Source organism: Algoriphagus halophilus (assembly GCF_900129785.1).
In the GTDB taxonomy this organism is placed as follows: Bacteria; Bacteroidota; Bacteroidia; order Cytophagales; family Cyclobacteriaceae; genus Algoriphagus; species Algoriphagus halophilus.
Genome location: NZ_FSRC01000001.1, coordinates 1211102 through 2133847 on the forward strand (window position 1 = coordinate 1211102; position 922746 = coordinate 2133847).

Consider the following 922746-nt stretch of genomic DNA (forward strand, 5'->3'; position numbering starts at 1 on the left):
CTTTTGCCATGATGGTTGATTTTTTCCAAGTTTCCTTTCAGGTCCTGACATATGGCCTTCACCTCCTCAAAGTCTTGATTTTCGATTTCTTCCTCAATTTCCTCAAGTAATTCATTACTTAATTCTGAGAAGTTGTTGACGAAATTGAGAGGATTTTGGATCTCATGGGCAATCCCAGCGGTCAACTCTCCCAGAGAAGCCATCTTTTCTGATTGAATCAGAAGGTCCTGCGTTTCTTTTAGCTCTTTTAAGGTGTCCTCTATCTGTTCTTTTGCTTTTTGGAGTTGCTCATTCTTCAACATTAAGTCTTGTGTTTGCTCGGCGACTTTTTGTTTCAACTCATCGTTTTTTTTCTGCCACTCCGTCATATGCCAGGCATCTTTTTCCACATTGACAGGGGTGCTTCCATGCCAATGGATGAGTTTCCAGGAATCTTGTTTCCATTCAAAAAGACTACTCAACCTAAAGTCAATAGTATTGACTCCAAGCTTACTTTTGACAGTTAAATCAAATTCCTGAACTAAGAGTGCAAGGTCATTGGAAGGATTTTGCCATTGATGAAAAGGCTTTTCTACAAAGGAAACTTCAATGCCCATTACTTGGGATTGTTGGTTTTGTAAATCCAACATATTCATGAACTCTTGAAAATTATGGGCCCGTTCATCTTGGGTAGTGCCAAAACCGCTCACTTCTTCAGCGATAAAGTCAGGAATCTTTTCCAAAGGGTACTCAGAAGTGAATATCTTGAGTATTTCTTCTTTTGATTTTTGAAGTAAGTATTCTTTATCTACACTCATCTCTTATCAATTGAATGGTCTTGATTCATTGAAGAATTAGGATCTATTCAGTGTTTGTAGTGCGTTTCTAAAAATGGCCGCCCTAACCCTTGCATGTAGTTAACCAATAAACTTTTTCAGCCGACGGATTAAAGAAATAAAATGGAGTCAGCTTCTGGTTTTTGCTTCATGAAGAATTTTTTTGAAGTAGAGTCCCACAAGTATGGATGGGATGGATAAACTGCTGTGACTATCCATACTAATGGCCCTTACCTTCAGATAATTTAACAGAAAATATTGGTAAAAAATATTTTATAGGGATTAACTACAAAAAAATAGATTTTAAATTTGATAGAGGCTTACTTCTGCTAAATAATATTTTAAAAAAATATCTTTTTTACCATGGAAAATTCCGGTTTGAAAAGATGTTTAAATGAATTGCAACAATAAAATCGTAGATATATGAAAATTTCGTAGGGTTTTTAAAAAATTCATTTTAGATTAGTTGCATGAATGAATTGAACCACAACGAAGAATTGATCATGGGCATCTTTTGGAAGCTTGAAAATGCCTTGGTCAGAGATGTTTTGGAGGAATTGCCTGAACCAAAACCACCTTACACTACTTTGGCTTCTTCCATCAGATTATTGGAAAAGAAGGGGTATCTCAGTCATAAGACCTATGGAACCACCCATTTGTTTTTCCCTATCATCTCCCAGGCAGAGTATAGTAAAAAGAGCATCAATAGAATCGTCAAGAATTTCTTTGAAGGTTCTGTTAGTAACTTTCTTTCCTTTATGGTTAAAGAAAAGAATATCTCTGATGATGAGATCCAGGATTTGCAAAAGCTAATTGAGGACTACGAAAACCCAAAGAAAAATGAATGAGCTATTAACCTATTTACTCGAGGCCAGTATTTGCCTTACTGCCTCTTTGGTCTTTTATAGAGTGGTATTGAGTGAATTGACCTTCTTTTCTTTGAATAGGGGCTTTCTCCTTTCAATGTTGGCGATTTCGTTGATGATCCCAGCTATTTCCATTGATTTTGCTCTGTTTCAAAACAATGGTGTGATACAAGAGGTAACCTTGCCTTTGGTTTGGGTAGGAGATCAGGTGGCAAATAATCAAAATGCTTTTGATCTAAATTGGCTTCAATTAATAGGTGGGATTTATTTACTAGGTGTCTTATTTACTGCATCTAGATTGATTTTGGGATTTTTTCAGTCGTTCAATTTACTGGGTAAATCCAACTTACTTTTTTATCAAAATCAAATGATCGCAGTGCACCCTGATTTCAGTCCTGCTTCCTTTTTTCAATATATTTTGTTACCTGAGTTTCATATGGATGATGAAGATCAGCAACGGATTATTCTTCATGAATCGGTTCATGTCAAGAAGAAGCACAGTTGGGATTTACTTTTTCTACAGTTAGCAAAAACTGTTTTCTGGTTCAATCCTTTGATATACATCTATGAAAATTCTATTAGGGAAGTACACGAATTTCAGGCCGATCAAGGTGTGACTCAATCCTATTCCCAATCTGACTATTCAAGGCTTCTTTTGAGATTGTTAACAGCCGGAAGGGGGTGGCAATTCATGAATAACTTTAACCAATTTCAAACCAAAAAGAGAATTATCATGATGAACAAAACCAAATCCCAAAGCAAGGAGAAAAGCCGTTTTTTATGGGCAGTGCCGGTGTTGGGGCTTTTGTTTTTTGCATTTTCCTGTGATCTCGCTCAAGTTGATGAGGAATTGGAGGGGCCTGTCCTAAATGGGGAAAAAGAAGTAGCGGTAGGCATTACAGATTTAAAGGCAAGGATCACTGATGTGGGAAAAGATGGAGGAGAGATTTTTGATATCGTAGAAACCATGCCAAATCCTCCAGGAGGAATGGAAGGTTGGAATGAGTACTTGGCCAATAATTTATCCTATCCAGATCAGGCACGAAGAATGGGAGTGGAGGGAACTGTGATCGTAAGGTTTGTGGTGAATAAGGATGGATCTGTCTCCAATGCAGAAATTTTAAGAGGTATTGGTGCAGGTGCAGATGAGGAAGCGATGCGTGTAGTCCAAAACTCTCCAGATTGGACCCCAGGAAATCAGAGAGGCAGAGCTGTCAATACCAGAATGAGATTGCCGATCCGGTTTATGCTAGGCAATGGTGAAGTCTCTAGAGAACCATCCCAAGTAAAATTGGATTCTCCGGAAGAAATTGAGATTCCGATCTCTAATTAATTCAATAGGTAAAACCCAAAAAAGTATTACAATGAAAACTAACGCAAAACCAATTATTATGACTACCCTGATGATGTTCATGATTTTTTTCATGAATGTGCAGGAAGGTACGGCTCAAACTCAGGAAGTTCATCAGGAGGTAGATGTGATGCCACAACCACCTGGTGGGATGTCTGGCTTGATGGCATTCATGAGTGAGAATTTGAAATATCCAGAGCAGGCAAAGGAAAAAGGAGTGGAAGGAGTAGTGATCGTTTCTTTCGTGGTGCAAAAAGATGGGTCTATTTCCAATCCTGAAATTTTAAGAGGTATTGGAGCTGGCTGTGATGAAGAAGCAATCCGTGTTGTCAAAGCATTTCCAAGCTGGACTCCCGGGGAGAAGGATGGGGAAAAAGTGAATACTCAAATTCAATTGCCAGTGAAATATATGCTTTAGTTGATGGTTCTTATTTGATGAAAAGCCTCTAAATCAATCTAGAGGCTTTTTTTTGTTAAAATTTACGAATTGGTCGTGATATTACGAATTATTCGTAGGTTTTATGGATAAACTTATTTACTTTAGATTCATGGAAGAATTAACCGCCAACGAAGAGCAGATTATGCGTATTTTCTGGAAGCTAGAGCGAGCTATTGTTCGCGATGTTTTGGATCAGCTTCCTGAACCTAAACCTCCTTATACGACCTTGGCTTCTTCAATAAAGGTCTTGGAAAAGAAAGGGTACCTAGGACACAAATCTTATGGTAAAACCAATGAGTACTTTATTTTGATTCCTGAAAGCGAGTATAGGAAAAAGAGTTTTAATACGTTGTTGAAAAACTTTTTTGGAGGATCTGTGGAAAACGTTCTTTCCTTTTTGGTCAAGGAGAAAAAGGTGTCGGAAAAAGAGCTGGAAGAGCTCCAAAAAATGATTGATGGCTACGAGAAAAAATAATAGTTATGGAATTTCTATTTATCTATTTATTGAAAGGAAGCATTGGTATCTCATTGATTGTGCTGTTCTATAAAGTGTTGATTGAAGACCTTACGTTCTTTTCTTTGGGAAGAATTACGGTATTGACTCTTTTGGTGGCAGCGGTTGTTTTGCCTTTACTTTCTTTTGATTTTCAATTTTTAGGTACGTCCACCTTGATTCCCCTCAATTCTTCTTTGACTTGGCTGGAAGGTCAAGCGAATGGAGTAATTCCTGTGGAGGATTCCTCTACTTTTGATTGGAAAATCATTCCTTTTATCATTTTTCTAATCGGTGTTTTGTATAGACTCCTTCAACTATTTTCTGGTATTTTAAGTACGCTACTATTAATCGCTAGTTCAAAGAAAGTAGTAGTGGGAAAAATGACTCTCGTGATCAATTCACAGTTTATCCCTGCCTCTTTCTTTAATTATATCATGCTACCAGAATACTCAGAAAGAGATGAGGAAATCAATCAGATTTTGATCCATGAATCTGTACATGTTCAGCAAGGTCATACTTGGGATGTATTATTTCTTCAGTTGATCAAAGCGGTATTTTGGTTTAATCCGGCCATTTATTTATTAGAAAAACAACTTCGTGAAATTCATGAATTCCAAGCGGATCGAGCTGTAACTACCAATTACTCTACGATTGCCTATTCTAGACTGTTAGTGAAACAGCTGAGTAAAGATTGTGGGCTTCAATTCATGAATAACTTTAATCAATTTCAAACCAAAAAAAGAATAATGATGATGAACAAAACAAAATCGAAATCCAATCAAAAGATGAGATTCTTCTTAGGGCTACCTTTACTGGTGCTTATGGTGGGTCTTTTCTCCTGTGATTTGGCCATGAGTCAAACAGACTTAATGGGCGTATGGAAAGGTACTGAATTTCAGTTTGAGCAAACAGAAGGCCCTGATATGACCGCTATGATAGAAGGTGGTAGGGCACTTCATGAAGGAGGTAGGTTAATCCTTAATGAGGATGGAAACTTTGAAATATTTGCCGGGCAAGGTGATATGAATGGATCTGGTACCTGGAGGTTTAATGAAGGCCAAGGCATGCTTATCCTGACTATGAATGGAGATGAGGAAACCAAGTATAGTATTGTTTCTTTATCTGATGAGGAATTAGTAACCAAGCATGAGGTGGAGTTTGAATCTCCTATGGGAAAATTGGCAGGTATCATTACACTGACGTATATCCGTTAAAAAATTTAATCGTATCTACGATTAGTTCGTAGATTTTTCATGTGATTTTAAATGAAAAAGCCACCTTGATGTTCAAGGTGGCTTTTTATTGGTGTAGACGATGGTGTTAATCCATTTTGTCTCCGAAGAAAATTGCATTTAAAAAGAGCTTGTTAGTACCAAACCAAGTTCCTCTGAAATTAGGGGAATCAAAGAAATTGATTACACGCCCTCTTCCAACTGGAGTAACAATCAGGCTTGCACTTTGCTTTAACAACTCCAAGTTTTTATCAGAAATATACCCGCCGAGTAATGGGTTCTCGGTATATCGAATAGGAGTGAGGTACTTGTCTTTACTAGGCTGAACAAAGATGGAGTTATTTCTATATACAGGAAGCGTTTCTCTGTTGTAGCCATATGCGATGGGATGGGTAAGATCCAACCTGGCCATGTAGATACTTCCACCCACTTGTTTTGCCCCTTCAAATGCAGACCTTTCAGCAAATGGAAGCTCTTTTGGGTCCGTGCTTTCTCCACGGGCTACCATACTTTCTTTGATAATTTCCTTTTGATTTAACCAAAGACTGGCGGTTTTCATCGAAATCACGGTGCCTCCACGATTAATCCAGTCTTTTAGATGGTTTACTACTGATTCCGAGAAAGAATTGTAATTGCCAGATGGAAGGATAAGTGTATTGTAATCAAATAGATTTACTCTTCCCATCTGATCTGAATTGACTTTGGTGATCGGCATTCCTAGCTCAGAGTCCAATAAATACCAGATTTCACCAGCCTCATAACTGGAAACTCCATCTCCCACCACCATGATGACTTTTGGTTGGGTGACTGCACCCACTAAATTGGAACCAAGATCAATTCCTTCCAGATTAAAACCAGTGCTCGTGGCATAAACCTGCTGATGATTTACCACGGATAAAGTTTTCAATTCGTCTGTTACATTACTTTCACTCAAACTTTGGAATCCCATGGGAATCATTAAAGTGCCAGCTCCAAATTCTCTTGGACCATTTTGGGTCTGGGAAGTAAAAGGTCTATTCACAATTTCAACATGGACACCTGCTTTTTGTAAGTCAAAAAGCATTTTTGGGGCGTAATAGTCAGACCAATCAATTAAATAGGCATAAGCTTTTCCTTCTGGAAATTCATAAGGAGTAGGAGTATTGTTAGTTACTTGTTCCCCTAACTTCACCGAAGGCCCTGCAGCGTAAGGCATTCCATAGGCATGAGCCATGGTCCAAGTAGATGCATCATAAAAAACAGAATCGGCAAACTCGGTGACTTCTTCAAACATAGTTCTTACCATTCTATACTGTGGTTGTGAAGTAGGAACGACCCAGGATTTACCTTTCTTGAAATCATAGCCGCCCAAACTTAGGTCATCAGTGTTTTCATAGACTTTAATTTGATGATCCATTAAGAATTGGACAAACATTCTGTTTCTATTCTCGTCAAATTCATCTCCAAAGACATAATTCTTGGCAGGGTCTTTCGCTCCTTCAGAAACTGCAGTTTCAAAGAACTCTCTTAAATAATCATGCATGAAGTCTTTGTTGTCCAATGCAGCTTCCATAGTGGCCAGGGAACTTCTTACATGGTTTCGAATTGTAAATTCAAAGCTAATGTCACCTCTTTGGCTGCTCTGCAAATGACCACGGCTACTTGCTTGCTCAAACACCAAGCCCAATCCTCCATGGATGTCAGGGTAGGTACTTCCATACCCTGGGTAGCTGTTGTCAAAGACTTCTTTGGTCCAATACAGGCTACCGATTTCATCTAGGTATTTTGAAAAATACTTCGCAAATCTCGTGTTGATGTCATCGTAATTTTTTCTGGGTACCACAGGGTTTTCACTTCCATAGGGTTTGGTAGGTTCAAAGAAATAGGTGCTATTTGTTCCCATTTCATGGAAGTCAGTAGTCACATTAGGATACCAAGTATGATACCAGGCAATTTTGGCCTGGGATTCAGGGTGTGCCAAAGGAAGCCAATCACGGTTCAAGTCAAACCAATAGTGGTTGGTTCGACCTCCCGGCCAAACTTCGTTATGTTCCCTATCCATAGGATCTGCTACAGGAGGGAAGCCTTTATTGGTATTTGCCCAATGACTGTGACGATCTCTACCATCCGGGTTTACGGTCGGGTCAAAATGGACCACCGCATTTTCTCTTAAATTTTTGGCTAAGTCAGACTGCGATGCCAAAAGCCAATAGGCGGTAAGCATAGCCGCTTCTGCAGAAGAAGGTTCGTTTCCATGTACACCATATCCTTGATGAATAATGGATGGCATGGTGCTCACATCTGGTTTTGGTTGTGAAGGGTCTGCTAATTGTAATTGCTTTAACCTAATTTCTTCCAGGTTTGCCATATTGGCCTCTGAAGCAATGGTCAATATAATTTTGGGTCGCAACTCATGCGTATAACCGATGGTTTTTAGGGAAGCCATCTCCGAGAGTTCGTCGAGCTTTTCGAAATATTTGACTATTAGGTCATACCTCGTATGCCAATCACCAATTTTATAGCCAAGGAATTCAGAAGGCGATGGAACATTCGGGTTAAATGTCTCACCGGGAAAGAAGTAGTTTTCTTGTGCCTGACTGGTCAAACACATGAATATTCCGAGAAATAAAGAAAGTAGTGGTTTTTTCATAGGTCCAATTTATTTCAAAATCGAATAGAATTTCAGGGAAAATGGTAAAAATCCATCAATGGTTTTTTGTTTGCTGTCAATTTGAAGTAAATTATCCTCCTTAGTATTTATCCTAAAATAATCTATTGTATGAAAAAGACATCGCTGACCCTGGCGCTTACCTTATCAGCATTTAGTATCAGCTTTTTAGCTTGTGCTCAAGAGAAAACCCCGCCTCCAATGAGACCAGAGGCAACTGAATTTTACACTCCAGTACCTCCAAGAGTCACACCAGGAGCTCATAACACTGCGCCTCCTTCTGATGCCATCGTTTTGTTTGATGGAACAAGCTTGAATGGTTTTGTAAGCGCAAAAGATGGGACCAGTCCGGCAGAATGGACCATCGAAAATGGTGAGTTGGTAGTTACTCGCGGAAAAGGTGATATTCAATCCAAACTTGCTTTTGGAGATGCACAATATCATGTAGAATGGTCAGCACCTACCGAAATTGTTGGGGAAGGTCAAGGCCGTGGTAATTCAGGCTTCTTTTTGATGGGATTGTATGAAGTTCAAGTATTGGATAGCTACGAAAGTAAAACCTATACCAATGGTCAAGCAGGTAGTATTTACAAGCAGTTTGCTCCTTTGGCAATGGCTTTAAGACCTCCTGGTGAATGGAATTACTATGACATCATCTTTAAAGCACCTCGCTTTAACAAAGATGGGATCGTCACTTCTCCAGCTACTGTTACCGTGTTAATGAATGGAGTTTTGGTTCAAAACCATGTTACCTTAAAAGGTCCAACCGAATACATTGGTATTCCAAATTATAAAGCACATCCAGAAGAATTGCCTCTCAAATTGCAAGACCATGGAAACCCAGTAAGATTTAGAAATATTTGGGTTCGTAAGCTTTAAATAATCATTTGAAAGGAGCAACATATTTTTATGCTGCTCCTTTTTTTGTCCAAACTCAATAAACCAAATAACCATGTCATCTAGAAGACGATTTATCCAAAATTCCATTCTGGTAGGAGCAGGATTAAGCATGCCTACGATCTTGACCGCAGCAGATTTTGGAAGATACACCCGAAAAGTAAAACCATCTGATCAATTGAACTATGGATTGATTGGAGCAAATGGAATGGGCTGGTCCAATATGAACGCCCATCTGAAATTACCTGAAGTCAATTGCGTGGCAATTGCTGATGTGGATCAAAGTGTTTTGGACCGGAGAAGTGAAGATGTATTCAAACTTCGTGGAACCCGTCCCAAGCTGTACAAGGATTATCGAAAGTTGCTGGAGGATCCAGATATAGATATTGTCATCATTGGGACTCCAGACCATTGGCATTGCCTGAATATGGTGGATGCCGTTTCTGCCGGAAAGAATGTGTATGTAGAGAAACCTATTGCTAATACAATAGAAGAGTGTCAACTGATGGTAAAAGCTCAGGAGCGATATGGGAAAGTGGTGCAAGTAGGGCAGTGGCAGCGTTCCGGAACACAATATGCCCAAGCAATAGATTATGTGAAATCTGGCCAGTTGGGCCAAATTCGATTGGTTAAATGTTGGGCCTACCAGGGTTGGATGAAGCCTGTTCCAGTATTGCCAAATGGAACTGCCCCTGCTGGGGTAGATTATAAGATGTGGTTGGGACCTGCGCCTGAGCGTCCTTTCAACCCCAATAGATTCCATTTCAATTTCCGTTGGTTTTGGGACTATGCAGGTGGCTTGATGACGGATTGGGGAGTACATGAAATCGATATAGCCCTCTATGCAATGGGAGTGAGCGCACCTAAATCCGTGATGGCTTCTGGAGGAAAATTTGCTTACCCGGATGATGCTTCTGAAACCCCAGATACCCTTCAGACGGTATATGAGTACGACGGATTTAATATGCTCTGGGAACATGCCACAGGTATAGATGGAGGTAATTATGGCACTACTGAGGGAATTGCTTTTATTGGAAACAATGCAACTTTGGTGGTGAATAGAGGAGGATGGAAAGTGATTCCTGAAACGGAGAATAAAGATGGACAGCGTGTTCCAAAAGTGGCTGAGGTTCCTCATACTCGAGGAGAAGGAAATGCCTTGGATCATCATGCTGTCAATTTTGTGGAAGCGGTGAAGGCGAATGATCCGAGTTTGTTGCATTGTGCCATTCAAACAGGAAGTGTGGCCGCTATTAATGCGCAGATGGGAAATATTGCCTATAAGACCGGTAAGAAAGTGTATTGGGATGCTACCAAAAATCAGTTCACGGATTCAGAGGCCAACCAATTGATCAAGGCGCATTACCACAATGGATGGGAACTGCCGAAAGTTTAAAATTTAAAGAAGTTAAACTTAGAAATGACCCTCCAATTCATTGGAGGGTTTTTTTATTTTCTGAAATTAAAGCGGTATTCGAAATTCAATAAAATCTGGCTGTTTCGAGGGTTGTTGTATCCTGGATATCCTCCATCGGTAACATCTGAAAATTGATAAGTCAGGTTAAACAAATACTTTCTTTCTATGATCGCTTGAGCTTGGATGAATGTTCCCAGGTCACTGGTTCCAATTCTAAATTTATTTCCTGCGGGCAACCCAAATCCTGTTCCGATTGCGCCTTCAAACCTCATCCCTGGAAAGGGGCTAGGAAGATTGTTGGAAACTCCTCCATCAATGAATAGAATTCTTTCTGGCCCAATTCTCATATAGGATTGGATATAAACTGGTGTATTTACAATTAAAGTTGCAGGGTCGGGTTTATCTACTTCCTTTTCTGTAAAACCATTCCATCCTAGACTTCCCAAATGAAGCCCAGCTCCTAATCCAATCCATTTCCAATCTTTTTTAACATAAGGGTTTACTGAGAAAAGAGTTTTGCTTTTGGAGGTAATTGGATCAGCATCGAGCTTCTTCTCTGTAAGTTGACCATAAGAGAGATTAATGCCATAGGTTAATATTCCATCATCACTGATTTTTGCTCTTCCAATCCCAAGGCCTCCTGTCGAATAAGTAGATTCAAATGCAGAATATTGATAGTTATTTGCACAACCAGAATTGCTACTTGAGGAGCCTCTATAAACTGAGGTAGAAAAATAATTTCCGGATGAATACCCTCCTTTGATAAAATCATAGCTTTTTACCTGAGTGCTGTCTTCAGGTAATTTGTTCCAAGTTTGACTCATTAAAAAAACAGGTAGAATCATACTAGCTAACACTCCCCAACGAAATTGAGGAACCGTATTTTCTTTAAAATAATGAACGGAAAAGAGGGCTATACTGGGAAAAAGCATGAGGTTCATTGCTAGCAATTCAGCGAAACTCATCCAAAATCTTAGGGACCAAGTCATCACTACTGTCATCCCTAAAAAAATGATAGCGGTAAAAAAGCTTGGATAGTAGCTTTTTGTGACTAAGGTCAAATGCTCGGATTTTCTTTCCCTATATATAATGATGAGTGTGGTGAAAATAGAGATGAAAAGTAAAACCCACTGCATGGTTTTCAGACCATAAACTAGTGTTCCACCCATGGCGTGTGCACTAGGATCCCTAAAAAACTCTGTAAAAAATCTGATAAAAGCCCAGATACTTAAAGAAATCAAAAATAAATTTCCGGACTTCTTAATTTTCTTTTTTAAATAAACTAAAATCAGGATTACCGCGATCCCATTTAAGATTTCATAGAACTGAAAAGGATGTAAACTAGGAGTGGGGGAGTTCAGTCCCTCTAAGAGTTCAAGATTAAAATAATGGGCATGTGGAGGGCTATCAAATCCATACCTTACCCCCCAGGGTAATGTGGTTGGAGTACCATAGCAACATCCTAATAGCAGACATCCAAAACGTTGTAAAGCCAACCCAACAGGAAAGGCAAAAGCAAATGAATCAATACTTGAAAATGAGATTTTAAACAGTTTAATCCCGATTATAAAGCTGATCAGCCCCAAAAGAACTCCTCCCAAAAGAACTTTTCCTTCCGCCTCAGGAAGGGCTAGGTTTTGGAATAGGTGCAGCCATTCAGAAGATTCATAAGAATTGACTTTGGTGCCAATGATGAAAAAAAGCCTTGAGAATGCTAACACAATCAACCAACTAACAAGAGGTATTTTTCTTTTAATACCCTCTAAAATCAGGATAGCGGTTACAGCTAAGAAAGCGATGATATAGAAGATGTTAAAAAAAGAAGAGAGGTAATCTCCCCCTAGAATCATGGCCAGATCATTTCGAAAAAGTAATTTCATCTCCTGTTGATAAATAGTACTTTGAATTTAGCCATAAACTATCATTCAATATTTTCTGGGAAGGATTAAAAATTGCAATAAATGCAAAAGTGTAAAATAATATTTTGCATAATATCATTTTTCCGGAAGTATAGTGTTTTTACGGAACTTGTTTAAGAATTGGTGAGTTGCTGGAATGGAGGGTGTCTAAAAAAGGAATGAATACCAATAAAAAAGCACTGAGATTGCTCTCAGTGCTTCAAATGTCAATTTTAATTTTTTACTATTCTAATCCTAAGGCTTTTGCAGCATTGACATAACCTGCTCCATAATATTCATCATTTCCTGGCTTACCAAGATCTGTTGAGGAGCTGAATAGGGTAGTCTTCACTTGTGCAGGTTTCATTGCTCCTCCATTTGATTCCATAATGAGTGCAACTACTCCAGCTACTGCAGGAGCTGCCATAGAAGTACCTTGTGCCCAACCGTAAGATCCATTTGTAGTTCCTCTGACAGTACTAAATACCATATCGAATACATAGCAAAATCTTACAAGAGATAAATTGGTGCCGTCCAATTGACAATTCGAAAAATTCCCGTCAATCAAAGCAAGACCTACAGTACCCCCTGGAGCAGCAATGTCCACTCCAGATTTACCGGAATTGGTATAATAAGCTGGATCCGTAAAATTAGATGCTCCTAATTGCCAGCCGGTAGGCCCAGTAGAACCAACAGAAATGATATGTTGATTTTGTGCTGGGATCACAGTGAATTCATTATTGTCGTCCAAGTTTAATCCATCATTTCCGGCAGCTACAATAATGGTTACGCCAAGTTGATAAGCATAACGGCTCACACGATCAAAAATCTTCTGTAACTCTGTAATGGCATCTCTGAATTCCTTATCCTTCCAATCAGTTCTATAATCGATGGTAGCTCCAAGACTCATATTTATTACCTGAGCTCCTGCTCCCCCCATAGATTGAGGAGTAGCTGCATAAACCATTCCTTCTAGAACCCATTCAAATGCTCCAGAACCACTGTGAAGGGATTTAACCCCGATAAGAGTAGCTTTTGGTGCAATTCCGACAGTAGCTAACCCTGAAGACGCTACAATCCCAGCCACGTGAGTTCCATGCCAAAAAGTTCCAGTATCAAAGTTCCAAGGTTGTCCTGGAACAGTTGAAACAGAACTAGCCATGTCCAGATTAGGGGCAAGGTCTTGATGGGATGAATGGATACCTCCATCGATAATAGCAACTCTAACACCTTCACCTGTATAGCCATTGTCCCAGGCGGTAGGAGCGTTGATTGATTCAGGAGCCCATTGGAAACCATCGAAAAATGCACTTTGGTAATCAAAGGGATCGCCTTGTGCTACAGGTCCTTCTAGTTCATTTACCTCTTCAGGATCTTTGGTGTACTGCAAAATAAAGTCTGGAGTTACCGATTCAACACTACTGATCTTTCGTGCTTTAATAAGAAATTCCGAAGATTTGGATATAGCCACCGCAACCCCAATTTCAGGATAAGACTTCACGATCTCTCCTCCTGCATCAGCAATACTTTTTCCGATGTTTTTAGGTAGATTATCTCCTTTCGTTAAGATAAGATACCTACCTGTATAGTCGCCTACTCTTAAGTTGGAAAAATCTGTGACTACAGGTAATTCATTTAGATTAAAACGACTGGTATTTAATTCATCTTCAGAGGCCATGGTATTTACATGTTCATCTTCAATGATGATGCTTTCGCAAGCATTAAATAAAAAGCCCAAAGCAATTAAAAAGGGCAGAAATCTGGATTTTTTAAGTTGTTTCATAAAGTTAATTGGTTGATGAAAAATTGTTGAAATGGTTTTTTAATGTTTGACTGAAAAGAGGCTACATGCTTAAAATATGATTGATATTTGCAGCTTTTCTTCACCTCCTTAATATATAATTAAAACCTCTAATAATATAAAAAAATATCAATCACTTTCTGATATTTAAGGATTTAGGGTAAATATTACAAAACAACTAAAGTATCTAGTATTTAATATATTAGTATTGCAATCTTGATTAAAAAATTACTTTTTAACTGCCTGAAGTTTATTTGTACAATCCGTTTAGGAAAAAATCTAGTGAAAATTAATTTAAGTGATAGGAAGGCATGTAACTAAAAAATATTAAAAAGGGAAAAGAGATTACCTCATCCAAGAATCAAGATTTAAAGAGTTGAAAAAATTGCCTTCCAGCTCCCCATAATTTTCTTTTGATAATATTACACTGCTTTTTTAAAATTGGCTCAAGGTCCAAAAAGTAAAAAATTTCAATTCTTGCCAATCTCAAAATTTGTTTTGGTAAAAATCAATTTTAGGTAATCTGAAGGATATTTTACTTTTTTTAATTCTCTTTGGAACCGAAGAGTTTTAAACAAGGAAATCCTATCTTCAAAACCTCAGTGTTCATTTATCTAATCCCATGAAAACTATCAAATTTAGTTGCCTTCTTAGTCTAATTTCTTTGGGACTTCTTTTCTCTTGTAAAACTGTTTCTCAATGGGAGGGACAAGGACCTATTCAGATTATAGAGACAACTGATCAACCGATCACTTTCCAGACCAAACAAAAATTTGAGGCTGGAGAGGGGGTATATTTCTCTAATGAACTGGAAGGAGCAAGGCTGAATGGAGTTAAGAGAATAAATGATACGCTAATTCAAGTGACGATTTTACCGGAAAACCAACCGATCAATCCTAGCCCTTGGTATGGGTTCAAACTATGGTCTAAAGAGTCTAATGAATTTTGGATCCAGTTTACTTATGGAGGAATTGGGTTTCACCGTTATTTTCCAAAATTCAGTAGGGATGGAGTTAATTTTGTCAACGTAGACTCTACTGATTTTTTTCTACCTGAAACAGACGAAAGGAGACCAGAACTAGGATTCTTGAAAGTTAGAAGTTCCCCAGATTCTTTGTGGATTGCAGCTCAGGACAGAATGGGTACTGCTCATGTGCAACAATGGAAAGAGGACCTTTTACAAAAAGAATTTGTTTCTAAGATTACAATTGGGAAAAGCAAAGAAGGGAGGACTTTGGAAGTATTGAAGATCGGGGAAGCGGATGACAAGGAAATGTTGATGGTCATTTCTATGCAACATCCTCCAGAATTGACAGGATTTCTTGCGATGCAAGCTTTCATTGAAGAACTGGTGAAGGACAGTCCCCAAGCCAGAAAATTTCGGAGAAAATACAATTTATATGTGATGCCCCAGATGAATCCAGATGGGGTGGCCAATGGTCATTGGAGACATAATTTAGGGGGAATCGATTTAAATAGGGACTGGGTGAATTTCAATCAACCTGAAACAAAAGCCTTATCGGATTTTATGGATAATAAAGTGAAAGAAACTGGAGGGAAGTTTGTTTTTGCTGCAGATTTTCATTCCACTTGGGAGGATATTTTTTATACCAATAATGAGGAGTTGGAAGGAAATTTTCCAGGATTAATCCCTAAAGTGATCAAAAAATCATCCAAGAGAATTCCAGACTATGTGCCCAATATCCGTCCCAATGAAGGAAATCAAAGAAGCGTAACCTCCAATTCCTATTTCTTTTTCGTCCATCAAGCCGAATCCATGACCTTTGAAGTAGGTGATAATACCCCCAGAGAAATCATCCAAATGAAAGGACAATATTTAGCAGAAGAATTGATGAAAATCCTGAATAAAAAGAAATGGAATTAATCGGGAGATGGAATTAAAGTAAAGAGGCTAGGATGTTTAATTCATACCTAGCCTCTTTTCCCTTTGAGTTTTATTAAAATGCCAATGCGGCCAATCCCAATTTAGGTTTAAGTGGATTGATAGATTGGAGTATTTTACCTGAATATTTTTTAAATAAATCACTCCCAAGCAGATCAGTCAAAAATTTGGTTCGACTATTCTTAAGGTTGAGGAAGCTTGCCTTTTTATCATCATCAGATGCTGAACTTCCATTTATTTTCATTAGGTCATCTACAAAGCTTTTATTGTTGACTTCCAGTTTACTTTGCTGGTCTGAGCTTAAATCGAGCCCCTTGGTGTCATTTAAAATGCCTAAAACCTGGGAAGCCATATCCATTTTGGGGATTTTTAGGCCTTGTGCCTGAGCACTTAAGCCAACAAAGGCTACCATAGCAAAGGCAATTAAAAATTTGTTCAAATTCATGGTTGTAAAGTTTGATGTTTAAACTTGATAGAAATGCGAATAGTTTTGATTTTTTTTAGTTAAAAAGGCCTTTGCCTAAGTCCATCAGTCCTCCTAGATCCATGCCACCTCCATTTTTGCTTCCCCCCATTAAGGATCCCAAAAGTTCAGTAGGATTGACTTTCCCTGAATTTCCTTGAAGTGAAGCCAATACTGAAGACATAATGTCCTGATTGTCTTGAGGGGCATCATTCACTCTTTTATTAAAAAAGTTTAATATCATTGGTAAGGCTGCAGCGGCAATGCTCAAAGCTTGTTCTTTAGAAATTCCAAGTTTCTCCATTAAACCTTCGGTGACATTTCCTTTCAGCTGATTGACTATTGGAGAAGATGGAGCTGTTTCTTGTCCAGAAAACATTTCTTTAACTCCGTCGAGGTCACCGGAAGCCACTTGTTTTTGAAGACTTGACAAAACAGACTCTTTTAATGCACTAGCTGAAGATTTTGGGTCAGGTTGATTCATTCCTGCCAACATTTCCTCTAATGGGCCTTCAGCTAAATTTAATAATTGATCCAACATGTTTTTAGTAATTGATAGACAATAAAGTTTAGTAATTTCTATTTATAATCCAATAAATTAATTTTTTAATAGCTGGGTTCATGAAGCTCAACCCTCAAAAAAGCTGAATGGATTCGAGATCAATTCTTCTATATAACTTCCCTTTTTTTTAAAAAGTTAGACTGAGCGTGTTTTAAAATGTTTTCAATTCAACCAATTGGAGTTTTTGAATCAAGATGAAAAACAAAAAAAGCCTCCTTGAATTTGATCAAAGAGGCCTTCATTATTGAATTTTTCTGTTTTGAATTTTTGGCATGATCCATTCATTCAACTCAGGGTTTTCTTCGATTTTAAAACCTAAGTCATCCGGTGATTTCCCAACCCATTTGGTTTTTTTTCCTTCAATCATCACTTTTTTGTTCCCAATATCAATGGTCAAAAAAGCGAAAAGACTGTGTTCGTAAGGACAAGTGGAAGAAATATAAGGGTGTTCTTGATGAATGGATTCGGAGTAGCTATCATGTTTATATTTTCCTCCTACCCAATAGTAAGATGCAGAATTAATATGTACATAATTAACTCCTTCAATTTCAAGATGCTGGTCAATATGCGAATGCCCATTGATGCAAAGAAGAATTTTTTCAGAATAGTTGGAAAGGATGGATTGAATCTCTTTTTCATTATCTACTGCTATTACTCCAGCTAGTGGTTGGTGAGATACAATTAAAACTGGATAGGGGCTATTTTCCAATTCTTGTTGAAGCCATTCCAATTGTTGCGATCCAATAAAAGATGGATAGCCGCCTGTATGACTTGGAGAACCTTTTTCATTTCCATCCAGCACAATGAGCAATATACCATTTATCACTTTCGAATAATAAGGAGATGGCATATCCCAAACCTCTAAACATTGCTCTTTTGTGAAGCCTCCATCTGTATCATGATTGCCAATCACATGCAAAGAGGAGGAATGAGCCTTGTTAAAGAGTTGTATAACGTCGATATTTTCTTTTGAAGGATAGGCAAAATCTCCCATTTGGATGATCGCTGCCAAATCCTTTTTCTTAGATGCCTCTAGAAACTCCAAAAGCCGTTCTTCACCATCATGCATGATGTCATGATGTAAATCACTGATGACCCCAATTTGGGTTTTCCCCTTAACTTGTTCTGCAAAAACTTGAGATAGGTTTGGTAGAAAAAGGCTTACGGTGGTAATACCGGCAGTATGAATAAACTCTCTTCTATTCATTTTTTCAGATCTCACTACTTATGAGCTGGATTTTTGAGCGATATATATTCTTTGATTTCCAATAAAGAGTCGATGATGTAATCGGGATGGCCTGTTTCCAATTGACTTGCAGTCTGAGCACCTGTAGTTACTCCAAATGTAAGTCCACATCCCGCAGATTTTCCCTCTTCAATATCCACAATGGAATCTCCGATTTTGGCAACTTTATTGGCATCCTCAATTCCCATCTTTTCCATCGCCACAAAGATCATATCCGGTGCAGGTCTGCTGTTTTGTACATCGTCAGCGGTAACTAGAAGATCATAGGTTTCTCCCTCTTTCCATTGAAGTTTATCTAACAATGAAGTAGCTGTTTTCTCATTGTACCCTGTATTCAACACCACTTTGATATCATTAGATCGAAGATCTTTAAAGAGGGATTCTGTCCCCTCATAAGTGCTTACTTCCAAATCAGCATATGCTTTTTTAAGAATCTCGAGAAATTCAGCAAATGCGATTTGGGCATCTTTTTCTAGTTCCTCTTGAGAACTATAAGCTGGTTTCATGATGTCTTTCACAGCTTGAAGCTTTTCTTTACCTCCTCCATTTAATAAGACCGTATTTAAAGAAAAATTATGTCCAAGGTTGTTGATGGCCTTTTGAAGTGATTTGTATACTACATTATCTTCGTTGACAGTGGTTCCTGCCATATCGAAAATGACCATGTTGATTTCAGGTTTGTTATTCATTTTACTTTTTTTAAATGATCTTATTTACATGGGTTTGATTCCTACTCGATAGTTTCCCTCTGATTTGGCACTCTCAAATGCTTTATCCAATTGAGTTAAAGGGAAGTCTTTGGATACCAAGAACTCAAAAGGATATTTTTTATTGGTTTCACTTAGAAACTGAATGGCATAGGCCAAGTCTTCTGGTTTATAATTATGTAAACCTTTGATTGATAAAAGGTTTCGAACAATATATTCTGCGCTAAAGGATAGGTTTCTTTGAGTATACACCGCTCCAACCCAAATAGAAATGCCCCCAATATTTAAAATACTTAACCCTTTTTCCATTGCTTCTGCGGAACCGCTGGTATCTATCACCACATCAATTCCTCCATAAGTTTTCATGTGATGTAAAATTTCATCTTTGGAAAAGTGAGCATCTAAGCCGTGATCACTGCCAAATTGAAATGTGTTTTCCACTCGGTCTGTATGGATATCCATAGAAAAAACCTGCTTGGCACCTGCGTATTTTGACATAGCACAAGCAGAAATCCCCAACATTCCAGCTCCAATCACCAATACATTTTTGTGGTGCAAATCTCCAGCAAGCCTTATTGCACCTGCTATAGTGGCGTGTGTACAATTTAAGGGAGTAGCTTCTTTATGCGATACGTTCTCAGGAATTCTAAAAATATCTGTTCCAGCTCTTAAATGGCAATGGGAAGCAAATCCACCGCTCAATACATCCTTCCCTTTGATTTCTTCATGGCCATATTTGAAAAGATCTTCTGACTTTTGAGGAAAACCTTTTTGGGCCATTTTACCATCGTGATCATGTGCGTATACTGACCAGGTAACCAAATCATTCAACTGAAGCTGCTCACCAGTATAATCCCTGACTCCTCCTTGAGCGATGTCGACCACTTTACCAATTACCTCATGTCCCAAGACACTGGGTGCATGCGATTTTCTTCTACCATAATAGGTATGAAGATCGCTGGTACATATGGTGGCATAGGTGATTTGAATTAATACTTCCCCCTGTTTAAGTTCAGGAAACTTCACTGTTTGAGCGTGGAATGGTTTTTCAATTTCTTGAAATACCATGGCGAGGGCCTCTTGGTTACACATGTTTTAAACTTTAAAGAAAATTGATTCTTTATTTTTTTTTGGAAGAGTATTAATTCCAGAACAAAGAAAATCAATTATTTTCCAAATAAGAAAATTAATTTCTGTTTCAGAAAAATTAATAATCTATTAATATTAGAATTAAATTATTCTTAAATGACCCGACTACCTTTGTTGCTTCGCATGACCTATGCCTATTTTGGCTTCTAAACATAAAATGAACATACTTTTCAGCAGGGTATCAAGAATCCGATCGTAGTTTCTTATACTTCCATTGAAATTGGATTGAATTTAAAATAGAGTACAGGAATTCGAATCCATCAGTTATTAATTTCTTGAAATGAAAAAACACACATCCTTGAACCTTCCTTCCACAAGCCGTTATTCCACATTTTGGCTCATGTTGGGGGCATTTTTATGTTATACGGGGATGTATGCAGTACGAAAGTCATTTCTAGCAGGGCAATATGCTGAGGTGGATTTTTACGGGTTTGACTTCAAAACAATTTTGGTGATTAGTCAGGTATTGGGCTACATGTTGTCAAAATTTTTGGGTATTAAACTCGTTTCGGAGATGAAGAGCGAAAAGCGCTCCCAATTTCTTTTTGGATTGGTAAGTTTTGGGTTAGCCATGCTATTGTTGTTTGCCTTTTTACCAATGAACCTGAAGCCGATTGCGCTTTTTTTTAATGGGCTGCCTTTAGGAATTGTGTTTGGTCTTGTTTTTTCCTATTTGGAAGGAAGAAAAAATACGGAGCTACTTGCTGCTGCTTTAAGTGCAACCTTTATTTTTTCTACTGGATTTGTAAAATCAGTTGGATTATGGCTAATGCAATTGACTGGAGTAGGGGAGTTTATCATGCCGTTCTTGACTGCATTATTGTTTTTTCCAGTATTCTTGGTTTCAATCAAAATGCTTAACAAGGCGCAGGTTAGGACTCCAGAAGACTTGGAATTACGTTCTGAGCGAGTTCCTATGGAAAGAAAACAGCGGTTGGATTTCCTAAAGAAACATGGATTGGTTTTTCTTGGCCTGGTAGTCGTATATGTGCTGTTGACGGTGGTCAGGGACTTTAGGGACAATTTTATGGTAGAATTTTGGGCTGAATTAGGTGCAGAAGGCCAACCAGAACTGATTACACTTACAGAAATACCAGTAGCGATCATTGTTTTAATAATCGCAGCAGTGGGTTTTTTGATTCAGGATAATAAAAAAGCCTTTAAATGGGGGATGTATCTATGCATGAGCTGCTGTGTTACAATTGTATTGGTAACCTGGTTGTTTGAAGCAGCGGTGATCTCCCCAATTTGGTGGATGATTATCAATGGAATTGGGCTGTACCTGCCTTACATACTCTTCCACTGTATGATTTTTGAACGGTTTTTGGCCCTTTTAAAATTTAAAGGAAATGTGGGCTTTTTGTTCTATACCGCAGATGCCTTAGGGTATACAGGAAGTGTAGGCGTGTTATTATTTAAGGAATTCAGCAACTCTCAAGTAACTTGGGTTAATTTTTTGGGAGACCTCAACCAATTTGCAGGTATCATGATGCTGCTTGTATGTATCATTACCTTAGGCCTACTTCAAAGGAAGACAAAATTGGCAACAGAATTGGCAATTAATTCATAGTGATAAAATACACCACTAAAAGGACTGCTTCCTCCGGTTGTTCATTTTTAGGAACATGGGGGATATTCCCATCAAAAAACAGGGAGTCTCCTTCTTCCAGATGAAAAACCTCTTTGCCGAGTTCGAATTTTAAACTTCCCTTGATTAAATAAATATATTCAAACCCCGAAGTGGAAACACTGCTTCTCTTGGCTTGACTATTCAAGGTCAATAAAGAGATTTCCATGGAGGATTTCTCAATCGGGTAGTTCAGGATCAATTGGTAATTATATCCAATAGACTCCTCTTCTTTATTGACAGAGGTGTATTCTGATTTTTTGCGAAAAATGTACCCTTTAAATTCTTCATTAGATTTCAAATCCGAAAAGAATTCTGCTACATTCAGATTTAGCGTTTGAATAATCTGTAATAAGGAAGGGATGGTAGGTATGACACGACCATTCTCAATTTTTGATAGCATGGCTATACTTAAGCCGGATTTTTCGGCAAATTCACCAAGTTTCCATCCATTTTCTTTCCGGATGCTTTTGATTTTATTTCCTATTTGAATGGTCAGGTAGTCGGGGTTGGTCATACTTTTTTTGTCAAAAATCAAATCAAATGATTTTCATGATAGGAAAAAAATTAATTATTTAATTTATTTAATTCCATTGATTGGTATTATCTACCCATTTTATTGAAAAATAAGAAGGAAGGGTTTTCATTCCGTGAAATGAATAGGTTATTTTTTTCCAAACACTTCTTGAATGGATTCCAGGTAATCAAATCCATGTCCTTCGGTGGGTTCTATGTAATTCCCCTCTAAATATTCATTCCAGCAGCAAATCATTATGGTATTGCCATTAGTGGATCGGTATTTTTTTGATACTTTTTGGGCATCCACCAGTTTTGCCAAAAAAGATTTTTTATCACTATGGACTCGATCCTTTATCGGTTCGCTGGGAATACCAGTTTGCTGGGGCCAGGTGCCTCCTGCAGGCCTCATATCCCATCCCATTGCTACCGGAACTTGGTATTCGAAATCTGGGTCTGCCTTAAATTTCTCGCTCCACATGTTCCAATGTCCTTTGTAGGTCTCTCGCATATCAGCATAGGATTTATTATCCTTCTCCATAAAGTTATGATAAACATAGGCCGTCATGCCCTCAAACCCCATACTTTTAAGCCTTGGGACATATTCTTGTAGTAACTGTTTGTTTTGGTAGGATCCTCCTTCCCAAGGTTTTGAGGGATTTTTAGCTACCCATTTGGTAGGAAGCCCATAGGCCCTTTCGCGTTCTAGCATAGGTCCCGCAGTTACAGCGATGAATTTGATGCCTGAAAAACCTGCTTTTTTGGCGGTGGCTTGAGACAAATCCAATAGATCCTTCAATTTTAATCCATAAAAAGCTGCCCTAGATTCTGCATCCTGAGGAAAATAGAAATACACAATGGGTCTCCCGTCTTTTTCTTTTAGATAATCACCACGCTTGAAATATTCATCGATCCAAAGCTGTGTGATCTTTTCATGAACTTTTAAATAAAGTTCTTTATCGGGTTTTTCGCCTTCATAATTTGCCTTTCGGGCTTTCGCATCCGGAGAACCAATTTCCAACCAATGCATCCATCGTTCGTGGCTGTCATCACACCAGTTGATCGCCCATTTCATTTGTTTTTCCTTTGGAAGCTTCGCGTTTACCTCCAGCATTACTTTCAATTGATCCCCCCATTCAACCAATCCTGGAACGGCTACTCTGCCATCTCGGTTGGTGTCAATTTTCCAGCCCTTGGGGTAATATATTTTTGACTGAGGGCCAAAATAGAGGTGGTAATAATAATGGCGGCCATAAAACCAATCGTAGGCAAAAAAGTCAATTCCATAGCTCTTCATATATTCCAATTGCTTTTTAATCACTTCCGGATCATCTCGTTTGTAAAAGCCTTTCAGTTCAGCAATGGGTTTTCTGTCTAGATATGGGCCTTCATAAGGATATTTTTTATTGTACACTCTACCTTTTGGACCCCAAATCCCTGGGTTTTGTAAGCTAGAACAATTTTCTTTTCCCGTGATACAAGACCAAAAACTATCCCGGTCGGTAGAGGAATCAGGCGAAGTATTCCATGAGGGCATATAATAAACACCAACCAATTCTTCTCCTTCTTCCTGTTGCATAGCAAACTGAAAGTTGTTCATTCCTGCTGTTAAAATAGGTTCGTTGACAGTGGTTTTCTTTTGACAAGAAGCCATTATAAACATGGATAGGAAAAAGGAGAGGATTTCAAAATACAAGGGTCTTTTCATAAAAATAAGGTTGGTTTTTGTTCTGCTGGCAAAGGCTTATGTTGTCCTACTTACTTTCTTTTTCATGATTTGAATACCTCTAAATTCCGGAAGTAATCGTTCAAATTCCAATTGATAGGTCAATACCTCGTTAAAACCCATTTTTTCATAAAACCGTTTTGCTTGGGGTTTTTCTACCATTGCTTCCAGCCAGATATAATCGAGTCCGTTTTCCAAAGCGATTTTTTCGACATGAGTTAGGAGCATTGGAGCAATTCCTTTGCCATGTACGGACTGATCCAGGTAAAGTCGGTGTAACTTCAGCGCATTTGGAATGTCGATTTCTCTAGGAGAAAAAGGATAGTCATACTTCAGAATACCCACTGGTTTCTCATTCCACTCTACAAAAAAGTAATGACTTCTTGACCTGGAGAGTTCTTTTTGAAGGTTGTCTTGATTATAACATAAATCTACATACCAATTGCCTTGGTCTATCCAGAAATGCTGATAAGCTTCTTTATACACCTTTTGGATTAAATAAAAGAGCTTCTTTTGGTCCGAAACCTGAATAGGGCTCAGCTTAATCCCTTCCATGATGATTGTAGAAATTTCCATATTAAGCCTCAAGACTATAAAAATAACAGCTTTTTCAAAAATGCACTAGGGGTATAATCCCCCTCTTTTTTATGGGGCTTTAAATTTCAAAAGGGGAGATTAATTAGTAAATTTAATAACAACCAATTTTTCAAACTGATGGCAAATAAAGAACATTATGAGATTTTTCTACAAGGTCCAAGGGTTTGGAATAAATGGAGAGAGGATAATCCTTTGATTCAACCGGATCTTGATGGGGAGTTTATTTTTCCATTTTTCGCCAGAAAAGACCCGAACATAGTATTGACCAAAGGTGAACGTGCTACTTCAGATCAGAATCTGCCATTTAATTTTTCAAATACTTCTTTTCATAAAGCCTCCTTCGAAAGTGCAGTTTTCCCAAATGCAAATATGACGAATTGTTATTTGTATGAGTCAGATTTAAGTAGCGCCGGTTTTCCTGGGGCCGATTTTTCTGGAAGTATGATCAGAAAAGCGTATTGCTCTGGGACAGACTTTTCCAATGCCAAATTCATAGACTGTGTGTTAAACAATTCGACTTTTATTGGTACTGATTTCTCAGGAGCATGGATAGAAGGTTGTAATGTATATGGGGTGTCCGCTTGGGAAGTTTGTATCAGCGATGAGACAGTACAGAAAGAACTTTTCCTACACAGGGATAATTTTTCAAGAAAAGATTTGAAAGGTAATAGCCATGTTGCCTTTGTGGATGACATCGCGCTAGCTCAATTTATTTATTTTATTCAGCAGGATGGAGGTTTTGGCAAATCCTTAAAGCAACTGAATCAAAAGTCCGTCTTGCTACTTGGTAAGTTCAAAGACGGGGGGTTGGAATTGCTCAGGGATGTAGCCGATAAACTTCGGAAGAGAAATTTTATTCCAGTCATTTTTGATTTTAATCCATCCGAAAATACCAGTATTATAGAAAATGTGGTGACAATGGCTGGCTTAAGCAAGTTTGTTATTGCCAATTTAGAAGGGAGTTCAGTACCTGCCGAACTTGCAAAAATCACCTCTAATTTCAGAAATCCGGTAATAGCTTGGATTCATGATGATAAACATGATTCCATTTATGCCATGTTCCAAGATGTAATAGCCTTAGAGCATGTGCAGTATTTTACGTATACCAATTCCCATAATTTAGAAACGCAGTTGGATAAAGCCCTTCAAAAGACGGAAGCTTATATGGAAGAGCTTTCAAAGCATAAAACAGTTGCCAAAGGAAAAATGGATGAAGGAAGAATCCAAGAATAAAAAAACCACAGCCAAATGACTGTGGTTTACAATGCAACAATTGCTTTTCTTCTTATTTTCTTGCTAATGCTTTTTTAGCAGCTTTCACAATATTATCGGCATTCAAGCCATATTTTTCAAGTAGCTGAGTAGGAGTACCTGATTCTCCAAAACTATCATCCACACCCACATATTCCAATGGAGCAGGATTGTTTCTGATTAAGGTTTGTGCGATGCTGTCACCCAAACCACCATTGTATTGGTGTTCCTCAGCTGAAACGGCACAACCTGTTTTTGCTACGGATTCTAGAATGGCCTCTTCGTCTAAAGGCTTGATTGTATGAATGTTGATTACCTCAGCAGAAATGCCTTCTTCACGAAGCATTGCTTCAGCGATGACTGCTTCCCATACCAAATGTCCTGTTGCAAAAATGGTCACATCTTTTCCATCGATCATTTTCCAAGCTTTACCAATTTCAAATTTCTGGTCAGCAGGGGTGAAAATTGGCCATACAGGACGTCCAAATCTCAAATAAACCGGTCCTTCATGTTCAGCAATCGCCATGGTAGCAGCTTTTGTCTGATTGTAATCACATGGGTTAATCACAGTCATATTTGGAAGCATTTTCATCATTCCCAAATCTTCTAAAATCTGGTGCGTTGCTCCGTCTTCTCCTAAGGTTAAACCGGCATGAGAAGCACAGATTTTTACATTCTTCTCAGAATAGGCGATAGATTGACGAATCTGATCATAAACTCTTCCTGTAGAGAAGTTAGCGAATGTTCCCGTGAAAGGAATTTTTCCACTGATACTTAACCCTGCAGCAATTCCCATCATATTGGCTTCCGCAATCCCTGTCTGGAAGAATCTCTCAGGGAATTCCTTCTGAAAGGCTCCCATTTTTAGGGAACCGATTAAGTCAGCACAAAGGCCCACTACGTTAGGGTTTTTGCGGCCTATTTCCAATAAGCCATCACCAAACCCAGAACGCGTATCTTTTTTATCTGTATAGTTGAATTTTAAATCCAATGTCTTTTCCATTTTTTCTATGAATTGAAGGTCAAAAATTGCTTTGATTAATAATCTCCCAAGGTTTCTGGAAGCTGAGCCAAAGCATCTGCAAGCTGTTCGTCATTAGGAGCAATACCATGCCATTTGTGTGTACCCACCATGAAGTCCACTCCAAATCCCATCTCGGTGTGAAGTAGGTTCAAAACTGGTTTCCCTTGTCCTGTCAGACTTTTTGCTTTCTCTAAACCTTCTACTACAGACTTCATGTCGTTCCCGTTTTCGGTGTCGATTACAGTCCATCCAAAAGATTCATATTTTGCTCTTAGATCGATCAAATTCATGATTTTCTCAGTAGGACCGTCAATTTGCTGTCTGTTGAGATCAATTGTAGCAATCAAATTGTCAACTTTCCAGTGTGCTGCATACATGGCTGCTTCCCAGATTTGACCTTCTTCTTGCTCACCGTCTCCCATTAAGACATAGACCAATTGATCATCTCCGTCAATTTTCTTTGCTTGAGCAGCACCAATGGCCACAGAAAGGCCTTGACCTAATGAACCAGAGGCGATTCTGACTCCTGGAAGGTGTTCTTCAGTGGCAGGATGTCCTTGTAATCTGGAATTCAATTTTCTAAAGGTGCTTAGTTCAGATACTGGAAAATAACCAGATCTTGAAAGTACACTGTACCATACTGGTGAAATGTGACCATTGGATAAGAAGAATAAATCTTCATTTTTTCCTTCCATCTTGAAACTGTTGTCATGTTTCATTTGGTCAAAATATAAGGCTGTAAAAAACTCAGTGCAGCCTAATGATGCTCCTGGGTGCCCAGATTGTACTTGATGGACCATGCGTAGGATATCCCTTCTCACCTGGGAAGCTACTTCTTGAAGCTGTTCGGTTGATTTTTTTTCCATTACGGAGGTTTATTTTAAGATTTGAGCTGTGTGATCTTTTGTTTTTACTTTATCGATGATTTCGGCAATTTTTCCTTCTTCATCAATAATGAAGGTAGTTCGGGCCGTGCCCATGTATTTTCTGCCGTACATTGATTTTTCTACCCAAGTGCCATAAGCTTCATGAACCGTTTTGTCCGGGTCAGCGATTAAGGAAAATGGGAGAGATTGTTTTTCTATGAATTTTGCATGAGATTTTTCAGCATCCGAACTGATACCCAAGACGACATATCCTGCTTTCTGTAAGGCTTCGTAATTGTCTCTTAAATTACATGCCTGTGCAGTACATCCAGGAGTATTGTCTTTGGGATAAAAATAGAGAACTACTTTTTTACCTCTATAGTCAGAGAGTTTGATCGTTTCTCCTGTTTCTATTTTTGCTTCGAAATCGGGGGCCATTTGGCCTACTTCTAAACTCATATTTTCTTCTTTTTGAATGAAACAATTAACTTTATAAAGTGCCTTTCCATTCGGATACATTTCCTGCCTGGTCCTTCACTTTTAAAATAACCGGACCTTTTAAAGCTTCATTGGTAAGCTTTTCCGACCAGATGACTGCTTGTTTGTATTCGTAGCGCATCAATAGCCATTCGCCATTGACATGGGCCTCAAAGCTGTCAATTCCAGAATTATTGTCTCGAATTGTAAATCGCAATCCAGAAGAATTGACTCTTACCGGTGTGATGGTAGGTTTTTCTTCGTCGGTGGCTAGAACAAAAGTACCAAAATTTCTGGTTTTAAAACGGATTGATTGACCTTCCCAAACTCCACCTACAAATGACTTCTTCCCATTGGAAGATTGAAGGTATACATGTACTCGTTCTTTATCTCCAGTATAGCCCGGTACATTCCAAGTAACTTCCATGTCACTCCATAAATAATCTGAAGGTTCGTTGATTTCAAGCTTCGGAGAAGAAGGGCTTCCGGTTTGGTTGATTCGGAGGAAAAGATCGTCTAACAAGGTTCTTTCAGTGAATCGTATTTTTACATTTTTATCCGCAAAAAGCTGTTCTGAATCCGCTTGTATTTTTGCATTAATTCCCACAATTACTACTTCTGAGCAAACATCGATTTCCTCTGGAATTCCAAAATTCATGTCCCATAAATAAGTCCTGCTTTGAGAGTCCTGGTAAGCAGGGAGCATTTCAAAAATATGTGCACCTACATAAAACTTGGCGAGCCCACCATTGGGAGAAATGGGCGCTTTTACTTTGAGAATATTTCCAATATAGGAAACTACTGCCCTTGAAGGAGCCGAACCATCATTGACATTATGTTCTAAATCTTGGCCTTGAAGAGGGATGGAGATTTTTCGAGTATTCCCATAGGCATCTGTCAATGCCAATTGATAGGTTTTCTTACTACCTGGTTCTAATTCCAAATGCCCTGTCTCTGGATCTTTAGAACTAAAAAAGTCAAATTTCAATTCATCCTGTTTATACAGCTTGGTGAATTTGTTTTGGTGGGTATGTAGCAAAAATTGTCGTGTGTAATTGAAGTCTACCTTGTCTACTACCAATGAATACACCAATCCTGATTCATCTGAGATGTCAAAATTCGCAAACCCATTCCGGTTACTGGCCCCATCTAAACGGTCATAACTTTGAATTTCCAATCCTACTTTACCTGTTATTTTAACAGTAGAAGGCAAGGAATATGATCCACCTGAATACACAGGTGTAACTTCAATTCGCTGAAATTTTCCATTCACTCGTGAGTCTACGTTTAATGGAACGATTGCGATTTTTTGTGGGGTAGGAGGAGTGTTATCTTCGATTTCAGGAAAACCAAAGAGTAATGGATCCATGGCTCTGTCCAAACTATCTCTGATTTCAAAATGGAGGTGAGGGCCACCTGATCCCCCTGTGTTTCCACTATCTGCAATTCGTTCTCCTTTTTTGACAGGAAGTTCTCCGGGTTCTGGATAAACCTCTAATTCATTTACTTGAGCCTCATACATTTTCTGTCTCATGTAATCGCTCAGCTCTTTATTGAAATTCCTTAAATGGCCATAAAGCGTGATTTTGCCATTTGGATGCTTGAGGTAAATCACGTTGCCATACCCAAAGGAAGAAACTTTAATTCTATGCACCCATCCATCAGCTGCGGCAAGAATGGGCTCGCCCTCTTGGCCTCCGGTTTTAAAGTCAAGCCCAGTGTGAAAGTGATTCGGTCTTAACTCTGCAAAGTTTCCGGCAAGGTAATTTCTAACTCCCGGTTTAATGGGAGATATAAAATATCCTTTGTCAATCTCTTGAGAAAAGCCAGAGAGGGATTGAACTACTAAAAGAAGAAGTATGAGGTACTTATTTAACTTCAAAATCAAGCAATTTTTTCGTTCCAATAAATCCTTCCAATCGATCACCTGGTTTGACAGGTCCAACTCCAGCAGGTGTACCTGTATAAATGAGGTCACCTTTCTTCAACATAAAGAATTTAGAAACATACTCTATGATCGTTCCAAAGTCAAAAAGCAATAAGCTAGTATTTCCTTTTTGGCGTACCTCTCCAGTGATGGTAAGGTGGAAATCAATATTGTTTAAATCGGGAAGCTCGGAGACTGGGATAAAATCTCCTATTGGGGCAGATCCGTTGAAAGCTTTTGAAATTTCCCAAGGCAAGCCCTTTGCTTTGCATTGATCCTGCAGGTCTCGTGCAGTAAAGTCAATTCCAAAACCAATCTCATCAAAGTATCGGTGTGCAAACTTTTTCTGAATATACTTTCCCTCTTTATTTATTTTCAAAACCAATTCTCCTTCATGGTGAATGTTTTGAGAAAAATCTGGATAAAAGAAAGGTGCACCTTTTTTTAATATTGCCGTTTCTGGCTTTAGAAACACCACTGGATTGGTTGGTCTTTCATTTTGTAATTCTTCTATATGGGCCACATAATTCCGGCCAATGCAAATAATCTTCATAGGGTATTAATCTACAACTTGATAGAGAATGAATGTTTCTCCTGATTCATCAAGCAAAGAAAGCTGATTCTCTGGAATTTGGTAAGTTTTTGTTTCTGTAATTCTATGTAATGGGAATTTTCTAATCTTATATTCTGTAACAAACCAATTCAGTCCAAGTTCCAGAATTAGAACCAATGAATACAATTTTGGTTTTTCATCTCCAATCGCATCATCACTCTAGATGTTTAGTTTGATAATCATTCAAATGGAAAAGATCTAGTTGGATCTCACTTTAGGCTTATTGAATATCCAGCTTTTTAGGAGTCTTTTTCCTTTGAAATCACATTGATTAATTCATATTGGAGTGAAGAAGCATCAGCTGGAATAGGGGCTGATTTTTCAGTGACTTTGACTTGCAATTGATATAGGTAGCCCGGTTCATATTTAAATCCTTCTACTTGATCATAAAATAACTTCCAAGCTTCCGGTTCAACAGCACTTCCCTTTTGAATTTGTAGGCATTTCATAGGCCCAACTCCCATACAGTCTACCTTTGAAGAATTGACCCACCACAACTCAACCTGATCATCTTCAGGTTGGCATCCAGCAATACTCAAAAGGATAGTCGAGCATAGGATTAGTGATTTCATCATAAACTATTGGATATAGAATGGTATAGTTGTTCTGCCCAGCTTTGGTAAACCAATCCACTGGGATGCAATTGATCTCCTGCTAGCATCTCGGGTTTTCCTCCAATTTGACGGTATTCTTCAGTGATATCAATGTATGTAACGCCATATTGTTCACAGACTTGTTTTTTGGCGGAGTTAAATTCGTCAATTTCCTGGGCCACTTTCATGGAGTCCTTGTCATTTGCACTTGCAAAGGGGGTAACTCCCCAATCTGGAATAGAAAGTACCCAAACATGATTGGGAAGATTTCCTGCAAAACCAATGGCTTTTAGGAGCATCTGTTCAAATTCCTTTTTGTATTCCGTTACCGACCTTCCTCGGTATTGATTGTTGACACCTATGGAAAGTGTAACCAGGTCGTAGGTTTGACCTTCTATAAATTCGTTTTTTATTCCTGCTTCCAACTCATCCACTGTCCATCCTGTTTTGGCAATGATCTTTGGCTTGGCGTAGGTTTTTTCGGTATTTTCATTTAATAAGTGGACCAACTGATTGGGATATCTGTCTTTTTCTTCCACACCTTCCCCGATGGTATAACTATCACCTAAGGCCAAATACGTAAGAGGTTCTTTAGTAGTCATTTGAATTTCATTTTCAGGCGATTTTGAGCCCATTTTGCATGCTATTAATCCACTTATGAAAAGAGCTATTATACAGAATTTCATAGGATATTAATTTTCAAATACATTTTCCATTAGCTTAAAAGTACCTTGATCCGCATTCATAGATACTTTTGCTCCCACTGGGACGATGAATTGCTTGGATATATGGCCAATCATTGCACCTGTGTAAGCAGGAATGTCTAAGGGGAGGATGTAATCATCCAGCACTTGGTCTAGGGTTAGTGATCCGTAACCTCCTCCAGGCTCGCAATCCGAGCATTGGCCAAAAATGAAGCCTTTTATTTTATCTAAAGTTCCATTCAATTTTAAGGTACTCATCATTCTATCCATTCTGTAGGGGTCTTCTCCAACATCTTCGATAAACAGGATGGCATCCTTGAAGTCAGGATAATAGTCAGAACCAGAAATTGCAGTTAACACTGTCAGATTTCCACCTAGGATTCTACCTTCCACAATTCCTCCTTTTAGCGTTTGTGTTCTATTGGATTTTACCACTAAGTCATCGGTCTCAGGATGGATATTTTCAAAAGTCATTTGTTCCCGTTCAAAGAATAACTTTTGAAACTGCGCTACATTAAAACTATTCCAGCTTCCAGACCCCATTGGGCCATGAAATGTGATTAATCCTGTTTGGGAATGAATGGCACAGTGTAAAGCAGTAATATCAGAATATCCCAAAAGTGGTTTTGGATGACGGGAGATCTGCTTATAATCGATCAGAGGTAATATTCTAGCTGCGCCAGAGCCACCTCTAATGCTAACAATGGCTTTTACTTGATCATCTGCAAACATTTCATTTAGGTCATCCGCTCGCTCTTGATCTGTGCCTGCAAGATGTCCTCTTCGGTTCATCAGGTTTTCCCCAAATTTGACTTGAAAGCCTAACCCTTCCAAGGCTTCTTTAGCGAAAGTAAATTGCATTCGGTCAGCTGTGGCAGCAGAGGGGGAAATCAAGCCCACCGTATCTCCTTTTTTTATCGATTTTGGAAGAATAATCTTCGCGAAGTCTTTACCTGATGGGGATGAAAAAGAAAGCGCGGAAAATGAACCCGCAAGTAATCCAAGTGATTTGAGAAATTCTCGTTTTTGCATTCGATAAGTGTTATATCCGAAGTGTGAAAATACGGTTTTTTTATTTGTTGAGTAGCGCTGCAAGTTAGTTTTCAAGCATTCTAATTCACTACCTGGATTACAAGAATAATACCCAAATCCTCCTAATGCGATTTGATCACGAAAGAGAACCCACATGGAATTAGATGGAAGAACTTCCACTTAAAATATGATTTTGAAATGGAGTTTCGGGGGCTTTATGGTTAAAATGATATAGCCTTTGAGAAAGAAATAGACTTCAAAGGGTACTAATCCTGCTAAATACCCTCTGAGCCTGACTACTTACTAAAGCATGTCTCTCACCATCACCATTACTTTTTCCATTTCCCTTCTTACCACAGATGCTTTGTAAGGGTAATTGGAGTTCATAAAAGCAAAACAGTACATTTTTCCACTTTTAGCCTTAATAAGTCCTACCAGACTATGATGGTTGCTCATGGTGCCTGTTTTGGCAAAAATATAGGGCGTTTGGGCTTGGTAGCTTGTTTTGATCGTTCCTGAAACTCCACCTGTAGGCAACAAGTCAAATAACTGTTCATCAGGGACCATTCTATAGATTTTCTCAAAGAGCGCCACCATAGATCGAGGGGTCACCAAATTATGTCTACTCAATCCACTTCCATCTACCCATTGAGGTTCGTCTGGTAAATCATTAAGATAGGTTTTAAGGATATACTCAATTGCTCTTTCTGTATCCAATCTTTGGAAAAGTCGGTCAGAAACCATCCACATCAGTTGCTCGGCCAAAAAATTATCACTTTCCAACATCATCTCCTCCAATATTGGAAATAGGGGGGCAGCTCTCCATTCTGAATGATCCTTGGGCAATGAATCAGGCTGATAAACCCAGGTTTTTCCAGTAGCCTCAGAAGCTAACTCAACAAACAATTCTGGGGAAGATATAAATGGAATAAATTCTTCCGAACCCCTAAAGTTATTGGGATTGTAAAAAAAATTATTGGAATGAAAATCTCTTTCTAGTTCCCGAGTCGTTTTATTGGTTGTATAGACTGCCGATTGAAATCTTTTTGGTGTTACGATAGGACGATTTCCTGACTTTTTTACTTGAACCAGATTGCCATAAATAGGAAAAGGACTGCGCTCAGCAGAATAGTCGTAATAGTAATCGTCCCATTGCCAACCATAGCCAAAAGCAGGGGAATCTTGGTTTGAATCAGAAAAAAGCACCGTATTGAAAGGTGCAATGAATGATCGGATATCTGGTTGGTATAATTCTTTGTAGTTCCAACTAGGGTCTCCAGATCCCCAAATCCGAATGGTATCGTTACTGGTAGTGTACCTGAACGTTTGAGTGGAGTCATTTAAAATGATCAGGCTGGAGAATAAGGTCAATAACTTGGTAGTGGAGGCGGGAATAAATCGCTGTTCGCTATTTCTTTCATAGAGTACGATTTGGCTGTCCAAATCATATAATTCAAACCCTGATAAATGATTGGCAAAAAAGCTCTGATCTCCAACAGCTTCTTCCAGTTTTAGATATTGGTCTCTGTTTAGTTGTGCATAAGCAGAATGAAAACCGAAACAGAAGAATGAAAGGACCAGGCTTAAATTTTTAATCGACAACAATTTGGTCATTTCTAAGTGCTGAATAAAAGAGGCCTAACCAACCTAAAATAAAAAAAACTCCACCTAAAGGAGTGACGGCTCCCCACCAAGTGATTCCTGTTAAGGATAAAATATAAAGTGATCCAGGAAATATAATGATCCCTAAAATCATACTCCAAATACTGAAAGTGAGACTTTTCCAATTGGGCCTAATCATCAAAATCAATCCCATGAATGCCAGAGAAAGCGTATGGTAAAAATGATATTTTACTGCAGTTTCAAAGGTGGCAGTTCTTCCGTTATTTACTAAGGTTTCCTGCAAAGCGTGTGCTCCGAAAGCACCAATTCCTACAGCAAATGCTCCAGAAAGTGCAGCGATCATAATTATTTGTCTTCCGTTCATTGTATTGAAAATTCCACTTTTTCTTGATTGAAATCCCGTCTTTTTAGTTCTCCAAAAAGGGAAGGGAACAATTTGAGTTCACTTTTTAATGAGGGTAATTTCTCGATCCAAAAATGGCAGAACCAATTCTAACCATTGTACTTCCTTCTTCTTGTGCGATTAAATAATCTCCGCTCATTCCCATGGAAATTTCCTCCATTTGAACAAAATCAGGAAGGGATTCATTTTTTAATTCTTCAAAAAGATTCTTTAGCCCTTTGAATTCTTTTCTGATTTGGGATTCATTTTCAGTAAACGTAGCCATTCCCATCAAACCTTTTATTTGTACATGAGTTAGCCCCTTAAAATTGGGGTCTTGAAACATTTCCAACAATTCGTTTTTGTCAAAACCAAACTTAGACTCTTCATCCGCAATATGGATCTGAAGTAATACCGGGATGATTCGGTCTATTTTTTTTCCCTGTTTGTTGACTTCTTTCAAAAGTTTAAAGGAATCCACTCCATGAATTAGGTATACATAGGGAGCGATGTATTTTACTTTATTGCTTTGAAGGTGGCCAATCATATGCCATCGAGTGTCTTCTGGCATTTCCGGTTGTTTGGCTTGAAGCTCCTGCACTTTATTTTCTCCAAAATCCCTGATACCACAATCATATGCCTTTTTCAAGTCTTCAAGTGGCTTGGTTTTGCTGACTGCTACCAATAAGCAATCAGGGTTTATAAAAGTTTTTTTTACTGTTTCGAGATTGGCTTTAATGTCCATTTTCTATTTTTATACTTCACTTTTTTACCCTAGGCCTAAAACAAAGATATGGCGATCATCAGTACTTTACTAAAACGAGGTATTCGTCTGAGAGAAAGTTTGGAACAAGAATATTCTAAACCTCTTGAATTACAGAAAAATACGCTTCGAAAACTTTTGATAAAAGCGAATCATACTCTGATCTCTTCGAAATATGATTTCCCCTCTATTTTGAAAAGCTTCAAAAAAGGAGATGATGAGTTTTACCAATTATACAAAGCTCAAGTTCCTATTTATGATTACAATAAAATTCATGCCGAGTGGTGGCATTTGTTGCAGGAAGGAAAGCAGAATGTTACTTGGCCCGGAAAAGTTAAATACTTCGCCTTGAGTAGTGGTACATCTGGAGCAACTTCTAAGTTTATTCCTGTTACCAGGGATATGGTAAAAGCAATTCGGAAAACTGGAGTCAGACAAATTTTATCTTTATCCAAATATGATCTTCCAGATGCTTTGTTTTCCAAAGGGATTTTGATGTTGGGAGGAAGTACGGATTTGGAATTCAATGGTACTTATTTTTCGGGTGATTTGAGTGGGATTACTGCAGGAAAACTTCCGATTTGGTTTCAGCGCTTTTATAGACCAGGAAAAGAAATTTCCAGAAATAAAAATTGGGGGGATAAGTTGGATCAAATTGTTGAGAAAGCTCCTAAATGGGACATAGGGATCATTGTAGGGGTGCCTGCTTGGTTACAAATCCTGCTTGAAAAAATTATAGAGCGGTATCAACTGAAGACTATTCATGATATATGGCCCAATCTGCAGATTTTTGTCCATGGAGGAGTATCCTTTGAACCATATAAGAAGGGTTTTGAAAAGCTTTTAGCTAAGCCTATCATTTACATTGAGACTTATTTGGCATCTGAAGGGTTCATTGCCTTTCAGGCATTGCCAAATAGAAAATCCATGAGATTGGTATTGAACAATGGCATATTTCATGAGTTTGTGCCTTTTAATGAAGATAATTTTGATGAGGAAGGAAATATCAAAGAGCATGCAATGACTTTGAAAATTGATGAAGTGGAGGAAGGAAATGATTATGCTTTACTAATCAGTACCTGCGCGGGAGCTTGGCGCTATTTAATTGGAGATGTGGTAAGGTTTGTTTCCAAAGAAGAATCTGAAATCATTATCACTGGAAGAACGAAGCATTATTTAAGCCTATGTGGAGAACACATGTCCGTAGATAATATGAACAAAGCAATTGAATTAGCTTCTGAAGATTTGAATATCAATGTAAGGGAGTTTACAGTCTTAGGAGTTCCTCATGATAATTTGTTTGGCCATCATTGGTTTATAGGGAGTAGTGACGAAGCTGATCCTGTTGTTTTTAGAGAAGCACTTGACTCACATTTAAAGAAATTGAATGATGATTATGCTGTGGAAAGAAGGCATGCCCTCAAAGAAGTGATGGTTGATATTTTGCCATCCTCTCTATTCTATGAATGGATGAAAAAACAAGGAAAAGAAGGTGGACAAAATAAATTTCCAAGGGTATTGAAAGGGGAGAAGGCTACCAGTTGGCAAGAATTTTTAAAATCTAAAAATGCCATTTCATGATTGCATCATTGATGGAAGGAATCAGTATGGGATTACTCCTTTCAGTCATGGTGGGGCCTGTTTTTTTTACGCTTATTCAAAGTAGTCTAACTCAAGGGTTCAGATATGCTGCTGTTCTTGCTTTTGGAATTTTGTGTAGTGATACATTCTATGTATTGATCACTTACCTTGGTATCAAATTTATAGCCGAAGCTACTTATTTTGAAGAAGTATTAGGATACGTTGGAGGGGCGATTTTAATCGGATTTGGGTTGGCTTCTTTGATTCGGAAAAATACAAACCGTCCCAACTCAGGAGGGATTAACATTCCTGAAGTGAAAAAGAGATCAGCATTTATCAAAGGGTTTAGCATTAATGGGGTCAACCCATTTGTCTTATTGTTTTGGATTTCAATTGCAAGTATTGTTCAATTGAAGGAAAACGGATCTAACTGGGATATTTGGCTTTATTATTCCGGAATCTTAGGCACAGTTTTCCTGATTGATTTATTAAAATCTTATATCGCTAAAAAGCTTTCTCATTTAGTGACCCCAAACATGATGAGAATCATGAATAAAGGGGTCGGAGTGATCATGATAGGCTTTGGCCTACGAATGTTGGTGTATGCCTGGAATGTCTGATAGACCTAAAATTAGCTCAGGCCATTTAAGGCACGCATTAATTTTTCTCTAACCTCTACGGCAAATCCTTCTATTTCTGGATTTTTTACCACGCTCATAGCGGTTGATGGATCCATCAGGGATACATCGTATTTATTTTTTTCTGTTTCTCGGATGACCACATTGCAGGGTAGTAGTGTGGCGATCTGTGGCTCTATAGACAGGACTTTATCTGCAAAAACGGGATTACATGCACCTAGAATTAGGAAAGGTGGATAGGATTTATCCAATTTCTTTTTCATGGTAGCCTGGATGTCGATCTCTGTCAAAATCCCAAATCCCTCATTTTTAAGTTTTTCTTCAATTTGTTCACGAACTTCCTGAATGGATTTCGCCTCTACTTGTTTGGATTGATAATAATTCATAATGATTTAATTTTAATTCCTTAAGTTAAGTTGATTCTTCCTTCCAGTCTGTGCTTATGATCACATAAAGGGTTAGGGGGTAGGCTTGGGATTTGTTGTGTTTATAATGAACAACTACTTTATTCTACTGTTTATTTACCATGAAATATATCTACTTTTTTTTCGTGGCTTCGATGGTCTTGTTAATTCATTCAGAAGCATTTTCTCAGGAAATTCCAGCCTTAGGTTCCTATAATGAAACTAGGGTTCAATACAATGAATCAGGAATGATCATTCTGGGAGCATGGGCTTTAGGCAACATGGTTTGGGGAGGAATTGGAGCCAGTAATACATCCGGTCAGACGAAAGCATTTCACCAGATGAATCTATATTGGAATTCGGTCAATTTAATCATTGCAGGGATAGGGTACTGGCAGGCAACACGAGAATTACCAAGTGCCGATTTATTTGAAACCATGAATTCACAGACTAGTATAGAAAAGATTCTATTGGTAAATGCTGCATTGGATATAGCATATATGGCAGGTGGGATTTATTTAAAAGAACGTGGGTTCAGGCTTTCAAAGGATAAGTTCGTGGGGTTCGGAAAATCAATTATACTTCAAGGTGCTTTCCTATTTACCTTTGATGCTTTGATGTATACTTTTCATGCGACTCATTCCAAAGAGTTGCCAGCATTTTTTGAACAAGTATCGTTTCAGCCTGCTGGACTAACCTTGTCTATTCCTTTAACTCACTAAACTCAACTATTCAGGTCTGCACGAGGGTTTAATCAGTCGGGAAATCCGGATCCAACTGTTTTTTAGATTCTTCAGAGCAGGAGCTAACAAAGCTTTTTCCAGCGGAGGCAATCAGGTCACAAGTCCCTGTTCCCATTCCCATGATCGTACGCATCGCATCTTGAGTACTTGAATTCAAAAAAGTGATTTTTGATTTCGGAACGTGGTATATATTTCCGTTGGTGGGGTTGGGGGCAGTCGGTACAAAAATCGTATATAACTCATCATTGATTTGATCAGTTATGAATCCAGTCATCATGGTTCCTGAATTGAAAGGATCTATTAATACAACTTCAGAAAATGGGAGTTTTTTAAGCCCCACAAATTGATAAACTGTCTGATGGATTAGGCTATACAGGGGCACTTTGGTCAAGTATTTTTTTTCAAAGCGGGTGAAATAAACCTTTCCTACTTTGTGACGGATCAACGCTCCTATGATAAATATAAAAAGCACCAATATTCCAATGGAAAGAAAGTTGATCAACCAATGTGGTTCATCTGTTCCGGGGTCAAGAATAGAGCTAATGGGGGCAACTAACTTGAAGATAAAATTGAATGAGAAAGAAAGAAGGATCAATACGATCGATAAAGGTAGTAAAATCAGAAAGCCTTGGAATAAGGTGTCTAATAGGTATCCTCTTTCAGGTTTGTTGCTGATGTTTTCTGATGAATTGATTACGGAGTCCATTTTGTGATAGGTTATTAATTGTTATTAGTCAATGAATTAATCTATAAATTCATGCCATCATCCCATGGACCAAAAGGAAGAGGTTTTCAATTAAATTCCTGTGTAGCCCATGGATATAATTGGGGATTTTTTGCCTCCATTAATTTTTTGTCAAAAAAAATCCCTCCTGTTTTCACAAGAGGGATTCATTGGATATATGTAAGAGTTAATCAGCCAAGTATTTAACTACTGGAGTATAATCCATATCGAATGCTTCTGCAACTGCTTGATAAACGATATCGCCATTGATCACATTTAAGCCAGGAACCAATTCTGGGTTTTCCTGAGCTGCTTTTTTCCATCCTTTATCTGCAAGTTGAATTGCATAAGGAAGGGTAGCATTGGTCAATGCAAGAGTAGAAGTATAAGGTACAGCTCCTGGCATGTTTGCTACACAATAATGAACAACGTCATCAATGATATAAGTTGGATCTTGGTGAGTAGTAGGCTTACAAGTTTCGATACATCCACCTTGATCTACAGCCACGTCAACAAGTACAGTGCCTGGTTGCATTTCTTTTAGCATGTCTTTGGTGATCAAATGCGGAGCTTTAGCACCAGGAATCAACACAGCACCAATGATCAAATCATGATTTTTGATCATTTTTCTGATGTTGTATTCATTCGACATCATGGTCTTTACATTCGCTGGCATTACATCAGCAAGGTATCTCATTCTAGGAAGTGACACATCCATGATCGTGACATCAGCACCTAATCCTGCAGCCATCCAAGCTGCTTGAGTACCTACGATTCCACCACCTAAAATCAAGACCTTAGCAGGTAAAACTCCAGGAACGCCACCTAATAGAATGCCTCTTCCTTTCAAAGGTTTTTCAAGGTAGTTTGCTCCTTTTTGAACTGCCATTCTACCTGCCACCTCTGACATCGGAATTAATAGGGGTAAGCTTCTGTCTGCTTTTTCCACTGTTTCGTAGGCAAGACAAACAGAACCACTTTCAACCATTGCTTTGGTTAAAGGTTCGTAAGATGCAAAGTGGAAATAGGTAAATAATAATTGATCCTTTTTGATGAGCTTATATTCAGGTTCAATAGGCTCTTTTACCTTCATGATCATTTCGGCAATTTCATACGTTGCCTCGATGGTAGGAAGTATGTTTGCTCCTGCTTCTACATAGGATTCATCTGAAAAACCAGATCCTTCACCAGCTGTATGTTGTACGTATACAGTGTGGCCTCTTTTAACCAATTCTTTTGCACCTGCAGGAGTGAGGGCTACTCGATTTTCGTTGTTTTTAATTTCCTTTGGAACACCTATAATCATGATAGATATATTTGGATTTGTATATATTACCACAAAGATACTAAGCAAAAACAAACTGAAAAGTCCCACAGCAAATAGTATTTGGTGTGATTTGGAAAATCTTAAAAAATCAGAACATTGTTTTGTTAATAGATTTTATCGTTAGAATAATTTTAAAGAAAAGCGTTTAGACAAGTTTAATTTGGAAATTTTTTTTCAGGTTCATCATTTGCTATATTCTAGAACTTAAACTGTTGAAAAACAGATTTTTGAATTGTTATTTTTTTAGGAAAAGAATAATATTTTGTTTTTTCTTATTAAATCAGGTTTGATCCAAATTTTTGTTGGAAAAATATTGTCTTAGAAATTTGGAAAAAATATGGAATTGGCTATTTTTGGAGTATCCTTATTAGAAGTAAAAATCTGCCCAAAATAATTTTAGATAAATAGTTTATGCCAGAAGTACAACCCATAAGAAAAACCGAAATATCTCCAGACCTATCGAAAGATGCTATCCTTGAGGACTTTAGGGTTGCGCTTTTGAGTAGGCAAGCCTCCCTGGTAGGGAGAAAAGAAGTATTTATGGGGAAAGCTAAGTTTGGGATTTTTGGAGATGGTAAAGAGTTGGCTCAAATTGCCATGGCTCGGGCTTTCCAAATTGGCGATTTCCGATCTGGTTATTATAGGGATCAGACCTTTATGATGGCAATTGGTGAATTGACTGTTCAGCAGTACTTTTCACAGTTATATGCTCATACCAATGTGGAGATGGAACCTGCTAGTGCCGGTAGGTTGATGAATGGTCATTTTGCGACTCGTTCCCTTCATGAAGATGGAAGCTGGAAGGAGTTGACCAAGATGTATAATTCTGCTGCAGATATTTCTCCTACAGCTGCCCAAATGCCAAAACTTTTAGGATTAGCATATGCATCCAAATTATTTAGGGAAAATAAAGGCTTAAAAAGCTTTACAGATTTATCTATCAATGGAAATGAGGTGGCTTGGGGTACGATAGGTAACGCATCTACATCCGAGGGGATTTTCTTTGAAGCGATCAATGCTGCCGGTGTGATGCAGGTTCCCATGGTAATTTCTATTTGGGATGATGCTTACGGAATTTCCGTACCACAAGAATATCATACCACGAAAGGCAGTATTTCAGATGCACTTTCTGGTTTTGAAAGAACTGATTCACAGAAAGGCTTTGAGATAATTAAAGTGAAGGGATGGGATTACGAAGGCTTGATGCACGCGTTTTTTAATGCGGGTAAAATCGCAAGAGAAGATCATGTTCCTGTGTTGATTCATGTAGAAGAAATGACTCAACCCCAAGGACACTCTACCTCGGGATCCCATGAACGGTACAAATCTGCCGAGCGATTGAAATGGGAAAAGGAATGGGATTGTATTGATAAATTCAGAGAGTATATCCTTTCATCCAAAATCGCCACTCCTGAAACCTTAGATAAGATTGAGGCTCAGGTAAAAGCAGATGTTAAAAAACAAAAAGAAACTGCATGGCAGGAATTTTCTAAAGAGATCAAGGCAGAACTTCAAGAAGCTATCTCTTTAATTAAAGGAGCTGCAGCGCATAGTACAAGAAAAGTGATTTTAACCCAGATGGCAGATGAGCTTTCTAGGACGATTAACCCAATCAGAAAAGACGTTATCTCCACTGTAAGAAAAGCGCTTTTAACCCTGCGTTTTGATTCCAATGAAGCCAAGAATGAGTTAAAATCTTGGTATAAGGAGCAAACAAAAAAGAATCATGATCGATACAATAGCCATTTGTATAGTGAGTCAAAATGGAGTGTCCAGAATATTGAGGAGGTTAAACCAGCGTACGATGAAAAATCTATTCTGGTAGATGGAAGAGAAGTACTTCAGAAGTATTTTGATTATACACTCGAACATAACCCTAAGTTTTTTGCCTTTGGAGAAGATGTAGGAAAAATAGGAGATGTAAACCAGGCTTTTGCGGGGTTGCAAGCCAAGCATGGTGAATTAAGGGTGTCTGATACCAGTATTAGAGAGGCAACGATTGTAGGCCAAGGGATTGGTACGGCATTAAGAGGATTAAGGCCAGTTGCAGAAATTCAGTATATCGATTATTTGTTATATGGTCTACAAATGCTTTCTGATGATTTGGCCTGTCTTCAATATCGAACCAAAGGAGGTCAAAAAGCGCCTTTAATCATTAGAACAAGAGGGCATCGATTAGAGGGAGTTTGGCATTCTGGTTCCCCAATGGGAATGATTTTATCAACACTTCGGGGAATGGTGGTATGTGTTCCAAGAGACATGACCCAAGCAGCTGGAATGTATTCTACTTTATTGAAGTCTGATGAGCCTGCTATTGTGGTAGAATGTCTCAATGGCTATCGGTTAAAAGAAAAATTGCCTGCCAATTTAGGCGAGTATACCGTGCCTTTGGGTAAACCTGAGGTACTCAGAGAAGGAAAAGATATTACCATTGTCACCTATGGTTCGATGTGTAGAATTGTACTCGAGGCCGCCGGTGAGTTAATTGAACTTGGGATAGATGTAGAAGTGATTGATGTGCAGACGCTTTTACCATTCGATACCCATGGGGTAATAGGAGATTCCATTAAGAAAACTAATCGAGTGATTTTTGCTGATGAGGATGTTCCGGGAGGTGCTTCAGCTTACATGATGCAGCAAGTAATAGAAGGTCAAGAAGTATTTCGGTATTTGGATTCTGAGCCATTGACGATAGCGGCCAAAGCACATAGACCTGCTTATTCCTCGGATGGAGATTATTTTTCAAAACCAAGTTTAGAAGATATAGTCGAAAAAGTTTATGCAGTCATGAACGAAGTAGATCCGAAATCATTCCCCGCATTATAAAAAATGAAGCCCTTCGATTTGAAGGGCTTTTTTTAATCTTTTGTGATGGTACTTAAAGTGACATCGGGGCTCGTCACTTCATTACTTTTATTCAACGCTCTGTCTTGAATCTGAAGTTCTACCCTTAGGGTATCTGTTCGAAAGATGGATTGCCACCCAGAGGAAAGCATGGCATACCGAATATTTCCCTCAATTGCCTGAGTTTGATCATTATTCAATATCCTAGGGAAGCGACCATTAAACGTAGTGTAAAAAGGAGGGTCTTGCCATTTAAACTCGGTGTATTGTCCATTTCTTTTCACAAAGAACTTTACGTAAATATTGTATTGATTAGGGTTTTGAACTACCCAAATGGTGTCTTTCACAATAGCATTATTGATAATCGGATCAATCACCCAATCAATAGGGTTATAAGTAGGAGCTTCAGGAGGCCTTGTAGAGTATGTAATTAATTCACCTACATTATTTCGTTGGTATTCCACCGCATTAAAGGGGGGGGTGATTTCTGTAGCTCCCAGTCCTAAGTCTCCTTCTGCATCTTTAAAGTTTACGGATACGATCAGAGAATCTGGCCCAGAAGTAGGGATATATTCAATGGAGGAAAATTCAATTTCAGGTGTACTTGGGAAATTATCAGGTGAGTTGACACAAGAAAAACTTGCTACAGCTAAAAAGAATATTCCTGAATAGTTTTTGAAACGCATAGGGCGAAAGTAAATTTACATCCAAGTTGAACAGTTCCATTATTGGACTTTGCAAAATATAAAACGATGCAGGATTTTAAAAGTTTTTCAGAAGTCATAAAGAATTTAAAATCTGAGGACTTTGACTCTACAGCATTAGAGCTTTTTCGATTTCAGGCATCGGAAAACCAAATCTATAAAAAATACCTTGAAGCGCGTCACATTAAAGTTGAAGACGTGAATCAATTGGAAGACATTCCTTTTTTACCCATACGGTTTTTCAAGGATCATCCCATAGTTTCAGGAGATTTGACTCAGTATCCCGACTTTTTTTCCAGTAGTGGAACGACGGGAATGATTACCAGTAAACATTATTTTTGGTCTGAGTCTTGGTATTTGAATCATGCCCAATCAATTTTTGAAAAGGAATATGGGGGCTTGAGTAATTTTCATGTCTTGGCATTGCTCCCCGCTTATTTGGAAAGAAAAGGAAGCAGTTTGGTCAGTATGGCCAATTTCTTCATTGAACAAAGTGGATCCGAACATTCTGGTTTTTATTTATATAATCAAGATGAATTGCTGGATAAGCTTCGATTGCTTCAACATTCCCCTAAAAAAGTATTGCTGTTGGGAGTGACCTTCGCACTCTTGGATTTAGCTGAATCTGAAAAGGAGTTTCCAACAATGGAAAATTTGATAGTTATGGAAACTGGGGGAATGAAAGGAAGAAGAAAGGAAATGATAAGGGAAGAAGTTCATGAGATATTGAAGCCCTATTTTGGAGTTAAAACGATTCACTCTGAATATGGAATGACCGAATTGATGTCTCAGGCTTATTCAAAAGGGGAGGGGAAATATACCTTGCCCACCACCATGCGCGTTATGTTAAGGGATGTGAACGATCCGTATTCTTGGAGTACAAAAAGTCAAGGAGGGATAAATGTCATTGATTTGGCAAATTTCCATTCCTGTGCATTCTTGGAAACCCAGGATTTGGGAAGTTTTGATGAACATGGATACCTCCAAGTTTTGGGGAGGTTTGACAATAGTGAAATCAGGGGGTGTAATCTTCTGGTTCAGTAATTGCTATCTTAAGAATAATTAAACATATTTGATCAGCATAAAATCTCAACTATGAAAAAATTAGCAACAATCGCATTATTAGTAGGAGTATTGGCCCTTGGAGCATGTGCCTCCAGTAAACCTTGTCCAGCTTACGCAAAAGCCCCTACTACTGAAAAACCGAATAGTTAAAAAAAATGCTGACCCTAATAGTCAGCATATTTTTTTATATCCTCTAGGCTTATCTCGGGTTCCCCCAGAATCACAAGTCTTTCAATAACATTTCTAAGTTCTCTGATATTCCCTGTCCATGGGAATTCCTGTAATTTTTTCAGGGCACTGTCAGAAATAGTTTTACTTGCATCTCCATTTTCGGAGGCAATATCGCCGAGGAATTTCTCGACAAGTAGTGGAATATCTTCTTTTCTATCCTTCAGGGCCGGAACTTGAATCAGAATCACACTTAATCGATGGTATAAATCTTCCCTGAATTTACCTTCCTTGATTTCCTGTTTTAAATCCTTATTGGTTGCAGCTAGTACTCGCACATCCACTTTAATGTCCTTGTCACTACCTACTCGGTTGATCAGGTTTTCTTGAAGGGCCCTTAAAACTTTGGATTGAGCGGATAGGGACATGTCTCCAATTTCATCTAGAAATAGGGTGCCGCCTTGAGCCTGTTCAAATTTACCTTGCCGCTGTTTATGTGCAGAAGTGAAAGCTCCCTTCTCGTGACCAAATAGTTCGCTTTCAATTAATTCTGAAGGAATTGCAGCACAATTAACTGCCACAAATGGATTGGAAGATCTGTTGCTCTTTGCATGAACCCAGTGTGCCACTAACTCTTTTCCTGTTCCGTTTGGTCCGGTAATCAAAACCCTAGCATCGGTCGGAGCTACTTTTTCAATGGTTTCTTTTACCAGTTTAATGGCAGGGGATTCTCCCACCATATCCAGTTTTTTGGAAAGTTTCTTTTTTAAGACTTTGGTTTCTGTGACAAGATTCTTTTTATCAAGAGCATTGCGTACAGTAAGTAAAAGTCTGTTTAAATCCGGGGGTTTTGGAATGAAGTCAAAAGCACCTTTTTTGGTGGCTTCTACGGCAGTTTCAATACTTCCGTGTGCAGAAATCATAATAAACTGAGGAGCTTTTTCCAAAGCTTTTGCTTGATCAAGCACTTCTATTCCATCCATTTTTGGCATTTTGACATCACAAAGCACCAAATCAAAGTCTTCCTCAGTTAATTTTTTAAGTCCTTCCGCACCATCTTGTGCTTCAGATACATCAAACTTTTCGTATTCTAAAATTTCGCGTAATGTAGCGCGGATGACTTTTTCGTCATCAATAATCAAGATTTTTGACATGTCTCTAATATAAAAGAAAAAAGTGCAAGTCTATAAGCCGGGTTCTGTTTCCTTTTGATTAAAATCAGAAAGAATTCTTGTCATTTATCTAGCCCTGACCTTGCGGTCAGGATCTATCGATCTACCCACCTCGGAATCCCGTAAATACGAGAATCGTACGAGCAGCACTTTGCCCGAGGCCTATTTGATCTTTCAACCCATAAGGTTTGCCATGCCCCTGACATCACTGCCAAGGCGGTGGGCTCTTACTCCACCTTTTCACCCTTACCCAATCCGACGAATCGGAAATAGGCGGTATATTTTCTGCGGCACTTTCTGTAAACTGACCGTCTCCAGTCAGCCCCCTTCCCGTTAGGAAGTATGGAGCTCTACGTTGCCCGGACTTTCCTCTTCCCTGATATTAATCAAGGCAGCGACAAGACGACTTGCACGACGTAAAGTACGGAATTTTATACCAGAAGGGTTTCATCTCTTTGTTAAATGGTTGGTAATAAAAATTTAACTGAGGAAACATCTTCTATTTTTATTAATTATTGAACAATTCAAGAACTTGATGGTTTGTAGATTGATAAGCTATAAAATAGCTGATTTTCATAGTGCTGGGTTGAACCGCTCAAATTGGGCGGTTCTTTTCGTTTATATTCCTGTAACTTTTAGGAATGAACGAAAGCAATGGATTTAAAAAATTGATTCGTGCCATCAATTGGTATCCTCCCTATCTTTTTTCAGGCATCAAAGTGGTCGACTATGCTCCGGATTTCCGGATGTTTAAGGTGAGGTTGAAACTTACATGGTATAATAGAAATTTAATTGGGACAGCATTTGGAGGCTCCTTATACTCCATGTGCGACCCATTCTTTATGTTTATTTTACTGACCAATCTTGGGAAAGAATATATTGTTTGGGATAAATATGCTCATATAGAATTTGTTAAACCGGGTAAGGGGACTGTTTTTGCAATTTTTTCAATGACGGAGGAAGAGATTAATCAGGTGAGGAATATTGTCGATGAGCAGGGGAAGCATGTTTTCGAGTTTCCTTGTGAAGTAAAAGATGCCCATGGAAATTTAATAGCAAGATTGAAAAAGGGGGTATATGTGAAAAAGAAGGACCTTCAAAAGCCAAATTCCTAAACTCATTTTCCAATGCATTGCTTACCTTTGATGAGAAAATTTACCAGTTATGATTTTAGTAGGAAATGCGGTTCTTTCTGATGATATCAAAGAGAACTTTTTTGTCTGTGACTTGGAAGCTTGTAAAGGTGCATGCTGTGTGGAAGGAGATGCAGGTGCTCCATTGGAAGATGAGGAAACTAAAATCATTGAGGATATTTATCCCATTGTCAAAGATTATATCACAGAAGAGGGGAGAAAGGTCATTGAGGCTCAGGGAACTTGGGTGATTGATAAAGATGGCGATAAAGGAACGCCTACCATAGGAGATAACCGAGAGTGTGCCTATGCATTGTACGATGAGCGAGGGATTTTAAAATGCGGGATCGAACAGGCTTATTTGGACGGGAAAATATCCTGGAAAAAGCCGATTAGTTGTCATATGTATCCTATTCGTATTACTAAGTACGATGAGTTTGACGCACTTAATTACGACCGTTGGCATATTTGTGACCCTGCTTGCCAATTGGGGTCAAGTTTGAAAGTTCCTATCTATAAATTTTTAAAAGATGCTTTGATCCGAAAATATGGAGAAGCATGGTATGAGGAATTGGTAAAAGAAATCGAAGGATAATTTGACTTTATATTAGGAAAGAAAGTTTCGAATTGGAAGTCATGGAATCACCCGTCATTCCAATTCGAAACCTCAGGTAGTTGAGCTCTAATCTGTTTTTAGTTGGTAGTGCCTGATCGGTTCCTCACCTAGCAAGTGTTCAATAAAATAATCCCAGCGTTTTTTGGTGAAATAATCTCCATTAGTCCTGCCGAAACTGTGATTTCTACTCGGCCAAATAAACAGATCGAAATCCTTGCCTGCATTGATTAAGGCCTCCGCTAGTTTGAAGGTTGCTGAAGGGTTGACATTTTCATCGATCCCTCCATGGGCCAGTAACAAATGCCCTTTCAAGTTAGCAGCATTGGTGACATTGGATTGCTCATGGTAGAAATCCCCCACAGGGTATCCCATATACATTTCAGGCCACCAGGCCTTTTCCATTCGATGATCATGATCACCAGCAGAAGCAACCCCTACTTTATAAAAATCAGGATGTAATAACATGGCTCTGCCTGCATCATACCCACCTGCAGAATGACCAAATATTCCCACTTTTTCTACATCCATAAATGAGTTTTTGCTTGCCAACTCTTTAATGGCCAATACATGGTCTGTCGTGCCATCTCCAAGATTATTATAGGAAACATCGTTGAAAGCTTTTCCTCTTCCATGGGTTCCAAGTCCATCTACGGTCACCACAATAAATCCAAGTTCAGCCATGGGTTGTTGAAGCCCTATGAGACCTGCCCGAAAGGTTTTTGGAGTAATGTCAATATGGGGGCCGGTGTAAGTATAGTCTACAATAGGATATTTTTTCTTCGCTGAAAAAGTGGTGGGTAAATAATAGATACCATAAATGGTGGTTTTGCCGTCTTTGGCAGTAGCAGTAAACTGCTTAGGGCTTTGATACCCCCTTTTTAATAGGTTGGAGATATCTGCTTTTGAAATCTCATGGACGATATTACCTGTTTCTAACTCCCTCACCACTGAGACTGTAGGTTCATTTACCGTGGAATAATTATCTACAAAATACTTACTACCTCCAGAATACGAAATATCATGAAATGATTTCTCAGGGGTTAAAAGCTGCAGACCCGTCCCATCAAAATTGACCTTGTAAACAAAGGAGTAATACGGATTTACATTGTTATCTACCCCTGCTGCCTCAAAATAGATTACCTCCTTTTCTTCATCAATCGAAAGCAGGTTTTTTACTACATAATCTCCATTGGTAATTCTATTGACCAACTTTCCAGATGCCCAATCCATTAAGTAAAGCTGGTTCCAGCCTGATTTTTCTGTTCCTAGGATGAATTGCCCATTATCCAATCTTCGGAAAATATTATTGTTGTTGATATGGGTTGGTGAGGATTCAGAATACACCTTTCGGATTTTAGTGGTTTCCGCATTGATCTCAATCAAGTCAAAAGCTTTGAAGCCCCGATGTAAATAAGTCCCGAATAAATACTTGCCATCCGGGTTCCAATTGAAGTACATACCAATAAAATGAGGAGAGGTGAATTCCGTGAATTTGGTGGATTGTTTGGACTCTATATCAAATAGCACTGGGGTATAGGTCACCACAGTAGTATCCCCTGGGGAGCCTCGATAATAACCTTTTAGCTGAGGACGAAACTTATCATCCTGACTATTGTCCAAAAGCAACATTTTCTCAGCTAATCTCAGGTCTACTATTTGAGTTTGTATTCTTTTTGAATCAGGAGACCAGTTGACCGTAAAGTGTTCAGGTCTTTCTCCATCCTCTCCATAGATCAGATCAGACCATCCCCAAAAGGAAGCATATTCATAATCTTTCTTACCATCAAAGCTTAATTGTATCTCTTCTCCGGTTTCTAGATTTTCGACAAATAAGTTGAAGTTTTCGGTGTAAGCTTTCCAATTCCCATCGGGGGAAATAGAGCGGTCCCTTGTTTCGGAATCTTCCAATCTTTTAAATTCGAGTTTTTCTTCCCGGTATGTCCAGGTTTTGTTTTGCCATTGAAAACTCAATGAATTGTCTTGATTGAAAGAGATTCGATTAAAAGGGAGGTTACGATCATCAATGGGTTCACCGGATTTCTCTTCTAGCAACTCTGCAAGCCTTGTATGATCAAAGGCCTCAACTGTCTTTTTTTCGGATATATCCGTCAAGAAAAACCTTTTTCCATCTTGGGTATGGGTTAAATGCCAAAAGCTGGTCTTTCCTTCCAGCCAATTTGGGTTTACATCCAAGTGGTAAACCTCCCTTTGAATATTATTACTTAGAAAGTATTCGGCTTTATGGTAGGTTTCTTCGGTGATTTGAGAAAATGCACTATTCCCAAGCAATGCCACAAAAGCTAGCAAGAATAAGTACTTTTTAGTGGGGTTTGGACGAAATGAAGGAAGCATAAATTAAGCGTGTTTTATAGATATCAAGGTAGAACCTAAAATCTAGAGAAACCCTTCAGAAATTGATAAATAGTAATCCTATTTTATAAATGGTTTTTAACCAGCTGCATCGTAAGCCTTTTTTAACCAGTTAATTACTTCTTTTGAATATTGCTCTTCCGGATTGACTACGATTCTATGGCTTACCATTCCACTAGATTTAGTATCTAATTCAAGCATGCCAGTGGGTTCTTGGCCTTTGAGATTGATTCCAATGTCAAACCGGTTTTTCGTAGCAGGAATTAACATTGCAAATTGTTTCTTTCTCCTGACGCTCACATAGGCATTCTTTGGAGCAAATTCAATGTCGTTTCCAAAGGTTTTAATTTCAACCTTTAATTTTTCAAATAGCGGTAAAAGGTGTTCTTTTCCCTTGTATTGTTTGGAAATCAACTCATCCGATCCACTGGCAGATCCTGCATCGGATTTCAAGGTTTTGTGAGCGACTAGGTTGGCAAAACCATGGGTAAACCCATGATCACTTTTTAAGAACTTGAGGATTTCACCATGTTTTGAAAAATTTTCTTTTTTGACAATGGATACCCATTCATCCAGGCTTTTTCCTGTGTTTTTTTGAAGGTTATCCATCATGGTTTGTGCTGCTTGGTCCATTGTACTAGGTATTAAAATTCGATTTCAGATACTATTGGAAAGTGATCCGAAGCATTTTTCAATTGAGTTTTCACGCTTTGAATCAAATTGTCATCTTTTTCCAGGTAGGGATTCCAAACTTTTCCATGGAGCACTTGGATTCCTTGACTGACTAAAATGTGGTCAATCAGTACATTGACTTGATCTCCTGTAATTCGGTCTTTGAATCTACTCGAATTGGGAGTCCATCCATAAGAGTTTAATTTGGGTTTAGGCAAAACAGATTTTAGGATGAATTCTGGATGCCAAGTATCTCCAAGCAGAAGTTCAACCGCTGATTTGCTGAACTTATTTTCGTAAAAGTCCAGTTCAAATCCATCATTAATATCGCCCATGACCATGACTTGTTGTCCTTTCTCCAAATATTCATCACAGCGCTGGCGAATGGACATACATTCTGCAAATAACTTGAGGCGGTCCCGTTGGGAAATTTGTTCAAACCTTGCATAGTCTACCATATCAAAGATTCCTTTAGATTTAGTATGAGCAATAATTACCCTTGTAAATAGCGTGTCATCTAACCCTAAAATGCTAAGTTCTAACGGGGGCCTATAGTGTTTATATTGCTCTTTGATAAGTCTATTTAGGGTGTCCACTACGAAGGGTTCATCAAACCTCTTTCCTTCTTTTACCTCTGGGGTAAAAAGTACATTTATTTTGTCTGGATTATATAAGGCACATAGTTCCTGTTGACCAGGTGAGGGGAAACCGTGTATTCCCTTTAGGTTTTTTTGAGGAAGAAACGCCTGAACCCATGCTTCCAATTGGAGGCTAGCTGTTTTGGAAAGGTTGACTAATGTGTTCGGACCCTCTACAATACCTAAAAAATCAGGATCCATGGCTTCAATGACCGCTGCTAACTGCTGACTTCGTTCTCCCTCTTTTCCAGTGGTGGTTGGATTTCCTTCAGGATCAAAGAGTTCCCTCATCCATTCCACATTGTAAACTCCAATTTTTAATTTCATAAAAAATCCCTGTTTAATTAAAAAGCAGGGATAATTTACAAAATTCAGAATATAGAATACAAATTCGTTGCAATTACTTTAAACCTTGATGTAGATGCGTTTTTTGTCCATCCAAAGTCCTATGATCCAGATCAAAAGCATATAGCTGAACGCAAAAAAGAACGAAGCATTTTTAGGGCTTAACCAGCTGGTAAACAAATTTTGATAGATCGTGGACCTTAAACTGATTTCCCCGATAGGAATCATTCCAAAAAGAGTGATTACTAATCCGGATGCGACATACAATATCAATGGGTTTCTTCCAAAAACTTCAAAAAAGTAAGTCCAGTTATTTACTTTTTTCAACTCTATAATGTATACCAAAACAGCCAAAATCAACATATCAATTCCCACAGTCAATAATACATAGGAGCTGGTCCAAATTTTTTTGTTGATCGGGAAAACGAGGTCCCAGATATATGCTGCAGCTATCAGTACCGCTCCACCAATCAGTAGTTTTTTGATAGTTTCCATGCCATTCCCCAATTGCTGGATCAACCTCCCAACGAGGTAACCAGCGATCACATTCACAATGGCTGGAAGAGTACTTAAAATTCCCTCTGGATCGAATGGAATTCCTTCTCCACCATACATTCTCTCAGCACCAATCCAAGATAGGTCCAATTGGATGGCAGCATTTCCTGTCAATCCATAGGGATCTGCTGGATCACCGAAAATATACATGATGGCCCAATAGCCCAGTAAGGCAATTGCGCTAAAAATCCAGCCTAGTCTAATCCCTCCAATATATAAGATGATGGCTGCAAAGAAATAGCTAAGGGCAATTCTCTGAAGAACCCCAAATAATCTCACTTCAGTAAGCTTGATAAAATTGAACCCACCGTTCTCTGTCAGTTCATAAAAAGGGAATGCATTTAATAGCCAGCCTATTAAAAAGATCAAAAGAGCCCGCTTGCCTACTTTTTTAAAGAAATTCTTGGCAGACATGTCCTGTAGCTTTTTCATGGAAAAGCTCATGGCATTTCCTACTACAAATAGAAATGTTGGGAAAACCAGGTCGGTAGGGGTGAAACCATGCCATTTGGCATGTGCTAAAGGAGCATACAAATTTGACCAATCACCCGCGGTGTTCACAATGATCATAAAGGCGATGGTCATGCCACGTAAAACATCTAATGCTAGATACCGATTGCTTAAGATTCCTGTATCTTGTTTTAAAGTCATAATTAAGGTTTGGTCGTTTGGGTTTAAACTTAAAAAAAATGGAGGAAGTATTCCTGCCTCAATTTAAAATATTATCTTGGATTAAGGCCTTCAGCCAATTTTTTATTGAATTAAAATTCTCCTTATGAAAAATATAGATTCTGAAAAGTTTAAAGTGGTTACTCCTATTGAGCTTCATAAAATTTCAACATCTTATGATTTGGAAACTTCAGAAAAGAAGAAATCAAAAAAGCTGAATGAGTTTCGAGAGGAATTAAGTGAACATCAAGACATCATGTATGCTCACAGCAAATATTCGGTATTGATCTGTTTGCAGGGGATGGATACCGCTGGGAAGGATAGTTTAATCAGAGAGGTTTTCAAAGAATTCAATCCTCGTGGAGTAGTAGTTCATAGTTTTAAAACTCCTACCTCCAATGAATTAAAGCATGATTATTTGTGGAGACATTACATTGCGTTGCCAGATCGAGGGAAATATGCTGTATTTAATCGAACGCATTATGAAAACGTATTGGTAACCCGAGTGCATCCTGAATATATTCTGGGAGAGCATCTCCCCGGCATAAACTCAGTAGAAGATATTACTCCGGATTTTTGGGAAAATAGATTTGAGCAAATCAATAATTTTGAAAATCATATTAGCCAAAATGGAGTGATCATCTTAAAGTTTTTCTTGCACTTAGGTAAAGAGGAGCAAAGGCAACGATTGCTTAGGAGACTAGATAAGAAGAAACATAATTGGAAATTCTCGCCGGGAGATTTGAAAGAAAGAGGCTATTGGGAGAAATATCAAGAATACTACGAAGAAGCGATCAATAGGACCTCCAAGCCCCATGCCCCATGGTATGTTATTCCTGCTGATAATAAAGAAACTGCCAGAGTTCTGGTTGCCAAGACTATTTTAGATGAAGTGACCCGATATAAGGATATTAAAGAGCCTGAATTAGAAGAATCAATTGAAGAAAATATCCATCTATACAGGGAAGAACTTCAGAAAGAATAAGGTTTTGTAGTTATTAAAATGCTGGTTAAATAAACGTAATTGTGATATTTAAATAGGATTATTTTTAAATAACGTTGATTTTTTTTAACTTAAAATACTTTTAATGAGTTGATTTTTAATAGGTTAAATTTTTGTTGTTATGAGAAGGTTCGCGTATTTTTTTGTTTTTCTGTGTCTAGGTTGGGTTTCATGTTCAAAAAGCACTCTTCCAGTAAATGAAAACGATAAAAACCAAGTTGTTACAGAGCATCTTTACAATTATGAATTAGTATTTACGGATGATGCTGATTTTAAACCATTGTCCAATAACTCCTATTGTGAAATGGGTTTTTCAAGTGAGGGATGCCAAAGTTTGGTAACTAACCTTAAAAATGGTGTTATAGAATTCATAAAATCCATAGACAGTACAATTCAAGTTGATAAAAACCATATAAGGGTTTATTCTGAAGTGTCTGTTTATATGGAAGAACTTACAGCTTCCCAATATGAAAATTTGAACAGGAATTCAGTAGCATTAAATTATTTCAGTAAACAGATTTTTGAATTGCAAATTAGACGGCCAATCATGCAGTCGGACTTTATAGAGCAAACTAGAAAGCCAATCATGCAAGAGCAACTTAGGTATGATTCTTTATCAAAATCAAGTACCATGATTCAGGAAATTGGTGGAGGCCAACCTGGTCTACCTGTTCAAAACCATCGCGTATGGATAGTGGATTCTGGAATTGATAAAAATCACCAGGATTTGAATTTTGAGCCAGCTCAAATAGATTTGTCAGCAGACTTTTCAGTCCCTTCTAGTAACCCGAAAAATGATCCATTTAATGATGAAAATGGACATGGTACATTCATGGCAGGTGTAATAGGAGGTTTGGCATCTTCTGATCCTATTTACCTCAATGGATATGGTGTCAATGGAGTTTATCCAAATGCAAAAATGATCTCTATTAAGATTTTTGATAAAAATGATAATACCAATACTGCCGAAATCGTATCTGCTTTAAATCATATTTTATCAAATTCCATTTCAGGTGATATTGTAAATTTAAGTTGGGGTAGTGATATCCAATTTGGAGATTGTACTGCTCCTCAATATTTAGGAATTCGAACTTTAATTTTAACGCTAGCGAATCAAGGGGTCAAAGTAGTAATGTCAGCTGGAAATAGTTCGAAAGAGTCATTAACTAATTTTCCTGGTTGCATTGATGCTACTAACCCTAACCCGACTATATCCAATATATATACGATCGGATCTGTTGAAATCCCATGTTCTGGAACCTATCTATATTCTAGTTTTTCAGATTATGGTAGACCTACGGTAGATTATTTAGCGCCTGGTGAGGATATTTTTACTACCGCTCTTGGGGGAGAATATGTATTAGTTTCTGGGACTTCTCTTTCTGCGGCAATGTTTTCCGGCATTCTTTATCATAATCAGGGCGTGGGTACATTGACAACAATCAAAAGAGGGGCGGCAACCGGTGATCCAGATCCTGATTATCCTGTAGCTAAAATAGGAAACTGAAATACAAGGAGATGAATGGAATTGTCTTGGCTTTGGGTTGTGGTGTGAGAATGGGGTTTATTATTGACGAAAATGAAAAGTTGAAATAGCAGACCTGATCAAATTTGATGTAAATCGGTCAGGCCTTAGTAAGTATTATGAAGGACCAGCACCCATTTTATAATGTATGTTGGGATCCTTTATTCTTTTTGAAATCGTCAATTTTTTGTCTGAAGCTGAATTTCAGATAAACGTAATTCTTTATTTAGTTCATTATGTTTTTGTGAAATTTCCTTCAAAATTGATTGAAATTTTGAATCACTTCGGTATGCATCAAATATGGGGTTGCTTATGATGTGAAAATCATCTCTGAATCCATAGGCTACTGCTTGATCTAAATAATTTATTGCTCTTGCTTTTCTGTTATTTAAAACTTCTAATTGGGCTAAATCAAATAAAATTACTGGATCTGTACTTAAGGGATTATTGTCGCCCTTTTCTCTAATACTAATGGCATTTTTTATGAGGCTGTCGGCAATTTCAGTTTTTCCTGATTGAAGGTTGGCATAGGCGAGAGGAATTGCTGCTGAGTTAAATGGGTCGTTCAGTATTTCGGGATTTTCAAGTATCGCTTTTTCAAAAAATTCTCTAGATTTTTGGTGCTCACCACTCCAGAATTCAATAAACCCAGCAGTAGAATAAACATAATCTAAATCATGAATAGAATCAGCTAGTATTTCCTCAATAGCTTCAGAAGCTTTTTCTTTATTTCCTTGCTCTAAATATAAATAAGCAATTTGTTCAGAAGTTACTGGATCAAATTTGATGGAATTGGCTTTTTCAAGCCAGTCTAAAGCCAAATCAAAGCGGTTTAAAATTCTATATATCCATCCTGAAATCTGAAATGGAATATAGCTTGTAGGGTTTAGTGTGGAAGATTTTTGTTGCAATAGGAGGGCCTTTGCCAAGTGGCCTTGAATCATATACACAGTTGCTAAATTACCAATGGCTTCACTATAATTGGGTTTGATTGAAATAGCTATTTCAAATGATTTTTTTGCATTGTCTAACTCCCCTAAGTAGTAATATGTGTTTCCCCTAGTTTTATATAGTTCTGCTGAATTTGAATCAATTAACAAGCCCTTTTCACTAACAGAGTTGCTTGAGTCAAACAAGGATAATTGCGCATAGGTATCTGCCAGGCCTGCATAAGCCAGAGTAAAATTTGGATCTATTTCAATTGCTTTCTTGAAATACTCAACTGCTATATTGTAGCTTTCAGGATTATATTCAGAATATTTTTCCTTTGCTTTCAAGTACCATTCATAGGCATCTGGACTTGAAGTCAAAACTTTGCCTATTTCCGCCTCTTCTTTTGCAGATAAAGAAATTCCTAAAACTCTTGAAATCTCTTTTGCAATTTCACTTTGAATTCTCAATAGATCTTGACCACTTCGAGTAAAAGAAGAGGTCCACAGGTTTTTGTTTTCTTCTACATCAATAAACTGGACGTTTACTTTTGTCATATCACCCAAGTATTGAATAGATCCCTTTAAGACAGTGCTGACCTCAAGTATCTCGGCTAAAGAGTCTAAATTTAAATTCGGGTTTCTAATATCCTTAATCGAACCATAAGAGATTACTTTAATGTCGTTTACTTCGGATAATTGACTGATAATTTCTTGGGTAATATCTTTCGAATAAACATCTTGGGATGCTTTAGGATCAACATTGGTAAATGGCAAGACAGCCACGGATTTTTCTTTTTCCCAGGTATAATTGTTCCACAAAAGGGAATAAATTAAGAATAAAAGAATGGTGAGGGTAGAGGCCAAGGCTACCCAGAATTTCCAAGGTTCACGCTCTTGACTTTTTACCTTCTTAATCATATCCGCCCTTTTTGGGGTTGCCAAAGGTGGATTAGTCAGCGCATGGAGTTCTAGTTCTTTCGCGACATTTTTCAGTCGGAATAGGCCTAAATTAATGTGGGTAAACCTGCTGTGATTCGGAAGGTTAGCCAATACATCTGATGAGAATAAAACACAGGAGGGAACTCCGATGCTTTGAATTCTGGATGCAACATTGACCGCATCTCCATAGACGTCTCCATTATCGAGGATAATACCGCCGCAATGAAGACCAATTCTAAGTTCTAGTTCACTTGATTTTCCCCATTCTTTTTGTATTTCCAGACTGGCTTCTAAGGCTTCCTCAGCAGTTTCAAAAATTGCCAAAATCCCATCACCTAATTCTTTGATGATTTTACCCCGATGTTTTTCGAAGACCTCTGAGTGAAGAACCAAATTTTGCTTCATTAATTCGAAGGCATGATCTTCATCTTGACCCATCAAAAGGGTGTATCCGACAATATCAGAAAAGTAGACGATTGAATGTTTCCTATTTAAGACTTGATCCATAAAAAATTACAGAAGTTGGGGGCTTTATAGTTTGCATTTTTCCCAGCTAATTAAACTAAGCGAAATAAAGTGGTATTTGAAATAATAATACGTGATTTATATGGGCTTGTTAAAAGTTTTTTTAAACATTCATTATATGGTTTCATAAATATCAATTTCTGTTGGATCAAATCAGAATTTGGTAATCAATTTATTCTGATTCTTGATATTATTCAAGATACACTAATTTATTTACCATAAAAATGTATTTTGAACAATAAAAAGAGTATTTTGGTATTACTCATTTGAGCCGATTTTGTATTGTTTTAACATCTTCCTTATGAAAAAGTTATTGATTGGATTCTTATTTTTTATGATTTGTCTATCAGGTTATTGTCAAAAAACCTATGTGGTCACCATGAAAGCTTCCTTTGAAGTTCCTGTTTTTGAAAACCGGGCAACCAATTCTGATAGAATCAGGCAATCTGATTTAAACCAAGACAAGAGAAATCAGAAAAAAGTAAGGCTTCAGGAATTCCTTAATAGAAAAGGAATTAGAAATGTGAAAAATCAATTTTTTGACGTAAAAGTAGGCTTTGTTGCACCCTTGACAGACCAAGAGCGAGAAAATCTATTAAATGATCCACAGGTTGAAAGCGTGGACGAAGACATAGAGATTCAAGGTAGGCCGATTATGCAAAGTACACCTGACTCTCAAGGAAGACCAATCATGCAAGGCAGGCCTATCATGCAATCTGATGATATAGAATCTTCATGGCTGTATGATGAAGGAAATAAAGCTAGTTGTGCCATCGCCTTGGTGAACGGTTCAACAGATAGTAATAACCGTAAAGAAAGTATTTGGGTGATAGATACAGGGGTGGATGCCAACCATAGAGATTTGAATGTAAATCAATCTTCCAGACTTGCAATAAGCTTTGTAGATAGTCAACCATTTAATGACATATTGGGACATGGAACTCATGTTGCTGGCTTGGCTGCAGGTAAAGGTTCTGGAAGCTTATCTGCAACTGGAGTGTCCTCAGGAGCAGAAATCATCCCTATTAAAGTGTTTGATAATAATGGAGTAAGTAGTTGGGCTAAGATCCTTTTAGCTTTGGATCATATTGCAAACTATGGTCAACCTGGTGATGTGGTATTAATGAGTTTGGGTAGTTTCGATGTATCCAATTGTGCTACTTCTAACCCAGCATTAACATCGGCTATTATGACAATTGCTGATAGCGGAATGTTTGTAGTAATGTCTGCAGGTAACAACAATGGAAATGCGGCTCAAAATTTACCAGGATGTATCAATGGGCCTAATATCTTTACAGTCGGAGCGTTGGATTTCAGATGTGGTGCTTTAGGAGGAAAGTATGCGGCATCTAACTTTGGTTCTGGGATTGATTATTTTGTACCAGGAGCAAATATCTTTTCAGCTTGGCCAAATCAAAATGGGCAGAATGCCTATCAGGTCATGTCTGGAACCTCTATGTCAGCAGGAATTATGGCAGGAATTGTGCATGCTACACGTGGTGCTCCAAGGTCCTCTGGAACCATTACCATCAATGGAATTAGCTATAAAATAGCATCTAGATAAAAAAGGATCCGGGTTATATAAACGAAACCCCCAACAAATAGCTGGGGGTTTCGTTTTTTTGAAAGTTAAGGGGGCTGTTTTTGATTTTATTCTTCCAACAAAACTTCATCAATGAATACCCAACCTTTTTCTCCTGCCCCTGGATGCCATTTCGGAAGCCTTGAAATAGGGGTGAGCCTTACTCGGATTTCTTCAAATGATTCCTTGGGAAGGTCAAAAGCAAGAGCTTCTAATCTAGGCAACTTAATTTCTTCGCTTTGAGTGGGAACCTCCTTTTCTACTAACGTCCAATTGTCTCCTTTTTTTACCCAAATTTCTGCCAGGCTAGGCGGAAATATATAGGCACTTTCGTTATAAAGAAGACTAAGAACAATTCTAGAAATCTTTTTGTCATTCGGAAATTTGACTACAAAATCCGCAGGATTATCTTGATAGCCTAGCCATTCTCCTGTAGTATGGTTGTTTTTTCCTTTGATTTGATCTCTTAAAGTAGAACCTCCATTTGCGCTATATTTTTTTTCAGGGTTCTTCAATAATTCGATTTCTGATGGATGAACTCCAGATTTGAAGAGCAGGATACTTTCCGTGTCACTTCCTTTCCAATCATTGGCAAATACTCTTGCTGAAATTTTTGAGGTATTGCTGATCCAAACCGGTTCCGAATATTTTGGGCTTTGGATACTATCAGGCTCTGAACCATCTAAGGTATATCGAATGTCGACAGTTCCTATTGGATGTTTGATTTCCAACAAGGTGCTATCCTGAAATAATACTTCATCAAATACCAATTTGGGAGCATTCAATTCATAAACAAGGCCTGTTGCATCAAAGCCAAAATCGATGGAGACATCCTTTAAATTATCCAGCAACTGCCTTTTCCCATCTTCGCTAAAATCTGTTTGCCAAGCATAAAAGCTTCTCAAATTCTTAAATTTCAATAAACTAGGAATGGCTTCATCTCCCACACGATTTCCGGAGATGGCTAAACTTTGAAGGTTTTCTACCTTTGTCAGACTTTCGATTTGTGAATTGGAAATGTCAGCGAAATTCAATTGGATTTCTTCTAGGTTTTTGAAATCGCTTAAAAATGAAAAGTCTACATTTTCCAAAGGCATTTTATTCAAGTTGAGCTTTACCACTTGTTCTTTTACCTTTTTTAAATCTAAGAGTGATTCCGGATCAAATGCTGAAATCCCAAAATAGGATACTTCCAAAGCCGGAGATTCTGGATAAATCGGATTCACTTTTCTGAAAAAGTTATTGAGGTCCTGAATAAGTTCAGGGTCTGCTGCCTTGAAAGAATAAGTTTTTGTTTTACTGAATTTTTCTGAGGCAAAGACAAATAGCTCGTTTTCTGGAGCTAATTCCACTACTTTTTTATCAAAATCTGCTCCATGAAGTACCCAAGCTGTAAGAATTTCAATCTCTTCCTCAGTAAGTTGTTCCTTGTTTTTAGGAGGCATATGTTCTTCTTCCTCTTTTGGAAGGTGAATTCGTTGGGTCAACATGGATTCATTCACATCACCTGGTAATATGAATGGGCCAGATTTTCCACCTTTTTGAATTCCTTCTAGATGATCAAGACGTAATTCCCCCTTTATCTTTCCTTCTTTATGACAGCTTTGACATTTGGCTTCCAGAATTGGCTGAACCATGTCTCTAAAGACTTGAGCATCCGCTAATTGAACTTGAGGAACTTCGTCAGTTTTGATGGGTGCGAGCAGGAAATCACTACCGTGAGTTAAATTAGCTCCAAAATGTCCCGTCAACACTACAGTTCCCGCCAATAAGAAAGAAAGTGGTTTGAAAATTGGACCTTTCTTTTGGCTCAGAAAATAGATCAATACTGAAAGTATATAAGCCGCAATACCCATCCATTGGTGCCAGTTGAGTTCTGCTCCTTCATAATCTTCTTGTGCTAGGATGAGACCCGCAATTACTGTGATGCCCGCAAAATTACTACCTATTAACAAGCAATAAGTCCCCACTTTTTTGACTTCCTCTTTAATATTGGGAATCCAGAAAAAAACGATACCCATCAGTATCAATACAATTGGGAAATGGAGTAAAAGGGGATGAGCTCTTCCAATTACCTGAAGCCAGTCGGGAATTAATAATTGGGTACCTGCAATTGATAAAATCAAAGCCAACCCTAACCATACGAAAAGTGCATTTTCGAGTAGTTGTTGAAATCGTTTTGTATGAAGCATATGGGTTTAGGCAAGTAAATCTTTGACAACCTTTCCAGAAACATCCGTCAATCGATATCTCCTTCCCAAGTGTTTGTAAGTTAGCCTTTCATGGTCTATCCCCATTAAATGGAGCATGGTAGCTTGAAAGTCATGTACATGAACGGGGTTTTCTGTAATGTTATATCCAAATTCATCTGTTTCCCCATATACCATTCCTGACTTAACTCCGCCGCCAGCCATCCAGATAGAGAAGGCTCTAGGGTGATGGTCTCTACCATAATTGTTTGGTTGGATTTTACCTTGGCAATAATTGGTTCTGCCAAATTCACCGCCCCAGATCACTAGGGTTTCATCTAACAAACCACGTTGCTTGAGATCCTTAATGAGCGCTGCTGAAGCTTGGTCTACATCTTTGGCCTGCATGGCCATTTGGTCTGGTAAGTCTCCATGTTGGTCCCATCCTTGATGATATAATTGAACAAATCGAACGCCACTTTCGGATAGTTTTCTCGCCAAAAGACAGTTGGCTGCGTAAGTGCCCGGAACTAAGCAATCTGGTCCGTACATTTTAATGATGCTGTCAGGTTCTTTGGAAACATCAGTCATTTCAGGTACGGCTGTTTGCATTCTGAAAGCCATCTCATATTGTTGGATTTTTGCACTGATGGCAGGATCGTTAAATTCTCTATAACTTAGATCATTCATGGCAGAGATTTGATCGAGCATTTTTCTACGCTCATCTCTGGACATGGATTTAGGGTCTTTTAAATACAATACAGGATCTTCTGAATTTGAAAATTGGACTCCCTGATGAGTGGCATCTAAAAATCCATTACTCCAAAGTTTAGAGTATACTCCTTGACCATTTCCTTTTCCTCTACTAAGAAGTACACAAAAGGCGGGTAGGTTGCTATTTTCACTTCCTAATCCATAGCTCAACCAAGAACCCATACTAGGTCTATTCCCTACCTGAGCTCCGGTTTGAAAAAAGGTCAGGGCAGGATCGTGGTTGATGGCTTCTGTATGCATGGATTTGACGATACAGATATCATCTACCACACTTGCTGTATGGGGGAATATTTCAGAAATCCAGGCCCTAGATTCACCGTATTGATTGAATTTGAAATAAGAACCGACTAAAGGGAAAGAACTTTGCCCAGCCGTCATTCCTGTCAATCGTTGCCCTTTCCGAATGGACTCAGGAAGTTCCTGACCCATATTTTTGTTAAGAAGTGGTTTGTAGTCAAAAGATTCCAATTGGCTGGGAGCCCCATTTTGGAATAAATAAATTACCCGTTTCGCTTTTGGTGCAAAATGGGGGAGGGCAGCCATAATTGCTTCCTCGTCAGGACTTCCTCCTTTGAATAAATCCGGTATAAGGAGTGATCCTAAAGCGGCACTTCCTACTCCCAAGCTTAACTTGGACAAAAATTTTCTTCTATTAAGATTTAATCCTTGCTCTAATAGTTCCTTTTCCATCTTAAATCTTTGTAATCGTTTCTTCCAAATTATATAAGCTTACTATCACTTGCATTAAAGCAGCGTTTCTAGCGGTTTCCTGACTTGGGTCAATAGGATATTCCCCAACTTCCAAGGTGGGTTTTATCTGGTCTTGATTATTCTCAAATCGTTCTAATTGATCTTCAAAATAAGATTCCAATAAATCTTGTTCCTCGGGTTTCATATCTCTACAGAGAATTCTTTTAAAGGCATGTTCGATGGCCTCTGAGTCGTCGTTGAATTGAGTTCCAAGATTCATCGCAAGTACTCTGGATGCTTCCAGAACCATTGGGTCATTGAGCATCACCAAGGCTTGTAATGGAGTATTGGTTCTTCCTCTTCCCACCTCACATTGGTCTCGATTACTTGCATCAAAAATGATCGCTTTTGGAGGAGGAACAGTTAGTTTGATAAAGTTGTAAAGGCCTCTTCTATAAAGGCTTTTACCGGTATCTTGAACATAGGTTGCCAAGACACCTCTTCCAGAAGATGCTGCTTCCCATACTCCCTCAGGTTGGTATGGTTTGACACTTGGTCCGCCGAGTTCCTGATGCAAAAGGCCGCTACTTGCCAACACCAAATCTTGGATATTTTCTGCAGTAAGCCTTAGTCTTGGAGCCCGAACCAAATAAATGTTTTCAGGGTCAACGGCTAAATGTTCTTTTGTGATTTCAGCTGATTGTTGATAGGTGGCAGAACTTAAAATTTGTTTCAGTAATCGCTTGATATCCCAACCATTTTCCATGAAGTCCACCGCCAACCAATCGAGCAGTTCAGGGTGACTTGGTAAATCCCCTTGCATTCCAAAATCACCGGCTGATTTTACGATTCCCGTACCAAAGATTTCTTGCCATATAAGATTGACAAAGACTCTGGCAGTCAATGGATTGTCTCTATTTACTGTCCATTTTGCCAATCCCAGTCTATTGGCCTCTAAATCCTCAGGAAATTCCAGAATAGATGCAGGTGTAGAGGCAGAAACTGGAACGGATGGGGCATCATAAACTCCTCTATCCAAAATATAAGTGGTTCTTTTTTCCTCTCCTTCCAATTCACCCATCACAGAAACACTAAGTTTAGTGGTGTCTTGGTAATTAATAAAGTCCATGATCCCAGAAAGGTCCTCATGATCCATCCATAAAACAGGAGTTTTGGCAGGTTTGGAAACCGAAACATCCCCTTCATATCCTTTTTCAGGAGTATTATTGAAGAAGGCAAAAAACTCGTAATAATCCTTTTGTGAGAAAGGGTCGTATTTGTGGTCATGGCACTGGGCACATTCCATGGTAATCCCTAAAATTCCCTTGCTGAAGGTATTGGTTTTATCTAGCACGTATTCTATTCTATACTCCTCGTCGATCACGCCACCTTCTTCCGTGTATTTATGGTTTCGGTTAAATGCTGTAGCAAGAATTTGTTCTTTGTTGGCATTAGGCAATAGATCACCGGCTAGCTGCCAAGTGATAAAATCATCATAGGGAAGGTTTTCATTGAATGCATGGATCACCCAATCCCGATAAGGCCATTGGGTTCGAATATTATCATCTTGGTACCCATAACTATCCGCATATCTGGAAATATCCATCCATAGCACAGCTAGTTTTTCACCATAGGAAGGATCTGATAAAAGTCCATCCAGTAAATCTTCGTAAGTAAATTCCCCTGAAAAATCCTTAAATCGATCCAACACTTCAGGGCTAGGAGGTAATCCTGTCAAGTCCAAACTTGCTCTTTTGATCAATTCATAGGGTTCCGCCTTAGGGTTCGGTTCCAACCCTTTCTCGAGCATTTTATGATAAATGAATTGGTCGATTTCATTGTTGGCCCATTCAGTTCCTTCTGGAACCGCAGGTTTTTCTGCCCTTGTAAATGCCCAGTGTGGTTCGTATTGAGCTCCTTCTTCAATCCATCTTTTAATGAGCGCAATTTCATTTTCAGTCAATGCTAGATTAGACTCTGGAGGAGGCATCAGTTCACCTGGATCTTCAGAAGTGATCCGGTGATACACTTCGGATTCTTCAATTTTTCCTGAAACAAGCGCAAATTTTCCTGGGCTTTCTTTTAAAGCTGCAAAAGCTCCTTCTTCTGTATCTAATCGTAAGTCAGCCTCCCTTTTGTTTGCGTCGGGACCGTGGCAAGCAAAACACTTATCAGAAAGGATGGGGCGAATATGAAAATTGTAACTGACTTGGTTGATATTGGCCAAAGAGTTTGTCTCTTTGTTTTTTTCCTGACAAGAAAAAAACAGTGCAAATATCGGTAGAAAAGCCAGTATATGTAACTTCTTAATGGTCATTTGGGATAGTTTAACGGCTTTAAGTTATAAAAAATTTTTATAAAAGTCCGATGATTTTCAATAAAAAAAAGATTAATAGAATCTATTTTTTTATTGTCTAATGTATTGGAAATTAGTGTTTTTGCCTAATAAAAAACCTGTTTTTAGTAAGAATTACAAAAATATCAAATCCAGAAATTTTAATCATTTGAGACATTTTTCGAGCTTTATTCAAAGGAAAAATATGCGTTCTATATTTTCAAAATATTGTATATCTATTCTTTTGGTGTTTTGCTTTTCCAATTGCAAGACGTATCAGAATATTGATTGGATCAAACCCAAGGTTCCAAAAGAAGAAAGGAGTGTGTCTTTTGAACCTAGACAGATTTCAAGAATCAAGGAAGGAGATAGCTTAATGGTGATAGCCAGTAATTCTAAAAAATACTATTTGATCTATTCTGAATCGGTAAATGAATCCATTCAAGGATTATTTTGGAAGTTTGAAAATCAAACTATTGAATTCCCGAGCTCCAGAAGGATTGCATTTTCGGAAATAGAAGAGTTAAGAGTTAGAAAATTTAATTTGGGGACAACTTTGGGCGTAGGGATTGGGGTGCCAGTGATGTCTTTAGTTATTTATTGGGGAGTGATAGTTCACCAATTGGTATCTGATCTAGAAGATTATGTAGATGACAACTAATATGAAAGAATATCGATTTAGACAATTATTTATTAGGTGCCCAATAAGGATGTTTTTGTTGGTGTTTTTAGTTGGAACCTCATGTAAAACGTATCATAAGGTAGATTGGATCAAGCCAAATATACCCGTAGAAGAAAGGAGCAAGTATTTTGAACCAAGACAACTCTCACGTATTTCTGAAGGAGATGACTTGTTTGTTCTAACCAAGGATAGTGTCAGTTATGATATTACCTATTCTGAAGTTAGAAATGATTCGATCCAAGGTTTGTTCACACAGAAAAACAATAGAAGATTAAAAGTGCCCATTGAAACAGGTGTTCCTATTTCTGAAATTTATATTCTAAAAGTAAAACGAGTCAATTTTTGGGCATCATTTGGAGCAGTGGCAACGATTCCATTATTTGTTTGGGCCTATTTTCAAATGAACCCAATTCGAATTGGGTTTAGTGGAATTTGAAATAAAAAAAGCTGCCCATTTGGACAGCTTCTTAATTGGTATAAGGTTGGATTATTTTTTAATCACAGAGAAATCAAATGTTTCCAGGAATTTAGTGGTGAAATTACCTGCTTTGAACTCAGGGTCTTCCAATAGGGCCAAGTGGAATGGAATGGTGGTTTTAATACCATCGATGACAAATTCCTCCAAAGCTCTTTTCATCCTTACAATTACCTCTTCTCTAGACTGACCGCTTACAATAAGTTTTGCAATCATGGAATCATAGTTAGGAGGGATAACATACCCAGCATATACATGTGAATCCACTCTTACTCCTCTACCTCCAGGAATATGTAAGTTTTGTATTCTTCCCGGGCTAGGTCTGAACCCATTCGCAGGATCTTCTGCATTGATCCTACATTCCATGGCATAAAGTTTAGGAATGTAGTTTTTGCCACTGATGACGTCTCCAGCAGCCACCTTGATTTGTTCTTTGATCAAATCAAAATCAGTTACTTCTTCAGTAATTGGGTGTTCGACCTGAATCCTGGTATTCATCTCCATGAAGTAGAAGTTGCGGTTTTTGTCCACTAAAAATTCAATGGTTCCAGCTCCTTCATAGCCAATTGCTTCGGCTCCTTTGATCGCCGCTTCACCCATGGCTTTTCGTAATTCATCAGTAATAAATGGAGAAGGAGTTTCTTCTACCAGTTTTTGATGTCTTCTTTGAATAGAACAGTCTCTTTCGGAAAGGTGACAAGCTCTTCCATTTTTATCACCGATGATCTGGATTTCAATATGTCTTGGTTCTTCTACGAATTTTTCCAAGTAAAGACCGTCATTTCCGAAGGCTGCACCTGATTCCATTCTTGCATCATCCCAAGCTTTTTTAAATCCGCTTTCTTCTTTGACGATTCTCATTCCTCGTCCACCACCACCGGCAGTAGCTTTCAGAATTACAGGGTAACCCATTTCATTTGCAAGCTTGATTCCTTGCTCAATGGAATCCAATAGTCCTTCAGAACCTGGAACAGTTGGTACCCCTGCTTCTCTCATGGTGGCTTTAGCAGTAGCCTTGTCACCCATTTTGCCGATCATTTCAGGGCTGGCACCGATGAACTTAATGCCATATTCTTCACAAATTCTGGAAAACTCAGCATTTTCCGAAAGGAATCCATAGCCTGGATGAATGGCATCTGCATTGGTGATTTCTGCAGCAGCAATGATTCTTGGTATGTTCAAATAAGAATCCCGACTAGGAGCAGGGCCTATGCAAACCGCTTCGTCAGCGAATCTTACATGAAGACTGTCTTTGTCAGCAGTAGAATAAACAGCAACCGTTTTGATCCCCATTTCCTTGCAAGTTCGGATCACTCGTAATGCTATTTCACCTCTATTGGCGATAAGTATCTTGTTAAACACGGTTTTATAGTTTAGTTGGAAAAATTATTAACCAGCAGGATCTACTAGGAATAAAGGTTGATCATACTCTACTGGAGTAGAATTAGTAACCAAGATTTTTACAATTTTTCCTGAAACTTCAGATTCAATTTCATTGAAAAGTTTCATTGCTTCGATAATACAAACTGTTTGTCCAGGCTTTATAGTGTCTCCTACATTGACAAAAGCAGGTGAATCTGGATTAGGAGTCAAATAAAATGTACCAATCATAGGTGATTTTATTTCAACTAAATTAGAGTTTTCTGCAGGTGCAGGAGCTGGAGCAGTAGGAGTCGGTGCAGCAGCAGGAGTCGGCGCAGCAGCTACAGGAGCAGGTGCTGGAGCAGCCTCGACTACACGTACATTGGATGAATCTTTTTTAATAGACAACTCAAACTCATCTGTTTTGATTTTTACTTCAGCTAAGCCTGAATTTGAGATATAATCGATTAGCTCTTGAATCTCTTTAGGTTTCATAGTCTCGTTTTTTAAAGAATGTCCTTAGACAGTTCAGAATTGGGTTTAAATAAAAATAGCTGAATTCAATCAGTATTGATTTCAGCTAAGTTAATTATTTTACTCTTTCAGAATAGGATCCATCTCTGGTATCCACTTTAATCATGATATCCTGTTCTACAAACAAAGGAACCATTACAGTTGCTCCAGTTTCCAGAGTAGCCGGTTTTAGTGCGTTGGTGGCAGTATCTCCTTTAATCCCTGGTTCTGTATAAGTAATCATTAATTCCACAAAAGGAGGTAATTCCACAGAAATAGGAGTTTCAGTTTCATCATGAATAAGGATATCAACCATTTGTCCGTCTTTCAATAAATCTGGTCTTTCGATCAATTTCTCTTCAATAGGAATTTGCTCGAAGGTGTTGGTGTCCATAAAATGGTACCCCATATCATCCTTATATAAGAATTGATGAGGTCTTTTTTCAACTCTTGCAGTTTCTACTTTTTCACCAGCATTAAAAGTCTTGTCCAAGGTTTTGCCATTGGTCAATCCTTTCAATTTTGTTCTCACAAAAGCAGCACCTTTTCCAGGTTTTACGTGTTGGAAATCAACAATGGAATAAATCTCATTGTTCATCACCAGGCAAAGCCCATTTTTAAAATCTGCAGTACTAGCCATATATTCAATTATTATATTAATTAATCAATTTACTTAGGGTCGTAAGCCCATTTCAAATAAAGTGCACCCCAGGTAAAACCACCGCCAAATGCAGCAAGAATTAAATTGTCTCCTTTTTTCAATTGGCTTTCGTAGTCCCAAAGACAAAGTGGAAGGGTAGCAGCAGTAGTATTGCCATACTTTTCTATGTTCATCATCACTTTGTCAGATCCGATGCCCATTCTGCTGGAAGTTGCATCAATGATTCGCTTGTTGGCCTGATGGGGTACTAGCCAAGCAACATCATCGCTGGTAAGGTTATTTCTTTCCATCACTTCAGCACTGACATCAGCCATGTTTGTCACTGCAAATTTGAACACCGTTGAACCTTCTTGGGCTGCAAAATGCTCTCTTGCGTCTACAGTTTCATGGGTGGCAGGTTTCATGCTTCCTCCTGCTTTCATATTGAGGTATGGAGCTCCTGATCCATCAGCGTGAAGCAAGGCATCCATTATTCCAAGTTCTTCAGTAGTAGGCTCCAGTAAAATAGCTCCAGCACCATCACCAAAAAGAATACAGGTAGTTCTGTCTTCGTAATTCACAATAGAGGACATTTTATCAGCCCCTACCACGATTACCTTTTTATGTTGACCAGTTTGGATAAACTGACTTCCCACTTGCATGGCATACAAGAAACCGGAGCAAGCGGCTGAAATATCAAAGCTAAAGCTGTTTTTTGCCCCGACTTTGTCCGCAATGATATTGGCTGTTGCCGGGAAAGGCATATCGGGAGTAACCGTAGCGCAAATGATCAAATCTATGTCAAGAGGGTCGGTTTGGGTTTTTTCCAGCAAACCTTTGATTGCTTCTACTGCCATGACAGAAGTTCCCTGGTTTTCACCTTTAAGGATTCTTCTCTCTTTAATGCCTGTTCTTGTGTAAATCCACTCGTCGTTGGTATCTACCAGAGTTTCAAGTTCTTTATTGGTTAAACGGTATTCAGGAACATATCCTTGAACTCCGGTTACCATGGCTCTGATTTTGTCCATTATTTTTTGGTTATAGTAAGGAGCCCCAAATATAAAACTCCTTAAAATGGGTTGAAAGGTTGGTGTACTTCCTTTGGGGATTGCCAAAAATATTATAATTGTCTCTGACCACCAAAACAAAAACTACCAACGGTTATCAATATACTGAAAGACAGGGAATTGAATTCCTATTAAAACAAAAAATCCATTCTTAAATCAAGAATGGATTTTAATATTACTGAAATAGCTAATTAAGCTAGTACCTCTTTTTCAATGATAACTTGTCCTTTGTAGTACAATTTACCGTCCAACCAGAACGCTCTGTGTGGCAAGTGCATTTCGCCAGTAGTTGGGCATTTAGCCAAACCAGGAGCCTCTAATTTATAATGAGTTCTTCTTTTATCTCTTCTGGTTTTCGAAATTTTTCGTTTAGGATGTGCCATTTTATATGTGGTTTATGATTATTCCTTGTTTTTTAAATTTTTTAATGATGCCCAGCGGGGATCAATTTCTTTTGTTTCTTCTTCTGAGTGGTCCTCAAGTTCATCTTCGTCAAAATCATCATCCAAGTAGACAATTCCACCTTCTCCTTCAAAATCATCCTCATCCAATTCATTACGGTAATCAGGATGGATTTTTTTTGCAGGTAGGTTGATCAGAATGAATTCATAGATCAACTGAGCCACATTGACTGAAGGAGTGTCCCTCGTTATCATAATGACATCTTCATTGATTTCTACTTCTTCACTGCCATATTTATAGATCATGGTTTCATGAATATCTAAGGGCTGGTCATACTCCTCCAGACTTCGGTCACAGGTTAGTCTGACTTTTCCTTGGATATGGAAATCCATTTCTATCAAATTGGCGCCTTTTTTCATATTGACCCGTACGGCCAAATTGCCTTTTTCGACAAGATGATTGTCTTCAAAATGTTGAAAGAACGAATCGTCGATTTCGAAGTCGATTTCGTGTCTTCCCTCAACGAACTTAATTACCTCAATATCAAAGGTTCTCCAGAATTTCACGATTCCTCCTCTCGATTTAAGACCGCAAATTTAGGGAATTATTTAAATAGGATAAAATAGATTGTAAAATAATATTTGGTTAGCTGCGGAAATCTAGCCAATTTTTTATCTAACGCTCTTGATTTTCCTGTTCATGCTGGGAAATAATGTCCGATGCAAGGAAAATTGCCGCCCTCATTGAACCTTCATCCGCCACATTTTTGCCTGCAATATTATAGGCCGTTCCGTGATCAGGAGAAGTTCTTATGATCGGCAAACCCGAAGTGAAATTCACTCCAGAACTGAATGCAATGGATTTGAAAGGGATTAATCCCTGGTCATGATACATGGCCAAAACCCCGTCAAATTTCGATTGGTGCATCATTCCAAAGAATCCATCCGAAGGATAAGGTCCAAACACCATTTTATTTTGGTCTTTCAATTCACGAATGGCTGGTTTGATGATTTCCTCTTCTTCTTTGCCCAATAACCCATCTTCCCCTGCATGAGGGTTCAATCCTAGGATCGCAATTTTCGGTCTGGCAATGCCAAAATCCTTGACCAAGGTGTTTAACAACAAATTCGATTTTTGAATGATCTTTTCTTTGGTCACTGCTTGGGGAACTTGGGCCAAAGGAATATGTCCTGTTACCAATCCAACTCGTAGGGAGTCCGAAACCATTAACATCAAACTTTCTTTTGCTCCAACGGAAGCTGTGATGTATTCAGTATGTCCCACAAAATGCAATTCCTCTGAATTGATGTTGTTTTTATTGACAGGGGCAGTTACCAAAGCCTGAATATGGCCATTTTTCAGGTCCTCCAATGCTTGAGAAATCGCCTCAATAGCCATCTTTCCAGCTTCTTGCGTTTCCACACCAGGGATCACTTCTGGGCATTCCTCCATGACATTGATGACATTGACACGCTTATGCTGAATCTCATTCAAGGATTTAATCTGAACAAAATTAAAATCATCTATACTCAGGATCTTCTTATAAAATGAGATTGCTTTGCCATGCCCATAAATGAGTGGGGTAAAGTTTTTGAAGATACGGTTATCAGATAAGGCCTTGATCGTTACTTCAATCCCAACTCCGTTTATATCTCCGATACTTATCCCTATGATGGGTTTGCTCTTTCTTATGTTCATATAATTTTGGGCTTTGCGATAATTGGCTTTTAATTGCATGCCAAAGTTCACTGTAGTCCTTTAGGAATATTATCTTATTTTTGAAGCTGCAATTTATAAAAAATAATCAGAGCTAACCGATGGAAAAAGTCAGAGCCAAAAAACATCTTGGCCAGCACTTTTTGACCGATTTAAGTATAGCAGAGCGAATAGCTTTGGCGGTCAAAGGGCATGGAGGAGTGACCAAGGTCTTGGAAATCGGACCTGGAATGGGTGTGCTCACTGATTATTTGTTGAAATCAGACCTGGAGTTGTACCTTATTGATATTGACAAAGAGTCCATAGAATACCTATATAAGAAATATCCTGAGCTTGGAGATAGAATTATCTTCGGGGATTATTTGAAGTACGATTTTAAAAAAGTGATTCCAGATCAGTATGCCATAGCAGGAAACTTTCCTTACAATATTTCTTCCCAGATTTTCTTTAAGGTTCTGGAAGTGAGAGATCAAGTAACAGAAGTGGTTTGTATGCTCCAAAAAGAGGTAGCAGAAAGGATCGCATCTCCAAAAGGGAATAAAGATTATGGAATTTTGTCTGTGCTTCTTCAGGCATATTATGATATAGAATATCTTTTTTCTGTTCCTCCTGAAGTTTTTGATCCTCCGCCAAGAGTGAACTCAGGAGTGATCCGTTTGGTTAGGAATGAAGTGAAGGGCCTGGACTGTAATGAAAAATTATTTTTTCAGGTGGTAAAAGGAGGTTTTGGAAATAGGAGGAAAACGTTGAGGAATTCATTGAAATCCTTCCAACTTCCGGAAGATTTAAAGACCAACCCTTTAATGGATAAGCGTGCCGAGCAATTGGACGTAGCAGATTTTGTTTTTATCGCACAACAAATAGAAGCCTCCCGTGGAAATCATTAAGCAATTTGAACTTTCGAAAGAATATTTAGAAAGCCTCAGAAAGGGGATAGAGGAGGAGAATAATGCCTTTATTCAAGATTCTTTGGAAGGAGCAAATGTGGCGGATGTGGCGGCCATTTTGGAGGAGCTTTCCATGGAGGAGTCCATTTATGTGCTTCGCCTTTTGGATAATCAGTTTTCTGCAGATATTCTTATTGAGCTGGACGAAGATACCTTGACCAGAGTATTGAAGGAAATGGAAGTCTCTGAGATAGCTAGCTTAATCGAATGCATGGACTCCGATGATGGGGCAGATATATTGAATTTGCTTTCTCTTCGGGAAAGGGAAGAGGTCATCGGATATTTTACAGATCGACAGAAATCCGAGCAGATTCTAGAGCTTTTACGCTATGAAGAGGATACTGCGGGTGGTATTATGGCCAAAGAATACATTCGAGCTAATAAAAACTGGAATGTAGTTCAGACCATCAATGAAATCCGACGACAAGCGGAAAATGTAGATAAAATCTTCTCCATTTATGTAGTGGATAATAAGCAGCAGCTACTTGGAAGGGTTTCTTTAAAGAGAATTGTCCTAGCATCCGAACAGACTAAAATAGAGGATATTTACGAGGATGAGGTCATCTCTGTACCCACATATATGGATCAGGAGGAAGTCGCAGAAATCATGCGCAGGTATGATTTGGAAGCTGTTCCTGTTGTCAATGTTAAAAACAAGCTCGTGGGAAGAATTACCTTTGATGATATTTTGGATATTATCAGGGAAGAAGCAGAAGAGGATATCCAGGCGATGACGGGTATTTCTGATACAGTAGATGAATATGATAGTGTAATCCGTTTGACCAAAGCAAGACTGCCATGGCTGCTAATTGGGATTGTAGGAGGGCTATTTGGCGCAGGTTTTATAGGTTTTTTTGAAGAAGGTTTGAATAAAGTGACAGCCTTGGCATTTTTCATTCCTTTGATCACCGCGACAGGAGGGAATGTTGGTATTCAATCCTCTTCTTTGGTAGTTCAATCCCTAGCTAGCAAATCAGCTTTTGATGATTCTTTTTCCAAGCGATTTCTTAAAGTGCTTTCAGTTGCGATTATCAATGGTTTGATTTTGGCCACATTTGTCTTTGCAGTGGTCGTTTTATTTTACCAAAATGAAGTTTCATTTGCTTTGGTTGTATCCATAGCCTTATTCTCTGTGGTTTTATTGGCGTCATTTATGGGGACGATTACACCAATTCTTTTGGATAAAGTCGGGATAAATCCTGCCTTGGCTTCCGGGCCTTTTATTACCACAGCCAATGACTTACTTGGACTTGCCGTATATTTTTTAGTGGCGATGTCTCTACTACATATTTAACAGTACCCATGAAAATATTGATAATTGACAAAATGCATAAGAGTATTATCTCTATGCTGGAAAAGAAAGGTCATCAGGTTACTTATTCTCCAAAAATTACCAGAGAAGAAATAATGGCTCAAGTGTCAGTCTATGACGGGCTGATTATTCGATCCAAAACACCAATGGATCAACCACTATTGGAGAAAGCTGTCAATTTAAAGTTTATTGGAAGAGCAGGAGCCGGGCTTGATCAAATTGATTTGGATTACTTGGTAAACAGAGGAATCAAACTGTTTCATGCAGCCAAAGGGAATCGAGATGCTGTCGCAGAACATGCTTTGGCCATGTTGTTAGCTCTGTTTAATAATATTAAAAAATCAGATGCTGAGGTCAGAAAAGGTATTTGGGATCGTGAAGGGAATCGTGGTCATGAGTTGATGGGAAAAACCGTTGGGATCATGGGGTACGGCAATATGGGGAAATCTTTTGCTAAACGACTTAAAGGTTTTGGAGTGGATATCTATGCCTACGATAAATATAAATTGAACTTCGGGGCTAATGAAGTGAAAGAAGTGATTTGGGAAAAGTTGAAAGCTGAAGCGGATATCTTAAGTATTCATGTTCCTTTGACTCCAGAGACCAGAAATTTCCTAACTATTCAAGAGTTGGAAAGTTTTGCACGTCCTTTTTGGCTGATCAATACAGCAAGGGGTGAAGTGATCAGTTTTAAGACCTTAAATGAAGCTTTGGACCGCGGCATCTTATTAGGAGCAGTATTGGACGTTTTGGAAAATGAAAAGTTCCAAAAGTTCACCGAGGAGCAAAAAGAAGAGTTTGAAAAGCTTGCTTCTAGAGAAAATGTGCTCTTTAGTCCTCATGTAGCTGGCTGGACATTTGAGTCTTATAAAAAAATAAACAAAGTCTTAGTAAAGAAGATAACAAAAGCGTTTAAATAGCTGTTTAAACACTTTATTAGATATTTTTGGCCAATGCTTGTAATTGTTTTGTAGCAATTGGTTTATTATCTTTGAGCATCAAATAAAGACATCAGACAAAGTAACGGTCACCAAAACGCGACCGTTACTTTGTTTTTGGTGCCTTTCTAATTGAGTTAAATTATGGGAAAAGTACAATACTACACAGAAGAAGGATTGAAGAAATTGAAGGATGAACTTCAAGATCTTAAGACTAGAGGTCGTACCGATATTGCTAAGCAAATTGCTGAAGCAAGAGATAAAGGTGATTTGAGTGAAAATGCAGAGTATGATGCTGCCAAAGATGCGCAAGGTCATTTGGAATTGAAGATTGCCAAGCTGGAAGCAGTGGTAGGAAATGCACGTGTATTTGATAATTCTCAAATGGATACATCCAAAGTGGGAATACTTAGTACTGTAAAAATTAAAAATGTAAAAAACGGAATGACCGTTTCATATACCTTAGTATCTGAAGAAGAGGCTGACTTGAAAGCTGGAAAAATATCTTTGGGTTCTCCGTTCGGAAAAGGATTGGTTGGGAAGAAAAAAGGAGAGGTAGCAGAAATCAATGCACCAGCAGGAATACTCCAATTCGAAATTTTAGATATTACTTATTAAATATTTATCCCGGTGATCCGGGATTTTTTTGCTCAATACTATGGCTTCAATTTTCACCAAGATTATTAATAGAGAAATTCCCGCTCATATTGTGGCTGAGGATGAGAATTACATTGCTTTTTTGGATATTATGCCCTTGGTTAAGGGACATGTCCTGGTGGTTCCAAAACAGGAAGTAGATTACATTTTTGATTTGGAACCTGAAGTATTGGCGGGTTTACATGTCTTTGCGCAAAAAGTAGCCAAGGCCATAGATAAAACCATTAAATGTACGAGAGTAGGAGTGGCGGTAATTGGTTTAGAGGTGCCTCATGTTCACGTTCACTTGGTTCCTTTAAGAACTATGGATGACATTAATTTCGGCAGGCCAAAATTAAAACTCACTCCTGAAGAACTTGCAGAAACTGCAGAGGTGATCAAAAGTGGTTTTTAATTAGCAACTCGAAAAATAGAAAAGCTGACTCGTGAGAGTCAGCTTTTTTTGTACCTGGAAAATTATCCATCACATCACATCAAGATCTGAAATGGAGTAATTGGGAGTTCCTCCTTTTTTGGAGGCTACGAAAGCCCCTAATTTACAAGCAAAATCAAGTGTTTCAGCTAGTGTTTTATGCTCAAGGTAGCCTTTGATAAACCCACTTAAAAATGCATCACCTGCCCCAATACTATCTGCAACTTTTACTTGGTAGCCTGCATGTTCTATGATTTCACCCTTTTTATAAATTAACGCACCTGCTGATCCTTTAGTCACACAAATTAAATCCATTGGGAAATGCTGGTCTAAATGTTGACAGACCGCTTTAATGGAAGGTTTGACATTGAAAAAGTCTGCGAAAATCACCAACTCATCTTCATTGATTTTTAATACGTCGGCAAATCCCAATAGCGTCTCAATGATTTCAAAATCATAATATGGCGAACGTAAATTCGCATCAAAAAAACGCAGGGTTTCATGGTGAAGAAGCTTCAAGAGCGTAGTAAGACTTTCGGGATTTCTTACTCCCAGTGTGCCAAAGACAAAAGCATCTGATTCTGCTACCACTTTGTCCATATTTTTATTCCACTTAATAAAGTCCCAGGCAACAGGTGATACGATATCGTATTTTATGTTTTCAAGATCACTGTCATCCACCAGAACTTTGGACGTTTCATATTCTTCAATTTGCTGGATCAAGTCTGTCTGAAACTGAAAAGAATTTAGAAAATCGAGTAGTTTTTCTCCATCGGCATCTTTTCCTACCGCAGAGATCAGCTTTGATTCAAGACCTAATTGGTGAAGGTGAAGCGCCACATTCATGGGGGCACCACCTGGAACTGCTCCTTGGGGAAGGCAATCCCACAGCATTTCTCCAAATACTACTACTTTATTGATCATAGCTTAGTGAATGTTTTGATGAATTTCTTCTAATGATCTTCCTTTTGTTTCAGGCATCTTAAATATTACCCACAATAATTGCCATACCATCATGACAGCAAAGAATGAGAAGATATACCCGGGGCCAAATTGATTAGCAAAAAACGGAAATACATTGGCAATTACGGCTGCCAAGATCCAATGGGTAAATGATCCGGTTGATTGGCCATAAGCTCTTAAATCATTGGGGAACATTTCCGAAATAAACACCCAAATGACGGATCCTTGCCCGATAGCATGCGAAGCGATGAAAGCAAATACGAATATCGGTAACCAAAATGAGGGAATTCCGGGGCCTAGGAAGTTGTATGCCATTAAAGAAAGTGACACTATATAGCCCACAGAGCCAATGTACATCAGCTTTTTTCTACCTATTCTATCTATCAAATATAGTCCGAGGAAGGTTGCAATTAGATTCACTACTCCAATTCCAATGGTAGAAATTAAAGCGGATTCTGTGGAAATTCCAGCCATTTCAAATATTCTGGGAGCGAAATAGATGATTGCATTGATACCAGACACCTGGTTGAAAAAGGCGATCATAATTGCCATGAGTGTGGTAGGCAAAAAACGTTTTTTGAAGATGGCTGAAAAACTTCCTTTTTGTTTGATTTTCTGTTCTTCCTCTATGGCAAGACGGATCGCTTCATCCACTCCTTCAGGATCTGTTCTTGTCAAAATTTCTCTGGCTTGAACTTCATCATTTCTTTTACCTATTAACCATCTAGGGCTTTCTGGGATTCTGAAAATCAAAATGGAGTAAAGTAATGCAGGAATAGCTTCCGCACCCAACATCCATCGCCAGTCTTGTGTTAGCTCTGCAGTACCAATTAGGTAATTGGAGACATAGGCCATGACGATTCCAAAGACAATATTAAACTGGTATAGGGCCACCAACAGCCCGCGGTTCTTAGCAGGTGCGATTTCTGAGATATACATTGGGGCCACCACGGACGAGGCACCAACTCCCAATCCTCCCAAAAATCGGAAAAAGGTAAAGGAAGTGACATCCCATGCTAAACCAGAACCCACTGCTGAAATCAGGTAAAATAGGCCGATCCAAAGCAAGCTTTTTTGTCTACCAAATTTATCAGCTGGAATTCCTCCGAATAAGGCTCCTATAACTGTCCCGTAGAGAGCGGAAGCAATTGCTAATCCATGCATCCAATCACTTAATTCCCAGGTTTCTTGAATAGCCCGCTCGGCACCGGAAATTACAGCCGTGTCAAAGCCAAATAAAAATCCACCTAAAGCGGCAGTAATGGAGACAAAGAATGCATAGTTTTTTGAAGACATGACTAGTTTGGGTTATCGCTAAGCTAAACTAACCATAAGACTAATAAATAAAAATGAAATTTTTTCTCTTGTTACCGGAAAGGGTATATGTAGCTCCCAAACCTTTCCACGATTGCCTTTTCCAGCGATTCCTGATGGTCAGGGTGTGCAATTCGCATTAACTCATAGGCTCTTTGCCTCAAGTTTTTGCCATAGAGGTAGGCAATTCCAAATTCCGTGACTACGTATTGCATATGCGCACGGGTGGTAACGACTCCTGCTCCTTCTTTCAAAAATGGGACAATTTTGGAATCCCCTTTTTTGGTGGTTGAAGGTAAAGCCATGATAGGTTTTCCACCTACAGAAAGTGCCGCTCCTCTCATAAAATCCATTTGACCACCGACTCCTGAATAATGGTAACTTCCAATAGAATCTGCGCAAACCTGTCCTGTTAAATCCAATTCAACACAACTATTGATGGAAATGACCTTTGGGTTTTTTCGAATGACAGCAGTATCATTAACATAAGCAGCTTCATGGAAAGAAAATTCAGGGTTGTCATTTACGGTATCATATAGCTCTCTGGTTCCTGCAGCAAATGAGGAGACCACTTTTCCAGGATGTTTTTTCTTAAATGAATTGGTGACAGCTCCCGACTTCATTAATTCTAAAATTCCATTAGAAAACATCTCGGTATGTACCCCCAAATCCTTATGGTGGTGCAATGAATTCAGTACGGCATCAGGAATCGCGCCTATCCCCATTTGAAGGGTAGACCTATCTTCAATTAGAGAAGAAATATGTTGCCCTATCTGAATCTCCCGTTCCGTGATTTTTTTTGCATAATTGATTTCTGGCAAATCATCGTCTACGTGAATGGCTGCTGAGAATTTGGAGATATGAATATGCCCATCTCCATGAGTTCTTGGCATTTTTTTATTGACTTGGGCAATAATTATCCTGGCAGTTTCTACGGCGGGTTTTGCGATATCTACTGAAGTACCAAGAGTACAAAATCCATGAGCATCAGGTTCCGAAACTTGAATTAATGCTACATCAATGCCTAGGATTTTATTTCTGAAAAGGTGTCCAATTTCGCTTAAAAAAATAGGAACATATCCTCCGTGATCAGAATTGACCGCCTTTCTGATGTTTTCGGATACAAAAAGGGAATTCATGTAAAAAGCCTTTTGGCATTCGGGCCGCACCAATGGCATTTCCCCAAGTGTCGTAATGGCAACGATCTCTACATTCCTTAATTCATTTCCTCGCTTTGCCAATGCTTTTAGCAAACGTGTGGGGGTAGCTGCACTACCATGAACAAAAACACGCTGGTGGCTTTCTATTAGGCTAACAGCCTGTTCAGGGCTTATATAGGAAAGAGACATAAGGTCAGGATTTAGGTTCAGGCAAAGTTAGATTTCAATGCTTTTAAAAAAGATGATATAGGTCAGTTTGCAATAGATTATTCATCATAGGTAACCAAATAATATTTTGTTTATGATCCTTTAATTGAAGGTCATCTTGAGGCTTTTACGTATATTCGCAGGCATAAAAAGAAAAGCTATTTGATTGGAGCAATCGCTTTTTTCTATAGTAAAATAAGAATTAAACCCGATTATATGACTGGATCCACTCAGATTTATAAACCCAAAAATCATATTCGAATAGTTACTGCAGCATCTTTGTTTGATGGTCATGACGCTGCGATCAATATTATGAGGAGAATCATTCAATCTACTGGATGTGAAGTGATTCATTTAGGGCATAATAGGTCGGTTCAGGAGATTGTGGATTGTGCCATTCAGGAAGATGTGCAAGCAATTGCTATTACCTCTTATCAAGGTGGGCATGTGGAATTTTTTAAATACATGTATGATTTACTTCATGAAAAAGGAGCCGGTCATATTAAGATTTTTGGAGGAGGTGGAGGTACGATCCTTCCAGAGGAGATCCAAGAATTGCATGCTTATGGAATTACAAGAATTTATGCGCCGGACGATGGACGGGCTATGGGGCTCCAAGGGATGATTAATGATTTAGTTGAAAAGTCCGATTTTCCAATTGGGGATACCTTTCAAGAGGGTTTTGAATTAAACAAAACCAATAAAGCTTTCATAGGAAGGGCTATTTCTGCTTTTGAAAATTTCCCTGAAAAGTCACAGTCTTTATTAAAACAGGTAAGAACTGAAAGCCAAAATTCCAAAACTCCTGTTTTGGGAATTACCGGAACAGGTGGAGCGGGGAAGTCTTCTTTAGTAGATGAGTTGGTCAGGAGGTTTTTGATCGATTTTGAAGACAAAACACTGGCTATAATTTCAGTTGATCCTTCCAAAAGAAAAACTGGCGGAGCCTTGCTGGGTGATCGGATTCGTATGAATGCCATTCATCACCCAAGAGTATATATGCGCTCCTTGGCCACCAGACAATCTAATCTGGCGTTATCAAAATATGTTCAGGATGCAGTCGATACGGTAAAGGCAGCAGGATTTGATTTAGTGATTCTGGAAACTTCAGGAATTGGACAATCAGATACTGAAATTATTGAGCATTCTGATTTGTCTCTGTACGTGATGACTCCGGAATATGGAGCTGCTTCCCAATTGGAGAAAATCGACATGCTGGATTTTGCAGATGTAATTGCACTCAACAAATTTGACAAGAGAGGGGCCTTGGATGCTATCCGTGATGTCAAGAAACAATTCAAAAGAAATCATAACCTCTGGGACATCCAGGATGAAGAGATTCCTGTTTTTGGAACCATTGCATCCCAATTTAATGACCCGGGAATGAATCAATTGTACAAAGCGTTGATTTCCAAGGTTAATGAGGATCATTCAGGCTGGGAAAGCAATTTTGAATTATCTGCAGGTACCTCCGAAAAAATCTATATTATTCCACCAGCAAGGACCCGCTACTTATCAGAGATATCAGAAACAAATAGAAACTATGATTCCTGGGTAGAGGAGCAAAAGGAGATTGCCCAACAACTTTTTAGCATCAAAAAATCCATGGAGGCAATTCAATCCCTTCAGGTAGCGGATCAGGATCGTTTGTTGAAGGAACTTGAAGAAGTATATGCGCAGGTTGAATTAAACTTAGATCCAAAAAACAAAAAGTGGATTGAAGAGTGGCCTCAGGAAGCAGCAAGGTATGGGGAGGACTTTTACGTATTTAAAGTCAGAGATAAAGAAATTAAGGTGAAGACTTTTTATACTTCACTTTCAGAATCAAAGATTCCTAAAATTTCACTTCCAAAATATGAGGCCTGGGGAGATTTGTTGAAGTGGGGATTACGTGAAAATGTGCCTGGTAAATTCCCGTACACTGCTGGAGTTTTTCCTTTCAAACGAGAAGGAGAAGACCCGACTAGAATGTTTGCTGGAGAGGGAAGCCCCGAAAGAACCAATAAAAGGTTTCATTATGTGTCAAAGGATATGCCTGCCAAGAGGCTTTCAACAGCTTTTGATTCGGTAACCTTGTATGGAGAAGATCCCGATTATCGACCAGATATTTATGGGAAAATTGGTAATTCTGGAGTAAATGTGTGTTGTCTGGATGATGCAAAGAAACTCTACTCGGGTTTTAATTTGGTAGACCCCATGACCTCGGTTTCCATGACCATTAATGGTCCTGCAGCAACCATGACTGCTTTTTTCATGAATGCTGCGATCGATCAACAGTGTGAGGTTTATATCAAAGAAAATGGACTTGAGAAAGAAGTCAATCAAAAGATTGAGAAACTCTACCAAAAGAAAGGCTTAGAGAGACCCTCCTATAAAGGAAAAATTCCAGAAGGTAACGATGGACTTGGTTTGATGCTCTTGGGTGTAACTGGTGATCAGGTACTTCCACAAGAGGTGTATACTAAAATCAAAGCTGATACAGTAGCCAGAGTTCGAGGTACTGTTCAGGCAGATATCCTGAAAGAAGATCAAGCGCAAAATACCTGTATATTCTCCACAGAGTTCTCCCTGAGGTTGATGGGTGATGTACAGCAGTATTTTATTGAAAATAGTATCCGAAATTTCTATTCAGTTTCTATATCAGGTTACCATATCGCAGAAGCAGGGGCCAATCCGATCACCCAATTAGCATTGACACTTTCTAATGGATTTACCTATGTGGAATATTATGTGAGTAGGGGGATGGATATTAATAAATTTGCTCCCAATTTATCTTTCTTCTTTTCCAATGGGATTGATCCTGAATATGCGGTCATAGGAAGAGTGGCTCGAAGAGTGTGGGCGAAGGCGATGAAATTGAAATATGGAGCCAATGAGCGTTCTCAAATGCTCAAATATCATATACAAACTTCAGGTAGGTCTCTGCATGCCCAAGAAATTGACTTTAATGATATCCGGACAACGCTCCAAGCCCTATACGCCATCTATGATAACTGTAATTCATTGCATACCAATGCCTATGATGAAGCCATTACCACTCCTACTGAGGCCTCTGTAAGAAGAGCTATGGCGATTCAGTTGATTATCAATAAGGAACTAGGTTTGGCTAAAAATGAAAACCCTTTGCAAGGAGCCTTTATCATTGAAGAATTAACAGATTTGGTAGAAGAGGCGATTTACCTTGAATTTGACAGAATTACCGAGCGTGGAGGGGTATTGGGAGCCATGGAAACGATGTATCAGCGAGGTAAGATCCAGGAGGAAAGTCTTCATTACGAAATGTTGAAGCATACAGGGGAATATCCAATTATTGGAGTGAATACCTTCTTATCAGCAGAAGGTTCACCAACAGTTACTCCCGGGGAGGTGATTCGAGCTACAAAAGAGGAAAAAGAATCACAGATTACCACCTTGAAAAATTTGAATCAATCTCATCCGAAACTTGTTGAAGAGCATCTTCAATCGTTAAAAAGAGTGGCTGTGAAAAATGAGAATATTTTTGCAGAACTGATGGAAGCGGTCAAATACTGTTCATTAGGTCAAATAACCCATGCTTTGTATGAAGTAGGAGGACAATATAGAAGAAACATGTAAACCAATTCTTCCAGGAAAAGATAAAAGGAAAGCAAGAAAAGTTTAATAATAAAAACATGTCAAAAAGAAATGTAACTGTTCGCATGAAAGCGGACTATGAGTACGAAGCGGTCAATCCCCAAGGAAATGTAGTACAGATTGATATGTACGATGCACCTGAAAAACAAGCTCAGTCTCCTATGGATCTAATTCTTTCTGCATTAGGGGGATGTGCTTCAGTAGATGCGGTACTCATGATGAAGAAAAAAAGAAAAACCATCGAATCATTTACAGTAGATGTAGAAGGGTTAAGGAATGATGGGGTTCCTGCTTATTATACGGATATCCATTTGTCTTTTACGTTGGTTTCTCCTGATGCCAATGAATTGGAATTTGGGAAAGTGGTTGCGCTTTCTGTGGATAAATACTGCTCGGTTGCATCTTCACTCAACCCTAAAATTACCTACTCTTATATTGTTAAAAGGCCATCATGAGGGTTGTAAATGAATTTGTCCAGGAGGAAATACGCATCAGTGTTTTCTCCTGGAACAATAAATATATCATCAAGTATGAACTGGGACCTTTGGAGCAAACCTTCAAGGTAAGTGAAATGGATATCTTGGAGGAAAGTGAGTTAGAAGCCTTCTGGAAAGGCGATTTTTTTGAAAAAGTTAGAGTTAGATTTGAAGAAATGGGTAAAACCTTTCGTGCACAGTTGGAAAATTTATAATTTCCCTAACAAGTGTTTTACCTATGAAAATTGGATTAAGATTCTTTTTGATCATCTGCCTGTCATTTTTTTCCTGTGAAGGGCCAAAGAGTTCGGATAAATTTTCCGTGGACGAAAGGCTAGCCAACTTGGTGAAAAACATGGAGAAAGAATTTCTCACCTTGAATGAAGAGATCATTCGTCTTGGAGATTTTTATCAGTATGTTTTGGCTAATAGGGATTCTCTTTTGAAAACTGCAGATAGATCCAGGTATACTTTTGAAGGCTCTTTTTCTAATAATTTACCTGTTCAGGGGGAAGAACTTAGTAAGTTGATTCTATCTACCAAATCTCCTGATCCGGAGAAGTCCATGGAAGAGGTGTTGTTTACGAATATTCTAGATTCTGCTTTTAAAGCTGTTTATGAAAAGCACCCAATTATTGCGCAGGTATATTCTAATTCCCCTATGCAGGTTTCAAGGGTTTACCCTCCGTATGATGCGCAAAATTTAATGGATCCAGATATTGATTTAGTTACATTTAATTTCTATTACGAGGGAGACTTGGAGCACAATCCCCAAAAAGAACCTATTTGGCTCCCTGAAGTATATGTAGATCCGGCAGGAAAGGGCTGGATTATGTCACTAGTTTACCCGGTTTATGATGGAGATGATTTATTTGCTGTCTTGGGTATTGATATTACTGTGGAGGAGATATTACATCGTTTTTTAGAACAGGAAGATGGAAACTTATTAATAGTCAATGGAATAGGGGATATTGTTTCAGGCAAATCAACAGCTATTGAAGCATTAAGTTTTCCGCCATTAAAAAATCATGTGTATACAGAAACGATTAAGTCTGACAATTTCCGTATTTCTGATTTTAATCTATTTAATAGTAAGAGTAGACAAGTGAGGGAAATGGGGCAAGAATTTTTATTGAAAAAGGAAAATACATTTTTGTTTGAAAATGAAAATGACCTAAAAGAGGCAATAGCAATTCCATTTAATTTCACAGATTGGTATTTGATAGAAATAAACCCCTACTAAATGTGGACTAGGAAGATAAATAACCTTAGTTTTTTACTTACAACTGCTCTAGGTATTTTTCTAGTCCTATTAGTCATTGCGTTAGGCGTTAGTTTTTATTTTGCTATTTCGGACGCTCAATTAGCATCTAGGAAAGTATTCCTAACCAAGCAAACGGAGTTAGCTGCGAGAGAACTCGAATTAGAAATCTTTCGATTTGAAGAAGATGCAAGTAGCCTTTTTTCTTTTCTGGAAGATGAAGATTTGGATGAGGAAGATTTTCAATTAGATCTTCCAATGGCAATTAGAAAATTAATGAATAATTATCCAGGGTTAGTGGATACGGTTTGGGTAAACTTTCCTGAGTCCACTTCATTTTTTACTATGACGGATAGGAATGATTTTATTTCTCAGCCTTTTGATGGATTCATAAGAAGTAAGTTTCAAGAAAATTCTAGTCTATATAGGAGTAATCCAGAGGGCTTAGAAATGCTTTTCCTCTTAAACTTGGAGGATTTTAGCAGCCGCTTTGTCACAAATTATTATTTAAATGCAGAAGGAGGAAAATTTTTATTGATTGGTGATCAATTGATTGATATAGGTCCCAGTGCTCTTAACACTCCTATTGAGTTTCAAGCTAAAGATCTTCTGACCATAAAAAATGATATCGCTATTGGTTTAAAGGGGATCTATGAGGTGACCTGGGATCAGGAAGGCAAACCTTTCAATGGAGTGTTAGTCCAATATCCATTTGATTTTGGGGGCATCCTTGAAAATGCCTCCATGTTATTTTTTATTGAAACAGAAGAGCTTACGGAAGGTGTCTATAATACCTATTTATGGCTGTTTTTTGTTTTGATACTATTGTTATTAGGGACTATCGTATTTTTTATTCTTTCCTTAAACAATAACTTAAAATCTCAGCATCAACTTGAAAAAAGCTCTAAAGAAATTTCGGAACTTTTTGATCAGCAAAACCTACTTTTAAAAGAACTGAAAGGCTTTGTCTATTTCCATAATCATAGGGGGGAAATGACGAGGGTCAGTGATGAGGTAGAGAAAATTCTTGGAAGTCCAAAAGAAGATTTCATCAAGGCATTTTTGCCGAATAGTTCCATCCGGGAGGTAAATGAACTTCAAGAAATAGTAAGCCATGCTTTGGATTCCAAGAAGTCGGTATTGGATTTTGAATATGATTACATCAGACCAGATCAGAAAAAGATTCGTCTAAAAATATTTGAAAAGTTGATTTTTGATGAGAAAGGTAGGTTTAATGGAGGCTTAGGTATTTGTACTGATATAACTTCCCAATTTGAAGCAAGTCAGGAATTAGTTCAAAGTGAAAATCGCCTTAGAACCGTATTGGAAAATATTCCTGACATCATTTTTATTTATGACAATAAAGGGAAGGTCATCGACTTTCACGTCAAGGAAAAAATACCAGGCTGGGACGGTACAGCATTAGGGAAATATTTAGCTGATTTGATTCCAGAGGATCAAAAGGAGGAAACACTCCAGGCTTTTGATACTGCGAGAAATACTGGCACCATTCAATCTGTCAATAGGAAATTGGAGCTTCCTAGTGGTTCCAAATATTTTGAATTGAGGTATTTCCCTTTAGATGAAAATAGAATGATGTCTGTGGCAAAAGATATCACGAGCCAAAAAATTTGGGAGAAAGGCCTGATTGAAGCAATGAGTGCAGCAGATGAAGCTAGCCGAGCCAAATCAGAATTTTTGGCTAACATGAGTCACGAGATCAGGACTCCTATGAATGGATTGTTGGGAATCATTGATTTGTTGGAGTTGACCCAACTCACCAAGGATCAAAAAGAATACCTAGAAATTATCAAGAATTCGGGGAATTCCCTCTTAGGAATTATCAAGGACATCCTGGATTATTCCAAAATTGAGGCTGGAAAAATTGATATCAATCCTTTTCCGGCCAAACCTGCTGAAGAACTAGAGAAACAGATCCAAATTTTTTACGGACTGGCTAGTAAGAAAAAAATAAAGCTGCATAAACATATCAGTTCAGATGCATATAATCAATTTGATTCAGATTATATTCGGATTAATCAAGTGATTATCAATCTTGTAGGAAATGCCGTTAAGTTTACCCCTGTGGGAGGAATAGTTTCTGTTTCAATGGATGTTGAGCATATTGAGGGAGACCTATATTATTTGAAAACTGAAGTGAAGGACAGTGGAATAGGTATTCCGGAAGAATTGATTCCTTCTTTGACCGATCCGTTTTTTCAGGTGGAAAGCTCTAGTACCAGGAGTTTTCAAGGAACAGGATTGGGATTGGCAATCGCTAAGAAAATCATTGAATTGATGGGAGGAGAACTCACCATTACCAGTAAAGTAGGTGAGGGTTCCATTTTCTCATTCTCCGTTTTACTTACTAAAGTGAATGCTGAATTCACAGAGGAAATAAAATCATCAACTGATGAAAGGGAAAACTGGTTCGGAATGGGGGAAGAGTATCCATTAAGAATCTTATTGGCGGAGGATAATGACTTAAATCTTCAATTGATGAAATTGATGCTGGATCAGTTGGGCTACCCATTTGAAATTGCAAGAAATGGTTTGGATGCCTTAGATATGGTCATGAATCATGAGTTTGATCTAGTTCTGATGGATGTTCAAATGCCTGTAATGAATGGTCTAGAAGCTACAAAGAGGATCAGAGAGACTCCCGATATGGAAAATCTTTTTATTATAGGGTTATCAGCCAATGTCTTTGATGAAGATCAAAAGAAAGCTTTAGAAAGTGGAATGGATGATTATTTGACCAAACCGATTCGTCTAATGGCTTTGGCAAAAAAATTGGAACTATTCTATCATAAAAAGGCTAATCTTAAGGCATAAAAAAACCAGGTTCATTACCTGGTTTTCTAAGTTTTATAATGATGTGTTAAGATCAAAGTCTGCTAAATAATCAGCTACTCGTTTGACAAACATTCCTCCTAAAGAACCATCAACTACACGATGATCATAGGAGTGGGATAAAAACATTTTGTGTCGTATTGCAATTACATCACCAGTTGGGGTTTCTACTACTGCAGGTTTTTTGACAATGGCTCCCACTGCCATGATTGCTACTTGAGGTTGCATAATGATAGGAGTCCCCATCACATTTCCAAAAGAGCCCACATTCGATACCGTATAGGTTCCTCCACTTAAGTCATCCGCATTCAATTTGTTGTTACGCGCTCTATTCGCCAAGTCATTTACCTGTTTGGAGATTCCGACCAAGTTTAATTGGTCTGCCTTTTTAATTACCGGAACAATTAAATTACCACTTGGTAATGCTACTGCCATCCCTATATTGATGTCTTTCTTCTTGATTATTTTATCCCCATCAATGGAAATATTAATCATGGGAAAATCCCTAATCGCTTTGGATATAGCCTCAATAAAGAATGGTGTGTAAGTAATAGACTCTCCAAATTTGGCTTTGTAAGCCATTTTATTTTTTTCGCGCCAAAGGACTATGTTGGTCATATCCGCTTCTACAAATGAAGTTACATGGGCAGAAATTCTTTTGGAATCGACCATTCTTTGAGCGATCATCTTCCTCATCCGGTCCATTTCGATGATTTCATCGGAGGCAGAAATACTTACTTGGGCTTTTGGTTGGGAAATAGAAGGGACTTCATGAGTTGAAGCTTTTCCATTATCACTTCTATTCTCAAGGTAGTTGAGCATGTCATTTTTAGTGACACGACCATCTTTTCCTGTGCCAGGGACTGTAGCTAATTCCTCTTTGGAAATCCCTTCCTCTTTTGCAATGCTTTGAACAAGAGGGGAGTAGAATCGATCATCCGAATTTTCCTGCTGAGAATTAGTGGCAGCTGCAGTAGAAATTAAAGACCCGGTGTTCTCAGGTGCTACAGCAAGTAATTCTTCTTTGGAGGCAACTTCTTCTGGTTTTTTTTCTTTAGCAACGTTTTCCACTTCTCCTTCAGTCTCAATTACAGCGATTGGAGCCCCTACTGCTACAACATCTCCCTCTTTAACCAAGATTTTTTTCAATACTCCTGCATGCGTAGAAGGGACCTCGGTATCTACTTTATCAGTGGCTACCTCTAGAACAGATTCATCTTGTTCTATTTTTTCGCCTTCTTTTTTAAGCCAACTCAGGATGGTTCCCTCTATGATACTTTCGCCCATTTTGGGCATTAGCATTTCTACACTTGCCATAATCTTCAAAATAATTAAATTGGGTATATATTCGACTTTTAAAATTAAATTTTATTGGCGATCAACCCAAGTCTTTTGATTAAAATTTTATTTGCTATTTCTTAGAAAAACAAATTCTCAATAGATTCAATACAGCTACTGCGGTCAATTGGATATTAAGTAACCTATCTTGTGTAAGTTGTAATTTTTTGGTTTCTACAAATCCATTTCCTGCACAAGCAATCCATATGGTTCCTACAGGCTTTGCCTCAGTTCCTCCATCTGGCCCGGCAATTCCACTACTAGCTAGACCAAAGTCAGATTGGAATAGTTTCTTAATTCCTTTGGACATCTCAATGACTGTTTCCTCACTTACAGCACCAAATTCTTCAAGAGTGGCAATACTTACTCCTAATATCTCATGCTTGAACTGATTGTGATAAGGGACCAGCGCACCTTGAAAATATGCGCTACTTCCTGATATACTTGTCACTAAATGTGATATATATCCACCAGTACAGCTCTCAGCCAAAGCTAGGGTTTTATTGCTTTTCTTCAAAAGCTTACCAATAGCTGATTCTAAGGTTTCATCATTGTAACCATAGATATAGTCTTTGATTTGTGGATAAACCAGGTCAATTTGATGTTGGATTTCATTCTTTAGTAGTACTTGATCATCACCGAATCCAGTTAATCTTAGTTTGACATGACCTAAAGAAGGCAAATAGGCTAATTTGATATGGGATGGCAACGCATTTTCCCAATCCCTGATCAAGTCCGCTAACCAGCTTTCACCTATTCCCACGGTTTTAATCACCTGATGGACAATTACTGGTAATTCGTAGAGATCTGCGAGCTTAGGAATGACGAAATCTGTCATCAGCTTTTTCATCTCATGTGGAACCCCAGGCATTGACATCCAGTAGGTATTGTTTTCTTCAAACCACATTCCCGGTGCTGTACCCACTTCATTAGGCACATAGGTACAGCAAGAAGGAAGATGTCCCTGTAAAATATTTAAAGGGGTAATTTCTCTGCCTCTTCGTTGGAAGAAGCTAGTAACTGCTGCTACAGCTTCAGGAAACGCTACAATGGGGCAATTGAAATATTCAGCCATCAAAGGCTTCGTAAGATCATCCTGAGTAGGGCCAAGTCCTCCTGTGATCAGTACAATATCTGCCCGCTGTTCGGCCTTAGAAAATGCTTCAATAATATCATCTCTATTATCACCTACAGTAGTTCGCCTAACTACTCTCACACCGATTAAATCTAACTCCTGACTAATCCAGTGGCTATTTGTATCTACTATTTGACCATATAGCAATTCATCTCCAATTGCTATAATTTCTGCTTTTACAGTCTTCATTCGAGGTTGTATGCTGGGTTTATCTGACTTTGGCTTTTAGAAGTATTTTTGAAAATATTCCTGGAACAAATCTTTTGAGGTAAATGGCCAGGACCTCTTTGCCTCCAATATATAGCTCTTCTTTTCTTTTTTTAATTCCCTTAAATATTTTTGAGGCACATGCTTCAGCGCTCATTCCATTGGCTTGGGCATCATCCATTTGGTTCAACGGTTTTCCATCTGCAGTAATCGCGTTGACAGAGACATTTGTTTGGATGAATCCTGGACAAATGATGGTAACCGTGATATGATCATCGTGGTGTTCTGCCCGTAAAGAATCAAAATACCCATGTAGGGCATGTTTAGAAGCAGCATAAGATGATCTATACGGAGACCCAATAATTCCTACAAGGGAGCTTGTGATCGCAAAATGTCCTGATTTTTGACTTATGAAATAAGGTAAGATCGCTTTGGTTAATGCGATGGTCCCAAAAAAGTTTACTTCCATGATTTGACGATCAACTTCAAGCTTGGTTTGCATGGCAAGGGATCTTTGACTGATCCCTCCATTATGGAATACAATATCTATAGAACCGAAAAGTTGAATCGCTTTTTCAACTTTTGATACCATGCTATCAGGATCTGCAAGGTCCAAAGGTAAAATGGCACAGTCTTCGGGGTATTCACATTCACTCCTTACTTTTTTTAAATCCTCTTCTTTTCTAGAAGAAAGAATGACGGAATATCCTTCTTTTGAAAATTTTTTGGCAGTGGCAGCTCCTATTCCTGCAGATGCTCCTGTAATCCAAATGACAGGTTTTGTCATATCAGCGGTTTTATTCTTTCGTAATCAATAAATGAAAAGGGATATTCATTCTTTTCATCTGCAGGGTGGTCTTCCTTACTGACTATTTTCCATATTTCAGGGTCGATTCTTGGAAAATAAGTGTCTCCTTCAGGACTTGCATCTACCTCCGTAATAACCAATTCATCAGCTAATGAAATGGTTTGTTTATAGATTTCTCCACCACCTATGATATATAATTTACTCACCCCGATTTTGTTACAATAGGTAAAGGCATCTTCCACACTTTTAAACACATGATGCCCTTCTGGAACTGTATAATGAGGATTTCTGGTAATCACCAAATGGGTTCTATTTGGAAGTGGTTTTCCTAAAGATTCAAAGGTTTTTCTACCCATCAGAATATAATTATCTGAGGTGAGCGCTTTAAATCGCTTGAAATCTGTAGGTATCCTCCAGACTAAGTCATTTTCTTTGCCGATTACTCCATTTTTAGCAACAGCAGCTATTAATAGTATCCTCATAGATCAATTCATCAATTCCTTGAAGATACTAGGCTTTGGCATGAGAAAAAACAAAAAATAAGGCCAAACTTAATTTTGGGAAGCTTGGGTCATCACATTTGGATAATCACTCATGAGGAATGATTTTGATTCTGAGTCATTTATCTCGATTACTTTTAATTCCACTTTCGTGCCGTCATCTTCAGAAATAAATGTCATTTCCATAAAATTCCCCTGTGGAAAATCATTGAAGTATTCAGCATATTTACTCTGGTCTTTTCCTGAGGCAAATGGACTGTTGGTACCCCAAAAGGAAGTATAGCCTCCAATTGGTTCTTCAGTAACCCAATAAGTACCTTCTCCATCTCTACTTTTTACATGGTATTCATCGCACTGGTATCCAAGGATTTCTTTGGTGTTGCCGGTCTTTTCTATCACCAACTCCGAATCTTCCATGGGGTCCTCCATGTCCTCCATGGATTCATTTACCACTTCATTGATATCAATTTTATAAGCAAAACTGTTTTTTGATCCATCATTATCCATGAGCAAAATGGAAGCTTGATTAGGAATATCATAGACCATGGTCATCACTGACTTTTCATTTTTGGGGTCAGTTATTTCCATTCCAGTGTAGTCAGATGTCTTGGCCAAATAGGACTTCAGTAGGGTAGGGTCCTGTTCTTTTCCTTTCTTATCGGTGGCTTTCATCTCCATCACCACATGTCCAAAGAAATCATATCGTTCTGCGGTTGAGACTTCTTCCCCCAATCCTTTCATGATTTCATTCATGTCGATGGAAACTGGACTACTGGATTCGCCGTCCTCGCCAAAAATGCCTTCAAATTGCTTCTCTAGCTGTTTTTGGACCATTTTGTTGGCCTCCTCTTCGACTTTTTTCTCAATCGCTTTTTCTGCCCCTCTGCTGGCGGCTTTTTTAATTTTATTGATGAATTGTCCTTGACTTGTAGTGGATACCAAGAAAAGTAGAATGCAGAAGAAAATAGATTTTATAAAATATTTCATAGTATAGCATTTAAAAATTTTACTTTATAGTAATTTAATTCAATTTCCTAAAAATTAAAGGGATATAAAAAGAAACAAGCTTTTAATTTTGGGGTAGCTTATACCCTCTTAAAAAATCTTCTATTTTCATTCTTTTTTTTCCTTCTAATTGCAATTCTAAAACCTCCAGTACACCATTCCCAGTTTGAAATTTCAAATAGGTTTTCCCATCTGAAAGAAGGGTTCCAGGTGATTGATTTTGGGAATTGCTTTCTTCCACATGTGTTTTGTAAATTTTGCAATTTTTACCATCTAATTCTGTCCAAGCCGCAGGGTAGGGAGATAATCCTCTTACCAAGTTATGAATCTGAATCGCAGGTTGTTCCCAATTGATCTTTCCGGTTTCCTTGAAAATTTTAGGAGCATGATGGATGGCAAGGGATTCATCTTGAGGTAAAGGAGTCACCTCATCTTTTGAAATTGCTTCTACTGTTTTGAGGACTAATTCAGCTCCTTTATTCATTAACTTTTCATAAACAGAACCTAGGTCATCCTCTTCAAGGATAGGGACTTTTTCCTGGAAAATGATGCTTCCAGTATCAATCTCATGCTTTAAGAAAAAAGTAGTAACCCCTGTTTCTTTTTCTCCATGGATGATCGCCCAGTTAATAGGTGCTGCACCTCTATAATTAGGCAATAGGGAGGCATGTAAATTAAATGTGCCTACAGGAGGCATATCCCAGACAGATTCGGGAAGCATTCTAAAAGCAACCACAATTTGAAGGTCTGCTTGATAGCTTTTTAATTCCTCTTGAAAAGCAGGGTCTTTTAAGTTGGTAGGTTGAAGCACTGGGATGTCATATTTCAAGGCAGACTCCTTTACTGGGGAAGGAATAAGCTTTTGACCCCTTCCTTTTGGTTTGTCAGGAGCAGTGATCACAGCCACTACATTCCAGCCATTATCTATTAATTTTTCCAATGCCGGAACTGCAAATTCCGGGGTGCCCATGTATATAATTCTTAGGTTCTTTTTCATTTCTAGAGTGGGACTCAATTTATTCTTTGTTTTCCAAATCGTATTAAGCACGATTTACAAAAGGTTTAATCTTTGTAAATCAAATAGTTGGATCTCAATTTTTTATAACTATTTAAGTCTACTTGCCAGCTTTCTTTGATTTCTTCTTCACTTTTGCCAGCAAGTAATTGTTTCTTCAATTCATCAGTACCAGCAAGGGTGTTGAAATATCCTTTAAAAAACGATTCACCTTTTCCGGATTTGGCTAAGGCATCGATTATGTACTTAACGGTAAACTGATGAGACAGAGATTCATTTCTAAGATCTACTCCATAACAGACCTGATCTTTATAGGGAGGATTCGTAGACATACCAGGAATGCTGACAGGGGTAAAAGTAAATGTTCCTATATTTTTAGCTGGATATCCATACACTTGAAAAGGAAATTCTGTTCCCCTTCCCAATGAGAAAATCGAGCCTTCAAAAAAACAGGTACTTGGATAGAGTCGAATAGAGAGGTCATTTGGTAAATTGGGTGAGGGTTTTACCGGTAATTTGTAAGGTGTTTGATGATTCCAGTTTGCAACTGGAATCACTTCAAGATCGCATATCAAACCACCTTTAAGCCATTTTTCTCCATTGATCATTTGAGCTAATTCACCAACAGTCAGACCGTGAACCACAGGGATAGGATGCATTCCTACAAAGCTTTCAAACCCTTTTTTGAGAACAGGTCCATCTATGTAATCTCCATTAGGATTGGGTCGATCAAAAATGATCACCTGTTTTCCGTTTTCTGCGGCAGCTTCCATCACATAATGCATGGTGCTGATGTAGGTGTAAAACCGAACTCCCACATCCTGTAAATCAAAAATAATGAGGTCTAAGTCGGAAATCTGCTGGGCGGTGGGCTTTTTATTGTTTCCATACAATGATACGATAGGTAAGCCTGTTTTGGAATCCACAGAACTGTTCACTTTGGCACCTGCATCCACATCGCCACGAAATCCATGTTCTGGCACAAATACTTTCTTTACGGACACTCCTTGTTCCAGCAAATAATCCACCACATGCTTTTTCCCTTCATGAGGCATGATACTCGTTTGATTGGCTACAATTCCCACTGATTTTCCTTTCAAAAGGTCTAAATACAATTCAGGGCGTTCAGCACCTGGAAGTATAGGAGAGGGCTGGGCACTTAGTTTGAAGGAGACTAAGAAAAAAATGAGCATTATGCTCAAAATATGACTAAAGGATAAGAGATTCGTTTGCTTCATGCTATTTTGCGGTCAATTATAACAAATTAAAGCAGTCCATTGAACCTTTCCTATTTCATTGCTAAAAGAATCAGCTTTAAAAGAGCTGGAGGATTCTCAGCAACTATCCATAAAATAGCAGTGGGCAGTTTAGCAATTGGCTTGGCTGTTTCTTTGCTTTCCTTTATGGTTCTGGGAGGTTTTCAACAAACTGTCTCAGATAAAGTATACGGGTTTACGGGGCATTATCAGGTGCAACGTTTTACCATGAGCAATGCCTTTGAAGAGGCACCCTTTTCCCTGAACAGTGAATTTGCGCAAGAATACGGCCAGTTACCTTTTGTTCAGAGAATTGAATCTTTTGCCCATAAAGCCGCGCTGATCAAAGGAGAAAATGAAGTTGAAGGAATCTTGGTAAAAGGAGTGGGGCAGGATTTTGATACGCTTTCCTTTAAGAAATATTTGAAAGAAGGACGAATGCTGCGCATTCCTGACGAGGGTACCAGTAATGAGGTGATTTTGAGTAAAGTAATTGCAAATAAACTTTTACTTAAAGTAGGGGATAAAGTGACGCTGTATTTTGTCCAGGACCCTCCAAGGTTTAGAAGGGTAGAAGTAGTGGGTATTTTTGAAACTTATTTAGAGAATTTTGACGATAAGATAATTATTGGAGAATTGCAGACCATCAGAAACCTGAATGGTTGGGAGAAAGATCAAGTGGGGGGACTCGAGGTTTTTGTGGATGATTCAAAAAATATAGATCAGTATACTCCAGAGCTGGAACAGATCATGGATTTTGATTTGAAGCTGATTGCCAGCAAAAATAAATTCTTGGAGATTTTTGATTGGTTGACCCTTTTGGATACCAATGTCTACGTCTTTGTGGGGCTGATAGCCTTTGTTGCAATATTCAATATGGGGGCAATCCTTTTTATCTTGATCATGGAGCGAACCCAGATGATAGGCTTGTTGAAAGCAATTGGAGCGGCCAACAAGCAGATTCAACGAATCTTTTTCTGGAATGGGATTAACATTCTCTTGAGGGGATTACTCATTGGAAATGCAATAGGCTTAGGCTTTGGGGTATTACAGGATAAATTCAAATTAATTCCTCTTGATCCTGCCAGTTATTACATGTCCTATGTGCCCATAGAATGGAATTGGCCTTTATTTTTATTGATCAATTTGGGTATTACGGTGCTCACCGCTGTGGTACTCTTTATTCCGGTGATGGTTATTTCGAGGGTTGACCCGATCAAATCGATTCGCTTTGATTGAGCCGGTAAGGAGAAAAAATACTTTTAATTTTCATCCAAATTACTCCAAAAACAGCTTCTTTAAATATTCCTGAGCTCATTTTGGAAGTGCCTTTGGTACGATCCGTGAAGATGATCGGGACTTCTATTAGTTTGAAGCCTAATTTCCAGGCGGTAAATTTCATTTCAATCTGGAAGGCATATCCAATGAATTTCACCTCTTTTAAATTAATGCCTTCCAATACAGATCTGTGGTAACATTTAAAACCTGCAGTAGCATCTTTGATCGGCAGACCTGTAATGAATTTAACGTAAACACTGGCAAAATAGGACATCAAAACTCTTCCTATAGGCCAATTGACCACATTCACTCCGGTAATATACCTGGATCCTATGGCCATATCAAATTCTCTGTTTTGGCAGGCTAGATACAAGCGAATTAAATCATATGGATTATGTGAAAAATCACAATCCATCTCAAAAATAAAATCGAAATCATTGGAAAGTGCCCATTCGAAACCTTTCAAATAAGCTGTACCTAAGCCTAATTTCCCCTTTCTCTCGATCAGGTGTAATCTTTTTGGGTAATTGATTTGGTTGATTTTAACCACTTTGGCTGTACCATCAGGTGAGCCATCATCAATAATCAATAACTCAAAATCCCCTTCCAGACCCATGATAGAATGGATCATTTCCTGGATATTTTCAATCTCATTATAGGTTGGGATAATTACTAGCTTCCGGTGCATCTTTGGGGTAATAAAGCTCAAAAGTAAGGTTTAGGGTTGATTTAAGAAGAAATGAACTAAATAATTTTGGTTAAAGTGTATTTTCGTGAAAAATATTACTATTCCATGATCGCGATTGTTAGTTACGTCTCCATTGGTTCTTATGATTCCAATACAGTTGATGAGGATAAAATCCTTTCCTCTATTTTAACTGAGTTGAAAATGCAACATGAGATCGTTCCTTGGTCTGATAAACAAGTAGATTGGAGTAAATATGAAACACTTTTAATCAAATCCACCTGGGATTATTTTGATTATTATCCTGAATTTTTGAATTGGATAAATCATGTCAAAAAACTGAATATCAAAGTATTAAATAATCTGGATACTATTTTATGGAATTCTACCAAAGGTTATTTAGCAGAGATAAAGGAGAAAGGGTTTCCTGTCATTTCAGGATTTACTTTAAAAAAAGGAACGAAGATTTCATTTGATGAGATTCATAAATCTTTAGGAACAGGAGATTGGGTAGTCAAACCTATGGTAAGTGGGGGAGCAAAAAACACCATGAAAATTCCTAGTTCTCAATGGGATAAGTTTGAAGGAAAAATCCAACAATTAGCCCAAGATGAGGATTTCTTGATTCAACCCTATGTCAAGGAAGTGGCAGAAGTGGGAGAGTATTCTTTGTTGTTTTTTAATGGGGAGTTTTCACATGCTGTACTGAAAACTCCAGCTTCCGGAGATTTTCGGGTCCAACATTATTTTGGAGGAGCAATAAAATCAATCACACCAAGTGGCAACATGAGAAAGGCAGCAAAGACCTTGGTAGATCAATTTGCATCAGATAGTCTCTACGCAAGGGTGGATGGAGTAGAAATCAATGGAGCGTTTTATTTAATGGAGCTTGAATTGATTGAACCGTATTTGTTTTTGGATTCCAATCCTTCCGCCATTCCAAACTATAAAAAGGCCTTGATCCAAAGGTTGGGTTAAACACAAACTTCTTGTTGATTCTGCGCATACTCACTTCCCTTGAAGGCGGCCTCTTGTAATAGTTGGCAGCCTTCAGGATTTCCCATTTTTGCCAAGCAGTATCCTTTTTTCGCCAGGGCTTCCACATGATTAGGGTTTGTCCTCAAGATTTCTTCAAAGTCTTCGAGTGCATATCCTATATATCCAGCTCTCATCAATGCAAATCCTCTATTATATCTTCCTACAATTTGGTCTGGTTCGTACTGAACATACTTATTGAAGGAAACTGCGCAGCCTAACACATCTCCTCGCATCGCTCGAGCCATTCCCTCATAGAAATAGACCTTGGGGAATTCAGGATTGAGTTCAATCGCCATTTTAAAGAAATTTTCTGCAGACGCATACTTTTCTGTCATCAGCTGGGCCCTTCCCAACAAATAGATAATGTCAAAGTCCTTGGGATCTAAGGAAGCTGCACGAAGTAAATAAGACTCCGCTAAGTCATAATTCCCTTCTTCAAATATTAATTTCCCCATACCAGCATAGGCTTGGGCATATTCATCATCCATGGCTATGATTCGCTCATAGTCTTTTTTTGCCATGGGGATATTGCCTAATTCCTCGTAGCTTCTCGCTCTTAAATGAAAGGCCTTCAGGTCGGTGACATGGAAGAAAAGATAACTATCCAACTCTTCTATTGCTGCTTCATAATCCTCATCTTGATATAAATTTTCAATTTTTTGAAAATCATTCGAGCAAGAGCTGATGCCAATAACTACTAATAAAATAGTCAAAATATGTAAAAATCGTTTCATAACTAAATGAAACAAAAAAATAGGACTAGAAAAAATTTTTATTGTGAATTTTTCCTAATCCTTTGAAATAAAGTTTGACCTAAATACTTGAGTGTTAAAGGACTCCTTTGGTACTAGGTAATTGATTGATGTTTCGAGCATCTCTGGTGACTGCCATTTTGATTGCTCTTGCCATCGCTTTAAAAATAGCTTCAATCTTATGGTGTTCGTTATCCCCCTCTGCTTTTATATTCAAGTTACATTTAGAAGTGTCAGAAAAGGATTTAAAGAAATGATAGACCATTTCTGTAGGCATGTCACCAACTTTTTCTCGTTTAAACGCTACATCCCAAACGATCCAAGGTCTTCCACCAAAGTCAATGGCTACTTGTGCAAGTACATCATCCATCGGAAGAAGAAAACCATATCTGTATATTCCTTTTTTATCGCCTAGTGCTTTCAAATAGGCTTCGCCAAGGGCTAAAGCGGTATCTTCTATCGTATGATGCTCGTCGATATGAAGATCACCTTTGACTTTTATTTCTAAGTCGGTGCTTCCATGTTTTCCCAGTTGTTCCAGCATGTGGTCAAAAAAATGTAAGCCAGTAGAAATATCACATTGACCTGAACCATCAAGATTAAGTTTGATATAGATATCAGTTTCAGAAGTGGTTCTTCTAATTTCTGCAGTTCTGGGAGGCATTTTAAGGAAGGCGTAAATTTGGTCCCAATCCTTAGTGCTTAAGGCTGCTTGATCATGGTTTTCGCCAATATAAATTGCTTTTGCTCCCAAATTAACCGCCAATTGAATATCTGTGATCCGGTCTCCTATCACATAACTGTTTGCCAGGTCATATTCTTCTGAAAAATAGTCTTGAAGTAGGCCAGTTCTTGGCTTTCTAGTCTCTGCATTTTCATGTTCGAAAGTACGGTCCACGTGGATTGCAGAGAAGAAGATATTTTCTTGCTCCAAGGTTTTCAACATCTTGTATTGTGCAGGCCAAAAGGTGTTTTCAGGAAAAGAGTCCGTACCTAAGCCATCTTGGTTGGTGACCATCACCAATTCATAATCCGTTTCTTCGGCAATTTTCCTAAGATTAGAAATGGCTTTGGGTAAGAATTCAAGCTTTTCTAAACTATCAACTTGAAAGTCGGTTGGTGGTTCTTTGATGATCGTTCCGTCTCGATCTATGAATAATACTTTCTTTTTCATGAAAGGAATAAATAGGTTTAAACTGTTTTTGATGCCACCTTTTTCAAGGCCTGTATAAAAGCTTCATTTTCACTTCTGGTTCCTACCGATATTCTCAAGCAATCTTCGCATAATAGAACCTTAGACCGGTTTCTGACAATCACTTTTTGCTCAATTAACTCATTGTAAACTTCAGTGGCATGAGGCATTTTTACCAATAAGAAATTGGCATGAGAAGGGAAAATGTGTTGGATGAAAGGAAGCTGCCCCAATTTTTCCTTTAGAAATTCACGTTCGCTAAGGATCTCTCGAATCATTTTTTGGACTTTCCCATAATTATCCATTGCCCTCAGCACTGTTTCTTGGGTAAGGCCGGAAATATTATAAGGTGGCTTAATGCGGTTGAGTATCCGGATGATCTCTTTTGAACCAAAGGCCATCCCTAAACGCAGAGAAGCAAGTCCCCAAGCTTTGGAGAAAGTTTGGATAACCAAGAGATTTGGGAATTCCTCTAATTCTGTCGTAAAGCTTGGCTCGTCATTGAAATCGATATAAGCCTCATCGACCACAACAACCCCATTGAAATTTTTCAAAAGGAATCTGATTTCTTCCCTTTTCAATTTATTTCCACTGGGATTATTAGGTGAGCATACAAATATAATTTTGCTGTGTTCATCCGTAGCTCCAATAATCTTTTCAGGTTGAAGTTGAAAATCAGAGGTAAGAGCAACTTTCCTGGTTTCAATATCATTAATAGATGCGCTTACCTCATACATTCCATAGGTTGGAGGGAGCAGGATCACATTATCTTTTCCAGGGTTGCAAAATGCCCTAAACAATAGGTCAATCGCTTCATCTGAACCATTTCCCAAGAAAATTTGAGAGGGATCCACTTTCTTGATTTCTGAAATTTTCTCTTTTAACTCTTGCTGGTAAGGGTCAGGATATCGATTGTAATCTTGATCCGTGATAGAGCCATATGGATTTTCATTGGCATCTAAAAACACCCCAATCTTCCCTGTATACTCATCCCGGGCAGATGTATAAGGCTGTAATTCAGCAATATGAGGCCTAAGTAGTTTGGTTAGGTCGAAGTTCATATTTTCTTGCTTTTCAGGTAATTAAGACGGATTGAAACCGCATTTTTGTGGGCATCTAACAATTCATTTTCAGCCATCACTTCAATGGTAGGACCTAATTTTTTGAGCCCTTCTTCCGTGATCTTCTGGTAGGTCATCTTTTTGATGAAACTATCTAGAGATACTCCACTATAATTCCTTGCAAAACCATAGGTGGGCAAGGTGTGATTTGTGCCCGAAGCATAATCGCCTGCAGATTCAGGAGTGAAATTTCCAATGAATATAGAGCCTGCATTGTAAATGGCATCCACTACTTCCTCTTCATTGGCAACAGATATGATCAAGTGCTCTGGAGCATATTCATTGATCAGATCCAATGCCGCAGATTGATCCTTTAAAATGACCGCTCTTGAATTTTTCAGCGCTTTCAAGGCAATGTCTTTTCTGGGTAATTCTTCCACTTGTACCTCAATTTCTTTCAGGACTTTGTAGGCAAATTTCTCGGAACTGGTTACCAAGACTACTTGGCTATCTACCCCGTGCTCTGCTTGGGAAAGTAAATCTGCTGCGACGAAGGAGGGAACCGCAGTTTTATCTGCATAAACTAGTACTTCTGAAGGGCCAGCAGGCATGTCAATGGCTACTCCATATTTGGTAGCCAATTGTTTGGCTGCAGTTACATACTGGTTCCCTGGTCCGAAAATCTTATCGACTTTAGGTACTGTATGGGTACCAAAGGTCATGGCAGCTACAGCCTGTGCACCTCCTGCCTTGATAATTTTGGTAATTCCAATCAAGTCTGCTGTATAAAGGATGGCAGGATGGATTTCTCCATGACGATCCGGTGGCGTACATAAAACGATTTCTTTGCAACCAGCAATAACAGCAGGAACTCCAAGCATCAAAACGGTACTAAATAGGGGAGCTGTACCTCCAGGAATATATAAACCCACTTTTTGAATAGGCATGCTTTTTCGTTTGCATACCACTCCTGGCATTACTTCCTCTACTAATTCTTCACTTTTCTGTGCTTGGTGAAATCGTTCAATATTCCCTTTCGCCACTTGAATAGCTTCCTTTAGTTCTGCTGAAAGGAGTAATTCAGCAGCTTTAATCTCTTCTTGAGAAGCGAGCAATTGATCTAGGTGTACATGATCATACTCTAAGGCAAATTTTATAAGCGCTTTATCCCCGTTACGCTTAACCTTTCTAAAAATAGGTTTTACCGTTTTATTGATTTGCTTCGTTTTCTGAACGGGACGAGCCAGTTCTTTCGACCAAGTTTCCGGATCTGGATTTTTAAGAATTTTCATGAATTGGAATTTCTTTTTGGAAAGTTCTTTACCTGTTTTAGAGGATCATTTTTTCTATAGGAACCACTAGAATTCCTTCTGCTCCTGCAGCCCTTAATTCTTCAATATGTTCCCAAAATGTGTCTTCATTTAATACAGAATGTACTGATGACCATCCCTCTTGTGCCAAGGGTAATATGGTAGGACTTCTCATCCCTGGGATCAATTTAATGATTTTATCAATTGACTCATTGGGAACATTCATCAGCACGTACTTGCTGATTTTACCTTTCTGGACAGCATTCATTCTAAACAATAGCTTATCTACTATTGCCTTTTTTGCTTCGCTTAACTCATGATTAGAAATTAAAACGGCTTCAGATTTGAAAATTTCTTCCACTTCTTTTAGTCCATTCATCATCAAAGTGGATCCTGAGCTTACGATATCGCAAATACCTTCTGCTAGACCTATACTCGGTGCAATTTCAACAGAACCACTGATCTCGTGGATGTCGGCCTTAATTCCTTTAGAGGTCAAATAGTCGCCAAGAATCTTAGGGTAGGAGGTAGCTATATTTTTACCTTCGAAAAATTCCAGTCCAGGATAATCCTGACCTTTTGGAATAGCCAATGATAGTCTGCATTTGGAAAAGCCTAGCTTTTTTAAAGTGAGCACATCTTTGTCCTTTTCGACCAGCTCATTTTCTCCCACAATTCCTAGATCAGCGACCCCATCGGCGACATAGCCTGGGATGTCATCATCTCTAAGAAAAAGGAATTCTATAGGAAAGTTGGTGGAAGTGGATTTTAACTTTCCTGTTCCATTATAAAATTTGATTCCACACTCTTTGATAAGTGCTAAAGAGTCATCTGATAGTCTGCCGCTTTTCTGCACGGCAATACGGATAATTTGTTCCATGTTGGCAAGTTACGCTAAGAAATAAAAGGTTGAAATAATTTTTGGTGAAAAGCGGAATCCCTATCATCGGCTTCACCGGGTATGTAAAAATATTCCTCAGGAGGAATGATGGAAATGATGCTGCACAGCATGTGCAGTAGTAGAAAAAGCGATGTTTTGAGTAGTGTTTTTCATTTCCGTTGGCAAATATAGGAATGGAATTGAAACTGACAAATTGTAAAACAGTTTTTGAAAGTGAAACATCACTTTCCCAAATAATAAAAAATAAATGATGGAAGTCTCATCCATCTTCCCTGCATTTCCTTATAACTTTCAATAGATAATTGCCTTGGGCGGCATGGTAAAACCCGGTAATAAAATGGAAAACAGACGAACGCCAATATTTTTTGGCACCATCGTTTCATGGATGTAATTTGCCATGATAGGTTTTGGGATGTGGGGTTGTCCCACGTATAATGTTTGGCAACAAGAAATGAGTGGAAGGGCAGAATTTGCCAAAGCTGAGCAAAACAGAAGGATTTTGATTGAAGAGGCTGCGGCTAACTTAGAGGCTGAAAAGCTGAATGCCCAAGCAGAAATAGAGCGGGCTAAAGGAGCCGCTGAAGCAATCAAAATTGAAAATGGATCGATTTCGGAAAAATACATCCAATATTTATGGGTGAGGCAACAAAGGAATTTGGGAGATAAAACGGTGATATATATTCCTACAGAAGCCAATTTACCCATCTTGGAGGCAGGTAGAATCCCTAAGATTCCAAGTGGTTCCCAAAATGAATAAAACTAGAAAAGCCCTGATTATTCAGGGCTTTGTTCATTAAATCAGGGTTTTGTTCATTAAAACGGAACCTAACGATCATCCACCAGACTTTTTGGCTTTATAACCTGAGGATTGAAGAATCTGGACTACTTTGTCCCGGTGGTCTCCTTGAATCAGAATTTCCCCGTCTTTTGCAGATCCACCCACTCCACATTTATTCTTCAGCATCTTTCCGAGCTCTTTCAAATCATCTTCTGTTCCAATAAATCCATCTACCAACGTTACCTTTTTGCCTGCTCTGGCTTTCTTGTCCAGCATTACTTTGAGGTTTTGCTGAGCAGGAGTCAAGGTGTCCATTTCCTCACTTCCTTCCTCTTGGTATTCAAAATCATCTGATGTGGAGTATACGACTCCATCTCTTTTCTTCCAGTCGTTATTTCGCTTTGCCATAGGTACATGAAAAAGCCCGCCCATTAGGACAGGCTAAAATTTAAATTTTGGCTATTTATTTTACTTTCAACGTCCAAACAGGGCGTTTAGCATGATTTACCACATCCTCTGCGATGCTACCGGTAATCAAGTGTAAGAATCCAGTACGACCATGAGTAGCCATTGCGATCAAATCAGCATCAATATCTTCTGCAAATTCAATGATACCAGATTCCTCCGAAAGTGAGTTATAGATTTCCGCTTTGGCACCTTCAAACCCATATTTATTGACAAACATTTTAATGCGTTTGATGGAATCTCTTGTAGTTTCAAAATCTGCAGGGGTGTTTACAATCACAAAATATAGTTCAGCATCGAATAATGTTTTCAAGTTTTTCATTCTTCGAGCAATTTCATCGGTGTCTTCTTTGAAATCACTGGCAAAGACTACTTTCTTGAAAGAAGAGGGGTCAATAGGGGATTTTACGGTGATTACTGGACAGGTAGCCGTACGTACCACTTTTTCAGTATTGCTTCCTATAAGGACCTCTTCCACTCCAGAAGAACCTTTTGATCCCATTACTACAAGATCAGGGTTTTCCTCAAGGATGGATTCAGAAATACTTTTGAAGGCATTTCCTAGTTTGAGTTTTGCGTCAAACCCAAAATTTTTGCCGCTATACTTTTCCTTTAATTCAGCGATTTGTTTCTTCCTTCTCTCCATTAATTCAATGAAGAAAATTTGATTTTCCATTTCAGGAATCACTTCTCCTCCTCCCATGGTACCGATACTTGATACGTAAGGGACTTCTAATACATGAAGGACTTCAACTTGAACTCCTTCAATTTTATCTGCGAGTCCAGTAGTGAAATTCAGGGCATTTTGAGCCTGTTCTGAAAAATCGTAAGGTACGAGTACTTTGATCATAGTGGAAAGTGATAATGTTTACCCAAATTAGCTAAAAAATCAGAAGGGGATAAGGAAAATCCATTCCTTTTCATAAAAAAAGTAAACCAATCCCAAACAGGATTACCCAAAGTAGGGTTCCCAATGCCATTTTCTTCAAATTGGGATCAGTTTCCTCGGAAGTTTTAGCATTTGCTACATTCATACCGATTTTGAACATCAATGGGAATGCTACAAAAGCCAAACAGCTTCCCCAACTATTAGTATATATGCAAAACCCAAGAAGAGAAACATATCCAGCAATGATCAAAACCCAGTTGTAGATGACAGCTGCTTTTCTACCGATTCGTACTGGAATAGACTTTTTACCCGCTTTCTGATCGGATTCAATATCTCTAATGTTATTGATATTAAGCACCGAAGTGCTGAAAAAACCTAAGGATAGTCCAATCCAAATCGCATGGGCATCAAAGTTTATACTATGCAGGAAATAAGTGCCTATTACTCCTAATAATCCAAAAAACAGAAAGACTGAAATATCTCCTAAACCCAAATAGCCATAAGGGTTGCTTCCTGAAGTGTATGAAATAGCAGCCCAAATGGAAGCCAATCCCAAGCCTAGAAATACAAAGAATAAGGTCCAGCTCTGAACGGCAAAAAATAATAGGAGGAGGCCTGAAAGTAAAGACAATACCCCAAACAGATACATAGCCGTTTTCATTTCTGACAAAGAAATGATTCCAGACTGTACGGCTCGGACTGGTCCTTGTCTCTCATGATGATCAGCCCCATTGATGGTGTCACCATAATCATTGGCCAAGTTTGAGAGGATTTGAAGAAATATGGTGGTAAAAGAGGCCAAAACAAAAATTTCCCATCGGAAAACTTCCATGTATTCGGCGATAATCGATCCAGCAAAAATGCTGGCAAGTGCTAATGGTAAAGTGCGAAGCCTGACTGCGTGCAGCCAGGCTTCTTTTTTTGTTTGTATTGCTGTTTTCACTAAACTGAATTCAAATTAAGCTCCAATAGCTGTTAGGATTTCTTCGTCCAAAGGTGTTACGGCTGAAGGAAAGAATTTAAGAAGTTCGCCTTTCTCATCAATTAGGTATTTGCAAAAATTCCAGGTAGGCTCCTGGTTGTTCCAGCCATTCATTTTCTCATCACTCAACCAACGGTACAAAGGATGCTTATCAAATCCTTTTACCGAAATTTTCTCAAATACCGGGAAAGTAACGCCATAATTTTCAGAGCAGAAACTCTTTATTTCTTCATTGGATCCAGGTTCTTGACCACCGAAGTTGTTGGCAGGAAAGCCTAACACCTGGACCTTGTCCCCATATTTCTCATTCAATTCCTGAAGTGCCGCATATTGAGGGGTATAGCCGCATTTGGATGCTACATTGACAATCAATAGCTTCTTACCTTTGTATTGGCTAAAGTCAATTTCCTTGCCGTCAAGATCCTTCATTTTAAAATCGTAAAACGTGCTTTCCATAGGAATAGAGGTAGGAGTAAAAAAACCAGCCTGTAAGACTTCAGGTCTTTCAAGGGTCCTTTGACAAGAGAAAAGAGTGACAAGTGCGAGTAAAAATACTAGTTTTTTCATATTACATTCTTTCTGGTACATTGATACCTAATAAACTCATTCCTTTCTTGATTGTTGCAGCAGTTAATGCTGATAATGCAACCCGGAAGGCAAGAATGGAATGATTGTTTTCATGAAATATAGGAAGGTCTGCATAAAAACGATTGTATTCCTTCGCTAAATCAAATAAATACTGGGCAATCACCGCAGGGGAGTACTCTTCTCCAGCCATTTTTATTTTCTTATGGAATTCTCCCAATAAGAATATCAAACTTGATTCTGACTCTTCAAGTGAGGAAATGTCAGAAAAATCCGGGTGTTGGTAGTCTACCCCAATTTGCTCAGCTTTTCGTAAGATGGATTTGATCCTTGCATGGGAATATTGAATGAATGGTCCGGTATTTCCTTGAAATTCAATGGATTCCTGTGGGTTGAACAGCATCCTTTTCTTAGGGTCTACTTTCAGTAAGAAATATTTCAAAGCTCCTAAACCCAAGGTCTCATAAAGTTCCTCTGCCTGCTGCTCATTAAATCCATCAATCTTTCCAAGTTCTTTGGTATGATGTGCAGCTGTATCCACCATTTCCTGCATTAAATCATCAGCGTCTACGACAGTCCCTTCCCTGGATTTCATTTTTCCAGAAGGTAGATCTACCATTCCATAGGACAAGTGATATAAACCATCGCCATAAGGACGCCCTAGTTTTCTCATGATTTTGAAGAGCACATCAAAATGGTAATCTTGTTCATTTCCTACCACATAGACTGATTTGTCCAACTTGAAATCATTGTATTTCAAATCAGCAGTTCCCATGTCTTGGGTGATGTACACAGAAGTTCCATCACCTCTTAGGACTAATTTTTCATCTAAGCCCTCCTCCGTAAGGTCTACCCAAACAGAACCATTTTCTTTTTTGAAAAAGACTCCTTTTTCCAGGCCTTCTTCCACAATGTCTTTCCCTAAAAGATAGGTGTCGGATTCGTAATAAAATTTATCAAAATCGACGCCCATTTTTTCATAGGTTTTGGCAAAGCCATCATAAACCCAGGTGTTCATTTGTTTCCAAAGAGTGACTACCTCCTCGTCATTCGCTTCCCATTTTCTAAGCATTTCCTGTGCTTCCAAAAGCAAGGGGGCATTCTTTTTTGCCTCCTCCTGAGATTGACCAGAGGCAACTAATCCTTCTATTTCCTTTTTGTATTCTTTGTCGAAAATCACATAGTACTTTCCTGCCAAGTGATCACCCTTTAATCCAGAAGAGTCTGGAGTCTCTCCATTGCCCCAGTGCTGATAAGCGACCATGGATTTACAGATATGGATGCCACGATCATTGACCAAGTTGGCTTTGGTGACTTCATAGCCATTTGCCTTTAGGATTTCAGCCACTGAAAACCCTAAAAAATTATTTCTTAAATGTCCTAAATGCAACGGTTTATTCGTGTTGGGCGAGGAATATTCGACCATCACTTTCTGTCCATTGGCAGGTAATTGCCCAAGGTCTTTATTAGCATATAATTCCTTGAATACTTCCAGCCAGATTAACTGATTCAATTCAAGATTCAAGAATCCTTTCACCACATTGAAGCCAGAAACCACAGCAACATTTGCTTTTAAATATTCTCCTATCTGATTTGCGGTAGCTTCAGGAGTTGATTGAGTAACTTTTAAATAGGGAAATACAACAAACGTATAGGTTCCTTCAAACTCTTTCCTGGTGGGGGCCAAACTTAATTGCTCCGTTGAAACATCGTGATTGTAAATATTCTGAAAAGCTAGCTGAATGCCGCTAATAATTGATTCTTGTATATTCATTTTTAATAATAACCACTGGGGTTACTCCATTACACAAAGGTTAACATAGGACGAGGAGAGTTCTCGTGGAGGAAATTCCAACATCCTATCTCGAGTTTTTTAACATTATAAATTCTATTGCAAATCTAGAAATTATCCACCAAAGACTTGGTAGTAGTTTCTAAGACTTCAAAAGCATTTTCGGCCATTCTATTTTCAGAGTCTAGGGTAGGGTTTACCTCTACAATTTCCCAACAACAAACTCTTTTGTCTTTTATTAATTCGGCATTCAATTGAATTGCTTCTTCCACGGTGAGACCATCCGCTACCGGAGTCCCTGTTCCCACAGAAATAGAACTGTCCAGGCTATCTACATCGAAAGAGATGTAAATTTGATCACAATCTTTTAAAACGTCCAAAGCTTGCTTGGCAATGGCAGCTACTCCTTGCTCTCTGACTTCCCTTGTCTTAAAATTTTTGATTCCATATTCTTTGATCAGATGATCTTCAGGTTTTTCTGTGTCCCTGACAGAAATAAATACTATATCCTGGAGATCGATTTTCGGGAATTCGCCCCCAATATTTTTTATTTTATTCCAATAAACTAAGGTCTCTTCTGAGGGTTCGTTGACCTGGCATTCTATATTGTCAATCCTAGCGCACATTGCCAAAGGCATCCCATGCATGTTTCCAGAAGGAGTAGTGAATGGAGTGTGAAGATCTGCATGCGCGTCTATCCAAATAACCCCCAATCTTTTGCTTGGGTCAGCAGCTTTGATTCCCATAATGGTGCCTGCAGCCGTACTATGATCACCGGCAAGAACGATAGGGAATTTTTTCTCCATTCTAAGAGATTCAATGGTGCTGTAGACATTTTTTAAAACCTGATACACACCATCAGCATATTTGGCATGTGGAAATTTATTTCCTTTCCAAAGGTAATTATTGGCGTCAGGAACGTTAATGGGATCAAATTGAGTGAAAAAGTCTGATTTTAAGTCCAGGCTAGCCACTTTTAAGGCATCTATTCCCATACTTGCACCTCGGGTTCCTGCAGCAAGTTCTGACCTAACTTCTACTAATTTAATATCTCTCATTTACTTTTAATTTCAAGTTATTTGGGGATTTCAAGCCCGTAAAACTAGTGAAAATTGGGATAAAAATTTTTGACCTTTTTGAATTCAACTTTAAAAAGGTTGAATGTGGAACTTTAGAAAATAAGCTTAATTAAATAGATTGACTTTTCATCTCGTACAATATCACGATATTGAGAAATCCTGAAACAATAAACCATCTCATGCCTATACAATCCAAGCTTCCGGAAGTTGGTACAACGATTTTTACCATTATGTCCAAAATGGCATCGGACTATCAAGCCATTAATTTATCCCAAGGTTATCCTGGATTCAATTGTGATCCCCATTTAATTGAATTGGTTTACAAATACATGAAGGAAGGAAAAAACCAATATGCGCCCATGAGTGGCGTACCCCTGTTGAGAGAGAGGCTGGTGGAGAAAACGAAGAAAGTTTATGGAGTTGACTATGATTCAGAATCGGAGGTAACTATTGTTTCGGGAGCTACTGACGCCATTTATTCTGCGGTTACTTCAATTGTAAAACCCGGAGATGAAGTAATCCTGTTGGAACCGGCTTATGATTGTTATGCACCAGCCATAAAATTATGTGGTGGAATTCCAGTGTATGTTCCCTTAAACCTTCCTGATTTTTCGATCCATTGGAATTCTGTAAAGGATGCCCTCTCTGATAAAACAAGATTGATCATGGTCAATACTCCCCATAATCCCTCTGGGTACATGTGGACCAAGGAGGATTTAGAAAATTTAGCTCAACTTATTGTAGATAAGGATATCTATGTGATCAGTGATGAGGTGTATGAGCATATTACCTTTGATGGTAGGAAGCATTTGTCCATGATGACACATCCGGTGCTTAAAGAGCGTACTTTTGTTTGCGGATCATTTGGAAAGACTTTCCATGTGACTGGGTGGAAAATAGGTTATTGTTTGGCTCCTGAGGAAATGACTAGAGAATTTCGAAAGGTGCACCAGTTTGTTACTTTTAGTACAGCGACTCCCTTGCAATATGCCCTTGCTGAATATTTAGAGGATGAACATCACTATTTAGAGCTACCCGATTTTTATCAAAAGAAGCGGGACTTGTTTTGTGAGGGCTTAAGGGAAACTGAACTCTTGTTTACCCCTGCCCAAGGCAGTTTCTTTCAACAGGTTTCCTATGGTCATTTAAGCAAAGAAAGTGATTTTGACTTGGCTGTACGATGGACCAAGGAAATAGGAGTAGCCAGTATTCCGATTTCTGTCTTTTTTAAAAATAAAAATGATCATAAGATCCTTCGGTTTTGCTTTGCAAAATTGGATGAAGAATTAGAAAAGGCGATAAAAATTATTCAAAAGTCAAAATTATTTTAAATTTAAAAATCTGTAAAACAGGCAGTTATAATTTTTAACCATATAAACCCTATAAAAATAATAGGGATTATAGGATTATAATAAAAAAGCTTTTACATTTGAAGCATAGAAATTAAAACTGACAAACAAATGAGTGCAGTATCCTATCAAACATTAGCTCCCTCTAGCCCCGTGTCGGTTACGTTGGGAAGCAGATCAAAATTTTCAGAAATTTCCGTTGGACATCAGGAAATGGTCAAGATCTTTAATCAAAGATCTGGAAATAGGATTCAGGGTATGTGCAAATTGGAAAAGGGCTTTGATTCTTTGTTTCCACTTTTCAAAGGAATGGTCAGTTTAGGAAAACCGAATGGTTTGGACATTTCTTATTCCAATGAAGAAAAATCTATTTTCTTCTCATTCGATTCCACGAAAGAAGTTGAGGTAGGAAAGTTTTTTTCCAATGTACTTTCTCTACTTAGAAAAGAAGTGAGGTTCAAAAAGGTTCTGAAAGAAATTATAGAAAATAGGCAAAGGTTTAGAGCAGAGCAAAGCTTGCTTCATTCTTCACTTTTAGCAGATTAAAAACATTAAATACAGGATTTTATAAATTAAAGGGACAATTCCATCTGGATTTGTCCCTTTTTCATTTGAATATCTCCAAGAAAGAACAATTTTTGTACTCGACTAACACGGTTTAAATGCGTCAAGAATGAATAGATACATTGATTTAATTCAACAGACTTTTGATTTTCCTACCAAAGAGTTCCATGTTGAAAACAATGAATTATTTTTTAATGGAGTAAATATGATGGATATCATCAATGAATATGGTACCCCTCTAAAGCTCACTTATCTTCCGAAAATTTCTGAAAACATCCAGAAAGCGAAGACCTATTTTAATAATGCGATTAAGGCGCATGATTACCAAGGGAAATATACCTATTGCTACTGTACCAAGTCCTCTCATTTTAGTTTCGTACTGGATGAGGCCTTAAAGAATGATATCCATATTGAAACTTCTTCCACCTTTGATATCCCATTGGTAAGAAGCTTATATGCTAAAGGTAAAATCACCAAAGACACCTATATCATTTGTAATGGCTTTAAAAGAGAATTGTATAAACAATACATTTCGGAATTGCTCAATGATGGCTTTGTGAATTGCGTGCCAATTCTGGATAATTTAAGTGAGATAGATTATTACCTAGAGCACGTCAAAGTTCCGTTCCAAGTGGGGATTAGAATAGCCGCAGATGAGGAACCCAAGTTCGGATTCTATACTTCTAGATTAGGGGTGAGGTACAATGATATTATCCGATTGTATGAAGAAAAGATCAAGGACCATCCCTTGGTCAGCTTGAAAATGCTTCATTTTTTCATCAACTCGGGAATTAAGGATACTGCCTATTATTGGTCGGAATTGACTCGATTTATCCAAAAATATGTGGATTTGAAAAAAGTGGCGCCTACTTTGGATACCATGGATATTGGTGGGGGCTGGCCCATTAAGACCAATGTGTTTTTCGATTATGATTACCAGTATATGGCTGATCAGATTGTCAAAAACATCAAATGGATGTGTGCCAAAAACAATACTACAGAGCCAAATATTTTTACTGAATTTGGTTCATTTACAGTAGGAGAAAGTGGCGCTGTACTATATTCTGTATTGGATGAAAAACTCCAAAATGATAAGGAACTCTGGTACATGATCGATGGCTCTTTCATCACTCAATTGCCGGACAGTTGGGGGTTAAATCAAAAATACATCATGCTAGCAATCAATAACTGGGATGAAACCTATCATAACATCAACTTGGGTGGATTGACTTGTGATAGTATGGATTATTATAATTCTGAAGCGCATCAATTCAATATTTATCTTCCGAAACCAGATAATGGTAAGAAACAATACTTAGGCTTCTTCCATACTGGGGCCTATCAGGAATCTCTCGGAGGTTATGGGGGAATTCAACATTGCTTGATTCCTGCCCCAAAACATGTGTTGATCGATCGGGATGAACAAGGAAATGTCACCCACAGACTCTTTAGAGAGGATCAAACAGAGGAAAGTATGTTGAAAACATTAGGATACTAAACATCAAAACCGCCTTTTATGGCGGTTTTTTTATGCTTTAAAAATAAATTTGAAATGCTATATTGGAATTAGTTAAATCCCAAAATTTCCATGCTTTTCAGGCCTTTACAGGTTTTATTTTTGTTTTTTCTAGTCTTGTTTATGGTGCAGGTAAATGCCCAAACAATAAGGGGGAAAGTAATTGATTCAAGGACGAAGGAACCACTTCAGTTTACCAATGTTTTTATCAATAATACTACGATAGGTACCACGACCGATGAGGATGGGAGTTATACATTGAGTAGACCTGATTTGCCTGGTACCTTTCAATTAGTTGCTTCATTTGTTGGCTATTCCACAAGTAGTATGGAGGTCTCCATAGGTGAAGGAGAAAAAAAAATTGTGGATTTTGCATTGGATCCATTAGCATCCGTATTAACTGAAATTGAGCTTAAAAGTCGTAGAGATAAACCCTGGGAAAGAAACTTAAAACGTTTTCAAGATGTCTTTTTAGCATTACCTGATGATCCGATTGCTGGGAAATTAGAACTATCCAATCCCTGGGTTTTGGAATTTGAAAAAGTTAAACCCGACAAAGGTCCAAATTACATTCAGGCAAGCGCTCAAGAGCCCTTGATTTTGGAAAATGACGCCTTGGGTTATAAAGTCACTTACTATTTGCAGGATTATAAGTTTTACAATTATAAGTCAACTTTTTATGGTCTTGCATTTTTTGAAAACAAAACTCCAAAAGATAGTGCCCAATCAGCTGAATATCTTCTGAATAAACAAACCAGCTATCTGGGATCGATTAAGCATTTGATGAGATCTATTTTGCTTCAGCAAGTACCCGAACAAGGGTTTAATCTTTACGAAACCTTTCCTGAGCAAATGAATCGTCGACGTACCAATACTTACACCATAGAATTAGGTGAATCCATTGTGCCTATTTCCCAAGATTCCATAAGAAGAATTCCCCTTCGTAATGGGAATTTCAGAATCATTTGGCCAAAAAGAGTGGAGGTGCATTTTTTGAAAAAGAATTATAGAAACGATTATTATCTGGACATCTATCATCCAGTTGGTTGGGTAGAAGCCCCGTTGGGGTATTTTGATATTGACAGGAATGGAGTTCCCATCCACCCCACACAGGTTGTGCTCTCAGGTTATATTGGTCGCCCTAGAATGGGACGGTCTCTTCCACATGATTATTTTCCTCCCGAAACTTTTGAAAATCTTGCCGCAGAAGTGGATTTGATTAAAGGATTGATCAACAAATGGGAAAATCTAAGAGAGTCTCCTTATTTGATGACCAACAAACCCTATTATTATCCGGGAGAAACGGTTTGGTTTGGAGGCAAGATGCTTTATAAAAATCAGTTTTATCAGGACACCCTTAGTAGAGTTTTACATGTAGATCTTATCAGCGAAGGATCTGAGATGGTATTATCAAATCAATATCCAATAGAAAATGGTGGGTTTTCAGGCTCAATTTCTTTACCAGATTCCTTGCCACAAGGAGATTATTTCATTAGGGCATATACTGAATGGATGAGAAATTATCCTGAGAGAGATTTTTATTTGAGGGCTTTTCCTGTTTTAGGCAAAGGTCTAAACATTGAAAGTCAAGAAGTAGAGCAGTTTGATTTTTTGGGTGATTTGGAATTTCAAATGAAGGACTCCATCTATTTTGAGTCGAATCAACAAGTTTTGGAGGTGGAGCTTTCGATGAAAGATGCCCTTGATGAACTGGTAAATGCTGAAATGATGATTTCGGCAACCAACCCAGAACTTGTTTCAGATATGAAAGGACAATCAAATTTCATTGAAGCCTATGAATGGATGAACCAAGAGGAAAAGAACCCGCTTTCAGTGATTCCAAAATTCGATATAGAATATGGAATTTCAATTTCCGGGAATTTTGAAAAAGATAAAAAACGCCAACCGGATATCAATCCCATTACCATTGTAAGAGGTGATTTGGCAGATTATGGGGTAGTTAAAACAGATTCTACCGGGTTTTTTAGAGCCACTGGATTGTATTTTTTTGAAATGGACACGCTTTCATTCGCAGCTCTTGATGAGAGGGGGAAGGCATATGGAAGCATTCATCTGAAAGAAAAAACCAGCCCTCTTGTTCGAGGGTCTTTCCCAAAATTGAGATATAGCATCTATCAGGTCAATGATCGTCAAATGTATTATGATTCTTACGAAGACTATATTCTCCTTGAAGAGTTTGTTGCCGAGGATGAGAAAATCGAATCGCTTGCAGATCGATTCTATGGATATGGAGAGCCAGACCAGGTTTACTCTCGAGAGGACTTAGACAATTGGCCTGGCAATACTCTTGATCAAATAATTGGCATGCGGTTCGGAAATGGTGCTATGGGGAATTATAATTATGGACTGGAGGAAGGTGAGCCACTTATAATTTTAGATGGTGCAAGATATGCTTACAATGAAGATGAAACTGCTAAAGATGTGCTTCAAAATATCCTCACTGATGAAGTACTATCCATGGCAGTTTATACGCTCAATGCCAATTCATTTGGTTTGGCTGGATTTGCGGGGGTCATTATGATTGAAACAAAAAGAGGAGAAAGGTTTTCAGCGACAAGTGATAAGAAATTTAATGATACAGGCTTTCAGAAATTTCCAATACGTGGTTTTGCTGAAGTCAATTCATTTTTGAATGAGCCCTCATTAAATAGGTCTGTAGTACCCAAACCATCATTGTATTGGAACCCTAATTTCAAACTTGAAGGTACTAGTTCAAGCTTCAAAATCTATGTTCCAAATGGGGTGAGTAAGATCAAAATAAGAATCGAAGGGGTGACTGAAGAAGGAATACCATTTTGGAAAACCTTCCCCATAAATTTAAATTGATTACATTCTTTCGATTGTTAAGCCTCCATCAACATTGATGATTTGCCCTGTTGAATAGGGGAATCCTCCCTTCACCAAAGATGCTACCACCTTCCCAATATCTTCTGGTTTGCCAATTCTAGGTTCAAGGGTCGCACCGGTCTTAACCAACTCCAAATAAGTGGCACGGACTTTTTCAATCATGTCTGTATCCACGAATCCTGGTCGGATTTCATAAACTGAAATTCCATGGGGGGCCATTCGAACTGCCATGGTTTTGGAAAACATGGATAAACTAGCTTTGGACATGCAATATGCTGCCCTTGTAGGGGATGCCAATGCTGCTGAGACCGAGGTGATATTGATGATGAAACCTTCCCAATCTGGATGAGAGTCTTTCAGTTCCAACATCCATTTGGCAATTTCCTGTGTCAAGAAAAAAGTGCCTTTCTCATTGATGTTCATTAAATGATCGTAATCCTCTTCGGTTACCTCTAAGACATCACATCTGTTTCTGGGGGCTACTCCGGCATTGTTGACCAGCACATCAATTTTACCGAAATTATTTTTCATTCCTTGGACAATGGCCTCACGGTCAGATTTCTCAGCAATATTTCCTTGGAGATAGACCACATTTGAACCCAGAGACTTTAAAGCATCTAAGTTTTCTTTGGCGTCAGACTCAGGTCTTACACCATTGATTCCCAAGTCATATCCGGCTTCAGCAAGTTTTTTGGCGATGCCTAATCCAATTCCCCGGGAACCTCCCGTAATTAACGCAACTGGTTTCATTTGTTTTTTGCAGCTTTAAGTTGATCGTGTTCTTCCATCTTTTTATAAAACGGATCTAATGGGTAGCAGCCTGAAATGATCCCATTTCTAGGAGCTGTGGTACAATCTGAGAAGGTTCTACAGATCTTAGGCCGTTTCATGTCATTTCCCGCCAAAATATCTGCTGGTAAATCGGGATAGCTTAATACCATCCTCCCTAATCCAATGGAATCAGCCATTTTAGCATTTAAAACAAACTCTCCCACATTTGGTAACCATTCCTGAAGGTAGGAATAGGCGGATCCAATGACATAAAATTCAGGGTAAGCCTCTTTGATTGCAGCTGTTGCTTTAATTTGCCTTGCTACTCCATGTAACGGATCCTCGGGAGGATTGTACCCATCGGATGGAGGGAAAATCGCAGGTCTTTGAATATGGGGGTTGTAATAGGGGCTTCCTGCTGTAGTACATACTAATTCTATTCCCAAATTTTTTAATTCATCCAGAAACTCAAATGTCTCACTTAAATCTTCATGAATTCCTGAGGAATCACCACCAAAGGCATATGCATAATTTCCTTGGCTGGAAGGAATTCCTTTTCCGTCGGGTCCTACTTGAAAAGGAGCCCAGTCAAAAATGCTCATTCTGACTCCGATTTCAAGTCCGGGAGCCTCCGAACGAATTCCTGCAACGATTTCTCTTAAAAACCGGGTCCTGTTTTCGATAGATTTCCCATAAATCCCTTCACGGTCATAAGCACTTAAAAACTCATGTCCTAAATACCCATGGCAATGCTTGATATCCACGAACTTAAATCCAGCTTTTTGCGCCCTAACGGAGGCACTGATATAATCGTCAATCAAGGAGGAAATATCCTCATCTGTCATAACTGGATAATCATCCGGCAACCCAAATTTCTTATTTAAAATAGGGTGGGGATAGAGTATTTTTGGTTCCATCTTGGTTTTGCTGTTAGGCTTGCAAAACCTTCCACTATGAGTCAATTGAAGTCCAGTCAATAAATCGTTGGTGTTTCCAAATGCTTCCTGATGCTCTTTTTCAACCATGCGGTACAGCCCTTCAAACTCACTTAGATTTTGATCATTCAAAAGTAGTTGGTTAGGGTTGGCCCGTCCTTCATGTCTTACAGCTACTGCTTCACATCCCCAAAGTAATTTAGCCCCACTGATCGCAAAGTTTTTCCATCTTCTCTTGGTCAATTCAGAGGGTTTTCCATCAGTTGTACCATCCCAACCTTCCATGGGCAGGATACAGAATGAATTGCCTATGGAATTCCCTGCCTTTGTTTGGTAGGGCCTGGTAAAAGGTGAATTATTTCCCTGACTTAACTCCTCTACAAAATCGAGGTCTATATTTTCTTTTTTTAGATAATCCCGGAAAATCTCAGCTGTTTTCAGTTGAGCAACTCTCGGATATTCTGGTTTGTATTTTCCTTCACTCATAATGTTTGAATACAGTTGAAAAAGCTATAATAGGTTTCCTGATTCAAAGTCCTTTGAATCAATAATGCAAGTTCTCTGGCATGGTAATCCCCCCACATACATGATTCGCCATAGGGCGCTTTGTTCTTTTCGGGCCGGTAATCCCATCCATTCGGTTGATGGTAAATGCTATGTAAAATCAATCCCTGATGAGCTGGGTCTTCAGATAAATAGGGAGACCGAAAGAGAGCCTGAGCTACTTGAAGTCCTGCTTTGGTGTATTTGTCATATAGTTCAGGTTCTGAGTATTTTATAAAATTTCCAATACGGATAAGACCTTGAGCTGCAATGCAGGCAGCGGAGCTATCGATCGGTTCAAATTCGTTGAAAGGATTGGAAGGTTGATTTAAATAATCGCCCATATGAACCAATCCAGGCGCACCAGTATCCCAGTAGGGAATTCCATCGGTAGGGGTATTATTTATATAAAATTCAGAGGTGACTTTTGCCGCTTCCAATAACTCCTCCACGAGCGCCTTTTTAGAAATAATGATTGCATAATCGCTTTCCTCAATTTGATCCAGAATTTCTAAGGTCTCGCCAAGTCCGCAAATAGCCCAGGCCAATCCCCTGGTCCAGGTACTGAACCCTGTGTATCCTTGCTGGGAGTTGGGGCATCTGTAATTTCCATCGTTGGTATTGAAAATGATCTCATGGGCAGTTCTACCGGGAACATCATAAGAATCTCTTCCTTTTCCATAAAAGATAGAGTAGTTGATGGTGCTCAGGATGTGTTGAATGGCACGCTGAATCAGGGAAATTCTCCGATCATTTTCGCCTTGCAATACATGGCCCAAAGCATGGGAAACCACCAAAGCTCTGCAAGAGCGAATGGTATCTACAAATAATGAATGAGGGCCGTTAAAAGAGTAAATATAACCTCCACTGGGAATATTTGTCCAGCGCATGGCTTGGACTGCACCACTGGCTTTCAAGGCTAATTCATAGAAATTCTGTTCCCAATCATTTTGAGGGATTTTTCCTTCCTTCATCAACCTCAATAAGTTTCCATAAGTACTGACATTATTGAAACCATGATCATGAACCCCCGTGTGGGTCAAGTGCGGTGCCATTTTATGAAGGGTATTTTCCCTTCCTATTTTCAGGAACTTTTCATCTCCAGTGGCATCGAATTGTAAAATTGCCGAACCATATTGAAATCCTTGGGTCCATTCAGTCCATCCTCTGGTCACATACTGTCCTTTTTCTGTAAAGACCGGTGCTCCTTTGGCTGGATCAAAGGACTTTTCAATCAATTCGATTTTTTCACCAGAAAGCTTCCAGAATTTTTCTAAAGGAGCTTTTAGGTCTTGTATTTGAATTTCTGAATCAAGCTTCATGTTGTTGTTTTAGGTTTTTTTTTGTGACTCACCATGATGATTGTGGTAAACACAAACAGGATTATATACATCAGAAAATCTAATGGATAGCCGAAATAGTTGTCTGGGACAATTCCTAAAATAGACAAGATGAAAAAGATCAGTGCTACTGTAGAAAGTCCAATCAGTGCTTTGGGAGGTTGGCTGAAAATCACAGCTCCTAATACCACAGGTGCGATCATGGAAGTCCCTGCAAAACTCACTCTTGCCAAGAGAACCAATTCATCACTCATGTAGGTGGAAAATACCAGTACAATTAATGAAAAAGCCAATATGGACAATTTTGTTATTCGCATGTTGGCCTGATCTGTTCCATTCAAAAGGCTTCGTAACTCCGTACCTAATGCAAAAATTTGCGCATTGGTTGTAGAAAGACAAGCAGCGAATAAACCTACAACAGCAAGTGCTGCAACTGGAACTGCTTGATCGAATAACAATGCCTGGCTTAGGAAATCAGCGGTATTTGCATCAGGATATTCAATGGCTCCATAGAGTCCAATAAATGCGGTAGGAAGGATTACCAAAATCGCAAAGATTCCTACTGCATAGGCCATTCTATGGACAGATTTCAAACTTTTCATAACCACCAATCTCGTGGTGAACTGAGGTTGTGAAACTGGAATTAGAACAATGGCTATGGCAGAGGCTATTAAAAACGGACTGGAAAAAAGGCCATTGGGTCCCGGTAAGGATAACAGGTCTTGGTTGCTCGCACTCACTTTTGCGATCCCATCTTCTAACCCTCCTGCTAAACTTAAACAGGTCAAACCAATGATCCATATGACGGCCAACATGATCACACCCTGGATGGCATCACTGTATACAATAGCTTTTAGTCCCCCTATTTCTGAATAAATCAACATGATAAAGACTAAGACTGCTGACCAGGACCAATAGGGAAGCATATCTGGAAATGCAGCGTCTAGAAATATTGAGATTCCTCTGATTTGGATAGATACATAAGGGATCAGAAATAAGAAAGCACTAGCAAAAACAAGATATCCGGCAAATGAATTTTCATAACATGATTTTATCAACCCAGCCACTCCTTTATATCCCTTGATGGTGGCTCTTTTTCTCAAAGCATAGCCAAACCAAATCAAGAAAAATACCATTAAAGCATCCGAAAGGGCCAAGAAAATCCAAGCGCCTACCCCGTGAGTTCGGAAGAAATCAGGCATACCCATAAAGGTAAATGCTGAAAATAGGGCTGCTGAAAATGTCAAAAAGCCGAGTATGGTGCCAATGTTAGATCCTGCGAAAATAAAATCATCTGAAGTTCTATTTTTCCTGTAAGACCTATAAGAAGCATATCCCAACATGGCCAAGAAAATCCCAAAAAAGAAAACTAACCATCCGATCATGACTTCTTAGGGTCTTCGTATGGAAATAATTTTGAACCTAAAAAGGTGGCAAAAACAATCAGGATAGTCACCAACAAGCCAGTCCAAAATATATAGGGGACTGATCCCAAACTAGGTTCGATTTGATGTTCTGAAAATAAAAGAAGGTAGGAAGCAACCGTTAAGGCCACTATCACAATAACTAACAGGTTCCAATACTTGGATTTCATCTTGTTGGGTTTATGGTAATTTGGTTGAATTGATCTTACACAAACTATTCGTGCAAAGAAGGCTTAAAATAGCAATTATAGTTTTAATAGCTAACCTGAACTGGTAGGCAATCGTCTGCTTATAAATGAGAATTCACGGAATCGATTTCTGAAACGTGGGTATAGGGGAGATGACTGAGTGAAGGGGAGATTTTTAAGGGTTTGATTTTTTGTCCTAGAATAGAACTAAACCTTAAAAGCTAGCAGTAATGTCATGAATAAAGAGCACTACATGTGATTTTACTGGGGAAAAAGGTAGAGTGGATGTATCCAACTGGAAAAATGTAAGATTTTAGAAACAAGTTATGGGGTCTTGTAAAAAATGAATATCAATTGGGGAGAGGCAGCATAAGAAAGGATTAAAAAAAGTACAAACTTGAAATGATCTTCCTCTTTGGCGATCAAGTTAAAATGAGCATGCTTACTTCATCTGATTTCAAGTTTATTCATTATAACAGTTGCAATACTTTTCCATCGCTTCAAAATATGCATGCCACATTTTCAATAATGTAGCCAACAATGCAAGTACATCTACAGCCGTTCCAATAGCTCCAAATAATCCCAAACCAGTTAATATTTTCTTCAATGCAGATCGAGCAGCAGCTTTCCCTGCTGCACCTGCCGCTACCACAGTCAGGGATCCTTTGAAGAGGTCTGCAGCACCATTTAATCCTACTTCAGTAAGACCTTGTAGAAAAACTTTCCAACAACAATTTTTACATTCCAAGATTGCTACACTAGGAGTCTCACATTCTATTGGACTAGGCTGGCAATGCATGTAGTCTTCCACAGACTCTCCCGTGACATGGCGTGTGGCCAGGTCCAGCGCTCCTCCAAAAGGTATCCAAGTTGACAGGTCTCTCCAGCCCATAAATGTTTTTGATTTTTAGGGTCAAACCAGGATTCAATCAAAAAGTCAATAGTAATAAACTTATAAAAGTCTAAACAAATCAAGCTTTAACTGAAAATACGAAAATCCAATCAAAAAATCTATAAACACCCCGAAATTCAACTATATAGGATTTGGAGATTACTGGGTGTAATGGATATGGCCATTGCTTAAAATGGAAATCAACTATTCAAAGATTTTGTTAGACTTTGATCAGAGGGATGGGTATGAGAATCATTCAGCTCAATTCTTCCTTATCGGGATCAATTTACTGTAAGTAAAGCACCTCCATAGCCATTCCAATGGGCCAAAATGGTAATACGTTAACCAGATTTTACTGTAGATCAGTTGGGTGATGAAAAGAGTGGTAGCTATCAAAAAAGTTTGTGACGGACTCATTTTTTCATACCAACCTAATCCAATATTTGAAAAGAGCATTAAACCATACACACTCTGCATCAGGTAATTGGTAAGGGCCATTTTTCCTGCATATTGTAAAGGTCTAATCAGTTTTTTCCAAGGTGTTTTGTACCAGATATAGGCAAGTAACCAAAGGTAAAATAGCCCAAAGGCCAAGTCGGACAAGTACATGGTTTTGAACAAGAAAGGCCTGACGAGTTCATTCCTATAAATTTCAGTATTTGGCAGGATGAAAAGGAAGGTCAATCGATACATGTTACTCCACACAATCACCCATAAAACAGGTTTTTGAGATTGATCGATGAAGTTCTCCAGCCGATTCTGGAGATTATTTTTTCCAAAATAGGCTCCCAATAAAAACATGGAAAATGCCAATGGTCCCAAATATGCAAATAGCAAAGGAAGGTTTGCTAGGTAATTATGGATTCGGAAAACAATGCCTTCTGAATAAGGACCATTTCTTAAAATTGAAGTGATTTTTTCAGATGTATATCCTTGTAAAAAACTTCCTGGATCAAAATGAGTCAAATCCATTAGCCATACTGCGACTGGATCATAATAAGGGAATAACAAAACCAACACACTCAAAGCCAAAATCCAGGAGTTTTTCAAAGGAATGACTCCTACGATCAATAATCCTAGCAAGGCGTAAAGATGGATTACATCTCCGTCCCAAAGGAAAAGGATATGTGCAATTCCGAGCAGAAATAGAAAGAGCATCCTTTTTCCAAAGAAGCTAAATTTCAAGTTGTTGTTTTTCTTGAGTTTGATGGCTTGCATCGAGATGCCTAAGCCAAAAAGGAAAGAGAAAATCGGAAAGAATTTACTATAAAAAAATAGCTGAAGTATTCTGACTGTCCATTCGTCCAGAGGTGAGGTCCATTTAGCGCTGAATGTTTCCTGGTTGGGGAATGCACAATTCATGATTTCAATGTTGACCACAAAGATTCCAAAAACTGCAAAACCGCGAAAAATATCCAATAATTCAATTCTTTGATTTATTGGAGTTTTTAGATCCATCATTCGATTTTGTTTCAAGTGCTAAAAATGGGGATTTTTATTTGAATCCTTTGGTTCGCTTATTGAATCAGAGAAAAGGGACCTTCTCTTTTGGAAGGGTATAAAAGACCCATTTTTGTCTACTGATTGAGCAACCTTTAAAAAATTAGTATTGCTTTCAGAGTTTTATTTTAAAAATGATCTATTTGATCAGGAACTGATTCCGTTGATCATTATTGGATCCTATTTTAGGATAAAAAATAGTAACATTGGGGTTGAAATATTTAACCCAAATTATTTTATGAAGAATAAGTTCTTCCTGGGAATGGCAGTAGCAATTGCTACTACTATTTCGATGACACAGGCTCAGGATAAATTGAAAAGCATGCCTGGCTATGAGCAATACCAAAAAGTTGCTCCCCAAATTTATAGCTCCGTAAAATCTGGTGCCATCAATGCAGATTGGAATGAGGAAGGAAATGCATTTGAATATACCTTGGATGGCAAACGTTTCTCGTACTCTATCAAATCTAAATCTTCCACTGAACTAGGGGAAGCCACACCTACCCCAAGAAGGAGATATAATGGTCCAGCTAGAGGGAGACAATATGATTCGGCCGAATCACCAGATGGTCAATTGAAAGCCTTTACCAAGGACAGAAATATGTACCTCAGCAATCCTGATGGTAGCAATGTAATGGCTATTACTACTGATGGCAATGAAGAAAATCAGGTAAAATATGGGATTGCTACCTGGGTTTATGGAGAAGAGTTGGGACAGAACACGGCCATGTGGTGGTCTCCAGATAGCAAAAAAATCGCCTTCTACAGATTTGTAGAAAAGGATGTGAAAAAATATTATGTGCTCTTGGATCAATTGAGCCTTTATGATTCTTTGGAAATAGAAGCCTATCCTAAAGTGGGCGAACCAAATCTTCCAGTTGATTTGATGGTCTATGATTTGGAGACGAAAGAAATCACAGAATTGGATATTAGAGATGGAAAGCCTTTCAATGATGGTGATTTAGGAACATATATCTATGGAATGTCCTGGACTCCAGATGGGAAAGAGTTGCTTTTCCATTCTACCAACAGGCTTCAAAATATCATGGAGCTTCGGGCTGCAGATCCTGAAACCGGAAAAAGCAGAACAGTGATTCGTGAAGAGTGGTTGCCAAGTTTTGTAGTCAATACTCCTGAAATGGTAGTGTTGGAAGATGGGGAACATTTTATTTGGGCTTCCGAAAGATCAGGTTTTAAAAACTACTACCTGTATAATTTTGACGGAACTTTGGTAAATGAGATCACTTCTCATCCATTTGAGGTCGCAAATATCGTTCAGGTAGATGAGGAGAAAGGACAACTTTACTATATGGCACGTTCCGGTGAAAACCATATGTTGATGCAATTGCATCGAGTAAAGCTAGATGGAACCAAAGATATCCGTTTGACAGATCCAACTTTAAACCACGCTGTATCGATCGCTCCGGGAGGAAAATACTTTGTGGATGTTGCCCAAGCGCATGATGTGGCACCTTTTTCCAATTTGGTAGATGCCAAAGGAAAAGTGGTGGCAGAATTGGCAAAGAGTGACATGAGTAAGTTTGAAGAACTGGGATTGAAAAAAGTAGAAGTGTATACTTTTACCTCCGCAGACGGGGTGACTGAACTTCATGGAATGATTCATTTCCCTTCTAACTTTGATCCTTCCAAAAAATATCCGGTCATCTTAAGTAATTATGGAGGTCCTGCGACTAACGCATTCAGAGAGACTTTTGTATACCCTGATCCATTGACTGAATATGGTTTCTTGGTATTGAATATCGATGGAAGAAACGTTAGAGGTAGAGGAAAGAAATTGTTGGACCAATTATATCGCAACTTGGGTCTGGTAGAAATGGATGATTTTGCGGAAGGTATCAAAGCACTCCATGATAGACCTTATTTTGATCAAGATAGAGTAGGGGTTTATGGAACTTCCTATGGAGGGACAACTTCAGCTACCATGCTACTCAGATTTCCTGAATTGATTCATGCTGCAGTTGCAAACTCTTCTGTAACGGATTGGAGAAATTATGACAACATCTACACAGAACGTTTCATGGGTACATTAGAGACCAACTTGGAAGGTTACAATAGATTTAGTCTGATGGATATGGCAGATCAGCTACAAGGTGAGTTGCTATTATTCTATGGAACAGCAGACAACAATGTACATCCATCCAATACACTCCAGCTGATTAAAGCATTCCAAAATGCCGGAAAAAGTATTGAGGTTCAAATTGCCCCTGACGGAGGCCATACTGCCCTAAACCGTGAAAGAATGATGGAGTTTTTCATCGAACACCTTGTGACGGATTATCAAAAAGTAGTGAGATAACCTTAACTTCTCAGTTAATTAAGCCCTGATCAGAATTCTGGTTAGGGCTTTTTTTGATTGATACATTACAATTATTGAGGTTGTTCAAAAGCTGATCTTTATAGGAATGATCATAGAAAGTCCTTCAATCATGGATCATGCTTTTTCAAGAAACTGGTGGGTAGCGCATTGCAGGAATCATTCCGATGATCCTGGAAAACTAATTGCTTTGAGGCATTGTAAGGATTAGTTTTTTTAATTATAAAAAACTAATAATCAATTAATTGAATCAGGTGTGTTAATCTGATTATTTGAGTTTGGTTTGGTCAAAAATTGAGATAGGAATTAGTTATTGGTTTCATTAACCAAACGGATCAATAATGAAATTTGACCTAAGTGGTAGATGTCATGGTGAAGGATTCCCATAATGAGTTCATAATGGTTGAATTGTTTGTCACCAAATGGCCTTTCAAAAATTGTTTTTTCAAGATTTTTTAAAAATTCCAACCAGTCTTCCTGGGAATCTTTCAAACGTACCAAAGTATGTTCCCATTCCAACTCGGTTGGGTTTACCACCGGATAAAGGTAATTATGATCTGGACTTATATACCCATTTTGAGGAATCCCTTGAAGTATTACTTCTCTCCAACCTATGATATGATTCAATATTTCCCAAATGGAATTGGATCCAGGAGAAAATTTATGAGCAGCCATTTCAGGAGTGATCTGTTGAAGCTTTTTTGTGAAATTTACTCCCAGCCAAGGGTTTCCATCGTACTGTTTTTCGAAAAGACTCCTGATTCTCAACGTTTCTTTCATAGGACACGATGGGTTTGACTTTAAAGTACAAAATGAACATGAAATACCCATGTTCTAGGTATGGAATTAACCCAGAATTTAAAAAATGGTTTACCACTTGGTAGAAAGGGGGGATAGAATCAAACCAGAGGTCCAGATTTAAGAAAATTCAAACCCTGACAAGAGATTTGTTTCCAGCTTTTATTTCAATGGTTTAATCAATAGGGTATACTTGATATCTGAATCTAAATACTTCATGGGCATGGGGTCATTGGATTCCATCTCTGCCATTGGCATGCTTCTTTCTGGTAATGGGGACCCTTGAATTAGATTCAATTCACGATTTAAAGGAATAACTCTTCCATTTTTTTCTTCAAGAGATTTTAATTGGGAATAGGGAGTTTGGTTTTCAAAAGGGTTGATAGATTTTCCTTTAAAATCATTCAAAGGAGTTCCAATTTTGAACTCTTTGCCTAATTCTTGAGCTTTGGCTTGAAAAATTGCGATAGCAAGAAAAAATCCAGTTAAGTAAAACAGTTTCATTTGTTTATAATTTTGGACACATTTAAAATACGATAAAAGGTAAAATTAGTTATTGGTAATTCAAGGTTAAAAAAGTTTAAAACCCCTTTTAACAAAAAAGCATTGCCTTCTGACAATGCTTTCATATAGCTACCAACTTTTACTTTTTTTAATCCACCGTTTTAAATACCGATTCAATAAATCGCTCGGGATTAATGAAACCCTTTCCAAACGCTTCATCCCATTCCTTTGAAAGTCCCATTTTCTGAATTTCATCAAGATCTTTACCAGCGTCTTTTTGAGCTTTTACTCGTTCTCTTACCGTATCAATCATATCTCTATATGCTTTTAAGGTAGCTCGATCGGAGACTTTTCCATGACCAGGAATGATTTTGGTTCGATCATTTACTATAAAAAGAGCCCTGTTTAAATTGGTGATCAAACCTTCTATATCACCATTTGAATTGATGTCAATAAAAGGATACCCACCGTTTGGAAAATTGTCTCCTAAATGAATGACATTGCTTTCAGGAAAATAGATGAAAGAATCTCCATCCGTATGCGCATTTTCCATGTGGAAGATCATCATGGTATTATTTGGATCAAGATGGATGCTCATTTCATCAGTAAAAGTAATTTCAGGTAGTGCTTGGTAAGGAGTGGTTGAAACAGTCTCTCCAGCTCGAGGTTGACTCATTCTTCTTCTTACAGCCTCATTTGCGACCACTATAGCTCCTTGATTGGCCATATTTTCATTTCCTCCTGTATGGTCTCCATGCCAATGTGTATTGACCACATACTTGAGCGGTTTATCTGTGATGCCTCTAACGGCAGTCAGAATTTTTTCAGAAAGTTGTCCAAATTGATCATCGATCATATATGCATAATCTTCACCGACTGCCAGTCCTATATTTCCGCCTGACCCAAATAGCACATAGATATTTGGAGCTAATTGTTCTGAGGTGATGGTGACATTCTCCATTCCTGATTGTGCTTTTAATAAGCCCGAGAAGGAGAGGCATACGAACATAATGAAGGTAAATTTTTTCATAGGATGGTTTTAATTGAAGGCTAAAAGGTGAGTGTGTTTTATTTTAATCCTGAAGCGAAATGATTCAAATCCATTACTAAATATAGCATATAAGGGACTTGATAGTTAGAATAATACAACAGCAATAGTTGGAAGATGTTATGGGATGATTTATCAATTCCATGTCAAATACCTTCTCTTAACTATTCATTAATTCAAAAAAAGCGAAGTCGAAACTTCGCTTTTCCTATGAACTCTTTAAAATAACATGGGAGCAAACATACTTAAGTAATCTCTCCAGTTTGCCCAGGTGTGACCACCTTCGCTTTCATGATATTCATGTTCGAAGCCAGTTTTATCTAAGATGGAAAGCAATCTCTTGTTTGAATCCATTACAAAATCTGTTTTTCCACATCCAACCCAATATTTCGATACTCCGCTTTCCTTTAGGGTTAAGAATTTCTTCTCTAGCGCCTCCATATCGGCATTTGCATCAAATATTCCACTGCTAAATACCCCAATGTATCCAAAGGTACCTGGATACTCAATAGAAGCGGTAATGGTGTGACCACCCCCCATAGATAACCCTGCTAAAGCTCTTCCTTCCTTACTTTTGATTACTCTGTAGTGCTTTTCAATGTAAGGGACAACATCTTCCACTAAACTTTTTTCAAATTTCCCTTGAAACTGCATGTAGTTTTCTCTAGTTACAGATTCAATTCCCGGTCTGTTCCTTAAGGTACTTGTTTGCCAAGCATTGCCATTGGTCATGACAATTAACATGGGTTTGGCTTTGCCCTCCGCAATTAAATTGTCTAAAATTTCGTTTGCCCTTCCCAGTGCTGACCAGGCATCTTCATCACCTCCAGCGCCATGAAGTAAATATAGAACAGGATAGTTTTCGTTGCTGGATTCGTACCCGGGAGGAGTATAAACATACATTCTTCTATTGCTTTCCAGGGTAGGAGAAGAGTACCAAACCTTTGATAAAGATCCATGAGGAACATCATTTAATTCAAAAACTTCTGCCCCTGAACCTGGCACCATTAACAGACTTGCATATCGGGTTCCATCTCTTAAGGCATGAGGATTGGTAGGGTCTATGGCAGAAACTCCGTCAATGAAGAAATTATAGTGATACATGGTGGACTCAAGAGGATCAATTGTGACTGACCATACGCCATTTTCTCCTTTGGTCAGGGGTAACCTTTCTCCAAATTCCATCCAACTTCCATAGACCGTAACAGCATTGGCTTCGGGAGAAAATACGCGAAAACTAACCGAATTATCCCTAGCCACTTCAGGAGAAACGACTTTTGGGGCTTGCATGGCACTGATTTCTTGTGCCCTTGTGGAGTATAGACTACCCAGGAATAGGAGCGTAGCTAAGACCGGTTTAAAATAGCGATGTTTCATAGTTTGAGTTATTATTGTTGTCAAGCGTTGTATTTCAATGTTAGATTAATAGGAAGCCATACTACTGGCTTCTCTGAAAATATTGGTCACGAAAGGTAAAGCCAGGTACAGAGCAGAATGCCAGTATTCCCAGGTATGCCCTCCATCTCGCACCCGGAGCTGATAGGGAATTCCTTTCGCATTTAAGGCAGCTACAAATTCCATGTTTGGAGTGAATGTGAAATCATCATCTCCACAATCAATAAACCAAGCCACTGTTTTCAATTTTTGTACTTGCTCCTCGGAGGATCCCAATAGCAATTTGACTGTGTTGTTTTCCTCTACCAGGGATTGTAGCCTTTCTACCGCAGGGTCATTAGGATCGACAAAGGATAAATCCATTCTATATAGGTAGCCACTCATGGCATAGGCTGCAGAGAACATTTCCGGGTGGTGTTGGGCATAAACTATTGTGCCTCCACCTCCCATGGATAAACCTGCGATGGCTCTATGGTTCTTATCACCAATCACCCGATAGGTACTTTCTATATAGGGGATTAATTCTTGAAAGAAATAATCCTCGTATTTCCACTCCGGATGGTTAAAATAATTCATGTGGTCTTTACCTGCTTCCGGGCAGACTATAATCATTTCTGTTGCATCTTTGGAATCGATGATTTGATTGGCCACCTCAGCTAAATTTGCCTTTTCCGGCCAATCGGTATGTGCACCACCCCCACCATGCAATAGGTAGAGTACTGGATAAGCCTTATCTGGATCAGTGGAATAGCTTTTAGGAAGATAGATGGCAAATTCCCGATCCTTTCCCAGGATTTCACTCGGCATACTTGCGTACTCAACCTTGCCCATTGCAGGCATTTGAGCAAAGCCTTGTACCGAGTAAAGGCCAACTAAGAAAATGAAAGAAATGATTTTCATGGGTCCATTCATGATTAAATAGAAAAAAACAGCCTAGCAAAATTTAATTCCACTAGGCAATTGATTATTTAAATAATTGAGGGGCAAACTGTGTTAAATACACTCTCCAGTTTCTCCAAATATGACCACCTTCGGACTCCACATATTCATAAGGCATATTCATGGAATCAAGTTTTGCTCTGAATTCTTTATTGGCCTCATACAAGAAATCAGTTTTACCAATGGCAATCCAATATAATTCGTATCCATTATCCATTTGGTTTTTTAGAGTTTCATCGAAATTTGAATAAACTCTTCCTGTAGCATCTTCCCGAGGCATGATGGCTGCAGAGAATAACCCTATGTAATCAAACATATTTGGGTAATGTCTTGAAATATGCAAAGTATGGAACCCACCCATTGAAAGGCCAGCAATTGCTCTATTGGCTTTATTTGCTTTTACCTGGTAATTGGCTTCTACAAACCTGATGATGTCCATAAAGTTGTCTTCATAAGTTCCATCCATAGTTTTTGGAACCATAAACTGTGGCTTATAGAAACCGTCACTTCCTTCCCCTGGAGCTCCGTCTTGAATGACATTACCATTAGGCATCACCACAATCATTGGTTTAGCTTTTCCTTGAGCAATCAAATTATCCATGATTTGGGCCGTTCTTCCTAATGAGACCCAAGCTTCTTCATCTCCTCCAGCACCATGCAGTAAATAAAGTACAGGGAATTGCTCGTTTGACTGCTCATATCCTGGAGGTGTATAAATCGTGATTCTTCTATCCATTCCCAATCCGGGAGAGTCGTACCACCTTTTTGCTACGGTACCATGAGGAACATCATTTACTCTATAGAAGGAAGCTTGTCCTTCCCCTACAATAAATATATTGGTGATGGAAGCAACGTCTCTAATTAAAAATGGGTTATTAGGGTCAGTAGATCTCAAACCATCTATTAGGAAGGAGTAATTGTAAAGCTCCGGTGATAGGGGTTGGGAGGTAAAAGACCATACACCTTTATCATCTTTTATCAATTCCGCTTTACCAGGTGCATCCATCATGCCTCTCGGAGTTTCGACTTTGACTGTAGGAAGAAAGTCCCCCGTTACTTCTATTTTCTCTGCTTCTGGGGCAAAGAATCTAAATGTGACGGATCCATCTTCGTGGATTTCTGGAGAAGTAATCTGCTGAGCTCCAAATAAGGCTTCTTGTGCATAGGACTGAGTTCCAATCAAGAGGGTAATCAAAATCGCAATCCAAAGATTTTTTTTCATTTGAATAAATGGTTTCAGGTTATAAAAAGGGTTTGAATCAAATTGATTTTCAAGCTTAAATCTATTGTTTCAAAATGACAAATACTAAAAAAGAGGCATAAATTTCTCTCAAACAGCTTTTTAAAACTATTTCTATGGGTTTGCCCCATGTTTTTAATAAGAGTTAATGAGGTAGATTGAATTAGTTGAAAAAAATGAGCAATGATTTAATACGGGATACTAAATTATTTGCCGTGTTTTAGTTGGGTCTGGACAACTTCCAATGCTTCCTCCAACACCATCTTAACTTCTTCAAAAGTGGTATTGGAGTGATTGTTCCAGTCCATTAATCGATGGGCAGTTACTCTACCATCCTCGTACTTTTCCAAGGTAAATCGAACTTGTTGCATCCCCGCTCTACGATGCACATATTCTCCAGTAACGTCCATGGAAGCTTTGAAAAGTGCACAAAATAGGCTGTAGCTTTTGTTTTCAATATCATCCTCACATTCCCGGTCATCATTTTTATTCCAAACAGAAGAATCCTGAAGGATCAAGCTCGCTTGTTGGATAATTTTAAAATCTAAGGAGTCAAATGTTAGGTTTCTGTCTTCTGATTGCGAAAAAGAAATGTAGGGTATCAGGAGAAAGAGAATGATTAGGGCATTTTTCATATTGAATCAAATTGGTAGGTATTCTCTCCGAAGAATTACTAGTGGTAACCATCGAGAGTTGCAGCATTTTAGGTAAAATCAAAAACTCCTTCAGCACCTCAAAGGAAGTGAATGTATTCGCTGGTCGGGTTCCAGCAGCTCCAGATTATTAACTAATGTAAGAATAAATAAAATGTTGAACTGCAATGATTTGCATATTGAAAATCCATTATGCTATACCCGGCCTTTTATTTCTGCTTCGAACGATCCAATAGGCAACCAGCATATTTGGAACCCAGCAAAGCCATGCGACTATTCTATAGGCCGGGATAAATTCTCCAAAGATGCTTTCTAAAATAGGTAAATAAATACGCAACGTCACAGCGGCGAAACATGCCGCATAGCTAAAAATCATCCAGTCTTCATGTGCATCAAAATTTTTGGTTTTGGCAGTTTTCCAACCCATTAGACTGGTTATTAACCAAGTGAATCCTAAAGCTAAAAATCCCCCACTTGCAACCATTCCACCAGCAGTATATGTGGCTACATAAATACCGCTAAGACTTGATATAAAAGCTGCAGTTACATAAGCCATTCCGATCCTTTTATGGAGTTTTCGGTTTTTATCCCGTAATTTTTGATTGAATTGGATCCACCCAATGGCAAGGGCTATCCCTCCAAAAACTATATGTGAATAGAAATTTCCATTCCAGAATAGGCTGTTTAATTGTTCCGGAGCTTTGGAGTTTAATATTCCAAATTGACGCCCAAAAATGAAATAAAGGATAGGGTAGATGCCAATTACCATACTGAGAAAGGCAAATAGCCACCACGTAAATTTATGTTGGAATAATTTCATCCTTTATACAGGAATAAGGTCAGAGATGTAAAATACTAAATTGTAGTCATTAATAATGGACAAAGAAGAGCTCTTTAAGCCCCAAATTTTCTAAAAGTCAAATTGATTCGAGCGTTTTTATACTTAGGGTTCTCCGGAAGGGCATGCTCATATAATTCTTGGCAGTTATAACCCATAATAACCAAACTTCCATCTCCTAATTCTATGCTTGTCTTCTGACCATCCATTTTATTTCGAAGAACAAATTCACGAGCTTCTCCCAGACTTAAGGAAGGGATATAACTCGTGTTTCCAAAGGCCACAAAATCAGAATGGAAATCCACACCAGAGTTTCCATCTGGGTAATAGATGCAAACACATACCTGAAACTGATGGCCTGTAAATAATTCTATTTTTTCTTTGACGGCTTGCATTTCTTTTGACCAAACTGCTATGTTGCCCCAAATGTGGGAGGGAAGTTTATTCTCGTCAAAAAGGTTCTGATCCATGAACATGACTTTCCCAAAATTCACTGGGTGAGACACTCCATTTGCCAGTTTAACACTTCTATTGGTTAGGTCAAAGTTTTGGATAAGGTGCTTAAAAATTGCAGTTGATTCTTCTTTACTTATAAAGTCCGGGTAATATGCTGCCTCACAGGATAAGCCTAAATCCATTTGATGGTTAATTTCTAAAGCTTAACTAGTTTTTAAATAATTTTCCAGCTGGTCAAAAGTACCATTGAATCCCTCTTCCATCTGGGAGATACTCTCAGAAAAAATTTTATTTCCTGCATCAGTAGAATTATGAGGAAAGGAAACTAAATCAATTCGGGTATTCCCTTCCTGTTCATAGAATTCTAAATCCATGATCATTTCCAAAGGCCAATCAGGTCCAAAAGGTATTTCGGGAGCCTTTACAGTTTCGCCTGCTTCATTTGAAAAACAATTAATTACCTGAAGTTTAAAAGGTTCTTTAATGTTTAAAAAGGTCCATTTTGCCCACATGTCAAAGGCATCACTTTTCAATACGAAATGAAAAATTCCTTCTGGATGAAATTCGAATTTTTTTACTTCCATTTCAAATCCGGATGGACCCCACCATTTCATTAAATTGTCGGAAGAAGTAAAGGTTTCGTATACTTTTTTGATAGAATGAGGAAACGTTCTCGATAGGGTTAGTTGCTTGTACATAGTTAATTGGTCATGGTTTTCTTTTCGTAGAAAGAAGAGGATATCCACTACGGGTTGTTGGATTAATTCTCCTTAGAGGATCTGTTGTAGTTTCAGGTATTGAAGGAGCATGATGGTTTTGGCATCTTTTATTTCTCCTAAATTAACCATATTCATGGCTTGATCGAAAGGAATTTCAAGTACTTCAATGTTTTCTTCCTCATGATCTACTCCTCCACCATCACTCACCTTCATGTCCTTGGAATAGGCTGCAATAAAAAAGTATAAAATTTCAGTGACTGATCCAGGGGACATGTAGGCCTCAAACACCTTTTGAACATCTTGGATTTGGTATCCGGTTTCTTCCTCCGTTTCTCTTTTAATACAATCCTCTGGATTTTCCTGATCCAATAATCCCGCGCAAGCTTCAATCATCATTCCTGTTTCATTGCCATTGATATAGGTAGGAAGTCTAAATTGCCTGGTCAAAATCACCGTTTTTTGTGCTTGATTATATAATAAAATAGTGGCTCCATTGCCTCGGTCATAGGCTTCCCGGTTTTGGGTGATGACCGTACCATCTTTCTTGGTGAATTGGTAGGTTATTTTTTGAAGTTTGTACCAATTATCAGAGAGAATCTCTGTTTTCAATAATTTGATATGCTGGATCATGGATAGGGAATATTTGCTAAAAATGAAGCCCGAGAAATTCCCAGGCTTTAGTTACTCGAAGTTCTTAAAATTATGCTTTTTATTCATGAACTCCTTCAGCATGGTCTACCGTTTTTCCCTCCAGGGTCAAATATTCACCCATGGCATCAGCAGTCATACAGGAATGGACCGGTAGAATACCAAGGAGATCTCCAACTTTGACCTTGCTCAATAATTCGTCAGAGGCCTTGATGATGCCATGTTCCTGTGAGATACTTTTTAAGTAAGACCTGTCTTCAGGAATCGTCCATCCATCTTCGTTCAAGTAAACTACCTCGCCAAAGTTTTTATTTCCGTCTTGATCGATCAAAACATCTTTTGCCAAATGGACTCCACCTCCGTGTACCAAAATCTCTTTCCTGTCCTTTTTGATATCCACTACAGGGACGGCCAGGCAAACCGCAATATCTTCCTTATCACAACCTCCAAGATTAGACTGCATTAAATCGTAAAACACAAAATTCCCAGGCCCCATTTCATCAATATCGCCAAAGTCCTCCATCACGGCACATCCGGGTGTATCTCCAATTCGCGTAACCAGATCAGGGTATTCTGTACTGTATTTGGTTTTTAGCATGGATAAGGCATTCCTTGATTCCTCATAAATAGCTGGAATGTCTGGCATGTAGTAACTATGGCCAGGGTGAAGGTAAAATCCTTTAAAATTCAGTTGATCCGATTTTTTGGCAATCAACAAAATTTCTTCGATCAGACCGAAATCAGTCACTTCTACTCCTGTTCTTCCATAACCAGCATCAATTTCAATGAAAAAACCAACAGGATGATGGAGTTGCTCTGCAAGAATCTGAGCCGTTTTTGCATTGATGATTTGTACTGAAATGGATTGATTTTCGGCGATTTTATCAAGCTTAAGTGTTTCCAGTGGATTAAATGGGAAGGCAATATGTATGTTTTTCCAGCCCTCTCCACTCAAATATTCAGCCATTTTTATGGAAGAAACGGTCACTTCAGTGATTCCATAATCCTTAGCCCATTTTCCTATTTCCTTGGATTGCGCAGTTTTAAAATGCGGCACTAATTTCATGTGATGACGGGCTGCCTTATCAGCCATCTTTTTAATGTTGGCCCGGCAAATTTTTTCGTCCAGTAAAAGAGTTGGAGAGGTGATTAATTGGAGGTAGCTCATAATTAAAATAAAAGTAAATCCCAGAATTTTGTACTGAGATGAATTTGTAATTGAGTTTATTGATTTTTTTATGAAAGTAACTTCGGAAATGGAGAATAGAAAATTAAATCAAATGTTTCCATTGAAATCAACTACTCGGTTTCTATTCCTAAAATGCGAAAAATGTTAGTTTAAAGACAAAATTTTTGAACTCTACCATTGATGTATAGTGAATTCATAAGATTTTGAGGGCAGATGCAGGTAACACCGCCAATTCTATTAATTTTGTCACCCGATAAAATGGTTATTATTTAGCCAGATAGAGTTATAAATTGCCTCAAAACCTTTCATGGAAGCAAAGAAAATACGGAGTACCTTTATTGAGTTTTTCCAATCCAAGCAACATCATTACGTTCCTTCATCCCCGATTGTAGTTAAAAACGATCCTACGTTGATGTTTACCAATGCCGGGATGAACCAGTTTAAAGATGCTTTTTTAGGCAATGAAGTTGCCAAATATTCCCGTGTGGCCAATTCTCAGAAATGTCTTCGCGTCAGCGGAAAACATAATGATTTGGAAGAAGTGGGGGTGGACACCTACCATCATACCATGTTTGAGATGTTGGGAAACTGGTCTTTTGGAGATTATTTCAAAAAAGAAGCGATTGCATGGGCTTGGGAACTGTTGACAGAGGTGTACCAACTTCCCAAGGACCGTTTATATGTTTCCGTTTTTGAAGGAGATCAAGGAGATAACTTGGGCTTGGATCAAGAGGCTTTTGATTTTTGGAAGGAAATTGTTCCTGAAGATCGAATCATCATGGGTTCCAAAAAAGATAATTTTTGGGAGATGGGTGATACAGGTCCATGTGGTCCTTGCTCCGAAATCCATATTGATTTAAGACCTGATGCGGAACGTGCCACCATTGCAGGTAAGGATTTGGTCAACAATGATCATGAACAAGTCATTGAAATCTGGAATTTGGTGTTCATGCAATTCAATAGATTGGCTGATGGAAGTTTAAAGGAACTTCCTGCCAAGCATGTAGATACTGGGATGGGTTTTGAACGATTAGTGAGAGCCATTCAACAAAAATCTTCCAATTATGACACTGATTTGTTTGCTCCATTTTTGGCTGCATTGGAAAAGAAATCGGGAAAAGTATATGGTAAAGATGAACAAACTGACATTGCATTTCGGGTAATTGTCGATCATATCCGGGCAATCGCCTTTACCATTGCAGATGGTCAATTACCTTCCAATAATAAGGCAGGTTATGTGATTCGTAGAATTTTAAGGAGAGCGGTTCGCTATGGATATACCTTTTTGGGATTCCATGAACCCTTCTTATACGAGTTAACCTCCCTAATTTCTGAAAACTTTGGAGAGATTTTCCCTGAAGTAAAACAGCAACAAGAATTCATTTCTAAAGTGATCTACGAAGAAGAAGCTTCTTTCCTTCGCACTTTGGATAATGGCCTGAAGATCCTAGACCAAATTAAAGCGGAGTTAAAGGAGAAGAATGAGCATGTAATCCCTGGGAAAACGGCATTCGAACTATATGATACCTTCGGATTTCCTTTGGATTTAACCTCACTGATTGCTCGGGAAAACGGGTTGTCTTTGGATGAAAAGGGATTCAATGAGGAAATGGAAAAGCAAAAGTCCAGATCCCGTGCAGCTTCAGAATCTGAAACAGGAGATTGGGTCCTAGTTCATGAGGATTCAGGTGTTGAGTTCGTCGGCTATGATTTTCTAGAAACCTATTCATATATAACAAAATACAGGGTCGTTTCGGATAAAAAGGGAGATAAGTACCAAATCGTATTGGACAAAACACCATTTTACGCCGAAAGTGGAGGGCAGGTAGGTGATACAGGTTGGTTGGTTTCTGAAGAAGAGAAGATCAGAGTGATTGATACGAAGAAAGAGAATGACTTGATTGTTCATTTCGTTGAAAAGCTACCTGCTCATCCGAGAGTTAAATTTTCTGCTGAAGTAGATCGTGAAAAGCGAACACTCAGCATGAATAACCATACCGCAACCCACTTACTTCAATCTGCATTAAAGCAAGTTCTTGGGGATCATATTCAACAAAGGGGATCTTTGGTAAATGACCAATTACTGAGATTTGACTTTTCTCATTTCGGTAAAGTAACCGAAGAGGAGCTAGCTCAAGTGGAGGAAATCGTAAACGCCAAGATTCGGGAGAATATTCCCTTGGTAGAGCAGCGAAATGTACCGATTGAGGAAGCCAAGAAAATGGGAGCTACGGCACTATTTGGTGAAAAATATGGGGACTTTGTAAGAGTAATCACATTTGATCCAAGCTATTCTGTGGAACTTTGTGGTGGAACACATGTTCCTTATACAAGTCAAATCGGCTTGTTTAAGATTGTTTCTGAAGGTTCCAGTGCTTCTGGTGTCCGTAGGATAGAAGCAATAACCGCAAAGGCTGCTGAAGCAAGTTTGAGACAGCAGGATCATCTGGTGAAGGAGCTTCAGGAGCTTTTGAAAAATCCAAAAGATTTGAAGAAAGCATTGGAATCTTTGATCCAGGAGAGGAATGAATTGAAGAAAGAGGTAGAAAGTTTGCAGCAAGAAAAAGCTGGTGCGGTAAAAGGTGAACTACTGAAGCAATTTACAGAAGTGAATGGAGTCAATACCTTAATCGCTAAGGTTACTTTACCGAATGCTGACTCCTTGAAAAAGCTGGTGTACGAACTGAAAAATGAAGTAGAAAATGCATTCGTAATTCTTGCAGCAGACATAGATGGAAAACCACAGATAGCGGTGATGATAGAAGATTCTTTGGTGAAGGAAAAAGATCTGAATGCTGGTCAAATTGTAAGAGAACTAGCAAAACAGATAAAAGGTGGAGGCGGTGGCCAGCCGTTTTTTGCCACTGCAGGAGGAAAAGATCTCACTGGTCTAGAAAACGTAGTGAGCAAAGCCAAAGAATTGTACCTTTAAAAGACAGTAAAAAACGCTCGAATGGTTAGCGAAGAAATAAAGAATAAATATCAATTAGTCATCGGTCTGGAGGTACATTCCCAGCTTCTTACGAATAGCAAAATGTTTGCTTCTGATGCCTCTGAATATGGAAAAGCTCCAAATACACAGGTATCCGTGATTACCTTAGGCCATCCTGGTACTTTGCCGAAAGTAAATAAGAAGGCCATTGAATTTGCCATCAAAATGGGATTGGCCTGTAATTGTGAAATTACCAGACATAATGTTTTTGCCCGAAAAAATTATTTCTATCCAGATCTTCCAAAAGGTTTCCAGATCACCCAGGACAAAGGCCCCATTTGTGTAGGAGGGACTGTTCCGATCAAATTGGAGGATGGAAGAACCAAAGAGGTTTTATTGAACCGAATCCATTTGGAGGAAGATGCTGGCAAGTCTATCCACTTGGCTGGTGAACCTGATACATTGGTGGATTTTAACCGTGCAGGTACTCCGCTGATTGAGATCGTTTCAGAACCCGATTTAAGAAGCCCGGAAGAAGCTTATGCTTTTTTGTCGGAGATCAAGAAGTTGGTAAAATACCTTGAAATCTGTGATGGGAACATGGAAGAAGGATCACTTCGCTGTGATGCCAATGTTTCCGTGATGTTAAAAGGGGCCAAGGAATATGGAAAGAAAGTTGAAGTGAAAAACATGAACTCTTTCCGAAATGTGTTCCGGGCCATAGAACATGAGCATAATCGTATCATTGAGTTACTGGAAGCAGGGGAGGAGGTCATTTCTGAGACTAGAACATTTGATGCCGCTAACGGTACAACGGCGAGTATGCGGACCAAAGAGGACTTGAATGATTATCGATATTTTCCTGAACCGGATTTAAGCCCAGTAGTAGTTTCTGAAGAATGGTTGAGTTCTATCAAAGAAAGTATGCCTGACCTTCCTAGAGAATTACACCAGCGATTTGTAGAGCAATTTGGTTTGCCTGAATACGATGCGAGTTTCTTGACTGAGTCGAAAGAAATGGCTCTTTGGTTTAATGAACTGTGTAGTAAAACAAAAAATTATAAAGCTGCGTCTAACTGGATGATGGGACCGATAAAGTCCTATTTGAATGAAGGGTCAGTACAGATAAAAGACTTTCCAATTAGTACTGATTCGCTTGCTGAACTTATTGCATTGATCGATGCAGGCAAGGTGAGTTTCACAGTAGCTTCTCAAAAGATATACCCTGAGATGCTTAAATCCTCAGAGGAAAATCCGATCGAGATTGCTCAAAAGTTAAACTTAATTCAGGAAAGTGATGAATCATCCTTATTGCCAATAGTAGAGGCTGTGTTAGCCGAAAATGCGGGAAAAGTAGCAGAATTTAGATCCGGTAAAAAAGGGCTGATGGGCATGTTTATGGGACAAGTAATGAAAAAGTCCCAAGGCAAGGCCGATCCAAAAGTTGCTACCAAGCTATTGACTAAATTATTACAAAAATAAAATATGAAATATACCTCAATCTTAGTTGCCTTTGTTCTAGGTGTCACCATGCTTTCTTGCGGAAGTGCTGAAGAAGAAAATGACGGCAAAGTAGCGCTTGAAGGAAAAGTGGAAAATGCTCCGGAGGGTTTGATTATTCTTTCCCGCTTTACCGAAAGTCGACCTGTGGTGGTAGATACCCTATCTCTCCAATCAGATGGATCTTTCGAATATACAGTGGACGTGGAAGTTCCCACCTTTTTCGCATTGAATTTATTTGACCAAAGAACAGTAAGACTTGCGCTATATAAAGAGGATGTCCAATTAAATTATGACTTTTCAGATGCTGAAAGTTTGCAAATTTCAGGTTCAAAGGACAGTCAGGAAATGCAGAAAATTGATGGATTGATCGCTGATTATCAGAATAAAGTAAATGAGCTGAATGAGGCTTATTACGAAGCCATGAGTAATAATGATACGGAGACAATCAAAAGAATCCAGTCAGATGCATTACTGTTGGAAGATAACCAAGCCAAACAGGTGAAAGAGGTGATCAATAGCATGGGGGATAGTTTTGCTTCTTTAGCTGCAATTGGTCTTTTGAATTCCAAAAATGAGTTTCAGTTTTTGGATAGTCTGGTAGCTGAATTGGATAAAAAGTATCCTGATACCAAAATGATCATTCAATTAAAACAGCAATTGGATGAGATGAGGGCGCTTTCTATGGGACAAATTGCTCCAGAAATAGAGTTGCCTAACCCAGAAGGTCAGATAGTCAAATTATCTGATTTTAGAGGGAAATATGTGATGATTGATTTTTGGGCTGGATGGTGTAAACCATGTCGTGAAGAAAACCCAAATGTGGTCAGACTATATAATGAATACAAGGATCAAGGATTTGAGGTTTTTGGAGTTTCTCTTGATAGAACCCGTGAAGCTTGGGTAGATGCTATTTTTGAAGATGGATTAACTTGGACACAAGTTTCCGATTTGAAATACTTTAACTCTGTGGCTGCAGAATTGTATCAGATCAACGCTATTCCAGCGACATATTTAATTGACCCAGATGGTAAAATTATTGGGAAGGATTTAAGAGGCCCAAGTCTTGAAAGCAAGCTGAAAGAGATTTTCGAATAATAAAATCAAGTTTAAAAACTAAAATGCCTTCTGATTAAAAATCAGAAGGCATTTTTTTTAAAATTTTAACTAAAACAAAAGGAAGGAGGAAAAAATTACCAAACAGTCCTTCCTTGAAAAATCGTGTCACTTAAAAAGGAATAGCAAAAGTTGTTTATCACCCGAGACAAAACTAGTAAAAAGATTTAAAAGAAAAACAAAAATTAAATTATTCTTTTTTGAACTAATTGGGTTTTTGAGGGATTTAACTTAACTATTCCGTGATTTTTTCTTAATAGGAAAAAAGAAGCTATTTTTTTTCGATTTTTTCAAAACTAGCAATGACCCCTCTTACCATTGCTGAACTAAAACCTTGATGTTCCATTTCATTTAGTCCTACGATGGTACAGCCTTTTGGAGTAGTGACTTTATCAATGGCTTCCTCCGGATGAATATTTTGTTGAATCATCAATTCAGCCGCTCCTTTTACTGTTTGATTAACGATCCTGCTGGCAGTTTTGGAATCAAATCCAATCTGAATTCCTCCCTGGATCATAGCGCGCATAAATCTTAATACATAAGCAATACCACAGGCTCCCAATACAGTGGAAGCTTCCATCAGTGATTCATCGATATCAATGGTGATACCTATGGAGTTAAATAATTCTTTTACCAATGCTATTTGATCAGAATTGGCACCTCTTTGACAAACGCAAGTAATGGATTCCTGAATGTCTGCGGCAATATTTGGCATGGCTCTAAATGCCACCATCTTTGGATCAAGCTCCTGATACATTTCGTCTAAACTAATTCCGGTGGCCAAAGAGATAATTATTTGCTTCTCTGGATCTAAAACTTCTTTGATCTCACGTAGAATAGGGCGGATATTATAAGGCTTTACGCCTAATAAAATGATGTCCGCATATTTAGCTGCGGTAAAATTGTCTGAATGAACATGAGCTCCTCTTGCCTCAAAGTCAGATAAACTGATGGTATTTCGTTTGGTAAGAGTTAGGTTTTTTGCATCAAAGCTATCTTTTTCAAGCAGTCCATTGGCAATGGATGAACCAAGATTACCACAGCCTATGATGGCAATTTTTTGAGTAGAAATCATAAGAAATCAAATAAGTAAGAAGTAATGAGGATTAAAGTTAATTAAAAGGCATGTCTTATCCCCAGCGATAAAATTTTATTGGGAAGAATATTTATCTCTTAAACTTTACCCAAATGAAAAAGTTAATTTTATTTGACATAATGTAAAGTTTATTTTACATTTGGTAAAAAATAGTTGACTTATGAAAGAGAAATCCATCTTACATGTTCCTTTACTTTCTCCAGCATGGAAGAAAGTGGCATTTATATTTTTTCCATTACCAGTCATTTTAGTAATTGGAATGGCTTTTTCACGAATGGACATCAGTCCGGATGATTCGTCACAAATCATCTATGGTTTTTGGGCCATAGGATTTGGATTGTTAAACCTATCACGCGAAAAAGAAGAAGATGAAATGATTAAATCTTTTAGGTTGCAAGCATTTCAAACTGGCTTTTACTGGCTGATATGGGGATTAGGGGCATTGATGTTAATCAATTATCTGCGGTATGATAGGATTACCTCCGAAATATTTACGGCTTATTTGGTGCTGTTTCTTTTAAATGCCTATGTATATGCCGCTTTTCAATATCAAAAATACATGGCCTCAAAAGATTGATGCTTAATATCATAACTCATGAAATGTACAGAGATCTTAATGCCGCATTATTTTGAAAATAACAGAATTGTAGGGTTCGCAAGATGAAAAACACAATCAAAGTAGAGCGGGCAAGAAATAATATGACCCAACAGGATTTGGCAGACCGGGTTAATGTATCAAGGCAAACCATTAACAGTATAGAGGCTGGTAAATATGTTCCATCTACGGTCCTGTCCCTGAAAATTGCCAAAGTTTTTGTGGTACCAATAGAAGAATTATTTGAACTAGAAGAAGGAGATTAGGAGGATGTGTATTTCTTGGAATACCATTTGCGTTTTTTAAGGCACAAAAGACTAGAATATCTTACCTTTGCGCCTTTACAAATCTTTTTCATGACCAAGCTGATTCGAATCACCACTGTACCAATTTCTCTTAAACTATTGCTCTCCGGGCAAATGAAGTTTATGAAGGAAAAGGGGTTAGATGTAGTAATGGTGAGCAGTGATGGGAGGGAAGTTGCACAGGTACTTAAGAATGAAGGAGTCAGGCATGAAGTGATTCCATTCACCAGAAAAATCACCCCCATTCACGACCTCAAATGCTTGTGGCAATTATATCAGTTGTTTAAAGTTGAAAAACCGGATATTGTTCATACTCATACTCCTAAGGCAGGTATTTTGGGAATGATTGCAGCCAAATTAGCAGGGGTTAAAGTGCGAATCCATACTTTGGCTGGAATTCCATTCATGTCTGCAGAAGGAGGAAAGAAAGGTCTTCTGGAAAAAGTGGAAAAATATACCTACCAATATGCCACCGAAGTTTGGCCCAATTCCAATGGATTAAAGAAATTTATTTTAAATGAGAACCTGTGCGATGAGGATAAAATACACATCATTGGTAAGGGTTCATCAAATGGAGTAGACCTGACTAAATTCAGTCGGAATTCCTTAAAGGAAAACCATTTAGTGGCTGCTACCATGAGAATTCTTCCTGGAGAAAATGAATTTGTGATCTTGTCTGTTGGAAGGTTGGTTAAAGATAAAGGGATCGAAGAATTAGTCGCTGCTTTTACGAATTCAAAAATTGTCAATCAATCAAAATTAGTGTTGCTTGGAAGTTATGAGCAAGAACTGGATCCATTATCACCTGAAACCATTCAGACGATCACGGACCATCCAAGAATAGTGCAGATTGACTGGTCAGATCATGTAGCCCATTATATGGCACTGGCAGATGTTTTAGTACATCCATCTCATAGGGAAGGATTTCCAAATGTGTTATTGGAAGCTGGTGCAATGCAACTACCCGTAATCTGTTCTGGAATAATTGGAAATACTGATTTGATCACTCAGCAAAAGACAGGATTAATTTTTCCTGTAAAAGATGCGGCTGTTTTAAAAGAGGCTTTGGAATTTGCGTTTGTGAAAAGAGAAAAAATGACCCAACTGGGGATCGCTCTTTATGAGGAAGTTAAGGCCAACTATAATAGACCCAATGTTCATCAAGAAATTTTTGATCGATACCAGCAGTTGCTAGGGGCGGTCAGTCCATCAGAATGACGTATATTTAGGCCTTAATCACGTAATACACTCTTTTATGAAGTACCTGGTAACCGGAACTGCAGGATTTATTGGATATCATGTTGCAAAAAAATTGTTGGAGAGAGGGGATGAAGTTGTGGGGCTTGATGTCATCAATGACTATTATGACATAAACCTGAAGTATGCGCGATTAGCTTCTATGGGGGTTGAAAAAGAAGAAATTTCAAATAATAAATTGGTTCAATCTTCGGATATACCTTTCTATAGATTTATCAAATTAGACTTATCCAAAAAAGAAGATCTACTTCACCTCTTTGCTCAGGAAAAGTTTGATGTGGTGATTCATTTGGCTGCCCAAGCAGGAGTGAGGTATTCCTTGACACATCCTGAGGTATACATAGAGAGTAATATCATTGCTTTCCTTAATATATTGGAGTCTTGCCGTTTTCATCCTGTCAAGCATTTGGTTTACGCGTCATCAAGTTCGGTATATGGGGCCAATGAAAAACTTCCTTTTTCAACTTCTGATTCTGTTGATCATCCCATCAGTTTATATGCTGCTTCCAAGAAATCCAATGAATTGATGGCTCATACCTATAGTCATTTATTTAATATTCCAACCACAGGTTTGCGGTTCTTTACAGTGTATGGACCTTGGGGGCGACCTGATATGGCCCTATTTCTATTTACTGAAGCAATCCTAAAAGGAGAGCCTATTAAGGTCTTTAATTTTGGAAAAATGAAGCGGGATTTCACCTATATAGATGATATTGTAGAAGGAGTAATCAGAGTTGCCGATAGACCTGCTTCACCAAATGCGGACTTTGATCCTCAAAATCCAGATCCAGGAAGTGCCAGAGCACCTTTCAAAGTATATAATATAGGAAATTCCTCTCCTGTGCTCTTGATGGACTATATCCATGCGATTGAAGATGGACTGGGTAAGAAAGCAGAAATGGAATTATTGCCTTTACAACCCGGGGATGTTCCTGCCTCTCATGCAGATGTATCCGATTTAGTGAGAGATACTGGGTACAAGCCAGAAACCTCTATTACGGATGGAGTAAATGCATTTACAAAATGGTATCTAGATTATTATAAGAAATAACATTCTTAATCATGAAAAAATCAATTTTGATCACTGGCGGTGCTGGTTTTATAGGAAGTCATGTGGTTAAACTTTTTGTCTCGAAGTATCCCGAATACACGATTGTAAATTTGGATGCTTTGACCTATGCTGGAAATCTCGAAAACCTGAAAGAAATAGAAGGGGCTTCCAATTACTTTTTTGAAAAAGTGAATATTCAAGATGCTGCTGCCCTTGACCAGGTTTTCTCAAAACATGGGATTACCGATGTAATTCATTTAGCAGCTGAATCTCACGTGGATCGATCTATCTCTGATCCTTTGGCCTTTGTGAAAACCAATGTATTCGGAACAGTAAATTTGCTGAATTCTGCCAAGAAAGCCTGGGCTGGTGAATTAGGTAATCACTTATTTTACCATGTTTCCACCGATGAGGTTTATGGTTCCTTGGAAGATGGTGGGTTCTTTTTGGAATCTACTCCCTACGATCCTCAATCTCCTTATTCTGCGTCAAAAGCTTCTTCAGACCATTTTGTAAGAGCCTACGCCAATACTTATCAAATGAATACGGTAATCTCCAATTGCTCCAATAATTATGGTCCGAATCACTTTCCGGAGAAATTGATCCCATTGTGTATTCATAATATCAAGAACAACAAGCCTCTTCCGGTGTATGGAAAAGGAGAAAATATCAGGGACTGGTTATTTGTGATTGACCATGCAAGAGCAATTGATACCGTTTTTCATCAGGGTAAATCTGGAGAAACCTATAATATCGGTGGTTTCAACGAATGGAAAAATATTGACATTGTCAGATTGCTTTGTCAAAAAATGGATGAAAAATTAGGAAGAGAGAAGGGTACCTCTGAAAAACTAATCACCTTTGTAAAAGATCGTGCGGGCCATGATCATCGATATGCCATAGACGCCACCAAAATCAAAGAAGAATTAGGCTGGGAGCCTAGTTTGCAATTCGAAGAAGGGATAGAGATGACCATAGATTGGTACCTGAATAATCAAGAGTGGTTGGATCATGTCACTTCAGGAGCCTATCAGGATTACTATACAGAATTGTATGAAAATAGATAAGAATCTGTAGTCCATAAAAAAAGTACTTGTACTACCTCCAAAGTTTCTTTGGATTAAGTATTGGATAAATTGAGTAACCTAGCATAGTATTTCGTTTTTAACCCTGGGATCAATCATAAACCCACCAGTCAGGTGTAATACTTGTCCATTCACGGCCTCCAGCACGCGCTTCACAGGAAAGGCATTCAGAGGGATATTGATTGGTGGGTTTTCCGGGGATAAAATTGCAGATAGGCTGCAAGTAAATAGGAGAAATCTCAGAGGTCACGTAGAACCTCGATATAGATGATTTTGCAACTTCAAAAAAGCCAAGAATAAGCTCATTTGGATTTTCAGTATTTACGATGTTTCCCACTACCGGAGCAGGAGGTATATCAAAAAGAGATCCTTGGTTGTTGATGACAATATTTATTTTTTCCCAATACTGAAATGCCTCTCTTTTAATGCTGAGCTGTTTGACAGTCACAAAATATGGGAACAAAAATGCATTATCAATTTTCCTGGTTGCCAATAAACTCTCAGTTTGCCGATTTGAAGTAACTGTTCCGTCAAATAAATTGACCCGTGAAGGATCCATCACGTCAAAAATAAAACAAGGTGGAGGAGGAGGGGTAGCAGGAGGAATCCAGAGTAACTGCCAATAGTGTGCTTCCTCTACGACCCACCTAATGAATAGTTGGTCTTTTGTTTCCGGTAACTCTGATTTGGTGAAAACTTTAAAAACATACTCATCCTCTGAAGATTTAAACGGTTCATACGCAACTTCATAACTGAGATCGTCTTTCCCAACAGCTGAAGGCAATTCTTGAAATGATGACCTGTAAGTCGTTCCATTCAAAATCACTTCAATTGCATAACTTTTTCCTTCTGCTGCATGTATGCCTTGCAATTCATAAACACCATTCCCTTTGTTAAGATAGGCTATTTTTTCCTCGCCATCCGTCAGTAAATAAACGGCTGCATTTGAAATACCTTTAGGACGAAAACTTAATGGTGCCGTGGTACTGATATTGACCAAATGCTTGTCTTCACTATCAGTAAACAATCCATAGATGATTAATTGCCCCTCTTGTGTTTCCTGCCAAAAATCAAGTCTGTCAATGCAGGAAACCGTTACCAAAATCAAAGAAATCAGACAAGTTAGCTGCTTTAATGTTGAATAAAGGTTCTTTTTCATCTCCAGATACTATTCAAAGCCAACCCAAAAAGTTTCAATCAAACTTCCACCAATCAGGAGGAGTGTTTGTCCATCTTCTCCCTTGGGCCCGTGCATCACAGGACTTGCATTCAGAGGGGTAAGAGTTTTCGGGTATACTTGGGAAATACTGACATGGGTCGACCAGAGAAAAGGGTACATCTGCCCGTGTAGTATAAACCCTGGTCACTTTGGTTTTGGCGACTTCAAAAAAACCTAAGACTATTTCATTCTGATCTTCAACATTGGAAATGTTTCCAATTACTGGAGCAGGGGGTATATCAAATAAAGATCCTTGATTATTGATCACAATTTTTATTTTTTCCCAATACTCATAGGCTTCCCGATTGATGCTAAGTTGCCTAACTGACACAAAGAAAGGGTATAGGAAGGAATTGTCTACCAACCTTTTCCCCAATACAAAATTTCCTATACGGGAACTTGAACCCGATCCGTCAAACAAATTAATTCTATCGGGTTCAATAACATCCGATATAAAACAAGGTGGTGGAGGAGGGGGCGGAAACCCTGTGCCTGGAAAATGTAACAAAGGCCAAAAATAAGTCTCTTCAACCGTCCACCTAAGATAGATCGGATCAGAAGAACTAGGCAGCGTCGTTTCTGAAATAACCGTAAAAACAGACTCTGGAGTTTCCGTTCTAAATGGTTCTTTGTTAAATTCAAAACTGATATTATCATCTGCAAGAAGTTCAGGCATCTTCTCATATTTTGAGATATAGACGTTATCCTCTAGAATCACCTCAAGGGCATAACTTTCTCCTTCTATTGCAGCAAATCCTTCTAATATATACTCCCCTGATCCGGTAGAATTGTATCTATACTTATCTCCTGATGCTGTTAATAGTGAAACCCTAGCATCCCTAACACCCATTGGTGCAAGTCCTACAGCAGATGTTTTTGATACTGAAACAATTTGTCTTTCAAAGTTATCGGTCAAAAGCCCATAGATTACTAATTGCACTTCTTGGTCTTCGTCGAAAAAATCAAGTTTTTCAATACAGGAAGACAGCAGAAAAAAAATAGGTGAGAACACCACCAGCAGTTGGACATATTTTGTTTTGCGTGAGATCATTTGCCAAAGGAAACAGTGTAGGTGAAAGATGGAAAAACGGAACCCAAGATGGAAACCTGAAAAGGGATCAACCTTTGTGATCTTCCTTCTCTTTGGAAAAATACCGAATAGGCATTTCTTCGACCGGTAAGGTTGTAGACACTAAAATTGATCTTGTCATCCCATTTTCTTACAAATCCATTGGTTAGGTAAGAAAAGTCAATTCTAAAGTAGTTTGGAATCCTAAATTCATTTCTATTCCCAAAATTTGGAACAAAAACCCCTCCTACGACATAGTTAGAGGTAAGTCCAGTAACCGGCCTGCCCGACGAAAAATTGAAATTCATATTGAAAGTTTTCCCCTTTCTGAAATGGATGTTGGTAACTAGTGAAACGGTATGAGGCTTGTCAAAATTGGTAGCAAACCAGTTGCCCTGATTGACTTGAATTTGAGGAAATTCGGAGGTGGTTCTGATCAAGGATCTAGTATAGGTGTAAGCAAGCCAACCTGTGATACCACCACTGTTTTTTTGGATCAATACTTCAGCACCATAGGCTCTGCCTTCTCCTTGGATCAATTCGGTTTCTAAGTGCGGATTTACAAACAAATCAGCAAAATCCCGGTATTCCAATTGATTGTCTGTCGTCCGATAAAATCCCTCAAGAGAGGTAGACCACATATCTTCCTTGAAGTTTCGGAAGTATCCCAAAGAAACATTATAGGATCGTTGTGGAAGGATATAAGTTGTACTCAGCTGCCAAAGGTCTATTGGTGTTGGACCCGTAGCATTGGAGATGGTCTGTAGGTATTGGTTCAAAACCGAATATCCGCCTTTGATAGAACTAGAATTTCCTAAAGTCCAACGGAAGGAAAGCCTTGGCTCAAGACCATTGTACTTCACTACTTGTCCACTTTCTATAAAATGAACTCCATCAATCGTCAACCTTGATCTTGGAACTCCTTCTTGATATCTAAAGACTGAATCGGGTCCTTGTTGTATATAATTTGAATATCTGATTCCTCCAGAAACAGAAAAGTTTTCTGAGGGATTCCATTCAGCAGATACAAAGGGAGCAAATTCCAATCCTCTCTCTTTCTGATTGGTCTCTGCCTCAATCCCGGATTCTTCCGTGAGAGGGCTGAGAGATTCGGGCCTCATTTTGTATTGGATAGCCTCAGCACCAAAGTTAATGTCCACCTTTTCGAGCGTTAAAAACCCGGTTATTTTTCCTTGGTAGTAGTAAAGACCATTTTCAATTTTTGATGGGTCTATTTGAGAGGGTTCAAAAAAACTATTGTTGAATGAACCAAAAGCCGCCATTCCTATCAGAGAGAAATTATCGGTCAATAAATTGCGGCTGGTCAATGATCCCACGAGATTATCCCATTCAAATCCAAACTGATTGGAAAACCTGAAATAATCTCCGGTAGTTAGCAAGTTAAAATCAAGGCTGTTATTCTCAGAAAATTGGTGGTTGATTCCCAAATAAAGATCGTGGAAGTTAATCTTACTATTTTTGACATCCACCTCATTTACTTTGTTCAAAATCCAATTGGTGTTGGATAATCTAGAGGCAAAAATTAAGGAGGTCTTTTCGGGAACGATAGGTCCTTCTATCAGGAATTTGCTGATCGAGGTTCCTAGAGAAACATTTCCTTTCCAGTTTTCTCTGCTACCTTTTCTCATTTCAATGTTCAATGCTGACGCACTCCTTCCTCCAAAGTAGCTTGGGACTGTTCCTTTAAACAAAGTGAAGTTTTGGAGTACATCACCATTAAATGAGGATAGGAAACCCAAAGCATGACTGTTACTAAGCACTATCGCCTCGTTCATCATGATCAGATTTTGATCTGCCTGACCACCCCTAATATTCATTCCTGCAGAACCTTCACCTACAGAATTCACTCCCGGCATGGATTGAAGCACATTAAATACATCAGACTCGCCTAAAAATGCTGGGACTAATTTTATTTCATCGATGTTCATTTTGGTAACCCCGGTAATGGCTCCCCGGATGTTTCTATCTCGCTCCTCTGCTTGTACCGTAAATACCTCCAATTCAAAATCTTGATCGGTAAGTGCTAAGTCCAATTGGCCATCTCCATATAGAAAAACGATGTATCGAGCTGGTCTCTTCCCAAATTGCCGGAAAACGATCCGGTGTTTTCCTGAATCAAGTGAAATTGAATATTGTCCCTTCGAATCAGTGTTGTTTCCACCGAAGATTCCGTCTATATGAATGGAAACACCTTCCAATGGTTCGGAAGTCTCATATTGAATGATCGTACCTTTTAATAAATATTTTGATCTTTTGGATCCAGCTTCCTGTTCAAATCTGATTTCTGTAAATTCATTCTGTGCATAACCTGATTGGAAATGAAAAGCCAATAATGGCATCAGTATCAGGAATAAAAGTTGTGGTTTGGATGTCATATTCCTATGGAATAGACTTTCCTTTAATGTTCTAAAAAAATGTTTATAATTGATTTTCAATGGGTTGAATTTGGGTTGTTGAATTGAATTGGTACTTCATTTTTTTAAATTTCAAGATTGACTTTTTACAATTCCCAGTAATATAGAACCTCGTTATGAAATATTAATTATTCTGATATTGAATTGAAGTATTTTTAAGATTTCTTGAACAACTAGTTGTTTTCCAATTACAAGAGTCAGTATACCAGTAAATTATATAATTCGGACATAGATAAAAAGGAATTTTTTATCTTAAATTTTTCTCGTCCTGGGGGATGATTCCACCATGGGTTCTAACTATCAAGAACAACAACCCTCTTCAAGTGTATGGAATGTTTGAGAATACCGAGGGCAGTTTGTGGGTCGGTGACCATTCAAGAGCAAATTAATTTTGTTTTAATCAGGGTAAACCTGGTGATACCTATGCTTATCGTGGCTTCAATAGAAGAAAATTACTGACTTTTATTGATTGGTTGGTATCCCTACTTTCTTGTTTGACTTTTGAAGTCAGGCTTTTTTTTGTCAAATAAATAAAGGAATAATCCCAAGGCCATAATTCCAATTCCTGCTAAACTCTCCCAAGGTCTGTCCCAAAATAGGTAGCAGCTAATAGCAAGACTAAAAACGATGTATACCCATTGTAATAGCGGTTTGAAAGGGGTTCGGAAACCTGAACTTTCCCGAATTTTAAGGGAAGAATAAATGGTAATCGTTCCCATCAATTGAAGCACAAAACCAGCATATATCAAGACCTGTTCGAAAGAGCCGGATAAAAATAAAAGTAAGCTAATAAGTGTATTTAATCCAATGGCAACTATGGGAATCCCATTTTTATTTTCCTTGGCAAGGGGTTTCCAGAGCTTGAAATCTTTGGCCATGGCGTGGGTAATCCTCGGACCTACCCAAGTATATCCACTGATGGTGGCCATTAATTGAATAGCAATAAAAAAACTGATCCAACTAGCGCCTAAAGGCCCCAGTAAATTTTCAAAAGAGATCTTAGCTACTTCAACGTTTCCTTTTAAATCAGAAAGCGAAGCATGTTTTAGCAATACATATTGAAATAAAACATACAGGATTAAAACCAAGATAGTCGAGGTGATCAAGGCCTTTGGTAGATTCTTTTTGGGGTTTTGTACCTCTTCAATAATATAGGCAGCAGAATTCCAACCTGTATAGGCATAGAATACATATACCAAAGAAACCACAAAACCAGGATTCAAAATCTCCGAGGTCCATGAGTTGGAAAAATCCAGTGAAGAGGAAAGACTTTTGGAGGGTAAAGTGAAGCCGATCAGAATTAATGAAACAATGAATAATATTTTTATTAGGGTAAGCAAGTTTTGAATCTGACCGCTTCTTTTGATGGAAATGACATGTGCAATGGGAATTAATAAAATAGTCAATAAACCAGGGAAGCTGCTATTTCCTGAAAAAGGACGCAAGTAGTCGTTCATAGCTATTCCTGCAATAGCAATTGGTGCAGAAAACCCAACTGTAAGCGAAACCCAAGCATATAAATAGCCGATAGATGGATGGATTGTTTCCGAAAGAAAAATATAATCGCCTCCAGACTTTTTGAAGTGGGTTCCTAGTTCTGAATACACCAATGCTCCAATGAGTGCCATGATGCCGCCAACTACCCAAAGTATGAAAATAGACCACGTGTTTTGGACTTCATTCAATTGAAAACCCAAACTGGTAAAAACTCCCGTGCCGATCATATTGGCAATGACTAATCCTGCGGCCGTTTTCCATCCAATTTTATGATGATCAAGCATGAGGTGAAAGAAGTTGAAAATCTAAAATATCTGATTCTATTTCATAAAAAAAGCCAACCTAAACTAGGTTGGCTTTTTTGGCTTCATGAATTTATTTCATGTTATCGAATAAATCGATTTGAGTGTTTTTCACTTTTTCTTCAAAGGCTTTCCAATCCCCATTGATAAATTCATCTACGATGGATTTGGCCTCAGCAGCAGCTTCAACACCTTGTTGGTACAATCGTTCCTCTGTGGCGCCTGGTGCAGAATAGGAAGATCCAACATACCTTCTTGGTGCAAATACCATGGTCATAGTGGTAGGGTATAGGTTTCTGACAATCCCCTGACCTTCTCGGGTGGGGCCATTGTAGGCCTCTCTTGCAGTATCAAGCTTTTTCTTAATGTCTTTGGCCGCTTTGGCTAACTCTTTTGCTTCCTCAGTATCAACATCCTTGGTTAAAGTCAAGACTTTATCGATTACCTTTTGGGCTTCATCTAATCTTTTGGTTGATTCAGAAACCTCATTGGTTAAAGCTTCCAATTTTTTAAGGAATTCATCCTTTGCTTTCAGGTCGGCAAGGTTCATGTCTATTCTAGGGTCTGAATACACATTGATATTGGTTTCATCTTCCTGATCTCCATAAGTGAATACTACTTTGTAAGTCCCGGGAAGTGCTTCTCCTCCTGAAGCTTCGTAAAAACCACTTCTATTGCCTCTACGACCGCCAAAGCCACCTGGATTTTCTACAGAAGATTTTCTGTCCAAATTCCATATAATTCGATTGACTCCATTTTTTGGAACTGTTTTTAAAGTCCTGATTTGCTCACCCGCTTCGTTAAAAATTGACACAGTTACGGTGTCCAATTTTTCTTTATCGTCCTGAATAATAAAGCTCAAACGTCCACCGGTTTCTCTGTTTTCACCAGCAAAAATTCCATCCGCAGGGAATCGTTCCCCTGCTGGCTGCTGGATTTCTACTTGATAAGCATCCGGAGCTGGAACAGCTGTAATTTTGGCTTCTGGAGCAGATCCACCATTAGCAGCAAAAATCCGTAGTGGCCTGATATCATCCAACACATAAAAAGCTCTACCAAATGTGCCGATTACCAAATCAGCTTCTCTTTCTTGAATGGCCATATCGTAAGTTGAAACAGCTTTTGGATAACCATGCTCCCATTTATTCCATGATTTTGCTTGGTCAAAGCTGACATATAGTCCAAGTTCAGTTCCTAAGAATACCAAGTTGGGCTCCACAGGATCTTGGATAATTGAGAGTGCATATCCAGAGACTTTGGAATCATCAGCAATTCTAGTAAAAGAGCTTCCTCCATTTGATGTATGGTAAGCATAGGCTGAAAAGTCATTATTTCTGTAATTATTGGCAATTACCCAAGCTTCGTCGGCATCATAGGAAGAAGCTTGAATTTGAGGAATCCAAGAGGCTTTTGGAAGTCCGGTTAATTTACTGGCAACATTGGTCCAGGTAGCCCCGCCATCCTTGGTGACCTGTACATTGCCGTCATCCGTTCCTACCCAGATCACGTTTGGATCCACCGGGCTAGGAGCAATTGCAATGATAGTCGTATGGTTTTCAGCGCCTGTGATATCATAAGTTAATCCACCGGTTTCCTGCTGTCTTTGCTTGGTGCTATCATTGGTTGTTAAATCAGGTGAGATGATTTCCCAAGTATCCCCACTATCTGTTGATTTATGTAAAAATTGAGATCCATAATAGACAGTGTTTTCATCATGTGGATCCTGTGCAATGGCTGCATTCCAATTGAATCGAAGGAAAACTTCCTTATCGGGATGAGTAGGTCTAATGGTTTTATTATGCCCGGTTTCCTTGTCGAATCTGGAAACATTACCTGCTTGCGACATGGTGTATCCAAATCTAGAATTAGCAGGATGCGGAACTACATCAAATCCATCTCCAAATGAAACTTCTTGCCAATAGCTATTTCTAATGCCATCTCTTCTCCAAACATAGGCAGGACCGGTCCAAGACCCATTGTCTTGCATACCTCCATAGATATTATAAGGCAACTCATTGTCAACATTGACATGGTAAAATTGACCTACTGGAAGATTGTCAGCAAAAAACCAAGTTTTGCCCCCATCTCTTGAAATATTAAGTCCTCCGTCATTCCCATCAATAAGAATCTTGGGATCATTCGGGTTGATGTACCAAGCGTGGTGATCCGGGTGAACACCTTGGTATTGAAGTAATTGCGTAAATGATTTACCTCCATCTTCCGTGATTCCCACCCTTGAATACAAGGTGTATAGCCTATTCTCATTTTTTGGATCCGCGTGAATATCAAAATAATAAAAAGGTCTATCCCCGATAGAACCATCCGAATTGATCATTTTAAAATTTTCACCACCATCCTCTGAAACATAAAGTGCATTTTTGGAGGACTCCACCAAAGCATACACCTTACTACTATTGGCAGCTGAAATGGCGAGCCCCATTCTTCCTAAATAACCTTTAGGTAAGCCATTGCTTTCATCTAGTTCCTTCCAATTATCTCCTCCGTCATACGTAACGAAAAGCCCAGAAGAAGGACCTCCAGATTCAAAGAAATAAGGGTACCTTCTGTGTTGCCACATGTTGACAAAAATCTTATTCGGATTATTCGGATCCATGATCATTTCGCCCACACCCGTCTTGGTATCTATATATAGAATTTTTTCCCAGGTTTTACCTCCATCTGTAGTCCGATATAATCCTCGGTCTTCCTGTTCTCCCCAAGGAGAACCAATTGCTCCAACGTAAACCGTATTGGGGTCATCTGGATGAACAATAATCCGGTGAATGGCTTTGGTGTTTTCCAGCCCCATAAGCTCCCATGTTGCACCTGCATCCATGGAACGATAAACTCCACCTCCTAGACTTAAGGAGTTTCTAGGGTTACCCTCTCCGGTACCTACCCAAATGATGTTTGGATTTTTCTGATAAATGGAAATGGAACCAATAGAATGTACTTTTTGATCGTCAAAAATTGGCTGCCATGTCACTCCTCCCGAAGTGCTTTTCCATAGCCCCCCAGAGGCAGATCCTGCGTAAATAACGGAAGGATTGTCATCAATGGCATCGATGGCAGTAATTCTTCCACTCATGGCTGCAGGCCCAATGCTTCTTGCTTTCATAGACTTAAACAAGTCCATATCTACTTCTTGAGCATGAGCTGAAAGACTCAGCAAAATCGCCAAAGTCAAAAGGTAAATTTTTCTCATGTTTGGTTTTTGGTTTATATCTGTAATAAATAAAGTAAAATCCCAAATAACATCCATTGATTATTATAACATCGGTTTTAAACTAATGGGTATTTAAAGAATCATCAGGTCAATTTTTTACCGGTGGTTTGTGGCTGGTATGCATTTTGATTTTATTTGTGATAAAAAATAATCCTATGCTTAACATTGTGAATAAGCCTCTCATAGGGCTTTTTCTTTTTGTGATTACTGGAACTGCTGCTTTTGCCCAAACAGGAAGATTCCAGCAGTCGGTTGATTACAAAATGGAAGTGGATATGAATGTCACTTCCAATCAGTACTCAGGAACCCAAGTTCTCAAGTACACCAACAATTCACCAGATACCCTTTACAAAGTATTCTACCACTTGTATTTTAATGCTTTCCAGCCTGGAAGTATGATGGATGAAAGATCAAGATCAATTTCTGATCCTGATAGAAGAGTGGGGGATAGAATCATTGCGCTCTCTCCAAGTGAAATTGGATACCTTCATGTCAATTCATTGACCATGGATGGCATGCAAGTAGATTTTGAGGAAGTGGAAACCATTCTGGAAGTGACGCTTCCAAAGCCCATTTTACCTCATTCAGAAGTAGAGTTCAATATGTCATTTGTAGGTCAGGTACCAGTTCAAATTAGACGTTCTGGAAGAGATAGCAGTGAAGGCGTAAGGTATTCCATGTCACAATGGTACCCTAAAATGGCTAATTATGACGAGCAAGGCTGGCACTCCAATCCTTATATAGGTAGAGAATTTTATGGGATTTGGGGAGATTTTGATGTGAAAATCACGATTGATAAATCTTACACCCTGGGAGGAACCGGTTATCTTCAAAATCCAAATCAAATTGGCCATGGATATGAGGATGAGGGCGTAACGGTTCCAAAGCCTACAGGAGAAACACTTACCTGGCATTTCAAAGCGCCAATGGTTCATGATTTCATGTGGGCTGCCGATCCAAAATATAGACATGAAAAAGTAGAAATGGAAAATGGGATCACTGTTCACCATTTATTTATCCCAACGGAAGAGACTACAGAGAACTGGGAAAAGCTAAAGGAATATACTCCAAAGGCAATTAACTTTTTATCTGAACATTTTGGCCAGTATCCTTATAAGCAATTTTCTGTGATCCAAGGTGGAGACGGTGGGATGGAGTATGCCATGTCTACTTTAATCACTGGAGGAAGAAATTTAAGAGGGTTGGTTGGAGTAATGGCACATGAGTTAGCACATAGCTGGTTTCATGGCGTTTTGGCTACAAACGAATCCTTATACCCATGGATGGATGAAGGTTTTACCAGTTATGCATCTAGTTTAACGATGTCAGAAATCTATAGCCCTTCCGAAAATCCTCTTGCAGGTTCTTATTCAGGGTATTATAGGCTGGTGAAGTCTGGCAAGGAAGAGCCTATGAGTACACATTCAGATCACTATCATACAAATTCAGCCTATAGTTCTGCCGCTTATAGCAAGGGAGCTGTATTCTTGCAACAAATGGGCTATATCATAGGAGCTGATGTGCGAGATAGAGGAATGCACCGGTATTGGAATACCTGGAAGTTTAAGCATCCAAATGCGAATGATTTGATCAGGGTGATGGAGAAAGAGAGTGGTTTGGAATTGGATTGGTATAAAGAATACTTTGTTTATACGACCAAAACCATCAATTATGGGATCAAAGAAGTAAATCCTCAAGGAGATCAAACAGACATTATTTTAGAAAGAATCGGTTTGATGCCAATGCCAATTGACTTGGTGATCACCTATAAAGATGGAAGCCAGGAAATGGTTTATTTGCCTTTAGTCATCATGAGAGGAGAAAAAGCACATGAAGCAGGGGCTCCAAAAAGGATTTTAACAGAAGATTGGCCTTGGACTAATATTACCAAGAAAATTACAATAGACAGAAAAATGAATTCCATTAAATCTATTGAAATTGATCCGAGTAAACGGTTGGCCGATGTAGAACAAGAAAATAATAAAGTGGAGTTTTAATGCTCCGCTTTAGTAGCTATAAACTAAAAAAGGTGGTCAATTGACCACCTTTTTTTATTGATTACCTTACTAATTAGGCATTTTTCTTTTCTTGAACTTCCTTACGGATATCTTGTGCCATATTCTTCAAGTCTTGCATTCCTTTCCTAACTCTAGTGCCGGCAGCTTGGTTGCCTTTTTCATAGAATTTTTCAAAATCGGCTTCTAAGCCATTTACAAGATCTCGGACTTCACTAAATCTGCTCATAGTAAAAGTGATTATTGTTTAGGTTGATGATAAGTTTATTCTGTTCAATATAGCCTAAATACTTGCTAAATCAATCAGGAGGGCATTTTTTTTGAATTTTTTTTTATTCTCCAAAAGAAATTGCCAACTCTGAATTCTTATAAATTCCTGAAGTTAGTTTTTCCTTGATTTCAGCAAATGCCTTCACAGTTTCTTCTACATCGGATAGGGTATGTACTGAAGTTGGAATCAACCTCAAGATAATCATTCCTTTAGGAACGACTGGGTAAATGACCACCGAACAGAAGATTCCGTAGTTTTCTCTTAAATCATGGGATAGCGCGGCAGCTTCTCCTACAGTCCCGTTTAAGACTACAGGAGTCACCGGTGAGTTTGATTTTCCGGTGCTAAAACCATTGTTATGCAATCCGTCTCTTAACGCATTTACAATTTTCCAAAGATTATCCTTTAGCTCAGGTTTGGTTTGAAGTAACTCTAATCTTTTTAAAGCTCCTTCTACCAATAACATTGGAAGAGACTTCGCAAAGATTTGAGAACGCATATTAAAACGTAGATAGTGGATCACTTTTTCATTACCTGCAATGAAAGCACCAATAGAAGCCATTGATTTAGCAAAGGTCGAGAAGTATAAATCAACTTCATCAATTACACCTTGCTCTTCATGTGTACCCGCTCCTGTTTTACCCATGGTTCCAAAACCATGTGCATCATCTACCAGTAATCTGAAATCAAATTTGTTCTTTAGCGCACAAATTTCTTTCAATTTTCCTTGATCTCCAGTCATACCGAATACACCTTCGGTAATCAATAAGATTCCTCCGCCAGTTTCCGCGGCTAATTTAGTGGCTCTTTCAAGTTGCTTTTCACAATTATCAATGTCATTATGAGGGAATACGTATCGCTTACCCATATGCATTCTTAAAGCATCTATAATACATGCGTGACATTCAGAATCATACACTACGACGTCTTTTCTATCCAATAGTGCATCAATCACAGACATGATGCCTTGGTATCCGTAGTTTAGCAAGTATGCCTTTTCTTTACCCACGAATTTGGCAAGCTCATCCTCCAATTTTTCATGAAGATTGGTTTGGCCTGACATCATTCTAGCTCCCATAGGATAGGCTGCTCCCCATTTAGCAGCTGCATCAGCATCTGCTTTACGAACTTCAGGGTGGTTAGCTAGCCCAAGGTAGTTATTCAAACTCCATGTCAATACTTCCTTTCCTTGGAACATCATTCGTGGAGCAATTTCCCCTTCTAGTTTGGGAAACATAAAATAACCATCTGAATACTTAGAATGTTTGCCCAGTGGGCCCATATTCGTTTTTAATTTAGCAAATAGATCCAAAGTGATTTTTTATTTTAGGTGTGTGCTATTAGGATTAAGAAATTGTGATCTTTTCTTGTAAAATCCGTCAAAAATAAAACTTTAATGCCGTCTAAGCAAAAAACGATTTTCGTTTCCAAGCTTTCTTAACATAACTTGGATAAATTTCTTTACTTAGCCAACGACCCAAATAAAACTTAATAAACCAAAAAAAGCATGCCTAACATCAAAAAACTTTTAATAGCCAATAGAGGTGAGATAAGCTTAAGGATCATGAGAACAGCAAAGGAAATGGGAATTCAAACTGTAGCCGTATACAGTGAAGCGGATCGCCTTTCTCCCCATGTGAAGTTTGCAGATGAGGCAGTTTGTCTAGGACCAGCAGCATCTTCAGAATCCTACCTTTTAGGAGATAAAATCATTGAAGTGTGTAAAGAATTAAATGTAGATGCTATTCATCCTGGCTACGGCTTTCTTTCGGAAAATGCAGGTTTTGCAAAAAAAGTTACTGATTCCGGTTTGATTTTCGTCGGCCCCTCTCCAGAATCTATTGAGGTGATGGGGAGTAAATTAGCTGCTAAACAAGCGGTAGGGAATTACAATATTCCATTGGTTCCGGGTACCGAAGAAGCTATATCAGACATCCCGGCTGCCAAAAAAATTGCTGCACAAATTGGGTATCCAATTTTAATTAAGGCCAGTGCTGGGGGAGGTGGAAAAGGGATGAGGATTGTGGAGAATGAAGCCGAATTTGAGAGCCAAATGGATCGGGCAATTAGTGAGGCAATCTCCGCATTTGGAGATGGTGCAGTTTTTATAGAAAAATTTATTACCTCTCCCAGACATATTGAAATTCAGGTTTTAGGAGACCAACAAGGAAATATTGTTTATTTATTTGAAAGAGAGTGTTCCATCCAAAGAAGGCATCAAAAGGTAATTGAAGAAGCACCCTCGGCAGTAGTAACTCCTGAAATGCGGGAAGCGATGGGAAAAGCTGCTGTTGGAGTGGCAAAAGCCTGTAATTATTATGGTGCAGGGACGGTTGAATTTATTGTAGATGATGCCTTGAATTTTTATTTCTTGGAAATGAATACTCGACTACAAGTAGAACATCCTGTGACAGAAATGATTACGGGAAAGGATTTGGTCAAAGAGCAGATTCTAATAGCTGAAGGTAATCCACTTTCCTTTTCCCAAGAAGACTTAAGCATCCATGGACATGCGATTGAAGTAAGGGTATATGCTGAAGATCCCAAGAATAATTTCCTTCCGGATATTGGTACTTTGGAAACTTACCAGCGACCACAAGGTCCTGGTGTTAGGGTGGATGATGGGTTTGAAGAAGGGATGAAGATTCCTATTTATTATGATCCTATGATCTCAAAATTGATCACCCACGCATCCACAAGAGAAGCTGCTATTGAAAGAATGACCAGGGCTATTGAAGAATATCAAATTACAGGAATCCAAACTACGTTGGGTTTTTGCAAATTTGCGTTGAATCATGAAGCTTTTGTTTCGGGAAATTTTGACACCAAATTTGTTGAACGGTATTTCAATCCTGAATCCTTGGATCCAACTTTTTCTAAGGAAGAAGAAGAGTTACTCGCTGCCCTGGCGGTAGAGTTTTTTGATAAATCTAAAAAAGAGTTTGTGCAAAAACCTGAACAAGAAAAAGCAGCAACAGTTTCAGCTTGGAGAAATAGATTAGATTAAGCATGGCAGAAATCCTACCAATTAGGGCATGGAGATACCATGATCGTCTTTTGGGTAAAATGGAGGAGTTGACCGCTCCTTTATTTGATGTGGTATCTTCCAAGCAAAGAGAGTTATTATATGAAAACCCATTCAACAGCATTCATCTTTCCGTTCCCAATGGACCTAATCCAGCAGAAAAAGCTCGAAAGACCTTGAGAAAATGGAAACAAGAACAACTAATTGTCCAAGATGAGGAGCCTGGAATCTATGTGTATTATCAATATTTCAGATTACCTGGAGAGCATGATGCAAGATGTAGAAAAGGTTTTATAGCACATATAAAGGCATATGATTGGGATGAAAAAGTAATCTTAAGACATGAAAATACCATTGTCCATGCAGTAAATGATCGAATTGATTTATTGAAGTCTACAGAAATACAAGCTAGTCCCACTCATGGATTGTATGAAGACCCAGAGAATCAATTGGAGGGTTTTATGGATGAAGCCATGGAAAATCCTATCTATGAATTGGAGGATTATCAAGGAGTGAAAGAGGTCCTTGCTGTCATCCGAAATCCTCAAATCATTGCCAAGTTTTTGACTGTTTTAAAAGATAAACAGGTGATATTGGCTGATGGTCATCACCGTTTAGAAGGAGCTATTCAATACCGGAAATCCAAACAAACAACTGCTTCCAAATCAAAATGGAATGGATTTGATTACCATATGATGTATTTAACAAATACGAATGGTAACCATTTAAAAATTCTTCCCACACATCGGATTTTTAAAGGATTGGAATTAAGTAATCATGAGTTTATTCAAGCATTAAAAGAATGGTTTGAGGTGAAAAAATTTCATGACCAAGAAGAGTTGGGTGGTTATTCCTTTACCAAAAAATGGTCTTATGGGTTGATTTTGAAGGAAGAAAGTTATTTACTCCAGTTGAAACCTGAGAAATTTGATGAAATAGAATCCAATTTTCCGGAAATCATAAAAAAGTTAGATCTGGCTGTATTACACAGCTTGGTTTTCGATAAGATTTTGGGAATTCCATTGGAAGAACAGCGCTTTTCAGAAAATATCAACTATGAGAGAAATTTTTCCAGATGTATCCATGAAGTCCAATCTGGAAAGGCTAGCTTTGCAGTCATCACTCGCGAATTGGAATTGAGTCAGGTTCTAGAGGTTTGTAGGTCCGGGTATGTGATGCCTCAAAAATCCACTTACTTTTATCCTAAAGCTTTGGGAGGCTTACTTTTTGCGAGTATTAATCAACAAGAATTCGAATTCGATTATGGAGCCTTTTTTAAATAGCTTGAAGAGCAAAAAGATAATTCTTGCATCCAACTCACCAAGAAGGCAGGAGTTATTAAAGGGACTGGAAGTTGAATTTGAGATTCGTCCCACATCAGTAGAGGAGAAGATTCCTGCAGACATGAAACCTGAGTTTGTGGCTGCCTACCTAAGCAAATTGAAAGCGGAATCCTTTTTGGATGAATTAAGTGAAAATGAACTCTTAATTACTTCCGATACAGTAGTGATTCAAGATGGGCATGTGTTAGGGAAGCCTAATAACGAGGAGGAAGCTTTTGATATGCTTAAAAGTCTTTCAGGTACAAGTCATATAGTGATGACTGCGGTTACTTTTAGAGATCATAAAAGACAACTAACTGTGGAGGATGAAACCCAAGTTACTTTTAGGTTTTTGGAAGAGGAAGAGATATGGCATTATATCAAAAACTATCGTCCCATGGACAAAGCGGGTGCTTATGGAATCCAAGAATGGATAGGATATATAGGAGTAACCAAAATGGAGGGTTCCTATTTTAATGTGATGGGATTTCCCTTGCATTTGGTCTATGAACAGTTAAAAAAATGGTCATAAAAAAAGCCCCGATTTATCGGGGCTTTTTTTGTTTAATTGGCATTAGCTGCTGGCCCAGCTTTAGGGGCTTCCATTTTAACTACTTTATCTCCTTCTTTCAACTGTTTGGAGACAACAAAGTATGGGCCTGAGATGATTTCTTCTCCCTCAGAAATGCCTTCTAATACTTCAATGTTCTCGAAATCAGAGATACCAGTTTTGATTTCTTTCAATTTCGCAACTCCATTTTCACTTACAAATACCAATTCTTTTGGTTTTGTAGTACCACCGGCCAGGGTGTCAACCTTGTTATCTCTGGTAGTAACTGCTGATAATGGAACCGACAAAGTATTGTTTTTGGAGGTAGTGATGATATCCACAGAAGCCGTCATTCCTGGACGGAAAGGATATTTTTTGCCTTCAGCAACCAAGTCTTGGTAGGAGCTATTCAAGATTCTAATTTTCACTTTAAACTCCGTAACGGCATCTGCGGAAGCTTTGGTATTGGCAGTATTGGCAATACTGGTAACAACCCCTTTAAATTTCTTACCGGTAGAAGAATAAGAATCAACATCAATAATGGTAGTGTCACCCATGCTAAGTCGGATAATGTCATTTTCATTGACATCTACCCGTACTTCCATTTTTGAAAGATCTGCAATAGTAAGCATTTCTGTTCCTGCCATTTGTTGCGTACCTACTACACGCTCGCCTTTTTCAACCAATAAATTGGAAACAATTCCATCCACAGGAGAATAAACATTTGTCAAACGGAGGTTTTCAGCAGCCTCATTCACGGTAGCTTGTGAACTTTTTACGATAAATTCAGAAGCGATCACGTTTTGTTTGGCTGCTTCAAGGTCTTTCTGAGCAGTGATATAATTGGCTTGGGCGGTTTCAAAATCAGCTTCAGAAATTGCTTTTTGTTCAAACAATGTCTTCTGTCTATTGAAGTTCAATTCAGCTTGGGTGAATTGAGCCTCTGATCTTTGTAAGCTGGCTCTAGCTTGGGAAAGATTTGCCATTTGCTGATTTAAGTTGGCTTTTGATCTATCCAATGCAGAGATGAAATTGTCAGGACGAATCTTGACCAACAATTTGCCCTCAGCGACAGAATCACCTTCTATCACATTCAATTCTATGATTTCACCCGCAACATCTGGAGATAATTTCACCTCAACTTCAGGTTGAATTTCTCCAGAGGCACTTACTTTTTCAATGATCTGAGTCTTTTTTGCCTGGGCAAATTCCACTTCGATTTCCTTTGCTCCTCCAATCCATCCAGCAGAACGGCCGATGATTGCAAAAACAATAATTAAACCTACTGCCCCGAGTAGGTAATACAATAGCTTGTTCGACTTCTTATTAGCCATGGTTTAGTTTAAGTTAATAGGATTACCCAAGTAAAAATCAAGAACTTTTACTCTGAAAATATAAGTGTATTTATCATAAATCAATTGCGACTGAGCGCTGAAAAGATTGTTTTGAGCAACTTGAAAATCAACAGAGTTGATTGCCCCTAAATCAAATCGTTGCTGAGCAATTCTATAGGATTCTTCCAAACTTTCTACTCTTTTAAGAGAGGCTTGGTAGGATTGCTCAGATGCCAACGCATTGGTATATGCAGTTTCAATATCTTGTCGAAGCTGGTTTCTTGCTTCAATTTCAGCAACTTCTGCTAGGCTTTTTTGCACCCTAGCACGCTGTACAGAAGCTTTATTTGCCATTCTGGAGAAAATAGGCACGCTCAACGAAATACCAGCAGATTGTGAAAAGTTGAAATCCAACTGAGTTCCAAATTTTTCATCATACAAATCCACATAGTTAGTGCCTAAGTTACCTCCAATGTTAATAGAAGGGTAGAAGCCAGCCTTAGCAAGTTTTACTCCATATTCAGCACTTTGAACTCCTAAGGAAGCTGCTTTGATTTCTGGCATCACTTCCTCTGCTGTTTCAAAGATAGTTGCAGAAGACTCGGTAACCATAAATGTATCATCAATGGTTAGTTCCGGTTTTACGATCTGAAAATCAGGAGTGTAAGGAATTTGAAGGGCTTGAGCGAGATTTAATAAAGAGATCGTCAATGTAGCTTTGGCATTGATTAAATCCACATTATTGGTTGCCAGTTGAGATTGCAAATCTAGTTGATCCGAATAAGGCAATGAACCCGCATTTACAAGTTTAGTAGTTCGTTCTAATTGCTCTTCAGTGGTTTGATATTGACTCTCCGCAATTTTAACCTGCTCTTGGTTGAATACCACATTGATATAAAGATTGATCACATTCAAGGTGATGGAATTCTTTGTGGCTTCAATATTATAATACCCCTGCTCTAAGTTTACCTTCGATTGCTTGATAGAATTATTAACTCGTCCAGCATTAAATAGGGGCGCATTGGCGTTTGCATTCAAGTTAACATTCCCAATTCTTTGTGTTTCAAATAGGTTGGTTGCAGGGTTAATGGATCTACCCCAATTAAAATTGGTGGAACCTCCTGCCGTCAAATTTGGATACCTTGCACCTTGATTCTGAAGTAAGGCGGCTTCATTTGTTTGTTGGTTTAATTCACTTCTCTTTAAATTCAAGTTGTTTTCCAAAGCTATATTTACCGCAGTTTCCAGGTCATAAGGACCGGTGTATTCCTGTTGGGCAAATACTCCAAAAACTGTACTTGTAAAAAAAGCTAAGCTTAAAAAGCATTTCTTCATGTGTTTATGCGTAGTTAAAGGTCAATGTCAGGTATATAAATTAATTCTTTGATCCAAGCAAGGGATTTAAGGTATTCAATCGTGATACCTTTAATTCCGGAGTCCATTTCAATCACATGACATGCTCGATCATGTTTACCTTTTCTGGAAACAGACATGGTGGCAATATTGGTTTTTTCTTGAGCGATAACACTTGAAATAAATGCGATGGCTCCAGAGACATCTTCTGCTTTGATGATTAACGTATGGTCTTTAGCAGAAAAATTTGCGACAAATCCATCCACTTCCGAGATATTGATAATGCCACCTCCCAAACTTTCTCCCACCACCTCAACAGATCTATCTCCTTTGACCAAATTTAATTTAATAGTATTTGGGTGGTGTATGGAAGAATTACCAATGGACTTGAATTTATATTCGAATCCAACTTCTTCAGCAATGCTTAATGCATCCTTTATTCTAGGGTCATCCGTCTTAAAATCCATAAGACCACCAATTATCGCCCGATCACTTCCATGGCCCTCATAGGTTCTTGCAAATGAATTATAAAATGTGATGAGCGCAGAATCTGGTTTTCCTCCTAATACTCTAATAGCAGCTCTTGCAATTCTCACTACTCCGGCTGTATGAGAAGAGGATGGACCAATCATTACTGGACCAATCATATCAAAAACGCTACTCTTATTTGCCATCTCATTCTTAGGTTCAATATTAGTGCTAAGCTAAATAGACTTTCGTTATTAAGTTCAAAAATGTCATTTATCACTGAATTTTCCTCATATGGGCAATTTTCTTTATTAGATTTAACAAGTTCAATTAATGACAATTTAGAAAACTGACCGTATTTGAACAGTTTATGAGCGATTTTGAAACAAATTATATTTTAGATAGCCAGACGAGATCATGGCAACCATTTAAAGAAATAGAAATTCCAAATAGAGCAATGAATTTTGGGGATGGTCTCTTTGAATCTATGGTTTTTGTTGGGGGAAAGATTCGATATGGTCACAAGCACATGGCTCGGTTAAAGTATGGCATGGAATTGCTACAATTGAAAATGGATTCTGTAAATCTTGAGGAAATTGAATCATTGATGAATAGGTTGTTACCCAAAGGAAATTTTCGAATTCGATGGAATGTATATAGAGCTGAATCTGGTACTTATACGCCAACTACTCAAGAAGTTATCCAAACCCTACAAGTCAAAGAATTTAAACCGCCGGTTAAGGTTAAGAAATTGGCCTATATATCTAAAAAGATTCATGTTTACCCCACGTTTTGGTGCAATGCCAAAACCTTGAACTCTTTGACTTATGTGTTGGCTAATCAGGAAAGAAGTGAGTATGAAATGGATGAGGTAATTCTGTTAGATCAAAGAGGGTTTATTTCTGAAGCAGGTTCTTCCAATGTATTTTGGAAAATTGGAGAAGAGATTTTTACACCATCTCTTAAATGCTCTTGCATAGCAGGAGTGGGGAGAGCAGCGATTCTTGAGCGAATAAGGGCTCAACATTTAGAGATTCATGAAGGGATGTATTTACCTGAACATTTGGCTAAAGCAAGCAGTGTTTGGGTGAGTAATGCGATGGGAATTAGTTATTTGGAGAATGTAAATGGGGTTAAATACGCTACTGATCCACTTCCTTTTTTAGATCAGATTTTTGAATAAGTTGATAATCCCAATAATTTATTTTCTGACCTTTAGATGAAAACCTTATATTTAACGCCTTGTCTTGATTTTAGACTTGAATTATAATCTATTAAGCCCAAACACCAACCTAAATTAATATGCTTTTAGAACCCTTAGATCTGATTGTTTTCGTTGGATACTGTATGCTCATCATTGGGATGGGCCTTTTTGTATCCAGAGAAAAGAAAGGACATGTAAAAAATTCCTCTGATTACTTTCTTGCATCCAAAGCGCTCCCTTGGTGGGCCGTAGGAGCTTCCTTGATTGCATCCAATATTTCAGCGGAACAATTTATTGGAATGTCAGGATCAGGATTTGCCATGGGATTGGCAATTTCAACCTATGAATGGATGGCAGCTGCCACCTTGTTAGTGGTCGCAATTTTCTTCTTACCTGTCTACTTTAAAAAAGGCATCTATACTATGCCTGGCTTTTTGCTAGACCGATATGATACAAGGGTAAGAACTACCATGGCTATATTTTGGCTTTTATTGTATGTCTTTGTAAACCTTACTTCTGTATTATACTTAGGTGCTCTTAGTTTAAATACCATCTTGGATGTACCTATGATATGGGGCATTGTGGGCTTGGCAGCATTTGCCATGCTTTATTCCATTTATGGTGGTTTGAAAGCAGTTGCATGGACTGATGTAGTCCAAGTAGTTTTCTTAGTAGCTGGAGGATTGGCCACCACTTACATTGCATTACAAATGGTTGGTTCCGGAGATGCATGGGAGGGATTAAGCCTCTTGAGAAAAGAAGTTCCAGGTCACTTTACCATGATTTTTTCCAAAGGTGAAATGATGATTCCTGATGGATCAGGAGGAGTGAAAGATGCCTATTTGGATCTTCCCGGTATTTCGGTTCTAGTTGGTGGAATGTGGATTACCAACTTAAGTTATTGGGGTTTCAATCAATATATTACCCAAAGAGCTTTGGCTGCCAAAAGTCTTGATGAGGCTCAAAAAGGGATGATTTTCGCCGGCTTTTTGAAGTTGTTAATGCCCTTGATCGTAGTAATTCCAGGTATTGCAGCATTCGTCATTGTAGAGAATGGAATAGATTTAAGTTTCATGGAGTCAATGAAAGATCCTGCAACTTCAATTATAAAATCTGACAGAGCATACCCTACCTTATTACAATTACTGCCGGTAGGTTTGAAAGGATTGGCATTTGCAGCCTTGACTGCCGCGATTGTTTCTTCATTGGCATCCATGGCCAATAGTACTTCCACTATTTTTACCATGGATATTTATAATAAATACATCGGTAAAGGAGCATCTGAAACCAAGCAAGTAAAAGTAGGAAGAATTACCGCCTTGGTGGCATTTGGATTGGCATCTTTGGTAGCTCCTGCATTAGGCGCATTGGATCAGGCTTTTCAGTTTATTCAGGAATATACAGGCTTTATTAGCCCTGGAGTATTTGCGATTTTCTTCTTTGGGGTATTCTGGAAAAAAACCACTTCCAATGCCGCATTGGTAGGTGCTGCTTTGAGTATTCCATTATCTATCGTATTAAAAATAGCGTTCCCAGGACTTCCTTTCATCGATCGGATGGGAGTAGTGTTCTTAATATTGGCAACATTGATGATCATCATCAGCTTGGTAGAGGGTAAAGGAAAAGACCATCCAAACAGTATAGATATTAATAAAGAACTTTTCAAAACCAGTACTTCATTTAAAATTGGTGCAGTATTAATTGCGGGAATTACTGCTGCGCTTTACATCGTATTCTGGTAAAAAAAAATCAAATGAGACAATTATTATTAGGGTTAGATATAGGTAGCTCTTCTATAAAGGCATCCTTATTAGATGCTGATACCGGAAAAGCAATTGTAGCGAAGGCATTTCCTGAGGAGGAAATGACCATTGAGGCACCTCACGAAGGCTGGGCTGAACAAGATCCAGAAATGTGGTGGAAATACATTAAAGAATCCAGTAGATATGTGCTTCAAAAAGCAAGTGTAAAAAGTGGAGAATTAAAGGGGATTGGGATTGCTTACCAAATGCATGGATTGGTATTAGTGGATAAAAACCAACAGGTTTTAAGACCTTCAATCATCTGGTGTGATAGTAGGGCTGTAAGTATAGGTGAAAAAGCTTTTCAAGACCTAGGGAAAGATTATTGTCTTCCGCACCTTTTAAATTCTCCTGGGAATTTTACAGCATCTAAGCTTAGATGGGTCATAGAAAATGAGCCTGAATTGGCTTCAAAAATTGATAAAATCATGTTACCAGGTGATTTTATTGCAATGAAGCTGACAGGAGAAGTGCTTACCTCCGAGACAGGTCTTTCTGAAGGGGTATTCTGGGATTTCAAAGAAAATGGAATCAGTAAAAAGGTAATCGAAAATTATGGAATAAATAAAGATTGGATTCCTAAAGCTGTACCTTCATACTCCTTACAAGGAAAAGTGACTCAAGATGCATCTGATGAGACTGGCATAGAAGCAGGGGTTCCAGTCGCTTATCGAGCAGGTGATCAGCCTAATAATGCTTTCTCTTTGCAGGTGTTGAAACCAGGAGAACTTGCCACAACGGCAGGGACTTCAGGTACAGTATACGGAGTTTGTGATACACCCTTATATGATCCATTGTCAAGAGTGAATACTTTTGTTCATGTAAATCACACCAAAGAAAAGCCTTCCTACGGAGTGTTACTCTGTGTGAATGGCACCGGTATTTTGAATAGCTGGATCAAGAAATTGATGGGGGCAGGGAAGATAGATTATGATGAAATGAACAATTTAGGAAGTTCTGCTCCTATAGGTTCTGGTGGCCTGACCTTTATTCCTTTTGGAAATGGAGTAGAGCGGATTATGCAAAACAAACATGTAGGGGCTCATTTACTTGGGCTGGATTTGTTGAAGCATGATAAGAAGCATATGATCAGAGCTGCACAAGAAGGAATTGTCTCCGCATTGACTTTTGGCTTTAGAATTATGCAGGATATGGGAATGGATTTGAAAACAGTGAAAGCTGGAAAAGCGAATATGTTCCTCAGCCCTATATTCAGAAAGACCTTTGTTCACATGAATAAGGTGGTTTTGGAACTTTATGATACAGATGGAGCACAAGGAGCCGCACGAGGAGCAGGAATCGGAATCGGGTTGTTTTCGAATGAAAGCGAAGCCTTTGCTGGATTGGAATTGTTGGAAACCATTGAACCCAATGAACAATTCTTTGAGCCTTATGAAGAAGTCTATACCCATTGGAAAAACCAATTGGAACAGATTCAAAATTTAAAATTATAATTGCAAGATTAAACCTATTAAGTCAAACCTAAATATTAGAAACATGTCAAAACAGTATTTCCCAAATATCGACAAGATTCCTTTTGAAGGAAAAGACAGTGATAATCCGATGGCATTTAGATTTTACGATGAAAATCGGATCATCCAAGGGAAAACCATGAAAGAGCATTTCAAGTTTTCTATTGCCTATTGGCATTCTTTCTGTGCTACTGGATCAGATCCTTTCGGACCAGGTACCATTGTTCATCCTTGGGATGCCAATCCAGATCCAGTGCAGAGAGCCAAAGATAAAATGGATGCTGCATTCGAGTTTATCACTAAAATCGGAGCTCCTTATTATTGTTTCCATGATGTCGATCTGATCGATGAAGGAAAAGATATCGCAGAGTACGAGGAGCGTATGAAAATCATTGTTGATTACGCAAAGCAAAAGCAAGCAGAAACCGGAGTGAAATTATTATGGGGTACTGCCAATGTGTTCAGTAATCCTCGTTACATGAACGGAGCATCGACTAATCCGGACTTTGATGTGTTGGCTTATGCGGCAACCCAAGTGAAGAACTCCATTGATGCGACGATTGCTCTTGGCGGTGAAAACTATGTGTTCTGGGGAGGTCGTGAAGGTTACATGTCTTTGTTGAATACAGATATGAAACGTGAAACAGAGCATTTGGCGAAATTCTTGACCATGGCAAGGGATTATGCCAGAAAGAATGGATTCAAAGGTACTTTCTTCATAGAACCAAAACCAATGGAGCCAACTAAGCACCAATATGATTATGATGCTGCAACGGTGGTTGGATTTTTAAGACATCATGGATTGGATAAGGACTTTAAATTAAATATTGAAGTAAACCATGCTACCCTAGCTGGTCATACCTTCCAACATGAACTTCAGGTGGCAGCAGATGCAGGAATGCTAGGAAGTATTGATGCCAACAGAGGAGATTACCAAAATGGTTGGGATACAGATCAATTTGCATTGAACCTTCAGGAATTAACTGAAGCGATGTTGGTGATCCTGAATTCTGATGGAATCCAAGGTGGTGGAGTAAACTTTGATGCAAAAATCAGAAGAAACTCTACAGACCCTGAAGATTTATTCCTCGCACACATAGGAAGTATGGATGCATTCGCCAGAGGAATGTTGATTGCAGAAGATATCATGAAAAAATCAGATTATCTTGAAAGAAGAAAGAATCGCTATGCAAGTTATGATTCCGGAAAAGGAAAAGAGTTTGAAGATGGTGCATTGACTTTGGAAGATTTGCGTGACTACGCAGCAGCTAAAGGCGAGCCTGCCATGACTAGTGGTAAACAAGAATACTTCGAAAACTTGTTGAACAGGTTCATTTAATCTACCTTAAATAAAAAAAAGAATAAAAGTCCCGATGAAGTTTTTCTTCATCGGGCTTTTTGTTTTCTAAGGCAGTAGTAAAGGGAGCCAAATCTGTATTTCATCATTCTATTCACCATCGATTAGGTATAAAATTTTGACTCCAAGAAAATGGAGGTCAATGGAGGTCATTTGCCAAACTACCATTACTAAATGGGTGAATTCCCCAGAAGTATCAAAGATATATTGGACTTTAGGGAATATTAAGGTAGAAATGCAATGCAGAAGTATACCTTTTCGAAAAAAAATTGTCAATTTTCAATAGTAAACCCCAAAATCTATGAAGCGTTATTTAGCGGTCCTACTATTAATTTGGAATATTGGCTGTGATTCAGACAAGTTTGAATCTGAAGTAACGATGCCTAAATTATTCGAAGATGGTATGGTGCTTCAAAGGGATCAGAAAATATCTGTTTGGGGAAGAGGGATTCCTACTAAAAAAGTTCGCGTTTCAATAGCTGGTTTATTAGGTAGCACAGAAGTAAATGCGGATAGTACCTGGTCGATCAAACTTCCAGCCTCTAATGCGGGAGGTCCTTATATTCTTGAGGTAAACAATACGCTAATTAAAGATGTCTACATAGGGGATGTTTGGTTGGCAGGAGGTCAATCCAATATGGAATGGGCATTAAAGTCTGCTGTGATCGGAGCTGATCAGGAGATAGAAGAAGGAGGGATTCCGAAAATTCGATTTTTTAAAGTTCCCAAGTCATATAGCGCAAAACCTCAAAATGAGCTAGAGGGTGGAGAGTGGGAGGTGGCTACTCCGGAAAATATGCCTGACTTTTCTGCCGTGGCTTGGTTTTTCGCAAAAAGAAATCACTTAGAGAAAAATGTTCCAGTAGGTATTATTGAATCGAACTGGGGTGGTACACCTGCTGAAGGATGGACTGAATTATCGGTTTTGGCAGGAATGAATGCTTCCTATAGTAAAGAGGCACTGGATATTTTGGAAAACCAGGATAAGTGGCAAGAGGAGGTAATTGCTAATGAGGAGAGAAGGGCTCTACGGGATCAATTAGTTCCAAAACCAGATTCCTTAAAAGCCCTGGAAGTTGCCAGTGTAAAATTTGATGATAGCCAATGGAGAAAGGTCAATCTACCCCAATCCAATCCATTAGAACACATAGCATGGGTTCGGAAGGTCTTTAAAGCGAATTCTTCTGAAGCTGCTACGCTTCATTTGCCTAGAATAGACCAAATGGGCTATGTTTATCTGAATGGGAATTTACTTCATTACAAAGATTGGGGAACCACTACTCCCGATTTGGAAATCCCTGCATCTAGCCTGTTGGAAGGAAACAATGTATTGACTATTAGAGCAATCAATACATGGAATAATCAACCAAGTATAGGGGATCCTGGTGAAATGTATATCCTGCAAGGGAACAAAAAGATCTCCCTTGAAGGCATTTGGAGTTATTCAAATAATAAGGTAGAACCTTTGCTTCCAAAAGTAGATTTTCTGAATTGGAAGCCTGGAATGATGTTCAATGCCATGATTTATCCTTTAACCAATTATCCCATTAAAGGAGCAATTTGGTATCAAGGAGAGAGTAATGCCGGAAGGGCTGAAGAATACCACGAGTTGTTTGCTGCCATGATTACCAATTGGAGAAAAGTTTGGGGGCTTGGCGATTTCCCATTTCTGTTTGTTCAACTGGCCAATTTTATGGAAAGAAAATCCCCGCAGCCAGATAGTAATTGGGCCTTTTTAAGAGATGCGCAGAAAGAGACCTTAGGTTTACCAAATACAGGAATGGCGGTGATTATCGATATCGGAGAGTCAGGGGATATACATCCAAAAAATAAAAAAGATGTGGGTGAAAGGTTATGGCTTCAAGCGAGGAAAGTAGCGTATGGGGAAAAGCTTGTTTCCTCAGGGCCTGTCTTAGAATCTGCTACTTTAAGGGATGGAACCCTTGTGTTAAATTATTCAGAAGTTGGTGAAGGGCTTCAAACTTCCGATAATTCTGAGTTGGTTAAAGGATTCATTATCTCCGATTCAAGGGGTAATTTTACAGAGGCCAAAGCAGTGATCACTGGTAATAATGAAATTACCATTGAAACAGAAATGTCGAATATTTCTGAAATCAGGTATGCTTGGGCGGATAACCCAGAAGTTAATTTGATCAATAATCTAAATTTACCCGCTGTGCCATTTAGATATCGCTTTGAGAAAGAATAAGCTGCCTAAATGAATTCAGTCTTGATTATTGCATGGATTCCAGTTCTGCATCCAACTGATTTAATTCCTCTACTTTTCTTTGATATTCCTCTTTGGAAGGCACTTTAGCTACATTTTCCAGAAAGTCAATGGTGGAAAATAAAACACCTTCCCAATCTCCAGAGGTGATGGAGCTTCCAATGACATGATCTCCTGCATCAGGAAAAGCAGCCTTTCTTTTCAGGGTCTCAGGCGTTCCCAGTTGATCAAACATTTCTAACATTTTAGGGACAGAAACGACAAAATCTTGTTCTTGCTCACTTTTGTAATAATATCCAAGAAAAAGGGGTTGATTGATTTTTCTAAAAGTCTCTTCATTCATCATGCTATACATCAAAACCCCCAGACTTTTGTAGGCATTGTAATGATATTCCTCAGACCAATAGTTTGCTTTTTCACCTTCTCTTGGCTGAATCTTCACGTTATTTTCCATCCAGGTCCATTGCATGATTTTTTTCATCCAAGGCACAAATAAATTGTTGAGTGTTTCTCCATTGTCTCTTATTGCAGGAGAATAAACCACCACAGATTTTAGATCAGGTTGTTGACTAGCCAAAAGAAGGGTCAATGCCCCTCCCATTGAAGTGCCCATTACAATGACTGAATCTCCTAGGTTTTTTCCTATTTGATAAGCTTCTCCAGCTGCATCAGCAAGCTTTTGAGCAGACAGATATTCCATCCCATTCTCACGCTTGATCCCATGCTCTGGAAGCCTTGTGACAAACAAATTTGCACCAAAATGAGCTGCTAAAAACCGGTGAACCGGGTCACCTTCCATGGGGCTGGCACCAAAACCATGAATGTAAACGATAGAGTAGGGGGTCTTCCTTTTATTGGTACTATCTGCCCAAATGATGTAAGCTTCATTACCGGGTTTTAGCCCTTTTACGGTATCCTCACGTTGGGCTACATATTGCTCAATTTCAGCCAATCGAGTAGGGATCTGTGGATAATTAATGATCAGTTCCTGCTTTTCTTCTTTTGGTCCCACCATATAGAGGATCGCAAAAAGCATGGCAGCACCGAATATTCCTAAAAAGATTTTGCGTAACATGTTGCTTCGTTAAATTCAAATAGGGTTTATAGAATCCTGTAAATGCCTGAATTCCTAAGCCAAATATACTATAGTTCTTAGCTATATCGAATGATCCTAGATCCTGTGATTTTCAATTTACAGATTTCAGGTTTGTTCTTCTCGTTCAAATCCATAATCCCTTTCAACCAAACAAATTCTGGTTTTAAACGCCGCATACCATTTGTCTCTTCCCTTTTGTTGTGCCAACAAATGGTCACTTTGGGACTTCCAATGCTTAATGGATTCTAGATCTTTCCAATAGCTTACGGTAATTCCTACTTCCTCCCTAGCAGATTCATGTCCTAAATACCCTTCTTGAAGGGAGGCCAAATGCTCCATTTTCTTAGCTGTTTCTATATATTCTTTATCGTAACTTGTTCTTATACTAGTGAAAATCACAGCGTAATAAGGTGGTTTTGGAGTGGTTGCCAACATTTTTACATTTTTTAACTAGGGGTAAATTCTCTGTGGGTTGTCTTAGCATCAAAGAAATAAAACTAAACCAAAAATCTGTTCAAAATGGCTTTAATCCAAGAAAATGTGCATGCTATCACAGCAAATCGAAGAGCAGGCGACTTGCCACCACCCTCTCCTAAGCATTTGGTCTTTCTCCAATTGCTTTGACTTAGATCAAGAAATCAACTCGTTGATAACCAGTGCTGTGAAATTGCCGTACATTTGTATGCTTGCAGCACTTTAAAATTCAAAAATCAAAATTATATTTTAAAATATGCAAGATCATGAAGTTTCAAAAGAATTATATAAAGATATATTATACATTTTCAATTTTATTGGCATTAGCACTAGTTAGCTCCTGCAGTAAAGATTTGGAAGTTGTTCAGTCCATCAATCAAGAGTTTGAAGGAATTGAAGAGGTGGAAATTGAATCCGGTTTTCTGGAAGTAGTTTATACTGGAGATCCAAGCTTGACATCCGTCACATTAAATGCAATGTTGGAATCTACTAATGCCGGGAGGTATAAAATTGAGTATAGAGAGGAATCAGGAAAGCTGATCATTGAATTGGATCAAAAACGAATATCTAATAGCGGTAGAGATCGTGGATTCATTCATTTGATAGGGCCAGAAACAATAGGGATGAATGTGGAAGTAGGAGCGGGATCAGCTACTATTTCAAATGTGGAAACTGAAGTATTTGATGTAATGGCAGGCTCTGGGAGATTGACTATTCAGAATATTAATTCTTCTGTTACCAATTTAACTGCCGGATCTGGAGAGGTTAATGTGATCAATCTGGTAGGGAATACTACTGTGGAGGTGGGTTCTGGAGTTGTTGAGATGAAGGACGTAGTAGGAGATGTCAGTCTTTCAGGTTCTTCCGGTAGATATAAGTTGAATAGGATAGAAGGGATGGTGCATGCCATTCTTAGCTCAGGAATTATTGATTTAACTGACGTAGAAAGTTTGGGAAAGTTAGAAGTCACTTCTGGAAGGATCAATGCGATCAATTCAGGATTAAGTGAAGAATCTTTATTCAAAGCTTCGTCTGGATCTATTAAAATTCAAACATTATCGAATTTGATAGATTATAATTACAACCTTACCACAAGTAGTGGAAGAGTTTCTGTCGGAGACAGCTCTTCCAGTGGGACATTAAAGATTGATAATGGTTCTCCTTATACCGTGTCAGGTACCGTATCTAGCGGTATCATTGAAATAAGGAATTAGTGAAAAGTTGTCACAATCACCTCCAGCCCCGGGTTTTTAATCCGGGGCTTTTTTCTTTATATGAAAATAAAAATAGGTGTTTTGATTATCTCTTTTATTCGGCCTAAGGAAGGAATCTCCAATTTTTAACATAGTTGATGACCAAAGTCAGATTTTTATTGGTCATTTCATGGATTTTGTGTATCAAACTAGGTCGTAACTATTTTCTCATTATGAATCAATAATACCTATTTATAACTTATAAAAACCATTAAATCAAATGATTATGATTTTATGTTTAGAAAATAGTTTATAGGTAAATCATTCTCACTAAAAAATACATAAAATCCATATTTTTTACCTTAGTAATAATTTTTAGCTCCTAAATGAGCCAATCATGTAATGGGTTTCCCGGTTTTTTGAAAATAATGTAATTTAGAAATCCTTCATACGTTAGAATCAGTACCTCTTCATATGATTTGAAGTGGTACAATTCCATTAACTAACCTTGAAGAATTGAGAATAACTAGCTGAATAATTACCCATGAAATCTATTTTTACTGAGAGGAAATTAAAAATTTCCTTTAAAGGTTGGATTGTGTTTTCTGCACTGTCCTTACTTTCCCTAAGTTCCTGTGGTGACGGAGAAGGTAACCGCCGAAAGAAAAACAAACCATTAAGTATTCCAATCATGGAACTTACTTCCAGAAGTATAGAGGTTCCTCAAACTTATGTTTGTGACATACAGGCGGTTCAATTCGTGGAAGTCCGAGCCAAAGTGGAAGGGTTTGTTGAAGAAATTTATGTGGATGAGGGAGAAGAAGTAAAAAAAGGTCAAGCGTTATTTAAACTTAACTCCGCTGAGCTCGGAGAGGTTGTCAATAGTAGTAAAGCACTTTTGATGAAAGAAAGGGCCGAAGCGCAGGCAGCCAAATTAGAAGTAGAACGTCTCCAGATTTTAGTAGACAAAAACATCATTACTGATTCTGAATTAGAGTTAGCCAAAGCAAAATTGGAAATGGCTGAGTCAGGGATTCTTCAGGCTGAATCTATGTTGAAAAATGCACAAACAGGACTTTCATATAGTATTATTAAAGCCCCATTTGATGGAATTGTAGATAGAATTCCTTTTAAGACAGGTAGCTTGGTCACTCCTGGAGACCTCATGACTCATATTACTGATATTTCCGAAATTTTTGCCTACTACAAGGTAACTGAAAATGAATACCTGCGGTACATGCGCGAAAGGCAGGAAAAAGGGGAGGAGTTTACGGAGAAGGAAATCACGTTAGTACTGTCTGACGGACAAGAATACCCTTATAAAGGCAAATTGGAAACCATGGAAGCAGATTTTGAGAGAGGTACTGGCTCCATAGCCTTTAGAGTCCGATTCCCAAATCCTGATGGTTTGATAAAACATGGTGCCAGTGGGAAGGTGATGATGACGAATGAAATGGAGGATGTGTTTTTAATTCCTCAAAAATCAAGCTTTGAAATTCAGGAATATACTTACGTCTATATTTTAGATAGTGATAATACGGTAAAGGTGAGAAGTTTTAAACCGATCAGAAGGTTTGGACTTTTTTACGTGGCTGATGGTTTTCAACCGGGTGACAGAATCATATACGAGGGGATACAACAGGTGAAAGATGGAAGTCTTATAGAACCTGTTCAAGTATCTGATCAAGAGGCGTATGATACGCTCTATCATTCGCTATAATCTTCTGTTCACCTAAATAAGTAAGCTTTATCCATGTTTGAATTATTTATCAGGCGACCGATTTTATCCACGGTCCTTTCGGTGATTATTGTCTTTATGGGCTTATTGTCATTGACATCCTTGCCCATCACACAGTTTCCAGAGATCGTTCCTCCCTCTGTTACAGTAACCGCAAAATATACGGGAGCCAATGCAGAGGTATTGGCAAAAGCAGTTGCCACTCCCTTAGAAAGAGCTATCAATGGGGTTCCGGGAATGACATACATGAACTCTGTCAACACAAATGATGGTGTCACTGTCATTACTGTGGTCTTTAAAGTAGGTACAGACCCTGACCAGGCGGCAGTAAACGTGCAGAATAGGGTGGCCACCGTGATTGATGAGCTTCCTGAGGAAGTAATCAGAGCCGGGGTGATGACTGAGAAAGAGGTAAATAGTATGTTGATGTATCTCAACATCATGACTTCTGACACCACCCAAGATGAGAAGTTTGTATACAACTTTTCCGATATTAATATACTTCCAGAACTGAAGAGAATTGATGGGGTAGGTTTTGTGGAAATCATGGGTTCCAGGGAATATGCCATGAGAATCTGGATGAATCCAGATCGAATGGTAGCCTATAATATTTCTCCCCAGGATATCACAGATGCAATCAGAAAACAAAACGTAGAGGCTGCTCCTGGTAAATCAGGAATTAGTTCGGATCAAGATCCCCAGGCCCTTCAATACGTGCTTCGTTACACGGGTAAGTTTAGCCAGGAAGTGGATTATGAAAACATCACCCTTAAGGCGCTACCGGATGGGTCCTTATTAAAAATTAAGGATGTGGCAGAGGTGACTTTTGATTCCCAGGATTACAATATGGCTTCTATTACGGATGGGCGTCCTTCTGCTTCCATCATGATCAAGCAACGTCCTGGATCTAATGCAAGAGAGGTAATAAATAACATCAAGAGTAAAATGGAAGAACTGGAGCAAACATCCTTTCCTCCAGGGATGATGTTTAATGTCTCCTATGATGTTTCAAGATTCTTGGATGCTTCTATTCATGAAGTAATCAAAACCTTGATTGAGGCATTTATCCTTGTTTCCATTGTAGTATTTCTCTTTCTACAAGATTTCAGGTCTACGTTAATTCCAGCCATTGCAGTTCCTGTTTCCTTGATTGGTACGTTTTTCTTCATGGGCTTATTCGGATTCTCCATTAATATGTTGACCCTTTTTGCCTTGGTGCTGGCAATTGGAATTGTGGTGGATAACGCCATAGTAGTGGTAGAAGCTGTCCATGTGAAGATGCATGACTTAAACATGAATGCGACGGATGCGACCATTGAAGCCATGAAGGAAATCGGAGGAGCAATTATTGCCATCACCATGGTGATGTCTGCAGTATTTATTCCAGTCGGATTTATGGATGGTCCTGTAGGGATATTTTACCGACAGTTCTCATTGACCTTGGCCATTGCCATCGTGATTTCAGGAATCAACGCATTGACCTTATCACCGGCACTATGTAGTATGTTGTTAAAGCCGGCCAAACATGTGCCTGAAGATGAAAAAGGATTGGTACAAAAGTTCTTTGATGGCTTTAATAAACGATATGATCAATTGTCCGGTAAGTATTCCGGGGTTTTGAAAAGGATTGCGGGAAGACAAGTGGTGACCTTTGGGATGTTGGGAATCTTTATCCTAGCAACTTTTGGTATCTCTAGTATTCTACCGACAGGATTCATCCCAACAGAGGATCAAGGGATGATTTATGTCAATATTACGACTCCTCCTGGGGCTACCGTAGAGCGAACAAAAGTGATTTTGGATGACGTTCAGGCCGCTTTATTGCCTTTGGAGGAAGTGGAGACGATCTCTACTTTGGCAGGGTACAGTTTATTGACTGAAACGGCAGGAGCCTCCTATGGAATGGGGATGATTAACCTCGTTGCTTGGGAGGATAGAGCACAAAGCGTCAATGAATTGATTTTGGATTACCAAGATCGGGTGAGTCATATTACAGGAGCTGAAATTCAATTTTTCCCTCCTCCAAGTGTTCCGGGATTTGGTAATGCCTCCGGTTTTGAGATGCGACTTCTGGATAAGACAGGAGGACCATTGGGAGTTACGGCCAAGACTACACAGGATTTTGTGGCCTTGTTGAATGAAAAGCCGGAGCTCAATGGAGTATTCACCAACTTTGACCCCAATTTCCCTCAATACATTCTCCATGTAGATCATGATAAAGCAGCGAAGCTGGGTGTTCCTGTGGAGGATGCCATGCTGACACTTCAAAGTTTCATTGGAAGCTTTTATGCCTCTAACTTTATCCGATTTGGACAGATGTATAAGGTGATGATTCAAGCAGCTCCTGAATACAGAACTAATCCTGAAGCTTTGCTAAGCATGTATACCAAAAGTGATCGGGGAGACATGGTTCCCTATTCAAATTTCGTGACCTTAGAACGGGTCTATGGGCCAGAGCAATTGACAAGATACAATATGTATACGTCAGCGATGATCAATGGAGAAGCTGCTGAAGGGTTTAGTAGTGGAGATGCGATCCAGGCGGTTGAATCTGCTGCTTTGGAGTTTTTGCCAAGAGGATTCGATATTGATTGGTCCGGAATTACAAGAGAGCAAATTGCTTCAGGCAATCAAGCAATCTACATTTTTGCGGTGTGTTTGATTTTCGTTTACCTGTTATTGGCAGCCCAATATGAAAGTTACTTATTGCCTTTGCCTGTCATCTTATCCTTACCTGCAGGTATCTTCGGCGCATTTTTATTGCTCAAGTTAACAGGCTTAGAAAATAACATTTATGCTCAGGTTTCCTTGGTCATGCTGATAGGACTTTTGGGTAAAAATGCCATTTTGATTATTGAGATCGCCATTCAAAATAGAAGTAAAGGATTGGGGATTATCGAATCCGCCATGAACGGAGGGGTTGAAAGGTTAAGACCTATTTTGATGACCTCATTTGCCTTTGTTTGTGGATTGATTCCATTGACGATCGCTTCCGGGGCAGGAGCCATTGGAAACAGAACCATCGGAACTGCTGCAGCAGGAGGGATGATGATCGGAACTATCGTAGGAGTTTTTCTGATCCCTGGACTATACGTAGTCTTCGAAACACTGTCTACCAAACTGAAAACCAAATCCCAAGCAACAGAAGTAACAAAATGAATCGATTCAAATATAGCATAGTAACAGCGGCGTTGGTATTAGGCTGGGGATGTAAGTCTTCTTATGAAATACCAGAAAAGAAAGCAGTTCCAGTTGAGTTTGAAACTACCAGTGATTCAACAAAAAATTTATCAGATCAAAGCTGGGACCAGTTTTTTGAAGATGCCAGGTTAAAGGAATTAATCAGATTGGCACTTCGAAACAATTACGATTTGCTGAAAACCCTTGAAAAAATCCGCATTGCCAATGCCCAGATGAAAATGGGAAAATTAGGCATGCTCCCTCAAGTCAATGGAATGTTTGGCGCCAGTCAAACTAAGTTTGGTAAGTATACCATGGATGGGGTTGGGAATTACGATACTAATTTCTCAGAGAATATTACCGAGGACGAGAAAATTCCGGATCCATATAAGGATTTTGGGATTGGAGCTCAGTTCTCATGGGAATTGGATATTTGGGGTAAATTTTCCAATAGGAAGAAAGCTTCTATCTCCAGGTGGCTTGCAACCCAACAAGCAGCAAACTTGGTTAAAACTCAATTGGTTGCTCAAGTCGCAAAATTGTACTACCAATTAGTGGGACTTGATGAAGAGATTATCATTTTAAATAAAAACATTTCTTATCAAGAGATCGCATTTGGGCTTTCCAAGGATTTAAAAGAGTCAGGGAAAGAGACACAATTGGCGGTAGATCAATTTGAGGCGCTTCTTTTACATTCTAAATCCTTACTTATAGAAAAGGAAAGAGAGTTGAAAGCAACAGAGTTGGCACTTAAAGGATTAGTAGGAAGTTATGAAGTTTCTCTGCAGAGAACGACTTTGTCGCAGGTAAACTTTATGCCGGAGATACTACAGATTGGAGTCCCTGCTCAATTATTACAAAGAAGACCAGATATTCTCCAAGCAGAAAATGAATTAGAGGCAGCTCATGCAGATGTAGGGGTAGCGAGAGCAGCTTTCTTCCCATCCGTAAGGTTATTTGGTTCAGCTGGATTTAATGCTTTTGATTTCAGTAAGTTTTTCTTTACTCCAGGTTCGGCCGTTTATGAAATGGGTGCAGGCCTAGTAGCACCAATATTTAATAGAGGTCAAATTAAAGCAAGTTTTGAGCAGGCTAAAGCTTCCCAACAAATCGCTTGGTTGGATTATGAACAAACTGTATTAAATGCCTATTTAGAGGTCATTCAGGTGGTGAATGAATATGCAACGTTGGATGAGCAATTAGACTTGAAGACGGATGAAGTTTTGGTTTTGAGGAGGTCAATTTCCAATGCGAATACCATGTTCTCGGTAGGATATGCGAATTACCTGGATGTCATCAATTCACAAAACCGGGCGCTAGAAGCAGAGTTGAATTATGTAGGACTTAAAAAACAACAATTAGCAAGTATTGTAAGTCTTTATAAATCCCTTGGTGGCGCAGCTACCGATTTGGATGTAGGAGAATAAAAAAATGGTAGAACCCAACAAAAAGGGAAAGTACTTCCGTGCTTTCCCTTTTTGTTTTGTAAGGCTATTCAATTTTTACGTTGGGTTGATCCTCTAAATAGCCAAGAGATTGGAGGAATTCATCTGCTGCCAAAAGAGTCTTTTGATAGTATTCAAAGTTGGGGTAGTTGAAAAACCCATGAGGTTGGTTCTCATATAACTTTAATTCACATCTACTTCCTACCTTTTCCATCACCAGTTGATAATATTCAGCAGTGGTAACGGGCACGAGACGGTCTTGAGTCCCGAGCATCAATAGGGTAGGAGGAGCTCCAGCTCTAATATTGTGAAGAGGAGAGAAGCTTGGATAAGTTTCTCCAATCCGTTCATATCCATAGCCTCCAGGACCATTATCTATGACTGGATTAAACAAGACCAATGCGTTTGGAACAGGGCTGATGTCCAAAGGATCGGTGGCTTCATTAAAATCAGGACTCAAAGCTGTTGCGGCGGCCAAGTGCCCCCCGGCAGATCCTCCAGAAGCGATGATCTTTGAAGGGGATACATGGAACTTTACGGCATTTTTTCTGATATATCGAATGGCTGATTTTGCATCTTTCAAGGATTCAAAAGGACTGGTTTGATGCTTGTTTTTTGTCCTGTAATCCACTAAAAAACAGATCAGTCCTCGCTTGGCAAAGTAATCAGCTTGGTGTTCAAAATGGGATCTGTCTCCACCTACCCAGCCTCCTCCAAAAAAGAAAACCATGGCAGGGTATTCTTTCGTTTGGTCCATTTCTTCCGGATAGATCACTTCCAAGAATAATTGCGTTGTATCTACTTCCTTATAAAGTATCACTTCTTGGGCTGAAGCAATTTGTAGGAGGAAGAAAAACATTATTCCTAACAAAATTGACCGATCGTTCATAGTTCAAATGCTTTGTTTTCAGAATGGTTATTGGTAAACAATAGACTCAATTAAAGTGGGAACTACTGAATAGTTAAGAAGTGGTATTGAAACCTTTGAACCAATTCCAGATCACTTAATTCACTGCTAGGTCCATTCTTCAGGGTTTAATTTGATCAATAGGTTTATGGGGTATGATGATCTGAATTTTCATAATGTTCTTTGATCAGGTCTTTTCCAAAATCCCCATTAAAATCTCTCCATACGGTATGGATATGATTTGCATTGGTCTGTGTGTTGTCAAATTCTATTAAGAATGACTTTCCTTGGATTCTATAATAATGACCCTCACCAGATTTAGTAGTTCCTGCCCATCCAAACCTGATTTCACCTAGTTCTTCATCTTGAATATTTTTCATCCTTTCCATTGCCAATTTTTCAGGCATAGTGGATAGGTATTCATCAATAAGACTTAAGAAAACCTTTTTTTGACTGGAATTTAACACCTCAAATTTGATCCCTTCTGGAGATAAGGGGTCAACTTCGATTGAGTTTCTGGTCACGATATCATTAATTGGGGCCTCCTGAAAAATAGCGATGGCTTTCTGCTCTTGGTCGAGAGAATTGACCAATTGAAAGCCGAGCTCTTCTTCTTTTTCTAAAGTTTTTTCCCCTTTTCTTGGTCCAGAAGGTATGACTGCTGGATTTGCCCCAAAAAATCTTGGAGCTATGGTTTGTTCATTATTGAGTACTGTGAAATTTAAGGATATGTGATGTCCTTCAAAGGACCAAGACCAAAGACTATCTGTTTCTGGATTACCATAAAAAGCCACAAAAAACTTATCAGGGTCACGCATTACCGAGTCCCCAGACATTTCTCTCAAAACATTTTCCAGATCCATAATCTGTATGGTTTTTAAATACCCTGTTTCGGAAAGAGAGGATTGAAGCAATTCATGTAGTAGCTTTTTCTGTGTGATATCTAATTCTGCCAACGAAATTCCTGCTCTTGGAAACATAGAACTTGGAATATAATGCCATTGGGTCTTTGTCTCATCATCAAAAGAATAAAGCACTTTTTGCTTTTGATCCTGGCTCATGGAATTCAAAAATTTACTGGCAGGATCATCCTTTAAAAGTATAAATGCTAGAAAAATTGAAGAAAAAATGAGCAGGCCTACTAAAACAATTTTTTTCATAATGACCTTTAATTAGTTTGAAATTGAATTTACTCACTACAAAATAGGACTTTTTGAAATAGGAATTCGTGGATTTTTAAAGGAAACTCAAATCAATCAGGTGTTTTTTAATTGAATAGAGAAGTAGAAGGACGATCGAACTCGGTACTATTGACTATAGGTAGTAATGCTAATTAGAAGTAAGTCAGGATTTCTTCAGCTATAAGCTGGTGGCCTTTCTCATTGGGATGATTTCCCTGAGACATATATTCCATGACACAATTACAGGATTCTTGAATTTTTTGGAATATATCATAACTGTCCACCAAACCCACTTGATATTTTTCTGCCAATTCAATTATTAGTTGACGATGTAAATCGAGTTCATTCCCGGGTTCTGTAAGATCTACTTTGAGATCAGGAGATGGTGTCAAAAGAATTACTTTGATATTTTTCTTTAAAGCTTTGACAATCATCTTTTCCCAAGCCTTTTTGGATGTTTCCAAACCGATTCTTCGATCATTTAAAGCATAATCTATGAACAAGATGTGGGGTTGATGGGGGAGAACTTCTTTGTTAAACCTCTTTTGCCCACTGTGAGAATCCTCCCCGCCAATGGCGGTATTGATTACATTGACCACCGCATAAGGATAAGCTTCCTTAATTCCTTTTAAAACCAGAAAAGGGTAGGAGTGCAGCGTATTTACATCTGGAGTTTTGAAATATCCAGCAGGTACGCTGTGTCCATGAAATACCAGGTTAATCGTTTGATTCTCTGGCCATTTGACAATCAACTCTGATTTGATTTCATGCAGGTAATTTTCTTTTGAATCCTGTTCAGGTGTTTGGGCATATGAAACACAGGTGAAAAGAAATAAAGAGGAGGCAATAAGTACTTTTTTCATGAACGGAAGCGGAGTTGTCTGCTGGTTACTTTTTAAAAGACTGAATTGATAATTCACCATTCTAGCTTTAGGTATTCTATTTCATGTGGCTTACCTGGCGCAACCAAAAATCTTGGTTTATCCGAAAGCTCATAAATGACGCTGGCAAAAGTAAATCGATTACTCACCACATCTTGACCATCATTATCCCTTGAACTCAATACTTTTTTTATTTCATCAATACTGATGGATTGGGTGTTTTCAGTAAACCGATTCTGAAATGATTTGATGCGCTGACATTCGTATAATCCTTCTTCAGGAGTCTTATTGTTTGCTGCCAAAGAAGCCAAATAGTTGGCACTGTAATCGGTATTGCTCATGGGATGGTTGGTATGATAGGTGAAAATAGAATTTTCAAAGGGTCGGAATTCTTCCAGTTTATTTGAGGAACATTCTAAACTCTTTCTGGGCCTCCCAAAATGTAATTTTGACCTGATGCATGATGAATCTGCTTCAAAAAATCCAACGCCTCCTCTTGCGTATCCTTACTTAAAACTCCTCTTACAATAAAGGTTACCGGCAAGCCCGTTTTGGCATAATCCAATTGCATCAAGGTATTGCAATTGATAGAAACAGATTGATTATTCATTCCTGTCAATCCCAAATGGCCTGGTACTGACAGGTACATGACTTCTTTACTCGAATTGGATTCAGAAGCTTTGATCACTGTTTGAAAACCATGAAAAAATTCTGGAATATCCATGTTTTGGGCGGTAATGCTTGGAAACTTAGCAGTTTTATTGACACCGAAAGAACTGCAACTATGTGCCATTACGTCTTTGGTATTGAACCAATATTCATCACCTAGTTGATGCATAAAAATCGTTTCAAATTCTACCCCTGATCCATCGCTGATTCCTTTTACTTCTTCTAATAATTCGGGAGTGTATTCCTCAACAGAAGATAGATAGTCAGTCTGCTCTAAAAAGAGCGTGATAAATTCTTTAGGATCTATTCCAGTAGTAGATCGTATATCCTCATAAAGCAACTCGATGACATCTTGGATATCTTTTTTTAACAATTTCCCATGCTCAAAACCTCTTTGATAGGGGGATCCAGTTAGTTTTAAATATCTGAGGTTCCCATTAGCAAGAATTTCTAGGTTTACTTTTGGCTTTACCGATGTGTCTTCTTGATTTGATTCTTTTGGTGAACAAGAGAAAAATAATAGATAAAGAGAAACAAGAACTACATGATAGTTTTTCATAAAATCTAAAAATTGAATTCAGTTGAATTTACACAAAATAGATGGAATTGGATTAAGTAAAGAATTTGTAAATCAAGAAGATATAAAAAAATTTGGGAGGTCAAACGCTTTGTTTAAATGGGGGGGTAATCAGAAAGTAGGACGATAAAATATTCAGGACCCTTTTTAAAAGATCAATTATTGGGTGTGGGCTTTAATCGATTAAAATAAAAATAATTGAGTTCATCGGAATTACTCTCGATGATATCCAATCTCTGGTCGTTATTTAAATCTTTGAGGATGATATCGTAAGTGTCTAATTCTCCACTGGAGAGGGGAATCTCTTTCCAACTATTTCCATTTTGGAAATTTAAGAAGACCTTATTGGGTCTCCCCGAATTTGCAATAACTATATCAATGCTGCCATTATTGTCTAAATCCCCAAAATCCAAAGAATAAGATTCATCTGAACTGGGGTCAAAAATGATGTTTCGTTGGTAACCTAAGATTGAATCTCCAAAATAGATCACATTGGGCTCTCCAATATTGGCTGTAATGATATCCAGATAACCATCTGAGTCTATGTCAATCACTCCAACAGATCTAGTTTCATCTGTGCCAGTCCCAAATGGTAATCGGGCAGTAAATGTCAGAGTTCCATCATTTAAGTAGATGTAGTTTTGCTGCCCATCTCGATTTGCCAAAATCAGGTCCATGTCTCCATCTTGATCCATATCTGCAACATCCACATCGATGGTGGAGTCGTCAGAGGATCCAAACTCTACTCGATCACTAAACTCCCCATGTCCATTATTCAGACAAATTTCATTGACACGACCTCTATTGGTAATTAAAATATCGATATCTCCATCGGTATCTATATCCACTGTTTTTAGATTTCGAGTGGGGGAATAGTCATTTCCAAAAGTACCAGACCTGGTGTAGTTTCCTTTTCCGTCATTAAGGTAGATTGCATTAGGGGCCATATCGTTTCCTACAGCCACATCCAAGTCTCCATCCCCATCAAAATCTGCTAGTTCAGTTGCATAACTTGTTTCATACACATCATCTAGCAAACGGGACACGGTAAAGATTCCGTAGCCATTATTGTAAAATACTTTATTGGTTTGGGGCCAATGCCTTCCATCTGCTACCACCACATCTATATCTCCATCCAGGTCAATATCCCCAGCGCTTATGGAAGCTGATTTTTCCTTTTCTCCACCCAAAATCAATCTGGAATTTGTAATAAACTCGACTTCTTGGGCATTTACCAGTAGCGATAAGAAAATCAAAGGAACGAACATTAGCTTCTTCATAGTGTAAACTGGTAATTTTTGGATAGGATGTTTTTTCTCTAATTCAACCGTTTCAATAAGCCCTCTAAAATTTCATCCTCCTCATCTAAAAGATAGTCTTTGATAAAGATATCTGGAATTACTCCCCGCTCTGTGGTACTTCCATTCACCCGGACAATATAACCTTTTGAGGCTTGGACTTCTATGCCTGAATTGGGTAATTTATACCTAATAACTGAGGCATATAAAGAGGGGTATTCGCCGGTCTCCTCGCCGACAATTTCACCAAAATTATAGTCTTGAATTTGAGATGCTGTAACCGCTGATTGAGAATGAGCTTCAATTAAAGATTTATATAGGTAGTCTAAATCTTCCAATACCTCTTCTTTAGAGAGAAGTTTTGATTTTGATTGGGCAAGGATGGATAGGGTGGATAGACATAAAAAAATGAGTACTTCCAGTATTTTTTTCATATAAGAAAGGTCCAATTGAAGGTTAGTACCATGAAGACCAATTGGATAATCTCCAATGATACCTCAAGCTTGGTAATTGCAAAATAAATTGGATGTCTTATACCTATTCATACAATTTTAACCGGTTTTTGAGAATGGTTAACTCCTCTTTTAGTTCTTTTTCTTTTTGTAAAAGATTAAAAACTACGTCTATGCCCTCCAAATTAAGATTTAACTCGTTTCGCAGCCGAATCATTTTTTCGAGATCTGAGATTTGATCTTGGTGTATAAATTTGTCATTTTGAATGAATTCAATATGGATCAATCCAAATTCATTTAGCTCTTCTACAAAGGAATTATCAATACCATAGTTTAAGCAAATGGTTTTGATAGCTATTAAGTGAGTCTCAACCATGAGTTCTAAGTTTTTGTAATTCTTTGAATAATTCTTTTTCGCGTTCGGTTAATCCTGTTGGAGTTTTGATATGGTAAGTGATAATCAAATCTCCAAATTGTCCTTCTTTTTTGTATACAGGAAAACCTTTTCCTTTTAATTTGGCTTTGGTGCCATTTTTGGTTTCTGGACTTATTTTGAGTTTTACTTTACTGTCAAATGTGTCAATGATGATCTCACCTCCTAAAATGGCGGTGTATAGGTCCAGATCAACATCTTTATACAAATTGTCTCCCTCTCTCTTAAATGAAGTGGAGTTGTTGATGATAAATTTGATGTATAAATCCCCGTTAGGCCCTCCATTGATACCTGGCCCTCCATTTCCCTTAATTTTGATTTGTTGTCCATTTTCTACTCCTGCAGGAATGGTCAATCTTATTTTTTTATCATTTACAGTTAGTATTTGCTTTTGGGTTGTATAAACATCTTTGAGGTCTAAATGCAATTCTGCATTGTAATCTTGACCTTTGAATTTTGGAGTTCTATGCCCATGACTGGAATAAGTTCTTCCTCCACCTCCAAACATGGATTCAAAGAAATCTGAATAATCCTGACCCGAGAAGCTTCCTTGACCGGATTCATGCTGGGTATACTGTGATTGTTGCCGTCTTTGCTGTTGAGCTTTTTCAAATTCCTCTCCGTGCTTCCAATCTTTCCCATACTTATCGTATTTCTTTCTGTTTTCCGGATTGCTTAATACCTCATTGGCCTCATTAATTTCTTTGAATTTTATTTCAGCCTCTTTATTATCTGGATTAAGATCAGGGTGATATTTCCGAGCGAGTTTTCGGTAGGCAGCTTTAATTTCTTTTTCCGTCGCAGTTTTCGAAATGCCTAATGTTTTATAATAATCTATAAATGCCATAGGATAAATTACTAGTTAGAAGCACTTTTAATTTCGTGATTTTGATCGGCTTGTTGCTGAAATCCGGAAGAAATTTTCATTCGCTTCCTATTTTGATTACAATTTTCCCTTGATGAAGACCTCTTCCAAAATATTGGATCATTCCCGGAATTTTGTCAAAAGAGTAAGGTCCATCAATTTGAAATTTAAACCCATTTTTGAGCATAAATTGAGTAATACTTTCTAAGTCTTTATTTGGGATCAAACTCAGAATCTTGAGATTTTTTCCTAAACTTTTTGGCTTTAGTTTACTCCATATAAAAATACTCAAGAGGCTTTTAATATGACCACCAATTGTGACATAGGTTCCATTCTTCTTTAATGCCTTCAAATAGCTTTTGGGTAATTTGGTGGATTTACAATCCAAAATCAAATCGTACTGTTCGCCATTTTGGGTAAAATCGGTGGTGGTATAATCAATTACCTCATCAAACCCCAGCGCCCTCATTTTGCTTAGTTTGGCTTTAGAATCTACCCCGGTAACGTGGCAGTCATTGGTTTTAGCAAGTTGAGCACCTATGGTTCCAACACCACCGCCACCTCCATTGATTAACACCTTTTGTCCAGTCTTTATTTTTCCTAAATCCTGTAATGCTTGAAAGGCAAGAGTAGCAGCATGGGGGATGGCTACCACTTCTTCAAAACTTAGGGTCTTAGGTTTTGGAAGTAATTCTTTTTCCGGTACACTGATATATTCAGCGAAAGTTCCGAAGCCAAAATTTGAAATATCTCCATATACCTCATCACCCACCTTAAATTTGCTAACTCCTGATCCAACTTTTTCTATGATTCCGGAAAGCTCCATTCCCAAAATTTTGTTTTTTGGTTTGGTAAACCCATACATGAGACGGTAGAGATAGGGCTTTCCTCTCACCATACTCCAATCATAGTCATTGATTGAAGTGGCGATAATTTTAACGAGCACCTCTTTTTCTTTAGGTTGTGGAAGTTCAATTTCTTGTATTCTCAATACCTCCTCAGGAAGTCCATATTTTGATAAAACAATCGCTTTCATAAAAAATTGGGGTGATGGGCCCTCTACAAGATAGCTATTTATTTAAAAGTTGAAGAAGTGGGACTATCTAATTTGCAAACGGGTTTTTACCCCATTCATATCTCTTAGCGGGATCGAAATCAGGATTTGGTTTTGGCATCTGTGCCTTGGTGCTTTGTTGCCAATTTTTTAATACAGATTTCATTTCCTCAAGCTTTTCTGGATAGCTGAATTTTAAATCAGTCATTTCACTTAGATCAAACTCCAAATTGTAAAGCGAGAATTCCCCTGAAACCAAATTTTCAATGATTTTCCACTTTCCTTTTCGAAGGGCGGACATGGGAACCGTATGGTGGTACACCGGGTAATGAGTAAAAAGTTCACGTTCTGGGTCTATCTTATTTTCAGTGAGAATAGGAAGCATTGTAATTCCATCAAAAACTTGATTTTCGGGCATGGAACCATTCCCTAATTCTACAAAAGTTGGATAAAAGTCCACACTGGAAACCAAGGCTTCAGTTTTGATTCCTGCTTTTATTTTTTCAGGCCATCTCACAATTAATGGAACTCGAACTCCACCTTCATACACCGTTCCTTTTCCAGCTCTTAAAGGGATGTTTGTAGTGGCTATATATCTTAATGGATGACCTTCTGGATACACCTCCAAACTGCCTCCTGCCAATAATGGAATGTGATCGAACCGATTATTGACTCCACCGTTATCCGAATAAAAAATGAAGAGGGTTTCTTCTGCTAATCCTAACTTTTCAAGAGTTTCCATGATCTTTCCAACGCTCAGGTCCACATGCTCGATCATGGCTGCATAAACTGCATTATTGGAATAGTTTGGATCATTTTCTTTATTCAGGTATTTAGAAATCAATTCTTTATCCGCGTCTAACTGAACATGCACATCGTAATGAGAGATGAAAAGGAAGAAAGGCTCATTTTGATTTTCCTCGAGAAAATTTATTCCCATATCAGTAAGTACTTCACTTAAACGCTTCTGTTCATTTGATGGATATTCAGGAGTAAACCTGGGATTATAAAAGCCACCTCCAACATAGGTATGGGCTTGATCATAGCCTCTGTTTTGAGGTAGATGTTCTGGATTGTTTCCTAAATGCCATTTCCCAAAGTACCCTGTCTTGTATCCAGCGGACTGCATGGCTTCACCAATCGTTATAATTTGATTGGGTAGGTGCTGAACTTCATGATGGGGAACAGTTACCTTCTCATAGGGTCTCCAATGTCCGGGTATAAAGTCAAAAATTCCTACTCGCGCAGGATATTGTCCAGATTGAATACTCGCTCGAGTAGGGGAGCAAACGGGAGCTGCATAGGCATTGGAAAACACCATGCCCTGAGAAGCAAGTTTAGAAATATGGGGAGCTTCATTAAAGCGATTTCCATAAACCGGTAAATCCCGACCACCTAGGTCATCAGCCATGATGAATACGATGTTGGGTTTCTTTTGGGCAAAGCTGGAATTGAGAAAAAATAAACTCAAAAAAAGGGCAAAAGTCACTTTTGAAAATTTCATAGGAAGGGGTATTTGGGTATAAAGGGTAAATCAACTCAACAATAAAAAGAATTCAAGTGTAGCCTTGAGTACCAGATTATTGCAGTTTAATTTAAAGGGGAAAATGGAACTAGCTATCCTGCCCAAGTAGGATAAAGAAAAAATGTATTCAATTGACTATTTTGGAGAATCAAGGTTTTCGGTGATTTTATTGATCATGCCCTGAAAAATGAATCCATGAAACGGAAAAACAGCATACCAATATAATCTTCCTGAAAGGCCCCATGGACGGAAGGTAGCGGTTTGAGTTAACACATGATCTTTAAAACTAAATTCTAGCCAGGCTTCCCCCGGAAGTTTCATTTCTGCAAAAAGTAACAATTTCCCTTCATCTTTATCCGCATACAAAACCCTCCAAAAGTCCAAAGCATCTCCGGGTGATAAATTGGAAGGGTGACTTCGACCTCTTCTGAGTCCAACCCCTCCATACAATTGATCCAAAAAACCTCTGATTTCCCATAACCAATTGCCATAATACCAACCATTTTCTCCTCCGATGTTCCAAATCTTATCTTTGGCTTTTTGGATGTTCTCTACTTTTTTGGATCGAACATCTTTGAAGCAACCAAAAGTTGGGACATTTCTCCGTAGGGCCAATTTCTTATTGATGACACCGCTGCTCCAAGAATCCTTCCAGCTGGATAAAATTTCATGTTCATCAATTTTGTATAAGGTTCTTTTTAAGGCTGTTTTATAATCTATAGGAGTGATCTGTAGGATTTCATTGATGTTACTTTCTCTACAGATCACTTCTATTTTCATGCTACTCACTAAGGCCGTCGCTAAATTGTAGGAAGTTGAAGTGACGAAATACAGCCAATAAGAAGAGATTTTGGGCGTCATCACGGGTACAATAAAGATTTTCCTTTCTAGTCCTCTTGCTTCTGCGAAGCCCAAAAGCATTTCTTTATAGGTAAGTATGTCTGGTCCTCCAATATCAAAACTTTGATCGTAGAGCTCTTCTTTGAAAAGGGCTCCTACTAAAAACTTGATCACATCGGAAATAGCAATAGGCTGACATTTTGTTTTTAACCATTTTGGAGTAATCATTACCGGAAGTTTTTCTACCAAATCCCGGATAATTTCAAAAGATGCACTTCCCGATCCAATGATGATTCCAGCTCGAAGCGTCGTAAAGTGATAGGTGCCTTTAGCCAGTTCTTCCTCAACTGCCTTTCTGGATTTTAAATGTTTTGATAACTCCGAATCATTGATGATTCCGCTGAGATAAATTACATGTTTGGCTTCGGTGCGATTGATTACATCTTTAAAATTTTTGGCGCACTTCATTTCCATCTCCTCATAATCAGAGGATGCTGCCATAGAATGCAATAAATAATACGCCCCTTCAATGTCTTGTGGGATAGTATGAAGTGAATCTCGATCAAGAAAATCCACTTCTATTACATCAATAAGATGGTTGTTTTCTTCCGGTGGGTTAAAACGATTTTTGTCTCGCACGCAGCAGATCACCTGATGCCCTTTTTCCAATAAAATAGGGAGGATTCTTTTTCCAATATATCCAGAGGCGCCTGCCAGTAATATTTTCATCTATTTCTCTTCCTTTTCCAATGCTTTAATCTCTTCGTACACCTCTTCTGCCTCCGCTAGTTTTTTATCACTTTCAGTTCTATTTACGGTAGAAAGTTTATAAGATTCGTGTTGAAGTTTTTGATACTTTTCTTTTAGCAAGTCGATTTTAGACTTCTTTTTGAATATTCCGAACATATGTTTTTTAGTTAATTCCTGCCATTCCTCCATCCACATGGAAAACCTGTCCTGTGATCCAGGAGGATTTTTCTGTCAAAAGAAAATTGGCCATTTCTGCAATATCTTGGGTACTACCTATTTTCTTTAACGGATGGCGTTGTGCATTCGCTGATTTTTTCTCCTCTGAACTCAATAATTTTTGAGCTAATGGTGTATCCGTTATGGAAGGGGCGATCGCATTCACCCGGATGCTTGGTGCCCATTCTGATGCAAGAGATCGGGTCAATCCTTCAAGTGCTCCTTTGGAGGCTGCCACTTGGGTATGAAAATTAAATCCTTTTTGTACAGCAACGGTAGAAAATAAAACCACAGAAGAATTTTCTGAAGCCTTAAGACGAGATGAAACTGCCTGTAAAACCTTAATCGCTCCAACCACTTGTAATTCATAGTCTTGAATAAACTCTTCTGGTTTGATTCTGGAAAATGGCTTTAGGTTGATACTGCCTGGGCAATAGGCAATCCCATCTAGCTTTTCTGGTAAAAAGTCTAGGTTTAAATCTTCATCCATGACATTTAATGAACTGAATGAGAGGTTCGGGATATCCTCCTCTACCTCATTTTTAAAATAAGTACCAAACACTTGATGCCCAGACTCTGCTAAAATTTTGGCAAGGGTATTCCCGATTCCTGAAGAAGCTCCAATGATTAAATAATTTTTCAATGGTTATTAATTTTAGGTGATTAGAGATTATACATTCATAAAAGTTGTTGAGATGAACCCTTTGAACGTATGTTCTAATCACTAAACCACGAGCTTGCTTGATTGTTTGAGGAATAGATTGCTTGAAACTGGAAAGCTTCAAAGGATGCTGTTTTCAATCAGTTCATAAACCCATTGATTAGGAACCATGTCGATGGTAATATTAATTCGTTCTGTTTGACTAGGATTTAAAATATAGTGTGGATCTGTGAGGCGCAAGTACCAACATTCTCCTGGCTTCATCAGGACAGGTTCTTTGTTTAAGAAGAACTGAGTGTTTTCATTTAGTACTGGGATAGTCAATCGAATGACAGATTTTTCTATATGCAATCCTAAGGTTGGGTCAGTGTGTTCCTTGACATTGGCACCAGGGGCAAGCCTCAAAATTCTTACCAGGTTTACAGTTGTGTGTTCTTGAAATTGATTGACTATACTTTTCAGATACGGTGATTTTTTTAATGCATTGGTATCCATCCAGTCACACCAAGTCCCATCCGCATAATCTTCTGCTGGAGGAGGAAAAGGCAAACTTGGGTCTACCAAATGTGCGGGAGCGCGTAGAGAAATTACATCATAATATTCGAAGTGATTGAGTTGCAAGGCCTTCACTTCAGCGAAGATTTTTTCTACATCAAATGAAAAAGGAAGCTTGATTCGATCTAATTCTAAAACAGATGGGCTAGCTTGGTCCATGGAATAACATGATTGGAAGTGATTTTAAAAAACCTCAAGATAAAACAATTTTAGAAATGATGGTTGACTTAAACCACCCAAGGAATCGATAGGAGATAATTCACTGAAGTTTACATCTTCCTTTATTTCCAGTCCCCAGTAATTGTAATAGAAGGTTCTTCACCGAATTCTTGTTAGTTTTATTGGGGATTAAATTTCTTTATAGGCTGTGTCATGTCTGAGTTGCTCAGACTCTTTCGGGATTAAAAATTTGATACTATGAATACTACAGATAAGCACAACGAGCGAATTGCCAATATGACTTTTTCTTCGGTATATCCTCACTATATCACCAAAGTAGAAAAAAAGGGTAGGACAGTAGAAGAACTTCATCAGGTTATTGAATGGTTGACTGGATTCAATGAAACTAGGCTGAAGCAATTGATAGAGGAGAAGGTCACCTTTGAACAGTTTTTTGATCAGGCAACTCTAAATTCCAATGCAAATCTGATTACGGGAGTAATCTGTGGATATAGGGTAGAGGATATTGAAAACCCATTAACTCAGAAAGTCCGGTATTTGGATAAGCTGGTAGATGAATTGGCAAAAGGGAAAAAAATGGAAAAGATCTTAAGGTCTTGATAGTAAAGTCATTCCTTCATTTTACGATGAAGAAACATTAAAATTATGGTTTTAGGTTAAATTTTTTAATGGAACTTTGATCAGATTGTATTAATACATACTATTCGAATTGGCAGACTTTTTTGGGACCTGTTGGATGGCATCCCAATGCTCACAAATTTTTCCCTTTTCATCAAACCTAAAAAAGTCCATGGTAATGTATTGATCATTTCCAGGCCAAATCTGGTGAGTATGTAATGCAACCAAATCACCTTCTGCTATCGCCCTGACAAACTCGATGGACTTATCGGGGTAGTCTCGCTGCATCTTTTCAAAATATGCTATAAACCCAAGTGTGCCATCAGCAACCTGGGGATTATGCTGAATGTATTGATCTCCTACATACTTTTTTACCGCTTCTTGGGGATTACCCAGGTAAGCGGTTCTATAAAAGGAGATAGCATTTTGTTTATTCAAATTGGGGTCCATCATTCTTCATATTATTTTAAGCTTTCCAATACCAGCTTGACCAATTCGTTTTTATCTCCATTTGGTATCCACCGAGCAACGATCACTAAATCGTTTTCCTGGTCTACATAAATCATATTGGTTCCCGCACCAATATGGGCAAAAGCAGTAGCAGGTGCCGAAGGGATAAATTCCCTTTCATTGTTAAGGAAATAATTCATGAAACCATAACCAGGATTGGCAGCAGTAGGAGTTTTTGATTTTTCCATCCAGGAGGTCGGAATGAGTTGCTCTCCTTTCCATTGACCATTATTTAAAGTAAGGTATCCGAATCTTGCTTGATCCCAGGCAGAAAGCATCATCCCGCCTCCCCAATGAGAGCCACCAGATACGGATTGCATAATTTGACCATCAATGATCACAAATGAATTTTCATACCCTGTCCACCTCCAGGTGTCACTGGCTCCAATAGGGTCCATGATTTTTGATTTCAAAACCACTGGTAAAGGTTTCCTCCAGACGTTCATTAGAGCCAGTGCAAGGACATTGACCCTGGTATCATTGTATTCATAAAGTGATCCCGGAGCATTTTGGGGTCTTTCTCTTTTTTCTTGAACACCCTCTCTTGGTCGATCTGCCCAGTCTGGTTTTCCCCAAAGGCTACCTTCCCAATCGGAGGTTTGTCTTAATAAATGATCCCAAGTAATGGTTCTGTTATGCTCCGTATCAAAAAGCTCGAAGGTGTCTTCCTCTTCAAAATGATCTGCCTTGTTGATCATTAATTTGGCAGGTTCATATGGATATAGGGGGGCCATATACGGATATACTAAATCATTTTCTGAAGAGATTAATCCCTCTTTCACCGCAAGTCCTGCAGTAGTAGAAAGGAAGCTCTTTGCAACGGAGAATGTCAAATCAACCCTGTCAGGATCTCCCCATTGACCTACGACATAGCCTTTGTAAATAATCAAGCCTGTAGCCGGTCCTCTAAGTTTCATTGGCCCGATGGGATATCCAAAAGGTTCTCTTCCAAAAGCGCTTTCATAATGTGCAATTTTAAGATTTGGGTTAGCATTACTTTCATGGGCCACAGCAAAGTCAATTGCTTCTTGTAGTTTATTGGGATCCACTCCAAGTTCACTAGGGGTTTTGCTCTCCCAATTCCCTTTGGAAGGAAAATAGGTCTGTGCAGAAAGAAATTGGACGAGGCAAAAAACTAGGAATAAGCAAGAAGTAAGTTTTTTCATGATAGGGCGGTTTATTGGAACAATCTCATATTTAAAAGATTCATATAAATGTCTATTCAAAATGATTAAATTTTAAAAACTCTTTTATAAAAGGTAAGTTATTATAAAAACCTTTGTTTTTTAGCAGCGAGGATTTTAGAAATTTTTAATTGCATAGAACTGAATGAAAGAACAGAAAATATACATCATAGGTGCAGGATTGTCGGGTCTTGTAGCTGCGATAGAATTAGAAAAAGCCGGTTTTTCACCCATTATTTTAGAAAGTACAGATAAGGTAGGAGGAAGAATGAAGACCGATCAGGTAGAGGGGTTTTTACTGGATCATGGATTTCAGGTTTTGCTCACGGCTTATCCTGAAGTAAACCGCTATTTGAATTTAGCAGCTTTGAATCTTAAAACCTTTGATCCAGGGGCTGTTATTTTTGATGAAAAGGACTCTTACATTATTTCCGACCCCCTTCGAAATCCCCTTAAAGTAGTAGGAATGGCTTTTTCAAGAGTAGGTACATTTTTGGATAAAGTCAAAATGTATAGTTTGACCCAGGAATTAAAAAAGAAGCCTGTGGAGGATATTTTCAATGAGCCTTCGATTCCTACTTTACAGTACCTGAAAAACTATGGTTTTTCAGATCAAATAATCAATAACTTCTTCAAACCTTTTTTCAGGGGGATTTTTCTTGAAAAGCATTTGAATACCTCTGCAAGGATGTTTGAATTCGTTTTCAAAATGTTCTCTTTAGGTCATGCAGCTATACCTGAAAAAGGGATGCAGGAAATCCCAAATATGCTGAGAAAGCAGCTAGGAACAACTCAGATTTATTTTAATTCTGGGGTAGAAAAGGTGGAAGGACAGACGATCACCTTAAAAAATGGAGAGCAATTGGAAGCAGATCGAATTTTGATTTGTACCCAACCCGATCAGATCATGCCTCAATTACAGGGACAATTTTCAAAACCAAAAAAAGTAATCAACCTGTATTTTTCTCTTCAAAAGTCCTTTATGGCTAGACCTATGCTTGGCTTGGTCCCTGGAGAAAAATTTCTAATTAACAATTTGGTGTTTTTGGACGATGTATCGGCTTCGTATACAAGTTCAGATAGGTCTTTACTTTCTGTCACTGTTTTGGAAAGTGAATTGGAGGAAAAGGACCTGATCAAGCAAGTTCAAAAAGAACTGGAGCATATTTCTGGTATCAAGGGAGATTATTTCAAGTTTATTAAGTCTTACTACATTTCCTATGCATTACCTAGCCTAGACGATATCAAAGGCAGTATTCCTATTACTGAATGTAAAATAACTGACCATGTATATCTGGGAGGAGATTATTTACTCAATGGATCAAGCAATGCTGCCATGACCTCGGGAAGATTGGTTGCTGAATCTGTCATTTTAAGTTATACTCCGACCCATTAATTTAGTTCTTTATCAAATCAGGTTGATCCCCTGAAACCTGATTTAAATCAATTGGTATGGAAGTGTAAAAATGGGATAAAGCCGTATTTTTGCGGGATGGAAAATATACCCCCTTGCCCTTCGTGCAAATCTCCCTACGGATATGAAATGGATAATCAACTTGTTTGCCCTGAATGTGGCTTTGAGTGGGTTCCAGAGCAAGAAGTAGAGGAGGAAGGTTTGATTGTAAAAGATGCGAATGGAAATCTATTGTCGGATGGTGATTCTGTAGTCATTGTCAAAGATCTTCCAGTGAAAGGCGCGCCAAAGCCCATCAAGGCAGGGACAAAAGTAAAAAGCATCAGATTAGTAGAAGGCGATCACAACATCGATTGTAAAATTGATGGTTTTGGATCTATGGCTTTGAAAAGTGAGTTTGTGAAGAAAGCCTGAGGAATATATGAAATGGGAAATACGAAGTACGAGGAAGTTCATACTTCGTATTTCTTACTTCTTATTTCCGTATGGGTGTTTCATCTACCTCTACATCTCCAACCAAGTATTGCATTCCATCTAAGAAAAACTGCAATAAATCCGGGTTTTCAAAGCTTTGGGCATTATGCGAAGGGGAGCTATATAAAACTCTTCCTTTTCCATCTTTTCTAATCCAAGCTACATAGGTAACGCCTTCTGTTAATTCCTGGCCTTTTCTCTGTGCCTCGATCTCAGCATTGTTGAAATACAACAAAGGTTTGAAGTCTAATGCTGCATAGGCATTTTTATAAAAATAAGGTTCATCCGTATGTACAAATCCTTCTGCAGGGAAAGCTTGAACCAAAGGATGTTGTGGGTCCACCAATCTCACATGTATGGGCTGCTGCTTGGGATGATAGTCGAAAGATCCTCCAAGTAATCTTGAAAATTCCATGGAGTTGTTCAGGGTAGTATTGCCCCCGTGAATCACAAAAAATCCTCCTCCTTTTTTGACATAGTTAATTACATTCTTTTCAAGTTCTGAAGCCTTTTTCCAAACAGCCACACTATCCATATTACCTTCTTCTGTGAGCTTATCCACGAATAGGTTTCTATAAGTTGGTTTTGAATTGGTATTGTTGAAGATTACTAAATCAAACTCCTTCAGCTTGTTTTTTTCCATCATGGCCAGATCCCTACTACCTACAACCTCAAAGGCTCCGCTTTTTTCCCCAAGAATTTTGAACATTGCTTCGGTATGGGGATTTACCCAGTGCCAAAACCCAGTGTGTAAAGAAAAAACCAATACTTTCTTTTTGGTTTTGAAAGGGAAAGTGGCTTTATCTGGAGCCAATTCATAGATTTTATCTTTCCATTCTTCGGTCAACTCCACCTCGGACATACTTTGGGAGAAAGCAGTTCCGATCGAAAAAATGAAAACGATTGCGTAGAAAATATTCTTCTTCATAGGTAATTGGGGTAATTGCAACTAGGCATTAGATTAGATTTCGATATCTTTAAAATTGAAGCCCAATAACTAGATTTTTCCATGATTATCAAAAAAATATTATTTCTCCCCATGGTCCTTATTTTGATGATAGGGACTGTTTCTGCTCAAAAAGTCACGTTACGTGAAAGTGAAAAAGGAATAGACTTCATGCTAGGTGAGCAGCGTGTTTTGACCTATCAAACGGCTGTGGAACCTGTACCGGAAGGGGTAAACCCAGACTATGCAAAATCAGGTTTTATCCATCCCCTTACTTCTCCTTCCGGTCAAGTACTTACTCGAATTCAACCCAAAGATCACTACCATCATTATGGGATATGGGGTCCTTGGACACGGGCCACAATTGGTGGAAGAATGGTGGATTTTTGGAATTTAGCGGATCATAAAGGACGAGTAGATTTTGACCGTGTGATTGCCAAAAAAGAAGCGGGAGGAGTGGCAGAATTAACGGTAAGACAGAATCATTTGGATTTGACTGCTCCTGAATCTGAAAAACTTGCCATTTCCGAGGATCTGGTAATAAAGGTCATGCCTGTTGACAAAGGAAGGTTTCTCGTGGACTATACAACCAATATTTCTACGAAGTTGAAAGATGGGATTTTATTGGATGCATACCGGTATGGTGGAGGTTTAGGCTTTAGAGCCACCGAAGTCTGGGGATCTGATAATAGTACAGTGCTCACTTCAGAAGGAAAAGACAGAAAAACTGCGGATGGGACTGAGGCCAAATGGATCATCATTACCGGAGAATCAAATGCCCCGGAAGGTAAAAGTGGGCTGTTGATTTTAAGCCATAATACCAATAAGGCTCATCCTGAGCCACTTCGGGTTTGGCCGGAAGAAAACTACAATCGTCAAGGAAATGTATTTGTGGAGTTTACTCCTATAAGACATGAATCTTGGGAGATCCTTCCCAACAAACGGTACTCTTTAAAGTATAGAATGATCGTTTTTGATGGGGAATTGACCGCAGAAGAAGCCAATAAATATTGGTCTGCATTTGTAAAATAAAAGAAATGAATCAAACCATAATAATGCCCAATCATAACCCTGAATAGCTATGAAAAGAAGAACTTTTATAAAAAATACCGGTCTGGCTGCAGCCGCTTTTGGAATTCCCACCATCGTTCCTTCCTCCGTTTTTGGAAAGAATGCTCCAAGCAACAGAATTCAAATAGGTCAAATAGGTTGTGGGAGAATAGCGAGGGATCATGACATTCCCGGTACCTGGAGACATGCCAGTGCCAGATATATAGCGGTTTCAGATTTGGATTCCAACCGGATGCAGGATGGGAAGGACCTAATAGAAAATTATTATGCCAAAAAGGAGAATGAGGCATCTGGTGAAATCAAACAATATGGTGATTTCCGTGAAATGCTCTTGAATGATGAGATTGATGCGGTCGTAATCAGTACTCCTGATCACTGGCATTCACAACCAGCTATGATGGCAGCCTTAGCGGGGAAACACGTTTACCTTCAAAAACCTACCTCACTAACTATTCGTGAAGGAAGGCAATTGGCTGATGTGGTAAAAAAGACTGGTGTTAAACTTCAATTAGGAACTCAGCAACGATCCAGTGAGCAATTCAGAATTGCCGCAGAATTAGTTAGAAATGGCAGAATAGGTAAGCTTCATACTGTAAGGATTGGCTTACCCGGTGATCCAGCTGGACCTGAAGCTCCAGCCATGCCAGTTCCTAAAAACTTAAACTATGAAATGTGGCTAGGATCCACTCCGGAGGTGCCTTATACAGAAATAGGTGTCCATCCTCAAAAAGGATATGGTCGTCCAGGTTGGTTGAGAATTAATCAATTTGGTGCGGGAATGATTACGGGTTGGGGGCAACATCATTTTGACTCAGCAGCTTGGGGAATGGATACTGAATTAACAGGTCCTAGATATATAGAAGCAGTAGCCGAATTCCCTCGTTCTGGGCTTTGGAACGTTCATGGAGATTTCATGGTGAAGGCGGAGTATGACAATGGAATCCATATGTATACCAGCGGAGGTTACCCGAATGGAATCCGGTATGAAGGGACTGATGGATGGATATGGGTTTCTAGAGGAAATTATGTGGCTTCGTCCAGTGATCCCGTAGCACAAGGGGAGAGCGCTAAAGCTTTAGATGCTTCTGATCCGGCCATTTTAAAATCGGTGATTGGACCTAATGAAATCCATTTACAAAAAAGTACAGAGCATCATGGAAATTGGCTGGGCGCTATCCAAGGGGAAAATGAGTTGCTCTCTCCAGTAGAAATCGGACACAGGGCTTGTTCAGTGTGTTTAGTTAGCCACATCGCCATGCAATTGGGAAGAAAGTTGGAGTGGGATCCGATTTCAGAACGATTTGTAAATGATGACGAGGCAAATACCTATCTAAGTAGAGATCAAAGAGCACCATATGGTACTAATTATGTCAAAGTTTAAATTGATGTTCAAGTGTAAAGCAGCGCTGCTAATCCTAGCAGCATTCCTTTTTCAAAATTGTGATTCACCTTCAGAAAGCATGGATGAAGCCAAAGAAAAAGCTCCTATTCAAATAGTAACTCTTGATCCGGGGCATTTCCATGCAGGCCTGATTCATAAGAGCATGTATCCTGAGGTAGACTCTACCATCCATGTTTATGCACCAGAAGGAGAAGAGCTAAGAGACTACCTCAATAGAATTGCGGGCTATAATGAACGGGAAGAAGATCCCACAGCTTGGAATATTGAGGTGTATACCGGTGATGATTTCTTACAAGAGATGATCAAGGAGAAAGCAGGAAATGTCATGGTCGTAGCAGGGAAAAATGATCGTAAAATCGATTATATTCTTTCTGCGCTGGAAAATGGGATGAATGTCTACGCAGACAAGCCTTTGGTAATTAATCCTGCAGGTTTTCAAAAATTGAAAAGGGCTTTTGAAATCGCTGAAGAGAAAAACTTGCTGTTTTATGATATCATGACCGAGCGTTTTGAAATTTCTACCATTTTGCAGCGGGAGTTATCCATGATACCTGAGGTATTCGGTACTTTGGAACAAGGGACACTTGAAGATCCTGCTATTACCAAAGAGTCGGTTCACCACTTTTTCAAGTATGTATCAGGAGCTCCCTTAGTACGACCAGAATGGTTTTTTGATACGGAAGTAGAAGGGTCTGGTTTGGTGGATGTGACCACACATTTAGTGGATTTGGTTCAATGGGAATCCTTCCCCGGAGAAGCTTTAGATACCTCAGATGTCACTATGCTCCAGGCAGAATTGCTTCCAACCTCCCTCAATTATGAACAATACCAATTAGTCACCGGAAAAACTCCTTCTTTTTCCGAAGGAGAAACGTTAGATGTACTTGCTAATGGTGAAATGAACTATACCTTGAAAGGAGTACATGCAAAAGTATCCGTGAAATGGGCCTATCAAGCTCCTGAAGGAACTGCAGATACCCATTACAGCATCATGAGAGGGACCAAAGCCAATTTGATCATTAGGCAGGGGGAAGAAGAAAATTACAAGCCGATATTGTATGTGAAGCTGCTCGAGAATCAAGAGACCGCTTTGCAAAAAGCCATCAATGAAGATTTACAAAGTGCTTATCCAGGAATTAGTCTTACGAAACTGGATAATGGGGAATTTCGGGTGGAAGTACCTGATAGTTATTCTGTGGGACATGAAGCGCACTTTGCACAAGTCACTGAAAATTATTTGAAATTCTTTAAAGCAGGAAAAATGCCTGATTGGGAAGTGCCTAATATGATCGTGAAATATTATACGACTACACAAGCTTATGAAAAAGCTCAATAGAAAAATCAAAGCCTCATAAACAGTGAGGCTTTTTTTTAGGTTTACCAATTAAGTATATGGAAATTCTTTTCATTCTATTTTAGCTTTTTTCTGAAAAGCACGAATTTCTTGAACGGATTAAACGTTGTCATTAGACAACTGAATTATACGATCTATTTATTTAACCTGATAAATGAGACCTAAATGGGTCTATAAATTTTATGAAAAATTTAACTTTTGAAAATGGGGATCGCATGCCCATTATTGGCCTAGGAACCTGGAAAAGTGAACCGGGCCAAGTAAAACAAGCAGTGTATTGGGCAATTGAAAGCGGGTATAGGCATCTTGATTGTGCGGCAGTTTACCAAAATGAAAAAGAAGTAGGAGAGGGGATTGCTCAGGCAATCAATGAGGGACTTGTCGAAAGGGAAGAACTTTTTGTGACTTCTAAACTTTGGAATAATTCCCATAAATACGAGGATGTGAAGCCAGCTCTGGAAAAAACACTTTCTGATTTAGGATTAGACTATGTGGACTTGTATTTAATCCATTGGCCAATTTCTTTTAAAAGGGGGATTGGGTTTGCAAAAACTAGGGATGAGTTTTATACCTATCTGGATGTCCCTTTAACCCAAACCTGGGAAGGGATGCAACATTTGAAATCTCTGGGATTGGCAAAGCATATTGGAGTTTCAAATTTTAATCAAGCCAAACTTAGGGAGGTGATGAATATTGGAGGTCAAAAACCAGAAATGAATCAAGTGGAAATGCATCCATATTTACCCCAAAAGGCTTTGGTTCAATTCTGTAGGGAAAATGGCATTTTAATGACTGCCTATTCTCCATTGGGTTCACCGGATTCCAGAAATGAAAGCCACAAAAATGATCCTGTGTTATTGAAGGATCCTGTTATTGAGTTGATCGCTAAAAAACATGGAGCGAGTATTGGGCAAGTGTTGATCGCTTGGTCCGTTGCTAGAGATATAGCCGTGATTCCAAAATCCACCAATCAAGGGAGAATCAAAGAAAATCTTGCTGCAGCAAAATTGAAATTAGATCAGAATGATTTAATGGAGCTAGATGATATAGGAGTGGATTTTAGATTTATCAATGGTAAGTTTTTTACTGGGCCTGAGAGTCCATATAAACTATCCGATTTATTTGGATAAAAGAGGCCCGATTAAATTCGGGCCTTTTTTTATTCTTCTATTTCTAATACCTCCAGAATGTCTGCTAATTCATCAAAATCTTTGAGTCCGGGTTTAATTTCTTCTCCTCCCTCTAATACAATCCCTTTAAGATTTAATTCATCTATAAGCCCAATTACATTTTCTGAAGATACCCCAGCTCCTAAGATGACCTCACATTCCTTCGTCAATAGGGAAATCACTTCCTTATCATTTAAAGTCAAAGGATCATCATTGGAGGTGATATGGAATAAAATCCCCTCTTCCTGAAGTTTTGTTGCCACATCTTTTTCCATGTGTTTAACTTCAGCCAGGTCTTTTTTATAAATCACTTGATAGCCAGCCTTTTTTAATGTTACCAAGTCGTCAATTCTAGTATGTTCCACCCAAGTAATGGATGGATAGTCTTTTAGGATTTCAAGTGCATCACTAGCGGATAATGTATCGAACTCGCCTACAAACTCAAGGCCTGATACCCAGCCTGTTATTTCTTTATATTGAGCAGGGTTTACAAATTTTTCAGTACCTTCTTCCAAAGAAAACCCTATGAGGTTTACATACATCCCAGCGCAATATCTAGCATCACTGAGATTGGTAATGCCACTTATCTTTACAAAAGTTCTTAAAGCCATATCTTGATTTTTGGAACTGTAAATGTAATCATGAACATTGGGCTAGGAAAAGGAATCTGTAAGAATATGATCTTTTAAGAATCAGGTAAAACAGGAAATTAATGTATTTTTAAGTTCAAAATGGAATCTATGAACAAACTTGTACCTATTGTTTTTTTAGTGGTCTTGGGATTGTTTTTTAGCTGTGAGAGAAAGTTGGATGAAAATCCTATTGAATTAGAATTTGATTTTCAGCCCCTTGAGGTGGGTAATTATTGGGTTTATGAGGTAGAGGAAACGATTTACTTTGGGGAAAATGATTCTGAAGATGACGCTTATTTTTTGCAGGACATCATCCAATCTACCTATATCAATGAAGCGAATGAAGTAGTATTTATAATACAAAGAAGCAAATCCTATGATCAATTAGAGTGGGACCCATTGGAGCAATATACCCTTTTAAGAAGAGGGAATACGTTGATTCGGACGATACAAAATCAACCAGTCATCGCATTGGTTTTTCCTCCTTCTGATGGGACCACTTGGGACTCTAATAACTATTTGAATGCTCCTGAAGATCTATTTGAGTTAAAAACAATTGCGGCCAACTCCTCCAATAAAAGAATCCAAATCAATCAAGAGGAGGCAGATGATTTAGTTACCTATCGGGATCATCGATACGAGGTGTTTGAAAAAGGAATTGGGTTGGTAGAAGATTATGAAGAGGTTATCACGTATTGTTCAAGAAACGATTGTCTGGGTGATCAGTTAATTGATGGAGGAAGTAAATTACATATGACAATTACCGAGCATGGAAAATTATAAACTGCTATTTTCGACAATTCTTTTGGTAGGAATGTGGTTTCAAACCCATGCCCAGGACCGGTATGCAGTGTTTTTTAAATTTAAACCCCAAAAGGAGTATTCTTTAAATCAACCTGAACAATTTTTATCATCAAAAGCATTAGCCAGAAGAGCAAAGGAAGGAGTGCTTCCAGATTCTTTAGATTTACCGATTTCGCAAAAGTATATCGATGAAATTGCCAATAACGTCCAAGAGGTTCTTTATGCAAGCAAGTGGCTAAATGCCTTGGTTTTGGTGACTGATGAAGAAGGAGCTTTGGAAATTGAATCCCTTCCGTTTGTTGAAAGAGTGGAAATGGTGGCTTTGGGCTTTGTCCCTAGTCCAAATACCAGGATTGCCAAGAAAATATTTGCCACTGTCAGTTTAAAAATAAGCCTGCCTGTCAATCATCGTAAATTAGGGACCAATGAGAACCCTTACGATTTTCAAAATAGCTTGTTAAGAATTCCCGAGATGCATGAGGAAGGTTTTACCGGCAAAGGGGTCATGGTAGCGGTTTTTGATGCAGGTTTTCCTGGTACTGATGAGTCCAATGCCTTAGCCCACTTATTTACGAATGAACAGATCGTAGCGACCAAAGATTTTGTGAAACCTTGGTCTGATCATGTTTTTACCTCCAATCAGCATGGAACGAATGTACTTTCGCTAATTGCAGCCAAGGAGGAAGGAATCTTAGTCTCGGGTGCGCCTGATGCAGATTATTTTTTAGCGATTACGGAGGAAGATGCGACAGAATATAAAGTAGAAGAATACAATTGGGTTCGAGCAGCAGAATTTGCCGATAGCTTGGGAGTAGATATCATTAATAGTTCTATAGGGTATTATGATTTTGACGATCCAACCATGAATTATTCCCCCGAAGATTTGGATGGGAAAACAACTGTGATCGCTCAAGGAGCCAATATTGCTGCCCAGAAAGGGATTCTTATTGTGAACAGTGTTGGGAATTATGGGCCGGCAGAAACCAGCTTAGTTTCACCTTCTGACTCAGAGTTCGTGTTAGCCATAGGTGCTGTAGATAAAAATCTGGAAGTATCCAATTTTAGTTCCAGAGGACCTACAAGCGATGGTCGAATAAAACCAGATTTAACTACTTATGGAAATGGAGTTGCCTTAATAAAGTCCAATGGGAATCTGGGTTTTTCAAATGGAACATCCTTTTCTGCTCCTCAGATTACTGCTTTGGCAGCAGGTCTTTGGGAAGCCAAGCCAGAATGGACCAGAGCTGAATTGGTAGAGAATTTAATCCGTAGTGCTACTCAGGCTGATGCTCAAGACAATGAACTGGGTTTTGGAATACCAAACTTTTATGATGCCTATTTTGGGGAAGTTTTAAGTGTAAGTGGAGAAGAGGAAATAGTTTGGAAAGTTTTTCCGAATCCTTTAGCAGAAGATAATTTGACCATCTATTTTGGTCAAGGCCTTAGTGCTGAGTTTGCGATTATCGATATGAATGGAAAAACTCTTCAAACTGCTATCTTACTAAGGAACTCACCCAAAGATCCTTTCAGGACTTCTTTGCAAGGTTTGGAACCGGGCTTCTATATGGTGCAATTGCAAGATGGTCAACACCTAAAACGAACCAAACTCTTTAGGCAATAATCAACAGCCTTTTATGAATACTATTTCTATTTAAACTATGTCAATTCAAATTGCCCCTTCAATCCTTGCTGCAGATTTTGCCAATTTGCAAAAGGAAGTAGAAATGCTTAACTCTTCGGAAGCAGATTACATTCATGTGGACATCATGGATGGTCTATTTGTACCTAATATATCCTTCGGTCTCCCAGTCACGGAAGCAATTCACAGGCATGCGACCAAACCATTGGATGTTCATTTGATGATTATGGATCCTGATCGATACTTAGAGGCATTTAGAAAAGTGGGAGCGGAAACAATTTCTGTGCATTTAGAAGCCTGTACACATTTACATAGAACCATTCAAGCTATCCATCACTTGGGGGCTAAATCGGGAGTGGCCTTGAATCCACATTCCCCAGTGGACTTATTGAGCGAGATTATACAAGATGTAGATATTGTTTGCATGATGTCTGTAAATCCTGGGTATGGAGGACAAAAGTTTATAGAGAATACCTATCAAAAAATTTCTAGGTTGAAGGACTTGATAATTTCTAAAGGAGCAAAAACCAAAATTGAAATTGATGGTGGAGTAAATCTTGGGAATGCTCCTAAACTTAAAGAAGCGGGTGCGGATATCTTGGTAGCTGGAAGTTTTGTTTTTAACTCCGCCAATCCTTTAGATACAATTAAGGAATTGAAATCAATTTAGAGGATTTTGCATTTTTTGTTACCGTTTATCTAAAAATACCTTAATTAACCCAAAAAGACTTGATTTTTTGGATTGTGGTTTATTTATTGAACATCTTACGAAAACTAAAATCAGAGAAGATTATGAAAAAAGTATTGTTGTTTGGAGCGTTTTTCGCGTTTATTGGAATGAGTGGTTTTGCGCAGGAAGCAGCGGAAGAAGTTACAAATGAGGAGCTAGCTAAATTTGCCAATGTGGAAGTGATGACTTCCGAGTATGTAGATTCCAAAACTGAAGAGCTTAGAGCTATGATTTTGGAAAATGAGATCTTCAAAGGAGGAGCTAGATATAATGAAATCAAAGCTGCTTGGGGAGATGAAGCAAAAATGGCGGAAGCCGAGGTGACAGAAGAAGAAAAGGCAGCTTATCAAGCAGTACAGGATTTTCAAAATTCTCTTCAGGATGTGGTAAAAGAATACAAGACTGAATTGATCATGAATGATTCTATCTTGGGTGCATCTACTTATAATAAAGTAAATGGTGCGCAGAAATCAGATCCTGCTGTCAAAGAAAAATTAGAAGCTTTAATTTCTGAAATGAAAGCTAAAAATGAAGAGGAAAGTGAAGATGGTAACGAAGGAGAAGGAAAATAATTTCTGATAAACATCACGTGAAAGCCTCCTTTGTGGAGGCTTTTTTTTTAATTTCACACCAAGGAAAGGAAAAAATCGTTACCATTTTATGAAGTTGAAAAAGCTACCCCTATTCATTTTATTTTATTCTATTTCTACTGCCTTATTTGCCCAAGGAGAGGATATTTTTGGAATATCTGAAAAAGCGAAGAACCCTAAAAGTGAAAGTGCTATTGGGAACGCAGCAAGAAATGTATTGGAAATGTTTAGCATAGAGCTTTCTACAGGTGCCGCTTACCACCAGTTCTCAACTCCCTTTTACACTGCGAATCCTGATTTATATCCAAATTTCAGCCAATTTCAGAATTTTGATCAACCTCTGGATATTTCAGAAGATAATCCATTGGAAATGAAAAGTAATGACTGGACTTTTCCTGTCCTCAATGCCGGTTTGAGAATCAACCTCTTCAACTTATTAACCATTGGAGGTGGATACGGTCAGGAATGGGGGAATATGTCTACCATGAGAGGAGGGGATTTTGAATTTGGTTTTGAAGGAGGATCGTATCAGGCCAGTAAATTATATGGTACAGTAGGGCTGGTTTTATTTGATGCTAAAAGAAGACAGACATTTTTGAAATGGAAGTATAGAAGATATGCATCAGCTAATTATTACATGCAATCAGAATTGACTCAGCGCTCCAAACAAGTGTATCCATGGAGATTTATCCTAGAAGGTGAGTTCGGTCAATTAAAAATGAAGAATTTTGTGGATCAAAGTGTGGTCGCAGGTGGCGCTATGTATGAACCAAAACTTGCCGTGGGAGACAAGCCTTATATGGGAATAGCTTTGCGTATTGAACGGGATTTTTCGGAGTACACCAAAATGTTCATCAAAGGTGGAGCAGAGTTTAGAGATTTTACCTATGCTGCCTCAGACTTCTCTGAAGTTCAAAACCTTAAGCAAACTCTATATGGAATGCAGGTTGGCTTTGCCGTTAGGTTTCCCGGTACCAAAAGGTGTAAAATTGCAGGCTGTGGGGTAGTGATGAAACACATGCACAATGGAATAGAGTACAGGGGTAGCGGCATTTTTAATTATCAGAACAGAAAAGTCGGTCAATGGTATTAAGTTTTTAAAGACGTATTAAGACAATATTTTCTCTTTTCAAACCATTGGGTTTTTACTATCTTGCAGGCTAATAATCGACCCTACAAAAGCATTATATGGCTCAAGGAGAAAACGAGAACATCATACCAATTAACATTGAAGAGGAAATGCGTGGAGCCTACATCGATTATTCGATGTCGGTTATTGTTTCCAGGGCACTTCCAGACGTCCGTGACGGAATGAAGCCAGTTCATAGAAGGATCCTTTACGGGATGCAAGAACTAGGAGTACTTCATAACAAACCTTATAAAAAATCTGCGAGAATCGTAGGGGAAGTACTCGGTAAATATCACCCTCATGGTGATTCAGCTGTGTACGACACCATGGTTCGTATGGCACAACCATGGTCACTTCGATATCCACTAGTGGATGGACAAGGTAACTTTGGTTCCATCGATGGGGATAACCCTGCTGCGATGCGTTATACTGAGGCGCGCTTAAAGCGAATTGCCGAAGAAATGCTGGTGGACATCAATAAGGAGACCGTGGACTATCAATTCAACTTTGATGATTCCTTAAAAGAACCGGTTGTTTTACCTGCCAAAGTACCTGCTCTACTTTTAAATGGTGCCTCTGGTATCGCTGTAGGTATGGCTACGAATATGGCTCCTCACAATTTAGGGGAAGTTATTTCAGGTATTATCGCTTATATCGATAACAGAGAGATAACCGTAGCTGAATTGATGGAACATATTATTGCTCCTGATTTTCCTACCGGCGGTATCATTTATGGGTATAATGGGGTGAAGGCTGCCTTTGAAACAGGAAGAGGTAGAATTGTCATGCGAGGTAAGGCCAACGTGGAGACTAAAGATGGAGGGAATAAAGAGATGATTGTCATCACTGAAATTCCTTACATGGTCAATAAGGCCAACATGGTTGAAAAAACCGCTCAATTGATCAATGAGAAAAAAATTGATGGAATTTCCGCAATCAGAGATGAATCTGATCGATCAGGAATGCGAATTGTTTATGAATTAAAAAGAGATGCAATTCCATCAGTTGTTTTAAATAACTTATACAAACATACTCAGTTACAGACTTCATTTTCAGTGAATAATGTTGCCTTGGTTAAAGGAAGACCTTATACGCTCAATTTGAAAGATCTGATTGTTCATTATGTAGATCATAGGCATGAGGTCATTGTCCGCAGAACGCAGTATGAATTAAAAGAAGCTGAAAAAAGAGCCCACATCCTACAGGGGTATTTGATAGCTTTGGATCATTTGGATGAAGTAATTTCTTTGATTAGAAATTCTGCAGATCCAGAAACGGCAAGAAATAGCTTAATTGAAAGATTTGAGTTGAGTGAAATTCAGGCAAGAGCGATTCTCGACATGAGATTGCAGCGATTGACTGGAATGGAAAGAGATAAAATTATCCAGGAATACAAGGATATCATGGCTTTAATTGAAGAATTGAAGTTCATCCTTGAAAACGAGGATAAGCGAATGGAGATCATCAAAGAGGAACTGACGGAGATGAAAGACCGTTATTCAGATGATAGGCGAACTGAAATTGAGCATAATGCAGAGGATTTCAGCTATGAGGACATGATTCCAAACGAAGAAGTAGTGATCACTGTTTCTCATCAAGGATATGTAAAAAGAACCGCCTTAACTGAATATAGAACTCAAGGTAGAGGAGGAGTTGGATCTAGAGGAGTAAGTACCAAAGAAGATGATTTCACTGAGTATCTTTTTACTGCCTCTACCCATAATTACCTATTGATCTTTACTGATAAGGGGAAATTATTCTGGCTGAAGACCTATGCCATTCCAGAGGGATCTAAAACCTCTAAGGGCAGACCTATCCAAAACTTGATTAATATTCAATCGGACGATAAGATTCGATCAATTATTCAAGTAGATGATTTGAATGATGAAGATTATATCAACAATCATTTCTTGGTGATGGTAACCCGAAAAGGAATCATAAAGAAAACAACATTAGAGCAATATTCTAGACCAAGAACCAATGGTATTATTGCTTTAAATATTAGAGAAGATGATCAATTAGTCAGAGTAGATATGACTAATGGGGATCAACATATCGTAATTGCTGCTAAATCCGGAAGAGCTATTCACTTCCCTGAAACTGCTGTAAGACCGATGGGTAGGACCGCTACAGGAGTAAAAGCGATTACTTTGACAGGCGAGGATGACTTTGTGATTGGCATGGTTTGTGCCTCTGATGAGTCAGCTACTTTATTGGTGGTTTCAGAAAATGGATATGGTAAGCGATCCTATCTAGAAGAGTACAGAATCACTAATAGAGGAGGTAAAGGAGTGAAAGCAATGAATGTGACGGAGAAAACCGGTGCATTGGTTGCGATCAAAGAAGTGAATGATTCTGACGATTTAATGATTATTAACAAATCCGGAATTATCATCCGAATCTCTATGGATACCCTCCGTATTATGGGAAGAGCTACTCAAGGAGTTCGATTGATAAAAGTAGGAGAAGAAGATAGTATTTCGTCGGTAGAAAAAATCACGAAAGAGGAGGAAGAAGAAATTGATATTGAAATTTCTGAAGATTCTCCGGAAGCAACAAACGAATCTCCTGAATCACCGGGGGATGAACCAAATGATTAACCAAACAAAAAAAGTAAAACGCTAATAATGAAGAAGCTAATTCTATCAATGGCCTTAATTGGTGCGACAACCTTGGCCTTTGGACAAAAAAAAGTAGTTAGGTCTGCAGAAAAGAACTTCAAATCTGGTGATCTTCAAACAGCATTATCTGATATCGAAGCTGCAACTGCTGACCCTGAGACAGGAGTAGATCCTGAGACGTATTTAATCAAAGCACAAATCGAAACCAAAATGTTTGGTTCTGATTCTTCCAACACCAAGCAAACATATGAAGTAGGACAAGCAGCCCTTGCTACTTTTATGAAAGCTTTTGAAATGGGAGGTAGTAATAAAGAAGATGGTATCGGAAAAGATATTTGGGAAGAAGATGTAATAGGTGTTCCTGATAATTTAAGACCTTATTCTATCAATACGCTTAAGAATACTTCTTTCGATAAAGCAATTGAAAGATACAATGAAAATGATCAGGAAATGGCTTACTATTTCTTTGACCTGGCAGGTGAAATTGCTCCTGAAGATACAACCATCCATTACAATGCAGGTTTCTTGGCTAATGATTTGGGTATGTATGATGAGGCTAAAAAGCATTTCAACATGCTTTTGGATGTAGAAGAGTACGATAAATTGAATACCTATTATTTCATGGTTCAAATCTTGAGTGGTCAGGATGAAAACCCTGAAGGAGCTTATGATATGGTAATGGCAGCTAGAGAAGAATATCCAGAAGATAAGATTCTAGCTGAATATGAAATCCAATTATTGCTTCAATTAAATAAAATGGATGAGGCAATGGCTTCTATTCAGGAGGCATTGAAATCAGATCCTAATAATGCTGCTATCCTGTTAAGATCTGGGTTCTTGAAAGAGAAATCAGGTGATATGGATGGAGCTATGGCAGATTATAAGAAATCTGTTGAAGTAGATCCTGATTTCTATGATGGTAACTTCTACACTGGAGCTTTGATGTTAGACAGAGCTAGAGAAATCTTGGCTGATTTGAACGCTCTTCCAGATGATGAGTGGGAAAAGAAGTCAGAAGCTATGGGTAAAGAAGCTGATAATTATTATAAAGAGTCTATTCCTTATTTCACTAAAGTGTTGGAAATCAGACCAGAAAATACAGATGTAATGGAGATTCTTTTCCAAGTTCATACAAGATTAAAGAATACCGAAGAAGCTGATAAGTACAATAAAAAATTGATCGAGCTGAAAGGTCCAAATTGGATGGAAGGTGGAATGTAATTTCTAAAAAAGATAGAAGGCCAGCCGAAAGGTTGGCCTTTTTTTGTGCCAAAGAGTTTTTCAATTAGCTTACTGTTGAAAGACAGATAGGGTCATGAAACTAACATTATATAGTCTTCTTACCTCAATACATTGGCCTGGTATTTAATTCTTCTTAGCGTTTAGGGTGAAAAAAAATTTGGAAATTAATATCAATTAATTCTTATTAATTATTAGAAAAGTAAAGAAGGAAATCAGACTCACGGAAATTGGTAAAATGGAGATATTGTTTGTTCTATCCTTAGTATCTTTACCCTTTATTAGTCTAGTAAGTTTTAGAATGTCTTTGATTAAAAGGTCGGTAGCCCTCACAACCTTATTTTCTCTTTTTTTTCTTTCAAGTTTTGGCCAGGTCAAATTTCAAAAATCTCTTGTGGTCACTTATGAAAATGGGCCTTTACTTGGCAATGGAAAAGATTGGGCTGAGGAAATCAAAAAAACTGAAGATTATACAGGGATCGATATCCGAATGGAATGGAGAAAAATCGAAAATACCTTCTACAATTACCTCTATAGATATCCTAGTATGGGGGTAGGGTTTAGCTCCATGACAAGGTACTCCAACCAATTGGGTAGACCTATGGGAATCTATGGCTTTATCGAAATGCCTTTTTCTCGCCCTGGAATCTATAATAATTTTTACCTAAGTTATTTTGGACAGATCGGACTGGGATTTCATATTAAGCCTTACGATGCCGAATCAAACCCATTAAACCAATTCGTAGGTACGAATTTAAATTCCTACATCCATTTGGGATTTAAGGCCAATTATAAGCTCTCAAATCGAGTCAGCCTGATCGGTTCCATAGGTTTAAAGCATTTTTCCAATGGTGCGATTAAAAGACCAAATGCAGGAATAAATTACATTCCAATTGGAATTGGAGTGAAAACAAAATTGGGTTCAGTACATCCTCTTCCTACTGAGGCGGTCAACTATCCGGAATTAGAAAAAAGAGGGTTTTGGAATATTGCGATGTACCTGGGCTATAAAAATTATGAGGTTGATGAAGGAAGCTATTTTAGGGGTGGCTTAGGAATAAATTACCTATGGGAAGCTTCTTACAAGTATCGGGTAGGTTTGGGCTTGGATTGGTTTTATGGAGCAGGAGTCAATGAGCGCTGGCCTGGGGAAAACACGAATTTTTGGGATGCCAATTCTTTTGCATTTGTGGGTTCTTGGGAATGGAAGATCAATAAACATTTGTATGCTCCTGTAGCCATAGGAGTGTATTTGGATAGGTCAGAGTTTAATAATGAAATGACTTGGTTTTATGAACGTGTAGGAGTGAGGTATCGTTTTGATAACCATATCTTTATGGGTATTCAAATTAAGGCCCATAAAGCAAAAGCAGATTTTTTCGAGTTTACGATGGGTTATACGATTCCGGGTAAAGTTCAATATACCCGTTCCAAATAGCAGATAGATTCCCCATTAATCACAAAATATTTTTATTTGAAGCTGTCATATTTTAGCTTGTGATGATTTACCAAGCCCATTTATGACCAAATCGATAGTAATGCGTGCTTTTGCACTGATCTTAGTTCTATTTTCTTTCAAGATTTCTAATGCACAGTCCGTTTCCTCCTCACTGCTTTATCAGAAATTGCAGCAGATAAAAGAAACGAGACGGGTATTGTATGTTGCCGCACATCCTGATGATGAAAATACACGATTGATCTCTTACCTCTCAAATGGGGAAAATTTGCAGGTAGCCTATTTAAGTATGACTAGGGGAGACGGAGGTCAAAATTTAATTGGGAAGGAATTGGGAGTGGAACTCGGGCAGATTCGAACCCAAGAGTTACTGCAGGCTCGAAAAACAGATGGGGGACGCCAATACTTTTCCAGAGCCATTGATTTTGGATATACAAAAACTCCAAATGAAACTTTTCAAAACTGGGAAAGAAAGGAAGTTCTTTCTGATGTAGTATGGGTGATTAGAAATTTTCAGCCAGATATTATTATTACTCGATTCAATACCATTCCAGGTGGTGGGAATCATGGTCAACATACTACTTCCGCAATTTTAGCAGGAGAGGCTCTTTCAATAGCAGGCGACCCTACTGTATTCCCTGAACAACTTCAATACGTTGATCCTTGGAAGCCCAAAAGGGTATTTTGGAATACCTATAATTTCCGAGGAGAATTTGAAAAAGTAGAAGGCGAGCAATACTTTGAGTTTCCTACAGGAGATTACAATCCATTGTTGGGTGAGACCTACAGCCAAATTGCTGCAGATAGTCGCACCATGCACAAATCTCAAGGGTTTGGAAGTACTCCAAGAAATGGAGGAGCATTGGATCACATACAGTTTGTAGCAGGTGAACCAGCAGAGAACTCTGCTTTTGACGGGGTAATCAACCGTTGGGAAACGCTCCCAGGTGGTCAGGAAATTGAAGCGTTAATCGATCAAGCTTTAGCTTCCTTTGATTTTAAAAACCCTCAAAACAATCTTGATAAATTACTGGCCATTAAAAAGAAATTGACAGGTCTTTCTGACCCAGCTATTTGGGTGAAGGAGAAACTGAAGAGTATTGATGAGTTGATTATATCTTCATTAGGAATAGAAGCTGAATGGATCGTAAATCAAGAGTTAGGGTATCCAGGAGAGGAGATCACCACCACTTTAGAAGTTACTAACCCATCAGATGGTCATTTAAAAGTCCTTTCATTTGAGAATATTGCTGGGGTAAATCGAATTGATAAAAATCTGGATTACAATGTGCTAATGGAGGTAGATCAGCAGATTGTCCTTCCTTCAGATGTCCCTCTTTCCCAACCTTATTGGTTAAAAGAACCAACCGATGGAGCACTTTATGAGGTAAAGAATCAACTTGATATTGGAAAGCCCTTTGATGACAATCAGCTCCAAGGAATTTTGACTTTGGAATACAAAGGGAATCCAATTTCCATAAGCCTTCCCTTAACCTATAAATACAATAGCAGGGTAGATGGAGAAGTAAATCAACCTTTCACGGTGGTTCCAAAAATTGACCTATCTGTGTCCAAAGAAAATGTCATTTTGGTGGACGGGGTAGATCAGGATTTTTCAGTGACAGTTCATTTTTCGGATGAATTGGAAGAAGGAGAATTGACGTTTGAAAATCTGGAGAAGAGTCAATATTCCATCACTTCGGTAGAAACCAATGAATTGAATAAAGAGAAAGTATACCAGGTATTGTTTACGTTGGGGAGCAATCAGAAATTGACTGTGACGGCTAATTATGTCACTGAATCGGGTGAGGTTTATAATCAAACAACGAATCGAATTTCTTATAGTCATATTCCCAACTTGACCTACTTTAGCCCTTCTTCAATTAATTTGATTAAAGCAGATTGGGAAATATCCGGAGATAAAATTGGCTATATTGAAGGTGCTGGTGATGATGTACCTAGTGTGTTAAGTTCTTTGGGATACCAAGTCGCTACGATTGGTTCAACTGATTATTCTTTGGATTATTTAAGCCAGTTCAAAGCGGTAGTCGTTGGAATTCGAGCCTATAATACCAATACTGATTTAATTGAAAATCAGAAGATATTGATGGACTATGTCGCCCAAGGCGGTAATGTGATCGTTCAATACAATACCACCGGTGGATTGTTATCTGAAGATATGGGGCCTTATCCATTCCAGTTGAGTAGAGATCGGGTTACTGTAGAGAATTCTCCTTTCAAGGCAGACTGGAGCCACCCTATACTAGCTGGTCCTAATAAGATAGAGGAAGCTGATTTTGAAGGTTGGGTTCAGGAAAGAGGCTTGTATTTTGTGACCGATATTTCAGAGCAATACAGCACTCCTTTGCAATTTCAAGATCCGGATGAACCCTTTATGAATGGCTCACTGATCTATGCAGAATATGGAAAAGGGCATTATGTGTATACGGGAATTTCCTTTTTCAGGGAATTACCAGCTGGGGTTCCAGGTGCAATAAAATTATTCATAAACTTAATCGAACAATAGTTTTGGAAGAGAAACCGATACGTTGGAAAAACTTATACGTAGGACTATTGGCTAGCCTATTAATAATTATTGCATTGTTCACCTGGATTCAAAATGCCTTCTCATGAGTTTAATCGATTGGATAGTTTTATTTGGAACCTTGGGAACCATTGCTGCTTATGGAGTTTATAAAACCTACCAACAGAACAGTTTAGATTCCTACCTGAGAGGGAAACATTCCATGAATTGGTGGACCATTGGTTTGTCAATTATGGCGACTCAAGCGTCTGCTATTACATTTTTAAGTACTCCAGGTCAGGCATATGAGGATGGAATGCGTTTTATTCAGTTCTATTTTGGATTGCCTCTGGCGATGATTATTATTTCGGTAAGCTTTATTCCTATTTACTATAAACTAAAGGTTTATACTGCTTATGAATATTTAGAAAATCGCTTTGACCTCAAGACCAGAACTTTAGCAGCCTTATTGTTTATTATTCAAAGAGGATTAGCTGCAGGGATTACGATTTATGCCCCCGCGATCATCCTATCCACTCTATTGGGCTGGAATTTAACGTGGACCAATATTTTGATAGGAACTTTGGTAATCGCTTACACGGTTTCCGGAGGTACTGAGGCGGTATCCATTACCCAAAAGCAGCAAATGGCTGTGATGATGGGAGGAATGATCCTCGCAGGAATTATAGTAATCCAAATGCTTCCTATTTCTTTTCAGGAAGCGATGCATGTAGCGGGAAAGATGGACCGCTTAAACATGGTCAATTTTGAATTTGATCTAGCGGACCGATACAATGTTTGGTCAGGGATGACTGCTGCAGTTTTTCTGTTCCTATCCTATTTTGGAACAGATCAAAGCCAAGTGCAACGCTACCTTTCTGGACAGACTCTTTCTCAAAGTAGGATGGGGCTGATTATGAATGGCTTTCTTAAAATTCCAATGCAGTTTGTCATCTTGTTTATTGGCGTGATGGTATTTGTTTTTTACCAGTTTTATCAACCTCCAGTAGTATTTAACAAAGTCCAAACCGACAAATTAAGAGAGAGTGAATATGCTGCGGATTTTGAGCTTTTAGAAGAAAAATATACTGCCAATTTTGATGAAAGTAAGGCTACGTATCAGGAATTACTTTCCGCGATCGATCGGAAAGACGTGGCATCTGAAAATCAAATTCAACAAGAATTAAAAGTTCTAAAAGAAGAACAAAAACAGATCCGGGATGAGGTCAAGGAATTAATTGTTACGAATGATCCGGTTGCTGAAACCAGAGATACAGACTACGTGTTTATGCGATTTGTCATGGATAACCTGCCCAAAGGGGTCATTGGATTATTGTTTGCTGTGATCTTCTCTGCGGCCATGTCTTCCAGTGCTTCGGAATTGAATTCATTAGGTTCTACCAGTACCATTGATTTATATAAGCGATCCATAAAAAAGAATGCTTCTGACAAGCATTATTTACATTCATCTAAATTCTTTACAGCTTTTTGGGGAGTAGGGGCGATTTTATTCGCAACCTATGCCTCTTTGTTTGAGAATCTGATACAAGCCGTTAATTTATTAGGTTCGCTATTCTATGGAACAATCCTAGGGATTTTTATTGTGGGATTTTTCATGAAGTGGATCAAAGGCCAAGCGGTTTTTATTGCCGCTTTGGGCTCTCAGGCGCTTATTCTGCTAATCCATTTTAGAAATGGCCTAGGGTTATTTGATTTTGTCTGGAACATAGGCTTTTTATGGTACAATGCGATCGGTTGTTTGGCTGTCATGTTATTTGCAGCTATTGGCCAATTGATGGTTAAAAAGTAAAACAGAAAGAAAAGTGAAATTCAAAAAAAGGGAATTATCGTTTCGATAATTCCCTTTTTTATTCCCTCTTGCTTCATTATTTCAGGGATTGAATCAATCGTTCATTTAAACCTACATAATCTGGATTTTGAGCCTCCTCAGCCAAATCAATGGATTCTTTAGCAGATTCAATGGCTTCAGTTTTTAGACCCAATGCAACTTCTATTTTAGCCTTCAAGTGGTAGGCCCAATATTTAGGGTCAGTCTGTACGGATTCCTGAATCCATTCATAGGCTTTATTTAAATCTCTTCCCGTATTCAGGTAATAGCTTGAAGCTTCGTAGAGCAAGGAAGGGTTGTCAGTATCCTGATCTAAAACATATTCTTTAATCTGGGCCATAACAATGGGGTCTGAATCCATGGAAATATGGAAACTTGCGCTGGTTTGATCCCAAGCCATCATTAGGTCAGCTCCTTTATCAGTCATATTCGTAAAACTGATTTCGAAGGTCTCATATTCTTTTTTTGTCTTGGTAGGGGTAACATCAAATCGGATTAGATCCTCTTCTGGATTATACCCAATAGCTCCCCAGAGTTTGGTGTTTTTTGACAAAATGATAGTCCAGGATTTTTTGTCAGGAATAGAATACAATGCATACTGCCCTTTTGGAACATCCTTCCCTTGGATTTTAACATCTGTGGAAAAGCTCAAAACAGTAGCTCCATTCGCTCCTGTCCTCCAAATCGCTCCATAAGGAACAAGTTCACCAAATATCTTCCTCCCTTTTTTACTAGGCCGACTGTAGGATACCGTTACGTCTGTTAATCCGACTTTTTGTGCAATCTTGGCAGAGGGTGATGCTTGGGGCATTTCAATTTGCTGTGCAAAGACTTGAAAGTCAGTTACTAGTAGGGTGAATAGTAATAAATTAAGAAAAGCATACTTTTTCATATACAGTAATACGTGTTATGTAAATTAAATCGAATTTTCTCTCAGAATATTTCTAGAAATCCTGTAATTTCATGTAAAATCATGAGCTTTTGTAATGAAAGTATCAGTAATTTCGTTTTTAGTATAGTATAATCAAATGAAACCTATCTAGGTTATATTTTTCAATTATTATGAGTTTAGCTATTATTTGTCCAGGGAAGAACGCTGATCCTTGGATCAAGGTTTTAAAGGATCAAGACCCGGATTTAGAAGTTCAAGTCTATCCTGAAATTAATCATCCGGATTTGGTGGAAGTGGTCATGTTGTGGAACCACCCAGCAGGTATTCTTTCATCTTTTCCAAATTTAAAATTGATCAGTTCCATGGGAGCAGGAGTCGATCATATTTTGAGAGATAAATCTGTGCCAGAAAATATTCCAGTGGTAAGAATTGTGGATGAAAAATTAACATTATCCATGACTAATTATGTCATCATGGGGGTATTGAATTTTCATCGGCAGTTTACAAGGTATCAACAAGATAAAAAGCGGAAAGTTTGGGATATGAGCAATCCCGAAATAGACGTTAAAGTTGGTGTGATGGGAGTGGGAGCTCTGGGGGGTGATGTATTGGAAAAACTTGCATTTATGGGATTTGATGTGGTCGGTTTTGGGTTCTCAGAAAAAGAGGATTTTCCATATCCCTATTATTCCCAGGGCCAATTGAGTGAATTTTTAGAAACAGTAAATGTACTTGTTTGTCTTTTGCCTTTGACACCCGATACAGAAGGGATTTTAAATATTGATTTATTTAAACTTTGTAAGAAAGGAACCTTTCTGATTAATGTAGCAAGAGGGAAACATTTAATAGAGGAGGACTTGATCATCGCCTTGGATAAGGGGTACCTCTCTGGTGCGCTTTTGGATGTATTCAGAACGGAGCCTCTGCCCAAAGAGCATCCTTTTTGGGAGGATGAAAGGATTCTATTCACGCCACATATTGCCAGCGTAACCAATCCTAGTGCTGCTGCTCCACAGGTGGTAGATAACATACGAAGAATACAAACCAACAAGCCATTGAATAACCTTGTTATTCGAAAAAGAGGCTATTAAAATTTTTAACTATGTCCAAAACTTTTACAATTATTTGCCCTACAGATTTTTCAGAATGTTCTTTAAATGCAATTGAATATGCAGCAAAATTGGGGGAGTTTTACCAAGCAGACTTGCTGCTTTTCCATGTTTTAAATAAAAAGGACTATGAAAAGCTTTCACCTTTGGATTCGAAAGGTTACCATCAAGAAGAATTCATCAAAGAAAAAATGATCAATCTCCAGCAAGCTATTTTAAAGGAGAGTTTACCTAAGGGATTAAAAAGCTGCTTGATCTCCTATAAAAATGGAAAGATTGTTCCCTCAACTTTGGCGGAGACAGAACACATCAAAGCAGATATGATAGTGATGGGGACTGAAGGGACTAATGATTTAAGAGAGCATATTATAGGTTCGAAAACCAGTAAAATTGTTGAGGAAGCCAGTACAGATGTATTTGTGGTTCCAAGAAAAGTATTTTTCAAAAAGCCCCGAAAAATGGTATATGCATCTGATTATCTGGAAGAGGATAAAATTGCCATTCAAAAGGTCATAGAAATGGCTCAGTTTTTTGATTCTGAGATCGATATAGTCCATGTAAGTAGTACCCACAAAGCCATTGATAAATCTCTGCATAAAGAAATGGTCAATGAAATCTCTCCATTTGTAAAATATGATAAAGTCAGTTTTGTACTGAAATCCTATCGGGATGACTTGGCTTTGGGTTTGGAAAATTACCTGCAAACTTCCAAAGGGGATGTTTTGGTAACATTGAGTAAAAAGAAATCTTTTTTTGATCAGATCTTCGCAAAAAATCTTTCAAAAAAAATGGCTTATTTCATCAATAAGCCATTATGGGTCATCAAATCTCTTTAACTATTTCTTTTTAAAAATTCCTTGGATAAAATCTTTGAATTCTGACCGTGTCTTCGGATCTGTAAAAAGTGATCCCAATGTTCGGAAATAATAAGATACAGTGATCTTTTTAGGAATTTCCTGAGGTTCATTAGGAGCTTTTCCTGTGTTTTCTATAGGAGGGGTAGGAGGTGTTTCAGGTTTTGATTCAGGTTGAGGCCTGCCTACCAGGTCATCTGCTTTTTGAAAGCTTTTTTGAGAACGTTCTTTGTAACCTAGTTTCTCTTCGACAAGTCCCTTATTGTTGAAGGAAACTGCATCTTCTGGATCTAACTCAATTGCTTTTTCATAATCTTCAATCGCTCCTTTAAGATCCCCGATTCTATCTTTAAAGTATGCCCTGCTGCTATACCTGTAAGGGTTTTTAGGGTCAAGATTTGCGGCACGATCAAATTCTGCCAAAGCTTCTTCATCTCTTTTCAATAGATGAAGAACTACTGCTCTATCTGAGATATAATTTGTATTGTAGGGGTCTAACTCAATGATGATATCAAAATCGGCCATTGCCTCTTGGGTTTTTCCTAATCTAGATAATATCCTACCCCTGAAAAGGTGAAATTCTGGATTTTTCTCTGAATTGGATATCAAGCTATTAAAGAGGGACAGTGCCTCTTCAAATTTACCTGCTTTGTATAATTCTATTCCTGCCTCGAAAGTCATTCTTTTATTTTTATTCAGTAATACAAAGTTAAGACAGGAATAGTTTACCAAATAATCTTTCTGATGTTTTTGCACCCAAACCAATCAGCCTATTATCTTTAAGCTTTAGAGTTAGTATTATTCATGGCCCAATCACCCCAAGCTGTACTTAAAGATCTTAAAGCGAAAAAGTTTGCTCCCATTTACTTTCTAGATGGAGATGAGCCCTTTTACATCGATCAAATCACCGAGTATATTGAAAAGAATGCCATCGCCGAACATGAGCGTGGATTTAATCAAGTGGTTTTGTATGGAAAAGACAGTAATGTTGGACTTATACTGAATAATGCCAGGAAGTTTCCAATGATGGCAGAGCGCCAAGTGGTGATTGTAAAGGAGGCTCAAAGTTTACCGGATTTAGGAAAAGAAGAATCCCAGAAACTATTGATCAATTATTCCCAAAATCCGCTTCCAAGTACGATTTTAGTAGTTGCACATAAATACAAAAAGCTGGATAAAAGAACACAGCTTTCCAAGGAACTGCAGAAAAATGCGGTCTATGTCACTTCTGATAAAGTACCGGATTATAAATTGACAGAGTGGGTGATCCAATATTTCAAAGATATTGGACATGATATTGAACCCAGAGCAGCTCAGTTTCTAGCTGATGCCATAGGCAACAACTTGGAAGTGATGACCAATGAGGTGGGTAAGATGCTCATCAATTTCCAGGAACCTACAAAATTCACGATTCCCGATATTTCAAAATATATTGGGATCAATAAAGATTACAACAACTTTGAGCTATTGAAAGCAATAGGGGTTAGAGATGCGGAAAAATCCAACCGGATCATCCATTATTTTATACAAAACCCTAAATCTCACCCACTTATTCCACTTTTTGCACTGATGTACAATTATTTTTCGAAGCTGGCTTTAATTCATCAAGCAAAAGGAGCCACCGATGACCAGATCGCTTCCTTAATCGGTGTACCTAGATTTGTGGCCAAAGAGTACCTCCAATCCGCCCGTAACTACAAATTGGGCAAGGTAATTGATGTGTTTACATACATCAAAGAGGCAGATCTGCGTTCTAAAGGGGTTGACTCCGGTAGTATGACGCATGGTGAAATCCTCCGCGAACTCGTGTACAAGATTTTGCACTGATTACCGAAGCTAATTTTAAATAAACCAAAAGAATTTGTTGTCTTGGGACTATTCTTTTATCCATTGATTTGGATGAAATGAATCTCATGCCTGATTTTTTTGGGTGCTAAAACCAACTACTGTCTATGAAATATTACCTGATGCTGCTTGTTGGATTGGGGATGAGTTTGGATGCTGTTTCGCAATCCACACTCTATCAAACTAGTCCACAATATCCCTTAGATCATCAGACTGAGCTATTTGAAAAGCAACTTTTTTCTGCTTCATTATACGATAACACCCGTCTTCTAAATGAAGATTTGACCAATGAGCAAAAAAAATCTGCGGAATTGAATAGAGCGATGTCCGCTTTACAGGTTGAAAGTCCAGATGGCCCAGGATTAATGAAATCTTACATCTATGATCATGGCAACCATCCTTCCGTTACCTCTGCCGGTTTGTACCTGGGAGATCACTTCTTCTATAAAAGAAATTATACCGAAGCCAATGAAAGTTATGCATTGGTAAACCCAAATAGCCTTGGAGATGAAAACCGAGCTGACCTTTATTTCAAACAAGGATTTGGGCATTTTCAAATGAAAAATTATGGACAAGCAGCTCCATTTTTTGACCAGGCAAAAGTCTTGAATACCTCAGTCAGTCCTGATGCTTATTATTATAGTGGATACATTGCTTTGGAAAGTGGGGATCATGAAAAAGCAATTACGGATCTCCATACCGCCTCTCAAGATGTGTTTTACTCAGGTAAAGTTCCTTATTTAATAGCAGCACTTTATTACAATACAGGTAGTTACGATCAATTGATCAGTTATGCAGAGCCTAAATTCGGTACAGGACAGCAACTAGAAAAACCTGAAATCATTCATTTGTACTTGGCGGAAGCTTATTATGCCAAGCAAGATTATGCCAATGCCTCCAGCCACTATGAATCTTATATCAGTTCCAGAAAAGGTACCTTATCTAGAGAGGAGATTTATAAAGCTGGAATTTCCTTATTTGAAATTCAGAACTACAATAGAGCCGCTGAATATTTGAAAAATTCAGCTTCAGCAAATGATGAATTAGGACAGGCAAGTAGTTACTACCTGGGACATGCCTATTTGAAGCAGGAAAATTATCAGTTTGCTTCCACCAGTTTCGCTGCGGCCTCCAAAGCTGAATTCAACCTACAAATTCAGGAAGATGCATTGGTTAATTATGCAAAAGTAAACCTTCAAAAGGGGAGTTTTCAAGCTGCAATTGCTGCTTTAGATGAGTATTTGGATAAGTATCCAAATGGAACCCATAAAGCTGAAATGGAGACCTTGCTTTCGGAGGCCTTGGTCAACACCAATGATTATTTAAGGGCGATTGAACAAATGGACCGAATCACCAATAAGTCTCCAAGAATTCAATCAGCTTATCAAAAAGTAGCCTTTTATCAGGCCATGGTATACTTCAGGGATCAAAGATGGGATGGAGCAATTGCCTATTTGGATAAGTCTTTGGCTTATCCTGTTGACCGTACTATTGTATTGGAATCTCATTTTTGGAAAGGAGAAGCTTATTCTGCAGGAGGGGAGCTTCCTCAAGCAATTAAATCGTATGAACAGGCGATTTCTTTGGGTCGTAGTACTTCTAGTTCTTATTTGACCAAAAGTTTATATGGACTGGGTTATGCATTTTTCAATTCTCAAAAATACCCTCAGGCCGAAATCCATTTCAAAACATACACTGATCGTTTGAGAGGTCGTGATAATAAAGAAAATTACGACGATGCCATGCTCCGATTAGGAGATTGCTATTACGTACAAAAGAGGTTTTCTGAAGCTGCTTCGGTATTCCAACAGGCAATAAATGAGAGTAATTCGGGGATAGATTATGCCTATTATCGATTAGCGGTGGTTCAGAATTTCCAAACTAGAAATCAAGAGGCATTGTATCAATTAGATGCGCTGATTTCCAGGTATCCTTCCAGTTTGTATTACGAAGATGCCTTGTATCAAAAGGGTCAGATTAACATGGAGGAGACCAATTACGCTGAAGCTTCCCGGGCCTATTCTGATTTGATAAATGGAAAACCGAATTCACCTTTTGTTCCATATGCGTTGGAGGGTAGGGCAGTTGCTAATTTCTCCATGCAGAATTATGATCAGACCATCCAGGATTATAAAACCATTTTGGATAGACATCCCAATGCGCAAAATGCGGAAACTGCCTTGAAAGGCTTGCAGGAAACCTTGGCTTTACAAGGACGATCGGGTGAGTTTTCGGATTATTTGGCACGGTACAAAGGTTCCAATCCATCCAATACAAGTGTTCAATCTCTTGAATTTGAGGCGGCTAAAAGTATGTATTTTGATAAAAATTATACGCAGGCTTCCAGAGCTTTTGAAAGCTACTTGAGAAATTATCCTCAATCCGCTCAAAAAGCAGATGCCTTGTATTTCTTGGGGGATTCTTACTTCCAGTTGGGAAATAAGGATCAGGCATTGGCTCAATTTAAGGCCTTGGAAAATGAACCGGCTTCCCCTCAAAGAGTAAGAGCTATTCAACGAATTGGGGGAATTGAATTAGAAAACGGGAACTTCGAACAAGCAATTCCTTACCTACAAACTGCTGCGGAAAATGCCAGAAACAAAATTGAAGAGGCCGAAGCAGTACAGGGGTTGATGGTAGCGAATTTTGAAACCAAAAAATACAATCAGGCAATCACCAACGCGGATCGTTTATTGACCTTAGATGGTATTATTCCAGAATCTACTCCAAAGGCTTTGCTGACAAAAGCAAAAGCCGAGCGTGAGATGAATAGAAAGGCAGATGCTGAAACTACGTTGATGACCTTGGTGAATGAATACAAAACAGAACAAGGAGCAGAAGGCTTGTATTGGTTGGCCTATTCATTTCAGGAAAAGGGAGATGTCGCCCAATCCAATGAGACCATATTTGATTTCTCCGGACCATTTGTAGACTTCGGGTATTGGTATGGAAGAATGTTTTTACTCTTGGCCGACAACTATGTGACACTTGGAGAAGATTTCCAAGCCAAGGCAACTTTGGAATCTATTGTGGAGAAATCTACGAATGAAGAAATAAAATCGATGGCTCAAACTAAACTTCAAACTTTAAACTAAACCATGAAAAAGCTAGTAAAATTAATTCTATTTGGCGGAGCATTTGGTTTAACAACAGGTTTGACTTTTGCCCAGACCCAATCAAGAGGAGAAGTAACTGATCAAGAGTTTATCATTCGTAAGGACCGCGTACTGACTGTTCCTGTCCAGCCGAGAGTTTATGAAAAATTGCCTGTCTTACCTCAACCAAAAGGCTTGGCAGATTTTAACTATAGAGTAAACAGGTATCCACTGACTCTGGAACCTTTGGTTTTGGAAACCACACCTATCCAAAAGCCTTTTAGAGCACCACAACTTGATTTATTCCCTGGGTTTTTGAGAGTAGGGTATGGAAATTTCGCCTCTCCTTTATTGGAGGCTAGATACATGGGGACAGAAGCCGATATAGTTAACTTCTCTTTGAATCTAGGACATCAAAGTTTTGGAAAGGGTCCTGTGCAAGGGGAAGAATCCAGTGAAGCACATACCAATTTTGGAGGAGATATCAGTTATTTCGCAGATGTGTTTGAATTGTTTGGTGGGATAGATTGGAATCAGGATCGCTATTCATTTTATGGGGTAGATCCTGTGAATTTTGAAAATCCTGAATTTGAAATCCCTGACAATGTTTTTACTTCCTTTTCAGTCAAAGCTGGAATCAGAGATATTGAAAAAGTAGGGCCATTTTCCTATGAAGTGCAGGCAAGCTATAGAAACTTTAATGACAGCTACATGGCTCGTGAAAGTGAAATAGGAGTGTCAGGCTTAGGGAAGTTTAGACCAAGCGAGGATTGGAAAGGTCAGGTGGGAATTTCTTACTACACCACCAATCCGGAAGATCTAGATTATACTCAAACGAGAACTTATATGGGGATTCGGCCTGAGATAGAATATACTAAAGGGGAATTTAGAGTATCTGCCGGTTTAAATATCGTTTCTGAAAATGATTCCATTGAGGATAAATCCAGTGATTTCAGAATTTTCCCAAACCTGAAAGCTTCCTATCAGTTTGCTGAAGAATTTGGATTCTTCGGAGAATTTTCCGGAGATGTAAAACGAAACACCTATTTCAGTTTTGTGAATGAAAACCCTTATCTGGGGCCTAGCGAGCAACTGTTGAATACTATTCAAAACTACAAGGTAGAAGGAGGAATAGAAGGTCAATTTCAGGAGGTATTTCATTATAGAGCGGCAATCAATGTCAGTCGATACAATAACCTGAGCTTTTTCGTGAATAATTATACCAATAATTTGATGACCACCGATTCTTCAAGGTTCAGTTTGGTATATGATGATAAGAGCACCGTTTTCAATATTAATGGAGAGCTAGGGTTTAAATTCTCAGATGTCTATTCTTTGGGTTCAAGATTAGACCTGTATCAATATGATTTGAGTACGCAAGCTGAAGCCTGGCATAGACCTACTTGGGAATTACGCGTGAATAACCAAGTGACCCCTTTAGAGGGACTTTTGGTGCAGGCGAATTTGAATTTTATGGGTGGGTTAAAAGCGAGAGGACATGACTTGAGTGACATTGTGGGAGAATTTGGACCCTATGAGGTGGTGAAGTTGAAAACAATTGCCGATTTACAGTTGAAGGCTGATTACCAAATCACGAATAGATTTGCTGTTTTTGCGGAAGGAAATAATATATTGAATGGGAAAAACACCCGCTGGTTAAATTATCCTGTAAGAGGGATTCAATTAATTGGTGGAGTTTCTATGAAATTCTAAGAATGTTGCATGCTAGGGTTGGGGTTTACCCTCAATTCTTTTAGTTTCGTAGCACTCAATTTGATTATGCCGGAAAATTCTTCTGAAAATAGACAATGGACTGACCCAAAAGATTTTGGACTTCCTTACGTGGAAGTGACTCCTATCACTCCTTTGGGCGAGGAAATAAAACTTCCTGAAAAGGAGGAAGAACAAGTGGTGACGCTTGCTACCGACAACCAGTCCCAAGAAAAGTCTATTCAGGAAACTGAACCTGCAAAAGAAGCAGTAGTACCTACTCCAGCAGAGGAAGTTAAAACCGACTATCCAAAAGAGGAACATGTAACGCAGCAATCAGAGGAGCTTGCTCCAGAAAAGCGGGTCATTGCAGAACCTGAAAAGAAGAAAAATTCTTGGGTAGTAGCAGTTGTAATTCTTGCCCTTTTGGTAGTTTCGGTAATCGTATGGCAGTTAATGAGTCAAGGAAACGGTCCAAATACCTCAGGAAATCAAGTAGCCCAGCAACAATCCCCACCTGAAGTACCTGTGGAATCTCAGGTGGTTCCAGAAAATACACCAACTGAAGAAATTCAAACCCCTGAAAATCAAGATTCTATTCCAAAATCCAATTCTTCTTTAGAAGAACCTGTGGAAACTCCGCAAACTGGTACAACTATTGATCGTACTGTTGCAGAGAGTTTGATCAGAGTAGAGAGTAGAGGGGAAAGGCCCCAATATTTTATTGTGGTAGGAAGTTTGCCAAATGAAAGAATGGCACTTTCTGAATCTACTCAATACCTAGATCGTGCGAGTTCAGTTTATCTGATCTTGCCATACGAAGATGTGAAAAACTATCGTTTGGCAATAGGGTCCTTTACTAGCTTTAGGAAAGCCAGTGAGGAACTCAACGCGATCAAAGATCAATACACAGAAGCTTTATGGATTTTGAAATATTAATATGATTCTACTTCAAACCCTTTCTGTTGCCGATTCACTGGCAGCAGCGGACAGCCTTGCGGAAGGTGCTACAAAAGAAAGTATCGGTTTATTAGATCTTTTGATCAAAGGTGGCTACATGATGGTCCCCCTGTACCTGTTATTTATTTTGGCAATCTTCATATTCTTTGAACGATTGATTACCCTGAAAAAAGCTTCTAAAACTCCCACCTCCTTAATGGATCAGATTAGGGTGTTAGTGCAAGGAGGTAAAATAGAGAAGGCAAAAATGCTTTGTGCCAGTGAACATACACCGGTAGCAAACATGATAGCCAAAGGGATAGAGCGCATTGGAAGCCCTTTGAAAAACATTGAGGTTTCTATTGAGAATGTGGGAAAAATTGAGATTTATAAATTAGAGAAGAACCTCAATCTTTTAGCAACCGTTTCTGGTGCTGCCCCTATGATTGGTTTCTTAGGTACGGTAGCTGGGATGATCCAGGCTTTTATAGCAATCGCTCAAGAAGAAGGCATGGTTTCCCCTAAATTGTTGTCAGAGGGGATTTATGAGGCCATGATTACTACCGCAGCTGGATTGGTGGTAGGTATTATCGCTTATTTAGGGTACAACTACCTGGTTTCCCAGGTGTCCAAGTTGGTTCATAGTATGGAATATACTACCGTGGAGTTCATCGATTTACTACAAGATAAGTAAGATGGGATTACAGTCTAAAAATAAAGTTGATCCGGCATTCAGCATGTCTTCTATGACAGATATTATATTTCTGTTATTGATCTTCTTTATGCTTACATCCTCTTTTATTACTCCTTCTGGTTTACCGGTTAATTTGCCTTCTAGCGAAACTTCAGACATCGTGATGCAGGAAGTTTCCGTTACTATAACCAAGGATTTCAAATACTCGGTTAATGATAAAATCGTTCCGAGAGAAAATATAAAAGCAGAATTAACGACCTTACTGAAGGATAAAAAAGGACAGGTTGTGTTGCATATAGATAAAGAAGTACCTGTTGAATATTTAGTTGAAATTGGAGGCATTGCAGCCGGACTGGAAGCGAATGTCTCTATCGCTACTAAACCCTATTAAATAATGGAATACTGGGACGCAGATAAAGAAGAATCTCAAAGCAAGAAAAGGGCATGGATTATAACCATTGTCTTTAATGCCTTGCTGTTGGTTGCATTCTACTTTATTGTGGTCTGGAAACAACCGGTTCCACCACTTCCTAGTTTTGGTTTGGAATTGAATTTAGGATTTACCCCAACGGGATCCGGGGAACGTGACAGTCCAAATGCACCTTCCGAAATACCTACTCCTGTCAAAGAAGCTGCTGCTCCGGGAGAAATTGCCGAGAAGGCAGTTACCAAACCTGCTACACCCACCCCAAGCCCTAAAACAGAGGTTGCTAAACCAAAAGCACAAACTCAACCAGCGGTTAATAAAGCGGTGACCACTAAACCTTCACCTATTAAAGGGGAAGAGAAAGCAACAGAACCTTCGAAGAAACCAGAACCCGCTAAAACGGAACCTGCAAAAACAGTGACTACACCGGCTAAGGCTGAAGCAGAGGAAACCACTCAGAAGGCTCCTGAAAAACCAAAAGTAGATCAACGAGCTATTTTTGGAGCTGGAGGAACTTCAGGAAAGGGCACCACGCCTGCATCTGGGGGAGCGCAAGGTTCCTCCAATGAAAAAGGTGATGAAGGGGACCCCAAAGGGACTGTGGATGGTAGAGCCATCATGGGAACCGGTAGTGGGAAAGGGACCAATCCAGGAAATGGAGTAAGCTTAGACCTTGCAGGATGGGAGTTTGGAAATAGACCGAATATCAATGACCGTGTTTCCACTAGAAACGGTCGAATTGTATTTAAAATTACTGTGGATGATGCAGGACGTGTAGTCCAGGCAGTTCCATTGGAATACAATGTGTCTAATGAAGTGCTTGCTTATTACAGACAAGTTGTAAACCAGATTTCATTTAAAAAACAAGGTGGAGCAGCAGCTGACTTCTCCACAGGAAAAATCACCTTCATTATCAAAGTGGACTGATCCATGAATTATCAGGAGACTCTGGACTACCTGTTCAATGCTTTACCCATGTTCCAAAGGGTAGGAGCTACAGCTTTCAAAAAAGACTTAAGTAATACCATCGCATTATGTGCCCACCTTGGGCATCCTGAAAAGAAATTTAAATCCATCCATGTGGCAGGAACCAATGGAAAGGGAAGCACTTCCCATTCTTTAGCTTCCATTTTTCAAGCAGCAGGATATAAAACAGGGCTTTATACTTCCCCACACCTAAAATCCTTTACAGAACGGATTCGGATAGATGGAATGGAAATTCCAGAAGACAAGGTTGTTCAATTTGTAGCAGAGAATCAGGACTTTTTAGAAGAGTTAAAACCTAGTTTCTTTGAAATGACCGTTGGTATGGCCTTTTGGTATTTTGCATTGCAACAGGTAGATATAGCCATCATTGAGGTAGGTATGGGCGGGAGGTTTGATAGTACCAATGTCATCAGGCCTGAAGTTTCCGTTATTACCAATATTGGTTTTGACCATATGCAGTTCTTGGGAACTACCTTGCCTCAGATAGCGGGAGAAAAAGCCGGCATCATAAAAAATGAGATTCCGGTAGTGATTTCTCAGACTCAACCTGAAACACAGCCAGTATTTATTGAAAAAGCAAAGAGTACGTCTTCCCCCATCTTTTTTGCAGATGATTTGTGGAAGGTTTGCAAGGAAGAGACTTCCTTAGGCTTGGCAACTTATCAAGTAACTACAAAAGATGATTCATTTGAGGTTCAACTTGACCTTCTAGGGAATTATCAGCGTTTTAATCTACCCGGTATTCTTGAGACAGTTTCCCAAATGAAAGATCAGGGCTGGAAACTTAGTCAATCGGCTATTTTAGAAGGATTAAAGACAGTAACTACCCGGACAGGCTTAAAAGGGAGATGGCAAATACTGGGAGAGAACCCATTGACCATTTGCGATACAGGCCATAATGAATCAGGGATCCAAGAAATTTTGGAGCAGCTGAAAAGTTATGAGTTTTCCCAACTTTGGATGGTGCTCGGAATGGTCCAAGATAAAGATATTTCTAAAGTCCTAGCCTTGTTGCCTAAAGAAGCAAATTATGTTTTTTGTGAAGCAATTATTCCAAGGGCCTTGAAAGCAAATTTACTTGCTGAGAAAGCCATGGAACTTGGCTTGAAAGGAGAGATAATCCCAGATATCAACGAAGCCTTAGGATTTGCCAGAAAAAATGCTGCAAAAAATGACTTGATTTTTATCGGAGGGAGTACTTTTGTGGTCGCGGAAATCGAAGACCTATAAATGAGCAGAAAAAAACTTGTTCGCTTCAAAGAAAATGAAGAGAACCCAAACGTAATCCAAGATGGAAAAGCAATTTTTGAATCCATCAAAGGAAATTGGAACGAGGTTCAGTTTAAAAATACAAATCCTATTGTGGTAGAATTAGCCTGTGGAAGAGGTGAATTTACTGTGGGCCTGGGAAGAGTATTTAGAGATCAAAACTTTATAGGGGTAGATATCAAAGGAAGCAGAATCTGGAAAGGAAGTTCTACCGCTACAGCAGAAGGAATTCATAATGTGGCATTTCTGCGAACTCAAATTGAGCTGTTGGATAGATTTTTTGCAGAAGGTGAGATTTCTGAACTTTGGATCACATTTCCTGATCCCTTTCCCAGAGATGGGGATGAAAAAAGAAGATTAACCTCCCCTAGATTTCTGGATATGTACAAACCCCTATTGAAAAAAGGAGGGACTGTTCATTTTAAAACCGATAACACAGGCTTGTTTGATTACTCTTTAGCCCTTTTTCAAGAAAGGGAAGACATCAACCTCTTAGGTTTTACCCACGATTTCTATGAATCCGAATGGAAAGATGATCATTTGGGGATACAAACCCGCTATGAGAAGATGTTTTCAGAAAAAGGAGAAAAGATCAAATACTTAAAATTCCAATTTAAGGATTAGGTTAAATGGTAAAGCCTCCATCGGCAGTAATGATGGAACCTGTGGTATAAGAAGAGCCTGGAGCGGCGAGGAATAAGGCTAAAGCTGCAATCTCATCTGTTGTCCCCAGTCTTTTGATAGCCAATTGTTTCAGCATATATGCCATTATTTTTTCATTGCTCCAAAGTGCTTCAGAAAACTTCGTCTGTATGATGCCTGGACAGATGGCATTCACCCGAATCTTGGAATCTCCCCATTCCCTGGCAAATACCTTGGTCAAGGATACCAATGCGGCTTTACTGATGCTATATACTCCCAAGCCCGGTTCTGGTGAAATAGCTCCAATGGAACTAATATTGATTACTGATCCGGATGAGGATTTTCTAAGATGGGGGAAGCAAAGGTTACAAAGTGCAAAAGCTGCTTTGACATTCACATCCATGATTTTGTCAAAAGCTTCTAAACTCGTTTCATGGATGGGACCAAAAACCGGGTTGGTTCCAGCATTGTTTACCAAAATATCCAATTGACCATAAATGGCTACGGTTTTATCTACCAGTAATGGAAGCTCTTCCATATTTCCCACATTACAAGCAATGCCTGTTGCTTCGTATCCTTTCCCTTTCAATCGCGCAGCCTCTTCATCTAATTTATCCTGCTTCCTGCTACTCAACACCACTTTTGCACCCGCAGCAGCAAAAAATTCGGCAATAGTCAGGCCTATTCCTTTACTAGCCCCGGTAATTAAAGCGACTTTTCCATCCAGAGAAAAAACCTTAGATAAATCCATAGTTTAAGAGGTTTTAGAGTAAACCTTAAGTTATAAAAAAATGAGATTTGAGAGCCATAGGACGGGAATATATCGGTAGTTTTAGTAAAAAATAATTGAATTAAACCCAAATCCTTATGAAAGAAGTCCTATTCGAACAAACAGGTAAGCCCTTAGAGGTATTGAAGTTGCAGGATGCTCCCGTTCCAAATCCAGGGGAAGGAGAAGTGTTGATAAGAGTAACCGCAAGGAACATCAACCCTGCAGACATGATGTTCATTCAAGGGTTATATGGTATTCAACCACAATTTCCAAGTAGTGCAGGGTTTGAAGCCTGTGGAGTGTTGGAATCCTCTGGATCGAAGTTGTCCAAAGGAACACGAGTTCTATTTTCAACGACCGGTACTTGGAGAGAATATTTGGCACTTCCGGAAGCCTCCTTGATACCTATTCCTGATGGAATGCCGGATGAGGTGGCAACTCAAGCTATTGTGAATCCAATGACGGCTTATTTGATGATCGAAAAGTCTGGCTTGAAAGCGGATGAATGGTTGTTAATTACTGCAGGTGCTTCGGCATTTGGTAAGTTTGCCATTCAACTCGCCAAGAAAAAAGGGATCAAAGTAGCTTGTACGGTAAGGCATGACGAGCAGAAGGAGATATTGAAGAAATTAGGAGCAGATCTGGTAGTCAACACGGAAAAAGAGAAACTGCAAAAAGTGGTTCCTGAACACACGGATGGGGGAGTTCATGTCGTGTTTGATGCAGTAGGAGGACTATTAGGAGCAAAAGCGTTAGCTTCTTTGAGAAAAAATGGTTTAATGATGGTTTTTGGGAGTCTAAGCCTGGAAAATATCCCACTAAATAGTGGACTCATGATTTTTAAAACTCTTCGAATTGAAGGGTTTTGGTTAACAAGTTTAATGTCAGAAATTAAATCAGAGGCAAGAAATAAAGCATTCCAAGAAGTGTTTGAGTTTTTGATGAACCACAGTTCTCAAGTTGATGTTGCAGAAAAATATCCTTTAGAAGAGTTTGAAGAGGCAATCAAAGCTTATGAAAAAGCGGGAAGAAATGGAAAAATTCTACTGATAAGTTAAATTCTTTCCAATAAGTTCTGCTTAAAAAAAAGGGATTGCCCATCTTTGTGTTTTCATAAACCAAAAATCAAGAAGGAATGAATTGGGATAAGCTGGATTTAGAGCTCACCGAAATTGTAGAAAAAAGAAATCAACTGGCAGAAATGGATTATAGTGATTCCAATTATGATGATTTGGAAGAAGAACTTCATGATTTGGAGGATGATTTCAATGCTGATTATGAAGAACTCTTAGAAAAAGAATTGGAAAAAATTTATGCTGTGTTGAAGTCTGATACTGATATCTTACTTCCTACAGCATACTTAGCTAACAAATACAAGCCATTGCTTCCGGATGCCAGAGGAATTGTGAGTTATGAGGTGGTAGGGAGAGAGGGGGTTCCTATCGAATCCGATCAATTTGATAGACAGGATGTAAGATTGGTTTTAGTGCCTAATCCTGCAAGGTTCTTGATGATCATCAACGGAAACCCTTTGAAAGTACTTTGGAGGAGTAGATAATCAAATCATTGATAGTTAAAGCTTTGAAGCCCGGTTTAGTCCGGGCTTTTTATTTGATATAGCTTAAATACAAAAAAAGTTAAATTTGAACTATGAATTCAAGAAGAGTAGTCATCACAGGTATGGGAGCATTATCTTCCTTGGGAAATGATGTTGCCAGCAATTGGGAAAGCGCCAAAAATGGAAAAAGTGGAGCTTCGACCATTTCTTATTTTAATGCTGAAAAATTCAAAACTCAATTTGCAGCTGAAATAAAGAGTTTTGACCCAAGTTCAAGATTGGATCGAAACGAAATCAAACGATCAGATTTATATACCCAATATGGTCTTTTTACCGCGGTAGAAGCCATGGAAGACGCTGGATTAGATATTTCAACGCTTGATTCACCCTTTGATGCAGGAGTGATTTGGGCAACCAGCCAAGGTGGGTTGAACACCTTCGAAAAAGAAATGCGGGAATTTGTAGAAAATGATTCTAATCCCCGGTTTAATCCATTTTTCATTCCCAAGTTTTTGGGGAACATGGCTTCGGGATTGATTTCTATGAAGTATGGGATGATGGGTATTAATTATGCCCCAGTATCCGCTTGTGCCTCCTCAAATAGTGCCCTCATGGATGCTTACAATTATATCAAATGGGGAAAAGCCAAAGTCATTTTAACTGGTGGGTCTGAAGCTCCGATTAGTGAAGCTTCAATCGGCGGTTTTTCTGCTTTAAAGGCACTTTCTACCCGAAACGATAACCCTTCAGCAGCTTCCAGGCCCTTTGATATGGAAAGGGATGGTTTTGTCATGGGAGAAGGTGCGGCTGCATTAATCCTGGAAGATTATGAACATGCCAAAAAAAGAGGAGCAAAAATCTATGCTGAGGTCGCAGGAGCTGCCATGACTGCAGATGCCTATCATATGACCGCAACACACCCGGAAGGTTTGGGTGCCTATCATTGTATGAAGTTTGCGATTGAAGAAGCTGGTTTAAATATTCAGGAGGTAGATTATATCAATGCACATGCTACTTCCACCCCCCTGGGAGATGTAAGTGAAACCAAGGCGATTTCTAAGCTTTGTCAAGGAGAAAAAAATAACATGCATCTATCCGCTACAAAATCCATGACAGGGCATTTATTGGGTGCGGCAGGAGCAATTGAAGCCGTATTTAGTGTGAAGGCAATCAATGAAGGTGTGATACCACCTACTATCAATACAGAACAATTGGATCCAGCTATTCCAGCAGATATACAAATCGTTTGTCAGCAGGCTTTGGAGAAAAAAGTAAAAGTGGCCTTAAGCAATACCTTTGGTTTTGGAGGGCATAACGCCTCTGTGGTTTTTAAAGAATTCAATTAAAAACAAAAAAGCTGCTTCTTAGAAACAGCTTTTTTGTTATCTAAAACCTAATTTTTCTCTAACTTTTTCCAAAATAGGATCTCCAATAGCTTTGGCTTTTTCCTCTCCGGCAGCAAGTTTCTTTTCAACCTCCTCTGGGTTTTCCATGTAATAGTTGAATAATTCCCTTTCCTTGCTGTATTTGTCCAAAATCAATTGCATGAACTCTTTTTTGGCATGTCCATAGCCGTAATTGCCTCCAAGATATTTTTCCCTCATTTCTAAGGTTTGTTCTTCTGTAGCAATCAGGCTATATAATTTAAACACATTGCATGTGTCGGGGTCTTTAGGCTCCTCTAAAGGTGTGCTATCTGTCACAATGCTATTGACATTCTTTTTCAAGGCTTTTTCAGGAAGAAAAATGTCAATATAATTATTGTAGGATTTGCTCATCTTTTGTCCATCAGTACCTGGAATAGTTTTGACCACCTCATCAATTCGGGCTTCTGGGATGGTCAAGATATCTTCTCCCATCAGCCGATTGAAAGTAGAGGCGATGTCTCTGGTCATCTCCAAATGTTGCATCTGGTCTTTTCCTACGGGAACCAAGTCAGCAGAATAAAGAAGGATATCGGAAGCCATCAAAACAGGATAAGTGAAAAGTCCTGCATTGACATCTGATAGTCGCTCTGATTTATCCTTGAAGCTATGCGCATTGGCAAGCATGGGGTAGGGAGTAAAGCAGCTTAAATACCATGTCAATTCGGCAACTTCTGGTCTTCTGGATTGACGATAGAAAACCGTGTTTTCTATATCAAGCCCAAATGCCAGCCATGCAGCGGCAACTGCTAAGGTATTTTGTTTTCTAAGCTCTCCATCTTTTGAACTTGTCAATGAATGAAGATCTGCAATAAAGATGAAGGATTCTTCTTTGTTTTGCTTTATCAGTTCAATAGCCGGAACAATCGCTCCTAGGATGTTGCCCAAATGGGGTCTCCCGCTACTCTGTATGCCTGTCAGTACTCTTGCCATTTGTTTAATTTTGGCGCAAATTAAGTAAATCAGGATATAATCCATTTGAAATTATGCGTTAATTGCAGCATGAGTAACATTCGAATTCCACTTCTAGTAATAGGTTTATTCTCTCTGTTGACACAATCCGTTCAGGCTCAGGAAACTGCAGTTCCAAGACTGATTTGGAAAGTGAATAAGGTAGATTTGGGGACTGTTTTTGAAGAGCAAGGAAAACAAATTGCAGAATATGAATTTACCCATACCCAGGATTCACTATTTTTTATAGTGGATGTATGGACAGATTGTGGATGTACGACAGTTGACTTCACCAAGGATACCTTGGAAGTGGGGGAAGTTGGAAACTTGCAGGTGTCATTTGACCCATCTTCGGCAGCTGGTTATTTCAATAGAATGATCATTGTTAAAGGAAACCTTCATAACACACAGGATACCTTGTATCTGGAAGGTACAGCAATTCCATATCCAGAAGACCCGGATAAGGTTTATCCTATTAAAATTGATGGGATTGGTTTTCGATTACCAAAATTGAATATGGGCGAGGTTTTCAACAATGTTCCCAAAGTAAAGATGTTGGAGTTTTATAATTTTGGAGAAGAAAGTTTGTATGCAGATAGCTTGAAATTTAATACACCTGAGTACATACAACTTCTACAGATTCAGGAGTTTATTAGGCCTCAAGAAAGAGGGTTGATCCAAGTTTCTTATGATGGGGCTTTGAAAGGGGAATTAGGATACGTGGAAGATCAATTTGCTGTGTCTTGGGATTCTTTATCAGTGATTCCGGTTTCAGTCATTGCTGAAGTCTTTGAGTATTTCCCACCTTTTTCTAAAGAGGAATTGAATTTGGTCCCTCAGCTGGTTCTAGGAACCAAAGAAATTGACCTGAAAAATATTTCTGCAAATACCATTCAAAATAGGTCTGTTACTATTTCTAATAAGGGGCAGCGAGCGTTGGAAATTAGGAAGATTCAAGGAAATTGTGATTGTCTAAAATTAGAAATTCCAAAGACCGAATTACGTCCTGGGGAGTCTGTAGAACTTCAAATCACCTTTGATCCAAGTGGTAGGAAAGGGATCGATCAGAGAAATATTTACTTGTTTAGCAATGATCCTGTTAATCCTGTTCAACTTTTTATTTTAAAAAGTAGAGTAGAATAGAACAAGCCAGTCTTGAAAGAAAATCATTAAATTGACTTGTAATTATTTGCAACAAGCGAAAAGTTAATTTATAGATTCAAATTTTTGTCCTTTTATGCTAAAAAGAATTTCTATTCTGTTCCTATTTTTTTTGGCATGTATTTCTGCTCAGGCTGCTGTAAAATATGCTTCTCCTTCTGGAAATTCTTCAAATTCAGGGAATGATCAATCCAACCCTTGGAATCTATCCTATGCCTTGGGGGTAGGTTCCCCGCTGGTAGCAGGAGATTCATTGGTTCTAATGGATGGGACTTATGAGGGGAATTTTGAAAGCTACTTAAATGGTACTGATTCCGATCCTATCATTGTGGTTGCTCAAAACGATGGGATGGCAACTATTGATGCGGGTAAAAATAGAACCAATGGCACTGGCCTTCTAATTTATGGATCCTATACTTGGTTTGTAGGTTTGAAAGTCACCTCATCCAGTACTGTTAGGAGTTCGGATGCAAGTAATGGTTTTGCAGAAATAAAGGATGAATTAGGAATTACGGTATTGGGGGACCATATCAAAATCATTAATTGTTGGGTCTATGATATTGTCGGTGGGGGAATAGAGTTATGGAGAAATGGTTTCAATAATGAAGTTTATGGATCTATTATTTTCAATAACGGTTCACAAGGTGATACCAGAGGAAATGGACATGGATTCTATGTGCAGCATCAGGATGAAAACCAACCAAAAATCCTTGAAAACAACATAGTTTTTCAAAATGCCTCTCAGGGAATTAACCTGTACACTACCAATCCTGAAAATAAAGGGGTAAAGGTCATTCGTAATGTGTCTTTCAATACAGGAGTAATAGCAACAGTAAATCTATCGGTGCATCGGCCTCCTCATAACTTTACGGTGGGGTCGAGAAATAATCTTAGTTCTGAAGTAGTCGTAACGGACAATATTTTTTATAGGGATTTGCAAGGTTCAAGATTGATGGCTGACCAAGTTAGAAATGTGACTCTTGGAAGGACCTATATGCCTAACGAGAACATTAGATTTAGCGAAAACCTGATATATGGAGGAGGGAACTTGTTAGAAATTCTTCCACTTAATAATATAGAAATAGGAGCCAACCGTTTTTTCAATGTTCATGGTAATTTCTATGCTGTGTTGGGGGATAAATCTTCATTTCCCAATGCCAGCTGGAATTCGAATTTTTATTTCAACCTAAATAATCAAGACATGCCTTTCAATGACCTCACATTTGGGGATTGGAAAAACAATTTTGGTTTTGACTTAGAATCGCAACTTTCTACCAATCCAATCTCGGACCAGGAAGTTTTGATTACTCAAAACAAATACGATCCCTCCAAATTTTATGTCACGGTTCTCAAGTTTAATACTAACCCTGAAGCACTTGTTGATTTTTCTGAATTTGGTGAGCTGAAAGGAAAAAACTATGAGATCATAGACTTTCAAAACCCATTCGACCCCACTCAAAAAGTAGAGGGAGTCTTTGGGGAAAATACTATTTCATTTCCTATGAATTGGAATAAATCGATGCAACCGAATGGGAATATGCCCTATGGGGTCGTACATACAGATGCTACATTTGGTACTTTTTTGATTCAATTCAAAACTTCAGAAGAGCTACCTGCTCCAGTATTTAAAGAGGAAATCAGATTATCGTTAGCAGAAAATGGAATGGCATCTACAAAACCTTCAGATTACTTCGTTTCCGGATATTCAGATGCCTATTCGTATGATTTTTCCAGAGAATTGAATTTTACCTGTGCGGATCTAGGAATGAATGAAGTGCAGGTTAAAGTAAAATCAGAAGGAGTCGTCAAGTGGGAGGGAACAGTAAAAGTTACTGTGCTTGATGAACTTAAACCTGAGCTTACCTTAAAGGAGTATCAGGGAATAATTGATCTTACCTCGAGCAATATCTTTGAAATAAAGCCTGAACACATTGTTGCAGGGGTTTTAGATAATTGTGGGGAGAATTTAGAGATACTATACAGTCCACAAACGATTGGTTGTGAGAATTTTAATGTGCCTGTGAAAGTAGAAGTATCCGTTAAAGATCAGTCTGGAAATACGACCATTGGAAGTACTGTTGTTACCATTGAAAAAACAGAAAGTAGGAAAGTGAGCCTTAACGGACCTGGTACAGCCACTACTGGATCAGAGGTACTATTGGAATTAGGGTCTGAATTTGATTATCAAGTTATTGGATGGTATAGAGGAGAGGAATTAATCTCATCATCCACTTCCAATGTGATTTCCATTAAGGAGTCAGGTGCCTATTCAGCACTTCTTCTGCCTGTCAATGGATGCCCTGTTTATTCCAAAGTAAAGGAGGTAGAGTTTTATGAATCTCCTCCTACCGGTGAAAATCCTTACCCTCCCTTGAAGGAGATGATTGAATTGGCATTAAATGAAAATGGTATAGGAGAACTTTCTATAGCCGAGCTATTTACAGCTACTTTGCCAGATGGATTATCAGTGAAACTAAATCAACAACGGTTTACCTGTGACAACTTAGGAGAGCAACAAATTGGAGTGACCATCGAAGATTTGGAGGGAAATATATGGAAAGAAGGAGTGAGTGTAAACGTTCTGGATCTAATGCCTCCAGTTTTGGAGACAAAGAACCTAGAAGTAGAACTCGATTTAAGTGTGGGTTCATTGATTTTGGAAGCAGGAGACTTTGTTTCAAATGTTGCTGATAATTGTGGTATTCAGGAACTAAGCATCAATCAAGCTGAATTGACTTGTGAGTCTGTTGGAAAAGAAATCCAAGTTGAACTAAGAGCGGTAGATTTTTCAGGAAATGTAACAGAAAAAACCGCAAGGGTCTTTGTAAAAGGGATGAGCAGTAAACCGGTAATTATTTCAGGCCCCGAATCTATTTGTGCAGGAGATATTAAGAAAATCTCCCTGGACAGTGAAGCGGTATTTGAGGTGGTAAGATGGAGAAGAAATGGAACTGAAATCCAAGGAGAAAATGGAAAATCCCTAGAGATTGAAGAGGGTGGCGTGTACCATGCCGTGATTCGATATGAAGGAGGATGCCTTTCGGAAACTGAAAAAATTGAAATAAAAACCTTGGAAAAACCAGAAGGGGAGATTTTGGAAGATGGAAATGTGTTAATAGCCCCTGATGGAGATTTTGAATACCAATGGTATAGAAATGGAGAGGTGATGGTAGGGGAAACGGGCTCCACTTTAGAGCTCAACCAGATGGGATTGTATTCAGTAGAATTCACCAATTCAAATGGTTGTGCCTCTATGTTAGGACCTGTTGAAATAACTATTTCCGGACTAATTGGTGGGGTACTTGTCTCTCAGGAATTAAAAATCTATCCTAACCCTGTCTTGGATGAGGTTGTTTTGGAGACAACGGGGGATTTTGAATTTATTCCTGATACCTGGAAAGTAAGAGATGCCAACGGAAAAGAGGTGAATGTGAATATTACCCTGATCAGCCAAACCTCCTCAAGAATTATCTTGGACATTAGGAGCTTGGCAAGTGGTGTCTATTTGGTGGCCATAGAGGGAGAAGAAAAGCAACTATTTTTAGGAAGAATTTTAAAAATTAAATAGAATTTAATTTTGTAAAGCTTTGAATTGTAGCGAATTAATTGAAGGGTTCGTTTGGTATAAAAGATAATAATTATACCAAAATCAACCTTTTATGAAAGACTTGTTCAGTTTCCTATTGCTTAGCTCTTTTTTATTTTTTTCCTGCGCTGAGAATGAAGAAGATCCAGTCCTTAAAGTTACCTATGAAGTGATCACTACGGGTGGAGCGGAATGGTATGGGGAGTTTGATGATGAAAATGGGGAAAGAATCAATTCTTTTGACTTGAATTCAGGCCTGCTCTCCAGTGGCTGGAAATACGAATTTGAACCAAAAGTTTCTCCTATAACTCTGACCATTCATGGTACCACAAATTGTCCAACCTGTGGCAGTGATTCTCAGAGATTAAATTCTGAAGATATCACAGTTAATATTTACATCAATGATAAGTTAGTGCAAACTGAAACAAATACCTGCCGGGAATGCACGATTCCACCTATCAAGGGGATGGCAACAGCTTGGATGAAATTACCTGAGGAATTGGAGTAGAAAAATTAAAGAAAGGCTGTCTCATAAAGCTTTTGATCTAGTCTGAGAGAAGTCAAAGTCCATTAAATCCAAAAGAACCTCAATTCGACTACGTTCCATGTGACAAAACCAATGAATGAGACAGCCTCTCGAATTATTTGAAAGCAGGAATCCCTGTGATTTCATTTCCCAGGATCAGCAAATGAATATCGTGTGTTCCTTCGTAAGTGATTACAGACTCCAAATTCATCATATGTCGCATGATGGGGTATTCACCAGTGATTCCCATTCCTCCATGGATCTGTCTCGCCTCTCTGGCGATTTGCAGTGCCATTTCCACATTATTTCTTTTGGCCATGGATATATGTACTGTTTTCGCTTTTCCTTCATTCATCATTTTTCCAACTTTCCATGCCAATAGCTGAGCTTTGGTAATTTCAGTCAGCATTTCAGCTAGTTTCTTTTGTACCAACTGAAAGCTCGCGATGGGTTTATCAAATTGTATTCTTTCCAACGCATACTTTCTAGCAGAATCATAGCAATCCATGGCTGCACCGATGGCACCCCAGGCAATTCCGAATCTGGCTGAGTCCAAACACATCAAAGGAGCTCCTAAACCGGACTTATTTGGCAACAAGTTCTCTTTGGGTACTCTGACATTATCAAATACCAATTCGCCGGTACAAGAGGCTCTTAAGGACCATTTATTGTGAGTAGTAGGAGTAGAAAAACCTTCCATTCCTCGTTCTACGATTAATCCATGGATTCTACCTTCCTCATTCTTTGCCCACACGACAGCAATGTCTGCTTCCGGGGAATTGGAAATCCACATTTTTGCACCGTTTAAAAGGTAATGATCTCCCATATCCTTGAAGTTGGTGACCATTCCGCTGGGATTGGAACCATGATCTGGTTCGGTCAAGCCAAAGCAGCCTAAATATTCTCCTGAGGCTAGTTTTGGCAGGTATTTTTTCCGTTGTTCTTCAGAACCGAATTTATAAATGGGGTACATGACCAAGGAGCCTTGCACGGAAGCTGTGGAGCGCATTCCGGAATCTCCCCTTTCTATTTCTTGCATGATCAATCCATAGGAAATATAATCCAATCCGCCGCCTCCATATTCTAAAGGGATTTGTGGTCCAAAAGCTCCTACGTCACCAAATTTTTGGACGATTTCACTAGGGAAATGAGCATTTTGAGCCCAATCTTCTATGTAAGGTGAAATTTCTTTTTTGACGAAATCTCTCATGGAACTTCTGATCAAAAGATGCTCCTCCGTCAATAAATCGTCGATTTGAAGAAAGTCTACTCCTTCAAAAAGGTCTTGCTTTTGGGTTTTTTGGGTTGATTTTGACTCCATAGTATTTTGGTTAATTAGGATGAATCAGTGATTTTTGTCGAGTCAAAAAATTACTGACCGATTCGAAGTAAATAGATTGCTTCCTAAAAGTCTATCTTTTTCAAATAAATTCATCATGCAACAAGATCAATTTGACCCAAAAATTCTAGAAAAAATCGAACAGCTTGAACGAAAATTCAAAGCTTCGGGTCAAGACATGCTCTCGTACTTGGAAGGGCTGTTATATGCAGATTATCTTACCTATTGGGAATACATAAATTTGGACGTACTCTTATCCTTGCAGCAGCCGAAGACCTCCTTTCATGATGAGAAAATCTTTATCATCTACCATCAGATTACAGAGCTTTATTTCAAATTGATCATTTCTGAAATGGAACAAATATCCATTCAGGAACCGATAAGTGATGAGTTTTTTAGAACTAGACTGGAAAGGATCAATATGTATTTTGATCATTTGATTTCTTCCTTTGCTATGATGTGGAAGGGAATGGAAAGAGAACAATTCCTCAAATTCAGAATGTCTCTATTACCTTCCAGTGGTTTCCAATCTGCCCAGTACCGTGAAATTGAATTGATGGCTGCCGATGCATTTAATTTGGTGGCATTAAAGAATAGAGAGGAGCATGATTACCATTCACCTGCAGATGATTTGTTTGAACATTTATATTGGCAACAGGGCGCAATAGAACTAGCCACAGGTGAAAAGACGTTGACTTTGAAAAACTTTGAGATCAAGTACGGTAAAAAGCTTAAAGAAACCATTGAATTGTATAGGCGTAAAAATCTGTGGCAGAAGTATATAGGCTGTGCTGATAAGACAGATGAATTGAAAGAAGCTATGAAGCAATTCGATTTGAAAGCGAATGTTTTTTGGCCATTGGCACATTACAAATCTGCCGTTAGATACTTACAAAAAGACCCGGTTGATATAGCAGCTACAGGGGGAACCAATTGGCAAAAATACCTTCCGCCTCGTTTTCAAAAGGTGATTTTTTATCCTGAACTATGGACTGAGGAAGAAAAAGAAGAATGGGGAAAAGGTTGGGTGGTCAAAGAAATTTTTGGAGATGATACTCCTGGGAAATACTAATAAGGTTTGAATTAATGAAAGGGAATCCACTTGACAGAAAACAGAAATATCATCCCGATATTTTATTGTTTTTATGGTTGATTCCCTTTATTTCTGCCTTTAATTATTACTTGACCTATTCCAATATTCAGTGGAATGGCTTTTTGTTGATGACCTATACCATTGATACGGTTCAAGGGTATCTTGCATGGTTATGCGTCCGATGGATGATCCTTTTTTTAGATCAAAAGGTCCCTTATGAACCTAAACCTTTAAAAAGAATACTCATACAGATTTTTTTTACTACGGCAGCCGGATTGACTTTTATTATCGTTACTACTGAATTGATCAGTCTTATAGTCAAAGGAGAATCCGCCCATATTAGTTTTTACACCCTTGATGTATTGATTATTAGTATCTGGTTTTTTGTAATCAATGGCATTTACATAGGACTTCATTACCAACATGCTTTTCGGTCTATTCAAGCGGCACAAAAGGATTTGAACGATGATTTTATTGGTTTTCAGGTACGACAGGGGAAACAAGAGTTTTTGATCAAGCCCAAAGACACTGCTTTTCTCAAAGTAGAAGATCAATATATTCTTCTTGGAACTAAATCTGGAAAAAATTATTTGCTTGATGGAAGTTTGGATACCTGGGAAAAAATAGTGCCCAAACAAGAATTTTTTAGGCTGAACAGGCAAACTCTTATTCATCGGGATATGGTAGAGGGATTTACCAAGCTCGAAAATGGAAAATTGCAAGCTCATGTTTTTGGAACTGAGGAATCTCACTTGGAATTGGGAATTAGCCGGATCAAAGCTCCCTTATTTAGATCTTGGTTTTTACAAAAATCCTGACATTTCATCCATATATTTCCTACATCTCAGCAGTAAAATGGGCTTTAATCTACATTTTAAGCTGATTTTACGGTAATCTTGTTTACTCGATTACAAGCCATGAAAAAGCCATTCCTTACTCTTTTATTCTTAGTTTTATTACCATTCCTTGCAGTTAGCCAAACTGAAAACCGGAAGGATTATCGAAATTTTCCGCTGACTTTAAGCATTCAGTTTCATGCATTTTCTATGCCTTTTAAAAATTTCAAAACCAATTTCCAAAACATAGGAATAGGTTTAGGAACGGAGGTCAGTCATAGTTCTAAACACAATTGGGTACAGGAATTCAGTTTGATTTGGGTTAGAAACAAAACCATTGGTAATGGATTGTTTTTTTTAACTCAAACCGCTTGGCGTCCTTATTTATCCAACCCAGTATTTGGGGAGTTTAAAGCTGGGATTGGCTATCATTTGGCTTTCCGACCAAGAGATTCTTTTAAAATGGTCGATGGAAATTGGGAATCCGTTGGTAAGAAAGGAAAAGGAATGTTAGCAATACCTCTGGGAATAGGATTGGGATCGAATCACTATTCGGAAAACATCTATTCTAGCCCATTTATTAATTATCAGTTTATGCTTTTAAAAGGATTTAATAAGACGGTTCCCATTATTCCTGAAACGCTAATTCAACTTGGGACGCGTATTCACTTTAATTCCCAAATCCAATGAGAAAATTGCTGTCAATAGTTGTTATGGTTTGGTTGCTGCTTCCCATTCATTTTTCCATTGCCCAGGAAGAATCAGTACTTCTATGTGATCATGCAGTAGAAACAACGGTTCAGGATAATTTTGGTGGGCTGGAAGAAAAAATGAAACAATTGGTAGCTGCAGGGGTGCCAGGATTTGTGATTGGTGTAGAATCTTCCAAAGGTTCTTATTACGGTGCGGCTGGGCTTGCCCAAATTGAAAATCGCGTTCCTATGGGAATTTGCCATTTACAGTACCTTCAAAGTATCTCAAAACTATACTTGGCTGTTTCAATTCTTCAATTCCATGAAACTGGAGCTTTGGATCTTGATCTGCCTATTTCCAATTATCTTCCTTCGGAATTGGCAGCTTGGGTGGAAGGTTCTGATCGCATGACCGTTAGAATGCTATTAAATCATACCTCTGGTATTCCTGAATACAATTACCTAGCCAATTATGTTTCGCTTTTATTGCAAAGTCCTGAGCATGAGTTTATTCCTGAAGACTATATTGAATTGATAAAGGGAAAAGAATTAGATTTTGAACCAGGGTCAAAGTATTCGTATCGTAATTCAGGCTATGTACTGTTGGCTTTGATGATGGATTTCTTAACAGGAGATCATGCTCAATATATGCAGGAGCATATTTTTGATCAGTTGGGATTGGAAAATACTTTTTATAGAAATGATTCTAACTATTTAACCTATCCCAATCTAGTGAATGGGTATTGGGATAGATTTAGCAATGGAATTATTGAGAATTCTAGCCGTCTACAAATCGCAAATGTTTCCAGACTAGTAGGAGATGATGGAATAGTCACCACCCCCAGAGATGCGATTATATTTCTCCAGGCATTGATGAAAGGGAGACTTATTTCTGAGGAAAGTCTTTCAGAAATGAAGAATTGGGTTTCGGATTCGAATGGAAACCCTGCTTATGGATTGGGATTGGATTATTCTGAATTTGCAGGAGAAAAAGCATTTGGGCACAGTGGAGGCGGTTTGGGTGCAGGAAGTCAACTCTATTATTTCCCAGAAAAGGACCTTTATTTTTTCATGGCCATCAATTTGGCAACAGTGACCGATAGTCCGATTCATCAGGATGCAGAACCCATATTAAATGAAATCTATAAACTATTAATAAAGGGTTGAAGGTGGAGGAATCAGAGGCTAAGGGCGAATGGTGCATTAAGAAAGGTAATAGTCCTCATTGGTAATCTTCTTTTTGGTAAATTGGGTGAGGAGATGGATTTTCCATCTTTTACTTAAAAGAATAGACCTATGAATATCCTTAAAAACATTAAGCTATCTGAAGAAAGGCCGGGAGTATTGCAGGTTTATAAAACTGATCAACTCAATTTATTTGCAATAGCACTCTGTAAAGGGCAAATGCTCAAAAAACATCATACCAATGTTCCTACTCTGCTTACCATGCTCAAAGGTAGGATTGAATTCGAGATCGAGGGGAAAACCTTTGAATTTAGAGAATTTGATATTTATGAAATCCCTGTGACAGTGGAACATGAAGTAAGAGGGGTGGAGGATGAAAATATATTTACCTTAACTCAGGAACGATAAGTCCAAGTCAAATCAAAAGTCCTCTTCAAACGTCTTGATTGGATAATGTTTCTTTACAAAATTGGCGGCGTTATGAAAGCAGAAATCTTCCACTGCGGTCCTGACCTCATTTAAATCCTTAAAATGGGAAAGGTGTTTTGGGTTGCCCTTCTTTCTAGCCTGCTCGATTTCAAAAATTAGATTCCCTGCAAATACCTCAAATTCCAATACGGTTGGGTACGGGCTTACAGGGTCAATTAAGCCTTCCAAATCTGTACCTATGGTAATGCACTTCCAGATGTGGGGCTTTTCTTCATCACCAAGGTTTTCATTCGCATAGGCACTTTTGACGATTCCTTCAATATTTTCCCAAAGAAGCTGAATACCATTTCTTTTGCTCTCCTTGTCCTCGGCAGTAATGCCGAGTATTCGCTGATCAAAGGATAGTCCAAAAAGACCCTTGGTTTTTACGATCATTTCAATGTCTTCATCACAAAGATTAATATTCCAGGAATTAAAGAGTCCTGATTCATCACAGTAATCATCTACCTCCTTGGGCATTCGTTCAATATGTTTTTCTAAGGAAGAAATCCCAGAATATCCGCAATGAGACCCTATTATTGGTATAATATCGTCTTTTGCTAAGCAAGGCTTAACTATTTCCTCATAATATTCCTTCCTGGCCCTGGCACTCATATGCTTCACATCGATTAGAATTCTATATCCTAATTTTGGGTCTTTTTCCAACTTTCTATTTAAACCCAAAAACTCCCTTAGAATCCTTCTTCCATTGTCGTTAAATCCTGCATTTAGATTGACTGACTGATCCAAAAGAGCCTTTCCCTGATCAGGTATTGAATGGGCATGCCCACAAAGTTTATTGTCAAAATGATGCGCAAACGTGATGAAGAAAACAGGGGTGGGCCATTGGGTTTTGATGTAATTAACCCTCCTGGAAACTTCAGCGATACTGGCTCGATCGGTTCCCAATGCATGAGCTCCTTCAATCGTCAGGACCATGGTGATTTCGGAGTCATCATCCACGGAAGCCTTCAAATCTTCCCGGGTTTTAGGGATATGGTAGCAGGCATCCTTTGCAAGCATTTCCCTTGGGAAATTATTCCTTCTGTTTTTCTCTGATTCAAATATTCTTCTTGCCAGGCCAGGAGTAAATACCTCATTTCTTTTGATCCGTTTTCCCGAATCCATGGTGACAAATTCCATTTCCCTGTTTAAAGACTCCCAATAATCATAGGCTGTAGATTGGAAATAATCCACGGCATCATCAGGGATTCTCATGTAGGCAGTTTGGATAAAGTCTCTTAAAGGAAGTTTATGCGAAGTTGCAAAGGCGATTAAAAATCGGGTCCACTTGTCTTCTCCTAGTTTCGGTTTGAAGCCTTTGACAAATGGTTTTTCGAGTGGGTATAAGGAATTGAACGTAAGTCGAAGGTTTCCATTCCAAGCTTTAACCAGGTCTGTTTGGCTGTAGGAAGCCCCCATTTTTCCCTTGAGATATCCTTTTCGATTGGATGAGATCACGGTCCAAGGACTAAATTGACCTTTTCGCTCAAATCTTTTTCGCTGTTCTTGCATCCAAAAATGCGCACGCATATGATTATGGCAATGTAAATCTGAAAATCTCATGGCCATTCCTTAGAAGTTAAAAATTGAATTTCTTCCCCAGAATACAGCGGTGATATCTTGGATGACGGATTCTGAATTGGTGTAATACCAGTGGTGAACCACTTCATGGAGTAAACCATTATCGTCTTCAATATCCGATACATCACATTGGTAAATGTCATCGGGCAAATTCATGGTGTTTTTTGCTCCCCATCTACCTAGGCGGTTAAATGCATTTTTAGTGATTTCGGATACGCCTAATGCCTGATCTTTATTGTGGAAATATACATGAATGCGTTCTCCTAAATCAATCAACCGGTACATGGGTTTTGGACGCTCCAAGGCATCGTAATCAATGTCTGAACCCACTAAAATAATTTCTCCAAAAAGTGTATTCAACTCAAGTCCAATATCAGCCAATCCAGCGATCATGCTTTCCAAGACACGATTACCCATGCTGTGGCAAAGAAGATGGATCTTTTGTTCACATTGAGGCTTTTTTTCTTTTACGAGTTTCTCCTTGAAGTACTCTCTTAAACTGGCCATAGACCTGGCTAGGGCAAAACCCGATTGTGAGGCATCATATGCATCTGACCTGTATTTCAGCAAATGTTTCTTTGCAGGCCAGGTAAATAGGACTATATGACAAATAGGGGAGTCTTTAGGTTCTACATATTTCTGATGAAGCTCACATAAGGTTTGCATGGCAGTTTCTAAATCTGACTTGAACCCATGGACAAAAACTAATATATCTTCTCTTGACTTCGCCTTGGAACCTGCCTCGTAGAGCTCATCAAAAATTTTTCCCGAAGGAAATTTTGCTTTACTGACCGGGCTTCCTTCGGTGTATTCCTTCAAGGTAGCTTCAGCCACTTCGGGAATGATTTGAATTTTGAAATCCTTCAGCTTCTTGGCTTTCTTAGGGTCAAAGCTGACGGTTCCATATCGTAAATTGTGTCGGGCCTCTTCGTCTCCGTCCATTCTCATGAACTCTTTTTCATTGACAGAAATATAGCTTTTGCTTTTTCGGGAGGTTACTTCACGATTTGTAATGATGTAATGGGTTACCATAGTAAGTTGATTTTGAAAAATTTGATTTTAACAACTAATGATCCTGGAACTATGAAACAGGATTTAAAATCTTAGGAACAAGTCCTATGCTTTAATTTCTTGAATAATTACTTGAAAACCAAGGATAAGCAAATAGGACTGAACGAAAGGTTATTTTTAGAATTTAAATGGTTCAATTTCAATACTCCTTTTTGTATATTTTGAAAATTTAGTAATTACAATTTAATTATACGGTAATTACTAGTACACCCAAATTTTAACCTATAAAAATGAACATTCATTATTGTCCTGATTTTGACCAGATGAGTCAAAAAGGTGCGGACCTTGTACATCTTGCGATTGCAAAAAAGCCAAATTTATTATTCTGTGCGGCCAGTGGTGGTTCACCCACCGGACTGTATAAGTTGATGGTGAAAAAGCATCATAGCAATTCAGAATTTTTTAATCGGATTCATGTGGTGAAGCTCGATGAGTGGGTAGGTTTACCTGAAAATTCTGAGTTTACCTCTGAATTTGACATTCAACAGAAACTACTTCAACAGATTGAAATTCCATCTGAACGGTACCTTTCTTTTAATGCCCAAACAAAAAATCCAAAAGCAGAGTGTGAACGTGTACAAGAATCATTGGGGAAAATTGGCCCTATTGATATTTGCATCTTGGGCATAGGACAAAATGGTCATATCGCCTTAAATGAACCCGCTAAGTCCTTGAGTGTGGATTGCCATGTGGCAAAGCTTTCAGAAATCACCTTATCCAGTGGAATGATTCAAAATGTGGGTGTGCTACTTGAAGAGGGGATGACACTTGGGATCGGGAATATTTTAAGATCCAAAATGGTTATTTTATTGATCGCAGGAAAGGGAAAAGAGAAAGCCCTCAAAGCCTTGCTCAAAAAAGAGATTACTCCACAATTACCAGCCTCCATGTTATGGTTGCATCCGAATGTGCATGTAATTATTGACGAATCTTCTATAGCATCATAAAGGGCTTGATTAAAATCAAGCCCCTTTTTCCTTAAACCTCCTGAACAAATTCCTCTTTTGGATTTCTGACCTTCTTCATAGGTAAAAGCCAGTCTCCCTCTTCATCTCTGTATCCCAAAGGCAACATTAACACAGATTTTAAACCTTTGGCTTTGAGTTGTAGAAGTTCGTCTAGTTGCTCCGTGTTGAATCCCTCCATAGGAGTTGCATCCACTTTCAGTTCGGCAGCTTGGGCAATAGATAGTCCAAATCCTATATAAGCCTGCTTTGCTGTATGGACGAAATTTTCTTCAGGACTTTGTTTTAAATACACTGCCTTTAATCGATTGGTATAGTCCACAAATTTATCCGATGGCAATCCTCGTTCTTTGGTGGTCAATTTGAAAATAGAATCAATTCTCTCCTCAGTATATTGATCCCAAGCAGCAAAGACCAATACATGGGAAGCATCAGCAACTATTTGTTGTCCATTAGCGATAGGCACCAACTGATCTTTGATCTCTTGTTTGGAAATAACAAATACCCTGAATTGCTGCATCCCTGAGGAGGTAGGGGCAAGTCTTGCTGCTTCTACAATCTTGTCTACATGTTCTTGACTTACCTTTTTGGTTGGGTCATACTTTTTGGTGGCATATCTCCACTCTAGGTCGTTTAATAAAGCCATATGTACTTATTTATAGTTGGTTTTTATTTTCTACCTGTGCTAATGACAATGAAATAGAAAAAGTTCAATGTTGGTGTATTAAATGTTGATACATTTAAAATAAATGTTTTGGGGGCCTTTGGAATAGGTTTTGGAGTTCATTCGAGATTAAAAAAATGTGAAGTATTGGCTGAAAAAAATCAGTAAACTTCATAATTCACTGTTGTGAAAATCCAATGGGTTGTTCAAAATGTTACTATTACTTTGAAATAATTAAACTTTTAATACTTAAAAATTCAATCAGGTAATTTCCTTCAATTTGGCATTAGCCATCTGCGTTAATTTTGTTTAAAATCCTCTTTGTTTTCATAATACAAGCCTAAACCATTTTTAACATTAGAGGAATTTAGGTGATCTACTTTTACGGGAATTAAAAAGGGCTGGGCTTAAGCTCTGTTTCTTTTGAAGAAATGAAAAATTCTCAAGAATTCATCACTTAAATTTTATGCATTCAACTTTACAAGTTTCTAAAATCATTTGTGCTTCGGCATGTATGATTGTTTGGACTGGATTAGTAAGTCCAACACACCTCAGCGCCAAGGGATTGGAAAATAAGGGGTGGCTAAGAACTGACGCAGCAGTTACCAGTAATCTGGAAATTAAACAAGCAATTTCAGGGGTCATTTCAGATGAGACAGGTACACCTATGCCTGGGGCGACCGTCCGGATCAAAGGAACCAATAATGGTACCATTACCGATTTGGACGGGAAATTTTCAATAGAGGCTGAAGAAGGTGCCATTCTTCAAATTTCCTATGTAGGCTATCTTTTACAAGAGATTACAGTAGGTAATCAATCTTCTTTAACTATTCAATTGGAGCCGGATGCTCAGCAATTGGATGAATTGGTCGTAGTAGGATATGGAACCCAAAAGCGATCCGATGTCACTGGAGCGATTGGGTCAGTGAAAAGCGAAGATTTTAACAAAGGTGTCATTACTAACCCGGTTGATTTATTGCAAGGCAAAATGGCAGGGGTAAATATTACTTCCACTAGTGGTGAACCGGGAGCTACACAGAATGTAATCATTAGAGGTATCGGTAGTTTACGTTCAGGAACGCAACCACTTTATGTGATTGATGGCTTTTTATTGGATAATTCCTCTACTGGGATAGCTGCCAACCCACTAAGCTTTTTGAATCCTGGTGATATTGCAAGTATCGAGGTTTTGAAAGATGCCAGTGCCACTGCACTTTATGGTTCTAGAGCCTCTAATGGGGTAGTGGTAATTACTACCAAAAAAGGGAAAGCAGGAACATCTCAGATCAATTTATCTGCATCTACAGCTTGGTCTTCCATGGCGAAAAAGATCGATGTATTCAGTGCCGACGAGTTTCGTCGACAAGTAGTAGGAGCAGGGGGGAATTTAGAAGATTTTGGAGGCAATACCGATTGGCAAGATGAATTGACGCAGGTAGGCTTTTCAAAAGATATTAATTTCTCCATGAGTGGGGCCAATACGGAGAATTTTTCCTACTTCACTTCCGTAGGCTACCAGAATCAGGAAGGGATTTTGAAGAACTCAAATCTCGAGCGTTTCTCCGGTAAATTAAATATGAACCAAAAAGCGTTCAACGGCAGATTAATCGTAGACTACAACCTCACAGCCTCTCATACTGAAAACTTAAGGCCAAGCATCACTTCTACCATCAGTGATATGTTGAGTTTGAACCCTACCATCCCTACCTATACAGATGGTGAACCTACCTTATTGAATACCAATGCCCTCAATCCTCTAAAGAGATATGAGTTGTATAGTGATATGGCAGCAAATAACCGGATTTTGGGAACCATTTCCCCTTCTTTTGAAATCCTAGATGGGCTGACTTATAAACTCAATCTTGGCGTGGATTATTCTTCCACCAATCGTTACCAGCAATACAAACCTTATACCGCTGTCATCAATGAATCCAATATTTCAGATGGAACCCTGGATGAATCGATCAGTAATAATGTGAATCAATTGGTAGAGAATACCTTGACCTATAACTGGAATAATTACCTGCATAATTTGACTGTATTGGCGGGTCATTCATACCAGACATTTTTAGATCAATATAGAGCAACTTCTTACAGAGGTTTTGCAGATAACAACATCGAACCTAGGTTTCAAGATCATAATAGTACTAGCGAATATCCTACTACGGTTAGCTCTGCTGCTATTAAAAATGAATTGCAGTCTTTCTTTGGCCGGTTGAATTACGTGTATGCAGATAAGTATTTGTTTACAGCAACCTTCCGAGCGGATGGGTCCTCCAAATTCGGTGAAAATAATAAATACGGGTACTTCCCTTCTTTTGCCTTGGGATGGAATGTGAGTAAAGAAGATTTCATGGCCAATTCTGCTTTCAACAACTTGAAAGTTCGTGCGAGTTGGGGACAAACAGGAAATCAGGAAATTCCTTCCAAAATCACAAAAGCGAGTTATTCTGAAGATAGGTTGTCTACTGGCTCAGGAAGTTTAAATACCTATCCAATTGATACAGATGGTAACTCCTTGGATAATTATCCATATGGAATCGTGTTCACCCGATTGGCAAATCCTGATTTGCAATGGGAAGTTTCCACTCAAATAGATTTGGGGATAGACTTCGCGTTGTTTGATTCTAGAATCACAGGTACAGTGGATTATTTCAACAAAGTATCTTCCAATATTTTATTGGAGGTGGTTCCGGCCGATCCTGTGCAGCCAACATCGACTTATTGGGACAATATTAAAGACATGAAGATCCATAATAGCGGGGTGGAATTGGCTTTAGATTACAACAGTGATATCCAGCGGGACTTCTCATATACCATTGGAGGTAATGTCACTTTTATCAATAATGTGGTAAAAGATTCTCCTTATTCTGTATTGACTACGGGAGCAGCTCAAGGAGCGGGTCAGACAGGGGCTACCATTAATGGATATATCAATAATGAGCCAATTGGTGCTTTCTATATGCTGCAATTTGACGGAATCGGAGAGGATGGATTGAATAGATTTAAAGATATCAATGGAGATGGTCAAGTATTGGATGATGATCGAACTGTGGTAGGAAGTGCGATTCCAAAAGTCATCTACGGCATTCATACCAACTTCCAATACAAGGCATTTGACTTAAGCCTGAATTTCAATGGTACTTCTGGAAATAAAATCTACAATCATACCACTATGTCCTTATTTACCAAGGCACAACTTTCCAGATCCAATAACACTACTGATTTCGCAGTAGAATATCCTGAAGAGTCTTTCAACAATTCAAATACCGTTTCTACCAGATTCTTGGAAGATGGTTCCTTCTTCAGGTTGAACAATGCAACCCTAGGCTATAACCTAAATACCCAGCAGGTTGGATTACAAAATGCATTTCAGAATATACGACTATCAGTAACTGGCCAAAACCTGTTTGTGATCACCAATTATTCCGGGTTTGATCCTGAGGTCAATACAGGATCTACTTCTGGTGGAATCCAAACCTTTGGCGTGGATCGCTTTACCTACCCTAGAGCCAGAACCTTTTCAATTAACCTGAATTTAACCTTCTAAAAATCAAGTGATTGAATATTAATTCATTGCGAAAATCATAATCAGATGAAAAAGAATAGATTTTATAAATTGTTACCCATTGCCGCATTTCTTTGCGGATTCCTTAGCTGTACTAATTTGGACGAGGAGATTCTTGATGAGTCTTTGACAGGAACCGGAGAGGCTGAAATTGTCAGTGGTTCTATTGCTCCAGTTTACGGGCTTCTTCGCCAAGTATGGATGCATACCGTAAATTTTGGACTTCAGGAAGTGGCTTCAGATGAAGGAATCCTACCTTATAGAGGTGGAACAGACTGGTTTGACGGCGGTAAATTTATTGCGGTTCACCAACACTTGATGACTCCCGGTAATGGCTTGGTTGGGGATGCCTGGACTTACATCACGCTGACCTTGTCAAGAGCAGTATTGGCAGAAGAACGATTGAAATTGGAAGTGGAAAATGGGAATTCTTCTGCACAAGGTCCTTTGTATGAAATGATTGCCATGAAAGCCTATTTAAACATGTTGGCGTTGGATAACTGGGGATTGGTTTTCAAAAAGGACAACTCTGATGATCTTTCAGAAATTTTAAGAGGGGAGGATGCCGTTCAATACCTAGAGACAGAACTTCTTTCCGTAGTGGATGTCTTAGGTAGCGATAAAGGTCATGGAAGAATGAACAAATATGCGGTGAAGGCTTTATTGGCTAGACTCTATTTGAATGCTGCTGTTTACCGAGATCCATATGGTACACCTGAATTTAAAACTTCCGATATGGATAAAGTGATTCAGTATACCGGGGAGATCATCAATGGTCCCTATTCCTTGTCTCCTGAGTATTTTGAATTGTTTAATGACGACAATGATACCAATCCAGAAATCATCTTTGCCTTGGATCAAAGAGGGGTGCTTCAGACAGAGCATAGCAGATGGGCTTATTGGTCCATTTCTGGAGATCAGGTTCCCAGACCGGAATTCCCAAGTACCAGAGGAACTGATGCGGTGGCAGCTACACCTGATTTCTTCCAGACTTGGGTAGATGCTTATGGAGAGGTAGATCCAGCAGAAGCAGATGCCCGTTTCTTCCAAGAAAATACGGTTATCCCTGATGAATTAAGGGATTTAACAGGTGTCAATCCCACCAATGATGCAGACCATTATTATGGGGTGGAAGCAAGTGATTTTGAAATAGATAGGGGGATTTTGAGAAATGTCATTTGGGGCCCAAGAAAGGATGAGAGTGGGAATATTATGACCACAGATGATGGAAAAGTAAGGATTTACCCCATTATCAACAGAAGAAGCAGCGGTGCAAATATCCGATATGTGGACCATACACTTCAAGTAGACTTTAGCAATGAAGGAAGTTTACACAACACGGGATACAGATTTTCAAAATATCAGTTTAGTCGTACTGCCCCAAACTGTTGTAGTAATAGCAGCGTGGATATTGTTTTGATTCGTTTGGGAGAAGTATACTTAATGAGTGCTGAAGCCAAATTAAGAAAAGGTGATGTAGCTGGAGCCTTGGCAGATGTCAATACCCTGAGAACTTCTAGAAATGCTCGTCCTGCTCAGACTCCTGCTCCTTTGAGTTCCATTGATTTGGATGTGCTGTTCAGAGAAAGTGGATTTGAACTATACTGGGAAGGACATCGAAGAGTTTATCAAATACGATTTGGTAAATATGAGGATAGCTGGACTGAAAAGACCAATGCTGATGTATATAAAAGACTGTTTCCACTTCCACAAAAAGCCATGGATGGAGCTTCCAGTGAATCCGGATTCTTGGTTCAAAATCCAGGTTATTAAACTTCTCTACCTATAAAAAATCAAAAGCCGATGGGATTTCTCATCGGCTATTTTTTTTGGTGATCGTAGTTGTAATCTCACCAAATTCCAGATTTAGGTAAGAAATTCAAAAGCATTTCTTGCTGCTCACTAACTAGAGTTTTGTCAGGTTTTTAATCCTTCTTTTCAATGGTCTTTTGATGAAGATCTATCTGGAAATGATCAGCAGGAAGTGAATAGAAAAGTTTTTGGAATATGCCAATAAACTGTGCCAATTGCCAGCTTAAGCTTTTTTCCTCTGTGTGCCTAGTGTCCACTTGAGCAGAAAATAAGGATTGATAGAAAGTAATTCGATCGGATGGAATTAATTTCTTTCCTAGTTCATCTCCATTTTTCAGCAAGTAAAAATCCTCGATCATTTGGGGGGTTCCAGAAAGTGGGTATTCCGTTGGACTTAATTTTTTTGATAAGAAAAGGGCTCCTTCTTTTAAATCCATTTTACTCCAATTCAATAATTCTTCTTCGTTCATGGTTTGCAATAAGGCAACTAGGCTTTTTGGCCAATCAGAAGGAATAAACCTGGATTTTGTCAATTCTTTCAAATGGTTTTTGGTATAGGCTGCATAGTCTTTGGAGGCTAGGATGGTACTGTCCCAAATTCCAGGGCGTTGATTTTCCAGCAACCAGCGATGTTCCATCCTATATAAATCAAAGAATTCATTCATATGGTCCACTTCGTTGAGCGGGATGGTTTGGATCTCAAACTGGTTTTGTCCGGTTTTTTGAATGGTTTTATAGGCCGCAGGAAATGCAGCTAAGGAAGGTACTTGAATATTATACAACGTGTTATTGCTTAGTTGATCCTGATAGATTCCTGTATCATTGATGTGCATATGGCCCGCAAAATGAAGTTGCAGACCGGTCGCAGCGTATTGCTGGCTTGTTTCCGAGCTAGGAACTCTTGCTAATTGAAACTTCTCTTGCCCAAATAAGGACTTCATTTCTTCGGAAGCTCCATCGTGAAATTCTACTAATGGATAGTGACTAAAAGAAATCAAGGTTTTATGTCGCTTTTTAGCCTCTGCCACCACCTTTTGAATCCAGTCCAACTGATGCTTTTTATAAATGGAAGCCTGATTAAAACCTATTGAAGAACCGTTCCAATTGCCATTTTCTGATGAAGTGTAAACATTTCCATCTAATGCCAGTAGCCAAATTCCTTCCGTGGGTTCTACCACATAGCTGGCATCAGGTAATAAACCTTCACTACCATCTATTGAGTACATTCTATTCTCTAATGTTGAATTGGTTTTCGTCTTTTCAAATTCATAATGATCATAGTCTAATTCCTCAAAGGGGTGTGCCCAAAAAAGGTCGTCTGGATGAGGGAAGAAACCAAAATCAGCAAGTGCCTGTGTGATTTCAGGATATCCCCAATAATTGATCTGATCGGATTTTGCCACTGTAGTTGATTGAAAAAAATCCGTCGAACCCGCAATGGCTTGTTCCGCACCATTCACTCCCAAAAAATCCCTTTTTCCTGCTATTCCTCCAAATGGTTTAACAGGATCATGGTTTCCTGTTGTCAAGAAAAAACGCATTCCATTGTCTCTTGAATATTGGTCAAGAATTGATTTCAAGGCCATCACATTCATAGGTTGCCCGTCATCTGTAAAGTCACCAGGGAGGACTACCCACCGAATTCCTTTCTGCTTTAGATCTTCCAGTGCCTGAATGAATGCGAAGTAGTTTTCATTGAAAAGCCGGGTAGAATTCAACTGACTCTTCATCGTGCGTATCGTGGCAAACTTTCCATTTCTTGGATTTAAAACGCCCTTAAACTCTTTGGAATGAAGGTCTGCATAAACATCTTGAAGATGCACATCAGAGAGGAACGCAATGGTTTGATCTCCAGTTTGGCCAAGTGATAATTGAGTGGAGCAGGCTAAGGTAAATGCAGCTCCGAGAATGGTAGGTATGAGTGGGTATTTATTCAAAATATAAAACTGTATTTCGGGTTCTTGACCAAAACTGGGTTTGGTCTTTCATATTCGTTGGATTCGAAAATAACTTTATAATTGGATTTGAAGAAGGTGGAAGGCATGTAATAATCTGTGGAGATTACCTGAGCCCCTGATGCCTTCGCTTTTTCAAAGGTGGAGTAATCCTCTGACCTTGCCTCTTTGGTATCAGAATCTGCGCGAGTTCGGATGAGGTACCCTTTTTCGACAAGGGCTCGAATGTATGCTTCATCTTTTTTCGCATTGTTGATGATCCTAAATCCGGCAGTGGGATTTCCTTCTTTTTTATTGACAAATAGGACTGCATCTTTCAAGTCAGGTTTGGCAAGTAAGTAACGGTCAATTTTTTCTTCATTTTCATCTAAGACAAAAAGAAATTTTCCTCTGACATCTTCCAATTCTGGCCAATTTCCTGCTAGCACAGCAGTTTCCAGATTTGGGAATTCTCCCTTTACCATATCTGGAGTAATAAGATGGTCCATACCCAAGTGAGTCCTGATTTCTAGATCGATGCTATCCAAGGCCGAGGAGGAAAATGGTAGGACTTCCTGCGTTCCAGGGATATTTCCATCTTTGGCATTGATCAAAATAAATATAGGGGTGTGATTCGGATGTTGCTCACTCCAGTTTTTTAATGCTTTCAAAGCATCCGCAAACAATAAATAGTGAGATTGGAAATCTAAATCCTGTACATGGAAAAGCTTAAGGCCTGGTTTTGCCAGGGCATGCGTGGGATCGTAATCAGGAATTTTCCCACCTGCAGCTTTGATGATTTCCAATCCTTTGGGGTTGGAATACCTTCCTCCTTGTGGATCATGAAATACATCCAATTCCAGGTTTCTTAATCCCATATCCAATTGGGATTCTAATGGAATATGAGCATAGGCCAAGCTATTTGAAGCAGCCGGGTTTACTTTAGATAGGTATTCCAATAATTCTGGAGCCATTTTGCTTTTATAGCTATTATGGCTTCCTATCACCTGAATTTCATTCAGTTTTTGAGCGGAAATCTGGTAGTTTAGGAAAATGCAAAATGTAAATAAGAACAGGGTAGAATAAGATTTCATGGTTTTTAGATTATCTCCCAAGATCCACTATTTAATAGTGAGATAAGTAAAGTCTTTTTCAACTTTATGTTATCAATTCATTTGTTCAAAGGACTGATCACTTCCTATTGAATCGTATTTCTTTTCACTTGGATTGCCTCCATAAAGATTTACAAAAAGCATCTTCCTAAAATCGGGAATGTTTTTTCTTAATGGAATCAATAGCAGCATCCTATAGCTAACAGGAATTTTGGATGAATTCTTCAATCTGCTGACTCAATTTAAGTGTCCTTGTCATATAAAAATTATTCTTTCCGACTAATGGCTGTAAATAATCTAGAATTTATTAGTAGTTCAAATAGCTCTTTTATGACAGGTAAGAATACAATCAATTGGGTGATTTCTGTGGTTCTATGTTCATTTTTTATTGCCTGCAAGCAAGACCCCATGCAGGATTTTGAGGAATCAAGAAGGAAAATGAATGAAATTGAAAATTTGAGTTTCAGCCAAACGGTTTATTACCCGAATCCTATGGGGTTAGTGGACACCTTAAAGGTAAGCAAGGATATCAGCAGAAACCCTCAATCCATTATTGGGTATGACTTTTTAATAAAGGGTGGTGGAAGAGATGTACTTTATGAACATGGAGAATTCAAAATGGTCAACCATCAAAAAAGGGAAGTGACAATCTTTCCTTCCGATAAGACCAGTGAAAGAGATCTTAACATCCTAAACAATCGATTTATTCAATATTCTCCATTAACCCTGGTGAATTTAGAAGACTGGTATTATTCAGGTGATACGAGTCTAAATGAGAGTAATTATACGATGTATAAACGGGTGGATTTGGATACTGTAATCAATGAAAATAGCGTATACACGGTGTTTAGGATCTACATTCATAGTGAATCCAAATTGCCAGAGCGGTTTGAAAGAAATAATTATTATAAGGGAGAATTATCTCAAAGGGTAGTTTACGAGTATGATCAATATCGCTTTGGCACCTCCAATTCAAAATCTCAATATTCGATTCCTTCCAACTTCATTTCAGTTCCTTATGGGAGATCAACCCAAGATTTGATGATGTTGAAAAAAGGAGAAAAAGCTCCTGATTTTGAAGGGTTTGATTTAAAAAATGAATGGGTGGAAACGGGGGATTTTGCTGACCAGCAAGTATTGGTGATGTTTTCAGCTATCAATTGTGGCTATTGTAAATTGGCGATGGAATTCCTTACAGAGGAAAATATTCAATTTTCAGAGCAAATGAATTTGATCAGCTTTTATCCGGAAGACACTAAAGATCAGGTGTCTCGCTATATGAATAATTTTAACCCTTCATTTCCATTGATTGCCAATGCAGGGGAAGTAGGACAAGCTTTTGGGGTCAATGGATATCCAACCTTTTATCTGATCAACCGGAAGGGGGAAATAGAAGAAGTTGTACAGGGATTTGATCAGGATTTTTTGAATAAGTTTTTGATTAGAAAAGGATCTTAAACCGCCTGTAAACCTATTACAAGAATTGGGGTTTTTGCTGAATTTTCATCAATGAAGCTACTTCATAAAATTACAAACAGGTAGAATTTGTCTTTAGTATTTTGCACGGATTTTAACGTTTATGGATTGAGTTATATATTCCCCAAGGGTACAAGCTGGAAACCGAAGTCAGTAGGTTTCATATAAGAAACAATGTTTAAGGGTATCTTAATTTCTGTTACCTACTCAATTGAACTTGGCCTATTCTCCAAAGTACTTTACTGTTCCATACATAAACTAGGGCATTTTAAATCCCCTTGAACAAAGATTTTCAATTAATAACCTGAAATACAATGCTCACCATGGTATAAATCTTTGGAAAACGTAGAATGCTTCTCTTGGATTATAGCTTTGAGTTGTTGCAATTGGTAATCCTCCTGGAAGAATATTTGATCTAAACTTCTTGTTAGCTCAATATCAGGTGAGGTGCCCACTCCATCCAATAGTTTACCATCTTTTTGAAATGAAACCATGGTGCTGGTTTTAACGCTAAGGCCTGAGTGGGGTAGTTCAACTTTATGGCTGTTTCCACTGGATCCATCCGTAGTGACTCCAACTATTTTAATATTCGGCAAACTCTTAAAAGTAGAAACAAGAATTGATGCCGCACTGAAAGTCCTTTCATTGGCAAGAATGTAAATGGGTTTGTCAAACTGTTTTTTCTGCCTTCCCAATTTCTCCCCATTCAGAAGATGAAAATGGTACTCACTGAATTTATCTTTATCCAATTCATAAACCGGATGGAATGTTTCCATAAATGCATCTACGGCAACTTGTTCCCTGCTATCCAATTCATCTTTTGAGTATAAATATCGGTTGTGCAAATCCTTTTTTAATTCCCTTTTCAAGGGCAACTCTCCTCTTTGTCTGGCAATGTTTACTACATAAATTGAATCAGGATGAATTAGGAATCCGGCTAATTCTTGTATTAAATCTCGTGTTCCTCCTCCATTATCCCTGACATCTATAATTAGTGCATCACTTTGATGTGCCTCATTCATAAATTTGTTCAAATACTCAAAATAAGTAGGACTAGAGTATTTATTCAACATTTGCACAAGTTGTATGTAACTGATATTATCCTCTATTTCAAAGAAATTTTCAATGATTTTAGGATCATTGAAATCCTGCTCTTCCAAAAAGAAATTTAGATCTTTAAATCGTTCATCCCAGAGATAGGCTTTCTGTTCCTCATCTACCAGTTCTACTTCTATTTCTTTTAAATGGCCCTGCTGTGAACTGAGTGTGATAGGTAAGGGATTTGGTAATTCCTTACCCAATTTATAGAATACGGTTTCAATATCCCTTAAATCTCTTAATGCCCTTAAGGCATATGAATTTGTAGGGGCATGGATTTCTTCAGGAAGGACTTCAGGCAAAATTGCCTTAATAGGAATATGGTTTATGGATTTAAGATAGGGGTATTCAGCATCCCAAAACGCAAAGATTTTATGGGGTTTCTGATGCTTGAGTACCAATACTTTCTTTTCGAAAGGGGCAAAAGTGAAAGGAAGGTATAGCGTTTCAGGTAAATCAAATTCTCTAACGTTGGCATGCCTATCGCCAATTTTCCCAATAGTTTTAGACAGAAATAAGCCAAAATCCCTTATTGGTGTATCCTTCTCGTCAAGTTGATCTAGGTAATATTTAAAATCATCCTGGTAATGATATCCATTTAGACCTTGATAAGAAGAACGCTGTTGTAGAAAATGGTCTAAGAAATTTAGGTCTTGAATAATTTCCTTTTTGGTCAGTACCTGAGCCCATAGAGGAATAGGCTTAGTAAATAAGAATAAAAATAGGAGGAATGGGTATTTATAATCCATCGAAGGGGAGTTTTAGAATGTTGCCTATTTCTTTTTTGCTACCGTAATAGGCTTTTCTCAAGATTACCGAGTATTGAATTCTTACTAAAATTTTTGTGACGAGAGGAGTTTATTCTGTGACGGAAATGATAGTTGGAGTAAAAAGCAGAGACGAGATTCAGTTAAATTGATTGAAAGAAGGGAGTTGTTTGTCCTGCTGATTTAATTCATCTTTTGAATTCATAGAAAGCATAAAATGGAAATGCCTAGTGATTCGAAATTTAAGGTGCCGATTGTCAAAGTGAATCAAATCAATAGGTGGAATGGCCCTAAAAATAGTTTGAAGATTTTCCTCAATTCTTGATGACTCCTGACAAAGGGTTGTCACAGGCTCACTTTAAGTTTGCTTTCTACTATCAAATTTAAAAATGACAAACCTAACTTATTCAGGAGATTATCCGATTGAATTTCCAAGCCCTTCCGTGATTTCAGTGAACGGGGTAGTACTTGAAGTATTTGAAGCAGGATCACAAAATGTAGGTAACCCGATCCTTCTCTGTCATGGTTTTCCAGAACATGCTTTTTCCTGGCGTTATCAAATTCCAGTGCTTGTGGAAGCGGGATACCATGTCATTGCCCCGAATCAGCGTGGTTATGGAAAATCATCTCGCCCGGCTGAAGTAGCAAAATATGACATAGAGTACTTAACAGGGGATCTGGTTTCACTACTCGATTATTATGGATACAAAGAGGCGACTTTTATGGGGCATGACTGGGGAGCAAATGTCGTTTGGAACCTTGCCTTGTTGCATCCACAGAGAGTAAGTAAAATCATAAACTTGGCTTTGCCTTATCAAGAGCGGGGGGAAAAGCCTTGGATTGAATTTATGGAAGAGCTATTTGGCTCCGATTTTTACTTTGTTCACTTTAACAAACAACCTGGTGTAGCGGATGCCATCCTAGAAGAAAACACTACCCAATTCCTTCGTAATATATTTCGGAAAAATGTACCCTTTTCAATACCAGAGCCAGGAATGAGTATGATTAATTTGGCACAGGCATCAATGTCTCTTGGCGAGCCTCTAATGAATGAAGAAGAACTGTCTGTTTTTATCTCCTCCTTTAAATCTTCTGGGTTTACAGGCAGTATCAACTGGTATAGAAACCTTGACCGTAATTGGCATTTGATGGCCGATATTAAGCCAAGAATTAATCAACCCACTTTGATGATTTATGGAGATCGGGATCTAATCCCGAAGTCTCCTAACTTACATGATTTTGCTCCTAAATTGGATATTGTAAGTTTAGATTGCGGGCATTGCATACAGCAGGAACTTCCAGAAGAAACTAATCAGGCGATTTTAAATTGGTTAGAACGACAAATTGCCTAGGTATATTTAAAGGAAGGTGAATGCACTGAAGACAGGTCTTTAGAGAAAGACGGTTTGGGTTTCATACTCAAACCGCCTTCTGGTACATGAAATTTTTAGGGTTGTGACCTACTTTCTAAAGGATGGCTGCCTACTGGGACTAATCCCTGACCACCGCAACCTGCCGTCTACAGAAAAGTTGTCAATTACATCCTGAGATTCTCCATTTCCATTAATTTGGGTTGGAAAGGTTGCTCGTAGAGTCGCTTACCTGTGGCTTTGTACAAGGAGTTTCCTAAAGCAGCGAAGACAGGAGGGAAGAGCGGTTCTCCCAAACCAGTAGGAGCTTCATTACTCTCTACAAAATGTACTTCGATCTTTTTAGGAGCTTCCTTATGTCGGATCATCCGATAGTTGTCAAAGTTGGTTTTGGTAGGGGCGCCATTTTCAAATGCCATTTCTCCAAAGAATGCATTTCCAATTCCGTCTACAATGGCTCCTTCACCCATATTCGCTGCAGCGTCTGGATTGACCACAATACCACAATCCACTGCTGCATAGACATTTTCTACTACAGGTTGATTGTCTTTAATGCTAATGTCCACTACCTCAGCAACATAGGAGTTGTGGCAGAAATAGGCGGAAACACCTCTTGATATACCATTGGGTACATTGGACCAGTTTGATTTTTCTCTTACTAACTCCAATACTCCTGCATAACGCTTAGGATCATAATCATTGTCTTCTCCTACAGGATCTGTCTCTGCTCTTTTCAGTAGTTCCAATCTGAATTCGATTGGATCTTTACCCATTTCTTCAGCCAACTCATCCAAGAAACTTTGTTCCGCTCCAGCAATAAAGTTGGATCTAGGTGCACGGAATGCCCCAATGGTGATATTGGATTCAATCTGCCATCCTTCCGCTAGGTAATTATCCAATGCTCCAGCAGGGAATCGATTTGCGTGGATTGGGGATTCTGGAATTCCTCCAGCCTTCACATGCAGAGCCAATAAATTGTTATTTTCATCCAATGCGGCTCTGTAAGTGGCTGAATAGGTAGGTCTGTACACCCCAGCAGACATATCATCTTCTCGGGTATACACCATTTTCACAGGAGCTTGGATTTTCTGAGAAATCAAAGCTGCCTCTGTCATATGATGGCTATACGCTCTCCTTCCGAATCCACCCCCCATCCTGGCTAGGTTGATCTGAACATTTTCCTGAGGCATTCCTAAGCTACTGGCAATCGTCTGTCTAATTAATTCAGGAGCTTGCGTTGGGCCATAAATCACGGCTTTGTCTCCTTTTACATCGGCAAAGCAGTTCATAGGTTCCATGGTATTATGTGCCAAGAAAGGAGCCGTATAGGTGCGCTCCATTACTTTTGCAGCTTTTTTAAACGCCCCTTCAGGGTCTCCATCTTTTCGTAATACATTGCCAGGTTTCTGGATATACTCCGCCATTTTCGCTTTATGAGTATCGGAATTTTCAAGCCCTGCAGGAACGGTTACCTGTGTGGTGTTTCCTCTAAATCCAGCAGCTGTGAACTCAGATTTGGGAGCTTTTTCCCATTCTGCCTTCAAGTTTTTCTTTGCCTGTAATACTTCCCAAGTGGAATTTCCCACAATCGCAATGATAGTAGGGAAAGTAGTGGTGTCAAAGAAGTTCCTGGCGTAGTCATCTTTAAAGATATTCACTTCAAATGCGTCCTGAATTCCTGGCATAGAAGTCACTGAGCTCTTATCAAATGATTTCAATTGCATCCCAAAAGCCGGAGGATGTACGATGGCCGCGTACTTCATTCCTTCTACCTTATGGTCAATGGCAAACATGGGTTTTCCAGTGACTATCTTGGTTCCATCCACATTCTTTTTGGATTTCCCAATGATCTGAAAGTCCGAAATCTCCTTTAGTTTAACTGTCTCTGGATCTGGTGCTTCCAATGTTCCAGCTAAAGAAGCCATTTCACCATATCCAGCCTTTTTTCCAGAAGCTTTATGGGCAACTATTCCGGCACTCGTGGTGATTTCAGTTGCAGGTACATTCCAAGTCTGAGCTGCGGCATTGACAATTAATTGTCTGGCAGTGGCACCAGCAGTTCGCAAAGGTGTCCATGCAGATCGAACCCCTTGGCTTCCTCCGGTAAACTGACGATCGAATCGTTCTGGATAAAAATCAGCTTGTTCAACGAGTACATTTTTCCAATCCACATCCAATTCTTCAGCTAAAAGCATAGGAAGGGAAGTTTTTACATTGGATCCGAATTCTGGATTTGGGTTGAAAAGCGTCACCACTCCATTGTCTCCAATTTTGATATAACTATTAATTTCAAACCATTCTTCCGGCATGGTCATCACTTCTTCTGGAGTAGGCTTACAGCCTGCCAGCCAACTGAAACTTAACATCATACCACCCCCAGCAAGGGTAGAGACTTTTAAAAAGGATCTTCTATTTATTTTCTTATCTATCAATGTCATAATCTGCTGGTTTAAACGTTTTGGGAAGCTGTTTTAATCGCTGCTTTGATTCGAGTATAGGTGCCGCAACGACAAATGTTTCCATTCATAGCATTATCAATATCCTCATCACTTGGACTTGGATTATCTTTTAATAAAGCCACCGCAGTCATTATCTGTCCAGCCTGACAATAGCCGCATTGTGGGACATCATGCTCCAACCATGCTTTTTGAACCGGATGATCACCTTTTTCTGATATTCCTTCAATGGTGGTAATCTTTGCGCCTTCAGCCGCTGAAACCGGGAGTTGGCAAGAACGGACTGCCGTACCGTCCATGTGAATGGTACAGGCACCACATTGGGCAATTCCACAACCGAATTTGGTTCCTACTAGGTCTAGGTGGTCTCTTAGAACCCAAAGCATAGGAGTGTTTGGATCCACATCTACTTGTTTGGAGTTCCCGTTAACAGTTAAATTAAATATGGCCATAGTGATGTAAGTTTTTGTTTAAAATTAACTTGTTTCAGCCTTGATTTCTTACGAAAATCAAATGAAAACCTTTGTAAATAAATGAATTTAAGGGTTTTGTATTACTTAAGCACCTTGATTAAACGGAAATATGCCTTGAAAAGGGCTGATGATACATTCGATTACCTGTGGCCTGATACAATGAATTGGCCAAGGCTGCAAAGACAGGAGGGTAGGCAGGCTCACCTAATCCGGTAGGATCAACATGGTTTTCCACAAAATAGGTTTCTATGGCTTTTGGTGCTTCCTTCATCCGTATCATTCGATAGGTATCAAAGTTTTTGTTTTTGGGAACACCTTTTTCAAAGGTTTGCTCCCCAAACATGGCTGTTCCAATTCCATCAATTACCGCCCCTTCGCAAAGGTTTTTGGCGGCATCCGGGTTAACCACAATTCCACAATCCACAGCGGTAATTACTTTTTGAATGGCGACTTGACCATTCTCGATTTTTAAATCCATGACTTGGGCCGCATAACTATTATGGCAGAAATAAGCCGATACGCCCCTGGAAATGCCATTTTCTTGCTTTCCCCAATCGGACTTGTTTTTGACTAATTCCAAAACTCCCATATACCGATCCGGGTCGTAATCATTGTTTTCTCCCACTGGATTGGCCTTGGCTTTTTTCAACAGCTCAATTCTGAATTCCAGGGGGTCTTTACCTGCTGCTTCTGCGACTTCATCCAGGAACGATTGTTCTGCCGAGGCATTGAAGTTGGATCTTGGGGCACGAAATGAACCGGTCGTGACATTGGAAGGAACTTCCCATCCTTCTACCAGGTAGTTCTCTACTGCCCCCGCTGGAAAACGATTAGGGTGTAAGGGATTTTCAGGGAGGCCACCTCCATTGATATGGAAGCCGATCAACTCGTTGTTTTCATCCAAGGCAGCACGGTAAGTAATTTGGTAACGGGAGCGGTAAATCCCTGCAGTCATATCATCTTCTCTGGTGTAAATTAGCTTAATAGGAGCATTTACCTTCTGCGATATAACGGCAGCTTCAATCAACCAGTGGGCATAAGACCTTCTTCCATAACCACCTCCCAAGCGCGTCATTTCTATTTCAATGTTTTCCACAGGGATTCCCAATCGAATAGATAGTGCCTGTTCAGTCAGTTCAGGCTTTTGAAGTGGCCCCGCACAAAGGACTTTGTCACCAGTTACATGGGCAAAGAAGTTCATGGGCTCCATGCAATTATGAACCAGAAAAGGAGCGGTGTATGTGCGTTCGATGATCTGAGAGGCTCGAGCAAAAGCTGCTTCTGGATCTCCATCTTTCCTTTGAACGCTGGCATTTTTGGAGGCTTCTAGCATTTTTTGCTCCTGTGAGTCATTGCTTTCAAGACCACCTGGAACGAGCCTGCTTCCTTCTCTTCCAAACATATCCCGCTTTTCTTCATAGGATTCCACCGGTTCGTATGCTATCTCCACGACTTTTTTGGCATTCATCACTTCCCAGGTGCTATTTCCTACAATAGCCACTAAATCCGTGAATTGAACGGTATCAAAAAATGTCCTTTTATAATCATCCTGAAGAGATTTAACTTGAAAAACATCCACAATTCCAGGCATTTGTTTGGCCTGACTCGCGTCAAAGGATTTCAATTTCATTCCAAATGCCGGAGGATGGATAATCATGGCGATCTTCATTCCTTCCTTTTTGTAGTCGATTCCAAAAAGTGGTTTTCCGGTGATGATTTTGGGAACATCTACATTCTTCTTGGAAGTGCCTATCAGCTTAAATTCAGCTGTGCTTTTTAGAGGAACTTCCTCAGGGATAGGAAGGGTAGCAGCCAAAGAGGCCACTTCGCCATAATGCGCTTTTTTATTACTTGCTTCGTGAATTAAAAAACCATTTTCTGTTTTGATTTGTGAAGTTGGGACATCCCAACTTTGGGCAGCTGCTTGTACTAAAAGAGCTCTTACTGTGGCTCCAGCTGTTCTGAGAGGAGTCCAACCCACCCTTATTGCTTGGCTCCCACCAATGAACTGTCTGGTAAAATTTTCTGTGTCCAATGGAGCTTGTTCAACGATCACCTTGGACCAGTCTGCATCCAGTTCTTCCGCCACGATCATCGGCATGGAAGTCTTGATGTTCTGTCCTCCTTCCGGATTGGGTGACATAATGGTGATTAATCCATTATCTCCAATCCGGATATAGCCATTCATTCTAAACCATTCCTTCGGCAAAGTCATCAATTCCTCGGGACTGGATTTACAACCAGCCAACCAGCTAAAGCTGAGCATCAATCCGCCTCCAGCTAGGGCTGATGACTTTAAGAATGATCTTCTGCTGAGTTTTGAGGATAGGGTTTGCATAGAATAAAGAGTTGATATTATAGGTTTTACAAATTAATAAAGTTTTGTTAGAGCTGCCTTATAAGAATCAAATAGTCCTTTTTCCTAAATTGTTTTCTATTTCAGGTTAATCCAATTCTCTCTTTAAGAAACCCATAACGTTTTCTCTGATTTTTTCTTCTTCAAACATAGGTCCGTAGTGCGGTGCATTGGGTACTATGAACAATTCGGAAGGAACACCTTTTACTTGAAGCCAAGAATTCAAAAGATGGGGTTTTCTTGATTAAACCATATCGTCTTTTTCTCCATTTATCTTTCAAGGATTTCTAGCCCAATTTTCTCCAGCCATTTGATTACTTCTTTTCGAACTTCAATTTCTTTTTCCCCTTCCATTACAAAGAGGACTCCATCTCTTTCAATGCCGCCTTTCGTTGAGAATCCTTCCAAAATGTTACTTTTGGGACAAAGTTCCTTCACTTTTTCAAAGCTGCTTCCAACCCCATATCCTGCGTTTGTATTGAAGGGAATGACTGTTTTCCCGCTTAGATCATTTTTGGAAAGGAAGCTTTTCATAGGAGGAGGGAGTTTCATTCCCCAGGTAGGAAAGCCTACAAAAACAATATCATAGGAAGACAAATCTTCGATTTTGGTTTTCAAAGGCGGTAAAAAACCTGTTTCATTTTCCCGGGCAACTTGTGATACAATGGCTTGATAATTTTCAGGGTATAGATTGATTAATTCCAGCTCCACTAAATCACCGCCAACTTGTTCATGAATCATCTCTGCGACAGCCTTGGTATTTTTGGTTCTTGTGAGATAGACGATTAGGATTTTTTCCGAAGCTATTTCCTCGGTATTTAGATTCTTTTCTGACTTAGTATGACCAGTGCAGCTAAGTGAACCGAATAAGAAAACAGACAGGAGAAAATATTTCATGAAACTTTATTTTTCTTCGCAATAACTACCCAAAGAATAGTTATCTATCAGCAGGCCCCATCAATTTGGTAAAAGAAAGTGAGCCTAATTTCCAACCATCGGCTTTTTTAATGTAAACTTCGGTGACTTCAAAAGGATTAGTCACTTCATTACCACCTACCTCAGCCAACAAAGTAATCCGGTTCAATAAAATGGCGGTGTTATCAATGATTTCTACTGAAACCTCATGGATATCAGCTTTCTTATACCAAATGCCACCGCTTCTGATAATATTGACTTCTCGCTCTTTTCCCCAAGAACCCCCCATATGAACGAACACAGATTTGTCATCAAATAACTCAGCGAGTTTATCAGCTTCCTTATTTTCCATCCAGAGCCATTTGGTTTTGGATAATTCGATTATTTCTTTTTTTTGTTGCACATCTTGTGCAAATGTGAATTGAGCTGTTAAAAAAAGAAGAAAGATTCCTAGAATTGTCTTTTGCATGGATATTTGGTTTTTGTATTAATGTTCTATCTCGTGTGTATCCCTTACACTACTAAATGTGAAAACCAGCATTTTCCAATCATCTCCTTGCTTTTGATAGACTTCGGTGACAGTAAATTCATTTTCCACATCATTTCCTCTTACGAAAGCAGTTAAAGTGATTCGGTTCCAAACTACGGCCGTGTTTCCTGAAACCTCAATAGCTGTATCGTGGACTTCAGCATTTTTATACCAGATGCTGCCTGTTTCAATAATTTCCAGCTCTCTTTCCTTTTTCCACGATCCACTCATATGTACAAACTTAGCTTTGTCATCGAATAGATTTTCCAGTTTTGCTACATCCTTGTCAGCCATCCACTGCCACTTATCCATAGATAGTTTTTTGATTTCCTGCTCAACAGGCGATTGTGCGTAGAGCCAAGGAGTACTGATGAGTGTGATTATTAATAAGATTAATACCTTTTTCATGGGTGTATTTTTGATTTTTGATTGATTTATAATTACTTAATTTAATTGTTTTTAAAATTGAAAATAGTTCTTGTTGACCCAATTTCTCTCTACTAATTGACGAAAAAAAAAGCCTAGGATTTGGATGAAATCAATAGAAAGCAGGATTTTCTCACCCGGATTACAGATTTGATCTACGAATGAAAAAAAATTTATTTCCTCGGTTAGTACAGTCTTATCAAACCACTTATTGAAAAAAAAATGCTGTCTGTAGATCAAAGTCTTTCGCTCGATGAACACTTGAATTTGGAGTGAGATTAAATAGTAACTTTCGAATATGAAGAATAATGTCATTTCGCGACCTGTATTTTATGCACTACATGTCCTTTTCTGGCTTTGTTATGGAGCTATTTTATTTGCTTCTTTAAGTAATTGGATAGAATCTTCCTCTGAGGTTTGGCAAGCAGTTGTTTCAGATGTATTGACCTCTTCTTCGATAGCCTACCTAAACTACTACCTTTTGCTTCCTAAACTTTACAGAAAAGGGAGGTATTCTGCTTACATTTTGGCATCTATTGGGATGGTGATAATAATTGTCTTGCTTAGGGTCAACCTTCTTGGAATGACACATAGATCAGTTACTTATACTTATTTTATCAGGTCAGTTCCTGCGCTAGGTTTTTATTTGATTACCACTGTCGTATGGTTTTTTGCCAATCTGATCAAAGCTCAGCGAAATGAAATTGAACTGCGTAACAGTCAGTTGGCGACAGAATTAAAATTTCTGAAACTTCAGCTAAGCCCTCACTTTTTATTCAACACCTTGAATAATGTTTATTCCATGGCCTATTTCAAGGACCAAAATACGGCTTCTGCGATCCTGAAATTGTCAGAAATGATGCGACATATGTTGTATGAAGGCCAAGGGAAATTTGTCTCATTATCAAAAGAGATAAGTTTTATGGAAAACTTCATCGAACTCTGGCGTCTAAAACTAGACGAAAAGCCAAACATTATTTTCAAACATAAGGGAGTAAGTGACAACCATCAGATTGCCCATTTGATCTTTTTGGTTTTTTTGGAAAATGCCTTTAAGCATGGGAATACAATCGATGGTACAATCGAAATCAATTTGCATGTAGATGCAGCCAATCAATTGTTTTTCACAATAAAAAATGACGTGATCGATGCCCGTAAGACTGCTGAGGAAGAAAGCGGTGTGGGACTGAGCAATGTAAAAAAGAGGTTGAATCTGATCTATCCAGGAAAACATCAATTGAAACTCGAGCAGAGTCCTACCTCATTTAATGTGGAATTAACCATTGACTTGTCATGAAATACAAGATTCTTATTGTGGACGACGAACCACCGGCTAGAAAACTTCTTTCGGACTATGTGTCAAAAATCCCTGATTTGGAAATGGCTGGAACCTTCAAAAATGGGGAAGAGGCTTTAAGATTTTTAAAAGAAAATTCTGTTGACATTCTTTTGCTTGATATCCGGATGCCCTTGATGACAGGGATGGATTTATTGAACGAACTTTCCGATAAACCTTTGACTATTTTTATCACTGCTTATGAGGAATACGCTGTAAAAGGATACGAATTAGATGTGATCGATTATTTAGTGAAACCCGTATCATTTGAGCGTTTTAAAAAGGCGGTTAATCGAGCTATTGAATATTTGTCGGTACAGGTGGAGGCAGTTGAAAGTCCTGATAAGCTCGATTATTTTTTTATCAAGACGGATACCCGAATTGTAAAATTCCTGTATGCTGAAATTCAAGCGATTGAGGCCCAAAGAGAATATGTGAAATTTATAACACCCACCAGAAAAGTCATGTCTCTGGTTTCCCTGACTGGAATTGCCAATGCTTTGCCGGGGGAATTTGTCAGGATCCACCGATCTTTCATTATTAATATGCGACATATTGATGAAATCCAGGCCAATGAGGTAGTGATAGGAAAGGATATTTATCCCATCAGCAGAAATTATAGGGAGGAGTTTTTTAAGAAGCTGGAAAATAGGAAGCTCATTTAATACAGAAAAGGTTTCAGCTTCTTTACCGAAGCCTTTTATTATTTCTTCCTTTCGGGATAAAAGAAAATTAATTCCTTTAGATTGGATTCCGGCTCGGTAATTTTTAAGGCTTTTACAATGGTGAATCCGTCTCATTTTTGGAAGCAGCAATAACATGAATTTCCTTTCTAGCTTTGACTTTTTCTGGTATGATGATTCAGCATTGATTGTGAATAATAGAATGTGATGGGAAGATGCCTTTAGAGATCTTTGAGTTCTATTTGCCCAAAAATGGGATGATTTTGTTCGGTTTTGAACGAGTAGAGTAAGGTAAGTGCTGTTTTAGGCTAAAATTGTCCTAATTCTCTGGCATGGTTTTATACTTTAGGTGCATGATTCGTTTTGAATATTAATAAATCATGATCCGTAGTTTTCTCAGAATTAGTCTAAGGAATTTAGGCCGACATAAAACCCATACCCTAATCAATTTGGTGGGGTTGGGGACAGGTATAGCAGCAAGTATTTTTATCCTTCTTTGGATTTCCGATGAACTATCCTTTGATAATTTTCATGAAAAAGGAGATCGGGTTTATTCAGTTCATATCAATAATCAACAGAATGACGGAAGGTTAGATACCTATGGGGCAACTCCAGCTGTATTAAAAGATAAATTATTGGATGATATACCTGAGATAGAGCATGCCGCTCGATATAGTTTTGAGACTGAGGTATTATTAAAGGAAGGCAAGGACTCATACCAAGAAAAAGGAATATACGCTGATCCTACATTTTTTGAGATAGTAAGCTTTCCAATCGTTTCAAGTAAGGGAAATAACCCTTTAAATGAGAAATACGCCATTGCGATCTCCCAAAATTTGGCAAATCGGATTTTTCAGCAAGAAAGCCCTTTGGGAAAGAGCTTAACGCTTCCTAATGGTTTAGAAGTGATGGTATCGGATGTCTATGAGAATGTACCAAGAAACTCATCTCTTCAATTTGATTTTGTCTTGCCATTTGATTTGTTATTGGATGAAAACCCTTGGATGCAAAATTGGCAAAGTGGAGGCAGTCGAACCATGGTGTTGCTGCAAGAGGGAAGTAAGAATCCAAACATGAAGCTTTCTTCTTTGATTTCCGAGAATTGTGAGGCCTGTACAACTGAACCCTTTTTATTCCCTTTTCATAAACAACGACTATACAGTGAATTTGAGCAAGGGAAATCGGTAGGTGGTAAAATCCAGCAAATTTATCTTTTTGCTGGAGTAGCATTCCTGATTCTGGCGATGGCCTGTATCAATTTTATGAACCTAGCGACTGCTAAATCTACCAGTAGAAGTAAAGAGGTAGGGGTTCGGAAATCCATTGGAGCAAGCAAGCAAAGTCTGGTTTTACAGTTTATTTTTGAATCTGTTTTACTGGCTTCCTTAGCGTCGGTTTTTGCATTGATATTAATTCAGCTTTTACTGCCATTCTTTAATGAGGTCACTGGAAAAAACTTGGAATTGGAATTAGGAAGCCCGGTCTTACTTGGCGGAATAGTTGGTATTACTTTTCTAACAGGTTTGATGTCAGGATTTTATCCGGCCTGGTTACTTTCTCGTTTTAACCCCTCCAAAGTATTGAAAGGGGATAGCAGTGCTGGTTTGACTGGGGCAGGTATAAGAAAAGCCTTGGTGGTAGCTCAGTTTGCCACTTCGGTGGTTTTAATTTTTGGGAGCTTAATTCTCTTTCAGCAAATCAGATTCATCAGTGAGCGGAATTTGGGCTTCGATCGGGAAAATGTAATGGCGATTGATCAAAATGAAGGGTTGATAAAATCCTTTCCTGCGATCAAGAATGAATTGCAACAGCTGACAGGAGTGAGTCAGGTGGCCTTCGGAGGAAATAATATTTTCACGGTGCCTATCACGAGTTCAGATCTGGTATGGGCAGGCAAGTCTGATCAGGAGCAACTCAATTTCAAGGTCTTTCGATGTGATGAAGGATTCCTTCCCACTTTATCCATTCCATTGATTGCTGGAAGGAATTTTATAGGGAAAGGGGATAGCTCCAATTACCTAATCAATCGAAAGGCAATTGAATTAATGGGCCTAAACTTAGAAGAGGCAGTAGGCACCAAAATCGAAATGTGGAATGGGCCGGGAGAAATTATAGGGGTGACAGAGGATTTCCATAATGACAATCTAAAGTTTGGAATACAACCTTTGGTATTTATGTATTCTGAGAATGTAGGGAATCATTACTTTATTCGACTTTCTGAAAATCAAACCATGCAAAGTACCCTGGATCAGATCGAAACTATATTCCAAGAGTATAATCCAGATTACCCATTTGAGTTTTCGTTCCTAAACGAAGTATTTGATCGTGAATATAGACAGGAACAGGTGATTGGGAAGCTATCCATGGCATTTACCGTTCTTGCAGTTCTGATCTCAGGTCTGGGCTTATTTGGCTTGTCCCTATTTTCTGCAGAGCAACGTGCGAAGGAAATCGGTGTACGAAAAGTATTAGGCGCCTCCGTGGTTGATCTGGTTCTGATGCTGTTTCGGGATTTCGGCTATTTGGTGGGGGTAGGCTTATTGCTTGGGACTCCAATTGCTTGGTGGCTGGCAGATCGTTTTCTCTCTAACTATGCCTTCCATAGTGGGATTCATTGGTCAATCTTTATTCTAATTACCGGATTTATGCTGTTATTGACTTTGATCTCTGTGGGATTCCAATCCTTGAGAGCAGCACTTTCCAATCCCGTGGATTCTTTGCATACGGATGGCTAAGTGTGGAGGACTTCTTCTTCTCATGGATTTGACTATGCTTAGCCTGGCTATTGAACCACTAAATCCAACTACCTTATGAATTACTTCTATGTATTTCTAGAAAGTATTTTTGGGCATTGGATCTCTTTTAAAACCAGGAAACTTGACCATTACATTCTTATTTTATGAATAATTTAGAGTTCGAAAAAGACAATTTGATTTTAGAAGCTGGGTGTTGAGAAGTTCTTGGAGATCCAATTATTGGATCGATTTGAACTGTATTCATTTTTACTGATTACTTAGTGATTTCATTTTTGATTTTTATAAACCCTTTAGAATTGCAATTTAATTGATTGAAATACTGTGGTTTATCTTTAATTCTATTTTTTAATTCAGTAAGTGTCCCCTGAATTGCCACTCATGAATAATCCTTATTGTTGTTTGATTTGTGTAAGGATTGATTTGAAAATCACTTTTCTTATTTTCTCAAAAGATTGACTTTTGTGAAGTGAGCGTATAATAATTTTTATGTGCTATATTTATTGCCACTTCAACCTCTCATGAAAAATTATTTCCTTCAAATCTTTCTTGTTGGGCTAGTATTAATAGCAAACAATCAAATCCAAGCTCAAACAGAAACTGAAAAAACTCCGATTATTAAGCATTTTGATGGAACGATCACGGCTACTACCAATGGGATTTCCATCATCCCTTTTTTCTCATTGGGCAGGCCAGCCTTTTTGTTTGATATGAGCCTAGGTGGTGATCGGTTTTCATTTGATCCTATGATGCGATTTGGGATGAATGGGAAACCTTGGTCTTTTGTTTTTTGGTGGAGGTATAAGATTGTGGATAATCCAAAATTTAGTCTGAGAGTAGGAGCACACCCTGCTTTTTTGTTTCAGGAAAGAGAGTTACTAGTGGATGGACAACCAAAGAATGTATTGGTGGCCAATCGATATCTAACTTGGGAATTGGCTCCAACCTATAAATTATCTCCTCGTTCAAGTTTAGGAATCTATTTTCTAAATGGGAATGGTATCAATCCGTATCCTCCGGATCACACCTATTTTTTAGGTGTAACCTGGGCTCTTAGTAATTTCCCATTGAGTGAAACGTTGAGATTTGCCATGACTCCTCAAGTGTATTATTTGAAAGTGGATCAACATGATGGGGTATATGGTACTTCCACATTTACACTGACCAAAACTGATTTTCCAATAGGGTTACAATCTACTATTAACCAGAGAATTAAGTCCACAATTGACGGAGACGATTTTGTCTGGAACCTGAGTTTGATCTACAATTTTGCCAACGATTACCGAAAACAATAACCCAACTAGAGATGGAAAAAGCAGAATCCTTGGAAGAGTTTTACAAACGAAAATTCAATTGGTTGCCTGAAGATTATAAAAAGGATTTTGGGCATTTCAATATGTTTCGCCTAGAACCCTATTATGAAGGAAAAGTAAAAAGCTTACCCTATAGAAGGAGGGATTTTTATAAAGTAATGCTGGTTAAAGGACAAAGCCAGGTTCATTATGCGGATCGGGTGTATGAAGTGAAAAAGCAGGCACTCTCTTTTTCAAACCCTATGATTCCCTATAAATGGGATAATAATCATGTGAATTTAGAAGGAGTTTATTGCATCTTTAATCCTCATTTTTTTGCAGGATATGGGAATATTCAAAAGTATGAGATCTTTCATCCCAATGGGGTGCATGTATTTGAATTATCTGATGAAGAAGTAGAGGAGGTATCACCTATTTTCGAGCAAATGAACCAAGAGTTTTTATCTGAATATAAATACAAATTCGACCGCATTCGAAGTTTGATATTAGAGTTGGTTCATTTCGCCTTGAAACTTCAACCAGCAGAACTTCAGATCACAAAAAAAGGCAATGCTTCTTTGCGGATAGCTTCTTTGTTTTTGGAGCTTTTAGAAAGACAATTTCCCATTGATGATACCCATTCCACGATTCAACTCCGTACTCCGGGTCAATTTGCTGAACAATTGAATATCCATGTGAATCATCTCAATAGATCATTGAAAGAGATGACCCAGAAATCTACTTCTCAACTGATTGCAGATAGAATCCTTCAAGAAGCAAAAATTTTACTTACACATAGCTCTTGGAATGTTTCGGAAATAGCGTACGCTCTTGGCTACACGGAAGTGACGCATTTCAACAATTTCTTTAAAAAACATACGAATCTGAATCCTACTCAATTTAGAAAAGGGTGAATTTTTGCCCTTTGGATTTTTAATATCAGGGATTCAAATATTGATGCCAAATCCATGCATCAAGACTAATCTAAGTCCTACGTAAACCACTAAAACCGCAGTCAGTCCTCCTAAAATTCGAAGGTTAAATTTCTTATTGGATAAATAGGAACCTAAACTGCCGCCCAAAATTACCGCCAAGACCAGCTTCCAGGCTAATTGGAAGTCTAATTGAAAAGTATCTGCTACGGTCAATCCTATTAAACCGGATATGGAGTTGACCAAGATAAAAACTGAAGCTAAAGAAGCGACGGTTCTTGGGTTAGCCCAATTCAACAGATTTAAAGTAGGACTGAGGAAAATTCCTCCTCCAATTCCTGAAACTCCAGCCAGAAAGCCAACACTTCCTCCAAGGCTTAGCTTTTTAACCAATGAGAATTCATGGGATTTCATTTTAGCTTGGATGTAACGAAGCATCATGGCAATTCCTGATAGAATAAGGGAAGAACCTAAAATCAGAAAAAATACTTGCTGGGATAATCTGAGCTGTGCCCCAAAGTAGGCGAGGGGTATGCTGGAAACCAAGAATGGCCAAAAAAGCTTGAAGTCAAAGACTTTATTTTTGATGAAAATGAGCGTTCCAATGCTGACCACGCAGATATTCAGAATCAAGGCGGTGGATCGAATTTCGTAGAATTCAGTGAAGAACAGGCTTAAAATTGCCAAATAACTAGATCCTCCACCAAAACCTACCGAACTATAAAACAATGCTATGATGAAAAATATAACTGGAAGGTATTCGATAGTCAGCATTCAATGAGGAATTCTACAGGTGATTGAATTGGGTTCAATTTCAGCCAGAATCTGAACTGAATTAGGTATTGAATTTGACTAAAATTTATTGATCTACCAATGCAGGCTCGAAAGTTATGGCTGTCGGAAGCTAAATTTTCGAAAATCAGATTTGGGTTTTAAAAAGCCCCACAATGGTAACAGCGCTTTACGGGGCATAAAAAAACAGAAGTATAAATTCAGATTTATAAGATTAGGTTATCTGTATTCTATTTTGAATTCTCTTTTTCAGGCACCCAGCTAATGATGACCTTTTGTTGTCCCCATTCTTTTGCTTTAGAGATGTCTGTGCCCATATAAATGTCTATTTTTTTTGTCCACCTACTATTCATGAGATCCACGACTTTATATTTTCCTTCCAATCCTTCTATGGTAACCTCCATGTTATGATGAATTCCTGAATCAAGCAGATCTCTTGAAATAGCAATGACCTTCGTTCCAGGCTTTAAAGTATCTCCGAAAGCGGTAAAAAAGGGATCATTGGAGGTTTGTTCTTTGACAGAATTGTATGCAGTAGCTGTAACTTCCATTGATCTAATTTCAGTTTCACTGCATCCTTTAAAAAGAAAAATTATGAAAAGGTAAAAAATGTATTTAATTGATTTGTACATACTTACACTAACTTATAATTCAAGTAAAGGTTATGTATAAGTCGCTACTCTCCTGAAATACAGCTTAGCTGAGATATGCCTTCGGCGAAATATGTTTAGATACTATTTCACCGACAAAAGGGAGTTCTATTTCTACTGTATTTCTACGTATTTCTAGTATCTCACATCCAACTTCCCACTATCTGACTACTTGTTCAGGAAGTATGATTTCTTAAATCATAAACTTTTTGAAACCAGTCAGGTTAATTGCTTGTGTTTCTTCTATTTATTCAAAAAACCTAAATTATAGTTAGAGAATTGATGTGATCCCCTTTGAAATTTCTCCATTCAAATTCAAGTTCTCCACGCTAAGTATGGGTATTCATGATGTAAATAGAAGAATTAATTGATTCTAAAAAGAGGTATTCCAATGATTAAAAATTTTCGAATTTTAAATTGGAATACTAGAAGGTAATTTGTCTCTTTATAGACCCTTTAAAGACAAAATATCTTTCAGCTTTCGTTCAAGGCGCAGGAAAATATCTATGGTTTATTTGAAAAGTATTTTTTTTATTTTACTTATTGTTGGGAATTCAACAATTGGGCTTTCCGTACAAGCTAGTGGAGATTACAGTCCCTCTCCTTCCATATTAAATATTCAAAATTTTACCCTTTCCGATGGCCTTGCAGTGAATTGCTTAGGAAATAGTTTTTTGGATAATAAAGGTAGACTTTGGGTAAATCCTTGCCAAGAGGACAGTAGGGATTTAAGAATCAGTTTCTTTCAATTTGATGGGGAACAAAGTTTTTTTTATGAGTTAAAGCCAGACTGGATCAAAGAAGGTGATCTGAACCCAATTTGGTATGTACTGGGTGTAACTTCTGAAGGTTTTCTCTTTGGATCAGATCAACAAAATGAAGTGATTTTTTATTGGCATCCTGACTTAAAGGAACAATACTTTTTTCCCTTGGATGAAGGCACTAGGCTACTCAATGCAGTAGAAAATCCTGACGGAGGAATCTTGGCTTTGACATTAGAAGGAGAGGATCAACGTCAACTTGAAAAGGGCAAGTATCAATTAGTTCGATTAGATAAAAATCAACAGGAAGAAATTGGTTCCATCGAACTCAATTTTGAAGAGGAATTATCTCCAACTCCGCCTAAAACATTTGCTTATTCCTTGGCTATTTTGGGGGATCAAGCATGGTTCTTTCATAAGCAAAAAGGGCTCGTTAAAGCCGACTTAAATACAAGGCAAATGGAGTTTATTCCATGGACCCAATTTGATGGAATTCCTCCTATTCAAAGGGATGTGTTGGCTGATAACGATAGTGGCTTTGAGTGGAAGCTGATTTCAAATGGTCAAACTCAATTGTTGCTTTTTCTCGGTAGAGAGAATGGTTTTTTTGATTTGGACACCAAACAGTTTCAGCTTTCTTCCAATGGCAACCTGAATCAGGCGATGTTGCGTGATGAAGTCGATGAAAAAGTCCTTCGGGTTTTTATTTCAAAAGATAAGAAAGGAAATCTATTGATTGTCTCAGGATATCCTGAGCCTTATAGCTATCCAACTCCTACGACAAACCGACAAGCCTTTTTGATAGATACTGAAGGGGCTTGGATGGATTACAGTGATTTAATTAAAAACCTTAGTTTTTCCTATGAGTACGATTTCCAACATGAAGGAAATTTCTTCAGTGATGATTTTAAAAACCAAATAGGTTCTTCTCAGAGAAGGGTTGGAATTGCCTTTATGGATATTCAATCTCCTTTGAGTATAACTAAAATCCATGGGAACCCCAGTTATATTCGCGGCCAAATAACCAATATTGATAATTCCACTCTTGTTTTCAATTCCCAATTGCAGGTATATCGGTATGATTCAATAGATGGAGAATGGAAATGGAGTAGACTGACAGGAGGGGATTTTTTAAGAGCCAGACCCAATTCATCCATCATTCAAAAAGATGGAAAAATATGGATGTCAGCTGATTTTTATAGGGAAAGACGTGTTGGGTTACAATGGTATGACATTTCAACCAATGAAACAGATTACATACCTATAGATGTCCAATTCGAAAAGTTTGTTTTTTTAAATGATCAGGAGGTGGCGATTTTCAAAGATGATGGAAATGAAGGAGGTGATAAGGGTGACTTTTTTATTTTTAATCTAACAAATCAAACCAAAAGGCCATTTTCAATTGATAGCAAGCCTTTTAGTGTTCATGCGAAAGTTAATCATCTATTGTTGCAGGGCGATTCCTTGTTGTGGGTAGGAGCCCAAAACGGGCTGTGGTCAATTGACCTTCAGAGCCAAGAAGTGGACCATTTCCAACAGGTTCCTTCTCTACAAGATCAAAATGTCCTGTTAATTCATCCAGATGAAAAAGGAAGACTATGGTTAGGAACGGCATTGGATGGAATTCTTATTCTTGATCCCAAAACAAAAAGAATTAAACAGGTTTCAGAAGAACAAGGATTGGCAAATAATACCGTGGCAGGAATCCTATCTGATGATGAGGGAAACCGTTGGGTTTCTACCTACAATGGAATTTCAGTGTTAGATTCTTCAGGAACGGTATTTTTAGAATTAAATCAAGAGGATGGGTTAATTCACAATAATTTTCACAGACAGTCATGTTATAGATTGCCAGACGGAACAATGGTTTTTGGAGGATATGCGGGAACGATTTTGTTGGATCCTGAGGCAGTTCTTCAGAAAACAGCATTAAAGAAATCCAATTCTATCTACTTAACAGGGCTGGAATATTATGATGAACAAGAAAAAAAGAACAAGTACCGACAAGGCTCTTATGAACTAGATGAACCATTAATAATTCCGGCTGCCCAACGGTTTTTGATGCTTGACTTTGCATTATCTGATTATGGGAACATTAAGGAAGATTCCTACATGTACCGTTTACTTCCCAAAGGCTCTTTCGATGATCAAGAATCCTCTATTCCCTGGATTAATATTGGATCTTCTTCCCAAATGACGATTAATAATATTCCACCGGGTAGCTACATTGTCCAAGTGAAGGGAAGTGATTTTAAGTCAAATCAGTCCCTTATACCCCTGGAAATTCCAATTCTGGTGAAAGAGTATTTTTACAATCAGTGGTGGTTTTATGCTTTGATTATTATTCCTTTTATCCTTGGTGCTTTGATTTATATAAGAAGGATCAAAACTGAAAGAAATCGTTTGGAAATAGAGGTTCTACAGCGGACTTCAAAAATTCAAAAAGATAAAGAAACCATTATTCAACAAACCGTTCAATTGCAGGAATTAGATGAATCCAAGTCCCGGTTTTTTACTAATATTTCCCATGAGTTCAGGACTCCATTAACGGTTATTCTGGGAGTAGCCGAGCAAATCAAAGAGAATGAAAAGGAAAAAGGATTAATCAGGAGAAATGCTCGTTTATTGCTCAACTTGATCAATCAGATCCTGAGGTTGAGGAAATTGGAATCTGGACCAGAGAAAATTCATATGGTTCAAGGAGATGTCTTGAAACATGTTCAATACGTGATAGAGTCTTTTCACTCTTTGGCTGAAGAAAAAGAGATCACAATGGAATTTGATTCCAATTCGCCCACCTTGGTTGTGGATCATGATCCTGAAAAATTACTTCATATCCTGTCCAATCTCCTGACTAATGCCATCAAGTTTACTCCAAAAAATGGAACCGTTTCGGTAACTGTTCAGGCCTTCGAGGATGTTGAAACCCCTTATTATGAGATAAACGTGGAAGACAGTGGCATAGGAATTCCTCAAGATAAATTGGAGCATATTTTTGACCGGTTTTACCAGGTAGATGATGAACAAAGTAGAACGGGAAGTGGAACTGGAATTGGTTTGACCTTGGTATGGGAATTAGTAAAAATATTAAATGGGAAGATTCATGTAAGCAGTATCGAAGGTCAACACACCAACTTTAGCATCACCCTTCCAATTACACGACAAGCTGAGTTGGATGAGACCAAACAATCGACCATAGAATGGATGATTGCTGAAGAGGCAGCTTCCTATGAATATATATCCGATAGAAAAACCAATTCTCAGCTTCCTTCTTTATTGATAGTGGAAGATAATCCGGATGTAAGAACGTATTTAGCAAGTTGTTTGGAGGATGATTTTCATATTCAATTTGCATCCGATGGTCAAATGGGAATTAATATGGCTTTGGAACATGTGCCGGACATGATCTTGAGTGATGTCATGATGCCTAAAGCCAATGGATTTACCCTATGCAATGTTTTAAAATCGGATGTTAAAACCAGTCATATTCCTATCGTCTTATTAACCGCCAAAGCAGATATAGATTCTAGGATTACTGGATTAGAAAAAGGGGCAGATGCCTATTTGGCCAAGCCTTTTGATAAAAGAGAGCTGTTGGTTCAGCTTCAAAATTTGCTTTCACTAAGGAGAAGACTTCAAGAACGGTACAGTAATTTGAAATCACTTCCTCCTGTCCAGGATGAACAAGTAAAGCAAGAAGATGAGTTTATTATTAGGCTTCGCGAAATCATCCTTGCTCATATAGATAATTCAGATTTTGGAGTGCCGGAGCTTTGTTCCCATGCCTTTATGAGTCGGACCCAACTCCATAATAAAATCAAATCTCTTACCAATAAGGCTACCTCTCATTTTATTCGCCAAGTTCGAATGGAGAAGGCTTCCGAATTACTCTGTGATTCTGATTTAAATATCAGTCAAGTGGCATTGGGAGTGGGGATAGAAAGTCTTTCTTATTTTTCAAGAATCTTCTCTGAAGATTTTGGAGTATCTCCTCAAAAATACAGGGAAATTCATTGTACAAACAATAAATAAACTTTTTTAATAGAAAGTGAAAGATTTTATGTTTAATTTAAATTATTGATAATCAATATATTGTGATATTTTGTTTATTAGATTTTTTTTAGAACAATAGGTCAACTATTAAAAACCATAGGTAAAATCCGGTAACCATTTTTAGTCCACTTTTGTCATGAAAGCTGAGACAATATTCATTGAGAATAACAATGGCATTTGATTTATAAAATTATTATGGAGATGAAAAAAGCATTGAGTTGTTTAATGATCATCGGGTTGTTAGTGGCATGTGAACAACCATTAGATCCTATCATCAAATCTGTAGACCAGACCAATTTATTGCTTCAGTCTCATGTTTGGCAACTGGAAGATTTCAAAGTAGAAGTTCGGGAATCTGACATTCCAGCCCCTATTTTATTTGGTTTAGGAGAGTCTACTGCAGGTCCAGGCGTATATGATTTAGATGATATGGTATTCGATGCCACCGATATGAGGGAATATACGGTCATTTTCGGATCTTCTGGTGAAATGATTACATCAGGTGGTCCCATTGATGCTTTAGGAGATAGTATTGCTTCTTATTTTGTATTTAATGATAGAACTATCAGAATAAGTAATGATAAGGCCAAATTAAACTACCGGTACCTATATAATGAACAGGAAAACTCAATTTCATTGCGTCTTACGGCAGATGAAGCTAATTCATTGATTTCAGACATCAACAATAAGTTGATCGATGCCATATCAAAAAGGACTCCGAATAAATTGGGAGATTTGGTTGCGGGTTTACTTTTCAATAACGAGAAAATCCAAAAACTGATCAATGATTTGATAGTTTCTGCCTTAGCTGGAGAATTGGAGTTCATCAATGAGTTTGATCCGGAAGAAGCAGCCGATTTATTGGCTGGAAAAATCATTGAAGCCTTGGAGACTGTGGATTGGGAAGGAAAGCTCACTGAATTATTGAAAGCAGAGTTAGAGAAAATCACCAATATTGATCCAGACGAAGTTGCTGGAAAGATTTCAGCAGAGGTCGCTAATGCCATCAACGAAGCCCTTTCGAGAGAGAATATTTATGATTTGGTTTTTCCCTTTCTTAATGAGTTGGCCACCAACCCAGATGAAATAGCAGAAAGTATTTCAACTCTCATAGTAAGTAAATTTTTAGATGTATTCAATGAAGAGAATTTAAAGATTTTAGTGGCTAGTGCATGGGAAAAATTTACCGAGTTAGATGATGATCAGGTGGCGGAAATTTCCAGTGAACTTACTTCAGTGGTAGAAAATGTTTGGATTAATGAAGAAAATTTCAAGCAGCTCTTTCTTCCTTTTACCTCCAAAATTGAAAATACATCGATTTTACAAATGGGGGCTTTAGCGAAAGAAGCGACCGAGTCATTGCAAGAACTAATTACAAAAATCAATGAGGAATTCCCTGATTTGAATTTAACTCCCGATTATGAAAAGATAGAAGGTCAAATCAAGGCAGTCTTTATTGCTGCTAAACCAGTGATTGGATTAGCCGGAGGAGCGGAAAAGGCTGCTGAAGATATAGGGAAGTTAATTATTTCACAGTTTTTAAATACTGAAAACCTAAATACGGTTTTTATTGGAGCCATAAATTCTCTTCAGGAATTAGATCCTGAATTGGTAGGGTCTACCATAGCTACTTGGCTGGTGAACTTAACAGATAAGGTTTCTCCTGAATTGATTGAAAAGCTTTCTGATTTGCTAAGTCCTATTTTAGATAATATTAACCCCGAGCTGACCGCTTTTAAAATTGCTGAGGCACTGAATGGATTTATAAAGGAAAATATAACCCAAGAAAAAATCCAAGTACTCGTACAGCCGGCAGTCGAATTCATTGCTAATATCAATGCGGAGGCCTTAGCAAGGTTTATTGCCCGCGGGATTTTGTCATTGGATATCATTAAGGATACCATTAATGAAGATAATATGGTTGCCATATTACTACCTATATTTCAATCAATCAGTGATCTAAATCCAGAAAACCTTTCCCAAGGAATCATTGATGCGGTAGTTCAAAGTGGAATATTTGAGGAAGTTATTACAGAGGAACGCGTTTCAGCCATCATCTCACTCATCATGTATAAAAGCTTATGGGAACAGGTGCAGGTAGCTAATAACTTTAAAGAAGCAACGATCATTTTAAGCCATAAGTAGTCCTATGAAGAAGATTTTACTAATAGCGATATTCATTACGGTCTGGTTCTCTGCCTTCAGTCAAATTTCTAATCTGAGTTTGGGGGATCCCTATGAAGATTATAGGGATAGTATCAAGACTTCAGATTATCCTTGGCGCTTGCCAATTATGGGAGGAAAACTTCGGGATATGGGATTTGATCTTCCTTATCCAAATGGAATCAGTGTCACTTATGGGTATTCAAGTCAGCAACTAACATTAAACAACCTCAATGTTGGATTTGATCCTAATAATCTCACCAATGTGGATGGATTAGCTAGATTTAGGTCTATTAAAGCGAATGTAAATGCGGTTATAGCAAGATATGATTTCTATGTACTTCCCTTTATTAATTTTTTTGGAATAGCAGGACATATTGAATCCGATACCCAAGTAGAACTTGGTTTACCTTTTGACTTAAAGTTCTCAACCCAAAATGCAGGAACTACTATTGGATGGGGCACCGTGGTTGCTGGGGGGATAGGTCCGATGGTGATGGCGGCAAATTTTGTTCAAACTTGGACATTTGTTCCAAGTTTGGAGAAGCCTTCTAATACCATTGTGCTAGATGGTAGGGTAGGTTACATGCATCGTTTTCCCAAACACCCGGAACAAAACATTGTATTTTTAGTAGGTGCCCAATACCTGGGTCTAAACCCATTGAGTAGTGGAAATGCTGATTTGGAAAAATTGGTGGGTATAACTCCTGAAGGGAAAAAGGAAGCTGCAGAAAAATTAGATAATTGGTATGAAGGATTGGATGATCCTGAAAAAAATGTTTTTGGCGGAGTCTATCAAGGGTTATCCAATTATTTAAATAATTCAGAAGCTGGGAAAATATATTATGAGTTTGAAAAAAGTTTATACTATCCAGTCAGTATGACTGCAGGTTTTAACTATCAGTTGAATCATAGATTTCAATTCAATGCGATTTACACATTTTTGGGAAGTAGGCAGCAAATAGTGGGTGGAGTTACCTATCGATTTGGATTCAGAGGTAAAAACTTGCTAAGAGGTCTTACTTTATAAGGTTTCTAGCTTTTTATGAACTATTCAATTTAGAATTAATTGTCGTGATCAAAAGTATTATTGTAGGGTTGATGGTATGTTTAGTGATGGGAGGGTATTCTTTGAAAGCCATTGGCCAGACAGATACTTTGCCCAAGAAAAAGGAGAAGAAAAAAATAAGTTTTCGGGATCCAGAGGATGGGGCTTTCGACGTGAGTGAATTCTTAATCTCACCCACAGGGTTTTTTCCCATACCAATCATCATTACGGAGCCCGCAGTTGGTTATGGAGGGGGGGCTTCCATATTGTTTTTCCAACCCCACAAAGGAAAAGGTGGAGATAAAGTTGCTCCCAATATCACCGGGGTTGCTGGTCTTGTTACTCAAAATAAAACTTGGCTTGCAGGAGCATTTCATCGGCATGTGTTTGGAGATAATCGTGTGATTAGTACCACTGCGGTTGCTAAACCGGATATTTTTATCAAATACTTTGGTAACAATAATGAGTTCTTAAGCAGAAACCCTATAACCATGAACCTAGATTCCTGGGTAGCTCATCAAGGAGTCAAAGTAAGACTAGGTGATTCCAAGTTTTTTGCTGGTTTGAACTATACATTTTTCAGGACTGAGGTAAGCTTGGACACCATACCTGGAAGACCATTACTAAACCTTATTTTAAATAGGCTAAAAGGAACATCCACAATTAGTACTATTCAACCTAAAATCAATTGGGATAAGCGGGATAACATTTTTACACCTACAAAAGGCTTTGATACAGGAGTATCCTTTACGTACAACGCTGAATGGTTGGGTGCAGATGAGACTTTTTATTCCTTGAATACCTATTTCAAAGGTTATTTTCCCATTGCTTCCAAATTGTATTCTTCTTGGAGGTTTGATGGTAAATTTTTGCTTGGGGAAGCTCCATTGTATGCTTATCCTTTTATACAGCTTCGAGGAATACCTGCGATGAGATTTCAAAGTGATAATACCTTGGTGGTAGAGTCAGAATGGAGGTATGAAGTGTTTAGAAGGTGGTCTGTTTTAGGCTTTGTGGGAGGAGGAAAAGCAATAAATTCTTTAGAGAATTTCAAGGATTTTGAATGGGCGTATAGTGGAGGTACTGGAATTAGATATAAAATCGCGAAAATATTTGGAGCACATTCTGGGGTAGATTTTGCTTGGGGAAGTGCTGGAGATTTTGCTTTTTATATTGTTTTTGGAACTTCTATTTAAGGGAGCAACATGAATCGGGAAATTGGATTTAATACTAATCTTGAAAGAATTATATTTTCAATCATAAATCTTAAAAAATATTCCTGCTTAGTTTGGGTAGTGATTGGAGTTCTTTTTTTAGGGACAGGGATTCGATCTGAAGCAAGACAACTTTTCAAAAAGGATTCTACAAAAGCCGAGGTTAAACCCTATAAACTTTATTTCATTCCTTTACCCGCTCTTTCTTATAATCCTGCTTTTGGCTTTATCTATGGAGTAGCTGCCTCCAGTAATATTTTGATTGGTGACCCCAAGGATACTAAACTTTCCTCTGGCTTTTTAAATGCTACCTATTCCAGTAAGAAGCAATTGATTTTGAGTCTAAAGACTACAATTTATACTAATCATAACAACTGGATTCTTTTAGGGGATTGGAGGTTTTTAGATTCTTCTCAACCAACTTATGGCCTTGGTACCGGAAAACAAACCGAGATTTTAGTCAATGAAAAACAAGATGGTTTCGAATTAGGAGATTACAAAGATGGAGTGGATTTAGCGGAGTTGATGGAGTTTAATCTTATTCGATTTCATCAGGTAGCGCTAAGAAAAGTAAATAAAGATTTATATGCAGGATTGGGTTATCACGTAGACAGATACACAGAAATCCAAGATAATTTGCTTGACTTGGAGCTTGATCCTCCGAGGATTACGAACCATTTTGCCTACAATACCCTACATGATTTTGATCTTGAAAAATATACCATTACAGGGCCAAGTCTTAATGTAGTTTTGGATACTCGGGATAACGTTAATTTCCCTTTTAAAGGGAGATATGCTTTTGCGCAATATCGGTTTCTTCCCAGTTGGTTGGGGAGTGATAAAAGTACACATGCCTGGTGGTTTGAATACCGCCAGTATTGGAATGTTTCTAAAAAAGTGGAAAGGAACACCATTGCCTTATGGGCATATGCAAATATTACCCCATTCGGGAAATTACCATATATGGGTTTGCCTGCTTTAGGTTGGGATCAGCTAGGTAGATCAGGTCGAGCATATCCACAAGGAAGATTTAGAGGAGAAAACCTTTTTTATAGTGAATTGGAATATAGGTTTCGAATTCCATTAATGAATAAGAACCCTGATTTTTTAGGAGGAGTTATTTTTGCAAATTCTACTTCGGCATCCTCTTTGGATCAAGATGTGAAACTATTTCAGACTATAAAAGGAGGTGCTGGAGTAGGTTTAAGGTTCATGTTTCAAAAAGCAACTCGCTCTAATGTCACACTTGATTATGGTATAGGGTCAGATGGGAAAGGAGCGATTTATTTTAATCTTAATGAGTATTTCTAAAACGGTTGGATTTATTTCTTTTAAAATAAGTTAATCAATTCAATGGGTATTCCACTGCCCGTTCATTAACTTCAATATTCCCACTGGTGGCTTTGGAAATCAAACAGATTTCATCCGCTGCATCTGCGATTTTCTGAGCTTACTCTAAAGAACTTGCGGGTGGGATTTTTATAAAAATACCCACTGTAATTCCATAATCTTCAGGACAAAAATTTCTTATAGGTACTTTGGCTGTAATTTATATATCAGTCAAGTGGCACTGGAGGTGGGAATAGAAAACCTTTCTTATTTTTAAAGAATCTTCTCTGAAGATTTTGGGGTGTCTCCTCAAAAATAAAGGGAAATCCATTGTACAAACAATAAGTAAAGTTTTTGGAACAATAGGTAAATGAATCAGACCTGTTCTTGACATTTCTTGGGAGGGGAGTATATTATATTTATATTTTCCAATAGAAATTAAATTTAATAAATAGATAAGCCAAAGCAGCTAAAAGAATCACTTTCTGAGGTATTTGGGGTAGGGAATACAATAAATGGAAATTGAGGTCTTTAAAATTACCTTGTTTAATATTCGGTCTTACATGTATGTACTGATACTATGAAATTGGCAGTGGACAAAAAGGTACCTTCTTAAACGATGGTTCAAATTAAATTTCTTCGAAAATCAGTATATGGAAAAAGTAGCAAAAAGATATGAAAGGGCAATTTTGCTCAAATTCCTTTACATCTTGGTAGTATTGATAGTTGGTTTTGTGGTACAGACAAAAGCCCAACAATTCAATACCGATAATTACTTAAGTATGCCCCATGGGACAGGAACCTTCGTTCTTACTGCAGGGCAGCGTAATTCCAATTTTGTAAGCTCATTCGGTCTGGCACCAGGTTTTGAATTTTTCTTTCAAGCGAATTTATTTCGAGATTATCGGATTGATGATTATGTACAGCACTTCACCACCTCCATTTATGGAAAATATATGTTTTGGGTAAATAAAGAAAAGACAGGAGGGGCTGCTGCATTCTTTGGATTTGGGAGATCACCTGGTTATTACGAGGGAACAGAGTTTACGGAATTACACAAGAATGTTTGGACGTCAATTCCTGTTACCATCCCTTTATTTCAGAATATGCTTTCTTGGGATATCATGCCAGGCGCGATCGTAGATTTTGATACTAAAAACAAAGATGAAGTCACCTGGGGCTTTACTTGGTCATCCCGTCTTGCCATTTACAAAATCATTCCACAAACCGCTATTGTAGCAGAAGTTTATGGTACAGAAGGGTCTGCCAACTCCCCAGCTGAATATAAAGTTGGTCTGAGATGGGAACCGAATGATTTTATTGTGCCAGCCATTACTTATAGCTCTCAATTTCAAGGAAAGTATGGTGCAGGTATTGAAATTGGGGTGATGATATTTTCCCCACAGTTTTTGAAAAAGGATTACATCAAAAACAATCGAATCCAATACTAAAAGGGAATGTTAATTACTATAGTATTTTTCAATTTTTCCAAGGTATTCAATTTCAATCTTTTTGTTTAATAAAAAGATGAATTTTAGATAGCGATTGAGTTAAGCTTTGCAATGAGTTAATGATTCAGTCCTAATAAATTTAGCTAAATCTTTTTTGTGTAATGAAGAGACTTCTATTCCCATTAGAGATTGGATGGCTCTCCAAACCATTAGATATTCAGTCTTTTATATTATGATTTAAAGGCCTGAGTATATGGAACGTGTGGACTTTCCATCGCCAAAAGACTCTAGAGGACTGTAAGTTTTCTTTTGGTATTTTCAACTAATTGAAAAAAATGCCGATTCTTTAAGAAAACTAGAATATAGTTCGGAAAGAAGATCATGACCTCGAAATTGTTCTATAAAGAAAGTAGGAAGATGACTCAGGTATATACTTACCAGATAGATCTAACTCACATATTATATTTTCGATCAAAAGGAAAAATAATCAGGGTCTAACATGATAATTGTCAGGAACATAACATCCAAGAATGATTTAATTGTACTTGTATTTTAACAAATAGTAATTCTTAACCTCCATTAACCTGATGATGACTATACATAAAGTATTCCATACTGATTAATTTGCTCGTTACCATCTATTTTTTTGTTCTGATTAGAATTAAATGGATAGTCGTTGTTAATCAAGTGCCTAGAATGGATTCTTTATGGGGTGAAAAGCATTCGAAACAATAGGTCAAACAATAAGAACGATAAGTAAAACACTGGATTTTTATTCATCATACTTTTGATTCAATAGTATTTCAAAGAATCTTTTACAACAGTTTGAATTTTGAATTATTAGATTAAAAAAAACAAAAAAGTGTTTTATTAAAACTGTATCAATTGTTAAAAATATAATTATATTAAGAGTAAATTTTAAAAAAAAATGAATATATGATTTTGCTAATTTGGTGTTAAAGCCAACTTTTCAGGAAAATTGAAACAATTCTTAGGCTCAAAAAATTAGTTCAAACTATCAAAAAAATCATACCTAACCCTATCATTAACCATTACCAATTATATCATGAAATTTATTAAGATCACTTTTACCTTGGCTTTGGTACTATTCAGTTTGACAGTATTCAGTCAAGAAGAACCATCTATTGTACTTATTAAAAACGCCAATGTATTTGATGGGGTAAATGAGCAGCTTCAAGAAGGCGTCGATATTCTTATAGAAGGTAATTTAGTCAAGTCTATAGGAAAGAATCTATCCGCAGGAAATGATGCTACCATTATCGATGCAGGAGGAAAAACAATAATTCCCGGATTGATTGATGTCCATTGGCACATGGCATTGGCAGAACTGCCTATGACATTCGTGCTTTCTGGGGATGCCTTTGAAGTGGGTATTCGAAGTACTTTGGCCTCTCCAAAAACGCTCATGCGAGGTTTTACGACTGTAAGAGATATGGGAGGGACCGTTTTTAGCCTTAAGAAACTCATTGATGAAGGATTGGTAGTGGGTCCACGCATACTTCCCTCCGGACCTATGATTAGCCAAACAGGGGGCCATTTTGACTATCGCCTGCCTAATCAAATTCCTGATAAAATCGGAAATATGACCTATTGGGAGGAAGTAGGAATGACTGCAATAGCCGATGGAGTTTCTGAAGTCCGCAAGCGAAGCCGTGAAGCATTTATGCTAGGAGCGACGCAGATTAAAATTGCCGGTGGTGGGGGCGTTGCTTCCAGTTATGACCCCATCGATGTAAGACAGTATTCGCTCGAAGAGATGGAAGCGATTGTAGATGTTGCAAAAAGTTACAACAGCTATGTTGGCGCACATATTTTCACGGACGATGCGATACAGATAGCCGTAAAAGCTGGTGTCAAAAGTATAGAACATGGGATGCTGATGGGTAGAGAAACACTTCAGATGATGAAAGACAATGAGGTGTGGTTGAGCACGCAGCCTATTTTGAATGATGAGGATGCAGATAAGTTTCCAAACCCAGAGTCCAATAGAAAGTTTGCTGAGGTTACAAAAGGAACTGATAATGTTTACCAACTGGCTAAAGAAATAGGTGTGAATATGGCCTTTGGAACGGATTTGTTTATGGGAGCAGAAAACGCGGCGAAACAAGGGAAATTACTTGCAAAGCTAACACGTTGGTTTACCCCTTATGAAGCACTGAAAATGGCAACCTCAGAGAATGCGCGAATGTTGGAATTGTCCGGTCCTAGACATCCTTACAAAGAGGGTCCTTTAGGTGTGGTAAAAGAAGGAGCATATGCTGATCTGATCATTGTAGATGGTAATCCTTTGGAAGATTTAAGTCTGGTCGCTGACCCTGATAAGAACTTTATGGTAATCATGAAGGATGGAAAAATTTATAAGAACACACTAGAATAAAATATTAAGTAAACCATAATCAAGATGAAACTTTTAAAAATCACTTTAACCTTAGCCCTGGTATTCTCCAGTTTGGCCGTATTTAGTCAGCAAAAAGACCCAATCATTCTAATCAAGAATGCCAATGTCTTTGATGGTGTTAATGAACAACTGCTCGAAGGAGTGGATGTGTTAATTGAAAAAAATCTAGTAAAGACGATTGGTAAAAACCTTTCAGCAAGCAATGATGCAACCGTTATCGATGCTGGAGGTAGAACAGTAATCCCTGGTTTGATTGATGCTCACTGGCATACCACTTATGCCTATACACCAGCTGCTGTTTTATTTGCAAATCAGGGTGATATGCCTGAAGTGGCTATCCGAAGTATGACTGGAGCGGAGAAAACCTTATTGCGTGGATTTACCACCGTCAGGGATCCAGGAGGCAATCCTTTTGCTATTAAAAAGTTAATTGACGCGGGTGAATATCCAGGACACCGGATTCTTCCCTCAGGTCCGTTTATGAGCCCTACCTCAGGTCATGCAGATTACTATGGCAAACTTGAAGTACCTCGTGATAAAGACTACATGAACTATTGGGAGCGAAATTGGATGGCAATGACATCGGACGGAGTAGATGAAGTTAGGCTAAGAACTCGAGACATCTTAAAGATGGGTGCCACTCAAATCAAGATCACTACGGGAGGTGGGGTTGCTTCTGAATTTGACCCACTCGATGTAAGCGAATACTCGGTGGACGAAATCAAAGCTGTTGTAGAAGAGGCCACCAACTATAATACGTATGTTACTTCACATGTCTATACAGACCGAGGGGTACGTACCTCCATAGAATCTGGGGTAATGTGTATTGAACATGGCTTCTTCGTGACAGAGGAAACATTGCAATTGATGAAGGAAAAAGGTGCTTGGCTTTCTTTACAGCCTGTTTTCAAAGAGGATATGACTTGGGATAATCCTTTAAGTCAAGAAAAGTTTGAAGGAATCGTTGAAGCCATTGACAAAGTATTCCCTCTTGCCAAAAAAGTAGGGGTGAATATTGCAGTGGGAAAAGACCACCTTTTTGGACCGACTACTGCCTTGCAACAAAATGAATATGTCGTTCGATTGGGAAAATGGTTTACTCCCTATGAAGCTTTGAAAATATATACTTCAGAAAATGCTCGGCTTTTAGAAATGAGCGGTCCAAGACATCCTTACCAAGAAGGTCCATTGGGTGTGGTTAAAGAGGGGGCTTATGCTGATTTGGTAATCGTAGATGGAAATCCTTTGGAAAATTTGGAATTGATAGCAGATCCTGAAAACAATTTTGTAGTGATCATGAAGGATGGGAAGGTGTATAAAAATACCCTGAGTAATTGATTCAATTGAATCTAATTTAAATCTCAAATTATGAAAAAAGGGTTATCAATGATTCTCTTATTCGTAGTCCTATGTATTGGTACTTACGCACAAGAGGCTCAAAAACAGATCTTAATTACCAATGCCAAAATCTTCGACGGAACAAATAAGTTGGTCGAAGGAAAAGATGTATTGATCCAAGGAAATAAAATAGCACAGATTGCTGAAGGGATCATGATAACCCAAGACGAGAACTCAACCATTATAGATGCTCAAGGTAGAACATTGATCCCTGGTTTGACAGACGCGCATTGGCATATCATGCATGCCCATATTGCAAGTATGCAAATTTTTGTGAACGAGATTGGCTATCTGACATTGGTGGGTGCCGAAGCCGCCGAGGCAACGTTGATGCGAGGTTTTACAACTATTCGCGACCTCGGAGGTCCAGTTTTTGGAATCAAGAAGATGATCGACGAGGGAAGAATTGTGGGCCCAAGAATTTATCCATCAGGAGCTTATATTACACAGACCTCCGGACATGGGGATTTCCGGTTTCCGACGGCGATGACAAGGAAAGACGGAAGAGAACTTCTAGATGGGGAATTGATGGGATGGACAAAGATTGCAGACGGAGTTCCCCAGGTGATTAGACGGGTGCGTGAGAATTTAATGAGTGGTGCTACTCAGATCAAAGTGATGGCAGGTGGTGGCGTGGCTTCGCTTAGTGATCCATTAGATGTCAGGCAATATACACTGGATGAAATGAAGGCTGCGGTGGAAGTGGCAGCTAGTTGGAATACCTATGTAGCGGTACATGCCTATTCAGATGTAGCGGTTCGAGGAGCCTTGGAAGCTGGAGTCCAATCGATTGAACACGGTCAGATGATTGTAGAGGAGACTGCAAAGCTGATCAAGGAGCATGACGCATGGCTCAGTTTGCAACCCATACTGAATGATGAAGATGCCATCCCATTTCCCGAAGGATCTTTCGAACAACAAAAATACTTAACAATGACAGCGGGCACGGAAAAAGCCTACGAATTGGCCAAAAAGTATGATTTGAAGGTTGCCTTTGGTACAGATTTACAAAATGGGCCAGAGATTGCGGCCAAACAGGGAAAGTCGCTGGCAAAACTCCTAAGGTGGTATGAGCCATGGGAGGTATTGAAAATGGCAACCAGCACCAATTACGAACTCTTCAAAATGAGTGGGCCTAGGGATCCTTACCCTGGGGAAAATGGTGTGATTAAGGAAGGTGCATTGGCGGATTTGCTCTTGGTGGACGGTAATCCACTTGAGAACCTAGATCTGATTGCTGATCCGGATAACAACTTAAAGATCATTATGAAAGACGGTAAAATTTATAAAAACACCTTGGATTAAATGGTTGAAATTTTCAGTCCAACGAATTATAAACGATTCGTTTGGAAGTGCAAATAGGATACAAACGATGGTCAAGTTTGAATTTTAAGCCAATCGATAATGGATTTTTTCTTCATTGCTCATGCTTTTTAAAGTATGAATCGGTAGGTGGGGACAACTTCAACTCATAGGCCTTAAATAATTAAAAAAAGAAAATCACAATAAAATAAACACGTATGAAATCTTCATTCAAGGTAATTTTCTATGCTGGAATAGGGGCTGTTTCCTTATTGGGAAGTTGTGGTCAAAATTCCAGTTCCTCCGATCAAGCTTCCGAAGCCGTTTACCTGGAAGATTTTACTTCTTTGCAAATGACAGGTGTAGATCAGATCTCTGTAGATGTAGATCTAGATGGAGCTGTACAACGACTATCTAAAGCGGTCACTTTTCCTACCATTTCCAATCAAGATCGAGAAGACTTCGATACCAAAGCCTTTGAGGATTATCATAAGTTTATTGAGGAAGCGTACCCCAATGTTCATAAAACTTTAAAAAAGGAAGTGCTGGGAGATCCTCGTCCATATAGTCTTTTATATACTTGGGAGGGAAAAGACCCATCCTTAGAACCAGCTTTATTTTATGCACACCAGGATGTGGTGCCAGTTCCAGCGGATTCTAGGGATCAATGGAAAGTAGACCCATTTGCCGGAACCGTTCAAGACGGATATATCTGGGGTCGTGGCGTGCTGGATGATAAAAACCAAATTCATGGCATCTTGGAAGCTGCCGAAATGAGGATTAAAGAGGGCTGGCAACCCTCCCGCACGATCTATTTTGTATTTGGTCAGGATGAGGAAGTAGGAGGTCCTGAAGGGGCCAAATACATTGCTGATGTATTGGAGCAACGAGGGATCAAACGATTTGCTTATGTCATGGATGAATCAGCTCCATTAACTCCAGGTATTTTTCCTGGAATTAAAGAGAATACCGCTTTGATTGGTATTGCTCAAAAAGGCTTTATCAGTCTGGAATTGGAGATGAATGGAATAGGAGGACATTCTTCTCAACCTCCAGTTGAATCCAATATTGGTATTTTGGCTGAAGCTGTTACTAAGCTGGAAGATGCGCAGTTTCCTTATAGGATTCATCCCGCAGTTCGTTCCCAATATCGCTACATGGGCCCAGAGTTGGACAAAGACAATCAACCGTTATATGCAGCGGTAGCCTTTGGAAAAGATGATGAGATGACGGATTTGGAACAGCAGTTCATTGAGACGATGGCCCAAAACCAATTGACCAGGGCCATGCTTCATACTACCATTGCAGTAACCATGTTCAATGCAGGGGTAAAGGATAATGTATTACCTCCAACTGCTACTGCTGTTGTGAATTTCAGGCCCATGCCAGGAGATACTCCTGAAGTTATTATTGAACATGTTAAAAATGCCATACAAGACGATCGTATTACTGTTCGGGATATATCTGCCTCTACACCGGCCACCAATATTGCCGAAGTAGGGAATGATGCCTACAATATGCTTGAAAAGACCATCCGTCAGATTTGGGGAAATGATCTATTAGTCTCACCATTTTTTGTAATCGGGGGTTCTGACTCCAAGCATTTTCAGGCCCGATCTTTTGCACCAGATGTATATACCATCACGGGTATTCAATTAGAAAACACGGAAGAATTTAAAGGATTTCATGGAGTAAATGAGCGAATCTTGGTGGAGGAATATGGAAAAACGATAGGCTTTTTTTATACCATATTTGGAAACCTGGATGCGTTGTAGTTAGAAAAATTTAATTGTTATGAATAGACGAAATAAATTAAGTTACTCAAAAGATCTTTCAAGGTTATTCTTCCTTTGTCTTTTGAGTTCAACTTTATTGATAAGCTGCGCTCAAAAGGGCAGTGATACGAATTCAGAATCAGCAGTTCCATCCAACACGGAATTTGATTTAGTCATCTTGAATGGCCGGGTCATGGATCCTGAAACGAATTTCGACGAGGTACGGAATGTCGGTGTTTTGGATGGCAAAATTGCACTGATTACAGAGGAGTCTATTTCAGGAAAGGAAACTATTGATGCCACAGGACATGTGGTAGCTCCGGGATTTATTGATTTCCATAATCATATTGCAAATACTCCGTTTGGTCAGAGGATAGCTCTTCGCGATGGTGTTACAACTCCTTTGGAGATGGAAGCTGGCGGTTATCCCATAGATATGTGGTATAACGCCTTGGAAGGACGTTCACAAACCAACTACGGCGCCACCGTTTCAACAGCAGGAATTCGAGAGAAGATTGCCAATCCAAATTACGATACCAATTCAGGTTCCTTCGTAATGGATATCACGAATGCCGATACGGAAAGTAATCCTGATCTTCAGTTTGCGACTCTTTTGGCAACTCCAGAACAGTTGGATCAAATGAGGCAAATGTTTATAGAGGGGGTCGAACAGGGTGGCCTTGGGATTGGTGGATTACCAGGCTACATGACCAATGGAACGAAAAGTCAAGAAACGATCATGTGGCAACAGGTAGCCGGAAAGTATGGCCTGGCTGTTTACATTCATGGCCGGTTCTCCAGCCAAATGCCTCCGACTTCCGGTATCCTGGGGACTCAGGAGTTCCTGGCCAGTGTAGGCATCTATGGAGGTGGTTTATATGTTCATCATGTCCATCAGCAAACCCTTGATCTCACACCTGCTGTTTTGGATCTGATCGAAGATGCCCAAAACAAAGGAATGAAGGTACTCGCGGAGATCTATCCTTATTATCAGGGTCAAACCATTGTGTCAGCTGATTATTTAAAGCCTGAAACCTATCAGAAGAACATGGGTCGTGATTACGGCGATCTTTTTGAGATTTCAAACATGCAGCCATTAACGAAAGAACGTTATGAGGAAATGATTAGAACGAGCCCACAAGATCAGGTTATTTTTGGGGGGATCTCAGAAGAAGGCATGCTCAGTGCTTTAGCCGACCCAAGAACTGTGATAGGTAGTGATGCACCACCCTTGGTAATTCCTGCTTCAGGAAAGTCAGCTATGGATTTTGACCTGCCTTTTGAGTCTGTATCAGGTCATCCCCGGGCTGCAGGAACTCATGCAAAGGTGTTGAAACTTGTACGCGAGAAAAAACTGATGCCTCTGATGCTGGCCATTTCAAAAATGACCATCATGCAAGCAAAATGGTTGGAAGAAAATGGAGTAAAATCCATGTCCCAGAAAGGCCGGTTACAAATAGGAAAAGATGCCGATATCACCATCTTCAATTCTGAAAACGTGACGGATAATTCTACTTTTAAGCAAGGGGCTTTGCCTTCAACCGGTATACCCTATGTGGTAGTAAATGGTACGATAGTAGTCAAAGATTCAAAAGTATTGGAGGGTGTTTATCCTGGTAAGGCCATTAAAAATGACCTGGTAAAACAATAATGGTTTATAAAACATTCAATAACATGAAAAAGGCAAATGGCCTAACTGTGACGAGTATCCTGTGTCTGATGTGTATGGCGCTCTTTACCGCGTGTGGTGAAAAGGCCAGTGATACGACGGCAGGATCGGCGGTTCCATCCGATACGGAATTTGATTTAGTCATCTTGAATGGCCGCGTCATGGATCCTGAAACGAATTTCGACGGGGTCCAAAATGTAGGTGTTCTGGATGGCAAAATTGCGCTGATTACAGAAGAGGCTATTAACGGAAAAGAAACCATCGATGCCACAGGACATGTGGTGGCACCAGGATTTATTGATATTCATTCGCATATTTCGGACTTCCCGTTTGGGCAAAAACTAAGTTTGCGGGATGGGGTGACTACCCCCCTGGACATGGAAGCTGGCGCATATCCCGTAGATGCATGGTATGCCAAATTGGAGGGTAAATCCCAAACGAATTATGGGGCTGCAGTATCTGCAGCGGCAGTGAGAGAAATACTGGCAAACCCGGATTACAAGTCAACTACCGCTTCGATTCTTTTGGATGCGTTTGACCCTCATAATAGAAGTGGTTTCAATATGACTTTGACGGAATTTCTTCCATCTCCTGAGCAGATCAATGAATTGGAATCAATGCTAAAAGAAGGAATTGAGCAAGGGGCTCTAGGTCTTGGTGCAGTGCCTGGTTATATGACCCGGGGTACGACTAGCCGCGAAACGATCATGTGGCAAAGGTTAATGGGAGAGCATGGTCTGAGTACCGTACTTCATGGAAGGTTCTCCAGTCAAATGCCACCAAGTACTGGTATCCTTGGAACCCAAGAAATGCTTGCAAGCGTAGCGGCCTATGGAGGAGGTTTGTATGTGAGTCATATTCATCAGCAGGCCCTGAGTTATACACCTACAGCTATTGACCTTCTGGACGCAGCTAAAACGAATGGATTAAAAACAGTTGCTGCCATTTACCCTTATTGGCAAGGAGCCACTGTTGCAGGTGCAGATTATTTGGCCCCAGATAATTATCAAAGGAATATGGGAAGAAGTTATGAGGATATCATTGAAGTAGCGACCATGAAGCCACTAACCAAAGAACGTTATGAGGAGTTGTTGAAAACACAGCCGGGCGCGTCTGTCATCTTTGGAGGTGTGGAGGAAGAAATTATGCTTAGTGCATTAGCTGATCCAAGGACCATGATTGAATCTGATGCAGCGCCTTTGTCTATCTCGGAAACTGGGGAGTTAGCTCTTGATTGGTCTACTCCATTTGAATCTACTCAAGGTCATCCTCGAGGTGCGGGCTCTCATGCTAAAGCTTTACGATTGGTTCGAGAGAAGAATCTGATGCCATTGATGTTGGCCATATCAAAAATGAGCTTTATGCAAGCCAAATTTTTACAGGAAAATGGGGTTGCACAAATGGCAAATAAGGGTCGTGTTCAAGAAGGAAAAGATGCTGATATCACCATTTTCAATCCAGATACAGTAACTGATCATGCGACTATGGCAAAAGGAGGCTTACCTTCTACTGGTATACCTTATGTCCTAGTGAATGGTACCATCGTCGTAAAAGATTCAAAGGTATTGGAAGGAGTATATCCTGGTCAGCCGATAAGAAACAAGATTGTAAAATAAGCTTTAGAATAAATGTTTCACCAAAAACGAGTAGAAGGATAATTTAATTTTCATTACCCCCTTTGTACTTTGAAATCGCGAGGTGTTTAAATAAAACTATCATGAATATTTATTTTTCTCAGTAAGAAGGAAATAATTAAAACTACAATTAAAACAATAAACTGTTATGAAAAATATTATACAAATAATTACTTCTTTAGTCTTACTGACGGTATTGAGTATCAATGTATATGGCCAAGATGAGGGAGAGGAAAGCATGGAAGAAGTGGCTAAAAAATTGGCCAATCCAAATGCATCTATTGGGTTACTTGGACTTCCCATTGATTTTATCAATTATGGGGGAGATTTAAATGGGGATAATTCTCAAAATGCATTTAAAGTTAGTTTCCAGCCAAGTTTACCCTATGTGGTAAAGCCTGGTCAAAATATTTTCTTTAGACCCCTTATTCCAATAATTATATCTCAACCGACTATTAATGAATCGGGAGAATTTGAAAAGCAAGGTGTTGATCTGGGTGATATAGGATTTGATCTAGCTTATGGAATTACTTGGGAAAGTAAGTGGATTACTTTATTGGGAATTGTGGGTAGCGCCCCAACAGCTACCAATAAACAGCTCGGTACAGGAAGGTGGATGCTTGGACCTGAAATGTTTTTAGGCAAAAACACTTCTTGGGGGATGTTTGGAGTACTACTTACCCAATCTTGGAGTTTAAATAAAAATTCTGCGGCAGATCATGATGGGATACAAACACCTGAAGATTTTATGTTTTTAAATGATATCTATTACCCAGACAATGAAACTGGACAGGACTATCGATTAAATATTACTTCGGGCCAATATTTTTATACCATTAATTTGAAAAAAGCATGGCAAATTCAGGCTCAACCAACTTTTACAATTAATCATAAAGCCTCCAAAGGAAATAAAATATCTGTTCCCATAGGTACAGGATTGTCTAAAACGATTAAAGCAGGCAAAAATCCTCTGAAGTTCTCGATTCAGTATTGGTATTACGCGGTAAGCCCTGAAAATTTTGGGCCACAACATCAAATTAGATTTCAAATAGGAAGGATTGTACCTCTACCTTGGTAAAAACCCTTAATTTCTAGGAGTTTAACAAATGAGAGAATAGCATCTTAGTTAAACCATTCTTTGAATTGGGCAAGGAGCTCAATTTTATAAATAAATCTAAAATAAATATACAATGGAGTTTTCTAATAAATATTGGTGGCTAGGAGTCTTAAAAGGAATAGTTTTTATCATTCTTGCTTTTTTCGTGTTCAGACATCCTCTAGATACATTGCTTGGGTTGGCCATCTATATAGGAATAAGTTTTTTATTCACGGGGATAATGGAAATTATAGGTTCTTTTACCATAAGTAAATTGGCTCCCAAGTGGGGATGGATACTGGTAGGAGGAATCCTGGATCTGATCTTCGGAATTATTTTTCTTTCAAATCCACTTATTTCTGCATCTACTATTCCTTTCGTAATAGGTATCTGGTTAATGATTAGAGGTATCTTTCTCTTTGTGGATTCTTTTGGAGCAAAAAAATCAGGAGTTCCTAACTGGGGATTGATGATGATTGGGGGTATTATTATCTCCATTTTTGGCTACTCTATTTCATTTAATATGTTAATGGGAGTCCTTACAGTCACTTCCTGGATGGGCTTTGGATTATTAATCATTGGATTGTTTAGCATAATTGAAGGCTTTGGCCTAAAACCAAAATCTTAATAAAACACATTCAACTATTGAGTAAGAACTAAATTAGAAGTAGCATGGATATCCGAAAGAAAGTACAAAAAGAGGAATGGCAATCAAGATTTCAATCATTTACTTCAGGTAATTTTGGAAGGATTTCTTCAATAAATGAGGAAGGTAAAGAATTGGTAATGAAGGAAAAATTTAAAGAAATCAGCTATGACCCTAAGGGTAAAGGAAATGACATCTTCATTTCTTTAGAAGGTTATCAGCATTCAATTACTAGTCCTGATGACCTTTTTATAGAAGAAGATAGAAATGGGAAACTTACTGCTATTGAAATTATAGGTCATAAAAATAGAATTTCACGCTTGAGTTTTGAAGATGGATAAGTTTACGGGTTTTAATAGGTTTTCATCCATTTTGGGAAGGAGGGATGTTTTACATTGGATTTCTATTTCAACTTTTGGGAGACTTTAGAAAAAAGAGTAAAAAGTAACTGAAATCCCCAGTTGACATGAGGTCATATTGATTATTTTTGGGGTATATTCCCCGGGTAATTAAAATGAAAAATGAGTGAATATTGACAATCATTCTCAGTAATATTTAAAAATAATTAGTTTAAAAAATTGACCCAAGTGATTAATAATCAATTGTTATGAAAAACAATTCATTCCTTCTTGGAATTCTTTTCTTCAATTTATTGTCTTTTCATGTTTTTGCCCAGGGAAAGAATACGAATGATACAATTAACAACCAGTTAGTGATACCGGATTCAGATCTCAAGGAAGATATTCTGAAAACAGCGGCTGAAAGACTGACCAGTGATGATTTTCTTGGTTCGTGGCCAATGTTTGGTACAGACTTAAGAATGAAAATTGGAGGGTATCTAAAGGCAGATATGTTATATGATTTTGACGGAACGAGGGACAAAAGCCAATTCCTAATGTCCTCCATTCCTGTGGAGGGAGAAGCTACTTACGGCAATGATGGGTACTTATACGCCTTGGTGAAAGAAACCCGGGTTAATATTGATATTAGGCGGTTTGCTACGGATAAAATTCCTATCCAATTATTTTTTGAAGGCGATTTTTTCAATACAGATCAACGGTTTCGAATCAGGCATGCCTATCTTGCTGCTGGAGATTTTATCATTGGTCAAACCTGGACTACCCTTTCATTTTTGGAATCAATGGCCTTTATGATTGACTTTGCAGCCGGCGATGCTCTTTTTGGTGGACGGTCTGTACAAGTTAGATATCAAAAACAAGTAAGCGAAAAAATCAAAATAGCTGCAGGTCTAGAGTATTTAGGATTTTTAGGTATAGAGAATTCAAATAATTTTGATGGTCAGGCAAACATAAAGCTACCGCTATTAGCATTGAAAATGGACTACCGCTGGAAAACGGGAGTGTTGTTCCTTGGATCTAGTATAGCCCAATTGCGATGGGAGGGAGGCACTACTGGCCCTAAAGATCAAGTCCTTCAAATAGATGCGGTAATTGCGGGAAGGCAATATATTGGGAAAAACAACTACTTCACTTATAATGTTAGTTTGGGTAATGCAAGTGGAGAAAACATCATTGCATTTATTGGAAGTAATGCCAATGCGGTATTAAATGCAGAAGGGAAATTAGATGCCATACCTGCTAAATCCATCATGCTTGGGTTTATGCACAGATGGGCAGAAGGCTTGGAGTCCAATATTAATTACGCTTATGGATGGCTGGATGCACCAGACTCTAGAGCACCATTTGCCCTAAAAAGAGGAGGTGTCGGGCACTTAAACCTTGTCCGTCATTTCGATGAGAGATTTTCTATTGGTGCTGAATATATCTGGGGAGCACAACGGACTTCCAATGATGCATTTGGAAATGCAGAACGAGTTCAATTTATGGCCAAGTTTGAATTTTGATACAGAAAATAATGATTTCAGAAAAGAATGTTTAATTACCAAAATTTTAGCTGTTTAATTAGAGAAAGGCTTAAACTATTGACCTAGAATCGATCAAACACATAGAATTCAGTCGAAAGTAAAATACTCTTTTTGAAAAAGAGGAAGACTTTGATTTCGCAGGAACAAATAAGTTTGTAATTTAATCTGAATCCATTGTGTATCTTTTACGAAATCACTTTTCTGTTTTATGACTAAAGGGACAGCGCCAGTATATTTTTTCTTTTTGATGATATGGGTTCTTTTTACCTGTTTTGATGGCATGGCCCAAACTGATAGCACTGATCGTAACTATACACCCTATGAACTCCTTACCAGTTATTATGAGCAGGATTTTAAACCCTTTAAGAAGCGTAATATATACACCGGGTTAAGATTTAATCTAACAGATAAATATGAGGAGAATACGGATTATTTGATCCAGAATATCATTGATGGGGATCGCCTTGATTATAACATCGTACTCAAAGGCGGATATTATATCAGTGATTATGCAATGGTGGGTTTAAGTGTGAATTATTTCCAAAATAAGTTTATTGGAAATATTTATAGAGAACCCGATACAGTTGCTTCCAATTCCATCACGAGAGGTTATTCCTTCACTCCCAATTTCCGATCCACAGTTCCATTGACTAAAAATGAGCGGCTTAGTTTTTTCACAGAAATGGGAGTGACTTTTGGAAATAGTACTACTTTGACCCGGAGAACATCAAATGTAGATGTAGTCAGTAAGGAATATTCAAAGGATTTTAATTTTAGGGTAGGTATCAGTCCAGGTGTCACCTTTTTTGTAATGGAAGCCTTTGCTTTTGAAGTACAGTTAGATGTACTCGGTTACGAGCTTAATGTTACCAAAGGTAAGGATGGTGCAAGCAATCAAGAGTCCAAAAGGATTAAACAATCGGTAGATTTCAATATCAATTTGTTGTCCCTTAATATTGGTTTGGCCTATTATATAGGAGCGAAAAGATTTAGTCAATGAAAATGAAAAACAGCTATTTATTTCTAGTTCTTTTCATGCTAACATCTTGTGTGAAGGAAGATTTTTTTGGGTATTCTAGTTATGGTAATATCAAAGCTTTTGAAGTGAGTAATCAAGCGAGTCAAGCTGCCATTAATAATGCTGAAAAAACGGTAACTGTAGAAATACCTGGTGGAGTGAATCTAAATGAAATTACCCTTCAGAAACTTGAATTATCCTCGTTTGCGGAAGCAGATGTTGCCGTAGGAGATATTTTAGACTTAGAAGAGGACTTTGAAATAAACGTAGTGGCCGAAGACGGTAGCCTACATACTTGGCTAATTCAAGCAGAGGTAGCTTCCGCTACGCCTCAACTTTCCAATGGGGATTTAAATTTGTGGTATCAAACCAATTCGGATTATTACGAACCAGGAGAAAGCAAGGACAATACCATTTGGGGAACTGGAAATCAGGGAACTTTCATTTTAAATAAATTGGCCACTATCCCATATGATCGGGGCGATGATAATCTTGCTGCCCAAATGATAACGTTAGATAATGGATTTTTAGGAGGTACTTTCGGGGCTCCAATTGCAGCAGGTTCTATTTTTACTGGTGTATTCAATTCAGATAATTTAGACCCTAAAGATCCCGAAGCAGCAATTGAATTTGGGATGCCGTTTGCAGGCAGGCCCGTAAAAATACAATTCACTTACAGCTATATTCCAGGGACTGAGAATAAAGATAAAAATGGAAACCTCTTACCTTATTCTGACATGATGGATATATATGCCTTTTTGGAAGTAAGAAGCGGAGGAACTACAGAAAGATTAGCTACAGTCTGGTTGAGAAGTGGGGAGGAGCAAAGTGATTTGGTCACCGTTACCCTAGATTTTGTGTATGGAGAGTTAGACGATTCTTTTCCTGATTATATGAAGCCGAAGGATCAGAATTATGTCAGCCAAGATTCTGCTGCTTTTATACTTCCTACGCATATAACTTTCGTGGCTTCTTCCAGTTTTGCAGGAGCCGAGTTTGCTGGTGCAATAGGAAGTGAATTGATCCTGGATGACGTGGTAATGATTTACGAATAGATTAAATGTGAGCAGCTTCACCTACCAATGGGAGATTTTTTCCAAGTATTTCGAAATTCCCACATCCCACATCCTTCTACCCAAGTTTCATTTCGTATTTCCTGTTTCAGAATTCACAGCTTCCTTAATAGATTCACTATCCCAGGTATGGTCATTTACTGAGAATTTGCGGGAAAGCTCTCCTGATATCAGACTTTCTTGGATTTCTATTTGCTGTTTGGTTTTGCTGATGTATTCATCTCTATTGTGTTTGAAATTAACCAACACCTTGAGCGAAGCTTCATCATAATCATGGAATTGTTTGGCAAGCCGGTGAACGGTATGAGCCCGAAAACCTAATTTTTTCAGGGCATCTTCGCCCATTTTAATAGAGGTGTCCAGATTTTCTCTGTAAATGTTTTCAACACCCATATCCATTAATTCAAAAGCATCCATTCTATTCTTGGCCCGAATCATCACTTCCAGATGTGGGAATTCTTTTTGACACAGTTCAACCAGAACTTTACTGATTTCTCGGTCATCTATGGCGGAAATTAGGATACTCGCATCATGAGCTCCTGCAGATTCCAATAATTCTGCTCGGGTTCCATCTCCGAAATACACCTTGAAGCCCATTTTTCGGAGGTATTCCACTCGTTCTGGGTCCGAATCCAAGATGGTGGCTTCCACTCCGCTTGCTCTTAAAAACCTCCCCACCGTAGAGCCAAAGTGTCCAAAGCCTATTAATAATACTTTGTTTTTTTCATTTACCTCATCCATTTTTTGATCTTTCTTCTCTTCATTTCTATCCAATTTCGGGAGGATAGCGAGGTCAAGAATAACCATTAGAATAGGGGAGATCGTCATACTCAATGCCGTCACTGCCATAAGCGTGTCAGACATGGATTGAGAAAAAATCCCCAACTGAAGGGCAAACGCATAAGTAACAAAGGAAAATTCTCCTACCTGAGATAAGCCAATTGCAAAGCTGAGGTTGGATGAGAATCGTAGTTTCTTCATCGTTCCAAGTACCAGTAAGATAAGTGCCTTGATCAGGATGATCCCAAAGGTGATGGAAAAGATGGTGCTTGCTTCATTGAAAATAAGCGTAAAGTTGATTGTTGAACCTACAGCCATAAAAAATAGCCCCAATAGCAATCCTTTGAATGGTTCAAGGTCAGATTCCAAGGCATGTCTATAGGGGGAGTTAGCCAAAATGACCCCAGCTAGGAAAGCCCCCAAGGCAGGGCTCAATCCTACCAATTCCATTAAAAAAGAAATTCCAACGACGATCAGCAAAGCTGAGGCTGTAAACAATTCCCGTAACCTGGTTTTTGCTACAAAATTCAATAAAGGTCCAAAACCATACCTACCTAAGAGAATGACAATTCCTATGGCCCCAAAGATGGATAGGGTTTGTGCCCAAGCAGGCAGCTGATCGATCAATCCATGCATTTGTTCAGGGTCTGTTTTGGCCAATTGAGCCCCTTGCACTACCAGCAAGGGGAGAATCGCCAATATTGGAATCACCGCAATATCCTGCATGAGCAATACCCCAAAAGACATTTTCCCCAACGGCTGATTCATCTGGTTCTTTTCTTTGAGGGATTGAAGTACGATCGCTGTGGAAGACAAAGCCATGGAAAGGCTGATTGCTAAAGCTGCCTGCCAAGGGATTTGAACTAGAATCCCGATTCCAAATACAATCAAAGAGGTTAATAGGATTTGAGATAAACCAATCCTTAGAATCAGGTCTTTGATTCTCCAAAGCATTTTTGGTTCTAATTCTAAACCAATTAGAAATAGCATCATGACTACTCCAAATTCTGTAGCATGCATGATGTCCTGGCCTTGGCCTTCATTGGTAATAAACCCTAATAAATAAGGACCTATGATGATTCCTGCCAATAAATATCCCAATACCGATCCCATTCCCAACCTTTTTGCAATGGGTACACAGACAATGGCAGCTAGGATATAGACGACAGCATTTGCAAAAAATCCACTCATGAGTTTAGTTGTTTAGGTCGAAATGGACGATGTATGCTAGGTGCATCTCTTAGGTGGAGAATCAATTCATAATATTCTTTGCCTTTCTGTGAGAGTTGCTCTTTGGTAATTTTATGGGTCCCGGACACTTGAAATGGAGCTAAATACTGAAGCAGGCATAACTTAGCAGTTTGTTCGAAAGGGAGCAGGAAATCCTCGATTGGATGTTGGTTTCTACCCTCTTCAGAGTAGGCATGATCTGAACCACCAGTAGTAATGGTGTTCATGATCATTTTATTTTTCAGGTAAATACCACCTGGCCCATATGCCCATCCAAATTCCAGTACAATATCAATCCATTGCTTTAATAAGGGAGGGCATGAATACCAATAGATTGGATGATGCCAAATGATGAGATCTGCTTGGAAAAGGGCTTCTTGTTCGGCCTGTATAGAAACATTAAAGTCCGGATAAAGCTCATAAAGATCCCGGATCTCTACGTTTTCCAAGTGACTGATCGCATTGAGCAATACTTGGTTGACTTCTGAATGTTCATATTTTGGATGAGCAAAAAGAACAAGGATTTTACGCATGGTGAATGATCTTATCCTTGAAAATTAATTTTTTTATGTGTCCCATCACAAAATGGCTTATTCTGGCTTGCCCCACATCTGCAAAAAGCAGTAACCTTATGTTCTTGCTTGGTTTCCCCATTGGGTAATTTCACTTGTAGGTTTCCATATACCATTAAAGGGCCGTTTGGAGTAACCTCTACAATTAGCTCCTGGGTGGATTCTTCTGAAATTTTTTTGACCCCATCCTTGAAATAGTAGCCCAAAGCTCCACTGGGACAGGTGTCGATTTGTTTTATAATTCGTTCAGTGCTTGCTCCTTCTGCCAGTATCCAAGGTCTTCTCTCAAAATCAAAAACTTCAGGTAGCCCAGTGATACACTTTTTTGAATGAATGCATTTATGAGGTTCCCAAGTAATGGTTACCTCCCCATTGGTATATTCTTTTTTGATTGGTTCAGCCATATGCTTGTTTTTTGGTCATGTTCTTTAAAAACAAGATAAGAAAGAATGGGGTGGTCTAGTTCAGATTTGAAAGGAAAAACTTGATCAAAGTTGAGAATATGCGTTTTGTTACTATCCTTGATTGGATAATCTTATAAGAAAACATTGAGTTGACCGGGATTCAAAGAACTCTTCGGCTTTCATTCACCAAACTAATTGGTCATTTTAAGGTTATGAAACTTTGGAAGGCAACCCCGTGGATAATGGAATAAAGGGTGAGATTTCCATTTTATTATTGCTGAATATGATCGGTTCATGAAACAATCAGACCTTCTTGTTTTCAATTCCAAAGGCATTTATTGTCCCAAAGCAAAGGTGTATTTAGATCCTTGGAGGCCTGTAAATCAAGCCATCATTACACATGGACATTCGGATCATGCCCGGTTTGGGCATAAGAGTTACTTAACTCATCATTCAAATATTCCCATTCTAAAACATCGACTTGGTGATATTCCTGTTCAGGGGATGGCATGGAATGAGCCATTTCAGATAAATGGAGTGACATTCAGCCTTCATCCTGCAGGTCATATCATTGGATCTTCTCAGGTAAGAGTGGAATATAAAGGTGAGGTTTGGGTATTTACGGGCGACTATAAGGATGAAGATGATGGAGTAGCGGTACCTTATGAACCCATCAAATGTCAGACGATGATCACAGAATGTACATTTGGTATTCCTGCCTTCAAATGGAAACCTCAAGCTCAGGTCTTTGAGGAAATCAATCAATGGTGGCTAGAAAATAAAGAAGAAGGAAAGACTTCAGTCCTTTTTGGGTATAGCTTGGGGAAAGCTCAGAGGATACTAAAGTATTTAGATCCTTCCATTGGCAAGATTTTTACGCATGGGGCAATTGAGAATATGACGGAAGTACTTAGACCGCAGATTCAACTTCCTCCAACCAATCTGATTACCCGGGAAACCAAAGGCAAGGAAATCCAAGGGGGAATCGTGGTGGCACCACCCAGTGCTCATGGATCGACTTGGATGCGGAAGCTTGTTCCTTACGAAACAGGAACTTGTAGTGGATGGATGGCTTTTAGAGGAGCAAGAAGAAGAAGATCAACGGATAAAGGCTTTGTGATTTCAGATCATTGTGATTGGCAGGGGCTACTCAAAAGCATCAAGGCTAGCGAAGCAGAGCGAGTGATCTGTACCCATGGCTATACAGATATTTTTAGCAAGTATCTTCGTGAAATTGGATACGATGCCAGTGTGGAAAATACTGATTATGAAGGAGAAGTGGATGAAAGTTCAAATTCAATTATTCAGGAAGTATCATGAAGAAATTTGCTGAACTGATTGAGGAGCTGGATGCTACCACCAAAACCAACAGAAAAGTAGCTGCACTTGCAGACTATTTTGAGCGGGCCTCCGAAGCCGATAAAATCTGGACCATTGCCATTCTTTCCCATCGTCGACCTCCTCGGCCTGTCAATACCACCTTGCTAAGGCAGTATGCGGCAGAGCTTGCCGAAATCCCATTATGGCTGTTTGAGGATAGCTATCATATCGTGGGTGATTTAGCTGAAGCAATCGCTTTGGTAATTCCCAATAATGTGATGAAATGCGAAAAATCTTTGGCAGGTATTCTAGAGGAATTAATTCTTTTAAAACCTAAATCAGAGGAAGAGAAAAAGAACTATGTGCAAGAAATGTGGATGCAGTTGGATTATTATTCACGCTTTGTATTTACCAAGTTGCTTACAGGTGGATTCAGGATCGGAATCAGTCAAAAATTGATGATCAAGGCACTTTCCCAGGTGACCGAGGTTCCGGAAGATGAACTTGCCTATCGGCTGATGGGGGACTGGATTCCTGCCACTACCGGCTTTGAGGAATTGATCTTTGGAAAGAATGAGCAGGCGTATGTATCCAAGCCCTACCCTTTTTACTTGGCCTACGCGTTGGAAAATGAGTTGGAGGATTTGGGTGATATTTCTGATTGGTCGGCAGAACATAAATGGGATGGGATCAGAGGCCAGATGATTTGTCGGAAAAGGGAGCTCTTTATTTGGACGAGAGGAGATGAGTTGGTGTCTGATAAGTATCCTGAGATGTTAGAATTGGTTGATTTTTTACCTGATGGGACCGTGTTGGATGGAGAAATCTTACCTTTTATAGATGGGCAGGTTGGGACGTTTAATGATCTTCAGACTAGGATAGGAAGAAAAACAGTAAGTAAAAGTCTGCTTGAGAAGGTTCCAGTGGTTTTCAGGGCTTATGACCTGTTGGAAATTAAAGGAATGGATATCAGGAGTCAGAATTATCTAGAGCGAAGAACTCAACTGGAATCACTGATCCAATCTATTGTACATCCTGTGCTACAACTTTCAGAAAGGATGCAGTTTAATTCCTGGTCAGAAGTAAGTATTGAACGGGATTTGGCCAGAGAAAAGCGAAGTGAAGGGTTGATGCTAAAGAGAAATGATTCATCCTATCGAGTAGGGCGAAAAAAAGGGGATTGGTGGAAATGGAAAACAGATCCTTTAACCATCGATGCGGTGTTGACTTATGCGATGCGAGGTCATGGAAGGAGAACCAACCTTTTTACAGATTACACTTTTGGACTTTGGGAACCAAATAAAGAAGGAGAACAAGAGCTGGTAACTTTTGCAAAAGCCTATTCAGGGCTTACAGATAAAGAATTTGCGCAAGTAGATGCCATTATCAAGAAAACTACTTTGGAGAGATTTGGTCCGGTAAGAAGTGTGGAGCCTACCTTGGTTTTTGAATTGGCTTTTGAGGGAATTGCTTTTTCCAATAGGCATAAAAGTGGAGTGGCGGTGCGATTCCCCAGAATAGTAAGATGGAGAAAAGACAAATCAATTGGGGATGCCAATACCCTGGAAGATTTAAAAGCATTAATTCCTAAATAATAGCGACGGTTGCTTATTTTTATAATACTTCAAAATTTAATTAATGAGAGGGGGAAAATATAAGTAGACTTTGTGCCCAACGTTTAAACATCAATTATGCAGTCACCCATTGGTTTAATAGTAGAAGAGAGAGCTGCCAACATCGGGAATTTTATGGTCGGGAGACTCTTACCTTTTCGGGAAAAAAGAGCGGTTGGCCCCTTTGTTTTCATTGATCACATGGGCCCAGCCTGTTTAAAAGAATATCAAAATGTCGATGTGCCTCCACATCCGCACATAGGAATTTCGACTTTGACCTACCTTTTTGATGGGGCGATTTTCCATAACGACAGTTTAGGGAATGGGGTAGAAATCAAACCAGGGGAGGTAAACTGGATGACTGCTGGAAAAGGAGTAGTACATTCAGAAAGAACTCCCGAATATTTAAGGAAGCGGGATAAATATTTACATGGATTTCAAATTTGGATAGGATTACCAAAAGACAAAGAAAAGGTGGCCCCTTCCTTTTTCCACTATGATAAATCGGAGATACCGGTTTGGGAAGAAAATGGAATTGAGTTTAAGCTGATTGCTGGAGAAATCTCTGGAAAGAAATCCCCTGTGCAAGTACATAGTCCTTTGTATTTCTTAGAGATCAAAACGAAAAGAGCCCAAAAAATCAATATCGGGGAAAGGCTATTTGGTGAAGTGGGGATGTATGTATTGTCTGGAACTGTCAAGGTGGAAGGAAATGATTATGGAACCAAACAATTGCTGATCGCCAAAAATCCATCCTTATGTGAATTTGAGACCAATGGGGAAACTATTATTTACCTCTTTGGGGGAGAGCCCTTTCCTGAAGAGCGATTTATGTTTTGGAATTTCGTTAGCTCGGATAAAGAGGAATTGGAAAATGCCAAGGAAAACTGGAAAGCACAGAATTTAGATGTTTTTCCAAAAATTCCAGGTGATGACAAGGAATTTGTACCGCTTCCAGAACCTCCCTTTAAATCGAAATAAGGAATAGGAGTTGGTTTGTAAGGTATGAGAATTTCCGTTTGAGAATTTCAATTAATTTTTACGGTTTTCTAGAATTAATATTTAGAAAGCAAGAAAGTGTGTTCTTAATTGAATTTCTATCATAAATATTGTATTTTATTCATCATTAGATAGTTATGACAGCTGTCTTTTTTCTTTTTACAATAGTTTTTATCACTTAATAAAAGATTTAATGATGAGTATACAAGTTGAATTTATTCCTAAGATTCAGGTAAAGAATCTCTTTTTTAGCCTTGTTGCAAGTATGGTTTTGCTTTCTTCTTGTGGTACCGAACCCAAAGAGGAAGCTGTAGAAACAGAGGAGGTAACACCTCCAACTAGGTTGGATGTTGTAACGCTGGATATGGATTTTCAAGCTGTGGATACCATTCCTTCTGGATGGGTCACCTGGCGATACCAAAATCGTTCACCTCAACCTCATTTTATCCTAATTGACGATCCACTTGATAGTATTACGGTTGATGAATTCAGGGAGGAGTTATTGCCTCCTTTCGGCGAAGGAATAAAGAAGATGTATGAAGGAAAGAACGAAGAAGCCATGGAGGCATTTGGTAAAATTCCTGCTTGGTATGCGGGTACCACCTGGCCAGGAGGAGTTGGACTGACTTCGCCAGGAATGACTTCAGAAACTACTCTTAAACTTGAGCCAGGATTCTATATCATGGAGTGTTATGTGAAAATGAAAGATGGGATGTTCCATACCAACATGGGAATGTATAAAACATTAATTGTATCTGAGGAAAAGTCACCTTTAGCGGAGCCAACTCCAGATTTCACAATTGATATTTCTAGTGAAAATGGAATTGTATTTGAAAGTCCTGAAAAAGCCGGTACCTATACATTTCAAGTAAATTATATAGACCAGAAGAAATATGAGCACTTTCAGGGTCATGATGTGAACTTGGTTAGAATAGACGATTCTGGAGATTTGGCAGCGATTGAAACCTGGATGAATTGGTTAAACTTGGATGGTCTAATTGATCCTGTTCCAGAGGGCTTCACGTTTCTAGGTGGAGTAAATGATATGCCTACAGGGAGTACTGGTTATTTTAATGCTACGCTCGAACCAGGTAAGTATGCTTTGATTTCAGAAGTTCCGGATGCATCTAATAGGAACTTGCTTAAAACATTTGAAATTATGCCTTAAATCAAAAATAGCGAAGCCCTAACATTGCTCACTTTGCGGTTAGTTTTACACGGTTTAGTAAGGTCCGGCAGGTTTTTTATCCATTGAGCCCCTCCTCAGCCGAACCAAATCAATGGAATGGCTTTAGCATAGGCTTTGTATAATAAAAGGGTGTTTAAATAAAATAGTTATGAAAGATGAAACCAACAGTCTTGTTCAAGGAATTAAAAGAGTTACAGATTACTCTGAAGGCCTCACCTCTTTATTAGCGGGTACCTATGTTTTATCCCTTGCATTGATCAAAGGAAATGTGGCTTTAAGGATTGCATTGGGGGTAGCAGGAGGATATTTGATTTTGAGAAGTGGAAGTAAACTGCACTCCTTAGGTAAAGAAACCAAGGTTATTGATTAATCTACTTAAGGATTCGTAGTAAGATGTAGAGTCGATTTTTTGTGAAGCCAAGATATTGATTCTTAGTAGATAAGTAGGATTTAGTTTGAAAATCGGTAAATTCCGGGATGGATTCTCCTCCGAGAATTTTTTCTAAACCTAAAAAACCTATTTATGATGAAAAAGAATTATTTATTCCTGTCGGTGCTATTGCTTTTTGCTTTTTCTAACTCCCATGCACAGTCAGGAAGTGAGGCGATTAAAGAAGATTTTAAGCCCTCCTCAAAGAACCAACCCGGAAAAGATTATCCTCAAGTCAATTCACAAGGCTATGCCCGATTTAGAATCGAAGCCCCAGAAGCAGAAACTGTCCATGTTAGCTTAGGTTTGGGAGGTCGAGGCGGTACAAAACTTACTAAAGATTCCGATGGAGTTTGGTGGGGAACTACTGAAGGGCCTATGGATGAGGGATTTCATTATTACCACTTGACCATTGATGGAGGAACATTCAATGATCCAGGAGCATTGAATTATTATGGCTCTACCCGTTGGGAAAGTGGGATAGAAATTCCTGCACATGACCAAGAGTTTTATGCTTTGAAAAATGTTCCGCATGGAAATGTACAACAAGTACTTTTTCCCTCTCCAAGTACATCCTCTGTTAAGAGGGCCTTTGTTTATACTCCTCCAGGGTATGCTGAAAATTCTACCACACGTTATCCGGTCCTGTATTTACAGCATGGTTGGGGAGAAGATGAAACCGCTTGGAGTAATCAAGGGCATGCCAATCTAATTATGGATAATATGATTGCAAATGGTGAAATTGATCCTTTTATCATAGTGATGACCTATGGGATGACCAATGAGATAAAATTTGGTGGATTGAGGGATTTTAAAATTGAACCCTTTCAGACAGTCTTGGTGGACGAGTTGATTCCTTTTATTGATTCGAATTTTAGGACCTTGTCCAATAAGGATAACCGTGCGATGGCAGGGTTATCGATGGGTGGAATGGAAACACATTCCATTACCCTCAATAGACCAGAAGTATTTTCTTACTATGGATTGCTTAGTGGTGGAGTTTATAGTCCAGAAGAAATCAAAGAGGATGCAGGTGTCAAAATGATATTTATTAGTTGCGGAAGCAAAGAAAACCCTGATAGAGTTAAAACTTCGGTAAATGCTCTAAAAGAAGCTGGGTATCATGCTGTTTCCTATGTTTCTGAAGGCACTGCACATGAATTTCAAACCTGGAGAAGAAGTTTACATGAAATGGCTCCACTACTTTTTAAATAAAAGAAAAATCAATCATTGAATAGCTGGGTTTAATTCTAGCTACCATTTCATGGGGAGGGATTTAAATCTTTAAAGATGAATCCCTCTCTTTTTTTTTAGCCTGGGTTAGAGGAAGCAAAGAATGAGGAGCCACTTAACCTCAATTAAAGATTCATTGGCAAAATTTTCTTCCGGTGAATGACTTTTTATTTTAGATCATTAAAATGTTTTACTAGGTTCAGGTCATTCAGCAGAATGAATCATTGACCACCAAACACTGAACTTTATGAACTATAGAAACTGGATACTCTTTTCTATTTTAATGATCAGCGTCTTTGCTCTACAGGCACAGGATAAGAAGCCTATTCAGCTTAGCGATCTCACCAAGATAGTCTCTGTTTCCAATCCCGAAATCACGCCTGATGGACAGCAAGTGTTATTTGTTAAGAATTACATGGAAGCCGAAAAGGATGGAAAATTTGACTATAAACGTCAACTGATTTTGATGAATTTGAATCATCCAGAGTTGACGAAAGTGTTGAATAGCCCAACGTATGAAATCAGCAATTTTACCCTGTCACCTGACGGAAAGAAATTGGCATTCACAAAGTCTTGGGAAGGAAAATCCCAGATATGGGTATTACCCATGGATGGGGGTGAGTCTCAAGTGTTGACCGATGAAAAAGATGGAGCTTCTTCTCCAGTTTGGTCTCCAGATGGAAGTAAAATTCTGTTTTCTTTCTCCGTTCCTCTTTGGGCCATGGAAGGCACTCCTCCTTGGGAGAATCCTCGGCCAGGTAGAAGCTATGGTGATGAACCCAACTATGAAGCCATTAATGCAGGTAAAGCGAAGGAAGATCTGAAACCCAACATGGATGGTTCGGTCGAAGAGCTTAGAGCTTGGTTAGCAAAAAATGCGGCTAAAAATGATCCTAGAGTTATTGATCGGCTCAATTTCCTAGGAGAGCGGGGACTGTCTACAGATATTAGTTTCCGGCACTTGGGAGTATATGATTTGAAAACAGGTACTTCTGAAACGTTGACTTCGGGTTATCAAAGTTTCGGTGCTGCAGCGTGGGCACCCGATGGAAGCTATGTCTTGGCAACCAGTGTTGAAAGTGATCAGCACCCAGACTTGAACCGTGAACTTAATTCATCGATTTATAGAATTAACCTTGCAGATCATGCTGTAAGTAAATTGATTGGTTCGGATGATTACCGATATAATGGAGCGACTTTTTCTCCAGATGGCAAATGGATAATGATTTCTGGACAGAAAACAGATGAGGATCGCAATTTCAACCAAAGTCTTATTGGAGTTGCAAAGCCAGATGGATCAGGTATCAAATGGTTAACAGAGTCCTTGGACAGGAGAGTGGGAGGAGCTAAATGGTCTGATGATAGTAGATCAATTTATTTTGCAGGAGCCAACAAAGGCGGTGTCACCTTATACAAAGCTGAAGTGAGCAATGGCAAGGTAAGCCCGATCATTACTGGACCAGTTGGGGTAGGGGATTTCGATATCCAAGGCAGTCAATTGGTGTATTCTTTGACACAGGTTTCTAATCCAAATGAGTTGTATAAGGCTGACCTCAACGGTAAAAGTGCACAGCAACTTACTCAATACAATGAGGCTTGGCTAGCTGATCGTTGGATTTCCCAACCAAAAGCACATCAGTTCAGCCATGATGGTTTCGAGGTGGATTACTGGGTGATGCCACCTTATGGGTTGAAGGAAGGTAATAAGTACCCTACACTTTTAGAAATGCACGGTGGGCCTACTGCCATGTGGGGACCAGGAGAATCTAGCATGTGGCATGAGTTTCAAGTATTGGCTGGAAAGGGGTATGGAATTGTATATGCCAACCCACGTGGAAGTGGAGGCTATGGAAAAGAATTCCAAAAAGGGAATTATAAGGATTGGGGAGATGGACCCGCCAAAGATGTATTGACTGCCTTGGATAAAGCAGGAGAAGCATACGAATGGATCAATGAAGATCAACTGGTATTGACCGGTGGATCTTATGCTGGTTATTTGACTGCTTGGATCGTTGGACATGATCACCGATTCAAAGCTGCAGTGACCCAAAGGGGCGTCTACGAACTGACATTCTTTATGGGGGAAGGGAATGCTTGGAGGTTAGTTCCTAATTATTTTGGATATCCCTGGGAAGAAGGCGCCAAAGAGATTTTAGATTATAATAGCCCTCAAACTTATGTCCAGAACATTGAAACTCCTTTGTTGATTTTTCATGGGGATAATGACCTGAGAACAGGTGTTCGTCAATCTGAATTGCTTTATAAGAGTTTGAAGATTATGGATAAGCCAGTAGAGTATATCCGATATCCTAGAGAAGGGCATGAATTGTCAAGATCAGGAGAGATCAATCATCGATTTGATCGAATCGGAAGAATTGTTGAGTTTTTTGAGCGATATGTGACACATCCAAATTAGGCTTAGCAGGATCATTCCAAAGGCCCTCCAATCTGAAAGACTGGAGGGCCTTTTATGATGCGCTATTAATTAATACTACTGGAGGATGTTTGCTTTTTAATCATTAACCAAAATTCAGGTAGATCGGTTTGTACTACATTGGCTCCATTGGAAATCAGGTCCAAAGCATATTTAACCTGTGGATCTTTGGCAAGCTTCTGATCCAATTCTCCCAAGGAATTAATCCAAGTTCTAAATCCGTATTTTTTAGCCAACCCATTGACCTCTTTCGTATTGAAGTTTGGATCAATGTGTATGATTACGGGATCTAGTTTTTTATAGGCTTTTTTCACCTGCTGCTTTTTATAGGTTCTAGGCATTAGATAGGCATCAGGGTATTGAGATTTAATTTCCTGTAAAACCTTCCAATCTGAATCAAAAAAGATCACCTCATCAAACATGTCCAGCTCCTTCACTACTGCCAGGACTGCATTGATGTTGGAAGTTTTCAAATCCAGGTCAACCATGATTTTTCCTTTTGAAAGGTGGAGAGCTTCCTTCAAGGTAGGGACTTGCTGGCTTGTTTCCTCTCCATTATAAAGTAGTCTTACTTGGTCAATATCCTTACTAGTTAGGATTTCAATATCTCCTATCCCTGTAGTAGTTCGGTTAATTGTCTGGTCATGCATTAGGAAAACCTCGCCATCAGCAGTGACTCTTACATCAATCTCAATGATATCTACCCCTAAATCAATAGCTTCTTGAATAGCGTTCAAACTATTTTCAGGATGGGTTGAATGTGCTGCTCTGTGTGCTGCAATCAAAAGTTCATTGGAATGTAATAATCGATCACGAATATGTTCGACTTGCGCTGAACCGGTGAAACTAAAGATGAGATTTCCCAGCAGAAATAGGCCAATTTTCAAAAGTTGGGAGGTGGATTGGAATTGAATTTTCATTTAGAATTAAATCGTTCTGGGGTATTAGGTATATTATTGATTAGTAGTTTGTTGCCTTCTGTATCCTTTTGAATTTCAAAAGAATCATACAGTTCACCCAAGGCGGTATAGGCTTTAAATCTTAAGGTATTTCCTTTTACCTGAATCCATTGGTATAACTGAGTGTTTGACGCTTTTCTTACCATCCATGGATCATCTTTTACTTTATACATTTTCGGTCCAGCAATCGAGACGACATATACAGGTCCTTGATTGTAATCAAGTTCCTCGTTTTCGTAAAACCCTTGCCCCCTTGCATAGGCATGATCATGGCCTTGAATAGCCAAATCCACCTTAAATTCCTGTAAAACAGGTCTGATATAGTCGATCATCTTGTCGTGATACCTATCTGCGGCACTGGCATATACTGGATAATGGAAGGTGACAACCGTCCATTTTCTTGGATTATTAGTTAAAACCCCTCTTAGCCAATCCATTTGTGCCTGCCTGTATGTAGGGGATTCATCGATCTGTTCCCCATCAAGGGAAATGATTTTCAACTCTGGAAAATTGATTTCATAGGTGGTTTCTTCCAGTCCTTTAGGGCCATTACGAGGAAGGTTAAATTGCGCGTTCCAATGTGGGGTAAGTGTGGCAGGATTTTTTGAAAACTCATGATTCCCTGGAGTCATCATAGACGGAATGCTGGCATGAATCCATTGCCCTGCTTCAAACCAGCCTCCCCATTCAAAATCTGCACTTTCATGATTGATAAGATCTCCTGCATAAACGATGAAGTCCATTTTTGGAAGGTTGATAATAGCTTTCCTGATCACTCTGCTAAACATGGATACAACGTCATTTTGAGCATCTCCAAAATAGAGGAAGTTGACCTCTTGGTCATCTTCCGGAATATCAAATTGAAACCATTCACTCCAATAATCTTCCTGACCTACCCGATAAACATAAGTTTTTCCGGGTTCAAGGCCTTCTAGTTTTACTTGGTGATATTTGGCATAGGTGATAGGTTCTTCATCTTGTTGGGAAATGAGTATTTCTGTAGCCGCATCTAGTAGATGCGTAGAATCCTTGAATTCAGGACCAGCCGTAGCTAGCGTAAATTCCAAATAGGAATGAGTGACTGTGGTGTCTGTTCGCCAATTGACACCGATCTTTGAAAAGGGATCCTCTGTTAGGTTCAAAATGATTCGATCCGGTTTCTTTCTGGGTTGGTATTGTAAGTTGGGATCTGCAGGTGGGAGTTGTTGAGATAAGAGTAAGTTAGATGTAAATAAGAACACCCAGGAAAAAATAAATTCTTTAAAAAGGGAATGCATGAGTTGATTTGGATTTTTTTCAAATGATTTGGATCATTTCATTCAAGATTACTTTGTTTATAAGACCTCTAAATCCTGTATTCGGGCTAGCAGAAGTGATTTTATTTTGATTCTTAAAAAGTAGAGAGTTAAATAGAAATGGATTCCAGGGAGATAGAAAGGTTGGTTATAAAATAAAAAAGGTTCACTTAAAGCGAACCTTTTTTAATCATGGTTTGACTTTGATTCAAAACTTATTCTTCCTCATCTTCCACAACAATGTCCATGGCAGCTTCTGCCCATTCCATAATTAATTGTCGTTGGGATGCATCTAATTTTGCTTCAGAATGTAAGGTTAAATAAATAGGAAGTGGCATATGTTCTTCTTCTACCTCCGATATGATATCATCCAAAATTGCCAATTGATCCATCATTTCAATCTCTTCCCAATTGGAAAAATTGACTTCTTCTCTGCCTTCTCGAGCATCTTTGGCAACTAACCAAGAACTTGGAGCTACATAAGAATACCAGGGATACGCTGGAGTATTACTATGGCAATCATAGCATGCGGTCTTTAAAAGAGTAGCTACTTCACCCTCCACTAATCCGGAACCCATCAGGTCTGCAGGATTATCAGTATTGATGGGGGGAAGCTCATTAGGAATAAATTGAATGGCGATTAGAATAATTGCCAATCCGAGTAATAGCTTTTGCCAAAGCCTCATTTATTCTCCTTTTTTCTTTTTACCAGTACTCCACTCCAACAAAATAGCTTTTTCCTCATCTGATAATTTTCCCTCAGGCTTGTTCTCTAAGAATTTTTCTGGAGGCATCGCACTTTCAGTCAACACTTCATTTATTTTTGACATGGTAGCTAGTTGTTTTGACTTTTTAGAGGCTTCGAACTCATCCCAATCCAACTTTTTCTTACCTTTTTCATTTCTGGATTCAGCGTTGTGACATCCATAGCATTTGGATTCTACTACTGCTTTGACATCAGCCGGCAACTTTGGGCCATCCATACTTAATTCATCGTGGGTTTCGATGGTGGGTTTTTGGATGGCTTGGAAAAATAAGAGCCCTACAACAAAGGCAGCAGGAAGGAGTAAAGATGATTTTTTCATAGTAAAAGGGTTAATAAATGATTGTTTTGTGTTAATACGTCAAAAAGATACATTAGGGTTGTAATCACAAGATAAAAGATAGAAAAAATTGTAAAAAGTATTTTTTAAATAATTTTCTAATGGTAATTATTTGTTCCCATCGGGACCACCAAGCCACTTTTTAAATGAATTGACACGGTCTCTACTTACAATAATCTCATCTGTGTAAGAAAAATCCGGATTGATTTTTAACCGACTACTGGAATAAACCAATACATCTTTAATACTGGTCAGATTGATCAAATAACTTCTATTGACTCTGAAAAACTGGGCTGGATCTAACAGTTCCTCCAGCCCCTCCAGAGTATAATCGGTGATTAGTTTTCTACCATCTTCCCGGATCAGGTAGGTGTTTCTTCCTTCCGCAAAGAAAAGTTTGATAGCTGAAGTGGAAACAATATGGATGTGCTCACCAATCTTCACCATAAAGCGTTCTTTATAAGCTGGTTTGGAAAGCTCTTTCCAAACTTCCTGATTAATTGGAGTCTGATTGGAAGTGTCTCTTAACTGTCTATACTTATCCAAGCTTGCTGCAAAAGAAACATAGCGGATAGGTTTGACTAAATAATCAATTCCATTAGCCTGAAAGGCTTCTAAAGCATATTGGCTATGTGCAGTGATGAAGATGACCGGTTTAAAGAATCCAACTTGATCTAAGGCTTGAAACGAAAGCCCATCCTCTAAATGCACATCTACCAATAAAAGGTCAGCCTGCTTGCCTAGGGTTTGAAGTAAAGGAACAGCATCTTTTACAGATTTGGCGATTCCAATAATTTCCGATTCCGGATCATATTGCTTTAAAAAATGCTTGATTTTTTCAAGGGCGGGAATTTCATCCTCAATTACCAATACTTTCATCGGTTTTTATAGTTGGGTGGAATGAAGCTTTATTGATGCTATCAGAGGTTTCTGAATAAGGTAGCTCCATAGGTACACAAATGGAATACATAGAATTATCAGTCCAACTTAAACCTTGATTTAACCATCCATTTTGCTGCTTGATACTATTCATGGTTTCTACCAATTGATCCCCATATTTTAGGGAAAATTGTTTTGGAAAAGAGAGATGCAAGCAGTTTTTCTTGATTTCAAGTTGGATTTCCAATGGGCAGTTGGGGGAGGAAAGCTGGGAATAGGAAATGGCCTCCAAGATTTTAGTTAGGGTTCTAGGTACTAATAAGTAATTTTTATCCTCCTTGGGAAGAGAGAGATGGATATGTTTTGAATTGAATTGATTCAGAAAAATTTTCACATTTTCCATAGCCATTAATTCCTCGTGCAAAGGGACCAATTCTTCTTGATTTCTTAATGAATGCCTGTAGATCTCCGATAAAAGTAGGATGCCCTCCTCAGCTTCTTCTTTTCTTTCTTCTTTGATTCTAAGTAAAATGGATTCCAGACTTAGTAATAAAAAATTTGGATTAAGCATGAATTGAAACTGGTTTTTGCTCCTTTCCAATTCCTCCTTTTCCTGGAGCTCAGATTCCAGGTCTTTTTCAAATTTCTTATGAATCCAATAGAAACCTAAAAAATGTCCTTGGTACATCAATGTGACAAATAAAAATACTCCATTGAATATGCTTAATTCAGTTAGGTAAACCATGGGGTCAGCCATGTTTTCAAACCAATAAAAGTAAGCCATTAATAATAAACTAATGCTTAAGAAAGTGGTTATTATAGAACTGAAAATCAATTGAATAATATGTTTGTAAAAATGAGTTGTTTTGGTGTTTCGTCTTTCAAAAAACAATAAGATCAATCGATTTAACTCCAATAATACAAAGCTTGAAAACACACAAAACAGGAGTTCTCTGGAAAAGAAATCCTCTTTGATATTCGCCACTGAATCAAAGGCTAAAAGGATAGCCAAATAAGTTAATGTTCCCACCAATAAGGGAAGGATCATTCGATAAACTGGTTTTATTTCAAAGACAGGACTCATGCCTTCGTGGTTTTTTGTTTGATATAAGGTAAGCAGACAAAAAAGAATCCTTCCGATTGATAAATTGTCGGGGAGGAATGACCATGATAATCATATCGCTCCTTCAAATTTTGCAATCCTACTCCATTGGATTTAACATTCAAGGGCTTTTGGGTGATGGTATTGGCAACGGCAATTTTTTCGTGATCTGCGGTGATAATGATTTTCACAGGATTTTCCAGACTTGCCACATTGTGCTTTAACGCATTTTCTACCAAAAGCTGAATACCTAGAGCCGGGAGCAGCTGGGTATTGAATTCTGGTTTGATCTTCTTTTCAAGTATAACTTTATCTCCGTACCTCACTTGCATCAAATGCATGTAATTATCAATGATTTCAATTTCTCTTGCCAAAGTATTCAAAGGTTGGATTCCATGCTGCATCAGGTTTGAGAAATTAAATGCCAATTTCCGGATGAATTCTTCTACTTTTTCAGGCTGAGTGGAGATCAAAAGGGAAGCACTATTTAAAGTATTAAACAGGAAATGAGGGGTCAATTGTGACCTTAGAAGTGTAAACTGTAGCTCTTCTTTTTTTCTAGTATCCCGCATTCCTTGAATGGTTTCTTTAGAAAATCGGGCAAAGGCAAACCAGCTGTAATCAATCCATGTCAATGCCAAAGAAACAATCAAACCTACGATTCCTCCTTTTAAGGTCATGGTATTATCTGGAAATGTGGAATCTTCCTCTACTACTTGGGTCATCAGGAACTCCAAGAGGTAAGAAAAGAGGGTAATACTTCCTCCTATCAAAAAAACAATTAAAACAGATCGGGTCACATGCCCTTTATCCCAAGGTTGAAGTTTAGATATGGATAAATATCCGAAGCTGATGATCAAACTGGCCAACACTACCAGGACTATAAAAAGTGCCATAGTCCAGGAAACCGTGCTTAGGGAGTAGATCAGGCCTCTATTATACAATAAATAGAGGCCTATACTACCCGTGAGGAAAAAAGCGAGTATAAATGAGATGGATTTTTCCATGGAATAGTGGTAGTCAACTAATTAGTTGGATGAAGACTACTTGGTATAAGTTACAAAACCTTAGGATATCATCGGGATGCACATCTTAAAACTTCTCCTAAGAAATGATCAGAATCAATGGTGTCTACCGCTGTTTTTCTGATTTGAGTTTTCACTTTTTCAGTTCCTTGCTTCTGGCAAATGTATTTGAGTACTTCGGCTTTGAAATGATCACTATCAATTTCATCTGAGCCTAAAACTACCAGAATCGCTCGATCATCATTCATGTTTCCTGTTTGTATGATGTATTTTAACACCTCACTTTTGAAGTGGTCTGAATCGATGTTAGGAACCACTTCATTGACCATGAATTGTAATTCCTGATCATTGAGCTTACTGAAATCTATGGTTTTTGCGATTTCACTTTTAAAATGATCACTGTCGACCATATTGATAATTTCCACTGTTTTTTGGCCTTGACCTTGGATACTATTTTTGGAGAAAATTGGTTTCAATAGTTCAGCTTTAAAATGATCTGAATCGATTGACTCTACTGCTCGGGTCAACTGATTGATATCACCGAAATAGCTCGGGTCAATTTGTTTGAAAACTTCTGTTTGATAATGGTCAGAGTCAATCTGGGAAATGGTTTTGTCTATGACTGCGGAAGTCTCACTTGCACTAAGATTTTTATCCAATAACAGTTGGAAATAATGCGCTTTGATGTAATCACTTTCCATTTGATCCGTCAAATTTAAGACAGATTTTGCACCACCTTTTGCATAAAGACGGTTAACCCGGTCTACCGAGCCAATGGTCGTACTGTTTAATAATTCAGGAAGAATTTCCGCTAACCAAGCTTTGCCATTCGGTTCAAATGGCTTTTGAGAACCTCCCTCTCGGTATTCATAATCCAAGCCACTGCCTGAGCTGCTGATAAATAAGGACCGGGAGTTTCCAAAAGTGGTTTTTTGAATTTTTAAATAACCTCCTCTGGAGATAGAACTGATGGATTTCTCATCACTTCCGATTGAGATATCCCCATTAAATTCAATGTTGAGTTTCTGTTTGTTATTCTCAGTAACAAACTTGGAAGAAGATCGGGTGGTAGTACTGATCCTCGTTTGAGCATAGCTGTTGGACACTGTGAATAGAAAGCAGACGTAAAAAAGTAAGAAAGTCTGCCGAGAGATCATTGATGACTTCATATGGATTGGTTTTTATTTTTCATGATACAAATATGGCTTGGATCAACTTTCTGAGAAACTGAAAGGGAATGAATGGGTGAATGTCTGTATTGAATCGTAGATCTCCTGTATTAAATGAGGAATTCGGGGTAGGAGAAGTTTCCTGCTTATCCCTAATTAGGACCACCATCAGGAAGTTTTCTGAAAGGAGAAAGGTAAAAGTTCAAAATGGAATTTTATGGGTTAAATAGTTTCTGGTGCTTTTATGTAACACTATTGTTTTATGATTAATAGTAGAATGAGCAGGAAAAAGGATAGTATTGTTTTAAGATTTGTTTGGCGCGAATTGAACAATTTTAAGAGTGGGCTTTAGACAATTTTCTTTGCTAGTCTACATCGACTTTTTGATTTTTTAAACCCTGGAATTAGAATACTATTGTACAAAATATAATTTGGTTTTCGGATTCTAATTGTACTTTTTATAGATAACATTCAAAACTCTATATTTCATATAATTTCGATCAAATTCATATTATTTAACCCTTTAGTTTGATTTGGTGAATGCTTCGTTTACAATGAGTAGATAGATAAGAATGGCTTTGAGGGGTGCTTTAAAATGCTGTAAATCAGTGTATAAACATGCATTTTTGAAGAGGAGTGATTGTTTTCATGTTTGACAGGGTATTGGTCCTAGCTCCTTGGAATAGAATTTTTTATATATAAATATTTATCATTAAGCTATTGAAATTTTTTAAATAAATTAGATGTATGTACATTTAAAATAAATAATTTTATTGGACTTTAAGTGATTTGATAGTGATGTTAAATATATTTTAATTTATTGGAGTTAGGTATATTTATCTATACTCTTAGATAATATATTAGATTCTTGATGGTAATTATAATTGAAATTAATTAATTGTTTATACAAACGAATAATAATTAGTTTCATTTTATCCGTATCCAGTAAATGAAGTTTATAAAAAAAATGATGCAAAAGTATAAATGACTTGATTAAAGGGTATTACTAAAAAATAAATGTTCTAATGATATAGATGAACTATTAAATATGTGAATTTCTTTAATTTGTTAATAATTAATTCCCATTATGAAAATTTCCAGATGATGATTTAAGCCTCCTTTTTCCTGACTTTTTCTTAGGGTCAGATACTTTTTCTCAGCCGTTCGAACAAAACCTAGATGAGTATAAAATCATCATGAATTAATCTGTTGTAATATGGCGCTAAAAATATGAAAAAAATTGTATTTAAATAATATAAATGTCTATAATAATACAATTATTTAGGATATGTTTATTTTATTTCTTTATATCCAAATTAACAGATTAAATAAGGGGGGGGATTAATTCTAAGTATTCATTCTTAATTCCATCTAACTATTGGTAATTCAATAATTGAAATATTTTGATGAATGGGCTTTTAAAATGTTGAAATTTAAAGTCAATTTTTGCCCGTAATAGATTGAAAAATTCTCATTTAGTCTGAAAATCAGAGGTGTATAGGGCAAAAAATGAAGAAAATTAAAAATCTTTTAAAAAATTTTTTAAGATGTTTTTCCTCAAAAACCTGTTACAAATGGCATTTTTCTAACTAACAAATGATATTTAAATAGTAAAAAATATTTTATATAATTTTTGAATAAATGTCTTATATAATTTTTTTTATCAATGATACTTGCGTCTGATTATCAAGTGTTTTAATATTGTGAGGTTATTATGCAAGTAAAGTAGCCCGAGTGATTGATTGTTAAAAATTTAATTACTGTTTTATACTTTCAAAAAACATATTAACGATTGTAAGAGTTTAGAATATCATTCATTTCTATTGCTTAAGTATTGATTTGAGATATATAGTAATGTTTTGATATAGATCAAGTTTGATGTCACCCATCGATCTGGCCTTCTAAATATCTTGCATGACTTGATTTCCTAATGTTAGGTCACACTAACTAGTTAGGACCATGGATATTGAATCAATTAAATATCGCCCATATATCACCCTTAAAAAATGTTTCATTAAAACTTAGCCAAACAGCGTAAGCAAATCATTCAAAAATTAAAGTAGCAAAAGGAGGGATTTTCCCTCAGAGGAAAGCTACGTCTAATTGAAATAAGGATTTAGTTTGTAAAAAAATATAAACTATCTCATGGGAAAGTATTGTCTAATTCCAAGATGAGCTTACTAAAAAATTCTGTTTTATGATGGTTGGGAATTGATGATTTCAAATAAGGGAGGGCAGCGAAAGTATCAGTCTTATTCTATTTCAATAGCTAATAACAATGCTTTACACCAGCCTAATTCCTTCGAAATCAAAACTAATTGGGATTTTCTTCTCAATAGTTTTAGTTGCGGTATTGACCGTTCCAGGTTTCGCAACCGATTATTATTTCTCTTCTGTATCAGGAGATGATAGTAGATCTGCTATAGAAGCTCAAAATCCTTCTACACCTTGGAAGTCAATTGAAAAGTTGAATTCTTTTGGTGCCAATTTAAAGGGAGGAGACAGGATTTTATTTAAATCCGGTGAGACATTTTATGGTGCGATCCATATTATTAAATCTGGTTCTACCGGAGCTCCCCTTCAATTTACTTCCTATGGAACCGGTCCTAAGCCGATCATTACTTCCTTGGTTAAGATTGACCAGTGGAATTCAGTGGGTAATGGTAATTACCAAGCGGATTTGAGTGGCTACAATTTGTCAAGAGTACAAATCTTGTTATTGAATGGGCAGCTACAAGAAATTGGAAGGTACCCTAATGCTGGTTCTAGTAATGGTGGCTATGCAACCATTGCTTCGAGCAGCGGAAGTAATTTTATCACTACTCAGGGAAGTAATCCCTACAGCGGATCAACTGGTGAAGTGGTGATTCGAAAAAACAACTGGATTATCGATAGACACCAAATCAGTTCTATTAGCGGAACCTCCATTTCCTTTGCTACTAACGAGAGCGTCTATGATGCAAAGGCAGGTCACGGATATTTCTTGCAAAACCATATTTCCCTATTAGATCAACCTGGGGAATGGTCTTATGATCCAAGCACCAAAAAGTTAACCGTTAATCTTTCGGGTTATTCCCTGCCATCCGTTGAAATAGCTGTGGCCACTAAAGACTATTTAATTACCAACCAACAGTACACTACAAATTTAACTTTTTCAAACCTTCATTTAAAAGGGGCCAATACCAATTTGATACATGTTTTAAAAAGTGATCATGTAACCATCGAGAATTGTGACTTGGAATATGCAGGGGAAAATGGAATTAACTCCAACTCAATTCCAAATTATATCATTCAAAATAATAGGATTAACGCATCATTGAATAATGGGATTTTCATCCTTTATGGCTCACCAGGAGCCATCATCAGAAATAATGTGATCACCAATACCATGCAATTTCAAGGTATGGGAAGAAGTAGTGACTTGAATGGAATTGGTATTTACCTGGGAAGCGATGGTAACAACTCCCTAATTGAGAAGAATACCATAGATCATGTAGGATACAATGGAATCCACTTCGGTGGGAATTATACCGTGGTAAAAAACAATTTTGTCAATGATTTTTGTGTATTCAAGCAAGATGGAGGCGGGATTTATACCAACTCAGATGGTTTCCGAGATCGAAATAATATTGGTAGGGAAATCGTTGGCAATATCATTCTAAATGGAAAAGGTAGCAAATTAGGGACTTTGGAAGAAGTTGAATTGGCAGAGGGAATCTATTTAGATGACAATAGTGCAGGGATCAAAGTAGCAAACAATACGGTGGCTTTCGTCAGCGGGAAAGGGATATTTTTGCATAATGCAAATAATATAGAGATTACCAATAACCTATTTTATAAAGCTAAAAGCCAAGTTCAATTCACTCATGATTTTTTAGGGGATCCTATTCGAAATGTGAGTATTTCAAATAATAAATTCTCTTCCATTGAACAATCTGAAAAAGTTTATGCTGTTTATTCGGACCTTGACGACATCACTTCTGTAGGAACCATTAATTCCAATTATTTTCTCGATCCCTATAACATTGACTTTTTTATCCATACCAAAACTGCAAGTGAGGGAAGTAAAGGAGTGGATAGAAACTTAAAAAACTGGAGTTCAAATTTTGGACATGATTCTAATTCCACAAAGCCGGATTTAAATCTTCCAACCTATGAAGTCACTTCTTCTAACCTTGTAAAGCAAAGTGAGTTCAATGATGCTTCAGTAATTGCTGGTATTTATTCTGCCAATGGTAAGATTGTATCAAATGGAATTAGTGGTAATTCCTATGTAATCAATCCGAATTCTACCAATCAAGCTACCGTATATATTCAGTTTGGCCAGATTCAAGTGAGTGATGATATCTTGGTTGAATTCGATTTGAAAAGCCCAAAGGCAGATACACCTATTGAATTGTTTTTGGAAGGCACCTATAATCTAGATAAAGGAGCAGGGAATAAAATCGTAGCTACCAAAACAGAGGCTACCACTTACCAAGTGCTACTTTCTTCATTAGCAGCCCGTTCCAATGAGAGTTTGGTCTTGAGAATTCCTAGCAATGCCATTGATGTTTACTTGGACAATCTAAAAATCTCCAAAGTAAAAACTTCTCCAATTGATAAGGGGCAGCAAATATTTTTCGAGTATAACTATAGTGAATCCATGGTTCAGGTTCCTTTGGATGGAACGTATGTGGATGCAAAGAATGAGACCTTTTCAGGTTCAGTTTCAATCCCTGCTTTTGGGTCTGTTTTGCTAGCAAAAGTTTCTACTGATGCACCTGAACAAGTAAACCAAGCTCCAAGTGTAATTTTAACTCAGCCAGCTAATGGTCAGGTTTTCACTTTGGGAACAGATCAAGTTCAATTGATAGCCAATGCCCAAGATCCTGAAGGAGAAATCAAAAGTGTAGAATTTTATAGTAACGGACAGTTAATTTCTACCATCACAGAAGCTCCCTATACTTTTGATTGGACGACCATTACGGCTGGCAGTTACGAGGTCTATGCCAAAGTTTTTGATTTGGGAGGATTAAATGCCAGCTCGGAAGTCGTCAAGTTTACGGTAGAGGCAGCTAATCAAGCACCTACTATTTCTTTGACTCAACCAAGCAATAATCAGGTATTTACTTTGGGATTAGATGCAGTTCAGTTGGTGGCCAATGCACAGGATCCGGAAGGAGAAATCAAAAGTGTGGAGTTTTATAGCAATGGTCAGCTGATATCCACAGTAACTACTGCTCCCTATTCGTATGATTGGTCTACGATTACCGCTGGAAGCTACGTGGTGTATGCCAAAGTATTTGACTTACAAGGATTAAGTGCCACTTCGGAAAAAATAAATTTTGCAGTGGAAGGGGTGAACGAAGCTCCCAGTATTTCTTTGACTCAACCGATTAATAATCAGATTTTTACTTTGGGTGCTGAAGCAGTTCAATTAGTTGCCAATGCTCAAGACCCAGAGGGGGAAATTAAAAACGTGGAGTTTTATAGCAATGGGCAATTAATTTCCTCAATAACTTCTGCTCCCTACACCTATGATTGGTCAACTATTACTACTGGTACCTATCAGGTATATGCTAAAGTCTTTGACTTAGGAGGTTTAAGTGCCACTTCTGAAATTATCAAGTTTTCTGTAGAAGCAACCAACCAAGCTCCTTCAGTTTCTTTGACTCAACCTAATAATAATCAGGTATTTACTTTAGGTAAGGATGCAGTTCAATTGGTGGCCAATGCCCAGGATCCAGAAGGAGAAATCAACAGTGTGGAGTTTTACAGTAATGGTCAGCTGATTTCAACGGTCACTACGGCTCCCTATACCTATGATTGGTCAACCATTACCGCTGGAACTTATCAGGTATATGCCAAAGTTTTTGACTTGGAAGGATTAAATGCTATTTCTGAAACAGTCACTTTTTCTGTGGAATTGGCCAATGAAGCACCAAGTATTTCCTTGACTCAGCCAATCAATAATCAGGTGTTTACATTGGGATCTGATGCGGTTCAACTAGTTGCCAATGCTCAAGATCCGGAAGGCGAAATCAAATCTGTGGAATTTTACAGCAATGGAAAGTTACTGACAAGTGTAAGTAAGGCTCCTTTCGTGTATGATTGGTCCACGATTACCACAGGAACTTACCGAGTATCTGCGAAAGTCATTGATATGGGGGGGCTTACTGCGAACTCTGAAACTATCAATTTTACGGTGGAATCTTCCGGAGCAAAACAAGATCCAAGTATCATTTTGACTCAACCTTACCACAATCAGGTATTTGAATTTGGAAAGGAAAAAGTTCAATTGGTTGCGAACCCAAATGAATCCGTAGGGAAAATCAATAATGTGGAGTTTTATAGCAATGGGCAGTTGCTAGGGAAGGATTCCAAGTCTCCCTATGTTTACAATTGGTCATCTATTGACGTAGGAGCTTATGAAGTTTACGCCAAAGTCAACTATCGTGGTAATATCAATAGTGGTGTTTCCGAAACGATCAATTTTAGTGTTGAGGTGGCAAACCAGGCTCCAAGCATTACTTTGAAAAACCCTAACAATAATCAAGTATTTGTTGAAGGAAAGGACTTAGTACAGTTTGAGGCCCTTGCAAGTGATCCAGAAGGGGAGGTCAAAACTGTGGAGTTTTATAGTAATAACCAATTGCTTTCAAGGGTATCATCTGCACCTTATATATATAACTGGTCTGGTATTGAGGCGGGAAATTATTCAGTGCATGCTGTCGTGATTGACCAAGCTGATTTGATAGGGACTTCTGAAACCATTGACTTTACTGTTGAAGCTCAGGTAAGTTTACCTCAGTTTAATGGACTTATGGTGTCACCATCCCAAAATGCAGTGTTTCAGCTAGGTGATGAGCCTGTAATTTTGAATACCAATGCCGCATCTTCTGGGCTTGAAATACAAAAAGTAGAATACTCGAACTGGGGCATGCCAATCGCTACAGTTTCAAGTGCTCCTTTTGACTTTACTTGGAGTTCTATTGAAGCCGGAGATTTTAATGTATCTGCTATTATTACAGATATTCAGGGAAATACCTATGCTACTGATCAAGTATTCTTTACAGTGGAAGCGCCTGCCAATTTAGCTCCTGAACCAGATCCGTTGACGGTTTCCATGGCACAACCATTGGCGGATCAAGTGTTTACTTTAGGTCAAGATGTAGTAAACCTTCAGGTATCCATCTCCGATCCAAGCAATGTGTCCAGCGTTCAATACTTCAACTGGGGTAATGCATTGGTAACAACCACTGCTCAGCCATTTGATTTCACATGGAGTTCCATAGAAGCTGGAGACTATAAGGTCTCTGCTGTAGTGACTGATTTGCAGGGTACTACTAATACTACTGAGGAAGTATTCTTCAGCGTAACCGAGCCAGCTCCACAAGCGGAACCATTGACTGTTTCCATGGCACAACCTTTGGCAGATCAGCTGTTTACTTTAGGTCAGGATGTGGTAAACCTACAAGTCTCTATCTCTGATCCAAGTAATGTGACCAGCGTTCAATTCTTCAACTGGGGCTATCCTTTGGTATCTACCACGGCTCAGCCATTTGACTTCACATGGAGTTCCATTGAAGCTGGAGACTATAAAGTGTCTGCAATAGTGACTGATTTGCAGGGCACAACATATACTACTGAGGAAGTATTCTTTAGTGTAACCGAACCAGCTCCACAACCGGAACCATTGACTGTTTCCATGGCACAACCATTGGCAGATCAGGTTTTTGTATTGGGACAAGATGTAGTAAACCTACAAGTCTCTATCTCTGATCCAAGCAATGTGACCAGCGTTCAATTCTTCAACTGGGGCTATCCTTTGGTATCTACCACGGCTCAGCCATTTGACTTCACATGGAGTTCCATAGAAGCTGGAGACTATAAGGTGTCTGCAATAGTGACTGATTTGCAGGGCACCACTTATACTACTGAGGAAGTATTCTTTAGTGTAACTGAACCAGATCCACAACCGGTACCATTGACTGTTTCCATGGCACAACCATTGGCAGATCAGGTTTTTGTATTGGGACAAGATGTAGTAAACCTACAAGTCTCTATCTCTGATCCAAGCAATGTGACCAGCGTTCAATTCTTCAACTGGGGCTATCCTTTGGTATCTACCACGGCTCAGCCGTTTGACTTCACATGGAGCCAAATAGAAGCAGGTGAGTATAGCGTTTATGCTGAAGTCACTGATTTAGCTGGAAATATTACCAGTACAGAAACTGTAAGATTTACTGTGAGTGAATCAAATGATACCAGTGAGGTTCCAACAGAGCCTACAAGTTTGGTGATGACTCAACCTTACGAAGGACAAGTGTTTGAGCTTGGAAACCAATTAGTCACTTTGAAAGCTGTGGCAAATGGAGATGTGAGCAATGTCCAGTTCTTCAATTGGTATCTACCATTGGTGAATGTAAATGATCCAAGTCTGGAGTTTGACTGGACTAAGATTGAGGTAGGAAATTACCTGGTCTATGCTCAAATCACTGATTCCAAAGGAAATGTGATTGAATCTGAACCAGTAGGATTCCAAGTGATTGATCCAAGTCTCAAAGTAACAGAAGGTTCTGTTTCTGAAAATGGAGCAATGACCGAGATTCAAATGAATCCAACTGACTTGGAGACCAAAGAAATCCAAAAGGCAGAGGAAATTACTCCTTCTAATTATGGAATTAAAATGGGGCCAAACCCTGCCGATTCTTTCTTGAGAATATTCTTTGACGATTATCCTTCCAATTTGGATGTTCAAATGTCCATTGTTGATATGACAGGGGATGTTCAATTGACAGAAAAAGGCAATACCAATGATGGAGTGATGGAACTGGATGTAAATGCCATTCGACCTGGAGTCTATGTCGTCAAAATCAACGTTGGTGACAAATATGTTCAGACCAAAAAGCTCATCATTATCTAATGAAAGAAAAAATATCACCCACATACCAACCTAACAGCTTTAAAGATTATTAGGCTGATTTATTAAAAAGACTACCGGGGCTTCCTGGTAGTTTTTTTTGTACTAAATAGAAAAAAGATTCGTTAAGCAACTCTTTCAAGACCGGATTCAATTCCCTGTACTTAAACCATGATAGAAAGCAATTTCATAGAAGTAAGATCTAGATTACCTCATTTAGTTGGAAATTAACTATAGGATAAAATGCGAAAACGATTCTCGCGCTGCTTATAGGGGTTTTCTTTCAGAAATTTCATTTGTAAGTTTTGTATAATCTTATGGCCGGTTATTTAGCCTAATGTTTTTTAAATAGTTTTAGAAAAATTACTCAAATGAAAAAAATAGCTACTTCGTTTTTCCTATTCATGTTCCTAATCCGATTGGGTTTTGCCCAGCAAGAACTTGTACATGCATCCCCTGCACAATTAGGATTTGACGAAGCGTTTATCAACCATCAAGTGGATTCCATCATGCATGTGGGGATCGATAGTATGGCTTTTCCAGGAGCGCAGGTGTTGGTGGCCAAGAACGATACAGTGATTTTTCACAAGGCCTATGGATTTCATACCTATGAAAATCTTCAGGCTGTCGCATTGAATGACATATATGATTTGGCTTCAGTGACCAAAATATCTGGACCATTACCCGCCTTAATGAAGCTGGTGGATGAGGGGAAACTTGATCTGGATGAACCTTTCAGTACTTATTGGGAACCCTGGAGCAAACGAAAAGACAAAAAAGACCTTACCCTTCGAGAGATTTTGGCCCATCAGGCTGGTTTGGTTCCCTATATCGTGTTTTTGAATGAGGTAGTCCGAAAAAATGGCAAAGTCAAAAGAAGATTTGTGCATGCAACTTCCGAAAGACGATTTCATGGACAAGTATACGATGGCTTGTATATCAACGATCGATTTGAACGAAAAATGAACCGAATCATCAATCGATCTGATGTTTCAGATGAAAAAAAATACCTGTATTCGGGACTCACGTTTTTGATTTTCCCAAGCTTAATAGAACAGCTGACTGGAACTGACTATCAAACCTATTTAGAAGAGAATTTCTATGGGCCGATAGGAAGTCATACCATGGGTTATCTTCCAAAAAAGAAAAATTACCCAAACGCCATCGTTCCAACAGAAGTAGATTCTCTTTTTCGAAAAACTCTGGTCAATGGATGGGTGCACGATGAAAACGCATCGTTAAAAGGAGGTGTTTCTGGAAATGCGGGCTTGTTCGCTACGGCTGATGACTTAGCCAAGTTGATGCTCTTTTATCAAAATTATGGCTTGGTAGATGGCCAGCAGTTAATCTCAGCCGAAACCGTGAGAGAATTTACGGAAGTGCAGTATCCAGAAAATGAGAACAGGAGGGGATTGGGTTTTGATAAACCACTATTGAACAATTCCGAGTTGCCATTAGAAGAAGCTTATCCTTCCCCATTGGCAAGTCCTAAAAGTTTTGGCCATTCCGGATTTACGGGAACCTTTGTTTGGGCCGATCCTGAAAATAAGCTCACGTATATCTTTCTATCCAATCGAGTATATCCTTCCAGAGATCATCAGAAACTGTACAGTTTAGGCATTCGTGAAGCCCTGCAAGATGTATTTTATCGAGCTGAGCAAAGGTGATTTAAAATCCGACCAAGCTTTGAGGTTTTGAACAACTCAAAGGTTTCAGGTCTTCAGGTAAAATATTGATTATTAAATAGGTATTTGAATCACCACTTGTGAAAATGCTTGCCTTCCAATAGCTTGGAAATCACTTTATATGTCCATAGATAAAACCTGTACCTCCATTTTCAATGATTTGAATAAAATTAACCTACTGAAAAACAAGGTTTTCTGAAAAGAAGGGCAAGGCTTTGGTTTGAATTCGTTCAGCGATGCGGTTGAGATGGTCACCTTTGTAGCTTTCATAGAAGTGATGGATCTGGTAAGCATCCAATACTTCATGTAGCTTTTTGGTAGCCTCGCTGATTCCTCTATCCTCAGTGCCTGCATCCATTCCTATCGCTTTAAGCTTTTTTAGGTTTGGGATATATTGATCAATCGTGTTGAGCGTACGATTGGCGATGATCTTATTGATAATTTCCTGTCTAGGAGAACCGTCTTTTGCAGGGAGATCTAGATAGAAAGGAGGGTTTTGAGGATTGGGGGCAAAAGCCGCAGAGGTGGCAAGGGCCGCTATCTCGAAAAAAGAAGCATCCTGCAATTGATCTGGTGTGAATTTCTCCAACTTTAAGATCATCTCAGGATTGGTCACTGCTCCGCCGTCCATACAACATGGGCTTAGGGCGTAGATGGCTGAATAAACTTCAGGATATTTCATACCTAGACGAAGCGTGCCATATCCGCCCATGGAATGTCCTGCAAGCCCTCTACTGTTTTTGTTGGAAATAGTTCTATAGTTGGAGTCGATATAACTCACCAGCTCTTTGGTGACAAAGGTTTCCCAATCGCCAACAGTAGCAGAACTTGCATACATGCTTCCTTTAAAGGTATTGAAAGCATTGGGCATCACCACAATCATCTCTTTGGAATTTCCATCTGATAGAGATTGCTCTATGACATTCTGAAGGTTGATCCAATGATCTTCCCATCCAAACCACTGGGAATCCGTGTCGGTAAATCCATGAAGCATGTAGAGAACAGGGAAGTACCGGTCAGGATCTGTTTGATAAGATGGAGGAAGATAGACTGTCACGTCCCGGTCTGCAGGGTCACCAATCAAGTTGCCTTCCAGTGCCTTGCTATGTACTTTGATTCGCTCTTTGGTTCCTTTTTGTGCCTGAACAACAGTTATTCCAAAGAATAGAAGAAAGATGAATAGAAAATTTCTTTTCATAGGTTAATGGGTTTAGGTCTCTAGTAAAAGTAGGTGAAAGTGAGAAGTTGTCCAATCGTTCTGTTTATGAATATGGTTCAATAGAGAGGATAACTTCCTGCCAGTAGGCTAGAAAATGGATTTCCAGCATCTGTTTGCGTCTATACAAACAGATGAAGAATTTGAATAGCCCCGGGTTTAATCCCGGGGCTATTAAGAAACCAAAATAGTTGACTCCCGCCCTGAAACATCTTTTGGAAATAATTTCATTTTTGCGGGAGAATTCCAGTGTCATGTCGACTGAAAGGAGAAATCTATTTTCTCTCGCAAAGCCGCGAAGAATGCAAAGTTTACAGCGAAGAAGATCAGTTTAGCAATAGCTCCTGAGCACCGAAATAAATAGCCCAAGGTTTTAACCTGGGGTAATGAATTACCATATATACCCCTCCCTAGCAAAGTTATTTTAGAGTTGAAAGCGCCAATGCGGGAGAAAGCCTGGCATTATGCCGAAAAATCCATCTGTTTAGAACAAAAAAAATGGCTATTTGAAGAAATAGCCATTTTTAAATTTTTAATCAAAACATGTTATTCCATAGGAGGGAGCAATACCTGATCAATTCCGTGGATCACTCCATTAACAGCATGAATATTTAAAGCCGAAGGGATTAATGCACTATCATTTATTTGAAAGTTAGCTAAATCCACTGTCAACATTTCGCCTTCTAGGAGAGTTGGCAAGCTGGCATCTTGTCTCAAGTCTTGTGAGAAAGCTCTTGAAGGAACTACGTGATATTGTAATACATCAGTTAAAAGGTCCAATGGAATATCATCTATTCCATTCACTCCCAAAGTCTGATACAAATCCTCAAATGCAGCATCCGTTGGCGCAAATACAGTCAAATTATCCATCGCATCTCCACTGAAATTTTCTACTAATCCTGCTCTATTCAGTGCAGCAAGCAGCTGGGTGAATTCAGGTTCGGTTGCAGTACTATTGGCAACTGCAATTTCAGCGATGGATTCGCTTGGTGGAATGATCACTTGGTCCAATGCATGGATTATCCCATTGGTTGCTCCAATATCTGTTGAAATGATTTTTGCCCTTCCGTTGATCCAAAGATCTCCGGATGGATCCTCACTTACATAAAACTGGCTTTCATTTAGAGTTGTTAAAGAACCTGGTTCCACATCGAAAGAATTTATTTCTCCGGATATCACATGATAGGTCAGAATATTTTCCAGATCAGGATTTGCTAATAATTCGCTAGCAGTCAAGTTATTTGCAGTGAGAAAAGCCTCGAAGCCTTCATCTATTGGGGCGAAAACAGTAAAAGGGCCTCCTACAGACAAATCATCTTCCAATTCCGCTTCCTGTATTGCTGAAACCAAGATTTCAAAATTTGGACTTGCAGCTGCTATTTCCACCAGATTTTCTGGAGTAAGGGGCATTGGTTCATTGTCGTCGCAAGAAGTAAGTGTCAAAGTTGTGCCGATAACGAGTGCTAAGGCAAGTAGTGTTCGTGGAAAAATTTTTGATAACATCATAAATTTGTCAGTTAGTTAAATAAGTTGGTTTAATTATTACAACTGACCTAAAATAAAAATGTTAGGTAATTAACTAAGATTCCTATTATCCGACAATGGATTCTAAAAATAATGAAAGCTTCTTTGTTTACTATGCTTAAACGAAGTCTAGAATCACCCTTTTGATGTTGATTAATCTGTTTCTACAATAAGAAAGTTAAATCCCTTAACCTATATCTGAACCTTTGCTGAGTAGTCATATTTTAGTGACAAATTCCTTTAGGAGGAACTGTTTTTCGAAGAGATTTTTGATTTTTAACCGCAAAGAGGCGAATCGCGAAAAGGATACGCTAAGAAGATTAGTTTAGCAATAGCTCCAGAGCAACGAAATAAATAGCCCCAGGTTTTAACCTGAGGTAAAGAATTAACATAAATCCCTCTCCCGCGCATAATCATTTTAGGAATTAAAAGCGGTATGCGGGAGGATAACCACGAGCCTTATCAGTAGCATTTTTTTATTTCCTTACCTGTTTGTATCTCCAAACAAAAATGGAATGTGAGTGAAGACACTCTCATGGGCAAAAAAAACAAACCATGTAATAGATACATAAAGGATATTAAACCCCCACACTCTCCTTAAATAAGGATATTACCAGCTCTTCGGTTAAGGGTCTCTTGTTCGCTTTTTCACGCAAGGTGTCAAAAGGGTATCTAAAATCACAACCTTCTTTATAGGCACTGCATCCATAGGCTTTTTTACCTCTGATAATCGTGCCTTTTTTGCATAAGGGACATGGGATGACAGAAGAAGGTTTTTTAGAAGCCTGCGGACTCGCTTCTTTCTTTGCCTCTAAAACGAGTTGGGATTGATCATCGAGACGTAGCAATCCTTCTTTGTCACCTGTCTCCGTTTTAAAGCCCTTTAAGTTGACAGTAGCCCCTTTTTGGAGCAACCGTACATACTGTTTCTCTGAGATTTTCTTTCCTTCAAATGAAAAAGGAAGTAAAAAGTTGCAGCCCTTTTTATAGGCACTGCATCCGTAACTCGATTTGCCTTTCAGCAATGAGCCTTCCTTACATTTTGGACAAGTGTGTCCCACCACAGTAGTGGATGCTTTTTCTTTTTCTGGAGTTCTTCCTTTTTCAGCAGCTTTGGATTCGGAAGGAGGGGATATGATGGTTTGACTTTGCTCCCGCATCACTTCATATACCAGATGCTCCACCATGAGCTTCATGTTTTTGACAAAAGAACCTGCATGAAACTTCCCTTTTTCAATTTCCCTCAATTGCTTCTCCCATTGCCCTGTCAGTTCTGCTGAGGTCAATAGCTCGTTCCGAATGATTTCGATCAATTGAATCCCGGTTTGAGTGGGCAAAATCTGCTTTTTGTTCCGTTCAATATACTGTCGTTTAAAAAGTGTTTCAATGATACTTGCCCGGGTGGAAGGACGTCCTATGCCATTCTCTTTCATTAGTTCCCGCATCTCTTCATCATCCACCTGCTTGCCGGCAGTTTCCATACCTCTTAATAAAGTCGCTTCTGTGTAATGCTTGGGAGGTTTGGTTTCCTTCTCCAAGAATGAAGGTTCATGGGGACCTTTTTCTCCTTTTTTGAAGATGGGGAGCTCATCTTTCTCCTTTTTATCTTTTCCGTCCGCAGTTTCAAAAACAACTTTCCAGCCTTTTTCCAAGATTACCTTCCCGGTTGCTTTAAAGGAAACGGTATCCACCTTTCCTATAACTGTAGTATTAGCCACTGAGCAATCCTCATAAAATATGGCGATAAATCGCCTTGCAATGATATCATATACTCGAAGGTGATTCCCATCCAAATTTCCCTGAACCCCAGTAGGGATGATGGCATGGTGATCGGTTACTTTTTTATCATTAAAAACCTTAGTGGACTTTTTTAATTTTTTACCCAAAACAGGGCGAATCAAATCCTCATATTTGGTGAGTTTCTCCAGTATTCCGGGGGCTTTTGGATAGATGTCGTTGGGCAAAAACGTGGTATCTACCCTTGGGTAGGTAATGACTTTTTGCTCGTATAGTTGTTGCGCAATTTTAAGTGTTTCATCGGCAGAAAGCCCAAACTTATTGTTGCAATACACCTGTAAACCAGTCAAGTCAAAAAGCTTTGGGGAATATTCCTTTCCATTTTTCTTTTCAATGGAGACTACTTCAAAGTCATGCGCTTTCACCTGGTTGGCAAAAGCTTCCCCATCTTCTTTCTTAAGAAATTTCCCCTCTTCACAATTGAAGGTAGTCTCTCTATAGACCGTTTGTAATTCCCAATAGGGTTGAGGCTGAAAGTTTTGAATTTCCTTAAAGCGGTTTACAATCATAGCTAGTGTAGGTGTTTGTACTCTACCGATGGACAATACTTGTTTGTAACCCCCATATTTGACGGTATATAAGCGTGTGGCGTTGATCCCTAATAACCAATCGCCAATGGCCCTGGAATATCCCGCATAGTATAAATTATCGTATTTAGTGGAAGGTTGTAGCTTTTCGAAGCCTTCTTTAATTGCCTCCGTGGTCAAAGAAGAGATCCATAAGCGTTTGACTTCGCCTTTGTATCCTGCTTGTTCGATGACCCATCGTTGGATCAACTCTCCCTCTTGGCCGGCATCCCCACAGTTAATCACCTCTGTGGCTGTTTCAAATAGCTTTTTTACAATGTTGAATTGCTTTTGGATCCCAGCATTGTCCACCACTTTGGTTTTGAACTTTTCGGGCAGCATGGGGAGGTGACTGAGATGCCAACCTTTCCAATGGGCTTGATAATCGCTTGGTTCCATTAAAGTGCAAAAGTGACCAAACGTATAGGTGACGGTGTATCCATTTCCTTCGTAATATCCATCATGCTTAGAAGTGGCTCCAAGTACAGCCGCTATTTCACGGGCAACGCTTGGTTTTTCTGCAATACAAACTTTCATCTGAAGCAAATCTAAAAAAATTAGCCTAAGCACAACAGAAGGTTTGCCTAGTAAACATCTGAAAAAGACGGAACCCATGAAGGCCAGTAGCTTATAATTTCAAATGAAAATAATATAGCCCCGGGTTTAAACCCGGGCTATTAAGAAACCAAATAATTGACTCCCGCCCAGAAACATCTTTTGGAAATAATTTCATTTTTGCGGGAGGATTCCAGTGTCATTTCGACTGAAAGGAGAAATCTATTTTCTTTCGCAAAGCCCCACAGAACTCAAAGTATATCGCTAAGAAGATTATTTCAGAATAAGCTCCGGAGGAGCGTTAGGTTAATATTCTGCCCGCCGTGGCGGGGCCATGGCCCCGATAGTTATCTGGGTAAATCCATGGTAAAAAGAACCCCAAAAAATTACCTCCCGAGCAGCGAAATATATAGCTCCAGGTTTTAACCTGGGGTAAAGAATAACCATAAAATTCGCCTCCCGCGCAAATTTATTTTAAGAATTCAAAGCGCCTGTGCGGGAGGAGGAACGCCCGCCTTGTTGGGAGCATAGGTATATTAATTCATTCTCAACAAATAGAAATCGCCGTTCGTGAAGACACGAACGGCGGCTGTATCTTAATGCTATTAGTATTTAATCTAGAATCTGTAGATCTTAAATAGACATAGAGTAGCTATTCAGATACCTTTCGTTGTTCTGGGTTTTTGTTTTCATTTTTGGCCTAATAATCTCGCTACGTAACCAGTATTTAAGCTCTCTGCCCTCATCAGGTGATAGCCAAAGCAATGCCTTTCGATATTCTTTTTTAAATAGCTTTTGATTAAATGAGACAGCTTTTAGAATGGTTTTGCAGTAATCGAGCATAGTTTTTCCCTTCTTCATAAGAAATGAATTGAAAAGTTGAAAGATTAAATTTTAGAAACTTGAAACTGATTGGATCTATGTATAGATCTCAGCTGGCTTTCAGATCAAAAAACTACAGTGTCTTATAAAAAGGGGATTTTTACCACTGACAAATTCTAAAGAAATTCTCTTTGGAAGTACTGAGGAGAAAAAGGTAAAGGTTTCGGTTTTAGGATTAGCTGAGATTTCGCACTGTTTGGTGGCAGAAGTAAAATGATAGCTCTGAACTCTAGTATTTACTATTTCAGTTTCCTGAATCCCTTCACCTTGAAAACTTAGAGAATTTACCAATCCGCTCTCAATTGTTCCTGATGTAAGGAAAATCAGATTGAGCAGTAGAACTGAGGATATTGTGGCAATTTTTCTCATTAACCCATATAACGAAAGACCTATGAGATAAGGTTACAGTTTTAGGTATTAAAAATGGTTTATATTTTATATGAAATGTATAAAGTATTTTTATGGTCTATTTCCGTTACTGAATCGGTAATTATTTGGTATTTAAAATTATAGTTAAAAACGGTACAGATTCGGTGCAAGGAGTTGAAGAAGAAGGAGTTACAAACCCTAAAAGAATAGGAAATCGTAGATGCACTCGATAGGTATCCTAGTCTATGCTTAGTAGGGGATTTATTAATTTTCACTCGCAAAGAACTCAAAGTATTCCGCTAAGAAGATTATTTTCCAAAAAGCTCCCGAGCAGCGAAATATAAAGCCCCAGGTTTTAACCTGAGGTAAAGATTAACCACATAATTAGACTCCTGCCCAAATCTATTTTAGGAATTCAAGACGCTGGTGCGGGAAGATACCTAATAGACTTATGGTCCTCATTAAAGTTTCTATTAGCATAAAACCTGAGCTGATTGGCACTTTGAACACTCTGTCATATTTGTCTAGACTGGATGTAATAAATTTTTAGGTTTTCATATTTCAAACCTTAAAATATATTGGAAGCCAGGGACTTGGTTTAATTCAAAGGTTGGCAAACATTTTGAAAGAACAGATCGAAAACTGAGAGATTAATGGCTGAACAAAAATCTGGAATAGATAAAATCCTAATCAGGATATTGTTATGGATACCTTCCTTGTTAATCGTATTGTTCTACATTCCAAATGGGCTTGATAAACTTATTAACCACGACCAAACAGGAAAAATCGTTGAAAGTAGTACAGTAATGATATTCACTGGAATTTTTATTTTAATTGGAGTTGCCCTTTTCTTATACCGCAAGACAATACTGATTGGTACATCCATGTTGGTCTTGTACATGACATTTACTGTTTTAATCCATATGTATAAGGGAAAACCTGCCGAAATTGCAATTCTAATTGTTTTGGCTACCGTGTTTTCCTCATTTATCAGAGAACCAAAATTATTTCAGGAAAAAGCTCCCGAGCAGCGAAATAAATAGCCCCAGGTTTTAACCTGGGGTAAAGAATAACCACAAAATTAGCCTCCCGCGCAAATCTATTTTAGGAAATTAAAACGCTGTTGCGGGAGGATGTCTTCCTACCGATAAGCACGTAAACGGATGTTTTTGGAGATTCAGTTTTCTTAAGCCCAAAGCCAAAGAAACCACAAAAGCATTACAGAGAGTTACCATAACAAAATCCTCATGAAATCATCTAATCAATTATTCAAATTGTATACCGCTGTACGGTCAGAGAACAAAAGGTTAAACTAAAAAGCCAACTAGATACCAAAAGAGAATACCCCGTTATCCTCAAATAGTAACCAGGTATTCAACTAGAGTAAAGCTGTCGCCAAATAGAATACCTAGTTATTCAATAAGTATACTCGGTTACTCTCTGAACATCACTTGTTCACCAAAGAGAATAACTCACTACCCGAAAAGAGAAACTAAGTATGCAAAAAGGTTAACCAGATACCCTTTTGTCCCTTAGGGGACCTCGAAGGTGGGTAGGGGTACCTTGGAGGTGGGGGTATTACAAATTCCTGGAAAATAGAATAGAGAAGGAAAACCCCTTTCATGGAAGAAATGGACGATTTTAATAATTTTTGTACTAAAATAAGAGCTCAAAAAACTTTTTAGTTTTTATCTTATCATCAAAAATAGGATTAAAACTTATTTGAGCAGGCTCAAAATTTTAAGAGGTATCAGAGCTACATAAACCTAAAATTTTAATGGCAATTAATGTGACAAACGAAAATTATAATTTATGATTATCCGCAATGGAGCCAGTAGTTAAAGAATGGGTTAAGAAAGTCTCGGATAATCGTCCACCGACGACAGTCTCCTGTCTACAGCACACTTAAATATATTTCAAAGCCATTTTACCTCTTTGAATATTTTACCAATTTTTGGTAAATTGGGTTAAACTTTAGAAAAATGAAAAATACATCAGTATCCCTCGGAAGTTATTTTGACCAATTTGTACAAAACCAGGTTTCTGAAGGCAGGTATAAAAATGTAAGTGAAGTAATCCGTGCAGGGCTTCGTCTTTTGGAAAATGAGGAGAGCAAGGCAATCGCTTTGCGGAATGCGATTCAAAAAGGTATAGATAGTGGAATTGCGGATGATTTTGATCCTGAAAATCACCTGCAGAAATTGAAGTCTCAGAGGTTGAAAAATGGGTAAATATAAATTCACCAATGAAGCGGTAGAGGATTTATCAGCTATTTGGAATTATACATTAGACAATTGGTCGGAATCGCAAGCGGACAAATACTATCGTTTCATTCTTGAAAGTTGCCAGGAAATTGCTGATAACCCAGATTTAGGAAAAAATTATGAGGGAATAGCGCGGAATTTATTTGGTCTCAAAGTAAATCGTCATATTATTTTTTACCGCAAATTATCTTCTTCGCTGATTGAAATAACTAGAATCTTACATGAAAGGATGGATTTGAAAAACAGGATGAATGAATAAAAACTCCTTCAAGCCTGGTCTATTTCCCGATACAAAACTTGGAAAAAATGTTAGCCAACAAATCATCCGTAGTAATCTCTCCGGTGATCTCTCCTAGGTAATGCAGGGAACGACGGATATCCATGGCCACAAAATCATTGGTGATTTGATCGTCAATGCCTTTCAAAATATCCAATAAGGAATCCCGTGTTTTGATTAAAGAATCGTAATGACGCACATTGGTCACGATGGTGTTTCCGGTCTTAAACTTATCCAGATTCACCAGCTCCAGGATTCTGGCTTTCAATTCTTCCAGGTTTTCCTTCTTTCCAGCAGATATAAAAATAGTATCCGGATGTTTTGACTGGAGTTCAGAAACCAGTTCCGAATTCGCCTTATCTATTTTATTGGCGATTTTCAGAAAGGGAACACCCAGATTTTCCAGCTTATTCACATCTCGGTTGATCTCAATTAGGTCTGTATCTCCCAAATCAAATAAATATAGGATCAAGGAAGCAGTTTTCATTTTCTCTTGGGTTCGACTGACCCCAATGGCTTCTATGGTGTCGGTGGTTTCTCTCAATCCTGCCGTATCGATGAATCGGAAGATCACCCCCCCTAAATTGATCTCATCTTCAATAAAATCACGGGTAGTTCCGGCTATATCCGATACAATGGCCTTTTCTTCATTGAGAAGGGCATTCAATAGGGTGGACTTGCCGGCATTTGGTTTCCCGGCAATAACCGTAGGAACTCCATTTTTGATGACATTCCCTAAGTCAAAGCTGAGGATCAATTCTTCAATCACTCTCAAGAGTCGCTCTACCAATTCCTGTAGCTCTGTTCTACTGGCGAATTCCACATCTTCCTCGCCAAAATCGAGTTCTAATTCAATCATAGAGGCAAAATGAATCAGCTTTTCACGCAGCTGTTGAATTTCGCTGCTGAATCCTCCTCGCATTTGACTTAAGGCTGCTTGATGGCTGCTTTCTGAATCGGCATGGATCAAATCTGCTACTGCTTCTGCTTGAGCCAGATCAAATTGCCCGTTTAAGAATGCTCGCTGAGTGAATTCTCCTGGTTTGGCTGGTCTTGCACCTTTCTTTAGGAAAAGTTTGATGACCTGATTGATGATGTAGGAGGAACCATGCGTGGAGATTTCCACTACATTTTCCTTGGTAAATGATTTGGGGGCGATAAATAAGGAGACCAACACCTCATCTATGATTTTTTCTCCATCCCGTATGGTTCCAAAATGGATGGTATGACTTTCCTGCTTTTCCAGATTCTTTCCGAAAAAGACTTCATTGCAAAGTTTGATGGCGTCTTTGCCAGAAAGTCGGATGACAGCAATGGCACCCACCCCTTGAGGGGTTGCCAAAGCAATGATGGTATCATTCCCTTCGGAAAGTGAAAAACTCATTGTCCTCTAAAACCTTTTTTGACGATGTATCCCAATCCTTCTAAAAATTGCTCCGGCTCTCTATAGCCTGGAAGCTGGGTGATATTTTTTAGGGTAGGGTCGATGATCACGAAATTCGGAAAAGAACGCACGCGCATCACCGCAGCCATTTCCGCTTCAGAATATTTTTTACCCATGAAATCAAAGGTGCGGTTATCATCCTCCGCATTTAATTTCACTGCGTAAAATTGATCGTTGACGTAATCAATGACGCTTGGATCCTTAAAAGTCAAGGCATCCATTTTTTTGCACCATCCACACCAATCGGTGTACACGTCCACTAATAGCATTTTTGGGTTTTCTTGATTTGCTGCTACCGCGTCTTCAAATTTCATCCACTTGATCTCTTCCTGAGCCTGTGCGGCAAAGCCTAAGAATAAAGTAAATGCGATTAGAACTATCTTTCTCATAATTGTTTGTCTTCGAGGGATAAACCATTCTTGCTCCTTGGAAGTTCAAATGTAAATTTAGGTCTTTTACCTTTAATTAGTACACTGGCCAAAAATAGGACGCCGGAAACGGCTACCATCATTCCAGCAATTGAACTATCCACTAGGTAAGCAAGGTAATATCCTGATAGTGCAATAAAAATGCCTAATCCACAAGTAAGTTTGATCAATGGCATTAATTTTTTGGTCCATAAGAATGCAGTAGAAGGTGGCACTACCAATAAAGCTACCACCAAAATGGCACCCACTGCTTCAAAACTGCTTACAGTAGTATACGATACCATGGACATTAAGGCCAGATTGACCGTTTTAGAAGGAAGTCCCATCACGGTGCTGAAGTTTTCATCGAAGCTGGTCAGGGTTAACTCCTTAAACAATAAGGTGATAAAACCTCCCACCAAGGCAACATTGAGGACAGCGAGATAGGTGATTCTTGGCCCATAATTAAATCCCGAATCCGAAATCCATAGATCAATAGGGAGGTAAGCGATTTCACCATACAGGACACATTCCTGATCCAGGTCTACTTTGTAGGCAAGCAGGTTGATCAGGATAATTCCAATGGCAAAGAGTAGGGTGAAGGTGATTCCGATGGAGGCATCAAGCTGAACTCTTGCTTTCTGCCGAAGCCAGTCAATGACCAAGGTGGCAAAAATGCCCAGAATTCCAGCACCAATGATTACTTCCAGCCCTCGCTGACTTCCGGATATAAAGAACCCGATGACAATGCCCGGTAAAACGGCATGGGAAATGGCATCTCCAGTCATGGACATTTTTCGGAGCATCATAAATACACCTAATAAACCACAGGAGATCGCAATCAGCGAAGCGGTGAAAATGATTAAGAATGCGTTTTGATCAAAGGTCATCATAGTCTCTTGGTATGTTTTCTTGATGAGGATCCAGTTTAGGGAAATTCATTTTTTTCTCCAGCAATGCTTCTACTTCAGGTGTTAGGATATGTTCCAGTTTTTCGGCTGTATCGTGCACATGATCCGGAGCAATATTCATGTACTCATTGAGGTATAATTCCCATAGTCGATGTAGTCTTACGATTCGTTTTGATTCTGATTTTCCTTCATTTGTTAATATAATAAGGTTCTGATTTTTAGTGATTAAACCTTTTTTTATTAAATCATTGATTGACTGCTTGCTTTTTTGTTTTTGGAAAGGAAAGCTCTCATAGATTTCTTCTATGGAGAGGTATTTTTTACCATTTTCCAAACCATGATGCAGCGCCTTTAATAAGTGGTCCCGGTGGGTTTTGTTTAAGTAATTTTTTCGCGATATACTTCGGGATAGCACCCCTTTCTTAGGTGCAAAAAGAAAGGAGATAAGTGCCAGTAATGAGAGGCAGACTACCACCCAAGGTCCAGTAGGCATTTGAGGCAAGACAAAAGAGATATAGGTTCCGATGATGCCGGAAATCACGGAAAATAGCCCGGCTATAAGCAGTAGCTTATGTAGTCGGTCTGTCCAGAATCTTGCCGCTGCTCCAGGGGTAATCAATAAAGCAGCCATTAATACCACGCCAATAGCCTGAATCCCTATCACGACTGCCAGTATCATTAACACATTAAATATTAATCGGATAGTGCCCATGGGGTAACCTATCGCTTTACCATAATCCGGATTAAAGACCAGAAGGCTAAATTCTTTTTGGAACAAACTCAAGCTAATGATGATCAATACCGCCAGTCCTCCATAGATGTAAAGGTCCTCTTCTAAAATGGCAATGGCGTTTCCGAAAATGAACTGGTTGAGCCCGGCCATTTCAGGATTGCCTGATTTCTGAATGACGGTGAGCAGTACTACGCCAAAGCCAAAGAATATGGATAGGATAGAGGCAATAATGGCATCTTCCGACAATTTGGTATTGGTTCTGATCCAGGAAGTAAGAAAGGTGGCCAAGGCTCCCGATAAGAAGGCGCCTCCTACGATAAAAATAGGATCTTTCTCACCTGCTAAGATAAAGCCCAGACAAATCCCTGGAAGTACCGCATGGGAGATAGCGTCCCCTAGCAATGCTTTTTTATCCAAAAAGCTATAGGTTCCAACGTAGGCTGATCCTAAACCAAGCAAGGTGATGCCAATCACTACAAAGGCGATGGAGCTGTCCTGAAAAGTAAAGAAGTAGAGAAAATCTTCCATATCAGCTTTTCAATGGGTTGAAGTCTTTTTGTTTGATTAAATCTGTGACCTTGGTCAAAAGATTTAATTTTCCGCCATAGGTTTTCCGTAACAGTTCCTCGGACATCACATGTTCATTGGGTCCTGAAGCTACCAAATGGAGGTTCAACATGATGATCCAATCGAAATAATTCATGGCCGAATGAATGTCATGGTGAACGACAATCACGGTTTTGCCCTGCGCAGCCATTTCTTGTAATAAATGGAAAATGGCTGTTTCGGTAGACATGTCCACTCCAGCAAATGGTTCGTCCATTAAATATAGATCCGCTTCCTGTGCCAAGGCTCTGGCTATAAAGACCCGCTGCTGCTGGCCTCCTGACAACTCGGATATTTGTCTGTTTACAAAAGACATCATCCCTACTTTTTCAAGGCAGCTTAAAGCGATGTCTTTCTCTTTTTTTCCCGGTCTTTTGAATAAGCCTAATTTTCCATAGGTACCCATCATCACCACATCCAAGACAGATGCCGGGAAATTCCAGTCCACCGACTCTCGTTGGGGTACGTAACTTATTCTCGATCGAACTTGATCTAGTGTTTCATTAAATATCTTGACATAGCCGCTGCTAGGAGTGACCAATCCCATGATCGCCTTGATCAAAGTGGACTTTCCGGCACCGTTTGGGCCTAAAATTCCTATAAGCTTGCCGGAGGGTAAGCTTAAATCCACATTCCAGAGCACTGGGCTTTGGTCGTAGCTGACAATTAAATCATGGATTTCAAGAATTGGGTTATCTACTTGCGTGATCATGGGTTCAGGTTTTTATAAATGGTTTGTAGGTTTGATCTCACCATTCCTATATAGGTTCCTGCTGGAGTATCAGGAGCATCTAGGCTATCGGTGAATAAGGGGCCTGCCATTACAATTTGATGATTTTGGTTGGCGCATCCAGCTACTACCGCTTCAATGGCTTTGGGGGAGATGGTCTGTTCGGCAAATACTGCGTGGATATTTCGGTCCACAATAAATTGAATTAACCCGGTCAGGTCCCGTAATCCCGGTTCACTTAAGGTGGAGAGCCCTTGTAATCCTTTTACTTCAAGTTGGTAGGATTTTCCAAAATAGGCGAATGCATCATGGGCTGTAATTAAGGCCTGATTACTGGATTTTAATTGGTCTACTTTGACCTGGATTTCCTGATCCAATGTCTTCAATTCGTTCAGGTATTGTGCCGTGTTTTGTTCAATCTCCTGCTTCCATTCTGGTTTCCATGCCGCTAATGCTACAGAAGTATTGGATAAGGCGATGGACCAAATTTTCAGGTCAAACCAAATGTGGGGGTCTACACTGTGTGCTTCAGGGCCTGATCGTAATAATAGCTCCTCAGGCAGATTTTCAGCCGCATTGATCAGGTTTTGACTATAAGAAAGTTTTTCAAAAATTTCGGTCATTTTTCCCTCCAGAAATAAACCGTGATAGACGACCATATCCGCCTCTTGGAGTAAGTCCAGGTCTCTGACAGAAGCCTTGTATAAATGGGGGTCTACACCGGCAGGCATTAATGCTCTGACATCCGCTTTGTCTCCTAACATATTTCGAATACCATCTGCCAAAATACTGGTGGTGGCTACTACCAAGGGTTTTTGACGTTGGGTTTTATCTTCTCTTTTACAAGAGAGGAGACCGATCGAGAGCAGTATTAGAAATAGGATTTTTCTCATGATTGAATAGCCAGAATATTTGCTGCTACATCCTTGGACATAAAGAGTGTTTTTTTCTGATCAACTAGAATTTCCAGGGAACCATCAAACTCTACTTTGTCCAAAACTTTTATTCGTGCACCGATGTATGCACCTACTTTATCCAGGTATCGAAGGAAAGCTGCAGAGCTGTCTTTCACTGCTACAATTTGTCCGGTTTGATCTATTTCCATTTCATTCAATGCTACTCTTGGTCTAGCTCTCACATCACCATATTCATCAGGGATAGGATCTCCATGTGGGTCGAATTTGGGATAGTTCAAATAAGCATCAAGACGTTGGATCAATAGGGGAGATTGAATGTGTTCGAGTTCCTCTGCTACCTCATGTACTTCATCCCAGGCGAACTGCAATTTGTCCACCAAGAACACTTCCCAGAGACGATGTTTCCGGATGGTTTGGAGGGCTCGTTTTTTTCCTTCTTCGGTGATGTTTACTCCATAATACTTTCTGTATTCAATGACTTCCTTGTCTCCTAGTTTTCTAAGCATATCGCTGACGGAGGCAGGCTTGGTTTTCATCTCTGCTGCGACATCATTGGTGGACACACTCTTTTTTCCACCGTCAGACAGGTGGTAGATCGCCTTCAAATAATTCTCTTCAGCTGTAGTCATATTCATAGTACTCCAAATTATCTAAGGTAAAGGTAAAAAATAATTTAGATATAGCTAAATAAATATTTGATTATGTCTAAATCGACTGTGGATAAGCCAAATTTTAATGTGATTATCAATTTAGATATGTCTAAAAAATAATTTAGTCTGAAAAAATAAAAATTATAAACTACTGAAAAATAGCATATTAATAATTATGGAAATGAATAAAAAGACGATTTTCTGCGTGAAGACTGGAGAAAAAAGGAGTTTCCATTTCTCTGAAATCAGTGTAATTGGAAGGGGTGGAGTGGATAACTTTTGTGGATATCCACAAGAGATTAGAATGAGAGAAGTTGCTCGAGGCAGGAAAGCATTTGTCCTTCTTGGGAACTCCAAAGAACTTCTTCTCCTGGTTGGTTTATAAAAAACGGGTTTTTAATTGCAGCTAAAAATTGAGCGATGGCTACATCCATACTATCAAAATCTAGTTGAGTGCCTCCCTGATATTGATCTATAAAAGCTTTCCATTTCTCATTGGGACTGATCAACACAGGGGTATGCAATGCCATTGCTTCAAAAAGTTTGGTGGGCATTTTGGAAGAGATCGCTTCATGGGATTGATAGGGCAACAGACAAAAATCTGCTGCTATGATTTCCTTTACGATCTCTTCATGATCTACCGGAGTATCGGTTATTTTTAATTCGATTCCAGGATGGGATCCTACTTCCATTTCCAGCTTTTTTCGGAAGCTATGTAAGGGGGTGTGTCCAATAATTATAAGCCTTGAATTTGGGAATATTTGTTGGATTTGTTTGAAGAATTGGATTCCCTGAATGGTTCCAAAAGCCGGTGTGATGGTTCCTGAAATAAGGAATTGAAAGGCTCTTTTTTCGGAGTAATCTAAACGCGATCCAGTGACTATATTTCCTGCGAACTTATTCTCCAAAATTAAGAAGGGTTTCTTTTCCGGCATTTGTGGGACATAGCATGCCTCAGCTAAAAAGTAACAATCCACCCCTTTTATGGATTCTAAATTTTGTATTATTCTTAGAGCATTTGAACGCTGGTAATTGGATAAATCGGGGTTTAATTTCAGGTTTAGAACATAGTTTTCCTGTACATCATAGATCAATTTATATCCCAGTATTACTTTTAATAAAGCAGCAGAAGCCAGGTATTCATAAGTACAAACAATTAAGATTTTTGGACGGGTTTGGACCAAGGTTTTGAGGAATCTGAATTGTGAGAAAAATCTTTCCCAAGTTGAGTATCGGTTTGAAAGTGATGGAAAAAACCGGACTTCGGCTATACTTTCCTCGATTTTAGAGGAAAATCCTATGATGTTTAGGGTGTATTTGTTTGATTCGCGCAGTGAATTGCCGAGCTTTTCCCAAGCCCTCGTATCTTTGAGCGGTTTGAGGCTAGAAGCTATTAAAACGGGAATTTTAGAGGCTTTGCTTTGACCCATAAACGAAACTAATTAAAATAATGGAACTGAAAACCATCATCGAAAATGCTTGGGAAAACCGAGAACTATTAACGCAGAAAGAAACACAAATTGCTATAAAGACGGTCATTGATGATTTGGATACCGGACAAACCCGGGTAGCCGAACCAATGGAAGATGGAAGTTGGAAGGTAAATGACTGGGTAAAAAAGGCGGTGATTCTTTACTTCCCGATTCAAAAGATGCAAACTATTGAGGTTGGTCCTTTTGAATTTCATGATAAAATGGCATTGAAAACCAATTATGCCAAACAAGGAGTTAGAGTGGTTCCTCATGCAGTAGCCCGATATGGTGCTTACTTGGCGAGTGGAGTAGTGATGATGCCAAGTTATGTTAATATTGGTGCATATGTGGACGGTGGCACGATGGTTGATACTTGGGCTACGGTAGGATCTTGTGCGCAGATCGGTAAAAATGTTCATTTAAGTGGTGGTGTAGGTATCGGTGGAGTTTTAGAGCCTGTTCAAGCAGCTCCCGTCATTATTGAAGACGGAGCATTTATTGGTTCTAGAGCGATCATTGTAGAAGGAGTCAGAGTGTGTAAAGAGGCGGTGATTGGTGCAGGAGTTACATTGACAGCAAGTTCAAAAATTATTGACGTTACGGGTCCAGAACCTGTAGAATATAAAGGAATTGTTCCAGAAAGATCTGTGGTGATTCCAGGCTCACTTCCAAAAGAATTTGCAGCGGGGACTTATCATGTTCCTTGTGCAATTATCATTGGAAAGAGAAAAGCTTCTACCGATCTAAAGACATCACTGAATGATGCGCTAAGAGATAATAGTGTAGCAGTTTAAACCAACTAAAATGAAAAAGTTAAATCAAGTCCTTTTGATGGCGGCGTTGTCAGGGGTTTTATGGGCTTGTTCTAAACCGGATGAAAACCCGGGAGATCAGTATTTTAATTCAGGAAATTACGCGGAAGCTGTTTCTGAATATTCCGAAACTTTGAAGTTTAACCCCAATGATGTTCGAATGCTTTACAATAGAGGAAGAGCATACGAAGAGCAGAATCAATTTGAAAATGCCAAAAATGATTTTGAAAGGGCATTGGAAATTGAACCCAATAATATTCAGGTATTATTGAGCTTGGCAAACCTGCATCATAAAGAGAAAAACTTCACCAATGCGTTGCTTTATTCAAGTAGGGCAGAAGAAGTTCCTGGAGCCCCAGCGATGGCTTCTTTTATCAAAGCGAGAGCATTGCACCAAATGGGGAAATCCGAGGAGGCTTTGACTTCCTATGCGGATGCAATCAAAAGAGATAAAGATTTTGGTCAGGCTTATTACAATAGAGGCTTATTAAAAGTGGCTATTGGGAATATCGGAAGTTCTTGTGAGGATTTTCAATTAGCCAGGTCATTGGAATATCCAGGTGCTCAGGAAGCCATGGACAAGTATTGTAAATAAAAATAAAACCGGCTTAGGCCGGTTTTTTTTATGTTCTTTTTTTACGCTATTCCCATTTTCCTAGGAATGATCATGTGGTTCTTCAGCTTGATGATCACATAAATTCTCAGATGCTAATCTTCCAGAACCACCGCAAGTCCTGCAGGCGCTGACTTCTTTTAACGACCCCTCACAAACGGGACAAGTAAGTCTACCTTTTCCACTGCAGCGCTCACACTCGAAATATTCGACAATATTGAAAATATTTCTTTTGGTTATCATGCCGGTGCCGCCACATCTACTACAACCCACTACACCTTTGGCTTTGCAATAATCGCAGTCCTGTTGGATTTCTTTATTGCCATCACAGGTGAAACATACCTTGTAGCGGTATCCTTTTCTATCACACAACTGACAAGTTTGAATATCACGTAAGGGCCCTTCTAATTTCTTTTGAAGTTCCTGGGCACCTTTGTAATGATCCCCGGTAAATCCTGACAGTTCTAAATACTTGTTCAGGAAATTCGCGGAGTTATCATATTGCCCTAAGTGGTAAAGTGTTTCTGCAAAGTAATAGGGCATTTCCTCCGGAAGTGGTAATCCCGAGTCGATTAAGTTTCTGAATATGCCATTTGCAGTTTCATAATCACTTCGTTCAATAGCTGCCACTGCACTTTTCATCCAACTATCCGTTTGCCCTAAATTTGGCCCAATTTGCGCTTTAGCGCTGAAACCCAAGGAAAGGAAAAGGAATAATAAGAAAAAGGTATAGGTGTAGAATGTTTTGGTATTCACTTTCGGATCTATCATTTAATGCAGCAATAAAGATAGATGATTTGAAAAGTAAAAGTTAATCTTTACTAAGTGGTTTGGTAATAGTATTTTATTGTAAGTGGATTTTGTAAATTAAAAATTGTCTTTAATTTAGGCATGGAATATAGTTTGGCATTATGCATTGCTTTAACTATTTATTTTCATATAATTTTAGTTTTATTGATTTAACAATTTAATCCAAACGATTATGGCAAAACCAATCACAATGATTGAAAGTATCGGTCCGGTAATGAAAGAAAAATTGGCGGCTGCAGGAGTTTCCTCAGTAGAGGGTTTATTGGAAAAAGGCGCTACGAAAGCAGGAAGAAAAGCAATTGCCGATGCATCTGGAATCGCTGAAGGTAAAATTTTGGATTGGGTAAATATGGCTGACCTATTTAGAATAGATGGAGTAGGAAGTCAATTCGCCGAATTATTGAAAGCTGCAGGAGTAGATACGGTGAAGGAACTCAGAAACAGAAACCCTGAAAACCTACATGCGGCTTTGGTGAAAACCCAAGAGGAAAAAGGCCTGACAAGAGCTGTGCCTGCAGCCTCTCAAGTAGCCAAATATGTGGAGCATGCTAAAACCCTGGAGCCAATAGTCACCTACTAAGTTTTTTTAACAACTTGATCTTATAGAAAACCTTTTTGCTGATCGCATCAAGGTTTTTTTTGTAGTTTAGAACCCTAATCTTATCTCCCATGAGTAAAACTGAAGCATTTAAAAAGCTCCTTGCTGAAGGTCAGGTCTATAAAAAAGATTTCATTGTTTTAGGCACAGGTATGTTAGATGGATACCCTGTTCCTCAGGCTCAGGTGAAGGTTCCTCTAAAAACCATGAACAGACATGGATTGATTGCCGGAGCTACAGGAACTGGGAAGACGAAGACTTTGCAAGTGATTTCCGAGCAGCTTTCACTCAAAGGAATACCTTCCGTGGTCATGGACCTGAAAGGAGATCTTTCTGGATTGGCACAACCGGGTCAATTGAATGATTTTATTCAAAAGCGTTCTGATGTAATAGGAGTAGACTACCAACCCAGTGGTGTGCCAGTGGAATTAATGTCCATTTCAGAAGAAAAGGGAGTAAGATTAAAGGCTACCGTGTCTGAATTTGGACCGGTATTGATTTCCCAGATTTTGGATCTAAATGATACCCAGCAAGGAGTAATCGCCGTTGTTTTTCGCTATTGCGATATGAATTTGCTGCCTCTGGTGGATTTGAAGGATCTGAAAAGAGTACTTCAATTCATTTCGAATGAGGGGAAGGAGATCATTAAGAAAGAATTTGGACAGGTTTCATCGGCTTCTGTGAATACCATTATGCGTAAAATCATTGAGCTGGAGCAACAAGGAGCGGAACGGTTCTTTGGAGAACGATCCTTTGAGGTTCAGGACTTTGTAAGGCAAAAAGATGGGAAAGGCGTGGTATCTGTGATTCGATTGACTGACATTCAAAGCACGCCTAAATTGTTTTCCACCTTTATGCTAAGCTTGCTTTCTGAAATCTATGAAACCTTCCCAGAACAAGGAGATGCAGATCAACCAAAACTCTGCCTGTTTATTGATGAAGCCCATTTGGTATTTTCTACTGCATCAAAAGATCTGTTGGAAAAAATCGAGGCCATCGTAAAACTGATCCGTTCCAAAGGAGTAGGGGTGTATTTTTGTACTCAAACTCCCACCGATGTTCCTGAAAGCATCTTGGGTCAATTGGGACTTAAAGTGCAACATGCCTTAAGGGCATTTACCGCAAAGGACCGAAAGGCCATTACTAAAACTGCGGAAAATTACCCTGATTCCGAGTTTTACGACACCGCAAAAGTGCTCACCCAAATGGGAATAGGGGAAGCTTTGATTACAGCCTTAAATGAAAAGGGAATTCCTACTCCTTTGGCTCAAACCTTAGTGAGAGCCCCTATTTCCAGAATGGATATTCTTACCAATCATGAAATAGATGCCTTGGTCAATCATTCTGATTTAGTCAAGAAATACAATGAAGAAATGGATCGGGAAAGTGCGTTTGAAATGCTGGAAGAGAAATTGAATCAAGTGGAGAAAGAGCAGGAAAAAGCAACCCTTCCGAAACCCTCAATTCCCAAACCCAGACCCAGGGCGAAAGAAGAAGAATCTTTATTTGAGGAATTGAGCAAGAACACCATGGTAAGGCAGTTAGGAAGAACAATTTTTCGGGAATTAACAAGAGGAATCCTAGGTTCATTCACCGGAAGAAGAAGATAGTCATAAGTTCCTTATATTTAATTTGTTATAATTTTGAAAATAGCTGTTATCGGAGGAGGTGCTGCAGGTTTTTTTGCTGCCATTCATGCCAGTAAAAAAGGAAGTTCAGTTACTATTTTCGAAAAGTCACCCAAGTTATTATCCAAGGTAAAAGTCTCTGGTGGGGGCAGGTGTAATATGACCCATAAGCCACTGGAAATCTCCAAATTGGTCAAGAATTATCCCAGGGGTGAAAAATTTCTGAAAAAGGTGTTCCGTCATTTTAAAAGTGAGGATACCATCCATTGGTTTGAATCCCGTTCAGTTCCTTTGAAAGTGGAAGCGGATGGAAGAATGTTTCCCGTGTCGGATGATTCTCAAAGCATAATTGATGCCTTATTGAAGGAAGCTAATCAATTGGGGATCCAGATAAAAACCTCTACTGGAATCAAAGCAATACAGAATCAAGCCAATTCCTTTTTGTTGGAGACCAACCATGGGGAATTAACCTTCGATGCGGTGATCGTGGCTGGAGGTGGTCATCCCAAATTGGAGGGCTATTCATTTCTAAAAAACCTAAAACATTCCATCGTCAGTCCAATTCCTTCCTTGTTTACATTTAATACGCCTCAGGAACCGATCAAGAAATTGATGGGGATTTCCATGCCTGATGCGCATGTGAAAATTGAAGGAACTAAGCTGAATTACCAAGGCCCATTATTAATTACCCATTGGGGTGTATCAGGTCCAGCGGTGCTAAAATTGTCAGCATTTGGGGCAGAATGGCTTCATGAAAAAAAATACCATGCCCGTGCCATCATCAATTGGAATTCAGATTTTAATGAAACCAAGTATTTGGAACATTTAATGGCTTATGCGACATCTCATCCAAATAGAAAGGTCATTAATTACCCCTTGTTTGAGGTTCCCGGAAGGTTATGGGAATACCTATGTAATCGTTCGGAGATTGAATTGAATCAAACTTTCAATGGATTGAGTAAAAAGCAGTACAATAAGTTGGTACAGAACCTTTTTTGCCATATTTTGAACATCGATGGCAAAACAACCTTTAAAGAGGAGTTTGTGACTGCCGGAGGAATAGCTCTACAAGAGGTAAATCCTAATACAATGGAGAGTATGTATCACCCGAATCTATACTTTGCCGGAGAAATCTTAAATATTGACGGAATCACTGGAGGCTTTAATTTTCAGGCTGCCTGGTCCACTGGATATTTAGCCGGAATCTCATCAGTAAATAGCAGTATATGATCAAACTTTACCCTGAGTTAAATCAAAAAATCCTTGAAATCGCAGACGGAGACGAAGAGTTCAAGGTGGAATTAACCAAAGCGATTCATCTTGGTCTAGTTGAATTAAAAACGGTTTATTCAGAAGGCCATGCAGAACAAGATGAGGTGAAAATCCAACAGATACGCCATAAGTTAAAACCTACTCTTGCGATGTTTGAGTTTGAAGACTTGATCGTTGAAATGCAGAATGGAAAAGAAATAGTAGAGTCTGAAGGTTTTACTGATCACTTTTCAAGCCATGTGGTTCAGCTAAACAGTCTTTTGGACAATGCAATTTATAATGTTAGCCTGCTATTAAAATAAAAAAGGAGTCGCACCTGCAACTCCACTTTTTAAATTATTTTTACCCTATGAAGAAAGCCCAAAGGTAACAGGGCCTTTTTTACCGTTGATTACCATAGCATGAACTTCTTGTAAAGGAATTCTTATTTAGTACGATGCCTATTGTTCCTTCCTCTTACCCCGGCCCTCCAGCCTTTTTGTTTAATGGCCACTTAGAAACCATTGTTCCTAGTCTTTATAGAAAAGTAAATGAGGTGGACTATGTGCGTGAACGAATAGATACGCCGGATGGGGATTTTTTGAATTTGGATTGGTCTAAAGTAGGTTCTAATCGTCTATTGATCATTTCACATGGATTGGAAGGAGATTCCAATCGACACTATGTGAAAGGATTGGTAAAGCTGTTTAATCAACAGCAAATAGATGTCATGGTTTGGAATAACAGAACTTGTGGTGGGGAAATCAATGACCTCCCAATCCTCTATCATCATGGTGCAAGCTATGATTTAGATACCTCTATTCAATATGTCTTAAATACAGGAGCCTATACTGATATTTATTTGACTGGAATCAGCATGGGAGGTGCTCAAACTTTAAAATATTTAGGGGAAAAATCCAGTGATCTACCTCGAGAAATAAAGAAGGCGGCAGTCTATTCCACTCCTTGCAACCTTCCTTCTAGTGCAGCCACATTAAAGCTGAAATCCAATACCTTTTATAAAAAGCGATTTTTGGGAAAGCTTAAAAAGAAAATTGCTGCTAAAGCTTCTCAATTCCCAGAACTGATCAATTTAGAATTACTGGAGAAGGTTAAGGATTTTGATTCCTTTGATACGCTTTTTACTGCTAAACTTCATGGATTTAAGGATGCAGCGGATTTTTATCAATCGGTCTCTGCGGATAATTGGATGAAGGACATTAGCATTTCTACTTTGATCATCAATGCAAAAAATGACCCGCTTTTGGGACCTGAGTGTTACCCTATTGAATTGGCGAAGAAAAAGCCTGAAATCTATTTGGAAATGCCTGATAGAGGAGGACATACAGGCTTTTTACTGAAAGGAAATGAATTTACTTGGGCCGAATTAAGGTTGCTTGAATTTTTGATAGGTAAAAACTAAACTTGGAATTGTTAGTTTTGATATAAATTAATAGAACCCCCATGAGAACCCTTTTTTTTGTGGCAGCATTTATTTTGATTTCTGTCACTGCATTATCTATTTACTTCTTTGGCTTCGGATATAGTTTTTTGGCCATTCTTTTGGTATTGCTGGTAGTGGGGCTTTATGATGTGCTTCAAACAAAACATGCGATTTTAAAGAATTTTCCTATTGTGGGACATTTCAGATACATGTTTGAGGCGATTTCTCCAGAGATTCAACAATATTTTATAGAAAGCAATACGGATGGAAGACCTTTTAGTAGAAATTTGAGGTCTTTGGTCTATAGAAGAGCCAAAAATGTAAATGATACACATCCATTTGGAACGCAAAGGGATCTGGGGGGTGAGGAGTATATGGCCTTACGCCATTCTATTTATGCCGTAAAGCCTATTGAGGAAGAACCTAGAATTTCCATTGGAAGTGATTACTGTACCCAGCCCTATTCTGCTTCTATTCTTAATATTTCAGCCATGAGTTTTGGCTCCCTGAGTTCCAACGCGATTTTGGCATTGAATAAAGGTGCGAAAAAAGGTGGCTTCTTTCATAATACAGGAGAAGGAGGAATCAGTAATCACCATCGTGAAGGGGGAGGAGACCTCGTTTGGCAAATTGGAACAGGTTATTTTGGCTGTAGAGATGAAGAAGGAAATTTTGACCCTGAAAAATTTAAGGAAAAGGCGAATTGGCCACAGGTCAAAATGATTGAGATCAAGCTTTCCCAAGGAGCAAAACCAGGACATGGGGGAGTATTGCCTGGGGTCAAAAACACAGAGGAAATTGCCCATATCAGGGGAGTTAAGCCTGGAGAGACCATTTTATCACCTCCCGCACATACCGCATTTTCTGGTCCCAAAGGATTGGTGGAGTTTGTAGGGAAGCTTAGAAAACTGTCTGGTGGCAAACCCGTTGGGTTTAAACTTTGTATAGGCAGAACAGAAGAATTTGTGAATGTCTGCAAGGAAATGGTTGCCCAACATATCTGGCCAGATTTTATTACCGTGGATGGAGCTGAAGGCGGAACGGGTGCAGCTCCATTGGAATTCTCGGACAGTGTTGGTCTTCCTTTGGAACCTGCATTGATTTTTGTGAATGGTACGTTGGAAAAATACCACCTCAGAGAGCATATCCGGATCATAGCTTCTGGAAAAGCGATTTCAGCTTTTTCGATCCTTAAAAACATTGCCTTGGGAGCGGATATATGTAATTCTGCCCGTGGTTTTATGTTCAGTTTGGGATGTATTCAAGCTTTACGTTGCAATACCAATGAATGCCCAACAGGAGTTGCCACCCAAAAGGCCAGTCTGACCAAAGGCTTGGTGGTCAGTGATAAATCGGAAAGGGTCTATAACTTCCATAAAAACACAGTGCATGCCGTCCAGGAATTACTGGGCGCCACCGGTCATACCCATACTTCTGAGATCAGTATACACGACTTAGTGAAGGGAGATGAGATGGTGAAACTGGCCAATCGATATTTCCCGGATACAGTGAATACCCAGGTATAATCAAAGTCCGTATTTCTTATTGAAATCTTTTCAATGCCAATTCAGCCACGGTACCTCCAATGGAAAGTGAGCTAGTAGCTGCTGGAGAAGGAGCATTTAATACGTTGATGGCATGTGCAGACTCCCTGATGGCAAAATCATCCAATAAACCTCCTGTTCTGTCGCAGGCTTGTGCCCGTACCCCCGCACCTCCATCTTCCAAATCAGAAGCTTGAATTTCGGGTATCAATTCTTGAAGCGCTTTGGTAAACGCTGCTTTTGAAAAAGATCTATACAATTCTCCAAAACCCGTTTGCCAATATTTTGCCGCTACTTTTTGAAATCCTGGCCATGCTAAACTTTCGGCCAATTCCGCTAGATTGATTTGGGATTTCTTATATCCCTCTCTTTTGAAAGCAAGCACTGCATTTGGTCCTGCTTCCACACCACCTTTTTTCATTCGGGTATAATGAACTCCTAAAAAGGGGAAATTCGGATCTGGAACAGGATAAATAAGATTCTTGACCAAATACTCCTTCTCTTTTTTCAGTTTGTAATACTCACCTCTAAAAGGTATGATTTTGACATCGATAGGGTCTGATTCATTCATCTGGGCTACCTTATCTGAATAAAGTCCCGCACAGTTGATCACCAACTTACATTGAAATTCCCCTTTTGAAGTTTCGATGTAATTGATATTGTCTTTGTGATTGATAGTTAATACTTTATGATTTAAAAATATTTCCCCTCCAGCTTGTACAATCTTTCTTCCATAGGCAATGGCCACGTTAAAATAGTCCACGATTCCCGTTTGGGGAACGTGGATGGCGGCTACACCGGTACAATGGGGTTCATACTCTTTTAACTCATCAATCGTAATAGACCTGGTTCCGGCCAATCCATTTTGAAGACCTCTTTCAAGCAGATTATTTAAGAGAGGGATTTGTTCATCTTTGGTGGCAACGACGACTTTGCCCGTAATTTCGTAAGGGATCTTTTCCTCTTCACAGAACTGAATCAATTCATGATAACCATTGATGCAGTTGGTCGCCTTTAAGGAACCTGGTTTATAATACAGGCCAGAATGGATCACCCCACTGTTGTTTCCAGTTTGGTGTTTTGCTAGTTGATCTTCTTTTTCCAGGAGGGCAATTTTCAGAGCAGGGTTTGATTGTTGGATTTTTAGCCCAGTGGCCAACCCAACAATTCCTCCACCAACAATGACAATGTCGTAAATCATGCGTCGTTTATTTATGGGGCAAATATACAAGCCCGTTTCTCATTTTCATGAGCTTCATTTCATATCAAATGAAGCAACTTGTGAATTTTTAACAAAACTTGGACAATTACTCCGATAAGAGAATTTATCTTGCAGTTGAAATTGAGCCAGGAACTCTACTACGAATGATCCGCAACCTTCTTTTTTTATTCACCTTCCTGTTATTTTCTGAAGCCTCTGCACAATTTATTGTCCAAGGTAAGGTCACTGATGCTGAAACAGGGGATCCCATTCCATTCGCCTCTGTACTCTTAAAAGGGACTACTTTGGGGATGAATACAGATTTTGAAGGGAACTATTCATTGAGTGCGAAATCATTGCCTGATAGCATTGTGGTGAGCTACATAGGATATTTGACTCAATCCAAACCCCTATCAAATCAAGCGGAACAAACCTTGAATTTCCAGTTGAGGCCAAGTGATTTTCAATTGGAGGCTTTTGTTTTTGAGGCTGGGGAAAACCCGGCATTTGAGATTATCCGGAAGGCAGTAGCAAAGAAAAAAGAATTTGATAAACGTTCCCTAACGGCTTATGAAACAAAAAACTATACCAAGATCGAGATTGATATAGACCATGTAGCAGAAGAGTTTGCACAACGAAAGTCAGTTCGTAAAGTCACCGCAGTTTTGGATAGTATCAAGCAGCTGACCAATGATGAAGGAGAGAAAATCTTACCGATATTTTTCTCCGAAACCCTCTCTAAATTTTATTATCGAAACAATCCCGAATTACGAAAAGAAATCGTGGAGAAGTCCCGAGTGACCGGAGTAGGGATTACAGATGGATCCACCACTTCTCAGATTACCGGTTCGGTGTTTCAAGAGTATAATTTTTACAAAAACTGGTTGAGTATCCTGGAAAAGGACTTTGTTTCTCCCATTGCGGATGGGTGGAAAGCCTTCTACGACTATGATCTAATGGATTCGGTCTTGGTGGGACAGGACAGTTGTTATATGTTGCAGGTGTATCCAAGGAGGGAACAGGATCTGGCTTTCAGCGGAACCATTTGGATCAATAAGGAAACGTATGCACTCAAGCAGGTCGACCTGACGATCCCAAAAGAAACAAATCTAAACTTTGTGGAGCGGATCAAGATTCAGCAGGAATTGGTTCCAACTCCTCCTGGACCATTGATTCCTTCTAAAAGTAGAATCCAAATTAAAATAGGGCAGGTGACTCCCAAAACTGCTGGCCTGTTAGCCAAATTTTATACTTCCTCCGACAGTTTAAAATTAAATGATCCTGCACCCACTTCGTTTTTTAATCAAGCAGTAGTGTTAAAGCCAGATTTCAACACGGGAAATGAAGAATTTTGGAGGGCCAATCGTCAAGATCCATTGAGTTCGGAAGAATTGGCGGTTTTGCAAATGGTGGATACGCTCAAAAGAATTCCAGTTATCCGTTTTTATACTGAAGGACTGAAGTTTTTTGCTACGGGGTATTTGCCTGTAGGTAAAATGGATTTGGGTCCTTGGCCAGGTTTTTTCAACTACAATAATGTGGAAGGGATACGATTAGGGGTTGGCGGCAGAACCAACCTAAAATTCTCTAATAAGTGGTTGTTACAGGGATATTTGGCCTATGGTTTTAAAGATGAACGATTTAAATACACCGGATCTGTAACCCGGGTTTTGGATCGAAACCGATGGACCACCATGCGTTTGGGCTCCCAGCGGGAAATAGAGCAGGTAGGATTGGAAATTGCGAGTTTGGAAGGGAATAGTATTTTCCTTGCTGCAAGTAGGTTTGGTACGCTTAGACGTGCATACATGAGTACCAAACATGAATTGAATTTCCAGCGGGAGTTTTTCAAAGGGTTTTTATTCAGCGCTGCTGTCAATGTGGCTCAGTTTGAACCCTTGTATGATTTCTATTATTTGGATAAAGATACTCGGGATTACCGATCAAGATTTGAGACGACTGAAGCAAGATTTGCCCTTCGTTATGGAAGGGATGAAATCGTCATCATCAATGATAACGAGCGGGTTTCATTTGGACCTTCCAAATGGCCAATAGTCCAATTGAATTATGCCAGAGGGTTGAGATGGCTGGGAGGGGATATCACCTACGACAAACTGAGTTTTTACCTATATCAGCGTCTTAATATGGGGATGCTAGGGGTTTCAAGATATGAACTGGATGCAGGAAAGGTCTTTGGAGAAGTACCCTATCCCATTTTGAAAAACCATTTGGGTAATGAGACCCTGTTTTATACTTCAGCGGCCTTCAATACCATGAATTTAAATGAATTTGCCTCAGATCAGTATTTGAGTTTACGGTACCGACACTTTTTTGAAGGGTTTCTATTGAATAAGATTCCATTGATTAAAAAATTGAAATGGAGAGCAGTGGCTAATGCTAATTTCTTGTATGGATCTGTACAGGATAAAAACGTGGAGAATAGCCCAAACAGGGATCCAAATGGGAATCCACTGGAAACCTTTGGGAGTTTGGACCCTTATGTTCCATACGTAGAATTGGGGTATGGAATCGAAAATATTTTCAAGTTTTTCAGGGTGGATTTCTTTCATAGAATGACCTATTTGGATAATCCTGAAGCGAAGCCTTTTGCAGTGAAAATAAGTGCTCAGATAATTCTTTAATCCTCATTGTTTAGATATAGTTCATTGACTATTTTTATAGTATGAATAGCTTTTGTCAACTGTCCATTTACTTCTTAAGTGGATTGATTTTTTATTCCTGTTCTACTGCTAAAACTTCGGAAAATTCAGTATCGATTGATGATCTGGAAGTCATTAAAATAAACCTTTCTGAAGCTAGAAAAGGGAAACTTTCTGAATTTTTTGAGCCTATGATAGAATATATATGGCTGAAAGATGATTCTGAAGATGCCCAATTGAGCGCTGGATTACACAAGATTCATTTTTATAAAGACAAAATTCTGACTTTGGATATTTATGGCTGCCATTGTATCAAGGTCTTTGATAAATCTGGTCAATACCTCTCAAAAATCCGAGCATATGGAGAAGGTCCAGGGAAATATTTAGACCTGGATAATTTTATGGTTGTCAATGACGAAGTTTTAGTTATGGGGGTTTACCCTCCAAAATTGATTTGGTTTTCTTTGGAAGGTGATTTTTTGAGAGAAGAAAAATTAAAGAGTAATATTACTGCAGGTGTTTTTTTGGATTCTTTGGAACGCTATCATTTTTCAAGTTCTCCTTATAGGACCGAAAAATACATTGTCCATGGGATGAATTCAGATTTTAGGGATACAACAAATTACTTCCCAACTATTGAGGGACGATATTATGGGGATTTTTCAGGTCGTAATAATTATATTCTATCAGGAGAAGACAAGTATTTTACACTTGCATTTCAAGACACTGTTTTTAAACTTAAAGGAGATAATTATATTCCCAAATTAGTTTTTGATTTTGGAAAATATCGTCAGGATTTAGAGGAGTTTAAAAGAAAATTGGATGAGGTAGATCCTATGGTAAGATTAGACTTCTTGAATAAAAAATCAAAACTCTATTTTGTGCCTAACTCATCTTTGATCCTATCTGAGAAATATTTTTTTAGCTCTTTTATGTATGAGGGAATATCTTTCAATGTTTTTTATGATCGAAAAAAACAGGAAACAACGGTGTGGAATTGGGGAATAGAAAATGATCTAGATGAAGGATATAATCCTTATACTATCCAAAGTGTTTTTGATGAAGGCAGGCATGCCGGTTTGAGGATATCTGGTGTTGAACTTTTTGACATGTTGGAAATGAAAAGAGAAGAACTCGGGAATGAAGCCTTTGAAAATTATATCCAAGGAAAAGGGAAAAGGTTTGCTGAAGTGGCTACTGCTGCCAAAGAATCTGAAAATCCTGTATTAATTATTTATACTGTGAAGAAATAAGCATTCTTTTTTGGATTCCCTTCCATTATATTTTTTGGTTGCACCTGCTATTTGCATATTTGCATCTTAAACCAAATGCCCTCTTGTATGGGTAGAGAATAAATACACATGTCACAACAAATCAACATTACCCTTCCGGATGGCTCCGTGAAGGTGTTTGAAAAAGGAACATCAGGACTACAGATTGCTGCCAGTATCAGCGAGGGTTTAGCCAGAAATGTTCTAGCTGCAAAAGTAAATGGTCAAGTTTGGGATGCCACTAGACCTATCAATCAGGATTCCAGCATCCAACTATTGACCTGGAATGACTTAGAAGGAAAAAATACTTTTTGGCATTCTTCCGCCCACTTGTTGGCCGAAGCATTGGAAGCACTCTATCCAGGAATCAAATTCGGAATCGGTCCTCCGATCGAAACCGGTTTTTACTATGATGTGGATTTCGGAGATAAAACCTTGGATGGTGCAGAATTGGAAACCATTGAGAAAAAGATGGTGGAGCTGGCCAGACAAAAGAATGAATATGTTCGAAAGGATATTTCCAAGGCTGATGCGGTAAGTTATTACCAAGAAAAGGGAGACGAGTACAAACTGGACCTTTTGGAAGGCTTGGAAGATGGTACCATTACTTTCTACCAGCAGGGTAATTTCACAGATCTTTGTAGAGGACCTCATATTCCTAATACTGGTTTTATCAAAGCGGTAAAGCTGACCAATATTGCTGGAGCCTACTGGAGAGGGGATGAAAACCGTAAAATGCTCACTCGTATTTATGGAGTGACTTTTCCAAAAGCCAAGGAACTTCAGGAATATTTGACCCTATTGGAAGAAGCTAAAAAGCGAGACCATAGAAAGCTTGGAAGAGAATTGGAATTATTTACTTTCTCTGAAAAAGTAGGCATGGGATTACCACTATGGTTGCCAAAGGGAACTTTATTGCGTGAACGATTGATTAATTTCATGAAGAAGGCGCAGGATAAATCCGGTTACCAACAAGTGACTACGCCTCATATTGGCCATAAGGTTTTGTATGAGACTTCTGGACATTATGAGAAGTATGGAAAAGATTCTTTCCAGCCAATAACTACTCCACACGAAGGAGAGGAGTTTTTGCTGAAACCCATGAACTGTCCCCATCACTGCGAGATTTATAAGCATAAGCCGCATTCCTATAAAGAATTACCAATTCGTTATGCGGAATTTGGAACAGTTTATAGATACGAGCAAAGTGGTGAATTGCACGGATTGACCCGTGTAAGAGGCTTTACTCAAGATGATGCCCATATTTTCTGTAGACCCGATCAGGTAAAAGATGAGTTCATCAAAGTCATTGATTTGGTGTTGTATGTATTCAATGCATTAGGCTTTGAAGACTATACTGCTCAAATTTCATTGAGAGATCCCGTAAATCCTTCCAAATATATTGGAGGAGATGAAGCTTGGAATAAAGCAGAATCAGCGATTATTGAAGCAGCTGCTGAAAAAGGATTAGAAACTGTCACTGAATTGGGAGAAGCAGCGTTTTATGGCCCTAAACTTGATTTTATGGTCAAAGATGCCTTGGGTAGAAAATGGCAGTTGGGAACTATCCAGGTAGATTATCAGTTGCCAGAACGTTTCCAATTGGAATATATTGGGTCGGATAATCAAAAGCATAGACCGGTGATGATCCACAGAGCACCATTTGGTTCTTTGGAGAGATTTGTTGCCGTTTTAATAGAACATTGTGCGGGTAATTTCCCATTATGGCTTGCTCCTGAGCAAATTAATATTTTGCCTATTTCTGAGAAGTATGTAGATTATGCTGAGGAAATCAAGAATATCTTGGATGAAGCAGGAATTACTGGTTCAATTGATAATCGTGATGAGAAAATCGGTCGAAAGATTCGTGATTCTGAGGTGAAAAAAGTGCCGTTTATGTTAATTGTAGGTGAAAAAGAGAAGGAGGAGCGGAAACTTTCAGTGAGGAAACATGGTCAGGGTGACCTGGGTAACTACTCTCCGGAGGAGTTTATTAATTATTTTCAGGGAATAATTTCTTCAGCTTTAAGCAGATCAGAAACAGCTAATAATTGATTGTGCTTTTCTTAATTAGAAATATTTCCGATATTTGCAGGCAATTTCATAAAAACAACCTAATCAAACTTGAGAAACAATAGACAACCGTATAGAGGTAGACAAGAAGAACCTTATAAAGTAAACCAGAAAATCAGAGCTCGTGAAGTAAGAGTTGTTGGTGAATTCGTAGAGGGCGGCAATGCGCTGCTACCCACTGACAAAGCAATTAAACTGGCTCAGGAAAATGACCTGGACCTTGTAGAGATTTCTCCTAATGTTGATCCTCCCGTTTGTAAGATTCTTGATTACGCAAAGTTTAAGTACGAGCAGAAAAAGAAACAAAAGGAAATCAAGGCCAATGCAGCGAAGGTTGTTTTGAAAGAAATTAGATTCGGTCCTAATACGGATGAACATGACTTTAATTTCAAAGTAAAGCATGCGATCAACTTCCTGAAAGAAGGAGCAAAAGTAAAGGCTTACGTGCATTTCGTAGGTCGTACGATTGTTTTCAAGGAAAGAGGAGAGATGCTTTTATTGAAATTTGTTCAAGCTCTGGAAGAATATGGGGCGGTAGAGCAACTTCCTAAGATGGAAGGAAAGCGTATGAACATCTTTATTGCACCGAAGGCAGGAAAGAAATAAATTTCAACTAAATAAATACAGCAAAATGCCAAAAGTAAAAACCAAATCAAGTGCAAAGAAGAGGTTCGCTTTAACGGGAACCGGCAAGATCAAAAGGAAACACGCTTTCAAAAGCCACATCCTTACCAAGAAATCTACTAAAAGAAAGAGAGAATTAACCAAAACTGGTCTAGTTCATACTTCTGACGAAGGTAGAGTAAAAGACATGTTGAGAATCTGATCAACCTGTTTCATTAATTAATTAAGGTTTATTTATTCACCAGACACTTTGGTACACAAGATCTCAGGTAAACTGGGACACCAAGCGTCAAAAAACAAAAAACTATGCCTAGATCAGTAAACGCGGTAGCGTCAAGAGCAAGAAGAAAAAAAGTGCTAAAGGCCACTAGAGGTTATTTCGGAAGAGGTAGCAACGTTTGGACTGTAGCCAAAAACAAGTACGAGAAAGGACTTCAGTACGCTTACAGAGACCGTAAAGCGAAGAAAAGAGAATTCAGAGCATTATGGATTCAGCGTATCAACGCCGGTGCTAGAGAGCACGGTGTGTCTTACTCTCAATTAATGGGATTATTGAAGAAAGCAGAAATCGAATTGAACCGTAAGGTTCTAGCTGATTTAGCTATGAATCACCCAGAAGCATTTAAAGCTGTAGTTGAAAGAGTAAAATAAGGTCGCACTATCTTATTTTGCAGAAGCCTTCCCTCGGGAAGGCTTTTTTTTGTTGACTGCCAGCTAATTATTGACATTTTTTTTACCTTTTGGTTGTTGGTACTTACATGAATACCCTATGAACCCAAGGCCTTATTGCTTTTTTTTCCTGTTTTTTCTCGTTACTCAACTTTTGGTTGCCCAGACGAAAATTTTTGATCGCTTTGAAAAAGGATTCATAAGCTCCAAAAGCTATGAAAATCCACTATATGAAGTCAATTCTTTCGAAATTACGTTTACCTCTCCATCAGGAAGGAAAAAGACGGTCAGAGGCTTTTGGGATGGAGATAACAAATGGAAAGTTCGGTTTATGCCGGATGAACTTGGACTATGGACTTTTGAAAGTTCCTCCTCAGATCAGAGCAATTCAGGTTTGCATGGAATAAAAGGAGAATTTGATTGTGTGGAGAATGACAGTGAACTTGATCTATTCCAAAAGGGCCCCATCATTCATCAAAAGGGATCCTATCATTTAAGTCATTTGAATGGGTTCCCATTTTTTTGGACTGCAGGTACTGCTTGGAATGGCGCATTAAAATCCACGGATGAAGAATGGGATTTTTACCTGAATCACCGGGTCACTCACCACTACAATACGATCCAATTGGTAACTACCCAATGGAGAGGAGGAACCACCAATGCAGAAGGAGAGGTTGCGTTTACAGGATCAGGAAGGATCATCCTAAACCCAACATTCTTTCAAAGAATTGACCAGAAAATTGAGGAAGCCAACCAAAAAGGGTTGTTGGTGTCCCCTGTGGTTTTATGGGCCTTGCCTTTTGGGCAGGGAACTGAGTTTAGTCCTGGTTATTATCTACCCATCCGGGAAGCGGTTTTATTGGCGAAATATATTGTTGCCAGGTATCAGGGAAATCATGTGGTATGGAACCTGGGAGGAGATGGGAAGTATTATGGGGATCTGGAAGACCGCTGGAAAACAATCGGAGCTGCGGTTTTTGGAGAAGGAAAGCATCAGGGATTAGTCACCCTTCACCCGCATGGGACTTCCTGGATTGGGGACCTGTATGAGGATCAGGCTTGGTATGGACTGTATACCTATCAATCTTCTCATTCAAAAGCCCAGAATACTGTGGATTGGATCACGAAAGGACCTGTTTCTGAACATTGGTCAATGTTAAGGCCTTTGCCTTTTATCAACACCGAGCCTCTTTATGAGGAAATTCGTGCGGATGCCACAGCTCAGGATCTTCGGAATGCATGGTATTGGAGTATTTTCTCTGCACCTGTGGCAGGTATTACCTATGGAGCCAATGGGATTTGGCCTTGGCTGAGAGAGGGGGAGGACATCGAAAACCATGGACCTTCTGGAAAAGTCAGTCGTTGGAAAGAAAGTTTGGAGTTAGATGGAAGCATTCAGATGGGATATTTGTATGAATTTTTCAATGGATTGGAATGGTGGCGTTTGAAGCCTGCATCCAATTTATTAAGGGATCAGCCAGGGGACAGCACATTTAATCAATTTGTAAGTATTCTTTCGGATGCTGACCAATCTATGGTTTTGGTTTATACACCGGTTCGACAATCATTTCATTTTTTCCCATTATCTGGCACTACTTATCAGGCAAAATGGTTCGACCCCAAATCCAATAAATACTTGGACTTAGGCAGCGTGTCAGGAATGGGGGATTTGGAATTTGAAAGTCCCTTTGAAGAAGATGCCATATTGGTTTTGGAGAAAAAGAGGGATTGATTCTACAGGATTCAGAATAGCTGAAGAATACCATACAGGGAAACAAGTCCTATGGATAGAACACTTATCCAAAACATGAATTGAGAGAAAGGGCCCGATGCCAATTGTAATGGTTGGTTTTTCAATTGAAAATGAACGGCAGCATAGACTACCAACAATAATAGTACGGAACCTATCACCCCTCCAAAAAGAACCATAAATGCGGGAAGCTTGACAAAAACAAACGTAAAGGCCCACAACAAAGGAAAAACCCATGCTAATAGGGCCACCCATTTTTTACGCTCTTTTAGGTTATGCCAATTGATCCAACCTAATTCACCAAAAATATCAGGAAACAAACGGGTCCAATAAGCAAGCGTGGCAAACACACTGGAATAAAGCACAAAGAATGCCCCTGTGAGGTAGGCAAATCGAGCATTTTCTCCTAACGTTTGCGTGTAGATAGCAGCTAGGGTTTCGATTAATTCATTCCCGGAAGGAATAAGCTCATTTCCATGAAGAATAGCTGCACCCAATAAATAAAATGAAGCTGTAACGAGGGTGTAAATTACCATTGCTACAAAAGCATCCAGATACATGATCTTGATCCAAGCTGTTGCTCTAGATTTCCATGCTTTACTGCCATCATTTTCTCCAGTGTAGGTGGCATACCCTTTTTCTAAGCACCAATAAGTATAGGCTATTATTTCATCGCTGGCGACACCGGTTATACCAAATGCCCCAATGGCCACAAAAATCAAATGAGGTGGCAATTCAAAATGAAGTCCTGAAAGAATATCTCCCAAAGAAAAACTATAAGGGCTGAAGTTGACAGCGATCAGTGAGGCAAGAGTGAAGAGCGTAAACGCAAAAACTAACAAAATGGAAGTTCGCTCTACTACATAATAGTAGTTTTTAAAAATTAAAAGGCTGGTAATCAATCCCAGAATAAATACCACCAAGTAAGGTGAGAGGTATGGAAAAAGCATATTGAGTGCGATGGCGGCTCCACCTATCATTCCTCCGACCTGAACAATTTTAAAAAGTGTCAATACAAACGTGCCCCAGATAGCCCAGTTCTTAGGGCCTGGTAAGCTGGCAAATGAAACCATAAGCGGTTTACCTGTGATGATGGCATTTTTCCCGAATTCCAGTTGGATAGCAACTTTCACCAGACAACTCACTAAAATTACCCAAAAGGTGATGAAACCACCTTCTGCCCCAAGAACGGTAGTTGCTATTAGTTCTCCAGAGCCTACAATGGATGCGGAAAGTATAAATCCAGGGCCTAGAAATTTTATTTTTTCGAAAAGTAGGCTAGGTGGGTCTTTTATTTCGGGAGATGTCATCAAATAAAAATAGGAAAATTATTCCTAGAAAGTTTCCTGGTCAAAAGTTCTGGCTTTTCGTGATCAACTCCTCAAAGAAATTCGAATCAGAAAAGACGAAATGGAAGATGATTTAGCTCCCCGTAGGTTGTACCGGATGATTGTGAAAAAAGTATTTAACCACAAATTGTTCCATCGGATAAAAATAAAAAAGGCTTCCATTTCTGAAAGCCTTTGTAGCGAGGACGGGAGTTGAACCCGTGACCTCAGGGTTATGAATCCTGCGCTCTAACCAACTGAGCTACCTCGCCAGGTATTTTTAAATTGGTCTAATTTCAATATTTAGGTTTTTTAAATACCTGATAAACTTTTTCAGGCATTGATATTTGAAATTAATGGCTATATTAAACCGCCGACGAAGATCAAATATCCGAGGCTTAAATGTGAATTTTATTTAAACCCGAAAACCTCCCTTCCGAATGGGAATGCAAATATGAGGTCTTGTACTGTGAAATGCAAGTTACAGTTCTTTAAAAAAGTAAATTTTTCGCAAAGAAAAAGAAGATGTCATGGTCAAAAATAAGTTTGTTGCTGATTATCAAATCAATGCCTCCAAAAAAATAGTTTTCCAATATTTAAGTACTGCTAGTGGTTTAGAAGAGTGGTTTGCTGATGAAGTCCGGATTAATGAGGATAAGAATTATATTTTCAATTTCGATAACGAAGATCACTATGCTAAACTTGCTTCCATTCGGACCAATTCCCATGTGAAATTTGAATTCTATGACCCCAATGCTCCTGAAAGTTCGGACCATTCTTACATTGAATTTAAATTAGAAGAGAATGAATTGACCCAAACGTTGTTTTTGAAAGTGATCGATTATTCCGATGGATATGATGATGAGGAACTCACTGCAATCTGGGAAGGTTTAATTGGCACATTGAAAGAAATAATTGGTGGTTAATGTGAATACAAATCACCATTTTTGAACTTCATTTCTAAAAGGACGTAAATCCGCTTGGAAGTAAGTTGTCGCATGAAAAAACTTGATAAGCTAATTCTGGGGTCTTTTATAGGCCCATTTTTATTAACATTTTTAGTAGTGGATTTCATCCTGTTGACTGTCAACATGTTGAAATACTTCGATGAGATCTTTGGGAAAGGTCTGGGTTTTTTGATCTATATGGAGCTGATCTCCTATTTCTTGATCAGTATTTCTCCCATGGCGCTGCCACTTGCGGTACTACTTTCCAGTTTAATGACTTTTGGAAATCTTGGGGAACATTTTGAGTTAACTGCTATCAAAAGTAGTGGGATCTCACTGGTCCGAGCATTAAGGCCTATCGGTGTATTTGTTGTGGTGCTTGCATTTGCTGCCTACTTATCCAATAACCACCTGGTTCCTAAAGTAAACCTAAAAACCTTTAGCCTTTTATATGATATCCGAATGAAGTCTCCTGCATTGGATATCAAAGAGGGCGTATTTTATGATGGGATACCAGGGTATAGTATCAAAGTGAATAGAAAGCTGGATGATGTACGATTAAGGGACATTATCATTTACAATCATAACCAAGGACAAGGAAACCTGAGTGTTACATTGGCCGATTCTGGAAGGATGGAGCCTTTTTTCAATGATAACTACATGAGGTTGACCCTCTATAATGGGACAAACTATAAAGAAGACCGGGCAACCAGGGGGATTTCTGAAAAACCTGTAGGTTTTAACAGGGCAACTTTTCAAGAGAATGTGATCATTTTCAACTTGGATGCTTTTCAAATGAGTAGAACTCCGGAAGATCTTTGGTCTACCAATAGAGCCATTAAAGACATTTCAGGAATCAAAAAAGGATTGGATTCCATCAATACGTTGGTGAATGATAAGGTGTATCAGAATTACCAATCCGCTGAGGCTACCTTTCCTTTTTTTACCAGGGATAGAAAATTAGAACCTTTACCTCACATCAAAGAGCGAAGGGCATTGGATGATTCACTTCGCCAAATTAAAATGAAGAAGGAACGGGCAATTGCGGACTCTTTGGGAAGGATAAAGGAAAAGCAAGATAGCTTAAAGAGGGCTGAGGTATTGGACAGTAGGGAAGATGATTCGCTGGAAGATGGAAGGCAATTGAAGGGAGGGGTTACGAATTCTACCAGTAAATCTTTGCCCAATGACTCTTTGTTTTTGCAAAAAAGATTGATCAATAGGGAAAGTATAGCAGAGAAAGAGGAATCTGATTCCTCATCCATTCCTATTAACCCTGTCGTGATTGAACCCAAAAAAGAACGCATAGCTCCGTTAACTGAGGAGGAAAAGGCTAGAATTGATTCCCTTATTTATGGAAAAGGGTATATCACCAATGCCATGACCATGGCCATGAACAATTCCAGAAACCTTAAGAATTCTTTTAATATTAAGAAGGCTCAAATTGATACGGATGAGCGTGAGTTTAGAAGGTACGAAATTGCTTGGTACCAAAAATATACACAGGCCTTTGCATGCTTTGTGATGTTCTTAATTGGAGCTCCTTTAGGAGCCATCATAAAAAAAGGAGGATTGGGTATGCCTGTGTTGCTTTCCATCATCTTCTTTATTTTATATTACATGTTGACGATCTCCGGAGAAAAATGGGCCAAAGAAGGAATCGTAGATCCTTTGTTTGGAACCTGGTTTTCTAATTTATGCCTGCTGCCATTTGGTTTGTTCTTTTTGAAGCAGGCTAGAAAAGATGCGCGATTATTTGAGCCGGATTTTTATCAGAATATTTGGAAAAAGCTGATAGAACGAGTTAAAGTTCTTCGTGCAAAATCTGTCTGACCTTTTATTATTTGAATATTAGCCTTACCTTTGTGGTTGTTTTATAAAATTTAGCTAAACATGTATTTAAATTCAGAGAAGAAACAAGAGTTGTTTAAGAATCATGGACGGTTAAAATCTGAAAAAGACACAGGATCTCCTGAGTCTCAGATTGCCCTCTTTACACACAGAATCAAGCATTTGACAGAGCATTTGAAGTCAAATAAGAAGGATCACTCTTCCAGACTTGGTCTTTTGAAGTTAGTAGGTAAGAGAAGATCTCTTCTTGACTATCTTCATAAAAAAGAAATCGAGCGTTACAGAGCTATCATCGCCGATTTAGGAATTAGAAAATAACCCTTTTGTAAGGTTCTCTAGATGGAGAACCTTACTTTTTCTTTTTTTAGGGTAGTACACTTATATTTTTATATTTTGACGCTTTCATACTAACACGCATTTATGTTACCAAACTTGATCACCAAATCCATCAAACTAGAAGATGGAAGAGAAATAATTATTGAGACAGGTGCATTGGCTAAACAAGCTGATGGTTCTGTTGTAGTGAAGATGGGAAAAGCTATGCTTTTGGCTACTGTAGTATCCAAGAAAGAAGCAGGCGAAGGGGTGGATTTTTTACCTATGTCCGTAGACTACCAAGAGAAATTTGCTTCCTCAGGAAAGATTCCAGGAGGATTTTTGAAGAGAGAAGGAAGACTTTCCGATTACGAAATTTTGATTAGCCGAATCGTAGATAGAGCTATTCGTCCGATTTTTCCAGATGATTACCATGCTGATACTCAGATTGCCATCACTTTAGTCAGTGGGGATGAAGAGGTACTTCCAGATGCTTTGGCTGGATTGGCAGCGTCTGCTGCTTTAGCAGTATCCGACATTCCATTCAATGGCCCAATTTCTGAAGTTCGAGTGGCTAAAATCGAAGGGAAATTAAAAATTAACCCAACTCCAACTGAGTTGGAATCAGCTTCTTTAGAATTTATTGTAGCAGGTTCTTTGGATTACATTTTGATGGTGGAAGGAGAAGCCAATGAAATTCAAGAAGAGGAAATGCTTGAAGCCATGCAATTCGCCCATGAAGAAATCAAGAGACATTGCCAGGCACAGATTGAACTGACCAAGATGGTTGGTAAAGAAGTAAAAAGAGAATACAACCACGAAAAATCTGATCCAGCCCTTTTCGATAAGATGAAGGCTGAATTATATGATAAATTATATGCTTCTGTAAGCAAGCAAATTGCCAATAAGTCTGAGCGTTCTGCTTTGATCAAAGAAATCAAAGATGAGTTCGTAGCAAGCCTAGGTGAGGAGCATGAATATGAAGCGAGTCTGATCGGCCCTTATTTCAGCAAAATTCATAAAGAAGCGGCAAGAAATTTGACCTTGGACGAGAAGAAAAGATTAGATGGTAGAAAATTGAACGAAGTGAGACCTATTTGGTCTGTTGTGGATTATTTACCTTCTGCTCATGGATCTGCGGTATTTACCAGAGGTGAAACTCAGTCTCTTACTACTTGTACCTTAGGTACTAAGATGGATGAGATGATGGTAGATGGGGCAACTATTTCAGGATATAACAAATTCTATCTTCATTATAATTTCCCAGGATTCTCTACAGGTGAGGTAAAACCGAATAGAGGACCAGGTAGAAGAGAGGTAGGTCATGGTAACTTGGCTATGAGAGCTTTGAAAAAAGTACTTCCTCCTGAAGATAAGAACCCATACACGATTAGAATCGTATCTGATATATTAGAGTCCAATGGTTCTTCATCCATGGCAACTGTTTGTGCAGGATCCCTGGCTTTGATGGACGCAGGTATTCAAATTAAATCCGCAGTTACCGGAATAGCAATGGGGATGATCTCTGATGCAAAAACAGGTAAATATTCGATCTTATCTGATATTTTGGGAGATGAGGATCACCTAGGCGATATGGATTTCAAAGTAACCGGAACTTCCAAGGGAATCACTGCTTGTCAGATGGACTTGAAAGTGGAAGGTCTTGATTATTCTGTATTGAAGGAAGCATTATTGCAGGCCAAAGAAGGAAGACTTCATATTTTGGATGAAATCACCAAAACATTGGCTGAACCTAAAGCTGAATTGAAGCCACATACTCCTAGATCATTTATGATGATGATTCCTAAAGAGTTGATCGGTGCTGTTATTGGTCCAGGTGGTAAAGTGATTCAGGAAATCCAAAAAGATACTTCTACTACTATTGTAATTGAGGAAGTGGATAACCAAGGGAAAATCAGTATTTACTCGGCTAATCAGAATAACATGGATGCTGCAATCAGCAGAATCAAATCCATCGTTGCACAACCTGAAATTGGAGAGACTTATACAGGAAAAGTAAAAAATATTCAACCATTTGGTGCATTTGTGGAATTTATGCCGGGTAAAGATGGTTTACTACATATCTCTGAGATTAAATGGGAACGTGTAGAGAATATGGATGGCGTTCTTGAACCAGGAGAAGAAATAATGGTTAAATTGATCGATGTCGATAAAAAGACTGGTAAATTCAAGCTTTCGAGAAAGGCTTTATTGCCAAAACCGGAAAAACCTTCTTCAAAAGAACAAGGTTAATCGAGTAATTGATTATTTTGACAATATCTATTAAATATAAATTCACAAATCATAATTCTGAATGAGGCAGCTAAAAATTAGCAAACAGATTACCAACAGAGAAAGCCAGTCGCTGGATAAATATCTTCAGGAGATCGGTAAGGTAGACCTGTTAACAGCAGATGAAGAGGTAGTTCTGGCCAAAAGAATCAGAGAAGGTGACCAATTGGCATTGGAGAAATTGACGAAAGCCAACCTTCGATTTGTCGTTTCAGTAGCTAAGCAATACCAAAATCAAGGTCTTTCCCTAGGTGATTTGATCAATGAAGGAAACTTAGGTTTGATTAAAGCTGCTCAAAGATTCGATGAAACCCGTGGTTTCAAGTTTATTTCCTACGCTGTTTGGTGGATTAGACAATCAATCCTTCAAGCATTGGCAGAACAGTCTAGAATTGTTCGTTTGCCTTTGAACAGAGTTGGTTCTTTGAATAAAATCAGCAAGACCTTTAGCGAATTAGAACAGAGGTTCGAAAGAGAGCCTTCTCCAGAAGAATTAGCTGAAGTACTTGAAGTAACTGCTAGTGAAGTAGTGGATACGATGAAAATCTCTGGCCGTCACGTTTCTATGGATGCTCCATTTGTTCAAGGGGAAGAAAACAGCCTTTTGGATGTATTGGAAAATGATGGGGACGAAAAGCCGGATGATGGATTGATGAATGACTCTCTTAGAAAAGAGGTTCAGAGAGCACTTTCTACTTTAACCCAACGTGAGGCCGACGTGATCACCCTTTATTTCGGACTCAATGGGGAACATGCAATGACCTTGGAAGAAATTGGTGAAAAATTCAATCTTACCAGGGAAAGAGTAAGGCAGATTAAAGAGAAAGCCATCAGGAGATTGAGACATACTTCTAGAAGTAAGACGTTGAAGCCCTACTTGGGATAAAAGTCAAGCATATCAAGAGGGGCTTTTAAGCCCCTTTTTTGTTATAAAGATGGGAGGTTTTTTTGCTGTTTTTGAACGTAAAACTCCTCTTACAATCTTTTTTCCTTTTAAGGAATTTTAAGAGGTGCTGTTATTGTTTACCTAAGAATATTGATAAAATTTAACCGATTTAATACAAGCTATTAATGAGTCAAGAAATTGAAAAGGTTCGTGTTTTGATCATTGGATCCGGACCAGCAGGTTATACTGCGGCGATTTATGCTTCTAGAGCAGGTCTTTCTCCAGTTCTTTATACTGGAGGACAACCAGGTGGTCAATTAACCATTACAAATGATGTGGAAAATTACCCAGGCTATCCTGATGGTGTAATGGGACCACAAATGATGGAAGATTTCCGTAAACAGGCTGAAAGATTTGGTACTAGTGTTCGTTATGGCTTAGTAACCAACGTGGATTTCTCCGTTAGCCCAAAAGTAGTTACCGTTGATGAACAAGTAACAATCCATGCTGAAACTGTCATCATTTCCACTGGTGCTTCAGCGAAGTGGTTGGGCTTGGAAAGTGAAACAAGATTGAATGGAAAAGGAGTTTCTGCTTGTGCCGTTTGTGATGGGTTCTTCTTTAGAAATCAAGAAGTGGCCATAGTAGGGGCAGGGGACACCGCATGTGAAGAAGCCACTTATTTGGCCAATATTTGTAGTAAAGTGTACATGTTGGTTAGAAAAGATGAAATGAGGGCATCTCAAATCATGCAAAAACGTGTAATGAATAACCCTAAGATCGAAGTGTTGTGGAATACCGAGACTGATGAGATTTTAGGGGAGGAAGAAGTAAATGGAGTAAGAATTTTTAACAATAAAACCGGAGAAAAATCTGAAATAGCGATTTCTGGCTTCTTTGTTGCTATTGGACATCAACCAAACACCGAGATTTTCAAGGAGTTTATCCATATGGATAATTCAGGTTATATAACCACCATTCCGGGCAGTTCTAAAACAAACATTGAAGGTGTATTCGCTTGCGGTGATGCACAGGACAATGTATATAGACAAGCTGTAACAGCTGCAGGAACGGGATGTATGGCAGCCTTGGATGCGGAGCGGTATTTGGCCGAAATAGAGAATCCATAAACCCATTACATGAGGTCTTTCATTCTAAAAATAGTTTTAGGAATTTGTTTGAGCATTGGTTTCTTTGAAGCTAATGCTCAAGTTTTTCCTAAGATTATTAAGAAAAACAATAATACAACTACCAATGCTTCAGGTTCTCAAGAGCGTAGAAATATAGAACTTAGAAGTTTTGACCAGGATTCCTATCTGAGGACCCTTTCTTCCTTGACTGACTCGATTATATTCGAAAATAATGTCAATCTTGGAAAAGTACGGTCCATCGTAAGTGAGGATCCTAATGTAATGATTTGGGCACCCACCAATCAATTGGTAAAGATCTCAGAGCAAATCCAAATTGACAGTATTTGGATTACCGCCTATGAATACTATTCCAATTGGGATAGTAAAAAAATTGATATTTATAATTTCGATCCTAAGACTTTTCAGGATTCAGTCAATATTAGGTTGTATGATCCTTTCTTTGGCTATGAATGGAAAATGCCTCTAGGCAAAACTCCTGTGACCTCTACCTTTGGCTCCAGATGGGGTAGATGGCACTATGGTACCGACCTGGACTTAGTGACAGGAGACCCTGTTTATAGTGGTTTTGATGGAATCGTAAGGGTTCGGTCCTACGATCGATACGGATATGGTTATTATCTGGTGATTCGACATAAAAACGGACTGGAAACTTTATATGGGCATTTGTCCAAATTCTTGGTGGATGTAGGACAAGAGGTAAAAGCCGGAGATATCATTGCCAAAGGAGGAAGTACCGGAAGAAGTACTGGTTCCCATTTGCATTATGAATTGAGGTATCGAGGACTGCCCTTCGATCCTCAGGATGTATATGAGTTTGATGAAGAGAAAATCATAGGTCCCAATTATTTAATCACCCCCAATACCTTTTCCCATGTGGTAAAAGCAAGAACTGCTGCCTATCATAGAGTAAGAAAAGGAGAAACCTTAGGAGCTATCGCCCGGAGATATGGGGTTTCAATCAATACATTAACCAGACTAAACGGAATTTCTACCCGAAGTATTCTCCGAATAGGACAAAACCTAAGGGTTAGATAATAATGAAGTAAACCATGACAAAACTTGATGTTTTAGTGATTGCAGCCCATCCCGATGATGCTGAATTGGGCTGTTCAGGAACCATTTTATCTCAAGTAGCAAAAGGATATAAGGTTGGAATAGTAGACTTGACCCAAGGTGAAATGGGAACCAGAGGTACTCCTGAACTTCGTCTCCAGGAAGCAGAAGCCGCTGGCAAAATATTGAAACTATCCGCTCGTGAAAATTTGGGCTTCAAGGATATTTACTTTACCAACGATGAAGCACATCAACATCGTTTGATTGAAGTCATCCGAAAATATCAACCTGAAATTGTTTTAGCTAACGCCATTTCGGATAGACATCCTGATCATGGAAAAGGGGCAGATTTAGCTACTAAAGCTTGCTTTATGAGCGGCTTAAGAAAAATAGAGACCAGTTTTGAAGGGAAAAGCCAAGATGCTTGGAGACCAAAATTTGTCTACCATTACATTCAGAATAATTATATCAAGCCAGACTTTATCGTGGATATCACTCCTTATTGGGAGGACAAAGTGGCGAGTATCAAAGCATATAAGTCTCAGTTTTTTGATCCCAATAGCCAGGAGCCGGCAAGTTTTATTTCCGATCCTGAATTTCTTCCATTCATAGAGTCTAGAGCAAGAGAATTTGGCCATAGGATTTTAAAGACCTATGGGGAAGGTTTTACAGTAGAAAGATTTATTGGAGTGGAAGATTTATTTGATTTGAAATAAGAATTAGGGGGCTAATATAGATAGCTCCCATGCTCCATTTTTCTCCTCGTAACAAACCCTGTCATGTAGCCTGCTAGGCCTACCTTGCCAAAATTCCACGTAAGAAGGTATAAGTCTGTAACCTCCCCAATGCAAAGGCCTTGAAATTGGAGTGGTCTCAAATTTTTGTTCCATCTCTTTTAACCTTTGCTCTAATTCCTCTTTCGACTTTAATTTCTGACTTTGAGGAGAGGTCCATGCCCCGATTTGGGAACCTTTTGGCCTGGAAAAGAAATATTCATCAGACAATTTTGAGGAAACCTTTTCTATTTCCCCTTTTATTCTAACTTGCCTTTCAAGTTCAGGCCAAAAGAATGTGAGTGAGGCAACTGGGTTTTTTGCGAGCTCTCTTCCTTTTTGGCTTTGGTAATTTGTAAAGAAGACAAAACCTGAGTCAACTTCCTTTAAAAGTACAATTCTACCATTTGGAAAGCCATCTTCCCCAATAGTAGATAAGGTCATGGCATTAATTTCTATAACTTTTGATGCCAGCGCTTCTTGAAACCATATATTAAATTGGTCTATAGGATTAGTGCATAATTCATTGATATTCAATGTTTTTAAGCTGTAGTCCTTACGTATTGCTGAAATATTCATCTTAATTTTAATTTCAATAAAAATTTTGCGATAAATGTACTATGGCTATTGATTTTAAAAAATTATGATCTATATTTTTCTTTTAATTATACCAACTAGTAAATGAATCAAAATGAGAAAATAACACCTAAGGCAGGAGATTTACTACTTTCTGAGCCATTTTTGCAAGATGAGAATTTTGTCAGATCTGTTGTGTTGCTTTGTGAACACAATGAGGAAGGGAGCTTTGGATTGGTAATAAACAAGGTTTCTATTCTTAAACTGGCAGAATTGGTAGAGGATCTGGATTTTTTGGATTCTGATGTATTTGTTGGGGGGCCGGTAGAACAAAATACGCTTCATTACATATACCTTGGAGAAAAAGAGTTAGATAGGAGTATACAAATTGGAAAGGATTTATGGTGGGGAGGAGATTATGGCCAATTAGTAGAAAAATTGAAAACAGGATTGATTGATCCTGAAAGAGTTAGGTTTTTTATTGGTTACAGTGGTTGGGGCTTGAATCAATTAGAAGAAGAATTAGAAGATAAAACTTGGATTGTCTGTAAGGAAGAGGTCGATTATCAGACATTTGAATATACTCCAGATGAGCTTTGGAGAAAGCTTTTGAAAAATATGGGAGGAGAGTTTAAGGTAATCGCAAATTATCCTCTGGACCCAAGATTAAATTAGGCAAAATCCTTACTTTTGCCCATATTGCCTTGAAATAGTAGCGTTTTTATGACTGAGAAAAGTAATGATTTGTCCGGCAAGGACAAGGTGACCCAAACCTCCAAAAATGAAGAGGTAAAGGGTATTGAAAAAGAAACAAAAGTAGAATCTACAGAAGAAACTTCTGATGAGCCAGTTGCTGCTGAAGCAGAAACTAGCGAAGAGGTGAAAGCTGAAGAAAAAACTACAGAAACTGCCCCTTCACCTACGGCTGAGCCCCTTAGTGAGCCGGCATCTGATATCACGGGTGCCGAAGAAAAAGTTGAGGAGACTGCAAAAGTAGAAGAAACCTCCTCAGAAGAAGAGGACGAAGAGGACCAGGAGGAAGAAGAACATGAAGAGGAAATAGACCTGTCTTCACTTTCCAAAATTCAATTAGTTAAGCTAATCAAAGAAAAGTCTCAACAAGGAAATGTGTTGAAACTGGATAAATTGGTGCATGAAATCAAAGCTGCCTTTGATGAATTTATCCATAAGGAAAGAGATGAGGCCTTGGCAAAATTTAAAGAAGAGGGAGGAACTGAGGATGATTTTGACTTTAGACCAAGCGAGGAAGAGAAGGAATTCAATAAATATTATTACGAGTTTAAAAAGCAGGTAAATACAATCCGAAAAGATGCTGAAAAGCAAAAAGAGGAAAATTTAGCTGCTAAAAATGAATTGCTGAATAAGTTGAGAGAGCATGTAGATGGAGAGGAGACTACTCTGAGCATGGCCTCTATCAAAGCGATTCAAGAAGAATGGAAATCTATAGGTCCTGTTCCAGCTTCTCAAAATAGAAGCCTATGGGCAAGCTATAATGCCTTGATGGATCGTTTTTACGATAACCGAAGCATTTATTTTGAATTAAAAGAGCTTGACCGTAAAAAGAACCTAGAAAGTAAGATTGAACTTTGCGAAAAAGCGGAAGCTTTGAAGGATGTGAAGGACTTGAAAGATGCCATCAAATCCTTAAATGAACTGCATGAGGAATTCAAGCATATAGGTCCTGTTCCAAGAGATGAACAAGAAGATCTTTGGCAACGATTCAAAGCTGCATCAGATGCAGTCTATGACAGAAGAAAGGAATATTACGAAGGTCAAAAAGAAGTTTTCCAAAAGAACCAGGTCGAGAAAGAAGCCTTAATAAAGAAACTGGAGGCATTCACTGATTTTAAAGCAGAGCGAATTAAGGATTGGAATACCAAGACAAAAGAGATTTTGGAAATTCAGAAATCTTGGGAAAAAATCGGTCCGGTTCCCAAAGAATCAGGAAAGGAAATCAATAAGTCTTTCTGGAGTTCATTTAAGCAATTCTTTCATAACAAGAACCTTTTCTTTAAGGAACTTGATGAAATCAGAGCAACCAATCAAGCCAAAGCGGAGGAGTTAATTGCAAAAGCTGAGGCATTGATGAATAATACAGATTGGCAAAATACAGCCAATCAATTGGTCAAATTACAGCAGGATTGGAAGAAGTTGGGTCCTACTCCTGAGAAGAGCAGAGATGCCCTTTATAAGAAGTTTAAGACCGCTTGTGATACCTTCTTTGATAATAGAAGAAATGCCAATAAGCAGAATAATGCGGAGTTTGAAGCCAATTTGCTGAAGAAGCAAGAAGTGATCAAGGAAATTGAAGCTGCGAAAGATGCTTCTGAAGATAATCTGACTGCCTTAGTTGGTAAGTTCAATGAACTTGGATTTGTTCCTAGAAAAAACATGAAGGAAATTCAAGCACAGTTCAAAGCCGCAGTTGATGTGTATTTGGAGAAGTTGGATCCAGATTTTGACAGGGAAGATTTCTTATTCAGATTAAACTTGAACAAGATTCAATCAGATCCTAATGCCTCGAAGACACTGAATAAAAAGGAACACGGAATTCGTAAGCAGATTGCCGACCTTGAAAACAACATTGTTTTATGGAAAAATAATCTTGAGTTTTTCGCGGCTTCTAAAACTGCGGATAAGTTGAAAGATCAATTTGACGTGAAGATCCAAAAAGCGGAAGAAGAAATCGATAAATTAAAGAAAAAGCTTTCCATCATTAGGGAGTTTTAAATTTTTCTCTCTCATAATTAAGGAGATAGAAAAAATCTTTTAACAGGGTTTGGAGCGAAATATAGCATGGCCTATATTTGCAGCACGTTAAAGGAACAAGCCTCCTTAGCTCAGCTGGTAGAGCAACTGACTTGTAATCAGTAGGTCATTGGTTCGATCCCGATAGGAGGCTCTGAAACGACAAAAACCACTCGCTAATCCGAGTGGTTTTTTTGTTTTAGGAGGGGGGTGGTAAGGGAGCAGGGCAGGGGATTGGCAATGCATTTATTTTTCTATCTAACTCCATCAATAAATTCCAGAAGACTTAATGGAACCTATTTCTCAGTACTTTTTTTCCTTCCATTGGATGATTTTATTTTTTCGGTAGACGCATTCATGCAATAATCCTATAATTTGTACACGCATTAAGAGTTTGTATATTTCGATGTCTTACATACCCCTTTATAGTTGATGAGTTTCTTTACCAAATCGGCTTTATTTGCCATTTCTTCCATCCTAGTTTTTTCAGCTTGTGAACCTGAGAGATCTCCATTTGATGTTTCTCCCTCTGAATCCATGGATCCAAAACGTCTGGAGCCTCCATTTCCTGAAGTAGCGCTTCCCGAAGGAATAGATTTGGAATCTCCTACTTGGAAAGGGATAGATCTTTCACCTACTGCTCCCGTTGTTCCGGTGTCTGCCAATGAGGAAAAGAAATCATTTGTGCTGAAACCAGGATTTCATATGGACCCGGTTTTATCAGAGCCTCAAATCAGGGAACCTGCCGCGATCCAATTTGATGGAAACGGAAGAATGTATGTACTGGAACTTCGCACGTATATGCAGGACATCGATGCCAATGGTGAATTGATGCCTACTTCCCGAATTTCCAGATGGGAGGACACAGACAATGACGGAGTATATGAAACAGGAGTGGTATTCTTGGATAGCTTGGTTTTCCCAAGATATGTGGTTCCTTTCGGTCCTAATGCAATTTTATCCATGGAGTCCAATGAGGATCATGTATACAAGTTTACAGATGTAGACGGAGACGGTAAGGCAGATAAGAAAGAGCTCTTTGCCTCAGGATTGGGCCGATCAGGGAATGTAGAGCATCAGACCAGCTTTCTTACCTGGGCATTGGACAATTGGATGTACAGTACCTATAATTCAAAAAGGATTCGATGGACACCTGATGGGGTGATCCAGGAACCAAGTGGAAATCCTTGGGGGCAATGGGGGGTGACCCAGGATAACTATGGGAAACTATGGTTTCAAGATGGAGCAGGAGGAGTACCGCAAGGTTTTCAGTTCCCTATTGCCTATGGAAACTTTAGTGTGAAAGGCCAGTGGAAAGACGGGTTTCGTATTCCTTATAGCTTAATCAAATTAGCAGACTTCCAACCCGGAATGAAAGAAGCAAATCCTGATGGGTCTTTGAATAATGTAACTGGAGCCGCAGGTAGTGATGTTTACAGAGGTGATAGACTCCCAAAAGAATTGGTGGGACAATATTTCTATGGAGAGCCAGTAGGTAGGATTGTCAGACAGGTGAATTCTGAAAATGTAGAGGGCTTGACTTATATTCAAAACAGTTACATAGATTCAAAATCAGAGTTTATCCAATCCACTGATCCTTTATTCAGACCTGTGGATATGGCCACGGCACCTGATGGGACCTTGTACATTGTTGACATGTACAGAGGAATTATTCAAGAAGGAAACTGGACGCAGGAGGGAAGCTACTTGAGGACTAAAATCCAACAGTATCAAATGGATGATGTGATTGGAAATGGTAGAATCTGGCGTTTATCCTATGAGGGGATGCCTAGAAATACGGAAAAGCCAAGAATGTATGAAGAAACCTCAGCGGAGTTGGTGAGACACCTGGAAAATCCAAATGGATGGTGGAGAGATCAGGCCCAGCAAATCATGATTTTGAACCAGGATAAATCCATTGTGGGAGATTTGGAGAATATGGCCAAAACATCCGATAGTGAATTGGCTAGGATCCATGCACTTTGGACCTTAGAAGGTCTTAATTCCTTGGACTTAAGTTTGGTAAGAGCACTGATGAAAGACCCTAACCCAAACATCCAGATTCAAGCATTGAAAGCCAGTGAGACGCTCTATAAGTATGGAGAAAAGAGTTTGGCTTCTGATTACCTAGAGATGGCAAAATCAACCGATCCAAATGTGGTGATTCAAGCCTTGTTTAGTGCCTATATTTTGAAAATTGACCAAGTGGAAGACTTGATGAAGTCTACCTTAGCTTCTAATCAAGCTCAAGGGGTGCAATTAGTTTCTACCCAGATTCTTGAAAAAATAGAGGAAGCTAAAAAGGCTGCATCCATAAAATATGCTCCGGAGGAATTGGCATTGTTTACAAAAGGAAAATCCATATTTGATAGTTATTGCTCCACTTGCCATGGCCCCAAAGGATTAGGGTCTCCTGCTGGAGATGGATTGATTGCTCCTGCATTTTCTGGTTCACAGCGAATCCAAGGTCATCCTGAATATGCGGTTAAGACTCTTTTGCATGGCCTCACAGGTGATTTGGAAGGAAAAGAATATGAAGGGGTCATGATTGCTATGAATATGAATGATGACGAGTACATCGCATCTGTGTTATCTTATATTAGAAATGATTTCGGTAATGAAGGTAGTTTTATTACCCCTGAATATGTGGGTCAAATTCGGGAGGAGACCAAAGACAGAGATTCTAATTACAGTTTTGACGAATTGATCCATGAGGTACCAAAAGCGCTGGCTCCTCAAGATAATTGGATAGCTACGGCAAGTAGCACGGCACTACAAGGGGTAGGTTCTACCAGAGACCCATCTTATGCATTTGGTTATAAAGGTTGGAAGACGGAAGAATCCCAAAAACCAGGCATGTGGTATCAAGTGGAGTTACCGGATGAGCATCAGCTTGCTGAAATCCAATTTAGTGCTGGCAAAGAAGAATTTCCGGTTGGATATACGGTTTCTATTTCAAAAGATGGGAATAGCTGGACTGAAGTTGCCAAAGAAAGCGGTCAGCCTGGTTTGAACAATGCGAGATGGAAATCTTCAGAAAACGTAAGGTTTGTGAAAATTGAAAGCACTGAAACTGGAGAGAAACCTTGGTCTATGCGAAGCTTGATTTTGTATGCCAGGTAATGATCTAGTGATTTATATGAAGAGAGGTTAGCGATTTTTTCGCTAACCTTTTTTATTGATTACCATACCACCCATTCTGAAAATTTCCGTCACAGGCGTTCAATAGGGTTTCTTTTAATTCCATTAATTTTTCGGGAAACTTAGTAGCTAAATCATGTTCCTCTTTAAAATCTTCAGGTAAATAATACAATTCAAAGGATTCTTTGGGGAGATAAGTTCTAAGCTTCCATCCATCATTGGTAATTAAGGTGGGCCCGGTAAATGAGGAGTACACGACAAATTCATGATGGTCATCCTCCTGATTTCCGATTAGTTCTTGATAGAAAGAAATTCCATCGGTTTTGAGATTTCCTTCATAACCAACTACCTCAGCAAGGGTGGCAAGGAGATCATAATTTGCAATTAACAGATTCGAAACGCTTCCTGCCTCTATTTTGGAAGGCCAGGATGCAATCATCGGTACCCGGATGCCACCTTCCAAATTGCTTCTTTTTAAGCCTGCTCGACCCCCATTCCCATTAAAAACATCCCCAGCCAAATCACTATAATATTTGTGCTCGTAGTTATCAAAACGTTCACCTGTCTCCATATTCGTATAGGGCTTTAAGGTTCTACCTTCTTGACTATAATAGATCTCATGACCATTATCTGAGGTAAAAATGACAAGCGTATTCTCTCTCAAATCCAATTCGTTCAGCTTATCCATGATTTGTCCCACATGATCGTCCAGCAGCTTGACCATGGAGGCATATTCTTTTTCAATTTGAGTCAGCCGATCATCATTAATAAAATCTGGGTGAACCTTGGGAATAGAAACCGGACCATGGGGAAGTTGGGTAGGAAAGAATAAGAAAAATGGGTTCTCTTGATTTTCCTCTAAAAAATTTAATATACCCTCCATGAAGATATCTTCGGAATACACTTCCTTTCCTTTCATATCCCACCTTTCTTCAAAATGCTCAGGAGTCTCAGGCTCTTTGGACTTCCCGGCATCCAAATGAGTATTTCTGGGATAGTGGACCATTTTCCTATTTTCAAAAAGGAAAGGTGGATAGAATCCATGTGCTCTAATATGATCTAGGTATCCGAGGTAATAATCCCATCCATGCGCTTTCATTTGTTGATCAGTGGCAGAAAAACCCCATTCCAATTTTCCAAATTGAGCAGTTGTATATCCCATTTTTTGAGCTACTTCACCTAAATAAATAGGATCCTCACCCAAAGTCAACTTGTCGTTTAGTGCACGTTCTATGGAATCCAAATTTGAACTGGTGGCATACTTATATGCCCCTCCCTCATTGATTGGAAAACCTTCCTGATGGCTATCATGTAATCCAGTAATCAAAGAAGCCCTGGCAGGAGCACAAAGCATATTAGAATACGCCCGATTAAACCTGATTCCCTCTTTGGCTAATCGATCAATGTGAGGGGTTGTTATAATCTGCTGCCCTTCTTGTCCCAATAGGCCTATTCCTAAGTCATCCGCATAAATCAAGATAATATTTGGAGGTGTTAATTCATTTTCCGAGCTATCTTTTTCATTGCAGGAGATGACTATACAAAGACTTGCGATCAAGGAGATGACTGATATTTTCAAAATAGGAGGTGATGAAGTTCTTTTTAGATTAGGGCTAACAAGATAGCGACAAGCTTGTTTAAATCAGGGGAACAATAAGCTTAATTTGGGAAGGCCAGAAAGGCTACTTGCAAAGCTCCTAATTTTTCATAACCAGCTTCATTCATATGAATGGGATCCCGGTAAAATTGATCCTGATTATAGAGGTTGTATCCCCCCAAGGTAAACTGGTCTAGGTAGGGAATACCATGCAATTCACAGATTTGCTTTTGAATTTCTACATACTTTACCATTCCGTTTTCATCAAAAGGGTCATAGCCACCTCGATTGTTAAATGCCTTGCTTGAAGTGAAAAAATAAATCGTGGCATGGGGATTCAATTCATAGATTTTTTGGATGCAATAATTGATGCCTCCAGCCTGTGTGACAAGTTTTTCCTCATCGAAATCATCAAATTCTGTATAGTCTGTGTAGCTTCCAATTGCTCTGTTGTTCGTATAATCATTCGTTGATGCCCATAGAATATAAATGTCAAAAACGCCTGCTTCATCAACTTGTTGCTGAAGTGATTTCCCTTGTAAAGAAGAAAAACCAGCTCCTCCTACACCATAATTGGTCACTGACATTCCCAAACGCTCTTTCCAAAGATCTTTAGCTACTTCACTTGGAGGGATTACGGAAACTGATCCACCAAAAACAGCGACAGACTTTCCGTAATTAAGGGAATTCTTGATGGGAAGATCTTCTTGGTATTGTTGGGCGGACAAGCCTATCGATGTCAAAAGGAATAAGACAAGGAGGGGAGTTTTAATGGAAATCATAGATTTTCGTTTTGATGAGGGTTCTAATTTGTAGTATCAAACTAATTTTTTTTCACTAACTATATGATGATTCAGGTATTTTTTTCTTATTGTATTAATTATAAACAATAACCCATACAACCATGAAAATTAGAGTTACTTTTTTAAGCAGTTTGGTCATTCTGCTAATGATGAGTTTCACTTTTGCACCGTCCATTTTAAGTCCCAAGTATTACGAGGGTAAGTGGGAAGTGTTAATTAAAGATACTCCTCAAGGGAATGCAACAATTCCCATGCGATTTGAAACAGTAGATGAGGTCACTACTGGTTATTTTACGGAGGAGGGTGTAGCAGAAGAGAAAAAGATGTCTTCTGTAAAAATTACAGAGGATGCCCTGTATGCTGCATTTAATATCAGTGGCTATGATGTTACTCTAAACTTGAAAAAAGTGGATGAAGAAACAGCCAAAGGGGATTTGATGGGGATGTTTGATGCGATAGGTACTAAAATGAAATAATAAAAGAGAGGCAATTATGGTTGCCTCTCTTTTTGTTTAATACCCAACAATTAATCGTTGATTCTAATCAACTTGGTAAGTTCCGCATGTTTGGAATTTACCTGGATCTTTTTAACTAAGGCCCAAGATATATCTTACCATGTCCTTGGCATCCTCTTCACTTAGAGTTGGATGTGGTGGCATAGCTGCTTCCCCCCAAACACCTGCTCCTCCTTCGATGACCTTAGTAGCAAGCTTGCTGACATTGGCATCATTGTTTTCATATTCAGCAGCGATATCCAGAAATGCTGGACCTACCACTTGTCTTTCTTTCATATGACAAGAAAGACAATCTGAATTGGCAATTTTATCTTCGCCAGAAATTGTTTTGCTAGCCTCACTTACTACAGCTTCTTCTTTCACTTCTTCCACTTCTGGTTCAGAAACTGTTGGTTCTGGCTCTTTAGGAGCTTCTTTTACAACTGGAGTTTCTTTTTCCACTACCACTGCCTTTTCTTCCTTATTTTCCGCACCACAGGCAACTAAAAGTGCAGCGAGCATGATCATTGCTGACTTTGACAAGATTGTAATTTTCATTCTATTATTGTATTAGCATTCAAATGGTGAATTTGAATAAACTCTCTTCCAATTGATGGATTATTTATATTTAGCTACAGATTTTCTGATAAATGGGAAATAGTATATACAACCTATTTCCCATGTAAAAGTTATTTTCCTTAGCTCAGTGTAAACTCCGGTAAATGAATGATTTTTCCACCGGCCATTGCTGATTCATGAGCCAAAATACCTACGCAGGTTATATTGGCTGACTGTTTTGCATCTGGGTATGGAGCTCTTTCTTCTGCCAAAGCATTTAAGAATTCATTCACTAAATGAGGGTGAGAACCACCATGTCCTGAACCTTGAATGAAGGAAAGGTGCTGGTTATCGTCACCATCATATACCCCAGCAGTCGTGAAAGAAGCAATTTCTTCCGGAAGTAAATGGGCATAGTCAGGTATTTTTACCCTTTCTGGAGTTTCACCAGTGTGGATGACAGAATCTTCATGTTCGATAAGCGTCCATTCAAAAGATTTCTTGGAACCATAGACATCAAAACTCTCTCTGTATTGCCTTGCCGTATTGAATAGGGATCTGGTTACCTCTGCCGCTAAATCTGAATCTTTAAACTTAATATGACAGGTTTCAATAGCGAAAGGAGAACCATATTTTGGAATCAAGTTTTCATCAATTCTACCTGAACCCAAACAAGAAACATACTCAGCCTGAGCTTTTGGTAACGCCAATACTGGTCCCACACAGTGCGTCGCATAGTGCATAGGAGGGAGGCCTTCCCAATAGCCTGGCCAACCAGCCATTTCCTGCTGATGAGAAGCTCTAAGAAACTGAATTTTACCCAATTCACCTTTCTCATACATTTCCTTCACAAACAGGAATTCACGACTATAAATCACCGTTTCCATCATCATGTAAGTCAATCCGGTACGTTGAACTTCCTCGACAATTGCCTTACATTCCTCTACTGTGGTAGCCATCGGTACGGTACAAGCCACATGCTTTCCAGCTCTAAGTGCCTTTAGGGATTGTTCCGCATGGTTTTGAATAGGTGTATTGATATGAACCGCATCAATTTCCGGATCTTTTAATAACTCATCATAATCCGTATATACTTTTTCTATCCCAAAAGCTTTACCGATCTCTTCAGCCTTTTCTTTATTTCTCTGACAAATGGCATACATGTTGGCCAATTGGTGCTTTTGGTAAATCGGAATAAATTCAGCCCCAAAGCCGAGTCCGATAATTGCAATGTTAAATTTCTTCTTACTCATAATTTTATTAAATGGGTATGGTAATTTGGGTTAATCAGGCTTCAGAAGCCCATTTCTTTAAAAATTTCAATCCTTCATTGGCAAAGCTATCTTGGCTTGGTGCCAATGGTTTCCAAATACATACGGCTCCGGCCAATTCCTTAACTTCTGGGGTAAAGCTTTCAATTGAAATAACTCCTTGATAATTGACCGCTTCTAAACCTCTTTTATAGGCTGCCCAAGGAGTTTGTCCGGTTCCAGGTGTTCCTCGGTAATTTTCAGAAACCTGAAAATGGATCAATTTATCCCCTGCCAATTTGATGGCAGCTTCTGGGTCAGGTTCCTCAATGCTCATATGAAAACCATCTAAAATAACCTTGGCTTCAGGTTCATTGATGTCTGATATCAACTGCATTAGCTCTTCACAGGTATTGATCAAATCGGTTTCAAAACGATTCAATGTTTCCAATGCGATTTCCAACCCGAATTTCCGTGCATTTTGACAGACAATCCTCAGATTACTTACTGCTCTGTCCCATTCGATTTTTTTCTGTTCCGGTGAAACCAGTCGGGCTTTTCCTACTGCAGAATACATGGGACCTGCCACAAATTTGCAATCCAAAGCTGCGGCAATTTCAAAACAGCTGTTTAAGTAATCAAAACTGGTTTTATGGAAGCTGGGATCTTCATTGGTCAAATCCCTACTTGTACCAAAGGCACCGCAAATCACTGCCTTTAGACCATTATCTGCCAAAGCAGCCTTTACTCCATTGATATCTATCAGCGCTGGATCTTCTACTGGAATCTCCACGTAATCGTAACCAAATCCTTTAATCTTAGGAAATAGTTTTACCGTTTCCTTATTAAAAGGGGAAGTCCATAACCAGGTACTTACCCCGAATTTTACTTCAAGAGACATTCTTTAATTAAATAACTTTCATGATTCCGTTCATTTGCTTCCAATGATCAGGAAGGGTACAAACGAATGGATAATCTCCTTTTTGGGAAGGCACATTCATTACTAAGGTCTCCGAATAATTAGGGAAAACCAATTCGGTGGAAGCAAGAACCTCTGGGATATTAGGAATAAAGCTACGCTCCATTCCAGTCAGGTTTTTTGCCATTTGATCTGCGGCTTCACCGATTTTTTGTAAGGAACCAATGGATCCGATTACCAAATTATGTTGAACAAAATCAGGGTTTTTGAAATCAACGATCAACTGGCTGCCTGCATTTACTGCAAACACAGGTTTGTCAAATCTCATTTCATGAGGAACGGCCGTAAGAGTGACCGTTCCATTTTCTACATATTCAATCGGAGCTTCTATTGATGCCACCCCTTCATTTTCTGCTGAAGAATCAGCCTTTTTCAAATCAAGGTTAGAACTATTACCAATTCTACCTGAGAATCTCCAGTTACCTTCGTAGTCACCAACTTTATTCCCAGAATCAAATTGTCCTACACGAACATTTTCAGGGGAAAGTGGAGCAGTAAATAGTCCATTGGTTTTTCCTTTCGCTACTTCTTTGCCATCAATACTTAGGCTCATTTGACCTCCCTCTTTTAAGGTTGCAGTTACCAGGAATTTTTCAGAAGGTAATCTTCGGGATCTGATAATTTTAACATCTCCATCCCGTGCAACAGCAAAACTCAACGCATCCTTATACACATATAAGCTATATCCATTCACATTATTTCCTTGGGCAACCATTACTCCATCCAGAGGATCTCTACCAGGTGTCACTTCCATTGATATCGTGATTTCCTTTCCAGATGGGTCAGGTGGGAAAAGGAGGGCATTTCTAGGATCTAAGGTATAAACCTCAGAAATTAAACTTTTAGCAATTCTGTCAGCGATTCCCATCGTGGAGTCTGGCTCCGTAGAAGGAACTGCAGGTCTATTTTCAAAGGCTGAAGGGTTGGTTAAAGCCGCAGCAAAAATTGCCTGTGGTAAATATTCATCCTTCGCATTGTCAGGATCTTCCGAAATCGCCAACAACTTCTTGGAAACATCTTCACTTGCAGGCATTTCAGAAACCGCCAGGATAGCGAATTTTCTAGCCTGAAGGTTATCGTCCTCCATCATATTGGCTGCTATGATCGCATTTAATGCAGATTGGTTTCTAGGGATTACTCGAACTGCATTTTTCCTTACTGCTGCGGAAGGATGATTTAATGCCTTCTCTACTACTTCTTGAGCTTTTGCATTAGTACCCTCTAATTCACCCAGACCTTTCAAGGTCCAAAGTGCATTAATTGCAGGACCGTTGATGCCAGCACCATCCACTTCAGTAGATCCGATGATTTCATATAGCCCTTCCAAAACTTCTTTATTCTGGGTTTCCACAATTAGACGCTGTGCGGTCATTCTCCAGAATAAGTTGTCACTTTCCAAGGCATCCAATAATTCGCTGGCAGAAGCATCTTTCAGGTCAAATGTTTTGGATGGCTCACCACCTTTATAAGTCAATCTATAAATTCTACCATGTTCCTTATCTCTCATTGGGTTGATGTAGGCATTTCCTTCACCATTTTCAAAACCACGTGGAGTAGGGTTGTGCTGGATGATAAAGTTATACCAATCTGCTACCCAAAGTGATCCATCAGGACCTACTTCTGCATGAACAGGGCTAAACCACTCATCAGAGCTAGCCAAAATGTTAAATGCATTTTTCTCTCTATAGCCCGATCCTTCTTCTAGGATTCTTGCATTGTGCAATACTCGACCGGTAGGTTCAGCTACAAAAGCCATTTTGTTCCAATATTCTTCAGGGAAGCTTCTCGCTGTATACAAGTTATGACCTGCAGCTGCAGTATAACTTCCATGCCAATCAACCTGTCTTAAGAAAGGAGTAAGGTGAGGCATATCATAGTGAGAATCAATTCCTGTAGCCGTATTTGGTGTGCCTTTATAAATCGTTCTCTTGACAAACTTATTGTCCATTGCCAAATACACAGAGTGCTGCCCATTTGCTGTGGAAATAAAGGTTTCGAAATCTTCGGAGAATCCAAGCCCCCAGGTGTTATTACTGGTTCTGCCCAAGAATTCCATATTTTCTCCTGATGGATCAAATCGATAGACTCCTTGACCAAAGCTGTATTGCTTACCACTTACTTCACCTCTAAATCCAGAATAGCCCAACACTCCCCAGACTTTATTATCAAAGCCATATTTTAGATTGGATGGACCCGCATGGGTATCGAATTTACCCCAACCTGTCATGATCACTTCTCTTACATCCGCTACGTCGTCTCCGTCAGTATCTTTTAAGAAAACAAAATCAGGAGCCATGGAAATCAACATACCCCCATTCACTGCAGTGATAGAAGTAGGGATATTCAAGCCATCTGCGAAAATGGTAACTTTATCTGCTTTGCCATCGCCGTCAGTATCCTCCAAAATTTTGATTTTGTCATCGCCACCTTCTTTACGAACCTCATTAGGATAATCAGTTGTTTCAATGACAAACAACCTTCCTCTTTCGTCCCAAGTAAATGCGATCGGGTTAATGATCATAGGCTCAGAAGCAAAAAGCTCCAACTCAAATCCTACTGGCGTCTGTACCAATTTCATGGATTGTTCAGGAGATAAAGGCAATTGGAATCTTGGAGCTGGATCTCTTCGTTCATAATTGGGGATTTCAGCGTCCTCAAATTGTGGGGTAGGAATATTATAAGCTGCTAAAAGTTCATTTACTTTTTCACCAACAGCCCAAAGAATTCCATTGGCAACAAGTTCTTGAAATTCTTCTTTTTCCCAAGTCTTTTCATTGTGACCATAGGCTGTATAAAATACTCTACCTTTTCCTTCTTCACGAGTCCAGGTATATGGCTCTTTTTGATCACCTTCCACACGCTCCATTAAAACATGCATATCTGGATTCAACTGGCTATGAACATAGGTTTCATCCCATGTTTCAAACTCATTGATACCGTCCATGATAGGATGGTCCTGATCAATGATGTCAACCGTAAAATCTCCTGTACCATGGCTTTTAAATTGACCGCCAACAGCAGAAATGTACCAAGGAGAATTTTGGAAGCAGAATGAGGCCGAATGAATCGGAATCAATGCCTTGCCACCTTGAATATAATCCTTCAATGCGGTTTCCTGCTCAGGAGTAATATTTTCATGGTTTGCATAAATCATCAAACCATCGTAATTACTCAATTTAGTCGGATTCAGATCGTTGACATCTGTGGTATAAGTTAAATTGATTCCCTTTTGAAATAAGGGAGTTTCTAAATACATCATCAATTTCTCTGAATTGTGATGCTCGCTTTCATGACCTAGTACAAGGATTTCAACGCGTCTAGGTTCCGTGGAAGACAAAAATGTCTCGCCAGATTTTTGTCCGCAACTTATCAGAAGCGAAACGACCAATGTGGTCACTAACCAAGAAAGTTTCATGGGGGGGATTTTAATGGATATTCTCATAAAATGGGTTTATGTATCAATTGCAAACCAATATTCTATATAAATTTCCCAAATTTCTCACTGTATTGATTTGATTTATGACTGAATTTTGCCCTATTTGTAAATAAATCACTTCAAAATACAGCATAACTCAGCTAAAATTTATGAAGAATCCACTCAAAAAATCGCGTATTCCAGACTCAAAAGTCTTTGTAGTCCAAGAATTAATTGCGCCTTATTTTGATAAAAACTGGCATTTTCACCCTGAGTATCAGTTGGTAGTAATATTAAAAGGAAGAGGTACCCGTTACATTGGTGATCATATTAAACCCTTTAAAGAAGGGGATATGGTCATGACAGGGCCGAACCTTCCGCATGTTTGGCGCTCGGACAACGCTTATTTTGACCCGGCAAACGAGTTGGATACGCATTTGATTGTTGCCTATTTTCCTGAAAACTTCCTGGGAGAGGGGATTTTTGAAAAGGAAGAATTCGAGGATATAGGTAGGTTAATGAAAGCCTCCGCAAGAGGTTTGGAAATCGCTGGGAAAACTAATCAGGAAATTACTTCCAAAATGAAGAAACTGGTTCAGTTGAAAGGTTCGAGCCAATTGATTCAATTGTTGGATATATTGAATCATCTCTCACATTCTAAAGATATCAGTCCCATTACCAATGCAGAGTATATCAATCTGAATAAGGAGTCCGAAAAGGATCGGATGGGAGAGGTGTACGAGTATGTCATGAAAAACTACAAAGAGAAAATCATGTTGGAAGAAGTAGCTGCTCTGGCCAATTTATCAGTGAGTGCATTCAGTAGGTTTTTTAAATCCCGAGCCAATAAATCCTTCTCGGATTTTATCAGTGATGTTCGAATCAGCCATGCCTGCAAACTCCTTCATGAAGAAGGGATCAATATTTCCGAAGTCTGTTATGAAAGTGGATTCAACACCCTTTCCAATTTCAACAAACAGTTCAAGGAACGAATCGGCAAAACTCCTCTGGCCTACAGAAAGGAATATCTGGATAGTTTTGAATAGAAGTCAATATTCTTTTGGAAGAGATCAGAGTTCAGTTGGCAGTGTACAGAGAAGTTAGGGATCTAAAATCATTAATCTGAAAAACCGTGAAAAGTATTCAGTTAACTATCTGAAGGAATGTTAATTAATACGTGAACAGCTTCCCCTTAAAATGGGGTTGGGGGATTTTTTGTAAGTTATTGATCAGTTTCAGTAATCAGTAATTTTAAATCATAAATCATATTTTCTAAATCTTAAATCGCTATTTATTACTTCTATTGATTAAAAAACTCCAACACCTGATCCATGTAGGATAAACTGACAGGTACGGACCTTTCCCCAAGATGCAATACATGTTTTTCTACCTTATCCACCTTCTTGCTGTTGACCAAAAATGAACGGTGAGAACGAATAAAAAAGGAGGGAAGCAGATGCTCTACCTCTGCCAAAGTCATTCTACTCATGGCTTTTTCGTTTTCCAGCTGGAAAGTCACATAGTTGCCATTCGCTTCACAAAACAATAGTTCCTCAAATACCAACCGAATTTGGCCTTCGCCAGTTTTGATGAAGGTAAACTCGGGTTCTTTACCAGGCTGTAATTCCAGCCATTCTTGTGCTTTTTGACAGGCTTTGATAAAGCGTGGAAGGTTGAAGGGTTTTAATAAATAATCCAATGCGTCCAACTCAAATCCTTTCACTGCAAAATCGGAATAAGCTGTGGTAAATACTACCATGGTTTCCTTAGGAAGTAATTCGGCAAAGTCTATCCCGGATATATCCGGCATATTGATATCCAAAAAAATCAAATCAATGGAATTGGTTTTCATATATTCCAATGCCTGAATTGCATCCAAAAAGACTTCTTCCAAATGAAGAAAAGGAACTTTGGAAGCATGTGCTTTTATCACTTCCAAAGCCATCTTTTCATCATCTATCGCAATTGCTTTAATCATATTATAATAGTTGAACAGATAAGTGAACGAAATGCTCTGTGTCGTTCGCCACGATGGTCAAGTTATGTTTTTGTGGGTAAAAATGCTCCAAACGACTTTTGACATTCTCCAAACCAATGCCTGATTCGTCCTTTGGATCTTCTGTGGCTTTTTTGGGGTGCATGCTGTTGACCACGTCCAGATGCACGGAACCTTGTAAGCAGCGCAAGTTGATTTTGATCCAGGACTTGCTTTTAGTGCTGATGCCATGCTTAAAGGCATTTTCCACAAAAGGAATCAACAGCATGGGAGAGATGTCCCCGTGACAATGCTCCTCATTGATCTGAATGGTTACATCCAAGTGATCCTCTTTGGCAAAACGTAGCATTTGCAGGTCCAAGTAGTTTCTTAAGTAATCTATTTCTCTGGAAAGAGGGATTCTGTCCATTTGATTTTCATGCAGCATGAAGCGCATCATGTCTCCCAGCTTCTGAATCCCATCGGAAGTTTTCTCTGCATTTTCCATCAATGCGGATCCATAGAGTGTATTCAAGGCATTGAATAGAAAATGTGGGTTGATTTGGGACCGTAGGAAACTCAAGTTGGCGGAACTTTGATTGACCTGTACTGAAAGAGTATCTATTTTACCGATATAATCCTCATATTTTCTGAAAACCAAATTGGAAAGTGGAAAGATGACAAAGAAAAGCAATAATACCATCCCAACTCCCAAAAGCATGATTTCTGGGACGTTCTCATCCACGGAAATCAAAAAGAACACAAAAGCGATGATGCTGATCAGTCCCCAAAGAAACCAACGATAGGCCTTGATCTTGCCAGCTTCTTTGTTTCGGTAAAGCAGAAAATAATTATAGAAGATGAAAAAGCTAATCCCGGGAATAATCACCAGAATAATGATTAGGATGACTTCATTTACAAAAATCCGTGCAACGAATAAAAATATGCCTACAAAGAGAAAGATCATAAACAAGCGTACTCCATTGTACAATTGAAAATCTTTGAACACCGGTGGCAAGAACATCTTCTTCAGAAGATTCGAAGTGACCAGGTAAACAATATATAATAGAAGAGTACTGAAATAGAAGCGGAAGTAACCTTCAGCATCCACATTGTTAATCCCGGCACATGCTCCCGATAATGCCCCCATGACTGCCGCTGTCAGCAGACTATAGAGAATAAATTGAAGGACATTTTTATCCTTTAAATACTTTGGAATAACTACCAAATGCATCACATAAAATCCTATGTAAATGACTATGGGCTGAATGACAATCCCAAAAAATTTCTCCATGGGGTAATGATTGGAGGATACTGCAATCATTAAGTTGGTCAGTACAATAATCAAAAACACCAAGGTGGTAATCCACCATTCTATGGAGCGAAAGTCAAATTGTTTTGATTTCATAAAGTATTGAAAATAAATAGGTTGAACTACTTTGTTTTAACTGGATTTGAATTAGAACTTACAATAGTCTCTTGCCTATTTTCTGAAATGCCGGTACATGATTTAATCATCAGCAAATTGTAAATAAATGCCAGAATAATCAGCAAATAAAAGACTTTCTTGGTGTTCATGAATTCTCTTTCTAATTGATGGTTCAAGAATACATGGACTAAAAAGCCTTTACAAAAGAATGTGACGGAATGGGGAAAATGAGGGACGGAAATGGAAAGGATAATGAAAAAAGCCGGAAATGAGAAGTAGGTTGAAAAGTGAAAAGTGAAAAGTTTAAAATTAAAAACCTGAAAGTTTGTGGTTATAGTTAGTCTTAGGATTCAGTTAATCCAAAACCTTATATCACTGTTCATAGATCTAATATTCTATATCTTCGATTAAAATGGGTTTCCAATCAAGTCAATTCCCCACATCCATGGCAATACAAAGTAGACCATCAAGGTGACCAAAACAATGGAGATGAGGTTCAGCCAAAAACCAGCACTTACCATATCTTTCATCCGTAAATAACCCGAGCCGAACACGACCGCATTCGGAGGGGTGGCAACAGGTAGCATAAAGGCGCAGGAAGCAGCCAGAGTGGCACCCACCATTAATCCAAAGGGATGTAAATCGAGCTTAAAAGCAACAGAAGCTAATATGGGCAACAACATGGACGCAGTGGCCACATTGGAGGTGACTTCGGTGAGGAAGTTGACCGAAGCAATGATGATGAATAATAAGAAGAAGAAAGAAATTCCCTCTATTAAAGTAAATCGTTGGCCTATCCATTCTGCTAAGCCTGTTTCTTTGAACCCGGCAGCCAAGGCCAATCCACCACCAAATAAAATTAGAACACCCCATGGAATACGTTCGGCGGTTTTCCAGTCCAAAATCCGATCTTCTCCAGAGGAGGAAGGAAGGATAAACAATAAAACCACCCCGATCAATACTATGATGGTATCGTCTATGCCAGGAAGCAGCTTGACTAACACAAAACTTCTTAAAATCCAGGCCAAACATACCGTTCCAAAGACTATCATCACGGATTTTTCTTCGTAACTGATCTTTCCCAAAGCTTTTAATTGAGTGCCTATGATGTTTTTGCCATCAGGAAGGCTAAAACTTTTAGGGAGGGGATTGGCGGAACTTACCAGGTAATACCAGCAAATCATCAATAAAACTGCTACTAAGGGCAATCCAAATGCCATCCATTCATTGAATCCGATGGAATAGCCGTATAAATCATTGATTACCGCAGCCATAATGGCATTGGTAGGGGTCCCGATAAGGGTTGCCAAACCACCAATTGAAGCACTATAGGCGATTCCCAACATGATGTTTTTTCCCAATCGATCTGCGATGGAGGTGTTGGATTCACCCAATTGACTTTTAAACTGATTGACTACGGCCAAACCAATGGGAAGCATCATCAAAGAAGTTGCAGAATTGGAGATCCACATGGATAAAATGCCCGTGGCCAGGATAAATCCCAAAACAATGCGGCGTAAATCAGTACCTAATAAATTGATGATGTTCAATGCAATCCTGCGGTGCAAATTCCATTTTTCGATTCCAGTGGCCAACAAAAATCCTCCCATATATAACAGGACTGTGGGATGCATGTAATTTTCGGATACGTCTGCTATTGGAAGTATTTCCAACAATGGCATCAAGATCAAAGGAAGAAAGGCAGTAGCTGCAATAGGCAAAGCTTCAGAAATCCACCAAATGGCCATCCATGCAGCAAGCGCCAACATGGATTGAGCAGCAGGATTTAAGCCATTAAAAACCGCAAAAAAATTAATTAAAACGAAAGCTAAAGGCCCCAAGTACAGCCCTAATGATTTGATCTTGATTTCCATAAAGCTTCAAAGCTAAAACTTTTCAACACATATTCTTTGACAGGGGAAAAAATGAAATCTCAAAATTCAAAATTAGTCGCTTAAGCAACACCCATTCGTTTCTTGATTTCCGCTTCTATTAATGCAGAAAGTTTACGTATGGTATCCTGTTCAAAAAAGTCTTGAATGGATATTTCCAGGTTTAGCCTTTTGCTCAAAAGAGAAACGATCCGAATCGCTGATAGGGAATTTCCACCCAATGGAATAAAGGAATCTGTCACATCAATACTGTCCATTTTTAATACCGAACACCAAGTTCCATGTACAAGCTCCTCAATTTTATTTTTAGGTTTTATAATAGCTTGGTTCTTTGTAGGAGTACTTTTAGTCTGACTTCTTAATAATGCCTGTTTATCTACTTTTCCATTGGAGGTGAGAGGGAAGGAGTCAACTTGGATAAAAGTAGATGGAATCATGTTCGTTGGAAGAAAAGACTTCAGGTAGTCCATCAATTCAGTTTTGTCTACCTGAGAAGAAGCTTTGAAGTAGGCCCTGATTTCTTTTGAATGAATGGTCTGTTCCTGCATGCCGATTTCATGCATGAGTTTTGTAATTTCCTCAGTACTGAGCTCATCATTTAACTCATCTATGGTTTCCTCTCGCTTTTTATGACCAACGCGCACATCCCAGCTATATGGAAATGCATAGTTGTGGTATCCTTTTTTTCGCTTGTGAACAAAAATTCCCAAATCATTTATGATGCAATTGGTGCTTCGGCCAGTATCCTTAGGTCTTCTCCATCCAATTTTTTCTTCCAGATAAGCATACATTTCCGAAAGGCTTACATCACTGAATCTATAAAAATCAACAAAGGAGACCTTGGTAAATACTTCGTCTGTTTCAAACATCGATACATCCAAATACTCACTCACAGCATCTTTGCTTCTGTGATAGGATTTTCGAGTCTCTAGGATGATTTGATCTATATCCGCTGGATCAAAGTGATCTTTTAAGAAAAGTTCTTCAGTCAACCTTGTTTCAAAAAATTGTCCTCTTGAAAGACCTGTCACAATCACTGGAATATTTTTTTCGAGGGCTAGTTTAGTGCTGAGGGTGTAAACAGTTTTAAAACAGCCATTACACACGTTTTGATGTCTTTCTAAACTATCTCTGAAAATGGCGTTCATGGCATCTGTACTACCATATATATGATCAACCCCAAGTTTATTTACCGTATTATTGATATTCTCTTTGGCATTTTCAGATATAAACCCATTGTCAAGTGTCCAAGCCAGCACATGAAGTCCAAGTTCTACCAATTTAGCCAACGCATAACTACTGTCTTTTCCTCCACTTAATAGCATCAGACAATCGTATTCTTTTTCTTTGTTTTCTCCCAAACCTAAAATCTCCGATTTCAGGTTATCCATGGATTTAAAGTAGGAGGCCACATTTTTCTGATATTCTTCAAAGGATTCACACAAATTGCAGACTCCTTCTTCATTAAAGGAAGCATCAGGATAATTAGATGGAATCCCACAATTCTTACAGTAAAAATCAGGTGCTTGATATAAATTCTCATTTGAATCAGCGACGACGATATGTGCTTCCTCCATTTTAGGGAATTTGGAAATCAATATCTCCAATTCAGCTGATTCTATCCTAACACCATTCAATTTTATCTGTTCATCTATCCTACCATAATATTCGAGTATACCTGAGGCATTCAAACGAACCAGATCACCGGTTTTATAAATCCTTTGATCTAACTGATATGGATTCTTAATAAAGGATTCGGCTGTGCGCTGGGGATTATTAAAATATCCTTTGGCAAGTACTTCCCCTCCCAGAAATAAGGTTCCCTTAACGCCCTGCGGAACCGGGTTTAATTTCTCATCCAAAATGTAATAATTACATCCCGAGATAGGTTTTCCTATAGGAACTGAAGGTGCTGTTTCTTTCGGATCATATTTGTGGACAATGCAGCCTACCGTCGCTTCTGTAGGACCATATTCATTAATTATTTCTGCTCCTTCCGGTAGTAGTTTTTGGAAGCTGGAAGCGAGTTTAGTTTCAAGATTCTCCCCTCCAAAAATCACAGTATTGAGCGTCGAACCTTTCAAGGAAGTTTCCTGGATTATTCTCGCATGGGAGGGGGTAAGTTTAATGGTGTTTATACTTCTGTTCTTAATAACCTCCAAAATAGATACGTCAGGACCACTTTTCTTTTCTGGAAAAATATGGATGGATCCTCCAGAAATCAATGGTAGAAATAGGGATGTAATGGTCAAATCAAAACCTATGGAAGTAAAGAAAGGCATATGTACTTCCTGACCTCTGCTGTATAAATTTTTTGCCTCTGTTAAATAATTTGCCAAAGAACTGACCGAAACTTCAACACCTTTTGGTTTTCCTGTAGATCCGGAAGTGAAAAGAATATACCCGGTTCGATTTGGATCATGTGATAAGTCTATAACTTGGTTCTTAAGTTCATAAGAAAGAAGATCATCTAGCTTGATATCCATTACTGAATAGGATTCAAATTCTAGCGAAGTACTAATTAGTAACCTAGGGTTCAAATCTGCCAAAATTCCTTCCATTCTTCTTTGTGGAAGATCCACAGGCATAGGGACAAATATGGCTCCAAGCCTTAAAATAGAAAGAACAGAGATGATATATTCGAAGGATCTTTCTTTGTGTACAACCACAATGTCCTGTTCCTTAACTCCCTGGTGATTAAGTATTTCTACGGCCTTATTTACCAATGACCTTAGTTCTTGGTAAGAAAGGGTTTTATCTCCCAATAGTAAAGCTGGTTCATTTGAATTCCATTCAAAAACAGGTTTGATAAGCTCATCAAAAGTTATCGGATTACCCTTATCACTTATATCCTTTTCGATTAGCTCCTTTTCCTCCTTATCTGAAACAAGTTTTACCTCCGCGATTTTTGATTGGTCATCTATGATAAAAGCCCGAATCATTTTTTCAAAGTGGAAGGGGAGAAGTTCTATTTGTTTTGGTGTAAAATAGGCTTCATTGATATCGATATAATAATCAAGGTTGGATTGATCATTAAAATCGAAGGCCTGAAATCGAATTCGATGACCTGCGTCCATCTGCCCTGGAAAAAGCCATTTAGTTCTGGTCGGAATTTCCCCAAAATCACCAAAATAAAGGGGGATGTAATTTACTACTGTTTGAATTCCTCTAACGCTCTCTAAAGTTTGGGCACCAGGATAGCCATTTTTAAAAAAATCGAAGAGCTCTTGCCTTACTTTCCCAAAAAGACTCAGAAAGGAGTCTTCCATGTCTACCTGAATATCAACGGGCAATACCTCAATGAGCAGGCCTGCGGTGTTTTTGAATTTACTGAGGTTACGGTTGGGAAAGGGACTTCCTAGCCGTAAGGCAGATTCGCCTGAAATTCTGGAGATAAAGGCAGCAAAAATAGTAGACCAAATCGTGAATTTTGTAAGGTCAGGATTGAAGGATCTATAGGCTTCTGTAGTTAGCTTTTCCTCTAAAAGCCCTTTGATTTCTGTACTTATAGGGATTTTTACCCTTCTGGCCTTGGTTCGGGTTTCAGATTTAAGATTTCCATAAAAGGATAACTCCTTAACGGGAAATTGTCCCTTTGACTTCCAATATTCAGCAGCAGAGGTATTTTTGTTTTCTCGTTTTTGCTGCTCAAACTCCCGATAAACGTTAAAACTGACTTGACTTCCGGAATCATTTTCAATTTTCTTTAATTCCGATTCATAGCCCTTCCCTAATGCCTCAAACAGAACTTTAAAGGTCGTTGCATCAGCAAGTATGTGGTGAATATTCAAATACCAAATAAACACTCCCTCTTCTACTTTTAGTAGAATGGAATCGAAGCATCTCTGAGTAAGGTCTATTGGAGTATGAATTCGAGATTTGATGAAAGAATCAAGCGATGCATTGGAAATCTTTTCAAACGGAAGATTAAATTCTAATTGGGGTAATACAATTTGTTCAACAACTGAATCCTCATTTTCATGAAAAACTGTTCTCAGGCAATCATGATTTGCAATTAGGCGTTTAAATGCTAATTGAAAAGTATAGGGATCTATTTCACCATTTAATTCAAATGTATGGGGAAGGTAGTTTGAATTGGAGCTAGGATCGAGCTTTTGACTAGCCCAAATACTTTGCTGACTTCCAGTAAGGCTGGAAATAGAGTCTGGTGATACTTGCAATCTTTTTCTATTTTTTCTGCTGCTGGGCAATATATTCTGTAATGGAAAGGACTGAATTAAAATTTTCTATCACCATATCCTGAGGTGGTACTTTAATTTTATACCTCTCTTCCAAATGGGCAATGAGTTTCATAATCGTAATGCTATCAATCAAACCACTGCTCAATAGTTCTTCTTCTTGGTTGACAAGTACATCGATTTCCTCATGTATATAATTTGTAATTTCTTCTACCATTACTTTGGATTTAAGGCTGTGTGGTTCCTTTTGACCATATATTCAGGTCTTGGATCTGAAACTTCTTTAATATTATCAGTTGGGTTGAACGTGAACATTAATAGCTTTCTGTCAATTACTCCCATGTTTTGATAAGAGCTATGGAGTAAATTACAATGGAAAATATGAATGTCTCCTGCATTTCCGGTAAATGGAATTATGGGACTGTATTTTTTCACCATTTCCGATAAGGTACTTTGAGTAATCATATATTTCAGATTCTCATCATGTACTCCATCAGGATTATTCAGGTACGATTCCACTTCTCCTTCTTTTTGAGAAGAGGGTATAGCTAATATGGGGCCATTTGCTACCTCTACATCGGATAGCAAAATTGCAACCGTCAGAGCATTTGGAGCAATCATTCCATCCTCTTTCCAAAATTTAAAATCTTGATGCCAACTCCATACACCTGATTCAAGGCTACTTTTAGTGTTAAGTTTTGACTGAAATAAGTAAAAATCTGTATTCAAAAGCTGCTCAATAATTTTCGGTAATGAGGAATTCTCAAGTAGTGCAAGAATAGAAGAATCGAACTTTTCAGGCGCAAAAATGGTACGGATTTTTCCAGAGGATTTTTCTCTGAAAAATTCAGGTCCGTCCAGTTGTTCAATTTTTTCAATTGCCTGAATGATCTGATCCAATTCTTTTCCCTTCAGCCAATTACTTATCTGTAAATAGCCTTGTTGATGATATGTATTGATTTGCTCTTGATTAAGCATAGTTTCTATCACTTCTCTATTTTAATTAGAAAACTGTTTTTCCAACTTCCGATAATGAACTTTTCCATTGACGGAATGGGGTAGGGATTGTACTTCAAAGAAGTGTTTTGGAATACTTGTCTTTGGGAGAAGTTTTATTAATCTCTTTCTCAATGAATTATTGTCCAACGGTTTCTCCTTTGGTACGATTGCCGCACATAATTCTCTCATGCCATTTGATTTACATGTGAAAACAGCTACATCCTTTACTTCAGGGCATTGAATTAAAACCTGTTCAATAGCTCCAAGTTCAATCCTGTAGCCATTAATCTTCACTTGACGGTCCATTCTCCCTACAAAAACCAACTCATTATTTTTGTTCAAATAGACATAATCGCCAGTTCTATAATAGTTAACTTCTTTTCCTTCTTTTCTGTCGATATAAAAAGACTTTTGGTTCAAGGTTTCATTATTCCAATAGCCTGACATCATGGTTACAGAATGAACTAGAAATTCTCCCTGTTCACCGGGAGCAACTTGCTGGCCTTCCGAATTCAAAATGAGATAGCTGGTATTCTCCCAAACCTGACCTATTGGTACTTCTTTATCTGCTTCTATAGGCTTTGAAATAGTAAAATAAGTACATTGATTTACTTCGGCAGGCCCATAAACATTTGAAATCTTCGAGTTTGGAGCTTTTTTTAGTAACTCGTTTAATTTGATAGGCGGAAAGGATTCGCCTCCATATTTTATCCATCTCAACGAAGGAAAATCTAAATCAAATCCTCCTTCAATCAATGAAATGAAGAGGGAAGGGACAGAATACAAAATGGTAATTCCATTTGCTCTAACCGCCTCACAAAAACTCCCAAGCATGACTAATTCGCTGGTATTGAAAATATAGGTTGTACAACCGGCATACATTGCTGAAAAGTATCCAAAGGTACTTTGATCAAAATGTAAAGAAGCTACATTTCCAATGGTATCATTTTCAGAAACTTCATATAGTAAGGTAGATTGTCTAGCATAAGCCATTCCGCTTGAATGGGTATGGACAATTCCTTTTGGTTCTCCAGTTGAGCCCGAAGTATACAGGATATAAGCAAGGTCGCTAGGCTCAATATCTAAATCCAAAGGGGGATTACTTGCTAATTGAAAGATGGTATCCCAAGAAACGCCTTGATGTGATCCTACCACTAGTAAATTTTGGGTATCAATCTGATCTATAATGCGTTGGTGAGAGGGGATGGTGAGAACTATTTTGATATTACAATCTGCAATAATTGTATTAAGCCTTTCGCTAGGTTGGCTTGGGTCCAAAGCCACCAAAACAGCTCCCGCTTTTAAGATACCATAGATTGCATAGGCTGTAAACACATTTTTCTCAATTAGAATCCCAACACGGTCTCCTTTTTTTACTTGGTTCTCTACAAGCCAATTTGCTAGTTGATTGCTTCTCGATTCTAATTCCTGATAGCTGATCTGGGATTCAGCGCTTTTAAAAGCTATTTTGTTCGGAGTCTCTTTTGCTCCAATTGCGATGAGTTCACTTAACAGTTGACTAGTAGAATTCATAGTAATCCATCCAATTTAGCAATAATATTCCTTTGAATATCTGATGTACCAGAGTATATCAATCCTCCCAATCCATCTCGAAGATCACGTTCTACTTCATATTCTGTAACCACTCCTTTGGCCCCAAAAATTCTAATGAAATCCAGACTGGATTCTACAAAAGCTTCACTGATGTATAGTTTAGCCATGGCAGCTTCCCGAATTAAAGGCAAATCATTTTTATCCAAATAAGCGACTTTATAAAGATGCATTTTTGAGGTTTCAAGCCTCAATCTCATATTGGCAATTCGGTTGGAAATGGATTGATATTTACCAATGCTTTGCCCAAATGATTTGCGTTCGTTGGCGTAAGCAATTGATAATTCCAATTGCTTTTCCATTCTTCCTATTTGGCTCGCAAAAATATAACCCCGCTCTGATTCCATGGCCGAACTAAAGAGGCTTAATCCTGAGCCTTCTCTTCCCAATCGGTTTTCATCCGGAACAAAACAGTTTTTTAAATAGAGATTTCCCATCGGTGTGGTTCGCATTCCTACTTTATCCCGAACCTCACTACTAGTGAAGCCCTCCATGGTTTTGTCCACAATGAAAGCCGTAATACCCCACTTGCCTAACTTTACATTGGTGGTAGCAAAAACAACTGCTATTTCACAAATAGGGGCCAAGGTGATGTAATGCTTTTCCCCATTTAGGATATATCCGCCCTCCACTTTCTCAGCAGTCATTTCCAGGGCATAGGTATCGGAACCTGAGCCTTCCTCGGTTATTCCAAAAGCTCCAATCGTACCTGAAATCAATCTTGTCAAATACTTTTGCTTTTGTTCCTCTGTTCCAAATGCATTGATTGCTACCTGGGTGCTCCAAATTTGGGAATTGAGAGAAAAGGGTAGACCATTGTCTTTACTTCCATAGCCTAGTCCTTCGAGCATTAACACCGTGGTAAGAGGATCAAAACCACCTCCTCCGTATTCCTTTTTAAAAGGCCAACCCAACACTCCAAAATCGGCACATTTCTTCCACTCTTCCTCCGGAAATATATTGTTACGGTCTTTTTGAGAAATATCTTTATTCAGATTTTTCTCTGAGAAAACCTTGGCTTTCTCCCTTAATTCTATTTGTTCTTTGCTCCAGCTAAAATCCATTTAATTAAAATGTGAATTTCACAAAACCTCTAAAATTGAATGGAGTACCAGGAGTAAAATGAATTTCATTAACCGGACTTGGTTCGAGGTTTCCATTTGCAAGTCGTATTCTAGATTCTGTATCAAATTGAGTTTCTTTCCAATCTGTATTAAGCAGGTTTTCTATGAAAAAACCAAACGTGAATGCATTGAAAGTATAGCTAGCGTTCATATCCAATACGGTATAACCTTCTGCGACAACACTATTGTCTTCATTAGCAGGACGATCCTGTAAATATCTGGCTCGTAGGGCTCCTGCAAAACCATCCTTTTCAAAACTCAATCCTCCTGTGGTAGTAATTCTTGGTGCCAATGGGATGAAATTATTTCCTTCAGGGTCATCTATGCTTCTAGCATAAGAATAGGTAAAATCGCCATCAAAGTAGATCCATTTGTTTGCTTGCCATCGTAATCCCAAGTCTATTCCTCTTCTTGCTGTTCTTCCACTCGCTTCCACTATGCCGGCATCACCTACATAAACAAATTCCTGTTCAAGCCTTAAATACCAAAGCGCCCCATTTACTATCAATCTTGGCCATAACTTAAAGTTACCCCCTAAATCAGCCCCAAATGCTCTGGGAAGTATGGATTCATTATTAGGCCTTTCCAATACCAAACGAGTGTCGTTTGAGTGAAAGCCAATGCCAGATTTTAAAAATACTTGTACGTCTTCATTGACCGTATAAATGAAGTTAAGTTTCGGACTTACTACGGCAGCTGATAAAGATTGGGGATCATATTCAGGAGTGAGATCATCTTGGTATAAATAATTAAAATAATCAACTCTAACTCCTGGGTTGATCCGTAGCTTTTTCAAGTAAAGATCAAAATTTACATAACTGTAATAATTCGACTCAGTAATGTCACCTCTTTGAGTGACAAACCGAACACTATCTCTGTTTTTTGTTCCGGCTAATTCATTATCACGGATATCATCATTTCTAAGTCCTACACCAACTTGAAGTGCATATTCACCCCCACTGAATGTATTGCTATAAGTAAGCTGACTTTCTGCTCCAAAAATCGCCCGGTTTTCGCGCTGTCGGATTTGATCACCATTTACAGAATCTTCCAAGAAGAATGTAAAGTTTGAAAATAGCTCAAAATCATAAGTAGAATAGTAGGCGTTGTTCTTAATAAATAATCGATCATTAATTAGCTTGGTATGATTGAGAGCAATGTTTGTTCTACTCGTATAACCTCCCTCTGTATCATCTAAAGCTCCAAAATTGGTGATCTGTCCACTTTGTACCGCACGAACCGGTATCTGACCTGAAGCATCCCACTTACTGGTAAAATGTGATGCAATTAAGCTGATATCACTTCCGTCTTCCAATGTTAGACCATATCGCCCCATTAGGTTTAATCGGTTGAAATTCTGACTGGACTCAAATGGACCATCACTTGCCAAGTATTCTGCCGCGACATAGGCATTGTTTTTCTTGTCATTGATTAGGTTAAAAAGCCCAACCGTACGGACACTGTTGAAGCTTCCTCCTTGTACCGAAACAGAACTTTTATCCAAACCTCTTTTGGTTTGGAAGTTTACGTAGCCTGCAGTAGCAAAATTCCCTTTATCGGCATTATAGGGGCCTTTGTCAAAATCTACTCGCTCCACTGTTTCCGGTATTAAGAAGTGTAGATCTGAATATCCTTGCCCGTGCGCATGTGAAACCATGTTGACCGGCATTCCATCGACCGTGATATTTATATCAGTTCCATGGTCAATATCAAATCCACGCAAGAAAATTTGTTCAGCTTTACCACCTCCGGCATGTTGTCCTATAAATAACCCAGGTACTTTTCTCAATATATCCTGAGATGTGTTTACCGGATTTGTTTTAAGATCAATTCGGGAAAGGGTATTAACTGGATTCACTTCTTGACTAAAGACTACCTCTCCAAGTTCAATAGCGGTTTCATCCATCCGCACAGTAACCTCTCTTGAAAGATTACTTACTACTATTATCTGAGGTTCGTATCCTATATGACTTACTTGAAGGGAATCTCCATCTTTAACTCCCGGGAGCACAAAATAACCAGATTCGTTGGTGTGAGCGTGATGTTCAGAGGCAATATGAATAATATAGGCTCCGATTATTGGGGAACTTGCTCGGTCTAAAACTCGGCCTTTAAGCGCTTGGGCGTTTACAAAAATTACTGTAAAAGTAAATAGGACAACGGTGGAGAGTACTATTTTAATCATAGAAATTTATTTAAAGCTGGCTTGAAAATCAATTCACAAGGGGAAATGAAATATTTTCTGAAACCTTACTTCATTAAAGGAGATTTTGTTTTAAAAAATTAATAATTAGTTCAATAAAATTGAATACCTATTGAGCTACATTAATTAGATGATGAATCATTCCATATGGATTTTTTTCATCGGAACTGTAAGACTCAATATTCATTTTGGTTCCTAGGTTTAATTCATGGGCATATTTGGCAAATAAATTTGCCACCACCTGGTCCTCCAATGCCCATCCTGTGGAATCAAATATGCTAATTCCAGATTGGTACTTTTCTATCAAAACTTGATTATGGATTAATTCAATCCAAGAGGGACCAATATCAGAGGGTTCCAATTGCTGACATTCGCCTTCGACAACTGCTTGATCGAGAAAATCAGGACAAACAAAAGATTTCTTCAAAAGTGACTTTGGGAGTTCAAACTTTCCTGGGAAATCCGCTCCCACAGCATTAATATGAAGGTGTGGTTTTGAATTAAACTCTATAAAAAGTGGGCCTTTTTCTGGAGCTATAGAGGTAGCAGTGCACACAATATCCGATTTTTCCAAAATTTCAGAAATGCTAGAGAGTTTAGGTGAGATTCTGAGATTGATGGGAGCCAGTCGATCTTCTAAGCTATGCATGCAGCTTTGATCGGTATCATATATTAAAATCTCCTCAATTGGAAACAATCTGGAAATAGCGTGAATCTGGGTGATCGATTGAGCTCCACATCCAATAATGCCAAGTGTCTTTGAATTTTGATTTGCCATCATTTTACTGGCAACTGCACTAGAGGCACCAGTTCGCAAAGCTGTAAGCAAAACACCGTCTACTAAAAAATTTAAATGACCCGTGTGAGCATCATAGGAAGAAATAGTAGATAATATAGTAGGCAGTTTAAAAATGTCTGGGTTTTCAGGATGATACCCCACCACTTTAATCAAAACTTCTTCCCCTTTCTTCATGATTGGCATCCATTCTACTAAACCTAAAAAGGGTTTTTTATAATTAAATCCTGATCGAATGGGTACTTCAGTTTCTTCTTCACTGTAATTTTTAAGTGATTTTTCTAATTCAGAAATCAGGTCATCCATTACTCTGTCTAACCCAATTTTTGTTATAATCTTATTGACAGCATTACTGTCTATGATGATACTTTCTTGATTTTTCTTCATTATTTAAGTTAATCAATACCCAATATACTATTTTGAATTAAGGTGTCAATTCATTTTTTTGCCTATCTAAATGCACAAGTTTGATAACTTTTAAATTAAAAGTTTGTTTAACCCAAATAATCCTTAATTCTCTTCGATACATGTCAACAACCAAATTAATCAGAACAAGTTTTTTATTCTTTCTATTATTTACACTAGCTGCTAGGGTAGAGGCCCATAAACCCAATCAAAATTTTATTTATCTAAGTATTTACGAAGGTAAAATGGATTGTAGGGTTGAGCTGAGGAAAAGCGATATCGCAAAAGTATTTGGTTTTGAAATCGGACCAGGAGTAGTTCCTGATGAGAATGACCCAAAAGTTCTAAGGATGCGGGAATACATACTCAGTCACCTCAAATTTACATCTTCCCAAGGAGATCATGCTATGGTTTTCACAGACTTAGGTTTGTTGGAATTAAAAGACGGTGATGATTACCTGTTATTTAATTTTTCGATGGAAAATATGAATCCTGTTCCTTCCAATTTAGATGTTTATGATCAGATTTTTGTAGAAGAGTTGAGCAATCATGAATCATTACTTCATATTGAGCGAAACTGGAAAACGGGTGTGTTAGCCAATGAATCTTTGCCATCTTTAATCTTTGGTACTTCCTCTCCAAATCAAACTCTTGATATTGAGGAAGGATCAGTTCTAACTGGTTTTTTGGCAATGGTAAAATCCGGGATTTACCATATTTGGATCGGATTGGACCATATCTTGTTTTTGATAGCCCTACTGATTCCCTCGGTGATTGTATATAAACCAAAAAATGCTCCTAAAAAGAAATGGTTTGGGATCACTTACAATGATTTTGATCCTCAGCCAAGTTTTAAGACTGCTTTTATATCTGTAGTAAAAATCATTACAATTTTTACTCTTGCTCATTCTGTGACTTTAAGCTTAGCAGCTTTAGAATTGATCAACCTACCTTCAAGGTTAGTGGAATCCATTATTGCCATTTCCATTGCCATGGCGGCTTTTCATAATATCGTCCCATTTTTAAATAAAAGAGAGTGGCTTATTATTTTAGTATTTGGTCTCTTTCATGGATTTGGATTTGCTTCGGTTTTGGCGGAACAATCAAGAGGAGGGGAGTACCTGGTCTATTCATTGGTTGGATTCAACCTGGGTGTAGAGATTGGTCAGTTGGGTATTATTGTTGTTGCTTTTCCTCTGCTTTTCTTACTTAGTAGACTGAAACAATACTATATCATCGTGGTCGGTTTCTCCCTTTTATTGATGGCCATATCGGCTTATTGGATCATCGAAAGAGCCTTTGGATATGATTTGAAACTTCATACTTGGTTGCTCGAAAAAGGAATCCTTTAGTAGATTAGAGTATGGAAGGAAATTCGGATGATCTTCTTGATCAGTGGCTTAATTTTAACGAGCAGGAGCAGGGATCTGAAAATTTAGCAGAGGAACGAATTCCAAAAGCTAGCCTATCAGATCACTATCCACTTTCAGTCGCTCAACAGCGCCTTTGGTTCGTCTATCAAAAGAATCCTGAAAGTCCTGTATATAATTATTCAGAGATCTGGAATTTTCATGGATCCTCTTTTGATCAGGGAGTTTTTAGTAAAGCCCTGGAAAGTTTAGTTGCCAAGCATCAGATTTTAGCAAGCAATTATGTTGTATTCCAAGAGGAGCCTGTGATGGTTTTTCGACGGGGAAAAAGTTTTGATCTTCATTTTGCAAAGGATAATCAGGACGAATCGGATGCCAGAAACTGGCTTAAAAATCTGGCTAGTGAAGCTTTTAGGCTAGAAACAGATCCTTTGATTCGAGTGGGAGTTTGCCACCTCAATGACCAATATTTGATAGGCATTACCTTCCATCACATTATTATCGATGCCTGGTCCATGGGCATATTGAGAGAAGATTTTGCTGATTTCTATGTTGAGATTTCCAATAATAATCAACAATCAAACTTCTCGGTACCTGAAAATGATCTTCAATATCAGGATTATACGTCCTGGCAAAGAGAATTGCCTGAATCAGAGTCCAAATCCAAGTCAATTCCTACGCCTTCGGACTCATTTTTAGATCTGCCGCTGGACTTTCCAAGGCCGGCCAGTCCAAGTTACCAAGGCAGTATCATCCGGTTTTCCCTGCCAAAAAATTTCACTGATAAAGTAGGGAAGCTCGTCAAAGATTTTCAAACTACGGACTTTAACCTTTTCCTTGCATGCTTTCAGATTTTGCTTGGTAGGTATGCAAAAAGTGAACAGGTAACAGTAGGAATACCAGTGTTCAATCGAGATAAAGAAGAGTTTAAATCCATGGTTGGGTATTTTGTAGATACCCAGGTAATTGAAGCAAGCCTGGAAAAGCAGAAATTGTTTTCCGAGCTGCTTAAAGAAATCAAAAATGATGTTTTGGCGGCCATATCTACCCAAAAACCGAGCTATGAGGAACTGGTTAGTAATTCACAAACAGCAAAAGATCAAAGCTACAATCCTTTATTTCAAGCCATGTTTGTGGGACATTCCGCAGGAGAGAATCCATTTCAAAACCATGGTCTATCGGTAGATTTTGAAGTGTTGGATTTAGAAGTCTCCAAATTTGATCTGACGCTACATCATTTTGGTCTAAAAGCTGGTGCATATCAAATTGGAATAGAAATTAGTAGGGATTTATTCAGTCCTGTTTTTGCAGAACGCTTGTGCCAACATTTTACAACGCTGTTGGAGGGTGTTTGCGAGAATCCTAACCTGGAAATAGAGTCTTATTCCCTGATTTCTGAAGAAGAGAACCAATTTCTGGTTTCTGGACTTAGTCATGGTTTTTTACCAGAAGGTAATGGAACTGTGCTCACTGAGATCCTAGATAGTTTAATCCAAAAAAAGGATCAGATTGCCGTGGTTTGCGGCTCTGAACGACTAAGTTATGGAGAACTTGATCTAAAAAGCCAAGTAATTGCTTATGAGCTAGGAGAGAAATCTGCTGATCCAAACTATCCCATAGGAATCTTTATGGAAAGGTCTGTGGATTATTTGGTTTCTATTCTTGCCATCTTAAGATTTGGTGGGGTCTATTTGCCTTTAGACCCGGATTATCCAGACCAAAGAACGCTCCAATACCTAAAAGAATCCGGAGCAAATTTTGTCCTGACTCACCGTAATTGTATTGATTCAAAAGACTCTGTCAAAGATAATTTTGAAATAATAAATATTGATTTAATAGAATACAATCAAAGTATTGAAAATCAGGTAAATAAGGGTTTTAAATTTAGTAATAATGCCTACCTGATATTTACCTCTGGGAGTACCAATAAACCCAAGGGTGTTTTGGTTAGCCATAACAACTTATACTCTTCTGTGGCAGCAAGAAAGTCGTATTACCAGGAATCTCCCACCTCATTCTTGTTGGCTTCCTCTTTTTCTTTTGACAGCTCAGTTGCCGGAATCTTTTGGTCTTTATGCACAGGAGGTAAACTCATCATTACGCAACAAAATGAAACCTTGGACACTGCTGCACTTTCTGCAATCATTGCTCGAGAAGATGTCAGCCATACCTTGATGCTGCCTTCGCTGTATCAAGCCTTGCTGCAGGAAAATGACAGAACTTGGGATGCACTGAAGGGAGTGATTTTGGCTGGAGAGGAATTTCCAAATGATTTGATAAAAATGCACTTTGAAAAGCATCCAACAACACGGCTTTTTAATGAATATGGTCCAACGGAAGGAACGGTTTGGTGTACGGTTCAGGAACTTCATGCTGGAGATTCTTTTCATAGGGTTCCTATAGGTTTGGCAACATCGAATACCTTGGCTTATGTACTGGATTCAAATCAGAAATTAAGTCCCATCGGAATTCCGGGAGAACTTTGCATTGCAGGGGCGGGGCTTACGAATGGGTATTTATCCGAGGAAGATACTGCATCTAAGTTTTTGAAAAACCCATATTCCGAGGAATGGAATAGGGTTTATAGGACTGGAGACTTGGTTCGAATCCAGAAGGATGGATTGTTGGAATACCTTGGAAGAGAGGATAATCAAGTTAAAATCCGAGGACATCGAGTGGAATTGACCGAGATTCAAGATTTAGCTCTACGTGATCCAAAAGTTAAATCTGCATTAGCAATTGTTGGGGGAGCATCTGATACCCAAATAATCGTGGCCATTAAATCGGATGCCAATATAAATGAGGGGGAATTAGATGGTTTTTTCCGTCAAAATTTGCCACGATACATGGTGCCGGATATAATTCTCATTTTGAAGGAATTTCCTTTGCTTCCAAATGGAAAAGTGGATTTGAATGCATTAAATGACATTGCCATTGCTAAACCAAACGCTTCAACCGTTTCTTCAAAAATACCATCTACGTATTTGGAACGGCAGGTTGCTGGAATTTGGGCTGATGTAATGGGAGAGGAGGAAGTTCCTGTCAATAAAGATTTTTACGAGATGGGTGGAAATTCACTCCAAAGTATTCGAATCATCGCAAGATGCAGAGACATTGGGATAAAGGTTACTCCAGCTCAATTTTTACGCTATTCCACAGTGGAATCGCTGGTGAAGTCTATCCATCATGAAGCCTATCAGAGACCCGAAAACACGCTTGAATTGGAGGTTTTAAAGGTTTGGGAAACCTTTCTCAAACAAAAATTGATTGGGGTGAAGGACAGTTTCCAAAAAAATGGAGGATCCGATTTTGAGTGGAAGCAGGTGGAAAATGAGTTAAATTCCATTTTTACATTTAAGGATCCAATCCATATAAATGACTCAATTCAAGATATTTCAAAGAAAATTCTTGCTAATAATCATTTAGTTGAATTTGAGTCAATAAATATTAGAAGGGTCATTCCTATAAAAACAACCGGTCAAAAATCGCCTCTATTTTGTATTCATAGCGAATTCTATTATGAAACAGTGTATAGTCAATTGACTAGGCATATGCCTGCCGAGTATCCGGTTTACGGTATATTATCGGTAAGTCCTGAATTGATCAAGAATTCCGTCCCAAGGAATATTGAAGAGATCGCCAGTTTGTGTTTGGAAGAAATCCGATTGATTCAACCCAAAGGACCTTACCGAATTTTATCCTATTCTATCGGGAATGTAGTTGCCTTCGAGATTGCTAAACAAATGCTAGAGGCAGGGGAGCAGGTAAATCTGATCATGATTGATCCGCCGCTGTTTTTTGATAAATCCAGGACATTTGGAAAAGGAGGTTATAAAAAGCTATTTACCTATTTGGACTACTGGAAGAATCCGGGGCAATTGCTGGAAAAAGTTCGTAAAAAGGTAAGAAAAGATCCTAAACCTCCTGTATTGATTCAAGATACAGGCTTATTGAAAAAGTATTTACTCTCTTATAAGCCTGAAAAAATAGCCTGTGATACCTTACTTATAACCACACCCAGGGAATTTAAACATACTTATGAATGGGATCCCTTATTGAATATCGTGGATCGTGAGAAAATTCAAGGACCACATCTTAAATTGATGCGAGAACCTTATGCGGGCCAACTAAATGAGGCAATTGTACGGAATCTCAAAAAATGGGATGAAGAAAAGAAAACGATGGATTCATGAAAGTTGATTTATGGCTTGCCAAACTGGATGAGGTGCCCGAAGAGGATGGGAGGGATCTTGCAAGAGAAGAAATGGAGCGTGCAGATCGTTTTGTTCGGCCTGAGTTAAAAATGCGGTTCCTCAAACGAAGAAGCATTTTGAGAAAATTACTATCCGAGTATCTTGACATAAAACCTAATGAAATAGTTATTAATCAAACGATTCTTGGAAAGCCATATGTAGAAAATCCTAAAGCTCAAATTTTTTTTAACATATCACATTCCAAAGACTGCGTGCTGTATGGTTTCTCGAATGAATCAGAAGTTGGTGTAGATATAGAATTCTTGGATGAGGAGATTGAAGCAGAGCTCATCTCAAACCATTTTTTTGCTTCTGAGGAAATCTCATTGATTCAAAATTCCAAGGGCAAATTAAAATCCGAAGCTTTTTTCAGGTTATGGTGTATCAAGGAGGCATACATCAAATTAGTTGGGAAAGGTTTGACATTTCCACTAGATCAAGTGTTGGTAAAAGATACCATGGAGAAACCAAGGCTGGAGATTCCGGCAGTTACCAATGATCAACCATTTGAATCGTTGAGCTGTATTTATAGCAATTGGCTTCCCAATTTTGGAATTGGGGTGGTGGTACAGGGAAACCACTTGGAAATAGAGTATAAGCAGTACAGAGGCTAATGGAAATGGTATTTCATTTTCTATTTAACATAATATAAATTATATAACAAATTTAATTTTTATTACTGCTGCGCTGTTTGACAAATTTCTGTCAGCTTAGAATATATATTGATATTTTGTTAACCAGCAGAGCTGGACTTTGACGTGCACATTTATGATTGATGATTTTTTGGTGCAGTGCTTCTAATTATGTTGTTATATAATTAGACGTTATATTAAGTAGCCGCTCAGGCCAGCGCCTCAACCAGCATGGACAAGTTTATCCCAAATATTGAATTCTCAACGTTTAGGAACCTCCTGTCAATAAATTTATGAAACTTATGTTTTCCGGATCCATCCAATCGTAGATTGATTTTCGTTTGATGTTCGCTTGACGCCCTCAAGCCGTTTGGCTAATACTATTTTGATTGATAAAAGTATATAAAAGATCTTGAGAGAATAAAGCTTCTAGCTACTACCCAACGTATGGCTTGCTATTCAGTCAGACTAGCTTGCTTGAAAGTCCATTAGATTCTACTTGGTATAATATTACTGAATTCATAGCAGTTTAGAATTAATAATAACTAAATGGTTATTATATTGCATATACTGAATTATGTTGCTATGAAAAATATATATAACCAGTTTATTCTACCCTTTGTAACAATCTCTGAAGACAGGTGGAAGTTTATCTCATGGCTAATTCTTCTAGTAACTTTTGGTTTACTTGGAATTTGGATGCCTCTTATTGACAACCTATTTGTCAATGAGTGTCGAAAAATACCATTTAACAATATCATTTTGAGTGGCTCACTCTCAACCTTTTCAATCGTTATTTTGGTAGAAGGATTAAGTAATCTCTTTAATGTAAAACCTAAGGGTAAATCGAAGCTTTCAAAAGGTTTGAAATCAATCACATTTGGATTTACAATTTTAATCTTTACAATAAATGTCTATTTATATGGTAAATCTTTGGATATAAATAGCATAGATACTCCAAAACTCCTTGTTTACTCAATAATTTTATTTGGAGTAATTTCGATTGGATTAGCAACCTATCTTTTTTGCTTTAGAGAGACTAATTGGGAATTATCTGCTGATGAATATGTAAATAGGCAAAATAGTGAAATTGAAGAAAGTAGTGATTCTGATGATGATAACCCTTTGCCAACTGATAACTAAAAAGAACTATGATTTATAAATTTATATCAGTCGAGCAACCAATTGGTGAATTCTTACTTTGCGTAATTCCTGCAATAGATTTGCTTAATATCTATTCCATTAATAGAAGAGAATATACGGGAGATAAAGGGGAAGGAAATCAACGGCAATTTAGCAGTCTAAGAGTGAAGGAAATTGCAGAATTTGTTAATACTTCAGATAGTAGTTTCCCCACCTCAATTGTAATAGCTCTTGATGAATCTGACTATAAAATTCAAAACAATGAAATCGAGTTAGTTGGAAGAGCTGAAATAATTGATGGTCAGCATAGGATTTTAGGGCTTGATTTGGCTAAGGATAAATATGGTGTTGATGTTATTAATCAATTCAACTTGCCTTGTTTAGTTATGTTGGAACCAACTGAGGAACAAAAAGCTTTTGTTTTCGCAACAATAAATGGAAAGCAGCAAAAGGTGAATTCATCGGTGATTTATGATCTTTTTGGTGTTTCAGATTCAAAAGATCCGTTTACCCTGCTGCATTCCTTAGCTCGAACGTTAAACTTTGATAACTCTCCTTTTGAGGGCCGTATAAAAATGTTAGGTACAAAGACAAACGATAGTGAGAGTTTATCACAAGGGACTTTTATAAAAACACTCATACCTCATTTTTCCAAAAATCCATTAAGAGATAGAGATATTATGAGGAAAAAATCATATTCTGAATTTTTACTAAATTATGATAAGGATTGTATCTTAAGACCATATCTAATTGACTACAATCTAAAGGGATTAGTAACACTTTTTAAAAATATTTTTGGTGCAATTGAGGAAGTATGGCCTGATGAATGGGTGAATCATAATGAATTTATTTTGTCAAAAACTACTGGTTACATTGGCCTAATGAAAAAAGCAATTATTCCAATCTTAAAGCATGGTTTTGAAACCAAAAATCTAAGAAAAGATTATTTCAAAGTCATTTTTAATCAGATGAAGATTGACTTAAATGATACTCCTCTTACTAAGGAAGTATTTAATCCTGGAAGTATTGGTGAGAAGAAAATTGAGGACTTTGTATTGGGAGCATTTAATAAGGTTAAGAATTCTGTTTAACTACAATGGAGTCAAATAAATTCTCTAAGAACTGAACCTCTTCCCTATTCAATCCTTTTTCCTTTGTACCTTCATGAGCTGACAGGTTTCTTAATGAATTAAAGTGAGATATCCATTTAGTTTTTTCAGACTTGCTATTGAAACCGGTTCCTATATCAAATGAAAATTCTTCCTCGAAAGTTTTGAAGGCCGGATCTGTTTCATCTTTTTTTGTCCAATATTTCAAAATAATTGATTTGTAATCATTAATATGAAACATTTCAGTCCAATGATTATTTGTATTCTTTAATCCCTCTTTATAATTCTTCTCATTCTCTTCTTCAGCTCTTTTCAAACATTCTCTTTTAATGCTATTGATTTCAAGCTCCCAATTATCCCCAAATAACTGGTGAGTTTTTCCCAACACAGTATGCTTCATATACTTCTCTATTTCAATTACGAATTCTCTTCCTCTATCTTGAAGATCCTTGTCTTGACGTTCCTTCCAGTCTATTAGAGCAGGTGGTTCATAATCATGGACGGAGTTATTAATAATTGTTTGAAAGGTCCTAAACCAAAGAACATCAGCTCCTGTACCATATTTGCTTAAAAGTTGATCCTCTTCTCCCTCTGGCAAATTCCGTAATCCATTAATCAAAATATCAAAATAGGGCTTCAAGGTCCCAAACCTTTCTGCTGGCGTTGATTTTAAATTAAGGTTTTTTGTCTCAACAGTTTCGTAATAATTAAGACTTCCGATTAAGTTAATAAAAGCATAAGATCCTCTATTGGAAAGAATGAAATACTGTTCACGTTCAAAGATATCTGGATACTCTTCTTCAATGTATGAATAACATAAGTTTAGAAATTGCACAACATTCTTCTTTGCCCGCCTCATCTCAACACCATGTGAATGATTATGAATATCATATAAGCAAGCCTGAGATGTTTCAGCATTATATTTATTTCCTCTAGCAGAGGGCAACAAACCAGACTTCAAAAGTGCGGTTGCTATTGGTTTTGATGAAAGCATACCTTTGTCTTCACCAATACTTACTTTGTTGTATAGTGGTGCATTTACCGAATTGGATAACTCATTAATTATAGCTGATCTTAATGCTTTAATCCTTGAATCAGCCCTATCGGAATCCCAGTATAAATCTTCTTCCAGTGTTAATCTTAAGTCAGCACTAACTGCTTTTTGATTTTCATTAATATCCATGAAGATCTCAAGTTGCTCAGTTGAATCTAACTTGCTGAAGGCTACTACAGGAATTGTATTGCTTAGCTTAAAATCAGAGTTTGCATATCCGTATAACCTGTGTTGTCCATCAATTATATAAGCTATAGCATAGGCATTTGGAATTTTAAGCATACCATACCTTGATCGAGAATCCCCAGATCTAGAAGACCCTTCAAAGTGTATTTTATGCTTTCTTTCTGTAAAATTGACTATGACGGAATTGGGAAAATATCCGCCTTCATTGATGAATTTAGTTATATCCTTTAACCTATTTGGTACTAAGAGCCTCTGATAAGTAGGCATTTCAGATTCATTAGCTCTTGTTCTGTGAAGAACAAAACCCATTTTCAAAAGAATGTGTGGTTCGAGCGAAAACATAAAATAGGTCTTTTTACCCATTGTTCCTTCTATTGCAGGAACTTCAATCTTCTCAGAACTAATTAATTGATCCTTATAAAGCATTCCAAGAAACTGATAATGAGCAGCATCCTTATAATTCTTGATTAAGCTATTTATATAACCAAAGGTATTATCGTTATAATAATATGAGTTGGTTTTCAACAATCTTCCAATCTCTATACTTTCTTCGTCGATCCTTATTTTCCTTGTGGCGTAAATGTATTTTACCTTTAAACCCCTGCCAAAAATTTGATCAATTGATTTTCTGAAACCATCTAATCTTTTCTCTAGTCCTTCGAACTCTGTTTTTAAGGATGTACTCTTTCGTGGTTTTTCACTTGACTTACACTCAATTAGGATAACTGTTTCCTTGTCAATGGCTATAACGTCGATTTGCTTAAGGTCTTCAGGTTCTTTTCCATAAGGTAGTTTGAAGCTATCATCATAATTAAGATATCTATAACCAAGCTCATACAGTTGACACCAAACATCATCTTCGAATTTCTTCGAGTGTGACTTAGGTTTAATTAACCTTGTCTTAGTCTTTAATTCCTTTTGAATCTCCCAACCTTCTTTTAGATAGCCATCAACCAAATTGTGATCGACTGAAAGGGTAAGGTTGGCATTTCTTTTTGACTTATAAATCTTCCCTAACTGAGACAAATCATCAGTAAGTTTAGATTTTACTTGATCAATATCTATTTGCTTCAATAAACTCATTTTCAATGTTGGTGAACAAAAACTCTTCGTATCTACCTCTTTTTGCCTGTTTTCCCCCAATCAAACTTGCTCGAGATAGAGTTATAGGTGGGTTATGGTGGAATATTGTCTGTATATCGTGATGGGCAGCGTTAGTCAGAATATAATATGCTCCCGCATCAATTATCTGTTGTATGAATGTCGACAATCCTCTTTGATCTTCTTCCGAAAATAGATGTTCATTGTATTTAATAAAGCCATTATTATTGTGCGTGATCGTATATGGTGGATCAAGAAACACAAGATCTCCTTCTGTAATTTCATCAGCAAAATCATAGAATGGTCCAGTCGCAAGTTGAACACCTTGAAGTTTTAGAGATGCGTCTCGCAATAAATCTGCTTGGATGAAATCTTTAGTTCTTCGACCATATGGAACATTATATACTCCATTAAGATTTACCCTATAAATCCCATTGAATGACGTTTGATTTAAATAAATAAACTGAGCAGCTTGTTCAATTGGATCATTAAATTGAATCGGTCTTATTTGGTAGTAGAATTCCTCGCTATTTGTAAATGTATTAAGGTGATTAATGACGTCCTCAACATTATCTCTTACCTGTAAATAGGTATTAATCAAGTCGCCATTTAAATCTGATAAGAAAACCTGATTGGTATGATTTAGGTGAAAAAAGATTGATCCACCGCCAAGAAATAATTCATGGTAATTTTTAAAATGATTCAAATTAATGATTGAATCGATATGTTTTACCAGCCATTTTTTTCCGCCGGCCCATCTTAAAAATGGTTTCATTTATCCTCTTTAGAATTATTATAAGATTAAAGCTCTAATGTAACAACTAAAATTAGAATATTGAGCCATTTTATATTTCTAACATCTAATAAATCATTCCTCAATTTTTTCTAAGTTATGTTAACCGCAGAAGTATACAGTATTACCACGATTACCACTCATTTGAGAATATCTAAAGGTAAGGACTTCACTACCAAAGCGGCTATTAGTACCGCTACAATGCCTGGAATTGCCATGGCAATACCGGCCTTTTTATTAAAAGCACCCTCACGTATAAATCGAATTGATGCTGCTGGCATATGGTAAGCACAGGATCCCATCATAAATGGAAATGCCATTTACGGGGACGTCCCTAAAGCAAAAAACATGGTTTAAATTATAAAAGCAGACATTAAATAACCAATATGATTTTCCATAATTTCAAGAGTCTTCAAGGTATTTAACAATAAAAATTCCTAAAATTCTTCTAAAGCCCTCTCCAAGGTTTTGTCCTGGCCGGCAGCCATTTCAGAATTTGTATTCTTAACATAAATCTCCGGAGGTATTCCAACACCTTCAAATGTTTTCCCATCTTTAAAATACGTTTTTTGTGTCACCAGAGAGTAGAACCATCCATTCGCCAGTTCCTTGCCAATTTTTGTGGCAATTGCACCATTGGTGGTGTCTCCAACATGGGTAACATTCGGAAGCGCTTTAAAAGCCATGGTTGCCCTTTCACTAGCGCTAATTGTATATCTGTCTGTAATTAAAACAATGGGTTTATTAAAATATTTTCCTTTTGGATACACACTCCACTCGTATAATTCAGTATAGTCATTTTTACCTGGGCCATTTTTTGTTTTTGAACTAAAAACTAGACGCTCCTCATCTGTAAGTCTTCCAAATTCAGAAAATGCATAGGTGAAATTTCCACCTGAACTGTGTCTCATATCTACAATTAACCCATCAGCAGAAGCGAAATAATCAAGGATGCTATTAATGTCAAACATATTTATGCCAATTGCTTTGATATGCCAATACCCTACATTTCCAAGCCAACCATAAGTATTTAGGCCGTTTCCACTTTTCAAGAAATCGTTTTGCAAGTAATTGCTCTTAATTAGGTCTAGATCAAATAAACCATCATCTATTCTTTGATCAATTATACGGTTGGAATAAAAGACGTCAGAATTTGGGGTGGTAAATGATACGTGACCATCATCCAGTGACCGGAGCATGCTTTTAATGATGTTTATCAATTCTTCATTCGTCGTGGACGATTTAACCTGAGGACGATGTATATCATATTGTTGGTCCCAATCCACTCCCCTTTCCTCAAATGGTGCATATTCCGAATTAAAAGTGCTCCATAAATTTTCAAATATATCTTCTGGATTATTGGCTGGCTCTGGTTCGAAAAATGCATTTTCACAACCCATTGCTGAGAGAATTAGTAAAGCAAAAAGGACTTTATAATAATTTTTCATTTTTCTAGAATTTAAATTTTCCATTGATAAAAAATACATTCTCAATTTGGGTATAATGAGTGGGTGACTGGTTGAAATTCAGTGCCAAAAGATATGTTAATCCGATATCCCATTTTTCATTGAGGACGTAACCATACCTTACATCAAAGTCAAAACGTTGGGAATTTCCCCATGATTCTAATTCTCCATCCTTTACCCTATTTGTAAATTCTTTAATTCCTTTGTGAGAATAGATGTTTTCAAAATAATCATCATTCTGCGCTGCATAGGGTGCGCGGTAGATGTAGGAAAATAAAGGGAGTCCAAGGTTGGATTTGAAATAGTGTTTTTCATTGAGTGTATACCTAAGATTTAGCCATAGGTCAAGCCCAAATGAGATAAACATCGGTGAAGGGGTCAATGTGGGGCCAAAATTGTAGTCTGAGGAATAAATTTGATTCCTTGATTTTCCTCCTACTACGAGCCTCCATTGATTTTTGTCAAGAATAGACTTGCCTAGGGCATAGTTAAAATCTATAAGTTTAAAACTATGCGCTATACCAGTTTCATTCCCGTTATAAAATGAGTTGAAACTGTAAGGTTCAACGATACTTGGGTTGTATAAACTAAACTTAATCTCAGCTAGCTGATCTAACTTTTTTGATCGACTATAAGTCAACAATACATTAATGGGTGCCCACTGTTGGTGGATAAAAGGCGACACAGTTTGGTCTTGCCGCATGATTTGACCCATTCCCCAATTCAAGGAGAACTCATTATGCTTTTCATCTTGGGCTATCAGGCTTGACGTAAAGAAAAATGCGATGAATAAAAAAGTATACTTTTTCATATTTTGAACAATGTGGGTTACGATTCGAATTTGCGATTGTTCAAACCACGAATTCCAATGAAAACAGGTTAGTGTGATAGGCCTTTTCATGATTCTTTCGATAGTTATTAATTGGCATCAATAAGATTCAGTGACCCAGTTACCTTTTGTGTGATGGTAGGATTTCCCTTGTAGGAAATTGTGGCAAGTCCGTCAACCTCAATATCTAGTTCTGTTTCGCAGGAAACTTCTAAGGTTCCTTCACCGGAAATATCTAGAATGGTCGATTGCGTTAAGAGATTAAAATTATTCACTACTGTTTGGCCTGAACTGAATATAGATTGGGAGGTTACCTTACCTGTAAGATTCATCATTGACTTTCCTGAGGTAATGATGTAAAGGTCATTAAGGTCAAGATCACCATCTGATTCTATGATGTTATCGCCATTGGCAATAATATCTTTAAGATCGGGTACTGTAATGGCGATCCAAACACCAAAATTGGTATTGAAACAAGTAATATTGTCTTCATACCCTATTTCTAGTTCTCCATTGGATACTTTATATTTTATGGGTTGCATTAATTCCGGTTCTGCAAACACCGTAACATTTTGAATAGGCCCCTGTTTTATTCTTAGATTAACTGGACCTGAAATTGAAATTTTATCAAACTGGTTTACTGATAGGTCATATTCATTTACTCTTCCCGAACCATTTAAACATAAGTCTTCGTTTTCCTTACACGATAGAAGAATAGTTGTACTGGCTAATGCAAAAAGCAGCCATTTTTGAATGGAGGTTTTCATAGTAGTTTTCATAATGTTGGGTTTTAAATTAAAGATCGATAAAAAACCTCTTAGGTTTGCTTTAATCAATGATTTGTCACCGAAGTCGATAAAAAATATGCTGAAGTCGATGAAGTATTAGGTACTAATCCAACTTCTGAAATTGGCAGCTCTTTTCTGACTAACTTGAATAGTTGCTAAAGCAGGAAAAATTGTCACATCTACTTTCCCATTAGTGCCTGAGGCAAATGATTTACAAGCCTCTCTCCTAATGATAAATTGTCTGTTCGCTCGAAAAAAATGACTGGGAGGTAAGATTTTCTCGAAATGATCCAGATTTTCTGAGAGAAAAAATTCCTCTCCCTCAAAAGTGATTAAGTAAACAATTCCTTGCTTTAATTGGATATAAGAAATTTCAGACACCTGAACAGGTATTTTTTTCCCCCCTTTTCTACCTATAATTGATGGTGTCTTCGATAAATTCACTTCATTGTCCCTTGGAACTCTTACTTTAAAAAGATGAATTACAACAAAAAATAAATTGATAATTAGAATCAGTAAAACCTGAGGGAAAAATTCGTATTTGAAATAATTATCTTTAAAAAGATCCTGATGCCATATAAATTCCCATTGGATAAAAGTGATTAGAATGGATAGAATTACAGGTACTATAATGGCAAATAAAAGTTGATAGATCACCCTCTTAAAAGTCTCCTTAGTCCATTCAAATTTCTTATTTAAAAAAAAGTTTACTCGATCAATAATTTCTAAAATTATATAAACGCTAAGAAACGTCACGAGCATATCCAAATAATGCAAGGGGTTCTTAAACCGTCCAATCCAATCATCCTTACCTATAAGAATAAGGATATTTGCTATAAATAGAGAAATAATCGAATTACGAACCCAACGGTAGCTTGAGGCAGCTTTCTTTATCAAATCAGGCATTTCATGACTAATTTAAAAAAAATATTTTGGTTATATATGGCCTTTTTAGAATAGGCCAACATCACTTTTCCTCCCAATTCCTACTCATTTCCATTGGAACCAACTCAGCTCTGAGCATCACTCCGGAGGTGTATAATGTAACAACGAGTACTACCCATTTAAGAAGATCCAATGGCAAGGATTTGAATACCAAAGCTTCGATTAAAACAACTATATTTCTAGGTATATCCATGACAATGGCTGCTTTTTTATTGTATGTATCCTCACGGATAAAAACCGAATGTAAGGGTGTAATGCACAGGAGCCCATCCATCCTTATTGGTAAAGCAAGATTAGGTGACATCCCCAAGGAAAAACCAAGGCCTTACATGGAGCATATAAAACCTATCCCATCATTATATTATCTTGCAAAAATTTTCTAAACAAGATCATTTATCATGAGGCGAAAAATTCCAGAATCAACGCTGCCAAAACTCAATCGCTCACAATTAATTACTCCTGAAGGCTTTCAAAAATTAAAGGAAGAACATGATCATTTGTGGCGAGTTGAAAGGCCAGACGTTACCGCTAAAGTTGCATGGGCCGCAAGTTTGGGAGATCGTTCAGAAAATGCCGATTACCATTACAACAAAAAACGTCTTCGAGAAATTGATAATCGCCTACGTTACTTGCGTAAGTGTATTGATGACTTTAAAGTCATTGACTACCACCCCAACCAAGAAGGAAAAGTGAATTTTGGGGCTTGGGTAGAAATTAAAAACGAAAAGAAAGGTCTTCAAAATCGTTTTCGTATTGTGGGTTACGAAGAGTTAATAGGTAACAAAAATTATATCTCTATGGACTCCCCAATGGCAAAATCGCTTCTTGGTAAAACTGTGGGAGATGAGGTGATAGTTAAAACCAAAATGGGTGATTTTGTATGGAAGATTCTTAAAATAGAGTACCAAAAGTAGTTTTGCTTATCATAGCAATAAGGAATTGCTTAGAATTAGGTAATGTATAATACACCATTTTTTCTTCGTGTAGATAGATTGGAGTTCTTCTAATACCGTTTTCCTGATTGTAATTTCAGAATAATTCCAAATCACTTTTCCTCCAAATCCATACTCAATTCCTTTTGAACTAATCCTGCTCTCAGCATTACTGCGGAAGTGTATAATATAACCCCTATCACGACCCATTTAAGAACATCCAAAGGCAGGGACTTGACCAGTAAGGCTGCGATTAATACTGCTACAATTCCCGGTATCGCCATGGCAATGGCTGCTTTTTTATTGTAAGCGTCCTCACGGATAAATCGGATGGAAGCAGGTGGCATCAGAAATGCACAGGAACCCATCATGATGGGAAAGGCAACTTGAGGAGACATCCCCAAGGCAAAAACCAAGGCCATACAGGGGGCATACAATCCAATTCCCGCTGTCATCAAAGCTCCTAGGAAAAAGTTACCGATAATTGCGATCGCTAATTTACCTCCCCGAAGACCAATGGCATCTCCCCCACCCTGAATCCAATCCAAGTTTCTTGCAATCATAAACACTGCTGTAATCAACAAGGCAATCCCCATAGTCAATCGAATCTTACGTTCCGAAAGTTTGGAGACCACGCCTGCTCCAATAATGGCTCCTAAGGCTGCAGATACTAGCATTAATATGAGGGTCCAAGCATCTACTTCTATAATAGTAATGAAGATCAAGGCCTGAAAGAGCACAGGAAGGGTATTGGCCACATTCAAAGTCCCTGGCATTACCTTATCTTCTGTTTGTTTGGTGAATTTCAATAAGGCTGTCTGTGGGGCAAAAGCGCCAATGCCCAGCACATCAAAAAAGTTAACCACAAATCCAATGATGGAAGTCTTGGTCCAGCTTACGGGTTCTAACTGATTTTTATGTTTTAAAAAATCCCTTACTAATGCAATGCAAAACCAGCAAGTTAATATGGCAAGGGCAATCCAAATGAATGTGATCATTGTCAGTAAGTTAGAAGTAATTTCATACGACAGCAATAGTTTAATTCAAACTATGAGATTTGAAAAAGATAATACATTTTCCTCTAATTCAGGGATATAGATTTATGATGTTCAATAAAAAAAGTTAATATTCCTCTTACAAAGAGTTTTGGTATTCTAACACTCCAAAGAATTTTCCTATGCCCTATTTTGACTATTTAAGCAATAAAATGAGGATCCTACCTGTGAAATTCATTCTCCTGCTTTTTATGATGCTTTATTCCTCTGGAATTTTTGCTCAACAGCCCTCTTCTCCTTTGGTAGCTTCTTTTGAATCCTACCGGCAAATGAAGGAGGAAACGACCTTTAAATTAGACTGGATTTCCTTAGGCCCCACAGTTAATTCGGCACGGGCAGATATCGTTCAGGTAGATGAAACGAATCCAGGTACCATGTATGTGGGCTTTGGTTCGGGTGGTATATGGAAAACTACCAATCACGGAGTTACATGGAGTTCAATTTTTGATGAGCAATCCTCCATCGGTATTGGGGATATGGAATTAGCTCCCTCGGATCCCAATATCATCTATTTGGGTACAGGAGAAAATTTAAAAAAGCCAAGAAATTTCACCTTACCCGGAACAGGGATGTTTCGTTCGGATGATGCCGGCGAGACCTGGGAACATATCGGTTTGGAGGATTCTTGGTCCATTTCTGAGATAGAGATTCATCCTACCAATCCGGACATCGTATTTGTTGCAGTCTTGGGACATCTATGGACCAAAAATGAAAACCGGGGGCTCTACCGAACCATGGATGGAGGGAAAACTTGGGAGCAGGTGCTGTACAAGGATGAGTTGACCGGTGCCAATGAGGTGCAATTCTCTCCTTCCGATCCTCAAGTCATGTATGCATCCCTGTGGGAAGTGTATCCTGGAATTAGTGGAGAAAATAGTGGGGTGTATCGTAGCAAGGACGGTGGTACTACTTGGGAGCTTTGTACCAATGGATTACCCAATGGTCCAAAAATTGGTCGTATCGGTCTTACAGTTTCCAATTCCAATCCTGATAAAGCCTATGCACTGATTGACAACTTGAACAATGCACGTAACGAAGCCGCAGAATTATATAAGACTATAGATGGAGGGCTAACATGGACGAAAACCCATTCAGGACCTTTCAAAATCTTTCCTGGAATCGGTTGGTATTTCACCGATGTGTATGTGAATCCTGAAAATGACGAAGAAGTTTTTTGCTTGGGAGTGCGTCTGGCGCATAGCATGGATGGTGGTAAGACTTTTTCCTACATCGGAGGTCAAGTAAGCAGGATGAATCCAAGTTTGGCCCAAGGGCTCCACTTAGATCAATGTGAATTATGGATTAACCCAACGAATCCCAATCATCTGGCCTTGGGAAATGATGGAGGGTTTTATGTGAGCTATGACAAGGGATTGACTTGGGTTCATTATAACAATATTCCAACGGGTGAATTTTATGATATTACGATTGATCAGGCAAATTATACCATTTATGGAGGTACTCAGGATGACGCCACAGTATATGGTCCTGCAAAGGAACTTAACACTCGATTCCCTGACCCTTGGAAGTATGTTTGGATTGATCCTTGGGATGGAGGAGATGGCTGTGTAACTCAAATTGACCCGGTAGACCCATCCATTATCTATTATAGCAGGCAACATGGAGATGCCATGCGTTTGGATAAATCAGTTGATGAAGCAGTATCCATCATGCCTAGGCTTCCTGAGGATATAAATGATACCTTGGTATTTAATTATATGACCCCTTATTTTCTATCGAAATATGATCATCAAACCTTGTATCATGGTGGAAATTATTTGATGAAAAGTACAGATCGAGGAGATACATGGGATGCGATAAGTCCGAACTTTGCTGTTTCTTCCGATCCTGGAAAACAATCTTTTGCTACAGGTGATATTGCCCAATCACCCATCAAAAAAGAAGTGCTGTATGCAGGTACTGACCATGGGGCTTTTTGGGTATCAAAAGATGAAGGTGCCACATGGGAAGAAAATTCCATCGGAATTGCCAATAACTACATTCGAAGCATCTCCCCTTCCCATCATCAAGTTTCTCGTGTATATATGGCGATGACCGGAATCAATTACGATGATTTGAAAGCCTATGTTTATGCTTCTGAAGATGATGGGAAAACCTGGAAAAGTATCGCATCTGGTCTTCCGGATGAGCCAGTCAATGTAATCAAAGAAGACCCTAGAAATGAAAATATTCTGTATTTGGGTGGAATGCGAGGAGTCTATGTTTCTATTGACCGCGGACAAAACTGGTCTTATTTAGGAGTAGGGATGCCTGCGGCAGCGGTAGCAGATTTGGAATTTTATGAACCAACCATGGATTTGGTTGTGGCCACTCATGGACGAGGTATTTATAAAACTAACCTTCAACCCATTCATGAAATGCTCAGTCAAAATCTTTCAACTTCTACAGACCATTTCTTTGAGATCCATCCTACTCCTAGACCTTGGTTCAATTCCTCCAGTGGAGACCCTGATTATCGAACAGTTGAAAAAGCTACCTTTTCATTCTGGCTCAATCAACCAAAACGGGTGAATATTTCAATTTTCGATGAGTCAAATAATAAAATCTGGGGGGAAGATTTGACCGGAAGTAAAGGATTTAACCAACTTAGATGGGATTTGGTCGTGAAAAAGCAAAGCAGCGATGCTCCTTACTTTGTTCACTACGAAAGGTTTATTCAAACAGGAAAATATACCGTAAAGCTTTCTTCAGGAGATCAAACTTTGGAACAGACATTTGATGTGGTAGAGCCATCATCTCCTTATTTAGTACGGGATGGATTCTGATTCTTATGATCAATAAAGAATAGTCAGATTTTAAAAGATGGCCCTTAATAAGGGCTATTTTTATTTAAAATCTCTATTCAAGGATTTCAAATCCTAACATGGTGAAATCGTCTTTAAAAGATTTCTGGCCGCTGTAGTTAAGACCAAAGGATTTAATTCTTCCCAAAAGATCATGTATTGGTTGATTCGAATTTTCAATTAAAAATGAAATGAAATCATCCTTGCTCAACATGACATGATCACTATTCCATACCTCAAGAATCGCATCCGTATATAAAATAATTTTGTCCCCGACTTCCAGCCGAATTTTTGATTCTCTATAGTTTACTGAATCACCGCTAAAAGCACCTACAAGAGGACTTTCAGAAGTCAATGGAATCACTGACTTTGAGCTGGGTCTAAGCAAATATCCTTCTGGATGTCCCGCTTGGGTATATGTAAGAGATTTGTCATTTGAATTATAGACCGCATAAAACATCGTAATAAAAGACCCTCTAGGCATTTTATCGTACAGCTTTTCATTTGTTGCTGAGACTACTTTGGCTGTTGAGCTAGTTTGCAGGGCTGCATTTTTAAAAGCAAATGAGGTCATAAAAGTTAATAATGCTGCCTGTATCCCATGCCCAGTTACATCAGCAATTAAAATTCCATAGACTCCTTTCTCAATCTCAATCACATCATAAAAGTCTCCGCCAATTTGATCCATTGGTTCAAAAACTGAGGAAAATCTGATTTTTTCAGTTTCAGGTAATGCCGATGGAAGAATGAAATTCTGAACTCTCCTAGCCTCTTCCAATTCAAAGTTGATTCTATCCTGAAATAGGGCTAAATCCTTATTTGCTGCCTTAAGATTTTTTTGTGTTTCCCTTAATTCAGTAATATCTGATTGTACACCTACATAATGGGTCGTTACGCCATTTTTATCTTTGAGTGGAGTAATGGATAACCTGTTCCAAAAAGGTGTTCCATCCTTCTTGTAGTTGAGTAATTCTACGGTAGTCCGTTCTCCATTTTTGATTGCTTGTCGAATGGCTTCTACTGGTGCTTCATCTGTATCCTTACCTTGAAGGAATCGGCAATTCTTCCCAATAACGTCCTTCTTTGAGTATCCTGTCAATCGTTCAAAACCATCATTTACAAAAACAAGAGGTCTGTCAGGTTGGTCCATGGAGCTAATAGTAATTCCTTCATTTGCCGTATTTGTTGCTTTAATCAACAAATCTTCAAATTCCTTAAATGAAACTAGTTCTTTAGCGCTCATTCCCATCTGTGAACCTAGGTATACCTATTTATTTTATGGATGTACTTCTTAATTCTAAACTAATAATCCCTTTGCTCAATCCAAAATATTCTAATTATAAGGCATAATGACATTGAATAAATAAGAGTGGAATAGTTTAATATTATTTATTGGCAACTGACAATTGTCAGTTAATTAGCTCTTCAATTATATTAAATTGGGTATAATAAATTGGATATAGATAATAACCCATTTTTATTATGAGAAAATTATGTTTTCGAAGTACTCTTCTAATTTTAATATTTCTCATTTGCCAACCAGCTACTGCATGGATTTTTCCGGAGCATCGATTGATCACTTTTCTTGCGATCCAAAAATTAAGCAATGAAAGGAGGATTTCTTTAAATAAGCTATGGTTTGAAGCTAGAAAAGGTAATTCAGACAGACTTACAGAATCAATCATAGATCCAAGTCAAGGGCTTGAACCAACCCAAATTGATTTTGCTACTTGGGCTGGAATAGCAGGAGATCATAGCTGCTCGCCTATAGACATGATGGAAATAATTTTGAATTCAGATTGGATACTAAATGTGGTATCTATTGCTGCAAAATTGGAGGTTAAGATCAATGAATCTAGAAATCTTAGTGAAAGAATCAATTCTTTGCGAGATTCAGATATTAGGTTTCAACGTGCTGATGAGGAATATGCACTTCGGGCTAGCTCAAATAATGTACACTTTCTCTTGGCTCGTAGAGATGTGGATATGGGTGTAGAAGAGTATCTAGAGGATTGTTTGAGTAAAGATGAACCAATGAATGCTTTAGGAGCCTATTCTTGGTTTCATATGTCTGCCATGAATAAAGCCGCTCGATATGCATCCGAAAAACTCTCTGAACAGGAGAAGTCCCAACTTATACTTGCTGCTTTTGCAGACGAAGCTTTCGCCATACACTTTTTAGAAGATTCTTATGCATCTGGACATGTTGCGGGAACTTGGGGTCCTTCTGCAGTTCGAAAAGGAACTCATGATTACTATAATGAGAAAGGACTTGAGGTTCAAACCTGGGATGGAAAGCGTTTCATTTCATTGGGAGATGCTTTTATGCGTCAAGAAGATGTAGAATTTGCGGCAGAAAGTATTAAACTGAGCATTGAACAATTAATTATGGCTGCTACAGGTGAATGGGAATTAGACTATCAAACTGATGTTCTATCTTCTTATAATACTCCTGATACATTGAATGTCTGCACTAATTTTTTGATTCCACAAAGAGTCAATAAGACAGAGTTGGTCGCCACATCCAAAAAAGACTGGAATGATTATCTGCCAGAAGTTTTGATGAAAACACCAGTCCCAGGTTTGGCGGAGGGTTTAGGTGAAATTCCTCGATACAGAACCGAAATGGGAGTTTTTTATGGTGTTTCATCTTCTTTAAATGCTGGTTGGGTCCATGGTGGGTTTGGTGAAAATCAGAATTCCTCTGGTGCTTCTGGAGGTTTAGAGATCAATCTAAGACTGGGGCTTGGTCTTGATGGTGTATTGAATAGATCTGGGGATGGCTTGATTTTTATTCAGGGAGGTTTTAGACAAGATGCATCAACTTCAAATAAGTTTTCTGAAAATGTAGGAACTATTCCCCAAGGCTCTGTTCCATCGGCAATCCCGGGCAGGTCTGCTTATGCATTTAGGCTTAGATTGCCATTTTGGTTAATTCCGGGAGACATGTTGGTTTTGGCTCCAATACTCGCCCTGACATCTCCTAAGACCTTAACGAAAATGGCTGTTACCTCAGCAAATGGAGGTTTAATTCCATGGCAATCTGGAATAGCATCACCCATAGGAAGATTTCAATTTGTCTTGGGAAGAGAGATTGGTGTTTCTTTTTATGGGGCCAAAGAAACAGGTATTTTAATTCCAACTCCTGATGGTATTGTTTACATGTCATATTCATCCACAAAACTTGATTTTCCTGTTTTGGAATACAATCCTTTTCATACATTTTCCAAGAATCAAAGTTCAAGTATGAATATTCAATTTACGGTAGGTGTTGATTTACCTCGAAAAACTTCGGTTATTTTACCGGAGGGTGTGCAGAAACCGAATTTAATACCTGTTTGGAATATAGGGATGCGGATGATCTTTGATTGGAGACGATATTTCTAATAAATTTTTAGTCATTATTTGTCCCAAAAGCTGATATTTCTACCACTCTTTATTTTCAATTAAGAACTAAGAATTATAAATACCTTGGTATTTGAAATAGAGCAGGTATCCTAATCGGGTATTAAACCTGCTAATTTTATTTTATTGATCTTCAAGATTTTCCAGTTTTCAAATGATTTCTATCTGTAAGATTAATATGTCAGACTAAGGATCGAATGTGAAGTTGGTATACTAGTTAAAACACTTCACCCCTAAGGAGCTATAAAGCTCTTTGCTATAATATAGATTTCCACCCTTCATAGTCCATTCGATTTTTCGGATATCGCTAATCTCAGCTAGCGGATTTCCATCTATTAGAATAAGGTCAGCCTGTTTACCAACTTCAATAGCCCCTACTTTATCTGCCAGACCAGTAATTTCGGCTGATTTAATAGTCGCCATTTTCAATACTTCAAAAGCTGGAATACCAGCTTTCACATAAAGTTCGAGCTCTCTATGATATAAAAAGCCTGGTAATCCATCTGTTCCAGGAACAATCGCTACGCCTTGCCTAAATAAATCAGCAACTACTGCGAGCATCTTTTCAAAACTCTCCTTGTATCTGGATACTTGTGCTCCCGCTTTCGGAATCCCTCCTGAATAAAAACTTCGCTGTTCAATGATTGGAAACCTATTTGCAATGGCTTGATAGGTGGGACTAAGTTCACCTAATTGAGAAACGAACATATTTTCAAAAATGGCTACAGTAGGGTCTACCAGAATATTTTTGGATGTAAGTAGTTTTATAAAATCATGATATTCCTGCGACTGAAGGTCAAGATCTGCTCCATATTGGGCAGGCATGGTGAATCGCAAAGGTGTTCGAGTATCTATCGTGTCAGATAAAAAATTAAGAAACAACATATTGATGTGCTGAATCTCATTATAACCTTGATTTATTGCCTGAGTTGCCGTCATATAAGCAGGTATATGACCGCTGACTCGCATTCCAAGTTGATGGGCTTTATCTGCTAAAGGAAGCACCCATTCCGGCTTTATGGAACTGTACAATTTAATTTGCTGGTACCCTAAGTCTTTGTAGCCTTGAATCTCTGCTAAGCCTTCCTCTAAGTTTTCGATGACATTTCTTTGATTGGCAAAAGGCCCAGGACCATCAATTATTCCCGAGTATATGACAATGTTAGGACCGATAATTTCATTCCTTTCGAATTGCGCTGCCAGGCTTTTCAACTGTTTGTTGTTGGCTAAATCCCTTACAGAAGTCACTCCGCCGGCTAAGTGCATGATGCCTCTGAATTTATCATTGTGGGTATGCATGTCAAACATGCCGGGCAAAAGGGTTTTCCCTGTTCCATCAATTATTGTTACCCCCTGTTCGATTGCCTCGCCCCCAGTTTTGAGAATAGCCTTTATTTTTCCCGCCTCAACAATAACATCTTGATTTGAAAGTAATGTGCCTGCTCGCGTAAACACATTCACATTTTGAATGACCGCTTGATCCAACTTATGGGTTAGATTTTGAGCAACCTCTTTGAGACTTTCATCTTCAATATTGTCTTGTATTGCCTTCATCTCAAGGCGCATTCCACTCAAATCTTGTCTTATGATATGTAGATTTCCCGAAATCATACAAACCATTTTGTCACCCATCATCCATATATAAGTGGGGTCAAGTTCTAGTCCTTTTATTACCAACAATTCTACAGATGTGCCATTGGAGAGGGTAAAAGGAATTTTTTTAATTAGTTCAGTGGTACCTTGAGGATAGAGATCAACCTGACCTGTTTCAGATTTCAATATCAGTTGGGCCAGTACTTCATATGTTGCAGGCGAGCCATCATAACGAAAATAGAGTTGATCCCCATTGAAGTTGCCTTGAGTAGTGCCCATCATGTTTTTACTGAGTCCAGTTGATTCCTTACTGGAGAAACTTTCATCGATGGGTACATTTAAATAGTTGAAACCTTTTATACGCTGATTTATTATAAAATTCTCACTGTTCAGGGAAATCTCTTCCTTGTATTTAGGACCTCGACCTCTATCAGTGTAGGTATAGTAATATCCAAAACTCCGATCAGTAGTTTGCCATTTTTTATAAGAACCTGCATTGTTTTCCCTAAAAACCACATCGTAAATGGTCGTGTCGGATTGAATTGATTGACTGTATCCTGAGGATATGCTGACTAGCAGAAAAATCAGTAAGATGGAATAGTTCATATGAAATGGAGAAGGAATAAAGTTCAGGGATAGATTGGAATGAATGCAGGAGGATATCAAGTCTTTAATGTTTCCCGAAAATAGCGAAGCCAGTTTTGCCCAAGAATTTTTTCAATATCTCCTGTGCTAAAACCTCTTTTATCTAACGAACTTGCCACGTTGCGATATCGGTCTGTCGTATCCAGTTCGGGAATCCAAGGTGGCCATTGAACTTTATAAGATGATTTGAATCGAGTCAGGCGTGGAACATACCAATTTTCGCGTGTTGCTCCAGAAGCCTGTAACCCTTGGATGGGGAAGTCTGAAGCCAATCCCACATGATCAATTCCCCCTATTTTTACAGCATGCTCTATATGATCCACATAAGTCTCCATGGTAGTGTTTACGCCTAAATTCGGTCCGATCATATAGCCTAAACAAATAATCCCAATGACCCCGCCTTTATCGGCCATAGCACGAATTTGAGCATCTGTTTTGGCACGCGGATGATCTTTGTGTAATGCCTCGCACATAGAATGGTTGATTGAAGCTCCATTTTTACTGAATTTAATGCCATCATTGGTGGTTTGTGAACCACAATGCGAGAGATCTATTATAATCCCAAGCTCATTCATTCGTTCTACTACCTCTATCCCATAATCGGATAGACCTGCATTGGTCCGCTCAGTACAGCCATCTCCGATTAAATTACGTTCGTTGTAGGTTAATTGCATCCATCGAGTTCCGGCTTGATAAAGGGTATCTAAATTAGCAATGGAGTCTCCAATGATGGAAGAATTCTGAAAACCCAACATGACAGCTACCTTTTTCTCTTTCTTTGCTTTAATGAAATCTTCTGCGCTGGTGGCCAGCATCAATCGATCTGGGTTTTCTTTGACACGACGTTGCCAATCCTCCAAGTTTTTGAGCGCATTGGCTAAATTCCCTGTATCTAAAGAGGCGTTGAAACCGGTATAACCGGATTTTTGAAGGGCCTCAAATGAAGCTTCATTCCAGTTGCGGGCAATGACCAATCCATCATAAACAATTGCTTCGTCATATACTTTGTCAATACTGTCAGCAAGTCTCATCGATTTAGATAGGTCAGATGATGGATTGGCAGCTGCAACAGAATTTAACCCAGTGGTCTGTCCAATTAAAAATTGTTCTGACAAAACTCCACCCAGGGTTAAAATCTTAAAAAAATCCCTCCGTTTGATAGGCATGATTGATAAATGGTTGGGTGATGATTTTATTACCTAAAGCAAACTACAATTTTTATCCATATTTACCTTTTCAAAAAGATGTAAAATAATAGCTTCCAATTAGTTAGTGATTGCTTTTTGCTTATTAAACAAGGGACTCTCCCCTAGAAATCCACCTAACTTGCCCAGGGCTCTATTAAGAAACCTTCTTTAACTTAATTTTCCCTTCTGCTGTCCAAACAATCAACATGGCATCGCCTTGATCTGTGCTGATGGTTTTTGAGTAGGCCCCCTTTGCCAGGACTTGCGCACTGGTACTATTAGGGCCAAGAAACATGATGTTTTCCCCTTCAGACCAAGTGATGTAATCCCCTTTATTTCCTGCGTCAATACTAGGGGATCTACCCGTACCAATCTTAATTTCTTGTTCCTCTGGTTGTGCTATAAAAATCTGCCCATCACGCTGCCAAACTGTCGCAATATTGTCTTGGTTGATCACCCGAAAACCTCCCCCGTCCATGGGACAGCCATTGAGTTGCCAAGTGTCCTGACCGAGTTTTATTGGACTGCTAAAGCTATTTCCATGATCTTTTGAAATGGCTAAATGTAAGTCTCTTGAACCCTTTAGGTTATTGCGAAACATGATATACAATTGATTATCTTTATCCGCCTGAATAGTGGGCATGCAACATTCACAAACGGATCCATCGGGCGAGGCATAAACCAATTGGCTATTACTCCAGCTTTTTCCTCCATCTGTTGATTTCGCTATATATATTTTCCCTTCCGGTGCTTTTCTTTTGGAATTCTTGGCTCTAAACGCCCGGTAAGATTCCATGTCTTTTGCTTTGATGGCTTTTCCATCCTTATCCAAAACTACCCAATACATGTTTCCATCTTCTCCAGGATATTGTCTAATGGATTCTCCTCCTTCTGGCATTTCCCCTAGCTCAGCCATGATTTCTTCTTTACTGAGCTCTTTTGGGATGCTTTTATCTTTGGAGGCTTCAAGTTCTGTTTTGCCTTTGCTGTGATCCATTTCAGGCATAACCGATCTAGTGTCTATCCAGGTAGCAAAAAGATTTCCTTGAGTATCTGCGGTGATATCTGCAAGGCTTTCTCCCGCAGATCCCTTGATATCATTAACTTGGAAGGGACCTTCCCAAGTACCATTCCCCTTTGCTTTCCTGTAGGCAAGTAAATCTCCTTTTTTCGTCGGAGCTACAATTGAATAATAGTCAGTACCCATCGCCAACTTAGGTCCACATGACATACCAAGAAACATATTTTCCAAGGTCCCTACTTTGTCTGTGTTAAATGTGTTGCCCTCATCCGAAGAGAATGCAAAATAGATGTCTTTTCCATTTCCATAAGTGATTCCAAGATTTCCATCAAGATCTTTAGACATAGCAGGTTGATCTCCTTCTTCAGCTAACGTAACAATGGGTTTGTCTTCTGGGCTCTTGCAAGAAGCCAATAGACCGAATAGGATAAATGGTAATATAAGTTTGTAGTGATTCCAATTCATGGGAATTAAGTTATCAATATTTATTAATTATTGGAGCGACTGATACCTCCATTTGTGAATTCCTTTTTTCGAACTTAAGCGATGCCTTCAATGCCTTCCGAACTTCAGGTAGGTGGAGTAGCTTTTGGAGCCTTGATAAAAGGGATAAAGTTTCTATTTCTTAGACTGAATGATTGTTGTCCATCCATTGATTTTTATAAGTTTGAAAAAATAGAAATATCTTAGCCCCTGCTTTTGACCCCAATCCATGTTTCTAGCCGTCCTTTCTGAAATCAGTACCACTTCGTGGATTCTTAGTTTTTTAGCCGCTTTTGTAATTGGAATGTCCAAAGCCGGCATCAAAGGAATTGCCATTATCAATGTGACTTTTATGGCCATTGCCTTTGAAACAAAACAATCTACAGGGATTGTATTGCCACTTCTGGTTGTTGCGGATGTCTTTGCTGTCATCTATTACAATCGGCATACGCAATGGAGCTACATAGCCAAGTTCCTTCCTTGGATGATTTTAGGAATATTTCTGGGAAGCTGGGTGGGAATGGATCTCCCAGAGAAAGCCTTTAAATATGGAATGGTACTACTCATTTTCCTGATCTTGGCTATTATTATTTGGTGGGATCAAAAAAAAGAGAAAACAGTGCCTACCCACTGGGCTTTTGCCAGTGGAATTGGAACTTTAGCTGGATTTACAACGATGGTGGGAAATTTGGCTGGACCAATTTCCAATATCTATTTTCTAGCCATGAGACTGCCTAAAAATCACTTTATAGGTACTGCTGCCTGGTTGTTCCTGATTATTAATGTATTCAAATTACCTTTTCACTTTTTTGTCTGGGAAACCATTTCCAAAGAAACCCTGCTATTGGATCTAAAGTTGATTCCGGGCATTATACTGGGTTTTATTCTTGGAATCAACATTGTTAAAAGGATCAATGAGGCATTTTTTAGAAAAATGATCTTGGTATTGACTGCTTTAGGGGCAATAATCATCCTGTTTAAATAAATAACATATAGGAAGGTTATTCAATAGGGAAATTCACACAATTCAATTCCTTTTCACATGCAGGGAATCTTAAGGATTAATTGGAATTTACCTTTCAAAACGCTTAAAAAACGAATCCTCATTCCAAGTTGGCCTGGTTTCCGAGGTATTAATCAGATAACTATTCATAAACTGAAGTTCAACATAAGTTTTGGCCCCTTCGAAATTAAAGCTGGCTCCAAGTTCGTCAGAGGGTTTATGATAAATCTGGCTCATCATATGGGTGATTGCCGAGTCCAATCCTGTCGGAGAATCTTTCGTCTGAATACCGAATTTCATCCTTAAAGCTGGAATGCCTGCTTTTACAAAACTGTAATTATCACTTCTGACGAAACGAACCTCCTCTGGCAAATGATCCTCATCGATTTTTAATCCTAGCAAACTCGTAGATCGCTCCACTATTTTCATAATGCTGCTTTGCTCTGCTCCTAAAGGTTCCACGGAAACCAAGGGACCGACCATTGTCGGCATATCAGTATTAACATTGGCGATAATGCTTTCAGCAGGCACTACCGGATTTTCTGCCAGGTACAATGATCCCAACAAGCCCATTTCTTCTGCGGTTACTGCAGCAAAGATGACCGAACGCTTAGGTTTAGAAGGTAACTCGCTGTAGAGCCGGGCAATCTCTAGCATAGCACTGATCCCCGACGCATTATCATGAGCTCCATTGTAAATCGAATCACCATTCACAGGAGTTCCCACTCCTACATGATCCAAATGTGCCGTATGAATGACGTATTCATTTTTTAATTCAGCTCCTTCCAAAACTCCAACAACATTGGAACTTTCAAATTCTGAAAAATTATTTACAATTTTTCCTTTTAAGAAAATAGTATTGTTTGGCTGCGTGACTTCACCTTGAAGGTATTTTTCCAAAATAAGATCTACATCATTAGCTGTGATTTTTCGGATAAATTCCCAATCGAAATAACCTCCGAATTTCATGTTTCCATAGTTGGATCGACCGGCAAATTCACCATCAGGCATTTTTACACTGACAATACCACCTTTTGAATAGCGATCATAACTTCCCTTAAAACTACCTCTCCCTTCTGGGAAAGTGGTAAAAATGATTCCTAATGCCCCCTTTTCACTTAAGGTATTAATCTTCGTATTGGTATTGCTAAAATGTGCACGTTCTGTGGCAGGCAATACATCTGGCCCTCCGTTATAAATGACTACAATTTTGTCCTTTACTTCTAGGTTTTCAAAATCATTATAACCAAACTGTGCAGCATCTATACCATATCCAGCAATCACCAATTCTCCTTCAAATTCTAGTTCGGGTGAACTCGAGTTTCCAAGGAAAAAGTAATCCATTCCTACTTTCGCAGTATCCTGATTATTCAGGATAAGGTAAGAGGAGCTTTCATCGATGATGGATTTCCTGAAAGTCATAGGTTGTAAATAGCTACTTCCCTCCTTATTTCCCAGCGGCTTGATACCCAAAGATTGATACTGATCAATCACATATTGCATAGCTTCTTCATATTCAGGAGTTCCTGGCAATCTCCCTCTTAAACTATCGTCGGAAAGTACTGCTATATGTCTCTTGATCAGATCTGCATCCGCCATATCTGCATAAGAAAGCAATGCCTGGTCATCTAGGATAGCAGGTTTACAATTAACGAGTAGTGTTATTAGGAAAAGAAAAATTAGGGAGTTTTTCATAGTAAGGGGATAAACAGTTAATCTTCAAATTTACAGTCACTTAAGATAAAGCAAAAAGTCAAATGATTTCATAAGATGGGGTATTGGAAATCCTTAAAAAGAAAGGCGTAATTACAATTTACGCCTCCCCAACAATCTATTTGATAATGGTAGAAATTTATTGAATATCCTATAAATGAAACTCTTTGTCCATTACAAAAATCTTCACGGTCTCCCTGATCACTCCATCATTTGCCATCGCAGCTGGGCCTTCAGTTTCAAGGATTTTCATGTAGGTATCTAGATTTTCTACTTCAAATATTAGTGCTACTTCATTTCCCTCCTGGATGGAGATATGAATGGGACTTGCACATGTTTGGCGCTTAAACAATTCGCCATGAGTTCGAAAACCTTCTTCCCACTTTGCGGAATCTTCCACTTTTGCGGTAATAATTACTTTTTTCATGATTTTGTAGTTTGATCCTATGTTAAGTTATCAAAAAATATTCATTTCGGAGTATGTTTTGTTCTGATAACCAGTAATTTATATTGATGTGGTAAGTCGCCCTCTTCGGAATGGCTCTATTGCTTAGATTTATTTTTTGAAAGGACTCAATTCAAATCAAAGACCGAGAAATCTATATTTTGAGATTTCATTTAAAAGACATTGTTAATCCTTGATTTGTGCGAGTAGGAATCTTTAAAATTTTATTATTTTAAATTCACAATGTTCTTTTTTTCAACCCCTAGTTTTTATCTGCTCTCATGAAACAAAAGTTTCCTATTTCTATTCAGTATTTAATTTTAGCCTTTTGTTTTCTCTTTTCCTGTAAAGAGGATTTAGTGCTGGAGGAGTTTCAAATTGAACCTGGATTTTCCTTAGATAGAGTTGCTGCTGAACCATTAATTAAGGACCCAGTAGATTTGGAGTTTAATGAATTAGGAGATGCTCTGGTGCTAGAAATGCCGGGATATCCTTTTGAAGATCAGCAAAGTAGAATCTTGGTCTTAAAAGATAGGAACAAGGATGGAGTATATGATGATAGGATTGTTTTCATAGAAAACTTGCAGCTAGCCAACTCATTTATGCCCTATAAAAAAGGCGTTTTAGTGGCAGCTCCCCCCTATTTATTATTTGTCCGTGATGAAAATCAAGATTATATCCCTGAAAAAGTGGATACCTTGATGGGTGGATTTTCTACTGGAAATTTACAACACAATTACAATGCCCTGACTTTTGGGCTAGATAACTGGATTTATGCAGCCAATGGTGGAAATGATGGAAAGCCATTTTGGTGGGGTGAACCAGATAGTCAGTTGGATTTACGAGGTCAGGATTTCCGATTTAATCTGGAGACAAAAACCTTGGAACGCTTGGGTGAATCTTCTGGCGGATTCGGACTCGCAATGGATGATTTTGGGCGGGTATTTGAAACGCATAACCTGGAACATATCTCTCAGCTTGTTTTTCCAGACCGATATAAAAATGGTCATCAAATCTTGAAAAACCATACCCTTCATAATATTTCAAATCATGAAGAAAATGGCTTAGCTCGTATTTTTCCAATTGGAGAGCAAGAATCCCGTGTGAATCATCCTGAGCAATCTGGTTATTTTTCTGGAGCTTGTGGGATAACCTATTATGGAGGAGGCTCTCTAGGGGTTGAATACGAAAATACCATATGGGTCGCAGATGTGGTTTTAAATCTAATTCATGTAGATAAAATACAATCCAATGGTTCTGCTTTTATAGCTTCTAGAGCCTTGGAAAATCGTGATTTCCTTGCAAGTTCCGACCGTTCCTTTCGTCCTGTAAATATGAATTTAGGGCCAGATGGCAGCATGTATGTGGTTGATATGTATCGTAAAGTGATAGAACATCCTGAATGGATTCCAGATGAAATTGAAAAAACATTGGATCTGGAGGCTGGAAAAGATCAGGGTCGAATTTATAAAATCACAAAAAAAGACGTAAATATTCCTTTCGATTTGGATCAATTTAAGAGCCAAAAAGGATTAGTAAAGAGTTTAAATCATTCCAATCAATGGGTTAGAAAAACCGCACACCGACTTTTGATCGATCAAGTCCTCACAGATGAAACAATTAAGGAATTAAACAGGAACTTGGTAACTGGTAATGATTTCGCCAAACTTCATGCTTTATGGATTTTAGGTACAAAGAAAAAATTTAAAGAAGGAGCCTTGCTTGGAGCACTTCAGGATCCGTCTCGCGATATCCGAGAAAATGCTTTACTAGTTGCAGAACAAGAGTTAGATGCTCACCCAGATATCCTTGCAGCAGTCTTAGCTAGCCTAGGTGATCCTGATAACCGGGTTCGCATGCAAGCAGCGCTCTCTATTTCTACCTTGGGTATAGAAAGATTATCTGAGCTCAAACAGGAGGTTATGGTTGGAGTTCAAAATGCCATTACCCTACCTTATGACGACTGGAATATTGCAGCATATACTTTAGCTACCGGACCTTTCGCACCAGAATTACTTTCTACTCTTTTAGTAAGTCCCTCGATACAAATTCCTGAGCAGTTTCTTAGTTCCCTTGCTTTAAATGCTGGAAAAGATGGGAATGATGCCAAATCTATTCTTCAAGCTTTGAATAATTCGGATGTCCAAATGAGTGTCAAACAACAAATAATTAGACAGTTTTCCTTTGGTCTGGATGAGAAAAGTGGAAGCGCTCTTGAACCCTATATTTTGGCATTAGAACAATCTGGGGACCCAGGTTTGATTTCAGAATTAGCCCAATTGCGAAGTAAACTTCATTTGAACACTTCTCCTGAATTCTTACAATTAAGCCAAGCGGCATTGAGGAAAGTAAATGATAAATCCATGTCTGAAAGTTTTAGGCTCCAACAATTGTCTTTAATAGAACTACTTCCCTATGAAGTCAAATCAGATGTGCTATTTCAGTGTTTAAGTAATACAGAACCTCTCAAACTTCAAGAGAATGCATTAAGGCAATTATCTAAATACAATGAACAGGAAATCGGGAAAAAAATCGTAGATATTTGGAACGAGTTAAGCCCCCAAACCAGAAGGTATGCCAGCGACCTTCTGCTCTATGTTGAAACCCATCATGATGCTTTATTGACTGGATTGGAAAATGGACAAATTAATATAGGCGAAATGAATTTTGATTTAGAGCGGAGAAGAACATTGCTTTGGTGGACGGACAATGAAGAAACAAAGCGTAGGGCTGAAAAATTATTTACTGATTCTGGTGTTTCAAATCGGAAAGAGGCAATTGATCAAATGAAGCCTGCTTTGGCGCTAAATGGGTCTGTTTTAGATGGAGCGAACGTGTTTGAAAATATCTGTGCAAACTGCCATATCTTTGGAAAGACCGGAAATGAAGTAGGTCCTGCATTGACTGAAATAGGACGAAAAAGCAAAGAAACCAACCTGCATGATATACTTGATCCCAACGCAGGAGTGGATACCAAATATATCAACCATAGGCTTGAGACTAATGATGGAGTGGTTCATCTTGGAATAGTTTCTAATGAAACTGATGAGAATATCACTATCAAAAAGCCAGGGGGAGAAAGTGTTACTATTTACAAATCGAATATTAAAGAATTTCGTTCTTTAGGAACTTCTCTGATGATGGAAGGTCTTGAAAATAGCATGACCCACCAAGAAATGGCTGACTTGTTAGCGTTTTTACAAAGTGGGGTTGAATGAAGTTTAAGGGACTCCTTTACAAAAAGGAGGAAATTAATCTAGCAGTGGCAAAGGTCAACTTTTTGAAAGTGCTCAAATTATGAAACTGCTCTTTGGTCATTTCCACACTTTCTTGAAGGTCCTTGAAAAACATATTTTCCATTTTAAGCCCAAATTCTGAACCGTAGATCACAGACATCAATTCGAAATTCAAATCAAAACTCCTAATATCCATATTTGCAGTTCCGATGATACTAATCTTTTGATCTGCTACGACTGTCTTTGCATGAATGAACCCTTTTTTATAGAGAAAGATTCGAACTCCTGCCTCTAATAATTCAGCAAAGTAGAATTTGGAAGCTGCTCCAACGATTGCAGAATCTGATTTTTCAGGTAACAATATCCTGACATCTACTCCGCTTAAAGCTGCTTGTTTTAGGGAGTTTAGAATTCCTTCATTTGGAATAAAATAGGGGTTTGTAATATACAGACTGCGGCGTGCTATTGTAAATGACTTAAAATAAGTCATCATAATATTTGATTGGGGATACACAGGACCTCCAGCCATGAGTTGTGCGAGCCCCTTGGTTCCTACCCCATCCAGTTGTTCACTTTCAGGAAATAATTCTTTTTGGAACTCGATCTTTTTTTCTTGAGCCATATTCCAACTCACGATAAAATGCCTTTGCAAGCTGTGGACAAGAGGTCCAGAAAATTTCACATGAGTGTCCCGCCAATAAAGACCCGTATCTATGGAGTTATCATATCGATCTGAAATATTAATTCCTCCAAGAAAGCCAATCTTCCCATCGATGATAATCACTTTTCTATGATCTCGATGATTTAATCTATTCGCAAATTGCCGCAATTTTACTTTGATATTGGGGTAAATTGCCACCCCGTTTTCCTTTAATTCTTTTACTATATTTTTATGAATTCCTCTACTGGCATAATCATCATAGAGTACTTTGATTGACAATCCTGCCTTTGATTTATTAATTAAAATTTCTTTGATTTGATTACCTCGAATATCATTTTCCCAGGCATAATATTCCATATGGATAAAATGCTCTGCCTGCTCTAAAGACTTTAATACTTCAGGAAATTTTTCCTCTCCATTTACCAATAATTCAAATGAATTTTCACTGAGGTACTCTCCCATCATATTAAGTTGAAACTTGACTAATCCTTCATAATGGCCAAATTCCTCCTTATACTTTTCTAACAAATGATTTGTGTTATTGGGAATCACTTGAAAATAATCTTGATCTAAATCTTTTTGTACAGAAACTGCACGATGGTTATGTCGCTTATGTCTATAATTGATGCCCACAGAATAATAAATAATCATTCCCAGTATGGGTAGTACGATAACCAGCAATAAATAAGCTAGTGTTTTTGAGGTTGAATGGGTGTCAAGTAAAATTCTGAAAATTGTAAAGATCAATGCGAATAAGTATACCAAAGAAAAAATATGATTGATCGTAAAAAACTGGCCTATATTCATTGAACTTTAGATTTATAAAGAAAATCGGGAAACTGCATGCAGCTTTATTAATGTACTTCTATTAGAGAGTTTTTCATTTTAAATAATAATCATCTCATTTTGCCGACTCAGGGTCATTTTCAGAGTTTATAATATCCTTGGGAATGGATACAAATAGTGCGACTAAAGGTTTTGTTCTGTCATTGTATTGCATCATTACTTTGAGGATTCCAGCAAATGGCATAAATAGAATCATTCCAGAAATACCCCAAATTAACCCACCCAAAATCACGGATAGAAATATTACGAATGCATTTAGGTTAATTTTATTTCCAATGATAATAGGCTTAAAAACATAACTTTTTAATGCGTTCCCTACTAAGATACTGCCTAAAGCCAAAGCTGGAAGTGTCAAATCATCACTGGAAATAATCGCGAAGATCACTACGATAATCATCCCTATGGGATTTCCGATATAAGGAATTAGAGTTAATAGAGAAACAAGAAGTGCAAAAAACAATGCATACTTTAATCCAATTGCAAGGAATAAAACCAGTAACAGAATGGTCAAAATGAAGGTGATGGAAAATAGACCAAATAGAAAATTACTTATCACATCTGAAATTTCAGTTACTTGCTTTTTCTTAACACTAAACGTTTCAATTCCTTTTGTCTTTAGCTTCAAATAATAAAGGTAATTGTCTCGATAATAGAGTATAAAGAATAGATAAAGCCCTACAAGAAAAATTTCTCCAAATGACTTACCCAAGGATTTCAAAACATTAGAAATGGTTTCGGAATGATTGGAGATCCAAATATGTATCTGATTTTGGTCTATGAGCGGTAAATGAATCCCATAGTCCTCAAGTAAGAGGATGGTTTGTTGAATGGATTCAATCAGAAGTATGCTGAAATCAGGGATTCCTTTGATAATAGAGACGATCTCTATATAAAAAAAATAGAAAAGCATTAAAATAATCAGAAGTATGAGGATCACGTAAACGAGGGAAGAAATCATCCTATTGATCCTATATCTATTTTCGATTTTGTTCAACATGCGGAAGGAAGCCAGTGCAATCAACAAACTCCAAGCAAGTGGAATCAAAAATGATTTGGCTAGGATGAGAATTAAAACAATTAATACAAAACAGATTAATAGAGCTGTGATACCAAAAAGTCTTGAATTAATCGAGCTAGATTGCATTTATTGAATTTTAAAATCAAAATAACATTTTGTTCCAATATTTCATATTTAGCAAGACCCCTATCTTCCTTTGGTTTAGATAGGATTATAGTTAACTAATTTTAATTGAAAGCTCCAGTCCTCCTCATTTTTATCTTCAGTTTTCAACTTTAAGTCTTCTAACTTGGTAGAATACCGATCACTGAACCCTGAATAACTATTTACTCAACACCTTATTTCTGTTCCCATTTCGCATCCATCAACACCCAGGTATTAGGGTCAAGAATAACTTCTTCGGGAGCGGTTTCCAATGGAATTTCAATGCTATTTTTCATCTCTTTTATCCAAATGGTTTTCAACTCAGTTTTGTCTTTCGACTTTATAGCGAGCTCAATAGGCATCAGGAACTCACTTCCATCGTTTTGAACTTGGTTTAAAGTGATTTTCACTAGTTTTTTACCTGTATCATATGACCAATTACCTTCCACTCTTAAAGCTCCAGGTTGATATAACCATTGCTCAAAAAACCGTTCCAGATCTTTTCCAGAGGCCTTTTCCATTTCTTTTCTAAAATCTGCAGTGGTTGCGTTTCCATTTTGATACTTGGCATAATAAGCTTGGATGCCTTTCCAGAAGTTCTCCGTTCCGATGACTCCCCGAAGCATGTGTAATATCCAACTTCCTTTTTGATAGGTATGGGAACTCACCACCTTGCTCATATCACTCAGGTTATCATGGACGATTCGATAGTCGGGATTTTTTTCATGAAAAGCGTCAACCGTCTTTTTACTATTGGCCAGTCCTTCCAAAAAATCATCTCTTCCGTACGCATGCTCTCTGAACAACAAAGTAAAATAAGTTGCAAAACCCTCACTCAACCAAACATCGTCCCAGTCGTATTCCGTTACTGCATTTCCAAACCATTGGTGGGCAATCTCATGAATGATCACATTTCTCCAGCGGGTATTTCTATCCCCCACAACCGAATTTTCGCTATATAAAATGGCTGATGCTGCTTCCATTCCACCGCTGACACTATTGGATTGGATATTGGCAAGTTTCTCATAGGAAAATGGACCTACGTAATCGCTGTAGAATTCAAGAACCTGTTTTGTGGGAACTGCGAAGTCATAAAAGCCCTTTTCTCGATCTTGATAGTAAACCCAAGTCTGAATTGACTTGTGGTCAAACTGATCTACTTCCTGCATAGCAAAACGAGCAACTCCCAAAACATACAACCAAGAAGCGATTGGAACAGACTGTTTCCAATGGGTCAATCGGTTTCCATTCCCCAGATCTGTTTCTTCTATCTTTAATCCATTTGATACCACCTGGTAATGTGATGGAGCAGTAACAATAAATTCACAAGTAGCTTTGTCATAGGGATGGTCTACCATAGCTAGCCAGTTTCTTCCTTTATCAGGCCAATTGTCACTGAAAAAGGTTCGATCCCCATATTTGTTTTTGGCAATTTTTAACCCGGAAGCTGGTACTCCTGAATAAACAATTTGGTATTGCTTTTCTTGATCTTTTTTGGAGCTAGATGGTAGTTTGATTTTTAATTCTTCTCCTTCGTGTGTAAATGCAAGTTCCTGTCCTTCAGATTGAATGGATGAAACGGTCATTCCTTTATTTTCCAATGCTTTTGAAGCTTTTACCAAGTCTAAACGAAGGCTATCCTCCCCTTCTCCCAGATATCGAACATCAAGGATTAATTCACAGGTAATTTCATCAGTATCATCAGATAACTTGATGTTAAACTGGTAGTTCAGGACATCTACTTTAGGATTTTTGGGATATGAATCCGTCCGGGCGAATGCGGAGGAGGAAAATAAGATAAATAGTAGGATATAGTAATTCTTCATGGTATTGGGAATAGGACAAAATGAAGACATGTGTCTATTTTAATGTAGAAAGATCGATTTCAGGCCTGAATTCTATCAATCCTTTTTCTCGGATGGTGTACTCCACATCTTCCCATTTGGATGGGACGAAACTACTCAGGTTTTCTACGCCATCTTCGGTTACCAGGGCCACATCTTCAATGCGTATATATAAACGCTCTTCATGTAACCAGATCATGGGATCTATAGTGAATACCATTCCGGCTTCCAGCGGTCTCACTCGTACCCTGCCGACATCATGTACTGCCATCCCCACCGGATGCTGGAAATGCCCCCTGAATTTCAACCCTTCTTGTACCGCTTTCAAATGACTTTCCTTGACAAAGGTCTTATCCTCTAAATAGGCTTTCATATCAGATGCAGCATGATCCAATACCTCATCAGCCGTTACACCAGGCTTGATGTATCGGAATAAGGCATCCCGATAGGCTACAATGAAATTATATAGTTCTTTTTGCTCCTCATCGAACGTTCCATTCACAGGCCAGATTCTGGTGACATCACTGGTATAAAATTCATAATCCGGAGCATAGTCCATTAAAACCAAATCCCCATCTTTCAATTGATCAGTTTTATGGAAATAGTGTCCCATATAGGCATTGGTTCCTCCTCCTATGATGGAAGGATAACCATCTCCTTGTGAGCCATAGAGGTAAAAAATATACTTAGCAGCTGCGTCCAACTGGTATTCATAAACGCCTGGATTAGTGGATTTCATGGCTTCTATGATGGCCAAGCCTGCGATATGAGTCGCTTTTTTGATGACCGCAATTTCCTCTTCACTTTTAATTAATCGCATCTCATCCAAAATCGGTGTCAGATCCTGGATTTCATATTGAGGATATCGGTCTTTAAGTTTGGAAATAAATCTTGCTTCTCGGGTAGGTGCACCATCCCAAGGATCGGAAGCATTTCTTGCCTGCCCGAATAGGATCTCATCTCTACTGTCATTTCCTGTTTCTGCCGGACTAAACTCCGTAAATAGAATGGGGCCCGGAGGTTTGATTAGGCCTGCACCTACCAGATCTGCAGCTAAAAATTCGATTCCTTTTACTTGGTCTATCCCTGTGAGTTCCTTTACTAATTCAGCATCTTCGGCAGAAAGGACTTTTCCCTGACTTCTTTCCATTCCCTCATCTCTATGAGGGAGGTACAGAATAGCTCTTTTACTTCTTCCATTGAGTAGTAAATAAGATCGTGCAGTTTCCACTCCTGTGAGGTAAAAAAAGGTATTGGATTGTCGAAAGACGCTGAAGCCTGGAATTCCGCTGGCTCCCTGAATAACTGCTATCGCATTGTTTCCAATCTTCTCATACACCGTATTTCTTCTTTTTGCAAATTCCCCTTTGGAGAATTCAGTTTGAAAATGTGGATCATCTTGGGGATATGTGGAGAATGAAATAGAAAAAAGTAAAAGTAGAATGGCTTGAAATTTTTTCATAAGGTTGGTGGTTTAAATAGGAATATAGTAAGAATCTATCATTTCAATTCTGAGATAGGCTTAGTTCGTTCACGCTATTGAATGAAGAAGTATTCGAATGTAAGCTCATTGGCAAGAGGTAGAATTTAGGATGTATGATTTAAGAATTCTGATTTACTGGATACGGAGGCTGAACACTAACCAAATTATTTTAAGATTCCTTATTCCCGACTTCTTACTTCCCTGAAGGCAAAACACTCCCAACTGATCTCTATTTACAGCTCACTTCTTTCAGATTTCAGTTGCAAATACATCCAATTGACTTAATTTTGAAATTCAATTTCGATCTATGACTGAAGAATCCGCATCACTCAATTTTCTAGAACAACTCATTGAAGACGATTTAGCTGCTGGCTTTCCAAAGGAGAAGCTTCGTTTTCGTTTCCCTCCTGAGCCAAATGGTTATTTACATATTGGTCATGCTGCCTCCATTTGCCTGAATTTTGGGCTCGGTGAACTGCATAATGCACCTGTAAATCTTCGTTTTGACGATACCAATCCTGCCAAAGAAGAGCAGGAATACGTGGATGCCATTAAGTACGATATTCAATGGTTGGGCTTCAAATGGGCAACAGAATGCTATTCTTCGGATTATTTTCAGCAATTATATGATTGGGCTGTCCAATTAATCAAAGAAGGAAAAGCCTATGTTGATGGTCAATCTGCGGAAGCCATGGCTGAGCAAAAGGGCACACCAACAACGCCTGGAGTGGCAGGTCCTTATCGAGACAATTCGGTGGAAGAAAACCTAGCCATGTTCGAACGGATGAAAGCCGGAGAATTTGAGCAGGGTAGTTATGTGCTCCGTGCAAAAATTGATATGGCTTCTCCTAATATGCTCATGCGGGATCCGATCTTGTACAGAATTGTGAAAAAAGCGCACCATAGGACCGGATCTGATTGGTGTATCTACCCGATGTATGATTGGACTCATGGAGAATCTGATTACATAGAACAGATTTCGCATTCTTTATGTACCCTGGAGTTTAAAATGCACCGGGAATTATACGATTGGTTTTTAGATCAAATTGTAGATCCGAAAAAGTTAAGACCAAAGCAACGGGAATTTGCCAGAAGAAACTTGAGTTACACGGTAATGAGCAAGAGGAAATTGCTCGAACTGGTTCAGACCAAAACGGTTTCTGGATGGGATGATCCTCGTATGCCTACCATTTCTGGATTGAGAAGAAGGGGCTATACCCCAGAATCCATCAGACATTTCAGTGAACTATCTGGTATATCAAAGCGTGATTCTGTAACCGATGTTTCTTTATTGGAATATTGCATCCGGGAACATCTAAATAAAACGGCTACACGTGTGATGGCGGTGTTGGATCCAGTAAAACTGGTTATTACTAACTATCCTGAAGGGCAAACAGAAATGCTCCAGGCAGAAAACAATCCAGAAGATCCAAATTCTGGTACTCATGAAGTTCCTTTTTCAAGAGAACTGTATATAGAACGCGAAGATTTTAAGGAAAATGCCGGAAGTAAGTATTTCCGTTTAACATTGGGAAATGAGGTTCGTCTAAAAAGTGCGTACATCATTAAAGGCGAGTCTGTGGTAAAAGATGCTGCCGGAAATATTACGGAAATCCACTGTACTGCTGATTTGGATTCTCGATCTGGAAGTGGTACCGAAGCGAGTACCAGAAAAGTAAAAGGAACCTTGCATTGGGTTTCGATTCAACATGCCATTAAAGCAGAAGTTCGTGAATACGATCGTTTGTTTTTGGATGAAGCTCCAGATAGTCATGAAGACAAGAATTTTATGGAGTTTGTCAACCCTAACTCCTTAAACGTAATCAAAGAAGCATATTTGGAACCGTACTTGAAAGATGCCAGCTTAAGTGATAAGTTCCAATTCCAACGTTTGGGCTACTTTACACTTGATAAAGACAGTAAAGCAGAGCAATTGGTATTTAATAAAACAGTGGGTTTGAGAGATTCTTGGGCCAAGCAAAATGCTACTCCGGCACCTCAATCAACTCAACCGGCCAAACAAGCTAATCCCAATGCCGGTCAAGCACAAGGTCAACGTTCGGCTATTAATGAAATTCAGAAAATAGCGAAAAAATACACCAATCTCTCTGGCGATAAACTGGCTGCTGCCAGAGCAGATATCGCTAAACTTGCTGAGCAGGTAACTTATGAAGAATTGGAGCCTTTGTTTGGAACTGCCGCAAAAAAAGTGGGAACCCGCATCGGAGCGATGATTACATTAGGCGTTCTGTTACACAAAGGTCAAGAAAGAAATAAGGAGATTGATGCCTTTATTGCTGCTGGGCTTGCAGATGGAAATGAGCAATTGGTAGAGGAAGCTAAGGCTGTAGACAATGGAAGCAATCAGTAATCAGTTTACAATACTCCATTAGAAAATGCTCGCTGATTTTTTTCAGCGAGCATTTTTATTGAAAAGCTGTTGAATAAATACCCTTTTCCGGCGAAATATTTTTTGAATATCAATTCTTCTAAATGTGGGATTTAAGTAAAAAGTCTTTTCAATTCATCCCGTTTCATCCGGGCAATGGGTACCTGGCTCCCATCATCCATCAAAAAATACCCGCCTTCAGTCTTTACATATTTTCGAACATGTTTCATATTGACCAAGTGTGATTGGTGCGTACGGTAAAAACGTTGGTCTTTCAATAACTTTTCAAAATGCCCCAGATTCCCAGAAAGTAATACCGGGGGTTCATTTTCCATGAAAACTTTGGTATAGTTTGCCTCTGCTTGTAAACGGATAATGTCACTCACCCTGGCAAAAATGACTTCATCCTGAGTAGCTAGTGCAATTCTCCGATCTTGGTCATGACTTAAGTTATAGGATAACAAGTCAATTTTTTCTTGTTGCCCTATTTGTTCCTCCAACTTCTCTACTGCATGGATCAATTCCTTCGGGTCAACTGGTTTCAGCAAATAATCCAATGCACTGTACTTGATGGCTCTTAGGGCATAGGAATCATAAGCAGTAACAAAGATGATTTTAAAGTCAATACCTCCTGCTTCATTGAGAAAATCAAACCCACTTCCCCCCGGCATTTCAATATCTAAGAACACCACGTCTGGTTTCGTTAACTGGATTTTATCCAAGGCTTCTGTTGCAGAAGCTGCTTGATCTATAAACCCTATTCCTGGACAATGCTGTTCCAGCAATCGTGTTAGTAATTCACGATTGCCTTCCTCATCATCGATCAATAATGCATGGTATTTCATTATTCCAGAGGTAGTTTTATTCGAACTTGGACTCCAACCCCGTCTTCTCTGTTTTTGATTTCGACAGATGCCTCACCCGCATATAAATTATTTAAATTTCGGATTCTTTCCTCACTCAAATGCAATCCTGAAGAAGCAGTAGTTGGTTTTGATAAGCCTGATCCATTATCCAAAATATCTATAAGTAGCAAATGATCTTGTTGCTGAATATCAATTTGAATAACTCCATTTTTACCCATTCCTGCAACTCCATGTTTTACTGCATTTTCTACATAGGGTTGAAGAAGCATCACAGGAACCAATTGATGGAGTGATACCCGTTCAGAAATTTGGATTCGACTTGTAAATGAGAAGCGAAGTTGCTCCAGTTCCAGGTAGAGTTGAGTAAGGTTTAATTCCTGTTCCAATTCATGAAACTGGCTGTTCGAAGCAGATAAGACTTCCCGTAAGAGCCTGGACAATTTTGTGATGTAAGTATTCGCAGCTTCATTCTTTTGCTGACTCACTAAGTTTTGAATGGAACTCAAAGCATTAAACAAAAAATGAGGATTCAGTTGTGCTCGGATTGCTTTTAATTCTGCTTCTGTCAATTGCTTAGCCCATTCGAGTTGCTGTTTTTGTTTCTCTTGTTTGTTTCTATATGCAATGAATAAAATACCTCCTATCAAGATTACTACTAGGACTGAAGCACCGATCAGGGTTGGAGTCTCCAGCCACCATGGCTTTAGGATTGTGAATGGATATCTAAGTGATAATTCTTCAGAAGCACCTTCAAATGGTTGGACATAAAAGATATAATCACCTGGAGAAAGATCTTCATATAGAAAAAGGGCAAATGGATTTTCCGGGTCATATCCCTGTAGACTTTCATGAAAACCAATTAGTTGAACCTTTGCATCTTCAGTTAATTGATCTACCACAAAGTAAAGTCCATTATCCTTGTAGGGGAATGATGGATTAACGGGCAATCCCCTCTCATTCAGTTCATCCACATACTCTACATCTGACCAATTGTATTGGGAAGAATCGGGATACGATGAAAAGATGTTTTGAAACTGATAGGCGACAAAGTTGCTAAAGTATTCCCCAGGATAAAGATCAGATAGTTCCAAAGAGGAATATTCGACTTTCCATGTGATGGCCAGCGTATCTCCTACTTGTTCATCAATAAATACATAGCTCTGCTCGGATCCGGGAGAAGAACTCATGCTGAACCCATTCATTTTTACTTCTGGTCTATTGATGTACTGAAGTTTGTTATTGACGACTAAAGCGATGTCGGTGGATTGGATAGAATCTGTATTGATGCCGAGTGAACTACCATCAGGAATAATCAAATTGATGGGTAAGTTGGTTTCAGGCTCAAAGCCATCACATAGGCTATCAATTGGATAGTTTATTTGATCCTTGTAAACCCGGATTCCTACTTTAAGTTTTCCTTTTTCTACAAAGTGTACTTGTGCTTGCAAGCTGAAAGCATGTAGTAATAAATAGATGCTAAAGAGTAATTTTTTCATTTTTGGATCGTGTGTTATCCACATAGACAGCTTCTTGGAACCTGCACTTCTGTGAAAATATGGTTTTTATTTTAATTTGGATTTGAGTAATAATTCCTGCCCGTAGATGGATTGCTGGATAGGAATTGAAAGGGAAGCATATAGATCTAAATAATCTTCAGGAGTCAATTGATCAACGAGTAGGCAAAAATTCGGGAGTAAGGCGGCAACCATTTGCTCCTTATGCCTTTTTACATACTCTTTTAAAAGGGCTTTCCGGTCTACTTGGGTTATCTGGTTTAATTTTTTAGCAATTATTCCAGTGGTAGAAAGGTCTCCAGATTCCTTCGATCGGTCATAGATCTCTTTTAAATCATCCCAATGCTTCAGGAGCGCTTTGTCCTCTTCCAGGTAGGATTTCAGAATGGTATTGGATGAGGAACCGATTACCCGTATGCTATCAAAATGAGCTGTTTCTCCTGCAATCAAGAGGTTAGAATTCTCCAGCATAAATTCAGTCAGCTTTCTATTCGTACCATCTTCAGTCAGGTAAATTATCTGAACAAAATAGGGGAACTCAGCTTTTCCAGAGAATTGAAAATCACCGTTAAAGGCAGGGATTTTTTCAAATCTTGGTGCAGAAGGTGTATCAAAATGCAGCACTGACAATGAATCTGCTTGAAGGCCCTGAACCTTACCTTTCACCTGAAATCCAGATTGTCCATAACTAATAGCTCCGAATAATAGAAGTAGGACTGTTGCCAACAATAATTTGAAAGTATTCATCTTTTTTTTCTTCAAATCTGGCTGATCTCATCGGCCCATGTATTAATGAATGTAGATTACTGAGGTATGGATGTATATTCGGACATACGCATTAGGTTTGGTAATGAAATGGGGCTAGATCTTAGGGTTTGCTTATATTTAACTGAACATCAGTAATTTGTGGTGAATTAATCTAAGGGATGAAATCGAATTCACATTTTCAGGGAAAAGTAATTTGGATTACCGGAGCATCATCCGGGATTGGGGAAGAGATGTGTTATCAATTTTCAAAGCTGGGGGCTCAATTGATTATTTCAGCTAGAAATGTAGGGAAGTTGAAGAGAGTCAATGCCCAACTGCCTAGAAATCCTGGTTCGGCAAAAGTCCTTCCTCTTGATTTAGAAAAACTACCTGAACTTCCAGAAAAGGTTCAAAAGGCCCTGTCCTATTTTGGACGTGTGGATATTCTTGTGAACAATGCTGGTATAGCAGTCCGGGATTTTGTAAGAAATACTGCTTTGGAAATTGATCAAAAACTAATGAATATCAATTATTTAGGTCCTATCACCTTAAGCAAATTATTATTACCCCAATTTAAAAAACAAGGCAAGGGACAGATGGTGGTAATCAGTAGTTTATCCGGGAAATATGGCGTTCCTAAATTAGCTGCATATGCTGCTCCCAAACATGCTTTGCATGGTTTTTATGAATCATTTAGAAGTGAGTTAGTGGATTCTGGTATTGGAATTACGTTGATTATCCCTGGAATTATTCAGACAGAAATCACAGCTCATGCTGTATTAGGGCAAGGAGAAAATTATGGAAAAGTGGAAATGGCTTTTAAAAATGCCTATCCAGTAGAAAAGGCAGTCAAGAAAATGATTGGCGCTATTCAACAAGGCAAGGAGGAATTTTATGTGGGAGGTGCTGAAGGTTTTACGCTTTGGCTGAATCGCTTTTCACCATGGTTGCTACGAAGATTTATTAGAAATCATCCGTTGAAAAAAATAAGGACTTTCAAAAGGAAGTTAGGGATAGGAAAATGATTTCATGAAAATCAATTCAAACGCATCGTGATTCTTGTTTATTCAGAACCACGATGCTAATTGATAAGCTTATTTTATAAAAGAGGTTTCAAGAACATTTTTATATCCATATGGCTTAAAAATATATGGGATGTAAAAACATTGCATGATAGCCAATAATACGCCTATTTGGTCGCTGGTACCGCTAGGTGTGCCTGTGGAAAGCAATAAAAATAGGATGGGTAACATTCCTAAAAACAAATAAAGCAAGGTCCTGTTTTTTTGAGTCCATGGAATAAATGATTCTTCTTTTTCTGTCCCAAGTACCATAATTATCAATAAAAGCGCGATGGAGGCAAGAGGCAAAACAAGGGTACTGATGGAGACATGAACATTCAGGGTGTCTCCATGAAACATGGTGTCCCCATTTTTTAGGATGTCGAATAGTAAGTTGCCAAATACATTCAGCCACCAAATACCCAGCAAGCCTCCATATAGTTTTCTGTTTTTCATTCGATAAAGTCCAAAAATGACAGTGGCATATAAACTCATTTGGAAAATGAGGAAAATGAAGGAAGGAGTGACTCCTGCCCCATGTATCGTTAGACCGAAATAATTTGTCCCCCAGGCATAGGATGTTCCATCAAATAGTGATCTGATAAAAGGAAGCCACACGATCATGAACGTGAGAGAAATAAACAGAGACAGGACATTCGTCCAAATGTTAGGTGTTCGAAATGCTGGTAGATTTTTCATAAGAGATATGTTTTTTCTCTTGGACCGGAAAAAATCCTTCCTCGTTACAGTATTTGACACCTTTGGGGTGAAATTCTGGTATTTGGGTTCAATGACTTATTTTAATTGTAACAATAAGTTGGAAGCATAGGATCGAGATACTGGAATCGACTTTGCAACATGGTCCAACTTGATCATCCCTTGCTGATTATTCCCTTCATAGTTTGCTAAATGGAAAAGATTAATGGTATAGGAACGATGACATCGAACCAATGCAGGATGAAGGTTTAGGTCTTCAATTTTTTTCAATGTAGTTCTTACCAATGTTTTCTCTTCTTTTTCCTGATGTAAATAATGTATTGCCACATAATTGTCTTCGGGCTCCAGATAAAGTAGGCTTTCCAAAGCGAATGACTTAATCTCACTTTGGCTTTCTGAAGGAATTTGAATGATTTTTATTCCCTCTTTTTCATGATCGATGGAAGTCTCTGAGCGATGTTGGACCTGCTGAATTTTTGCATAGAAATAAATGGCTACTAAAGGGATGATGCTAACAGTGGTGAAGTTTCCAATAAAGTCAAACCAGCTTTTCCAATGGAAGTCATGCCAACTTCCTAAATAGTTGTAGGCTAAAAAAATAAAGGTAGCTGTATACACATTTGTCCAGAGTAACCAAAGAAGGATGTGCCATTTATAAACTTCATTTTTAAAAATTAAAGGGAAAAGCACAAACTCGTTTATTAACAATATGATACAAACCAATATTCCCAGGCCGAACATGGTGATTGTAAAAAGTGGAGTTATCTCCTCCTTAGGGTCATAGTTATTAACGCCGAAGGGTTGAAAAAACAGCATAAACAAGCTGAAAAATAGGCTTGTGACTAGAATGGCGTAAAACTTTTCACGCTTACTCAATTGGAAAAACTGCTCGTTCAAAAAGGATGTCATAGAATTACTATTCCCATGAAAATATCAAATTTTGATCGAATAGTATTTAAATAGTTGAGAAACAGTATTTTCAATAGATACTGATTTCCCTTGGCTATCGTGCGATTTTCTAAGGCTTATCCCTATATTCCATAAACCATCAACTTTACAAGCAACCCACCATCTATGAAAATTGTAAAAAAGCTGTTTTTGGCCGTATTTGTTTTGGCCATTATTGTAATTGCTATTCTTCTCTTTAACACCTTTCGTTTAAGTTCTAAACAAGTAGAACCTCAGCCTATTCAAGAAGTAGCCATTTCTGAGGATGTTTTTGATCATCTTTCCGGGGCCATCCAATTTCAAACCATTTCTTTCAGCGAAGATGCCATTCCTGATTCTGCTGCATTCAATGGTTTTCACGCTTATTTAGCAGAAACCTTTCCTCAAGTTCATGGAACCATGGATCTGACCAAAATCAATCAATACAGTCTGTTGTATAAATGGGAAGGTTCAGACGCTACCAAAAAACCAATTATTCTGATGTCTCATCAGGATGTGGTTCCAGTAGACGTACCAACTATGGAAATGTGGGAAGCACCCCCATTTGAAGGAAGAATTACTACTGATCATATTATTGGTCGAGGTACCTTAGATGATAAATCTTCTTTGATTGCTTTATTGGAAAGTGCAGAAATGCTTATCAAGGAAGGTTTTAAGCCTTCCCAGACGATCTATTTTGCATTCGGTCATGATGAGGAAGTAGGAGGTGGAAAAGGTGCCGCAAAAATTGCTGAATACTTTGAACAACAAGGAATATCAGCTGCATTTACGTTGGATGAAGGAGGAATGATTACCGAAGGAATGGTTCCCGGTGTGGATCAGCCCATATCCATGATCAATGTGGCAGAAAAAGGGTTCGCTTCTTTTCGGTTGATTGTGGAAACGACTGGAGGACACAGCTCTGCTCCTCCTCGAGAAAACACCATCGGTATGTTGGCCCAGTCTATTGTGGATTTGGAAAATAACCAATTGCCTTATCGAATGGTGGAACCGGTTCAATACCAATTAGACTATTTAGGTCCAGAATTGCCCTTCATGCAAAAGCTTGCTTTTGCCAATCCTTGGTTATTGCAAGGACCTATTTTGCGAGGACTTAATTCCCACACTACGACAGCACCAACCATCATTGATGGAGGAGTAAAAAATAACGTGATACCTACTGTGGCTGAGGCGACTATTAATTTTAGGATATTACCTGGAGAGACCATTGAATCTGTTCAAGCTCATATTGAATCTATCGTAAGCGATAAAGTGCGGGTGGAGCCTGTAGGTTTTTTGACCAACCCCTCTCCTTCTTCCAGCATTGATTCGGAGGCCTATAAGTTCTTGGAAGCCACTATCCGTTCGGTATTTCCTGAAACAGTAGTTGTTCCGGGATTAATTGGCGGAGGTACCGATGCCCGTTATTTTTATGGAATTTCTGAAGGAGTTTATAGATTCTACCCTATTCGCATTTCTCCGGATGGAATGAAAAGATTTCATGGAATTGATGAGAAAATCTCCAAAGAGAATTACAAAGAAATTGTTCAGTTTACTTACCAGCTGATGAAGAAGTTCGGTTGATTCTAAACAACTGGCAAGAAGGAATACGATTTAATCAGATTGGAATCATTCGGAAGGTCAAACTTTCCAGAAATGGTTTCTAAGTTCTTTTTAAATCGTATTTCTTTTTTTATTGAAACAATACCCAAGAATCACCATTACTTGGTACAGTTACTTCAATTTCTACCGAATAATCACGGTTTAGACGAAGATTGGTGGAATCTCCTGATTTGGTGGTGATTCTGGTTTCATCGGTAAGCCCCGTATAGTAGAGAGGTACTTTTATCTTTTTGGTAATCTCTTGATTGGTAGGGTTATACACCACCAACATACCTTTCTCTTCTCCAGAAGGGTTGACATTCAGCCAATAATCCAGATCGTTGCCAGTAGCTCTTTTCAGATGGATGATATCTCCTTCCAAAACCTGACGATGTTCCTTGTACCAACCTACCATGCCTTTTACCATGTTTTTGGTTTCTTCTGAATCAAAAAGTCGAGGTCCCCGATAACAGGCCTGAACACCTGCACCTAAATTACTGGCCATCATCATTTCGTAATGCGCCAAATGTTCGTTTAATGGTTCGATGGTAGCAGCTTCTCCTCCTCCGTGATATTCGGTTAAGGGAACAAACATCCAACCCATGGTAGAAGTCTTCTCCCAGGTACCATCATAGATATTTTGACGGGCATGAACCAATTGCTCATTTCTTGGCAGACTCCAGTTAACCTCCCGGTAACCCATCGCAATTTTACTTCCTCCTGTCATGAAATAGTAATCGGGAATATTCAGATATATGCCTTTTGATCGGCTCCATTTGTAGAAATTGGAAATGGTACGATATTGATTCCAACGACTATCATTCAATCCCTTGTGCCCGGGATGATCTTCCGAAGCACAAACATCTCCAGGATAAGAACCATCATGTTCCAATAAGGTAAAACCGGATTTTTCATAAAAGTTATATAGCTTCCGGAAGTAGGCTTGTCCCCATTCACTTTCTATACAAGGAGAGTTTCCAAAAGTAGGTCTCATCCCTTCTGGCATGACCACATTAGTTGAAGCATCGATACTTCTGGAAGCGAGCAAGGAATAGCCTCCTATCTCTACTCCTTTACTTTTGGCATAATCCGCGTATCGCTTCATTTCTGCAAGATACTCTTCGCTATCGTCTTCTATGTTAAATCCACTTCCAAAAGTCAAAATGACCATTTCAAATCCCACTTCTGAAGCTTGATCAATGGCTGTTTTCACCCGTTTCCAATCTGCAAATCGAGCATGCATCATCAAGGGATTTTCTGTAGTCCAAGGGGCAAGAGTTTTATACATCCTTCTCATCGCAAGACCTTTCCTTTCCCGATCATAACTATCATGAGGTAACACAAAAGTTCGGAAGGAAGTAAATTCCTCTCCTGGGGCAATGGTTTGATCTGGACCATATTCTGGGCTGACCTTCAATAAGCTAGGGGTCTGTCTTAGGTAGTTTACTTGAGTAGAATAGTCAGGATCCGGTAACCATTTTACCAAATGTGCATTTGCATCATCGGCTGACATACTAGCAAACGCCATATCCGTTTCTACATGAATATTGGGTTTTTTAAAAACTGTATTTTCTCTTACTTCAACTTTGGATTCATATTCTACTGCAGCAATGATCTCACTGGTAAATTCATCTAGATTGATATCCTTTGGACTTTGATTTTTGACAGTTATCCATTTTCCGAATACAGGGATACCATCATACAATTCGTAATGTACGGATACCGTTACATCTCCAGGTTGTAAACTGTTTTTTACAGATTGATCTATTGAACCATATAGGGCAAAATCCAAGACTTGTAGGCGAACCAATTCCCCTAATTCATCCCCATCCTGTGGGTTTCCATTTCCATCACTTTTTCCAATCCTAACATGGGTTGGCATACTTGAAAAAGCAGGAAGGGTTTCAATGGTCATCCAGCCGCCATTTTTTGGTTTGGCTTCACAATACACTGCCTTTTCTGTGACACGAAATCTTAAAGACCAAGGAGTAGAAAGATCCAGTTTTTGTCTTCCTCCAGCAGCCCTGATTTGTTCTTTGCCGTTCCAAAGTCCAAACATAGGAATTCCATCATCATAGGAATTTCCACCCGGTCTTAAGAAAAATTTGATAGTTTGATCAGGCCATACCAAGGTGATCCCAGGACCATATTCTTTGGATTGATCTGTACCTGTACTAAAGGTGGCTTCAATGATTTTGGTATCCTCTTCCAATTTCCGCTCTACATATACTGCAGAGTTTTGGAGGGTGTAGATCTCACCTATTTTCCCCTCATTTTCAAACGAGGATCTTGGATGTGAGGTAGATTCATGAGTGCTCCAAGTTGGGTCTAGTTCATTGAATTCAGTGGAATAGATTTTTTTCCTGCCAAGAAAACTTGGAAGAGGGTCATTAGATTCTAATAACTTGTTTTGTTCAGGTAGTTTGAAATCCAATCGAAGGTGAACCCCTTTTGGAGGCCAGGGTCTGTCCAAATCACCATAACGTATTTTAGCCCATTCAAATGGGGTTTCTGTTTCCAGGATTTCGTAGCCATTAAATTGCATGGCTGCGTTGGAATTATGAAGGTCCTTGATCCACTCTTCTTTCAAAAATGCATAGTTAGGCTGTCCATTCAATCCACCTACTTCGTAATTAACTCCGTTGATCTGAACTTCTGCTTCCGGTTTTACTCCCCTTAAATAGGATTCTCCACTTGTTAAATTATCCAGTCGAATGGTTGCGGCATTTGGGGATATTTTAATCACTCTTTTGACCAAGCCGTTTGTAAGTTCCAATTCTTCGGTTCCCTCAATAATTCTGGCTTTGTACGTCGAATTATCCAAAAGCCAATCCGTTTGGGAATAGGAAGATTGAACTATAAAGAAGGTTCCCAGTAAGAAAAGGCTAGGTAATATGTTTAGGCTAATTTTCATTTGAAGAAAAATGGGTTTTAACAAAGAAAGCTATGTCTCCTTAATTCCAAAAGAATTTTTAAAAAGAATGTATAAGAAAATCGAAAAATTAAGGAAAGTGACTTGAACATTTCTTTCCTTGTAGCCCATGATATGGGATGGATCCTAAAAAGGCGAACTCTACTAGTGAAGAGTTCGCCTTTCGAAAAACAGCATTTATGATTTTTTTTTACCTACCAGATTTTAATCCGTTGCTCTTCAGGTTTAAAGTTTTTGTCCCCGGGCTGAATGTCAAAAGCTTGATAGAATGGTTCAAAATTCATCAGAGGACCATTGACTCTCCACATAGCTGGGGAGTGGGAATTGGTATTGACATAGGTTCTCATATACTCATCCCTCACTTTCACTCTCCAAATATTGGCAATAGATAGACAAAAACGTTGATCTGGGGTATACCCATCTATCTTGGTAGTGTCCTGCCCTTGTTCTGTGAGTTTAAATGCATCGTAAGCGATGTAGATTCCTCCATTATCTGCTGTATTTTCCCCAATGGTCATGGCTCCTTTAATGTGAACAGAATCTAATACCGTATAGGTGTCATAGCGATCGATCAATTGCTGAGTTTTGGCCTTGAATTTTTCATAGTCCTCTGTTGTCCACCAATTTTTTACATTTCCATCTTTATCAAACTGAGAACCTTGATCATCAAAAGCATGAGTCAATTCATGTCCAATCACCATTCCAATTCCTCCATAGTTCACAGCATCATCCGCATAGAAGTCAAAATAAGGGTATTGAAGAATCCCGGCTGGAAAGACGATCTCGTTTAATGAGGGATTGTAATAAGCTGTTACAGTGCTTGGAGTGGTTCCCCACTCAGCTCTATTTGGGGCTTTTCCAAATTTAGCCAACTGATATTGACTTTCGTCTTTTCTAAGGGCTATGACGTTTTCAAAGTAGTTGTTCTTGTCAATGGAGACCTTGTATTCTCTCCATTCATCAGGGTAACCGATCTTTTTGGTAATGGAATACAACTTTTCTTTTGCTTGAGTTTTAGTACTGTCACTCATCCAATCCAGCTTATTGATTCTACTTTCGAATGCCTTTTGGAGGTTATTGACAAGGGTTAAAACACGTTGTTTTGCATCTTCATTGAAGTATCTTTTGACATATAATTGTCCCAAGTCAAAACCCAACTGTCTGTCCACTTTCTGTACCATTTGTTGTGCTCGAGTCAATTGAGTGGATTGTCCAGAAACAACCTTCGAATATTCAAAAGCTGCATTTTCGAAAGGGGTACTTAAGATATCTGCATAGTTGACCAATGTGCTCGCTTTCAGGTAGGTTTTCCAATCTTCCAGTGGAACTGAGCCAAGCATGGCGTTTAACTTATTGTAATATGCAGGTTGCCTAACATCGACAGAATCTGCAGAAAGACCTAACTCCGTTAGAATAGCTTGTAGACCAATGTTCCCGTTTTCTGTTTCAATATCATCTACAGACAACTTATGGTAGTTTTCTTTTACAACTCTGCGCTGGATTCTAGTCTTATGGGATTCTGCCAAGGATTTCTCTAGCTCATAAGTCTTTTCAGCGGCGTTAGTAGCCTCTGTTTCTGTACTACCAGTCAATTGAAATAGGGTGGCCAGGTAATGTTGATATGCCTTTTGAATACCAATGGTAGAGGAATCAGTATTGAAGTAGTAATCCCTGTCAGGTAAGCCTATACCAGTTTGGCTGAGATGAACAATGTTGATGCTACTGTTCTCATCATCAGGAGATATTCTTAACCCAATCAGGGTTTGATTATTTGACTTCAATTCAGAAGTTACAAATTGGTGTAGGTCGGAAAGGCGGCTGATAGCCTCAATTTGCTCTAAAATTGGAATAATGGGTTCATAGCCTCTCGCATTAATGGCAGCTGTATCCATTCCAGAGGCATAAAAATCCCCTACTTTTTGTTCAATACTCCCCTTGGGATGCGCTTCTTTTGATACTTCAGTTAAAATATTTTCCAATAACTGTTTTTGGGGAATATTTAAAAAGGAATAGGAGCCTACTCCTACTTGATCATCAGCTATTTTGACGGTATCATACCAAGTGCCATTGACATGCATGAAGAAATTATCCCCTGGACGAATGGCAGGATTGATTTCATCTACTTTGATAAAATGCTCTCGAACTTGCTCTTCTTTCATGTCAGGACCAGTGGTACAAGCTGCTAGAAGAGCCAGAGAAGCGTAAAGGATTTTTTTCATAAGGATGGTGGTCTTTTTAAGTCAAGAAATTTAGCTGAAAATGAGCAGGATGCAATTTCCATTTATATAAAGAGAAAATACAAGCTGTAAGAAAGTCCTTTTCGATTTGGAAGATTTCAGATGCAAAAAAACCTCAACAGCACTACACTATTGAGGTCTTGAGTTGATTTGGAAAGATTTTATTTAAAATCCTGCTTCTTTACTTCCAATACCCTACTTACTTCCTGAACTGTGGCTGGGGCATCTAATTTAAAATACCCAGACAGACCTCGTTCCAATCTAGAAGCTCGAATGGCTGATTTTATGGCAAAGAATACACTGGTGGCCAAAACCAAAGGAGGCTCCCCTACTTCTTTGGATGAAAAAAGCCCATTAGGGTTTTCAGGCACTTCTGAAGAGTTGGATCTTGGATATAAATAAGTATTCATTTCCAAGGGGATGGTAGTGATCGCCGGTGGCTTATAGGTCCAAGTGTTTAAGGTATTCAACCTTCCTTTTTCCTCTCCATTAGGTTCAAAGACCAATTTTTCTGTCAATACATATCCCACTCCTTGGACAAATGCTCCTTCTACCTGACCTATGTCAATGGCAGGGTTTAAACTCCATCCCATATCAAAAACAATATCAGATTTTAAAATCTTTACCTCTCCAGTGAGAATATCTACCTCTACTTCCGAGCATGCTGCAGAAAATGTAAATCCTACAAAGGAGTCCACCACCCCAGCTGTACTTGGTACCTTGGCTAAATCAATTCCTGGGATCGCCTTGTTTTCACTGTTTGGTTTGAAGGTCATGGCAGGAATTGGAGTGGTTCCTCCAGGAATCGGTGCTGTAAATGATGCTATTAAATCTACTCGATATTGATAGGCTAATGCCACCAAGTTTTGCCAAATTAATTTAGGATGTTGATCGATGGGCCTTTTTATGGAAGCAGACCAACCTGCTGAGCCATGATTCCAAAAGTCAATTCCCTGTTCTTTACACCATTCTTCTCCATGGTCTTTTAAGAGCTTGAAGCCAAATTCGGTAATTCTACTTCGCATTTTCTCACAAGCCTGCTTCACTGCTTCTCCATTATAGGCAGTTCCGGTAGAACCTCCGGTACTTGTGGGATTGGGAATGCTTTTGGTAGTGGGACTGTGAATTTGAATTAACTCCATAGGAATATTCAACACGTATGCGGCAACTTGTTCAACTTTGGTCATCATGCCCTGCCCCATATCTACTCCTCCTTGATTGATTGAAACACTTCCATCCCCAGAATACACCGAAACAATTGCTGCTGCCTGCTCGATCATGACCAGATTATAACCGGAACCGTATTTTACCGGAATCATATACACTCCTCTTTTTTTCCATTTATTGGCTTTATTGAATGCATCCACTTCTTGGAGCTTTTCCCGGTAATTGCTTTTTTCTTCCACATATTTCCAGACATCCCGCATGTAGCAATAGGAAAGGGCCTGTCCAAAAGGGGTTACATCCCCTCTTACATACATGTTTTTCCTTCTAAATTCCACAGGATCCATTCCGATAGAGAATGCACCATCATCAATCGCATTTTCTAAAATGAGTTTGCCTTGTATATCTCCAAAGGCTCTCATGGCTGTATTAGGAGCTTTATTGGTTCTACATACATCTAATTGACTTTCGAAATTTTTGACCTTGTAGGCATTGTCAATTCGTAACTGAACACAGTTGGATACGATATAGGAACAATCATAAAATGCTCCTCCGTCCGCCCAGATCTTCAGATGTAAGCCTCTGATGATCCCTCGGTCCTCTTCCCGTAATTTGCCTTGATCTACAGCAATTTGGTACTGACCATAATATCCATGACGCTTTCCTATCATCGCGGTATCATGTTCCCGCTTCATTGCCAGTCGGATTGGTCTATTCAAAGCATGGGCTGCTACTGCTACCGGAGCAGCAACAAATTTTGCTTGCTCGGTCTTTCCTCCATACCCCCCTCCTAATTGTCGGATGTCCACGTTCACTTTATTATGCTCTGCAGCCAAGGTACTTGCGACTGTTTGGTGCATTTCCATGGGACTTTGGGAAGAGGGATGGACTAAGATTTGGTCATCATCTTCCGGAAATGCTACGCAGGCTTGAGTTTCCATATAAAAATGGACTTGCTCTCCCGAAATCTGGGTGTTTTCTACCACCAGGCAGGAAGCCCCATCTATTTTCTCTTTCCTTAAATTTGGGGTTTTATCCAAAGGGTCCCTCTTCAGATTTACCCAGTACAGCTCCGTACCGGGTCTGGTGATTTTCCATATATGAGAAACGAAGGAGGCTGTACTTGGGCAATCTGGAAAAATGCTGCCTTTTTTAATGGCGTCCTCAATAGAAACAATGGGCTCTTCCCAACTTTTATCCCATTGGTCTTTTCCTGCATTTTGCCAAGTGATGGGAGAATAGCCTACGCAATTACATGAGGCATATTCTGCGATTTCAATGGCATCTTGCTCTGTTTGTGCGATGACCATGGCAATGGCTTGTCCAGGATAAAGAATGTTATCTGTAGCAAAAACAGGTTGATCAAAAGCCATCCCCTGCAGGTTCATTCCCCCAACAGGGATATCCTTTGAATTGATCAGCTTAAAAAAGGAAGGAAACTTATCCCTGAGAATACGTTCCAAAACTTCTTCATTAATATTCTCTTTCGAGTCAGGGTTTATAAAATGATAATTGGCAAGGGATTTTTTGGATTGAATAAATGCAGCATTCTTACCCACAGGAGGTAGCGGAATCTCATGCGTATAATGTACTTGCCCCATGGCTTGATGAAAAGCCATTAACTTGATGTATGGTTGAGAAAGAGGTTTTTTAAAGTCCTGAATTTCATATGATTGGGTTCCATTACTTAAACCCCAGTTTCCCCAATTAATATCTCCTGCTGATGAAAGATCAGTTGGCACCCCCTGGGTTGATTTTTCTAAAAGAGTCCTGATTACTGCTTTATATAGAAATGAAATTGCCAAGTTGGTTTTGTACTCATCGGTAAAGCCCTCGGATGGAATGGACTCATATCTTCCTTGACTTTCCCATTGATTCAACTCCTTTTGAACTTCTCTTCTTAGGATTGTAGTCAATTTGGGTAACAGGTCTAAGTCTAAGGTCTTGCCCTTTAACCATTGTTCTGAACTAGAAGCTTTCCAAGCAACAGGGGCAATTCCAGCAAATACGATGGAAACTTCTTTTACTTTTAAATTCTGGTCAAGTTCTATTCTGGTACAATTGTTAACAATAGAATGGGAATTCACTTCTCTCAGAGCTACTTTTTGAGATAAGGTCACCTCATTTGCATTTCCAAAAGGAATGAAATATCCCAAAATGATTAGATCATGTACCATTTCAGGTGCTTTTAATAACTGCTGAATCAAAACTGAAATCTTGATTCGAGATTCTTTGCCTGACTTCACCCTTAAAATCCTGATTTCAGAATCCGTTCCAAAGAGCGCCGTAAATAAATCCGATGGAAAAGGTGGGCCACTTTGAATATGTTTTAATTCAAGCATGGTATTTCCTGCAATGGATGCCGCGTTTCTAACAATCATTCCAGCTGTTCTATGGACCATATATTGAATAGCTCCAATTCTAGAAGTTGGAGCTAAATTTTCTTTTTTGATGAGCTGGTCTAAATGGGTTAATAATTCAGAGTATGTGGTAGAAGCACCTACTTCAAGTCCTTTCTCACTTTTGGAAATCCCATATAGTTCAGGAATTAATTTGATATCGACGAATAATTTGAATTTGGGGAACTCTTCGGCATAAACCCCAAAGGATGTATTTCCAAAAACGATTTGGGTGGTATCAGGCGGGTTCTTTCTCAATATATCTTTCAACTCATCCACAGTCTCTGGGCTAAGCCATTTCTGCGTGGAGTTTAGGATAGAAATAGGCGGTAATGCCATCTTTGCAGCTTTTGGAAAAGGGATGTTGATGGACTCATGAACAAGGACTTGTTGACATTTATCCTCAGTTAGGCACTTCATTCGTTGTGCCTCATCTTCCGCACTCCAATCAGAGGCAAAAGTTTTCATTCCAGTGAGGATAGATCTATATCCCGTACATCGACAAATATTTCCATCGAAAATTGATTCAATTTCCTTTTTTGTAGGTGAAGGGTTTGCTGCTAAAAATGCCGACATATTCATGACAAATCCCACCGTGCAATACCCACATTGAGTTCCATTGTTGACCGCCAAGCGGTGGGCTACTGGATTTATCCCCTCATGCAGATCTTGATTTTCCTGCTCAGATAAACAGTTGGATGAGATGGAATTAGTTGAAATTGATGCTAACTGCTGCCTAACTTTTTCTTTTCTACTAGTACTGGAATCAAGTAGATCTGCTTTGTTTTTATTCCAAGCCGGAGGGGCTGTTACAGCTAAATTAGAGGCTCCCCTTGAGGAAGAAGGTGTAAAAGTCAAATGTTTGTTTTCTGGTCTTTTAATACCTCCCGTACCTTCAATAGTGGTGATAGCCATCCCTCCCAAGGCGCAAACCGGCCTTAGGCATGAATTGATTGACTTGTGTTCAGCTGCCTGATTTTTTTCATTCCAGGTAGATAAAATGACAGTACAAGCACCACACCCCCCTTGGCCACATCCTTTTTTGGCTCCAGTTAGTCCTACTTCATTGGATCGTAAATAATCCAATAAGAGTAAGTCAGGTTTTGGGTTGGTAATGGTAACTTCTTCTCCATTGAGGAAAAATGAAACGCTATTGTTCATGGTATTGAATGTTAAAAAGGAAGCTCTAGCAGTTTAAGAACTTGCCGGTCTTGTGATAAAAAGTTTCTTAAAATTCTTCTGAAGGTAAGTGAGGGTACTTTCTTGTTCTTTTTGAGGAATACCACTCAAGTCATTCACTATTTTGGCCATGGTTCTATGTAAATCATTTACATGAGATACATCGACTTTTGTATCCCAAGCCAAAGGAGTTACCTCAGGAAAATCAGTTCTTGCCTTTGAAAGTGTCAAGACTCCTGATAAGCTTGGTGCTGCTTTATCACGTTCTGTTAAGTTTCCTTCCAATTGGAAGCATTCCTGAACGGTCTTGATAATGGAGGTATGGTCATATGGAACATAGCCACTGGGTCTGGCAATAAGCCCTTCTGATATGTAAGGGTTGATTAATACACAGGGAACTCTCACACCAAATCGATTAAAAAGGAAGCCATCTTGTCCTGGAGTATTAGTTGGATCAGGGTTTTTGGCTTCTCCGGGAGGTGCTACATGATCATAACATCCTCCATGTTCATCATAGGTAATGATCAGTAAGGTGGAATCAAATACCTTAGAGTTTTTGATTGCATGGTAGACCTCAGCAATTAATTGTTCCCCAGGTCTGATATCATTTGGTGGGTGTTGATCATTTTGATCATCTCCCCCATAGGTAGGCTCTAAAAATGAGTAACTGGGTAGATTACCTTCCTGACATTTCTGAATAAATTGATCTAATGTCCCAAAATTGGAATCGTATTTTGAATCATGTAATTCGGTCATACAGAGTCTGGTCAGGGAGAAGTAATCCTTTTCAAATTCTCCTGCAGCATCTTCCTCTTTCTTTCGCTCCGAGGTTGGCATCAAATTGTTTCCAAAAATTCCCCAACTTAAATCGGTTCGCTTTTGGGTGTCAATGGCATCTTGGATCTGATTGTAAATGGTTTTCTGATCACAAAAAGCATTGGGTGAATTATTGACATTGCCACCTGAAGTAGCTGCGTGGACAAAACTTCGATTAGGCAAGGTTTGACTTGGGACAGAACAGTGGTATTGATCACAAACTGCAAATCCTTTGGCCAGTCCGGATAGTACTGGAGTCTGTGCAGGTGTGTAACACTTCATGATATCCCTCGGATTAGTAGGGTTGTCACCAAAGCTATATGCTCCGTACAACATGGCATTTTGATAATTTTGAACAAAGCCCATATTGACAGGAGCCGGGGTATAGTTCTCAGCTACCTGGTAGAAACTAAATAGTTGATAATTGGTGTCTTTAAAGCCTTCTCCCGGATCTGGATCTGGAAGGCAAAAATTCACGGGATTATCTACTTCTCTTCCGTATTTATATTTTTTTGCTCCATTCTGCTCCACTCCCACTTTTTCAATAAATGGAATACCATCTGAATCGATGTTATCCAATGGGTTCCAAAGACCATCATTTAACCCTTCAAATTCCTGATTATTACAGGGCTTTTCGTCATAGTACAACCAACCCAATAAGTTGTCAAAAGATCTATTTTCCAGCATCAATACCACGATGTGATTGATGTTATTTTGTAATCTTTCTTTTTGTTCTTCTAAATATTGGCTCATGGTTGTTGGGGTTCATTTGGTTCTACTTTTGGGGATCCATCACGGTTCATCATCACCGGTAATCGTTCGTATTCACTGGTCCAATAACCTGCTACATCTTCATCTTTCCATTCCGTGAAATATCCAAGTGCAAGTGAAACCTGCAGAGAGAAATCACAGGAAGTGGCATTGTCAGTGTAAGGGGTGGCACATCTTAAATTTTGGAAATATTTTCTGAATGCTTCCGCTTGTGTTTCTGTCAGTTTTGTCAATTGTCCCATGGCGTTGGTGTCTCCAATAAAGGCTTCTTTTGGAACCAATGGAGCTACTTGTGGAAATTCAGCAGTAGCATGACAAGACATGCAGGAGGAAGTGTTTAAATCTACAGGGCCATCTAATCTTCCCCCCCAGCCCAAATGCTGTGGTGGCAATTGGGTTGAATCAGGATTGATCTTGGTTTGCTTTAAATTTGGATTGATAATGGTTCGTTTGACAGGATATGGATTGATGAAATTGGTGGTATCCTGAGGGTCATTTCCAAACTGTATTCCAACAGGAACCAAGTTTTCAGCTCGCATGGAGCCTTCTTTTCCATTATTGAGCTTTCCGTTGTAGCAAAAGGTTCCAAAGACCCAACCAGTGCCATATTGGTCTGCTCTTGGGTCTCTGACCATTACATCCATTTGTATTAAATGCATGGGCTTCACAATTCTACCAGTGTCTAACCCATTATTCCAAGTTGGGGTAATGTATGCATTCCAAGTCATGGGGTTCACCAAATAATCTGCATCTGTTTCATCTGCATCCGTAAAAAGTAGTTTAAAAATGACTGTCCCCACAGGGAAGCCATTGGGAGCTTGTGTGGCATATGCGTTTGGATTGTCTCCATCTTTCCACATCTGGGCTAACGTGTACCCTGCAAATTCATTGTAAAAACCCAAGGCGTAGGTTTGATGGGATTCGGTTTGATTCGGGCCCAATTGATAGGGACCAACTTCAGCTTCCTTTGCCAAACCATGAAAACCTTCCGAACCTTGTGGTCCCCAATGCATCCAAGGCATATGGTACCAATTTCTCACTTTACTCTTTTGAGCAACAAAATCCACCTCGATCATTCCTTCAAAGGAATAATCCCTTACTGCATTGATGTATTCCATCCAATGCTCGTCTTCATCGAAAGGAATATTCAAAAACTCGGGAAGTTGAGATTCATCGGGCATGGTTAAAGGATAATCCTGACTCAACTCAAATACTTTTTCACCTGGGTATTGCGTGAGAAATTCCTCGGGACTAAGCATCTTTCCAAAGTCCGGAAAATTGTTGTTGACAAATTTGGCGGCGTCATTTCCTTCTGTATTTGAATTTGTAGAGACCGAACAAGATTGAACAATAAATAGCATCAAGGAAAAGCCAATCCAGACTTTTCCCCGTTTCATAAAATTGATGGTATGCATTTTAAAATTGGGTTAAGGGGTAAAAAAAAATTGAAAAGTATAAATCAATATAAAATTTTAAATCCTTAAATCTTAAGGTTTTAATTAATTACTCTTGAATCAAATTTTAGATAACGGAAAGAGAAATTGATTTTTTTCTGAACTTAAAAAATGCTCTTCTGATCCAACTTCTTTTTCATTTATATGAACAGGTTTTTGCTGTTATTGAAAGGAAGAGCTGTTGTTTTGGATAAGTTTAATAGCCCAATTATTCTTTGAAAAAAATAGTTTAAATAAATGCTCATTTTTTTGAATGAAGATTCAAGCTTCTATAAAAACATAGGTTTTATTTAATGCTCCTTACTCGATCCAACGTTTAAAATTCTTTTCAAAAAAAACCAGACCTAATCTAGATCTGGTTTTCGCGAATTTCTATTAACTCATTTATTTCATAATCATCATATTGCAGGTGATTACAATTAGATAACAAGATAAACTTTGGAATGGTTTAACTTTAGTAATCAGCAATTTTATTTGCGTTGGTTTTATGTGGAGAATCAATATTTGACTAAAACCGAGTGGCTTCTTTCCCCATTTTTTGCCCATCAATTTTTTAATGACTTCCCCAGCTTTTTAGCATGCCATATCAACCGTCCAAAAAAGTCTATTCAAAGCTTACTGGAACTTTTTGTACTTTAATTTTTGACAAAACCATCAACCTTTATGAAATACAATTACCAATCAATCCGGGTATTCTTGATATGCCTTGGATTAGCGTTTACTGACTATGAGGTATTCGCACAAGATGAATCTACTACGGTGGATCCATCTTTTTATAGTAGCTATAGCTGGAGGAATATTGGCCCTGATCGTGGAGGTAGATCTTTGGGGGCCTCTGGAAGTCCCGGAAGAAAAAATGAATATTATTTTGGCGCTACCGGAGGAGGATTATGGAAAACCGTCGACGGTGGAAATGAATGGTTTCCTGTCACAGATGGAAAAATTTCTTCTTCTAGTATCGGTGCCGTAGCTGTGGCTGAAACTAACCCTGATGTGGTGTACATTGGAGGAGGAGAAACTCAGCTGAGAGGAAGCATCACCCAAGGTGATGGGGTTTACAAAACCACGGATGGTGGCGAAACCTGGAGGCATTTAGGGTTAAAAGAAACCCAGGCTATATCAAGAATTAGAGTCCATCCAACCAATCCTGATATTGTTTATGTAGCTGCATTGGGTCATCCTTATGGAGAAAATGAGGAAAGAGGTGTATTTCGCTCCACGGATGGAGGAAACAATTGGGAGAAGGTCCTATATGTAAGTGATAAAGCAGGTGCAGCAGATTTAATAATAGATCGGACCAATCCTGATGTCTTGTACGCCTCTACCTGGCAGGTGTACCGAAAAGCTTGGAAAATGTGGGGAGGTGGACCTGACTCCAAACTATGGAAATCAACGGATGGAGGAGATACTTGGACAGATTTGACCTCAAACCCTGGGATGCCTGAAGGTCCAATTGGAAAGATTGGAGTTACTGTCTCCCCTGCTGATCCCAATCGTGTTTGGGCAATTGTGGAAGCAAATGAAGGAGGAGTATTCCGCTCCGATGATGCGGGTCAGACATGGAAAAAGGTAAACGATGAAAGAAAACTAAGACAAAGGGCTTTTTACTATTCTAGAATCTATGCAGACCCTATAGACAAAAATACAGTTTATGGGTTGAATGTAGATTTTTGGAAATCCACTGATGGAGGTGAAACGTTTGATGTGGAAATTTCGGTTCCCCATGGCGATAATCATGACTTATGGATCGATCCAAATGATCCTATGCGTATGATCAGCTCCAATGATGGTGGAGGGGTAGTGAGTATCAATGGTGGCAAAACTTGGACAGAGGAAGATTATCCTACTTCCCAATTTTACCATGTTATGACCACTTCTGATGTTCCTTATCATGTAGCTGGTGCACAGCAGGACAACAGTACTCTTGCCATGCCTTCGGAAGGATGGAATCATATGTTAGGCAGAGGTCCTGGACACGGTTATCATTATGCCGTTGGTGGAGGAGAAAGTGGATGGATTACTCAAAGCCCAACCGATCCGGATGTTTTTTATGCTGGTTCCCAGGGAGCACTATTGACGCGCTATAATAGAAAAACCGGACAATACCGAGATATTCAGGTGTATCCAAGATTCTTCTCGGGCGAACCGGCTTCTGCCCTTCCGGAAAGATGGCAGTGGACTTTCCCGATCATGTTTTCTCCCTTGGATCCATCGATTATGTATACCACCTCTCAGCATGTATGGAAAACCACAAATGACGGTCAAACTTGGGAAAAGATCAGCCCGGATTTAACCTATGCTGACCCTGAGACTTTAGGTAAAACAGGAGGCGTAATTACCATGGATATGAATGGTCCGGAGATCTATGCAACAGTCTTTGCTTTAGCCCCATCTATGCATGATGTCAATACGATTTGGGCAGGATCTGATGATGGAAAAGTTCACATCACCCAAGATGGAGGGAAAAATTGGGTGGATATTACCCCTTCAGATTTACCAAAGTTTTCCAGAATCAGCATCATTGATGAAGGTAAGTTCCAGCCGGGCACCTTGTATTTGGCGGCAAATAGGTATCAGGTAGATGATAGACAGCCATATGTGTTTAAAACCAAGGATTATGGAAAGACTTGGACTAAAATTATCGATGGAATTGAAGATGGACATTTCGCCAGAGCCATTCGCGAGGATTTAGAAAAGCCGGGTCTATTGTATTTGGCTACTGAGCATGGCGTGTATGTATCATTTAATGATGGAGCAAAATGGCAGTCTCTTCAATTGAATTTGCCTGATACCCCTATTAGAGATCTTGTTTTGAAAAATGACGATGTGGTGTTGGGTTCTCATGGCCGTGGGTTCTGGATCTTGGATGATATTAGACCTTTGAGGGAAGCAGTCGAAGTGAGTGCAAACAATGAAGTGGCTTTATTCAAACCAGCTAACCCTATACGAGGTGTATACGATGCTGCGATCCAATATTATTTACCAGAAGAGGCTGAGTCCGTAACCATCGAAATTAAAGACGTGGAGGGGAATTTGATCAATACCTATACTGGAACCAAAGGAAAAGAAGGTAGAAGTAATCCTGGTTTAAAGGAAGGCCTCAATACCTTTACCTGGAATATGCGGTATCCAGGGGCAACCGTATTTGATGGAATGATCATTTGGTCTGCACGCCCACAAAGAGGTCCTATGGCCCCTATTGGAGAATATAATGTCACCTTGAAAACTGGAGATGTAGAGAAAAACACCTCTTTTAAACTGGAAATGGACCCAAATCTCGAGGGGGTAACAGCAGCAGATATTCAGGAACAATTTGACTTGGCAATGGCGATCAGAGATAAAGTGTCCGAAGCAAATGAGGCAGTTATTTTGATTCGGGACATTCGGGCTCAGGCCAATGAGGTGAAAGCAAATGCCAAGGTAAAAGCTCAAATTGAGGATGTACTTTCGAAAATGAGGGTAATTGAAGAAGACCTATATCAAGTACAAAATCAATCAGGTCAGGATCCTTTGAACTTTCCTATCAAATTGAATAACCGTTTGGCTTCCTTACAAAGAAGTGTGGAATCCGGTCAGGCTAAACCAACCGATGCATCCTATGTTGTTTTTGAGGAACTATCGGGTGAATTGGAAGAGCATTTATCTAAATTGAATGACATCCTAAACGGAGAGTTTAAAAAGTTAAATGAGGTCTTACCTGAGAAAATCAGTATAGATAAAAAGTAAACTAAATTAAAGAGGTTGTCTCTATAATAAGTATTCGATAAAAAATGTCACATTCAGCATCCCAATCATTGAACGGGACTGAAATGTGGCATTTTTTTTTGATCAATATAGTGCAGTTCCTTTCATCTGAACACCTAGTTTATTAAGTGACAACCTCTGTTTTATTTTTCAGGGAAAGTAAATAAGCGATACTTTTTTGGAACTGTTGATAAAAAATGGCTGAGATATTTGACAGTCAAATTTTATAATCTTTAAAACCCAATCTCCTGTAAGCAAGTTTGAATGAGTATCAAACAATAAAATGGTACTACAAGTAAATTGGCCAAATGAGAAAGCAATTCGGAGGTAAAATCAGTAAAAAAGAGATTGAAGAATATAAAAAGATCAGCAATTGGGATGGAGAGAAATTCGTGAATTTAGAACCTACCAGTATGGATTTCAGTTTTCAGGCTCTTCCAAAGTTTCTTTACAAACAATTTTGTGAAAAAGAAGGCAGGGAACCCAAAAAGCCCCTACCCATTGTACCTTTCCAATCAGATAATTTTTTAGCCCCTTCCGAAAAATCAAAGTTCATTTGGTATGGGCATTCGGCGATTCTCCTTAGGATGAACAATAAAACCATATTGATTGACCCCATGCTGGGAACCAATGCCTCTCCTATTGCGCCATTTTCTACCAAACGATTTAGCACCCATACATTAGAACTTATAGATGATTTTCCAGAGATTGATTTGCTATTAATGACACATGATCATTATGACCATCTTGATCTGGATAGTATTAGGAAGCTTCAGCCAAAAGTGAAGCAATATTTTACAGGAATGGGAGTTGGAAGACATTTAAAAAAATGGGGGATTGAGGAGGATAAGATTATTGAATTTGATTGGTGGAGATCGGAAGCGTTTCAGGATATTCAAATTACCTATACCCCTACCAGACATTTTTCGGGAAGAGGGTTAACAGATCGAGCTAAATCCATGTGGGGTGGTTGGGCTTTTCAAACAGAGCAGGAGCGACTTTGGTTTAGTGGTGATAGTGGATATGGAAATCACTTTGAGGAAGTAGGTGAAAGACTTGGTCCCTTTGACTTTGCATGGATGGAGTGTGGGCAATACAATGAGAATTGGAGCTTAATCCATATGTTTCCTGAAGAAAGTGTTCAAGCTGCAATGGATGCAAAGGCGAGGAAAGTAATGCCGGTTCATTGGGCAGGTTTCTCATTAGCTCAGCATCATTGGACGGATCCCGTTGAAAAATTTGTTGCATCTGCCCAACGAAAAAGCATTCCTTTCCATACCCCTGAATTAGGGGAATTGGTGGATTTGAATCAAGAACGACAAAACCAATTTTGGTGGAGATAATCACTTGATTTAGGTAATTGAATTTATGGGATTAATTCAAAAATTAAGAGGAGTGTTCTTGTTCCCTTTTTTATAAGTGGATCGCTTTAAAAGGAAATAATTGCTAACTTAAAGAGATACAGGTTACTATAAATTTATTACCATGAAAAACACATACATTTTATTCCTATTTGGATTCCTGATGGCAGTAATCATGGCATTTACCTTTAAGCCTATTGAATTGCCTTATGGAATGGCGAAAGGAACTCCTGAAATTAAATCCATAACCTCTTTAGCTTTTGGACCAGAGGGAGTTCTTTTTATCGGAGACTCTAAAAGTGCGGCTGTCTTTGCTATTAATACCAAGGATAATGAATTTACCAATGAAATTACTTCGGTAAATATCCAAAGTATCGATAAGAAGCTTGCAAGTAAATTGGGGACTACTGTAGATCACCTATCAATTTTGGATATAGCCGTCAACCCCACCTCCAAAAAGGTATATATGGCTATCCAATCAGCAGATGGAACCCCTCTATTGATGACGCTTGAAGGAGATGAATTTGCTCCAGTATCATTGGAAAATATTGAATACGCTTCCGTCGAACTCAATAATTCTCCAGCTGAAGATGCCAAAGATGGAAGAGGTCGATCTTTACGGATTTCCTCGATTTCCGATTTGGGATATGCAGAAGGGAAGTTATTAGTCAGTGGATTGTCCAATCAGGAGTTTAGTTCTACTTTCAGAAGTATACCATTTCCATTCTCAGATATTCAAGATCATGCTTCCTTAGAGATTTTTCATGCTGCACATGGAAGGTATGAAACTACCTCTCCTATTAAAACTTTTACGACAGCAGAGATTAATGGAAAGGATTACTTGGTAGCAAGTTATACCTGTACTCCTTTGGTATTATTTCCCATGGATGAATTAAAAGCCGGGAAACATATTAAGGGAAGAACGATTGCTGAAATGGGAAGTGGCAATCAACCATTGGATATTTTAAGTGTCAATAAGAATGGTAAATCCTACTTGGTAATGGCTAATTCAAACCGGCCAGTGTTCCGGGTAAATTATGAAGATATTGAGAATTTTGAAGGTTCTTTAACTGAACCTGTTCCAGATAATTTTGCGACGGATGGGGTTGATTTTGTGTCCATGCCATTAACAAACGTTCAACAGTTGGATAAGATGGATGATGGAACCCTTATTTTGCTTCAAAGAAAGTCCAATGGATCTTTAGATTTATGGTCAACAGATAAAGCAGATTACTTGCTTAGATAATGAATCGTCGCTTACTCAAGGTCAGGTTATATTTTTTGTATAACCTGATTTTTTTTGGAACACTTCTATGTTCATCCTGCACTCGGGAGAAGGAAACAGATGTGATGATACGTTGGGAAAATAACAAAGCCATCGCATTTCAAATTTCAGGTTCTGAGTTGAGTAAGGGTTTGGAAGTTCGACTTGTCCAAAACGGTGAGCGCTTATCTATTTTGGGGAAGACTGAGCAAAACCCAAATGGAATGGTTTTTACCCCATTGATTCCATTTACTAGAGGCTTGAGTTATGAGGTGGTATCTCAAGATCGAGTCTTGCAAACAGTCTTTATTCCTTTTGAGGAAGAAGAAGAACAAATTCCTAAACTTCTATCCATTTATCCAAGCCAGGATACTTTACCTGAGAATTTATTAAAGATTTATTTAAAATTCTCTCTATCCATGAAAGAAGGCATTTCACAAGAACATATGGCCCTTGTGGATGCAAATCAGGATACCGTACCCTCCGTATTTTTAAACCTCCAACCAGAATTATGGAATGAGGATCAAACCATTTTAACCATTTGGTTAGACCCGGGAAGGATTAAAAGAGACTTAATTCCTAATCTGGAAATGGGTGCACCCTTGGAGCAATCCCAATCTTATGAATTATTGGTTTCTTCCAATTGGGAGGCAAAAAATGAAAATGCGTTGGATCAAGATTATTCCAAGCGATTTTGGGTTACCCACAGAGATAGCATTTCTCCCAATCCAAGCACTTGGATAATTGAATCACCAACATCAAACACGTTTGAATCTTTGACCATTGCATTCAATGAGCCGCTGGATTATTCCTTATTGAATGAAGTTTTTAGCATTAAAGGAGAGAATGATTCATCAATAGAAGGTGAATTTGAACTAGGGATTCATGAAAAATCAATTCGATTTGTTCCCAATATCAGTTGGAAGCCTGGAGAATATCGGATCCTAATAGAAAGTAGATTAGAAGATTTGGCTGGTAATAATTTGAATAGATTGTTTGAAAGAGATCTGGCAGATTCTAAAGGTATTCCAGCAGATAATACACCTTTGAAAACTATCAATTTTCAAATTAACTAAAACATAACTGTTTGATTATGGTTAAACTTTCCTATTTAATATTTCTTTAAAAGTTTGACTAACTATATTTTCAATATGATTATTTTATGAATAATATTTTCAACTAAACTATATTTTATGAAAAACAGTAAAATTTTAATTGGATTATGTTCTGGACTTATTCTTTTTAGTTGCCAGAATTTAGATGAGACCAATGATCTGGGACAGCAAAAATTGGCAGATGAAATTATTTACAGCGATTTAAAAGTACCAACAATTAAGGTAAACCTTAAGTCAGAAAATGCCAGAATTGCTGGGGAGGAGCGGGAAGTAAAATTGATGAAGGCGGAATTCATTACCGCACCTGGAAGTGAACAAATGGGAAGAACTGTCATTTTTGACAATAAAGGAAGTAAACAGTTGGACTTTCATTTTAATCCGGATCGAAAAATTTTCGGTACTTCTGATATGTCTTATTATATCGATGAGGTCAGACCTTCCTCTACCATTAGTACAAGTGATGCCACTGGTGCTTTAGAAAATGCAGCCCAGACTTGGGAAGAAGTTTCTTGCTCTGAAATGGGGTTGTACCGTACGCCTACAGAGGCTGACCCCTACGGTATTGTTGCAAATATATTTGGATACCCAAGTATTCCGGATGTAGTAGCCGATGTTTCTAACTTAGGATTTATGCCTGCTGAATTTTTTGACTTCTTGGCTCCAGGAGGCTCTAATTTCATTTTGGCAGTAACCTTCACCTTTTCTTATGGCGGTGAACCAGATTTGAATGGTGACGGTAAAATTGATTCAGCTTTAAAGGAGATCTATTACAATGACAATTTCCCTTGGGCAGCGAATGGCGGACAGATTGATTTAGAAACTGTAGCACTTCATGAAATGGGCCATGGATTTGACCAAGCACATTTCGGAACAGGATTTATCAAGAAAAATGGTGAATTCCAATTTTCTCCAAGAGCAGTTATGAATGCTTCTTATTCAGGTATACAGCAAGATATTTACAGAACTGATAATGCTGGACACTGTGGAATTTGGGCAACATGGCCGAGTAATTAAGGAAGTACAAATTCATTGAAGCCTCTGATTTTTCAGGGGCTTTTTTATGCCAATTCCTCTATCCTACCTTGGTAGTCAAACTGCAAATCTTCATGTAAACCTGAAAGGATTTTTTCAGCTTTAGAAAGTTGAGACCGGTACAAATTCTCGATGACAGTATTGGAATGTCTTAAGAAGCCATATTCCTTCATTCGTTCGCAGAAAAATAAAAGCACCTCTAACTGATCCGCTTTGTCTTTGCTAAGCTTTAAAAGCTTATTCATTTTTCTTCGAATCTTCTGAGCTGATTTCTTTGCATAATAAGAGTGTTCTCCCCGGGCATTTTGAAATTCCAACTCTAAATCTTCTTGAACCATTTGCACATAAAGTCCCGGTTGGTCCCTTCCATATAGTTTGAAGAATAGGTAGGCCTTGTTATCTCTACTGAACTTGCTTAATTCAATGATAAATTCTCTAAGCTCTTTTTCATCCAAATAGCTTAACTCTCTCTTTATTTCTGCCAGACTTGGTATTTGCATTGAAAATTTAATTTAAAAGCTCAAATAGGTATATCGTCAACATCCCCCATCCAGTTCCAGTGACCATACTTAGGATCGCAAGCAAAATTGCATGTGGCATCAAATCCTTTCGATATGCTGCAGTGACTGCTGGAGCGGTGGAAATTCCTCCTAGGTTTGCCATGGAGGCTATGGGAACCCAAACCAAATTTAACTTCAGGATTTTAGCACAAACCAACATACCTACAAAGTGGAGGATTAACCAAATCACCACCACTAGAATAAATACTAAGGGTAAGCTTAAATTGCTGAAGTCTAGTCTTAAGCCCAAGATAGCCATCACTAGGACAATACAGATTCCTCCTAATTGAAGAGAAAACCGGGTGTTCCAAATTTTGATTAGGTTTCCTAAAGCCAATCCGATTATCGATAAAATAATGACCATTCCCAAGAAGGAAATGTTTAGGAAAAAAATGATAGAGGAAACCCCAAAGAAGATTAGAACCGTAGAAAATGGAAATATTTTCCTGCCACTGTTTTTCAGATTAAGCTCAGACTGATCGGGAATTGGGTCATTGATACCAAATAAGATATTGAATACCTCTCCTTTTTTGATGAATTGAAACATCAGAATGGTCCAGATATTGACCAAAATATTATCGAGAACCAACACAGAAAGAAATAGGGATTCAGGGGTTTGTGCTAGTTCTTTTAAAATCAATTGGCTGGTACTTCCCCCAATCCATCCCCCGACAATAGGAACCAGACCTTTCCAAAAGCCCTGTCCTATAAACAGCTCTGAGGAATTTGGATCAACCCCCGAAAAAAGTAAAACGAGGATAATGGGGAGTGTCGCAATAAATAATGAACCCATAAAAAATAGAACCAGTGGACGTATCCCCACGATTGCCAATTGGCGAAAAGGGAGCGCACTCATTACGGCTAATAATGTGATGGGAATTATCCAGTTGCGACTTAAACTATGTAAGTAAACCTCAGAGAGATCCCAACCGAAAAGATGGGTAAAGCCTGCTGGAATCACATAAGCGAAAAGAATTGCCGGGAACCAGTCAAGAATTTTTTCGATGATCCGATTGTGTACCTTACTAATTCTAAGAACAAATACTACGGTGAGTAGAACAATACCAAATGCGATTAGATCTAGATTACCCATTTATTGAAATGGTTGGGTAAGGATACCTAGACACGTTTGAATGCCTTCCAAGTAATTTCCAATTCTGATATTCTCATTGGGAGCATGAATGCTATTGTCTGGGTTTGGAATCCGAACAGATACAGCTGGCACGCCTAAAATATTTATAAAGGGAGCCATGGGCTGAGAACCTCCGGTAGTTCTGGTATTGATGTACTGGTCACCAAATACGTAATTCATACCTGACTTCAGCCAATTGGCAAAAGGGGAATCCATTTCCGCTCTGAATGGATCAGAACCTAATCTATACTCAAAGGAAGCTAGTTTAGGATAGCTGTTTCTTTCCTCAATAGTAGGTTCATCTTCTACTAAATGAAACCCCTGATCGATCACAAATTGCTTTAGTAAATCAATTTGCCGTTGTCCAGGAGTTTCCTTGACTAATCGCATATCAATTTCTGCTACTGCTTCTGATGGGATCAAGGTTCTTACCTCATTCCCTACCCATCCTGCTCGTAGTCCCCTCACATTCAAGGAAGGGAATTGTAGTGCTTCCTGAAGGGAATTCCCTACTTTTTCTGCTTCTGCAAATCCTAGTTCACTTTCAATTTCTTCCAGGTCCTCAGGAACCTTATTCATGCTATTGATCTCTTCTTCAGAAAACTGAATTCCTGCATAAAAGTCAGGGATCAACACTCTTCCTTCTTCATCCTTCATGGCTGCCAATAACTTACTTAAAGAGAACACAGGGTTAGGAGCAAAATTTCCATATTGTCCTGAATGAAGGTCTTTAGAAGCCCCAAAGACACGAATTGTAGCAGTGGCGATTCCCCTGGCTCCAAAAGTCAAATTCGGTAAGTTGGAAATATGTCGAGTGCCATCCATGATTAATATTCCATCTGCCTCAAAGAGTTCTTTGTTTTGGGCAACTACATCAGCTAATTCCGGAGAACTCATTTCTTCTTGAAAATCTAGAATAAATTTTAGGTTGACTGAGGGTTGGTTTCCGGTTTTTTTAAGAATATCCAAAGCCGTAAAAAATGCCATAGAAGGGCCCTTTGAGTCGGATGCAGATCGCGCAAAGATTTTCCATTCTGGGTCAATAGGACCCTCAAGAAAGTTCCAGTTGATCTCTTCCCACTCCTCTCCTTCTTTCATTTTAAGAGCAGGTATATATGGACTCTCCTGATTCCAAGAAGATGAATCCACAGGTTGTCCGTCTATTTGCATATAGACCAAAATAGTTTTCTTCTTTGGGTCAATTGTGCCTTTCGCAAACAGGTGTGGAACGAATCCTGACATTAGCTCCTTGGTTTTGAACCCTCTGCTTTCCAACGCATCCTTACACCATTCTAGGTTTGCTTGAATGTCTTCATCCACTTTTCCATTATTGGGAATGGAAAGGTATTCTCGAAAAGTCTTTAAGGAAGTTCTTAACTCTTTCAATGATTCCTCTTTGATTTCATTGCTGGTCAACTGAGCAAAGACATTTTGAAACGTGAGAAGAATTAGGAATAACGGGAGAATGAATTGCTTTAATTTCATAGCCTTAGGTAAGAAAAAGAAAGATAGCATTTTTAGAAAAATGGCTGTACTAAAAGCATCTGTTTGACCCATACTTTTTAAGGTTTATTCAGTATGAAACCTTAAAAATGAATTCTAAGAGAAGGCAATTCTCCATTCAAGACTAATAGGACGCTACTTGAAGGGCCATATTTCAAATAAAATCTTACTGTTTTCAAATCTTTTTATCCAATCCTCAGTTAAATTTTGAAATAGAGGTCCAGGTAAGTTATCTTGAAACAATTACCCTATGATTAGCTAATTTATTTATGAAAGAACTTCAGGCCATAATTCAGGCGTATGACCATTACCAGACATTGGATAAGAAGATCGCTTTGGCTACGGTAGTCCATGTGGATGGATCTGCCTACCGTAGACCTGGAGCAAGAATGTTGGTTTCTGAAGATGGTGAATTAACTGGAGCGATCAGTGGTGGATGTTTAGAAGGTGATGCACTCAGAAAAGCACAATCCGTAATCTTCCAACAAAAATCCATGTTGGTCACCTATGATACCACAGATGAGGATGATCAAAAATTTGGAGTAGGCCTAGGTTGTAATGGTATTATTCATGTGTTGATCGAACCGATTGATTATCAGGATGCTTCCAACTCTGTCAACTTGTTGAAAACGGCACTTTCAGATAGGAATGTGGGTACTTTAATTACCTTATTCTCCATTAAAAATTCCAGGTCTGAACAGGTTGGGACAATCCTTCTTTTTAAAAATGGGCAGCAAATAGGAAAGCTAGACCAATTAGAACCCAATTTATTATATCAGATTAGTAGCCAAGCAAATGATAAAGCGCAGTTAAGTAGCTTGATAAAAAGTTATCCTGAACATGATTCAATTCAGGTCTTTTTTGAAAAAATTAAACCGGCCACACGTTTATTGCTTTTTGGTGCTGGGAATGATACCATTCCATTGGTACAGTTAGCAGATATTTTAGGGTTTGAAGTGATTTTGATTGATGGAAGAGCCAATCAAGCTACTCAAGGCCGGTTTCCAAAAGCCAAAGAAATTGTGGTGGCCCCTGCTAATGAAGCAGTTGAGAAATTAAGTATAGACTCCCAAACTGTTGCCTTGTTAATGACGCATAATTTTGAATATGAATGCGTAGTATTGCAACAGTTAGTGGATTTCGACATTCCTTATATCGGTATTTTAGGGCCGAAGAAAAAATCCGAGAAAATGATCCATAGGTTAGAAATCAATGGAGTTTCGGTAAGGAAAGATCATCTTTATTCTCCCATGGGATTGGACATAGGAGCGGAAGGATCAGAAGAAATTGCCTTAGCTGTATTGGCTGAAATCAAAGCGGTTTTGGCAGGAAAAACAGGGTCTTTTCTAAAAGAAAAAGAAGGACCTATTCATCAGGAACTTTTATAAAAAATGAAAACAGGGATTATCATATTGGCAGCAGGAGAATCTTCACGATTAGGTTATCCCAAACAAATAGCCCGGTACAAGGATAAAACCCTTCTTCAATATGCAATAGATGCCGCGAATGGATCAAAGGCTGATAAAAAGGTTTTGGTGCTTGGAGCTTTTAAGGATGAAATTAAAAAGACTTTTCCTGGAGCCAGTATTCCTAATATTCCAAATCCAAATTGGAAAGAGGGAATGTCCAGCACACTGATTAAAGGGTTGGAATATCTTCAAAAGATCAATCCCGTGGATCAAGTAATTATTATGCTTTGCGATCAACCCTTTGTGGATGCGAAGCTTATTAATAAACTGATCGCCACGCAAGCAAAAACAGGGAAAGGAATTATTGCCAGTGGCTATTCCAAAACCTTTGGTGTTCCAATTCTTTTTGGTAAAGCATATTTTGAAGAATTGATGTCTTTAACGGGTGATGAAGGAGCCAAAAAAATAGCAGCAGCGCATGAGGATGATGTAGAAATTGTGCCCTTTCCAAAAGGAAAGACAGATGTTGACACGGAAGCGGATTTAAGGGATTTGAATTTGTAGGGCTGTATTGATTTAATCTCTAGTAGGTTTGTACCTAGTTCGTAAATGGTATAAATCTATTGCCCTCTTAAGTCCTTGATTGATTTCCTAACCCAGGCTATTGAATCCAAAATATCTTGTTCGGTGGTTTGTCTACCCAAACTAAATCGTAAAGAAGCCCTACCCAGATAGTCATCTAAGCCCATTGCTTTCAACACATGTGAAGGTTTTGGTGAAATACTGGTACAAGCCGAGCCAGAACTGACAGCTACTTTCATGCACACCTTCCGAAGTAAATCCTCCCCCTCTACTCCTTCAAAAGAAATGTTCGTCACATGGGGCAATCTATGTTCTTGACTTCCGTTCAAATGAGTTTTGGGGATTTGTAATAATCCTTCTTCCAATTGGTTACGAAGGAGTGAAAGTCTGGAAAATTCAGATTCCAACATTCCTTGCTTTACTTCTGCTGCTTTACCCATCCCTACAATACCAGGAACATTCAATGTTCCACTTCTAAATCCTTTTTCATGCCCCCCGCCAGAAATCTGGCCTATTGGTTTAGGAAGATTGTGATTATGCCTTATAAATAATGCTCCTACTCCCTTGGGTCCTTCAAATTTATGAGCAGAGATGGCCATTAAGTGAATGCCTTTTACAGAAACTTGAATTTTCCCTGCAGCTTGGACTGCATCGGTAAAAAAGATGATGCCTTTTTCCTCTGCGATTTGAGCGATCTCTGAAATAGGATGAATGAACCCAGTTTCATTATTAGCCCACATGAGGGCAATCATTTTAGTTTCTGGTCGAATGGATGATTGTAGTGTATCCAAATCAATGCTTCCATCTCTTTGAACAGGTAGATAAGTAATACTTGCTCCTTTGCCCTCCAGTTCCTCAAAACAGTCCAATATGGCTTTATGCTCCGTCTGGCAAGTGATATAATGTTGTTTTTCGCCCGCATATACCTCAAAAATCCCTTTGATAGCCAAGTTGATTGCCTCGGTAGCTCCAGAAGTAAATATGATTTCTTTGGACCTTGCTCCTATCAAATTAGCTATTTGTTCTCTGGCTTTTTCCACAGCTTCTTCTGCCACCCATCCATAAGGATGGTATTTGCTGGCGGCATTTCCAAAGTGCTGAGAAAACCAGGGCAACATCTCTTCTAAAACCTCCGGAGCACAAGGTGTAGTGGCATTGTAATCCAAATAGATTGGGTAATTCATAGATTCAAAATAGAAGTTTCGACTGAGCTTTAAAAGGTTTAATTGATGAGGAACTAAATTCGTTAACTATTCGCTTTATTGCTTATAGTTTTCAAATAATTTTGAAATGCAAGAAACATGGAGTTTGCAGCTTAAAGAGAAAGATGGAGAAGCTCTATCTTCTTCTATCCCCTCTGCATTGGTGGAAAATCAAAAGGAGCTAGGAATTTTTCTTTCCTATTACTTCAAACGTGAAGGAGCTGTGGTTGAGCAGGTTCTTTTGAAAGAGGAGCCAGAATTTTTCACCGAAAATTCAGGACAATTGATTCTGGAATTTGATTTGGTGCATTTTAATGACTGTTTGGCCATACATGAACAAAAGAGGGAAGAATTGAAAGTGGATTTTTTAATAGATCCATTAACCATGAAATTAATACTCAAAGGACCCTATTGGCCCGAAAGGGGAATGGATGATATTTAAGCTCATAAAGAATCATACAAAAAAAGGTGTCAAGTAATTTTGACACCTTTTTTGTTAATAAACCAATATTCAATTGAAGCACGTTAGGCACGTTTGATTTCCAGATTAAGATCAGAGAATTCCTCTTGCTCTATAAATGGTTGCCTTCTTAATCTTCTTTTTGTCGCTTTGTAAATGGCATTGGCAACCGCTCCTCCCGTAGGTGGTAATGCAGGTTCCCCTAAACCAGTCGGATCATATCCACTGTCCACGTAATGCACATCTATTTGTGGAACTTCTTTCATTCTGATCAATCGATACTTATCAAAGTTCTTTTGAGTAGGAAGACCGTTTTCAAAGGTCAAATTACCATACATTGCATGTCCCATTCCGTCCACAATTCCACCTCTTACTTGATGGTTGGCTCCGGTAGGGTTAATTACCATCCCACAATCCGTTGCTGCGGTGATTTTCTTGAGCACCGGAGATCCATTTTCCATTTCAATATCCGCTACCTGCGCAACATAGGTTCTATGGGAGAAGTAAACTGAAAAACCTTGACTGACATTTGGGTTTTTCCCCCAATTTGATTTCTCAGCGGCAGTTTTAATCACTCCTATCATTCGATCCGCATCGTACCCCAATTCTCCTCCAACCGGATTTGCTTTGGCCTTTTCTAAAAGAGAAAGCCTGAATTCCACAGGATCCCTGTTGGCTTCTAAAGCCACCTCATCAAGAAAAGATTGTTCCGCATAAGCCAAGAAGTTGGTAATTGGAGCTCTCCAAGGATTGGTAGTAATTGGCGAATTATGATCAATACTTTCAATCAACACATTGTCTACTGCCCCTGAAGGAAAATTATTCTGACGTGTGCTGTTCCCAGCATTGATTCCTGCTCCTTTTAATTTATAACCAATCATATTTCCATCGGCATCCAAGGCAGCCTCAAATCGATACCTTACGGCAGGCCTATAAGCTCCACCTGTAATATCATCTTCTCTGCTCCAAGTCACTTTAACCGGGGCATTGATGGCTTTAGAAACTTTGACTGCTTCTTCTACATAGTCTGCTCGTAGTCTTCTACCAAATCCCCCTCCCAAACGTGTGATTTCCACAGAAATATTCTCTTTAGGGATGCCAAGTATTTCTGCAGCAGCAGAAGCAGCTCTATCTGGTGTTTGCGTAGGTCCGATTAGTTCCGCAGAATTCTCCTTCACATGCGCAAAGAAGTTCATGGGTTCCATTGGAGAATGTGATAGGAATGGACATTGGTATTCAGCTGTAACCACCTTTGCGGCATTTTTAAAGGCCATTGCTACGTTACCATCCCTCCTTCTTTCTTCCGCTTTGTTAGAATCAAGCATCTCACGGAAAAGACGATCGTGATCACTGGAACTTTCTACAAGCCCATCTGCCTCATAATCTATTTTCAAAAGCTTTTTAGCTTTCATCAATGGCCAGGTAGAATCCCCAATTAGGACTACATTATTTTCCATGACCATGACATCAGAAATGCCTTTAACGTTTTTGGCTGCAGCATCTTCTACTGATTTGATTTTCATTCCAAAAGGAGGTCTTTGAATCATCGCATGCTTCATTCCTTCCCTGTAGAAATCTAATCCATATAATGGTTTTCCAGTAAAAATGGCTTGATTGTCTACATTTTTAACCGGTGTACCAATGATTTTGAAGTCTTTTGGATCTTTTAGGGTTACCTCTTCTGGTGCTTCTAAAACAGAGGCAGCAATAGCCATATCTCCATAGCTAGCTTCTTTGCCACTTCCTTTATGGTAGATCTTGCTAGCCTCAGTTGTTATTTCAGAAGCCGGAACGCCCCATTCTTTAGCTGCAGCAGCTACTAGTAAATATCTTGCAGTAGCACCTGCTTTTCTCAATCTTTCCCAGGAATGTGGCATCGCACCAGATCCACCAGTTAACTGCCGATCATACTTTTCCTGATCCAGATTTGCTTGCATGACCCGAACATTTTTCCAGTCTGCATCCAGTTCTTCAGCCACTACCATGGGAAAAGATGTTTTGATATTTTGTCCTAACTCTGGGTTAGGTGAGTAAATCACGATATCTCCACTTGGTGCAATTGATAGGTAGGCATTAAAGCCTTTGGCTTGAGAAAGAACCTGTTCATCGGTTAGGACTTCCATTTTTGGTGAATCGCAACCTAGCCAGTTAAAGCCTATAAATAAGCCACCAGCTGTCGTACCTGCTATCTTTAGAAAATCCCGTCTAGTTGTTTTTGTTAGTGTAGCCATGATTTTTAGATTTTAGCAGCTTTTGCAACAGCTTCTCTGATTTTATGATAGGTTCCGCATCTACAAATATTTCTATTCATTGCATTTTCTATCTCCTCCATACTTGGAGCAGGATTTTTATCTAAAAATGCCGCTGCGTTCATGATTTGCCCTGCTTGGCAATACCCACATTGGGCCACATCAATTTCATCCCATGCTTTTTGGACTGGATGATCTCCATCTTTGGATAGGCCTTCAATGGTGGTTATTTCATCTGAACCTACACTTGATACAGGCATGCTACATGAAAATATAGCCTCTCCGTTTAAATGAACAGTACAGGCCCCGCATTGGGCAATTCCACAAGAATATTTGGTACCCACTAAGCCAAGATGATCCCGAAGAACCCACAATAAAGGGGTGTCCTCTTCGACATCAACGGTATGGGTACTACCGTTAATTTTAAGATTTAATGTTGCCATGGATTTATGTCTTTTGAACCTTAAGTTAATGAAATTCAATTCGTAAATAAAGCCGTCTATGGAAATGTATGGACGACAATAATCTGTATAGTCAGTATGAGTTCATACTAGGTTGAAGATTTTTAAAGTATTTTTCAGGAATTGGAGATCTTTTTATAAGGATTTGAGTTTATCCTTGTGCGATATTTTTGAAAATACCCTAAAAATTACATGCTTAAATCTTCCATAAAGGCAATTCAAAGATTACTGATTGTGATTATCTCAATTTGCCTTCTACTCCTAATCATAGGATTCCTTTTCGTAAGTCTAAGTCCCCAGTTTGGAGGCAATCCCAGTTCTGAGCAGAAAGCTGAATTTGAAAAATTGGGGCATTATTCCAATGGAGAGTTTCAAAACTTGATCGAAACCAACATGGATATGGATTTTGGAGAAGCAATAAAAATGCTTCCGGAATTCTTTAAAAATGATCCATCCAGAGTTCCTGATTTTGATATTCCCATAGTGAAAATTGATTCCGTAGACCTCACTTTGCCAAACCAAACTACGAGGTTGATTTGGTTTGGACATTCCGCATTTCTCTTACAAATAGATGGTAAAAATATCCTGTTAGATCCCATGCTTGGGGAAGTACCTGCTCCCCACCCTCTGTTGGGAAAGAAACGATTCAGCAAAGAGCTTCCTATAGAAATTGAACAATTACCATCCATTGATATGATTTTGTTCTCACATGATCATTACGATCATCTGGATTATGGTTCTGTTCAAAAACTGATGGGTAAGACTCACGCATATTATGTCCCTTTGGGACTGGGATCCCACCTAAAAGCATGGGGGATTCATCCTGAGAAAATTCATGAGATGGACTGGTGGGATGAATTGGAGGTAGATGGTTTGAAGTTGGCATTTACTCCTTCCAGACATTTTTCGGGAAGAGGACTAACTAATCGATTTTCTACGTTATGGGGGTCTTGGGTGATCCATGGAGAGTCCGACCGAATCTATTTTAGTGGAGACGGTGGATATGGCCCTCATTTCAAAGATATCGGAGACCGCTTTGGTCCTTTTGATTTTGCCATGATGGAATGTGGTCAATACAATGAGCGATGGAAGGAGATTCATATGATACCAGAAGAAACCGCACAAGCAGGTTTGGATATTCAAGCCAAAGTTATCATGCCCATCCATTGGGGGGCTTTTTCTCTTGCCATGCATTCTTGGACTGATCCGGTACTAAAGGCAGCAGAGGAGCTTAAATTACCTGTATATGTTCCAAAAATCGGGTCATATATTAATATGGATCAAAATCTTGAAACAAGAGAAGAATGGTGGATTAAACCTTAAAAAAGGATAGATAGTGCTGATTTTCAGAGAATAGAGCGGAGTTTTTGAAAATTAACTTGTGAAATGGGCTAAATCGACATGCTTTTTTAAGAAAATGACATTTTATAAATGGCTAGTTTTTGAAGCATTTTTCCTAATTTGACATTTTAAATATCTATTTAATTCAACCTAAAAAAACCTATGTCCCAGACGATCAATGCTGCTATTGTAGGAACCGGCTTTATCGGTCCCGCACATTTAGAGGCACTTAGAAGAATTCCTAATATCCATGTTTCAGGCCTCGTTGAAGTAAACCAAGAGGTAGCTGAAGCCAAAGCCAAGGAGCTTGGTATTCCAAATGCATATACTTTTGAAAATATGTTGAAGGATGACAGCATTCAAGTGGTACATGTTTGTACCCCTAACTTCCTGCATTTCCCACAAACCAAAGCTTGTTTATTGGCAGGTAAACATGTGGTTTGTGAAAAACCTTTAGCGAATACCATCGCTGAAGCAGAAGAATTGGTTGCCATTGCAGAAGAGAAAGGATTGGTCAATGCAGTACATTTCAATCTTCGCTATTACCCTATGGTAAGACAAATGAAAGTGATGCGTGAAAGTGGAGAATTGGGAGAAGTGAATTCTGTGATGGGTTCATACTTGCAAGATTGGTTATTCCATCGCACAGACTATAACTGGAGATTGGAGCCTGAACAATCCGGCGGATCAAGAGCTGTTGCTGATATTGGATCCCATTTATTGGATATGACAGAATACGTTACCGGTTTGAGAATTACGGCGGTGATGGCTGATTTTTCTACCGTTTATAAAACCAGATTGAAACCTTTGAAAGCGATTGAGACTTTCTCTGGCAAAGCTTTGGACCCTTCTGATTATAAAGAGTATCCAGTAAATTCGGAAGATTATGCAACCGTATTATTACGTTTTGATAATGGAAGAACAGGATCTATAACTGTAAGTCAAATCAATGCGGGCCGTAAAAACAGATTGAATATTGAGATCTCCGGTTCTAAGGCAAACTTTGAATTTAATGCAGAAAAACCAAATGAACTTTGGATAGGTAAGCGCGATGAACCAAATTCTGTGATGATGAAAGACCCGGCTTTGGTAAGTGCAGGAGCACGTTCTTTGGTAAGTTTCCCAGGTGGACACCAAGAAGGCTTCCCAGACACCTCAAAACAACTATTTAAAGAGGTTTATGCTGCTGTTCGTGAGGGTAAAATGCCTGAATCTCCTACCTTCCCAACTTTTGCAGATGGTTTGAGAGAATTGATTATAGGTGAAGCAATTGTAGAAAGTAATGCCAAGGAAGCTTGGGTTAAGATTCCTTCATAATTCCTGCTTTCATAAACGGGGCAATAGAATACTAAATCTATATGCTCCAACAAACCTTTAAACAGGGGGTTGAATACTTTTCAACTCCCTGTTTCTTTTGAATGGAATTAAAAAATGCTTTAGCTAAACCTGTTTCATTAGCCTCCCGTTATTTTTCTTTAAAATGTCAGTTTTAAGACAATCTAATTTGAATAAATTCTGTATTTTCCAGTCTAAATACCATAAAATAACATGACAATGAATTTGAAAAAGAGCTTTTTTGCAATGATCCTAATGGCATTTGTAGGATTTGCTGCTACCGCACAAGAAAAACCAAGTCCTGCTAGGACAGCAGAAGGAACTGTAGGCGATGCCAAAATCACCATCAATTATAGTAGCCCTGCAGTAAAAGGTAGAGTGATTTGGGGAGATTTGGTTCCTTTGGGAGAGGTTTGGAGAGCTGGAGCGAATGAAGCAACCACCTTTACCACTACCAAGGATATCATGGTTGAAGGTAAAAAGTTACCTGCTGGAACGTATGGATTCTTTGTAATCCCTGGTGAAAACACATCTACATTCATTTTCAATGAAGTTGCCAAGCAGTGGGGAGCCTTTGATTATGATTCAAGCAAAGATGTGCTTAGAGTAAGTGTTCCTTCACAACAAACTTCTTCCATGGAAGAGCGATTGGTATATGAAGTGAAACCATCCAGCTTTGAAATTAGATGGGAATATGGAAAAGCATCTGCGAAATTAGGTTCTTAAGCCTATATCCTAAAAAAAGATGAAACCACGGGAATTTACCCGTGGTTTTTTTATGGATAAAAATTCAAGAATAGAAAGCTTATAACTGTCGGACAGGTTCGTAGGTATTTCTATCTTCTTTTTCTAGATAATTAACCAAGGGTCTTCCCATTCCCTCCCAAGCCACGGTCATTTGATCACCTGCTTTAAGTAGTATATTATTTCCAAAGCTAAAAGCATCTGCACCGTAAAAGTGGACATGTGTTTGTAAAGGAATTCGGTGAGAATCATACTTGAAATGGTGATACTCCAAGTTTTTCAAATTATGGCACATGTTCTTTTGACCTGAATTGATGTTGGAACTCCAGATCTGATCCCCATCTCTGGAAACAGTAACCTCCCCTGAAATCGATTCAAAATCCGCATCAATTACCAATTCCGGCCCAATCGCACAGGTTCTTATTTTAGAGGGAGCTAAATAGAGATAGTTTATTTTTTCCATCGCATGGTCAGAAAATTCATTTCCGATCGTCATCCCAATCCTGAATGGATTTCCTTCTCTATCAATGATATATACTCCTGCAATTTCCGGTTCTTCCCCTCCGTCATTCCCGAAATAGGGAATTAGAAGTTTGTCTCCATGTGCTCTCAATACCGCTCCATTTCCTTTAAAAAACCATTCCGGTTGAACTCCTATTTCGCCAGGAGCCGGATTTCCTCCTTTCACACCCATCTCGTACATTTTTAAACTATCCGTAACTTGCTGTTGTTGATCGCTGTGCATCATTTGACGATTTAACGCACTGTTATGATGGGTCAAGCCAGTGCCTGAAACCAGACATTGAAAAGAAGATTCTGGATGATCAAATGATGGAAGCAACTTCCATTCATTATTCATTGAATGGATAGAATCATAGTCTAGCTTTTCATCGGAAATACTGTTCTGGATCAGATTTATCAAACTTTGATTGGTATCAATAGCTTTTAAAGCAAGTTCATAAACCGAACCAAAGTCTTTTAAAAGTAGCAAATCAGGTTCTTGAACTTTTGCGATTCTTCGACCATTTTTTGGATGTGTCAATTGTACTAACCTTATGCTGTTTTTCATTTTTAAAAAGGGTTTAAGTTAATCTAGGAAACTAGATTCCGGACTATTTTTCAAAAGTTCCAAGAATAATTTCAGAAAAACTAAACTCCTTCCAAAAACATCTTTATACATGAAATTTGGATTCGTGTGTTTAGTCATCTTTGATGCTACTAGTATGTATCCTGTAGAAGGTTTGGATTTAACTTAAAGAATTGAAACCAGTTCCTGATTTTTGTTTTCTTCACCAGATTTGAGAGCTCAAAATGCATCCCCTACTTTTTAATCTTTTATTTTTGCATCCCATGCTTCAAAATTTCGATATTCATTCTTTTGACCTACCAGTAGCAGACATCATCCCTGAGGTAAGTCAACATCTTTCCGATTCTAATTCTCTGATCATTCAGGCTCCTCCAGGGGCGGGTAAAAGTACCTTGCTTCCTTTGTCCTTATTGGGGGAACCTTGGCTTAAAGGGAAGAAAATAATGATGTTGGAACCCAGACGTTTGGCTACTAAATCCATTGCCCAACGGATGGCAGCTATGACAAATACCAAGGTTGGGGATGTAATTGGCTATAGAATCCGTTTTGAATCTGTGGTATCCAAAAACACCCAACTAGAAGTGATCACCGAAGGAATTTTAACTCGGATGATGCACTCCGATAATAGCCTGGAAGATGTTGGTATGGTGATTTTTGATGAATTCCATGAGCGAAACCTTCATTCTGAAGTTGCTTTGGCACTTTGCAGAGAAATTCAGGAAGTATTAAGACCTGATTTGCGGATTTTATTGATGTCTGCAACCATCGACACCCCTACTCTTTCAGAGTTGCTGAATGCCGAAGTCATTCAAAGCAGTGGAAGACAATACCCTGTTGAAGTAGCCCATTTAGGGGAAATCGATGAATACAGTATTGGAGAGGATACTGCCCGCAAACTGATCCCACTCACGCATCAGCACCAAGGAGATTTTTTGGTGTTTTTACCTGGTCAAGGAGATATAAAAAAAGCGGAATCCATTTTAAGAAATGCCTTACCCGATGATATGGTTTTGCCTTTGTATGGTCAACTTTCTCCCAGCGCACAAAATAGAGCTATTCTTCCGGACCCTTCCGGAAAGAGGAAAATTGTCTTGTCGACAGATATCGCGGAAACCTCGCTTACCATAGAAGGCATCAAAGTGGTAGTAGATTCCGGGTATGCAAAGTCTTCCAAATTTGATCCTAGAACAGGTCTTTCTAGGCTTGTGTTACATAGGATCAGCAAGGACTCTGCTGATCAACGCTCAGGGCGTGCAGGAAGGTTAACAGCAGGGCATTCTTATAGACTTTGGACAAATGCCATTGAAAACCAGATGGCTGAATTTAGAACACCGGAATTATTGGAAGCAGACCTAGCTCCCATGGTGTTGGATATGAAGGCATGGGGACAGGAAGATATTCGAAACATGACTTGGCTCACCCCTCCTCCTTCCGGGACTTTATCATTGGCAGAAAAAACATTGGAGGCTATTGAGGCTTTGGAAGATGGGAATCTGACCGCTCATGGTAAAGAAATACACGGTGTTCCTACACATCCAAGGATCGCCCATATGTTATTGAATGCGAAGAACCATGATGAACTTGGATTGGGAACAGATATAGCCGCTTTATTGGATGAAAGAGATCCCTTAGGACCTGAAGCTGGTGTGGATCTAAACTTGAGAATTGAGGCCTTAAGAAAATATAGGGATCGTGGAGTGACCGTTTCCCGAATAAAAAAGATTGAAAAATTAGCATCTTCTTATAGATTCATGTTTAAGGTTGCTCCAGAAAACAAAGCAGTGGATCCTTGGATGACTGGTTTATTATTGGCTTATGCATATCCAGAAAGGATTGCAGCCGCTAGACCAGGTAACAATGCACAATTCCAACTGGCCAATGGAAAAATTGCCCAAATTGGTCACCGTGATGATTTAGCCCATGAATCTTGGCTGGCAGTAGCACATGTGGATGCAAGAGATGGGATGGGGAAAATCTGGATGGCCGCACCTATTAATCCAAAGGACTTGGCTCCCATGCTTAAAACAAAGGAAGTATTAAAATGGGATCGGAAGAAAGGTGGTTTACAGGCTCATTCTGAAATAAGGATTGGCTCTATTATACTTGGCACCAGACCTTTGGCGACCTATTCAGAAGGGAATGTCAAAGAAGCTATTTTAGAAGCAATCCGGGAAGAGGGAGAATATTTGTTGGATTTTAATGAGGCAGTAGAACAATTGATTTTAAGAGTTCAGTCCCTGAAAATATGGAATCCAGAACAGGAATGGCCGAATTGGTCTGTTGCTATGCTTTGCGAAACTCCCGAGAAATGGCTGGAGTTTTACTTACAGAACATCAAAAAGAATGAAGATTTAAAACAATTGAACCTGGTTCAGATTTTAAAAAATAGTCTTTCATTTGAATTACAGCAACTTTTGGATGAATTAGCTCCTACTTCGATAGATGTTCCATCTGGCAGCAAAATCAAATTGGAATACCGCTCAGAGGGAGAAATCCCTATTCTTTCGGTGAGACTTCAGGAACTATTTGGGTTGCTGGAAACACCTAAAATCAATGCAGGAAAAATCCCTGTATTAATAGAAATGCTATCGCCCGGCTTCAAGCCTGTACAATTAACCCAGGATTTGAAAAGCTTTTGGCAACATGGGTATTTTGAAGTGAAAAAAGAATTAAAGAGAAGATACCCCAAACATGAATGGCCAGAGGATCCAATTTCAGCTGAAGCAGTAAGAGGGGTGAAAAGGAGGACTTAATCTAAGTTGTCCAGGTAATCCAAAAATTTTAAAAATGAGGCAATGGTAAAAGGTGTCATTTGTTTTTCCTCAATATGTTCCAAAAACAACTGCCGTAAATAAGGATAGTCCTTGGGATTAAATAGTTTGCTTAAAGCAGTGGCCCGAAATGCATTGTAGACAAAATTATGTGTTTTGAAAAAGTTTGACTTTCTCTCGAAGAAAGCAATTTCCAAATTCAAAGGATCGATCATTTTATCTAACCAAGGAATACCATCAGAAAGTAAAAATTCTTCACCTCGATGGAGCATATCAGTTAAATCTTCCTCGCCATGAATGATAAATGATCGAGGAACATTCTTACTGATTTTATCTTGTGATTGAACTAAAGTGATGGACCGCTCAGAAAAACCGCTCAAAGTGGGAAGAAATTCATGGATTAACTCTTCAACCTGATGGATTCGGATACCAAAGTTGTATTCCAGACAGGTTCCCCTTGAATCTTCATGGTGATGAACAAAAATCACTTGGCTTCCAATGGGAAATCTTTTTTGAAACAACATATAATTCTGATTGATCTCGAAGCCATGATCGAGAAAAAACTGAATATGAAGTCCAAAAAAGTCTATGTTTTTCATGTTTATTTAAACATGAGAATAGTAATTTTGTTGCCGATTATTCAGAAAATAATTCCTTCATTTCTAGCAACATAGGTTCGACTTCAGCTTTTTTAATGGCTAGACTTCCTTCGTCTTCGGGGTTGTGTAAGTAATGGTTCCAATGCTTTTCGGCCTTGCGAATGGTTCTTGGGGTAATTTCGAATTCCACACTATCTAAATACTCTTTTGCCAGTGTCTCAGCTTTAAAGTTTCCGAATAGATACACCCTAAAAATATCGACGAAGCTTTCACTCAAATCAAATTCCTCCAAAACTTGTACAAATGCACCTTGGTTCTTTTGATTTTTCTTATCTCTAATTGCAGTAAAAATAGCTTCCAAAGCCTCGTTGTTGAAACTCGTTTTCGCCAATGCTTTACATGCTAAATAAGCAATCTCCCAATTATCTCCTTTGACGAGTTCAATCAGTTTGTCTTTGACTTCCTCCGTATTGATCTTTCCTAGCTTTTCGGCAAAATAGAAAGCTTCTTTTTCATTGGGATCACAAATTTTGTCAAAAAGTTTTTGAGTTTCCTCCTGCATAAATTTTCAGTTTATTTGCACAAAGATAATTGAATTGTCATCCAAATCATGTCTACAGGAAATTACCAAGAGATCAATTCCACCATTTTTTCAAATCTTCAGAATAAAGCCATTGATATGGGTTTGCAGCAAACTTATTTACCCGAATCACATCAATTGGAGTTTAGCGAGAATAATGAATGGTTACTGAAAGTTTCCTTGCCTTGGTCGATGGAGTTTAGTAGGACAAAGGGGTTACTCAAGAGAGAGGATTACCATTTGGCATTGGTGATGATCCGGGCCGGCATCGCATGTATGGGTTACTTTCATAATGGAGAAATGGTCAACCATAAAGTTTTCAGGGCATATATGGTGCGACAAAAGCAAGGAAAAAGTCAAATTAAATATTTGAAAACCAAAGGAAAATCTAGAGCAGGTTCAAGAATAAGATTAGGTGAATCTGAACAGTTTTTTGAAGACATAAATGAACGCCTACTAAATTATTCTGATCAGTATCCTATTACTCATTGGGGGATTTCCTGTAGTAAGACCTTATGGCCGTATTTTTTTGGAGCGAACCCTCCTCCTCCATTTGGAAAGAAACAGGAAAACTTAATGAGCATCCCTTTTCATGTACAGCATCCTGATTTTGAAACTCTACAGGAAATCCATAGGAAATTGAATTCTTTTCAATTACTGATTTCTGATTTGGGAAGGAGGAAATTTGATACAATCGAAGGTCAAACCCCGCCGAAAAAACAGGATCAAGACCTGGAAGATTGGTAGGAAGATATTCTTTCCGAAAGTTCCCTATAAATAAAAAGACCTGAATTTCTTCAGGTCTTTCCGTTAGTGGTTAAGGTGATTTTACTCTTTATGATCTGGTCCCATATCAAAGGAGGTAGATAACATGTTAATGGTTTCGTGAGCTACTTTTATGTTATACTCATAAGCCAGACTTTTATAATTGACTAAGTCAACGATCGTACCGATAAAGCAAAGACCTACGGTCAAAATATAGAGAATACCCAGTCCTATTTGTCCTAGGATAAATCGATGCAAACCAGCGAAGCCAAAGAAACCTAGCAAAGTAAGGATTAAGATCATTTGAGCATCTTTTCGTCTTGCTCTATAAACTTGTGCAAATAGAGATGCTTGGTCTTCGTCCATGTTTTTCATCAATCCCTGGATATATCCCAGTTCCATTCCTTCCAATTCAGGAAGATGTCTCAATACATTAGCCATAATTGTGTGTTGTTTTAAGGTTTTTAATTAGTTGCCAAATTCTAGAGAAAATCACTACGTAAGCAAGCATCGCCAAAGGATGCATGGACCATGAAGCTTGAAAATCGCCTCTTGCAAGGAGATTCATAGATCTTCCCAATCCACATCCTGGACACCAACTAAATCCAAGTTGATCCAAAGGGCAAAGACTCATATGAGGCTCAGCACCCGGTTCAAGCATCAGGATTGCTATCAAACTCCCTATCCAGAAGAATAGCTCTAGGGGGAATCGTTGTAGCCGTTGTGTTATTTCCTTCATGCCTATTATGATACGAAAAAGGTGCCATTACCTAAACATAGCCTAAATAGCCCAATTTCGAAGGTTACAAAAAATATATGAGTGGTAAACGTACAAATTTATGTACGATTATGAACGCTTTTGTTCAGGTAAATGAATCTGTACTGCCTCTCCGAATTGATTGGAATAGCTCAATTCGAATTCTTTCATGAATCTAGCATGAGATTGGTTACCGGCATAATTTTTCCAGCCTAATAATTTAAAAATTGACCCGACTACCTCTGGGATAAAAATAGGTTCAGAGTGAATCCCTAAGGCTTGAGAAGCTTCCTTTCCCACCAAAAATGAAACGAGCGCTTCTGATTTTCCCTTAAGGAAGGTTTCCTTTTGGTTTTGCTCAAAGTAGCTCAATAGGGATTGGATCAATTTCTCACCTGCCGCGGAATTTCTTAAATGTCTTTTTCTAATCAATTGCTCTAAAACAAATGCCTCTTTGCTTGTCTCTGGCCAAAACTCAGTCTGGATACCCAATAATTTCCCCAAATATTTCCAATAGGCTAAAAGATTCTCACTTTCCTCTTTGGTGACAGTAGCTCTCACTTTTCTCATTCCCCTGACCACCAGTAAACTAAAAGCGAGATTGGTGCCGATCAGATCCTCTTGATTAATGGGTTTACCAAATTCGGGCTTCCAATCATGGGCATAATGATGAATGAAAAATCTACTGTATGCATGGATTAAGCGAATTTTAGCGCATGTCAAAAAAGCCTGATATGAATCAATAAAAGCTCCGGGTTTAAATACATCCAAAAGAAATTTTGCTGTTTCTCCTAAGCGTTTACCCGAATCTTCTAGGATTCTCTTAGATCTAACAAGTACTTCTGCTCCATTGGCAAAAGCATAACAATAAGGCAAGGAATAAAATCCCAACATGGCTAAATAGGTATCTCCTCGCTTATTAAAAAACGCTTGCCCCTGAATCAAGGATTTTCTTTCTTGACTGGTAGCAGGATTATTATAATCTTCGAAAAATAAATGAAGTGATGCTGGGAAATGAGCAGGGATCTTAGAAGGGATTTCTTCCCATAGGTTGATTTCTGAACTTAACTCAGGAAAATTGATTAGATCCATCACAGCTCGGTCAGCCAGTGGATCTTCTTGTTTTCTCAGTTCATCGAACTGTTGAGGATGGTACAATTTTAGTTTACTCACAGCTTTCTAACATGCATTTTGTACTTTGGTTGATCAATTTTAGAAAAAAATGAAAATTCTATATACCCTATTACTAGTTAGTCTTTCCAGTTTTTCCGGAATTGTTCTAGCTCAAGGGGGATTTGACCTTTGGGTAGTTGAAACATCAGGGAAATCCGGTAACCTCAAAATACATCCTGAAACAGCTTATGCTTTGACTGATAGGCCTGAATATGATAATCAGCCCAGCTTTATCAACGAATACCAGATGGTTTTTTCGGCGGCAGATGAAAATGATAATTTTGATATCATTGTATACAACTTCAATTCCAAGAAGTTTACCAATATGAGCCGTACTTCCGATAGGAATGAAAACTCACCCACCATTACAGATTGTGGGATGTATATTTCTGCGGTAGTATCAGAACCGGATAAAAAACAACGGATATGGTTATATCCAATTAATTTTGAACCTGCCGAGCTTTTGTATGATGACATTGAACCGGTAGGTTATTACGACTGGTATGATAATAAAGCAGCGATGTTTGTTTTGGGAGATCCTAATACCTTGGTTTATGCCAGAGGGAGAAATGATTTGATAGAAATTGATTCAAATGTGGCTCGATCAATTAATAAACGTCCAAAAACCAGTGAAATAACTTATTTATCTACTGCTGATTTTCGTAATGTTGCGGATCAACAAGCCTACCTTTTAAAAAGTTATGATATTGAGACCGGGGAAAGAGCTGAATATGGTTTTGGATTGGAAGGCTCTCAGGATTTCATTTGGCTGGATAAAAAGTATTTATTGATGGCAAAAGGGAATGACATTTATAAAAGAAAATACACAGATAATAACTGGGAACTGATGGGAACCATCCAATCTGATACCCACCAAAACATATCAAGAATGGCTTACAGCGAAGATTTAGATCTTTTAGTAGTAGCCATGGAAAGAAAATAATAACTAAACTTTATGAATCCAATCAAACACACGCTCATTTTTGCCGCGCTTTTAGCCTCCAATACTTTATTGGCCCAAATTGAAGATAGAGGTGGTGTAGTAGCAAGAAATGCTGAATTAGTAAAAGTGAAGGATGGTTTTACCTTTACAGAAGGCCCTGCAGTAAACCGAATGGGAGATATCTTTTTCACTGATCAACCCAATAATAAGATTTATAAATGGTCTGCCGGCAGCAATGAAATCACCCTTTTTAAGGAAAACGCAGGTCGGTCAAATGGAATGTATTTCTTACTGAATAATACCTTGATTACCTGTGCTGATGAAAAAAATGAACTTTGGTCAATAGATCAGGATGGAAATGAAGAGGTAATTTTATCAGGGTTTAAAGGAAATAAATTAAATGGACCAAACGACCTTTGGGTTCGTCCAAAAGGTGGGTTGTTCTTTACTGACCCGCTTTATCCTAGAGAATATTGGGAAGGTAATCGAAGTCCAGAAATGGAACAAGATGGTCAGCATGTATATTTTGTTTCTGAAGACCGGTCGGAGTTTTTCCAAGTAACGGATGATTTGGTTAAACCCAATGGAATTGTAGGGACACCTGACGGCAAATACTTATTTGTATCCGATATCGGAGCCAACAAAACCTACAAATATGAAATCCGGGAAGATGGATATCTTACGAATAAAACCCTTTTCTGTGAAAAAGGCTCTGATGGGATGACCATTGATTTTAAAGGGAATTTGTACTTGACCGGAGATGGGGTAACCGTATTCAATAGGAATGGAGATCAAATTGCTCATATCCCTGTACCCGCTAAATGGACAGCCAATGTAGTTTTTGGAGCATTGGATAGAAAGACGCTATTTATTACTGCCATGGATGCGGTATATACACTTCAAATGAAAACCAGAGGAGTTTGGTAAAAAAAATGGGGATTAACAATCCCCATCTAGTTCACAAGAATTTTCATCTGAGCCCTGAACAAATTGTAGTTCAGGGTTTTCTTTTATAAAATCGGCCCAAGCTTTTTCTAACGTTTGGTCAAATACCTGATCTGCTTGTGCACCGGATATACCAAACTTCCTATCCAAAACAAAGAAAGGAACACCTTGAACCCCTATTAGTCTGGACTCATAGATATCCTTTTCAACTTCTTCATGAAACTTATCGGACTCAAGCATTGCTTTGATTTCTCCGGCATCCAATCCCACTTCCGTACCTAAATTCTGTAAGGTTTCGAAATCATCCACATTTTCTCCTTGTGTAAAATAAGCGTTCAATAACCGCTCCTTCATGTCAGCCCCTTTTCCAGCAACTTCCGCAAAGTGAATCAGTCGATGGGCATTTTTTGTATTGGCCACCACTGTTTGTTCCATGTTGAATTCCAATCCCTCTGATTTAGCCATTTCTACCACTTGTGAAGTAATCTGAAGGGTTTGTGGCATTGACCAACCTTTAGATTTGGAAAGATATTCTAAGGAATTTAAGGATGGATCTGTCACTTGATCTGGATTCAATTGGAAACTCTTCCATTCGATCTTCACCTGGTTTTTATGAGGAAATTTAGCTAGGGCTTTTTCCAGTTTTCTTTTTCCGATGTAGCAAAATGGACAAACTACATCAGACCAAATTTCAATTTTCATAAGATTTTAATTTACTTATGTTCAAATAGAATTTTAAACAAAAGAGTTCACTGAGCACATTGAAAACCAAAGAATGCCCTTCCTGCGCAATGGAAGTTGATGTAAATGCGAAAGTTTGTCCGATCTGTCAATTTGAATTTCCAAAAAAATCCCCTTGGATCATGTGGATGGCAATTTTCCTTTTAATCGTATGGATTGTATCTTACATTCTTTAAGAATCTCCTCCCCATGAATAAAAGATCCTTTATTAAATCACTAGCCCTATTAGGCTTTAGTTCAAGTTCCCTTTTTAACTCAAAAGCGAAAGCTAAAAGCATTTATGAGCTAGATTTTAATGCGCCTGATATTTGGGATCAGATTCGTGCGGCCTATAAGTTGAAGCCAGACTATGTCAATTTAGAAAATGGATATTATTGTTTCTTACCAGAGGAAACACTGGAAAAGTATATTCAGCATTTGAGGGATGTAAATTACCATGCCTCTAGCTATATGAGAACTGTTCAATGGGATAATAAAGCTAAGTCTGCCGCCAAAGTTGCGGAATTAATCGGGGCTGGTCCTGAAGAGGTGGTTTTGACTAGGAATACTACAGAATCAATTGATTTGATTATTTCTGGATATCCCTGGAAAAAAGGAGACGAAGCCATTGTTTCCAATCAGGATTATGGCAGTTTGCTGAATATGTTTGAACTGGCCGAAAGAAGATACGGAATCAAAGTAAAACGTATCGACATTCCCATGCATCCTGAGAATGATGAAGAAATAGTAGATGTTTACGAAAAAGCCATTACTCCGAAAACGAAATTAATGATGGTGCCTCATATCGTGAATATCACAGGACATATTCTTCCTGTTCGAAAAATTGCGGATATGGCCCATAGCCATGGAGTCGAAATTATGCTGGACGGGGCGCATGCGGTAGGTCATTTTGATTTCAATATTTCAGAATTGAATTGTGACTATTATGGCTCTAGCCTACATAAATGGCTAAGTGTACCCCTAGGTTGTGGGATGCTTTATGTTAAAAAAGGGAAAAGCCAGCAGATAAGACCTTTGCTTGCTCCTTACGAATTAGATCAAAAGACCCTCTTGAATTTAAATCATACAGGTACCCACGCAGTTTCTACTGATTTGGCGGTTCTTGATGCCATTGATTTTCACAATAAGATGGGCAGCAAGCGAAAAGAAGAGCGCTTAAGGTATATTCAAAAATATTGGTCAGATCAGGTCAGGGATTTGCCAGGGGTCAATGTCAATACTCCAAAGGAACCCCAAAGGTCTTGTGGGATCGGGAATGTGGGCATAGATGCAGTGGAACCTGCAGATATGGCCAAGATTTTAATGGATAAATATAAGATTTATACAGTGGGTATTAATGGTTCAGGTGTGCGTGGATGTAGAATATCCCCAAATGTGTACACTTCTGAAAATGACATGGATCAGTTTGTGAAAGCTATTAAAGAAATGTCAGGAAATGCATAACGGAATTTTATTTGGTTAAAACTCCCAAACAGGAATTATTGGTGGATATGAGTGTTATGGCAAAACTTTTGCAATGAACCTTAAAAAAAATAAAGAATTACTTGCAATTAGTTTTCAAAGAGTCCAAATTTGCTCCCCGAATCGAATGAACACCCTTTCACACATAGCGCCAGCTTTCATACATGCACTTCCTGTAGCAATAGTGAAGCCTGTTATGTTATTTTTCACTCCTTTGAGGAGGTATAGGTTCTTTTTTAGGGTTTAACCCTTTTTGTTACACTTCGTTTTCCTACGTGGAGAACATATTCGCCTAATTCTTCCTGTTCTACTAATTTCCCCGAATCTTTTCGGGATATCCTTCATGCATTCAAACATGGAAAATATATCATTTAAAATCATAATGGCTGAGCCATACCACAAAAAATACGCAACCATCATCACTGATGAGATGGAAAATTCTGCGAAAGCTCGTGGTACAGGTATCGCTAAAAGAAGCCCAGCATACATCGAAACAAAAATGGATGAGGGGAAGGCAGTCATTGCGTTAACCCAAGATGGAACCTGGGCTGGATTCTGCTATATAGAAGCTTGGGGGCATGGAAAATATGTTGCCAATTCAGGTCTAATTGTAGCTCCGGAATTTAGAAAATACGGACTTGCTAGAATGATCAAGCAAGAAATTTTCAAATTAAGTAGAAAGAAATATCCTGACTCCAAGATTTTCGGATTGACTACGGGTGCAGCAGTTATGAAAATCAACTCAGGTTTGGGCTATATTCCAGTTTCCTATGCCGATTTGACGGATGACAATGAATTTTGGAAAGGATGTCAAAGTTGTGTCAATTATGAGATTTTGATGAGTAAAAATCGTCAAAATTGCCTTTGTACCGCCATGTTGTATGATCCTGAAGCGAAAAAAAACCATGTAGAAGAACTCGCTTTAAGAAAGGATTTCAAGAAAGAGATCAAATTGTTTGACCGATGGGTTAGATTAAAAAAATATGTGATGTTGAAAATCAATAAGTCCAAAGCTTCTGTGTTCAGCATCTTTTAATAAAATTACCAGACCAATTGCCTAATTAAAAACTGATGAAAAAAATTGTTTTAGCCTACAGTGGTGGATTAGACACCACCTTTTGTGCCCTTCACCTATCCAAAGAGTTAGGGTATGAAGTTCATGCCGTATTAGTTAATACAGGCGGATTTTCAACTGAAGAATTGAAAACTATTGAAGAAAGGGCTGGAAGTCTGGGCATTGCTTCTTTTAAGGTGTTGGATGTGGTAGAAACGTATTACCAAGAAGTTATTAAGTATTTAATTTTTGGGAATGTCTTAAAAAATCAAACCTATCCCCTATCTGTATCGGCTGAAAGAATCCTTCAGGCTAAATCTTTAGCAGAATATGCCAAATCAATCGGTGCTAAATCTGTAGCACATGGATCCACTGGCGCCGGAAATGATCAGGTACGATTTGATATGATCTTTCAAACCATTGTTCCGGATATTGAAATCATTACTCCTATCCGTGACCTGAAATTAAGTAGACAGGAAGAGATTGATTATCTGAAAATGCATGGCGTTTCCATGAACTTTGAAAAAGCAGCATATTCCATCAATAAAGGTATTTGGGGAACTTCAGTGGGAGGTAAAGAAACCTTAACCTCCTCAGATTATTTACCTGAATCTGCTTGGCCAACACAAGTAACCGAAACAGAAGCCAAAGAAATTACTTTAACCTTTGAAAAAGGTGAATTAGTTGGTGTCAATAACAAGACTTACGAGCATGCAACAGATGCCATTCTTGAGGTTCAGACATTGGCGGCTCCCTACGGAATCGGTAGAGATATTCACGTAGGTGATACCATTATCGGAATTAAAGGAAGAGTAGGATTTGAAGCAGCTGCTCCTTTGGTCATTATCAAAGGACACCAATTGTTAGAAAAGCACACGCTTACCAAGTGGCAAATGTTCTGGAAAAACCAACAGGCGGAATTTTATGGAAATCACCTTCATGAAGGCCATTACCTGGATCCAGTGATGAGAAATTTGGAGGCATTCCTACAAAGCACGCAGGAATATGTTTCAGGCACAGTTAGAGTATTACTTCAACCTTATCGATTTACCCTATTGGGAATTATCTCTGACCATGATTTGATGTCCAATAAATTTGGAAGCTATGGGGAAATGAATAAAGGATATACTGCTGATGATGTAAAAGGATTTACCAGAATATTAGGGAATCAAACTGCCATCTTCCACAAGGTAAACGGAGAACATGAATAAGATAAAAACAGCCATCATAGGCGCTGCAGGATATACCGGAGGAGAATTGTTGCGTATCCTGGTAAATCATCCAGCCTGCGAATTGGTGTATGTGCACAGTAATAGCCAAAAAGGAAAAAAAGTCACGGAAGTTCATCCTGATTTAATCGGGGATTGTGAATTGGTATTTACGGATGAAGTGGATACCTATGGAATTCAAGCTGTATTTCTTGGTCTTCCCCATGGGCAGACCAAATCTTTCTTAGAGGAAAATCCTTTTCCTGAAGAAACGGTAATCATTGATTTATCTACTGATTTCAGAGATGAGTCCAATGGCTTTATTTACGGTCTTCCTGAAGTAAATTCAGCTAACATCAAAAAGGCTAAAAGAATCGCAAATCCAGGTTGTTTTGCCACAGGAATCCAATTGGCTTTGGCTCCTGCGATTGCTGCAGGCTGGGCTACTGATACGGTTCATATAACTGGTGTCACAGGTAGTACAGGTGCCGGAAAAAAATTGGCTGAGACTTCCCACTTCAGCTACAGATCTTCCAATATGTCGGTGTACAAATTATTTACTCACCAGCACTTGAAAGAAATAAGGCAGACTTTTAATCAACTGAATTCTGGTTTTGATGCAGATTTGCTTTTTGTTCCTTACCGTGGGAATTTTCCGAGAGGGATTTGGGTAACTACCTATTTACCTTTTAACGGATCGGAAGAAGAAGCTAGAAAAGTGTACCAGGATTTTTATAAAAATGCTGCGTTTACGCATGTTTCCGATCAGGATATAGATATGAAACAAGCTGTAAATACCAATAAGTGCATCATCTATGTTCAAAAAGAGGCGGGTCAATTAGTGATTTATTCTGCTATTGACAACTTGTTGAAGGGGGCTTCTGGTCAAGCAGTACAAAATTTCAACTTGGCTTTTGGATTAGATGAAAAAACAGGTTTAAACCTGAAAAGTATCGCTTTTTAAAAAATGGAATTTGTTCCTACTCATTTATTTCTTTACTACTGTTCAACATGAATTTATTTGATGTATACCCTTTGATCCCGGTCACTCCGGTCAAGGCTCTAGGCGCAAAGCTTTGGGATGATCAAGGTCAAGAATATTTAGACTTGTATGGAGGTCACGCTGTGATTTCCATCGGTCATACCCATCCACACTATGTAAAAAGGATAGAAGATCAATTGAATACAATTGCCTTTTATTCCAATTCTGTTCAAATCCCTATTCAAAAAGAGTACGCTGAAAAACTAGGAAACATTTCAGGATATCCTGAATACAGTTTATTCCTTTGTAATTCTGGTGCTGAGGCAAATGAAAATGCCATTAAATTGGCCTCTTTTGAAACAGGAAAATCAGGGTTTATCGCATTTTCAGGTGGTTTCCATGGAAGAACCTCTGCAGCAGTTGCATTAACAGACAATCCTAAAATCATTGCGCCTTGCAATGCCAGAGAGGATTTTCAGATTCTTCCTTGGGGAGATTTGCAAGCGGTGGAATTAAGAGTCAAAGAAGGCAATATCGCAGGGATAATCATTGAAGGGATTCAAGGTGTGGGAGGTATTCAAGTTCCTTCCCCAGAGTTTTTGACCGGATTAGCCCATATTGCGAAGGATTTTGGGGTCAAACTGATTTTGGATGAGGTGCAATCTGGTTTTGGTAGAACAGGGAAGTTCTTTGCCCATCAATGGGTAAAAGACATCAAGCCAGATATCATCAGTATGGCCAAAGGCATGGGAAATGGTTTTCCGATAGGTGGAATTCTAATTTCCCCTGAATTTAAGGCCAGTTATGGATTACTGGGAACAACCTTCGGTGGCAATCATTTGGCTTGTGCTGCCGGATTAGGAGTGGTCGAAGTGTTGGAGCAGGAAGACTTGATCCAGAAATCTGCTGACTTAGGTGCGCAGCTCAAAGAAGCCCTTCAGGAAATCCCTGGAATAGTTGAAGTTCGTGGTCATGGTCTGATGATCGGTATTGACTTAGATAGAGAAGCAGCCTCTGTTAGATCTGAATTAGTCAAAAAGTATCACATGTTCACTGGAAGTGCAGCCACAAAAAATACCATTAGATTACTTCCTCCTTTAAATATCGAATGGAATCAGCTAAATTCGTTTATAACAGCATTAAAGGAAGTTCTCGCACAATCCCCTATTCTTAAGTAAATGGACTCTAGTTCACCCCTCATTCAACAATTTAGAAAATTTGAATCAAAGGAAATTGGTCAGCAATTAATTGACCAAGCACTCCTATATAAAGCCGATCCAAGAATACATATCCATAAAGGAATGGGAAAAAGGATAGGTTGTATTTTCCTTAATCCTTCCCTTCGTACCAGAGTGTCTACCCAACTGGCTGCTTCTAATTTAGGAGTGGAACCCATTGTATTGAATATGGATAAAGAAGGATGGGCATTGGAAATGAAAGAAGGAGCAGTCATGAATAAAGGAACAGTAGAGCACATCAAGGATGCTGCAGGAGTACTGGGTACTTTCTTTGATATTTTGGCTATCAGAGCTTTCCCTTCCCTGACTAATAAAGAGGAAGATATGAGTGATTTCGTGTTTAGCCAATTTGTTAAATACTCAGGCGTTCCAGTGATCAGCTTGGAATCTGCCATTCGCCATCCATTACAAAGCCTAGCAGATCAGATTACCATTCAGGAGCATTCCAAAGAAATCAAGAAACCAAAAGTCGTACTTACCTGGGCTCCGCATATCAAAGCGATTCCCCATGCTGTGGCGAACAGTTTTGCTGAATGGACCTTGGGAATGGAGCATGATTTGACTATCACCCATCCACAAGGTTATGAGTTGGATGAGAAGTTTACAACTGGTGCCAAGATAGAATATAATCAAAGTAAAGCATTGGAAGATGCTGATTTTGTGTATGTTAAAAACTGGTCGGGCTTTAATGATTATGGCAAAATAATAACCACAGACCATTCTTGGATGTTAACGGAAAAGCATCTTAAGAATGCGCCAAACGCGAAAGTAATGCATTGTCTTCCAGTTAGAAGAAATGTTGAATTGTCAGATGAAATTTTGGATGGACCTAGATCCCTTGTCCAAAAACAAGCTGAAAATAGAATTTATGCTGCTCAATCAGTGATCAGCCATTTGATTTAAGCCTATTTGCCCTTTTATAAAAGCCTCGACCTATGAAAATCAGTATTATTAAAATCGGTGGTAATGTCATCGACTTTCCTGAAAAATTAGATGAATTTCTGGCCCTTTTTTCAAAATTCCCCGGGCATAAAATTTTGGTGCACGGAGGTGGCGTAATGGCATCCCGATTTGGAGAATCCCTTGGAGTGATGCCCGAGATGGTAGATGGTAGAAGAATCACCGATAAGGATACGTTAGACGTAGTTACGATGGTCTATGCAGGTTTGATTAATAAACAAATCGTAGCCAAGCTTCAGGCCGTGAAAGTCAATGCGATTGGAATGACAGGCGCGGATGGTAATTTGATTCGATCCATCAAAAGACCTGTCAAAGAAATTGATTATGGATTTGTGGGAGATATCAAAGAAGTGAACACCAAGCTCATTGATCATTTATTACAAGGAGGTCTTCTTCCTGTGGTTAACGCAATTACTCATGATCAAAAAGGTCAGCTTCTCAATACGAATGCAGATAGCATTGCCTCTGCCCTAGCTACCTCATTAGCAGCTGAGCATCAAGTGAATTTGTATTTCTGCTTCAATAAAAGCGGTGTTTTAATAGATGAGAAAAATGAAAATTCAATCATTCCTCTCATCAATGAGGACATCTACCAGGAACTGAAAAAAGAAAATGTAATCCATTCCGGAATGATTCCAAAATTGGATAATGCATTTGAAGCTTTAATGAAAGGGGTCAATCATGTTTGGATTGGAAAAGCCGAAAATCTGTTATTGGCTACAAAGGGGAAACTTTCTGGAACTACCATCGAACGCCATCGATACGATTTGTATTGATCGAATTACCACATCGTGAAAGAATTTAAATTACTGTTTGAAGATGCTGTTCAGTTATTAAAAGAACTGATCTCCACACCATCTTATTCAAAGGAGGAAAATGATACGGCAGCAATTCTAGGTCGTTTTTTTTCAAATAGGTCTATACCTTTTGAAAGATCAGGAAACAATCTTTGGGCATTTGCCAATGCATTTCATCCTGAACTTCCAACGATTTGGTTGAATAGCCATCATGATACGGTAAAACCCAACGCTGGATATACATTGGATCCCTTTGCTCCAGTTGAAAAAGATGGTAAACTGTTTGGCTTAGGAAGTAATGATGCTGGTGGTCCTTTAGTCAGCCTGATTGCTGCTTTTTGCTATTTTTATGGCAAGGATTTACCCTTTAATCTGATCATTATAGCTTCAGCTGAAGAGGAAATTTCTGGTCCCAATGGGATTGCATCAATCATCAATCAGTTGCCGGCTTGTGAGCTGGCTATTGTAGGTGAACCTACCCTATTGGATATGGCAGTCGCCGAAAAGGGATTGATGGTAATTGATGCAAGGTCCCATGGAAAGGCAGGCCATGCAGCACGGGAAGAAGGAGAGAACGCCCTGTATTTGGCTTTGGATGATTTGATTAAAATCCGGGATTTTCAATTCAAAAAAGTCTCTCCTTTCCTGGGCAAAACAAAAGTATCGGCTACGGTAATCCAGGCAGGAAAACAACATAATGTGGTACCGGATCTTTGTGAATTCACTTTGGATGTTCGGGTAACTGACGCATATACCCTGGAAGAAGCATTAGATGAATTGGCTTCCAATTTGAATTGTGATTTAAAACCTAGATCGTTGAGGCTTCAATCCTCTCATGTACCGGAAGGTCACCTGATATTGGACATCGCAAAGGATATGGGGATCAAAACCTATGGTAGTCCTACCCTTTCGGATCAAGCCTTGATTCCCTATCCATCTGTAAAAATTGGTCCCGGAGATTCTGCTAGATCACATACAGCAGATGAATTTATTTATTTGAACGAAATTCAAAATGGGATTTCCAAGTACATCGCTATCCTGGAATCCTACTCAAAATCAGTTAAGAGCGCCCTCTAATAATACACTATGAAACTTTGGCAGAAAGAAGCAGGAAATAAAAAAGAAGTAGAAAACTTTACCATTGGAAGAGATCCTGAATTTGACATTATTTTGGCTCCTTTTGATGTGTTGGGGTCTATGGCACATGCTCATATGTTAACTAAAGTGGGCCTATTGACTAAAGAGGATAATGAAATCCTTCAAAAAGGATTGAAAGAAATCTATTTTGAAATTGAGAAAGGTCAATTTACCATTGCTCCCGGAGTAGAGGATGTTCATTCTCAGGTAGAATTCCTGCTTACGGAGCGCTATGGTGAAGTAGGAAAGAAACTACACAGCGGAAGAAGCAGAAATGACCAAGTGTTGGTGGATTTGAAGTTATATTACCGAGCTGCAATTCGAAGTTTAGTGGAAGAAGCTACCACTCTTTTTGATTTATTGCTTCAGCTTTCTGAAAAACATAAAAAAGATTTAATGCCAGGGTATACGCATACGCAATTAGCCATGCCTTCTTCCTTTGGTTTATGGTTTGGATCCTTTGCTGAAAGCATTACCGAAGACATGGGATTACTTCAGGCTTCCTTTGATTTAGCGAATAAGAATCCTTTGGGTTCCGCTGCTGGTTACGGATCAAGCTTCCCTCTTGACCGAACTTATACCACTTCATTATTAGGTTTTGCCGATCTCCATCATAATGTAATCAATGCACAAAACAGCAGGGGAAAAACGGAAAGAACCATTGCTTTTGGTCTTGCAGGATTGGCAGGTACCTTGAATAAATTGGCAAGTGATATCTGTTTGTTTATGAACCAGCACTTTGGGTTTATTTCATTTCCGGATGAATTGACTACGGGAAGTAGCATCATGCCTCATAAGAAGAATCCAGATGTATTTGAGTTGATGCGGGCCAAAACCAATCAGGTTCAAGCTGTTCCAAATACAATCAATCTATTATTGACGAATACCACAACAGGGTATCATCGGGATTTGCAATTGTTGAAAGAAGAAATTTTTCCAGCAATTGAAACGATGAAAGATTGTTTGGAAATGTGCTCTTTTATGTTGAAATCCATTAAAATCAAAGAAGAAATTCTTCAAGATCCTTTTTATAAGCACGTGTTTTCTGTGGAAGTGGTGAACGAGTTGGTTTTGAATGGTATACCCTTTAGAGATGCATATAAGCAAGTAGGCTTGGATATTGAATCAGATAATTTTTCTCCAGACCAAAGTAAAATTTCACATACCCATGAAGGTAGTATTGGGAATCTATGTTTGACCGAAATTCAAGCAAAAATGGATCGTGCTGTTGAAGGGTTTAACTTTAGTAAAATAGATCAATCATTTGAGGATTTACTGAGTTAATCTTCTTTATTAATTCGAAAAAGCCGAATAATATTGTATAATATTGATACTTTAGACTGGGTTTTACGTATACCTAGAGTTGAATTTTAGACAATTGTTAATTTATCTTATGCTTTTTGGAGAAAATCTTAAATATGATCTAAAGTCTAGCCTAGTTGTATTTTTAGTTGCCCTGCCTCTTTGTCTGGGAATTGCCATTGCAAGTGGGGCCCCTCCTATGTCCGGTTTGATTGCTGGGATTGTGGGAGGAATAGTAGTGGGATCAATTTCAGGTTCTCATGTCAGTGTAAGTGGGCCTGCTGCTGGATTAACAGTGGTCGTATTAGACTCTATTTCCTCATTAGGAACTTTCCCCCTCTTTTTAGCTTGTTTGGTTTTTGCAGGTTTCATTCAACTAGGTTTAGGCTTAGCCAAAGCTGGGGTGTTGGGATATTATTTCCCACATTCTGTCATTAAAGGAATGCTGACAGCCATTGGATTAATATTGATTTTAAAACAGATTCCTCATGCTTTGGGCTATGATAAAGATACCATGGGTGATGAGGCTTTTTTACAAAGTGATAATCACAACACGTTTTCAGAAATATGGTACGCATTTGAATTCAATAGCCCAGGAGCAATTGTTATTGTGCTTGTAGCGTTGGGGATATTGATTGCATTTGAGCAACCTCAGATTAAGAACCATCGAATCCTTGGATTGGTACCAGGCGCCCTATGGGCTGTGGTTTCCGGAATTTTGATTAATGCGAGTTATTCTTTTTGGAAGCCAGAGTGGATTTTGGATGGAGAACATTTAGTGACCATTCCTACCGTATCAAATTTCGGTGAGTTAGGAAACCTTATCACTTTCCCTGATTTTTCTTTAATAATGGATAGTTCCTTTTGGGTAATCGCAGTCACCTTAGCAGTGATTGGTTCTATTGAGACCTTGTTGAGTGTGGATGCTGCAGATAAGATGGATCCACAAAAAAGAATTACACCTTCCTCCAGAGAACTGGTGGCTCAAGGAATAGGAAATTCTATATCTGGATTAATTGGTGGACTTCCTGTAACTGCTGTTATTGTCAGAAGTACCGCAAATATTTCCAGTGGCGCAAAAACAAAAATGTCTGCTGTTTTTCATGGGATCTTACTCATGGTTTTGATATTGGCAATCCCTGGAGTATTGAATCAAATCCCCTTAAGCTGCTTAGCTGCCATTCTATTTTTAGTGGGATATAAACTCGCCAAACCTGCCATTTTTGTTTCAGTATATGAAAAAGGATGGTCTCAATTTATCCCATTCGTAGTGACGGTATTAGCCATTTTATTTACAGATTTATTAATTGGAATTGGAATAGGAATGGCTTTTGGATTATTCTTTGTTATCAAGACCAACTTCCAAAAATCTATCAGATTCACAGAATTAAATGGCAACTATTTAGTGCAATTACAAAAAGATGTAAGCTTTTTGAATAAAGCTCCTCTGATGAAAGAGCTTTCCAAAATCCCTAATGGTTGTCAGGTTATTATCAATGCGGAGAAAGCCCGTTTCATAGATCATGACATTCAAGAGGTATTGAATGATTTTATTCTGACCTCCATGGATAAAAATATTGAAGTTACCACGGAAGGCTTCCGTTATAAATTAACCAAAACTGTATGAACCCTTACGAAAAACTATTACTTCAAAATAAGGCATGGTCAGAAGAAATGACTGAAACTGACGGCTCATTCTTTGAGCGATTGTCAAAGCAGCAAAAGCCAAAATTCTTATGGATTGGATGTTCAGATAGCCGTGTTCCTGCAAATGAGATCACAGGGACAGACCCGGGAGAGATTTTTGTACATAGGAATATTGCCAATATGGTGGTTCACACTGACTTGAATTTGTTAAGTGTATTACAATATGCAGTAGAAGTATTGGAAGTGGAATACATCATCGTTTGTGGACATTACGGCTGTGGTGGGGTAAGTGCTGCGCTAGGGCATAATCATCTTGGTTTAATCAATAAGTGGCTTCGCAATATCAAAGAGGTTTATAAAACCTATAGCCAAGAATTGGATGCTATAGAAGATGAGGAAAGTAGAGTGAATAAACTTGTAGAGTACAATGTCATTGAACAATGCCAGGATCTCATTAAAACATCCATTATCCAAAAAGCATGGAAGACAAGGAAGGCTCCTCACATTTTTGGTTGGGTGTACGGAATAGATAATGGGAAGGTATCTGAATTGATAAAAATTGAGCCTGATTTTGAAAATATTCATCCAATTTTTAGATACGACCCGAATCAGTTAGATAAGATCTTTTAGAAATATTTAGTCCCAAAAACAGATTTTGTTTTGAAAATCAAAATAAGGGCTATTTATTTGCATCATCCTTCACTTTTTAAGTGCTAGGATTTATAAAGAAGAGGCGAGAGACAGGCTCATTGACCCTCTGGCAACCTGGAAAGTCCAAGGTGCCAATTCCTGCCATTTGAGAAGGTCTCGAATGGAACTATAAATTCTTTGCGGCATGAACGTTGGATTTAATCTCTTCCCTTTATCGGTACTAGCAGTTTTTAATTTCCGTTTTTGGAATAAGAACATCCTTTGCTCTCAAGGGGCGGTTTTGTCGCATTCCCCATTTTGTATCAATCTTTTAATATTTAAGGGTACCCACTACCCTATCTTTTCATTAAATCCCTAATAACTATGTCAAACTTAAAATTTGAAACCCTTCAACTACATGCTGGTCACCAGCCTGATACAGCTACCAATGCCAGGGCAGTCCCAATTTATCAAACCACTTCCTATGTGTTTAATAGTGCGGAGCATGGCGCTAATCTATTTGGATTAAAAGAATTCGGAAACATCTATACCAGGATCATGAATCCTACTACAGAGGTGTTTGAAAACAGGATGGCGGCCCTTGAAGGAGGAGTGGCGGCCGTAGCGACTGCTTCAGGTCAAGCAGCGCAGTTTTTGGCTTTAAATAATATCATGAGTGCGGGGGACAATTTTGTTTCTACTTCATTTTTATATGGAGGTACTTACAATCAGTTTAAGGTCGCTTTTAAAAGAATAGGCATAGATGCAAGATTTGCCAAAGGAAATGATGCGGCTTCTTTTGAATCTCTTATTGATGAGAAAACGAAAGCCATTTACCTGGAAACCATTGGAAACCCAGAATTTAATATTCCTGATTTCGATTCCATTTCTGCTTTGGCAAAGAAGCATGACATTCCTTTGGTAGTAGATAATACATTTGGTGCAGGTGGTTATTTATTCCAACCTATTAAGCACGGAGCAAGTATCGTCACCTCCTCTGCCACCAAGTGGATTGGGGGGCATGGTACTTCGATCGGAGGGATTATCATTGATGCCGGAAATTACAATTGGGGGAATGGAAAATACCCACAGTTTTCCGAGCCTTCAGAAGGATACCATGGATTGAACTTCTGGGAAGTATTTGGAGAAAATAATCCACTGGGCCTTCCTAACATTGCCTTTGCAATACGCGCAAGAGTAGAGGGACTTCGAGATTTTGGGCCGGCTATTTCTCCTTTCAACTCCTTCTTACTGCTTCAGGGAATTGAAACACTTTCTTTAAGAGTTCAAAGAACTGTAGACAATGCCCTGGCCTTGGCTACCTGGCTTGAAGCTCATCCAAAAGTTCAAAAGGTGAACTACCCTGGTCTCCCTTCTTCTCCTTACCATGCTTTGGCTAAAAAATATTTAAGAAATGGATTTGGTGGAGTATTAAGCTTTGAAATAAAAGGGGAAAAAGAGGAAGCTTCCACTTTTATCAATAGTCTTGAACTGGTATCACACCTTGCCAATGTGGGGGATGCCAAAACCTTAATTATTCAACCTTCTGCTACTACTCACCAACAATTATCCGATGAGGAACAATTGGCAGCAGGTGTCACCCCTACCCAATTGCGAGTTTCTGTTGGTATCGAGCACATTGATGATATCAAGGCAGATTTGCAACAAGCATTTGAAAAATTATAAGTATTAATGAATTTAAAAAGTCAATTCGCAACGATTACCATGTCCCAGGAATTGTTCCATTCGAGTACCCCTTTAGAACTAGAATCAGGTGAAATCCTCACGGAGTTTGATTTGAGCTATACTACGTATGGGGAATTAAATGAAGATGGTTCAAATGTAATCTGGGTCATTCATGCCTTGACGGGAGATTCCAATGCCGCAGACTGGTGGAATGGGTTGATAGGTGAAGACAAATTCTTTGACCCATCCAGACATTTCATCATCTGCGCTAATTTATTAGGCTCTTGTTATGGTTCTACTAGTCCACTAAGTGTAAATCCAGCTACTGGAAACACTTTTTATTACGATTTCCCCGAATTGACTACACGTGATTTGGCTGCTAGTCTAGAGCGGTTGAGAGTGCATTTATCCATTGAAAAAATCCATACTCTTATCGGAGGGTCTTTAGGTGGACAAGTTGGATTGGAATGGGCCTATTTGTTGGGGAAAAGGCTTTCAAATGCCGTAATACTTGCATCCACTTCAAAAAGTAGCCCTTGGGTAATCGGTTTGAATGAGGCGCAAAGAATGGCAATAGAGGCAGACCAATCATGGGGGGATAAAAAGGAGGATGCGGGAATCAAAGGTTTGGAAGCTGCAAGAGCCGTGGCCATGTTGAGTTATAGACATCCGGATGATTTCCAGAATAAACAGCTGGATACGGAGGAAAAACTCGATGGGTTCAGAGCCTCTTCCTATGTGAGGTATCAAGGCAATAAGATCACCAAAAGATTTAACGCCTTATCCTACTGGATTTTGAGTAAAACCATGGATAGTCATGATCTTGGGAGGAAAAGAGGTGGTCATCAAAAAGCTCTCAGTGAAATTCAAGCAAGAATTTTGGCAATTGGAGTAAATTCAGACTTACTGTTTTTGCCTGAAGAATCCAGGTTGATTTCCCAACATGCGAAAAAAGGGACTTACAAGGAAATTAATTCTACCGCAGGACATGATGCCTTCTTGATTGAATTCGAACAACTCTCCTATTTCTTACAATCATTTTATCTGGAAAATAAATAAGGCGGTGATTTCACCGCCTTTATTTTTCTACTTTGGTCCATTCTACCGTTTTGCCTAGCCAGGAAAAACCCAGGTAGCCTTTCACTTCTAATTTTTCTTTTCCTTTGAGTTTTACCTCACAGGAATAGGTTTTTCCTGAATTTGGATCATAGATTCTTCCATTTTTCCATATTCCATCCTCATATTTTAAGCCCTCTAAGATCGTCAAGCCCATAATAGGACGACTTCTTAATTCTTTCTTTTCATTTGCATTATCTAAAACAGGAGCCCCATCTTTGTGAGGATTATCCAACCAAATGATTTTCCCAAGGTATTGGTCCCCCGTATTCATGATTTGAATCTGAGCTGTTTTTTCAGTGTTGTACCAAACACCAAGAATTGGGGATTCAGATTGCGCATTGCTATTAAATGAAGAAACGATCAACACCAAAAATAAAACTGAAGCTAGTTGACATTTTTTCATAAAATCGACCAGTTTGATAATCTAATATTAAATAGATTGGTTACTAATTACATGACTACTAAAGATATCCCCTGAAAATAGTGATTTCACAGATAAACTTCCAGAAAACTAAACTTATTTTATTAAAAGAAAAAGCAGTATGGGTGCCTATTTTGAACTCCGTTTTCATAGCTGACTTACATTTTGGGAAAGCGAGTCATTTTAGAAAATCAGGAATTCCTATCCCAGAACCTATACACTTGGAAGATCTCGCTAATCTTCAATCCATCATAGAAAGCTATCATCCACAACATGTGTATTTTTTGGGTGATTTATTTCATAGTGATTGGAATGGACAATGGGAAGTGTTAAATCAATTTTTGGGAAGGTTCTCTCAGGTTAGCTTTCATTTGGTATTAGGTAATCACGATATATTAGATTCGAGTTTCTATACCCAATCGGCTTTTACGGTTTATAAAAGTCCAATTGAGTTAGGAGACCTGATGCTTTCCCATGAACCCATGGATGTAATTCCAGAACAGAAAATAAATTTATGCGGTCATATTCATCCGGGCATAAGACTTGTGGGGAAAGCAAGACAGTCTATTCGACTATCTTGTTTTTATTATAAGCCAAATCAGTTAATTCTTCCTGCTTTTGGAAGGTTTACTGGTTTAGCATTGATAAAACCTAGATCCACAGATCAGGTTTTTGGTATTACAAATGAAAAAGTGATTCCAATCCTTTCCTGATTTTCGATTGGTTATAAGGGATAGGCTGATTATTTTTGACGAGAAAACTAAATCTATGGCAAACCAACCTAGGAAGAAAAAAATACTTGGACATTTCAAATTTGGAAGTGTCTTATTTAGTACTACCCTTTCACTTTTTATTGTTGGTCTGTTTGGAGTGATCCTGATACAGGCGAAGTCACTGACTAGCATGATTCGAGAGAATATTGAGGTCCAAGTGTTTTTAGATAAGAATTTAGAAGAGGAGGAAATTGCCTCGATTAAAGAGAATTTAGAAAATCGTCCCTTTTTACTCCAAAAGAGCGATACCACAGGATTACGGTTTATATCTGATGAGGAAGCAGCAGCTACTTTTATAGAAAGTACGGGAGAAGACTTTACTAAATTTCTAGAAGACAATCCTTTAAGAGATAGTTTTGTCATCACCATTGCGGAAGAATTCCAAACATCAGAACAACTAGATGCAATCGTTTCTGAACTCCAATCCATCGAAGGAATATTTGAGGTTTCCTATATGACGGATTTGGTGGATTCCATCAATAAGAATCTTTTGAAAGTCAGCCTAGTACTTGGAGGATTCATCCTCATTTTGATTATCACGGTGATTATGCTGATCAACAATACCATTCGTTTGGCATTGTTTTCCCAACGATTCCTGATCAGGTCCATGCAATTAGTAGGTGCTACCCGAGCATTTATCAGAAAACCATTTCTGGCAAGAGCATGGTTTTTTGGGATGTTGGCAGGAGCTATTGCATCGATGATTTTATTTGGCTTAGTGAAATATACTCAAGCGAATATTGAAGGTTTTGGACTATTACACAATGAACAAATGCTGTTTATGCTCTTTGCAGTATTAGTAGCTGTAGGAGGAGTTTTATCTGCATTGAGTACCTTAAGAGCAGTAAATAAGTATTTAAACATGTCGTTAGACGAATTATATTAACATGAGCAAATCACATTTTCCTTTCTCTAAAAAAAATTATCAGCTCATGGCCATAGGCTTTGCGTTGATTGTAGTGGGTTTTATCATTATTGGATTAGACAATGAACCCCATGGAAATGGCTTTCTTGGTTTGACTCTAGGTCCCATCGTGACACTCTCAGGTTTTATTTTTGAATTCTACGCCATTTTCGCTAAAACCGAGAAAAATTAACAATGGAGATTATTGATGCGATCATCCTTGGAATCATTCAAGGATTGACGGAGTTTTTGCCGGTTTCATCTAGCGGACACTTGGAGCTAGGTAAAGCTATATTGGGTGAGAGTAAAATGCCCGCAGAAGGTTTGATGTTTACCATTGTAGTTCATTTTGCCACTGCACTCAGTACCATTATTGTATATAGAAGAGACATTGCAGAGATCCTGATTGGTTTGTTCAAATTCAAATGGAATGAAGAAACCCAATTTGTGGTCAAGATAATTCTATCCATGATCCCAGCAGCCGTGGTAGGCCTGGCTTTTGAAGAACAATTGGAAACCCTATTTGGTGGAAGTGTCGTCTTTGTAGGATTTATGCTTGTCTTGACTGCACTACTACTCTATTTAGCGGACAAAGCCAAAAACACCAATCAACCTGTTACTTATTTTAAAGCATTTCAGATAGGTATTGCACAAGCAATTGCTATTCTCCCTGGAATCTCAAGATCTGGAGCAACAATTTCAGCATCCGTTATTTTAGGTGTAGATAAATCTAAAGCTGCAAGATTCTCCTTTTTGATGGTGGTCCCTTTGATTTTGGGAAAGATCGCAAAGGATATTTTGGACGGAGGTTTATCCATGGAAACGGAAGGAATTGGATATTTGAGCGCTGGTTTTTTCGCTGCGTTTATTTCTGGAATCCTCGCATGTACTTGGATGGTTTCTTTGGTTAGAAAAAGCAAACTCAGCTATTTTGCAGTTTACTGTTTAATTGCAGGTATCATTGCAATTGTAAGTGGTTTATATTTGTAGCATGCAAGAGCAACCCTACGGAGAAGTTTTTTTGATTAATAAGCCATTGGAATGGACTTCCTTTGATGTAGTCAAGAAAGTCAGAAATGCACTCAAAATTAAAAAAGTGGGACATGCGGGAACCTTGGATCCCTTGGCTACAGGTCTTTTGATCGTTTGTGCTGGTAAAATGACCAAACAAATTGAAGGATTTATGGGGCAAGAAAAGGAGTACACGGGAACCTTTGTACTTGGCTCCACCACGGAATCCTTTGATCTAGAGAAACCTGTAATTCCTGTAGCAGATCCTGCACACATTACTTTGGAGGAGGTAAAATCTGCCGCGAAGCAATTGACAGGTGATATCCTTCAGGTCCCTCCTATGCATTCTGCCATCAAAGTAGATGGAAAAAGAGTTTATGAATCTGCCAGAAAAGGGATAGATGTCAAAATGGAACCTCGATCGGTGCAGGTTAGAGAATTTGAGATCACACGGTTTGAGGCTGGAGAAATTGATTTTCGGATCTCCTGTTCAAAAGGCACCTATATTAGAAGTTTGGCGCGGGATCTTGGAGAAATCTTAGAAGTGGGTGCTTATATGAGTGCTTTATGTAGGACTAGAATTGGGGATTTTAAACTGTCCGATGCAAAGGAACTTCCCCTTTTGATTGAAGAAATCAAGTCTCGGCAAATCGCTGAATAATTCAACAATAAAACGATGAAAATCTACGAAGGACTAAGTGATATACCTCATATTCCCAATCCGGTAGTAACGAGTGGGACCTTTGATGGAGTACATTTAGGACATCAAAAGATTTTAAAGCGCATCCGTGAAATCGCAAGGAATATACAAGGGGAAACTGTATTAATTACTTTTTGGCCTCATCCTAGGTTAGTCCTTTATCCCGATGAACATAATTTGAGGCTGTTAAGCACCTTTGAGGAGAAGACCAAATTATTGAGATACTTTGGAATCGACCACTTGATTACCATACCATTTACGAAGGAATTCTCTCAATTGAGCTCCCGGGAATTTATTGAGAAAGTATTGGTGGAGAAAATTCATACCAACAAGTTGGTTATTGGGTACGATCATCGATTTGGAAAAAACAGGGAAGGTAGCTTTGAGTATTTAAAAGAGCATCATCAGGAATTTGGCTTTGAATTAGAGGAAATTTCCCGTCAAGATGTAGATGAAATAGGTGTTTCCAGTACCAAAATCCGAACCGCCCTAGAAACTGGAAATGTAAAAAGAGCGACCAGTTCCCTTGGTCGTCCGTATGAATTAAATGGGATCGTTATTAAAGGACAACAAATAGGTAGGTCCATTGGCTTTCCTACTGCAAATATCCACATCCCGAACGACTACAAATTGATTCCCAAAGATGGGGTGTATGCAGTGGAAGCATTGGTGAATGGCTCTTTGTTCAAAGCCATGTTGAATATTGGGAATAGACCCACAGTGGGTGGAACCAAAAAAACCGTAGAAGCGCATTTATTTGATTTTATTGGGGATCTTTACGATAAACAGATCACGATATATTTGAAGGAGTTTTTACGAGAAGAGCGGAAATTTGACAATCTTGATGAATTGAAAAATCAATTGGCCATGGATCAGAAATTGGCCAAGTCTTTACTATAAACCCAAAGTTATGATCAATAAAACAGTAAAAGACGCAAAGGCGGCAGTGGCTGATATTCCTTCCGGTGCTATGCTGATGATGGGAGGTTTCGGACTTTCCGGAATTCCGGAAAATTGTATTTCGGCACTATTGGAGCTGGACATAAATAATTTGACCATTGTTTCCAATAATGCGGGAGTGGATGATTTTGGAATAGGACTCCTGCTCAAGAAGCATATGGTCAAAAAAATGATTTCCAGCTATGTAGGTGAAAACGCAGAATTTGAACGTCAATTACTGCAGGGTGAATTAGAAGTAGACCTTATTCCTCAAGGAACACTTGCAGAAAGAGTCCGTGCTGGAGGAGCAGGGATTCCAGCTTTTTATACCCCCGCGGGAGTCGGTACGGAAGTGGCTGAAGGAAAAGAAACCAGGGAATTTGATGGTAAGTTATACCTAATGGAACGTGCACTTAAAGCTGACTTCTCGATTATCAAAGCTTGGAAGGGGGATAATGCAGGAAACCTTATTTTTAAAGGAACAGCCAGAAATTTTAATCCTATCATGGCTCCAGCAGGGAAGATCTGCATTGCTGAAGTAGAAGAATTAGTAGAAATAGGTGAATTAGACCCCAATGAGATTCATTGCCCAGGGATTTATGTGCAGCGTATATTCCAAGGCAAGAATTATGAAAAGCGAATTGAAAAAAGAACTGTTTCCAATTAAACCCAAAATCCATGTTAAGTAAAGATCAAATCGCTCAACGGATTGCCAAGGAGGTAAAAAATGGGCAGTATATCAATTTAGGAATTGGGATTCCTACCCTAGTAGCCAATTATATTCCAGACGATATGGAGGTTGTACTCCAATCAGAAAATGGTCTCTTAGGGATAGGCCCCTTTCCAAAGGAAGAAGAGGTAGACCCGGATTTAATCAATGCAGGAAAGCAAACCATCAGTATGCTCAAAGGATCTGTACTCTTTGATTCAGCTGAATCCTTTGCGATGATTCGAGGAGGACATGTGCACTTGACCATTCTTGGAGCAATGGAGGTTTCTGAAAATGGAGACATCGCCAACTGGAAAATCCCCGGTAAAATGGTGAAAGGAATGGGAGGTGCTATGGATCTGGTGGCTTCTGCTGAAAATATCATAGTGGCGATGCAGCATTGCTCAAAAAGTGGGGAGTCTAAATTACTTCCTACCTGTACCCTTCCTATTACAGGAGTACGCTGTGTAAAGAAAATAGTCACAGATTTAGCGGTCTTGGAAGTAGATCCTAAAGGAGGATTTATTCTGAAAGAACGTGCTCCTGGAGTGAGTGTAGAAGAAATCGAGTCCAAAACCGCGGGAAAACTAATAATTAATGGAGAAGTGCCAGAAATGGTATTCTAAATAAATACATCAGCAATTGAACTCTCTGGAAGATCTTAGGGTTTACCAGAAAAATTTCCAAGAATGAAAAAGTCAGATATTAAATTTCAAATTGAACTAGACGAAAAAAGCCTCCCCAAAGCCATTACCTGGGATGCTTCAGATAAAGAAAATGAGGGGTTGGAATCTACTAAAAGCATCAGTTTGAATATTTGGGACAACCTTAATCAAAGTACACTAAGAATTGATCTTTGGACTGAAGATATGTCCGTGGTAGAAATGAAGAGATTTTATATTGATATTCTCGGAGGTATGGGGCAAACGATCTTGAACAGTACCGGTGATGAATACATGTCCGAAGAAATCAAAGATCTATGTGACCGATTGGTTAGACATGTCAACGAGGAAAACAAAAATGTAAAGTAAAATTTCTATTATTTAAACTAGAAAGCCCGCTTAAAAAACGGGCTTTTTTTGTTGATGTAGATCAATAAAAAAAATATTTTTTTTTGTTTTTTTTAACAAAATGAATTTCCCTAAATAGGATTGTTAATGAATATCCATATTTTTTTAAATTTTCTTTAAAAATAGCCTCAGTTCCCACTAAAGCCACTTTTCTTCAAGTAAACTATTTAATTAAATAAGATACTTATTCGATTTTTTATTTGCTATTTGAGCTAAATTTCAGGCGAAATTAACCCTTAATCCCCTTATCTATTTCATTATTAACATTTAAACCCAGATACTATATGATAAACTCTACTCCAAATACAAAGCGGGTAGTATTAATGCTGTTCCTTCTAGTTTCCATGGCCACGACTCAGGTTTTTGCCCAAACGATGGTTTCTGGTGTGGTGACAGATGCCGACACGAAAGAAACATTGATTGGTGTCAACATTCTTGTTAAAGGAAAAGTAATTGGTACTATATCTGATCTTTCTGGTAACTATTCCCTAAGCGTAGACCAAGAGCCTCCTTTTACTCTTGTATTTTCTATGGTAGGTTACAATACTCAGGAAGTCGAAGTAACAGGTGGTGTCAGTAATCTAGACATCCAAATGTCAGAAACATCCATTCTTGGTCAGGAAGTCGTGGTTTCTGCTTCCAGAATGGAAGAAAGTGTATTGCAATCTCCAGTATCTGTTGAGAAAATGGACATTATTGCAATTAGAGATGCACCGCAAGCTAGCTTTTACGATGCCATCAATAACATGAAGGGAGTAGAAATGAGTACTCAGTCTCTCCTATTCAAATCGTTCAATACCCGTGGTTTCAATGCCAACGGGAACGTAAGAACCGTACAATTGATCGATGGAATGGATAACCAAGCACCTGGTTTGAATTTCTCTGTGGGTAACATTGTAGGAATTTCCGAACTGGATCTGGAAAGCGTAGAATTACTTCCAGGTGCATCATCAGCACTTTATGGTCCTAATGCCATCAATGGAATATTGTTGATGAATTCTAAAAGCCCATTCTTATATCAGGGACTTTCTGCAAACCTGAAAACTGGTATTATGAATGAAAGCAACAGGTCCAATCCAACCACAGGTTTTTATAATTTCAGCGCACGTTATGCAAAAGCCATTAGTGATAAGTTTGCCTTCAAAGTGAACTTTGAATATTTGACTGCAGACGATTGGCAAGCCAATGACTTTAGAGATCAATCCTTATTGAATGGGTCTACCATTGAAACAGGGAACCCTGGAAATAATCCAGCCTATAATGGAGTCAATATTTATGGAGATGAAACCAATGTAAATATGCAGTCCATTGCTCAAGCAATGGTAGCAGCCGGTGTACTTCCAGATGCTGCGTTACCTTTAATTCCAAATACATTTGTGTCTAGGACAGGCTATTTAGAGCGTGATTTAGCTGATTATGGCACCAAATCCATCAAGATGAATGCTGCACTGCATTATCGAATCAATGATAATATTGAAGCCGTGTTACAGGGAAATCTTGGTTTCGGAACTACAGTTTATACTGGTGCAGACAGATATTCTCTGAAAGACTTTACTATTGGACAATACAAAGCTGAATTAAGAGCTTCTAACTGGTATTTGAGAGCTTATACTACCCAAGAACGCTCTGGTGATGCCTTTGCAGTTGGTACAGCCGCACAAGGAATCAATGAAGCTTGGAAAGCCAGTACCCAATGGTTTCCAGAATACGTTGGTGCTTATGCTCAAGCAGTAGGTGCTGGCCTCCCTGCCGATCAAGCTCATTTGGCTGCTAGAGCATTTGCTGATCAAGGGAGATATATTCCAGGTTCTTCAGAATTCCAAAATGCATTGAAACAAGTTTCCTCGAAGCCAATTCCTGGTGACCAAAATGGTGTTGGAGCAAGATTTGTAGACAGTAGTAATCTTTACCATTTTGAAGGTTCGTATAACTTCTCTGAACAAATCAAGTTTGCTGAATTCGTAGTAGGTGCCAACTATAGAATTTACAGCTTAAACTCCAATGGAACCATTTTCGCATTGGATGAAAACGGGGATGAATTCAACATCAATGAATATGGTGGATACATTCAAGGATCCAAAAGATTCTTCAATGACCATTTCAAATTGACGGCGTCTGCCAGATACGATAAAAACGAAAATTTCGCGGGGCAATGGTCTCCAAGAATTTCGGGAGTCTATACGGTAGGAAACCATAATTTCAGAGCTTCCTATCAAACAGGTTTCCGTATCCCAACGAACCAAGATCAGTATATAGATTTAAATACTCCTCAGGCAAGATTGATTGGAGGACTGCCTTTATTTGCGGACCGTTATAATCTCAATAACAATCCAGGGTATACCTTGGCGAACGTGACCAGATTTGGTGCTGCTGTACAACAATCTGCCCAAGATCCAGCAATTCAATCTCAGGCTATAGAGTATGTTCAAGGTCTTATAGAACAAGGAATCATTGATCCCGCTGATGCCCCTGCAGCAATAATTCAAGCAATAGGTTTATTTGCTTCTAATGCCAATATTAACCAACTCCAACCTTATGAGATCAAAGAATTCAAGCCTGAAAGGGTCAAGTCTTTTGAAGTGGGCTATAAAGGGATTTGGGGTAATAATTTGTTGGTGGATGCTTATGCATATTTCAATCGATTCGAAAACTTCAATGGCTTACAAGTGCTGGTCCAAGATAAAACAGATGCAGGCTTGGCAGGACCCAATGCTATGACTGGATTGAACCTGATCGGAGCGATTCCTAATTCGCGAAATGTTTATGGGCTTCCAGTAAATAGAACCGAGATTATTGAATCTTGGGGATGGGCAGCAAGTTTGGATTACAAACTTCCTAAAGGCTACACCATTGGAGGTAACGTGTCTTACAATACCCTATCCAATTTAGAGGAATTGGCAGAGACTGGCTTCCAACCAAGCTTTAACACTCCAGAGTATAGATATGTGCTTAATTTTGGAAACAGAGAGGTAGTTGACAATTTGGGATTTGCTATCTCTTATAGATGGCAAGGAGAGTTTGCTTGGCAATCTTCATTTGTAAATGCTCCTGTTTCAAGCCAACAACTATCTGTGGTGCCTGCCTATGGTGCTTTGGATGCTCAAATAAGCTATAAGCTGAAAAGCATCAAATCGATCCTAAAAGTAGGTGGTTCCAACTTGTTTAGTAATGGATATACGCAAGCTTGGGGAAATCCAACCATTGGAACCATGTATTTCGTAAGCTTGACATTTGATGAATTCTTGAATTAATAAAGACACAAATCAACTAAGGGAGTTGGTTCAAAATCAAAGTAGAAGAGCCTATTCGAGTAGTACGCCAAGTTTTGATTGTGAAGCCTTCCTCTTGCCATATCGAGCAAAGTTGAAATGTGAAACGTACTTTTTGATCGGGAATAAACACTGATAATTAAGCGACTAAATAGGAAAGGAGGCAGAATCTGCCTCCTTTTCTTTTACTCTAAATTCAATCGAGCGGATTACTCCCACTCTTTTGTCATCGTACTCACGAAGCTTACTAAATCCCTGATTTCTCTTTTGCTCAAAATGGCTTTCATATCCGGCATACTGGAAGGAGAATTCTTTCGCTCCGAAATTTCAGCATTAGGAATTAATCGCTCTGGTTTAGAGGCTTCTTTAATTACCAATCCTTCTTCTGTTTCTTCCATCAAAGTACCATTGACTGCACTACCATCCTTCAATGTAAGCTGAACAAATCCATAACCTGGAGCAAGTCGCTTGCTAGGTTCAATTAAAGCTTCAAGAATTTGTGTTCTGGAAAGTCTATTGGCAACTCCATTTAGATGAGGACCTGCAGTTCCCCCCATGTCATCGTATCCATGACATCGTATACATTGAGCAGTTTGATTTTGGAAGAAAATCCTACGACCTGCTCGTACGCTTCCACCTTCCAGGGCACCGCTATAAAGTGCAACAAGATCTCCCCCGGTTCTTTCCTGTTGAATTTGATCGTATTTGGACTTTAGCTCTTCTGAACCTGTCTCCGCGATGGCTTCTTCCAACTCAATCATCACCTCATTTGGAAGTTTATTGGCTTTCAAATCTTCTAATAAAGAATTCCAGATTTCAAGATTGGCCGAATTTGGAAGATTTCCCAAACTAAGTAATGCAGCTTGTCTTTCTTCAATGGTCCTATTTTGAATGACGTCTTTTAATAGGTTTTCCATTAAATCCTCAGAGATATCTGTTTTAGTTAATAAGTCCAATCCAACGACCCTTACTGCTTTGGATTTATCATTCATCGCTATTTCTATAGGACCAGATATATTGTCTGGGCTCACTTTGGCAAGTGCGAGGATGGCTTCAACACGAACAGGATCTACCGGATCATTTTTTAGAATTGTGATAAGATTAGGCTCCGCTTCCGAAATTTTCAATTTCCCAATGGACCTTACTGTCTCAACTCTGATCAAATCACTTCGGTCAGTAAGTAATTTTATTAATGAGTTACTTACAGAGGCTTGAATAGGTGCTAAATCTCTCTCAACCGCTCCACGGTTTCTTCCATCTACTCTATCCAAAACGGATGGCTTTGCCCAAGTACCAATGGTAGCAATAGCCTCAGCTTTCAATACCGGATTGATTCCAGGCTTAGCGATATACGTTTTTAAATTTTCAAGGGATTTCTCAGTTCCCACACGAAGGTTTGCCCCAATGGCTCTTCTGATCAATGGCTCATTTTGAAAGGAAGTAGTCACTAATAAATCGCCCAAGGCAGGAAGTGCTGGCTCAATAGAAAAATCATCATTGATGGCTCTGGCAACTTCTGTAACGATGTATTCATCGGAATCCGAAAGGAAAGCCGTGATGCCTGGTTCGGCCATTCTTCTCAATGCCAAAACTGCTCCCAAACGAACAGCGGGAGATGGATTGGAGGCCAAAGCGATCAATGGCTCTTTCTTATTGATTCTTGCCAAAGCCAAGCTCGCAGCATGCCTTAAAAAGGCATCCTCGTCATTATTTTCCTTTAATACATTGATCAATCCGTCAATTGCAGGTTCATAGGCTATTCTTCCCAAAGCTTCTGAAGCAAAGAACCGGACTCTGATTTCTGAATCACTCAACAAAGGCATCAAGGCATTTCCAGCCTCTTTATACTTAATATCTCCTATCCATTTTGCTGCCTGGGCTCTGATTTCAGGATCTGAATCCTGTAATAAAGCAACTAAAGACTCCGCATAATCCATTTTATCCATTCTAGCCAGCTGGCTGATGCCTACAATGGCATGGATTCTGGCAAGCTGATTGTTTTTTTGATTGATACCTGCTTCAAATATCTGGAAGCCTTTCTCCCCTCTTTTAGCTAATTCAAACTGGGCTTTTCTCCTTATTCTCATGTCCTCATCACCCAAATATTCTCCTAATGCTTCATCAGTGAGGGTTTTAAAATCAGTGTTGATTACCTGGGCAGTGATCTTTCTAGCTTCCCAATTTTTTCCGGATGGATCATCCAGTTTCCAAACTCTTCCATAATTCTTGGTATTCCAACCCTGTATCCAATCCGCAAAGTATAGGGATCCATCCGGACCAAAATCAAGTCCAGTGGCCAATACTCCCCCCATCACTTTTTCAGTCTGGGACATTTTAAAAGAGGCTCCATCTGGCTCCAGTTTAAAAGCATGTATTCCCGAAGCCGTCGGATTTCCAACAAAAGAAGCTACAAAAAATGTGTTCTTCCATTTATCTGCTAAAGCAGTACCTGGATTAAATACCATCCCGGTAGGTCCGTTGATATAATTTTGAATCGGTGGAGTGATATAAGCTGCCTGGCCTTCGTGTCTTGGTAAATACAACTTTTCATCCATCCATACCTTATAGGTATTGTTTTCCGGATCGCGGTATTTTCCAAATTGCCAGTTGGTTCTCCAACCGGTATCAGATCCATTTACCAAGTAAACCAAACGTTCGCTTTCTCCACCATGATCCCCGTCATTGTCCACGGAGATCAGGTTATTGTATTGATCAAATGTAAACTCATGGGTGTTTCTCACTCCCATGGCGAAGATTTCAAAATCACTTCCATCAGGATTGGCTCTAGCAATCACCCCCCTGTTGGGGTATTTCCACTCTTTCCCATCTGGACCTTTTCCATTGAATCCAATGTCACCGATTCCCCAATAAATTCTTCCATCAGGACCTAATTCAAGCCCTGACATCCCATGTCCTCCAAATCCGATGTGGATTCCGTATCCATGGGAAATAGACTCTTTCTCATCCATGATGCCATCGTTATTGGTATCGGAAAGTCTCCATAAGTCTGGTCCTACTCCAATAAATAAGTTGTCTTCCAATTTCAATAAAGCACCTGCAACATCTGTCGTTACATCGTTGAAATCTTGGACCATCATTTGGGAATAATCGGCGAAACCATCTCCATCCTTATCTTCTAACCTATATAGCTCCTCGCGCTCCACTGTCATGTCCCGCCAGTCATGGGATCCGTCCCCATTGACATCGGCAAGCCAGGTGTTTTTATCCGACATCTCTGGGGACAAGGTCTTTTGTAAAAAGGATCTTTTCTCCTCTATAGTTTGTAGACTGATCGATTCGATTTCCCAGTCTTGATGCCCCCTAATGTCAAATTCGGAGTTTTTCTGACGGTTGGTTCGAGTGTAGTACAAACTACCATCATCTGTAACTTGAATGGAAATAGGGTCATACACCAGTGAATCTACTGCCCATAGTTTGAGCTCCAGTCCTTCGGCAAGGGTGGGACTAATTTGTGTTTCAGCCGCTTGGGCCATGTCCGCTATTTCTTCTTTCGTGAGTGTTTTTTCGCGCAAGTCTATTTTTTCTCCTTGACATGCAAAAAAACCAGGAATAGCAGCCGCCAATAGGTATTTGGCATAGGTATTTTTCATCTTGGGTTGAGGCATTAAAATTTGAACAATGCCACAAAATAAGGAAAATCAATGAGCTAGCATCTCCGTTCAAAAAATGATCCTTATAAAAACAAAAATCCCGATCATAGACCGGGATTTTAATTCACTTTAACCACTAACAACCATAAAACAAAAATGGGATTAGACCATGCGGGGATTGAGCTTTTGGTCTTAGTAGTCCGTACGGGAATCGAACCCGTGTTTCATCCGTGAAAGGGATGCGTCCTAACCCCTAGACGAACGGACCATTCAGCAAGGTATTTCAAGAACAGCTGTTAACTTGTTGGTTTTCAACTGTTTGTAGTCCGTACGGGAATCGAACCCGTGTTTCATCCGTGAAAGGGATGCGTCCTAACCCCTAGACGAACGGACCATTTTTGACTGCTGAAATACCTGCTTTCCGAAATGGTTTTGCAAATATAGAAGGTTCATTTTATAATCCCAATTCCCCCTCCAAAATTTCTTTGGTTTTTTGCTAAAATCCTGAGTTAAAAGGAATAAAATTTTTCTTCGAGGGGATTACAGTCTTTTGACTAATTTTAGGTTTAATTTCAAATCAGATCCATGAACCCATCTTCTGGAAAAAAAATTGCCATCAATGGTTTTGGCAGAATAGGCAGATACACGGCCAAATTAATTTTAGAAAACAAATCCCTCCAACTAGTCGCTATTAATGATTTAGCAGATCCACAAGCGATTGCGCATTTGTTGAAATATGACTCAGTTCATGGGAAATTAAACGCTTCCATATCTTTAGAGCAAGACCATTTAATGGTAAATGGCAACCCTATCCAATTGTTTGGACAATGTGATCCAGCAAAACTGCCTTGGAAAGAATTGGGTATTGATTTGGTCCTGGAATGTACAGGTAGGTTCACAGATCGAGCTGGAGCGGAAAAACATTTAAACGCAGGAGCGGAAAAAGTAATTATCTCAGCCCCCTCTCAAGACCCAAGTATCAAAATGGTGGTATTGGGAGTGAATGACGAAATTCTTACCGGAGAAGAACGCATCATTTCCAATGCTTCTTGTACTACCAATTGCCTCGCTCCTATGGTGAAGGTTTTGGACGAGCAGTTTGGATTGGTGAAGGGTTTTGCTTCCACTGTCCACTCTTACACCAACGATCAAAATCTTCATGATGCTCCACACCGGGATTTAAGACGGGCCAGGGCGGCAGCATATTCCATTATTCCTACCACCACAAATGCGGGTAAGGCCCTGGATATTGTGCTACCCAAGCTTGCAGGAAAAGTAGAAGCTTCAGCGATGCGGGTTCCTGTTCCAGATGGCTCTTTGACTGATCTTATCGTGGAATTACAGCAGGAAGTAACGGAAGCTCAAGTCAACCTGGCATTCAAAACTGCTAGTAATTCTTATCTAAAAGGCTTCTTAGAAGTAGAGGATAGCCCGATTGTATCCATGGACATCATAGGTAATCCCCATTCCTGCATCATAGACTCTGAATTAACCTCAGCCAAAGGAACCATGGTCAAAGTAGTAGGTTGGTATGACAATGAAGCAGGATATGCAAATAGGCTACTCAACTTGACGATGAAAATCACAAAATCCTAATCAGGATTTGACTCTATTAAGGGAAAGCATTTTCACAATAAAATTAGGAAGTGTTTTCCCTTGCTTTCGCTTTTTAAGATCCAGGTACCATCCCCATTTTTCCATAATTGGGATTTTATGGGTTTCTACCATCTCTACCAATGTTCCATCAGGATCTTCTATGTAGGCAAAATGTCCTGCAGCTTTGCCCATATCAAAGCCATTATTACTATCTACCGTAAAAGGAAATCCTGAATCAGTAAGGTTGGCACGAAGGGTTTTCATTCCGTTGACATCAAAACAAACATGAATGAAGCCTAAATCTCCCCATAACCTTCCTTTATAGATCTTTTCCCGAGCTGAATTATTGACAGAAATCAGTTCTACAGTAGTTTGACAAAGTAATTTACCAAAGGCCCCTGTTCTATTTTCTGAGCTCCTTAAAATTACCCTGGAAAAAGACTCTTGTTCTTCTGTTAAGGGAGCAAAGTCTTCCCACTCTTTTGTTCCGTTAAACAATACCTCAGAATGCTGGTAAATACACTGGTATAGTGGAACAGACTTTTCTATGTCAGTTACTCCGATCACCACTCCGGACACGCCCCCGGTTAAATCTTTATTTTTGCTGAACCAAGATTGGTTTTCTTCTATCTCAAAAACATTGTCATAGGGATCTTTTAAATAAAAATGCCATACGCCTATGGGGTTTTTGCTTGGAGTACCAAGTAAGTGGACCCCTTCAGACTTCATAAAGTCATAGGTTTCTTGGATGTCTTTACATCTGATTTTTACAGCAAGAATCCCCAAATCACCCCAGGATATTTTCTTAGCCGGGCCAGTAGGAGTCCTGGATGTAAATTGCCAGATTTCAAAACCGCCTCCCCCTTGCATATTCATAGCAAGAATGGCATGCCTTTTTTCAACTTTCCCTGCCGTATAACGAGTCATCAAAGCTGCTTCGGCACTGTCTTGGAAAATCGGAACATCCATTTTAAAAATTTTTCGATACCACTTCCATGCTTCATTAGCATCCTTTACTCCAATTCCTACTTGCTGAATGCCATTAATGGTTGCTTTGTTCATTCCGATCTAATTACTAAGTATTCTGTTTTTTTAATAAAATACAATATAGACTTTTGATTGATTTTGGATTTGAATTCAATAAAAAAAGTGTGAATGCAAGCAAATTTGCAAATTGAACTCTTAGCCACCCATTATCCTCATATTTCCTCGCAGAAACGATTACTTCTTTTGGGATAATATGGAAACTGGAGATTTTTCTGATCCTCCTGATGAGCTCAAAATCCTCCATAATGGTATATTTTTCATTGAATCCTTCCAATTTCTCAAAAAGACTGCGTGTAATATAAAGGGTTTGATCTCCACCTCCAGCAAAAATTCCATTAAAACGCGTAAACCAAGCATTAATTTTTAGTAAAAATTGAGTCTTATCGAAACTATATCGGTAACAACCAGCAAGTTTACTGTTCAAAAAATTTTTATAAATATCCTGAGCAAATCCTTTGATCGGTCGAGTGTCAGCATGTACAAAATAAAAAATAGAACCAATGGCATGTCTTGCTCCTAAATTCATCTGATAAGCCCTAGATCGTCTTTCTGAGTGAAAAAATTTTACACCAAAATTCTCAGCCACTTGTTTTGTCTGATCTGAACTCTGAGCATCTACTACAATAATTTCTAAAATCTTTGGATCCTTTTCGGCTTTGATTAATGGAATGAGTTCTTTTAAGTTACCTGACTCATTGTATGTTGGGATAATGACCGAAATGCTTTCTTCCTCAATCATCAGATCTTCTGATCACGTAATTTTTGATGGAGTTCTCCAATACCACTTTTTGTAGTATTCCGTCTTCATAGTAGAAGGTATTAGTATTCCCATTTACTTCTAGGGAATAGACCCCTGGTTCATCCTCGACCACAGTAGTTATTAATCCAAAATTCTCTGACAGAAGAATATCACCATCATTAGGTTCCTCAAAATAAAGCCTTGCAGGACTGGAATAAATCGGCTGGTTGACCGGCTCTTTATTTTCATATTTATAGGTATTCGCATCTACCACATAATGGTCATTGTTCCAGCTAACGTTAGTTTGGAAATTACCGCGATTCGAATTGGAGACGGTCGATGCGTTATGAAGCTGACCATCTATGTAATCTGCTTTTTGTAGAAAATCTACATGAACTCTTCCAAAAAACCAGAAATCTACCAGGCTGTTGATCTCAAATTTTGTCTCATTTGGACTTTCAATCTTTTGGGCTGTCATACCTCCAATTCGGAAACCTGCGACCACAATATCATAGTTTTGACTGATAGTCGATTCCTGTCCCCATACGGAAGATGAAAGGAATAGGAATAATAGCAGTGATATATATGCTTTAGAAAATGTGAGATTGAACGGCATTCTTAAGAACAAAAGGGTTTAACTGGTTATTTTGACTGAGGGTGCAAAAGTCTTTCTTTTACTTTCATCCAATCTTCTAAATAATCTACGTCAGAAAGCGTTGGCAATAAATCAAAAGAAATATGATGAGTAGTTAGATAGTCGGATGTTTGCTTGAAAACTTCTGGACTGCTCCAGGGAATATCGTAAAATAGTCCTGAAATAAAACGCTTCATACCTAAAAGATAATAGCCCCCATCTTTGGCAGGGCCAATCACTACGTCTGAATTTTCCAGCTTTTCAAAGGCCTTCTCAATAATATCTTGGGTAATTTCAGCACAATCCGTTCCAATAATTAATAGACAATCAAAACCATTTTCAAATTGATCTTTGAAAGCATCCCCCATTTTTTGCCCTAAATCACCAGAAGACTGAATAAAAAGTTGGTAATCCTTACCAGTCTGGTGATTGTTCTCCTCATAATCTGAATAATACAACAACTTGTTGCATGCCAAATGTTCTACTTGTTGGTGCGTATAATCCACCAATACCCGGTAAATTTCCAATGCTTCTTGGTCCCCAACCATTTCAGCGATACGGGACTTTACTTTACCAGCTATTAAATTCTTTTGAAATATTATTATTCCTTTTTCCATCAAATCAAATTAAATCCTCCAGCCCATTCAAACTTATATACTAGATAACCAAGGACCCGAAAGATATGTTCTAATTATTAATTCTTAACAATTCCAAAGTTTTGGTTCCGGAATTGTTCTTATTCAACCCCCTTATTAACTACGTTTTGAATGGGGATATCGGATGCATAGAACCTATTTTCAAATAAAAATTCAATTAGGTGAACGTAACTATTTTGTGAGACGTTTTAAGATTAAATCAATTTTCAATAGCTTAAATTATTTTCAAAATGGCATTACGACTAGGAGATGTTGCACCAAATTTTACCGCGGAAACATCTGAAGGAACAATCGATTTTTATGAGTATCTGGGAGATGGTTGGGGGATTTTATTTTCTCACCCAGCTGATTATACTCCAGTATGTACGACGGAATTAGGCACAGTAGCAAAGCTTAAAAATGAGTTTGAAAAGAGAAATACTAAGGTGATGGCTTTAAGTGTCGATGGGTTAGAAAGCCATAAAGGATGGATCTCTGATATCAATGAGACGCAACATACGGAAGTCAATTTTCCGATCATCGCTGATGAAGACAAAAAGATTTCTACCCTTTACGATATGATTCATCCAAATTCCAATGAGAATTTCACGGTGAGATCTGTTTTTGTGATTGGGGACGATAAAAAAATCAAATTGATCATCACCTACCCCGCAAGTACTGGAAGGAATTTTGATGAACTCTTGCGCGTGATTGATTCCCTTCAATTAACGGCGAACTATTCCGTTGCCACACCAGCGAACTGGAAACAAGGAGAAGATGTAGTAATCGCACCGGCAATAAAAAATGAGGATATTCCAGCTAAATTTCCTAAAGGACACAAAGTGATTAAACCTTATTTGAGAACCACGCCTCAACCGGATTTATAAGCAAAAAAGGGGGATGTTAAATCCCCCTTTTTTTATGATCTAATGGTATCAATTAATCCTGTGGTAAACTGAATCATTTTTTTGATTTGATCAAAATCTCCTTTTTGAACCAAATCTTTTCTAAACAATTGAGACCCCATTCCTACACAGCAGACCCCAGCATCAAACCAGGACTTTAAGCTTTCGGCAGTAGGTTCCACTCCCCCTGTAGGTATTAATTCAATTTTTGGCAACACTGCATGAACTGCCTTCACAAAATCGGTCCCGAGTATATTTGCGGGATATATTTTCACCAGCTCTGCTCCTAGCTCCTGCGCAAAATACACTTCGGAAACTGTGCCACATCCCGGAATCCATGGGATATCCAAATTCTTACAAAACTCGCCCAGTTTAGGGTTCATTACCGGGGCGACAATAAATTCAGCTCCCATATCCAGAAATACTTCAGCTTGTTTTGGTTCGTAGATAGTTCCTACACCTAAACTTAGTCCAGGCATTTGATCAGCAGCTTTTCTAAGAGCAGGGAAAATTGATTTTGCCTCAGCTCCACGGTCCACCATTTCAATTACTCTGATTCCACCTTCATAGGCTACTTCCAGCATCTGAAGGCATTTTGTTTCATCAGGTGTGAAAAATATCGGCATGACACCTGCAGCATACATTCTTTTAATAAAAGGACTCGGGTTTCTCATATTATCGTTTAATTTTTCCAATGGACTCTCCAACTACTAATTCCTGAATTTCGGCTTCTGAACATAAAAGCACATCACCTGGCACACTGTGTTTCAATGCACCTGCAGCCATTCCAAATTCTATGGCTTGCATTGGATCATGGGTTAATAATCCATGGATTAACCCTCCTGCAAATGCATCACCAGTACCTACTCTGTCCACGATCTGAGGTAAATCATATTCCTTAGAAGAAAAGGTTTGATCATGCGAATAGATTTTAGCTGAAATTCTATTGTGTGAAGAACTCAAAGACTCTCTTTTGGTATTCGCAATATATTTCAGGTTTTTAAATTTTTTGAATAGATCAGATTTTGCTGCCTCAAATCCTCCATAATTTTCATCAAGACAATTATTGAAGTCACGGGTTCCTGCAATCATCACATTGGTAAACGCCATCAATTCCGGCATCATTTCATGAGGCTTTTTTCCATAATTCCAGAGATTGCTTCTATAGTTCAAATCTCCAAATACCGTGATGTTTCGCTTATTTGCCTCTTCTAAAGCTCGTAAAGTAAAATCCGCACATTCTTGAGACAAGGCTGGAGTAATTCCCGACCAATGCAACGCATCCGCATCTTTCAGGATACTATCCCAATTAAATTTGCTTGAATCGACTTTAGTAAAGACAGAGTCTGCTCGATCATAGATTATTTTAGAGCTTCGCTGCATGGCTCCCTGTTCTAAAAAGTAAACGCCTATCCTTCCTTCGGTAAATTGGATAAATGAAGTATCAATCCCACAACGTCTTAGATTAGCAGCTGCAGCTAAACCTATTTCATGATCTGGAAATGCAGTAAGATGAATGACGTGATGTCCCCAGAATGCTAAAGCAGCTCCAACATTTGCCTCTGAACCTCCAAATTCCAGGTCTAACTGGTGTGCCTGAAAAAACCGCTGACTAGAGGGCGGTGAAAGACGAAGCATTACCTCGCCTAGAGAAACAATTTTTTTCATTGAAGAATTAATTTTCTATAATTTCATTGTTGGAAACTAAGTTAATGAAATAAAAATATGATAAACAAAGCACTTTGTTTAGACCCTACGGATAATGTTGGAGTGGCATTAACCGACTTGAAAATAGGTGACACATTTGATCTAAACGGGTATAAGGGAAACATTATCAGCGAAGTAGCTGCAAAACATAAATTTGCTTTAAAGGAATTTGATTCGGGGGAAGAGGTATTCATGTATGGAACCATTGTGGGGGAAACAACAAAGCCCATACAAGTAGGAGAAGCGATTACCTTGGATAATATTAAACATAAAATTCGTGAATTCCAGGATGAAGGAGCCACTTATAATTGGAATAAGCCAAACATAGAAAATATTAAAGGGAAGACGTTTTTAGGGTATCAAAGATCTGATGGTCAAGTAGGTACAGCTAATTATTGGCTTGTTCTACCGATGGTGTTTTGTGAAAATACCAATGTGAAATTACTGCAGGATGCCTTTGAAAAAGCCTTGGGTTTTGCCGTGATCAACCCCTATGAAAACCAAGTAAGAAACCTGGTTGCAGCTTATCAAAATGAAAAATTTACGGAATCGCTTGCGGAACCAAAAATTGATACCAATTCTAAGGTTTTTGAAAACATCGATGGCATCCGCTTTTTAACTCATGACGGGGGCTGTGGTGGAACCAGAGGAGATTCTGACACACTTTGTGCCTTGCTGGCTGGATATCTCAACCACCCAAATGTAGCGGGTGCTACAATTTTGAGTTTAGGGTGCCAACATGCCCAAGTAGCTATCCTTCAGGATCGATTGAACAACATTCAAAAGGGGGCTCAGAAACCATTGGTGATTTGCGAGCAACAGACCGAAGGAACTACAGATCAATTGCTTCAGAAAGCAGTCAATGAAACATTTAAAGGCTTGATCGAAGCCAACAAAATCGAGAGAACTCCTGCCCCTATTTCAAAATTGGTCATTGGATTAGAATGTGGCGGTTCAGATGGCTTTTCTGGAATATCTGCCAACCCTACCTTAGGACGTGTTTCAGATTTGGTGGTGGCTTCAGGAGGTTCGGCAATTTTATCAGAATTTCCGGAGTTATGTGGGGCTGAACAACCTATCATCGATCGATGTGTAAATCCTACTGTTGCAGAAAAATTCATCAGGTTAATGGATGAGTATGCCAATGCTGCCGAACGCGTCGGTAGCGGATTTGATATGAATCCAAGTCCAGGAAACATCAAAGATGGTTTGCTGACTGATGCCATCAAATCTTGTGGAGCCGCTAAAAAAGGTGGAACAGCACCAGTTTCTGATGTATTGGATTATACAGAATATGTCAAAGTTCCTGGTTTGAATCTATTATGTACACCAGGCAATGATGTTGAAAGTACTACTGGCTTGGCTGGAAGTGGAGCCAACATTATCCTATTCTCAACGGGTTTGGGAACCCCAACAGGAAATCCAGTTTGTCCAGTAATCAAAGTGGCCACCAATGATAAACTGACCGCTAGAATGCCGGATATCATTGATTTTAATACTGGTGGAATAATTTCTGGAGCGGAATCCATTGAAAGCTGTGGGGAGAAGCTGTTGGATTTGATTATTGAAGTAGCTTCAGGTAGGATCAAAACCAAAGCAGAACAAAAGAAAAACTACGATTTTATCCCCTGGAAAAGAGGGGTTTCTTTATAAACAAAAAGGGCGGCCATGTGGCCGCCCTTTTAAACAAACTAAGGGTGATTAATATGCTATTCTACCTTGAATGGTACTTGAACCTGCACCAGTATTAGGGTTGAAATTTCCTACTACAGTACCTTCTCCAGTAGCACCTTCGAATTTACCTGTACCGCCAATAATCTCTACTTCAGCTATAAATTCACTTCTTTCTCCACTAATTGGAGTTACCACATTATTGATGTTTTTAAACCATACGGAGTTTCCTTTTCCATCAGTAGTGATGGAGCTCACTTCGTCATTGTCCACAAAAATCCCCATTGCTTCCAATTGTTCAGCATAAAACTGAGTAACTGGAGCTCCTACTGTTTGCAAACCAGCTGCACCAAAAGAGGCATATTGATTTAAAAACGTGTAGGCCTTACCCATATGGCTGGAGTTACCTACCCCAGTTCCTGGAAAATAGGCGGGAATAGCGGAAGTGAAATCTCCATTTTCATCTACAGAGATAAGTTGGTTAGTAAACCTTTCAAAGTAATTTCTTTCTGCTGTTTTTCTAGCATTTCCATCCGTTAGGGTTTCTTGGGATGTCAACACTTCCGTTTGGGAAGCTGGTTGAACTAAAGCTGGCTCATCTATAGAAGTACAAGCACTTACGAACATGGAGCCTGCAAGGCTCATTAGGCCTAATCTAGACCACATTGATTTTTTCATATTTTTAAGAATTGGTAGTGGGTAATAACATATTTAAGTATCAAAATTTATTAGCTAAAATTTGGGTGAAAATTGTATAAATTTTAGATAATGAATAATAATATGTATTTCACACCAATAAAAATGCCAAACATTACGTTTCTACAATAAAAAAGTTTGCTGAAGCAGCATTTTCTCTAATTTTTCTGGCTTTAGTGTACTTCTCAGAATAGTACCATTTTTCTGCAGTTTCCTTGTCTTTAAACTCCAACATCACAAAACGGTCATGGTTCCACTTACCTTCTAATACATGAATTGGATTACCTCTTATCACGAATTTCCCTCCAAACTCTTTGACTGATTCCGGGGTCAATTTTTTATACTCTTCATATTTTTCAGGATCGTGTATATCTACTTCCACTAAAACAAAAGCCGCCATATCATTTTAATTATCAACTAGTTATAATTCAAATCCCAAGCCAGCTGCGTATCTTGTTTTCGCATAGGCTATTTTTCTTTTACTGATCAATTCATTTAAGGTCAAAATAGAATTAAACACAGATACTTCTCTGGCATTCACTAAAAATAAACTACTCTCCCCTATTTCAAAACGTCTCATTTCTCCTTGAAGTAAGGTTTCCAAATTGATTACATTTTGCTGATAAGTCGCGATTTGCCGGTTCAAATTAGAAAAATTATTTATTTCACTTTCTAGTTTGGTTCTCAGCTGGATTTCTTTTAAATCCCTAGAGTTTTCCTTTGAATAAATCTTTGCCTTTGCCAAACCCACCGCTCCTCTAGACTTTCTCCAAAGTAAAGGCGTATAAACGGAAAGTCCCCATTTATAATTATTTTCAAAAAAGCCCGCTCCTTCAAAATCATTTAGATTTTCGGTAAGAAAATTATATTTCAATTTGACCACAGGAATAATCTGTTGAGCTTTTAACCTTTTTTCTACATCCAAACTGGCTAGTTCAAAGTCTACTAATTGCAGTTCAGGGTGATTGGCTACAAAGGTCCTGAGCTCTTCTACATTCAACACTCCTAGATTAGTTGTTTCCAAAGGTTCAGGTACAATCCCTTCATTTAAATTGATAGGATTGCCTTCCTCATCCCATAAATAGGTGTTTAACTCTTGGGTAACAGAAAACAACGTGTTTTCTGCTTCCTGCAATTTATATTGCCTATTCAGAACTTGAGAAAATGCTTCTACGGTATCAATTGCTGGCAGGTCACCATATTTAAAACTTGATTTTACTGCTTCATATCGAACTTCAGCAAGTTCGACGCCTTCCTTTAAAACTTCTAGGTTAGTTTGAGCCAAAGACCACCTCCAATACATGTCAGTCGCTTGAAGGTAAAGGTTATTGAGTAATTTTTGCTTTTGGGACTCTGTGGATTCCTGGTAAATCTGAGCTTGTCTTAACGTAGCCCTTCTTTGATCCAAAATTAAACCCTGACCCAGATTTATGGAAGCCCCTGCCGCAAATAACCCATCAGAAGGCACAGTATACTCAGGGTTTAAATATTTCCCATTGTTCCTTTCAAAAGAACCATTTAATTCAATTCCAGCCCAAGTGGGAATACTGATTCCAGCTTCTTGCTTATTGTAGTATAAAGTTTCACTGTATGACTTCTTATCTAAATTTCCATATACCAATGGATCAAATCCTCCTCTAGCTGACCTGACCTCCATATCACCCATGAGTAATTGAAGTTCAGCCTGAGTAGCTATTGGATGGTATTCAATTACCCAGGCTAAAAAGGACTCATAGTTTAAAGTATCCGTGGCTTGCGAATAAGCACGGAAAAAACAACTACTGAAAAGGAAGGTGAAAAGTATAACTCTCATCATTTCTTCTTTCCTTCTGAAGCTACTGCTTCTTTTTCGTCTCTTGTATAATAATCAGCAGGGAATCCATTTAATTGCCTCCAGAGTTCATACCAGACTGGCACATCATTGAGTAGAGCAATTCCATCGGCACCAGACCCTATTCTTAACATTTCTGGCCAAGGTTCTTCTTCAGGATCCTGAGCTACCAAAACTCTGTATTGATTATTTGTTCCGGCATATTGGTCCATTGCTACTACTACGCCTCCAAAAGTACCATTAGAGATTCTAGGCCAACCTGAAAATACAATAGCAGGCCAACCATCGAAAATAAATCGAACCTTATTTCCTACTTTAATCAATGGCAAGTCTACAGGCTGTACATACATTTCTACAGCTAATTCAGCATCAGAGGGAATAATGTTTAAAATTTGATCCCCTTCTTTTATTGTTTCACCTATTCCGACTTGAATTGCCTTCGCCAGGTAACCATTCTGAGGAGCTAGAATATATCGAAACCCAGTTCTTGCCTCATAATTAGAATATTGGTTCTCTAATTTTGTAGTAGTAGCCTCCGCATCATATTGTGAGGACATAGCCGTGTAAATCTCAGATCGTGTTTTTGCTATTTTATCTCTAAACTCATTATCAATGGTATTCAGCTCAATTTTAGCTGATATCATCTCATTTTGGCTAATTAAATAGTCATTTTCTACAGAAAGTAATTTGGCTTGCACGTCTTGAAATTTCAATCGTCTTGATTCCAAATCAGTTAAAGACCTCAAACCCTCTGCATACAATTGCTCTGCTCTATCCAACTGTTTCTTTCCAATATCAAAATTCACTTTCGCTTGCTGGAACTTGATACTGTCTGATTGAACTTTCAACTCCGCCATTTTGAGCTTATTCTCCGCTTGCTGAATTTTCAGCACATTATTTTCTTGCAATGCTTGCAATTGAGCTTGTAGAGCACCAACCTTTTCTTTATAAGCTTCTGCAGAAAGAGTCTTTGCATCTACTTGCATCTGAGTTCTCGGTAAAAGCAAGGAATCAAAATATTCGTCTTTTATCTCAGAAATTCTCAGAATGGTATCTCCCCTGCTTACAAATGCCCCTTCCGTCACATACCACTTTTCAATTCTACCTGCAATGATGGAATGGATGGTTTGTGCTCTCTGTTCTGGTCTTAAAGCGGTAACATATCCTTTGGATCGAATACTTTGAGTCCAGGGAAGAAATAGAGATATAAATACGACAGCAATCAACCACGCTAGTAAGCGTATTCTCTTTTGACTTTGCTTTTCTGGTAAAGTCATAATCAAACTTTTAGCACCGCTAAAAGGAATCCGATCTTTGATTTTACTGCTGGAAATATTCAGCATAATAGTTTAATTATTTCTCGTGTATTGTATATAATCTTCATAGGATCCCTGTTTTAAGATTTTCCCGGAATCCAAAATAATTATCTCATCCAATTTCTGTAAAATATAAGGATCCTCAGTCACCATTAATAAAGTCCAACTTCCTGACATTAAATAATCTACAATTCTTGGTTTGATTTCAGGATTAACATATCGAAGGGCATTTTCCATAATAATTGCCTTAGGACTCCCTACCAAACTTCTTGCGATCAAAATACTTTGGGCCACAGACCTTGATAGTCCTCTTCCCTCAGGTAGCAATTCGGTGTTCAGGTCATCTGGTAATTGATAGATGTATTCTTTGAGACCTACCAATTCGATGATTTCTTCAAATTGTGTGGGATCTACATCCCTTCCAACCAAGATATTTTCTTTGATAGTCCCATGAAACAATTCTCCAAATTGAAGGCAATCACCAATCATTGCCCTGAATTTATCCAATTGAATCATATCCATAGAAAGGTCATTAATCATTACCGTTCCTTGATATTCTTCGTACAAACCATTCAGCAAAGCTAATAGCGCACTTTTTCCACTTCCACTTCTACCAGTGATTGCGATTTTCTTCCCAGGGTTAATGGTCAAAGAAACATCATTAATAATGGGCTTTATGGCATCATAAGGTTGAAATACCACATGTTCCATCCCAAACTTCAAACCTTCTGGTTTGGATACTACCAGTTTATCCGATCCTTCACTACGTTCTAAATCCAAATCCATCACGACACCCAGCTTTTCTACAGCTACAAGGGTGTCATAAACTGTCTCAAGAGAAAGAATCACTTTTTCTACAGAATTGACAACTAAGATGATGATGACTTCAGCTGCAACAAATTGACCGATACTTATTTGTTCATTGATCAATAAAAGACTCCCAGCCACCAATAAACTGGCAATTATGAGCACTTTGAAGCCAATCATGATTTTGTATTGAAGTATCAACACCGAAAAATGCTTGGTTCTAAAATCCACATACTTTTGAATCAGCTTGTCTGCTCTCAAAATTGGGAGTCTTGTATTACCAGTTAATTTAAAGGTGTTGAGTGTTCTTCCTATTTCTTGAAGCCAGAAGGCAGTTTGATATTTATAGGAAGATTCCTTCAGTGCTGTAGCCATACCTTTGGGACTGGTGAAATAGAAAATCAATACAAGAATCCCTAATAAAATGACACCAAAAAGAATGAAGGTGGGATGATAAAAAGACAATAGTAAGAGTCCAAATATCATTTGCAATACCGCCGTCGTAAAGTCAACCAACAATTTTGAAATCCCCTTCTGTAGGTTTACTGTATCAAAAAAACGATTGACTATTTCAGGGCCATATTCTCCATGAAGCACTTCAGTCTTTACCCTTGGTAGCCTGTAGGCCAAAGAAAGTCCTGATTTGGAAAAAATTCGCTGTTGAAGTTTTTCCGTTATTTGTAGTTGAGAGATTTGTAAAAATCCGCCGAAAGCAACTCCAATGGCTACCACAATTACCAATAGTATCCATGAAGTGGTGATCCTTCCTCCTAATATGAAATTCAAAATAGCTTGAATTCCTAAAGGAAGTGATAAAGCCACTATACCATTCAAAATGGCGTAAAAGTAGATCCCGTAGACCTGATTCTTTTCTTCTTGAAGAAGACTAAAAAATCTCTTCAGGGGAGTCATAGATCCTGTGCTATTCATGAATAATGGTTTTTGCTACCAAATGATGAAAGAATTGAAATCTTCCCTCTTTATCTAAATTTGATTCTGTCATTCCTGGAAGATGTTTTGCATGGAAAGATTGAAGGAGGCTAGCTTCCATAACGATATTAACCAAAGTTATAGGAAATTTGTAGGCAGGATTGATTTCTCTAATAATTTGTGCGATTCGATCCCCTAGAGTATACAATTGAGCATAGATTCCATTTTCATGTTCTGAATCCACACTTTTAGTTAAATACCCTTTGAGAGATTCGTTTGTAACAATTTTTCGAATTTCAATAGGATTCAAAAATTCATTTTCTACGAACATAGGACCCTCTACCAACAATTTAATCGCAATTTCTAGGCGTTCTTTCGGATCCTTCAAGTTGGCTGTTACATAAACTAAATTATGTTCGGTCCATGCCCAATGCCAAGCGGTCAAATACAATAAAAAATTATGCTTGTTTTCAAAGTACCGATAGATCGCGGGTTCTGATACCCCGATTTCTGTAGCTAATTTTTTAAATGTAAAATCCTCCATACCCAGCTCTAGCATAAGTTTGGAACCTACTTGTAAAATGGCATTACCTAACTCCGAACTATAGGGGTCCTTCACGAATAAATTTTCGTTTACCTCTACTTTTAATTTTCGTAAAATGTTTTCCATTTTCCTTGTTTATAAAGTGGAATAACGGATGATCGCTAATGAATGTTTAGTAAAACATCTATTCTTGTTAGTAATATTCACAAAAAAATTTTATTTAGTTTTTTATTAAAATTATAAATCGCTTAATATCAATAGAATAATATATTTTATTTCAATTTTTAATTAAGACATAAAACAAGGGCTAAAAAAAATCTTCTTATACCTTAACCTTGATTATCCTCTCGTGTAAAAACATTTTTATTGAAAATCTACTACCTTAAGAGTCTATGAAGAAAGCGAACCATTTTTTTCAATTTAACATCCGTTTTTGGGTGTTTTGGCCTTCCTTCATATTACTGATCCTTGCAGTTTTATTCAGTATTCTTTTTCCTGATTTCTTCATTACCTCTATTGAACAGATTCAGAAAGTCTTATTGACTAATTTTAGTTTAGGATTTAGCTGGGTTTCCTTTGCTATGACGATTATCGTCCTAATTACCTTCTTTTCTCCCATTGGCAAAGTAAGAATTGGTGGAAAGCATGCACAGCCGAGATTACCTAGATTAAGTTGGTTTGCCATCGTTTTATGTACTACCATAGCTGTAGGGATTTTGTTTTGGGGAAGCGCTGAACCATTATCCCACTTTTTATTCCCTCCAGAATTTAAAAACCTGAACAGCAAGTCGGTTGAAGCAGCAGACTTTTCTCTTGGTGCATTATTCTTTCATTGGGGATTTACACCGTATGCCATATACATTGTCCCGGCCTTGACCTTTAGTGTATTCTTTTATCAGGATAGAAACAAACCCTCCATCAGTTTAGCTGCAAAGCCATTACTAGGGTCAAACCTAAACAAACGGATGGAAAATATCATTGATGGAATTAGCTTGTTTTCTTTGGTTACTGGAATGGCTGGAGCTTTAGGAGCAGGAATCTTAAGCTTATCCGGAGGGTTTCTCAAACTATTTCCTGATTGGAATATGGGGGTTTTGTCTGGGGTAATTACGCTGGTAATATTATTGACATTTGTAATCTCCTCTTCTACAGGGATTGAAAGAGGAATCAAAAACCTTTCCTTGATCAACCTGTTTTTCTTTATCTTAATTGCAATACTCTTTGTTTTACTCGGTGAAGGAGGAAAAATATTGAGTTCCATAAAAATCGGATTTATAGAATATGGCAAGAATTTTTTGGACTTGAGTCTTCAATGGAATGGAGCAGGATCTACTTGGACCTATGATTGGTCTGTTTTCAATTTTGCCATGTGGATGGCTTGGGCCCCAGTTACCGCTGTTTTTCTAGGTAAAATCGCGTATGGACGAACTATTAGAGAATTTTTACTCTTTAATTGGTTCCTTCCGGCTCTTTTTTGTTTGATATGGATGGGTGTTTTTGGAGGAACAACATTGGATTTGGCGATACTCCATCCTGAATTTTATCAAAACCTCTTTCAAACATCAGGTCCTGAATCTATTATATACCAGGTTTTTGAGGATCTGGGCTATTTTAAGCTGTTTTCCTACCTGTTTATTTTAGCTATTTTCATTTCTTACGTTACCGCAGCAGATTCCAGCACGGATGCTTTGGCCAGCTTAAGCATGAAAAAAATCAGTGAGGATCCATTCCAGTCTGACACCAACTTAAAAATCATTTGGGGCACATTGATCGCATTTCTTGCCTGGATCATGATTTTATTCTCAGGCATAGATGGTGTCAGGATCTTATCTGTTATCGCAGGTGTACCTGCACTTTTTTTCTTGTTGATCGTTACGGTAAGCCTTTTACTATTGGTGATAGATCCAAAAAAATACCTCCGGGATTAATCTCCTTTGTATTTTAATTTTCCCATACCATAGAGGTATAATACTTTGGAATAGCGCAGCATCGCTGGAAATAGTAACAGGTTCCCAATCACCACTGTCGTGAGATACATCCATAATTCTGGTTCCTCTACAAGTACATTGATAGCTGTAAGTGCGGTTATTACCAAGGCTACCGAAAATGCATAACTGATATACATTGCTCCGTAGTAGAAATCTGGTTCTGGATTGAGATTAGCTTGACAATGGGGGCAAGTATGATGGATGGCGGAAAGCTTCCTGAAACTAAATGGAGAAACTGGAAAAATATTCCCAGTTCTACATTGAGGACATTTTGCTCCAAGCATTGCCTGAAAACCACTTTTATTACTCATGTTATTAATTTTGATTAAAGGTACCCCTTCGTCTAAAAAATATCTGTGTTGAAAATCACATATTGAAACTGGAGGGAAGGATTACCGGAGCTCATCCAGGTCATAATCTTTTCCTTTTCCCCACTGGAGTAATTCAAATATGGTATAGTATTCCAAGGTATCCAGATCCTTTACTTTGAAGTTTTGATCACTCAATCGATCAATAATCTCGAGTTTTCTTACTTCTCCTAAATTGACCATTTTATATACCCTACCTACTCGTAGATTGTCTAATGCTATTGCCATCTTAGGCTTTATCTTTAATTTTTACCCCAACAGCCTCAAAGGAAATCTCCAATTTTGGCTCAGTTATTTTAGCTATTTCTTCTTCTGACTTGCCTGCATCTTTTGCGTAATGCTGTAAAGTCTTCACACTGGTTTCTGTAAGTGTTGCCACTCCCTCCAAGATCATGGGAAATCCCTGTGAATTTTTAGGAACAAAAAACTCATAATTCTTGAAGGTTACTCTCATACTGTTTCCATTTGGCAAATCCATTTTAAGCCAACAGCCCTTTTCACTACAGACTTCAGTTATTTCTCCTGCGATTTTCCCTTCAAATGTTCCTTCCTTTTCGACAATTTCAACCATATCAGCAGCACTGGTAATATTGTTTTCCAATACTTCTGCTCCATAGGTTCCTGCTACTGTATCCTCTGGAGTCAATTCAGATCGATCAGCTGATGGTGAGGAACAAGAAAATCCAACACATATGGCTAAAATGGCAATTATGGCAACAGGTATTTTCATAACATCAAGATTTTGAATTGATCAAAAATAAAGGATTCAGTGCTAGCGAAAAAGAATTAAATGATGATTTCAATGATTTTACCCCTCTCCAAATAGCCTTTTGTAATTAAAAATTATTGCCATACTATTTATAAGTGAAACTTATAGAAACAATTTTTCCAATAAAGCTTCTAAAATTTTAACAATACTGTAATTTTACTGCCTGATTCAAAAATCGACCCTGCTCATGCCTCAAACCAAAAAATTTATCATTGATTTTGACAGTACTTTCACGCAAGTGGAAGCGTTGGATATTCTAGGTGAGATAAGCCTGGAAAATGATCCAGAAAGAGATCGTAAACTTCAAGCCATTAAAGATATCACGGACAAAGGAATGGATGGTTCCTTGACCTTTCGTGATAGTCTGATTCAGCGACTTGAAATCTTAAATGCAACACAATCCCAGATAGATGATCTGATTGATGCTTTAAAGAAAAAAGTGTCCAAATCATTTGAAAGGAATAAAGAGTTTCTTCAAGAAAATGCGGAAGATATTTTTATTATCTCCAATGGATTCAAAGATTTTATCATCCCTATCGTAGGGGATTATGGCATTAAGAAGGAAAATGTATTTGCCAATGAATTTGTCTATGACGATTCTGGAAATATCATTGATTTCAATCGGGAAAATCCTCTTTCTTCTAATAAAGGAAAGGCAGAAACCATCAAAAGAATTAATTTAGAAGGTGATATCTACGTGATTGGCGATGGCTATACGGATTACGAAATCAAAGCTTCTGGACTGGCAAATAAGTTTTATGCCTTTACAGAAAATGTTTCCCGGCCAAAAGTAACCAGCCAGGCGGATCATATTGCACCAAGTTTAGATGAAATCCTTTATATCAATAAATTGAACACGAAGTTTTCATACCCAAAAAGTAGGATCAAAGTGCTCCTTCTGGAAAATGTTCACCCAATCGGTGTGGATCTTTTGAAAGAAGAAGGCTATGATGTAGAAGTTATCAGTTCTGCCTTGAGCGAAGATGAGCTCTGCGAAAAAATCAAGAATGTATCCATCATAGGCATTCGATCTAAAACCAACATCACTAAGAAGGTGTTAGAGAATGCCAATCGATTGATCGCTATTGGTGCTTTCTGTATTGGCACCAACCAAATTGATCTGGAAACCTGTCAGGAAAAAGGGATTGCTGTATTCAATGCCCCTTTTAGCAATACCAGATCCGTTGTAGAAATGGCCATTGCAGAAATCATCTTTTTGATGCGGAATTTTGCGGACAAAACCGCTGCTATGCATCAAGGAAAATGGGATAAATCTGCCAGTGGAAGTTTTGAAATAAGAGGAAAAAAATTGGGTATTATTGGCTATGGTAACATTGGTGCCCAACTTTCTGTCCTTGCTGAAAGCATGGGGATGAACGTGTTTTATTACGATGTAATTGAAAGATTAGCATTGGGTAACGCGACCAAATTAGACTCTTTAGATGAGCTATTGAGTACTTGTGATATGATTTCCCTGCATGTGGACGGACGCAAAAGCAATAAAAATATCATCAACAAGGAGAAAATCGCCAAAATGAAAAAAGGAGCGATCCTTGTAAACCTTAGTAGAGGTCATGTGGTAGAAATTGCAGCCTTGAAAGAAGCCATTCTTTCCGGTCATTTGGCAGGTTGTGCTGTAGACGTATTCCCTGAAGAACCTAAAAATAATTCAGAACCCTTCGTTTCTGAATTGATCGGCTTACCCAATACCATACTCACTCCACATATTGGAGGTAGTACTTTGGAGGCACAGGAAAATATTGCACGTTTTGTTCCCGGGAAAATTATGGAATACATCAACACGGGCAATACCTATAATTCGGTGAATTTCCCAAATATCCAACTTCCATTTTTACAGGATGCTCACAGGCTTATTCACATCCATATGAACGAACCTGGAGTATTGGCAAAAATCAACCAAGTGTTGGCTAATTATGAGATCAATATCGTAGGGCAATACTTAAAGACCAATGAGAAAATAGGATATGTGATTACAGATATCGACAAGGCCTATTCTCCAGATGCGATAGATGCCCTGAAAACAATTCCAGGAACGATTCGATTTAGAACCTTATATTAAAAATTATTACCACTACCAATCAAAAGCCCCGAATGTATGTTTGGGGTTTTTTTTTAGGGTTGCAAAATCCTTCTATGGTAATTTATCTGGCCCAAATGGTAATTGAAATGACCATACAGATGGATCAAAAAGTATTCGTTAGTCATGGGTCTACCAAAGACCTCAATAGGATAATTCTTATTAATCAAGGTTTCATCCATCCCTTCTAAACTACTCACCATGATTCGTTTCAATTTGGTGATTTCATGTAATAATTCTGACTTAGGGACATCCTTTCCTGCAAATTCAAACTCACGGTCCCTCTTGTAGTCGAAACCGCCCAATTCATGTCCTACAAAAGCCTGAAGGTTCCCTAACAAATGAAGGCAGAGGTTCCCTCCCGAATTACTTATTTGATTTTCGGTCTCCCATAAAACCTTCTCATCAGTATAAGCATCTATTTCCTTGTAAAGTCTATCTAAATCACGTTCAAAAAGTTTAATTAATTCATTCAATAACATTTAATTGGATTTTGGTTAAGAATATTTTTCGTAGGCAGCTGCCAATTTTATATCGTATTTATTTGCCGCAAACCCTGATCCATTATAGCATTTAGCAAAACCAGCCCAGTTCTTTTCTTTGAGAAATTGTAAGCAACCATAGGTCTTTATGTATTTTCCAAAGGCCTCTAAGTGATTCCGCTCATGTATTTGCATTTCATCTACAAATGCCTCTACACTTGGATATCCTAGCTTGGTGGCATGATAACCCATGATTTGGAAACTTCCCCAGGAAGCAGAAGAAAAAGCCGCAGACTTAATTCTTGGATCTACACCTAAGTTGATTGCTTTCTCTAAACGGTCATATTCCCGGGGGCCTGATAAATAGAATTTTTTTGTCCATTTTTTATACAAAATGTCCTGATTATCAATATTGGAAAGTTCTGAAGGGTCTATTCCTCTAGCTTCTAATTGTCTCCAAAAAACATGGCCTTCAAAAAGTATTTTAGCCATACCATTGATCAAAAAGCCTCTTCCACTACTTTCTACCTCATTAACCGCTTTGACACAGCCTAATTCTAAATCGTATTGATTTGCAAAATTTATTAAGTCCTGTTCACCAAGAAATTTATTCCCAAATGCATGATTTGGATTGGCTTTGGCTAGTAACAAAGTCCAAGTTTTGACGCCTACATTCCCATCCACTACCAAGTTGTTTTTAGATTGAAACTCTTTGACAGCTTGATCGGTCTGTAAACCAAAATATCCGGTTATTGGAAGTTGAAACCCAAGTTTTCCAAGAATCTCTTGTAAAAATAACACTGTAGTCCCCCTAGACTTGTATTTAACAGATTGCATGATCGTGCTTTTAAAAATAAAAAGTATATCAATTTACCTGAAGTACTTTAGAAATACAATCTGAATTCAAGAACTTAGGGATCAATGACATTTCTTCGATTACCAAATTTCCCCTTGTTCGTTTTTTCCTGAGGAGGCTTAGCTCCTGAATGTTCTTTGGTTTTTGCAGATTCCACTTTTTGCCCAGAAGGGGATTTATCTTGTGCAGATTCCTGGTTTGACTTTTGTCGGGGAGGGAATTTCTTTTTTTGACCGGATTTTTTCTTGAAAGTCGGTTTACTTGTTTTATCAAACTTCCTATTGGATTTAAAAGAGTCACCATTATATTCTGGGCCCTTTTCAAAGCCCTCCGGCAAAGGATTTTGAGTAATGGACATCCCAATTAACTTCTCGATTCTAGCAAATTTTTGCTGATCCTTAGGGTTAACAAAAGTGATGGCCTCTCCCTCTTTATCTGCTCTGGCAGTTCTTCCTACCCGGTGAACGTAATCCTCTGGATCACTTGGCGTATCAAAGTTGATGACTAACTCTATTCCAACTACGTCTATCCCCCGGGAAATAATATCTGTTCCGATCAAGATCTTTACTGCTTTATTTTTAAATGCGGACATGATCTTCTCCCGATCTACTTGTTCTAAGTCAGAATGAAATGCTTCCACATCAAAATGCTTTCGTAAGGCTTTATACAATCCTTTTACTTTTTCTTTAGTAGAAGCAAAAATGATTACTGCCTCAAAAGCTTTTTGAGAAAGTATATGTTTAACGAGTTCCTCTTTTTGTGTATCATAAACAGAATACATGGATTGAGAAACTCCCTCTGCTGTTTTTCCTAAAGCAATAGAAATTTCTTCAGGCTGCTTCAGTATTTTCATACTGAACTGACGGATTTTGGAAGGCATAGTAGCAGAGAAAAGAATAGTCTGCCGGTCCTTTGGGAGATAATTGACTATTTTAAGGATATCATCCGAAAAGCCCATATCCATCATGCGGTCTGCCTCATCCAAAATCAGATGTTGCAATGAACTTAAATCCATCTTACCACCTGCAAGAAGTGCAATTAACCTACCAGGCGTAGCTACAACAATCTCAGCACCTGTTTCCAGAGCTTTCTTTTGCTGCTCCCAAACAATCCCATCTCCCCCTCCATAAATAGGAATAGAGCTAATTCCAAGGAAATAGGAAAAGCCTTGAATTTGTTGGTCTATTTGAATTGCAAGTTCACGGGTGGGAGCTAATACAAGTGTATTAAGCTTTTCTGAACCTGATTTAGAAATTTTATTAAGCACAGGTAAAATAAAAGCTGCAGTTTTTCCTGTTCCCGTTTGCGCACAAGCAATCAGGTCTTTATTTTCTAAAATAACAGGTATTGCTTTTTCTTGTATCGGTGTCGGGTTTTCAAAACCCATGGCATCTAGACCCTCCTGCAAGGAAGGTTCAAAATTAAAAGAAGAGAAATCCAATGGTTGGTATGATTTTCAAAGTGTAAAAAACTGGTAAACAATCAGTTTAATTAATGTAAATATAAGCCAATATTACGTATAAAGGCAAAATAGGCTTTTTACTTTAGAATCTTCCAGAATTCGCAAAATATAAATTGTATCCAGTGAAAAACTGGAATCATTACATCATTTTGAGTTATATTTCTAATAAATCTCTAAAAAGATAAATCATGAATAGCTATCTATTTAAGCTGTTACCTAAGCTCTTGTTTGTACTCCTGTCCTTCTTCCAAATCATCCTTGTGACTGGTCAGACATTTCAGATTAAAGGAAGAATATTGGATGCTGATACCAAGGAGTTTTTAGATGGAGTAAGTGTGACACTTCGTGGAACAGCATTTGGAGAGATTTCAACTAAAGGCGGGAATTTTATGCTCAACCAGGTAGTGGGAGATAAATACACTTTAGCCTTGAATCTACCAGGCTATAACAAATTTGAGCAGAATCTTAACCTAAAAGAGGATCTGGATTTAGGAGATCTTTACATGGTCAAATTTGGAGCTGAAGGTTCAGGTGCTGCTCTGCAAAAAACGATTCGAGCCAACAATATCACGAACCTGTTTAATGACCGCCCCAATATGATTGGAGGGAATATGGTGTATGGAATTCCTCCTGAACCCAAAAAACTGGAAGGGAATAACTACTTGGACTTGAAATGGAATAGCGCTTCCCTCCTGCTCTACAGGGATCAACAGGTATTGGAAGGCTTTAGGGTACGCTATAATATCGTATCCAATATGTTTGAATTGATGGAGCCTGAGAATAATCTTGTATCCGTCATGCCTGGACTCCGGATCCAAAATTTTGTCTGGGTGGATTCTACGTATAAAGTTCCCCGATATTTTGTCAATGGAATGGATTTCAAAGATGAAGGTGCTCCAATTGCTGGCTTTTTTGAAGTTTTAGTGGATGGAGAATTACCGCTCATGAGAAGAACGATGGCAGTTTTCAAAGAATCTAATTATAATTCAGCTTTGATGGTTGGAAATAGAAATGACCAAATCATTAAAAGGAATGTGTACTATTACTTGAAAGGTCAAGATGTAATAGAAGTCCCAAAAGGACGTAAAAAAATATTTGCCTTGTTTGGAGATCAAGCAGAGGAGATGGCGAATTATACCAATGATAACAGTATTGACTTGAAAGAACCCAGTGGATTATTTCAATTGTTCACCTATTATAATTCTAAATTCCCCGGATTTAGGCCAATTATGACGCAATTGTTAGATGATACAGATACCAATTAATCAACCACCATATACCTTGTTTCATGAAAAAAATATACTTGATTGCCCTGATTTTCACCGCTTTGAACGTGAAGGGACAGGGACTTCCCGGTTTAGGAGCAGGCACTACACCCAATAACAAACCTATTCTACATGGGAAAAACTGGGTGGCCATCACGGGTAAACCATTAGGTGCAACCGCTGGAGCCAGCATTTTCCAACAAGGAGGAAATGCCGTGGATGCAGCATGTGCCATGATTGCGGCAACTTCCACCATGTGGGACGTCTTGTCTTGGGGCGGAGAAACCCAAGCGCTGATCTATCATCCTATTGAAAAGAAAGTGATTGCTATCAATGCACTTGGATATGCTCCTTCCGGAGCAACAGTGGATTTTTATAAATCCCAAGGGATGGATTATCCTCCTCAATTTGGTCCTTTGGCTGCTACGACACCAGGAACTCCCGGTGGAATTATGACCATGTTGGCAGAATATGGTACCATGAGTTTAGAACAAATCTTAAAACCATCCATGGAATTGGCAAAGGGGTATCCCATCGAGGCACAAACAGCAAATGCGATGGAGGCACAAAAGGCTAGAATCAAAGGATGGCCCTATTCTAAAAAGATTTTCTTACCTCATTTAGGAGAAGAAAGAGAAGCTCCTTCCCCAGGAGAGATTTTTGTGCAAGAAGATTTATACCAGACTCTTTCCAAATTGGTTGAAGCTGAAAAAGAAGCTTTAGCTGCAGGAAAATCAAGAAAAGAGGCTATTTATGCTGCCTATGACCGATTTTACAAGGGGGACATTGCCAAAGAAATTGTAAGAGGAACTCGGGAGCAAGGTGGACTTTTTACCGAGGAAGATTTGGCTAACTGGACTGTAAAGATTGAAGAACCTCTTCATGTCAATTACAAGGGAATTGATGTATATAAATTGCAGGAATGGACGCAAGGTCCGGCTTTGCTTCAATCGTTGAATATTCTGGAAAACTTTGACCTGAAGTCAATGGGTTATAATTCGGCTAATTACATCCATACGGTTTATCAAGCAATGAATTTGGCGTTTGCTGACAGGGATTTCTATTATGGTGACCCGGCATTTGTAGATTCTCCCATGGAAGGATTATTGTCAAAGGAGTATGCCAAAGAAAGAGCCAAGCTAATCGGAGATGTAAATGATCCAACCATCACTGCTGGAGATCCTTATCCTTTTCAGGGAGAAACCAACCCCTATTTAGATATTTTGAATAAAAACAAAGCTTCCATTGCCGCACTTGATCCTTCCCAATTCAATAGTACCTTGGATGAGCAATTTATAGCAGACTTTCAAAGTGGTACCACTTCTGTGGAAACTGCTGATGCAGAGGGCTGGGTAGTTTCTGTTACTCCAAGTGGTGGATGGGTTCCTGCGGTCGTGGCTGGAAATACAGGAGTTGGGCTATCCCAAAGAATGCAGAGTTTTGTTTTGGATGAAAACCTGAACCCATATAATCTACCTGAACCTGGAAAGAGACCAAGAGTAACCCTGACTCCTAGTTTAGCTATGAAAGATGGAAAGCCAATGTTGGCCTTCGCAGTACAAGGAGGCGACTCGCAGGATCAAAATCTATTGCAACTTTTCTTGAACATCGTAGAGTTTGATATGGATGTACAAGAAGCTACAGAAGCAGCAAATTTCAACTCGTATCAAATGCAAAGCTCTTTCGGAGATCATGAGGTAAGACCAGGAGCTATGGTGTTGAGAAAAGACACCCCAGACTGGATCAATAAAGAACTTTCAAGAAAAGGATATAAACTGGAATTATGGAATAAAACTTCAGGCCCATTAAATGCCATCTGGTTTGACTGGAAACATGGTAGTTTCTGGGGAGGATCCAGTGACTACGGGGATGATTATGGCATCGCTTGGTAAAAGTAACCCCATTATAGCCTTTCAATTCTTATCAACCAATCCATCTAAAAACAGTGAAAAAACACTATTTAAACCTTTTACTCCTACCAGCTCTGTTGGTAGGAGGTCCTGCCTTTGGGCAGAAAAAATCAAAGCCAAATCCCTTAAAACAAGAGGTAATCCAGTCTGTAGATGAGCGATATGTAGATCTTACAGATTTAAGTGATAAAATCTGGTCTTTTGAGGAAATCGCATTTAGAGAAACCCAGTCTGCAGGAGCACTTTCGGATTATGCCGAAAGTTTAGGATTCAAAGTCACTAGAGGAGTGGCAGAAATTCCTACCGCATTTGTAGCTGAATATGGCTCGGGGTCTCCTGTTATTGGAATCCTAGGAGAATTTGATGCCTTACCAGGACTTTCCCAAAACAAAGTCCCCTATAAGAGTCCATTGCATGAAGATGCTCCAGGACATGGGTGTGGGCATAACTTGTTTGGAGTTGCCTCACTTGGAGCTGCCGCTGCCATTAAAGATTTGATAGAGGAAGGTAAAATACAGGGTACCGTTAGATTCTATGGTACTCCAGCAGAAGAAAAATTCTTTGGCAAATTATGGATGATCAGAGCTGGGTTATTTGAAGATGTAGATGTGGTGATGGATTGGCATCCAGCTGCTGAAACCAAAACAGCTGTTCAAAAGGGCTTGGCATTAGTGGATTTCCAAGTTGAATTTACCGGCCAAGCAGCGCATGCGGCTGCCGATCCATGGAATGGAAGAAGTGCTTCTGATGCATTGGAATTATATACCACTGGAATAAATTATTACCGGGAACATATTAAGCCTACGGTACGGATTCATTACCATATCCAGGATGCAGGTCAGGTTGTCAATGTAGTTCCAGATTACAGCAGAATTTGGGTGAGGGTAAGGGACAGTAGTCGTGATGGATTGATGCCAGTATACGAGCAAGTCCAGAAAATGGCTGAAGGAGCCGCGATCATGGCAAATGTGGATTACAAGGTCAGTTTAATCTCTGGGATCCATGAGGTCTTGGTAAATAGAACAGGATCCGCTGCCCTCCAAAAGAATTTGGAGACTTTAGGGCCTATAACTTATACAGAAGAAGAGCAGGAATTTGCTAAGAAGATCCAAGAAGCTACAGGTAAACCCCAAATCGGATTGGTATCAACCATAGAACCCATGGAAGAAACTGCTGAACATAGCATGGGTGGAAGTACTGATGTTGGGGATGTAAGCTATGTAGTACCTACCATTCGATTGTCAGCTACCACAGCTCCAAATGGAACTCCTTGGCATTCTTGGGCTGTCGTTGCAGCGGGAGGAATGTCCATAGGGCATAAAGGAATGGCCTATGCTGCTAAAGCTTTATCGATGACTATGGTGGATTTATTCCAAAATCCAGAACTAGTTGAAGCAGTAAAAGCGGATTTTAAAGAGCATTTAGGAGATTATGTCTATGAAGGAATGATTCCAGCTGGACCTCCTCCTATTAATTCAAACTTACAATAAAATCTAAAAGAGGTTGTCTATTTAGTACCTTGGTTTTCCTATAGTTCGACGCTGTTCAATAGGACAATTCAAAGGGTATTAGACAACCTTTTTTTATGCTTCTACAAAACCTAAATCAATCATTTTTGAGCTGAATTGAGCAGGAACTTCTACATAAATACGAACTCCTGTGGTACAGGTACATGCCAAACAAACAGCTGTTGGAGCCTCAGATTTAAACTTGAGTACTCGGGCATTCCTAATTCCCTCAGTTTGCAAATAATTGACCAGGTCTTTGCTAATTTGATTTTCGGAACCACCCTCTGGATTAATTGCCAGCCATGGATCCGCACAGCCTGTTTGGTTCCAGTAAAACTCCTTTCTGTTTTCATTGCCTTCAAGACAACTTTGAAAAACAAAAACAAAAGTGAAAAGAAGTAGAAAGATTTTGAGTTTACCCATTGCTTATCCGATCAGTTTACGAGATACATCCAAGACGGAAATCGCAAAGGACTGTTAATTTTATGTTCGGAATTAGCCGAAAAGTTTTTCTAAAATCTTATAAGTAATCAAATAAGTTGGCCTTACCCCTTCCATTCCAAGAGCTCCGGAAGCTAAGGTGCTTCCTGTTTCCAAAGGATTGTCAGAAGCATAGTAGGCATACAGTACTTTTACATTCGATTTGATACTCCTCCTGATTTTAGAGGCAGATTGTATGGCTTTTTGATAATGGGCACCTTCCATTTCCAGTCCAACCGCACTCCAACTTGATTTCATGAAGTAGGTCAAAATATCTCTATTCTGAAGAGAGGTACCCAACACGGTTATCATAGATCCTTGGTAGACCCCTAGGCCATATCCTTCAAAATCAGACTTCTTCAATTCATTTTTAAAAGGGTAATTGTCTGCTGTCCCCTCAAAAATATGTGAATTGGGAATCATTAAATCACCTTTTCCTCCGTAAAGAATTCCAGCTTTCCCCATGATACTGGTAGACTCCACGTTCAAAGGAATCGCTTTTTCACCTTTGTTAAATGGTTTCAAAAGCTCGTCAAAACACTCATAAGCCTGCTCTCCAAAAGCATAATCCATGACCACAAATACAGGTTTTTTCTCCTCCTCTTTGGGTAATTTGACTCCAGGAATCAATTCATCCTTTTCCAATAATGCCGTATCTATAATTTGAACGCCAATGTTGGTTCCAGATTCATCTGGTAAATCAATGAAACCATGCTTTTTGGCATAGTCAAAAATGGCTTTTCCTTTATTGGATTTGGCATTCACACTGATATCCATCACCACTTTCTCTATTTCCTCATAGCTCTTTAAGCTTAATAGTTGGTGTCCATAAATGGTGTTCAGAACCGAATGAAGATTAGCTGAAATCACATGAATAGGCCTTTTAAGGAGCTCATGCTCATCCAGAGCAAGCTTTATCCTCCTAGCCCAAAGTTCACCATAGACATGATGTCCTACGCGTTCTCTTAAGGTGGCCGAAAAAGAAATCTCTCGGTCCAAATTTTTTGTCTGTTCCTCTAAAGCAAGCCTACCCATGTGGTAAACAATGCTAAATAGACTATTTGAATTGGAGGATTTTTCAAATTTATCCACAGCACTTTTGGTCTCCTCGAAGGTCCTTCCTATTAAATGGCTCAAATAGGCACTGGCTGCTTCTTTTTCGAAAGGCTCGCCAGCATCTTCTTTTTTGACCAATTCTTCCAACATGATCCAGTTTTGGGAGATTTTGCCTTTTGGATCCGTGCTGTTATTTAGAATTTTTTTCGACTCAATGTACAAGAAAGTCAGGTGGGTTAAAATATCATAGATATCTGACCTCCCCCTGGTCATTTCCACATACATCACATGATCATCCAATCGATAGCAATTTCTCTTTCTTTTGGGAGGCACAATTGGAGTCAAATGAGAAGTTTCATATCCCTCTCTACTGATTAGGCGAACGTAGCGACATTCTTCAATTCCCCTTGGAAGTCTTTCCATTACGTAAAGTAGCCCATCCAATTCTATTTTTTCAGTGTCTGTAATGGTTCCATAGATTTCAGGACTCAGTACCATCAATGCATTGACAAGACTCTCACCGGAAATACCCATAGGCTTGTAACTACCTCTCGTGAAAAGGTGCCTCATGGTGATATACATCTTTTCAATGGCGGATCTAGATTCCTGGGCTCTTGTTCGCTTCATTGTAAGCATATTTACACTTTAATATTATTTCAAACTTTCCTTAAAGAATTTCTCCAATTTGTTCACTTTGGGCTTGATCACAAATTGACAATAGGGCTGATGTCCATTTCGGTTATAAAAATCCTGATGATAGTTTTCAGCAGGATAAAAACTCAACAGAGGAGCTATTTCTGTCACAATAGGAGTATCAAAAACATTAGACTCATTCAATTGTGATTTGAGATCACTGGCAATGGCCTTTTGAGACTCATTGATAAAATAAATGGCAGAACGATATTGAGGGCCGGAATCAGCTCCTTGTCTATTTAATGTAGTTGGATCATGTGTGGCAAAAAACACTTCTAAAATCTTATGGAGACTGATGGTTTTAGGATCAAAGTAAACCTGCACGACCTCCGCATGCCCTGTGGTACCCGTACAGATTTGATCATAAGTAGGTTGAGCGATGAGGCCATTTGAATATCCAGACACCACCGTCTTTACTCCTTCTAATCGCTGAAAAACTGCTTCTGTACACCAAAAGCAACCTGCACCTAAGGTGATTAATTCCAAACCTTCTGGGATGGATACTTCTGTTTCCGGTAATTTCAAATCCTTATCCATGATTCATTTTTGTTTGAAATAGAACAGATGATTTAGGATTTAGGTTTACCCAAACATCTTATTTTAATTGTCCGGTTAACAATGTCCTGATATAAGTCCGATGATCGTGGACCTTCTAGTTCAATTGTACTTTTCTGAAGTAAAGATTCGATAAGCAAAACTAACTCTGGGTAGAAATGTCTCCAGTCTTCTGGGTACATTTCCTGAATGATCAAATCTGGGTAAAAGAAGGACCTTTTCTTTTTCCTGCACATTTCCAAAAGGGCTGTCTTCAGGATATCCATTTTTATTAATTACAAATCATCACAAATGCCGGAGGCAAATTCTTTAAAGTAAAACTTGACTTCACAGAACTGAAATGCTTTTTGAATAGACCTTTCAACAAATAAGAATAACATATCTGAATAAAATACCCGCTACTACTTAGTGCACTTCTGCTTTGTCTTAAAATTTCATCTCTAATTTCAGGTGAGATAAAACTAAAAGGCAAAGAAGAAAAAATATAATCCACCTTTTTCCCGTCTAAATACAGGTGAATATTCTCAGCAGAATCATTGATGATTTTCACATTTTCCTGAGGAAATTGCTTTTTCATGGCATCACAAAATGAAGTGCTGATTTCAAATACCAATAATTCAGCATCAGGTGCCAAACGGTCAACAATTCCTTGTGTAATGCTTCCATCCCCGCCTCCCATTTCAACAATGAGTTTTGCATCTGAAAGATCGGAATAAGAAAGCATTTTGTTTACTAGCGATTTTGAACTAAAAGTCAACGCACCAGTTGTGCTCAAATTGCTGTAAAGTTCAAATAGAAGATCTGTTTTACTCATATAATTGATTTGACAGGTTGAAGATACCCGATTTTGCCCTATCTTTTCAGTCTTCACTCAAAAAGTTATAGATCAATTATGGCCCAAAAAGCCGAAATCAGGTCCAATTTACCCCTGAAAATTCAAACCACCTTAAGATTCTTCTGGGGGATGGGAATTGTCTTTTTATTTCTAATGCTGATTATCAGGATTTTAGAATTAAAATTAGTATTTGATAACCATCTATTAAATTTCGCAATATCTGATGTTATCATAGGAAGCTTACTGGAGGATGTAGGTTGGTACTTCTATTTTATGGGCTTACTGTTGATGGTCCATCTAATAGTTAGTTTATTCTCACCTAAGCTTGGAAGAGGATTAACCCTATCGATTTTTGTGCTAACCATTATTATCCATGTTGCGCTGATCAGTTACTTTCTAAAAACTTTACTGCCTCTAGGAAGTGATGTTTATGCTTATAGTATGGATGACCTACTAGCTACTGTACAGGCCTCAGGACAATTAAACTTTCTTACTGTTTTCTTAGGCATAGTTGGAGCCATCCTACTAGGATTGATCCTGTCTTTGGGCTACCGATTCATCAAATTGTCACTTAAGTCATATTTGGTTGTCAGCGGACTTACGTATGTATTTATTTTCTTCTATGTATTCTTCCCGATCACAGATACCAGCTCCGCAAATGAGAATAAAAGCAATGTGCAGGTAAACAAAACTCATTTTTTAACTCAAGCATCATTCAATTACTTCATGTTTGATGATAATTATTACTTTGATTTTTACCTGAGGCCTTCTGGCAATGATCTGGTGGTCAAGAAAGATTATTTTGATGATATCTATCCCTTTGTGCATCGTGCAGAATATCCGGATGTATTAAGTCCTTATTTTGATAGCTTGGAGTCCAAGCCAGATATCGTGTTCATTTTATTTGAAAGTTTAGGAAGAGCCTATTCGGGTCGGGATGCCTATTTAGGAAGCTTCACTCCTTTCTTGGACTCTTTGGCCAAATCCAGTTTAGTATGGGAAAATGCCATTTCCTCTACCGGTAGAACATTTGGAATACTCCCTGGAACCATGGCTGGCTTGCCTTTTGGAAAAAATGGGTTTTTGGAGTTTTCTCCAAACTACCCTCATCATGAGACCATTCTTAGTATTTTAAAAGAGAATGGCTATGAATTGAATTTCTTTATTGGAGCAGATCAAAACTTCGATAATGAAGGGAGTTTCTTGAATTATCAAGAAGTGGATTTAATAGTGGATCAACAAAGCTATGGTCCTGAATATGAAAAAACACCTTCTGAATCTGGCTTTTCATGGGGATATCCTGATAAGGCCATGTTTTCTAATGGACTAAGCAAGTTACCTCCATCCGATGAATCTCCTCAATTGCGTATTTTTCAGACCCAGACCTCTCATGACCCCTATATCGTTCCCAATCCAGAAATCTATCAACCTAAACTGCGAAATTACCTATCGAATGAACTAGGTTTTAGCGATTCCAAAGTCAGTGACTATTTATCCTACGAGAATATTTACATGACTTTGCTTTATGCAGATGATGCGGTTCGGGATTTCTTCAATGAATATAGAAAAAGGCCAGAGTTTGAGAATACCATTTTCATCATCACAGGTGACCACCGGCTTCCTGAAATTCCAATGGCTACTCGGTTGGATCGCTTCAGAGTTCCATTAATTATCTATTCACCAAAACTTAAGGGGCCAGCATCATTTAAAGGTGTGGTTTCCCATTGGGAAATTACCCCTTCTATATTATCCTTCCTCGAAAAACAGGTGAATGTAAACCTGCCGGAAGAGATGATCTGGCAAGGTCAGGTTTTGGACACAGCTAGCACATTCCAGTCCAATATTGCCATGCCTTTGATGAGGAATAAAAACCAATTACTTGATTACATTCATGGAGAATATTTCTTGTCAGATGGTCAATTATTCATCGTATCAGATGGATTGAATATTGATCCAATTGTAGATACTCAAAATCTAAATAGGATGACGGGAGAATTTGAAGAGTTTAAAAACCGGAATAATTACCTCATCCAAACCAATAAGTTGTTACCCGAAGATCTACCTGAAAATTAATTTTTGGAAGTATGGGCATCCTCCAGAATTTTCGAAGTAAGAGGATAATAATAGTTCCAGAAGAAGCTCTCCCGGTCTGTATAGTCAGTGACCAAATGCAGTCCTTTCCAAAAAAATGGAAGACCTGTAAACTTCGAGGAACCTAACTCTACCCGTAAATCGGAATAATCACCTGCTAAATAATATAATTTTCCTTTGCCATTGTCTTTGACCACAGATGCGGGAAAAAACCGAGGCAATCCCATACTTCTCAATTTTTCCAACCCTTCGGACGTAGGATTGATATCGTAATAGGAAATAACTTTGTAATCCCGCTCGATCAAAACCACATCAAACCAATCCGGATAGGGTACTACTTCAGGTAGCAATTCACTTAATGGATTGATCCTTTGGGAACGTATAAGAGGTATTTTATTTTGATAATCTTCCTCAAAAGTAAGGCCCTCTATCCTACCATCTTCATGAATGAAAACCAATCCTGGCCCAGAAGGCAACCAATTCCCATCATGTTGTTTTTTGTATTGAAATTTAATCCAATTGGGAACATCGGTATTTAGTAATGTGTCCATTTCATCAAAATACCTACCAATCCAGCCTGTCCACTGAATGCCCATTATGTTTTCAAATTCGGTCCTATTCTCCTTGGAAGTAGGACTTGCCATGGTATTGAATTCTGCTACAATGGTTTTCTCTTTATTCTTTGCCTCACGGATCAATTCAATATCTTTCTCATCTAACCCTCCATAGATTTTCTTAGGAACTAATGTGGTAGAATTGTTCTCCTCTTGCTCAGTCGTTTCCATTACCCCATAGGTATCAGTTATGTAAACCAAATCCAGATTTGATACTTTATCCTGAATCATTTGAGATGAATAGTTGGAAAGATCTTTGACTTCTGGCTTGGGCTTCTCACCAGCAGGATAATAGCCCAAGTAATCCACTTTCCTATCGTAAAAAGTCTGATCCCTTTTCGTGTATTTTTGATGGTTTAAAACCCAAAACAAACTGCTATGTTCTACCAAGCCAGGTCCTAAAACAGTTTTATCAATGATTAATAAATTCAGGTTTCTTTTAGGATAGAATTCCCAAATCCCGTAACTAATCAAAGGAAACAACACAAAAATGCCAATAATAGGCAAGGCACGTTTGAGATAGATTTTTAATTCTTCTGAGATCATATGAGAGTTCCTTAAAATCTATATTCCAAACCTAAAGTAAAGTTAAGGTCATTCCGGAAGTTATCCGAACTGATTTCATCCTTGCTATATCCAGTATATGCAGAAATCAGAAATCGTGGACTGATCAATTGCTGGTACCCCAATCTAGCTCGATAGGAGTTCAATAATTGACTCTGATCTCTATTTTCCTCATCTGGCGATACCCCGGAACTTAACTGGATACTGAAAAAGTCTTCAGCAGTTTTGAAATAATACCTCGCTTGAAAATTAGCCGATGTACTCACCTTTCCGTCATAAGGAATGACGTTCGCACGTAAGTTCAACCACCAGTTTCCAACATATTTACCCAATGATCCTGTGATGATATGGGTGGCTTCTGTGAAGCCCAGGTAACGATAGCCTCCTTCTAGCTCCCAGGCTTTATTCAAATTGAAATAGATGGAAGTTCCAAATCGGAATTTAGGAAAGAAACTAGCACCTGAGCCTCCGATATTGATATAGGCATATGCTTTTTCGCCTAATGAAGGGTAAGCATCCAATTCAAATAAGGTGCCTTGGGAATCAAATCTTGAGGATTGAGTTACCCTTGCTATCAAGGATCCCGTCAGCTTGGTTCGTGTTCTTCCATAAAATGAAAAGGTATTCCATGGAGAAATGGCACCATTGAAATTATCGTAATCGTAAGTGACACCAACAGCATTGGTCCTTCTCAGTCGTTGCAGGTTATTCATATAACCCAGTAATCCCTCCTGATTATAATCCTTTTCAAAAAGCTCCTCTGCTATTTCATATGCTTCATCATAAGACTCCCTGAAATAATATAGGCGAGACTCTTTGTACTTCAAATTATCAGGTAATTCCTCATTGAAGTTGGATTTTGCTTTAGCAAGCACCTCATCAGCTTGATCATAGTCTCCTGCCCACATCAAATTATCCAAATACGCTGAATATCCGTCGGAATAAGTAGGGGATGCAATGATGGCTCGCTCTAAGTAAATAGAGGCAGAATCATTTTTCCCCTCCCAAGCATAACTTCTTCCCACGAGAATCAAAATATCTGCGTAGTCAGGATATTTTTCCAAAGCCCTAAAAGCAATTTTTCTTCCTTCCTGATATTTCTTGTCAAATATGAGTGTTCTCGCTTCTTTCAGTAGCTCATCAGGATCAAATGAATCCTGGGCCATCAGCGAACCGAAACTTAAAAATGCAATAAGAAGTAGGGATACATTTTTTTTCATGGATTAAACATTCGTTTCTGGTTCAAATTTCTTTCGATCTTCAGATTTCTTAAATCCAGTCCGGATCATCTGGCCCCATCCACCTTTACCTTTGATAAAGTCGATATGACCCTTCAAACCCCATAAGACTACCTTTGGATGAATGATAAATGGTTCAATTAATACGGTGAATATTAATTTATTGAGGTCTTTTTTATCCTTGTAATTGTGAAATGCAATTTGCTCATATAAAATGCTGAACGAGGAAACCAGTAAGGAAAGCAGATACAGCATGGAATACAATGCGATGAAATAGAAGGCACTGAAATCACCAATAACGATCAAAGTCAAGGTATAGAGCACACCCAAAAGCTCCACAATAGGTGCAAATTTTTCAAATGCACTCCAATAGGGATAAGAAAGTAACCCCAACACTCCATATCTTGGATTCAGTTTTACCACCTTATGAAGTTGTAAGGTTTCAATGGTTCCTCGAATCCATCGGTTTCTCTGACGGGATAAAACAGACTCATCTTCTGGTACTTCCGTCCAACATAATGGATCAGGAACAAAGCCCACTTTATAGGGGATTTTACGTTCTTCCATGTACCGACGCATCCTTACCACTAATTCCATGTCCTCTCCCACAGTTTTGGGAAAATACCCTCCTACTGCCAATACCAAGTCTCTTTTAAAAAATCCAAAAGCACCAGAAATAAGCATAAGACCATTAATTCTGGTCCATGCCATCCTTCCCATCAAAAATGCCCTGAAATATTCTATCACTTGAAATCTTCCTAGCAGGGTAGTTGGAATTCGATATTTGGTTACAGTACCATCTTGAACATCACAGTTATTTGCAATACCTATAGCCCCTCCCACAGCAATTACTTTTCTGTTGGTCTCCTCCATAAATGGTCTGACCATTCTGGTAAGTGACTCATGAGAAAGGATACAATCCACATCGATACAGGAGATGATTTCCATGGATGCCAAATTGATTCCTGAATTTAATGCATCTGCCTTTCCCCCATTTTCCTTATCGATGACCAACAGTTTGCTAAAGGATTCATTTTTAGATTTATAAACACCTTTTACAGGTTTACATTCAATTTGGTAATTGTATGCATAATTGGTTTTAACCAACTCGAAAGCATCAATCAACTTTTGAAGGGTATCGTCCTTTGAACCATCGTTGATGATGATCACTTCAAATTTCCCATAATGCAAGGACATCAAACTCTTTGCATTCTGTACGATATTTTGGCCTTCATTAAAAGCCGGTGCTACAATGGAAACTCCCGGAGCTATAGGGGAAGTAATAATATCTTGGTAATCAGCAAAGCGATTTCTACGTAAATGATCCCTTAACTCCAAGGCACTCAAAAACATGGTAGTCAGGTAAATAATGATTACCGAAAAACTCACTACTAGGAAAAAAACTCCAAGTACTTCCAACAGAAAATAAAATAGGAAACTATACATGCTGTAAGAGAGGGTCTACAAGGTGAGCATGTATTTGGCTCAATTCCAAGTCATTGGATTTGGAGATATATTCCTGATACATGGATTGATCCAGCTTCAATAGATTTTCTAAGAATAGCATCTTCAATTGAAAATTGGGTTGTTCATTTAAAAGCTCAATTAATATATGGGCAGACACTTGATCCCCAATCACCCCTGAAGCTTTTGCTGCAGCTACAACGAGATCTGGATTGTCAGACCTCAGACATTGATTGACAAATGTTGCCTCGGTATGAATCCCAATGATTTGATAAGTTTTTAAAATCTCTATTTTTTCCACATCATCTACCTTTGGGGCAAGCTCTGCTAATTGACCTACCAATTCTACCCGACCAAGCATTCTTACCAGCTTATATCCAAATAGCCTAATGGTTTGATTTTCTCCATAAAAGAGGGTGTCTATTTTCAGGGACTTTTGGATATGTAGGTATTTAATTATCCGCAAATAATTCATCTGCTGCCATCTTGATAATGGGTAGGATTGTTTTTTAATGGTGGATAAATCAACCTTTTCAGACAAATTTAAAAGCGTTGCGATGGATTGAGAACGGATGTAGAAGTTGGAGGCATTGGTCAATTCCCTCACCTGAGGCAAGGCTTCCACCAGGTCCATTTCATTGATTTCTACCAAACCTCTTGTCACTACATCCCATCTTTTACTTTTAAGATTTTGAAAGGAAATAACATCCAATTTAAATTTCTTATAAAGTGATTTTAGCTTATCCTTAAAATCCCCTTTCATCTTTTTATTCAAAGAGATGATTTTCTCTATCAAAACTTCTTTGAACAGTTTTTTCTTAAAATCCTTTTCTGGAAAAATGGCGTAGATATCAGCATCTCTCATTAATTCGATCTCCTCTTCCGACTTTTCAAAGAGGACTGCGGACAAAGGACCGATGATTTGAGCTTCATATTTTTCTTTTAATGCTTCGATTTTGGAATGTCTGGTTTTGATCACCAACATAAATAGAATCATTCCAATGGCCATGATTAAAAAGAATACGATTAAACTGACTACAATTACCAATTTGAAGTCAGAGAAAAAATGAAACCTATATTTTACCATAGGTTCATAGGGAACCAAATTGGCGAGCATCACTAACTCATCACCAACTTCAGGGCTTGATTCAGGAATAAAAATATCCTGATTTCTCCAAAGGTTACTTACATAATCTTGGGTAGCTTGGTAATCCGAGATTTCTTCATAAACCAAAAACTCTGGTTGAAGTAAAGGGGAATCAACTGCAAGGTATTCTGCACCTGCCGCATACCAAGAAGAAAAATTAGGATAGGTTTTTGAAACCCAGGTAGAATTATCAAGTTGACTGAATTGAAAGGTAGAATCTGATAATAAGGCTTCATAACCTTCTTTCAATTCCAATTTATAGCGGTATTCCAAAGAAGGAATTTCTTCTTGTTGTTCTAAAAACTTAAAAAAGGTAGTGGAATCCCTATAAGGTAAACTGTCTTGGGCAAAAGACACTCCAAGACTGATTGTATGTAATAGAACAATACTAAAACCTAGCGTAAAGAGTTTTCCCATATATTACCTGATAATACGTTTTACCCGAATTGCTAATTCATTGGGATTAAAAGGCTTCGGAATAAAATCAGCCACGCCAAGATTAAATGCTTCCAATACAATTTTTTCCTCTTCACCTAATGAACTCAATACAATGATGGGAGTGTCTGGTTTATTTTTTCTTGCATAGTGAATGATTTCAATGCCACTCTTAAAGGGCATCATCACATCTGTAATGATTAAATCAGGATCAAAACTTTCAATAGCTTTGGTCCCTTCATTACCGTCTTGAACAAGATGCGTGATATACCCATCTTTTTTCAACCGAAACTCCACTAAGCTAGAAATCAATAAATCATCCTCAATAATCAGGATTTTTTTCATAATAATCAGGGTGAACTGGTGCCTAAAGATAACATACTGAAACTAATTACAATAAGGATTTACCATTCAAATACTTTTTTCAAACAGTGAATGTATTTAGAGTTTAAGAATTAGTATTTCAAACACCTTGAATAGCCATTGATCAAAAAAATAGCTATAAAAAATAATTAACAAAGGATTCTGTGAAGCCTTTTGTTAGCTTGCTAGATATGTTTAACCATCAATCAATATGAAAAAAACACTACTTAAAGCAGGTGTTCTAGGTTTATTGGTCGCTGGATGGTTTTCTACCAACTCTCTTTATGCACAAAGTGATCCTACAGGTAAAAAACCCGTCACCAGCACCTATGCAATTACAAACGCAACAGTAATTACAGCACCTGGCGCATCTGGAACGAAAGCTACGGTTCTGATTAAGGACGGGGTCATTCAAGGAGTAGGCTCCAACTTGAACATACCATCAGAAGCCCAAGTTATCGCAGGAGATTCACTATTCATTTACCCTGGATTTATCGATGGAGGAAGTGATGCAGGAATTACTGCACCTAAAGATCCAGAAAGACCTAAAGATTTTGTTTCGGCAAACCCACCGGATGAAATTGCAGGAATAACTCCATGGAGATCTGCTGTGGATCAGTATGCTGCAGATGATAAAAGTGTAGAGGATTTCAGAAAAGCTGGCTTTACAGTCGCTCAGATTTTACCGGATGGTGGAATGATAGCCGGAAAAGCTGCAGTGGTGGTTTTCGGTTCTGAATACTCTACCAACGTCTTGAAAACAAATACTGCGTTGGTCTCTAGTTTTAGAGGCGCAAGAGGAATGTACCCTGGCACTGCTGTAGGTGTCATGGCCAAATTCAGAGATATCTATCAAAACACGAAATTATCACAAGGAAGAAGCAATCAATACCAGACAGCTTCTGGAGTAGTGAGACCTGAATTCAATCCTACCTACCAAGCGATGATGGAAGTAATCAATGGTCAAACACCAGTGATGTATACTGCTCCGTCTGAACTGGAAGTTAGAAGAGCATTAAGCTTACAGAAAGAATTGGGCTTCAAATTGATCCTAACTGGCTTAAATGATTACGCCAATGTGATCGATGTGATTAAAGCTGCAAATGTACCGGTATTAATCAGTTTGGAAATTCCAGATGATAAAGCGATCAAAGCTCAAAAAGAAGAGGTAGATGAAGCTACCAAAGCGCAATACTCCAGAGTTCAGGAAGCGTATGATAACGCAATCAAGCAAGCAGGCTTATTGGAAGAAGCAGGAGTTCCATTTGCATTCACTACCAAAGGCACTAAATCTGGAGATGTCATGAAAGCGCTTAGCTCAATGATTGAGCATGGACTTAGCGAAGAAGGTGCTTTAGCGGCTTTGACCACCAATGCAGCAAATGTGTTGGGAATGAGCAGAGTGGCTGGTACCATCGAAAAAGGTAAAATGGCCAATTTGGTAATTACCACTGATCAACTATTTGCAGAAGACAGCCAAATAAAGCATGTGGTGGTTGACGGGTACATTTTTGATTTTGATACCAAACCAAAGAAAAAAGCCAGCAACGGTGATGCTGAAGGTGCCGCCAAAGTTGCAGGAAACTGGGATTACGAGACTGAATCACCTGCTGGAAGTTCTGGAGGTACCTTTGAAATTATTCAAGATGGATCCAGTTATACTGGTACCATTACCTTGGACAACCCTGCTGGAGCGGGTAAAATAAATACTGATTTAGAAGATATCAATGTCAATGGAAAGAACTTGACATTCTCCTTCAATATTGATGCGGGAGGAGACGAAATTACCATCAATGTTTCTGGAGAAGTAGAAGGAGAAAGTTACGATGGCACCATGTCGGTTGCTCAATTCGGTTCATTCCCCTTTACAGCAACACTTAACCCAACCTTAATCGCAATCAAGTAAAGACATGAAAAAATTCAATTATTTTCTTGCTGCTTTGTTGGGACTGAGTATTACTTATGCTTCAGCTCAAACCAAAAAAGGTAGCGTACTGATAAAAAATGCAACCGTATTGACCGTAACTGAAGGAACTCTTGAAAATTCCGATGTTTTGGTTCAAGACGGTATCATCCAACAAGTGGGTCAAAACCTTTCTGCTCCTTCCGGAGTGGAGACGGTGGATGCCACAGGCAAATACCTGATGCCAGGTATCATCGATGCACACTCCCATGTGGCATTAGATGTAGTCAATGAAGCCACTGCTCCTATTGTAGCAGAGGTAAGAATGAGAGATGTAGTGAACCCATTCGAAGTAGGAATCTACAGGGCTTTGGCTGGTGGTGTAACCATCTCCCATGCCATGCACGGTTCTGCCAATGTAGTGGGTGGGCAAAACGTGACGTTAAAACATCGTTGGGGTTCTGAAGATCCTGCTGATATCATCATGCAAGATGCCCCAAGAACGATCAAATTTGCATTGGGAGAAAACCCAACCAGAGTGCATGGTAGAGGAAGAGGAATCCAACCAAGAACTAGAATGGGTGTGGAAGCTATCCTAAGAAATGGGTTCAATGAAGCACTACAGTACAAAAAAGCTTGGGAAGACTACAATCAAGCATCCTCTCAAAAAGGAAATACGCAAGTTGCTCCAGAGTACGATGAGCGTCTTCAGACTTTGGTTGATATCCTGGATGGAAAGATCATCATTCACTGTCACTCCTACCGGGCTGATGAAATCTACATGTTGATCAATGTGGCAAGAGACTTTGGTATTACCAAACTGGTATTCCAACACACCAACGAAGGCTTTAAAGTAGCCCCTGAAATTGCAGAATACACCATGGGTGCTTCTGTATTTGCAGACTGGTGGGCTTACAAGTTTGAGGTGTACTACTCTACTGCTTTCAATGCGGCAATTCTTACCGAGAACGGTGCGATTACTTCTATCAACTCTGATTCCGCTGAATTGATCCGTCACTTATACCATGAAGCTGCAAAAACCCAGCGCTATGGGGGAATGACGGATGAACAGGCACTTTCTATGATTACGATCAATCCAGCGAGACAATTGGGAATTGCTGACAAAGTAGGTTCTATTGAAGTAGGTAAGCAGGCTGATTTGGTCTTATTTGAAGGTCATCCTTTATCCGTATATGCAAAACCTCAGCAAACCTATGTTGACGGAGTAAAATACTTTGATATCGAAACAGACGAAGATGATCAGCGATTAAGAGTAAGTCCTACTGAAATGGTTGAACCGATTTATATGATTGAAGAAGATCATCAATGTATGCAGGGAACAGAGTTGTATTTCTCTGACATTTCCAAAACTTTATTTAACATCAATTATTAATTCTCCAAAATCAATAGAAGACATGAAAAGAATGACTAAAGCCTTTTTCGCCTTCCTGATAGCCTTTTTGCCACTAATGGCAATGGCTCAGATTGATGGGGAATTTGTAAAACCTCGAACAGGAAAGTTCTTGTTGCAAAATGCAACCGTGGTGACCATCACCAAAGGCACATTGTCCAATACTTCGGTATTGGTAGAAGATGGAAAAATTGCCCAAGTGGGAACAAATATCTCCGCAGATGGAGCAGAAGTGATCGATTGTACTGGAATGTTTATCTATCCAGGTATGATTGACAGTGGCACCAGACTAGGTTTGGTGGAAGTAAGCTCTGTAGCAGAAACCAATGATTATTCTGAAGTAGGGAATGTATCTCCTAATATGCAGGCCTTGACCGCGGTCAACCCTAATTCTGAAGCCATCCCGGTTACCCGAGTTTCTGGGGTTACTACCACCCTGACCATCCCTTCCGGGGGGCTGTTTCCAGGTACTGCTGCATTGATCAATTTAGTAGGATATACTCCGGATCAAATGTATGCTGGTTTCAAAGCTGTGGTAATGAACTTCCCTTCTTCAGCTAGAAGAGGGAGATTTGATAGAAGATCTGATGATGACATCAAAAAGGATAATGAAAAAGCACTAAAAGAAGCCAATGAGGTTTGGGAGAAAGCCAAGACCTATCATCAGCTTAAAAGTTCAGGTGCTACTTTAGAATACTATCCAGAAATGGATCAGATGGCAAAAGTTATTTCTGGTGAATTACCTATGATGATCGAAGTAAATGCAGCAGGCGACATCCAAAATGCATTGAAGTGGATTGAAGGTAAAGATGCAAAATTCATCTTCTCTGGTGTAGCAGAAGGATGGAGAGTAGCGGATGAAATTGCCGAAGCAGGAATTCCAGTTTTGGCGGGGCCAGTACAAGAACTTCCTACCCGTCAGTCAGATCGCTATGATGCTGCCTATTCTAATCCAGGTAAAATGGCGAAGGCTGGTGTGAAAGTCGCGATTAGAACCAACGAAGAAGAAAACGTAAGAAACCTTCCTTTCCATGCTGCATTTGCTGCTGCTTACGGAATGGGTAAAGAGGAAGCTTGGAAAGCAGTAACCATCAATCCAGCTGAAATCTTCGGTTTATCAGATAGGTATGGTTCCGTGGAAGCGGGCAAAGTGGCCAACTTGATCGTTTCTACCGATGATCCATTTGAGACAAAAGCTCAAATTATGCATGTATTCATCAATGGATATAGAATTCCATTGTCCAATAGACATATTAGATTGTACCAAGAGTTTTTGGAGCGTTCTCCAGGACTAAAGGCTAATTAAGGTCTATTGTTTCCAATAAAACTATAGTAAGCCCCAACTGTCAGGTTGGGGTTTCTTGTAGTTTTTTTTTGCTTTATATTCCCACATGAAGAAAAGCTATTCTTTACTGATCCCCCTACTCTCTCTTGCTTTTGCATGTCAACAAAACCATGACAAAGAAGTACAAGATTTAATTGAAACTTATCGCTCAGAATTGGCTCCAGACAAACGGGTGGCGCTCTGGAACATTCAATTCGAAAATGATTCTTTGAAAGGTGAAACAGATCAAATAGCAGGTTTGGGAAACTTTCTTGCCGAATTGAATCAGCAGGAAATCAAGTATGTAAATGCAGTCAATCAATTGCCTGATGAATCTCTAGGTGATAATACCAAAGCATTGGTGACCATCTCAGTAGCCAATATTAGAAGTAACCCAAAGCATTCAGCAGAATTGGCTACTCAAGCATTGATGGGAACTCCATTAAATGTATTGAAAGAGTCAGATGGATGGTTTTTGGTGCAAACTCCAGATGGCTACTTATCATGGGTAGATCGTGCGGGGATTCAATTGATGAGTCCTGAAGAATTAGAAGAATGGCATGTTCGACCGAAAGTAGTTTATACCAAATTAACTGGCCATGTTTGGACCAATCCTGCCCAAGAGGAAATGGTTTCTGATGTAGTAGCCGGAGATATTTTGACTTTCGAAGGGGAAAATCATAATTACCTGGAAGTTAGCTTACCGGATGGCAGAAAAGGCTATATTCCGTCCAGTGAAAGTATGCTGATGGAGAATTGGCTGGCTACTAGAAGTACCAATCCAGATCAATTGATTTCAACTGCCAAGCAAATGCTGGGTGTGCCTTATTTGTGGGGAGGAACTTCCATCAAAGGAGTGGATTGTAGTGGTTTCACCAAAACCATTTATTACCTCAATGGACAGGTGATTCCAAGAGATGCATCTCAACAAGTGCACGAAGGAGAAGAAGTAGATACCGATAAAAACTGGGAAAATTTGGAAGTAGGTGACCTCCTATTCTTTGGAGAGAAAGCCACCGAGGATAAAAAAGAGCGAGTGGTCCATGTAGGAATGTGGATCGGAAACAATGAATTCATCCATTCCAGAGGCAGAGTAAGAATCTCAAGTTTTGACCCAAATAGCCCCAATTTCGATGAGTACGAACTCAATCGATATTTAAGAACCAAACGAATTATCAACCAAAAATCTGACGGGGTTATTTCCGTCTCCGAACTTTTGAACAATGAGTAAATTTAAATTCAAACCCAAGAAATCCTTGGTTTTAGGAACCTTGGCTTTAGCACTTTCTGCTCAAGCTCAAGATGGTTTTTTTCAAAGTCATTTGGATAAGCAGAAAGCCATTGAAAAAGAGTACCTGGATGCAGTGGATTTTAGCAGTTTCAAAGTACACTTGAAAGAAATTACTAAAAACCCACACATTGCGGGAACTCCAGAAAATGAACTGGTTCAGCAATACATGGCTAAGGTAATGACGGATGCTGGCATGGATACAAAATTGTATCCTTATGATGTATACCTCCCCAATCATCCTGGAGAATCTCATTTGGAAATTGTATCTCCAGTGAAAATGACGCTTTCCCAACAAGAAGCGATTTTGGATGAGGATCCTTTTTCTGCAGATAAGAGATTGTACTTAGGGTTCAATGCGTTCTCTGGTTCAGGAGATGTGACCGCAGAAGTGGTGTATGTCAATTATGGAACAAGAGAGGACTTTGCGAAGCTCAAAGAAATGGGGGTTGACTTGACAGGAAAAGTGGTGATCGCTCGATACGGGGGTAACTTCCGAGGGTATAAAGCCAAGTATGCGGAAGAAGCTGGAGCCATTGGGTTAGTGGTTTACACAGATCCGAAAGATAATGGGTATGTCAGAGGAGATGTTTATCCAGATGGTCCTTATTACAATGAAACCACGATCCAACGAGGATCTATGTTGACCTTGGACTGGACTGGAGATCCATTGACTCCCAATGAGCCTGCTTTACCTCTAGATGGAGATAAAAAAGTAAAAAGATTAGATCCCAAAGAGGTGGATTTTCATACTATCCCAGTAACACCAATTGGATATGGTGCTGCCAAAGAAATCTTGTCGAGAATGAAGGGGCAGGCTGTTCCTGAAGCTTGGCAGGGAGGTTTACCTTTTGATTATAAAATCGAAGGTGGCTCTGACTTGAAAGTTCGAGTTATGGTAGATCAACCAGTTGATTTTATCCGTGCGAATAATGTGGTGGGTACCTTCAAAGGTTCTAAATATCCTGACGAATGGATCATCTTGGGTGCCCATTTTGATGCATGGAGCTTTGGAGCTACAGATCCTAATTCAGGTACTGCGATGCTACTTACCTTAGCGGAGGCCATAGGCAAATTGGTGAAAGAAGGAAAAGCTCCAGAAAGATCTATTATGATCGGTCATTGGGATGCAGAAGAGCAAGGAGTGATCGGTTCTACAGAATGGGTAGAACATATGAGAGATGAGCTAAAGGCAAATGCGGTAGCCTATATGAACTTTGATGGTGGGGTGAATGGAAGAAACTTTGGAGCATCTGCTGCTCCTACGTTGAAGAAAATCATCATGGATGCGGCCAAAGATGTGGCTTATCCAGATTCTTCCAAAACTGTTTATGAAGTTTGGGCGGGAAAAAACAAGGAACCAAGAATGGGTAACTTGGGTGGTGGTTCAGACCATATTGCCTTTTATATGCATGTGGGTGTACCGAGTCTAGGTGGTGGTACTGGAGGAATGACTCCATACCATTCCAACTATGATAATTTCCACTACTACAGCAAATTCGTGGACCCTAGCTTTAAAATGGGAGGAACTGTTGCTCAGGTATTTGGTTTGGTAGCTTTGAGACTGGCCAATGGAGATGTGATTCCTTATGACGTGCCTCGCTATGCGCAGGATTTGAAAGGTCATTTCGAAAATGCGGTAAAAAATGTGCAGACCATTGCTCCAGATTTCCAAGAGTTTGATCAGGCAAATGCTGCATTGGCTCAATTGGAAGCAAGTTCTACATCTTATCAAACCGCTTTGGAAGCAGCATTGGCCAAGGGGTCAATTTCTGAAAAAAAATTAAAGAAAATCAACGAGGAATTGATCGGTTTGGAAAAAAGCTGGATAGACCCGAAAGGGATGTATTATGGTGAATGGTACAAATCCTTATATGTATGTAACGATCCATTCTCTGGATATGCTTCTTGGATCTTACCGGGAATCCAGTATGAGGTAGCGATCAACCGCACCGAAAAATTGGAGGAATGGGATAGCCGTTATGCAAAAGCAATATCGAATTTGCGAAAGAAAATAGATAAGATTACGAAATCACTGTAAAACTTAGACATTAAAAATAGCCCTGATTCAACTTAATGAATCAGGGCTATTAATTTTTTAAACAGATTTTTTGAATACTGTTTCACTGAAAAAAGCCTCAAGCGAGCAGATGGATTTACGGTATCAGTCCGTGCGGAGAGTCGAGGATTTGCGAAATAATAGATTTCCACTCCCCTTAATCTTACATAGGATGTACTTTATTTTCCTTTAATAGACTCCTAAAGCTGCTCCAGCATTTAAATTTCCCCATCCATATTGTGAACTTCTAGAAGGATATAAATCTGAAGTTACTGTCAATTGGTTCAGGATTTGGTCCCTGTTCCAATTAGGGTTCTTAGCCCATAACAAGGCTGCAATCCCAGAAGCAGTGGCAGTGGCAACCGAGGAACCCCCTACTGTAGAAGGAATATTGCCTGACATGGCCAGAGACAAGGGTTTGTTTTCCGAGGTGGAGCGTTCCATGATCACCGTAAAATCTACCTTTGAACCTGAGTGACAGGTGTTGCATCGTTGGTAGCCAGTTCCCTCTTTAATGCCCGTTACTGCCACGGTTTCTGCCATGGTTGCGGGAAAAATCACTCCATACCAGTTGGTAAAGGAAGTAGATGTACCAGCAGCTGCAAAAATCAATTTTCCACGGTTATAAGCATAACGAACCGCATCAGCCACCTTGGAATTAGAGAAAATATCACCAATGGACATACTGATAATTTTTACATCTGCTCTTTTCCCTAACAGCACCAAGGCTTCAGCTACTCCATCTTTTTCATTTCCAGAGTTTACGATCACATCGCTGGTTCCCCTGACAGAAATCAAATTGGCATTATAGGCTACTCCAACCGTAGTCCCTACCCCATTTCTAGGAGATGCAATCACACCGGCCATGGATGTCCCATGCCCGCATTGGTCATTTGGACCATCGTATTTCTTCCACCACCAATACCCTGTTTTATAGGTTCCATATTTTTCAATGTTTCTACTTACAGAAGCCCCGCTTTGAAAGGCTGATCCCAGTAATGGTTGGTTTGGAGAAACCCCTGTATCGATCAAACCAATGGTAATATTATCTCCAGTACTTTGAGACCAGGCATGAGAAACTCCCATTTGAGGGTAATTCCAAGATGCTTTGGCATTTGGTGAAATCGAAGTGAAATCACCGGAAGGTAAGTTGGTCTCCGGGTCATTCGAACAACCAGAATCTGAAAAATACCTTGCGTCTTGACCCTGATTCAATAGGTTGTAATTGAATTCATAACTCAAAGGCTCAAAGTATCTTACCTCTCCCAATTGCCTTAAATTCTGAAGCACTTCCAAACTGGCTACTTTTACTTCCAGATAAGGTAAGTCCTCATGAATGACGGCAATCTCATTTCCTAATCTGAGCTGGGGTGCTCCCTTTTGTTCAATGGTTTCTGAAATCACTTGTAGAATCTTTTGGGCGGACACTTGCCAAGCTGGACTTTGAACGGATTCGATACCGATTTTGGCATTGGGAGACTTGATAGATACCGGACTATACCCAATAGTTAAAACCGAATCACTTTGTACCAAGGCACTCCAAATCAACTGATCACTTTGATTCATCCAGAGAAAGTCGCCTGTCTCTCGTAAAGATTGAAGGATGAGTTGATCGATTTCTGGACTAGTGATGAGTTTTTGTTGCTCCTCCTCACCCAATTGCTGAGTTAAGTCTGGTGTCGAATTTTCCTGTACACAGGAATAAGTTAAAAGGGCTAAAAAAAGTAGCCCTAAACTGAGTTTTGGCTTATTAATCATCTTTAAAAAGTTTAATTGTTAACTGATAATCAATAAGTTAAAAAATAAAATTAGTTTATTCCAACTACAGACTCCTTAATTATAGAACTTTATAAATTCATTAATAGGTAACTCGCTCCAACTGCTCCTGCAAATAAGCCTTCAACTCCTCTCCTTCTTCCACTTTAATTTCACCGGGTAATCCCAATATAAACCGTGCTAAACCGGGTAACTGCGGTACTTCACCTTCAAAGTAATATTGATTTCTATTCTTTACATCCATAAATGGGCGTGCATTTGGATGTTCCTCCATCATTAACTGGTAGGCCTTTTTGGAGAGTTTCAATTTGACCTTAAACCTGCTTTTTCCAGAAAAACCAAATAGTTGTGCGCCCGGTACCTGATGTTTATTCTCGAATTTCCAGGGCATGGTAGATATCACCACTTCTCCTATTCGTTCGATTTTAAACACTTTCATGGTTTTACTTTCAGGCTCAAAGGCATGGATGCTTTCGTAAGTTGAGGAAAAAGCAACTGGTTCCACCAAACGATCACTGGTGGTATCGCTGCTCAAGGAATAGTAGTCTTTGAGCCATACCTGCGTTTTACTTTGTATCCCTTTACCCAACTCATCCACAAAGCGTCCCAAATTCGCTTTAAAAAGCTGTTCTGATCCTTTTTTTACCTCTGACCGCACTTGAAGTTTTTGTAGGATTGAATCGTGCAACAAGTTTCCTTTCCCTTGACTTTCAATCATGGATTTCAACCATTGGCTCTCCTCTTGGGAGAAGGTGCCATAGTTTAGAGTTTGATCAATGCCTGGTCTTTGTTGGATTTTATATTTACTAAACTCTTTGACAACCTCAAAGCCCAAGGCTTCTAACAACTTAAAATACCGGTAGATGGTGCGTTCATCTGTCTCCAGTAACTCGGCTAGTCTGTGAACTGGTTTTCCAATATTCCCTTGAAGGAGGTTAATCAGCTTAAATACCCGTAAGATCTTTTGTTGTTCTATTTTTCCCGCTTGAGCCATTGTTTCAAAATTATATTTAAAACTAAAGAAAGGACGCTAAGCGAAAAAGTTTTTGACGGTTATTGTCGAAAGAAAACAATCCCCTTGTTCCTTCGCTAAAGGAGAGTCGTTCCTGCCCAAAGATTGAAAAGATTTATAGCCTTTTATTTTTTAATACCCAACTCAAAGTTTTTATAAAAAGGGTAAATTCTAATACTTCAATATCTGGGAGCTTTGGTATACAAAATTCCCTATTTTTAGCCCTACATGAGAACAGACACCTTACTAGATAACAGACAACAAGACCTACCGCTAATGATAGGGTTGTTGTTCTTGGTTGGGTTCTGGTGGATAGGATTTGATGGGATTACCTTTAGTGATGATGTATACTACATCTTGGCGGGAAAGAGCTTTTGGGAAGGAACCATGGAGGTCAATTCTTATCATTTTTCCAGTCGATGGGGAGCATATATCCCCGCCGGTTTGTTGGGATACTTCTTTGGATTGGATCCCCATATCATCTCTGGATTTTCTCTCCTTTGCTACCTGATCACTTTATTGGTTTTGTATAAGGTTTTACCTGATAAAAAATGGACTTGGATCCTCACGATATGGTTTTGCACGCACGTTTATTTCTTGCACTTTATCACCAAAGTTTATCCTGACGCATCTCTGGTACTTTGGGTCACAATTATTCCAGTCGCTGCTATCTATAGAAACCAACATCCAGTTCTAGCAGGAATAAGTCTTGTCCTATCTCTATTTATAGGTTTTCTGACAAAAGAAACCATTATTTTCTTGGTTCCTTTTGTGGTACTATTATTTCTCTTCGACCTGAAAAACAAATCCATTCAGTCAACTTTTTATAGTAGCGTGGTTGCCTCTGGACTGCTTCTGGCTAGCCTTTACCTCACCTACTTTTGGATTCAATTTGGAGATCCCTTCTATAGAATTACTTCTATCAATGCAGGACATTATATTTCTGAATACACCTATGCCGATAAAGGTGTAGGGGCTATTATAGAGCGCTTAACCATTACCCCAGTTACAACTTTTGTAGCGCGTGCTTATTGGCCTTGGTTGGTATTTGCGATTCCAGGAATCTATCAAGGAATGAAATTTAGGAAATCCTTCGATTTTGAGTTTGCGCTTGCTTTTCTTTGCCTTCTTTTGGGATTCTGGCTGATGAGCTCAACACTGGAATTTTATAACCCTATTTATCTCAATCCAAGGCATTTGATCATACTTATTCCGATCCTTGCCTTTCTCATTACTTTGGGCTGGAAATATTGGCAAAACTCCAAGAAATGGAAAATGGCATTGCTCAGCTTGATGGTTTTGGGAATTATTATTTCGGCCATTCAGGGAGATGCTAAACAAGCCCTGTTTTTATGCGCATTGATCCCTGTGATTTGGATTAAAAAAAGAACGGTCCAGCTTTCGATTTTGGGAATAGTCTTGGTCTTACCTGCTATATTTTCTATTTATTATCAAAAGCAATTAAAACACTATCAAAATTTAACTGATACTCTAACTGAATCAACGCAAAGTTCTGAGGAGGAGCAATATATACTTACAAATAACTTCATTTATTTTTCCCGTGAAATTTTATTGACTGGAAGTAAGTTAAGTCAAGAGAAGCTATTTCCAATAGAGTCTTTACAGGAACTGAATAGGGATCTTCCCAAAGAAATTGAGGTTGTAATTTATGAGTACTACAAACATGCGTATCCCAAAGAGCAGGCTGATGTGGATCTTCTGGAAAGTTGGCTGAAAATGAAAAACTACCAGTTAGAATCTGAAGAGAAAATCGCAAACCTTTGGATCAGGAAATTTCAATTATCTACCCAATAGTCTACTTGGTTATCGTCAATATATTCCCGGAAACTGCCGTATCATACACTTTTAAAGGTTGAGTTGCTGGACCTGAAACTACATTCCCTTGCGTATCAAACTTGGATCCGTGACAAGCACAATTGTAGGTAGCGTTGGAAAAACTCCAATTGGTGTCGCAGCCTGAATGTGTACAAACCGAGGTAAGAGCGATAAATTCACTTCCCACCTTAGAAACCAACGTTTTCCCATTAGTAATCAAAAGCCATCCTCCATCGGCATTCAGATCTTTTTGGATACTTAAATCTATCGTAATCTTATTTCCAGATACCGAAATACCTGTTCCGCTTCCAGTTCCCGGATTCATTGGAGTACCGGTGCTGCCGGTGGGCTCCATATCATCAGAATTTGAGCAGGAAGTAAAAAATCCGATTCCAAACATCGTAAGTGCTGCTGTCAAGCCTGATTTCTCAATAAATTCCCTTCTCGATTTGGTAAGTTTTCCCGATTGGTTGGTTGATAATGGATCCATAGCATTCTGATTTTGTTTAGATGTAAACACTTACGATAGCTAGATGTTTTTTGGATCACAGGAATTTAAAAAAAATATAAATACTTGATTCACAAACTTATAATCAAACTGATGGATCTAACTCTTATTAGAATCCCATCCCTTTGATTGGTAAAATCTTAAAAATGCTTCCTATTTAAAATCTCTGAAAGGACTACAGCATCCTTGACAGACTGAGGATCTTTCATTAATTGAGCATAACGATTTACTTTCTTTTCAGGTTTTTTATAAGCCTGCTTTCCAATTTCTGAAAACTCCAATTGGGAAATTGGAACTGCCTTTTCAGCTGCTGTTTTTGCTTTTTCATAAGCACCATCGTAATAAGAAATCTCCTCATCAGCCTCTTCATACCATTTCTTTTTAACAGGTTCTGGCTTGATTTCCTCGACTTCCACTTGTTGGGCTTTGGGTTTAGGCGCAGGTTTTGGGCGGTTTGGGTTTTGAGCTTCCCGGATTTCACGCATCAAATCCTCAAAAGTCGTTGGAGCTTTGGGACTTTCTTTAGGAGTTCCCTGCTCCTCCGTTGGCTCTCCGGATTTTTTGTTTTTGCTGATCTGATAAATAAAATAAACGATGACCGCAACGAGATAGATGATGTTTCCTAAATCCATAAGGGAAGATACTATATTTTTTGGAGTTCCCAGTTTTTAGTAGGAAGTGATCATGGAAATCAGAAGGCCAAAGTCAAGAAGCTGAAAATGGTTTCTAAGCTCCGACAATTTTACATAGCTGCCATACCCTGCTATTCCAACTTCAAATACCTAACATCAGCTATCTACCTTCCTATTTCTTATATCCTTTTAGCTCCAGAATTTTAATGGCTCAAGAATCACCAAATCCTTGGACAATCTGCCAAATGATCTTATTTTGTTCCTTATTTCAGATTAACAAAAAAGGATGCTGCTCAGTAAGCTGGAGATCAAGGGATTTAAGAGTTTTGGGGATAAAATGGTGATTCATTTTGATAAGGGAATCACGGGCGTAGTAGGACCAAATGGCTGCGGAAAGTCAAATGTGGTCGATGCCATCCGTTGGGTGTTGGGGGAACAAAAAACCCGAATGCTCCGCTCTGACAAGATGGAAAATGTCATTTTCAATGGCACGAAAAACCGAAAGCCGTCTAACTTGGCCGAAGTTTCCCTCACCTTTGAAAATACCAAAAACCTTCTTCCTACCGAATATACCCATGTGACGATCACCCGTCGGTATTACCGCTCCGGGGAAAGTGAATACCAAATCAACGGAGTCACCTGTCGTCTGAAGGATATCACCAACCTGTTTATGGACACGGGGATCAATTCCAACTCCTACGCCATCATCGAACTCAAGATGATCGATGAGTTGCTGAATGATAAAAACAACTCCAGAAGAGATCTATTCGAAGAAGCAGCAGGAATTTCAAAATTCAAAAACCGTAAAAAGGAAACCCTTCGAAAACTGGACGATACCGATGGAGATCTGGATCGCGTAGAAGATCTTTTATATGAAATTGAAAAGAACTTAAAGAGCTTGGAAAAGCAGGCAAAACAAGCCGCCAAGTACTTTGAGATCAAAAAAGACTATAAAGCAGCCAGTATCAATCTGGCCAAAAAAAGTATTGAAAAATACACCAATTCCCTCCTTTCCACCACCAAGGACATCGAGCAGGAAAGTGACAAAAAGCTTCAGCTACAAACTCAAATTGCAGATCAAGAGGCACTGTTGAATCAGTTAAAATCGGATTTGATCAACAAGGAAAAATTACTGGCTTCCCGTCAGAAAACCTTGAATGATCATGTCAACAAAATCCGAACTTTTGAGTCAGAGAAAAAGATCAAAAATGAGCGTCTACGCTTTTTGGAGGACCGATCCCAGAAACTCCGGGAACAGATCGAAGTAGATCGAAAATCCAATGATCGGGCAGGTTTTTCCATTCGTTCCCTGAAACACGAACAGGAGTCCGCAGCTAAAATGCTGGCAGAAAAGGAACTGATTGTGGGGGAACTTCGAGAAGCTTATGAGAACCAGAAGCGAGTCCATACGGAGCATCAAACAAAACAAAAAACCTTAAACGCCACTTTTGAACGTCTAAAGGAGCGAGTATACCAACTCACCAAAGAACTGGAAATAAAGCAGATTCAACTATCCACCTTAAAGCAGGAACTTGAACGAACTTCCTCTGATGATTCCTCCCAGGAAGCTAATTTGGTGGATTTCGAGGAAAAATTGATTTCCCTAAAAGGTGAACTGGATGCTGCAACCCAAGAATACGAAAGCAAGAAAGCCAAGCAGGAAGACCTGGATCAAAAGATAGAAGATACCAATAAGGTCATTGAAATGATCCGGGAGGAATTGACCACTTCTTCCAGAAAGCTGGATTCCAAACAAAACGAATACAACCTCACCAAATCTTTGGTGGAGAATCTGGAAGGTTTTCCGGAGGCGATCAAATTCTTGAAGAAAAACAACTCTTGGGGCAAGGACACACCACTCCTCTCCGATCTACTGACCACGGATGAGAAATACCGGGTGACCATCGAGAATTACCTGGAGGGCTATATGAACTACTATGTGGTGGAAACCGAAGCCCAGGCCATCGCTGCCATACATTTGCTAAGCGATGCAGCGAGGGGAAAAGCCAATTTCTTTGTGTTGGAGCATTTTGAACGTTTTAAGCCTAGTCAAACCAAGCTCTTCTCCAATGCCATTGCTGCAACGGAGATCATTGAATTTGATGTCAAATACAGCCGGTTGATCAACTTCATTTTGGACAATGTCTATATTGTGGAAGGGGATCATAAGGATTTTCCTCAGGATAATGATTCAGTCTTTATCTCTGAAAATGGAAAGTTCACCAAACGTAAGTTCAGCCTTTCTGGAGGATCCGTTGGTTTATTTGAAGGAAAGAGAATCGGTAGAGCCAAGAACCTTGAAAAACTGGACAAAGAAATCAAGGATCTAAACAAAAAGGTTTCTGCTACCCGTAACAACCTAGATCAAAAGCTTTCGGACCTGATGAAGCTGAAAGAAGTCAGCTACAAAAAGGTTTTGGAAGAAAGCCAGCAACAGATCAATGAGATCAACCAGAATTACGTTTCCGTTCGCACTAAAAAGGAACAGCTTGCTGAGCTCCTTAGCTCCAATGCGAATAAGCGGGAGGATATTTTAGACCGTATTGCCAGCTTGGAAGAAAGTTTGACCGAGATTCAACCTCAATTATTTGAGGAGAAAGCTGAATATGAATCCGCTCATGAAGACTTGGAAATCCTAAATGAAAACCTGGAAGAGGAGTCTGCTCGATTGACTGAGAAATCCCAGGCTTTCAATCAGGAGAACATTCTCTATCACCAGCAACTCAATCGTGTCAATTCCTTGGATCAGGAAATTGAATTCAAGCAGAATGCCTATGAAAGCAGCAAGGAACGAATTGAAAAGTCACAGGCGGAATTAAGTTCCCTTGATTCTGAAATCAAAGGTTTGCTTCAAAACAACGAAGTCAAAGACGATGAGTTGATTGAATTGTATTCCGAAAAAGAAGGGATAGAACAAGGCGTTCAGGAAGCCGAAAAAGACTATTATGCCCACCGAGGGCTGATCGATGAGACCGATCAAAAAATCCGAAGTCTGCAAAAGAGCAAGGAGATGCATGATGAACTGCTGCATGAACTCCAAAATTCGATCAATGAAACCAAGCTCAAAATGAGTGGAATGAAGGAACGTCTTTCTGTGGAGTTTGATTTGGACTTGGATCAGCTGATGGAGAAAAATCCGAAACTAGATGAAGAGTTTCTGGATTTCAAAGAGGATGATTTACGGGAGTTGGTACGCAAGCAAAAAGAGAAGTTGGAGAAAATCGGACCAATCAACCCGATGGCCATGGAGGCTTATGATGAAATCAAGGTCCGTCATGACTTTATCACCACTCAGAAGGAAGACCTGATCAAAGCCAAGGAATCACTTTTGAATACCATCAAAGAAATCGATCAGGTAGCCAAGGATACTTTCTTGGATGCCTTTGGCAAGATCAAGGAGAACTTTATCAAGGTGTTCCGTTCCCTTTTTACCGAGCAGGATGATTGTGATCTGACATTAGTCGACCCAGATAATCCTTTGGAATCTGCCATCGAGATCATGGCCAAGCCGAAGGGCAAACGCCCATTGACAATCAATCAGCTTTCAGGAGGAGAAAAGACGCTCACTGCCACTTCCCTACTCTTTTCCATCTACCTATTGAAACCAGCCCCATTCTGTATTTTTGATGAGGTGGATGCGCCATTGGATGATGCCAATATTGATAAGTTCAACCAGATTATCCAGCGATTTAGTGGAGAGTCCCAGTTCATTATAGTCACCCATAACAAGCGAACCATGGCCAGTACAGATATTATCTATGGTATTACCATGATCGAAGCGGGAGTTTCTAGAGTGGTTCCGGTAGATTTAAGGGAGTTGGCTTAAAAAAAACCTTCAGAAATAGCCAAGGATAGGCATTGAAAATATCAACTTTGATAGCAAGTTCAATTGAGTCATTCTTTTTTTCTTAATAATAAGACTGGCAACAACTTTTCTTACATAAGAAGTACCTGCCAGTCTTTGATTTTAATAGGGGGTTAATCTATCGGAATTTTTGAAGCATTTGAAGAAAGCCATTCGTCGAAGTTTTGCAATTCCGGATTCAGCTGCTTAGACAATTCTTCGCTACGTACCGCATTAAAATCCTCATTAAAATCTCTTTTAAACTGGAACATATTTCCTAAGTCATCAGCCCCAGGGAAGCCAAAACTACGATAGGTATCTGGGCTAACATTATTATAAATCACATTGATATTTAAAGCTTTTGAAAGTTTTTCAGCCATTTCATCACCACTTAACTTCTCTCCTACAATACCGATAATTTCTCCAACAGCTCCATTGCCATTTTTGAATATGCCATAGGCACATTTACCAATATCTTCAGCACCCATACCACATAGCTTCTTGTCATCCAATGGGAAGGCGATGTAGTACTTTCCATCTTCACCTTTTTGAGGGCCCATCCCGAAATGGATAAAATTATCCCAGAAGAAAGAAGTTCTTAATAAAGTAACCGGTAAGCCAGCATCTACCAAGAGTTGATCCGCAGCACCTTTACCATCAAAATGAGGCACTTTGTATTTGCCTTGTAGGGTAGGCATTCTGTCGTCATCCAGAGGAATCCAGTTTCTGGTATCTTCCAGCGTAGACCAAATGACATGTTTCAAATTTGCTTCCTTGGCCGCAATGGCAAAATCAGCTACTTCTTGATATTCTTTTTCGGCCGAAAAATGTTCCCAGAAAAAAGTAACAAAGAAGGCTCCATATGCGCCCTCAACCGCCTTTTTAATACTTGTAGCATCATCAATATCTGCTTCTACGATTTCGGCACCTAATTCCGCCAAGGCTTTTGCTTTTTCAGAATTAGCATTTCTGGTAACTGCCCTCACTTTAAATTCTGAGTTGGGATCAGATAAAATAGCTCTTGCAAGCCCTCCTCCCTGTGCTCCGGTGGCACCAAATACTGTAATTATTTTAGATTCTGTCATGGTTAAAGTTTAGTTGTTTTTACTCTTAAAAATTAAAGTATTGCCCGTTTTCTTTGAGTGGTAGTTGCACACCACGGATTATTGTTTGGGAATGGCTTCAGTATTTTACTCTGGCACAATATCAGGAATCAGCGCTGTTGGATTAAAAAAGGCTGGTGTTCCAATGCAATATGCTTGTAAAAAAAAACAAGAGATTTTCCTACCTAACAAGTGTATTTAAACCACTCATTTCCTTAACCTTACCTGCTAACCATTCTAGAAGGTTTAAGGTACAAATTTCTATTGACATAAAGACGTGAGTTTTCTCCGTGGGATTAGTGGGTTCAAGGGAGTGGATATAAAAATTTGACATAACATGTATAAAACATCGAAAAACACCCAATTCAGAATATTTTATGGCTTGAATCTGGCTTCCCGGGAAGTTTCCATATAGGAGTTTTTTTCCTCACTCCTGCTTACGATAAAGCTTTCTTTCGAAGCTTCTTAGGTTTAGTGTTCTTAACCCTAATTTTAAACATGCTATTACTTATTCATTTTCATTTCTTTTTTTTAGCTTTTCTCTCTTTTCTTGCTTGATTTTTTTTATTCTCTTTCTAAAAACCAAATAAACAATAAGGATGATAGCAGGTATCGCTCCAAAAATAATTACGTTGCTTGTTTTTGAAAAGTCAATCGGGCCGGTTGGTTTTGGAATTCCTTTCGGAATTTGGGAATAGGATTGGTACGTGAATAACAGGGATACGAAAAGGATTCCCATTGCAGTCGAAATAATTCTTATAAACTTGTTCATCGTATTTGTGTGTTTTTTATACTTTTTTTGAAAGGTGTGTTAGGGAAGCATCATGGATCCAACTGATGATAGAAAATACTGATTTAAAATCTTCACATTCCCTTTGGCAATGAGGGATTAAATCAAGCTGATCCATTTCTGCTGATTACAATATTTTACTTAAACTGGCTCGAATACACCTATTTTTCAACCAGGTACAGAATCCTGATTAGTTACAGGATTTTGAATTAGATAGGATAATAGGTACAAAATTCAATCCAATACTGGAGTTTACCAGATGGCACTTGAAATCTGATTTGTATGATATTTCCCTAAACCGGCAGACCTGCTCCAAAGGGGGTGCAAAATACCTTAAGTTCCTTTTTTGTAATTAGTTATCCTTAGCGGGATGAATTTTCAAAGCCAGATTTAGGTTTCCATATGAAAGAAAATTCCTAAAGTGGGGAGATGCTTCCATCCCCCAATAATCAGATGATAAGTGGTAGGTTACTGAATCATTCCAAAAGAGTTCCGGTATCTTTTACTGTTTTTAGACTTTTCAGAAATTATCCATTGGTTTAATAAAATGCTTATAAATAGCCGATTTACCACTATACCAACGGGCTTAAACATTAATCTGTAAACTTTTTTTAGGACGAGTCAGTATACTCAGTTATTCTTTTAGAATAAGGGTGTATTCTTTTTGTTGACCGATTTATACTCAGAGAGTACCGAGTTAATCTAATGGAATACTCGTTTAGGTGATTTGATGGCAGGACTATCCTTTTAAAATACAGCTGGTTTCTTTTTTAGGGGGTACGTGTATAAATAGGCGAATGATTTACTTTCAGTAGGTACGAACATACAAATTGCTTTTCTCTGCGCACCTGACATAAAAAAGCCAGTTCTTATGAAGTATTAATTGACGGTGGTGTTATTGCAAAAGGAACTTATCATGTGAAGGGTTCATCAGCTGGCGGAACGGTGGATTTTAGAGGAAATTATATCACTTGACCAAGGTGAACGGGGACCAGGAAGTCACTAAAAATATGTTGAAAAAAGACCTGGATTTTTTTTTAAAGACTCAACATTGATATAACCCCATGAAAATAAATCCTTTAATAAACAAAAGACCCGAATGATTCACCCGGGCCATTTGGAAATACGGGTTGTTATTGAGGTATTAATACTGCATCAATTTTATGAATCACTCCATTGCTGGCTTGAATATTGGTTTCTATCAAATTAGAGCTTCCGCCGTTCTCATCTATAACGAATGTATTGGAACTGGATGTATTTACTATCAGTGTACCTCCCTCACTCATGATGATCGGCCCATCGACCAAATCCTCAGAAAACAATCGACCTCCCCCGAATACATGATATCTCAAAATTTCCCTCAAAATGGCAGGATCTATACCACTTATATTTAAGGAATTGAGACCTATTTTCGCAAAGGCCGCATTTGTAGGCGCAAACACTGTAATGTTTTCGCGGGTAGCGAATTCTTCTTTTAGTCCAGGAACAATATAAATTGCTGTTCTAAGCGTGGTAAAATCAGCACCGGTCGTAGCATCATCCAATAGGTCCATCACATTTGAAACTGGAGGCATTAAAACTGCATCTATACCATGTATTACCCCATTCCTAGCCATTTTATCCGTCAAAATGATGGAGGACTCATTGACCATAGGGCCATTTGTTAGGCTGATTTCCACCGCGGCACCATTTAACGTGGGTACAAGACCTTCTGTTAAATCTGCTGCTAGAACAGATCCAGACACCACATGGTAAAGCAATATCTCTGTCAACCCTTCTAACTCACCAATATTGCCTGGATTTAATCCCAGTTCTGCAAAGGCTGCATCGTTTGGAGCAAAAACAGTTAACTCATTTCGGGCAAAAACAGATGCCAAACCCGATTTTCCCAAAGCAGCATTAAAGGTTGCATAGGTGTTTCCAAGACTTTTTCTGGCATTTTCATTCCCTGCAATCTCCCCCTTACCCAAGGATTTCAGTACTTCAGGAATTGACTTGATGTTACTCTCCAGGTTGGGAGAAATAGACTCTTCCATGTCTGAACAAGACATTATCACAAAAGAAAAAGATATCACCCAGAGTACTCTCCAGGGTAATTTAGTTTTGATGGACATAAAATTTTGATTTTGGTTATTGATAATTGAATAAAAATCTAACCTATTGATAGTAAAAAGGTTTACATACAATTAAGTTATTTTAAACAACATTAAAAAGTATATAGGACGGCTACTTTTCTCATTGCTTTTTGAAACATTAAGCCCTAATTCTTTTAAAAATATTTCCATTCAGGGGCACCAAGATTAAACCTCCCGAATAATTCGGGACAGGCACTACAGGGTTTCGCCGCAATATTCTTATGGATTAGGGAAGGGTTAAACTATAATCCAGCCCTGTTAGGGTAAATGCTTAATAGCCGTAGGGCCCTTGGTTAATTGGCCTAACCTCTCCCCCAGCACTGGCCCGGAAAATTGTCCATCTTTTGGCGTAGAACATCCATTTCTCCGAAGCTACATTCCGCGCAATTTTGCACAGTAATGTTATTTAACCAAAAGCAAAAGAAATGGAAACTCTTAAAAACACAGCATTTAGCGTTCCAGCTAGAAACGAAGTATCAGCTACCAATCAGGCAATTTTTGATCAATTGAACAAAGCATTGGGTTTTGTCCCAAATCTCTACGCCACCATTGGATATTCTGACAATGGATTGGAAAGGTATCTAAACTTTCAAAATGCCAAAACTTCCTTCTCCAATAAAGAGAAGGAGGCCATCAACCTAGTCGTCAGCGAAGTAAATGGTTGTATTTATTGCCTTAGCGCACATACGGTAATTGGTAAAATGAACGGTTTTTCTGATGAACAATTGTTGGATATCAGAAAAGAAAAAAGCGACAATCCAAAATTGAGAGCACTGGTTGTTTTGGCAGCAGATATTACCCGAAACAAAGGAAATGTGAATGAGGAAAACTTAGAGAACTTCTTTGAGCAAGGCTATACCAAAGAGCATTTGGTCGATTTAATTCTTCAGGTGAGTGATAAAACCGCCATGAATTATTTGCATAACCTTACCAAGGTTCCGGTAGACTTCCCATTGGCACAAAGCATCTAAAAAGGAACGGAAGTAAATGGTTGTTTACTTCCCTCCTTCCTTTTTTTTATTCCTATACTGAAAAAATCCCATGTGCAAAGTTGCAACCAATCGAAACGTAGCAAGAAGAAATAACATCGTAATCGATGATGTAGATGCCCAGTTATCTCAAATTTCTAAAAGAAATTACGAAGGGATTTTTATCACAGAGGTAGACTCTGCCATCAAAATTTCAGGAGATATCTCTTTAGAGCTAAAGACCATGTTGCTCAAAGAAGCGGACAATTGCTATGTCACAAGATTAATGAAAGATGAATGGGTTTTCAATCCATCCTCCAGTTTAACCTAGGGTTTACCAAACAGACAAACACCATGAAAAAATACCCATTACCTCCCTTTAATGAAGAAACTGCAAAGCAGAAAGTTCAAATGGCTGAAGATGCTTGGAACAGCAGAAATCCAGAAATTGTAGCCAAAGCCTATACAATGGATTCCGAATGGCGGAACAGGACCCAATTTATCAATGGAAGAAAGGAAATTGAAGGCTTTTTAGCTGATAAATGGAACAAAGAAAAAGAATATAAGCTTAAAAAAGAGTTATGGGGTTTCCGTGAAAACAGAATTGCAGTCCGTTTCGAATACGAATATCATAATGAATCTGGACAATGGTTCAGAGCTTATGGAAATGAGTTGTGGGAATTCGATGAAAATGGTCTCATGAGAAAACGCTATGCAAGTATCAACGACCTAGAAATCGAAGAGAAGGAAAGAACCTTGTTTTAAGAGCAGGGTTCGACCTGGCTTGGTCACTTTGGGGTCTGCCAAAGCTGTGAGTATTAGCAACCGACCAGCCAAGGGCTTCTTTCGAAAAAGGATCGTCAATTTCAAAGGAACTTCTCACTATTAAACATTGTCAAACAACTCGAATATGGATCTATAATTCCTCTGATTAATTAAAATATCTATTTTCAATAAATCTGAATTAGCTGAGTAGTAACCATTACCAAAATATTTATGTTAAGCAACCCTGGTCATACCTTGATTGATCCGAAGACTAAAAAACTAGCCTTAAAAATATATTCACTGGAAAATGACAACCCCTTTAATGAAATCCAACGCTTAAACCATTATTCCCTGATTTGGGTGAAAAATGGATCTGGAACAGCCAAGGTAGATTTTAACCAATTCGAATTCAGCGAAAACACACTCTTTGCGTTTTCACCCTATCAGCCCTTCTTGATAGACACGAAGGGTTGGGAGGCAGAGGTAATTTATTTTCACCCGGACTTCTTTTGCATTCATAAACATCAGAAAGAAGTAGCCTGTGACGGGATTCTATTCAATAATGTATATAGCGAGCCATTAGTGAAAATTAATTCGGAAAGCTTCGATAAGCTCACCGGTCTGGTCGAGCAAATGAAGAATGAAATCCAATTGGATGAACTAGCTCAATATGAATTATTGGTCTCCTATTTAAAGATTCTACTTATAACCACATCCCGATTAAAACAGGAACAACAGCAACATACCGAAAAGCAAGCATTATCACAGGAAGAACCCTTTGTTTTGGAACGTTTAAAAGATTTTATAAACAAACATTATAAAACCTATCGCACGGCAAGTGATTATGCAGATCTATTAGCCATAAGTCCAAAGGCTCTTGCAAAGCTCACCAAAGCACATTTCAATAAAACCTTGACGGAACTGATTTCAGAGCGTATCATCATTGAGGCGAAAAGAGAGTTGTATTTGACCAATAAGTCCATCAAGGAAATTGCTTATGACTTGGGTTATGAGGATGAATATTATTTCAGTAGATTTTTTAAGAAGAATGCAGAAGTATCTCCTCAACTCTATCGAAAAAATGTGGGTTTTGATAGAGCATCGATGGCTTGATTGAGGATTGAAACTACGAAAAAAAACCTTCTTTATTGGAAAGCTTGCAAACGTTTAATACCAATAAAAGCCCATTATTTCAGGGCTTTTAATATGGGGTACTCACTTATTTCCTAATCGCTAGAATCAAGATTGAGTCATTTAAAATTAACCGTCGCCACTACCGGCAAGTGATCCGAAGGATAGCGTTGATTTAAGGCATCGGTCAAGACCGCATATTTGGATACCTCAAAATCATCACTAACAAAGACATAATCGATTCGGTTTTTCATAGGGGCGGTAAACACAAATTGATTGGTCGTTCCCACAGGTCCATAAGGTGGTAGTTTGGATACATGATAAGAATCCTGCAGCAAGGCTGAAAGGGAAATAATTTGCTCCGTGTCTGGAGTGGAATTAAAATCTCCTGTACAGATCACGGGCTTTCCTTGGGCAATTTCCTCAATTTTTTTCACCATCAACTTTCCCGATTCTTTTCTGGCAATGACTCCCTGATGATCAAAATGGGCATTGAATACATAAAACTCTTTTCCACTTTCCAAGTCTTTGAACAAGCCCCAGGAAGCAATTCGATTGCAACAGGTAGCATCCCAACCCAATCCGGGTTCCTCTGGATTTTCCCTCAACCAAAAATCACCCGATTCCAACACTTCAAATCGGTCAGTCTTATATAAAATAGCAGAATGCTCCCCTGCTTGCTTCCCATCATCTCGACCCGCACCGATAAAGGCAAAGCCTGGCATTTCCAATAGGTCATTTAATTGATGTACAAATCCCTCCTGAGTTCCTATGATGTCAAAGTCATGGTATTGGATCAAGGCTTTGACCATTTCTTTTCGGTTCGGCCAAGCATTGACCCCATCATTAGGTGTGTCCATTCTTAAATTAAAGCTAGACACCTTGATGTCTTTGACTTCTTGTCCAAAAGTGCAGGTGCACAAGAAAAAAGCGAATAAAGCAATGAGCTGTTTTTTCATTCTAATTTTTTTAAAAGTTCTCTTGAAGTGCCAATTAAACAAATCTGAAGTAAACCATTGGTAAATTAGTTTAGAAATCCTATCTCAATTGTCTTTCTCCATTATCCTAACTAGCTTTAAGTAAACCAGAAAACCCAATGAGCCTAAAAATTATTATCCCCACAGATCCGGTCGTACGTGTTGAAATCCCTAGCGACTACCCCATTCCTCCCATAGGAGAAGAATTTTATATACGTTTCGAAACCTTTGTAACTGATCCCAAAGAATGGGAACGTGTCAAACGTATTCTTGAAAAGGATGCCTTAACCGTAGAAAAAGTAGAGGACAACAAAGTTTATTTATACATAGGTCAGAAAGCAGATCTACAAGGGACCATTGAAAGCGATGAATACATGCCTTCCATTGTACAGTATTGGGAAAAACATCCGGAAACGAAGCCTGATCCTTTATAACAGTTTCAACCATCATTCCATCCAATTATCAGGATAGCTTCTGAAATTAAAATTCATATGATCCACAGGTCCATTTTATAAAAGGCGACCTAAGAAAAAAAAAGAGTAATCCACCCACGTGAAATTACTCCCTTATCAGAATGAATTTTATTTTTTATAATCTTTCTTCTTGTAGTGCTTTCAAATTATTCGAGGTATAAAACTGATCTCGATATTCCTGAAATTTTTCTTCCAGTTCAGTTACCAGACCTAGATTGGTATCTACCGCGAAAAATATATCTGGTAATTTTTCTTCCAAAACCTTCACTCCCAGATTAATATTATCCGCTTCTATTTTGGATATTTTCTTTAGGACAGAAGTTTGACTGTTTCTCAAATCCTCAAATTCCCTCAGGATTTTATCCATCATATCCAGTTTCTCTAATTTATCCATGGTTCGTTTATTTTGGGTTTAGTTAATTCGCTTTTTCTTTAAAATACGAATTTTTGACGGGGCTGACAAAAATATAGCCTCCAGCTACAGCAGAAGGCTATTCATAGTTTCAATGATACGATATCAACTCAAACCATTTAAATCGGAATCAGGCTTTCTTCAATCCCTATCAAAAACTGCCTTTCTTTGACCAAGCTTTGGCCAAATTTCCCAGTCCTTTTATACCTCATAATTAGGTTCCGATTCAATAACCAGCTTTTCATGAATCCTGATTTTTAGTAATTTCTGCAAAAACACAACCAACACTTTTTCGACTTCGTAATGATATTATATGTATCTTAAGTATCTATTTTAGAGACATTTGCTGTATTGGATTTTTAAAAATCTACCAATTACTACACATTCTTTTTTATTTTTTTTCAACCTAAAATTCTATTTATGATGACCTCTATAGAGCCAAACCAGCTTTCTCAAGCTAGTAACATTATCACTATTACGGTTCAAGTTGCCGAATTATTTACTTCCCCTTATCCCCCAAAAAATAACAATGCCATAAACGACTATACTAAGATGACCAGTGGAGGTAATACCCTTGGATACGGAGAGCCAAAAGACTCATTTATTACCGACGTCATAAAAAATGGGGCTTTACTATGGAATATCAAATTTGAAGACAATACCCAACGACGAGATTATAGTTTGGACCTAGTTTGTATCGCAGAAAAGAAATCCAGCGATTACGATTTTTTTGACTTTGATCCACTTTTACCGCTAGGCAATATCATCTTGGCCACTCCTACAAAAGGAAACATCGATAACATCTATAAATACAATATCATATTTAGTATCACTGATATTTATGGAGATTTACAAACATATGTAATTGATCCTCAGTTAAGAATGACCTAATAGCCATGTCCAGAGTTTGGTACTACTTTTTCATTTCTTTTTTATTCCTTTTCCAAAAAGGCATAACAGCCTGTGCTCAAGATCAAGCAATGGCAGACAGTTTGGTAAAGGTTTATGAAAGTGGAGAATATGAAGATGAATTTTCTTTGTTATATGAGATTGCCATTTCACAAGCCAAACCGGAGGATGTACTTTATTATGCTGACATATTGATTGAAAAAGCTTCCAGCAGGGACACTGTAGAAATCTACTTAGTGAATGGGTATTTACAAAAAGGGAATGGATATAAGCTTCAGGGGAAATACTCCGAAGCCTTGGAGGCTTATTTTCATGCGGTTGAATTGGCCCAACGATTTAAATTGGAAGAACGAGTTGGGGTATTATTTATTAGTATAGGAGATACTTTTACAGCAAATAAAAAATTCGAAAATGCTGAGAAATATTACGAGCAAGGAATCCAAGCTATTCGAGATTCGAATGATTCATTACATCTAGCCTCAGCTTTATTAAATGACGGGGAACGATATTTTTATAAAAAAGAATTCTCCAAAGCAATGCTCCGTTTAGAAGAAGCTAAACCTATTTTTAGCAAACTAAACCATGAAAGGGGGTTAGCTTATGCCCTTGGCAATCTTGGAATGGTTTATTCTGAACTACAGAAAAATGAGTTAGCAAAGGAAAACTTAAATAATGCAATTGAGATTCTAAACACAAAAGAAGATAACTATGCCAATTCAGTTTATTACTTGTATTTAGCCAAAATAGACCTGAAGGAAAATGATTTTGAACACGCATTAAATAATGCTCAAAAGAGCCTCAATCTTGCCGAGAATTACAGTCTAATGAAGGAAACTGCAGATGCGAGCCAGATGCTTTTTGAACTTCATAATCAAGTTGGAGATCGGGATTCTGCTCTATTTTATCATTTAAAATACATCGCTGCCAGAGATAGTGTCAGAAACCTTCAAGTTGTTGAAGAAATCGCAGAAAAAGCCAAAGATTTTGAAGTCAATCAAAAACAGATGCAAATAGATCTTGCGAATCAAAAAAATCGAAATCAGAAGATCATGATTTTCACAACTGCGATTGCACTTATTTTTATTGGAATCTTAGCAGCCGTACTTTATAGAAACAATTCTTTTATCCGTAAAACCAATCAAATTATTGAAAATGAGCGAAGTAAATCGGATCATTTACTTAAAAATATTCTGCCTGAGGAAACTGTCAATGAATTGAAAGAATTCGGGAGAGTAAATGCAAAGCGCTTTGATGCGGTTTCGGTGATGTTTACAGATTTTAAAAACTTTACCAGTAATGCGGAACATTTAGCTCCAGAGGATTTGGTGAAGAGTCTGGATTATTATTTTTCGTATTTCGACCAGATTGTAGATAAGTATAAGCTAGAGAAAATCAAAACCTTAGGTGACTCCTATATGTGTGCTTCAGGACTTCCCTTTCCTCAAGAAGACCATGCAGAACGAATTGTTTTAGCGGCCATGGAAATGTTCAGGTTTGTTGAAAAAGCAAAGCAAATTGAGGATGAAAAGCGGATCCACTTTGATATGAGAATTGGAATCAGCTCTGGCCCAGTGGTGGCGGGGATAGTGGGAAGCAAGAAATTTGCATATGATATTTGGGGGGATACCGTGAATTGTGCCTCAAGAATGGAATATTACTCTGGAATAGGAAAGATTAATATCACAGAATATACACATGAATTGATCAAGGATAAATTTCTCTTCTCAGATCGAGGAGAGATTTATGTCAAGAATAAAGGCAAAATGAAAATGTATTTTGTTGAAGGAATAGTAGATAGTGAGCAATCAGAAGTCGAATTAAGCAGCCGGGAGTCTGATTGAGCAGGTTTTAGTAGAAAGTGGACAGTGGTCAGTGGTCAGTGTTCAGTAATCAGTGGTCGATGGTCAGTCGCGGTAAGAAGTTTTAATGTAAAATTTAAAATGATTAGTTATCTGTAACCATAATTCAATATCGAAACAACTCCCCCTTGGAGTAGATTTTTTAGTTGAATAGAACATATTCATAAAAGGGGGTTAGGGGGATTTGGTGTAGTTTTTTAACAGATGGTATTCAGTGTTCAGTAATCAGTGGTCAGTGGACAGTAAGCAGAAGGAAAGAAATTCTAAAGTCTCAAATCTGAAAGCTGAAATAGGTTTAGTGTTCAGTAATCAGTGGTCGGTGGTCAGTGGTCAGTATTTAGAGAGAATTATTTCATACTGCAAAACCCAAATACTTATAGGTTTTAGGGCTTATTTTCAATAACTTATACTAAGCCAAACTTCAAAGCACTATGAAAAAAATACAGTTTCACGCTCAGTTTAATATTCATCCTGGAAAAGAAGATGAGTTTAAGGATTTAATCCCGCAATGTATTGAACAAGTCAAAGCCAATGAGACCGGTGCCGAGCAATATGAATGGTATTTTAATTCTACAGGTACAGTTTGTCATGTACTAGAGACTTATACCAATTCAAAGGCACTTTTAGCCCATGTTGCAAATATGAATAAGCTACTTGAAAAGGCATTTTCGATCGCTGATTTTGAAGGGAATATTTATGGAAACTTGTCTTCCGAGCTTCAGGAAATGATCAGCAAATTGCCCATCACCAATTATTGTTTATATCAATCTCTTTAAAAGAATTGCACCGATTTTATCATTTTTCGGACACTCCTTTCGGTTTTATTAGACTTGCTGAAAATAAAGACTCAATTAAACTTTTTCTTAATCCAAACTCATATTCAATTAAAAAAGAAAAGCTTCGGATGTAAACTATCCGAAGCTTTTCTTAAGAAGGATCCTAATTCAAATTTCCATCTTCATCTGTTTTTATTAGAAAAATATCTTTTTTACCAAAAGTAAGTCCTTCAAATATCAAATCATTTGACTCTGTAGTTCCACCTAAAATCAACCCTCCATTTGGTGCAATTGATAAACTGATGGAAGGAATAACCTGCTTCAAACTTCCTAAAGAATTGATGAGTCCGATTTCATTATTTGAACCACCATAGGTTTTAAGGATTTTTTTATTGAGGTTATTATCTGTTTTGACCAACACCAAATCTGCTCCACCAATATTCTTTTTGTCTAAATCATAATCTAGAGAATTTGAAACCCCCAACACTATTAAATCATTGGAATTAGGAGATTTAATCAATGAAAATCCACGATCATCTTCACTTCCTCCAAAAATTCTTATCCCACCTAAACCACTACCAAACTGGCTTAATTTCATCATGAACATGTTATAGTTGCCAAATCCATAATTACTAAAGTCACCATCGCGAGAGGTAGTAGAACCTAACACCACCAACTGGCTACCAAGCTCCACTACATCATATCCAACGTCAACTCCTGATCCACTATACACAGAACTAGATAATTGACTTCCATTTGGATCAGTAGCCACTACATACAGATCTTCTTGATTTAAAGCTCCATTTGGCTGCTGAGTACCTAAAAATATAATCGTGCCATTGGAAGTTTCATATACCTTAATAGCTTCCTCATCTTTGTAAGTACCATAATTCCTTGTCCATAGTAAATTTCCAGAAGGGGAAATCCACATGGTCATCATATCCTTTCCCCCTGAATTACCTCCTTGAATATTGTTACAGCAAGTCCCATCAGAAGTTGCTAATAAAATATATGCCCCTTGCTTGGATTGGATCATTGACTTTGAAAAAACCTCAGTGTTGCTAGAACCAAAACTATTCATCCAAATTACGTCTCCAGACTGACTTAATTTAATATGAAATACATCAGTAGTACCATTTAGTTTATTTGCAAAATCGCCATCGGACGAAGAAAAAGAACCACTAACTGAATAGGTTCCATCATTGTTTTCGATAATTGAACTGGCATATTCATCTTTACTTCCTCCAAATACCTTGACCCATTCTACTGACAATTCAGAAGTAAGTTGGATCACAAAGGCATCACTCCCTCCTTTTGTTAAACCTTCAAAAATTCCATCAGAAGAATTAGTTGTACCTGCAATCAGGTATCTACCACCAGAGACTTTAATCACTTTTGCAAGTACATCATCGTTTGAGCCCCCTAGAACTAAAGTTGAAATTTTTGGAACAAATGTAGCAGTGATTTGTAGTTCTTTATCTACGGAAAATTGCAGGGGAACTAAAGTTCCACTAGCATCACCTGACCATTCACTAAATACCCAACCTTCTTTAGGAACGGGTACAAGTGAAACAAGGGTTCCATGTGGATATTCTCTCCCTGATGGATTCTGAATGATTGATTCCACAACAGTTCCTTCACCTTGAATCGTGATAGAAAGAGGATAATCCCTCTTCACAAATACTCCGGTAATCGTTTTATCTGAATCCATTAAAACATTTAATGGATTCGAAGTTCCAGTAACATCTTGCTCCCATTGTTTAAATACCCAATTAGGATGAGGAACAGGTATCAATTCTACCACCTCTCCTTCTTGAATTGGATTGGTAGGGTAAGTGATCGTTCCTGAATATTCAGGAGAAACTGAAACCGATAATAAATAAGTTTTGACGGGATCTTCAGATTCACAGGATCCAAAAAATAATAGGTTGATTAAAACTAGAATTGAAAATGATTTTTTCCTGGCCATTATAAAGAAATTAGTCGACTTAATTAGAACGGCAAACTAAATCCTTTTTTTTGAATTAAAATACTAAAATTATTCTTTAGAGAAAGAAAAAATTAAAAGTGGAATTGACCTTACATGCATCAACAATTAGGTCAATGAAATTCCATCAATTTTGTCTAATCATTTCAACATGTTCTATTCCATCCTCATCATAGACCTCTCCATCAGACACAAAGCCCAGGGAAGAATAAAAGCCAAGTGCATACGTTTGGGCACCGATACGGATAGGGCCATCCCCTAAAAATTGGTGACAATATTGGATGGACAAATCCATTAATATCCTTCCATAACCTTTCCCTCTACCTTCGGGTGAAGTGACCACTCTTCCTATTGACATTTCTGAATAAGACAATCCGGGAGGAACTAATCTACTATAGCCCACCAAATGATTTCCCTCATACAACATCAAATGATGGCATTTCTGATCTTTATCATCTTGATCCAGAAACACACAGTTTTGCTCCACCACGAATACCTCACTCCTTAATTTTAAGAGATCATAGAGTTCGTAGATGGTCAATTCATCAAATGCTTTGACGGTATGGCTAAGGTTCATGAAGCTAACTTTTGAATAGGTTAAATATCTTGCAAGTTTATTAATCTTGACCAACTATCCCTAAGAAATCTAAAACTAGAATATGTTAAAGAATTGAAGGAACATTAATTTTAAGAATTTTGACTGATTCAAATTGTTTGGTTGGAATCTGCAGTTAACTTTAATCCATGACTTCCGCACCTGAATTTTGGCTAAGAGGGCCCATTGATGGTTTCCCTGATTTGTTTCAACCAATCGTGCATGCACTACTGCAAGCTCAGGATGAAATTCATGCTCTTATGAAGGAATTTCCCTCTGAACTGCTATGGAAAAGGCCTGCAGGTATGGCGAGCCCTGCTTTTCATTTAAAACACATCGCTGGGGTCATTGACAGGATGGGCACCTATTCAAAAGCTGGACCTTTAAGTCAAAGCCAGTTTGACTACCTAAAAAAAGAAGGAATAGAAAATAACAAACTCACGTCTCAAGAGCTTTTGGTTCAATTGGACTTACAAATCGCTAAATTTTTAAAGCTATTATCCACCACAGATCCAAAATCCTTTTCAGAATTTAGACCTGTTGGAAGAGCCCAATTACCCTCGACAGTAGGTGGATTATTATTTCACGCAGCTGAACATACCCAACGGCATTTTGGTCAGCTACTCGTCACAGTAAAGGTGATTCTAGCTGAATAACGGCAAGCTTTGATTGGGGTATTTTCTTTTTACGCGTGGTCCAATTCAGAATCTCATTTATCAATAATTCAAATATTGAGGATTTAGGTTCTGCACCATATTGATCACCTTTTCTTCATTGTTTTTGGTATAGGTAATCTTCAGGGAAGGTTCAATTTCCGCAGCTCTTCCGACAATTCTTCCAAAATGAAATAACAAAAAGCCCAAGACTTTTACCCGGTAGATGTTGTTATGAAATTTATTGAACCCCTTAATAATCTTTTTCACAGAATCTTCGGAGAAACTTTCCCCTCCCCTGTTGATGATAATGTCTATGGCATTGTTTAATTGCCCTATTTGTGATTGATTGATATAACCTGCATAAGCCCTTAAACTGTCATCCAATCGATAGGATGGTATAGTTAGATAGGCTAGGAAATTTTTACCATGTTTCTCTATCCGATCTCGAATTGGCTCATTTTTATTAAAAATACAGGCAGCTAAAGCATAAGAAAGGTTTGAATAATAATTATTCAAATTTGCTTTTTTCACTTCATAAATGGCCCGAATTATTTCCTTAAATGTATCTTCCGGAATCTCTATATTCAGGGATACTGTAATATTTTTAGCATTTTTTGACTTCAATTCAGAACTCAAATTCTGGTAGGCTTCTTCTCGATCATAGCCATTGATCAATCCCCAAAGAACAGCAGTATCTATGATTTTATAGATTTCTTTTTTCTCTAATCTCTTGTTTTCACTCCATTCAAAACCAAGGTGTTGTTTAATACCCAAGTCACTGATTTTTGGATCTTTAACAAAATCTTTTGTGGCTATTTCCAGACCCGCTAACCATTTAAACTTATCCCCAAATAATTCTCCCTCATAAGATTTTGCAGATTTGGTACTTACGTATAGGTATCCGGGTTTTTCATTTTTCCGGGTTATAATTTCTATGCTGGAATCAAAATCCATCCCAATACCTTTTTGATTCACCTTTAAATCAAAACCAAATCCCGATTTTCTTTGGTAGCTTTTGTCTTCCAAATACTTTTTGATTTTCACCTCATCGGTTTGATCTTCCAAAATGCCATCCAGTCTAAGCCGAATTAGGTCAGAATGGTATTGCACCAATGCATCTAATGAAAGCTCTCCAAGTAAAAAACAATCCTCGGTTTTTATTTGACTGTATTCAAAGTTTACTCCTGCTTCTATTTTTGCGGTGGCCACTTTGGTAATGGTATCCCGAATTTTACCTAAAAACGATTCCCACGCAGCTTTCATTTCCGCAATTTTATCCAAAGGCCCAGTATAGCCGATGGTATTCATGATCATGGTAATGGTCGCTTGTTCTTCCTGAATTAAATCAGCTACTTTTGATTTACTTAGAATACCATCAATTTCTCCCTTCCCTTTATTAAGAATATTTTCTAATAAACCTTGTAGGATGGTTTCTAATGCAGCTTGGCTGTTCTCTGAAAAAGAAGCGTTGATGCCAATTTTAGCTCCGGCTCCAAGAGATTGGGTTTTATTCTTCTTTACTCCAACCTCATAAGTCTTCCCTGTTACTTTTTTGATGACCAAAACAAAGTCATCTTGGATTCCAAAATCAAACTGAACACTGGCTCCAGCATCCACCTCAATAGTCAGAGGAGCGGGAACGTTCAACAATTTAGAAATACCCAATAAGCTTCCAGAATATAAATCACTCCATTTAACCTCTAAAGAGGATTTTAATACACCTGCAAACTGCAAGGTGCAAGCCTCATTATTCTTCAAATTTTTGAGTTCTTCGATACTAAAAATCCAGGGAAAATTCTTCAAATCCTGAGAAGCAGCCTTTAGTAAAGAATAGGTCCTAGGATGTTGTTTATAGGTATTTACCCTCACATTGGCACTTCCTGAAAACAAAAATCCCAATTTCTCATTCGAAGAACTTGCTTTGATGGAAACCCCTAATCCATATTGAATAATCGCATTATCATCATAATTCGGAACAATCAGGACTTCGTCTTGAGAACTTTGACTTTTTACTAGTTCATGCTCATCTTCTTCCAACTCCCGATTATTATCGTCGGGATCATTGAATACAAAAAGTCTAGGTCCAAAATTCAAACTACCAATAAACTGTATTGGAGCAGCAGCTATCGGCAAAGTTTCATTGATATCCACTACATCCAATTTATAGTCCTCATTGGGTATGTCAGATAATTGCTTTTGAAATGGAGGTAATAACTCTAATTTTTTAAGGTATTTATCCAGGTCCTTAATATTGGGCATAATGGGTAAAAATTTGGTTATTTATATACTTAAAACAATAATCTTAAAACACTATTTATCAATTACTTAAAATTAACTGTTAGGCTATTTAAAATATCAAATGAGGACGTAACAGTAGCTTTAGACTAAAAGAAATCATCCACCAAAAGTAAAATGATAAACTCTCTTTTAATATAAAATTATATTTTACTAAAGTTATCAATTACAAAAGGAATCAACTACAACTTGGGTAAAATATTGATCTTTAAGAAATATTAGTGATTTAGGCATTTTTGGGCCCTATAAATTCAATTAGGAAGGATTAGAATTAATGATTTGATCTTTATCTTTCGTCCTTAATTTTAATTATAGACATGCTTTTTACCATAGAATCTGATCAGCTTATCGTTCAGATAAATTCTAAAGGAATGGAAATGAGCTCCATTCGTTCCAAAATATCCAACCTTGAATACCTTTGGCAAGGAGACCCACAATATTGGACAGGCCAAGCTCCTATCTTATTTCCCATAATAGGTGCATTAAAAGATGGGAAAACGATGTTTCAAGGAAAGGAATATGCACTTCCAAAACATGGCTTTATCCGAAATTCAGAATTAGGGAAATTGGTAAAACAAGAAAAAGACAGATTAGTATTTCGAGTTACGTCTTCTACAGAAACCTTGGCATATTACCCTTTCCACTTTGCCTTAGAGGTTACTTTTCAACTCACTGGAAATTGTTTGGAAGTAAAGCACCTTGTAAAAAATACAGGAGAACAGGACATGTATTATTCTTTGGGAGGTCATCCTGCCTTTGCCTGTCCTATCCATACCGGAGCGAAATACGATGAGTATGCGATTGAATTTCCAGAGGTTGAACAAGACCATACGTGGCTCATCCAATCAAATGGTTTAATAGGAAGTGAAGGAGATCAAATCCTGAATAATACCAATTTAATTCCTCTGCATGAACATATTTTTGACGCAGACGCCTTGATTTTTAAGCAATTAAAATCAAAAAAAGCCAGTTTGGTCCATCAAAAGCATGGACCTGTTTTAGAGGTTGAATTTGAAGATTTTGATTACCTGGGAATCTGGGCAAAACCCGGTGCACCATTTGTATGCATAGAACCATGGTTGGGAATTGCTGACTCAGTGAATGCATCTGGAAATATGGAAGATAAGGAGGGAATTCGAAGACTAAGCCCCCAAAATTCAGAAATTAAATCCTACCAGATTCGAATCTTGGGCGAATTGTATTAAAAAAAGAGACTGCCTAAAATCTAAAAGCAGTCTCTTTTTAAACCCTATTTAAAGGGAAATAGTTAGCATAATAAAGGAGTCTATTCCATTTTTTTAAAGACAGTTTCTCCTTCCTTAATTGTCTCCATCACCCTAATATCTTTAATATCGGCTACTTCCACTTTTAACGGATTTTTGTCTAAAATCACCAAATCAGCCAACTTTCCTTTTTCCAGTGTTCCCTTGGTGTTTTCTTCAAAATGTTGATAAGCACTCCAAGACGTAATAGCCTGTAATGCCTCATAAGGACTAAGTCTTTCCTCCTCTCCAATTATATCTCCTGATCTGGAAACCCTACTGACTGCCGTCCAAACTACCCTCATCAAATTAGGCAAGGCTACTGGGGCATCCGTGTGGATGGTAATATTCAAACCTTTGTTAAGGGCAGTTCTCGTGGGACTTATTCTATTTCCCAATGAGTCTCCTATAAGTTGCTTATGCCAATCTCCCCAATAAAATGTATGTAATGGAAATAAAGAGGCAATGATCTTCATTTTAGCCAATTCATCTAATTGATCAAATCGTACATATTGGCCATGAATCATCACAAACCTCCGATCTTCATTTCCATATTCTTCAAATAAGGGATTTAGTGTACGGATCATTTGATCAACTGCTGCATCCCCATTCGTATGAGTAATTGTTTGCCAGTTATTTTCAAGAGCTTTTCTGTAATACTCACTTAGCACAGAGTCACTAGGAATTGCAGGATAGCCAGCGTAATCTTTATCAGCTCCGTCTGGAGGAATTAGATAAGGTTCAGTTCTCCAAGCTGTTCTTCCTTGAGGTGACCCATCCAAGGTCACTTTCATTCCCCCGATTCTATAATGGTTCAAATAGGATTTACTATTCCATTTAGATCCCATGTACCGATCTACATATAAGTAATCTATGTAACTGACCACATCCAATTTCAATTTGTTTTCCTCAGCCATTTTTGCGAGCATTTCATGGTTTTCCATGGCTCTTCCCTCCTGGGCAGTAGTATACCCAAAGGAAAGGGCCATGTCCTGGCCTGCATCAAAAAACTTCTGACTGGCTTCCGGGGTTTTTGGGGACATCGCCTTTAACATATGTGGAATGGCGGCCAATTCTTCCAGGACTCCATTTGGTTCTTGGGAGTTAGGTTCTCTTCTAATAATTCCACCTTCTGGATCCTTACTGTCTGCATTGATTCCCAACAATTCCAAACCTTTGGAATTTACCACAGCAAAATGTCCAGAGATATGCATGATCATAATGGGAAATTCTGTAGTTACCCGATCCAAATCATGTTTGGTAGGAAAGCGTTTTTCTTCCAACACAGAATCATCAAACCCTGTCCCAAAAATCCATCCTGTCAAAGCTCTGTTTTCAGGAGTATTCCAGGCTTTTAATTTCTCAATCAAGGTTGGAATATTGTCTACATCAGCATCTGGAGAGGGTAACAATAAAGCTCCTATCGCTTGAACAGAAAAATTGGCAAAATGGGCATGCCCATCAATAAAGCCAGGAATTAATGTTTTTCCTTCCAAATTAACCATTTGATGCCCAGTACCTGCTGCTTTCATCGCATCATCCGAATTTCCGGCAAACGTGATGATACCATCTTTTACTACCAAAGCCTCAACATAAGAAGGATCATCTCCTACCATGGTCAAAATATCTCCACCATAATAAACAATGGCAGGAATTCCTGTATCCTTTTGAGAATTGCTACAACCCCACATAACAGCGAGTGTCATTATTATCAGAAAAGTCCTTTTCATAAGAAGCAGATTGGTTTCCCTTTAATTTCGAGGTTTTTTACCATAAAACTTAGCTTTCATATTTATTACTTATTCAAAAAGGATTTTTAAAGCATATAAATTCATCAAAATGCCTCCTTCTTCTTTTCCAAATACAAAAAGTGAAGAATTCGATTTAGTAGATACTATTAGAACTATCCGTATTTTCTGAAATGATGGTTCAAAAGAAGATTTCTGATTGAACAAATCAAATTTTATATGTAACTTAAAGTAGATTTTTAAAGTAAGGATTACTTTTAAATACTAATTTTTTAGAACAAAGGCCTATTTCAATAATTGATAATTCTATTTGAAAAGGCCGGGATTTTTAATTGAGTGAATCCAGGGAAGCCGAAAACTGTGAAGAGTAGGCAAACGCAATAAACCTATTTATTATGAAAAACTTAACTGTCTTGAGTTTGGTGTTTTTGTTTACATGCACAATCCTAAGTCTACCTCTCCAAGCACAAAACCTAGAGAAGGAAGCGAAAGCACTCACTAAAAAGTATGTAAAGGCATACAACAAAAAAGATGTAGCCACCTTGGCATCCATGTACACAAATGATGCAGTAAGAACTTTTAGCGATGGAAGAAAATACAGTGGAATAGCAGAAATCACTGCAGCTATGGAAGAAGAATTTGCCGTCAATGACTTAACAGTATCCATTGAACATGGCTCCTCAGAAATGAATGCAGATGGAACAGCTACTATCAAAGGTACTTACCAGCTTGTTGGAACTGCCAATGGACAGCCTGTCACTTTATCTGGAAGTTATAATAACACATTGACCATGGTGGGTAAAAAATGGTTAATGACCAATTCCTCTATAATGGTTGATAACTAACTGGAAATGAACCAACAAACAAAAGCACCTTATATCTAAAAATTAGGTGCTTTTGTTTATTTTCTATTTTCTATAAGCTTACAATATTTCGCTCTTGCAATTTGGATAAGTAGCTTTCCTACTAGAATCATTTCTTCCAGGATTTCAAATCTAATTGATACAAGCTTCCTACTCTAAACCAAAAACTTTGAAGTAAGTCCTGAAGGAATTGGTGAGCGTTATGAACACCGGATGGGAGAATGAGCATTAACAAAAAAATACCCTTGAAGAGAAAATCTTCAAGGGTATTAAACTGGTAGGGTTCTTTCTTTCTTAAAAAAGATTGAATCAGCTGATCATAAAAAAATACTGGTTCTTATGCTTTTCCTAATTGCCTAAGCATTTTCACATGATCTACCAATGCCTTTAGAAAACTACTTTTAACCAAATAAGGAACCTGAAACTCTTTTGCGGTATCCGAGACGATTTTTGAAATTTTCCTGTAATGCACATGGCAGATATTTGGAAATAAATGATGTTCCACTTGATAATTCAAGCCACCTATCAACCAGGAAAAAATCCTGCTTTTGGGGGCATAATTGCTAGTAGTTGCGAATTGATGCGAAATCCATTGGCTTTCTATCAATCCCTTCTCATTGGGTTTGGGAAAGGAGGTCTCAGAAACAATATGGGCAGTTTGAAAGACCAAACTGATACAGATTCCCGTCACAAAATGCATGCTTAGGAAAGCCAAAATAACGATCCAAGCTGGAAGAGGAACCATGATCAATGGTAACACCAAAGCATAGCTGTAATACAGCACTTTCCAGCTGATGATTTTCAACAATACCTTATTGAATTCTCCTTTCTTTTTAAAAAAGCCTAATTTTTTATAGCGAAACGCCCGGACAAAATCTTTTGTAGTAATCCAGGAAATGGTAGAAAGACCGTAAAAAAACCAAATGTAGATGTGCTGGAATCGATGAATCCAATAGTGTTTGGCATTGGGAGTAAATCTAAGAAAGAATGGAGCATTGATGTCATCATCTCCATGGTCAATGTTAGTATAAGTATGATGAAGCACATTGTGCTGAATACGCCACACACTCGCATTTGCCCCTATCAAATTCATACTATATCCCAGGTATTTATTGATTAGAGAATTTTTGGAATACGATCCATGGATCGCATCGTGCATGACCCCCATTCCTACTCCTGCCATCCCTAAACCACTTAACACATATAAAGCAAACAAGAGCAAGGTATTGGAAACTAATCCGGAACCAATAGCTGCCAGGGGAAGAAAGAAAACAGAAAGCATGAAAATACTTTTTAACACCATTCTACGGTCTCCATAGGTGTTCTTCTGCCTTTCTTTGAAATAGCTATTCACTCGACTGTGCAAGGTTTTAGAAAATTCCCCTGTGCCGGTTTTATCAAATCTTATATTTTTCATATACGCGTTGGTTTAGGCTCCTCTACTCCTATCCTCTTTGAGCATAGCTGTATTCAAAGCGTTTTAAATTATTTAATAGGTCTGGAGTTCCTCAAATAGAAAATCCAATTCCTCTCTGTCTTTCTTAAGTATTTGAGATAGTCTTTCCATCATTTTTTCTCTTTGTCCTTCAGCATATTCAAAATCAAAATCCATCAATACCGAAAACCTTTGTTTCAACATAATTTTCTGTTCTCTCCAACTCCTCAAGATTTTCATGTTAGTGGTTGAATAAGGAGAAAGGAATACCTGTAGAGGGTTTTAAATAGGCCTCTTTTCTTGAGTCATTTGGCAAAAGTGCTTTTTCTAGAAACATGGTTGCTTTTTCAGTTTTAAGATTCATTTCCAACACTTCAAGAACAGTCTCATCTATTTGCATGTCAAATTTCCTTGCAAAAAGATTGTCCCCTTCTTGTAGAAATAGTAAATCATTAATAGTTAAAGTCTTTGGACGTAAATCCATACCTCCATCGGGAATCCAAATTATCGCACGTTTGTCATCATTGGTGATTTCTTCTGAAAACGATGTGTTCATTAGTACCGTCTGAAAGAAAGACTCTTCTGAAATCAAGGTATTTTGATAGAAATCTTCGTATTTCTTAACCTCAGGGCTAGTACAAATAAAATCACAACAAGAACGAGTCAAAATCATCCACCGCCCGCCTATATAGGATGTTACATTCTTCAGAAATGCACGCTTGGCCTCTGTACCTGAAAAGCCTGCATTCTTGTCTGAAAAGAAATGGTCAATGCGATTCATGGTATTTGGTCTTTCTTGGGATTGGTTGGCAATTTTTAGAAAATTTCGCCCTAGGTTTTGTCCCAAAAAATCAAAGATGGACTCCTGTGATTTTAAGGGAAAATCCTGCCCACTGAGATTGATAAAGAAATCCCATTTCAAAGAATGGCTCAGCAGGTAAACCATGGCTTTTAACTCTGATTGTACCATGCTGTAGCCACCCCAGGATACTCGTTTGCTGGTTAGTGTATAAGCATTAGAATAATTCAACAAAAATTTATTGACTTCCTGATTAACGCCTGAAACTGATTTTTGGTCAACATGAATCAAATAGTGATTTTCAGGATGGTAAATCGCTTTAAATAACCGTTTAAACTGTTCTGGATATCTATGAACCAAAATAAAATAGGCAATTCTAGGTTCTTGGTTTTTTCTACTATTTAGTGGATGCGAACTTTCCTCTTTTATTTCTTGTATCATTTGATTTTCATCTTTTGGGTTAATTTTTAGAAATCAAGACTACTTATACTTGGATTTCTCTCTCAAAGAGGGCCAGTTCTTTTTTCTTAAGATCTTCCGCAAACTGGCAATAGTAGATTTGTTGATAATACCTCCTTATGATCAATTTGACAGTAGGGTCTACTTTGGCAAAGACGGTTTGACCTGCTTTGAATTTGGTTTCTTCTTGCTCTTTCATTGTATTTTGGTTTAGTCTTAGATGCTGATGTCTTCATAACCACTTTTTATATGAGTGGAAATCATTTTGAAGCGTTTGTCAGCTTTGATCCAATGTTTTACATGAGCAGGTATTATGATGGCTTGACCTGTTTCTACCGTATTTAATTGATCATCAATCGTAATAGAAGCCTCCCCTTCAATAATTTCAATTAAATGGTCAAAGGGTGAATATTTAGCAGCTTGTATCTCTCCTAAATCAAAAGAAGAAAGTGAAACCGAACCGGTATTTTGACTCAGAATGGAGCGAGTGACCACTGATCCTGAAACATACTCGACTGAGTCTACCAATACATGAGGTAGAGACTTTTCAAAATCTGGGTGATCCATGATGATTTAGGTTATAGATTGCAATAGATTAGACAATTAGTCCATTTCTCTTTTTTGCTTTTTTTTAATGGACTTAGCTTCCCGTTTTTCTTTAAGGGTTTTCAAAGGAGCTTTTGATCCTGATTTATCCTTTCCATTTTTATCTTTGGACATGGTCGTTTGTTTTGGTAAGGCCCACTTAACGAATACATGTTAGTAAAGCTCTATTACAAATTTCGCTCTAATCCCTTTAGGAAGTGTTACATCAAACTGTAGGATAGTTACATAAAACCCACATTGGAGGGGTTCAGTCGGCTCAAACCAGCAGAATAGCTTAAACCAACTAAATATTCTCTAAATTTTTCTTTCGCTTATTTTTCAGGTTTTTATAAAAAGTAGGAGTCAATCCTGTGACTTTTTTAAATTGATTGGAAAGATGGGCGACACTACTGTAATGCATTTTATAGGAAATTTCAGTCAGATTTAACTCATCATAGATCAGCAACTCCTTTACCTTTTCAATTTTATGAAGGATAATGAATTGTTGGATAGTAATCCCTTTTACCTCGGAAAAAATATTTGCCAAATAGGTATAATCATATCCTAAATGTTCGCTGATGTAATCTGAATAGTTAACCTTTGGAAGCTCGTCGGAATAATGGATCATCTCAACGATGATGTTTTTAATCTTTTCTATGATGATACTTTTTTTATCATCCAGTAACTCCAATCCAGACTTTTTCAAGTTAGTTTTTAATCTCAAGAGCTGCATCTCGCTTAGATCTTCCGCCAACTCGACCATCCCCAAATCCACAGTCATTGGATGAATCCCCAGTTTATGAAGCTCTTCTTTAACCATCATTTTGCAGCGCAAACTGACCATGTATTTTATAAATAGCTTCATAAGATTGTATCAAATGCTTAAAATCAAGCGGGTTTGCTTCAATAACAATTTATTTAAGGTAAGAATTCAATATTCAAGGCTTCGTTTTTATTTCATAGAGTAAGGTTCTAAACAATCATCAGGATCAGAGGGTTGACAAACATTCCATTTGAATAAAAAAAGCGTTCCTTTGATCAGGAACGCTCGTCATTTTTTCTTTCAAATTTTTACTTCCTATATGCGGACTGTCTCTCTACCATCCATCCTGGATATTGCTTTGGAAGTGGGCTTACTTTATCAATATTATCCAAATCAGCTTCCGTCAACTGAACTTCTGTGGAAGCTATATTTGCATGTAACTGATCTAAAGTTTTAGCTCCAATGATAGTACTGGTAATCCCAGGTTGTTGTCTCACCCATGCCAAAGCAACCTGAGCAATGCTCGCATCATGTACCTGTGCGATTCCTCCCATTACGTCTACCAAATCATAAGCCTTCTCTTTATCAATAGGCGGAAAATCAAAATTCGCCCTTCTAGCTCCTGAATCGGCCCCTTCCCTGGTAAACTTACCTGTTAAGAATCCTCCTGCGAGTGGGCTCCAAGGAAAAATCGCCAAATTATGGTCTAGAGCCATTGGAACCAATTCATGCTCAATATCCCTACTTATCGCTGCATAATAATATTGAAGACCGATGAATTTATGATAGCCATTATACTGAGCAATTGCCTGAGCTTTTGCTACCATCCATGCTGGCCAATTACATATTGAGATGTACCTAACTTTCCCTGATTCTACAATATCATTCAGTGCACGAACCGTTTCCTCCAATGAAGTTGCTGGATCTACCCCATGCACATATAATATATCCACATAATCCAACTGCAAACGTTTTAAACTTGCCTCTACAGAATTAAAAATATGATAGCGAGATAATCCGGTACTATTCGGTTTGTCATTCATTCTTGCTAATACCTTGGTAGCAATCACTATTTCATCTCTTGGAACTTTCAGATCAATTAAACCCTGACCTAATAGTTGTTCGGATTGTCCATAGGAATACACATTCGCTGTGTCAATAAAATTAATGCCCGAGTCCACTACCGCCGAAAGCATATCGTTTACTTCCTTTTGCTGAAGTTTTCCAATTTGATCCCACATCCCTGCATCCTGTCCTCCAAAAGTCATGGTTCCAAAACATAATTCAGATACCAGTAAACCCGTATTACCAATTAAATTGTATTTCATAAGTATTGGTGTTTTTTATTAAAAATAGATAGAATAGATAGATAAATAAAGAACAGGCTACCTCTTAAAACAGTTTCTTGTTCTTGGAGGAAATTCTAATTTCTTTATCCCATTTTCTTGCTTAATTTATTAGGATTAACAAGTCATTTAATATAAAGCCCATTTCAATTTTTTGCGAAACTTATTTCCAGTCATTTATTTCAATAAAAAACACCATCTAGCCCAATTTTATCCGATGTCAAAAGCTGACGTAACCAAAAGCCTACAGTCTCCCAATCATTCTTTGCAAGGAAGAAGAGGGTTCTTGAAAAAAAGTATCCTCGCTTCTATAGCAGCCACCTTAGGAGCAGAAATCGTGCATGCTTCGAAGATACCTGAAGGGTATATTCCCCTTGGAGTATCCATGCAATCCAACCCCATGGAAGGTAAAAATGAGGAAATGGTTATTCGGAATGAACTTCCTTGGAATGTAGAAGCGAAACCGCATTTATTGGACGATTCCATTACTCCATTTGATAAAATTTTTATTCGAAACAATGGAATCATGCCTGAGGAAGTGGATGCAGCCAATTGGACCTTGACTATTGGTGGAGAATCGGCTGAACAAGAAAAAACGTATACGATTGCAGATCTTAAAAAGAACTTCAAATCTTATACCTACCAACTGGTTCTGGAATGTGGTGGAAATGGTCGGGCAGGGTTCTATCCTCCTGCTTCTGGCAACCAATGGGAAGAGGGAGCAGTGTATTGTTCAGAATGGACGGGGGTTCGTCTTAAGGATGTCTTGCAAGACGTGGGCATCAAATCAGACGCGATTTATATTGGGTATTATGGTGCGGACAAACATTTAAATGGAAAACCTGATGAGGTGGTAATTTCTAGAGGTGTTCCTCTTGCTAAAGCATTACAAGATGAGACATTGATTGCATGGTCATTGAATGGGAAAGATATTCCATTACCTCATGGCTCTCCGCTTAGGCTGGTATGTGGAGGTTGGCCTGCTTCTGCTTCGGGTAAATGGCTTCATAAATTGGTGGTCAGAAATCAAGTTCATGATGGACCAAAGATGATGGGAGATGCTTATAGAGTACCCGCGTATCCTGTTGCACCTGGTCAAAAAGTTCCGGATGAGGATATGAGAATCATTGAATCCATGCCAGTCAAATCCTTAATCACCTATCCAAAATCAGGGGCCATGTTTGGCTTGGAAAAAAAATTACAGGTAAGAGGTAAAGCTTGGGCAGGTGAACTGCAAGTATCTTCGATGGAAGTATCTACTGATTTTGGGGCTACTTGGAAAAAATGTGCCTTGAAAGCCCCTGCCAATCGACTGGCATGGCAGGAATGGTCTGTGGAACTATCCTTTCCCAAAAAGGGCTATTATGAAATTTGGGCAAAGGCTACGGATAGCGAGGGAACTGCACAACCGATGGTAATCCCCGGATGGAACCCCAAAGGATACCTAAATAATGCTTGCCATAGAATTGCTGTAAAAGTTAGCTAAGAGAGATGAAAGATCATTCCACCAAACCATCGCAAGATCAAAGACATTTGTTTAAGGGCATTATCAGAGGAGTCATCGCACTAATTTTCTTGATCCTAATCATAACAGGAGGGATTTTATACTTGACATTGTCCAATGGCCCCACTCCTACTTTACAAACTATAGATACCAATAATGAATCTCCTATTCTTGCTTCTGGTATTGGCCAATTTGTCGAGGGTAAGGATGTAGAAACCGGTTTAGTGGAAGGTGATGGTTTTGAACTTGTCAAAGCCAACTGTACTTCCTGCCATTCCAGTTCTTTGATCCTTCAAAATCGGTTTACTCGGGAAGGATGGAAAGTCAAAATTGAGTGGATGCAAGCAACGCAAGGATTATGGGATCTAGGAAATAATGAGTCACTGATCTTAGACTATTTAGCGGCAAACTATGCTCCAGAAGCTTATGTGGGGCGAAGAGCACCTTTAAAGGATATAGAGTGGTATGAATTAAAGGAGTAAGCAATTACTTGATGAAAATTTTTGATGACTTTTGAGTCAAAGATTTAGTTTTAATATAACTTTTTTAATATTAGCAAAATACAATTTTTTATAATTAGATTAGAGGTAATACATTTTATATTGTACCACCTACTTTATACTAGTTATGAAAAACATTCAACCAAAAATTCTCTCATTCCTTTTTCTAATTTTTATTTGTTTTAGTGCCTGTGAAGGACCCGAGGGTCCTCAGGGTATAAAAGGAGACACTGGTGAAACTGGAGCCATAGGTCCACAAGGAGCGACAGGGGCCGCCGGTCAGCAAGGTCCTCAAGGTGAACAAGGACCTCAGGGCGAGCAGGGTCCTCAGGGTGAGCAAGGTCCTCAAGGAGAACCGGGTACACCTGCACAAGTAATTTATTCAGACTGGATTACTGTCAAGAAAACTGATTGGACCTTCATTCCAGCAGGTACTTATCCGTTTTTGACTCCAGCAAAACCAGGAAGGTATGTAGATATTCTATCCTCAAATTTTACTTCTAGCGTGGTAAATAATGGGATCGTACTTGTTTACGCAAAGTTTTGTCAAAACTCCTGGATGCCAGATGAAATAACGGCATTACCATTTGATATGTATTACGATGCTGGTACTTGGGATTACTTATTCCATACCATGGATACTGGCTTATTAAGACTGTATATCCTACATAAGGGAACTAGACCTGCTCCTGATAACCAAATAATTTCACTTTGTGACAATCAATTCCGATATGTCATCATCCCAGGCGTGATTCCAGGTGGAAGGCTAAACCCTGAAGTGGATTATAGCAATTATGAGGAAACCATGAAGTATTTCAATATCCCTTTGTAATCTCCTTTGCCTTTTTCCTAAAAAAACAAACCTCCCAACCTGTATAAAACCGGATTGGGAGGTTGTTCAATTAGCAAATTTGATATTGATTTTATCCTATCAAATTACCAGCTTCATCCCATTGAGCCACTACTCCACGCTCTTCAGGTTTGAGGTATATGGGAATGTATTTTTCATCTAGTTTTAAGCCATGCTTGTCCATCACCTCTTGTGGTACCCCATCCCAGACATTGGGTTGATTTCCTTTATATCCGATATAATCCCAACCAGCTTGTGTAGAAAAATAGCCAGAACAGGTCAGATTTCTCAATAGATTGAACCACCTAACTCCTCCTTGATATTCCTCTGAAGCCCTATCCGGCCAAGCCACCAGGTCCACGATTTCCAATACTTGACTTTCGGTAAGTTCATTGAATGGTTTGCCAAATTTTTCGTCAGACTCAAAATCCAACCACATCAATCCTCCTCGCATTCTGGTTTGATTACCCGGTTGGTCCTTCATCATAAACTCCATAAAGTCCACTACCCCTACTTCTGTTGCCGAAGGAGATTCGGAATCTTTGGGCAAAATGATATCCACTAAGGTGCTTAATTTCCTGCGTTCATCCTGGGTGAAAAAAGTCTCCGATAACAATTCCTGATCCCGCTGTATTTCTTCTTCAGTTCTCCCTCCAATGGTTCCTCCCTCCAGTAAATGCACCTGAGGCATTGCCTGCTCTTCTGGTGAGCATCCAGTCAAGATCAAACCAGTACCAAGTGAACCGGTAAAAAGTAGCTTTAAGTTTTCTCTTCTGTTCATGGCCTAGATATTTTTCTTTTTTAACTGATCAATAATATAATCGGAAGTTCTCCAGCTCAAGGCCAGAATCGTCCACGTCGGGTTTTTATCTGCCTGGGAAACAAATGGCCCTGCATCTACTACAAATAGGTTATCACAGTCGTGGGACTGGCAGTTGGAATTGAGCACAGATGTTTTAGGATCATTCCCCATTCTTACCGTTCCTACTTCATGAATAATTCTTCCAGGAGCTGCCAAGCCATATTGTGTTTCAGGGCCCTGTTTCTTACCCAATAGGATGGCCCCTGCATTGGTCAAAATCTCTTCAAATGTATCTTGCATATGTTTGGCCTGCTTGATTTCCTGATCTGTCCAATTGTAATGAAAGCGAAGTACAGGGATACCATATTTGTCTACAGTATCTGGGTCAATCTCACAGTAATTGTCATACCGAGGAACGCTCTCTCCTCTTCCTGCCATCCCAATTCTTGCTCCATAGAGAGTCCGCACGTCCTTTTTCAAACCTTCACCATAGCCTCCTCCTTCTTTGGGGTTCCCGAATTCATCCTTCAGGTATTTACGCATGGAATCCATCCCTGATCCTTCCCCATACCCAGGTTGACTCATTCCTCCTCCATATTCGATATGGTACCCCCTTGCAAAGTCCAGCTTCTGATTATCCAACCACCAAGGAGTATACATATGCATTCCTCCAACTCCATCTTCATTGTAGCGATCTCTACCAAATAGGGCAGGTAGAATCCCGGACCTACTGGCACCGGTAGAATCATGCAGGTATCTTCCCAAAACCCCCGAGTCACCTCCAATCCCGTTGGGATAAGTCTTTGATTTGGAATTCATCATGATTCTGGCAGATTCGCAAGCAGATGCACCCAAGACCACTACTCTGGATCTCAATTTGTATTCTTTCATATCCTGTTTGCTCACAAAAGAAACCCCAGTGGCTTTTCCTTCCTCATTGGTAGTAACTTTCCGAACCATGGAATGGGTATACAAATCCACCTTTCCTTTTTTCATAGCTGGATGGACCAGACAAGTACCAGCCGAGAAATCTGCATAGACCTGACAGGCACGGTTACATTGACGACAGAAAAAACAAACTCCTCGCTCATTATTGATCGGACGGGTCAGCATGGAAAGTCGCCCTGGAATCATCGGGATATTGGCCTTGTCAGCTCCCTTTTTAATGAACAGTTCGTGTAACCTGGGTTTGGGAGGAGGAAGAAAAAAACCATCAGGTTCATTATAAATACCCTCTTTTGAACCAAATACACCTATCAATTGGTCTACTTTATCGTAATAGGGCTTCAAGTCATCATAACCGATCGGCCAATCATCCCCCAGTCCATCAATACTCGCTCTTTTAAAATCGTTAGGACCGAATCGAAGCGAAATCCTCCCCCAGTGATTGGTTCTTCCTCCCACCATTCTAGACCGGAACCAGTCAAATTGAGTTCCGTTTTTTCTTGTATAAGGTTCCCCTTCCATTTCCCATCCACCGATGGCAGCATCAAAATCACCAAAAGGCCTAATCTGTGTCCCTGCCCCTCTTCTCGGGGATTCCCAAGGTGGTCGCAATTGGGTTCTATCTTCTTCCTTGGCAGGATCAAAATCTCCACCGGCCTCAACCACCGCTACCGTAAGCCCTGCTTCTGATAAAATTTTGGAGGCCATTCCACCTCCCGCTCCAGATCCCACAATGATCACATCATAGGCTTCTGTAGTTGATTTGATTTGTAAACTCATACTATTTTAGTCTTATCGTTGGGTGTATGTTAAAAAACTGATACAAAACCCTTTCTTATTCCTTTTCAAAGCATTAGAAAAGATTCCTTCTAGTAATATGACTATAATTTAGCTGAGTTTTGAATTTTTTGCCTGTTTGGTTTTATTATTAGCTAAACGGTTAGGTGTGCATTTATGAGTGCCATACGCTTAACTATTAAAATTGAAATTGAAAAATTGAGTGGGAGATTTACCGATTTAAATACTGTTCAATTTCCTCCCAGTCACCAGCCAAAGCCTTCTTAATTCTTTTTTCCCATTCCGCCTGTTTAATTTTATCCAAGCCATGCCGGGTTTGCCCATCGTAAAGCTCTTGAAGCTTTGAAAGTTCCCTCATTGCGTCCAGGTATTCTGTATTCAATGTAGCCTGAAAGAATTCAGGATCCAGTTCAAGGTTTTGTAAACGATGTATCAAGCGATCAACAGCGATCCGGACTACATCAAAATGAAGCTGCTCATGCATTATTCCATAATCACTTGCATGCTTGACCCAAGATTGTTTGGGAAGCATATAAACTTTAAAATCGAGTTCCTGTACGATGGTACCATTATCCATCAAGGATGTTCCCGCCATAGAAAAACTCGAAAAAATGGTGGCATTGAATTTACTGGTGGGCTGAGGTGAATCCCTAAAATCACCCCAATTTAAAGGTCGATCAGGATGATAAAACACCGTGTCCTTGGAACTCTCTCGAAGTTGATCTGTGATGTTAAGTCTTACTTTTTTTGCCAAACTGGGGTTACCAAGATTTTGTGCCTTTTCCCAAGAATCAAAGAATTCAAGAGATTTATGGAATATACTATTCACAACATACCTTACCTGATCTCCTCGATTGGCAGTTCTTCTATAATTCAAACTTCCTGAATAATCCACTAAAGGAATTGGGTCCGCTTTTCCAACCAGGAAGTAACTCAGCTTCATTTGGACGCTTCCCTCATAAAGTTTGGTAGCTGTATTGAGTTGCTCCTTCAGTTCCAATTCCATGACATGAACCTGAATTCTATGAAAGGTACTGGAATTAGTTTTTACTTTTCCCTGAAATAAATCCAAGGCTTCCTTTTCCAAGGACCCTTTTAATTTGACGGCATGCTTCTTACCATTTGAATCAAACATCACCCCGATGCCTGACTTGTTTTTTCTTTTGTCTATTACCTCAATGTATTGGTATTCACTATTAGAAAAATATTCTCCATTTGACCGGAGTTCAAAAACCACATCCTGACCAAATGAAATACTACCAAACAGTATTATCATAGGAAAAAGAAATATCAGGACTTTCATAAAGTTAATACAATGGTTTTGATGAAAAGGTTTGGAATCTTAAATCAATCTCTTTTAACCCAAAATCTAAGTTTCCCTCGATTACTGGATTTAACCAAACTATAACTATCTGGGATTTCCCGACAATCTCCGCAGTAAGTCACAATTTTCGTTCCTTTTGGTGCATCATCAAACTTCTGATTAATCCAGTCAATCATGGATTGATAATATTCAGGATCCATCATTAATTCTTTATCCAGTTGATCATCCAGATTCACATGTTCTTCAAATGCATTAAAAAAGTAAAAGTGATCAAATTGGGAAAAGTCAAGGTCCTTGATATCTCCATGGATAAAATTCACATTTTTAAGGCCGAATTCATCCATAAGTTTTTGGGATAATTTGACCAAGCTTTTGTTCTTCTCTATTCCTATCACTTTGGAATTGCCAAGGGAACCCGCAATTAAACAGAATTTACCTGCACCTGATCCAATATCTAAAATGGATTGCTCATCATCTACCCCTAAATAAGCTATTGCTTTCTTTACCACCGAAATTGGTGTCCATTGGGTCCCTGAGACCTTTTGAACTCTAAGAGGGTAATGAGAATCAAATTCTTCATCTGAAATATGCCCTAATTCCATTTATCAAAGATTTCCAGCATGGGACTGCCCATTACAAAAGGGGATAAACTCCAACATATTTTCTATTTTCCTCCGGTTTTTTTTGCCTGGATAGCACTATTACTTCAAACTGAAATTCTCCAAATTCATTCTTTTTAAAATGATCTGAAAGCCACTCACTAAGGCGGGACTTAATATCCAAAACCAATTTATTCAAGGCTTCTTCAATAGATTCTTTCTGAGCGCTAAACTTAAAATTCGGGACCAATAAAACTGGAGTTTCTACAGGTTCTAGATTAGGAGCAAGAGTAAAATTATAAGTACAGGTAATTCTTAATTCTATCTCCTGCCCTGTTAAAAATTCAGGAATTTGATGAATAAATTCTTTCAAGAATTCCTGTATTCCTGTTGCCCGAATGGGACTCTTTAAACCTTCTTTATGGGACATCATCTAGCTCATTTAAACTTCTCCTAATCAATAAATTTTGGCGGATGTTTTTCTTCAAAATCAGTTGCATCCTGAAACGCCTTGGCCAATGCCAGAATACTACCTTCATCATATAAATTTCCTATTAACGTAAAACTAGTTGGCCGTTCTTTTTTGTCAAATCCATTGGGAACTGAAATTACTGGATGCCCGGTAAGATTGGTAATAAGTAATTGTCTCCCACCAAAGCTTGGAGCAATGATCACATCGTATTCCTGGAACAACTGATTGACCTCTTCAATCAATTGCCTTCGCTGACGATTAGCCTGTAAATATTCCACCGCAGGGATAAAACGGGACTGTCTCAAAGAATTTGCCCTGGAGCCCCCATGCTGTTCTACCATCAAATCCACTTCTCCCGATCGAACCAACTCGTCAAAGAAAGCTCCCGCCTCCGCTCTGAGGATAATGTCAAAACCTGAATAAGGAAAATTTTCCGGCAAGGCGATGGAGTCAGGTTCTACCCCCATTGCTTTAAAAACTTCCAAAGATGCCCGGAGATTATTCCCCATTGCAGTGGTATCCTTGTCCAAATCTTTCTTCAGATAGGCTACTTTTAACTCTTTTGGGCTTTTAGAAACATGGTTGAATGGAATCTCATTGGTACTTGGGTCTTTTTCATCTTTTCCATAAATCGCACTGAAAATGATTTCGCAATCCTCAGCGGTCCTCGCTAAAGGCCCAATTTTATCCATTGACCAACTCAAGCTCATCACTCCAGCCCTACTGACTCTTCCATAGGTTGGGCGTAAACCCGTAACTCCATTTCTGGTAGCCGGAGCGGTAATTGAGCCTAACGTTTCTGTTCCTAAAGCAAAGGGGACCAATCCTGCTGAAGTCGCAGAACCTGATCCTGCCGATGAGCCACTAGCTCCCTGGGTAGTATCCCAAGGATTCTTGGTTTTCCCTCCAAACCATACATCACCTCTTGCAAGGGAACCGGAAACTAATTTGGCTACTAAGACTGCTCCTTGGTCTTCCAATTTTTTAACCACTGTAGCGGTATAATCAATCATTTGATCTTTGTAAGGTGCTGCTCCCCAAGTGGTGGGATATCCTTCTACTGCCATCAGGTCTTTTACGCCATAAGGGATACCATGTAGAATCCCTCTGTAGTTACCGGCAGCTAGTTCTTTGTCTGCTTGTTTGGCCTGTTTCATTGCCAAATCCTCAGTAAGCGTAATTACAGATTCCAACTGATCATCATAGCGTTTGATTCTATCAATAAAAAGACGGGTAAGCTCCTCTGAGGTCACTTTCTTGTTCTTGATCAATGAGGCAAGCTGGGGTATGGTGTAAAAGGCAAGCTCTTCAAAGTTTTCCGGTACTTCTACCTGTTCAGGAATAATGAATTCAGGATTTTCAACTTTCTCAGGAAAAACAAAACCCAAGGGATGTGGATCAAAAGTTATTGCAGGAAAGGTTTCATTGGAAATTTCATAGCTTCTCAAGCTATCATACCCTGACTTATTCCTCCCTAAATACCCGCTCATGGTTTCTATTGCAGGCTTTTCAAAATTCAGACCTATCAGCTTTTGACTACCTTTTATGTCCTTGTCTGTAAACCCATATTCGTTGGATTTACAACTTAAAATCACTCCTAGACAAAGCAGGGTGTAAATAGCAGGATAATATTTCTTCATAAAAATAATAATAGGTGGTGGTTTGCATTGGGATCAGAGTAATGATCTCTTCTATCCCAAGCACTTAATTTATACTAATACTTCCAAAGCAGAAAGGCAATCCCCACTGGAAGGGTTTCTTTCTGTCATTTTTTGATGAATGGAAATTAAAATTGAAAAAGAGGAAGTGTCAAAATAAAGTAGAAGATTTTAAGCTAGATGCTCCACATTTATTGTACTTTTCATAGAAGTATAACACCATTGAAGAGAATAGTTTTACCACCCAAAACCTATCCAAATGAAATTTCACTACTTTATGATTCTATTCTATCTATGCTTTTTCGATGCTACTATAGAAGCGACGGCTCAAACAGAAGAGCCTCAACCAGAATTCTACAAAAATTCGCTTCAAGGGAGTTTGGGGTTTGCAGGTTTATTTGCTGCAGCCACGTCTAATTACGAACGGATCATTTCCTTACCTCAAGGGAAATGGATTACGGCTACTTATCTAAGGTTTGGAATTGGTGCTTATGGGGTATGGGGAGGAAAAGGTAATTTCACGTACCTCCAATACGGCGTATTTACAGGTAAAAAGGCCAACCATTTTGAAATCAGTGCAGGTCCAAACATCGGATTTAAAGAAGTGGATTCGGAGATTCCAGTCATCTCCTTTTCCACAGGTTATCGACTTCAAAAACCAGGAAAACACTTTATGCTAAGAACAGGAGTAGGATTGCCTGAGTCCATTTATTTTGGTTTGGGTTGGAGTTTTTAGGGGCTATAAACTACTTTTTTCAAACTGGATTCAATTTTTCATTTAAGAACTTCCCTATAAAACCATCCATTTTGCTGCCTTTGATGATATATTTGGCATCCAAACCACCCATCAGATGAAATTTAATTGCTTTTTATTCCTACTTCTCGTATTCCAAGCTACGTTTGCCTGCACTTTAAACGAAGAGGGTTCTTCTATTTCATATGAACATTATATCCAAATACCATTAGGAGGAAATACCTACCAAACAGCAGGGCAATTCAAAGAAAAGATTGGGGAAAATGGAATAGAAACATGGGTCGATGACCAATCAGAATTTAGCATTTATGTAAAGTCAGAACGGAACCAAACAATTTTTCTAGCCCTAGATCTGCTTCTTCAAGAATCAGATTCAGAATTATCTATTTCATTAGATCAAAGCCACCAAGTAAGACTAGAAGCAGGACAATCTGGTTCTATGGAGGTAGGAAAGTTTCAACTCAAAGAAGGATATAATCAGTTTCGATTAAATGGATTGACAAAATCCGGTAAACAATTTGCCAACATCAAGAATTTAATCCTTGCTTCCAAAGAGGATCTCATGTTGGAATTCGTCAAAGACAATGAAAACAACCGCTTTTATTGGGGCCGCCGTGGACCTTCTGTTCACCTAACTTATTCCCTGCCCGAAAACCAGGATTTTAAATGGTTTTATAATGAAGTGATTGTTCCTGAGGGGCAAGACCCTATTGGTTCCTATTTTATGGCCAATGGGTTTGGAGAAGGGTATTTTGGAATTCAAGTGAACGGCCCTGATGAAAGGAGGATTTTATTTTCAGTCTGGAGCCCTTTCCAAACAGATGATCCAACTACTATCCCTGAAGAGGAAAAAATCTTACTCCTGAAAAAAGGAGATGGGGTATACACGGGTGAATTCGGTAACGAAGGTTCTGGAGGTCAAAGCTATTTAGTTTACCCTTGGACAGCCGGCGACACCTACAAATTTCTGAATTCAGTTGAACCAGATGGGAAAGGCAATACGATTTATACAGCTTATTTCATGGACCCGAAAGTTGGTAAATGGATATTAATCGCCAGCTTTTTAAGACCCAAAACGGATACCTGGTACCAAAGACCTCATTCCTTTTTGGAGAACTTTATTCCTGAATCCGGAAATATTCAACGTTCTGCTCACTATTCAAATCAATGGGCAAGAAACACCAATGGGGATTGGATAGAGCTTACTGAAGCAAAATTCACCGGGGATGATATTGCAAAAAGAGGCTATAGAAAAGATTTTGCGGGTGGTGAAATCAATGACAATTTCTACTTACAAAATGGAGGTTTTTTTGATCAGAGTACCGAGTTAAATAGTATGCACCAAAGAGCTAAAAAGAACGATACCCCGCAAATCAATTGGGAAGACCTACCCTAACCAGAACCTGTTCCTTAATAATTCGATCCATAAGCACGTATGCAGCCCAATTAAATCAATAATTCTTCCTCCAAATTCGTTACATCCACACTCACTTTCATTTCTTGCTCACTACCACTGTAGACGATCCCTTTAAGAGGAGTGACATCTGCAAAATCCCGGCCTACCGCTACCCTGATATGTTTGTCATTGACCAACAAATTATTGGTTGCATCAAATTCTACCCATCCATGTTCAGGTATATAAATCGCGATCCAGGCATGGGATGCATCTGATCCTATCAGCTTGGGTTTTCCCGGAGGAGGCAAGGTTTCTATGTACCCACTGACATACCTGGCCGAAAGCCCCAGAGATCGCAGACAGGCCAAGGAAAAATGGGCAAAATCCTGACAAACGCCCTTTTTGTGATCAAACACTTTTTGAAGTGGTGTACTGATATCCGTAAAACCCGGAGTAAAGGCAAAATCCTTGAAAATTCGAGTGTTTAAATCCAGCATAGCTTCCATGATCGGCCGCTTCGGAGTAAAGGACTTTAATGCATATTCCTTGATACCTTCTATAAATTCCACATGGTTTGACTCCAAATAATATTGCCTGATATCATTGGAAGCCTCTGTCGTATGTAACCATTCCACCACCTCTTCCCAAGGTTTGGTAGACTTAGGATCCACATAAATCCAACTCGGTGTACTCAATTCCAGCAAACTCTGCGAAGTAACGGTAAGCTTCTTATGAGATCGCTCCACGGAGAAATACAGATATTTATTCCCAAAAAAATCCACTCTTTCTACTTCGGAGCTTGGCTTAGGACTGATTTCACAGACATATTTATTTACCTTTTGAAATTCCAAGTCCTGCGGAATTTGAAACATCAAATTATGGCAAAGGGTGGCAGGAAATTCATAGATATAATCCGTGATATGTATTACTTGGTATTTCATATCTCAGGAATGACAGAAGTTTGAATCATGCTATATCCAGATCCGGTATGGCTGAAATATTTCTCATAAATCCTATCAGAAGTGTCGTGAAGTAATTCAACAACCTGATCTAATAAGGTGGTCAGGTTTTCAAAGCTTCCTGTTTCCGGATTAGGAGTTGAAATTAAATCTATATCGCATAACCTTATTTTGGTAATTGCCTCCAACAACTTTTTTCGATCCACCCCAAACATTTCATGATCATCCTGATTCGGCAATGATTTTAAATGCTGGTCAATTTCCAACAATTGATAGATCAAGGATCTTGGGTTATCCTCATGTAAGATTAAAAGACTCAATACCCCATGCATTTCCAGGTTGGATCTATAGCGATACCGGTAAGTCACCAAGCTCTCATTACAGCGAAGGGTATCTTCCATCAGTTCCTTGTTGGACTCTGTGTCAAAAGACTGACACAACATCCCTCTTAGGATGGTGCAGTTGTTAGCAGCAGACTCAATAAAACGGCCAATGTTCAACAAGTGCCAAGTTGGTTCCCGGGTCATGTTGTCAATATTCAACCCATAGAAAGCCATCAATTTGACTACCATATTATCCAAACTATGGTAGGCTTGCATCAAGGAAGTATTGCTTTGCCGCATTTTATTCAACTCTTCTGAGATACTATCCAGAATTCTCCAGGTGTCCAAACTTAGTCTATCCCGAACCGCATAGGCATTGGTTAGGAAAGATTGAATTGAATACGCTAAACTTCCGGGCTTATCAATTTTATGGACCAAATCCAATAACTCTTCCTCAGGATTCATTAAGGTAGCCTTCTCCATAAATCCGGGACTAGTTCCTGTTAAAATGGTTAAGGTTCTTAACAAAGTACTCAAAACGGGAGTTTCGTGAATATGGATATCTTCGTCTGCCTCATTATAGGACAACAAAGTCATTCGCATTAATCGAACCGCATAAGAAGATCTTTCTAAATAACGACCTAGCCAAAATAACCTTTCTCCTGTACGACTTGGCAGGACATTTCTTACCAAAGGTTGAACTTTGATCGTTTTAGAAACAACGGATATGGGCTCTTTTGATTTACCTAACACCCAGGTATCCTTACTGATTCCACCTGTTTGATTGGAAACCAAAAAAGCACCTTTTTCCGGAGAACTTCGCGAAAGCCCTCCAGGCATTACCTTGTAATTATTGTTTTCCGAATCGGCAATCACATAACTACGAAATACCGCATTCCTCGCTTCCAGCTTGTTATTGATCCAGGAAGGAGATGTGGAGAAGTCCACCATTTCCTGCCCTACATACATGTAGGGATTTTTTTCAATCTGTTTCTTTAAACGTTGTATTTGTTCTTTGCTGAGATCACCTCCAAAAATTGATTTATGGTTCGTTCCTCTATAAATATTTCTGATTACCAGCGTTTCAATATGATCAAATACAAATTTTTTCTCTTTAGGCTGACCACACCACCAGGTGGCTACTGATGGCAATACTAAGTCCTGACCCAATAAATGTTTGGATATTTTTGGAAGAAAAGCCATTAGACCTGGATTCTCCATCACACGACAACCCAAAGGATTAATGACTAATACTTTTTTCTGGCGTACGGCCTCCATCAACCCAACTACCCCTAAATGCGAATCGTTTTTATATTCCAATGGATCACAAAAAACATCATCTACCCTACGGATAATCACATCCACTTTCTCGAGCCCCTTGATGGTTTTAAGCCAGACATACCCACCACTGACCGTTAAATCCTCTCCAAATGCCAAGGTAAATCCCATAAATGAGGAAATATAGGCATGCTCAAAAAAGGTTTCATTGGTAGGACCAGGAGAAAGCAACACCACTCTTGGGTTTTCCTTATTGTTGGTAAGGTGTCCTAAGGTATTCTTGAATGTTTGATAATAAGAGGTGATTTTACGAACATGGTTTTCACGGATCAATTCAGGAAATACCCTTGTCATTGCGGCCCTGTTCTCAAATGTATATCCAGCACCTGAAGGAGCATCTGTACGGTCATGAAGTACCCACATCATGCCATTGGGGCCACGAGCCAAATCCGAAGAATATTGAATCAGTTGTTGTTCACCTTCTAATTTGATATCATGTGCTTGCCTTAAAAATCCCCGGTGGTTATAGATCAATTCAAAAGGGATAAGGCCTTCTTTAATCAGTTGTTGTTCACCATATAAATCACTGAGAATCAGATTTAATAACTGAGTCCTTTGAACCAATCCTTTTTCTATCCCTTCCCATTCTTCGGAATTAAAAACCATGGGAACAGGATCTAAAATCCAAGGACGGTTCATCCCATCCGGATCCCCATACACATTATAGGTTACCCCATTTTCCCGAAGCTGCCGGCTAACTTCCTCTTGAAATTGCCGCATTTTCTCCGAGCCAATTTGTTCGTAATATTTGGCTATCCGCTCCCAGTGGGAATGTATTTTACCTTGGTCGGTGGCCATTTCATCCAGAAACGGCGCATTATTGAACATCTTTTCAATAAGATATGACTCAATCATTCCTCTGACTTGAACTAATTGCACATTCTATCGTTTACCCTCATCTTTTTTTATAGCGACGAAGGTCCATTGTATACGGAAATTCGGGGTTTACGATTTCCGATGTATTCTCATAGACAGGAGGTCCATCCAACTTGGTGATGTATCTTCCGGTGTTATGATCGTCTTTCGCCGTGAAATTAATAGGATTCTCCTTGGTAATTGTATGTCCAAAGTCGAAAAACCTAGAAATTCTTCGAGCCTCTGCTTCGTTGCTGTTAATCGGGAAGTTATCATAGCTTCTACCACCCGGATGTACTACATGGTATTGGCAGGCAGCCACAGATTTTTTGGTCCAGGTATCATATAGATCAATAACCAAAGGGGTATCAATTCCTATCGTAGGATGCAATGCCGAATAAGGTTGCCATGCACGATATCGGATCCCCGCCACATATTCTCCATGTACTCCAGTGTTTTTCAAAGGGATCTTAAACCCATTGCAAAGCAATTCATATCTAGAATCTGTCAATCCAGTAATTTTCACCTGTAACCGTTCCAAGGAAGAATCCACATATCTGGCTGTACCAGAACTTGAAATCTCCTCACCCAATACATGCCAAGGTTCGATTGCCATTTTCAAATCAATATGGATTTCATCTGCCTGCAGCTCCCCTATAAACGGAAATCTAAAACTGAAGAAAGGATCAAACCAAGAGATATCAAAATCGTATCCCGCTCTTTTTAGATCATTCACTACTTCCAACATATCTTTTTGGCAGTAATGCGGAAGTAAAAATTTATCGTGGAGAGAAGTCCCCCATCTCACTAGTTTATGCTTGTAAGGTTCTTTCCAAAACCAACTCATCAAGGCTCTGATCAATAACAATTGAACCATGCTCATCCTGTAATGAGGAGGCATATCAAAGCCTCTAAATTCAAGGATTCCCAATCGACCGCTACTCGAATCAGGCGAATACAGCTTATCAATGCAGAACTCAGCCCGGTGGGTATTTCCTGTTATATCAACCAATAAGTTTCTGAAAATCCGATCTACCATCCAGAATGGGATTTCATTTTCTTTACCGTCTGGTACTTGCTGAAATGCCAACTCCAGCTCATACAGCATATCATCTCTTCCTTCATCCACTCTTGGAGCCTGACTAGTCGGACCAATAAATTGAGTAGAAAACAAATAGGATAATGCAGGATGGTGTTGCCAATAGGTGATAAAACTTCTCAATACATCAGGCCTTCTAAGCAGGGGACTATTTTCCGGGGAAGTCCCTCCAAGAGTAATATGGTTTCCTCCTCCTGTCCCAGTATGCTTTCCATCCACATTAAATTTCTCGCTGATCAACCTCGACTCCCGTGCTTTTTCATACAGGATCCGGTAATTATGCAGCACCTCTTTCCAGGATTTGGCAGGCTGAATATTTACTTCAATTACTCCCGGATCAGGAGTGATCATCATTTTTTCTATCCTCTTGTCCGAAGGAGGGTCATATCCCTCTATCAACACAGGCAATTTCATTTTTTTGGCTGTCCGTTCCACCGCACTGACAAGGTCCAAGTAATGCTCTATATGGGTGGTTGGAGGGAAAAACACAAAAAGCTTCCCTTCCCTGACTTCCACCACCAAAGTGGTTTTAAAAATCCTTTTAGAATTAATGGGAGGGAGTTTTGGGCTTGATTTCTTGGAAGACTTGGGGAGCTTTTTTACCGGGGCAAACAAGTCCTGAACAGGTGCAATGGGTTCATCCTTTTCAGCAGTATGCTCTATGGAATCCAATGGAAGCCTTAAACCCGCTGGAGAATTTCCAGGCACTAAATACAAATCATCCCTCCTAAATCTCCATTTACAACTCTGCCACCTTTGTTCATGTAGCTCCCATTCCAATGGAACAGCAAAACCAACTGGTTTACCCAAGCCTTTATTTAATAACTCAGCAAGTTTTTGTCTTTCTAGAGATGACTTTAAGTTGAATTTTTTGGGGTCAATATTCACAGGAACTCTCCCCTCCTGCCAAATAAAATAAAAGGGGTCCTCGTATAATGGAGAAATGTTGTTTTTATCCACATGTAGCTGCTTCACCAAATGATTCATGAAGCTTTTGGCATGACGGCTATGAAGTTTATAATCCTTGGAAATATCTGCCATTAAAGAATCATCATGCCAGATTGGATAACCATCTTTTCTCCAAAAACAAGCCAATTTCCACCTAGGAAGCGGTTCTCCAGGATACCATTTCCCTTGACCATACTGCATCAAGGCACCTTGCCCAAACTCCACTTTTAATTTGTGGAAAAGTATATTGGATAAACTCCTTTTATGCTCACCATCGGCATCGGTATTCCATTCAGGGGCATCTTGATTATCGACTGAAACAAAAGTTGGCTCCCCTCCCATGGTTAAACGCACATCATTCGCAACTAAATCTTCATCCACCCGATCACCCACCTGAATGATTTTTTCCCAAACCTCTTCAGAATAAGGCTTCGTTACTCTGGGAGTTTCTTCAATTCTGGTTACCTGATTTTCAAAATGGAAAGTAGTCTCGGCTGGTTCAGCCATCCCGGAAATCGGTGCTGCATCCTGTGGGCTCGGAGTACATGCCAAAGGAATATGCCCTTCACCGGCAAATAAACCAGAGGTTGAATCCAATCCAATCCATCCTGCACCCGGCACAAATACTTCTGTCCAAGCATGTAAATCCGTAAAATCTTCTTCTGGTCCGGAAGGTCCATCCAAGGATTTTTCATCAGATTTCAATTGGACTAAATATCCTGATGCAAATCTTGATGCCAAGCCTAAATGCCTAAGCACCATCACCATCAACCAAGCAAAATCACGACAAGAACCGGATTTTATAAACATGGATTCTTCACAAGTTTGGACCCCTGGCTCCATCCTCACATTGTACTTCAATTCATTACTGATTAATTGGTTGATAGCCACCAAATAATCCACTGTAATCATATCTTTTTGGAGTAAGCTTTTGGCTTTGGCAACCAGCTCCATCAATAAAGGTCCTGATTCCTTTTTCTCTAAATAAGGTCCTAGTTGGGCACTTAACCCTTCTTCGTAGGTAAATGGAAATGTGTGAGCATAGTCTTCTACAAAAAAATCAAAAGGGTTGATGACCACCATATCGGCTATCACTTCCACATCTATTTCAAAAAACTTGACTTTTTCAGGAAATACAATTCTTGCCAGGTAATTTCCAAAAGGATCCTGTTGCCAATTAATAAAATGGTTCTCAGGCTTTACATTTAGAGAATATCCTTTGATAAATGTTCGGGAATGTGGGGCAGGTCTTAACCGAATGACCTGGGGGCCCAATGAAATATGACGATCGTAATCGTATCTGGTAAAATGCCTAATAGCAACCTTAATGGACATGGACAGATTTTAAAATGGATTAAAAATGAAAGTCTTACCCTCTTGAATAATTAGACTTGGGTTACTTGGGCGAATCTTCCTAAAGTAAATTAAAATAAGGACAACACGGATTAAAATTTATAAAAGATATTAAACATTAAAAAGTTATTTCTTCTGTACTTCCTTTAAAAAATCAACATAAAGATTGGTTCGTATTGGAATTGCAGGCATTCTAAATCAATAAAAAAGCACCAATCCAACTTACCAGTGGTAATTAGATTGATGCTTTCAATAATCAATTGACCTTAGGTCGAAAAGAATTACTTGTCTTTGAACTTTCCGTTTTTCATTTCAAGGGCACTTTCAATGTTTGAAACGATTTCATCATACGCTTGGCCATTGCCATCCACGTTGTCTGGACCAACCTCAATTAATCCATCTCCATTTCCATCAGATACTAATGCCGGGTTAACACCTTCCAAGAATTTATCCATATACATGGTCAACAACATATCCTGAGCACCTGCCACTTCGATGCCTTGGTTGAACTGTACGAGCATCTCATCTTCGATATCTATAGAAACCTCAGCAGGGACACCGAACCAGGTTACTTTAGCAAAGATGGATAATCCATGCATTTCGTCATCTTCAGGAACATCTGCATGAACAAAATCCAAGTTTAACTTACCATAAACTCCATCTGCCGCCATAACTGAACCGATTTGCACAATCTGAACCTCTCCATCTTCCACTAAATTTAAAATCTGTGGCTCATTATTTCTGATTTGTACAATGCTTGGTTTCTTTTTGTCCTCACTTGTAGCTCTTAAAATTAGCTTGACGTTATCGATGGAAACCTTTACAGACTCAATCGAGAAATTCCCATAATCTAAATCTGTAGTTCTGGCACTGGCATCCTCCAAGCTACTAATTCCTAGGGTGGCAGAAATAGTTACTTCACTTTCTGTGATTGCTGGAGTTTCATCTGTTTCCTCCGTACAAGATGTGATAAATGCGGTAGCTGCTACGGCAATCATCAAATTTCTAAATCTTGTTGTTTTGATCATAATCTAGCTTTTTTAGATTGGTTATAGTTTGTTTTTGGTGGTTTTTTACTTTAAAAAACTTATTTGAAACTTATTAATTAATTTAAATCCATTCCCATTTAATATTATCGAAAGTCCCATTTTCAACTTCAACCAGAGTTCCATTCTCCTCATCTAAGGCAGAAAAACTGAATCTTCCTGATATCAATTTCTTGTGTACATCAATATCTGTTATCAGTAACTCCATTTCTCCAGTATGGTTGGAACTAGCCTGGAAGAGATGGTCTTTAGATTTGACAGAGTTTCTCATTTCAACTGCTCCCATGGCACCTTCAAAATTCACTTCAGAATTTTCAATCAAATTCCATTCGTTGAATTCAGTTCCACTGGATAGCTCCTCCAGGTTCTTTCCACCTATCTTAAATCCAAGAGCCAATGCTTTTCCTCCATCTTTGACACGAATTCCATAAACCGTTAGTAGAAATGAATCAGCACGGTTTTCCATCTCTGCAATTACATGTTCAGACGCTAAAATCCCTTTCCCACTTTCGACTTCAAATTGGTCTCCGTTTAATATAGCAGAAATAACACCATCATCTTTCCTATTTGGAAATATATTTACTCCATTTATATCAATACAAGAAACCAAACTAAAAAGTACTAATAGGATAAAAGTACGTTTTAGAATAGATAAAATCATATGTACGAATAATTTAAGAAGTTTAAATAGAAACTAAAAAACATTGATTGAATATTATTCACACAAATTGAGGATAAAATTCACACACGTACCCATATAATCTATTGATTATTAAGGTTTTTTAGTTTATCAAACACCCTTATGGTGAGTTTTCCTATATTATTTCATACATGATGCCAGAATATAATATTGGTGCTAATTATATCATTTATGACAAGTATATTGAATAAATATGCTATTGATACATAAAAAAAAGCACTATAAACAAATAGTGCTTTTGTATTGAATTATATATATACTGGTTAATTTGTCTTCCAACTGTTAAAATATTCAACAATTTGACCTTCTTCTATACTCTTTCCCGAAACTACATCCACTTTAAATTTAAAGGTCATCGATTCTCCATCTTTTAATTGATAATTTAATTCCTCTTTTCCCTCACTCATCGCTTTTTGGCCAAGAGGGTTTGCTGCAAATAGACCATAGCCTCTGGCATGCCAATAGGTTGGGTATCCTACATTCTCTGGATGGTCATATAAAATTACCGATATAGGCTCCCCCTCTATTGATCCTGCCAACTCTACCCAATCTCCTCTTGTCCCCCACACATCATCTCCTTTTTTTCCATTGCTACTGGTATACATTCCTGTAATTCCTTCATTATTCATCGTTGGTACATCCGTAATTTTTCCAGATGCATCGGTGAAAAGTTCAGGTTTTGTGGAAGGATGTTCTAATTGCCTAGCAACTCTAATTGCAATCATTCCTTCTTTATTATCGGTAAATGAAACAGGTCCATTTATCGCAGTCAACGTAGCAATTCGCTCAATCGTTCTGGTATCATCCGTAGCCTCAAAAATAAAAGTAGTTTTTTCTTCTAATAAGGTTAGTCCAGCTTCATTTTTCCATTCTTGAATCACTTCCAATTTCCCAGTATTTCCTGAGGAAGAAATGGAATTTATTTTTTCCAATGTGATGTGCCCATAATCAGATTTCTTTTCTTCTGGAATCGCATAAGAATTATTCCAAAAATCCAGACCATTTACATCTCCATAATTAAACCATAAGCCTATATGATGAGGATGATCAAACCGCTCTCCTGGTCTTGGGGCTAATGGCCATCCGCGGGTAATGGTAGTTCCTTTCGATGTATTGATAGGAAACAATACAGGTTTGTCCAAGGTATCTGGGTAAATAAATGAAGTAAAAAGTGCTCCATCTACCAATACATCTACTTTTTGGGCAGCTTCATCTTGAACCAATTGGACTGTATTGGATGACTTTTCCATTTCATTGGTTGTTTCTTGATTTTGGGAATTTCCAGAGTTGCAGGCATTCAGTATCAAAAAACCAGATACCAGTCCTGCGAATTGAATTGACTTTTTTAATTGCATGGATTGTTTGGGGTTATAATTCAACGCTTAGACTATTCCTAAAGCATTTGATTTTAATGTATTGAATAAGTTTAATTGTTCCTTGAGGGCAGCTATCCGATCATTCGGTTCTGTTCTGGCTTCCATCAAAATCCAACCTTGATAGTCCATTTTAGCGAACAGATTAAACAGTTCTTGGTAGGGATAATCTCCTTCATTGAACTCACGAACATGGACAGTGTCTCCAAACCATTGTTTAACAGAATTGAAATTCGCTTCCAGACCGGGACTCAATAAATCTTCAGGATTACAATTCCAGCAAATTTTCACATTGGGGTCACTTACCTGATCAAATATTGCCTTCATAGTTGGTAATTCCTGAGTCAAATGCCCATGTACCTCTACCCGTACCATTTGCCCATAATCACCTGCAAAAGCACCGATTTTATTAAATGAATCTGCGATTTGAGCAATGGTTTTTTCCTTAGGAACATCTGCCGGGAGGGTATTAGGCTTGACTTTTATCCCACTGGCGCCAATATCTTTACAAAGTTTGATGTACTCTTTGGTTTGTTCGATATTATCTTGAACTACCATGGGATCGGGGCTATGATATTCAAAATTACTTCCATACCCAAGGCAGGTCACTGGACTATCTTCAAATCTCTTTTTCACTTCTAGCCTCTGCGAAGAACTTAAAGATGTTTCCACTCCATGCGCATGTTGGGTTCGCAGCTCCACCCCAAGCACCCCTGTTTTTTCACAATTAGAAATCAAGGTTTCAAGATCCCAATCTCTTCCCCATTGATAGGTCACTAACCCAAATTGCATTCCTTTTCTTGCATTTTCTGCAAGAAGTGAAAACGGCAAATTTCCTGCAGCCAAGCCTAGCCCAGCTGCAATCCCTGTTTTCAAAAAACTTCTTCTTGAATTTAATTCAAACATAATTAGTCTTTAACAATTAAACTTGATTAGGGACCACAAAGCCTTTTCGATAATCTCTGGTCAAGAGTTTATCCGCCTCTTTATCTTTGATGAATTTTTCTGTTTTTCCATCAAAATGCAATTGTCGTCCTGTTAAATAACTGACATTGGCAATCAATGGTAAAGTAGAGGAAATAAAGCCCTCTTCAATATCGCAATGCAATGTTTCATTATTGCCTGATCGAATTGCATCCAAAAAATTAGCATAATGCTCTGCCCCTCCAGGAGCAGCCAAAACCTGATTACTTGGACCAGCTTCTTGGGACTTCTTACTCATAGCAAATGGTTCTTTCTCGTCTTGTTTGAAAGCTTTCCAAGAACTTCCATTTACTTCTAGGTATCCATCCGTGCCATAAAATACGTTGCCGATTTTAATGCCTAAACTGGCTTCCCCATTGGTATACCTTCCTCTTGTTTCAAACTCCAAAGTTTTTCCATCGGCATATTTAAAAATAGAAGTTTGAGTATTCGGTGTTTCTTGAGAACATTCCTCTTTCGTCACTCCATAAATATCACCAGAAGAATAAACTGATACGGGATGTTCATTTGCATTTAATCCCCAACGTGCCACATCAAATTGATGGGGACCTTGATTACCAGTATCTCCGTTGCCCGTAGCCCAATGCCAATGCCAATTATAGTGGACTTTTTTCTCATTGTAGGGTTGATAAGGTGCAGGACCTAACCATTGATCATAATGTAAAGATGCTGGCGGGTTGCTATCAGCGACCCTGCCAAATGAATTTCTTGGCTTGTAGCAAAGACCTCTGGCCATGTAAACTTCACCAATTCCTCCGGCATGCAGAAACTCCATGGCTTCCATTACATTGGCAATGGATCGATTTTGAAAACCAACTTGGACCCTTCGATCATACTTTCTTGCTGCTTCCACCATTTTTCTTCCTTCAAAGACATTATGACTTGCTGGCTTTTCGACGTACACATGTTTACCGGCTTGACAAGCCCATATGGTTCCTAAGGCATGCCAGTGATTAGGCACAGCAAAGGAAACCCCATCAATTTCCGGATCATCAAAAACAGCACGCATATCCCATTCGGTTAATGGTGTCACACCCGTTTTTTCTATTACTATTTTCGATTTTTCAGAAAAATATTGTTCATCCACATCACAAAGCGTTTTCAGACGAACATTTCGATTATCTTTCAAAGCACACCATTGATTGATATGGTTGCTTCCCTGTCCCCTAATACCAATTACGGCCATGTTGATTCGATCATTGGCTCCTAAGATCGAAGCATAGGATTTTGCAGACATACTCATACCTACCATGGCAATGCCGGCAGTACCTAACACACTTTTTTTAATAAACTCTCTTCGCTGGGTCATGGGTATCACTATTTTGGGTTATTTATCATCAATTCTGGTAAGACCAAGAACTTGTCCGCTTAGCCACTACCATAAATTTCTTTAATCTAACCATTTCGTCTCTTTGGGTCAATGCCTATTCTATGAGTGAACTAGATACCTACGCAATCGATTGCACTATTTTTTTTCGAAAAGGCAAAAAATAGGTCTAAACTGGATACATGCGTGTTTTCATCCCCAAATTGCTTATTATTGGAATTCTCTTTTACAATAAATTAAGAGTGAAGACACCCATCCTTATGAATTAAGGCTTCATGCAAGCATATAACGAGTTAGATTCCATACAATTAAACTTTAGCCCCCAAGACCTACTTTTCCTCAACCTTGCCTTGGCGCTGATCATGTATGGAGTGGCTTTAGATTTAAGGTTCGAAGATTTTAAGTATTTGGTGAAAAATCCCAAAAGTTTTTTTCTGGGCGTTTTTTCACAATTCCTTTTATTGCCTTTCTTAACCTGGATCTTGGTTCATTTAATTAATCCACCTCCAAGTGTTGCATTGGGGATGTTTTTGGTGGCAGCTTGTCCAGGAGGAAACATTTCCAATTTCCTGTCCAATTTGGCAAAGGGAAATACTGCATTGTCCATCAGTTTAACAGGGTTTTCAAGTTTCCTTTCCATCATTAGTACTCCAGTCAATTTTGCGATCTGGGCAAGTCTATACGGACCTACCTCCAACCTGCTCCAAGAAATAAGCCTAGATTTCAAAGATGCCTTTTTTACCGTTGCTTTAATATTAGGGATACCCCTGTTATTGGGTATTTTAACTCATCAGAATGCGCCAAAATTGGCAGAGAAAGCATCTAGAATCCTAAAACCCCTAAGTCTTCTTATTTTCGCTGCATTCATTGTAATTGCCTTTATGGGAAACTTGAACCTTTTTTTAAGCTACATTTCATTGATTTTTTTATGGGTTTTAGCACACAATTTTATTGCTTTGGGGGCTGGTTTTTTGACCGGAAAAGCATTCAAACTTCCCTTAGCTGATGTCAAAACATTAACTATTGAAACAGGAATTCAAAACTCAGGATTGGGGTTGGTTCTTATCTTTACCTATTTTAATGGACTTGGAGGAATGGCCTTTATCACTGCCTTTTGGGGCATTTGGCATTTGATTTCAGGAATTACGATAGCCACCTTATGGAAATATAAAGAATGAAAGATTTTGTAAATTATTGGTTGAGGCTTATGGTCAAGGCCTGCCTTCATCTCTATTTCAAAAACATCAAAGTGGATGGGAAAGAAAATATTCCCAAAAAGAGGCCGGTAATTCTGGTTGCTAATCACCAAAATGCACTTATTGACCCTCTCCTTTTAGCTACTCATACTAAATTAAATCCCTTCTTTTTAACTAGGGCTTCTGTGTTTAAAAGTCCATTGGCAGCTAAGTTATTGGATTTTATCCGCATGCTGCCAGTATACCGTGTTCGCGATGGATTTTCAACCATTCAACAGAATCAGCAAATATTTGATAAAACCTATGAGATTCTAAAAAAGAACGGAACGGTGATCATTTTTGCTGAAGGCAGTCATAGCCTAATCCGAAATCTACGGCCATTGAGTAAAGGATTTACTAGAATGGCATTTGGGTTAAAAGAAAAATACCCTCAAACTGACCCCGTTATTTTACCTGTAGGAATCAACTACTCCGCGCATAGAAAATCAGGAAGCAGGGTTCATATGATTTTTGGTGAACCCATAGAGGTAGACATGCCTAACTCCCAATCCGGAAAATTGACCAAGTCTGTGGAAAAGGCGCTTCATGAATTAGTGGTAGAAATTCCCAATGAAAATTACGAGGCCAATTTAAACAGACTCATTGAAGCAGGTGTAGATCTCAATGACCAGGAGGCAGTTCTAGAGTTTCTGGAAACTGGTGTGGTAAAAGCTCCCATCCTTCCCTTTTCAGGGTTGAAAAACAAGCTCATGAAGATCTTTCATTTCCCATTATATTGGGTTTGGCTTTGGAGAAGTCCTAAAATCAAGGACAAAGTATTTGACTCCACCATGAAATTTCTGATAGGATTTACAATGGGGCCCATTTACTACCTAGCTTTGATGCTCTTGTCTTTTGAACCCGGAATAGGACCCTGGGCATTGACCTTCTTGATCATGGCAGGAATTACTTTGTGGGCTAATAAAAACCCTCAAGAATAATTGCTATTCACAAAATTTTCTTTGGTTAATTTTATAACTTTGGGATAGATATAAAACCCAAAAAATAACTTAATCATGACTGAAGATTTTCTCCCTATCAATGGGACCGATTACATAGAGCTTTATGTAGGCAATGCCAAACAATCTTCCCTGTTCTATCAATATGCTTTTGGATTTGAATTGATTGCTTATGCAGGACCTGAAACTGGGATTAAAGATCGGGCTTCCTATGTGTTAAAACAGGATAAAATCCGATTGGTATTGACTTCACCTTTACAATCTGAATCTCCAATTTCCCAACATATCAATCGTCACGGAGATGGTGTCAAGGTACTTGCCCTGTGGGTAGATGATGTGGAAAAATCCTGGTATGAAACCACATCAAGGGGAGCTGAATCTGTAGAAGAGCCTGCTACCTTCAAAGATGAACATGGAGAAGTCAAAACCGCTTCCATAAAAACGTACGGAGATACCATCCATACCTTCGTAGAACGTAAAAATTACAAGGGTGTATTTCTTCCGGGATTTATCCCAAGAAAAAGCACTTATCATGCTACTCCAATAGGGTTGAAATACATCGACCATTGTGTAGGAAATGTTGAGCTGGGTGAAATGAACCGCTGGGTTTCATTCTATGAAGATGTGATGGGATTTAAATTGTTGATCACATTTGATGACAAAGATATTTCTACGGAATATTCAGCCCTAATGTCAAAAGTAGTTTCCAATGGAAATGGCTATATCAAATTCCCAATCAACGAACCGGCAGAAGGAAAGAAAAAATCTCAGATAGAAGAGTATTTGGATTTCTATAACGGGCCCGGGGTGCAGCATATGGCGATTGCCACCGACGATATCATCCATACAGTATCCGAACTTAGAAAAAGAGGAATCGAATTTTTGGAAGTCCCTCAATCTTATTATGATGATCTCTTGGATCGAGTAGGAAAAATAGATGAAGACCTTCAACCCCTCAAGGAGTTAAACATCCTGGTTGATCGGGATGAGGAAGGGTATCTACTCCAGATTTTCACAAAACCTGTTCAGGATAGACCTACTTTATTCTTCGAAATTATCCAGAGAAAAGGAGCTAAATCCTTTGGAAAAGGCAATTTTAAGGCCTTGTTTGAGGCAATTGAACGAGAGCAGGAATTAAGAGGAAACTTATAAAATAATGCCGGTCTTGCACCGGCATTTTTTTTCCATAAGAAAATGTTCTAATTTTTTTTAAAATCGGAATCCATGAAAAAATTAATCGGTCTATTTAATGAACTTCTGAAAGGAGGAATATTTTTTTTATTTCCTATCGTCCTGGCAATTATCTTTTTAGAAAAAGCTATCAGTTTGCTGAGACCTTTAGCTACCTCTATTACTGAAAACTTTGGTGACAAATATTTTATTACAAGTAGCCCTTACCTACTTAGCATCATCATTCTGGTTTTAATTTGTCTGGTAGCCGGATATATAGCTAGTAAAGGTGTGGGACTAAAAATGGTCAATTGGATAGAAAACAATATTTTGACACTTTTCCCAGGTTATCACCTGATGAAGAACACTCTTCAAGACCAGGCAGGATTAATTGCGGAGACCAACTTCCCTGTAGTCCTAGCCCCCATCGATGGATGGATGTTGGGATTCGAAGTGGATAAATTAGACAATGGAGACTTAGTGATTTTTGTGCCGGGTGCCCCAAATATTTGGGAAGGCAATGTGATTATCTTTGAAGAAAAGAGAATAAAAAGGACAAACCTTCATCAAAAAGATGTTCAAAAAATCATGAGACAATTAGGAGTCAATTCCCAAACTATCCTGAATCAATTGGAAAAAAACCAAAAGTAGCTAAGGAATTAATTCCCCAAATCGGGCAAAATCAAAATTTTTAATTCTGGTAAAACACCTCTTATTAGTCTATTTTTCTTTTTAGAAAGGAAATCATACAAGTTCCTTTTCCTTCAAAAACCTGATTATCAGCCCCAAAGCACACTGTCTAGGATATTATTTAATTCCCCTATCCCCGCTTATCTCCCCTTATTCAATTCATGCTAAACATGGCATGAAGATTTCATTTTAAAGATGGAATCAAAAAAAAGGACATGAGATTAGCAGAAATATTTGGATACGATGCGCAAAAAGTTTTTGAAAAAATAACCGAAAAGTTGCAAGGATGGGGAGAAGCAGCTATTAGCAGCTTACCTAATTTGGCATTGGCCATCCTCATCATGACTATTGCAATTTTCATGGCGAGAAAACTAAAGTTGTACTCAAATAAATACCTTACTAAAATTCATATTAATCCGACCATAAGTAGGTTTTTAAGTCAGATCATATTTATGGGGATTTTGGTTCTAGGAATCATGCTTTCCCTCTCTGCTATGGAATTAAGCAAAACCGTTTCATCCATATTAGCGGGATTAGGTATCATGGGTTTGGCCTTGGGTTTTGCTTTCCAGGATACAGCTGCCAATTTCATGTCAGGTGTTTTTATCACGTTCAACCAACCCTATAAAATCGGTGATGTCATTCAGACCAAGGACGGACATGAAGGTAAAGTGATTGATGTAAACCTCCGAGTGACTAAAATTCGAACCTACAATGGCCCTATTGTACATGTTCCAAACCGAATGTTGTTCCAGGAATTTTTCATCAATTATACAGAGGAAGGCAAAAGAAGGGTACAGATAGAATGTGGGATCAGCTATGGGGAAGATTTAGAAACAGTACAAAAAATTGCCTTAGAAGCTATGAAAGATTTGCCCAGTAGATTGTCAACTGAAGAGCCAAGTATTTTTTGGACAGGATTTGGAGACAGTTCCATCAATTTCATTTTGAATATTTGGGTCAAATTCTCCACCGAAGAAATTAATTTCATCCCTGCAAGAAACGAAGCCATCATTGCTTTAAAGAAAGCTTTTGATCAAGAAGGAATTACTATCCCATTCCCTATCAGAACATTGGACTTTGGAATCAAAGGTGGGGTTCCTATGAAGGAAGAATTAGGAGCACTAACCTTACTAAAGACTAAAGAAAACTCTAATTAAGCATGGATTCGAGTCCCAAAGAAGATTTGATGACCCCAAGTAGGTTTCATATTCGTGATTTACCAAAACTAATTGTCATGGCCTATCACCGATGGATGGCCTCCGACCCAGCAAGGCTAAGTGCCGTAGTTGCCTATTATGCGGTTTTATCTCTGCCAGCATTATTGGTGATTGTAGTCAATTCTGTGGGAGCTATTTGGGGCCCCGATATCGTAGCAGGTAATCTATCCACTCAGTTTCAGGATATTTTAGGTCCAGATAACGCCAAAATCATTCAGGAAATGATTTTAAGTACCGAGTTAAGTGATAAAAATATCTTGGCTACTGTGGTAGGTGTAGGGACATTATTATTCGGAGCGACGGGCGTTTTTTATCATTTAAAAGTCTCACTCAACCAAATCTGGGAATTGAAACTTACAGATGAAATCACTTGGTATAAATTGGCCAAGGACCGTTTAGTAAGTTTTGGTTTCGTCTTAGTACTTGGGTTTCTTCTTTTGGTCAGTTTTATTCTCACAGCATTGATTTCCATTTTAAGTGAGTTCTTATCAAGTAAATTACCCGAATTTGTGATTTACTTGGCGTTTACATTAGACTGGGTCCTTTCCATTTCCGTCATCACATTTTTATTTGCCTTGATATTCAAATATTTACCTGATGCCAAAATCAGATGGAAAACAGTTTGGGTGGGAGCATTTTTAACGGCTATTTTATTTGTAGTAGGTAAATTTCTACTTGCCTTATATTTTGGGGCTACCAACCCCGGATCCACTTACGGAGCAGCAGGTTCTTTGATCTTAATCCTGCTTTGGGTCTCCTATTCTTGTTTAATTTTCTTCTTTGGAGCAGAGTTTACCAAGGTGTTTTCCATCAAATATGGATATGGAATTATTCCCTATGAGCATTTTTCAAGAGTTAAAAAAAAAGAAGTAATTATAGATAAAGAGTCCCAGTCAGCGAAAATTAAACCATAATATCAGGGGTTGTATCCTTCTTTCCGGAGATTCATTTTGAACAGGCCCCATTTCAGCCCCTAAATGAAATTTGGTACCCATAGCTGGAATATCATAAAGAAAGCTGAGATCGGATTCTGTTTGGGTGGGCATTACTCCGAAAGTAGATTCAGCTGGATACTTAGGCTTGAACAAGCTTAAAAATATCCCCGGTGTCTCGGTCTTTATCTCGATCTCTCCTTCGTGTGTTATCAATTTGGCAGCATGGAAATTTGAGTAATATCCTTTAAACTCAGGATATTGTAGATCTTCTAAACTATAGCCAGTCTGGGTATCGTTATATTTTTTTCCCCAAAGCCCAAAACCAACTCCTTCCCTCCTGTTTTTCCATACTCGATATGGACCATCTGTGATCAAATCCGCCTTTACAATCAAAGAGTCAGGGAAGTGAAAACCTACACCAAGCAATTCCTTGCTTGGTGTAGGTATTTGTGAAATAGATGCTTCCATTTTCAATTGGGCATTTGGTAATACTGTCCAAATAATGTCCCCCAATTGATCCTGAAAAGAGGAATGAATCTCGATGGAACCATCCTTTATCTTTTTCCAAGAGACTTTAGTAGGCTCCAGCTTCACTCCCTCCAGTTTTGGGTTTTGGGATAAATAGAAAAATCTTCTCCCCACTTTTACCAACTCTAAATTGCCAGACTTCTTTCCGAAAAAGAAGAGTTTCCCATCAACTTCTACTTGGACATCAGCAGTGGATTCCCGGACTTTGATGGGATATATCTCAATTTCATTGGAATTAAAATACCTTCTGATTCCCTCTTTGGGTTCACGCAAAGGTTTTGCCCAAGTAGTAAGTTTCTCCCCATGGATACCAACAGCTGTTATTTTTAAAACATCTCCTTCTTTCCATTGATCAGGCAATTGTAAATCAACCAATGCCGATTGTCCAGGTCGAAGTGCTGGAAGAGAAATTGAATTACTGCTCAAAACAGAGGTTCCTTGCCAACCTTTTATTTTCAATACTTCTATCCGTAACTGACAGGTATTAAGATCAGAAAATAAGTAATGATTAGTAACGTTTACCTTTCCTCCAACAGAAATTCCCTCTTCTAAAAAGTCTAGCTGGATAGGAGAAAAAACAGATTGAATACTATAAAAACTTCCTTCTTTTTCTCTAAAAGGACCTAGGATTCCATCAGGAGCATGGTTTCCATCAGAATCTAAGCTATCCGATCGGTCTGCTCTTTTTACTGCTTCATCAGAAAATGCCCATAAAAAACCTCCTGCAAACAAAGGGTTTCCAGAGTACTTTGTCCAAAAATCACCCAGACCTGCACCAGCCCCACCGACATACAAACCATGTAAAAGTTCTGTAGGCATAAACACATCCACTCCCCGATCCAATCTTCCTTCCTTAGAATTATAAGTGGGGTAATGAAACGTATCGATGTGATTTCGCAATAGCCATGGATAAATAACAGGTCTTTTTTGAATATCAACTTGATGAAAAGCGGGCTCATTTTCAAAATTCCAACCTCCTTCATTTCCATGATTCCAAAGGATCACCGACGGATGGTTCGCATCTCTTAACACCGTTTCTTGAATTAACTTTGGCCCTATCAATTCATCATAAGCATCCTGCAAGCCAGTTACCTCATCTAATACAAATAACCCTAATGAATCCGCTAATTCTAAGAATTTCTCATCCGGGGGATAATGAGACATTCTCACCGCATTCATATTCATTTCCTTCATCAAAAGAATATCCTCTACATGGTTTGAGTCGCTCAAAGCCCTCCCTGAAGTTGGATAAAAAGAATGTCTATTCACTCCTTTGAGGATAACTTTCACCCCATTGATATATAATCCGTCTTTCTCTTTCAATGCCACAGACCTAAATCCTATTGTTTCACTTTTCTCAAAGAGGACTCCTTCCTCATCCATCCATCTGAAAATGGCATTATAAAGTGTGGGAGATTCTGGATTCCAAGCTCTGATAGTTGAAAATTGATGAGAAAAACTTACCGAATCAGAGTCAATAGATTGCTGGAATTCCCCTACAGTCTGGCCACTATTCGGATCAATTAGTTCAATATCCAACCAACTGGACTTTGGAACTTTGTTCAATAGTACCAATCCACTAAAATTCCCATCATGCCTGGGATCAACTGCAATTCTAGTAAAATGAAAACTTGGTAAAACTTCTAAAAATACTGGTCTGAATATTCCTCCAAAAATCCAAAAATCAGCCTCACGTTCTGCTTTATTAACAGATTCATTATCAGATACTTTTCTCACAGTCACTTCAAGTAAATTAGTATCCCCGTAGGATAACAATTTGCTGATATCAAATTGAAATCTGTAAAACCCTCCTTGGTGAATAGGTCCAGCACTTTTACCGTTCACCCAAACTTCAGTATCCGTCATGGAACCATCAAATACCAAATTGACAGTTTGTCCTTTCCACCCCTTTTCAGCAAAGAATTCTAAACGATATTCTCCAAATTCTTTTCCAAGTAATTTGTTTGTATCACGATGATCATGACCATAGTTAAGTGTTCCAAAACCATGCATTTCCCAATTGGATGGAACCGGTAGTTGGGTCCAAATCCCAGCATTTTTCCCATCAGATATTTTGAAATCCCAGAGAACAGCACTGGCAGCGTCTTTTCCGCTTAGGTATATTCTTTGATCATGTTGCAAATCTTGGGCATTGCCCATACTGATCATAAAAACAAAAAAGAAAAGCTGAGGTATACCTAGTCGAAAAGGGAATTCCATTAATTTGAGCGGGTGATAGAACTCCTTAAAAATAGTTTTATTCTACGCTTAAAAAAATCCCTTCCCAGGTCAAAAAACAATAAACTTCTCATAGTAAGGTGGTTTAAAAATAATTCAATTAAAAAAGACAAGGATTTGTGGTGATAAAATGGCTTTATTTCACATTTTCTATAAATTAGATTTCAAAGAAATTTTTAACATATGAGCGCACTAGACCCTGCCATACTCGAAAAAGCCCAAAGTTGGCTGAATGGAAACATCGATGAAGATACTAAAACCCAGATCAAGAAGCTGATTAATGATAATCCAACAGAGTTGGTTGATTCATTTTATCAAGATCTTGAGTTCGGAACGGGAGGATTGAGAGGTTTAATGGGTGTTGGAACCAACCGAATGAATATTTATACCATCGGAATGGCTACCCAAGGACTGGCCAACTATTTATTGAAGTGCTTTGAAGGTGAAGATATCAAAGTAGCGATTACACATGACAGTAGAATCAATAATACCTTGTTTGCCACCACCACAGCAAATGTCTTAACCGCTAACGGAATTAAGGTATTATACTTCAAAGACATGAGACCTACGCCCATGCTTTCATTTGCTGTGAGGCATTATGGATGTAAAAGTGGGGTCATGATCACTGCATCCCATAACCCAAAGGAATACAATGGATATAAAGCTTATTGGGATGATGGAGCGCAAGTAGTTGCTCCCCATGATACCAACATCATTAAAGAAGTTCAGAAAATCACTTCTTTTGATCAGGTAAATTGGAATAAACAAGATGAGCTATTCAGTTATATAGAGGAGGATTTTGATGCCATTTACTTGGAGAAGGTAAAAGGTCTCAGCTTATCCCCTGAGGAAATCAAACAACAAAAAGACTTACCAATTGTCTTCTCTCCTATTCATGGAGCTTCAGGCAAAATGGTTCCTGCAGCCATCAAAGCATTTGGCTTTGAAAATGTACATATTGTGAAAGAGCAAGCCGAACCTGATGGAACCTTTCCAACAGTAGTGTACCCCAATCCTGAGGAAGCAGAAGCTTTAACGCTGTCTGTTAAACTGGGAAAAGAAGTGGGGGCTGAATTAATATTGGCCTGTGATCCCGACGGAGACCGATATGCAGCAGCCGTTCCGAATGAATCAGGAGAATATGAACTGCTCAATGGAAATCAAACAGGGTCTTTGTTGACCTATTACTTATTGAGTAAGTGGAAAGAAGCAGGAAAACTCGATGGAAATCAGTTTATGGTCAACACCATTGTGACCACAGAATTGATTGACAAAATCTGCGCAGGTTTTGGAGTGGAATGCTTCTCCGTATTGACAGGCTTTAAAAATATTGCAGCAATCATCAGAGAGTTAGAAGGCATCAAGAAATTTATTGGAGGTGGAGAAGAGTCCTATGGCTATTTAGTGGGGGATTTTGTAAGAGACAAAGATGGTGTCAGTGCCTGTGCTATGGTGGCTGAAGTTGTTGCTTACTATAAATCAAAAGGAAAAACTGTATTTGATGTACTTGCAGAAATTTATGAGCAATTTGGTTTCTATAAGGAAAATCTGATTTCTGTGACCAAAAAAGGGAAAGATGGTGCAGAACAAATTCAGGCTTTAATGAATGGGTTTAGACAAAATCCACCAAAAGAAATGAATTCACAGAAAGTAGATCGAATAGTGGATGTGAAGGCCAGTACCGTTACTTATGTAGACTCAGGTAAGGTAATTCCTCTTGAATTGGACAAGTCCAATGTCATGCAGTTTTATCTGGCAGATGGTAGCAAAATTTCAGCAAGACCATCAGGAACTGAACCTAAGATTAAATATTATTTTTCAGTCAACACTGAGTTATCAAACAGGTCTGCCTATCGAAGCACAGAAAAGGAATTGATCGAACGATTAGAAGGATTAAAGCAGTACTTCAGTTAATATCTATTATTAATCACAAAAAAGGCATCCAATTTATCTGGATGCCTTTTTTGATTTAGATTCTTTGCCACAGGATATTCGCAAAGTAATGCTCCTTATCCGTAAAACTCTGTACAGTTCGGAATCCTCCTTTTACCGCCAAATCATCAATCTCGGTCAAACTGTACTTCTTACTTATCTCGGTAAAAATGGGCTCAAATGCCTCCAAATGAAAAGATTGATCCAGCGCTTTTAAATTAATCGTTTGTTCAACCATGGAGACCAAATAACTTCTACACTCTCCAGATACAGGTTCATAGGTTGGCCAATGAATGAAATTCTCTGTATTGATATCCCCTTGAAGCTCTCTATTAACCCGATCCAAAAGATTTAAATTAAAAGATCTCGTCACCCCTTTAGAATCATGATAGGCATCCAAAATGGTTTGAGGATTCTTTTTTAAATCCAACCCTAACAAAACGAAGTCTTGGTGATTGGCTCCAATTCGTAAATGATTTAATATATCATATGCTTCCTCCAAACTAAAATTTCCGAGATTAGAACCTAAAAATAAGATCAAATTTGGCTTTCCATTTTCCCAATCCCGCTTGATCAAAGAACCTCTATAAGTATCTTTAATAGTGGAAACAGTTAATCCAGGAAATTCAGTTTTCAGGGTTCCTTTTAATTCCTCTAGGACAGTAGCCGAAAAATCAATTGGAAAATACTCAAAGTCAGCTTTTTCTTTGATTAAATATTGAAGAAAGATCTTTGTTTTAAGCCCATCTCCTGCCCCCAATTCTACCAGGTTAAAAGATTGACCCAAGTTCAAAATTGGCTTCAGGATTTCTTCATGCTGATTTTCAAAAATCTCCAACTCTTTTCTTGTCAGATAATATTCAGGAAGCTCCATGATCTCCTGAAACAACTTATCCCCTTTCTCATCATAAAAATATTTGGAGGGAAGGGTTTTTGGATGGGAACTCAAACCCAACATGACATCTTGGGCAAAGGACCCGAAATCTAAATTTTTTGAACTCATATTATATTGATTCGGCTAGTCTGATCCCCATAAATTGCCAACGGAAATGAGGATGAAAAAAGTTTCTATAGGTGGGTCTTGAATGATGCTCAGGAGTAGCTACAGAGGCCCCTCTAAGCACCATTTGATTGACCATAAATTTACCATTGTATTCTCCTAAAGCTCCTGGAGCGATCTTAAATCCAGGATAGGGTAAATAGGCCGAATTGGTCCATTCCCATCTGGAACCCCAGTGAAAATCCTGTTGAGCTACTTCCCATTCAAATTCAGTCGGCAACCTTTTCCCTTTCCAATTTGCAAATGCAGAAGCCTCATAGAAACTCACGTGAGCCACAGGAGCCTTTAAATCAATTGACTTTTTGCCATTCAGAGTATAGTATTTCCACGTACCCTCTGAATACTCCCAATACAATGGCTTTTTTACTTTCTGTTGCTGGACCCAAGCCCAACCTTCATCGTGCCAGTAAATAGGATTTTCATATCCACCCGCATTGATAAACTCCAAGTATTCTTCATTGCTGACCAAATTTCCCGAAATTCTAAATGCATTTAGGTATACTTTATGCGCATTCAATTCATTATCAAAACAGAACCCATTTCCCTTATAGCCCACTTCATATATCCCTTCTTCTTTTTCTACCCAGGGACTGGAATTTGGAATGATATATTCACCTATATCCATCACCGAGATAGTTAAAGGGTTAAACCAAAGACTGAACTTTAAATCCGTAACCAAAAGCTCTTGGTGTTGCTGCTCGTGATTGAGCCCCAAGGTCACCAAGGAAAGCACTTCCTCATTCCCTTGAGCAATTAATTCCAGCATCGCTTGATCTACATATTCCCTGTAATCAAACACTTCAGAAACAGCGGGCCGGGTCATCAACCCTCTTTGATTTCTCGCGGTTCTCTCTCCCAATGAATTATAGTACGAATTGAATAAAAAGTTAAACTGGGGGTGCTTCACATGATATGCTTCCGCAAAAGGTATCAAAATGAATTGTTCAAAAAACCAAGTAGTATGTGCTAAGTGCCATTTAGGAGGACTTACTTCTTCCGATGCCTGAAGGCTAAAGTCTTCAGTAATCAAATCCCTACAGAGGAATAATGAATGATTTCTAATGTGTTTGAATTGTTCATCAACACGCATAAAAATAAGGGGTTATCAGTTTAACGTTTCAAATTATTCTTTTCCTACATGAATTAAGGCATCCCCTACATTGATTACTGGCATATTGTTAATTCCAATGACAAAGCCATTTGAAGGTGCTTTTACAGGAATTTTTACTTGCCCATAAGGGTCAGATATTTTTGCTAATACCTGTCCTTTCTTCACTGCCTCTCCTAACTGGATATTCGAATTAAAAATTCCCGAGGCCTTGGCTCTAATCCAATCACTTCCGTTTAGGAAAATGGTATCAGGAGGGTCAGATAAGTTATCAATCATTTCCAAACTAGCAAGAAGTCTCTTCGTTCCCTGTACCCCTTCATCAATGGCAAACTCATCCAAACGCATGGACTCTCCTCCCTCATACACTAAAATACGTTTATTGGATTTATAGGCTGATTTTCGAAAGGATTTTTCGATATATTTTGAGTTGACTACAAAGCGGGAACCAAAGGATTTCGCTAAATCCAAAGCTTCTTGGTCGCTATAATCTACCCTGATTTGGGGGTAATTGGTCAACATTCTACCTCCAGTATGAAAATCCACTCCATAATCAATTAATGGAATGATTTCATTGCTTAAAATATATGCGATCTGGGAAGCCAACGATCCTTTCTTACTTCCAGGGAAACTCCGGTTTAAATCCCTACCATCAGGAAAAGTTCGACTGTTTGATAAGAATCCATAGATATTCACCAACGGTATGATAATCAAAGTTCCCTTTCTCAAATCTAAATTTTCATCTACTTCCTCGAGAATCTTTTTGGCAGTGGCTATCCCATTGATTTCGTCTCCATGAATCCCTCCTGATATTAATACAACAGGACCGGGTTTCTTGGCCGATCGAATGAAAATCGGTAAATCAATCAGCGTATGAGTGGGAAGTTTTGCGATTGGCAACTCCAAATTTAAGTTTTGCCCAGGCCTAATTCTGACCCCATTTAGTATTAATTCTTTCATGAAATATGTGAAAGGAATGAAAATTTCATTTCTTATCTGGCTAAATCTTGTTTATTTCGCAATACAAGATTTCCTTCATGAATATACAAGAAAACATTTCCCTTAAGCCCTTTAATACGTTTGGCTTAGATAAAAAAGCCAGATTTTTTACCAGTGTCAATTCAAGAGAACAATTAATCGAGTCTTTAATATGGTCCAGAAACAGGGGACTTGAGGTTTTTATTTTAGGAGGAGGAAGCAATATTCTTTTAACCCAGGATGTCAACTCCTTGGTTATTAAAATAGAGATAGCTGGTGTTGAGGTAGTGGATGAAAATGAGGATCATGTGTGGGTTAAAGTCGGTGCCGGAGAAAACTGGCATTCATTTGTAACCCATGCTATTGCTCAAGGATGGGCTGGAATAGAGAACCTATCTCTTATTCCTGGTACAGTTGGAGCCTCTCCCATGCAGAACATTGGAGCTTATGGCGTAGAAATTAAAGATGTTTTTCATAGTCTTAGAGCGTTAAACCGAGCTAACCTGGAACAAAAAGAGTTTACCAAAGAGGAATGTAAATTCGGGTATAGGGAGAGTGTTTTTAAAAATGAATTACTAGGGCAATACATCATCACTTCCGTCACCTTTCAATTGAATAAAAAGCCTGAATTCAATATTGAGTATGGCACGATTCAAGAAACACTCAAAGAAAGCGGAAATGAAGAATTGTCCATTCAAGCAATCAGTGATGCGGTGATTAAAATAAGGCAATCCAAACTTCCTGACCCCAAAGAAATTGGAAATGCAGGTTCATTCTTCAAAAACCCTACAATTTCCATAGCAGATTGGAAGGCACTGAAAGAATCATACCCCAATATCCCTGGGTACGACGTGCCAGAAGGGAAAAAAGTCCCTGCTGCCTGGTTAATTGAGCAAAGTGGTTGGAAAGGTAAGCGCTTTGGTGAAACAGGTGTGCATACCAAGCAACCCTTGGTTTTGGTTAATTATGGTCAAAGTAAAGGAAGTGATATCAAAGAGCTAGCTGAAAATATCCAGGCCTCAGTGTTAGAAAAGTTCGGGATCCCGCTTAAAGCCGAGGTAAACTTTATTTAAATAAGATCATCCTGAACCAACAATTCCTCAGGGTATTTTTCTACTTGAACCCCAAATTTCCTCAAGAAATCAACCCCTTCATCAGAGCCTATCCCTTTGTATTCTGCATAGGAATAAAGGAATACCACTTTCGAAATTCCCATAGAAAAAATGATTCTTGCGCAGGCCAAGCATGGCGAAAGTGTTACATATAACGTAGAACCTTCTACTGAAGTATTGTTTTTTACTGCATAAAGAATTGCATTTTGCTCCGCATGCAGTGCAAGAGAGCAACTTCCTTTACTATCTCTGGCACATCCATGATCTGGAAATTCCACATCACAATTATGGGTACCCGCCGGTGGACCATTATATCCTATTGAAATAATCCTTGTCTCCTTTGTCAAAACGGCACCGACATGTTTTTTAATACAATGGGACCTTTTGGCTAAGTTCACAGCCAATTCCATAAAAATATCGTCAAATTCCGGTTTTTGCATGGTTGAAAATTTTGTCAAAAATAACAATGATTCCTAGGCAAGAACAAGTTTGTGGAATAATCCTTTCATTATATTCGTTTATATACTGCTGACTAACTTTGCTTAGGGCATTACGTATCAAGTAAGACAAAATATTACCCAACATGTTTTCGAATAAACCCATTTACTTAGTAGGACTTCTGGCATTCATCCTTTCATCCTGTAGTTCCATAGATATATTCAAAGAAAATACAGAAATACCAGTCAGAAAACCCTATTCCTCTTTTGTGATCATTAATCAGGAAGTAGGAATGAAAGAATTTAAGTCTGAATTTATAGACCATCAAGTTCAGATTCATTTACAAGAAGCCTTAGAAGCCCAAGGTCTTGTATATGATAGAGAGAAACCAGACTTAGTGATCCGATATACCTCCAATGAGGATCCGAGAAAAAGAACAACCAGTAACTACTCTACACCCTATCCTTATTGGGGATATAGAGTTTGGGATCCTTGGGCAGCTTCTAGGTATATGAATCCTAATTATGGCACAAAAACTACAAGCTATGAGCTTTTGCAGGTGATCGTTGATTTTATAGATCCTACAGAAGATAAATTTTTAATGACATTGACAGGAGTTACTGAAGTATCTAGTCCAAAAGGAAAGGATAAAAAAGTTCTAAAAACTGTAGACAAAATAATTGAAAGCTTTTTAGCGGATTTACCACAAAACCCAAATTCAGAAGAGAACTCCTAATATCACGAAGGCACAGCTATTGCATATATCATGTAAAAAGTAACACTGCCAAACCTCCGATTCAGCAGATTCTTATAGGTAGAGTCTAACCATAGATACGTTGGATTGTCAGAAAATTAGTGCTTGGCAAAATAAAAGATATTTTGGTTAAAGATAATTTGGCAAAATATTTGTGATTTTCAAGCATCATGTTACTTTTGTAATATATTAATTGTTGTTCAGTTGCACATTTTTGCATTTTGATGTTAACCATAGTTCTCATAGACGATGATCCTATCAGTACATTTGTTACTGAAAAATTGATATCCAAGAATGTAAATGAGCCTTGTCAATTTTATAAATATCAAAGCGCAAAAGCCGCTTTGAATGAAATTTATAATATCAAGCCCAATTACCTTTTCTTAGATTTGAATATGCCAGAGATGACTGGATGGGATTTCTTAGACACATTTGATACTGCTCAAAATGAGGCACAGGTATACATCCTGAGTAGTTCTGTGGATGAAAGGGACATCAATAAGGCGAGTAAGTACCAAATCGTAAAGGATTATTTATCTAAACCTCTGATAAAAAAATACATTAAAAGTATATTCAATTAACCTCCTCATTCCGGAGGTTTTTTTTTAAAATGTTTGAAAGCAATTTCAATTTTTTTAACTTCTGTGAGCATTGGAAAAAGTTTGGTCAAATAAATTGAACTAATTTTTATTTATTAGTACTCAGCGCTTTAATTAAATACGTGACTATTTCTTACGCTTACCATCATTTGTAAAAGGTCTTTTCAAAAATTTCATTTCAAATCCGGATTGGATTAACCTGAAAAAAAATAGTTGGGAACGCATTGTCTAAAATGAAATTTTATTTTAATTCGCAGCATTAATTCATTCACACAACCATTTAATTAACTGATATGGAGGACATTGATGACGATTTCGACGATTTCGATGATTTTGATGACACTGATGAATTCGGAGCAGATTTCGAAGACGAATACGATCTAGACGAAGAAAACGAATTCCTCGATGACAACATTGTTGATTTCGATGATGATGAGGATTTTGAAGATGACTTCGACGATTTAGAAGACGACCTAGATTAAAGATTAATTGCTTTATACTAGTTCAGCTTTGGTAATTTCAATGTTTGAAATTATCTTCGGGCATTGTTAAGTTCAATGAAAAAGAAATTATGATACTACTTGATGTTTTCAGTTCACCAATTGCATTTGGAGCACAAACTTTTCTATTGATAGTTTGCGTATTAATCGGTCTAGGCGCAGGAATTTCTGCAATTGACGTGAAAAGTACTTTTTCAAAAAAGAAGTAATCTAAACATAGCATATATTAGAAAGGAGGTTTTTGACCTCCTTTTTTTATGCCATTACTTTTTTAAATCAATTCTATACTTCCTGAGACTTTCTCTAAATGTTTTTTAGCTGTTTCCCTAAAATCACTTTTTCGAAAATCTAAATCTGGAAGTTGATAAACGCTGGTAAAGCCTGCATTCATGGCTTCCTCGCCAGATGTAATCAGAAAAATGGGTTTGTTATATTTTTGAGCTAATTTCATTAATTCAAAACAGGCCTTTCCCGATTTTGACTGTTCGTCATATCTTCCCTCACCAGTGATCACGAAATCAGCTTTTTCCAGCTTTTTTTCCAAACCAATTTGATGAAAGAAATAGGTGGCTCCAGTTTCAATCTTGGTTTCAAAAAAGCCAGAAAGTCCAGCTGCAATTCCTCCTGCTGCACCAAACCCAGGCTTGTCCTGAAATGAAAGATTTGATTTGCTGTACATCATTCCCAACAATACAGCACATTGATTTTCAAAGTGGGATATATCCTCTCTTTTGAGGCCTTTTTGAGGTCCAAATACAGGAATAGCCCCATCAGCCCCCCCAAATCTATTCTTAACATCACAGAGACATGTAAATCCCACTTTCGGGGTTTTGGGGCTTTTTTGTATATGCTTAATTCTAAATAAAAAGTCCTTAGAAAATGGAACAAGGCTCCTTCCATTGGCATCCAAAAACTGAATACCCAAGGCTTGTAATATCCCAATTCCTAAATCAATGGTTGCGCTCCCACCTAAACCTAAAATGATCTCTTTGGCCCCATTGGAAATTGCATGTTGGATCACTTGCCCCGTCCCATATGTTGAACTCACTTTTATATCCAATTCATTTGCTGGAAGTTGTCCTAAACCAGAATAGGTAGAAACATCTATATAAGCTTTGATTCCCTCTTGGTAATAGGTTCCAAGTACAGGCTTTCCAACTGCATTAAGACAAAAATAGGAAACTGGGGTTAAGCCTAGAGAAAAACCCAATAACTGGCAGGTTCCATCTCCCCCATCTCCAATAGGAATCATCTGAACTGAAGCATTGGGATGACGAGAACGAATTGAAGATGCAATTATTTCTCCTGCTTCAATCGCAGAAAGGGTACCTTTGAAAGCGTTTGGAGCAATGAGAACATTCACCTTTTATACATTTTTCATTCTCTTAAAATAATCCTTGGATGCCTCTTTCACTTTTGGAGCCAAGTAAATGGTTGAAATCATAGTTGGTATCGCCATGATCGCATACATGCCATCCACCAGACTGATCACCACATCCAAAGAAGCTACTGCCCCCATGACAATGGTTGCCAAATAAAAATAATTGTAATAATCAGCCTTGTCAGCTCCAAATAAATAATTGAAACATTTATGCCCGTAATAGGAATAAGTAAACATTGTCGATAAAGCAAAAATCAATACTGCAACCATTAGCAAATATTTTCCTAATCCAGGCAAGGCCATTTCGAATGCGTTTAAGGTCAACCTTACACCATCATGTTCTGTTGTTTCCCATACTCCTGTCAGCATAATCACCAATGCAGTTAACGTACAAACCACTATCGTATCAATAAATGGCCCCAACATGGCGATCAATCCCTCTCGAATCGGTTCATTGTTTTTGGAGGCCCCATGAACCATCGGAGCTGTCCCAATTCCTGCTTCATTGGAAAAAGCTGCTCTTCTGGCACCAGTGATGATCACTGCACCCACTGCTCCACCCGCAATTGCATTTCCTGTAAAAGCGTCTTCGATGATTTTCCAAAGCATTGAAGGGACTTCCTCTATATAGTTGAATACTATCAACAAAACTGTCACAAAATACAAGGCAACCATAAAGGGAACCATACGAGAGGCAACGGCGGCAATTCTTTTGATACCTCCTAAAATTACAATAGCTACCAAAAGCATCATGGTAACTCCTAATATCCAACGTGTACTTTGCCCAAGATCTATCCCACCTAATATAAATCTAGAAGTTTCTCCCCCATCCAAACCAGCAGGCATAAATATTACAGCCCTCAATACTGCAGTCAGCTGATTGGCTTGAAAAATGGCTAATAAGCCCAATACACCGGCAGTACAGAAGATAACAGAAAGAAATTTCCACTTCTTACCCATCCCCTCTTCAATCACATACATAGGGCCACCCTGGACTTCCCCAGAAGAATCCTTCCCTCTAAACATAATGGCTAAGCTACAGGTGTAATATTTGGTGGCCATTCCTACAAATGCCGAAACCCACATCCAAAAGATCGCGCCTGGCCCCCCCATATTGATCGCAATAGCGACGCCACTGATATTCCCTAATCCCACCGTAGCTGCAATGGCAGAAGACAATGCCTGAAAAGAGGTAATCTGACCAGGAGCTAATTCATTGTCATACTTTCCACTGAGTAAGCGAATTGCATGGCCGATCTTTCTAAAAGGAATAAACCCAGAATGAAAAAAAAGGATCATTCCTCCTCCAAGCAACATGATTAACATTGGAGTGCCCCAAATCCAATTGCTGAAGGATATAATTAGATCGCCCATAGCGTGTGTTTTTTTTTGTGGTTTAGTAGGATTCGAATATCAAATTAATCCCGATAATAGCCCCAATTTGAGCAATATCAAAGGTATTTGATTAAGAATGGTAATAAAAAACCCGAGTGTATTTAAACTACACCCGGGTTTTGAAGATCGAGAAATCTTACCAATTGACTTTTGGTGATTTGTAAAATTCAATGCCTTTAATATCCCATCTTTTTCCCATCACAGCAATCCTGCGTTGGAAATCAGGCCAATCTCTTTTTGGAGTCGGAGTCCATGCTACCTCTGCTATGGCGGCCAATCTTGGGAATACCATGTATTCAATATCTGCTCTACTAGTAATCGTCTCCGTCCATAAAGGTGCTTCCACCCCAATCACATCAGATTTATTGATTCCATCGGCATAAGTAGCTGGGTCCCACAGGTAGGCAGAATCCAATTCTATATACGCAGCCCAATGCAATCCCAATCTACTGGTAGAATCGTATTGCATATCCAGGTAGGCCTTCTTGGCAGGAGACATCAAAACCTGGTTTCCTTGATCTTTGGCCAATTTGGCATTTTCTGCCAAAGCCCAGAATTGAGCGATGTTCCCTTCCTTTAATTGGGTGGTGGCAATTTCATCCCATCCAATACTGGTCTTTCCATATTTCGCGGTAAGCTCCTGTACTTTCTCAACAAAATAGATATAATCGTCTTTTTCGGTAACATGGGATTCATCCCCACCAATATGAAAATACGGTCCAGGGGTAATTTCAGAGATTTCTCTAATTACATCCTCAATAAATTGATAGGTGATTTCTTTGTTAGTGGCCAGTGTACTAAAGCCTACCTCAATACCCGTATATAATTCTGCTGGTTGCGGGTTTTTATCCAAAATATCAAAATCGATTTTCCCCTCACTCATGGTACTGAAATCCCCATCTGGCAAATTCACGCCTGGGTTTAACTCACCATAAGAAGCTAAAGCGGCATTGGTATGTCCTGGCATGTCTATTTCAGGAACGACGGTAATAAAGTTTTGAGCTGCATAGGCAACAATTTCTTTGTAATCTTCTTGGGTAAAGAATCCTCCTTCTCCTCCTCCGACTTCGGTTTTTCCTCCTATTGCAGTTAAGTTTGGCCAGGATTTAATCTCAATTCTCCATCCTTGATCATCAGTTAAATGCAAGTGCAGGTAATTTAACTTTAAGGTAGCCATCTGATCGATGTAATGCTTCACATCTTCCACTCCAAAAAAATGTCTGGCAACATCCAGCATAGAACCTCTATAGGCATAGTCCGGCTCATCCTCAATTTTTCCTGTTGGAATTCTCCAGGACTCTTCTACCACGGAAGAATTCTCAATGGAAACAGGGAACAACTGAATGAACGTTTGAATACCATAGAAAATCCCAGCTTCTGAGCTAGCGGAAATTTTTACAGAGGAGCCATCGATGTCAAGGGTATAGTTCTCTGAATCGTCACTACCAGTAAGCACCAATTGAATATCTCCACCTTCAGTTCCTACTGGAATTTCATATCCGGTAGCAGGCTTTAATTTAGAAGACAGAAATGATCCCAAATAGGAAAGATTAGATGAATTTCCTACCAGCTGAATAGAGGAAGAAGAGGTTAATTCAAATGCACCCGAAGAAGTTTGAATGGTGCTGGGTAAAGGAATAATGGCGGACTCGTCTAAGCTGTGAATAGGCTCTTGGCAACTGAAAACAACAGCTGACATGAGTGATAACAAGCCGAAGATAGATTTTTTCATGGGTTATTAATTTGCTTAAACTTACTCTAAATTTTTAAATATCTTAAAGCCATAAATCAAATTTATTCGAATAAGAGTTTTGATAATAGCGCCTCGAAGATTAACATTGGCACCCCGTTTAAAGAAAAATATACCTACTAGCAAAAACAACTATTAAATGAGATAAGCATTTTATATTTTAATTGCTTGATATCAATAACCTAAAATTCCATGAAAAAGAAGGATCAGATCTCTGCCAACTCCCGCCGAGATTTTATGAAAACTACCACCGCAGCCTTAGCGGGATTCTATATTGTACCTAGACATGTGTTGGGTGGCCCTGGATTTATAGCTCCTAGCGATAAATTAAGAGTTGCCAGCGTAGGGGTTGGTGGAATGGGAGGCGGAGACGTGAGAGGTATTTTTTCTACCGGTAAAGTAGACATGATTGCGCTTTGTGATGTGGATGATTCCAGAGCAAAAGGAAGTAGAGAAGCACATCCAAAGGCAGCCTACTACAAGGACTACCGTGAAATGTTGGAAAAAGAAGGCAATAATATTGACGCGGTTTCAGTATCCACTCCGGACCATATGCATGCGGTGATCGCCATGATGGCCATGAAAATGGGAAAACATGTTTATGTACAGAAACCTTTATCCCATGATATTTATGAAGCTAGAATGCTCACTGAGGCTGCTGAAAAATACAAAGTAGTTACTCAAATGGGTAATCAGGGATCTTCAGGTGATGGTGTCAGAAAAATGGTGGAGTGGTATAATGCTGGATTAATAGGAGAAGCAACTAAAGTGTACTCCTGGACAAACCGTCCTGTATGGCCCCAGGGAATTCAATGGCCGGACAAACCAATTGCTCCTCCTTCTGATTTGGATTGGGATTTATGGCTGGGTACTGCTCCTTATAAGGATTATGTCGGCAACTTGGTGCCATTCAACTGGAGAGGTTGGTGGGATTATGGTACAGGTGCCTTAGGGGACATGGCTTGCCATATCATGGAACCTCCTTTCAGGGTATTAGGCCTTGGCTATCCAAAATCAGCTGAAGCATCCGTAGGTTCAGTTTATGTAGGAGAGTTCCAGCGGGGTTATTTCCCAGAAAGTTGCCCTCCTTCCTCTCATATTACACTTCGATTTGATAGACCAGGCAAGGAAGATCTTGAATTCCACTGGATGGATGGAGGTATTCAACCTACCAGACCAGAGGAATTGGAAGCCAATGAGCAAATGGGAGATGGAGGAAATGGAGTAATAATAGAGGGTACTGAAGGTAAAATGATGTGTTCAACCTATGGTATAAACCCACAATTACTTCCAACCTCAAGAACCAAAGACATACAGGTACCAGAAACTCTGTATCGGGTGCCAAACGGAGACCGAGGACATTATGCCAACTGGGTAGATGCTTGTATCGCAGGTCATGGTTCTAAAGAATTTGATCAATTAAGCTCTCCTTTCTCTATTGCAGGTCCATTGACTGAATCTGTGTTGATGGGTAATCTTGCAATCAGAAGTTATGATTATCGAGTGGCAAGAGAAGGAGAAGAAAATCAATATGATTATCCAGGTAGAGGGATCAAATTACTTTGGGATGGTGAGAATATGAAGATTACAAATTTTGAACCGGCCAATCAATTTGTTAGGCGAAACTATCGAGGAGATTATTCCCTATAGTACATAGGATGATTAAAAATGGCTTTGAGTGAATCCCTCAAAGCCATTTTTTTATTGAATTACTTCTAATTCAACTCTTCGATTTTTTGATCGTCCAGCTTCTGTCGCATTGGAAGCAATCGGTCTTGTTCCTCCCCAACCTGAAATCCTTAGATTTTCAAATCCCACTCCTTTTTCTACTAAAAAATCTCTCACGCTGCCAGCTCGCTCTAGCGATAACCCCTTATTTAAACCAGGATCACCCACACTATCAGTATGCCCATTAATCCTGATTTTTACAGATGGATTTTCTACAAGAAAGTGGGCCAACTCTGTAAGGGAAGCAACCGTTTCTGCCCCTTCCAATTCAGAGGTACCTCTTTTAAAGTTTACATTATCTAAGAGCAACACACTTCCAGGCTCTACTTTTGTCATTAATACAACTGTCTTATCATTAGATTTTATATCACTTATTTTCAGGTACTTAGGAAAGAACCCTTCAGACATCACTTTAACTTCATCCACTCCCTTAGATTGGAGATTTGAAAGGTACATGGAATCTATTTTATTGACAGGCTTTTCTATTTCTCCTTCTTTCAAAAGAATGGTAAAATCCAGTCGCTTGTTATTCTTAGCATCAATTACCAACCAAGCTATTGGGGGTTCTTTTTCCTCAACGGTAGGCTTCGTGTTATCCAATTGACTCAGTTGTATTTCAGCTTTTCCGATAGCTGTTCTAGGGAAAATAGGACTGATGGAATCCGAGGTATTGGCAACAGGCATCGCTTCGGAAACTGACTGTTTAGGAGGTAAGATGGCAGGTGGTGCAGGAGAAAATTCTTGAGGGGTTTCCAAGGGAACAATGGTCTCAAAAGTCATCAAATCAGCAAAACCATCACTATTGGTGGTACTGGACCAAACCACTTCTGTATCAGAAATAAAGGTTACGGATACTTCCGAGCCTCTAGAACTGATTTGTTCCCACTTGATCGGTTTACTCCAGTCTTTCCATTCATCTCCAGTCTTTTTGGCAATAAAAATATCTTTCCCTTCCGCTCCTTCATGCATATTTGAAGAAAAATACAACAATTGCTTTTCCGGGTTATAATAAGGACTCATCTCCTGCCCTTTGGTATTGATGGCAGATCCTAAGTTGACTGGAATAGACCAATCTATTACCCCAGTTTTTTCACTCACGAAAATATCCTCGTTTCCATAGCTGTCAGTTCTTTTTCCCGACAAAAAAATTAATTTTCCTCCTTGTGCAACCCTTCCCAGCAGCTGTCCCTGAAGGTCTTCTAGTCCCGGAAAATTTACCTGTCGTAAAAAATTCCAATCCGTTCCAAACTTGGAATATTGGTACATTCCATTCCTTCCTGACCCTTTATGATAGACCAATAAGGTCAAGGCATCTTCCAAGCCCAATGCAAAATCGTAGCCATCTGTGCTTAAATCGGCCCGGTGAATGGCTTCTTCCCACTCCCCTTTTTCATTCTTTTTGGTCATCCAAATATCTCCTGGATCAGTCACCCCTCCGAGATTATTTGGATGAAAAGCTCTACTAAACAATAGCACATTATCTCCAATCCACACCGGATTTTGGTCATCCTGTGGACTATTGGCACCCGAAAGAGATTTCAACTCCTGAGCTAAACCAGTAGCTATAGTAAAACAAAAAGCAAGTAGCATCATGCCACTTGCTTTTAGGTATGTCTCTATTTTTCTATTCATTACTATTGACCCAAAACGATGGCAAATACCAGCGGGGCCACAATGGTTGCATCAGACTCAATAATGTACTTTGGTGTCTCCATCCCCAATTTGCCCCAAGTGATTTTTTCATTTGGAACAGCTCCAGAATAAGAACCATAAGAAGTGGTAGAATCAGAAATCTGACAGAAATATCCCCAAAGAGGGACATTCTCTCTTTGCAAATCCTGATGCAACATCGGAACCACGCAAATAGGGAAATCTCCTGCAATTCCCCCGCCAATTTGGAAAAATCCAATGGTACTTTCATCAGTTGCGGTATTGGTATACCAATCAGCAAGGTAAATCATATACTGAATTCCGGTTTTAACGGTATGGACATTTTTAATGTCTCCGGAAATCACATGGCCAGCAAACATGTTACCTAAAGTAGAATCTTCCCATCCCGGAACAATAATCGGCAAGTTTTTCTTAGCTGCTTCCAACAACCAACTATCCTTTGGATCAATTTGATAATATTGTTCCAATTTTCCAGAAAGTAAAATTTTATAGAAAAACTCATGTGGAAAATAAGCTTCACCTGCCTGGTCTGCCTTCTCCCATTCTTCCAAAATCACGTTTTCAATTCTCCGCATGGCTTCCATTTCTGGAATACAAGTGTCAGTAACACGGTTCATATGACGCTCTACCAAATCCTGTTCTTGAGCTGGTGTCAATTCCCGATAATTTGGAATCCTCTCGTAATAATCATGCGCAACCAGGTTAAAAACATCTTCTTCCAAGTTGGCTCCTGTACAGGTGATAATTTGGACTTTATCCTGACGGATCATCTCTGCTAGGGAAATACCCAATTCAGCAGTAGACATCGCACCGGCAAGCGTAATCATCATTTTACCACCGTTATCAAGATGGGATTTGTATCCTTCCGCAGCATCAATTAAGGCCGCAGCATTAAAATGACGGTAATTGTGTTTTAAAAATTCCGTGATTTTCATTCGTTCATAGTTTCATTAGAGCCCTAAAATTACCTAAAATTTCAGCACAAAAAAACCCGGGCTTTGCCGGGTTTTAAAATATCAAAATGTGCCTGTTATTACTTTGCTGAATCAGTAGAAGTACTGTTGTACTTTTTATTCAAACCATCAATCACAGCCTTAGTAACGTCCATTGCATCACTTGCGTACCATACAGCACCACCTCTGGTGTAGGATAAGATCACATCCAAAGAATTTTCCTTCGCGTAATTATCTAAATATTCCTGAACCTGAGTATAAACTTCATTGTAAAGGTTTGCCTCATCTACAGAAAGCTCCTGCATCAAGTTATCTCTGTATGTCATTAAATTTTGCTGCTTCTTTCCAAGTTCATCTTGCTTTGCCAATGCTTGGTTCTGTGTCATACTATTTGCAGACTGCTGAAAGTTAGCCACTTCTCGCTCAAATCCTTGAGCTCTGCTTTGAAGCTCCCCTTCAAATTTTTTGCCCTTCTCTGTGATCTCTTCAGACTTCTTTACAAAGTATTCATATTTGTTAATCACAGAATCCGTATAGACAAATGCTACTTTCAAATCACCGCTAGCTGTAGTCGTCTCTGGAGTAGAACCCTCAGATGATGTAGCAGCAGGTTGGTTACATCCGTAGAATAGTACTGTGGCTAATCCTAGGATACCGAACAGTTTTAATCCTTTTTTCACTTTTTATTCGTTATAGTTGACAAGGGCGCAAATATAAAGAAAGTATTGATTTTGCAAGGGGCTCAAGTGGAAGGTCGCGTTAAAATCAGTTAAAGATTCAAAAAAATATTTCCTGAGCTAGTCGATAGACTTGTGCATGGGCATCTATAATATCCTTGATCTGAGGAGAATAACCTCCGCCCATGCAACACATGATTGGAATTCCGTTTTGGTGGGCTAGCTTTAAAACAATTTGATCCCTGGCCTTTACCCCATCTAAGGATAATGCAAGTTTTCCTAATTTATCTGTTTTTAGAACATCTACCCCGGATTGATAAAGTATGAAGTCTGCCTCAAACCTTTCTAAAATTTGATTTAGGTGGGTATTAAGAAGGTAGAGATATTCCTCGTCCTCGATTTTATCTGGTAAGCCCACATCCAAATCTGATTTTTCTTTATGCATAGGGTAATTGGACTGTCCATGCATACTGAAGGTAAATACTTCTTCGACATTTTGAAAAATCTCAGCTGTCCCATTCCCTTGGTGTACATCGAGATCAATGATCAATACCCTCGAAGCATGATGATGTCGGATCAAATAATTGGCGGTAACAGCCAAATCATTCAATAAGCAAAAACCCTCTCCCCGATCAGAGTAAGCATGATGTGTTCCACCGGCAATATTCATCGCTATGCCATGTTCTCTGGCGAAAAGAGCGGATTGGATAGAACCAGAAAGAATCTTCACTTCTCTATCCACCAATTCCTTACTCAAAGGAAAACCAGTTCTCCGGATCTCGGATTTAGTCAATTCCAACTTCTTCAGCTTTTCCCAATATGCAGGTTGATGTGTGGATAAAATCACCTCCTCTCCAAACACTGTTGGATCAAAGAAATTTTCCTCAGTAGCTGTTCCTTCATACATCAATTGTTGTGGTAGGAGCGCATATTTCTCCATGGGAAATCGATGTCCAGCAGGAAGCGGATGGGCATATATGGTTGAATAGGCAATTTTTAGCATAAAAAAAACGCTTGTATTTAAACAAGCGTAAATAGAAAGTGTTTTTTCCAAATTTGATTAATCCCCTTCAATATCCTCTTCTTCCGATTGAAAAGCATACATGGTCTCGTCAAGGGTTATGGTATCGTCATTAAATTCTTTAATGAACTTTTTGATGACTTTATCATCTATGAATTCCACATTCAAAGCTGCGTCTAGACCGATTCCAAAATCATGGTGGGTATCAATGTCAACAAATTCCTGAACTTTCACGGCCTCTTCTTCTTCCATCTCCATAATCATTTCTGTGATAAACCAACCCACTTCTTCTTGCTCACTCGTCAATGGCAGCATATTTCCATTTTCATCTTCTTCATAAGATATCCCATTGAAGTTCGGGAATTTTTTTGCTGCCTCATGCTCCGCGATTTCATAAACTTCACTTGCATGGTGTAATCTTAACGTATACAAAGCGGCATCATAAATCACCTCTTTCCCTTCATACATTCCTATGAAATAAAAATTTACAAATTCATCAGAATTTTCTTCATCGGGGATAATCTTGTAGGGTCTATTTGCCTTCTTTAACTCAGACTTGAGCTTTTCAATATTTTCTGGATCAAATCCTGCATTTATTATGGACATCGTATAAAAATTTTATCGACTAATAAGTTTATTCAAATTTTGACTCAATAGTACTAAATAGATGTTTAATATACGTTCAAAATCTAAACGAATAAAATGAAATCTACATTCTTTAGCGAAGAATTTGTAAAAAATCTAATCAATTCTACAGAAAATAAAACTTTGGATTTCAAGCTAAAAGTTACATCAACTTCTAAAATTGCTAGAAGTCTAGCTGCCATGGCCAACACTGAAGGAGGAATTTTGGTTATTGGCATTAATGATCAAAAGAAGGTAATCGGAATTGATTTGAATGAAGAAAGATATATGATCGATCAGGCAAATGAAAAATATTGTACTCCCAAAGTATCTATCTCCATGCATGACTTTCAATGGAAAGATGAGGAAAGCAAGAAGACCAATTCTGAAAAGTGGATCTTATTAGTAGAAGTGAAAAAATCTGAAGGCCCCACCATTTATTGTGAAGACAAATCTGGAATCAAGAGAAAATACATCAGAGTAGAAGACCAAAATAGATTAGTTTCTTGAATCCAAAGTATTTCCGAAAAGGGAATTGATGATACTGAGCACGATTGCAAAAAACAATGCCCACCAGAAGCCATCTACCGAAAATCCCGGAATAATCTCAGCAGCTAAAAGCAGCATGGCTGCATTAATTACCAGTAAAAAAATCCCCAAAGTCAATATTGTAATAGGCAAAGTAAGAATGATCAATATGGGTTTAATAGTCAAATTAATCAAAATGATGACGGCCGCCAGTATAAATCCTGTCATTACCGAGTCCACATGAATTCCTGGCAATAAGAATTCTGCGATTAAAACTGAGATTCCACCTATTATAATTTTTACTAAAAAATTCCCTGCTTTTGATGAGTTTTCCATAAGCTAATTTTACATATTTTATTTCAAAAAAATCAAAAACTGATTTTTATCATATGCTCAATTCCAACTCTACTGAGAAAAAATAACTTTTTTACGCACGAGAGGTTTATATTTGCAAGTCAATTAATTAAACCTACAGCTAGTGATTATTATTATCTTCTTTCTGTTACACTGGTATTTCTCTTTATTCTGCCAGAGTTTCTTTCTTCATAGATACGCCGCTCACCAAATGTTTGTAATGAATAAGTATTGGGAGCGATTCTTCTATTTATTCACTTGGATTTGGCAAGGAAGTTCCTACCTATCCCCTCGGGCCTATGCAATTCTTCATAGAATGCATCACGCTTATTCCGATACCCCTAAAGACCCTCATAGTCCACATCATACCGAAAACCTATTCACCATGATGTGGAAAACTAAAAATATTTATAATGATTATTTCAGCTTTAAGCTGACTCCTGAGGAGCGATTTTCAAAGGATATCCCTGATTGGAATAAATTTGACAAGTTTGCAGACACGATGTATATCCGTGTAGCGTGGGGATTATTGTACGTGCTTATCTATGTGCTTTGTATTTCTGTTTTTGAACTTCCAGGTACCCATTGGTGGATGTATTTCTTATTACCTATTCATTTCTTGATGGGGCCTGTACATGGTGCTATTGTCAACTGGAGCGGGCATAAGTACGGATATGCCAACTTTGACAACAATGACAAATCCAAAAACAGCTTATTATTAGATGTTTTAATGTTAGGTGAACTATTCCAAAACAATCACCATAAATTACCTAATAGACCAAATTTTGCCGTCAAATGGTATGAATTTGACCCCACATACCCCATCGTAAAACTGCTACATGCAACCAAGATCATAAAATTAAGAACCTCCTAATAAAAGAGCCTCCAAATGGAGGCTCTTTTATTTGTTGGACTTTTTAAAGCGTTTTTTTTGTACTAAAAAGCTTTAATTTGTAGTAAAAATAGAATTTAACTAAAAATTTGTTTGCTTTTACGAAACTAAACGAATAATTTTCTCTACGATTTAAAACTTAACGCCTAAAATTTTATGAAACCATTAACTAGAGCAGAAGAGGAGATTATGCAGATCCTCTGGGACATTGAAAGGGGGTTTGTTAAAGACATCCTAGCAGCAATGACAGAGCCAAAACCAGCATACAATACGGTATCCACCATTGTAAGGATTTTGGAAAGAAAAGGTTTTGTAAGTCACAAGTCCTACGGAAAAAGTCACGAATATTTTCCAATTGTTTCAAAAGACGAATACAGAACATTTATCATCAAAAAAATGCTCGAAGGATATTTCGAAAACTCCTTCGGTAAACTAACAGACTTCTTTAAAAATGACGAAACATTGAATACCAAAGAATATCAATAATTCTAAATAAGGAAGAATCAAAAAAAACCTGGCATTTGCCAGGTTTTTTTATGTTCAAGTACTATTATCTACTCTACTTCTTTTAATAATTCTTCGATCGCCTTTTCTAATTGTTGGTCAATTCCCTGATCAATTTTTCCAGGCATATTTTTCACTTCAAATTGAGGCCGGGTTTCATTGTTTTCTAACCACTCACCCGCTTTGTTCTTAGCAGAAATTGGCACCGCTCCCCATCTGCCTCCATCAGGCAAACTCTCCCATCCTGCAAACGAACAAGTACCCGGTGTAGGCATTCCTACTGTTTTTCCAATTCCTAAATCGGTATATCCACAAGCAAAGCAATGGCCATCTGAGTAGTTTGCCTCATTAAACATTGCCAAGGTTGGTTTTGTCCATCTTGCAGTAGGCTCATATCCTACATCTCGGTCTTCTGTAGCATAAGTAAGAAACTTTTCACCTGTGAAAAACATCGCCAAATCAGCTACTAAATCTCCTCCGCCATTAAACCTCGTATCCACAATCACTGCTTCAGTATCATGGTATTTCCCCATCATTTCTTCATACACATTTCTATAAGGCCCATCACTCATTCCTGGAATATGTACATATCCAAGTTTCCCATTACTCGCCTCAGTGACCTCCTCTTGATTCTTCTTCACCCACCGCTTGTATAACAACTGATTCTCTTCTCGTAGCGAAATAGGCTTAATGGTAATTTGTTGACTGCTTCCAGTTGAAGGATCAACAATTTCCAAAAGCGTGAATTTATCTACCTTTCTATTTAAGAATTTAGCATAATCCTGATCTGCAGATATTGTTACCCCATCGATTTTTTGAATTACCATCCCAGGCTTAATGCTCAAATCCGCTTTATCTAAGGGACCACCTGTTAGTACTTCTTCAATTTTCACTCCATCCCCATCAAATTCGTAATCCCAAAATATTCCTAATGAAGCTGTTTCGTCTGCCATTGGAATACTTCTGGAATATCTTGCACCTGCATGAGAAACATTCAATTCCCCGATCATCTCTGAAATCATTTCAGCAAATTCATAACTGTTCCCAATGCTAGGCAAATATTTCTCATAAGCTACCTTTGCTGCATCCCAATCAACTCCATGCATATCTGGAGTATAAAAAATCCCTTTTGTTCTAAGCCAAATATGCTCAAACATATATTCTCGTTCGGCATTGGAATCATAAGTCATTTCCCCTGCAATCTTCACATTTTCCTTTTTCATTGATTCAGGGTTTATCTTAGAAATGCTTCCATTGGATAACAAAAACAAATTCTTCTGGTCCTTATCCCACATCAAGCTTCCATAATTTGCATCCAAGGTGATCTCTTGTTTGGTTTCTTTGGTACGAAGATTAGTGCTCCATAGATTCATTCCTTTCTCAAAACTGGTCAAATAAAACAGCTTCTCTCCATCTTTGGACAACACGGCATCCCCAAGATTGGATGAATGAATGGTCAACCTTGCTTTCCTCTCTTCCAAACCTTCCCAGTCAAATGTGATGTCTTCCACTTTTTTATCCTCGTTCTTATCAGATTTGGATTTATCTCCTTCCTCCTCTTTTTTAGTTGACTTTTCGATCTCTTTCATCAAATCAAAGTCTTCTTTGGACATTGTGAATTTATCCCAGGCCTCTTGATCAAAAAACATGGAATAAACATCATCTTGGCTTCTACCACTTGTGGCATAACTTCTCATTCCATCTCTATTTGAAAACCAGAGCATCTGTTTTCCTCCATTGACCCAAGTGGCAGAATTATCCCCATACCCACTCTTGGTTAGATTCTTCATTTTCTGGGCTCCGGTTGCATCCAACAGCACAACCTCCGAATTGGCCATGGTAGGTCTATAGGTAGCCAATAACCACTTGCTATCTGGAGACCAAGTATAATATTGATCCCCGTCCCTCATATGGAAGAGTTCTTCCGGAGTCATTAAAGTCACTGTTTCTTTAGAAGCAAGATCCATTACTTTCAGGGTTCTTCTTCCCTCTACATAAGCAATTTTCTTTCCATCAGGCGAGAATTTACCCTCATAGGCATCTTGGTCAAGACTGATTAAAGGTTCTTCAGTTAAGAGTGTGGATGCATAGAAAAAAGGTTCTTCGTCTCTTACCTTTTTACTTTGGTAGATGCTCCATTTTCCATTTCGCTCACTTGAATAAATGACGGATTTTCCATCCGGAGAAAATTCCAAGAAGCTTTCTTGTTCTGGAGTATTCGTAATTCTTTTGGTCAGAGCACCATCTACTGAAGTGACAAACACTTCACCTCTGGCAATAAATGCAATTTCTTTCCCACTGGGAGAAATGACCATCTCCCTTACTCCTCCATTGATGGCAATAAAATTATCGGGATTACTAATGGCCTGGGTCTGGATACTCACTTCCAATTTTTTAGGACTTCCCCCCTTGGTCATGGTATAGAGCTCTCCGTCGTAACCGAAACTCATCAGCCCCGAATGGGATATGGTTAAGAAACGAACTGGGAAGCCCTCAAAATTGGTAAGAGCAGTGGATTTTGATGGATCCGAAATAGGCATAGAAAAAACATTGAAACTTCCATTGGCCTCACTTAAATAATAGATTTCTGATTCATCTGGGGAGAAAACAGGATTCCTATCCTCACCATAAAATGAAGTCAGCATGGTATGGGAATTGGAAGCACGATCATACATCCAAATATCCCGGGCAATGCCAGATTGATGATGTTTCCTCCATTCATTCTCCCCTCCTTTTTTATCATGATAAATCATCATGCTGCCATCTCTATTGGTCTGGACATATTCCGCAGGAATCGTCCAGATTTGATCAACTCTACCTGATTTTCTTGGAACTTGGTACAATTCAGGCTGTGAACCTGTAGGATATTGGCGATGTGCAGCAATATCCATTCTGGTAGCCCCAAAAATTACATACTGGTCATCGGCACTGAAGTCATAGGGTTGTTCATCATTGGAATGGTATGTCAAGCGGGTTGCTGGACCTCCTGCGGCATCCATAAGAAAAACATCAAAATTGCCGTATCGATCAGATGCAAAAGCAATTTGTTTTCCATCCTTACTCCAAACAGGTTTGTAATCATGAGCTTCATGAAAGGTGATTTGTTGCGCTTTACCGCCAGCACTGGATACTAAGTACAGATCTCCTTTAAAGGTAAATGCAATCTGGGTACCGTCTGGAGAAATGGCTGGATAGCGCATCCATTGAGGGGTAGATTGAGCGTAAGAAAGATTTCCAATCAGAATGAATAATAAGGAAACAAAAGAACTAACTAGCGATCTCATAAATAAAGTATTGTTTGCCTGAAAGTAAGGAAAAATAAGGTCTAATTTCAGAAGGATATTCTGATTGGAAGAAGATTTATATAAAATTCAACAAATTCAATTTTTCCAAAATTGGGTAAACAATGGATCTTTGCTTCCATGCTTCCATTTGGAAAGCTATATTTGCGACTCGAAAAAATCACAAGACATCGATGAATTCATTTATAGAAGAATTGCGTTGGAGAGGAATGCTTCAGGATATGACTCCCGAAATAGAAGAACACCTATCAAAAGGGATGGCTTCTGCCTATCTTGGCTTCGACCCAACTGCAGATTCATTACATATTGGTCACTTGGTTGGAGTGATGACTCTACTGCATTTCCAAAGAGCTGGTCACAAACCATTTGCATTGGTAGGTGGTGCGACAGGAATGATCGGTGACCCTTCCTTTAAATCTGCAGAACGAAACCTCTTAAATAAGGATACTTTAGACCATAATGTATCTTGCATTAAGGCCCAACTTTCAAAGTTTTTGGATTTTTCCGGGGCAACAGAAAACAAAGCTGAATTGGTTAACAACTACGACTGGATGTCCCAATTTAGCTTTTTGGAGTTTATCAGGGATGTAGGAAAACACATCACGGTAAATTACATGATGTCTAAAGACTCTGTAAAAAGAAGATTGGAAGACGGGAATGGGCTTTCCTTTACTGAATTCAGCTACCAATTAATCCAAGGTTACGACTTCTACCATCTTTGGAAAAACAGAAATTGCTCCATTCAATTAGGTGGTTCTGATCAGTGGGGAAATATTGTAACTGGTACAGAACTGATCAGAAGAATGGGAGGAGGAAGTGCTTATGCATTGACTGTCCCATTGATCACCAAAGCAGATGGAACCAAATTCGGTAAAACTGAAGGAGGGTCTGTTTGGTTAGATCCAGAGAAAACCTCTCCTTATGCTTTCTACCAATTCTGGCTGAATGTCTCGGACGAAGACGCCTCTAAATACATTCGAATCTTCACCACTTTGGACCAAGCAAGTATTGAAGGCTTGGAAAAAGAGCATCAAGAAGCTCCTCATTTGAGAATTCTTCAGAAGGAAATCGCCAAGAATGTTACCATCATGGTACATAGTGAAGAGGATTTTGAAATGGCGGTGAAAGCATCGGCTATCCTTTTCGGAAAATCTTCCACAGAAGATTTGGCCTCTTTAGATGAACGAACCTTCCTTCAAGTCTTTGATGGAGTGCCTCAGGTGCAGATTAGCAAAAGTGACTATGAAGGGCTTGAATCAGTTTTAGATCTTTTTGGAGAACCAAGCCAAGGAGTAATCTTCAGCTCTAAAGGAGAAGCAAGAAAAATGATTCAAGGAGGGGGAGTAAGTATCAATAAAGAGAAAATCGCAGATCCCAATGGAGGAATTTCTTTCGAATTATTGCAAGGAAAATACTTGCTAGTTCAAAAAGGAAAGAAAAATTATTACATCGTGGAAATCAGGTAATTGAACCTCAGTCAGAGATTAAAAAGGCCCTAAAATTAATTTTAAGGCCTTTTTTTATGAGTTCATCCTAAAATATAATTCAATCAAACAGGAGTTTTTGACCGGAGTTTAATACCTTTGATTACTTGTAAAGAACTCTAAAAATTTACCCATGGCCGGAGAAAAAACCAATAAGGAAAAACTAATCTTAGACGCTGCTGTATCCCTTTTTACTACCAAGGGCTTTCAAGCTACTCGAATGGAAGATGTGGCAAAGACTGCAGGGATCAGCAAAGGATTGACCTATTTTTATTACAAAAACAAAGAGGACCTTTTTATGGCCTTGACCAAAAAGGCCTTTGATCAATTTAAAGATGAATTCCGGGAAGTATATCGAACCAAAGGTAAAAATGGCTTAGAGATGCTCAGCGAATTGGTGGTGAGGATTCCTGCTTTTGCCAAAGCCAACCAGGTATATTATGATTCGATTTTGAACTTTCTGGATATAATGAAAAAATACAATAATCCTGAAACCAAAGCCCAGATCAATCCATTGATTTTGGATTCAGTTCATTTCCAAAAACTACTTGAAATCCACCATGAACCAGCCAAAATCGGTGTCATGATGGTGAGTCAGGGAATCAAAGATGGCAGCATCAGACCTGAGCTACAGCCAGAGATCACTTTCTACACTGTTTGGAGCATGATCATTGGATATGAAAAGATGATGGGACCTATTGAATATGAAGGAAAAGAAATCAAAATCAGTCCTTCCAATTGGCAACCTGGATTTCAAAAATTATTACAAGATATGCTGAGAGGTACCATCCAGGCAGTTAAGCCAGTCACAGTTCAAGGATCCTTATTCTAACCCATGAAGTTTAATTATTTTCTATTCGCTGCACTTACTTTCGCAGCATGCGAAAGCAAAAAAGAAACAGATCTATTGATCAGTAATATCTCCATTATTGATGTAAGAAATGGAGAAACAATTCCAAACCAATTTGTAGCGATCCATGGCGATTCTATTTTGGAAGTGGGAGGAATTGAATTATCTCAAAAATACGAAAGCGAAACCCAGGTAGATGGAGCGGGTAACTATCTTATGCCTGGACTTTGGGATAACCATGTCCACTTTGGAGGTGCGGAATACATGGATGAAAACGAGCAGCTTTTACCACTTTATTTAACTTTTGGGGTTACTACCGTAAGAGATGCAGCTGGAGATATCAGTTTAGAGGTTTTAAAATGGAGGGATGAAATCAACAATGGCCAACGAATTGGTCCTAAAATTCTCACATCAGGTCCCAAACTAGAAGGAATTGAATCCATTTGGCCAGGAGATCTGGAAATTGGAACTGAAGAAGAATTAGAGCTTGCCTTGGACTCCTTGGAAAAGTTGAAGGTAGATTTTATTAAGATTACGGATAACACCTTAAAACCAGCGCTTTTTCTGGAAGCGGTCAAAAAAGCAACTGAAAGAGGCTGGAGTGTATCAGGACATATTCCTACCGCCTTGACGATTGACCAGGTTTCAAAAGCGGGACAAAAGACGGTTGAACATTTGGGGTATTTGATGCGAATGACTACTCCATTTGAAGAAGAAATCAGCAAAGCCCGTGGAAATGGCAGCATGAGTGCAATAGATGCTGCCAAGCTACAAGCAGAAAGTAGAGATGACTCCATCACCTTGGAAAAATTTAAGCAATTGGCCCAGCAAGGAACAGGGGTGGTCCCTACCCTTTTGATCAGTTCCAATATTGCTTATTTGGATGAAAACAATTTTGCAGAAGATACCATCCTACAATATTTAGGCCCCAAATTGAAAGAGAGTTATCAATGGCGTATTGACAGGATGGCCAATGATACTCCAGAGGACAAACAGAATCGGAAGGATAATTTTGAAGCTACAGCGAATTTAATTCCATTAGTCAAAGAATCAGGAATGAAAATTTATGCAGGAACTGATGCTGGTTATTTGAATACCTATGATTTCCCTGGATTGGCCATTCATCTGGAACTCCAACAACTTGTCAAATATGGACTAAGTCCTAGAGAAGCATTAGAAGCTTCAATCATCAATGGTCCAGAATACTTTGGTTTGGAAGAGGAGTTTGGGAGCGTTGAAGTTGGCAAAAAAGCAAATTTAATTCTATTGAATGAAAACCCTTTGGAAGATATTTCAGCGACCTTATCCATTCAGGATGTAGTAAAAGATGGTAAGCTCCTAGATAGAAATCGATTGGATCAAATGTTGAAAGAAATCAAGTCTTGGGTTGCGGAGAAAGAGAAATAAAGAAAGGGAAGTCCAAATGGACTTCCCTTTTTTATGAAATGAGGTAGTGAATCAATGGACCTCCCCCATCATTTTTCTAATGACAGGTTTCAGCAAAAACAAGAGTACTGCTGATCCTACCACCGTATATACAATCAATAAATATTGATCTGGCATATTGGCCAAAGCTTCCTCGGAACCCCCACTGGCTTCTCCTGCAATTAGGCCAGCGATTAGGTTACCCAAAGCCACAGAAAGGAACCAAATCCCCATCATCTGACCTCCATATCCATTTGGAGCAAGCTTGGTAACCAAACTTAAGCCCACAGGAGATAAACTCAATTCCCCAAAGGTATGAAGCATATAGGTCATGATTAACCAAGTAGGAGCCGCTAATTCTCCTGAGGCAGCAATTTTAGCTGCAAAATACATGACAAAGAATCCCAAGCCCAACAACAACAATCCAAAGGTGAATTTCAAAGGGGAGCTAGGCTCTAAATTTCTTCTTCCAAGCCAAACCCATAGGGCCCCAAAAAACGGTGCAAAAATGATAATGAAAAGTGAGTTAATGGACTGGAAATAACTGGCCGGGATTTCCCATCCTAATACAGTTCTGTCGGTGAATCGCTCACCAAATAAATTCAAGGTAGATCCTGCTTGCTCAAAGCCAGACCAGAACATGGCTGAAAACAAAAACAAGATGGCAATAACTCCCACTTTATTCTTATCCATCTTACTCAATCCTCCAAATGCAATCACGTAACCTAAATAACCAAAGGCAACCAAAGCGATGACAGTTCCGGAAGCTCCAGCGATTGCAGAAACATTAATAGGAATCACACCCATAAATAGCACGGCCAAAATGGCCACTAAACCTACTCCAATCCATGTAACAGAAGATTTCAGCTTCTTTTGACGCTCGACTTCTGAAGGTATTTCTACCACAGGAGCTTCTCCATACCCTTCAATATTTTTAGCAGTTAATTTGTATTGGATTAAGCCTAGAACCATTCCAAAACCTGCTAATCCAAAACCTAGGTGCATGTCATAGGTTGCCAAGGTTCCACAAGCAATCGGTGCAATAAAGCCTCCTAAGTTAATTCCCATGTAGAAAATGGAAAATCCAGCATCCCTCTTGGTACTTCCTTTTGGATACAATTGACCTACAATAGAACTGATATTTGGCTTTAGTAGCCCAGTACCCAATACAATCAGGATCAATCCAAGAAAGAAGGTAGAAGTATCCAAGGTGCTTAATTCGGTTTTGGCTTCATGAGCTCCATTTATCCAGGCTGCCACTCCAGGCACAGCCATCATAAAATGACCAATGGCAATGATGATTCCACCATACCAAACGGACTTTTTCAGGCCAAAGAGTCGATCTGCCAACCAACCTCCTGGAAGAGCCAATAAATAGACCCCCATGGTGTACAAACCATAAATTGCTCCGGATGTAGTATCATCAAACCCTAACCCCCCATCTGCGATTGTTTTGGTCATGAATAAAATGAGCAATGCTCTCATGCCGTAATAGCTAAATCGCTCCCACATTTCAGTAAAGAAAAGAGTCATCAGACCTTTAGGATGACCAAAAACTGTTGGCCCTTCAAATTCCGGAGTTAGTTGTTTTTCCAAGAGTTAATTATTTGGGTGAATATTTAATTTACAATGATAACCGATTTTATGTCTTTTTACCAAGAATCTTTATACAATGGGTGATTCAAAACCAGTGCATTAAGAAAAAAAAAGAGGCTTTTCTTGCCAAAATAAAAGAGTATTCATTCTTCACCAAATTTAGTACTGTTTTTTCTTCGTAATCGATTGAAAAGCCAAATTTCGCGGTTTTTATTGCTTTTATTAAAAGCCTTTTGCTTAATTTTGGGCAGACTTATTTCAGTTTGTAAACCCAAATTTCTATGCAGGACACCGTTCTGGAAAATCACAGTAAATCCAAAGTACTTATGGAAATAAATACTTCTGGAAATGTTTATTCAAACCTTCCTCCAGCCACTTTAGTTGAAATGGCACTTGCACGGCAAGAAGGATTTCTTACCTCTACCGGAGCCTTGATGGCAGATACAGGTGAATTCACCGGTAGGTCTCCAAAAGACCGTTTTATTGTTTTGGATGAAAAAACAAAGGATAGTGTTTGGTGGGGAGATATCAACATTCCTTTTGAACCAGCTAAATTTGATTTACTGGAGCAGAAAATGAGGTATTTTCTCAGTGAGAAAGATCTTTTTGTGAGAGATGCCTATGTGGGCGCTGACCCTCAGCACCGGTTAAATTTAAGGGTATTCAACACCATGGCTTGGCATAACTTGTTTTGCCATAATATGTTTTTAAGGCCTGAAAAAGAGGAACTGGAACACTTTGAGCCAGATTTTACCATCATTTGTGCCCCCGATTTTGAAGCTAATCCTGCTATTGACGGGACGAAAAGCCCCAATTTTGCAATTCTGAATTTAACCAAGCGGATGATTCTGATTGGAGGAACGGGGTACGCAGGGGAAATGAAGAAAGGAATATTTTCAGTTCTCAATTTTATCCTTCCGCATGAAAAGGGAATCTTATCCATGCATTGTTCCGCAAACATTGGCGAAAAAGAAGATACGGCTATTTTCTTTGGATTATCTGGGACAGGAAAAACGACCCTTTCTGCAGACCCAAACCGTAAGTTAATTGGAGACGATGAACATGGTTGGACAGATACTACCGTATTTAATTTTGAGGGGGGCTGCTATGCGAAAGTAGTGGACTTGAGTAGGGAAAAAGAGCCTGAAATTTGGGATGCTATAAAATTTGGAGCCATCGTAGAAAACACCCGGTTCAAACCTGGTACAAGGGAGGTAGACTACCGAAATATTGAAGTAACCCAAAACACAAGGACGGCCTATCCTATTTATCATATTCCAAATGCGCAAACCCCTTCCATCGGAGGAATCCCAAAAAACATCTTCTTTCTGACCGCGGATGCATTTGGAGTGATCCCTCCTATTTCACGACTCAGCAAAAGTCAAGCAATGTATCATTTCATTTCTGGGTATACTGCGAAAGTAGCAGGTACAGAAATGGGAGTTACAGAGCCAAAATTGACCTTCTCAGCCTGTTTTGGAGCTGCATTTCTACCGTTACATCCTACTGAATATGCTTCTCTTTTTGGGGAGAAAATGGAAAGGCATGAGGTGAATGTTTGGTTAATTAATACGGGATGGACCGGTGGACCCTACGGAGTTGGATCCAGAATGAAATTGGCCTATACAAGAGCTATGATTACCGCTGCTTTAGAAGGAAGTTTAGATCAGGTGGAATACAAAAAGCATCCAACTTTTGGTTTTGAGGTACCCCAAGAATGTTTAAATGTTCCAAAAGAAGTTCTTAATCCAAAAAACACCTGGGCAGATCCACAGGCATATGATCGCCAAGCAAAGAAACTTGCCGAAGCATTTATAGAAAATTTTAAACAATTTGAAAGTTTTGCCTCACAGGAAATCAAGAAGGGAGCACCTACTCCACTTGATTCATAAAACCAATTCCTCTTAAATTTCTAAAGGTTTTATCCAGTTTATCTGTTTATTTTGCATTCTGATTTTTAATAAACAGAAAGAAATATCTTTCAATTCATCTTAAACAAATGAGAACAGCTGAAATTATTACTGAAAAAGGAACCATGAAGGTGGAGTTCTATGAGGATGATGCTCCTATTGCAGTCCAAAATTTTATTGATTTATCAAATAAAGGGTTTTACGATGGACTTACTTTCCATCGAGTAATTCCAAATTTCGTGATCCAAGGTGGTTGTCCTATTGGAAATGGCGCTGGAGGCCCAGGATATAAAATCAAATGTGAACTGGATGGGGATAACCAATACCATGACCGAGGCGTACTTTCTATGGCTCATGCAGGTAGAAATACCGGAGGTTCCCAGTTCTTCATTTGTCATAGTAGAGACAATACATCTCACCTGGATAGAAACCATACTTGTTTTGGTAAAGTGGTTGAAGGGTTGGACGTAATTGACGACATCAGAGCAGGAGACAAAATTGAAAAAATTGTCATAAGCGAATAATGATCAAAGCCTTCCAAAATTCTGGAAGGCTTTTTTCTTCATCCATTTTTTAACGTTTAATAAGAATTGGAATAGTTATTGGACAAATGGCCTTCCTACTAACAAGGCCCTTTATGAACAAAAAGCTTTTTCAGTATTCCTACATTGTATTAGCCCTACTCCTAACTTCCAACCTATATGCCCAACGCTATGGAAATGCCGTTGGTATTCGATTAGGAAATAATCAGATCAGCAGGCAGCTGGGTATTACTTTCCAACAACGTGTGATGGATAGAACTAGCCTAGAAGCCATACTGCAAACTGATTTTGCCCGAAATTCCAGCTTAAGCTTATTGCTGGAGAAACATCGACCGATTATTTCCAAGCGATTCAATTATTACTTGGGCGCAGGTGTCTCTTTTGGAAATGAGGAAAGCTTCAAAAAGAATGAAATAGAAAAGGAGATCGTTCAAACGTATGGAAATAAAACCATGGGAATTGAAGGTATTGGAGGAATAGAGTTCACGATTGCCAAAACAGTTTTATCTATAGACTATAAGCCCAATTTTAATCTAACAGGAAGAGAGGAATTTTATAGAGGACAAGTTGGCTTTTCCGCGAGGACCGTGTTGACCAAAAGCAAAGAACAAAAACGAAAACAACGAAGAAGAAAAAAAGCTAAGAAACAGGGACAGCAAGAACCTTTTGGAGAAAAAGTGAAATCCTTTTTCTCTAACAACTAATGGAAATCACCTTTTTAAAGAATCCAGAAACACTTTTTCATGAATATCAGAATTCTTCACCACAGACTTATACCATTGCAATCGAAGCTCCTGTTGCTCTGTATCATTTAAATAAAAATCAGCCAAATTTTCGGGATCAGCTTGTTGAATTAAATGATGTAAAAAAATGGAGGCTGCAACTGAAATATTGAAGCTTTCTGTGAATCCCAACATGGGAATATGTACCAATGCATCTGCATTTTTGATCACCTCTTCACTTACCCCTTCATGTTCATTGCCAAACACCAAGGCTAATTTTTCATTGGGATTGATTTCCTCAATGGTTTTTGAATTCGCTTTAGGACTTGTTGCATAAATCTTATACCCATTTTTCCGAAGATGAGAAAAGCAGTCTTTCACCCCAGATCCGTCCGGATTATCATACTTTTTTAGATCTACCCATTGGGAGGCACCACGGGTAACAAATGGGTTTACCTTGTATTCTTTGGTTTTCTCTATGACATGAACATCTTGAATTCCAAAGCAGTCACAAGTCCTTAAGACAGCACTGGCATTATGTGGCTTAAAAATATCCTCTAATACCACCGTGAAAAAGCGGGTTCGTTTGGACAGCACATCTTCCATCACTTTCTTTTTGTGGTCGGTAATGTACTGCCCCAAATAATCTATTAAACCTTGATCGATATTTTCCGGAGGATTAGAACCCATGAATAGCGACCTTAAAAAAGACCTAATTGTTCCTCATCATCTTTTTTCACTGAAAGATCAATGGTCTTTCCCACTTCGATTTCATCATCCTCTGAGTCAGTGTCCTCAGCTGAAGTATTTTCAGAAGAAGATTTTTGGGTTTCTATCAGTTTAATATCTTTTACCTGATGGGAGCTCAATTTATTTCCGATCGCTTTCCAGCCCTTCACATCAATCAGCATATCCAAATCATAATCCTTCACTTCCTCTTCTTTACCTTTCACCAGCGTCACCGTAGCCTGTGGTTGTTTTTCGGTGGACACCACCTTCAAGTAAGATTGTTTGTGATCTGTGATGAAGTTGAATTTTTTATTGACGGTAGTCGTCTCAATCTGGAATCTTTTTACAAAATAGGTTTTGGAACTTCCATCGTAATAGATGGCTGAAAGGATGGCCTCAGGGTCAAACTTCTCAATCAATAACACATTGGAAGGTTCGTAACGGTTGGTGAGCTCAAAAGAAGTCAATTCATACTCACCTGATTTATAGCAAACCAGGACCTTGTCATCTCCCAGGAAATTGCCGATCAGCTTACCTCTTTGATCAGTATTTAATCTACCTACAATTGGATCATAAAAAATATCCAATCCTCCCAACGTAGAGACCCCTTCCATTTTTAATTGGACCTTTCTCACTGGGTATTTGGTCAAAATATTTCCTCCCGCACCTCTTCCTTTGATTTCAATGGTGGCAAAATCAAAGTCAAATACTTTAACCCTTGCTTTAGCTCCCTGCGTCAGGTAAACAGTCACGATTTCTGCCTCTCCGTTCGAATTGGCAGTCATATACAATACTTTAGAGCCTTTGGTTCCTTTGGTTAAGTCATATTCCTTATCTCTGGTCACGGCCAGCACCTGAAACCTTTTGACCATCGCCCTTCCAGATCCCCCATCCAAATAGATGAGGTTATAAACCATCCTTTCATCTCCTTTTCGGAAGACTCCAACATATAGGATATCCTTACCCATGAAATTCTTTTCCTGGATTTTGGAAACCATGCATTTCCCATCCTTTCTAATGACGATAATGTCATCTAAATCAGAACAGTCACATACAAATTCATCTTTCTTTAAGGCAGAACCCACAAATCCATCTGCTCTATTCACATACAACTTGGCATTGTTTGCTGCCACCACAGATGCTTCAATGGTATCAAATGCTCTGATCTCTGTTTTACGCTCTCTACCTTTTCCATATTTGGTCAATAGGTTTTGGTAATACTTGATTGCATAATCCGTCAAATGACGAAGGTTGTAATTCACCTCTTTCAGTTCCTCTTGAAGCTTTCTCATCAATTCATCTGCTTTAAAAGCATCGAATTTTGAAATTCGCTTGATTCTGATTTCGGTCAATTTGATCAAATCCTCCTGGACAATTTCCCTGTAAAAATCAGGTTTATAAGGTTCTAAGCCCTTATCAATCGCTTCCAATACTCCTTCCCAAGTAGTACACTCCTCAATATCCCGGTAAATTCGATTTTCGATGAAAATCTTTTCCAAAGAAGAGAACAACACCTTCTCCATCAACTCCGCCTTTCTAATTTCTAACTCTCTCTTTAGAAGCGCTTTTGTTTGCTTGGTATTGTAAGCAAGGATATCATTGACATTTAAGAAGACCGGCTTTTCATCTATAATCACACAGGCATTTGGAGAGATGGAAATCTGACAGTCTGTAAATGCATACAAGGCATCAATGGTCACATCCGGAGAAACTCCTGATGCCAGCTGGATGGCGATCTCTACGTCTTTGGCAGTATTATCTACTACCTTTTTGATTTTTATTTTCCCCTTATCGTTTGCTTTCAGGATGGAATCAATCAAAGAATCTGTGGTAGTCCCATAAGGTATTTCCTTGATTAATATGGTCTTACTATCTTCTTCCTCAATTCTTGCTCTAACCTTAACCTTACCCCCTCTTTCTCCACCATTGTATTCCGAAAAGTCCGCTAAGCCACCCGTAATAAAATCCGGCAAGACATTGGTAGAATTTCCTTTCAATATTTCAATCGACCCTTCGATCAATTCACAAAAGTTATGGGGAAGGATTTTCGTAGATAAACCTACGGCAATCCCTTCCACTCCCTGAGCCAATAGCAAAGGAAATTTGACAGGTAGTGTAACCGGTTCCCTTTTCCTTCCATCGTAAGACAATTGCCATTCGGTAGTCTGAGGATTAAAGACTACCTCCAATGCAAACTTGGACAGTCTGGCTTCAATGTATCTTGCTGCCGCAGCTCGGTCACCAGTACGTACATCCCCCCAGTTACCCTGAGTTTCAATCAAAAGGTCTTTTTGCCCGATGTTGACAATGGCATCTCCAATGGAAGCATCACCGTGAGGGTGATATTGCATGGATTGACCGATGATATTGGCCACTTTATTAAATCTCCCATCATCCATTTCCTTCATGGCATGAAGGATTCTACGTTGAACGGGTTTTAAGCCATCTTCAATAGCAGGTACTGCACGCTCAAGAATTACATAAGAAGCATAATCCAGAAACCATTCCTTATACATCCCAGTAACTGGAACGGAATCGTGCAGGCTTCCGTCATTTGACAAATTGTTTTCTTCACTCATGAAATAATTCCGGTTATTAGTGGAATTTCAAACTCAAAATTGATCTGAAATTCACTTTTTTCTTTTCAGAAAATACGTTTAATGTTCTTTAAAACTCCGAATTTGGATCAAGCAGCTTCCTCCTCATTCACTGCTTCAGCCTTCGGATCATCCAATGCTAAATCCTTCTCAATTTTGAGATTATCAATAATGAATGTCTGTCGGCTCGGGGTATTTTTCCCCATATAAAACCCTAATAAATCCGCTATTTTCGTTTCCTTGTTCAATATGATGGGTTCAAGACGGATGTCTTCTCCAATGAAGGTCCCAAATTCCTCAGGGGAAATTTCTCCCAAGCCTTTGAACCTGGTGATTTCTGGCTTAGAACCGAGCTTATGAATGGCTTTTTGCCTTTCCTCATCGGTGTAACAATAGATGGTCTCTTTCTTATTTCTTACCCGGAACAATGGGGTATCCAGGATAAATAAGTGACCATTTTTCACCAAATCAGGGAAAAATTGCAAGAAGTAGGTCATGATCAATAACCGAATGTGCATCCCATCCACATCGGCATCTGTAGCGATGACAATTTTCCTATACCGCAGGTTTTCAATTCCATCCTCAATATTTAAGGCATGTTGTAAGAGGTTAAATTCCTCATTTTCATACACGACCTTTTTGGTCATCCCGTAACAATTCAGGGGCTTTCCTCTTAGGGAGAAAACTGCTTGGGTCTGTACGTCTCTGGATTTGGTAATAGATCCTGAAGCTGAATCCCCCTCCGTAATGAAAAGCATGGTATTGTTTTTCTGATCTTCATCAGCTTTGGCATCATCATAATGAACCCGGCAATCACGAAGCTTTTTGTTATGGAGGTTTGCTTTTTTCGCCCGCTCATTGGCCAGCTTTTTAATACCTGAAATCTCTTTTCGCTCCCGTTCGGACTGAAGGATTCTTTTTAATAGCGCATCTGCAACTGCTGGATTTTTATGTAAATAATTATCCAGTTCAGTTTTTATGAAGTCATTGACAAAGGTCCTCAACGTAGGCCCATCAGGTCCAACAGACTGGGAGCCTAACTTGGTTTTTGTCTGGGATTCGAACACTGGCTCCTGTACCCTTACGGCAATGGATGCCACCACACTTTGTCGGATATCTGCAGCATCGTAATCTTTTTTGAAAAACTCTCTGACAGTCTTGACAATGGCCTCCCTAAAAGCGGCTAAGTGAGTTCCACCTTGTGTAGTATATTGACCATTGACAAAAGAATAATATTCCTCACCATACTGAGAAGTATGGGTGATGGCCACTTCAATATCATTCCCTTTTAGGTGAATGATCGGATATCGGATACTCTCTTCATCAACTTTATTGGACAATAAATCATAGAGCCCTTTATCCGAAAAATACTTTTTGCCATTATAATTAATGGTCAGGCCTGCATTTAAATAGGCATAATTCCAGATTTGGTTTTCCAAGTACTCTGGAATAAAGTGGTAATTCTTGAAAATACTGGCATCCGGAGAAAATACCACCTTGGTACCATTTCTGTCTGAAGATTTAGAAATAGGTGCATCATTGGTCAAAATACCTTTTTCGAACTCAGCTACTTTGGTTTCTCCATCTCTATAAGCCTGAACCTTAAAAAAATCAGATAAGGCATTCACCGCTTTGGTACCTACCCCATTCAATCCAACTGATTTTTGAAATGCACCAGAATCATATTTACCACCCGTGTTAATTTTGGAAACACAGTCAATGACTTTACCCAGAGGGATGCCTCGGCCATAATCTCTTACTTCTACCTTATGCTCGGAAATCTTTACATCTATTGTGCGTCCATATCCCATCATATGTTCATCGATAGAGTTATCCAGCACTTCCTTAACTAATACATAAATCCCATCATCTTGTGCACTACCATCCCCCAATTTACCAATGTACATCCCTGGTCTGAGTCGAATGTGCTCTCTCCAATCCAGGGACTTAATACTATCTTCTGTATATTTTACTGGTTCTGCCATAGTTTAATTTTGAAATTCCGATCAAGATTTATTTTGAACTTCCTTGAATTTACCTGCCATAATAACAAATAATCCAATCACCCAAATGACAAACAATGTCGGGATGATGTAAAATATAAAATCAAATTGCTCCGGGGCAGCGTCATCTTGGTTATTTATCGCATGGGTATAAAATATCAAGAGCCCAAGGCTGACATTCAAAATTCCTCCAAAGGAATAAAACCAGCCTAAATAATAATCTCTAAACCGATCACCGACGGGGAAAATCCTTACCAAGCCTCGGTGACTTTTTGTTTCCAATAATTTAGGAGGTAGTAAGACGATTGCGTTCATCACTACAAAAACAGCAATCATGCCATAGAAGAAGGTACCTCTATTTAAATCTCTCGCCATATTCCCAGCTTCGCCTTTACTTAAACTGAGTTGTTCAGGTAAAGCCGAGTAGAAATACAATAAATAGAAAATAAAGAATAGGATACTTAGGAAATAAAAGGCCTTGCCAAACCGATAGTACATATTATTGTGTAATTGAAGGTGCTAATATAAAGGATTTGATCAAACAGATTCGGACTATTTAGAGTTGGTTTTATGATTATATTTGACAAGTACAGTCAATAATAAGCCCAAATTAATGAACCTCAGTCCAGTAGTTATCGCAATCCCCATCTATTTCTTATTGATGGCAATTGAAATGATCGTACTTCGATTCCAAAAACACCCTGGTTATCGCATGAACGACGCCATTACCAACATCAATTGTGGGGTCATGTCACAAGTAACCGGCGTATTTTTCAAAATTATTTCCATTGGAATTTATACGCTGATCTTTGAGCATTATGCCTTCTTTCAAATCCCTAATAACACCTGGACTTTTTTCCTGTTATTCTTCTTATATGATTTCTGTTACTATTGGGCCCACCGAATGAGCCATGAAGTTAATTTATTCTGGGGAGGACATGTTGTCCATCATTCCAGTGAAGAATATAACCTTTCTGTAGCCCTAAGACAAAGTAGTACCCAGACTTTCTGGACCTTCTTTTTTTATTTCCCACTAGCCATTTTAGGATTTGATCCCGTGATGCTCATTTTGGTATCAGGCTTGAACCTATTGTACCAATTTTGGATTCATACCGAGGTCATCGGAAAAATGGGATTTCTGGAACATTTCATGAATACACCTTCCCATCACCGGGTTCATCATGGAAGAAACCCAAAGTACATTGACAAAAACCATGGCGGCACGTTCATCATCTTTGACAAATGGTTTGGAACATTTCAGGAAGAAGAAGAAACACCTACCTATGGAATCACTACACCGGTGAAAAGCTGGAATCCCTTTTGGGTCAACGTTGCTCATTATGTCACCATGAAGGAGGAGCTGAAACAGATAAAAGGCTTTCGAGATAAATTAAATTACCTGTTCAATAAACCGGGATGGCTTCCCTCCTATTTAGGAGGTTATAGAGCCCCCAAAGAGGTGGATTCTAATTACTCAAAATACGATACGGTGGTCCCCTCTACCATGAATTGGTACATTTTCACTCAATACATTTTGCTTTTATTACTCACCGGTTTTTTCTTGTTCCAAGTAAACTCGCTTGATCTTTTGGCAAAAGTGGGTGTAAGCGTGCTGATCATTTGGACTACCGTCAGTTTCTCTGGGATTTTTGAAAAAAGGAAGTGGTATTTCCCTCAGGAATACCTACGGGTCCTAACCTTTGATTTATCAGTTTTCTATTTATTTCAAGGTATTATTCCTGAAATAGTACTGCTTTCTATGCTGGGAGTTTATACTTTTGCATCCTTTCTATGGCTATGGAAAAACCATCAGCTTACTTCTGAAATTTCTTCTGCATCCCTATAGTACATGCTTAAAAACATAAAATTAGTATTGCCTTTCATTGCGTTCTTGATTGCCTCTTGTGGCGGCAAACTTGATGCAGGAAATATAAATTTGGACAACTGGAAATCAGATCGATATGGTTGTAAGGGTTTACGGATCCAAGATGTAGAGGAATTGCAAAAAATCAAGCAAACCTTTTTAGGAGAGAATAACCAATCCATCATCAAGACCTTTGGAAGACCTGACCGAGTGGAATTAGTAGACAAAAGCCAAAGTTTTTTCTTCTACTTCTTAGAACCAAGTGGCGATTGTGAAGGGGTAGAAACAGAAAAAGAACCCCTAAGAGTTCTTTTTCGAATGAATGCCATTAGTAAGGTTTCAGAGGTTACCATTACAAACCTGAACCCATAAAACAAAGTGCTGCGGCACCTAAGGTTCCTGCGTTATTTTCTAATGTAGCTTTTTTAAGCTTCAAGTCTTTTACATAATAATGAGTAAGGTATTGTCGAATGGTATGATCTAATGAAGGCATCATAAATTCAAGACCTGCAGAAATCCCTCCGCCAAAGTAAACTTCTGTCACATCCAAAACTCTTATAGCAGAAACAATCGCCTCCCCTAAGATGGTACCTACTTCTTGAAATACCATGAGGGCTACCTCGTTGCCAGCTTTTGCAGAATCTACCAAAAGGTGTGTACCTAATTCTTTCCCTTCCAGGCCTTTCGCTTTTTCGGGGTAGGCAGCAATCATTTTCTCCATGATTTTAAGAATACCATTTCTTCCAATCAGAGTCTCCAATCTGGCATTTCCTCGTGAAAGCATATGCCCCATTTCCATTGCATTTCCTCGGGAACCTTTAAATACCTCTCCATCCAAAACCAATGCACTCCCGATTCCAGTCCCCATGGTCACAAAAAGGAAGTTGGCGCTCGGGTTATCCTTTCCAAAATAAAATTCACCGATCCCAGCAGCTGCAGCATCATTTTCCAAGAAAAATTCACAACCTGGGTATGCTTCTTCTAATCCCCCCTTCAAATTAAAATCATCCAAGCCTGGAATAGCGGGTATTTCTAAGGTGGTGGTTCTGTCTTTTGAAATTAGACCAGGTAGCCCAATCCCGACTTTCTTCACTTGCGGATATTTTGCTAAATATTTTCCGATCCCTTTGATAAAACAGGGCCCAAAACCTTCAGGATCATCACGAAATGGCGTGGTATCTTCTTTTTGAAATTCAACGATTGTACCTTCTTTATCTACAAGTCCAATTTTTAAATGGGTTCCTCCCACGTCCACTCCTAAAAAGTGTATATCCTGATTTTGCATGTTTATTGTTATAGGTTTGTTATTCAAAAAAAAGCAAAAAGAATGGATTACTTCCTATATTCTTTGCCAATCTCTGAGAAAATTTTGAAAACTGCAGGGCAAACTAGTGTATTTCTTAAACTTAGATTTAAGATCCCATGCATATTTTTTCTATTGGTATGAGGATATTCCCGGCAAGCTTTGGGTCTTTCATCATAGACTAAACATTTATTATCCTTATTCAAAAAAGGACAAGGTGATGAATTCAATACAAAATCTCCTTCTTCGTCCCTATGTAAATATTCCTCTATAAAATTACTGCTTTTCATCCTAAAAACCTTTGCGAGTCGATCGATGTCAGTTTGGATAAAAATAGGGCTCGTGGTTTTACAACAATTTGCACAATCCAGACAATCAATCTCTTCAAAAGCTTTCTCGTGTTGCTCAGAAAATCGCTGGTCCAATTCTTTGGGCTTTACTTTCCTAAGCTTTGCTTTCAATTTTGTATTAGAAGGAAACTCAGATTGGCTTTCTTTCTGAAATTTTTCGAGATCCATACCCTAAAATTATTTTATTTTATATTTAATAAAAACCCGATAATATATTTGCTTAAAATACAGAATATCAGTATATTCTGTACATATTTAACCCAATACACCATGAAGATGCATCCCTCTGAACTCTATTTTTATCATAGTCCCGGGCAGGTCATTGATAAACAAACATTGGCCTATGCACATTCCATTGCCAATTTTATCAATCAGATAGATGTGGTTAAAGAAAGAATAACCACTACCCAGTGGAATAGCATGCTTATGAAACTAAATCTCCGGGCGAAAGATTTGCTGAACAAGGCTCATCCAGATTATCAGTCTAAAATAGCAGGCAATGATTGGGACGAGGAAAGCTGGTTAAATATTTTAGTGAGAAATCCACATCTCATTAAATCTCCCATAGCAGTATTGAGAAACAAAGCCATTCTTTGCAGAACCCCCAGCGATATTCTAAAACTTAATTAGAAGAATTGATTGAAATTCCATTTTCTAAAATCTGGATTTTTCCAGCTTTATATAATTGCCCAATACACTGCTTAAAATGTTTCTTACTCATCCCTAACTCCTTTTGAATTTCTTCAGGAGCAGATTTATCATGTAATGGCATAAAGCCTTTTTCTTCCAGCATCGCTAAAATTATTTCTGCACCTTCCTCATATTTTACTCTTCCTGGAGGTAATAGCTGCAAGTCTACTTTTCCATCATCTCTCCTCTTCTTAACAAAAAATTTTCTCAAATCTCCAATCTCAAGTGGCTGAAAAACTTCATTGGAAAATACTAATCCCTCGTATTGGTCTTCGATCAACACCTTGTATCCTAGATCAGTTTTGTCAAATACCAATCCCGAAACTTCAGTTCCTGGAACATAATCCATGGGAGCTTCTGAAATAAAATCCCGGTATTTATTTACCCCTATCAAGCGGTTGGTTTGGAAATCCACACATACTTTGACCAAGTATTTCTGTCCTACTACCATGTTTTGCCCTAACTCAGCTTTGGGGACCAATAGGTCTTTTGGCAAACCCCAATCCATAAACACTCCAAACGGTGCAATTTCTTTGGCTTCCAATACAGCAAACTCATCCAATAATGCTTTGGGACTTTCAGTTACAGCAACCGGTCTATCCTCACTATCCGTATACACAAAGACAGCGATCTCCTCTCCTTCCTTCTCATCTCCCAATAAATAACCTTTAGGCAATAAAACTTCTTCACCTGAGCTAAGTGCCAGATAGGCTCCAAAATCTGTAAATCGATTAATAGGAAGTGTGCTAATCAAACCAAGTTCTTTCATACCACAAAGGTAGACATTAATCCTATTTAGGAATGGAAGAATTTCTGACATTCAAAGTCAGATTAGAAGAATTAAAAAATTGGAATTAGAAAGTGATCGAATTAGTTTTGATAAACGACAGCATAACATCAAATATAACCCAACATATAACACCCTAAAATTTAACATTCATGAAGAATATATCAGTGATCGGTTCAGGTACCATGGGAAATGGAATTGCACATGTTTTTGCACAACATGGATACCAAGTCTCCCTGATTGATCTCAAACAGGAGTTTTTAGAAAAAGCCTTGGCAACCATCACCAAAAATTTGGATAGACAAGTAGCAAAGGAAGTACTCACTGAAGAACAAAAGACAAAAGCTTTATCCAACATATCTACCTATACTGATGTAAAAGAAGGTGTTCAAAAGGCAGAATTGATCATTGAAGCAGCTACTGAAAACCTAGCTATAAAACTGGATTTATTCCGTCAGATAGATCAAGCAAGCCCCAAGAATGCCATTCTTGCAACCAATACTTCTTCCATTTCCATTACTAAGATCGCAGCTGTCACTAACAGGCCTGCTCAGGTAATTGGAATGCACTTTATGAATCCCGTTCCAATCATGAAGTTGGTGGAAGTAATACGAGGATATGCCACCTCAGATGAGACTACCCAACAAATCATGGGACTTTCGGAAAAGCTTTCCAAAGTTCCGGTAGAAGTAAATGATTATCCTGGCTTTGTGGCCAATAGGATTCTAATGCCTATGATCAATGAAGCGATCTATTCTTTATATGAAGGGGTAGCAGGTGTATATGAAATAGACACGGTGATGAAACTTGGAATGGCTCACCCCATGGGCCCCTTGCAATTGGCTGATTTCATAGGCTTGGACGTTTGTCTATCTATCTTAAAAGTATTGCATGATGGTTTTGGCAATCCAAAATATGCTCCTTGCCCATTGCTTGTGAATATGGTAGAGGCTGGTTTTAAAGGCGTCAAGTCAGGAGAAGGGTTTTATACCTATACCAAAGGAAGCAAAGATTTAGTAGTCTCTCCAAGATTCTCCAACTAACCAAAAAAGCAGACCATGCATATTGCTGTTTCTGGAAATATTGGGAGTGGAAAAACCTCCTTAACCGAAAAATTAGCCAAACACTATGGCTGGAAAGCGGAGTTTGAGGCCGTGGACAACAATCCATATCTTCCGGATTTTTATGAAGACATGAAAAGATGGGCTTTTCATCTTCAGGTTTATTTTCTGAATTCAAGATTTAATCAGATCTCAAAAATTCAGGAGCAAAAATCCCATTTTATCCAGGATAGAACCATTTACGAGGATGCCTATATATTCGCGGCCAACTTACATACTAGTGGGTTAATGACAAGTAGGGACTATGAAAACTATCAAAGTCTTTTTAACAGTATGATTACCCATGTCAAAGCTCCGGACTTATTGATTTACCTAAGGGCAGATATCCCGAAACTGGTAGATCAAATAGAAAAAAGAGGTCGGGATTATGAAACGACCATGTCCATTGACTACTTAAAAAACCTCAACCGACACTATGAGGAATGGATCAAAAATTACCAAGAAGGAAAACTCTTGATTATTGATGTAAACCAGTTGGATTTTGTCTCTAATCCCGAAGACTTTGCTTTTGTAGTAGAAAAAATTGACCGGGAGATTTTTGGATTATTCAGTTAGGATCATTCAAATTTTCGCATGAACCAATTGAGGAGGATCGTACGCTGCTCCTCTTTTGGGTTCATCAATAAATGATCCAGTCTTTTTAAGGATCCCCCTGTCATCAAGGTCTCGTAAGGGGTAATCCGAATCAATTTGTATCCATGGATTCTTGTTTGGATATCGGTTTGTGCATCATTATATGCCTGCAGTTTCCAACCACTTGAGCCATTCCCGTAGAAATCACCCGGCTCGCTTGCTAAACCAAAACTATGCTTAGCGATTGGAGGACCAGACCAAACTCTGTCTTGCAAACCTGCTTTCAAACAATCTTTCTCATAGGTTCTACACAAGCGCTTCTGGGCTTCGTAAAAAGGCAAATTAAACTCCTTATAAAAATCTGATCTATAAGAAATTAACCGATACCTATTAAAGTGAAGTTCATCGTCATACAACACAAGACTCCGGTTGATTTTAAAATCAAATTTCAACTTCTTCAACAAGGGAACCTCTCCTATTCCACCTAAATCTTCATAGATTTCATCCAACCAATCTTTTCCTTTTTGATCCAAAAATTTGGGATTGACCTCCAATTCGAAATCCCTTTCAAACTCTACTTCGCCTTCTTTCAAGATACCTTGAAGTTGGCGCGTAATCAGGTTATCCATTGTCTTGATTATTTTCCTTTACGATCTCCCAGGTATGATCTGCCAATAATTTTACTTCCGCTAAAAATTGAGCGAAGCTTTTTTTTCTTCCCCACTCATCCGGCGCAATCATGCTTAAAAAATCATTCCCATCCTCTTTCTGATACAAATAATAATGGTGATTAATCAAAGGCTCAAAAGAAGTCTGAGCATTGTATATTCTTTCTGAATAGGCTACTCTTGCCTGAATTGCTTTTGCTTGATCAGCCAATAATTGCATTTGCCTGTAGATCTGAGACATCTGCATATCTGTTTGACTTTGCATGGCAGCAATGGCCCTCCCGTTTACCTTCCCTTGATCTTCAGGACGGACAACCGCACTCCCAGCATGATGTGGATAAGGTAAACTACCAGGGTTTTCTGCAGTCTTTTCCTTCATCTCACTCAAATCCAATTTAGTGATGTCTATTTTTTTCTTAGTCATTACTTTTTAGTTTCCTCTCCTGAACTTATCCTTTCTTTCAAATTCCCTTTTGAACCGGGAAAGGTAGTTCTTGTGGATATATCATAGCCGATCCAAGCCATGATTATCATAAAGATCAAAAACAAAATCAGAAGGATTTTTTTGTTACGCTGCATAATCTGAATAATCTGTCTTTATTAGAATCCAAAATTAGGAAAGGATGTTTAAGAACCCATCAAATAATTTAGATCTCTTGTTTCAGGTCAATCAATGAATAAGATAACTCATATAAAAAAATTACAAATTTTCTTCAAATCATTTGTTCCTTGATTACACATTTTGAAAATTGTTTTTAATTTTAACGGTAGTCTACCAAACACAGTTTTTTTTCACTCCATACTCTTTTCAGTCCGACCATGTATCAAATTATAAGTGAGCAATCTATTTATCAGTATTTTGGTGATGATGATCCGGATATGACAAAGGAGATGATCCAAATAATCCTTGATACGAATATCAAAGATTTGAAAGAGCTCAATGAATTTTATAAGATTAAAGATTTTGACACGATCAAAAGGCGGTGCCATAAAGCCAAACCAACAATGAGTTATATTGGAGCTTTAAAAACCCGTAAGTTATTGGAAGAAATCGATGGTAATCTGAAAGATTCTTCTGAAATCAACAATACCCTCCAGAAACATTTAGACGTGATTATCGAGGAACTAAATGAGTTCCTGGAAACGATCAAGTAACACTCATTAAACTAACTGATACTTTACTATGCAGCGAAAACTCCTTTTTCTGCCATTGCTATTTATTGCCATTTTAGAACTTCATGCGCAAAGCAGTTTATCTGTGGAGTACATTATGAGGGATCCAAAATGGATGGGAACCTTCCCCTCTTCTGTTAAGTGGGACGACTCCAGTCAGCAAATTTATTTCAAGTATAATGCTGAAAATGACCCTGCAGATTCCCTATATAAAATCAACTTATCCTCACCTACCCTCATCTCAAAAGTTCATTGGAAAGAGGAGAAGTCCCTACAAAAGAGGTTTTCCTCACTGAATCAAGACCAATCCAAAAGACTTTTCTTAGAGGATAATAAGATCATGATCGAAGATCTGAAAAAAGGAGAGAAAACAGCTGTTCTTGAATGGTTCCAAAATATTTCTAACCCAACTTATTTGGCTGATGAGAATTTAATCGCTTTCAATTCTGAGGGGAATATATTTGTTTTAAACCAGTCCACCGGTCAGGTTGAAAAAGTGACAAACATCAGTTCTGGATCCAAACCTTCTGCTAAAAAGAACGGCTCAAAGGAAGAAGAACTGGACTTTCTTGAAAAAGATAACCTGGCATTATTGCAGGTGGTGAATGAAAGAAAAGAAAAGCAAAAAGAAAGTAGAGCTTACCGGGAATCAATTTCTGAAGGCGATTCCAAGGAGTTCACCTATTATACCGAGGGGAAAAACCCTGTTAATCTAACACTCTCTCCTGATGGCAACTATGCTACTTTTTCCTACTATGACAGAGGATCAGGAAAAAACACCATCGTTCCAGACTATGTAGATGCTTCTGGATATACCACTGATTTGAATACACGGTCCAAGGTAGGTACCACTCCTACCACTGTAGAAATTGGGATTTATGACTTAACAAGGGACACCGTTTATTTCATAGGAACCTCCAACCTTCCAGGAATTAAGGATTTACCGGATTATGTTCAGGATTATCCAGAGAAAACTTGGGAAGAAAAGGAACGGACTGTGATCCTTTCTCAGCCTTATTTTTCACATGACGGATCAAAAGCTGTGATCAACATCCGGTCTACAGACAACAAAGACCGATGGATTTCCTTAATAGACCTCACCACAGGAGCATTGAAAACGTTGGATAGACAGAGAGATGAGGCATGGATTGCCGGCCCAGGTATTGGCTGGTCATTTTCAGGAGGAACAATGGGATGGCTTCCGGATAATCAACACATCTATTTCCAGTCAGAAGAATCTGGATATTCTCATCTGTACCTACTTGATGTGGAATCAGGAGAAAAAACTGCCTTAACATCTGGTGCTTATGAGGTATTTGATCCATTTATCTCTAAGGACAAAAAATCTTGGTACCTCACTACTTCCGAAGTAGATCCCGGAGAAAGACATTTTTATAGAATGCCTTTAATGGGTGGGAAAATGGAAAAACTGACTTCCATGACAGGAAATAATGAGGTGACTCTTTCCCCAGATGAGAAGAAATTGGCCATCCTTTATTCCTATAGTAATAAGCCTACTGAATTGTATGTTCAAGACAATAAAGTTGGAGCTAATCCAATCCAATTGACTTCTGGGCAATCGGATGAATTCAAAGCCTACAATTGGAGGGATCCTGAAATTATCCGATTTACTGCTGAAGATGGGGCTCAAGTCCCTGCAAGATTATATACTCCTGACCCCGCTAAAAAGAATGGGGCAGCGGTAATTTTCGTCCATGGAGCTGGTTATCTTCAAAACGTTCATAAATGGTGGAGTAGCTATTTCAGAGAGTACATGTTCCATAATTTATTGACTGACCTAGGGTACACCGTGCTTGACATCGATTACAGAGCGAGTGCCGGCTATGGTAGAGATTGGAGAACAGGTATTTATAGACATATGGGAGGTAAAGATCTATCTGATCAGGTGGATGGCGCAAAATACCTGGTAGCTTCACAAGGGGTAGATGCTGATAGAATCGGGATTTATGGCGGAAGTTATGGAGGTTTTATTACCCTTATGGCACTATTCAATACGCCTGATGTTTTCAAATCAGGAGCTGCTTTGAGATCAGTAACAGATTGGGCTCATTACAATCATGGCTATACATCGAATATTCTAAATACCCCTGAAGAAGATCCGATAGCTTATAGAAGATCAGGTCCTATTTACTTTGCTGAAGGCTTAAAAGGAAATCTTTTGATGGCTCATGGCATGGTAGATGTCAATGTTCATTTTCAGGATGTTGTCAGGCTTTCTCAGCGATTGATTGAATTAGGAAAGGATAACTGGGAAATGGCTATTTACCCTGTAGAGGATCATGGCTTTGTAGAGCCAAGCTCATGGACCGATGAATACAAACGCATTTTAAAATTGTTTAACACCACGCTTATAGAAGATTGATGAGTATATTTTCTCGGATCACTGGCGGAATACTGGCAGTGACTACTCTTTCTATTTCCATTTACTCATGCGGAGAAAAAAAAGAGGTAGTCCAAGCCAAAAGAGGAACAATTGCAGAAAAGGCCATGGTCGTGTCTGCTCGTGAAGAAGCTTCACAGATAGGATTGGATATCATCAAACAAGGAGGAAATGCCTTCGATGCGATGATGGCCACTGAAATGGCATTGGCAGTAATCTATCCTTTTGCAGGAAATCTAGGAGGTGGCGGATTTATGGTATATCGAATGGCTGATGGTTCCGTTGGCTCCCTGGATTACCGCGAAAAGGCCCCTTCCGCTGCTTATGCAGACATGTATTTGGATGAGGAAGGAAATGTAATAACTGGCTTAAGCACAAAAGGAGCAATGGCATCCGGAGTACCGGGCACCATCTCAGGTATATTCACCGCCCAGGAAAAATTCGGGAAACTTACTCCTCAAGAGGTATTAGCCCCAGTAATTGAACTAGCAGAAAAAGGCTATGTCACCACCCCCAATCAAGCAGCTAGGCTACAGAGATTACGGGAAACATTTATAGAGGTCAATGGACCTGACACGTATTTCGCAAAGGAGATCAAGGAAGGTGATACGCTTAAGTTCCCCGTATTAGCTGAGACCTTAAAGCGGGTTGCAAAAAATGGAAAAGAGGAATTCTATCAGGGGGAAACTGCCAAAATGCTGGTAAAGCATTTACAGGAAATGGGAGGAATCATTTCGGAGCAGGATCTAGCGGATTACGAAGCAGCTTGGAGAGATCCAATCGTTTTTGATTATAAAGAGTTAAAGATCATCTCTATGGCTCCTCCTAGTTCTGGGGGCATCACCTTGGCACAGATTTTCGGAATGATTGAGCCTTACGACTTGAAAAAGTTTGGCCATCACAGCCCAGAGCATATACAACTGCTGGTAGAAGCTGAAAGAAGGGCTTATGCAGATAGAAATTATTATTTAGGAGATCCGGATTTTGTCCATATCCCTAAAGCCGAATTGATGTCAGCTGATTACCTCAAATCCAGAATGGAAAGCTTCACTTTTGAGCAAGCCACCAAATCAGAGGACATTGCCGAAGGTAAATTTGCGTTTTCAGAAAGTATGGAAACTACCCATTACTCCATTATTGATGCGGAGGGAAATGCTGTTTCGGTGACTACGACTTTAAATGGCGCCTATGGTTCCAAAGTGTATATTGATGAATTAGGCTTCTTCATGAATAATGAAATGGACGATTTCAGCTCCAAGCCAGGAGTGCCTAATATGTTTGGATTAATAGGTGCTGAAGCAAATAGCATTCAACCTGGAAAACGAATGCTAAGCAGCATGACTCCTACGTTAGTAGAAAAGGAGGGCAAACTTTGGATGGTAGTCGGAACTCCGGGTGGATCTACCATTATCACCTCTGTACTTCAAACTATACTCAATGTTTATGAATTTGAGATGGGCATGCAAGAAGCGGTAGAATCAGCCAGGTTTCACCATCAATGGCTGCCTGATCGGGTTAGTTTTGAACCCAATTCTTTTGACTCCACCTTATTGAACCATTTGAAATCCAAAGGGTATATCATTTTAGAAAACAATAACCCCATCATCGGAAAAGTAGATGCTATTTTAGTGATGCCTGACGGAAAGCTAGAAGGTGGTGCAGACCCAAGAGGGGATGATAAGGCATTGGGTTTTTAAACTGGATTCTTAACAAATAGAAAGGGAAAATGGAGTACTCTAACCAAGAGGAAAACATTTTCCCTTTTTCATTTTTCAAATTTGTAACTTTGTCCTAGAGAACTAATTCCAAGCCTTTGGAGTTCTTAACTCATCTGTAACCTAATGGACCTTGAATCCATTAATTATTACAACCCATGAAGACAAAACCTAGAGTAGTTGTTGGCCTTTCCGGAGGTGTCGACAGTTCCGTAGCCGCTCACCTTTTAATTGAACAAGGCTATGAAGTCATCGGAATGTTTATGAAAAACTGGCACGATGAGTCCGTTACCATTTCCAATGAATGCCCCTGGATGGAAGATTCCACCGATGCCATGCTGGTCGCCGAAAAATTAGGAATCCCCTTCCAGGCCATTGACCTGAGCGAGGAATACCGAGAGCGAATTGTGGATTACATGTTTGGAGAATACGAAGCGGGACGTACCCCCAACCCAGACATTCTCTGCAATAGAGAAATCAAATTTGATATTTTCCTGAAAGCTGCCCAAAAGTTGAAAGCTGATTTTGTGGCTACAGGGCATTATTGTCAAAAAGGAGAAATAGAGGTAAATGGAAAACCCGTTTATCAATTGTTGGCAGGGGCCGATCCAAATAAAGATCAAAGTTATTTCCTATGCCAACTCAATCAGGAGCAATTGAGTAAAGCACTTTTTCCAATTGGGCATTTACAAAAGCCTGAGGTAAGAAAAATTGCCAAAGAATTGGACTTGATTACTGCCGATAAAAAGGATTCCCAAGGGCTTTGCTTTATAGGAAAAGTGAGATTGCCGGATTTCTTACAGCAACAATTAAAACCAAAAAAAGGGAAGATCATTCAAATCCCCGAAGATTTACCCGTCTACCAAACTCAGCAAACCCCTGTGGGTGTTCCTGCTGAAGATTGGGACCAGGAAACCTTGGATGCTATAGCTTTGCCACTCCATTATGCTGCAGCACAAGGAAAGGTATTGGGGGAACATAATGGAGCACACTATTTTACGGTAGGACAGAGAAAAGGCCTCCATGTTGGTGGAACCGGGAAACCTTTATTCGTCATTGCTACAGATACAAAAGAAAACATTATTTACACGGGACTCGGCGAAACCCATCCTGGCTTATTAAAGAATGGGCTATTTGTGAAAGCTGACCAAATCCATTGGATCCGGGAAGACCTGGAACTTGCCATCGGAGATAGTGCCCGATATAAAGCTAGAATTCGTTACCGTCAACCCTTGACATGGGCAACCTTAATACGAAAAGAAAATGGACTATATGTCATTTTCGATGAACCACAAAAAGGCGTTGCCTCAGGGCAATTTGTAGCTTGGTATAATGAGGAAGAATCGATAGGGTCCGGAACCATATTTTAATTAGTGTATTGCATTAAAGAGTCAGCTTGAAGCTGGCTCTTCTTCCTTTCACCTATGATTCTAGAAATACTCTTTGAAGATGAACACTTGATTGCAATCAATAAACCTTCTGGTTTACTGGTTCATAGAACTGCCATCGCTGCACATGAAACTGTCTTCGCTTTACAGTTACTGCGAGATCAAATTGGGCAACATGTACACCCGGTACATAGACTGGACCGACCCACCAGCGGCATCTTGTTATTTGCTAAAAGTGAAGCGATTCTCCCCTCTTTAAAATTACTTTTTTCAGAAAGATCCATAGACAAAAAGTACCTGACCATAATAAGAGGAATTCCTGAAATACAAGTAGGATCCATAGACCATCCCCTGAAAAGTGAGCGGTCTGGAAGGTTACAAGAAGCCCGAACTTCCTTTAAAGTAATGGCAACCTCTGAAATGCCATTTAATAGTACAGGAAGATACCCCACTAGTAGATATAGTTTGTTGGAGGTTGAACCGGAAACAGGAAGAACCCACCAAATACGAAGGCATATGGCACATATTCGTCATTATATCTTAGGCGACAAAAAGCATGGGGATAATAAACAAAACATCTTTTTAGAAAAGGAATTCGGCTTACAAAACCTGATGCTGCATGCCCAATACCTATCCTTTATTCATCCTATTAGTTCAGAAAAGATAGAAATATCCTGTACTCCTCCTCCTCACTTTTTAAAACTTCTACAAGAATTGGAACTTGGTACCATCCAATATCCACACTAATTGAATTCATTTGGGGAATTTCAGTTACTTTAGAAGAGCAAAAATTTACCCGATGAAAAAATTACTAGGTACTTTCTCCCTCCTCTTTGCAATTTCCACCATTGCATTTTCGCAAATAGAGGACATTAATCAAAAATTCAATAGAGAGGATGCAATATCCCACTTCCGCTATTTGGCTTCCGATGAGCTGAAAGGTAGAGATCCATTACGGCCAGAGATAGAATTAGCAGCCAAGTACATAGCGAAAGAATTTGAAAAATATGGAGCCAAAGAATTGCCAGGTGCCACTGGTTATTTTCAATCTATCCCATTTATGATGTCCAGTCCACCAAAAACTGGAGAAATTGTCATATCTGGTGAGCGATTCACACAAGGAGAAACCTTATTGGTTCTCAGCGGAAATGACCTGGAAGGATCATTTGAACTAGTAGATGTAGGCTACGGGATGGAAGAAGATTATGAAGGATTGGATGTAGCTGGTAAGATCGCAGTAAGCAGTGTGGGAGCACCTGACCAAATGAGTCCCGGAGCCTTATTTTCATTAGGTGCACAAAAAGCAAAAATTGCCCAGGAGAAAGGTGCCGTTGGCATTGTAGAAATGTTTAATATCCCTTCTGTTCCTTGGCAATTGGTATCCAGGTACCTGAATAGAACTCAATTGAGTATTGATCAGGGAGAGGCAAATGAACTTCCCTATATCTGGATCAAGGATCCAAAAAACAAGATCAAATCCGACATGGCTAAAGGTAAGATTGAAGAAGCAAGGTTTATGATCGAGAAAAAGGTCAATAAACCAGTTGAGGGTAAGAATGTTGTAGCCTGGATTGAAGGAACAGACCCTCAACTTAAAAACGAATACATACTCCTTTCAGCTCATTATGACCATGTGGGAGTAGGAGAAGCAGATGCAAATGGAGATTCCATTTTTAATGGAGCAAGGGACAACGCGGTAGGAACAGTAGCGGTAATCAATGCAGCTCGTTATTTTGCAGAAAACCCACCAAAAAGATCCGTTTTATTGGCTGCTTGGACTGCAGAAGAAAAAGGCCTTTTGGGAAGCGCTTATTTTGCCTCCCACCCTCTAGTCCCCATCAAAGACATTGTCTTTAATTTAAACATAGACAATGCAGGATATAACAATACCTCTATTATCACTGTGATAGGTTTGGGTAGGACCTCAGGAGACCAATTAATTACAGATGCAGTCAGTGAAGTAGGGTTAAAAGCGATTTCTGACCCATCGCCTGAACAAGGGCTTTATGACAGATCCGATAATGTGAATTTTGCAAAATTAGGGGTTCCTTCCCCTACATTCAGCTTAGGTTTTACTGCTTTTGATGATGATATCAATCAATATTACCATAAGCAAGCAGATGACGTGGACTCCTTCGATTTGGATTATGCCGTAAACTATTGGAAAGCCTATATTCTCTCTGCTCAAAAAATTGCCAACATGAACGAGAAACCATTTTGGTTTGAGGGAGATAAATATGAACAAGTTGGAAAAGAACTATATGGTATAAATTAACAGGTATTTCTTTTCAACAAAAAGCCCTTCGAATGGTATTCGAAGGGCTTTTATTTTAGATTTTATTAATTCGGCTTTCTCTCAAACTAGTTCATCAAACTTGGTAGGCCCCCTCTTATGAAGGACAGCATTTATTGATCACCCAAACAGCATCCCTGCAATAGTAGCCGTCATCAAACAGGCCAAGGACGCTGCTAAAAGAGATCGTAGTCCTAAACGGCTCAAGTTTCCCTGTTGATTGGGAGCAATAATACTGATCCCTCCCAATTGTATGGCAATGGAACTGAAATTTGAAAACCCACACAAAGCATACGTTGCGATGACAATGGATTTGGGATTTAAAGAGCCTATTTCTTTCATTTCTGACAAGCTTAGATAGGCTACAAATTCATTGATTACTGTTTTCTGACCTAAAAGACTACCTACTTGCAGGGTATCCACCCAATCCACTCCAATTACCCAGGCAAAAACTCGAAAGACCTGACCAAACAGGTATTCTAAGGAAAAACCTTGAAACTGTCCTCCTGTGCTTGAAGCCACCAATGAATTCAGTCCTGTATACTCTCCTATGAGTCCACTCAATAAATAGTTGATTGCTGCAATCACTGCTATAAAAGCCAATAACATAGCCCCAACATTAAGTGCTAACTTCAAACCTTCCGAAGCACCAATGGACATGGCATCAATTAAATTGACCCCCATGGCTTCTTCATTGACTTCCAATTTATCCTGTTTGGTTTCTTTCTCCACTTCAGGAACAAACATTTTGGACATCACGATGGCTGCAGGTGCGTTCATGATACTTGCCCCTAACAGGTAGGCAGCAAACTTACTTTGCTCTTCTAAACTATCTCCTCCTAAAAACGCCACATACCCAGCCAGAACACCTCCTGCGATAGTAGCCATACCTCCAGTCATCAAACACATCAGTTCAGACTTGCTCATTTGGGGAATAAAAGGACGTACAAGCAATGGAGCTTCCGTTTGTCCCAAGAAAATATTTCCAGCTGCAGAAAGGCTTTCAGGACCTGATAGTCTCATGGTTCTTGCCATCACCCAGGCGATCCCAAAAACTACCTTTTGTAGGATTCCTAAATAGTATAGACCAGCAGATACGGTTGAAAAGAAAATAATGGTAGGCAATACCTGAAAGGCAAATATAAACCCATAACTGTCGCCTGCTAAGTCTCCAAATATAAAGGCCGCTCCATCTCTGCTAAAACTCAAAAATTTGACAAATGCCTCACTTAAAACAGCAAAACCCTGAGCAACAATAGGAACCTTTGTAATTAAAAAACCAAAAACCAGCTGCAATACAATGCCTATTCCTACCAATCTCCAATCAATTTTTCTTTTTTCATTTGAAAAAAGAAATGCAATCAAAACTATAACTGAAAGTCCTAAGACACCCCTTAAATAATCCATGAATTGATATTAAATGAGAAAGGCTAAAAATAGCCAAGTAGCCGTCAATAAAAAAGCCTGAATTACTTCAGGCCTTGAAAGAATCAGTTTCTTTTGTTTATTTCATCCCTTATTCGGGCAGCTTTTTCATAATCTTCATTATTAATGGCTTTATCTAGCATCTGGTTCAATTTGTCTAAGCTAAAGTCTTTCAAAGAGCTTTCCTTTTTGGAACTCACTTTTTGAGTAGTTGACTTCGAAGAGGCCTTCTCTTCCTTCTTCTCCTCCTCTGAAAATTCTATGGAGGCCTCAGACATCACTTTTTCTGAACAAAAAACTGGAGAATCAAATCTTACCGCAATCGCAATCGCATCTGAAGGTCTGGAATCAATTTCAATTTCTGAAGATTCATTATGACAATGGATCTTCGCATAGAAAACTCCTTCCTTCATATCAGAAATGACAATTTTATCAATTTCATAATTGAAGCTATTGGCAAATGACTTGAACAAATCATGAGTCATAGGTCGATTAGGAATGATCTTTTCGATTTCAATTGCAATTGCCTGAGCTTCAAACATTCCAATGACTATCGGTAATCTTCTACTTCCTTCAACCTCTCCCATTACCAAAGTAAAAGACCCTGATTGAGAATGGTTTGACGATAAACCTAAAATTTCCAGTTCTACTAGTTTTTCCACAAAAATTATAATTCAGCTTTTAATGCTTCAGTAAGTTTTGGTACAACTTCAAATGCATCCCCAACAATTCCATAGTCAGCTGCTTTAAAGAATGGAGCTTCAGGATCTTTGTTAATTACCACAATGCATTTGGATGAATTAACTCCTGCAAGATGTTGAATAGCTCCTGAAATTCCTATTGCTAAATACAAACTAGGAGCTACTTTTACTCCTGTTTGGCCCACGTGTTCATGATGTGGTCTCCAACCAATATCGGAAACAGGCTTGGAACAACCAGTAGCAGCACCTAAAGTTTTTGCTAAATCCTCCAGCATTCCCCAATTTTCAGGTCCCTTCATTCCTCTTCCTCCAGAAACAACTATATCTGCTTCAGGTAATAATACTTCACCTGTAGCCCTTTCTGTAGAAGTAATTTTTGAAGCAAAATCTGAGTCAGAAAGCGAAACTTCAAAAGGTTCTACAGTTGCTTGAGCTCCATTTGTTTTAAGATCAACAGAATTTTTCTTGATCGCAAGAATTTTATTCTCTGTTTTTAATTCAGTTTCTGCAAATGCCTTTCCTGTGAAAATACTTCTTTTCACCACATACCCCTGATCCGTGGATGGTAAAGAAACCACATTTGATACTAGGCCTGCATCCAATTTGATCGCCAACCTAGCCGCAACCGCATCTCCTAAAGAAGATTTGGCTAACACCAAAGTCTTTGCACCAACAGAATTGAACGCTTGTGCGATAGCAGAAGCATGTGCCTGAATCACTCCTGCATCAAGTTTTGAATCTGAAGCATGAAGTACTTTAGAAGCACCTGCAGTTCCAATACCAGCTAGTTCATCATTCGCAATGGTACCTAAAGCAATTGCCACGACATCACCTTCCCCTGTTTTGGATGCTAGAGCTTCTGCAAATGAAACTGCCTCCAAACTGGTTTTTTTAACTTTTCCTTCTGCCTGTTCTATATATACTAAAATTGACATAAATTCTTGATTTATAAATTATTAATGATAATTAATTAAAGCACTTTTGCTTCATTTTTGAGGAGTTTAACCAACTCTCCCACATTATCCTTATCGATTAATTTTACAGCTCCTTTAGCAGGAGGAAGTTCATATGTACTAGCTTCAGCTTGTGTGGCCACTTCTACGGCATCCACTACATTCAATGGCTTTGTTCTGGCAGACATAATTCCTCTCATATTAGGAATTTTCCATTCAGCAATGGGTTCTTGGCATCCAGCAATCAATGGAAGACTTGCTTCCAACGTCTCTTTACCACCTTCAATTTCTCTAGCCATGGTCACTGAATTCCCATCCAGATCTAACTTCATTACCGGGGAGAAAGAAGGCATTCCCAACAACTCACCTACCATGCCATGAACCATTCCCCCGTTAAAATCAATGGATTCTCTACCCATTAAAATAAGGTCATAATTCCCTTCAGCAGCATAATGCGCTATTTGTTTGGCTACGTAAAAGGAATCTTTGGGAGGGGTATTCACACGAATCGCTTCATCCGCACCGATTGCCAAAGCTTTTCTTAAAGTAGGCTCCGTTTCGGCTTCTCCAACATTTAGTACTGTAAGTTTACCTCCAGTTTGATCTCGTAATTCAACAGCTCTTGCCAAAGCATAGTCATCATAAGGGCCTATGATAAATTGTACTCCTGTAGTATCAAATTTTGTATTATCGGCAGTAAACTGAATCTTAGAGGTCGTATCTGGAACATGTGTGATACAAACAAGAATCTTCATTGGTTTAGAATTAGATTATTTTCGATTTATTTCGTGTGAAATTAACAGTCTACAGCTAATTAAAAAAACAAATCATGGGCAATTTAGATCGGTTGGAGTTATTGAAAGAGTACGCCAAAGAAGAACCGGAAAACCCATTCAACTGGTATGCACTTGCGATTGAATACCTTTCTATCGATCCAAATGAATCTGAAAAGTACTTTAATAAACTTTTAAGCTCCTTTGAAGCCTATTTACCAACGTATTATACAGCAGCTTCCTTTTTCTCAGAACAGGAAGATCTGGAAAAGGCGAAGGAAACTTTTGAAAAAGGAATAACACTGGCACAGGAAAAGCAGGAATTAAAAACCTTACAAGAATTAAAAAATGCCTACCAAAATTTTCTATTCGAAAATGACTTGGATTAATCTAAACCCCCAAATCCTACCTAATTAGAAGGCACTTCTTCATGGCGATGTAATTATTCTATTTATTCTGGGGTAGAAATTCTTCTTCTATATTTTGAAGCCAAATGATTAAATTCGACTATCAAATTTTTAAATCAAACAATTTCCATCATGATCAGACAACAGGATATGCTTCACTTTTTTTTACCCATCATTGAAAGTGATGGAAAGACTTTTAAAAAGAAAACCTTAATCAAAGCGAAAAAGGCAGTTCCTGGCACGTTGATCATTACCAGGACCAATGATGGCGATGAAACCAAAAACACAGCAGAACAAGGAGATTGGCTGGTAGAAAATCAAACCTCCTCTTCTGAGCAGTATTTGATCAAACCCAAGGTTTTTGAAAAAAAGTACAGCTTTATCCAATCCTTGGAAAATGGCTGGGGATGTTATCAACCCAAAGGAACTATTTTGGCAATCAAAATAACCCCAGATCATCTATCTAAATTTGGTGGTACGGACACCGTAAAATTTGAAGCTCCCTGGAAGGAGCTGACCGTATTAAGGGTAGGAGATTATTTGGTTACTCCTCCGGAAAAAGATGAAATCTATAGGATTGCTCAAAAGGAATTTGGTGAAACCTATGAGGAAAATTAAGGTGTTAAAACGATTTTTCCCATTTGCTCCCCTTCCTTCATTCTATCAAATGCCTGAATAGCTTCCTGAAAAGAGAATACCTGATCAATAATGGGTTTGATTTTATTTTCCTTGACAAACTGGACCATATTTTCGAAATCTTGATCAGAGCCCATCGTAGTGCCCATCAGTTTAAGTTGATTCCAAAAAATCTTTCTCGCAGTAAGTTCAGAGGGATTGCCTTTGGTAGCTCCATAAAAAACAATCTTCCCACCTGGCTTCGCAACATCAATCAGGTTATTTAATGAATCTCCTACAGCACTATCAATAATCAAATCGAAACCTCCTGAGGAGGCTAATGCTTGTTCGGTCCAATGATCCTCGGTGTAGTCAAAAACATCTACTGCTCCTAATTCTTTGGCTAGATCCCGCTTATTTTCTTTACTACTACTGGCATATACCTTTGCTCCGGCATTTAGTGCAAATTGAAACGCAAACTGTGCTACTCCCCCTCCAAAACCCGTAATAAGGACTGAATCTCCTTTTTTCAATTGCCCCTGGTAAAACAATGCCCTATATGCGGTAAGACCTGCCAATGGCAATGCTGCTGCTTCCTCAAAACTTAAATGTTCGGGCTTTAATTTTATTCGATCAGCCGGTACGATGACCTGTTCTGATAAAGTCCCATTTCTAGGCATCCCCAGAATTTCAAAATTCTTGGATTGAACTTCTTGCCGATCTCCCCAATTAATTGCAGGATTAATGATTACTTCTTTTCCGACCAGATTAAGGTTAACGCTATCCCCTACTTCCAAAACAACTCCTGCACCATCTGAACCCAATACTATTCCATCTTGAATATTGGGATAGAGCCCTTTCCTGCACCATTCATCCCGATGATTCAACGCAGCTGCTTTAATGCCAACTTTTACCTCACCCGATTCACAAGGCCTGTCTTGAACATCAGTCAATAACAAACTACCCAATGTTTTACTATTCAGTGTAATTGCTTTCATGACATCATTTAAAAATCAATGGGAGAATTTGGTCGGTTCAACAGATCATCTGTATCATCAAAATCATTGTTGGCTTTACTCTGCATTTTGATGGTTTGCCCAGCATCAAAAGAAGAAATACCGGATGATTCTTTCGAGAAATTCGATGCATAAACAGGTTGGTTCATGGCTGGAGCACCTCCAAAATAATCCAGGTCCTGGAATTTGGTATAACGGCCAATGAACCTTAATCTCACTGTATCCAACGAACCATTTCTATGTTTTGCGATAATGACCTCACCCACCCCTTGTGTAGAGTTATGGTCCTCATCTTCGGTAATTCCATAATACTCTGGCCTGTACAAGAACATAACCATATCCGCATCCTGCTCGATAGCTCCAGATTCCCTCAAATCGGAAAGCTGAGGTCTTTTATCTCCTCCTCTTGTCTCTACCGCTCTTGACAACTGGGACAAAGCGATAACCGGCACGCTCAACTCCTTGGCAATTTTTTTCAATGCTCTTGAAATACTGGCAATTTCCTGTTCACGGTTACCTCCGCCTCCACTTTTTGAATCCCCAGACATCAATTGCAAGTAATCAATCACAATCATTTGGATATCATGCTGGGCTTTCAACTTTCTACACTTGGCACGAAGCTCCAAAATTGACAAGGCTGGAGTATCATCCACAAAAAGAGGTGCTTTGGATAATTTGGCCGTTTTATGCACTAATTGAGCCCATTCATGCTCTTCCAATGAACCCTTTTTAATTTTCTCTGAATCCAATTCCGCTTCCGAACTGATCAAACGATTCACCAACTGAACTGAAGACATTTCAAGGGAGAAAATAGCAACTGGCCTATTATGGTCTACTGCGGCATTTCTTAATACCGAAAGAACAAAGGCTGTTTTCCCCATCGCAGGACGGGCAGCAATAATTACCAAATCGGATTTTTGCCAGCCTGAGGTAACTCGGTCCAAGGCAGTTAACCCTGATGGGACCCCAGTTAATCCGTCTTTTTGGTCCCTTCTAGACTCTAATTCTATGATTGCTTCCCGCATAATGGATTTCATGTCAGAATAATTCTTTCGAATATTCTTCTCTGAAATTTCGAATAGGGATTGCTCCATTTTATCCAACAGCTCAAATACATCGGTGGTATCCTCATAGGCATCTTTTTGGATCTCTGAGGAAATTCGAATCATTTCACGCTTGATGGATTGTTCCGTGATAATCCTAGCATGGTACTCAATATTTGCTGCAGAAGCTACTTTAGAAGTAAGTTCGGTTACATAAAATGCGCCTCCCGCAATTTCCAAGGTACCACTCCTTCTCAATTGATTGGTTACCGTAAGCAAATCAATGGGTTGACTATCGGTAAACAAATCCAAGATCGCCTGGAAGATCACTTTATGTGCGTCTTTATAAAAACTCTCCACTTTCAGGATATCGATCACATTGGTCAATGCATCCTTTTCAAGCATCAAGGCACCTAAAACGGCTTCTTCAAGATCTACCGCTTGAGGTGGCACTTTTCCCAACATATTGGGAGCGCTGGAATTTGGGTTTTTTCGGGAATATCTAGGGTTGGTACTTTTCTCAGTCATAGTAACAAATGTAGGGTCTTCTGACCACGAGTTTTAAACAAGTTTTGCCAGACTTATCAACAATTTAAAGCCACAAAAATCAAGCCTTGCTATGTATTTTTTCTATTTATAATATACTCCGTTTCTGTACCCTCGGAACATGCTACAAAGCATAGCCCAGGAAAAGTGCCATAGCATTTCTGAAAGTGGGATATTAAACACTTTAACTCCTAATATTGGAGCATCTAGCATCCCATAGGTATCCCAAAAATGTGGAAACAACCAATTGAAATTGATGTAATAGATGAGCAGTGTGATTCCTAAAGTGGCAAAAGCTGAAATCAAGGATAATTCAATCAAATCTGGTCTTTGTATCCATATATACACGGAAAGGATAAAAAAGGTCAAAAATGTGACATATCCGGAATGAATTCCAAACCCGATACTAAAAACAGTCAAACTTGCGCAGGCAATTAAAAACATGTAGAAGAATTCCCTGTTTTTGGCTTTGGTTTGCCTGGAATAGTCTATTTCTTTCTTTGTAAATGAAGAATGTATATATCCTCCTACGCCAAAAAGCGCAAAACCGATGATATAGTCTTCGATCCCTACAATCCCTTCCCCAAAAAGGGTTGGTGGTCTCCAATAATCCCGGAAATACCAGACTTCAGCCACCATTCCCATCAAACCGCCTACGGCTCCCACTTTTATCATACCCTTCTTCCATGGGTTTTTCAAATAAACAATGACCCAAGCAATCATATACATGAGCGCGAGGCAGAGGTAGGCGTACTTATCTTCTAGCATAAAAAACTCAAATAGTGCCCGAAATTAATTAAAAAGAACCGCCCTCAAAAAATTGTTTCAATTAAGAATCGTTATGGTCTGAGCACCCGACTTTTATTTTTAAGTTTGAATATTAAATGAAAAACTGAAACCAACGCTTATGAAAAAATATCATTTCATTGCTATAGGAGGAGCGGTGATGCATAATCTCGCCTTGGCACTGGTAGAAAAGGGATATCAAGTCACTGGATCCGATGATGAAATTTATGAACCTTCCAAAACAAGGTTGCAACAAGCAGGTATTCTTCCTGACCAGTACGGTTGGTTTCCAGATAAAATAAGCCCGGAATTAGACGGCATTATTTTAGGAATGCACGCCCGAATTGACAACCCCGAACTGATCAAAGCTCAGGAGCTGGGAATTCCGGTATATTCATTTCCAGAATTCATTTTTAATCAAAGTAAAGAGAAAAAGCGAGTGGTCATCGCAGGCTCTCATGGAAAAACCTCTATTACCTCCATCATACTCCATGTTTTAAAAGACCAAAAAGTAGATTTCGACTATTTAGTGGGCGCCCAAATCGAAGGCTTTAACTTAATGGTACGGCTTTCGGATGCCCCTATCATTATTATTGAAGGGGATGAATACCTTACCTCTCCTTTGGATAGAACACCCAAGTTTTTCCATTACAAACACGATATCGTATTGGTCAGTGGCATCGCTTGGGATCACTTTAATGTGTTTCCTGATTTTGGAGAATACAAAGATCAGTTTAGCCAATTGATGGAAAAAACTCCCGAATCCGGAGAATTGATTTATTGCGACTCCGACCTATTAGTTAAAGAGGCGGCCGAAAAAGTTGAAATCAAATCTTTGAAAACCCCTTATAAGGCACATCCAGCCACAATTGAAGGAGGGAAAACATTCTTAAAGACTGAAAATGATCTGATCCCAATTCAAATATTTGGAGAACACAATCTTCAGAATTTGCAGGGAGCAATGAATATTTGTTTATCTCTGGGCTTATCTAAGGGGCAGTTTTATACGTCTATACAGAGTTTCAAAGGTGCTGCAAAAAGGCAGGAACAAATCGCCGGAAATGAGCAATCCACGATGTTCAGGGATTTTGCCCATGCCCCATCCAAATTAAAAGCTACTGCCAATGCAGTAAAAACCCAGTTTCCAGAAAGGACTTTAATCGCAGTACAAGAGCTTCATACCTACTCTTCCCTGAATAAGGACTTTCTTCCGAATTATGCTGGTTCCATGGATGCTGCAGATATTGCAGTAATTTACCTGAATCCTCACGCTGCTGCCTTAAAAAAACTGGAATTAATGGATGAGGCCACCTTAAGAAAAGGATTTGAACGGGATGATTTAAAGCTTTTTACGGATAGTAATCAATTAAAAGATTTCTTATTGAGTCAGGATTATTCTAACACTAATTTACTGCTCATGTCTTCAGGAAATTATGACAATATGGATTTAACTGAATTAAAAGCTAAATTCAATTAATGAAGAGAGATTAATTGATCGCTTTAAAGAAAAAGCGAGTATAAATAATTAAACATAAAATGAAATTAAATCTAAGAAACTCCATTGCATTTTTTGATTTGGAGGCGACAGGTACCAATATTTCTACCGATAGAATTGTAGAAATATCCATTGTCAAATTAAACCCGGATGGAGGTCAGGAGATATACACCAGAAGAGTAAATCCTGGAATCCCTATTCCATTGGAAGCCTCTTTAATCCACGGCCTTTATGACAAGGATGTCAAGAATGAACCTTCCTTTAAAGATATATCGAAGGAAGTGCATCAGTTTATTGGTCCATCGGATTTATCAGGCTTCAATGTATTGAAATATGATATTCCTCTACTCGTCGAGGAGTTTTTGAGAGCAGGGATTGAATTTGATTTAGATAAGAGAAATCTATTGGATGCCCAAAAGATATTCCACTTGATGGAAAAGCGTAATTTAACCGCTGCCTATAAATTCTACTGTGGGAAGACCTTGGAAAATGCACATAGTGCTGAAGCAGACACCTTGGCCACCATGGATGTCTTCAAATCACAGGTAGAACGATACGTTGGAGAAGAGGCAATTGATCTTCAAGGAAATAAGTTGGGGGTATTTGAAAACGACATGAAAAAAATCCATGATTTGGTGAACGAAAAAATGGTGGATTTAGCAGGTAGGTTTGTTTTTAATTCCCAAGGTGAAGAAGTCTTCAATTTTGGGAAACACAAGGGAAAACCCATTGAACAAGTATTTAAAGAAGAACCAGGATATTATGACTGGATGATGAGAGGCGATTTTCCTTTGGATACCAAGAGAAAATTAACTCAGGTGAAATTGAGAGGATTTACGAACAGATAAAATAAAACCCGGAGTCTCCTCCGGGTTAACTTTTTTTATTTGTTATAATATTCCAGTGCCTCAGGCATCCATTCATTCAACTTTTTGATTCGGTTACTTGGATCCGGGTGAGTAGATAAAAATTCCGGGGGTGCCTCACCCCCACTTTGCGCTTGCATACGTTCCCAAAAAATTGGTGCCTCTCTCGGATCATATCCAGCGACCGCCATAAATGTCAAGCCTAATTGGTCTGCTTCCGTCTCATGTTTTCTGGAAAAACTTAGCATCCCCAACTCACTCCCAATACCTACCGACTGAAGAAATATGGCTTGAGTTAACGTCGGGTTTTGTCCAATCGCTGAAGAAAGTAGGCCTACTCCGAAATTGGCTACTAATCCATTTGACATTCTTTCTCTGGAATGTGCTGCTACCGCATGGGCAATTTCATGCCCCATAACTACTGCGATCCCTGTCTCAGTTTCAGTGATCGGCATAATCCCAGTATAAAACGCAACTTTTCCTCCAGGCATACACCATGCATTGACCTGATCACTTTCCAATAAGTTAAATTCCCAACTAAAATCGTCTGCTAATTCTGCATATCCTGAAGAACGTAAATATTCCTCTACCGCCTTCGCCATTCTGTTCCCCACTTTGAGCACTTTTTGCCCATCAGCAGTTGAGGTTACTACCTTGTTCTCTTCCAAAACTTGGTCGTATTGCTCATTTACTAAAGGCTGAATTTCTTCGCTTGATACCAATGCAAGCTGGGAACGACCTGTTAACGGTACTTTTGCACAGGCATAGGTAATGAGCCCGATTCCAACTATTAATGCTATTTTTTTCATTTTGATGGTTGTTTTACTCGATCTATTTCCAAATAGAATACCAGAATCAATACTAAATATTTTTTGACTAATTTGAATGAAAAATTTTCACTTCATGCCTAATAAAGACTCCAAACTTGAATTAAACCCTGCAGGCAAAGCCTACCTAAGAAAGATGGGAAACCCCTTTATTTTTTGGTGGGGGATGCTTTTTAAGTTGCCCTCTGCGGTTTTTTGGAAGCTAAAAGTCAAAACCTTGACCTTGGAAAAGTGTGAAGTGACTATTCCCTATTTTTGGAGAACTCAAAACCCATTTAAGTCTATTTACTTTGCTGCTCTTGCAGGAGCTGGTGAATTGAGTACTGGTCTTTTATGCCAACTTGCTTTAGCCGGTAAGGGAAAGTTCAGTATGTTGGTGGTAGATTTTAAAGCAGAATACACCAAAAAGGCAGATCAAAAAATCACGTTTACCTGTGAACAAGGCTTGGAATTAAATCAATTAATTGAGCAATTAGAAGTGGGAGAAACAGACCAACTGTGCATGGTTACCAAAGGCAGAAATGAAGATGGTGACTTAGTAGCCCAATTTTTTATTACTTGGTCTTTCAAAAGAAAAAGTTAATTGGACCAGTCCTTTTCCCATTCTATAAATTCTTTTAATCTGGCGTATACCCGTTCCCGAGACCAGTCTAAAAATTCATGATGGGCATGCATCTGATTGAATTTAATAATCAGAGGGTCCCATTCTTCATTGGCTAAATTATAATCCCCCTTTAATATTGTTTTGACCGAATCAGAATCCACCACTTGTAAGTATCCCTCTCGGCGTTTAAGGTATTCCAGCTTCTTTGCATATTCCCTCGCATTCCTGGATTTTTTGGTGAAATAGGAAATCGCACCCGCAATCGCAATTCCTCCCTCAGGAGAATCCCGATATCCGGCTGTTACCTGACCTCTATTGGAAGGTGAGGATTCCTCATTGGGATCCACCAAAACGAGTTTCCCATCTTTGAACCTAAAAGAATAAGGCTCTGCTTTCACCTCAAAAGTGGGCAATAGTCTAGCTCTATCCTGAATTTGAACCTGTAAAAATCGTTCTGAGGACAATACAAGGTTTTGTTCAATAAAGCCTGGATACGTAATTCTAAGGGTATCTCCAGCCTGTGCCTGAACGTTGAAATAACCTCTTACATTGGTAGAGTCACTATCTTCCTTACCAAGCACTTCGACCAATACACCTTCTACATAGTTTTTATCATTGGCATCCAACACATTCCCTGAATAGGAAACCTGGGCCAAAGCGCCGTTTACCAGCAGTAAGAAGAAATAGGTAACTATGGTGGATTTCATGATGATCCAAAGATATTTCAGTTTAAGCTTACCCAAAAAAGAATCCTGTTAATTAAACTAAAACGGGTTATTTTATTTCCTGAAGCATATCTACTCCTAGAAATTCCGGTTTCTCCGTTCTATACCAAGTTCGATTGGCTGGAATTTTGATCCCTTTAAACTCCTTCTCTCCCTCTAAATAGATTATTTCACCTACCTGATTGGGTTCATCCTTATAAAATTTATAAGCAGCCATTCTATAAGTCTCAGGTTCAAAATAAAAATACCATTGGTCCTCTTCATAGGGGACTCTGGCAACCAAGTATTCTTTGCCATCTATTTCTTCTTTTCGGATTTCCTTCTCGATAACAGTGCCTGGATCATTCAATTTCATGGGTAAACCCCAAAGGTAGGTATAGTAATTTCTCATTCTCAATGCTCGCTCTTCAGTGATTCCACCTGTTAAAATCTTGAGGGAATCATTTATAACCTGATATTGTAAACCTTCTATTGCATAAGTCATCTTGGAATGAGAGTTATCCAAGGAAAACTCATAAGTCCTTGAATCCCGACCTGGAGGCAAGCTGTCTTTCATGTAAAAAGTGGCTTTTAAATCATCCCAATTTCCATTAGGATCATGGTAGGAAATAGCCCGTTGGACGAGCTCTACTCCAGTTGTTGGAGCCTCTTGTTCACATGAAAATGTAAGAGTTACCAGAGAAATGAAAAAAAGTGATTTTACAAGATTATTCATTGATGATTTTTTTTAGCAATCTACCTAATTTGGTGGAATGCACACAAAGCTTACCCGACTAGCCCCTACTCCAAGTGGTTTTCTACATTTAGGCAACCTCTATTCGTTTTTGATCACCAAAGCCCTTTCAGAAAAGCATGGAAGTAAAGTATTATTACGAATAGACGATTTGGACAGGGACCGATATAGGCAAGAATATGTCCAAGACATATTTGACACCTTGGATTTCATGGAAATCTCCTATGACATTGGCCCTAAAAACCTAAAAGAATTTGAATCGGATTGGTCCCAGATCCATCGAATGAATTCTTATCTGGATGCCTTGGAAACCCTGCGTAACCAAAAGGTACTCTTCGCTTGTGACTGTACTAGGAAAAGAATCCAGCAATTAGATTCTTCCGGTTATTATTTAGGGTATTGCCTGGACAGAAGAATTCCCTTGGACAAAATGGATACAGCCTGGAGATACAATACATTCAATACAGATTTTATCAAAATCAAAGAGTATCCAAATTTAGAAGGAACCTATACCCTGCCAGAAGATGGTGCATTTTTTATGGTTCGAAAAAAAGACCGCCTACCCGCCTATCAACTTACCTCAGTGGTGGATGACATTCACTTTGGTGTAGATTTTATCATTCGGGGAAAGGATTTGCTTAGTTCCTCTTTAGATCAAAAAGTACTCGCTGAATCTTTAGGCAACAATTCATTCAATGAGATCACATTCTTTCACCACTCCTTAATTAAAGGACCAAAAAATGTGAAATTATCAAAATCTGAAGGAGCCACATCCATTCAATATCTGAGGAAAGAAGGAAAAAAGCCCAGCGATTTATACCGGATTCTTGGAGAACTAATGAAAACAGCATCTCCACTATCCAACTTTGAAGACTTCAAAAAGTCGCTTGGAATTATGGAATAGGCATAAAAAAAGGGCCTGAAATTTTTCAGACCCTTCCTTTTCAACTGACCAATTATTCGTACTTAGCGGGCATATTCGGAGCCACCTTAGACTTTTCAATAAATTGTCTGATGTCCTCATTGGAAGTTTCTAAATCTTCCGCTCTCAGATACATCATGTGACCACTTCTATAACCAATCCAAGATAATCTATCTGCCAACTCTCCTGTAGGATCCATTTGCCACATACTATATTTTGCATTGAAAAAGTCGGTACCACCATCATATAAACCAGATTGAACCATCACATGTAAATATGGATTTTGACGCATAGCAGTAGCTAAATCGTATCCTGTATTCTCATTGGACCTGTCCCAAGGATGTACCGGACCGAAAAGATTATAGGTAAGATCTGTATTATACTTCAGCGTTTCCTTGGCATAAATATTAAAGGCTGGAGCAAAAGCATGATTCCAAGCGGTCAAGGCAGGATCAAAATCAGGTCTGGATCCAGTTCCTGCTCTATCAATTCCTTTGTATCTACTATCCAAACGACCAATGGTCATTCCTTGATCTCTTAACAATTCTTTCCAGAAGAAATTGGTAGGAACCATTAAATTATGTTCCAAAATCACCTTTTTACTCAAGCCTGAATAATGAGCCATTTTGGTTGCAATAGCGTCTCTTTCTGAAGCAGTCAATTTTCCACCTTTCACCATGGCAGGCAATAATTCATCTATTGCAAATGCTTCCACTTCTGGTAAAATATCATCTAGGTCCTTGCTCTGAAGGTCTGAATCCAAAGCTTTGTGATACCAAGCAGTTGCCGCATAATAAGGAAGGTAATTCGCCATTTTAACTGGTCCACCTCTTTCAATTCCCATATCTGTAGGAGAAACCAAAATCACTCCATTGAAATACATCCAATGAGAGTTTTGTAATTGGGAAACCAAGCCTGCTACTCTTGTAGTACCATAGCTTTCACCAATCAAATATTTAGGAGAAGCCCATCTTCCTTGGCGAGTAACAAAAGTATTTACCCAATCTGCTAAGTATTTGATATCTGAATTGATTCCGAAGAAAGTAGATCTTGGAGTCTCTAGGTCCACGATTCTGGAATACCCTGTATTGACTGGGTCTACATAAACAATGTCCGCCACGTCCAAAATCGAATTCGGATTGGATTTGGTACCATAGGGCTGGATCGGATACCCTTCATCGTCAATTTTCAAAATAACTGGACCTGTATAAGCTAAATGCATCCAAATAGAAGCAGAACCTGGGCCTCCATTAAAAGAGATCACTAGAGGTCTTGTCGTCTTATCTGAAATGTCAGTTCTCTCGTAATAAGTATAAAACAAAGAGGCAATTGGTTCCCCTTTTTCGTTCCACACCGGTTGCGTTCCAGCGGTAGCTTTGTAAGGGACTTTTTTCCCTTTAATAGTCGTCTCGTGGGTGCTTTCTACCTTTGATTCAATTTCAATATGACGCTCTGTTTGAGCCCATGTGAAACTGATGCAAAACATCAATAGGCAGGATAAAACTAGTTTTCTCATAAGGTAAGTGGTGTAAATATTTACTTTAAAAGTACCATTCCTTCCCAGAAATTAACTAGAAAATTACACCAATGGACGAGAGAAATGAATTAGTTCTTACTGGCTCCTACCAGTCGTGCAATAACTACTGCTGGATATAAAATACCTACAGTAGATAAAAAAACTGACAACATTTTAGTGAGGACATGATTTGGATAAAGATCTCCAAAACCCACCGTGGTAAGTGATACGAGACTAAAATAGATGTATTCTGCATAATCCTCATCCACCCCTTTCAAAGCAGGTAAACCTTCAATACCTACTCCTGTAATTAAATACACAATTTCGAAAACAAATGCACCTAAGATGGCCACTAATAAATAAACATTGATAGCCCCTATCACACGATAAATATTCACTTCTCTATCCCTAAATAACAACCTGATATTCAAAAATATAAATACCATCATATTAAGAATACCTACAATTCTTTCTGATAAATAAAATTCAAATTCCAAGTCACTGAATCTTAGTAATCTCAACCCCAATTGGGTAAAAAACAAAAGAGAGGTCAATAAGATCATACCTTTATGCCTAGAGGACCAAATACCCGTGAAAAACAAAAATAAAAATACGGTATTGACGAAAATAAAATGCACCCTACCATATTCTATGAGTATGGGTAGGATAAAGACTGAAAACACCAGGATTAATAATAATAATCCAAAACTAGCATCAGTGAGCCAGTATTCAGTGAAGTTCTTAAAGACCTTTCTTACGGACTTTTTACCAACTAGTGCTGTGGGATTCATATTATAAATCTAACATTCCTACTAATACTTGAACAGCCTGCCCATTAATAATTACCCGATCATCCTGTTTTTCTAATCGGAGCTCCCCTCCTCTTTTAGAAGCCTGATAGGCATGCAGAGTAAATACTCCAGTTTTTTGATACCAATAATCCATCAAAGCACAATGAGCAAAACCTGTTACTGGGTCCTCATCGATTCCTACATTGGGCCCAAAAAATCTACTGCAAATATCAAATGGTTGGTTTCCTTTTGCAGTAATGATTATTCCTTCTTCTGAATTTTCAGATACGACCAGCATATCGGGTGTTACACTTTCCACGGCCTCAGCATCCTCTAATTCAATAATCCAATTCTTTCTCAACTCTGAAATCCCCACAATCCGTTTTCCAAAAAAAGCTTCTTTGAAATATGGGTGAGGCTCAGAAAAAGTCGGGATCAATGGAAAATTCATTTCAATCCATTCTCCTTTCACAGTTACTTTCAACTCTCCACTTTTAGTGTTAAAATGAATCACTTCCTCTGGAAGCGCCCATCCAGCATGTGTCATATGAAAGGCGGAAGCCAACGTGGCATGTCCACACAAATCAATTTCTAAGGTAGGAGTAAACCAACGTAAATTAAAATGGCCATCATCTTCTGCCTTTTCTACAAAGGCAGTTTCACTTAAATTCATCTCCATGGCAATATTCTGCATATCCTCTGAAGAAATTCTTTCTTCAAGCAAACATACAGCTGCCGGATTTCCTCCAAATGGTTTATTGGTAAACGCATCAACGATCGCAACAGGAATTTTCATGGCTCAATAGTTTGTCTGAAGGATAGTAAAGTGATGCATAAAATGACCTGGAATGATCCAAAAAAGGGCTCTGGGTGTAATAGGATTTCCACTGGCTTTACCCATTGTATCCAAGCTGTCCTCCGGTAATGTTTTTAGCATGGAAAGCATCGCCATTCGTTGAACTTTAAAGTCTTCCAATAAATCTACTAACGAAACAGATCCAAACTTTGCATTGAATACATAAGGGTCTTGATCAAATCCTGGTAATTCGGATTGTTCTCCTCTCGCAAAACATAAGGCCCTGAATGTCATAATCCGCTCGGTATCGATGATATGTCCAAGTACTTCTTTTGGAGTCCATTTCCCCTCATCATAAGCAGTTTCAGCCCATTTTCGATCTTTCGAAAGAAACAATTCATGGATCAATTTGATTTGATCCAAAATCAACACTTCAAAATTTTCACCAGCTACTAAATTTAAATAGGTGGAAAAAAAATCAGAATAATCACCTTTATTAGGTTGGTTTATTGTCTTCATGTAAAAGTTGATTTGTTTCACAATTATATAGGATAAATTTAGACGAACCCTAAAACATATACCAAACATGAATAAAATATTACTTGGAATAGGACTGATTTTTATCAGTTCCACAGCTTTTTCACAAACCCTCATCCATAGAGATCCTGAAATTGCAAAAATGGTCTCTGAAGTTTCTTCTGACTCATTGGAGAGTTATGTCAGAAAACTGGCTTCTTTTAATACAAGACACACCTTAAATACAGATCCTGAAAATGGAATGCCTGCTGCACAGAATTATGTGCTCTCCAAGTTTAATTCTTTTGCTCAGCAGTCAGGCGGAAGAATGACTGCAGAAATTGAAAATTTTGTAATTCCTGCAGATGACAGAAGAATCAAGGAAGATGCTCCTGCAGCCAATGTCATCGCTACCCTAAAAGGTACAGATCCAAATGATCCACGCGTATTCATTATTTCCGGGCATATGGACTCTAGAAATAAAGATGTCATGGACAAAGAAGGAATAGCACCAGGTGCAAATGACGATGGATCTGGAACAGCAGCAGTAATTGAATTAGCACGTGTGATGGCTTCCCGAGAGTTTCCTGCTACGATCCTTTTTGTAGCTTTTACCGGAGAAGAAGAAGGATTGAAAGGGGCAACTTATCTGGCTGACAAAGCAGCCGAACAAGAATGGAATATCGGGGCAGTCTTAAACAATGATATTATTGGAAACAGTAGTTCCTCTGGTACTTTGATCAAAGACAATCTTAAAATGCGGGTCTTTTCTGAAACCATCCCAGCAAATGAAACAGAGGAGATGGCAAGAATCAGACGATATACTGGAGCAGAGAATGATAGTAAGTCGAGACAATTGGCGCGATATGTCAAAGAGATTGGAGAGCGATATGTGGACCAATTCGAAGTAAAATTGATTTATAGAGCAGATAGATTTTTAAGAGGTGGGGATCAAACTGCCTTTGCAAGAAATGGATTTACGGCGATCAGGATTTCCGAAATGAATGAAAATTTCTACCACCAACATGAAAATGTAAGAGTAGAAAATGGAATCCAATATGGTGACTTACCTGAGTTCATGGATTTTGAATACCTACGTAAAGTTGCTGCAGTCAATGTAGCAAGTCTTGCCACTTTGGCATCTGCTCCATCACAACCCGAAGAGGTTCAAATCAGTGTGAGAGGCTTGAGTAATTCTTCGACATTACTTTGGGAAAAACCTGCGATAGGAAAGGCAAAAGGATATTATGTGCTAATGAGAGAGACCTCCTCTCCCATGTGGGAAAAGAAGTTTTTCACCACAGAAACTACGATGACTCTTCCTTACTCCAAAGACAATTATTTCTTTGCAGTACAAGCAGTGGGAGATGATGGAGCTGAGTCACTTCCGGTTTTCCCAACCCCATCGAACAGATAAGCTATTTTAAATTGAAACAATTCCAAATTGCTTCAAAAGGTTGGTTTACGGAAACTGAATGTTGTAAATTTAGTTTAAACACTAAGACAAAATTTGAAACAATGAAAGCAAAAGAAATAGTTACCCTACAACGCTCACTTCTGATTGATACTGAAAAACTACTAAATAAACAGGTGGAAATGGAAGGTAAGTCCTCTGCGTACTACCTGTCTATGGCTTCATGGTGCCACATGATGGGCTACGAAAATGCAGCAAAATACCTGTATACCCATGCGGATGAAGAGCGGATGCATATGATGAAAATATTTCATTACATCAATGAGGCTGGCGGTCATGCTATTCAGCCTGAAATCACAGATATTCGTCACAATTTCAACTCTTTAAGAGAAGTTTTTGAATTGATTTTGGAGCATGAAATTAAAGTCACCAAGTCAATCAATACGATTGTAGATCATGCATTTACGGCCAAAGATTTTGCCACATTTAGTTTTATGCAATGGTTTGTGACAGAACAAAGAGAAGAAGAAACCATGTCTAGAAGAGCTCTTGAACTTTTCGATATTATTGGAGAAGAAGGAGTCGGATTATGGACAATAGATCAGGAACTTGGAAAACTTCATGACCAGGCAAGTAATCCTGGAGCATAAGTTAAGAAAGCGGCCAATTGGTCGCTTTTCTTTTTTCTAAAGATTTAACTCTATATTCTTTATTGAGTCCAATTATGCTCCTATTAAAAGACTAAATACAATCCAAAATGATTTCCATCAACTAAAAATTCAATTTTAAATTCAAAAAATATCATTTGAAATAATTCTTATAATTATCCATTTTTTATTAACTTATTCATATTCTAGGGAGCATAAGAACTATTTTTAATTGGTTGCAACATGAAATTAGGATTAGAATCACAAGTTCAATTTTTTCAAGCCTTAAAGAATGCAATCCCATCCTATTCTTCATTAGTGGATGAAGTAGCAGATACAATAGATATCAGCGTGGATAGCGCCTATAGAAGAATTAGAGGAGAAAAACTGCTAAACTACCATGAGCTCTTTCTTTTGAGTCAAAAGTTTAATGTTTCCATTGATAAGATTTTCAGTAATGGAACAAGCTCCATTCTATTCCAAACCAACCAAAATAATTTAGAGAAAAACAATTTCCTTTCCTGGATGAAAGATGTGCTGTACCAGCTTGAAATGGTCAACTCATTTTCCAAAAAGCATATTTATTTTCTATTAAAAGACATGCCGCCTTGGTACCATTATTACCATAAGGAATTAGCAGCTTTTAAATTCTTCTTTTGGAAAAAATCCATTTTGTTTAGTCAAGACGTTGCCGACTCCACTTTTTCCCTTGAAGAACATTCCTATCCGGAATTCGAGGAGATAACAAGAAAGATTTTAAAGGCCTACAACAATGTAAATTCCACAGAAATCTGGAATATTGAAGGCATCAACACTACCATCCGCCAAATCAATCTTTACCATGAGATGGGGATTATCACTGATCCATCTCTAACCATTCGACTTTACGATTGTCTTTTAGAAGTAATTAACCATTTGGAGAAAATGGCGGAATTCGGAAAGAAATTTCCTTTCGGAGGTCAACCTTCAGATGAAAGCGCGAACTACTATTTTTATGTCAATGAATTTGTTTTAGGTGATAATACATTTTTTGCTGAATTAGATGACAACAAAATCACTTATCTGAATTACAATGTGATTTATTTTATGGGTACTTCAGATGTGGCATTTAACAAATCCATGTTTCAAAATTTGGAAAACCTCATCAAGAAATCGACACAAATCAGTAAAGTGGGTGAAAAAGAAAGAAGGCAGTTTTTCAACAAATTAAGAAGGAAGGTTCGTTTAAATATGGAGTCTATTTCAACCCAAGAGGAATAAATGAATCCTCTATTCCCCTGCAATTTTATTTGATTATTCTTACTTTTCCTGTGTCAAAGATATACATATGAATTATTATCAAAAATGTTTGCCACTTCTTGCCGGCATCGTTTTCTCCTTTTCCTCTTGTGAGCAAAAAGAAACTGCCGTTCAAGATGAAGAAATGATAGTGGTTTCAGAAGCACCGGTACCAACAGAAAAGATCGAGGGAATGATTTGGATTCCAGGGGGTGAGTTTGTGATGGGTACCAATGAAGCCGATGCCTATGCAGCTGAAAAGCCGGCAGTGAATTTAAAAGTTGACGGCTATTGGATGGATACCCATGAAGTGACCAATGCAGAATATAAAAAGTTTGTGGATGAAACGGGCTATGTCACTGTAGCAGAAAGAAAGCCAGATTGGGAAGAGTTAAAAAAACAATTGCCTCCTGGCACACCAAAACCGGATGAATCTGTTTTGGTAGCAGGATCCATGGTATTCTCCCCTCCTCCTTATCCAGTTCCTTTACAGGATATTTCACTCTGGTGGGTTTGGGTGAATGGAGCCAACTGGAAACATCCAGAAGGTCCTGACTCGGATATCGTTGGAAAAGAAAATCATCCTGTTGTTCATATTTCTTACGAAGATGCGGTTGCATATGCAGAATGGGCTGGAAAAAGATTGCCTACAGAAATAGAATGGGAATTTGCTGCTAGAGGAGGAATGAATGGAAAGAGGTTTGCATGGGGAGATGAATTAACTCCAAATGGTCAACATCTTGCAAATACATTTCAAGGGAATTTCCCCAATGAGAATCTGGGGCATGATGGATTCATTGGTACATCGCCAGTAAAATCATTTGCACCGAATACATTTGGCCTTTACGATATGATCGGAAATGTGTGGGAACTTACCGATGATTGGTATGATGCGTTGAAATACGCTAGACTGGCCGGACAAGCTCCTAAATTGGATAAGGACATGAATCCTTGTTATAACCCTGACAACCCATATGCAATGGAACGGGTAATAAAAGGAGGATCCTTCCTTTGTGCAGCTAATTATTGTGTCAACTATAGACCTTCCGCTAGACAGGGACAAGCCTTTGATTCCGGAACTTCTAATGTAGGTTTTAGATGTGTGAAAGATCCCGAAACCAAAACAGTAAGCATGAATTAATCATGTTGAAAAAAAATAAAAATAGGGCTGAATTCTTGAGTGGATTTCAGCCCTATTTTTATTCCTGACCTCGATCAAGAATTGGGATAACCCTTCACAATTCTAGCAATATACTTTCCAATGATATCAAATTCCAGATTTACAAGATCACCAATCTGAAGCTGATGGAAATTGGTGAACTCATAGGTATATGGAATAATCGCTACAGAAAACTTACCTGGTTTTGAATTGAAGCAGGTTAAACTGGTACCATTGATCGTAATAGATCCTTTTTCTACGGTGATATTACCCAGGCCTCCATCATACTCAATATCAAATAACCAGCTTCCATCCTGATCAGAAATAGTTTTTACCACTCCTATTTGATCTACATGTCCTTGTACAATATGACCGTCAAAACGTCCATTTGCAGGCATGCAACGCTCCAAATTAACCTTTTTCCCCTCAGTCCATTGGGATAGATTGGTCTTTCGAATGGTTTCATCAATTGCAGTTACCCGATAGGAATCTGGACTGGTTTCCACTACTGTCAGACAAACTCCATCGTGGGCAAGGGATTGATCTATCTTCAATTCAGAACTTAAAGTCGATTCCAAATCAAAATGAACATTGGTCCCATCTTTTGTTATTTTCTTAATGGTTCCGAAAGATTCTACGATTCCTGTAAACATGTTTTTTTAAACTTCGGGCTTTCAATGAGTAAGCAAAAATTGCAATTTAAGAGTTCAAATTAAGCCAATTATTCTTTTATCTTCGATCACAGAATTTAAAATAACACATTCAAAAATGCTGAAACTAGAAGATACCTACCTCCACAAAGGCAAACGAAAAGCGTTAGTTGCTTTGCTAAGGGAAAAGGGAATCAAAAGCGAAAGTGTTTTGGAAGCCATCAATAATTTACCCCGCCATTTTTTCTTTGACTCCGCACTGATCTCTCACGCCTACGAGGATAAGGCATTTCCTATTGGAGAAGGCCAAACCATCTCTCAACCCTATACCGTAGCCTTTCAAACGGAGTTATTGGACATTCAACAAGGAGACAAAGTTCTTGAAATCGGTACAGGGTCTGGATACCAAGCAAGTATCCTTCATCTATTAGGAGCAGAAGTTTATACGATTGAATATCAAAAGAAGCTTTATGAGGGCACCAAACGGTTTTTGGGAAGACTAGGTATTCATATGAACCTCTTCTATGGTGATGGTTCAGAAGGACTACCATCCTATGCCCCATACGATAAAATATTAGTCACCGCAGGGGCACCCATCGTTCCGAATGCCTTATTAAAACAATTGAAAGTCGGTGGTGTTTTAGTTATTCCTGTTGGAGATAGAAGAAGGCAAACAATGCTCAGATTGACCAAAAAATCTGAAAAACAAATCGTTCGTGAAGAATTTGATTGGTTTGCCTTTGTTCCTTTATTGGGAAAAGACGGCTGGAAGAGGTAACCCAGTCTCCTGAATCCAAAATCAGAATTTTATTCTGTTTTATTGATTAAAATTACTTTTTTCAAAATTTTATATATATTTTTAAGGCAAAATTAATCCTATGGCTAAGAAAAAATTTGCTAAAGAGTCTGCAACCATCATGACTGAGATGGTTCTTCCAAATGACACCAACACCTTGAACAACTTAATGGGAGGTAAATTGATGCATTGGTTGGATGTAGTTGCTGCCATAGCTGCCCAGAAACATTCCAATAGGATTGTGGTGACTGCTTCCGCGGATAGTATCTCCTTTAAAGAGCCTATCGCACTAGGGAATGTAGTCACGTTAAAATCAAAAGTGACTAGGGCATTTAATTCTTCTATGGAAGTATTTATAGAAGTGGTTGCCGAAGACATTCCTGCCAACAAAAAAATCATGACCCATCGGGCATTTTTTACATTCGTAGCGGTGGATCAAAATGGAAAACCCATTGAAGTACCTGAGGTAGTTCCCGAAACGGAAGAAGAAATAGAGCACTATGAAGGAGCACTGAGAAGACGACAACTTCGCCTAGTGCTTTCCCAAAGAATGAAACCTGAAGATGCGGTAGAATTGAAATCCATCTTCAATTTGCCAGGAACCAAATAAAAAATTAAGAAAGGACAGAAGTATTTGTCCTTTCTTTTTTTGCTAACAGCCGATTTTTGACCAATTTCCCACATGGAAAATTTAAGTCTCCAAGAACTTCAGTTTTTTCTGGAAGAAGACCTTTTCTTATTGCCAGAAGATGCCAAAAAATTGAAAGATCAACAATCAAATTCAGATCAGACTTCCAGTCTTGAAGCTCCAAACCGTTCGGTCAAAGAGGTTCAGGAAACCTACGAATCAACAATCAGTAGTACTGAACTTGCCAAAGAGGAACTACCTCCTATTCAAGTAAAAGGAAATTTCACAAAAGGATTATTGATTGTGCATGAAGAGGATGATTTATCCGAGGAGGTCATGAACATGCTGGTCAAAATGATCAATGCTGTTGGTCATTCCATGAATGAAGTTGGCTTGGTTTCCTCCAATATCTTGGAGAACAGAACTTTAGAGGAATTTGAAGCGTTGAATGCGCATACTATTCTGAAGTTCGGTAAAATCAAGCACGCTGTCAATTCGGTTCCTGCGATTCCTTATGAAGTTTTCACCGACCTTGAAACCCAATATCTATTTGCAGATGCCTTAGGACAAATCGCAGAAGATAACACGTTGAAGCGCAAACTTTGGAATGCCCTTCAAATCCTTTTTAACATTAAAAAATAATATGAGCTTAACTCCAGAACAGCACACTTGGGCCAGAAGATTTAAATGGATCAGCCTTATTGAAGGCATTTCTTTTCTTGTCCTTTTACTGATTGCCATGCCATTGAAATACATGCTGGACATGCCTATGGCCGTGAAAGTAGTAGGTTGGGCTCATGGCTTATTATTCATTATTTATATCTACACAGTTTTCCCTACTGCCCATAAATTAAAATGGGGATTCAGTAGAACCTTTTTCGCTCTAATCGCCTCTGTTTTGCCATTTGGACCTTTTATTTTCGACAGAAATCTAAAGAAAAGTCAACACGTAGATTTATAGCCTATGGCTTTAATCAGTAAAAAGAAGAAGATATATCCCATCAGTCCTGGCTTAAGAAGGTATTTGATCAAATACTCCAGAGAGGTGGATATTCCTATCCATTATCATGAGCTTCTCCGTTATTCCAGTTCTATCGCCTTGTATGATTCCAAGGACCAAGACACCTTGTGGGAAACCGTTTTTTATGATCAATCTGACAGGGAGGAAATTCATTTAAATGTAAAGAAGATCTATGCGCTGTTGAAGGCAGGTGGAGACATGTCAGTCATGGAGCACCTATATGTTGACCGGATTGATTTATGTATTTATGGGAATACCCAGCCATTTCGGGTGAGGATAGTCAATAGAATCAATGACAACTTTGACTATTTCTACATTAAAAATGCAGACGCTTCCCGGGTATATGGATTAGAACTGGAGCACTTACTCTCTCCTAATAGGATTAGCTATTTGGTTCATCAAAACACGTTGATAGAGGAACATATTGCGGGTATTCCAGGAGATAAATTTATGCGAATTCACATGGAAGATTCGCATTTAAACCCTATTAGGCTTGCCAAGGAGTTTGTCAAATTCAATGAGCGATGTTTTGTGAGATTATTGGGAGACATGCATTCCGCTAATTTCGTGATTGACGTCACACCCGATTTTGAGGAAACCCATTATAGAATCCGGGCCATAGATTTTGACCAGCAATCATACGAAGGAAAAAAATCCATCTACCTACCGCAGTATTTTAAAGAAAACAACATGTTGATCCAGCTAGGGATGAAATACATCACTCCTGAGTCAATGCATCAATATCAAAAAGAAGAGAGGGCACTGATTGCACACCGATTAAGATCCTCGCAAAAAGGAATTGATGATATCCTGAGGGCAATGGAGCATGACAAAATTTCATTGCCAGAAAACATCGATTCCTTGAAGAAGGATTTGGCGAAGCATTATTCCAACGAAAAGTTTTTAAGCTGCCATAACATGGGACAGATCTTAAGAATTAGCTTGGAACAACTGATCAAGAAATAGTCCTTTGTCAACATTTTTTATTTTTTACATGAGGAACCTATTCATCCTCTAGAAAAAGCTTAACTTTTTACCTGAATAGATTTATCCACCACCAATTTTAAAAACCCATGAAGACACGTTTTTTTTCGGGTCTGCTTCTTGGTTTACTGGCATGTCAAGCTCTTTTCGCTCAAAAAATTGACGAGGAGTATGGTGCTAAAATCCAAGAGTATACCACGGACCCAAGGTTTTTGCCTTCCTCCGTTTTAGGAATTATTGATCATCCAGAAATCCCTTCACCCAAAAAGCATTTTGGACAAATCATTGGTTCACCAGGCATCATGCATGGGACAAAGGAAATATATGGCTATTACCAGTTATTGGCAGAAAAATCCCCGCATCTAAGCATAGAGCAAGTTGAAACCACTGAGGAAGGCAGACCTATTTATATGGTCATTATTGGTGGAGATGACAGCATGAATCGCCTGGATCATTATAAAAGCCAACTATCCAAACTGGCTGATCCAAGAATCACATCTTCCGAAGAAGCAAAAGCTATTATTGCTGATTCCAAGCCTGTCTATTATTTGAATGGAGGGATGCATTCCACAGAAATGGGGTCTCCTGAAATGTTGATGGAATTGGCTTACCGATTAATTACCAGTGAGGATGAGGCAATCAAAAATATCAGAGAAAACCTCATATTATTGATCAACCCAGTATCGGAACCAGACGGCAGAGACAAACAGGTAGATTGGTACCATAGATATACCAAAGCAAGAACGGAATGGGATGATGGTTTTCCTCGCTCTACTCCCTATTGGGGAAAATACGTCTTTCATGACAATAACAGAGATGGTCTGCAGGTATCACAGGGGATTACCAAAGGGATTTTTAAGATCTTCTTTGAATGGCATCCCTTAGTCATGCTTGACTTACATGAATCAGTGCCATTACTCTACATATCTACTGGCACAGGACCTTATAATGAACAAGTGGATCCTATTACCATCAGTGAATGGCAAATTATGGCAAATAGTGATATAGCCAGTCTTGCAGGTCAGGGCATGCCTGGAGCTTTTACTTGGGCATTTTATGATGGTTGGTGGCCTGGTTATGGCATATGGGTAGCAAATAATCATAATTCCAATGGTAGGTTCTATGAAACGTTTGGTAATGCTGGAGCCAACACTTATATGAGAGACCTCTCCAATGCCAGATATGCTGGAGATCCCGCTACCAGCAGAGAGTGGTATAGACCAGATCCACCAACCGAAAAAGTATATTGGTCAGCCAGAAACAATGTCAATTACATGCAGGCAGGGGTATTGGCCTCTCTGACCTATGCCGCTCATAATGGAGAACAGCTATTAAAGAATTTTTACCAAAAAGGGGTGAATTCCATCCAAAAAGGGAAAACAGAAGGACCAAAAGCCTTTATTATTCCCAAGGAGCAGAAAGATCCTGCCATGGCTGCTTATTTGGCAAATCAACTACGTGCTCAACATATTGAAGTTCATCAGGCTGTTTCAGGTGAAAATGAAGGCGATTACGTGGTGTTGATGGATCAACCCTATAGAAACCTTGCGTACAATTTATTAACTGAACAGAAATACCCTAAAGAGGCGAAGTTCCCTCCATATGACGACATTGCATGGACGTTGGGCTACCTCTATGGGGTGGATGTTGAAAAATCAGATAGCATTTCTTATGAGGACCAAGACCTTCAATTACTGACTGAGGATGCGGTTTACCAAGGAGCAATTTCAGGCAATGGAAAAAATTATTTTATTCCATACCAAGCTCAAAACACTGTCTTACCTGCTTTGTATTGGCTGAAAAAAGAAAACCAAAACGCAAGCATTCAAATCATTGAAAAGGAATTTGTTTTAGATGCTGACACACTCCCAAAGGGCTCTGTATTCTTGGAAGGGATTTCTAACAAACAAGCAGATCAAATTGCCTCGGAATTTGGACTAGACTTAATCCAAGGAAGTCAAACACCTGATTCGGACAAGGTTCATGACGTGACTTTACCTAAAGTAGCAATTTACCATACCTGGTTTAATACCCAAGATGAGGGTTGGTCCAGGTATACTTTTGAGCAAAGGGGAATTCCTTATACCTCCATCGACAAGGATGATTTAAAGGCAGGAGGATTAAAAGATAAATTTGATGTGATTTTAGTCCCTAGGGCTCGCGGAAATGGAGCAAACTTTATTCATGGGGTAACTACAGAGTTTGGTCCTTTACCATTTACAAAGACTGCTGAGTATCCTTCGCATGGATACCCTGATTCCTCTCCAGACATCACGGGAGGACCTGGCTTTGCCGGAATGGACAACTTGAAAAAATTTGTGGAAGAAGGCGGAGTAATCATCACTTTGGACAATTCTACCAATATGGTAGCAGAAACGGGAATTGTAAGAAACTTGGATTCTTATTCCGCTTCTGGTTTATTTCACCCTGGCTCAGTCGTAACGGTAAAAATAAAACAATCAGAAAGTCCTGTTTTATATGGGTTCCCGGAAACCTTTCCAATTTTCAGAGGTAATGGACCGCTCTATAGAGTAGATCTTAAGGATAGGGATATGATGCTTCTACAATATGGAACCAAGCCCCTGAAAGACGAGATAGCCTACCAAGGACCTATCATGGGCAAACCTGATCAAGAGAAAGTAGAGAAAAAGAAGGATGAGAATGGAAAAGATGTTCCGTATGTAAGATCGGGTATGGTAAGAAATGAACAAACCATTATTGGTCACGGGTCCATTTTCAATATACCTGTGGGAAAAGGAACTGTATTGGCATTCACCTTTGACCCATTACACCGGTATTTGAATCACCATGACGCTCCTCTGGTTTGGAACGCCTTGATCAATTGGAATCATTTGAAATAGTTTAAAAGACAGAGGCCATCGAGTCTTTTTACCCCAAAAAAAGGGATTGAATCAAATAAGATTCAATCCCTTTTTTTATAGAGCTACTAACTTCCTCAAATAAGCTCCGTATCCACTTTTACCAAGTTTATCGGCTTCTTTGAGCAATTGCTCCTTATCGATGAAACCATTTCGATAGGCGATCTCTTCAATGCACCCAATCTTTAGTCCCTGCCGTTCTTCAATAACTTCTACAAACTGGGCTGCTTGCAATAAGGATTGATGGGTACCGGTATCCAGCCAAGCTGTTCCCCTATTTAAAATGGCAACCTGAAGCTGACCATGTTTTAAATATTCATTGTTGATATCTGTAATTTCCAACTCACCTCTAGGGCTTGGTTTAATGCTCTTTGCGATTTCAACCACTCTATTGTCATAAAAATAAAGTCCTGGTACGGCGTAGTTTGATTTAGGCTCAGCAGGCTTTTCTTCTATACTGATAGCTTTTTGGTTCTCATCAAAAGCAACCACACCATAACGGTGTGGATCATTTACGTGATAAGCAAATACGACCCCACCTTGAGGGTCTGTATGTTCTTGAAGGGTTTTATGTAAACCAGATCCGTAAAAAATATTATCTCCGAGGATCAAGGCTACTTTATCATTCCCAATAAATTCCTCTCCAATGATAAATGCCTGTGCTAATCCATCCGGACTTGGCTGCACTGCGTATTGAAAGTTACAACCCACTTGTGAACCATCTCCTAGGAGCCTTTCAAAGGCTGCATTATCGTCAGGAGTAGTAATAATTAAAATATCTTTTATCCCTGCCATCATTAGGACAGAAAGAGGATAATAAATCATCGGTTTGTCGTAAACTGGCATGAGTTGCTTACTCACCGATATAGTCAGAGGGTATAATCTGGTTCCAGACCCTCCTGCTAAAATGATTCCTTTCATATAGAAATTATAAAAATCAAAAGTAGATTGAGGTGACAAAACTACAGATTGCATTACATTTTAAAAAATGACATGAAAATTCTACTAGTTTCCATTGGAACAAGAGGAGATATAGAACCATTTTTAGCCCAAGCTGAACTTTTAAAACATGCTGGTCATGAAATAACATGTCAATTCCCAGAGCAATTTCGAGAGTTGACCGAAGCACTGGGATACTCTTTTTTAGGTTTTGACAAAGGTTTTCTGGAAATGCTGGAAAGTCAAAGCGGAAAAGCAGTTATGGGAGGTGGAGGTGCTTTTAAACAGCTGAAGGGATATATTAATTTGATAATGAATTCTCTGAAAATCCAGAAACTGATTGTTCAGCAACAAAAAGAGGCATTGAAAGAACTAAATCCTGATAAAGTCTTATTTCATGCCAAAGCCTTGTATCATTATTTAGCAGCAATGGAAAACCCTAGGAAGTTTATACTTCTTTCTCCGTTGCCCTGCTTAATTCACCCTGTCAAAGAATTTCCTCATATAGGATTAGCAAAATGGAAACCTTTCTCCGAAAAGTGGAACCTAAAATCCTATGGATTTGTCAATGGAGCCAGATATGGGGTAATGAAACGTCTACTTAAACCCTATTACGGCGATTTTCCCAAACTATCCATCAATTCAAAAACATTAAAGACATTCGAATCCACTCAATTAAGAACTCTTTATACAATTTCTCCAAGTCTATTCCCCTATCCAGATTATTGGCCTAAGTCAGCCAAAATCACGGGATATTTCTTCAGAAACCAAATGAAGAACTACCAAATCGACTCGGAGTTGAATGATTGGATTGAGAAACACCCCAAGGCTGCTCTCCTGACTTTCGGCTCTATGACGAATCCAAACCCAAAGAAATATTCAGAACTTCTTATCCATTTGTTGATCAAACATCAGATCCCAACCATTGTAAACCTTTCTTGGGGTGGACTTGAGAAAATAGAGATGGATTCAGATTTAATATTTTATGTAAATCAGGTACCTTATGATTGGGTTTTGCCAAAAATATACGGAATGATCCACCATGGAGGATCAGGCACAACTCATCATGCAGCGATCAATGGCTGCGTTCAGCTGATTATTCCTCATATCGTCGACCAATATTTCTGGAACAGGCTTATCTTAAAGAGAGGCTTAGGGCCAGAAGGTACCAGCATTCATAAAATTACTTCCAATAATTTTGAAAAGGCTTTATTGGAATTTTGGAATCAAAAAGACTTTAAAACCCAAGCTGATGCAATAGCCAAGGGAATGATCAATGAAGCATCTAAAGAAAAAGTCATTAAAGAAATCACTCAAGATTAATTCTCCATGAAATACATTCAATCCCATCTCTTCCTACTCACCATGCTAATTTTTAGTTCCTGCCAACAAGACAATCCGGTTGTTTTTCAGCCTTCAGCAGGAGAACAATTTCGCCCGGTATATCATTTTACCCCCGAAACTTCATGGATGAACGATCCCAATGGCATGTTTTACCTGGACGGGGAATACCATTTGTTTTACCAATACTATCCTGATAGTACAGTTTGGGGGCCTATGCATTGGGGACATGCAGTTTCCCGGGACCTCACTCATTGGGAGCATCTTAATGTCGCCTTGGAACCAGATAGCCTGGGATATATATTTTCAGGTTCCGCGGTCGTAGATTCTAAGAATAGCTCTGGTTTAGGAACTGAGGAAACTCCTCCTATTGTAGCAATATTCACCTATCATGACCCTAACAAAGAAAAAAGTGGATTGGTAGAGATAGAAAGCCAAGGAATAGCCTTCTCCTTAGACAAGGGTAGAACCTGGGAAAAATATTCGGGCAACCCTGTACTTCCCAATCCCGGGGCTAGGGACTTCAGAGATCCTAAAGTTCAGTTATTCCAAGGTAAGGATGGAGAGGAATTTTGGTTAATGACTTTGGCAGTTTCGGATCATATTGAATTTTATTCATCTGACAATTTGATTGATTGGGAAAAGATTGGGGAATTTGGAAAAAGGATCGGTGCACATGGAGGCGTTTGGGAATGTCCCGACTTAATTCCTATGAAAACGCCTTCTGGAGAACTTAAATACGTTTTATTGGTCAGTATCAATCCCGGAGGTCCTCAAAAGGGTTCAGCAACACAATATTTCATTGGAGATTTCGAAGAAGGAGTTTTTACTCCGGATGATACGATGATCAGGTGGATGGATTATGGACCCGATAATTATGCGGGAGTAACCTGGAGTAATATTCCATCTGATCAAGAAAGAGTGGTTTTAATTGGTTGGATGAGTAACTGGTTATACGCACAGGAAGTACCTACCAAAACCTGGAGGTCTGCTATGACTATTCCAAGAAGCTTGAGTTTAATTGACATAAAAGGAACATTACTATTAAAATCTGAACCTGTCGCAGAATTAAGCCTTCTTAGAAAAAGCAGTTATGAAATAGAGGTACAATCTGCCTTGCCTTCCGTAGCTACAGAACTTACTGTGGATATAGACAATGAGGAACCATTCTTTATCCACTTTAGGAATGAATTGGGAGAACAGTTTCGTATCACAAAGGAAAACGGCTTACTCTCAATTGATCGAACCAATGCTGGGATTTCAGGTTTCGACCCTGATTTTGCCGCCATTCACTCCGCTCCCATGAGTTGGCCAGCCAAGAATTTAAGAATCTTTCTGGATGCTCATTCCGTGGAAGTATTTGTGAATCAGGGGGAGCTAGTAATGACTTCTACTTTATTTCCTAATAGTCCTTGGAAAGAAGTAGAATTATCAGAAAACCTAAAAAACGCAAAGTTATTCTCATTAGAGAAATAGGTGGATTAAGCATTTTGATTCTTAGGTTTTTATGGATGACATTTTGGAAGGATTAGACTTAAGGAATGCGCATCAAGAACTGCTTTAATCAGTCTTTATGAACATCGCCATCTTAAAAAAATGGGAAAATCAAAAATCGAGGTGATAGACTATTTTGGGATAAAAATTCAATTCATAGACTCCAAACTACCCACATAAATGCTGGAGATCTATGATGGGAAATTAGCATCTGCATTAACAGCAGAAAGGTCTATCACAAATAATTGGCTCCAAATATTAAAGAGTAGAATTAAAAACTAGCCTGCTTTCCTTCCTTTTGATGGTTCCCAAAAAAGGAATTCCTTCGATTAAAAAATGCTTCATGGTTTAGGTCGAAAATGCTTTCTGCCTTTGTCCTGCACATTTTTTCCACCTAAACTTTTCTCAAAATTTTCATTCATATTAGGGCACTACAAAGTTTGTCTTACGTGATAAATGTTACCTTTTACTTCTTTTAACAACAATTAATTTTGAAAAGGTAATCCTAAAGACCAAAATCTTCGTATTAATTGTCAATTAAAAAGACTTTTACTTTCTACCTCTAATTTAAGTGCTATGAACCAACAATTTACACTACTAAAAAAAGCAGTTGAAGTTTTTCATTCCTATGGGATAAATCTCTCTGGCCAACAAAAAAATGCTCACTTTATTCAACAACTAGAAATGGATCCGATTTTTATTAACGGCCTCATTTTCGAATTGGAATATCAGCTGCATATCATTCTTCAAGATGAGCTACTAGGCCAGGTGAACACTCCCAAAGACCTGATCAATTTATTGTTGAACATTCCTCAGGACAATTAAAGACCATCAATTACTCATCATGACCTTGAATTCCTTGCTGTAAATAAACAACAAGATAGGTTAGCTTAAAAACAGAATTTAATAACGTTTAAGGCTGAATTTGTTTAGTCAACTCGTTTGAAGATTCGGTCTTCCAAACAAATAGAATTGGGAGGGCAAATGAAATGTAGCTCCGTGAAATTTGACTTGATGCTATAATCTGAGCTCGCAGATCTTGTCTGGACTAAAACTAGCATTTCCTTGGAATCATATTGTTTACCGGCTTCACCAACTTGGAAATAGGACTCTTGAAAAATTGAAACCACCCCGTCCTCCAAGGTATATATTCCAGAGAAATAATAATTGTATCCTAAATCCTTTGAATCCCCAGCATTCTTAATAATTCCCCAACCCAGCACATTCCCACTCGGTTTTAATTCAATGGTATGGGTCAGATCGAATGTATTTCCTTTCAATTCCATTTGGTATTTCCCTAACTCAGGTTGGCTTGGAAGCATTCCTTCTTTTTGCTCATTACAAGCAAAAAAAACAAAAGAACCTATTAATAATATCGCAACTAGCTGAATCCTCATTTTGGAAATACTTTGATTAAAAGCTACGTTAATTTACTGAAAATTAGAAGTCCTGAAAAAATAAAGGCTGCCTTTTCATTTAAAAGCAGCCTTTACCCCCCCATTACTGGAGTTTAATTAATCTTCTCAAAAGGTGTGGGTGGCATGCACAAGGCATTGGGGGGACAGATGAAGGTTAACTCCTGATAATCCTCCGACACGGTATACCTATCCTCAAAGAAGTATTCTCTACTTACCTCTGGAAGGTCAACTTTTGGTAGATAAGAAATGTCAGGATCAGTTAAATGAAAGGTCTCCGTAAAATCTATAACCAATACTTTGTCTTCTAACTTATAGGTTCCTTCGTAATAATATTGATAGCCCAAATCTTCGGATTCACCTTTATTCCTAGCGGTACTTTGGGCGACGACTTTCTGCCCCTGCTTCAATTCTATGATTCTTACAAAGTCCAACTCATCACTTATTTCTCTATCCGTCTTTTGATAGATTCCCAGTATTGCTTGGCCAGGATTCAATTCATCATCCTCATTTTTACAGCCAACTAAAATAACTAGCAGGGACATTATTAAAACAAGTGTTCTTTTCATGATTGACAATTAATAAATTTTATTAAATATAATATTCAAACAATTGGCATTGGGAGGACATATACCATGAAGTTTCTGGTAATTATCTTCAATAGCAAATTGATCCCAAACCTGCCTCCCATCCTTATAAACAAGATCATCCTTGGCGTCAAAAAAGGATGCTTCATCCTGCGTTTGGAATGTCTCAGCCTCAGTGATACTTACGATACCATCTTCAATTTTATAAGAACCATTAAAGTAGTAACGGTACCCCAAAACCTGATTCGTACCTGATAAACTGGCCACCCCTTCCCCATAGACTACCCCATCTGGATTAAATTGTAACCTATCTACAAAGTCCAGTTCATAATTATTCCCCACATTCTTCATATTGAATTCATAGGAACCAACTAACTCGTTTATTGGACCTATTTCATTTTCTTGGCTACAACCGTAAAATGATAACACGATTATTCCTAAAAAAAGTAAATTTTGTTTCATCCTGACTGATTAAAAATTTAAGAAATCTATTTCTCTACATAGTTTATTCTCTACATGGTATTATTGATAACGCAATGCTGCCTAATAACGCAACACTTTTAAAGGAAAAACTAATTTTTTATTTCCTTGGTACTTGTATTTTTGAGGATGGAAAAAAAATCTCTACCGGGCAGTATTCGAAAAAACATCCATATTGGAGACGAAGTGAGCATTGTACAGAAGCATCACCAGAGAACAGGTGAAATTACAGAAGGTTTTGTCAAGAGAATTTTAACGAGCTCCCCTACCCATCCCCATGGGATTAAAGTAATGCTAGATACTGGAGAAGTAGGACGAGTAAAGGAAGTATTCCCAGAGGAAGATTAACTGGGGCGATAGGTTACCTGAAGGCCTTTCAAAAAATTCCTTAACACCTGATCCTTACAATCTCTATATTGGCTTTGAGTAGGGTTTCTGAAAAATGCGCTCAGTTCGTGCTTTGAAAGTCGAAAGTTCACAGACTTCAACATGTTCAACATATCCTCATCAATTAAGCTCAAAGCAATTTTCAATTTCCGTAGAACCTGGTTATTACTTAGACTTTTTTCATTTACAGGATCATTGCCTTCCTTTTTTCCTCTTTTTAGGATTATAAATCCGTTTAAAAATGCAGCAAGATCCTTATCATACAAAGGTTTAAAATCATCGTCATCCTCCTTTTTCAACCAATTTGAAACAGTAGGTCTGTCCACTTCTAGCCCTGCCATACCAAAAATTTCAATCATCAAAAAATCATTGATGTCAAAGGTATAGCGTAGACTTCGAAAGATATCGTTATTACTCATATGCTTAAATCTGATTCAAAATAAGGGAATAAAAACGACCTATCATAGTTTTAGAATAAGTTGAAATTCGAATAATAAATAAGTTAAAATGCCTCTTTTGTATTTTGCGGAATGGCCATAGCTTATGAAAGCATCAATACAATAAATTTATCCTTTTCGGTTTCTGGGCCTGGATTTATCATTTCTCTTTGTTTCCCGGAAATAACACCAGCAATTTCTAGTTCAAATCCTGCTCTAACTGTTCCAATGTTTTTCCCTTGGTTTCTGGTAAAACCAAATACACCACTACAAACCCAAACGCACAAATAAGGCCATATAACCAAAAGTTATTTGCCCAGCCAAGATTTTCCTTGATGGCTGGAAAAAAGTAGGTAAGTGTAAAATTCCCTAACCAATGAGCCAATGCTCCAATTGAAATTGCAGCACCACGAATTCTTGTAGGGAAAATTTCTGACAACACCACCCATAAAAGTGGAGCTAAGGTAAAGGAGTAAAACATGACATTGATCAACACTAAAAGTACGATTACCAATCCACCCTGATCTACTGAAAATGAGTACCCAATTAAGCCATATAGGATGGACATTGCACCAGTCCCAATTAATAGAAGCTTCTTCCTTCCGAATCGATCCACCGTAAAAATGGTAATGAACACAGACAAAACCATGACTCCGCCAATTACCACAATATTTAACATCATTTGCTTTAGGTTATACCCAGCTGCCTGAAAAATATCTGCTGCATAATAGATAACTACATTCACTCCAGACCATTGCTGAAGGAAAGCCAAGAAAATACCTATTCCGATCAATTTAGGAAGTGGCTTTTTTAACAAATCCTTAAAATGAACTTTCCCCAAATCTCCCTGATGAAGAGTGTTTTTGATATCAGCTATGGAGACTTCGCTATAGTACTTCCCTCCTATCTTTTCCAATACCTTTTTTGCATTGTCCATCTGGTTATTCTTAACCAACCAACGTGCACTTTCAGGCACTAAAAACATCAATAAAAAAAACAGGAGTGCAGGAATGATTTCTGCACCAAACATCCACCTCCAAGCCATCTGACCACTCCAACTTGCAGCAATGACTTCGAAACTTGCGTTCTCAGGTAAACTGGTATCTATCAAAGAAATTTGCCAATTACATAGCTGAGCTAACAATACTCCTACCATCACCAGCAATTGATTAATGGTTACAAACATCCCTCGCTTTTCGGGAGGAGAAATTTCTGCAATGTAAAGCGGTGAAAGATTCAGAGCGATACCCATCGCTACCCCACCTACGATCCGATAAGCATTAAACCACCAGAAGGTTTCCGATAAAGCAGTTCCTAATGCAGAAAGTGAAAATAAAAACCCGGAAAATATCAGTAATCTTTTCCTTCCTAATTTATCACTTAGGATAATACAAAGAATGGCTCCAACCATACAGCCCACCAAAGCCGAACTTGTTCCCCAGCCTTGGTCACTGGTAGAAGTAATATTAAAATAAGGCTCATAAAAAGGTTTAGCACCGCCTATTACTACCCAGTCATAACCAAACAAAAAACCACCTAGGGCTGCAGTCAGACTGATTAACCAAATATAGCGTTGGTTGTATTGAAATTCTTTTGAGTTATTCTGTTCTAGCCCCATTTCAAATCATATGTTTCTAAATCTTCCTTTTGCAAAGGGTGAAATTTAGGTAAAATTTCACATGACCATCCTTGACTGTCTGTAGTTCAAAAAAAACCTGGAAGTAATTACACCTTCACGTTCTTCCAATTTCCTTTTTTAAAAAAATACAAGGCAACAAAAGCATGAAATGAATGGGCGAATGAAATGGCAATGAAAATCCCTAAATACCCTAAGCCAAATGGAAATGCAAGAAAATAAGCCAAGGGTACTTCAAGGAACCATAGCACCCCTATATTAATGTAGGCGGGAGTTTTGGTGTCACCTGCCCCATTAAAAGCTTGAGTCAGCACCATGCCCACAGCAAAAAACACATAGCCCAATACAATGACCCAAAGTCCCTGTGCAGCAATATCCCTTACTTCTGGAATATCCGTAAAAAAACCGGCCAGTTGTTGATGAAATAAGAGATAGATTCCAGTCACTGAACCCATAAAAATCACGGTATATCTTGTAGTAAGCCAGACCGATTTCTCAGCTCGTTCCACTTCTTTCGCCCCTAGATTTTGTCCCACTAGTGTAGCAGCTGCCCCAGATAATCCCCAAGCTGGCATAAGGGTAAACATTAACACACGAAATGCAATGGTATATCCAGCCAAGGAAGCAGAGCCAAACTCTGCATTCATTCTGGTCAATGCAATCCAAGAGACTGAGTCGATCAAAAATTGCCCCATTCCGCCGATGGCTATATCCATGATCTTTCTAATGATCGCCCAAGAAACCTGAATGTTCTCTTTTAAAATGGTCAACTTATGTTTTCCATTAAAAAGATGATATAATTGATATAACACCCCCAAAGACCTTCCTAAGGTAGTAGCGATGGCTGCCCCTTCTAATCCCCAACCTTGCCAGCTCCCAATACCAAAAATAAAAAGTGGGTCCAGAATTATATTAAAACCATTGGAAATCCACAGGGATCTCATGGCATGATGAGCTTGACCAGCACCTCTAAATGCCCCATTCAATAGAAATAAAAGCATGATGGCTATATTCCCGGCAAAAATCACTCTGGTAAAACCAACGCCAGATGCAATCACATCAGCTTCAGCCCCCATCAACCCCAATATATCCGGAGCAAAAACCCATCCGATCAAACCCAAAATTACTGCGATGGTTCCTCCTACCAATAACAGCTGAAATGCAGCTGCTCCAGCCTCTCTGTATTCTTTTTCACCAAATCTTCTCGCGATCAAAGCTGTGGCCGCCATGCTGATACCAAAGCCCATCGCATAGACGATAATAATGACGGATTCAGTGAGACCTACCGTCGCGATGGCATTTTCACCCAATTTGGCGACAAAAAATATATCTACGATGGCAAACAAAGATTCCATCATCATCTCCAAAATCATGGGGATGGCTAAAACAAAAATGGCTGTTTTAAGTGAGAGCTTGGTGAAATCCTGTTCTTTCCCTTGTATTGCCTCTTTGATTAGATTCCAAATACTCATTAGAAGAGATTTAAAAATTTGATTGCGCAAGAAAACTAAAATTTTGCTAGGTAAAAAGAGGACACTAGCCTTGAAATAGTTGATTTTTCATGAAATTCAAAAAGTCTATTCATAGCATTGAAAGGAAAAATGGAGGAGCAAAACACTTTCTTAGACAGAAAAATCTTCAGATAGTTATATTTATTTGTCTAATATCAAGGCAAATAGAAAAAATCTCAAAAATCAATTGAAAAAGGCTTCATAAAGGGCTTTAAAGTTGCTATTATTACTCTATGGCAGCATTTGCCCGTCAACCTAATATTACAATTTTAAACAAAAAGCTATTATGAGCAGATTTAAAGAAATGCAAGACCTGGTTAATTCTCTTGAATCAGATTTTGAAAAATTCTATGAGGGAGGTAACAAAGCTGCAGGTACCAGAGTAAGAAACGGTATGCAGGCTATTAAAAATCTTGCACAGGAAATCAGAGCAGAAATTACTGCAATGAAGAACGCTGCAAAGTAAACCCAATAAAAAGCCCCGTGATTTAAGTACCACGGGGCTTTTTCTATCTATGGAAGATTTTTATAAACTATCTATGAAACTTTTCACTTCTTCCTTGGCCTTACCAGTCTTTTTTTGAATAATTCCAATCAATTGGTCTTCTTGAGCCTCTTCGAATAAAAGATCATCTTCGGTAACTTCAGCATATTCTTCCTTGATTTTACCTTTGATCTCGTTCCAGTTTCCTTTTGCTTTATCTTTAAATGAACTCATAATTTCTGTTTTTAAGTAAACTAATTTATTTACTATAAGTAGTTCACAAGTCATGCCTAAATCCTTGAGCATTCAAAGCAAATAGTATCTCCCTGATTTTCAGCAGTTAATCACTAATAATGGAATTCTCAACCGAAGTCCTCCGTACAGCTTCATAGAATTAAAGTAACAAATTGGGGAATTTCATTCTTCATTCACTCTATTCAACATGAAGTTTGAAGTGGATAAAATCAGAGGGTATAGGCTCTAATCCAAGCTCGCGCATAAGCATGGCAATTTGCCCCCTATGATAGGTGGAATGATTTACAATATGAGTAAGCACATCTCTCCCAAAGCTTTCAAAAGATTTACCGGAAGAATTCTTATACCTAAACTTAATATCCAGATCAGTTTCTCGTAGAATTTCCAAGGTCGATTCAAAATTGAATTGATCCTTTTCGGCAAATTCTTGAATTGGAAATAAATCCCAAGGTTTACAAGGGTCTGGAATCCCTTTTATTCTTGCATTCCAAAGATGATGGGCATTTACAATATGGCATGTTAATTCAATAATTTTTGGACTTAACTGGCTTGATATTGATTCAAAAGAAGCCGCCAATTTCAAATTGATCTGGTGATTGTAATTAAAAAAATCACGATAGAAAGCAGAATTATCCAATGATTTCATACTTAGGGAATATTTAATAGTATATAAATTTGATGATTCTTTTAAGAATTCAAGCCCCTCCAAAAAATATTATTGATTATCTTTAATTATGAAAGAAAGTGCTACTTCTTGTAAAGCAAACTTTTTTCACCCATATACCATTGGTTTTAAATCATTTAAATAAAGAGATCACCAAAAAGTAAAACCCAATTCTCCCTAGGAGAATTCATAATTTAAGCATGAATATTTTAGTTATAGACATCGGAGGCTCCAATATTAAGATCTTAGCAACCGGTCAGCCTGAAAGAATTAAAATACCTTCAGGGAACAATTTTTCTCCGGAGGAAATGATTCCTCTTATAAAAGAAAATGCATCCAATTGGAAATATGATGTGGTATCAATAGGTTTTCCAGGAATCGTAAAGAACAATAAAGTAATCACAGAGCCAGTCAATTTGGGAGACGGCTGGAAAAGGTTTGATTTTGAAGCTGCCTTTAATTGTCCCGTAAAACTAATAAATGATGCTGCCATGCAAGCCCTAGGAGGGTATGAAAACAAAAAGATGTTATTCCTTGGACTCGGTACCGGGTTAGGAACTGCGATGGTAGTCAATAAGACAATTATTCCTTTGGAAGCTGGTCACTTACCTTATAAAAAGGGGACTTTTGAAAATTATGTAGGAAAAGAGTTTTTAAATAAGAGTGGCTCAAAAAAATGGGAAAAACATGTATATAACTGTATTGAAAAGTTCTCACATGTATTCCAACCTGATGATATATTATTAGGAGGAGGTAATTCTAAATTATTGTCCTATGTACCTGAAGGATGTAGATTAGGCACTAATCAAAATGCATTTAAAGGTGGGTTCCGTCTTTGGGAAGAGGATTTTAATATCTAATATTACTCTAATTTGATTCGCCCAACTCCCCTATTTATTATCTTATTTATGATTTAATTAAATTCTAATTATTTTTTTATGTAACTCTATATGAATATCAAACTATAACAATTGCATTTCATATTTAGAATAGTATTTTTTCAGAATAAAATTTTGATTATTCCAATTTTACTCTTAGATTTTAAACTTTCCTATTGAAATCTTATAGCAAATCTTTAATTCTATGAGTTAATAATTACTTTGATTTCAAAGGCTATCATAATTCACCCATATTGTAAGCCAATTATGAAATTAGGAATTTTAGGAGGAACTAACCTGTCTAGAACTTTAGGTAAAAAGTATATTGATGCAGGGATCCAAGTAGTTTTTGGAGTTAGAAGTGATTTTGATACTGAAATTACTGAGTGGAAAATATTAAATAAATTTTTTGATCGGATTTGTCCTTACGAATCAGCAATTATTCAATCTGACATTATTCTCATATGTTGTGAAAATGACTATCTAAAAGAAATATGTGTTGCACTTGAGAAAGTCGATTTAGAAGATAAATTGATTATAGATTGTACCAATAATAAGCATTGTTTAGACACTAATAATCAATCAAATACTGCTATCATTAAGAAATCTGCACCTAGTAATCTGGTTTTTAAAGCATTTAACAATCTTGGATTAGATTACCCTAAATCCGATATCCTTGGAATAATAAAGGAGACTTATTTTTGTGGGGAAGGAACGATTGAAAAATTGAGAGTAAAGAGGCTAATCGAACTGATAGGGTATAAAGCAATTGATGCAGGTCAGATTGATAATGCTTATTTATTAGAGGCATTTTATCAATTAAGTAAAGAAATAACCTGGCAAAAAAAAGAACAATCTAATTATCATTTTAAGCTGATTTCAGTCTAGAAATAAACTTAAAATCAAATTAGATAAGATTTTTATAAATTATCTATTCTCCCCTAACAGCATCTTATGAATAATTTTTTAAAAAAAGGATATTTACCATATCTAATTTCAGGAATCTTAATACTATTATCCTTCTTTAACCCTTTTTATAATAGTGCAATTTCGTTCGAAGAAAAAGCTTCTAAGGAAATTTCCGAAAGCATCATATTATTAGAAGAAATTGAGACATTGACCATTCCATTAGCTGAAACCATCCCTTTCCTAAAATCATGGGCACATACTTATGAAAACGATTTTGACAAATTATTGAGTTATTTAAATTTTGCTGATTTACTAATGCTCTTACAATTAGGGATATTAAAATTAAGCGAATGGTGGGTGTTCAAATTAGTCCTGGTAGTAAGCTTTTTAGGCTTATTTATCAACTATACAAAAAGCATCTGTAAAAACTTATTAATAATTGGTCTCTTAATAACACCAGGCTTAGGAATATACACCCAGTTGTTATCCAGTTTGTCTAATCAAATGGAAATAGATTTAGGTGCTGACTTAAAATCAAGTTTATTAACTACAAAAGACTCAATCAATGCTAAAAAAGAGCTACATAAAACCTCTTTAGAGGCATTGAAAGCTCATCAAAAATCCAAAAATAAAGGAAGGTTAAACCTTTTTGATAAAGTCGAAGATGACGCAATCAGTTTAGGGGATTCCATTGTAGACGATATTGATCAAGCAGGAGAAGACCTTCTGGATGTCTTGAGATTTGCAGGCCACCACGGCTTGGAGCTAGCAGTTTCTTTAATGAGTAACATTCTCATTATTTTTGGAATATTACCAGTGCTTTTTTGGTACCTCATGTCCTTGGCTCTCCAACGTTTGTTTCAATTTGATAAGCCACTTCAAGAAATTGATAAGAAGCTTGAATCCATTCAAAGTATTACCAAATCATGAATTATCACAGCAGAACCACTTCATTGGTTATAATTTCACTATTGATATGGTCTTGTTCAAAAAAACAGGCCACAGTTCAAGAGAGTGTTCCAAAGCCACCTCCGGTTTCAGACAGTGTAGAAGTCAAAAAAACTCCCCAAATATTAGGCATAGACGTATCGCATTTCCAAGGTGATGTCAACTGGCCAAAAGTAAAAGATGCCAAGATCACATTTGTTTATGACAAAGCTTCTGAAGGAAAATCTTTTAAAGATCCTGATTATGCCCAAAATAAAATTGGAGCCCATGAAAATGGATTAGCACATGGGTCTTATCATTTTTTCACTTCAGATGCTGACGCAATAGAACAAGCAAATTTATTTATTAGTATCATCGATTATGGACCTGGAGATATGCCTCCGGTTTTGGATTTAGAACAGGGAGGAATAAAAGGTGAAATCAATCCTACAACTTTTCAATCTGAAGTATTAACATGGTTAAATCATGTAGAATCCAAACTTGGTGTAAAACCCATTATTTATACCAACCATGTGTTTGGAGATCGATATCTGACTCATGCTAATTTTTCAAATTATCATTTATGGATTGCAGAATATGGAGTCGAACAACCAACCATTCCTAAAACTTGGAGCGATATAGGCTGGTTAATCTGGCAAAGATCTGAAAGAGGCACCATTGAAGGAGCCATTGGTCAGGTAGACCATGATTTATACAATCCTACTAAACCATTTGAAGTCATAAAAAAATAGGCCCAATATGTGTTGGGCCTATTTTTTTTGAGATGTATTCGAATTTCTACCAAATCAGGACTTGATTATCTGATCTTCTATTGTTGTCACGGAACAGGTTAAATACAGCAGTGAACTCGTGTGTGTTGCCCGGTAAATTATACCCACCACCTGTAGAAAATTCATATAGGTACCCGATTCTTAGCCTGTTGGTTAAGATCCCTAATTGTGCATTGGTAGCATAGTTTATTCTATGACCCATTCCAACCCATACCCGATCCATTAGAAGAGCTTTCAAGTTAAATTCCAGATTGTCTTTCATGTCTTTCTGGCTTCTGTAAAATGCGTTGAAAATCACTCCTAAATTTTCGCTTATAGATTCTCTATACCCTGCCTGAACCATGATTGCTGTAGGGTAGCCATCCATAAACTCATCCCCAGAAGTAATCTTCCCTCCTGCTACTCTATGCATTCCATAGGAAACATAATATTTGGCATGAGTCAAAGCGATACCAAGATTAAAGTCTATCACATTCATATTTGAAAACTGGCCAATATATTGCCCCAACGTAGGGTCATTTTGTTCTTCAGTTGTCAATGAATTCCCATCAAGTCTAATACTCTGGTAGTTTAACCCCACACCCAATCGTAAGTTATGTTGCTCAGTTAACCTCACTCTAGAAGCATATGAAAGTAATAATTCAGTTTCTCTAAATGCTCCATAAGTATCGTATAACATATTTGCTGACACCGCATTCTTACCCATCAATGCTGGATCTTCCTCCCCGGCAAGTTCTCCGAAGTCCAATTCTGCTGATATAAAATAAGTCTTAGGAGCTCCCTCAAACCCTGACCATTGATTTCTTACAAAGCCTCGGATAGTACTCCCTTCATATCCTGTTAATGCAGGGTTGAAGTAACTTTGAAAATGGCTGAAATTGGAGATGTGTTTTCTCGACTGAGCCTCTGCAGTTAGTGCTACTGAAAGGACTAAAAAAACCATTGCGATATTTCTGATATTCTTTTTCATTGCAAAATTGAAATGTTTAAAAATTGGGCAACCGAGATTTTTACGCCCCGGTCACCCAGATTCAGTCTTATTCTATTGTTTTAACAGGTTCAATACACCCCTTCTCACCTCACCTGTTTCTGCTACTTCTATGATCCAGAAGTAAGCCCCAACAGGTAACGCTTTACCATCGAAGGTACCATCCCAACGGATATCTGGGTTCTCTGTATAGAACACCCTATTACCTCCTACTTCCATGATCGAGATCCTTACTCCTTGGTAATACCTCAAGGCAGGAACTCCCCATGTATCATTGACTCCGTCATTATTCGGTGTAAATGTGTTTGGAACATCCAGCTGGCCAAGAGGAGTTCTTTGTCTAGTGATCTGGAAGGATTTCTCAAATACGTTTCCACCTCGGTCGATCACTTGAAGAGTGATCGTAAATTGGGTCTCACCCTGTGCTCTACCTGCACTGCTCCAGAACAATATACCATCGATCACTTCGAAGTAGTCGTTGTCTTGAACTCCTTCAGGTAAACTTAAAGTATGTACATCATCCGTAGGATCTATTACGGTAAATACCCCTATCTCTTGGAAGAATACCGCTGGAAGTCCAATGAAGGTATTTTCACTTAAGGTTACATCAGTTGGAGCAGGCTTGGCCAATACTGTAAGCTCCAAGACTGGCTGAAGTCCCTGAGGATTAAATACCCCGTCTGGTAATTCCACCGTTCCCAAATAATTCATGGTACCTGAAACCAATGGATCATATCCATTGAGATCCCAGATCACAGGGAAGTTGATCACCACTCCTTCTGAAGTGATTCCAACTACTTCTGTTGGAACTTTTAGATCTCCTACTTCTGTGCCCCACAATGCTTCCAACGTCTGATCTACAAATTCAACTACGGCTTTGTCATCCACATAATCAGGAATACCATTTCCATCTTCATCTGGGAAGTCCTCTGCATCATCAGGGTCTGTTCCTTGCTGCTCTTCTACATAATCAGGAACTTTATCTCCATCAGTATCCAAGTAATCTCCGGAACTTGAAGGATCTGTTCCCTGCTCATCTTCGACAAAGTCAGGAACTCCATCCCCGTCCAAATCTTGATAATCTATTGGATCTTCTGGGTCCGTTCCTTGTTCTTCCTCTACTTCATCAGGAACTCCGTCACCATCGGTATCACCACTGATAATCTCGAATTCTGCACCTGTAAAGTCAATGAGGTAATTGGTACCCGCATTGAGAGATCCTAAAAGAATATCGTACATACCTACACTTTCACCTGCAGTTCTTTCCAGAGAACCTGTCAAGATACTTTCATCATCACCTTCTCCAAATCCAGCAGCAGAATAGGTCAACTCAGGATCAGATTCGCCATAAAGTTTGCTTTGTCCTGAATCTGCCACTATTTCCAGAGTTGCAGGAGTAATCGACAATTCAGCGGTCAAGTTAAATGAAGTGAAGTTTGAACCACTGATGGTAGCCGTCACTTCCTGGCTTCCCACTTCTGTTCTACTATTGTTGGTATAGGTCACATCGGCTCCAGCTGGAAGTTCTCCACTTATTGATAGGGACTTGGAAGTACCATCATACACGAAGCTTCCATCGTCGAACGTGATTCCGATTATCGTAGCAGGTGTAATGCTTAATTCTGCTGTCAACACCAGCGTATTATAATTTGAGCCGGAAATGGTAGCAGTAACTTCCTGACTTCCTACATCCGTTCTGCTGTTGTTAGTATAAGTAACATTTGTTCCAGTAGGCAGAGCTCCGCTAATTGATAGGGACTTGGAAGTGCCATCATACACGAAGCTACCATCGTCAAAGGTCACCCCTACGATCATTGCTTTGCTTATCGTAAAGTCTGCGCCTGTAAAGTTGATGGCATAGTTGCTTCCTGCATCCAGGGTGCCAAGACTAATTGCATAGCTTCCCACATTCTCACCAGAGGCTCTTACAAGTCCACCCGTTAGAATACTTGCATCATCTCCGTTTTCAAAACCAGAAACCAGATAGGTCAATACCGGATCAGCTGTACCAAAGACTTTACCTTGTCCAGCATCTGCCACCACATCTAGTACTTTCTCAGCAATCTCAAAGTCTGCTGAAGTAAAGTCAATCATATAGTTGCTTCCTGCATCCAAACTACCCAAAGTAATTGCATACAATCCAACATCCTCCCCTGCTACTCTGCTCAAGGCGCCGGTCAATACAGAGGTATTGTCTCCATTACCAAAATTTGAAGCAGTATACGCAAAGACTGGATCAGCAGTGCCATAAACTTTAGCCTGATTTGGATTAGCTACAATACTCAACGTTCGAGGCGTAATAGTGAAATCAGCTCCGGTAAAGTTGATCGTATAATTGGAGCCCACATCCAGGGTACCTTGATTGATTGCATAGGTTCCTACATCTTCTCCTACTGCTCTGGCCAATAATCCACTAAGGACTGCCTCGGTGTCGCCATTTTGTAAACCGGATACCTGGTAGGTGAATATTGGATCTGCATTTCCGTACACCTTGGTCTGACCGGCATCTGCAGTAATATCCAAGGTTGCAGATGTAATCTCAAAGTCTGCAGAGATGAAGTTGATGGTGTAATTAGATCCTGCATCGATTGTTCCTGGCTGAATCGCATATAGTCCCACATCTTCACCCGCTATTCTGATGAGAGCCCCTGAGATGACCGATTCTGTATCCCCATTCTTCAATCCACTCACTGAATAAGTGAATACTGGATCAGCTTCACCATATACCTTGGTCTGGCCAGCATCTGCTGTGATATCCAAGGTAGCAGGTGTGATTTCAAAATCTGAAGAGTTAAAGTTGATCGTATAGTTTGAACCTGCATCTATGGTGCCTGGTTGGATCGCATAATTTCCTACGTCCTCTCCGGCTATTCTAATCAGAGCACCTGTTATTACGGCTTCAGTATCCCCATTTTTGAGTCCGTTCACGGTATAAGTGAATACCGGATCAGCATCTCCATACACCTTGGTCTGACCGGCATCGGCAGTAATATCCAAGGTAGCAGGAGTGATCTCAAAATCAGCTCCGGTAAAGTTGATCGTATAATTGGAGCCCGCATCCAGGGTACCTTGATTGATTGCATAGGTTCCCACATCTTCTCCGACTGCTCTGGCCAATACTCCACTAAGGACTGCCTCAGTATCGCCATTTTGTAAACCGGATACCTGATAGGTGAATATTGGATCTGCATTTCCGTACACCTTGGTCTGACTGGCATCGGCAGTAATATCCAAGGTTGCAATTGTAATCTCAAAGTCGGCAGTGGTGAAGTTAATGAAGTAATTAGATCCGGCATCGATTGTTCCTGGCTGAATCGCATACATACCCACATCTTCGCCCGCTATTCTGGTCAGAGCCCCTGAGATAACCGATTCTGTATCCCCGTTCTTCAATCCACTCACTGAATAAGTGAATACTGGATCAGCTGCACCATATACCTTGGTCTGGCCAGCATCTGCTGTGATATCCAAGGTAGCAGGTGTGATTTCAAAATCTGAAGAGTTAAAGTTGATGATATAGTTGTCACCAGCACTCAAAGTTCCTTGGCTAATCGCATAGAAGCCCACATCCTCGCCTGGCGATCTAGATAATTGACCTGAGAATATGGAACCTGAATCCCCATTTTTAAGACCTAAGGCAAAAAAGGCAAAGGTCGGATCCACATTGCCATAGACCTTTCTTTGTCCTGCAAAGGCAGTGACCTCCAATGTAGCAGGAGTGATCTCAAAATTCGCAGGAGTAAAGTTGATGGAATAGTTTGGACCCGCATCAAGGGTTCCTAATTGAATAGCATAGGTTCCGACATTCTCCCCAGAGGCTCTAGATAAAGATCCCGTAAGGATGTTCTCATCATCTCCGGCTTCAAAGCCTGTGGCAGTAAAGGTATACACAGGATTCGCATCGCCATACACTTTGCTCTGACCTGCATCCACGGTAATATTCAATACTTTCGGAACCACCGCAATAGTCACTTCTACATTTACTTGGGATGGATTGCCATTTACATCAGTAACGGTGTAGGTAATATTATTTATTCCTTCATCATTTCTATCAAAAATAGTTTGACTTAATACCTGTGACTGGATTCCACATGCATCAGTGGAACCTTCATCAATCATGGCAGGCGTCAAATTAACTGTGCCAAATGCATCCACATTCAAGGTAATAGCAGCTTTAGCCAGAATTGTTGGTCCGATCAAATCTTGAACTAAAACATTTGTGACTGCGAAATCAGAATTCCCAGCTTGATCCGTTGCGGTTACCGTAACATTGTTAATTCCAACATCGGAACAATTAAAATCAGTTTTATCTAATGCTAATTGAATATTTCCGGATGAAGAGTAATCATCTGTGATCGGACTAGCTAATAGGTCTGTTGGTAAAATCGTTGGCGTATTACCATTCACATCCAATTGGAGTGCTAAACCATTTATCAAAATTGGAGTTGGAGCCAAGATATCAATAGTTACTAGTAGTCCTGGAGAAGAAGGACTTGTATTGCCAGCAAGGTCAGTAGCAGTAGCAGTAATGGTATGAATTCCTGAAGACAACGTCGAAGAAGTAATTGACCAGTTGCCCGATCCATCAGCAGGAATTATACCCACATTCCCATCCAAACTACTATTCAGAGTAATAGTAGAATTTGGTAAAGCTGTCCCCACAAACGTTGGAGTTATATCATTGGTGATATTATCAGCATCACTAATACCCGAATCACTGCCAGCGACAAGATCTGGGGTAGAAGGCGGCGTAGGTGGATTCGAATCCTTATCCGCAGTATTCGTTGCATTTGCTCCCTGATTTCCTGCAGGGTCTACCAGGTAAATTGTGAGGGTCACTATCCCATCCGATAATCCAGAAAGATCATAGCCTGCTCCTCCATTATTAAATGTTTGACTAGCAGAAGATACTGATTCGGTTCCCGATACTGGAGTTCCTCCTCCATTGCTTGTAAATGAGTAATTCAACGTTGTTCCTACTTCCAACCCTGTTCCAGTGAACTCTATGATGGTCTGATTGATCACATTTATCTGAGATTCTCCCAATAGGTCAATGGATACAGCATATCCAGCAGGAACCACGGTGTCCTTATTTTTTGTATCAGAGGTAGGCGAACCTACATTTCCAAGTCCATCCTCAAGAGTAGCAGATAAGGTGATGAGACCATCTCCCAACCCACTTAAATCAATTCCTGTGATTTGATCTGAAGCAGTAGCTATTGTTCCAGATCCGGAAACAGCTGTTCCTCCTCCAGAACTTGTGAATTCATAATTGTAGGTAGCACCCACTTCAGCACCAGCGAATGTAAAACTAGCTGCAGTTTCATTCGAGCTATTGATAGCACTTTGATCGATGGATACTGAATAACCTGTTGGTGGAGTTGCATCTTCATCGATGATCGTAATGGTCACTTGACTTGGAGTTCCCGCAGTCGCATTCGTAGGTGTACCCATATCAATGATAACCGTCTCATTTCCTTCCTCAATACCATCAAATTGAGAAGTTACACGAATACTATCCATGATTTCACCAGGTGAAAGCGTGATGGTAGAGCCGGTAATGCTATAATCCGTACCACCTCCTGATGCTGTTCCACTAAATGATAGAGGTACCGTTACCGTCGTTCCTGCAACTACATCCAAAATTGCCCTCACATAAGCCTGACCACCACTTTCATCGGTAATTGGATTATAAATACCCAATACCTCCAAGGTAGCAGTAGGTTGAGGGTCATCATCTGTAATGGTATAAGTCACCTGTTGAGTTCCGTCTTCCTCTGCGTTAGTGACTCCTGATATATCAATGATTACGGTTTCGTTTCCTTCATATAGCGCATCTGGAACATTGGTTAACGTAATAGAACCTGTAGTATTTCCGGCAGTAATGGTGATTGAGGTACCACTTAGAGAATAATCCACGCCACCACCTGTTGCAGTACCACTGAATCCTAAATTAACAGTGACATCATCTGTAGATGTTTCAGAAAGTGTTGCAGTCACCTCAGTGGTTGTTGTTGTACCTTCTAATTTAGAGACAGGAGTAACTGACAAAGAAACTGTAGGTGGAGAATAATCAGAACAGAACTGAAGATTATCCAAAGCTAAATAAACAAAACTACCTCCCATTTCAATTTCTAATCCATCCACAAAAGTTCCGGAATTGTCTGCACCACCTTCAGTAGAGAAATCAATATAGAAGAACCCATTATTTGAAGAAAAGTCAGTAGGGAATCCAGAGGATTTGGTGATGGTATATACAGTCCCTCCATTTCTAATTCCCCTAATGGTCAACGTACCATCATCCGTAGGATTTGGACTTAATCCAGCTTCAGAAGACAAAAAGAATGCGATTTTGCTAAATCTAACAGGTTCACTGTTACTTAGTGTATAAGTTCCGACTCCTGTATTTTCGACAAATACATCTGAACTATTAATTCCAAAGCCATTTCTGACATTCACAGCCCAATTCCCTCCCATGGTAAAGTCTACACCATTAGAGGTAAAAGATGTGATGCCATCCAAGAAAGTTTCAAAATTCTCTATGTAACAAGCACCTACCAAATGAAGCTCTCCATTCACATATTCAAATGGAGGAGTATTTCCTAAGGCATCAGCAATATCGGTTCCTGCCAACAGTTTAACCTGAATAGAACCTTCCCCAGAGATACCTGTTACGTTCAAGGTATATATAGAGCCTGAACCACTAATACCAGTGATGGCACCTGTAGCGGTTCCTGTTCGAATTAAGTCAAAATCGTCAATGGTTACATTCGTTGCATTTTCATCAAATGTAACTTGGAAATCCACCGCAGTAGCAGTAGAAATTGGATTGCCTACCTTTAAAATACTGTTCACAGCAGGCGCATCTGAATCAACATCAGGAGCGGCCTCACAGAAATTCATATTGTCAATGGCCAATTCAATAAATCCACCACTGATGGTAAACACCAATTCATCCACATTCGTATCCCTATAATTTGCGGGTCCCTCGGTAGCAAAATCAAGGGTGAAAAATCCGTTATTGATCGCTGTATTAGTTGGGAAACCTGTTGTTTTGGTAATGGTAAATTGATCTATTCCACCTTTTTTACCGGTGATGACCAAAGTCCCTGTTCCAGTGGGGTTGTTTCCATTGCTTAGGTCTGAAAGAAACAAATCAATGGTTTTCATGGTAAACTCCGTCCCACTGGAAACTGAAAAAGTACCCGCCGTAAAATTATTGGCAATATACCCACTGGAAGGACCTGCACCGAAACCTAATCTTTTCTCAATCTTCAGTCCTGCGCCCAAAGTAAAGGTTAAACCATTACCACTAAATGTAGTAGACTCATCGGTTTCTGTTTCAAAAGTTTCAACAAAACACTCTCCGACGTTATGAATCTGGCCTAAAGTAAAGGCAGGAGTTCCTGTGACATCATCATCATTGGCGATATCTGTTCCTGCTTTTAAATCCAACCGAATTGTCCCTTCCCCATCAATCCCATTTACGGTCACCGTATAGGTGGTTCCTGAACCTGATACAGCACCTACTGTTCCGCTGGTACCAACAGTAGTTAGCTCAAAATCATCTGAGGTAACATTTTTTGCATTTTTTGAAAATGTAACGGTGTAATCTACCGTGGTTGCAGTGGTCACAGGAGTGCCGACAAGTGCTATACTTGAAACTACAGGAGGATTTCCGTCCACTGGGGTGTATGGACTTCCAAAAGTGAAATTATCTATATAAACATAGAGATCAATGCCTTCAATTCTAATCTCATCAACACTATAAAAATCAGGATTGGCAACAAAATTTTTAACACCATTTGTCCCACTGTCAAAATTCACATTTACGGTTGACCCAACCTGGCTTCCATCCTTGTAAGCTTTGACAGTACCAGATGCAGAACAATCATTACAGCCATTTTGTAACCAAATGCTGATCAATTGAAAATCAGAGGCATCCACCTTGGTGATTTTCCAACCGGTAACACCCCCTATAGTTAAATTAGTATCATCGAGTGCTTTGGTACCATTAAAACCATTGTCAGTGGAACTTACATTCGCATTGCTATTGGACCCAGAAAAGATTTGAAACCTGACCCCTGAATTATCATAGGTATTTGTTCCATTTAATGAAAGATGGGATGCAGTGGTAATTTCGTCAAAAGTAACGGTGGTCTGGGCTTGACTAAAAATATGAATCCCTATCAAGAAAGGGAGTAAAAGTAAATATCGAGCAGTAAAAGTATTCATAGTATAGAGGTGTTAACTTTTCTTTTAAATAAATACCGGGTAAACATCCCTGTCTACCCGGCAGCTATTTAATTTCTAGATGGAAATATTCCTTGAAGGCAAATGATATAATATATACCTAAGTAGGGGTTTCGAGTGTTCACTGGAATACTTCCTCCAGAATTCCCAATTGCACTCCCCCCCATGGTACTATTAGCTGTAGGTCCATAGGACATGACATCAAATGTATCACCTCCCCGCTCTATTTGAACTTGAGAATTTGCCAGGTAATTGTTTGCAGGTGAAGAGGCTGTGCCTGCAGCACCACTCACATTTAAAGTATGCGTATGGCTTGGCATATTTTGAGTCGTAAGGGTCACTGTCTCAGTTCCACTTCTTGCTCCCTGTCGAACATCAGATAGTCCGGGTCCCTGTCCAGGGCCAATCACTGTCCTACCTCTCAAATCCGGCAAGGCAAAAGTCGTTCTTCCGTCTCCCCCATAAATGGTTCCTATGATTGAAAATAATGCTGTATTTTGAGAGATAGGCAAGAGTTGGCCATTGCAAAACGCCCAAGTTCTAGGGGCAAAATTCCCTCCAAACATCCTGATTTCTCCTATTGTACCTTCCATGTTCTAAAAATTTAAGTTTAATGATTCAAATGATTTTAAGCGTATTAATTTCTTGAAGGGTAAAGCCCCTGTAGGCAAATAATGTAATTCGCTGCCAAATAGGGATTTCTGATATTGAATGGAATATTACCTCCTGAATTTCCTATCGCATTTGAAGCCATAGTAGCTGTAGGACTTGCTCCATAGGCATTGACATCATGTGGTGCCGCTCCTCGTTCCACTTGAACAGAGGATGCCGCAGGATAATTACCTACTGGTGTAGAGCTTGTACCTGCCGCATTACTTACATTCAATTGGTGGTTGTGGCTCGGTAGGTTTTGAACCGTTAACGTAACTTGCTCCGATCCAGATCTTGAACCTTGAGGGATATTTGGAAGCCCTGGACCTGTTCCTGGACTAATTGCAGCTCTACCTCTCAGATCCGGTAAAGCAAAAGTCGTTCTTCCATCACCACCGTAGATGGTGCCTAAAATCGAAAATAGTGCGGAATTTTGAGCAATAGCTAATAATTGACCATTGCAAAAAGCCCAAGATCTCGGAGCAAAATTTCCAGCGAAAATTCTTACCTCTCCTATCATTCCTTCCATATTCTAAAAATTTAAGTGTGTGTATAATTATTTTAAAGGTGCGATTCAAGTTTAATTCCTAGAGGGGAATATGCCGTATAAACAAATTATATAATTGATGCCTAAATAAGGGTTTTGTACAGAAACAGGAATGCTCCCTCCTGTAGATCCTACTGAATTAGCCCCCATTGTGGTATTTGGGGTAGGGCCGAAGGAATTTACATTAAATACATCCCCGCCTCTTTCAAGTTGTACCTGTGCATTAGCAGACACATTATTGGTCGGGGAAGCACTGGTACCTGGAGCATTCTGCACATTTAAGGCATGGTTATGATTTGGTAGATTTTGTATGGTCAGATTCACTGTATTTACACCTGCTCTTTGTCCCTGATTGATCGAAGATAAACCAGGTCCCTGTCCAGGGCTAATTGGTGCTCTCCCCCTCAAATCAGGTAATGCAAAAGTGGTTCTGCCATCTCCTCCATAGATAGTTCCTAAAATTGAAAATAAGGCCGAGTTCTGTGCAATTGCCAACAATTGACCGTTACATAAGGCCCATGATCTCGGAGCAAAATTCCCAGCAAATAGTCTGATTTCCCCTATAGTCGGTTCCATATTAAAAATTGTTTAATGAATGAAAATTTATACTTATATATTTTGGACCGGAAAAAAATTCCAAATCTTTAATCTCTCTTAAAACTATTGATCACACTTTCTTTCAATTCTATTTCAGAGTTATTTTCTTCTCTTTCTGATTGAATACTTAATAAAGTCTGCTTTCCTTGCTGATTGGGCAAAACCCACAAATTATTGGTCTTCGATGAGGTACAAGTAGCAAAGAAAACATCCACATAATCACTACTAGAAATCACATCTGCCCATGAACTTTTAGAATCCTTTAACTTTGGATCCGTTACTAGGCAGAAGACTTGCTCACATCCTAAGTCCCGCTTTAAAAAGTCTGCTTTTTTAGTTACAAATCGCATGGCCTGATCTACCGAATTGTAGGATTGTTCAAAATCAATCCCCAAAATTCCTACTCTTTTTCCAAGTCGGTTCGTAATCAAATAGTCCTTCACATACTCAGGCTTTTCTTTCAAACTAGAATTTACCCAAGGCAGACCAGAAGCATTAAGGTCACTGGCAATAATTTTAGCGTTTCCTCCATACAACAAAGCATCTATGGTCTCTTTTGACCCAAATTCCGAAAACTTGAAATTTCGTACATGGGTCAGAACTGTAAATCCTGACTTCAAGGTTTGGTTAATCGCTATATCTCCTTCTTTAAAAAACTTCAATGTCTTTAATCCCACGTGGATAATGGATGTTGCATCTTTACCAACTTCCATGGATTCCATACCCCAACTCAATCCTGGAATAGAAACAGCTCCAAAAACTAATGAGACTTTTTGTAAAAACTTCCTTCTCCTTACATCCATTTATTAAAAATATTAACTTCAAATCTTTAGAAAAATCAGAAAAAAAACTGGCAATCCCAAAATTATTCAATAACGTAAAAGTTAATATTATAGCTAATATCTTATTTATTGTGTTACGTTTCAACTAATAATTAAAAAAATATACATCGACACCTCATTTAAAGTTTAAACACCTAGTTTTTCATAAGATTTGACCCCCATTGCAGCTAATTTTTGTCCAGAAATTATCGTTCCTTCCAGCTGTAAAATATTTATTCTTAAATACTTCATATCTGTACAAAGGACGAATATCCCGTAATTGGGATCTGCATAAACAATGGAGCCTGGCGCAAAAATCCCGGTAATATTTACATCAGCAGGACTCACTTCCAAGATTTTGATTGGATTACCTCTAAAAGTAGTGATTGCTCCTCCATATTTAGGATTTGATGCATTGACCAAAGCCTCCACCTCATCCGCACGTTGCTTTTTCCAATCGATAGTTAAATTCTCCTCGGTAGGCTTAGACTTGGGTTTTAGATTTTCTTCAATGGGCTTTTTATCAAATTGAATTTGCCCGGCAAAGTAAGATTCCAATTTACTCGGAAAAGAGACAGAAAGACGAGATGCTAATAACCCATAAGGTTCTCCCGGAAAAACCGGAATAGGAAACTCAACTATTAATTCTCCTGAATCCCATTTCTCATTTATTTTATGAACACTGATCGTCACTACTTTCTCCTCATTCTGGATCGCCCAAAACAAAGGATCAGGCCCCGCAAATTCCGGGAGTTTTCCAAAATGTACATTTAATATACCCTCATTAAAAATTTCAAAAATACTTGCTGGAATTTTATATGAGAAGCCGAAACTGATACCCACATCTACCTGAAAATCGGAAAGCTTGGATGATAAAGCTTCCAATTCAGAATTTTCCCAATTAAAAACAGGGATATTCTCTCCTTTCAAATATTCAATCAAAAAGTCATTTGAATTAGGTTGATCAGTTCTTGAAACTACTCCTACTACTTCGTGAATATTTTTGAAATGTTGAATGGTAGGAATGCACCAGTTACTTTGGGTAAAAAATATAATTTTCATTAAAGGACAATTTTCTAAACCTGAAACTAATTGTATTAATTCAGCATACAAACTTAAATTTTCACTAAAAAAATAAAACCTAGATTCAAATTCTAGAAACTTCTATCAATCATGCTTAATTTCAAGCTTAATAAGTAAAATAAATTCATGCACAAACGTCACCTACTCTCCCCCCTTTTCACAAAAGCGCGGTTATTTCTAGTGTTCATTTTTTTATTAACAATTGAAGTAGAAGCTCAAATTTTTAGGTCTCCCCAAGAATTCACACATCAAGACACGCTACGAGGAAGCAATACCAAAGACCGCGCTTGGTGGAATTTGGAACAATATCATTTGGACATCAAAGTTGATCCCGAATCCAAGACGATCAAAGGTTCCAATACAGTCACCTATCAGGTCATTTCCGAATCCAAAAAGCTTCAAATTGAGCTTCAAGAGCCTATGATCTTGTCAAGAGCCATTCAAAATGGAGATGAATTGGAATTTGAAAAAGATGGTTATTCTTATTTGATCACTCTGCAAGATCCTCAGAACATCGGTGAAAGCTACCAAGTAGAACTTCAATTTGAAGGTTCTCCGGTCATTGCAGTAAGGCCTCCTTGGGATGGGGGTTTGACTTGGAGTCAGGACAGTAATGGACTTCCATTTATTGCAAATTCAAATCAAGGAATCGGGGCTAGTATTTGGTGGCCCAATAAAGACTACCCGGCAGATGAACCGGATAATGGAGTATTGATCTCAGTGGAAGTGCCAGAGAATTTAATGGATGTTTCCAATGGGAGATTGATCAACACCGAGCATAATAAAAAGGCTAAAACCAAAACTTACCATTGGGAAGTAAAAAATCCGATCAACAATTACGGGGTCAATATAAACATTGGAGACTATGTCCATTTTTCTGAAAAATACGAAGGGGAGAAAGGCATATTGGATATGGACTATTATGTACTAAGAGAAAACTTAGAAAAAGCGAAAAGTCAATTCAAAGATGCCACAAAAATGATGGAAGCCTTCGAACATTGGTTTGGACCCTACCCTTTTTACGAGGACAGTTACAAATTAGTAGAAACTCCCTACCTGGGGATGGAGCATCAGAGTTCGGTGACTTATGGTAATAATTATGCGAATGGTTATTTAGGAAGGGACCTAAGCGGAACTGGTTGGGGATTGAAATTCGATTTTATCATTATCCATGAATCAGGACATGAGTGGTTTGCCAATAACATCACTTACAAGGATGTTGCGGACATGTGGATTCATGAAAGCTTTACTGCTTACTCTGAAAATCTTTTTCTGGACTATTATTATGGAAAAGAAGCCAGCAGGGATTATGTATTGGGAACCCGTAAAAATATTAATAACGACAACCCCATAATAGGCCCTTATGGTGTCAATCAAGAGGGGTCAGGAGATATGTACTACAAAGGAGCAAATATGCTTCATACCATTAGGCAACTAGTGAATGACGATGAAAAATGGAGGGAGATCCTGAGAGGATTAAATAAAGAGTTTTATCATCAGACCGTTACCACTGAACAGGTAGAAACCTACATTAGCACTCAATCAAATATCAATTTATCATCTGTGTTTGACCAATATTTGAGAGATGTAAGGATTCCAATTTTCAGTTATTACATAGAAGGAAATAAATTGAATTTCAGATGGGAGAATTCCTTAATGACTTTTGATATGCCTGTCAAAATAAAATTGGGAACAGGTAAAGAACTTTGGCTAAAACCCACTACCCGATGGGCAAGTTTAGAATTGGATACTGGTGTTGAAAGATTGTCTGTTGATCCGAATTTTTATGTTGGAATGATGAATATTTCTGGTAAATAAATACCTTAATCTAAAGGAAATATGATTTAAAACATTCTGGTAAAAAAAACACGTCATAGAAATTCCAATGACGTGTTTTTTTTATTATTAAAGCTTTTGCTTCTATATTTCATTTTGAAACAATAACAATACCCCTGATTCCATATGCTTCAACTGTTTGAAAAAGCAAAACAAACTCCCCATAAAACAGCCATTGTAGCAGGGGGAAATCACTATTCCTATCAAACTTTATTAGAAAAGAGCGAGCAGATTTCCAGCTTTTTATTGGGTGAAGGGCAAGATCTTAGTCAAGAACGGGTTGCTTTTATGGTGGCTCCCGGATTTGATTACGTGGCTGTCCAATGGGGAATCTGGAGAGCCGGGGGTATTGCAGTTCCGCTATGCATCAGCTATCCTTTTCCTTCATTGCAGTACGTGATCGAGGATACGCAATCTAAATTTCTGATCGTAGGGCCTGAATATGAGTCCATCCTTCAACCCTACCGAAATCATTCAGAAACCAAATTCATAGCCTTGGGAGAAATGCAGAATAGGAAGGAAAAGCCTCTTCCCGAAATTGGGAAAAATCGGGGGGCAATGATTCTCTATACTTCCGGCACCACCTCTCTGCCCAAAGGGGTCTTAACCACCCATGCCAACTTGGAATCTCAAATCAGCACCCTGGTGAAGGCTTGGGCTTGGTCTTCGGAAGATTACATTTTGGAGCTTTTACCCCTTCACCATGTTCATGGAATCATCAATGTGCTATGCTGCGCCCTTTGGTCCGGAGCTACTGTTGAGTTTTTAAATCCATTTGATGCCAAACAGGTTTTTGAAATTTTCGAAGGGGGCAAACTCAATGTCTTCATGGCCGTCCCCACCATTTATTATAAACTCATTTCAGCATTTGAAAGCTATAGTCCCGAACGGCAAGCCGAATTAAAAAAATGCATGGAATCCTTCCGTTTGATGATTTCCGGTTCTGCTGCTTTGCCGGTAAGCGTCATGGAAAAATGGAAAGAGATTTCTGGGCATTATTTATTGGAGCGCTATGGCATGACAGAAATCGGAATGGCAGTCAGCAATCCCTATGATGGAGAACGAAGGGCAGGCCATATCGGTCAGCCTTTATCGGGAGTAGAACTCTGCCTATTAGATGAAGAAGGAAAACTGGTCAATCCGGGTGAACCAGGAGAAATTCACATCAAGGGTCCTTCTGTATTCAAAGAATATTGGGGCAAACCTGAGGCAACCCAAAAAAGCTTTACTTCGGATGGTTGGTTCAAGACCGGAGACATCGCAGTACTGGATGATGGGTATTACCGAATCCTGGGTAGAGACTCTATCGACATCATAAAATCCGGAGGATACAAAATTTCTGCCCTAGAAATTGAAGAAGTATTGAGAAAACATCCCTCCATAAAGGACTGTGGAGTGATCGGGATTCCCAATGAGGAATGGGGCGAATTGGTCGTTGCTGCTTTAGTTACTTCTGAAAAAATTGACCTGGAACAATTATCAACTTGGATGAGGGAACGAATGCCAGCCTATAAAACACCAAGGAGATACCTGGTCCTGGAAGAACTTCCAAGAAATGCCATGGGCAAAGTGACTAAAAATGAATTGAAGAAATTATTCTAACACCTATGATCATTTACGGACTTGCCATTCTTTCATTTTCATTTGTTGTCGGACAATGGTTAGGGGAACTCCTCGGAAAATTAATGGGGATTAATTCCAATGTTGGTGGGGTTGGTTTTGCCATGTTGATTCTGATGCTATTAAAAGAGGTTTTTGAACGAAAGGGTTGGTGGAAAGATGAAATGATTTTAGGAATAGATTTCTGGAATAAAATGTACATCCCGGTAGTCATAGCGATGGCCGCCAGCCTAAATGTTAAATCTGCGATTTCCAGTGGTAACCTGGCCATTTTAGTAGGAATCCTTCCTGTAGTTTTAGGTTTTGCCTTTTTCCCTTTTTTGATGAAAGCATTCAAGCAATAATACGATGGAGGAGCTTTTAAAAGTAATAGACAAAAACGCGTTGATCTTTGGTTTCTTAATGGTCGGAATCCTGGCTTTCTTTTCGGACCAATTTTCTAAGAAAGTCCTCCGCTCAAGAATCCCAGGTTCTGCAATAGCCATATTTTTAGGCTTGGTCCTAGGCTATGTAGGCGGGGTGTTTTCCGATGGATCCAAAGGCATTTCTGACATGGAACTTTTCAAGGGTGTCGGGATTTTGGGAGGCTCCATGTTTCGTGATTTTGCAATTGTTGCCACAGCCATGGGAGCAAGTTTCCTTTTGGTAAAAAAATCAGGGGTTCTGGGCTTGGTTTCTTTGCTTTTCGGTATACTGATCTTTTTTGTATCCGGAGTAGCTATCGCTTGGATTTGGGGTTACAGAGATGCCGTCAGTTTGTGCACCATAGGTGCAGGGGCCTGCACCTACATTGTAGGGCCTGTGACTGGAGCAGCATTGGGAGCAAGTTCAGAGGTGATCGCCCTGAGTATTGCAGCTGGAGTGGTAAAAACGATCGCAGTAACTGTTTTTACCCCCGTATTGGCCAAAAAAATAGGGCTGGATTCTCCAGGTTCAGCGATGGCCTATGGTGGGATCATGGGTACTTCCAGTGGGGTGGCTGCTGGACTTGCAGCAACTGATCCGAAATTAGTGCCTTATGGAGCCGTTACAGCTACCTTCTATACAGGGGTAGGTTGCTTACTTTGCCCTTCTCTATTTTATTATATCCTTACACTGTTCAGTTAATCATTGGGATGAATTGATTTTTTCCTCCTCTTTTTCATAGTTGAATATCTTACTGAAAACCAATATCTTACACAATACTCTATTTGAAATAGGGAGCTTTACCAAATGTTCAAATGAATTTTGAACCACTCACCAAATAAAAAACAAATAATGATTGGTCGATATCGTAATTTTGATATATGTCAAGATTAGGCCTCCCCAGTTTCATAGTATTTCTGAACCTGCTTTTTTGCTCATTCATCTCCAATGCCCAGTCCGGTATTTCTGGAATTGTCCACGATGCAAAAACCAATATTCCTTTAGAGTTTAGTAGTATTTCAGTTTATTCAGTTCCCGATAGTAGTTTGATCAATGGGAGTATTTCTGATGCCGGGGGATTGTTCGAACTGGATAAACTCAAACCTGGACCCTATTTTTTAAAAGTCAGCTTTATCGGGTACCATACCAAAGAATTACCTGTTTTTGAACTGGCCAAAAATGAAAAAAGAAATTTTGGAATCATTAGCTTGGATCCAGATGAAACCACCTTGGAAGGAATCGAAGTTCAAGGGCAAAAACTCAGCACCAATTTCCAACTGGAGAAGCAGAGTTATGCTGCCGATAATTTTCAAGCGGCGCAAGGGGGAACCGCCAGTGATATTTTAAAAAACTTACCGGGAGTAGCCATCGACGCGATGGGTACAATTACCATCCGGGGAACAAGCGGTTTTGTAGTCATGCTCAACGGAAAACCCATCCAATCAGATCCTATTTCTTTTTTGAGCCAATTGCCTGCGAATAGTATTGAAAAAATAGACTGGATTTCCTCACCTTCTGCTCAGTATGATTCGGAAGGCAAAGCTGGAATGATCAATGTCATTACCAAATCGGGGACTGCAGATGGTCTTTATGTCCAATTCAATTCCAGGTTAGGTTTTCCTCCCATAGAAAATTATGGCAATGCGGAGCGGGCAAAAAGATATGGAGCAGATTTCAATTTGAATTACCTCAAAGGAAAATGGGACATTTCTTTGGGAGCCAGCTATCAAAGAAATGACATTGCCGGAAGGCGTGTAGGAGATGTATATACTATTTCAGGGGATACCACTACCAGATTCCCTTCCCAAGGAGAAAGAAGTATTGATGAAAAAAATTATTCTGGGAGGTTTACCATCGGATTCAATCCTAACCCCGTGAATAGTTTCTCACTCGGGTTTTATGGGGCGGTCAGAGACAAGCTCCGGACTGCAGACATTTTATATGATGACAATCATGCTACAGTCAATGGTGAAAGGATTTACACGTTCCAATATTTCAATGCCAATGATCAAAGCCGACGGGGAGATGTGGCTTTGGGCAGCTTGGATTATGCCCATACTTTCGGAAATGAATCCAAAATCAGTAGTTCAATCCTCTATGAATATAGTATGTTGGGAGGTCCTACAAGTAACTTGAACCTGGATTATCCCGACCTCAGTAAGGTGTACCAAGAAGATTACAACACCAATGACAACCCACTTCATGGGGTGAGAGTCAATGTTGATTACAGTTTTAAACCATTGAATTTGGGACAGTTATTAGCGGGATACCAATTCAGAAGTCTGGACCATACCGGTGATTTTCTCTACGAAAGAAAAAATATTGAAACTGGTGAATTTGAGGTAATCCCTGAATTTTCCAGTACTGTGAATCTTACTAGAGCAATTCATGCAGGATATGTACAGTTGGATAAAAAAACAGAAAAATACAGTTATGGATTCGGGGTCCGGGTAGAACATATGGATAGATCTTTTGATTTGGAGGATCAAGCAGGAATCATCGATACTGTTTATCAATATGATTTTATCAGACCTTTTTTCAGTGGGAACATAGGGATTCCATTGAGTGAAAGTGTACAAGTCAAAGCAAATTTCAGCCAACGGGTAGAAAGAACCACCACCTTCAAAATGAATCCCTTTCCGGAAAGAGAGCATAGCGAAACACTGGAACAAGGAGATCCTAATTTACTTCCTGAGTTCATCAATCAGGTAGAATTGGGGATTGTAAAAACCTGGGATGCCAATAGTTTTTATGCTACAGCCTATCATTCTCGAGTAAAGAACCTGGTAAATCGGGTAAATACAGTCTACAATGACAGTATTTTGAATCGAATTTACTCCAATGTGGGAACCGGAAAATCTACTGGAGTTGACTTGGGAACCGAACTTTTTCCCACTGAATGGTGGAAACTCTTTGCTGGATTGAACCTGTACTATTATACCATCGAGGGTAGTTTTGATAACAAACCGGTCAATACCAGCAGTTGGGTTCATTCCTTTTCCATCAATACAACGTTTACACTTCAGAAAAACTGGAGTATTCAAGGGAACCTTAATTACCTATCCAAAAGAGTCACTGCCCAAGGAATAGACTCTAGATTCTACTTACCAAGCATGAACATCAAGAAGTCTTGGCTGGATAACCGCTTATCTGCCAATTTAATCTGGCAAAATATAGATATGGGGCTGCTCAAAACCAATGAACAGCGAATCACCACATTCCGGCCCGGAGAGTTTTATACCACCACCAATTATATACAGGAGGTAGACATGCTGATTTTGAACCTTTCTTACACATTAAACCGTTCCAAAAACAAAGCTAAATTTGTGAAAAGTGAATTCGGAGAAAAGGAATTTTAATCAGCAATCTAAATGAGTTCAATAGAGATAATGATCAAAAACATGGTCTGCCCAAGATGTATTGAGGCAGTAAAAGCCATTTTGGATGAAACAGATATTCCCTATCAACGTGTGGATTTAGGAAAAGTATCTCTCCATACACCCCTAGATCCTGAACAGGAACTTACCCTTTCCCAAGCCTTAACCCATCATGGATTTGAATTATTAAAAGGAGAAAAATCAGCGATGATTTCCAAGATAAAATCGCTTTTAATCGAACAAATTCATCATTCGGAACAAAAACTCTCAACAAACTACTCTGAGTTCTTGGCCAATCAGCTCCATCACGAATATTCCTATCTCAGTAGACTTTTTTCTTCGGTGGAAGGAATGACGATTGAGAAATATATTACGAGATTAAAAACAGAAAAAATCAAGGAATTCTTAATCTATGATGAATTAACCTTATCTGAAATCGCCTTTAAAATGGACTATTCCAGCGTCGCCTACCTATCCACTCAATTCAAAAAAGAGACCGGTATGACTCCTTCTGAATTCAAAAAAAGCAAAAGCAGCGTTAGAAAAAGTCTGGACAAAGTTTAATTTCTCCAAAACACTTTTCCTACATTTATTCATGGAGTTCCCTTTAGCAATCCGAACACTTTTCACGTATTTCAATAGCATCCATGTGATTTCCCCTGAGGCAGAACAGGCCTTATATGGAATATCATTTGAAATTGAAACTCCGAAAAACAAATACCTCCATGAAATCGGTCAAACATGTAGAACCTATTACTTTGTCAGTGATGGCTTGGCTAGAATCTATTATTTGAAGGACGGAACAGATGTGACGGAATATTTTGCCCATCCAAATGACATGATCATTCGGGCAGAAAGTTTATTCACAGGAAGGCCCAGCAAAAAAGCCATTCAAGCCTTGGAAAACACCTTATTCATCGGAATACCTGCTTCAAAACTGGAAGACTTATTTGATACCCACCCTGATTTAGAAAGACTCTTTAGGAAAATTCTGGAAGCTTCCTTTGTGGCCTATGTCAATCGTATGGAAAGCCTGCAATTTCATACTGCCGAAGAGCGCTACAAGCAACTGGTCAAGGACTATCCTCGCCTGTTGGAGAATGTCTCCTTGAAACATATTGCAAGCTACCTAGGCATTACCCAGGTCAGTCTGAGTAGAATCAGATCAAGCATCCGATGATTTTTTAACATTTGTAAAAGGATCAAGAACCCGGAAAGTTGAAATTTGCATCAAAATAAATTTCAATTGTCAGCTACAATCCTCGGTCTCAAGCATAACTGGAAACAGTTTACCTTATTGGTACTCGTCAATGGGCTAGTAGGCGCGATGCTGGGTATGGAACGCTCTATTTTTCCTCAGTTTGCCTCCGAAACCTTTCAGATAGATTCTAATTTTGCCCTTCTTTCCTTCATCACCGCATTTGGCTTTTCAAAAGCAGGCACCAACTATATTACCGGAAAATTTGCAAACAAGGTAGGCCGTAAAAAGCTACTCGTCCTCGGTTGGGTCATCGCCCTCCCGGTACCACTGATGTTGATTTTCGCTCCAAGTTGGACATTCGTCATCTTGGCCAACATCCTTTTAGGAATAAGCCAGGGACTTACTTGGGGAAGTACGGTACTGATGAAAATTGACTTGGTGGGAGAAAAAGAACGGGGATTGGCCATGGGTATGAATGAATTTGCGGGCTATTTAATGTTGGGAGTTTCCGCTTATTTCTCAGCGTACATCGCAGAAAACTATGGGGTGAGCCCCTACCCCTTTTACCTAGGGATTGCCGTGGCGATTACTGGATTGATCCTGTCTCTTTGTCTCGTGAATGATACCCATTCATTTGTCAAAAAAGAATCCAAAACAGTCACCAAAAAAAGAATCCAGGATGTTTTTGTCCAAACCTCTTTCAAAAACCCTACACTGAGCAGTATATCTCAAGCAGGCTTGGTCAATAATCTAAACGATGGAATGGTATGGGGGCTGTTACCGGTTTTTTTGATCAGTCATCAACTAGAGCTTGAAAAAGTTGGAATTGTTGCGGCAGTCTATCCTCTCGTTTGGGGAGTTGGCCAACTGTTTACCGGAAAGATGGCAGACCATTTCTCGAAAAAAAAGATGATCGTTTTTGGGATGTTGCTCCAAGGTCTGACCCTTCTGGTTTTGCCTGAATTTGTGGGTTACTATTTCCAAATTGGATTGATGGTTCTTTTGGGACTTGGAACCGCCTTGGTATACCCCACTTTTATGGCCTCTATCGCAGCTTTCACCCATCCCATGCAAAGAGCTGAAAGTATTGGTACTTTCAGGCTTTGGCGGGATTTGGGCTATGCGATCGGTGCAATTTTTTCAGGAATTCTTGCAGATCAATGGGGAATAGAAGTCAGTATTTATTTTATAGGTATTTTGACCATCCTATCCTCCCTAATCGTACAACTAAGAATGAAGCATTACTAATCCCAACACATGAACACGCAAAATCTTATAACATAAGATCAAAATTTCATAATAGGTCGGCTTTCATTTTTTCCGAAGTTTGTATCGTTCATCAATCTTGATTCATCATGACACAAACAGCCACATCAGAACATTTGACAAAAAAGACATTTCCGGTTACTGGAATGACTTGTGCAGCCTGTGCAAACAGTGTCGAGACCATATTATCCTATACGGACGGAGTAAAATCAGCTTCTGTGAATTTTGCTTCCAATACCGTTTTGGTGGAATATGATCAAGAACAAATACAAGCCGAAGGCTTAAATAAAGCCTTGACAGAAATTGGGTATGGACTCATCATTGGGGAAGAAAATTTAGAAGAGGCTGGAGAAAAAGCACAACATGAGCATTACCAACAAGTAAAAAAACAGACCATAGGAGCCGCCCTATTGACACTTCCTATTTTTATTTTAGGGATGTTTTTCATGCATTGGGAACCCGGAAAATGGATTTCCCTGGTATTGAGTATTCCAGTACTATTCCTATTTGGTCGTCACTTTTTTATCAACGCCTATAAGCAAGCCAAACATGGAAAAGCGAACATGGATACGTTGGTGGCCCTGAGTACAGGAATCGCATTTTTATTCAGTTTGCTAAATACCCTTTTCCCGGAGTTTTGGCTGGAACGAGGAATTACTCCTCACGTTTATTACGAAGCAGCGACAGTAATTATCACCTTTATCAGTTTTGGAAAACTCCTGGAAGAAAAAGCAAAATCAGGGACTACCACCGCATTGAAAAAACTGATGGGGCTTCAAGCAAAATCCCTAAAAGCCATCATTGATGGCAAAGAACAAGAAATCCCGATCGCTGAAGTAGCAGTCGGCTATGAAATTGTGGTAAGACCCGGTGAAAAAATACCGGTAGATGGTACTGTCCTTTCCGGAAATTCCTATGTGGACGAAAGTATGATCAGTGGTGAACCCATTCCCGTGGAAAAAAAGGAAAACGATCTGGTGTATGCAGGAACAGTCAATCAAAAAGGAAGTTTTCATTTCAAGGCTGAAAAAGTAGGTAGCGAAACCCTTCTTTCACAAATCATCAAACGGGTCCAGGAAGCTCAGGGAAGTAAAGCTCCTGTACAAAAACTGGCGGATAAAATCGCAAGTATTTTCGTACCTGCCGTCATTGGAATCGCCGTTATCACCTTTGCGACATGGATGATCCTGGGAGGAGACGATGCATTTACCCATGCCTTGTTAACCTCGGTAGCAGTGTTGGTAATTGCCTGTCCCTGTGCCTTAGGTTTGGCCACCCCTACCGCGATTATGGTAGGTGTAGGAAAAGGGGCAGAAAACAATATCCTGATCAAGGATGCCGAAAGTCTGGAATTGGCACATCATGTCAATGCGATTGTACTGGATAAAACAGGAACCATTACTGCCGGTAAACCCTCTGTATCCAATGCAAAATGGATTTCCAGTCAAACTGAACAGGATTTTGGTCCCATGTTATTGGCGATAGAATCAAAATCTGAGCATCCATTGGCAGAGGCTGTTTCAAAAAGCCTCAAAGAAAATAATCTGGAATCCGCTAAACTCCTTGACTTTCAAAGCATCACCGGAAAAGGAGCAACGGCAAAAAATGAGGATGGAATCACGTTCTTTGTTGGAAATGAAAGCTTACTCGACTCCCATCGGATAACCCTACCGGAAGAGTTTAGCAAGCTATCCATAAAATGGAAATCAGAAGCCAAGACCGTCATTTTCTTTGCAAATGATCAGGAACTCTTGGCCATACTTGCCATTACAGACGAAATCAAGCCTAGTTCCAAATCTGCTATTTCCCAATTAGTCCAGCAGGGTATCGAAGTCTTCATGCTTACGGGAGACAATCATCAAACTGCTGCAGCCGTAGCGAAACAGGTGGGTTTGACGGACTTCAAAGCAGAAGTAATGCCTTCTGATAAATCAGACTTTATCAAAGAACTCCAAAGTCAGGGGAAAAAGGTGGCCATGGTAGGTGATGGGATCAACGATTCAGAAGCCCTGGCACAGGCAGATGTCAGCATTGCAATGGGACATGGTTCTGACATTGCCATGGACGTGGCGAAAATGACGATTATTTCATCTGATTTAGAAGCCATACCCAAGGCATTAAAACTTTCAAAAATGACGGTTAATGGAATCCGACAGAACTTATTTTGGGCCTTTATTTACAACTTGATCGGAATTCCGATTGCGGCCGGCCTACTTTATCCTTTCAATGGATTCTTGCTCGACCCTATGATTGCAGGCGGTGCAATGGCATTCAGCTCTGTTTCGGTGGTTTTAAATAGCTTAAGACTCAAGGGCAAGAAATTGTAAATTCATTTTTAAAATTTGATAGAAAGTAGGTCAAAATAGTGCGAGTCCGAGCGGAACCGAGGATATTTTGAATCAAGTTAAAATATAGAAGTTGTCTGTCCGAGCGGAGTCGAGGACTTGGCTTCGACCAGCCTGACAATACTTATTCGCTTATTCATTAGAAAGGGATTGAAAAAACTCAAGTTTAATATTTATAAAATCAAAAACAGATCAATCATGAAAACTCAAAAATTCAAAACCAACATCAATTGTAGCAACTGCCTGGCCAAAGTTACCCCTGTTCTCAATGCGAATCCAAAAATTGAATCTTGGGGTGTAGATTTAGAAAGTGAGGATCGGATTCTGACGGTAGAATCTGAAAACATCACGCCAGAAGAAGTTTTTAAAACTGTTATCAAAGCAGGATTTATCGCCAAACCTGAATAAATTGGCCATAAATTCTTAGAATTCACATGAGAAACTTATTCTTAGCGCTGATTTTGTTCGGTGCGATCCTGAGCGTGAATGCACAAACCAACCTCGCTTTGCCTGTAGTGAAATCCAGTATCGGAGGCATCAATATCTATGGAAAACCCATAGACCAGCAAACTAGATGTCAGCATTGGCATTCTGAATTGGATGTGATTGCGATTAAATTTAAGTGCTGTGAAAAGTATTATCCATGTTTTTCATGCCATGAAGAGGAGGCTGATCATGAACCTAAAGTTTGGCCAAAATCGGAATTTGATTCCAAAGCAATATTATGTGGCGTCTGTGGAACAGAGTTAAGTATTTCTGACTATCAAAACAGCAATAATACCTGTCCAAAATGCAAGGCTGCTTTCAATCCTGGCTGCAGCAAACACTATCATTTGTACTTTGAAACAGAGGATCAAAAATAGAAGAACCCATTTGACAAAAATTTCGTAATTTTACAGCGTTGAAAAAGACCATTTCCATAGTGCTATCTCTCATCCTGCTCTTTTCGAGTATAGGTATGGCAAAATCCACCCACTTCTGTGGTGGACTGGAAATGCTATCTGAATTGTCTTTGAATGCTTCCCACATTAATTGTGGCATGGAGCAAAAAGCACCGGATTGTGACAGCAATGATGGAAAAGTCCATGTTCATCAGGATTCAGGCTGTTGTGATAATGAATTCGAGATACTTCAACTAGATGAAGATTTCAGCATTACCAAAGCTTCTTTCCACCTCAATTTGGACTTCGCATTTGCGCTGGTTCACACCTTTATACTTCAGGTTTCCCTAGAAGAAACTACCGCTACTACTTATTCAGATTACTCCCCTCCTTTTCTGAAACAGGACCATCAAGTTCTGTTTCAAACCTTTCTTATTTAAACATGGATGAAGTAAGGTTAGCGCCGCTAACCGAGATGTTACTGGAATAGAGCTCTGGTGATGTCTTTTATATTTTCTGGTCACTTATCAGATTCATCACATGTTAAATTCAATTATCAAGTATTTTCTTGAAAATAAACTGGTAACAGTTCTCCTACTGATCGCATTGATTGGTTGGGGAATCATTACGGCACCTTTTGGATGGAAAGTAGGTTCTTTACCTTCTGATCCAGTTCCAGTGGATGCCATACCAGATATTGGGGAAAATCAACAAATCGTATTCACCCCATGGGCAGGAAGATCTCCTCAGGACATTGAGGATCAAATCTCCTATCCATTGACCACCTATCTACTTGGAATTCCAGGAGTAAAATCCATACGTAGTTCCTCCATTTTCGGATTTTCCAGTATCTATATCATCTTCAATGAAGACATAGAATTCTACTGGTCCAGATCCAGAATATTAGAAAAACTCAATTCCTTACCATCCAGCTTATTGCCAGAAGGAGTCCAACCTGCTCTAGGACCTGATGCCACCGCTTTAGGACAAGTATTTTGGTACACCTTGGAAGGTCGTGATTCCAATGGAAATCCAACTGGGGGTTGGGACCTGCACGAAATTCGATCTGTACAGGATTTCTATGTCAAATATGCCTTAAATTCCGTAGAAGGGGTTTCCGAAGTGGCTTCAATCGGGGGTTATGTCCAAGAATATCAAATTGATGTAAACCCTGACGCGTTAAAAGCCTACAAGATCCCATTGGCCAAAGTCATGGATGCGGTGAAGAAATCAAACCGTGACGTAGGAGCCAAAACCATTGAAATCAACCAAGCGGAATACCTGGTCCGAGGTTTGGGATACGTCAAAAATATTTCGGATCTAGAAATGGCGGTTGTAGCCGTACAGGATAACGTTCCTATCCGAATTAAAGACATAGCCGTAGTGGGATTGGGTCCAGCTACCCGTCGAGGTGCTTTGGACAAAGACGGAGCCGAAGTGGTCGGAGGTGTGGTCGTTGCCCGCTATGGAGCTAATCCCTTGGCAGTGATTCAAGATGTCAAGTCAAAAATCACAGAAATCAGCTCAGGATTACCAAAGAAAACCCTTGCCAATGGGACAGAAAGTCAATTGACACTGGTTCCGTTTTACGATCGATCTACCTTGATCTCGGAGACGCTAGGCACTTTGGAGGAAGCCTTGACCTTGGAGCTATTGATCACGATTTTGGTAGTGATAGTAATGGTGTACAATCTTCGCGCTTCCTTATTGATTTCCAGCTTATTACCCATAGCAATATTAATGGTATTTATCGCCATGAGGTATGTTGGAGTGGATGCCAATATTGTAGCCCTTTCTGGAATTGCCATTGCGATCGGAACGATGGTAGACTTGGGAATTATCCTCTCAGAAAATATACTCAAGCATCTGGATGAAGCTCCTGAAGATCAAAAATTAATTGACACCATTTTCAAAGGTTCCTCGGAAGTAGCCACGGCTATATTGACCGCCGTTTCTACCACGATCGTTTCCTTTATTCCGGTGTTTACACTGGAGGCAGCAGAAGGAAAACTATTTGGTCCTTTAGCCTTTACGAAGACGTTTGCGCTAATAGCTGCATTGATCGTCTCTTTATTAATCTTACCGACGCTTGCCCATTGGTTTTTTGGGTTCAAAATCAAGGGAGATAAAACAAAAAGGTTCTTTCCTTTTGCCCTACTCCTTCTTGGCATCATCGCCCTGATTTTGGGTTACTCCTGGGCAGGAATCATGCTCCTGCTGTTTGGAGGTTTAGCTATTGGAAAACAGTATTTGGACTCCTCTAAAATTGTGCTGGATAAGCGCTCTTCTAAACTACTGAACAATGCCGAACTATTCTTAGTAGTGATTGGAGTAGTCTGGCTATTGGCAAAATACTGGCTTCCCCTGGGACCTTCAAAAAGTACGTTTACGAATTTCTTCTTTGTAGCCTTGATTGTAAGTCTGATTTTAGGAGCTTTTGCGGTTTTGGAACACTATTACAAACACATCCTTACCTGGTGTTTGAACCATAAAAAAGCATTTCTAAGCATCCCAACTGTACTTATTCTTCTTGCAGGAAGCATTTGGTTAGGATTCAACAGTGTTTTTGGCTTTATCCCCAAAGGTTTTGATGTAATCGGAGTAAACATACGTCCTTCCAACGTATGGGCCTACTTGACTCACACTTTCCCTGGAATCGGAAAGGAGTTTATGCCTTCACTGGATGAAGGAAGCTTTTTGTTGATGCCTACTTCAATGCCCCATTCAGGTATTGAGTTTAACGGAAATGTCGTTTCTCAGCTTGACATGATGCTTACAAATATTCCAGAAGTGGAGTTGACGGTGGGCAAGTTGGGAAGAGTGGAATCAGCCCTGGATCCCGCACCTATCTCCATGTATGAAAACGTCATCAACTATAAACCTGAGTACGTCCTGGATGAGGATGGATATAGGGTACGTTTCATGACCGATGAAAACAATCGATTTATTCTCTCCTCTGGTGATACTTTAAGTAATGAGGAAGCGATCGCACAAGGAGTGAAAAATACGGAATTGATTCCGGATGAAGATGGACTTTATTTCCGAAACTGGAGAAGCCAGATTAATTCTCCAGATGACATTTGGAATGAAATCGTCAAAGTCACCAAGATTCCGGGAGTAACTTCCGCCCCAAAGCTCCAACCAATTGAGACAAGATTGGTAATGCTTCAAACTGGTATGAGAGCTCCGATGGGTATTAAAGTATATGGTCCTGACCTACAGACCATTGAAACATTTGGCTTAAAGTTAGAAAGCATCTTAAAAGAAGTGCCTTCTGTGAAAGCTGAAGCCGCGTTTGCAGATCGTATCGTAGGTAAACCTTACTTGCTATTAAACATTAAACGAGATGAAATTGCCCGCTATGGATTAAATATTGAAGACGTACAGCAAACGATAGAAACAGCAATTGGCGGCATGAATATCACGAACACGGTGGAAGGCAGAGAGCGCTTTCCTGTACGGGTTCGCTATCCAAGAGAGCTCAGAGATGATCCTGAATCATTGGGTAAAATCTTGATCTCCACGCCTACTGGAGCCCAGATTCCCTTGGTACAGATTGTGGATTTTGAATACCAACGAGGACCTCAAGCCATCAAAAGTGAAAACACATTTTTGGTAGGCTATGTATTATTTGATAAGCGAGAGGGTTTCTCCGAAGTGACCGTGGTCAATGATGCCCAACGAATGATTCAGGAAAGAATTGATTCAGGTGAACTTCTGGTCCCAGCTGGAGTAAGCTTTAAGTTTTCAGGAAGTTACGAGAACCAGGTGCGTGCTGAAAAAAGGCTATCGATCATCGTACCCGTAGTACTGGGATTGGTCTTCTTGATCCTATATTTCCAGTTCAAATCAGTAACCACTTCGCTTATGGTATTCACAGGTATAGCCATGGCTTTTAGCGGTGGATTCATGATGCTTTGGTTCTATGGACAAGATTGGTTTGCCGATTTCAGCCTGTTCGATACCAATATCAGAGAGTTATTCCAAATGCAAACCATCAATCTAAGCGTGGCTGTTTGGGTGGGTTTCATTGCTCTTTTCGGAATTGCGACAGATGATGGGGTATTGATGGCTACGTATTTGGATCAAAGCTTTGATCGAAATAAGACCAACACCCTGAAAGGGATCCGGGCTGCGGTAGTCGAAGCTGGACAGCGAAGAATCAAACCGGCTGTCATGACTTCAGCAACCACCATCATTGCCTTGTTACCTATCTTAACCTCTACAGGCAGGGGTTCTGACATCATGATTCCTATGGCCATTCCTGCTTTCGGCGGCATGTTAGTAGCAGCCATTACTTATTTCATTGTTCCGGTGCTATACAGCATCCGTGAGGAATATAGACTCAAAAAGATCAGCAAATGAAATCGAGCTATAAAAAATTAGAGATTGATAGGAACCCATTGAATGCAAAGTTCAATGTGACCAAAAACAGCAGTTTTGATCCTATTAGGAACTGGACAATCACAGTTCTTCTGGTCATCTTCACTGGGTTTCATTCATTTGGACAAAGTTTAGATGACTATTTGAAAATAGCAGCCGAGAATAATCCAGGGTTAAAAGGTAGCTATAAAGAGTTTGAAGCAGCACTTCAGAAAGCCGCACAGATCAGAAGTTTACCGGATCCAACCCTGTCATTTGGGTACTTTATCTCCCCTGTTGAAACCCGGGTTGGACCACAAAGGGCAAGATTATCCCTCAACCAGATGTTTCCTTGGTTTGGTACGTTAAAATACTATGGGACTGGCTCGGAGGCTATGGCAGAGGCGAAATTCCAAGCATTTACCGATGCCAAAAACAAGTTGTACTTCAAGGTAATTTCTGCTTACTACCCCTTGTATGAGCTGAATAAGTTCATTGAAATTGAGGAGCAAAACATTGAAATTCTCAAAAACTATAAAACACTGGCAACCAGTCAATTTTCGAATGGAAACGGGGCCATGGTAGATGTCCTGAGAGTGGATATTATGCTGAAAGATGCGGAAACCAACCTGGGTATTCTGGAAAAGCAACGTAGCCCTTTGGTTACCCGATTCAACAATTTGCTTAATCGGGAAGAAGAGGAGCCGGTGGAAGTAGCCAATGAGTTGGAAGATGTCTTGGTGCAAGAAGACTACCGAAGAGATTCATTATTGGAAAACAACCCCACCCTCCAAGAGTTTGACTTCAAAATCAAGGCAAGCCATGCCAACGAAATGACTGCTGCCAGCCAGGGAAAACCCAAGATTGGGGTTGGGTTGGATTATGTCATCATAGGAAAAAGAGAAGATATGATGGTAGATGATAATGGCAAAAATGCATTGATGCCCATGGTTTCCATGAGTTTGCCCATCTTTTCAGGAAAATACCAGGCTGCAAAAAAAGAGGCAAAATTGATGCAGGAAGCCTACCAGTTTCAAAAGGAAGAATTTGAAAATGAATTACTGAGTACCTATGATCAACTGGACTTTCAAGTCTCTAAACAACAAGATTTGATTCGCTTGTATGAAGCACAAATCAAGCAGACTCAACAGTCTCTGGACTTGCTTTATACTGCTTATTCCAATTCAGGAAAATCATTTGAGGATGTACTTCAAATGCAACAGCAGCTATTGAAATATCAAAAATTGAAAGTGTCTGCTGAAACAGCACTAAAAATAAACATTGCGGAAATAGATTATATCACTGCAAAAACATTAGACCAATGAAAAAGCTACAAATAAACGTTTTGGTCATTGCTATCGGCATGTTATTCATCGGAATACTTGCAGGATACCTCATCTTCAGAAATGACAGTCCTTCTCAAGATGAACACCAACATGATCTTACTGAAGTAAATGGCGTATGGACCTGTTCCATGCACCCACAGATCCGTCAGAATGAACCGGGATCCTGTCCCATCTGCGGAATGGACCTGATTCCTGTAGAGAATGAGGAAGAAAATTTGGATCCCATGGCCATCAGCATGTCCCCTACCGCCATGCAATTAGCCAATGTGCAAACTGCGATAGTCGGAGGATCAGATGCTTCAAAATCAATTAAACTGACCGGGAAAATCCAGTCTGATGAACGGAAAATCTTTACTCAGACCACCCATATTCCTGGCAGGATTGAGCAATTAACCGTCAATTTTACAGGAGAATACATCTCCAAGGGACAGGTCATTGCCTATGTTTATTCTCCTGAGTTGGTCACCGCTCAACAGGAACTATTGCAAGCAGCAAAAATCAAAGACTCCCAGCCACAATTATTTCAGGCCGCAAAAGAGAAGCTGAGAAACTGGAAATTATCAAGCAGCCAAATTGATCAGATTATTGAATCAGGAAACCTCCTTCACAACTTTCCAATCAACGCTAATAGTTCAGGATATGTAACTGAAAAATTGGCCAATGCCGGAGACTATGTGTCGCTTGGACAGCCTCTATATACGGTTTCCGATCTTTCCAAAGTTTGGGTTCTTTTTGATGTGTATGAATCCGATCTAAATTGGATCAAAAAAGGCGATGAGGTCGAATATTCAGTCCAATCCATTCCTGGCAAGACTTTTTCCGGGAAAATCAGTTATATCGATCCTTTGATTGATCCTTCGACCAGAGTTGCCCAAGCGCGGGTTGAGGTAAGCAATTCCGATCTAAGCTTGAAACCAGAAATGTTTGTTTCTGGTACGATTAAGAGCGAGTCTAAAAGCAGTAATAATTCGATGACTGTTCCCAAATCCGCGGTATTATGGACAGGAAAAAGATCTGTAGTATATGTGAAATCAAGTTCTGAACGAGGAATTAGTTTTAACCTTCGGGAAGTGACCTTGGGACCTGCTTTAGGAGAAAGTTATGTCATTGAAAGTGGGCTGAATGAGGGAGAGGAAATCGCCATCAATGGTACTTTCAGTATCGATGCAGCTGCACAATTAGCGGGTAAACCCAGCATGATGAGCCCAGATGGCGGTGCACCTATGACAGGACATGACCATGGAAATATGGAAGGAAGCAGCATGCCTTCCAGCACCAACCTTACCATCAGTGAAAATGCAAAAAAGGCCTTGAAACCTGTGTATGATCAATATTTACTGCTAAAAGACAAATTAACGCAAGATGATCTGGAGGCAGCCAAAGAGGCAGCGTCAAAGATGGATGCATCTTTGAAACAAGTGAACATGGCTTTATTCACAGGAGAATCTCACAACCTATGGATGGGCTTTGACAGTAACTTGAAAAAAGCCTTACAAACTGCACAATCCGCAAAATCAATAGAGGAGTTGAGAAAGAGCTTTCAACATCTTTCTATGGAAATGGTGACCATGACTGAACAGTTTCATGCATATACAGGCACTTTATATGTGCAGCATTGCCCAATGGCAGATAGCAATAAAGGAGCAGATTGGTTGAGCCTAGACCAGAATATTGTCAACCCCTACTTTGGACAATCCATGCTAACCTGTGGAGAGGTTACCAAAACATTGAACTAATCACCCAATCTATACTTGTAAATTATGCGTAAAAACAATCAATATTATACCAGAAAAATCCACCGCTTTCTAGGGGTCTTCATTGGAATCCAGTTTTTCCTTTGGACCATCAGTGGATTATATTTCAGCTGGACAGATATTGATGAAATCCATGGAGATCATTTTCACAATGAGCACATGATGCATCAGTCAGCAGAAAATCTAATTGAACCTGGAAAATTGGACTCCAGCCTCCAGATTTCAACTCTTGAACTGCGATTTGTCAATCACCAACCTTATTACTGGGTTAACTCCAAATTGCTTTACAATGCTCAGACAGGTGAACTTAAACCTGAGGTAACAGAAGAAGAAGCAAAGGAAATAGCCCAGATCTATGTAAAGGGAGATTTGGGGATCAAATCGGTAGAATACCTGACTGAAACCGGAGCTCACCATGAATTTCGGGGAAGACCATTGCCTGCTTGGGCGGTACACTACGACCACCCGGAAAACCTAGTAGCCTACATAGATGCTAAAAGTGGAAGTTTTGAACGAGTGCGACATAGAAGCTGGAGATGGTTTGATTTTCTCTGGATGTTCCATACCATGGATTATGCAGGAAGAGACGATTTCAACAACCTGCTACTTAGAGCATTTTCATTATTCGGCTTAGCCACAGTGGCTTCTGGATTCACTTTGTTCTTTATGACGCAAAAAAAGAAAAGAAAACATACTAAATAAATAATAAATCAATTAAACATGAAAAATCTAACTAAAACTCTATTAATTGCAATGACAATCAGCTTGGCTTTTGCCTGTAAGCAAAATGATCAAACTGAAGGGAATGAAGAGCACATGAACCATACAGAAGAAATGGATCATGAGAATCATGACACAATGGACCATGGCTCCAATTCAGGATCCATGGCATCTGTTTCATTTGAAGACAAGCAGGTTTCTGAAGCTGTAAATGCCTATTTAGGTTTAAAGGATGCCTTGGTGGAAACAAATGGAGAAAAAGCCAAAGAAGCTGCAAATGAACTGCTATCCATTTTAGGAAACTCCAGCATTGAAGGAAAATCTGAAATGGAAGTTGAGGTAAAGAAAATTGCCGAGACTACAGATACAGATGCTCAGAGAGTATCATTTGATGTGGTTTCAAACCAAATGATTCAATTGGTTAAGAGTTCTGTATTGACCGAAGGAAAATTATACAAGCAATATTGCCCTATGGCAAAAAACAATGAAGGTGCATTTTGGTTAAGTGTTTCCAATGAAATAAGAAACCCTTATTTCGGAGATAAAATGCTAAAGTGCGGTTCAGTTGAAGAGGAAATTTAAATCTTACCCTTTTTTTAACTTAACGCCTGAGCCCCAGATTTATCTGGGGCTTTTTTTATAAGGTAAATCTTACTCCCAAAAACCCTCTGATTCCCTGATTAGGGGCAAAAACATAAGTTGGATCAAAGGTCAAGGCATTTGGATTCTCGGGAGTGGGCATGACCGTACCATCTGGATTAAATACCACATTTTTATCAAATGGATCAAATGACCTGGCAATACTATTAGCCGGTGGCGTAAAATTCAGCAGGTTTTTAACACCAGCATAAACTTCCCACTGCGCTCCAATTCCTTTGGTGAGCTGTATGTTTTGGATACTCCACCAAGAAGAAAATTCATCTCTATCATCCAATTCCCCAAGCAAAGGCAATCGCATCGGGCTGTACACATTACCGGTATAATCAATGGTCAAACCGAGTCTGGGGATATCGTATCCAATCGACCACACCCCTGAAAACCTCTCGGTTAACAATTGCCTTCTCTTGACTCCTTCTTCTTCTATAGATACATCCATTAAAGTGGCACCAGCGGTAATGGATAGTCCATTTGCCCAAGCCACATCCAAGTTGGTGGAAACTCCTTTTGAAACAGCAGACCCATCTAAATTTGCATAAATGATCTGATTGGCATTTGTTTCATAATCCGGGACGATTCTATTGGTAAAATAGGTGTAAAACACGGTAGCATCAATCCCCACGAAAGTACCCTTATTGGAATAGATTTTCTTCACAAAATTAATGTTGGTATTCCAACTTTGTTCAGGCTTTAGCTCTCCCTCAAAAACTACTTCCCTAGCCCCAGTTAAAGCTGCATGATCCTCTGTAAAGACATTAGCAACCCTAAATCCATTGCCCACCGAAACCCTGAGCGCTGTGGTTTTATCATGGGAGGATAATTTATAATTCAACCTGGGGGAGAAAATGGAACCATGAACCGAATTATAATCATAACGGGCTCCAAGCAAAAGACTTTGTGTTTCTTGAAATTTGATCTCATCCTGAATAAAAACCCCAGGTAAATGGATGATAGAAGGCATATTCCGTTCACCATCCCCAGAAGAAGTGACCGGAGTATCATCATCGTAATAGGTATAGCGATAAGCCAAACCCGATAAGAAATGATGGGAGGAGATCGTTTTTGTCCATGTCAACTGCCCAAAACCTATGTATTGGTCAGCATTATAAATGGTCGTCCCATACACTGAGTTTTGACGATGTCCGTTTGCAGAAAACATCAGGCTTAAAGCTTCTGAACTGGGTAATTGGTAGGTACCAAAGGTCTCCCATCGACTGGTGTAAATACTTTCCCCATATATATCATCTCCTCCTCTATTGCTTTTCTCCCAATTCATTTCTCCTCCCCATCTATCTTCATATACATACCTGGCTGCAATATTGAAAATTCTGTTCTCAGGTCTTTTCACATTGAATTTTTGAAAAATTGAAATCCGCTTTGAAAGGGTTAGGTCGGTGAAACCATCCTGATTGTTGTCAATGGGGTGATCATAATAAAAACCATTGATTCCGGTGAGTGACTGGACATTGGATCCAAATTCACTACGGAAGCCCAAATCCATGTTAAACTCACCCCAACCTGTCCCATATATGTCCGCGGATACTAAGGGAGCTGCGTCGGGACTTTTGGTAATCACATTGATTAAACCACCTACTGCCTCGGATCCATACAAGGTGGAAGCAGGCCCTTTCACCACTTCTACCCTATTGATCAATGATTGTGGGATGCCTGTAAGCCCGTAGACAGTTGCCAGACCAGATACAATGGGCATTCCATCGATCAATACCATGGTATATGGACCTTCTAATCCATTGATATGAATATCACCGGTATTACAAACATTGCAATTGATTTGTGGTCTGACTCCATTTACATTTTGCAATGATTCGAATACAGAGGGAGTAGGATTGGCTCTAAAGAACTTTGCAGAATACACTTCCACAGGAACAGGACTATCCAATTTAGAAACTTCCTGCATGGTCCCACTTACTACTACCTCATCTAAGCCAGCATCCATTTCTTCCAGTTCAAAAACCAATTGAGTGGCTTCTTCTGATGGGACTTTAACAGCAGATGAAATGGTTTTAAACCCTATTCTTGAAACTTGCAGGACATAGGTGTCCGAGGTATTTACCTGGATATTGAATTCCCCATTTTCATCAGTGACCGCCCCAACTGAAGTTCCTTTTAGGATTACATTGGCAAATTCCACCACCTCCCCTTGGGATAAAACTTTGCCTTTCACCCGGAAGTCCTGTCCGAAGGAATCCAGATAAATCCCTGATATAAAAAGAAATACTAGTACTAGTCGAAGCATATATAATAGGCTAATTTAATTCATTAGAATACTCAAAAGTAATTTGTTAGAATCTTCTAACAAAATTGTTTTCTAAATATTTTATTTAATATTTGAATACTAAATCATTATTCATGGCCTCTCAAACAGAAGAAAACTACTTAAAATCATTGTTCAACTTGGCAAATGAAGCTGGAGAAGTAAACATCTCAGAATTAGCCCATCAAATGCAGGTAAGTATGCCTACCGTGAATAGCATGGTAAAAACCCTTCAAAAAAACGGTTGGTTGATCTATGAGAAATACAAACCTGTTACCCTTACCTCAGAAGGAAAAAAAGAGGCGGCATTGGTCATTAGGAAACATCGCTTGACAGAAATGTTTTTGGTGAAAAAGATGGGATTTGGCTGGGAAGAAGTTCATGAAATTGCTGAACAAATCGAGCATATTCATTCTCCAAAATTTTTCGAAAGAATGGATGAAATGATGGGACATCCTACTGTTGACCCTCATGGTTCTCCCATTCCTGATAAGATGGGTAGAATTCAAGAGGTCAGTTATTTCACATTATCTAAATGCAAAACAGGCCAAATTGTAAACTTAGCAGCATTGACCAACTCCTCTACCGAATTTTTGGAGTTTTTAAATAGTAGGGAACTGAGATTAGGAATTGAACTTCAGGTGATATCCATTGAGCCTTACGATCAAAGCATGGTAGTCAGTTTTGAAGGCCATCCCTCAGAAACCTTAAGTGAAAAAGTCTGTGATCGTTTATTGGTAAGATTAGTAGGCTAAACAAGCTTCCGGAGCTAAGAATTATCAATACTTCCAGGATCTGTTTGCTTTTTTCTCCGCTTGGGATTTTTTTGATTTCAGACGTTTCTCCACGGCTCCTTTTCCTGGCTTCGTGGCTTTTCTTGCTTTCTTTTTCTCTAGGCTCTTTTGGATGAGTTTATAAAATTTCCGAATGGCGATCTCTTTATTTTGCAACTGGGAACGTTTTTCCTGCGCTTGGATCTGCAGCAGACCTTCGTCAGTAATTTTATTTTTCAGTTTTTCCCGGATCAAGGTTTTCTCCTCCTCCGTCAAGAACATGGAGTTTTCCAGATCAAAGGACAACTGCACTTTGGTCTCCACTTTATTGACATGCTGACCTCCTGCCCCACCACTTCTGGATGTCTGAAAATTCATTTCGGACAAAAAATCACCTTTCTCAATTCTTTCTCTTAGTGTTTGCATTGAATCGCTACTCTTTTATGGACGTGGAATCTCTTAAGGAGGCAAGTTAAGGGCTTTCATTTAAATGAAATAATCACCTACTATCCATTCATTTGGATGAACGGATGATTTTAAAACTAATTCTTAAAAAAAATGCTAATTTGATTTCCTTAATCAACCTCATCCTATTGACTAACCCAAAATACTATGAAAAACAGAAGAGAATTTCTCATCAAATCTGCCCTCGGTGTAGCTGGGCTTGTAGCGGCTCCCGCCTGGTTACAAGGTGCACCATCCCTCATCAAATCCTATAACAAACCGAATTCACTGATCAATGGTGTGCAGATAGGTTGCATTACCTATTCTTTTCGATCCATGCCTGATCAAAGCGCAGAAGCTACCTTGAAATATGTGACCGATTCCGGGTTGAGTGCGATAGAACTGATGGGAGATCCTGCCGAAAGTTTTGCTGGAATGCCTTCCTCTCCTGTAAATCGGATGCGAATGTTCCAGCTCATGAGAAAACAAAGAGATGGCGGAGAATTAAGCAGTGCAGAAAAATCCGAATTGGATGAAATGCGTGCTGCCGGAGAAGCATACAGCAAAGAAGTAGCTGAATGGAGAGCGAAAGCTGACATGAAAAAATTCGAGGACCTGCGCAAAATGTACAAAGCTGCAGGTGTTAGTATTTATGCCTTCAAGCCAAGTGCATTTGGTAAAAACAATACAGATGCAGAGATTAATTATGGAATGAAAGCAGCCAAAGCATTGGGAGCAAGCCATGTTACTTTAGAACATCCTTCTGATGATGCGCACACGTTAAAGCTTGGAAAAATGGCAGAGAAAAACGGGATTTCTGTGGGCTATCATGGCCATGAACAGGAAACGTTTACCTTCTGGGATACCGCTATTAGTCAAAGTCCCAAAAATGGACTGAACCTAGATGCTGGCCATTACATCGCTGCTGGAAACACAGACCTGATTCCTTTGATAGAAAAACAACACAAGCATATTCTAAGTATGCATACCAAAGACCGGCAAACTCCTGCGAATGGGAAAGGTAATTTGGCCTGGGGCTCTGGTGATACCCCTATCCCTGAATTATTAAACTTGATGAAAACCAATAAATATAAGTTCCCAGCTACCATTGAATTGGAGTATCAAGTCCCTGAAGGATCTGATGCGGTCAAAGAAGTTCAGAAATGTGTAGAATTTTGTGAAAAGGCTCTTAGCTGATCCATACTGGGCTTAAAAAAACAAAAACCGCAGCAATGCTGCGGTTTTCTAATTTGGTTGTGTTTGGTAATTATTTTACAAACATAGTAAACATCCACATTCTTTTTTCCAAATCTCCTACGAATGCAGTCAACATGTCTTCTGTAGCGATATCTCCAGCCTCTCCAGCTTCTTCAGCTACTTTTCTATGGGACTTGGCAAGAATCCCCAATCCATCAATGACATGCTTCACACACTCTTCCCCATTGGAAACATCGGTGATTTCTTTATGGATGCTGTTTTTCAAATAATCAGAATACGCATGCTTAGGTTTAAACCCAATGGTGACGACACGCTCTGCTAAATCATCAATGTTTTGATACAGTTTCGTATAGAGTTCCTCAAACTTCTCATGTAATTCAAAGAAGTTTTCTCCTTTAACATTCCAGTGGAATCCTCTTACGTTCTGATAAAAAATATGATAATCTGACAGTAGATCATTCATATTACTAGCCAAATTGGTCATGGCTTTATTATCCAGTTTTAAATGATTTTCGAGTGTTGCTTTATTCGTGTTCATTGTATTTGTGTTAGTTAAGTTATCCATGCCATTTAAAGTGCAAGGTTCTCGCCACTATCCTGACTTCCATAGATTCCATGGTTAACCAGTAGATTTCATACCAATCTTTTGAGTCTTTCATAAGATCCAACACATCATTTGGAATTCTAAAATTCGGGTAGGTTTGCTGGGAAAATCAGCATGAAAATACTTCCCCAAACTGTTGAGCCTATTGCACAAAAAAAGGCCCTCAACCTATTGAGAGCCTTTTTTAAATTCCAATTCTCGAATTTATAAATCGTATTGCTTCATCTTATTGAATAATGTTTTCCGATCAATCCCCAATTGCTTGGCAGCTTTGGTTCGATTGTATTTTACCTCTTCCAACACCTTCCTTAACACTTCTGCTTCTGCTTCAGCAGCTGCATCTTTTAAATTGACCGGGGTATGATTAGAAGATGTTTTGATACTTTTTGATTCAGAACCTGAATCTGTAAAGTTAAATTTTCGAGCATATACTACTTCTGGTGGTAATGCTGATACGGTCATTTTTTCACCATCGGTTAGGAGAGTGGCCCTTCGGATCACATTTCTCATTTCGCGGAGGTTACCAGGCCAAACATATTCTTTAAACACTTCCATCACCTCATCATCGAACCCTTTTACGGATTTCTTCAATTCTTCATTGGATAAATTGAGGAAGTGTAATGCAAATGCTTCAATATCGTCTTTTCTTTCTCTTAGAGGAGGAACAGTAATACTAAATTCGTTGAATCTGAAATACAGATCCTCTCGGAATTTATTCTCCTGAACAGCCTTACGAAGATCCTCGTTGGAGGCTACAATAATTCGGACATCAATGGATTTATCCTTGGTCCCCCCAATTCTTCTCAATTTCCTTTCTTGGACCAATCGCAACAAACCCACTTGCACCTCATAAGATAAATTGGAAATTTCATCCAGGAATATGGTTCCTCCATTGGCCAGTTCAAATTGACCAGGCTTTTCTGCATGAGCTCCTGTAAATGATCCTTTTTCATGCCCCCAAAGTTCGCTACCCGCTAATTCTTTGGTGAGGGCCCCACAATCCACTGCTATAAAAGGTTTCCCTGCTCTTTCACTTTGATCATGAATTAAGCGGGCAATGTTTTCTTTACCAGCTCCACTTTCTCCGTAGATGACTACACTTAAATTGGTAGGGGCTACCAATTTCACTTCCTTATAAAGTTTCTTGGATTCCTTTCCTGTCCCTTTCAAAAAATCAGAATTGGCCTCTGACTTTTGGCTCTTCTTATTGGCTTTTGTATCAGCCTTGTCCAGCGTAACCGTGTTTACTTTTTCCTCTTTTTGAATTGCCAGTGCCCGTTCAATTAAACTAATGATTTCATCAGGAATCAAAGGTTTCGTGATGTAGTCAAAAGCTCCTTTTTTGATGACTTCTACTGCAATTTTCACATCCGCATAACCGGTAATAATTGCTACCTGTGTTCCAGGAGAAATGATTCGTACTCTTGCCAGCACATCTCGCCCCTCCATATCCCGCAATTTAAAATCACAAAAAATTAAGTCATAGTACGTATTTTTAACCATTTCAAGACCGTTTTTACCTGAAATAGTGGTTTCGACATCGTAGCCTTTTTTAGTTAAAAAACGCTCTAATAATTGGCAAATGTCAATATTGTCATCGATTACAAGAATCTTTGCCATGGTGATAAATATTAATTGTTGAAAATATCTTTTTGAATAACCTGCTCTAATCTTGCTAGGTTGAAAGGCTTACTCAAGAAATGAAGGGCTCCTGATTTGATTGCTTCTTCCCTGGCTTCTAAATGATCAAAGGCACTCATCATGATCACATTTAGTGAATCAAAATCTTGAGCCCATTTTTTCAATTCCTTCAACCCATTGCCATCGGGCAAGTTAACGTCCAAGAAAATTAGGTTAGGATTCCTTTCATTAACTAGTTGCCTTCCTTCAGAAAGAGTCCCTGCGGAAAACACTTCGTATCCTTTTCTGGCTAAGAATCGAGATAATAGTGCTCTGATTTCTAATTCATCATCCACTACAAGGATCACATTATTCTTCATCACGTTTCGGCATTTGAAATGGTTATTCAGAGTACTAAACTCAATTAATAGATTTATTTATTTTTTAATTATAGGGTCTAATTTGGATTAAAAGAAAAGGTACAGTCATTAATTGTACCTTTTCCTATTTTAATAAACCTTACTTCACTTTTTCTTTCGCGTTTTTAGCAGTTTCCTTCGCCGTCTCCTTCGCTGTTTGAAGCGCTGATTTGGTAGCATTCAACCCTTCCTGACTGGCAGAAAGTAATTTTGATTTAAGGTCCGTTGCAATGTTTTGAAAATCTGACAATAGGCTGTTTAACTTCTCTTTTTGTGGTTCGTATTGGTCTTTGTTCTTATAGAGAAAAGCACCAATCATTGCACCTGTTATTAATCCGCCTACCCAAATGGTTGTAGTTTTTAACTGTTTGTTCATGTTCTTATGGTTTAAATGTTAGCTTTTAAGGAATTAAACGTAAGTCTTTAAAGCCTGATTCGATTTTAAGGTGATATCTTTGAAATAAATGGTGAGGTTAAATCCCTCTACCACTGATTAGCCTAAATAAGACTGCAATAACAGCCAATACTAAAAGGACGTGAATTAATCCTGTTGCACTATAGGCAAATACTCCGATCAGCCACCCGATCAGGAGAATCACTGCGATAAAATATAATAGAGAACTCATGGTTTTGTGGTTATGGTGTTAGTTTTATTTAATTCTTTAGATTCAATGCTCATGCCCTTATGCCAACAATTCAAAAAAAGGGGCTTAATTTGGTAAAAAAGCAGGTTTTAGACCTCTATTGATGTCATCTTAACCCGGTAAATTCCGAGATATGAGAAATAAATTCCCCAATTCTGGGAATTCCCAGCTATTTGAAAGCACCAACTTATCCATGAATCGAATTAAGTTTTACTCTATCATTTCCCTTTTTTTAATTATCGTAGGAAGTGGTATTTCCTATTGGACTTCTGAGAGGATTGGGTACTACACTTCTGCTTTGATGGAAACCCAGGATATCCTCCAAAGAACAAGTGAACTCTATGCAAGTATTTTAGAAAGAGAAACCAATATTAGAGGCTTTGTGATTACTGGGGAAGAAGCCTTTCTAACCAATTACAGGCAGTCATTGATAGATGCTCAGATGCTTTTGGATAAATTAAAGGACCTTACCACAGATAATCCAAAGCAGCAACAAAATCTTGAAGTTCTAGAGGATCTAATTAAACAACGGGTAACGGTCTTTGAGGAAACTATTTCTTACTATCATGAACATGGAAATTTAGATGGATTTTTAAGTTCTGGAAGAGTCGAAAATGCCCTTAGTGGATACAGGACGATCAAGCAGGTGGTCACCACCATCAATGATGAGGAAAACAGATTATTTGTGGAGCGAAATAGGTCCCTCCTTAATAATATCAATGCCCTTCCTTTTATCGTTGGTTTAATATCCCTATTCTCAATTTCGGTAGGCTTTGTTACCTTATTTTCAATATTCCATTACAATAAGGTTCAAAAAATCGCTTCAAGAAGAATCAAAAATTATCAGGAACAACTGCAGGAACAGCTCTATTTGTTGGATGACTCCAATAAGGAATTAGAGCAGTTTGCTTATGTGGCTTCTCATGACTTACAGGAGCCATTACGGAAAATAACTGCCTTCTCAGATTTATTGGTTGAACAATATTCAGACACACTTAAAGGAGATGGAGAACTTTACCTCAATAGAATCACAGTGGCGGCCAATCGCATGAGAAGGCTCATCACGGATCTTTTGGAATATAGCCGGGCAGGAAGGATTACCAGTGAGGAAGAAAAAGAAATAGATCTTCAAGATGTCATCGAGATTGTTTTAGATGATTTGGAGATCGCCATTGTTGAGAAAAAGGCAAAGGTTGAAGTGGGGACTTTTCCAAAAGTCATCGGAAAAGAAACCGAGTTCAGGCAAGTGTTTCAAAATTTGATTTCTAATGCTTTGAAATTTTCAGATCCAAAAAAGATTCCTGAGATCAAAATAAACTGCCAGGAGGCACCTCAGGAAGAAATAAAACGTATCACTCTATTAGAGCCTGAGCTTTCCTATTATAAGATCACCGTGGAGGATAATGGAATTGGCTTTGATGAAGAATATTCAGAAAAAATTTTCGCTATTTTCCAACGTCTTCATGGAAAAAATGCTTTTGAGGGAACTGGAATAGGTCTTTCTATTTCCAAGAAAATCATAGAAAAATCGAACGGTACCATTCAAGCAAAAAGCGAACTTGGAGTAGGCTCAGTGTTTACGATCTATTTGCCGGTCATTCCATCTTAATAAGTTAGTGCACCAAATGACATTTGGGCCATATATCAATAAATAACTCACACAATTATTTTATTCGCAAAAAACTGATATCTTTTTGGGCCTTTAAAAAACACCTATGTTCGTGAAAAAGCCAATTAACATACTTGTCGCAGAAGACGATGATGATGATAAATTATTGATCATAAAAGCGTTTCAAAAAACGCTGCCAAAAGAGAATGTCACCTGCGTCGAAGATGGAGAGGCACTACTTCAGTACCTGAATCGTTCTGCTCCTTTTGATGATTTGACTAATTATCCTGTTCCTGATATCATCTTACTCGATCTGAACATGCCTAGAAAGGATGGCAGGACCGCACTTGCTGAAATCAAAAGCCATGAGGATTTTAAAAAAATCCCAGTGATCATTTTCACTACCTCAAATTTGAAAGATGATATAGAAGTCACTTACAAAATGGGGAGCAATAGCTACATCACTAAACCGGGATCTTTTGAAGGACTGGTAAAAGTGGCTAAGGAAATTGAAAATTATTGGTCCAATACGGTCATGTTACCGATTTAAAAAACTAGCAAGCATGAGTTCTGAAACCATTCGCATTTTATATGTCGATGATGATCCGGATGATTTATTCCTCTTTTCTACCATTTTAAAAAAAATAAAAGAAACCAATTATCAGATTGAGTCTGCAGCATCCTATGAAGAGGCGTTGGAGAAATCCCAAGAGCGCTTTGACGTTTACCTTGTAGACTACAAACTTGGCAAAGCAACCGGATTAGAACTGATCCAAGAAATAAAATCGATTCAAAAACATGCCCCAGTAATCATGCTGACGGGAATGAATACCGGTTCAATTGATCAAGAGGCTCTTCAATTAGGGGCCTCTGATTATTTAATCAAAGGGGAATTTGATGCAAGAACATTAGACCGAACCTTGCGATATGCCATCCGGGATTCCCAATTAATGGAATCTTTGGACGGTGCCGCTATTAAATTTCGATCCATTTTTGAGAGAGCCGGAGACCCCTTCCTCTTAATGGATGGAACGAGCAAAATATTGGAGGCGAATCCTATTTTTATTTCAAAATTTGGGATAGAACCCCATTCGGAAGAATCCGGGTTGGGTTATTTTTTTACCGACTTAATAGAGGACCAGGTATCCAGGTTGATTTTAATGGACGTTTTGGGTAAAAAATCTGAACTGTATGATCTAGAAACCGTCCTGAAAATAGACAGCGATACCCATATCAATGCATTGATCAGTATTGCCAAACAGGATGCCAACCTTTTCCAAGTGTTGATCAAAGATCTGACAGCCATGAAAGCAAAAGAAGAGGAAGATTTAAACCTGAAAAAATTCTCTTCCACAGGTAGGATTGCCAGACTGCTTGCCCACGAAGTAAAAAATCCACTGACTACCATTGTCTTATCTGCTGATCAACTCCAAATGGAACTTCCTGAGAATATCCTGGAGGAAAGTGGAGATCTAATTGAAGTCATCCAACGAAACTGTAATCGAATCAACCAATTGGTCACCCAGTTATTGGAAAGCACCAGATTTACGGAGTTAGACATTGCCAATTATTCCATCAATGATCTGCTAGATGAATCTTTAGAACAAGTAATTGACCGAGTCCAAATGAAAAACCTGGATGTCCAAAAAGATTATCAAGATGAGATTTGCAATATCGATGTAGATGCCGAAAAGGTAAAAATTGCACTTATTAACCTACTGGTAAATGCCATCGAAGCGATGCCCGAATCAGGAGGAAAACTTTTTCTAAAAACTTACATTAAGGGAAAACAATGCAGAGTTGAGTTAAAAGATAATGGAGTGGGTATTCCTAAGGAAAATTTGGAAAGATTATTTGAGCCTTTTTTCACCAGCAAAGAATCTGGTTCAGGTTTGGGCTTAACCAATACCCAAAACATCATCTTAAGCCATGGAGGCTCCATACGCGTAAAAAGTGAAGAAGGAGTAGGAACCACATTTTTGCTAAGCTTCAATTTGAGTTCTTAAATACACCCTGTGGTAGTGAAAAAATAATTCCCATGGATTTTCAAGGAAAATTAGAAAACTTCGAATTCAATCATTGGAGCTACCATGTACCTGTTCCTGATGAACTGGCTACTCAATTACTGGAAAAGAGTGAAAGAAGGGTTCTGGTTAAAATCAATCAACTAGGGCCCTATCATATGGCTTTGATGAAAGCCAAAGCGTATTGGTATATTTTAATCAACCAAGAGATCCGGACCAAATTAAAATTAGCGTCTGGGGATTCACTTTCCATCTCCATAGAGAGTGATTTTAGTGAATTTGGACATGAATTACCTGAAGAGTTTCAAGTATTAATGGACCAAGATGAGGAAGGAAATAAGTATTTCAAATCCTTGACGCCTGGTAAACAAAGAAGCTTGGTTTACCTGGTCACCAAAGTAAAAAATCCTGAAAGCAGGATGAAGAAGTCACTGGCCATTATGCATCATCTCCGATTATCCAAAGGAAAAATAGACTTCAAACAATTAAACGAACTGATTAAGTATTACAATAATTTGTAAGGGAGCTGTTTCGGATCCACCAAACGCTTCGTTGGGTTTCTAACAAATTATTTCAAATACCAATGAAGAAATCTTTCCTTTACTACCTCCTTTTTTCACTAGTTTTTACCCTTGCAGCCTGCCAAGATAAAGATGATCAAGAAGCCGATTTTAGTAAATTCAGAGAAATTGCCTACAACTATCTGGACGATTCAACCCAAGAGACCATCGTAGGAAATTGGAAGAAGGCTTTTGTACGAAAAAATGGAAATGGCAATTATGAAGTCCTTTTTAATACTACTTACGATGCACTTTTAGGTCCAATAGTGGTAGAAATTGATGGAAAAACAAGAGACGTAATTAGAATTTACCCAAGAGATTAGAAAGGTATTTAATTCAATAAAAAGAGGGCAATGCCCTCTTCATTTTTAATCCTCTTTTATTTTAAATTTTTCCCTTCTTGCAGCTTTGTTCGACTCTTTCTTAGGTCTACTGGCGCCAAAAGTCCCTCTGTTGGTTTTACCTTTTTTAGTTTTCATATCTCCTTTTCCCATAATTATTTTGGTTTAATTTGATTCATTTGAAGGTAAAAAACTGATAAAAAAATGTCAAGCCTTGCGACGCCGGGACAATGGGGATTCATGAATTAAAACTATCTTTCCTTCCTAATAAGTAATTTTATTTTGGGATGACTAAGAAACAATTACCGGAAATAAATTGTGATTTAGGGGAAGGCATACCCTCTGAAGAAAAGATTTTTCCGTGGATTGATGCCGCTAGTATCGCCTGCGGAGGACATTATGGAGATCGATCCAGTATATATCAATCTTTACAGTTGGCAAAAAAATTCGGAAAGAATGTAGGAGCCCATCCCTCCTACCCAGATCGGGAAAATTTTGGTAGGCAATCCATTTCGATCAGCAATGAGGATTTGATTCAAAGTATTCAAACGCAACTCAACTTATTTCTTGAGGTCGCCAATGACTTGGGCTTCACATTGGATCATATCAAGTTCCATGGTGCCCTGTATAATGATGCTGCGAAAAGAGTGGATCTTGCAGCATCCTTGACCAACTTCCTCCTAAAGACCTATCCCCAAACACCTGTTTTCACTCCTCCCAATTCGGAAATGGAAAGACTGTGCATAGAAAAAGGGTTGCCAATCAGAAGAGAGGTGTTTGCAGATAGAGCCTATCATTCAGATTATTCATTGGTATCAAGAAATATCAAGGGTTCTCTGCTCAGTGATTTCGAGAGTATCAATCACCAATTGGATCCATTATTTACCAAAGGCGAACTAATCTCTATAGAGGGTGTCCATTTACCGATTCAAGCGGATACTTTATGCTTTCATGGAGACAATCCAGGCTTGGATTCTTTTCTTTCAGCAATTAGACAAACCTGGTGGACATGAAACCGATTCACTCCATCATCACCCCCACCCTTTCCGAGATAAAATGGAACCTGGAAATTTCCGACCTGCTTTTACAAAAACAGTTAGCGCTAAAAAGTATTCTTGAAAGCCATTTTCAAAAAAACATACTAGAGATACGGGTTGGATTCAAGACTCTGGGAATCTCCTGGAAATCCAAACTTCCTTTCAAGGAGGTTCAAGCCCTTATGGATCAATTTGAGGAAATGGAAGAATATGCTCCCCTTTCTAACAAGGTCTGGCAAATCCCTGCCTGCTATGATGTAGACCTTGGAAGAGATTTAGAAAATTTAGCTTCTGCCAAAGGTTTAGAAGTGGAAGCCTTGATTGACCTTCATTCAAAAAATAACTACCGATTACATTTCTATGGTTTTTTACCTGGCTTTATGTACTTGCAAGGTCTTCCCAACGTACTTTTTACCCCTAGAAAATCTGTCCCAGATGCCAGTGTACCAGCTGGATCTATTGCTATTGGAGGAAATCAAACAGGAATATACCCAAGTGATAGTCCTGGTGGATGGCATTTAATTGGCCAAACACCGATTATTCTTTTTGATCCCTCAAACAGTCCTCCTGTTTGGGCCAGTCCTGGGGATCTAATTAAATTCAACCCAATCACTTTAGAGGAATTCAAATCAATTCAACAGGATCCTCATCAACCGGTTTGGAAAAAATGAAGGAAAATCAATCTATGTCGATTTTGCGTACTGGTCCGGGTACCAGTGTCCAGGACCTTGGCAGAGAGGGTTTTGGACAATACGGAATTCCGGTATCAGGGGCAATGGATCGCATTTCTATGCGTTGGGTAAATCACTTATTACAAAACCCGGAGGAAGAAGCTGTATTGGAAATTTCTCAGCCAGGCCTGAAGATACACTTTGAATCCCCTACCACCATATGCATTGCTGGGGCGAAAGCAAACCTCAAGTTAAACGACTCCCCTATTAAATCTGAAGGTTTACTTTCCATCAAGGAAGGCGATGAACTTAGTTTTGGTTCCTTCATCTTGGGGGCTAGGGTGTATTTGGGAGTAAAAAAAGGATTCAAGGTTCCTACCTTACTGAATAGCAAAAGCACCTACCCCGGTATTACTGAACTAGGAATGTTAAAAAAAGGGGATCTCTTGGAATATGCATCCATTCAAGAACATCCCAACCCCACCTGGTCCAGGGTAAAATTTGATCGAAACTGGATGAATTCCAACACCATCGAAGCATATCCTGGTCCCGAATGGAAGGAGTTATCCGATACCACCAAGACCGAAATTCAACATACCACATTTACCATTTCCCATCTTCAAAACCGAATGGCCTTCCAATTGGAAGAGCTTATTCCCAACTCCTTAAGTGAAATGGCTACTGCTGCGGTATATCCTGGCACCGTCCAGTTAACCTCGGGTGGAAAACTAATCATTTTAATGAAGGATGCACAAGTGACCGGGGGCTATCCCAGAATTCTCCAGCTATCTGAAAAATCAATTGCCCAGCTTTCCCAAAAATCACCCTACCAACAATTTTCTTTTAAAATAAAAAAGGCCCTGATCTCTCAGAGCCTATATTAAAAAGTTCCCCCTAGTTTATCTTCCTGAAGTCGGTGAAGACTGGCTGTTTTCCCAGAATCTAGACCAAAGGAAGAACATTTCAACCTCGAATTTCTTCCTATTCAATTGGATTGTTGCCCAGTCTACATCTCCTGATGCATCATACTTTTCACTAGCAAGCATTCCAATGGATCCCATCCCTCCAATTTTGTACATATTGCTAAGATCATCTTCTAAATTGAGTCCATAAAAACCCAAAGATTCAATTAAAATATCAGCCTTTCCCCGGGCATTGGAATTTCTGGCAGCCTCTCTGGCGCTTTGAACTGCTGGAAGTAACAAGCCTACTGCCACAGGGTCAACTCCATAGCCAATCTCTAATGCTTCCATTGCCTGGTCTAGGCTAATAGGATCTATATTTCTAGCATTTAAACCCAACACGAATTCGGCAGTTTCTTCCAACTCTGGTTTTTTGATCGGAGGGATGCTATCTTCCCAAGGGCTTCGAGAAGGAGCACTGGTTGCTCCATTTCCACTGAATATCTTAGCGAAGGGATATTCCTTCTCCGTGGATTCGCCTTTGATATCATCTAATTTCAAGTATCCTGAAATAGCAGCCAATGGTCCCATGGCAATATCATATTCAATTTCATGCTCGTCTCCGGCAGTTGCTGAATGGTTTCTTTTTGCTGCATCACTGAAAGTGGCTCCTCTTTTAATTAAGGTAGAGTCAAAAATTGTCAGAGATTTTCTAATCATAGATGCTAAGAAGAATTCCCGAGATCTACTACTTCTTACCATTTCCTCCACTTTGGAAGGAGGCAGTGTCATCATCACTCCTTGATAGGCATTTTCAGCTATTCCATAATTAAAATTGGCTTTACCTGACCCTATTCCTCCAGAGGATGATCCCATTCTGGCATGGGGGTTACTCAATTCTACGGCTTGGTCTACATCAGCAAATAACGCTTCTTCATTTGTTCTTGAATCGCATGAAGTATTTAAAATAATGGCGCTTAAAAAAATGATAAAAAGATAATTTTTCATGATTATTTAAAGTTTGATTGATTTCGTTTTGGAAGAGCTTTTCCCTTCCGACGATTCAAACATAGACACCTTTCACTCAGGTATTTGGTCAAAATAGACGAAACAGTCTATCCAATTGATGAAAAAGCCATATCAATTGATAGTTGAATTTTACTCTTATCTATTTGATTTTAAGGGCACAAATAGGCAACTTCTACAGCTATCAATCAAAAAAGGTCATCCATCAATTGAAAAGGTCCAACCATTAAAGTTCAGGATTCCGAATCGGGTTTAGAGGTATATTGGAACATTATAAAAGCCAAAAAACAGCTTAGAATTTATATTTTAGGAATTGAACAATTTACAATCACATATTTCCGCATCCCATATTGAAGATATACTACTTCATTTTTCCAACTCCATGGGAGACTTGGAGACGGAGGAAGAAATTCTGTGGGATATGACCAGAAACTGTATCTCAATACTAGGCTTTGAGGATGCAGTGGTTTATTTGGTGGATGAAAACAAAGAATACCTGGAGCAAAAAGCTGCATTTGGACCTAAAAACCCTGAGGGAAATGAAATCATTAACGCCCTAAAGGTGAAAATCGGAGAAGGGGTAACCGGAGAAGTGGCCAGCACAGGACTTCCATTGATCATTAAAGATACCAGGACGTATAAAAAGTATATCAAAGATGACGAATTCCGTCTTTCTGAAATTGCGGTACCCATTATGCTTGAAGGGAAAGTGATTGGTGTTATTGACAGTGAACACTCCCAAGCAAATTATTTTACGGACCAACACTTAAAAATCCTGTTGGCTGTTGCCTCCATTTATGCCGGACAAATAGCTAGAATCAGAGCTTTAAAATCCATCAAAGAATCGGAATTCGAGCGATGGAAAATCCAACAAAAGGCTTCTAGACTAAAAATGGAAGCCCTTTCAGCTCAACTTAGTCCCCACTTTGTATTTAATTCCTTAAATGCGATCCAACATTATATCTTATTAGAAGACAAGCGTAAATCCCTGAGGTTTCTAAGCATTTTCGGGAAGCTTCTTCGCTATTTCATGAGTCAACTTTCAGAAGAATCAGTCAGTGTGAAGGATGAATTACAAATGTTGGATTGGTATTTACAATTACAAAAATTACGGTATGGAGAAAAGCTGAATTATTCCCTATCAGAAGGTAATTTAAAGGATTTCCCTCATGCAAGAATCTCCTCCATCATTGTCCAAAGTCTGATTGAAAACTTACTTGAAGAACAGATCTCTCAATCCGATGGTCATTCAGAAATAGAATTGGGTTTCCAAATATCAACTTCTGAGATTAAATTCAATGTATTGATAAACAACAAAAAGGAACTGAGTGGCTCTAATGATACTCCGAGCTACTTTAACAGTCTAACCCCTTGGGAAGAGTACATAAGAATATTAAATGAAATCAGACCTTTTGAAATAAAATCCAAGGTATTTGAAGAGGTTAACCCAGGCAATGGCAGTTATCTAAAATCCGTTGAAATTATCTTTCCCAATTTAGCCAATCCATGAAAGAGCTTCCCCTTTCTATATTTTTTATCTTTTTGCTCAACTTTCAACTTTCGGCACAGGAAAGGAGCCCCACCTACCGAGTTCTGGTCTTTCCCACTGTTTTTAAAATGGACTCTGCCATTTCCATCAATCAGGCAATGGATTATTCAAACCAAGGACTTTTCCAAACCACAGAAAATCTTGGGATAGCGAAGCAGGGATATCACTATTGGTTTAAAATTGATTTGGCAGAGGCAATCTCAAAAAACAACATTCAAGACTCGATTTATTTTTATCCTTATGGTGTGGAAAAAGGGAATCTTTTCATTGTCAGAAATAGTAGGCTAACTCCTTTGGTATTCAATATCATGGGAGAAAATGATTTAAAAAGAACAAACCTTGAAAGTCCATTTTATATCAGTATTTCTAAGAATGAATTGATTAATGGATCCAAATTATACCTGGTCACTCATTATTTAAGGGCTACTCCTGACCTTTCCAATAAAACATTTTCGATCAGCTCGCCGGAAGCGCACCAGCTGTTTTCCGGATATATTAGCCACAATTCATTCAAAAGTCAGGTTCTTGCTTTCTTCTTTTTAGGAGTAGCGGCCGTATTGATGGTTTTTAATCTGATTCTATTTTTTAACATGAAGGAACGCCAATACATTTATTATGGCTTATTTCTGTTATTTCAACTGATCTATTATTCGAGGATCAGTCCCTTGCTGGCAGTCAATTTCGGATATGGTCATTACCACTTTTTCTTTTGGCTCACCTCCATCTCTCAGATTTTAATCAATACTTTTTACATGCTCTTTATCAGGCATTTTCTAGATTTCCCCAAATACCTGCCAAAATTTGATCGGATAGTAAAAGGAATCGTGATTTTGTTAGCAAGCCTAATTGTTCTTGTCAGTGTTTTGATTTATCATGATCCCTACAATGCCTTTCAAGCCAATCTAATGAACTGGCAAAGGTATTTTATGGCAACATTTGCTTTTGTTGGCGTAGCATACTTATGGAAGGTGTACCAAGGCAAATTGGTCTATTTCGTCATTGCGGGTACCCTCATTTTTACCACTGGAGCTTTATTGACCATGTTTTTACTGGATCTGGATTACATGATCACAGGTTCCGCTATAGAAAGCACCATTTTCGCATTAGGCCTTTCTTATAAAATCAAAGTAATCAGTCAGGAAAAACGTGAGGCTGAATCGGAAGCATTTCAGACCAGACTCGGCGCACTTCGAGCTCAAATCAATCCACATTTTATTTTCAATAGTCTCAGTTCCATTCAACATCTGATAAGCAGTGAACAAAAAGTACCCGCTTTAAAATACCTGGCAAAATTCAGCAAATTTGTACGGCAGGTCCTGGAAAATTCATTGGATGTACATGTAAGCCTAGAAAAGGAAATTGAGCTCTTAAAGGTATACTTGGACTTGGAGTCCCTTCGCTTTGAACACGCATTTACCTATGAGGTCATCCTACCTGAAGATTCCAATATCTGCTATGAGGAGGTTCCTATGTTGATCATTCAACCCTTTGTAGAGAATGCAATCAAACATGGCCTGCTCGCTAAGAAATCGGAGGACAAAAAACTAACCATCCGTTTTTTTGATAAGGGCGACTATATCTTATGCGAGGTGGAAGACAACGGAATAGGAAGAGAAGCAGCTGAAAAAATGAAAGGAACCAATTACCGACCATCAAGAGGCATGGGCTTAACCTATGAGCGTCTTCAATTAGAAACGAAATGGTCAACTAAAGAAGACCTTATAGTTTTTGAAGATTTAGAGCAAGGAACAAAAGTGACCATTAAAATCCCCAAACAATGAAACCATTGCAAGTGATTATTGTAGAGGATGAATTCCATAGTAGGGAAACCCTCAAAACTTTTTTAGAAGAATACTGCCCGGAGGTAGAGGTTCTTGATACTGCATCCAATGTTGAGGAGGCTATAAATAAGATTTCCAACTATCAACCTAACCTGGTTTTTATGGACATTGAATTGCAGACAGGGACTGGATTTGACGTGATACAAAAAATTAAACATTTAAATTTTCACTTAATCTTCACGACAGCATTTGAACATTATGCCATCAAAGCCATCAAATTCAGTTCAATAGATTATCTGTTAAAACCGATTGATCTGGAAGAATTATTGGAGGCGGTTCAGAAGGCAAAAAGCCTGGTTCAGGAAGAATCAAGGCAACATCTGTTAGAGAACCTTTTATCCAACTTTCAAACTCCCACTTTGGAGAACCGAAAAATCTGTTTAGCTACCTCGGAAGGAATAGAATTTATCCCAACCAATCAGATCAGCTATTGTGAAGCCAATGGTTCTTACACCGATTTTCACTTAACTGATGGCCGAAAACTGGTGGTCAGTAAAAACCTGAAAGAGTATGAAAACCTGTTGGGAGAGATGAATTTCATGAGAGTTCATAATAGTTTTTTAATCAATCTGGGGGAAGTGAGGAAGTTTGTAAAATCAGAGGGTGGATACATCGTCATGAATAATGACAGGCAAGTGAGTATTTCCAACTCAAAAAGAGATGCCTTTATGAAAAGGATGGGGATCTAAATAAATTTTGAAATATTGCTTAAAAAACCTGCTTCAAATTTGAGCAAAGTAAAATAGCCTGCTATCTTAACATATCATTATTTCAACCCAAATACCATGGAAGCAGGCTTAGAATCAAAGATTTTGTCTCAGGGAATGAATCCTGAAGTTGTTCAACAACAAATTAGCCATTTTGAAAATGGCTTCCCTTTTTTACAAATTGTAGCACCTGCCACTCCTGACAACGGCATCAAAGTATTAAGTGAAAAGGAATTATCCCATTTTAAAAAAACCTACCCTGAAAAGGCTTCCCAAATAGAAGTGGTCAAATTTGTGCCTGCAAGTGGTGCAGCTTCGAGGATGTTTAAAGACCTTTTTGCATTTCTGGAAGGAGATGGAGATATAAGCAAATCTGCCTTTGTTCAGAAATTCATGAACAACATCGAAAAGTTTGCCTTTTATGATGATTTGAACGAGGTCTTACAATCCCAGGGAAGTAGTATCAACCAAAAACTGGACAGCAAGGATTATAAAGGAATTTTAGCCGCATTGCTAGACGCAGATGGTTTGGCTTATGGAAGTCTTCCAAAAGGCTTATTAAGATTCCATACCTACCCTGAAGAGCGCAGAACACCAGCACATGAACATCTGATCGAAGGAGTTCAGTATGCCACGGGAGCTGGGAATACCGTGAAGATTCATTTTACAGTATCGCCTGAGCATGAATCAAAATTCAAGGCGGAGATCGCTTCGATCTTACCAAAACTGGAAAAAGAATACGGAATCAATTTCGACATCAGTTACTCCCAACAAAAAAAGTCTACGGATACCATAGCTGTCAATATGGACAACACCCCCTTTATGGAAGAAGATGGCAGTATCCTGTTTAGACCTGCTGGACATGGGGCTTTATTGGAAAACCTCAACGATATATCTGCTGACCTCATCTTCATTAAAAACATTGATAATGTGGTGCCTGATCGATTGAAAGGAGATACCAAAGATTACAAAATGGCCATCGGAGGACTCTTGCTGGAAATTCAGGAACGGGTTTTCGAAGCCTTGTTGAGATTAAAAAACCAACAGGATGATGCCGCTGTCAGCCATGCTGAACATGTGCTAAAACACCATTTAGGAGTTAAATTCCCTGAATCCTATGAAGGCAAATCTTTAACAGAAAAAGCAGCTTATTTAGAGTCTAAATTGAACAGACCACTGAGGGTATGTGGAATGGTGAAAAACACAGGGGAACCAGGAGGAGGACCATTTTGGGTGAAAGATGGGGATGGCTCACTTTCTTTACAGATCGCAGAAACCGCTCAGATAGACTTAAATGATCCAGAAGCTAAGAAGCATTTCCAGGGATCTACCCACTTTAATCCGGTAGATTTAGTCTGTGGTACCAAGGACTTTGAAGGCAATGATTTTGATTTATTAAAGTACCGGGATATGATGACCGGATTTATTACCGAAAAGTCAAAAAGTGGAAAAGAGCTAAAAGCATTGGAATTACCGGGACTTTGGAATGGAGCCATGGCGGGATGGAATACCTTATTCGTAGAGGTTCCAATCATCACCTTCAATCCGGTAAAAACTGTCAATGATTTACTAAGAGACGAACATCAGTAAAAGCCGGTGCTCAGTTTGAGCGCTAAACTAAAAAAGCTGAAATTACCAAATCGGTCAATTTCAGCTTTTTTTTATGAGTGATTTTCATACCTGGGTAACAATCCATCCATTCCCTACCCAAAAGCCCTGGCAGTAAGCATTTTCAGCGTTAAGGTTTTAAACTTCTTACCTCCTACCCTTTCCTCCTGTAAATTATTACAGATGCTTATTCCCTCTTACCTGCGTACAGATCATATTTCAGGAGTCGACAATCAATGGTACCATTCCAGAACTCAATCCTTCTACTGGCCTTTAATCCTACTTTTTTAGCCAACTCCATATTACCTGTAAAAATATATCCTCTGTATCCAGCGCATTTCTGCTTCATATAGTCCCCCATCCTTTTATAGGTCTCTTCCAGTTCCAACGACTCTCCAAGTCTTTGTCCATATTCAGGATTGAAAATCACCACTCCCCTGGGTCTTTCTGGGATCTCTGTCTCAGCAAAATCACAAACCTGAAACTCAATCATATGATCCACTCCGGCTACGATGGCATTTTCCTTGGCAAAAGCAATCGCCTGTAATGAAATATCAGAAGCGATGATTTTCACTTCAGGGACTTCCATGATTTTATTTTCCAATTTTCTCTTTTTGGCCAAAAATGCTTCTTGTTGATACCCTAAAATGTATTGGAAAGAATAATGGTCACGATACAAACCAGGGTATCTTTTGGTGGCCATCAAGGCTGCCTCAATGGCCAAGGTCCCTGAACCGCACATGGGGTTGACAAATGGTACGCGGGTATTCCATTCCGTCGCATAAATAGTAGCCGCTGCCAAGGCTTCCAGCATGGGGGCTTTGCCTGGGATTTTCCGATATCCGTGTTTGGCAATCGTTTCTCCAGAGGTATTGATATACATGGACGCCTGCCTGTCTTTCCAGTATAGTTGTAAAACCAATCCTTGAAAATCAGATCCTGAATCAGGTCTTCTTCCTGTTTTTTCCCTGAACCGATCCACGATGGCATCCTTCACCCGAACATTCACAAACATAGGATTATTGATACTCTCGTTGTCCACAACTGAGTTCACGGAGAAATATCCATCTACATCTAAAAACTCTTCCCAGGGAATTGCTTTAATCTTTCGATAGATATCATCTGCATCTTGCAGGTAAAAGGATTTAATCTCAAAAAGTACTTGGGAGGCCGTTCTTAAATGGAGATTCAGATCCATACACTCTTCCAAACTGGCCTTAAGTTCTATCCCTGTTCTGGATACGGATTCAGGAACAAAGCCCAGTTCACGAACTTCCTTCTCGAGATAGGAGGCAAAACGATCTTTACACGTAATAAATACTTTTCCTCTTTGGTCAAAATCAAGCATGCGCAAAAGTAAGAAAGTTCATCCGATTCTTAATCCATTCAAAAAACTGAACTTTCATTCATCTTATTTTTTAGCAAATACTCGCAAACGTTTGCGTAAATTGAAGACTAGCGAAGTTGTTCGGAATGCTTGAAATAAGGAATTTTAACCATTCCCAAAATTTAAAATTTATGAAAAAAATAAAAACCCTTTTCATCTTGTTGCTTTCTGGTGTCACTTTAGTTAGTTGTGCAACGGAGCCTAAAGTAGAAGATGATTGGAGAGACCTGTTCAATGGTAAGGATCTTACTGGTTGGAAACCGGTGGCTGGAACGGCCACATTTGAGGTGGTTGATGGTGTTATAGAAGGTTCCGCTGTAGCAGGTTCGCCGAATACTTTTCTAATTACCGAAGAGACATTTGGAGATTTTATTTTGGAGTTGGATTTAAAAGTTGAGCATATGACCAGTAATTCAGGGATCATGGCCCGTGGTCAATTTGATCCGGCAGGAAGAGATGGTAAAGGGTTGGTATATGGTTACCAGATAGAAGCAGACCCAAGCGAGCGAGCATGGTCTGCCGGAGTATATGATGAGGCTAGAAGAGGTTGGTTATACCCTTTGGATCTGAATCCAGCAGCTAAATCTGCTTTCAAAATGGGGGAATTCAACCATTATAGAATTGAAGTCATCGGAGATGAAATAAAAACCTGGTTGAACGGACAAGAAGTAGCTTACGTCGTAGATGACACCGATAAAACAGGATTCATTGGATTACAAGTACATAGCATCAGAAACCCTGAAGACGAAGGAAATAAATCCTATTTCAAAAATGTGAGAATCAAAACCACCAACCTTGATCCTCAACCTTTTGACAAATCTATTTATGTGGTCAACAACCGTTTGAATGAGCTGACAGAATATGAAAAGAATACCGGTTGGAAATTACTTTTCAATGGACAAAACTCTGAAGGATGGAAAGGTGCTTACAAAGAAACGTTCCCTGATTTTGGCTGGTCCGTCAATGATGGAGTTTTAACCATTGCAGCATCTGACGGTGGTGAATCCACCAATGCTGGAGATATTGTCACGACGGAGGAATATTCTGCTTTTGACCTTGGTTTTGAATTCAAACTTACAGAAGGTGCAAATAGTGGATTGAAATATTTTGTTACCTTATCAGAAGGAAACTCTGGTTCTGCCATCGGATTGGAATATCAGATTTTAGATGATGAAAAACATCCAGACGCTAAAATGGGTATTGCAGGCAATAGAACCCTTTCCAGTTTGTATGACCTAATTACTGCTGATAAGCAACCTCGTTTCATCAAACCTATTGGAGAGTGGAACAAAGGACGTGTGGTAGTAGAACCAAACAATCATGTCACTCATTATCTGAACGGGGTAAAAGTATTGGAATATGACAGAGGTTCCCCCGAATACAGAGATTTGGTTGCTAAAAGCAAGTATGCTAAATGGGACAATTTTGGTGAAGCAGATCAAGGACACATTCTATTGCAAGACCATGGGAATGAAGTTAGCTTCAAGAATATCAAGATTAAAACGTTAAAATAAGCCCAAAACGAACATGAAAAACAATAGAAGAGAATTTATCAAAAAATCTGCCGCGGCAACTGTGGGCCTTTCTGCTTTGGGAAGTCTAGGTTTTTCAGCCAAAAGTTATGGAAATATTATTGGCGCAAACGAGCGAATCAATGTTGCTATTGCGGGTTTAGGAAGGAGATTAGGAGCCTATTATGAGCCGATTAAACTTCCAAAAACCAATGTGAATTTGATGTATTTATGCGATGTAATGGAATCTCAAATGACCAAAGCAGCGCAGAACTTCGCCAAGCATATTGATTACCAACCCAAACTGGAAGGGAATATCATGAAGGTTTTGGAAGACAAAGAGGTAGATGCCTTAATCAATGCAACTCCAGACCATTGGCATGCCCCAGGCACTTGGTTGGCATCTGAGCGAGGCAAACATGTATATGTAGAAAAACCCTGTAGCCACAACCCCAAAGAAGGTGAGATTCTTATTGCGATCCAGAAAAAATACGGCAATGTCATTCAGATGGGAAATCAGCAACGGTCTGCACCCGAAAGTATTGAGATTATCAAAGCTATTCATGCAGGGGCCATTGGTAAAGTTTCCATGGCAAAAGCATTCTATAGTAATAATAGAGGTGCAGTAGTGAACCCCACTCCTGCCGCTCCACCGGAAGGATTGGATTGGGAAATGTTCCAGGGTCCCGCCCCTCGACGTGCGTACACCCATAATACCTGGGATTACAATTGGCATTGGTATGGTTGGGATTACGGAACTGCAGAAACAGGCAACAATGCCACCCATGAATTGGATGTTGCCAGATGGGCACTTCAGGTAAATTACCCAAGTAAAGTTTCTACCGTGGGTGGAAAATTTCATTTTCCGGAAGACGGTTGGACCATGTATGACACATTGGAGTCTACCTATGAGTTTGAAAATGGAAGCGTAATTCAATGGGATGGAAAAAGTAGAAATGGGTATAGCACCTATGGCTCAGATAGAGGAACCATCATTTACGGCTCAGAAGGATCAGTTTATGTAGATCGAGGAGGATATAAACAATTCGATCGATCAGGAAAACTGGTAAAGGAAAATTTATCTGCCAATAATGAGGGAGGTACCCAGTTAGGTGGTGGGGGTGATATGAGTACCATTCATGTGGCCAATTTCTTTGAAGCGATTCGAGGAAACGAAAAGCAGAATTCTACCATAGAAGAAGGTGCTGTAAGCACATTATTATGCCACTTAGCGAATATTTCTTATCGAACCGGTGAATCCTTGATTTGTGATCCATCGAATGGGCACATCACCAATTCTTCTAAAGCAAAGGCCCTTTGGTCTAGGGAGTATGAAAAAGGTTGGGAGCCGCCAAAATTATAATTTCTCTTGTTTATTATTACTAAACACCTGTTATATTTTATATAATTTATAACAGGTGTTTTTTATTGTATAAACTACATTAAATCAAAAATTCAATAAAACATACTTTTTATTTTTATTTAAGCATTAACTAAACTCATTATTTATAAAAACCACAAATAATTGAGCTAATTTTTAAAATCCACACCCCCCCTTCCAATCCTCTGATTTTTTGCCGTTTATCATTGCGCAATCGATTGCGTAATTGATCATTTTAACCCATTGAATTGACTTTTAATTTGCTTTAATTTATTAATAAAATTAACCCTATTTACTAGCGTGTATTTCCATCAAAGGTCAATAGGTTATTTTAACCCCAATTTATCTAACATTAACCCTAAAATTATGAAGCCTAAATTTTACACTTACCTAATGGTAGTGCTGCTTTTGCTCTCGGGTGTAACACACACTTTTGCGCAACAAGCTCAAGTAACAGGTACCGTCCTTGATGAGACTGGTTTTCCCTTACCGGGAGTTACCATCTTGGTGAAAGGTACTACGAGAGGTGCAACCACCGACTTAGATGGAAAGTATTCTATCGAAGCATCTAGTAACGAAACCTTGGTTTTTTCCTTTATAGGATACACTCCAACGGAAGTAGTCGTAGGAAACCAGTCAGTAATCGATGTCACACTGGATCCGGATCTAGCAGATTTGGAAGAAGTGGTAGTCGTTGGTTACGGTACTGCCAAGAAAAGTCAATTGACAGGTGCGATTTCATCCGTGGGATCCAAAGAGATCCAGGAATTACCGATTACAGACGCGAGACAAGCTTTACAAGGGAGAGCTGCAGGTGTGGATGTAACACAACCAGGATCTAAGCCCGGATCAGCCCCACAGGTTAGAATCAGAGGTAGAAGATCCTTCAACGCCTCCAATGAACCATTGTATGTGATTGATGGAATTCCGGTTGTGGGTGGATTGAATGATATCAACCCTCAGGACATTACTTCAATGGAAGTTTTAAAAGATGCATCTGCAACAGCTATTTATGGTTCTAGGGGATCAAATGGGGTTGTTTTGATCACCACAAAAAGAGGGAATAAAGGCAAAACAATCGTTTCCGTTGATTCCTATTACGGTGTAAACAAAGAATTGGGAAGAATCGATGTATTCAATGGACCTGAATTCGCAGAATATAAAAGAGAATCCAGAAGAGCCAGTGGTGAATATCCTGATGGACCTGCCACTCCCCAGGCAGATGAGTCCTTGTTTGAACCTGTAGAATTAGAAGGTATTGCTTTAGGAAGAAGTACTGATTATGTAGGAGGTTTGTTACGAAATGGCGCGATTCAAAGTCATCAAGTTGGTGTAAGTGGCGGTTCTGATAAAACCACCTTCTTCGTATCTGCCAACTACTTTAATGATAAAGGTGTCATTAAAAATCAAGATTATACCCGATATACATTCAGAGCAAATATTGACCACTCCATCAATAAGAAAATCAAATTTGGTACCTCAACCTTGGTTTCCTTTAGTGAAAGAAATGGAGAAAACTTCAACCCACTAGGTGGTGCTTTGGCAGAAAACCCATTGGGTAAACCTTTTGATGACGAAGGAAACATCATCTTCTTACCTACTTCGGATGGTTTAAGAACCAACCCATTCGCTGAAATTGTACCGGGAGCTCAACAAGATTTGACCAAAAATTACAGAATCTTCAATAGTATCTTCGCCAATTATGAAATCATTCCTGGCTTGAATTACCGATTGGTATTTGGTCCAGATATCACCATTAGTAGAGCTGGAAGATTCACTGGATCCCAAACAAATGCAAGACGTGGTGGTGATGCTACTGGTAGCGTAAATGATGAATTCACATTCAACTATACGTTGGAGAACATCCTTACCTATACCAAGAGCTTTAATGAAAAACACAACTTGAATATTACTGCACTACAGTCTATTCAGAAAGACCGTTATGAGCAAACTACGGTAAGTGTTCAAGGTATTCCTGCAGAATCTCAATTATTCCATAGACTTGGGGACGCCTCTTTAATTACAGGTGCGAATACCAACTTGAGAGAATGGGCTCTCATGTCCTTCATGGGAAGGGTAAATTACGATTTCAAAAACAAGTACCTTTTGACCGCGACGTTGAGAGCGGATGGTAGCTCTAGATTTGGTGAAAACAACAAGTTCGGTTATTTCCCTTCTGTTGCTTTGGGTTGGAATATCCACTCAGAAAGCTTTATGCAGAATTCTTCCACTGTGGATCAGTTGAAGTTTAGAGTATCTTATGGATCCATCGGTAACCAGGCGATCAACCCATATCAAACCCAGGCATTATTAGGTAGAACTTCCTATGCTTATGACAACACAGCGGCATATGGATACAGACCAAATACGATCGGTAATCCAGACTTGAGATGGGAATCTTCTACCACCTTCAACCTAGGTTTGGATTTCGCACTTTGGAAAAGTAGGGTGTTTGGTTCGTTGGAATATTACATTACCAATACTTCTGACTTGCTAGCTCCACAACCACTTCCAAATTCCACTGGATTCGGAGGATTTACCACAAACATTGGTGAAACTCAAAACCGAGGTCTAGAATTAACCCTATCTACCTTGAACATTGAAAAAGGTGATTTCATGTGGTCCACAGACTTCATATTCAATAGAAACAGGGAAGAAATCATTTCCTTACCTAATGGAGATGATATTTCAGCAGGAAGATTCATCGGTCAACCTTTGACTATCTTCTATGATTGGAATAAAATCGGTATTTGGCAAACATCCGAGACTGATTTAGCTACTTCATTTGGTGACAAACCAGGAGAAATCAAGATTGAAGACTTCAATGGAGATGGCAAAATCAATGCGGATGACAGACAATTCTTAGGTTCTGTGGTTCCTGATTTTGCATTGGGTATGACCAACCGATTCACGTACAAAGGTTTTGATCTTTCCTTCTTCCTATATGGTAGATTCGGATTTATGATCCGTTCTCAGTTCCATACAAGTAACAACAGCTTGGCAGGTAGATATAACAACTTAGACATCGATTATTGGACTCCTAATAATCCAACTAATGAGTTCCCTCGACCAAATGTGAACCAAGAAAGTGCAAAATACGCGAGCTCTATGCAGTATTTTGACGGGTCCTTTATCAAAGTGAGAAACATCAATTTCGGTTACAACTTCACTCCTGAAATGGTAAGCAAAATCGGATTCCAAAGCCTTAGAATCTACACTAGTATTCAACAACCATTCATTTTTGCAGAATATAGATCCAAGTACAAAGGGATAGATCCAGAAGTGTTTATGGATGGAGAACAAGGCGTTGCGGCAGGAACAGTCAATTCCAACGTCTCTCCTGCAGTTACTTCTTTCACATTTGGTATTAATGCAAAATTCTAATCGATAATGAAAAAATTAGCAATAAAAATAAACACATGGGCTAAATCAACAGCCCTCCTAATTGGGATATCAGCCATGTCCGCTTGTAGCGGATTCCTAGACGAGGATGTGGTATCACAAATTGGAAATGACTACCTCACCACGCCTAAAGGGCTCAATGATGGGGTAAACGCAGCGTACAGTACGATGAGAGCTTGGTACGGTACTGAAAGAGGTAATAACTTCACCATTTTCGGTACAGACACCTATACGAATGGTGCAGATGGTTCCTGGAAATTCATGAACACGTACACGAACCAGTTTGACTCTCAGAATGGTCATGCCCGTGAAATTTGGGATGAGTTTTATAGAGGAATCAACACTTGTAATGCAGTAATTGATAGATCCGCAGACGTATCAGGAGTATCTCAAGATGTCTTGTTACAAAGAATTTCCGAGGCGAAGTTCATTAGAGCACATCATTACTTCATCTTGGTTCAATTATTTGGTGGAGTAGACTTACAACTTTCCGAAACATCTGTTCCTACCAAAGAGGTGACAAGAGCATCGGTTGCTGCAGTATATGCTGCGATCATCCAGGATTTAGAAGAAGCTATTCCAAACCTGGAAGCAAAAGCAAAATCCAGTGACTTTGGTAGAGCTACTAAGCCTGCTGCAGAACACTTGTTGGGAAGAGTTTACTTAACCAAAGCAACTTCAGAAGCAGGAGAGGCCTCTGACTATGCAAAAGCTGAGACTTTATTCCAAAGTGTTATTGACAATTACGGATTCGCTTTATTACCTAATTTTGGAGATGTTCATGCCTTTGGAAATGAAATCAATGATGAGGTAATCTGGTCTACTCAATATACCTATGATCCATTGACAACAGGTGGAGGTAATAACTCGCATGTGTTTTTCTTAATGGAATATGATGTTCAGCCTGGAATGCAAAGAGACGTTTTTAATGGTCGTCCATTCAAAAGATATAGACCAACGGATTATACTCTAAATGTGATTTTCGCTGACCGGGAGAATGATTCACGCTATAAAAACTCCTTTGTTGATTTCTTCCAGTCAAATAAACCAGGCACTTATAACACGACGTTTGATAAATCAAAAGAGACCGTAACTTTTGCTGCTGGTGATACCACGATATGGTTGCCAGGTTATAATATGTCAGAATCTGAGCGTGCAAAATATCCATATCAAGTTCTGACTCCTGAATTATATACAGAAAGATTATTCCCAGGTCTAAAAAAACATAAGGATCCAGGAAGAGCGGATAGAACTCAATTTGCTGGAGGTAGAGATTACATCGCCTTTAGATTGGCAGACACTTATCTTATGTTAGCTGAAGCTCAATTCCGTCAAGGTAAAATGGCTGCTGCTACCGAAAACATCAATATGGTCCGAAGAAGAGCAGCTTTCCCAGGGAAAGAAGCAGCAATGGAAATTTCCGAATCTGAATTGACCTTTGAGTTCATCACTGAAGAAAGAGAAAGAGAATTACTTGGAGAGCAAAGCAGATGGTTGGATCTTAAAAGATGGGGGATTTTGGTGGAACGAGTGAGAGCTTATAATCCTCAAGGTGCCGACAACATCCAGGATTTTCACGTGTTGAGACCGATTCCTCAAAACCAAATAGATAGAGCTGAAGGCAATGCAAGTGCATTCCCTCAAAACCCTGGTTATTAATTGTTGATAGGGTTGTTAATGCAAAAAGCTGTTTCGAATTCGAAACAGCTTTTTTTATGGGTTTTTATTAACAACTAAATTTATTCTGCCATCGTGGATGCACGAATCGTAAGCTTGGAAGGAAAGGTAATCACTTCATTTGGCAAATCAGGTTGATTGACTTTGGTCAACTTTTTCATCAGGATTTTAGCGCATTCCTCCCCTATACAGCAAGCTGGTTGGGAAATGGTGGTCAACGAAGGATTTAACAATCCCGCAATCCCCATATTTGAAAAACTGATTACTTTCAAATCTTCTGGAATCCTCACATTTGCCTTTTTTGCCGCTTGATAGGTGGCCAAGGCTAATTTTTCTACGGAAGCCAAGATGCCATCTGGCCTATTTTCTTGAGATAACAGTTCTTTAAGAATCTCAATATTCCGTTCCTCTTTTTGACAACAAACTTTACTGAATTCAGGGTTATGTTCAATCCCAGCCTCTTTCAAAGCAGCTAGAAAACCCCGATGTCTCTCCTTGGTGATAGATATATCCTCCGAAAGCATTAAAAAAGCAGGACGTTTACAACCCTGTTGAATCAGGTGTCTCGTCGCTTCCAAAGTGCTTTGATAATCGTTAGTGATAAATTTAGTAGTAGGTATTTCACTACAGATTCTATCAAAAAATAAGATGGGCAAACCTCTATCGTATAACTTCCTGAGATGTGAAATATCGCTCGTTTGACTTGAAACCGACATGACAATGGCATCTGCTCTTCCATTCAATAAAACCGAGACAATCTTTTTTTCTCTCTCCACATCTTCGTGGGTACAATAAACCAGCAGATGGTATCCATGTTCCTGGGTTATCGACTCAATTCCGTCAATTACTTGAGCAAAGAAATTGTTGATTCTCTCAGGAATAATTACAGCTATGGTTTTGCTTTTATTTTCCCTTAGACTCCTTGCAAAAGGATTGGGATGATAGTTCAGCTTTTCAGCCATACTTAAGACCTTTTTCTTGGTCTGCTCACTGATTTCGTAGCTATCATTCAAAGCTCTCGAAACCGTAGAGGGTGCTAGATTAAGCTCAGCAGCCAGCTCCTTTAGACTTATACCGGAAACCATCCTATAGAATTTATTTTGGGTTAATAGAAATTGGGCTATAAATTACAAAGGTTCCTTGGTATTCCCCCTATCCCGCTTATATAAAATCGAAAACGATTGCGTATTTTCTTCCGAAATTGGTCATAAATCAAGGTAAATTGAAGTCTTTTAAACCCCTTAGGACCGAGCACCCCAGTTTATGCAAACAATAGAAACTCAACATGCATTCTTGTCAGAAGATTTTCTTTTACAAAATAAGTATGCCAGTATACTTTATCACACGTATGCTAAAAATCAACCCATCATAGATTATCATAATCACCTCCCTCCTAGCCAAATTAATTCTAATCAAACCTTTGAAAATATTTCAAAAATATGGTTAGCCGGAGACCATTATAAATGGCGGGCAATGAGGACACTTGGGATTTCTGAAAAATATATCACGGGAGATGCTACTGACCGGGAAAAATTTCAAAAATGGGCTGAAACAGTACCCTACACCCTAAGGAATCCTTTGTACCATTGGACTCATTTGGAGCTAAAGCGATATTTTGGAATTGAGGAATTGCTTACTGGTGAAAATGCGGATAAGATCTATGATCAAACCACAGAAATGCTGCAAGGTCAGGATTTCTCTACTTGTTCCCTACTGAAGAAAATGAATGTGGAAACAGTGTGTTCAACGGATGATCCTACTGATACGCTGGAAGAACATGTACAATTCAGCAAAAAAGAAGACGATTTGAATTTATATCCTGCATTTCGCCCAGATAAAGCCTATGCAGTAGAAAATTTAGAAACCTACAATCAATACCTGATCAAACTCGGTGAATTAACCATTGGTAAGTTGATTCTTACGTTTGATGAATTGATTCAGGCCCTGGAAATGAGAGTCCAATACTTTCATGATCGAGGATGTAGGGTGTCTGACCATGGATTGGAACAATTGTCTTATTTCGAAAATGATCTTTCCTATGATATGGATGGATTGTTGGAAATGCTTCGTTATGGAAACGCCCTGCTACCAGAGCAAGTAAGTTTCTTTAAATACCGGGTATTAAAAGAGCTTTCCAAAATGTACCATGCCAAAGGCTGGGTTCAGCAATTTCACTTGGGTGCATTGAGAAACACAAATACCAGAATGCTTCGGGTACTTGGCCCTGACACCGGTTTTGATTCAATTGGTGACTTTGATCAGGCCAAAGCCTTGGCTCAATACCTCAATGCATTGGACTCAACAGATCAACTTTCAAGAACAATTCTGTATAACCTCAATCCGAGAGATAACGAAGTCTTGGCAACAATGATCGGTAACTTCAACGATGGATCTATCAAAGGAAAGATTCAATTCGGTTCAGGTTGGTGGTACATGGATCAGAAAGATGGGATGGAAAAACAAATCAATACCCTTTCCAACATGGGCTTGGTCAGTTGCTTTATTGGCATGTTGACTGATTCCAGAAGTTTCCTGTCTTTTCCTAGACATGAATACTTCAGAAGAATATTATGTAATCTATTTGGGAAGGATGTAGAGAACGGAGAATTACCATGGGATGAAGCATGGCTTGGTAAAATCATTGAAGATATTTGTTATAAAAATGCCAAGAATTACTTTGACTTCCATCCAACTAACATCAAGTTTTAATTATGAGTAACACCATCTTTTCCCTACAGGGAAAAAAAATAGCTTTCTCTGGAGCAACCGGAGTATTAGGCAAAACCATGAGTATTCATTTGGCCAAAGAAGGGGCTGACCTCTTAGTAATTGGCAGGACTCCGGCTAAAGTAGAAGAATTGGTAGCTGAAGTGAAAAGCGAAGGAGGAAAAGCCTGGGGCTATATTGCGGATGTAACCAATGAAACTGACCTTGCGGGTATCGTCTCCCAAATTGAAGCAGATCATGGCTATATAGACATTTTAATCAATGCCGCAGGAGGTAATATGCCTGGAGCGGTCATCACTCCTGATCAAAGCTTTTTGGATTTAGACACCAATTCTTTGAAAAAAGTAGTGGATTTAAATTATTTAGGAACCGTACTTCCCACCAAGGCATTGTTGCCATTAATGCTTCAAAAAAACAAGGGGAACATCCTAAATATCAGCTCTATGGCTGCAACGAGACCCATGACCCGAGTGTTGGGATATGCCTCTGCAAAAGCAGCTATTGACAATTTTACAAAATTTATGGCTGTAGAACTCTGCTCCAAGCACGGTCCGGGTTTTAGGGTCAATGCGATTGCTCCAGGATTTTTCTTGACTGAGCAAAACAGGACCTTGTTAACGGAATCGGACGGAAGCCTTACGCAGCGAGGAAACCAAATAAAAACGCATACTCCGATGGCAAGATTTGGAAAGCCCGAAGATTTATTAGGAGCACTTCAATGGCTTTGCAGTGATGCCTCTGAATTTGTAACCGGCACCATTATCCCAGTAGATGGAGGTTTCAGTGCCTATTCAGGTGTATAAGAAATTGTAAAAGCATCGGCAATTGTGCAAATTGTCAAACTCGAAATACCTAGTATTAACATATAACCCTCAGCTTTATGGCCTATAAAATGGAGCAAACCATGCGTTGGTATGGCCCAAATGACCCTGTAAGTCTTCAAGATATCCTCCAATCGGGAGCGTCTGGAATTGTCACTGCCTTGCATCATATTCCCAATGGCGAAGTTTGGACCATTGAGGAGATTCAAAAAAGAAAAGACATTATTGAAAAAGCAGGATTAACCTGGTCAGTAGTAGAATCCGTTCCAGTTCATGAGTTAATCAAAACCAGGACAGGGAATTTTAAAGAGCTCATTGAAAACTATAAGCAAAGTATTCGAAACCTTGCTAAAGTAGGAATTCATACGGTATGTTATAACTTCATGCCTATTCTGGATTGGACCAGAACTGACTTATTCCATACCCTTCCCAATGGGGCGAAGGCTTTATTGTTTGAGAAAAAAGCGGTTCAGGCATTTGACTTGTTCATTCTGAAAAGAGAAGGTGCAGATGCTGAATATTCCCCAGAGGAAACCCAAGAGATCAAAGCATATTATGATGCCTTGAGTCCTGAAAAGCACCAATTGATCATCGACAATATATTAAAAGGACTTCCAGGTTCAGAGATCGGCTATACGCTCGAAGAATTCAAGGCGATGTTGGAAACCTATTCCGGAATTGATGCTCCAAAATTAGCCGAACACCTCAAGTTATTCTTGGATGAAATTGTGCCGGTGGCTGAAGAAAATAAAGTCTATTTGGCAATTCACCCGGATGATCCCCCATTCCCTCTTTTTGGACTTCCTAGAGTGGTGTCTGTCGCTGCAGATGCTAGAAGATTGATCACAGACCAGCCAAGCCCTTACAATGGTTTTACCTTTTGTACCGGTTCTTATGGAGTGAGAGCGGACAATGACCTTCCAGCAATGGTCGCTGAATTCGGGGATCATATCCATTTTATTCATTTGAGAAGTACCAGAAGAAAAGAAAATGGGGATTTCTTTGAGGATAATCATTTGGACGGAAACGTTCCAATGGTGGCAGTTATAGATGAAATCCTTAAGGTTCAGGAAAAAAGAGGAAAATCCCTTCCGATGAGACCTGACCACGGACATCAAATGTTGGATGATTTGAATAAAAAGACCAACGCAGGTTATTCTGCCATCGGAAGACTCAAAGGTCTGGCAGAAATCAGAGGAGTAGAAGCTGCACTACTTTACAGCAAATCAAAATGACAGAAAAGGAGAAAATGCTTGCAGGAGAATGGTATCTCGCCGCTGATCCAGAATTAATTGGTGACAGAATGCATGCCCGAAAACTCCTTAAAAAACTGAACGATTCTGCACCCGAAGACCCTGAACTTCGGGTGCAGTTGGTTAGAGAGTTATTGGGAAAAGCTGGAAAAAATATTTGGATAGAGCCTCCTTTCTTCTGCGATTATGGATACAACATTGAAGTGGGAGATGATTGTTACTTCAACTTCAACTGTGTAGTACTGGATGTCACTCCAGTGAAAATGGGAGATCGGGTCTTGGTGGCTCCCCATGTTCAATTTTATGCCGCTACTCACCCTACCCAAGCAAAAGCAAGAGGTGAACTTTGGGAATTCGGTAAGCCCATTACCATTGGTTCTGATGTTTGGATCGGAGGTGGTTCAATTATCTGTCCTGGCGTGACTATTGGTGATAATTCCATTGTTGCCGCAGGATCAGTGGTTACCAAAGATGTCCCACCGGGTGTGATAGTCGGAGGAAATCCTGCTAAGTTCATCAAAGAAGTTCCTCCCTCAAATGAATAGTCAATCTGCTATTTTCTTTCCTTATATCAGGTGAAGGTTTAAAATGAAAAACATTTCCCTATTTTTGGCTTGCATTAGTTATATCTTTTGAATTAAATAAATGAAAAGAGTTTTAGTAACAGGCGGAGGAGGATTCCTTGGAAGCCACCTTTGTGACCGACTTTTAAAGGAAGGAAATGAAGTTTTGTGTGTTGATAATTTTTTCACAGGAAACCGTAGAAACATCCACCACCTCCTTGACAACAAAAATTTCGAATTACTTAGGCATGATGTCACCCACCCCCTATATGTGGAGGTAGATGAAATTTATAACCTTGCTTGCCCTGCCTCCCCGATTCACTATCAATTTGATCCGGTTCAAACTACCAAAACCTCAGTGATTGGTGCTATGAATATGTTAGGGTTAGCAAAAAGACTCAAAATTAAAATTTTACAAGCTAGTACCTCGGAAATTTATGGGGATCCTGAGATTCACCCACAACCTGAATCTTATAGAGGTAATGTGAATACCTTAGGACCAAGGGCTTGTTATGATGAAGGGAAGAGGTGTGCAGAAACCTTGTTTTTCGATTACTTCAGACAGCACCAAGTACCGATCAAGGTCATGCGTATTTTCAATACTTATGGTCCTAGAATGCATCCAAACGACGGTAGAGTGGTTTCAAATTTTATCGTTCAGGCTTTAAAAAATCAAGACATCACCATTTATGGTGATGGAAAACAAACCAGGTCATTCTGCTATGTAGATGATAATATCGAAGGAATGTACCGATTGATGAACAGCAGGGATGGCTTTACTGGACCGGTAAATATTGGTAACCCTGGAGAGTTTACCATGTTGGAATTGGCTCAAGAAATCATTGACTTGACCAATAGCAAAAGTAAATTGGTATTTATGCCGTTGCCTCAGGATGATCCTATGCAACGAAAGCCAGTCATCGACCTGGCAAAAGAAGAATTGGGCTGGGAGCCAAAAGTCGCATTGAAAGATGGTTTGATCAAGACCATCAACTATTTTGAAGGAATCATATAAATTGATTTACAATCCAAAAAGCCATCTCGAGAGATGGCTTTTTTTTAGTCTTTTTCAAAGATATATCCTGGACCATCACAAGGAGTGGCAGAAAAATTATTCAATTGATTATTGAAGCGTAATACCAATTCTTCTTTATCTGGCTGACCACAGTTATTGGTGATCGCATCTCCTTCTTTAAATTCCAAATTGACATACAATTTGGCGTCACTTGAAATATAGGCTGGCACCTGTTCCAGTAAATATTCCCCGGTTGCTGTTTGTAAATCCTCCCCATCACTAATTCTGGTTTTTTCAAAGGTCCCATTGGAGTAAAACCTATAAGTCTGAAAATTTTCTTCCACCAACTCATCACTGCTTACATCAGTCCTTGGGTAATAGATTTCTACCAATTCCCATTTTCCCACAATACTATCTGGATCAGAATCTTCATTGTCACATGAAATGAATAAAATGGAAATCAGAGAAAGTAAAAACAGTTTTTTCATGGGAATAAGTGTGTTTAAAGCAATAACGGGTAAAGTTTTCAATACGCTACAGGGCACAAAAAAGCCCATTCCTTAGAAAATGGGCTCTATAAATTCCATGAATATTGTTCGTTAAAACTTCAATTTTCCACCCCCAGATTTTCCAAATGGGCCTCCTTGATTTTCCTCCGCAGAATTTTTCCCACGTTGGATTTCGGAAGTTCATCGGTGAAATACACTTCTTTTGGACATTTGTAATTGGTCAAGGATTCCAGGCAATGGGTTTTTACCGCTTCCTCGGTTAAGGATTTATCATTAGGAACAATGAAAGCAACCACTTTTTCAGTAGACTTCGGATCTGGCATTCCGATTACCCCTACTTCCAACACTCCTGGGCATGAAGCAATCACATCTTCCACTTCATTGGGATAGACATTGAAACCAGAGACCAAAATCATTTCTTTCTTCCGGTCCACAATTTTAAAAAAGCCATCTTCATCCATAATTCCGATATCGCCTGATTTAAACCACTCTCCTCTCATGACCTCAGCCGTTTCCTTGGGTCTATTCCAGTATCCCTTCATCACCTGGGGGCCTTTGATACAGATTTCTCCCCGCTCGCCTACTTTCAATTCTTTCCCATCATCATCCATCACTTTTAATTCTGTATTTGGAAGAGGAATACCAATCGTCCCATTACGCTCCGTCCCATCAATGGGATTACAAGAGGCTACAGGGGAAGTTTCTGTCAGTCCATAGCCTTCTGCCAAAGGTGTTCCAGTCACTTCTTTCCATCGTTCGGCTGTTGACTTTTGAACAGCCATCCCTCCTCCTACGGCGATTTTCAGGTGGGAAAAATCAAGATTTCTAAAGGATTCTTGGTTCAATAAGCCGTTGAATAAGGTATTAACCCCAGTGAAGACGGAGAATTTGTGTTTAGAAAGTTCCTTACAAAATGCAGGCATATCCCTTGGATTCGTAATCAACACATTGTGTGCTCCGATCTTAAGCATCGCCAAACAATTTACTGTCAGCGCAAAAATATGATATAACGGAAGTGCGGTGATTACTACCTCCTCTCTAGGTTTCAATTTTGGCTTCATCCAAGCTGAAATCTGCTGCATGTTTGCAATGATGTTCCCATGAGTCAATTCTGCTCCTTTGGAAACCCCGGTCGTTCCTCCAGTGTACTGTAAAAATGCAGTTTCTTTTAGAGTGATTTTGGAGCTTCTAAATTCATATTCAGCTCCCTGGTCCAACGCAGATTTTAGAGAGTCAGCCCCAGGCAAATCATAACTAGGCACCATTTTTTTCACATGCTTAACCACTAAATTAACTAGGGTACCCTTGAGCAGGCCAAGCATATCTCCCAGTTCTGTTACTATAATTCTCTTTGCATGTATTTCATTCCTGATTTTCTCCAGGTTAAAGGCGAAATTGGCTAGGATCACCACGACGTCTGCTCCCGCATCATTGAATTGATGTTTCATCTCCGCAGCAGTGTACAATGGATTGGTATTGACAACAATCATCCCAGCTCTTAAGGCTCCAAACATGACCACGGGATATTGGAGGCAATTGGGCATTTGAATAGCAATTCTAGCACCTTTTTCCAACTTCAATACGTGAATCAGGTAATTGGCGAAGTGGGAAGAATAGTTATCCAAATCATTAAATGAAAGTGTTTTCCCCATACATTCATACGCGATGGTTGGGCCATATAATTTTACACATTCCTCAAATAGCTCAGGAACACTTTGATAGGCTTCACAGTCTACAATTTTATCTACCGATTCAGGGTAATGTTTAAACCAGGGAAAATCCTTCATTTCAATGTATTTTGGGTGTTTAAATTTTTCTGGAATTACTAAAATTTATTGTCTTTCAGCAATTATAATCTATTACTATTTCAAAATTTTTCTTGCGATCAATTCTTTCATGATCTCATTGGTGCCTGCATAAATTCTTTGAACCCTGGCATCTGCATAAGCTCTTGCCACCCCATATTCCCACATATATCCATAGCCACCATGCAATTGCACGCATTCGTCTGCCACCTTACATTGCAGTTCGGTCATATTGTATTTTGCAGCTGAAGCCATGGCTGAATCAAGCTTTCCTTCATTATGCAACTGAACCAAATAATCACAATAAATTCTCCCCTGCTCTAAAGCGGCAGTCATTTCCGCCAATTTGAATCTTGTGTTTTGAAACTCAGAAATTGATTTGTTGAATGCTTTTCTCGTCTTGACATACTCAATCGTAGAAGTCAGCATATACTCTCCCAATGCCACCGCTGCCAACGCGACCACAAGACGCTCCTGGGCAAGTTCGATCATCAGGTATTTAAACCCTTCCCCTTCTTTTCCCAGCAAATTTTCCTTGGGCACTTTTACATCTTCAAAGAATAATTCGCAGGTATCTTGGGCGTGCAAGCCCACCTTGTCAAATGGTTTCCCTTTTGTAAAACCTGGCATATCCTTATCGATCACAATGAGGCTAATCCCCTTTGCACCTTTGGATGGATCCGTTTTTACGGCTACGACGACTACATCACACAAGAACCCATTGGTGATAAAAGTTTTGGATCCATTGACTAAATAATAATCCCCTTTATCTTCTGCTCTGGTCTGAATTCCCTGAAGATCACTTCCTGCTCCAGGTTCTGTCATGGCTACCGCCCCGATGTAATCCCCAGAAATCATTTTTGGAATATATTTATTCATCACCTCCTCAGTCCCAAAATGTAAAATATAAGGCATTACAATATCACTATGTAAAGGGTAACCAATGGCAGGCCCAGAACATCCGCTGAGACCAAGCTCTTCCACCAAAATGGCATTAAATCTAAAATCCTGAATATTCATTCCTCCCAAGGACTCGGGGGCTTGAATTCCTAGAAATCCATTTTCTCCAAACTTCTTCCACGACTCTCTTGATACCATTTTATTTTTCTCCCATTCCATATTATGGGGAGTTACTTCTTTCGCTATAAATTCTCGAACACTTTGGCGAAAAAGTTCGTGTTCTTCCGTAAATAAGGTTCTTGGTAATCCAAACATATAGGGTTTATATTTTTATCTCTTTACCAAAAATAAGGATTTTTGGATGTGGGCAAGTCCAAAATTGTATGGGATGCGACACAATGCTGAATCTTTCCTAATTTGTACTCATTACCCATCATCTAAACTTATGTTTGAAGGGTTATGTTTATTCCTTGACAACCATTAAAAACTGTAGCATGAATCTGGAAGAAAATACCAGTTTGGAAGAAATTTCAACCATTCCATTTTGGAAGGCGGATGAAAATATCCTAAAGTCTGAATCAGCCGGGGAGAGCAATATGAATGTGGTAGTAAGAGTAACCACCAATCTGCGCTCGGTGATCATCAAACAATCCAAACCCTATGTCAACAAATTCCCTCAGATTCCGGCACCTATAGAAAGAGTAAATGTGGAACATGAATTTTTTAAGGTCATAAGCAAGAGTTCTACCCTAAGAAATTATTCACCCCAGGTTTTAAAATTTATTCCAGAACAACATTTGTTGATCACCGAGGATTTAGGAAAAGGCAGTGATTTTGGTGGAATATACCACGGAGATTTCAACCTCAGTAAGACGGAGGTAAATAACCTTTCTGAATATCTAATAGCCCTCCATGAATTGGAGCCCAAAGAATTCCCGGATAACACCTTGATGAAGAAACTGAATCATGAGCATATTTTTAGCTTCCCTTTTCAAGTTGAGAATGGATTTGATTTAGATTCGGTACAATATGGACTTCAAGAACTAAGCTTGAAATACAAAACCAACATCCCGTTAAAGCGAAAAATTGAGGAACTTGGAAAGAGATACTTAAAACAAGGAGAAACCCTTTTACATGGGGATTTTTACCCTGGAAGCTGGTTAAAAACAGAAGCCGGTTTAAAAGTCATTGATCCAGAATTTGCATTTTTGGGAGATCCTGAATTTGATTTAGGAGTACTATTTGCCCATTTGGACTTGGGGCAACAGCCAGAGGAGGTCAAAACCAAAATTCTTCATACTTATGCCTTACCGCTTTCTCCGGAATTATTAAATCAATATCAGGGTGTGGAGCTATTGAGGCGTTTAATAGGGATTGCGCAGCTGCCTCTCAATATGACCCTTGATCAAAAAGAAAGCCTACTGGTTAAAGCAGAACAATTGATTCTATCCTAATATGAAACACCTTCCGATTTCATGTCTTTTCCTCCTATTGTTCATTGCCTGTAAATCAGACAAAAAAGAAGAAATAGTGATGGAAGAAGAGTACCATTACATTGATCCAGGGCTTTCTCCAGAGGAATTAGAAGATAAGATTCTTGGAATGCTCGTGGGATCAGCCATAGGCGATGCCATGGGAGCTCCTACAGAAATGTGGTCTAGAGAAGACATTGATCTGCAATATGGCTTTGTGGAACAGCTGGACTCTATGGTCAGAGAAGTTTCTCCAGAAGGGATTTGGATCCCGAATTTACCTGCAGGCGGAACCACCGATGATACCCGATGGAAAGAATTGACGGTAAATTACCTGCTCAGTCAAGATCCGCATTCCTTAAATTCTGTTGACTTTGCTCGGTACATATGGGACCAATATTCTGAGTATGTGCAGGAGTTGAAATCCATTCCAGGGGAAAGTCCTTCCGAAATCGAAGATGCTACGCTCAAACTTACTTGGCTCCAAGAATGGGCAAAAGTGAGTCAACCCTATATCGAAGGGAATCTGGATGGATATGCCGATTCCTTAAGCAGGTTTTATGGAGGAGAAATGGTTTGTGCCGGCCTACTGTATGCCCCGGCTATAGGTGCCGTTTTTCCTGCCGATCCAGAAAAAGCGTATCAAGAAGCTTATAAGCTCTCTATTTATGATATTGGTTATGCTAGAGATTTAACGTCATTAGCTGCGGCCATGACCGCTGCTGGAATGAGACAGGGAGCTACCAAAGAAGATATTTTAGCTTCTTTGAGAATAGATCCCAGAGGGTATTATGAAAGCAGATTAGTGGGAAGAACTGCTCAACGGATTTTGGTAGAGGCCCTTAGAATACATCACCAATCCTTGAAATTAGATAGCACGGAATTCAGACTGAACCCCAAAAGTGAAGGATTAAAATATGCCTTTGCAGAACTGGACCAGCGGCAGCAGGACTTGCCTTTTCATGCTGGCGAAATCTACCTACAACTATTGACAGCCATGCTGTATGCGGATTTTGATTTTCAGGGAACGCTGGTTTTTTTGGTGAATTATGGGAGAGATAATGATACCACCGCTGCAGTGGCAGGAGGTATTTTAGGTGCTTTTTATGGATTTGATCAACTGCCAAGCTCCTCCAAAGAAAAAGTTATCAAAGTAAGCAAAGAATTACTGGGCATCGATTTAAAGGAACTGGCAAAGAAATTAACCGAACATATCAGTACAAACAAAAAGCCCTGAATCACTTCAGGGCTTTTTGCTGTGGTATTTGAATAGGTTAGAAAAACAGGGTTCTACTTCTGCCCAATGCATCTGTCAATTCCATATACACTTGATCTGCTTTGAGGTTCTTTAATGTAAAATCTTGTTTGAATGCCTCAGGCTGATTAATGAACTCTTCATAAATCAATTCTCCAGAAGACGCAGAATGAATCTCCACTTTTACTCCCGGCTTGGTTAAACCAATCACAGAAAGGTTGATGGTATTGTCATCTATTGCTTTTCCATACGCCATCAATGGAAGTTGATCTGCAGGGATCGGTCTACTTATGGTTTCTACTTCATAAATCACTTCTTCCTCTTTGGTCTCAATTTTCACCAAGTAATCTCCTTCCGGCAAACCATTCAAGTTGAATGGAACCACTACATCTGTATTTTTCAAATGAACTTTTCTGTCTGCCAATTTTTTTCCTGACACATCTAGGATGGAAATTTTGGCATTCCCAACTTCACTCTTTAAAGTGACATTGATTTTCTTGAATGTGGAATTAACTCCTGACAATTCCCTTAAATCATCCTCTGCAGCAAGAGCGCTAAAAGATATTGCGCTGGCCATTGCTAATGCTAAAATAGTTTTCATAATCATGTTGGTTTAGATTTATACTTATCTTTTTACCAACGCTGTACCAAGTTTAAATCTCCCTGAAATTCCAATGAGGAAGGGGAATTGTAGTTAAATAAGAAAACAGAATATTATTTGGAATCCAGTTAAAAAAATAGATTCAACTTGATAAAAAACACACTAAATATGGGTAAAGTGTTATAAAACCGAACATAACCCGAGGGATTCTACAAATACTTAGGTTACAGTTAAACACTTATTTTATTGTTTTTTAAGACAAAAAAAAATGAAAATAATAAATAAGAATAGATTGATGTAGGAAGCACATGTACGCATCTGCACACCTTTGTTCACTAGGAGTCAATTTTAGTAAAAACTTTAAAAGCCCCTTAAAAAAATAATCTACCCATCTTTCTATCAACCACTTATCATTATCCTAATTCTTACTAATCTTCCGATTACTTGAGTGGATAGGAATTAATTAATAGCCCTTTTTTTGACACAAAAAAAGCCCTGATCTTACGATCAGGGCTTACTCCTAATAAGTTGGTTTAGTATTAGAAGAAAATGGTTCTTGTTCTTCCTAAAGTGTCTTTTACTTCAAGGTAAACGTCCTCAGAGTTCATTCCTTTGAAGGAGAAGTCTTTTCTGAATCCTTCTGCTTGGTCAATCGTTTCCTCATGGATGACTTTACCACTTTCTGAAGAATATACTTTTACTTCTACCCCAGGCTCGGTCAATCCTACTACCGCAAGACTTACAGTGTTTTCATCTACCACTTTTCCGTATGCCATTAAAGGAAGGTCTTCTACAGGAATCGGGGAATCGGTAGTGTTGACAGAATAGATTACTTCTTCTTCATCCGTTACAATTTTAATTTGGTACTCACCTGCCGGTAAATTTTGCATATTGTAAGGAACCACGATACTTTCATCTTTTACGTGAACTCTCTTTTGGTTCAAGCTTTTTCCTTCTTGGTTAAGGATAGAGATTTTTGCATTTCCAACCCCCTCTTTTAAAGTAACATTGATCTTTTTATAGTTGGTGTTTACAGCTGAAAGATCTTTCAAATCTTCGTTTGCGTTTGCTGTCAATGCGCTAAAAGATAAGGCGCTGGCCATTGCGAATGTGAATAAGGTTTTCATAACTTGTTGGTTTAGTGTTGTGCTTACCTTATTGCCAAGCTCGTACCAAACCAATGGCTTGTGCCAAATCCACATGTAACGATTCTTCTTTTATTTTACTTTTTTAACAGTTTATCAAAATTAAATTTTGAAAAATTCATGATTTTTTAACAAAATCTGTCCACTTCCAATTCACTTTACTGTTCGACTGTCTTACAAGCGGACATATTTCCGGGTTATCCAGGATTTTCAGGGTTACAAAAAAATGAACTTGTTAAGGAAATTTAATTTCGAAAAAGCTTAAAAATCTTTTTATAATTTTTGTTGCCAAAAATATACTGTACGGTTTTGTACAGGTTTCGTCCGAAACCATTCAAATTTTCGAACAATGCATTGTCTCATCTTCTTTTCTCTTTTGATTTTTTCTGAAGAATTCGAGCTAGATTAAACTGAATCCTGATCTTCTCTTCTTATTTGAGGTATTATCCACTCAAATAGAATTATGTAAAGAAACAATTCACTTTATATTCTAATAATAGAAACATCGTAAAAAATAGTGGAGTCAAGGAAACGTGCGTAGACTTTAATTCCTCCATCTTTTTTTTTAAGAAGAAGTTATCAATACAACGGTTCATGCAAACATTTAAATTGCTTGGAATTGGATTCTTCTGAAAAGTTTGGATGCCTTCTTACTTTAGCTGGGGATGAGTAGCCTTTTTTATTTGATCAAAGATTGAATCAACCTTTCCCTTTCTTGACCCAGATAAAAAGTCTGCCGTTACCAAGGAACATCTACACATTAAATAATCAGCCCCTTAGTAATCAGTAAATGATACAGTTTATGGTTCCCAATCAGGTCCTTCTCGTCTTTTTCCCCGAAGCCAATGGTTCAGCATCGGGGGCAAGTTCAATCCCACCAGTTTCGTTTTATAAACTTCAGCAATTCTAACTCACATTATTCATCATAAGTTGATTTGTTGTCAACTTATTTTTGGACGAGACGACATAAAAAAAAGCCCTAACCCGCAGGCTAAAGCTCTTTTCATCAACTAAACTAGGTTTGAAAGCCTAAAAATGAATGATTCTAGTTCTTCCTAAGGCATCTGTCAATTCTAGATAGATGTCTTCAGGGTTAATTCCATTAAAAGAGAAGTCTTTCTTGAAACCTTCAGGTTGGTCGATGTACTCTTCATAGATTACTCTTCCTCCTTTTTCGGTTTTCACTTTTACTTCCACACCTGGTTCTGTAAGGCCTATCACAGCCAAATTGATCGTGTCATCATCTAACAGTTTCCCATATGCCATTAAAGGCAGCTCTTCTGTAGGAATCGGTCTTTCCTTTGTTTCTACCGTGTACACTACTTCCTCGTCGTCAGTAGATATTCGTACCTGGTATTCTCCACAAGGCAATTCATCCAAATTATAAGGAACCATGAGGTCGTCATTTTTTACATGTACCTTTCTTTGATGAAGTTTATGACCATTCATATCGATGATGGCGATTTTGGCATCACCTACACCTTCTTTAAGTAGTACGTTAATTTTTTTGAAATTTGAGTTTACGTCAGACAAGGCTCTTAAATCGTCGTCTGCGTTGGCTAATGCGCTAAAAGAAAGTGCGCCTGCCATAGCTAAAGTGAATAAGGTTTTCATAACAGTGTTGGTTTAGTGTTGTGCTTTCTATGATGCCAAGCCCATACCAAAACCTATTTAATCTGTTAAACCTTAAGATTTCAAACAATCTTAATCTTAATTTATTTTAATTTTTTCGAAATATTATTTTAATGTATTGACATATAACCGAACAATTCCGCACAGTTTTGAAACAATTTCTTGTTCGGTTGTCATGCATGCGGACAAATTTGTACCGTATTGCAAAAAATAGGGGTTACACTTTATTGTATTTTTTATGAAAAAATAATTTTTATTTTTTTCTTAACCCTTTGATTACAAAATGCTTAAAAACAAAAAACCTGTACGCTAATGTACAGGCTTTGTTCGCTGAGACACAGATTTTTGACTTATGTCAATTGTTATGGATCAAATGATCCTTCAGGGTTTTAACCCTTTCTTTGATGTCTATCGTGGAAATATCCAGGTTACCAGAGGTAGCTTTTAGAAAATCAGCCACCGCTCCTTCATGATCGGTAGACTTCCCTTCCGCTAAGGTGACATAGCGCATGGTCGTCCATAGCAGTGTCTTCAATTGCTTTTTACGATCATCAGTCATGTAATATTCAATGACCACCGTATTATGGTTATGCCAAATGATCCTACTCATGATCCGCACCCATTCCCCCACCATAGCCGGTTTGACATAACTGATATTATGGTTAAAAACCACCCAGGCGGCTTTATACTTCCTAATTAGGTCCATTACTTCCAACCCATACAGTTTAGGCACCTGATCTTCTCTGGCATTGAAGAAATAATCAAAGTACTTCGCATTATTCAAATGCCTTAATGGATCACAGTCCTGAAACCTAATCACCACTCGGCTCTCCGTTTCCGAGGGGTAGTGTTTTTCCGGATCGTATTCAAACATGTCTTTTTAGTATTTCTTGACTATTAATTAATTTAATCCCTAACCCAAGCAGCTCCTCTATGGCAAAATCACCATCCATGGGATCCACATTTACCGCGCGGGTGGCGTCCACAATCAGATAGGTTTCAAACCCCAATCCATGTGCATCCAAAGCAGTAAACTTCACGCAGTAATCCAATGCAAGTCCCGCGATGTAAACTTTCTTAATTCCATGATCTTTGAGGTATTTCCCTAATCCAGTATCTCCCTTTCTGGCATTGTCATAAAAACCTGAATAAGAATCCACTTCAGGGTTTTTACCTTTTTGAAATATGGCCTTCCATTTATCTTGGTTTAAATCCGGATGAAATGAAGCCCCCGAGGTTCCTTGCACACAGTGGTCTGGCCATAAAATCTGATCCAACCCCCCTAAGCCTACAAACTCCCCTACTTTTTTACCAGGGTGATTGGAGGCAAAACTACCATGATTCGCGGGATGAAAATCCTGGGTAGCCACAATAAACTGAAAATGCTCCTGCAATGAATTAATGGTAGGAATGATCTGATCTCCCTCTTTTACCGCCAATGCCCCTCCTGGTAAAAAATCATTCTGAACATCCACTATGACTAAAGCTTCTTCTTTACTTTTCATCTTTCGGGTCTAACTGTTGTGCTTTTAAAACCAATTCTGTTCTCAAATGGTGCAAATTCTCCTCTAAGCCTACCGGATACAGATGAGGGTTGACCATTCGTTTATGGGTTTTATCAAATGATTCTAACTGTTCCTTCGCCCTTTGACGAATCCTCTCCAGACCTGGGGATTTGTACACTTGCTTTCCTTTTCTGAAGATAGGCTGGAGCAATTCCTCTTCCTGGTAAAAATAAGGCATGATCCTTTTTCTTCTGGTACTATCAATTGGATCAATAATTACCAACCCTTTGGGATTGATTTCCTGATCCTCCAGGTAAATCATATCTGCTACAGCCTTTCCTTTAGAATAGTATCTTTTCACATTATGTATTCCTGGAACATTGATTTTCAAGGACTGTTGAGAGATTTTTATTTTTGGAACATAGGTTCCATTCTCAATTCGAATGGCAGATAGCTTATACACTGCCCCCAAAGCCGGTTGATCAAAGGCCGTCACCAATTTGGTTCCTACTCCCCAAACATTAATCGATGCTTCTTGACCTTTCAAGGAGGTGATGATATGTTCGTCTAAATCATTGGAGGCCACTATTTTGGCATCCGGGAAGCCCGCCTCGTCCAACATTTCCCTGGCTTTGTTGCTGTAATAGGCCAAATCGCCTGAATCAATGCGTATTCCAAGCATTTCCTTCCCTTGCTTTCTTAGGGCTTTCCCCACTTTGATGGCATTCTTGACTCCGGTGATGGTATCATAGGTGTCTACCAAAAAAATGCAGCGATCGGGAAAAGCATTCGCATACGCCTCAAAAGCCTCCATTTCAGTTTCGAAGGACATAATCCAGCTATGTGCATGAGTGCCTGATACAGGAATCCCAAACAGTTTCCCTGCCATTACATTGCTAGTGGAGCTACAACCCCCAATATAAGATGCTCTAGATGCAGCTAATGCCCCATCAATTCCTTGGGCACGTCTAAGTCCAAATTCCAAAACGGGATCCCCCTTGGCTGCTAAATTAATCCTGGCAGCTTTGGTGGCAATCAAGGTCTGGAAGTTGAAGATATTTAACAAAGGAGTTTCCAATAACTGGCATTGGATCAATGGCCCTTTCACCCGGATCATCGGGGCATTCGGAAAAACCACGGTACCTTCTTCCACTGCATCAATATCACAGCTGAATTTCATATTGGATAGGTACTTGAGGAATTCCGGATCAAAAAGCAATTCTCCTTCTTGATTTTTCATCGCCGCTAAATAGTCGATATCCTCCGAACCAAACTTGAAGTTCTTGCAATAATCCACCACATAATCCAAACCTGCAGCTAAGGTAAAACCACCTTGGAATGGATGCTTTCTAAAAAACAAATTAAATACGGCTTCCTGCTCCGCTTTACCTGATTTCCAATAGGCATAAGCCATGGTCAGCTGATAGAAATCGGTTAATAAGGCCAAAGAGCCCTGATAAAGATCTTTAGTGATTTTCATAAAAGAATTGCTAGCCTATAAAGGTACTATGGATGTGTACTTCCACAAACTTTTCTTCTTATGCATTTTTAACGCGATAATTCAGGATGACCCCTAATAACAACAGCCCCATTCCCACATAGGCCATGAACGAATACGCTTCTCCAAAGAAGAAGAACCCGAAGATCAATGCATAAAAAACGCCCAGATAACTCAAACTTGAGATCCTGGAGACATTGGCATTTTGGTAAGCAACGGTCATAAAATATTGAGCCGTCTGTGTACAGATTCCGATCCATAACAAAAAGGCCCAATCCCATCCTACCGGTTGCACCCAAGTGAAGAAACTGACGACACCGGCAATTGGAAGCGTCACTAAAGGGAAATAAAAGATGATCACTAAAGGATGCTCCGTGTTTTTTAGCTTTCGGATCACATTGTAAGCCAATCCGGAAAACAAGGCAGAGATGAATCCGATACTTGCATAAAGCAGGTTTACGCGGGTATCAAACCCTTGTACCATGACCACTCCAGCAAATGAAATAGCGAAAAACAGAAACTGGATAGGCTTCACCTTCTCTTTTACCAGGAAGATCCCGAGAATGGTGGTCAGGATGGGAGATAGATATTGCAAGGTAACCGCACTGGCCAATGGTATTTTTTGCAGCGTATAAAAGAAGGAAATCAATCCTACAGAACCTACCACTCCTCTCAGTACCAAAAGCTTTTTGTTATTTCCAAACACAGGCACATGTTGCCTTCTTAGCATGGTAAAGCTGAACACCAAACTAAAGAGAGACCTGAACAAGATAATTTCTATGGCAGGAATATGGGGAATGTACTTGACAGAAACATTCATCAATGCAAAAAAAACTCCAGCCAATAACATGGACTGGACACTGCTTATCTTCACAAGTAATTCATTTGGTGGTTATCAAGATCAAATGTAAAAAACCGGAAGAAAGTTCAAGAAAATTGGAAGGAATTAAAAATATGGAAGCCTGTATTAACTAACTTGATTTAATTCATCTGCCAACCTCCTATTTCAACTATAGAAGCTGGAACCCCTAAAGGGCTCATTGGACCAATTATATAATCAGTCCATCTTTCATGGTTAATTGCCTATCTGCCATACCTGCCAATTCTTCATTATGGGTGACGATTACAAAAGCATGTCCCAATTCTTCTCTCAACGTAAAGAACAGGGAATGTAAGGCTCTGGCATTTTCTGTATCTAGATTTCCACTAGGCTCATCCGCAAACACCACTGCAGGATCATTGATTAAGGCCCTGGCTACTGCGATCCGTTGCTGCTCCCCTCCTGAGAGTGTGGAAGGCTTATGGTCCAGGCGGTGACTGATACTTAGCAATTCTGCCAGTTCCCCAGCCCGCTTTTCCAATGCAGCGGGGTTCCCTCCTTTGATCATCCCTGGGATCTGGATGTTTTCCGATGCTGTAAACTCAGGCAACAAATTATGGAACTGAAAAATAAAGCCAATTTGTTGATTGCGGAACTTGGCCAGATTTTCTCCGGTCAATTTCAAGAGATCTTTGTCCTGCATGGTGAGGATTCCGGAATCCGGTTTGTCCAAGGTTCCCAAAATATGTAGGAGGGTACTTTTCCCTGCACCCGAAGAACCAACAATAGAAACTATTTCAGAGGATGAAATTTCTACATCCACTCCCTTTAATACATGTAGATTTCCATAGTGCTTATGGATACCACTGGCTTTCAGCATAGTAAGATTTTTTACAAATTTAAAATTAGAACAAATCTCTTCCAGATACTCAATTAATTCATAATAAACGCGATTTTTTGAGAAGAAAGGACAAATCTAGGTTTGATTTATCGGCTCTTAGGACTTAACTTCGGGCAAAAATTTTCATAGGATGAATATTCACGAATATCAGGCTAAAGAAGTATTAAAAGGTTATGGAGTTCGCATTCAGGAAGGTATTGTAGCCGACAGTCCAGAAGCAGCTCATGAAGCAGCAGTAAAGCTAAATGCTCAGACCGGAACTTCCTGGTATGTGATCAAAGCTCAAATTCATGCCGGTGGCCGAGGCAAAGGCAAAATCCAGTCTACTGGATCAAACGGTGTGGTTCTTGCCAAAAAACTAGAAGATGTAGCTGAAAAAGCTAAAAATATTCTGGGCGGGACTTTGGTGACGCATCAGACAGGACCGGAGGGTAAATTAGTAAACAAAGTGCTAGTTGCTGAAGATGTCTACTACCCAGGAGCATCCGAACCAAAAGAATATTATTTATCTATCTTATTGGATAGAGCAACTGGAAGCAATGTGATCATGGCTTCTACAGAAGGTGGAATGGACATCGAAGAGGTGGCTGAACATTCCCCTGAAAAAATCATCAAAGAATGGATCGACCCTAAGGTAGGTCTTCAAGGTTTCCAGGTTAGAAAAGTAGCTTTCAAACTGGGTTTAACCGGCAATGCGTTCAAGGAGATGGTAAAATTCATTGCTGCTCTTTACAAAGCTTACGAAGCCACTGATTCTTCTCAATTTGAAATCAACCCCGTGTTGAAAACTTCTGATGACAAGATTTTGGCAGTAGATGCAAAAGTAAACTTGGATGACAACGCACTTTACAGACATAAAGATCTTGCTGAGCTAAGAGATTTATCTGAAGAAGATCCTTTGGAAGTTGAAGCTGGAAAATCCGGTTTGAACTATGTGAAATTGGATGGAAACGTGGGTTGTATGGTGAACGGTGCTGGTCTAGCCATGGCCACCATGGACATGATCAAGCTTTCAGGTGGTGAGCCTGCCAACTTCCTTGATGTAGGAGGAGGAGCCAATGCTACTACTGTTGAGGCTGGTTTCAGAATCATCCTTCAGGATCCTAATGTAAAAGCGATTTTGATCAACGTATTCGGTGGTATCGTAAGATGCGACAGAATTGCGAATGGTGTAGTGGAAGCCTATAAATCCATCGGTGATATCCGAGTTCCAATTATCGTAAGATTACAGGGAACCAACGCAGTCGAAGGTGCTAAAATCATTGACGAATCAGGATTGAAAGTTGCTTCTGCGATCACACTGAAAGAAGCTGCTGACAAAGTACAGGCAGTTTTGCAAGGATAATACATTACTGAAAATAATTTCAGGCACGCGTAGTTCAACTGGATAGAATATCGGATTTCGGCTCCGAGGGTTGAGGGTTCGAATCCTTCCGCGTGTACCAGAACCCCGGGTGAAAACTCGGGGTTTCTTTTTTGACTGGTAAAAAATGAGGTGAATTCAAAAAAACAGTGCTCTATTAGCAATTAGTTCGATGACCTTCTGCGCTTAAAACTAATTCCAATCACCAGGCATCTATAAAATTCAAGTTTAGAGCTTCTACCTTACCATCATGGTTTCAGGTTTGCGTTCGGGCATATTTGGGAGCACAATACTCCATGTATTCTTGCCACTCTAGCAGATGCAAAACAAGTTGTTATTTATATTTATTCTTGACATCACTAATTAGTTCCAGTGCTATGGGAATGTCAGCGGGTGCGAGGTTCCAATTATTTAAATCCTCTACACTTACCCATTCAAAAGAATCGTGATCTGTTAACTCAAAAATAGCATCAAGGAAATTGCATTTATAAGCAATAAGCTCAATTTTAAATTTTCCGTAGTTATGAAAATTTGTTTTAAAGTAATCCTTTACTTCAACCTTCATCCCGATTTCCTCCATGAGTTCGCGAGAAAGAGATGCTTCATTACTTTCTCCCTCTTCTATTTTGCCTCCAGGAAATTCCCAGTATCCTCCTAATGATTTCTCTGGTTTCCTTCGGCATATAAAAACTTTATCATCATTGAAGATAATTCCACAAACAACTTTAATTGTTTTCATTAAAATATGCTTTAAAACTTGTTGGTTCTAAGCTAAAATATTTTGAAATAGGTCCATTTAACTCATAATATTCGGCACTATTATTATTTTCATTGTAGTTAAATAACCTGTAGATATAATAATTGTCTGGGTTTTCATTCGCGACTAATACTTCATTTATAGAAATATCAAATGGTGTATTAATTCCCCCTATTGTTGTTTTAACCTCTATGAAAATTGGGTCTCCATTGCAATCATAGGACAGAATATCATACCCATCTCCGTCACCTTTTATTGATTTGTGTTCAACTTCCTTATTTATTCCAAGAGATTTTAATTTTTCCTTTTCTTTTTCTAAAACTAATAACTCACCTTTCATCCCAATTTTCAAAGATCGCTCAGCTTTTTTTAAGTAATCCGTTTTGGTAACCTTTTTCGTTTTTACTGTTTTCTCAAGAGGTTTTCGAGAAATAGGTTTTATAGCACTCTTTACTAGCGAGTTATTCTGGGTAAAAATTATGGGCTCTGTATATGGATCGGCGTCCAATTCAAAATCAGTTAATTTTAATCCCATAGAATTAAACACATCTTCTCTAATTTCCCAATCTGTAATTTGCCATTGAAACTGAACAGGTTTTTCAGTAGTAGGATTATGGGATTCATAGGCAAGTTTTCCCAAATAAGTATATTTTGAAGATTTATTTGTACGTAATAACAAATAGACATTATGTTTTAGATAGTCATGTGAAATTAGCTTAATTATTTGTGCAGAATTCAAAGACTGATTCGGTTGACTTTGCCAAGTCAATATTCCATCTTCAGTTATTCCTTCTTTAAAGGTGTGATGAGCGATAGTAGTACCGAAGGTTACAAAAAAAACAAAGTCAGATTCAGTATTGGGTACTGAAACAATTCCACGAAGACCCCATTTACCGGAACCAGGTGTAAAGTTTGATCCAGGTGAAAAGATATTATGGATATCCTCTCTACTATAACTTCTGTATCTAATTAATTTCATTCATATCTAAATTAAATAATGAGTTTATTATTACGGTTAATGGTTGTGCAATTGTCCTTGCCCTGTTAAGATTAAAATCAATGACCGCCATGAATGATTTTGGCAATCTTCTACGTCATTGTCAACTATGGCGGAACGATGTTTTTAAATCCAAGCTAGAATTCATTTGATCGGATCCACGGCAATGGCAATGGAATTGTGTTAACAGCCACCCTTCTTTGTCTTTAGTAAAGGATGACTTGAAACATAGTGTCGGACTAAAGTCTCGATTGTCAAACTTGCCACATATATCAAGGCTGTCCAGAATGCAATATTCACCATAAGCCAAATTAATGAGTCAACAATTAACTTGTCCCAGCCAATCGGCCAAGTCAACATGATAATCATTAATTCCTTGTACCAGTTTGTCGAACCCCATGTCACAAGAAAGATAGAGCCAAACGTACATGCAACTGTATAGACAATAAAAAAAGCGGTCGTCAGTCGGATAGAAATTTTATGTCTTATCGTCATTTGTTTATTCGTCACTCGAGTGGTATCAGCTAACCTATCCGCATTGTTCACTGGGGTACTAGGTATTATAAAAACTAAATTAATAATTTCATTCATCCTATCTAATCGGCTTTGAATATTTTTATTAGATAGGGAAAGCCTATGAATATAAATCTCTGGGGTCTTAAAACTCTCGTGACAAAACAACTATTTTGAGCACTTTCTGAAATCTTTTATTTACTGATTGTATTCCAGCCAATACACCAATGATAAAACGCTTTATGCGAAATCCAACCATTCGGAATTCCCTCTAAAATTTCATTTCAATTTATAGGAAAAAGCCAATGATGGTATTTGATGGATTGCTCTTCAAACTTATTGAATATGTTCAATGATAATACATCCAATAAACCATTAGAATCGCTGCCATATTGTAAAATCCATGAGCTACCATGGAAGCAGTCAAGCGTTTGGTGTAGATAAAAAGAAATGTGTAACCGACTGTCGGGATTAGAATATCCATCCAATCCAAAGCAGTAACTGGCATATGGCCTAGGGAAAAAATCAATATGGAAAGTACTGAAGACACCCATAGTCCTACTTTTGGTTTCTCAAAAACCTCTTTTAGCACGTTGATAAAAAATCCTCTATTAAAAAGTTCCTCGGTAATTCCTCCTCCAATTACCCCCAGGGCAATAAAAGAAAGAGTCCCGCTCACACTTCCATCAAACAATTCCAACATTCCTTTGATATCCGGTCTATTGATTCCTCCCGTACCTGGAATAATCAATACAAACTGCAGTATCGTCCATAGTACTCCAAACAAGAGTCCCAACCCCATATCCTTTCGAAGATGTATGAACTCAAGACCAATATCCTTCCAACTTTTTTTCAGGAGTTTGAGTGATAAATAAAGTAATCCTAAAATGGATACGAACTGAAACAAAGCAATAAAAAATAAATTGACTCCAATCTTTCCCCCATTGATTTTGCTAATTCCAAAGAATAAATCAGGGATAATAAATAATAAATACCCGAGAATGAGGGTGCCAATAAATACAAGAATCGTCTTCCATTTACTGACAATCCTATGATTGGTTAGTATCATTTCAATTTATTTAAAATCATAAATCCTGGACAATTGAATATTCTAATCCTAAAAATATTGACCCATACACCTCATAAATAATGGAATCTTTCCAATATGGCCAAAAACAGGTTTAGATCTCTATTGGAACTATAGCTTGTATTTGATAATCGCAAGGTTATGGACTGAAAAAGAAGAAGTAAAGAACAAGGCGAGTGGACAAACTTTCACACGAGCCCTTCCTGTTGTCCATTCTTGACTTCATCCTATCAGTCCAAAAAGTAAGCAATAATCAAAAACAGCTTAAACAAAATGAAATACCTGAAAAGGAACTTTGAATTAGTTGTGGGAACTTGAAGTGAAAACTGGCGCCATCACTTCATTTTTTCAATCCTTCTTAAAAATTCTTTATCGGTCACCATGGTGGTAGGTACACAAATATTGGTTTGGATTTGTTCGTATTGGTCAACATATCCAAACACAACATATTCACTGTCCTTTTGAAAGAATACATCGCAAAGTGACCCAATGGAATTAATATCTAGTTGAGGTTTTGAGTATTTCTTTCCCTTAAACACTTTGTTTATCTCTATTGTCGGATGATACCCCCCTTTGTCAGTGTAAAGTGAGTCCATTTTAAAATATATGGTATCCCGATAACCATACTTTTGGCTGTCGTTTATGGATTTCACTTTTCCATAAAAAACAATGTCAGCTTTTTTAAAATGTTCTTCAAGTGATATAACAGGAATACACTCACAAGCAAACACATCTAATGCCCATAATGTTAGTCCACATAAAATCAGTAGTCGTCTCATACTATTTCTGGTTACGCTTACTACATGCCCAAAGGGGTGTTTGAAATAAGTCAATGTCTCCTATAGCTAACCTGTTAGGATTGCTACCATTGTTTTTCTAATTTGTACTAAGATATCCGTTTAAAACTCAATCTTCAAATATATAGGCTTTACATCCGAATTATAAGAATATAGGCTTGGGGCTTAATGTATGAGTCGGGTTCATGAAAAATTGAAATGATCTATGTGAAGCGTGACGAACCACACGGTTTTGGCTAAAGAAAGGGCAAAAATTAGAGTCCAGGTTTTTTCGGCCAACCGAGAATTGGTATAAGAAAGGAAGTTAAAAAATTACCGAGATCAGTCGCCTGTTTTTTGTGCCGGTGTTAGCCATAGTTGATCAAGTTCAATCATGTTCCTCCTACTTTTTTATGATCAAATGCTTTAATGCTGGATTTTTCAACAATCTCTCCATTTCAGCATGCATGATATCCTGAACTTCCTCTTTGATCTGAATGTAATTTTTCTGAACCACCGCTGCATCAATCTTACGGATTTGGGGAATAGGCCTAAACTTTTCTTCCTCTTTTTTGATTCTCTCATGATCGTTGATGATTTGGGCATGAAAGGCTTTTAAATCCATTTTACAATCCGGATCATCCGCCACTGTCCCTACAAAATCTCCGGAAGAAAGGGAAGAAATCGTGGAGGGAGGTACTGCAAAATCCAACTGTTTGGATTTACTGACCGAGGTATCCGAGCTATTGATGGACAGACTCTTTCGGTCCTGTAGAATCTTACCAATGCGTTCTGATAATTGTTTGGCGGAATCGCTGGTCACCTGACCTGCCACCACATTTCCCACAATCCCCATAATTACCTCTGCCATTTCCCTTCCGTATTCCTTTCTCAATTGACTCAAGTCCTGAACCCCCAGCGTGGTGGCGACCTGATTGCTTCTTGCAGTTGCGATCAAATTATCAATGCCATGGAGATAAATGGTAGGAAACTCATCGAAAATCAGACTGGTTTTGAGCTTCCCTTTCTGGTTGACCAGTTTCACCAAGCGATTCACATATAGAGATAGTACCGCTCCATAAATCTGGATCTTTTGGGGATTGTTGCCCATGCAAACCAGTTTAGGAGCATCCGGGTTATTGATATCGAGCGTAAAGTCATTCCCGGAAAGCACATAATACAGCTGGGCGGAAGATAGTTTTGCCATGGAAATTTTTGCCGAGGCAATTTGACCTTCCAGCTGTTCCATGACATCATTCAAATAGGCATTTACAAAAGGGTTGATCAGCACCTCTATATCTTTTTCTGTTCGCAAAACAGAAAACAACCGGTCGTAATCCAGCTGCATCAATTCAATCACATGGGGCAAGGTACAATAAGCTCCGTCCTTGTATTTTCTCAAATACCAAATGATGGCGGTCAAAAAATTGATCGGGGACTCCACAAAAAAGTCCCCTTGGCGTTTGATCCATTCCCGGTTCAATCCCATCAGGATAGTTCGGGCAGATTCGGCGGCATCGGTGATATCCAGCATGGTTTCCGGTGCCAGAGGATTGCATCGATGGGTCCGGTGAAGATCATCAAAATTGATTACATAAAAGGAAGGTTGAACCTTATAACGTTCTTTGTTCCTTAACCAGGTATTATAGACAATCGTAGATAAATCATCGAACTTGAAGTCATAGACGAACATGGAAAAACCCTTATTGATATGTTGGGTGATCACATGTCTGATCACGAAATAACTTTTCCCTGAACCGGGTATCCCCAACACCAAAAGACCTCGAAAGGGATTCACGATATTAATCCAAGCAGATCGTATCTTCCCTTTCAGTTGATAAATAGTGGGAAGATTGACTGAAAACTCATTTTCGAGGCATCGTTCTTCTTGGGGGAAAGTCTCATTTTCCCTGTTAAAAACATCCGAACTCAGCTTTTCCAGGATTATTTTGGAGAGTTGGGTGCCTCCTGACAAAATCGTAAAAAAACCCAGGGAGGTAAGGATTAGGTATACAATACAAATCCATTGCTGGGCTACTTGAAAATAGATTAAATAATAACTCCCAAAATAAATTACAGCTCCAATCCCTATCAAGGTCCAAGCAGTTTTCAAGGTTGATTTCTCGCTTTTTTTCCCTTTGATACCCAGTAGGGATATGGCCAAAAATGCCAAAGCAAGGAACTTTGAAAAATGAAAGTTCTGGTAGAGCCCCGTCTTCCACACCATGAATAGGATCCGATCGGTTATCAAGGATTCCAACCCCCATTCCTGAAAAGTCGCATAAAAAAAATAGTACCAGTGCAGACCCAATAATCCAATCCCCATCATTCTGGTCATGTCCAGGATTTTACGTAGGCCCTGGTCATTCTCCCCGGTTCGCATCGCCATCCCTTTTAAGTTTAGTGACTGGAGAGTTTCTTTTTCTTCTTCCTTATTCTACGATTCCATTCTCTGGGAACACTGGAAAAGTCCTCCTGTGGTTCGGCAACTTCCCTGAGGAGGTTCTTTCTGGAAAAATCACTCAGATCATAACACTTCAATGGTTGTTGACCTTTGTCCACCCTTGGATTGAAGGCGATCTCCTCTTTAAATGTCAGGAAATTATCCTCTACCGCATTGGATGCGTTTTGTTGATTTCCAAGTCGCTTCAAGATTCCTTGGACACTGTAAGGCATTCCCAAATCCAATCCGCGAAAGACCGTCTGATTTCGATGGTCGACATAGGTCAAATCCACCTTCTGCCCTTGGAGACTTCCGCTTTTCAGAAGGACGATCCCTTGCTTTTCCAGCTGATTGGACAACTGTTCCATGGTTTTCGGAGCATACCTAAATACCGTCAGATCTATCACAGCACGAACTGCCCCCTCATACTTTTTACGGAGGATTCTATTTTCGGCAAATCTCGCTTCAACCGCATTCAAAGTAGCCTTACAATCAAATGCGCTGGACTTGATGGGGACTCCTATCTTTTTTCCCTTCTCATCCAACACCCGATAGAGCAGCCCTCGAGCTCGATAAGTTGGAGAATTCCTACTTCCCCTATCTGCCAAAATATTGTAGCTTTTCAAGACTGCATTCAATTCTACAAGTGAGGTAAACCTGTAATTATTCAGTACATAATGAAGCACTGTTCCAATGGCACGTTTGGTCTCAGATTTGCCATACTCCACTCTAAAAACCCGGTCTTGATCCACTGCATGGATGGAGTTTTCCCGCATTCCCGCGGGCACCAATCCAAATTGTTTTTCAATGGCCCTACACGTAGCAAAGGATTTAAATACTCCTATTTTAAGACTGAACAACCGTTTGCCATCCAATCGGATGTTGGTGGTTACCAAATGGATATGAGGGTGACCCGCGTCGGTGTGTCGATAGATCAGGTAGGGTTGATTTTCCAACCCTATCCCTTTCATATACTCCGAAGACAACCGGACCAACTGTTCTTTGTTAAGCTGATCCTCCTGGCTGAAATTCAGGGAAATATGAACCGAATTACGTTTTGCCTTAGTATTTAACCGGGTAAGTTTCTGGAGGTACTTGATTCGAATCTCTGGGGATATCTCTCCTAGGCCTTTTGGATAATTGCAGGCAGCCAGCAACTGGGCATTTTCCTTCTTGATTTTTTCTTCATTGTATAGGAAAATCTTTCTTACCGAAGAGCCCATTTTTATGATTGCAACCATTTCGTTACCGTTTGATCCAGTACCCGATTGAGTCTTGTCAGAGAATCCTCAACTTGATGTACAAGCTGTTGATGTTGGGTAGTATCGAAATCCAACTTGTTTACCCCAGAAACCTCCGTAGTGCTGCTTTGCTGTCTGTAAGCGCTCAAATATTCGAGAAGTTCTTCTTTCAATGGAACCAATTCCTTCAAAAGATCTTCCATTCCCGTATCCCGGACTCCTGCAAATACGGGTTTTTTGAATAACCTATACCTGACAAATTCACTGAAATTAGAATGGATGGATTGATGAAACTTCTCCTTAATCTGGTTCATTTCCCGATCATTCATTCGGAATTCACACCGATTGTTCCGAAAGTCTTTTTTATGTTTTGCCATATATTCCCTGCATTAATTTGATTCCCCTTTACTATCCCTATCTCCTCAGTGTGGCTAGCAAAATCTCCCTTCCCTCTATCTTTTCACTTAATTATCTCCCTGCCCCCTTAAGACTGCCTTGTACTGTGGGGTAAAACCATTAAAATGACCTTCCATCGGGAGCGCCGGGACGAATGCCATTTTTACAATACTAAAAAGTCTGATGCACAAACACCTATCCTAATCAACTATTACCTAGCATCAGGAATCTAAAGAAAAATGGGAATGGGGTCTATTTTGCCTTGGACAACGTTCGGGAAGCAGAAGCCACAGTTTGCCTGGTCAAACCGGTCAGGTCACCCAGGTCTTTTTGGGTCAACAGATTGAGTAGCAAAAAAGAATTGCCATAAAAATCCTGTACTTGCTGGTCCAAAAATGAACCCATGAACGAAACCTTTTCCGTGGCTTTTTCTTATGAAGTTTTTTAGCTTTTTCTCGGCACTGCACCATCGTATTACCAGGTAGGAGATAAACCACTTCGAAACTATGGGAGATTACAGAACCATTTTTTTAAAGAAATCACGGTGGTACATATGGAACATCCTTCTCCAGAATGTGGATTCTGGCATTTGAACCAATGCCATCGTCCTTTTCCAAGCTTTCCTTGGGATGATATTTTCCTCAGTCAATTACCAATAGCCAAAAAAACCAACACCACTATTCCCAGAATAATCTATGGAATACGAATCAGCATTAGTGTTTTTTTAAAAAATGAAACAACTACTGCCCTAAACTTGCCTGAAAAATGCTGGAATCCACCTGGACCACATCTGTAAAATATTTCTCGATCAACTCAGGTCCTAATTGAAAGTCAGCTACCATGAACCCTCCTCCAACCAACAGAAAAAGCACATAAAACAAATCCCCATAATCATTAGCGGCACACCCTAATACCCCAAATCCGTTTCATCCATCCGTTTCTCCAAGCTGTCTTTCAGACTGTCCAAAAATATGGTGCGGTTTTTCTTCCTGATGCGCATGCTCTGGAATGTCCTGTAGAAATTCCCAACTTCCACATTGAACAACGACTCCATGATTTTGATGATCAATTTCACATCGCTTTTCCCATGGTTTACAGCCCCCCTGGAGTGCAGTGCATAAGCCAATTCAATCAAAGCAGATTTGGAATCCGTCCAACGATGGCGGGATTTGGATTCTGGTGGATGTTCAAAGCCCATTTCCAATTGGGTAATGCGTTGGCGGATGTATTCAATCAACCGTTCATAGGCCATGATCTTGGCCAACTTACTGCTGTTGACTGTGGAAAAGATGGGATCAAAATCAAGGGAATAATCCGGAATCAGAGAAACTGGTTTTGAATTTCTTCTGAACAATAGCTCATCTTGATCGGTCCGATCCAGTTGATGGTAGATATACAGCTGGTGGTTTCTGGCAAAAAACTCCTGAATCTGATCGATCACCTGATGGTAATAGCTCTTGACTGTCTCAGTTTTTCCAATGGGCCTCTTGGATTCAATGTAGGTCAATTCAGAATAATAGATAAGCTCATGGAAGAGTTGAGGTTTGTATATTTTAAAAAACTGGATTTCCTCCTCCTCATTCAGAAATTCATAGCTCGCAATAAATTCTTTCAACCGGAGCAATACCTCGTTGATGGTTCTTCCACATCGCTCCGCTTTTTGAAGCTCATTGGAAGATTCGTTGGCAATGTCATTCAAAGATTGCTCCATCTCCTCAAGAAGCTTTTCAATATATGCTTTCATATCCTCCTTGGTTTAATTCTTGGCCCCATTTGCTCTCCAACAATTAGGGGCCTACCTTTTTATTATTTCATTCCTTTTCTTCATATCCGCTGATAAACGAATCCAGCCTGTCTTTACATTTATCCAGATACAGCGTTTTACTGCTTTTTCTAGACCTGATTTCTTCAAAAGTTTTATAGAAACCACGAAGTCTTTTTCCAAACACAGTTCCTAAAACCGATGCTAAATCAGAGACAGTGGCACTCCCATGATTGATGACCGAAGTGCACTTCAAGGCATAGATCAATTCCACCAATTCCACCTTTGATCCAGTCCAAAGAAGTCCAGAAGCCACATTCATTTCCTCCTTTTGTTTTCCAATTCCCTTTTCCACCTCCCCTACTTTACCCAACAAAAAATTCATTAATCTACCCATGGCTTTCAAGCGACCAAAATACAGGGTATATACCGTACAGAATTGGGAGTCCAAGGTATGTCGGACCAAATCTGGATAGATCAAAGGAGCTTCCGAAGCTCTCAAAAAGTACACCCGGTCTAAATAGGTTTTACCCAACACCAGGTAATTGTTCAAAGCAGCATATCGATGAAAGTACCGCCGGATTTCCTCTATTTTCTCTTGATAGAACAGGAAAATCTTCTCATTTTCCTCCAGTGGTTTACTTGATTCAATCAGGAACAACTCAGAAAAAAAATAGGATCGGGACAGCAATTCAGTCATGTATCGCTTAAAAAACCGGATTTCTTCCTGCTCTGATTGAAAACCCGAGCCTTTCACCCAGTCTTTGATTTCTTCCACTGTTTTGTCCACCACAAAAAAGGAAGACTCGATCATCAACAAGGGATTTTCTCCCAAGATGGAAAACTTGGACAGTTCTCTATCCAGTTTCTTCAGTCTGTTTTGAACATACTCAATGCTATCCATCTTACTGTTCTTTTTCCTTTAGCAATTCATGGTAACGAGTGGTATCAAACAAGGACCAAGTGACCGCTCCTGAAACCTTGTATTGGATTTGATGTAAAAGGGATCGCTCCAATTCATTTCCCTGCTCTTCAATTTGCTGGGCCTGATCTAAAAATTCCTGGAGAATCACCCTATGTTCCGCCACGATTTCCTCTCTGACCTTTTCGTAGGGTAATTTTTGATGATGCATCATTAACCTCAGTAGGTTATGAAAATCTCCTTGTGTTCTTTCTTTCTCATAGGATAACAGGTCATTGCTGAGGTAAATCAATTTCGCAGCCAACCTCCGTAATTTTTCAAACCTAACCAGCAGTGGATAACTCAAGCTGAATGCTTCGATCATCCCAAGTGGTGTTAAAGAGATCGCCAATTGCCCACCAGAAAAAAATGGACGTTGTTGGCGATAGGCTTCCAAAGTAGGCACAATTCCCTTATCCCTATTCTTAGCTTCCCAGGTATTCGATTCCAGGTACAACAAAAATTCTTCTTGGAGGAAAGAAAAAAAAGATTCCTGTTGTTGAATCAAAACCGGCAATTTTTGCCATAATTCATAGAAGGCATTTCGATAGGATAAAACACTTTTGGAAAAAAACATATGGGTATCTCCTTGCATGACCCCTTTGAAACTTAGGGCAATTTCCTCCCAAAGTTCCCCTTTCAACCCCTTGGGTAGTTGATCTGTAAAATCATCCATGGCAAACAGGAGCGCAAATAATCGGGCCAACCATGATAAATTTTCCCATCTGGCATCAGGGTAAAGCCGGGCAGAAAGCCATGTCAATTGTGATTTCTTATAAGAGTTTTCGTCTTTTGAGCCGGTGAAAAACCGATGGATCATACTCCCCCAAACCAAGGTTTGGTTATCCAATTCCTCCACAGAGGGATGAATTTTTGATTCAAAGGGATAGCTCAAGTGGGTTTTATAATACCTGATGATCCTGTTGAACTTAGCGGTTTGCATTTCCCTGCTGTTTTTACGGGAAATCGTTTTGGGTGACACTCCCAGTAGGCTGGCCAATTGTTTCTGGGAAAGACTGGATTCAAATCCTGGATATTTTCTATTCAACTCAATCCGAGCTCTTTCATAAGGACCTTGAACAATTAACTGCCATTCTTCCTCCTTATGCCTCGCTATTTTATATAACTCTTCAGATAATGCCTGAAATTTGGGGAATTGATCTAGAATCAAGTTTGCATTTTTGAAGGATAACCTAGTAAATCTGGCTTCTTTTAGAACTTTTAATTCAAATCGACTGGGTTGCTGATTGGAATAAGATTCCATTTCCACACAGACATCGCCTGGAAAGTACAGCCTCTTCAAAGCCCCCAAATAAAACTTGCCTACTATTCCTTCCAGAATAAAACGAGATTCAATTTCCACGGCACCTGACTTTAGGATCACCTCCCTATTCTTTCGATTCCCTATGTCAAAAAAAGGTTCTAACTGCTGGTATTCCTCAATGGGCATTTCTTTCAAATAATCCAATAGCGGTTTCATTTGAATGATCGACCAATCCAAATTCAATTTCATGTCCAATGTATTTAGATAAAAAAAATGGGGCGCTATCCTTGCAAATAGATCGCACATCCTACAGCTTACTAATTGATTCTAAAAATGGTAAGCTCAGGATGAATACCCTTTATTGAACTATAAGATAAGTTAATAAAACCTATAATTACTAGTGTAAACTAAATTATATCTAGTTATAACTATAAAATGAGGACATTGTCCCTTTTTTTTCTAATTCTTCACAGCTGTGATTCAATAGTTTGAATAAAAACAGAATTTGGAACACCGAAACAATTCGATGTTGCCCTATGAATAATTGGTCAAGATTTAGTTCATCCATCCTAGTCTTGGTTTGGACTTATACAGGATTTGATAAAATTCTTAATTGGGAAGCCAGTTGGAAGGCATTTCATAACCAGACATTTCCTTCAGAATTAGCGGGTATTCTTTCCTTTGCGGTTCCAGGCATAGAATTGCTCATGGCATTGCTCCTACTCTTTTCATGTACAAGATGGTGGGGATTTCTCTCCAGTATCCTCCTCCTTACTGTCTTTACTACTTATGTAGGATTGATTTGGGTGGGAGCATTTCCCAGGACTCCCTGCAATTGTGCAGGAATTATAGAGTCCATGGGTTGGTCAGCACATTTCTACTTGAACCTAGTCTTAATACTCTTTGGAATCGTTGGGCTGGTATTAACGAAAAAAAGGCAGGATACTCGCCTGCCTATCAAAGTAAAATTATAACAGGATGTTTATGCTAGGATGATTTAAACAACTTGTCCTTCCTTCAATTTAAACTAATTAAGTTGAAAACCAATGAATTAGTAAATAAGATAAAGATCCAATCATGAAATACTCAGCATTAAAAAAAGCGGGCAGGGGCATTGGACCATCCCCCACCCTAAAAAATATCTGAAATGATCTACCAGCTCATGGCTGAAGATTAGCAACAACCCCAAATAGTCAGGTTTAATCCACAAGGGGATGAAAACCAGTAGAGACAAAAATAAGGCTTCAAGGTCTTCCCGAGACAAACATTGACTCGCTGTTACCAACAAAAAGGCTACATGACTGACTGTTCAGGATCACTTTTAAAACAGGTTGAAGTACCGGAAACCGCTAATAATACAAACCAAGGATCAAGGACCTTCTATCTTTAATTAAACAAGATCGTCAACCTTGTTTACACACATCGAAAAGCTATTAGCTGTCCGTCGGTAATAGAAATAAAAAGGAGACTCATTTCTCTTGATGGCCTGGGGTAAGAGACAGACCAATACCCAATGAGCCTCCCCCAGGGAGATGCCGAAAACCCTCAACAGAGTAGGCATACAACCAAAACGGTTTGTCTCTTTTTGATGCGTTAAAAAAGGGTCCATAACGATGAATAAATTAATGAAATCCCTGCCTGCACTGGCTTTGGTGCTGGCAGCAACCTTTGCTTTTGCTTTCTCTCCTAAAGGAGAATCCCTCAGTCAGTTTGGTGAAGATTCTGGACAGTGGATCGATGTGACCGGAGTTACTCCCGGGCCGAGCACTTATACATGTGATGCTGCAGTAGATGCCCATTGCTTATATGATGCGCCAAATGGAAATCCATTGAGTCCTGATGAAGACAAAATGTTTGTCAATCGAGGTATTGCAGATCGAAAGTAAGAGCGCTTAGCTTTTAGGGTAAGCCCGGGTTCCAATCCCGGGCTTTTTTCATCGATTTTCCAACTCTACTTCAGAAGCAGGTAAAGCCAAGAACTGACTTTCCGGGGCTGGCAGGGAATATAACTCTCCTCTGATTTCGCGAACGGGAAATTCCATCACTTCTCCCATCGCAAACAGCCGTTTAATATCCATCCATCGGGTTCCACGGAAGACCTGCTCTTTTTGCCTTTCCTCCAATACCAAATCCAAGGGTTCTTTGGTTAATTGGACTTCCCAGTCCTCCCAACCCTGGTATCGTTTTTCAGCCAACATCCCCAATAAGGCCAGCCCTTCTTCTGTCCTCTCCAGACGGATCAAAGATTCCCCGGCAGTCAAATACATTTCAGGTAAGGCTATTCCTGTAAACAGGTTGTAATCTCCATTGTAGGAACCTTTGAATAGGCTTTCTCCAGTAGCTGCTGCACTGAAAAACAGACCGGCTCTTAAGTCACCTGCTCTATACTTCTCCCGCAAATCAGGATTGATAAAAGTGGCTGCACTGGCAGTGACCGAAAAGCTACTGGTAACTCCATAGTATAAGACTTCTGAATTAAAGAGGGTAAAAGGATATGCTGCTGTACTATCCAATTCATGGTAATCCATCAGGTTCCCTAGCTCCTGCTCCAACACCTCGGTTGCAGCATCCAAGGCTTCTTCCCATCTGCCTTCATATAAGTACAATCTGGCCAATACTGCCTTTGCGACCTTTTTGTTGGGACGGTTTTTAAATTGGGAACTTGATGCCATCAATTCGTATGCTCCCCATAAATCCTCCTCTACCTGATTCAACACTTCTGAAATTGACCACCATTCAGAAGCCTCGTTGATATTTGGGCTAAGCTTCACGGGCAATTTGATTTCCTCGCTTCCTATTCCAGGTGAAGGCAAAAACAAGGTGGCCAACTCAAAATAGGCCAAGGCCCTAATAAAAAGCGCCTCCCCTTTTAGTTGCTGTATTTCCGTTTCCAAGCCCAACTTTTCCAAAACATCCAATGAGACATTGGCAGTAAACACTTTCCTATAAAATTTGGAGTAATCCGTGGAGCGTTCGGTAGGTTCAAATACCTGGGTTTTCCACAGATAGGCATTCTGCTCCCAAGGTGCGAGCCGTTCCCAATTTGCATCCTCGGTTTGCCAATCATCCGAAAGGATAAAATTTACCAGGGTATTCTCGTTTAACTGGGTATAATAATCCAGCAAAGCCCGGACATCTTCTTTGGTATTGGGTACCAAAATGGACTTCTCTGGTTTTTCTTCCAAAAATCCCTCACAAGAGCTTAGGACCAGAATAACTACCAATGACAGGTATAGATACTTTATATTTTTCATGATATTATATTTGATATGAATAAAAAAGGGTGGCCAGCCAAGCCAGCCAGGAGGTATTTGGGTTTATATCAACTAAACTTTATGAATAAATTTTCCTCCGATTACCCTGTTTAAGATTTAGAAATCCAGCTTCAGTCCGAAGGCAATGGACCTCAGAGGCTTTGCCGTCTGGTAATCCGGATCCAATGCATCATCTGAGGCTTTCCATAATATTCCCAGATTCCGGGCATAGGTATAGACCTGTGCCGATTGGAATGGAAGCCAAGCCTGTCGGTCTTTGGAAAAGGAATAAGAAAAACGAATATCATTTAGCCTGATATGGTCTCCCTTCTCAACCAAGGCTCCAGAATTGGAGTAAAATGAATTTCTTCGAAAGTCTGCAGTCGCTGGAAGGGATGGGATGTCTGTATGCAACTCATCTCCGGGCTGTTTCCAGCGATGATCATAATCTCCATGTCCAATAGCCCCCCGCAATAAGGTATAATAATCAATGGACCTCCTTTTATAATAATAACCTAATCGGTAGGAGATATTCACTGAAAGACTGAATCCCTTATAAGCAAAATCATTTCGAATGGCTCCAAAAGCTATGGGTCTGGCCGAACCGTGGTATTGTAGGTTTTTGATGGTTGCGGCTCTGCTGATCCCTAAATAATCCTCACTAGCTTCTCCGTCGAGGACACCCAAAGGATTTCCATTGTCAGGGGAAAGCCCAGCCCATTTATAGGTATAAATGCCATACAAAGGCTTTCCTACCATAGGTTGGGGAGTGGAAGAAAATGCCGTACCCAAAAGATTAGAAACAGTAGGTTCCTTTTCGAAATCCAGTACTTTTTCCCTGACGTGACTGAACAGGATTTGGGTGCTCCATTGTAATTCCTTTCTAAACCAAGCTAGGTTGAACATCAGGTCCATCCCTCTGGTCTGAGTTTTGGCAAAGTTTCCGGTAAAACTACTTTGTCCTGAAGAAGATGGCACCGAATAAACTCCCAGCAAATCATCTGCTTTTTTGGAATAGTATTCCAAGCTCCCTGAAAAGAATCCATTCGGGGTTTCCCAATCCACCGCCAAATTTCCCATTTGGATTTTCTCCCAACGTAGATCCGGGTTGGGCGGATTGACCAAGATGGCTGCCCGCATCTGAGGCAAGACATCATAAAACAGGAAATTCGCATATTGGGCCGTAACCTCGGAAGAGAGGCTCTTATCTACATTTCCGCTATATCCATAAGTAGCTCTGAGCTTTAGGAAAGGCATGTTGGGGGAATTCGCAAACTTTTCCTCTGACAAGATCCATCCCCCACCTATAGACCATAAAGGAACTCCCCTACGATTTGCTTCTACTCCGAAAATATTGGATTGATCTTTTCTGGCACTCAACGAAAGAAAGTATTTGTGACGGAAATCATAGCCCACATTGGCATAGTAGGATATAAACCGGTCCGTCAGACCTGAATGGGACTCGTTGGATAGCAAACTGACCTGTGAACCGGGATTGTAATACATGGGATATCGACTGATGTAATCAACCAATACCGAACTGCCCATGTCATCTCTATAACCATAAAATCGATCGGAATAGCCCAAGCCTTTTCGGTCTTTGATCTCTGCCCCTGCCAGTACATTCCAAAAATGCCGGTTCCCAAATTCCTTGCTGTAGCTCAACTGAGGTCTGAAGGTATGGGAGTAGGAAGTATTTTCACTGACATCCAGGACACCTCCCATTGGAACAGGATAGCTAAGATTTCCTTCCTCATCCACCTGCGTGTATTTATTGATGAGATCCCGCGTATAGAAAAGTTCTTGGCTGCTCCGGTTTCTCCCTGAAGCTTTATTGGACCAGTATTGATAATAGAGTCCCAACTTGAGGTCCTTGCTGATATTCCAAGTCAAGTATGGGGATATTCTGAGATCATAGGCCTCGCTGTGCAGGTCCAGCTTTCCAATTTCGTCCAATGGCACGTACCTCCAATCCAGCAACTCCATTCCTTTCACAGATTCCAAGTATCGAGTATTGTAAGTATTGGTAATCCAAGTAGGGTTCCCATTTTCATCTACTAAGGACTCATAAGCATAGCCATTTGGCATTGCTGTTTGATTTTTGGTATTCTGTCTCGCCAAATTCAATTGAATCCCTATTCCTAACCTGTTTTTAAAAGCTGTCCATTGATTTCCAGCTGCCAAGGTCCATCGATTGGAGCTGTTGCCGATTACATCGGAGTCCTGCTGGTCATAACCTAGCGATACGTTATAGCTATGCTGCTTTCCTCCTCCCCTAATCGCCAAGGCATATTGTTGGCTAATGGAGGGCTTGAGATAATAGGAACTAATATCCTTTCGGATATCCGATTGTCCGTAGGCATCCAACTTGGCATCTGCTTCGGCTTGGCTCAGTTTGCCATCCCGTAAAGCAATCAGCGCCTCAATCACCGGAGATAGCTTCGGCTTGTTGGCATTGGTTTCCGTATAGCGGTAAAAGTTGTTTTCAAACAGCTGCTGTTCAATCCCGATAAATTCTGGAATAGACATCTGAGGAACATAAAACAAGTCTTGATGTTCGGTCAACGTCAGGTTCGAGTTCAAACTGACTTGTATGGCCTGATTTTCTGTTCCTTGATTGGTAGTAATCACGATCACGCCATTTCCTGCCCTTGCTCCCCAAATGGAAGCTGCTGCTGCATCTTTCAATACGGTGATACTTGCAACATCATTGGGGTTGATGTTCTCAATGGGTCCATCGTAAGGAAAATTATCCACGATGATCAAGGGTTGGGTATTGGAGAAAATGGTGCTTCTACCACGGATGGATATCGGATCATTGGCTGCTTGAGGCCCCTGATTAAAAATCAACCCTGAAGTCACATCCTCCAGTCGGTCCAGGACATTTGCTCCTACTTTCCGCTGTACCAGGTCTTCATCCAAAAAGGCAAAAGAACCGGTAGCCCGTTCTTTAGGAATTTTCTGGTAACCAGTAGAGAGCACTTCTACCCCATCGAGTTCCAATTCCGAAGGGTATAAGGTAACGATCAAGGACTCCGAGGAAGGAATCTGCACGGGAACTTGAAGAGACTTCATTCCTATGTAGGAAGTGAGCAACACATAGTTACCTGTTGGAGCTTGAAGGGTAAAGTCTCCCTTCTCATCGCTAATACTGCGATAGTCTGTTCCTTGTAAATGGATCAAAACACCGGGTAAAGGCTCCCCCTCTTGGGAAACCACGACTCCGGAAATACGGTGCATAGCTTGCTGAAATGCCCCAGAAGGGTAAACAAAACAGCAGGCCATCAACAATACGAGTACATACTTTTTCATAGTTGTTTGGAAGTTTGTGGATGAGCATAGGTTAAGTCAGCCTGATATAGGCTATCCAATAGGTAGGAGAGCTCGGAAGCTTCTTTTCGGTTGATGGTCTGTAACTGGATGCGGGCATCGGCACCGATCACCATCTTTTGTGGGTAGGAATGGATTCCATAGGTTTTGAGGAGTCCGGTTCCCGGCTTGGCCCAGAGATTAATGGAGGTATCTGAAGTATACTTCCCCGTTTCCAAGCTTTTCTTCCAGCTGTCCATCTGATTATCTGCATTGACAGTCAGGATCAGGATGTTGGGATTTTGGGCGTATTCCTGGGAAAGCTCCTTCATCACCGTTTCAAAATCATGTAAGCAGAACTTGCAGCCTGAAATCCAAAAATGGATCAGGAGGGTCTTCCCCTCCAACTTACCTGGATCAAAAGCATCTCCGGATTCCGTGACTAATCCAGTGGGTAAAAATTCCTGTTCACGGGTTTCTCGAATAGAGGTCAATCGATCCTTGATCCATTCAGACTGAACAATAGCCAAACTCTGATCTATGATCGGCAACAAGCGATCTCCCAATCGATTGAAATTATCCAATACATAAAAGGCCAGGATTTCTTCTTTTAGAGGATTGGGAATGGGGCTAACAATCTCAAATAGGGATATATTTCGGCTTTTGGCAATGCGTGCAGACCAACGGAAGCTCGCTTCAACTAATCTCGGAGAAGATGCAATACTGTTTAGAATTCCGCTTTGTATTCCCCAGTCTTCTAACTCTTGGATCTTGGAGGCATCCTGGTTCAAAAGTTCCCAGGCCATTTCCGCTTTTTGGATGCCTTTGTATAGGTACTCCCCTCTTACCTTGGCCTGTAATAGCTGCAGTTGTAAGGGAGACATTTCATTGGAATGCTCTTCCAAATAGATCCAAGCAGGATGTTCAGCTAGCTCCTTTTGACTATACTCCTTAAATGCGGACCAAGCGGATTCAGGACTTCCTACCACTTGCATGGTGACATATAAGTCCTGTGGCTTTTGAGTTGCTGATTCTCTCAAGGCAACCGAGAGGGAATCCGAAAAGATGCTTTCCGGCCTGGAAGTAAACATCAAAGGATCAGTATTGAATATTTCCTCCTGAAAGTTTCGGTCCAGTTCCAGTTGGGCCTTGTAAAAAGCCGCATCAGGACCACCAAACAAAAGCATTCCATTTTGCTGGATGTATCGAATCCGAACCCTGTCCGTAGGAAGGTAAATCCATTGAGAGGCAAAGGTTTCTTTTCCTTTTCCCAAGGAAATAAAGCCATGTGTACTGGAAGATTCCAGAGGAATGGTAAATACCCGCTGATTGATACTCCCTTCAAATAGATTCCCATCCCTTCCCAATACAGGAAAGATAATCCCAGAATTGATGGAAGTCCGATTACTGATCAGCTGATTCCACTGTTGAATCCATAAGGTATCCATAGCTTGGGAAGCTTTCACTTCCAAGTAGATCATTCCGCCGCTCAATAAAGAAGAGTCAGAAGGAACTAACTCCTTCTGATCTTCCTCTAACCTAAATTCATTATTAGGTAAGGGCGATTGGGCAACTTGACTATGAACTTCCAATACAGTTCCAAAGAAGAGTGATAAAAAGACATGGATGATAGCACCAGCTATGTGGTCATTTTTGCTAGAGATAGGCAAGCCTTTGGCGGAGAAACAGGTCTCTAAGTGATGTAAGATTGAGCTGCTTATATTGGGGTATGGACAGACCTTCCCCAGGAAGCATGTGAATAGATTTTTTTTCATGCTTTTGTGTTTTAAGCCGGAGGATCAATGATCGATGACTAATATTGGAAGTCTGAAACCTGAAATCAGAAATCTGAAATTCTAACAAGTGACATACGGCTCATTTCGAAGGATTCATCATTTGAACCGTCATTGCGTGGACGAAGGACGAAACAATCTCAATGAGTGAGGAAATAAATCCATGAGACTGCTTTGTCAAGTCATTCTCCTACCGTGGAATAACTTTCCTTGAAATGACGTCTACGAAAAGACATATCTACGCCAAGGCGCAAAAGTCTCCCGACTTTGTCTATATGACCAACCAGCAAGAATGAATAATAAGATGTAATATGTCAGCACTACCAGCTAAAGTGAGCTTGCTGACCTGAGTCTATGGTAACCGATTTGCTCAAGGCTGCGCATCCTCTTAATCGGTGAAAAATCAAAGCCTCAAACAGGCTTTTTAGGCTTTAAAGGGTACAGGCGATCTACCGCTATGATGCCAAATGTTCCACTTTGAATTTTTTTTAATCTCATGAACTGAGCAAAAACTCTCCTCTCTCCAAATTGAAGGAAACTTTTAGTAACTGAAGAAAATTGAATGCTGTTCATGGCTTATTCTTTAACTGAAAAATACTCTAACAGCTTATAGAAATGCTTTATATCTATTTGCTGTACCTTCATACAATCATCAAGCTCTATGTTTTCCAAAACCCTTAAAATGGACTTTCTAAACTGGCTTGCTTCATTTTTTGGAATCAGGATTGAATTTTCTAAATCCTGAGTGTCCCCTTTATTTCTAAGTCTCAATATTTAATATTTTCTTAAATATATTTCATATTTTCTTAATTAAAAAAGATATAGTTGATTTTTTTCTGAATCTATAATCAGAAATAATTACATTTAATTCATAAATAATGAATATGACGAGATTAGGTGAATTTTTGGATGCCCGTTCTATCAACAAGGCAGAAGTCGCTAGAAAAATTGGAACTTCTAATCAAAGACTAAATGAATTAACAAAAAACCCAGGAGCCCATCTAAGGGCAAGTGAAGTTTACTTAATAGCAAAAGCAATTGGAACCGATCCTTGTGAACTTTTGGATTATGTGTGTCAGGATTTGAAATAAATAACTATCTGTCTTCAATCATAACTGGACAAAGTAGGCTTTTAAATTAAGTAGATTCATAATTTTTTTTGATTACTGTTATTGATTGTGATTTCAGTTTACTTCTATCAGCCATAAGGCCTTTTATTGAATTAACCTAATGGGATAATTTTTTGATATTTTAAGAACAATATGACCTATTTATACACAGTAAATTTATATTTTTTCTTACTTAAACGCATTCATGAGGTTCTTAGGTGGTTGGCATGTAATTGGCAATTAGATTCACAGATTCGGATGGTCATACATCTGAATTAGGAGTCCGGACTCCAACTAATTAAAATTATTCACACTAACTAAACCAACAATTAAAATGAAAATGACACTTTTAATGTCCGCAATGCTATTTACTGGCGTGGCCATGGCTACACCTCAAATAACACTTGAGAATTCTAACTCAAAATCGATCTTATTACAACAAGAAAAGGTGAAAATCGAAGCAGAAAATTTGCCTGATGCTGTAAAAACTAACATCACCAATGATGAAACCGTCAAGGTTTTTCCAATCGCAGAGGCATTTCAGGTTGCCAAGCTCGATGGAACCTTCCATTATGAAGTGATTTTTGAAAATGGAACAGAAGAAAAACTGACCAAAAAGTATGATCAGGAAGGAAATGAGATAATAGAAGAATAGTTTAATCCATTTCAGTTTTTAAGCATCGAGCCCATGGTTCGATGCTTTTTTTATTTCTTAGCAAATAACCTAACCCACAGAATTAGCAGGAAACTATAAACTGATTATTTGTCTCTTATCGATTGAAAGAAGTAGCTTTACCTGAATCTAAGAATTCAAACAGTTGAACAATTCCACCTGGTCATTCAGTGCTTTTAGACCATCCTCCTATTGTTTAAATTTGTTTTAAACTGCAATGACAACTATATTTTTTTTATATGATCTATTGCCTCCAATAAAAATGGCCTTATATTCCCACTTGATCTATAGCTCATAAAATTTTGAGTCAAATACCAAGAATTTCTCGCCCTTTTTAATTTTTCTAAAAGAATTCTTGGAATCAATAGCTTCAAAATCTTCTGTATGGATGACTATGAATAGTCTAAAGTTTATATGTGGTTTCTTGGTCTGGATTTGTTTGGGAACAGCCCAAGGATTTCCTCAATCATGGATCTCTTCTACAAACCAGTCCAATATTTCCCAAGATTACGTGATGGAAATTTGGGACAATTCCAGAGGGCTGCCCCAAAATGCCATCTTTGCTATGGAAAGGGACAATTTTGGATATTTATGGACTGCAACTGAAGAAGGACTGGTCCGGTTTGACGGAAAATCACTTAAGGTTTTTGACCAGGAAAATTATCCAGAAATGCTGGAGCAGACCTATTACATTTTTTTTAAAACAGATGGAGGAATTTGGGCTACTGGAGACCGTAGTATTGTATTGATTGATAAAAATATCAAAACAGTGGTCGATTGCTCCCAAATAACGGATAAAACCTGGATCAGAGCAATCGCCGAAAATGGGGATGGTGGCTTACTAATTGGAAACCAAAAAGGTGAGATCTTTTCCTGGGATCAGGAAACCTTCACTCCACTCTCCTTTTGGAATCCTGAAATCCCTTTAGAAATACTCGGATTCTACACGCTGGATAATTCCATCATACTAGTCGGAACGACACAAGGGATCTATGAACTGAATCTAACTACACGTCAGTCAAAATTAATCACTGAGCAAAGCTTTAGAGCTTTGAAAATTTTTGGAAATGACAACCGGCTTTATGTATACGAACCGGATGGGGGAATCTATTCCATAACCAAGGATTACCAACTGGATAAAGTGTATTCCTATGAGCAGTCCCAAGGGGTCAATCCAACCAGCCTCATCGTAGATTCGGAAAACAGCATTTGGTCTGGTTCTCTAGAGAATGGGCTTATTAAAATGTCTGATGGAGAGATCAATGAAATGATCTTTCCTGAACTCCAGACTTATACGGTTAGAAAAATCATTAAGGAAAAGGACAACCTTTATTTGGGGACTATGGGAAAAGGATTGGCGGTAGTCAGACCTGCCATTATCAAGCAACTGAACAGGAAGGAACTGGATCAGAAAAACATCAAACCCATTTATCAGGCTTCAGATAGCAGTATGTGGATAGGAACCAAATCCGATGGGTTATACCAGCTGAAAAACGGGAAAATCAAATCTTGGAAGGAGCAGGATGGCTTGCTGCAAAACAGGGTCAACACCATTGGATCTGTGGACGGAAAAGTATATGTTGGGAGCACAACAGGAATATCAATCATTAATCAGGCAACCGGTCAACTAGCTGGCTACCTTACCAAAAACAATGGACTGAAAAGCAATTATGTGAATGTCATCTTCCGGGATTCAAAAAATTGGCTTTGGATTCTGACTCGAAATGGAGGGATTCATTATTTGGATGAAAAAGGAGTTTTTCATCTGGTGGAACTGCCCGAAAAATTCAGCAATACCCGATTCATCAGTATCCTAGAACTCAAAAACAAACAGCTACTGATCGGATCTATTAGTCAGGGTTTTTTTCGGTTTGAAAATGATCAACTAATAGAAAACCAACCCCTTCCACTTACCCCAGGAGAAGACTTGATCTATAGTATATATGAAGACCAGGACGGAGACCTTTGGTTTGCTACCCATGGGGGAATTGTACTTTTTCAACAGGGGGAATTCAAGGTTTTAAGAAAGCAGAACGGACTAAAATCCCGAAGTGTATTCACAATTATTTCCGACGGCAATTCGGGCATATGGACTACCAATAATTTTGGGATCCAATACTTCCCAGGCTCCGAACTGGAAAAGTTTAAAAACACTACTGACGAAGATTTTCAAATTACCAACAATTTTTACAATGAAGGGCATGGAATGCCTAATTCAGAAAGCAATGGTCTGATCTACCCCTCTTCACTAAAGGATTATTCTAAAAGAATCTGGATTCCCACGGTGGAAGGAGTTGGAATCATTCCAGCCAGCACTTTGAATCAAGAAGCATCTTCCAGCTTTCGGTTTATTTGGGATGACCTTCTGGTAGCTGGACAAAAAACCGATATTAAAAACGAAATCATTATTCCCCCTGGAGAAAAGTCCTTTCAAATTTCATTCAACTTGGTGGACTTTGAGAATCCGGACCAATATTCCCTCTTTTATAGGATCAACCAGAAATCTAAACAATGGAATCCAATCAAAGACCAAGGGGTTCTGAATTTTACCGGATTGAAACCAGGGAATCATACCCTTGAAGTAAAAATCCTCCGAGAAGGGAAATTAGAAGAGGTCAACTCACTACCCATTCAGGTCAAAGCAACTTGGACAGAAACCCTGGCCTTTAAAATTTTAATGTTCTTGGCCCTTGTGATCTTAATCAATTTTGCCGTCAAATATTATTTGACTATTCGGATGAAGCGGAAATTGGAAAGTATGGTCAACCAAAGAACCAAAGAGTTGAGTACCACGAATGGACAACTGAAAAAGGCCATCAGTGAAATAGAAAACAAAAACAAGGTTCTAATGGATATCACTTGGCATCAATCTCATTTGGTTAGAATGCCTTTGACCAAAGCAATGGGAATCGCTCAACTTTTAAACCAATATTCAACTTACCAGGAGGTTGGATTAAGTAAGGAAGAGCTTGAGGCGGAGCTAATAAAAACCTTGGAAGAACTCGATCAAATGGTCCGGGAAACACATGCAATGTCCGAAAACATTAAAAACAACGATGGTTAAACGGCCTCTCATATATATTATTGATGATGATCAAATAGTTTTATTACTCCATAAATTACAAGTAACTAAGCAACAATTATCAGAACAGTTACTGGTATTTTCTGATCCGAAAATTGCGTTGGAGTCCATCCTATCCCTACCAAATGAGAATCAGAGGTTATTGATTTTTTTGGATATCAACATGCCTGAAATGAATGGATGGGAGTTTTTGGAATTATTGGAAAAGCAAAACCTTCATGTAGATATCAAAGTGATCCTAGTGACTTCTTCATTGAGTATTTCAGATAAGAAAAAAGCCACTGAATCCGACCTAGTCATCGATTTTTGGGAAAAACCCATGGAACCAGTAAATGTAATCCAGTTAAAGGATCAATTGGGAGATTGGTTATTGGGGAAATAATACCGTCCCACCAATGGAAAATGGATGGATTCAAAATCCATTTCCCAAAACTTCATGATCCTTCCCTACCGAATCAATCTTCACTTTTTAAAAGGCTGCATTATACAGGCAACCTAGGTTTGGAATCCCCCCTCCACCACAACTTGTCTCATTAAAATCTCCTCTCCTCCTTTTCCATCAATTCTGTTGGGTTTTACCAATACCCTCCCTGCATCAATTCCTCAACTTTTTTTAGTAGCTACCACAACAGTGTAACTGATAGCCTTTTAGCCAATACAATTTTGCTTCTGTCAATGTGATATCAATACGTTTTACAAACCAGAAGTAACATGTTAGAAGCAATTTCTTGGAAACACTATTTCAGCACCTTGGCCATAGCCCTCACTGCCTATTACCTGACAATCCTGAGTTGGTATTTTCCCCAGGAACTCCGCAGACTGATTTCCGGACAATCATTGCATCTCAAACCGAATGATCAACAGATAATTGAGCCGGGCAGCTTGGAAGAAAAACAAATGGCACCATTTGAAGAACTGGAACTGGCAGTAGTGGAACTTCAAGGCATCCTCGAAAGTGAGGGAACCTTGACAAATAAACCTAGGCTCTTCCAACAGCTAACCCAGTGCCTGTCCAACCATCCCGGACTTCGGGAGCCTGCCTATCGAGTTGCCATTGAACATTTCCTACTTGAAAACATCCCAAAGACCTGCCGATTGACTGTTAGTCAATCAGAGATAGAAACCCTTTGGTCTAGGTTACCAATCTTTTAGAAAATAATCTCATTCCTCACCAATACCTCTTTTAATATGAAAAAACGAACACAATCCTCAGCACGAAACCTATCCAAGGTTTTCTTAACCACCCTCTTCCTGATCTATACTTCCATGCATGCCAAAGCCCAGGATGGCTTGGCGGGAATAGAAGAAGCGGATCGCCAGGTCCGAAGTTACTTTGCGGCCGGCACCAGTCTCATGTATGCAATCGGAGCCATCCTAGGTTTGATCGGAGCCGTCAAAGTGTATCAAAAATGGAATGCGGGAGATCCGGATACCGGGAAAGTAGCCGCAGCCTGGTTCGGAAGCTGTGTTTTTTTGGTGGTGGTTGCGACCGTGATCCAATCCTTCTTTGGGGTGTAATTACCAAGCAATTCAACTGCACATCCACATGTCCATCAGCATCTACAAAATCAACAAAGGGATCAACAAACCCATTGAATTCAAGGGTTTAAAAGCCCAGTACATCTGGTACCTCGGTGCCGGTGTGCTGGCACAACTTCTCCTGTTCACCCTTCTATATTTACTTGGAATCAACCCTTTTATTTGTCTGATAATCATTGGGATATCAGGAACAATACTGGTCATTCAAATCTATAGACTCAGTCAGAGTTATGGAGAACATGGGCTGAGCAAAAAGCTGGCATACCGCCAGGTTCCCCATGCCATCCGCATCAAATCCAGGGGTGTTTTCCGCAAATCCCGCAGCATCAAATAATTCCTTTACCCAATGCACTGACCAATTAGAATATCATGGAAAGATTACTAGAACAGCATTTTCCTATACTCAGCATAGAGCAAGATGTCATCCTTTCTAAAATGGGAGACATAACCCTGGCATACGAAGTCCGACTTCCTGAAATCTTCACATTGAGCAACCGGGACTACGATACGCTACACCAACATTGGATCAAAGCCATCAAAGTTCTTCCGAAAAACACGGTCCTCCACAAGCAGGATTGGTTTGTGGAGAAAACCTATCAGGCAGAGTTCTCCCATGTCCAACAAAGCTTTCTCTCCCAAAGTAGTGAGCGCTTTTTTCATGAACGCCCTTTTTTGGATCATACCTGTTTTCTCTATCTCACCCTTAAACCGAAAAACAGAAAACCTGCCAGCAGCATGTTTTCGACCTTGCTTCGATCCCATATAATCCCGGAGGAACTACAGCTAAACCAATCCTTGCCCAATTTCCAGGATGCCTGTGGTCAGTTGGAAAGAATCCTTATCGACAGTGGATTCATGAGTCTGAAGCGCCTAACCGAAAAAGAGCTTCTCAGCAGCTCCTCCCGGGCAGGTTTGCTGGAAAATTACTGTAGGCTATCCCTGGATTCGGATCCCAGGTTCATCCATGACATCCAATTCAAACCTTCCCTCCAAATAGGAAACAAACATGCTAGGATCTTCAGTTTAAGTGATCCCGAAGACCTTCCCCAGCTCTGTGGCAGTCGCATTAATTATGACAAATACAGTACGGACCACAGTAAATTCAGTGTAGGGTTTGCAGCTGCACTGGGCCAGCTACTGCCCTGTAATCACCTGTACAATCAATATCTGTTTTTAGGGGACAGTCAGCAAACCCTTAAAACCCTCGAAGCCAAACGACTCCGACTCCAATCACTTGCCAATTATAGCAGGGAAAATGCCATCTCGCGGGACTCCACCAATGCCTTCCTGAATGAAGCGATAAGCCAACAGCGCCTACCTGTCAAGGCACATTTCAACCTGTTAGTATGGACAGAAGCCCCTACCCAACTCCCGGAAATCAAAAAGTTGGTTGGCTCTGCCTTTACGCAACTAGATGCCACTGCCAAAGAAGAATCGGTGGGAGCCCCACAGATCTTTTGGGCGGGAATTCCTGGAAATAGCGCCGACTTCCCCATGAATGAAACCTTCGACACTTTTGTGGAACAGGCAACCTGTTTCTTCCATCAGGAAACAGGGTACCAGAGCTCCATCAGTCCGTTTGGAATACGTTTGGGAGACCGCCTTACCGGGAAACCCTTGCAGGTGGACCTGTCTGATGAACCGGTCAAACGGGGTATCATCACCAACCGAAACAAGTTCATCTTGGGGCCCAGTGGTTCAGGAAAATCATTTTTCACAAACCATCTGGTCAGAAGTTATTATGAGCAAGGCACCCACGTGGTCTTGGTGGATGTGGGACATTCCTACAAAGGTCTGTGTGAGTTGGTCCAGGGGTATTATTTCACCTATGATGAACAACACCCCATCTGTTTCAATCCTTTCTATATCCCGACAGGTGAGCAGTTGGACACCGAAAAAAAGGAAAGTATCAAAACCTTGTTGTTGGCACTTTGGAAAAAGGATCATGAATCATTCAAACGAAGTGAATATGTTGCCCTGTCCAATGCCCTGAAAGGATATTATGAGAAACTGAAAACCTCTCCTTCCTTGTTTCCTGGCTTCAATAGCTTTTACGAGTACCTACAGGAAGATTTTTACCAGGATCTGGAAACGGACCAGGTAAAGGAAAAGGATTTTGACATCTCCAATTTCCTCTACGTGCTACGGCCCTATTATCAAGGAGGGGAATTTGATTACCTCTTGAATGCCAAAGAAAACCTGGACCTGCTCCAGGAACGCTTCATTGTCTTCGAACTGGACAACATCAAGGACCATCCCATCTTGTTTCCGGTGGTGACCATCATCATCATGGAAGTATTCATCCATAAAATGCGAAAGCTAAAGGGGATCAGAAAATTGATCCTGATAGAAGAGGCCTGGAAAGCCATCGCCAAGGAAGGCATGGCCGAATACATCAAATACCTGTTCAAAACGGTACGGAAATTCTATGGGGAAGCGATTGTTGTGACCCAGGAAGTGGATGATATCATCAGCTCTCCAATAGTCAAACAGACCATCATCAACAACAGTGATTGCAAAATCTTACTGGATCAATCTAAATACCAGAACAAGTTCCATCAGATCCAGGAACTCCTGGGATTGACTGCCAAAGAAAAAGCATTGGTGCTCTCGGTGAACCAGGCCAATGACCCCAAACGCCGATACAAAGAAGTTTTTATCAGTCTGGGAGGCATGCAGTCCAAAGTATACCGTACGGAGGTCTCCAAAGAAGAATACCTGGCCTATACCACGGAAGAAAGGGAGAAAATCAAAGTGATGGAATATGCCGCACGTTTTGGCTCTGTTCAAAAAGGGATACAGGCCCTGTGTTCAGAAACAGAAGAGCAAAATTAAACCAGCATGAAGATCTATAGAAAAACTCTTTTACGAAGTCTGGGCATGACCCTCTTGTGCATCAGCTTCACGCTTCCTCCCCAACCAAGCCAAGCGGCTGTTCCTCTGGCTATCCTGGAAATCATCAAGGCCGGAGTCAAAAAGGTCATCGTGGCCATGGACCTGAAAATCCAACGTGAGCAAAACAAAGTCCTCTGGATGCAAAACGCCCAAAGGGTTTTGGAAAATACCATGTCCAAACTGAAGCTGGAAGAAATAGCCCATTGGACTGATGAGCAGCGGGAACTGTACCAGCAGTATTTCACAGAACTTCAAACCATTAAATCAGTGGTTTCAGGCTATCAGCGGATACGTGATATTTCCAGGAAACAGGCCCTGGTTGTTTCTGAATACCAAAAAGTCTGGTACCTCATCCAGCAGGACGAGCATTTCACCAGTCGGGAAAAAGAATACATGGGAAAGGTCTATCAGGGAATATTGACCACCACAGTGACCAACCTGGACCAGCTGGCCCTCTTGGTCAAATCCTTTACCCTCCAGATGAGTGATGGGGAGCGACTTGCCTTACTTCAGGAAACTGCAGAAAAAGTGGATGAAAACTATCAAGACCTGCTCTCATTCAACCGGAGCAATGCGTTGCTCCGATTACAGCGAGCTTCCTCTACCCAGGAAATTTTACAAATCAAAGAATTATACGGCTTTCCACTTGAATCCCCTACCCCATGAAAATTCTGCTTCTATTCCTATCGCTTGGCATATCGGCGCTTCCTTCCCATTCCCAGACGTTTCAGGAATGGTGGAACCAAAAGAAAACCCAACAAAAGTACCTGGCAGAACAAATTGCGGCACTTCAAGCCTATGGCAGGGTGCTAAAGGAAGGGTATGAAGTGGTCTCTCAAGGCTTGGACTTGATAAGGAGCATCACTGGGGAGGACATGGCATTGCATCAAACGCATTTCACTTCCTTTTCTACCATCAACCCTCATCTCAGGGACCACCACGCAATAGAAAAAACCTCCCTACTCTATGCAGAAATCAACCAGCTAAACCAACTCGTCCCCAACAAGTATTTCCGACAATTCCTCTTCACCGATGCCGAAGAAAAATTCATCCTCCAGATAGTCCAAGGCCTGAAAGAAGACAGTGATCAACTCTTTGAAAGCCAGCAGAACTTGCTTGCAAAGGACCTATTGAATTTAAATGACACAGATCGCATGGAACAATTGACTCAAATCCAACTCCAAATGCAGAAGATCCATGCTGCGGCGCTCCAGCTCTTTCAGGATTGTCAATCCCTGGGGTATTCCAGACAAAGAGCGATACAAGCGCTCGAACAACGCAAAAAAATCCATGTCCATTAAGTAGAAAATTGCCATGAAAAAGATCCACTTCCTATCCTGTATGTTCGTGCTTTCCCTGGGAATACAACTGGCCCAGGCCCAGACAGATGAGGCGACCCAACTGTTGCTCAATGTTACCAAACTCAATCAGCTCAAGGAAATCCTGAGCGATTTGGAACAAGGCTACACGACTCTTCGAAAGGGGTATTCCCAAATTGAAAAGTTGGCTTCAGGGAATTTCAACCTGCATGAGACCTTCCTGAACCAACTTTTGGAGGTAAATCCAGCGGTTAAGGACTACTACAAAGTAGCTGAGATCATCCACTTTCAACTCCAATTGCTCAACGATTATAAAAGGGCATACTCCGTCTTCAGGCAATCCGGGCAATTCACGCATCAGGAAATCTCCTATCTGTACCAAGTGTATCAAAACCTGATGCAGAAGAGCCTCCAACATCTGGATGAATTGACCTTGGTATTGACAGCAGGAACCCTTCGGATGTCAGACGAGGAACGTCTGAAGGCGATTGACCGGATCCATCAGGGTATGATGGACAAAATTCAATTCCTGACCAGGTTTAATCAAGACACCCAAATCCTGGCGCTCCAAAGGTCGAAGACGATACAGGAGCTATCGGGAATCAGAACGCTTTACAATTCCCATTATTAACCACTTCCTAAACTCATGAAAACCAAAATCAGGATTTTTCTTTTGGTCGCTGTAGGATGTTCACTTTCTTCGATTTCCCATGCCCAGACCAGCATGGACCAAGGCTTACATGGGGTATTGGAAGAGCTATATTCCGAAATGATGCCTTTGTGCGGACAGCTGATCAGTGTCTCCCAGGGAATTGCCGCATTCGGGGCCTTATGGTACATCGGATCACGTGTCTGGCAATCCATCGCCAACGCAGAACCCATCGATTTCTATCCGCTGTTCCGGCCTTTCGCCATCGGTTTTTGTATCCTGTTCTTTCCATCTGTCCTTTCCTTGATCAATGGGGTAATGAACCCCACTGTCAGGGCGACGGCATCCATGATGGATCATTCCAACTCCGCCATTGAAAACCTGCTCCAGCACAAAGAGGAGCTGGTAAAGGGAACACTCCAAGGATTGATGTTCCGGAATAACCATAGACAGGGGGATTATGAAAAATGGCTCAAATACACACAAGGGCTACCGGAAGGAAGTGAAGAAACAGGCATGACCTGGTGGGAATCCTTTAGTGACATTATGGAGTTTCATGGAGCAAAATGGAGTTTCAATTTCAAACATTGGATCAAGGAGGTACTTGCTGAAATCTTGCAACTTCTTTTTGAGGCAGCTGCCCTCTGCATCAATACGCTAAGAACTTTTCAATTGGTTGTACTTTCGATCTTGGGGCCCTTGGTATTTGGACTTTCGGTGTTCGATGGGTTCCACCATACCTTGGTCGTCTGGTTGGCCAGATATATCAACATCTACCTCTGGCTTCCAGTTGCCAATATTTTCGGGGCCATCATCAGTACCATCCAGGAAAAAATGCTGGTGTTGGACATCGGACAGATTGAACATACCGGGGACACTTTTTTCTCTGCTACAGATACCGGATACCTGATATTCCTGGTCATCGGAATCATTGGCTATTTCTCGGTACCATCCGTAGCGAACTACATCGTTCATGCCGCTTCTGGAGGTACACTTCCTCACAAAGTCTCCAGCTTTTTTACCAGAGGGTCACTGGCCACGGTAGCCGTAGCGGGAAAGGGAGTGGGCTTGATGGGAAAAGGGACAGGAATGACCGCCGATTATCTGGGTGACCAAGCCGGTAAACTCATCCAGTCCTTGTCTTCACATGGGACTTCCTCTGGATATTTCTCCGATCATGACAACTACCAATCTGACAAACTCAAAGGCGACTCCTAATCCAAGCACCTATGTTTCAAAAACCAAAAAACATCGATACTGCCTTTCGGCAAATGAGGCTATTCACAGGTATCATCATCCTGGGATGCTTCCTTTTTTCAGGATTTACCCTGTATCAAAGCCATCAATTGGCAGCTTCGCTTCAGGAAAAGGTATATGTCCTTGCCCATGGAAAAATCTTGGAAGCCCTGGTGTCCGATCGAAGGGAAAACCTGTTGGTAGAAGCCAAAGATCATATCGCCTCTTTCCATCACCACTTCTTTACCCTTGATCCCGACGACCAGGTGATCAAAACCAACACGACCAAGGCCCTTTATTTAGCGGATATTTCTGCCAAAAGGCAATACGACAACCTGCGGGAAAGTAATTACTACTCCAACATCATTGCAGGCAATATCAGTCAGGAAATCCAAGCCGACAGCATCGAGGTAGACTTGTCAACGCCTCCCTATCCATTCAAATATTATGGAAAACAAACCCTGACCCGTGCCGGATCTATCGTGACCAGGAAATTGATCACGGAAGGTTCTCTAAGACCTATTTCCAGAAGCGAAAACAATCCCCATGGATTTTTGATCGAACAATGGAATACACTGGAAAACTATGACTTAACCATTCAAACGCGCTACCCATGAAGCATCCAATCCACTCCAGATCCAAGCAACAACGAACACTTATGCTGATGATTCCCGTCTTGACCGTCCCTTTTCTTACCCTCGCCTTCTGGGCATTGGGAGGAGGATCCCAAAAAGCCTCCTCCCCACTTGACCACTTGGCAGATGGTTTTAACCCCAGCCTTCCTGAACTGTTGGGGTTTGAGGAAAAGCATTTTGACAAAATGGAGCACTACCAACGATCCAGTGAGGACTCCGGCAGATTTCAAAGAGAAGTCAAAAACGATCCTTATTATCAAATGGCATTTCAGGGAGAACAGGGCATGGAAACGACTTCCCCTCCTCCCATCAGCAAGGGAAGCGCATCCAATTCCCCGCTTTTTCAATCCACTCAGGAAGCACAGATTCTTCAACGGTTGGAAACTCTCAACCGGACCATCCAGGAAAGTCCTCCACCGGCCCCAAGACAAGACCTGCCCTCCTTTCCAAAACCGACAGATCCTATCCCTACCCTGGGCACAGACCTGGATCGGCTCGACCAAATGATGCAACAAATGCAGCACGCCAATTCAACACCGGACCCCGAATTGGATCAAATGGCAGAACTACTGGACCGTATCCTGGATATCCAACACCCTGAACGGTTTCAGGAACGGATGCGCTCAAAAAAGGAAAAGAGCCCTCCCTTTCGGTTATCCGCTGCAACCAAGGAAGACTTTCCCATAGGGGAGGCAAGCCACCTATCTAGATTTCCTGCTTCTTTCAACGGTTTCTTTGGACTTGAATCCGAATCAATGGAAACCAAGTCTTCCGCTTCCATCAAAGCAGTGATCCATGAAGACCAAACCCTGGTTTCAGGCTCCACGGTCAAGCTTCGGATTATTGAAGGAATCAACCTGAATGAAATCACCCTTCCTAAAGATCAACTGGTGTATGGCTTGGCTAGCCTCCATGGGGAACGACTCAACATCTCTATTCGCCACATCCGAATCGCTGACCAGATACTCCCGGTTGATTTCAAGGTCCATGATGCAGATGGATTGGAAGGAATCAGAATACCAGGTTCCCTATCCAAGGAGGTAAGTAGCCAATCAGGATCCCGGGCAATCCAGGGATTGGGATTCAACAGCTTCGATTATTCTTTGGAAGCCCAGGCAGCCCAGGCGGGAATAGAAACAGCCAAAAGCTTTTTGGGTAAAAAAATCAGACAGGTCAAAGTCAACCTCAAAGCAGGCTATCAGGTCTGGATCGTACACAATGACTGATCATCTAACCAATTAACTCTTTACTCCGCTCCTATGAACATCCATACCTACTTACTGATCACATTGCTGGGCAGTGGCCTTTCCCTAACTACACTTGCCCAAGTCAATACCGAATTCGAAACCAAGCCCATTTACGGTTCCACCTTACAGGTAAGCGACCTGATGACTTCCCATCTGATTTTCCCCCACCCTATCAAAAGTGTAGACCGGGGAAACCGGAATATTCTGGTTCAAAAAGCCCAAGCGGTGAAAAACATGCTTCAGGTGAAAGCTGAAAACAGCGAGCTCCCCAACTCCAACCTGACGGTGATCACGGAGGATGGAGGGTTTTATTCCTTTATGGTAAGCTATGCCCAAAATCCCGAAAACCTAAACTGGAGCATTCACCCAGGAGATTCTTATACCCAGCCAGCATTACAGGTTTTCGATCCTACTCCTTCGGAAATCCAGGAAACGGCCCAATTGATTTCCCTGAAACACCGGAGCATGCACCCTATCCGGCAAAGAAGGTATCTGACGGGGATGGCCTTGACAGGAATCTACATTGAAAATGACCTGCTCTATTTCCAGATCCAGTTGGAAAACCAGACCAACATTGCCTATGACACTGAACAGTTTCGGCTTTTTATCAGGGACAACAAACAAAGTAAGCGCAGTGCTTCCCAGGAATTGGAACAAATACCCATACTGATCTGGGGAGATTCAACTAGAATCCCGGCACAATCCACCCAAACCCTGGTGGTGGTCCTCTCCAAGTTCACCCTCCCCAACCAAAAGCATCTGGGAATTGAACTGATGGAACAAAAGGGTGGCAGAAACCTGAAAATCAAAGTAAAAAACCGGCATCTGATGCAGGCCATGGTTTTGGACTGAAGCATCAATTCGGCCTCTGAAAGAGGACATCCTAATTATATGTAAATCCTAAACACCACGATCATGAATGAACAAAACTTCGATTACCTCAAAAACCAGATCAAATACAGTGGCTTCGGAGATTCCCTGGAAGCCTCTTTGAAAGAACAACTACAGCAGGGATCCCTTGAATTCACCTTGAAACACCAAGCTAAATTTGGTGGGGACCGGGTCGACTCCACCTTGTTTTTTCAAAGGTCCAATCAATCGGACCGGTATTTTTTCAGCAGGTACGACTCGATTCTGACCAAAGAAGGACAAGAAGATCCTTCCATCAGCCAGACTTTTTACATGGGAAAAGACAATCACATGACCTTAAAAGAAGGATATAATTTATTGGACGGTCGGGCGGTAAAAAAGGAACTGGTCAACAAAGACCAGCAAAAGTACCAGGCATGGGTTCAGCTGGACTTCCGGAATACGGACAGGCTCGGAAACTTCAAATACCAACTCTTCCACGAAAAATATGGCTTCGACTTACAAAAAACACTTGAAAAGTATCCCATTAAGGAACTACAAGTTCCAGAGGATCTAAATCGATTGATGGACTCCCTGAAAAAAGGAAATCGTCAGTCGGTGGTATTTCTGCAGGAAAACGGGGAACAAAAACGATTTATTGAAGCCATTCCAAAATTCAAAAGCATTCAAGTCTATGATTCCAATCAAATGAAAATCAACCCCTCTCCAAAGGTATCAGCCAAAGAATCAAAAGCCACCTCACAGAAAACTGAAATAAAGGCTGGGTCAGAGGATCACTCCCCTAAAAAAACAAGGAAAAGAAAAAGTAATGGGATTCGATAAGCGGGGATGGAACCTATCAAAAAAGCATTGGAACGTTTTATAGCGGATATTGACAGGGACCCCAGGATATGCCTGTCCCATATAGGCCTGTTCTCCGTGCTATTATACCTGCGAGAGGAACACGGAGGGATGGAGCCCTTCCCGATCAAAAGGGAAGATCTGATGAAAGCGGCCAAAATATCCAGCACGACTACGTATTTCAGGATCATCCGGGAACTGCATGAATATGGGTATATCGACTACTATCCTACATTCAACCGCATGAGCCTAAGTCAGGTGAAAATCCGGGAAATGGATGAAAAAAAAACCTTCTAAAGCCAAATCAAGAATGGAAACCACCTGAGTGGCAGATCATCTTCACTGGTCGGGATGATCCGTCGCTCTCTTTTGCAAATTAAACACGGTTCCAGAAGGATCCTGAATCCAATGCATATTTTCAGGAAGTGCTTCCAGTTCATCACAAGTTTCAACACCCATGGAGGCCAGGTAATCTGTTGCGATCCCTACATCCGGAACCGTCAGCTGCAGCCAGGTTTCGGAATGGGTATAGTTATCGACACAATCCAACCAAATCGTATTGTTTCCGAATCTTACTTCATGGGTTCTGGAAACAGTGGGGTTTGAAATGGGTTTTTCCTCCACTGTAAATCCTAGAATGTCCCTGTAAAAAGCAATGGTTTTTTCATACTTACTTTTGGGGATTTTTATGGCTATATTAATTCCTGCCTCAAATTTAGGATTCATACTTCATCAACTTTGGTTTCTATTTTGTTTTTCTTGTATAGGGTTTCAGGATTGAACCTTCTGTATTACAGGCTGTGGCTTCCATAAGGGATATTCGCTGCCAACCTCCTGGACTGCCCCATCCCTTCTCTAGTATTTGAAGAGTTCATCAGCTATGGAGCGCCACAATTCACTCCTGCCGATTGGTCTGATAAAAAGGTATAGCAGGTTGGCAATTCCCACAATGATCAAAGCCGGATGCCACCGCTTTAACCTCCAACAAATAATTACAATGGGGACTATACAAATCAGAGTTGAGACGAAAAGTACGTCTATAAAGTCGTAAGGAGGAGGAAACCCAAAAATCAAAATGGTCGGAATGACTGCCAATCGACCCAATGCCGGCATCAAGGCCCAAAAGACAGAAGATATCATCCACATGGCATGGTCTTCCAATTTATTTACTTTGATGATGGCCATCAGAACACTCACCCCAAATCCAATGATCGTTACCAAATCTGTAAAGGAAACTCCATATAAAAAGTCTGCAGATATGATTGGATTCGGCTCTAGGTCAACCGCGGCTTTTAAATTCAGGGGAATAATGGTGATCGCTGAAAAGGTAACCCCTCCTGCCAGGAATAGGGAAAGAATACCATAGTATCTATGCTTTTTGACGTTCCCCCTTGTAATTAAATAAGGCTGCACAATCATCATGACATACCATAAGATAGCGGATAAACCATGCATATGTTGATGCCAAGTGGCTTCAGTCAACCTGAAAAAATATCCCCTTGAAAACCCGATCAATGCAATGACCAATGGAATAATGAGCCATTTATGTGCATTCTTAAAATCCGCTAGTGTCATATGGAAAAAATTTTAAGGAATTAAAATACAACTTTTAATCTATAAGAATGATCATCCCATGGAATTGATCCAATGGGATCTACCTGGGAATATTCGGTATGGGGTCAAAATGTGCTAAAAATTTATTGAACCTAGTATAACGAACCTAGTAGATGCTATTCAGGCTTAATGGAACCTGATTTCTGATTGAATGGGTAAATGGTCAGATAGATGATTGCCCAGGTAAACTTGTTTTTTGAAGGTCTTCTGCGGAAAATCCTGATCAATAAAAATATAATCAATCTTCTTGGTTGGGTCTTTCTCCGGGAAAGTAAGATCATCCTCTGATTGTGTCAGCTGAAATCTTGTTTTTAATAATTCGATTTCTGGGCTATCAGGCAAGGTGTTGAAATCCCCTGTTAAAACCACAGGGTACTCTCCTTCCAAATACTTCAAAATTTGTGATATCTGGGTCATCCTTGTCGGATGATCCAAGGCAAGATGTGCCGTAGCAAACCGGACAGTTCTCCCCGAGGCTAATTGAACCTTGGCAGAGAGAAATGCCAGGGTGCTGGTATCTCCATTGGGCCTAACACTTAAAATCCGATCATTTCTCACCTCTTCCAAGGGGAATTTGGATAGAATACCCAATCCATATGCTCCCCCATCATAGGCAAAATGTCTGGCGAATAGAGGATGCATCTTGGTGATCTGGGCCAAAACTTCCATTTGATCCTGCTTCCCTGATCGATTACAGACACTGTCCACCTCCTGCACCCCTACGATATCTACCTGACTTTTTAGAATAAATTCACCTATTTCCCGAATACTCAATTTCTCCTCTCTTGTTGCACCATGATGGATATTGTAACTCATCACTTGTAGAGTTTGCGCATTTGAAATAATCGGGGTTAAAAGTGCTAGAGTAAAAATGATCTTGAGCATATAAAATAAATTAAAAGGGCTGAATAGAAATTGACTTTTTAGGCTTGATAATAATTATTACAAGGTCTAAAATTCTATCAATCTTTAATTGTGTTCTCTAAAATCAACACGTTTGGAATATCCTCAATCCCTTGGATCAATAGTTTGCTGTATTCCAACAGGGTATGGGAATAAGCCCCGAGCACGATATCCTGATCTCCATCCTGATCTAAATCTCCCACATCCATGGTCAGCCACTTCCCCAATGCAGCATCCGGAATCACTTTTGGCTGAAAATCCCAGTTCCCCTGATTTTCGAACAGGATAAACTGTTGCCTGGGATCCTCCAGTTCATCATAAAAAGCAATGGTGGCCATATCTAAATCGCCATCTAGATCCACATCCAGTGCCATGGCCTTTACGGCCCCGTATTGAGGATAAAACCAAACTTCTTCAAATTCTCCCTTCCCCTTGTTTTCATAGATACGGAAACCGTGGTAGGGTTTCAATACGGAGGAATAATCCCAGTTATCTCCATTGCTTACCAATAGATCCATTTCCCCATCTCCATTAAAATCCTGTAATTCAAAGTAGCTGCTCCCCATGACCGGTGAGAACTTTAATAGGATCTGTTCCTGTCCAAATTGCCCATTACCCAGATTATAAAAAACGGAAATCCGCTCGTTTCCCTGGCAAAATAAGGCTACCAGATCTACCTGCCCATCTTGATTTAGATCCACCGCTTCTACTTTTCGGGCTCCTGCCCCACCCAGTTCTGTGGGGATTGAAGTCATATCTCCATTCCAATAAACCGAAATTCCTCCGCCATGATTCCCATAATTACATAAGATAAAATCGGCCTTGCCATCTTGCTGTAGGTCTTCCCAAACTCCAAAAACGGGCCTTGGCAATCCATTTAAAACAAGGTTCCAGGAAGTGGTGGTTAAATCCATCTCATAAAGTGCCCCTTGGGAAAGATCATTGGGAGCGATGGAACCTATGCTGATAAAATCATAGACCTGAGGTGATTTTCGAATAAACTGAACTGCCGGACTTCCCATAGAAGGAAGCGTATACAGCTCATCCTGTAGGTCTTTTGCATACAACTGGTTGTTGTTCCCATCAGCAATCAACAGCTCAGCTCGCTCCTCATTGATTGCCACCAAACTTGTCTTGGGACTTTTAATGCCTTCAATGAAAAGATTTTTCGCTTCAAACCCCTCCAATGAAACTGGATCGGGCTTCGATTCCTGCTCAGGTAAGCCATCGGGAGCCTGGGCTTCGTAAAACTCCATAATCCATTGATAATCCTCCATTCCGATGATTGGTGTAGGTGGATATATACCCATTGATTTCAACACTGCGGTTTCTTCTTCGGTCTTGTCCCAAACTCCCAAACTATCCTGGGCCTCCTTGATTCCCATCAAAGCAGCCATCTGCGGCAAAACCAGCGTTTTCCACACCTGTTTTGGCAATAGAGCAGGACTGGGAAACGCATGACATGCTCCACAATAGCTTTCCGCGAGTTGCCTTCCCTTTAGATTTAATTCGTTTTGGGCCAATGAGGGATTAATTGGAAACATAAAGAGGACCAGCCACCAGATAAAGCCATTGACTGGTGGATGGTGAAGCACAAGCTTATCGATGAACCATTTGATGAACTCTTTCAAATTGCCTTGAATAAAAGTTGATCTAAACTAAAAAATCGCCTCAATATTAAAATCAAAACAACTTAGTCTTTTATATAAACTTCATTTTAAGTTTTGAATGGTTGATCCCTCAGTTTTTTCCTCTGTCGGTTGCACTGTTACCCAAAGTTTCGTACTAGAAAATAAAAGGGGAAATGAAACAGTTAATAATCCTTCTATTCACGGTTTTTATGCTATGGTCCTGCTCCGAAAAGGAACATCCAACAGGGGTTTTGATTCGAGTGGAAAATAGTTCTTCGGTGGATTTTGAAGATATTTTGATTAGTTCAGGGGCTAGCCAGGTAGAATTTGGAAAGGTAGCTGGGGGAAGCAAATCGGACTACAAATTCTTTGAATCCGCTTACCGGTATGGCTATGTAAAACTAAATGCAGATGGAAAAGAATTGGTCATCCAACCCTTCGATTACGTGGGAGAGACACCTTTGTCACCTGGATATTATACCTATCAATTGGATCTTGAAAATCCTGGGACTTCTTCCAGCAATTTGACCCTGGAATTAGTGGTGGATTGATTTTTCTTGATTGAATTTATTCTCCCTTCCAGGAAATGGCATACAAATTCGCCATCGTTCATCGTTCTTATGGGATAGAGAACAAGTTGTTACCGTTAAAATCCTGGGGTTGTCTTCTGAAAAATCCCTATATCTTCCATATAATCGACTGTCTTCCTGAATGAGTTAAATGAAAAAATAGGATTATTCAAAGAAGAATATGGAGGTAGCACAAAAAAGTAAAAAACTGGCCTTAGGGCAATAAAAAAGCAGGAGAAGATCTCCTGCCCTTTATTTGAAAACTAAACCAACTATTATTTAACTACCACAATGAATTCAAAAATAATACAATTATAATTAAATCAAAATGCCAAATAAAAATTTGTTAAAATTTATTACTCTTCAGGGAAGTTTCCTCGCTTAAATGAAATACCCAATGCCAGCCCTTGGCTAAATTGTATTTTATCGTCTTGATCAATATCGTAAATGCTTAAACTAGTCAAACTCACATTGATCAGATTGGAAACTTTCGCCTCCAGACCTAGATCCAAGCGATGGTCTATGGTATCAAAAGCCAAGGTTTCGTAATTGGCAAACATCTGATACCTCATCTTCAATGTCAGGTTCTCACTCAACTTTTTATTCCAGTCAGCCAATAAGTTAAATGCCAACCATTCAGTCCTCACTTTCTTTCCCACCTCTACGCCGTAGTTGTTTTCCACATTGGTATAAAGCTCCGTATCTGTTACAAAAGTCCATCTTGGAGCTAAGGGTGAAATCCTCAGACTAAACTCATCATTGGGCTTGTACTCAAAACCCAATGAAGTGGTCAGGTAACCTGGATTTAAAAATTTGGAGATGAGGGTTTTTTCATCCTCTCCAAAATCGTATCCCGGAGCAAACTGAGATAAAAAATTGACTGCAAAAAAGTAATTCCACTTATCATTTATTTTGTAACCTATTTTGGAGTCCAAATAAATACGGTCTGTTGACTTCCTTCCATCTTCATCTTTGTTCTTCACAATACCATAGGCAAAATCCATCGTATTGTCCCAGGTCCATTTATCTTTGGCATAGTTGGCTCGACCGTTCAAATACGTACCGACAGCGATCGAATTCACTCCCCCTCCTTGCCAATTGCTACTAAAGGAACCTTGATTCAAGTTCAACCCACCACTTATTTCTTTCAGCCAATAACTCGTATCGGCAGGGATTAATTCTGCTTCAGTTTGGGCAATTAAATTCCCGGCTAGAAAAAGAAGAAGGAAAAGTGTAGAAATTCTTTTCATAATTTATCAGATTAGAAATAAATAAATTTTAAATAATATAATACAAATATGGAAAATGACTTTGAAAGTGAACTCATTATCAGGGATTATTTGGCCCGTCAACGTACTAAACTGGCCAACCAACGTACCCTCCTTTCATTTATCCGGACATCTTTATATTTTTTAGTAAGTGGAATAGCATTATTTGAGGTTGAGAAATTAGACCATGTAAAAGAGCTGGGATACTTGGCACTGGCCTTGAGTTTAGCAATTTTAGGAACAGGTATCTATTCATTTTTCAGTACCAAGAAAAAACTCAAAAAAGGAAATTACCTTAACATGTGACCTATGACTTTTGAAATCGGTATGACACTGGGCATTATCCTATTGGGGGTTGTTTTGTTTTTTACAGAAAAACTCCCCATTGATGTGGTATCTATTTTAGTCATGGTCCTTTTTCTTCTCACGGGCATATTGGATATTAAAGAGGGGTATGCTGGATTCTCTAACTCAGCAACTCTTACAGTGGCCGCAATGTTTATTTTGTCTACCGCAATTTTCAGCACTGGAATTCTGGACTCATTCAGTTACAGGTTAAGTAAACAGGCCCAGAAAAGTGAGCTAAACCTCATCGTCACCCTGTTGATTTCCTCGGGAATCTTATCCGCTTTTATCAATGACACGGCGGTGGTGGCACTCTTGATGCCTGCAGTAATACAATTGGCCAAAAACAATCAAATCCCGGCCTCCAAATTACTGATGCCCCTATCTTTTGGTGCGCTGATGGGAGGAGTATGTACTTTACTGGGAACCAGTACCAATATTTTGGTAAGTGGGATCGCAGAGCAGTCGGGATTACCTTCCTTCGGGATTTTTGAAATGAGCCTCATGGGAATGATTTTCTTGGCTTCAGGCATCCTTTACATGGTTTTAGTAGGTCGTTTCCTGCTTCCTAAACGAAAAAACAGAGCATGGCTAAACGATCACTTAGATTTAGGAAATTACCTCACCGAAATCATCATTGAAGACAATTATCCGCAGTTGGATGAACCCATTTCCAAGCAAAAACTTTTTAATCAATACCCGATTAAGCCCTTACAGATTATCCGGGACGATCAAAGGAAAATCAGGGTTTACCCCAATTCCCCCATCATCAAAGGAGACATCATCCGAGTGAGTTCAGACAAAGAGTCTCTAGAAAAACTGAAATCCTATCAAGGAATCAAATTGAAATCAGAACTGGTCTGGGATGAAACATTAGTTACCGGAAATGAGGAACGATTATATGAAGCGGTGGTGACTCCGAGCTCATTTTTGATCAAAAAAAGTATCAAAGAACTCAATTTCAAAGAATTATTCAACCAGGTCCTGGTCATAGGAATCCGTCACCGCTCAGGGATGCTGAAAACACAATTGACCAAAACCAGTTTGGCTGCAGGAGATATTTTATTGTTGAGAGGCACAGAGGAAAGTATTCAGTCGGTGCATGAAACGGAGGGCTTATTAATACTATCAGAAACAAAAAGTAAAGTCCTCAATAAAACCAAAACAGCCTTGACTTTATTGATTATGGCCACGGTATTGGCACTCGCAATCTTCCATGTTTTTCCCATTGTGGTAGCTGCCGTGGCAGGGGCGGTAGCCATGATTGTGTTTGGGATCATCAACACGGAGCAAGCCTATAAAGCAATAGACTGGAAAGTGATTTTGATGTTAGCAGGAATCCTTTCCATGGGTACGGCCTTGGAGAAAACCGGTGGTTCTGCACTTTTAGGCCAAAGTATCGTCCATTTACTGGGTGATTTTGGGCCCCGGGCAGTGCTCTGTGGGATTTTTGGCCTGACATTTATGCTCACCAATGTCATGTCCAATAATGCTACGGCTGCATTAATTGCCCCCATCGCGATCAGCATCTCAACAAACCTTGGTGTAGATTCAAGACCTTTTCTCATGGCTGTAACTTTTGCGGCCAGCCTTAGCTTCATGACTCCCATGGGCTACCAAACCAATACCATGATCTATTCACCTGGTAATTATATGTTTAAGGATTATTTAATCGTAGGAACTCCTTTGAACTTGCTGTTTTGGGTGATTGGAACGCTTTTAATTCCCGTTTTATTCCCTTTTTAAGCTCCTTTGGCAAAATAGTTGCACAACATTCAAAAAATCAGATGTATGAAGATCTTAGGGATAGTATTAATTCTTGCAGGAGCTTTTATGTTCTTTAGCAACAGCATCAGCTTTACTACTAAAGAGAAAGTAGTAGATGCAGGCCCCATCCAAATCAACGCAGACAAACAACACAAAGTCGACTGGCCTTCTTATACCGGTGGAATTGTAGCAGCCGCAGGAGTTGTTTTATTGATATTCTCCAAAAAGAAATAATTCAGGAAATTGAAATTCGCCGCCGTAGATATTGGGTCTAATGCCATTCGTTTGCAAATCACGAATGTGACCCACTATGAGGGGGTTTACAATTTCAAAAAACTGGAATATTTAAGATTTCCCCTTCGACTGGGCCTGGATGTGTTCCATACCCAAAAAATCAGTGACCTGAACCGGAGGAAATTCATCAAACTGATGAAAGCCTTCAAAATCCTGATCGATCTATACGAGGTAGATGATTACATGGCCTGCGCCACTTCAGCGATGCGGGAAAGTTCCAACGGCAAAGACATTGTCGAGGAGGTCAGGGAGGATATCGGACTGAAAATCAACATCATTGATGGTAACAAAGAAGCGGAACTCATCAACAATTCCCTCAAAAGTCTCATCGATGAGAAAGCTTATCTACACATCGATGTAGGAGGCGGAAGTACCGAACTCAATATTTACCATAAACGGGTAAAAATAGCTTCTAAATCCTTCCAAATAGGATCTGTGAGGGCTTTGGAAGACAAAGTCCTGGAACCTGTCTGGAAGTCGATGGAGAGTTTCATCGCCAAGAACATGGAAAAAAAATCGAATATCATTTCCATAGGTACAGGTGGAAACATCAATAAAATCTTTGAACTAACCGGTCCTCGGAAAAACAGAAAATTCCTGGAGTATTCAAAAATCAAAGAAACCATTCATTACCTCGAATCACTGACCTTTGAAGAACGGGTCAACAAACTGAACCTGAATCATGACAGGGCAGATGTCATTATCCCTGCTGGAAAGATTTACCAACGGGCCATGAATGCCGCCCAGTCCACCAAAATCATGGTCCCTGATCTGGGACTGAAAGATGGGATCATGCAGATTTTATTCGATAAGCATCAAAAGAAAAAGCCTCTTTAACAGAGGCTTTTTGATTAGGATTCTACCAGCTGTACTTGAATTACTTTTTCGGGGTCCAAGTGGAAAAACTCTTTATGAACATTGAACTCTTCCTCATCCCCTACTGGAGATTTGGCAATAAAGGTTCCGTCTTCCTGCATGACATAGGCATTGACATTGTCTTTGAGGTTATAGGCCAGGATATTCATCAACTGCTTTTCCAACAAAGGAGCTTCTACCTTGAACAAGGATTCCAACCTTTTATCAAAACTACGGACCATCATATCGGCACTCCCTGCATAGGTTCTGGTATTTCCGTTGTTATGGAAGTGATAGATCCTGGAATGTTCCAAGAAATCACCCACAATGGAAATCACTTCTATCTTATCACTCAATCCTTCCCGCTGAGGGCGTAAGCAACAAATCCCTCTCACTACCAATTTAATGGTCACTCCAGATTGGGAAGCTCTATACAAGGCATAGATGATTTCTGAATCCTCCAAGGAGTTCACTTTGATGAAAATCCCACTTGGAAGACCTTTTCTGGCATTTTCTGCCTCTTCTTCAATGAACTCAATCAACTGATTTCGCATATCCCTAGGAGCGGTAATCAAGTTGGTGTATTGGGAAGGCATGGAGTGCCCCGTTATAACGTTAAAGAATTCAGATACATCATTGGCCAAGGTCTCATTGGTGGTCAATAAACCAATATCGGTGTAGAGTCTGGCGGTATCCTCATTATAGTTTCCAGATCCCAAATGAACAAAGCGGGTGATTTCATTGGCATCTTTTTTCACAATGAGCAACAGTTTTGTATGGGTCTTGAGATGGGTAATCCCATAAATCACAAAGCAACCGGCTTTTTGAAGTCTTTTTGCCTCCCGGATATTATTTTCCTCGTCAAAACGTGCCTTCACCTCGAACAACACTGAAACGTGCTTTCCGTTTTCTGCTGCCTTTAACAAAGCTTTGGTAATCTGACTGTCTTTGGCCAATCTGTAAATAGTCATTTTGATGGCCATTACATCAGGGTCTTCAGCAGCCTTATTGATCAAATCCAAAATGGAATCGATGTTATTATAAGGGTGATGCAATAAAATATCTTTCTCCTTCAGTGTTTCAAAGATATCCGCTCTTCCTTCTTCAGGGTAAGAAAGTGGATTAACCGGAGGATGGACCTGAGGCAAGCGTTCTCTGAACTTCTTGTTTCCAACAATCTGCCACATGCCCGTAAAATCGATCATACTGGCTCGCTTGACCAGGAAAACGGAGTCCATTTTCAAGTTCCAACGCTCCAAAAGGGAATTGAGCATCCATTTGCTATACCCCTCCTCTATCTCAATCCGAACGACCCGACCGGTTTTTCTTTCCATTAACTTTCGCTTCACTTCCTCCAGGAAATTCGCGTCCATGTCTTCTGACTCCTCCAGGGTGAAGTCCCCATTTCGGGTAATCCTAAACAAACTGATCCCCTCAATCTCCACATTCCTGAAAAGTGACACAATATGCTCCCGAATCACTTCCTCGATCGGAATCAATAACAGGGAATTATCTCTTTCAATCTCGAAAAACCTCGGGATATTGGATGGAATCTGAACAAAACTCAGCTTCTTCATATCCTTCCGCTCTCCGGGACTGGTGGTCACCACCCCAAAAATCAGCAAGCGATTCATCAAAATCGGAAAGGTTCGATAACCATCGTATACCATGGGGGTAAGCATAGGATAGATGGCTTTTTTAAAGTAATCCTTTACCGTTTGTTTTTCAGAATCGGTAAGCCTGGAAATATTACACAAGGAAACCCCTTCCTGATCCAGGCCAGGAAGAATCACATTCGTGAAATGCTCATGTTGATCTTTATGAAAAACCTGACAATCACTCATCAATTTGGTCTTGAAGGGTTCTTCCCGAAGACCCGAATAATCGACCCGCTCTTTGTCATAATCCAGGTAGTTGTAAAGAGAACCGACCCTGATCATGAAGAACTCATCCAAATTCGAGGCAGTGATGGCCAAGAATTTTAACTTCTCAAAAATTGTCCGGTGTTCTTTCTTCGATTGATCTAATACCCGATCATTAAATTTTAGCCAGCTTAAATCCCGGCTTACCAGGTCACTTTTTTGGATAATCGATTCGTATTTATCTTTTAATGCCAGTTTCATAAAAGTTTACTATTTGGGTAGGCAATTTAAAATTCCTTTGTCAAATCCAAGTTTATCTCCTTGTTAAAGAATGAAAAAAGGGGCACAAAGGCCCCTTTATTGTTTATTAATTCGCCTTAGGTATCTATTTTGGCATATTTAGCATTCTTCTCAATAAACTCTCTTCTTGGAGCTACCTCATCCCCCATCAACATGCTAAATAAGTGATCGGCCTCTGCGGCAGAATCGATGGTCACTTGCTTAATGGTTCTCACGGAAGGATCCATGGTGGTGGTCCACAGCTGCTCCGGGTTCATCTCACCAAGACCTTTGTATCGCTGAATCCCGACACTGTCTTCCTTTCCATCCTTGGCCATTTCCTTGGTCAATTGCTGACGCTCTTCTTCTGTCCAGCAGTACCGCTCGTCTTTCCCTCTCTTCAACAAATAAAGAGGTGGCAATGCGATGTATACGTATCCATTTTCGATCAAGGATCTCATATACCTAAAGAACAGCGTCAAAATCAAGGTCCTAATGTGAGATCCATCGATATCGGCATCCGTCATGATGATAATCTTATGATATCTCAAGTTGGATAAATCAAGCTCTTTGTCATCATTGACCGTTCCGAACTTCACACCGAGTGCAGTCAGGATATTCTTGATTTCATCGTTATCGTAGATCTTATGCTCATGCGCCTTTTCCACGTTCAGGATCTTTCCTTTCAAAGGTAAGATGGCTTGGAAATCACGGTCACGACCTTGCTTGGCAGATCCCCCTGCGGAGTCCCCTTCGACCAGGTAAAGTTCACAAATAGAAGGATCAGAATTCGCGCAATCGGCAAGTTTACCGGGTAGACCTCCGCCTCCCAGGACATTCTTTCGCTGCACCATTTCACGGGCTTTTCTAGCCGCATGTCTGGCCTGTGCAGCAAGGATCACTTTTCCTACGATGATTTTAGCCTCTTTCGGATGTTCTTCCAACCAGAACTGCAAGGTATCTGAAACCGCAGAATCCACGGCACCTACTACATCCGAGTTGCCTAATTTTGTTTTGGTCTGCCCTTCAAACTGAGGCTCTGCAACCTTCACAGAGATCACCGCTGTCAATCCTTCCCTAAAGTCATCCCCGGAAACATCAATCTTCAGTTTATCCAGCATCCCGGACTTATCTGCATAGGACTTCAATGTTCGGGTCAATGCTCTTCTAAATCCGGTGACATGTGTTCCACCTTCATAGGTGTTGATGGTGTTGACATAGGAAACCACATTTTCAGAGTAGGACGTGTTGTAATTCATGGCTACCTGAACAGGTACTGAATTGAACTCTCCTTCGATGTAAATGGGTGCTTCAATGATCTTCTCACGGGTATTGTCCAAGTATTGAACAAATTCAACCAACCCTCCTTCAGAGAAAAACTCATCAGACCTTGCATTGCCATCCTCTTCGATTTCTCTCAGATCTTTCAAAAAGATTCTGATTCCGGCATTCAGGAATGCCATTTCTCTTAATCGGTTGGCAATGGTTTCATACTTGAATTCAGTATGGGTAAAGATGGATGCGTCAGGCTTGAAGTGAATCATGGTCCCCCTCTTATCGGTTGTACCCACCTGTTTGGCAGGATACTGAGGAACCCCAATCTTAAACTCCTGCTCGGTGATGACTCCATCTCTGTACACAGTGGCCTTCAAATCCGTAGAAAGGGCATTCACACAGGAAACCCCTACACCGTGCAATCCACCGGACACTTTGTAAGTATCTTTGTCAAACTTACCCCCGGCATGAAGGACCGTCAATACCACTTCCAATGCGGATTTTTGCTCTTTTTCGTGCCAGTCTGTTGGAATACCCCGACCATTGTCTTCCACCGTGATGGAATTGTCGGTATTCACAGTCACATGGATCGTGTCGCAATGTCCTGCAAGTGCCTCATCAATGGAGTTATCAACTACTTCCCATATCAGGTGATGGAGACCTTTGACACCGACATCGCCGATATACATAGCAGGCCTTTTCCGCACTGCTTCCAAACCTTCCAATACTTGGATGTTCCCTGCACCGTAATTCGCGGGTTTATTAGCTTTTTCTTCACTCATATTTTCTGGAGAAAACCCTCAAAAAGGGCTATAGAAAGGTGATTTTGTGTTCGTTTAAAGAATACGCAAGATAGAAAAAAAAAGTGACTTAACCCAGCTTTTTTGAAGGCTCAAAATGTCATTTTGAAAGCTCCTAAACTCGGTTTATTACTGCCTGATTTTCAGTACTGTCCAGAGCTGACCATGACCAAGGTACAACCATTGATACATTCAATGCCCTGCTTCTCTGCCCGCTCCTTCAAAGAGGGGTTCTCCGCTCCGGGATTAAAAATAATCCGTTGAGGTGCCAAGGATAAAAAATAGTCCTCCCATTCCTGTTGGTTCCCCGCGTTTAAATACAAGGTGATGGTATGAATTCCTTGGAGCGCCGGCTTGTTGCCCAAGGGTAAAATATCCTTTCCCAATACCGTTCCATTCTTGATACTGATGGGTATAAATGGAATATGGGCCCGATCCAGAAATACGGCAGCAGTATAGGCATACCTAGTTGGATCAGGGGTGGCTCCGGCGATTAACGTGGTTTTATTTTTCTCTGCTTCCATACACCCTGTCCCGCTCAAATGTATCCATATGCCGGTGCTTTTTGGTTTCGTAGATATCCTCCAAGGTAATCAATATCCCCGTTTCCTCTACCTCTCCAAATTCATCGTTCATCGCGGTACCAAAAGTCATCATGGTAGGCGAAAGATTCATGTAAGTATTGATCAAAGGAGGTATGTTTTCACCATATCCCCTCACTCTTGAATTCAAGACTTTATACCCTTCCTTGTAAGGCAATCCCTCAAATGGATTCCCCTGAGAAGGCAAATCAGATTCATAACCCAACTGAATTTCCGGCTTGGGTGTCACCAGGGATTCCTTATCTGGAAAATAATGATTCATGAACATCAGCAACAAATCCCTGGCTTCCCGGTGATAATGGGGATACATGGTCACTTTCCCAAATAAGTACTTTACCTCCGGATTGAGCAACACCACAGCACCTAATCCATCCCAGAGATTATCCAAACTGAAAATCCCTTTTCTATTATCTATACTTGGCTGATACTTAGGCTGTACAAAAGATCTACCTAATTCTATGGTATAAGGAAGGAAATCCTGGATAAACTTTTCGGAAAAATCAAATAGATGCGTGGTTGAAAGGTTGATAGTCCCGTCTTCTCCAATTGCTTTTTTACAATTGATCAATCGATATCCCGCAACTATTTCTTCATCCTCCGCACTCCATGTGATCAATTGATCATAGCAGTTTTCGCAGGTATCATTTTCATCCAGATCCAATTCCAGCCCAGTTCCTCCCCCTGCGGCTCTAAATGTCAGCTCCCTCAGCCTGCCTATTTCTCTCACCACATGGGGAGCATTGTGAATATTTACCAAAAAGACCAGATTATCCCCATTGTTCGCATACCGAAGAAACCGTTCTTCAGTAAGTTCGGCTTTGATCAAAGCTCTGTCCACTGGAGGAATAATGTCTGCTTCCTTACTCATGTTTTTCCTAATTTGTATACCAATTCCTTCACCTGCAAGGCCCATTGTGCATCGGTCTTACTTGAATCCAAATTTTGATAAGGAATTGCCTCACCAAAATGGATGGTCACTTTTTTACCTTGCTGCTGGTACATTTCATCTGCAAGGTAAAACATTTCAATATTTGCCTGAATCCCGATTTTCTTTCTCCAATTGGCCAAATTGTAAAAAAACTTCGAATTCTTCCCTTCAATGAAGCAAGGAATAATATTTTTTTTATACTTTTTTGACTTGGTCACGAAACTTTTCTTCCAAATCAAATCACGAATGCCTTCCTCGGATTTTCTCGATACCAATCCTGCAGGAAATACCATCACGGCATATTCTTCGGCATATACCTGATCAATATTATCTAAAATCTTCTGGGAGTTTTTCCCCAGTTTATTCACCGGAACAAACATGGGCTGAAAATTCTCAAAAGACATTAATAAGTCATTGACCAAGAAACGAATATCCTTTCTGATCTTGCCTACGGCATACATCAACGCGATTCCGTCGATCCCTCCCAGGGGATGATTTGCAGCAATGATCACCCCTCCGGTTTTTGGAATGTGCTCAGCGCCTTTTAATACTACCTCTATTTTTAACTCGTCGATGACAGCATCCACGAAGTCCATTCCTTTTAAATGATGGATCCTGCCCATTATTTCATTGAGCCAATCCTCATGAATCACATTTCGTATATAAGAAATCACAAATCCTGGAAGCCATTTCAATAGCGTAGGATTCTTTTCTTTGATCACTTTCTTTACATCGATAAATTTATCGGGCATGGGGCAATTATCTCTTGACAAGAGATCAAATCGAACTAAGGCAACTCAATCTCCTAGAAAAATAAGTTTAAAAATAAGAAAAAACAGAGTTTTTAAAGCTTTAGATTGAAACTTTACCACTAGTGCTCTGAAAACCAATTAACTTAATTTCTTATTCAACCTAATTGAAATCAACGATGAATCTAGTCATAACAGGAAGTACTTCGGGTATTGGATTGGAAACAGTAAAAGCGCTCTATCCCCTATTCGATAAACTGATCCTTCCGGTGAGAAATCTAGAGAAGGCAAAAAAACTGGTTTCACAATTTGACCATCCCGAAAAGTTTGACTGTCTGAAAATGGATTTGAGTTCCATGGAAAGCGTCCATCAGGCCGGCAAACACATTGCAGATTCCTATGATCAAATCGATCTTCTGATCAATAATGCCGGGGGAATGTTTCCAAAGGGCAAAAAAACCAAAGAGGGGCTGGATTGGTCATTTGCTGTCAACCATTTAGGGCATTTTCATTTAAGTCAATTGCTTCTCCAAAACTTGATCCGGGCGAAAGGAAAACTCGTGTTTGTCAGCTCAGAATTCCATAGAATGGGATCAGTCAAGCTCCATGACTTGGGGCTTCATACGAGCTCCAGTAGCTGGAAGAACTACAGCGACGCCAAACTATATAATATCCTGACAAGCAATCAATTCCATTCCATGTACTCGGAAAAAGGTTTAGCTTCCTATTCCCTCCACCCCGGAGCAGTCAACACCTCTTTTGGCTCTGAGTCAGACCCATTGTCCAAAATTTTCATAACGATCACCAAGCCCTTCTTTATCAGTCCACAAAAAGGGGCTGAAACCTCCATTTTTCTCGCAAAATCCAATAAGGATGAACTTCAATCGGGAGGTTATTATGATAAAAAGAAACTTAAAAGCCCAAGTTCAAAGGCCAAGGATGCTGCGTTACAGGATAAACTTTACGATTTCAGTCTTCAACAGTTGGAAGAAATCCTTTCCTGATTATTTCCCTATTTTTGCATACTGAATTAAAAAGGCATGCAAGAAGAAACCATTCTATCACTTAGCCCTTCTGAATGGGCAGATTATGAACTTATAGACACAGGGGGATTTGAGAAGTTGGAACGGTTCGGACAATTTATTTTAAGTAGACCTGAGCCACAGGCGATTTGGGATAAATCACTTTCTGAGGGAGAATGGAAACAACAAGCCCATGCCCATTTCGCCAAGGAAAAAAACAACCCTGAAAAAGGAAAATGGGAGCAACTGAAAAAGATGCCCCATAACTGGGCCATCAGCTATGCCAATCCGGAAGGATTGAACATCCAATTGAACCTTGCCCAAACTTCATTTAAACACATCGGTCTGTTTCCTGAACAGGCAGTAAACTGGGATTACCTCTATACAAAAATCAAATCTTGCCCGGTAGAAAAACCGAAAGTCCTGAACTTATTTGCCTATACAGGCGCTGCTTCTGTAGCTGCAAGGGCAGCTGGCGCGGAAGTCACGCATTTGGATTCCGTCAAACAAGTGGTCACTTGGTCGAGACATAATATGGAATCCTCAGGATTGGAAGGAATCAGGTGGATCATTGATGATGCCATGAAATTCATCAAGCGAGAAGCCAGAAGAGGGAATATCTACCAAGGGATCATCTTGGACCCTCCTGCTTATGGCCGAGGTCCTGACGGTGAAAAATGGGTATTGGAGGAACAGATCAATGAGATGCTGAAAGTATGCGCAGAGATCTTGGATAAGGAAAACCACTTCCTTATTCTCAATATGTATTCCCTGAGCTTTTCCTCCCTGATCGCTGCAAATTTGATCAAAACGAATTTTGATGCTGTGAAAAATGCGGAACATGGGGAATTGTATTTAAATGACCGGTTCGACAAAAAATTACCGCTGGGCATTTTCTTCAGATTTTCTAGTTATTGAACCCTATCTATTCATGAATAATAGACAACTATTTCTTCAACATTTAGCACAAACCACTGACTTCCCTCTATTGATTGAAGTAGAAAAAGCGGAAGGAGTTTATTTACATGGCCCAAATGGTGAAAAATATATTGATCTCATTTCAGGTATCGGAGTAAGCAATGTAGGACATAGACATCCAAAAGTGTTGGAAGCCATTCAGGCCCAACTCGATAAATACCTGCACCTGATGGTATATGGGGAATATGTACAAAGCCCTCAGACCAAATTGGCGGAAGCTCTTTGTAAAACGCTACCCCCACATTTAGACAATGTGTATTTGGTCAACAGCGGATCTGAGGCGATAGAAGGTGCTTTAAAATTGGCAAAAAGATATACCGGCAAAAGAAACATCATTTCTTGTGTCAATGCCTACCATGGGAGTTCCCATGGCGCATTGAGTGTAGGGGGAAATGAAATTTTCAAAAGGGCCTATAGACCCTTACTTCCCGGTGTCACCAATATTCACTATGGCGCATTGGCTGATTTGGAACAGATCAATCCCGATACTGCCGCTGTGGTCATGGAGACCATCCAAGGGGAAGCCGGAATCCGAGTGGGAACCAAGGACTATTTCCAGGCGCTCAGAAAGAAATGCGATGAAATGGGTGCGCTCTTGATTCTGGATGAAATTCAGGCAGGATTCGGAAGGACCGGGAAATTCTGGGCATTTGAACATTTTGAGATCGTCCCGGATATTATTGTTTGTGCCAAAGGGATGGGGGGAGGAATGCCCATTGGAGCTTTTATAGCCAACAAAGAAGTGATGGGGGTATTTAAAAACAATCCTTTACTGGGCCATATCACCACGTTTGGCGGACACCCTGTCTCCGCTGCAGCCAGTATTGCAACCATAGAAGTTTTAAAAAACGAGTCCCTGATAGAACAGGTAGAAGGAAAGGCCAACCTGATCAAATCCTTACTGATTCATCCTAAGATTCAAGAAATCAGAAACAAAGGACTGATGATGGCGGTAAAATTTGAATCTTTTGAAGTATTGAAACCAATCATCGACCGGGCAATAGCGCTTGGAGTGATTACAGATTGGTTTCTGTTTTGTGATGACTCCATGCGGATTGCACCCCCGTTGACCATCACTGAAGAGGAACTCAAAAAAGCCTGCCAACTCATCCTGCAGGCGATCGAAGCCTCCTAAAAAAAAGCAAGGTCTGGATGGATTTCCAGACCTTGCTTTTATACGATACCTTTCTCGGGATGCTTTCCGGTAACGGTCCTTCCAAAGGCTTTTAATTCTTCAATTTGTGCATCCATATTACCATCAGGATAGATACAAGGTCCTATTCCTGCTTCCTTCTTTTTATAATCCAGATACCCCACTACAATGGGAACATTGGCCCCTAAGGCAATATGATAAAATCCGGACTTCCATTTTTTCACTTGTGAACGGGTTCCTTCAGGTGTGACCATGATCACCAATTCATCCCGCTCTTTAAGCATGTTCACCATGGCTTCAGTATAGGTTTGCTTTCGCCCCCCAGGGATCCTTTTTCTGTCAATTCCTATTGCCCCCAAGCCTGATAGCAGCCATCCCAAAGGGCCTACCATTACTTCTTTCTTGATGGTAAATCTGACCGGGATATCCATCAGGAAAAATGCAGCTCTTGCATATAAAATATCCCAATTGGAAGTATGGGGGATTGCAATTAAGACCGCCTTTTTTAACCCTTCAGGCCAGTTGGCATTCAAGGACCAGCCCGAAATCCAAAACACAAAGCGGGACAATAACTTCATCATATGATTACTTTTTACTCTTTTTTAGTTGCCAGCTCCAAAATTGCAGGATTTTCGTCAATATATTGTAATGCCTGTTCATAACCTGCCTGAAATAATTCTGGCGCCTTTTTGATATCGAAGACTCCATATTTGCCCAAGCCCGGTGCTTCTATAAAAAAATCACATTTGGACTTCCTGCTGTAAACATTGTAGTTCATGGACATGATAACGGACCGCTCGATCAGGCTTTTCATATTCCTGATATTGCTTTCCTCAGGCAAATGGTTGCAATTGATCCCAATCACAAAGTCACAGATCCCTTCCAATGGTTCAACCGGAAGATTATTCAGAACTCCTCCATCGACGAAAAATTTATCCCCGATCACAATCGGGTCAAACATTCCTGGAATACAGGAAGAAGCAAGAATTGGAGGAATTAATTCTCCTTCTGAAAAATAGATGACTTTCCCTTTTTTGATATCTGTGGCAGCTACTGTCAAAGGAATTTGTAATTCACTGAAATTATTGTGCTTCAGATACAGCTTGAACAATTCCCCCACGGAATTCATCTTTAAGAAACCCGTAAGGGATATGGCGGGACGCATAAACTTAAAGTAATTGGTCTCCACTATGATCTTTAGTACTTCCTCTGGTTGATAACCATTGCAATACATCGCCCCTGCTATGGCTCCAGCTGAGGTGCCGCTCACTTTGGTCGGGAATATTCCTGCCTCATTCAATCCCTTGAGAACTCCCAAATGAGAAATCCCTCTTACACCTCCCCCAGATAACGCAATCCCAACTTTTAAATCAGATTTCATGAAGCTTGAAAGTTTGATCCAACCTCACTCCTTTTTCGGTCATTTTAACGGTGCAACACTCATGGACAGGGTCATGCTCCAGGAACAGTATATACTTTTCCCGTGCCGCTTCTTCCAAAAATTGGGCTTTCTCATCCATGGTTAGTAATGGCCTGGTATCATATCCCATCACATAAGGCAACGGAATATGCCCTACCGAAGGCAATAAATCTGCCACAAAGACCAAAGTCCTTCCTTTGTATTGGATCTTTGGAAGCATTTGTTTGTCGGTATGCCCATCTACTGTAATAAAGTCAAACCCCTCAAAAAGTGAAGGTTTTTCCAGATCGACAAAATCCAGTTGACCCATTTCTTCCATAGGTAGGATATTTTCCTTCAAAAAGGATGCTTTCTCCCTGGGATTCGGAACGGTAGCCCATTTCCAATGGGCTTTATTGGACCAGTAGGTTGCTCTTGGAAAAGTCATTTCATATTGGCCGTGGGAACCATAACCGACTCCCCCACCACAATGATCAAAATGCAAATGTGTCAGAAAATTATCCGTGATATCAGTGGGATGAACCCCTAACTTCAATAGATTTCCTTTCAGGGAATCCTCCCCATGTAGATAATAATGGGAGAAAAACTTGGCATCCTGTTTATCGCCAATCCCATTATCAATCAATACCACCCTGTTTCCTTGAACCACCAAAAGCGATCTCATTGCCCAGGTGCAAAGATTGTTCTCATCTGCAGCGTTGGTCCTTGACCAAAGGGTCTTAGGAACAACGCCAAACATTGCTCCTCCATCCAACTTAAAAAAACCGGTATTTACTACGTATAAATCCATTTTGTATAGAAAGAAAAAGCCCGGGCTTTTTTAAAAGACCGGGATTCAACTTAGTTACTCAACTACTACGCCCATCGAGCAAAATTTGTCGATGCGCTGTTCAATTCTTTTTTCTGCTTTGATCTTATCCAGCTCTTTTAATGCCTTCACAATAGTTTCCTTCAACGTGAGTGACATCTGTTTCATGTCTTTATGAGCTCCGCCTAAAGGCTCTGGAATGATATCATCGATCAAGCCATTCCCTTTCATGTCTTTCGCTGTCAGCTTCAGAGATTCCGCAGCCTGCTCTTTGTAATCCCAGCTTCTCCACAAAATAGTAGAACAGTTTTCCGGGGAAATCACAGAATACCATGAGTTTTCAAGCATCATCACCCGATCTCCTATCGCAATCCCCAATGCCCCACCTGAAGCTCCCTCTCCTATGATAATACATATCACAGGGACTTTCAGCATGAACATCTCTTTCAAATTTCTGGCAATTGCTTCTCCTTGCCCTCTTTCTTCTGCCTCCAATCCAGGAAAAGCTCCTGGAGTATCAATCAGTGTGACAATTGGCTTGCCGAATTTTTCAGCCATTTTCATCAGACGCAAAGCCTTTCTATACCCCTCGGGATTTGCCATCCCAAAGTTTCTCAATTGGCGTTGTTTTGTGTTTCTACCTTTCTGCTGGCCGATAAACATGACGGTTCTGCCGTCTATATCACCTAAGCCACCTACCATTGCTTTATCATCTGCTACGGTGCGGTCACCATGTAACTCAATAAAATCGTTGGTTATTTCATAGATATAATCTAATGCATAAGGTCGATCTGCATGTCTTGAAAGCTGAACTCTCTGCCAGCGGGTCAAATTTTGAAACGTTTCTTTTTTCAAAGTCAGGATTTTTTCTTCTAAAGACTTTATATCTGAAGTCAAATCTATGTTTCTACCCTGGGCTAAATCCTTCATTTCCTGAAGTTTCTGCTCTAAATCAGCTATTGGTTTTTCGAATTCTAATACCATTCTGGTGATTTTTGGAAGGTTAAAGATAAGCAATATACCCTTGAGAAATAAAATTTTTGCTCAATCACTTTGGAAGCTGTTGATTTTCAAGAGCTATTGTATTCAAAGTCTTTACATAGTTAATTACTTCAATACTACACTAAATCTAAGGACTTCCCAAAGGTCTTTACTTTAGGCTGTTTAAACAAATCTCCTATTCCCTGGATACGCTTGTCAGCTTGGTTTCGGAAATAACTACTCTTCAAAAGGCTTTTTTTAAAAATTTATCTCCTTGAATCAGAAGTCAATACAATTTAACTCATCTTTTTTTTTGTCCTCCTTTTGTAAAAATGATTCAAAAACCTACCTTTGCATCACTCAAAAACGACGGGGATGTGAAATTCATGTTTTCAGGATGTTTTTGAAGTAAACGGAGTGGTAGTTCAGCTGGTTAGAATGCCTGCCTGTCACGCAGGAGGTCGCGGGTTCGAGTCCCGTCCATTCCGCTTAAACCTGATGAAAAAGTCATCATAGATTATTTAAAATATTGGAGTGGTAGTTCAGCTGGTTAGAATGCCTGCCTGTCACGCAGGAGGTCGCGGGTTCGAGTCCCGTCCATTCCGCTTAAAAGCTTCGAGTAACTTCGAGGCTTTTTTTGTTTGTGATCAAACTAAATCATTAGCCGTTTGGCTTCTAACCTCCGAATGCCTGTCCCGAATCATCGGGATGATATTTTTCAACCTATTTCCTTGCTACCTGAGACGATCCGAATGGGGTCAATCTATGGAATCCTTTCCGAATAAAGCATTCGCCATAGTTATTGCTTTTTCGTTTCTTTGATTCCCGGCAACAATACGACACGTAAACCCAAAGTAAATGACCTTCCGAATACTACTTAGCCTCCTCTTTTTAAACTGTATTTCTTCCGTAAATGCTCAGGAACCCAACTCTCCTGTGGATTTGGTCTACCCCTATGTGGACAGTAGTAACTCAAGGTGGTTCTTCTTTAATTCGGCTAACCGTCCCTTCGGAATGGTGAATTTAAGCCCAGACACGGATATTGATGGTGCCTGGGGAAGTGGATATAGATACCAAAGCGATACCATCAAAGGTTTTAGCCATATCCATGCCTGGCAATTGTCTGGGTTATCCGTGCTGCCGCTTGTCAATTTTGACCTGGAATCTTCTAAAGATTTCGGCTCCCCTTTTAGCCATGCCAATGAAATCGTAAAGCCGGGATATCATCAGGTATACCTGGATCGATACGGCGTGAAAGCGGAGCTTACATCCACCTTAAGAACCGGTTTCCATAGATATCATTTCACCGAAACGGGCCAACAGCAAATCTTGATCCGTTTGGGAGGAAAGCTTGGGCCTTCCCAACTAATTGATGGATCCATCACACAGATCTCTCCAACCACCTACCTGGGAACCCTTGTCAATGGAGCTACTTCCCGAAGACCATTTGATACACCGGTTTTCTTTGCCATCCAATTGAACAGAGCGGTTCAATCGCATATCGGTTGGAATGCCAAGGAAGTAAGCGCAGACCTGGAACAAATCAAGGGGCCGGATTCCGGACTTATCCTTTCTTTTGATGACCGTTCCGATGAATTGCTGATGAAAGTAGGAATCTCTTATGTCAGTGCGGAGCAGGCCTTGTTGAACCTTGAAACAGAAAACAGCCACTGGGATTTCGATCAGGTAAAGGAAGCATCTTTTACTGAATGGAATAATTACCTGTCCCGAATCCAGGTTTCAGGAGGGACAGAAAAGGCTCAAAGAAGGTTTTACACAGACTTATGGCATGCATTGCAAGGAAGGAGAACCATCAGTGATGTCAATGGCCAATATGCTGACATGACTTCCGGGAAACATCGGATCAAACAGATTCCCTTGGACGCTTCCGGCAAACCGAAGTTCAGGCATTTCAATTCGGATTCATTTTGGGGAGCACAATGGACCCTCAACACACTATGGCATTTGGTCTACCCGGAAATTACGGAGGAGTTTGTCAATTCCATGTTGCAATACTATCAAGATGGAGGATTGATTCCCAGAGGCCCTTCAGGCGGGAACTACACCTATGTCATGACGGGAGCCTCCAGCACTCCTTTTATCGTCAGTGCATATCAAAAAGGAATCAAGGGTTTTGATATTGAAATGGCTTACGAGGGCCTGAAGAAAAACCATCGCCCAGGGGGCATCATGGAAAAAGCCGGGTATGAGCACAAAACCAATTTGGGAGGAGGGTTTCAATACTATTTGAAGAATGGATATGTGCCTTGGCCAATTCCAGAAGGTCGTTTTGGTGCACACCAGGATGGACCAAGCCTTACCTTGGAATATGCCTATCAAGATTGGACGCTGGCTCAATTGGCAAAAGCATTGGGAGACCAAGCCGCCTATAAGGAGTTTTACCAGCGTTCTTTCAACTATAAAAACACATTTGATCCCGAAACAGGCTGGATGAGGCCGAGAAATGTTTCCGGAGCCTGGAAAACTCCATTCGATCCCTATGATTACAATGCAGGGTTCAACGAAGCCAATGGAAGCCAGGCTACTTGGTTTGTACCCCATGATTTAGAGGGGCTGGCAGCACTGATGGGAGGAAAAGACCAGGCCATTCAACGATTAAATGAATCTTTTGAGCAAGCCGAGAAACAAGGGTTTACTTCTGGAACCTCGCATTCCCAGGAAGCTCATCCAGAATATCGAAGAATCCCTATCAATTATGGAAACCAACCTTCCATTCAGACCGCCTTTATTTTTCAAAAATTGGGAAGACCTGATCTGACCCACTATTGGACCAGGGCTATCGTGAACAAAGTATACGCTGAATTAAGTCCTGATTCCGGATACAATGGGGATGAAGACCAGGGCCTCATGGGAAGCCTGGCGGTACTGATGAAAATTGGTCTTTTTCAGATGAATGGTGGCACAGAAGCAAATCCTTCTTACCAACTTGGCAGCCCAATTTTTGATGAGGTGCTCATTCATCTTCATCCCAATTATTATCCTGGCAAGGAATTCACAATCCGCACCTTACATAATAGCCCAAACAGCTTTTATGTAAAATCTGGAGTATTTAATGAGCAGCCACTGAAGGAATTGGAATTGACGCATCAAGAGATCATCCAAGGAGGAACCTTGGTTTTGGAAATGAGTGAGAAGGCGAACTAAGCAAGTTCGCCACTCAAACTTTTTTCCCAGTTCCAGGAATCCCGAAGAGAATCCTCCAAAGAATATTGAGGATACCAGCCTAACACTTGGTTGATTTTTTGGGTATCCGCCCAGATTTTAACCACATCTCCAGGTCTTCTTGGACCAATGGTATAATTGAGCTTCAGGTCATTGACCTTTTCGAAGGTCTTGATGATCTCCAAAACGGAGTTCCCGTTTCCTGTTCCCACATTGAACACATCGTAAAAGCAATCGGCTTGCTTTTCCAGATAGGCCAACGCTTTCACATGGGCATTCGCCAAATCCATCACATGGATAAAATCCCTGATGCAGCTACCATCTACGGTATCATAATCATCTCCAAATACTGTGATTTTTTCCCTGATTCCAGCCGCAGTTTGGGTGACAAAGGGAACCAAATTATTTGGGGTACCATTCGGCAGCTCTCCGATTTTCGCACTGGGGTGCGCACCTACCGGATTAAAATAGCGGAGGGAAACCACTCTCACTTTCGCCTTACTTTTCACAAAATCCACCAGGATATCTTCACAGATTTTTTTGGTATTGCCATATGGGCTTTCCGCATCTTTGCGCGGTGTTTCTTCCGTAACCGGAAGTTGATCTGGCTGGCCATACACGGTACAGGAAGAGGAAAACACGATGTTTTTGACTCCCTTTTGCTGCATGAAATCGAGTAAAACAGTCAATGAGCCCACATTATTCTGATAATACTTCAACGGAAATTGAGTGCTCTCCCCTACCGCCTTAAAGGCCGCAAAATGGATTACTCCCTCAAAAGCATGCGCTGCATAAACGCTTTCCAAAACCTCTTTGTCATTACAATCTCCTTCGAAATAAATAACATCTTTTCCGAGTATTTCGGACAATCTGTTGATGACATTTGGATTGGAATTCGAAAAATCGTCCAAAATTATGGGCTCATACCCAGCTTTGACAAGTTCCACAGCGGTATGCGAGCCAATGTATCCAGCTCCTCCAGTGATTAAAATCTTTTTCATCTTCTTAAAAATTTACTGAAGCAAAACTATCTAAAACTGGGCATTTAGAACAATAAAAATCAAAAATCAACGGATTAAGGTGAAGGTTCCTGTTTCAGAATCGGATCCTACCCCATTTTCCAAGGAAAATTCATAGGTGATTTTATAGGTAAATACCCCGGAATCCACAGAAGTGCCTTTCAATTCCCCATTCCAGCCCTCATTTCCGGAATAAATCAATTGCCCCCATCGGTCCCAAATCAACAGTAAATAGGTAATCGGGCAATTGGAAATGGGCTCATACACCCCCTCAGATGGCAAAAATCCCGAGGGCATCCGAACCTGGGGTTTGGAAGGCTGTATGACCCCGCTTCCGGTCACCACACAACCATTGGCATCAGTAACAGTGACAGAAAACTCCCCTGAGGACAGGCCGTCAATGATCGCCCCGTTCAAACCATTGTCCCATATTATTTCATAGGGAGCTACTCCTCCAGCGGGAATTACTTCCAACACACCATCCCCACCTCCTGGGCAACTTGGGCTGATTTCATTGAACGTAAGCGTCAACGGATCTGGACCCTCAATGATCCCTTCCACTGGTATGCTGCAGGACCTCGAATCGAGGATGGTATGGGAGAATGGCCCTTTTGGCAAGCCCGTCACTTTCAAAAACGCTCCATCCCATTCTGATTGCTGACCTTCCACCTCATAAGGGGGTGTCCCACCCGAAACCCTCAATTGATACGATCCATCTGCTGCATCATGGCAGCTTACTTCATTGGTAAGGGGTTCATCAAGAAGACTCAAAGGCTCCAAATCTTCCAGTTCAATCATCAATACCTCTTCCCCACAGCCGGATAAATCCTTGATTTTTACTTCGTATGTTCCCTGGGAAAGATTGAAAGCACTAAAGGATTCCAACAATGGATCATGACTCCACTCCACCTGGTAATTTCCAGAACCACCTTGAGGATCCAACACAATGGAGCCATTCGATTCTCCCGGGCAAGCAGGGGATAATTTTTCAGAGATACTTACTTCAAATTCAGGGTATATGAATACGTCCAACACTTGCGAAATCCCGGCACATAAGGAATTGACCAAACTGGTGGATTCATAATACAAACTTCTCTCTGGGGCATTCTCCTCCCATTGCACCTCCACTTCGATGGTACCCTGCCCATCTATAATAGTTCCTCCTGTTACCACCCATTGATAGGTATTTTGATCGGAAGGAAAGGGAATAGTATAAGTCACTGTCTCGGACAATACCCCACAAATCCCCTCGGGACCTAAAGGCCTATCAGGTTCAGCATCATTGGAAACCTGCACTTGGATTTCTTGGATCTCTCCTTGACAACCATTTTCTGAATAAGGAATGGCTTTTACGGATCCATTTTGGGTTTCCACGTCCCACTTTACCGTGAGGGTAGAATCAGTACTCACCAATTCAATTCCATCGACCACTTCCCATACTACTCTTTCAAAATTATCCGTGTTTTCAAAGGTATAAGTCACTTCATCGGCATTGAGGCATATGGCACTGGGACCGATCAGTTCCCCTTCGATTTTTTTCACCTCCACTTCAAACTTAAACTCTTCCTCACTGTCACAATTCCCTTCGCCGGTAGATGCCAAAACCACTACCTCAAACACTCCCTCTTCTTCAAAAGTATGGGTCACTTCTTTTCCGGATTTCAATTCAGTTCCATCTCCAAAATCCCAAAGAAATGATTGGAACATCGGATTATCCGGTATGATTTCCCAAACTCCTTCCTTCCCAAAACAAGCAACCTGATCCCCTTCTACCTCAAAATCGTAGGTGGATTCTGCTTCAAACTGAACATTTTCCAAACTAGCTCCGGTTGCGTATCCATAAGAGGAAATAAAACCATCTCCATAGGCATAGGCTATCAGGCCTTCTGGATTGGACAGGGAATTCCCTCCTTCATTGATGACCAATTGGGCATAGCTAAAACCTGGGTTTCCAGGTACGGGAAGAAATTCAGCTCCCACATTTTGGCCATTCAAAACCGTTTGGCCTGCTGCCTCTGAAGGGACCATCACATTGGCATAGTGCTTTAAAATTTCATCTCCAACAGGAGTGGAGAATAGAATGGACTTGATCCTCTGGCTGTTATCACTATAGGTGATTAACGATGGATCTCCCTGTGCTGAGAAGGTGTCATTAAAATCATTACAAGCTTGGCTTTTCGCCAAAACAGAAACAGCTGTTGGGTTGGAGGATTCAATAGATACCACTTCTTTGGGACCAAACTCCAGTTTCAAAAATTCACCGGCGTCCAGGTTGCCCACCGAACCACCATTGACAGTTACCTCGGTATTATCTTCAGAAGCCAGCACCTTCACAATTTCTCCCGATGTCCTTCCTGCCAAGGGAACATGGATATAGGATTTCCCCCAATTTTTTACAGGATAAGCCTGTTGAAACAAATGATCACCAGTGGTTCCACAATCCCCAGCACTGGTCAACTTATTCCCTCCAAAAACTGCAATATTTTTACAATCTCCATCCGTGCTATTCATCACCCTGATCCGGGAACCTGTCAAATCCCCTTTGGCTTTGATTTGGTAACTCTCTCCTGCATTCAGGAATATGGTTAAAGGAGCATTGGCCGGAATGGTATTGACGGTATTCGTGGAAGTCACAATTTCAATCTCTGTATTGTTTTCCACCGCCAAAATCAACAGTGTACTCTCATAATTCAAGTTTGCCCCGGGATCTTGGCCTGCTCCAAAAACATCGGCATGTGCTGTCACATAATATTCCTTCCCCAATGCCGTGATGGGTAACACCACCGTTCCATCCAGACTGCGTTGCCTTTGGTTTACAGCATGTACTGCAATCTCTCCTGAGGAGGAAATAAATGCGGCTTTGGTTTCAACCGTGCCGGAACTCCTATGAATCAAGTCCTCCCCATTGTTGAACTCATAATAAAACTGCTCTCCTTTTTGGAGTGAAAACGGAATATCCTTACCTCCCGCTTGAATCATTCCTTCACTGTCTTCATTGGCAGTGATGATCACGGAGGCTAAATCCGGTTGATTGGGACGGTTATTGTTTTCCATAAACCCCAAAACAAACTCCTTCCCTAGGGTACTCAGTTGGGCGTACCCATCCAAGCTTACTAAAAAAGTAAGTATGCAAAACAGAAATAAGCGTCCTAATTTGGGCATCTTGTAAAATTCACCTGATTAAAGTAAACCCTCCTCGCTTCTCAATGGTTTGAACTTCTCCTTCCAATGGAAAAGAATAGTGGTATAAATAGGTATAGGTCCCAGATGGGGCCTCTTCATTTGCTACCCTTCCGTCCCAACCAGATGTACCTGTATAAATCAATTGCCCCCATCTGTTATAAACCCAGAGCTCAAATTCAATTTCACAATTGGAAACTCCTTGAAAGAGGTCTCCCGAAGCATCCGGCTTAAACCCAGTAGGCATACGAACCTCCGGGGCTGCTTCCAACACTTCTCCTGTCCCTAAACTAATACAACCTGAATTATCCAGAACAGAAATCTGATAGGTACCTCGTGGAACTCCAATTAATTGATTCCCTTGCCCCTCTGGCACTTCCCATGTGTAAATGTAGGGGGCATCTCCCCCTCCTGGAATTGCCAATAACTCTCCGTTACTTCCTCCTGGACATGTGGGTTTTTCCAATCTCACCGATACTTCAAGCGCAGGTGGTGAAGTAATCTCGAAAGCCAGGGGAATTACACAGCCATTGGCATCGCTGAACTCCCATTCATAGAGCCCTTGCGGCAAATCAATCAAATTTATTACTCCTGTAGTAGTCTGACTTCCTTGATATTCATAGGTGTATGGAGCCACTCCGCCAATCAGCGATACCGCTAATTTACCATCGGATTTCCCGTAACAGGAAGTTCCTTCTACTTGGACGGATAAAACCTCCAGTTGATTTGGTTCTTTGATCTCCAGCGCTTCCAGGGAGAACTCGCAACCATTGGCATCCACTACTTTTACCTCATAAGTGCCGGCCGACAATCCTGTTGCCTTCAACTGTTTCAACCCCGCATCATGAGACCAATTCACCTCAAAAGGTGCCACTCCTCCAACTACTTCCAACTCAATTTCTCCATTACTCTCCCCAGAACAATGAATCGTACTTTCTTTCACTGACCTTAACTCCAGGCGATCTGCCACCTCAATTTCCAACACAGGTGAATCGCCTCCACAGGAATTATCCACCAAACTGGTCACCGTATAACTTACTGATCCCTTCATGCCAGGCTGATCCCAGATTACTTCAATGCTTCCATCATCTGAAGTTGAACGAATGGTACCCCCAAGAACAGTCCACTCATAAGCTCTCCCCGGACTCGAGTCAGGCACTTCATAAACAAATGGAGTCGTTGGGTCAAAACACACCTGGGTTGGCCCTTCTGGCATGACTGCTTCCAGCTGTTTATTGATGGTTACCTCCAACCGAATGGTGTCACCTGGACAACCATTTTCAGAATAGGGAATTGCTAAAATACTGGCCAGATCATTGGCGGGACCCCAGTTTACCAAAATGGAATCTCCATAATTTTCTACGATATCACCACCTTCCACTTCAAATTCAAGCGTTGAAACCTGGTTGGAAATAGCATCTGAAAGCTTATAGATCATTGCTTCTTCCCCAGGACATACGCTGGATATTCCTTCTATTTCCAACTCAGAAGAGAGTTCTATCACTTCTACTTCAAAAACCACTTCCTCCTGTTCCTCACAGGTAGTTGGACTAATAGAAGCTTTGACCAAAATCTCATAATCTCCAGCTTCGGTGTAGGTATGGGTTACTTCCTTGCCTATTTTCACCTCAGAACCATCGCCAAAATCCCATTCAAAATAACTGAAGTTAGGGTTTTCAGACTCAATCACCCAGGTACCTTCGTGATTCAGACAGGCTACTTGTTCCCCATTTACCTCAAATTCATAAGAGGATTCTGTTTCAAAATTCAAATTATCCAATGCCGCTCCTACTGCAAATCCATACGATTCAATAAACCCAAAACCATACACATAACCATTGAAACCTTCGGAGTTCACCAACCGGTGCACCCCTTGTGAAATATTGATCCTGGCATAGGAATAAGAGGGATCTCCCGGGACCGGGGAAAACCTGGTCCCTAGATTTTGTCCGTCCAAAAAGGTAAGACTCTCAGTCCCTGCTTTCACTACCAGATTTAAATAGTGTGATACAATCGAGGGTAAATTCAGGGCATTAAACTGAATTTCCTTGAGCAATTGTTCGCTGGGGCTATAGGTCATCATAAAGGGATCTCCATTGGAATAATTGGGATCGTTGGGCTCGTTACATTCCTGGCTTTTTGAAAAGACGGTTACACTTGCCGGTTTGGAAGTTTCGATTTTTGCGGACTCGTTAATCCCAAAATCCACGCTTAAAAACTCTCCGGCATCGATGGTACCTCTGTTTTGGCCACCAATCGTAACTTGGGTACCATCTTCCGAAGCAAGTATTTTCACCAACTCCCCGGAAGTCCTTCCCGAAAGTGC

At 39.1% G+C, this 922746-nt stretch carries 769 protein-coding genes, 7 tRNA genes, 1 other RNA gene, 2 pseudogenes and 1 riboswitch (2 of these 780 only partly in view); of the genes and pseudogenes, 384 read left to right on the top strand and 395 right to left on the bottom strand.

The window, feature by feature from the left end; all coding sequences use genetic code 11:
• A protein-coding gene (locus BUR11_RS05145; protein WP_084560861.1) for an ATP-binding protein crosses the window boundary here: on the bottom strand, positions 1–797 show its 5' portion. Its footprint begins 547 nt before the window's first position; the window shows 797 of its 1344 coding nt (coding positions 1–797); its start codon is at positions 795–797; its stop codon lies off the left edge, out of view.
• Positions 798–1285: 488 nt separating this feature from the next.
• Here BUR11_RS05145 and BUR11_RS05150 point away from each other — a divergent pair, with 488 nt between their 5' ends.
• The 6 genes and pseudogenes from BUR11_RS05150 (at position 1286) to BUR11_RS05170 (ending at position 5181) form a co-directional block, all read left to right on the top strand.
• A complete protein-coding gene (locus BUR11_RS05150) occupies positions 1286–1663 on the top strand; it encodes a BlaI/MecI/CopY family transcriptional regulator (protein WP_074223727.1) in 378 nt (125 codons plus the stop codon).
• A 385-nt stretch (positions 1664–2048) separates the two neighbouring features.
• Positions 2049–2405 (top strand): annotated as a pseudogene (locus tag BUR11_RS21410) (M56 family metallopeptidase); the annotation flags it as partial.
• A 216-nt stretch (positions 2406–2621) separates the two neighbouring features.
• Positions 2622–2936, top strand: a pseudogene (locus tag BUR11_RS21415) (energy transducer TonB); the annotation flags it as partial.
• Positions 2937–3045: 109 nt separating this feature from the next.
• Positions 3046–3450 (top strand): energy transducer TonB, encoded by a 405-nt coding sequence (locus tag BUR11_RS05160; RefSeq protein WP_074223729.1) that lies wholly within the window; start codon positions 3046–3048, stop codon positions 3448–3450.
• 103 nt (positions 3451–3553) lie between these two features.
• On the top strand, positions 3554–3946 hold the full coding sequence (locus BUR11_RS05165) for a BlaI/MecI/CopY family transcriptional regulator (protein WP_317045226.1): 393 nt from the start codon (positions 3554–3556) through the stop codon (positions 3944–3946).
• Between the two features lie 5 nt (positions 3947–3951).
• Positions 3952–5181, top strand: a complete 1230-nt coding sequence (locus tag BUR11_RS05170) for a M56 family metallopeptidase (protein ID WP_074223730.1) — start codon at positions 3952–3954, stop codon at positions 5179–5181.
• Positions 5182–5287: 106 nt separating this feature from the next.
• Here the strand turns inward: BUR11_RS05170 and BUR11_RS05175 are convergent, their stop codons facing one another.
• Positions 5288–7828, bottom strand: a complete 2541-nt coding sequence (locus BUR11_RS05175) for a M14 metallopeptidase family protein (RefSeq protein ID WP_074223731.1) — start codon at positions 7826–7828, stop codon at positions 5288–5290.
• 129 nt (positions 7829–7957) lie between these two features.
• On the opposite strand from BUR11_RS05175, the gene BUR11_RS05180 reads away from it, so the two are divergent.
• Positions 7958–8725: a 3-keto-disaccharide hydrolase gene (locus BUR11_RS05180; protein ID WP_074223732.1), complete on the top strand. Its 768-nt coding sequence runs from the start codon at positions 7958–7960 to the stop codon at positions 8723–8725.
• A 73-nt stretch (positions 8726–8798) separates the two neighbouring features.
• Complete coding sequence (locus BUR11_RS05185) at positions 8799–10139, top strand: Gfo/Idh/MocA family protein (protein ID WP_074223733.1); 1341 nt, start codon at positions 8799–8801, stop codon at positions 10137–10139.
• Positions 10140–10192: 53 nt separating this feature from the next.
• On the opposite strand, the gene BUR11_RS05190 is transcribed toward BUR11_RS05185, so the two are convergent.
• Complete coding sequence (locus tag BUR11_RS05190; protein WP_074223734.1) at positions 10193–12040, bottom strand: prolipoprotein diacylglyceryl transferase; 1848 nt, start codon at positions 12038–12040, stop codon at positions 10193–10195.
• A gap of 262 nt (positions 12041–12302) precedes the next feature.
• Positions 12303–13841, bottom strand: a complete 1539-nt coding sequence (locus BUR11_RS05195; RefSeq protein ID WP_074223735.1) for a S8 family peptidase — start codon at positions 13839–13841, stop codon at positions 12303–12305.
• Positions 13842–14481: 640 nt separating this feature from the next.
• On the opposite strand from BUR11_RS05195, the gene BUR11_RS05200 reads away from it, so the two are divergent.
• On the top strand, positions 14482–15744 hold the full coding sequence (locus BUR11_RS05200) for a M14 family metallopeptidase (protein WP_074223736.1): 1263 nt from the start codon (positions 14482–14484) through the stop codon (positions 15742–15744).
• A gap of 73 nt (positions 15745–15817) precedes the next feature.
• Here BUR11_RS05200 and BUR11_RS05205 read toward each other — a convergent pair whose 3' ends face one another.
• The 5 genes from BUR11_RS05205 to BUR11_RS05225 form a co-directional block, all read right to left on the bottom strand.
• Positions 15818–16207, bottom strand: a complete 390-nt coding sequence (locus tag BUR11_RS05205) for a hypothetical protein (RefSeq protein ID WP_074223737.1) — start codon at positions 16205–16207, stop codon at positions 15818–15820.
• A gap of 55 nt (positions 16208–16262) precedes the next feature.
• Positions 16263–16766, bottom strand: coding sequence for a DUF937 domain-containing protein (locus BUR11_RS05210; RefSeq protein ID WP_074223738.1), 504 nt, complete (start codon positions 16764–16766; stop codon positions 16263–16265).
• 262 nt (positions 16767–17028) lie between these two features.
• Positions 17029–17994 carry a metallophosphoesterase family protein gene (locus tag BUR11_RS05215; protein ID WP_074223739.1) on the bottom strand — a complete coding sequence of 322 codons (966 nt, stop codon included), beginning with the start codon at positions 17992–17994 and terminating at the stop codon, positions 17029–17031.
• A 14-nt stretch (positions 17995–18008) separates the two neighbouring features.
• On the bottom strand, positions 18009–18722 hold the full coding sequence (locus BUR11_RS05220) for a phosphonatase-like hydrolase (RefSeq protein ID WP_074223740.1): 714 nt from the start codon (positions 18720–18722) through the stop codon (positions 18009–18011).
• A 24-nt stretch (positions 18723–18746) separates the two neighbouring features.
• Positions 18747–19832 carry a zinc-binding dehydrogenase gene (locus tag BUR11_RS05225; protein WP_074223741.1) on the bottom strand — a complete coding sequence of 362 codons (1086 nt, stop codon included), beginning with the start codon at positions 19830–19832 and terminating at the stop codon, positions 18747–18749.
• A gap of 337 nt (positions 19833–20169) precedes the next feature.
• On the opposite strand from BUR11_RS05225, the gene BUR11_RS05230 reads away from it, so the two are divergent.
• Positions 20170–21459: a DUF5690 family protein gene (locus tag BUR11_RS05230; protein WP_074223742.1), complete on the top strand. Its 1290-nt coding sequence runs from the start codon at positions 20170–20172 to the stop codon at positions 21457–21459.
• Here the strand turns inward: BUR11_RS05230 and BUR11_RS05235 are convergent.
• The 3 genes from BUR11_RS05235 to BUR11_RS05245 all read right to left on the bottom strand — a co-directional run bounded on the left by BUR11_RS05235 (position 21449) and on the right by BUR11_RS05245 (position 24334).
• Positions 21449–22033: a helix-turn-helix domain-containing protein gene (locus tag BUR11_RS05235; RefSeq protein WP_074223743.1), complete on the bottom strand. Its 585-nt coding sequence runs from the start codon at positions 22031–22033 to the stop codon at positions 21449–21451. The genes BUR11_RS05230 and BUR11_RS05235 overlap by 11 nt on opposite strands.
• Positions 22034–22180: 147 nt before the next feature.
• Positions 22181–23740 (bottom strand): glycoside hydrolase family 99-like domain-containing protein, encoded by a 1560-nt coding sequence (locus tag BUR11_RS05240; protein ID WP_074223744.1) that lies wholly within the window; start codon positions 23738–23740, stop codon positions 22181–22183.
• A 36-nt stretch (positions 23741–23776) separates the two neighbouring features.
• A complete protein-coding gene (locus BUR11_RS05245) occupies positions 23777–24334 on the bottom strand; it encodes a GNAT family N-acetyltransferase (RefSeq protein WP_074223745.1) in 558 nt (185 codons plus the stop codon).
• Positions 24335–24472: 138 nt separating this feature from the next.
• On the opposite strand from BUR11_RS05245, the gene BUR11_RS05250 reads away from it, so the two are divergent.
• The gene (locus BUR11_RS05250) at positions 24473–25588 is read left to right on the top strand and encodes a pentapeptide repeat-containing protein (RefSeq protein WP_074223746.1); all 1116 of its coding nucleotides are present in this window, start codon (positions 24473–24475) and stop codon (positions 25586–25588) included.
• 52 nt (positions 25589–25640) lie between these two features.
• Here BUR11_RS05250 and BUR11_RS05255 read toward each other — a convergent pair whose 3' ends face one another.
• The 11 genes from BUR11_RS05255 to BUR11_RS05310 all read right to left on the bottom strand — a co-directional run bounded on the left by BUR11_RS05255 (position 25641) and on the right by BUR11_RS05310 (position 35592).
• Positions 25641–26609, bottom strand: a complete 969-nt coding sequence (locus BUR11_RS05255; protein WP_074223747.1) for a transketolase family protein — start codon at positions 26607–26609, stop codon at positions 25641–25643.
• Positions 26610–26644: 35 nt separating this feature from the next.
• On the bottom strand, positions 26645–27496 hold the full coding sequence (locus tag BUR11_RS05260) for a transketolase (protein ID WP_074223748.1): 852 nt from the start codon (positions 27494–27496) through the stop codon (positions 26645–26647).
• Positions 27497–27505: 9 nt separating this feature from the next.
• A complete protein-coding gene (bcp, locus tag BUR11_RS05265; RefSeq protein ID WP_074225124.1) occupies positions 27506–27955 on the bottom strand; it encodes a thioredoxin-dependent thiol peroxidase in 450 nt (149 codons plus the stop codon).
• Positions 27956–27986: 31 nt separating this feature from the next.
• A complete protein-coding gene (locus tag BUR11_RS05270; protein ID WP_074225125.1) occupies positions 27987–29855 on the bottom strand; it encodes a M23 family metallopeptidase in 1869 nt (622 codons plus the stop codon).
• Complete coding sequence (locus tag BUR11_RS05275; protein ID WP_074223749.1) at positions 29842–30453, bottom strand: fumarylacetoacetate hydrolase family protein; 612 nt, start codon at positions 30451–30453, stop codon at positions 29842–29844. The genes BUR11_RS05270 and BUR11_RS05275 overlap by 14 nt, the downstream gene beginning before the upstream one ends.
• A 299-nt stretch (positions 30454–30752) precedes the next feature.
• Positions 30753–31088 (bottom strand): DUF4377 domain-containing protein, encoded by a 336-nt coding sequence (locus BUR11_RS05285; protein WP_200800383.1) that lies wholly within the window; start codon positions 31086–31088, stop codon positions 30753–30755.
• On the bottom strand, positions 31085–31708 hold the full coding sequence (locus BUR11_RS05290) for an SGNH/GDSL hydrolase family protein (RefSeq protein ID WP_234982104.1): 624 nt from the start codon (positions 31706–31708) through the stop codon (positions 31085–31087). Before BUR11_RS05290 ends, BUR11_RS05285 begins: the two co-directional genes overlap by 4 nt.
• A gap of 90 nt (positions 31709–31798) precedes the next feature.
• Entirely contained in the window at positions 31799–32842 is a 1044-nt protein-coding gene (locus BUR11_RS05295) for a S66 peptidase family protein (protein ID WP_074225127.1), read from the bottom strand.
• Positions 32843–33145: 303 nt separating this feature from the next.
• Positions 33146–34456 carry a D-alanyl-D-alanine carboxypeptidase/D-alanyl-D-alanine-endopeptidase gene (locus BUR11_RS05300; RefSeq protein WP_084560863.1) on the bottom strand — a complete coding sequence of 437 codons (1311 nt, stop codon included), beginning with the start codon at positions 34454–34456 and terminating at the stop codon, positions 33146–33148.
• Positions 34434–34829: a DUF423 domain-containing protein gene (locus BUR11_RS05305; RefSeq protein ID WP_074223752.1), complete on the bottom strand. Its 396-nt coding sequence runs from the start codon at positions 34827–34829 to the stop codon at positions 34434–34436. The genes BUR11_RS05300 and BUR11_RS05305 overlap by 23 nt, the downstream gene beginning before the upstream one ends.
• Before the next feature lie 85 nt (positions 34830–34914).
• On the bottom strand, positions 34915–35592 hold the full coding sequence (locus BUR11_RS05310) for a YggS family pyridoxal phosphate-dependent enzyme (protein ID WP_074223753.1): 678 nt from the start codon (positions 35590–35592) through the stop codon (positions 34915–34917).
• A 48-nt stretch (positions 35593–35640) separates the two neighbouring features.
• On the opposite strand from BUR11_RS05310, the gene BUR11_RS05315 reads away from it, so the two are divergent.
• Together BUR11_RS05315 and BUR11_RS05320 are read left to right on the top strand one after the other, a co-directional pair.
• Positions 35641–37191 carry a GH3 family domain-containing protein gene (locus BUR11_RS05315; protein WP_074223754.1) on the top strand — a complete coding sequence of 517 codons (1551 nt, stop codon included), beginning with the start codon at positions 35641–35643 and terminating at the stop codon, positions 37189–37191.
• Positions 37188–37811: a LysE family translocator gene (locus tag BUR11_RS05320; RefSeq protein ID WP_074223755.1), complete on the top strand. Its 624-nt coding sequence runs from the start codon at positions 37188–37190 to the stop codon at positions 37809–37811. Before BUR11_RS05315 ends, BUR11_RS05320 begins: the two co-directional genes overlap by 4 nt.
• Before the next feature lie 11 nt (positions 37812–37822).
• Here the strand turns inward: BUR11_RS05320 and BUR11_RS05325 are convergent, their stop codons facing one another.
• Complete coding sequence (locus BUR11_RS05325) at positions 37823–38215, bottom strand: DUF302 domain-containing protein (protein WP_074223756.1); 393 nt, start codon at positions 38213–38215, stop codon at positions 37823–37825.
• A 140-nt stretch (positions 38216–38355) separates the two neighbouring features.
• Here BUR11_RS05325 and BUR11_RS05330 point away from each other — a divergent pair, with 140 nt between their 5' ends.
• Positions 38356–38955, top strand: coding sequence for a DUF6992 family protein (locus BUR11_RS05330; RefSeq protein ID WP_074223757.1), 600 nt, complete (start codon positions 38356–38358; stop codon positions 38953–38955).
• A gap of 28 nt (positions 38956–38983) precedes the next feature.
• Here BUR11_RS05330 and BUR11_RS05335 read toward each other — a convergent pair whose 3' ends face one another.
• Positions 38984–39682 (bottom strand): DUF502 domain-containing protein, encoded by a 699-nt coding sequence (locus tag BUR11_RS05335; protein ID WP_074223758.1) that lies wholly within the window; start codon positions 39680–39682, stop codon positions 38984–38986.
• Positions 39683–39887: 205 nt separating this feature from the next.
• Positions 39888–41006: an alanine dehydrogenase gene (gene ald, locus BUR11_RS05340; protein ID WP_074223759.1), complete on the bottom strand. Its 1119-nt coding sequence runs from the start codon at positions 41004–41006 to the stop codon at positions 39888–39890.
• Positions 41007–41438: 432 nt separating this feature from the next.
• Between ald and BUR11_RS05345 the strand changes: the two genes are divergently transcribed.
• Complete coding sequence (locus tag BUR11_RS05345) at positions 41439–43853, top strand: alpha-ketoacid dehydrogenase subunit alpha/beta (RefSeq protein ID WP_074223760.1); 2415 nt, start codon at positions 41439–41441, stop codon at positions 43851–43853.
• 32 nt (positions 43854–43885) lie between these two features.
• On the opposite strand, the gene BUR11_RS05350 is transcribed toward BUR11_RS05345, so the two are convergent.
• Entirely contained in the window at positions 43886–44557 is a 672-nt protein-coding gene (locus BUR11_RS05350) for a hypothetical protein (protein WP_074223761.1), read from the bottom strand.
• Positions 44558–44623: 66 nt separating this feature from the next.
• On the opposite strand from BUR11_RS05350, the gene BUR11_RS05355 reads away from it, so the two are divergent.
• Positions 44624–45619: a long-chain-fatty-acid--protein ligase gene (locus BUR11_RS05355; RefSeq protein ID WP_074223762.1), complete on the top strand. Its 996-nt coding sequence runs from the start codon at positions 44624–44626 to the stop codon at positions 45617–45619.
• A gap of 185 nt (positions 45620–45804) precedes the next feature.
• Here BUR11_RS05355 and BUR11_RS05360 read toward each other — a convergent pair whose 3' ends face one another.
• Together BUR11_RS05360 and rnpB are read right to left on the bottom strand one after the other, a co-directional pair.
• Complete coding sequence (locus BUR11_RS05360) at positions 45805–46962, bottom strand: sigma-54-dependent transcriptional regulator (RefSeq protein ID WP_074223763.1); 1158 nt, start codon at positions 46960–46962, stop codon at positions 45805–45807.
• 17 nt (positions 46963–46979) lie between these two features.
• An RNA gene (rnpB, locus tag BUR11_RS05365) (RNase P RNA component class A) lies at positions 46980–47394 on the bottom strand.
• A gap of 227 nt (positions 47395–47621) precedes the next feature.
• On the opposite strand from rnpB, the gene BUR11_RS05370 reads away from it, so the two are divergent.
• Complete coding sequence (locus BUR11_RS05370; protein WP_074223764.1) at positions 47622–48095, top strand: DUF4442 domain-containing protein; 474 nt, start codon at positions 47622–47624, stop codon at positions 48093–48095.
• Between the two features lie 49 nt (positions 48096–48144).
• Entirely contained in the window at positions 48145–48708 is a 564-nt protein-coding gene (locus tag BUR11_RS05375) for a DUF3109 family protein (RefSeq protein WP_074223765.1), read from the top strand.
• Between the two features lie 87 nt (positions 48709–48795).
• Here BUR11_RS05375 and BUR11_RS05380 read toward each other — a convergent pair whose 3' ends face one another.
• The 4 genes from BUR11_RS05380 to BUR11_RS05395 all read right to left on the bottom strand — a co-directional run bounded on the left by BUR11_RS05380 (position 48796) and on the right by BUR11_RS05395 (position 53960).
• Positions 48796–51081: a S9 family peptidase gene (locus tag BUR11_RS05380; protein WP_074223766.1), complete on the bottom strand. Its 2286-nt coding sequence runs from the start codon at positions 51079–51081 to the stop codon at positions 48796–48798.
• A 96-nt stretch (positions 51082–51177) separates the two neighbouring features.
• The gene (locus BUR11_RS05385; protein ID WP_074223767.1) at positions 51178–51732 is read right to left on the bottom strand and encodes a DUF4287 domain-containing protein; all 555 of its coding nucleotides are present in this window, start codon (positions 51730–51732) and stop codon (positions 51178–51180) included.
• An 11-nt stretch (positions 51733–51743) separates the two neighbouring features.
• Positions 51744–52736, bottom strand: coding sequence for an endonuclease/exonuclease/phosphatase family protein (locus BUR11_RS05390; protein ID WP_074223768.1), 993 nt, complete (start codon positions 52734–52736; stop codon positions 51744–51746).
• 78 nt (positions 52737–52814) lie between these two features.
• The gene (locus BUR11_RS05395; protein ID WP_074223769.1) at positions 52815–53960 is read right to left on the bottom strand and encodes an acyltransferase family protein; all 1146 of its coding nucleotides are present in this window, start codon (positions 53958–53960) and stop codon (positions 52815–52817) included.
• 124 nt (positions 53961–54084) lie between these two features.
• Between BUR11_RS05395 and BUR11_RS05400 the strand changes: the two genes are divergently transcribed.
• On the top strand, positions 54085–54963 hold the full coding sequence (locus tag BUR11_RS05400; protein WP_074223770.1) for a PPK2 family polyphosphate kinase: 879 nt from the start codon (positions 54085–54087) through the stop codon (positions 54961–54963).
• Positions 54964–55102: 139 nt separating this feature from the next.
• On the top strand, positions 55103–56488 hold the full coding sequence (locus tag BUR11_RS05405) for a S8 family peptidase (RefSeq protein WP_074223771.1): 1386 nt from the start codon (positions 55103–55105) through the stop codon (positions 56486–56488).
• A gap of 197 nt (positions 56489–56685) precedes the next feature.
• Here BUR11_RS05405 and BUR11_RS05410 read toward each other — a convergent pair whose 3' ends face one another.
• Positions 56686–58884, bottom strand: coding sequence for an adenylate/guanylate cyclase domain-containing protein (locus BUR11_RS05410; protein WP_074223772.1), 2199 nt, complete (start codon positions 58882–58884; stop codon positions 56686–56688).
• A 319-nt stretch (positions 58885–59203) separates the two neighbouring features.
• Between BUR11_RS05410 and BUR11_RS05415 the strand changes: the two genes are divergently transcribed.
• Positions 59204–60466 carry a S8 family peptidase gene (locus BUR11_RS05415; protein WP_074223773.1) on the top strand — a complete coding sequence of 421 codons (1263 nt, stop codon included), beginning with the start codon at positions 59204–59206 and terminating at the stop codon, positions 60464–60466.
• A gap of 86 nt (positions 60467–60552) precedes the next feature.
• Here the strand turns inward: BUR11_RS05415 and BUR11_RS05420 are convergent, their stop codons facing one another.
• Genes BUR11_RS05420 through BUR11_RS05430 form a run of 3 tightly spaced genes read right to left on the bottom strand, consistent with a single transcriptional unit; the run spans position 60553 to position 66454 of the window.
• The gene (locus BUR11_RS05420) at positions 60553–62676 is read right to left on the bottom strand and encodes a c-type cytochrome domain-containing protein (RefSeq protein ID WP_074223774.1); all 2124 of its coding nucleotides are present in this window, start codon (positions 62674–62676) and stop codon (positions 60553–60555) included.
• Between the two features lie 6 nt (positions 62677–62682).
• A complete protein-coding gene (locus BUR11_RS05425; protein ID WP_074223775.1) occupies positions 62683–64137 on the bottom strand; it encodes a DUF1501 domain-containing protein in 1455 nt (484 codons plus the stop codon).
• A gap of 1 nt (position 64138) precedes the next feature.
• Complete coding sequence (locus BUR11_RS05430; protein WP_074223776.1) at positions 64139–66454, bottom strand: PSD1 and planctomycete cytochrome C domain-containing protein; 2316 nt, start codon at positions 66452–66454, stop codon at positions 64139–64141.
• 223 nt (positions 66455–66677) lie between these two features.
• On the opposite strand from BUR11_RS05430, the gene BUR11_RS05435 reads away from it, so the two are divergent.
• Both BUR11_RS05435 and BUR11_RS05440 read left to right on the top strand, forming a co-directional pair.
• Positions 66678–67133 (top strand): hypothetical protein, encoded by a 456-nt coding sequence (locus BUR11_RS05435; RefSeq protein WP_143185847.1) that lies wholly within the window; start codon positions 66678–66680, stop codon positions 67131–67133.
• Between the two features lies 1 nt (position 67134).
• Positions 67135–67590 carry a hypothetical protein gene (locus tag BUR11_RS05440; RefSeq protein ID WP_143185849.1) on the top strand — a complete coding sequence of 152 codons (456 nt, stop codon included), beginning with the start codon at positions 67135–67137 and terminating at the stop codon, positions 67588–67590.
• A 51-nt stretch (positions 67591–67641) separates the two neighbouring features.
• On the opposite strand, the gene accC (BUR11_RS05445) is transcribed toward BUR11_RS05440, so the two are convergent.
• The 7 genes from accC (BUR11_RS05445) to pdxA form a co-directional block, all read right to left on the bottom strand.
• Complete coding sequence (gene accC / locus BUR11_RS05445; protein WP_074223779.1) at positions 67642–68991, bottom strand: acetyl-CoA carboxylase biotin carboxylase subunit; 1350 nt, start codon at positions 68989–68991, stop codon at positions 67642–67644.
• A 27-nt stretch (positions 68992–69018) separates the two neighbouring features.
• Complete coding sequence (gene accB / locus BUR11_RS05450) at positions 69019–69486, bottom strand: acetyl-CoA carboxylase biotin carboxyl carrier protein (protein WP_074223780.1); 468 nt, start codon at positions 69484–69486, stop codon at positions 69019–69021.
• A 94-nt stretch (positions 69487–69580) separates the two neighbouring features.
• Complete coding sequence (gene efp / locus BUR11_RS05455) at positions 69581–70144, bottom strand: elongation factor P (RefSeq protein ID WP_074223781.1); 564 nt, start codon at positions 70142–70144, stop codon at positions 69581–69583.
• A gap of 29 nt (positions 70145–70173) precedes the next feature.
• A complete protein-coding gene (locus tag BUR11_RS05460; protein WP_074225129.1) occupies positions 70174–71172 on the bottom strand; it encodes a beta-ketoacyl-ACP synthase III in 999 nt (332 codons plus the stop codon).
• 230 nt (positions 71173–71402) lie between these two features.
• Positions 71403–71594 carry a 50S ribosomal protein L32 gene (gene rpmF, locus BUR11_RS05465; RefSeq protein WP_008201274.1) on the bottom strand — a complete coding sequence of 64 codons (192 nt, stop codon included), beginning with the start codon at positions 71592–71594 and terminating at the stop codon, positions 71403–71405.
• Between the two features lie 18 nt (positions 71595–71612).
• Entirely contained in the window at positions 71613–72179 is a 567-nt protein-coding gene (locus BUR11_RS05470; RefSeq protein ID WP_074223782.1) for a YceD family protein, read from the bottom strand.
• Positions 72180–72288: 109 nt separating this feature from the next.
• The gene (pdxA, locus tag BUR11_RS05475) at positions 72289–73311 is read right to left on the bottom strand and encodes a 4-hydroxythreonine-4-phosphate dehydrogenase PdxA (protein ID WP_074225130.1); all 1023 of its coding nucleotides are present in this window, start codon (positions 73309–73311) and stop codon (positions 72289–72291) included.
• A gap of 119 nt (positions 73312–73430) precedes the next feature.
• On the opposite strand from pdxA, the gene rsmA reads away from it, so the two are divergent.
• The 5 genes from rsmA to BUR11_RS05500 all read left to right on the top strand — a co-directional run bounded on the left by rsmA (position 73431) and on the right by BUR11_RS05500 (position 77577).
• Positions 73431–74216, top strand: a complete 786-nt coding sequence (rsmA, locus tag BUR11_RS05480) for a 16S rRNA (adenine(1518)-N(6)/adenine(1519)-N(6))-dimethyltransferase RsmA (RefSeq protein WP_074223783.1) — start codon at positions 73431–73433, stop codon at positions 74214–74216.
• Positions 74203–75570 carry a magnesium transporter gene (gene mgtE, locus BUR11_RS05485; RefSeq protein WP_074223784.1) on the top strand — a complete coding sequence of 456 codons (1368 nt, stop codon included), beginning with the start codon at positions 74203–74205 and terminating at the stop codon, positions 75568–75570. Before rsmA ends, mgtE begins: the two co-directional genes overlap by 14 nt.
• Before the next feature lie 8 nt (positions 75571–75578).
• The gene (locus BUR11_RS05490) at positions 75579–76508 is read left to right on the top strand and encodes a 2-hydroxyacid dehydrogenase (protein WP_074223785.1); all 930 of its coding nucleotides are present in this window, start codon (positions 75579–75581) and stop codon (positions 76506–76508) included.
• A 162-nt stretch (positions 76509–76670) separates the two neighbouring features.
• Positions 76671–77144, top strand: coding sequence for a transcription elongation factor GreA (gene greA, locus BUR11_RS05495; RefSeq protein ID WP_074223786.1), 474 nt, complete (start codon positions 76671–76673; stop codon positions 77142–77144).
• Between the two features lie 40 nt (positions 77145–77184).
• Positions 77185–77577 carry an HIT family protein gene (locus BUR11_RS05500; protein WP_074223787.1) on the top strand — a complete coding sequence of 131 codons (393 nt, stop codon included), beginning with the start codon at positions 77185–77187 and terminating at the stop codon, positions 77575–77577.
• Between the two features lie 69 nt (positions 77578–77646).
• On the opposite strand, the gene BUR11_RS05505 is transcribed toward BUR11_RS05500, so the two are convergent.
• From BUR11_RS05505 to BUR11_RS05515, 3 genes are all read right to left on the bottom strand, one after another.
• Positions 77647–78519: a carbohydrate kinase family protein gene (locus tag BUR11_RS05505; RefSeq protein WP_074223788.1), complete on the bottom strand. Its 873-nt coding sequence runs from the start codon at positions 78517–78519 to the stop codon at positions 77647–77649.
• A 3-nt stretch (positions 78520–78522) separates the two neighbouring features.
• Positions 78523–79854, bottom strand: a complete 1332-nt coding sequence (locus BUR11_RS05510; RefSeq protein WP_074223789.1) for a sugar porter family MFS transporter — start codon at positions 79852–79854, stop codon at positions 78523–78525.
• Positions 79855–79925: 71 nt separating this feature from the next.
• Positions 79926–81221: an acetyl-CoA hydrolase/transferase family protein gene (locus BUR11_RS05515; RefSeq protein ID WP_074223790.1), complete on the bottom strand. Its 1296-nt coding sequence runs from the start codon at positions 81219–81221 to the stop codon at positions 79926–79928.
• 234 nt (positions 81222–81455) lie between these two features.
• Here BUR11_RS05515 and BUR11_RS05520 point away from each other — a divergent pair, with 234 nt between their 5' ends.
• From BUR11_RS05520 to BUR11_RS05540, 5 genes are read left to right on the top strand one after another with little or no spacing between them, the layout of a single operon-like run.
• Positions 81456–84833: a methylmalonyl-CoA mutase family protein gene (locus BUR11_RS05520; protein ID WP_074223791.1), complete on the top strand. Its 3378-nt coding sequence runs from the start codon at positions 81456–81458 to the stop codon at positions 84831–84833.
• A 56-nt stretch (positions 84834–84889) separates the two neighbouring features.
• Positions 84890–85306, top strand: a complete 417-nt coding sequence (locus tag BUR11_RS05525; RefSeq protein ID WP_074223792.1) for an OsmC family protein — start codon at positions 84890–84892, stop codon at positions 85304–85306.
• Positions 85303–85542: a hypothetical protein gene (locus tag BUR11_RS05530; RefSeq protein WP_074223793.1), complete on the top strand. Its 240-nt coding sequence runs from the start codon at positions 85303–85305 to the stop codon at positions 85540–85542. Before BUR11_RS05525 ends, BUR11_RS05530 begins: the two co-directional genes overlap by 4 nt.
• A 23-nt stretch (positions 85543–85565) precedes the next feature.
• Positions 85566–86570: a PDC sensor domain-containing protein gene (locus BUR11_RS05535; RefSeq protein ID WP_074223794.1), complete on the top strand. Its 1005-nt coding sequence runs from the start codon at positions 85566–85568 to the stop codon at positions 86568–86570.
• The gene (locus BUR11_RS05540) at positions 86571–89423 is read left to right on the top strand and encodes a PAS domain-containing hybrid sensor histidine kinase/response regulator (RefSeq protein WP_074223795.1); all 2853 of its coding nucleotides are present in this window, start codon (positions 86571–86573) and stop codon (positions 89421–89423) included.
• Positions 89424–89456: 33 nt separating this feature from the next.
• On the opposite strand, the gene BUR11_RS05545 is transcribed toward BUR11_RS05540, so the two are convergent.
• The 7 genes from BUR11_RS05545 to BUR11_RS05575 form a co-directional block, all read right to left on the bottom strand.
• The gene (locus tag BUR11_RS05545) at positions 89457–90758 is read right to left on the bottom strand and encodes a dihydrolipoamide acetyltransferase family protein (protein ID WP_074223796.1); all 1302 of its coding nucleotides are present in this window, start codon (positions 90756–90758) and stop codon (positions 89457–89459) included.
• Positions 90759–90852: 94 nt separating this feature from the next.
• A complete protein-coding gene (locus BUR11_RS05550) occupies positions 90853–92103 on the bottom strand; it encodes a competence/damage-inducible protein A (protein WP_074223797.1) in 1251 nt (416 codons plus the stop codon).
• A gap of 19 nt (positions 92104–92122) precedes the next feature.
• The gene (locus tag BUR11_RS05555) at positions 92123–92908 is read right to left on the bottom strand and encodes an SDR family oxidoreductase (RefSeq protein WP_074223798.1); all 786 of its coding nucleotides are present in this window, start codon (positions 92906–92908) and stop codon (positions 92123–92125) included.
• On the bottom strand, positions 92905–93411 hold the full coding sequence (locus tag BUR11_RS05560; protein ID WP_074223799.1) for a dihydrofolate reductase: 507 nt from the start codon (positions 93409–93411) through the stop codon (positions 92905–92907). Before BUR11_RS05560 ends, BUR11_RS05555 begins: the two co-directional genes overlap by 4 nt.
• 69 nt (positions 93412–93480) lie before the next feature.
• Positions 93481–94416: a DUF4412 domain-containing protein gene (locus BUR11_RS05565; protein WP_074223800.1), complete on the bottom strand. Its 936-nt coding sequence runs from the start codon at positions 94414–94416 to the stop codon at positions 93481–93483.
• Between the two features lie 82 nt (positions 94417–94498).
• Positions 94499–95431 carry a methionyl-tRNA formyltransferase gene (fmt, locus tag BUR11_RS05570; RefSeq protein WP_074223801.1) on the bottom strand — a complete coding sequence of 311 codons (933 nt, stop codon included), beginning with the start codon at positions 95429–95431 and terminating at the stop codon, positions 94499–94501.
• A gap of 65 nt (positions 95432–95496) precedes the next feature.
• The gene (locus BUR11_RS05575; RefSeq protein ID WP_234982106.1) at positions 95497–96642 is read right to left on the bottom strand and encodes an exo-beta-N-acetylmuramidase NamZ family protein; all 1146 of its coding nucleotides are present in this window, start codon (positions 96640–96642) and stop codon (positions 95497–95499) included.
• Positions 96643–96726: 84 nt separating this feature from the next.
• Here BUR11_RS05575 and BUR11_RS05580 point away from each other — a divergent pair, with 84 nt between their 5' ends.
• Entirely contained in the window at positions 96727–97944 is a 1218-nt protein-coding gene (locus tag BUR11_RS05580; protein WP_074223803.1) for an ABC transporter permease, read from the top strand.
• On the opposite strand, the gene BUR11_RS05585 is transcribed toward BUR11_RS05580, so the two are convergent.
• Positions 97922–98671 (bottom strand): polyprenol monophosphomannose synthase, encoded by a 750-nt coding sequence (locus tag BUR11_RS05585; protein WP_074223804.1) that lies wholly within the window; start codon positions 98669–98671, stop codon positions 97922–97924. The genes BUR11_RS05580 and BUR11_RS05585 overlap by 23 nt on opposite strands.
• Before the next feature lie 105 nt (positions 98672–98776).
• Between BUR11_RS05585 and BUR11_RS05590 the strand changes: the two genes are divergently transcribed.
• Entirely contained in the window at positions 98777–99646 is an 870-nt protein-coding gene (locus BUR11_RS05590) for an ATP-grasp domain-containing protein (protein ID WP_074223805.1), read from the top strand.
• Here the strand turns inward: BUR11_RS05590 and BUR11_RS05595 are convergent.
• From BUR11_RS05595 to hisG, 5 genes are all read right to left on the bottom strand, one after another.
• Positions 99643–100440, bottom strand: a complete 798-nt coding sequence (locus tag BUR11_RS05595) for a tetratricopeptide repeat protein (RefSeq protein WP_074223806.1) — start codon at positions 100438–100440, stop codon at positions 99643–99645. The two genes, BUR11_RS05590 and BUR11_RS05595, sit on opposite strands and share 4 nt — an antisense overlap.
• Positions 100441–100534: 94 nt before the next feature.
• Positions 100535–101632 (bottom strand): bifunctional histidinol-phosphatase/imidazoleglycerol-phosphate dehydratase HisB, encoded by a 1098-nt coding sequence (gene hisB / locus BUR11_RS05600; RefSeq protein ID WP_074223807.1) that lies wholly within the window; start codon positions 101630–101632, stop codon positions 100535–100537.
• A gap of 17 nt (positions 101633–101649) precedes the next feature.
• A complete protein-coding gene (gene hisC / locus BUR11_RS05605) occupies positions 101650–102711 on the bottom strand; it encodes a histidinol-phosphate transaminase (RefSeq protein WP_074223808.1) in 1062 nt (353 codons plus the stop codon).
• Positions 102708–104003: a histidinol dehydrogenase gene (gene hisD, locus BUR11_RS05610; RefSeq protein ID WP_074223809.1), complete on the bottom strand. Its 1296-nt coding sequence runs from the start codon at positions 104001–104003 to the stop codon at positions 102708–102710. Before hisD ends, hisC begins: the two co-directional genes overlap by 4 nt.
• Before the next feature lie 37 nt (positions 104004–104040).
• Positions 104041–104901 carry an ATP phosphoribosyltransferase gene (gene hisG, locus BUR11_RS05615; protein WP_074223810.1) on the bottom strand — a complete coding sequence of 287 codons (861 nt, stop codon included), beginning with the start codon at positions 104899–104901 and terminating at the stop codon, positions 104041–104043.
• 418 nt (positions 104902–105319) lie between these two features.
• Between hisG and BUR11_RS05625 the strand changes: the two genes are divergently transcribed.
• Positions 105320–105679, top strand: a complete 360-nt coding sequence (locus tag BUR11_RS05625; RefSeq protein ID WP_074223812.1) for a hypothetical protein — start codon at positions 105320–105322, stop codon at positions 105677–105679.
• A gap of 75 nt (positions 105680–105754) precedes the next feature.
• Here BUR11_RS05625 and BUR11_RS05630 read toward each other — a convergent pair whose 3' ends face one another.
• The 6 genes from BUR11_RS05630 to BUR11_RS05655 form a co-directional block, all read right to left on the bottom strand.
• Positions 105755–106108: a translation initiation factor gene (locus BUR11_RS05630; RefSeq protein ID WP_074225131.1), complete on the bottom strand. Its 354-nt coding sequence runs from the start codon at positions 106106–106108 to the stop codon at positions 105755–105757.
• A gap of 55 nt (positions 106109–106163) precedes the next feature.
• Positions 106164–107015, bottom strand: coding sequence for a universal stress protein (locus BUR11_RS05635; protein WP_074223813.1), 852 nt, complete (start codon positions 107013–107015; stop codon positions 106164–106166).
• Positions 107016–107085: 70 nt separating this feature from the next.
• Positions 107086–107997, bottom strand: a complete 912-nt coding sequence (locus BUR11_RS05640) for a 1,4-dihydroxy-2-naphthoate polyprenyltransferase (protein WP_074223814.1) — start codon at positions 107995–107997, stop codon at positions 107086–107088.
• 15 nt (positions 107998–108012) lie between these two features.
• On the bottom strand, positions 108013–108603 hold the full coding sequence (locus tag BUR11_RS05645; RefSeq protein ID WP_074223815.1) for a glutathione peroxidase: 591 nt from the start codon (positions 108601–108603) through the stop codon (positions 108013–108015).
• Position 108604: 1 nt separating this feature from the next.
• Positions 108605–110395 (bottom strand): arginine--tRNA ligase, encoded by a 1791-nt coding sequence (gene argS, locus BUR11_RS05650; RefSeq protein WP_074223816.1) that lies wholly within the window; start codon positions 110393–110395, stop codon positions 108605–108607.
• 125 nt (positions 110396–110520) lie between these two features.
• Entirely contained in the window at positions 110521–111471 is a 951-nt protein-coding gene (locus BUR11_RS05655) for an arginase (protein ID WP_074223817.1), read from the bottom strand.
• Positions 111472–111671: 200 nt separating this feature from the next.
• On the opposite strand from BUR11_RS05655, the gene BUR11_RS05660 reads away from it, so the two are divergent.
• The 4 genes from BUR11_RS05660 to BUR11_RS05675 all read left to right on the top strand — a co-directional run bounded on the left by BUR11_RS05660 (position 111672) and on the right by BUR11_RS05675 (position 117768).
• Positions 111672–112823, top strand: coding sequence for a methionine aminotransferase (locus BUR11_RS05660; RefSeq protein ID WP_074223818.1), 1152 nt, complete (start codon positions 111672–111674; stop codon positions 112821–112823).
• A 129-nt stretch (positions 112824–112952) separates the two neighbouring features.
• Positions 112953–113387, top strand: a complete 435-nt coding sequence (locus BUR11_RS05665; RefSeq protein WP_074223819.1) for a hypothetical protein — start codon at positions 112953–112955, stop codon at positions 113385–113387.
• Between the two features lie 127 nt (positions 113388–113514).
• On the top strand, positions 113515–114903 hold the full coding sequence (locus BUR11_RS05670; protein WP_074223820.1) for an arginine decarboxylase: 1389 nt from the start codon (positions 113515–113517) through the stop codon (positions 114901–114903).
• Between the two features lie 90 nt (positions 114904–114993).
• Complete coding sequence (locus BUR11_RS05675) at positions 114994–117768, top strand: carboxypeptidase-like regulatory domain-containing protein (RefSeq protein ID WP_084560864.1); 2775 nt, start codon at positions 114994–114996, stop codon at positions 117766–117768.
• On the opposite strand, the gene BUR11_RS05680 is transcribed toward BUR11_RS05675, so the two are convergent.
• From BUR11_RS05680 to BUR11_RS05710, 7 genes are all read right to left on the bottom strand, one after another.
• The gene (locus tag BUR11_RS05680) at positions 117769–118539 is read right to left on the bottom strand and encodes a 3-ketoacyl-ACP reductase (RefSeq protein ID WP_074223822.1); all 771 of its coding nucleotides are present in this window, start codon (positions 118537–118539) and stop codon (positions 117769–117771) included.
• A complete protein-coding gene (locus BUR11_RS05685; protein ID WP_074223823.1) occupies positions 118536–119981 on the bottom strand; it encodes an oxidoreductase in 1446 nt (481 codons plus the stop codon). Before BUR11_RS05685 ends, BUR11_RS05680 begins: the two co-directional genes overlap by 4 nt.
• The gene (locus BUR11_RS05690) at positions 119978–121360 is read right to left on the bottom strand and encodes a glycoside hydrolase family 88 protein (RefSeq protein WP_074223824.1); all 1383 of its coding nucleotides are present in this window, start codon (positions 121358–121360) and stop codon (positions 119978–119980) included. Before BUR11_RS05690 ends, BUR11_RS05685 begins: the two co-directional genes overlap by 4 nt.
• The gene (locus tag BUR11_RS05695; protein WP_074223825.1) at positions 121357–122763 is read right to left on the bottom strand and encodes a sodium:solute symporter family protein; all 1407 of its coding nucleotides are present in this window, start codon (positions 122761–122763) and stop codon (positions 121357–121359) included. The genes BUR11_RS05690 and BUR11_RS05695 overlap by 4 nt, the downstream gene beginning before the upstream one ends.
• Complete coding sequence (locus BUR11_RS05700) at positions 122760–122972, bottom strand: hypothetical protein (protein ID WP_074223826.1); 213 nt, start codon at positions 122970–122972, stop codon at positions 122760–122762. The genes BUR11_RS05695 and BUR11_RS05700 overlap by 4 nt, the downstream gene beginning before the upstream one ends.
• A gap of 481 nt (positions 122973–123453) precedes the next feature.
• Positions 123454–123882, bottom strand: a complete 429-nt coding sequence (locus BUR11_RS05705) for a hypothetical protein (protein WP_074223827.1) — start codon at positions 123880–123882, stop codon at positions 123454–123456.
• A 261-nt stretch (positions 123883–124143) separates the two neighbouring features.
• Positions 124144–125343 carry a DUF418 domain-containing protein gene (locus BUR11_RS05710; protein ID WP_074223828.1) on the bottom strand — a complete coding sequence of 400 codons (1200 nt, stop codon included), beginning with the start codon at positions 125341–125343 and terminating at the stop codon, positions 124144–124146.
• Between the two features lie 277 nt (positions 125344–125620).
• On the opposite strand from BUR11_RS05710, the gene BUR11_RS05715 reads away from it, so the two are divergent.
• The gene (locus BUR11_RS05715; protein WP_074225132.1) at positions 125621–127699 is read left to right on the top strand and encodes a S9 family peptidase; all 2079 of its coding nucleotides are present in this window, start codon (positions 125621–125623) and stop codon (positions 127697–127699) included.
• A gap of 324 nt (positions 127700–128023) precedes the next feature.
• Here BUR11_RS05715 and BUR11_RS05720 read toward each other — a convergent pair whose 3' ends face one another.
• From BUR11_RS05720 to BUR11_RS05775, 12 genes are all read right to left on the bottom strand, one after another.
• A complete protein-coding gene (locus BUR11_RS05720) occupies positions 128024–128497 on the bottom strand; it encodes a DinB family protein (RefSeq protein WP_074223829.1) in 474 nt (157 codons plus the stop codon).
• Positions 128498–128677: 180 nt separating this feature from the next.
• Positions 128678–129019 carry a hypothetical protein gene (locus BUR11_RS05725; RefSeq protein ID WP_074223830.1) on the bottom strand — a complete coding sequence of 114 codons (342 nt, stop codon included), beginning with the start codon at positions 129017–129019 and terminating at the stop codon, positions 128678–128680.
• 148 nt (positions 129020–129167) lie between these two features.
• On the bottom strand, positions 129168–130049 hold the full coding sequence (locus BUR11_RS05730; protein WP_074223831.1) for an MBL fold metallo-hydrolase: 882 nt from the start codon (positions 130047–130049) through the stop codon (positions 129168–129170).
• 237 nt (positions 130050–130286) lie between these two features.
• Positions 130287–131444 (bottom strand): esterase, encoded by a 1158-nt coding sequence (locus tag BUR11_RS05735; protein ID WP_074223832.1) that lies wholly within the window; start codon positions 131442–131444, stop codon positions 130287–130289.
• A 45-nt stretch (positions 131445–131489) separates the two neighbouring features.
• Entirely contained in the window at positions 131490–132362 is an 873-nt protein-coding gene (locus BUR11_RS05740) for an alpha/beta hydrolase (protein ID WP_074225133.1), read from the bottom strand.
• A 64-nt stretch (positions 132363–132426) separates the two neighbouring features.
• Positions 132427–133623 carry an esterase gene (locus BUR11_RS05745; protein WP_074223833.1) on the bottom strand — a complete coding sequence of 399 codons (1197 nt, stop codon included), beginning with the start codon at positions 133621–133623 and terminating at the stop codon, positions 132427–132429.
• Between the two features lie 224 nt (positions 133624–133847).
• Positions 133848–134276 carry a DUF6197 family protein gene (locus tag BUR11_RS05750; RefSeq protein ID WP_074223834.1) on the bottom strand — a complete coding sequence of 143 codons (429 nt, stop codon included), beginning with the start codon at positions 134274–134276 and terminating at the stop codon, positions 133848–133850.
• Positions 134277–134484: 208 nt separating this feature from the next.
• A complete protein-coding gene (locus BUR11_RS05755) occupies positions 134485–135114 on the bottom strand; it encodes a DUF2306 domain-containing protein (RefSeq protein WP_074223835.1) in 630 nt (209 codons plus the stop codon).
• 74 nt (positions 135115–135188) lie between these two features.
• Complete coding sequence (locus BUR11_RS05760) at positions 135189–135770, bottom strand: alpha-ketoglutarate-dependent dioxygenase AlkB (protein ID WP_074223836.1); 582 nt, start codon at positions 135768–135770, stop codon at positions 135189–135191.
• A 21-nt stretch (positions 135771–135791) separates the two neighbouring features.
• A complete protein-coding gene (locus BUR11_RS05765; RefSeq protein ID WP_074223837.1) occupies positions 135792–136286 on the bottom strand; it encodes an SRPBCC family protein in 495 nt (164 codons plus the stop codon).
• A gap of 72 nt (positions 136287–136358) precedes the next feature.
• Positions 136359–136937 carry a GDP-mannose pyrophosphatase NudK gene (gene nudK / locus BUR11_RS05770; RefSeq protein ID WP_074223838.1) on the bottom strand — a complete coding sequence of 193 codons (579 nt, stop codon included), beginning with the start codon at positions 136935–136937 and terminating at the stop codon, positions 136359–136361.
• A gap of 79 nt (positions 136938–137016) precedes the next feature.
• The gene (locus BUR11_RS05775; RefSeq protein WP_074223839.1) at positions 137017–138123 is read right to left on the bottom strand and encodes an alanine racemase; all 1107 of its coding nucleotides are present in this window, start codon (positions 138121–138123) and stop codon (positions 137017–137019) included.
• A gap of 328 nt (positions 138124–138451) precedes the next feature.
• On the opposite strand from BUR11_RS05775, the gene alaS reads away from it, so the two are divergent.
• From alaS to BUR11_RS05790, 3 genes are read left to right on the top strand one after another with little or no spacing between them, the layout of a single operon-like run.
• Positions 138452–141076, top strand: a complete 2625-nt coding sequence (alaS, locus tag BUR11_RS05780) for an alanine--tRNA ligase (RefSeq protein ID WP_074223840.1) — start codon at positions 138452–138454, stop codon at positions 141074–141076.
• Positions 141077–141097: 21 nt separating this feature from the next.
• Entirely contained in the window at positions 141098–142558 is a 1461-nt protein-coding gene (gene gatB, locus BUR11_RS05785; protein WP_074223841.1) for an Asp-tRNA(Asn)/Glu-tRNA(Gln) amidotransferase subunit GatB, read from the top strand.
• A gap of 3 nt (positions 142559–142561) precedes the next feature.
• Positions 142562–143674, top strand: a complete 1113-nt coding sequence (locus tag BUR11_RS05790; RefSeq protein WP_074223842.1) for a TlpA disulfide reductase family protein — start codon at positions 142562–142564, stop codon at positions 143672–143674.
• A 289-nt stretch (positions 143675–143963) separates the two neighbouring features.
• Here BUR11_RS05790 and proC read toward each other — a convergent pair whose 3' ends face one another.
• A complete protein-coding gene (gene proC, locus BUR11_RS05795; RefSeq protein WP_074223843.1) occupies positions 143964–144767 on the bottom strand; it encodes a pyrroline-5-carboxylate reductase in 804 nt (267 codons plus the stop codon).
• Between the two features lie 181 nt (positions 144768–144948).
• On the opposite strand from proC, the gene BUR11_RS05800 reads away from it, so the two are divergent.
• The 5 genes from BUR11_RS05800 to rfbB all read left to right on the top strand — a co-directional run bounded on the left by BUR11_RS05800 (position 144949) and on the right by rfbB (position 149063).
• On the top strand, positions 144949–145365 hold the full coding sequence (locus tag BUR11_RS05800) for a hypothetical protein (protein WP_074223844.1): 417 nt from the start codon (positions 144949–144951) through the stop codon (positions 145363–145365).
• An 83-nt stretch (positions 145366–145448) separates the two neighbouring features.
• The gene (locus tag BUR11_RS05805) at positions 145449–145649 is read left to right on the top strand and encodes a helix-turn-helix transcriptional regulator (RefSeq protein WP_074223845.1); all 201 of its coding nucleotides are present in this window, start codon (positions 145449–145451) and stop codon (positions 145647–145649) included.
• Between the two features lie 90 nt (positions 145650–145739).
• Complete coding sequence (locus tag BUR11_RS05810) at positions 145740–146906, top strand: glycosyltransferase family 4 protein (RefSeq protein ID WP_074223846.1); 1167 nt, start codon at positions 145740–145742, stop codon at positions 146904–146906.
• Positions 146907–146943: 37 nt separating this feature from the next.
• Positions 146944–147996: an NAD-dependent epimerase gene (locus tag BUR11_RS05815; RefSeq protein ID WP_074223847.1), complete on the top strand. Its 1053-nt coding sequence runs from the start codon at positions 146944–146946 to the stop codon at positions 147994–147996.
• Between the two features lie 11 nt (positions 147997–148007).
• Entirely contained in the window at positions 148008–149063 is a 1056-nt protein-coding gene (gene rfbB / locus BUR11_RS05820; protein ID WP_074223848.1) for a dTDP-glucose 4,6-dehydratase, read from the top strand.
• Positions 149064–149172: 109 nt separating this feature from the next.
• Here the strand turns inward: rfbB and BUR11_RS05825 are convergent, their stop codons facing one another.
• The 5 genes from BUR11_RS05825 to BUR11_RS05845 form a co-directional block, all read right to left on the bottom strand.
• A complete protein-coding gene (locus BUR11_RS05825) occupies positions 149173–150240 on the bottom strand; it encodes a DUF4249 family protein (protein ID WP_074223849.1) in 1068 nt (355 codons plus the stop codon).
• 34 nt (positions 150241–150274) lie between these two features.
• Positions 150275–151351: a DUF4249 domain-containing protein gene (locus BUR11_RS05830; RefSeq protein WP_074223850.1), complete on the bottom strand. Its 1077-nt coding sequence runs from the start codon at positions 151349–151351 to the stop codon at positions 150275–150277.
• The gene (locus BUR11_RS05835) at positions 151348–153765 is read right to left on the bottom strand and encodes a TonB-dependent receptor (RefSeq protein ID WP_074223851.1); all 2418 of its coding nucleotides are present in this window, start codon (positions 153763–153765) and stop codon (positions 151348–151350) included. The genes BUR11_RS05830 and BUR11_RS05835 overlap by 4 nt, the downstream gene beginning before the upstream one ends.
• 521 nt (positions 153766–154286) lie before the next feature.
• Complete coding sequence (locus BUR11_RS05840) at positions 154287–155585, bottom strand: APC family permease (protein WP_074223852.1); 1299 nt, start codon at positions 155583–155585, stop codon at positions 154287–154289.
• 91 nt (positions 155586–155676) lie between these two features.
• Positions 155677–158808, bottom strand: coding sequence for a WD40/YVTN/BNR-like repeat-containing protein (locus BUR11_RS05845; RefSeq protein ID WP_074225134.1), 3132 nt, complete (start codon positions 158806–158808; stop codon positions 155677–155679).
• Between the two features lie 176 nt (positions 158809–158984).
• Between BUR11_RS05845 and BUR11_RS05850 the strand changes: the two genes are divergently transcribed.
• Complete coding sequence (locus BUR11_RS05850; protein WP_074223853.1) at positions 158985–160826, top strand: M1 family metallopeptidase; 1842 nt, start codon at positions 158985–158987, stop codon at positions 160824–160826.
• Positions 160827–160899: 73 nt separating this feature from the next.
• On the opposite strand, the gene BUR11_RS05855 is transcribed toward BUR11_RS05850, so the two are convergent.
• A complete protein-coding gene (locus tag BUR11_RS05855) occupies positions 160900–161073 on the bottom strand; it encodes a histone H1 (protein ID WP_074223854.1) in 174 nt (57 codons plus the stop codon).
• A gap of 103 nt (positions 161074–161176) precedes the next feature.
• Positions 161177–162427 carry an aminotransferase class I/II-fold pyridoxal phosphate-dependent enzyme gene (locus tag BUR11_RS05860; protein WP_074223855.1) on the bottom strand — a complete coding sequence of 417 codons (1251 nt, stop codon included), beginning with the start codon at positions 162425–162427 and terminating at the stop codon, positions 161177–161179.
• 195 nt (positions 162428–162622) lie between these two features.
• Here BUR11_RS05860 and accC (BUR11_RS05865) point away from each other — a divergent pair, with 195 nt between their 5' ends.
• Genes accC (BUR11_RS05865) through BUR11_RS05875 form a run of 3 tightly spaced genes read left to right on the top strand, consistent with a single transcriptional unit; the run spans position 162623 to position 165994 of the window.
• A complete protein-coding gene (gene accC, locus BUR11_RS05865) occupies positions 162623–164122 on the top strand; it encodes an acetyl-CoA carboxylase biotin carboxylase subunit (protein WP_074223856.1) in 1500 nt (499 codons plus the stop codon).
• Between the two features lie 2 nt (positions 164123–164124).
• A complete protein-coding gene (locus tag BUR11_RS05870) occupies positions 164125–165423 on the top strand; it encodes a DUF1015 domain-containing protein (RefSeq protein WP_074223857.1) in 1299 nt (432 codons plus the stop codon).
• Positions 165404–165994, top strand: coding sequence for a Maf family nucleotide pyrophosphatase (locus BUR11_RS05875; RefSeq protein WP_074223858.1), 591 nt, complete (start codon positions 165404–165406; stop codon positions 165992–165994). Before BUR11_RS05870 ends, BUR11_RS05875 begins: the two co-directional genes overlap by 20 nt.
• Positions 165995–166026: 32 nt before the next feature.
• On the opposite strand, the gene BUR11_RS05880 is transcribed toward BUR11_RS05875, so the two are convergent.
• The 3 genes from BUR11_RS05880 to sdaAB are packed head-to-tail and all read right to left on the bottom strand — an operon-like array spanning position 166027 to position 169373.
• Positions 166027–167346 carry an efflux RND transporter periplasmic adaptor subunit gene (locus BUR11_RS05880; RefSeq protein ID WP_074223859.1) on the bottom strand — a complete coding sequence of 440 codons (1320 nt, stop codon included), beginning with the start codon at positions 167344–167346 and terminating at the stop codon, positions 166027–166029.
• 3 nt (positions 167347–167349) lie between these two features.
• Complete coding sequence (locus BUR11_RS05885) at positions 167350–168681, bottom strand: TolC family protein (protein WP_074223860.1); 1332 nt, start codon at positions 168679–168681, stop codon at positions 167350–167352.
• 14 nt (positions 168682–168695) lie between these two features.
• Positions 168696–169373: an L-serine ammonia-lyase, iron-sulfur-dependent subunit beta gene (sdaAB, locus tag BUR11_RS05890; RefSeq protein WP_074223861.1), complete on the bottom strand. Its 678-nt coding sequence runs from the start codon at positions 169371–169373 to the stop codon at positions 168696–168698.
• Positions 169374–169537: 164 nt separating this feature from the next.
• Between sdaAB and BUR11_RS05895 the strand changes: the two genes are divergently transcribed.
• The 5 genes from BUR11_RS05895 to BUR11_RS05920 all read left to right on the top strand — a co-directional run bounded on the left by BUR11_RS05895 (position 169538) and on the right by BUR11_RS05920 (position 177211).
• Positions 169538–170350, top strand: coding sequence for an aminotransferase class IV (locus BUR11_RS05895; protein WP_074223862.1), 813 nt, complete (start codon positions 169538–169540; stop codon positions 170348–170350).
• Between the two features lie 119 nt (positions 170351–170469).
• Positions 170470–172113: a sodium/sugar symporter gene (locus tag BUR11_RS05900; RefSeq protein ID WP_074223863.1), complete on the top strand. Its 1644-nt coding sequence runs from the start codon at positions 170470–170472 to the stop codon at positions 172111–172113.
• A gap of 11 nt (positions 172114–172124) precedes the next feature.
• The gene (locus BUR11_RS05905) at positions 172125–173627 is read left to right on the top strand and encodes a xylulokinase (RefSeq protein ID WP_074223864.1); all 1503 of its coding nucleotides are present in this window, start codon (positions 172125–172127) and stop codon (positions 173625–173627) included.
• Between the two features lie 43 nt (positions 173628–173670).
• Positions 173671–174984, top strand: coding sequence for a xylose isomerase (gene xylA / locus BUR11_RS05910; protein ID WP_074223865.1), 1314 nt, complete (start codon positions 173671–173673; stop codon positions 174982–174984).
• Between the two features lie 319 nt (positions 174985–175303).
• On the top strand, positions 175304–177211 hold the full coding sequence (locus tag BUR11_RS05920) for a sialate O-acetylesterase (RefSeq protein ID WP_074223867.1): 1908 nt from the start codon (positions 175304–175306) through the stop codon (positions 177209–177211).
• A 25-nt stretch (positions 177212–177236) separates the two neighbouring features.
• Here the strand turns inward: BUR11_RS05920 and BUR11_RS05925 are convergent, their stop codons facing one another.
• Both BUR11_RS05925 and BUR11_RS05930 read right to left on the bottom strand, forming a co-directional pair.
• Positions 177237–178304 carry an alpha/beta hydrolase gene (locus BUR11_RS05925; protein ID WP_074223868.1) on the bottom strand — a complete coding sequence of 356 codons (1068 nt, stop codon included), beginning with the start codon at positions 178302–178304 and terminating at the stop codon, positions 177237–177239.
• Positions 178305–178430: 126 nt separating this feature from the next.
• Positions 178431–178760 (bottom strand): antibiotic biosynthesis monooxygenase family protein, encoded by a 330-nt coding sequence (locus tag BUR11_RS05930; RefSeq protein WP_074223869.1) that lies wholly within the window; start codon positions 178758–178760, stop codon positions 178431–178433.
• A gap of 305 nt (positions 178761–179065) precedes the next feature.
• Between BUR11_RS05930 and BUR11_RS05935 the strand changes: the two genes are divergently transcribed.
• The 4 genes from BUR11_RS05935 to BUR11_RS05950 all read left to right on the top strand — a co-directional run bounded on the left by BUR11_RS05935 (position 179066) and on the right by BUR11_RS05950 (position 186337).
• On the top strand, positions 179066–180013 hold the full coding sequence (locus BUR11_RS05935) for a DUF4097 family beta strand repeat-containing protein (RefSeq protein WP_074223870.1): 948 nt from the start codon (positions 179066–179068) through the stop codon (positions 180011–180013).
• A 523-nt stretch (positions 180014–180536) separates the two neighbouring features.
• A complete protein-coding gene (locus tag BUR11_RS05940) occupies positions 180537–181712 on the top strand; it encodes an efflux RND transporter periplasmic adaptor subunit (protein WP_084560866.1) in 1176 nt (391 codons plus the stop codon).
• A 33-nt stretch (positions 181713–181745) separates the two neighbouring features.
• Positions 181746–184889, top strand: a complete 3144-nt coding sequence (locus BUR11_RS05945) for an efflux RND transporter permease subunit (RefSeq protein ID WP_074223871.1) — start codon at positions 181746–181748, stop codon at positions 184887–184889.
• On the top strand, positions 184886–186337 hold the full coding sequence (locus BUR11_RS05950; protein ID WP_074223872.1) for a TolC family protein: 1452 nt from the start codon (positions 184886–184888) through the stop codon (positions 186335–186337). Before BUR11_RS05945 ends, BUR11_RS05950 begins: the two co-directional genes overlap by 4 nt.
• A gap of 64 nt (positions 186338–186401) precedes the next feature.
• Here BUR11_RS05950 and BUR11_RS05955 read toward each other — a convergent pair whose 3' ends face one another.
• From BUR11_RS05955 to BUR11_RS06025, 15 genes are all read right to left on the bottom strand, one after another.
• Entirely contained in the window at positions 186402–187244 is an 843-nt protein-coding gene (locus tag BUR11_RS05955) for an alpha/beta hydrolase (protein WP_074223873.1), read from the bottom strand.
• Positions 187245–187408: 164 nt separating this feature from the next.
• A complete protein-coding gene (locus tag BUR11_RS05960) occupies positions 187409–188422 on the bottom strand; it encodes a DUF3500 domain-containing protein (protein WP_074223874.1) in 1014 nt (337 codons plus the stop codon).
• Between the two features lie 173 nt (positions 188423–188595).
• Positions 188596–189306, bottom strand: a complete 711-nt coding sequence (locus tag BUR11_RS05965; RefSeq protein WP_074223875.1) for an SGNH/GDSL hydrolase family protein — start codon at positions 189304–189306, stop codon at positions 188596–188598.
• Positions 189307–189359: 53 nt separating this feature from the next.
• A complete protein-coding gene (locus tag BUR11_RS05970; protein WP_074223876.1) occupies positions 189360–189665 on the bottom strand; it encodes a hypothetical protein in 306 nt (101 codons plus the stop codon).
• A 74-nt stretch (positions 189666–189739) separates the two neighbouring features.
• Complete coding sequence (locus BUR11_RS05975; protein WP_074223877.1) at positions 189740–190552, bottom strand: C45 family autoproteolytic acyltransferase/hydolase; 813 nt, start codon at positions 190550–190552, stop codon at positions 189740–189742.
• 173 nt (positions 190553–190725) lie between these two features.
• Positions 190726–191850, bottom strand: a complete 1125-nt coding sequence (locus BUR11_RS05980) for an FG-GAP repeat domain-containing protein (RefSeq protein WP_200800384.1) — start codon at positions 191848–191850, stop codon at positions 190726–190728.
• A 38-nt stretch (positions 191851–191888) separates the two neighbouring features.
• The gene (locus BUR11_RS05985) at positions 191889–192302 is read right to left on the bottom strand and encodes a S41 family peptidase (RefSeq protein ID WP_143185852.1); all 414 of its coding nucleotides are present in this window, start codon (positions 192300–192302) and stop codon (positions 191889–191891) included.
• A 103-nt stretch (positions 192303–192405) separates the two neighbouring features.
• Positions 192406–192696 carry a chaperone modulator CbpM gene (locus BUR11_RS05990; RefSeq protein WP_074223878.1) on the bottom strand — a complete coding sequence of 97 codons (291 nt, stop codon included), beginning with the start codon at positions 192694–192696 and terminating at the stop codon, positions 192406–192408.
• On the bottom strand, positions 192689–193600 hold the full coding sequence (locus tag BUR11_RS05995; protein WP_074223879.1) for a DnaJ C-terminal domain-containing protein: 912 nt from the start codon (positions 193598–193600) through the stop codon (positions 192689–192691). Before BUR11_RS05995 ends, BUR11_RS05990 begins: the two co-directional genes overlap by 8 nt.
• Positions 193601–193676: 76 nt before the next feature.
• On the bottom strand, positions 193677–194654 hold the full coding sequence (locus tag BUR11_RS06000) for an NAD(P)-dependent alcohol dehydrogenase (RefSeq protein ID WP_074223880.1): 978 nt from the start codon (positions 194652–194654) through the stop codon (positions 193677–193679).
• 67 nt (positions 194655–194721) lie between these two features.
• The gene (locus BUR11_RS06005) at positions 194722–196176 is read right to left on the bottom strand and encodes a sulfatase (RefSeq protein WP_074223881.1); all 1455 of its coding nucleotides are present in this window, start codon (positions 196174–196176) and stop codon (positions 194722–194724) included.
• A 156-nt stretch (positions 196177–196332) separates the two neighbouring features.
• The gene (locus BUR11_RS06010) at positions 196333–197766 is read right to left on the bottom strand and encodes an SDR family oxidoreductase (protein ID WP_074223882.1); all 1434 of its coding nucleotides are present in this window, start codon (positions 197764–197766) and stop codon (positions 196333–196335) included.
• Positions 197767–197943, bottom strand: a complete 177-nt coding sequence (locus BUR11_RS06015) for a Lacal_2735 family protein (protein WP_143185854.1) — start codon at positions 197941–197943, stop codon at positions 197767–197769.
• Between the two features lie 7 nt (positions 197944–197950).
• Positions 197951–198646, bottom strand: a complete 696-nt coding sequence (locus BUR11_RS06020; protein WP_074223884.1) for an SDR family NAD(P)-dependent oxidoreductase — start codon at positions 198644–198646, stop codon at positions 197951–197953.
• A gap of 138 nt (positions 198647–198784) precedes the next feature.
• Positions 198785–199378: an aspartyl/asparaginyl beta-hydroxylase domain-containing protein gene (locus BUR11_RS06025; RefSeq protein WP_074223885.1), complete on the bottom strand. Its 594-nt coding sequence runs from the start codon at positions 199376–199378 to the stop codon at positions 198785–198787.
• Between the two features lie 258 nt (positions 199379–199636).
• Between BUR11_RS06025 and BUR11_RS06030 the strand changes: the two genes are divergently transcribed.
• Positions 199637–199999 (top strand): DUF2200 domain-containing protein, encoded by a 363-nt coding sequence (locus BUR11_RS06030; RefSeq protein WP_074223886.1) that lies wholly within the window; start codon positions 199637–199639, stop codon positions 199997–199999.
• 90 nt (positions 200000–200089) lie between these two features.
• Here BUR11_RS06030 and BUR11_RS06035 read toward each other — a convergent pair whose 3' ends face one another.
• On the bottom strand, positions 200090–200470 hold the full coding sequence (locus BUR11_RS06035) for a nuclear transport factor 2 family protein (RefSeq protein ID WP_317045228.1): 381 nt from the start codon (positions 200468–200470) through the stop codon (positions 200090–200092).
• An 8-nt stretch (positions 200471–200478) separates the two neighbouring features.
• Entirely contained in the window at positions 200479–201693 is a 1215-nt protein-coding gene (locus tag BUR11_RS06040; protein ID WP_074223887.1) for a serine hydrolase domain-containing protein, read from the bottom strand.
• Between the two features lie 163 nt (positions 201694–201856).
• Here BUR11_RS06040 and BUR11_RS06045 point away from each other — a divergent pair, with 163 nt between their 5' ends.
• Together BUR11_RS06045 and BUR11_RS06050 are read left to right on the top strand one after the other, a co-directional pair.
• On the top strand, positions 201857–203107 hold the full coding sequence (locus BUR11_RS06045; RefSeq protein WP_074223888.1) for an NAD(P)/FAD-dependent oxidoreductase: 1251 nt from the start codon (positions 201857–201859) through the stop codon (positions 203105–203107).
• A 96-nt stretch (positions 203108–203203) separates the two neighbouring features.
• On the top strand, positions 203204–203539 hold the full coding sequence (locus BUR11_RS06050) for a zinc ribbon domain-containing protein YjdM (RefSeq protein WP_074223889.1): 336 nt from the start codon (positions 203204–203206) through the stop codon (positions 203537–203539).
• A 61-nt stretch (positions 203540–203600) separates the two neighbouring features.
• Here the strand turns inward: BUR11_RS06050 and BUR11_RS06055 are convergent, their stop codons facing one another.
• Positions 203601–204527 carry a ThuA domain-containing protein gene (locus tag BUR11_RS06055; RefSeq protein WP_074225138.1) on the bottom strand — a complete coding sequence of 309 codons (927 nt, stop codon included), beginning with the start codon at positions 204525–204527 and terminating at the stop codon, positions 203601–203603.
• Positions 204528–204608: 81 nt separating this feature from the next.
• Here BUR11_RS06055 and BUR11_RS06060 point away from each other — a divergent pair, with 81 nt between their 5' ends.
• The 4 genes from BUR11_RS06060 (at position 204609) to BUR11_RS06075 (ending at position 209502) form a co-directional block, all read left to right on the top strand.
• Complete coding sequence (locus BUR11_RS06060) at positions 204609–205577, top strand: DUF6807 domain-containing protein (protein ID WP_074223890.1); 969 nt, start codon at positions 204609–204611, stop codon at positions 205575–205577.
• Between the two features lie 49 nt (positions 205578–205626).
• Positions 205627–206997 carry a Gfo/Idh/MocA family protein gene (locus BUR11_RS06065; RefSeq protein ID WP_074223891.1) on the top strand — a complete coding sequence of 457 codons (1371 nt, stop codon included), beginning with the start codon at positions 205627–205629 and terminating at the stop codon, positions 206995–206997.
• A complete protein-coding gene (locus tag BUR11_RS06070) occupies positions 206984–208354 on the top strand; it encodes a putative oxidoreductase C-terminal domain-containing protein (protein WP_074223892.1) in 1371 nt (456 codons plus the stop codon). The genes BUR11_RS06065 and BUR11_RS06070 overlap by 14 nt, the downstream gene beginning before the upstream one ends.
• 200 nt (positions 208355–208554) lie before the next feature.
• Positions 208555–209502 (top strand): aldo/keto reductase, encoded by a 948-nt coding sequence (locus BUR11_RS06075; protein WP_074223893.1) that lies wholly within the window; start codon positions 208555–208557, stop codon positions 209500–209502.
• A gap of 29 nt (positions 209503–209531) precedes the next feature.
• Here the strand turns inward: BUR11_RS06075 and trpF are convergent, their stop codons facing one another.
• Positions 209532–210152 (bottom strand): phosphoribosylanthranilate isomerase, encoded by a 621-nt coding sequence (gene trpF, locus BUR11_RS06080; RefSeq protein ID WP_074223894.1) that lies wholly within the window; start codon positions 210150–210152, stop codon positions 209532–209534.
• Positions 210153–210281: 129 nt separating this feature from the next.
• Here trpF and BUR11_RS06085 point away from each other — a divergent pair, with 129 nt between their 5' ends.
• The 10 genes from BUR11_RS06085 to BUR11_RS06130 all read left to right on the top strand — a co-directional run bounded on the left by BUR11_RS06085 (position 210282) and on the right by BUR11_RS06130 (position 224715).
• A complete protein-coding gene (locus BUR11_RS06085) occupies positions 210282–210956 on the top strand; it encodes a hypothetical protein (protein ID WP_074225139.1) in 675 nt (224 codons plus the stop codon).
• Positions 210943–212598, top strand: a complete 1656-nt coding sequence (locus tag BUR11_RS06090) for a S8 family serine peptidase (protein ID WP_074223895.1) — start codon at positions 210943–210945, stop codon at positions 212596–212598. The genes BUR11_RS06085 and BUR11_RS06090 overlap by 14 nt, the downstream gene beginning before the upstream one ends.
• Positions 212599–212635: 37 nt before the next feature.
• Complete coding sequence (gene rpe, locus BUR11_RS06095; RefSeq protein WP_074223896.1) at positions 212636–213286, top strand: ribulose-phosphate 3-epimerase; 651 nt, start codon at positions 212636–212638, stop codon at positions 213284–213286.
• A 122-nt stretch (positions 213287–213408) separates the two neighbouring features.
• A complete protein-coding gene (locus tag BUR11_RS06100) occupies positions 213409–213918 on the top strand; it encodes a hypothetical protein (protein WP_074223897.1) in 510 nt (169 codons plus the stop codon).
• An 88-nt stretch (positions 213919–214006) separates the two neighbouring features.
• Positions 214007–215029 carry a hypothetical protein gene (locus BUR11_RS06105; protein WP_074223898.1) on the top strand — a complete coding sequence of 341 codons (1023 nt, stop codon included), beginning with the start codon at positions 214007–214009 and terminating at the stop codon, positions 215027–215029.
• 95 nt (positions 215030–215124) lie between these two features.
• Positions 215125–217665 (top strand): DNA gyrase subunit A, encoded by a 2541-nt coding sequence (gene gyrA, locus BUR11_RS06110; protein WP_074223899.1) that lies wholly within the window; start codon positions 215125–215127, stop codon positions 217663–217665.
• A 27-nt stretch (positions 217666–217692) separates the two neighbouring features.
• Positions 217693–218907: a tetratricopeptide repeat protein gene (locus tag BUR11_RS06115; protein WP_074223900.1), complete on the top strand. Its 1215-nt coding sequence runs from the start codon at positions 217693–217695 to the stop codon at positions 218905–218907.
• Positions 218908–219226: 319 nt separating this feature from the next.
• Complete coding sequence (locus BUR11_RS06120) at positions 219227–220363, top strand: acyloxyacyl hydrolase (protein ID WP_074223901.1); 1137 nt, start codon at positions 219227–219229, stop codon at positions 220361–220363.
• A 100-nt stretch (positions 220364–220463) separates the two neighbouring features.
• Positions 220464–222908 carry a PIG-L family deacetylase gene (locus tag BUR11_RS06125; RefSeq protein WP_234982109.1) on the top strand — a complete coding sequence of 815 codons (2445 nt, stop codon included), beginning with the start codon at positions 220464–220466 and terminating at the stop codon, positions 222906–222908.
• 103 nt (positions 222909–223011) lie between these two features.
• Positions 223012–224715: a sodium:solute symporter gene (locus tag BUR11_RS06130; protein ID WP_074223903.1), complete on the top strand. Its 1704-nt coding sequence runs from the start codon at positions 223012–223014 to the stop codon at positions 224713–224715.
• A gap of 76 nt (positions 224716–224791) precedes the next feature.
• Here the strand turns inward: BUR11_RS06130 and BUR11_RS06135 are convergent, their stop codons facing one another.
• A complete protein-coding gene (locus BUR11_RS06135; protein ID WP_317045229.1) occupies positions 224792–225565 on the bottom strand; it encodes a DUF2911 domain-containing protein in 774 nt (257 codons plus the stop codon).
• Positions 225566–225816: 251 nt separating this feature from the next.
• Between BUR11_RS06135 and BUR11_RS06140 the strand changes: the two genes are divergently transcribed.
• On the top strand, positions 225817–226737 hold the full coding sequence (locus BUR11_RS06140) for a 2-hydroxyacid dehydrogenase (RefSeq protein WP_074223905.1): 921 nt from the start codon (positions 225817–225819) through the stop codon (positions 226735–226737).
• 11 nt (positions 226738–226748) lie between these two features.
• Positions 226749–227591: a universal stress protein gene (locus BUR11_RS06145; RefSeq protein ID WP_074223906.1), complete on the top strand. Its 843-nt coding sequence runs from the start codon at positions 226749–226751 to the stop codon at positions 227589–227591.
• On the opposite strand, the gene BUR11_RS06150 is transcribed toward BUR11_RS06145, so the two are convergent.
• Complete coding sequence (locus BUR11_RS06150) at positions 227592–228290, bottom strand: tetratricopeptide repeat protein (RefSeq protein ID WP_074223907.1); 699 nt, start codon at positions 228288–228290, stop codon at positions 227592–227594. It lies immediately after the preceding gene.
• 123 nt (positions 228291–228413) lie between these two features.
• Between BUR11_RS06150 and holA the strand changes: the two genes are divergently transcribed.
• The 9 genes from holA to trmB all read left to right on the top strand — a co-directional run bounded on the left by holA (position 228414) and on the right by trmB (position 239199).
• Positions 228414–229436, top strand: a complete 1023-nt coding sequence (gene holA / locus BUR11_RS06155; protein ID WP_074223908.1) for a DNA polymerase III subunit delta — start codon at positions 228414–228416, stop codon at positions 229434–229436.
• A 125-nt stretch (positions 229437–229561) separates the two neighbouring features.
• Positions 229562–232549 (top strand): tetratricopeptide repeat protein, encoded by a 2988-nt coding sequence (locus BUR11_RS06160; RefSeq protein WP_074223909.1) that lies wholly within the window; start codon positions 229562–229564, stop codon positions 232547–232549.
• Between the two features lie 3 nt (positions 232550–232552).
• Positions 232553–234262 (top strand): TonB-dependent receptor, encoded by a 1710-nt coding sequence (locus tag BUR11_RS06165; protein WP_074223910.1) that lies wholly within the window; start codon positions 232553–232555, stop codon positions 234260–234262.
• Between the two features lie 66 nt (positions 234263–234328).
• The gene (locus tag BUR11_RS06170) at positions 234329–235198 is read left to right on the top strand and encodes a hypothetical protein (protein WP_143185856.1); all 870 of its coding nucleotides are present in this window, start codon (positions 234329–234331) and stop codon (positions 235196–235198) included.
• A gap of 1 nt (position 235199) precedes the next feature.
• Positions 235200–235892 (top strand): MotA/TolQ/ExbB proton channel family protein, encoded by a 693-nt coding sequence (locus tag BUR11_RS06175; RefSeq protein WP_074223912.1) that lies wholly within the window; start codon positions 235200–235202, stop codon positions 235890–235892.
• Position 235893: 1 nt separating this feature from the next.
• Positions 235894–236283, top strand: coding sequence for an ExbD/TolR family protein (locus tag BUR11_RS06180; RefSeq protein ID WP_074223913.1), 390 nt, complete (start codon positions 235894–235896; stop codon positions 236281–236283).
• 3 nt (positions 236284–236286) lie between these two features.
• Positions 236287–237246, top strand: coding sequence for an energy transducer TonB (locus BUR11_RS06185; RefSeq protein WP_074223914.1), 960 nt, complete (start codon positions 236287–236289; stop codon positions 237244–237246).
• 3 nt (positions 237247–237249) lie between these two features.
• The gene (locus tag BUR11_RS06190) at positions 237250–238536 is read left to right on the top strand and encodes a bifunctional folylpolyglutamate synthase/dihydrofolate synthase (RefSeq protein WP_074223915.1); all 1287 of its coding nucleotides are present in this window, start codon (positions 237250–237252) and stop codon (positions 238534–238536) included.
• On the top strand, positions 238537–239199 hold the full coding sequence (gene trmB / locus BUR11_RS06195; protein WP_074223916.1) for a tRNA (guanosine(46)-N7)-methyltransferase TrmB: 663 nt from the start codon (positions 238537–238539) through the stop codon (positions 239197–239199).
• 1 nt (position 239200) lies between these two features.
• Here trmB and BUR11_RS06200 read toward each other — a convergent pair whose 3' ends face one another.
• Complete coding sequence (locus BUR11_RS06200) at positions 239201–239968, bottom strand: SDR family NAD(P)-dependent oxidoreductase (RefSeq protein ID WP_074223917.1); 768 nt, start codon at positions 239966–239968, stop codon at positions 239201–239203.
• 116 nt (positions 239969–240084) lie between these two features.
• Here BUR11_RS06200 and BUR11_RS06205 point away from each other — a divergent pair, with 116 nt between their 5' ends.
• The 3 genes from BUR11_RS06205 to fabF all read left to right on the top strand — a co-directional run bounded on the left by BUR11_RS06205 (position 240085) and on the right by fabF (position 242893).
• Positions 240085–241047, top strand: a complete 963-nt coding sequence (locus tag BUR11_RS06205; protein ID WP_074223918.1) for a zinc-dependent alcohol dehydrogenase family protein — start codon at positions 240085–240087, stop codon at positions 241045–241047.
• A gap of 77 nt (positions 241048–241124) precedes the next feature.
• Entirely contained in the window at positions 241125–241547 is a 423-nt protein-coding gene (locus BUR11_RS06210; protein ID WP_074223919.1) for a hypothetical protein, read from the top strand.
• Positions 241548–241639: 92 nt separating this feature from the next.
• Positions 241640–242893 carry a beta-ketoacyl-ACP synthase II gene (gene fabF, locus BUR11_RS06215; RefSeq protein WP_074223920.1) on the top strand — a complete coding sequence of 418 codons (1254 nt, stop codon included), beginning with the start codon at positions 241640–241642 and terminating at the stop codon, positions 242891–242893.
• 36 nt (positions 242894–242929) lie between these two features.
• Here fabF and trpS read toward each other — a convergent pair whose 3' ends face one another.
• Positions 242930–243904, bottom strand: coding sequence for a tryptophan--tRNA ligase (gene trpS / locus BUR11_RS06220; RefSeq protein WP_074225140.1), 975 nt, complete (start codon positions 243902–243904; stop codon positions 242930–242932).
• A 69-nt stretch (positions 243905–243973) separates the two neighbouring features.
• Here trpS and BUR11_RS06225 point away from each other — a divergent pair, with 69 nt between their 5' ends.
• The 3 genes from BUR11_RS06225 to BUR11_RS06235 all read left to right on the top strand — a co-directional run bounded on the left by BUR11_RS06225 (position 243974) and on the right by BUR11_RS06235 (position 249177).
• On the top strand, positions 243974–245065 hold the full coding sequence (locus BUR11_RS06225) for a DUF1573 domain-containing protein (protein WP_084560871.1): 1092 nt from the start codon (positions 243974–243976) through the stop codon (positions 245063–245065).
• 94 nt (positions 245066–245159) lie between these two features.
• Complete coding sequence (locus BUR11_RS06230) at positions 245160–248651, top strand: T9SS type A sorting domain-containing protein (protein ID WP_074223921.1); 3492 nt, start codon at positions 245160–245162, stop codon at positions 248649–248651.
• A gap of 91 nt (positions 248652–248742) precedes the next feature.
• The gene (locus BUR11_RS06235; RefSeq protein WP_074223922.1) at positions 248743–249177 is read left to right on the top strand and encodes a hypothetical protein; all 435 of its coding nucleotides are present in this window, start codon (positions 248743–248745) and stop codon (positions 249175–249177) included.
• 133 nt (positions 249178–249310) lie between these two features.
• Here the strand turns inward: BUR11_RS06235 and BUR11_RS06240 are convergent, their stop codons facing one another.
• Positions 249311–250516, bottom strand: a complete 1206-nt coding sequence (locus tag BUR11_RS06240) for an acyl-CoA dehydrogenase family protein (RefSeq protein WP_074223923.1) — start codon at positions 250514–250516, stop codon at positions 249311–249313.
• A 115-nt stretch (positions 250517–250631) separates the two neighbouring features.
• Between BUR11_RS06240 and BUR11_RS06245 the strand changes: the two genes are divergently transcribed.
• From BUR11_RS06245 to BUR11_RS06265, 5 genes are all read left to right on the top strand, one after another.
• Positions 250632–251606 (top strand): tryptophan 2,3-dioxygenase family protein, encoded by a 975-nt coding sequence (locus BUR11_RS06245; RefSeq protein ID WP_074223924.1) that lies wholly within the window; start codon positions 250632–250634, stop codon positions 251604–251606.
• Positions 251607–251620: 14 nt separating this feature from the next.
• Positions 251621–252445: a LytTR family DNA-binding domain-containing protein gene (locus tag BUR11_RS06250; RefSeq protein WP_074223925.1), complete on the top strand. Its 825-nt coding sequence runs from the start codon at positions 251621–251623 to the stop codon at positions 252443–252445.
• A gap of 99 nt (positions 252446–252544) precedes the next feature.
• On the top strand, positions 252545–253153 hold the full coding sequence (locus BUR11_RS06255) for a hypothetical protein (protein WP_074223926.1): 609 nt from the start codon (positions 252545–252547) through the stop codon (positions 253151–253153).
• Positions 253150–254322 carry a serine hydrolase domain-containing protein gene (locus BUR11_RS06260; protein WP_084560872.1) on the top strand — a complete coding sequence of 391 codons (1173 nt, stop codon included), beginning with the start codon at positions 253150–253152 and terminating at the stop codon, positions 254320–254322. Before BUR11_RS06255 ends, BUR11_RS06260 begins: the two co-directional genes overlap by 4 nt.
• Before the next feature lie 129 nt (positions 254323–254451).
• Positions 254452–254748 (top strand): cupin domain-containing protein, encoded by a 297-nt coding sequence (locus tag BUR11_RS06265; protein WP_074223927.1) that lies wholly within the window; start codon positions 254452–254454, stop codon positions 254746–254748.
• 12 nt (positions 254749–254760) lie between these two features.
• Here the strand turns inward: BUR11_RS06265 and BUR11_RS06270 are convergent, their stop codons facing one another.
• A complete protein-coding gene (locus BUR11_RS06270; protein WP_143185858.1) occupies positions 254761–256380 on the bottom strand; it encodes an amidohydrolase family protein in 1620 nt (539 codons plus the stop codon).
• A 3-nt stretch (positions 256381–256383) separates the two neighbouring features.
• Positions 256384–257424: an alpha/beta hydrolase gene (locus BUR11_RS06275; RefSeq protein WP_074223929.1), complete on the bottom strand. Its 1041-nt coding sequence runs from the start codon at positions 257422–257424 to the stop codon at positions 256384–256386.
• 269 nt (positions 257425–257693) lie between these two features.
• On the opposite strand from BUR11_RS06275, the gene BUR11_RS06280 reads away from it, so the two are divergent.
• Entirely contained in the window at positions 257694–258410 is a 717-nt protein-coding gene (locus BUR11_RS06280) for a 6-phosphogluconolactonase (protein ID WP_074223930.1), read from the top strand.
• Between the two features lie 31 nt (positions 258411–258441).
• Here the strand turns inward: BUR11_RS06280 and BUR11_RS06285 are convergent, their stop codons facing one another.
• Positions 258442–259074 (bottom strand): NAD(P)H-dependent oxidoreductase, encoded by a 633-nt coding sequence (locus tag BUR11_RS06285; protein WP_074223931.1) that lies wholly within the window; start codon positions 259072–259074, stop codon positions 258442–258444.
• 484 nt (positions 259075–259558) lie between these two features.
• On the opposite strand from BUR11_RS06285, the gene BUR11_RS06290 reads away from it, so the two are divergent.
• Positions 259559–262642, top strand: coding sequence for a SusC/RagA family TonB-linked outer membrane protein (locus tag BUR11_RS06290; protein WP_074223932.1), 3084 nt, complete (start codon positions 259559–259561; stop codon positions 262640–262642).
• A 45-nt stretch (positions 262643–262687) separates the two neighbouring features.
• Positions 262688–264433, top strand: a complete 1746-nt coding sequence (locus BUR11_RS06295) for a RagB/SusD family nutrient uptake outer membrane protein (RefSeq protein ID WP_074223933.1) — start codon at positions 262688–262690, stop codon at positions 264431–264433.
• A 152-nt stretch (positions 264434–264585) separates the two neighbouring features.
• Here BUR11_RS06295 and BUR11_RS06300 read toward each other — a convergent pair whose 3' ends face one another.
• Both BUR11_RS06300 and BUR11_RS06305 read right to left on the bottom strand, forming a co-directional pair.
• Positions 264586–266409, bottom strand: a complete 1824-nt coding sequence (locus tag BUR11_RS06300) for a metallophosphoesterase family protein (protein ID WP_159439207.1) — start codon at positions 266407–266409, stop codon at positions 264586–264588.
• A complete protein-coding gene (locus BUR11_RS06305; protein WP_074225144.1) occupies positions 266406–267500 on the bottom strand; it encodes a phosphatidylinositol-specific phospholipase C1-like protein in 1095 nt (364 codons plus the stop codon). Before BUR11_RS06305 ends, BUR11_RS06300 begins: the two co-directional genes overlap by 4 nt.
• 348 nt (positions 267501–267848) lie before the next feature.
• Here BUR11_RS06305 and BUR11_RS06310 point away from each other — a divergent pair, with 348 nt between their 5' ends.
• Positions 267849–268976: a TlpA family protein disulfide reductase gene (locus tag BUR11_RS06310; RefSeq protein WP_074223934.1), complete on the top strand. Its 1128-nt coding sequence runs from the start codon at positions 267849–267851 to the stop codon at positions 268974–268976.
• 314 nt (positions 268977–269290) lie between these two features.
• On the opposite strand, the gene BUR11_RS06315 is transcribed toward BUR11_RS06310, so the two are convergent.
• Positions 269291–270841, bottom strand: coding sequence for a S41 family peptidase (locus BUR11_RS06315; RefSeq protein ID WP_074223935.1), 1551 nt, complete (start codon positions 270839–270841; stop codon positions 269291–269293).
• 407 nt (positions 270842–271248) lie between these two features.
• Between BUR11_RS06315 and BUR11_RS06320 the strand changes: the two genes are divergently transcribed.
• On the top strand, positions 271249–272211 hold the full coding sequence (locus BUR11_RS06320) for an alpha/beta fold hydrolase (RefSeq protein ID WP_074223936.1): 963 nt from the start codon (positions 271249–271251) through the stop codon (positions 272209–272211).
• Positions 272212–272396: 185 nt separating this feature from the next.
• On the opposite strand, the gene BUR11_RS06325 is transcribed toward BUR11_RS06320, so the two are convergent.
• The 6 genes from BUR11_RS06325 to BUR11_RS06350 form a co-directional block, all read right to left on the bottom strand.
• Entirely contained in the window at positions 272397–274667 is a 2271-nt protein-coding gene (locus BUR11_RS06325; protein WP_074223937.1) for a xanthine dehydrogenase family protein molybdopterin-binding subunit, read from the bottom strand.
• Between the two features lie 11 nt (positions 274668–274678).
• On the bottom strand, positions 274679–275137 hold the full coding sequence (locus BUR11_RS06330; RefSeq protein WP_074223938.1) for a (2Fe-2S)-binding protein: 459 nt from the start codon (positions 275135–275137) through the stop codon (positions 274679–274681).
• Between the two features lie 118 nt (positions 275138–275255).
• Positions 275256–277496, bottom strand: a complete 2241-nt coding sequence (locus BUR11_RS06335) for a molybdopterin cofactor-binding domain-containing protein (RefSeq protein WP_074223939.1) — start codon at positions 277494–277496, stop codon at positions 275256–275258.
• Between the two features lie 288 nt (positions 277497–277784).
• On the bottom strand, positions 277785–278411 hold the full coding sequence (locus BUR11_RS06340) for a flavodoxin family protein (protein WP_074223940.1): 627 nt from the start codon (positions 278409–278411) through the stop codon (positions 277785–277787).
• A 40-nt stretch (positions 278412–278451) separates the two neighbouring features.
• Positions 278452–278898 carry a nuclear transport factor 2 family protein gene (locus BUR11_RS06345; RefSeq protein WP_074223941.1) on the bottom strand — a complete coding sequence of 149 codons (447 nt, stop codon included), beginning with the start codon at positions 278896–278898 and terminating at the stop codon, positions 278452–278454.
• 18 nt (positions 278899–278916) lie between these two features.
• Complete coding sequence (locus BUR11_RS06350) at positions 278917–279366, bottom strand: nuclear transport factor 2 family protein (protein ID WP_074223942.1); 450 nt, start codon at positions 279364–279366, stop codon at positions 278917–278919.
• 316 nt (positions 279367–279682) lie between these two features.
• Between BUR11_RS06350 and BUR11_RS06360 the strand changes: the two genes are divergently transcribed.
• From BUR11_RS06360 to BUR11_RS06380, 5 genes are all read left to right on the top strand, one after another.
• The gene (locus BUR11_RS06360) at positions 279683–280681 is read left to right on the top strand and encodes a sensor histidine kinase (protein WP_074223944.1); all 999 of its coding nucleotides are present in this window, start codon (positions 279683–279685) and stop codon (positions 280679–280681) included.
• A complete protein-coding gene (locus tag BUR11_RS06365; protein WP_074223945.1) occupies positions 280678–281385 on the top strand; it encodes a LytR/AlgR family response regulator transcription factor in 708 nt (235 codons plus the stop codon). Before BUR11_RS06360 ends, BUR11_RS06365 begins: the two co-directional genes overlap by 4 nt.
• Before the next feature lie 398 nt (positions 281386–281783).
• Positions 281784–284138 carry an ABC transporter permease gene (locus BUR11_RS06370; protein ID WP_074223946.1) on the top strand — a complete coding sequence of 785 codons (2355 nt, stop codon included), beginning with the start codon at positions 281784–281786 and terminating at the stop codon, positions 284136–284138.
• A 539-nt stretch (positions 284139–284677) separates the two neighbouring features.
• Complete coding sequence (locus tag BUR11_RS06375; RefSeq protein ID WP_074223947.1) at positions 284678–285451, top strand: hypothetical protein; 774 nt, start codon at positions 284678–284680, stop codon at positions 285449–285451.
• 11 nt (positions 285452–285462) lie between these two features.
• Positions 285463–286362 (top strand): helix-turn-helix domain-containing protein, encoded by a 900-nt coding sequence (locus BUR11_RS06380; RefSeq protein WP_074223948.1) that lies wholly within the window; start codon positions 285463–285465, stop codon positions 286360–286362.
• Positions 286363–286395: 33 nt separating this feature from the next.
• On the opposite strand, the gene BUR11_RS06385 is transcribed toward BUR11_RS06380, so the two are convergent.
• Both BUR11_RS06385 and BUR11_RS06390 read right to left on the bottom strand, forming a co-directional pair.
• Positions 286396–287154, bottom strand: a complete 759-nt coding sequence (locus tag BUR11_RS06385) for a sulfite exporter TauE/SafE family protein (RefSeq protein WP_074223949.1) — start codon at positions 287152–287154, stop codon at positions 286396–286398.
• A gap of 248 nt (positions 287155–287402) precedes the next feature.
• Entirely contained in the window at positions 287403–287723 is a 321-nt protein-coding gene (locus BUR11_RS06390; RefSeq protein WP_234982111.1) for a 3D domain-containing protein, read from the bottom strand.
• A gap of 614 nt (positions 287724–288337) precedes the next feature.
• Here BUR11_RS06390 and BUR11_RS06395 point away from each other — a divergent pair.
• The 18 genes from BUR11_RS06395 (at position 288338) to BUR11_RS06485 (ending at position 315738) form a co-directional block, all read left to right on the top strand.
• Positions 288338–292615 carry a hybrid sensor histidine kinase/response regulator transcription factor gene (locus tag BUR11_RS06395; RefSeq protein ID WP_159439208.1) on the top strand — a complete coding sequence of 1426 codons (4278 nt, stop codon included), beginning with the start codon at positions 288338–288340 and terminating at the stop codon, positions 292613–292615.
• A gap of 222 nt (positions 292616–292837) precedes the next feature.
• Positions 292838–294781 (top strand): hypothetical protein, encoded by a 1944-nt coding sequence (locus BUR11_RS06400; protein ID WP_143185860.1) that lies wholly within the window; start codon positions 292838–292840, stop codon positions 294779–294781.
• A gap of 4 nt (positions 294782–294785) precedes the next feature.
• Positions 294786–295829, top strand: a complete 1044-nt coding sequence (locus tag BUR11_RS06405; RefSeq protein WP_074223953.1) for a hypothetical protein — start codon at positions 294786–294788, stop codon at positions 295827–295829.
• A gap of 44 nt (positions 295830–295873) precedes the next feature.
• On the top strand, positions 295874–297043 hold the full coding sequence (locus tag BUR11_RS06410) for a BamA/TamA family outer membrane protein (RefSeq protein WP_074223954.1): 1170 nt from the start codon (positions 295874–295876) through the stop codon (positions 297041–297043).
• Positions 297044–297052: 9 nt separating this feature from the next.
• Entirely contained in the window at positions 297053–298372 is a 1320-nt protein-coding gene (locus BUR11_RS06415) for a BamA/TamA family outer membrane protein (RefSeq protein ID WP_084560875.1), read from the top strand.
• A gap of 671 nt (positions 298373–299043) precedes the next feature.
• Positions 299044–299841 carry a hypothetical protein gene (locus tag BUR11_RS06420; RefSeq protein ID WP_074223955.1) on the top strand — a complete coding sequence of 266 codons (798 nt, stop codon included), beginning with the start codon at positions 299044–299046 and terminating at the stop codon, positions 299839–299841.
• A 1066-nt stretch (positions 299842–300907) separates the two neighbouring features.
• Complete coding sequence (locus BUR11_RS06425) at positions 300908–302239, top strand: metal-dependent hydrolase family protein (RefSeq protein ID WP_074223956.1); 1332 nt, start codon at positions 300908–300910, stop codon at positions 302237–302239.
• A gap of 24 nt (positions 302240–302263) precedes the next feature.
• The gene (locus BUR11_RS06430) at positions 302264–303598 is read left to right on the top strand and encodes a metal-dependent hydrolase family protein (RefSeq protein ID WP_074223957.1); all 1335 of its coding nucleotides are present in this window, start codon (positions 302264–302266) and stop codon (positions 303596–303598) included.
• A 30-nt stretch (positions 303599–303628) separates the two neighbouring features.
• A complete protein-coding gene (locus BUR11_RS06435; RefSeq protein WP_074223958.1) occupies positions 303629–304963 on the top strand; it encodes a metal-dependent hydrolase family protein in 1335 nt (444 codons plus the stop codon).
• A gap of 215 nt (positions 304964–305178) precedes the next feature.
• The gene (locus BUR11_RS06440) at positions 305179–306735 is read left to right on the top strand and encodes a M20 family peptidase (RefSeq protein WP_084560876.1); all 1557 of its coding nucleotides are present in this window, start codon (positions 305179–305181) and stop codon (positions 306733–306735) included.
• A 19-nt stretch (positions 306736–306754) separates the two neighbouring features.
• Entirely contained in the window at positions 306755–308386 is a 1632-nt protein-coding gene (locus BUR11_RS06445; protein ID WP_084560877.1) for an amidohydrolase family protein, read from the top strand.
• A gap of 23 nt (positions 308387–308409) precedes the next feature.
• Positions 308410–310020 carry an amidohydrolase family protein gene (locus tag BUR11_RS06450; RefSeq protein ID WP_074225147.1) on the top strand — a complete coding sequence of 537 codons (1611 nt, stop codon included), beginning with the start codon at positions 308410–308412 and terminating at the stop codon, positions 310018–310020.
• A 166-nt stretch (positions 310021–310186) separates the two neighbouring features.
• A complete protein-coding gene (locus tag BUR11_RS06455; protein WP_074223960.1) occupies positions 310187–311116 on the top strand; it encodes a hypothetical protein in 930 nt (309 codons plus the stop codon).
• 112 nt (positions 311117–311228) lie between these two features.
• On the top strand, positions 311229–311762 hold the full coding sequence (locus BUR11_RS06460) for an HdeD family acid-resistance protein (protein ID WP_074223961.1): 534 nt from the start codon (positions 311229–311231) through the stop codon (positions 311760–311762).
• Between the two features lie 44 nt (positions 311763–311806).
• Positions 311807–312121 carry a DUF5335 family protein gene (locus BUR11_RS06465; RefSeq protein ID WP_074223962.1) on the top strand — a complete coding sequence of 105 codons (315 nt, stop codon included), beginning with the start codon at positions 311807–311809 and terminating at the stop codon, positions 312119–312121.
• Between the two features lie 266 nt (positions 312122–312387).
• A complete protein-coding gene (locus BUR11_RS06470) occupies positions 312388–313644 on the top strand; it encodes a DcaP family trimeric outer membrane transporter (protein WP_074223963.1) in 1257 nt (418 codons plus the stop codon).
• Positions 313645–313873: 229 nt separating this feature from the next.
• Positions 313874–314665 (top strand): hypothetical protein, encoded by a 792-nt coding sequence (locus tag BUR11_RS06480; protein ID WP_143185862.1) that lies wholly within the window; start codon positions 313874–313876, stop codon positions 314663–314665.
• A 2-nt stretch (positions 314666–314667) separates the two neighbouring features.
• Positions 314668–315738, top strand: a complete 1071-nt coding sequence (locus tag BUR11_RS06485) for a PCMD domain-containing protein (RefSeq protein ID WP_074225148.1) — start codon at positions 314668–314670, stop codon at positions 315736–315738.
• Between the two features lie 87 nt (positions 315739–315825).
• Here the strand turns inward: BUR11_RS06485 and BUR11_RS06490 are convergent, their stop codons facing one another.
• From BUR11_RS06490 to BUR11_RS06500, 3 genes are read right to left on the bottom strand one after another with little or no spacing between them, the layout of a single operon-like run.
• Positions 315826–317727, bottom strand: coding sequence for a monovalent cation:proton antiporter-2 (CPA2) family protein (locus tag BUR11_RS06490; RefSeq protein ID WP_074223966.1), 1902 nt, complete (start codon positions 317725–317727; stop codon positions 315826–315828).
• Positions 317724–318299, bottom strand: a complete 576-nt coding sequence (gene kefF / locus BUR11_RS06495) for a glutathione-regulated potassium-efflux system oxidoreductase KefF (RefSeq protein ID WP_074223967.1) — start codon at positions 318297–318299, stop codon at positions 317724–317726. The genes BUR11_RS06490 and kefF overlap by 4 nt, the downstream gene beginning before the upstream one ends.
• A gap of 11 nt (positions 318300–318310) precedes the next feature.
• The gene (locus tag BUR11_RS06500; protein ID WP_074223968.1) at positions 318311–318742 is read right to left on the bottom strand and encodes a (4Fe-4S)-binding protein; all 432 of its coding nucleotides are present in this window, start codon (positions 318740–318742) and stop codon (positions 318311–318313) included.
• Positions 318743–319036: 294 nt separating this feature from the next.
• Between BUR11_RS06500 and BUR11_RS06505 the strand changes: the two genes are divergently transcribed.
• The 7 genes from BUR11_RS06505 (at position 319037) to BUR11_RS06535 (ending at position 327942) form a co-directional block, all read left to right on the top strand.
• Complete coding sequence (locus BUR11_RS06505; protein WP_074223969.1) at positions 319037–320062, top strand: ligase-associated DNA damage response exonuclease; 1026 nt, start codon at positions 319037–319039, stop codon at positions 320060–320062.
• Positions 320059–321657, top strand: a complete 1599-nt coding sequence (locus BUR11_RS06510; protein ID WP_074223970.1) for an ATP-dependent DNA ligase — start codon at positions 320059–320061, stop codon at positions 321655–321657. Before BUR11_RS06505 ends, BUR11_RS06510 begins: the two co-directional genes overlap by 4 nt.
• 96 nt (positions 321658–321753) lie before the next feature.
• Positions 321754–322656 (top strand): pirin family protein, encoded by a 903-nt coding sequence (locus tag BUR11_RS06515; protein WP_074223971.1) that lies wholly within the window; start codon positions 321754–321756, stop codon positions 322654–322656.
• Positions 322657–322867: 211 nt separating this feature from the next.
• Positions 322868–323842 carry a hypothetical protein gene (locus tag BUR11_RS06520; protein ID WP_143185863.1) on the top strand — a complete coding sequence of 325 codons (975 nt, stop codon included), beginning with the start codon at positions 322868–322870 and terminating at the stop codon, positions 323840–323842.
• Between the two features lie 169 nt (positions 323843–324011).
• Positions 324012–324233: a hypothetical protein gene (locus tag BUR11_RS06525; protein ID WP_074223972.1), complete on the top strand. Its 222-nt coding sequence runs from the start codon at positions 324012–324014 to the stop codon at positions 324231–324233.
• Between the two features lie 156 nt (positions 324234–324389).
• Positions 324390–325508 (top strand): alpha/beta hydrolase-fold protein, encoded by a 1119-nt coding sequence (locus tag BUR11_RS06530; RefSeq protein ID WP_074225150.1) that lies wholly within the window; start codon positions 324390–324392, stop codon positions 325506–325508.
• A gap of 265 nt (positions 325509–325773) precedes the next feature.
• On the top strand, positions 325774–327942 hold the full coding sequence (locus BUR11_RS06535; protein WP_074223973.1) for a S9 family peptidase: 2169 nt from the start codon (positions 325774–325776) through the stop codon (positions 327940–327942).
• A 65-nt stretch (positions 327943–328007) separates the two neighbouring features.
• On the opposite strand, the gene BUR11_RS06540 is transcribed toward BUR11_RS06535, so the two are convergent.
• The 8 genes from BUR11_RS06540 to BUR11_RS06575 all read right to left on the bottom strand — a co-directional run bounded on the left by BUR11_RS06540 (position 328008) and on the right by BUR11_RS06575 (position 335492).
• Positions 328008–328880, bottom strand: a complete 873-nt coding sequence (locus tag BUR11_RS06540) for a glycerophosphodiester phosphodiesterase family protein (RefSeq protein ID WP_074223974.1) — start codon at positions 328878–328880, stop codon at positions 328008–328010.
• Positions 328877–330196, bottom strand: coding sequence for a purple acid phosphatase family protein (locus BUR11_RS06545; protein ID WP_074223975.1), 1320 nt, complete (start codon positions 330194–330196; stop codon positions 328877–328879). The genes BUR11_RS06540 and BUR11_RS06545 overlap by 4 nt, the downstream gene beginning before the upstream one ends.
• Before the next feature lie 233 nt (positions 330197–330429).
• Positions 330430–330900, bottom strand: a complete 471-nt coding sequence (locus tag BUR11_RS06550) for a heme-binding domain-containing protein (protein ID WP_074223976.1) — start codon at positions 330898–330900, stop codon at positions 330430–330432.
• Complete coding sequence (locus BUR11_RS06555; RefSeq protein WP_074223977.1) at positions 330901–331299, bottom strand: heme-binding domain-containing protein; 399 nt, start codon at positions 331297–331299, stop codon at positions 330901–330903.
• A gap of 126 nt (positions 331300–331425) precedes the next feature.
• A complete protein-coding gene (locus BUR11_RS06560) occupies positions 331426–332196 on the bottom strand; it encodes a LytR/AlgR family response regulator transcription factor (RefSeq protein ID WP_074223978.1) in 771 nt (256 codons plus the stop codon).
• Positions 332177–333280 (bottom strand): histidine kinase, encoded by a 1104-nt coding sequence (locus BUR11_RS06565; RefSeq protein ID WP_074223979.1) that lies wholly within the window; start codon positions 333278–333280, stop codon positions 332177–332179. Before BUR11_RS06565 ends, BUR11_RS06560 begins: the two co-directional genes overlap by 20 nt.
• Complete coding sequence (locus BUR11_RS06570; protein ID WP_084560880.1) at positions 333277–334305, bottom strand: sensor histidine kinase; 1029 nt, start codon at positions 334303–334305, stop codon at positions 333277–333279. Before BUR11_RS06570 ends, BUR11_RS06565 begins: the two co-directional genes overlap by 4 nt.
• 68 nt (positions 334306–334373) lie before the next feature.
• Positions 334374–335492, bottom strand: a complete 1119-nt coding sequence (locus tag BUR11_RS06575) for a hypothetical protein (protein ID WP_143185864.1) — start codon at positions 335490–335492, stop codon at positions 334374–334376.
• Between the two features lie 2278 nt (positions 335493–337770).
• On the opposite strand from BUR11_RS06575, the gene BUR11_RS06580 reads away from it, so the two are divergent.
• Positions 337771–344400, top strand: coding sequence for an Ig-like domain-containing protein (locus tag BUR11_RS06580; RefSeq protein ID WP_074223982.1), 6630 nt, complete (start codon positions 337771–337773; stop codon positions 344398–344400).
• A 368-nt stretch (positions 344401–344768) separates the two neighbouring features.
• Complete coding sequence (locus tag BUR11_RS06585) at positions 344769–346064, top strand: serine hydrolase domain-containing protein (protein ID WP_074223983.1); 1296 nt, start codon at positions 344769–344771, stop codon at positions 346062–346064.
• Positions 346065–346257: 193 nt separating this feature from the next.
• On the opposite strand, the gene BUR11_RS06590 is transcribed toward BUR11_RS06585, so the two are convergent.
• The 3 genes from BUR11_RS06590 to BUR11_RS06600 form a co-directional block, all read right to left on the bottom strand.
• Complete coding sequence (locus BUR11_RS06590) at positions 346258–347280, bottom strand: alpha/beta hydrolase (protein WP_074223984.1); 1023 nt, start codon at positions 347278–347280, stop codon at positions 346258–346260.
• Positions 347281–347844: 564 nt separating this feature from the next.
• A complete protein-coding gene (locus BUR11_RS06595) occupies positions 347845–348804 on the bottom strand; it encodes a fasciclin domain-containing protein (protein WP_074223986.1) in 960 nt (319 codons plus the stop codon).
• 596 nt (positions 348805–349400) lie between these two features.
• Positions 349401–351722, bottom strand: a complete 2322-nt coding sequence (locus tag BUR11_RS06600) for a type IA DNA topoisomerase (RefSeq protein ID WP_074225151.1) — start codon at positions 351720–351722, stop codon at positions 349401–349403.
• A 1922-nt stretch (positions 351723–353644) separates the two neighbouring features.
• On the opposite strand from BUR11_RS06600, the gene BUR11_RS06615 reads away from it, so the two are divergent.
• The 3 genes from BUR11_RS06615 (at position 353645) to BUR11_RS06625 (ending at position 355514) form a co-directional block, all read left to right on the top strand.
• Positions 353645–354034: a hypothetical protein gene (locus BUR11_RS06615; RefSeq protein ID WP_200800385.1), complete on the top strand. Its 390-nt coding sequence runs from the start codon at positions 353645–353647 to the stop codon at positions 354032–354034.
• 939 nt (positions 354035–354973) lie between these two features.
• Complete coding sequence (locus tag BUR11_RS06620; RefSeq protein ID WP_074223989.1) at positions 354974–355222, top strand: type II toxin-antitoxin system ParD family antitoxin; 249 nt, start codon at positions 354974–354976, stop codon at positions 355220–355222.
• The gene (locus BUR11_RS06625) at positions 355215–355514 is read left to right on the top strand and encodes a type II toxin-antitoxin system RelE/ParE family toxin (RefSeq protein ID WP_074223990.1); all 300 of its coding nucleotides are present in this window, start codon (positions 355215–355217) and stop codon (positions 355512–355514) included. The genes BUR11_RS06620 and BUR11_RS06625 overlap by 8 nt, the downstream gene beginning before the upstream one ends.
• A gap of 19 nt (positions 355515–355533) precedes the next feature.
• Here BUR11_RS06625 and mnmE read toward each other — a convergent pair whose 3' ends face one another.
• From mnmE to BUR11_RS06665, 8 genes are all read right to left on the bottom strand, one after another.
• Positions 355534–356916, bottom strand: coding sequence for a tRNA uridine-5-carboxymethylaminomethyl(34) synthesis GTPase MnmE (gene mnmE, locus BUR11_RS06630; protein WP_074223991.1), 1383 nt, complete (start codon positions 356914–356916; stop codon positions 355534–355536).
• A complete protein-coding gene (locus BUR11_RS06635) occupies positions 356913–357365 on the bottom strand; it encodes a thioredoxin family protein (protein WP_074223993.1) in 453 nt (150 codons plus the stop codon). The genes mnmE and BUR11_RS06635 overlap by 4 nt, the downstream gene beginning before the upstream one ends.
• Positions 357362–358276: a metal ABC transporter permease gene (locus BUR11_RS06640; RefSeq protein WP_234982114.1), complete on the bottom strand. Its 915-nt coding sequence runs from the start codon at positions 358274–358276 to the stop codon at positions 357362–357364. Before BUR11_RS06640 ends, BUR11_RS06635 begins: the two co-directional genes overlap by 4 nt.
• Positions 358263–359555, bottom strand: a complete 1293-nt coding sequence (locus BUR11_RS06645) for a metal ABC transporter permease (RefSeq protein ID WP_074223994.1) — start codon at positions 359553–359555, stop codon at positions 358263–358265. Before BUR11_RS06645 ends, BUR11_RS06640 begins: the two co-directional genes overlap by 14 nt.
• 1 nt (position 359556) lies before the next feature.
• Positions 359557–360345 carry a metal ABC transporter ATP-binding protein gene (locus BUR11_RS06650; RefSeq protein WP_074223995.1) on the bottom strand — a complete coding sequence of 263 codons (789 nt, stop codon included), beginning with the start codon at positions 360343–360345 and terminating at the stop codon, positions 359557–359559.
• Positions 360342–361256, bottom strand: coding sequence for a metal ABC transporter solute-binding protein, Zn/Mn family (locus BUR11_RS06655; protein ID WP_074223996.1), 915 nt, complete (start codon positions 361254–361256; stop codon positions 360342–360344). Before BUR11_RS06655 ends, BUR11_RS06650 begins: the two co-directional genes overlap by 4 nt.
• Positions 361253–361915: a metal-dependent transcriptional regulator gene (locus BUR11_RS06660; RefSeq protein WP_074223998.1), complete on the bottom strand. Its 663-nt coding sequence runs from the start codon at positions 361913–361915 to the stop codon at positions 361253–361255. The genes BUR11_RS06655 and BUR11_RS06660 overlap by 4 nt, the downstream gene beginning before the upstream one ends.
• Before the next feature lie 314 nt (positions 361916–362229).
• Positions 362230–363360, bottom strand: coding sequence for a glycosyltransferase (locus BUR11_RS06665; RefSeq protein WP_074223999.1), 1131 nt, complete (start codon positions 363358–363360; stop codon positions 362230–362232).
• A 20-nt stretch (positions 363361–363380) separates the two neighbouring features.
• Here BUR11_RS06665 and BUR11_RS06670 point away from each other — a divergent pair, with 20 nt between their 5' ends.
• Entirely contained in the window at positions 363381–364196 is an 816-nt protein-coding gene (locus BUR11_RS06670) for a 2,3,4,5-tetrahydropyridine-2,6-dicarboxylate N-succinyltransferase (protein WP_074224001.1), read from the top strand.
• Positions 364197–364206: 10 nt separating this feature from the next.
• Positions 364207–364809: a tetratricopeptide repeat protein gene (locus BUR11_RS06675; RefSeq protein ID WP_074224002.1), complete on the top strand. Its 603-nt coding sequence runs from the start codon at positions 364207–364209 to the stop codon at positions 364807–364809.
• 60 nt (positions 364810–364869) lie between these two features.
• On the opposite strand, the gene BUR11_RS06680 is transcribed toward BUR11_RS06675, so the two are convergent.
• On the bottom strand, positions 364870–365598 hold the full coding sequence (locus BUR11_RS06680) for a molecular chaperone DnaJ (protein WP_074224003.1): 729 nt from the start codon (positions 365596–365598) through the stop codon (positions 364870–364872).
• 211 nt (positions 365599–365809) lie between these two features.
• Between BUR11_RS06680 and BUR11_RS06685 the strand changes: the two genes are divergently transcribed.
• The 6 genes from BUR11_RS06685 to BUR11_RS06710 all read left to right on the top strand — a co-directional run bounded on the left by BUR11_RS06685 (position 365810) and on the right by BUR11_RS06710 (position 372084).
• Positions 365810–366217: a DUF4332 domain-containing protein gene (locus BUR11_RS06685; RefSeq protein ID WP_074224004.1), complete on the top strand. Its 408-nt coding sequence runs from the start codon at positions 365810–365812 to the stop codon at positions 366215–366217.
• An 89-nt stretch (positions 366218–366306) separates the two neighbouring features.
• Positions 366307–367845 carry a helicase HerA-like domain-containing protein gene (locus tag BUR11_RS06690; protein WP_074224005.1) on the top strand — a complete coding sequence of 513 codons (1539 nt, stop codon included), beginning with the start codon at positions 366307–366309 and terminating at the stop codon, positions 367843–367845.
• 33 nt (positions 367846–367878) lie between these two features.
• Entirely contained in the window at positions 367879–369093 is a 1215-nt protein-coding gene (locus BUR11_RS06695) for a BaiN/RdsA family NAD(P)/FAD-dependent oxidoreductase (RefSeq protein ID WP_074224006.1), read from the top strand.
• Positions 369090–369437: a hypothetical protein gene (locus BUR11_RS06700; RefSeq protein WP_074224007.1), complete on the top strand. Its 348-nt coding sequence runs from the start codon at positions 369090–369092 to the stop codon at positions 369435–369437. The genes BUR11_RS06695 and BUR11_RS06700 overlap by 4 nt, the downstream gene beginning before the upstream one ends.
• A 134-nt stretch (positions 369438–369571) precedes the next feature.
• Entirely contained in the window at positions 369572–370537 is a 966-nt protein-coding gene (locus BUR11_RS06705; protein WP_074224008.1) for a YheT family hydrolase, read from the top strand.
• Between the two features lie 41 nt (positions 370538–370578).
• Positions 370579–372084 carry an FMN-binding glutamate synthase family protein gene (locus BUR11_RS06710; RefSeq protein WP_074224009.1) on the top strand — a complete coding sequence of 502 codons (1506 nt, stop codon included), beginning with the start codon at positions 370579–370581 and terminating at the stop codon, positions 372082–372084.
• Positions 372085–372100: 16 nt separating this feature from the next.
• Here BUR11_RS06710 and lhgO read toward each other — a convergent pair whose 3' ends face one another.
• Positions 372101–373303, bottom strand: coding sequence for an L-2-hydroxyglutarate oxidase (gene lhgO / locus BUR11_RS06715; protein WP_074224010.1), 1203 nt, complete (start codon positions 373301–373303; stop codon positions 372101–372103).
• Between the two features lie 164 nt (positions 373304–373467).
• Here lhgO and BUR11_RS06720 point away from each other — a divergent pair, with 164 nt between their 5' ends.
• From BUR11_RS06720 to BUR11_RS06750, 7 genes are all read left to right on the top strand, one after another.
• The gene (locus BUR11_RS06720; protein WP_074225154.1) at positions 373468–375945 is read left to right on the top strand and encodes a DUF5686 and carboxypeptidase-like regulatory domain-containing protein; all 2478 of its coding nucleotides are present in this window, start codon (positions 373468–373470) and stop codon (positions 375943–375945) included.
• Positions 375946–375986: 41 nt separating this feature from the next.
• The gene (locus BUR11_RS06725; protein WP_084560881.1) at positions 375987–377216 is read left to right on the top strand and encodes a 6-bladed beta-propeller; all 1230 of its coding nucleotides are present in this window, start codon (positions 375987–375989) and stop codon (positions 377214–377216) included.
• A gap of 108 nt (positions 377217–377324) precedes the next feature.
• Positions 377325–379289, top strand: coding sequence for a threonine--tRNA ligase (gene thrS / locus BUR11_RS06730; RefSeq protein ID WP_074224011.1), 1965 nt, complete (start codon positions 377325–377327; stop codon positions 379287–379289).
• Positions 379290–379358: 69 nt separating this feature from the next.
• On the top strand, positions 379359–379913 hold the full coding sequence (gene infC, locus BUR11_RS06735; RefSeq protein WP_074224012.1) for a translation initiation factor IF-3: 555 nt from the start codon (positions 379359–379361) through the stop codon (positions 379911–379913).
• 25 nt (positions 379914–379938) lie between these two features.
• Positions 379939–380133, top strand: coding sequence for a 50S ribosomal protein L35 (gene rpmI / locus BUR11_RS06740; RefSeq protein ID WP_074224013.1), 195 nt, complete (start codon positions 379939–379941; stop codon positions 380131–380133).
• Between the two features lie 104 nt (positions 380134–380237).
• The gene (gene rplT / locus BUR11_RS06745) at positions 380238–380582 is read left to right on the top strand and encodes a 50S ribosomal protein L20 (protein ID WP_026951716.1); all 345 of its coding nucleotides are present in this window, start codon (positions 380238–380240) and stop codon (positions 380580–380582) included.
• A 118-nt stretch (positions 380583–380700) separates the two neighbouring features.
• A complete protein-coding gene (locus BUR11_RS06750) occupies positions 380701–382332 on the top strand; it encodes an apiosidase-like domain-containing protein (protein WP_074224015.1) in 1632 nt (543 codons plus the stop codon).
• An 11-nt stretch (positions 382333–382343) separates the two neighbouring features.
• Here BUR11_RS06750 and BUR11_RS06755 read toward each other — a convergent pair whose 3' ends face one another.
• Both BUR11_RS06755 and BUR11_RS06760 read right to left on the bottom strand, forming a co-directional pair.
• Positions 382344–383660 carry an Nramp family divalent metal transporter gene (locus BUR11_RS06755; protein WP_074224016.1) on the bottom strand — a complete coding sequence of 439 codons (1317 nt, stop codon included), beginning with the start codon at positions 383658–383660 and terminating at the stop codon, positions 382344–382346.
• Between the two features lie 216 nt (positions 383661–383876).
• Positions 383877–383950, bottom strand: a tRNA-Met gene (locus tag BUR11_RS06760).
• Between the two features lie 258 nt (positions 383951–384208).
• Here BUR11_RS06760 and BUR11_RS06765 point away from each other — a divergent pair.
• From BUR11_RS06765 to bshB1, 8 genes are all read left to right on the top strand, one after another.
• Positions 384209–384604, top strand: coding sequence for an START-like domain-containing protein (locus BUR11_RS06765; protein ID WP_074224017.1), 396 nt, complete (start codon positions 384209–384211; stop codon positions 384602–384604).
• A gap of 72 nt (positions 384605–384676) precedes the next feature.
• On the top strand, positions 384677–386458 hold the full coding sequence (locus BUR11_RS06770) for an LptF/LptG family permease (protein WP_074224018.1): 1782 nt from the start codon (positions 384677–384679) through the stop codon (positions 386456–386458).
• 60 nt (positions 386459–386518) lie between these two features.
• On the top strand, positions 386519–386794 hold the full coding sequence (gene rpsO, locus BUR11_RS06775; protein WP_074224019.1) for a 30S ribosomal protein S15: 276 nt from the start codon (positions 386519–386521) through the stop codon (positions 386792–386794).
• 102 nt (positions 386795–386896) lie between these two features.
• Positions 386897–389044: a polyribonucleotide nucleotidyltransferase gene (gene pnp, locus BUR11_RS06780; RefSeq protein ID WP_074224020.1), complete on the top strand. Its 2148-nt coding sequence runs from the start codon at positions 386897–386899 to the stop codon at positions 389042–389044.
• Positions 389045–389105: 61 nt separating this feature from the next.
• The gene (locus BUR11_RS06785) at positions 389106–389969 is read left to right on the top strand and encodes a sigma-70 family RNA polymerase sigma factor (RefSeq protein ID WP_074224021.1); all 864 of its coding nucleotides are present in this window, start codon (positions 389106–389108) and stop codon (positions 389967–389969) included.
• A gap of 185 nt (positions 389970–390154) precedes the next feature.
• Positions 390155–391099 carry a thioredoxin-disulfide reductase gene (trxB, locus tag BUR11_RS06790; RefSeq protein ID WP_074224023.1) on the top strand — a complete coding sequence of 315 codons (945 nt, stop codon included), beginning with the start codon at positions 390155–390157 and terminating at the stop codon, positions 391097–391099.
• Positions 391100–391108: 9 nt separating this feature from the next.
• Positions 391109–392155, top strand: coding sequence for a peptidoglycan DD-metalloendopeptidase family protein (locus BUR11_RS06795; RefSeq protein ID WP_074224024.1), 1047 nt, complete (start codon positions 391109–391111; stop codon positions 392153–392155).
• Positions 392156–392169: 14 nt separating this feature from the next.
• Complete coding sequence (gene bshB1, locus BUR11_RS06800; RefSeq protein WP_074224025.1) at positions 392170–392889, top strand: bacillithiol biosynthesis deacetylase BshB1; 720 nt, start codon at positions 392170–392172, stop codon at positions 392887–392889.
• 3 nt (positions 392890–392892) lie between these two features.
• On the opposite strand, the gene pdxH is transcribed toward bshB1, so the two are convergent.
• The gene (gene pdxH / locus BUR11_RS06805) at positions 392893–393525 is read right to left on the bottom strand and encodes a pyridoxamine 5'-phosphate oxidase (protein WP_074224026.1); all 633 of its coding nucleotides are present in this window, start codon (positions 393523–393525) and stop codon (positions 392893–392895) included.
• A 102-nt stretch (positions 393526–393627) separates the two neighbouring features.
• On the opposite strand from pdxH, the gene BUR11_RS06810 reads away from it, so the two are divergent.
• The 4 genes from BUR11_RS06810 to BUR11_RS06825 all read left to right on the top strand — a co-directional run bounded on the left by BUR11_RS06810 (position 393628) and on the right by BUR11_RS06825 (position 399414).
• A complete protein-coding gene (locus BUR11_RS06810; RefSeq protein WP_074224028.1) occupies positions 393628–394197 on the top strand; it encodes a YqgE/AlgH family protein in 570 nt (189 codons plus the stop codon).
• Between the two features lie 48 nt (positions 394198–394245).
• Positions 394246–396273, top strand: a complete 2028-nt coding sequence (locus BUR11_RS06815) for a DUF349 domain-containing protein (RefSeq protein ID WP_084560882.1) — start codon at positions 394246–394248, stop codon at positions 396271–396273.
• Positions 396274–396372: 99 nt separating this feature from the next.
• Positions 396373–396445 (top strand) — tRNA-Thr (locus BUR11_RS06820).
• Positions 396446–396723: 278 nt separating this feature from the next.
• Entirely contained in the window at positions 396724–399414 is a 2691-nt protein-coding gene (locus tag BUR11_RS06825; RefSeq protein WP_074224029.1) for a DUF7133 domain-containing protein, read from the top strand.
• 52 nt (positions 399415–399466) lie between these two features.
• Here BUR11_RS06825 and BUR11_RS06830 read toward each other — a convergent pair whose 3' ends face one another.
• Positions 399467–401011, bottom strand: coding sequence for an arylsulfatase (locus BUR11_RS06830; protein WP_074224031.1), 1545 nt, complete (start codon positions 401009–401011; stop codon positions 399467–399469).
• A gap of 80 nt (positions 401012–401091) precedes the next feature.
• The gene (locus BUR11_RS06835) at positions 401092–401811 is read right to left on the bottom strand and encodes an SGNH/GDSL hydrolase family protein (RefSeq protein ID WP_074224032.1); all 720 of its coding nucleotides are present in this window, start codon (positions 401809–401811) and stop codon (positions 401092–401094) included.
• 122 nt (positions 401812–401933) lie between these two features.
• Between BUR11_RS06835 and BUR11_RS06840 the strand changes: the two genes are divergently transcribed.
• Positions 401934–402308, top strand: coding sequence for a hypothetical protein (locus BUR11_RS06840; RefSeq protein WP_074224033.1), 375 nt, complete (start codon positions 401934–401936; stop codon positions 402306–402308).
• Positions 402309–402419: 111 nt separating this feature from the next.
• Here the strand turns inward: BUR11_RS06840 and BUR11_RS06845 are convergent, their stop codons facing one another.
• The 4 genes from BUR11_RS06845 to BUR11_RS06860 form a co-directional block, all read right to left on the bottom strand.
• Complete coding sequence (locus BUR11_RS06845) at positions 402420–402884, bottom strand: c-type cytochrome (RefSeq protein WP_084560883.1); 465 nt, start codon at positions 402882–402884, stop codon at positions 402420–402422.
• A gap of 140 nt (positions 402885–403024) precedes the next feature.
• Complete coding sequence (locus BUR11_RS06850) at positions 403025–404137, bottom strand: Gfo/Idh/MocA family protein (RefSeq protein ID WP_074224034.1); 1113 nt, start codon at positions 404135–404137, stop codon at positions 403025–403027.
• A 34-nt stretch (positions 404138–404171) separates the two neighbouring features.
• Positions 404172–405035, bottom strand: coding sequence for a sugar phosphate isomerase/epimerase family protein (locus tag BUR11_RS06855; protein ID WP_074224035.1), 864 nt, complete (start codon positions 405033–405035; stop codon positions 404172–404174).
• A 7-nt stretch (positions 405036–405042) separates the two neighbouring features.
• Positions 405043–408528: a PVC-type heme-binding CxxCH protein gene (locus BUR11_RS06860; protein WP_074224036.1), complete on the bottom strand. Its 3486-nt coding sequence runs from the start codon at positions 408526–408528 to the stop codon at positions 405043–405045.
• 170 nt (positions 408529–408698) lie between these two features.
• Between BUR11_RS06860 and BUR11_RS06865 the strand changes: the two genes are divergently transcribed.
• Positions 408699–409574, top strand: coding sequence for an AraC family transcriptional regulator (locus tag BUR11_RS06865; RefSeq protein WP_074224037.1), 876 nt, complete (start codon positions 408699–408701; stop codon positions 409572–409574).
• 254 nt (positions 409575–409828) lie between these two features.
• Here BUR11_RS06865 and BUR11_RS06870 read toward each other — a convergent pair whose 3' ends face one another.
• The 10 genes from BUR11_RS06870 to BUR11_RS06915 all read right to left on the bottom strand — a co-directional run bounded on the left by BUR11_RS06870 (position 409829) and on the right by BUR11_RS06915 (position 425143).
• Complete coding sequence (locus tag BUR11_RS06870; protein ID WP_074224038.1) at positions 409829–410506, bottom strand: LytR/AlgR family response regulator transcription factor; 678 nt, start codon at positions 410504–410506, stop codon at positions 409829–409831.
• 1 nt (position 410507) lies between these two features.
• Positions 410508–411911 (bottom strand): sensor histidine kinase, encoded by a 1404-nt coding sequence (locus BUR11_RS06875; protein WP_074224040.1) that lies wholly within the window; start codon positions 411909–411911, stop codon positions 410508–410510.
• Between the two features lie 428 nt (positions 411912–412339).
• On the bottom strand, positions 412340–413806 hold the full coding sequence (locus BUR11_RS06880) for an SLC13 family permease (RefSeq protein ID WP_074224042.1): 1467 nt from the start codon (positions 413804–413806) through the stop codon (positions 412340–412342).
• Between the two features lie 80 nt (positions 413807–413886).
• Positions 413887–418005, bottom strand: a complete 4119-nt coding sequence (locus BUR11_RS06885) for a non-ribosomal peptide synthetase (RefSeq protein ID WP_143185866.1) — start codon at positions 418003–418005, stop codon at positions 413887–413889.
• Positions 418006–418012: 7 nt separating this feature from the next.
• Positions 418013–418240 carry an acyl carrier protein gene (locus tag BUR11_RS06890; RefSeq protein ID WP_074224044.1) on the bottom strand — a complete coding sequence of 76 codons (228 nt, stop codon included), beginning with the start codon at positions 418238–418240 and terminating at the stop codon, positions 418013–418015.
• Entirely contained in the window at positions 418240–419001 is a 762-nt protein-coding gene (locus BUR11_RS06895; protein ID WP_074224045.1) for a phytanoyl-CoA dioxygenase family protein, read from the bottom strand. Before BUR11_RS06895 ends, BUR11_RS06890 begins: the two co-directional genes overlap by 1 nt.
• Before the next feature lie 21 nt (positions 419002–419022).
• Positions 419023–420555: an amino acid adenylation domain-containing protein gene (locus BUR11_RS06900; protein ID WP_074224046.1), complete on the bottom strand. Its 1533-nt coding sequence runs from the start codon at positions 420553–420555 to the stop codon at positions 419023–419025.
• The gene (locus tag BUR11_RS06905) at positions 420552–421697 is read right to left on the bottom strand and encodes an acyl-CoA dehydrogenase family protein (RefSeq protein WP_074224048.1); all 1146 of its coding nucleotides are present in this window, start codon (positions 421695–421697) and stop codon (positions 420552–420554) included. The genes BUR11_RS06900 and BUR11_RS06905 overlap by 4 nt, the downstream gene beginning before the upstream one ends.
• Positions 421698–421701: 4 nt before the next feature.
• Positions 421702–423942, bottom strand: coding sequence for a TonB-dependent receptor (locus BUR11_RS06910; RefSeq protein ID WP_074224049.1), 2241 nt, complete (start codon positions 423940–423942; stop codon positions 421702–421704).
• A gap of 127 nt (positions 423943–424069) precedes the next feature.
• Entirely contained in the window at positions 424070–425143 is a 1074-nt protein-coding gene (locus tag BUR11_RS06915; RefSeq protein ID WP_074224051.1) for an ornithine cyclodeaminase family protein, read from the bottom strand.
• Between the two features lie 140 nt (positions 425144–425283).
• Here BUR11_RS06915 and BUR11_RS06925 point away from each other — a divergent pair, with 140 nt between their 5' ends.
• The 5 genes from BUR11_RS06925 (at position 425284) to BUR11_RS06945 (ending at position 433650) form a co-directional block, all read left to right on the top strand.
• Entirely contained in the window at positions 425284–426513 is a 1230-nt protein-coding gene (locus BUR11_RS06925; protein WP_084560884.1) for a HupE/UreJ family protein, read from the top strand.
• Positions 426514–426524: 11 nt separating this feature from the next.
• Entirely contained in the window at positions 426525–430724 is a 4200-nt protein-coding gene (locus BUR11_RS06930; protein WP_074224055.1) for a non-ribosomal peptide synthetase, read from the top strand.
• Positions 430721–431398 carry a 4'-phosphopantetheinyl transferase family protein gene (locus BUR11_RS06935; RefSeq protein WP_074224057.1) on the top strand — a complete coding sequence of 226 codons (678 nt, stop codon included), beginning with the start codon at positions 430721–430723 and terminating at the stop codon, positions 431396–431398. Before BUR11_RS06930 ends, BUR11_RS06935 begins: the two co-directional genes overlap by 4 nt.
• Positions 431399–432001: 603 nt before the next feature.
• Positions 432002–432559 (top strand): hypothetical protein, encoded by a 558-nt coding sequence (locus BUR11_RS06940; protein ID WP_143185868.1) that lies wholly within the window; start codon positions 432002–432004, stop codon positions 432557–432559.
• An 8-nt stretch (positions 432560–432567) separates the two neighbouring features.
• Positions 432568–433650 carry a DGQHR domain-containing protein gene (locus BUR11_RS06945; protein WP_074224059.1) on the top strand — a complete coding sequence of 361 codons (1083 nt, stop codon included), beginning with the start codon at positions 432568–432570 and terminating at the stop codon, positions 433648–433650.
• Here BUR11_RS06945 and BUR11_RS06950 read toward each other — a convergent pair.
• The 8 genes from BUR11_RS06950 to BUR11_RS06985 form a co-directional block, all read right to left on the bottom strand.
• Positions 433634–435991 (bottom strand): DGQHR domain-containing protein, encoded by a 2358-nt coding sequence (locus tag BUR11_RS06950; protein ID WP_074224060.1) that lies wholly within the window; start codon positions 435989–435991, stop codon positions 433634–433636. The two genes, BUR11_RS06945 and BUR11_RS06950, sit on opposite strands and share 17 nt — an antisense overlap.
• Positions 435963–436784, bottom strand: coding sequence for a DNA adenine methylase (locus BUR11_RS06955; protein WP_074224061.1), 822 nt, complete (start codon positions 436782–436784; stop codon positions 435963–435965). The genes BUR11_RS06950 and BUR11_RS06955 overlap by 29 nt, the downstream gene beginning before the upstream one ends.
• A 158-nt stretch (positions 436785–436942) precedes the next feature.
• Complete coding sequence (locus BUR11_RS06960; RefSeq protein ID WP_074224062.1) at positions 436943–437122, bottom strand: hypothetical protein; 180 nt, start codon at positions 437120–437122, stop codon at positions 436943–436945.
• A 117-nt stretch (positions 437123–437239) separates the two neighbouring features.
• Positions 437240–438250 carry a S41 family peptidase gene (locus BUR11_RS06965; protein ID WP_159439209.1) on the bottom strand — a complete coding sequence of 337 codons (1011 nt, stop codon included), beginning with the start codon at positions 438248–438250 and terminating at the stop codon, positions 437240–437242.
• Positions 438251–438254: 4 nt separating this feature from the next.
• Complete coding sequence (locus tag BUR11_RS06970; protein ID WP_074224064.1) at positions 438255–439079, bottom strand: hypothetical protein; 825 nt, start codon at positions 439077–439079, stop codon at positions 438255–438257.
• 107 nt (positions 439080–439186) lie between these two features.
• Positions 439187–439876 (bottom strand): GIN domain-containing protein, encoded by a 690-nt coding sequence (locus BUR11_RS06975; protein WP_084560885.1) that lies wholly within the window; start codon positions 439874–439876, stop codon positions 439187–439189.
• Positions 439877–439981: 105 nt separating this feature from the next.
• On the bottom strand, positions 439982–440791 hold the full coding sequence (locus BUR11_RS06980) for a LytR/AlgR family response regulator transcription factor (protein ID WP_074224065.1): 810 nt from the start codon (positions 440789–440791) through the stop codon (positions 439982–439984).
• A gap of 61 nt (positions 440792–440852) precedes the next feature.
• Complete coding sequence (locus BUR11_RS06985) at positions 440853–441134, bottom strand: hypothetical protein (protein WP_074224066.1); 282 nt, start codon at positions 441132–441134, stop codon at positions 440853–440855.
• Between the two features lie 94 nt (positions 441135–441228).
• Between BUR11_RS06985 and greB the strand changes: the two genes are divergently transcribed.
• A complete protein-coding gene (gene greB / locus BUR11_RS06990; RefSeq protein WP_074224068.1) occupies positions 441229–441744 on the top strand; it encodes a transcription elongation factor GreB in 516 nt (171 codons plus the stop codon).
• 131 nt (positions 441745–441875) lie between these two features.
• Here greB and BUR11_RS06995 read toward each other — a convergent pair whose 3' ends face one another.
• Complete coding sequence (locus BUR11_RS06995) at positions 441876–442760, bottom strand: sulfite exporter TauE/SafE family protein (RefSeq protein ID WP_074224069.1); 885 nt, start codon at positions 442758–442760, stop codon at positions 441876–441878.
• 224 nt (positions 442761–442984) lie between these two features.
• Here BUR11_RS06995 and BUR11_RS07000 point away from each other — a divergent pair, with 224 nt between their 5' ends.
• Entirely contained in the window at positions 442985–445603 is a 2619-nt protein-coding gene (locus tag BUR11_RS07000) for a VPS10 domain-containing protein (RefSeq protein WP_159439210.1), read from the top strand.
• A gap of 73 nt (positions 445604–445676) precedes the next feature.
• On the opposite strand, the gene BUR11_RS07005 is transcribed toward BUR11_RS07000, so the two are convergent.
• Positions 445677–446864, bottom strand: coding sequence for a PP2C family protein-serine/threonine phosphatase (locus BUR11_RS07005; RefSeq protein WP_074225159.1), 1188 nt, complete (start codon positions 446862–446864; stop codon positions 445677–445679).
• Between the two features lie 239 nt (positions 446865–447103).
• Between BUR11_RS07005 and BUR11_RS07010 the strand changes: the two genes are divergently transcribed.
• Positions 447104–449008 carry a hypothetical protein gene (locus tag BUR11_RS07010; RefSeq protein WP_074224072.1) on the top strand — a complete coding sequence of 635 codons (1905 nt, stop codon included), beginning with the start codon at positions 447104–447106 and terminating at the stop codon, positions 449006–449008.
• A 231-nt stretch (positions 449009–449239) separates the two neighbouring features.
• Here BUR11_RS07010 and BUR11_RS07015 read toward each other — a convergent pair whose 3' ends face one another.
• The 3 genes from BUR11_RS07015 to BUR11_RS07025 all read right to left on the bottom strand — a co-directional run bounded on the left by BUR11_RS07015 (position 449240) and on the right by BUR11_RS07025 (position 453937).
• On the bottom strand, positions 449240–451225 hold the full coding sequence (locus BUR11_RS07015) for an amidohydrolase family protein (RefSeq protein WP_074224073.1): 1986 nt from the start codon (positions 451223–451225) through the stop codon (positions 449240–449242).
• 56 nt (positions 451226–451281) lie between these two features.
• A complete protein-coding gene (locus BUR11_RS07020; RefSeq protein WP_074224074.1) occupies positions 451282–452430 on the bottom strand; it encodes a dipeptidase in 1149 nt (382 codons plus the stop codon).
• A gap of 175 nt (positions 452431–452605) precedes the next feature.
• Positions 452606–453937 carry a sialidase family protein gene (locus tag BUR11_RS07025; protein WP_074224076.1) on the bottom strand — a complete coding sequence of 444 codons (1332 nt, stop codon included), beginning with the start codon at positions 453935–453937 and terminating at the stop codon, positions 452606–452608.
• 247 nt (positions 453938–454184) lie between these two features.
• Between BUR11_RS07025 and BUR11_RS07030 the strand changes: the two genes are divergently transcribed.
• Positions 454185–454940 carry a sulfite exporter TauE/SafE family protein gene (locus BUR11_RS07030; RefSeq protein WP_074224077.1) on the top strand — a complete coding sequence of 252 codons (756 nt, stop codon included), beginning with the start codon at positions 454185–454187 and terminating at the stop codon, positions 454938–454940.
• A gap of 87 nt (positions 454941–455027) precedes the next feature.
• On the opposite strand, the gene BUR11_RS07035 is transcribed toward BUR11_RS07030, so the two are convergent.
• Positions 455028–456653, bottom strand: coding sequence for a M28 family peptidase (locus tag BUR11_RS07035; protein WP_074224078.1), 1626 nt, complete (start codon positions 456651–456653; stop codon positions 455028–455030).
• A 169-nt stretch (positions 456654–456822) separates the two neighbouring features.
• Positions 456823–457098 carry a hypothetical protein gene (locus BUR11_RS07040; RefSeq protein ID WP_074224080.1) on the bottom strand — a complete coding sequence of 92 codons (276 nt, stop codon included), beginning with the start codon at positions 457096–457098 and terminating at the stop codon, positions 456823–456825.
• Positions 457099–457397: 299 nt separating this feature from the next.
• On the opposite strand from BUR11_RS07040, the gene BUR11_RS07045 reads away from it, so the two are divergent.
• Positions 457398–460334 (top strand): PVC-type heme-binding CxxCH protein, encoded by a 2937-nt coding sequence (locus BUR11_RS07045; RefSeq protein ID WP_074224081.1) that lies wholly within the window; start codon positions 457398–457400, stop codon positions 460332–460334.
• Positions 460335–460350: 16 nt separating this feature from the next.
• On the opposite strand, the gene cls is transcribed toward BUR11_RS07045, so the two are convergent.
• The 4 genes from cls to BUR11_RS07065 form a co-directional block, all read right to left on the bottom strand.
• On the bottom strand, positions 460351–461820 hold the full coding sequence (gene cls / locus BUR11_RS07050) for a cardiolipin synthase (protein WP_074224082.1): 1470 nt from the start codon (positions 461818–461820) through the stop codon (positions 460351–460353).
• A gap of 94 nt (positions 461821–461914) precedes the next feature.
• Positions 461915–463003, bottom strand: coding sequence for an AI-2E family transporter (locus BUR11_RS07055; protein ID WP_074224083.1), 1089 nt, complete (start codon positions 463001–463003; stop codon positions 461915–461917).
• A gap of 212 nt (positions 463004–463215) precedes the next feature.
• Entirely contained in the window at positions 463216–464877 is a 1662-nt protein-coding gene (locus BUR11_RS07060; RefSeq protein WP_084560887.1) for a M1 family metallopeptidase, read from the bottom strand.
• 4 nt (positions 464878–464881) lie between these two features.
• Entirely contained in the window at positions 464882–466327 is a 1446-nt protein-coding gene (locus tag BUR11_RS07065; RefSeq protein ID WP_074224085.1) for a M24 family metallopeptidase, read from the bottom strand.
• A gap of 328 nt (positions 466328–466655) precedes the next feature.
• On the opposite strand from BUR11_RS07065, the gene BUR11_RS07070 reads away from it, so the two are divergent.
• Positions 466656–468719, top strand: coding sequence for a glutamine--tRNA ligase/YqeY domain fusion protein (locus BUR11_RS07070; RefSeq protein WP_074224086.1), 2064 nt, complete (start codon positions 466656–466658; stop codon positions 468717–468719).
• A gap of 131 nt (positions 468720–468850) precedes the next feature.
• Here BUR11_RS07070 and BUR11_RS07075 read toward each other — a convergent pair whose 3' ends face one another.
• The 3 genes from BUR11_RS07075 to BUR11_RS07085 all read right to left on the bottom strand — a co-directional run bounded on the left by BUR11_RS07075 (position 468851) and on the right by BUR11_RS07085 (position 471864).
• Complete coding sequence (locus tag BUR11_RS07075; RefSeq protein ID WP_074224088.1) at positions 468851–469582, bottom strand: LytR/AlgR family response regulator transcription factor; 732 nt, start codon at positions 469580–469582, stop codon at positions 468851–468853.
• Positions 469582–471099, bottom strand: a complete 1518-nt coding sequence (locus tag BUR11_RS07080; protein ID WP_159439211.1) for a sensor histidine kinase — start codon at positions 471097–471099, stop codon at positions 469582–469584. The genes BUR11_RS07075 and BUR11_RS07080 overlap by 1 nt, the downstream gene beginning before the upstream one ends.
• Before the next feature lie 66 nt (positions 471100–471165).
• On the bottom strand, positions 471166–471864 hold the full coding sequence (locus tag BUR11_RS07085) for a DUF4369 domain-containing protein (RefSeq protein WP_074224090.1): 699 nt from the start codon (positions 471862–471864) through the stop codon (positions 471166–471168).
• A 179-nt stretch (positions 471865–472043) separates the two neighbouring features.
• Here BUR11_RS07085 and BUR11_RS07090 point away from each other — a divergent pair, with 179 nt between their 5' ends.
• Positions 472044–472889, top strand: coding sequence for an SDR family oxidoreductase (locus tag BUR11_RS07090; RefSeq protein ID WP_074224092.1), 846 nt, complete (start codon positions 472044–472046; stop codon positions 472887–472889).
• Between the two features lie 69 nt (positions 472890–472958).
• Here the strand turns inward: BUR11_RS07090 and BUR11_RS07095 are convergent, their stop codons facing one another.
• Positions 472959–473624 carry a ubiquinol cytochrome C oxidoreductase gene (locus BUR11_RS07095; RefSeq protein WP_074224094.1) on the bottom strand — a complete coding sequence of 222 codons (666 nt, stop codon included), beginning with the start codon at positions 473622–473624 and terminating at the stop codon, positions 472959–472961.
• Positions 473625–473720: 96 nt separating this feature from the next.
• Positions 473721–474551, bottom strand: coding sequence for a LytR/AlgR family response regulator transcription factor (locus BUR11_RS07100; protein ID WP_074224095.1), 831 nt, complete (start codon positions 474549–474551; stop codon positions 473721–473723).
• A 165-nt stretch (positions 474552–474716) separates the two neighbouring features.
• On the opposite strand from BUR11_RS07100, the gene BUR11_RS07105 reads away from it, so the two are divergent.
• Positions 474717–476153 (top strand): M20 family peptidase, encoded by a 1437-nt coding sequence (locus BUR11_RS07105; protein ID WP_074224096.1) that lies wholly within the window; start codon positions 474717–474719, stop codon positions 476151–476153.
• A gap of 109 nt (positions 476154–476262) precedes the next feature.
• Here BUR11_RS07105 and BUR11_RS07110 read toward each other — a convergent pair whose 3' ends face one another.
• From BUR11_RS07110 to BUR11_RS07130, 5 genes are all read right to left on the bottom strand, one after another.
• Complete coding sequence (locus tag BUR11_RS07110; RefSeq protein WP_074224097.1) at positions 476263–479085, bottom strand: hypothetical protein; 2823 nt, start codon at positions 479083–479085, stop codon at positions 476263–476265.
• Positions 479086–479297: 212 nt separating this feature from the next.
• Positions 479298–481322, bottom strand: a complete 2025-nt coding sequence (locus BUR11_RS07115; protein WP_074224099.1) for a M13 family metallopeptidase — start codon at positions 481320–481322, stop codon at positions 479298–479300.
• A gap of 179 nt (positions 481323–481501) precedes the next feature.
• On the bottom strand, positions 481502–486064 hold the full coding sequence (locus BUR11_RS07120; protein ID WP_074224100.1) for a molybdopterin cofactor-binding domain-containing protein: 4563 nt from the start codon (positions 486062–486064) through the stop codon (positions 481502–481504).
• Between the two features lie 33 nt (positions 486065–486097).
• Positions 486098–487651 carry an alkaline phosphatase family protein gene (locus BUR11_RS07125; RefSeq protein WP_074224101.1) on the bottom strand — a complete coding sequence of 518 codons (1554 nt, stop codon included), beginning with the start codon at positions 487649–487651 and terminating at the stop codon, positions 486098–486100.
• Entirely contained in the window at positions 487648–489084 is a 1437-nt protein-coding gene (locus tag BUR11_RS07130) for a hypothetical protein (RefSeq protein ID WP_074224103.1), read from the bottom strand. The genes BUR11_RS07125 and BUR11_RS07130 overlap by 4 nt, the downstream gene beginning before the upstream one ends.
• Before the next feature lie 702 nt (positions 489085–489786).
• Here BUR11_RS07130 and BUR11_RS07135 point away from each other — a divergent pair.
• The 5 genes from BUR11_RS07135 (at position 489787) to BUR11_RS07155 (ending at position 497621) form a co-directional block, all read left to right on the top strand.
• The gene (locus BUR11_RS07135) at positions 489787–492849 is read left to right on the top strand and encodes a VPS10 domain-containing protein (protein ID WP_074224104.1); all 3063 of its coding nucleotides are present in this window, start codon (positions 489787–489789) and stop codon (positions 492847–492849) included.
• Positions 492850–493175: 326 nt separating this feature from the next.
• On the top strand, positions 493176–494210 hold the full coding sequence (locus BUR11_RS07140; RefSeq protein ID WP_074224106.1) for an MBL fold metallo-hydrolase: 1035 nt from the start codon (positions 493176–493178) through the stop codon (positions 494208–494210).
• Between the two features lie 142 nt (positions 494211–494352).
• Positions 494353–495474, top strand: a complete 1122-nt coding sequence (locus BUR11_RS07145; protein WP_074224107.1) for a hypothetical protein — start codon at positions 494353–494355, stop codon at positions 495472–495474.
• Positions 495474–496568: an Ig-like domain-containing protein gene (locus BUR11_RS07150; protein WP_074224109.1), complete on the top strand. Its 1095-nt coding sequence runs from the start codon at positions 495474–495476 to the stop codon at positions 496566–496568. The genes BUR11_RS07145 and BUR11_RS07150 overlap by 1 nt, the downstream gene beginning before the upstream one ends.
• Before the next feature lie 117 nt (positions 496569–496685).
• A complete protein-coding gene (locus BUR11_RS07155) occupies positions 496686–497621 on the top strand; it encodes a zinc metalloprotease (RefSeq protein ID WP_074224110.1) in 936 nt (311 codons plus the stop codon).
• Between the two features lie 44 nt (positions 497622–497665).
• On the opposite strand, the gene BUR11_RS07160 is transcribed toward BUR11_RS07155, so the two are convergent.
• Genes BUR11_RS07160 through BUR11_RS07170 form a run of 3 tightly spaced genes read right to left on the bottom strand, consistent with a single transcriptional unit; the run spans position 497666 to position 500816 of the window.
• Complete coding sequence (locus BUR11_RS07160; protein WP_074224111.1) at positions 497666–498139, bottom strand: hypothetical protein; 474 nt, start codon at positions 498137–498139, stop codon at positions 497666–497668.
• A 7-nt stretch (positions 498140–498146) separates the two neighbouring features.
• The gene (locus BUR11_RS07165) at positions 498147–499292 is read right to left on the bottom strand and encodes a DUF819 family protein (protein ID WP_074224113.1); all 1146 of its coding nucleotides are present in this window, start codon (positions 499290–499292) and stop codon (positions 498147–498149) included.
• Complete coding sequence (locus BUR11_RS07170) at positions 499293–500816, bottom strand: M20/M25/M40 family metallo-hydrolase (RefSeq protein ID WP_074225161.1); 1524 nt, start codon at positions 500814–500816, stop codon at positions 499293–499295.
• A 287-nt stretch (positions 500817–501103) separates the two neighbouring features.
• On the opposite strand from BUR11_RS07170, the gene BUR11_RS07175 reads away from it, so the two are divergent.
• The gene (locus BUR11_RS07175; RefSeq protein ID WP_074224114.1) at positions 501104–502222 is read left to right on the top strand and encodes an XdhC family protein; all 1119 of its coding nucleotides are present in this window, start codon (positions 501104–501106) and stop codon (positions 502220–502222) included.
• Positions 502223–502225: 3 nt separating this feature from the next.
• Positions 502226–502807, top strand: coding sequence for a nucleotidyltransferase family protein (locus BUR11_RS07180; protein ID WP_074224116.1), 582 nt, complete (start codon positions 502226–502228; stop codon positions 502805–502807).
• 56 nt (positions 502808–502863) lie between these two features.
• On the opposite strand, the gene BUR11_RS07185 is transcribed toward BUR11_RS07180, so the two are convergent.
• Complete coding sequence (locus BUR11_RS07185; RefSeq protein ID WP_074224117.1) at positions 502864–504009, bottom strand: cysteine desulfurase family protein; 1146 nt, start codon at positions 504007–504009, stop codon at positions 502864–502866.
• A gap of 106 nt (positions 504010–504115) precedes the next feature.
• Between BUR11_RS07185 and BUR11_RS07190 the strand changes: the two genes are divergently transcribed.
• The gene (locus BUR11_RS07190; protein ID WP_074224119.1) at positions 504116–504469 is read left to right on the top strand and encodes a hypothetical protein; all 354 of its coding nucleotides are present in this window, start codon (positions 504116–504118) and stop codon (positions 504467–504469) included.
• Between the two features lie 83 nt (positions 504470–504552).
• Here the strand turns inward: BUR11_RS07190 and BUR11_RS07195 are convergent, their stop codons facing one another.
• Together BUR11_RS07195 and BUR11_RS07200 are read right to left on the bottom strand one after the other, a co-directional pair.
• Positions 504553–506718, bottom strand: a complete 2166-nt coding sequence (locus tag BUR11_RS07195) for a xanthine dehydrogenase family protein molybdopterin-binding subunit (protein WP_074224120.1) — start codon at positions 506716–506718, stop codon at positions 504553–504555.
• 5 nt (positions 506719–506723) lie between these two features.
• A complete protein-coding gene (locus BUR11_RS07200) occupies positions 506724–507179 on the bottom strand; it encodes a (2Fe-2S)-binding protein (RefSeq protein WP_074224122.1) in 456 nt (151 codons plus the stop codon).
• A 210-nt stretch (positions 507180–507389) separates the two neighbouring features.
• On the opposite strand from BUR11_RS07200, the gene BUR11_RS07205 reads away from it, so the two are divergent.
• From BUR11_RS07205 to BUR11_RS07215, 3 genes are all read left to right on the top strand, one after another.
• Entirely contained in the window at positions 507390–508520 is a 1131-nt protein-coding gene (locus BUR11_RS07205; RefSeq protein WP_074224123.1) for an MBL fold metallo-hydrolase, read from the top strand.
• Between the two features lie 180 nt (positions 508521–508700).
• A complete protein-coding gene (locus BUR11_RS07210) occupies positions 508701–509855 on the top strand; it encodes a Gfo/Idh/MocA family protein (RefSeq protein ID WP_074224125.1) in 1155 nt (384 codons plus the stop codon).
• Between the two features lie 237 nt (positions 509856–510092).
• Positions 510093–510599 (top strand): DUF2911 domain-containing protein, encoded by a 507-nt coding sequence (locus tag BUR11_RS07215; protein WP_373398508.1) that lies wholly within the window; start codon positions 510093–510095, stop codon positions 510597–510599.
• A 79-nt stretch (positions 510600–510678) separates the two neighbouring features.
• On the opposite strand, the gene araD1 is transcribed toward BUR11_RS07215, so the two are convergent.
• Positions 510679–511686, bottom strand: a complete 1008-nt coding sequence (araD1, locus tag BUR11_RS07220; protein ID WP_074224126.1) for an AraD1 family protein — start codon at positions 511684–511686, stop codon at positions 510679–510681.
• Positions 511687–511967: 281 nt separating this feature from the next.
• On the opposite strand from araD1, the gene hrpB reads away from it, so the two are divergent.
• Positions 511968–514457 carry an ATP-dependent helicase HrpB gene (hrpB, locus tag BUR11_RS07225; protein ID WP_074225163.1) on the top strand — a complete coding sequence of 830 codons (2490 nt, stop codon included), beginning with the start codon at positions 511968–511970 and terminating at the stop codon, positions 514455–514457.
• Here the strand turns inward: hrpB and BUR11_RS07230 are convergent.
• Together BUR11_RS07230 and BUR11_RS07235 are read right to left on the bottom strand one after the other, a co-directional pair.
• Positions 514454–515074: a hypothetical protein gene (locus BUR11_RS07230; RefSeq protein WP_074224128.1), complete on the bottom strand. Its 621-nt coding sequence runs from the start codon at positions 515072–515074 to the stop codon at positions 514454–514456. The genes hrpB and BUR11_RS07230 overlap by 4 nt on opposite strands.
• A gap of 37 nt (positions 515075–515111) precedes the next feature.
• On the bottom strand, positions 515112–515636 hold the full coding sequence (locus tag BUR11_RS07235; RefSeq protein WP_074224129.1) for a HEAT repeat domain-containing protein: 525 nt from the start codon (positions 515634–515636) through the stop codon (positions 515112–515114).
• Positions 515637–515684: 48 nt separating this feature from the next.
• On the opposite strand from BUR11_RS07235, the gene BUR11_RS07240 reads away from it, so the two are divergent.
• Positions 515685–516401 (top strand): hypothetical protein, encoded by a 717-nt coding sequence (locus BUR11_RS07240; RefSeq protein ID WP_074224130.1) that lies wholly within the window; start codon positions 515685–515687, stop codon positions 516399–516401.
• Positions 516402–516482: 81 nt separating this feature from the next.
• Here the strand turns inward: BUR11_RS07240 and BUR11_RS07245 are convergent, their stop codons facing one another.
• The 3 genes from BUR11_RS07245 to BUR11_RS07255 form a co-directional block, all read right to left on the bottom strand.
• On the bottom strand, positions 516483–516860 hold the full coding sequence (locus tag BUR11_RS07245; protein ID WP_074224131.1) for a TM2 domain-containing protein: 378 nt from the start codon (positions 516858–516860) through the stop codon (positions 516483–516485).
• Positions 516853–517158, bottom strand: coding sequence for a DUF2752 domain-containing protein (locus BUR11_RS07250; RefSeq protein WP_074224133.1), 306 nt, complete (start codon positions 517156–517158; stop codon positions 516853–516855). The genes BUR11_RS07245 and BUR11_RS07250 overlap by 8 nt, the downstream gene beginning before the upstream one ends.
• A gap of 108 nt (positions 517159–517266) precedes the next feature.
• Positions 517267–518349 carry an oxygenase MpaB family protein gene (locus BUR11_RS07255; protein ID WP_074224134.1) on the bottom strand — a complete coding sequence of 361 codons (1083 nt, stop codon included), beginning with the start codon at positions 518347–518349 and terminating at the stop codon, positions 517267–517269.
• Between the two features lie 49 nt (positions 518350–518398).
• Here BUR11_RS07255 and BUR11_RS07260 point away from each other — a divergent pair, with 49 nt between their 5' ends.
• Together BUR11_RS07260 and BUR11_RS07265 are read left to right on the top strand one after the other, a co-directional pair.
• The gene (locus BUR11_RS07260) at positions 518399–519292 is read left to right on the top strand and encodes a TolB-like translocation protein (protein WP_074224135.1); all 894 of its coding nucleotides are present in this window, start codon (positions 518399–518401) and stop codon (positions 519290–519292) included.
• Positions 519293–519304: 12 nt separating this feature from the next.
• On the top strand, positions 519305–520219 hold the full coding sequence (locus BUR11_RS07265; protein WP_074224136.1) for an SMP-30/gluconolactonase/LRE family protein: 915 nt from the start codon (positions 519305–519307) through the stop codon (positions 520217–520219).
• 12 nt (positions 520220–520231) lie between these two features.
• Here the strand turns inward: BUR11_RS07265 and BUR11_RS07270 are convergent, their stop codons facing one another.
• Positions 520232–520939 (bottom strand): DsbA family oxidoreductase, encoded by a 708-nt coding sequence (locus BUR11_RS07270; protein ID WP_074224137.1) that lies wholly within the window; start codon positions 520937–520939, stop codon positions 520232–520234.
• 228 nt (positions 520940–521167) lie between these two features.
• Here BUR11_RS07270 and BUR11_RS07280 point away from each other — a divergent pair, with 228 nt between their 5' ends.
• From BUR11_RS07280 to BUR11_RS07340, 13 genes are all read left to right on the top strand, one after another.
• A complete protein-coding gene (locus BUR11_RS07280) occupies positions 521168–522421 on the top strand; it encodes an aminotransferase class V-fold PLP-dependent enzyme (RefSeq protein WP_074224139.1) in 1254 nt (417 codons plus the stop codon).
• 373 nt (positions 522422–522794) lie between these two features.
• Complete coding sequence (locus BUR11_RS07285; RefSeq protein WP_074224140.1) at positions 522795–523475, top strand: GNAT family N-acetyltransferase; 681 nt, start codon at positions 522795–522797, stop codon at positions 523473–523475.
• A 35-nt stretch (positions 523476–523510) separates the two neighbouring features.
• Positions 523511–524704, top strand: a complete 1194-nt coding sequence (locus BUR11_RS07290) for an argininosuccinate synthase (protein ID WP_074224141.1) — start codon at positions 523511–523513, stop codon at positions 524702–524704.
• Entirely contained in the window at positions 524697–525665 is a 969-nt protein-coding gene (gene argC / locus BUR11_RS07295) for an N-acetyl-gamma-glutamyl-phosphate reductase (RefSeq protein ID WP_074224142.1), read from the top strand. Before BUR11_RS07290 ends, argC begins: the two co-directional genes overlap by 8 nt.
• 47 nt (positions 525666–525712) lie before the next feature.
• Positions 525713–526861, top strand: coding sequence for an aspartate aminotransferase family protein (locus BUR11_RS07300; protein WP_074224143.1), 1149 nt, complete (start codon positions 525713–525715; stop codon positions 526859–526861).
• Positions 526862–527824: a Rossmann-fold NAD(P)-binding domain-containing protein gene (locus BUR11_RS07305; protein WP_234982117.1), complete on the top strand. Its 963-nt coding sequence runs from the start codon at positions 526862–526864 to the stop codon at positions 527822–527824. It abuts the gene before it with no gap.
• Between the two features lie 32 nt (positions 527825–527856).
• Complete coding sequence (gene argB, locus BUR11_RS07310) at positions 527857–528657, top strand: acetylglutamate kinase (protein WP_074224144.1); 801 nt, start codon at positions 527857–527859, stop codon at positions 528655–528657.
• Between the two features lie 15 nt (positions 528658–528672).
• A complete protein-coding gene (locus BUR11_RS07315; RefSeq protein ID WP_074224145.1) occupies positions 528673–529755 on the top strand; it encodes a M20 family metallo-hydrolase in 1083 nt (360 codons plus the stop codon).
• A gap of 9 nt (positions 529756–529764) precedes the next feature.
• Positions 529765–531099 carry an argininosuccinate lyase gene (gene argH / locus BUR11_RS07320; RefSeq protein WP_074224147.1) on the top strand — a complete coding sequence of 445 codons (1335 nt, stop codon included), beginning with the start codon at positions 529765–529767 and terminating at the stop codon, positions 531097–531099.
• 109 nt (positions 531100–531208) lie between these two features.
• On the top strand, positions 531209–532744 hold the full coding sequence (locus tag BUR11_RS07325) for a SulP family inorganic anion transporter (protein WP_074224148.1): 1536 nt from the start codon (positions 531209–531211) through the stop codon (positions 532742–532744).
• Positions 532741–533394 carry a carbonate dehydratase gene (can, locus tag BUR11_RS07330; RefSeq protein ID WP_074224149.1) on the top strand — a complete coding sequence of 218 codons (654 nt, stop codon included), beginning with the start codon at positions 532741–532743 and terminating at the stop codon, positions 533392–533394. The genes BUR11_RS07325 and can overlap by 4 nt, the downstream gene beginning before the upstream one ends.
• An 87-nt stretch (positions 533395–533481) precedes the next feature.
• A riboswitch (SAM riboswitch) is annotated at positions 533482–533590 on the top strand.
• Between the two features lie 188 nt (positions 533591–533778).
• Positions 533779–535080, top strand: a complete 1302-nt coding sequence (locus tag BUR11_RS07335; protein WP_074224150.1) for an O-acetylhomoserine aminocarboxypropyltransferase/cysteine synthase family protein — start codon at positions 533779–533781, stop codon at positions 535078–535080.
• A 6-nt stretch (positions 535081–535086) separates the two neighbouring features.
• The gene (locus BUR11_RS07340; RefSeq protein ID WP_074224152.1) at positions 535087–536139 is read left to right on the top strand and encodes a homoserine O-acetyltransferase family protein; all 1053 of its coding nucleotides are present in this window, start codon (positions 535087–535089) and stop codon (positions 536137–536139) included.
• A gap of 19 nt (positions 536140–536158) precedes the next feature.
• Here BUR11_RS07340 and BUR11_RS07345 read toward each other — a convergent pair whose 3' ends face one another.
• Positions 536159–536602 carry a DUF2147 domain-containing protein gene (locus BUR11_RS07345; protein ID WP_074224153.1) on the bottom strand — a complete coding sequence of 148 codons (444 nt, stop codon included), beginning with the start codon at positions 536600–536602 and terminating at the stop codon, positions 536159–536161.
• Positions 536603–536682: 80 nt separating this feature from the next.
• On the opposite strand from BUR11_RS07345, the gene pdeM reads away from it, so the two are divergent.
• The 10 genes from pdeM to BUR11_RS07395 all read left to right on the top strand — a co-directional run bounded on the left by pdeM (position 536683) and on the right by BUR11_RS07395 (position 545977).
• Positions 536683–537333 (top strand): ligase-associated DNA damage response endonuclease PdeM, encoded by a 651-nt coding sequence (gene pdeM, locus BUR11_RS07350; RefSeq protein ID WP_234982119.1) that lies wholly within the window; start codon positions 536683–536685, stop codon positions 537331–537333.
• A gap of 55 nt (positions 537334–537388) precedes the next feature.
• Entirely contained in the window at positions 537389–538279 is an 891-nt protein-coding gene (locus BUR11_RS07355) for a cell division protein FtsX (protein WP_074224156.1), read from the top strand.
• A 1-nt stretch (position 538280) separates the two neighbouring features.
• Positions 538281–538490, top strand: coding sequence for a DUF3098 domain-containing protein (locus BUR11_RS07360; RefSeq protein WP_074224157.1), 210 nt, complete (start codon positions 538281–538283; stop codon positions 538488–538490).
• 2 nt (positions 538491–538492) lie between these two features.
• Positions 538493–539287, top strand: a complete 795-nt coding sequence (locus tag BUR11_RS07365) for an undecaprenyl-diphosphate phosphatase (RefSeq protein ID WP_074224158.1) — start codon at positions 538493–538495, stop codon at positions 539285–539287.
• Between the two features lies 1 nt (position 539288).
• Entirely contained in the window at positions 539289–539969 is a 681-nt protein-coding gene (gene truB, locus BUR11_RS07370) for a tRNA pseudouridine(55) synthase TruB (RefSeq protein ID WP_074224159.1), read from the top strand.
• A 15-nt stretch (positions 539970–539984) separates the two neighbouring features.
• Positions 539985–540908 (top strand): bifunctional riboflavin kinase/FAD synthetase, encoded by a 924-nt coding sequence (locus BUR11_RS07375; RefSeq protein ID WP_074224161.1) that lies wholly within the window; start codon positions 539985–539987, stop codon positions 540906–540908.
• A 10-nt stretch (positions 540909–540918) separates the two neighbouring features.
• Positions 540919–541614, top strand: coding sequence for a CoA transferase subunit A (locus BUR11_RS07380; protein WP_074224162.1), 696 nt, complete (start codon positions 540919–540921; stop codon positions 541612–541614).
• Between the two features lie 11 nt (positions 541615–541625).
• Positions 541626–542282, top strand: coding sequence for a CoA transferase subunit B (locus BUR11_RS07385; protein WP_074224163.1), 657 nt, complete (start codon positions 541626–541628; stop codon positions 542280–542282).
• A gap of 63 nt (positions 542283–542345) precedes the next feature.
• Entirely contained in the window at positions 542346–542687 is a 342-nt protein-coding gene (gldC, locus tag BUR11_RS07390) for a gliding motility protein GldC (protein ID WP_074224164.1), read from the top strand.
• A 323-nt stretch (positions 542688–543010) separates the two neighbouring features.
• Positions 543011–545977 (top strand): TonB-dependent receptor, encoded by a 2967-nt coding sequence (locus BUR11_RS07395; RefSeq protein ID WP_074224166.1) that lies wholly within the window; start codon positions 543011–543013, stop codon positions 545975–545977.
• A 227-nt stretch (positions 545978–546204) separates the two neighbouring features.
• Here the strand turns inward: BUR11_RS07395 and BUR11_RS07400 are convergent, their stop codons facing one another.
• The 3 genes from BUR11_RS07400 to BUR11_RS07410 all read right to left on the bottom strand — a co-directional run bounded on the left by BUR11_RS07400 (position 546205) and on the right by BUR11_RS07410 (position 550000).
• Positions 546205–549606, bottom strand: a complete 3402-nt coding sequence (locus BUR11_RS07400) for a HEAT repeat domain-containing protein (protein ID WP_074225165.1) — start codon at positions 549604–549606, stop codon at positions 546205–546207.
• A gap of 196 nt (positions 549607–549802) precedes the next feature.
• Positions 549803–549874, bottom strand: a tRNA-Glu gene (locus BUR11_RS07405).
• Between the two features lie 54 nt (positions 549875–549928).
• Positions 549929–550000: transfer RNA gene (locus BUR11_RS07410), tRNA-Glu, on the bottom strand.
• Between the two features lie 191 nt (positions 550001–550191).
• Here BUR11_RS07410 and gap point away from each other — a divergent pair.
• A complete protein-coding gene (gene gap, locus BUR11_RS07415; protein WP_074224167.1) occupies positions 550192–551202 on the top strand; it encodes a type I glyceraldehyde-3-phosphate dehydrogenase in 1011 nt (336 codons plus the stop codon).
• Here gap and BUR11_RS07420 read toward each other — a convergent pair whose 3' ends face one another.
• Genes BUR11_RS07420 through BUR11_RS07435 form a run of 4 tightly spaced genes read right to left on the bottom strand, consistent with a single transcriptional unit; the run spans position 551203 to position 554239 of the window.
• A complete protein-coding gene (locus tag BUR11_RS07420; protein ID WP_074224168.1) occupies positions 551203–552264 on the bottom strand; it encodes a VOC family protein in 1062 nt (353 codons plus the stop codon). It lies immediately after the preceding gene.
• Positions 552265–552277: 13 nt separating this feature from the next.
• Entirely contained in the window at positions 552278–552988 is a 711-nt protein-coding gene (locus tag BUR11_RS07425) for a TIGR04283 family arsenosugar biosynthesis glycosyltransferase (protein WP_074224170.1), read from the bottom strand.
• Positions 552981–553604 (bottom strand): DUF6134 family protein, encoded by a 624-nt coding sequence (locus BUR11_RS07430; protein WP_074224171.1) that lies wholly within the window; start codon positions 553602–553604, stop codon positions 552981–552983. Before BUR11_RS07430 ends, BUR11_RS07425 begins: the two co-directional genes overlap by 8 nt.
• Positions 553605–553630: 26 nt before the next feature.
• A complete protein-coding gene (locus BUR11_RS07435) occupies positions 553631–554239 on the bottom strand; it encodes a TIGR04282 family arsenosugar biosynthesis glycosyltransferase (RefSeq protein WP_074224172.1) in 609 nt (202 codons plus the stop codon).
• A gap of 269 nt (positions 554240–554508) precedes the next feature.
• On the opposite strand from BUR11_RS07435, the gene BUR11_RS07440 reads away from it, so the two are divergent.
• Positions 554509–555144, top strand: a complete 636-nt coding sequence (locus tag BUR11_RS07440; RefSeq protein WP_074224174.1) for a peroxiredoxin — start codon at positions 554509–554511, stop codon at positions 555142–555144.
• Positions 555145–555176: 32 nt separating this feature from the next.
• Here the strand turns inward: BUR11_RS07440 and BUR11_RS07445 are convergent, their stop codons facing one another.
• Together BUR11_RS07445 and BUR11_RS07450 are read right to left on the bottom strand one after the other, a co-directional pair.
• On the bottom strand, positions 555177–555836 hold the full coding sequence (locus tag BUR11_RS07445; protein WP_074224175.1) for a beta/alpha barrel domain-containing protein: 660 nt from the start codon (positions 555834–555836) through the stop codon (positions 555177–555179).
• A gap of 1 nt (position 555837) precedes the next feature.
• Positions 555838–556830 carry a sugar kinase gene (locus tag BUR11_RS07450; RefSeq protein WP_074224177.1) on the bottom strand — a complete coding sequence of 331 codons (993 nt, stop codon included), beginning with the start codon at positions 556828–556830 and terminating at the stop codon, positions 555838–555840.
• A gap of 57 nt (positions 556831–556887) precedes the next feature.
• Between BUR11_RS07450 and BUR11_RS07455 the strand changes: the two genes are divergently transcribed.
• Positions 556888–558522 (top strand): UxaA family hydrolase, encoded by a 1635-nt coding sequence (locus BUR11_RS07455; protein ID WP_074224178.1) that lies wholly within the window; start codon positions 556888–556890, stop codon positions 558520–558522.
• Positions 558523–558570: 48 nt separating this feature from the next.
• Here BUR11_RS07455 and BUR11_RS07460 read toward each other — a convergent pair whose 3' ends face one another.
• The 6 genes from BUR11_RS07460 to BUR11_RS07485 form a co-directional block, all read right to left on the bottom strand.
• The gene (locus tag BUR11_RS07460; RefSeq protein ID WP_143185869.1) at positions 558571–559218 is read right to left on the bottom strand and encodes a hypothetical protein; all 648 of its coding nucleotides are present in this window, start codon (positions 559216–559218) and stop codon (positions 558571–558573) included.
• Between the two features lie 133 nt (positions 559219–559351).
• A complete protein-coding gene (locus BUR11_RS07465) occupies positions 559352–559636 on the bottom strand; it encodes a DUF1330 domain-containing protein (RefSeq protein ID WP_074224181.1) in 285 nt (94 codons plus the stop codon).
• Between the two features lie 21 nt (positions 559637–559657).
• Positions 559658–561052 carry a TolC family protein gene (locus BUR11_RS07470; protein ID WP_234982121.1) on the bottom strand — a complete coding sequence of 465 codons (1395 nt, stop codon included), beginning with the start codon at positions 561050–561052 and terminating at the stop codon, positions 559658–559660.
• Positions 561049–562410 carry an HlyD family secretion protein gene (locus BUR11_RS07475; RefSeq protein ID WP_074224184.1) on the bottom strand — a complete coding sequence of 454 codons (1362 nt, stop codon included), beginning with the start codon at positions 562408–562410 and terminating at the stop codon, positions 561049–561051. Before BUR11_RS07475 ends, BUR11_RS07470 begins: the two co-directional genes overlap by 4 nt.
• Before the next feature lie 6 nt (positions 562411–562416).
• The gene (locus BUR11_RS07480) at positions 562417–564120 is read right to left on the bottom strand and encodes a peptidase domain-containing ABC transporter (protein WP_074224185.1); all 1704 of its coding nucleotides are present in this window, start codon (positions 564118–564120) and stop codon (positions 562417–562419) included.
• Complete coding sequence (locus BUR11_RS07485; protein ID WP_074224186.1) at positions 564113–564790, bottom strand: TetR/AcrR family transcriptional regulator; 678 nt, start codon at positions 564788–564790, stop codon at positions 564113–564115. Before BUR11_RS07485 ends, BUR11_RS07480 begins: the two co-directional genes overlap by 8 nt.
• Before the next feature lie 266 nt (positions 564791–565056).
• Here BUR11_RS07485 and BUR11_RS07490 point away from each other — a divergent pair, with 266 nt between their 5' ends.
• Positions 565057–566592, top strand: coding sequence for a BCCT family transporter (locus BUR11_RS07490; protein ID WP_074224187.1), 1536 nt, complete (start codon positions 565057–565059; stop codon positions 566590–566592).
• Here the strand turns inward: BUR11_RS07490 and BUR11_RS07495 are convergent.
• The 3 genes from BUR11_RS07495 to BUR11_RS07505 all read right to left on the bottom strand — a co-directional run bounded on the left by BUR11_RS07495 (position 566589) and on the right by BUR11_RS07505 (position 567750).
• Positions 566589–566963 carry a DUF983 domain-containing protein gene (locus BUR11_RS07495; protein WP_074224188.1) on the bottom strand — a complete coding sequence of 125 codons (375 nt, stop codon included), beginning with the start codon at positions 566961–566963 and terminating at the stop codon, positions 566589–566591. The two genes, BUR11_RS07490 and BUR11_RS07495, sit on opposite strands and share 4 nt — an antisense overlap.
• Before the next feature lie 81 nt (positions 566964–567044).
• Positions 567045–567248, bottom strand: a complete 204-nt coding sequence (locus BUR11_RS07500) for a hypothetical protein (protein WP_074224189.1) — start codon at positions 567246–567248, stop codon at positions 567045–567047.
• A 1-nt stretch (position 567249) separates the two neighbouring features.
• A complete protein-coding gene (locus BUR11_RS07505) occupies positions 567250–567750 on the bottom strand; it encodes a DUF4920 domain-containing protein (RefSeq protein ID WP_074224190.1) in 501 nt (166 codons plus the stop codon).
• A gap of 226 nt (positions 567751–567976) precedes the next feature.
• On the opposite strand from BUR11_RS07505, the gene serA reads away from it, so the two are divergent.
• Entirely contained in the window at positions 567977–569869 is a 1893-nt protein-coding gene (gene serA / locus BUR11_RS07510; protein WP_074224191.1) for a phosphoglycerate dehydrogenase, read from the top strand.
• 53 nt (positions 569870–569922) lie between these two features.
• On the opposite strand, the gene BUR11_RS07515 is transcribed toward serA, so the two are convergent.
• From BUR11_RS07515 to BUR11_RS07525, 3 genes are all read right to left on the bottom strand, one after another.
• Positions 569923–570369 carry a DUF1572 family protein gene (locus BUR11_RS07515; protein ID WP_074224193.1) on the bottom strand — a complete coding sequence of 149 codons (447 nt, stop codon included), beginning with the start codon at positions 570367–570369 and terminating at the stop codon, positions 569923–569925.
• 15 nt (positions 570370–570384) lie between these two features.
• Positions 570385–571206, bottom strand: a complete 822-nt coding sequence (locus BUR11_RS07520; RefSeq protein ID WP_074224194.1) for an N-acetylmuramidase domain-containing protein — start codon at positions 571204–571206, stop codon at positions 570385–570387.
• A gap of 74 nt (positions 571207–571280) precedes the next feature.
• On the bottom strand, positions 571281–572666 hold the full coding sequence (locus BUR11_RS07525) for a DEAD/DEAH box helicase (protein WP_074224196.1): 1386 nt from the start codon (positions 572664–572666) through the stop codon (positions 571281–571283).
• Between the two features lie 209 nt (positions 572667–572875).
• Between BUR11_RS07525 and BUR11_RS07530 the strand changes: the two genes are divergently transcribed.
• From BUR11_RS07530 to BUR11_RS07540, 3 genes are read left to right on the top strand one after another with little or no spacing between them, the layout of a single operon-like run.
• Positions 572876–573952, top strand: coding sequence for a carboxypeptidase-like regulatory domain-containing protein (locus BUR11_RS07530; protein WP_074224197.1), 1077 nt, complete (start codon positions 572876–572878; stop codon positions 573950–573952).
• Between the two features lie 23 nt (positions 573953–573975).
• Complete coding sequence (locus BUR11_RS07535; protein WP_074224198.1) at positions 573976–575844, top strand: gamma-glutamyltransferase family protein; 1869 nt, start codon at positions 573976–573978, stop codon at positions 575842–575844.
• A 53-nt stretch (positions 575845–575897) separates the two neighbouring features.
• On the top strand, positions 575898–577352 hold the full coding sequence (locus BUR11_RS07540) for an amidohydrolase (protein WP_074224200.1): 1455 nt from the start codon (positions 575898–575900) through the stop codon (positions 577350–577352).
• A 93-nt stretch (positions 577353–577445) separates the two neighbouring features.
• On the opposite strand, the gene BUR11_RS07545 is transcribed toward BUR11_RS07540, so the two are convergent.
• The 4 genes from BUR11_RS07545 to BUR11_RS07560 form a co-directional block, all read right to left on the bottom strand.
• Entirely contained in the window at positions 577446–577793 is a 348-nt protein-coding gene (locus BUR11_RS07545; RefSeq protein ID WP_074224201.1) for a hypothetical protein, read from the bottom strand.
• 72 nt (positions 577794–577865) lie between these two features.
• Entirely contained in the window at positions 577866–579533 is a 1668-nt protein-coding gene (locus BUR11_RS07550) for a DUF6909 family protein (protein WP_074225166.1), read from the bottom strand.
• Positions 579534–579557: 24 nt separating this feature from the next.
• On the bottom strand, positions 579558–580136 hold the full coding sequence (gene msrA / locus BUR11_RS07555) for a peptide-methionine (S)-S-oxide reductase MsrA (RefSeq protein WP_074224202.1): 579 nt from the start codon (positions 580134–580136) through the stop codon (positions 579558–579560).
• 289 nt (positions 580137–580425) lie between these two features.
• Entirely contained in the window at positions 580426–580968 is a 543-nt protein-coding gene (locus BUR11_RS07560) for a class I SAM-dependent methyltransferase (RefSeq protein WP_074225167.1), read from the bottom strand.
• Positions 580969–581046: 78 nt separating this feature from the next.
• Between BUR11_RS07560 and BUR11_RS07565 the strand changes: the two genes are divergently transcribed.
• The gene (locus tag BUR11_RS07565; protein ID WP_074224203.1) at positions 581047–583062 is read left to right on the top strand and encodes an LTA synthase family protein; all 2016 of its coding nucleotides are present in this window, start codon (positions 581047–581049) and stop codon (positions 583060–583062) included.
• On the opposite strand, the gene BUR11_RS07570 is transcribed toward BUR11_RS07565, so the two are convergent.
• Genes BUR11_RS07570 through BUR11_RS07590 form a run of 5 tightly spaced genes read right to left on the bottom strand, consistent with a single transcriptional unit; the run spans position 583059 to position 588887 of the window.
• Positions 583059–584240 carry a hypothetical protein gene (locus BUR11_RS07570; RefSeq protein WP_074224205.1) on the bottom strand — a complete coding sequence of 394 codons (1182 nt, stop codon included), beginning with the start codon at positions 584238–584240 and terminating at the stop codon, positions 583059–583061. The genes BUR11_RS07565 and BUR11_RS07570 overlap by 4 nt on opposite strands.
• 11 nt (positions 584241–584251) lie before the next feature.
• Positions 584252–585478, bottom strand: coding sequence for a YaiO family outer membrane beta-barrel protein (locus BUR11_RS07575; protein ID WP_074224207.1), 1227 nt, complete (start codon positions 585476–585478; stop codon positions 584252–584254).
• 3 nt (positions 585479–585481) lie between these two features.
• Positions 585482–586942, bottom strand: a complete 1461-nt coding sequence (locus BUR11_RS07580) for a glycosyltransferase family 2 protein (protein WP_074224208.1) — start codon at positions 586940–586942, stop codon at positions 585482–585484.
• Entirely contained in the window at positions 586935–588524 is a 1590-nt protein-coding gene (locus BUR11_RS07585) for a hypothetical protein (protein WP_074224209.1), read from the bottom strand. The genes BUR11_RS07580 and BUR11_RS07585 overlap by 8 nt, the downstream gene beginning before the upstream one ends.
• Before the next feature lie 3 nt (positions 588525–588527).
• Positions 588528–588887 (bottom strand): response regulator transcription factor, encoded by a 360-nt coding sequence (locus BUR11_RS07590; RefSeq protein WP_074224210.1) that lies wholly within the window; start codon positions 588885–588887, stop codon positions 588528–588530.
• Positions 588888–589116: 229 nt separating this feature from the next.
• Here BUR11_RS07590 and BUR11_RS07595 point away from each other — a divergent pair, with 229 nt between their 5' ends.
• The 5 genes from BUR11_RS07595 to BUR11_RS07615 all read left to right on the top strand — a co-directional run bounded on the left by BUR11_RS07595 (position 589117) and on the right by BUR11_RS07615 (position 596872).
• The gene (locus tag BUR11_RS07595; RefSeq protein ID WP_074224212.1) at positions 589117–590811 is read left to right on the top strand and encodes an amidohydrolase family protein; all 1695 of its coding nucleotides are present in this window, start codon (positions 589117–589119) and stop codon (positions 590809–590811) included.
• Between the two features lie 4 nt (positions 590812–590815).
• The gene (locus BUR11_RS07600; RefSeq protein ID WP_074224213.1) at positions 590816–592201 is read left to right on the top strand and encodes an amidohydrolase; all 1386 of its coding nucleotides are present in this window, start codon (positions 590816–590818) and stop codon (positions 592199–592201) included.
• 22 nt (positions 592202–592223) lie between these two features.
• Complete coding sequence (locus BUR11_RS07605; protein WP_074224215.1) at positions 592224–593525, top strand: amidohydrolase family protein; 1302 nt, start codon at positions 592224–592226, stop codon at positions 593523–593525.
• 85 nt (positions 593526–593610) lie between these two features.
• On the top strand, positions 593611–594774 hold the full coding sequence (locus BUR11_RS07610; protein WP_074224217.1) for a C40 family peptidase: 1164 nt from the start codon (positions 593611–593613) through the stop codon (positions 594772–594774).
• Positions 594767–596872, top strand: a complete 2106-nt coding sequence (locus tag BUR11_RS07615) for a M28 family peptidase (protein ID WP_074224218.1) — start codon at positions 594767–594769, stop codon at positions 596870–596872. The genes BUR11_RS07610 and BUR11_RS07615 overlap by 8 nt, the downstream gene beginning before the upstream one ends.
• Positions 596873–597079: 207 nt before the next feature.
• On the opposite strand, the gene BUR11_RS07620 is transcribed toward BUR11_RS07615, so the two are convergent.
• Together BUR11_RS07620 and BUR11_RS07625 are read right to left on the bottom strand one after the other, a co-directional pair.
• Positions 597080–598648, bottom strand: coding sequence for a S8 family peptidase (locus BUR11_RS07620; RefSeq protein WP_074224219.1), 1569 nt, complete (start codon positions 598646–598648; stop codon positions 597080–597082).
• 100 nt (positions 598649–598748) lie between these two features.
• Positions 598749–599660, bottom strand: coding sequence for a helix-turn-helix transcriptional regulator (locus BUR11_RS07625; protein WP_074224220.1), 912 nt, complete (start codon positions 599658–599660; stop codon positions 598749–598751).
• Positions 599661–599906: 246 nt separating this feature from the next.
• Between BUR11_RS07625 and BUR11_RS07630 the strand changes: the two genes are divergently transcribed.
• Positions 599907–601493: an ArnT family glycosyltransferase gene (locus BUR11_RS07630; protein WP_074224222.1), complete on the top strand. Its 1587-nt coding sequence runs from the start codon at positions 599907–599909 to the stop codon at positions 601491–601493.
• A 1-nt stretch (position 601494) separates the two neighbouring features.
• Here the strand turns inward: BUR11_RS07630 and BUR11_RS07635 are convergent, their stop codons facing one another.
• Together BUR11_RS07635 and BUR11_RS07640 are read right to left on the bottom strand one after the other, a co-directional pair.
• Positions 601495–602004 carry a QcrA and Rieske domain-containing protein gene (locus BUR11_RS07635; protein WP_074224223.1) on the bottom strand — a complete coding sequence of 170 codons (510 nt, stop codon included), beginning with the start codon at positions 602002–602004 and terminating at the stop codon, positions 601495–601497.
• 158 nt (positions 602005–602162) lie between these two features.
• Positions 602163–602654: a hypothetical protein gene (locus tag BUR11_RS07640; RefSeq protein WP_074224225.1), complete on the bottom strand. Its 492-nt coding sequence runs from the start codon at positions 602652–602654 to the stop codon at positions 602163–602165.
• 286 nt (positions 602655–602940) lie between these two features.
• On the opposite strand from BUR11_RS07640, the gene smc reads away from it, so the two are divergent.
• A complete protein-coding gene (smc, locus tag BUR11_RS07645; protein ID WP_074224226.1) occupies positions 602941–606480 on the top strand; it encodes a chromosome segregation protein SMC in 3540 nt (1179 codons plus the stop codon).
• Between the two features lie 152 nt (positions 606481–606632).
• Here smc and BUR11_RS07650 read toward each other — a convergent pair whose 3' ends face one another.
• From BUR11_RS07650 to BUR11_RS07660, 3 genes are all read right to left on the bottom strand, one after another.
• Entirely contained in the window at positions 606633–607583 is a 951-nt protein-coding gene (locus tag BUR11_RS07650) for an NmrA/HSCARG family protein (RefSeq protein ID WP_074224228.1), read from the bottom strand.
• A gap of 526 nt (positions 607584–608109) precedes the next feature.
• Positions 608110–608373: a hypothetical protein gene (locus BUR11_RS07655; protein ID WP_074224229.1), complete on the bottom strand. Its 264-nt coding sequence runs from the start codon at positions 608371–608373 to the stop codon at positions 608110–608112.
• A 1151-nt stretch (positions 608374–609524) separates the two neighbouring features.
• Positions 609525–610505, bottom strand: a complete 981-nt coding sequence (locus BUR11_RS07660; RefSeq protein WP_143185871.1) for a fasciclin domain-containing protein — start codon at positions 610503–610505, stop codon at positions 609525–609527.
• Positions 610506–610951: 446 nt separating this feature from the next.
• On the opposite strand from BUR11_RS07660, the gene BUR11_RS07665 reads away from it, so the two are divergent.
• From BUR11_RS07665 to BUR11_RS07680, 4 genes are all read left to right on the top strand, one after another.
• Positions 610952–611497, top strand: a complete 546-nt coding sequence (locus tag BUR11_RS07665) for a carboxymuconolactone decarboxylase family protein (RefSeq protein ID WP_074224233.1) — start codon at positions 610952–610954, stop codon at positions 611495–611497.
• 70 nt (positions 611498–611567) lie between these two features.
• A complete protein-coding gene (locus BUR11_RS07670; protein ID WP_074224234.1) occupies positions 611568–611825 on the top strand; it encodes a hypothetical protein in 258 nt (85 codons plus the stop codon).
• 23 nt (positions 611826–611848) lie between these two features.
• Positions 611849–612259, top strand: coding sequence for a nuclear transport factor 2 family protein (locus BUR11_RS07675; RefSeq protein ID WP_084560961.1), 411 nt, complete (start codon positions 611849–611851; stop codon positions 612257–612259).
• 231 nt (positions 612260–612490) lie between these two features.
• Positions 612491–613372, top strand: a complete 882-nt coding sequence (locus BUR11_RS07680; protein ID WP_074224237.1) for a helix-turn-helix domain-containing protein — start codon at positions 612491–612493, stop codon at positions 613370–613372.
• A gap of 137 nt (positions 613373–613509) precedes the next feature.
• On the opposite strand, the gene BUR11_RS07685 is transcribed toward BUR11_RS07680, so the two are convergent.
• The gene (locus BUR11_RS07685; RefSeq protein WP_074224238.1) at positions 613510–614349 is read right to left on the bottom strand and encodes an endonuclease/exonuclease/phosphatase family protein; all 840 of its coding nucleotides are present in this window, start codon (positions 614347–614349) and stop codon (positions 613510–613512) included.
• A gap of 137 nt (positions 614350–614486) precedes the next feature.
• Here BUR11_RS07685 and BUR11_RS07690 point away from each other — a divergent pair, with 137 nt between their 5' ends.
• On the top strand, positions 614487–614801 hold the full coding sequence (locus BUR11_RS07690) for a hypothetical protein (RefSeq protein ID WP_074224240.1): 315 nt from the start codon (positions 614487–614489) through the stop codon (positions 614799–614801).
• A 154-nt stretch (positions 614802–614955) separates the two neighbouring features.
• Here BUR11_RS07690 and BUR11_RS07695 read toward each other — a convergent pair whose 3' ends face one another.
• The gene (locus tag BUR11_RS07695; RefSeq protein WP_074224241.1) at positions 614956–615234 is read right to left on the bottom strand and encodes a hypothetical protein; all 279 of its coding nucleotides are present in this window, start codon (positions 615232–615234) and stop codon (positions 614956–614958) included.
• Between the two features lie 438 nt (positions 615235–615672).
• On the opposite strand from BUR11_RS07695, the gene BUR11_RS07700 reads away from it, so the two are divergent.
• From BUR11_RS07700 to BUR11_RS07710, 3 genes are all read left to right on the top strand, one after another.
• On the top strand, positions 615673–616143 hold the full coding sequence (locus BUR11_RS07700; RefSeq protein WP_143185872.1) for a hypothetical protein: 471 nt from the start codon (positions 615673–615675) through the stop codon (positions 616141–616143).
• Between the two features lie 5 nt (positions 616144–616148).
• Complete coding sequence (locus tag BUR11_RS07705; RefSeq protein ID WP_074224245.1) at positions 616149–618002, top strand: adenylate/guanylate cyclase domain-containing protein; 1854 nt, start codon at positions 616149–616151, stop codon at positions 618000–618002.
• A 449-nt stretch (positions 618003–618451) separates the two neighbouring features.
• On the top strand, positions 618452–618796 hold the full coding sequence (locus tag BUR11_RS07710; protein WP_074224246.1) for a putative quinol monooxygenase: 345 nt from the start codon (positions 618452–618454) through the stop codon (positions 618794–618796).
• 163 nt (positions 618797–618959) lie between these two features.
• On the opposite strand, the gene BUR11_RS07715 is transcribed toward BUR11_RS07710, so the two are convergent.
• Positions 618960–620765 (bottom strand): InlB B-repeat-containing protein, encoded by a 1806-nt coding sequence (locus tag BUR11_RS07715; protein ID WP_074224248.1) that lies wholly within the window; start codon positions 620763–620765, stop codon positions 618960–618962.
• Positions 620766–620910: 145 nt separating this feature from the next.
• A complete protein-coding gene (locus BUR11_RS07720) occupies positions 620911–621360 on the bottom strand; it encodes a GNAT family N-acetyltransferase (RefSeq protein ID WP_074224249.1) in 450 nt (149 codons plus the stop codon).
• A gap of 167 nt (positions 621361–621527) precedes the next feature.
• Between BUR11_RS07720 and BUR11_RS07725 the strand changes: the two genes are divergently transcribed.
• Positions 621528–622034 carry a DinB family protein gene (locus tag BUR11_RS07725; RefSeq protein WP_074224251.1) on the top strand — a complete coding sequence of 169 codons (507 nt, stop codon included), beginning with the start codon at positions 621528–621530 and terminating at the stop codon, positions 622032–622034.
• A 60-nt stretch (positions 622035–622094) separates the two neighbouring features.
• Here BUR11_RS07725 and BUR11_RS07730 read toward each other — a convergent pair whose 3' ends face one another.
• Positions 622095–624293 carry a hypothetical protein gene (locus tag BUR11_RS07730; protein WP_074224252.1) on the bottom strand — a complete coding sequence of 733 codons (2199 nt, stop codon included), beginning with the start codon at positions 624291–624293 and terminating at the stop codon, positions 622095–622097.
• A gap of 353 nt (positions 624294–624646) precedes the next feature.
• On the opposite strand from BUR11_RS07730, the gene BUR11_RS07735 reads away from it, so the two are divergent.
• Positions 624647–625534 (top strand): aldose 1-epimerase family protein, encoded by an 888-nt coding sequence (locus tag BUR11_RS07735; RefSeq protein WP_074224254.1) that lies wholly within the window; start codon positions 624647–624649, stop codon positions 625532–625534.
• A gap of 80 nt (positions 625535–625614) precedes the next feature.
• On the opposite strand, the gene BUR11_RS07740 is transcribed toward BUR11_RS07735, so the two are convergent.
• A complete protein-coding gene (locus tag BUR11_RS07740; RefSeq protein ID WP_234982123.1) occupies positions 625615–627297 on the bottom strand; it encodes an amidohydrolase in 1683 nt (560 codons plus the stop codon).
• A 437-nt stretch (positions 627298–627734) separates the two neighbouring features.
• Between BUR11_RS07740 and BUR11_RS07745 the strand changes: the two genes are divergently transcribed.
• On the top strand, positions 627735–628184 hold the full coding sequence (locus BUR11_RS07745; RefSeq protein WP_074224257.1) for a YybH family protein: 450 nt from the start codon (positions 627735–627737) through the stop codon (positions 628182–628184).
• Between the two features lie 355 nt (positions 628185–628539).
• Here the strand turns inward: BUR11_RS07745 and BUR11_RS07750 are convergent, their stop codons facing one another.
• The 7 genes from BUR11_RS07750 to BUR11_RS07775 all read right to left on the bottom strand — a co-directional run bounded on the left by BUR11_RS07750 (position 628540) and on the right by BUR11_RS07775 (position 633571).
• Positions 628540–629619: a fatty acid desaturase family protein gene (locus BUR11_RS07750; RefSeq protein ID WP_084560890.1), complete on the bottom strand. Its 1080-nt coding sequence runs from the start codon at positions 629617–629619 to the stop codon at positions 628540–628542.
• A 72-nt stretch (positions 629620–629691) separates the two neighbouring features.
• Positions 629692–629877, bottom strand: coding sequence for a hypothetical protein (locus tag BUR11_RS07755; protein WP_074224258.1), 186 nt, complete (start codon positions 629875–629877; stop codon positions 629692–629694).
• Position 629878: 1 nt separating this feature from the next.
• Positions 629879–630877 carry a beta-1,6-N-acetylglucosaminyltransferase gene (locus BUR11_RS07760; RefSeq protein WP_084560891.1) on the bottom strand — a complete coding sequence of 333 codons (999 nt, stop codon included), beginning with the start codon at positions 630875–630877 and terminating at the stop codon, positions 629879–629881.
• Positions 630878–630920: 43 nt separating this feature from the next.
• Entirely contained in the window at positions 630921–631094 is a 174-nt protein-coding gene (locus BUR11_RS21225; RefSeq protein ID WP_200800386.1) for a hypothetical protein, read from the bottom strand.
• Positions 631095–631111: 17 nt separating this feature from the next.
• Positions 631112–631462 (bottom strand): cupin domain-containing protein, encoded by a 351-nt coding sequence (locus tag BUR11_RS07765; protein ID WP_074224260.1) that lies wholly within the window; start codon positions 631460–631462, stop codon positions 631112–631114.
• Positions 631463–631784: 322 nt separating this feature from the next.
• A complete protein-coding gene (locus BUR11_RS07770) occupies positions 631785–632345 on the bottom strand; it encodes a helix-turn-helix domain-containing protein (RefSeq protein ID WP_074224261.1) in 561 nt (186 codons plus the stop codon).
• A 206-nt stretch (positions 632346–632551) separates the two neighbouring features.
• Positions 632552–633571 carry an aldo/keto reductase gene (locus BUR11_RS07775; protein ID WP_074224262.1) on the bottom strand — a complete coding sequence of 340 codons (1020 nt, stop codon included), beginning with the start codon at positions 633569–633571 and terminating at the stop codon, positions 632552–632554.
• Between the two features lie 235 nt (positions 633572–633806).
• On the opposite strand from BUR11_RS07775, the gene BUR11_RS07780 reads away from it, so the two are divergent.
• The 3 genes from BUR11_RS07780 to BUR11_RS21160 all read left to right on the top strand — a co-directional run bounded on the left by BUR11_RS07780 (position 633807) and on the right by BUR11_RS21160 (position 636425).
• Positions 633807–635075 carry a sulfite oxidase gene (locus BUR11_RS07780; protein WP_074224264.1) on the top strand — a complete coding sequence of 423 codons (1269 nt, stop codon included), beginning with the start codon at positions 633807–633809 and terminating at the stop codon, positions 635073–635075.
• Positions 635076–635080: 5 nt separating this feature from the next.
• The gene (locus BUR11_RS07785; RefSeq protein ID WP_074224266.1) at positions 635081–635575 is read left to right on the top strand and encodes a hypothetical protein; all 495 of its coding nucleotides are present in this window, start codon (positions 635081–635083) and stop codon (positions 635573–635575) included.
• A gap of 145 nt (positions 635576–635720) precedes the next feature.
• Entirely contained in the window at positions 635721–636425 is a 705-nt protein-coding gene (locus tag BUR11_RS21160; RefSeq protein ID WP_074224267.1) for a collagen-like triple helix repeat-containing protein, read from the top strand.
• A 91-nt stretch (positions 636426–636516) separates the two neighbouring features.
• Here the strand turns inward: BUR11_RS21160 and BUR11_RS07795 are convergent, their stop codons facing one another.
• The 6 genes from BUR11_RS07795 to BUR11_RS07820 form a co-directional block, all read right to left on the bottom strand.
• Positions 636517–637224: a gluconate 2-dehydrogenase subunit 3 family protein gene (locus tag BUR11_RS07795; RefSeq protein WP_074224268.1), complete on the bottom strand. Its 708-nt coding sequence runs from the start codon at positions 637222–637224 to the stop codon at positions 636517–636519.
• 3 nt (positions 637225–637227) lie between these two features.
• On the bottom strand, positions 637228–638970 hold the full coding sequence (locus tag BUR11_RS07800; protein WP_074224270.1) for a GMC family oxidoreductase: 1743 nt from the start codon (positions 638968–638970) through the stop codon (positions 637228–637230).
• Positions 638971–639199: 229 nt separating this feature from the next.
• Positions 639200–640264, bottom strand: coding sequence for a hypothetical protein (locus tag BUR11_RS07805; protein WP_143185874.1), 1065 nt, complete (start codon positions 640262–640264; stop codon positions 639200–639202).
• Between the two features lie 71 nt (positions 640265–640335).
• Positions 640336–640914: a class I SAM-dependent methyltransferase gene (locus BUR11_RS07810; RefSeq protein WP_074224273.1), complete on the bottom strand. Its 579-nt coding sequence runs from the start codon at positions 640912–640914 to the stop codon at positions 640336–640338.
• 31 nt (positions 640915–640945) lie between these two features.
• Positions 640946–641344, bottom strand: a complete 399-nt coding sequence (locus BUR11_RS07815; RefSeq protein WP_159439212.1) for a hypothetical protein — start codon at positions 641342–641344, stop codon at positions 640946–640948.
• 20 nt (positions 641345–641364) lie between these two features.
• Positions 641365–643023 (bottom strand): amidase, encoded by a 1659-nt coding sequence (locus tag BUR11_RS07820; protein WP_074224276.1) that lies wholly within the window; start codon positions 643021–643023, stop codon positions 641365–641367.
• Positions 643024–643300: 277 nt separating this feature from the next.
• On the opposite strand from BUR11_RS07820, the gene BUR11_RS07825 reads away from it, so the two are divergent.
• Together BUR11_RS07825 and BUR11_RS07830 are read left to right on the top strand one after the other, a co-directional pair.
• Entirely contained in the window at positions 643301–643777 is a 477-nt protein-coding gene (locus tag BUR11_RS07825) for a hypothetical protein (protein WP_074224277.1), read from the top strand.
• A gap of 115 nt (positions 643778–643892) precedes the next feature.
• A complete protein-coding gene (locus tag BUR11_RS07830; protein ID WP_074224279.1) occupies positions 643893–645191 on the top strand; it encodes a DUF3472 domain-containing protein in 1299 nt (432 codons plus the stop codon).
• Positions 645192–645241: 50 nt separating this feature from the next.
• On the opposite strand, the gene BUR11_RS07835 is transcribed toward BUR11_RS07830, so the two are convergent.
• The 8 genes from BUR11_RS07835 to BUR11_RS07870 form a co-directional block, all read right to left on the bottom strand.
• A complete protein-coding gene (locus tag BUR11_RS07835) occupies positions 645242–646132 on the bottom strand; it encodes a transglutaminase family protein (protein WP_074224280.1) in 891 nt (296 codons plus the stop codon).
• Complete coding sequence (locus BUR11_RS07840) at positions 646129–648666, bottom strand: circularly permuted type 2 ATP-grasp protein (protein WP_074225170.1); 2538 nt, start codon at positions 648664–648666, stop codon at positions 646129–646131. Before BUR11_RS07840 ends, BUR11_RS07835 begins: the two co-directional genes overlap by 4 nt.
• Positions 648667–648706: 40 nt before the next feature.
• The gene (locus tag BUR11_RS07845; RefSeq protein ID WP_074224282.1) at positions 648707–652048 is read right to left on the bottom strand and encodes a transglutaminase family protein; all 3342 of its coding nucleotides are present in this window, start codon (positions 652046–652048) and stop codon (positions 648707–648709) included.
• 299 nt (positions 652049–652347) lie between these two features.
• Complete coding sequence (locus tag BUR11_RS07850) at positions 652348–653094, bottom strand: hypothetical protein (protein WP_143185876.1); 747 nt, start codon at positions 653092–653094, stop codon at positions 652348–652350.
• Between the two features lie 82 nt (positions 653095–653176).
• Entirely contained in the window at positions 653177–653773 is a 597-nt protein-coding gene (locus BUR11_RS07855; protein ID WP_074224285.1) for a hypothetical protein, read from the bottom strand.
• A gap of 302 nt (positions 653774–654075) precedes the next feature.
• Positions 654076–655167 (bottom strand): DUF6807 domain-containing protein, encoded by a 1092-nt coding sequence (locus BUR11_RS07860; RefSeq protein ID WP_317045240.1) that lies wholly within the window; start codon positions 655165–655167, stop codon positions 654076–654078.
• A 27-nt stretch (positions 655168–655194) separates the two neighbouring features.
• Positions 655195–656091: a TIM barrel protein gene (locus BUR11_RS07865; protein WP_074224286.1), complete on the bottom strand. Its 897-nt coding sequence runs from the start codon at positions 656089–656091 to the stop codon at positions 655195–655197.
• A 16-nt stretch (positions 656092–656107) separates the two neighbouring features.
• On the bottom strand, positions 656108–657478 hold the full coding sequence (locus BUR11_RS07870; RefSeq protein ID WP_074224287.1) for a Gfo/Idh/MocA family protein: 1371 nt from the start codon (positions 657476–657478) through the stop codon (positions 656108–656110).
• A gap of 293 nt (positions 657479–657771) precedes the next feature.
• Here BUR11_RS07870 and BUR11_RS07875 point away from each other — a divergent pair, with 293 nt between their 5' ends.
• The 6 genes from BUR11_RS07875 (at position 657772) to BUR11_RS07900 (ending at position 663684) form a co-directional block, all read left to right on the top strand.
• Positions 657772–658674 carry a bile acid:sodium symporter family protein gene (locus BUR11_RS07875; protein ID WP_074224288.1) on the top strand — a complete coding sequence of 301 codons (903 nt, stop codon included), beginning with the start codon at positions 657772–657774 and terminating at the stop codon, positions 658672–658674.
• A complete protein-coding gene (locus tag BUR11_RS07880) occupies positions 658671–659672 on the top strand; it encodes a lysophospholipid acyltransferase family protein (RefSeq protein WP_074224289.1) in 1002 nt (333 codons plus the stop codon). The genes BUR11_RS07875 and BUR11_RS07880 overlap by 4 nt, the downstream gene beginning before the upstream one ends.
• Positions 659673–659747: 75 nt before the next feature.
• Complete coding sequence (gene hppD / locus BUR11_RS07885; RefSeq protein WP_074224290.1) at positions 659748–660842, top strand: 4-hydroxyphenylpyruvate dioxygenase; 1095 nt, start codon at positions 659748–659750, stop codon at positions 660840–660842.
• Between the two features lie 72 nt (positions 660843–660914).
• Positions 660915–661511: a DUF502 domain-containing protein gene (locus tag BUR11_RS07890; RefSeq protein WP_074224291.1), complete on the top strand. Its 597-nt coding sequence runs from the start codon at positions 660915–660917 to the stop codon at positions 661509–661511.
• 254 nt (positions 661512–661765) lie between these two features.
• The gene (locus BUR11_RS07895; protein WP_074224292.1) at positions 661766–662710 is read left to right on the top strand and encodes a mechanosensitive ion channel family protein; all 945 of its coding nucleotides are present in this window, start codon (positions 661766–661768) and stop codon (positions 662708–662710) included.
• Between the two features lie 2 nt (positions 662711–662712).
• On the top strand, positions 662713–663684 hold the full coding sequence (locus BUR11_RS07900; RefSeq protein WP_200800387.1) for a YihY/virulence factor BrkB family protein: 972 nt from the start codon (positions 662713–662715) through the stop codon (positions 663682–663684).
• On the opposite strand, the gene BUR11_RS07905 is transcribed toward BUR11_RS07900, so the two are convergent.
• Positions 663664–666453, bottom strand: coding sequence for a glycoside hydrolase family 2 protein (locus tag BUR11_RS07905; protein ID WP_074224293.1), 2790 nt, complete (start codon positions 666451–666453; stop codon positions 663664–663666). The two genes, BUR11_RS07900 and BUR11_RS07905, sit on opposite strands and share 21 nt — an antisense overlap.
• A 201-nt stretch (positions 666454–666654) precedes the next feature.
• Here BUR11_RS07905 and BUR11_RS07910 point away from each other — a divergent pair, with 201 nt between their 5' ends.
• The gene (locus BUR11_RS07910; protein ID WP_074224294.1) at positions 666655–668385 is read left to right on the top strand and encodes a phospho-sugar mutase; all 1731 of its coding nucleotides are present in this window, start codon (positions 666655–666657) and stop codon (positions 668383–668385) included.
• A gap of 55 nt (positions 668386–668440) precedes the next feature.
• On the opposite strand, the gene BUR11_RS07915 is transcribed toward BUR11_RS07910, so the two are convergent.
• From BUR11_RS07915 to BUR11_RS07925, 3 genes are read right to left on the bottom strand one after another with little or no spacing between them, the layout of a single operon-like run.
• Entirely contained in the window at positions 668441–669406 is a 966-nt protein-coding gene (locus BUR11_RS07915; RefSeq protein ID WP_074224295.1) for an L-histidine N(alpha)-methyltransferase, read from the bottom strand.
• Between the two features lies 1 nt (position 669407).
• Complete coding sequence (gene egtB, locus BUR11_RS07920) at positions 669408–670553, bottom strand: ergothioneine biosynthesis protein EgtB (protein WP_074224296.1); 1146 nt, start codon at positions 670551–670553, stop codon at positions 669408–669410.
• A 33-nt stretch (positions 670554–670586) separates the two neighbouring features.
• Complete coding sequence (locus BUR11_RS07925; protein WP_074224297.1) at positions 670587–671531, bottom strand: succinylglutamate desuccinylase/aspartoacylase family protein; 945 nt, start codon at positions 671529–671531, stop codon at positions 670587–670589.
• A gap of 77 nt (positions 671532–671608) precedes the next feature.
• Between BUR11_RS07925 and murB the strand changes: the two genes are divergently transcribed.
• Positions 671609–672622, top strand: a complete 1014-nt coding sequence (gene murB, locus BUR11_RS07930; RefSeq protein WP_074224298.1) for a UDP-N-acetylmuramate dehydrogenase — start codon at positions 671609–671611, stop codon at positions 672620–672622.
• Here the strand turns inward: murB and BUR11_RS07935 are convergent.
• On the bottom strand, positions 672619–673101 hold the full coding sequence (locus tag BUR11_RS07935; RefSeq protein WP_074224299.1) for a deoxycytidylate deaminase: 483 nt from the start codon (positions 673099–673101) through the stop codon (positions 672619–672621). The two genes, murB and BUR11_RS07935, sit on opposite strands and share 4 nt — an antisense overlap.
• Before the next feature lie 143 nt (positions 673102–673244).
• On the opposite strand from BUR11_RS07935, the gene BUR11_RS07940 reads away from it, so the two are divergent.
• From BUR11_RS07940 to BUR11_RS07950, 3 genes are all read left to right on the top strand, one after another.
• Entirely contained in the window at positions 673245–673835 is a 591-nt protein-coding gene (locus BUR11_RS07940) for a DUF4136 domain-containing protein (protein WP_074224300.1), read from the top strand.
• Positions 673836–674077: 242 nt separating this feature from the next.
• A complete protein-coding gene (locus BUR11_RS07945) occupies positions 674078–674434 on the top strand; it encodes a response regulator (RefSeq protein WP_074224301.1) in 357 nt (118 codons plus the stop codon).
• Between the two features lie 311 nt (positions 674435–674745).
• Complete coding sequence (locus BUR11_RS07950) at positions 674746–674934, top strand: hypothetical protein (protein ID WP_074224302.1); 189 nt, start codon at positions 674746–674748, stop codon at positions 674932–674934.
• Between the two features lie 289 nt (positions 674935–675223).
• On the opposite strand, the gene BUR11_RS07960 is transcribed toward BUR11_RS07950, so the two are convergent.
• The 3 genes from BUR11_RS07960 to BUR11_RS07970 all read right to left on the bottom strand — a co-directional run bounded on the left by BUR11_RS07960 (position 675224) and on the right by BUR11_RS07970 (position 679460).
• Positions 675224–676315, bottom strand: coding sequence for a glycerate kinase family protein (locus BUR11_RS07960; RefSeq protein WP_074224304.1), 1092 nt, complete (start codon positions 676313–676315; stop codon positions 675224–675226).
• 3 nt (positions 676316–676318) lie between these two features.
• Positions 676319–677707, bottom strand: coding sequence for an alanine/glycine:cation symporter family protein (locus tag BUR11_RS07965; protein ID WP_074224305.1), 1389 nt, complete (start codon positions 677705–677707; stop codon positions 676319–676321).
• A gap of 157 nt (positions 677708–677864) precedes the next feature.
• Positions 677865–679460, bottom strand: coding sequence for a beta-N-acetylhexosaminidase (locus BUR11_RS07970; RefSeq protein ID WP_074224306.1), 1596 nt, complete (start codon positions 679458–679460; stop codon positions 677865–677867).
• Positions 679461–679670: 210 nt separating this feature from the next.
• Between BUR11_RS07970 and BUR11_RS07975 the strand changes: the two genes are divergently transcribed.
• A complete protein-coding gene (locus tag BUR11_RS07975; protein WP_074224307.1) occupies positions 679671–681128 on the top strand; it encodes a Gfo/Idh/MocA family protein in 1458 nt (485 codons plus the stop codon).
• A 51-nt stretch (positions 681129–681179) separates the two neighbouring features.
• Here BUR11_RS07975 and BUR11_RS07980 read toward each other — a convergent pair whose 3' ends face one another.
• The 5 genes from BUR11_RS07980 to BUR11_RS08000 form a co-directional block, all read right to left on the bottom strand.
• Entirely contained in the window at positions 681180–682838 is a 1659-nt protein-coding gene (locus BUR11_RS07980) for an OmpA family protein (RefSeq protein ID WP_074224308.1), read from the bottom strand.
• A gap of 2 nt (positions 682839–682840) precedes the next feature.
• On the bottom strand, positions 682841–683812 hold the full coding sequence (locus BUR11_RS07985; protein ID WP_074224309.1) for a deoxyhypusine synthase family protein: 972 nt from the start codon (positions 683810–683812) through the stop codon (positions 682841–682843).
• 98 nt (positions 683813–683910) lie between these two features.
• Positions 683911–684510, bottom strand: coding sequence for an OmpH family outer membrane protein (locus BUR11_RS07990; RefSeq protein WP_074224310.1), 600 nt, complete (start codon positions 684508–684510; stop codon positions 683911–683913).
• A gap of 97 nt (positions 684511–684607) precedes the next feature.
• Positions 684608–685510, bottom strand: a complete 903-nt coding sequence (locus BUR11_RS07995) for a histone deacetylase family protein (protein WP_074224311.1) — start codon at positions 685508–685510, stop codon at positions 684608–684610.
• Positions 685511–685567: 57 nt separating this feature from the next.
• Positions 685568–686134, bottom strand: a complete 567-nt coding sequence (locus BUR11_RS08000) for a hypothetical protein (protein ID WP_074224312.1) — start codon at positions 686132–686134, stop codon at positions 685568–685570.
• A 96-nt stretch (positions 686135–686230) separates the two neighbouring features.
• Here BUR11_RS08000 and BUR11_RS08005 point away from each other — a divergent pair, with 96 nt between their 5' ends.
• The gene (locus tag BUR11_RS08005; protein WP_074224313.1) at positions 686231–686662 is read left to right on the top strand and encodes an AlbA family DNA-binding domain-containing protein; all 432 of its coding nucleotides are present in this window, start codon (positions 686231–686233) and stop codon (positions 686660–686662) included.
• Here the strand turns inward: BUR11_RS08005 and BUR11_RS08010 are convergent.
• On the bottom strand, positions 686651–687016 hold the full coding sequence (locus BUR11_RS08010) for a phage holin family protein (RefSeq protein ID WP_074224314.1): 366 nt from the start codon (positions 687014–687016) through the stop codon (positions 686651–686653). The two genes, BUR11_RS08005 and BUR11_RS08010, sit on opposite strands and share 12 nt — an antisense overlap.
• Positions 687017–687158: 142 nt before the next feature.
• Here BUR11_RS08010 and BUR11_RS08015 point away from each other — a divergent pair, with 142 nt between their 5' ends.
• Positions 687159–687908, top strand: coding sequence for an acyl-CoA desaturase (locus BUR11_RS08015; protein WP_074224315.1), 750 nt, complete (start codon positions 687159–687161; stop codon positions 687906–687908).
• Positions 687909–688082: 174 nt separating this feature from the next.
• Positions 688083–688412, top strand: a complete 330-nt coding sequence (locus BUR11_RS08020) for a BlaI/MecI/CopY family transcriptional regulator (protein WP_074224316.1) — start codon at positions 688083–688085, stop codon at positions 688410–688412.
• A 68-nt stretch (positions 688413–688480) separates the two neighbouring features.
• On the opposite strand, the gene BUR11_RS08025 is transcribed toward BUR11_RS08020, so the two are convergent.
• Complete coding sequence (locus BUR11_RS08025) at positions 688481–691714, bottom strand: S41 family peptidase (protein WP_074224317.1); 3234 nt, start codon at positions 691712–691714, stop codon at positions 688481–688483.
• Between the two features lie 191 nt (positions 691715–691905).
• On the opposite strand from BUR11_RS08025, the gene tyrS reads away from it, so the two are divergent.
• The 3 genes from tyrS to BUR11_RS08040 all read left to right on the top strand — a co-directional run bounded on the left by tyrS (position 691906) and on the right by BUR11_RS08040 (position 695473).
• Positions 691906–693198, top strand: coding sequence for a tyrosine--tRNA ligase (gene tyrS / locus BUR11_RS08030; protein ID WP_074225173.1), 1293 nt, complete (start codon positions 691906–691908; stop codon positions 693196–693198).
• A gap of 151 nt (positions 693199–693349) precedes the next feature.
• Positions 693350–694048 (top strand): TetR/AcrR family transcriptional regulator, encoded by a 699-nt coding sequence (locus BUR11_RS08035; protein ID WP_074224318.1) that lies wholly within the window; start codon positions 693350–693352, stop codon positions 694046–694048.
• Between the two features lie 3 nt (positions 694049–694051).
• Positions 694052–695473 carry an amidohydrolase family protein gene (locus tag BUR11_RS08040; RefSeq protein ID WP_074224319.1) on the top strand — a complete coding sequence of 474 codons (1422 nt, stop codon included), beginning with the start codon at positions 694052–694054 and terminating at the stop codon, positions 695471–695473.
• A 51-nt stretch (positions 695474–695524) separates the two neighbouring features.
• Here BUR11_RS08040 and BUR11_RS08045 read toward each other — a convergent pair whose 3' ends face one another.
• Positions 695525–697024, bottom strand: a complete 1500-nt coding sequence (locus tag BUR11_RS08045; RefSeq protein WP_234982157.1) for a peptide MFS transporter — start codon at positions 697022–697024, stop codon at positions 695525–695527.
• A gap of 344 nt (positions 697025–697368) precedes the next feature.
• On the opposite strand from BUR11_RS08045, the gene pckA reads away from it, so the two are divergent.
• The 3 genes from pckA to BUR11_RS08060 all read left to right on the top strand — a co-directional run bounded on the left by pckA (position 697369) and on the right by BUR11_RS08060 (position 700243).
• Positions 697369–698979: a phosphoenolpyruvate carboxykinase (ATP) gene (pckA, locus tag BUR11_RS08050; RefSeq protein WP_074224321.1), complete on the top strand. Its 1611-nt coding sequence runs from the start codon at positions 697369–697371 to the stop codon at positions 698977–698979.
• A gap of 107 nt (positions 698980–699086) precedes the next feature.
• Positions 699087–699521, top strand: coding sequence for a peptidylprolyl isomerase (locus tag BUR11_RS08055; protein WP_074224322.1), 435 nt, complete (start codon positions 699087–699089; stop codon positions 699519–699521).
• A gap of 113 nt (positions 699522–699634) precedes the next feature.
• Entirely contained in the window at positions 699635–700243 is a 609-nt protein-coding gene (locus BUR11_RS08060) for a hypothetical protein (RefSeq protein WP_074224323.1), read from the top strand.
• 6 nt (positions 700244–700249) lie between these two features.
• Here the strand turns inward: BUR11_RS08060 and BUR11_RS08065 are convergent, their stop codons facing one another.
• The 4 genes from BUR11_RS08065 to BUR11_RS08080 all read right to left on the bottom strand — a co-directional run bounded on the left by BUR11_RS08065 (position 700250) and on the right by BUR11_RS08080 (position 706088).
• Positions 700250–700951 (bottom strand): TrmH family RNA methyltransferase, encoded by a 702-nt coding sequence (locus tag BUR11_RS08065; protein WP_074224324.1) that lies wholly within the window; start codon positions 700949–700951, stop codon positions 700250–700252.
• 11 nt (positions 700952–700962) lie between these two features.
• Positions 700963–703569, bottom strand: a complete 2607-nt coding sequence (locus BUR11_RS08070) for a DNA gyrase/topoisomerase IV subunit A (RefSeq protein ID WP_074224325.1) — start codon at positions 703567–703569, stop codon at positions 700963–700965.
• Between the two features lie 107 nt (positions 703570–703676).
• Positions 703677–705572, bottom strand: coding sequence for a DNA topoisomerase IV subunit B (locus BUR11_RS08075; protein WP_074224326.1), 1896 nt, complete (start codon positions 705570–705572; stop codon positions 703677–703679).
• Positions 705573–705593: 21 nt separating this feature from the next.
• Positions 705594–706088, bottom strand: coding sequence for a DNA topoisomerase IV (locus BUR11_RS08080; protein WP_074224327.1), 495 nt, complete (start codon positions 706086–706088; stop codon positions 705594–705596).
• A 115-nt stretch (positions 706089–706203) separates the two neighbouring features.
• On the opposite strand from BUR11_RS08080, the gene BUR11_RS08085 reads away from it, so the two are divergent.
• Both BUR11_RS08085 and BUR11_RS08090 read left to right on the top strand, forming a co-directional pair.
• Positions 706204–707436 (top strand): sterol desaturase family protein, encoded by a 1233-nt coding sequence (locus BUR11_RS08085; protein ID WP_074224328.1) that lies wholly within the window; start codon positions 706204–706206, stop codon positions 707434–707436.
• A 3-nt stretch (positions 707437–707439) separates the two neighbouring features.
• On the top strand, positions 707440–707826 hold the full coding sequence (locus tag BUR11_RS08090) for a hypothetical protein (RefSeq protein ID WP_074224329.1): 387 nt from the start codon (positions 707440–707442) through the stop codon (positions 707824–707826).
• Here BUR11_RS08090 and BUR11_RS08095 read toward each other — a convergent pair.
• Entirely contained in the window at positions 707807–708739 is a 933-nt protein-coding gene (locus BUR11_RS08095) for an ROK family protein (RefSeq protein ID WP_074224330.1), read from the bottom strand. The two genes, BUR11_RS08090 and BUR11_RS08095, sit on opposite strands and share 20 nt — an antisense overlap.
• 47 nt (positions 708740–708786) lie before the next feature.
• On the bottom strand, positions 708787–709275 hold the full coding sequence (locus tag BUR11_RS08100; RefSeq protein ID WP_074224331.1) for a YkgJ family cysteine cluster protein: 489 nt from the start codon (positions 709273–709275) through the stop codon (positions 708787–708789).
• A 102-nt stretch (positions 709276–709377) separates the two neighbouring features.
• On the opposite strand from BUR11_RS08100, the gene BUR11_RS08105 reads away from it, so the two are divergent.
• Positions 709378–709737, top strand: a complete 360-nt coding sequence (locus BUR11_RS08105) for an arsenate reductase family protein (protein ID WP_074224332.1) — start codon at positions 709378–709380, stop codon at positions 709735–709737.
• Here BUR11_RS08105 and BUR11_RS08110 read toward each other — a convergent pair.
• Complete coding sequence (locus BUR11_RS08110) at positions 709730–710566, bottom strand: CvfB family protein (RefSeq protein ID WP_074225174.1); 837 nt, start codon at positions 710564–710566, stop codon at positions 709730–709732. The two genes, BUR11_RS08105 and BUR11_RS08110, sit on opposite strands and share 8 nt — an antisense overlap.
• A 170-nt stretch (positions 710567–710736) precedes the next feature.
• Between BUR11_RS08110 and BUR11_RS08115 the strand changes: the two genes are divergently transcribed.
• Complete coding sequence (locus BUR11_RS08115) at positions 710737–711627, top strand: 3-hydroxyacyl-CoA dehydrogenase family protein (RefSeq protein WP_074224333.1); 891 nt, start codon at positions 710737–710739, stop codon at positions 711625–711627.
• A 15-nt stretch (positions 711628–711642) separates the two neighbouring features.
• A complete protein-coding gene (locus BUR11_RS08120) occupies positions 711643–712260 on the top strand; it encodes a deoxynucleoside kinase (RefSeq protein ID WP_074224334.1) in 618 nt (205 codons plus the stop codon).
• A gap of 2 nt (positions 712261–712262) precedes the next feature.
• On the opposite strand, the gene BUR11_RS08125 is transcribed toward BUR11_RS08120, so the two are convergent.
• Positions 712263–712907 (bottom strand): DUF7255 family protein, encoded by a 645-nt coding sequence (locus BUR11_RS08125; protein WP_074224335.1) that lies wholly within the window; start codon positions 712905–712907, stop codon positions 712263–712265.
• Positions 712900–713370 (bottom strand): DUF2452 domain-containing protein, encoded by a 471-nt coding sequence (locus BUR11_RS08130; RefSeq protein WP_074224336.1) that lies wholly within the window; start codon positions 713368–713370, stop codon positions 712900–712902. Before BUR11_RS08130 ends, BUR11_RS08125 begins: the two co-directional genes overlap by 8 nt.
• A 395-nt stretch (positions 713371–713765) precedes the next feature.
• Here BUR11_RS08130 and BUR11_RS08135 point away from each other — a divergent pair, with 395 nt between their 5' ends.
• The 6 genes from BUR11_RS08135 to BUR11_RS08160 all read left to right on the top strand — a co-directional run bounded on the left by BUR11_RS08135 (position 713766) and on the right by BUR11_RS08160 (position 721898).
• Positions 713766–714101 (top strand): Hpt domain-containing protein, encoded by a 336-nt coding sequence (locus tag BUR11_RS08135; protein ID WP_074224337.1) that lies wholly within the window; start codon positions 713766–713768, stop codon positions 714099–714101.
• Between the two features lie 28 nt (positions 714102–714129).
• Positions 714130–716502, top strand: coding sequence for a S9 family peptidase (locus tag BUR11_RS08140; protein ID WP_074224338.1), 2373 nt, complete (start codon positions 714130–714132; stop codon positions 716500–716502).
• Positions 716502–718217 (top strand): gamma-glutamyltransferase, encoded by a 1716-nt coding sequence (gene ggt / locus BUR11_RS08145; RefSeq protein WP_074224339.1) that lies wholly within the window; start codon positions 716502–716504, stop codon positions 718215–718217. Before BUR11_RS08140 ends, ggt begins: the two co-directional genes overlap by 1 nt.
• Before the next feature lie 176 nt (positions 718218–718393).
• Positions 718394–719605 carry a tRNA 2-thiouridine(34) synthase MnmA gene (gene mnmA / locus BUR11_RS08150; RefSeq protein WP_074224340.1) on the top strand — a complete coding sequence of 404 codons (1212 nt, stop codon included), beginning with the start codon at positions 718394–718396 and terminating at the stop codon, positions 719603–719605.
• 54 nt (positions 719606–719659) lie between these two features.
• Positions 719660–720370 carry a pseudouridine synthase gene (locus BUR11_RS08155; RefSeq protein WP_074224341.1) on the top strand — a complete coding sequence of 237 codons (711 nt, stop codon included), beginning with the start codon at positions 719660–719662 and terminating at the stop codon, positions 720368–720370.
• 52 nt (positions 720371–720422) lie between these two features.
• Entirely contained in the window at positions 720423–721898 is a 1476-nt protein-coding gene (locus BUR11_RS08160; RefSeq protein WP_074224342.1) for a M28 family peptidase, read from the top strand.
• A 138-nt stretch (positions 721899–722036) separates the two neighbouring features.
• Here the strand turns inward: BUR11_RS08160 and BUR11_RS08165 are convergent, their stop codons facing one another.
• The 4 genes from BUR11_RS08165 to BUR11_RS08180 form a co-directional block, all read right to left on the bottom strand.
• On the bottom strand, positions 722037–723323 hold the full coding sequence (locus tag BUR11_RS08165; RefSeq protein WP_074224343.1) for a NupC/NupG family nucleoside CNT transporter: 1287 nt from the start codon (positions 723321–723323) through the stop codon (positions 722037–722039).
• Positions 723324–723406: 83 nt separating this feature from the next.
• Positions 723407–724003, bottom strand: a complete 597-nt coding sequence (locus BUR11_RS08170) for a bifunctional nuclease family protein (protein ID WP_074224344.1) — start codon at positions 724001–724003, stop codon at positions 723407–723409.
• Between the two features lie 5 nt (positions 724004–724008).
• Positions 724009–724977, bottom strand: coding sequence for an electron transfer flavoprotein subunit alpha/FixB family protein (locus tag BUR11_RS08175; RefSeq protein WP_074224345.1), 969 nt, complete (start codon positions 724975–724977; stop codon positions 724009–724011).
• A 35-nt stretch (positions 724978–725012) separates the two neighbouring features.
• Positions 725013–725750, bottom strand: coding sequence for an electron transfer flavoprotein subunit beta/FixA family protein (locus BUR11_RS08180; protein ID WP_074224346.1), 738 nt, complete (start codon positions 725748–725750; stop codon positions 725013–725015).
• 74 nt (positions 725751–725824) lie between these two features.
• Between BUR11_RS08180 and BUR11_RS08185 the strand changes: the two genes are divergently transcribed.
• Entirely contained in the window at positions 725825–726157 is a 333-nt protein-coding gene (locus BUR11_RS08185) for a tetratricopeptide repeat protein (RefSeq protein WP_074224347.1), read from the top strand.
• Positions 726158–726307: 150 nt separating this feature from the next.
• Positions 726308–726793, top strand: a complete 486-nt coding sequence (locus tag BUR11_RS08190; RefSeq protein ID WP_074224348.1) for a hypothetical protein — start codon at positions 726308–726310, stop codon at positions 726791–726793.
• On the opposite strand, the gene BUR11_RS08195 is transcribed toward BUR11_RS08190, so the two are convergent.
• The 3 genes from BUR11_RS08195 to BUR11_RS08205 form a co-directional block, all read right to left on the bottom strand.
• Entirely contained in the window at positions 726790–727788 is a 999-nt protein-coding gene (locus tag BUR11_RS08195; RefSeq protein ID WP_074224349.1) for a quinone oxidoreductase family protein, read from the bottom strand. The genes BUR11_RS08190 and BUR11_RS08195 overlap by 4 nt on opposite strands.
• A gap of 8 nt (positions 727789–727796) precedes the next feature.
• Positions 727797–729377, bottom strand: coding sequence for a replicative DNA helicase (dnaB, locus tag BUR11_RS08200; RefSeq protein WP_074224350.1), 1581 nt, complete (start codon positions 729375–729377; stop codon positions 727797–727799).
• Between the two features lie 102 nt (positions 729378–729479).
• Positions 729480–730163, bottom strand: a complete 684-nt coding sequence (locus tag BUR11_RS08205) for a lycopene cyclase domain-containing protein (protein WP_074224351.1) — start codon at positions 730161–730163, stop codon at positions 729480–729482.
• Positions 730164–730302: 139 nt separating this feature from the next.
• Between BUR11_RS08205 and BUR11_RS08210 the strand changes: the two genes are divergently transcribed.
• Together BUR11_RS08210 and BUR11_RS08215 are read left to right on the top strand one after the other, a co-directional pair.
• The gene (locus BUR11_RS08210) at positions 730303–731658 is read left to right on the top strand and encodes a UDP-N-acetylmuramate--L-alanine ligase (RefSeq protein ID WP_074224352.1); all 1356 of its coding nucleotides are present in this window, start codon (positions 730303–730305) and stop codon (positions 731656–731658) included.
• Between the two features lie 59 nt (positions 731659–731717).
• On the top strand, positions 731718–732524 hold the full coding sequence (locus tag BUR11_RS08215; protein ID WP_074224353.1) for a 3'-5' exonuclease: 807 nt from the start codon (positions 731718–731720) through the stop codon (positions 732522–732524).
• Between the two features lie 35 nt (positions 732525–732559).
• On the opposite strand, the gene BUR11_RS08220 is transcribed toward BUR11_RS08215, so the two are convergent.
• Complete coding sequence (locus tag BUR11_RS08220; protein WP_074224354.1) at positions 732560–733351, bottom strand: M48 family metallopeptidase; 792 nt, start codon at positions 733349–733351, stop codon at positions 732560–732562.
• A 94-nt stretch (positions 733352–733445) separates the two neighbouring features.
• On the opposite strand from BUR11_RS08220, the gene BUR11_RS08225 reads away from it, so the two are divergent.
• The gene (locus BUR11_RS08225; protein WP_074224355.1) at positions 733446–733952 is read left to right on the top strand and encodes a DUF4442 domain-containing protein; all 507 of its coding nucleotides are present in this window, start codon (positions 733446–733448) and stop codon (positions 733950–733952) included.
• Here BUR11_RS08225 and BUR11_RS08230 read toward each other — a convergent pair.
• Complete coding sequence (locus BUR11_RS08230; RefSeq protein WP_074224356.1) at positions 733949–734680, bottom strand: carboxypeptidase-like regulatory domain-containing protein; 732 nt, start codon at positions 734678–734680, stop codon at positions 733949–733951. The two genes, BUR11_RS08225 and BUR11_RS08230, sit on opposite strands and share 4 nt — an antisense overlap.
• 67 nt (positions 734681–734747) lie before the next feature.
• A complete protein-coding gene (locus BUR11_RS08235; RefSeq protein ID WP_074224357.1) occupies positions 734748–735413 on the bottom strand; it encodes a DUF6503 family protein in 666 nt (221 codons plus the stop codon).
• A gap of 37 nt (positions 735414–735450) precedes the next feature.
• Here BUR11_RS08235 and BUR11_RS08240 point away from each other — a divergent pair, with 37 nt between their 5' ends.
• Positions 735451–736335, top strand: a complete 885-nt coding sequence (locus tag BUR11_RS08240; RefSeq protein WP_074224358.1) for a glutamate--tRNA ligase family protein — start codon at positions 735451–735453, stop codon at positions 736333–736335.
• 52 nt (positions 736336–736387) lie between these two features.
• Here BUR11_RS08240 and BUR11_RS08245 read toward each other — a convergent pair whose 3' ends face one another.
• The 4 genes from BUR11_RS08245 to BUR11_RS08260 all read right to left on the bottom strand — a co-directional run bounded on the left by BUR11_RS08245 (position 736388) and on the right by BUR11_RS08260 (position 739975).
• Complete coding sequence (locus tag BUR11_RS08245) at positions 736388–737869, bottom strand: S10 family peptidase (protein ID WP_074224359.1); 1482 nt, start codon at positions 737867–737869, stop codon at positions 736388–736390.
• Between the two features lie 89 nt (positions 737870–737958).
• A complete protein-coding gene (locus tag BUR11_RS08250; protein WP_074224360.1) occupies positions 737959–738660 on the bottom strand; it encodes a potassium channel family protein in 702 nt (233 codons plus the stop codon).
• Position 738661: 1 nt separating this feature from the next.
• Positions 738662–739456: a PhzF family phenazine biosynthesis protein gene (locus BUR11_RS08255; RefSeq protein ID WP_074224361.1), complete on the bottom strand. Its 795-nt coding sequence runs from the start codon at positions 739454–739456 to the stop codon at positions 738662–738664.
• Between the two features lie 3 nt (positions 739457–739459).
• A complete protein-coding gene (locus BUR11_RS08260; RefSeq protein WP_074224362.1) occupies positions 739460–739975 on the bottom strand; it encodes a DinB family protein in 516 nt (171 codons plus the stop codon).
• Positions 739976–740042: 67 nt separating this feature from the next.
• On the opposite strand from BUR11_RS08260, the gene BUR11_RS08265 reads away from it, so the two are divergent.
• The 4 genes from BUR11_RS08265 to BUR11_RS08280 all read left to right on the top strand — a co-directional run bounded on the left by BUR11_RS08265 (position 740043) and on the right by BUR11_RS08280 (position 744452).
• Positions 740043–741389: a M20/M25/M40 family metallo-hydrolase gene (locus BUR11_RS08265; RefSeq protein ID WP_074224363.1), complete on the top strand. Its 1347-nt coding sequence runs from the start codon at positions 740043–740045 to the stop codon at positions 741387–741389.
• Positions 741390–741490: 101 nt separating this feature from the next.
• A complete protein-coding gene (locus tag BUR11_RS08270; RefSeq protein WP_074224364.1) occupies positions 741491–742036 on the top strand; it encodes a ferritin in 546 nt (181 codons plus the stop codon).
• Between the two features lie 240 nt (positions 742037–742276).
• On the top strand, positions 742277–743293 hold the full coding sequence (locus tag BUR11_RS08275; RefSeq protein WP_074224365.1) for a hypothetical protein: 1017 nt from the start codon (positions 742277–742279) through the stop codon (positions 743291–743293).
• A gap of 67 nt (positions 743294–743360) precedes the next feature.
• Complete coding sequence (locus BUR11_RS08280; RefSeq protein ID WP_074224366.1) at positions 743361–744452, top strand: formylglycine-generating enzyme family protein; 1092 nt, start codon at positions 743361–743363, stop codon at positions 744450–744452.
• Positions 744453–744526: 74 nt separating this feature from the next.
• On the opposite strand, the gene BUR11_RS08285 is transcribed toward BUR11_RS08280, so the two are convergent.
• A complete protein-coding gene (locus tag BUR11_RS08285; protein WP_074224367.1) occupies positions 744527–745123 on the bottom strand; it encodes a riboflavin synthase in 597 nt (198 codons plus the stop codon).
• Between the two features lie 115 nt (positions 745124–745238).
• Between BUR11_RS08285 and BUR11_RS08290 the strand changes: the two genes are divergently transcribed.
• The 6 genes from BUR11_RS08290 to BUR11_RS08315 all read left to right on the top strand — a co-directional run bounded on the left by BUR11_RS08290 (position 745239) and on the right by BUR11_RS08315 (position 751410).
• Positions 745239–745898, top strand: coding sequence for a protein-L-isoaspartate(D-aspartate) O-methyltransferase (locus tag BUR11_RS08290; RefSeq protein ID WP_074224368.1), 660 nt, complete (start codon positions 745239–745241; stop codon positions 745896–745898).
• Between the two features lie 100 nt (positions 745899–745998).
• The gene (locus tag BUR11_RS08295) at positions 745999–746526 is read left to right on the top strand and encodes an acyl-CoA thioesterase (RefSeq protein WP_074224369.1); all 528 of its coding nucleotides are present in this window, start codon (positions 745999–746001) and stop codon (positions 746524–746526) included.
• A gap of 72 nt (positions 746527–746598) precedes the next feature.
• Complete coding sequence (locus BUR11_RS08300; protein ID WP_074224370.1) at positions 746599–747186, top strand: hypothetical protein; 588 nt, start codon at positions 746599–746601, stop codon at positions 747184–747186.
• Position 747187: 1 nt separating this feature from the next.
• A complete protein-coding gene (locus BUR11_RS08305; protein ID WP_074224371.1) occupies positions 747188–747505 on the top strand; it encodes a DUF3817 domain-containing protein in 318 nt (105 codons plus the stop codon).
• A gap of 3 nt (positions 747506–747508) precedes the next feature.
• On the top strand, positions 747509–748531 hold the full coding sequence (locus tag BUR11_RS08310; RefSeq protein ID WP_074224372.1) for a hypothetical protein: 1023 nt from the start codon (positions 747509–747511) through the stop codon (positions 748529–748531).
• Between the two features lie 107 nt (positions 748532–748638).
• Entirely contained in the window at positions 748639–751410 is a 2772-nt protein-coding gene (locus BUR11_RS08315) for a M14 family zinc carboxypeptidase (protein WP_074224373.1), read from the top strand.
• Positions 751411–751485: 75 nt separating this feature from the next.
• On the opposite strand, the gene rfbA is transcribed toward BUR11_RS08315, so the two are convergent.
• Positions 751486–752349 carry a glucose-1-phosphate thymidylyltransferase RfbA gene (gene rfbA / locus BUR11_RS08320; protein WP_074225175.1) on the bottom strand — a complete coding sequence of 288 codons (864 nt, stop codon included), beginning with the start codon at positions 752347–752349 and terminating at the stop codon, positions 751486–751488.
• A 72-nt stretch (positions 752350–752421) separates the two neighbouring features.
• Between rfbA and BUR11_RS08325 the strand changes: the two genes are divergently transcribed.
• The 3 genes from BUR11_RS08325 to BUR11_RS08335 all read left to right on the top strand — a co-directional run bounded on the left by BUR11_RS08325 (position 752422) and on the right by BUR11_RS08335 (position 756027).
• Entirely contained in the window at positions 752422–753690 is a 1269-nt protein-coding gene (locus tag BUR11_RS08325) for a glycosyltransferase (RefSeq protein ID WP_074224374.1), read from the top strand.
• A gap of 6 nt (positions 753691–753696) precedes the next feature.
• Positions 753697–755184: a glycoside hydrolase family 32 protein gene (locus BUR11_RS08330; RefSeq protein ID WP_074224375.1), complete on the top strand. Its 1488-nt coding sequence runs from the start codon at positions 753697–753699 to the stop codon at positions 755182–755184.
• Positions 755185–755778: 594 nt separating this feature from the next.
• On the top strand, positions 755779–756027 hold the full coding sequence (locus tag BUR11_RS08335; protein WP_074224376.1) for an acyl carrier protein: 249 nt from the start codon (positions 755779–755781) through the stop codon (positions 756025–756027).
• 104 nt (positions 756028–756131) lie between these two features.
• Here the strand turns inward: BUR11_RS08335 and BUR11_RS08340 are convergent, their stop codons facing one another.
• The 3 genes from BUR11_RS08340 to BUR11_RS08350 form a co-directional block, all read right to left on the bottom strand.
• Complete coding sequence (locus BUR11_RS08340) at positions 756132–756599, bottom strand: hypothetical protein (RefSeq protein ID WP_074224377.1); 468 nt, start codon at positions 756597–756599, stop codon at positions 756132–756134.
• Positions 756600–756712: 113 nt separating this feature from the next.
• Positions 756713–757186 carry a hypothetical protein gene (locus BUR11_RS08345; protein ID WP_143185880.1) on the bottom strand — a complete coding sequence of 158 codons (474 nt, stop codon included), beginning with the start codon at positions 757184–757186 and terminating at the stop codon, positions 756713–756715.
• A gap of 9 nt (positions 757187–757195) precedes the next feature.
• Positions 757196–757666, bottom strand: a complete 471-nt coding sequence (locus BUR11_RS08350) for a hypothetical protein (protein WP_074224379.1) — start codon at positions 757664–757666, stop codon at positions 757196–757198.
• 147 nt (positions 757667–757813) lie between these two features.
• Between BUR11_RS08350 and BUR11_RS08355 the strand changes: the two genes are divergently transcribed.
• Positions 757814–758032: a YwbE family protein gene (locus BUR11_RS08355; RefSeq protein ID WP_074224380.1), complete on the top strand. Its 219-nt coding sequence runs from the start codon at positions 757814–757816 to the stop codon at positions 758030–758032.
• On the opposite strand, the gene BUR11_RS08360 is transcribed toward BUR11_RS08355, so the two are convergent.
• The 3 genes from BUR11_RS08360 to BUR11_RS08370 form a co-directional block, all read right to left on the bottom strand.
• Positions 758029–758490, bottom strand: a complete 462-nt coding sequence (locus BUR11_RS08360) for a YehS family protein (protein ID WP_074224381.1) — start codon at positions 758488–758490, stop codon at positions 758029–758031. The genes BUR11_RS08355 and BUR11_RS08360 overlap by 4 nt on opposite strands.
• Positions 758491–758707: 217 nt before the next feature.
• On the bottom strand, positions 758708–760126 hold the full coding sequence (locus tag BUR11_RS08365; RefSeq protein ID WP_074224382.1) for a sugar porter family MFS transporter: 1419 nt from the start codon (positions 760124–760126) through the stop codon (positions 758708–758710).
• Positions 760127–760233: 107 nt separating this feature from the next.
• Positions 760234–761616: an MATE family efflux transporter gene (locus BUR11_RS08370; RefSeq protein WP_074224383.1), complete on the bottom strand. Its 1383-nt coding sequence runs from the start codon at positions 761614–761616 to the stop codon at positions 760234–760236.
• A 325-nt stretch (positions 761617–761941) separates the two neighbouring features.
• Between BUR11_RS08370 and BUR11_RS08375 the strand changes: the two genes are divergently transcribed.
• Positions 761942–762121: a histone H1 gene (locus BUR11_RS08375; RefSeq protein ID WP_074224384.1), complete on the top strand. Its 180-nt coding sequence runs from the start codon at positions 761942–761944 to the stop codon at positions 762119–762121.
• A 60-nt stretch (positions 762122–762181) separates the two neighbouring features.
• Here BUR11_RS08375 and BUR11_RS08380 read toward each other — a convergent pair whose 3' ends face one another.
• Complete coding sequence (locus BUR11_RS08380; RefSeq protein WP_074225176.1) at positions 762182–762373, bottom strand: CsbD family protein; 192 nt, start codon at positions 762371–762373, stop codon at positions 762182–762184.
• Positions 762374–762572: 199 nt separating this feature from the next.
• On the bottom strand, positions 762573–763040 hold the full coding sequence (locus BUR11_RS08385; protein WP_074224385.1) for a DinB family protein: 468 nt from the start codon (positions 763038–763040) through the stop codon (positions 762573–762575).
• Positions 763041–763258: 218 nt separating this feature from the next.
• Between BUR11_RS08385 and BUR11_RS08390 the strand changes: the two genes are divergently transcribed.
• From BUR11_RS08390 to BUR11_RS08405, 4 genes are all read left to right on the top strand, one after another.
• Positions 763259–763918 (top strand): ROK family protein, encoded by a 660-nt coding sequence (locus BUR11_RS08390; RefSeq protein ID WP_074224386.1) that lies wholly within the window; start codon positions 763259–763261, stop codon positions 763916–763918.
• Between the two features lie 285 nt (positions 763919–764203).
• Positions 764204–764824, top strand: coding sequence for an NADPH-dependent F420 reductase (locus BUR11_RS08395; protein ID WP_074224387.1), 621 nt, complete (start codon positions 764204–764206; stop codon positions 764822–764824).
• Between the two features lie 66 nt (positions 764825–764890).
• The gene (locus BUR11_RS08400; protein WP_074224388.1) at positions 764891–765775 is read left to right on the top strand and encodes a hypothetical protein; all 885 of its coding nucleotides are present in this window, start codon (positions 764891–764893) and stop codon (positions 765773–765775) included.
• A complete protein-coding gene (locus BUR11_RS08405) occupies positions 765772–766524 on the top strand; it encodes a glycoside hydrolase family 25 protein (RefSeq protein WP_074224389.1) in 753 nt (250 codons plus the stop codon). The genes BUR11_RS08400 and BUR11_RS08405 overlap by 4 nt, the downstream gene beginning before the upstream one ends.
• A gap of 46 nt (positions 766525–766570) precedes the next feature.
• On the opposite strand, the gene BUR11_RS08410 is transcribed toward BUR11_RS08405, so the two are convergent.
• The 7 genes from BUR11_RS08410 to BUR11_RS08440 all read right to left on the bottom strand — a co-directional run bounded on the left by BUR11_RS08410 (position 766571) and on the right by BUR11_RS08440 (position 779482).
• Entirely contained in the window at positions 766571–767533 is a 963-nt protein-coding gene (locus tag BUR11_RS08410; RefSeq protein ID WP_074224390.1) for a PorP/SprF family type IX secretion system membrane protein, read from the bottom strand.
• 72 nt (positions 767534–767605) lie between these two features.
• A complete protein-coding gene (locus BUR11_RS08415; RefSeq protein ID WP_074224391.1) occupies positions 767606–775786 on the bottom strand; it encodes an MBG domain-containing protein in 8181 nt (2726 codons plus the stop codon).
• A 68-nt stretch (positions 775787–775854) separates the two neighbouring features.
• A complete protein-coding gene (locus tag BUR11_RS08420) occupies positions 775855–776397 on the bottom strand; it encodes a phage tail protein (RefSeq protein ID WP_074224392.1) in 543 nt (180 codons plus the stop codon).
• Positions 776398–776441: 44 nt separating this feature from the next.
• Complete coding sequence (locus BUR11_RS08425; RefSeq protein ID WP_074224393.1) at positions 776442–776984, bottom strand: phage tail protein; 543 nt, start codon at positions 776982–776984, stop codon at positions 776442–776444.
• Positions 776985–777035: 51 nt separating this feature from the next.
• Complete coding sequence (locus tag BUR11_RS08430) at positions 777036–777578, bottom strand: phage tail protein (RefSeq protein WP_074224394.1); 543 nt, start codon at positions 777576–777578, stop codon at positions 777036–777038.
• A gap of 68 nt (positions 777579–777646) precedes the next feature.
• Positions 777647–778402, bottom strand: coding sequence for a hypothetical protein (locus tag BUR11_RS08435; protein WP_074224395.1), 756 nt, complete (start codon positions 778400–778402; stop codon positions 777647–777649).
• Between the two features lie 165 nt (positions 778403–778567).
• Positions 778568–779482: a methionyl-tRNA formyltransferase gene (locus tag BUR11_RS08440; protein WP_143185882.1), complete on the bottom strand. Its 915-nt coding sequence runs from the start codon at positions 779480–779482 to the stop codon at positions 778568–778570.
• A gap of 147 nt (positions 779483–779629) precedes the next feature.
• On the opposite strand from BUR11_RS08440, the gene BUR11_RS08445 reads away from it, so the two are divergent.
• The 17 genes from BUR11_RS08445 (at position 779630) to BUR11_RS08525 (ending at position 801198) form a co-directional block, all read left to right on the top strand.
• Positions 779630–781321 carry a M1 family metallopeptidase gene (locus BUR11_RS08445; protein WP_074224397.1) on the top strand — a complete coding sequence of 564 codons (1692 nt, stop codon included), beginning with the start codon at positions 779630–779632 and terminating at the stop codon, positions 781319–781321.
• Positions 781322–781465: 144 nt separating this feature from the next.
• Positions 781466–782941, top strand: coding sequence for an acyl-CoA synthetase (locus tag BUR11_RS08450; RefSeq protein ID WP_074224398.1), 1476 nt, complete (start codon positions 781466–781468; stop codon positions 782939–782941).
• A gap of 5 nt (positions 782942–782946) precedes the next feature.
• Entirely contained in the window at positions 782947–783303 is a 357-nt protein-coding gene (locus BUR11_RS08455; protein WP_074224399.1) for a malonate transporter subunit MadL, read from the top strand.
• 4 nt (positions 783304–783307) lie between these two features.
• The gene (gene madM / locus BUR11_RS08460; RefSeq protein ID WP_074224400.1) at positions 783308–784066 is read left to right on the top strand and encodes a malonate transporter subunit MadM; all 759 of its coding nucleotides are present in this window, start codon (positions 783308–783310) and stop codon (positions 784064–784066) included.
• Positions 784067–784245: 179 nt separating this feature from the next.
• Entirely contained in the window at positions 784246–786723 is a 2478-nt protein-coding gene (locus tag BUR11_RS08465) for a TonB-dependent receptor domain-containing protein (protein ID WP_074224401.1), read from the top strand.
• 12 nt (positions 786724–786735) lie between these two features.
• Positions 786736–787305: a helix-turn-helix domain-containing protein gene (locus BUR11_RS08470; protein ID WP_074224402.1), complete on the top strand. Its 570-nt coding sequence runs from the start codon at positions 786736–786738 to the stop codon at positions 787303–787305.
• 31 nt (positions 787306–787336) lie between these two features.
• The gene (locus tag BUR11_RS08475) at positions 787337–787921 is read left to right on the top strand and encodes a Crp/Fnr family transcriptional regulator (RefSeq protein WP_074224403.1); all 585 of its coding nucleotides are present in this window, start codon (positions 787337–787339) and stop codon (positions 787919–787921) included.
• A 66-nt stretch (positions 787922–787987) separates the two neighbouring features.
• Positions 787988–789190, top strand: a complete 1203-nt coding sequence (locus tag BUR11_RS08480; RefSeq protein WP_074225177.1) for an MFS transporter — start codon at positions 787988–787990, stop codon at positions 789188–789190.
• Between the two features lie 107 nt (positions 789191–789297).
• Positions 789298–791535, top strand: coding sequence for a heavy metal translocating P-type ATPase (locus BUR11_RS08485; protein WP_074224404.1), 2238 nt, complete (start codon positions 789298–789300; stop codon positions 791533–791535).
• A gap of 216 nt (positions 791536–791751) precedes the next feature.
• Positions 791752–791961, top strand: coding sequence for a heavy-metal-associated domain-containing protein (locus BUR11_RS08490; protein ID WP_074224405.1), 210 nt, complete (start codon positions 791752–791754; stop codon positions 791959–791961).
• A gap of 26 nt (positions 791962–791987) precedes the next feature.
• Positions 791988–792416 carry a CHY zinc finger protein gene (locus tag BUR11_RS08495; RefSeq protein ID WP_084560893.1) on the top strand — a complete coding sequence of 143 codons (429 nt, stop codon included), beginning with the start codon at positions 791988–791990 and terminating at the stop codon, positions 792414–792416.
• Between the two features lie 38 nt (positions 792417–792454).
• On the top strand, positions 792455–792874 hold the full coding sequence (locus BUR11_RS08500; protein WP_074224406.1) for an HYC_CC_PP family protein: 420 nt from the start codon (positions 792455–792457) through the stop codon (positions 792872–792874).
• Between the two features lie 100 nt (positions 792875–792974).
• Entirely contained in the window at positions 792975–796799 is a 3825-nt protein-coding gene (locus BUR11_RS08505; protein WP_074224407.1) for an efflux RND transporter permease subunit, read from the top strand.
• On the top strand, positions 796796–798121 hold the full coding sequence (locus tag BUR11_RS08510; protein ID WP_084560895.1) for a TolC family protein: 1326 nt from the start codon (positions 796796–796798) through the stop codon (positions 798119–798121). Before BUR11_RS08505 ends, BUR11_RS08510 begins: the two co-directional genes overlap by 4 nt.
• Positions 798118–799878, top strand: coding sequence for an efflux RND transporter periplasmic adaptor subunit (locus BUR11_RS08515; RefSeq protein ID WP_074224408.1), 1761 nt, complete (start codon positions 798118–798120; stop codon positions 799876–799878). The genes BUR11_RS08510 and BUR11_RS08515 overlap by 4 nt, the downstream gene beginning before the upstream one ends.
• Before the next feature lie 24 nt (positions 799879–799902).
• Positions 799903–800598: a PepSY domain-containing protein gene (locus BUR11_RS08520; protein ID WP_074224409.1), complete on the top strand. Its 696-nt coding sequence runs from the start codon at positions 799903–799905 to the stop codon at positions 800596–800598.
• An 18-nt stretch (positions 800599–800616) separates the two neighbouring features.
• Positions 800617–801198 carry a DUF3347 domain-containing protein gene (locus tag BUR11_RS08525; protein WP_084560896.1) on the top strand — a complete coding sequence of 194 codons (582 nt, stop codon included), beginning with the start codon at positions 800617–800619 and terminating at the stop codon, positions 801196–801198.
• Between the two features lie 55 nt (positions 801199–801253).
• Here the strand turns inward: BUR11_RS08525 and BUR11_RS08530 are convergent, their stop codons facing one another.
• Positions 801254–803530 (bottom strand): TonB-dependent receptor, encoded by a 2277-nt coding sequence (locus tag BUR11_RS08530; RefSeq protein WP_074224411.1) that lies wholly within the window; start codon positions 803528–803530, stop codon positions 801254–801256.
• A 113-nt stretch (positions 803531–803643) separates the two neighbouring features.
• Here BUR11_RS08530 and BUR11_RS08535 point away from each other — a divergent pair, with 113 nt between their 5' ends.
• Positions 803644–804303, top strand: coding sequence for a metal-dependent transcriptional regulator (locus BUR11_RS08535; protein ID WP_074224412.1), 660 nt, complete (start codon positions 803644–803646; stop codon positions 804301–804303).
• A gap of 24 nt (positions 804304–804327) precedes the next feature.
• Here the strand turns inward: BUR11_RS08535 and arfB are convergent, their stop codons facing one another.
• On the bottom strand, positions 804328–804747 hold the full coding sequence (gene arfB / locus BUR11_RS08540; protein WP_074224413.1) for an alternative ribosome rescue aminoacyl-tRNA hydrolase ArfB: 420 nt from the start codon (positions 804745–804747) through the stop codon (positions 804328–804330).
• Between the two features lie 186 nt (positions 804748–804933).
• Here arfB and BUR11_RS08545 point away from each other — a divergent pair, with 186 nt between their 5' ends.
• Positions 804934–805962, top strand: a complete 1029-nt coding sequence (locus tag BUR11_RS08545) for a sugar phosphate isomerase/epimerase family protein (RefSeq protein WP_074224414.1) — start codon at positions 804934–804936, stop codon at positions 805960–805962.
• A 70-nt stretch (positions 805963–806032) separates the two neighbouring features.
• On the opposite strand, the gene BUR11_RS08550 is transcribed toward BUR11_RS08545, so the two are convergent.
• The 5 genes from BUR11_RS08550 to BUR11_RS21095 all read right to left on the bottom strand — a co-directional run bounded on the left by BUR11_RS08550 (position 806033) and on the right by BUR11_RS21095 (position 809252).
• Positions 806033–806521: a Dps family protein gene (locus tag BUR11_RS08550; RefSeq protein WP_084560897.1), complete on the bottom strand. Its 489-nt coding sequence runs from the start codon at positions 806519–806521 to the stop codon at positions 806033–806035.
• 270 nt (positions 806522–806791) lie between these two features.
• On the bottom strand, positions 806792–808207 hold the full coding sequence (locus BUR11_RS08555) for a sigma-54-dependent transcriptional regulator (protein WP_074224415.1): 1416 nt from the start codon (positions 808205–808207) through the stop codon (positions 806792–806794).
• A gap of 11 nt (positions 808208–808218) precedes the next feature.
• Positions 808219–808587 (bottom strand): response regulator, encoded by a 369-nt coding sequence (locus BUR11_RS08560; RefSeq protein ID WP_074224416.1) that lies wholly within the window; start codon positions 808585–808587, stop codon positions 808219–808221.
• A 139-nt stretch (positions 808588–808726) separates the two neighbouring features.
• Entirely contained in the window at positions 808727–809002 is a 276-nt protein-coding gene (locus BUR11_RS08565; RefSeq protein WP_074224417.1) for a hypothetical protein, read from the bottom strand.
• Between the two features lie 97 nt (positions 809003–809099).
• Entirely contained in the window at positions 809100–809252 is a 153-nt protein-coding gene (locus BUR11_RS21095) for a lmo0937 family membrane protein (protein WP_143185884.1), read from the bottom strand.
• 151 nt (positions 809253–809403) lie between these two features.
• On the opposite strand from BUR11_RS21095, the gene BUR11_RS08570 reads away from it, so the two are divergent.
• The 5 genes from BUR11_RS08570 to BUR11_RS08590 all read left to right on the top strand — a co-directional run bounded on the left by BUR11_RS08570 (position 809404) and on the right by BUR11_RS08590 (position 813786).
• Positions 809404–810879 carry a sensor histidine kinase gene (locus BUR11_RS08570; RefSeq protein ID WP_074224418.1) on the top strand — a complete coding sequence of 492 codons (1476 nt, stop codon included), beginning with the start codon at positions 809404–809406 and terminating at the stop codon, positions 810877–810879.
• Between the two features lie 106 nt (positions 810880–810985).
• On the top strand, positions 810986–811429 hold the full coding sequence (locus BUR11_RS08575; RefSeq protein ID WP_074224419.1) for a response regulator: 444 nt from the start codon (positions 810986–810988) through the stop codon (positions 811427–811429).
• A 13-nt stretch (positions 811430–811442) separates the two neighbouring features.
• On the top strand, positions 811443–812885 hold the full coding sequence (locus BUR11_RS08580) for a hybrid sensor histidine kinase/response regulator (protein ID WP_074224420.1): 1443 nt from the start codon (positions 811443–811445) through the stop codon (positions 812883–812885).
• Positions 812886–812917: 32 nt separating this feature from the next.
• A complete protein-coding gene (locus BUR11_RS08585) occupies positions 812918–813424 on the top strand; it encodes a YdeI/OmpD-associated family protein (RefSeq protein WP_074224421.1) in 507 nt (168 codons plus the stop codon).
• Between the two features lie 62 nt (positions 813425–813486).
• Positions 813487–813786 (top strand): hypothetical protein, encoded by a 300-nt coding sequence (locus tag BUR11_RS08590; protein ID WP_074224422.1) that lies wholly within the window; start codon positions 813487–813489, stop codon positions 813784–813786.
• Between the two features lie 45 nt (positions 813787–813831).
• Here the strand turns inward: BUR11_RS08590 and BUR11_RS08595 are convergent, their stop codons facing one another.
• Positions 813832–813957, bottom strand: coding sequence for a 30S ribosomal protein THX (locus BUR11_RS08595; RefSeq protein WP_074224423.1), 126 nt, complete (start codon positions 813955–813957; stop codon positions 813832–813834).
• A 134-nt stretch (positions 813958–814091) separates the two neighbouring features.
• Here BUR11_RS08595 and BUR11_RS08600 point away from each other — a divergent pair, with 134 nt between their 5' ends.
• Genes BUR11_RS08600 through BUR11_RS08610 form a run of 3 tightly spaced genes read left to right on the top strand, consistent with a single transcriptional unit; the run spans position 814092 to position 816396 of the window.
• Positions 814092–814817 carry a LamB/YcsF family protein gene (locus tag BUR11_RS08600; RefSeq protein WP_074224424.1) on the top strand — a complete coding sequence of 242 codons (726 nt, stop codon included), beginning with the start codon at positions 814092–814094 and terminating at the stop codon, positions 814815–814817.
• Entirely contained in the window at positions 814814–815512 is a 699-nt protein-coding gene (gene pxpB, locus BUR11_RS08605) for a 5-oxoprolinase subunit PxpB (protein ID WP_074224425.1), read from the top strand. Before BUR11_RS08600 ends, pxpB begins: the two co-directional genes overlap by 4 nt.
• Complete coding sequence (locus BUR11_RS08610) at positions 815509–816396, top strand: 5-oxoprolinase subunit C family protein (protein ID WP_074224426.1); 888 nt, start codon at positions 815509–815511, stop codon at positions 816394–816396. The genes pxpB and BUR11_RS08610 overlap by 4 nt, the downstream gene beginning before the upstream one ends.
• 15 nt (positions 816397–816411) lie before the next feature.
• Here BUR11_RS08610 and BUR11_RS08615 read toward each other — a convergent pair whose 3' ends face one another.
• Positions 816412–817422 carry a hypothetical protein gene (locus BUR11_RS08615; protein WP_074224427.1) on the bottom strand — a complete coding sequence of 337 codons (1011 nt, stop codon included), beginning with the start codon at positions 817420–817422 and terminating at the stop codon, positions 816412–816414.
• 331 nt (positions 817423–817753) lie between these two features.
• On the opposite strand from BUR11_RS08615, the gene BUR11_RS08620 reads away from it, so the two are divergent.
• The 4 genes from BUR11_RS08620 to BUR11_RS08635 all read left to right on the top strand — a co-directional run bounded on the left by BUR11_RS08620 (position 817754) and on the right by BUR11_RS08635 (position 823127).
• Positions 817754–818950: a histidine kinase gene (locus BUR11_RS08620; protein WP_074224428.1), complete on the top strand. Its 1197-nt coding sequence runs from the start codon at positions 817754–817756 to the stop codon at positions 818948–818950.
• Positions 818947–820770 carry a sensor histidine kinase gene (locus tag BUR11_RS08625; protein ID WP_074224429.1) on the top strand — a complete coding sequence of 608 codons (1824 nt, stop codon included), beginning with the start codon at positions 818947–818949 and terminating at the stop codon, positions 820768–820770. Before BUR11_RS08620 ends, BUR11_RS08625 begins: the two co-directional genes overlap by 4 nt.
• On the top strand, positions 820767–821519 hold the full coding sequence (locus BUR11_RS08630; protein WP_074224430.1) for a LytR/AlgR family response regulator transcription factor: 753 nt from the start codon (positions 820767–820769) through the stop codon (positions 821517–821519). The genes BUR11_RS08625 and BUR11_RS08630 overlap by 4 nt, the downstream gene beginning before the upstream one ends.
• 96 nt (positions 821520–821615) lie before the next feature.
• Positions 821616–823127, top strand: coding sequence for a DUF4301 family protein (locus BUR11_RS08635; protein ID WP_074224431.1), 1512 nt, complete (start codon positions 821616–821618; stop codon positions 823125–823127).
• Between the two features lie 205 nt (positions 823128–823332).
• On the opposite strand, the gene BUR11_RS08640 is transcribed toward BUR11_RS08635, so the two are convergent.
• Entirely contained in the window at positions 823333–824493 is a 1161-nt protein-coding gene (locus BUR11_RS08640) for a THUMP domain-containing class I SAM-dependent RNA methyltransferase (protein ID WP_074224432.1), read from the bottom strand.
• 170 nt (positions 824494–824663) lie between these two features.
• Here BUR11_RS08640 and BUR11_RS08645 point away from each other — a divergent pair, with 170 nt between their 5' ends.
• From BUR11_RS08645 to BUR11_RS08660, 4 genes are all read left to right on the top strand, one after another.
• The gene (locus BUR11_RS08645) at positions 824664–826046 is read left to right on the top strand and encodes a 3-keto-disaccharide hydrolase (protein ID WP_074224433.1); all 1383 of its coding nucleotides are present in this window, start codon (positions 824664–824666) and stop codon (positions 826044–826046) included.
• Between the two features lie 13 nt (positions 826047–826059).
• A complete protein-coding gene (locus BUR11_RS08650; RefSeq protein WP_074224434.1) occupies positions 826060–827406 on the top strand; it encodes a Gfo/Idh/MocA family protein in 1347 nt (448 codons plus the stop codon).
• Between the two features lie 384 nt (positions 827407–827790).
• On the top strand, positions 827791–830808 hold the full coding sequence (locus tag BUR11_RS08655; protein WP_074224435.1) for a SusC/RagA family TonB-linked outer membrane protein: 3018 nt from the start codon (positions 827791–827793) through the stop codon (positions 830806–830808).
• Positions 830809–830814: 6 nt separating this feature from the next.
• A complete protein-coding gene (locus tag BUR11_RS08660) occupies positions 830815–832485 on the top strand; it encodes a RagB/SusD family nutrient uptake outer membrane protein (RefSeq protein WP_074224436.1) in 1671 nt (556 codons plus the stop codon).
• A gap of 80 nt (positions 832486–832565) precedes the next feature.
• Here BUR11_RS08660 and BUR11_RS08665 read toward each other — a convergent pair whose 3' ends face one another.
• Complete coding sequence (locus BUR11_RS08665; protein WP_074224437.1) at positions 832566–833588, bottom strand: LacI family DNA-binding transcriptional regulator; 1023 nt, start codon at positions 833586–833588, stop codon at positions 832566–832568.
• Between the two features lie 178 nt (positions 833589–833766).
• Between BUR11_RS08665 and uxaC the strand changes: the two genes are divergently transcribed.
• The 5 genes from uxaC (at position 833767) to BUR11_RS08690 (ending at position 838882) form a co-directional block, all read left to right on the top strand.
• The gene (gene uxaC, locus BUR11_RS08670; protein WP_074224438.1) at positions 833767–835212 is read left to right on the top strand and encodes a glucuronate isomerase; all 1446 of its coding nucleotides are present in this window, start codon (positions 833767–833769) and stop codon (positions 835210–835212) included.
• A 2-nt stretch (positions 835213–835214) separates the two neighbouring features.
• Positions 835215–836033 carry an SDR family oxidoreductase gene (locus tag BUR11_RS08675; protein WP_074224439.1) on the top strand — a complete coding sequence of 273 codons (819 nt, stop codon included), beginning with the start codon at positions 835215–835217 and terminating at the stop codon, positions 836031–836033.
• 77 nt (positions 836034–836110) lie between these two features.
• Positions 836111–837286, top strand: coding sequence for a mannonate dehydratase (uxuA, locus tag BUR11_RS08680; RefSeq protein WP_074224440.1), 1176 nt, complete (start codon positions 836111–836113; stop codon positions 837284–837286).
• The gene (locus BUR11_RS08685) at positions 837283–837849 is read left to right on the top strand and encodes a sugar O-acetyltransferase (RefSeq protein ID WP_074224441.1); all 567 of its coding nucleotides are present in this window, start codon (positions 837283–837285) and stop codon (positions 837847–837849) included. Before uxuA ends, BUR11_RS08685 begins: the two co-directional genes overlap by 4 nt.
• A gap of 100 nt (positions 837850–837949) precedes the next feature.
• Positions 837950–838882, top strand: coding sequence for a UDP-glucuronic acid decarboxylase family protein (locus BUR11_RS08690; RefSeq protein WP_074224442.1), 933 nt, complete (start codon positions 837950–837952; stop codon positions 838880–838882).
• Positions 838883–838926: 44 nt separating this feature from the next.
• On the opposite strand, the gene BUR11_RS08695 is transcribed toward BUR11_RS08690, so the two are convergent.
• The 3 genes from BUR11_RS08695 to BUR11_RS08705 form a co-directional block, all read right to left on the bottom strand.
• Complete coding sequence (locus BUR11_RS08695) at positions 838927–839370, bottom strand: hypothetical protein (protein ID WP_074224443.1); 444 nt, start codon at positions 839368–839370, stop codon at positions 838927–838929.
• A 119-nt stretch (positions 839371–839489) separates the two neighbouring features.
• A complete protein-coding gene (locus BUR11_RS08700; protein ID WP_074224444.1) occupies positions 839490–841178 on the bottom strand; it encodes an AMP-binding protein in 1689 nt (562 codons plus the stop codon).
• 75 nt (positions 841179–841253) lie between these two features.
• A complete protein-coding gene (locus tag BUR11_RS08705; RefSeq protein WP_074224445.1) occupies positions 841254–842411 on the bottom strand; it encodes an acyl-CoA dehydrogenase family protein in 1158 nt (385 codons plus the stop codon).
• Positions 842412–842590: 179 nt separating this feature from the next.
• On the opposite strand from BUR11_RS08705, the gene BUR11_RS08710 reads away from it, so the two are divergent.
• On the top strand, positions 842591–843550 hold the full coding sequence (locus BUR11_RS08710) for a phosphotransferase (RefSeq protein WP_074224446.1): 960 nt from the start codon (positions 842591–842593) through the stop codon (positions 843548–843550).
• A gap of 1 nt (position 843551) precedes the next feature.
• Positions 843552–844805 carry an ADP-ribosylglycohydrolase family protein gene (locus BUR11_RS08715; RefSeq protein WP_074224447.1) on the top strand — a complete coding sequence of 418 codons (1254 nt, stop codon included), beginning with the start codon at positions 843552–843554 and terminating at the stop codon, positions 844803–844805.
• A 37-nt stretch (positions 844806–844842) separates the two neighbouring features.
• Here BUR11_RS08715 and BUR11_RS08720 read toward each other — a convergent pair whose 3' ends face one another.
• The 8 genes from BUR11_RS08720 to BUR11_RS08755 form a co-directional block, all read right to left on the bottom strand.
• On the bottom strand, positions 844843–845424 hold the full coding sequence (locus BUR11_RS08720) for a T9SS type A sorting domain-containing protein (RefSeq protein WP_074225181.1): 582 nt from the start codon (positions 845422–845424) through the stop codon (positions 844843–844845).
• Positions 845425–845963: 539 nt separating this feature from the next.
• Positions 845964–846551 carry a hypothetical protein gene (locus tag BUR11_RS08725; RefSeq protein ID WP_074224448.1) on the bottom strand — a complete coding sequence of 196 codons (588 nt, stop codon included), beginning with the start codon at positions 846549–846551 and terminating at the stop codon, positions 845964–845966.
• Positions 846552–847598: 1047 nt separating this feature from the next.
• Positions 847599–848183: a hypothetical protein gene (locus BUR11_RS08730; protein ID WP_074224449.1), complete on the bottom strand. Its 585-nt coding sequence runs from the start codon at positions 848181–848183 to the stop codon at positions 847599–847601.
• Between the two features lie 373 nt (positions 848184–848556).
• Complete coding sequence (locus BUR11_RS08735; protein ID WP_074224450.1) at positions 848557–849075, bottom strand: acyl-CoA thioesterase; 519 nt, start codon at positions 849073–849075, stop codon at positions 848557–848559.
• A complete protein-coding gene (gene pncA, locus BUR11_RS08740; protein ID WP_074224451.1) occupies positions 849068–849706 on the bottom strand; it encodes a bifunctional nicotinamidase/pyrazinamidase in 639 nt (212 codons plus the stop codon). The genes BUR11_RS08735 and pncA overlap by 8 nt, the downstream gene beginning before the upstream one ends.
• A complete protein-coding gene (locus BUR11_RS08745; protein WP_074224452.1) occupies positions 849696–851186 on the bottom strand; it encodes a nicotinate phosphoribosyltransferase in 1491 nt (496 codons plus the stop codon). The genes pncA and BUR11_RS08745 overlap by 11 nt, the downstream gene beginning before the upstream one ends.
• 58 nt (positions 851187–851244) lie before the next feature.
• Positions 851245–852054: a DMT family transporter gene (locus tag BUR11_RS08750; RefSeq protein WP_074224453.1), complete on the bottom strand. Its 810-nt coding sequence runs from the start codon at positions 852052–852054 to the stop codon at positions 851245–851247.
• Between the two features lie 199 nt (positions 852055–852253).
• Positions 852254–852904 (bottom strand): ABC transporter ATP-binding protein, encoded by a 651-nt coding sequence (locus tag BUR11_RS08755; RefSeq protein WP_074224454.1) that lies wholly within the window; start codon positions 852902–852904, stop codon positions 852254–852256.
• Between the two features lie 151 nt (positions 852905–853055).
• Between BUR11_RS08755 and sucC the strand changes: the two genes are divergently transcribed.
• Entirely contained in the window at positions 853056–854270 is a 1215-nt protein-coding gene (sucC, locus tag BUR11_RS08760; RefSeq protein WP_074224455.1) for an ADP-forming succinate--CoA ligase subunit beta, read from the top strand.
• 23 nt (positions 854271–854293) lie between these two features.
• Positions 854294–854370 (top strand) — tRNA-Arg (locus tag BUR11_RS08765).
• Positions 854371–854622: 252 nt separating this feature from the next.
• Here BUR11_RS08765 and BUR11_RS08770 read toward each other — a convergent pair.
• The 11 genes from BUR11_RS08770 to BUR11_RS08820 form a co-directional block, all read right to left on the bottom strand.
• Positions 854623–855027 carry a (deoxy)nucleoside triphosphate pyrophosphohydrolase gene (locus tag BUR11_RS08770; protein WP_074224456.1) on the bottom strand — a complete coding sequence of 135 codons (405 nt, stop codon included), beginning with the start codon at positions 855025–855027 and terminating at the stop codon, positions 854623–854625.
• Positions 855014–856024, bottom strand: coding sequence for a DUF3883 domain-containing protein (locus BUR11_RS08775; protein ID WP_074224457.1), 1011 nt, complete (start codon positions 856022–856024; stop codon positions 855014–855016). Before BUR11_RS08775 ends, BUR11_RS08770 begins: the two co-directional genes overlap by 14 nt.
• An 880-nt stretch (positions 856025–856904) precedes the next feature.
• Complete coding sequence (locus BUR11_RS08785; protein ID WP_074224459.1) at positions 856905–857624, bottom strand: CPBP family intramembrane glutamic endopeptidase; 720 nt, start codon at positions 857622–857624, stop codon at positions 856905–856907.
• A 353-nt stretch (positions 857625–857977) separates the two neighbouring features.
• Positions 857978–858421, bottom strand: coding sequence for a hypothetical protein (locus BUR11_RS08790; protein ID WP_074224460.1), 444 nt, complete (start codon positions 858419–858421; stop codon positions 857978–857980).
• 400 nt (positions 858422–858821) lie between these two features.
• A complete protein-coding gene (gene mobC, locus BUR11_RS08795; protein ID WP_234982127.1) occupies positions 858822–860807 on the bottom strand; it encodes a conjugal transfer protein MobC in 1986 nt (661 codons plus the stop codon).
• An 11-nt stretch (positions 860808–860818) separates the two neighbouring features.
• Entirely contained in the window at positions 860819–862102 is a 1284-nt protein-coding gene (locus BUR11_RS08800; protein ID WP_074224461.1) for a relaxase/mobilization nuclease domain-containing protein, read from the bottom strand.
• Positions 862087–862479: a hypothetical protein gene (locus BUR11_RS08805; protein WP_143185886.1), complete on the bottom strand. Its 393-nt coding sequence runs from the start codon at positions 862477–862479 to the stop codon at positions 862087–862089. The genes BUR11_RS08800 and BUR11_RS08805 overlap by 16 nt, the downstream gene beginning before the upstream one ends.
• 271 nt (positions 862480–862750) lie before the next feature.
• On the bottom strand, positions 862751–862903 hold the full coding sequence (locus BUR11_RS21165) for a helix-turn-helix domain-containing protein (protein ID WP_159439213.1): 153 nt from the start codon (positions 862901–862903) through the stop codon (positions 862751–862753).
• A gap of 502 nt (positions 862904–863405) precedes the next feature.
• On the bottom strand, positions 863406–864242 hold the full coding sequence (locus BUR11_RS08810; RefSeq protein WP_074224463.1) for an RteC domain-containing protein: 837 nt from the start codon (positions 864240–864242) through the stop codon (positions 863406–863408).
• A 67-nt stretch (positions 864243–864309) separates the two neighbouring features.
• On the bottom strand, positions 864310–865164 hold the full coding sequence (locus tag BUR11_RS08815; RefSeq protein ID WP_074224464.1) for an RteC domain-containing protein: 855 nt from the start codon (positions 865162–865164) through the stop codon (positions 864310–864312).
• A 1-nt stretch (position 865165) separates the two neighbouring features.
• Positions 865166–866734, bottom strand: a complete 1569-nt coding sequence (locus BUR11_RS08820) for a terpene synthase family protein (protein WP_074224465.1) — start codon at positions 866732–866734, stop codon at positions 865166–865168.
• A gap of 287 nt (positions 866735–867021) precedes the next feature.
• Between BUR11_RS08820 and BUR11_RS08825 the strand changes: the two genes are divergently transcribed.
• Together BUR11_RS08825 and BUR11_RS08830 are read left to right on the top strand one after the other, a co-directional pair.
• Positions 867022–867459 (top strand): MauE/DoxX family redox-associated membrane protein, encoded by a 438-nt coding sequence (locus tag BUR11_RS08825; RefSeq protein WP_074224466.1) that lies wholly within the window; start codon positions 867022–867024, stop codon positions 867457–867459.
• A 639-nt stretch (positions 867460–868098) separates the two neighbouring features.
• On the top strand, positions 868099–868371 hold the full coding sequence (locus BUR11_RS08830; protein ID WP_074224467.1) for a DUF6520 family protein: 273 nt from the start codon (positions 868099–868101) through the stop codon (positions 868369–868371).
• Positions 868372–868419: 48 nt separating this feature from the next.
• Here the strand turns inward: BUR11_RS08830 and BUR11_RS08835 are convergent, their stop codons facing one another.
• From BUR11_RS08835 to BUR11_RS08845, 3 genes are all read right to left on the bottom strand, one after another.
• A complete protein-coding gene (locus tag BUR11_RS08835) occupies positions 868420–869739 on the bottom strand; it encodes a RagB/SusD family nutrient uptake outer membrane protein (protein ID WP_074224468.1) in 1320 nt (439 codons plus the stop codon).
• Positions 869740–869856: 117 nt separating this feature from the next.
• The gene (locus BUR11_RS08840) at positions 869857–873051 is read right to left on the bottom strand and encodes a SusC/RagA family TonB-linked outer membrane protein (RefSeq protein WP_074224469.1); all 3195 of its coding nucleotides are present in this window, start codon (positions 873049–873051) and stop codon (positions 869857–869859) included.
• Positions 873048–874823, bottom strand: a complete 1776-nt coding sequence (locus BUR11_RS08845; protein WP_143185890.1) for a TlpA family protein disulfide reductase — start codon at positions 874821–874823, stop codon at positions 873048–873050. The genes BUR11_RS08840 and BUR11_RS08845 overlap by 4 nt, the downstream gene beginning before the upstream one ends.
• Before the next feature lie 896 nt (positions 874824–875719).
• On the opposite strand from BUR11_RS08845, the gene BUR11_RS08855 reads away from it, so the two are divergent.
• From BUR11_RS08855 to BUR11_RS08935, 17 genes are all read left to right on the top strand, one after another.
• A complete protein-coding gene (locus tag BUR11_RS08855) occupies positions 875720–875932 on the top strand; it encodes a helix-turn-helix domain-containing protein (protein WP_234982129.1) in 213 nt (70 codons plus the stop codon).
• Between the two features lie 352 nt (positions 875933–876284).
• The gene (locus BUR11_RS08860; protein WP_143185894.1) at positions 876285–876605 is read left to right on the top strand and encodes a hypothetical protein; all 321 of its coding nucleotides are present in this window, start codon (positions 876285–876287) and stop codon (positions 876603–876605) included.
• Positions 876606–877017: 412 nt separating this feature from the next.
• Positions 877018–879687, top strand: coding sequence for a ligand-binding sensor domain-containing protein (locus BUR11_RS08865; RefSeq protein WP_159439214.1), 2670 nt, complete (start codon positions 877018–877020; stop codon positions 879685–879687).
• Entirely contained in the window at positions 879680–880087 is a 408-nt protein-coding gene (locus BUR11_RS08870) for a response regulator (protein ID WP_074224475.1), read from the top strand. Before BUR11_RS08865 ends, BUR11_RS08870 begins: the two co-directional genes overlap by 8 nt.
• 329 nt (positions 880088–880416) lie before the next feature.
• Positions 880417–880857, top strand: a complete 441-nt coding sequence (locus tag BUR11_RS08875; protein WP_074224476.1) for a hypothetical protein — start codon at positions 880417–880419, stop codon at positions 880855–880857.
• Positions 880858–880893: 36 nt separating this feature from the next.
• Positions 880894–881223, top strand: coding sequence for a DUF4134 domain-containing protein (locus BUR11_RS08880; RefSeq protein ID WP_074224477.1), 330 nt, complete (start codon positions 880894–880896; stop codon positions 881221–881223).
• 28 nt (positions 881224–881251) lie between these two features.
• Positions 881252–881578 (top strand): DUF4133 domain-containing protein, encoded by a 327-nt coding sequence (locus tag BUR11_RS08885; protein ID WP_074224478.1) that lies wholly within the window; start codon positions 881252–881254, stop codon positions 881576–881578.
• A 35-nt stretch (positions 881579–881613) separates the two neighbouring features.
• Positions 881614–884079, top strand: a complete 2466-nt coding sequence (locus tag BUR11_RS08890) for a TraG family conjugative transposon ATPase (protein WP_074224479.1) — start codon at positions 881614–881616, stop codon at positions 884077–884079.
• Between the two features lie 6 nt (positions 884080–884085).
• A complete protein-coding gene (locus tag BUR11_RS08895; RefSeq protein ID WP_074224480.1) occupies positions 884086–884805 on the top strand; it encodes a conjugal transfer protein TraI in 720 nt (239 codons plus the stop codon).
• Positions 884802–885440, top strand: coding sequence for a hypothetical protein (locus BUR11_RS08900; RefSeq protein ID WP_074224481.1), 639 nt, complete (start codon positions 884802–884804; stop codon positions 885438–885440). Before BUR11_RS08895 ends, BUR11_RS08900 begins: the two co-directional genes overlap by 4 nt.
• A 13-nt stretch (positions 885441–885453) precedes the next feature.
• Positions 885454–886089 (top strand): hypothetical protein, encoded by a 636-nt coding sequence (locus BUR11_RS08905; RefSeq protein WP_074224482.1) that lies wholly within the window; start codon positions 885454–885456, stop codon positions 886087–886089.
• Positions 886090–886104: 15 nt separating this feature from the next.
• The gene (gene traJ, locus BUR11_RS08910; RefSeq protein WP_074224483.1) at positions 886105–887325 is read left to right on the top strand and encodes a conjugative transposon protein TraJ; all 1221 of its coding nucleotides are present in this window, start codon (positions 886105–886107) and stop codon (positions 887323–887325) included.
• Positions 887326–887336: 11 nt separating this feature from the next.
• Complete coding sequence (gene traK, locus BUR11_RS08915) at positions 887337–887960, top strand: conjugative transposon protein TraK (RefSeq protein ID WP_074224484.1); 624 nt, start codon at positions 887337–887339, stop codon at positions 887958–887960.
• Positions 887957–889204, top strand: a complete 1248-nt coding sequence (traM, locus tag BUR11_RS08920) for a conjugative transposon protein TraM (protein WP_074224485.1) — start codon at positions 887957–887959, stop codon at positions 889202–889204. Before traK ends, traM begins: the two co-directional genes overlap by 4 nt.
• A 33-nt stretch (positions 889205–889237) precedes the next feature.
• A complete protein-coding gene (traN, locus tag BUR11_RS08925) occupies positions 889238–890077 on the top strand; it encodes a conjugative transposon protein TraN (RefSeq protein ID WP_074224486.1) in 840 nt (279 codons plus the stop codon).
• 63 nt (positions 890078–890140) lie between these two features.
• The gene (locus tag BUR11_RS08930; protein WP_074224487.1) at positions 890141–890917 is read left to right on the top strand and encodes a hypothetical protein; all 777 of its coding nucleotides are present in this window, start codon (positions 890141–890143) and stop codon (positions 890915–890917) included.
• A gap of 6 nt (positions 890918–890923) precedes the next feature.
• On the top strand, positions 890924–891232 hold the full coding sequence (locus BUR11_RS08935; RefSeq protein WP_074224488.1) for a hypothetical protein: 309 nt from the start codon (positions 890924–890926) through the stop codon (positions 891230–891232).
• Between the two features lie 42 nt (positions 891233–891274).
• Here the strand turns inward: BUR11_RS08935 and BUR11_RS08940 are convergent, their stop codons facing one another.
• The 4 genes from BUR11_RS08940 to BUR11_RS08955 all read right to left on the bottom strand — a co-directional run bounded on the left by BUR11_RS08940 (position 891275) and on the right by BUR11_RS08955 (position 895083).
• On the bottom strand, positions 891275–891661 hold the full coding sequence (locus tag BUR11_RS08940; protein WP_074224489.1) for a VOC family protein: 387 nt from the start codon (positions 891659–891661) through the stop codon (positions 891275–891277).
• 129 nt (positions 891662–891790) lie between these two features.
• On the bottom strand, positions 891791–892510 hold the full coding sequence (locus BUR11_RS08945) for a hypothetical protein (RefSeq protein ID WP_074224490.1): 720 nt from the start codon (positions 892508–892510) through the stop codon (positions 891791–891793).
• Between the two features lie 165 nt (positions 892511–892675).
• Complete coding sequence (locus tag BUR11_RS08950) at positions 892676–893365, bottom strand: endonuclease/exonuclease/phosphatase family protein (RefSeq protein ID WP_234982132.1); 690 nt, start codon at positions 893363–893365, stop codon at positions 892676–892678.
• A 146-nt stretch (positions 893366–893511) separates the two neighbouring features.
• Complete coding sequence (locus tag BUR11_RS08955; RefSeq protein ID WP_234982134.1) at positions 893512–895083, bottom strand: FG-GAP repeat domain-containing protein; 1572 nt, start codon at positions 895081–895083, stop codon at positions 893512–893514.
• Between the two features lie 173 nt (positions 895084–895256).
• Between BUR11_RS08955 and BUR11_RS08960 the strand changes: the two genes are divergently transcribed.
• Positions 895257–895634: a hypothetical protein gene (locus BUR11_RS08960; RefSeq protein ID WP_143185896.1), complete on the top strand. Its 378-nt coding sequence runs from the start codon at positions 895257–895259 to the stop codon at positions 895632–895634.
• Between the two features lie 374 nt (positions 895635–896008).
• Here the strand turns inward: BUR11_RS08960 and BUR11_RS08965 are convergent, their stop codons facing one another.
• Complete coding sequence (locus BUR11_RS08965) at positions 896009–896902, bottom strand: DUF3078 domain-containing protein (protein ID WP_074224493.1); 894 nt, start codon at positions 896900–896902, stop codon at positions 896009–896011.
• Positions 896903–896950: 48 nt separating this feature from the next.
• On the opposite strand from BUR11_RS08965, the gene BUR11_RS08970 reads away from it, so the two are divergent.
• From BUR11_RS08970 to BUR11_RS08985, 4 genes are read left to right on the top strand one after another with little or no spacing between them, the layout of a single operon-like run.
• Positions 896951–897226 (top strand): DUF202 domain-containing protein, encoded by a 276-nt coding sequence (locus BUR11_RS08970; protein WP_074224494.1) that lies wholly within the window; start codon positions 896951–896953, stop codon positions 897224–897226.
• A 3-nt stretch (positions 897227–897229) separates the two neighbouring features.
• Positions 897230–899011 (top strand): SLC13 family permease, encoded by a 1782-nt coding sequence (locus BUR11_RS08975; protein ID WP_074224495.1) that lies wholly within the window; start codon positions 897230–897232, stop codon positions 899009–899011.
• Between the two features lie 45 nt (positions 899012–899056).
• Complete coding sequence (locus tag BUR11_RS08980; RefSeq protein WP_074224496.1) at positions 899057–899266, top strand: hypothetical protein; 210 nt, start codon at positions 899057–899059, stop codon at positions 899264–899266.
• Between the two features lie 9 nt (positions 899267–899275).
• Positions 899276–900163 (top strand): Ppx/GppA phosphatase family protein, encoded by an 888-nt coding sequence (locus tag BUR11_RS08985; protein ID WP_074224497.1) that lies wholly within the window; start codon positions 899276–899278, stop codon positions 900161–900163.
• 14 nt (positions 900164–900177) lie between these two features.
• Here BUR11_RS08985 and ppk1 read toward each other — a convergent pair whose 3' ends face one another.
• The 5 genes from ppk1 to BUR11_RS09010 all read right to left on the bottom strand — a co-directional run bounded on the left by ppk1 (position 900178) and on the right by BUR11_RS09010 (position 906679).
• The gene (gene ppk1, locus BUR11_RS08990; RefSeq protein WP_074224498.1) at positions 900178–902304 is read right to left on the bottom strand and encodes a polyphosphate kinase 1; all 2127 of its coding nucleotides are present in this window, start codon (positions 902302–902304) and stop codon (positions 900178–900180) included.
• Positions 902305–902420: 116 nt separating this feature from the next.
• Positions 902421–904379, bottom strand: a complete 1959-nt coding sequence (gene gyrB, locus BUR11_RS08995; RefSeq protein WP_074224499.1) for a DNA topoisomerase (ATP-hydrolyzing) subunit B — start codon at positions 904377–904379, stop codon at positions 902421–902423.
• Positions 904380–904540: 161 nt separating this feature from the next.
• Positions 904541–904921 (bottom strand): CoA-binding protein, encoded by a 381-nt coding sequence (locus tag BUR11_RS09000; RefSeq protein ID WP_074224500.1) that lies wholly within the window; start codon positions 904919–904921, stop codon positions 904541–904543.
• Positions 904902–905867 carry a GNAT family N-acetyltransferase gene (locus BUR11_RS09005; protein WP_074225184.1) on the bottom strand — a complete coding sequence of 322 codons (966 nt, stop codon included), beginning with the start codon at positions 905865–905867 and terminating at the stop codon, positions 904902–904904. Before BUR11_RS09005 ends, BUR11_RS09000 begins: the two co-directional genes overlap by 20 nt.
• Positions 905864–906679 (bottom strand): 1-acyl-sn-glycerol-3-phosphate acyltransferase, encoded by an 816-nt coding sequence (locus BUR11_RS09010; protein ID WP_074224501.1) that lies wholly within the window; start codon positions 906677–906679, stop codon positions 905864–905866. Before BUR11_RS09010 ends, BUR11_RS09005 begins: the two co-directional genes overlap by 4 nt.
• A 176-nt stretch (positions 906680–906855) precedes the next feature.
• Here BUR11_RS09010 and BUR11_RS09015 point away from each other — a divergent pair, with 176 nt between their 5' ends.
• From BUR11_RS09015 to BUR11_RS09025, 3 genes are read left to right on the top strand one after another with little or no spacing between them, the layout of a single operon-like run.
• Entirely contained in the window at positions 906856–907680 is an 825-nt protein-coding gene (locus BUR11_RS09015; protein WP_074224502.1) for an SDR family NAD(P)-dependent oxidoreductase, read from the top strand.
• Between the two features lie 36 nt (positions 907681–907716).
• Positions 907717–908616: a class I SAM-dependent methyltransferase gene (locus tag BUR11_RS09020; protein ID WP_074224503.1), complete on the top strand. Its 900-nt coding sequence runs from the start codon at positions 907717–907719 to the stop codon at positions 908614–908616.
• Between the two features lie 13 nt (positions 908617–908629).
• Positions 908630–909811, top strand: a complete 1182-nt coding sequence (locus tag BUR11_RS09025; protein ID WP_074224504.1) for an aspartate aminotransferase family protein — start codon at positions 908630–908632, stop codon at positions 909809–909811.
• Positions 909812–909849: 38 nt separating this feature from the next.
• On the opposite strand, the gene BUR11_RS09030 is transcribed toward BUR11_RS09025, so the two are convergent.
• From BUR11_RS09030 to BUR11_RS09045, 4 genes are read right to left on the bottom strand one after another with little or no spacing between them, the layout of a single operon-like run.
• A complete protein-coding gene (locus tag BUR11_RS09030; protein ID WP_074224505.1) occupies positions 909850–910410 on the bottom strand; it encodes a 1-acyl-sn-glycerol-3-phosphate acyltransferase in 561 nt (186 codons plus the stop codon).
• Positions 910411–910421: 11 nt separating this feature from the next.
• On the bottom strand, positions 910422–911210 hold the full coding sequence (locus tag BUR11_RS09035) for a patatin-like phospholipase family protein (protein WP_074224506.1): 789 nt from the start codon (positions 911208–911210) through the stop codon (positions 910422–910424).
• Positions 911200–912039, bottom strand: a complete 840-nt coding sequence (locus BUR11_RS09040) for an MBL fold metallo-hydrolase (RefSeq protein ID WP_074224507.1) — start codon at positions 912037–912039, stop codon at positions 911200–911202. Before BUR11_RS09040 ends, BUR11_RS09035 begins: the two co-directional genes overlap by 11 nt.
• Positions 912040–912093: 54 nt before the next feature.
• The gene (locus BUR11_RS09045; RefSeq protein ID WP_074225185.1) at positions 912094–913041 is read right to left on the bottom strand and encodes an acetyl-CoA carboxylase carboxyltransferase subunit alpha; all 948 of its coding nucleotides are present in this window, start codon (positions 913039–913041) and stop codon (positions 912094–912096) included.
• A gap of 411 nt (positions 913042–913452) precedes the next feature.
• On the opposite strand from BUR11_RS09045, the gene BUR11_RS09050 reads away from it, so the two are divergent.
• The 3 genes from BUR11_RS09050 (at position 913453) to BUR11_RS09060 (ending at position 916203) form a co-directional block, all read left to right on the top strand.
• Positions 913453–913526 (top strand) — tRNA-Asp (locus BUR11_RS09050).
• Between the two features lie 43 nt (positions 913527–913569).
• A tRNA-Asp gene (locus BUR11_RS09055) sits at positions 913570–913643 on the top strand.
• A 253-nt stretch (positions 913644–913896) separates the two neighbouring features.
• On the top strand, positions 913897–916203 hold the full coding sequence (locus BUR11_RS09060) for a GH92 family glycosyl hydrolase (protein WP_074224508.1): 2307 nt from the start codon (positions 913897–913899) through the stop codon (positions 916201–916203).
• On the opposite strand, the gene galE is transcribed toward BUR11_RS09060, so the two are convergent.
• The 3 genes from galE to BUR11_RS09075 form a co-directional block, all read right to left on the bottom strand.
• Positions 916200–917222 carry a UDP-glucose 4-epimerase GalE gene (gene galE / locus BUR11_RS09065; RefSeq protein ID WP_074224509.1) on the bottom strand — a complete coding sequence of 341 codons (1023 nt, stop codon included), beginning with the start codon at positions 917220–917222 and terminating at the stop codon, positions 916200–916202. The genes BUR11_RS09060 and galE overlap by 4 nt on opposite strands.
• 66 nt (positions 917223–917288) lie before the next feature.
• A complete protein-coding gene (locus BUR11_RS09070) occupies positions 917289–920402 on the bottom strand; it encodes a PKD domain-containing protein (RefSeq protein WP_074224510.1) in 3114 nt (1037 codons plus the stop codon).
• A gap of 10 nt (positions 920403–920412) precedes the next feature.
• Positions 920413–922746 carry the 3' portion of a PKD domain-containing protein gene (locus tag BUR11_RS09075; RefSeq protein WP_074224511.1) on the bottom strand. Its footprint extends 804 nt past the window's final position, so the window shows 2334 of its 3138 coding nt (coding positions 805–3138); its start codon lies off the right edge, out of view — the gene reads right to left on this strand; its stop codon occupies positions 920413–920415.

What these genes read in the sequence shown, in the direction of transcription:
- BUR11_RS05150 (WP_074223727.1), top strand. Translation starts at nt 1,286, where the DNA reads ATGAATGAATTGAACCACAACGAAGAATTGATCATGGGCATCTTTTGG.
- BUR11_RS05160 (WP_074223729.1), top strand. Translation starts at nt 3,046, where the DNA reads ATGAAAACTAACGCAAAACCAATTATTATGACTACCCTGATGATGTTC.
- BUR11_RS05165 (WP_317045226.1), top strand. Translation starts at nt 3,554, where the DNA reads ATGGATAAACTTATTTACTTTAGATTCATGGAAGAATTAACCGCCAAC.
- BUR11_RS05170 (WP_074223730.1), top strand. Translation starts at nt 3,952, where the DNA reads ATGGAATTTCTATTTATCTATTTATTGAAAGGAAGCATTGGTATCTCA.
- BUR11_RS05175 (WP_074223731.1), bottom strand. Translation starts at nt 7,828, where the DNA reads ATGAAAAAACCACTACTTTCTTTATTTCTCGGAATATTCATGTGTTTG.
- BUR11_RS05180 (WP_074223732.1), top strand. Translation starts at nt 7,958, where the DNA reads ATGAAAAAGACATCGCTGACCCTGGCGCTTACCTTATCAGCATTTAGT.
- BUR11_RS05185 (WP_074223733.1), top strand. Translation starts at nt 8,799, where the DNA reads ATGTCATCTAGAAGACGATTTATCCAAAATTCCATTCTGGTAGGAGCA.
- BUR11_RS05190 (WP_074223734.1), bottom strand. Translation starts at nt 12,040, where the DNA reads ATGAAATTACTTTTTCGAAATGATCTGGCCATGATTCTAGGGGGAGAT.
- BUR11_RS05195 (WP_074223735.1), bottom strand. Translation starts at nt 13,841, where the DNA reads ATGAAACAACTTAAAAAATCCAGATTTCTGCCCTTTTTAATTGCTTTG.
- BUR11_RS05200 (WP_074223736.1), top strand. Translation starts at nt 14,482, where the DNA reads ATGAAAACTATCAAATTTAGTTGCCTTCTTAGTCTAATTTCTTTGGGA.
- BUR11_RS05205 (WP_074223737.1), bottom strand. Translation starts at nt 16,207, where the DNA reads ATGAATTTGAACAAATTTTTAATTGCCTTTGCTATGGTAGCCTTTGTT.
- BUR11_RS05210 (WP_074223738.1), bottom strand. Translation starts at nt 16,766, where the DNA reads ATGTTGGATCAATTATTAAATTTAGCTGAAGGCCCATTAGAGGAAATG.
- BUR11_RS05215 (WP_074223739.1), bottom strand. Translation starts at nt 17,994, where the DNA reads ATGAATAGAAGAGAGTTTATTCATACTGCCGGTATTACCACCGTAAGC.
- BUR11_RS05220 (WP_074223740.1), bottom strand. Translation starts at nt 18,722, where the DNA reads ATGAATAACAAACCTGAAATCAACATGGTCATTTTCGATATGGCAGGA.
- BUR11_RS05225 (WP_074223741.1), bottom strand. Translation starts at nt 19,832, where the DNA reads ATGTGTAACCAAGAGGCCCTCGCCATGGTATTTCAAGAAATTGAAAAA.
- BUR11_RS05230 (WP_074223742.1), top strand. Translation starts at nt 20,170, where the DNA reads ATGAAAAAACACACATCCTTGAACCTTCCTTCCACAAGCCGTTATTCC.
- BUR11_RS05235 (WP_074223743.1), bottom strand. Translation starts at nt 22,033, where the DNA reads ATGACCAACCCCGACTACCTGACCATTCAAATAGGAAATAAAATCAAA.
- BUR11_RS05240 (WP_074223744.1), bottom strand. Translation starts at nt 23,740, where the DNA reads ATGAAAAGACCCTTGTATTTTGAAATCCTCTCCTTTTTCCTATCCATG.
- BUR11_RS05245 (WP_074223745.1), bottom strand. Translation starts at nt 24,334, where the DNA reads ATGGAAATTTCTACAATCATCATGGAAGGGATTAAGCTGAGCCCTATT.
- BUR11_RS05250 (WP_074223746.1), top strand. Translation starts at nt 24,473, where the DNA reads ATGGCAAATAAAGAACATTATGAGATTTTTCTACAAGGTCCAAGGGTT.
- BUR11_RS05255 (WP_074223747.1), bottom strand. Translation starts at nt 26,609, where the DNA reads ATGGAAAAGACATTGGATTTAAAATTCAACTATACAGATAAAAAAGAT.
- BUR11_RS05260 (WP_074223748.1), bottom strand. Translation starts at nt 27,496, where the DNA reads ATGGAAAAAAAATCAACCGAACAGCTTCAAGAAGTAGCTTCCCAGGTG.
- bcp (WP_074225124.1), bottom strand. Translation starts at nt 27,955, where the DNA reads ATGAGTTTAGAAGTAGGCCAAATGGCCCCCGATTTCGAAGCAAAAATA.
- BUR11_RS05275 (WP_074223749.1), bottom strand. Translation starts at nt 30,453, where the DNA reads ATGAAGATTATTTGCATTGGCCGGAATTATGTGGCCCATATAGAAGAA.
- BUR11_RS05285 (WP_200800383.1), bottom strand. Translation starts at nt 31,088, where the DNA reads ATGATGAAATCACTAATCCTATGCTCGACTATCCTTTTGAGTATTGCT.
- BUR11_RS05290 (WP_234982104.1), bottom strand. Translation starts at nt 31,708, where the DNA reads ATGACTACTAAAGAACCTCTTACGTATTTGGCCTTAGGTGATAGTTAT.
- BUR11_RS05295 (WP_074225127.1), bottom strand. Translation starts at nt 32,842, where the DNA reads ATGCAAAAACGAGAATTTCTCAAATCACTTGGATTACTTGCGGGTTCA.
- BUR11_RS05300 (WP_084560863.1), bottom strand. Translation starts at nt 34,456, where the DNA reads ATGACCAAATTGTTGTCGATTAAAAATTTAAGCCTGGTCCTTTCATTC.
- BUR11_RS05305 (WP_074223752.1), bottom strand. Translation starts at nt 34,829, where the DNA reads ATGAACGGAAGACAAATAATTATGATCGCTGCACTTTCTGGAGCATTT.
- BUR11_RS05310 (WP_074223753.1), bottom strand. Translation starts at nt 35,592, where the DNA reads ATGGACATTAAAGCCAATCTCGAAACAGTAAAAAAAACTTTTATAAAC.
- BUR11_RS05315 (WP_074223754.1), top strand. Translation starts at nt 35,641, where the DNA reads ATGGCGATCATCAGTACTTTACTAAAACGAGGTATTCGTCTGAGAGAA.
- BUR11_RS05320 (WP_074223755.1), top strand. Translation starts at nt 37,188, where the DNA reads ATGATTGCATCATTGATGGAAGGAATCAGTATGGGATTACTCCTTTCA.
- BUR11_RS05325 (WP_074223756.1), bottom strand. Translation starts at nt 38,215, where the DNA reads ATGAATTATTATCAATCCAAACAAGTAGAGGCGAAATCCATTCAGGAA.
- BUR11_RS05330 (WP_074223757.1), top strand. Translation starts at nt 38,356, where the DNA reads ATGAAATATATCTACTTTTTTTTCGTGGCTTCGATGGTCTTGTTAATT.
- BUR11_RS05335 (WP_074223758.1), bottom strand. Translation starts at nt 39,682, where the DNA reads ATGGACTCCGTAATCAATTCATCAGAAAACATCAGCAACAAACCTGAA.
- ald (WP_074223759.1), bottom strand. Translation starts at nt 41,006, where the DNA reads ATGATTATAGGTGTTCCAAAGGAAATTAAAAACAACGAAAATCGAGTA.
- BUR11_RS05345 (WP_074223760.1), top strand. Translation starts at nt 41,439, where the DNA reads ATGCCAGAAGTACAACCCATAAGAAAAACCGAAATATCTCCAGACCTA.
- BUR11_RS05350 (WP_074223761.1), bottom strand. Translation starts at nt 44,557, where the DNA reads ATGCGTTTCAAAAACTATTCAGGAATATTCTTTTTAGCTGTAGCAAGT.
- BUR11_RS05355 (WP_074223762.1), top strand. Translation starts at nt 44,624, where the DNA reads ATGCAGGATTTTAAAAGTTTTTCAGAAGTCATAAAGAATTTAAAATCT.
- BUR11_RS05360 (WP_074223763.1), bottom strand. Translation starts at nt 46,962, where the DNA reads ATGTCAAAAATCTTGATTATTGATGACGAAAAAGTCATCCGCGCTACA.
- BUR11_RS05370 (WP_074223764.1), top strand. Translation starts at nt 47,622, where the DNA reads ATGAACGAAAGCAATGGATTTAAAAAATTGATTCGTGCCATCAATTGG.
- BUR11_RS05375 (WP_074223765.1), top strand. Translation starts at nt 48,145, where the DNA reads ATGATTTTAGTAGGAAATGCGGTTCTTTCTGATGATATCAAAGAGAAC.
- BUR11_RS05380 (WP_074223766.1), bottom strand. Translation starts at nt 51,081, where the DNA reads ATGCTTCCTTCATTTCGTCCAAACCCCACTAAAAAGTACTTATTCTTG.
- BUR11_RS05385 (WP_074223767.1), bottom strand. Translation starts at nt 51,732, where the DNA reads ATGGACCAAGCAGCACAAACCATGATGGATAACCTTCAAAAAAACACA.
- BUR11_RS05390 (WP_074223768.1), bottom strand. Translation starts at nt 52,736, where the DNA reads ATGAAATTAAAAATTGGAGTTTACAATGTGGAATGGATGAGGGAACTC.
- BUR11_RS05395 (WP_074223769.1), bottom strand. Translation starts at nt 53,960, where the DNA reads ATGACTTTAAAACAAGATACAGGAATCTTAAGCAATCGGTATCTAGCA.
- BUR11_RS05400 (WP_074223770.1), top strand. Translation starts at nt 54,085, where the DNA reads ATGAAAAATATAGATTCTGAAAAGTTTAAAGTGGTTACTCCTATTGAG.
- BUR11_RS05405 (WP_074223771.1), top strand. Translation starts at nt 55,103, where the DNA reads ATGAGAAGGTTCGCGTATTTTTTTGTTTTTCTGTGTCTAGGTTGGGTT.
- BUR11_RS05410 (WP_074223772.1), bottom strand. Translation starts at nt 58,884, where the DNA reads ATGGATCAAGTCTTAAATAGGAAACATTCAATCGTCTACTTTTCTGAT.
- BUR11_RS05415 (WP_074223773.1), top strand. Translation starts at nt 59,204, where the DNA reads ATGAAAAAGTTATTGATTGGATTCTTATTTTTTATGATTTGTCTATCA.
- BUR11_RS05420 (WP_074223774.1), bottom strand. Translation starts at nt 62,676, where the DNA reads ATGCTTCATACAAAACGATTTCAACAACTACTCGAAAATGCACTTTTC.
- BUR11_RS05425 (WP_074223775.1), bottom strand. Translation starts at nt 64,137, where the DNA reads ATGGAAAAGGAACTATTAGAGCAAGGATTAAATCTTAATAGAAGAAAA.
- BUR11_RS05430 (WP_074223776.1), bottom strand. Translation starts at nt 66,454, where the DNA reads ATGACCATTAAGAAGTTACATATACTGGCTTTTCTACCGATATTTGCA.
- BUR11_RS05435 (WP_143185847.1), top strand. Translation starts at nt 66,678, where the DNA reads ATGCGTTCTATATTTTCAAAATATTGTATATCTATTCTTTTGGTGTTT.
- BUR11_RS05440 (WP_143185849.1), top strand. Translation starts at nt 67,135, where the DNA reads ATGAAAGAATATCGATTTAGACAATTATTTATTAGGTGCCCAATAAGG.
- accB (WP_074223780.1), bottom strand. Translation starts at nt 69,486, where the DNA reads ATGAAACCTAAAGAGATTCAAGAGCTAATCGATTATATCTCAAATTCA.
- efp (WP_074223781.1), bottom strand. Translation starts at nt 70,144, where the DNA reads ATGGCTAGTACTGCAGATTTTAAAAATGGGCTTTGCCTGGTGATGAAC.
- BUR11_RS05460 (WP_074225129.1), bottom strand. Translation starts at nt 71,172, where the DNA reads ATGGACAAAATCAGAGCCATGGTAACCGGAGTTCAAGGATATGTTCCT.
- rpmF (WP_008201274.1), bottom strand. Translation starts at nt 71,594, where the DNA reads ATGGCACATCCTAAACGAAAAATTTCGAAAACCAGAAGAGATAAAAGA.
- pdxA (WP_074225130.1), bottom strand. Translation starts at nt 73,311, where the DNA reads ATGAACATAAGAAAGAGCAAACCCATCATAGGGATAAGTATCGGAGAT.
- rsmA (WP_074223783.1), top strand. Translation starts at nt 73,431, where the DNA reads ATGGAAAAAGTCAGAGCCAAAAAACATCTTGGCCAGCACTTTTTGACC.
- BUR11_RS05490 (WP_074223785.1), top strand. Translation starts at nt 75,579, where the DNA reads ATGAAAATATTGATAATTGACAAAATGCATAAGAGTATTATCTCTATG.
- greA (WP_074223786.1), top strand. Translation starts at nt 76,671, where the DNA reads ATGGGAAAAGTACAATACTACACAGAAGAAGGATTGAAGAAATTGAAG.
- BUR11_RS05500 (WP_074223787.1), top strand. Translation starts at nt 77,185, where the DNA reads ATGGCTTCAATTTTCACCAAGATTATTAATAGAGAAATTCCCGCTCAT.
- BUR11_RS05505 (WP_074223788.1), bottom strand. Translation starts at nt 78,519, where the DNA reads ATGATCAATAAAGTAGTAGTATTTGGAGAAATGCTGTGGGATTGCCTT.
- BUR11_RS05510 (WP_074223789.1), bottom strand. Translation starts at nt 79,854, where the DNA reads ATGTCTTCAAAAAACTATGCATTCTTTGTCTCCATTACTGCCGCTTTA.
- BUR11_RS05515 (WP_074223790.1), bottom strand. Translation starts at nt 81,221, where the DNA reads ATGTCTCTTTCCTATATAAGCCCTGAACAGGCTGTTAGCCTAATAGAA.
- BUR11_RS05520 (WP_074223791.1), top strand. Translation starts at nt 81,456, where the DNA reads ATGACTGGATCCACTCAGATTTATAAACCCAAAAATCATATTCGAATA.
- BUR11_RS05525 (WP_074223792.1), top strand. Translation starts at nt 84,890, where the DNA reads ATGTCAAAAAGAAATGTAACTGTTCGCATGAAAGCGGACTATGAGTAC.
- BUR11_RS05530 (WP_074223793.1), top strand. Translation starts at nt 85,303, where the DNA reads ATGAGGGTTGTAAATGAATTTGTCCAGGAGGAAATACGCATCAGTGTT.
- BUR11_RS05535 (WP_074223794.1), top strand. Translation starts at nt 85,566, where the DNA reads ATGAAAATTGGATTAAGATTCTTTTTGATCATCTGCCTGTCATTTTTT.
- BUR11_RS05540 (WP_074223795.1), top strand. Translation starts at nt 86,571, where the DNA reads ATGTGGACTAGGAAGATAAATAACCTTAGTTTTTTACTTACAACTGCT.
- BUR11_RS05545 (WP_074223796.1), bottom strand. Translation starts at nt 90,758, where the DNA reads ATGGCAAGTGTAGAAATGCTAATGCCCAAAATGGGCGAAAGTATCATA.
- BUR11_RS05550 (WP_074223797.1), bottom strand. Translation starts at nt 92,103, where the DNA reads ATGAAGACTGTAAAAGCAGAAATTATAGCAATTGGAGATGAATTGCTA.
- BUR11_RS05555 (WP_074223798.1), bottom strand. Translation starts at nt 92,908, where the DNA reads ATGACAAAACCTGTCATTTGGATTACAGGAGCATCTGCAGGAATAGGA.
- BUR11_RS05560 (WP_074223799.1), bottom strand. Translation starts at nt 93,411, where the DNA reads ATGAGGATACTATTAATAGCTGCTGTTGCTAAAAATGGAGTAATCGGC.
- BUR11_RS05565 (WP_074223800.1), bottom strand. Translation starts at nt 94,416, where the DNA reads ATGAAATATTTTATAAAATCTATTTTCTTCTGCATTCTACTTTTCTTG.
- fmt (WP_074223801.1), bottom strand. Translation starts at nt 95,431, where the DNA reads ATGAAAAAGAACCTAAGAATTATATACATGGGCACCCCGGAATTTGCA.
- BUR11_RS05575 (WP_234982106.1), bottom strand. Translation starts at nt 96,642, where the DNA reads ATGCTCATTTTTTTCTTAGTCTCCTTCAAACTAAGTGCCCAGCCCTCT.
- BUR11_RS05585 (WP_074223804.1), bottom strand. Translation starts at nt 98,671, where the DNA reads ATGCACCGGAAGCTAGTAATTATCCCAACCTATAATGAGATTGAAAAT.
- BUR11_RS05590 (WP_074223805.1), top strand. Translation starts at nt 98,777, where the DNA reads ATGATCGCGATTGTTAGTTACGTCTCCATTGGTTCTTATGATTCCAAT.
- BUR11_RS05595 (WP_074223806.1), bottom strand. Translation starts at nt 100,440, where the DNA reads ATGAAACGATTTTTACATATTTTGACTATTTTATTAGTAGTTATTGGC.
- hisB (WP_074223807.1), bottom strand. Translation starts at nt 101,632, where the DNA reads ATGAAAAAGAAAGTATTATTCATAGATCGAGACGGAACGATCATCAAA.
- hisC (WP_074223808.1), bottom strand. Translation starts at nt 102,711, where the DNA reads ATGAACTTCGACCTAACCAAACTACTTAGGCCTCATATTGCTGAATTA.
- hisD (WP_074223809.1), bottom strand. Translation starts at nt 104,003, where the DNA reads ATGAAAATTCTTAAAAATCCAGATCCGGAAACTTGGTCGAAAGAACTG.
- hisG (WP_074223810.1), bottom strand. Translation starts at nt 104,901, where the DNA reads ATGGAACAAATTATCCGTATTGCCGTGCAGAAAAGCGGCAGACTATCA.
- BUR11_RS05625 (WP_074223812.1), top strand. Translation starts at nt 105,320, where the DNA reads ATGATAGGTTTTGGGATGTGGGGTTGTCCCACGTATAATGTTTGGCAA.
- BUR11_RS05630 (WP_074225131.1), bottom strand. Translation starts at nt 106,108, where the DNA reads ATGGCAAAGCGAAATAACGACTGGAAGAAAAGAGATGGAGTCGTATAC.
- BUR11_RS05635 (WP_074223813.1), bottom strand. Translation starts at nt 107,015, where the DNA reads ATGATCAAAGTACTCGTACCTTACGATTTTTCAGAACAGGCTCAAAAT.
- BUR11_RS05645 (WP_074223815.1), bottom strand. Translation starts at nt 108,603, where the DNA reads ATGAAAAAACTAGTATTTTTACTCGCACTTGTCACTCTTTTCTCTTGT.
- argS (WP_074223816.1), bottom strand. Translation starts at nt 110,395, where the DNA reads ATGAATATACAAGAATCAATTATTAGCGGCATTCAGCTAGCTTTTCAG.
- BUR11_RS05655 (WP_074223817.1), bottom strand. Translation starts at nt 111,471, where the DNA reads ATGAGAGATATTAAATTAGTAGAAGTTAGGTCAGAACTTGCTGCAGGA.
- BUR11_RS05660 (WP_074223818.1), top strand. Translation starts at nt 111,672, where the DNA reads ATGCCTATACAATCCAAGCTTCCGGAAGTTGGTACAACGATTTTTACC.
- BUR11_RS05665 (WP_074223819.1), top strand. Translation starts at nt 112,953, where the DNA reads ATGAGTGCAGTATCCTATCAAACATTAGCTCCCTCTAGCCCCGTGTCG.
- BUR11_RS05670 (WP_074223820.1), top strand. Translation starts at nt 113,515, where the DNA reads ATGAATAGATACATTGATTTAATTCAACAGACTTTTGATTTTCCTACC.
- BUR11_RS05675 (WP_084560864.1), top strand. Translation starts at nt 114,994, where the DNA reads ATGCTTTTCAGGCCTTTACAGGTTTTATTTTTGTTTTTTCTAGTCTTG.
- BUR11_RS05680 (WP_074223822.1), bottom strand. Translation starts at nt 118,539, where the DNA reads ATGAAACCAGTTGCGTTAATTACGGGAGGTTCCCGGGGAATTGGATTA.
- BUR11_RS05685 (WP_074223823.1), bottom strand. Translation starts at nt 119,981, where the DNA reads ATGAGTGAAGGAAAATACAAACCAGAATATCCGAGAGTTGCTCAACTG.
- BUR11_RS05690 (WP_074223824.1), bottom strand. Translation starts at nt 121,360, where the DNA reads ATGAAGCTTGATTCAGAAATTCAAATACAAGACCTAAAAGCTCCTTTA.
- BUR11_RS05695 (WP_074223825.1), bottom strand. Translation starts at nt 122,763, where the DNA reads ATGATCGGATGGTTAGTTTTCTTTTTTGGGATTTTCTTGGCCATGTTG.
- BUR11_RS05700 (WP_074223826.1), bottom strand. Translation starts at nt 122,972, where the DNA reads ATGAAATCCAAGTATTGGAACCTGTTAGTTATTGTGATAGTGGCCTTA.
- BUR11_RS05705 (WP_074223827.1), bottom strand. Translation starts at nt 123,882, where the DNA reads ATGGGCTGGAGAGACCTGTCAACTTGGATACCTTTTGGAGGAGCGCTG.
- BUR11_RS05710 (WP_074223828.1), bottom strand. Translation starts at nt 125,343, where the DNA reads ATGATGGATCTAAAAACTCCAATAAATCAAAGAATTGAATTATTGGAT.
- BUR11_RS05715 (WP_074225132.1), top strand. Translation starts at nt 125,621, where the DNA reads ATGAAGAATAAGTTCTTCCTGGGAATGGCAGTAGCAATTGCTACTACT.
- BUR11_RS05720 (WP_074223829.1), bottom strand. Translation starts at nt 128,497, where the DNA reads ATGAAAGAAACGTTGAGAATCAGGAGTCTTTTCGAAAAACAGTACGAT.
- BUR11_RS05725 (WP_074223830.1), bottom strand. Translation starts at nt 129,019, where the DNA reads ATGAAACTGTTTTACTTAACTGGATTTTTTCTTGCTATCGCAATTTTT.
- BUR11_RS05730 (WP_074223831.1), bottom strand. Translation starts at nt 130,049, where the DNA reads ATGAAAAAATTTACCTTCATTATGTTCGTATGCCTCTCCTTCTCGGGC.
- BUR11_RS05735 (WP_074223832.1), bottom strand. Translation starts at nt 131,444, where the DNA reads ATGAAACATCGCTATTTTAAACCGGTCTTAGCTACGCTCCTATTCCTG.
- BUR11_RS05740 (WP_074225133.1), bottom strand. Translation starts at nt 132,362, where the DNA reads ATGAAAATCATTTCTTTCATTTTCTTAGTTGGCCTTTACTCGGTACAA.
- BUR11_RS05745 (WP_074223833.1), bottom strand. Translation starts at nt 133,623, where the DNA reads ATGAAAAAAAATCTTTGGATTGCGATTTTGATTACCCTCTTGATTGGA.
- BUR11_RS05750 (WP_074223834.1), bottom strand. Translation starts at nt 134,276, where the DNA reads ATGAAAAATGCCCTAATCATTCTCTTTCTCCTGATACCCTACATTTCT.
- BUR11_RS05755 (WP_074223835.1), bottom strand. Translation starts at nt 135,114, where the DNA reads ATGAAATTATTCCAACATAAATTTACGTGGTGGCTATTTGCCTTTCTC.
- BUR11_RS05760 (WP_074223836.1), bottom strand. Translation starts at nt 135,770, where the DNA reads ATGGATTTAGGCTTATCCTGTGAGGCAGCATATTACCCGGACTTTATA.
- BUR11_RS05765 (WP_074223837.1), bottom strand. Translation starts at nt 136,286, where the DNA reads ATGTACAAGCAACTAACCCTATCGAGAACGTTTCCTCATTCTATCAAA.
- nudK (WP_074223838.1), bottom strand. Translation starts at nt 136,937, where the DNA reads ATGATCCAGCATATCAAATTATTGAAAACAGAGATTCTCTCTGATAAT.
- BUR11_RS05775 (WP_074223839.1), bottom strand. Translation starts at nt 138,123, where the DNA reads ATGAGCTACCTCCAATTAATCACCTCTCCAACTCTTTTACTGGACGAA.
- alaS (WP_074223840.1), top strand. Translation starts at nt 138,452, where the DNA reads ATGGAAGCAAAGAAAATACGGAGTACCTTTATTGAGTTTTTCCAATCC.
- gatB (WP_074223841.1), top strand. Translation starts at nt 141,098, where the DNA reads ATGGTTAGCGAAGAAATAAAGAATAAATATCAATTAGTCATCGGTCTG.
- BUR11_RS05790 (WP_074223842.1), top strand. Translation starts at nt 142,562, where the DNA reads ATGAAATATACCTCAATCTTAGTTGCCTTTGTTCTAGGTGTCACCATG.
- proC (WP_074223843.1), bottom strand. Translation starts at nt 144,767, where the DNA reads ATGATTTCTACTCAAAAAATTGCCATCATAGGCTGTGGTAATCTTGGT.
- BUR11_RS05800 (WP_074223844.1), top strand. Translation starts at nt 144,949, where the DNA reads ATGAAAGAGAAATCCATCTTACATGTTCCTTTACTTTCTCCAGCATGG.
- BUR11_RS05805 (WP_074223845.1), top strand. Translation starts at nt 145,449, where the DNA reads ATGAAAAACACAATCAAAGTAGAGCGGGCAAGAAATAATATGACCCAA.
- BUR11_RS05810 (WP_074223846.1), top strand. Translation starts at nt 145,740, where the DNA reads ATGACCAAGCTGATTCGAATCACCACTGTACCAATTTCTCTTAAACTA.
- BUR11_RS05815 (WP_074223847.1), top strand. Translation starts at nt 146,944, where the DNA reads ATGAAGTACCTGGTAACCGGAACTGCAGGATTTATTGGATATCATGTT.
- rfbB (WP_074223848.1), top strand. Translation starts at nt 148,008, where the DNA reads ATGAAAAAATCAATTTTGATCACTGGCGGTGCTGGTTTTATAGGAAGT.
- BUR11_RS05825 (WP_074223849.1), bottom strand. Translation starts at nt 150,240, where the DNA reads ATGAAAAAGAACCTTTATTCAACATTAAAGCAGCTAACTTGTCTGATT.
- BUR11_RS05830 (WP_074223850.1), bottom strand. Translation starts at nt 151,351, where the DNA reads ATGATCTCACGCAAAACAAAATATGTCCAACTGCTGGTGGTGTTCTCA.
- BUR11_RS05835 (WP_074223851.1), bottom strand. Translation starts at nt 153,765, where the DNA reads ATGACATCCAAACCACAACTTTTATTCCTGATACTGATGCCATTATTG.
- BUR11_RS05840 (WP_074223852.1), bottom strand. Translation starts at nt 155,585, where the DNA reads ATGCTTGATCATCATAAAATTGGATGGAAAACGGCCGCAGGATTAGTC.
- BUR11_RS05845 (WP_074225134.1), bottom strand. Translation starts at nt 158,808, where the DNA reads ATGAGAAAAATTTACCTTTTGACTTTGGCGATTTTGCTGAGTCTTTCA.
- BUR11_RS05850 (WP_074223853.1), top strand. Translation starts at nt 158,985, where the DNA reads ATGCTTAACATTGTGAATAAGCCTCTCATAGGGCTTTTTCTTTTTGTG.
- BUR11_RS05855 (WP_074223854.1), bottom strand. Translation starts at nt 161,073, where the DNA reads ATGAGCAGATTTAGTGAAGTCCGAGATCTTGTAAATGGCTTAGAAGCC.
- accC (WP_074223856.1), top strand. Translation starts at nt 162,623, where the DNA reads ATGCCTAACATCAAAAAACTTTTAATAGCCAATAGAGGTGAGATAAGC.
- BUR11_RS05870 (WP_074223857.1), top strand. Translation starts at nt 164,125, where the DNA reads ATGGCAGAAATCCTACCAATTAGGGCATGGAGATACCATGATCGTCTT.
- BUR11_RS05875 (WP_074223858.1), top strand. Translation starts at nt 165,404, where the DNA reads ATGGAGCCTTTTTTAAATAGCTTGAAGAGCAAAAAGATAATTCTTGCA.
- BUR11_RS05880 (WP_074223859.1), bottom strand. Translation starts at nt 167,346, where the DNA reads ATGGCTAATAAGAAGTCGAACAAGCTATTGTATTACCTACTCGGGGCA.
- BUR11_RS05885 (WP_074223860.1), bottom strand. Translation starts at nt 168,681, where the DNA reads ATGAAGAAATGCTTTTTAAGCTTAGCTTTTTTTACAAGTACAGTTTTT.
- sdaAB (WP_074223861.1), bottom strand. Translation starts at nt 169,373, where the DNA reads ATGGCAAATAAGAGTAGCGTTTTTGATATGATTGGTCCAGTAATGATT.
- BUR11_RS05895 (WP_074223862.1), top strand. Translation starts at nt 169,538, where the DNA reads ATGAGCGATTTTGAAACAAATTATATTTTAGATAGCCAGACGAGATCA.
- BUR11_RS05900 (WP_074223863.1), top strand. Translation starts at nt 170,470, where the DNA reads ATGCTTTTAGAACCCTTAGATCTGATTGTTTTCGTTGGATACTGTATG.
- BUR11_RS05905 (WP_074223864.1), top strand. Translation starts at nt 172,125, where the DNA reads ATGAGACAATTATTATTAGGGTTAGATATAGGTAGCTCTTCTATAAAG.
- xylA (WP_074223865.1), top strand. Translation starts at nt 173,671, where the DNA reads ATGTCAAAACAGTATTTCCCAAATATCGACAAGATTCCTTTTGAAGGA.
- BUR11_RS05920 (WP_074223867.1), top strand. Translation starts at nt 175,304, where the DNA reads ATGAAGCGTTATTTAGCGGTCCTACTATTAATTTGGAATATTGGCTGT.
- BUR11_RS05925 (WP_074223868.1), bottom strand. Translation starts at nt 178,304, where the DNA reads ATGTTACGCAAAATCTTTTTAGGAATATTCGGTGCTGCCATGCTTTTT.
- BUR11_RS05930 (WP_074223869.1), bottom strand. Translation starts at nt 178,760, where the DNA reads ATGTTGGCAACCACTCCAAAACCACCTTATTACGCTGTGATTTTCACT.
- BUR11_RS05935 (WP_074223870.1), top strand. Translation starts at nt 179,066, where the DNA reads ATGAAGTTTCAAAAGAATTATATAAAGATATATTATACATTTTCAATT.
- BUR11_RS05940 (WP_084560866.1), top strand. Translation starts at nt 180,537, where the DNA reads ATGAAATCTATTTTTACTGAGAGGAAATTAAAAATTTCCTTTAAAGGT.
- BUR11_RS05945 (WP_074223871.1), top strand. Translation starts at nt 181,746, where the DNA reads ATGTTTGAATTATTTATCAGGCGACCGATTTTATCCACGGTCCTTTCG.
- BUR11_RS05950 (WP_074223872.1), top strand. Translation starts at nt 184,886, where the DNA reads ATGAATCGATTCAAATATAGCATAGTAACAGCGGCGTTGGTATTAGGC.
- BUR11_RS05955 (WP_074223873.1), bottom strand. Translation starts at nt 187,244, where the DNA reads ATGAACGATCGGTCAATTTTGTTAGGAATAATGTTTTTCTTCCTCCTA.
- BUR11_RS05960 (WP_074223874.1), bottom strand. Translation starts at nt 188,422, where the DNA reads ATGAAAAAAATTGTTTTAGTAGGCCTGCTCATTTTTTCTTCAATTTTT.
- BUR11_RS05965 (WP_074223875.1), bottom strand. Translation starts at nt 189,306, where the DNA reads ATGAAAAAAGTACTTATTGCCTCCTCTTTATTTCTTTTCACCTGTGTT.
- BUR11_RS05970 (WP_074223876.1), bottom strand. Translation starts at nt 189,665, where the DNA reads ATGAGCAATACCGATTACAGTGCCAACTATTTGGCTTCTTTGGCAGCA.
- BUR11_RS05975 (WP_074223877.1), bottom strand. Translation starts at nt 190,552, where the DNA reads ATGAAAAACTATCATGTAGTTCTTGTTTCTCTTTATCTATTATTTTTC.
- BUR11_RS05980 (WP_200800384.1), bottom strand. Translation starts at nt 191,850, where the DNA reads ATGAAGAAGCTAATGTTCGTTCCTTTGATTTTCTTATCGCTACTGGTA.
- BUR11_RS05985 (WP_143185852.1), bottom strand. Translation starts at nt 192,302, where the DNA reads ATGAAAAAAATACTGGAAGTACTCATTTTTTTATGTCTATCCACCCTA.
- BUR11_RS05990 (WP_074223878.1), bottom strand. Translation starts at nt 192,696, where the DNA reads ATGGTTGAGACTCACTTAATAGCTATCAAAACCATTTGCTTAAACTAT.
- BUR11_RS05995 (WP_074223879.1), bottom strand. Translation starts at nt 193,600, where the DNA reads ATGGCATTTATAGATTATTATAAAACATTAGGCATTTCGAAAACTGCG.
- BUR11_RS06000 (WP_074223880.1), bottom strand. Translation starts at nt 194,654, where the DNA reads ATGAAAGCGATTGTTTTATCAAAATATGGACTTCCTGAGGAGGTATTG.
- BUR11_RS06005 (WP_074223881.1), bottom strand. Translation starts at nt 196,176, where the DNA reads ATGAAATTTTCAAAAGTGACTTTTGCCCTTTTTTTGAGTTTATTTTTT.
- BUR11_RS06010 (WP_074223882.1), bottom strand. Translation starts at nt 197,766, where the DNA reads ATGAAAATATTACTGGCAGGCGCCTCTGGATATATTGGAAAAAGAATC.
- BUR11_RS06015 (WP_143185854.1), bottom strand. Translation starts at nt 197,943, where the DNA reads ATGTTCGGAATATTCAAAAAGAAGTCTAAAATCGACTTGCTAAAAGAA.
- BUR11_RS06025 (WP_074223885.1), bottom strand. Translation starts at nt 199,378, where the DNA reads ATGGACCAAGCTAGCCCATCTGTTTTAGAATTAGATCGAATCAAGCTT.
- BUR11_RS06030 (WP_074223886.1), top strand. Translation starts at nt 199,637, where the DNA reads ATGAATACTACAGATAAGCACAACGAGCGAATTGCCAATATGACTTTT.
- BUR11_RS06035 (WP_317045228.1), bottom strand. Translation starts at nt 200,470, where the DNA reads ATGATGGACCCCAATTTGAATAAACAAAATGCTATCTCCTTTTATAGA.
- BUR11_RS06040 (WP_074223887.1), bottom strand. Translation starts at nt 201,693, where the DNA reads ATGAAAAAACTTACTTCTTGCTTATTCCTAGTTTTTTGCCTCGTCCAA.
- BUR11_RS06045 (WP_074223888.1), top strand. Translation starts at nt 201,857, where the DNA reads ATGAAAGAACAGAAAATATACATCATAGGTGCAGGATTGTCGGGTCTT.
- BUR11_RS06050 (WP_074223889.1), top strand. Translation starts at nt 203,204, where the DNA reads ATGGAAAATATACCCCCTTGCCCTTCGTGCAAATCTCCCTACGGATAT.
- BUR11_RS06055 (WP_074225138.1), bottom strand. Translation starts at nt 204,527, where the DNA reads ATGAAGAAGAATATTTTCTACGCAATCGTTTTCATTTTTTCGATCGGA.
- BUR11_RS06060 (WP_074223890.1), top strand. Translation starts at nt 204,609, where the DNA reads ATGATTATCAAAAAAATATTATTTCTCCCCATGGTCCTTATTTTGATG.
- BUR11_RS06065 (WP_074223891.1), top strand. Translation starts at nt 205,627, where the DNA reads ATGAAAAGAAGAACTTTTATAAAAAATACCGGTCTGGCTGCAGCCGCT.
- BUR11_RS06070 (WP_074223892.1), top strand. Translation starts at nt 206,984, where the DNA reads ATGTCAAAGTTTAAATTGATGTTCAAGTGTAAAGCAGCGCTGCTAATC.
- BUR11_RS06075 (WP_074223893.1), top strand. Translation starts at nt 208,555, where the DNA reads ATGAAAAATTTAACTTTTGAAAATGGGGATCGCATGCCCATTATTGGC.
- trpF (WP_074223894.1), bottom strand. Translation starts at nt 210,152, where the DNA reads ATGGCTTTAAGAACTTTTGTAAAGATAAGTGGCATTACCAATCTCAGT.
- BUR11_RS06085 (WP_074225139.1), top strand. Translation starts at nt 210,282, where the DNA reads ATGAACAAACTTGTACCTATTGTTTTTTTAGTGGTCTTGGGATTGTTT.
- BUR11_RS06090 (WP_074223895.1), top strand. Translation starts at nt 210,943, where the DNA reads ATGGAAAATTATAAACTGCTATTTTCGACAATTCTTTTGGTAGGAATG.
- rpe (WP_074223896.1), top strand. Translation starts at nt 212,636, where the DNA reads ATGTCAATTCAAATTGCCCCTTCAATCCTTGCTGCAGATTTTGCCAAT.
- BUR11_RS06100 (WP_074223897.1), top strand. Translation starts at nt 213,409, where the DNA reads ATGAAAAAAGTATTGTTGTTTGGAGCGTTTTTCGCGTTTATTGGAATG.
- BUR11_RS06105 (WP_074223898.1), top strand. Translation starts at nt 214,007, where the DNA reads ATGAAGTTGAAAAAGCTACCCCTATTCATTTTATTTTATTCTATTTCT.
- gyrA (WP_074223899.1), top strand. Translation starts at nt 215,125, where the DNA reads ATGGCTCAAGGAGAAAACGAGAACATCATACCAATTAACATTGAAGAG.
- BUR11_RS06115 (WP_074223900.1), top strand. Translation starts at nt 217,693, where the DNA reads ATGAAGAAGCTAATTCTATCAATGGCCTTAATTGGTGCGACAACCTTG.
- BUR11_RS06120 (WP_074223901.1), top strand. Translation starts at nt 219,227, where the DNA reads ATGTCTTTGATTAAAAGGTCGGTAGCCCTCACAACCTTATTTTCTCTT.
- BUR11_RS06125 (WP_234982109.1), top strand. Translation starts at nt 220,464, where the DNA reads ATGCGTGCTTTTGCACTGATCTTAGTTCTATTTTCTTTCAAGATTTCT.
- BUR11_RS06130 (WP_074223903.1), top strand. Translation starts at nt 223,012, where the DNA reads ATGAGTTTAATCGATTGGATAGTTTTATTTGGAACCTTGGGAACCATT.
- BUR11_RS06135 (WP_317045229.1), bottom strand. Translation starts at nt 225,565, where the DNA reads ATGCCCCAAGCATCACCCTCTGCCAAGATTGCACAAAAAGTCGGATTA.
- BUR11_RS06140 (WP_074223905.1), top strand. Translation starts at nt 225,817, where the DNA reads ATGAGTTTAGCTATTATTTGTCCAGGGAAGAACGCTGATCCTTGGATC.
- BUR11_RS06145 (WP_074223906.1), top strand. Translation starts at nt 226,749, where the DNA reads ATGTCCAAAACTTTTACAATTATTTGCCCTACAGATTTTTCAGAATGT.
- BUR11_RS06150 (WP_074223907.1), bottom strand. Translation starts at nt 228,290, where the DNA reads ATGACTTTCGAGGCAGGAATAGAATTATACAAAGCAGGTAAATTTGAA.
- holA (WP_074223908.1), top strand. Translation starts at nt 228,414, where the DNA reads ATGGCCCAATCACCCCAAGCTGTACTTAAAGATCTTAAAGCGAAAAAG.
- BUR11_RS06160 (WP_074223909.1), top strand. Translation starts at nt 229,562, where the DNA reads ATGAAATATTACCTGATGCTGCTTGTTGGATTGGGGATGAGTTTGGAT.
- BUR11_RS06165 (WP_074223910.1), top strand. Translation starts at nt 232,553, where the DNA reads ATGAAAAAGCTAGTAAAATTAATTCTATTTGGCGGAGCATTTGGTTTA.
- BUR11_RS06170 (WP_143185856.1), top strand. Translation starts at nt 234,329, where the DNA reads ATGCCGGAAAATTCTTCTGAAAATAGACAATGGACTGACCCAAAAGAT.
- BUR11_RS06175 (WP_074223912.1), top strand. Translation starts at nt 235,200, where the DNA reads ATGATTCTACTTCAAACCCTTTCTGTTGCCGATTCACTGGCAGCAGCG.
- BUR11_RS06180 (WP_074223913.1), top strand. Translation starts at nt 235,894, where the DNA reads ATGGGATTACAGTCTAAAAATAAAGTTGATCCGGCATTCAGCATGTCT.
- BUR11_RS06185 (WP_074223914.1), top strand. Translation starts at nt 236,287, where the DNA reads ATGGAATACTGGGACGCAGATAAAGAAGAATCTCAAAGCAAGAAAAGG.
- BUR11_RS06190 (WP_074223915.1), top strand. Translation starts at nt 237,250, where the DNA reads ATGAATTATCAGGAGACTCTGGACTACCTGTTCAATGCTTTACCCATG.
- trmB (WP_074223916.1), top strand. Translation starts at nt 238,537, where the DNA reads ATGAGCAGAAAAAAACTTGTTCGCTTCAAAGAAAATGAAGAGAACCCA.
- BUR11_RS06200 (WP_074223917.1), bottom strand. Translation starts at nt 239,968, where the DNA reads ATGGATTTATCTAAGGTTTTTTCTCTGGATGGAAAAGTCGCTTTAATT.
- BUR11_RS06205 (WP_074223918.1), top strand. Translation starts at nt 240,085, where the DNA reads ATGAAAGAAGTCCTATTCGAACAAACAGGTAAGCCCTTAGAGGTATTG.
- BUR11_RS06210 (WP_074223919.1), top strand. Translation starts at nt 241,125, where the DNA reads ATGAATTGGGATAAGCTGGATTTAGAGCTCACCGAAATTGTAGAAAAA.
- fabF (WP_074223920.1), top strand. Translation starts at nt 241,640, where the DNA reads ATGAATTCAAGAAGAGTAGTCATCACAGGTATGGGAGCATTATCTTCC.
- trpS (WP_074225140.1), bottom strand. Translation starts at nt 243,904, where the DNA reads ATGGCAAGAGTACTGACAGGCATACAGAGTAGCGGGAGACCCCATTTG.
- BUR11_RS06225 (WP_084560871.1), top strand. Translation starts at nt 243,974, where the DNA reads ATGAGTAACATTCGAATTCCACTTCTAGTAATAGGTTTATTCTCTCTG.
- BUR11_RS06230 (WP_074223921.1), top strand. Translation starts at nt 245,160, where the DNA reads ATGCTAAAAAGAATTTCTATTCTGTTCCTATTTTTTTTGGCATGTATT.
- BUR11_RS06235 (WP_074223922.1), top strand. Translation starts at nt 248,743, where the DNA reads ATGAAAGACTTGTTCAGTTTCCTATTGCTTAGCTCTTTTTTATTTTTT.
- BUR11_RS06240 (WP_074223923.1), bottom strand. Translation starts at nt 250,516, where the DNA reads ATGGAGTCAAAATCAACCCAAAAAACCCAAAAGCAAGACCTTTTTGAA.
- BUR11_RS06245 (WP_074223924.1), top strand. Translation starts at nt 250,632, where the DNA reads ATGCAACAAGATCAATTTGACCCAAAAATTCTAGAAAAAATCGAACAG.
- BUR11_RS06250 (WP_074223925.1), top strand. Translation starts at nt 251,621, where the DNA reads ATGAAAGGGAATCCACTTGACAGAAAACAGAAATATCATCCCGATATT.
- BUR11_RS06255 (WP_074223926.1), top strand. Translation starts at nt 252,545, where the DNA reads ATGAAAAAGCCATTCCTTACTCTTTTATTCTTAGTTTTATTACCATTC.
- BUR11_RS06260 (WP_084560872.1), top strand. Translation starts at nt 253,150, where the DNA reads ATGAGAAAATTGCTGTCAATAGTTGTTATGGTTTGGTTGCTGCTTCCC.
- BUR11_RS06265 (WP_074223927.1), top strand. Translation starts at nt 254,452, where the DNA reads ATGAATATCCTTAAAAACATTAAGCTATCTGAAGAAAGGCCGGGAGTA.
- BUR11_RS06270 (WP_143185858.1), bottom strand. Translation starts at nt 256,380, where the DNA reads ATGGCCATGAGATTTTCAGATTTACATTGCCATAATCATATGCGTGCG.
- BUR11_RS06275 (WP_074223929.1), bottom strand. Translation starts at nt 257,424, where the DNA reads ATGGTAACCCATTACATCATTACAAATCGTGAAGTAACCTCCCGAAAA.
- BUR11_RS06280 (WP_074223930.1), top strand. Translation starts at nt 257,694, where the DNA reads ATGAACATTCATTATTGTCCTGATTTTGACCAGATGAGTCAAAAAGGT.
- BUR11_RS06285 (WP_074223931.1), bottom strand. Translation starts at nt 259,074, where the DNA reads ATGGCTTTATTAAACGACCTAGAGTGGAGATATGCCACCAAAAAGTAT.
- BUR11_RS06290 (WP_074223932.1), top strand. Translation starts at nt 259,559, where the DNA reads ATGCATTCAACTTTACAAGTTTCTAAAATCATTTGTGCTTCGGCATGT.
- BUR11_RS06295 (WP_074223933.1), top strand. Translation starts at nt 262,688, where the DNA reads ATGAAAAAGAATAGATTTTATAAATTGTTACCCATTGCCGCATTTCTT.
- BUR11_RS06305 (WP_074225144.1), bottom strand. Translation starts at nt 267,500, where the DNA reads ATGAAATCTTATTCTACCCTGTTCTTATTTACATTTTGCATTTTCCTA.
- BUR11_RS06310 (WP_074223934.1), top strand. Translation starts at nt 267,849, where the DNA reads ATGACAGGTAAGAATACAATCAATTGGGTGATTTCTGTGGTTCTATGT.
- BUR11_RS06315 (WP_074223935.1), bottom strand. Translation starts at nt 270,841, where the DNA reads ATGGATTATAAATACCCATTCCTCCTATTTTTATTCTTATTTACTAAG.
- BUR11_RS06320 (WP_074223936.1), top strand. Translation starts at nt 271,249, where the DNA reads ATGACAAACCTAACTTATTCAGGAGATTATCCGATTGAATTTCCAAGC.
- BUR11_RS06325 (WP_074223937.1), bottom strand. Translation starts at nt 274,667, where the DNA reads ATGACATTGATAGATAAGAAAATAAATAGAAGATCCTTTTTAAAAGTC.
- BUR11_RS06330 (WP_074223938.1), bottom strand. Translation starts at nt 275,137, where the DNA reads ATGGCCATATTTAATTTAACTGTTAACGGGAACTCCAAACAAGTAGAT.
- BUR11_RS06335 (WP_074223939.1), bottom strand. Translation starts at nt 277,496, where the DNA reads ATGCAAACCCTATCCTCAAAACTCAGCAGAAGATCATTCTTAAAGTCA.
- BUR11_RS06340 (WP_074223940.1), bottom strand. Translation starts at nt 278,411, where the DNA reads ATGAAATATTTTCTCCTGTCTGTTTTCTTATTCGGTTCACTTAGCTGC.
- BUR11_RS06345 (WP_074223941.1), bottom strand. Translation starts at nt 278,898, where the DNA reads ATGCAAAAGACAATTCTAGGAATCTTTCTTCTTTTTTTAACAGCTCAA.
- BUR11_RS06350 (WP_074223942.1), bottom strand. Translation starts at nt 279,366, where the DNA reads ATGAAAAAGGTATTAATCTTATTAATAATCACACTCATCAGTACTCCT.
- BUR11_RS06360 (WP_074223944.1), top strand. Translation starts at nt 279,683, where the DNA reads ATGAAGAATAATGTCATTTCGCGACCTGTATTTTATGCACTACATGTC.
- BUR11_RS06365 (WP_074223945.1), top strand. Translation starts at nt 280,678, where the DNA reads ATGAAATACAAGATTCTTATTGTGGACGACGAACCACCGGCTAGAAAA.
- BUR11_RS06370 (WP_074223946.1), top strand. Translation starts at nt 281,784, where the DNA reads ATGATCCGTAGTTTTCTCAGAATTAGTCTAAGGAATTTAGGCCGACAT.
- BUR11_RS06375 (WP_074223947.1), top strand. Translation starts at nt 284,678, where the DNA reads ATGAAAAATTATTTCCTTCAAATCTTTCTTGTTGGGCTAGTATTAATA.
- BUR11_RS06380 (WP_074223948.1), top strand. Translation starts at nt 285,463, where the DNA reads ATGGAAAAAGCAGAATCCTTGGAAGAGTTTTACAAACGAAAATTCAAT.
- BUR11_RS06385 (WP_074223949.1), bottom strand. Translation starts at nt 287,154, where the DNA reads ATGCTGACTATCGAATACCTTCCAGTTATATTTTTCATCATAGCATTG.
- BUR11_RS06390 (WP_234982111.1), bottom strand. Translation starts at nt 287,723, where the DNA reads ATGGAAGTTACAGCTACTGCATACAATTCTGTCAAAGAACAAACCTCC.
- BUR11_RS06400 (WP_143185860.1), top strand. Translation starts at nt 292,838, where the DNA reads ATGAAAAAAGCATTGAGTTGTTTAATGATCATCGGGTTGTTAGTGGCA.
- BUR11_RS06405 (WP_074223953.1), top strand. Translation starts at nt 294,786, where the DNA reads ATGAAGAAGATTTTACTAATAGCGATATTCATTACGGTCTGGTTCTCT.
- BUR11_RS06415 (WP_084560875.1), top strand. Translation starts at nt 297,053, where the DNA reads ATGAATCGGGAAATTGGATTTAATACTAATCTTGAAAGAATTATATTT.
- BUR11_RS06420 (WP_074223955.1), top strand. Translation starts at nt 299,044, where the DNA reads ATGGAAAAAGTAGCAAAAAGATATGAAAGGGCAATTTTGCTCAAATTC.
- BUR11_RS06425 (WP_074223956.1), top strand. Translation starts at nt 300,908, where the DNA reads ATGAAATTTATTAAGATCACTTTTACCTTGGCTTTGGTACTATTCAGT.
- BUR11_RS06430 (WP_074223957.1), top strand. Translation starts at nt 302,264, where the DNA reads ATGAAACTTTTAAAAATCACTTTAACCTTAGCCCTGGTATTCTCCAGT.
- BUR11_RS06435 (WP_074223958.1), top strand. Translation starts at nt 303,629, where the DNA reads ATGAAAAAAGGGTTATCAATGATTCTCTTATTCGTAGTCCTATGTATT.
- BUR11_RS06440 (WP_084560876.1), top strand. Translation starts at nt 305,179, where the DNA reads ATGAAATCTTCATTCAAGGTAATTTTCTATGCTGGAATAGGGGCTGTT.
- BUR11_RS06445 (WP_084560877.1), top strand. Translation starts at nt 306,755, where the DNA reads ATGAATAGACGAAATAAATTAAGTTACTCAAAAGATCTTTCAAGGTTA.
- BUR11_RS06450 (WP_074225147.1), top strand. Translation starts at nt 308,410, where the DNA reads ATGAAAAAGGCAAATGGCCTAACTGTGACGAGTATCCTGTGTCTGATG.
- BUR11_RS06455 (WP_074223960.1), top strand. Translation starts at nt 310,187, where the DNA reads ATGAAAAATATTATACAAATAATTACTTCTTTAGTCTTACTGACGGTA.
- BUR11_RS06460 (WP_074223961.1), top strand. Translation starts at nt 311,229, where the DNA reads ATGGAGTTTTCTAATAAATATTGGTGGCTAGGAGTCTTAAAAGGAATA.
- BUR11_RS06465 (WP_074223962.1), top strand. Translation starts at nt 311,807, where the DNA reads ATGGATATCCGAAAGAAAGTACAAAAAGAGGAATGGCAATCAAGATTT.
- BUR11_RS06470 (WP_074223963.1), top strand. Translation starts at nt 312,388, where the DNA reads ATGAAAAACAATTCATTCCTTCTTGGAATTCTTTTCTTCAATTTATTG.
- BUR11_RS06480 (WP_143185862.1), top strand. Translation starts at nt 313,874, where the DNA reads ATGACTAAAGGGACAGCGCCAGTATATTTTTTCTTTTTGATGATATGG.
- BUR11_RS06485 (WP_074225148.1), top strand. Translation starts at nt 314,668, where the DNA reads ATGAAAAACAGCTATTTATTTCTAGTTCTTTTCATGCTAACATCTTGT.
- BUR11_RS06490 (WP_074223966.1), bottom strand. Translation starts at nt 317,727, where the DNA reads ATGAGTGGATTTTTTGCAAATGCTGTCGTCTATATCCTAGCTGCCATT.
- kefF (WP_074223967.1), bottom strand. Translation starts at nt 318,299, where the DNA reads ATGCGTAAAATCCTTGTTCTTTTTGCTCATCCAAAATATGAACATTCA.
- BUR11_RS06500 (WP_074223968.1), bottom strand. Translation starts at nt 318,742, where the DNA reads ATGGCTGAACCAATCAAAAAAGAATATACCAATGGGGAGGTAACCATT.
- BUR11_RS06505 (WP_074223969.1), top strand. Translation starts at nt 319,037, where the DNA reads ATGAAACAATCAGACCTTCTTGTTTTCAATTCCAAAGGCATTTATTGT.
- BUR11_RS06510 (WP_074223970.1), top strand. Translation starts at nt 320,059, where the DNA reads ATGAAGAAATTTGCTGAACTGATTGAGGAGCTGGATGCTACCACCAAA.
- BUR11_RS06515 (WP_074223971.1), top strand. Translation starts at nt 321,754, where the DNA reads ATGCAGTCACCCATTGGTTTAATAGTAGAAGAGAGAGCTGCCAACATC.
- BUR11_RS06520 (WP_143185863.1), top strand. Translation starts at nt 322,868, where the DNA reads ATGATGAGTATACAAGTTGAATTTATTCCTAAGATTCAGGTAAAGAAT.
- BUR11_RS06525 (WP_074223972.1), top strand. Translation starts at nt 324,012, where the DNA reads ATGAAAGATGAAACCAACAGTCTTGTTCAAGGAATTAAAAGAGTTACA.
- BUR11_RS06530 (WP_074225150.1), top strand. Translation starts at nt 324,390, where the DNA reads ATGAAAAAGAATTATTTATTCCTGTCGGTGCTATTGCTTTTTGCTTTT.
- BUR11_RS06535 (WP_074223973.1), top strand. Translation starts at nt 325,774, where the DNA reads ATGAACTATAGAAACTGGATACTCTTTTCTATTTTAATGATCAGCGTC.
- BUR11_RS06540 (WP_074223974.1), bottom strand. Translation starts at nt 328,880, where the DNA reads ATGAAAATTCAATTCCAATCCACCTCCCAACTTTTGAAAATTGGCCTA.
- BUR11_RS06545 (WP_074223975.1), bottom strand. Translation starts at nt 330,196, where the DNA reads ATGCATTCCCTTTTTAAAGAATTTATTTTTTCCTGGGTGTTCTTATTT.
- BUR11_RS06550 (WP_074223976.1), bottom strand. Translation starts at nt 330,900, where the DNA reads ATGAGGCTTTGGCAAAAGCTATTACTCGGATTGGCAATTATTCTAATC.
- BUR11_RS06555 (WP_074223977.1), bottom strand. Translation starts at nt 331,299, where the DNA reads ATGAAAAAATCATCTTTACTCCTTCCTGCTGCCTTTGTTGTAGGGCTC.
- BUR11_RS06560 (WP_074223978.1), bottom strand. Translation starts at nt 332,196, where the DNA reads ATGAAAGTATTGGTAATTGAGGATGAAATTCCCGCCCTTGAAAAAATC.
- BUR11_RS06565 (WP_074223979.1), bottom strand. Translation starts at nt 333,280, where the DNA reads ATGAGTCCTGTCTTTGAAATAAAACCAGTTTATCGAATGATCCTTCCC.
- BUR11_RS06570 (WP_084560880.1), bottom strand. Translation starts at nt 334,305, where the DNA reads ATGGAAAAATCCATCTCATTTATACTCGCTTTTTTCCTCACGGGTAGT.
- BUR11_RS06575 (WP_143185864.1), bottom strand. Translation starts at nt 335,492, where the DNA reads ATGAAGTCATCAATGATCTCTCGGCAGACTTTCTTACTTTTTTACGTC.
- BUR11_RS06580 (WP_074223982.1), top strand. Translation starts at nt 337,771, where the DNA reads ATGCTTTACACCAGCCTAATTCCTTCGAAATCAAAACTAATTGGGATT.
- BUR11_RS06585 (WP_074223983.1), top strand. Translation starts at nt 344,769, where the DNA reads ATGAAAAAAATAGCTACTTCGTTTTTCCTATTCATGTTCCTAATCCGA.
- BUR11_RS06590 (WP_074223984.1), bottom strand. Translation starts at nt 347,280, where the DNA reads ATGAAAAGAAATTTTCTATTCATCTTTCTTCTATTCTTTGGAATAACT.
- BUR11_RS06595 (WP_074223986.1), bottom strand. Translation starts at nt 348,804, where the DNA reads ATGATGTTATCAAAAATTTTTCCACGAACACTACTTGCCTTAGCACTC.
- BUR11_RS06600 (WP_074225151.1), bottom strand. Translation starts at nt 351,722, where the DNA reads ATGAAAGTTTGTATTGCAGAAAAACCAAGCGTTGCCCGTGAAATAGCG.
- BUR11_RS06615 (WP_200800385.1), top strand. Translation starts at nt 353,645, where the DNA reads ATGGCTGAACAAAAATCTGGAATAGATAAAATCCTAATCAGGATATTG.
- BUR11_RS06620 (WP_074223989.1), top strand. Translation starts at nt 354,974, where the DNA reads ATGAAAAATACATCAGTATCCCTCGGAAGTTATTTTGACCAATTTGTA.
- BUR11_RS06625 (WP_074223990.1), top strand. Translation starts at nt 355,215, where the DNA reads ATGGGTAAATATAAATTCACCAATGAAGCGGTAGAGGATTTATCAGCT.
- mnmE (WP_074223991.1), bottom strand. Translation starts at nt 356,916, where the DNA reads ATGAGTTTTTCACTTTCCGAAGGGAATGATACCATCATTGCTTTGGCA.
- BUR11_RS06635 (WP_074223993.1), bottom strand. Translation starts at nt 357,365, where the DNA reads ATGAGAAAGATAGTTCTAATCGCATTTACTTTATTCTTAGGCTTTGCC.
- BUR11_RS06640 (WP_234982114.1), bottom strand. Translation starts at nt 358,276, where the DNA reads ATGATGACCTTTGATCAAAACGCATTCTTAATCATTTTCACCGCTTCG.
- BUR11_RS06645 (WP_074223994.1), bottom strand. Translation starts at nt 359,555, where the DNA reads ATGGAAGATTTTCTCTACTTCTTTACTTTTCAGGACAGCTCCATCGCC.
- BUR11_RS06650 (WP_074223995.1), bottom strand. Translation starts at nt 360,345, where the DNA reads ATGATCACGCAAGTAGATAACCCAATTCTTGAAATCCATGATTTAATT.
- BUR11_RS06655 (WP_074223996.1), bottom strand. Translation starts at nt 361,256, where the DNA reads ATGAGAAAAATCCTATTTCTAATACTGCTCTCGATCGGTCTCCTCTCT.
- BUR11_RS06660 (WP_074223998.1), bottom strand. Translation starts at nt 361,915, where the DNA reads ATGAATATGACTACAGCTGAAGAGAATTATTTGAAGGCGATCTACCAC.
- BUR11_RS06665 (WP_074223999.1), bottom strand. Translation starts at nt 363,360, where the DNA reads ATGGGTCAAAGCAAAGCCTCTAAAATTCCCGTTTTAATAGCTTCTAGC.
- BUR11_RS06670 (WP_074224001.1), top strand. Translation starts at nt 363,381, where the DNA reads ATGGAACTGAAAACCATCATCGAAAATGCTTGGGAAAACCGAGAACTA.
- BUR11_RS06675 (WP_074224002.1), top strand. Translation starts at nt 364,207, where the DNA reads ATGAAAAAGTTAAATCAAGTCCTTTTGATGGCGGCGTTGTCAGGGGTT.
- BUR11_RS06680 (WP_074224003.1), bottom strand. Translation starts at nt 365,598, where the DNA reads ATGATAGATCCGAAAGTGAATACCAAAACATTCTACACCTATACCTTT.
- BUR11_RS06685 (WP_074224004.1), top strand. Translation starts at nt 365,810, where the DNA reads ATGGCAAAACCAATCACAATGATTGAAAGTATCGGTCCGGTAATGAAA.
- BUR11_RS06690 (WP_074224005.1), top strand. Translation starts at nt 366,307, where the DNA reads ATGAGTAAAACTGAAGCATTTAAAAAGCTCCTTGCTGAAGGTCAGGTC.
- BUR11_RS06700 (WP_074224007.1), top strand. Translation starts at nt 369,090, where the DNA reads ATGATCAAACTTTACCCTGAGTTAAATCAAAAAATCCTTGAAATCGCA.
- BUR11_RS06705 (WP_074224008.1), top strand. Translation starts at nt 369,572, where the DNA reads ATGCCTATTGTTCCTTCCTCTTACCCCGGCCCTCCAGCCTTTTTGTTT.
- BUR11_RS06710 (WP_074224009.1), top strand. Translation starts at nt 370,579, where the DNA reads ATGAGAACCCTTTTTTTTGTGGCAGCATTTATTTTGATTTCTGTCACT.
- lhgO (WP_074224010.1), bottom strand. Translation starts at nt 373,303, where the DNA reads ATGATTTACGACATTGTCATTGTTGGTGGAGGAATTGTTGGGTTGGCC.
- BUR11_RS06720 (WP_074225154.1), top strand. Translation starts at nt 373,468, where the DNA reads ATGATCCGCAACCTTCTTTTTTTATTCACCTTCCTGTTATTTTCTGAA.
- BUR11_RS06725 (WP_084560881.1), top strand. Translation starts at nt 375,987, where the DNA reads ATGAATAGCTTTTGTCAACTGTCCATTTACTTCTTAAGTGGATTGATT.
- thrS (WP_074224011.1), top strand. Translation starts at nt 377,325, where the DNA reads ATGTCACAACAAATCAACATTACCCTTCCGGATGGCTCCGTGAAGGTG.
- rpmI (WP_074224013.1), top strand. Translation starts at nt 379,939, where the DNA reads ATGCCAAAAGTAAAAACCAAATCAAGTGCAAAGAAGAGGTTCGCTTTA.
- rplT (WP_026951716.1), top strand. Translation starts at nt 380,238, where the DNA reads ATGCCTAGATCAGTAAACGCGGTAGCGTCAAGAGCAAGAAGAAAAAAA.
- BUR11_RS06750 (WP_074224015.1), top strand. Translation starts at nt 380,701, where the DNA reads ATGAACCCAAGGCCTTATTGCTTTTTTTTCCTGTTTTTTCTCGTTACT.
- BUR11_RS06755 (WP_074224016.1), bottom strand. Translation starts at nt 383,660, where the DNA reads ATGACATCTCCCGAAATAAAAGACCCACCTAGCCTACTTTTCGAAAAA.
- BUR11_RS06765 (WP_074224017.1), top strand. Translation starts at nt 384,209, where the DNA reads ATGGTCAAAAATAAGTTTGTTGCTGATTATCAAATCAATGCCTCCAAA.
- BUR11_RS06770 (WP_074224018.1), top strand. Translation starts at nt 384,677, where the DNA reads ATGAAAAAACTTGATAAGCTAATTCTGGGGTCTTTTATAGGCCCATTT.
- rpsO (WP_074224019.1), top strand. Translation starts at nt 386,519, where the DNA reads ATGTATTTAAATTCAGAGAAGAAACAAGAGTTGTTTAAGAATCATGGA.
- pnp (WP_074224020.1), top strand. Translation starts at nt 386,897, where the DNA reads ATGTTACCAAACTTGATCACCAAATCCATCAAACTAGAAGATGGAAGA.
- BUR11_RS06785 (WP_074224021.1), top strand. Translation starts at nt 389,106, where the DNA reads ATGAGGCAGCTAAAAATTAGCAAACAGATTACCAACAGAGAAAGCCAG.
- trxB (WP_074224023.1), top strand. Translation starts at nt 390,155, where the DNA reads ATGAGTCAAGAAATTGAAAAGGTTCGTGTTTTGATCATTGGATCCGGA.
- BUR11_RS06795 (WP_074224024.1), top strand. Translation starts at nt 391,109, where the DNA reads ATGAGGTCTTTCATTCTAAAAATAGTTTTAGGAATTTGTTTGAGCATT.
- bshB1 (WP_074224025.1), top strand. Translation starts at nt 392,170, where the DNA reads ATGACAAAACTTGATGTTTTAGTGATTGCAGCCCATCCCGATGATGCT.
- pdxH (WP_074224026.1), bottom strand. Translation starts at nt 393,525, where the DNA reads ATGAATATTTCAGCAATACGTAAGGACTACAGCTTAAAAACATTGAAT.
- BUR11_RS06810 (WP_074224028.1), top strand. Translation starts at nt 393,628, where the DNA reads ATGAATCAAAATGAGAAAATAACACCTAAGGCAGGAGATTTACTACTT.
- BUR11_RS06815 (WP_084560882.1), top strand. Translation starts at nt 394,246, where the DNA reads ATGACTGAGAAAAGTAATGATTTGTCCGGCAAGGACAAGGTGACCCAA.
- BUR11_RS06825 (WP_074224029.1), top strand. Translation starts at nt 396,724, where the DNA reads ATGAGTTTCTTTACCAAATCGGCTTTATTTGCCATTTCTTCCATCCTA.
- BUR11_RS06835 (WP_074224032.1), bottom strand. Translation starts at nt 401,811, where the DNA reads ATGATTTCCATTAAAACTCCCCTCCTTGTCTTATTCCTTTTGACATCG.
- BUR11_RS06840 (WP_074224033.1), top strand. Translation starts at nt 401,934, where the DNA reads ATGAAAATTAGAGTTACTTTTTTAAGCAGTTTGGTCATTCTGCTAATG.
- BUR11_RS06845 (WP_084560883.1), bottom strand. Translation starts at nt 402,884, where the DNA reads ATGAAAATTACAATCTTGTCAAAGTCAGCAATGATCATGCTCGCTGCA.
- BUR11_RS06850 (WP_074224034.1), bottom strand. Translation starts at nt 404,137, where the DNA reads ATGAGTAAGAAGAAATTTAACATTGCAATTATCGGACTCGGCTTTGGG.
- BUR11_RS06855 (WP_074224035.1), bottom strand. Translation starts at nt 405,035, where the DNA reads ATGTCTCTTGAAGTAAAATTCGGGGTAAGTACCTGGTTATGGACTTCC.
- BUR11_RS06860 (WP_074224036.1), bottom strand. Translation starts at nt 408,528, where the DNA reads ATGAAACTTTCTTGGTTAGTGACCACATTGGTCGTTTCGCTTCTGATA.
- BUR11_RS06865 (WP_074224037.1), top strand. Translation starts at nt 408,699, where the DNA reads ATGAAGAATCCACTCAAAAAATCGCGTATTCCAGACTCAAAAGTCTTT.
- BUR11_RS06870 (WP_074224038.1), bottom strand. Translation starts at nt 410,506, where the DNA reads ATGATTAAAGCAATTGCGATAGATGATGAAAAGATGGCTTTGGAAGTG.
- BUR11_RS06875 (WP_074224040.1), bottom strand. Translation starts at nt 411,911, where the DNA reads ATGAAATCAAAACAATTTGACTTTCGCTCCATAGAATGGTGGATTACC.
- BUR11_RS06880 (WP_074224042.1), bottom strand. Translation starts at nt 413,806, where the DNA reads ATGGAAATCAAGATCAAATCATTAGGGCTGTACTTGGGGCCTTTAGCT.
- BUR11_RS06890 (WP_074224044.1), bottom strand. Translation starts at nt 418,240, where the DNA reads ATGGTAGAAGAAATTACAAATTATATACATGAGGAAATCGATGTACTT.
- BUR11_RS06895 (WP_074224045.1), bottom strand. Translation starts at nt 419,001, where the DNA reads ATGCTTAATCAAGAGCAAATCAATACATATCATCAACAAGGCTATTTA.
- BUR11_RS06900 (WP_074224046.1), bottom strand. Translation starts at nt 420,555, where the DNA reads ATGAATTCTACTAGTCAACTGTTAAGTGAACTCATCGCAATTGGAGCA.
- BUR11_RS06905 (WP_074224048.1), bottom strand. Translation starts at nt 421,697, where the DNA reads ATGGATTTTAGCTGGAGCAAAGAACAAATAGAATTAAGGGAGAAAGCC.
- BUR11_RS06910 (WP_074224049.1), bottom strand. Translation starts at nt 423,942, where the DNA reads ATGATTAAAATAGTACTCTCCACCGTTGTCCTATTTACTTTTACAGTA.
- BUR11_RS06915 (WP_074224051.1), bottom strand. Translation starts at nt 425,143, where the DNA reads ATGAAGAAAAATCAAGAAAGTATCATCATAGACAGTAATGCTGTCAAT.
- BUR11_RS06925 (WP_084560884.1), top strand. Translation starts at nt 425,284, where the DNA reads ATGTCAACAACCAAATTAATCAGAACAAGTTTTTTATTCTTTCTATTA.
- BUR11_RS06930 (WP_074224055.1), top strand. Translation starts at nt 426,525, where the DNA reads ATGGAAGGAAATTCGGATGATCTTCTTGATCAGTGGCTTAATTTTAAC.
- BUR11_RS06935 (WP_074224057.1), top strand. Translation starts at nt 430,721, where the DNA reads ATGAAAGTTGATTTATGGCTTGCCAAACTGGATGAGGTGCCCGAAGAG.
- BUR11_RS06940 (WP_143185868.1), top strand. Translation starts at nt 432,002, where the DNA reads ATGAAAAATATATATAACCAGTTTATTCTACCCTTTGTAACAATCTCT.
- BUR11_RS06945 (WP_074224059.1), top strand. Translation starts at nt 432,568, where the DNA reads ATGATTTATAAATTTATATCAGTCGAGCAACCAATTGGTGAATTCTTA.
- BUR11_RS06950 (WP_074224060.1), bottom strand. Translation starts at nt 435,991, where the DNA reads ATGAGTTTATTGAAGCAAATAGATATTGATCAAGTAAAATCTAAACTT.
- BUR11_RS06955 (WP_074224061.1), bottom strand. Translation starts at nt 436,784, where the DNA reads ATGAAACCATTTTTAAGATGGGCCGGCGGAAAAAAATGGCTGGTAAAA.
- BUR11_RS06960 (WP_074224062.1), bottom strand. Translation starts at nt 437,122, where the DNA reads ATGGCATTTCCATTTATGATGGGATCCTGTGCTTACCATATGCCAGCA.
- BUR11_RS06965 (WP_159439209.1), bottom strand. Translation starts at nt 438,250, where the DNA reads ATGAAAAATTATTATAAAGTCCTTTTTGCTTTACTAATTCTCTCAGCA.
- BUR11_RS06970 (WP_074224064.1), bottom strand. Translation starts at nt 439,079, where the DNA reads ATGAAAAAGTATACTTTTTTATTCATCGCATTTTTCTTTACGTCAAGC.
- BUR11_RS06975 (WP_084560885.1), bottom strand. Translation starts at nt 439,876, where the DNA reads ATGAAAACTACTATGAAAACCTCCATTCAAAAATGGCTGCTTTTTGCA.
- BUR11_RS06980 (WP_074224065.1), bottom strand. Translation starts at nt 440,791, where the DNA reads ATGCCTGATTTGATAAAGAAAGCTGCCTCAAGCTACCGTTGGGTTCGT.
- BUR11_RS06985 (WP_074224066.1), bottom strand. Translation starts at nt 441,134, where the DNA reads ATGTCACCTAATCTTGCTTTACCAATAAGGATGGATGGGCTCCTGTGC.
- greB (WP_074224068.1), top strand. Translation starts at nt 441,229, where the DNA reads ATGAGGCGAAAAATTCCAGAATCAACGCTGCCAAAACTCAATCGCTCA.
- BUR11_RS06995 (WP_074224069.1), bottom strand. Translation starts at nt 442,760, where the DNA reads ATGATCACATTCATTTGGATTGCCCTTGCCATATTAACTTGCTGGTTT.
- BUR11_RS07005 (WP_074225159.1), bottom strand. Translation starts at nt 446,864, where the DNA reads ATGAGCGCTAAAGAACTAGTTTCATTTAAGGAATTTGAAGATTTGTTG.
- BUR11_RS07010 (WP_074224072.1), top strand. Translation starts at nt 447,104, where the DNA reads ATGAGAAAATTATGTTTTCGAAGTACTCTTCTAATTTTAATATTTCTC.
- BUR11_RS07015 (WP_074224073.1), bottom strand. Translation starts at nt 451,225, where the DNA reads ATGAACTATTCCATCTTACTGATTTTTCTGCTAGTCAGCATATCCTCA.
- BUR11_RS07020 (WP_074224074.1), bottom strand. Translation starts at nt 452,430, where the DNA reads ATGCCTATCAAACGGAGGGATTTTTTTAAGATTTTAACCCTGGGTGGA.
- BUR11_RS07025 (WP_074224076.1), bottom strand. Translation starts at nt 453,937, where the DNA reads ATGAATTGGAATCACTACAAACTTATATTACCATTTATCCTATTCGGT.
- BUR11_RS07030 (WP_074224077.1), top strand. Translation starts at nt 454,185, where the DNA reads ATGTTTCTAGCCGTCCTTTCTGAAATCAGTACCACTTCGTGGATTCTT.
- BUR11_RS07035 (WP_074224078.1), bottom strand. Translation starts at nt 456,653, where the DNA reads ATGAAAAACTCCCTAATTTTTCTTTTCCTAATAACACTACTCGTTAAT.
- BUR11_RS07040 (WP_074224080.1), bottom strand. Translation starts at nt 457,098, where the DNA reads ATGAAAAAAGTAATTATTACCGCAAAAGTGGAAGATTCCGCAAAGTGG.
- BUR11_RS07045 (WP_074224081.1), top strand. Translation starts at nt 457,398, where the DNA reads ATGAAACAAAAGTTTCCTATTTCTATTCAGTATTTAATTTTAGCCTTT.
- cls (WP_074224082.1), bottom strand. Translation starts at nt 461,820, where the DNA reads ATGAATATAGGCCAGTTTTTTACGATCAATCATATTTTTTCTTTGGTA.
- BUR11_RS07055 (WP_074224083.1), bottom strand. Translation starts at nt 463,003, where the DNA reads ATGCAATCTAGCTCGATTAATTCAAGACTTTTTGGTATCACAGCTCTA.
- BUR11_RS07060 (WP_084560887.1), bottom strand. Translation starts at nt 464,877, where the DNA reads ATGTCTTCATTTTGTCCTATTCCCAATACCATGAAGAATTACTATATC.
- BUR11_RS07065 (WP_074224085.1), bottom strand. Translation starts at nt 466,327, where the DNA reads ATGAAAAAATTTCAAGCCATTCTACTTTTACTTTTTTCTATTTCATTC.
- BUR11_RS07070 (WP_074224086.1), top strand. Translation starts at nt 466,656, where the DNA reads ATGACTGAAGAATCCGCATCACTCAATTTTCTAGAACAACTCATTGAA.
- BUR11_RS07075 (WP_074224088.1), bottom strand. Translation starts at nt 469,582, where the DNA reads ATGAAATACCATGCATTATTGATCGATGATGAGGAAGGCAATCGTGAA.
- BUR11_RS07080 (WP_159439211.1), bottom strand. Translation starts at nt 471,099, where the DNA reads ATGAAAAAATTACTCTTTAGCATCTATTTATTACTACATGCTTTCAGC.
- BUR11_RS07085 (WP_074224090.1), bottom strand. Translation starts at nt 471,864, where the DNA reads ATGAATACTTTCAAATTATTGTTGGCAACAGTCCTACTTCTATTATTC.
- BUR11_RS07090 (WP_074224092.1), top strand. Translation starts at nt 472,044, where the DNA reads ATGAAATCGAATTCACATTTTCAGGGAAAAGTAATTTGGATTACCGGA.
- BUR11_RS07095 (WP_074224094.1), bottom strand. Translation starts at nt 473,624, where the DNA reads ATGAAAAATCTACCAGCATTTCGAACACCTAACATTTGGACGAATGTC.
- BUR11_RS07100 (WP_074224095.1), bottom strand. Translation starts at nt 474,551, where the DNA reads ATGACATCCTTTTTGAACGAGCAGTTTTTCCAATTGAGTAAGCGTGAA.
- BUR11_RS07105 (WP_074224096.1), top strand. Translation starts at nt 474,717, where the DNA reads ATGAAAATTGTAAAAAAGCTGTTTTTGGCCGTATTTGTTTTGGCCATT.
- BUR11_RS07110 (WP_074224097.1), bottom strand. Translation starts at nt 479,085, where the DNA reads ATGAAAATTAGCCTAAACATATTACCTAGCCTTTTCTTACTGGGAACC.
- BUR11_RS07115 (WP_074224099.1), bottom strand. Translation starts at nt 481,322, where the DNA reads ATGAAAAAAATCCTTTACGCTTCTCTGGCTCTTCTAGCAGCTTGTACC.
- BUR11_RS07120 (WP_074224100.1), bottom strand. Translation starts at nt 486,064, where the DNA reads ATGAACAATAGCGTTTCATTTTTCCTCAATGGAGAAGAAGTTACCATT.
- BUR11_RS07125 (WP_074224101.1), bottom strand. Translation starts at nt 487,651, where the DNA reads ATGAGCCAATATTTAGAAGAACAAAAAGAAAGATTACAAAATAACATC.
- BUR11_RS07130 (WP_074224103.1), bottom strand. Translation starts at nt 489,084, where the DNA reads ATGCATACCATCAATTTTATGAAACGGGGAAAAGTCTGGATTGGCTTT.
- BUR11_RS07135 (WP_074224104.1), top strand. Translation starts at nt 489,787, where the DNA reads ATGAAATACAATTACCAATCAATCCGGGTATTCTTGATATGCCTTGGA.
- BUR11_RS07140 (WP_074224106.1), top strand. Translation starts at nt 493,176, where the DNA reads ATGAGAAAGCAATTCGGAGGTAAAATCAGTAAAAAAGAGATTGAAGAA.
- BUR11_RS07145 (WP_074224107.1), top strand. Translation starts at nt 494,353, where the DNA reads ATGAAAAACACATACATTTTATTCCTATTTGGATTCCTGATGGCAGTA.
- BUR11_RS07150 (WP_074224109.1), top strand. Translation starts at nt 495,474, where the DNA reads ATGAATCGTCGCTTACTCAAGGTCAGGTTATATTTTTTGTATAACCTG.
- BUR11_RS07155 (WP_074224110.1), top strand. Translation starts at nt 496,686, where the DNA reads ATGAAAAACAGTAAAATTTTAATTGGATTATGTTCTGGACTTATTCTT.
- BUR11_RS07160 (WP_074224111.1), bottom strand. Translation starts at nt 498,139, where the DNA reads ATGCAAATACCAAGTCTGGCAGAAATAAAGAGAGAGTTAAGCTATTTG.
- BUR11_RS07165 (WP_074224113.1), bottom strand. Translation starts at nt 499,292, where the DNA reads ATGGGTAATCTAGATCTAATCGCATTTGGTATTGTTCTACTCACCGTA.
- BUR11_RS07170 (WP_074225161.1), bottom strand. Translation starts at nt 500,816, where the DNA reads ATGAAATTAAAGCAATTCATTCTCCCGTTATTCCTAATTCTTCTCACG.
- BUR11_RS07175 (WP_074224114.1), top strand. Translation starts at nt 501,104, where the DNA reads ATGAAAGAACTTCAGGCCATAATTCAGGCGTATGACCATTACCAGACA.
- BUR11_RS07180 (WP_074224116.1), top strand. Translation starts at nt 502,226, where the DNA reads ATGAAAACAGGGATTATCATATTGGCAGCAGGAGAATCTTCACGATTA.
- BUR11_RS07185 (WP_074224117.1), bottom strand. Translation starts at nt 504,009, where the DNA reads ATGAATTACCCAATCTATTTGGATTACAATGCCACTACACCTTGTGCT.
- BUR11_RS07190 (WP_074224119.1), top strand. Translation starts at nt 504,116, where the DNA reads ATGCAAGAAACATGGAGTTTGCAGCTTAAAGAGAAAGATGGAGAAGCT.
- BUR11_RS07195 (WP_074224120.1), bottom strand. Translation starts at nt 506,718, where the DNA reads ATGGCTACACTAACAAAAACAACTAGACGGGATTTTCTAAAGATAGCA.
- BUR11_RS07200 (WP_074224122.1), bottom strand. Translation starts at nt 507,179, where the DNA reads ATGGCAACATTAAATCTTAAAATTAACGGTAGTACCCATACCGTTGAT.
- BUR11_RS07205 (WP_074224123.1), top strand. Translation starts at nt 507,390, where the DNA reads ATGCTTAAATCTTCCATAAAGGCAATTCAAAGATTACTGATTGTGATT.
- BUR11_RS07210 (WP_074224125.1), top strand. Translation starts at nt 508,701, where the DNA reads ATGTCCCAGACGATCAATGCTGCTATTGTAGGAACCGGCTTTATCGGT.
- BUR11_RS07215 (WP_373398508.1), top strand. Translation starts at nt 510,093, where the DNA reads ATGAATTTGAAAAAGAGCTTTTTTGCAATGATCCTAATGGCATTTGTA.
- araD1 (WP_074224126.1), bottom strand. Translation starts at nt 511,686, where the DNA reads ATGAAAAACAGCATAAGGTTAGTACAATTGACACATCCAAAAAATGGT.
- hrpB (WP_074225163.1), top strand. Translation starts at nt 511,968, where the DNA reads ATGCTTCAAAATTTCGATATTCATTCTTTTGACCTACCAGTAGCAGAC.
- BUR11_RS07230 (WP_074224128.1), bottom strand. Translation starts at nt 515,074, where the DNA reads ATGAAAAACATAGACTTTTTTGGACTTCATATTCAGTTTTTTCTCGAT.
- BUR11_RS07235 (WP_074224129.1), bottom strand. Translation starts at nt 515,636, where the DNA reads ATGCAGGAGGAAACTCAAAAACTTTTTGACAAAATTTGTGATCCCAAT.
- BUR11_RS07240 (WP_074224130.1), top strand. Translation starts at nt 515,685, where the DNA reads ATGTCTACAGGAAATTACCAAGAGATCAATTCCACCATTTTTTCAAAT.
- BUR11_RS07245 (WP_074224131.1), bottom strand. Translation starts at nt 516,860, where the DNA reads ATGGCTAATGTATTGAGACATCTTCCTGAATTGGAAGGAATGGAACTG.
- BUR11_RS07250 (WP_074224133.1), bottom strand. Translation starts at nt 517,158, where the DNA reads ATGAAGGAAATAACACAACGGCTACAACGATTCCCCCTAGAGCTATTC.
- BUR11_RS07260 (WP_074224135.1), top strand. Translation starts at nt 518,399, where the DNA reads ATGAAAATTCTATATACCCTATTACTAGTTAGTCTTTCCAGTTTTTCC.
- BUR11_RS07265 (WP_074224136.1), top strand. Translation starts at nt 519,305, where the DNA reads ATGAATCCAATCAAACACACGCTCATTTTTGCCGCGCTTTTAGCCTCC.
- BUR11_RS07270 (WP_074224137.1), bottom strand. Translation starts at nt 520,939, where the DNA reads ATGAAAATTGAAATTTGGTCTGATGTAGTTTGTCCATTTTGCTACATC.
- BUR11_RS07280 (WP_074224139.1), top strand. Translation starts at nt 521,168, where the DNA reads ATGAATAAAAGATCCTTTATTAAATCACTAGCCCTATTAGGCTTTAGT.
- BUR11_RS07285 (WP_074224140.1), top strand. Translation starts at nt 522,795, where the DNA reads ATGGAAAATATATCATTTAAAATCATAATGGCTGAGCCATACCACAAA.
- BUR11_RS07290 (WP_074224141.1), top strand. Translation starts at nt 523,511, where the DNA reads ATGAAAAAAATTGTTTTAGCCTACAGTGGTGGATTAGACACCACCTTT.
- argC (WP_074224142.1), top strand. Translation starts at nt 524,697, where the DNA reads ATGAATAAGATAAAAACAGCCATCATAGGCGCTGCAGGATATACCGGA.
- BUR11_RS07300 (WP_074224143.1), top strand. Translation starts at nt 525,713, where the DNA reads ATGAATTTATTTGATGTATACCCTTTGATCCCGGTCACTCCGGTCAAG.
- BUR11_RS07305 (WP_234982117.1), top strand. Translation starts at nt 526,862, where the DNA reads ATGGACTCTAGTTCACCCCTCATTCAACAATTTAGAAAATTTGAATCA.
- argB (WP_074224144.1), top strand. Translation starts at nt 527,857, where the DNA reads ATGAAAATCAGTATTATTAAAATCGGTGGTAATGTCATCGACTTTCCT.
- argH (WP_074224147.1), top strand. Translation starts at nt 529,765, where the DNA reads ATGAAACTTTGGCAGAAAGAAGCAGGAAATAAAAAAGAAGTAGAAAAC.
- BUR11_RS07325 (WP_074224148.1), top strand. Translation starts at nt 531,209, where the DNA reads ATGCTTTTTGGAGAAAATCTTAAATATGATCTAAAGTCTAGCCTAGTT.
- can (WP_074224149.1), top strand. Translation starts at nt 532,741, where the DNA reads ATGAACCCTTACGAAAAACTATTACTTCAAAATAAGGCATGGTCAGAA.
- BUR11_RS07335 (WP_074224150.1), top strand. Translation starts at nt 533,779, where the DNA reads ATGTCAAACTTAAAATTTGAAACCCTTCAACTACATGCTGGTCACCAG.
- BUR11_RS07340 (WP_074224152.1), top strand. Translation starts at nt 535,087, where the DNA reads ATGAATTTAAAAAGTCAATTCGCAACGATTACCATGTCCCAGGAATTG.
- BUR11_RS07345 (WP_074224153.1), bottom strand. Translation starts at nt 536,602, where the DNA reads ATGAAAAAATGTCAACTAGCTTCAGTTTTATTTTTGGTGTTGATCGTT.
- BUR11_RS07355 (WP_074224156.1), top strand. Translation starts at nt 537,389, where the DNA reads ATGGCAAACCAACCTAGGAAGAAAAAAATACTTGGACATTTCAAATTT.
- BUR11_RS07360 (WP_074224157.1), top strand. Translation starts at nt 538,281, where the DNA reads ATGAGCAAATCACATTTTCCTTTCTCTAAAAAAAATTATCAGCTCATG.
- BUR11_RS07365 (WP_074224158.1), top strand. Translation starts at nt 538,493, where the DNA reads ATGGAGATTATTGATGCGATCATCCTTGGAATCATTCAAGGATTGACG.
- truB (WP_074224159.1), top strand. Translation starts at nt 539,289, where the DNA reads ATGCAAGAGCAACCCTACGGAGAAGTTTTTTTGATTAATAAGCCATTG.
- BUR11_RS07375 (WP_074224161.1), top strand. Translation starts at nt 539,985, where the DNA reads ATGAAAATCTACGAAGGACTAAGTGATATACCTCATATTCCCAATCCG.
- BUR11_RS07380 (WP_074224162.1), top strand. Translation starts at nt 540,919, where the DNA reads ATGATCAATAAAACAGTAAAAGACGCAAAGGCGGCAGTGGCTGATATT.
- BUR11_RS07385 (WP_074224163.1), top strand. Translation starts at nt 541,626, where the DNA reads ATGTTAAGTAAAGATCAAATCGCTCAACGGATTGCCAAGGAGGTAAAA.
- gldC (WP_074224164.1), top strand. Translation starts at nt 542,346, where the DNA reads ATGAAAAAGTCAGATATTAAATTTCAAATTGAACTAGACGAAAAAAGC.
- BUR11_RS07395 (WP_074224166.1), top strand. Translation starts at nt 543,011, where the DNA reads ATGATAAACTCTACTCCAAATACAAAGCGGGTAGTATTAATGCTGTTC.
- BUR11_RS07400 (WP_074225165.1), bottom strand. Translation starts at nt 549,606, where the DNA reads ATGAAAAATACCTATGCCAAATACCTATTGGCGGCTGCTATTCCTGGT.
- gap (WP_074224167.1), top strand. Translation starts at nt 550,192, where the DNA reads ATGAACCCATCTTCTGGAAAAAAAATTGCCATCAATGGTTTTGGCAGA.
- BUR11_RS07420 (WP_074224168.1), bottom strand. Translation starts at nt 552,264, where the DNA reads ATGAACAAAGCAACCATTAATGGCATTCAGCAAGTAGGAATTGGAGTA.
- BUR11_RS07425 (WP_074224170.1), bottom strand. Translation starts at nt 552,988, where the DNA reads ATGATTGAGGAAGAAAGCATTTCGGTCATTATCCCAACATACAATGAG.
- BUR11_RS07430 (WP_074224171.1), bottom strand. Translation starts at nt 553,604, where the DNA reads ATGCCGTTCAATCTCACATTTTCTAAAGCATATATATCACTGCTATTA.
- BUR11_RS07435 (WP_074224172.1), bottom strand. Translation starts at nt 554,239, where the DNA reads ATGGAAAAAGGAATAATAATATTTCAAAAGAATTTAATAGCTGGTAAA.
- BUR11_RS07440 (WP_074224174.1), top strand. Translation starts at nt 554,509, where the DNA reads ATGGCATTACGACTAGGAGATGTTGCACCAAATTTTACCGCGGAAACA.
- BUR11_RS07445 (WP_074224175.1), bottom strand. Translation starts at nt 555,836, where the DNA reads ATGAGAAACCCGAGTCCTTTTATTAAAAGAATGTATGCTGCAGGTGTC.
- BUR11_RS07450 (WP_074224177.1), bottom strand. Translation starts at nt 556,830, where the DNA reads ATGAAAAAAATTGTTTCTCTAGGCGAGGTAATGCTTCGTCTTTCACCG.
- BUR11_RS07455 (WP_074224178.1), top strand. Translation starts at nt 556,888, where the DNA reads ATGATAAACAAAGCACTTTGTTTAGACCCTACGGATAATGTTGGAGTG.
- BUR11_RS07460 (WP_143185869.1), bottom strand. Translation starts at nt 559,218, where the DNA reads ATGAAAAAATCAATGTGGTCTAGATTAGGCCTAATGAGCCTTGCAGGC.
- BUR11_RS07465 (WP_074224181.1), bottom strand. Translation starts at nt 559,636, where the DNA reads ATGGCGGCTTTTGTTTTAGTGGAAGTAGATATACACGATCCTGAAAAA.
- BUR11_RS07470 (WP_234982121.1), bottom strand. Translation starts at nt 561,052, where the DNA reads ATGATGAGAGTTATACTTTTCACCTTCCTTTTCAGTAGTTGTTTTTTC.
- BUR11_RS07475 (WP_074224184.1), bottom strand. Translation starts at nt 562,410, where the DNA reads ATGCTGAATATTTCCAGCAGTAAAATCAAAGATCGGATTCCTTTTAGC.
- BUR11_RS07480 (WP_074224185.1), bottom strand. Translation starts at nt 564,120, where the DNA reads ATGAATAGCACAGGATCTATGACTCCCCTGAAGAGATTTTTTAGTCTT.
- BUR11_RS07485 (WP_074224186.1), bottom strand. Translation starts at nt 564,790, where the DNA reads ATGGAAAACATTTTACGAAAATTAAAAGTAGAGGTAAACGAAAATTTA.
- BUR11_RS07490 (WP_074224187.1), top strand. Translation starts at nt 565,057, where the DNA reads ATGAAGAAAGCGAACCATTTTTTTCAATTTAACATCCGTTTTTGGGTG.
- BUR11_RS07495 (WP_074224188.1), bottom strand. Translation starts at nt 566,963, where the DNA reads ATGAGTAATAAAAGTGGTTTTCAGGCAATGCTTGGAGCAAAATGTCCT.
- BUR11_RS07500 (WP_074224189.1), bottom strand. Translation starts at nt 567,248, where the DNA reads ATGGCAATAGCATTAGACAATCTACGAGTAGGTAGGGTATATAAAATG.
- BUR11_RS07505 (WP_074224190.1), bottom strand. Translation starts at nt 567,750, where the DNA reads ATGAAAATACCTGTTGCCATAATTGCCATTTTAGCCATATGTGTTGGA.
- serA (WP_074224191.1), top strand. Translation starts at nt 567,977, where the DNA reads ATGCCTCAAACCAAAAAATTTATCATTGATTTTGACAGTACTTTCACG.
- BUR11_RS07515 (WP_074224193.1), bottom strand. Translation starts at nt 570,369, where the DNA reads ATGTTATTGAATGAATTAATTAAACTTTTTGAACGTGATTTAGATAGA.
- BUR11_RS07520 (WP_074224194.1), bottom strand. Translation starts at nt 571,206, where the DNA reads ATGCAATCTGTTAAATACAAGTCTAGGGGGACTACAGTGTTATTTTTA.
- BUR11_RS07530 (WP_074224197.1), top strand. Translation starts at nt 572,876, where the DNA reads ATGAATAGCTATCTATTTAAGCTGTTACCTAAGCTCTTGTTTGTACTC.
- BUR11_RS07535 (WP_074224198.1), top strand. Translation starts at nt 573,976, where the DNA reads ATGAAAAAAATATACTTGATTGCCCTGATTTTCACCGCTTTGAACGTG.
- BUR11_RS07545 (WP_074224201.1), bottom strand. Translation starts at nt 577,793, where the DNA reads ATGGGTAAACTCAAAATCTTTCTACTTCTTTTCACTTTTGTTTTTGTT.
- BUR11_RS07550 (WP_074225166.1), bottom strand. Translation starts at nt 579,533, where the DNA reads ATGAAGCGAACAAGAGCCCAGGAATCTAGATCCGCCATTGAAAAGATG.
- msrA (WP_074224202.1), bottom strand. Translation starts at nt 580,136, where the DNA reads ATGGATAAGGATTTGAAATTACCGGAAACAGAAGTATCCATCCCAGAA.
- BUR11_RS07560 (WP_074225167.1), bottom strand. Translation starts at nt 580,968, where the DNA reads ATGAGTAAAACAGATCTTCTATTTGAACTTTACAGCAATTTGAGCACA.
- BUR11_RS07565 (WP_074224203.1), top strand. Translation starts at nt 581,047, where the DNA reads ATGGCCCAAAAAGCCGAAATCAGGTCCAATTTACCCCTGAAAATTCAA.
- BUR11_RS07570 (WP_074224205.1), bottom strand. Translation starts at nt 584,240, where the DNA reads ATGATCTCAGAAGAATTAAAAATCTATCTCAAACGTGCCTTGCCTATT.
- BUR11_RS07575 (WP_074224207.1), bottom strand. Translation starts at nt 585,478, where the DNA reads ATGAAAAAAAATGTATCCCTACTTCTTATTGCATTTTTAAGTTTCGGT.
- BUR11_RS07580 (WP_074224208.1), bottom strand. Translation starts at nt 586,942, where the DNA reads ATGTATAGTTTCCTATTTTATTTTCTGTTGGAAGTACTTGGAGTTTTT.
- BUR11_RS07585 (WP_074224209.1), bottom strand. Translation starts at nt 588,524, where the DNA reads ATGGGAAAACTCTTTACGCTAGGTTTTAGTATTGTTCTATTACATACA.
- BUR11_RS07590 (WP_074224210.1), bottom strand. Translation starts at nt 588,887, where the DNA reads ATGAAAAAAATCCTGATTATTGAGGATGATTTATTGATTTCTAGCTTA.
- BUR11_RS07595 (WP_074224212.1), top strand. Translation starts at nt 589,117, where the DNA reads ATGAAAAAAACACTACTTAAAGCAGGTGTTCTAGGTTTATTGGTCGCT.
- BUR11_RS07600 (WP_074224213.1), top strand. Translation starts at nt 590,816, where the DNA reads ATGAAAAAATTCAATTATTTTCTTGCTGCTTTGTTGGGACTGAGTATT.
- BUR11_RS07605 (WP_074224215.1), top strand. Translation starts at nt 592,224, where the DNA reads ATGAAAAGAATGACTAAAGCCTTTTTCGCCTTCCTGATAGCCTTTTTG.
- BUR11_RS07610 (WP_074224217.1), top strand. Translation starts at nt 593,611, where the DNA reads ATGAAGAAAAGCTATTCTTTACTGATCCCCCTACTCTCTCTTGCTTTT.
- BUR11_RS07615 (WP_074224218.1), top strand. Translation starts at nt 594,767, where the DNA reads ATGAGTAAATTTAAATTCAAACCCAAGAAATCCTTGGTTTTAGGAACC.
- BUR11_RS07620 (WP_074224219.1), bottom strand. Translation starts at nt 598,648, where the DNA reads ATGATTAATAAGCCAAAACTCAGTTTAGGGCTACTTTTTTTAGCCCTT.
- BUR11_RS07625 (WP_074224220.1), bottom strand. Translation starts at nt 599,660, where the DNA reads ATGGCTCAAGCGGGAAAAATAGAACAACAAAAGATCTTACGGGTATTT.
- BUR11_RS07630 (WP_074224222.1), top strand. Translation starts at nt 599,907, where the DNA reads ATGAGAACAGACACCTTACTAGATAACAGACAACAAGACCTACCGCTA.
- BUR11_RS07635 (WP_074224223.1), bottom strand. Translation starts at nt 602,004, where the DNA reads ATGGATCCATTATCAACCAACCAATCGGGAAAACTTACCAAATCGAGA.
- BUR11_RS07640 (WP_074224225.1), bottom strand. Translation starts at nt 602,654, where the DNA reads ATGGATTTAGGAAACATCATCTATCTCGTTGCGGTCATCGTTTATTTT.
- smc (WP_074224226.1), top strand. Translation starts at nt 602,941, where the DNA reads ATGCTGCTCAGTAAGCTGGAGATCAAGGGATTTAAGAGTTTTGGGGAT.
- BUR11_RS07650 (WP_074224228.1), bottom strand. Translation starts at nt 607,583, where the DNA reads ATGACAGAATCTAAAATAATTACAGTATTTGGTGCCACCGGAGCACAG.
- BUR11_RS07655 (WP_074224229.1), bottom strand. Translation starts at nt 608,373, where the DNA reads ATGAACAAGTTTATAAGAATTATTTCGACTGCAATGGGAATCCTTTTC.
- BUR11_RS07660 (WP_143185871.1), bottom strand. Translation starts at nt 610,505, where the DNA reads ATGTCCATCAAAACTAAATTACCCTGGAGAGTACTCTGGGTGATATCT.
- BUR11_RS07665 (WP_074224233.1), top strand. Translation starts at nt 610,952, where the DNA reads ATGGAAACTCTTAAAAACACAGCATTTAGCGTTCCAGCTAGAAACGAA.
- BUR11_RS07670 (WP_074224234.1), top strand. Translation starts at nt 611,568, where the DNA reads ATGTGCAAAGTTGCAACCAATCGAAACGTAGCAAGAAGAAATAACATC.
- BUR11_RS07675 (WP_084560961.1), top strand. Translation starts at nt 611,849, where the DNA reads ATGAAAAAATACCCATTACCTCCCTTTAATGAAGAAACTGCAAAGCAG.
- BUR11_RS07680 (WP_074224237.1), top strand. Translation starts at nt 612,491, where the DNA reads ATGTTAAGCAACCCTGGTCATACCTTGATTGATCCGAAGACTAAAAAA.
- BUR11_RS07685 (WP_074224238.1), bottom strand. Translation starts at nt 614,349, where the DNA reads ATGAAAAAACAGCTCATTGCTTTATTCGCTTTTTTCTTGTGCACCTGC.
- BUR11_RS07690 (WP_074224240.1), top strand. Translation starts at nt 614,487, where the DNA reads ATGAGCCTAAAAATTATTATCCCCACAGATCCGGTCGTACGTGTTGAA.
- BUR11_RS07695 (WP_074224241.1), bottom strand. Translation starts at nt 615,234, where the DNA reads ATGGATAAATTAGAGAAACTGGATATGATGGATAAAATCCTGAGGGAA.
- BUR11_RS07700 (WP_143185872.1), top strand. Translation starts at nt 615,673, where the DNA reads ATGATGACCTCTATAGAGCCAAACCAGCTTTCTCAAGCTAGTAACATT.
- BUR11_RS07705 (WP_074224245.1), top strand. Translation starts at nt 616,149, where the DNA reads ATGTCCAGAGTTTGGTACTACTTTTTCATTTCTTTTTTATTCCTTTTC.
- BUR11_RS07710 (WP_074224246.1), top strand. Translation starts at nt 618,452, where the DNA reads ATGAAAAAAATACAGTTTCACGCTCAGTTTAATATTCATCCTGGAAAA.
- BUR11_RS07715 (WP_074224248.1), bottom strand. Translation starts at nt 620,765, where the DNA reads ATGGCCAGGAAAAAATCATTTTCAATTCTAGTTTTAATCAACCTATTA.
- BUR11_RS07720 (WP_074224249.1), bottom strand. Translation starts at nt 621,360, where the DNA reads ATGAACCTTAGCCATACCGTCAAAGCATTTGATGAATTGACCATCTAC.
- BUR11_RS07725 (WP_074224251.1), top strand. Translation starts at nt 621,528, where the DNA reads ATGACTTCCGCACCTGAATTTTGGCTAAGAGGGCCCATTGATGGTTTC.
- BUR11_RS07730 (WP_074224252.1), bottom strand. Translation starts at nt 624,293, where the DNA reads ATGCCCAATATTAAGGACCTGGATAAATACCTTAAAAAATTAGAGTTA.
- BUR11_RS07735 (WP_074224254.1), top strand. Translation starts at nt 624,647, where the DNA reads ATGCTTTTTACCATAGAATCTGATCAGCTTATCGTTCAGATAAATTCT.
- BUR11_RS07740 (WP_234982123.1), bottom strand. Translation starts at nt 627,297, where the DNA reads ATGACACTCGCTGTTATGTGGGGTTGTAGCAATTCTCAAAAGGATACA.
- BUR11_RS07745 (WP_074224257.1), top strand. Translation starts at nt 627,735, where the DNA reads ATGAAAAACTTAACTGTCTTGAGTTTGGTGTTTTTGTTTACATGCACA.
- BUR11_RS07750 (WP_084560890.1), bottom strand. Translation starts at nt 629,619, where the DNA reads ATGAAAAATATAAGATTTGATAAAACCGGCACAGGGGAATTTTCTAAA.
- BUR11_RS07755 (WP_074224258.1), bottom strand. Translation starts at nt 629,877, where the DNA reads ATGAAAATCTTGAGGAGTTGGAGAGAACAGAAAATTATGTTGAAACAA.
- BUR11_RS07760 (WP_084560891.1), bottom strand. Translation starts at nt 630,877, where the DNA reads ATGATACAAGAAATAAAAGAGGAAAGTTCGCATCCACTAAATAGTAGA.
- BUR11_RS21225 (WP_200800386.1), bottom strand. Translation starts at nt 631,094, where the DNA reads ATGAAAGAGCAAGAAGAAACCAAATTCAAAGCAGGTCAAACCGTCTTT.
- BUR11_RS07765 (WP_074224260.1), bottom strand. Translation starts at nt 631,462, where the DNA reads ATGGATCACCCAGATTTTGAAAAGTCTCTACCTCATGTATTGGTAGAC.
- BUR11_RS07770 (WP_074224261.1), bottom strand. Translation starts at nt 632,345, where the DNA reads ATGAAGCTATTTATAAAATACATGGTCAGTTTGCGCTGCAAAATGATG.
- BUR11_RS07775 (WP_074224262.1), bottom strand. Translation starts at nt 633,571, where the DNA reads ATGAAATACAATTTAATTGGTAATACGGGTTTACTGGTATCTGAATTA.
- BUR11_RS07780 (WP_074224264.1), top strand. Translation starts at nt 633,807, where the DNA reads ATGTCAAAAGCTGACGTAACCAAAAGCCTACAGTCTCCCAATCATTCT.
- BUR11_RS07785 (WP_074224266.1), top strand. Translation starts at nt 635,081, where the DNA reads ATGAAAGATCATTCCACCAAACCATCGCAAGATCAAAGACATTTGTTT.
- BUR11_RS21160 (WP_074224267.1), top strand. Translation starts at nt 635,721, where the DNA reads ATGAAAAACATTCAACCAAAAATTCTCTCATTCCTTTTTCTAATTTTT.
- BUR11_RS07795 (WP_074224268.1), bottom strand. Translation starts at nt 637,224, where the DNA reads ATGAACAGAAGAGAAAACTTAAAGCTACTTTTTACCGGTTCACTTGGT.
- BUR11_RS07800 (WP_074224270.1), bottom strand. Translation starts at nt 638,970, where the DNA reads ATGAGTTTACAAATCAAATCAACTACAGAAGCCTATGATGTGATCATT.
- BUR11_RS07805 (WP_143185874.1), bottom strand. Translation starts at nt 640,264, where the DNA reads ATGATAATACTGTTTGGTAGTATTTCATTTGGTCAGGATGTGGTTTTT.
- BUR11_RS07810 (WP_074224273.1), bottom strand. Translation starts at nt 640,914, where the DNA reads ATGGAATTAGGGCATATTTCAGATGAAGAATTTGATTCTCATTACCCT.
- BUR11_RS07815 (WP_159439212.1), bottom strand. Translation starts at nt 641,344, where the DNA reads ATGATGTCCCATAAAGAAGGTTTAAAGAGTCCCATTCGGGCAACAGGA.
- BUR11_RS07820 (WP_074224276.1), bottom strand. Translation starts at nt 643,023, where the DNA reads ATGAAGAAATATTATCCTGCTATTTACACCCTGCTTTGTCTAGGAGTG.
- BUR11_RS07825 (WP_074224277.1), top strand. Translation starts at nt 643,301, where the DNA reads ATGAAATTTCACTACTTTATGATTCTATTCTATCTATGCTTTTTCGAT.
- BUR11_RS07830 (WP_074224279.1), top strand. Translation starts at nt 643,893, where the DNA reads ATGAAATTTAATTGCTTTTTATTCCTACTTCTCGTATTCCAAGCTACG.
- BUR11_RS07835 (WP_074224280.1), bottom strand. Translation starts at nt 646,132, where the DNA reads ATGAAATACCAAGTAATACATATCACGGATTATATCTATGAATTTCCT.
- BUR11_RS07840 (WP_074225170.1), bottom strand. Translation starts at nt 648,666, where the DNA reads ATGATTGAGTCATATCTTATTGAAAAGATGTTCAATAATGCGCCGTTT.
- BUR11_RS07845 (WP_074224282.1), bottom strand. Translation starts at nt 652,048, where the DNA reads ATGTCCATTAAGGTTGCTATTAGGCATTTTACCAGATACGATTACGAT.
- BUR11_RS07850 (WP_143185876.1), bottom strand. Translation starts at nt 653,094, where the DNA reads ATGATCAAAACAACAAGATTTAGAAATTTGATGATTGCCGTAGCAGCT.
- BUR11_RS07855 (WP_074224285.1), bottom strand. Translation starts at nt 653,773, where the DNA reads ATGATTTTATCTATTCTAAAACGTACTTTTATCCTATTAGTACTTTTT.
- BUR11_RS07860 (WP_317045240.1), bottom strand. Translation starts at nt 655,167, where the DNA reads ATGCAATTAAAAAAGTCAATTCAATTCGCAGGACTGGTATCTGGTTTT.
- BUR11_RS07865 (WP_074224286.1), bottom strand. Translation starts at nt 656,091, where the DNA reads ATGTTTGAATTAAATTCAAGAAGAAGTTTTTTGAAAACAGGGATTGCA.
- BUR11_RS07870 (WP_074224287.1), bottom strand. Translation starts at nt 657,478, where the DNA reads ATGACCCAGCGAAGAGAGTTTATTAAAAAAAGTGTGTTAGGTACTGCC.
- BUR11_RS07875 (WP_074224288.1), top strand. Translation starts at nt 657,772, where the DNA reads ATGCAAGCATATAACGAGTTAGATTCCATACAATTAAACTTTAGCCCC.
- BUR11_RS07880 (WP_074224289.1), top strand. Translation starts at nt 658,671, where the DNA reads ATGAAAGATTTTGTAAATTATTGGTTGAGGCTTATGGTCAAGGCCTGC.
- hppD (WP_074224290.1), top strand. Translation starts at nt 659,748, where the DNA reads ATGACTGAAGATTTTCTCCCTATCAATGGGACCGATTACATAGAGCTT.
- BUR11_RS07890 (WP_074224291.1), top strand. Translation starts at nt 660,915, where the DNA reads ATGAAAAAATTAATCGGTCTATTTAATGAACTTCTGAAAGGAGGAATA.
- BUR11_RS07895 (WP_074224292.1), top strand. Translation starts at nt 661,766, where the DNA reads ATGAGATTAGCAGAAATATTTGGATACGATGCGCAAAAAGTTTTTGAA.
- BUR11_RS07900 (WP_200800387.1), top strand. Translation starts at nt 662,713, where the DNA reads ATGGATTCGAGTCCCAAAGAAGATTTGATGACCCCAAGTAGGTTTCAT.
- BUR11_RS07905 (WP_074224293.1), bottom strand. Translation starts at nt 666,453, where the DNA reads ATGGAATTCCCTTTTCGACTAGGTATACCTCAGCTTTTCTTTTTTGTT.
- BUR11_RS07910 (WP_074224294.1), top strand. Translation starts at nt 666,655, where the DNA reads ATGAGCGCACTAGACCCTGCCATACTCGAAAAAGCCCAAAGTTGGCTG.
- BUR11_RS07915 (WP_074224295.1), bottom strand. Translation starts at nt 669,406, where the DNA reads ATGAGTTCAAAAAATTTAGATTTCGGGTCCTTTGCCCAAGATGTCATG.
- egtB (WP_074224296.1), bottom strand. Translation starts at nt 670,553, where the DNA reads ATGCGTGTTGATGAACAATTCAAACACATTAGAAATCATTCATTATTC.
- BUR11_RS07925 (WP_074224297.1), bottom strand. Translation starts at nt 671,531, where the DNA reads ATGAAAGAATTAATACTAAATGGGGTCAGAATTAGGCCTGGGCAAAAC.
- murB (WP_074224298.1), top strand. Translation starts at nt 671,609, where the DNA reads ATGAATATACAAGAAAACATTTCCCTTAAGCCCTTTAATACGTTTGGC.
- BUR11_RS07935 (WP_074224299.1), bottom strand. Translation starts at nt 673,101, where the DNA reads ATGCAAAAACCGGAATTTGACGATATTTTTATGGAATTGGCTGTGAAC.
- BUR11_RS07940 (WP_074224300.1), top strand. Translation starts at nt 673,245, where the DNA reads ATGTTTTCGAATAAACCCATTTACTTAGTAGGACTTCTGGCATTCATC.
- BUR11_RS07945 (WP_074224301.1), top strand. Translation starts at nt 674,078, where the DNA reads ATGTTAACCATAGTTCTCATAGACGATGATCCTATCAGTACATTTGTT.
- BUR11_RS07950 (WP_074224302.1), top strand. Translation starts at nt 674,746, where the DNA reads ATGGAGGACATTGATGACGATTTCGACGATTTCGATGATTTTGATGAC.
- BUR11_RS07965 (WP_074224305.1), bottom strand. Translation starts at nt 677,707, where the DNA reads ATGGGCGATCTAATTATATCCTTCAGCAATTGGATTTGGGGCACTCCA.
- BUR11_RS07970 (WP_074224306.1), bottom strand. Translation starts at nt 679,460, where the DNA reads ATGAAAAAATCTATCTTCGGCTTGTTATCACTCATGTCAGCTGTTGTT.
- BUR11_RS07975 (WP_074224307.1), top strand. Translation starts at nt 679,671, where the DNA reads ATGAAAAAGAAGGATCAGATCTCTGCCAACTCCCGCCGAGATTTTATG.
- BUR11_RS07980 (WP_074224308.1), bottom strand. Translation starts at nt 682,838, where the DNA reads ATGAATAGAAAAATAGAGACATACCTAAAAGCAAGTGGCATGATGCTA.
- BUR11_RS07985 (WP_074224309.1), bottom strand. Translation starts at nt 683,812, where the DNA reads ATGAAAATCACGGAATTTTTAAAACACAATTACCGTCATTTTAATGCT.
- BUR11_RS07995 (WP_074224311.1), bottom strand. Translation starts at nt 685,510, where the DNA reads ATGCTAAAAATTGCCTATTCAACCATATATGCCCATCCGCTTCCTGCT.
- BUR11_RS08000 (WP_074224312.1), bottom strand. Translation starts at nt 686,134, where the DNA reads ATGTCCATAATAAATGCAGGATTTGATCCAGAAAATATTGAAAAGCTC.
- BUR11_RS08005 (WP_074224313.1), top strand. Translation starts at nt 686,231, where the DNA reads ATGAAATCTACATTCTTTAGCGAAGAATTTGTAAAAAATCTAATCAAT.
- BUR11_RS08010 (WP_074224314.1), bottom strand. Translation starts at nt 687,016, where the DNA reads ATGGAAAACTCATCAAAAGCAGGGAATTTTTTAGTAAAAATTATAATA.
- BUR11_RS08020 (WP_074224316.1), top strand. Translation starts at nt 688,083, where the DNA reads ATGAAACCATTAACTAGAGCAGAAGAGGAGATTATGCAGATCCTCTGG.
- BUR11_RS08025 (WP_074224317.1), bottom strand. Translation starts at nt 691,714, where the DNA reads ATGAGATCGCTAGTTAGTTCTTTTGTTTCCTTATTATTCATTCTGATT.
- tyrS (WP_074225173.1), top strand. Translation starts at nt 691,906, where the DNA reads ATGAATTCATTTATAGAAGAATTGCGTTGGAGAGGAATGCTTCAGGAT.
- BUR11_RS08035 (WP_074224318.1), top strand. Translation starts at nt 693,350, where the DNA reads ATGGCCGGAGAAAAAACCAATAAGGAAAAACTAATCTTAGACGCTGCT.
- BUR11_RS08040 (WP_074224319.1), top strand. Translation starts at nt 694,052, where the DNA reads ATGAAGTTTAATTATTTTCTATTCGCTGCACTTACTTTCGCAGCATGC.
- BUR11_RS08045 (WP_234982157.1), bottom strand. Translation starts at nt 697,024, where the DNA reads ATGACTCTTTTCTTTACTGAAATGTGGGAGCGATTTAGCTATTACGGC.
- pckA (WP_074224321.1), top strand. Translation starts at nt 697,369, where the DNA reads ATGCAGGACACCGTTCTGGAAAATCACAGTAAATCCAAAGTACTTATG.
- BUR11_RS08055 (WP_074224322.1), top strand. Translation starts at nt 699,087, where the DNA reads ATGAGAACAGCTGAAATTATTACTGAAAAAGGAACCATGAAGGTGGAG.
- BUR11_RS08060 (WP_074224323.1), top strand. Translation starts at nt 699,635, where the DNA reads ATGAACAAAAAGCTTTTTCAGTATTCCTACATTGTATTAGCCCTACTC.
- BUR11_RS08065 (WP_074224324.1), bottom strand. Translation starts at nt 700,951, where the DNA reads ATGGGTTCTAATCCTCCGGAAAATATCGATCAAGGTTTAATAGATTAT.
- BUR11_RS08070 (WP_074224325.1), bottom strand. Translation starts at nt 703,569, where the DNA reads ATGAGTGAAGAAAACAATTTGTCAAATGACGGAAGCCTGCACGATTCC.
- BUR11_RS08075 (WP_074224326.1), bottom strand. Translation starts at nt 705,572, where the DNA reads ATGGCAGAACCAGTAAAATATACAGAAGATAGTATTAAGTCCCTGGAT.
- BUR11_RS08080 (WP_074224327.1), bottom strand. Translation starts at nt 706,088, where the DNA reads ATGTACTATCGGTTTGGCAAGGCCTTTTATTTCCTAAGTATCCTATTC.
- BUR11_RS08085 (WP_074224328.1), top strand. Translation starts at nt 706,204, where the DNA reads ATGAACCTCAGTCCAGTAGTTATCGCAATCCCCATCTATTTCTTATTG.
- BUR11_RS08090 (WP_074224329.1), top strand. Translation starts at nt 707,440, where the DNA reads ATGCTTAAAAACATAAAATTAGTATTGCCTTTCATTGCGTTCTTGATT.
- BUR11_RS08095 (WP_074224330.1), bottom strand. Translation starts at nt 708,739, where the DNA reads ATGCAAAATCAGGATATACACTTTTTAGGAGTGGACGTGGGAGGAACC.
- BUR11_RS08100 (WP_074224331.1), bottom strand. Translation starts at nt 709,275, where the DNA reads ATGGATCTCGAAAAATTTCAGAAAGAAAGCCAATCTGAGTTTCCTTCT.
- BUR11_RS08105 (WP_074224332.1), top strand. Translation starts at nt 709,378, where the DNA reads ATGAAGATGCATCCCTCTGAACTCTATTTTTATCATAGTCCCGGGCAG.
- BUR11_RS08110 (WP_074225174.1), bottom strand. Translation starts at nt 710,566, where the DNA reads ATGAAAGAACTTGGTTTGATTAGCACACTTCCTATTAATCGATTTACA.
- BUR11_RS08115 (WP_074224333.1), top strand. Translation starts at nt 710,737, where the DNA reads ATGAAGAATATATCAGTGATCGGTTCAGGTACCATGGGAAATGGAATT.
- BUR11_RS08120 (WP_074224334.1), top strand. Translation starts at nt 711,643, where the DNA reads ATGCATATTGCTGTTTCTGGAAATATTGGGAGTGGAAAAACCTCCTTA.
- BUR11_RS08125 (WP_074224335.1), bottom strand. Translation starts at nt 712,907, where the DNA reads ATGGATAACCTGATTACGCGCCAACTTCAAGGTATCTTGAAAGAAGGC.
- BUR11_RS08130 (WP_074224336.1), bottom strand. Translation starts at nt 713,370, where the DNA reads ATGACTAAGAAAAAAATAGACATCACTAAATTGGATTTGAGTGAGATG.
- BUR11_RS08135 (WP_074224337.1), top strand. Translation starts at nt 713,766, where the DNA reads ATGTATCAAATTATAAGTGAGCAATCTATTTATCAGTATTTTGGTGAT.
- BUR11_RS08140 (WP_074224338.1), top strand. Translation starts at nt 714,130, where the DNA reads ATGCAGCGAAAACTCCTTTTTCTGCCATTGCTATTTATTGCCATTTTA.
- ggt (WP_074224339.1), top strand. Translation starts at nt 716,502, where the DNA reads ATGAGTATATTTTCTCGGATCACTGGCGGAATACTGGCAGTGACTACT.
- mnmA (WP_074224340.1), top strand. Translation starts at nt 718,394, where the DNA reads ATGAAGACAAAACCTAGAGTAGTTGTTGGCCTTTCCGGAGGTGTCGAC.
- BUR11_RS08155 (WP_074224341.1), top strand. Translation starts at nt 719,660, where the DNA reads ATGATTCTAGAAATACTCTTTGAAGATGAACACTTGATTGCAATCAAT.
- BUR11_RS08160 (WP_074224342.1), top strand. Translation starts at nt 720,423, where the DNA reads ATGAAAAAATTACTAGGTACTTTCTCCCTCCTCTTTGCAATTTCCACC.
- BUR11_RS08165 (WP_074224343.1), bottom strand. Translation starts at nt 723,323, where the DNA reads ATGGATTATTTAAGGGGTGTCTTAGGACTTTCAGTTATAGTTTTGATT.
- BUR11_RS08175 (WP_074224345.1), bottom strand. Translation starts at nt 724,977, where the DNA reads ATGTCAATTTTAGTATATATAGAACAGGCAGAAGGAAAAGTTAAAAAA.
- BUR11_RS08180 (WP_074224346.1), bottom strand. Translation starts at nt 725,750, where the DNA reads ATGAAGATTCTTGTTTGTATCACACATGTTCCAGATACGACCTCTAAG.
- BUR11_RS08185 (WP_074224347.1), top strand. Translation starts at nt 725,825, where the DNA reads ATGGGCAATTTAGATCGGTTGGAGTTATTGAAAGAGTACGCCAAAGAA.
- BUR11_RS08190 (WP_074224348.1), top strand. Translation starts at nt 726,308, where the DNA reads ATGATCAGACAACAGGATATGCTTCACTTTTTTTTACCCATCATTGAA.
- BUR11_RS08195 (WP_074224349.1), bottom strand. Translation starts at nt 727,788, where the DNA reads ATGAAAGCAATTACACTGAATAGTAAAACATTGGGTAGTTTGTTATTG.
- dnaB (WP_074224350.1), bottom strand. Translation starts at nt 729,377, where the DNA reads ATGACTGAGAAAAGTACCAACCCTAGATATTCCCGAAAAAACCCAAAT.
- BUR11_RS08205 (WP_074224351.1), bottom strand. Translation starts at nt 730,163, where the DNA reads ATGCTAGAAGATAAGTACGCCTACCTCTGCCTCGCGCTCATGTATATG.
- BUR11_RS08210 (WP_074224352.1), top strand. Translation starts at nt 730,303, where the DNA reads ATGAAAAAATATCATTTCATTGCTATAGGAGGAGCGGTGATGCATAAT.
- BUR11_RS08215 (WP_074224353.1), top strand. Translation starts at nt 731,718, where the DNA reads ATGAAATTAAATCTAAGAAACTCCATTGCATTTTTTGATTTGGAGGCG.
- BUR11_RS08220 (WP_074224354.1), bottom strand. Translation starts at nt 733,351, where the DNA reads ATGAAAAAAATAGCATTAATAGTTGGAATCGGGCTCATTACCTATGCC.
- BUR11_RS08225 (WP_074224355.1), top strand. Translation starts at nt 733,446, where the DNA reads ATGCCTAATAAAGACTCCAAACTTGAATTAAACCCTGCAGGCAAAGCC.
- BUR11_RS08230 (WP_074224356.1), bottom strand. Translation starts at nt 734,680, where the DNA reads ATGAAATCCACCATAGTTACCTATTTCTTCTTACTGCTGGTAAACGGC.
- BUR11_RS08235 (WP_074224357.1), bottom strand. Translation starts at nt 735,413, where the DNA reads ATGAATAATCTTGTAAAATCACTTTTTTTCATTTCTCTGGTAACTCTT.
- BUR11_RS08240 (WP_074224358.1), top strand. Translation starts at nt 735,451, where the DNA reads ATGCACACAAAGCTTACCCGACTAGCCCCTACTCCAAGTGGTTTTCTA.
- BUR11_RS08245 (WP_074224359.1), bottom strand. Translation starts at nt 737,869, where the DNA reads ATGAGAAAACTAGTTTTATCCTGCCTATTGATGTTTTGCATCAGTTTC.
- BUR11_RS08250 (WP_074224360.1), bottom strand. Translation starts at nt 738,660, where the DNA reads ATGAATCCCACAGCACTAGTTGGTAAAAAGTCCGTAAGAAAGGTCTTT.
- BUR11_RS08255 (WP_074224361.1), bottom strand. Translation starts at nt 739,456, where the DNA reads ATGAAAATTCCTGTTGCGATCGTTGATGCGTTTACCAATAAACCATTT.
- BUR11_RS08260 (WP_074224362.1), bottom strand. Translation starts at nt 739,975, where the DNA reads ATGAAGACAATAAACCAACCTAATAAAGGTGATTATTCTGATTTTTTT.
- BUR11_RS08265 (WP_074224363.1), top strand. Translation starts at nt 740,043, where the DNA reads ATGAATAAAATATTACTTGGAATAGGACTGATTTTTATCAGTTCCACA.
- BUR11_RS08270 (WP_074224364.1), top strand. Translation starts at nt 741,491, where the DNA reads ATGAAAGCAAAAGAAATAGTTACCCTACAACGCTCACTTCTGATTGAT.
- BUR11_RS08275 (WP_074224365.1), top strand. Translation starts at nt 742,277, where the DNA reads ATGAAATTAGGATTAGAATCACAAGTTCAATTTTTTCAAGCCTTAAAG.
- BUR11_RS08280 (WP_074224366.1), top strand. Translation starts at nt 743,361, where the DNA reads ATGAATTATTATCAAAAATGTTTGCCACTTCTTGCCGGCATCGTTTTC.
- BUR11_RS08285 (WP_074224367.1), bottom strand. Translation starts at nt 745,123, where the DNA reads ATGTTTACAGGAATCGTAGAATCTTTCGGAACCATTAAGAAAATAACA.
- BUR11_RS08290 (WP_074224368.1), top strand. Translation starts at nt 745,239, where the DNA reads ATGCTGAAACTAGAAGATACCTACCTCCACAAAGGCAAACGAAAAGCG.
- BUR11_RS08295 (WP_074224369.1), top strand. Translation starts at nt 745,999, where the DNA reads ATGGCTAAGAAAAAATTTGCTAAAGAGTCTGCAACCATCATGACTGAG.
- BUR11_RS08300 (WP_074224370.1), top strand. Translation starts at nt 746,599, where the DNA reads ATGGAAAATTTAAGTCTCCAAGAACTTCAGTTTTTTCTGGAAGAAGAC.
- BUR11_RS08305 (WP_074224371.1), top strand. Translation starts at nt 747,188, where the DNA reads ATGAGCTTAACTCCAGAACAGCACACTTGGGCCAGAAGATTTAAATGG.
- BUR11_RS08310 (WP_074224372.1), top strand. Translation starts at nt 747,509, where the DNA reads ATGGCTTTAATCAGTAAAAAGAAGAAGATATATCCCATCAGTCCTGGC.
- BUR11_RS08315 (WP_074224373.1), top strand. Translation starts at nt 748,639, where the DNA reads ATGAAGACACGTTTTTTTTCGGGTCTGCTTCTTGGTTTACTGGCATGT.
- rfbA (WP_074225175.1), bottom strand. Translation starts at nt 752,349, where the DNA reads ATGAAAGGAATCATTTTAGCAGGAGGGTCTGGAACCAGATTATACCCT.
- BUR11_RS08325 (WP_074224374.1), top strand. Translation starts at nt 752,422, where the DNA reads ATGAAAATTCTACTAGTTTCCATTGGAACAAGAGGAGATATAGAACCA.
- BUR11_RS08330 (WP_074224375.1), top strand. Translation starts at nt 753,697, where the DNA reads ATGAAATACATTCAATCCCATCTCTTCCTACTCACCATGCTAATTTTT.
- BUR11_RS08335 (WP_074224376.1), top strand. Translation starts at nt 755,779, where the DNA reads ATGAACCAACAATTTACACTACTAAAAAAAGCAGTTGAAGTTTTTCAT.
- BUR11_RS08340 (WP_074224377.1), bottom strand. Translation starts at nt 756,599, where the DNA reads ATGAGGATTCAGCTAGTTGCGATATTATTAATAGGTTCTTTTGTTTTT.
- BUR11_RS08345 (WP_143185880.1), bottom strand. Translation starts at nt 757,186, where the DNA reads ATGAAAAGAACACTTGTTTTAATAATGTCCCTGCTAGTTATTTTAGTT.
- BUR11_RS08350 (WP_074224379.1), bottom strand. Translation starts at nt 757,666, where the DNA reads ATGAAACAAAATTTACTTTTTTTAGGAATAATCGTGTTATCATTTTAC.
- BUR11_RS08355 (WP_074224380.1), top strand. Translation starts at nt 757,814, where the DNA reads ATGGAAAAAAAATCTCTACCGGGCAGTATTCGAAAAAACATCCATATT.
- BUR11_RS08360 (WP_074224381.1), bottom strand. Translation starts at nt 758,490, where the DNA reads ATGAGTAATAACGATATCTTTCGAAGTCTACGCTATACCTTTGACATC.
- BUR11_RS08365 (WP_074224382.1), bottom strand. Translation starts at nt 760,126, where the DNA reads ATGGGGCTAGAACAGAATAACTCAAAAGAATTTCAATACAACCAACGC.
- BUR11_RS08370 (WP_074224383.1), bottom strand. Translation starts at nt 761,616, where the DNA reads ATGAGTATTTGGAATCTAATCAAAGAGGCAATACAAGGGAAAGAACAG.
- BUR11_RS08375 (WP_074224384.1), top strand. Translation starts at nt 761,942, where the DNA reads ATGAGCAGATTTAAAGAAATGCAAGACCTGGTTAATTCTCTTGAATCA.
- BUR11_RS08380 (WP_074225176.1), bottom strand. Translation starts at nt 762,373, where the DNA reads ATGAGTTCATTTAAAGATAAAGCAAAAGGAAACTGGAACGAGATCAAA.
- BUR11_RS08385 (WP_074224385.1), bottom strand. Translation starts at nt 763,040, where the DNA reads ATGAAATCATTGGATAATTCTGCTTTCTATCGTGATTTTTTTAATTAC.
- BUR11_RS08390 (WP_074224386.1), top strand. Translation starts at nt 763,259, where the DNA reads ATGAATATTTTAGTTATAGACATCGGAGGCTCCAATATTAAGATCTTA.
- BUR11_RS08395 (WP_074224387.1), top strand. Translation starts at nt 764,204, where the DNA reads ATGAAATTAGGAATTTTAGGAGGAACTAACCTGTCTAGAACTTTAGGT.
- BUR11_RS08400 (WP_074224388.1), top strand. Translation starts at nt 764,891, where the DNA reads ATGAATAATTTTTTAAAAAAAGGATATTTACCATATCTAATTTCAGGA.
- BUR11_RS08405 (WP_074224389.1), top strand. Translation starts at nt 765,772, where the DNA reads ATGAATTATCACAGCAGAACCACTTCATTGGTTATAATTTCACTATTG.
- BUR11_RS08410 (WP_074224390.1), bottom strand. Translation starts at nt 767,533, where the DNA reads ATGAAAAAGAATATCAGAAATATCGCAATGGTTTTTTTAGTCCTTTCA.
- BUR11_RS08415 (WP_074224391.1), bottom strand. Translation starts at nt 775,786, where the DNA reads ATGAATACTTTTACTGCTCGATATTTACTTTTACTCCCTTTCTTGATA.
- BUR11_RS08420 (WP_074224392.1), bottom strand. Translation starts at nt 776,397, where the DNA reads ATGGAAGGTACAATAGGAGAAATCAGGATGTTTGGAGGGAATTTTGCC.
- BUR11_RS08425 (WP_074224393.1), bottom strand. Translation starts at nt 776,984, where the DNA reads ATGGAAGGAATGATAGGAGAGGTAAGAATTTTCGCTGGAAATTTTGCT.
- BUR11_RS08430 (WP_074224394.1), bottom strand. Translation starts at nt 777,578, where the DNA reads ATGGAACCGACTATAGGGGAAATCAGACTATTTGCTGGGAATTTTGCT.
- BUR11_RS08435 (WP_074224395.1), bottom strand. Translation starts at nt 778,402, where the DNA reads ATGGATGTAAGGAGAAGGAAGTTTTTACAAAAAGTCTCATTAGTTTTT.
- BUR11_RS08440 (WP_143185882.1), bottom strand. Translation starts at nt 779,482, where the DNA reads ATGAAAATTATATTTTTTACCCAAAGTAACTGGTGCATTCCTACCATT.
- BUR11_RS08445 (WP_074224397.1), top strand. Translation starts at nt 779,630, where the DNA reads ATGCACAAACGTCACCTACTCTCCCCCCTTTTCACAAAAGCGCGGTTA.
- BUR11_RS08450 (WP_074224398.1), top strand. Translation starts at nt 781,466, where the DNA reads ATGCTTCAACTGTTTGAAAAAGCAAAACAAACTCCCCATAAAACAGCC.
- BUR11_RS08455 (WP_074224399.1), top strand. Translation starts at nt 782,947, where the DNA reads ATGATCATTTACGGACTTGCCATTCTTTCATTTTCATTTGTTGTCGGA.
- madM (WP_074224400.1), top strand. Translation starts at nt 783,308, where the DNA reads ATGGAGGAGCTTTTAAAAGTAATAGACAAAAACGCGTTGATCTTTGGT.
- BUR11_RS08465 (WP_074224401.1), top strand. Translation starts at nt 784,246, where the DNA reads ATGTCAAGATTAGGCCTCCCCAGTTTCATAGTATTTCTGAACCTGCTT.
- BUR11_RS08470 (WP_074224402.1), top strand. Translation starts at nt 786,736, where the DNA reads ATGAGTTCAATAGAGATAATGATCAAAAACATGGTCTGCCCAAGATGT.
- BUR11_RS08475 (WP_074224403.1), top strand. Translation starts at nt 787,337, where the DNA reads ATGGAGTTCCCTTTAGCAATCCGAACACTTTTCACGTATTTCAATAGC.
- BUR11_RS08485 (WP_074224404.1), top strand. Translation starts at nt 789,298, where the DNA reads ATGACACAAACAGCCACATCAGAACATTTGACAAAAAAGACATTTCCG.
- BUR11_RS08490 (WP_074224405.1), top strand. Translation starts at nt 791,752, where the DNA reads ATGAAAACTCAAAAATTCAAAACCAACATCAATTGTAGCAACTGCCTG.
- BUR11_RS08495 (WP_084560893.1), top strand. Translation starts at nt 791,988, where the DNA reads ATGAGAAACTTATTCTTAGCGCTGATTTTGTTCGGTGCGATCCTGAGC.
- BUR11_RS08505 (WP_074224407.1), top strand. Translation starts at nt 792,975, where the DNA reads ATGTTAAATTCAATTATCAAGTATTTTCTTGAAAATAAACTGGTAACA.
- BUR11_RS08510 (WP_084560895.1), top strand. Translation starts at nt 796,796, where the DNA reads ATGAAATCGAGCTATAAAAAATTAGAGATTGATAGGAACCCATTGAAT.
- BUR11_RS08515 (WP_074224408.1), top strand. Translation starts at nt 798,118, where the DNA reads ATGAAAAAGCTACAAATAAACGTTTTGGTCATTGCTATCGGCATGTTA.
- BUR11_RS08520 (WP_074224409.1), top strand. Translation starts at nt 799,903, where the DNA reads ATGCGTAAAAACAATCAATATTATACCAGAAAAATCCACCGCTTTCTA.
- BUR11_RS08525 (WP_084560896.1), top strand. Translation starts at nt 800,617, where the DNA reads ATGAAAAATCTAACTAAAACTCTATTAATTGCAATGACAATCAGCTTG.
- BUR11_RS08530 (WP_074224411.1), bottom strand. Translation starts at nt 803,530, where the DNA reads ATGCTTCGACTAGTACTAGTATTTCTTTTTATATCAGGGATTTATCTG.
- BUR11_RS08535 (WP_074224412.1), top strand. Translation starts at nt 803,644, where the DNA reads ATGGCCTCTCAAACAGAAGAAAACTACTTAAAATCATTGTTCAACTTG.
- arfB (WP_074224413.1), bottom strand. Translation starts at nt 804,747, where the DNA reads ATGCAAACACTAAGAGAAAGAATTGAGAAAGGTGATTTTTTGTCCGAA.
- BUR11_RS08545 (WP_074224414.1), top strand. Translation starts at nt 804,934, where the DNA reads ATGAAAAACAGAAGAGAATTTCTCATCAAATCTGCCCTCGGTGTAGCT.
- BUR11_RS08550 (WP_084560897.1), bottom strand. Translation starts at nt 806,521, where the DNA reads ATGAACACGAATAAAGCAACACTCGAAAATCATTTAAAACTGGATAAT.
- BUR11_RS08555 (WP_074224415.1), bottom strand. Translation starts at nt 808,207, where the DNA reads ATGGCAAAGATTCTTGTAATCGATGACAATATTGACATTTGCCAATTA.
- BUR11_RS08560 (WP_074224416.1), bottom strand. Translation starts at nt 808,587, where the DNA reads ATGAAGAATAATGTGATCCTTGTAGTGGATGATGAATTAGAAATCAGA.
- BUR11_RS08565 (WP_074224417.1), bottom strand. Translation starts at nt 809,002, where the DNA reads ATGAACAAACAGTTAAAAACTACAACCATTTGGGTAGGCGGATTAATA.
- BUR11_RS21095 (WP_143185884.1), bottom strand. Translation starts at nt 809,252, where the DNA reads ATGAGTTCTCTATTATATTTTATCGCAGTGATTCTCCTGATCGGGTGG.
- BUR11_RS08570 (WP_074224418.1), top strand. Translation starts at nt 809,404, where the DNA reads ATGAGAAATAAATTCCCCAATTCTGGGAATTCCCAGCTATTTGAAAGC.
- BUR11_RS08575 (WP_074224419.1), top strand. Translation starts at nt 810,986, where the DNA reads ATGTTCGTGAAAAAGCCAATTAACATACTTGTCGCAGAAGACGATGAT.
- BUR11_RS08580 (WP_074224420.1), top strand. Translation starts at nt 811,443, where the DNA reads ATGAGTTCTGAAACCATTCGCATTTTATATGTCGATGATGATCCGGAT.
- BUR11_RS08585 (WP_074224421.1), top strand. Translation starts at nt 812,918, where the DNA reads ATGGATTTTCAAGGAAAATTAGAAAACTTCGAATTCAATCATTGGAGC.
- BUR11_RS08590 (WP_074224422.1), top strand. Translation starts at nt 813,487, where the DNA reads ATGAAGAAATCTTTCCTTTACTACCTCCTTTTTTCACTAGTTTTTACC.
- BUR11_RS08595 (WP_074224423.1), bottom strand. Translation starts at nt 813,957, where the DNA reads ATGGGAAAAGGAGATATGAAAACTAAAAAAGGTAAAACCAACAGAGGG.
- BUR11_RS08600 (WP_074224424.1), top strand. Translation starts at nt 814,092, where the DNA reads ATGACTAAGAAACAATTACCGGAAATAAATTGTGATTTAGGGGAAGGC.
- pxpB (WP_074224425.1), top strand. Translation starts at nt 814,814, where the DNA reads ATGAAACCGATTCACTCCATCATCACCCCCACCCTTTCCGAGATAAAA.
- BUR11_RS08610 (WP_074224426.1), top strand. Translation starts at nt 815,509, where the DNA reads ATGAAGGAAAATCAATCTATGTCGATTTTGCGTACTGGTCCGGGTACC.
- BUR11_RS08615 (WP_074224427.1), bottom strand. Translation starts at nt 817,422, where the DNA reads ATGAAAAATTATCTTTTTATCATTTTTTTAAGCGCCATTATTTTAAAT.
- BUR11_RS08625 (WP_074224429.1), top strand. Translation starts at nt 818,947, where the DNA reads ATGAAAGAGCTTCCCCTTTCTATATTTTTTATCTTTTTGCTCAACTTT.
- BUR11_RS08630 (WP_074224430.1), top strand. Translation starts at nt 820,767, where the DNA reads ATGAAACCATTGCAAGTGATTATTGTAGAGGATGAATTCCATAGTAGG.
- BUR11_RS08635 (WP_074224431.1), top strand. Translation starts at nt 821,616, where the DNA reads ATGGAAGCAGGCTTAGAATCAAAGATTTTGTCTCAGGGAATGAATCCT.
- BUR11_RS08640 (WP_074224432.1), bottom strand. Translation starts at nt 824,493, where the DNA reads ATGCTTGATTTTGACCAAAGAGGAAAAGTATTTATTACGTGTAAAGAT.
- BUR11_RS08645 (WP_074224433.1), top strand. Translation starts at nt 824,664, where the DNA reads ATGAAAAAAATAAAAACCCTTTTCATCTTGTTGCTTTCTGGTGTCACT.
- BUR11_RS08650 (WP_074224434.1), top strand. Translation starts at nt 826,060, where the DNA reads ATGAAAAACAATAGAAGAGAATTTATCAAAAAATCTGCCGCGGCAACT.
- BUR11_RS08655 (WP_074224435.1), top strand. Translation starts at nt 827,791, where the DNA reads ATGAAGCCTAAATTTTACACTTACCTAATGGTAGTGCTGCTTTTGCTC.
- BUR11_RS08660 (WP_074224436.1), top strand. Translation starts at nt 830,815, where the DNA reads ATGAAAAAATTAGCAATAAAAATAAACACATGGGCTAAATCAACAGCC.
- BUR11_RS08665 (WP_074224437.1), bottom strand. Translation starts at nt 833,588, where the DNA reads ATGGTTTCCGGTATAAGTCTAAAGGAGCTGGCTGCTGAGCTTAATCTA.
- uxaC (WP_074224438.1), top strand. Translation starts at nt 833,767, where the DNA reads ATGCAAACAATAGAAACTCAACATGCATTCTTGTCAGAAGATTTTCTT.
- BUR11_RS08675 (WP_074224439.1), top strand. Translation starts at nt 835,215, where the DNA reads ATGAGTAACACCATCTTTTCCCTACAGGGAAAAAAAATAGCTTTCTCT.
- uxuA (WP_074224440.1), top strand. Translation starts at nt 836,111, where the DNA reads ATGGCCTATAAAATGGAGCAAACCATGCGTTGGTATGGCCCAAATGAC.
- BUR11_RS08685 (WP_074224441.1), top strand. Translation starts at nt 837,283, where the DNA reads ATGACAGAAAAGGAGAAAATGCTTGCAGGAGAATGGTATCTCGCCGCT.
- BUR11_RS08690 (WP_074224442.1), top strand. Translation starts at nt 837,950, where the DNA reads ATGAAAAGAGTTTTAGTAACAGGCGGAGGAGGATTCCTTGGAAGCCAC.
- BUR11_RS08695 (WP_074224443.1), bottom strand. Translation starts at nt 839,370, where the DNA reads ATGAAAAAACTGTTTTTACTTTCTCTGATTTCCATTTTATTCATTTCA.
- BUR11_RS08700 (WP_074224444.1), bottom strand. Translation starts at nt 841,178, where the DNA reads ATGAAGGATTTTCCCTGGTTTAAACATTACCCTGAATCGGTAGATAAA.
- BUR11_RS08705 (WP_074224445.1), bottom strand. Translation starts at nt 842,411, where the DNA reads ATGTTTGGATTACCAAGAACCTTATTTACGGAAGAACACGAACTTTTT.
- BUR11_RS08710 (WP_074224446.1), top strand. Translation starts at nt 842,591, where the DNA reads ATGAATCTGGAAGAAAATACCAGTTTGGAAGAAATTTCAACCATTCCA.
- BUR11_RS08715 (WP_074224447.1), top strand. Translation starts at nt 843,552, where the DNA reads ATGAAACACCTTCCGATTTCATGTCTTTTCCTCCTATTGTTCATTGCC.
- BUR11_RS08720 (WP_074225181.1), bottom strand. Translation starts at nt 845,424, where the DNA reads ATGAAAACTATTTTAGCATTAGCAATGGCCAGCGCAATATCTTTTAGC.
- BUR11_RS08725 (WP_074224448.1), bottom strand. Translation starts at nt 846,551, where the DNA reads ATGAAAACCTTATTCACATTCGCAATGGCCAGCGCCTTATCTTTTAGC.
- BUR11_RS08730 (WP_074224449.1), bottom strand. Translation starts at nt 848,183, where the DNA reads ATGAAAACCTTATTCACTTTAGCTATGGCAGGCGCACTTTCTTTTAGC.
- BUR11_RS08735 (WP_074224450.1), bottom strand. Translation starts at nt 849,075, where the DNA reads ATGTTTGAATACGATCCGGAAAAACACTACCCCTCGGAAACGGAGAGC.
- pncA (WP_074224451.1), bottom strand. Translation starts at nt 849,706, where the DNA reads ATGAAAAGTAAAGAAGAAGCTTTAGTCATAGTGGATGTTCAGAATGAT.
- BUR11_RS08745 (WP_074224452.1), bottom strand. Translation starts at nt 851,186, where the DNA reads ATGAAAATCACTAAAGATCTTTATCAGGGCTCTTTGGCCTTATTAACC.
- BUR11_RS08750 (WP_074224453.1), bottom strand. Translation starts at nt 852,054, where the DNA reads ATGTTATTGGCTGGAGTTTTTTTTGCATTGATGAATGTTTCTGTCAAG.
- BUR11_RS08755 (WP_074224454.1), bottom strand. Translation starts at nt 852,904, where the DNA reads ATGCTGAAAGCCAGTGGTATCCATAAGCACTATGGAAATCTACATGTA.
- sucC (WP_074224455.1), top strand. Translation starts at nt 853,056, where the DNA reads ATGAATATTCACGAATATCAGGCTAAAGAAGTATTAAAAGGTTATGGA.
- BUR11_RS08770 (WP_074224456.1), bottom strand. Translation starts at nt 855,027, where the DNA reads ATGAAAACAATTAAAGTTGTTTGTGGAATTATCTTCAATGATGATAAA.
- BUR11_RS08775 (WP_074224457.1), bottom strand. Translation starts at nt 856,024, where the DNA reads ATGAAATTAATTAGATACAGAAGTTATAGTAGAGAGGATATCCATAAT.
- BUR11_RS08785 (WP_074224459.1), bottom strand. Translation starts at nt 857,624, where the DNA reads ATGATACTAACCAATCATAGGATTGTCAGTAAATGGAAGACGATTCTT.
- BUR11_RS08790 (WP_074224460.1), bottom strand. Translation starts at nt 858,421, where the DNA reads ATGAGACGACTACTGATTTTATGTGGACTAACATTATGGGCATTAGAT.
- mobC (WP_234982127.1), bottom strand. Translation starts at nt 860,807, where the DNA reads ATGGCGATGCGAACCGGGGAGAATGACCAGGGCCTACGTAAAATCCTG.
- BUR11_RS08800 (WP_074224461.1), bottom strand. Translation starts at nt 862,102, where the DNA reads ATGGTTGCAATCATAAAAATGGGCTCTTCGGTAAGAAAGATTTTCCTA.
- BUR11_RS08805 (WP_143185886.1), bottom strand. Translation starts at nt 862,479, where the DNA reads ATGGCAAAACATAAAAAAGACTTTCGGAACAATCGGTGTGAATTCCGA.
- BUR11_RS21165 (WP_159439213.1), bottom strand. Translation starts at nt 862,903, where the DNA reads ATGGGTTCATTTTTGGACCAGCAAGTACAGGATTTTTATGGCAATTCT.
- BUR11_RS08810 (WP_074224463.1), bottom strand. Translation starts at nt 864,242, where the DNA reads ATGAAAGCATATATTGAAAAGCTTCTTGAGGAGATGGAGCAATCTTTG.
- BUR11_RS08815 (WP_074224464.1), bottom strand. Translation starts at nt 865,164, where the DNA reads ATGGATAGCATTGAGTATGTTCAAAACAGACTGAAGAAACTGGATAGA.
- BUR11_RS08820 (WP_074224465.1), bottom strand. Translation starts at nt 866,734, where the DNA reads ATGAAATTGAATTTGGATTGGTCGATCATTCAAATGAAACCGCTATTG.
- BUR11_RS08825 (WP_074224466.1), top strand. Translation starts at nt 867,022, where the DNA reads ATGAATAATTGGTCAAGATTTAGTTCATCCATCCTAGTCTTGGTTTGG.
- BUR11_RS08830 (WP_074224467.1), top strand. Translation starts at nt 868,099, where the DNA reads ATGAATAAATTAATGAAATCCCTGCCTGCACTGGCTTTGGTGCTGGCA.
- BUR11_RS08835 (WP_074224468.1), bottom strand. Translation starts at nt 869,739, where the DNA reads ATGAAAAATATAAAGTATCTATACCTGTCATTGGTAGTTATTCTGGTC.
- BUR11_RS08840 (WP_074224469.1), bottom strand. Translation starts at nt 873,051, where the DNA reads ATGAAAAAGTATGTACTCGTATTGTTGATGGCCTGCTGTTTTGTTTAC.
- BUR11_RS08845 (WP_143185890.1), bottom strand. Translation starts at nt 874,823, where the DNA reads ATGAAAAAAAATCTATTCACATGCTTCCTGGGGAAGGTCTGTCCATAC.
- BUR11_RS08855 (WP_234982129.1), top strand. Translation starts at nt 875,720, where the DNA reads ATGAATATGACGAGATTAGGTGAATTTTTGGATGCCCGTTCTATCAAC.
- BUR11_RS08860 (WP_143185894.1), top strand. Translation starts at nt 876,285, where the DNA reads ATGAAAATGACACTTTTAATGTCCGCAATGCTATTTACTGGCGTGGCC.
- BUR11_RS08865 (WP_159439214.1), top strand. Translation starts at nt 877,018, where the DNA reads ATGAATAGTCTAAAGTTTATATGTGGTTTCTTGGTCTGGATTTGTTTG.
- BUR11_RS08870 (WP_074224475.1), top strand. Translation starts at nt 879,680, where the DNA reads ATGGTTAAACGGCCTCTCATATATATTATTGATGATGATCAAATAGTT.
- BUR11_RS08875 (WP_074224476.1), top strand. Translation starts at nt 880,417, where the DNA reads ATGTTAGAAGCAATTTCTTGGAAACACTATTTCAGCACCTTGGCCATA.
- BUR11_RS08880 (WP_074224477.1), top strand. Translation starts at nt 880,894, where the DNA reads ATGAAAAAACGAACACAATCCTCAGCACGAAACCTATCCAAGGTTTTC.
- BUR11_RS08885 (WP_074224478.1), top strand. Translation starts at nt 881,252, where the DNA reads ATGTCCATCAGCATCTACAAAATCAACAAAGGGATCAACAAACCCATT.
- BUR11_RS08890 (WP_074224479.1), top strand. Translation starts at nt 881,614, where the DNA reads ATGGAAAGATTACTAGAACAGCATTTTCCTATACTCAGCATAGAGCAA.
- BUR11_RS08895 (WP_074224480.1), top strand. Translation starts at nt 884,086, where the DNA reads ATGAAGATCTATAGAAAAACTCTTTTACGAAGTCTGGGCATGACCCTC.
- BUR11_RS08900 (WP_074224481.1), top strand. Translation starts at nt 884,802, where the DNA reads ATGAAAATTCTGCTTCTATTCCTATCGCTTGGCATATCGGCGCTTCCT.
- BUR11_RS08905 (WP_074224482.1), top strand. Translation starts at nt 885,454, where the DNA reads ATGAAAAAGATCCACTTCCTATCCTGTATGTTCGTGCTTTCCCTGGGA.
- traJ (WP_074224483.1), top strand. Translation starts at nt 886,105, where the DNA reads ATGAAAACCAAAATCAGGATTTTTCTTTTGGTCGCTGTAGGATGTTCA.
- traK (WP_074224484.1), top strand. Translation starts at nt 887,337, where the DNA reads ATGTTTCAAAAACCAAAAAACATCGATACTGCCTTTCGGCAAATGAGG.
- traM (WP_074224485.1), top strand. Translation starts at nt 887,957, where the DNA reads ATGAAGCATCCAATCCACTCCAGATCCAAGCAACAACGAACACTTATG.
- traN (WP_074224486.1), top strand. Translation starts at nt 889,238, where the DNA reads ATGAACATCCATACCTACTTACTGATCACATTGCTGGGCAGTGGCCTT.
- BUR11_RS08930 (WP_074224487.1), top strand. Translation starts at nt 890,141, where the DNA reads ATGAATGAACAAAACTTCGATTACCTCAAAAACCAGATCAAATACAGT.
- BUR11_RS08935 (WP_074224488.1), top strand. Translation starts at nt 890,924, where the DNA reads ATGGAACCTATCAAAAAAGCATTGGAACGTTTTATAGCGGATATTGAC.
- BUR11_RS08940 (WP_074224489.1), bottom strand. Translation starts at nt 891,661, where the DNA reads ATGAATCCTAAATTTGAGGCAGGAATTAATATAGCCATAAAAATCCCC.
- BUR11_RS08945 (WP_074224490.1), bottom strand. Translation starts at nt 892,510, where the DNA reads ATGACACTAGCGGATTTTAAGAATGCACATAAATGGCTCATTATTCCA.
- BUR11_RS08950 (WP_234982132.1), bottom strand. Translation starts at nt 893,365, where the DNA reads ATGAGTTACAATATCCATCATGGTGCAACAAGAGAGGAGAAATTGAGT.
- BUR11_RS08960 (WP_143185896.1), top strand. Translation starts at nt 895,257, where the DNA reads ATGAAACAGTTAATAATCCTTCTATTCACGGTTTTTATGCTATGGTCC.
- BUR11_RS08965 (WP_074224493.1), bottom strand. Translation starts at nt 896,902, where the DNA reads ATGAAAAGAATTTCTACACTTTTCCTTCTTCTTTTTCTAGCCGGGAAT.
- BUR11_RS08970 (WP_074224494.1), top strand. Translation starts at nt 896,951, where the DNA reads ATGGAAAATGACTTTGAAAGTGAACTCATTATCAGGGATTATTTGGCC.
- BUR11_RS08975 (WP_074224495.1), top strand. Translation starts at nt 897,230, where the DNA reads ATGACTTTTGAAATCGGTATGACACTGGGCATTATCCTATTGGGGGTT.
- BUR11_RS08980 (WP_074224496.1), top strand. Translation starts at nt 899,057, where the DNA reads ATGAAGATCTTAGGGATAGTATTAATTCTTGCAGGAGCTTTTATGTTC.
- ppk1 (WP_074224498.1), bottom strand. Translation starts at nt 902,304, where the DNA reads ATGAAACTGGCATTAAAAGATAAATACGAATCGATTATCCAAAAAAGT.
- gyrB (WP_074224499.1), bottom strand. Translation starts at nt 904,379, where the DNA reads ATGAGTGAAGAAAAAGCTAATAAACCCGCGAATTACGGTGCAGGGAAC.
- BUR11_RS09000 (WP_074224500.1), bottom strand. Translation starts at nt 904,921, where the DNA reads ATGGAAGCAGAGAAAAATAAAACCACGTTAATCGCCGGAGCCACCCCT.
- BUR11_RS09005 (WP_074225184.1), bottom strand. Translation starts at nt 905,867, where the DNA reads ATGAGTAAGGAAGCAGACATTATTCCTCCAGTGGACAGAGCTTTGATC.
- BUR11_RS09010 (WP_074224501.1), bottom strand. Translation starts at nt 906,679, where the DNA reads ATGCCCGATAAATTTATCGATGTAAAGAAAGTGATCAAAGAAAAGAAT.
- BUR11_RS09015 (WP_074224502.1), top strand. Translation starts at nt 906,856, where the DNA reads ATGAATCTAGTCATAACAGGAAGTACTTCGGGTATTGGATTGGAAACA.
- BUR11_RS09020 (WP_074224503.1), top strand. Translation starts at nt 907,717, where the DNA reads ATGCAAGAAGAAACCATTCTATCACTTAGCCCTTCTGAATGGGCAGAT.
- BUR11_RS09025 (WP_074224504.1), top strand. Translation starts at nt 908,630, where the DNA reads ATGAATAATAGACAACTATTTCTTCAACATTTAGCACAAACCACTGAC.
- BUR11_RS09030 (WP_074224505.1), bottom strand. Translation starts at nt 910,410, where the DNA reads ATGATGAAGTTATTGTCCCGCTTTGTGTTTTGGATTTCGGGCTGGTCC.
- BUR11_RS09035 (WP_074224506.1), bottom strand. Translation starts at nt 911,210, where the DNA reads ATGAAATCTGATTTAAAAGTTGGGATTGCGTTATCTGGGGGAGGTGTA.
- BUR11_RS09040 (WP_074224507.1), bottom strand. Translation starts at nt 912,039, where the DNA reads ATGGATTTATACGTAGTAAATACCGGTTTTTTTAAGTTGGATGGAGGA.
- BUR11_RS09045 (WP_074225185.1), bottom strand. Translation starts at nt 913,041, where the DNA reads ATGGTATTAGAATTCGAAAAACCAATAGCTGATTTAGAGCAGAAACTT.
- BUR11_RS09060 (WP_074224508.1), top strand. Translation starts at nt 913,897, where the DNA reads ATGACCTTCCGAATACTACTTAGCCTCCTCTTTTTAAACTGTATTTCT.
- galE (WP_074224509.1), bottom strand. Translation starts at nt 917,222, where the DNA reads ATGAAAAAGATTTTAATCACTGGAGGAGCTGGATACATTGGCTCGCAT.
- BUR11_RS09070 (WP_074224510.1), bottom strand. Translation starts at nt 920,402, where the DNA reads ATGCCCAAATTAGGACGCTTATTTCTGTTTTGCATACTTACTTTTTTA.